The sequence below is a fragment of the Bacillus sp. FSL R5-0431 genome (assembly GCF_038002985.1).
GTDB lineage: Bacteria > Bacillota > Bacilli > Bacillales > Bacillaceae > Bacillus.
Genome location: NZ_JBBOOG010000001.1, coordinates 2475720 through 3398465, shown reverse-complemented (window position 1 = coordinate 3398465; position 922746 = coordinate 2475720). Strand labels below are relative to the sequence as shown.

Here is a 922746-nt window from a genome sequence, read left to right as displayed (position 1 = left end):
ATCAAGTTGGCACATATGAAGGAAGAAACGCCAACTTCACAGGCGAGGGCTTTGCTCAGCAAAAATTCAAAGTCAATGCGATGACGCAGTCTGACTATGATAAATGGGTAAGCAAAACGAAGAAAGAAGCACCAAAGTTAACGAAGAAAACGTATGACTACTTGATGCTTCCGGATGCTGCAGATGTGCAGACATTCTCATCAACACATTTATCCTTTGCGAAGCATGGCGAGGATTCTGAATACGCACTCCAAGCACGCAAACGTTTAGGTTACCAATCAGTTTCTCCGCATTCCAAAACAGATCCTTTCGAGAATGTGAAGAACTATAAAAGAAAACTAGATAATGAATAAACTGACTAAGGAAAGGAGGAGGCCGTTATGCATTTGAAATGGGATGAGTTTTTTGTAACTGGAGACCCATTAATTCTTGGTGCGCAAATTTCTATCGCTCTTACTTCCATTGCTATCGTGTTTGTTTTAACCTACTTTAAAAAGTGGAAATGGCTCTGGAAAGAATGGCTAACATCAGTTGATCATAAAAAGCTTGGGATCATGTATATCCTTGCTGCTGTGATTATGTTCTTCCGCGGTGGGGTAGACGGACTGATGATGCGCGCACAGCTGGCGCTTCCTAATAATACGTTTTTAGATTCCAACCACTATAATGAAATTTTCACAACGCATGGTACGATCATGATTCTATTCATGGCGATGCCATTTTTAATTGGTTTAATCAACGTCGTTGTTCCTCTTCAAATTGGTGCACGTGACGTTGCATTCCCTTATTTGAACAACCTTAGCTTCTGGACATTCATGGTTGGAGCGATGCTGTTCAACATTTCCTTCGTCATTGGAGGATCACCAAGTGCAGGCTGGACGAGTTACATGCCGCTCGCCGGAAATGATTTCTCACCAGGTCCTGGACAGAACTATTACTTGCTCGGGCTCCAAATTGCAGGTATTGGTACACTTATGACTGGTATTAACTTCATGGTGACCATCTTAAAAATGCGTACAAAAGGTATGACGCTTATGCGTATGCCAATGTTTACATGGACAACATTGATTACGTCTGTCATCATCGTATTCGCATTCCCTGTATTAACAGTTGCTTTAGCACTTATGACATTTGATCGTTTATTCGGTTCCGCATTCTTTACACTCGAAGCAGGCGGTATGCCAATGCTTTGGGCGAACCTTTTCTGGATTTGGGGACATCCTGAGGTATATATCGTCATCCTGCCGGCTTTCGGTATTTTCTCAGAAATCTTTGCGACTTTCTCAAGAAAACAGCTGTTTGGTTACAAAGCGATGGTTGTATCGATTGTGGCAATCTCTGTTCTTAGTTTCCTTGTGTGGGTTCACCACTTCTTTACAATGGGGAACAGTGCAGCGGTTAACTCATTCTTCTCGATTACAACAATGGCGATTTCTGTACCAACAGGTGTGAAAATCTTTAACTGGCTCTTTACGATGTATCGAGGCCGTATCAGCTTTACTTCGCCAATGCTTTGGGCACTTGGTTTCATCCCGAACTTCGTTATCGGTGGTGTCACTGGGGTTATGCTTGCGATGGCAGCTGCGGATTACCAGTACCATAACACGTACTTCCTTGTATCCCACTTCCACTATGTATTAATCGCAGGTACTGTTTTTGCTTGTTTTGCTGGCCTTGTTTTCTGGTATCCAAAAATGTTTGGTTACAAGTTAAACGAAAGAATCGGCAAATGGTTCTTCTGGGTATTCATGATCGGATTTAACATCTGTTTCTTCCCGCAGTACTTCTTAGGACTGCAAGGAATGCCAAGACGTATTTATACGTATGGACCAGAAGATGGCTGGACTGCACTAAACTTTATTTCAACAATTGGTGCATTTATGATGGGTATCGGATTCATCATCCTTTGCTACAACATCTACTACAGCTGGAGACACGCGAAACGTGAAGTGTCTGGAGACAGCTGGGGAGATGGACGTACTCTTGACTGGGCGACATCTTCTGCAATTCCGCCGCATTATAACTTTGCAGCACTTCCAGAAGTGACAACACCAGATGCATTCCATCATTGGAAGCAAAACAACGTAGACGTTCATCCTGAAAAAGAATTCAAGAAAATTCACATGCCGCACAATTCAGGCAGACCACTCATCATGTCTGCATTCTTCGGACTTGGTGCATTCGGTCTTGTATTTGAATGGTACTGGATTGGCGTTATTGGCTTAATCGGTGTATTCGCAACAATGATTTTACGCTCATTTGAATATGACGATGGCTACTATATTCCTGTTGAAGAAGTGATTGAAACAGAGAAAAAGAATAAGGAGGCGCAGAAGTAATGGGACATAATGATAGCAGCTATGCAAATGCACCGCTTGAATATCAGTCTGAAACAGGACGTTTAAACATCCTTGGTTTCTGGATATTCCTTGGCGCGGAAATCGTGTTATTCTCAACACTTTTTGCGACCTACTTTGTTCTTCATGGCAGAACAGCTGGCGGCGTTTTACCAGCTGAACTGTTTGATATGAAGCTTGTATTGATCATGACATTCCTGTTATTGGTTAGTTCATTTACATGCGGGATTGCTGTTCATGAAATGCGCCGTGGAAGTACAAAAGGGGTTGTCATTTGGACGATTCTGACACTGCTTCTAGGTGCAGGCTTCGTTGGCTTTGAGATTTTCGAGTTCTTCCATTATGTACATGAGGGTGCGAGCATCCATACAAGTGCGTATTGGTCTGCATTCTTTGTACTCTTAGGAACTCACGGACTACACGTATCCATCGGTATCTTCTGGATTACCGGGGTCTTGTTCCAAATTAAAAAACGTGGATTAACTCCACAAACAGCAGCGAAGATTTTTATCTCAAGTCTATACTGGCATTTCCTTGATGTTGTATGGATTTTCATCTTCACAGCTGTTTACTTGATCGGATTAGGGGGGCTTTTGTGATATGGCTGGAAAAACACATTCCTCAGCAGAGCACGAACACTTCCCTTGGAAACACGTAGTTGGCTTCATCCTATCCATTGTGCTAACAATCTTAGCATTCTGGATTGCCATTGGAGCTGAAATTGGCAGTTCTGCAAAACTATGGATTATCTTTGGTTTTGCCTTCATTCAAGCGTTCTTGCAGCTATTCATGTTTATGCACATGACAGAAAGCGAGAACGGAACTGTTCAAGTCGGAAATACATTGTTTGGTCTGTTTTGTGCGATTATCTTCGTTATCGGATCTGTTTGGATCTTTGCGGCTCACTACAGCCACGGAGAGAACAGCAAAGACGGTTATTCACCTTCTGCGCCAAAGCAGTCTGAGCATTCAGAGAAATAATAAAAAAACCACTCATCCCTCAAAGGTGAGTGGTTTTTATCATGATGTTGATTACGCCTCCAATAGGTGGTGCGTGATTTATCTGGTGCTGCTGAATCTTTTGCGAATGAATGGAAGTCCATAAATGAGAAACGCTGCAATGTGTGCCAAAATGACGTTAATGGCAAAGAATGCGATCATGAAGGTATGTCCTGCTGGAGATAAACTGCTCGTCATGTAAAGACCGAAGAAAATCCACATAATCATAATGGGTGGAATAGAAGCTAGTGCAATTTTTCTGTTTTCAAGCCATAAAAACAGGGGTGTAGCCGTTGCAATACATAGGTACGCAAAGAACATATCCATCGTATCCAACTCCTTTGTAAGTTGATATCCAAATCAAATGAGAGGTCAGGATGCAATTGTGTCTGTTTTTAGGAGATATTGTGAACATTTTGTTACAAGTATTATACCACAATTGACTTTGAAGTAAACTCAATAATTGGAAAATGGGCCTTATTCCGTAGAAAGTGGCTTTTTCCTTTTCTCTCCGTACAGCTTATGCTGGCTTGATAATTGCTTGTCATATCGCCACATAGGTCATTGAATTTCCCCCTTAATATCTGTAAAATAATCTTTTTAAAGGACTCATGATCGGATGAATGGAAAGAGTATAGAGGAATTTTTTCCTATTGTTAGAAAGAAAAGTATTTCATTTTTTGAAAAATGATTGGAACCTTTCGGATGTATCTTCCGTCATATTTAAGGTGAGTTGCTTTTGTGAAAAATTCAATCTAATATAAATAAGGGCTTTTATGTTTTGTAATAAGGGTGGTTAGTTCATGAACAAGCAGAATACATCTCCGTACTATCAAGGGGATTTAATTTTTATATTTTTAGCCTTCTTTGCCATCAGTGTCATTGCGATTTATGCTGCGGGTCAATTTGGACAGTATGGATCTAATGCATGGACGAGGCAGATTATTTACTACATGGTCGGAGTTATATGTATTGTAGCCATAAATTACTTTGATTTGGAGCAATTAGAGAAGCTAAGCCTCTATATTTTTATAGGTGGCATACTGTTGTTACTTTTTCTGAAAGTCGCTCCTGCACAAATCGGAGGTCATGATTTTGCTCCAATTAAAAATGGTGCGAAAAGCTGGTTTGTGATACCAGGGATTGGGACACTTCAGCCTTCAGAGTTTATGAAAATTGGTTTGATTATGATGCTTGCATCTGTCATCGGTAAGTCAAGCCCTAGAGGAAAACGGACATTAGAAGATGATATCTTCCTACTATTAAAAATTGCCGGTGTAGCAGCCGTTCCAGTTGGACTGATTTTCTTACAGGATGCAGGTACGGCAGCTGTCTGTATGTTTATTGTCGTTGTGATGGTGTTTTTATCAGGGGTCAATTGGAAGCTGATTTCTCTCATCGGTTCTGTGGTTGTGCTTTTAGTTGCCGCTGTGTTAGCCGTGATCATTCTCTTCCCTGATGTTGCGAAAACAATTGGCATTCAGCAGTATCAGATTAACCGGATTACCGCTTGGCTGCCTGATAGCTCTACGTCAGCCAACCAAGCGCAGACTCAGGATGCGTCTGGGTCTGATAAATATCAAGTAGACCAGGCCATTATGGCTATTGGTGCTGGACAGATTTTTGGGAATGGGGTTAAAAACTTAAAAGTCTATGTCCCAGAAGCACAAACAGATATGATTTTCTCCATTATAGGAGAAGCCTTTGGCTTTGTCGGATGTGCGTTTGTTGTGATCATGTTCTTCTTCTTGATCTACCGGCTTGTCGTGCTGATCGACCGTATCCATCCATATAGCCGGTTTGCGTCATTCTTCTGTGTAGGATATACAGCACTGATTGTGATCCATACGTTCCAGAACATTGGGATGAATATAGGCGTGATGCCTGTAACGGGGATTCCGCTCCTATTTATCAGCTTCGGAGGAAGCTCTGTCTTATCTGTCCTTATTGGATTCGGGATTGCTTATAACGCAAGTGTTCAATTAACGAAATATCAAAGTTATTTATTTAAATAAAACGGGTAAGGGCAGTCTAAGTATAGACTGTCTTTTTTCATGCGAGTTTTAATTTTTGAAAAGCCATATGTCTTTGTCATATGATAGTACAAGTGAAGGAGGTCTTCGAATTGAACAAAACGATAGAAACGATATTAAATCATCGGTCCATCCGTTCATTTACAGACGAGCGTTTGTCCGAAGAAGAGGTGCTGACACTCATTAAAAGTGCACAGGCTGCTTCGACATCAAGCTATGTACAGGCGTACAGTATTATTGGTGTGACAAATCAAGAGAAGAAGGCCAAGCTTGCTGAACTGGCCGGGAATCAGCCATACGTTAAGAAGAATGGGCATTTCTTTGTCTTCTGTGCAGACTTGAAACGCCATGATGATATTGCAAAAAAAGCAGGGGAAAATCATCAAGAGGCGCTTGAGAATACGGAAGCCTTTCTCATTAGCGTCATTGATACGGCGCTCGCTGCGCAAAATATGAGTGTAGCCGCAGAATCAATGGGACTTGGGATCTGCTATATTGGCGGTCTGCGTAATCAACTGAAAGAAGTGTCTGAATTACTTGAAACGCCATCTTATGTGCTGCCGTTATTTGGTCTGGCTGTCGGACATCCAGCGAGTCAATCGTCACAAAAGGAACGGCTGCCAGTTGAACTCATTTATCATGAAAATGCATATCAGCAAGATGAAGCGCATGTGGATCGTTATTTAAAAGAATACGATGATCGTATTTCATCATATTATGAAGAACGAACAAACGGAGAGAGAAAAGATACTTGGTCTAAGCAGATGCTTCGCGGCTTTAGTCAGCCAAAGCGTGCCTTCCTTGGAGAATTTGTTAAAGAGAAGGGCTTTAATCGAAAATAAATAAGACATCCCCCCTTTCGATTGAGAGAGGGGGATTTCTGTAAGAGGTGCAGCATGATGAAATTAAGTATACTGGATCAATCTCCTTTGATCGGAGATGCAACACCTGCTGAAGCATTGAAGCAAACGGTTGAATTGGCAAAGCAGGCAGAGAAGTGGGGCTATCACCGTTTTTGGGTATCAGAGCATCACTTTTCAAACCGGCTTGCAGGGTCGAGTCCAGAGGTGCTTCTCGGTCATTTATCAGCCGTTACGTCACATATACGTATTGGCTCAGGCGGTGTGATGCTGCCTCACTATAGTGCCTATAAAGTAGCAGAGAACTTCAGGGTTCTCGAAGCACTGGCTCCTGGCAGAATTGATCTTGGGATTGGACGTGCTCCTGGTGGTATGCCCATTTCCTCCATTGCCCTTCATCATGGTGAACGAAAACGACTAGGTGATCAATATCCTGAGCAGGTAGAAGAATTGAAGGTCTATTTACACGACCTAGCGGATGAATTTTACCCGCTGCCCCATTTAACCGCTTCTCCGAAGGTAGAGACTGCACCAAAGGTATGGATGCTTGGTTCCTCTGGAGGGAGTGCAAGACTTGCGGCGAAAGCAGGTGCAGGCTATACGTTTGCTCTATTTATCAATGGCGAAGGCGGAGAAGATTCTGTGGAGCAATACATCAACCGGTTCGAACCTTCAGCATTCGGTGATGAGCCGCGCGTCAGTCTTGCGGTCTTCGTTTTATGTGCTGAAACAGAGGAACAGGCAGAAAAACTGGCAGTCAGCTTAGATTTATCCTTACTCGCCAATGAACAGGGGCAAAACCTCGGGGGCTTTCCTTCATATGAAAAGGCACAAGCTTATTCCTACAGTCCATATGAACAAAAACGAGTGGCTGCCAATCGTCAAAGGATGGTGGTTGGAACGCCATCTTCTGTGAAAAAGCAGCTGACGGCACTAGCGAAAGCGTATCGTACAAATGAAGTAATCGCTGTGACGATCACTCACCACATGCAAGACCGGCTCACATCGTATCGTTTATTAAAAGAAGCCTTTGATGCATAACGTATGTATGTCTGTTTACCGTCCACGCAGCCAATAGAGGGGGAAAAGGAGCATCATGATGAAAATAAACGCGGCTGTCACCAGCAAACTAAGCGGGTAAATGAAGGACACATAGACCGTCAGCTCGCATGCTTGATGAAAAGGACGAGGATGTTTCGCGTGTAAAAGGGTGAAAAAATACACCAAAGTGATCGTTAGAAAAAAAGCAGTCAAAAAAGAAACGATCCATAGCAATATCAACATCAGACTCTCTTTCCTCCATATATAATCGAAAAGCCTTGATGAGCTAATCCGCTCATACAAGGCTTTTCTTGTGATTCACGTTTATTCAGGATAAATATCGAAGGGTTCCTTCGTTTGAACAGTGTCTGATTTCCCTTTCAAACTTGCATACGCAAGCATTGTATACTCACCAGGTTCCAGCTTTTGACCTTGATTGATCGTGCCATTCCATTTTACGCGGTGTTCTCCTTTATCAACATGTTGATAAACACCTGCTTCACCTATATACTCTCCATCTGTCGAGTAGACGAGAAATGCAAGGTTCTCAGCGCCACCAGGCAGATAGCTGCTAATGACATAGCTTCCAGCACGGTTATCCGGCTCGACGGAAACCGAAGTGACGCGCGGATAATCAGGCTCTTTTACAATCAATAAAGTAGGAATCTCTGTGACCTTTCTGCCATTTTCACGAAGGGTAATGCTGCCTTGGTACGTTCCTTTTTTGGTTTTACCGTATTTCACTTGTACCGCGGAAGTAAAGGACCCAGTGGAATTCCCTTTGACAGTGATTTTTTTCGTTCCGTTTGTGCTGATGCCGCTGCCATTGAATTTGTAATCAATGGTATACGTTTTCGGTGCTTTTGAAAGGTTTTCTACCTTGAATTTCTTCGTTTTGATTTGAACGCCTTTTTCTTTCAAGAAAGTGCCGTAAGAATAGCTGGCATCAGAAACGATAGATGACGCTTGGAGTGATTCGATGATTCGAACACTGCCTGTCCCTTGTGTGTTATGAGGGAATGGGCTGCCATTTGCATCAAATAGTTTTTCTGCTGTATTCATCATCAGTGCTTTGATCTGTTCAGTTGTGTACGATGGTTTTGCTTGCTTGATGATCGCTGCGACCCCTGCCACATGCGGTGAAGCCATGCTTGTTCCTTGCTTTGAGCCATATCCATAAGGCTGAGAAGGGTTATGCGTTGGAATCGTACTCACAATGCTGACGCCAGGTGCTGATAAATCAGGCTTAATCATCCAAGTATCCACAACTGGTCCGCGAGATGAGAAGTCAGCGACTTGCTCACTAAGTTCTTTGACAAATTGAATGGAGAAAGTTGTTGTATTGTTTCCAGCCTCAATGGCTTTGACAAGCGCCGTTCCTTCAGCTTTTGAAAGCTTAATCGTAGGAAGAGCGAGACCCGGTACATCGACTGGAATTTCTCCATCGGTGTTGTTATACATCACAACGCCGATTGCACCAGCAGCTTTTGCATTGTCTACTTTATCAACAAAGGCAATGGCTCCTCGTTCGATCACGGCAACCTTTCCTTTAACATCGATGTCTTCAAATGCTTTTTCGTCACCGATACCTGCATGGACGAGTGTGACTTGTTTTTGGTCAAGTGCTTTTAAATCACTCTCTTGGTAGTAGCCCATCACTTTTGCAGTAGAATAGTTCGGGAATTTCACACTATAAAGGCTGTACGGAAGTTGAGTTGCTCCGACAGAAATGGCATCTCTTGACGTGCCGGGAGAACCGACTGTCCAGCTGTTCGGTCCGCTGTTTCCATTCGATGTGACAGCGACAACGCCTTCAGACATGGCCCAATCGAGTGCGATGCTTGTGGCATAATCAGGGTTATTCACACTGTTTCCGAGAGAGAGGTTCATGACATCTGCTCCATCAGTAACAGCGCGGTCGATGCCTGCAAGAACGTTCTCAGTTGTCCCAGACCCGCCTGGTCCAAGTACACGGTACGCAAGAAGTGTGGCATCCTTTGCGACACCTTTAATTTGTCCATTGGCAGCAATTGTTCCTGCGACGTGTGTGCCATGGTCTGTCGATTCACCTCTAGGGTCTCCTTTAGGCGTCTCTTGCGGAGAATAATCGTTATCAACAAAATCATAGCCTTTGTATAAACCAAAGTTTCCTTTTAAATCAGGGTGGGTATAGTCTACTCCAGTATCAATGACAGCGACTTTTACCCCTTTTCCAGAGTAGCCGGCATCCCAAGCTTTTGGTGCACCGATAAATGGAGCGCTTTTATCCATAAGAGGGGAGACATCTTCATTTGGAAGCTGAATGCTTTCCTTTTTCACTTCATCTGTTTTATATGTAACATCCGGATAAACGGCTTTTACTCCGTCAACTGCGAGCAGCTTCGGAATTTCGTTTGCAGGAAGTTTCATAGAGAAACCAGAGAAGACTTTTTCATATTCTTGACGAACACTCGCTTTATCAATTTCTTTGAGTGCTGCATTTTTTATTTTTGTTCGAGATTTTTTGAGGGAGGCCTTTGTTTGTGCTTCGCCTTCTTGCTTTGCTTCAACTAAGGATTTTTCCTTTAATTCAACAATAACAGTGGTATGTTTTCTAGAGTTTACATTGATTTCACCGAAGATTTCTGCTTTTTCTAGTTCCACCTGTTTGTTCGATGGAGCGGCAGCAGCCTGTTGACCTGTAAAGAATGTGGATAAAATAAAAATAGTAGAGAACAATAGAACAGAAGAACGAGAGATGACCTTTTTCATTAATTTTCCCCTTTCTAGCTGTGTTTTTAGGGAGATAGCCTTTCTTTTTGTGGATAAATAGGAAAGATTCACTGCCCGTTATTAAGTATTCAATACGATGAAAACAATTCCTTTACTAAAATGGTCTTATTTTACATAGTTATAAAGAACTATTTTGTTTATAAAGTCTCACTTATGCACAAACTCCTGTTGATAACTCATTTATTTAGATATATATATGGAAAATAAAAAAATCTCATACACAAAATCTAGTAATGGGGTGTTGATATGTGGATAAACCCTGTTGATAAGGTGTGCTTATCTTTTGGATATAGTGTGTATAAAATTTTTATTCAAACACCCTCATACATGATCATCTTCTCCACTTTTCAACAAAACTTCTGAAAACTAGTTTGTTTTTTCACCCAGATTGTGACAAACCTCTCTTTTTTCTCGGGATATGATAGGAGCAGTTGTTTTGCTAGAACTGCTAGATTCTAAGAAAAGCGGAGGGATGTTCAGTGAAGAAATTCAAAAACTGGTTGAGTGTATGGTTTGGTTTCATGATGAATGTGCTTGTGAATCCTGGTGTGATGATGAAGCAGCAACGGTTTCAGGCGGTTGCGGTGGATAATCGTTTCTTTCAAGTTGTGAACGAGAGAGAGCTAGAGAAGCTGGCAGAAGAAAAGAACAAGAAGCGCAGGTCAGAGAAACCGTTTAAGCAAAGTCTGATGATGCTTGATGAGAAGACGGCGAGAGAGGCGCGTGCTGGCCCGCTCTTACCTTTACATGGGAGATGAAACAGGGTAAAATCCCACATAAGAAACGTTATCTGGTGGGAGAGGATACCCCTTGAAGATATATAAAATATTGAATAACAATGCAGTGGTTGTAAAGGAAGGTGATCAGGAGAAAATTGTGATGGGGCCTGGAATTGCTTTTCAGAAGGGGAAAAATGACGTCGTTCCCGTTCAAAAAATAGAGAAAATCTTTGTTGTGCGTGAAGAAAATGAGAAATTCAAACAAATTCTTGCGACATTGCCCGAAGCGCATATTGAGGTGGCAGAGCATATCATCAGTTATGCAGAGGGTAAACTGATGATGCCGCTTAGTGATCATATCCATATATCACTGACTGACCATTTATCCTTTGCTATAGAGCGCATTCAAAAGGGCATTGTGCTATATAATAAATTGCTTGGTGAGATCAAAGTCTTATATAAGCAGGAATATGATATTGGAAAGTATGCCATTCGTTATGTAAAGGATCGGCTTGGGGTTGAACTGCCGGACGATGAGGCAGGATATGTGGCACTCCATATTCATACGGCCAAAATGAATACGGAGTCTATGAAAAAGACCGTGAAATATACAACGATGATCAAAGAAATGATCGAGCATATAGAAAGCTATTTTCAGCATTCAATTGATGAGGATAGTATTTCCTATCAGCGGCTTGTGACACATTTGAGGTATGCATTAGGCAGGTTGGAATCAAATGAGGCATTTCAAATCATGGACGATGACATGCTGAGTTTTATCCAAACAAAGTATGATTTGGCTTACCAGTGTGCACGTGGACTCGCTGATTTGTTAAAAAATGAATATGAACTTCATCTCCCTGAATCGGAGATCGGCTACATCACGCTGCATGTCCAGCGTCTGCAGGATGCCGAATTGGTTTAGTGGTTGTGCCTGCATGCAGGCTTTTTTTATGCACACTACTCTTATTAGTGTATATGGGTCAATTGATTCGAAAAAAGAGGTTGACGCACGTCTCACTCTTATACTATGATGAAAGCGTAATCAAAATTTGATATCGTGGGATTGTGACTGCCAGGCAGGCAAGACCTAAAATTTGCGTAACGAGGGGACGTGTATGTCCTTTTATCGTTGGTGAATTTTAGGTCTTTTTTGCTTTAAAAAAGGAGGAGACAACATGGATTATCAAAAAACAGCCAAAGAATTAACAAAACGATTAGGCGGCAAAGAAAATGTCATCAGTGCCACGCATTGTGCAACAAGACTCAGATTGGTGATAAAAGATGAGGAACTGATTGACAAAGAAGCCATTGAGGAACTTGAAGGGGTGAAGGGGGCTTTCTCAAGCTCGGGACAATTCCAAATCATTTTTGGAACGGGGGCAGTCAACAAAGTATATGAACCATTTGCTCGTGAGACTGGTCTTGAGACAGGAGACGAGAAACAAAAGCCTGTCAGCCATGATGAAGCAGTGAAACAAAAAATGAATCCACTTGCACGTTTTGCAAAGACGTTATCAAATATTTTTGTACCGATCATTCCAGCAATTGTTGCAAGCGGTTTATTAATGGGCCTATTAGGCATGATGAAAGCCTTCAAATGGGCTGACCCAAGCTCTGCGATCTTCCAAATGCTTGATATGTTCTCAAGTGCAGCCTTTATCATTTTGCCGATTTTAATTGGGGTCAGTGCAGCGAAAGAGTTTGGTGGAAATTCGTATTTAGGAGCCGTTATTGGGGGGATTATGATTCACCCGAACCTGCTCAACCCGTGGGGGCTGACGGATGCGAAACCAGAGTATATGCATTTATTCAATTTTGATATTGCTCTTCTTGGTTACCAAGGAACAGTCATTCCAGTATTATTGACTGTGTACATCATGTGCATTGTAGAAAAGAATTTAAGAAAAGTGGTTCCGAACAGTATTGATTTACTTGTGACCCCGTTTGTGACGGTGATTGTGACTGGATTTGTGACGTTTATTGCAGTTGGACCGCTTGGAAGAATGCTCGGTACTGGAATTTCGAATGCATTGACATTTATTTATGATCATGCAGGCTTCTTAGCAGGACTCATTTTCGGAGGAGCCTACTCTCTCATTGTGCTCACAGGGGTTCATCATAGCTTCCATGCGATTGAAGCAGGACTGCTGAATGATATTGGGCGTAACTATTTGCTGCCAATTTGGGCCATGTCCAACGTAGCTCAAGGCGGGGCGGGATTGGCTGTCTTTTTCTTAGCGAAACGCGCGAAAACAAAAGAAATCGCACTTCCTGCAGCTTTCTCAGCTTTCCTAGGTATTACCGAGCCTGTCATATTCGGTGTCAACCTCCGCTATCGTAAGCCGTTTATTGCCGCGATGATCGGAGGCGCATTAGGCGGGGCATTTGTTGTCTTCACGAAGGTTGCAGCCAACGCCTATGGTTTAACGGGTATTCCGATGATTGCGATTGCCGCGCCATACGGTGTGCAGAATGTGGTGAATTATGTGATTGGTATGTTAATCGCTGTTGCTGTTTCATTTACTCTCACCATCATCTTTAAAGTAAAAGAAGTAGAAAAATAATCAAGGAGTGGTCACAGTCATGACAACAACTGACGCAGCACTTCGTCAAAAGGTAGCAGACCGTATTCGAAACTATGAGCATTTGGTGAAAAAAGATGTGTACCGTCAGCATTTTCATTTAATGCCGCCAGTTGGTCTTTTAAATGACCCGAATGGGTTGATTCAGTGGAAAGGGGTTTACCACGTTTTTTATCAGTGGCAGCCATTCAAAACGGGACACGGCGCAAAATTTTGGGGCCATTACACATCGACAGATCTAGTGAATTGGCAGCACGAGGAAGCCGCCCTTGCCCCAAGTGATTGGTTTGATCAAAACGGCTGTTATTCTGGCAGCGCAGTCATTGACGATGGACAGATGTATGTGATGTACACTGGAAACGTTCGCGATGAACAAGGAAACCGTGAGACATATCAATGTTTAGCTGTTTCAGAAGATGGCATTCATTTTCAGAAAAAAGGTGTCGTGGCGACGCTGCCAGAAGGATTCACCGCCCATTTTCGTGATCCGAAAGTATGGAAGCGAAATGGCCAGTGGTACATGGTTCTTGGTGCACAAAGCCTGGACCTGAAAGGGAATCTCGTCTTGTTTACCTCTGATACTTTAGACAATTGGACGTTTCAAGGCATGATTGCTGGCAGTGGAAAAAATGGATTAGAGGATTTCGGTTATATGTGGGAATGTCCAGATCTATTTGAATTAGATGGCCGGGAAGTATTGATTGTGTCGCCTCAAGGGTTAAAGTCGGATGGCTTAAAATATCATAATACACATCAATCAGGCTATTTTGTTGGGAGATTGGATGATCATACCTATCAATATACGCACGGAGCGTTTGAGGAGCTGGACCGCGGCTTTGACTTCTATGCGCAGCAAACCTTTCTAGACGAATCAGGCAGACGTCTTTTAATCGGATGGATGGGGGTGCCTGATCAAGGAGAAGAGCATCATCCAACGATTTCGTATCAATGGATACACTGCCTCACGATCCCGAGAGAGCTGCGTTTAGATGATAACGGACATCTGATTCAAAAACCAGTCACTGAGCTCCAGGCGATGAGAACCAATGAACAAGAGAATGTTTTTCATATCAAACGCTCCGTCCAATCGATTCCTGTAGATGATATTACAAGCGCAGAGGTATTCATTGATCAAATTGACACACAAAAAGGGTTTGAATGCTGTATTCGAGCGGCAGCCCGTATCATTTATGATAAAGATGAAGGCAAATTAACATTAGAGCGAGATCGATTTGAAGATCGAACAAAAGAAGTTCGAGAAGTGGCAATAGAGGAATTACACGACCTTCACATCTTTATCGATGCATCGTCGATTGAGATTTTTGTAAACGGAGGCCGAGAAGTATTTACTGCACGTTACTTTCCTTCCCCGGGAAATAAATCAATCTCGATCAGTGGCAGAAATGAAACAAAGCTGAAACTGAAAACATGGCATTTACAAAGAAAAGCAGATCAATGATCTGCTTTTTCTAGTGAAATCCGCCTGTATCTTAGAACCTATAACATGTATATACAAGGGTGGTCTGAAGCGGTTTGATGACGTTTTACATATATGATAACAAGTGGAATTATGGTATCATTTTAAAATATATCCAGCTGAGGCTGACGTTTATCCAAATGCGGAAGGACAAAAAGGGGTTGTTTACTTGAATTCAAAACAGCAGCCGACGACTAGAAAACGCTTGGAGACAATGGCAGATCATGTTGAAGATAAACGTGAAGAATATAAAGAATTGCTCATTCAAGTCCAATCTATTCTCGGTGAACCTTCTCTAGAGCAGGAAGAATTAAAAGAGAAGCTGTCAGATACGTATAAACAAATGAAAGAATATGCCTTATTTGTTGAATCCATTGAAGCCTTTATTCGAAAAATGGCGAAAGAATCTGATCAGCAAAAGTAACGAAATGTGATGTTTTGTTTCATTTTTATTTAAGTTATAGTGTGGAAAAAAATTATTTATAACTATCTTAGCCTGTGATTTATCATTAAGATTTTTCATTTTAGTTAGAAAAGAGAGAGAAAGCCCAATTCATAAAATTATATGATTTTATGAATTGGGCTTTTTTTACGAATATGTTAAAATTAATATTTACCTAAAATGGTAGGGAATAATTTGTAGTTTTGTTTTTCACTATTTTAAGAAAGAGGTAGTATTAATGAGAAAAAAAATAGCTGTCGTTCTTTTGTTTACTTTAATGATTTCTTTATTTGCACCTTCTGTTTATCTTAAAGAAAATGATGACTACTCGATGCCGCCATCAAAAATGGCTTTAGTTCTCGGTCAAGAAAATAGTCATTTGGAAATTGGCTATAAAGAAACTGACGCATTTTGGGTGTTAGTCGGTCGTTTAGTATTGCAAGGTGGCTCTAAATTAATTAAAGTAGGAACGAAAACGTTTAAAAAAGCACCTAAGTCAAAAGTTGTAAATAGTTTGAAAAATTATAAAGGTGCTACATATAAAGCAGGATCAAAAACGTATAAGATAACGAAGAGTGATATGAAGCATATGTTAGAAAGGCATCATCCTAAGTATTGGAATGGAACATCTAAAAAGACCCAAACTTTTTTTGATAGTCGACTTTCTGTTAAGGATATAGAACGTATAGCAATTAATGTGGCAAAACAAAATAGAACGAAGTTATCAAAAATAAAAGTTTCAGGACAAGTAGAAGGTAAAGTAGATGGAGTGAAATATGTCCTAGGCGTTTCTAATGGTCATATGCGTCAGTTATATCCTAAATCTTAATGTTAAAGGAGATTATAAGGTGAAAATTAAAACATATATTTATATAGAAAATGAAGAGAGATATGTATCAATTCGTGACATTGAGAGTATCAAGAAATTCGTTGCTAAGAAAGAAGATTTTATGGAACAAGGGTTTACTAATTTAGAAGGGACAATCACGTTCGATCATGGAAAAAAAGGAAGAATTGAGGATTTTGAAAATCCTGATTACATAGAAGAGTTGTGGCATTATTACACAAATATTTTTGAGGAATATGTGGAAGAAGGGTATGGAAAAATATATTATCCGAGTGTTCCATTAGAGATACAGTTAGAAAAAAAATCTGATCATGAAGTGATGTTATCGCTTGAAAATCAAATTTTGATTGCCGATTATAAAGAATTTGTGCGTCATTTCATTGATTCTGGTCGTGAGTTCATTCGCTTTCTAGAAAACATTGCACCACAGGTAGATCATTCTGGTTTCACCAATCAATTGAACGATCTAGAGAAAACATGTTAAAAACAAAACCCGATTCGCCCATTAACAAGGCGAATCGGGTTTTTCTGTTCTATTTGTCAACACGATGAGCAGAATGCTTTGTTGGTCCGATGTATTCGTTTAGCTGGAAAGAGCCTTTGATGGCAGCTGTGATGAATTCTTTTGCTGCATAAATGGCTTCTTTCACGTCTGAGCCGTTTGCCAGTTCAGCTGTGACTGCTGCTGAGAATGTGCAGCCTGCGCCGTGTGTGTATTCTGTGTCGATCTTATCTGTTTCAAGGCGTTCGAAGGTTTGTCCATCATAAAGCAAATCGATCGCTTTATCTTGGCTTAGCTTACCGCCTCCCGTGATGACCACATACTTGGCACCAAGTTCGTGAATGCGTTTTGCCGCTTCTTCCATTTGTTCAATCGTTTTGATCTCACCGATTCCGCTTAATTGACCTGCTTCGAAAAGGTTAGGCGTGATGACGGTTGCCAGTGGTGTGAGTTTTTCGCGCAGCGCTTCAGCGTGCTCTGGGTAAAGAACTTCGTTCGCACCCTTACAAACCATAACAGGATCAATGACGACATTTTTTAGGTCGTATGTTTTGATAGTGTCAGCTGCAAGTTCGATCACGTCGACCGTTGGGAGCATACCCGTTTTCAGTGCATCTACCCCAATGCCTTCTACAATGGTAGAGAGCTGCGCACGAATCGTCGCCGTATCAATTGGAAACACCTGATGATCCCAATGGTTATGAGGGTCCATTGCAACGACAACGGTTAAAGCTGTCATCCCGTAGACGTTTTTTTCTTGAAACGTTTTTAAATCTGCTTGGATACCTGCACCGCCGCTTGAATCCGACCCTGCGATGGTGAGTGCTTTATTCATAGACATAGTTGCTGAACCTCCAATGTGATGTGTAACAGTTACTGTTCTATCCCTTATTATAATCAGCTTTTCCATTTATCACAATGAAACGACATAAAAAAGCGTTCCACCCTAGGAGGAACGCCTTTCTCCTTACCTTTTACATATCACCAATTTTCCTTTTTTCAGTTCGTCTAAAAGTGTTAAGGCTAATTCCTGATCCGCGCCAACCGACATCATTTTGGCCATGAGCTCGTCATCCCGGGTGCGGATGACATTGGCGATTTGATCTAAAATCCCTTGATCGACCGCTGTCATGCTTTTGGCATTCGTATGCTCTGTGACGGTATCAGAGCGTTCTGGATCGTACGCAAAAACGAAAATATCATCCTTTGCTGAATGTATTTGTTCAATGGTCTGTTTGGCTTCTTTGCTATTTTCTACTGTGAAGTATTCCATCGTGATCACTCCTTTTCATCAAAAATTCCCATTTTCCCGTCACATCAAACCGCCTTTTATATCATGAGAAGAACGTCATTTTATGTTTTAATGGAAAAAGACGAATCTATTAAAGGAGTAAGCTGAATATGAAGATTTCCTTATTAATTGTGACACATAACCGGCTCAGCGCACTGTGTGAGCTGCTTGAATCCATTACGAGACAAACTGTACAGCCTTTTGAAATTGTGGTCGTGAATGATGCAGGAGAGCGAGTCGACATCATCCAGGAACTCTACTCTGAACTTCCGATCCGCTTGATCCATTTAGATGAGAATGTCCAGCATGTGAATGCTAGAAACGTGGGGGTGCGGGAGCTGACAGGCGATGTCATCATGCTGAGTGACGACGATGATTACTTTACACCTTGTCATATTGAACGTATGAGTAAGGCGCTGGAGGACGCCGATTTTGTCTTTTCTGATGCAGAAATTGTGTCATTTGAAGAAAAAGGCGCGACCCGTTTCCCGGTGTCGAGGCGTTTATTTGCTTATACAGCAGCTATTGAGGATATGCGTGTTTTTTCTACCTATGTTCCTTCCGGCAGTATGTACAAACGCTGTATACACGATGAGATTGGCTACTTTGATCCAGCGATGCATCATTATTGGGACTGGGACTTCTTTTTGCGTGTATCACAGCATGCCCGTGTCAAACGAGTGCCAGCTGCCAGCGTGATCTATGCGTTTTTTGACGGCGGTGGGAATCAGTCTAGTGAGCTTGGTGAAACAAGGAAGAACTACTTAGATGATCTAAGTGAAAAGCATGAGCTGGGTGACCTGCCGACAGCTAACTTTGCTGTCTTATTAGAAGAACCAGCGATGAAAAAACGAGAATCAGAGAGTGAGATTGTGTGGGACGGAAAACCGATGATCTCCAGACTAACGCAGCAAATAGAAGGAGGAGAACCCCAATGAAGCCATTTTTAAATGATAGCTGGTGGGCTGTGATGAAAAGTGAATTTGAACAGCCGTATTATCAGGAATTACGTGAATGGATGAAGGAAGAATATCGCACGCAGACCGTTTTTCCGAAACCGGATGACGTTTATCGTGCGCTTCATTTGACGTCTTATGAAGAGGTCAAAGTGGTGATTTTGGGACAAGACCCTTATCATGGCCCAGGTCAGGCACATGGATTAAGCTTTTCTGTTCAGCCTGGCGTGAAGCATCCGCCATCATTGAGAAATATTTTTCAGGAGCTAAAGGATGATCTTGGCTGTCCTGTTCCAAATCATGGCTCACTTGTGAGCTGGGCAGAGCAGGGTGTGCTGCTCTTAAACACTGTGCTGACCGTGAGAAAGGGCGAGGCGAACTCGCATAAAGGCAAGGGCTGGGAACGTGTGACAGACCGTGTCATTGATGTGCTGAATGAACGTGATCAGCCCGTCGTTTTTGTGTTATGGGGAAGACATGCTCAAAATAAGAAAGAACGCATTGATCAAAACAAGCATTACATCATTGAGTCACCTCATCCAAGTCCTTTTTCTGCAAGAAACGGCTTTTTTGGCAGTCGTCCGTTTTCAAAGGTAAACGCGTATTTAAAGCAAATGGGGATCGAAGAAATCAACTGGTGTATCCAAGGTATTGAGTGAAAAGAGGGCGAGGGGAGAGCCCCTTCGTCCTGTTTATTTTAAAAATTTACGAACCAAGTCTAGTCCGTTTTTCGCATTTGGATAACGGAAGGAAAAATCGAAGCGATTGGTTTGGCGCAGGACGCTTTTTTCATGTGTAAAAGTAAAGAAGCTTTCTTTCCCGTGATATCGTCCCATGCCGCTTTCGCCCACGCCTCCGAATGGCAGGTAAGGAGTAGCGACATGCATGAGCGTGTCATTGATACATCCTCCGCCAAATGAGAGATGGTCTAGGATATAGGATTCTGTTTCTTTACTTGTTGTAAATAAGTAAAGAGCAAGCGGCTTCGGCCTTGTTTTGATCATATGCGCTGCCTCATGCAGAGAATCAAAGGTCATGACAGGCAGAATCGGTCCGAAAATTTCCTCCTGCATGACGGGATCTTCCCATGTGATGTGGTCTAAAATGGTCGGAGCGATTTTGAGCTCGTGTTCATTGCGCTGTCCACCCGTGACAATCGTTCCATTTGAGAGGAATTGTGAGAGTCTGTCAAAATGACGCTGGCTGACATTTTTCCCAAAGTGCGGATGTGTTTCAGGGTGTTCACCATAAAAGTCCCGGATACAAGCTGTCATTTCCCGCAAAAGGTCCTCTTTAATGGACTCATGAACGAGCAAATAGTCTGGCGCAATGCATGTTTGCCCTGCATTGGTGAATTTGCCGAAAGTGATTCGCTTCGCCGCTAGTTTGATGTCTGCATCAGGCATGACGATGCAAGGGCTTTTTCCGCCAAGCTCAAGTGTGACAGGTGTCAAATACTTTGCGGCGGCTTCCATGACGATTTTGCCGACTGCCACACTTCCTGTAAAGAAGATATAATCAAAGGGCAGTTTCAGCAGCTCTGTACTGACATCTACACCGCCTTCTACGACAGCTGCATGGTCTTCTTGAAATACACGTTCCACCATTGCGCTGATTATTTGTGAGACTTGCGGCGTCAGCTCAGACGGTTTTAAGATGACGGCATTACCCGCAGCAATAGCTCCGACTAATGGAGAAAGAGCCAATTGGAAAGGATAGTTCCAAGGGGCAATGATGAGCACACTGCCGTAAGGTTCTTTGATGATCATGCTTTTCGATCCGATATGAGTCAGAGGTGTTCGCACGCGTGTTGGCTTTGCCCATTTGTGAAGATGCTTGATGGTATGATTGATTTCTTCATATACCATCCCAATCTCTGTTGTATAGGCTTCTTGTTCGGATTTATGTAAATCATGGGCTAAGGCTTGTAAAATATCCTTTTCATGCTGTTTGATTTCTGCTTTTAAGTCTTTAAGGAGGCGGATGCGTTCTTGAACCGGCGGCTTTTGAAAGACTTTTTGTTTCTGAAAAAGAGCAGTGAGTTTGTCCATTATTCAATCCTTTCATAGACGATTTTGTTCCTTTTATTATGTGTGAAGGGCTATGACGGGTCAAATAAGAGAGGCGGGAGCGCACTGCTTTGAAAAAATGAACCCATTTCGTTTGTTCATTTGGTAAAATAATGTTGAAAAGAGACTTTTTTAGATTGGAGGGTCTACCCTTGAATATTCATATATCAAGCCTGCTTCAAAAAATGGAGGAAGCGGTTCAAAAGGCGAAACAAAGTGGAAATGATGAAGAGGTGAAACGTCATGTGGCAGCGATTTCTTCACTATGTGAGGTCATTCTCGATGCACCATCACAGGTGCAAATGCCGCAGTCGCCGGTTATCTCTCCACCTTCTTCGATACAGACACCGTCTGCGCCGCCCGTATCCTCAGATCAAGCCATGCTTGAGAAACTGATGGGTGCGAGTGGTGCGAAGAAATTTCAGCATCAAGAAGAGGGGCAAAAAGAGAAGGATGGGAACGGCGACTCTATCTTTGATTTTTAATGGTCTTGTTACGACAAAGGGAAGGTGATCGGTTTGAAACTATTTTTGGGCGCCATTCAGTGGATGGCATTTTTTATCGCAGCTTCTATTGCCGTACCAATTGCGATTGCACAAGCGTTTGAATTGAACCAAGTGCAGTCAGCGGAGCTGATTCAAAGTACATTCTTTTCACTTGGTCTTGTGGCGATGGTGCAGTGTTTATGCGGCCATATGCTGCCGATCAATGAAAGTCCAGCAGGGCTTTGGTGGGGTGTGTATACCCTTTATGCAGGCATGACAGGAACAATTTTTGCGACGTATCCTGAAACCCTGCAAGCCTTACAGGGGGCTTTAATTTTTAGTGCCGCTTTCTTTTTTATTTTTAGTTTATTTAAAATCATTAATTGGCTCGCGTCTTTATTTACGCCAGTCGTCACAGGCATTTACTTGCTGCTGCTAGTTGTGCAGTTAAGTCAGCCGATCATGAAAGGGCTGATGGGCATCGGCTATCGAGGAAATCAGGTGGACGGGCTTGTCTTTTGCTTATCGATCTTGATTATTATCCTTACCTTCATGATCAGCCGCTCAAAATGGCATTACTTAAGGCAGTTTTCTGTGTTATTTGCCCTTGCAGGAGGCTGGCTGTTATTCGCTCTACTCGGGTTGGCAAAGCCGGTTCGAATTCCAGAAAAAATCATCGAGTTTCCGAAGCTGTTCCCATTCGGCATGCCGGTCTTTGACAGTGGACTACTTGTCACGTCCTTTTTCATTACGATCTTACTCATTGTGAACATGCTGGCAAGTATTCGAATTGTGGAAAGTTCAGTGAAGGCATTTGGTGAACTGCGTGAGCGGAAGAGAGCTCGGCCGGCTGGTTTTGTCGCAGCATTTGGTCACTTACTGAGCGGATTGATCGGTGCCATTGCGCCTGTACCTATTTCCGGGGCAGCAGGATTTATACAGACAACGAAAATTCCATCGAGAAAGCCATTTTTCATAGGAAGTCTGCTCATTGTACTCATTAGTTTGTTCCCGCTGCTCATGAGCTTTTTCTCCGCACTGCCATCACCTGTGGGGCTTGCTGTAAACTTTGTGGTGTTCTCCTCGATGATTGGGATTGCGATGTCTGAGTTTGATCAGTATGAGAAAGAAGAAATTCCGCGGATTCGCTTTGTCCTAGGGATTGCCGTTTTAGCAGGTGTAGGGGCGATGTTTGTACCGCAGGGAGCCTTGAAAGGCATGCATCCTGTGCTCATTTCATTATTAAGCAATGGTCTTGTTCTAGGTACACTCATTGCGATCGCGGTCGATCAAGTCCTGTTACGAAAGAAAAAGAAATCCGACAATCTCGTGTCAACGTAAAGGGAAAGTTGAATGTCGTCTGTCACCCGCGCTATGATAAACATAATTGACGAGATAAGGAGAATGACGAATGAAACTATTTTTCATTTTAGGTGCGATTAATGCCATGCTAGCTGTTGGACTCGGAGCCTTCGGTGCGCACGGTCTGGAAGGGAAAATCCCTGAAAAGTATATAGACATATGGAACAAAGGGGTTCAATATCAGATGTTCCATGCGATTGGATTATTTATTGTCGCCTTTCTTGCAGATAAGCTGTCAGGTGTTTCTCTAGTTCCAACCGCTGGCTGGGTGATGCTTGCAGGTATCCTTTTCTTCTCAGGAAGCCTTTACGTGCTGGCATTGACACAGGTGAAGATTCTAGGTGCCATTACCCCAATTGGCGGAGTGGCGTTTATCGCTTCTTGGATCATGCTTGTCATTGCAGCAGCAAAAAATTTATAAGCCAAAAAACCGATGCTCTGAGAGGGGCATCGGTTTTTTTCTTAATTCCAGTAAGGGGCATAGTTTGGCGGTGCTTGATAATAAGGGATGTAGTGAGACGGAGGGACAGGATGCGTTTGTGCCTCCTCTTCTCTGTGGCAAAATGGTCCGATAAACACACTTGGCTTCACAGGCTGCGTCGCCTGCTTCCACTGTGTTTCGTTCATGCAATACGTATGTGCCATGATGTGAGGAGGGGTGAGGGTGAGAAGGTCTGAGCCTAGGATCACTTCTGGCGTAGATGCGTTAAAAATGGCTAACAAATGAGTTCTGTCTTGAAGGGCAACTTCGTAGTGCCACCAGCCTTGAGGTACGTTTGCCACCTGTCCAGGGGTGATGGTATAGGTGTGCAGTTTTTTTGTAAATGGATTCAGCATCGAGACGGCAGCAGAACCGGCTATACAATAAACAAGCTCTGCGGCATTTTGATGATAATGAGGCTCTACGACTTTGCTTTTACTCAAATATATATCCAGCAGGGATACTTGATCCAACGAGTTTAATTGTTTTTTTCCTAAAACATTAATCAGGTTATGCTGATCGTATTTCACAAGTGGGCTTTGATTCAGATCGTATGAATATTTAACATTCGGTGATGTATAATCCAGCTCAACAGTCATTGATTTCACCTCTAGGCGTTTGATAAAAACTACTAGGCATCTTATGACCAGCGCCCTAGAGGTGTGTCAAAAACCTAGTCAAAAAAAAGCAAGGGCGCCTGCTCCTTGCTTTTGCTATATGTGGCGTTATCTATCTCGGAGAATACGTGGACATAGAGTATGGATAGTCGTATTGAATTTCCCCATCAAACGTAATGTAATCAAGATAGATCGTTAATAGTAAGTATCGTGTTCCTGACTTGTTATCACTAATGATAATGTGGTCACGTCCTGCAGCTTCAATGACGCCTCTGAAAATCTTCGAGTTCCATTCCTTACTCGCCTCAAACGTCATGTAAATCGTGGCTACCTTCCCGCGGTTCAATCGTAAAATATTTTCAATATAGGACTGCTCGATTGGCAGCTGACCAGTGACATTCTGCTGATAAATCGGTCCAGAAGGAATTTGATACGGCTGGCCGCCGCCCTGCGTTCCTTGGCCTCCTTGTGAAGTGCCGGTAGATGGCATTGGTGAAAATCCCTGCTGCATTTGTCCTTGCATTTGACCCTGCATTTGGGGAGGGACTGAATAACCCATCTGCTGCGCAGGATACGGATTTGCTCCATATTGCTGCTGGCGAAAATCTTGACCTTCGAAACCCGAACCTTGCCCAAATTGATTTTTCAATTTCATAACGTTCCTCCTCTTTCCTCATGGTGTTCTAAACAGAAGGCGCTTAAGCACCTGTTGTTTCCATAGCATTCTTTCTCTCTTTCACACTATGAGACAGGAGGGCAGAATATGTACATTGAACGAAAAAAAGGAACTGCTGTGCAGTTCCTTAGGCGTGGGCAAACCCTCGCGTTCTTTGTCAGGTCTGCGTTTCGTTGCTCACGAATATGATGCTCAACCTTCCTTACATCATCCAATTTACAGCGCGCTGGACACCAAATAAAAGTGTAATGATAAGAAAACATGCCGCAAGCGGTGTGATCACAATGAGAAAGGCTTGCCATAATCTGAGCTTCATCACAGCGACAATGCCTAAAACAGTCATTCCAAATATCCACGTCTTTGCATAAGCCTCGATCAGTGTCAAAAGATCGAGATAATACCAAACCTCATAATGCTGATCTAAATAAGGTGAGATTTTGACAAACGTATACGGACCAAGCATTCCAATAGTGAAAATCCAACTGAGTGAAAATAAAGCAGAAGGGAAAAAGACCGTCAGCGTGCAGGCTTTGAGCACATCTCGATATGCCGGTTGACTGCCGAAAAAAAGAAGCCCTAACCACTTTAGGATGAGTACACCGAAAAATAGAACCAGATTGCCTGCAAGAATACCATATCCCGCTCCTTGTAACAGAATAAAAGGGAACGGAATATGATTGCCCATATACTCGCTAAAATAACCTTCGTAGACCCAGCCTGTACCAGCAATACTTGCAAGGAGCATCATCAGCCAAATTGGAATAGAGGAACGTTGATATGAGCGAATAATCGTTTTTGTTGCGACGAAAATTTTAAAAAATCGAAAAAAACCTTTTGCTTCCTCTTCTTGGGAGTGATCATTCTTCATAGCTTCCAATGTTCTTTACTCCTTTAATACACATAAATGATTACTTATATTACCAAAAAGTTCGCAATTTTCAAAGGTAGATCGATAAAAAAATACAATTTTATAAAAAATAGGTCATTCTACAGTCTCTTTAAGAGGAGAAACATATGATAAACATAGTTTGAAAGAGACCGAGGTGAAAACTTTGACAAAAGTAACTGTCATTATGACGAGCTACAACAAGGCGGCTTACGTCGGCAGATCGATTGAAGCGGTCTTGCAGCAGACGCTGTCAGACTTTGAACTATTTATCATGGATGATGGTTCAAACGAAAAAACCCTTGCTGCGATTGAGCCCTTTCGCAAAGATCCCCGTGTTCATTTTATCCAAAGCGGTGTCAAATCACTGGAGGAGAGAACAGTGAAAACCCGATACGCCGTCCTGATTAATCAAGCATTAGAACTGGCAAAGGGCGAGTATATTTCCTATGCCACAGATGACAATGTCTATGCCCCGGACCGTTTAGAGAAGCTCACTCATTATCTAGATGCACGACCAGGTGAGGATATTGTCTATTCTGCATCGAAAGTAATCTATTTAAATAGCAAAAAAGAGCCAGTAAAGGAAACGATTCGACCTGCGCAAACGGTGCAATGGAATGCACCCTGTGCCATTGATCATTGCTCAGTCGTTCATCGTGCATCTATTTTATCAAAGATTCAAGCTGAATTTGGGTCTTACTGGGACGAGAGTCCGCATTTTTATCGAATAGGAGATGCCCGGTTCTTTTTTCGATTAAATCATTTTTATCCGTTCTATCCCTTTGATGAAGTTTTAGATACAAATTACATCACAGAACAGTCGATTCACTATCAGCTGGCAGAAGAAGAGAAAAGTGCCTTTATTCAAGCACTTCCTGAGCAGTCTACCTGCTGGGAGCTCCGCCACATATTAAAACAAAGACATGGGAGGTGACCTGAAGTGTCGCACTATATTCATCATTATTGGCAGGTGTACTTTGAGTATGTGAATCTCATGAAGGATTTGTCGTATAAACAAATTCCTCTTGGGTTGATCAGCAATTTCTATCAATATATCAGTCCTGAAGTGAGGGAACGCATGGAGGAGGAAGCATTCGGTCAAGAATTGACAACCGATTGTCCATTGCCGGAAGAGATTCAGCCATTTTTTGATCAACATAAGCAGCAGATCAAGCGAATTGCTTATCGTCCGGCGAATGGAAAGGTATTGCTTCACTTTGAACATCTGCGTTTTACTGAACAAAATTACACGCGGTTCCATCCGAGTCAAACGGTGGTGCTCGCTCGCTGGAAGAAGGCAGATTATTTCGGTTTACCCGTCATCAGCAAGCCGGAATTAGCCGGAGAGGTTAATAAAGAAGCTCATGCTGAATATATTGAAAAAGCAAATGCTCTCCTTAAACCTTACGCAAAGCACCCCGTCTTTGGCAATGTCTTTTTTAGAGAAAAGCTTCGGAAGGACATTGTGCAATTTATTGATGTGATTGACCAGACAGAAGTTCTATTTCAGATGGAGCCAATTGCAGCCGTCATTGTGGGGACGACGGAGGATGCTTACAGCCGCGTACTGGCACTGCAAACAGTGAAACGCCAGCTCACGAGTATCTGTCTTCAGCACGGCGCACTTATGGGAGACGAAGCCTTTTTGCCGATTTTCACGACGTGCCATGGGGTGTTTGGAAAGTATGAAAAGGACTGGTATGTAGACAAAGGCTGTCAGCCGGAACAGGTGGAGATCACAGGTCATCCGAGGTTTGATTTGGTGAAGGATCGAACGCCGCTTCAACAGGAACTCATCTTTCGTAAATTGAACTTCAATCCTGCCAAAAAGACCGTGCTTGTGGCAACGCAGCCGTTCTCAGAAGCCTTCTATGGTGATGTTCTTAAAACGATTGCAAAACGGAAAGACATTCAGTTGATCATGAAGCCGCATCCGTGGGAAATTGCCCGAAACCGATTAAATGAGTATGTGTCCATTGAACGAGCTGGAAATCATGTGAGATTGATTAAAAAAGATATCGACTTATATGACCTGCTGCCATATATGGATATGGTCATTACGCTCACATCAACCGTCGGTCTTGAAGCAATGCTCTTTGAAAAGAGTGTGCTGATCGGGAAAATGACAGAAGGCAGAAGATACCCTTATTACGAGTCGCTTGGCAGCTATCATATGGAAAACCCTGTTGAACTGGCTGAGAAAGCCATTCGTATTTTGTCGGATGATCAAGAGATGAAGCTGGCAAAGCAGCAAGGAGCTCAATTCATTAAACAACATTATCCGCATGCGCGATCGACCGATGTTCTGCTTTCTCTGCTTAAAACAAAAACAGGTGTGGATTTTCAGAGATGAAGATAGGGGTGTGCAAGCGATATGGAAAAAAAGAGAGCGCAATTTCTTCCTTATGCCCTGCCGTTGATTGAGCAGGAAGAAATTGACGAAGTCATTGGAACATTAAAATCCGGCTGGCTGTCAACCGGACCAAAAGTAAGACAGTTTGAAGAAGAGTTTCGGCAGCTGACCGGTGCAAAACATGCGATCGCTGTCAATTCATGTACGGCTGCTTTATTTTTAGCCTTAAAGGCTAGAGGGATTGGGAATGGGGATGAGGTGATTACAACGCCTCTGACATTCTGCGCAACAGCCAATACGATCATTCATACAGGGGCAGCACCTGTATTTGTCGATATTGACCCAGCGACTCTCAATCTCGATGCAGAGAAACTAGAAGCGGCGATTACACCACATACAAAAGCGATTGTCCCTGTTCATTTTGCTGGTCAATCGTGCGATATGGACCGGATTTTAGCCATTGCCAAAAAGTACGATCTATTTGTGCTCGAGGATGCCGCTCATGCTCTGTATACAACGTACCATGGTCAGCCCATTGGAGCGATTGGTGATGCGACTGCCTTTAGTTTTTATGCGACGAAAAACATAGCGACTGGAGAAGGCGGCATGCTGACGACAAATGATGATGCACTTGCCGCACGAATCAGAAGACTAGCACTCCATGGGATGAGCAAGGGAGCGTGGAATCGTTATGGAGAAAAAGGAACATGGTACTACGAGGTCGAGGAACCTGGCTATAAAATGAACATGTTTGATGTGCAGGCATCGTTAGGGCTTGTCCAGCTAAGACGTCTGGATGATATGCAGGCACGGAGAGAACAAATTGCGAAAACATACAATCAGGCATTTCAAAAAGAAGCAGGGCTGATTTTGCCGCCTGTCCATCATGAGGGAAGACATGCATGGCATTTGTATGTACTGCAAGTGGATCCAAAAGAAGCATTCATCACACGCGATGAGCTGATTGATCAGCTGCAAAAGGAGTATAAAATCGGCACGAGTGTTCACTTTATCCCTGTTCATTTGCATCCATACTATCAACTAACCTACCACTATTCACCAGAGGATTTCCCTGAGTCACTCGCTTACTATAAGCGGACTCTCTCACTGCCTCTTTATCCAAGTATGACCGATGAAGATGTGCAGGATGTCATCACTGCGGTGCTGTCTATTTTAAAAGATCAGAAGGCATCTTCATGAAGGCCGTTCATGCAATAGACGATCAGGTGCTGTCCTCTTGGCTGGAGAAATACGGCCAACAAGCTGAACAAATGAAAGGCTTCAAGCAGTTTGGTCTTGTCAGTGGCGCCCAGCTCAAAGCGGTGCTGTTATTCGACTGGTCAAAATGGGAAAGCGGCATATTTGATCAGCATATTTTTCATGTGAAGTTTGCGGAAGCTGAGTCATCATCTGCTTTTCAAGAATTGATGGAGCGCTTCATCAATTGGATGAGAACAGAAAAATGCGATTTTTTCTTTTTACGTCTTGAAGCGGCTGATCTTGAAAAAAATCGGATCGTCCAAAGGCTGTCACATGTGTACTATGTAGGCGGTCTCACTCGGCTTGAGGCGCCGCCTGTTCACATGGAGATGCCATTAACAGGTGAAGATGTGTTGATAAGTCTGCCGGATGAAAAGGAATACGATGAGGCGGTTTCACTTGGTCATCAGGCTTTTGTGAAAAGCCGGTATGCACTCGATCCATTTTTAGACCAGAATGTCGTCCAGCATTTCTATCAAGAATGGATGAGAAACAATTTGCTCGGACGTGCAGATATCAATCTCGTGGCAAAGGTGAACGATGAAGTCGTGGGCTTGATACAAGGGATGACCAAGGGCGATGAGATGGCGCTTGAGCTGTTTGCGATTAGACCGGATGTACAAGGAAAAGGGATCGGGAAAAAACTGTTTATCGAGATGATGAAGGTCTCTTATGAGAGAGGGCATCGTTTTATTTCTGCCGGAACACAGCTGCATAACACAACCGCCATTCAGCTGTACGAAAAGATGGGCTTTAGAACAACAAATGCCTTCTTGTATTACCATGTATGGCCGAAAAAAGGAGAGAGATAAGATGGCGCATTTCTATATTGGAGATCGCAAAGTGGGGGATGGCGCGCCTGTTTTTATCATTGCAGAGGCAGGCATTAACCATGATGGAAAGCTGGATCAGGCGCTTGCTTTAATTGATGTGGCAAAAGAAGCAGGTGCCGATGCAGTGAAGTTTCAAATGTTTCAAGCTGATCGGATGTATCAAAAGGAACCGGGTTTATACGAAACAGCCAAGGGAGAAGAGGTATCCATTTTTTCTTTAGTCGAACAAATGGAGCTGCCGCCAGAATGGCTGCCAGCTTTATTGACGCGCTGTGAGGAAAAAGGGCTGATGTTTTTAAGCACAGTGTGTGACGAAGAATCTGCGGATCTATTGAATCAAACCGATCCGCCGGCTTTCAAACTGGCATCCTATGAAATCAATCATTTGCCTCTTTTGCGTCACACGGCTTCTTTTCAAAAGCCCATCATTTTCTCAACAGCCGGAGCCACTATTGCAGATGTTCATGAAGCATATGAGGCGATTACAAGCGAGCAAAACCATCAAGTCGCCATTATGCATTGCGTAGCAAAGTATCCAGCACCTAGAGCTTACACGAATCTTCGTGTGCTTCAAACCTTAGCCTCGGCTTTTCCTGAGGCAGTCATTGGCTTTTCTGATCATAGTGAGCATCCAACTGAAGCCCCTGTTGCCGCTGTGAAGCTTGGGGCAGCCATGATTGAAAAGCATTTCACGGTAGATAAGACGCTGCCTGGGGCCGATCATTCCTTTGCGCTCGATCCAGAAGAATTAAAGGAAATGGTTCAGCATATTCGAGCGGCGGAAAAGGACCGAAATCAATCAGAAACAGACGCTCATCCTCTGTCAGAGGAGATCCTTGGCAGTTCTTATAAAACGACAGCAGCCATTGAAGGGCAGATTCGTAAATTTGCGTATCGAGGGATTTTTACAACAAAAGGTATTGCAAAGGGCGAGACTTTGACAGCACAAAACATAGCCGTATTACGTCCAGGACAAAAAAGCCAAGGTCTGCATCCGCGGTACATGGAGATTTTACTTGGCGCCAAGGCTGTGAGAGACATCCCAGCCCATACAGGCGTATCGTGGAAAGATGTGCTCATGCAGGAGTCCGAGCATGATCAATGATGTGCTCTTTGTCATACAAGCTAGAATGGGCTCAACAAGGCTGCCAAAAAAGGTGATGAAACCGATCGGCGGTATGGCACTGATCGATTTCATTGTTGAACGGGTAAAGCAATCAGATCATTACAATCACAAAACCCAGAACCTCATGATTGCCACAACAGTCGAGGCAGAGGATGATCTGTTGGCTCAATATTGTTTATCAAAGGGCTATAAGGTATTTCGCGGTAGTGAGATAGATGTACTGCAGCGATTTGCGCAGATTGTCCGTCATTTTGAACCGCAAACCATTGTCCGTTTAACGGGAGATAATCCATTTATAGATCCAGCGCTTTTGTCGAAAATGGTTGAAGAACATAGACAGAAGAAGGCTGATTACACGTATACGACTGGAACGCCACTCGGTATTTCCGGGGAAATGATCGACGCATCAATTTTACGTGAAATCGACAATTTTCCCCTTACGCAGCCGGAGCGTGAGCATGTCACTCTGTATATCCGAAAGCATCCTGAGCGATTTCAACTGCAATTATTCACACCGCCCAAAGAACTCGCATATCCTGCTTATCGATTCACGATTGATACAGAAGAAGATTATGTATTTGCCACCCGTTTACTTGAGAAAGCTGGTGGATCTATTGCTGTGCCTACGGCTGAGCTTATCTCCATTTGTGAACAAGATCCTGATATTGTTCGGTTGAATCAATTTGTGAGACAGAAGGATGCTGAATGAATAAAAAAATCATGATTGTTGTGTACGGTGGTTTTTTAAGAGGGATGGGGCATGTCGCCAGAATGAGACGGCTGGCAAAAGAATTGTTTCAAGAAGGAAACGACTTATATTTCTATACAAATGAACAGATTTGTGTAGAAATGCTCTCGCATCCAGCTTGGCACGTTCATTTAGTGCAGGAACCAAACGTAATCCTTCAAATGGAGCAGGATATAAAAGAGCTGAATCCTGATCTTCTGCTGATTGATGTGCTTGATTGTGACCTCCAGTTTCTTCGATCGATCAAAGCGTCCTCCGGCTCTGCAAGGCTGGTCTTATTTGAAGAAGAAAGAGCAGAAGCCTGCCAGCTTGCTGATGCTGTCGTGAACGGCATTTATGGTGGTCTGGACGAAAAGCGTCTGCAAGTAAATGGAACGGACTATTTTTATGGAACACCTTATTTATTGTTAGATCACGAGGTCAGCAGATTAAAAGACACATATGAGGTTCGAAAAGAATGCAAAAAGGTGGTTATCAGCCTTGGAGGCAGTGATCCAGGCGGATTGTTATCAAAGGCTGTATCAGCACTCTTCGAAGCTGGCCATTTACACATTCTAGCGGTTACAGGAAAAGCCTCTCGCATCGAAGAACAAATCGAGGCTGCGCATATTCAATTCATTCGCCATACGGATCAATTACCTGCCCGTCTTGCAGAAGCCGATCTGGCGATTGTTGCTGGCGGGATGACGTTATATGAGGCAGTTTGTATCGGGGTGCCCAGCATTGTCCTTTCGCAAGTAGACCACCAAGCAGTGACAGCCACTCGTTTTGCACAAAAGGGAGCCTGCCACCATCTTGGATTAGGTGACCTTGTGGATGAAAAGGATATATGGCGTGCTGTTGAAAGAATATCCGCCAGTTACTTTCTCCGCAGGAGCATTCATCTCAATGGACGGTCACTCATTGATGGAAAAGGAACCGAACGAGTGAAAAACATTCTTATACACCTCATGAATCATCACCAAAAAGAACATAAGGATGTGTAGATGTGAAGGGAGTTATTTTAGCAGGAGGAAAGGGATCACGACTGGCACCTTTAACGAAGATTTTCAATAAACATTTATTGCCGGTTGGTCCATATCCAATGATTTATTGGTCTTTGTTCAAACTGAAAGAAGCAGGGATTTTAGATGTGATGGTCATATCACAAGAAGAACAAATCCCGCTGTTTCAAAAGCTACTTGAAGGCGATCAGGAACTCGGGATGAATATTGTCTATCAGGTACAGCCTGAAGCTTCTGGAATTTCGGACGGTTTATCCTATGCAAAGCCCTTTGTAGAAGAGGAGAAATTTGTGCTGATGCTAGGTGATAATGTATTTGAGGATTCGCTAAGCCCTTTTGTTGAAGCCTTTCAGCAGCAAGAAAGCGGAGCGAAGGTTCTGTTGAAAGAAGTGGCAGATCCAAAGCGGTTTGGCATTGCAGAAATTGATGCCGCTCACCACCGGATTTTATCAATTGAGGAAAAACCGGAGCATCCGCGTTCATCTTACTGCGTCACAGGCATCTATTTTTATGATCAAGAAGTCTTTCAATATATAGAGAAAATCTCGCCGTCAGATCGAGGCGAATTAGAGATTACAGATGTAAACAATCTCTATATCTCAAATAGCCAGCTGACCTATGATATGTTAAAAGGGTGGTGGATTGATGCAGGAACACATGAATCTCTCCACCAAGCATCTACGAAAATGTTTGAAACGATGAAGAAAAAAGAGGGATACGAATGACGAAGTCTTATTTAATTACAGGCGGAGCGGGATTTATTGGACTAAATTTTGTGAAGCTGCTGCTTCAGGAAACCGATGTCCGGCTCACTGTTTTTGACAAGTTAACATATGCCAGTCATCCAGAGGAGATGGATGAATTATTAAAGCTGTCTCATTTTCGTTTTATTCAAGGGGATATCACCCTTCAGCATGAGTTGGATCAAGCATTTGATGAAGTCTATGATGCCATCATTCATTTTGCAGCGGAATCCCATGTTGATCGCAGTATTGAATCGGCTGAGCCCTTTATTCAAACCAATGTGCTCGGCACCTATCGTATGCTGGAGGCAGTCTTAAAAGGAAAGGCGAAAAAACTCATTCATATTTCAACAGACGAAGTATATGGAGATTTGGAGCTGGATGATCCTGCTTTCACAGAACTAACACCACTTTCACCGAATAATCCTTATTCAGCAAGCAAGGCGAGTTCAGATCTGCTTGTGAAATCTTATATCCACACTCACCAATTACCCGCGATGATCACACGATGCAGCAACAACTACGGACCGTATCAGCATGAAGAAAAATTAATACCGACTATTATTAGAAAAGCGATCAATGGTGAAAAGGTCCCGATTTATGGAGACGGCCAGCAGATTCGCGATTGGCTGTATGTAGAGGATCATGCGAGAGCTGTAAAGCGGGTCCTTGAAAGCGGAACAGCTGGGCAGGTGTACAATATTGGCGGCGGCAACGAGAAAACGAATCTCGATTTGACCAAGACCATTCTGATGCAGCTCGGGATCAGTCATGACCGTATTGCGTTTGTTCAAGATCGAAAAGGGCATGACAGACGGTATGCCATTGATGCCAGTAAGCTGAAACGGGAGCTCGGCTGGACGCAGGAGACGTCATTTGAAGCAGGTATTGAAAAAACGATCAATTGGTATTGTGCCAAATTTGATCAGGGCGAAGAAGGGTGACGGATGAAAGTTTTAATCACCGGTGCAGGCGGGCAACTAGGGAAAGAATTGAGCAGACAGCTCAAGGAAAAAGATATCACCGTCATTGCCTTAACGAGGAGTATGCTCAATATCGCAGACCAGCAAGCAGTCAGACACGCAATGAGACACTTTCAGCCTGATATTGTTGTCAGTGCAGCAGCATATACATCTGTTGATCAATGTGAAACAGAAACGGAAAAGGCGTATCTTGTCAATGGCATTGGCGCCTATTATACAGCGCTGGAGGCAAAGAACGTGGGGGCTGATGTGTTACATGTCAGTACAGATTATGTATTTGACGGGCAAGCAGACAGCCCTTACCAAGTCGATGCACAAGCAGATCCTCAAACCATTTATGGAAAAAGTAAAAAGCTTGGTGAGGAATTGATTCATCTCGTGTCAGACGAAGTGAAAATCATCCGTACATCTTGGCTATACGGACATGAGGGACATAACTTTGTGAATACCATTCTTAGGCTCGCAGAAACAAAGGATCATTTGCGCATCGTGAACGATCAAGTAGGATCACCTACTTATACAAAGGATGTCGCAGAGGCAATCATTCATTTGTTTGATCAGAAGGCAGGGATTTACCATGTCAGTAACCGAGACAGCTGTTCCTGGTTTGACTTTGCGTCAGAAATTGTCGCAAAAAGCGGCCTGTCTACGACCATTGAGCCAATTTCCACGGAAGAGTACGGCTTCCAAACGCCTCGTCCAGCCTATTCTGTGTTAGACCTTCAAGCGATTGAAGCCACAGGCTGGCAACCAAGACATTGGAAGGATGCACTTCACGAATATTTGCAGAAAGAAGGGAGATGGCATCAGCATGATTGATGGTGTACAAACGAAAAAACTCATGAAACATTGTGATGATCGCGGCTTTTTTGCAGAGCTCATTCGAGATGATGAGCCGATGCTGAAACGCTTTGGGCAGGCATCGTGGTCGAAAAGCTTTCCAGGAGTGATCAAAGCCTTTCATTATCATGAAAAGCAAGACGACGTTTGGTTTTTCCCAGCAGGTCATGCCCAGGTCGTTTTATACGATTTGCGTGAGGATTCTCCTACAAAGGGTGAAACCGACGTGTATTATATGGGGGAAGACAATCCAATGCTGCTCCTCATCCCAAAGGGTGTCGCACATGGCTACCGGGTACTAGGCGAGACGCCGCTGCAAATTGTGTATTTCACGACAGAATCCTATGATCCGAAAAACCCAGATGAAAAGAGAATCGCTTGGAATGATGAGACGATCGGATTTGATTGGGAAACGACATTTAAATAAAGAACAGAGGCCTTTCGCAGGAGAAAGGTCTTTTTTTGTTGAAATACATTCTATATGTGTCATTTTATGTATGTTTACTAAGTTGAGTAGAAAAGGGATGTGGATGAGTTTGTCTAAAAGAATTGCATTTGTCACAGGGGCAAGTACCGGGATTGGAAAGGCAATTGCTATAAAGCTTGCCGCCCAAGACCATGTAAAAGTCATCATCAATTCTAGAAATCAATCCTCACTAGAAGATGCGCAGCAGCACATTGGGCGTATGGCAGAAACAAAAGAGCCGGTGTCTCTTTTCTGTGGCGATATGTCCCATGAAGGAGTGCGAGCTGAGGCCTTTGCGGCAATAGAAAAAGAGTTTGGCAGACTGGATGTGTTGATTAATAACATTCCAGGAGGGAAGCCAGATACTTTTGATTCATGTGAAAGTGAGCAGATGCTGGCAGCATTTTCTCAGAAAGCCATTGCGTACATTGATACGATGAAACGTGCGGCAGCGATGATGAAAAGACATGAATACGGCCGGATCATTCAAATTGTCGGGAACCTCTGGAAGGAACCTGGTGACCAAATGTTTACGAACAGTATGATGAATGCAGCGATTATCAATGCTAGTAAAAATGCAGCCACACAGCTTGCGCCCTCAGGAATCACAGTAAATTGTTTAAACCCAGGATTTATTGCTACAGATCGGTATGAACAATTTATCGGAAACATGATGCGTCAACAGTCATTATCACGCGAAGAAGCTGTAAAAGCTGTTGCGTCAGGAATCCCGATGCAAAGAGTAGGTTCAGCGAGTGAAATGGCTTCATTAGCCGCTTTTATCGCATCAGAGGAAGCCTCCTATGTCACCGGACAGCAAATATCCGTCGATGGTGGTTCAATGAAAAGTATATAACATGAAAAACCCGCTATATGCGGGTTTTTTGATGAAAGCGAATCGGCAGTATATGGAGCCGATCGATAAAAAGGGCAAGCTGTTCAATTGACGCCACCATTGAGATGCGGACATGACGTCTTCCATGTGCTCCAAATACACCCCCAGGCGTCACGACGACATCTGCATGCTCGAGTAAATAGTCGGCAAAAGCATGAGAATCCTCGAAATCATCAGGGATCGAAGCCCATAAATAAAAGGCGCCGGCTGGACGTTCAATGGTCCAGCCAAGCTGCTTCTCCGCTTGACGGATGAAGAAATTCATTCGTTCAAGGTAGACTTCTTTCAAGGATTGAATATGACAGTCATCACTTTGTAAGGCAATGGTGGCGGCTTGTTGAAATCCGCCATACATACTGACAAACACATGATCTTGGAAGGCGTTTATGGCATGAATGATGTCCTCATTCCCTACAGCAAAAGCGACTCTCCATCCTGCCATATTGAATGTTTTGGATAAAGAATATAATTCCACGCCTACTTTTTTTCCAAGAGGTGCCTTTAGAAAGCTTACTGGTTTTTGCTCATAATGAAATGAACCATAGGCAAAATCATGAATCACATGCAGACCGTGAGCTGAGGCAAATTCCGCAGCCTCTTCAAAAAATGCTTCACTTGCCACAGCACCTGTAGGGTTATTCGGATAATTTAAGAAAAGAACCTTTGCCTTTTTTAACACGTCTGGATCAATTGACGGGAAATTCGGCAAATAGCCATTTTCCTCTTCCAGTCGAATGCAGTATGGCTTTGCGTCCGCCATCAAGATGCCTGAATGATATTCTGGGTATCCAGGATCGGGGACGAGGGCAATGTCCCCTGGATCAAGCAGGCACTGACTCATCACATAAAGGCCTGTTTTCCCTCCATTGAAAAGGGCAATCTCCTTCTGCGGGTCAACCTCAATGCCGAATTCCTTTCTGTAGAAATCTGCAATGGCTTGCTTGAAAAAGTCAAAGCCTCTAAAAGGAGCATATTGCTGAAATTGCAAAGTGCCTGCTGCCTCTTGAAGGGCACTCACAATATGGGCAGGAGTAGGAAGATCGGGATTTCCCTGACCAAGGTTCACAATGTTCGCTCCGTTTTGTGTTTTATGTGCAATTTTCTCAAATACGGTTCCAAATTTTTGTTCTGGCAGCCGTTCAATCATGTTAGATGGTAAGATCTTCACCACGTTACCCTCTCTTTCTATCCCTTCACTAGTTCATCCATTAACTGAATGGCTGCCTGCTTCTGAATGTTACGGATGGATGCGGCAACATCCTGAGAAGACGAGCCTTTTAATTCAAGAGACACGATGCCATTAAATGCTTCAAATAAAGATAGGTCCACAAAGGTCCCTTTAGGTGGGACGGATTCACTGATGATGACAGTATCTCCAACCAAAGTGTCCTGCGGAATATGCACATGATCAATGGTGATGTGTGTGACCTCAGGCGGAATGTGTCCGCTCTCTTTGAAATGCTGAGGGTATAAATGACAGTCTGCTAAATAATGCGTATGTCCAGAAAGCAGTTCTTTTGGCAAATCAGCCTTTTTTCCATCGACTAATACATCAATCAGCAGCTTGGCCATATCCACCCCAAAGACCTTTTTGATATTCGGAATCATATTCCAGCCAGCAAATCTAGCTGCTGATTCGATTAATCCGGTTTCTCGATTTTTCATGAGCTTGATTTCTGTATGAGTGGCACAGTTTTCAAGACCTAGCCCTTCATTTGCCTTCTTTGCTGCCTCAATGATGAGTTGCTGGGCTTCATTGTCTAGGATCGACGGAGTAATATGAGCCGTTTCTGTAAAACCGATTTGAGGGGTCTTATCATGAATGACAAAAGGGATATATTCACCCTCAACGACTAACCCTTCAACACTGACATAATCAGCGTAGCCGTCCTCTTGATACCAATCCTCGTAAGCACCCTCTAAGTATGTTTCAGCGACAAACGGAGCTTCATACGTCACAGCGTTTGGAACGGGAATGGTTTGCAAATAGGATTGTACGTTTAAAAAGAGATCATCACTGCCGGCTCGGTCATGAAAAAGGGTCACGCCAATGGAGCTTGCTAAATATGTAGGCTTTAAAATAAGCGGTGTCCCGATATGTTCAATGGCTTGCTGGAAATCAGCTAAAGTAGTGACAGGCTGAGTTTTTACTGCTTTGACCCCAGCCGCGTTGAATGCAGCCCTCATTTGACTTTTATCACGCGCTAATTCAGCTGCCTTTACCCCAGCGCCGCGCAGTCCAAGACGCTCAGCGGCTTTTGCCATTGGTGTAATGAATAATTCATTATTGGTGGTAATCGCATCCGCTTTGAAAAAGGAAGCCACACGAACTAGGTCGTCCACCACCTCTTCCTCGGATTTCAGATAATCGTCATGTGCCCAGTAAATAGAATCTGGGTGTTCAAAAGAAGGGTTTGTGTCAAAATAATCTCGATCTTTGATGACGGCAATGGAGTATTTTTCGATTAGCTCAGCGTGTCCCTTTGTAATAGCAAAGGGTCTCGGGATATAAGAAACGATATGATACGATGCTGCCACGCTTTCGTAAAACATATGGGGCGGGCATCCTCCCAGATCAGCAATGACAAGTACGGTTTTTTTACTCAATGAAAGCACTCCTTTTTATCTAGCGGTGTAACCGCCATCTGCTGTGACAACACTTCCAGTCATATAACTGGATAGATCAGAGGCGAGAAACAGCATGACGCCCGCAATTTCTTCGGGTTTTCCGAGACGAAGTAATGGGTTCACCTTTGCTTTTTCTTTTTTGACAACCTCAAGACTTTCTGAATGATTGTCTAAAAAGGATTTTTCATTTAATGGCGTATCAATAATGCCCGGGGCGATACAGTTCACCCTGATTTGATGGGCGGCATAGTCGACCGCCATGGATTTGGTTAGCTGGATGACACCGCCCTTTGTTGCGTTATAGGCAGGGATGTCAGGCCAGCCAACAAGACCCCCGACAGATCCAGTATTGATAATACTTCCGCTTTTCTTTTCAAGCATATGCGGCAAAGTATGCTTACTCATGAGAAATACACCCGTCAGGTTGACCTGTACAATGTGGTTCCAATCCTCCAGTGTCATCTCGTGAACGGGGGAGACAATTTCGATGCCTGCATTGTTAATCAAAACATCAATTGTTCCAAAATGGTTCAGCACGAACTGAACGGTTTTTTGACAGTCAGACTCATTCGTAATATCTGTTTTGAAAAACGCAAGATGCTCGTGCGGCAATGATTCGACGAGTTGTTTGCCGCTCTGTTCATTGATGTCAGCCACTGCTACTTTTGCTCCATGCTCAAGGAAAAGCTTGACTGCGGCAAGCCCAATCCCTGATGCACCTCCTGTAATCAGGACGACTTTTCCGTCGAGGTTCATTTCTTCACCTTAGACGCTTTTGGCTTCAACCGATTATAGCGGGGAGGGAAGAAGAGATTAATAGACTTTGATGCTTCCGGCTTTGGATTTATCGCACCATGATCTTCCTTTGGATCACAGAAATAAGTGGTGCCAAATTCCATTTTCTCTGTAAAGCCTTCAATAGTCATATCATAACCTCCGCTGATGCAAATGCCGATTTGTTCATTGCGGTGTTTATGAAAAGGCATTTCTCCGCCATTTCCAGGAATGTTGGCAATCATGAGCTCCATCCAATCCTCTACAAAAAAGGTCACTTCCATGCCAGGGAGTAAATCCCGTGTTTTGAAAATATCTAAGAAATAAGTAGGAGGAGCCGTATATTCCTCGCCATCTTTTAATCTCTTAATATCAATAGCAATCACTTCTTCATCTGTCAGGTTAGATGCGCCGTGAGGGACAAAAGGTGGTGCGATATAGGCTGATTCTAAAGGGGTGAGCAATTGGGTCGATGGGCCGACCGTCATTTGAAGCTCGCCTTTTAATACGATGCCGATTTGTGCTTCGGGATGCTCGTGAGGTTCTATGATCGTGTGAGGAGGGACGTATGAAATTAACACTTCCGTATCACCTCTGACCGTGGAATATTGTGTGACACCATTCTCCCATTCTACTTTTTTGGCTTGAGGAAAATATCGTTCTTGCGTCTTTTGTTCAGTTTGCATATTATATCTCTCCTTTTCCGAATATGGACCAGCTCATTGGGATGCTTTTAAACGTTCGAATGAAGGTGAGGCCGTATGTGGCTCTGGCCACTTCATTGGTTAAAGCGAAATCAAATTCGCCGTCTCTTACTTTTTGTGCGGCAGTACTTGTAGAATTGACCAGCTCAAATTCAGCATTTTGGTGAATGAAATATTGAATCAAATTGACAGGTGCAGGGTGAGAGACAATTTTTAAATGGTGGAGCATTTGTTCTTGAAATGGGAAATCTGGTCTGACAGCCAAACCATACATGGGTGTGTCACATCTGAAAATTTGTAAAAGCTGCAGGTCAGGTCTCATGTAGAAGTGTTTGATTCCTTCGTATGCGTGTGGAACGAGAGTGTATTGGAGTGCGTTAGAGAGAGTATGTTCAATGCAAGTTTCGAACGTGTCGTAAAGGGATAGTTTCGTATGAGTGCCGAGTGTAGTGGTGGAATGAGAGATGAAATGTTTTGCTGCATATTCACTGCTTGTCCCCTCAGGGCCTAGTGTATTGACTGTAAACATCTTAGGTGAAACGATGGGCTCTTCTTTGAAATGAAAAACATCATTCTTTAAGATCATGTTTACCATCCAATCTTTTTCAAATTTTTACTAGATTATAAAAAATAAATTTGGAAATTGTCAACAAAATTTATAAAAAATGTATTTTACGATGATATTAAAAATTGATCTAAAAAACTGCACATACCGAGATGTGCAGTGAAATGAGCTTACGTTTCAAATGTGTTTTTATGTTTCTGCTGTAAGGTTCGTTCACGTTTATAGCTGGCGAAGCTAATGAGAAAACCAACAAGCGTAATGAGTGCACATACAAGCCCTACCGTATGATAGCCGAAATGGACATAGACAGGTCCCATAAGAGCGGAACCAAGCATAACGGCAAGATTGGACGCAAGGCTGTAAAAAGCCATCACTTTGCCTCGGTGGGTTTGGGAGCAGTCGCTTAGGACAGTGCTCAAAAGCGTGACAGATAAACTTTGCATGGCACCCCAAATAAATAGGGCGAAAATCAGCAATGTCCATGAGAAAGGTGCATAAGGAAGTAAGGCGAGAACGAGCGTAATGCCGCCCAGCACAAAGAAAAGAGTACGTGTTTTGCCAAACCAGTCTGCTAATTTCCCTGTAAATACACTCATGGAAAAACCGACGCCGTAAGCCATGATCAGAAGTCCTGCCGTCGATTGCCCTCCAGAAAACAGACTTTGCAGATAAGCTCCTAAGAACGAGTACATGCCATAAAATCCTAGCATATTACAAAATGTCACGGTCAAATAGGCGGGGACACGATCAATTTTCAAAGCTCCCCATAAAGAGCCAGTTTTCCCCCTAGCTTGAGGTGTTCCTGTATTCGCTGTCGCGGTTTGTTTGCGTGATTCAAGGATGACGAGCAGCAGGACAACGAGACTCATGATGGCGAAGATCCAAAATGTCCAGCGCCAGTTCAAACTCTGACCGATAAAGGCGCCAATTGGTACACCAAGGACAAGAGAAAGAGACCAGCTCGACACAATGAGTCCCATCACCTTGCCTCGATATTCGTAAGGAACCCGGTCGCCTACAAGAGCATAGGCTGTTGGCACAAATACACCGGTCGCCAGCCCAGAAATGGCACGGCCAGCAAAAAACACTGCCAAATTCGGGGCAGCCGCACACATCATGGTTCCAATCAAAAAGAAAGAAAGCCCGATGATCAAACACAGTTCCCTTGAATACCGGTCCCCTAAAGGAACGAGCAGCGGGGCTCCAACCAGCACAGCTAACCCATAAATGCTGATGGAAAGGGCGAGAATATCAAGAGAGTGCTGAAATGAGTTTGATAAATCAGGCAGCAGTGGTGAAATCACCAGTTCTTCCGATCCCGCCGCAAAGACGCCAAGTGTGAGCGCGATGGCAAGTGTGATGGGAAACGTTTTAGAAGCCTTGCTGTCTAAAGATTCTTTCATCAGGTGATCCCTCCATACTTGCTTTTTCATTCAATTCCGTTAAAATAAATTCTACCATTATTTAGTTTTATTTTACATTTCGAATCATAAGTATTATCATAAAATACTTTTCAAATGGAACGACTTTCGGATAGGAGAGGTACGAATGAAAATCACCGATGTTGATGTGCATATTTTAAATGAATTGAAAGAAGATGCCCGCTTGTCTATGAGGGAATTGTCCAAACGAGTCAATTTATCCGCACCTGCGGTAGCAGAAAGAGTACGTAAATTAGAGGATGCAGGGATTATCGAAGGGTATTCGGTTCAGGTCAATTATAAAAAATTAGGGCTTATGATTGACTGCCTGCTGGAAGTCACAGTGCTAAACGGGGAGTATCAACGTTTTGTGGCTTTTATGAATCAGCACCCACGCGCTTTTTTTGCTTATCGAGTGGCAGGACAGTCATGCTTTTTCATTAAGCTGTCAGTCGCTTCTCTTGAAGAAATTGAAGCCTTTATTCAGGCAGTGTCTGGGTTTACAAAAACCGTATCTCATATCGTCTTATCCGAGCACTCCTTTTCCCATCCAGTTCAGGAACGTGTGAAACAAATAGAAGAGCCAGAAATGACCGTGATGAAATAAAAAAGGACCTGACTCAGGTCCCTTTTGTTCGACTATCTGACTGATAGCTCATGATCGTAATGATGAGCCCAATGAAGGTTACAGCTGCAGCAAATAACGGAACAAGCTGTAAATGTGTCAGTTCGATGGCGAGACCGCCAAGCGCTGCACCGCCAGCATTCCCAATATTAAAGGCAGAATGACTAAGCGTCGATGCGAGTGTCGGTGCTTCATGTGCCATGTTCATCGTGCGGTATTGCAAGGTAGGAACAAGAATAAATGAAATGATTCCCCAAACAAAAATGGTCAGCACAGCAGGTACTTTGAATTCGGAAGTGATTGTAAACAATAACAGGACAGCCATCAGCAGGATCAGTGTCACCATAATACTCGGCATCAGCTTCCAATCGGCAAGCTTTCCGCCAACTAAATTTCCAATAGTGACCCCAAGCCCGAAGAGAACAAGGATGAGCGTCACCCCATTTTCCTGAAAACCAGTCACTTGCAGCAGGATCGGGCTGATATACGTAAAGGCGGTAAACACACCTGCAAAACCAAAGATCGTCATTGCAAAAGAAACGAGTACCTGTGGCTTTTTCAAAACAGACACTTCATTTCGAATATCCAGTACTTCTTCCTTCGATTGATTGGGTACTAAGCTGATGATACCGATTAAGGAAATGAGACCAATGACGGCAATGACAAGAAACGACATACGCCAGCCAAATTGATTTCCGATGAAGGTACCAAACGGCACACCCAGTACATTGGCGACCGTCAGTCCTGTAAACATGAAGCTGATCGCACTTGCACTTTTCTCCTTAGGCACAAGCCGCGCAGCCATTATGGCTCCGACGCCAAAGAAGGTTCCATGAGCAAATGACGTCAAAATACGTGAGGCCATTAATAGACCGTAAGTGGTCGATACAGCGGCAACAGCATTTCCCGCCACGAAAAGGATCATTAATAGAATGAGAAGACGTTTCCTCGACATTTTCCCAGTTGATAATGTTAAAATAGGTCCGCCAACTGCGACACCAAGTGCATATCCAGTAATCAGCTGCCCTGAAGCAGAGATGGATACATGAAGGTCGTTAGCAACGTTTGGCAAAAGTCCCATAATGACAAATTCAGTCATGCCAATCGAAAACACACCGAGCGTTAAAGCAAAAATAGCGATGGGGAAGTTTTTCATGATGAGATCACCTTTCTAAAAAAAAATACATAAAAAGGCTTCGGAAAGATCCGAAGCCTTAAGAGTTTATCATACATGAAAATAAGACGCCAGCTGCTCGTTTGCTAATCGGTTTCCGACAAAGAAGGAACCAAATTCGCCGTAGCGTGCACTGACTTCATCAAAGCGCATTTCATAAACCAATTTTTTGAATTGAAGCACATCGTCAGCGAAAAGAGTGACGCCCCACTCATAATCATCAAAACCGACGGAGCCTGTAATGATCTGCTTTACTTTCCCGGCATAGCTGCGGCCAATTAAGCCGTGGCTTCTCATGAGTGATTTACGCTCATCCATGGAGAGCATGTACCAGTTGTCATTGCCAGAACGTCTTTTATCCATTGGATAGAAGCACACGTATTGAGAAGAAGGGAGCTCTGGATATAGACGCGCACGTACATGCGGGTTCTCGTAAGGATCTCCGCCATCTCCGCCTCCAGCTAAGTAGTTGCTGAGTTCGACAACTGAAACGTACGAATAAGCTGGGATCGTAAACTCTGCTAGTCGTGTCTTGTTGAATTCAAGTTCAATTTCACCCAGTTCTTCCATGGTTGGACGCAAAATCATGAGCATAATATCTGCTTTTTGGCCGACAATACTATAGATTGTTTGGCTTCCAGCCTTATCGTGCTCAGCTGTTTTCCATTTTTCTAATAGACCTGTGAACTCATGAAGAATCGCTTGGCGCTCATCACTTGTCAGCAGCTTCCAAGCTGTCCAGTCAAAGGTTCTAAAATCATGCAGTGCATACCAGCCGTCTAGTGTTTGAGCTGCTTCATTGGTTGTATGTTGTTCGCTCATTTATTTCACTCCTATTTACAGTTTTCCATCTGTTCCAACTATAACATAGTTTGTCCAAATGAAGATGTGATCAAAACTTGAACGACGAAGTCAGCTTTTATGGAAATTGATTAAATTAGTTTGAAAAATAAGAATTTAATTTGTAAGCGCTATAATGTAAGTTGGTAGTTTGAATTTATGTAGAAGAAGAGTATGCTTAAAAGAGAACGCTTTTTTTGTAAAATCAAGGAGGGTATATAAGTGGCAGATATTTTTTCAACAGTTCAGGAAAAGGTTGCAGGTAAAGGAGTAAAGATCGTTTTTCCTGAGGGAATGGACGAACGCATTCTAACAGCCGTTCAAAAACTAGCAGATGGCAAAGTCTTGCAGCCGATTGTTGTAGGTAAAAAACAAGAAGTTGAAGCAAAAGCAAAAGAATTAGGTCTTACACTTGATGGTGTTGACGTGTATGATCCTCATACATATGAAGGTTTTGAAGAGCTTGTACAAGCTTTCGTAGAAAGACGTAAAGGCAAAGCAACAGAAGAGCAAGCAAGAAAAGCATTACTAGATGAAAACTACTTCGGTACAATGCTTGTGTATAAAGGTCTTGCAGACGGACTTGTAAGCGGTGCAGCACACTCAACTGCTGACACAGTGCGCCCAGCACTTCAAATCATTAAAACAAAAGAAGGCGTAAAGAAAACATCTGGCGTCTTCATCATGGCTCGCGGCGAAGAGCAATATGTGTTTGCTGATTGTGCGATCAACATTGCACCAGACAGCCAAGATCTAGCTGAAATTGCGATCGAAAGTGCAAACACAGCCAAAATGTTTGACATCGAACCACGTGTGGCAATGCTTAGCTTCTCTACAAAAGGCTCAGCAAAATCAGACGAAACAGAAAAAGTATCTGAAGCAGTTCGTATTGCAAAAGAAAAGGCACCTGAGCTTGTACTTGATGGAGAATTCCAATTCGATGCAGCTTTCGTTCCTTCAGTAGCAGCGAAAAAAGCGCCAGATTCCGTCATCAAAGGTGATGCGAGCGTATTTGTTTTCCCTAGCCTCGAAGCTGGAAACATCGGCTACAAAATTGCACAGCGCTTAGGTAACTTTGAAGCTGTAGGTCCAATCCTGCAAGGCTTAAACCAGCCAGTAAACGATCTTTCAAGAGGCTGTAATGCCGAAGACGTTTACAACCTTGCGCTCATCACAGCAGCTCAAGCACGATAATAGTAACGATCAAAAAAGCTAGTTTCGTTTTCACACGAAGCTAGCTTTTTTTGCGCATGTGAAATAGGTATAAAAACCCAATACCTACGATTCATTTTTCGTTGAATTCGTTTTCAATCATATGCCTCTTGTGCTAGGAAATGGTAACATAACGGAGGGCTATTTGAGGAATAGAGGTGTTTGACGATGTCTGGAGCTATCATCGGTTATACAACAGCCTTGTATTCGTTAAAGGCAGACATATCCATAAAAAAAGAACAAATCATAGAACTGAGCATATGTCGAAAAGAAGTGAAAGAGGCAAAAATGGCCTTGTCAGATGCGAGCAAGAACATCACGCGTCCAGACCTTACTTCACATACATGGTTTGGCCACTTGGCAGATACGTTTGATAGCCTTAGGGAAGAGATGAAATCGGTTAGTCAAGAGATAAAGGATGCACAGCTCACCAATCTATTGAATCGAATTGATGAAAAAATCAATGACTTGACAGCAGATATCCATTCATTAGAACGTGATATTCATACAGTTGAAAGAAAGATAGAAAAAGAGAAGCAAAAACAACTGGAAGAAAAACGAGGAAAATAAAATGAGCAAAGAAATTAAAATAGATGCCAGTGAGGCGAAAAAAGCATTAAAAAATGTAAAACAAGCAGGCGCTCATGTCCATTCAACACTTCCAAAAACCATCAAAGGGAAAAATGAGCTCTCCACCACAGAACAGATAGAAAAGATCAACCAGCAATTGAATGAACTAAGTACATCCTATATAGAGATACTTCAGAAACAGCTTGTACAAACAGAACAAGCCGTGAGCACCATGATTGAAACGGACAAATCGCTTGCTTCTAGTCATAAAAGAAAATAAAGGAGAACGGAATGAAAACCCTTGACGCCTTTGCGCTAATCAATGGAATTGACCAAACACTGAATTCGTTAAAGCGGCAATCACAAAACATCAGCTCACTAGAAAAACAAATCGAACACATCATCTCACTTGATGATGCACTAAAGGGAGAGGCAGGGCAAGCCATTCGAGCATTTTATACAGAATGCCATATTCCTTTCTTTCAATTCTTTCAGGTTGTCATTGAGGAATACAGTTCTGCGCTCAAAAAAACAAAGCAGGCACTTCATGCCCTTGAATCAAATCAACACGGTTTTATTTCACAAACATTTATTGAACACGAACTTGATTCAGGTTTAAAAAAAGCGGAGCGAGCGATTTCTGACATCGTATCAGATGTAAGCCAGGCGATCGGCAGGGTCAGTCATATCGTTCACTTGCCTCATGTAGACGAGTCTGCGTTTCAACAGAGCTATCAAAAAGCGTGGCTTGAGACATCCAGAACCATTGGACTGCTCCATGCCTTTGACAGAGAACAAACAAGTGCTATGAATGAAACAACAAGTGCATTGCAAACAATGAAACAATACATAAACACCTTAAGCACCATGTTCACCGGCCCAAAAATCGAGATCACCAGCTATCAAAAGGGCTCTATTTTCAAAGACACAAAAGAAGAAAAAGTAAGAAGCACGATCAGTGGATTGAATGACAAAATAGACAACCCGAAAGACAATCCAATGATGATCATGCTGAAGAATTTGGGTGAGAAAGAACAGGCAAATGTGAGGACGGTGGTTCATAGAGACACCCTCCGAAACGTCAACAAGCAAGTCAAAGCAAACGATCCATGGCTTACGACATTACAAAAAGAAGTTGTGAGCGGGAAAAGTAAGATTCTTAGAGACATCAGGGTCGTAAATGGTAAACTATATAACGTAAAAGGCATCAAAAAGCTAAAAGAATTCGACATCGCTGATGAAGTAATCACAGATCCGTCGGACATTGATTTTATAGGCGGGAGATACACCGTTTATGCCAATAAACAAATCATTCGAACGTATATCGCAAACGACGAAGTAAGAATAGAAGAAGTCGACAACATCCCAGAAAGCCGCAGCCACGGAAATGCCAAACGCATACTAGACGGTGAAGTCGTCTCAACCGCCGAAAACATCATTTTAGAATACAGCGGCATCTATGACGGATACCGAGCGGTTACTGGTAAAGACCCAGAAACTAGCGAAAATATTAGTAGCACAGATCAAGCCCTATCCGCAGCCTCTATCATCCCATTTATGAAAATCATTAAAGGCGGGAAATATGTCTTTAAGATTGATCAAGGGAAGAATGTGGTAAAGAGGGTTGAGAAGACTGCTAAAGGTGCGGGTGAACTTAATAAGGATTTAGCAAAAGCTTATCTTAGGGATATAGAGGCTAAAACTGGACGTAAGGTTAATAAAGATCAAATTCATCTTATTAAAGAAGCCTTAAGAAACAAAAACTATGAAAAATTGACACCAAAAGAGACTGCTAAGCATAGAAGCAAATTTACATCGAGCTTGAAAGATAAATTAATTGCAGAGTGGGAAGAAAAAACCAAACAAAAGTGGCCAAGATATACAGAAGAAGTACTTGATAAGAATGGAGAGGTTGCTCGGAGGGGTGGTCAACCGTATGATGCTCATCATATCATAGAGAACAACTTTGGTGGCGCCCATGAGTGGTGGAATATTCATCCGGCTAAATATCCTAACGAACATCAATCAGGGATACATGGAAAGGGAGCTCCATCAGGTAAACTATTTCCAAGGAGGTAAAATAGCATATGGCTAATTTTAAATTTATTAATGAACTAGAAAATAAAACTTATAAGGTATCTGAAGATGACATTTTAAAAGCTGAACAAAGAATGGACATAAGTTTTCCAAATGATTTAAGACAATTATATTTAGAAATTGGCTATGGTTTTATTAAAGGTCAAAGTGCTAACTCAATAAATAGAATTATGGGACCAGGGACAGTAGCAGATATTAGATTAAGAGAAGGTGTTTTTGAATTTGATCCAGATTTAGATGGACTTTTTGATGATGAAAATAAACTTATTTTTTTTGAAGTAAACGAAGGTGTTTATATTTCATTAGATTTAAAATTAGTTAATAATCCAGTATATTATTTTGATACTCAAATAGCTGAATCGTTAGAGGATTTTTTCAAAAAGTTTCTCAATAATAATGAATATTATCTAGATTTAATTGAGGATTAGACTTAATCGGAATAAATAGTGAAAATCAATTGACCTTGAATGGCAATGACTTGCTTTTCAAGGTTTTTTACTTTATTTTAATCAACTACTTTACGCGAATAATATCACTTTGCATGGCAATAAATAAAGAACTGTTGTCATAGATAGAACTGCTGTCTATTGTTCTAGAAAAAGGTAAAATAGGTCTGATATCTAGAGGAATAAGGAAATATCAAGTTTTGTAGTAGGTAGTAAAACAGGGAAAGGAATGCATATGGAACATAAACAACACAAAAACAAAAAAACATTTAACTGGCTATTAAGTATCAGTTTTCTTCTTGTCATTGGGACAGCTTTGATGAGAGGAGTTTCATTCTCAGATGCCGAATATCGAGGTTTCCCCATTGATTGGCTAGTTCTACACTCACATCATGCCTTTGAATTTCTGTGGTTAGGTTTTATACTCGATGTGGCTATTTTCTATTTCATATTAAAGTTGCTCCTTCGGATGTATAAAAGTGTCATGAAAAAATTAGCTGCTTAAAATATAGGAGGCTTTCAAAAATGATCAATCTATTTCAAATCCAAAATCTGAACATGAAAGAGCCAGCAAGTGAGATACATATCAAAGAGGCAGAAGCTGAACTAAATTTGATTTTCCCCTATGTCTATAAGACCTTACTAAAACAATCAAATGGATGTTCCATTGGAGGCGACCTGCTTCTATACGGAACTGAGGACATAGTGGAACGCAATGCAACGTGGGAAGTTCATCATTATGCCAGCTGCTATGTAGCCATTGGTGACGATGGCGGCGGGCAAGTATTTCTTATGCGGCAGGAAGAAGAGGAGAAAACAGTGTGGATTGTCGATGCTGGTGTGATAGACCCTCAGCATGCGGAATTGGTGGCTGAAGACTTGTTGAGTTGGGTCAGTGAGGGCTGTTACATAGAAGTTTAGTCTATTAAGGAGATGATCGATTTGCCGTGGAACACATTGATCGCTGCATGCCTCGTGGTTGGGATTCCTGTCGTTTTGATTGCAGCTGTTTATTTCATCGCAAAAAGGAAGAACAAGAAAACCAAAGCATCCAGTTGAAAAACTCTGTGACGTTCCTTGTCATAGAGCTTTTTTCTCTCTCATTCTCCCCCCATGTTATAATAAACACAGTTTATGAACGAGAGGATATGCAGGACATGAAAAATGAACCTATTGAGTTACTGACACAGCCGAAATGGCGAATCATAGATCAATCGAGCCTCGGTCTTTATGTGGACCCGAAGCAATCCTTTGCGATGGATGATACGCTTTGTGCGTCGGTTGGGAAGGGTCTCTCACCAGCGACAGCGCGTTCTTGGGTACATCACAATACGATTGTGCTTGGGATTCAGGATACAAGACTTCCATTTCTGCAAGATGGCGTGAAACAGCTTGAGGAAGAGGGCTATCGCGTCATTGTACGCAATTCAGGCGGCCTTGCTGTGGTGCTGGATGAAGGTGTCTTGAATGTGTCATTAATCTTTGCAGAACAAAAGAAGGGCATTGATATTGACCGCGGGTATGATGCGATGGTGGAATTGGTCCGCCGGATGCTGTCTAAGTATGAGGTGGACATTGAAGCTTATGAGATTGTCGGCTCTTATTGTCCGGGCAGTTATGATCTAAGCATCAATGGAAAGAAATTTGCAGGCATTTCTCAGCGTAGATTACGCGGTGGAGTCGCTGTGCAAATTTATTTGTGTGCAGATGGAAGCGGGCGGGAACGTGCCGACTTGATCCGCCGTTTTTATGACGCCGCCTTAAAAGACAAACGAGAAGAAGTGAAGGCTGTATTTCCTGATATACAGCCAGATACGATGGCGTCTTTATCAGAATTAACTGGAGAACCAATTGATTGCGCGCTTCTTATGCGTCTTTTGCTAGAAGAGCTTCAAAAGCTCAGTGATCAGCTGACAGCGTCAGGACTGAACGCAGAAGAACAACTGGAATTTGAGAAGAACATGACGCGGATGATTGAGCGGAATGAAAAGGTGTTTTCGTAAAAAGAAAGGAAGGGTTCTGGTGAAATCCAAAAACGGCGGTTACCTCTATTTACTATGGCTTCCTGTCATCATGGGAGCCGGCTACGGCATTTCGCTTTTGGTGCCGTTTCTTCAGCCTGTACTGACACTTGGCATCGCAGGTCTTTATCTTTTTATATTTGGTGATTTTCAGGTGAGACAAGTCAGGTATATTTTTATGTTCGTCTTTTTAATTAATGTCCTTTTTAGTGTGATGCTATTTTTGGGTATTTAAAAAGTGCTTCCCGCAGATGGGGAGCACTTTTGGTTATTCTGCCATTTTTTCGAGGTTGCCGTTCCGGTCCATTTTAAAGGTTGGAGCGGCAGTGTCGTCCTCTTCAAACAAAACTAGTTTTCTTGCACGGTTCATGATTTTGACGAGTGTTTCATAATCTTCTTGAATGGTGAGCTGATCCTTTTCAAGCTTTTTCACTTCCGCTTCTAGCTGCGTGACTTTATGTGAAAGTTCGTTATTTTCTCGTTTTAACCGGCTGTTTTCCATGCGTAAGGCAGATGATTGCTGGCCATCGCCTTCATAGCGGCGCAAGAAATCAATGACATCTTCGATGGTTAAATCCTGTTGCTGCCTAAAAGGATTGGCTTCTGGCTTTTTCTCTACGACATGAGAAGCTTGTGACAATAAATGTGATAAACTAGCTAACTCTTCATTGTAGCTTTGATCCACAAACTGAAGCTGCTCGGCTGTTTCAGATGCTGGTGCAAACGTTTCTTCCTGCGCTGGTTCCAGCTCCTGTGAGAATTCCTCTTGCGTGACTGTTTCTTCTACTTGCGGCTGATAAAGTAATCGTTTCTTTGCAGGCTGGCCATTGCCAAGTGCACGCATCCGTTGTTTTCGCTGTTTTTTGGCAAGAGCTAACGCTTTTTCATATTGATGCCTCACAACAGCATTCCATCTAAAACCGCATGCCGCTGAGGTACGGTTCAGCTTGTCTCCTACTTCTTCAAACGCATTCAGCTGTGTGCTGCCCTCTCTGACGTGACGTAAGACGGTTTCTGCCAAAAGAAGATCATCTTCCTCTGACCAAGCATCTTGTCTTTGTTTTGACATGTTTAAACCCCCATATGATTTGATGGTATTAGATTAGCCAAGTTCAAGAAAGTTTATACAAGTTTGCTAAAAGGATAGTGGAAAATACTAGCTTTTATGTAAGCACGTATCGGCGGTTACAATGCGTCTTGCAAGTCCAGCCGCTTCGATGTACAATGTTGGGTGGTATATTATGACTCTTGGTTTTCCAACTGTTTCATATAGAATGAAGTTCATCATTGAAAGGAAGCGTAAGACCATGGCTAATGAGTTTCGCGTATGTGACGATTGTGATGCGACGAACCTAAAGACGTTGCTGCCTCGACTCAAATCGGTTGACCCTGATGCAAAAATTGAGATTGGCTGTCAATCCTATTGTGGTCCAGGACGAAAAAAGGCTTTTGCGTTTGTGAACAATCGCCCATTATCCGCACCAACAGAAGATGAGTTACTCGAAAAGGTTCAAAAAAAAGTCAAATAAATGTCACTGAATGTGTTCAGTCGACCTAAAAAGAGGTCCGTCCCTGTCAGGTCGGGCTTTTTACGTCCGTGCAATCTTTGAGAACACATTCACCAGCAAATTCAAGGATGTTTTCGGGGAAAGTTACCCGATATAATAGAAACACGTCTTAAAAAAAGAGGGACGAAACGATGGCGTATCCAAAAGGGAAATTATCTGAGGAAAAGGTATTTAAAGATCCTGTGCACCGTTATGTTCACGTACGGGACGCATTAATATGGGATTTAATAGGAACAAGAGAATTTCAGCGCCTGCGACGAATTAAACAGCTAGGAACCACTTACTTGACGTTTCATGGTGCAGAACACAGCCGTTTCAATCATTCACTCGGTGTATACGAGATTGTGAGACGGATTGTGGATGATGTATTCAAAGGTCGGCCGGAATGGGATGAGGGAGAACGCGAGCTTGTACTGAGTGCAGCCTTGCTTCATGACCTCGGACATGGTCCATTTTCTCATTCCTTTGAAAAGGTCTTCCACTTAGACCATGAATCGTTTACAAGAGATATTATTTTAGGGCAAACCGAAGTCAATGAAGTGCTTCGCCGGGTTAGTGATGATTTCCCGAAGCATGTGGCAGAAGTGATTGCCAAAACGTATCAAAACAAACAGGTGGTCAGTTTGATCTCAAGTCAAATTGATGCCGACCGTATGGACTATTTGCAGCGCGATGCCTACTATACAGGCGTCAGCTACGGCCATTTTGATATGGAACGTATTTTGCGCGTGATGCGTCCGAGAGAAGATCAGATTGTGATGAAGCAGAGCGGGATGCATGCGGTCGAGGATTATATTATGAGCCGCTATCAAATGTACTGGCAAGTTTATTTTCACCCAGTGACACGCAGTGCGGAAGTCATTTTAACGAAAATTCTCCATCGTGCAAAAGAGCTGCATGAAACGGGCTATATTTTCACACATGCCCCTGTTCATTTTTATTCGATCTTTGAGGGGAATGTCACCACAGAGGACTATATTAAGCTGGATGAATCCATTGTCTTATTTTATTTTCAGGCGTGGGAAGACGAAGAAGATCACGTGCTGGCTGATTTGTGCCGCCGTTTTATGAACCGCCGATTGTTCCAATATACAGAGTTTAATCCGAATGAAGAAATGACGAAATATTTCAAGCTGACCGCCTTGTTCAAGGAGGCAGGCATTGATCCTGACTATTATTTAGTCGTCGACTCTTCCTCTGACTTGCCCTACGACTTCTACAGACCAGGGGAGGAAGAAGAGAGACTGCCGATCCACCTTTTGACGCAAAGTGGTCATATTAAAGAGCTGTCGAGACAGTCAGATATTGTTGATGCCATTTCCGGTAAACGAAGAACCGATCATAAACTTTATTTCCCGATGGACTTAATTGTAGATATGTCGGAAAAAGCTGAAGAAAAGAAGGCGATCATGAAGCTGCTTGGATTGGGATAAGGAAGTACTGAAAAAGGAGATGTCGGGAATTTGTTGAAAGAGCATGCAAAGTTGATGAAGGTATTCTCTGAATCAGGGGAAATCGTTGGACGGAAGAAGCTGCAAAAGATGATTTACATAGCAAAAAAGCTAGATTTGCCTTTTTATGAGAAATACGATTTTCATTTTTATGGCCCCTATTCAGAGGAGTTGACGCTCAGAATTGAAGAGCTGTGCAACCTTGGATTCTTGGATGAAATGAAGGAAAAAAAGGGCGGATACTATCAATATCGCTATTCGCTGACGGACAACGGGAAAGAGTTTCTCGATCAGTGTGAAGTGGACATGCCTGACCTCAAAGTGCTGACGCAGCAGATGAACGAGCAGTCGTCTCGTTTCCTAGAGCTCGTCTCCACAATTTTATACTTTGATGACCTGCCAGAAGATGAGGTAAAGGAAAAGGTCTTCACCATTAAAAGCAAGCAGCGCTATACGGACGAAGAATTTGAGGATGCGCTTGCTTATATTGATCAATTGAAGGAATTGAACTAGTTTCGCAAAAGCCCAGCATTTAGGGCTTTTTTTGTTTTGTAAGACCCAGACCAAAAGCGCTATTTTTCGATGAAATGTGTGCTGAAATATCCGAAAAATTAGTGAATATGACGTATTTCGACTTTTTTTCTGTGTATCCAATTCCCTGTTTTTGACTGAATAGAAGGAAAATGGTGAATTTTCAGTGAATATATAACCTTGTGAAAATCAAAGGAGGGATAGGAATGAAAAAGCGTTCAGTCTTTTTGTCATTTTTATTGGTAGGTAGTTTGTTACCGGGAGTAAGTTCAGCTTCAGCACCAGTCGCGAGTGCTGGTCATGGGCATGATCATGGTCATGCGCCGTTCGAAACACATATTAGTGAGGGGTTGCCAAAGGCAAACGATTTTAAAGATTTGACGAAAGCACCTCCAATTGAACGAGATGTGACAACAAAGGTATTAGATGAGTCTGGTAAGCAGGTAGGCTCTAGAACCTTTAAGGCGAATACAGGAGATTCTATTTCAACAAAGGCAAGTACAGGCAGTCAGAAAGTAACGGTCTATGCTGTAGCAGATGCGCAGTATCGTGCGAAATATAGTGACTGGCAGACGCGGATTGTCAGCATCATTGAGCAAGCGGACGTCACCTTTAACCGTGACCATGATGTAGACTTTGTCGTACAAGCAGTAGGATCTTGGACATCTTCTGGATCAAATGCAGAGCAAATCTTGTCAAACCTTCAGCGCAGCTTTGATGGCAGAGGATACGATTTTGTCACAGGATTTACAGCAAATCCAAACTTTGATGCGGGCGGAATCGCATATGTATACAATAGTGCACCGAGCGGAAGTGCATTTGCCGTCAACCTTGATCAAGGAACAGCGAATACAGCAAAAGCGGCTACGCATGAATACGGCCATAACTTTGGCTTACCGCATGACCCTCAAGGCAGCGGCATTGTCTGCTTAATGAATTATGATTATTCCTACACAGTCGATTTCTTTGATGCGGCTCATAAAAATCAAGTGAACCGTAACAAAGCGTGGTACAGATAAAATAAGAGACAAAAGGACAAACACCCTATGTGCTTGTCCTTTTTTTATGCTTACAGGTCGCTGATTCGTTTTCCTGCTACGGCATAGTGTTCTTTTTTCATTTCTTCAATAATGACAGAGACTTTTTCTGCACCTGCGCCTGTTGCTTCAACAACAGCATCAGTGACTTTCTCCACAAGAGCTCTTTTCTGCTCGTCTGTTCTTCCTTCTAGCATTTGAACGGTGACAATCGGCAATGCGAAAACCTCCTTTTTCCTTTTCGTGCTACGCTTCCCTTTAGTTTAAGGGACTTCTTATAGTATACTGAATAGAGTAAATCATTGTATAGAAAGAAAGAGGGATTCATGCCTTTGGACCAATTTCTTGTGTATCCATTAGAACTTATTCCATATGTCGCTATTACGCTTGTTGTTGCATTTACGATGCACGAGCTGGCGCATGCATATGTTGCGTATCGCTTCGGAGACCCGACAGCTAAGAACCAAGGGAGACTCACGTTAAATCCACTGAAGCATCTCGATATATTCGGGACGATTTTAATCTTTGTCGCCGGGTTTGGCTGGGCGAGACCTGTACCGGTGAATCGTTATCATTTTAAAAAACCGCGCTTAGCAGGAATCTGCGTCTCTATTGCTGGCCCTTTAAGTAACTTGGTGTTGGCGTTTCTAGGCTTTTTCGTGTACGTGCTTCTTCAGAAATTTGGCGGGGAGTCGCTCATGCGCTTTGAGCCGGGAGTCGATAATTTCTTCTTAATCTTTATTAACTTGAACGTCATTTTGTTCCTATTTAACTTATTGCCAATTCCGCCGCTGGATGGGTATCGTATTATTGAGGACGTCGTCAGCCCTGGTATCCGGGCGAAAATGACGCAATTTGAACAATATGGGATCATCATTTTTCTCATATTCGTGATCACGCCGCTAGGACAGTTTGTTTTTGGTCCATTGATCGGAATGCGGGATCAAATCATATACTGGTTTAATCTTATTTTGAAACCGCTGCTTTAGGAGGTCTAATGAATGGAAGGTAAAAAAAAGAAACCAATTGGTTTTAACATCATTAAAAAAACAGATGCAACCGACGGACACGGGGGCTTTGGAGCGGGTGCGCTCAGCCTTGATAACATTTCGCCAGTGATCATTGACGTAGAGGAAAAGGAAGCTGTCATTGATATTGGTGCGATGCATGCAAGAAGTGCCGTGGAAAAAGGAATTAAATTCTTGAAAAGCAAAGAAGAGGTGCCGAACGGAAAGCCGTATTGGCTCGTATGGGTGACCATTGATCGCAGAGAAGATGGCCCTTATTATGCGGGTGTGACGGCTTGTGAAATGACCGTCGACCGTTCAATCCGCCGCGGGTATAAGTCGCTTCCAGAGCATGTGAATTTAATGGATAAATCGATGAAGCGAAAAATCGTCGTCAGTCATATGGATGACGTATCGAAAAAGGTGCTGGCTGATTTCTTGAAGAGTCATAATAAAGCACTATGGGAAGCATCCACAGATGAATTAAAAGAAGGATTGTCTGTCTCTGAATAATTGTGAAATTTTTGTGAAGAATGGCGGATCGCTACCAATTCCAGCTGTTTTTTGAGTAAACTGGTGTTAAAGCTAGGACATGGAGAATCCCGAGATGCAGATCTCGGGGTTTTTCATGTCCTTTTTTAACGTTTCAGCCACTTTTCCCACCATTTCTTTGGTTTTTGATCTTGAACCGGATCTTGTTCAGAGGCTTTGTCCTCAGCACCGTAGCAGACACCTGTCGGCTCCGTTCCTTCTATAAAATAGGTGAATACCTTTGATTCACATCCTGGGCCTGCGAGATCGCCGGTTTTTGGATTGATATACACACCTTTTACACCGTCTGGCGGCATGAAGGAGGAGGCTGGCTGCTTCGAGAGGGCTGATTCCATAAAGGATGCCCATATCTTTTTTGCATAGGCTGTTTCTTCGACCGAGTCAATGGTGCGCCCTTTATCATAGCCCGTCCACACACCTGTGACGAGCTGGGGAGAGAAGCCGATCATCCAGCTGTCGGCTCCTGTCGTTCCCGATTTTCCTCCGTATGTTCGTGTGAGATCCTTCATAATGGTGCGGCCAGTGACACTCGTATAGCCGTTTAACTGATCATTGAACATTCCTGACATCATATCGGTGGTAATAAATGCTGCTTTTTCATCTAGGACTTGCTCTCGTTTTTGTTTTTCTTCATAAAGCACGTTGCCTTTTGCGTCCGTTACTTTCGTAATAAAGGTTGGTTTGACGCGTTTTCCGCCGTTGACCAGCATGGCGTAAGCATTGGTCATTTCAATTGGTTTGACAGGGGACGTGCCAAGGGCAAGTGATGGCACTTGATCTAGTTTTTCGTTGATTCCAAATGTTTTGCCAGCACGTACAAGCTGCTCCATTCCTAAAAATAGATGGGTTTTCACGGCATAAATATTATCAGACAGCGCCAAGGCTTGAAGCATGGTAATGCCGTCATTGGCGTAATAGCCATGATAATTGCTTGGTGAATAAGCAGCACCGCTTCCTTGATCATCGAGCTCAAAAACCGTTTCTTCACTGCGCATGACGGTTGCTGGTGTAAACCCATTCTGCAAGGCAATGTAATAGAGGAGAGGTTTCATTGTTGAACCGGGCTGTCTTTTCGCCTGTGTCACCCGATTGAATGGACTTTTCTCATAATCTCTTCCCCCGATGAGGGCGAGTACATGACCTGTTTGGGGATGGATAGCGGTAAAGCCGATTTGGATGTCTGATTTCGAATATATTGTGTTTTTTAACGTCTTCTCTGCGATTTTCTGTAACTCTGGATTTAAAGTCGTTTGGATATGAAGTCCATAGGTTTCAATCTGTTCCTCAGTTAACCCCAAGCTTTGTTTCAACTCACGAATCACATCATCATAAAAATACGGGGCTTGCTTTGCTTGCAGCTGCTTCTGCTGCAAAGGGCGATAGGACAGTTTTTCTTTCGAAGCTTCAGCGGCTGCTTTTTTCGTAATCATGCCGTCCTCTTGCATTTGCCTCAGAATCATATTCTTTCTTGCGCCGGCTTTCTCTTCATTCACATAAGGGGAATAGAGAGAAGGGCCCTTTGGGATACCGGCAAGTAAGGCAGATTCGGCGAGGGTCAAATTCTTCGCTTTTTTCCCGAAATACAGACGGGACGCCGCTTCCACGCCGTACGCTCCGTGACCATAATAAATGGTGTTCAAGTATCCTTCTAAAATCTCATCTTTTGTATAGTTTTGCTCTAAGCGGATCGTGTAAAAGGCTTCATTCCACTTCCGCTTCCACGTTTTATCATGATCTAAATACAGGTTTCGTGCATATTGCTGGGTGATCGTGCTGGCTCCTTGTACCTTAGCCATGGCACGAATATCAGCCACTGCAGCACCTGCCATCCGTTTCACATCAAAGCCATGATGCTCATAAAAAGTTTTATCCTCAACAGCTACAGCTGCCTGCCTGATATGAGAGGACATGGCCTTTAATGGCACCCAATATCTCTTTTCTCCAAAGCTGGATTCTCCAAGCTTTGAACCATCGGCTGCATAAATGGTCGTGGATTGGGGAACTTGAACAGAAGGGGCACCTTGCCATTTGGCAAGTAAAAGAATCGTCAAAAAGACAGTGCCTGCAAATAGAAAAGCGAGCAAGCCAATAAAAAAACAGGCTCGAATCGTTTTCACGGTCATGCGGATTTTTTTATTACTCATGATTGTGTCCATGCAAAGCCCCCATTTTGACGGTTTTTTATCAGTATGGAACAAAGAAAACCGTTTTAAACAAATGATTGCAAGAGCGTCCATTAAAATTGAAGAGAACTCATGCGGTTCTTTACAATTTGATATGAATCCACTATACTTTTTTCTTGGACAATCGATATAGTCATAGCCGATAAAGGCGCTAACAATAGATGTTTTTTTATTATTGGATGAGAGGAAGATGGACAATGAGCGAACTTTGGTATACAGAAAAGCAAACGAAGAATTTTGGTATTACATTGAAGGTGAACAAAACCCTTCACACAGAACAAACAGATTTTCAGCATTTAGAAATGGTGGAAACAGAAGAGTTTGGCAATATGCTGTTTTTAGACGGTATGGTGATGACATCTGAGAAAGATGAGTTTGTATACCACGAAATGGTGGCACATGTTCCTCTTTTCACTCATCCAAACCCGGAAAATGTTCTTGTCGTAGGCGGAGGAGACGGCGGTGTCATTCGTGAGATCCTCAAACACCCAAGTGTGAAGAAAGCGACACTTGTTGATATTGATGGAAAAGTCATCGAATACTCGAAGAAATTCCTTCCTTCTATTGCTGGGAAACTAGACGATTCTCGTGTAGATGTCAAAGTCGGAGACGGCTTTATGCACATTGCCGAAGCTGACAACGAATATGATGTCATCATGGTGGACTCAACTGAACCAGTTGGTCCAGCTGTGAATCTGTTCTCTAAAGGATTTTACGCAGGAATCTCAAAAGCACTTAAAGAAGACGGTATTTTCGTGGCACAAACGGACAACCCTTGGTTCACACCTGAGCTGATTACAAATGTACAGCGTGATGTGAAAGAAATTTTCCCAATCACGAAGCTTTACACAGCGAATATTCCAACGTATCCAAGTGGTCTTTGGACATTTACCATCGGTTCTAAAAAATATGATCCACTTGCTGTAGAAGACAGCCGTTTCTTTGATATTGAAACGAAATATTACACAAAAGAATTGCACAAAGCGGCATTCGTTCTGCCGAAATTTGTGAGCGACTTAATCAAATAAATCAAGCGGAATGGACATGCGCAAATGACGGTTTGCGCATTTTTTGAAGCGTAAAAGGAGGAATCTTGTTTGAGATTCGACGAGGCTTATTCAGGAAAAGTGTTTATTGGAAGTCATCCGACATGGGAAGATGCAAAAGTCATTTTATACGGTATGCCGATGGACTGGACCGTCAGTTACCGACCAGGCTCACGTTTTGGCCCAAACCGTATTCGTGAAGTTTCGATTGGTTTAGAGGAATACAGCCCTTATTTAGATCGTGAGCTGCACGAGGTGCCATTCTTTGATGCCGGTGACATTCCACTTCCTTTTGGAAATGCACAGAAAAGCTTAGATTTAATTGAAGAGTATGTCGACAGCATTTTAGAAAAAGGGAAGTTTCCATTAGGAATGGGCGGCGAGCATCTTGTATCTTGGCCGGTTTTCCGTGCGATGCATAAGAAATACCCTGATTTGGCGATCATCCATATGGACGCACATACGGATCTTCGTGAGGAATACGAGGGTGAGCCGCTGTCTCATTCAACACCGATTCGTAAAGTAGCAGGACTCATTGGACCTGAAAATGTGTTCTCTTTCGGGATTCGTTCTGGAATGAAAGAAGAATTCGAATGGGCAAAAGAAGCGGGCATGCACATTTCTAAATTTGAAGTGCTGGAGCCATTGAAGCAAGTATTGCCAAAGCTGAAGGGGCGTCCAGTTTATGTGACGATCGACATTGATGTATTAGACCCGGCTCATGCACCTGGTACAGGCACGGTGGATGCTGGCGGTATTACATCAAAAGAGCTGCTTGCATCTATTCATGCGATTGCAGGATCTGATGTCCAAGTAGTCGGTGCAGACCTTGTTGAGGTAGCACCTGTATATGATCATTCTGACCAAACAGCGAATACAGCGAGCAAGCTTTTACGCGAAATGCTGCTTGGATTTGTGAAATAACACCTTGATAGAGGAGCTTGTCATCTCATGTGGACAAGCTCTTTTTTTACATGGAAAAGGAGGCAGTTCATGTTTTCTTCTATATTGATGGTGCTTCTCGCTTTATGTGTGTTAGCGGCAGGCATTCTCACGCTGAAACGAGAGCTCAAAGCTGAGCCGCCCGTTTTTGCTTCGAAAAAGGAAGCAAAGGAAGAGATGATGGGGCTGTTTCAGGATCGAGGCTTTTTCTATCTGACGGCCATTGCGTTATTCATGCAGGTGGTATGTAAGCAGACGCAAATCGTGCCATTTGATTTTTTTCAGGTATTTTTGGCAAGTTCAGGCGTACAAGCTCTTTTTTATTTAATCAACAGAAAAGACTTGGGCGTAAAGGCTGGATTGGTGGTATTAGTGAGTGTCCTGTTTCTTTTTTTCTAAAGGGATGGCGGAAGATCAAAAACGAGGTTTAATCGCCGTGAAGAAGAGAAATGATGGTATGATAGGCGATCATGAATATGGTATACTATTTTAGTTAAACGGGTCTTAGCAAAGGAAGTGCAAAATGACACAAAACCAAATTTCAATTCATGTCAAGTCAGTGATGAAACCAGAGACGGAGCCGGCTGAAACGATCGAATTCCGCACGACTGGAACGTATCAAGAGAAGAATGACAAAACGTATCTCACTTACCATGAAGAACATGAAATGGGTCAAGTAAAAACCGTTGTGAAAATGAGTGAAAAAGAAATTTTTGTCATGAGATCAGGTGCCATTCAAATGAAGCAGCGCTTTCTCATCGGAGAAACGACCGTCACACATTACACGATGCCCTTCGGTACACTACAGCTTGATGTACACACACATGGCATTGATCTAGATGTGGACAAGGGACTGCTGCACATTACGTACGATATGCTGACAGGGGAAGATCAAAAGCATTTACATACATTATCGATTTCGTATAAGGAGGATTTACGTTCATGAATATCGCAGAACAGGTCAAAGATGCGTTAAAAGAAGAAATCATTGCGGCAGTCGTCAAAGCAGGACTTGCTGATGAAAGCCAGGTACCAGATGTCCTTTTAGAAGTGCCGAAAGACAAAACTCACGGTGATTACTCCACCAACATGGCGATGCAGCTTGCCCGCATTGCGAAAAAAGCACCTCGCCAAATCGCAGAGGACATTGTCAAAGCGTTTGATAAAGGGAAAGCTTCTATTGAAAAACTGGATATCGCAGGTCCAGGATTCATTAACTTTTATATGAACAATCAGTATTTAACAAAGCTCATCCCAGCTGTCCTTGAAGCAAAAGAGGCATATGGCGAAACGAATACAGGCGGCGGTCAAAAGGTGCAAGTCGAATTCGTCTCAGCCAACCCAACAGGTGACCTTCACCTTGGACATGCCCGCGGAGCAGCTGTAGGTGATTCCCTTTGCAACATCCTTGATAAAGCAGGGTTCGATGTGAGCCGTGAATACTATATCAACGATGCAGGGAATCAAATCAATAATCTCGCTTTATCTGTAGAAGTACGTTACTTTGAGGCACTCGGTCTTGAAAAAGAGATGCCTGAAGACGGCTACAGAGGAGAAGACATCAAAGGCATCGGGCAAAAGCTTGCGTATGAATTTGGTGACCGTTTCGTGCATGAGCCAGAAGAAGAGCGGATGAAGTTCTTCCGTGAATACGGATTAAAATACGAATTAGAGAAATTGCGTGTAGACCTTGAGAATTTCCGTGTTCCATTTGATGTATGGTATTCAGAAACCTCTTTATATGAAAACGGAAAAATCGAACCAGCGCTGGAAACCCTTCGTGAAAAAGGCTATGTCTTTGAAGAAGACGGTGCAACGTGGCTGCGTTCAACTGATTTTGGTGATGACAAGGACCGTGTGCTGATTAAAAAAGACGGCAGCTTCACTTACCTGCTTCCAGATATCGCATATCATAAAGACAAATTAGACAGAGGCTTTGATCAGCTCATTAACATTTGGGGAGCGGACCATCACGGCTATATCCCTCGAATGAAAGCGGCGATTCAAGCACTTGGATATCCTGCTGACAAGCTTGAAGTAGAAATCATTCAGCTCGTTCACCTATACAAAAACGGTGAAAAGATGAAGATGAGTAAGCGTACAGGAAAAGCCGTCACGATGCGTGATCTGATTGAAGAAGTAGGCTTAGATGCTACTCGTTATTTCTTTGCAATGAGAAGTGCGGCGACACATATGGACTTTGACCTAGATTTAGCGATTTCTACGTCTAACGAAAACCCTGTGTACTACGCACAATATGCCCATGCGAGAATTTGCAGTATGCTGCGTCAAGGTGAAGAAAAAGGCTACGAGCCAAACCTTGAAAAAGCAGATTTCTCTCACATTCAATCGGAAAAAGAATACGATCTTCTCAAAATCATTGGCAGCTTCCCAGAAGTTGTAGCAGAAGCAGCTGAAAAGCGTATTCCGCACCGCGTGACGAACTATATTTATGACCTTGCATCAGCCCTTCACAGCTTCTACAATGCCGAAAAAGTCATTGATGTAGAAAACGAAACAAAAACAACAGCACGTCTTTCACTCATGAAAGCAACACAAATCACGCTTGCTAATGCATTAAAACTAATTGGCGTATCGGCTCCGGAAAAGATGTAATACAAAAAAGCCCCGCTCTACTATAGGAGTGGGGCTTTTTGATGTTCAACACCCGCTATCTTCTAAGGACAGCAGGTGTTGAACATTACCCAAGCGTATTAATAATGTTAGAAATAGAATCGAATAATTGACTAAGTACATCAGAGAACAAGTTGCCCCCTCCTCTCTTTTCTTTTTACATCTACTTAACGAAGGGGGAAAAGAGTTGGATCACTTTTTTCTAAAAAAATTTTATAAAAGATCGTGGCATAGAAAAAAGCACCGTTTATTTGGGTGCTTTTTTGGCTCTGTTTTATGATAGAATGCGCAGCTGCACGTCTCCATCTTTACACGCTAGCTTCACGTTTCCACCAATTGGTAAGGTGAAGACCGGCTGCGTATGTCCGATATCGACATCGTAGATCACTGGGATGTGTTTGAGCATTGGATGTTTATCTAAAATGAACCTCAAATGTTCCTCTGTCATCTCGGATTTCTTTTGGAAGCGTCCGATGATCAACCCTTTGATTGATTCTGCATGCTGCATGAGGGAGGTGAGGTCTCTGGCGAACATTTCAGGGAAGACCAACTCATCATCCTCTACAAATAAGATGGCATCCTTGATTTGAGGCATAAACGATGTCCCTTGCAGTAAGTTCAGTGTACAAAGGTTCCCCCCATACAAGGTGCCTTCAGCTGTTCCTTCCTGATATATTCCCCATTTCGTCGGATGAAACTGTCTGTTCGCTTGATCAAGATACCACGCATCATCACTCCACTTTGTCGAAGGGGTCACATCAAAAGACTCACTGCCATTCATCAAGCAGGCTTGAAACATAGCGGTCTGCTCCTCTTGTCCCTGTTCCATTTGAAAGCTGGAGAAATGGGGTCCAGAGTAAGTCACCATCTCACATTTGGCAGTAATAGCGCTTGCGAGTGCGGTAATATCACTGTATCCGCAAAGAACTTTAGGGTGCTGACGGATCAAGTCGTAATCAATGTAAGGCAAAAGTTCATTGCAATTGAAGCCTCCAATAGCTGTCAAAATACCGTCGACTTCATCATCTGTGAACGCCTTATGCAAATCAGACAAGCGGTGTTCAATAGATGATGAGGAATGAAGATCACATTCAAACGCGTGCTGTCCAAAAGAGACAGTGAAACCTAACATCTCTAAACGCTTTTTTGCTTGAGCGATTCCTTCTTCTGATAAAATGCTGGCACTTCGGCTTGGGGCAATGACACGAATATGGCTGCCCTTTTTTAAAGGAGAGGGTGTATACATAAACAAATCTTCCTTTCCATCACATATTTATCCATTATATCGGATCAAATGGTCCAAGTCTGTAAAAGCTAGAAGAAAGGCATAGGTCGTGCGTTTCATACAAGCTGTGCAAAGGGTATGGAAGAGAAAAGACAGAAACGAATGAGGGCGGAGAATGTGAAAAAAAGAAGGCTGGAATTTTTATTTTTATATTTTATGATATTCGGGGCATATGTGGTGTATTGGTGGCAGGTTCCAACGTGGAGTGTTCAGCTGTACGCGGCAGTTTATATCGCCATTATTTTATTTAGTATCATCTCACTCATGCTAGAAAACCGTACATCACAGCACACACTCTTATGGATGTATGTGCTCATCTTTTTCCCGATCATTGGCTATATGTTTTATTTGTTCTCAGGACAGCTCTATGTGAAAGGTCATTTATTCAAATCAAAGAGAATGTACAACCGTGAAAAACTACGTAGAATATCTGAGCTTGAGAGCAAGCCGGATGAATCGCGTCTAACCGAAAATCAGCGGACTTTTTTTCATTACACAGAAAAGGCAACAGGCATGCATGTGAACACAAATAGTGATATGGACATTTTAAAGAATGGGAAGGAGACGTTTCCCCGTATTTTTGAAGAATTAAAAAAGGCAAAATCGTTCATCCATATAGAATACTACATGTTCAAATCAGATTTCCTCGGGCACCGGATGATGGAGATTCTGATAGAAAAAGTGAAAGAAGGGGTGGAGGTTCGCTTCATCTATGATGCGGCTGGCAGCATTCGCTTCTCTCGAAAAGATATTAAACGCTTGAAGCAGGCGGGAGTCAAGGTCGCTCCTTTTCTGCCTTTAAAATATGGTTTTTTTAATCAAAAATTCAATTTCCGAAATCACCGCAAAATCGTGATAATTGATGGGAAGACAGGGTTTGTCGGCGGGTTAAATGTCGGAAAAGAATATGTCGGACGTGATGAAAATATCGGTTTTTGGCGTGATACGCATACCATGTTAAAGGGTGAGGCTGTTCAGACCCTTCACTCTGTTTTTATGCTCGACTGGGAGTATGTATCAGATGAAGTATTAATTGAGGATCCGAAGTATCATACGCCGCATCCTGTGACGGGAGAGGATGTGATTCAGGTTGTACCGACTGGACCCGATATGAAAGAAAGTATGAGTGATTTATATGATGCACTCATCTCAAATGCGAAACAATTTGTCTGGATTGCGACACCTTATTTTGTCCCAAATGAATCCCTTCGTACAGCATTAAAAATTGCTGCGACAAGAGGGGTGGATGTCCGGGTGATGGTACCGGAGATCAATGACGGCTTTCTCACACAATACGCCACACGATCCTATTTTTCTGAGCTCCTAAAAGAGGGCATCAAGGTGTATCACTATCAAAAGGGCTTCATGCATCAAAAAGTGATGATCGCAGATGGAGAACTTGCCTCTGTCGGTACCGCAAATGTGGATATGCGAAGCTTTCAGCTCAATTTTGAGGTCAATGTCTTTACAGCCGCGAAAAAGCCCATTGAGCAACTGATGGCCCATTATGAAGAAGATATGAAAGAATGTGAGCAAATGGGGCCTGTCCATTTTTATAAAAGAAGCTTAAAAGAGCGCTTAAAGGAATCCTTTGCCCGGTTGTTTTCTGGCGTGTTATGAGGATTTCAAGTCAAAGAAATCATTTCCTGATCTAGTATTTTGAAGAGGATTCCTCTATAATTGAAAATGATTATCAATTATAGAGGAAATGAGGTTCTTTTACATATGCTAAAACGCTTTTTCGCCTATTACAGGCCCTATCGAGGTCTGTTCTTTTTAGATTTCTTTTGCGCTGTCGCCGTTGGATTGATGGAACTGGGTTTCCCGCTTATCGTGAACTACTTCATTGATACATTATTGCCAACAGGAAACTGGTCGGTCATTGGCTGGACCGCACTTGCGCTGTTTGTCATTTATGCACTCAGCTCGGTTATGCAATTTATTGTATCGTACTGGGGGCATATGCTTGGAATTAATATTGAAACAGATATGAGGAAGAAGCTGTTTGATCACTTTCAGCGCCTATCCTTTAAATTCTTCGATAACAACAAAACGGGTAAGCTCATGTCACGGATGACAAACGACCTCATGTACATTGGAGAAGTGGCGCATCACGGACCTGAAGATTTGTTTATAGCGATTATGACGATTCTTGGCGCCTTTGCTGTCATGCTGATGATTAACTGGCAGCTTGCTATTTTAACCTTCCTGATCATGCCTGTCATCATCTGGCTAGCCCTTCATTTTAATAAGAAAATGACGCATGCGATTACACAGCTAAACAATGACATTGGAGACTTTCATGCAAGGGTTGAAAACAATATCGGGGGCATTCGACTTGTTCAAGCCTTTGCCAATGAACATTTCGAGAAAAAGCGTTTTGCTGAAAACAACAACCGTTTTCGGAAAGCGAAGCTTCTTTCCTATAAAATTATGTCGGTCAATGGATCAATCAGCTATATTCTGACACGTCTTGTGACACTGTTTGTCCTTCTCGCAGGTACATGGTTTGTCCTGCAAGGCCAATTAACAGCAGGTGGCTTTATCGCGTTTGTTCTGATTACAAATGTTTTATTTAGACCGATTGATAAAATCAACACGGTCATTGAAATGTATCCAAAAGGCATTGCGGGCTTTAAAAGCTATGTCGATTTACTAGAAACAGAGCCGGATGTGAAGGATACAGAGGGAGCACGTGATGTATACGGACTGAAAGGTGAAATTGAATATCGAAACGTGACATTTGGCTACGATGAACACAGCCATGTGCTAAAGGATATCGATTTAAAGATCAAACAAGGAGAAACGGTTGCGTTTGTCGGGCCTTCAGGAGCGGGGAAATCAACCATTTGCAGTCTACTGCCTCGTTTTTATGATGTGGATGAAGGGGAGATCACGATTGATGGTGTAAGCACAAAGTCTATGACATTGTCTTCTTTAAGGCAGCAGATCGGTATTGTGCAGCAGGATGTCTTTTTATTCTCGGGCACCATTCGTGAAAACATTGCGTACGGCAACCTAGAAGCCAGTGATGCAGAGATTTGGGAGGCTGTAAGAAGTGCGCATTTAGAGGAACTCGTTCAGCGTTTCCCAGAAGGGTTAAATACCGTGATAGGGGAGCGCGGCGTCAAACTGTCAGGTGGTCAAAAGCAGCGTCTGTCGATTGCGCGGATGTTCCTGAAAAACCCGTCCATTCTCATTCTAGATGAAGCCACATCAGCACTTGATACAGAAACAGAAAAAGCCATACAGGATGCACTGAGCGAACTAGCTGTCGGCAGGACAACACTCGTCATTGCCCACCGCCTTGCGACAATTAAACACGCCGACCGTATCATCGTCGTGACAGAGGAAGGCATTCAAGAACAAGGCCGCCACCAAGACTTAATCCAAATGGGCGGCGTATACAGCAGACTGCACGAAGCGCAGTTTGGTCATTAAGAATAAAGAGAAAGCCCTTTTGATAAAGGGCTTTCAGCGTGTAGACAAACCCTCGCATTCGTTGTCAGTCCTGCGCTCTGGTGCTCACGAATGTTCAATTCGCTCCGCTCCAGTGCTCGTCCTTCCTAGACTGCAAAGGTTTTCTATCACGCTGAAAAAAGATAAAGGACTAAAATAAAGATCATTATAGCCCTTTGTCAAAAATCTGAAAGCCCTTTTGATAAAGGGCTTTTTTTGTTAGGATAGAAAAAACTCGTGTAGGAAGGATCTGATGGAATGAAGGGGCTTCGGCGATTACAAAAGGGAGATAAGATCGGTATTTTTTCACCTTCAAGTCCTGCATCAGCGACCTCGCCTCTTAGGTATCAGCGGGCGAAGAAGTGGCTTGAGCAAAAAGGATTCATTGTGGTACCAGGATCATTAACAGGGAAAGAGGATCACTACCGTTCAGGTACAATTCAAGAACGAGCCGATGAGCTGAATGAGCTAATGGCTAGAGAGGACTTGGCGTGTGTCATGTCAATGATTGGCGGGACAAATTCAAATAGTTTGCTGCCTTATCTTGATTTTGAGCTGCTGAATCAACATCCGAAAATCATGATCGGTTATTCAGATGCGACAGCGATTCTTTTAGCAGCCTACGAAAAAACGGGACTGCCTGTATTCTACGGACCGGCGCTTGTCCCATCTTTTGGAGAGTTTGAACCGTTCGTCGCTTATACATATCAGTCGTTCGAAGACATCCTGATGCAGCCTCAAACCATTCCTTATCAGGTCAAAAAACCACCTTTTTGGACGGATGAACGAATCAATTGGGAAGAAAAGACGCGTGATAAAAAGCAGCGTCCAAACGATTGGCTGTGCGTCATAGAGGGACAGGCAGAAGGTAGATTGATCGGCGGGAATCTGAATGCCATGTACGGCATATGGGGAAGTGAGTTCATGCCAGCCATTCAAAACGGAGACGTCCTCCTTATTGAAGATTGCATGAAAACCGCTTCGGTTGTAGAAAAAAACTTCTCTTTATTGAAAGTAAATGGAGTGTTTGAGCGGGTATCAGGTATTCTTTTGGGAAAACATGAGCTGTTAGATGATGAGGGAACGGGAAAAGAACCTTACGAGATTTTACTTGAGGTGCTTGGAGAGACAAAGAGACCGCTCATCGCAGATTTTGACTGTGCCCATACACACCCGATGCTTACGATGCCAATCGGGGCACAAGTGAAAATGGATGCAGCTTCAAAACAAGTTTGGTTGACAAAAGAGTGGATATAACAAAAGAGCGGCCTGAGGGCTGCTCTTTTTTATGAAACCTGCTCTTTTTCAAATGGCTGCAAGAGATCTTGCGCTTTTTTTCCCTCTACGACAATTAAGTAGTCAGACTCTAAATGAGTGAGCCTGAAGGTTTCAAGCTCTACGATGTTCTTGATGTTGCACATTGTTTTTTTAGAATACACATATAGACGATGTTGAGCCTGGTGGCATTTTTGATAAAGAGAAATAAGCTTATGTAAATTCAATGCTTTCGCAGCGATTTGGATTGAATAGATTTGAGACATCTTCATATCCTCCTGTTAATAACTTTCTCACAATAGCTTTGTTACCCTTGTTTGCATAGGGATAAACCTTTCTCTATGATTTCCACTCAAAGGTTCCTCCGCCCGTTCGCTTATTGCCTCTTATCGCAGACAGCTCTTCGACAAGTCGGAGCAGTGCCTGATCCTTTAACTTCGCCTCAATCATAAAATCTACATCACGCCCATACGGTTTTAATGCATGAAAAAGCGGTAAGACAAAGGACATATCTACACCATCTGCATGACTGCGTATGGCTTTTTCTGATTTAGGTGAGGATAAATGGATTTTAGGCGGAATGCCAGTGCTCGTCCAAGTGTCGAACATTCTTGGCAGAATGTCTTCAAGCGCGGCATCGTCATCTTTATTGGCCACGTGATGATGGTAATCAAAAACAAATGGAATACCGTGCTTTTCACATACACCAAGGGTTTCTAACGACGTATACGTTTTGTCATCATTCTCAAGCGTCATTCTCGCCTTGATATGCGCTGGAAGCTTTTTGATATTGTCATCAAAACGTTGAAGCGCCGATTCTTTATCACCGTACGCACCGCCCACATGAATGTTCATATAGCCTTCCTTTTCGAGCTTCATCGCCTCAAGCATTTGATAATGGTACGTCATATCGATCACGGCATTTTCTGTGATTGAAGGCTTTGGGCTAGTAAACAAGGTAAATTGATTAGGGTGAAAGCTCACACGGAGCCCATGCCGTTTCACCAACTCGCCAATTTCATGAAACTCCTTTTGAAAAGGTGTCACAAAGTCCCAGCGCACATCGGGATGGGTCGCGAGCGGGACGATCGAACTTGAAAAACGGTAAAGCGGGATATCATGGGCAATGGCGAAATAGAGCGTTCTTAATGTATTCACGAGATTGGCTTTCGTTGTTCGCAATAAAGCCTCTTCTCTCTCTTCCTTTGAGAGCTTACTGTATCTTGCAAAGGTCAGCGACTTGGCAGGAGAAGCTTCCCACAAGGTGACGGCATTGGATACATAACCAAATCGATAACGCATAGGTCATCTCCTTTATAAAAAGTACGAGAACATGGCGCCAACCCATTCCAGCGGACGTGACAAAAGCGGACGCTGGGTCAATTTCTCCTCTGTCATAAGCTCAGACACTTCCATGTGCTCCCGAATTTTTTCCTCTACGTGTGCAGTAAAGTCGGCATCATCAATGGCGACGTCTACTTCCTCATTTAGAAACAAGCTGCGTTTATCAAAATTTGCCGTGCTAATCATACAGCGTCTCTGGTCAATTAGAATGGCTTTCGCATGATAAAATCCTTTATAAAAACGATACACAAGGCAGCCAGAGGCAATGAGGTCCTTCAAATAATGAAATCCAGCCTCTTTGACAAGTGGATGATCCGCTTTCATTGGGATGATGATTTCAACCGTGACACCTCGCTCTCGTGCATCAAGCAGTGCACTCAGAAGAGGGGCAGATGGAATAAAGTAAGGCGTACAGATGATGATCTGCTTTCTCGCCTGCTGAATATCTTTGAGAAACAAAGCTTCTAAAGAAAAACCAGCAGTCGCGCGTGTTGTGCATTGTAGCGTTCCCGGTTCCAAAGCAGGAAAAACCTCATATTGCAGCTGATGAATGCCAGATGACCGGTATAAATCATTCAAAAACACATGCTGGAGATCTGCGACAACTTGCCCTGTCATGCGCAAATGATAATCTTTCCAAATGCCAAACTGGCCATTTTTTCCAACATATTCATCGCCAATATTAAACCCGCCAATATAGCCAATCTTTCCATCAATCACCGTAATTTTACGATGATTTCTCATGTTTAACCGATAAATCAAAAAAGGGAAACGAGGCTTATTTAAAAAGTAAAATTGGATGCCGCTTTTTTCTAGCATATCAATGGACTTTTGATCAAACGGATAGGACCCTAGTCGATCGGTCAGCAAAAAGACTGAAACCCCTTGTTCCGCTTTGGCTTTCAGTGCTTGTAAGACCCTTTGGCCAATCTTGTCGTTCTTTACAATAAAGAACATCATATGAATAGAAGAAGAGGCCTGTTGAATATCCACGAGCAGCTGATCAAAAAATGGTTCGCCATCATGATAAAAAGCTGCATCACCGCTTGTTTTGTCAAAAGACCGTTCAAAAGCGCGGGTAGAAAAATATTTCTTTCCCATATAAAGGTCTACCATCACGAGAAAAACGATGGCAATGAGTACGAGTAGGATGATCAATGCGATCATGAAGCTTCCTCCTTTTTTGCATATTTCAATAGTGTACCCAAACGTGTAAAAAATATTGACTGAATGCTCATTCATTATTTATGATAGAGGTACAACATAGAAACGGAACAAAGTGGTTTTTGGGGAATGAAAGGGGGAGCAAGATGAATAGCCTTTTAATAATGAACTTGATCGCATTTGCGGCGGTGACCGCTTACGCTGTGTATTTGTTTATTTATCTCATTCGAACACGAGCGGCGTATATTCGTCTTGGTAAAAAAGAAGAATTTCAACAAGACATGAAGAAACGCTTAGAGCGTGTTTGGGTCAATGTGTTTGGGCAAAAGAAGCTGTTAAAGGACAAGAAGAGCGGCATCATTCATGTGCTGTTTTTCTACGGGTTTATCCTTGTACAGTTCGGAGCCCTTGATTTTATTATGAAGGGACTCGTTCCGGGCAGCGGACTCCCTTTAGGTCCGCTTTACGGCTTCTTTACCTTTTTCCAAGAGGTGGTCACACTTCTCATTTTAGTAGCCGTTGTTTGGGCATTCCATAGAAGGTATGTGGAGAAGCTTGTCCGTTTAAAACGAGGCTTTAAATCAGGTCTAGTGCTTTTGTTTATTGGCGGCTTGATGCTGACAGTCTTACTGGGGAACGGGATGAACATCATTTGGCATGGACACTCTCTATCACCAACTGAGCCAATCGCCTCCAGTATTGCTTTCTTGCTGGGCGGAATTTCACCTCTTGCAGCAACGGTCGTTTTTTATGTCGCATGGTGGGTGCATCTCCTTATTTTGCTGACATTCTTAGTATATGTCCCGCAGTCAAAGCACGCTCACCTCATTGCAGGACCGGTGAATGTATTTGCCAGCAGATTAGACCCGCCAGGCAAGCTGCAAAAAATTGATTTTGAAGATGAGACACAAGAGACCTTCGGTGTGGGAAAAATTGAAGACTTCCGTCAGTCACAGCTGATCGACCTTTACGCCTGTGTGGAATGCGGGCGCTGCACAAATATGTGCCCGGCAACAGGAACAGGGAAGATGCTGTCTCCAATGGATTTGATTTTAAGGTTAAGAGACCATTTAACAAATAAAGGGGCCGCCATTACATCGAAGACACCATGGGTCCCGCAGCTTGCCTTCAGGCAGACAACAGGAAATCAGCTGGCGCTGCAGGCGAGAGGAGCAGGTGCAGAGGAATCGGCGGCCAGCTCAATGTATCATCCTTCTCTCATTGGTGAGGTCATTACAGAAGAAGAAATTTGGGCATGTACGACGTGCCGAAACTGTGAAGACCAATGCCCTGTCATGAATGAACACGTCGACAAGATTATTGATATGCGCAGATATCTTGTGCTGACCGAAGGGAAAATGGATGCAGATGCACAGCGTGCCATGACAAGCATTGAGCGCCAAGGGAACCCGTGGGGATTGAACCGGAAAGAAAGAGAAAATTGGCGTGAACTGAGAGAAGATGTGCATGTGCCGACAGTAAAAGAGCTGAAAAAAGCAGATCAAACCTTCGATTATTTATTCTGGGTTGGTTCAATGGGGGCATATGACAATCGAAGCCAAAAAATTGCGCTTGCCTTTGCAAAGCTCCTCAACGAAGCAGGGGTCTCCTTTGCCATCCTAGGCAATAAAGAGAAAAACTCAGGCGATACACCAAGAAGACTTGGAAACGAATTTTTATTCCAAGAGCTTGCTGCAAAAAATATTGAAGAATTCCAGAAAAACGGGGTCACAAAGATCGTCACGCTTGATCCGCACGCCTACAATTTATTTAAAAATGAGTATCCAGACTTCGGACTTGAGGCAGAAGTGTACCATCATACAGAATTACTGGCAGAGCTAGTGAAAGAAGGGAAAATAACGCCTGTACATGAAGTGAACGAAGTGATTACCTTCCACGACTCTTGCTACCTAGGCAGATATAACGAAGTGTATGATCCGCCGAGAGACATTTTAAAAGCCATCCCTGGTGTGACGCTGAGAGAAATGGAGCGTCATCGTGAAACCGGTATGTGCTGCGGTGCAGGCGGGGGCTTAATGTGGATGGAAGAAGAGACAGGTACCCGGATTAACACTGCCCGAACGGAGCAGGCGTTACAGGTGCAGCCGTCCATCATCAGCTCAGGCTGCCCTTATTGCCTCACCATGCTGGGAGATGGCACGAAGGCGAAGGAAGTAGAGGAGCAGGTAGGCACATTTGATGTCGCAGAACTTCTTGAAAAATCAGTGTTTGGTGAGGCTGGAAAGCAGGTTTCGTAAACAAAACAGGCCGATGAATAGGATATTCATCGGCTTATACATGGCGCTGTACATCAGCTGCCTAGATAATATGTAAGCGGTAACAAACGGGAGGGGACATACATGAGTAAGACGGTCATTGTATCTGGAGCAAGAACACCATTTGGAAAACTAGGCGGTGCTTTCAGTGGGTTGACTGCCGCAGAACTAGGCGGAATAGCGATCAAAGCTGCGCTGGAAAGAGTACGGGATTCACATTTTGTGGATGAGGTCATCATGGGAAGTGTTTTGCAGGGAGGACAAGGTCAGATTCCTTCAAGGCAAGCAGCAAGAAATGCTGATCTTCCATGGTCCGTTCCGACGCAAACTATCAATAAAGTCTGTGCATCAGGAATGCGCAGTGTGAGCACAGCAGATCAAATCATTCGAGCTGGAGATGCTGAGGTCATCGTAGCGGGCGGTATGGAATCCATGTCACACGCCCCTTATTTGCTAAAAAAAGCGCGATGGGGCTACAAAATGGGAGATGGTGCGGTACAAGATGCGATGATTTTAGATGGATTAACCTGTTCATTTACAGGCGTTCATATGGGTGAGTATGGGAGCATGGCTGCAAAGGAGCTTGGTATCACGCGGGAAGAGCAAGACCTTTGGGCACTAAGAAGTCATGAACGGGCCATCGAAGCGCAGAAAAACGGCTTTTTTCAACAGGAAATCACCCCAGTCACCGTCAAGACGAAAACGGGAGAGCGGCTGATCACAGAAGATGAATCCCCGCGGCGTGATACGTCATATGAACGACTGTCAAAGCTCATGCCTGTTTTTGATCAAACGGGTACCATTACCGCTGGAAATGTACCAGGTGTCAATGATGGAGCAAGTGCGCTTCTTTTAATGAAAGACACATATGCGGAGCAGCATGACGTAAAGCCAATGGCAGTCGTGCTTGGGCATACGCAGGTAGCCGTAGAGGCAAAGGATTTTCCGAAAACACCAGCCTTTGCCATCGAGAAGATTTTACAGAAAACAGGCAAGCGTCTAGAGGATATCGATCTCTTTGAAATCAATGAGGCCTTCTCAGCTGTGGCGCTGGCATGTGAAAAAATAACCGGGCTGGACCGGCGTAAAATGAATATCAATGGTGGTGCAGTAGCGCTTGGTCATCCCATTGGGGCAAGCGGAACACGTATCATATTGACCTTGATTCATGCATTGAGACAAAGAGGCGGAGGCATTGGCATCGCGGCGATTTGCAGTGGAGGCGGTCAAGGAGATGCCATCATGATAAAGGTAGATTAAAAGGGAGGCGTTCATCGTCATGAGTACAGAAGAGACCGTCATGGTCGTTGGAGCAGGTCAAATGGGATCAGGCATTGCCCAAGTTTTTGCTCAGTCAGGCTACACAGTCCTGCTGCATGATGCATCTGAAAAGCAGATTCATCGAGCCATTTCCTCCATGACCAAACAACTGACGAAACGAGCAGAAAGAGGAAAGCTGGCCCATCAGGCAGTCCGAGATATTACGCAGCGGCTTGCCGTTTCCACAGATTTAAAGGACGTGCAGCAGGCTCATTTAGTGATTGAAGCTGCATCTGAACAAATGAGTGTGAAGAAACAAATCTTTGAAACACTTGATCAATTTGCAAAGGCGAAGACGATATTTGCAACAAACACATCTTCCTTGTCAATCACAGAATTAGCAGCTGTTACGGGGAGACCGGAGCAAGTGATTGGCATGCATTTTATGAATCCGGTGCCTATCATGAAACTGGTTGAGGTCATTCGAGCGCTGCAAACGAGTGACGACACATATCAAATCGTTTATGAAACAGCAAAGACATTAAACAAAACCCCAATTGAAGTGGAAGACTTCCCAGGGTTTGTATCAAATCGCATATTGATGCCAATGATCAATGAAGCCATTTACACCCTTTATGAAGGCGTGGCAGATGCAGAGAGCATTGACGGTGTCATGACGCTTGGAATGAATCACCCAATGGGTCCGCTTCGTCTCGCTGATTTCATCGGACTAGATACATGTTTATTTATTATGAATACCCTTCATGAAGGACTTGGGGATAGCAAATACCGACCTTGTCCTCTTTTGAAAAAATACGTAAATGCAGGCTGGCTGGGCAAAAAGACAATGAGAGGTTTTTACACATACCATGACCACTCATAGGGGGAGTCAAGATGGATGTTTTGCTTACGGATCAACAGCGTCTCTGGAGAGAACAGGCAGCAGAATTTGCAAGACAGCGTGTATTCCCTGAAGTGGAAGCCATGGAACAAGGTCAGTTCCCAAGAACACTTTTAGCTGAAATGGGACGCCAAGGCTTTCTAGGAATTCCAATACCAGCTTCGTATCAAGGCTTAGGAGCAGATTTTACAACATATATCATTGCGATTCATGAATTATCCAAAGTGAGTGCGACTATCGGTGTCATTGTGTCCGTTCATACATCTGTTGTGACGATGCCTATTTTGGCTTTTGGAACGAATGAGCAAAAAAAATCCTATGTTCCGCTGCTTGCATCCGGGCAGAAACTGGGGGCATTTTGCCTGACTGAACCCAAGGCTGGCTCAGATGCCTCCAGTATTCAGTTAAGAGCGGAGCGGGCAGGCAACCACTATGTGTTAAATGGTACGAAAATGTTTATTACAAGCGGCGGGGAAGCAGAACTGTATCTTGTCTTTGCAGTGACAGACCCTGCCTCTGCGAAAAAAAATATATCGGCGTTCATTGTCGAAAAAGATACACCAGGATTTACGATCGGAAAAGATGAGAAAAAGATGGGACTGCATGGGTCAAAAACAGTAACGCTTCATTTTGATGGTGTGCGGATTCCAAAGCAGCAGCTGCTCGGTGCAGAAGGAGAGGGCTTTCACATAGCCATGTCTAGTTTAAATGCGGGGAGAATCGGTATCTCGGCTCAAAGCCTTGGTATAGCAGAAGCCGCATTAGCGGAGGCAGTGACGTATTTAAAGCAGCACCCAGCAGGTCTAGAAACGACCATTCGGCTGGGTGATTTGGCGGCGAAGCTTGAAGCAGCCAAGCTGCTGGTCTATCAAGCGGCTTCTTATAAAGAGGCGAATCGTCCGGTCACAAAGAAAGCATCAATGGCAAAGCTATTTGCGTCAAAAACGGCAGTTGAGATCAGTACAGAAGTGATCCATTTGCTCGGCATGGATGGTTATACGAATCGCTATCAAACAGAACGTTACTTTCGTGATGCGAAAGTTTGTGAAATCTACGAAGGAACAAGTGAAATTCAAAGGCTGGTCATTTGTAAACAGCTAATATGAAACGAGGTGGCTCATGATGCAATTTCAATTAAGTGATGAACATGAAATGATCCGAAAAATGGTGAGAGATTTTGCGAAAAATGAAGTAGAGCCAACAGCAGCAGAGCGGGACGAGACTGAAACGTATGATCCAGCTATTTTTCGCCAGATGGCGGAGCTCGGTTTAACGGGTATCCCTTGGCCGGAAGAGGTAGGCGGGATCGGCAGTGACTATTTAGCCTACGTCATCGCAGTTGAGGAGCTTTCAAGAGTGTGCGCCTCTACAGGTGTCACCCTCTCCGCTCACACCTCTCTCGCCTCGTGGCCCATCTATACTTTCGGAACAGGTGAACAAAAGGAGACCTATTTAAAGCCGCTTGCAGAAGGACAGAAGGTAGGGGCATATGCACTCACTGAGAGCGGTTCAGGTTCAGATGCCGGTGGAATGAAGACAACGGCAGTAAAGGCAGGCAGTGAATACGTCCTGAACGGTGCGAAAATCTTTATTACAAATGGCGGCATTGCGGATTATTATATTGTGTTTGCCGTGACAGACCAAGAAGCTGCATCTCGAAATACAACCGCCTTTATTGTAGAAAAAGAGACCCCCGGGTTCTCGGTTGGCAAAAAGGAAAGCAAACTGGGCATCCGCTCATCGCCAACGACTGAAATTCGATTTGAAGATTGCCGGATTCATGAAAGGAACCGGCTCGGACAAGAAGGAGAAGGATTCAAAATAGCCATGATGACGCTCGATGGCGGTAGAAACGGTATTGCTGCTCAGGCTGTTGGGATTGCACAAGGCGCTCTTGATGCGGCGGTCCATTATGCGAAGGAGCGCAAGCAATTTGGTAAACCAATCATACAGCAGCAAGGGATCGCTTTTAAGCTGGCAGATATGGCAACTGCAATTGAAGCCTCCAGGCTGCTTACTTATCAGGCAGCATGGCTTGAAACGAAAGGGCTTCCGTATGGAAAGGAATCAGCTATGTCAAAGCTCTTTGCTGGAGATACAGCCATGAAAGTAACAACAGAAGCCGTTCAAATCTTCGGCGGCTACGGTTATACAAAGGATTACCCAGTCGAACGATACATGCGTGATGCGAAAATCACTCAAATTTATGAAGGCACACAAGAAATCCAGCGCCTAGTCATCTCGCGCAAACTGCTAGATATGTAGAAACCAAGCAAAGACCACCTGACGTGAGGTGGTCTGTTTTGGTGCGATAATCAGTTCTTAAATGTGAAATCATTTCCAATATTGTCCCATGCCACCTTATCAATATGATAAAATGTGCAAAAGTATCAATATGGAGGTTATCATAATGAACACAACATTTATGGGTATTTTAGGATTGGTCACGATGATCATATGGATTATGGTCTCCACAGAGCTTTCAAAGTCTCCAAAAAAGAAGGAAGAAAAAGAAAACAGCCGCAGAAAACTATTTGTCCTCATGCCTGCGGGAATGGTATGTACGATTGCTATCGTTATCTTATTCATTCAGAGAATCCAGTTTTAAAATAGAGATGAACAAACTAAAAGACAAAAAGCATACCGTACACAAAAGCCAGACCAATTTCACGCAGATGGTGCGCCCCATGAGAAAAAATCAAAAATTAACATGATTAAAGGTGGCATAAACTCCTCTAATTTGTTTATAATGAGAGGTATGGTTTGTCGTAAAAATAAGGGATAAACACTTATTATTTCACTGATAAATGGATACATACATGTAATAGAAAGGGAGTGTCTGACCTTGAGTTTGAAAGAATACTCACAGGAGCAGCTCAAGCACATGTCTTTAGTTGAACTTGCATATGAAATTTTCAGAGACAGCAAAACACCGATTACGTTTTCCGAGTTAATAGATGAAATGGTCCGTTTACAAGGGATACAAAAATCTGATCTTGATGATCGACTTGCTCAATTTTATACAGACTTAAATATAGATGGCCGCTTTATTTCGTTAGGTGATCAGAGATGGGGACTTCGCAGCTGGTATCCAGTTGATCAAATCGAAGAAGAAGTTCAGCCAGCTGTGAAAACAAAAGCGAAAAAGAAAAAAACAAAAGCAGCTGTCGTTGAAGAAGACTTCGATGAAATTGAAGAGGAAGAAGAAATCGAAGAGCTTGAAGAAGATCTTGATCTTGTTGAAGACGACGATGATCTCGATCTAGACGATGATGAGGAAATTGACGAAGATATAGAAGACTTCGACGAAGACGATGACGACGAAGATGATGACGGCTTAACAGAAATTGACGAAGACGATTTAGACGATAATAAGGAAGAAAAATAACCCTCACAAACCGGTCCTCAAAACAGGACAAAACCGTCTTGACTTTCGAGAGCGAACTATGTAATATGTATTTTGGGCTCTCTAAAAAGAGTACGTAAAGATACGTTCATTTACGCTCCCTTTCATTTATTTGAAAGGGAGCTTTCTTATTTTTCAAGAGATTTAGGGATACACTCTAAAAAGGATGAAGCTGTGCATGTCTAGTCATGCAAGGGTAAAAAAGAGAGGAGCATACGAAATGACAAAGTATATTTTTGTAACAGGAGGAGTTGTTTCCTCACTTGGAAAAGGGATCACGGCTGCATCGTTAGGCCGCCTTCTGAAAAATAGAGGGATGGATGTCACCATTCAAAAATTCGATCCATATATCAACGTAGACCCAGGGACGATGAGTCCATATCAGCACGGTGAGGTCTTCGTCACAGATGACGGTGCTGAAACAGACCTTGACTTAGGTCACTACGAGCGCTTCATTGATATTAACTTAAATAAGTACAGCAACGTCACAACGGGTAAAATCTACTCTACTGTTCTGAAGAAAGAGCGCCGAGGCGACTATTTAGGCGGAACCGTACAGGTTATTCCCCATATTACAAATGAAATCAAAGACCGCGTGTACCGTGCCGGAAAAGAAACAGGTGCAGATGTGGTCATTACAGAAATCGGTGGAACAGTAGGAGACATCGAATCCCTTCCTTTCCTTGAAGCGATTCGTCAAATGAAGAGTGACATTGGCCGTGAAAACGTGATGTACATTCATTGTACCCTTGTTCCTTACATCCGAGCAGCAGGTGAACTGAAAACAAAACCAACACAGCATAGTGTAAAAGAACTTCGCAGCCTTGGTATCCAGCCAAACGTTATTGTGGTCAGAACTGAAATGCCAATGACCCAAGACATGAAGGACAAAATTGCGTTATTCTGTGATATTGATACAAAAGCTGTTATCGAATGTCAGGATGCAGACACGCTGTACTCTATTCCGCTTGATTTACAAAAACAAGGACTAGACAAGCTTGTATGTGAACATATGAAACTTGACTGCCAAGATGCGGACATGACGGAGTGGACAGCGCTAGTCGATAAAGTACAAAATCTCTCAAAACAAGTCACAATTGGTCTAGTAGGAAAATATGTTGAACTGCAAGATGCATACATTTCTGTCGTTGAATCACTTCGCCATGCTGGTTATGCATTTGATGCAGACGTACAAATCAAATGGATCAATGCAGAAGAAGTGACAGCAGAAAATATGGCTGATTTCGCGCAAGATGTAGACGGAATCATCGTTCCTGGAGGCTTCGGAGACCGCGGAGTGGAAGGGAAAATCATTGCTACACAATATGCCCGTGAAAACAAAGTGCCATTCTTCGGAATCTGCTTAGGAATGCAAGTTGCGTCGATCGAATATGCGAGAAACGTACTAGGCCTTGAGGGAGCTCATTCAGCGGAAATTGATCCTGAAACAGCATTCCCAATCATTGACCTTCTCCCAGAACAGAAGGATGTAGATGATCTAGGCGGAACACTTCGTCTTGGTCTGTATCCATGTAAATTAAATGAAGACTCAAAAGCATTTGCTGCATACAATGACGAAGTGGTCTACGAACGCCACCGTCATCGCTATGAGTTTAATAATGAATTCAGACAGCAAATGGAAGCCGCAGGCTTTGTCTTCTCTGGTACAAGCCCAGACGGACGTCTTGTTGAAATTATCGAATTGAAGGATCATCCTTGGTTCCTTGCTTCTCAGTTCCACCCAGAATTCGTCTCAAGACCGACAAGACCACAGCCATTATTTAGAGATTTCGTTGGTGCTTCACTGCAAGCATCTGAATCAAAATAAATCAAAAACTGCCGAGAATATGATCTTCTCGGCAGTTTTTTTATTCATATTCCTCAACGATTTCTTTCACAGTAAACGATAGAGCGTGGTAGACGTATAAGCATGTCATTAAAGCAGGATAACCGAACCTTGTTCCGTCATCAGCGGGCACAAGCGGTTTCTTGAGCTGAAAATCAATGTGGACATCACAATGCTCTTCAATCATGGACGGCTCCTTTTGTGCTGGACCGACACCAACAATGGGCGTACCTTGAGCGTGCAGCTCTTTTACAAGAGATTGAATCTCCTCGTCTTCTGGGTCTGAATAAAATAGCAGCACCCTGTCACTTGGATGAAGCAAGCTGCGCTCCGTTTGATCAAGCGGCAGTACTTTCGCACCTGGAAATGGCTCCTTGCTTTCAGTTGCCTCTAGGGCTACAGCAGCCAGTTCATTCTTTCCGTGAAAATAAACAGCATGTCCACTGACAACGGCTTGTGCAAGAAGGCGTGCACCATCCTCGATCGCTTCAGCCTGCTTTTCTCCAATACGTGAAAAAATACCTGATAACTGGGTCGTGAAAATTTTTAACAAGACTCATTTCCTCCTTCGGTTAGATCATTTTATAATAGAATATAAAGAGAATATTAGGAAAAATGCTCAGAAAATGTCGTAAAGTAAACTATTATAAATAAAGGAAATGTGAAAATCAAACAGAATTATTTAACAACAGCTCTTTTTATGGCGAAAAATGAAAGCAATGGGGTGTAACAGATGAATGAGAAAATTTTAATTGTCGATGATCAATACGGTATTAGAATATTATTGAATGAAGTGTTTCATAAAGAAGGCTATCAAACCTTCCAAGCAGCCAATGGACTTCAGGCGTTAGATATTGTGAAAAATCATAGACCAAACCTTGTCCTGCTTGATATGAAGATTCCCGGAATGGATGGTATTGAAATTTTAAAACGCATGAAATTAATTGATGAAGACATCCGTGTCATCATTATGACAGCCTATGGCGAATTAGACATGATCCAAGAATCAAAAGAACTCGGTGCATTGACGCACTTTGCGAAACCATTTGATATTGATGAAATCCGAGATGCTGTTAAAGAATACTTGCCGCTCGAAACAAATGGTTAGATGGAAATGATTGAATCGAGTCATTCTGTTGCCGATTTGTCGAATAATTGGTATCCTAGATAAGAAGAAGAAAGCGATCTGACTTTGAAAGTTTACATATGGCGAGAAATTCTGGTCATGCTAGGGTGGAGAGCTTTTTTTAGTAAGCAAATTAGCTACATAGGGAGGATTTTTCATCATGCCTTTAGTTTCAATGACAGAAATGTTGAAAGACGCAAAGGAAAAAGGTTACGCTGTTGGACAGTTTAACTTAAATAATTTAGAATTCACGCAAGCGATTTTACAAGCTGCTGAAGAAGAGAAGTCTCCAGTTATCTTAGGAGTATCTGAAGGAGCAGGACGCTACATGGGCGGCTTCAAAACAGTTGTCGCAATGGTAAAAGCGTTAATCGAAGAATATAATGTAACAGTTCCTGTTGCGATTCATTTAGATCACGGTTCAAGCTTTGAATCTTGTGCAAAAGCCATTCATGCAGGATTTACTTCTGTCATGATCGACGCTTCTCACCACCCATTCGATGAGAACGTAGCAACAACTGCGAAAGTAGTTGAGCTTGCACATTTCCACGGTGTATCTGTAGAAGCTGAGCTTGGAACTGTTGGCGGACAAGAAGACGACGTCATCGCTGAGGGCGTTATTTATGCTGATCCAAAAGAATGCCAAGAGCTTGTAGAACGCACTGGCATTGACTGCCTTGCACCTGCACTAGGTTCAGTTCATGGTCCATACAAAGGTGAACCAAACCTTGGTTTCGCTGAAATGGAAGAAATCGGTAAAATGACAGGCCTTCCACTTGTTCTTCACGGCGGAACAGGTATCCCAACTGCTGACATCAAGCGTTCAATTTCACTTGGTACAGCAAAAATCAATGTAAACACTGAAAACCAAATTGCTTCTGCGAAAGCAGTACGCGAAACACTTGCTGCAAAAACAGAAGAGTATGATCCACGTAAATATCTTGGACCAGCTCGTGACGCAATTAAAGCGACTGTTATCGGCAAAATGCGCGAATTTGGTTCTTCTAACCAAGCATAATTTGATGAGAACCGAAAGCCGCCTGAGTCACAGGCGGTTTTCTCCATATCTTGAGAAAGCGCAATCAAAATTTACATTTCAGACAATTTATTGATAGGAGAGTGGCACGGTTATGTTATTTTTCGTAGATACAGCGAATATCGCAGACATCAAAGAGGCGCACGAGCTTGGCATTTTAGCAGGCGTCACAACAAACCCTAGTTTAGTAGCGAAAGAAAAGGACGTATCATTCCACGACCGTCTTCGCGAAATCACTGACGTCGTATCAGGTTCTGTCAGTGCAGAAGTGATTTCCCTTAAAGCAGAGGAAATGATTGAAGAAGGAAAAGAGCTTGCTGCCATCGCACCAAATATCACGGTCAAAGTACCGATGACAACAGATGGCCTTAAAGCTGTCAAAGCGTTAACAGACCTTGGTATTAAAACAAACGTCACTTTGATTTTTAGTGCAAACCAGGCATTGCTTGCAGCTAGAGCTGGTGCAACGTATGTCTCTCCATTCCTCGGCCGCTTAGATGACATTGGCCAAAATGGTCTCGATCTCATCAGCGAAGTGAAAACCATTTTTGATGTTCACGGATTAGATACACAAATCATTGCTGCATCCATTCGTCACCCGCAGCACGTGACAGAAGCTGCGCTTAGAGGTGCTCATATCGGCACAATGCCGCTGAAAGTCATCAAGCAGCTGACAAAACACCCGTTAACGGATGCAGGCATTGAGCAATTTTTAGCAGACTGGAATAAATAAGTGATTGTGGCAGGCGGGATTGTCTACCGTTTGCCGCAGTTTTTCTTAAAAACGCTAAGAAATGTTTTGTGCAAAGAAGAGAACATCACAGCCTCGCAAAGCTTCGATTATTTTTCTTCCGACAAATTTCGTTTAACCTGTATTCTTTCTCTTGATATTGGCTAAATTTTGGACAAGACCTTTTAAAGCGCGACATCCACAAACAGTATAACTCCAACAGTGATCTTCTTTAAGAAGGGAGACAAATATGGAAAAGTTAAACATTGCCGGCGGTGACCCTTTGCGCGGGACCGTACATATTAGTGGTGCGAAAAATAGTGCAGTGGCACTGATTCCTGCCACGATTCTCGCTGATTCTCCAGTAACCATTGAGGGCCTTCCGCATATTTCAGATATTGACACTTTACGAGATCTGTTAGAAGAGATTGGCGGAAAGGTTACGTTTGAAAAAGGTGAAATGATCGTCAATCCTTCTTCCATGATCAGCATGCCGCTTCCTAATGGAAAGGTGAAGAAACTGCGTGCATCCTATTATTTAATGGGAGCCATGCTCGGCAGGTTCAAGCAGGCTGTCATCGGACTGCCAGGAGGATGTCACTTAGGACCTAGGCCGATCGATCAGCATATCAAAGGCTTTGAAGCACTTGGTGCCGAGGTGACAAACGAGCAGGGTGCGATTTATTTGCGCGCTGAAAAATTAGTCGGAGCTCGTATTTACCTTGATGTTGTCAGTGTAGGTGCGACCATCAATATCATGCTGGCAGCCGTACTGGCTGAAGGAAAAACGGTGATTGAAAATGCCGCAAAAGAACCCGAAATTATTGATGTAGCGACACTGCTTGCAAGCATGGGAGCCAAAATCAAAGGTGCGGGTACTGATGTGATTCGAATCGAAGGTGTAGAATCTCTTCATGGCTGTAAGCATTCCATCATCCCTGACCGCATAGAAGCAGGCACATTTTTAATTGCTGGTGCTGCGATGGGAGATGAAGTTGTTCTTGATAATGTGATCCCAACTCATTTAGAATCAATTACGGCGAAACTTAGAGAAATGGGGTTCACCATTGAAACGAGCAACGATCAGATGCTGATCGTTGGCAGAAACGAAGGACTCAAGCCTGTCGATATCAAAACCCTTGTGTATCCGGGCTTTCCGACTGACCTTCAGCAGCCGATGACGGCGCTGTTAACAAAGGCGAAAGGCACGAGTGTGGTCACAGATACGATCTACTCAGCCCGCTTTAAGCACATTGACGAATTGCGTCGAATGGGTGCAAACATGAAGGTCGAAGGTAGATCTGCCATTATAACTGGGCAAACGCAGCTTCAAGGAGCAAAGGTCAAAGCAAGTGACCTTCGTGCAGGTGCTTGTCTCGTCGTTGCAGGGTTAATGGCAGACGGTGTGACCGAAATCACAGGGCTTGAACATATAGACAGAGGATATAGTTTGCTTGAGAAGAAGCTTGAAGGCTTGGGTGCAACCATCTGGCGTGAAAAGCTGAATGACCAAGAAATAGAAGAACTTCAAAATTCGTAAGGCTTTGACTGTGAGAGGAGATTTGGACAAAAATGGAAAGAAGTTTATCGATGGAACTAGTACGGGTGACAGAAGCAGCCGCATTAAAATCTGCCCGTTGGATGGGAAGAGGATTAAAAGACGAAGCAGATGATGCTGCAACAAGTGCAATGCGTGATGTATTTGATACCATTCCGATGAAAGGAACAGTGGTCATTGGCGAGGGAGAAATGGACGAAGCACCAATGCTTTATATTGGGGAAAAGCTTGGGAACGGATACGGACCCCGCGTGGATGTTGCTGTTGATCCATTAGAAGGAACAAATATTGTGGCAAGCGGCGGCTGGAATGCCTTAGCTGTTATTGCGGTTGCAGATCATGGCAACCTGCTGAATGCACCTGATATGTACATGGATAAGATCGCAGTAGGTCCAGAAGCGGTAGGCTGCATCGACATCGAAGCGCCTGTCATTGATAATCTTCGCGCTGTGGCAAAAGCAAAAAACAAAGATATTGAAGATGTCGTTGCAACGATTTTAAACAGAGATCGACATGAGAAAATTATTGCTGAACTGAGAGAAGCAGGAGCAAGAATTAAACTGATCGATGATGGTGACGTTGCAGGAGCTATTAATACAGCATTTGATCACACAGGTGTTGATATTCTATTTGGTTCAGGCGGAGCGCCAGAAGGTGTTCTTTCTGCTGTTGCGTTAAAGGCACTTGGTGGTGAAATCCACGGAAAGCTTCTTCCTCAAAGTGAAGAAGAACTGAGACGCTGTGAGAAAATGGGGCTGGATGTTGGAAAAGTCCTAAGAATGGAAGACCTCGTGAAGGGCGACGACGCCATTTTTGCAGCGACTGGTGTAACAGACGGCGAGCTATTAAAAGGTGTTCAATTCAAAGGCTCTGTTGGAACAACACATAGTGTTGTTATGCGTGCGAAATCGGGTACAGTTCGTTTCGTAGACGGCAGACACAGCTTAAAGAAAAAACCGAATCTTGTCATTCGTCCGTAATCTGAAAGCGGGTATTCATTACCCGCTTTTCATATAGGTGTCAAATGTATATCATTTTCTTTTTAAAGTTGAATATTCTCTGCAAATGAGGTAAAACTAAAGAGTGCTGCGAAATTTTCTGCGAATTTACTTCTTTTAAGCTTCAACAAGTTTAAAACTGCCGCATCATGACGATATACTCATTATCCTTCTCTATGTTGACAAAGCTCAATTTCACATTGTTCCTATCTTTTACGATAAAACGAGTGGGAGCGTTACCATGAGAGCGAGGTCATTCCAACAAAACGGAATTAAAAGCTAATCAAATACAATGGTCATGCATTTGTAATGAAATACATTGACTAGAAAAGTGTGGTGTCCATATTGAAAGATGTTTCGATTTCATCTTTGGAAAATATGAAATTAAAAGAGCTGTATGAGTTAGCAAAAAAATACAAAATCTCTTATTACAGCAAACTAACAAAAAAAGAATTAATTTTTGCCATCTTAAAGGCGAACGCTGAGCAAGAGGATCTCTTATTTATGGAAGGGGTTCTTGAAATTATTCAGTCTGAGGGATTTGGTTTCTTAAGACCAATTAACTACTCTCCAAGTTCTGAAGACATTTATATTTCAGCTTCACAAATCAGACGCTTTGATTTGCGAAACGGAGATAAGGTGTCTGGAAAGGTACGACCTCCAAAAGAGAATGAACGCTACTATGGCCTCCTTCATGTAGAAGCAGTAAATGGGGACGACCCAGAATCAGCTAAGGAACGTGTTCACTTTCCTGCACTCACGCCGCTATTCCCTGATCGTCAAATGATTCTTGAAACACAGCCTAATCACCTGTCTACTAGAATTATGGATATGATGGCGCCAGTTGGATTTGGGCAGCGTGGTTTAATTGTTGCACCGCCTAAGGCTGGGAAAACCATATTGCTCAAAGAAATTGCCAACAGCATTTCTGAAAATCACCCAGAGTCAGAGCTGATTGTCCTTTTGATTGACGAACGCCCGGAGGAAGTAACAGATATCGAACGTTCTGTTGCAGGGGATGTTGTTAGTTCAACCTTTGACGAAGTACCGGAAAACCACATTAAAGTAGCAGAGCTTGTATTAGAGCGTGCCATGCGTCTTGTTGAACATAAGAAAGATGTCATCATCTTAATGGACAGCATCACAAGGCTTGCTCGTGCATACAACCTTGTCATCCCGCCAAGCGGCCGAACGCTTTCCGGCGGTATTGATCCAGCGGCTTTCCACCGTCCAAAACGCTTCTTTGGTGCTGCGCGTAACATTGAAGAAGGCGGAAGCTTGACGATTTTAGCCACTGCGCTTGTGGATACGGGTTCACGTATGGATGATGTGATTTATGAGGAGTTTAAAGGAACGGGGAACATGGAGCTCCATTTGGACCGCTCTCTTGCAGAAAGAAGAATTTTCCCAGCGATCGACATTCGTCGTTCTGGTACGAGAAAAGAAGAACTGCTTGTACCAAAAGAGCATCTTGACCGTCTATGGGCGATGAGAAAATCGATGTCAGATACACCTGACTTTGCTGAGAAGTTCATGCGCAAAATGAGAAAAACAAAGACAAACCAAGAATTTTTCGATATTTTAACGCAAGAATGGAAACAAGCGAACATGTCTGCATCAAGAAGATAGCTTGTTGAAAAAATACATTTGCAATCATAGACTCACACTGTTATAATTTCATCATGTGCGTTTCAGAATTTATTCTGAGATATTAACTCTGTTTCCGAATTGGATTCAGGGCGGAAGGAGATGACAGTAGATGAAAACAGGAATTCATCCTAACTACAAAAAAGCTACAGTCAAATGCGCTTGTGGAAATGAGTTTGAAACTGGATCAGTAAAAGAAGAGGTACGCATCGAGATTTGCTCTGAGTGCCATCCTTTCTATACAGGCCGTCAAAAATTCGCTTCTGCTGATGGACGTGTTGACCGCTTTAACAAAAAATACGGTCTTAAGTAATAATAGATACAATAAACAGGCAGGAATCCGTTCTTGCCTGTTTTTTTACGTGGATTGATGGAACTTTAAAACGGGGGAGAAGACCTTATGTATGTGATGAAACAAAGCGGTTGGCTTGAAGTCATCTGCGGAAGTATGTTTTCTGGAAAGTCGGAAGAATTGATTCGGAGAGCCAAAAGAGCCACCTTTGCCAAACAAGAAGTAAAAATATTCAAACCAGCGATTGATAACCGATATAGTACAAGCTCAGTTGTCTCACATAACGGTTCATCAGTCGATGGGATTGCAGTAGCCTCACCAAAAGACATAATAACGCACATATCAGAAAGAACCGATGTCATTGGCATTGATGAGGTGCAATTTTTTGATGAGACAATCATTGACATTGTCACTCAATTGGCTGATAAAGGTTACCGAGTCATTGTTGCAGGCCTTGATCAAGATTTCAGAGGAGAGCCATTTGGTGTTGTTCCGCATTTAATGGCATGTGCAGAGCTTGTAACAAAACTTCAAGCAGTTTGTTCGGTATGCGGCTCCCCAGCGAGTAGAACACAACGCTTGATCGACGGTAAACCCGCATCCTATGATGATCCTATTATTTTAGTAGGTGCGCAGGAATCATACGAAGCACGATGCAGACATCACCATGAAGTACCAAGACTTGACGTTGGTACAACACTTGACAATTAAAAAAATAGCAAATGCCGCTGTGTTTCGTTTTTCGAGATTTTGGCTGAACACCCATCATTTGTACTTAAATAAATTAAATAACGCTACGAAAAAATTATCTAATTTTCAACGCTTGCGTTTTAGCATAAGCAGGCATAAAATGACTAACTGTAGTGTAAAGCATTTTAACGAAAAGTTCGATTTCTTGTCATAATTTTTTTGATTAAGGATTTTCCTCCTTAATCGTTCTTTAAATTAATAGTTCACTTTATTTATATTTTAGAAAGAGGGTAGTTTTTGATGAACAACGTGAAGAAAACAAAAGAAGGGTACCTCGAAACCACTTTGACAGGTAAAGATGTATTATCGATTCCAACGTTGAACAAAGGCGTTGCTTTCTCTGAAGAAGAAAGACAAGAGCTTGGACTAGAAGGCTTACTTCCTCCAACTGTTCTCACTCTAGAACAACAAGCGGAGAGAGCGTACAAGCAATTTCTGGCACAGCCAGATCGTCTTCGTCAAAACGTATACTTAAGTGATTTGCAAAACCGTAACGAAGTATTGTTCTATAAGCTTCTAACAGACAAGCTTCGTGAAATGCTTCCTGTTGTGTACACACCAACTGTTGGTGAAGCGATTCAAGAATACAGCCATGAATACAGAAGACCTCATGGTGTCTATCTTTCAATCGACAACATTGACGGCATTGAGAAAGCATTTGAAAACTTACATGCAACAGCAGGAGATATTGACCTTATCGTTGCAACTGACTCTGAGAGCATTCTTGGAATTGGTGACTGGGGTGTTGGTGGTATCAACATCGCAATCGGTAAATTAGCTGTTTACACGGCTGCAGCAGGTATTGATCCAAGCCGCGTGATTCCAGTCGTATTAGATGTTGGCACAAACAATGAAAAATTATTGAATGATCCATTATACATCGGAAACCATCACAAACGTGTACAAGGTGAAAAATACGAAGAATTCATTGATGCTTATGTAAAAGCAGCGCTTAAATTCTTCCCGAAAGCCTTACTTCACTGGGAAGACCTTGGAAACAAAAATGCGCGTAACATCATGAAAAAATACAATGATAACATCTTAACGTTCAATGATGATATTCAAGGTACTGGTGCCATTACTTTAGCGGGTGTTCTTGCAGCTGTCAAGAAAACTGGTACTCAATTGAAAGATCACCGTGTTGTCATTTTCGGAGCTGGATCAGCTGGTATCGGAATCGCAGATCAAGTGCGTGACGCAATGGTCCTTGAAGGTCTAACGGAAGAAGAAGCAAACAATGCATTCTGGACATTAGACTACAGAGGTTTGCTAACAGATCAATTTGAAGATGAAGTGCTTGATTTCCAAAAACCATACCTTCGTTCTTCTGCTGAAGTAGAAGGCTGGGCACGCGATGAAAAAGGACAAATCTCATTTGCTGAAACTGTTCGCCAAGCGAAGCCAACAATCCTTATCGGTACATCAGGTCAAGGCGGTGCATTCACTGAAGAAATCATTAAAGAAATGGCAGCTCATACAGAGCGTCCAGTGATCATGCCAATGTCTAATCCAACACCACTTGCTGAAGCAGTGCCAGAGGATCTATTCAAATGGACAGACGGCCGTGCACTGATTGCGACAGGAAGCCCGTTCGAAAACGTTGAGTATAACGGAATCGAATATGAAATCGGACAATCAAACAATGCGTTCGTTTTCCCTGGACTTGGTCTTGGTTCGATCGTAACAGAATCAAAAATCATCACAAAAGCCATGTTCGTCGCTTCTGCGAATGCAATTGCTGAAATGGTTGATCATGAGAAACCAGGTGCTGGTCTACTGCCAAGCATTGATAAATTGCAAGAAGTGTCAATCCATGTGGCTGTTGAAGTAGCGAAAGCAGCTATTGAAGATGGTGTCGCAAGAAAAACGCCTGACAACATCGAACAAGCTGTGAAAGATGCAATGTGGATTCCTGAATATAAAAAAATTGTAAGAGCATAATAAAAAGTGTAACGCGGCATTGTTTCGAGTAATCTAAGCAATGCCGCAATAAATAAAATAAGAGACATGTAAAAGATTCAAGGAGGAATAGTAAGATGGACTTTTTAAATATTTTGATCCTCCTAGCACCGATTTTTTTCGTTATCGCGCTGGGTTGGTTCGCAGGGAACTTCGGCAGCTATGACGCTAAATCTGCAAAAGGTGTAAGTACACTTGTTACAAAGTATGCTTTGCCAGCGCACTTTATCGCCAGCATTCTGTCAACACCAAAAGATAAATTCTATAGTCAAATTCCATTTTTCATTGCATTGATTTTCGGAATCGTTGGTTTTTATATCATTATCCTTTTAGTTACGAAATTTGCTTTTAAATATGATTTAACAGATTCATCTGTTTTCTCGTTAAACTCAGCACAACCGACCTTTGCATTTATGGGGATTCCGGTCTTGGGCAGTTTATTTGGGGCTCAAGAAGTTGCAATTCCGATTGCTATTACCGGAATAGTTGTAAATGCATTGCTTGATCCAATTGCCATTATTGTGTCAACTGTCGGTGAAAAAACAAAAGGAAAAGCCAAAGACGGCGAAAGTTTCTTAAAAATGACAACAAAAGCGATTTTGCACGGTTTATCAGAGCCGCTTGCACTTGCACCGCTAGCAAGTATCATTCTTGTACTTTTAGGATTTAAACTTCCTGAAATCGGACATGAAATGTTAGAGGAAATCGGAAGTGTGACATCAGGGGTTGCACTATTCGCAGTCGGTGTCACTGTAGGTATTCGAAAAATTAAACTGAGCTTACCAGCATTTAGTATTGCACTATTAAAAGTAGCTGTACAACCGCTTCTTATGTATCTTATCGCCATTCTTATGGGTCTTTCGGCGGATGAAATTACAAAAGCTGTATTGCTTGTTGCCTTCCCAGGTTCAGCTGTTGCAGCGATGATCGCCACACGATTTGAGAAACAAGAGGCAGAAACTGCATCCGCATTTGTGATCAGTGCCATCATGTCACTCATTACATTACCGATCATTATTGCGCTTACCGTATAATATAGTAGAAGGCTGCCTCTTGAGGCAGCCTTTCTTAGCGAAATGAATGAAACAGAGGGAAGAGCACACGCTTTTTTTTGATGTCAGGGTGTGTGATTTCCTTTTTTTCTTCTATTTGAGAGGGTTGTTTCAAGCTCGCGGCAAGACGCTCAAGTTTAGTGGTGAGATCTTCAATTTCTCTGCGGTGCTGAAGCAGCTGGTAGGATACACCTTCATCTGCTTTTTTAGCCAGTTTCCGTTCGAGTTCTTGGAGTCGATTTTCTACATCAGTAGTGACATGCAATTGCTGCTGAATGAGCTGTTTCACTTGCTTTTCTAATGCTTCAATCCGCTTTGTGGAGGCATCAGTTTCTGCAGCAGGTGATAACTGTTGAACGGTTTCCTCGTGGATTGGCAGTCGAATGTCTTGGAGGATCACACCTTCACTCATTTGGTGTTTGACTTCTTTGAGCAGCTGTACAATATCTTCATGAAATTCATAATGTCCAAGTTCATTCCGGGCGACAGGGATGTTGAGCTGTTTAACCCAACGCTGAATCGTTTTTGAAGAAACACCAATTTCTTTTGCAACCTCATTTGTATTCAAACCAAATGCCCTCCCTTTTTTCAATTATAAGTACCATTCTCTTCAAGGAGGACCTGTTCCTTCACGTTAGACAAAACAAGTAACCAATCGCCAAAGATCGTGTTTTCTAGCGAAAAATTGCAGAAAATCAATTGTTTTGGAAATTTTTTTGACTGTCATACCCCGCTATACTATAATTAGACTGTTACGCACAAAACAGAGGTGAAGACCATGTTAGACCGTTTAAAATCAATTGAAGAACGCTATGAAAAGCTAAATGAATATTTAAGTGATCCTGAAGTGGTGAACGACCCTAAGAAGCTTCGTGAATATTCGAAGGAACAATCTGATATTCAAGAAACTGTTGAGGTATATAGACAATATCGTGCGGCATACGACCAGTTGAGTGAAGCGAAAGCAATGCTGGAAGAGAAGCTGGATGCCGAGATGCGCGACATGGTCAAAGAAGAAATTTCAGAGCTCACAGAGGAAACGGAACGTTTAGAAGACGAGCTGAAAATCTTGCTGATCCCGAAAGATCCAAATGACAACAAAAACGTTATTGTGGAGGTTCGTGGTGCAGCGGGAGGAGAAGAGGCCGCGCTTTTTGCTGGAAATCTTTACCGTATGTACAGCCGTTATGCTGAAATGCAAGGCTGGAAAACGGAAGTGATGGAAGCGAGTGTCACTGGCACAGGCGGTTATAAGGAGATTATCTTTATGATCAGCGGGAAAGGCGCATACTCCAAACTAAAGTTTGAAAACGGCGCACACCGCGTGCAGCGTGTTCCGGAAACAGAATCAGGCGGACGGATTCATACATCAACAGCGACAGTTGCTGTCTTGCCTGAGGCTGAAGAAGTTGAAATTGATATCCATGAAAAAGACATCCGTGTAGATACTTTCACATCAAGCGGACCTGGCGGACAAAGTGTCAATACGACCATGTCTGCTGTTCGATTAACTCACCTTCCAACAGGTGTGGTTGTATCCTGTCAGGATGAGAAGTCGCAAATCAAAAATAAAGAAAAAGCCATGAAAGTGTTGCGTGCGAGAATTTATGATAAATTCCAGCGTGAAGCACAGGCTGAATATGATCAAACGCGTAAATCTGCTGTTGGAACAGGGGATCGTTCAGAGCGTATCCGTACGTACAATTTCCCGCAAAACCGTGTAACGGACCACCGCATCGGATTGACGATTCAAAAGCTTGATCAAATTTTAGAAGGAAAACTTGACGAGGTCATAGATGCATTAATTATGGAAGACCAAGCAAGAAAGCTTCAAAATGCAAAATAATCAGCGAACCATCTTTGAAGCCCTTAAATGGGCTTCTTCTTTGTTAACGGAAGCCGGTAGAGACCAAAACGCAGCAGAGCTCCTTTTGATGCATGTAATGGGCCTAAGCAGAAGTGAACTTCTTGCACGATTTCATGATCTGCTGCCAGAGGAGCAAGATCGGTTGTTCAGCGAGTTTGTCACGCAGCATAAGAGAGGCGTGCCTGTTCAGCATCTAACGGGTATTGAATTCTTTTACGGCCGTCCCTTCGAGGTGAACAAACATGTTCTTATTCCTCGTCCTGAAACGGAAGAGGTCGTTTTGGCGGCGCTGAATCTGGTGAGTGACGTCTTCCCGCACGATCAGCCGCTCAAAGCAGTGGACGTTGGCACAGGAAGCGGGGCAATTGCGATTACGCTGGCTCTTGAAAAAGAAACATTATCTGTCACAGCAACGGATATTTCACATGAAGCACTTGCGGTAGCAAAGCGGAATCAACAAGCGCTTGGTGCAGACGTCCATTTTTTACAAGGTGACTTACTCGAACCTATCATGGATCAAGGCATCAAAGTGGATCTGTTTATTTCCAATCCACCTTATATTGCAGCAGAAGAAATGGACAGTTTGTCAGAGGTGGTTACGAAGCATGAGCCAGTGAATGCGCTGACAGATGGACGTGATGGTCTGTGGTTTTACAAGCGTCTCATTCGTGATCTTCACTGTGTACTTCATGAGCAGGCGGTCGTTGTCTTTGAAATTGGACATACGCAAGGGCAAGATGTAAAAGCACATCTCTTGCAGTCATTTCCCGCGGCAGATGTCCGCATCGTCAAGGACATAAACGGGAAAGACCGAGCTGTTTGCGCACACATTCAAAACGGAAAGTCCGGCTGAAAAAAGTCGGACTATTTTATTATGTAAAGATGAAACTTATGGTAAAAGAGAAACGTATATATAGAAGAATGAACATTCTGATCATGATTTTTTTACATAAATTTGTTTTGAAGGAGCGAATGGTGTGAACAGAAGGTATGCGATGGTGTTGGTCATCGTCAGTGTACTATTGATTGTGAGTGCTTGTGGTAAACCGAGCTTTAAAAAAGAAGCAGCAGCATTTGGAGAAAGCTATAAAAAAGCACAATACACAGTGAATCGAACAGATGACCTAACTGACATGAAGGAGAAGCTGAAGTTTTATTTAACTGAGCATGAATATCAAGAATATACACAAGACAGCATGTTCCCGAGCGTGTTAGAAGCAGCAAAGGATCAAGATTGTCAAATTAAGCTGAAGAAAATTACGTTTACGCCTTCAGATGAAAGCGATGACAGAATTGAATTTGACTATGAAATGATGATTCAATTTATTGATCAAAAAGGAAAGGTTAAAAAAGAAATCAAGAAAAAAGGAGCAATGACTGTCATCAAAACAGAATCAGGGTTAAAAATCAGCCGAGATTGGGATGGGAGACTGTACCCTTCCGATTACCAATCCTCACTCCAAAGCCGTTCTTAATGGGACGGCTTTTTTTGATTTGACTTATAATCTATTAAAAAAATCATTTTGTCTGTTTATGAGATGGGTTTCCTGGACACAATGTTTGTAGCGAAGAGAAAAAGTGGGGGGAACACATCATGTTTAAAAGTAAAATGATGATTTGTCTTTATATGTTTCTATTATTATGCGGTGCTTTTGCAAACCTTGGAAGGGAGGAGACAGCGGCTGCTTCTGCAAATCAGCCTGTTGTAATACCAGACGAAGCGATCCGCTTACGCATTTTAGCAAATAGTGATCGTTCAGCGGATCAGGATGTGAAAAGAAGCATTCGTGACGAGGTCAATGCCAATATGACAGAGTGGGTTAAAGACCTCACGTCCATTGAAGAAGCAAGACGTGTAATTCGGACCAAGCTGCCAGAAATCAATCGTATTGCCAAAGCGAAATTGAAGGAACAGCACATTGATCAATCCGTCTCAGTCAGCTTTCAAAAAGCCTCATTTCCAACAAAGCTATATGGGAATTTCGTCTATCCTGCAGGGGAATATGAAGCCATTTTAATTACACTTGGAGAAGGGGATGGAGCCAATTGGTGGTGTGTGTTATTCCCGCCGCTCTGCTTTATCGATTTTTCAAATGGAGAAGCCATCGCATCGCCAGAGGGGGATGAGGATAACCAAGTGACAGCGCAGCAAACAGATGAGTCTGTTAATGAAGTGGTGAAAGAAGAGAAAGAAGAGACCGGTGAAGTGAAATTCTTTTTATTCGAATGGGTCTCTAGTCTTTTCTCCTAAAAAAGGTATAAATCTGTTTTTGCCTCATAGAGTTGAAGTAAGAGATCAAAAAGAGGTGAAAGCATGTATTATCAATTAAGAATAGCCACAGAAGAAGATGCCCCAGCGATCAATGCTTTTCTTGAAAAGGGACAAGCGAAAGGCGGCGTCACGCTTGCAGAGCGTACGACATTTGTTGTCATGGAAGATGCGGACGGTCAGCTGGCGGGGTGTTTAGGTCTTGAACAGCTTAGTGAACAAGAGGGCTTGCTGCGGTCCCTTGTCATATCAGATAAACTAGGTCAGGGACACATCGTGTCTTTGTTCCAAAGTGTTCAAACGCTCGGAGGAAAAATAGGTGTGGATACTTTTTATGTCGTCGCAAACCACTCCTCCTCACATGACTTTTTGGCATTGATGGGCTTCACGCCATTAGAGGACATTCCAGAAAGCATGTGGGTATCTGCACATGCAAAAGAGATATTGGCGAAAGAACAAGCTGTGGTTCTTCATAAAAAAGGAAGTTAATCACAACATACTGGACTTATACACATACTTATCCACTGTTAAACAAGCGTTATCCACAAATTGTGGACAACGCTTGTTTTATTGATCATCATCTTTTATACTTTCAAAAGGATAATTGAGATATATCAACAGTTTTATCTTTTTTAAAAGGAGTTTGTATGATGTTAAATACAAAAAGGTGGTCTGTGGATTTAGAAAAGAGTTTATCCACATACTATCCACAAATTGAACAGGCAGCTGTGTTATTGCAGCAAAACGAAGTGGTCGCTTTTCCGACTGAGACTGTTTACGGACTAGGGGCAAATGCGAAAGAGACAGAAGCTGTCATGAAAATATATGAAGCGAAAGGGCGTCCAAGTGATAATCCATTGATTGTCCACATTGCGGAGGTTCAGCAGCTTCACGAATTTGCGCAAATAGAAAGTGAAAAAGCAAAGGCGCTGATGGAAGCCTTTTGGCCGGGCGCTTTAACCATTGTTCTTCCATGTAAGCCGGGTGCTTTATCAAAGCAGGTCACAGCAGGTTTATCCACGGTCGGTGTGAGAATGCCTGACCATCCGATTGCGCTTGAGCTCATCCGAGCAGCTGGTCTGCCGATTGCCGCACCAAGTGCCAACCGTTCAGGCAAACCTTCACCGACACAAGCTGACCATGTAGCGAGTGATCTCGATGGAAGAATCGCTGGGATTGTCGATGGCGGTTCAACTGGAATTGGCGTTGAGTCAACGGTTGTATCCTGTGTCGACGAGATTCCAGTGATCTTAAGGCCTGGCGGGATTACAAAAGAAGCTTTAGAAGAGGTAGTTGGAGCGGTCAGTATCGACCCGGGGCTGACAAAAAAGGACGAAGCGCCTGTATCGCCAGGAATGAAATACACACACTATGCACCTGAAGCTCAAATGTATCTTTTTTCTGGAAGTGATGAAGAGATGCAGCATCACATTCAAACATACCAGGCAGAAGGTCTAAAAGTGGGCGTGCTGACAACAGAAGAAAAGAAATCGTTGTTTGCGGCAGATGTTGTTTTCAGCTGTGGATGGAGAGGGAAACCTGAAACGATTGCGGCAAACTTATATCGTGTACTGAGACAATTTGATGAGACAGATGTAGATGTCATTATTTCAGAAGCTTTTTCAGAGCAGGGAGTGGGTTCAGCGATTATGAACCGTCTGCAAAAAGCGGCAGGAGGGCGTACTCTCTCTTCATTCAAATAGTTCTAACCCTTCTTGGACAAACATAGGTTAAAGGAGAATGCGTGTCCAAGGGGGATTTACATGTACGAACTAGCTGGCGAATTGCTGACGCTCAGCATCATGGCTTTTGCACTGGGAATGGATGCTTTTTCGGTTGGACTTGGCATGGGGATGGTTCAGCTGAGGTTCCGCCAGATCATTTATATTGGACTTGTCATTGGGATATTTCATATGTTTATGCCGCTTTTTGGTATGCTGACAGGTCAGCTCCTATCAGGCTGGCTCGGTCTCCTTGCCACCTATATCGGCGGGGCGCTGCTTTTGGTGCTCGGGCTGCAAATGATCGTTGCGTCTATTCGCAAAGAGGATAAACCATTTATCGCACCTGTTGGGGCTGGTCTCGTTCTTTTTGCAACAAGTGTCAGCTTAGACAGTTTTTCCGTTGGTTTAAGTCTCGGAATTTACGGTTCTCACGTGTGGATGACCATTTTATTGTTTGGTTTTTTTAGTATGATCCTCACATGGCTTGGATTATTACTCGGTAAACAGGTTCGATCATGGGTTGGATCATATAGCGGGGCGCTTGGCGGAATCATTTTACTAGCCTTTGGTATCAAATTATTATTTCCGCTCTAGTCAGTCTCCTTACATAACATGTAGAATGAAATGCTATATAATAGAAGAAAAGGAGGGCGAAAGATGAAAATCTTATTTGTTTGTACGGGAAATACATGCAGAAGTCCGATGGCTCAAGCCCTTTTTGCTTCAATTGCATATGATAAAGGTTTAGAGGTCACTGTTAAATCAGCGGGCATTTTTGCCTCAGATGCTGGGAAGGCTTCTCCTCAAGCGGTCGAAGCATTATTTGAGAAAAGCATTCCACTGAATCACTCTTCATCAAAACTGACAGAGGATCTTCTGCGAGAAGCAGATTACGTCTTCACCATGACCATGCAGCATAAACAGTTGATTGTGGAGCAATATGCGCATGCAAAAGACAAGATCTTCACTCTAAAGGAATTTGCGACAGGAACAGAAGGCGATGTATCCGATCCGTTTGGAGGAAGTCTGTCTGTTTATCAGGAAACACGTGATGAACTTGAAGCATTGCTCTATCAACTGGCTGAGAAATTGAAAAAAGATCAGACATCCTCATAATGGACAACCTGTAAAACCGTTGCGTCAACGGTTTTTCTGCTTTTGTTTGCAAATGACTAGGCAGAGGTTAAAATATAACTGTAAATAAAGAATAAATGTAAGGCATGACAGATCAACTCACCCTTAGGAGGAATTGCCCGATGAAAGTAGCCATTGCATCCGATCACGGCGGAACGAATATTCGTGAAGAAATCAAACAACTGATGGATGAATTGAAGATTGAATACATTGATATGGGTTGTGAATGTGGATCAGGTTCTGTAGACTACCCAGATTATGCTTTTCCTGTAGCTAATATGGTGGCAAACGGAGAAGTCGACCGCGGCATTTTAATTTGCGGGACAGGCATCGGTATGAGCATCTCAGCAAACAAAGTGAAAGGAATTCGCTGTGCGCTGGCGCATGATACATTTAGTGCGAAAGCGACTAGAGAACATAATGATACAAACGTCCTTGCGATGGGAGAGCGAGTCATTGGACCTGGATTAGCACGTGAGATTGCGCACATTTGGTTGACAACAGAATTTACGGCAGGACGACATGCTGTGCGGATTGGTAAAATCGCTGATTACGAAGAAAAGCACCTATAAGGAGCGCTTAACATGAACATTGGTCAAGATTGGCTTGAAATGTTAAAAGAGTTTCATCAAATGGTCGAACTGCGTGCTGGGCAAATCTTAGTGATCGGCTGCAGTACATCAGAAGTGGCTGGTGAGCATATTGGGACAGCAGGAAGTGAGCAAATAGCTGCGTCTATCTATCAAGAATTGGATCAGCTAAGACGAGAGACTGGCATTGAGCTCGCTTTCCAGTGCTGTGAGCATCTGAATCGTGCTCTTGTTGTGGAAGAAGAAGTGGCTTTCCGGCTTAACCTAGAGATTGTAGCGGCAGTACCTGTCCGAAAGGCGGGTGGTTCGATGGCGGCTCATGCGTATCAGCACATGGAACATCCTGTGTTAGTTGAATCCATCGAGGCGCATGCTGGAATCGATATCGGTGACACATTAATTGGGATGCATCTAAAGAGAGTCGCTGTACCTGTTCGCCTCAGTCGTCATCAATTAGGACATGCACATGTGACGTTTGCGAAAACGCGTCCGAAGCTGATTGGCGGAGAACGAGCGGTTTATACAAGATCATAGCTTAGATATATTTCTAATATAATGTTGAATAATGAAGACGATTCACCGCTTGAATATTCGGTTTTTCGCAAAAAAAGAAGGCGATTTTCTAAAAAAACTTTTACATTTCACTCAAAAACCGTGTACAATGAGATGGTGAAAACATCGAATGGAAATAGATTGGAGAGGATTTCGCTGATGAAACATTTACCTGAGCAAGACGCACAAGTATTCAAGGCAATTCAACTAGAGCGGAAACGCCAGCAGGACAAAATCGAATTAATTGCATCAGAAAACTTTGTAAGCGAAGCAGTCATGGAAGCACAGGGCTCTGTATTAACAAACAAATATGCAGAGGGCTACCCTGGTAAACGCTACTATGGCGGCTGTGAACATGTAGACGTTGTAGAAGATATCGCACGTGACCGCGCAAAAGAAATTTTTGGCGCTGAGTATGTGAACGTACAGCCTCACTCAGGTGCTCAAGCGAATATGGCCGTATACTTTACCATTCTTGAGCATGGCGATACAGTGCTAGGCATGAACTTATCACATGGCGGGCATTTAACGCACGGAAGCCCTGTTAACTTTAGTGGTGTACAGTACAACTTTGTAGAATATGGTGTCGATAAAGAAACGCAGCATATCGACTATCAAGATGTACTTGAAAAAGCACGTGAACATAAGCCGAAGCTAATTGTTGCGGGTGCAAGTGCATACCCACGTCAAATTGATTTCAAAAAGTTCCGTGAGATTGCGGATGAAGTCGGTGCTTACTTTATGGTCGACATGGCTCACATTGCAGGTCTTGTTGCAGTAGGTCTTCATCCAAATCCAGTTCCTTATGCAGATTTTGTGACAACGACAACTCACAAAACATTGCGTGGACCTCGCGGCGGAATGATTCTATGCCGTGAAGAGTTTGGTAAAAAGATCGACAAATCGATCTTCCCTGGTATTCAAGGTGGACCACTGATGCATGTCATCTCTGCAAAAGCTGTTTCTTTCGGTGAAGTATTGAACGGAGATTTCAAAACATATGCACAAAACGTCATTGATAATGCAAAGCAGCTAGCTGAAACCCTGTTATCTGAAGATATTCAGCTTGTATCTGGTGGAACGGATAACCATCTTGTTCTCATCGACTTGCGTTCTCTTGGCATCACAGGAAAAATTGCAGAAAATGTTCTTGATGAAATCGGTATTACAGTGAACAAAAATGCGATTCCTTATGATCCAGAAAAACCTTTTGTCACAAGTGGTGTACGTGTTGGTACAGCAGCAGTGACAAGCCGCGGTTTCGATCAAGAGGCGATGAAAGAAGTCGGTTCCATTATTGCGCTTGCTCTAAAACATCATGAAGATGAAGCGAAATTAGAAGAAGCGAAAAAGCGTGTATCTGATCTAACTGCCCGCTTCCCTCTATATAACGAATTAGATTATTAAAAAGCAGACCCATTTGCCTATTATTGGCATGTGGGTTTTTTTTGTAGGATTTGCGAATCATATTGAAAGATGACGTCTTTTTATGTAGAATTGTAGGAAGTGTGCAAAGTTCACCGGAAGATGACAGAAAAGGAGTTGTAGCAGGCAATGGCAAAGGTTTATGTATTTGATCACCCGCTTATTCAGCACAAACTTACATATATTCGTGACGTTCATACAGGAACAAAAGAATTTAGAGAGCTAGTGGATGAAGTCGCAACATTAATGGCATTTGAAATCACAAGAGACTTACCGCTTGAAGAGGTAGATGTAGAAACACCTGTACAAGTAGCCAAATCAAACGTGATCTCAGGGAAGAAACTCGGTGTTGTGCCAATTTTAAGAGCAGGTCTTGGAATGGTGGACGGGATTTTGAAACTCATTCCAGCTGCTAAAGTGGGACATGTCGGTTTATACCGTGATCCGAAAACATTAAAGCCTGTTGAATATTATGTGAAGCTTCCATCTGATGTGGAAGAGCGTGAATTTATCGTAGTAGATCCAATGCTTGCAACTGGCGGTTCAGCAGTCGAAGCATTGAACAGCTTGAAAAAACGCGGGGCGAAAAACATTCGCTTCATGTGTCTGATTGCTGCCCCTGAAGGTGTAGAAGAAATGCAAAAGCATCATCCTGACGTTGATATCTACATTGCAGCATTAGATGAGAAATTGAACGAAAAAGGTTACATTATCCCAGGTCTTGGTGATGCTGGTGACCGTATGTATGGAACGAAATAACATGTTTTAATAAAAGCCCACATGCAAACGTGCATGTGGGCTTTTTGAAATATATGACAAACGGTTGATATCGTTCTTAGAAAAATCAATGTATACTGAACATTAGCTGTTTTTTTCAATGAATGTCACGTGTCTCCTAAAGTTTGATGAAAATGTGAACATTTTGTGTGCTCTATCACTATAGAAAAGTTTTTTAACTTTCAACGGATTGACACATCATAGACGCTATTGTATGCTAAACGAGGGTATTATGGTAAGGTTTTCATAGCCTATAGCACTCTACTAATCCTCATTGTGAACCCTTTAATTATCAGGGTTTGTATCAGCGAATGAAGCAGCATCCCATAGATCTTTAGATTTCAAGTCTGATTGTGCAATTAGACCGATGGGTGATTGATTTTTTTCGAACAGGACTGCTTATCATAAGCGTCTTCTACGCAGTTTTCATCACCAATTATCACCTTTTTTACAATATTTTTCATCGGGAGTCAGATGAATGAACGATCCAAACGCGATTTTCCGCAGACAGAGTAAATATATGTTCTATCTATTGGCAATTTTTGTGTTTGGCTATGCCATGCCTGGTTTTAAACCACTGTTTCTTGGTTTCATTATCGGCACAATTTTTGCTTTCTTTAATTTATTCCTACTTATACGGAGAATGCACGCTTTTGATCGAGCGGTTAAAAAAGGAAAATCCATTCGTTCAATGGGAAGTACAGCCAGGTGGGCCAACGCAATTCTCGCAGTAGCGATTGCTTGGCGTTACCCTAATGAAGTTCATCTGGCAGGTGTTGTTATAGGATTAATGACAATATATCCTGTCATTATGATAGATTCCTTCATTCAACTTAAACGTTCTACTATGGAAGAGAGGTGAATACTCTTTGGGTCACAGTTCAAAAACTACAGAATTTTTAGGGTTAACGTTCAACTTATCCAATGTTCTCATGATTACGATTGCTAGTATCATCGTTCTTCTCATAGCGGTGCTGACTACTCGTGTTCTGTCTATTCGTCCGACAAAGGCGCAGAACTTCATGGAATGGATTGTTGATTTTGTTCGAAATATCATAGGTAGTTCGATGGACATGAAAACAGGAGCCCCATTTCTAGCGCTTGGCGTTACATTACTCATGTACATATTTGTTTCAAACATGCTTGGACTGCCATTCTCGATTACGGTCGATCACAACTTGTGGTGGAAATCACCAACAGCAGACCCTGCAATCACAATGACACTAGCGATTATGGTCATGGGATTGACACATTACTACGGTGTCAAGGCAAAAGGAGTCAAGGAATATACGAAAGACTACTTTAGACCAATTCCGCTTTTAGTACCATTGAAACTTATTGAAGAATTTGCAAACACGCTAACACTTGGTTTGCGTCTTTATGGAAACATTTTTGCTGGAGAGATTCTTCTTGGTTTGCTTGCAGGACTTGCGACCAATTTCTACACGCAAAACATTGCGCTTGGTATCGTTGGTACATTAGGTGCCATCGTGCCAATGATTGTATGGCAGGCATTCAGTTTGTTTGTCGGAACAATCCAAGCATTTATCTTCACCATGCTGACAATGGTGTACATTTCCCATAAAGTCAGCGATGAACACTAAAAAATTGAGAGTCCAAAAAGGACGTTATTTTAAAGGAGGAGCTTTTTAATGAATTTAATAGCAGCAGCAATTGCAATCGGTTTGGGAGCACTAGGAGCAGGTATTGGTAACGGTCTAATCGTATCTAAAACAGTTGAAGGAATCGCTCGTCAGCCAGAAGCTGGTAGAGAACTAAGAACACTTATGTTCATCGGGGTCGCTTTAGTTGAGGCACTTCCAATTATCGCTGTCGTTATCGCATTCTTGGCATTCTTTGGTTAATATGTGAGAAGCGTTCTAATATGAATTTTAATGGCGAAGATCAGATTAGTTCGAAACTTCGCCATTCCTTTATGTTTTGTTTCTTAACATATTATTTAAAGAAGGGAGTTGCCGTACTAAATGTCTCAGTTACCAGTGGTTTTAGGAGCAGGTGGCTTAAGTTTCAACGCCGGGGATATGTTATTCCAGCTTATCGCTATGCTCATCCTGCTTGCACTTTTAAAGAAATTTGCGCTTAAACCTTTATTAGGTATTATGAAGCAGCGTGAAGATTATATAGGAAATGAAATTTCAAGTGCTGAACAAAAGCACGTTCAAGCTGAAAAGCTTCTTGAAGAACAACGTGTCTTATTGAAAGAAGCACGCGAAGAATCACATACACTCATCGAAAATGCGAAAAAGATTGGTGAGAAACAAAAAGAAGAGATCATTCAAGCAGCACGTCAAGAGTCAGAGCGCTTGAAAGAGTCTGCTAGAACTGAAATCGTGAAAGAAAAAGAACAAGCTGTGGCTGCACTGCGCGAGCAGGTTGCATCACTATCTGTACTCATTGCATCTAAAGTGATTGAAAGAGAACTTGATGAGCAAGCACAAGAGAAATTGATTCAAGAGTATCTTAAAGAGGCAGGCGAAAGCCGATGAGCGTGACTATTGTCTCTAAGCGTTACGCTTCTGCTCTTTTTGACATCGTTCTTGCTTCTTCGGCAGTAGACGAAACTGAAAAAGAGCTGAATGAGATCAAAAAAGTTCTAAAGGCTGACCAAGAATTGAATGACTTTCTTGTTCATCCAAAGATTACGGCAGATAAAAAGAAACATTTGATTGCAGAAGCTTTCAAAGGTGTTTCGACACATGTATTGCACACAATGTATTTATTGATTGACCGCGGACGCACGAATATTTTCTCTGAAATGACGTCTGAGTTTGTGAAACTTGCAAACCGCACGAAACAAATAGACGATGCGGTCGTGTATTCAGTGAAACCGCTGAGCGGCGCTGAAATTCAATCTTTATCTGAAGTATTTGCCAAAAAAGCCGAAGTCACATCACTGCGTGTTGAAAATGTGATTGACAAGGATCTAATAGGCGGAGTGAAAATCCGTATCGGAAACCGCATTTATGACGGCAGTGTCAGCGGAAAGCTTTCCCGCATTGAACGTCAGCTTGCAGGCGAAAATCGTTAGAAGGGGTGAAACCTTAGTGAGTATCAAAGCTGAAGAGATTAGCGCGCTGATAAAGCAGCAAATCCAAAACTATCAATCTGAAATTGAAGTAAAAGATGTCGGTACAGTCATTCAAGTAGGGGACGGTATCGCGCGTGTACATGGCCTTGACAACATTATGGCAGGAGAGCTGGTTGAGTTCTCTAATGGTGTAATGGGTATGGCTCAAAACCTTGAGGAGTCTAACGTAGGTATCGTGATTTTAGGACCTTACAAAGATATCCGTGAAGGTGACGATGTAAAACGTACAGGTCGTATCATGGAGGTTCCAGTAGGTGAAGAATTAATCGGACGTATTGTGAACCCACTTGGTCAGCCTGTTGATGGACTAGGTCCAATCTTAACGAGCAAAACTCGTCCAATCGAAAGTGAAGCACCAGGCGTTATGGATCGTAAATCTGTACATGAGCCGCTTCAAACAGGGATTAAAGCAATTGATGCCTTGATTCCAATCGGACGCGGACAGCGTGAATTGATCATTGGTGACCGTCAAACAGGTAAAACATCTGTTGCAATTGATACGATCCTAAACCAAAAAGATCAAGACATGATCTGTATTTATGTAGCGATCGGACAAAAAGAATCAACGGTTCGTGGTGTTGTTGAAACACTTCGTAAGCATGGTGCGCTTGATTACACAATCGTAGTCACAGCTTCTGCATCACAGCCAGCCCCGCTTCTTTACCTTGCTCCTTATGCAGGTGTAACGATGGGTGAGGAATTCATGTATAACGGCAAGCACGTACTTGTTGTATATGATGACCTTTCTAAACAAGCGGCAGCTTACCGTGAGCTTTCATTATTGCTTCGCCGTCCTCCAGGTCGTGAGGCATTCCCTGGTGATGTTTTCTATCTTCACTCTCGTTTATTAGAGCGTGCAGCGAAGCTTAGTGACGAAAAGGGTGGCGGTTCTATCACAGCATTGCCTTTCGTAGAAACGCAAGCTGGCGATATCTCTGCATATATCCCAACAAACGTTATTTCAATCACAGATGGACAGATTTTCTTACAATCTGATCTCTTCTTCTCAGGCGTACGTCCAGCAGTAAACGCAGGATTGTCTGTATCTCGTGTAGGTGGTTCTGCACAAATCAAAGCGATGAAAAAGGTAGCAGGTACACTTCGTCTGGATCTTGCTTCTTATCGTGAGCTTGAAGCATTCGCTCAGTTTGGATCTGATCTAGACCAAGCGACTCAAGCAAAATTAAACCGTGGTGCTAGAACAGTTGAAGTCTTAAAACAAGACTTGAACAAACCGCTTAAAGTTGAAAAACAAGTAGCGATTCTTTATGCACTTACAAGAGGATACTTAGACGATGTCGCGATTGCTGATGTCAAACGTTTTGAAGCTGAGTTATTCATGTACATTGAAGAAAACCATAAAGACTTGTTTGACACCATCTCTCAAACAGGAAACATGCCTGCTGATGAAGAGTGGAATACAGCAATCGAAGGCTTTAAACGTACGTTTGCACCAAGCAACTAATTAGTAATCTTTCCGAGAGAAAAAGATTCTCTTTTTCTCTCTTTTCACGTAAATGAACACGGATTCCTGAAAAAAGGTGGTGAAATCTTTGGCCTCATTACGCGATATAAAGTCAAGGATCACGTCAACGAAAAAATCGAGTCAGATCACAAAAGCGATGCAAATGGTATCAGCTGCGAAACTGAATCGTGCTGAAAACAATGCGAAGTCTTTTGTTCCTTACATGGAGAAAATCCAGGAAGTGGTTGCTGCAATCGCAACTGGAACAAGTGCTAAGCACCCAATGCTTCTTTCAAGACCTGTCAAGAAAACAGGGTATCTCGTCATTACATCTGATCGGGGGCTTGCAGGACCTTTTAACAGCTCGATTTTGCGTGCCGCTTACCAAACCATTCAATCTCGTCATCAATCCGCTGATGAATATGCGGTGATTGTGATTGGTAAAATCGGACGCGACTTCTTCAAAAAGCGCGGTATTCCAGTTATTTCTGAAGTAACAGGGCTTGGTGACGAAGTAGCGTTTGCTGATATTAAAGAATTAGCAAGCAGTACAGTTCAAATGTTCTCTGATGAAGCGTTTGACGAACTTTACATGTTCTACAACCACTTTGTCAGTGCCATTTCACAAGAAGTAACAGAGAAGAAATTATTGCCGCTAACGGACCTTTCGGCCGCAGCGACACCAAATAAACGTTCCGCATCTTATGAGTTTGAGCCTTCTGAAGAAGAAATTCTTGAAGTTCTCCTTCCTCAATATGCAGAGAGTTTGATTTTCGGTGCGCTTCTTGACAGCAAAGCAAGTGAACATGCTGCAAGGATGACAGCAATGAAGAGTGCAACAGACAACGCAAAAGAATTGATCGACAACCTGACACTCTCTTATAACCGTGCTCGTCAAGCAGCGATTACACAAGAGATTACAGAAATTGTCGGCGGAGCAGCTGCCTTAGAATAGAAATAATTGTCAGGAGGGAATGCAATGAAAACAGGACGCATCAGTCAGATCATGGGACCAGTCGTAGACGTTCATTTTGAAGACGGTCACTTGCCTGAGATTTATAATGCGATCAGAGTTTCGCATAAAGCGGAAAGCGAAAGTGAAGTTACTATCGACTTAACTTTAGAAGTAGCACTACATTTAGGTGATAATACAGTCAGAACCATCGCAATGGCATCAACAGACGGTGTGAAGCGCGGTATGGAAGCTGTAGACCTTGGAAAACCAATTTCAGTACCAGTTGGTAACGTAACACTTGGACGTGTATTCAACGTACTGGGAGATAACATTGACTTAGATGAGCCACTTGGTGTGGAAGCTCAAAGAGATCCAATCCACAGACAAGCGCCTTCTTTTGATCAACTTTCTACAGAAGTTGAAATTCTTGAAACGGGTATTAAAGTTGTTGACCTTCTTGCTCCTTACATCAAGGGTGGAAAGATCGGTCTATTCGGTGGAGCCGGTGTAGGTAAAACCGTTCTGATTCAAGAATTGATCAACAACATCGCACAAGAACACGGCGGTATTTCTGTATTCGCTGGTGTTGGAGAGCGTACACGTGAAGGAAACGACCTTTACTACGAAATGAAAGATTCTGGCGTTATCGAAAAAACAGCCATGGTCTTCGGCCAAATGAACGAGCCACCAGGTGCACGTATGCGTGTTGCCCTAACTGGTTTGACAATGGCAGAGCATTTCCGTGATGAACTAGGTCAAGACGTATTGTTCTTCATCGATAACATCTATCGTTTTACCCAAGCAGGTTCTGAAGTATCAGCCCTTCTTGGACGTATGCCTTCAGCGGTAGGTTATCAGCCGACACTTGCAACAGAAATGGGTCAGCTGCAAGAGCGTATCACGTCTACAAACGTAGGATCGGTTACATCGATTCAAGCGATCTATGTACCTGCGGATGACTATACAGATCCAGCTCCAGCAACAACGTTCGCTCACCTTGATGCAACGACAAACCTTGAGCGTAAGCTGACTGAAATGGGTATTTACCCAGCGGTTGATCCTCTTGCTTCAACATCTCGTGCACTTGCACCTGAGATCGTTGGTGAAGAGCACTATGCTATTGCGCGTGAAGTGCAGCAAACATTGCAGCGTTATAAAGAACTACAAGATATCATTGCCATTTTAGGTATGGATGAATTATCTGAGGACGATAAGCTTGTGGTACACAGAGCACGTCGTGTTCAATTCTTCCTATCTCAAAACTTCCACGTAGCAGAGCAGTTCACTGGCCAAAAGGGTTCTTATGTGCCATTGAAAGAAACTGTTAAAGGCTTCAAGGAAATCTTATCTGGTAAATACGATCACCTTCCAGAAGATGCATTCCGCTTAGTTGGACGCATTGAAGAAGTGGTTGAAAAAGCCAAAGAGATGGGTGTAGAGGCCTAATCTGGTCCTTAGGAGGGTAAAAGCATGAAGACCGTTCAAGTCAATATCGTTACTCCCGACGGCCCAGTGTATGAAGCGGATGTGGAAATGGTCAGTGTCAGAGCAGAAAGCGGTGAGCTTGGTATTTTAGCTGGCCACGTTCCAATGGTTGCTCCGCTAAAAATCGGTGCAGTTCGCTTAAAACATAGTGGATCAACTGAATTGGTTGCAGTAAGTGGCGGATTTGTTGAAGTTCGCCCTGAACAAGTAACCATTCTTGCTCAGGCCGCTGAAACATCAGATAAAGTTGATGTCGATCGTGCTAAATCAGCGAAACAGCGTGCTGAAGAGCATTTGAACCACCCGAATGAAAGTGATGTACGCCGGGCGGAACTCGCATTAAAACGGGCGTTAAACCGTTTAAATGTAGCAGGGAAATAAAACAGAAAATCCTTCTTATCATTGTGATAAGAAGGATTTTTTTAGAATGACATGAGAGATTGGTACATCGACACATACGGGTGAGAATCCTGTTTTTCAAGATATAAGTGCTCGCAAAACTGCGTACTATGCCACGTTTTATTGTGCCGGCGCAAACCAAGCGTATATTGATGCGGAGAGTCCATATAAGGCCGTACTACCCAGTCAGCATCTGAATGATGACGGAGGACAACCTCTCCCATATACACACTCATCATCGCTTCTAATGCATCTATTGGCATTTTCCACTCAGCAAACAGCTGCTTGGTAAATGCATCAAAGTATAGTGATTCTAACTGATACAGGCTTTCCTCAGAATAATCCAAAGAAATGTTATGAAAATGACACAATTGCGCTAATTCTTCTAGCTGTGTCTGTCTATAATCAAAGTAGAAAGCAATGGCCTCCCATTCATGATCAAATGAGGGAACCAGTTCTCCGTACAAATCAACAAAGTCAGGAAAAGAATCTTTCAATGTGTTCAGCTCCTTCCACACGCAGTATATCATCTCCTTGGCACCAGGATAAGAGGGGATTTACTCTAAATGTAGCTCTTTTTTCCAAATGATTCATCTTTCCGATTTTCGAGGATATAATGAAAGGGAGTTTTCCTTTACAGAAATAAATAAAAGGAGGATTCAACTGTATGGAAGACGTAGGACAACAAGCCATCGTGAGTATTGTGATCCACCTGTTTTTTATTGCGGTTACATGGTGGGCATTGCTTGCCGTAAATATTGATCCACTGATTAAAAAAGGGAAAATCGTTCAGGCAAGATTGCTGATGATGCTCATTACCATTGCCATCGCATCTGCAGTCAGCAATTTCTTCCTTGATTACTTAAATTTCTCTAGACAAATTCCTTATATGTTCTAACATAAAAGGTTTGGTCACTGCCTTATGCGGGAACGTAAAAAGAAGCGTCAAAAGTATGGTCTTTGATGACTTTTCCACGTATGCATAGACCTTCTTGCGGCAACACTTGTAGCAAGGGGGAATGACAAGTGAGAAAGTATGTAAAAGGTTGGCCATTATTTGCGTTTATTCTTTTTTTTGTTCTGATGATTCAAGGTGTTCGTGCGGAAGAATCTTCTCCGCTCGCCCAAATAGCAGAAGGTCTGAAAAACCAGCAAATTGAAGTAGATGGATGGACCCTTCACGCCAAAACAAATGTAGACATTTCATCCGAACAATTTTCAAAAAAAGTGCAACGTTTGAAAGACGAACTACGACAGTATGAGTGGACCGAAAAAGAAGAGAAACATGTCACCAAAGTCACAGGAATTTACAAAGATGAAAAAAATGATACTTTATCGAAAATTTTACTCGTGAAGACCGACACAAAATCCAATCAAAAGTCGTATTTATTATATGAGCAAAAAGGTGCTCGCCCACTGAATACCTGGGAGCATACATATGATCAGTTCGTACGTCATGCAAAAAGCATATTACAAGAGAAATTTGTAATTTTTACTTGTCTCGATGGTCATGTAAATGGTATGATGGATGTTGTTTTGCAAAAAAAAGCTGAAACGTTAGCAAATGAATTTCAAGCAAAACCAGTTGAGTATCTCGTTGAGTCTAATTTTGTGTCGCTTTCCGCTTACACAGATAAGTGGGAACAGTTCATTATGACTTCAAATGATAAAATGAATGTTCAAATTGCCATCAGAAGTTCGGAAATGAACGAAAATCATACGATTACGGTTGGCACACCAATCGTAACGACTGAATATTAATATAGAGAATTTGGGACGCGGAGGGGAAGACCTTGGAAAAAATCATCGTCCGCGGCGGTCAAAAGTTAAACGGCACAGTTAAAGTAGAAGGCGCAAAAAATGCCGTTTTACCAGTTATCGCTGCATCTTTGTTAGCAAGTACAGAAAAAAGCGTAATTTGTGATGTACCTACGCTCTCCGATGTATATACAATCAATGAAGTGTTACGTCATTTAGGAGCAGAAGTACATTTTGAAAATAACGAAGTATCAGTGGATGCATCTCATGCACTAGAAACTGAGGCTCCGTTTGAGTATGTCCGTAAAATGCGAGCGTCTGTGCTCGTCATGGGACCACTTTTAGCAAGAACAGGTCATGCAAGAGTTGCATTACCTGGAGGCTGTGCGATTGGTTCAAGACCAATTGACCAGCATTTAAAAGGCTTTGAAGCAATGGGAGCTAAAATTCAAGTAGGAAATGGTTTCATCGAGGCTGAAGTAAAAGGCCGTTTAAAAGGTGCGAAAATCTATTTGGATTTCCCAAGTGTCGGTGCAACTGAAAACATCATCATGGCAGCAGCATTAGCTGAAGGAACAACGATTTTAGAAAACGTAGCAAAAGAACCTGAAATTGTTGATTTGGCAAACTACATCAATGCCATGGGCGGTAAGGTTCGCGGAGCTGGTACTGGTACAATCAAAATCGAAGGTGTGGAAACACTTCACGGTGCAAAACACAACATCATCCCTGACAGAATTGAAGCAGGTACTTTCATGGTGGCAGCAGCTATTACAGAAGGAAATGTTCTTGTAAAGGGCGCAGTGCCAGAGCACATGACATCACTTGTAGCAAAAATGGAAGAAATGGGTATTCAGATCATTGAAGAAGAAGAAGGTTTAAGAGTCATTGGACCATCTGAGCTCAAGCCAATCGATCTAAAAACAATGCCACATCCTGGTTTCCCAACGGATATGCAATCTCAGATGATGGCGCTATTGCTTCGTGCGAACGGAACAAGCATGATTACAGAAACGGTGTTTGAAAACCGCTTTATGCATGCTGAAGAATTCCGCCGCATGAATGGCGATATTAAAATTGAGGGTCGCTCTGTGATTATCAACGGGCCGGTTCAACTTCAAGGTGCTGAAGTATCAGCGACTGATTTAAGAGCAGGAGCAGCACTTGTACTTGCTGGATTAGTAGCAGAAGGTCATACACGTGTCACTGAGTTGAAGCATATCGATCGTGGTTATGTGAACTTCCACCAGAAGCTTGCAGCAATCGGTGCAGATATTGAAAGAGTAAACGATGAAACAGCAGATGTGACACAAGAACAAGTTGTATCAGATCTGAACGCGTAATCATAAAGAAATCAGTGTGTCCATGGGGCATGCTGATTTTTTTTAGAATCATAGAATGCTTTATTTTTAAAGCTTATCATTAGTGTATCCAACCATCTTAAATTTTATTCATAAAGACGAACAGTAAAATCAGTTGATAAACAGCCTCATATCTTCATCAAAAGACTTGTCCACTGAATGAAAGAAGCTGTCATATTAGCTTGTCCCCGCCCATAGGATAAAAGAGATTCAATGACAAATGGGGGCAGCCAAATATGAAACCAATGATATGGACAATCGCAGGAATATGCATCATTATTTTAATGATTCCAACTTTACTTGTGTTGCCGACGTTTCAAGGGAAACCGGAGGTAAGCCAGCATGTATCAGCGGAGCCATCAGTTAAAAAAGAAGTGAAGGGTACAGTCAAATTGAAGCAATCACCCGTCGCTATCCCCGTCTATCGTTCAGCTCATCAGCAGGTAGAAAACATCCCCTTAGAAGAGTATGTGATCGGTGTCGTAGCGTCTGAAATGCCAGCTGATTTTGAAATGGAAGCACTCAAGGCACAGGCACTCGCTGCAAGAACGTATATCGTCAGACAAATGATCATCGATAAGACCGTCAAATCACCAAAGGGCTCTCTTGTAGATGACACCCAAATGTTCCAAGTTTATAAAAACAAGCAGGAACTCAAGAAAATTTGGGGGAAAGCGTACAATTGGAAGTTAAAAAAAGTCACAGAAGCTGTCGCCAGCACACAAGGAAAAGTGCTGACTTATGACGAGAAACCAATTGATGCCTCATTCTTCTCAACAAGTAACGGAAAAACGGAAAATGCTGAAGCTTATTGGAAAAACGAAATCCCATATTTGAAAAGTGTCTCAAGTAAATGGGACGAAAAATCGCCAAAATTTCAAAACAAGAAAACCATCCCAGTTAGTGAATTTCAGCAAAAATTAGGTGTGACGCTCACTCAGCAGGCTCAGGTAGGACAGATAGTAGAACGGACGCCAGGAAATCAAGTAGCGAAAGCCGTAATAAACGGTAAAACACTGACAGGCAGAGACATTCGAGAGTCACTAGGACTTCATTCAGCGGACTTTACATGGGAACGACAGGGCCAGCAAATTATCATTACGACAAAAGGGTATGGCCATGGGGTTGGAATGAGTCAGTATGGTGCGCACTATATGGCACAGTCAGGCAAAAAAGTAGAGGCTATCGTGAAACATTATTATAAAGGGATTCAAATTGAATCAGCTGAACGTTTTCTCAACACGTATATGGCTAAAAAATAAAGCAAAGGTGCCTCAGAAATGGGGCATCTTTTTTTGTGTTCCAAGAGGTTTGAACAGAATGTGTCAATTTGCGACTTAAGACGCACCTCAGGAAATCTTAAACATTTACGTCCCGACAAGAACCGATGGCCGATACAAAGCCCCTCGAAAGAAGGAGAAAACAAAAGAAAAAATGATGTGTTAGGTGAATATATCTAGACAACTGACAGATTTTTAGTGATTTTGATGAAAGAGAAAAAGGGACCGAGTCCTATACCATTCCAAGACAGAATATTTTACGATTAAGATGTTTCAATTAAATACATAAGGAGGAAGGAAAAATGATGTTGAAAAAAGTATTTACACTCGTAACCTTAGCTGTATTGACATTATCTATGTCAATCTCTTCACCAGTATTTGCAAAAGCATCTACAGTCAAAAAACATAACAAAGATGTAAGAGTTACTATCTTACTTGATGCAAGTGGAAGCATGGCAAGAAAAGTAGAGGGAGAACGCAAATTTGACCTCGCAAAACAAGAGGTATTTAAATTTGCTCAGTCACTTCCAAAAGACGCTAAAATTCGTATGAGCTTGTTTGGCTCTGAAGGTAACAACAAAAATTCAGGTAAAGCTCAATCATGTGAAGTCATTAGAGGCGTTTATGGCGTACAGCCTTACGAAAAAGAAAGCTTTGAAAACTCTTTAAACGGACTTGGACCAAATGGCTGGACACCGATTGCTCGTGCTCTTGAAAATGCAAAGCAAACGGATGAACAGCTTAATGGTGGAACAAAACATATTGTGTACCTAATCACTGATGGTGAAGAAACTTGTGGCGGAGATCCAGTAAAAGTAGCAAAAGAATTGCATAACTCAAAAGGATCGACTGTTGTTAATGTGATCGGATTAGACTTTAACGATGGCTATGAAGGTCAATTGAAGCAAGTAGCCAAAGCGGGTAAAGGCCAATACTACCAAGCAAGCACTGGTAAAGAAATGGGTTCTATCTTGTCGGCAGAATCATTAAAACTACACGAATAACTTGCTGAACAAAAGGGAAACGATTGATGTATGCTATCGTTTCTCTTTTTCTGTACAAATGTAAAAAGGGAGGTTTTTATGAATGAAACGAAATATTGTATTAACCATTTTGGCTAGTCTTGTCCTGCTTCTTTCTTCACCAGCTCATGCTGTGACAAAACAGGAGCCTGCTCATGTGGTGATATTACTTGATTTAAGCGGCAGCATGGCACAATCAGTTGAAGGCGAAAAGAAAATCGATATCGCCAAACGTTCTATTCAAAGCTTCGCAAGTATTTTATCAGAAGATACACAAGTCCTGCTACGTGTGTTTGGTCATGAAGGAACCAATAAAAATGCAGGAAAAGCAGTTTCTTGTGGAAGCTCTGAAGCCGTTTACGGATTTGGATCATATGAGCCATCAACATTTCAGCAAGCACTGAATGTGTATAAGCCGACCGGCTGGACACCACTTGCAAAAGCATTAACAGATACGAAACAAGATTTTGAAGATCACCAGGCTGAAGGAAAAAATATTGTCTATGTCGTCAGTGATGGTAAAGAAACTTGTGGAGGAAGCCCTTCACAAGCAGCAAAGGAATTACATGAAGACGGAATTGACACCATTGTCAATATCATCGGCTTTGACGTGAATGAAAAAGAAGCAAAAAGTCTAAAGTCTGTTGCAAAAGCGGGTGGTGGACAATATCAACCGGCTGCGAATGCCGAAGAATTGAATCACATTCTACAAAATGAAGCGAGCGCTTTTGGTCAGTAGGATATGAATGGGAGCTGGGGATTGTTTTCCCCAGCTGTTTTTTAGTTGAAGATCAATTCAAAGTAGTTTCTAATTCATCAATTCGTTTCTCCACGTAGTGCTGATCTTTTCTTGCATGAAAAGTTTCAGCTTTTTCTAATATTGCCGCCGTATTATACTCGGGAATCTGTGAGTAGCTCTCATACACACCCTTTGGAATTAAAACGTTCCCTTCAGGCCAATAAACAGCGATATTGCCACGTTTCAAATCCCCGAATTGAGCCACTCCTTGATAGGACCCATATTGATTAAACAAGACAACTGGATCACCTTCTTGGACATAAAGTTCTTTTGCATCTTCGTTATTCATCAAGATAGAATGACGCTTCCCACCATTAAAGGCATCCTTTTCACTATAGATCATGGAGTTGAATTGCTTTCCTCTTCTTGTCGTGATATTAAAATGTCCTTCCGTTTTTCGGTATTGAGGCAGCTGGGCAGGAAGAAGATGTCCTTTGCCGTCCGGTGTTGGACACTCCCCGTCTTCACATAGCCATGCGCCACCCCATTGAAAAACGTCTCCTTTATGACGCAAATGCTGGATGCCGTCATAGTTTCGATTTGCGACCGCAATCTCACGGCGAATGTCTTCAGCCGTTTCGAAATGAATCAGCTCAGCATCTTCTGGCCGGACTCTTTTTGCAAGATCAATATAAATGTCCCATTCTGCTCTGGCTTCCTCAATACGAGGTCCTTCAATTTCTGGACTGAAATATACCATGCGTTCCGTACTAGTTGATGTACCGCCGCCTGGCTGTTCATATCTTGTCATAGCAGGCAGAACAATTACCGTCTCTTCTGCCTCTACAAGTGTAGAGGTATTCAAAATGATATCTTGATGGACACGGAGTTCAAGCTCAGATAAAGCTTTTTCGATCGCATCTGGATTTGGCATCGTTTCTAAAAAGTTTCCGCCGCTCGTAAACAGCATTTTGAGTTTTTGCGGATGTTCTTTTGGGAGAGCCATTTTCTCAAAGGATTGCCCAATGGTGTCACCATGCCATTTCGGAATGTCAAACCCCCAAATTTTTTCGATTCTTTCAATATTCTCTTCATCAAAATCACTGCCCGGCAAAACGAATGGATCAGCACCCATTTCACCAGAACCTTGAACGCCGCTATGCCCTCGAATTGGCATGACACCACAATGTTTCCTGCCAATAAATCCACGTAACATAGCAAGGTTGGCGACCTGTGATATATTATCAGTTGCAAAGCGGTGCTGGGTAAGACCCATACTCCAAATAAAAACGCCTGAATTGGCATTGGCAAGGAGGATCGCAAATTCCTTCATTCTTTCTTTTGATAAGCCTGATGATGCTTCTAGGTCCTCCCACTTCAACTGTGCGGCATGCTGCTTTAAATCCTGTATGCCGGTAGTATGGGCTTGAATAAATTCATGATCAAGAGCGGAATGGGGAGCATGCTGCTCCATGTCAAACCAATGTTTGATGACGCCGTTCATAAACGCAATATCGCCGCCTATATTGACTTGATAGAAATCATCCGCGATTTTTGTGCCGAATAGAGCACTTTCTGGAATAGAGGGAACCCAGTACTTTTCCATGGCAGGCTCTTTGTACGGATTGATGACAATAATTTTGGTTCCTTTCTTTTTCGCCGCATACATATATTTAGTGGAAACGGGCTGATTGTTTGCTGCGACAGATCCCCAAAAAATTAAGACATCCGTTCCGATCCAATCGTTGTAATTACAGCTGGAGGCTCCTATACCAAGGGATCGTTTAAGAGCGGTTTTGCTCGGTGAATGACAAATGCGAGACGCATTATCAATATGATTTGTCCCGATAAAGCGAGCTGCCTTCGCAGCGGTATAATAGACTTCATTTGTAATTCCTCTAGCCGTTAAATAGAAAGCGAGCTGCCGTTTATCAATTGATTTGATTTTAGCTGCGATTTGATCTAATGCATCATCCCAGGAAATACGCGTAAAGGCATTGTCACCTTTTTTTCGAATCAGTGGATAAGGAATACGGCCAAGTTTGCGAAGAGAGGTGCTGTCCATTTGTTTGAGCTGTTGAATATCTTCGAACCATTTTGGATCAATAGCTGGCATTGTATTAAGACGAAGTACATTTAGTCTTGTGGTGCATATATGAGGTCCTGCGAGCGTTTGGTCATATAACCCTGAAACACCCAGGGCACAGCCATCACACACGCCCTGCGTTAAAATACGATATGCATAGGGGAGATTATCCTTGTTTTCCCATGCCACTTTCATCGTATCTCGAATGTGTTTCGGTTTTACTTTTCCAAGCCCCATAGGCGCAAAAGAGGCCCATAGCTTTGGTGAGGGTTTTTTATTAAGCTTAATAGGCCCCTTATGTTTTGTTTTCCCCATGATATCATCACCCTCCTATTACTTTATGAAGCGTTTTCATATCTAAAAATTACCTTTAGATTGTGATTCTGTCAAATTCAAATTAAGGTCGGGCTGAGACAGAAGAAGTAGCAGCAAGGTTTGTTTCTCTAAGCTGTTGAATATCTTTCCGTATGAGAAGAGATATGATAAAAGCGATGAAAAATAAGCCAGAGAACACCATCAGACTTTGCGTGTAGTTACCTGTTATATCTCGAATAAAGGATGAAAATAAAGGTCCAGCTAAACCAGCAGCGGCCCAGGCAGTCAGAATATAACCGTGTATGGCACCAAGTTGTTTCGTGCCAAATAAATCCCCAATATAGGCTGGAATTGAAGCAAACCCTCCTCCATAGCACGTATAAATGATCGCCATCACGATTGAAAAGACGAGCGGTTCTTTTAAATAGGGGAGTAAAGGAAAGGCAATGAGCTGGATACTAAAGAAGATTGTATACGTATTCGGCCTTCCGATATAATCTGAGAAGGATGCCCAGCCAATCCGCCCTAAACCATTAAAAGCACCTAAAATACCAACAAGGGTAGCTGCAGCACCTGCAGTGAATCCAACACTTTCTTGTGCAAGAGGCGATGCAACTGAAATAATGGCAATTCCGCATGTGATATTAATAAAGAGCATGAGCCACAAATAATAAAAACGTCGTGTTTTGATCGCTTCATTTGCTGTAAGCTGTGATAAATCCTGAGGGATTTTTCTTTGATTTGTTTTTAACACGTCAAACTGTTTGACGTCTTCAGATGTTGGTGGTGATAAATAAAGAGATGAGATCACCATGATCATAAAATAGGAAATTCCAAGAATGTAAAAGGTATTTGCGATGTTCACTTTTTCAATGAGATATTGGATAATTGGGCTGCAAATAAGAGACGCAAATCCAAAACCCATAATAGCTAAGCCGGTTGCAAGTCCTCTTCGGTCCGGAAACCATTTCACCAAAGTTGATACAGGTGCAATGTAGCCTACCCCTAATCCTATCCCAGCGAGCACACCATAAAATAAATAGAGGAGTGGGAGTGAGGACATGTGGACAGCGAATCCTGACCCTGTCATTCCAATACCGAAGAAAATAGCTGAGAAGAGCCCTGATGCCCTTGGACCATACCTTTCAACGAAATGCCCCATGAAAGCAGCAGATAATCCTAAAAATAAAATAGCAATACTGAAGGTCAAGCTTATTTCTGTCAATGACCACTGAAAGGCTTGATGCAAAGGGTTCGTAAAAACACTCCAAGCATAAACAGACCCAATAGATAAATGAATTCCTACAGCACTTGTTGCAATGAGCCAGCGATTTTTCGATTTGTTCATTTTGTTCCCCCCATATAAAGCAATCAAAAAGTTTGATAAGATAGGAATATGTTGCAATTTTATGACTTTTTAAAATAATATCATAATTTGATTGGATCATATAACTAAATTTGTGCTGAAAGGAAGATCATACAATGAATCCTTCTGTTAAAAAGAAACGAGTCATACACCAATACCGTGAAGGCCAATTTACTTGCAAAACAGATGAAGTTGTAGAAGAATTCCCTTTAACTGTGATCGTGAATGGAGAGGAATTTGTGACACTTGTTTGTTCACCAGATCATTTGAAAGAATTGGTTATCGGTTTTTTAGCTTCAGAAGGAGTCATTCGATTTGAAAATGAGATTAAAAGGTTTACAATAGATGAAAGTATGGGCTTTGCATATGTTGATTTAGTTCACCCAAGCGGATTTCAGTCATCAGATTTTACAAAGCGAGTGATTGGTTCTTGTTGTGGGAAAGGGAGACACTTTTATTTTCTCCAAGATGTGAAAACGGCAAAAACAGCCATTGATCGAATCAACATTTCTGCTGAAACCTGTATGCATCTAATGAAGTGTTTACAAGAAGAAAGCCAATTATTTCAACATACTGGTGGTGTGCATAATGCTGGACTGTGTGACACAGAGAAGCTATTCATCACTAGAACTGATATAGGAAGACATAATGCTTTAGATAAAATCTATGGATACTGTTTACTTCATCGAATTCCACTTAGAGATAAAATCCTTGTGTTTAGCGGCCGGATATCGTCAGAAGTTTTATTGAAGGCAGCAAAACTAGGAGTGTCGATCGTCATCTCAAAATCAGCACCTACTGAGCTGGCGCTTAATATGGCAGAAGAATTAAATATCACGACAGTTGGATTCGTCAGAGGAAAATCTTTTAATATCTACACTCACCATCAGCGTATTACAGAATAGGAGGCAAAGTATGGACAGTATATTGGATAAGAGACATCGACCATTGCGCGATTTAAGAATATCAGTAACAGATCGCTGTAACTTTAGATGTACGTACTGTATGCCTGCTGAAATTTTTGGACCAGATTATCCTTTTTTGAATAAAGAAGAACTGCTTAGTTTCGAAGAAATTGAACAGCTTGCTACCCTTTTTGCAAAGGACTTAGGTGTGGTGAAAATACGCATCACGGGTGGTGAACCTTTAATGCGAAAAGATTTGCCTATCTTAATAGAAAAGCTTTCAAAAATTCCAGGAATCGAAGACATTGCTATGACAACCAATGGAACGCTTTTACCTTTATATGCTGATAAGTTAAAGAAAGCAGGTCTTCAGAGAGTCACCATTAGTTTGGATTCATTAAATCCTGACCGTTTTATGCAAATGAACGGAAGGAATATTTCTATCCAAAAAGTGTTTGATGGGATTGAGGCTGCAAAAAAAGCTGGACTTGCTATTAAGATCAATATGGTTGTTCAAAAAGGTGTGAATGATCAGGATGTTTTACCAATGGCAGCTTACTTTAAAAAAGAAGGACATGTTCTCAGATTTATCGAGTTTATGGATGTTGGAAATACGAACAAATGGAATCTAGAGCATGTCATGACAAAGAAAGAGATCATTGGTCTAATTGATTCAACATTTCCTATCAAACCAGAACCTCCTCAATATCCAGGTGAAGTAGCCAACCGATTCTTTTATAAAGATGGTTCAGGAGAGATAGGCATTATTTCTTCTGTTTCAGATGCTTTTTGTGGAACATGTAACAGAGCGAGGCTTTCTGCTCGCGGTGAATTGTTTACATGTCTTTTTGCATCGTCGGGTTTTGATCTGAAACGGGTGATTCGCTCGGCTAAAGATAATGAAGATATAAAGAATATATTGAAGGAACTATGGTCGAATAGACAGGATCAATATTCAGCCGAGAGAGAACAGAAGAAAGATCAGAAAAAAGTTGAAATGTCATACATCGGTGGGTAGTGACAACAAAGTATCATGTTCATGTATTTTTGAAAAGAATAGAAAAAGTCATAATCATTGTTGACAATCTTTTTTTGAAATAGGTCTATTCATCTTATGAATCCAGTCATTATAAAAAACCAGCAGAAACTCTGCTGGTTTTTAAAATGTTATTTTGTAGCTCAAAAAGGTTTAGATATGCCTGGAAAATAGAATTTTAAACATTTTTTGCTACTTTACTTTTATGAGAGCTGTGATAAGATCAACTCAATCTTTACCAGCTCGATTTTTTTACTCCTGGGATGTGGCCCTTATAGGCAAGCTCACGAAAAGCAATTCTAGACATTTTAAATTTTCGTAAGTAACCTCTAGGGCGGCCGGTTAATTCACAGCGGTTTTTTAAGCGGGTAGGGGAAGAGTCTCTAGGTAATTTCCGTAAAGCTTCATAGTCACCTTTTTCTTTTAACTCTTTTCTTAATTCTGCATATTTCAATACAAGCTGCTGCCGCTTTTTTTCTTTAGCAATCTTAGATTTCTTTGCCACTTAAAACCCTCCTTTTTTAATGTTGGATTTTCCATTGAAAGGGGTCTTCAAATGTAGTCCAATCTTGATCAAATTCTTCAGGTGTGAGTAAGCATTGATCTAGTGTGCGAATGATATCTGCTTTAGGCAAATCTACGCCGATAAACACAAGTTTTGTATGCCGATCACCAAATTCTGCGTCCCACTCGTCAAGAAGCTCTGGTTCTTGCTTTAATATCCGTGCCTTATCTTGCTCAGGCAAGGCAGCAATCCAGTATGCAATTGGTTCAATCGCAACAGATTTTCCGGCCTGTGAAATTAAAATGGTTAAATCATGATGTGTGGCCAGCCATGTAAATCCTTTAGCGCGAACTATTTGCTCAGGCATCTGATCTAACCAATTATTTAACCTGCCAGTATGAAAGGGGAGTCTTCTTTCATAAACAAAGGATGAGATTTGGTATTCTTCTGTTTCCGGCGTATGCTGAGAATGCCCGGCGTTGATTTCTTTGATCCAGCCAGCAGAAGCACTGGCTTTTTCAAAGTCGAATAAACCAGTATTCAAAATGTCACTTGGCTTTACTTGCCCTTTTGAGGTTCTGATGATAGATGCTTCTGGTTGAAGTGTGGTCAGCACGTGCTCAAGTCGGTCTAATTCTGAGTTTGATACTAGATCACACTTATTTATAATCAGCACGTCACAACATTCAATTTGATCAATAAGTAAATCAGAAATTTCCCGTTCGTCATCATCGGAAACGGCTTGTTTACGGTCTAATAAACTTTCTCCTGACTGGAAGTCGGTCCAGAAATGGTTCGCATCTACAACAGTGACCATCGTGTCTAACCGGCAAAAGCGTGTCAAATCTATCCCCATTTCTTCATCAATATAAGAGAAAGTTTGCGCGACTGGAATTGGTTCACTAATACCTGTTGACTCAATGACAATATAATCGATATGACCAGTCTTACACAGGCGTTCTACTTCGATTAACAAATCTTCTCTCAATGTGCAGCAAATACAACCATTAGACAATTCAACTAGCTTCTCATCTGATCGAGAGAGCTCACCGCCTTGTTTGACTAGTTCTGCATCAATATTAATTTCGCTCATGTCATTGACAATCACAGCTACTTTTAACCCTTTACGATTTTGTAGGACATGATTTAATATTGTTGTTTTTCCTGCTCCTAAAAAACCGCTTAATACTGTAACAGGTATTCGCTTATTCATTTCTTTCTGTCCTTTTGACAATACTCATTTTGATTTCCGCCTCACTTAAAAAGTAATAATTACGATTTAAAGCCTAAAAAATTCATTTTGTTTCTCTATGAAGGGTATATTTCTTTAGCCGAGGAGAATATTTTTTTAACTCCAGTCGGTCCGGATTCGTTCTTTTATTCTTTGTTGTGATATAGTTTCTGTCACCTGTTTCAGTACAGGCTAAGGTAATTTTTACGAGCATCAGTAATGGATCCTCCTTTAATTCGTAATGGTTACGATTTGTATTTTAAAATGATCAAGGCGGAATGTCAAGCTTAGTAGGATGATCAATGCCAAATGATCAAACAAAAGGGGTATCGAATGTTCATTGATACCCCTCTCCATTAATAAAAGTCACCAAGCTCTTGTTCGTATTCACCTTCGTATTGCTGGACGTCACTAGGAATTTCTTGAAGAAAGGCTAGGCCACCTAATATCAGCATCAAGATAATGGCGATGAATGAGAGAATGACTGTGACAATACTTGATATGGCAAATAGCGTCTGCATTTTCATCATCTTAGCATATTGTTCTAATAACTCTTCATAAGAAGTATCAGGAGCTTGAATTAATTGTTCAGCTGCATTTACAGATTTTTGTACATGGAATCCCATCATAATGAGGAAGACGCCAAGGGCAGCAGGAAGAACAAGCCAAAAACCAATAAGAATAGCTAGGCCGCCTGAAATATAGAGAAATATACTACCAACTTTTCCCCACTTTGTGATCGAATGAAGAGATTGAATGATTTTCTCAGTTTGTTGCAATGGTGTTCACTCCTTTATGTATTCACTCTTTATCATACTTGAGCAAGTAGTACTTTAGGAGGAGTGAATGTAGAGCAATTAAAAAATATTTCTATCTTCACTTTACTATTTATGGATAAATAAATTATCTTCAAATAAGAAAAAAGTAACATTTACTATAAATTTTAACGACAATTTATGTCATAAATAAGATTAATAGTTAAAAATAATTAGTAAATTTATCAAAATATGTTGTTGGTTGTCTTGTAATTGGTTATTATTGTGTTGTATTACCTTAAAAATTGGAAGGTGGAATTCATATGTTAGATCGTTTCTTAAACAAAATGACCAATGTTCAACCTGCAGCTTCAAGATGTATTTTACAAAAATTAGTCACTTCATGCAAATCAGCGCCAACTTGTTTCCTTCAAGGTGTTGGAACTTTCCGTTACTACGTGGATCGTGATACAGGTGAGATATGTACTAGCCAAGAACGCGTTAGATGTGGCTGCTAAATTCAAGGATTTTATTTAATAGGATGTGAACGCATGAGCATATCTTCAATTTCATTTTTAACAAATGCTGTGCAGACGTCAAACAGTCGTCAAGCGGGTCAAACATCAAATTCTTTTTTAAACCAAGCTGCGAAAATTGTTCAAGGCGACCATTCTCCAGAAGAGAGAAAGGCATTATTTCAACAACTGACTCTAGTTCAGCAAGGAAAAGATTTAGAGCTTCATGTGTCTAAATTAAAGGAACTAGAGAAAGAGGTTCAAAAAGAATCGTCTTCTTCGTCTGTTACTGTGAATCAGCAGGGTGACCAAGTAGACATTTCAAATGAGGCTCGCAGTGAGTTTGAACAAGCTGAGGTACAAGCGACAGCTTCAAGTGAAGCGAGTGAAATCGCCGCAAGGGAAAAGGATCAGGATGTTCAGGCAGATTCACACCAATAAAAAAACGAGGCGTGTGTTTGTTGTCTTCACATGCCTCATTTATGTTTGTTTTGCAGAAATCCTTGAATAAAGACCATCCGGAAAAGGGGCTGCATATGAGATTGTTTCATCCTCTTCTACCAAGATGTAATATGGAAACTCTTCAATATGAAAGGCGCCTATCATTTGTTCGTCCACTGAGATAATTTGCATGTTGGTTTGGTTATCACGATATAATTCTTGATCCTTTTCTTGCCCATTCTTTAGTAAAACACTAAAAGAAATGTCTAATTGACGCTGCCTTTTCGTTTCTAGGAATTGTTCCAGTGATGGGATGCAGTGCGGACATGCTGTGTCAGTGAATATAAGCAGCTGTTGCTTGTGATTGGTTTGCAGCAAATCATTCATTTGAATAGGTGATGGTTTTTCAATTAGCGGATGAACAAGTTTTTGTCCGACATGCTGGATCGGTAAGATGATTAATTCCATCTGGTGTTTTAAATAGATGATGATTCCGATCGTCAATAAAAGACTGCAAAGAATAAGAGTGAGCTGTAAAAGTAAGATTGAATTCATCGTTATCGTCCTCTCAGAATGAAGTTACGCAGAACTATCATAATATAAATATCAAAAATATGTCAATTATACTAAATGGTGTAAGGTGGAGCGTTTGATGAGTACAGTGAACCATTGTTTATATGCAATCTCCTATACTTGGAAAAGAAGTCGATCATATCTTCTGTTAACTCTATTGATCCAAGTGATCGTTGGTTTTATGCCTTTGGCTAGTGTCTGGATTATTCAAACATTGATTAATGAAATTATTTTATTCATGACTTCTTCAGGAGACATTCAAAAGGTCTTAAGGTTATTTGGGTTGCAAATGGTCATTGTGGTTTTAGGATATGGGCTTCAATTCATTCTTCAACTTAGTCAGCAAAAAGCGACAAATTTGATTGGTTTGCATTTGAAGGGTGAATTGCTTCAAAAGGCAATCAGGCTGCCATATATTACATTTGAACATCCGTCTTTTTATAATGAAAGTCAACGTGTGATGAACAGTCATCAGCATGTTCTGAGTATGGTTAGAAGTATTTTTACAATCATGAGCGCATTGATTACTGTTGTATCACTTCTCATTTATATGATCGGTATCCATTGGGGTTTGGCGGTCATTCTGATCTTATTTACCCTGCCTGTCTTGTGGATTGAGCTCTTCTTTGGAGGCGCGCGGTATCAATTAAACCGCATGTTAACTGCTAACGATCGAAGAGAAATGTATGTGTCCGACCTTGTTGCACAGCGAGATTCATTGAAGGAAATCCGTTTATATGGAATAGGACATTATCTTCTTCAAAAATGGAAAGGTCATTATGTAAAAAGTGCAGATGAAAAATATAAATTACTAAAACGGCAGGTTCGCTGGGAGATGGCGGGCGGATTGCTTATGTCATTTGCCTATGTGTGCTGCGGTCTTTTTATTGTCTTTCTTATCTTTCAAAAAAAATTAGCAGCGGGTACGTTTGTCGCTGTGCTCCAAGCTGTGCAAAATATTCAAAGTGGTTTTCAAGACTTAACGAGGGAATGTTCTAGTTTATATGAAACGAGTCTCTATATTGATGAAATGAGAACTTTTCAAAAGAGAGAAGAAGAAATTGATGAGCAGACAGAGGAAGGGGCATCGCTTCGGAGGATTGAATGTATTCAGTCCATTACGCTAGAAAACCTCTCTTTTACCTATCCGAATATGAAAACGCCTGCTATTGAGCATATACATTTTCATATCAATAAAGGTGAACGCATTGCATTGGTGGGGGATAACGGATCAGGTAAGACGACCTTGATTAAATGTTTGACCGGTTTATATGATCCAGACAAGCCGAATATGCAAAAGGTCAATGGTGAGTCTATTTCGACCATTTATAAAAAATCATATCATGCGAGAATGGCTGTCCTTTTTCAAGATTTTATGAAGTACGAATTCACTGTGAAAGAAAACATTGGATTTGGCCGTATCGACGAAATAGATGAGGAAGAGCGCATGGTGTCAGCTGCGCGGCAAGCAGGCATAGAGAAAAGAATTCATCAAATGGAAGAAACATACGATGCGCAGCTTGGCCGGTTTTTTGAAGAAGGTCATGAACTGTCTGGCGGACAATGGCAAAAGCTTGCGATGGCGAGAACCTTCTTTAGAGAAAGTGATTTTATCATTTTAGATGAACCGACTTCTGCTCTTGATCCGCTATCGGAGATTTCACTCATTCGAAAGCTATTCGATCATACGCAGGATCAAGGGGTCTTGTTTATCACACACCGTATGGGAGCGGCCCGCTTAGCAGACCGCATTATCGTGATGAAAGATGGTGCTTTCGTTGAAGAGGGGAACCATGAAGAGCTGATGGCGCTAGGTGGAGAGTACAAAAGGCTTTATGAGGCACAATCTCAACTATTTCAACAAAAGGAGATGGCGTAAGGTGAGTGTCTTTTATTTTATAGGTGTCTATTTCTTAGGAATCATCTTTGCAGGTGCATGGCTTGATAAAGTGAGAAAACAAAAGGCGCATATGCAACAGATGAATGCTTATCGGCTGCTGCCTTCTGCGCTCACGGCGCCAATGTTTTATTTGTTTTTGACTATTGAATTGGCTTGTACTGGTCTATTGTTCGTATGGAACATGTCTCTTGTACCTGCGATTGGTCTTACAGCACTTTTATGTACCTATACTGGAGCGGTCACTTTCAATTTATTGAGAGGACATCGTAACATTTCATGCGGCTGTGGAGGTTTACTTGAAAATGACCGTCTTCACTGGGGAATTGTGATTCGTAATGTGTCGATGCTGGCTCTTGTGATTGGCTTGTTTTATGTGCATTCCTATGTAGAAACAATTCCATGGCAATTTCACATTATTTGTTTTCTGATTGCAGTGGCTGTCTGTTTCATTATAGCGGTGGGAAAAGACATCATGATGTTCAAAAGAAAGTGGAATCAATTTGAATCATTTATAGAAGGAGACCAAGTGAAATGACAGATATTCTACTGATTATTGTGTTATTCATTGTCATTGCTCAGCTGGCTGTGGTGTTTTTGCTTGCCCGCTTTATCGGAAAATTTATGAGTAAAATCAAAACCCTTGATGGGATTGAATTAAAGGAAGCGGATGTTGGTGATGCGGCGCCGTTATTTCGAAGCTATACACATTTAGGGGATAAGGTCATTTTAAAGGAATATTTGCAGAGCGGAAGAGCCGTGATGCTGTTATTTGTGAACTCTACTTGTATGACATGCAAAAGCATTTTGTCTGATATGAAGCAGCACATCTCTAGCGACGATACTCAATTCATTTTGATCAATGGAGATGAACAAGGAGATGATGCGTCGCTTCTTCAATTGCTGCCTGATCAAGCTGTGTATGTGCGCTCTTCGCAAATCATGGAGCTGTATGGGGTAACTGTTGTTCCGCAAGCGATTCTGATGGATGAACATGGCATCATCCTGCAAAGAAAATCTCTTCAAAATGCGAAACAGTTTGAACAGCTGTTACATGCTTCATAAAAAAGCGTCTCTTTGTTGGAGAGACGCTCGTTTTATAATTCTTTTCCTAGAATATCTAAATCGTATCTGCTGCCGTCCATTTCTGCGATACGTGGCAGGTGACCCCATGTCTCAAAGCCGTGCTTTTTAAATAATCGAATGCTGGCTTCGTTGTGCCCGAAAATAAAGGCAAGTAACGTTCGAATGCCTAATGAAGGTGCCAACTCAATGGCCTCTTGTAAGAAAAGTGACCCTAAGCCTTTCCCTCGATCGTCTTGGTTTAAGTAAATACTCATTTCAACGGTCCCGTTGTATGCAGGTCTTCCGTAAAACGTTTCAAAGCTGAGCCATCCGTAGATATGTCCATCCTCATCTGTTTTCACATAGAGAGGTCTTTTCTCTGAATGATTCAAAAACCATTGCCGGCGGTCTTCAACTGAAACTGGTTCTGTGTCGGCGGTTACTTCTCTTGAAGCAATGGTTGAATTGTAAATATCAACGATCGCTTTGAGATCATCTTCTGTTGCTATGCGGTTGAAAGTTTTCACAATAAAGTCCCCCGTCTTTTTTTCATTCATCATACATATTATTGGTGCGATTGCGCAAAATAAAAAGAAAAATGATTTCGTGTGTATATATTTTTTGAAAAGTGTTCAGAATGTTGCTGAGGTGATGAAAAATGAGAGAGGAAGAAAAGAAACGTACTTCCAAAATCACAAAAGTTCAGCAATTTTTCCGTAAGCGCTGGGTATTCCCTGCTATTTACTTGGTCAGCGCAGCGGTCGTGTTAACAGCTGTTCTTTGGTACCAAGCTGTATCAAAAGATGTGAAAGACCAACTATCTGATGGAAATCAAACAGGGCAAGAACAGCGTGATGATGCCGTTGAAGTTGGAAAGCCAATTGAAAATGTTGCAATGCCGGTCCAGAATTCTGATAATGTTTCTGTCGTGAAAAAGTTCTATGAAGCAGATGCTGATCAAAAAGAAAAAGAAGCAGCACTTGTAAACTATAATAACACCTATACCTTGAGCAAAGGTATTGATCTTGCAGATAAAGATGGCAAAGTGTTTGATGTCACAGCTGCTCTTAGTGGAACAGTGGTTCAAGCGAAAAAAGATCCAGTTCTCGGTCACGTCGTTGAAATTGAACATGAAGATGGATTATCGACTGTTTATCAATCGTTGTCACAAGTGAGTGTCAAAGAAGGCGATGAAGTGAAGCAGAATGATGTCATCGGTGCTTCTGGTAAAAATCTTTATGGTGCTGAAAGCGGCAACCATGTGCATTTTGAAATTCGTATGGAAGGTTTAGCGCTTAATCCACTTAGCTTCATTGACAAGCCTGTTTCGACTATTGAAAAGGCCGCGCAAGAAGTGACGGAAGAAGCAAAAGAACCTGCTCAGCCAAAAGCTGATGAAAAAACAAAGGAACCTGCTGCTGAAGATAAGACCAAAGAGCCTGCTGGAGAAAAATCTGAAGAAAAGTCTGATGAGAAGGGGAAATCCTCTGATCAAGAAAAGTCTTCTGATTCCTCTAAAGACAGCAGTCAATCTGAAGAAACAAAACAATCTTAAAGCCTTGCAACCTCTGTGTATGAATTATGCAGAGGTTTTTTTCTGTCTTAAAAAAATCCCCCGCACTTGGCGGGGGATGGTTTATAGGGCGGCAGGCCCTTCTTCACCTGTCCGAATGTTGATTGTATTTTCTATCTCATATATAAAAATTTTCCCATCCCCTGGTTCGCCTGTACGAAGTACCTTTTGAGCTGTTTCAACGACCAGTTCGACAGGTACTTTGCTTAGGACGATTTCAATCTTTAATCGTTCGTACACATTGCTTTCCTTTTTGACGCCGCGGTATAGCTCTGTATGTCCCTTTTGTAGGCCGCAGCCGTGCACATTCGAAAAGGTAATTGAGGTGACACCAATCTTTCCAAGCTCCACCTTTAATGTTTCAAAATTGGCTGGACGTGTGACAATCTCCACTTTATACATTTTGCTCATCGAGACACCCCTTTTTCTTTAATCTTGATAGGCTTTTTCACCGTGCATGGTTAAATCAAGGCCCACTGATTCTTCTTCTTCGGTTGCACGAATCTTGAAGAAGAGATTGACCACTTTGATGATCACGTATGTCACAACGGCTACAAAGGCGTAGGTGGCAACAATAGCGACTACTTGCTTCCAAAGTAAGCTGGCATCTCCGTAAAATAAGCCATTGGCTCCGCCGTCATTGACAGAGGTTGTTGCGAAAAGTCCAGTTGCAATACCTCCCCAAGTCCCGCCAATTCCGTGAAGCCCGAATGCATCCAGTGCATCATCATAGCCAAATTTGGCTTTGAGTGAGAAGACTCCCCAGAAACACACGATCCCGCCGATGATTCCGATGATAATAGAAGCAAATGGGGTGACAAAACCTGCGGCAGGTGTAATCGCGACAAGACCTGCGATGGCTCCAGAAATCGCGCCGAGCATAGTAGGCTTTTTGTTGATCATCCACTCTACTAACAGCCAGCCGATGATTCCTGCAGCAGCAGCTGTATTGGTGTTAATAAAGGCATACATCGCGACACTGTCTAATGTAAGGGCACTTCCAACGTTAAAGCCAAACCATCCAAACCAAATGACAGCTCCGCCAAGAAGGGTGTAGATCAAATTATGAGGAGAAGAGTTTGCTGCTTCTTTACGCTTCCCGAGCACAATCGCCACGACTAGACCCGCAACACCAGATGAAATGTGAACCACGTTTCCTCCGGCAAAGTCAAGTGCACCCATTTCGCCAATCCAACCGCCGCCCCATACCCAGTGTGCGACTGGCGCGTATACAAATGTGACCCAAAGGAGTGTAAACACGACGACCGCTGAGTAGCGAATTCGTTCAGCAAAGGCACCTGAGATGATGGCTGTTGTTAAGACGGCAAAGGTCATTTGGAACATCATGAACAATGAATGTGGAATGGTCTCACTGTAGGAACCAGGTTCAAAGCCAACGCCTTTTAGTCCAATCCAGTCTAAGCCTCCGATCCATGCATTGCCTGGCGCAAAAGCCAAGGAATAGCCAAACATGATCCATACGATGGAGACGATTGCTAGTGAAGTTAAGCTGTGCATGGTTGTACTTAAGACGTTTTTACTTCTCACGAGTCCTCCGTAGAATAAGGCTAAACCCGGTGTCATTAACCACACGAGTAGTGCGCAGAAGAACATAAATACTGTATCACCCATTTGCATGCTGCATTCCCCCTGAATCATTCAGAATTAATTGATTTCTTAATTCTTCATTATAGAGAGAAAAGTCATATATAACATAACCGTGTTAGTTAATCTTACATGGTTTTTGGTTATATTCGATATAAATGGATGAAAAGTTCGTAAAAAAAGAGAAAAAACGTGCACTGAGCACGAAAAATAAAGGGCGTTTGACCTATAAAATGGAGCTGAGAAACAGCTTGGTTCGTTCCTCTTGAGGAGAATCGAACAATTCTGATGGGGTGCCTTCTTCGACGATGCGGCCTTCGTGCATATAGACGACACGATCGGCGACTTCTTTCGCAAAGCCCATTTCATGTGTGACAATGACCATCGTCATGCCTTCTTTTGCGAGACTTTTCATTGTTTGCAGTACCTCGCCTACAAGCTCTGGATCGAGGGCAGACGTAGGTTCGTCAAATAACATGACATCTGGCTTCATGGCGAGAGCTCTTGCAATGGCCACACGCTGCTTTTGACCACCTGATAATTTAGAAGGATATACGTTGGCCTTATCCGCAAGTCCGACCTTTTCCAACAGGACGTTGGCTTCTGATACAGCTTGAGCCTTTTTTGTTTTTCTCACCATGACAGGCGCTTCGATGATGTTTTCAAGCACAGTTTTATGCGGGAAGAGATTAAAATGCTGAAACACCATGCCTATTTTTTGCCTCATCTCGTTTAATTGATCTCGTTTTGGATGTACTGGATTCCCATCAATGATGATCTGGCCATCATTTTTTATTTCTAAAAAGTTCATACAGCGGAGCAGGGTGCTTTTTCCAGAGCCACTGGCACCAATTAAGACGACCACATCATTTTCATAAACGGTGAGATCGATATCCTTTAAAACATGCAGCTCTCCGAAGTATTTATTGAGTTTTTCAACACGAATGAGTTCCTTTGATTCTGTCATGCTTCTCCTCCTAATGGTCACTGACTGATAGTTTCTTCTCAAAGGTTTGGACAGCGAATGTTAACAGCAGGACAAGAACTAAGTAATAGACGGCTACAACAAGTAAATAGGTCATATTGTCAAAGCTGTTGGAGCCTTGGGTCGTGGCGACGTTAAATAGTTCATTGACGCTGATAAAGGCGGCGAGTGATGAATCTTTTAAGCCGATAATGAACTGGTTGCCAAGAGGGGGGAGTGCGCGCCGCATTGCTTGCGGGAGAATGATGCGTCTCATTGTTAGGAAACGTCCCATGCCAAGAGAGCGTCCTGCCTCTTTTTGCCCCTGATCGATCGATTGGATGGCGCCTCTGAATATTTCTGCTATATATGCTCCATTATGAAAGGCGAGCGCAATGGAAGCAGCCCAGAAGTCGGGGATATTTAATTCCGTCAGTCCAAAATATAGGATGAAAATTTGAACAATCAGTGGTGTTCCGCGTACAAGGAAGATATAGGCGTTGGCGATATAACCGAAGACAGCCACGCGTGATATTTTCAATAAAGCAAAGAAGAGTCCGATGAACATGCCGATGAAGATGCTGATCACAGTGAGCTGTAAGGTGAGCAGCATTCCTTCTAAAAAAATACCTCTAGAATCAATCAGCGTCTGAAAAAAATGTGATAGAGTAGGCAAAACAATCATCTCCATTTGAAGAAAGTGCGCCTAAGAAAGGCGCACAATCGTGGTTTTAATTTTGTTTGACCGTGATGTCTTCGTCAAAGTATTTCTCGCTAATTTGTCTTAATGTTCCGTCTTTTTTTAGTGCGTCAATCGCATCGTTGATCTCTTCTATGAGCTGTTTATTTTCTTTTGATACAGCGATTGCCTGCTCGCTTTGTCCGAGTCTTTCCTGTGCTTCGATTTTTAATTTTTTCTTCATGGCTTCCGCACCTGTGGCGAAATCCGTCACGACTGCATCGTGTTTTCCGTTGGCCAGTGCTTCTAAAGCGACTACATCACTGTCGTAATATTTTGGTTCCTGCCCGCTATGTTCCTTTGCAATATCAGCGTAGGACGAGCCTTTTGATACAGCGATTTCTTTGTCTTTTAAGTCATCAGCATGTTGAATGTCTGCTCCAGGTCTTGTAAAAATTTGCGGACCAGAGTAGTAATAGGGCTTAGATAAAAGGACGTGTTTTTTTCGTTCCTCATTGATGGTATGACTTGCAACTGCCGCATCAAATTTTCCTGCTTTCACACCTTCGACGATGCCTGCGAATTTATATTTTTTCTGTATAGGCTCGAGGCCTAGTTTGTCACTAATCGCATTGCCTACATCGATATCAAAGCCTGACATCTGATTTCCATCCATGTAACTAAACGGGTGAAATTCACCTGATGCTGCAAATATAAATTTTCCATCCTCCAAAATTGGCGACCCTTTCGCTGTAGAATTACGTTTATCTCCGTTCCCATTTGTTTCATTTGAACCACACGAAGACAGAAGTAATACTGCAACCGAGAAAAGGGCTGGGACCCAAAACCGTCTTTTTTTAATAATAAGCTTCTCCTCCTTTTCAGCCGTTCTCCATATAAGGAGAAAGTAGGCTTTTAAATATGTGTAGCATCTTACCATTTGTTCCTCATATTCTCAATTTTATATGTGTTTTTCCAACACTCGCCCTTTTTAAAATGTATGTCTTGCTTTTCCGAGAGAGAACTTGAATTGATTAGGGTAAAAAAGGGAAATGAATCTCATAATAACGGAAGGATTGGCAAAAAACATGCCAGATCACAAAAAGGGGGTCGGTGTATGAACAAGTGGAGAGACAGCCGAAAGGTTTTTTTAACTGCTATTGCCTTTGGAACGATGTTAAATCCACTGAATTCCTCGATGATTTCTTTGGCCTTGCATCAAATTCAGCATGAATTCGGCTTGTCATTTACGACTGTATCTTGGCTTATTTCGTCTTTTTATTTAGCCAGTGCGGTGACGCAGCCGGTGAGCGGCCGGATTGGGGATCATGTGATGAGCCGGAGAACATTATTTTTATTCGGGCTAGGTCTTGTGGCGGTCTCAGCCATCTGTGCGCCGTTTGCCCCAACGTTTGCAGTGCTGATTGTGATCCGGCTGCTGCAGGCGATTGGGAGCAGTGCCATTTATCCTTCTGGTGTCGGACTCATTCGGGATCATATTCAGGAAAAGCAGGCTTCGGCGTTAGCGGTATTGTCCATTTTCGCTTCGGCGATGACGGCACTTGGACCGACGCTTGGCGGCTTTTTGATGACAATCGGCGGCTGGCCAGCTATCTTTTTAGTGAACCTGCCTTTTATTTTGATCAGCTTCTTTCTTGGACTAACTTTGTTTCCAAAGGAGCAGAAAAAGAGAAAGCTTCGTATAGGTGAAACGGTACGGAAGCTCGATTTGCCAGGGATGCTTCTTTTTACAGTTTGTATTGTCCTTCTGCTTTCGTTTTTATTATCACTAGGTGATGGGATTCAATATGTACAGGGGATTCTTTGTCTCGTGAGTGCAGGCGCTTTTATCTGGTGGGAGTATCAGGTGGATGAACCGTTTATTCAAATTCGAATGTTCAGACAGGAGCAGCGGCTGTCACTTGTGTATGTGCAATTTATCATTTTAAATATATTTTTCTATTGTCTTTTCTTTGGTTTGCCGAGCTATTTCCAGGATGAATTAGGCTGGCGTGTGGAAATGACGGGTCTTTTTATGCTGTGCATGTCTGGGGTGAGCATCATTGTGTCGCCGCTGACAGGAAAGTGGGTGGACCGCGGGGATGAACGTCATCCAGTATTAGCCAGTGCGGTATTGATGCTGGCTGGAGCATCTGCGATGACCTTCTTTTTTATTCCGGCACCATTATGGGGAAAAGGGGTGGTTCTAGCGCTGCTTGGACTGAGTTACGGGATTGGGAATGTTGCGCTGCAAGCGGCGATGCTCAAGGCAAGTCCTCAGCATATGATTGGCACGTCCTCCGGGCTTTTTCAAACATGCCGTTACCTTGGTTCCATTCTGTCGTCTGCTGTCCTCGGTATGCTGTTTGGGGATGAAATTGCTGGTCCTCATTTTGAGCAGTTAGGCTGGACGTTGATCATGATTTCCCTTACCGGCATCGGTGTCAGTCTTTATTTTTCGAACAAGGTCAGAGGAGGACAGCCAATAAAAAAAGCGGCGCGATAAGTGGAAGAAGATTCTTCATCACGTTATCGCAAGCCGCTTAAGAGTTAGACAGGTCAGAGCCCTGATCCTTTTGCTTCCTTCTGAATATTTTCCCTACAATTGTCTCATAGAAAGTGACAATGCGGTCAATTGGAGAGTCAAAGAACTTCCATAATTTATTCATGATAAAGACAACCACGATCGATACGACTAAGCTGCCTAAGACATCTAATGGATAATGGTGACCGACCCAAATGCGGGAGAATCCTGTGAGTAATCCAAAGACGAGCAAGATGTTGCCAAGCTTTTTATTACGAGATCTAATGGCAAGTGAAAGAGCCAGTGCACCTGTTGTATGGTCACTTGGGAAGGAAGCGTCTGCTGAGTGCGGAATGAGTGTGTCGACTTTATGCGCCACAAACGGCCGCTCTTCATAATGAAACAGTGTAATCGCAAAATTGACGATGAGTGCCGCGATGCCCGTTACACCGGAAAAGAAGACATGCTTCTTAAATTTGTGATTACCTAAAAACCAGCAAATCAATAAGACAAGGGCATACACAAGAATGGCCTTTTTCGTAATGAAAATCATGGCTTGATCTAAAAACTCAGAATGATGAGCCATCCCGTGTATGACTTTAAACAATTCGTAATTCAAAACATCACCTATACCTTCGCTTAATGCCAACTATTTTTCAAATAATCGTCTATTTGAAATATCCTATATTTTAGCATGTTTCCGATGAAGTTTAAAATAGTATCCTATTCTGATAGGGAGACCTTCTGTGCTTTTGCTTCTTGTGGCTTTCGTTCGCTCCAATAAAAAACAATCATACTTAGCAAGACAACAATACCTGCAATGAGATATACATTTGAAAAGTCTGTGAAGCTGACAAGAAGACCAAATACAAATGAGCCAGCAGCAATACCCGTATCATATAGGGTAAAGAAAGTAGCCGTCGCGTAGCCTGTACGGTGAGCTGGTGAGTGCTGAATGGCAAGTGTTTGTAAACATGGCACTAGAGATCCATATCCAAGACCAATGACAGCACCTGATAGAAGAAGCATTGTCGCTGAATGTGTAGCTGTCAGCATCCATAAACCAATCGCAAAAAGAGCAATGGAAGGATAGATCACAATGTGAGGTCCTACTCGGTCAAAAAGTCTGCCTGTAAATGGACGTGATCCAAGCATCGCTGCCGCAAACACAATAAAGAAATAACTGCTTGCACCCATCAAGTGAAGGGAATTGGCATAGACTGAAATAAATGAAATGATCGGCGAATAACAGAAGGAAATAATGATGCCGACTGCCGCTGTTTTTAATGCGCCTTTTTCAAACAGGTGAGAAAAAGTAAATCGGAAGACGACGCTTCCCCCGTTTTCAGGCTCCGGCTGTCTAATCAGCATCGTAAAAGCAGCCCCGATGGTAACGATAATGGAAAAGAGAAGGAATAAAGAATGGAATCCTACTTTTCCTACTTGATTCAGTGCGATAAATGGACCGATGACAACAGCAAGGTTCATCGACATGACAAAGTAGCCGAGTCCTTCCCCGCGTTTATGTTTCGGGATCATATCCGCCGCAATGGCACTGGCTACTGTCGTCAAAATGCTAAAAAAGATTCCCTGCATGAAACGCAACATGAGAAGCGTATGGAATTGATCAATCGGAATGTATAAATAAGTGAGTAAGGCAAATGCCGTTGATGAGAAAATCGCCATCCGTTTTTTGCCGAATTTCTCAATAATGGCTCCAGAAAACGGTCTTGTCACAATAGCAGACAATAAGAAGACCGTCACAAGGAGGCCGCCCTGTGATTCTGTTCCATTTAGTTCATCCATTGTGTAAATGGGCAGCAATGTCAAAAGGGCATAAAAAGAGGTGAACGTAAATAAATTCACCAGGACAATCATGATAAAGTCTCTTGTCCAAATGCGTTCGTTCATGATGTATGTCACTTCCTATTCAGTTGATAATTTGTGTAAAAGTGTATGGAGGAGTTGTTTTTCTTCGTGGGTGAAATCTGAAAGTATTTCTTCTTCAAATTGTTCCATCGTACGTTTGATTTCTTCAAATCGGGCCTTAGCATCATCTGTCATCACGATCAGATTTTCACGTTTGTCTTTTCCTTGTACACGTTTCACCCAGCCATTAGCTTCTAGACGGGTTACGGTTCGGGTAATGGTTGGGGCTTCGACGTTCAAATATGTCCAAATGTCTTTTTGGGTTTTCGGGCCGAATGTATCCAAACAAAAAAGTACAGTCCATTGGGACATGTACAAGTCATAAGCAACAAGCGCTTCGTTCGCCTTTTTAGACAGCAACCTGGCGCTTTGGTGTATTTGATGTAAACACTCTCTATTTAACGTATCCATATGCTCACCTTTTTTTAAATATTTAGCTAGGTAAATAAAATCACCTTTCCTATTTTACGTGCTCGACCCATTCTTGTAAAGTGAAAATTTTCGCCACTCGAAATGATTGCATTTTCTGATAAATCCCTTGTCCCATCTTCATTTTTAGCATATTCCCTATGCAATGCTAATACACTGTTACAAACCTGACAAAGAGAGTGTTTGAGGTGAGGGATCGTGTTTGGCATTTACTACCTAATGGATGAGAAATTAAGACGAACAAGCGCTGCTGAAAATGGATAATATTGATACGGATCTCATTTCACACTTCTCACATCCATTTTAGGGAGGTCGAGTGGTGTGCACGATTACATCAAAGAGCGAACAATCAAGATAGGAAAGTATATCGTGGAGACAAAGAAAACCGTTCGTGTAATTGCGAAAGAATTTGGAGTCTCTAAAAGTACTGTACACAAGGATCTAACAGAAAGACTGCCAGAAATTAATCCAGATCTGGCTAATGAAGTGAAGGAGATACTGGATTATCATAAATCAATCCGCCACTTGCGAGGAGGAGAAGCCACTAAATTAAAGTATAAAAAAGAAGAAATTTTAGAAGGCGAGCCTGTGAAACAGTAAGCTTAGTTCTTTGTTCATAAACATGACATATATATCTTCCTCATATCGGTAGTTTCTAACCACAAATTTTGTAAAGACTTTTGTAAAGAAATATCTTTTTTTCTGCAAATTATGATAGAATATATAATTAGGGCAGAATGTGGTATTTGCTATGGAAACAGATTTTCAAGGAGGATATATATAGATGTTTGCTAGGGATATTGGAATTGATCTTGGTACTGCTAATGTACTGATTCATGTCAAAGGAAAAGGAATTGTGTTAAATGAACCATCTGTTGTAGCTCTTGACAAAAACAGCGGGAAAGTTTTGGCTGTTGGAGAAGAGGCTAGACGTATGGTTGGACGTACGCCTGGGAATATTGTTGCGATTCGTCCATTAAAAGATGGCGTAATCGCTGATTTTGAAGTAACTGAAGCGATGCTCAAGCATTTTATTAATTCATTAAATGTGAAAGGGCTGTTCTCTAAGCCGCGTATGCTCATCTGCTGCCCGACAAACATTACATCTGTTGAGCAGAAGGCGATCAAAGAAGCTGCTGAAAAAAGCGGTGGTAAGCATGTATTTCTTGAAGAAGAGCCAAAAGTAGCAGCTATCGGTGCTGGTATGGATATTTTTCAGCCGAGTGGAAACATGGTCGTAGATATTGGAGGCGGAACGACAGATATCGCTGTCATCTCAATGGGTGACATTGTAACCGCCTCTTCTATTAAAATGGCTGGAGACAAATTTGATCTGGAAATTCTCAACTACATTAAAAAAGAGTACAAGCTGTTGATCGGTGAGCGCACGGCTGAGGATATTAAGATCCAAGTTGCAACGGTATTCCCAGACGCACGTCACGAAGAGATTTCAATTCGTGGACGAGACATGGTGACAGGATTACCAAGAACGATTACCGTCACAAGCAAAGAAGTAGAAGAAGCATTGCGTGAATCTGTATCTGCGATTGTTCAGGCTGCGAAGCAAGTTCTTGAGAGAACACCGCCTGAATTATCAGCTGATATTATTGATCGCGGCGTCATCATTACAGGTGGCGGAGCTCTTCTAAACGGGCTTGATCAATTGCTTGCAGAAGAGCTGAAAGTACCAGTTTTCGTTGCCGAGAATCCAATGGATTGTGTAGCTGTTGGTACTGGCGTCATGCTTGATAATATGGACAAGCTGCCAAAGCGTAAACTCAGCTAATGATGTCCCTCATTCTTTTTCGAAAGAATGGGGGATTTTTATTAAAGAACCCTGCAAATATGCCGATATATTTCATAGAAGATTGTGTTTAGGTCATGTGAAAGAATTTTAATGAGGTGAGCACGTGTTAAAAGGACTATACACCGCAACATCTGCCATGATCGCTCAAGAGCGGCGGACAGAAATGCTTTCAAATAATATCGCAAATGCGAATACGCCAGGTTATAAAGCGGATGAGGGGACCATGCGGGCATTTCCGGAAATGCTGCTAAGCCGAATGGAATCAGGACGTTTCCAAACATCCTCAGGCAAAGGTTTTAGTGTTCCTCAGCAAACGCCGATTGGCGGTATTAACACGGGGACATATATGCAGGAACTGATCCCTCAATTTACACAGGGAACTTTAAAAACAACAGATCAAACAACGGATGTCGCACTAGTCGAAAATAATGTGCCGATCAACCCGGAGACCAATCAGAAATCAGCGCTCTTTTATGCAGTTAATACACCAGAAGGCGTTCGTTATACGAAAAGCAGCTCCATTACATTGAATGCACAAAATCAGTTGACCATTGGTGGCCGTGCCCTTCTTTCCGTGACAGGTCAGCCGATTACGGTTCAGAGTGAGAATTTCAAAGTGAATGCAGATGGAACTGTGAGTGAAAATGGACAAAATCTCGGACAAATCGATGTACGTGTTGCGATGGATACAAGGAACTTAGCGAGAGAAGGAAATGATTTATACCGTACAGCTGATAACCAGCCACTGCCAAGTGCAGTCAATAATGGTCAAATGTCCTATATGTTAAGTCAAGGTGTATCGGAGCTGTCGAACGTGGATGTGACGAAATCATATACAGAAATGACAACCGCCTATCGAGCATTTGAAACAAACCAAAAAGTGGTTCAGGCGTATGATAAAAGCTTAGAAAAAGCAGTAAATGAAATTGGCAGAGTGTACTAATCAAGAAATGAAAAAGAAAGGAGGATTCTCATGCTTAGAACGATGATCAATGCAGCTGTATCGATGAACGAAGTGCAAAAGCAGCTTGATATAATCAGCAACAACATTGCGAACAGTGAAACAACAGGGTACCGCGCGAAAAATACCCGCTTTTCAGAGCTGATCAGACAACAGTTCAATCAGGTAGATGAAAAAAATGAGCAGGTGGCAAACAGTCGTCTGACACCTGATGGGCTAAGGCTTGGAACGGGTACTATGGTCAATGCGTCCATTAACTCGATGCAAGGTTCTATTAAAGAAACAGGACGTGATCTTGATGTTGCATTTGGAGCGCCATCTCAGTATATGCAGGTCAACGCCGGCGGTAATATCCGTTATACAAGAGATGGTTCTCTTTACTTACAGCCAGGCAATAATCGTAATCAAGTTCAGCTTGTCACTAGCGAAGGCTATCCGATTCTTGATGAAAACGGAAATGAAATTGTCTTAAATGCGAATTTCCGTGATATTTCAATAGATAAAAATGGACGTCTTACGGCTATTTCAAGAGATAATCAACCGAATCAGCAGGTGAATCTAGGTGTTGTACAAGTCAATAACTCTTCAGCACTCGTCTCTGAAGGAGATAATTTGTTCTCAGTTGACGATACTTATCAAGGCGCATTAACGGCACTAAATGGAGCAAACCGCCAAGCGATTCAGCTTCAGCAAGGTGCACTTGAAACGTCGAATGTGGACATGTCTAAAGAATTAACAGATCTCATGACAACACAGCGCTCCTATCAGATGAACTCAAGAACGATTACAATGGGTGATCAGATGCTGGGATTAGTGAATACAATTCGATAATGAGCAGGCTGACATCAGCCTCTCATGATAAAAAAGGCGGCTCGCTCAAAGTCGCCCTTTTTTTTATAAAAATCTGAGACATCGGCAAGCAGATCCTCAAGATCAATCCAAGCTTCTTTTCGTTCAAGACATGTGACGAGCCTTGCGATCTGCTCATCTGCCTTTGGCGTTTGGCTGTAGAGAAGAAATAAGATTTGGAACTTGATTCTTAAAATATCAAACTGAGAAGCAACGGCCTCTTTTAATCCTTTTTGAATATACTTCATTCCTTCATCGGTTAAATTTTCTTTATAACAGGAACGCACCGTTTCGTAGAGGCACGATACATAGGAGTGTGCTGCCTTCCGGTATGCTGGGAGACGAAGTGCTTTTTTAAAGTATTCCAGCGCTTTCTTGTGACGATTTTGTCTCGACTGAATAAAACCAGCGTCATAATAAACGATACCGAGCAATTCTTGATCATCAATGATGTTCACGTATTCGATGATCTCAATAAAAATAGCTTCTGCTTCCTCATATTTTTTTTGATCGCTATAATTAAGACCGAGCACAATTTTACAACGATAGAGGCTATGATCATCCCCATGCTTTGCAAAGATATCCATGGCTTTTTGAATATGACGAATTGATAACAACGAATAGCGGTTGTTATAATAAACACCACTTGTACGGAAATGGAACTCTGCTTCCTCCAGCTCATCGTTAAGGAATGACAGGCGTTCTTCCGCCTTTTCGAGATAGTAGATCGCATCATTTTGATCGCTGTTTAAAGCTTCGTAGAGCCCTAGAAAGAAGTAAAAGTAATAGGCCAGTTCTTCGTTCATATCATCTTTGTGCTGCATCAGTTCATGTTTGATTTTTTCTAGGTCCTCTGTCTGATTCATCCAGAGCTGATGGCGAAAAAGCATCAGCTGATAATGTAAATAGAGTTCCTGTTTTTTTGATATTTTACGTTTATGCTTTAATAGAGTTGTTTTGATTTCTTCAGCCTTCGAAAAATGTCGATGCTTCAGCATTGTATACCACGAATGGAGAAGTTTTTTAATGGATTTATCACTCATAAAATTCATTTTTACCCTCTTATTCAATCAATGATGTAATATATATTACCATATTTGTGAAAAAACAATGAGTGTAGTGTGGATTATATTTGATGACAATAGGTAATGATATATTCTATTTTTTACCATATATGCAGAGCGGACGTTGAAAAATACGAGCATTCATAATATACTTCTATAGGAATCAAATGAAGATCATCGATATAGAAAAAAGGAGAGATCAAGATATGCTTGATGCTCAGCAAATTCAAGACATTATTCCACACCGTTATCCATTCTTATTGGTCGACCGTATTTTAGAGGTTGAGGGAGAGAAAAGAGCGGTTGGGATTAAAAATGTCACAGTGAACGAAGAATTTTTTAATGGTCATTTCCCAGGATACCCAGTCATGCCGGGTGTGCTTATTGTAGAAGCACTTGCACAGGTGTTTGGGGTGATTATGTTAGGTAAAGAAGAAAACAAAGGGAAAATTGGTTTGTTTGCAGGAATTGACGGCTGCCGTTTCAAAAGACAGGTGAAGCCTGGCGATCAGCTTCGTTTAGAGGTAGAAGTGACGCGTCTCCGAGGTCCGGTTGCAAAAGGAAAAGCAGTAGCTACAGTAGATGGCGAAGTTGCATGTGAAGCAGAACTAACATTTTCTATCGGTCCTAAAGTATCATGATTTGCCTGGCGGTTCATCAAGGATGAATCGCTTTTTATATGGAAACGACCAGCCTGAACGGATCAGGACTTGCATTTTTGACAAAAAAACGTCATATTAGACAAAAAAAGATGAAGGTGATAAAAGATGCTGAAAGAATTTAGAGAATTTGCAGTCAAGGGAAATGTCATTGACTTGGCTGTAGGTGTCATCATTGGGGGAGCATTTGGCAAAATTGTCACTTCTCTTGTGAATGATTTGATCATGCCGCTCGTCGGTATTATTATTGGGGGACATGATTTTAGCAGTCTATCTATTAAGATCGGATCTGCTCAAATTTTATATGGGAGCTTCATTCAAACAGTGATTGATTTCTTGATTATCTCGTTTTCCATTTTTATCTTTATTCGTTATTTGAATAAATTAAAACGGAAAAAGGTAGAGGAAGAAGAGGTTGTAGAAACGCCGGATCAAACGGAAGTTTTACTAACTGAAATTAGAGATCTATTGAAAAATCAAAGCCAATCGAAAGATGTGCAATAGAAAAAGAGCGGCTAATCCCGCTCTTTTTTATGTGTTTTGTTTAAATGCATCCAGCAGTTTTTCTCCGGAAAGCCCCTCTTTGACGAGGTCTTTTAGTACTTCTTCGGTTTCTGTTCTGTAACGGTTTGTAATCATTTTACCATCGAGCAGCACAGAAATGTTTTCTTCTAAAGCAACAATGTTTTTGACTTGGACAGATAGATGAACAGGGCGGTTGTTTTCTTTTGTGATCGTCACAAGAATCTTCACTTCAGTGTGCTGCTGAAAAAGCACCTCAAACACCTGTCTATGTTTCTTTGGAATGAGTGCCTCGATCATCCAGTGATTTTCACCATCTTCTTTATTAATGATTAAACCGTCACGAAGGGGAATGCTGGACATTTTATCTTGCTTTGGATCAAGTTCGATTTTTAAATCAATCAGCCTAAAGGTTTTCATATTTATCACCTCACAAGCGTTCATTATTCGTAAGTATTATTATAGCATACAACATCTGTATAAATGAAACCGCTGCCTGCTTAGAACGAGCTGTATATGAGTGAAAGGAGATGTTTTATGGAGTCCTATCAATTGCGAAACATACATATTGGCGAGGAGAAGGCAAAGAGCACAATGCGCGTTTATTCGTGGGGAGACATTCTTTCATTTTGTGATGTGTACATGGAAGAAGGCGAGTCACTCACGTTTCAATACGTCACCGAGGATCAAATGGACTGCTTTGAATTTCAATTGTCGATTCATGACGGGCAGCTTTGTTTTTATTGGTTTGCGTGGGACGGTTCTGATTATATTCACATGCCTTCTAGTAATTGGATTCATTCAGACGTTTTTTATCAATTTATGAAAAATAAGTTTTTCATCAAACAAAACAAGATGATGTTTTATACTCAAGCAGTAAAAAACAGAAATTAAAGAGGAAATAGAGAATTTGAGAGATCATTTTGTCATTTTCATGTTTTGTCACATACGACCTTTCTCAGTAGACTAAGGGCAGTTGAAAGGAAAGGAGGTACGGTCTGAAACAAAAGGTAACGTCTAGCATCTGACAGCCCCCCTCTAGCTAAAGCTGATAGACGCTGCCTTGTGCATAAGAACACTGCGTAATAGAACCATAGCTTCTTTGTATAGGTCATGTGTCCCCTGTAAATCCCCTTGTGTGTATCCGGTCATGTAGCGTGGCCGGGTACCCTTTTATTCACTGATAAACCGATCACCTCTTGCAAATAGTGGATACTCATTTCATAATGATGATGGATTTTATCAGCGGTATGATAGCCGAAAATGGAGACAAAAAGGAGAGAACGATGACAAACATTCAATTGATCGCAACGGATTTAGATGGAACTTTATTGAACAGTGAACACAAAGTGAGTCGGGAAAATGAGCAGGCATTAAAGGAAGCAGCGGCGAATGGAATGGAAGTTGTCGTTTCAACAGGAAGAGCGTATTTTGATGTGAGGTCTATTTTTGATCAGCTTGGTATGAATACATGGGTGATTAGTGCCAATGGAGCTGTGATTCATGATCCGGCTGGACAAGTGTACCATTCAGCTGTTTTACACGAAGAAAAGGCCAAACATATATTGTCATGGCTTGAAGAACGTGACTATTATTATGAAGTTTTTACAAACGAAGCCATTTTCACACCGAATCGCGGCAGAGAGCTTCTTGCGATTGAAATGGACCGCTTAAAAAGTGCTAATCCAAAAACGGATCGAAATATTTTAAAACAAGCGGCAGAAGTTCAATACAGTCAGTCAGGTTTTTCTTATATTGATACATATAAAGAATTGTTCCGTGAGGATCGAAAGCTTTCATTCTACAATATCTTAGGTTTCTCTTTCTTTGAAGACAGATTGAAGGCAGGATGGGATATGTTTGGTGATGATTCAGATGTCACAATGGTTAGTTCAGCCGATCATAACTTTGAAATTGGTTCAAAGGAAGCATCTAAAGGGCAGGCATTAACAAGGCTGGCAGAACGACTTGGTATTCCTTTAAGCCAGACAGCGGCTGTAGGAGACAGTTTAAATGACGAATCGATGCTTCTAGCAGCTGGTGTTGGGGTTGCGATGGGCAATGCGAGACAGGATATGAAGGAAATCGCTGATCATGTCACGTTAACAAATGATGAACATGGTGTGGCGCATATGATTCGACACCTTTTGAAATAGATGAATCGGATGTCGTTGTATAAATCACATAGGATAAAGCGCATTCTACAAAAGAGGAATTCAGAACTACTTCTATTTACACCTGATGTGGAACATCATATAATTTAATTATGAACATAACCCGCTTGTAAGAAATTAAGGAGAGTAAACGAATGGCGCTGGAATCTTATAAGTCCGAAAATCTGCATTTAATCAAGGAAGCCTTAGATTATACTCAGGTTGGCCTGACGGTGACGGACCCGTCTTTACCTGATAATCCTTTAATATATGTGAACAAGGGCTTTTTAGATATGTCAGGCTATCAAGAACCCGAAGTATTGGGGAAGAATTGTCGTTTCCTTCAAGGAAATGAAACCGAGCAAATCGCTCTCAATCAAATTAGAACAGCTATTGAGAACAAAGAGGCTGTCACTGTTCAGCTGAAAAATTATAAAAAATCTGGACAGATGTTTTGGAATGAGTTAAGTGTGGCTCCTCTTTGGATTGACGAAAATGAAGGAAAACGTCTTTATTTCGTTGGTCTGCAAAAAGATGTCACGAAAGAGAAGGAACAGCAGGAGCTTCTTGAGCAATCGATTGATGAAGTGCTGAATATTTCTGTTCCAATTGTTCCTGTGAAAGATGGTATTTCTGTGTTACCGATCATTGGTACGTTAACAGCGCCAAGATTTCATAAAATTATCTCAACAGTCTCCACCTATATCTCTCAATCCAAGGACGATTATTTTATTGTCGATCTGTCTGGTTTATTAGAAGTGGATTCATTTGTGGCAGATGCAATTTTTAAGCTGAACGATTTAATTTTAATGACTGGTACTGAACTCATTGTGACAGGAATTAAACCGAATCTTGCGATGAAAATGGGAGAAATGAGAGAGGACTTCCGTGAATTGAATACGTATATGAACGTGAAATCTGCATTGAAAAAGCTGCACATTTAACCTATGTTCATATGAAATGCAAAAAGAGGACTTTTCATCATGTTTGAGAAAAGTCCTCTTTTTGCTGGGTTTAAGATGATTGAGCGGCCGCACTTAATGTGAATAAATCTTCTAGTTCGTTCGTCGATAGCTCAGTAATCCAACTTTCACTTTGGATAATTTGATCATTTAACGTTTGTTTTGTTTCGAGCATTTGATCGATTTTTTCCTCAATCGTGCCCGTTGTGATCATCTTATGGACGTGAACAAATCGTTTTTGTCCGATCCGATAAGCACGGTCTGTCGCTTGGTTTTCCACAGCAGGATTCCACCATCTGTCGTAGTGAATGACATGGTTTGCGGCAGTTAGGTTAAGTCCTGTTCCTCCTGCTTTTAAAGAGAGAATTAAGATGTTGAATTCTTTCTTCTGGAAGCGATCCACCATTTTATCCCGCTCCTGTTTTGACAGGCTGCCATTTAAAAATTGAACTGGTTCTCCAAACATCTTTTCCGCCAGCTGCTTGATCATGTTCCCCATTCCAATATACTGCGTAAAGATGAGGCAGCTTTCTCCTTGCTCATGTATTGCTTTTAACAGCTCTGCGAGTTTATCCATTTTTAATGAACGTTTCAGCAGTTTCACATCTGTTCCACTCTCTTTTAAATAGAGAGCCGGGTGATCGCAAATCTGTTTGAGTCTGCCAAGCATACTTAAAATAATGGCTTTCCGCTGCATTCCTGTTAACGAAGCCATGTGTTCGAATGTATCCTTCACGAGCTGTTCATATAAAGAAGCCTGCTCAGCGGATAGCGGAATGAATTCTTTTTCTTCGAGTTTCTCAGGCAGGTTCAGGGCGACCTCTTCATCTTGCTTTGTTCTTCTTAATAGGAAGGGCTTTATCAGCTGCTGCAGCTGTTCAATTCTTTTTTCATCACGGTCTTTTTCAATCGGCAGGACGAACTTCTTATGAAAGCTCGTCAGGCTGCCGAGATATCCTTTGTTGACGAAGTCGAAAATGGACCAAAGCTCTGTCAAACGGTTTTCCATAGGTGTCCCGCTAAGGGCAATATGATGCTGCCCTTTGAGCTGTCTGATCGCTCTCGATTGTTTCGTATGGGCGTTTTTGATGTTTTGGGCTTCGTCTAAACAAATCGTATCCCACTTTGCTGACGTTAATTCATCACGATCAGAATGTGAGAGTCCATAAGACGTCAGGACAATATCTGTTGACTCGTATGCCTTTGTAAAGTGTTCCCCTTGAGGGCGCGATGGCCCGTAATGCAGAGCGACATTCAAATGTGGTGCGAAGGTTTCAAGCTCTCGCTGCCAGTTTCCTAAAACAGAGGTCGGCGCAATGATGAGAGATGGAGCGGCATTTTGCTTCTGCTCTTTCAGATATGTGAAATACGCAATCATTTGAATCGTTTTTCCAAGGCCCATATCATCTGCTAAACAAGCCCCGAATCCATGAGATCTTAAAAATAACAGCCAGTTGACACCATGCTGCTGATACGGCCTTAGTGTGCCTTTGAAGGACTCACTCATTTCGTAGGAAGGCAGCTCATGCGTATCATTTAACTGATGGACAAGCCCTCTTAATTGAGACGAAAGTTCAAATTGAATATGTGCAAATGCTGAGCTGTCTAGCAGTTCTGGTATCGATTCATAGGATGCTTCTTGATCTGCCAGCTCGCGTGACAAAATATCAGACATGTGCAGCCCTTCATTTTCGGCGCGCTCCATCCATTTTTTCATTTGCTGGATGAAGGTTGGATCGATTTTGATCCATTGCCCTCGAATGTTGACAAGGCGCCGTTTACTTTGGACAAGCTCGTTGAACTCATCTTCTGTCAGCTCGATGCCGTTTGTAGCAAAGCGCCAATTAAAGTCCATCAAGGCATCCATTCCGACATGCGACTCGCCTCGCGGGGTAGAGGAAATCCTTGCTTTTAGCATCATGGTGCTTTCTTTGACGATTTGCCACCACGATGGGAGCAGGATCTCAATGCCCATATTCACAAGTGTTTCACTTGCTTCAGATAGGAAGAGCCATGCTTCGTCTTCTGACATGAGCGTGGTGCCAGATGTGAAAGAGAGCCAAGGTACAATTTGACTGAATCGCTCCAGCTCTCTTGAGATTTTATCTTGATACGGATGCCAAGACCTTTTCAATGAACGGATACCCTCAAAAAAGTGAAGGTCGCTGTTTTTCTTATCACGCAAAAACAATTCGATTTTCCAATCATCTCCGTCGAAATCCGGTTCATTTAAGCGCAAGCCGACAGTGAAAGGCGTCTCGTCATCAATCCAGCCAATCGTCTCCAAGAAATCCTGCTCATCTAAAAAATGTCCTTGGAAGGATGACAGCGCAGGCGATTGTGCTGTCATGCGGTTCCATTTGTGCTGCAAGGCATCATCATATTGAATGTAATCCTGTACGGCAAAGGAGAACCAATCAGCCGTATAGCCGTCTAATAGTCCTTCTTTGTCTTTAAACCGAAGCACACCTTCTGTCCACGCCTCGTAATCGGGAACGAAATCTTCGTCCTCGATGAATTCGTAAATGGTGGAGGCTGTCTTCATCAGTGGTTCCGTTTCATCCGTTAATGTCACATGACTAAAGGTATTAAATGAATTTTTTCCTAGCAATTCAACGGTCATCCAAGGGCTTAACAGGAAGGCAGGTGTGCCAATAAAGCTCACATCTTCTAAAAATGTTCCGTAAAAAGACGATTCGTGCCATTGGAAAAGCTGCCTCTTCATTTCATTAAGTGGAACAGGGTGTCCGTCCTCTGCTTGCGCTGAAATGGTGAAAGAGAAATCTTCTGTTTGTTCTGCATGAATGACAATTTGTTTATGGCGTGTCATCAATTAATTTTCCTTTCTTCATTTCCTCTTGGAACGCACGCAGCCGTTTCGTTGAATCCTGCAGCTGCTTTACATATCTTTCCCAAATCGCGGTTTTTTTCGTTTTATGATAAAGCGTGCGCAGTTTTTTTAGCATTTTCACAGATTCTCGATAAGCACTTCGATTCTTTTGATCGAGAAGCAGTGAGATTTCACGGTGGTACGATGGAATGAGCGCTTCAGGCTCCTCTTTTGCAATTTGTTTGATCAGATCCTTCTCCAGTTCACTGATGGAGAAACCAACAAGGCTGTGAATCTCAATCCATTCTGCATAACGCTGCTGTGCATATAATAGCTGACTATATTCAGTAAACGCATAGGGCATGCAGATTTGGAGGTAGCGTTCATATAAATGATGATCCTTCGTCTGCTTAAAGTATGCGTCTAAATAAAAGAAGAAATCACTGACGGCTCCTCGCAGTTCTCTATAGGAAAGGTCGAGCTGGCAATATTCCTCTAAAATATAGGTAATCTCATGATACCAGAGCTTGAGCCGCTTCCAGTCCTTGCGGTTTGTGAGATCCTTCAGCCAATTGAGCACATTTGGCAGCATATCTGCATTGAGCAGCTGTAATTGCTGAAAGAGGCTTTCGTCTTCTTTCTGTAAATAATCCATGTGCATCAGCCCGATGGTACGTTCAACCGTTTGTTCTTGCTGCTGAGCGTTCTTCAGTAATTCTGTTTCTTTTTTAACCCATTTCCCTCTATTTAATATGGTGCCCCAAATCTCCATAAAGACCGCTACTCGTTCATGCTGGAAAGGTCCGTTAATTTGAAGAAGTGCCCGAACGGCAGTTGGTGTGTTTTCAAGAAACGGATCGAGGGAAAAGGAAAGAGCGTATGTCTTCAAGTGATCCACTGAATCGAAAATGGTGTTCATGAGCTGTTCTACATATGGATTCATGGAATAAAAGTCCTTCTCGGCATCAAGCCGGCCGAGGTCGATCAATTCATGAATCCTTAACCACACATCGATTGAGGTATGAATCGCATACAAACTCTTGAATTCAGGTGAATGAGGTGCGTGTTTTTTTAGGATTGATAAATAGCCGTAATACAAATGCTGCGGTGTTTGCTGGTGCTTTGGTGTCCGTTTCAGCCAGAGGTTAAATTCCTCTTGGAAAAAATTCATCCAGCTTTGGAGTGATTGTTCGTCTGGGCGCTTCACTTGGAAGTGCTGGCGAATCAATTCTTTGCTGCGTTGTAATTCATCCTTTTCTGACCAATTTTCTGTAAATCCGGTCACACTCTCTACTTGAGCGTATAGCGAAAAGAAGACAGCGAGAATGTGTTTACAAAGTCCATCTGCCGGACATGAGCAGCTGCTTCTCACAGGAAACAGCACATGAAGGTGGACTCTTGCTGCCACGACATCATGTACATAAGCTGACCATTCCGTATCAGATTCTTGCTTGAGACGATATACACTGTCCTGTCTATAAGTAATCAATGCTTTTTTGATGAGTTGTTTGTTTTCATCTGTTGCAGGAAGAAGTTCTTTGATCTGTTCGGCTGTTTGTTTGATTTCTTCTTCGTTGATGTTGTGCTGAAGCATTTGATCCGCTCCTAACCAAGTAAAAGATTCCAATTCTTTTATTATAGCTCAATGGTGATTTATAAAAAAGTTTTTCATGAAAATGGTCATAAATTTCAAAAGCTGTCGAATGATGTATTAGAGTATTGCATAAACCAACCATACAGCATATAATAATGAAATTAGTGGAATCGAAAGGATACAGACATGGACAATAAGGGTTTAAATCAAGAAGAGTTTTTAAAAATTTTGATGTACGCTCATGATATTGGTGAGAATTCAAATGATGTCACCACAAAAGAAATGCTTGAAAATCTGATTGCTCATATTCGAAATGGTCTTGTTTCATAAAAGTGACCCCCTGCTAGTGATGGCAGGGGGTTTTTGTATGCTTTTATGAATGGAACGAAAGCTCCCGGCATACGATGTCATTACAAGCATAAGGCGTATGGGGAGCTGATGGTGTCATGAATATTGCAATTGCAGGCTGTGGATATGTGGGGCTGGTCACAGGTGTGTGTTTAGCGGAGGCAGGGCACGATGTGGCGTGTATTGATATTGACCGGAAAAAGGTCATGCAGCTGAAACAAGGACATCCACCTATGTATGAGCCAGGCTTAAAAGAATTGCTGAAACGCAATCTTGAGCAAGGACGAATTCAATTTTACATAAATGGAGCGGCAGCCTACCCGCGGGCTGATGTGTTAATGATTGCGGTCGGCACCCCGCAGCAGGCAGACGGCCAAGCTGATTTACAGTATGTGTTTCAGGCTGCAAAGGAGATGGGCACAAAAGCGAAATCAGGTGCGATTCTTGTGGTGAAAAGTACGGTGCCTGTCGGAACGGGTGATCAAATCGATCAGATGATACATCAAGAATTAGGACGGAATGAGCCGTTATCTATTGCATCTAACCCAGAATTTTTACGGGAAGGCTCTGCCATCTCAGATACTTTGAGGGCAGATCGGCTTGTCATTGGGGCTGAAACAAAAGCCGTATTAGACCAGCTAGAGGAGATGTATGCTGATTTCCACCTGCCAGTGGTCAAAACAGATCGAAAAAGTGCCGAAATGATCAAGTATGCATCAAATGCTTTTCTTGCGACTAAAATCAGCTTTATGAATGAGATTGCTTCCATTTGTGAAAAAACAGGTGCTGATGTTGAATGGGTTGCGCGGGGAATGGGGCTCGATCAGCGGATCGGTTCTTCATTTCTCAAGGCGGGAATTGGCTACGGAGGTTCTTGTTTTCCAAAGGATACAAATGCACTTGTCCAAATCGCAGGGCATGTGTCCCACGATTTTGAGCTGCTAAAGGCTGTCATTAAAGTAAACAATGAGCAGCGAGCTGGTTTTATCCGAAGCATTCAGGAGAGACTGGGGGCAAATCTTGAAGGGAAGCGAATTGCACTTCTTGGCCTTGCCTTTAAACCGAATACAGACGATATGAGGGAGGCGCCGTCGGTTCCGATTGCTCATGCACTCCATCAATTAGGTGCGGAGCTTGTAGCTTATGATCCTGTTGCCGCACGCCATGCCGCTCGTGAACTGCCGGATCAAGTCTTGTTTGCTCAAACGATTGAAGAAGCGATAAAGGATGTCCATGCAGTTTGTATATTAACAGAGTGGACGGAGATTCAGACGTTTCCGCTCACGTCCTACAAGGAATGGATGAGACAGCCGCTTATTTTTGATGGGCGAAACTGTCACACGCTTGAAGCGGCAGAACAAGCAGGGGTCGAGTATCATTCGATTGGGCGCAGACCGGTTTCTCCAATTTATATGTAAAAGAAAACCGATAACAGGCCATGTTATCGGTTTTTTAATGCGGCAGAATGAATCCGCCATATAAAAAGGCAGCCACAATGAGAAAGGCGGGGTGCATTTTGAATTTGGTCATAAAGAAAAAGGAGATCGCGGCAATGGCGAATGATTGCGTCCAGCCGATGGCTTTCACTGCATCTTCGCCGATTTCCCATGTTAATAAAAGCATCATCATCGCAATGACGGGCTGTACGGATAAGGTCATGCCTTTTACGACAGGGGATTGGCGAAAGCGGTCAATCAACTTGAGCAATAAAATCAATCCAATGGCTGATGGCAGTACAGTTGCAAGCAATGCCACGATAAAGCCCGGCCAGCCCATGACGTCATAGCCTACATATGCCGCGATCTTCGTAGCAATTGGTCCTGGCAGTGCATTGGCTAATGCAAGCATATTGGAGAACCCTTCGTTCGTCATCCAATGAAAATGATTGACGATTTCTTCATAATTGAGCGGGATGGATGCAGGCCCTCCGCCATATCCTAATAGATTGGACAAGAAGAAAGCCCAGAATAAAAAGAGAATCAGCATCATGAAGACACTCCTTTCTCTTTATTTGTTCGATTCCAGCGTTGTTCCAGTTTGAAATGAAAGGCGCCATAGCATAAAAAGATGATGACAATGATTCCTGGATGAATGGACAGCACCTGCAGTCCGATAAAGGCAAGGAGGAATAGAGCGATACCGAAGATCATTCCGAAGCCTTTCAGCGTTTTTTGGCCAAACTCGTATGCCATGATCCCAAGCAGGACGGCAATAACTGGTGTTACGGCGCCAATCATATTTTGAATGATTTGTGAGGAGCTTAAGACGCTGACAAGTGTGACGAGTGCCACCATGGCGAGACATGTCGGTAAAATATGAGCAGCTGTTGCGACAATTGCGCCGGATACGCCCTTCAATCGATAGCCGAGATATGCCGACATTTTGGTCGCGATCGGACCTGGTAATGCATTGGCGATGGCGAGTGTTTCTCCAAACTCGTCATCATTGATCCAGTGATATTTCACCACCGCCTCATGGCGAATGAGCGGTATGACGGAAGGACCTCCGCCAAAACCGAGAATACCGGTTCGCATCATAGCAATGATGAGTTCGATATATGATTGCAAGTGCTTCAACTCCTGTCTACAATTTCATGCCCATTCGGCTTTTGTATCGTTTAATGAGCATTTGGCAGTCCACACTCACGACGCCTTCTAGCGGGTATAGCTTTTTTGTGAGGAATGTCTCCATTTCATGTTCATTTTGAAAAATGCCATGCATATGCAGCTTGCTTGGCCCTGTCATGTGATAAAGGCTTGTGACAGCTGTTTCCTGCTCAAGTTGAAGGGCTACTGCTTCTAAAAATTTCGGTTCCACTTCTACATTAAAGAAGACAGAGACGTGAATGCCGATCTTAGCAGGGTTAATCACTGTAGTGAATCGTTCAATGACGCCTGCTTCAATCAGCTGCTGAATGCGGGCTTGTACGGCAACACGTGAAAGACCGACTTGTTTCCCGAGATCTGTATAGGACATACGCCCGTCCTCGTGTAATAGGGATAAAATTTGTTTATCCCTTTCATCTAATGTTAGGTTCGGAATGCTATAGTCGTTTGACACCGTATAACCACCTTTCTTCTGTTGGTATTTTATCATATTTTATTACGTATAGAATGAAATAATTTCAATTTACTAACGAAATGAAATATCATGGAGTGATAAATAATCTTTTTGCATAAAAAGACACCCCGGAATCAACGGGGTGTCTTCATTTTATTGATCTGGGCTGCTTTCCGCACTGGCAATTTGTTGTGCAAGGTCAGCTCGATCAATGTCTGCTTGGAAGAATTCCTGCGTATTTGGCAGATGTAAATTCATATGACGTTTTTGAGAAATTCGGATGGTCACTTGATCAACGGTGTAATCAAATACGTGTCCGCCGACACTTCGATCATCATCAATGAAATGAAGATGATACCCACTCACCGCAATACCATGTGCGTACTGCGGTGTACGGAAACCAGCGATCGTTCCTTGAATATCCTCGAAATCGAAAATAGGCTGTGACTTGACTGCTTCCACCATCGGAACGTAAGGTTTTTCCTGTTTTTCGACCGTACGTGTTTGAACCTTTTTGAATGATCCATCAATGCGGATCGCATAAAAAACATTCTTACTAGGTAAAATGCGGTCGATTTCTTCTTCTAGCTCTTTGGACGTCATGGCTGCATCAATGCGATGAACGATATCTGTTTCAAAGAATGCTAGAGAGCAGAATGGTGAATAGTCTTGATCGGTAACCGGTGTCGCTGTTCCATCCGAGCGCAGTCGATAAAATGCGCCGTCAAAGCCGATCAGCTCTCCATCTAATTGATTGAATGTACCAATGCCGAAATCACCGTGCTTGGGAATATGTGCAAGGGAGAAATCTCCATCATATACGGCTTCCAGCAAAGAGGTCATCGTCGATACTTGATAAACCTCTTGCTGTTTGTCATGTTGTCTTGTGTCGTTCTGTTGATTCATTGGGTGCATCATACCCATATCCGCTCACTCCTTTGATGTAATGTATGGACATCTTATCTGACGTTCAATGTGTGTTTTTCACGAAAGACTTCTGGCCATTTTTGACTGGCGAGGTCTGGGTTGTCTTGATAGTCAATCGGAATATCAATAATAACGGGTCCTTCTATGTTTATACCCTTTTGAAGGACAGTTGAAAGCTCTTCAGGTGAGTTAACCCGTAATCCAGTCGCTCCAAAGCTTTCCGCATATTTCACTAAGTCGATCTGTCCGAATTCAACGCAGGATGTGCGGTCATATTTCATTTCCTGCTGAAACGCCACCATGTCGTATGTGCTGTCATTCCAAACAAGGTGAACGAGATTTGTTTTCATGCGGACGGCTGTTTCAAGCTCCATTGCAGAGAAGAGAAAACCGCCATCACCTGAGACCGAAATGATCTTTTCATCTGGATTCAGTATGGAAGCCGCAATTGCCCATGGTAAGGCGACGCCTAATGTTTGCATTCCGTTACTCACCAGGAATGTGTTCGGCTCATAGACGCGGAAGTGACGCGACATCCAAATCGCGTGAGATCCGATATCACACGTGACCTTCGTGTCATCAGAAATCAGGCGTCTTAATGTATGAATGACATTCAGCGGGTGAGATAGATGACTGTCTCTTTCTGGTGCTTTTTCAATGTCGCTTAACAGCTCCTGTAATTCACTGACTAAATCAATTTGTTCTTTGCATAGAGAAAGTGGAACACTGTCATGGGCTAGATGTTTAACGGTTTCAGCTATATTGCCTACAAGCTCAAGCGCTGGCTCATAAAAATGATCAATATCTGCCTGCATGTCATCCACATGGATGATCTGGCGCTGCTGCGGCTGAATATTCCAATGCTTCGGATCATATTCGATTGGATCAAAGCCGATGGTCAAAAGGACATCTGCTTGTTCAATGAGTAGATCCCCCGGCTGATTCCGGAATAAGCCGATTCTGCCTACATATTGAGACTCAAGCTCTCTTGAGAGAACGCCGGCTCCTTGGTACGTTTCGACAAATGGAATCCCAAGTGTTTTCAATAATGTTCTAGTGGCGTTTGCAGCAGCTGGACGACTTGCTTTCATTCCCACAATCGCAACAGGTAAGTGTGCATTTTGAATTTTGGCGATGGCCGAACTGATGAGAGCATCCGGTGCAGGACCTAGTTCTGGAGAAGGGTGAGCAGACACTGGTGTTTGTGTGGTGTGTTCTGTCACGACATCTTGTGGAAAGCTGATAAATGCTGCTCCAGCCTGCCCCTTTTGTGCCGCGCGAAAAGCATTTGTTAAGGCTTCAGGTATATTATGAACGTCTTGTACTTCAACACTGTATTTTGTGACTGGTTTGAATAATGCCGCATTGTCGAGTGATTGATGTGTTCGTTTCAGCCGATCCGCACGAATGACGTTTCCAGCGATTGCGACAACAGGGTCACCTTCTGTATTGGCTGTTAATAGACCTGTTGCTAAATTAGATGCGCCAGGACCTGATGTGACGAGACAAACACCTGGTTTGCCGGTTAAGCGGCCGACAGCGGCTGCCATAAAGGCTGCATTTTGTTCGTGTCTGCATAGGACAAGTTCTGGACCTCTGTCTTTTAATACATCAAATACGGCATCAATTTTTGCACCTGGAATCGCAAAAACATGGGTCACACCTTGAGCAATCAGCGTATCGACAATCAATTCTGCTCCTCGTCTTGTTAGGGGTTGTGCTTGAGAATTCATTTACCCCGCACTCCTTTCGGCAAGTAAAATTTTTTATGAAAATATATTTTCATGATATGATTTACTATACATTTCAAAAAGAAAATTTTCCAATATATGTTTAACGTGGTTTTAATATGTTTCACGAATAAGTGTGCGAGGAGTGAAAGGATGGAACTGAGACATTTGCAGTATTTTGTCACAGTAGCGGAGGAGCTGCATTTTGGCAGAGCAGCCGCACGGTTGAATATGACACAGCCTCCACTTAGTCAGCAAATTAAGCAGTTTGAAGAAGAATTGGGGTTTCCTTTGTTTCACCGGTCGAAGCGAGTGGTGGAGTTAACAGCTGCTGGAAAGGTCTTTTTACATGAGGTGCGTGGTGTGCTGCATCAGCTTGATAAAGCCGTTGATCATGCCCGGCATACAGCAAGAGGAGAGCTGGGGAAAATCATCATAGGGTTTGTTGGAACAGCGACGTATGATATTCTGCCGCCAGTTGTACGCGAATTCAGAGAGCTGTATCCCTCTGTCAGTATTGAGCTGAAGCAGCTTTCTGTTCCGCAGCAGCTAGGGGCGCTTTTAAATGGGGAGATTGATATCGGTTTTTTACATCCTACATCTCCGCATGAAGAACTTGTCAGCCGTTTGATGAAGCAAAGTGAATGTATTTTTGCGATTCCGAAAAATCATCCGCTGGCGAAAAAAGAGGCGGTCACGATCGAAGATATCCGTCATGAACCGATCATTTCTTTATCAAAGGAATCATGGCCGTCCCTTTATCAACACTTTGTCCTGCTATGTGAAAAGTACGGATTTTCTCCGAATATTGTGCAGGAAGCAGCGGAATATCAAATGGTTATTGGCCTTGTCACAGCTGGTATCGGTATTGCGGTCATTCCAAAATCAGCCCGGCGTTTATTTAATCTAGATGTTGTGTATCGGTCCATTGAAGGTGAACAGCTTCTGGCGGAATGGACGATTTCCTATAGACCAGAGAATCATAATCCTGCTTTATTTCATCTTGTCCACCATATCCTGCATCGCACCGAGCCGGAATCAGAGGCATAGAAAAAGGGGTATGGTATGATGTCGTTACACTAAAAGGAGGCGTGCCTGAATTGATTACGTTGCAAATGGATCAGCTGTCACGAAAAGAAGCATATAAATTATTATCTGGCTCTATTGTTCCAAGACCGATTGCGTTTATGACAAGTCTGTCTAAAGACGATGTCGTCAATGCCGCACCATTTAGTTTCTTTAATGTCATCAGCGGACATCCGCCGCTCATCGCAGTTTCCATCGGACGGCGTCAAGGAGAGATGAAAGATACAGCAAAACATATCATCGACAGGGAAGAATTTGTTGTCCATGTGAGTGATGAAGCGATGATTGAAGATATTAATGAAACAGCTGCTACTTTGCCAGAGGAAGAGAGTGAGCTGAATCGCACCGGTCTTCATCAAGTGAAGAGCAGTGTGGTCTCAGTGCCGGGAATCAAGGAAGCACGCATTCGCTTTGAATGTCAGCTCGAAAAGCATCTGACCTTTCAAAATGATGAAGGGGAGATCACAGTCGATCACATCATTGGCCGGGTTGTGTGTGCGCATTTAGATGAGGCTGTTTATGATGCGGAAAAAGGATATGTTTCTTCTCATGAATTGAAGCCAATCGCACGTTTAGCGGGAAATGATTATGCCCATTTAGGGACGTCATTTGTGCTGAAAAGACCAGAATAATAGGAAAAACCCCCGAGAGCTATCGGGGGTTTTGTGTTTATTTTTTCTGTTCTAGTTTCAGTGGAGCTGCGATGTTCTTTTCTACTTTTTTCCCTTTTAGGACGTCGTTTGCAGCGCCGACTGCCAGTTTTCCGATCAGCTCTGGCTGCTGGGCGACTGTGGCAGATAGTTTTCCTGCTTTGATCGAGTTGAGTGCATCTTCGTTTCCATCAAAGCCAACGACGAGAATGTCTTTTCCAGAGCTTTGGATCGCTTCTAATGCGCCAAGTGCCATTTCATCATTGTGGGCAAAAACGGCTTTGATGTCAGGGTTTCCTTGAAGGAGGTTTTCCATGACGTTGAGTCCTTTTGTTCGGTCGAAGTCAGCCGCTTGTTTGGCTGTCACTTTTAGATCTTTATCTGCTATTTGATGGAATCCTTTTCCGCGCTCACGTGTAGCAGAAGCGCCTGGTACACCTTCTAATTCAGCGACTTTTGCTCCTTTACCGACCTTGTCGATGATAAAGTTGGCTGCCATTTCGCCGCCTTTGACGTTATCTGAGGCGACCAGTGCTTCTACCTTACCGCTTTCTGCTGAACGGTCTAATGTGATGACAGGAATATCTGAAGCATTCGCTGATTCGACAGCGGTTGAGATAGCAGATGAATCAGCTGGATTGATGAGTAATGCGTCGACCCCTTGCTGAATTAAATCTTCTACATCACTTGTTTGTTTCGCTGAATCATTTTGTGCATCTGCAATGACCACTTCGATGCCGAGCTTTTTCGCTTCTTTCGTCACACCGTTTTTGAGAGAAACGAAAAATGGATTATTTAAGGTCGAGATCGAGAGCCCGATTTTGATGTCTTTTTTCTTTCCATCTTTTGTTGATTTGGCCCACTCTGGCGGTTCTAGCGAGCAGGCAGAAAGCATGAATAATGAGAGAGTCAGAATGAGAATGAGATATTTTTTCATAGCAGCTGCCTCCTTAAGCAGATTTCTTTCTGTCTAGTAGGACTGCAATCAAGATGACAATCCCTTTCACAACAGATTGATAGAATGATGATACACCAAGTAAGTTCATACCATTGTTCAAGACACCGATGATGAGCACCCCGATCAGTGTGCCGACAATTCGCCCTCTTCCGCCAGACAGGCTTGTCCCGCCAAGTACAACAGCAGCAATCGCATCAAGCTCATAGGATGTGCCAGCTGTTGGCTGAGCTGAGTTTAGGCGAGAGGTCAAAATGGCACCCGCTAAAGCAGACATGAAACCTGCCAATGAATAGATCATAATTTTTACGCGTGGTACTTTGATTCCTGAAATAAGCGCAGCTTTTTCATTTCCGCCGATGGCATACGTTCTTCTGCCGAAAGGTGTTTTATGAAGAAGCACCCAAAGTACGATAAAGGTGAGAAGCATCGTGATTGCTGGAACAGGAATGCCTAAGAAATATCCGCGGCCGAATAACTGAAAGGCGTAGTTCGAGCCGAGTCCTGTAATCGGGTTTCCGTCTGTATAAACAAGTGTTAACCCTCTAAAAATCGTCATCGTGGCAAGTGTTGCGATAAAAGGAGCCATTTTTCCTTTTGTAATTAAAAGACCGTTGACCATCCCAAGAATAGCGCCGATGATACTGCCAACGATAATAGCTAAAATCGGGTCCATACCAGACACGATAAATCCGGCAGTCAGCGCACTAGAAAGTGCTAAAATGGCACCGACAGACAAATCAATTCCTCCGGTTAAAATAACAAACGTCATTCCAAAGGCAATGAGGGCATTAATGGAGATTTGTCTCAGTAAGTTTAAGATGTTTAATGGCTCTAAAAAGGCTGGATTTAAAATAGAAACAATGGCGATAAGGATGATGAGTCCTAAGAATGGCCCAAGCTTTTGCATGATGTTGTCAAATCGTCCATTTGAAGTAAGTGGTTTCATGTTACTTCCCTCCTGTAGCTAGTGTCATAATTCGTTCTTGTGTTGCGTCTGCTTTATTTAATTCTCCGCTGATGGTTCCTTCATGAATGACAAGCACTCGATCGCTCATCCCTAGAATTTCTGGGAGCTCAGAGGAGACCATTAAAATGGCAACACCTCGATCAGTCAGTTCATTCATTAACTGGTAGATTTCTCGTTTCGCTCCGACATCGACACCTCTTGTCGGTTCATCTAAAATTAAGACCTTCGGCTGGATGCCGATCCATTTGGCGATGACGACTTTTTGCTGATTTCCACCAGAGAGACTTCGAGCAGAGATTTCAGAGGAAGCCGTTTTAATCGTCAGTCTTTTGATGAGCAGGTCGACAAAATCCTGTTCGTTTTTCTTATCAATCAGTCCTTTTGGAGAGAAGCTTTCTAAGTTTGGCAGACCAATGTTTTCTCGGATGGATGCATCCAGCATGAGTCCTTCATCTTTGCGATCCTCTGTGATAAAGCCGATGCCGAGCTTGACGGCATCACTTGGTTTTTTAATGACAGCCTTTTTCCCATGGACCCAGATTTCTCCTTGATCAAGAGGATCAAGACCAAACAGCGACCGCATCATTTCGGTTCTGCCAGCGCCCATTAAGCCTGCAACACCGACGATTTCTCCAGCTTTGACTGAGAAACTGATATCATGAAATTGTCCTTTTCTTGTCGCTTGCTTCACCTCAAGGACAATATCTCCTAGAGAAGGCGATCTCTCAGGGTATCGATCTGTTAATTCGCGGCCGACCATTTTTTTGACGACCTCATGGAAATTCGTTTCAGGTATGGCTTTCGTATCGACTGTTTTCCCATCGCGCATGATGGTAATCCGGTCACAGATCGCAAAGATTTCCTCCATACGGTGAGAAATATAGACAATGGATACGCCTTCTTTTTTGAGAGATTCAATGACCTGAAAGAGCTTTTCAATCTCACGGTCTGTTAAAGCTGCTGTTGGCTCATCCATGATGATCACCTTCGCATCAGTCATTAATGCCTTTGCAATCTCAATCATCTGTTTTTGTCCAACAGAGCAGCTACCTGCCTCTTGATCAAGCGAGAGGTTCACAGACAATCGGTCCAGCTGGCTTTGGGCAAGAACCTTCATTTTCTTTGTGTCTAGCAATCCAAACTTCGAATAGATTTCTTTCCCGATGAATAGGTTTTCCAAGACGGTCATATCCGGCCATATGTTGAGCTCCTGATGAATAAAGGCGATGCCGTGTTGTTCCGCTTCCTTCGGATTTTTGAAAGCGGTTTCTTTTCCGTCGGTTTGAATCGTTCCTTGATCTAATGAATAAAGACCTGTGAGCAGGTTCATTAAAGTTGATTTTCCTGCGCCATTTTCGCCCATGAGCGCGTGGACCTCACCTGTGACGAGGTCAAAGGAGACCCCGGAAAGAACGGTGTTTTTTCCAAAGGCCTTATGGATGTTATGCATCTCAATGTTCATATCTGGCTCCTCCTTTTAAAAGATGACACCGGCATGAAGAATGCAGTTTGCGTATGGGGTGGCTTCACCCGTGCGAATGACTGCTTTTGCCTGTTTGGTCATGTTTTTGAACGTCTCGTGGTCTACATCATGTAATGGCTGTGAGAACGCTTTCTTTAGAAATAGATGATCTCGTTCATTGGCTTCTTTGATTTCACTAGCCACAGTAATGTGTTCAACCGCCATTTCCTGAAGAAGGAGGGAGGTGACCTCCTGAAAGGACGGTGTGCCGATTGATACCGCCAGGTCGATTTTGACTGGACCTTCTGGAATAGGAAGACCGCAGTCTGCGATGACGATTGTATCTGTATGACCAAGGTCAGCAAGTACCTTGGCGATATGACTGTTTAAGATGCCGTTTTTTTTCATTTCTTTTTCTCCAGTTCTTCTCTTGTTGGCATGCCGCCTTGTGCACCGAACTTTGTGACAGACATTGATGCTGCAAGGTTAGCGAAGGCAAGTGCGTCATAGAGAGATTTGCCTTCTGTTAAGGCGACAGCCAAGGCTCCGTTAAAGGTATCGCCTGCTCCTGTTGTATCAACTGCTTCAACAGGAAAGCCTGGAACTAGCACTTCTTTCAATCCGTCAAAAAATCGAACCCCATTTTTCCCTTCTGTGATGAGTAATTTGTTAGGGTATTGACGCAAGGCGTCTTCAATTAGGAGTCCATCAAACATGAGAACAGCTTCGTGCTCATTCGGTGTAATATAGGCAGCCTGGTCTAAAACCTGCTGCGATACTTTGCGGGCAGGTGCAGGGTTTAAAATCACAGGGATTTCTTTGTCGCTGCAAATGGCGCAGACAGCTTCGACTGTTTCTTCAGGTATTTCCTGCTGAATGAGAACTATCCCAATATCATCTATTGTAGAAAATGCCTCTCTAACATAGTCAGGAGTGACCTCGTCATTTGCTCCTTTGACCACGACAATGCTGTTATCACCTTCTGCTAAAATGATATGAGCGGTGCCGCTTTCCATTTCGGTAACCGGTTTCATATATGAGGTGCGGACCCCTTGATCTTGTAGATTACTGACAATATCCTGACCATAAGCGTCATCACCGACTCGGCCGACCATGTATACATCTGCACCGAGTCTGGCACTTGCGACTGCTTGATTGGCGCCTTTTCCGCCTGGGACGGTTTTAAATGATTCGCCTAAAACTGTTTCACCGGCATTTGGCCGTTTATCCGATGTGACGACTAAATCCATAGAACAGCTTCCTACTACGACAATATGACTCATTGTGAATCCACCTTTCTTGTGGTCTCTCGTTCAATAAAAGAGACGGGCATTTGGATAACTGGTTGATCTATAGGTTGTTTCTGAATCGCTTTGATTAACAGCTGTGCCGCTTCTTTCCCCATCTCATAGGCAGGCTGCCTAATCGTAGATAAGGAAGGGAAGAGCAGCTCGCTTTGCGGAATATCATCAAACCCAATGATTTGAACATCATCTGGAATGGCTTTTCCGATCCGAAGCGCTTCGTGTATGACCGCTGTTGCGACGATGTCATTGCTGGCAATGATGCCATCTGTTTCAGGGTACAGCTGGAAAAGAGCCTTGGCGCTCTTGCGGGCTTCTTGAAAGGAAAATGAAGCATTAGACATCACATGAAAGTCGACTCCTTTTTCCGTCAGTACATCGAGTGCGCCCTTGAATCGCTGCCTCGCTGTTTGAAGGTGGGCAGGTCCTTTTAGCAGTGTGATCTGCCGGCTGCCGCGTCTGATTAATTCCATTGCGGCCATTTTCCCGCCAGCTGCAGCATCTGCAAACACAGAAGGTGCATGTGGAACGGTTCGATCTAAGAACACAACCGGTAATTCATCATCATTGTATATATCTGATTCAGGTTCGTTTGTGACAGCGATGACACCGACCACTTGATTTTGTTTAAAGGTTTGTAAATAGGCCATTTCCTTCTCTCGATCTTCATCACTGTTTCCGAATAATAACCGAAAACCATGCGCATGAATTTCGTCCTCAACGCCTCTAGCGAGCTGAGGGAAGAAGGGATTCGTAATATCAGGTAAAATCAAACCGATTAAGCGTGATTCTCTTTTGAAAAGGGATCTAGCCACTTCATTGGGAAAGTAGTTCAGCTCCTGCATCGCTTGTGTCACACGGGTTTTCGTATCTGTATGGACATATCCAGTATCGTTAAGCACGCGTGAAACAGTGGCAACAGACACTTGTGCAGCTTTTGCAACATCTTTAATTGTAGCCAATTGAGTGCCTCCCTTCGTGAATGTGTAACCGTTTACATAGTTAGATTATCATGAAAGCATTAAAATGACAATCTTAAAAAAATAAAAAAATAAAAGAAAGATGCTATCTTCCTTTTATTAACTAGTAATCCCTGTTTCTGTAATGTTCACTTTGATTTTTGGGATGATTTTTACATTTGGATAATCAGTTTTCCAATTCATTTTTACATATTCATCATAATTTTTAACACGATACTTTCTTCCAAGACTTAACACGTCGGAGTTTGATTTCTGCAAAACAGAGATTACTTTTTCTGCTTCCTTTGTGAAAATAGCTGATAATCGTTTGTTTAGTTCATCGATCTTTTTCGTACTATCTAAATTGTCTTTCGGATATTCAACGACAGCTGTTTTGAATTCGAAATCTAGCCCAATTGTCACGTTTCGATGATCAGAATTGAGAATACGAATATCTCGTTTTAAGTCGGTGACTTGGATGGTAATATAGTCATTTCCCTTCAACTCCATATCATTTCTGATCTTTTTAGTGAAATTTGCATATTTCCCGATTTTATTATTCATGAGATTGAGAAGCATGGCATCTTGACCATAAAGCTCACCAGTTTTTTTCTCATTATCGAATAAAGCCACACCTGCTACTTTGATTAGTTGTTTAGACTGATCAAATACAATTAAAGGCAGGGTAAAGTCTTCTCCTGTTTGGAGCATCTTTGAGCGTATGCTTTGAATATTTCCAGCGGTCACTTGTGAACCTTTTGATGCAGTTGTAATGAGATTGTTTAAATAGTCACTGACAATGAGCTGTTCTTTTAGTAATTTGTTGATTACATCAATACTTGAACCGCCTTTCACAACGGCTAAATTGGCAAGCAAAGGACTTTTCGGATCGCGATAGAACATGTCTAAGTAGGGAAGTAGTTGATTTTGAGAGAATTCATCACCGATCAGTAAAATCCTCATTTTTGACATATCAATCTTTTGGTCAACCATTCGGCCGAAGTCTGTTCCCGCTTTACGTAAAGTTGGAGCATTGGTTGTCAGTACAGTGGTTGAATAAGTACTTGAACTTCCTTGCTGCATACTTTGAGACTGTTGTACTTTTCGGTAGGTAATCGATACTTTTGCGTTACCATCTTCCCCTTGATCAATGGCGGAAGTAAGGACAAGGGAGATGTTTTTTAATAGGTTTTGATCCCAGCAGCCAGGCATCATGGTGAGAGACACGCACATGAGGAGAGTCAGGACATATTTATGACGCATGTGATTTCACCTTCTTTTTACGTTGTTTGATAAAGATAATGATCGCCATGAATGCTGGAAGTGTGTAAATGAACGAATACTGAGCAATCGTTGTAAAATCATTGAAACGCTGAATGCGAAAGTTATCGACTGCCAAAAAACAGCTAGACGCATATATCAGAATGGCGAAACAATAAACATATTTTTTGTGATCCTTTTTCTTCAGTAAACTGGAAATGCCATTTGCACAAAAGTACAGATAGTTACTCAATGTGGCAAGAATAATAAACACCCAGAAGCTAAGAAAAATTAAATCTGTCCGCTCAATGATACCGAAGGAAATGGTTTTTAATAAGTAAAGAACAGGGTTGGGAATCACATCAAGCTCAATTGGACTAAAAAACATAAAACAAATCAATGTAATAAATAGGTAGTAAAGCGTCGTGCATATATTTGAAATGGTCATGATTTTATACCGTTCCTTAATAGTGCCTTTCATAAAGGGAGAAAGAATAAGGATCATCTCAAATCCATTCATCGATAGGACGACGTCCTTCAGCCCAAGCTGAAACTGAGAAATGTCTGTTTGAAAAAAAGGCATCAGATAATCGATATTGGTCCCTTTTAATGAATAGAACATCAGCAAGGAAAGCAAAAGGAGAAGGGGAGTTAAGATAAAGTTAAACCTGACAATGGCTGTAATTTGCTCCTTCGCAATATAAACAATGGAAGTAATGAGTAATAGATTGATGACCCAGTTTGGCGTCAGCGGCAGAACCCACATACCAATAATTCTGGTGAAAATGGATAAAACGACAATACAGACGGAGGCAAAATACAGTATATACAGTGCAATCAGTAATTTCCCAATCCATTGACCAAATACATCAATTAATGCTTGGAAGAATGATGTTTCTGGATATTTATGAATGATGTAAATGAAAATGGTATTGATGATTTGGATAAAAAAACAGGCGACAATGATCGCCATCCAGCCATCGTGTCCCATGTCTTTCATCAAAAAGTGGGGGAGCGATAAAATACCGACACCAATTTGAGATTGAATGAGAAAAAAGACAGCTTGAGGTGGAGATATTTTATTTTTCATTTTTCTTTTTCCATCCTCTCAAATGTTCAATTTGCTTTTTCTTTTGCGGATTTAAATAAACAGGGCGATTTTTGTACATCCACATTGGGAGGCGAATTACAGTATCTTTTAAATCCTGCCAGTTAAATGGAGCAACAGGTGATAAGTATGGCACCCCTAGTGATTCAAGGCGGCATAAATTCATGAGAATGATGGATAATCCAAATGAAATGCCAATAAAACCAAACATAGATGCCATGAACATGAGCGGGAAACGCAGCATCCTAATCGTGGCCGTCATTTCAAATGACGGAAGTACAAATGAAGCGACAGCGGTCACAGCGACTACAATGACAAGAACATTTGAGATGAGTCCTGCTTGTACAACAGCATCTCCAATGACCAAACCACCTACGATACCAATGGTTTGACCAATTGGTCTAGGCAGACGCACCCCTGCCTCACGAATGAGTTCAATGGTAATTTCCATTAGCATCGCTTCTATCAAAGGAGGAAATGGGATACCGATAATTGAATTTTTCATCGTTATGGCTAATTCATCTGGGACGACCTCATAATGAAAGCCAATGACAGCGATATAAAAAGATGGCAAAATGATTGCGATGATACAGGCAAGATAGCGGAGAACACGGATAAACGTAGCCGGAATCCAGCGGCTATTATAATCATCAGGTGATTGAAAGAAGCTAAAGAAGGTGACAGGAAGAATGATGGCCATCGGACTGCCATCCATCATCACCACAATTCGCCCTTCAAGGATTGCAGATCTCACCTTATCAGGGCGCTCTGTATCAATAAGCTGCGGGAAAATAGAAAATGAATCATCCTCAATCGCCTCAACAATAGAGCCAGGACTTAGCAGCGTGTCTACTTTAATAGAAGAAATCCGTTTGTTTACCTCTTCTACCTTTTCTTGATTAGCGATATCAGATATATAAACAGTCGCAAGCTTTGTTTCAGATTTTGTACCAATCTTATGATACTGAATGGCGAGCTTTCGATCATTTAAATGCGAACGCAGTAAGTAGATGTTGGTATCAAGACTTTCAACAAATCCGTCATGTGCTCCAGCAATAATACTTTCAGATGAAGGTTCAGAAATAGAGCGCAGCGGCGGCTGACCGACAGAAAACAATTTGATCTGTGAGGAATTTTCATCAAGAAACGCAATGCTCCCAGCAATAATACTGTCAGTGATCAGCGTCAAGTCACCTGTTTCGAGTGTGCTGAGAGATTTCGTATATTCCTGCTTTCCAGGAGGACCTAACAAGTTGCCGATAATGAAATCATTTAGTTTGCCTTCATCTACTCTTGTTTTAATAAAAAACAGGACAGATTTCGTTTCATTCACCATTAACTCTCGGTATTCAAAATCCCCGCTTTGCTGAAATGTCTTTTTCAGAATCCGGATTTTTTCCTCGAAGCTGCCTGATAAAAAATGCAAGCGTGTTTGCTCATTGGCGTTTGGCATCTTTAGCCTCCTCTCACAGTTTTTTTAACCATAGTGTAAGCGGAGAAGCTGATTTTATTCGTCATCTTTGGGGAAAGCATGACATGAATTGACAACTTTCAACTAAAATCATATTAAAAATGTTAAGAAATGATGAATCTTGATAAAAACAAATGAATAATGTTTCATTGTTTAGGTCATAAGGAGCGAATATCGTAAAAAGCAGGTATTCCGAAATGATCAATAGTTTACATCTTATCCCAATTTTTTGTGACCCGAAAATAAGCATATGACTTGATTTTTTTAGAGGTGACCTTTGTCATAGGTCAACGCGCAGCATTCTGACCGTTGAGGATGACTTTCTAACCTGTTCCTTCAAAAATCGAAAACATTCCAAAACACGCACTATTCATTTAAAGCGCTGATATGACTGATGTTATAGAGTTTAAAGGGCTATAAAACATTGATTCAAAATACATCTTAATAATTGTCAAAAAATTTAGGGAGAAAAGGACAAAAGATTTTCCGATGCTTGATGGTAACGCTTTCTCTTGATTGAAGCCGAAATTCATACCGATTTTTGTCCGCCTTTTGGCCTTTTCATTTAAAGAAGAGCTAGGCAAATCCGCCTTCTGATTAGAGGAATTTGGCATACGAGGAAGTGAAAGATTATGTTACATAATACCGATTGTGATTTTATGCTGAACCTATATACTGTTGATTGAATTTACATATCACACTCATAAAAAAAGGAGATGTAGATAAGCGATGTGGTTAATCGTTATAGCCTGTGTCATCATGTTAGGGATTGGCTTTATTGAAAAGAAGCGTCACCAGAAAAATATCGATGCCTTGCCGGTGCGCGTCAATATTAATGGTATTCGCGGAAAGTCTACCGTTACAAGATTGACAACCGGTATCTTAATGGAGGCAGGTTATAAAACTGTCGGCAAAACAACGGGAACAGATGCAAGAATGATTTATTGGGATACGCCAGAGGAGAAACCGATTAAAAGGAAACCGCAAGGACCGAATATCGGTGAGCAGAAGGAAGTTATGAGAGAAACCGTTGAAAGAGGAGCAAATGCCATCGTCAGTGAATGTATGGCAGTAAATCCAGATTACCAAATTATCTTTCAGGAAGAGCTGCTTCAAGCGAATATTGGCGTGATCGTAAACGTTCTTGAAGATCATATGGACGTAATGGGGCCGACACTTGATGAAATAGCAGAAGCCTTTACAGCGACAATTCCTTACAATGGACACTTGGTTATTACGGATAGTGAATATACGGAATTCTTTAAAGAGATTGCGAAAAAACGCAACACAGAAGTCATTGTTGCAGATAATTCCAAGATTTCTGATGAGTATTTACGGAAATTTGAGTACATGGTCTTCCCAGATAATGCCTCACTTGCACTTGGTGTTGCACAGGCATTAGGAATTGATGAAGATACGGCATTCAGAGGAATGTTAAATGCGCCACCTGATCCAGGAGCGATGAGAATTCTTCCATTAATGGACGCGAAAACACCTGGACACTTTGTAAATGGTTTTGCGGCAAATGACGCATCATCTACATTGAACATTTGGAAGCGTGTGAAAGAGATTGGATATCCAACAGATGAACCGATTATTATCATGAACTGCCGTGCGGATCGTGTAGATAGAACGATCCAGTTTGCGGAGGATGTACTTCCTTATATTGAAGCAAGTGATCTTGTCTTGATTGGTGAAACAACAGATCCAATTGTGAAGGCATATGAGGATGGGAAAATTCCGGCTGACCACTTACACAACCTTGAATATCAATCTACAGAAGAAATTATGAATATGCTTGAGAAAAAGCTTCATAATCGAGTGGTTTATGGAGTCGGCAATATTCATGGTGCCGCTGAACCGTTAATCGAAAAAATTCAAGAATACAAAATTAAGCAGCTTGTCAGCTAGGAGGAAATATAGAAAATGTTCGGATCAGATCTTTATATCTCGTTAATTTTAGGTGTTCTACTTAGTTTAATCTTTGCAGAAAAAACAGGAATCGTACCAGCTGGACTTGTTGTCCCAGGTTATCTGGCGCTTGTATTTAACCAGCCAGTCTTTATTTTAGTCGTCTTATCTGTCAGCTTGCTTACGTATGTCATCGTTCGCTTTGGTCTATCGAAATTTATGATTTTATACGGACGCAGAAAGTTTGCTGCGATGCTGATTACAGGGATCGCCTTAAAGCTTGTATTTGATTTCTTCTATCCAGTGGTTCCATTTGAAATAGCAGAATTCCGCGGAATCGGTATTATCGTTCCTGGATTGATTGCAAATACGATTCAAAAGCAAGGTCTTACGATTACCCTTGGAAGCACGTTACTTCTAAGTGGTGCAACATTTGCCATCATGTATGTTTACTATCTATTTTAAGATAAGGTGTGTCCAATGATGAATAAAAAATTGAGCTTTCAGGAAAAGCTGCTGAAAATCACAAAGAACCAAAAGAAAAAGACGAATAAACACGTACTGATTGCTTTACCGATTGTCATTGCTTGTACATTTCTATTTACGTTTATCGGGAAAGCACAAGTGCCAACTGTACAAAAGAATCCAGAAAACATCCTGACCGCTTCGTTTGTCGGTGACATTATGTTTGGAAGAAACGTAGAGAAAGTAACAGACCGTTATGGAAAACAGCATCTCTTTCGTTACGCCAAGCCATATTTTGATGTGTCAGATTATGTGACTGGTAACTTTGAGCATCCAGTCGCATCAGATAAAGAACAAGCGGCACAAAAGAATATTCATTTGAAAACAGACGAAGATTCTGTCAAAGCATTGAAGGATTTGAATTTCTCTGTATTAAACTTTGCGAATAACCATGCGGCAGACTATGGTGAAAAAGGGCTGAACAACACGATTGATGCCTTTGAACATGCTGGCATGGATTATACAGGCGCAGGCCGTAACCTTCAGGATGCGAAGCAGAACATTTCGTACAAAGAAGTAAATGGTGTCAAAATCGCTACACTTGGTTTTACTGATGTGTATGGGAAAGATTTTAAAGCAACGAATCGCCAGGCGGGTATCTTGCCAGCCGATCCATCTATCTTTATTCCGATGATCTCGCAGGCTGCTGAAAAGGCAGATATCGTCGTTGTTCATGCTCACTGGGGACAGGAGTACAACAATGAGGTAAACGATAGACAAAGAGAATTGGCAAGAGCGATGTCAAAAGCTGGCGCTGATATCATTATCGGTGCTCATCCGCACGTTCTTGAGCCAATGGAAGTCTATAACGGTACGGCGATCTTCTATAGCTTAGGGAACTTTATTTTTGACCAAGGCTGGTCAAGAACACGTGATTCTGCACTTGTTCAGTATCATCTGAATGAAGATGGAAAAGCGACATTTGAAGTTGTCCCAATGTACATCAAGGAAGCAACACCTGCTCCGGTTAAAGCAGGATCTTTTGAATCAAAATCCATTATCCGTATGCTGACAAATGGTACGAATGCGGATTGGAAAGAAAAAGACGGACACATTTTCTTTGAAGTAGATCACGCAGATAAAGTTAAACACTTAAAAGAAAACGGAGGGAAAGAGAAGAAATGAAATTCCTAAAAGCAAGCTGGCCGTTTGTTGCGTTAATTTTAGTCTTTGTCTTTATGTCTGCTTTTAAATTTAGTGACAGCCTCACAGATCATGAAAAACAAAAGATCTCGGTTGAAATGCAGAAAATCGAACAGCAAAAGCAGTCAAAAACGGAAGCAAGTAAATAATTTTAAAGAGCATAGAGGGCGCGCATTGCGTGCTCTTTTTTGTCGAAAAAAGGTGTAAAATAAAAGGTTTCATGCCGAAACTATAGAAGAAAGGAGGGGAAAGATCATGAAATGGAAAGAAATATTGATTGGTGGGTGTGCGCTCGTAGGGCTGATGTTCATGTCTCAATCAGAAGTATCTGCTCAAACAGCGTCTCCTTTGGAGCAAGCGGAAAAGCTGATCGGAACACCTTATCATAAAGGAGGAACCGATCCAAAAACAGGCTTTGACGCATCTGGATTGATTCAATATGTGTACAAGACATCAGAAGCATTTGATTTGCCGCGGAAGGTGATCGACCAATATCAGATTGGAAAAAAGGTATCATGGGACAAAGCCCAGCCCGGTGACCTTGTATATTTTCGCAGCCTTGAAGAAACAAAGGATATCCCGACACATGTGGCGTTGTACGCTGGTAACGATCAGATCATCCACATCACGCTCAGTCAAGGTGTGGTGAAAACAGATGTCAGCAAAAGCAAATACTGGACGGACCGATTTTATGCAGTCAAACGACTGCCCGGTACACCGGAAATCTCTGATGACCGTCTTGTGAAAGATGCGATGAAATATTTAGGTATTCCTTATGTATTTGGTGCAGCAGACCCTAAGGTTGGCTTTGATTGTTCAGGCTTTTTACAATATGTATTTGAAAAATCACTAGGGATTTATTTACCTCGAAGTGCTGAACAGCAGTGGATGGTTGGAGAAAAAGTGGCATTAGCGGATATACGTCCAGGGGATTTTGTCTTTTTTAGCAACACATATAAGCCAGGCATTTCTCATGTAGGGATGTATATTGGGGGCGACCGTTTTATTCATGCGAGCCGTTCGGAAAGTGTCACGATTTCTTATTTGTCTGAATCGTATTGGCGCGAGAAATGGACAGGTGCGAAACGATTAACGGACCTGAAATTATCAAAAGAAGATCCGGTTGTATCAAAAGCGGCAACGTATATTGGGGAAGTCCCTTATGTCAAAGGCGGGAAGAATCCAGAAGAGGGATTTGACACAGCAGGGTTCACACAATACGTGTATCGAGAAGTGCTCGGTATTGATCTGCCTCGCTATGCGTCAGGTCAAGTCAAGACAGGTACGCCTGTGAAACGTTCGGAGCTGAAGCCGGGAGATCTCGTTTTCTTTAGTGGAACGTCATTGATGCCGGCGATTTATGCAGGGTCAAATCAAGTCATTCATGTGACCGTCTCAAATGGTGTCGTGCTTACGAATATGAAAACAAGTACGTACTGGAAGGATAAGTATGAGACGGCTGTTAGAATCAAAAAATAAAGAAAAAGCCCGATCCACGTTCGTATCGGACTTCTAGACTTCTCTCTAGGCGCTGATCAGACTAGCGTCTTTTTTTCGTGGAATTGATTTTGTAAAAGCAGATCAATAAAGTAAGCAACACCGTCTTCATGATTGCCTTTTGTGATGTAGGTGCTCTTTTCTTTAATAACATCTACGGCATTCCCCATTGCAATGCGGTGGCCTGCTTCCTCAAACATGGATAGATCGTTGGGGCTGTCGCCAATCGCATAAATATGTGAGCGGTCTACGCCATAATGAGCTGCGAGCTTTTTGAGAGCATGTCCTTTCCCAGACTCTTTTGGCAGTACCTCAATGATATGTTTTCCAGAAGAGGTCAATGAAAGCTCAGGCATTTCCGCTAGAAGATTTCGTGCTTCCTGTAGTTTGTTCATATCAAATGAGAAGCAGAGTAATTTATAGGTCGCTTCATTCGACTCAAAAATCTGGCGAATATCATCCACTGGTTTGATGCCAAATTGTTTGAATTGAGTCATTGCCCCTTCCCATAAATCAGCTACATCCTCATTTGGGTTCGCACTTTTGATCACATCAAATTCTGCTTTCAGCTTCTCTTTTCCATCAAAAGGAGAGAGGAGCGCATCGTCCGTATAGACCTCAAAGTAAATGTTTCGTTCTACTAATGCCTTAGCCGCTCGTTTTCCTGCTTCTTGGTCAAGTGTGATACGGCTGAAAAGTTCGTATCCTTCGGTATGAACAGTTCCGCCGTTTGCTGCAATAATGGGGATGTCCAAATTGCCAAGCAGTTCCTTCACATCAAAAGTCGCCCGCCCGGTACAGATGGTGACAATATATCCCGCTTCCTTCGCACGAATCAATGCCTTCCGGTTTTGAGCAGATATTTCACTTTTTGTATTTAAAAGTGTACCGTCTAAATCAATCGCAATCATTTTTTTCATCGCTGTCAAATCCTCCTTCATGCATGCAATAGCCTCTTCAAAGTATGTACGATTTCCTTCATTCTCATGAGCAATGGGATGCTTGTTCCTCTCTATCAAGGCTAAACAAAAATGATCGAATGATCAAGGGAATAAGCCAAAGGGTTAAAATCTACATCATCGTCAACAAGTAGAAAAGCGCCCCCTTAGGGACGCTTTCAGCGTGTAGACAAACCCTTGCATTCTTTGTCAGTCCTGCGCGCTGGTGCTCACGAATGTCAAATTCGCTCCGCGCCAGTGCTCGTCCTTCCTAGAATTCAAAGGTTTTCAATCACGCTGAAAAGAAGACAAAGAGCTAAAATAAAAAACCATTTTAGCCCTTTGTCAACAAACAGAAAGCGCCCCCTTAGGGACGCTTTCTGTTTATGATAATTCAAGCTGTTTCTTCAATTCAGTCTTCACTTCGTTTAGCTGGTTTTGATCCAATTGGTAATAATAAACCCCGTTTGGCTGGTAATTAGAGCCTTTAAGCTGAATGGTATCCACCGATTTCAATGACGTCAGCAGCGGGAAAAGCCCGACTAGCTCTTTCATTGAAAGGTTGGTGGAGACATTCTCACCAAGTGTATCAATGATATTGTCATATGACGGAATAGACGTTAACGATTTTGATTTATCAAAAATGGCTTTTAATACTTCCATTTGACGCTGTCCGCGCATTAAATCACTATCTGCTTTTCTTGTTCTCACATATGCGAGAGCTTGATCACCGTCTAGCGTATGAGTTCCTGTTTGAAGCTGTACCTTGCCCTTTGTATCTTTTAGAACTTGTTTGACAAGATATTCATCCTTGATGTTAATAGAAACCCCGTTGAGTTCATTGACGATCTCTTTAAATGCTTTGAAATTACTTTGGATCACAAAATCAACCGGAATATCTAGTAAATCTTCGACTGTACTCAAGGTTAAATCTGCACCGCCAAATGCATGTGCATGTGTAATTTTGTCATAGCCATGCCCTGGAATATTCACATATGAGTCCCTTGGAATGCTTAATAATTTCACGGTTTTATTTGTACGATTGACTGTTGCTAAGACCATTGCGTCGCTTCGTGCCTGTTTCACTGTTTCGCCCGGTCTGCTGTCAATGCCAAGCAGCAAGACAGAAAAGCTGTCTTTCCCGGGATCGAATGCTTCAATCCGTTTCACAGATTGTGCACCGCGATCTAGAGATACTTGCGCCTTTTTGGCAGCATTTGTCACTTTATAGTAGGCATAGCCTGTGACAGAAGCGGTTGTCAGTAAAAGAATACCGATGATAAACAGAGTGACTTTCACCCATGGCTTTAAACGCTTTTTTCCTTTGCGTTTCGTTCTTGATTGATCCATATATTTTAAACCCTCGCTATGATTTTTATAGTAAAGATGTCCTTCTTTTTGCTTACAAACTAAAACAAATATACCTTAAAACGGGATATAGTGCGACATTTTTTTCACTAACGCTTAATTGACGTTTCCTTATCTTAAAAAGTTTCAATGTTACTTCAAATGAAATATATTTGTCATAAAACATCGAAATGTTTGAAATGACAGGAAGTGAGGAAAATGATTTTCCATAGAGAAACATCCAGTACATACAGAACAAAAGAGGGGTTATGAACATGAAAAATCGGAATGGATGGCTTTATTTCTTCGGTGCACTTGGCGGCGCCTTATATGGCTATGATACAGGTGTCATTTCTGGCGCCATCTTATTTATGAAAGAGGATTTAGGGTTAAACGCGTTTACAGAGGGACTTGTTGTCAGCTCGATTTTAATCGGGGCGATGCTTGGTTCCTCTCTTTCTGGAAAGCTGACAGACCAATTCGGGCGGAAAAAAGCCATCATCGCCGCAGCGATTTTGTTTATTATCGGTGGATTTGGTACAGCCCTTGCTCCGAATACGGAAGTGATGGTCTTATTCCGAATTGTACTAGGGCTTGCTGTCGGTTGCTCGACAACGATTGTTCCATTATATTTATCTGAACTTGCTCCAAAGGAATCTCGAGGTGCACTGTCCTCATTAAACCAGCTCATGATCACATTTGGTATTCTTCTCGCCTATATTGTGAACTACGCTTTAGCGGATGCAGAGTCATGGCGCCTGATGCTTGGAATTGCGGTCGTACCTTCTGTGCTTTTATTATGTGGGATTTTGTTTATGCCGGAAAGTCCCCGCTGGCTGTTTGTCCATGGACAGGCAGACCGTGCGAAAGAGATATTATCTAAACTCAGAAAAAGTAAGCAAGAAGTTGAAGAAGAAATTTCAGATATTCAACAGGCAGAAAGTGAAGAAAAAGGCGGTTTTAAGGAATTATTTGAGCCATGGGTACGCCCAGCATTAATTGCTGGTGTTGGTCTTGCCTTTTTACAGCAGTTTATCGGAACTAATACAATTATTTACTATGCACCAAAAACATTCACAAGCGTTGGCTTTGGTAATTCAGCGGCAATTTTAGGAACCGTCGGAATTGGGGCAGTGAATGTCGTCATGACGTTTGTGGCGATTAAAATCATTGACCGTGTAGGGCGTAAAGCGCTGCTCTTATTTGGGAATGCTGGCATGGTCCTAAGTTTAATTGTCCTGTCAGTGGTCAATCGATTTTTCGAGGGGTCAACAGCTGCAGGATGGACAACCATTATTTGTTTAGGACTCTTCATCGTCATCTTTGCTGTCAGCTGGGGTCCAGTCGTTTGGGTGATGCTTCCAGAGCTGTTCCCAGTACATGTAAGAGGAATCGGTACAGGCGTCTCTACCTTCCTCCTTCATACAGGGAATTTAATCATCTCGCTTACATTCCCAGCTCTATTAAGCGCGATGGGTATCAGTAATCTTTTCCTCATTTACGCGGTCATCGGCGTAGGCGCCTTCTTGTTTGTGAAATATATGGTGACTGAAACGAAAGGGAAAAGTCTTGAAGAAATTGAAGAAGATTTAAAAAAGAGGAACCGTGCCGTCACAGGTGAGGAAGGAAAAACGGTGTGAACAACGACCAGCTGCCCGCATGCAGCTGGTTTTTCTGTGTTAAACAAACGTTTAATCAAGAAAGGACAATCTCTCATCTTCTGAACGTGCTGTATATGACATACATATGGAACAGGCGAGCGAAAGGTGGAAATAAGATGAAAGGGAAAACGAGCATTGTCATGCTGACGTACAATGAACTGCATTTAACGAAAAAATGTATCGACAGCATCAAGCAGCATACCCGAAGTGACCAATATGAACTCATCATCGTTGATAATGCGTCAACCGACGGTACGAAGGAATATGTGAGAGAGCTGAAAGATGTGATTTTCATTGAAAACACAGAGAATCAAGGCTTTGCAAAGGGCTGTAATCAAGGAGCGAAAAAAGCGACAGGAGATAGCATTCTCTTTTTAAATAACGACACGATCGTAACGGAAAACTGGCTTTCTCCATTAAAAGAGGCGTTATTTGCATCAGAACGTATTGGGATGGTAGGACCAGTCTCCAATTATGTGAGCGGTCCTCAAATGGTCGAGCCATCGTATACAGATGTGAAGGAGCTCCCAGTATTTGCGAAGAATTATACGGCTGCGAAAAAAGGTCAGAGAACTTATGTACATCGACTTGTGGGGTTTTGTCTGCTTGTGAAAAGAGAGCTCATTGAAGAGGTGGGGTTATTTGATGAGCGGTTCGTGTATGGATCATTTGAGGATGACGATCTTTGTTTGAGATCCTTGCTAAAGGGATATCAGCTGCAAATCGTCCACGATTCATTTGTGCATCATCACGGTCATGCAACCTTTCGTGCGAATCAAGAAACGAACATCTCTACACTGTTTGCTGAGAACAGGCTTCGGTTTTTAGATAAATGGGGCATTGATCTCAATCTGATGACCCCCCATCCGTACTTTGCGGCTTTGCTGCCTGAAGACGCTGTATGTGTGCTTGATGTGGGATGCGGTGCAGGGGCCACAGGGCTTGAACTAATGAATCGGCAGTCTGTTGACATGTACGGGGTAGAGAAAGATCCATTAAAAGCAGCCATTGCAAAGGCATATTATGAAGAAGTCATCGAGGCAAAAGCAGATGAATACCCGTGGTTAGAGAAAAAAGCTTTTTTTGATGCGATTATTTTTTCTGATGTTTTAGAGCATGTGTCAGATCCTTGGCACATCATTGAACAAGCGCACGCATCTTTAAAACCTGGCGGTGTGGTCATTTGCTGCCTGCCAAACATGATGCATGCGGAGGTGCTTCTCCCGTTAATGACAGGGGATTTTACGTATCAAGATGCAGGGATTTTAGACCGAGGCCACCTGAGGTTCTTCACACTAAACACGATGCGTGCACTTTTCCCAGACTATTTGTTTGAACGGGTGATCGAGCAGCGGATCAATGTTCAGATTGATCAAAACGTCCAATTGTTTTTTGACGAGGTGGCGAGATTAGGAGCGTCACTTGGCTTTCAAACAAAAGCGTTGTCTGATCAAGTGACCCTATATCAGCTTTTAATTGTCGTGCGTAAAAAAGGCGGCTCCCCTTCGGGATAACCGCCTTTTGCATTACCATTTGAAGCTTTTTGTTGCGCCTTCTGCCCCAAAGTTTAAAATGCTGACTTTGACATCATATTCGATATCCGCTTCTTGAAAGAGCGTATCCCACTCGTTTCGATGCTTTTCCCAATAGTCAGGGTATTTAATACGGAAATGCTTGCTTAAAAAGATAGGATCAACGCCTACTTCATTTTGCATATGACTCACTGCTTTTTGAATGTGTCCTTTAATTTTCTTAGAGAAAATCTGCTCAAATCGTTTGATGTACTGCTCATCGTATGAATTTTCAGGAGGGTATTGATCCTCTGATAATTTTCCATTTGTTTGTATGCAAATTTTAAAGGAAATTTTCCCATTGTTCAGATAGGGTTCAACCTTGGTTTTTGATTTCTTAATTTCATACGTGATCGGAAAGTCTTTGTAGGTGGCAGGTACAACACCGCCTGATATCCGATCCATCACCCAGTTTAAAGATTGGACATCCTTCGAAGGGATGAAGCCAATCAGTTTTCGTGTTTTTCCATCTATAATTCCTGCCCCATCATAAATAAGTTCACCGTTTATCGCATCTACACTTTGTACAAGGAAGCTAATGCCCATCTGAAAGTAATCGGACGCCCGGCCAATACGTGTTGGCAGCAAAATTTTCCCATTAAAGCTTCGGTTTTTAGATGTTTCAAAGATATGCTCAACCGGAACCTTTTGCTGAGATTTCAATTTTTGGTTGATCACTTTTGACGCATCATTTCGTGACACGAGAAGATAGCTGCTTCGCCGAACCTCATCATCTCGTATAAAGTGATTGAGCGTTCCTTGAATATCGTGATGCTCTGCCTGATTTTTGCCGAACAAGAAGATTTTCAGATGATCACTATAGATCGGCGGGTCCTTTAAGGCGACATTACTGACAGCCTCCAGCACATTTTTCCCTTTTGAGACGACATTCACATAGCCAGGAGAATCGGCTTCTTGTGTTCCGCCTGTTTTCGGTACAAGGTTTTGGTAGGTCAGCTTAACTCCATTCTCATCTTCCTCATCAATACCAACACCGCGTACAAACGATAGTTTTTCAATATCCTTTAAATCCCAGCACCCTGATGATAAAAGGATAAGACAGCAGGATAAAAAGATGAACAATACACGCCTTCCTCTCATGCAGAACGACCTCCCCATTTTTTACGTATCATCAGCAGAACAGCTGTAATAAAAGGAATGGCTAAAACCGCGAACAATGCGTAGCCGAGTAAAGTAGAGAAGTAAAAGACTTCATTGATATTTCTCGGAAATAAAGAGAGGGCAGAGGTAATCAAAAACAGCAGCCAAAGCAGTCTCGTTACATTGGTCGTCTTAAAGACCGTGTGGCACCCTTTAATGGCAAATTGGAAAAAGCCAAGCATGCAAATAAACTGCTGGCACGTCCAGATCGTCAGTAAAAAAATATCAAATCGTTCAATGAAGACCCCTTCAAGTTCTAGTGCTTGAATGAGGGAGACAGTGGGCCAGGTGAGGGATTTCGTTTCTCCAACGGTCATGGAACCAATCACAATAAAGAGCGTGAGAGAATAGATAAGTGAGGTAATTCCGACCCCGATCGCAGCGGCCCATTTCGCCTTCGACCATTTGTCTTTATAAATGAGTGGTACAACAAACAAAATGACCTCAAAGCCTGTAAATTGAATAAATGTTTGAGAGAACAAATTACTGAAATCTTTAAACCCGTTCGCCATCACCGGGCGTAAGTAATCAAAATCGAATATTTTCAAACTAAACAGCATGAGCCCAATATAAATGATCATCGTCATCGGATATATGTATGTCACCATTTTCACTATTGGAAAGATACCACTTTTCAAATGATAGATCGCCACAAGAAGAAAAATCATCACAATCACTGCCATAGGAGTCGATTCCAGCAGGAAAAATTGGACCACTTCCCCGAGGACACGCGCTTCAAAGCCGACAATGCCTAGTAAATAAGCGATCAGCATTAAATTAAAGATCGTGCCAAAGAATGCACCGGCTCCTTTTTTATTTGACTCAAAAATGGTGTCCGGCGCATTTTTTTCAGCAATCCATCCTAACAAAAAAGCAACGAAAGCAAAGATGACTCCCTGTATTAATACAATGATCCAGCCATCAGGGAACCCTGAATTGGCAGAACTGCGTGGAATGGTTAAAATTCCAGCGCCTATCATTGTAGAGCTGCACAGAATGGTGACTTGTAACAATGATAGCTTCTCAGCTCTGTACATCGTTTAATCTCCTTGTCTTTTGAGATTTTTTATTTTTGCTGTTTTCGGTCTCGATTTAAATAGCCCAATTGGTAAACGTACGTACGTATCCTTTAAATCTGAAAACGGTGAAGATAAAACAGGTGTGAAATAGTCAAAACCAAAGGTCTTTAATTGCATCAGGTGACAAAGCACAAATAAATAACACATGATCAAGCCGTATAACCCAAGCATCGCTGAACTGAAAATGGCCATAAAACGCAAGATGCGCAGCGGGAAACTAAAGTCATACGAAGGGGCAGTGAAATCGGCCAATGCGGTCAGCGACACGATAATCACCATTAACGCACTGACGATATTGGCTTGGACAGCCGCCTGACCAATGATGACGCCGCCAATGAGCCCAATCGTCTGCCCGATGGCTCTAGGAAGCCGAAGTCCAGCTTCTCGCAGCAGCTCAATCGTAAAAGACATAAGAATCGCCTCGACAACAGGAGGAAACGGAACATTCTGCCGGCTGCCTGCGATGGTGAGTGCCATTCGTGTTGGTAATAAACCGGGGTGATATGAGACAAGAGCGATGTAGAGCCCTGGTAAAAAAATCGTTAACAGTACGGCAAAATAACGGAGTAGGCGCAAAAGAGTCGCACTTGTCCATCTTTGATAATAATCCTCCGGTGATTGCATCAAGGCTGTAAGTGTCATAGGCATGATGAGGGCAAAAGGTGTGCCGTCGAGCAAAATGGAGACTTTGCCTTCAAGCACAGATGCAATCACCCGGTCAGGACGTTCTGTATTTTGAATCTGCGGAAAAATGGAGATGTGGCTGTCCTCAATCAGCTGTTCAATATAGCCGGTTTCAGGGATGTCATCCATTTTGATTTCGGTCATGCGTGATAAAATATCTTCTACTAATTTGGGATCAACAATATCACGAACGTACACAAGGGCAGCAGACTTTTTATTGCGAGTACCTACATTTATCTTTTGAATGACAAGGTTAGGGTCGTTTGCCCGCTCACGGATTAAAGCCGTGTTTTTTTCAAGATTTTCAATAAAACCAATTCGCGGACCTCTTACAAGGACTTCCGATTGCGGCTCTTCTACTTCTCTAAATTGAAAAAGATTCGTTTGGAGCGCAAGCGCTTGCGTTGCTCCATTTACAAATAAAATAGCCCTGCCGTTATATAACTGCTCGATGGCAAGGTTCATATCTTCCAGCACGTCATTTTGAATGCCAAAGAACGTTTTAGACAGGGACGGAAGCGTAGTAGAATCAACCTCGGTGATGTCCAGTTCCTTTTGCATGGGTGAAATGATTTGCTTGGAAAGCATCTCAAATTCTGTAAGTCCTTCAACGTACATGAGACATGCAGAGATAGCAGAAGGGCCAAATGAAAATGAGTGGAACACGATATCATCACTTTTCCCGGCAAAGCTTTTGATACGCTTGATGACGGACGCTATATCTTGTTCAATACGACTTTTCATAATACCTCACCCTCATGTCATGTTTTTTATAGAGTGACTCGATAGGAGGAGAATTATGCAAATAGAAAAAAGAGAATCCCTGCAAATAGGAATTCTCTCGTGTGTTTATCTGGCAAGCCAGCCGCCATCAACAGCTAAAATATGACCGTTCATATAATCAGAGGCTGGTGAGCTAAGGAAAACAGCAGCGCCGGCTAGATCCTCGGGCTTACCCCAGCGCCCGGCGGGGATTCGTTTGAGTATCTCTTCATTTCGATTTCCATCGTCTCGAATGGCTTGCGTGTTATTGGTCGCAATGTAACCAGGAGCGATCGCATTCACTTGTATATGCTGGTTCGCCCATTCGTTTGCAAAGGCCTTCGTCAGCCCTGCGACTGCGTGTTTACTTGCTGTATAAGCGGGGACAAAGACGCCGCCTTGAAACGAAAGAAGGGAGGCGATATTGACGATTTTCCCTTGTCTGTTTTTCAGCATCTGCTGTCCAACCCTTTGGGTGAGGAAAAAGAGACTATTGATATTCACATCCATGACCGTATGCCAATCTTCCTCTGAATAATGAGCGGCCTGCTCTCTTTTAATGGTGCCAGCATTATTGATTAAAATATCGATCGTATGCTTTTGTAACATGGCATCGACAGCCTGCTTTGCAGTTTGAGGGTCGGAAAAGTCAACCTGAACCGCATGAAATGAGCGGCCCGCCTGTTCGACTAGCGCTTTCGTTTCCTCAAGCGGTGTGTGGTGGTATGTGCCGATAATATCTGCGCCTGATCTGGCAAGCGCCACAGCAATGCCCTGCCCAATGCCGGTTCCAGGACCTGTCACAAGGGCTGTTTTGCCTTCAAGAGAAAAGAGGGACGCTACATAGGATGCTGACGTCATCACATTACCTCAGCTGGTCCATTGGGACAAAGTCCATATCTTTGAACGTATAGTTCTCGCCTGCCATCGCCCAAATAAATGAATAATTCGCTGTACCTGATCCTGAATGAATGGACCAGGCAGGAGAAATGACCGCTTCCTCATTGGCGACAACGAGATGTCTTGTTTCAGATGGCTCTCCCATAAAATGAAAGACACGAGCATCTTCTTCGATATCAAGATATAAGTACACTTCCATACGCCGATCATGAATATGAGCGGGCATCGTATTCCACGTGTTATTGGTTTCCAGCTGAGTGATTCCCATCATGAGCTGACAGCTTTGAATGCCATTTGCGTGGATGACTTGATACAGGTTTCGTACGTTTGAAGCAGACGCTTCCCCTAAGTGATTTGGTGTTAATTCAGCGATGGCTGCTTTTTGCGTAGGGTACGCTTGATGAGCCGTGGCTGATACAAGATAGAACTTGGCCTCTTCGCCTGATGAAGTAGCAAACTGTACATCTTTGTGTCCAAGCCCAATATATAAGAAATCTTTATGCTCCAGTACAAAGGCCTCACCATCGACAGTGACCGTTCCTTGACCGCCGACATTCACAATGCCGATCTCTCGTCTTTCAAGGAAATATTCCGTACGTAAAAAGTCTCCGGCATCTAATGTGAGCGGCTCTGCTGCCGGCATGACTCCGCCAATCACCACGCGATCCTCATGCGAATAGTAGAGCTTTAATTCACCACTGACGAATAGCGTAGGAATATGAAAATGACGACGAAGTTCCTCTGTTGTAAAACGTTTGACCTGCTCAGGGTGTACAGCATAACGATTTTCCATTTGAGATAAGCCTCCCTTTCCATCTGAAATAAAATATTGATGTTTTATTTGGTATCGGTTTCAAGGAAAATTCTAGAGGAAAAAGAGAACGCCGTCAACCGTTATTTTGAAATCGTTTTCTTTTTATTTATTTAGATGATTTTTTGCCCTCTTCATGCAAAAAAATCTTCTGGAATGCATGAAATTATGATATGCTCTTTTTAAGTTATTTGAAATCGGTTTCGAAACAAATGAGAAGATATCGATTGTGGGAGTTTTTTGAATGAAAGAGAAAAAGCAAACGAAAGTCACCATCAACGAAGTGGCCGCTTATGCAGGTGTTTCAAAATCAACTGTATCTAGATATATCAATGGCAGAACAAATGAAATTTCTGCTGATAAGGTAAAAAAAATCAAGAAAGCCATTGAGGAACTCCATTATCGTCCGAGTCAGCTCGCTCAAGGATTGAAAGTAAGAAAAAGCAAAGTCATTGGGTTTATTGTAGCCGACATTACGAATCCATTCTCTGTAGCGACACTTCGCGGTGTCGAAGAAATTTGTGATGAATATGGATACAGCATCATGGTGTGCAACACAGATAACCGTCCAGAAAAAGAACGAGAAATGCTCCTCAAGCTGAATGCGCATTATATTGAAGGGCTCATCATCAATACGACAGGCCAGAACAATGACATTCTGCAGGATTTTAAGAAAAACGGTGTACCGATTGTCCTTGTTGACCGGAAGTTACCTGAACTAAAAGTCGACACAGTGACAACGAATAACCGTGATATCACGATCCGGCTGCTTCAACAAATGTATGAGAAAGGCTATGAGCACATCGCCTTCTTTACTGAGCCTGTCGATGGAATCAGTCCTCGTGAAGAACGAAAAGAAGCATATGAACAGACAGCCATGAGTAAACATAAGACGTCCATTATTGCAGAAATTGATTTGAAGAAAAAGGAGCAATTGCGAGAAGAGCTTGTCCGTTTTGTACAACTAAACCAACAGAAAAAAGCGATTTTAGCAGCCAATGGATTACTCATGCTGAAGCTGATAAGTGAACTTGTAGAGCTTGGGATAAAGATTCCAGAGGAGATAGGCATTGCAGGGTTTGATGATACAGAATGGTATAAGCTGATTGGGCCTGGAATTACAACGGTTGCCCAGCCATCTCATGAAATGGGGAAAGCCGCAATGCAAAAAATCAAGACACGGCTTGAAGGGGATGAAAGTGCGCCCCAAACCATTCAGCTCGATGGAGAAATCATCGTAAGAAAATCTTTATAAACGATAGAAGAGAAGAGTATACATACGTGCATGCTCTCTCTTTTTCAGCTGATTTGAAACCGGTACCAAGAGAGGGGAGAAATGAGTGAAAGCATTGGATGCGGTCACATTTGGGGAATCAATGGCGATGTTTTACGCAAAAGAAGCCGGAGAGCTTCATCAAGTGCAGACATTTCAAAAGGCGCTTGCTGGTGCCGAAAGTAACGTGGCAGTCGGTTTGGCAAGGCTTGGCTTTGATGTGGGATGGATGAGCAAAGTCGGAGCGGATTCACTTGGCACATTTATTTTAGAAGAGCTTCAAAAAGAAGGGGTCGATACAAGTGCAGTGATCCGTTCAAATGATGGGTCTCAAACAGGGATTTTACTTAAATCAAAAGTGATGGATGGAGACCCTGACGTCACGTATTATCGTAAAGGCTCTGCTGCGAGCACAATGAGTCCAAGCGACTTTCCCGCCAGCTATTTCAAACAGGCAGGACACCTCCATATGACAGGTATTCCGCCTGCATTATCCAGTGAAATGAGAGCGTTTTCTTTTTGTGCTCTTCAAAAAATGAAAGAAGCAGGCAAAACCATTTCATTTGATCCAAACCTTCGGCTGCAGCTATGGGAAGAGGAGGAAGATATGATCCATACGGTGAATCAAATGGCTTTTCAAGTGGATTGGTTTTTTCCGGGGCTTGCAGAAGGGCAAAGGCTCACAGGCTGTCACGAGCCGGAAGAGATTGCCAATGTTTATTTGCAAAAAGGCGTCAAGCTTGTGGTCATGAAGCTCGGTGCAGAAGGTGCCTTTTATAAAAGTGCAGCCAGTCAGGGGATTGTGAGCGGATTTTATGTGCCAGATGTCGTTGATACAGTCGGTGCCGGTGATGGATTTGCCGTGGGGGTCATCAGCGGCTTATTGGACGGTTTATCATATGAAAAATCTGTGACAAGAGGCAATGCTGTAGGGGCTCTTGCGGTGATGTCTCCTGGCGATAAAGACGGACTGCCTACTCGGGAAGAGCTTCAGGCTTTTATGAAAGAAGCCAAACGATATCACAGACGAGAATATATGAAGGGAGATGAAGGATATGGGCAAGTCAGCAAGTTTGAGCGTTAAAGAGCAGCTCGCGGCTTGTAAGCTGATCGCAGTGGTGAGAGCGGGGAGTGAAGCAGAAGGCATTGAGACCATTGAGCGTTTAAAGAAAAAAGGCGTTCGAGCCATTGAAGTGACGTATACCACGCCTAATGCTGAACACATCATCGCGTCCTTTCAGCATGAGCAAGATCTGATTGTAGGAGCAGGCACAATCACAACCCTTGAGCAGGCACAATCAGCCATTGACGCAGGCTCACAATTTATTGTCAGTCCAGGATATCTCCCTGTGATCGGAGAGCATCTCTCATTTCACGACACACTCTATGTACCAGGTGTCCTCACCCCAAGTGAAATCATGCAGGCAAAAGCAGATGGCTACTGCTTGCTCAAGCTTTTTCCAAGCGGTTCCTTCGGTTTATCCTATATGAAAAACTTACAAGGTCCGTTTCCAGAGATTGAATTTATTCCAACGGGCGGTATTCATCCAGCCGATGTGCCAAAATGGCTGAAAGCTGGTGCAGTGGCAGTAGGAGTCGGAAGTCAGCTTGAAAGCAGTACAGCAGAAGAGTTACAAGCGGTACTTTCTTCATAAATAGTTGATATCAAACGAACAACTGGCGGATGGAGGCCGGTTGTTTGTTCGTTTATCTGACATAACAGCAGGTGAATGCTGACTCTTCACGTACAATGATCGTGAAGGAGTGATAGACATGTACATTCAACAAGATACACTCACGGATGGACAAATAGAGCAGCTGATTACCGCTCATATAGAAGAAATGAAAGAGCATTCCCCGCCAGAAAGCATTCATGCCCTTCCGTTAGCTGATTTGAAAAAGCAAGATGTCACAGTGTGGAGTGTGCGGGAAGGAGAGGAGCTTCTTGGCTGTGGAGCGTTAAAGGAGCTGTCAAGTGATCACGGCGAAATCAAATCAATGAGGACCGCAGCTCTCCATATGCGAAAAGGTGTAGCAAGGTATATGCTGAACCATCTTCTCCAAGAGGCAAAAAGGCGCGGCTATTCACGTGTCAGCTTAGAGACAGGTGCGATGTCTTTCTTTGAGCCAGCAAGAAAACTATATGAGAGTGTTGGTTTTTATATTTGCCCGCCTTTCGATTCATATCAAGAAGATCCAAACAGTTTATTTATGACAAAGGAATTATAGAGGTCGAGAGAGTATGCTTATAAGCAGCTCTTTTTTTATGCGCAATATTTGAAAGGGGGAGGATGTGGTGAAAAGATTAAAGTGGATCGGGATGGGCGCCTTTCTCACTTTTTGTGTCGTATCTGTTATTTTTTTAACATTATTAGGTCAAGATTTATTTAAAATTGAAAGCGCTTCCGAAAAAGCGTCATCAACCTATCAATATCACTTTGTCCTTGTACCGGAGGAACTTGATAATGAATATTGGCAGCTGGTACAAAGGGGAGCTGCTGATGCGGCAGCCGTTCATCGCGTGTATCTAGAATATTTGGGTCCGAAGCAAGCAGATATAGACGATCATCTGAAAACCATTGATATGGCAATCGCAGGGCATGTCGATGGCATTATGACGCAGGGACTTGATGAGAAAAAATACAAACCGCTTTTTCAGAAGGCGAGGGAAAAAGGCATTGATGTTGTCACCGTCGATACGGATGCAGAGGGGAGCAAGCGTCAAGTGTATGTAGGCACGGACAATTATTATTCAGGCTTTATCGCAGGACAGGCACTCATCGCAGATACAAAAGGCGAACAGTATGTAGGAATTGTCACAGGCAGGCTTGATGCCGTTCATCAAAAGCAGCGTGTCAAAGGATTTCGAGATGCCGTCGCCGCTGAACAACGTATTCATATTGCTGGAATAGAAGAATCAGCCATTACGAAGTCAGGGGCCTCCGGTGCCGCGTATAAACTATTAAACGATCATGCGAAGCTCACCGCATTTTACGGCACGAGTGCATTAGATGGTGCAGGCATCATTCAAGCAACAGCACAATATCGATCGTCCACAGATTTTTATGTGCTCGCATTTGACACATTGCCAGATACGATTCAGGCGCTCGATGATGGAAAGATTGATGCAGTGGTTGTTCAGCATCCTTATGAAATGGGCTATCAAGCAGTGGAATCGCTTGTACGTTTGCAGAAAGGTGAAAAAGAAGAACCACTCCAGTACACAGGAACGAGTGTGATTCGGCGCGAGGATCTGCCTCTGCAGCAAACAGACAGAAAGCAGGGGGTGCAGCCATGAGAAGGATTCGAAGTAAATTGTTATTGGCATTTTTAATCCTTGTGTTCCTTGGCAACGTGGCCGCTTTTTTCGTCTATTGGAGCAGCTCGAACATCACATCAGAATATAGCAGAAGCTTTCGTTCCTTTCTCCTGCTCAATGATATATCGACAGAGGCAAAAACGATGTATGAAAAGGTCAATGCGTATGCGATTGAAAAGGATCGGCAGTTTGCCAAAGAATATCTGGCCTCAAAACAGAAAATGAAATCCTATGATCAGGCATTGCGAAAGGATGCCGGGCTTCATGCGGCGATTCCTTCTATTGAAAAATACCAATATATGATGCGGACGCTCATCAATGAAAGTGATGCGACCATGACACATGTAAAAGAAGGGAAAATCAAAGAATATGCAGCAAGTGTAAAGGAGGTGAGAACCGTCTCCTCCTACATACAAGAGCAAACGATGACCCTGCTTGATGATGAATTGTCTGAGTATCAAGTACTCTATCAATCTCTGCAAAAAAGACATCAAACCTATGCACTCTTTACCTTATGTTTGTTTACGCTGTCCATTGGGGTCGCATTATGGATGGCGTATATGATTGCTGGAGGGATATCAAGGCCGATCGTCCATCTGTCTCGAAGCGTAAAGGAAGTATCAGAAGGAAATTTTGATGGAGCGGACTTGCATGTCACCTCAAAGGATGAAATTTCTGTATTAAATGAGGCCTTTCAGCGAATGCGTCAAGAGATGAAAATGATGATTGAAGAGATGAAACAAAAGGCAGCCTTAGATCAAAAAATCAAAGACATGAAGCTGAAAACGCTGCAAAACCAAATGAATCCACATTTTTTATTTAATACATTAAACCTCGTCTCACGCAAGGCTTACTTAGAATCAGCGGATGCCACATCGAGGTTGATCCAATCCGTTTCCACGCTGATGCGGTATTCGCTCTCTGCTCTCAGTGCATCTGTTACGTTGGAGCAAGAAGTAAAAGTGGTCAAAGAATATTTTCATATACAAGAAACAAGATTTGCCGATCGTATTACATGCAAAACGACCATAGATGAATCATGTTTATCTGTACATATCCCAAGTCTCACCTTACAGCCGCTTGTCGAAAATGCCTTTATTCATGGCGTTGAACCAAAGGAGGAAGACGGGCTTGTCGAACTCTCGATCTATCAAGAAGGCGGCTATGTGATGATTCGGATTCGGGACAATGGGATGGGGATCAATGATCAAGAGATAAGGAGATTGCTATCAGAAAAAGAAGAGGAAAGTCCAAACACCTTGAGTAAAGGGCACTCGACAGGGATCGGTCTTCGAAATGTGATGTCAAGGCTGCATTTGTTTTACGGGGTAAAAGATGCCCTACAAATTGACTCAAAGCCAAACGAAGGCACCACCATTCAATTGGCTATTCCGATAAAGGAGGGACCGGCATGCTGAACGTGCTGATTGTGGATGATGAAAAAATAGAACGACTAGCGATGCGGAAATTCATGACCGATTGGCTTCCAGAGTGTCATATATCAGGAGAAGCTGAAAATGGAAAGAAGGCGGTTGAATTCGTGCGAACTGAGCCCGTTCATCTTGTGCTCATGGATATTCAGATGCCTGGAATGGACGGATTGACAGCGATCAAGCAGATCAAAGCGAGCAGTCCTCATACAAAATTCATTATGCTGACAGCGTACGATACGTTCGATTATGCCAAGCAAGCGATGCAGGAAGGGGTGAAGCAATATCTCGTTAAACCGGCTGACAAAGATGAAACCATCGCCGCCATTCGAACGGTTGCGGCAGAGATTCAGCAGGAGGCGTCTCAGCGGCAGGCGGTGGCGGCCGGTCAGCAGTCAAAGTGGCTCGAAGCTCATGTCATAAATGGTCAGTCTTATACCTCCATGGAGTTTCAACAAATGTTTCACGAATATGAAGCAGGTCTTGTCATCGCTGTTCAGCGGACAATCGGGGATCAGCTGTTGATTGATTTACAGACATCTCCCCTTTTTCATACGGTACCGATTCAGGTGAGTGGTGAGCTGTTTACATGTCTCATTTATCGCCACCAAGCGCCTGGTCAGTTAAAGGCAGATGTCCTGCATGCGATTCGAACTGCCACAACAAACGATCAGCCTTCACCTGTCGTTGGCATGGGACACCCGGTCTCAAACCCGCTTTATCTTCAGAAAAGTGCAGCAGAGGCGAAGCTTTCCTATTATCAGCGAAAAAAGAGTCCCGGCGTTGTTCGTTATGGTTTTTACCAAACAGAAGAACAGTCCCATCCATTGATCCATCTGCCGGAGCTTGCAGACGATATGATGCAGGCACTGGAAGAAGGGAGAAGAGAGGGTGCGCTGGCTTTATTCGATGCCTTTGAACTAGAGGGAGCGACCATTTCACAACTAAAAGAGCTGCTGATTTTATTTAAATCACGGCTCCGAGCAGACTGGCCAATATTAACGATCAGCACCGCAGCTGAATGCCGTGAGTGCTGTGAACATTTATTTGATGTGTATGAAGCGAGAACCCAGACCGTGAATGACATTGAGCGGGCAAAACGCTACATCAAAACGCATTTTTGTGAACAGATCACGCTTGAGCAGACTGCCGCCTATGTTGATTTAAGTCCAACCTATTTCACAAAGCGCTTTAAAGACGAGACAGGGCTGTCATTTAAAGAGTATGTGACAACCTGCCGGCTGGATAAAATCAAAAAGCTTCTCAAAGACAGCTCGCTTAGTTTAAAAGAAATTACCTATCAGGCAGGATATACAGACCCCAATTACGTCAGCCGTGTGTTTAAGAAGATGGTCGGCTGTTCACCGAAGGAATATCGAAAACAAACCGTAAAAAAGTGAAGAATTTCATAAAAAAGTGAAGAAGTTTGCTGAAAAAAAGCGAGGATCTGCCATTATACTTATTTTGATAACGCTTACAAAATAGGGATGGGGGATCAATCATGAAGTTCAAATTAGGTTTTACGCTGTTAGCGCTCTGTATGCTTATCGTCACTGCCTGTAGTTCATCGACCAACTCAGATGCAAAAAAAGAGGGCGGAGCAGAGAAACTAGACATTTTCTCTTGGTGGACTGGAGCAGGTGAGGAGGACGGACTGAAAGCACTCATTCAATTGTTTGAAGAGAAAAATAAAGACATCCCAATTGAAAATGCAGCCGTCGCAGGTGGTGCTGGTACAAATGCAAAGGCTGTTCTGACTAGCCGGATGCAAGGGAATGACCCGCCAGCTACGTTCCAAGTACATGGCGGAGCGGAGCTGAATGAGAGCTGGGTCGCAGCAGGCAAAATGGAGCCGCTGGATGATCTATATGAAAAAGAAGGCTGGAAGGACAAATTTCCGGAATCACTCATCGACCTTGTCAGCAAAGATGGGAAAATCTATTCAGTACCAGTGAATATTCACCGAGGCAATGTGCTTTGGTATAACAAGAAGGTATTTGATGATGCAGGCTTAGAGCCGCCAACGACCTTTGATGAATTTTTCAAAACAGCAGATGTCTTAAAGAAAAAAGGCATTACACCGCTTGCACTTGGTGATAAAGAGCCTTGGGCAGCGACGCATTTGTTTGAGAGTGTGCTGCTCGGCGTTTTAGGCGCTGACGGATATCAAAAACTTTGGGCTGGCGACATGAAAATGGATGACGCAAAAGTGAAGGAAGCGGCAGACATCTTTGGACGTATGCTTGAATATGTCAATGATGACCACAGCTCACGTAACTGGCAGGATGCCTCGCAGCTCGTGGCAAAAGGAGAAGCAGCAATGAATGTCATGGGCGACTGGGCGAAGGGGTACTTTGTGAATGATCTCGATCTGAAGGTGAATGAAGACTTTGGATACGCGGCGACTCCTGGAACAGAGGGAAGCTTTATGGTGATCACCGATACATTCGGACTGCCAAAGGGCGTGAAACAGCCAGAAAACGTGAAGAAATTCTTATCTGTTTTAGGATCTGTCGAAGGACAGGATGCATTTAATCCGCTGAAGGGGTCGATACCGGCACGTGTAGATGCAGATGTCTCAAAATATGATGAATACGGAAAATCGGCGATGAAAGCATTTAAAGAATCAAAGCTGGCGCCGTCTCTCGCACATGGTTCAGCTGCTGAAGAAGGGTTTGTGACAAAAGCGAATCAAGCCGTAAATATCTTCGTCACGCAAAAAGACAGCAGCCAGTTTGTTTCATCTTTAAAAGATTCAATGAAATAAAGACGAGGAGGCGGCGGCTAAGCACCGCCTCTTTTTTGAAAAGGAGTGTAGCTTCATGCGCATGGACACATCGCCGATCACAAAAGCAGCAACACCTAAAGTCAAACGTGTTCGGAAAAAATGGAATGGGGATCAGCTGCTTGCGCTGCTATTTTTAGCCCCGTCGGCTGTTTTATTATTCATCTTTGTTTACGGCTTTATTGGCTGGACAGGGTATGTGTCATTATCAAACTGGACCTCGCTTGTTCCGAATTTCTCTTTTGCAGGTCTTCAAAACTATATCATGCTGTTTCAAGATTTCCGCTTTCAGTCAGATCTTCGAAATACGGTCTTTTTTACTCTATTCTTTATTGGAGCCGTCATTGCCTCTGGACTTGCACTTGCGATTTTACTAGATCAGAAGATCAAGGGTGAATCTCTATTTCGGAATTTATTTTTCTTTCCGATGGCCCTTTCCTTCGTTGTGACAGGGGTCGTCTGGCAATGGATTTTAAACCCGTCCACTGGGGTGAATCTGTTTTTAAAAACGCTTAGTATCCAGCCTAAGTGGTACACGGATACGAACATTTTAGCCGGATTTGTCTGGGGGAAAATTGAGTTTGGTGTCCCTGCCGCAATGATTGCAGTCGTGATTGCAGCTGTTTGGCAGATGACTGGCTTCTCTCTAGCGATGTATTTGGCGGGTTTGAGAGGAATTCCAGAGGAAGTAAGAGAGGCTGCTAGAATGGATGGCGCAACTGAATGGCAGATTTACCGGAAGATTATTTTTCCTCTATTAAAACCGATTACTGCAAGTGTCATTATCATCATGGCTCATATTTCGTTAAAGATTTTCGATTTGATTTACTCGATGACAGGACCGGGTGCAAACTTTGTCACAGATGTTCCTGGCGTTTACATGTTTGAAATGACCTTTAGAGGAAACCATTATGCAGGCGGTGCCGCCATTGCGATTGTTATGCTGATCTCTGTTGCGGTCTTTATCGTGCCGTATCTCCTGTCGAGCCGGAAGGGGGCGTCATCATGACAGCTAGATGGTTTGTCCGTCCAGTCCTTTATGCTTTATTGATTTTGTGCAGTCTTTTTTTTCTGATGCCAGTCTATGTCATGCTCGTCACAAGCTTGAAGCCATTAGGTGAAGTGACCCTTGAGAAAATGTGGGCGCTGCCATCAACACTCGATTTTTCAAGCTATCAAATCGCATTTGAAAAGCTAGCGCCCAATTTAATGAATTCACTTTATCTTGTCATTCCGGCTACCTTATTGTCAGCTGTACTAGGAGCGATGAATGGCTATGTCCTATCAAAATGGCGTTTCAAAGGGTCAGAAGTGGTCTTTACGCTGATGCTGTTTGGGATGTTTATTCCATATCAAAGTATCCTCATACCACTCATTCAATTTTTGCGTGAAATCGGATTGTATAATTCGATTCCAGGTCTGGTGCTTGTCCATGTCGTATATGGACTCCCGATCACAACGCTCATGTTCCGAAACTTCTATGTGAGCATCCCGGATGAAATGATTGAATCGGCAAAAATGGATGGCGCAGGGTTTATCGGGATTTTCAGACATATGATTCTTCCGCTTTCGATCACAGGGTTTGTTGTGGTCGCCATTTGGCAGTTCACAAATGTGTGGAATGAGTTCTTATTTGCAGTCACGATGACCACTGCGGAGCATCAGCCGGTGATGGTCGCCTTGCAAAATCTATCAGGCAGTCAAATTGTGCAATGGAACGTCCAAATGGCAGGGGCGATATTGGCCGCACTGCCGACACTTTTGGTCTATATTCTGCTCGGAAAATACTTTGTCAAAGGGCTTCTCGCAGGCTCTGTCAAAGGATGAAATATTTTTGTGTTATCGTTTTCATTTGGTGTACTGAAAGGATTGACTTCTCTTTAGATAGCGTCATAATAAAAGTTGAGACTTGCTAGTTTTCATCAAGCTTGGCAAGGATTATCAAAGGGTAGCAAAGGGAGGAGTCATCCTGAATGAAGCAGTCACCAATTTTTTTACTGCCTGAATTGAAGGAGAGAATATGGGGAGGTACAGCCTTAAGGGATCAATTTGGCTATGATATTCCTTCTGATCAAACGGGAGAATGCTGGGCAATTTCTGCTCATCCAAACGGACCAAGTGTCGTGCAAGACGGTCCATATAAAGGGAAAACGCTGATCGAACTATGGGACAATCACAGAGAATTGTTCGGGGGAATAGAAGGCGATCGATTCCCGCTGTTAACCAAAATTTTAGATGCAAACCAAGACTTGTCCGTTCAAGTTCATCCGGATGATGATTATGCGGAAAGACATGAAAATGGCGAGCTTGGAAAAACAGAGTGCTGGTATATCATTGACTGCAAAGAAGGGGCAGAAATGATCTATGGGCACAATGCAAGAACAAGAACTGAGCTTGTGACCATGATGAACAGTGGAGATTGGGAAGGTCTTTTGCGAAGGGTGAAGATTAAGCCTGGTGATTTTTATTATGTGCCAAGCGGAACCATTCATGCGCTCTGCGAAGGAACGCTTGTCCTTGAAACGCAGCAAAGCTCAGATACAACCTATCGGGTATATGATTATGAACGAAAAGATCAGGATGGCAATGAACGTGAACTTCATTTTGTGCAAGCCATTGATGTCACAACGGTTCCTCATGTAGACGGTTATACAGATGAATCAGTTGAAACACGCCGTGGGCTGACCATTCGAACTTTTGTTGAAGCAGAGTATTTCTCTGTGTATAAATGGGAAATTGATCAAACAGTAGAGCTTTCGCAAGATTATCCGTTTTTGCTGTGCAGTGTGATTGATGGAGAAGGGTCTTTAACGCATGATGGACATACATATCCACTGTCTAAAGGAGCTCATTTTATCCTGCCGGCTGAAACAGGGAGCTTCTCAATTGAAGGAACTTGTGAACTGATTGTGTCGCATATATAAAGGAAAAGAGGACTTCGAAGGGGTCCTCTATTTTTCTATTGCATAAATGACTTGAAAGAGTACTTGTTTTTGTCGATAAAGAGATTAGTAGACTATTATGCAAAGTTAAGAGAGGGACAGGGAACGTGAAAAAAACCATCAAGATTATGTTACTCGCAGCTGCCTTTGGTATGACAGTACAGACGGGCAAAGAAGCGCAAGCAGCCTCCTATGTCGATCAATCCATTTATACGATGAACACCTCAAAGGTATTTACAACAGAATCAGAAGTGAAAAAAGCAGTGGAAACATTGAAGAAGGACAAAAAGTGGACAGCCACTTATCAAACCTCAGGAAACACGTCGACCTATCAGCTCACTGCCTCAGGATATGAGTCGCAAACAGCAGCGAGTGCAAGTGCAGCTGCATTAAAAAAAGAGACGGGCATGAGCGGTACGGTGTCTCCAGTAGGTGACCGCCTTCCTTTACAAAAGGTCGTATCTGACCCAGTCAATGATGAAGCTCAGGCAAAAAAGCTCTCGCTCGAGCTAACGAAAACATCAGGGCTCAATAGCACCTATGAAGTCATCAATCAAAGCAGACCTTCTTATCAGGTCATATCAGGAACCATTGATTCTGAAACGAAAGTCAAAAATATTCAAAACGAATTACAAAAGCAGGCCGGTGTCACCAGTACATACCAAACTGAAAACAAAGCTGGCACTGTGTATCAGCTGATTTCAGGTGGTATCGTTGGACAAAGTAAAGCGAATACCATCCTGCAAGGCTTTCAAAAGGAGTCTGGTTTAAAAGCAGTGCTTCAAACGGTGACAGCAGGCAAGCCATATTACATCGTCACATCAGCTGCACAAGCCAGCCAGTCAAAAGCACAGACGCTCCTTACCCAGCTGCAAAGAGAAGCAAAGATCAGCGGGAAGATTCAAAAGACAGGCGCTTTAAAAAATGTTTATCGCTTGGAATCAGGCTATTTCAAAGACAACAAACAAGCATCCTCAGCTGCGGCTCAGATCAAGAAACAAACCGGCGCTGCAGGGACTGTGCAGCGAGTGGGAAAAACAAAAAATTATATCGTGAAGCTCAATCAACTGAACGATACAGCATACGGAAAAACGTTGGCCTTTTTCAAGAAAAAGAAATGGCGCTACACATCCAAAAAGATCTCTTCTACACAGCCATATCAAGTAGTGACTGGAAACCTATTGGGAGATGATCAAGCGAAAAAAGCAGCAGCTTTCTTCCAAAAGAAAAAGGTATCAGCGACAACGAAAAAAACAGGTAAAGCATCTGACAGCACGTATCGACTTGTCGTCAATCAATCAGCGGAGCAAGCCAAAATAAATAAAGGTGCCGCATATTTAAAAACGCAGAAGGTGACAAGCAGCATCACAACAGGTAAGGGACAAGCTGTCAGCAAAACGTATAGTCTCAAGACAACACCTGTATATGAGCAAAGTAAAGTCAAACAGGCTCAAGAGATTATCAAGAAAAACGGCGTTGCCAGCAGTACAAAAACGCTGACAGAAGCGGTTAAGCAATACCGGATCACGACAGAGCCGACGGTGAATCAGACAAAACTGAATCAAGCGTTAAGCTATTTAACGAAACAAAAAATGAAAGCAGCTGCTCAAAAAACAGGTACAACTGATTATGGTCAATATCAGATTAAAACCGGTGTCATTTCCACAGCTGCATTGCGCGACCAAGGCCTGGCATTTTTCAAAAAACGGAATGAACCAGCTGCTTATAAAACAACAACGAAACCAACCTACAAAATCAACATTACGCAGCAATTCACAGGATTACCAACTGTAAATGCGGCGATTGCTTTTGTGAAAAGCCAATATGGCTGGACAGCCACAGCCGTAAAAATCAAAAATGGCCCAATGGTCATGCAAACGAACTACAACCTCACTGTCAATGAGATGGTGAATAAGCAAATGAAGGTGTCACCACAGACAGATGGTGCAGCCTATGTCTATGCAGCATATGTAGACCCGGCGACGTCAACTGTGAATACGGACGGCTTAAATGTTCGTTCTACACCTGATTCGAGCTCTGCAAGCAACATCGTGGCGCAGCTGAACAAAGGAACAAAAGTAAGACAGCTTGGGAAAGAAGGAAACTGGATCAAGATCAGCTTGGGCTGGAGAAATGCAAGTTCAGCAGAGGTGCAAAAATACGTAGACCCAGCCAATATTGCTGAGGGCACTCAATCTTATTTTCAATTTCTGAAACTCTCTGAAGCTGCGAATCTCAATCCGGCAGAAGTCAATTCCAAGATTCTAGCAGGTAAAGGGATTCTAGCAGGTAAAGGACAAGCCTTTATTACGGCAGCGAAAACGTATCATATCAACGAAATTTATCTCATTTCTCATGCGTTGCTTGAAACGGGTAACGGAAGTTCGATTTTAGCGAATGGTACGATGTTTAATGGGAAGAAAGTATATAACATGTATGGCATTGGCGCATACGACAGCAATCCGAATTACCTTGGTGCAAAGTATGCGTATGAACAGCAATGGTTCACGCCAGAGGCAGCGATTATTGGCGGGGCAAAATTCATTGGCAACAGCTATATTAATCACGCCACATACAAGCAAGATACGATTTATAAAATGCGCTGGTCTAGTGCAGCGACTCATCAATATGCAACAGATATTGGCTGGGCTTATAAGCAAGTCACTCGTATGTATAGCTTGTATAACTTACTTGATAACTATACGCTGTATTACGACATCCCGGTTTATAACAAATAAAAAAACGTCCGTGCTTCCTAATGAGAAGCCGGACGTTTTTTGTGTAAGAGCTGCTGTTCAATAAATGATAGGAGCTGCTGACTAGACTCGCCCTTTGAATATTTGTTCCATTCCTCAGCGAAGGTTTTGATTCGTTCTCTGTGATCTGATTCGTTTAGATGAAGCAGCTCCTTCAAGAGCATGTCTTGAGTGACGCAAGCCTTTCCAGGAATGATGTCCTCATACCGATCGACTAAGCCGCGTTTCGCTCGATAAGTGTCTAAGTCATAAGTGAAGAACAAAACAGGCTTTTCAAGCAGCGCATATTCAAACACAATCGACGAATAATCTGTCATCAGTACATCGCAAGTACAAAGCAATGGATAGAGCGGCTGATCGGACACATCAAATATCCATTCACCGTCTGTTTCCGCCTTTGCTAAATGTTTGACCGCAGGATGAAGCTTGACGAGCAGAATATAGTCTCCATTTAGCTCTGTTTGCAATTGCTCTTTTGAAAAAGGCAGGACAAGATCGTCCATTGCAAAGTCTCGATAGGTCGGTGCATAAAGCAGGAGCTTTTTCCCTTTAGGAAAATCATTCGGCCTCAAGGAAGGCAGGCACTGATCATAGTACACATCCGTCATCGGTACACCTGTTGGTAAAAAACGTTCATCATTGACCCCAAACGAAGACTTAAAAATCTCGCGCATGTGATCTGAGCCTGTAACGATATAATCGAAAGACGCATAGACTCGTTTGAAGCGTTTGATATCACGGGGACTTCGTTCCGAATTTGATGCATCTTCAAGACCGAATTTTTTCAACGCCCCATTGGCATGCCATACTTGAATACATGTGGTAGAAGGGCGTTTTCTGAGTACACTTGTCATGAGAAAGTAATTATCTGTCACGACAACCTTGCTTTTAAACATCGTGTAAATACATTGAATGAGATGGAGAGGATTTTTTTCATGAAAATAGCGAAATGACAGATGAGACCCGTCCTTTTCTATCGCAGAAGCATGCTTCGTATAGAGGACAGTAAGCTTCATCGTCATGTTCGCCTGTTGTTGATAAGTATCAATGAGAGCAGCTGCATTCTCTTGAAATGAAACAAGCAGCGTCACCTGGTTTTCACGCGGTTTCACGCCGCTCATCAGCCATCCAATTAAAGAAACGAAAGCTGCATAGCATGAAATGATCATTGAGCGTATATTCATCATTGGTCAGTCTCTCACAGCTGCTTCGTCTGATCCTTTACTTGCTCAGGATAGTAACGTTTTTTCCCTTTGTTTTCTTTCAATACGGCAAAAGCGTATTTAGGAATATTCAGCATTCGTTTCCATCTCCACGGATTCACAATCAGTCTGTACAGCCATTCTGTATTTGTCTTAATCATCCATCGTGGTGCACGCTTCACCGTTCCGCTAAATACATCAAAGCTTCCGCCTAAACCGATGCAAACAGCCTGCGGGAATAAATGACGGTATTCATAAATAAAGTTCTCCTGATTTGGATAACCTAAAGCAACGAACACCATATCTGCTTTCGAGCGGGCGATTTGCTTCGCTACGAAACGTTTATCGGCTTGATAGCCATCACAGCTGCCCGCGATGACCACATTTGGATATTCCGTATCAATTCGCTGTTTAACAGCCTCAAGCACTTCTTTTTTCGCTCCATATAAAAAGATACTTTTAGACTGCTTGTTTGCTAGATCAAGCATAGACATGAAGACATCAAAGCCAGCAATTCTTGACTTCAGCGGACTTTGTGTCAAACGTGACATCAAGACGACGCCTACACCATCCGGCAGAACATAATCCGCAGAAGAGACGACTTGATGGTACGTATGATCCTTCATAACAGCATAGCCAATCTCTGGATTGACAGTCGCAATCATGGCGCCTCTTCTTTGAGAAATATGATGGTGATTCATATAGCTGATAAATTCATCTAGGTCGCCGTTTACATAAGAAAGGTTAGAGACCACTTCTGTTTGCATTGTTTAGACCTCCTTTTTCATCTTGGTATCTATGAACGTTCATTGTAAATTCATTCTTCGTCTACTCATCATTTTATCACAGATGCTCCATGAAATATTAACAATAACTTTACAAACCTTTAAATTTCATGACATTTTCATCAATTCATATGAAGGATGCTGCGAGAAACATTGATTCTTCGGACTTTCTCTTCTGCGCCCAATAAATTGGAAATAGTTTGTCTTTACATCTGCTTAACGTTTGATGGGCGCTGTGATATAATGAGGTTCCGAAGAGCGAAAAAATACGAACGATGATAATAGGATTACGGATAAACATTACTGCATGAAAGCAGTTGAATAAGGAATGAAGAAAGGAGTTCATGTTTGCAATGAAGAAAGTTATTACTTACGGTACATTTGATTTATTACACTGGGGGCACATTAAGCTGCTCGAACGTGCAAAGCAGCTTGGAGATTACTTAGTGGTGGCCATTTCGACAGATGAGTTTAACTTACAAAAATCAAAAAAGGCTTATCATAGCTACGAGCATCGAAAGCTGATTCTTGAAACGATTCGTTATGTAGACGAAGTCATTCCAGAAAACAGCTGGGATCAAAAAGTCCGTGACGTGCAGGAGCACGATATTGATGTGTTTGTCATGGGAGATGACTGGGAAGGTAAATTCGATTTCTTAAAAGAGCATTGCGAAGTCGTGTACTTGAAGAGAACAGAAGGCATCTCGACAACACAAATTAAGGAAGAAATTGCTGGACTTTAATAGATCGAAAAAAAGTACTTCTTATCTTTTGGTGAGAAGTACTTTTTCATGTAAAATACAATGAGCAAGTTATCATTATTTTTAAGGAGAGCTTCCTTTGTTTCAAAATTGGATGAAGAAAAAAGTTGAACACACATTGGATCAACCTCAACAACATGAAACAATGACATCAGTTGACATGCCTGATATGGACTACTACTTTATCATGGGTGATGTACCAAAACAGGATGAGAGCTCAACGAAGTCTTTAAAAGCGAGATTAAAGCCATTGGCTGACAAACATAAACGTAATGCCATTTTAACTTTGAATTATGATGCAAATGTGAAAGAACATATTCATAGCATGGAGGAGACCTTTCTTCGCCAAGTTGACATCTTGAATGTATTTGAACACTATATTCTACCAGCAAGCGGAAGTAAAAGACGTTACTCGGAATTTATCATCGGTACATCATTTCATTCGATCAATGAAGCAGTGATGCCAGTAGATGAATCAATGATACAGGTGACGAGATATGAACTGCCTTCTTCCCCTATTTGTTATATTGATCAATATAATGAAGAGCAGCAATTAGTGAAGAGGGAAGAATACAATTGGCAGGGCGTTTTGTGCAGAGTACAAAGCTTTGTTCCTCATACAGGTGCTCTATACTTGGAGGAACTAATCAATGACGATGGCGGCATTTATATGGAGATCATCTACTCAGGAGATGCAAAAAAGAATCCAGTTCGGCATATTAATTGGTATAAAAAAACAGGAATTCAAACTTTTACAAAGAAAACGGATATAAAGCAACTATGGTTATCCAGTATTCAAACACAAAATGACCGTTTGAAACTAATGATCACAGAAGACCGGGATCAGGACCGCCACCTGTTTAAAATCGATCAGCCTGAAACAACGTATTACGCTGCATTTGTACATGACGCACATTATGAAGAAGATCCGCATCAACTCTATTCTCATTACGGAGAATTATTTAAACAAATAAGAAAACAGCAAGTGGATGCCGTCTTCTTTGGAGATACTAAGCATAAGGTAGATGTTGAGAAGGTATTGGGAGAACAAACCTATTTTTATCTTGTGCCTTCTGATGAAATGTCTCTTTGGAATACAGCACTTCATCATATGCTCGAAAATCGTGAGCGAAAAGATGAACTGAGAAGGATCGTGGACCGTACGAAATGGGTTTTGCGTGATCTAAGCTCTGAACATCATGTCCTTCATCTTCAGCTTGAGTTGAAGGACGAAATGAGCCATGCGGATCATGTGCAAATCGATTTCGCAGGATATGATCGAGGCAATGGAGCTGAAATCATATCTCAAACAATCGATGAAAACCATCAAGTCAGCTTTCCAATTGGTCATTTTCAAACAAAGAAAAACATTGAAACCAACCAAACAAAATACGTTGATTTTTACATTCGTTTTAAAACAGAAGAACTTCAAGAAGTTTTGCAGCGTCTAGAAGTAGAGGGAGAGCTGCTCACCAATAAACCATCGTCAATCGATGGGTGGTCGTATCAAACGAAACAAGGAAACTATTCTTGGAAAGTGAAATAACGTGACAACACAACGGTAAGATTTCTGAACAGAGGAGATTAACGATTAATGATTGAAGAGGGAATTCATAAGAAGAGTGTCGTTGAAGGGTTAAAAAATCATCATGAGAAACTAGAAATGCTTATTCGCATCGACGATGACATGCCATTAAAAGATAGAGAATTTTATTTGTTTATGAGGGAAAGGGTATCAAAACAAGAGCTTTTCCTTCCGCTTGTACATCAAGAAGAGAATCTATTCAAGTTCGTATTGAGTGAATCATCGCTGCCGCTTGCATTAGAGCAGGGCCAGACATATAACCTGTATGTCACAGACTATCTCAGCGCAAACAAAGAAGAGGATGAAGACGAGCTTGAGGACTCAGCCTATGATTCTGATACAGAAGAAGAGGAAGACGAATTAAAAGAAACGGATAACGCCGAAGTAGAAGAGAAGACGCCATACTATAAACGTCGTTTAAAAATGGAAATAGACAAGCCAGAGCTGACTTTTTTAGAAAATAAAGATGCGATGCTGTATGTCATCCCGTATCGTACGGATAAAGGGAATGCATCGTTTAAAATCAAGCGTGAGCTAAAGGTTGTGAAATTCAATCATATCGAGCTCAACAAAGAATGTACGTTATCTTTAACTGGGTATACAGGCGTTCTCAGTGCAGAGCATCCTTATGAGATCAAAGAAGTAAAGCTTCTATTGAAGAGAAATGGTGAAGAACCAATTGAGCATCGCTTTCCGGTAAATATGACCCCAATAAAAGATGAAGTGGTCAAATACCGTGATGATCAACAAGTACCACAGCTTTATCAATTTCTAGCAGAAGTTCCTTTAAAGGAATTGACCTATTCGTTAAACAACCGCCTTGTATATCGCTTCTATCTTGAATTTATTTGTGATGTAGATGGAGTAGAGGAGACGTTAACGACCGCTTCTTTAGTGCTTGGAGATCGCTCGAACAAACTCAAAGGACTTGTTCAAATTCATAAACGAAACGATGTACCGATTCGATATGAGGTGTATCGAAAGAAAAAAAGACAAACGCTTGGCATTCGAATTAATGATTATACAATGAAAACACGTGCGAAGTACTACGTCAAAAGCAAGTGGAAGAGGTTCAAAAAGCAAATCGGTAAAATAAAAAAAGTCCGTAACCGCCTTGTGACAAGGACCTTCCAAACGACCTTTAAGCTGGCGAGTAAGCTGTCTGTGAAAAAGAAAACGGTTGTTTTTGAAAGCTTTAATGGAAAACAATTCAGCTGTAACCCGCGTGGGATCTATGAGTATATGAAAGAAAATCATCCTGAATATACGTTGATCTGGAGTGTGAAAAAAGGACATGAAGCACCTTTTAAGGAAAAGGACATCTACTATATCAATCGTCTGTCATTGAAATGGATTCTTGCGATGGCAAGAGCCGAGTATTGGGTCGTCAACAGCCGTTTGCCGCTATGGATTCCAAAACCAGAGCATACAACATACTTGCAGACATGGCACGGTACGCCGTTAAAACGACTTGCGATGGATATGGACGAGGTGCATATGCCTGGAACAAACACGAAGAAATACAAAAAGAATTTCACGAAAGAAGCATCGAATTGGGACTATCTCATTTCTCCAAATGCTTACTCGACTGAAATCTTTACACGTGCATTCCAATTTCAAAAGACCATGATTGAGTCAGGATATCCGAGAAATGACTTCCTTCATAATCAAAACAATGAAGAAACGATGAGAGCACTCAAACAAAAAATGAACTTGCCGCTTGATAAAAAATTGATCTTATACGCACCGACATGGAGAGACGATCAATTTTATAAAAAAGGGCAGTACAAATTTGATTTAGACCTTGATCTGCATGAGCTAAGAGCCGCTATCGGAGACGAATATATCATCATTTTGCGTATGCACTATCTAGTCGCTGAAAACTTTGATTTAGGACCATATGAAGGCTTTGCCTATGACTTCTCTCATTACGAAGACATTAGAGACCTGTATATGATATCTGATCTGCTCATCACTGACTACTCATCTGTGTTCTTTGATTATGCAAACCTTAAACGTCCGATGCTGTTCTATGTGCCAGACATCGAAACATATCGTGACAAGCTGAGAGGCTTCTACTTCGACTTTGAACAAGAAGCACCTGGACCTCTTGTGAAAGAAACAGCCAGCGTCATTGACTGGGTAAGAGAAACAGAACAGCCAACCTTTACACTACCGGCTTCATTCGCACCGTTTTATGAAAAATTCTGCTATCTAGAGAGCGGGGAGTCTTCGAAGCGTGTGGTGGAAGTAGTGTTTTCTGAAAAATAGTTTAAAAAGTACCGTTCTTCGCCTTTTGAACGGTACTTTTTTGTGTTTTTCATACCATTGTACACATATTTAAAAGTTATGGTAAAAATAAAAAAACATAGAAATTTAACATTAAACATGCTAAATTTAGATAAGATTATCCGGTAATGTAAATTTGCTGAAAATAATATAGAGGTGCTTCAATGTACAAACTTTATCATAATTTTTTAGAAATTCTTAATTTAGATGAACACAAGTTAGTTTTATATATTGATAACATAGAGAAATTGTGCACTTATGAATTTAAAGAGCTAAATGTAAATGAATCAAAGTGGATTTGCGAAATTAATGTAAAGGATCAGATGATTTTTGAATCCACAATAGACAATTCTAATGAAATGATCTATCTCTATGCTAAGGATCATAACTTATATATTGTCAAAGAAAGCTCAGACATGATCCAGCCAGATCAAGTACTTCCCATTGAAATTAATAATCAATTTGATGATATCTATGTCAAGCAATTAGGGTTAGATCGCTATGGCTTATACAGCGGCGAAGAGGAACTGTTATTATTTTCAGGGCTGCTGAATGTAGATGAGATCAATCGGAATTATAAAATAGATTTGCCCATTAAAAAGGTAGGTAGACGATTTGTGGATATCTCCTTTATTAAATACAGTGCTTTCCACTTTGTTATTACCTATGATTGTCAGAATAAGGAACTAAATGTAAGGAAAATTTTGTTTGATGTGATGCAGGAACATAAAGATATTGAAGTGACTGTGAATAATCGTAATCAAATCAAAATTTTAAATAAAGTGACGGATCAAAAGAAAATCGTCAACTTTAGACTCGTTCCTAGATATCAGCCGCTTAAAGTTTTTGGTAAAGATACCTTGGAGCAGTTCAAAGATGACAATATTCTCAATATCTTGGTGATTAATAAACAAAGATATTACATCTATGTCAGAACGAATGGCGTTTACTTAGTAAGAGGAAACCCATATCTCGTTACAAAACATACGTCGAGATTACGCATCTTTAGTTTGTTTAATAGTTTTTATGTTTATGGAAGATTGACGCATTATGCGTATAATTCAGATCAAAAATATGAATATCTTTACATTAGAAATTCTGAGCACCAGCTGGCGAAATTTATAAGACCATTTAGGAAGATTAAATTCTTGAAAAGATACGGTTTCTTTAAAATTTCGTTAAATGATCTTGATTTAGACAGCAGAATCCACAATAACTTGTTCGTAGGAAATGATCACCGAATTATCCATAGTTTAAGGTTGAAAAAAAAGGATAAAAAGGTCAAAACATATATCACGAAAAAGAATGGGGACAAGCTTCAAGTACTAAGAACAAATCTATTTGGGAATGTGACATCGACCATTATTCCTTATTCACAGGAATATTCTTTATTTAGTAAAGTGAAAATAAAAATAGCGAGTATCCTATCATCATTCTATAAAGACAAAAATTATGGTGTGAATTTGTTTTTTGAGAAAAAGAGTGATAAAGCAGATGAATCAGCTATTAGAGTGTATAACTACGTACAAGACAATTGTCAAACAGGCTCAAAAAATTACTTTATTCTTAATAAGAAATCAAGCGCATATCCAGCATTGAAAGCGAAATATGGAAAGGGTATCATACCGAAATATAGTCTCAGACATTATTTAAGTATCTTTAATGCCAGTTATTTTATATCAAGTGAATTATCTAACCATGTTCTGAATGATAGATTATATATTGATCATCTCAGAGAGAGAATCATGAGTGTTCCACTCGTCTTTTTACAGCATGGAATTATGTTTGCTAAACCGGTTGATAATCCAATGGCCTTTGGATTCCATAAAGACAAGAACCAATATAATATTTATAAATCAGTCATCAGCTCTGAACTAGAGGCTGGTGAATTCTACAAAATGAAATATGATCGTGAGGATTTGATTTTGACAGGGCTAGCAACCTTTGATCATGCCAAATTAGTAGACGGTGCAGATAAGATCGCCTTTATGCCAACTTACCGATATTGGGAAGAGGGTCTTATTTATACGAATAGAATTGAAGAAACATCTTACTATAAAGTTCTGATCAAAATCATCAAAAGCTTTGAAGAAGCAGGTCTTCTTGATCGTCTGTTAATTGTACCGCATAACAAATTTTCGCAGTACGTTTATCAAAACCTGCCTCAGTATAAACATCTTATTTCTGATAACCCATCGGAAGCGCTAAAAGTGTCAAAAGTGTTTATCACTGATTATTCTTCTGCTATTTATGATGCACAATATAGAGGTGCCTATCCTATTTTTTATTGGGAAGAAAAAGATTACTTGATTAGACAGTATAAGGCGATTCCTCCTGTAAACGATGAAAATGCACCAGGACCGATAGCATATAATACACAAGAGCTGATTCGGATTGTTAAACATGCGATCGATCGTCAGTATGTTGTGGAAGATGAATATAAAGAAAAATATCTGAAAATCAACAGCTTTAACGATAATCAGAATACGAAAAGAATTACGGATTTCTTAAAAGAACATCAAATTATCTAATATGTTAGGACCCCCTGAATCAACGATTGAAAGGATTCAGGGGTTTTTTGTCTTCTAGTTTGACGTGCATGACTTTTGTTATAAGGTGAAATGTGCATCGTTATCTGTTACAATTATGAGCGGTGCTTTTTAAAAAAGTAATCCCAAAAACTTATATCTAAGGAAGATTAGAATGAACGCAATGTTGACGATATTAAAGGAGCAAATTAGCTCATTTCCGCTGATTATGCGACTTGCTGTTTATGAAACAAAATCAAAATATCAGATGAATTATTTAGGTGTTTTATGGCAGTTTTTAAATCCATTGATTCAAATGCTGGCTTACTGGTTTGTTTTTGGTCTGGGAATTCGCGGAGGACAGCCAATTGTCATTGGAGGGATGGAAGTTCCATTTATCATCTGGATGCTTGCCGGATTAATCCCTTGGTTCTTCATTAGTCCGACGATACTTGATGGATCAAACAGTGTGTTTAAACGCATTAATATGGTATCGAAAATGAATTTCCCTATTAGTGCGCTGCCGTCTGTGGTGATTATGTCCAACTTGTTCAGCTACTTTGTCATGATGGGTGTCTATCTGATTGTGCTCATTTCCTATGGCATATATCCTGATGCGCACTGGCTGCAATATATATACTATCTTATTTGTATGATCGCGTTTATGTTTTCGTTTAGTTTGTTTAATTCCACGATTAGCGTACTCGTGAGAGACTATCAATTTCTTTTACAATCAGTGACACGTTTACTTTTCTTTTTGCTGCCGATTTTTTGGAATATCTCAGAGAAGCTCACTGGAGACAAAGCATGGATCGGGGATATATTAAGATTGAATCCTCTTTTCTACATTATTGATGGTTTTAGAAATAGCTTGTTAAAGGGAGAATGGTTCTTCCATGATGTGAAATATACGCTTTATTTTTGGCTGATCACGCTTCTTCTTTTAACAGTCGGTTCATTGCTTCATATGAAATTTAGGGATAAATTTGTCGATTTTCTTTAAAAAGTAAGGAGATTATACGATGAAACTAAAGGTTTCGTTTCGAAACGTATCCAAGCAATACGTCCTATATAAAAAGCAGTCAGATAAGATTAAAGGGCTGTTTTTTCCTAATAAAAATGAAAAAGGTTTCTTTGCTGTTCGTGATGTGTCCTTTGATGTATATGAAGGCGAGACGATTGGTTTTGTAGGGATCAACGGATCTGGAAAATCAACGATGTCAAACCTTCTAGCGAAAATCATTCCACCGACAAGTGGTGAAATTGATATGGACGGACAGCCTTCGTTAATTGCCATTGCGGCAGGGCTGAACAACCAATTAAGCGGGAAGGACAACATTCGCCTCAAGTGCTTAATGATGGGGCTGACGAATAAAGAGATAGACGAGCTTTATGAAAAAATCGTAGAGTTTGCGGATATTGGTGACTTTATTGATCAGCCTGTAAAGAGCTACTCAAGCGGAATGAAATCACGCCTTGGCTTCGCCATTTCAGCGCATATCGATCCAGATATCTTGATTATTGATGAAGCATTGTCTGTTGGTGACCAAACCTTCTATCAAAAATGCGTGGATCGAATCACAGAATTCAAAGAACAAGGGAAGACGATCTTTTTTGTCAGCCATTCCATTAGCCAAATTCAAAAAATCTGTGACCGGGTGGCTTGGATGCATTATGGTGAGCTTCGTATGTTTGATGATACGAAGAAGGTCGTGAAAGAGTATAAGGAGTTTGTTGAATGGTTTAACAAGCTTTCTAAAAAAGAAAAAAAAGAATATCAATTGAAACACAAAGAAGGGCGTAAAGGCGTACAAAAAAAGACAGAAAAGGTGTCTCGATATGATGAGAACGGAAAACGACGTTCATTTTTTGGACCAGCCTTTCAAGTGACGATAATAGCTGTTTTAACTATTTTACTTGCCTTATCGATGTTTTCGGATCGCCCGCTTCGTACACTGGCGACGTTTGGCGCCATCCCATCAGATAAGACAGAATCGCCTCAGTCAAAGAGCCCGCTATCGAAAGGGGCGCCTGATATGAAAAAGGTGGATCGACAGGCAATTGTCACGGCAGATCCACTCACGGTGTACAAAGATCAAGCCATGAAAAAGAAGGCAGATGTCACTTTGCCATTTGGACAAGAGGTACAAGCTGTCGCTGAAAATAAACAAACCGTTCAAATCAAAACAGCATCAGAGACGTATTTTGTCAAAGCTGATGGGCTTCAACATGCAGAAGAATTAAAGTCATTATCCATTGGACCAGGTCAGTTCAATTCCTATGTATCGCCCGCATCTGCAGGCTCGTATGAGTATTTACTTTCTTTCCTTGGAAAAGAAGAATCTGTGCTTAAGCAAAGAATGCAAACGCTGAGCTCGATCAAAAGTAATCAAGGCGGAATGATTGAACGATTGACCACAGAGAAAGCCGACTATGTCATTCAAAATGGTCAAGCGAATACGATGGTATTCCGTGAGATCATGTCAATCTCTCCTTCAACACTTGGGCTGACAGAACAGAACGTTTGGATGAATGAGAAACAAACGAAATTCGCAGTGAAGGGCGAAAACAACTTGTTTGTCATTGATAATGAACAGCATACACTGACGATTTCAGTGATCAAATAAAAAGCTGCCGATCCCGGCAGCTTTTTTTAATTCACTTCTTCTTTTTCGAGAAGCTGTTTCATAAATGGAATGAGTTTCTTTTTCAGATCCTCATCTTGAAGGGCGAACTCTAGAGTCGTCTCGATGAAGCCTTGCTTTTCACCGACATCGTATCGTTTTCCTTCGAAATCATAGGCGAATACGCGCTGAATGTCATTCAGCTTTTGGATGGCATCTGTCAGTTGAATTTCTCCGCCTGCACCAATTTCTTGCTGATCAAGGTACATAAAGATCTCTGGCGTGAAAATGTAGCGTCCTAAGATGGCTAAATTGGATGGTGCTGTACCTTGCGGCGGCTTTTCAACAAAGTTTTTCACTTGGTAGCGGCGTCCTTCTTGTGTAAGAGGATCAATGATCCCGTAGCGATGTGTATCGCTGTCTGCCACCTGCTGAACACCGATCACAGATGAAAGAGTCTTTTCGTATTCATCCATCAGCTGGCGAAGTCCGGGTGTTTCGGCTTGAACAATATCATCACCTAATAAAACGGCGAAAGGTTCATCACCGATAAAGTTGCGTGCGCACCAAACGGCGTGTCCAAGTCCTTTAGGTTCCTTTTGACGTATGTAATGAATGTCAGCAATGTTAGAGGATTTTCTCACCTTTTCTAAAAGCTCACTTTTTCCTTTTTCCTCCAGGTTGCGCTCTAGCTCTGGTGCAAAATCAAAATGATCCTCAATGGCTCTTTTTCCTTTTCCAGTGACGATAATAATGTCTTCAATTCCTGATTCAACAGCTTCTTCAATAATATATTGAATGGTTGGTTTATCAACGATTGGCAGCATTTCTTTAGGCATAGCTTTTGTTGCAGGGAGGAAACGTGTCCCAAGACCTGCTGCTGGTATAATGGCTTTACGTACTTTTTTCAATGAACTTTGCACCTTCCTTACATAGATAACCGATTTAATCATTCAATGTTTGTTCTTGGTCGTCTGTTTAAAGTGTAACTTACAAATCATAGGAAAGACAAATGATTTCACTAAAATGAATTTTAGATAATTCATATTTTATATGTTAAATGTAAAGGAAAGAGAAATTTAACGTTAATTCAATGTAAATTTCTTTTTTTATATCATTAAATTTATCCTCCAAATTGTGTATAATTGAAAGTACTATACTAGGAAAGAGGATTAAACAAGTGAAAAAACTAAATGTAATGACTATTTTCGGTACTAGACCTGAAGCGATCAAAATGGCACCACTTGTCCTTGAATTAAATAAACATCCACAGATAAATTCAATTGTCACTGTAACAGCCCAGCATAGAGAAATGCTTGATCAAGTTCTTGAGGCTTTTTCGATTACGCCAGATCATGATTTAAACATCATGAAGCAGCGCCAGACATTATCTGAAATCACATCAAATGCACTGTTAAAGCTAGATCAATTATTCCAAGAAGAAAAACCTGATATTGTCCTTGTCCATGGGGATACTACAACAACCTTTGCAGGAAGCTTGGCAGCATTTTATCACCAAATTTCAGTCGGTCACGTCGAAGCTGGATTGAGAACACACAATAAGTACTCGCCGTTCCCAGAGGAATTGAACCGTCAAATGACAGGCGCTATTGCCGATATTCATTTTGCACCTACAGACGAAGCGAAGCAGAATCTTTTAATTGAAAATAAAAAAGAAGAGACCATTTGTGTGACAGGGAATACAGCGATTGACGCCCTGCAAACAACGGTTACTGAGCAGTATCAGCACCCTATTTTAGAGAAAATAGGCACGGATAAAATGATCTTGTTAACGGCCCATCGCAGAGAGAATCTCGGACAGCCGATGAAAAACATGTTTAGAGCCATTAGACGTGTTGTAGAAGAGTTTGAAGATGTTCAGGTCGTTTATCCTGTTCATTTAAACCCTGCTGTACGTGATGCAGCTCAGACAGAATTTAGCGGTCTCGATCGGGTACACTTAATTGAACCGCTTGAAGTCGTTGATTTCCATAACTTTGCTGCCGCTTCACACTTTATCTTAACGGATTCTGGCGGTGTACAAGAGGAGGCGCCTTCTCTAGGGAAGCCAGTATTAGTGCTGCGTGATACAACAGAACGTCCAGAAGGCGTGAAAGCCGGCACGCTTAAGCTTGCAGGTACAGATGAAGAGACCATTTACAAAATGGCAAAAGAGCTGCTAGTAGATCAGAAAGAGTATGACAATATGTCGAAGGCGTCTAACCCTTATGGTGACGGACAAGCCTCGAGACGAATTGTCGAAGAGCTCCTCCATCGATTTGGATTAAGTGAAGAAAAACCTGCCCCATTCAAATCATAAAAAAAGAAGACTACAGTCATGTAGTCTTCAGGCTGTCGAGAAAATCTCGACAGCTTTATTTTTTTCCTTAAACTTTCCATCTCCTCATTTTATAATAGAGAAAAACCCCATTTAAGGAAGGTGTTTTTCTCATGTTCCACACTAGAAATTCTTCTCAGCACGAAGCCGAATTTGTATTGCTAGATCAACTGGTCGAAGAGGATCACCTGCTTCGTAAAATTGATCAGTACATTGATTTTTCATTTATCGTAGATAAAGTAAAACCGTATTATAGCGAGAATAAAGGTCGCCCTTCTCTTGATCCACTTATTTTGTTCAAAATGATGTTTATCGGATACCTGTACGGTATCCGTTCTGAAAGACAACTTGAAAAAGAAATTTACTATAACATGGCGTATAGATGGTTTTTAGGTTTGAACATCAATGACCCCGTTCCTCATCACTCGACCATTAGCTGGAATCGTCGTACTCGATTCAAAGATACAACGGTTTTTCAAGATATTTTTGATGAAATTGTGCTTCAAGCCATCAATCATGATATGGTAGGAGGCCGCGTTCTTTTTACTGATTCAACTCATCTTAAAGCCAATGCCAATAAACATAAATATACGAGAAAAACGATTGAACAAGATATCCAAAACTATATAAATGAATTAGAAGAAGCGATCCAAGAAGATCGGGTGGCACACGGAAAAAAGCCATTAAAGGTAAAAGAGGAGGTGAAAACGAAAAAAGACATTCGTCAAAGTATGACTGACCCTGAAAGTGGCTATCTTTATCGTGAAAATAAACCGGAAGGCTTTTTCTACCTAGACCACCGTACAACGGATATGAAGTACAATATCATCACGGATGCCCATGTCACGCCCGGCAATATCCATGATTCTATTCCGTATCTTGATCGATTGGATCACCAAATCACCCGATTTGGTTTTCAAGTAGAAGCTGTTGCCCTTGATTCTGGTTATTTGACAACCCCAATCTGTAAAGGTTTATCGGATCGCCATATTTTTGGTGTCATCGCACATAGACGCTTTCATCCAACAAGAGGATTATTTGAGAAGTGGAAATTTCAGTATGATTCTGAATCTGATCACTACATATGCCCAAATGACGAGAAGCTATTATATACGACAACTGATCGAAAAGGTTATAGGTTCTACAAATCAGATCCTAAAAAATGCGTATCGTGTCCTTTCCTTGAGAGCTGTACAAGATCGAAAAATCATCAAAAAGTGATCTCAAGACATGTATGGGAGGAACACAAAGAAAAGATCAGACAAAATCGTCTGTCTGCCTCTGGAAAAGAGATATATAAAAAAAGAAAAGAAAAAATAGAGCGAAGCTTTGCAGATTCAAAACAACTGCACGGGCTTCGCTACTGCCGGTTGAGGGGAAAACAAAACGTGAGTGAGCAAGTGCTTCTCACAGCTACGTGTCAGAACATGAAGAAGATTGCCACACACCTAGCGAAGCTAGGTTAGGTGTGTGGGAGGCCTTTTTCATTAAATCTCATCCATCATAATTACGATGAAAATAAAAAAGATTGTAGAAAAACATGAGTTTCTCTACAATCTGAAGACTACAGTCATGTAGTCTTCTTTTTTACTGCTCCAAACTTTCCTTCAATTCCTTCTTCACTGTAGCCAAACTATTATCATCAAGCTGATAATAATAGATGTTATTGATGCGTGCTCCTGTTCCTTTCAGCTCATGCTGTTTGACGCGCTGTCTTGCGTCACGGTAGTCATTCATCATCGTCCACATATCATCAAATGACATGTTGGTCTTCATATTGTTTTCCACGACTTTGAACATATCGCCGAACTTCGTAATAGATGAAATGTTTGCCCCTTTTGCAATGATGCCTTCAATGACTTGGCGCTGCCTTTGCTGACGTCCAAAGTCACCCTTTGGATCTTGCTTTCTCATTCTTGTGTAGGCAAGGGCTTGATCACCATTTAGATTAATTTCTCCTGTACCAAATGAATGGCCGTCATAGCTGAAAGCAAATGTGCTGTTAACTGTAATGCCGCCTAGTGTATCGACAATATCCTTAAAGCTTTCCATATTGACTTTCACAAAGTAATCAACAGGTACATCAAGCAATTCCTCTACTGTATCTGCTGCCATTTGTGTGCCGCCGAATGCATAGGAGTGGTTGATTTTATCCATTGTGCCTTTTCCGACAATTTTTGTATACGTATCACGCGGGATACTCACCATCTCGGTCGTTTTGGTTTTTGGGTTAACGGTCATGTATATTAATGTATCCGCACGGCCTCGGTCATTTTTTCTTTCGTCAACACCCATGACTAAAATAGAAATCGGGTCTTTCTTATTTAAATCGACATCTTTGTCACGCTTATCTGACTTCTTTAAATTCTCCTGAATGCCTGCCACGGTTGATGCTGCTGTATTCCAAAGATGATATGCATATCCGCCAGTTGCTAATACGAATAAGCCAATAATCGATAAAACAATCCAAAGAACCTTTTTTTTCTTTCGTTTTCTTTCAGCTCTCATAATGTCCCTCACCTTTTCTATGATTCTTCCATGATTATAGGTTTACGAATCTTGATAAACAAGTTATTTTTTTACTCTGAACCTAGATATAGACGTTGTAACAAAAAAAAGGTTTCAAAAAACCTTAAATTTACCTTAAAATATTAAGTTATAAGACGATACAAAGACATGAGGTGAAAAAAATGAAGAAAATCGTCGTTTTACCGTTCTTAATACTACTACTTGGTATCGTGCTCACAGCATGTGGAACGGCTGAGCAGTCCTCGGGAGAAAACAAGACAAGCAGTTCAACTCCTCAGGTGCTGGAAGAAAAAGCTGAATTTATTGGAATGGCTGATGCACATACAGTCGAAGTGAAAAAAGTGAATACGACCTTAAGCTATGAATTTACGGATAATTTTAAAGATGTGTTAAATGAATTCAAACCAGGAGACACAGTAGAAATCTCTTACTTTATCAATGACAGTGGTCAAAAGGAAATTCAAAAGATTGAAAAACAGAAGTAAAAAAGATGGGCGGGATGAACAAAATTGAAGAAAACAGGCGTTACACTTATTGTTCTCATGACACTGACTCTACTAGTCGCACCCTTTCAGTCTGCCATGGCTAGCTCGACAATTTCAGTGAAATTGTCTAATTATATCGGAAATAAAAAAACGATGGATCTATCCACAGCTGGAGAATACAAACTGTCAGGATCAAATGTGGCTGTCACGAAAAGATATGATGGCAAAAATCGATACGAAGTTGCTAATAGCATCGCGTCTGCTGGCTGGAAGAATCCATCAACTGTTGTCATTGTGAGCCGTGATGCATTTGATCACGCCATTTCTGTATCACCGTTAGCTTACAAACTAGGCGCACCCATTTTGTATACGAACATTGAAAGACTGACAAAAACAACTGAAAACCAGCTGAAGAAAATGAAGCCGGATAACATCCTGATCATCGGTAACACGAAAAGTATTTCCACAGCTGCTGAGAAATCTATTAAAAAGTATGGCAAAGTCAGACGTATTAGTGGAAAAGACAAGTTTGAAATCTCTCAAAAAATCGCTAAAGAAATGGGTAACTATAAGCAAGCTGTCGTTGTCGGCGGAAACTCATTTATGAATGGGATTGCGATTGCATCCTATGCATCGAGAAAGGGATATCCAATCCTGTTAACAAAAAAAGATTCCATTCCGTCTTACAAGCTGCCAAGTAAAGTCATCATCATCGGCAGTACGAAAAGTACGGGACAAAAAGTAGAGAATCAAATTAAAAAAACATCACAGGTGACAAGAATCAGTGGTGCCAATCGCTATGAACTATCTGTGAATATTATTAAGAAATTAAATATCAATGCAGATAAAGTTTATTTGGCAAAAGCCTCTAGCTATATTTATGCTATGCCGCTGTCTCAATTGGCTGCAAAGTCTAACAGTACCGTTGTGTATGTGAAACCAGATTCTGTCACAGCGTCACTAAAAGCACTGCTGAAACAAAAGGGTACATATGCTTATCACCTTGCTGGTAGCACAAGTGCGATTAAAGATAGCTTGAAAAACTCATTAGCTAAACAAGTCTATCTGAAAAAAAATCAAAACTACCAATTGAATATTTCTAACGGAAAAATTTCATTAAAAGGCATAAAGACGTATAACACAGTAAGAGTTGTTCCTGAGAAATATTCAACGAAAAATGTCCTTCAAATTGCAGGGAAGCCGTACTTAGGCAGCGTCAACTTTGCAATTGAATCAGGTTATATCAGGCCGACTCTCGAAAATATTCCATTTGAAGACTATCTAAAAGGCGTAGTACCAAATGAAATGCCTGCAAGCTGGCATGTTGAAGCGCTAAAAGCACAGGCAGTTGCCGCTAGAACGTATTCAGTGAAAAGTATTGGAAAAGTCGTACCTGATACAACTGCCTTCCAAGTATATGGAGGATATAACTGGTACACGAATTCGACAAAAGCTGTCGATGCCACAAAAGGGAAGGTACTGAAATACAACAATCAGCTCATTTCAGCAACCTATTATTCTAGTAATGGCGGTTATACAGAGGCAAGTGAAGAAGTGTGGGCAAATGCACTGCCGTACTTAGTGGCCAAAAAGGATACAAAAGATCCGGTCAATGCATGGACGCTAAAACTCTCTAAAAAACAACTAGGCACAACATTGACTGCTAGCACAGCAGCATCTCAGTGGTCTAAGACAAAAGAGACAAATGCAGCGGACCTTGCTGGTCTCAAATCATGGCTACTCAAAAACAAAGAAACAGCTGCATCTGATATGAAGATTGCATCCATCTCAAGCCTGACATTCTCAGGAAAAACAAAAGGCCAGCGTGCGAAGACGGTATCGATCAAGCTGACATATCATCTGAAAAATAAAACAGGCACGTATGCAGTAAACAAAAGCACAACGGCAAGTATGAAGATGACCGAGTTTAGATCCGTCATGGGCGCAACAAAGGTGAAAAGCACATTTGCGTCTGTCAAAAACAATACAAATGACTTTACGATTTCAGGAAAAGGATATGGTCACGGCATTGGTATGAGCCAATACGGAGCCAAAGCTAGAGCAGAATCTGGAAACTCATATTCTTCCATACTTTCGTTCTACTATCCAGGTACAAAACTAACAAACTATTAAAGGGTTAAAGGAGGACATAGATGATGCGCTCAATCATGAAAACAGCCATCCTCAGCCTTATCGCCATTTTCGTTATTGTTCCGACAGCTTCAGCAGATAATTCCGTCTCACGAATTGATGGCGGGAGCAGATATGCTGTAGCAGCAAACGTAGCGAAAAAGGGATGGGGGACTGCAAGTACAGTCGTTTTAGTAGGGAAAACTGCGTATGCAGATGCAACAGCAGGGATTCCACTTGCACACCAAAAAAATGGACCAGTTCTTTATACAAACAGTAAGAGTCTTTCGGGTGATACGAAAAAAGCCCTAAAGGCTTTAAAAACAAAAACAGTTATCGTTTTAGGCAGTACAACAAGTGTGTCAAACAACGTAGTCAACGAAGTGAAGAAAATGGGCATCTCTACACAACGTATTTCAGGGAAAAATCGATATGAGCTATCTGCAAATATCGCGAAAAAAATGAAAAAGCCAGCAGGCGTCGTTGTCGTTGAAGGTTCCTTCTATGCTCATGGGATTGCAATTGCACCGGTAGCAGCACAAAAAGGATTCCCGATTCTCTACACAGATAAAAAGGGACTTCGTTCTGAAATCGCTTCTGTTGCAAAAGCAAGCAATGTCAAACAAACCATTGTAGTCGGCGGAGAAAATTACGTCACAAAAGCAGCTTATAATCAATTGAAATCTCCAACACGAATCAAAGGCTCCACTCGTTATGACGTTGCCGCTAATATTGTGAAAAAGTATAATATGAGCACGTATAATACCTATGTAGGAAGAGGATTTGGCTATGCCACTTCATCTTCTGCTGCAGGGATCGCAGCGAAGCAAAACAAAGCATTGCTTCTAACGAATGAAAAGACATTACCAAAAGTAACAAGAGCAACAATTAGCAGTAAAAAAATCACCAAATTTACTGTCGTAGGCAGTACAAATACGGTGACACCAACTGTTGTGAATCAATTAAAAAATCCTGCCGTCGGGAAAAAAGTATTCATTGATCCAGGTCATGGTGCACATGATTCAGGAGCTGTAGGCTACGGTTTATATGAAAAGAACTTGAATTTAGATGTAGCAAAACGTTTAAATACGAAATTAAACAACGCTGGTGCACTTGTTACCATGTCAAGAACATCAGACACATTTGACAGTCTTCAAACGCGAGTGAGCAAAGGTGCGAATGCGAAAGCAGATATCTTCATTAGTGTCCATGCCAACTCAAATGATAACAGCAGTGCAAACGGAACAGAAACGTATTATGACAAAACATATGCGTCTGCAAACAGCTTGAAGCTTGCGCAAAACATTCAGCCTAAAATGGTCAGTGCACTTGGTACAAGAGACCGTGGTGTGAAAACAGCTGGATTCTACGTGATTAAATATTCTAAAATGCCGAGTGTTCTTTTAGAAACTGGTTTTGTGTCCAGTCCAGTTGATTCAAACATCTTGAAATCTGCTACGTATAAAGATCGTTTAGCGTCAGGCATTTCAAGCGGTGTGTCAGGTTACTTTAGATAAGAAAATACAAACATGAGGGGTGCCTCAGATACTCCTCTTAGGCTGCTCGAGAACGTCTCTCGGCAGCCTTTTTTCAAAAGTCTATGAAGTGTTTGGGTAATCAATAATGTGTCAAGTTAAAAATACATTTCATTTTTGGTTATCTTTGTTATAATTGAAACATAGAAGGTGAATGGTTTACGCATGAATCTTCAAGCGACAGCAAATCGACAAATCATGAAGAGGTGACGATCTTGAAAAAATTAATCACAATGCCGTTTCTAGTATTGCTTCTAGGTGTATTACTCACAGCATGCGGCACAACAAATCAATCAAGCGACAACAATAAGGATGACAGCAAAAAGGAAACAAACGAAGCGGCTGATCAAAAGAAAGAAAATGCTTCAGAGGAAAAAACAGAAGATCAGTCATCTAATGAAAAAGCAGATGATCAAAGCAAAGAAACAGCTGCTCAAAAAGAAGAGCAAGCTGGTCAATCTGATGAAGCGGCAAAAGACAGCTCAAGTAAAGAAATCACAAAAGAAGAACCTGCTAAGGATCAATCAAAAGCTGATTCTAAAACAAAGAAAGAATCAACAACAAATAAGAAAAATGAAGTCACCAAAGAAGGCACATATGTCGGTTTGGCTGATGGACATACCATTGCTGTGAACATTGATGGCAAAGAAGTAGCTATTCAGTTCGGAAATGCGTTTTCTAAACAAGTGAACAGCTTAAAAGAAGAATCAAAAGTGAAAGTAACCTATACAAAAGATGCAAACGGAACCCTTCGATTAAAAACCATCGAATCCGTCAAAGCAAAATAAAGAAAAGACCCAAAGACCCGCAGAATTGCGGGTCTTTTTTACGTTGAAAAGGGCATAACTTGATATAAGTGCTCATTCTTAACACAGTTTTACAAGACTTAACAGCGCATTTACATTTGCTTAATGTTGCTCTGATAAACTGACTTTCATAGAACATCTCTTTACACAACAACTACTTTAGATGGTGAGGTGCAGGTCAGTGAGTGCAGAGAAAGCGATGAATCTTTATAGAGAATATGAAGTGAGACGAAACCACTCTTTTGCCTTAACAGAACATATGGTTCGTTATTTATTTGCAAAACGTTTCATAGATTTAATGTTCTCGTTCATCGGATTGATGTTGAGTACGCCAATCATTTTGCTGTTTGCTCTCTTGATTAAGCTGGAAACACCGGGACCAGCCTTTTATATGCAGGAGAGGGTCGGGAAAGACGGTGTTTACTTTAAATTATGGAAGCTCAGATCGATGAGAACCGACGCTGAAAGCGGAGGAGCGAAATGGGCACAAAAAAATGACCCGCGTATCACCAAAGTGGGAGCCTTCATTCGTAAAACAAGAATCGATGAACTCCCGCAATTTATCAACGTGTTAAAAGGAGAAATGAGTATCGTAGGTCCGCGGCCGGAAAGACCGATGTTTACCGCAGAATTTAATCGGACGATTCCAGGTTTTACGAAAAGATTAGCAGTAAAGCCGGGACTGACAGGTCTTGCTCAAGTAAATGGAGGATATGAAATGAGTCCGAGTGAAAAATTAACGCACGACTTACATTATATTCAAAACTTGACATTTTCTCTCGACACGAAGATTATGGTAAAAACGTTAAAAGTCATCATGACGGGTGACGGAGCCAGATAAGTAAAGTAGGGAAGAGAAATGGCAAGTATGAAAAAACGCATGCTAGGCGGGGCAAAATGGACAAGCTTGTCCGCATTCATCATTACGATTATCCAAATCGCACAGTTCGCTTTTTTAGGGAACGTGATGTCACTGAAGGAGTTTGGACTCGTTGGCATGATCACAACTGTCACAATATTTACGCAGATTTTACTTGATCTAGGGATTGGGGCAGCGATCATCCAAAAGGAACAAACAACAGAACGTCAATTATCTACATTATATTGGATCAATTTACTCACTGGAATTGTCTTATTCTGTTTACTCATTCTAGTAAGCCCAATGATTGCCGCCTTTTATAACCGGCCAGAGCTGGAGGGTTTGCTCAAACTATTATCCATCATGTTTCTGATTGCACCAATGGGCCAGCAATACCAGTACATGATGCAAAAGGACTTAGCCTTTAAAACATTAAGTACCATTGAAGCCATTGCAACCATGATATCGCTGTTTGTTTTACTCGCTTTGGCTTTTTTCATCAATCCGATTGTGGCCTATGTCATTTCTCAAGTGCTGCTGCAATCAGGAAAAGGGCTTATGTATGCCGCAGCTTATTGGAAGAAGTGGCGCCCAGCACCTGTTTTTGCATTAGGGGAAGTGAAAGAATTTTTCTCATTTGGTGCATTCCAGCTCGCATCCAGACTGGTCAATCGAGCAGGATCGAACATAGACATGATTTTAATCGGCCGGTTTCTTGGAGCAGAAGCATTAGGTATTTACAGCTTGGCGTATCAAATTGTAACGATCCCGGTGCTGAAGATTAACCCAATCGTGACGAGAGTGGCTTTCCCTGTTTTCGCAAAAAGTCAGCGTGATCACTCCATGCTGCGAGAGGGCTTCCTCAGTATGACGAATATGCTCGCATTGATTAGTTTTCCATTATTAATCGGTCTTGCTGCCGTATCAGATAGCTTTATAGAAGTAGTGTTTGGAGAGAAATGGCTCGTAGCCGTTCCGGTTCTTAACATTTTGTGCATTGTCGGCCTTCTGCGTGTGCTGATGAATCCAAACGGTTCAATACTTCTTGCCAAAGGGAGAGCGGACTTAGCCTTTTATTGGGATACGGGGATGCTCATCGTGTATGGATGCGCCTTATATGCAGGTGTCAGCACAGGCAGTCTGCTCACAGTAGCTTGGGTTTACTCAGGTGTCAGTCTGCTCAACTTTATTGTCGGCAGGTGGCTCATGGCGTATGTCATTCAGCTTGATATGAAGGTGTATTTAAAATCACTTGGAAAGCCTGCTGTCATGACGCTGTTGATGGCCGCCTGTGCGGTTTTCTTGCATCAAGGCATGAAGCTGACGTCAGCGGATATTTTACTTCAATTAGGATTGACGATTTGTGTCAGTGCTGCATTGTATGGCTTGCTGTTCATCAAAATGTATCCGCAGGTGGCAGGTAAATTATTGAGAAGAGGTCGTTCGTCATGAAGGTGCTATGGCTGACAAGTGTATATCCTAGTGAAAAACATCCAAGTGAAGGCGTATTCCATGAAACGCAAGTGCAGGAGCTGCTCAAACAAGGAATACAAGTGACTGTCATTTGTCCCAATCCAGTAAATTTACCGGTTTTGCGGATGCTGAAGGCGGCCTATCGGCAGAAAAAAGATATGCCCGAACAGGAAGTAAGAAACGGAGTGACAGTATACAGGCCGCCCTATACAGCGATCCCTGGACAGCTGAAATGGGCACAGCCGAGTAAACGAATAGCGGCTTCTGTTCTAGGCGCCATGCAGCGTTATCAGCTGTCACCAGATTTTATCCATGCGCACTTTGCGATGCCGTCTGGCGGAGCGGCGGCTGTGATTCAGAAAAAAACGCAAATTCCTTATCTTTTGACCTTACATGGCAGTGATGTGAACGTGTATCCGGGCTATAGCAAAGGGGCACATGCAGCCTTTGAAACGGCGGTGAAACAGGCATCTGCTGTTCTGACGGTGAGCGAGGAGCTTGCTAAAAAGACAAATGACATGACAAAGGTGGAAGCGCAATGTCTCCCGCTCGGTATTCCGCTTCAGTCATTTTCTAAAACGGAAGAAGATCAACAAGGCATCAGGAAAAAGTTAGGCTTACCCCTTCACGACAAGCTCGTTGTCTTCGTCGGGCGATTAGTGAAGGAGAAGGGTTTGCTCGAATTAGCTGATGCTGTCAGCGGCATGGATGGTGTGAAAGCAGTCTTTGTTGGAAAAGGCCCCCTTGCAAAGGAGCTCACAGAACGGGCTGGTGCATCCATTGTACTCCCAGGACAGGTGCCGAATGAGCAGGTGAAAGACTACTTAATGGCAGCCGATCTGTTTGCACTTCCTTCCTATAGTGAAGGAATGCCTACCGTCGTCCTAGAGGCGCTTGCTTTAAAAGTACCTGTCATTGCGACACGAGTCGGTGGTCTCCCATCTTTATTTTCTAGCTATCAACACCTGCTCGTTGATCCGCGTTCGACGAATCAGTTAAAAGAGGTCATTCACGCCTATCTTTATGAAAACAGATGGAATGAGCAAGTGAAGAACGATCTTCATCAAATCGTTCATACAGAATATTCATCAGCAAATAATGCGAAGCATCTCATACAGCAATATGAAAAGGTGCTTAATCAATCAATATCCATCGTTTAAACAAGATGAAATGTGCAAAGAATGATAGATAGATAAACAGCTTGGAACGGACAATATGCTTTTACTGAGAGGATGAAAAATGTTGAAGAAAATTGCTGTGATTGGAACAGGGTATGTCGGGTTAGTATCGGGTACTTGTTTTGCTGATATCGGAAATCGTGTCATCTGCTGTGACATCGATGAATTAAAAATCAACAGCTTAAAAAGTGGTGTCGTTCCCATTTATGAACCGGGTTTAAAGGAATTGATTGAAAAGAATACGGAGGAAGGAAGACTGTTTTTTACAACCAATATTCCTGCCGCTATCAGGGAATCAGAGATTATCTATATTGCTGTAGGGACACCGATGACAGCACAGGGGGAAGCAGATTTAACGTTCGTGAAAGCCGTCGCTCAAACAATTGGTGAACATCTAAATGGCTATAAAATCATCGTCAATAAAAGCACAGTGCCCGTTGGAACAGGCCGGCTCGTTCAAGCCATTGTCGAAAAAGCATCCCGCAGTAAATATCCTTTTGATGTCGTATCCAATCCAGAGTTCCTCAGAGAAGGCTCTGCAATCCAAGACACGATGAATATGGAGCGGGCAGTAATAGGCTCGACAAGCACCCATGCGTCAACCATCATCAAAAGATTGCATGAACCGTTTCAAACAGAGGTTGTAGAGACCAACTTAGAAAGTGCTGAAATGATTAAGTATGCTGCAAATGCCATGCTTGCCACAAAAATCTCATTCATCAATGACATTGCAAATATTTGCGAGCGGGTGGGCGCTGATGTTGAAAAAGTCAGCGAAGGAGTTGGATTAGACAGTCGCATCGGGCATAAATTTTTAAAAGCGGGCATTGGATTTGGGGGTTCTTGTTTCCCGAAAGACACGATGGCTCTTCTCAAAATTGCCGAAACAGCCGGCTACCGGTTCAAGCTGATCGAGTCCGTGATTGAAACGAACAATCACCAAAGAGCTCACCTTGTCAGCAAACTGATGAGTGTATTCGGTGATATTAGAGGAAAAACCATCTCTGTCTTAGGTCTCGCATTCAAACCGAATACGAATGATATGCGTTCTGCGCCTGCATTAGACATTATCCCCATGCTGAGAGAGCTGGGTGCTTTTGTGAAGGCTTATGATCCGATTGCTTATGTAGAAGCAGAGCGAGAGCTTGGCCCGCAGGCTGTCTTCAGCAATGACCTGTATGAAACAGTAAAAGATACGGATGCTTGCCTCATCCTAACAGAATGGGATGACGTACAGAAGATGGATAAAGATCAAATCAAGCTGCTGCTTCGTTCACCGATTGTAATTGATGGAAGGAATTTGTTTGATCCAGCAGAAATGAAAGAGAGAGGATTTATTTACCAGTCTATCGGCCGCCCAGGCGTATGGGAAGCAGAATTGGTATCAAAGGCACAATAACAGGGGGAGCTTGGATGAAGAAAGTATTGGTTACTGGGGGAAGCGGATTTATTGGATCACACACGGTAGAGGCTTTACTAGAAAAAGGCTACGAGCCCATCGTTCTTGATAACTTTTCAACTGGATCTCGGGAAAATATTGCCCATCTTTCCGTTCAATGCATTGAGGCAGATGTCACAAAATCAGAAACGGTTGATTTGATCAAACAAATGAGACCGGATTATATCATTCACCTTGCAGCACAGGTGAGTGTAGCCGTTTCCGTTCAGAATTTCGTTTATGACGAAGAGGTCAATATAAAAGGGTCCCTGCACGTCATGAAAGCAGCGGCTGAAGCAGGAGTGGAGAAAATGGTATTTGCCTCATCAGCAGCTGTCTATGGAGATCCAGTGTATCTGCCAGTGGACACCGCTCACCGTCTGAAGCCTGGTTCGCCTTATGGTTTAGCGAAACTCACAGTAGAGCGATACTTAGAAATGGCAAAATCACTGTATGATGTGGACTATTGTATTCTTCGGTACAGCAATGTTTATGGTCCGCGACAAGACGCACTTGGCGAAGGCGGAGTTGTCTCTATTTTCTCTGATAAGTTTGCAAAAGATGAGGCTCCTTTCATTTTCGGAGACGGGGAACAAACAAGAGATTTCATTTATGTAGGTGATCTAGCAGCAGCGAATGTTGCGGCTTTAACAGCTCAATCAAACGTTTGTTTAAATATTTCATGTGGTGATTCGATCACTGTGAATGAGCTGTTTCAAACGATGAAGCGGGTGACGAGGTCGCATCTTGAACCAATTTACAAGCCGCAGCGTGCAGGAGATATTGTGCATAGTACATTGGCAAATGAGGAAACGAAACAAGTCTTAGCATGGGAGCCTGTTGTGAGTTTACAGGAAGGTTTGGCTCGTACCATTTCCTACTATGAACAGGAAGTCAAGGCTTAATCCCTCAAATCGGATGGGTTGCTTAGGAGGAAAATGGGTATGAGTGTGAAACAAACAGCATGGCAAATCATGATTGGATGTATTTTGTTTGCAGCAGGGATCGGGCTTGTACAAATGGCAACCGCCCAGCCCGTCGGGTTAAAGAAGATGGTGGCTGTTCCGGTTATACTTTTGATCCTGTCGGCTGCTCTCGTGTTGATGAAGCTATACATGAATGGTGAGCAAATCTTCATGTCAGCCATCTATCTTTTGATTGCATTGACTTTTCTCAACAACGCTTTCTTTTCTATTAGTGCCGGATTCTTTAGTCTTTTTCTCTACCGTATTATGCTTATCGCCGTCTTTGCTTTATTCATATGGCGGATGAGAGATAAGGGGACGTACATATCGCAGTGGCAGCAGATTCGTGTCAAAGGAATTCTTGGTTTTTTAGCTGCATGGTTTCTTTACGGGCTCATCTCACTGCTTTGGGCTCATTCGGTCACAGACGGCCTCAAATATATGTCCCTGCTTGCAATGGGGATGGGGTTTGTCTTTCTTGTCGTCATGTTCATTCAGCGAATGGATCAAGTGGTGACCTTTTATAGCATTTGGCTGGTCATGACTGTGTTTGTGATGGGGATTGGGTTCTATAATCACTTTACATTGAACCATTTACCGAATACCTCATTGTATCTAGGACCAGCGTATAAACAGCACTATCCTACATCTGTCTTTTTTAATCAAAATGACTTTGCGACGTTTTTATCGATTAGTTTCTTTTTATATCTAGCGTGCATGCGTCAAATGAAAAACGGTTATATCAAAGCGTTTGGATTATTAGGGGCAATCGCCGCACTGTATCTCATATTGTTAACCGAATCCCGAGCCAGTCTGCTTGGCATATTTGCAGGAGTGGCGGTCTATGTGTGGCTGCTGCTGCCGCGATTTCTCAAAAAGTGGTCAATCATTGCAGCAGGCGGACTTGTTGTTATCTGTATCGCTGTCTTTTCAGCCAAGATTTATTCGGTCTTTTATGACTTGTTTCTCGCTTCTCAGGTCGCACATTCTTTTAGTGAACCACTCCCGTCTAACATCGCGAGAGCGAATTTGATCAAAAATGCTTGGCACTTCTTTACGAATTCATACGGATTCGGGGTTGGAGCGGGGAATGTGTCTTACTACTTAGCTCACTTTTCGATCTTTGATACAGACCAGGTCGTAGAAGTGCACAATTGGCTGCTGGAAGTGATGACGAACTTTGGGTTTGCGGTCATGCTGGGCTATATCTCAGTATACGCCTATCTCATGTTCACACTGTACAAACAATACCAATGGGCTGACACAAGATCGGCAAAAATGATCATTGAAGGGTTGTTTGCAGCCATGCTGAGCTTTCTCGTTTCAAGTATCAGTCCTAGCTCCGTCTCGAATTTATATTTCCACTGGGTATTTTTAGGACTGGTGATCGCAGCGGTGAATATGTTGAAAAATAAACAACGACTCAAGCTGTGGTAAACGGTTTGTATGGCTACACTAGTGAAAGAGCAAATACGTCAATGTTGGGAGAATGAACATGTCTGGTTTCATATCTAGAATAGGGAAGCGAATCAAAAAGTACATCGTATGGCTCATCCTGCTGCCTGTCATATTAGGCGCCTTTGGTTTCTTTTTTGCTAAAGGAACTACGCAGCAGTCCAGTTACACAGCTGCTGTTACCCTCACTCTTGGTAAATATGATGATGGGGTGTATAACAATATGGCGGAAGTGACATCTCTATTAAAAAGCGATGCATTTCTAAACGAAGCACTCAGTGATGTCAAAGAAGAAGAAAGGCAGGATGTGAAAACCCGTCTCATCCTTACCAATCAATCAGATACACAATTACAGCTGTCTTTCACAGATGCCAATAAGGATCGCGCTTTGGCTGTCGTGAAGCAGGTGTCGGATACATTTCTTAAGCAAGACAAAGCATTATTTACAAAAAGGCAGCAGGTGATCGAAAGTAGATTAGCTGCTCTTGAAGACGAATCTGTCAGCAATGATTCCAAAGTCGATAAAGAACGATTCTTATATGAATTGGAGTCGACAAAGCTTGGAATGAAGCAGGCAAAGATTGTCGATCCTGCACAAGTACTTGATGAGGGCAATAAAGGCATGTCAGCCAAAAAACGTGCACTGCTTGGGCTTGTCATTGGCTTTAGCATCTCGCTCATGTTTGTGGTCTTACCCGAAGTGTTCAAAGAATCTTAATGATGAACTGGAGATGAGTCTTAGGTGAACAATCAACCGTTAGTATCCATCATTACACCGGCGTATAATGCGGAACGTTATTTAACGGATACAGTTCATTCCGTCCTTGCCCAAACCTATTCCAATTGGGAGCTGATCATTGCAGATGATTGTTCTACAGATGGAACGAGAAAGCTATTAGGGGATTTAAGTCAAGCGGACGACAGAATCAACGTCATTTATTTAGAGGAAAATGGGGGAGCCGCCATTGCTAGAAACGCAGCCATCAACCAGGCAAAAGGGCGCTTTATTGCTTTTTTAGATAGCGATGATAAGTGGAAAGAGACGAAGCTTGAAAAACAGGTAGACTTCATGCTGACAAATGATTATGCCTTTACATTTACGGCATATGACATCATTGCAGAAAATGGAGAACCGTTAGAAAAAACCGTCACTGCGCCAGCGAGATTAGATTATAATGAAGCCTTGAAAAATACCATTATCGGCTGTTTAACGGTCATGCTTGATCTTCAAAAGGTAGGACATGTGGAAATGCCGAACATTCGCACAAGGCAGGATTTAGCTACATGGCTGTCTATATTAAAAAGAGGATTTACAGCCTATGGTATGAGCGAACCGCTCAGTGAATATCGCATCGTTGGAAACTCCATCTCTAGTAACAAGTGGAAAGCAGCGAAAAAAACGTGGTTTGTCTACAGAGAAATTGAGCAGCTTCATTTTGTCAAAGCGTCCTGGTGTTTTATGCACTATGCGACAAATGCTGTGAAGAAGCGCTTATAAACAGAAGGGAAAAAAGGTGATAAAGGTGAAAGCAGACTCGATCATACATGTTGTCGTAGCGACGGGAGAATGGGGACAGGACGGACTGAGGTACAGACGGCATCGGCTGGCCGAATTTCTAGCATCTGATCCAGAAACAAAAGAGGTCATCTGGGTATGCCCGTCATCATCTCGTCATACAGCTCCCTTTCAGCCCATAACAGATCGAATGAAGCAATTGACCATTCCTGATGTGCTCAAGAGTAGATTGTTTCGCTTTGGCCGATATCAAGACATGTTCTATATTCATAAATTGTCCCCTCTTCTTGAACATTTGCGGCAGGAGGAAAAGAAGGGGATTGCTGTTTGTTTATGGTATACGTTTCCGGGCTTTCCGCTCTTATCTTCCTTATTTGAATGGAAACACATTGTCTATGATTGCAGTGACCTGTGGGGAGAGCCGATAAGCGGCAAACACAACATTCTTTCTTATATGAGGCAGCGTGTCATTGTCAAAGCAGAAAATCGAATCATTAAATACGCACACAGCATTACATGCTCTTCTCAATATTTACACGATCAAATTAAAAAACGTCTTATGGGAGAACCGAAAGATGTGTTTACTGTGGAAAATGGCGTCGAGTACGATGTATTTGCGAAAAGCAATCTACCGTGTAAAGAAGATGTGCTGGAAGGAAGAGAAGGAACCGTGCTTGGTTTTATCGGAGGAATCAAGCCAAAGCTCGATTTTGACATGATGGCTGAAGCTGCTCGCATGCGGCCTGATTGGACATTTTTATTTGTCGGTCCGGATGGAACGAATGGAGATCCATCTTTTCAGCGTGCACTCAAACGGCCAAATGTGATTTGGACAGGAGCTGTTGCACCAGAAGAAGTACCTGCTTATATGAAGCTGATTGATGTAGGCATGATGCCATACAAACAATCCCCTTACAATCAAGCGGTGTTCCCTCTCAAGCTCTATGAATTTTTAGCAGCTGGAATACCGGTTGTCGGTTTAAATCTCCCATCAACGGAAAGGCTAAAAGAGAAGGATGTGTATGAATATTTAGAGGGCGATGATCCTGCGCTCTTCGTAGAAGCCTGCCTGAAAGTGATCAGCAAAAAAGACGACACGACCTATAGACATCTAAGACAAAGCCGTGCGAAGAAAAAAGATTGGCACGCGCTGTTCACAAACATGGTGGAACTAACGAATATTAAAGAAAACGCATAATTCATTCGGGATTGTGCGTTTTTATTTGTTTCTTCTTCACCGGGGGAGCTTGTGATCATCCTCTATTCAATTGTATAATGGAAAGAGCGGCCAATATACAAAATACAGATTTCAATTTAGAAGGAGACTGACCTATGGATTACGAACGCGCCTTATTAGCGTTTTTTGTCTCTCTGGCTACAGTTTTAATTGTGACACCAATCGTCAAAAAGTTTGCAATTAAGATTGGTGCAGTGGACCAGCCGAATAAACGAAAAGTTCATGATAAAGTAATGCCTCGAATGGGTGGTTTGGCAATTTTTATTGGGGTAGCGGCTGGAGCATTAGCAGGCGGGCTGTTTCTACATAATAAAATTACAGCAATTTCAGTTGGTGCCGTACTCATCGTCATTTTAGGTATATTTGATGATAAATATAATTTAAGTGCAAAATTTAAATTTCTCGTACAAGTTCTTGTTGCTTGTTTGATTGTGAGCACAGGCTTAAAAATGGATTTTTTCTCAGTTCCTTTTTTAACAGATCGAATTGAGTTAGGCTGGATGGCATATCCCCTCACCGTGCTATGGATTGTCGGCATCACAAATGCCATTAATTTAATTGACGGTCTTGATGGACTAGCTGCCGGTATTTCCGTCATCGGTTTATCAACGATTGCAGTGATGGCATTTTCTGCTGATAAGATTCTGATTCTTTCTTTATCTCTTGTCGTCATTGGCAGTACGATCGGCTTTCTCTTTTACAACTTTCATCCAGCGAAGATTTTTATGGGGGATACCGGTTCGCTATTTTTAGGGTATATGATCTCGGTGCTGTCACTTTTAGGGTTATACAAAAGTGTCACTTTGTTTAGTGTTGTTGTTCCTGTGATCATTCTAGGTGTTCCTATATTTGATACGACCTTTGCAATCATTAGACGCATATTAAACAAACAGCCGATTTCAGCGCCAGACAAATCTCATATTCATCATAGACTAATGGCCTTTGGCTTGTCCCATCGCATGGCGGTCATCGTCATTTACATGATTGGCTTAGTCTTTAGCTTAAGTGCGATTTTGCTGACAAGCGCGACCATTTGGTTATCGCTCATCATTATCTTTTTACTGGTAATGTTTATGCAAGTGATTGCGGAAGTCACGGGTTTGGTCAACGAAGAGTTCAAACCATTTACGAAATTCTATAAACGAATGGTGAAAAGACAATAAAAAACAGCCCGTTCCTAGGAACTGGGCTGTTTTTATTATTGTCCTGGTGTGCTGGTCGAAGGATTAGCTGTATCACTTGGCCCTGTTTCACCAGAGGATGGATTGGTTTGTGAATCTGTTTCAGTCGAAGATTCAGCAGGAAGCTTTAAATGCGTCCGTAATTCATTTTGTACGTTAGCTAGATTGGTTTGATCTGGCTCAAAGTAATACGTTCGATTTGGTCCTAAATAAAGATCTGACCCTTTAATAGAAAGTGTTTCTGTGTCGTTTCCTTTAAATCCGCTGTAGATTTGCTGAAGTGCAAGACCTTCTGTGATACGGAAGTTGGTCGTAATGTGATCACTTACTTCTTTAGCGATATTATCGACGTTCGCAATGTTATTTGCCTTCGACATTTGATCAATCATTGCGCGTAAAATTTGTTTCTGACGATCATTACGTCCGAAATCACCGCGTGGATCTTGTTTTCTCATCCGAGCGTAAGCAAGTGCTTCTTCCCCGTTTAAATGCATATTGCCTTTTTTGAAGTAAATCTTTTTCGATTTTTTCACATCACTTTTTTCATTGAAATCAAATGGAACATCGATATCAATTCCGCCGACTTCATCAATGACATCCTTGAATCCGTCAAAATCAACGGTTGCATATTTATCAATCGGAATATGCAAGAATTGTTCGACAGTTTCAATCGTCTCGTCTTTTCCACCTTTAGCAAATGCTGCATTGATCTTTTCTTTATTTCCTGTCGTGTCACTTGCAAGCTGTACGCGTGTGTCACGAGGGATACTAACCATTTTCATCGTTTTGTCTTGAGGGTTAATCGTTGCGACAATGAGTGAATCTGAACGGCCATGATCACCATCTGTGGCATAATCCTCAATTCCGACAAATAGTACAGAGAAAGGTTTCTTCTTAATATCAATGACCGCATCACGAAGCTTCGATTTCTCTCCTCGGTCTAGCTCATCATATGTTTTGTCAGCAGCCTGAAGTGTATTGACTATTTTATATACTGCAAATCCGCCCATGCAGATGATAAGAAGTAAAAATAAGACCAGGATACGTTTGAAAATTTTCTTCTTCTTACTCTTTTTCTTTCGTACACGCACTCTTACTCGTTGTGCCATTCATCTGTCTCCTTTATCGGACCAATGTCCTTTTCTAAATAAATCAGTTCGCCTTCTTTTGTAACACTCTTTCCATTTGTCAGCTCAGTCATCCATTCAATGAACTGCTCTGTTTGTGTTTCTTCTACATACGTCTCAAAAATAACATCTTCTGCATAATGAATTTCTTTTAGCTGAAAAGATGAGGCTCTAAGCTCATTCTCTACCTTTCCAAGCCATGTATAATCTATTGTTGTGTGCATCGTACGCATTAAACAGCGTTCTACCATACCAACATGGTTGATGGCTTCTGATACAGATTTTCCGTAGGCACGAATCAATCCACCGGCGCCTAGCTTAATACCGCCGAAATAACGAGTGACCACTACGACTGTATCTTTCAGCTTCCGTTTTTTTAACACTTCAAGCATTGGCACACCTGCTGTACCGCTTGGTTCACCATCATCATTTGCTTTTTGAATCAGGTCATGTTCTCCAATGAGATAGGCAGAACAATTATGTGTGGCATTCCAATGTTGTTTTTTAATGGATTGTATAAATGCTTGTGCTTCTTCTTCTGAGACAGCACGCTGTATATGACAAATAAAACGTGATTTTTCAATGACGATCTCATGCTCGCCACGACTTTTTACTGTAAGATAGCGATTCAGCAAAAGACTTACCCTCCTGACAAGCAAATTGTAAGACTAGAGAAAATTTGCATTGATTTTAGAATTTTACAGCGTATTTTGTTATGATGATAGGGGCGGAAAAAGGGTCGTCATAAAAACTTCATGATTTATACGCATTCTTTCATTATAATTCGACATAAAATGCAGATCAATGACATTTATAATAAAAAAAGATGACATCACTGTTACGGGAGGGAAAAGCCATGACAACACCTAAAATGGATCCGAAATTATTGGATTCAATCATCATGAAAATGCTAAGTACAGTTGATGGCAGCAAGGACGAAGTATTTAGGATAGGCGAACAGTCCCGTCAACAATATGAAAGCCTAGTAGAAGAGCTGAAGCAAATCAAGCAGCAAGTAAACGAAGTAATTGATTTTGGGGATAAACTCGAAGTCCATACGAGACATGCTAGAAATCGCTTATCTGAGGTCAGCAGAAACTTCAACAAATTTAGCGAAGAAGAAATACGGGAGGCCTACGAAAAAGCACATAATCTGCAAGTGGAACTCACCATGATCCAGCAGCGCGAAAAGCAGCTGAGAGAAAGAAGAGACGATCTGGAAAGACGATTGTTAAGCCTGCAAGACGTCATTGAACGCTCTGAAACGCTTGTGAGTCAGATCACAGTTGTTCTCAACTATCTCAATCAGGACTTACGCCAAGTTGGCGTGTTACTTGAAGATGCTCAGGCAAAACAAGATTTTGGACTAAGAATTATTGAAGCCCAAGAAGAAGAACGCAAAAGGGTGTCCCGGGAAATTCATGACGGTCCGGCCCAGATGCTGGCAAACGTGATGATGCGTTCCGAATTAATTGAACGGATTTTCAGAGACCGTGGGACAGAAGAAGGCTTTAAAGAAATTAGAAGTCTCAGACAGAATGTGCGAAATGCTCTGTACGAAGTGAGAAGAATCATTTATGATTTAAGACCAATGGCTTTAGATGATTTGGGTCTCATTCCGACGCTAAGAAAATATTTAAACACAATCGAAGAGTATGATGGAAAAACCAAGATTACGTTCCAATGCCTAGGGGATACAGAAAGCGAAAGAATTGCTTCTCAATTTGAAGTGGCACTGTTTAGACTAGCCCAAGAAGCTGTCACAAATTCACTAAAGCATTCCGAAGCTGAAGAAATCTCTGTAAAAGTAGAAGTGACGAAAGACTTTGTCACGTTAATTATCAAAGACGATGGAAAAGGCTTTGATATGAAAGATGTGAAAACAAACAAAAACAAATCCTTCGGTTTACTTGGCATGAAAGAACGCGTAGACTTACTGGAAGGTAAAATGACCATAGACTCAAAAATAGGTCTAGGGACATTCATCATGATTCGCGTGCCATTAACATTGCAAAATAAAATTGTAAAATAGAGACAAAAGACATATTGACCATAAAGTTCAGGTGTAGAACAATAAACATGGGGAGGCGTAGCTTGTGACTAAAGTAAATATTGTAATTATTGATGATCACCAATTATTCCGTGAAGGTGTCAAACGGATTTTAGATTTTGAACCTACTTTTGAAGTAGTTGCAGAAGGAGACGACGGTGACGAAGCTGCACGTATCGTAGAACACTATCATCCGGATGTTGTCATTATGGACATTAATATGCCGAATGTAAATGGTGTAGAGGCTACAAAGCAGCTAGTTGAGCTTTATCCCGAATCAAAAGTCATTATTCTATCTATTCATGACGATGAAAACTATGTGACACATGCATTGAAAACAGGGGCAAGAGGCTACCTGTTAAAAGAAATGGATGCAGACACGCTCATTGAAGCAGTGAAAGTCGTAGCTGACGGAGGATCTTATTTACATCCGAAAGTTACTCATAACTTAGTAAATGAATTCCGACGCCTAGCGACTAGTGGCGTTTCAGCCCATCCGCAGCACGAGGTATATCCTGAAATTCGCAGACCACTTCATATCTTAACGAGACGTGAGTGCGAAGTTCTTCAAATGTTAGCTGACGGAAAGAGCAATAGAGGAATTGGTGAGTCGCTCTTTATTAGTGAGAAAACAGTCAAAAACCACGTGAGTAACATTTTACAAAAAATGAATGTAAACGACCGTACACAAGCTGTTGTTGTAGCAATTAAAAACGGCTGGGTAGAAATGAGATAATGTTCCGGACAAGTACTCCTTTTTCGCCTGTTTTTGGTTCTCTCACATGTTAACTGGAGAGAAATGATAGGTAGATAAGGAGTCTTTTTCGGATATAACGGGCTTGCCTATTGATTAGGCAGGCTTTTTTGATTACTATTATAAATCTAATGAATAACAATGATCATTCTTTGAAAATAAAAAAGAGCAACTTAACGGATAAGGAAGGTATTTAAGAATGAAAATAGCCGTTGTAACAGACAGTACTGCTTATATACCACAAGAGCTGCGTGATAAACATCATATTCATATGATCCCTCTTAATGTCATTTTTGGCAACGAATCATACCGTGAAGAAATAGAAATGGATTGGAAGACATATTATGAAGAAGTCAAAAAGCATAAAGACCTTCCAACCACCTCTCAGCCTGCTTTCGGTGAGTTAATAGAATTATATGAAAAACTAAGTGAAACATACGATGCCGTGATTAGTATTCACCTTTCAAGCGGAATTAGTGGAACATATAATAGTGCAGCCTCAGCAAATGACCTAGTTGACGGGATTGATATTTATCCGTTTGATACAGAAACTAGCTGTATGGCGCAAGGTTTTTATGCGATAGAAGCTGCTGAAAAAATCCAAGGTGGTGCTTCTCTAGAAGAAGTGTTAGCCCATCTCAATTATCTGAAAGAGAATCAGAGAGCTTATTTTATGGTAGACGATTTAACTCATTTACAAAGAGGCGGCAGATTAAATGGTGCTCAGGCTTTTATTGGGAGCCTCTTAAAGGTAAAGCCTATACTGCATTTTGACAACAAGCTAATTGTCCCTTTTGAGAAGATTCGTACACGGAAAAAAGCCATTTCACGTATTTTTGAATTATTTGACGAAGATGCATCACGTGGTGTCCCGATGAGAGCAACACTGATACATGGTAATAGAGAAGAAGAAGCAGACGACTTAATTGCGCACTTATCAGAAAAGTATCCTCATGTTGAATTTTATAAAAGCTACTTTGGTGCCGTGATTGGCACTCATCTAGGCGAAGGCTCTATAGCTCTTGGCTGGGTGATTAGATAAATCTTAAAAAACCTCTTTTCTAATAGAAAAGGGGTTTTGTTTTTCTATTTTGGCTGTTGGACGAAAGGTCATGTCTTTGCGCATAATAGGCAAACATCAGTTGAAAGGTGTTTGGTGAAATTGAACATGGACAAAGCAATGGAACTAAGGCAGCAACTGCAGTCACGCCACCTGCTTACCGCTGAAACAAGATGCTCACAGTCCGATTTGGATTGGCTGGAGGAGAAAGGGTTCGTCATCCGAACACCTGCTATTGAGAGGAAAGCAAATGGTCTTACTTGCTGTAGATGTGGTGTATCAAAAAAGCGGTACTTTGCCCACACTCCGTGTGACATGTGTCAAAAAGATTGTGTGTACTGTAGATCATGCATCATGATGGGGAAAACAACGGAATGTGGCTTTCTTTATGAATGGACGGGTCCACAAATGGAAGAAACATGTCATACGGAATTAACATGGCAGGGAAACCTGTCTAAAGGACAAAAAAGGGCGTCCGAAAAATTGATCGAAGCGATAAAAAACAAATCTGACCTACTCATCTGGGCAGTTTGCGGGGCAGGGAAAACAGAGGTGCTCTTTTACGGAATTGAATATGCCTTACATCAAGGAATGAGTGTCTGCATTGCGACACCTAGAACAGATGTTGTCCTTGAACTAGAGCCGCGGCTTAAAAAAGCATTTCAAGGAATGAAAATAGCTGTTCTTTATGGAGGAAGCCCTCAAAGGTTCCAAATAGCACCGCTAGTGATCGCCACAACTCATCAGTTGATGAGATACAAACATGCATTTGATGTGCTTATTATAGATGAAGTCGACGCCTTTCCTTATTCAATCGATGAACGTCTCCAATTTGCTGTTTTAAAGGCAATGAGAAAGAAAGGGGTTAGGGTTTATTTAAGTGCGACGCCCTCTAAGAAAATGAAAAGAGATGTATCTCGTGGACAACTAGAAGCCATAAAAATTCCTCTGCGCTTTCACCAACAACCGTTACCTGTCCCGTCCTTTCAATGGATTGGACATTGGAAGAAGAAATTAAAAAAGAACCAGCTCCCACCTAAAGTAATGAATTGGATGCAGAAACATATCACAAAGAAGAGAAGGATTTTACTTTTTGTTCCTTCTATTTCGACCATGAAGAAGATAACGAAGGTCCTTAGAGAACACCGCTTAAATGTGGAGGGGGTGTCTGCTGATGATCCAGACAGGAAACAAAAGGTCCAGCACTTCAGAGATTATAAATACGATGTACTAGTTACAACCACCATTCTAGAAAGAGGCGTAACCATTCCAAATGTTCAAGTGGGGGTACTAGGTGCGGAATCTACTATCTTTACAGAGAGTGCACTTGTTCAGATTTCTGGTAGAGCAGGTAGACATCCCGATTTTTTTAAAGGAGATGTTATCTTTTTTCATTTTGGTTTAACGAGAAGTATGAAACAAGCAAAGAAGCATATCGTAAAAATGAATGATACAGCTGCAAAAGAGTTTTCTGAAAAATAATGTGGGTGCAACTAAATTTCATGGTACATTTATATTCACAATACACAAATGGCAGGAGAGACAAATATGCTACTCAATGCAAAAGAAATACTACTCAAGGAAATCCTCTATCAATATCTCAACCAATTAAACATGATTTGTCACTGTGAAAAGTGTATAGAAGATGTATTAGCGATTTCACTAAATCAAGTGAAGCCTCAGTATATAACAGATATCGATAAAATATCTTACAGTAAATCCGAGATGGTGGATAAACAGAAGAATACGGCAATGCTGGTCATTCTGACAGAAGCTGCTTCAAAGGTCACCACATTTCCAAGATGCGAAAATCGTCTGCCGATAAATAAGGATAACAATTGATCTGCCTAATTTGTGAGGGGCATTTTGTCGCTGCTTTTACATGGAAATCATTACTTCTATTAAATGATGATCATCTATGTATAGCATGTAAGCATCACCTAGAAAAAATTCAACGCCCGATTTGTCCAGCTTGTGGGAGAGCACAGTCGAATGATCAATTATGTCAAGACTGTTCCAGGTGGAAAGAACGCCCTGATTCTACTACAGTACTTGTGAAAAATAGGTCTGTTTATGCTTACAACGATTTGATGAAAGATGTCCTTTCCCGATTTAAATTTCGAGGTGATACAGCTTTAGCTGAGCTTTTTAAACAAGATGTCCAAGCAGTATTTAAGCGCTCCTTTTCAATTAAAGAACCTGTGCTGATCCCGATTCCTTTAAGTAAAGAAAGGCTAAAGGAAAGAGGGTTTAATCAGTCAGTCATACTTGCTTCCTTGATTGGTCAGCCGATCCTGCAGCCGCTTGTGAAAATACATCAAAGCAAGCAGTCTAAGAGAAAGAAAAATGAACGTTTAGATCAAAAAAGAATGTTTCAAATCAAGCAGACAGATGCGATCGTTCAAAGGGATGTTATCTTAATTGACGACATCTATACAACGGGGGCCACCATTTATGATGCGGCAAGAATTTTAAAAGAAGCAGGTGCCAAAAGTGTTTCCTCTTTTACGTTGATTCGTAGTTAAAATTCAGGATAATTAACCGATAATAAGAAGAGAAAATAACGTAAGGGGTTTTGGTTATGAATCAATTGGCAAACTGTCCACAATGTAATCAGCTATTTTTAAAAACCACCATCCAAACGGTTTGTAACAAATGCTTCGAAGAAGAAGAACGTTCTTTTGATATCGTTTATAAATTCTTGCGAAAGCAAAGTAATAGACAATCAACCATTGCTGAAATAGTAGATGCAACAGAAGTTGATGAAGAATTAATCTTGAAATTTATCCGTTTGAAAAGACTTCAAATTAGTCAATTTCCGAATATCAACTATCCTTGTGAAAGATGTGGCCAACCGATCAGAAAAAACAAGCTGTGCAGCCAATGTGAACAGGATATTCATTCGCAAATGAGTCAAATGAATCAAGAAGAAGAGCGTAAAAGGGAGATTGAATCTAGGAAAAAAGACACCTATTATGCCATTAATCCTAAAAACGATTGATTCCCTAAACTAAGTTGCAGTTTGGTCGATAAAATGGATAGAATCAAGACAGACTGTAACGGAAAGCGAGAGGAATCCCGTGAAAATTAATCGATATGGAACACAACCAGTAAATCCTTACAAGAAAACATATGAGAAACAAACGTTGCAATCAAATCAAGCAAAATCAACTGATAAAGTCGAAATTTCTAAAAAGGCAATCGAAATGCAAAAGGTGCCGAATATCATGAAAGAACGCCAAGATAAAATAGACCAAATTAAAAAAAGCATTGAAGCCGGAACATATCAAGTAGATACAAAAGGCATTGCTGATAAAATGCTGAATTTTTATAAACAACAATAACAAAAGGGAGTAGCGTGAATGTCAGTTAAAATAATCATTGAAGAGCTGCATCGTCTCTATGGATTGCATGAACAGCTTTTGAAGCTGTCGAAGGATAAAACAGAAATGCTGAAAAGCAATGAGATTGATGCTCTTTCAGAGGTTCTGAATTTAGAGCAAAAATATATTCAAGCCATTTCTCAATTAGAAGAAAAACGAATTGAAGCCACAGTTCAATTTTTACAAAGTGATGAACCGCCAACCATCACCGCGTGTATCGAAAAGGCTGAAGGTTCGGATCAAGAAGAGCTCATTTCATTATATGACAAATTAAATGACATCATGGTGGAACTGAAAGATGTAAATGAACTGAACAAACAGCTCATTCAGCAGTCGCTTCAATTTATTTCACTGACATTCGATCTCGTTAACCCTAATAAAGAAAATATGAATTACGGACAAAATGGTCTTGAGAGTTCAAAGCCTAAACAGCAGAGGGCTTTGTTTGATTCAAAGGCGTAAACAAGGAGGATACCAATGGGTTCTACATTCATGGGTCTAGAAACGGCAAAAAGAGGAATCACAGCCCAGCGTGCAGGGCTTTATGTCACATCAAACAACGTGTCCAATGCAAATACGGATGGCTACTCAAGACAAAGAGTTACCTTTAAAGCAGATAATCCTTATCCAGTCATTTCTGTTTATGACGGCAAGACTTATGGCCAAATGGGGACAGGTGTTCAAGTTGGAACGGTGGAAAGAATTCGAGACAGCTTTTTAGATATGCAATTCAGAGATCATAACAATAACTTGTCTTACTACTCAACAAAATCTGATGCCCTTTCGCAAATGGAGGGGGTTATGAATGATTTGACGGATGAAGGCTTAAACAGAGCTTTTGATAACCTTTGGAAATCATTACAGGTCCTATCCGAAACAAAAAATGCCGATACAGCTTCTGCACGTACAGTTGTTAAAACAAGTGCACAGGCTTTAGTAGATCAATTCCGTTTACTTAATTCTTCTTTAACAACGATACAAAAGAATTTAAAAACAGAACTCGATTCAACAGCTAAAAATGTGAACACTATTTTATCTCAAATAGATGAAGTGAATAAACAGATTGCAGCAGTTGAGCCAAACGGATATCTCCCAAATGATCTTTATGATACGCGTGATGCTTTGGTAGATCAATTATCCTCACTCGTTGATATTAAAGTGAGTTACAATCCATCTGGCGGTAATGCACTCAAAATTGCTGAAGGAACTGTCAACATCGACATAATCGGTGCAAATGGACAATCTGCTGGAACGATTTTGAATGGCATTACGAACGAAAAATCTGAACTGCAAATCTCCTATGATAATACAACGGGACTTGTTAACTCACTTCAATTCGGAACAACAACCATTGCAGCAGATCAGCTTCAAGTGAATGGTAAAGTAAAAGCACTTGTTGAGGCTTATGGCTACATGTCAAATGGTGCTGAAAAAGGCATGTATCCGGATATGCTTGCAGAGCTGGATGAAGTAGCACAAGTATTTATGGATACATTTAACGATGTGCATAAGCAGGGGTACACGTTAAATGGCACAAGTGGACAAGACTTCTTTGATATTGAGAATAACAATGAATTGAATAAAGGCTTAGCAGCTCGTATCAAAGTGAGTGATGTCATTTTAGCATCAACAGATAATATTGCAGCATCTCTCAATCAAACAAAAGGTGACGGTTCGAATGCTACAAAATTAGCAAATATACAAGACTTAAAGTTACCAATCGGCGGCAATACAACGACGATCCAGGATTACTACCAAAATGTCATTGCTGAGATGGGGATTCAAGGGAAAAAGAACATGACGCTAGAAAGCAGTTCAGCCGCTCTTGTCAATTCAGCCAATGAACGTAGAATGTCGACGAGTGCTGTTTCCATTGATGAAGAAATGACGAATATGATCCAATTTCAGCATGCATATAATGCAGCTGCGAGAGTTGTGACATTACAAGATGAAATATTGGATAAAGTAATAAACGGCATGGGTGTCGTAGGAAGGTAGGTATAGCTGATGCGAGTCACACAAGGTATGATTTCTCAAAACTCACTTCGTAATATTAGTAAAAGTTATGAAAAACTTTCTAAAATAAATGAGCAAGCACAAACAGGGAGACGTTTCACAAAAACGTCTGATGATCCCGTTGCAGCAGTAAAAAGCCTTCAATATAGCACAGCAATGTTTCGAAATGAACAATATCAAAAAAACTTAAATGAAGCACAAAACTGGATTGATACATCTGAAACAAGTGTCACTGAAATCATTGATATTATGTCAAATGTACGAGATAAAGTGCTTGATGCGGCTAACGGAACAAAGCAGCCAGAAGATTTAGCAGCTATCGGAGTGGAAATTGGCCAGATGAAGAAACAAATCATTGACGCAATGAACACTCAGATGTTAGGTAAATTCGTATTTAATGGAACGAATACAAATGTCAAACCAGTTGTCGAGAACGCAGATGGTACGTTTACGTTTAACTTTGAAAACTATACAGATGCAAATGCCGTTAAGTCGAACATTTCTGATGGTATCACTTTAAATGTGAACTCAAATCCAATCTCAGCGTTTGGTGGACAGTCTGCCAGCGGTCAAAATGTCATTGAAATGCTGACGGATTTAGAAAACTCATTGAAAAATGGAACGTTCGCGAATTCTGATGATGCGTTAGGAAGTATCGATCAGTTTAAAGAAGTGATGAGTGCTGAGCGCTCGGACCTAGGAGCCCGTTCAAATCGTGTTGACTTAGTAGGCAGCCGTTTAACTTCACAATTCCAAGTGCTGAAAGATGCTAAATCCGATAATGAAGATGTTGAAAGTGAAAAAGCGATTCTTGATCTTCTTCAACAAGAGACTGTGAATAGAGCTGCTTTAGCAACGACGGCTAAAGTCATTCAGCCATCCCTTGTCGATTTCTTAAGATAATAAAAAGCATCCGTTGGGTGCTTTTTTGCATCATGGAGGTGTACCTATATGCAAATCCCTAGATTGTTAATGCAACAAACCTATGCAAAGCTGCAAATGTCGACAACTTCTTCTCGGCAAGAAGTAGAGCAGCCAAGAGCGGACCTTGAGATTCAGCAGCCAAGAGCTGTCATGAATATCACAAGGACACCGTCAAAATTAACAATAGACCAAACTGAGGCATTTGCCGATATGGATATCAAGTCGATTTTTAGGCGTTCTGAAGAATGGGCAGCTGAGGGGAAACGTGCTGTTGGAGAAGGAATGGGCCGAAGAGCGGAAGAAGGCAGTGAACTCATCAAGATTGAGAATGGTGGGAATGCAATTGCCGAATTTGCCAAAATCAATGGCGCTCCTCCAGCCAAACAATTCACCATTGGTGTGATCCCTTCATTCTTTAGTGTGAAAATTCACTATCAGCCATCTGAGCTTCAAATTGATGTGGAGCCTCAAAAAGCTATCATAGAGGCAACGCCTCATAAACCAATCGTTAACTACCAGCCAGGTAAGGTCAATATTGATATGTTACAATACCCAGATTTAAAAATAGAAGTTGACGAAACGGGCCAAAATGGTGATAAGGTATAGTTAAGAAAAATGAAAAAGGTCGTGAATTATGATCATTCAAACAAAATACCATGGTGAAGTGACAATCAAAGAGGAGCAAATTATCAACTTCTCTAATGGAATACCAGGATTTCTGGATCAAAAACAGTTTGTCATTTTACCTTTATCAGAAGAGTCTCCATTTTTAGTTCTTCAATCATTGAAAAACGCAGAGTTAGGCTTTATTGTCAGCAGTCCGTTTTTATTTTTCAATCAATATGAATTCGATCTAGACGAAACGGTCGTAGATATTCTAGAAGTAGAAGATGCCAATGATGTGGAAGTAATGGTGATCTTAACAATGGAATCTTCTATTGAAAAAACGACAGCCAATTTAAGAGCGCCTATTATTGTGAACCGGAAAAACATGAAAGCCAAGCAGGTGATTTTGCATGATTCAGCCTATCATACAAAACATTTGTTAGAGGTGTCATCCTCATGTTAGTTCTCTCGCGTAAATTAAACCAGTCGATTCAAATTGGCGATGATATTGAAGTCAAGATTATTTCAATCGAAGGCGATCAAGTGAAAATCGGGATCGAGGCTCCTAAGCACATTGATATTCACAGGAAAGAAGTGTACCTGTCTATTCAAGAAGAGAACAATCGTGCTGCGAGTTTATCCGTAGATCTCCTCACTCAATTATCCTCACAAAAAAAGTGAGGATTTTTTTATCTAATTCAGTTGTCCTTCTCCGTATGAAAGCGTTTCGGTGTGGGTGTTTATAATCTATATGAAACTTTAACAAATCTGTCCATCTATATTTAATTTGAAAATTCAAAGCCGATATAAAAGATAGATTAAAGCACAGGAGCTGAATAACTATGTCTGTTGGTAAGTTGACATCGCTAGAGCCAATTATCGATGCATTTCAAACCCGTGTTTCTAATAACCAGAATGACAATGTAAACTCTGATTTACAAGCAAATGGCAAGGTCGTTTCAAAAGAAGAAATTGAAAAAACGCTTCAAGGAGCAAACAAGCTCATTGAGCCCACTCAATTTCATCTGCAATTTGAATTACATGAAAAACTCAATGAATATTATGTCAAAGTCGTAGATAACCAAACAGAAGAAGTCATTAGAGAGATTCCTTCCAAGGAATGGCTTGATTTCTATGCGGCAATGACAGAAATTGTCGGTTTATTTGTAGATAAAAGGATGTAAGTGAAGGGAGAACATAAACAATGGTCAATCGAATTACTGGATTTTCAAATGTGTTTGATATTGACGAAATCGTATCAAAACTCATGAAAACAGAGCAAGCACCACTTGATAAAATGACACGCCAGAAACAAACACTTGAATGGCAAAGAGACAGTTATCGCGAGGTAAATTCGAAAGTTAAAGAATTAGATGATCTGATCAACAGTTTAAATTTAACGCGCCCAAGTACATTTGGCGCAAAAAAGGTGACAAGCTCTAATGAATCTGCTGTCACAGCAACTGGATCAACAAATGCTGCCTCTGGCTCAATCAATGTAACCCAACTAGCGACAGCTTCTGTCTTCAAATCGTCTGGTACTTCTGGTTTTACACCTGCAAATGGCACGTTTACATTCGAAGTGACGACACCAGATTCGACAAAACCGAAAACGGTGACGATCAATACTTCTGATACCGATACAATTGATGACATCGTGAAAAAGCTGAACAACTCGCAATTAGGTGTGACAGCTTACAAAGGACAGATCTTTGACGGATCTAATTATGTCGATACGGTCGCTCTCACTTCACGGGCAACAGGTGAAGGTGTCAGTATTAAAGCAGTTGATGGTAATTCAGCTTCATTCTTTACTCAATTAGGCTTCCAAGTGGATGGAGATAACAAATTAGTTGCGACCACTCAAGGACAAAAAGCACAATACGAGATTAATGGTCTGAAAATGGAAAATAACAACAATACATTTGAGCAGGCTGGTATTACGTACGAGCTAAAAGGGACAACGGATAAGCCTGTCAGCTTAAACGTTTCAACAGATGTCGATGCAATCTTTGATAAAATTAAACAATTTGTTGATAAATACAACGAACTCGTTGAGCAGGTCAATGGCAAAGTCAATGAAAAAAGAAACAGAGACTATCACCCATTAACGGCTGAAGAGAAAAAAGCGATGTCTGACAAAGAAGTGGAGCTATGGGAAACGACAGCGAAGTCTGGCTTGCTGAGAAGTGATTCCATTTTACGATCTGGTGCCTCTAAAATAAGAAGTGATTTTTATGCTGATATTACGACAAGTGATGCGAATAAAATTCACATCACACAAATCGGTATTTCTACATCATCCAAGTATAAAGATGGCGGGAAGCTTGAATTTATTAAGGATATTAATGGAGTAGAGAAATTAAGAAAAGCCATTGAAGAAGACCCGCAGAAGGTCAGTCAAATGTTTATCTCAGGATCGTTAAATGTGGATTCAAAAGATCAAGATAAAGCGCAGCAGCAATATAACGAACAAGGAATCATTTATCGTGTCAAAAATTCCTTATCAGCCTTCTCGAAGAGCATTCAAACAAAGGCTGGCAGCACAACAATGGAATTAAAGGAATACGGACTTGGTAAGGACCTTGATTCTTTAACAAAACGAATGGGTACATTCCAAGATCGTTTAAAAATAGTGGAAGCCCGCTACTACAAAAAGTTTAACGCCATGGATAGCGCGATTCAAAAGCTAAACAACCAATCTGGATATCTTTCTCAACTGCTTGGACAATAATTGGAGGTTTATAACATATGGCAATACAGAACCCTTATGCCGCCTATCAGAAAAATTCTATTGAGACTGCAACACCTGCTGAGTTGACGCTTATGCTTTATGAAGGCTGCTTAAAGTTCATTAGACTAGCGAAGTATGCCATTCAAAAAGAGGATGCAGAAACGAGAAATGTGAACCTGAAAAAGGCTCAAAACATCATTCAAGAATTAAATGTCACCTTAAATCGTTCTTATGACGTATCAAAGAGTATGGCAAGTATGTATGATTACATTTATCGCAGACTGATTGAAGCCAATCTTCAAAATGACGAAGAGATGTTGAATGAAGTAGAGCAATACGTAACTGATTTTCGTGATGCGTGGAAGGAAGTTATTCAAACCGATCGAAAAGGGCGCCACCACTCTATCGGGGGATCTCTATGAGTATTGTGGACCAGCTGCATGACCAAACATTAAAAATGGCAGCCGAAATAGCGGCAAATCCGCAAAGTGACACCTTGGTTGAAGACTTTGATGCCTTTTTGATTGAGAGAGACGAATTAATGAGAGATATTCAGCATGAGCTGACGGATCAAGAAAAAGAGAAAATCAAAGAAATCATCCAAACAGATCAACAGATGGCGAAGCAATTAACTGTGATCCAAAATGGGATCAAAGCAGATATTCAAGCCATTCAAAAAAAGAAAACGAAACAGCTGAATTATCAAAATCCATACCAGCCTATGACGAGTGACGGCGTATATTACGATAAACGGAAATAATTAGGTGAGACCTGTGGCGTATCGTTCAGATGACTATATTTTATTAACCACATATTATGAACTTCTATATACGATAGAAGAGAGTCTAAAATATTTAGATGAAATTGAGAAGGATTTTGCTAAAACTGAAGGGGATCGGATCTTTAATGATCTGATCCATGCCTTCTTTCATTTAGAGACAACACATCCCCTTCTGCTTTCAATTATAGAAAATGAGCACTTTGCCAAAACGATTCGTTCGTTTGATCAAATTTTTTTAAGTTTTGATATACTAGCTTTCTATACATTCCCTTCAAATCACTTCCAATCATTCCTTACATCATATTTTATACCTGAATATAGAAAGTGGATGGATGAAATACATGCCTGTATGAGGCCGTATGTCATTCATTAATTTTTGTTCAATTCAGACCATTTGGAGGAAATTATGAGACTAAAAAATCAATTTTTGTTTGGGCTTATTGTCATATGTGTATTGTTTGTCAGTATTTTAGGGTTCTCAAGCTTTATCTATTACAAAACAGATCAATCCTACAAGACGCTTCTCAGCAAAGAAGTGAAGCTTTATCAGACCTCACTGGAATTAGAGGCGCTTTTGCAAAAGCAGGAAGCGCAAATCAAAACCTATGTTGTCGTGCAAGATGCTGGGAATTTACAGAAAATTGAGCAAACATATGAAGAGATTAATAAGAAAACAACTGAAGCTTCAAAAATGAGCGCTGTCAAACAAGTAAAAAATCTATTAGATCAAATCTCAGAAAAAAATTATCTCTACTACACCTCAACGAACCGACTATTTAATTCATTGAATATGCAAAATCAAAAAGAATTCAACACCCGCCTCAGTCAAGAATTACAGCCTATCGAACAAGAAATACATACCTTTACAAAAGAATTTGCTCAAACCCAGTTGAAGCAACGTGACCAGAAAATCAATCAGCTCAATCAAGACAGTAATAAATTATTATTCACACTCATTCTAGTCAGTGCGGTCATTATTGTTGGCTTTTTGGTGATTGGGACAAGATTCGTTTATCGTATGACAAAGCCGATTGTTTCTGTCACAAATGCCGCGAGAAGGATGGCAGATGGTGATCTTACACTTGAAGAGATCGAAGTGACCTCTAAAAATGAGATTGGCCAACTCGGTACCGCTTTTAATCAAATGACGACTCATTTACGTCAGCTCATTTTACAGGTGCAACATGGATCAAGACAATTAGCTGATTCTGCTGCTCAGTTTGAGGAAACCATTCATGAAACCATATCGGCTAGCGAGCAGACATCTAGTTCGATTGAACAGGTCGGTGAAGCTTCACGTGAACAATCAGACGCGGTCGGAAAAGTAGCTTCTGCGATTCAAGAAGTCTCGACTGGTATGCAAAATGCAGCTGAACACACATCCGATGTTTCGGGTCACTCAATTTCAGTGACTGAAAAGGCTGAAGAGGGTGCAGCTCTTATTCAGCAATTTGTAAAACAAATGAGCTCTATAAAAGCGTCTGTGAATGAACACCATTCCACAATGGCCCATGTACAAGCCCAGTTTACTGGCATTGAAGGTTTGTTAGGTCATATTCATGCCATTGCTGACCAAACGAATTTGCTTGCTTTAAATGCTGCTATTGAAGCGGCAAGAGCAGGAGAACATGGAAGAGGCTTTGCGGTTGTAGCAGATGAAGTGAGGAAACTGGCGGAAGAATCTAGTCAGCTGACAGATCAAATTAGTCAATTACTCGCGAACGTGAACAAAGATACTAAAAAATCATCACATTCGATGACAAAGGTTGAGCAGGATGTAGCAGAAGGTGTGAAAGTATCGCAATTGTCTGAACAGAGCTTTCATGAAATTCTGGAATCTATTCGTGATATTTCAATGAAATCAGAAGAACTTTCAGCCACTGCAGAGCAAATTTCAGCTAGTACAGAGGAAATATCTCAGACGGTTGGGGTCATTGAAGAAGGAGCCAAACGCAATTCAGAAGAGACGGAGTACATGTCTGCGGCTGTTGAAGAATCATTGGCGGCAAATGAAGAGATGAAAGCAGCGGCGGAAGATTTAAAAACCTTATCTCATTCGCTGAAAACATCCATTTCATCTTTCACGATTTAAACGTGAGCTGGTCTTTTTCAAGAATGAGCCGAATATATATTCATCACCTATCAAGCAACAGTTGAAGCACCGCAAAATTCGACAAATTTCAATGAATATTCACATTTTTTTTACGTTTGAGCAGGAGAAAAGGAGGGAAAAGTAGAAATAGGTTTACATATCCTTAATTTTAAAGGAGGCGTTCTTTACATGAATTACAATGTCAGAGGAGAAAACATCGACGTAACACCTGCACTAAGAGATCATGTCGAGAAAAAAATTGGAAAGCTGGAGCGTTATTTTGAAACAGACGTAGATGCTTCAGTCAACGTGAACTTGAAGTTTTACAATGATCAAGAATCTAAAGTTGAGGTTACCATTCCAATGACTGATCTAGCACTTCGAGCTGAGGTGCATAATGAAGATATGTACAATGCAGTAGACCTAGCAGCCAGTAAATTAGAACGTCAAATTCGAAAACACAAAACAAAAGTAAACCGTAAATTCCGCGAGCAAGGTGCCAAAAAACACTTATTTGCTGGAGGAAATGGGACGGCTGATGTAGCTGTTCAAGATGACGAAGAAATTGATGAAACAGAAATCGTCAGACAAAAACGATTCAATTTAAAACCGATGGATAGCGAAGAGGCCATTCTTCAAATGAACATGTTAGGTCATAGTTTCTTCGTCTTCACAAATGCTGAGACAAATTTGACCAATGTGGTCTATCGCCGAAATGATGGCAAATATGGACTCATTGAGCCAAACGCTTAATTTCATCTAAAAACAACCTAAAAAAAGTAAACCCGTTCCCTTCATAAGGGGCGGGTTTTTTGTGCGAAATCATTGCAAATTCTTTGGAAATGAAGGAAGGTATGGTATGATAAATGCAGGTAAATATGGACCTGTCAATCTTTTGGACATGCCGAAAAATTGCATGAAATAGAGGAGCGTTATTATATGCTTGGAATCTTAAACAAAGTGTTTGATCCTACGAAACGTACGATCAGCAAATATGAAAAAAAAGCAAATGAAATCGAAGCTCTCGCACAAGATTTCGAGAAATTATCTGACGAGGCTTTACGAAATAAAACGATTGAATTTAAAGAAAAACTTGAAAAAGGACAATCCGTGGATGACCTGTTGGTTGAAGCATTTGCAACGGTTCGCGAGGCATCACGCCGCGTGACAGGAATGTACCCGTTTAAGGTGCAGCTCATGGGGGGGATCGCGCTTCATGAAGGCAACATCTCTGAGATGAAAACAGGTGAAGGTAAAACGTTGACATCAACAATGCCTGTTTATTTAAATGCTCTTTCTGGAAAAGGCGTCCACATTGTGACAGTCAACGAATATTTGGCAAGCCGTGATGCAGAGGAAATGGGCAAGATTTTTGAATTTCTTGGCTTAACGGTTGGCTTAAACTTAAACAGCTTAGACAAAGATGAAAAAAGAGAAGCGTATGCCGCTGATATCACGTATTCAACAAACAATGAACTGGGCTTTGACTATTTACGAGATAACATGGTGCTTTACAAAGAGCAAATGGTTCAAAGACCGCTTCATTATGCCGTGATCGATGAGGTTGACTCCATCTTAATTGATGAAGCGAGAACACCTCTTATCATTTCTGGACAAGCTGCGAAATCTACAAAGCTTTACGTACAAGCCAATGCATTTGTTCGTACATTAAAAATAGAAGATGATTTCACATATGATATTAAAACAAAAAGTGTACAGCTGACAGAAAGCGGAATGACGAAGGCGGAAAAAGCATTCGGCATCGAGAACTTATTTGATGTTAAGCATGTTGCGCTGAACCATCACATCGCTCAGGCGCTGAAGGCACATGTTGCGATGCAAAAAGATGTGGATTATGTCGTTGAAGAAGGCCAAGTCGTTATTGTTGACTCTTTCACAGGACGTTTAATGAAAGGACGCCGTTATAGTGAAGGTCTGCATCAAGCTATTGAGGCAAAAGAAGGTCTCGAAGTGCAGAACGAAAGTATGACCCTTGCAACGATTACGTTCCAGAACTACTTCCGTATGTATGAAAAGCTATCTGGTATGACTGGTACAGCGAAAACGGAAGAAGAAGAATTCCGTAACATTTACAACATGCAGGTTGTGACAATTCCGACCAATCAACCAGTGGTTCGTGATGATAGACCTGATTTAATTTACCGCACAATGGAAGGTAAATTTAAAGCAGTGGCTGAGGATGTTGCGCAGCGTTATATGACAGGGCAGCCAGTTCTTGTCGGAACAGTAGCGGTTGAAACATCTGAGCTTATTTCTAAGCTGCTTAAAAATAAAGGGATTCCTCATCAAGTGTTAAATGCGAAAAACCATGAGCGTGAGGCACAAATTATTGAAGAGGCTGGTCAAAAAGGTGCCGTCACCATTGCGACAAACATGGCAGGTCGTGGTACGGACATCAAGCTTGGCGAAGGCGTCAAAGAGCTTGGCGGTCTAGCTGTAATTGGGACAGAGCGTCATGAATCACGACGTATTGATAACCAGCTTCGCGGACGTTCTGGTCGTCAAGGAGACCCAGGGATTACTCAATTCTATCTCTCCATGGAAGATGAATTGATGCGCCGATTTGGTGCAGAGCGCACGATGGCGATGCTTGACCGCTTTGGCATGGATGACTCTACACCTATCCAAAGTAAAATGGTGTCTAAAGCCGTTGAATCATCTCAAAAACGCGTCGAGGGGAACAACTTTGATTCCCGTAAACAGCTTCTGCAATATGACGATGTACTTCGTCAGCAGCGTGAAGTGATTTACAAACAGCGCTTTGAAGTCATCGATTCTGATAACTTAAAATCGATTGTCATCAATATGATTCAATCTTCAATTGAGCGGGCTGTTGGTTCTTATACGCCGAAAGAAGAGCTTCCTGAAGAATGGAAACTAGATGGGCTTGTTGAATTAATCAATACGAACTATTTAGATGAAGGAGCCATTTCGGTCAAAGATATTTATGGCAAAGAAGCTGATGAAATCACCTCCTTCATCATGGATCGTATTAAAGAAAAATACGATGCAAAAGAAGAAACATATGGCGATGAACAAATGCGAGAATTTGAAAAAGTCATCGTTCTTCGTGCGGTGGATTCAAAGTGGATGGATCATATCGATGCAATGGATCAGCTGCGCCAAGGGATTCATTTACGCGCGTATGCACAAACGAATCCGCTTCGTGAGTATCAAATGGAAGGATTTGCGATGTTTGAGCATATGGTTGCTTCAATCGAAGATGATGTAGCCAAATATGTCTTAAAATCAGAAATCCAAAACAACTTAGAACGTGAAGAAGTCGTTCAAGGTCAAACAACAGCTCATCAGCCTCAAGAGGGTGATGAGGAGAAGACAGTGAAAAAGAAGCCGGTACGTAAAGTCGTAGACATTGGACGAAACTCACCATGTCACTGCGGTAGCGGCAAGAAATATAAAAATTGTCATGGGAAGACAGAATAAGTAATGGAAAGAGGTGAAAACCTCTTTCTATTCATGTCAGCTCCCATACATCTATGAGGTGAAGGATATGGAATTAGTAGAAATTAGACAAGAGCTTGAAAATATGGCTAGCAGGCTAGCTGATTTTAGGGGGTCTCTTTGACCTCGAAACAAAAGAAGCCAAAATTGCAGAACTTGAAGCGACAATGTCAGAAGCTGATTTTTGGAATGATCAGCAAAAGGCACAAGGCGTCATCAATGAAGCCAATGCACTAAAGGATAATGTGAATGCATACCATGAGCTCAGTGAATCTCATGAAGAGCTGCAAATGACACATGACCTATTAAAGGAAGATTATGACGAGGAGCTTCATGCAGAGCTTGAAAAAGAGCTGAAGAACTTAACCAAGCAGTTTAACGAGTTTGAGTTGCAGCTTCTCTTAAGTGAACCATATGATAAAAACAATGCCATTCTTGAGCTTCACCCTGGTGCAGGCGGTACTGAATCACAGGACTGGGGTTCTATGCTTCTGAGAATGTATACTCGCTGGGCAGAGCGCAGAGGCTTTAAGGTTGAAACGCTTGATTATCTTCCTGGTGATGAAGCAGGAATTAAATCTGTGACATTGCTCATCAAAGGGCATAACGCATACGGGTACTTAAAAGCAGAAAAAGGTGTCCATCGTTTGGTTCGTATTTCTCCTTTTGATTCATCTGGCCGCAGGCATACATCGTTCGTTTCCTGTGATGTCATGCCGGAGTTCAATGAAGAAATTGATATTGATATTCGGACAGAGGATATCAAGGTAGATACGTACCGTGCCAGCGGTGCAGGTGGACAGCACGTCAATACGACTGACTCTGCCGTTCGTATCACACACATACCAACCAATGTTGTGGTGACATGCCAAACAGAAAGATCACAAATCAAAAACAGAGAACGTGCGATGAAAATGCTGAAATCGAAACTTTATCAAAGACGGATCGAAGAACAGCAGGCTGAATTGGATGAAATTAGAGGAGAGCAGAAAGAAATTGGCTGGGGAAGCCAAATTCGCTCTTATGTATTCCATCCGTATTCTCTTGTGAAAGACCATCGAACCAATACGGAGATGGGAAATGTTCAAGCGGTCATGGATGGAGATTTAGATTCATTTATCGATGCTTACTTACGTTCGAAATTATCATAAAAACTCGGCTTCTTGCTGGGTTTTTTTAATTGTGAGAAAATATAATGAATATAAAGGAATACATACGCCATACTGACTCTATATCCTTTGTATGATGAAATTAGCAAATAAAGGGGGAAATATTTTGGGATTAACACCATTACAAGAGACGTGGGATTTAGATGCCTTTTTTAAAGGAGGCAGTTCTTCACCAGAATTTAAGACATACCTGCAACACATTCAGCAGCTATTAGATGAATTAAGACAAAAGGTCGATGCCTTTTCAAAAGAAGATACACACATTGAAAGCAGGTTAACGTCTGTCCTTGACACGTATGAAACGACATATAAAAAACTGTCTCAAGCAGGTTCATTTGTTTCCTGTCTTCAATCTCAAAATACAAAGGATATGAAGGCTGGCAGTCTTCGAGGTACGATTGCCAAGCTGGAAGCTGATTTAGGTACCATTCTTGCGCTGTTTGATCAAGCGCTTGCTGCCATCTCTCCTAGCAAATGGGAAGATCTCATGAATTCAGAAGCCTTTTCAGATGTGCGCTACATATTAAATGAACGAAGAGAGCGCGTGAAGGATCAATTGCCTGTTGAACAAGAAACATTGATACAAAGATTAGCTGTAGATGGCTACCATGCGTGGGATGATCTTTATTCTAGCTTGGTGAATAAGATTATGATCCCATTTGAACAAGATGGTGTAACGCAGATGATCTCTGTCGGCCAAGCGGAAAATGCGATGGATGATTCAGATCGTGAAGTCAGAAAGGCCGTATATCATAACTTAGAGCACGCATGGACGCAGGATGAACATCTATTTGCAAGCACCCTAAACCATCTGGCAGGTTTTCGTTTACAAGTATATGAAGCAAGAGGCTGGGATCATATTTTAAAAGAGCCGCTTGATATTTGCCGGATGAAACAAGAAACCCTTGATGCAATGTGGTCTGTGATTGATGAACATAAGCAGCCATTCATTGATTACTTACATCGAAAGGCAGATATGCTTGGAGTGGATAAGCTAAGCTGGTTTGATGTTGGGGCTCCTATTGGCAGTGAGACCAAGATTTATCCGTATCAGGAAGCAGCTGCTTTTATTGTGAAACATTTCGCTGGATTTGGAGAAGAGCTTGCTGCCTTTACAGAAAAAGCCTTTAATGAACGCTGGATAGAAGCTGAGGATCGTCCAAATAAACGAGTTGGCGGTTTTTGTACAAATTTCCCTGACAGCGGAGAGTCCCGCATTTTTATGACCTTCTCAGGAAGTCCGTCCAATGTGGCGACACTCGCGCATGAGCTTGGTCATTCGTTCCATCAGGAAGTGATGCAGGATGTTCGCATTCTTAATCGCAAATATGCGATGAATGTAGCTGAAACGGCGTCGACATTCGCAGAAATGATTGTGGCTGATGCTTCATTAAAAGAAGCGGCAAATGAAGAGGAGCGTCTCAGTTTGTTAGAGGATAAGCTGCAGCGGAGTGTAGCATTTTTCATGAACATTCAATCTCGTTTCTTATTTGAACAGCGTTTTTATGAAGAGCGTAAACAAGGAGAAGTGCCGGCGGATCGGTTGAATGAGCTGATGGTAGAAGCGCAGAAGGAAGCCTTCGGTGACTCTTTAGATGAATACCATCCACATTTCTGGGCGTCTAAGCTGCATTTCCATATCACAGGTGTACCGTTTTATAATTTCCCATACACATTTGGCTACATGTTCTCACTAGGGATTTATGCAAAAGCCTTGCGGGCTGGTACTTCGTTTGAAGAGAAGTACATTGCATTACTAAAGGATACAGCTTCAATGACAGTAGAAGATTTGGCTCATAAGCATTTAGGCGTCGATCTTACCCAAAAAGCCTTTTGGGAGGAAGCCATTGGTTTAGCTGTAGCAGACGCTGAAGAGTTTTTAGAAGCGACGAAAAAGTAAAAATGAAAAGCTCCTATTACGGGAGCTTTTTTCCTGGTTTTAGCCATTCAAGCATGGTCTGAATGATATCCTTTTGCTGCGTGAGGGCTGGAATGTCCGCAGGCTGATCACCTTTTTGTTTGCCGTACATGCCAAACTGAGCATGGTTCCCGCCTTTTATTTCATGGTAAACGGTTTGAGACGGCAGATTTGTTTTCGATTTCTTGATTTTCTCTTGTGTCGCAAGCCCATCCTTTTCACCTGATATAGAGAGTACGTTCAAGGACGATGATTTCAAGTTATCTGATGCTGGATAAGACGCAAAGAAAAAGAGACCGTCGAGCTTGCGCTGGTTTTTTTCTGCAAACATAGCGGCAGCTGTTCCGCCTAATGAATGACCGCCAATATACCAGTGTTTGATCGTTTGATGAACTTTCATAATATCGTGTGCTTTGTTTGTATTAAAAATCGCAAACGAAAATGGCATGTCAGGGATAAAGACAGAATAACCTTTTTTCATCAGTTCATTCCCAATATAGGTGTACGCAATTGGTTCCACCTTTGCCCCGGGATAGAGAATAATACCAGTATCGCTTTTTGCTGATGCAAATGTATACACATCGTTTTTATGTTCCACTTGCTCGATGTTCACTTGCTTTTTTAATGCGGCGGATGGTCCGTATGTAAAGCGGCTCCATGTATAGAAAGCACCAAAAGCCAAGATGATCAGTGCAAGTAATGTCATGCCTGTTATCTTCAGGATTTTCTTCATCGCATGTCCCTTCTTTCTCATGTACATATTAAATATACCATCATTTGCTCCTATGCCAAACGGCAAGTACGCTGATCCGTTTGTGTGATAAAGTATTAATCCATTAGCACTGCATTTGGCTGTTATTTACATTCGTTTTAGGAGGGCTTAAAATAGGTGTGCATTCAGAAGTAACGGAGGAAGAAAGACATGAAGCAGGGACATTCACAATTATGGATTGAAGCGAAAAATTACTTGTTCATTTTAATCGGATCAGCCATTGTGGCGATTGGATTTAATACGTTATTATTACCGAATCAGATTGCTGCAGGTGGAGTGAGCGGTATTAGTACGATTATGCAGTCATTCGGCTTTGAGGCGGCGTATGTGCAATGGGGACTCAATATTCCGCTGTTTATCGCTGGTTTTTATTTATTAGGCGGGACATTTGGCGTGAAAACGCTCGTTGGCTCTATTTTTTTACCTTTGATGGTGTTTGTCACAAGACATATTGCACCTGTGACACATGAAGCGCTCTTAGCAGCCATTTTTGGCGGAGTGGTGATTGGGATCGGAATAGGGCTCGTGTTCCTTGGAAATGGATCAACAGGTGGAACGGCGCTCGCTGCCAAAATCATCAATAAATATACAGGCCTCACGCTTGGCACCTGTTTAGCGATGATGGATGGCCTAATTGTCTTGGCTGCGATGACTGCTTTTGGGATTGAAGAGGGACTGTACGCTGTCATTGGTGTGTTTATTTCAAGTAAAACGATTGATGTCGTACAGGCCGGCTTCAGTCATTCGAAAATGGCGATGATCATTACAGGGCATGAGGATGAGGTCAGGCAGGCAGTATTTGATCAAATTGACCGTGGTGTCACAAAGATCTCAGCAGTCGGTGGATATACCGACCATGACCGTCCAATTCTGATGTGTGTCGTTGGGCAGTCACAATTCACAAAGTTGAAACAAGTGGTGAAAGCAATCGATGCATCAGCATTTGTCATCGTAATGGATGCAAAAGAGGTGCTTGGTGAGGGTTTTAAAAGGGCGTAAACAAGGATATAATAGCGTTGACCAAATGATTGTAAGGGAGGGAAATTGATGAAAAAAAGCGGATTAATGATGCTGTTTGCAGTGATGCTTCTTGTTCTTGCGGCTTGTGGAGGAAATTCAAGCAGCAGTGACAAAGAAGGCAGCAAAAGTGCTTCAACTGTGAGCAGTGGTGAGGAAATTTATCAGCAAAACTGTATTGGCTGTCATGGGAAAGACCTATCTGGTGGAGGCGGACCAAGCCTGAAAGAAGTAGGGAAGAAATATAATGAAAGCCAAATCGCAGATATTGCACAGAATGGTAAAGGCTCTATGCCAAGCGGAATGGTAGATGAGAAGCAAGCAAAAGAAGTAGCAAAATGGCTTGCAGAGAAAAAATAAAACCTTTGTCTAATCGACAAGGTTTTTTGTTTTTTATATGTAGAAAAAGACTTTTGAATAGTATGAAAACGTATTATATTAAATTTTATTAAAAAAATAAGGGTAAAAAGACATGTTTATCGGTTTTACTTGTTCTTTTTACCTTTTAACTATAAGTTTTGAAATATAAATGTAATACCATTGCGTCGATTCATGACGTATAATTGGAGTTGTTGAAATTTAGACGATTCATTTTTTCATCTTTTTGGATGAAAAGGACATAAATTGCTTGTACGTATCGAAGGGTATGTGCGTGACCATACATAACGTTTTTTGACGATAAGTGTCAAAACATCATGATAAGCTGTTAGTCAGCAATAAGAAAAGATTAGGTGATTACATGATTGAAATGAAGGAAGTCTACAAGATCTATCCTAACGGTGTAAAGGCGATCAATGGAATCAATGTCTCTATCCACCCAGGAGAGTTTGTGTATGTTGTTGGTCCCAGTGGTGCTGGTAAATCCACTTTCATCAAAATGATGTATCGTGAAGAGAAGCCAACCAAAGGGAAAATCTTAATTAATAGCAGAGATTTAGCCTCAATTAAGGAAAAAGAAATTCCTTACGTAAGAAGAGAAATTGGCGTAGTATTCCAAGATTTCAAACTACTTCCAACCCTCACGGTGTTTGAGAATGTGGCATTTGCTCTTGAAGTCATTGGGGAACAGCCTCATATCATTAAGAAAAAAGTGCTGGATGTACTTGATTTGGTACAGCTCAAGCACAAAGCACGACAATTTCCTGACCAGCTGTCTGGCGGTGAACAGCAGCGTGTATCTATCGCTCGCTCGATCGTGAATAGTCCTGAGGTTGTCATTGCAGATGAGCCGACAGGAAACCTTGATCCAGACACATCTTTGGAAATCATGAAGACACTCGAAGAGATTAATAACCGCGGAACAACAGTCGTCATGGCGACACACAACAAAGAAATTGTAAACAGCATGAAGAAACGTGTCATCGCAATCGAAGATGGAATGATTGTGCGTGACGAAGCAAGAGGGGAGTACGGCATTTATGATTAAAACTCTCTCGCGGCATTTACGTGAGAGCTTCCGTTCACTTGGAAGAAACACGTGGATGACATTTGCATCAATTAGTGCGGTCACTGTCACATTGATTTTAGTTGGGGTTTTTCTTGTGATTATGCTCAACTTGAATAACATGGCATCGAACGCTGAAAAAGAAGTAGAAGTAAAAGTGTTAATCGAATTAACGGCGAATCAAAAGCAGCAGGATGAATTAAAAGCAGAAATTGAGAAGATTCCTGAAATCAGTGATGTGAAGTACTCATCTAAAGATGACGAACTAAAAGCGCTGATTAAAAGCTTTGGTGAAAATGGACAATCCATGGGACTTGTTGATCAAGAAAACCCATTAAACGATGCGTTTATTGTGAAAACATCAGATCCGCACGATACACCAAAAGTAGCGAAGAAATTAGAAAACTTAAAGGGTACGTATAAAGTAACCTATGGAAAAGAAGAAGTCAGCCGACTCTTTAATGTGGTCGGAGTGGCGCGAAATGTAGGGATTGCGCTCATTATTGGGCTTTTATTTACAGCCATGTTCTTGATCTCTAATACGATCAAAATTACGATTTTTGCTAGACGTAAAGAAATCGAGATTATGAAACTCGTAGGTGCAACGAACTGGTTTATCCGCTGGCCATTCTTTATTGAAGGATTACTGCTTGGTGTATTTGGTTCTATTATACCAATAGCTCTATTGCTTGGCACATATCAATATGCAGTGGGCTGGGTGGCACCGAGAGTACAAGGCTCATTTATTTCCATGCTTCCATATAACCCGTTTGTCTATCAAGTTTCACTGGTCCTTCTATTGATCGGTGCAATCATTGGTGTATGGGGAAGCTTGACGTCCATCCGTAAATTCTTAAAAGTATAAATCTATTTATGATGGCAGCACTCGAGAATTTGATAGAAGGTGTGACCGGTTGAACCGATTCATCCGGTCGACTCTTCATGCAGGCAGTTGTCATAGGAGGGGAATATCGTTTTGAAAAGAAAGCTGATGATGGCTGGAATGGCAGCGTTTATTGGAACAACGTGGCTATACATTCCAGGGAACGAGAATCGTGCATTCGCATACGAAGACCTAGATCAAAAACGTCAACAAATCGAAGAGAAAACATCAAAGACTGAATCAACTTTGAAGAAAAAGAAATCAGAGCTGGCTAAGCTTGAAAAGAAAGAATCCAAGCTCAAAAAAGAAATTGAAAAGATTGACCACAAGGTAAGTGCTGCAACTGAAAAAGTCGCTGAAAAAGAAAAAGAAGTCAAACAAACGAAGCAAGAGATCAAGAAACTAAAAAAAGACATTCAAGTCATCAATGATCGAATTGAAAAAAGAAAAGCTATATTCAAAGATCGAATTCGTTCGATGCAAAAAAGCGGCGGTACGATCAACTATTTAGATGTGCTGCTGGGTGCTCGCAGCTTTAGTGATTTTGTCGGTCGTGTTGGAGCTGTCACAACCATTGTCGAAGCAGACAAAGACATGATTACAGAACATGAAAATGATTTAAAGCTGGTGGAGCAAAAAGAAGCAGAGCTAAATAATCAGCTAAATGGACTTGAAACATCTCTGAAAGAGCTAGAAGAGCTGAAAAAGGATTTGTCTAAACAGCAAAAAGAAAAAGAGAAAATCTTAGGGGATGTAACAGATAAAAAGAACCATGCCCATGATGAATTAGGCAAACTTGAAAATGAACAAGAAATTCTAGCGAACCAAAAAGCGGCTGTGAAGTCTGAGGAAGCACGCCGCCAAAAGGAAGAAGCGAAGAGAGCAGAACAAGCAGCTGCTGAAAAAAGTGCACCTGCACCTCAAAGCGGCGGCTCGGATCAAGTATCTGATACACCAGCAAGCAGCTCCGGCTTTATTAAACCAGCTGCTGGCCGATTCTCATCTGGCTTTGGCGGACGTTCAGGCGGACAGCACTACGGTTTAGATATTGCAGCAAAAGGCACAGTATCTGTCGTCGCAGCTGCATCTGGAACAGTCACGAACTCAAGCTACTCATCGAGCTACGGGAATGTGATATTCATTACGCATAATATCAATGGACAGACCTATCAAACGGTATATGCCCACCTGTCTACAAGAAGTGTGTCCACAGGGCAGAGAGTCGAGCAAGGACAATTCCTTGGATATATGGGGAATACAGGCCAATCACATGGTCAGCATCTCCACTTTGAAATTCATAAAGGATTATGGAATGGCGCTAAATCAAATGCAGTCAATCCAGCGCAATATATCCGCTAATCAAAAAGCCGATAACATTATGTTATCGGCCTTTTTTATTCTAAATGAAATTAAAATAACAGCAGTAAACCGGCGATAATAGGTGTTAACAGTACAGCCGATTTCAATAAGAGCTTCGGTGCAAGGCGTGTGAATTTTGCGCCAATAAATGCCCCTAATACTGTTCCGATTAAAATTTGAATCAGCAAGATAAAATCAACATAGCCCTCTGTAATGTATCCAATTCCACCACCGATGGAAATTGGAATAATGACAAGCATTGTCGTGCCAACTGCCTGTCGAATGGAAAGTCTCAGTAAAATCAAAAGTCCTACTTGAATAAATGGTGCAGACCCAATACCAAACATACCTGACAGCAATCCGGATACAAGTCCTAAAATAATACCCCTTATGAGCAGCTGACGTGAAGAAAGCGGCTGATGCTCAGTGTCTTCCTTAAGAACAAATAATTTGATCATCATAAACACAGCGGATAAAAAGAGCATTCCAGCTGTTAAATAGTGCAGACTTTCTTCTGGAATAAAAGGAGCAACCTTAGCTCCTGCAAAAGAAGCAACACAAGCCAAAGCTCCGACAATCAAACCAGATTTCAGCTGAATATTCCCTTCCCGGTAGTGGCTGTATGCACCTGATAACGTCGTAAATGCCATTGCGGCTAAAGACGTCCCGAGTGCGGTATGGATAGGGATATCAAAAATTAACGTAAGCAATGCGATGACAAAACCAGCCCCGCCTGCTCCTACAAATCCTAATAAAATTCCTAATAAAAGCATCGTCAATATAATATACATAGCGAAGACTCCTTCTCGATCATAACAAAATAAAAATTACACCTAATGAAATGATTAGTCAAGCCTTCGCGGGAGAATGTCTTTACATGAAATCCCTTCTTCTGGCATATAATAACTCAGGTCATCAGGAAGAGTTGAAGAAGGAGGCCAAATATGAAAAAACAAATCGCATCTATTATGGCAAGTGTCGTTCTATTAATAAGTGCAGGGGTGATGACGCATAAAGAGGGAACTCATGCGGAGTCACCGCAAGCAGCTGCTGCAATGGCTGGACAAGCTCAATCAAGTGATAAGGCGAAAGAGAATGGGATGGAGAAAATCGAGAAAGCCTATGACCTGATATCGAATGAATATGTAGAGGAAGTGGATCGCCAAAAGCTGCTTGAAGGCGCCATTCAAGGAATGCTTTCAACTTTAAATGATCCGTATTCAGTATACATGGACAAGCAAACCGCCAAGCAATTTTCTGATTCGCTTGATTCTTCTTTTGAAGGAATTGGGGCAGAAGTGGGAATGGATGAAGGAAAAATCATTATCGTCTCTGCCTTTAAAAAATCCCCTGCGGCAAAAGCAGGTCTAAAGCCGAAAGATGAAATCATCAGCATTGATGGTGAGCCGATGAAAGAAAAAAGCTTAAACGATGCTGTACTGAAAATCAGAGGAAAAAAAGGAACATCTGTCGCTCTGAAAATCAGACGAAATGGGATTGAAAAAGAGTTAACATTCCATATCAAACGAGAAGAAATTCCGCTTGAAACCGTGACTTCTTCTGTGAAAGAGGTAAATGGTCATAAAACGGGCTATATCGCGATCTCTAGCTTTTCTGAAGATACTGCGAAGGATTTCACGTCAAGCCTGAAACAACTCGAGAAAAAGGGCATAGAAGGTCTTGTGCTGGATGTGAGAGGGAACCCTGGCGGCTATCTGCAAAGTGTAGAAGACATTTTGAAGCATTTTATTACGAAGGATCAGCCTTATATTCAAATTGCAGAACGGAACGGCGACAGGAAACGATATTTTTCAAAACGGAAAGAACAGAAGCCTTACCCAGTTAATGTCTTAATCGATAAAGGCAGTGCATCCGCTTCTGAAATACTTGCTGGTGCTATGAAAGAAGCCGGAAAATATGAAGTCGTCGGTGATGTCTCCTTTGGGAAAGGCACTGTGCAGCAGGCGGTTCCAATGGGTGACGGCAGTAACATTAAATTAACGCTGTATAAATGGCTCACGCCAAAAGGGAATTGGATTCACAAAAAAGGTGTCGTACCAACAATTGCGATTCATCAGCCAGATTACTTTACCGTAGGCCCACTTCAACTGAAAGAACCGCTTCAGCTAGATATGAACAATGAAGAAGTGAGACAAGCACAGACGCTGTTAAAGGGATTGTCATTCGACCCCGGCAGAGTAGACGGCTACTTTGATGAAGAAACGAAAAAGGCGGTTCTAGCCTTCCAAAGCACATACAATCTCGATAAATCAGGTGTGATTGATCTGAAGACAGCGAAAATGATGAACAAAATGGTGGATGAAGTGAAATCCTATGAGAAAAATGATCTTCAACTGCAGACTGCACTAAAAGCACTATATCTTAAAAAATAAAGAGGCGAATAAATGCCTCTTTTTTTTGGTTCATAAGTGTCACGAACATGTAATAGTTTATTCTTAAAAATAAATTATATCGAGAAATATATTCATTTATTTTACAAAAAACATAACATTCCTTCGATTTTACCCGATAACATATTTATATAAGAGACTTTCTGTTGATTTAAACATGTCATGAAAATGAAACTTTTGAAAGTTGTATGTTACATAAATAATTCTTACAATATAAAGTAGCACTCATTTTAAATATTTTATTTTTTGCGGATATTCAGCTTGAGCATTAAGCTGTACCGAGGTTTGCGCTTTTCTTAAAAGAACTAGTAAATGGGGGTACACAATTGAAAAGGGCAAGTATTGTGAGAGAGAAAAAATATTACGAGTTGGTAGAGGAGCTTAAGAGTCGTACGAAAGATGTGACGTTTTCCGCTACAAAGGCATTAAGTCTGCTCATGCTGTTAAGCAGGTACTTGGTCAATTACACAACGGTAGAATCAGTCGACGAAATCGATGAAGACTGTGCTGAGATATACTTCAATTATTTAATGGATAATCATAAGAGACTTGGTATAAACTTAACCGACATCAAGAGGTCGATGCAGCTGCTCGGCGGCATACTAGATGTAGATGTCAATCACTACTTAAAAGATTTTTCACTGTCGAATGTCACACTTTGGATGAATCAGGAGAAATAAACCTGGTGTCAAGCATCGATTTATTTGATAGAATAAGAGAAAATGCTTGACTTGGGCGGTGAACGATAATGAGCTCGGAGTGGATGGGAGCTGGATTAAAAGCGGTCGGTCTGTTTTTAATCCACCCTCTTTTTTATTTCATGATATTAATCAGCCTGTTACATGGCTACATCCGCGTAAAGCGGGAGAGAAAAGCGTTTCAAACAAGAATAGAAGATGTATACGATGAACTTAAATTTACATATTCAAAGGGATGGATTCTAGGGATTTGCCTATCCGTCATTTCAGTAGGCTTAGGGATTGCCCTCCCGCCTGGATTCATCGTGCTGATTGCAGCGATGACCATCGTTTGCTCTTTATTCTTTAAGGCGAGTGCGCTTTCGTCTGCATACACACTCGGTTTCAGTTTTATTGCGGCACTTGGACTGATGTTTTTCCAAGTCAGCCATTCTTGGCTGCCGCAGCTCTCAATGATGAATGCATCAGCCGTTGTTATTTTGCTAGGTCTTTTATTAATGACCGAGGGGATTCTAGCCTATCGAACGGCGCATTTACGAACATCGCCTGCAATGGTGATGAGTGCGAGAGGACTTTTGATTGGCCAGCAGCGGGCAAACCGCCTGTGGCTTTTACCGCTTGTTTTGCTGATGCCGGCAGGTGAATTTACTTCTTCTCTGCCATGGTGGCCGGTGCTTCAAGTACACGATCAAAGCTTTTCATTTATTTTGATTCCATACATCATCGGTTTCGGGCAGCGGATTCAAGGATCACTGCCAATTGTGAGCATTCAAATTACGGCACGGCGTATTCTCATGCTTGGACTCGCTGTTGCTTTTCTAGGTGCTGCAAGTATTTGGTTTGAGCCGATTGCATGGGGAGCTGTATTGATAGCGATTGTCGGAAGAGCTTTCCTCTCATGGAAACAGAGAGTCAATGACAATGCGGCTCCATTCTACTTCTCTAAGCGTAATCAAGGGCTGATGGTGCTGGGAATCATTCCGAATACACCTGCAGCTGATTTAAAGCTTGAGATCGGAGAAGTCATTACAAAGGTGAATGGAATTGAAGTCAAAACCGTTTCGGAATTTTACGAAGCCCTTCAAACCAATCGTGCTCTGACAAAGCTTGAGATCATTGGCTTGAATGGTCAGACAAGGTTTGAGAAACGCGCTTCTTACGAAGGGGAGCATCATCAGCTTGGCATCCTGTTTGTGAAGGATGATCCACAGCAAGAATCAACGGCGATTTCATCATAAAAAAAAGCTGCTAGAGATGGCAGCTTTTTTCTTTTGGGCGAGCTTCTTTTCCATAGGATTCGCCCCATTCACGCATAGCGAAGATGATGGGTTTTAAAGTATCTCCAAGAGAAGTGAGTGAATATTCGACACGAGGAGGGACCTCCTCATAGACTTTTCTGTGAACAACGCCGTCTTGTTCTAGCTCGCGCAATTGCAGCGTGAGAACACGCTGAGAAATTCTTGGCAGAAGCCGGCGTAATTCGTTGTATCGTTTTGGACCGCAAGTCAAATGATAAAGGATCACTCCTTTCCATTTTCCTCCTATTACACTCGTTGTGGTTGAAACGGGACAGCCATGATTGACAATACTGACTGGATTGGATGGTGCACTCATCTTTACACTCCTTTCTAAGACGAAATGGGTGATAAACGAACATGATTGTACCTAACGAACAAAAATGTGCGTACTTGAATCAATGGAAGCTTTTCTTTTACCATAGAGATATCACATCACACATTCGGGCTGTTTGTTTTATTATCATAACAATTTCTATATGGGAATGGAAAGAAATTGGATTGATGAAACTTCTCACCCTAATCGTTCACTAGAAAGGATGAATACCATGCGAGACAAAGAGCAATTAAAAAAAGAAATCATTGAGGCGTATGAATTCCGTCATGCGACAAAAGAGTTTGACCCGACGAAAAAGATTCCAGAAGATGACTTTGCGTTCATTTTAGAAACAGGAAGACTTTCCCCAAGCTCTGTCGGATTTGAGCCTTGGAAATTTCTCGTCGTTCAAAATGAAGCATTTAGAGAGAAATTAAAAGAATATACATGGGGTGCGCAAAAGCAGCTTCCAACTGCCAGCCATTTTGTGATCATTTTGGCAAGAACAGACGCCCGGTATGATTCAGCATATGCAGAATACATCAACAAGGAAATCAAGGGAATGACAGACGAAACGTTTGAAATGGTAAAAGAACGCTACAAACAATTCCAAGAGAATGATCTTCATTTGATGGAAAATGACCGTACGCTCTTCGATTGGGCTTCCAAACAAACGTATATTGCCCTTGGAAATATGATGACAGCCGCGGCACAAATCGGCATTGATTCATGCCCTGTTGAGGGATTCAGCTACGATGAGATTCATCGTATTCTTAAGGAAGAAGAATTACTTGAAGATGGTCAGTACGACATCTCTGTCATGGCAGCCTTTGGGTATCGAGTCATTGAGCCAAAGCGCGGCAAAACGCGTCGTCCGATGGATGAAGTAGCCGTTTGGATTCGTTAAAAGAAAATGTCTGAAAAAGGCTGTTGACAATTGCGTGGTTAGTCAGTATATTTAAAAAATAAAATCTTTGATAAATAGACAAATTGACTATAAAACGCTTTGACTTGAGAATAGTAAATGAATATCCGTTTTCTAAGAGAGCTGCGGGGTGGTGCAACGCAGTAAAACGAATCATTGAACTCGCTCAAGGAGCGGCAAGACTGAATGAATAGTAAGTCTTTACGTGTGACCTCCGTTATCGGGTTTCAAGTTGGATTCAGCTATGTCTGAATCAATAAGAGTGGTAACGCGGTTGCAAGGTCAGTCGTCTCTTCAAGGAGATGACTGGCCTTTTTATATGCTTTTATCTTATATTTGTCTGAAGATTCAATTTTAAAGGAGCTATAGAAAATGGAAAAGGAACATGTGCAGTTAAAACGAACAATGACGTCAAGGCATATCATGATGCTCGCACTTGGCGGTGCCATCGGTGCTGGTCTGTTTAAAGGAAGCAGTTCTGCCATTGATATCGCGGGTCCTGCTGTCATTTTGGCATATATGATTGGTGGTCTTATTTTATTATTTATTATGCAAGGACTTGCCGAAATGACGGTTGCACGACCTGGCGCTAGAACATTTCGTGATTTAATTGAACCTGTGTTAGGCAAATACCCCGCCTATTTCTTAGACTGGATCTATTGGAAAATGTGGGTGCTGAACATTGCAGCAGAAGCGATCGTGTCTGCAATCTTTATTCAGTACTGGTTCCCGCAAGTACCAATATGGACACTTGTGTTAATCATTTCACTTGTTGTGACATTGATCAATGTTTGTTCAGTCAAAATGTTTGCTGAGACAGAGTACTGGTTAGCTTCTATAAAAATTGCTGTCATTCTTTTATTTATTATTATTGGGTTAACGATGCTGTTTGTCTCATTTGGACAGCATGCAGCACCGGGATTATCCAACTTAACCGACCACGGGGGATTTTTCCCGAATGGAACGGGCGGCTTAATTGCGGCAATGCTGGTGGTCGTGTATTCATATGGGGGAACTGAAATGATTGGGGTCACATTAGCAGAAACAAAAAACCCTGAAAAAGTCATCCCAAAGGCCATTCAAAGTACATTTGTACGAATCATCGGTTTTTATGTACTTCCGTTCTTCATCATCGTCAGCTTGATTCCTTGGAATCAAGTAAACAATGAGCAAGTGAGTCCATTCGTCACGGTGTTTGCAACGATTGGTGTGCCATATGCAAGTGATATCATGAACGGGATTATTTTACTAGCGATCTTGTCTTCTATGAACTCTGGTCTGTATGCTTCTTCAAGGGTACTATTTACACAGGCGATGGATGGCCGTGTATGGAAGGGTTTTTCTAAGCTGTCGAAACAGCAGGTGCCAGTCAGAGCGATTCTAGTATGTACATCTACTTTGTATGCAGCCGTATTAATCTCTCTTTTTGTAGGAAGTCAAACCTTTAATTATTTAATGGGATCTTTAAGCTACACAGTCTTATTCATCTGGTTTATTATTGCTGTCGGGCATCTAAAGTCTCGAAGCGTAACAGCACCAGGAGGATATCGCGTCAAGCTGTATCCTTTCACGACATGGTTTTCTGTCATTGCGATCATTGCCATTTTTATTGGCGTAGTATCAACAACTCCGATCGTCCAAACCTTGGTCACAATGGGTATCTATCTCATCATCACTCTTTCTTTCTTCATCAATAGAAAGCGGTTTGAAACAGTTGTTTAATTTAAAAGCGTGCAGGACTTTTGAAGAAGGTCTGGCACGCTTTTTTAATGTAGTTTTATTGTTTGAACTGAAGCAATCGACTCTCCTTTTGAAAGGAATTGATGCATAAAAGTAGATGATCAAAAAGGGGCTGAAAATAGCTGTTCGAATTTAGACGACTGATGCGTATATATGGATCAAGCGAATGACCCTACCTTTAAAATCGAATTTGTTATGTCGTAGGCAGGTCTTCATCGATCGGAGTATTTGGCAGCTGAATGATGGCTGTCGTACTGCATCCTGGCTCAGATTGAATATCGAACGTGCCATGATGTTTTTTCATGATTTGATAGACAATGGCTAGTCCAAGACCGGAGCCGCCATCTTTTCTCGTACGTGCCTTATTTACTCGGTAAAATCGCTCAGAAACATGTGGAAGGTCTTCTTTTGGAATGCCGTTGCCCTCATCTGTCACTCTCAATTCAGCCATATGCTGGTGAACTAGTAATTCAATCGAGATCGATTTTCCAGAGGGAGTGTAATGAATGGCATTGTCCAGTAAATTACGAACCACTTGTTGCAGCCGATCGCTATCGCCATACACAATACAATCCTCATCAAGTGTTCGTTTCAGATAAATGCCTTTTTGATTAGCGATAAATGCCATTTGATCAAGAACGTCATGAATCAGCTGTGCAAAGACAATTGGCTCCATCGTTAGTGGATAAGAATCACCTTCTAGCTGCGCAAGGTCTAAAAGATCGTGCACAAGCCGGCTTAAACGTGCGGCCTCATCCTGGATGATGTGCATTCCTTTTTTTTGATCAATGATCCCTTCTTCAATTCCTTCAGCATATCCTTTCATATAACTTAGCGGAGTCCGAAGTTCGTGAGAGACATTCGCAAGAAATTCCCTGCGGTGCTGCTCAACTTTTTCAAGGGTAGAAGACAGTTTGTTAAAGGAGCGGCTCAGCTGGTTTAACTCATCTCCGTTTTTGGTCACTATCATACGTTTTGAAAAATCACCAGATTCCATTTCCATAGCAATTTCTTTCATTTGATTAATTGTCCGCACGACTTTATTGGAGCTTTTATATCCGATAAAGAAAATCAGGAGCAGGATCAATAAAATGGATATGCCAAGTGTCAATCTGATTTGGACAAAGGGTTCATACACATCCGATAAGGGCATGGATAGAAAAATTGTCCCCGATAGCTCATCTTTGCTTGAGAAAACAGGGATGGCGATGCCAAGAATATCTTGATGAAACTGTGAGTGTTCTCTAATCAGCACGACGGTTTCCCCTTGAAGGAGCTTTTGGCGTTCCTTGAACGTAATGAGATTATCATTTGTGTTCGTATCAAAAGGAAGACCACTTGAAAGCTCCATTGGGTCATCTGTAAAAATAATGTTCGCCTGACTTGAGTCGTTTGCCCATTTTATTCTATCGGTAAAATACGTATCTTTCCCGTGTTTATGATAGATTTGTGCCAGCTTTTTACCTTGTAAACTTAAGGAATCGATCTGTTTATCAATATATAAGTGCTGGTATAAGTAATAGGTAAGGGCAAGAGCTGAGGCAGCAACGATTCCGGTCACTACAAGGATTAAGAAGAGCACTTTCTTTTTAATCGATAAAGGCTTCATTCTTCCTCCTCAAACTTATAGCCGACACCCCAAACGGTTTTAATATGCCGTTCCGCTCCCTTTAATTTCAGTCGTAGCGTTTTGATATGTGTATCGACTGTTCGTAAAGAGCCGCTCGTGGAATGTGATTCCCACAATTTTTGATAGAGCTGTTCTCGTGAAAACACTTGGCCTTGATTGAGTAAAAGAAACATGAGTAAATCGAATTCTCTTCTAGTTAAATTAATGGGCTCCTGATGGATATAGACTTGTCTGCCATCCTGATCAATCTCCATGTCGCCAATCTGTATTCGGCTGCGCTTTAGCGAAAGACCTCTAATTCGTCTCAAGGTTGTTTCAATTCTTGCTGCAAGCTCACGTAGACTGAAAGGCTTCATGATGTAGTCATCCGCACCAATTTCTAGACCTCTAATTCGATCCTCCTCATAACTTCTAGCTGTTAAGAATAAAATGGGGATTTGAGATGTTTGCCGAATACGCTGGCAGACTTCAAATCCATCCATATCAGGCATCATGATATCCAGTACAACAAGGTCAACGGGTTCCTTTTCAAGCTGACGTAAGGCATCCATTCCATTATTAGCTGTGATGATGTGAAAGCCTTGTCTCTTTAAAAAGGATCCGATTAACTCAAGCATATCGAACTCATCGTCTACGATTAAAATATGCATTTGTTCTTTCATTTCTTTTCCTCCAACACGATAGCATAAGGTCCTGATGGGACATTCAGTCGATTTTTCATCATGAATGTATGTTTATCGATAATTGATACTGAATTGTCATCTAAGTTACTCACATATATTGATGTGGTATCAGCGGTGATATAATTCGGGTTTTGACCAGTTTCAACAGAAGCAAGCTGCTTATTTGTCTCTGTATCTACTTTGTATAGCGTATGATCTCCATGACAAAGTACATATAAAGTAGAAGAATTTTTCTCTGAAAAGAATGCAACGGGCATAACGCCTAGTTTCATTTCTCGCTGCTTTTTACCTGTTTTTGGGTCGTAAGAAAAAATGCTTTTATTTAAGGTACCTTGTTTACCGTGTCCACCGACCCAAATGGACTTTCCATCAAAATGAATACCAGAAGGCCGTTCAAGTACAGAGAACGTACGTATATGTTTTTGCTTCTCAATATCTATGACGGAGACAGTATGACCTTCTGCATTTAAAACAAATAAAGTACCTGAAGAAGAAAGTGTCATAGAAGAAGGTAACTTTCCGGTCTTCACAGTTGCTTTTATTTTTTTACGCTGCGTATCAATAAAATAAACGACATTTTTCTGTGTATCCGCTGCAATTAAGGTGTGAGAAGCTGCATCATATGTAAGAGAAGTCAGCCCTTTATTCACATCCATATAATCTGTTGCTGTACCTTTTTTTAAATTAATTTCGATAAGCGATTCTCCTTCTTTACTTGTTGCAATGATGACGTCTTTGTTGATTTGGATAAGGTCAGTGAGCGGATGTTTTAAATCAACGGAAGAGATCATTTTATTCTTTTGTAAATCAACTATTGAAAAGGAAGCTTTTTTTAATTGAGAGATGACCGCGATCGATTGAGAGCTGCCAGGTGGATTAAATTGCTGGTCTTTGCCACAGCCTGACAGGAATAATATTAGAGCTGATAAACAGATCAAAACATATTTTGCACGTTCCATTCTTCCGCTCCTTTGCGTCCTATATTTTCAAAAAGCATACCACAAAAATTGTGAAAAAAAATCGAAGTTATCAGTACTGGAAGAGATGAAAAACAGCTTTTAGGTGGGTGAACGGGGACAATTTCGATCGAAAGTTCCTTTTTTGTCTAGTCATATGGCTTTTTTTCATCTTTAAAAAAGGATTTTCAATATTTGATTACTGTACCCGCTCTAGCTTACAGTGATACAAATGATGAAAACTCCCCCGCTCTAAATCAACATAGAGCGCAGGGAGTCATTAGGCGGAATGCCCCGATGATGGAGAGGTGGAACTTGTTTTGACGCGTTGAGATAAAAGGAAACCAAGGATTCCTGCGCCCATTAATACAATAAATAAAGATTGGAAACCACTCATGATACCAATCAATGTCGATGAAATGATACTGCCAAAATATCGAAAGGTAGAGAAAATACCAGATGCCGAACCAGATAAGCTTTGATCAACAGCAGTTAAAGAAGCCATCTGCATACTGGTCATACCAATCCCTGATGAAATTCCACCTGCGACTAGTGTCACGATTAGCAGTGGTAAGGTGGGGTACTGACTCAGTGTAATTAACATGATGCCTGATAAAGTGAGGCAGAGAAATGAAAAGCGAATCATTTTTTTCGCGCCTTTTTTCGGATGAAGTCTAGCCCCTAGCAAACCGCTAAGAGACATACAAAGCGAAAATACCGATAGAATCATACCGCCTTGTGTATGAGAAAGGGCAAGTTGTTGTTCCATAAACAGCGGCATAATAAGAAGGATGGCGTACATGACAAAATTACTTAGCATGATCGACAGATTCGCATTTGTAAATGAACTGTTTTTAAATAGGGACAAATCGATGATCGGATTCTTTACTTTCCGTACATGTTTAAAGAATAAAGGAATCACAATCAATGCTAAAATACCATAAATTAGATATTCATTTAGTAACTGGCTTTTTGTGCATAGAATGATTGTGGCAATTCCGATGGTTAAATACAATGAACCGATGATATCTACCCTTGCTTGTAGGCGTGTATGCTTTATGTTTGGAATGAGTAAAATACCGGTGACAAGTGTAAGAAACAGAAAAGGGATATTCACTAAGAATATGGAATGCCAATCAAAACTCTGAATGAGAATCGATCCAATAAAAGGCCCAAGTGCAGCACCAATACCAGCACCAAATCCAAAGTAACCCATTGTTTTAGACAGTTTTTCGGGTGATACTGTTGCACGAATCAATGCAATGCTATTCGGTGTTAAAATAGCCCCGCCAGCTGCTTGAATGGATCGAAAGATGATGAGAAATGCTAGATTAGGTGCTAAAGCACAGCCAATCGAGCCGATTAAAAAGAGTGTTACTCCGGTTAAATACATGCGGCGGTGTCCGTATATATCTCCTAACTTACCAGCGATAGGCTGAGTGACCGCCATGACAATAAGATAAATCGTGACAACCCAAGTAATGTTTGAAATGGATTGATCATAATAAGTTGATATGGATGATAGAGCGACTGCGATCATCGTTGAGTTGACCGGAACTAGTATAGCTCCAAGTAACAAAGAATAGATGATCAAGCTCTCTTTTTGTAACCTCAATGTGTATACCACCTTTTGTAAAAAAGAAGAATTCCACCCTTTAAGCGGGAGAAATTCCTCTCATGAAAATGTGTGTGTATGTCTCAATAAAATCATCTTTTTGTGTTAAAACGAGTTGAAAGTCTTGCTCTAGCTGCTGAATAAAAAAACCGAAATACGTACTAATGAAAATGTCTGCATAAATGTCTTCTTTTCCTTTTAAGACATGATGCTGAGCACTCATCTTTTTGAAATATTGTATCAGCATTTCCCTTAGTTCTTGAGGATAAATTTTTTCATGACTGGTCAAATCTTTAAACATAGCCGGTTCTCGCATGCTGATATAAATAAATTCTTTTTTTGAAGTTAAATCTTCAAGGAAATAGGAACCGAGAAACTTTAAATCGGTGTATAAATCGCCTTTAAATTCTGCTTCTAAGGTTTTCGTCGGTGTCGATTTCATTTTCATAATGGCAGTAATGACGCCGCGTTTGTTTTTAAAGTTGCGGAAAATAGTCGCTTCACTGACATTCGCTTTTGTGGCTATTTCTTTGGTTGTGGTTTTTTGATAGCCCTTTTCAGTTAATAAATCCATTGTTGCGCGAATGATTCGTTGATTTGTAGATTTTAACAAGCATACTCACCTCAGGTTATGAATGTGTTTGCAACAAAGTAAGTATACCGATAAAACCTATGACCGCCAATATGATCCAAAACGATAAAATTAGACACGTGCATGCTGTTTTAATATCTGAATGTGTCCATTGCTTCCATCTACTGTCACAAGGTCACCGGATTGAAGTGTTTCAGTCGCTATTCGGGTACCTAAGACAGCTGGCATCATATACTCTCTAGCGATAATAGCTGAATGAGACAAAATGCCGCCAGCATCGGTTATGACTGCTTTTGCATCTCTAAATAAGCTCGTCCATAAAGGTGTGGTTGTTTTGCAAACTAAAATATCATCCTTTTGAAATTGTGAGAATTCCTCAGCACATGTAATGACTTTTACTCTTCCAGAAACAATACCGCTAGATGCGCCAATTCCATAGATCATATCGTTTGTGTTATTTTCATTTTCTCTTAATGAACCGAGCATTCTTTCCACTTGCTGCAATTCAGCTTCAGTTGGGGTGCCCATATAAGCTGGTGGTTGAATGGCTTCATTTTCTTTCATTTCCATTTTTCTTTGTGCGATGACCGTATCGAATGTTGTAGACGTTGTGAGCGCTGTGTGTACCTCCTCATCGTAGAGATACCATAGATCTTCTTGATGGGGAATCGCTCCTTTTTGTACAAGAAGTTCACCAATTTTTAATAGATATACCCTGGCTTTAGCATCTAACATGGCATCAATGTAGAAGTGATGATCATCACGAATATTAGCGGCCTGTAGGGCAAATTGATAAAGTGTCTCAAATTTTGTTTTAAACGCTTCATCCTTCACTTGGCTCATAAAATGTTCATATGTCTCTTGTCTTTTGCTGACGGCTTGTGCAAATTCTTCATCAAAATCACATTGGGACTGAATGTTGTTTCTGATGATATCTAAAATAAACTCAGGGTTTTCCACCCATGTCTCTTCCGTAAGGTCATGACTTTTAACAGATCGCCAGCCATAGACTTGAAGAAATTCCTCTAATGCCGAAATGAAGTGTCTGCCTTTTTCCAAGTGATTGAGTGCATCAAGCAGCTCTGGGTTCTTTTCATGCTTCATAAATGCTTGATGAAGTTCAGGATCTTGAAGGACACTCTTTGCAAAATCAGATAGCTTCTTGTCTGTTTCAAGAGATTTGTTCATCACGCCTATCAACATCTCATGCAGCAGGACCACTTGTGTTTGATCACCAGTATACGTCACAAGCATGTCTTCGATCATAGCCGATAGAATGACTTGAGGTATGACAATATCAAAATGATCATCATATGCTTGTATATAAAAAGTCTTTAATTCTTCGAAGCCGATGATGGCTTCTTCAATGGTCATCGGTTCATTCATTTGACGATCGAGTTTTTCGTAAAAGGGAAAGAAATTTTCCTCTAAAATCTCATACATACGTTCACTTAAATGCGGAAATAACTCAAATATGCGCTCATCAAAAACTGGCGCAGCTTCTGCACTCGTTTCAGGCAGTGACGGTGCTGAGTACAGGTGGCCTCTATAAAGCTTGATATTTTTAATATTCAGATCAGGTACTTGATATTTTTCACCATTTTTCTTCATTCCGCTTTTTAATGCTGGGATGATCAGACTTGAAAAGAGAGGACTCGTTGGCCCAGGCATATGATCGTCCATTGAGATCCAGAAATCCTGCAGCTCATCTGGCTGCATTTGAAAAGAAGTACCCGCTGTTTCATCTGCTGCTTTTGAGAGGGCTGCGGTAATCGGCCTGGCTTGAAGTAAATAAAATGTGCCATTTGCTATTCCAAATTCGATATCGACGCTATGTCCATAAAGTGCTTCTACTTGTTTGGTGATTTGCGTGATTTCTACTAATTCGTCATCATTCAGGCAATATTGCCCAGCCATTTCCTCCGTTACTGACTGTTCAATGACACCTTCTTGATAAGGAATAATTTGCAGCTCTTTCGTTCCAAGTGATTTTTCAATAGAAAGTGTCTCTTTGTCTACAATAAATGTGTCTGGTGTCACAAGCCCGGAGACGATTGCTTCTCCTAGTCCGTAGCTTGCTGTCAGCATCATTTCATTTGTTTTTCCCGATACGGGATTCTCACTAAAGATGACTCCGGAGACGTCAGAATGGATCATTCCTTGAACGACAACAGCCATGAGCGGCATCTCTTCCTCGTTTTCATCCATCTCTTCCTTATATTCTGTCACTCTCGCTGCAAAATAAGAAGACCAGCATTCTTTGACAGCCTGTAAGAATTCTTTATTTGTTTTGATATTTAAATAGGTCTCGTACTGTCCTGCAAATGAGGCGCCTTCGAGATCTTCAGCAACAGAAGAGGATCGAACTGCAACTGAGGGATAAGTCTTCCGCAATGATTGAAAGGACGAAAGGAGTTCTGCTTCCATTTGAGAAGGAAACGATGCTTCTTTGATTTTGTGAGCAAGGTTTTGTTCAGTTGGATGCAGGTTGTGATATGAAAGAAAGCTTGAAAAGCTGTTGGTTTTGATAATAAATCCATCTGGGACTGGCAGTCCGTGATTGTTTAATTTAATTAAATTCAGGCCTTTTGCCCCTGCGAGTGCTGCGGATTCTTCAGCCGCATGAAATAAAACTGAATACATGGGAATGCCCCCTTATCCAAATAGCCAATGATTTGTATATCTCTCTATAGTTTTTAAAATGATAGTGCGCACTATCATTTTAATCATAGGATGTATTGGATGTTACTGTCAAAGACGGAAAGACCTATCTTTACAAAGGGGACATTCTCACTAATTTCCTTCCATATCTATATCAAAAGTCTCCGAACAAAAAGAAAAATAGGTGAAATTGAAAACTGTGAATTGTTCAATATGCCAATCTTTACTATAATCAAGGAAGTAGACCAAGAAGAGGGAGGGTTTTTGTGATTACAAAAGCCATATTTGCACTTGTTTTTCCTTTCCTGCTCGTTATTTTATTTTCAAAGGTTACTTATAATCATTATGTGGGCATTGCATTAACAACAGCGCTTTTATTTGCTTCGTACATGAAGGGCTATACAGAAACCTACTTTATTGTGGGATTAGATATAATTTCTTTAGTAGCTGGGGCATTATATATGGCTAAAAAAGAAATTGAAAAAAGAGAAAAGGCTGAAAAACATCATTGATGTCATCATCAAGAGCGTGATAGGCCGTAAGGTGACGTTTTTTAAGCTGTGCTTACGAATTCTAGTGAGTGCAGCTTTCTTTTTGTGCTCTTTTTCTGCTCATCGAATATCTCTCACCAAAATGTTCCATACTGAAAGGAAGGTTTTCGTAAGAGGGTTATTTGCCATTGAAGAGAGGGTATGACTGTATTGGAAATAAAAATCAAGCAAGAGCCGAACTTTAGTTCGTATTTTTGTGTTCTTTTATGATAATATATTCATTAGATAGATTTCGTAACGAAACGGAGGCTTTGATGTGAGTGACCGCTTTGAATTAGTTTCTAACTATCAGCCCCAAGGAGATCAGCCGAAGGCGATTGAAAAGCTTGTTGAGGGGATCCATCAGGGGAAACAGCATCAAACGCTGTTAGGTGCTACAGGTACGGGAAAGACCTTTACTGTATCCAACCTGATCAAAGAAGTGAACAAACCGACACTTGTCATTGCGCATAACAAGACACTTGCCGGTCAGCTATACAGCGAGTTCAAGGAATTCTTTCCGAATAATGCTGTCGAATATTTTGTGAGTTACTATGATTATTACCAGCCAGAGGCGTATGTGCCCCAGACTGATACATTTATTGAAAAGGATGCCAGCATCAATGATGAGATTGATAAGCTGAGACACTCCGCTACGTCCTCGTTATTTGAGCGGAGAGATGTCATCATCATTGCCAGTGTGTCCTGTATTTATGGCTTAGGTTCGCCAGAGGAATACCGAGAGCTTGTGCTGTCTTTACGTACTGAAATGGAGATTGAACGCAATCAGCTTCTTCGTAAGCTGGTGGACATTCAGTATTCTCGTAATGATATAGATTTTCAGCGCGGAACCTTCAGAGTACGAGGAGACGTCGTTGAAATTTTTCCTGCTTCACGTGATGAGCATTGTATCAGAGTGGAGTTTTTCGGTGATGAAATTGAACGTATTCGTGAAGTGGATGCATTGACTGGAGAAATACTCGGTGATCGTGAACATGTGGCTATTTTCCCAGCATCTCACTTCGTCACAAGAGAAGAAAAAATGGAAAAAGCGATTATCAATATTGAACAAGAGCTTGAGGAGCAGCTCGAAAAGCTTCGAGATAATGGAAAATTGCTTGAAGCGCAGCGCCTTGAGCAGCGGACAAGATATGACCTTGAGATGATGAGAGAGATGGGCTTTTGTTCAGGAATCGAGAACTACTCAAGGCATCTGACCTTGCGCCCTCCTGGTTCAACACCTTACACATTGCTTGATTATTTCCCAGATGATTTTATGATTGTTGTCGATGAGTCACACGTGACGATCCCGCAAATCCGCGCGATGTACAACGGGGACCAAGCAAGAAAGCAAGTGTTGGTTGATCACGGATTCCGTCTGCCTTCAGCACTTGATAACAGACCGCTCACCTTTGATGAGTTTGAAAAGCATATCAACCATATTGTGCATGTATCTGCCACTCCTGGTCCTTATGAGCTTGAGAAAACCCCAGAGGTTGTGGAACAAATTATTCGTCCAACAGGTTTACTTGATCCAATCATTGAAGTGCGTCCGATTGAAGGGCAAATTGATGACCTAATTGGAGAAATTCATGCGCGGATTGAGAAAAATGAGCGTGTGCTCGTGACTACGCTGACGAAGAAAATGTCTGAGGATCTCACAGATTACTTAAAAGAGATCGGAATCAAGGTCAATTATCTGCATTCAGAAATTAAGACCCTTGAGCGGATTGAGATTATTCGAGATTTACGTCTCGGAAAATATGATGTGCTTGTTGGAATCAACCTTCTTCGTGAAGGACTGGATATTCCAGAGGTGTCGCTCGTGACGATTTTAGATGCGGATAAAGAAGGCTTTTTACGCTCTGAAAGATCCCTCATCCAGACGATTGGCCGTGCAGCGAGAAATTCGGAAGGCCGGGTCATTATGTATGCAGATAAAATGACCAAATCAATGGATATTGCGATTCAAGAAACGAAGCGCAGACGAGAGCAGCAAGAGGCGTATAATGAGAAATTTGGGATTACTCCGCAAACCATCCATAAGAAAATCAGAGATGCCATTAAGGCAACAAAGATACATGAGGAATCGGAAGAATATGAAACAAATGCAGCACCAAAGCTGTCAAAAATGAGCAAAAAAGAACGAGAAAAAGTGATCGAAAAGGTCGAGATGGAAATGAAAGATGCAGCAAAAGCGCTTGATTTTGAAAAAGCAGCAGAATTAAGAGATCTATTGCTAGAGCTAAAAGCGGAAGGATGATTGCCTGATGGCTATGGAACGAATAGAGGTGAAAGGTGCTAGAGCCCACAACCTTAAAAATATTGATGTGAATATCCCGCGTGACCAGCTAGTGGTCATCACGGGTTTATCTGGTTCAGGAAAATCGTCTCTTGCCTTTGATACCATTTATGCAGAGGGTCAGCGCCGATACGTTGAATCTCTTTCAGCGTATGCGCGCCAATTTCTCGGTCAAATGGATAAACCGGATGTAGATGCCATTGAAGGTCTTTCTCCGGCGATTAGTATTGACCAGAAGACGACGAGCCGGAACCCTAGATCAACGGTTGGAACCGTTACTGAAATCTATGATTATTTACGTCTCTTGTATGCTCGAGTCGGGAAACCTATTTGTCCGATACATGGGATTGAAATTACGTCCCAAACGATTGAGCAGATGACAGATCGTATTTTAGAATATCCAGAAAGAACGAAATTGCAAGTGCTTGCTCCGGTTGTATCTGGCCGCAAAGGAACACATGTCAAAGTACTTGATCAAATTCGAAAGCAGGGCTATGTTCGAGTAAGAGTCGACGGAGAGATGGAAGATCTGTCAGAAGAGATCGAGCTTGAAAAGAACAAGAAGCATTCCATTGAAGTCGTGATTGACCGAATCGTGGTGAAGGAAGGCGTTCAGGCCCGGCTGTCTGACTCCCTTGAAACGGCGCTGCGACTAGGTGAAGGCCGTGTGATGATTGACGTGATTGGACAAGAAGAGCTGTTATTCAGTGAACATCATGCTTGTCCGCACTGCGGATTCTCTATTGGTGAGCTTGAGCCGAGAATGTTTTCATTTAATAGTCCTTTCGGTGCCTGCCCGAGCTGTGATGGGCTTGGCTCTAAACTAGAAGTTGACCCTGAGCTCGTCATTCCTAATAAGGATTTGACGTTACGACAGCATGCTATTGCCCCATGGGAGCCGCAAAGCTCACAATACTATCCTCAGCTTCTTGAGGCAGTATGTACACATTACGGCATCGACATGGACATTCCAGTGAAGGATATACCGTCGCATTTATTCGATAAAATTTTATATGGCAGCGGCTCTGAACGGATTTATTTTAAATATGAAAATGATTTTGGCCAGGTACGTGAAAATGAAATTGAATTTGAAGGCGTTCTTCGTAACATTGAGAGACGCTATAAGGAAACCAGCTCTGATTATATTCGTGAGCAAATGGAAAAATATATGGCCAATCAGCCATGTCCGACATGTAAAGGATATCGTCTGAAAAAAGAAACGCTTGCGGTTCTGATCAATGGCAAACATATCGGAGAAATCACTGATTTGTCTGTCTCTGATGCCCTTGATTTATATGGTGAAATCGAGTTGTCTGAGAAAGATTTGCAGATTGCCCAGCTCATTTTACGTGAAATCAAAGAACGCTTGTCTTTCTTAAATAATGTGGGATTAGATTACCTCACATTGAGCCGGTCAGCGGGCACACTATCCGGCGGAGAGGCGCAGCGGATTCGTCTGGCGACTCAAATCGGGTCAAGGCTGACAGGTGTTCTTTATATATTAGATGAACCATCCATTGGTCTGCATCAGCGTGATAATGACCGGTTGATCGGGACATTGAAAAACATGCGTGACATCGGGAACACCCTCATTGTCGTAGAGCATGATGAGGATACGATGCTGGCCGCTGATTATTTGATTGATATTGGACCTGGAGCAGGAGTTCATGGAGGAGAAGTGATTTCAGCTGGGACGCCGGAAGAAGTCATGAAGGACAAGAAATCTTTAACAGGACAATATTTATCGGGTGAGAAATTTATTCCGCTGCCGATCGAAAGAAGAAAGCCTGACGGCCGCTACATTGAGATCAAAGGTGCAAAAGAAAACAACCTGAAAAACGTCAATGCGAAGTTTCCTCTAGGCGTCTTTACAGCTGTGACCGGTGTGTCCGGCTCAGGGAAAAGTACGCTTGTGAATGAAATTCTATTAAAATCACTTGCGCAAAAACTGCACAGAGCGAAGGCGAAGCCAGGACAGCACAAAGAGATCAAAGGAATGGATCACTTAGATAAGGTGATTGATATTGATCAATCTCCAATCGGCCGTACGCCGAGATCCAATCCAGCTACGTATACAGGCGTATTTGATGATGTGCGGGATGTGTTTGCACAAACCAATGAAGCAAAGGTACGAGGCTATAAAAAAGGCAGATTCAGCTTTAACGTCAAAGGCGGACGCTGTGAGGCGTGTCGTGGAGATGGCATTATTAAAATCGAAATGCACTTTTTACCTGATGTGTATGTGCCTTGTGAGGTGTGCCACGGGAAACGTTATAACCGCGAGACACTTGAGGTCACATATAAAGGGAAAAACATTGCCGATGTACTTGAAATGACTGTGGAGGACGCACTCCAATTTTTCGAGAATATCCCGAAAATTAAGCGGAAGCTTCAAACGATTTTTGATGTTGGGCTAGGATACATTACACTTGGACAGCCTGCGACGACATTGTCCGGGGGAGAGGCGCAGCGTGTGAAATTAGCATCTGAGCTTCACCGCCGTTCAAACGGAAGGTCTCTTTATATTTTAGACGAGCCGACAACAGGTCTGCATGTGGATGATATTGCCCGTTTATTAAAAGTGCTTCAGCGTTTGGTCGAAAACGGAGATACGGTGCTAGTGATTGAGCATAACCTTGATATTATAAAGGCTGCTGATTACCTCGTTGATCTCGGACCAGAGGGCGGTGCAGGCGGCGGAACGATCATTGCCTCTGGGACTCCTGAGCAGATTGCAAAAGAAGAAGCTTCTTACACTGGTCAATACTTGAAGCCTATTTTAGAACGTGACCGTGAACGAATGAAACAGTTGGTCAAAGAAACAGAAAGTGTAACGTCATCATAAAAAAAACCTCGTTAAGAGGGGGTTCAGATTGTTGACAAAGGGCTAAAATGATGTTTATTTTAGCCCTTTGTCTTCTTTTCAGTGTGATAGAAAACCTTTGAAGTCTAGGAAGGATGAGCACTGGCGCGGAGCGAATTTGACATTCGGGAGCACCAGCGCGCAGTCCTGACAAAGAATGCGAGGGTTTGCCTACACGCTGAAACCCCTCGTTAAGAGGGGTTTTCTTTTATTGCGCATCTTCCTTTGGCATTAAATGACTGAGTTGCGTTAAATCCTTTAAAATATGTGTGCTGCTGCTGTCGAGCAGTACTTTTAAATAACGGATATCACCATACTTTGGATGAGACGGATGAATGGTCTCAAGCTCCCTGATCATATCGCTGTTCATGCTTTTCTGTTTCTGTATAAGGTCTAAAAGCGTTTGAGCCGTGTGGTTAGTATTATGATGATCTGTCAAAATAATTACCCCCTATAATGATAATCACCATCTTTTCAACATATTTTAAAGGGTAATCCGTGAAGAATCTATACTTAGGTGCAAAAAGATATAATTTGTGTCTAAGGTCATATGTAATTCGAATGATTTTGAAACTTTTGATACGCAATAAACGTATGAGTGAGAAAGGAATTTTCATCATGAAGGAGCGAATATATGAATAGAGATCAGTCGATCATTGCATCTATTTGTTATTTTAGTGTATTTTTTATGCCGTTTATTGTACCGATCGTGGCATATTTTGTAGTTGATCAAAAGGAAACGAAACGGCACGCGATGCGGGCATTGTGGTCACACCTTTTGCCAGTCGCAGCGTGCGTGATACTGGTTTTTGGATCTATCCCATTTTTATTGGCGACACAGGCAAGTGACTCACTTATTCCAGTGATCACGATGCTCATCTTGTCCTTTTTAGTCGCCATTGGCTTTTTGATCTCTGTCATTTGGAATATCATTCAAGGTATTAAAGTACTTCAATCCATCAAATCGTAGGAGGGCTTTGTATGAATGAAAAAGAACGCATTTTAAAATTAGTAGAAGACGGGACATTATCGGCAAAAGAAGCGATTACGCTGCTTGAAAAACTAGAAGAAAGTCAGTCTGTTTCATTAGAAAAGTCTACAGCTGATCACACCTTTCATGAAGAAAAAGCTGGCACAGAGAGCAAAGGAACTGGTACTGAAAATCTTGGTGCAAAGCTGTTTGGCTGGTTAGATTCTGCGGTGAAAAAGGTGAAAGACGTAGATCTTGATTTAAACTTTGGACAGTCGGTCGACGTTGAGCACATTTTTCAGTTCAAAGACGCCACGCTCTCTCATTTAGATATTCAATTGGCGAACGGCAGTCTCAATGTGATGCCTTGGGACGATGGGGATATTCGTGCAGAGTGCCATGCGAAAATCTACCGTGCAGAGGACGGAGAGCAGGCAAGACAGCAATTTCTCAATCAATTGGACTGCGGCCTGGAAGGGGATAAATTTTTTATACGGACCGAAAAGAAGACGATGAAAGTCAATGTCACTTTATATGTACCTCGTATCCAATACGATAAAATCAAGGTTAAACTGTTTAATGGTCCGATTCGCGGGGAAAAGCTAAAGACAAAAGAACTTGCTGCGAAAACCACCAATGGTGTTGTCTCTTTTGCCTCGTTACAGGCAGAAAAGGTCGGAATTGAAACAGCAAACGGACAAATTAAACTGGCGGATCACGAGTGTGGTATGATTGAAGTAGAAACCATCAATGGGCTCATTGACCTGCGCGGGAAAAGTGAATCAATTGATGCCCAAAGCTTTAACGGAAACATTGCTATTCAGCTGTCGGATGAAAAGTGCCGTTCCATTTATGCGAAAACGACAACAGGCAGTGTGGACGTCCAGATCCCGCGTGCGTGTGCAGTGACCGCTGAACTGAAAAGCAATCTTGGGTCTATTTCTCATGATTTGCTTGATGCAGAGATGATTAAAGAGAAAAATGAAACATTACAAAAAGAGAAAATGATCAAAGCCAATCAACAGGCAGTGAACAGTATATCCATTTTTGCAGAAACAAAAACAGGTTCAATTCAAGTAAAGCACCAATCAGACAAGGAGTGATTCTACATGAAGAAGCTTTATCGTTCAGCAACAGATAAAAAAATAGCGGGTGTTGTTGGTGGACTTGCCGAATACTTAAGTGTCGATGCATCCCTGCTTCGCATTTTAACGGTCATCATCGGATTTTTGACAGCATTTATGCCTATCTTCCTGGTCTACTTCATCTGGTATTTTGTTGTTCCGGAAGAAGGCACTAAATAAATGCTTAGATGGATCGTCAGTATTTTAGTAAATGCATTACTTTTAATCGTCATTGCTGGATATTTTGATTCAGGCATTCTGCCAGGGCTCGGAAGCGTATATATTGAAGGGTTTGGGGCAGCCATTGTCGCAAGTATCATTTTATCCTTGCTCAATATTTTAGTGAAGCCGTTTTTGATCATTTTAACGCTTCCAGTAACCGTCCTTTCACTAGGATTGTTCTTGTTTGTGATTAATGCCATCACATTGATGATGACATCGAGCTTTATGGGTGATAGTTTTAACATTGATGGGTTTGGAACGGCCATTTGGATGGCTGTCATTTTATCCATTTTCCATCTGTTGATACAAAAAGGAATTGTGGAGCCGTTAGCGAAAAAAAGCTAACGGTTTTTTTGTACCATTTTGTATCGTTTCTCCGTTTCATCTGTCATAAAAACTTCCTTCAGGAGACACAATATCCGAAGGAGGCGGTGCACGATGGTGAACGTGAGCAGACAAATCATGCTTTTATGTTTTTTTATCATTCTTTTTTGTTTCAATCAGCCTGCTTCAGCAGGGCCTTTTATTCAAACACAAGTCAATATACCGGACAAGCCTTTTTCTCCTTTTATCTTTGATCGATTTCATGTGGATGTCCGTCCAGTTCTAGGGGAAAAAAGCCGTGATCTCCAGTTTCGTGCGTCTATTACGGATCCGGAACAAATTTTGTCTGCGAACTTGTACTATAAACAAAGTGATGAACTGGGGTACCGTTTGCTTCCAATGGAACGGTTACCAGGTATGAAGCCAGAATTTACAGCGAAAATTCCGCCAGATCAATTATGGAATTCAACCGTTCGTTACTATACAGAGTTTCTTACGCAAAAGTCCGTGATCAAAACGGCAGAACAATCTGTCCACTTAAATGGATTTGAAGAAGATCTTTCTCGCATTCCGGACTTAGTCATCACGGAAATTGTCGTCAATTCAAAGAATCGCAAAGGCAAAGATGCATTTGAATTTATCGAGGTGTATAACACGACACATGAGCCAATCTCTCTTAAACATTATCAGCTTCGCTACCGCAATCCTGCACAAGGAACTGAAATGGATGATGTGTATTCCTTTCACGCAAATCCAGTCACCATTTCACCTGGAAAACCTTATGTTTTCTGGCTGAGGAAAAAAGGGCAGGAGCATTTAACTGTAGCGGACTTCAATGCCATGTACAAAAGTCAATTAAAAGAGGGAGAGCATGTATCTGTCATCGAGAGCAAAGGGCTGTCCAACTCTAAATCTCGTCTTGTTTCAATCACAACAAATATAGGGGAGGAGATTTCTTCAGCAGCATTTCGTTTGAAGCCATCATGGTTTAGTGAGCATAAATCTTTGCTGTTTAAATATCCAATGGACGGTACTTCGCAAATGAAGCTGATCTCGAAAATTGAAGAAGAGCCTACGCCTGGAAAAGTGCTAAAAGCACAAATTCCATCTGAGAAAAAAGAAATGTCTCAAGATATCCATAAACCTGTGATTGAAGATATGACAGTGAGGAAACCAGTGAAACCAACTGAAAGCATAGAGATTAAAGCGGATGTACAGGATGATCAGGCCGTCAAAACTGTCAAGCTTCGCTATCGAACAAATCGGAAAGATGATTTCAAGGAAATACTGCTTCAAAAAGATCATAACGACCGGTTATTTCATCATATTATTTACTCACCTGAGTTGATTGGTAAAGAACAATTGGAATATCAGCTTGAAGCGTCAGACGGCGAAAATACAGCAATGACGATGAAAAAAATGATTGATGTGGAGCAGGTTAGCAAAGCCCACGGCCTTCGATTCAATGTAGAAGAAGGAGATACGGTTTCAGGATTATTTCCATTAAAGGCAACGTCTGATCGGAAAAAAAGCATTGAATTATTGATAGATGGAAAGCGGAATCAGCAAGTATTTTCTGCCCTTGAAGCAGATCCATATATCGCATTTGATGTCAAAGGGACAAATTTATATTTTAAAAATGGTGTGTCCATAGGTAAGCACTTACTTTCTATTTTTGATGATTCGACAAAAGTGTATCGTACCTATACAATGCCAATACCAGAAGCAGAGATGAAAAAAGCAGGTCTCCAAACGATCTCCTTCCATGCTGGAACGAAGTCTTCTCCAGTAGATCGGCTGCCTGGAGAGAATCACGATGATTTTGAATTAAAAAACGTCCGGATGATCCTGTCGAATGGAACACAAATTCCTCCAATCAATGCAAAGCCGCAAAAAGAATGGAAAATGGGAGACAGCGGTAACGCCAAAAAGGTAAGAACATTTCAATTTGAAATTCCAAAAGAAGCTTATGTTTCAACCTATATGAAGTGGGACACAAGAAGGCTGAAAGAGGGGCCGCATTTGATTGAGGCCAAAACCTCAGACGAGCATGCATCTGTACATGTGAACGTTGATAACACAGGTCCGAAAATCAAGACCAACGTCCAAACAAAGGATCCATATAAAGGAGCCTTTACGTTAAAAGCAAAGGTAACGGATCGTTGGAGTGACATAGAGGAGATGAAGGCATATGTAGATGGCAAGCCCATTTCCTTGCCATATCAGACGTCCTCTAGCGAATTAAACCCGGGTGAACACACGTTGACAATTAAAGCAAAAGATGCCGCAGGGAACATGTCGACGTTGAAAAAAGAATTCAAAACGGTACATGAACACCCTGAGACACCAGAACGAGTAGCAGATAAGACGAAAATGAAATCGTCTAAGCAAACTGTGCTCACCAAGGATCCAACGAATGATAAGCTGGATTACTCCTTTTACCGTGCCTATCAATATACATCGCTGCATCCATCAATGAAGATTTTGAAATATGCAGCGGAGACAGAACCGCCAAAAAGCTTTAACGAAAAAGGAGAAATGATCTTTTCTAATCAAGAAAGGAATCGCATTGCATTTGCTGATGGTAAGTCAGTTGAAACGAAGGATTTAAATCGTTTTCCCTATCATCGTTTTCAAATCAAGGTTCATCAAGATGTACGTGAAAAGGATGTCGTCGAAGCGATGTGGAAAGGGAGTTCATTGTCAGGGAGAAAGGTGACCATGTATGCATGGAATCATCAGCAAGAAAAGTGGGATAAAATCACTCATCATTTTGCTGAAGATCAAAAAGAATTTTACCTGAAAGGACTGCTGTCAGTAAGACAGTACATGAAGAATCATACGTTTGATTTGCTTGTACAGGATGAAATCAGCAAAGCGCAAAAGCCATATAAGATGGTTTGGATGTCTGACACACAATATTATGCAAAGAGCTATCCTCATATCTTTAAACAAATGGTCGAGTGGATTCGAGACCAGAGAGAAAAGTTAAACATTCAATATGTGTTCCATACAGGTGATATTGTGGATGATTCAAAGGATAAACAATGGCATCGTGCCGATACGTTTATGCGTGTGTTAGATGAGCATCAAATTCCTTACGGTGTTTTAGCAGGAAATCATGATGTTCGACATAAGGATGGCTTATATGCGGAATATGGGAAATATTTCGGGGAGAAACGCTTTGCAAATAAACCTTACTATGGTGAATCCTATCAAAACAATCGAGGTCATTATGATCTCATCTCTGCCGGTGGCAATGATTATATGATGGTATACATGGGCTGGGGGATTAAGCAAGATGAAATTGATTGGTTAAACCGTGTGATTTCTGAGCATCCAGACCGCATCGTCATTTTAAATTTCCATGAGTATTTGTTGGTGAGTGGCAACCGCAGCCCGATTGGCGACCTCATCTTCCATCAGGTGGTGAAACGCCATCCCAATATTGTGGCAGTATTTAGCGGCCATTATCACGGAGCAAGCAGGAAAGTAGATGAGCTTGACGATAACCAGGATGGCAAAGTAGACCGGAAAGTATATCAAATACTCGCTGATTATCAGTCAGGACCTGAAGGTGGACAAGGGTTTATGAGGCTGATAACAGCCGATCAAGAAAAAAACCAGCTTCATTTTACGACGTACTCACCTTATATGAATCAAGAGCATTTCTATGATCCTAAAACGTATGGAGATCAGGATGAATTTTCAATTGATGTGGATTTGACGCCGAAAATGAAATCTGTCAAAACCAATTATTTTGAACTTAATGTCTACACAAATGTCCTGATAGGAGAGGCACGCGGTGTAAAAAGCGGCAAAAAAGCAAGCTTTGTGTGGAAAGGCTTAAGGCCAAATGAAGACTATTATTGGTACACTGTAGCAAAAGATCGTTTTCAAGGAAAAGCAATTTCGCCTATATGGAAAATTCATACAAAAGATGATCGTGAAGCAACATTTCTTAGGAAATAAAAAACAGTGCTCCTCCTTTTATGAGGGCACTGTTTATCTTTCCATTGTATGAATGAGCTTGTAACGATCCCCTCTATACACGGAGAGAACATACTCAAATGGAACGTCATTCTGAAAATAAGTCGTTCTTGCGATTGAGAGCACGGGATCGCCTGTTGAAATAGACAGCACGTGTGCTTCTTCCTTTGAAGCTACATTCGCTTCAAGCTCTTGTTTTGCATGAGCAATTGCAAGGCCTGTTTGAGTCTCTATATATTCATATATAGAGCCAGTTAAATGTTCCTTTGTTAAATCTCCTGCAAATGCTTCAGGGATATAGCTCGTTTCAATCGCCATCGGTTCATCATTTGCAAGGCGTATCCGTTTGAGTTCAAATACAGCATCGCTATTTGACAGTTGTAAGACAGGCAGCAAGTGCTCTGGACATACGATTTTTTTGAAGTCAATCAGCTGGTTTGAAGCTTTAAGCCCACGCTGGCGCATATCCTCTGTAAAGCTTGTTAAGCCTTGAAGCGGCTGTTCAAATTTTTTTCGGCTAACAAAGGTGCCTTTTCCTTTTTGTCGATACAAATATCCTTCGTTCACAAGGTTCGATAAGGCTTGTCTGACAGTCATTCGACTTATACCAAAGCGTTCGGCATATTCTCTTTCAGAAGGAATGAGTGTATCAGGTGCTAATGTTCCATCCTCAATCTGCTTTTTCAAGTTCTCCATAATCTGATGGTACATCGGAATAGGTGACTGCTTATCAATAAACATGTGAAAATCCTCTCGTGTTTAGCTTTAGCGTAGTGAACCAGCTTCTCGATCAATCAAAATCGTCACATCTTCATGAAGTTTCAGAGCAGATGCTGGGAAGTCTGGATGTATCTCAGTCTGTTCTAAATATTGTATCACTTTCGCTTTTGATTTTCCTGATGCAAGAAGGAGAATCTTTTTACTTGAAAGAATGCTCGCAATACCCATGGTGATGGCATATGTAGGCACTTCATCAATAGAAGAAAAGTATCTTGCATTGGCCTCCCGGGTGTTTTCATCTAGTTGCACGACATGAGTCTTTGAGTTAAATGGGGTACCGGGCTCGTTAAAACCGATATGTCCATTTTGACCGATTCCAAGAAGCTGAAGGTCGATGCCGCCTATATCTTGAATGAGCTGATCATATCTTAAGCATTCTTTTTCTAAATCAGGTGCAGCGCCATTTGGAAGGAAATACTGATCCTGAGGGAGATCAATATGATCAAATAAATGACGTTTCATGTAGGTCATATAACTATTTTCATGATCTGGATCAAGTCCTGCATATTCATCTAAATTGACTGTTTTTGTTTGTTTGAAAGACAATTGGTGTGCTTGATGAAGGTGAATTAACTCTTGATATGTATCAAGAGGTGTACCGCCCGTTGCTAGGCCAAGTACTGCATCTGGTTTAGAAGCGATTGTGCGTGCGATAAGGGCTGCTGCTTCTTTTCCTAATTGTTCTTTATCTTCAAATTCGATGATCTTCATTAGTGGTTGGCCTCCTTTTTCTCAAAGACGATTTGTCCACGGCAGATTGTCATCATTAGTTCGCCAGATTGATCCCAAATCACAAGGTCTGCTTGTTTTCCAACTTCGATCGAACCGAGCTGCTGATCAAGTCCTAGCTGAATGGCTGCATTGGTTGAGGTCATCTTCGCAATCTCTGTCCATTCACAATGTGTAATCTGTTTCATCCGTTTGACGCCATCTTTCATTCTCAGAATCGATCCTGCAAGTGTACCATCTGAGAGTAATGCTTTTTCGCCGCTGACTGTGACTGTTTGACCGCCAAATTCGTACGTCCCATTCCCGAGTCCTTTTGCGCGCATCGAATCTGTAATCATGATCGAACGATCACTTCCTTTTGCTAAATATGCAAGCTTAATGGAAAGTGGATGGGAGTGTATCCCATCCGTAATCAGCTCGGTATGAAGATTCTCGTTCGTAAGAGCAGCCCCCACAGCATTTGGTTCACGATGCTGAAACGAACTCAGTGCATTATAAAGATGCGTGACATGGCGTGCACCATGCTTTGCTGCTAATTCAATCATGTCATGATGGGCATTCGTATGTCCAATAGAAGGAATGATGTTTTTTTCTTGCAACAGAGAAAGAAAAGCAAAGTCAGGGTCTTCCTCAGGTGCAAACGTGACAATTCGAATAAGCTGTTGAGAAGCATCCAGCCATTTTTCAAAAAGAGGGAGATCGGGCTGCTTTATCCATTGAACAGGCTGTGCCCCTGCTTTATCTTTAGAAATAAAAGGACCTTCAAGATGGATACCTAAACATTGTGCCTGAACTCCTGCTTGTTCTTCATTATAATGTTTCCACTGAGAGACATTTTTAAGTGCTTGCTCTATCTCATGATGGTTTTGAGTGATGGTTGTTGCTAAAAAACTTGTCGTTCCTTCTGATGGTAAGTTGTTAGCGAGTGTATTCATGGCTTCTGATGTCGCATCCATCATGTCTGCTCCATATCCGCCATGGATGTGAATATCAATCATTCCGGGAAGTAAATAAAAGTTTTCCCGGGAAATATATACTTTTTCATAATTTCCTGTCGGTGGTGATGTTGAAATATAGTCAATCTTGCCGTCGCGTAAACCGACAAAACCGTTTGCAATCATTTCAGTCTTTGTCACAATATGAATATTGGAGAGCAATAAAGAGCTGCTCATGATTGTGCCCCCTTTAGTCATTGTCTTTGACTTAGTTTACCCTTTTTAAGTATAGTTGTCTATACCAGTGAAGTAGATGAAACAGGATCAGGATAAAATACTGTTTTGGGATCATCATTGAAAGTGATAAAATAGAGCTGTATTTCTGAATCGCCTGTGATAAAAGGAGGAAGAAGCGTGCCGAAAGTTCGTACGAAGGACATAATGGAACAATTTCATCTTGAACTGGTAAGTGGGGAAGAAGGGATTAATCGTCCCATTACAATCAGTGATCTTTCCAGACCAGGTATTGAAATGGCTGGTTATTTTACATATTACCCAAAAGAAAGAGTTCAACTTTTAGGGAAAACAGAGCTTTCTTTTTTTGAACAACTCCCAGAACGCGAACGAAAGCAGAGAATGATGTCTCTTTGTACAGATATTACCCCTGCAATTATTTTGTCACGAGATCGTGAAGTGCCGAAGGAATTAATTGAAGCTTCAAATGAAAATGGCGTCCCTGTGTTACGATCAAGCCTAAAAACGACAAGACTTTCGAGTCGGTTGACCAACTTTTTAGAAAGTAAGCTTGCACCAACGACCGCCATTCATGGCGTGCTCGTAGATGTATATGGTGTAGGTGTATTGTTAATTGGAAAAAGCGGAGTAGGAAAAAGTGAAACAGCCTTAGAACTAGTGAAGAGGGGACACAGGCTGGTCGCAGACGATTGTGTGGAAATCCGTCAAGAGGATCAGGATACGTTAGTTGGAAGCGCACCAGAGCTGATTGAACATCTTTTAGAAATCCGCGGGCTAGGCATCATTAATGTGATGACCTTATTTGGAGCCGGTGCTGTCAGAAGCTATAAGAGAATTACGATTGTAATGAACCTTGAGCTTTGGGAACAAGGCAAACAGTACGATCGTTTAGGACTTGAAGAAGAAAAAATGCGAATCATCGATACAGATGTACCGAAGCTGACCATCCCTGTCCGGCCAGGAAGAAACTTAGCGGTCATCATTGAGGTGGCTGCGATGAACTTCAGGTTAAAACGCATGGGACATAATGCGGCGGAACAATTTACAAGTAAACTTGCCGATGTTATTGAAGACAATGGCCAGGATGAATAGGAGTTGTCTATATGAACGAAGCGATTCAGCCAATTGATCCGATTGCTTTTCAGCTCGGACCTCTTTCGGTTCATTGGTATGGTGTGATCATTGGGGTCGGAGCCTTGCTGGGACTCTGGCTTGCACTGAGAGAATGTGAGAAGAGAGGAATCAATAAAGATACGTTTATTGACTTAATCTTATTTGCCATTCCAATAGCCATTATTAGTGCACGAATTTATTATGTATCCTTCGAATGGGATTACTATCAGCAGCATCCAAATGAAATCATTAAGATTTGGAATGGCGGAATTGCTATTCACGGCGGGCTGATAGGTGCTGTGCTGACAGCGATCGTCTTTACAAAAGTGAAAAAGGTATCCTTTTGGAAAATAGCCGATGTAGCAGCACCTAGTATTTTACTAGGGCAGGCGATTGGTCGCTGGGGGAACTTTATTAATCAGGAAGCGCATGGTGAGGCGGTTTCAAGAGCCTTTTTAGAGAATTTGCATCTGCCAGAGTTTATCATTAATCAAATGTATATTGATGGGACGTATTATCACCCAACGTTCTTATACGAATCATTATGGAATCTTGCCGGTGTTGTGATCTTGATTTTATTACGCAGAACATCGCTGCGCAGAGGCGAAATCTTCTTGTCTTATTTAATCTGGTATTCAATCGGTCGTTTCTTCATTGAAGGGATGAGAACGGACAGCTTGATGCTGACAGAACATCTACGAATCGCTCAAATGATTTCGATTGCCATTTTTGCAGTGGCTGTTCTGCTGATGATCTTTAGAAGAATGAAAGGATACGCATCGATTCCTTATAAAGAGAACAACTCATCGAATTAAGCAGGGGGGATCAGAAGAGATGGGAGAGACATGGAAAAGCGGCTTAAAAGCAGGGCTATCGACAACTTGGACACTTGGAAAAGTCATCTTTCCGGTTACCATTCTCGTCAGTATCTTGCAGCATACGCCTGTTATGAATTGGATCATACAATTCATACGGCCATTTATGGGGTTGTTTGGTCTTTCAGGAGAAGCGGCCATTCCGCTTGTATTAGGAAATGTGCTGAACTTGTATGCGGGCATAGCCGCCATTCTGACACTAGATCTTCCTGTGAAGGAAGTGTTCATTTTGGCCGTGATGCTGTCCTTTTGCCATAACCTGATCATCGAATCGACAGTGGCAGCAAAGGTTGGACTCAGAGTGTCTGTCATTTTGCTGGTCAGAATCAGCCTTGCTGTTATTTCGGCTATTGTCATTCATCTCGTGTGGCAGGGAGGCCAGGAGCCGGCACAATATGGACTGCTGACGGCAGCTCAGACGGCTGATGTGCCTTCCAGCTGGTACATGATTGTCCTTCTCGCTTTACAAAAAGCCGTACTCGGTGTGGTCCAGCTTGCCTGTATCGTCATCCCTCTCATGATCATCATTCAATTCATGAGAGATTTAGGATGGCTCCATACGCTGTCTAAGTGGCTGTCTCCATTTACGAGAATGCTTGGAATGAAAGAAAATACGTCGATGACAATGGTAGCTGGATTAACCATCGGTCTGGCATACGGAGCCGGCGTGATGATGAAGGCAGTGGAAGAGGACGGCGTGAGTAAAAAGGATTTAACCCTTGCTTTCATTTTTCTTGTTGCCTGCCATGCAGTGGTCGAAGATACGCTGATATTTATTCCACTTGGGATTCCTGTGTGGCCGCTTCTTGTCATCCGTCTGATATCTGCTATTTTATTAACAGCTGCCATTAGCTATATTTGGCGGAAGCGGGAGCTTGCAGCTGTTAGAAAGGAAGCCATATGAACGAATCAATTATTAACACCGTGCTATTTGATTTAGATGGCACATTAATCAATACGAATGAATTAATTATTGCTTCATTTCAACATACGCTTGATCATTATTATCCTGGTCAGTACAGCCGTGAAGAGATCCTTCATTTCATTGGTCCATCATTGTTTGATACATTCTCTGCGATGGACCCTGAGCTAACGGATGACATGATTCAGATGTACCGAACGTTTAATCATGAACAGCATGATCTGCTTGTGACTGAATATGAGACTGTTTTAGACACATTAAAAGAGCTGCAGGATCGAGGATTTAAACTTGGGATAGTCACAACAAAGATACGTGATACGGTTTTAATGGGTTTGAAGCTGACAGGTTTAGAGCCATTCTTTGAGGTGATCGTGACGCTCGATGATGTCCAAAATGAGAAGCCGCATCCAGAACCTGTCCAGCTAGCATTATCCAAGCTTGGCAGTGATCCGCATGAAGCGGTGATGGTCGGCGATAATTATCACGATATTTTGTCTGGTCAAGCGGCAGGGACAAAAACAGCAGGTGTTGCTTGGACGATTAAGGGAGAAGAGGCCCTTTTAAAGCATCGCCCTGATTTCATGCTGAAGAAAATGAGTGATCTCCTGGCGATTGTTGGAGCTGATTGAGTTGAGAAAAACAGATCGTTATCCTGTAAAAGGGGTCAATTCGTTACGACAAGTCTATCGGACGGTTCCCTTTTTCAAAGTGGTGAAAAACTTTATTTTCATTCAAATAGCACGGTACACGCCTTTTATGGGAATGAAAAATTGGATATACCGAACCTTTCTTCGTATGAAGGTCGGCGAGGATACAGCGTTTGCCTTAATGGTCATGGTGGATCTCATGTTTCCTGAGAAAATCACGGTCGGTCGAAATAGTGTGATTGGCTATAACACGACCATCTTGTCCCATGAGTATTTGATTAAAGAATACAGACTTGGGGAAGTCTATATTGGTGATGAAGTCTTAATTGGAGCCAATTCAACCATTTTACCTGGTGTGACCATTGGGGATGGGGCGATCGTATCAGCTGGTACACTTGTTCATAAGGATGTTCCAGCAGGCTCATTTGTTGGAGGAAATCCAATGCGTATGATTTATACGAAAGAAGAAATGAAAGCACGTCAATCTACGTCTGCTGAGTAGCTCGGCAGACTTTTTTGTTGACAATATGTTGTGGTGTAACTATAATGATTACAACAGAGGTGAGAAAACATGAAAATCAGCAGCAGATTCACTGTCGCTGTCCATATTCTGGCCTTGCTATCACTTGAAAAAGGATCATTACAGACATCGGAGGATATCGCGGGAAGTGTGAATACAAACCCAGTGGTCATCCGCCGCATTATGAGTAAATTAAAAAAAGCAGGCCTAATCTCAACGAGTCTTGGCAAAGGTGGTTCTCAGTTGAACCGCAGTGAAGACGACATCACGCTGCTTGATGTGTATAAAGCGGTTGAAGTGGTGGATGAGGGAGAGTTGTTTCAAATCCATGAAAGCCCAAATCCTGACTGTCCGATCGGTGCAAATATTCAGGCTGTGCTTGAGTTAATCTTGTGCCGCGCTCAAAGTGCGATGGAGCAAGTGCTTGCTGAGATCAAATTAAGTGAACTAACGCAGGTGTTAATCAAAAAAATTGGATGATTATTCAATTTTTTTTACCTCTATTGTAACCGAATTGGTTACACCTTTTGTTTATCAAATAAAATCATTTTACAGGAGGAATTCATATGAAAATCGGTATTATTGGCGCTACAGGTAAAGCAGGACAGGAAATTTTAAAAGAGGCTCAATCACGAGGACATGAAGTGACAGCTATCGTTCGAGATGCACAAAAGGTGACAGATTCATCCGTAGCTGTTATCGAGAAGGATGTGTTTCATTTACAAGCAGAAGACATCAAAGGCTTTGATGTCATCGTCAATGCATTTGGTGCACCTGCTGGACAAGAGCACCTTCACGTAGAGGCTGGGAAAAAGCTTATTGATATTTTGAAAGAGGTACCCGATACGCGTTTAATCGTTGTGGGCGGAGCAGGCAGTCTATTTGTTGATGAAGCCCTAACAACAAGACTTGTTGATACACCAGAATTTCCAAAGGAGTATGTGGCGACTGCTTCACAGCAAGGTGAAAACCTAAAAGATCTTCAACAGACCGAAGGATTAAAATGGACTTTCCTCAGTCCTGCTGCATTTTTTGACCCAGCAGGTAAACGCACAGGTTCTTATGTGAAAGGGAAAGACCAATTGATTCTCAATTCTAAAGGTGACAGCTATGTGAGCTATGCCGACTACGCCATTGCCCTTGTCGATGAAATGGAGCAGGCTGCCCATGTTGGAGAACGTTTTACCGTTGTATCTGAAGCAGAATAAGTCGTTTCACTGCCGCTAAAAACGATGAGTGAGAAGTCTAACGATCAAGGATTATCTCTCATTTTTACTAAAAAAAGGTTGAATACTTCATTGTAGGCGGAGGAGTAATGACAGCTGCAAAGCTTGAAGACCGCCTGAAGGAAATACTAGAAAGATCATCATGAAAAAACATCCTCTATACGGCTAGAGGATGTTTTTTCATGTTTTCAATGAGAAAGGTGTTCTACGCTTTAATGATAATCGCCTGCCGGCCCATCTGTTCCCAAGAATCCTCAAACTGATCGCGATCGACTTTTTGATTCTTTTCACCGTATGGGTTATTTAGGTAGACATGTTCCTTGTCATAGCCCGTGATGACCACGCTATGCATATTAAAGCTCACATCTATTTTGCCATTTGGTGTATTCCATGTTTCGATGTTATCTATTTTGTCGAAGGTGGATGTGGTAATCACCCAAACAGGATACCCTTTTTCAAGTGATTGATAGATGGCTTTTTTGACAGGTTTTCCGCTTAAGTCGACGACTTGAGCGCCCGCATATTTTTTCGCAAGCTGATAAATAGGTTCATGGTAAACACCAAGACCTGGTCCATTCTCCATATCGCCTACAAACCCGTCATGCGGGTCTCCTTTTAAGCCATTTTCATAATTGAGCGGAACACGTTTGATTTCATTTGCCAATGCGTCTTTCGTCACTTGCTCATAGCCGCTGTAATGAAGAAGCATCGCTAAGCTTGTGACTTCGCATCCATTATAAAGCTTTGGGGCATCCATTTGATTGTAGAGGATGACGTCCATGGCTTTTTTACTTCCTTTTAAAGAAGAATATGTGTTGTCTGTTTTTTTCGTTGATCGTGTTTCTTCAGCTGCGAGTGCCGTATCGTTTTCTTTTTCTTTGGCTGCTTCGTGTGGTGAAGCTGCCTTCTTGACTTGGTCGATTTGTGTCACGTATATAAAGCCGAAATAAACAAGGCATGCGCACAACAAAGTTAAGATTAATGTCTGGATGAACTTCACTGTAATCTCCTGTGTTATTCAATATTTTTAAGTATTATAGCACGTTCTTTTATCAAACATGCAGAAAAGGGACAGGTGTCACTTGAATGTAATAATTCCACAAATTTTTCATGAAAATAGAGAGAAAATAAAAATGATTGATTTAATTACTTTATTTTGTTAGCATATTATCATATTAGCGAACTAAAGGATTCGGAATTTTTTGTTTTAATGTGTTGGAGGTGCAGAAGAGCATGTTTATGTTTGAGAAACCATATGGTATGCGGGATTCATTACCAGGATTGTATGAGACGAAGAAAAAAGTGAGACATTCATTGACAGAGGTCATGAATGGCTGGGGTTACCGTTTGATGGAGACACCAACGCTTGAATTTTACGATACAGTCGGTGTTCAATCGGCGATTACAGATACACAGCTCTTTAAGCTTTTAGATCAGAACGGGCAAACCCTTGTACTCAGACCTGATATGACGGGACCTATTGCGAGAGTGGCGGCTTCAAAGCTTCATCAACAGGCGTATCCGCTTCGCGTTGGGTATGCGGCCAATGTGTTCCGGGCGCAGGAAAGAGAAGGCGGAAGGCCATCAGAATTTGAGCAGGTCGGAATTGAGTTGATTGGTGACGGGTCGATTAGTGCAGATGCTGAAGTGATTGCGCTTGTCGTATTTGCATTAAAAAATGCCGGGCTAAAGTCCTTCAAAATCGCGATCGGGCATGTCGCTTTAGCAGAGACGTTATTTGTAGATGTATTGGGAAATACAGAGCGTGCAAACGTCCTCCGCCGATTCTTATATGAAAAGAATTATGTAGGATACCGCCAGCATGTGAAGCAATTGCCACTCTCCTCCATCGATAAAACGAGGCTGTTACAGCTTTTAGAGTTAAGAGGCGGCCAGGAAGTCACAGAGCGGGCAGAGGAAATCGTCGTTTCACAAGAGGGAAAAGAGGTGCTCACACAGTTAAAATCGCTTTGGGAGACACTTGAAGATTACGGCTGTACAGAATATATCCGTTTAGATTTAAGCATGGTGAGTCATATGAGCTACTACACGGGCATTTTGTTTGAAGTATTTGCAGATCATGTTGGGTCAGTCATCGGAAGTGGCGGCAGATATGACCAATTGCTGGCTCATTTTGATGCACCTGCACCAGCTACAGGATTCGGACTTCGATTAGACCGTCTGCTTGAAGCGCTTGATGCAAAAGAAATCAATGAGCCGCAGGAGGCAGTGATTTTTAGTAAAGAACAACGGCTGGAGGCTTTTGCTTTTGCAGAAAAGGAGCGGTCAAAAGGGAAAAAGATCGTCCTGCAAGACTTAGCAGGGATTGAAAATATTGACGCGATGACCAAGGCATTTGAGCAGGTGGCTTATTATATCGGCGCTAGAAAGGGAGAGTCAAATGGGTAAAGTGTTGACGATGGCGATGCCAAAGGGCCGGATATTTGAAGAAGCAGCTGGGCTGTTGAGACAGGCGGGATATCAGCTGCCAGAGGAATTCGAGGATTCAAGAAAGTTAATCATTGATGTACCGGAAGAAAACCTCCGCTTTATTTTAGCGAAGCCAATGGATGTGACGACTTATGTAGAGCACGGTGTAGCAGATGTTGGCATTGCAGGGAAGGATGTCATGCTCGAAGAAGCTCGTGATGTGTACGAAGTGCTCGATTTAAACATCAGCAAATGCCATTTAGCGGTTGCCGGATTACCGGGAGCCAGCTGGGGCGGTGTCGCGCCGCGTGTGGCAACAAAGTACCCAAATGTCGCATCTTCTTATTTTAGAGAACAAGGGGAGCAGGTGGAGATCATTAAGCTGAATGGTTCCATTGAATTAGCACCGCTCATCGGACTCGCCGATCGTATTGTTGACATTGTCTCTACAGGTCAAACACTCAAGGAAAATGGACTTGTTGAAACGGAGCATATTTGTGATATTACGTCACGGTTTATTGTCAATCCTGTGAGCTATCGAATGAAGGATGCGGTGATCGATGAAATGGCGCAGCGCCTTGCAAGAATCATTGAAGGGGAGGAAACATCATGAACATCACCTATATACAAGAAGGTGAGACAGAGACACTCTCACTCAAGCGGACTTTAGATACAGGTACGGAAGAGCAGCGCCTGGCTGTTCAGCGGATTATACAAGAAGTGAGGCTAAATGGTGATCAAGCGGTACAATCTTTTACAAAGCAATTTGATGGAGTGCTGCTTGAAGATCCGCTTGTCACAGAGGAGGAAATGACAAAAGCCTCCGAACGCATGGACCCAGCCATGATTCAGGTGATCCAAACGGCTATCCGTCATATTCGCACATACCATGAGCGTCAGCTGACATCCTCTTGGTTTTATCACCAGCTGGATGGCTCGATGCTTGGACAAAAGGTGACACCGCTCGATGCAGTCGGTGTGTATGTCCCCGGCGGAACAGCTGCTTATCCATCATCTGTTTTAATGAATGTGATTCCGGCGCTTGTCGCTGGTGTTGAACGAATTGTCCTTGTCACACCTCCAGGGAAAGATGGCCATCTCTCAGACGCTGTACTGGCTGCTGCAAAGGAGCTCGGTATTTCTGAGATGTATAAAATGGGCGGTGCGCAGGCGATTGCGGCACTTGCCTATGGAACAGAAAGCATCCAGTCTGTTGATAAAATCACAGGTCCAGGCAACATATATGTAGCCCTGGCAAAGCGGGAAGTATTTGGCCAGGTAGACATTGATATGATTGCCGGTCCAAGTGAAATTGCGGTTCTAGCAGACGATACGGCATCGGCACATGAGGTAGCGGCTGATTTACTTTCGCAGGCAGAACATGATGCGCTGGCATCTAGTGTTTTGGTGACACCGTCTAAGACACTTGCTGAAAACGTGCAGGCTGAGGTGCAAGCGCAGCTGGACACCTTGCCAAGAAAATCAATTGCAGCTCAATCCATACAAGATTATGGCCGTATATACGTGACAGAATCTATGGATCGTGCAGTAGACGTCGTCAACCAGTTAGCGCCAGAGCATTTAGAAGTGCTGACAGCATATCCAGAATCACTTCTTGGTCAAATCAAGCATGCAGGGGCGATTTTTTTAGGGCGTTATAGCCCTGAGCCGGTGGGAGATTATTTTGCAGGACCAAATCACGTGCTGCCAACCAACGGAACGGCTAGATTCTCCAGCCCGCTTGGTGTGACTGATTTTCAAAAGAAAACGAGCATTATTTCATATAGTCAAGAAGCCTTTGAGACACACAGGGATAGCATTGCGGCTTTTGCCAGATTAGAAGGGCTCGAAGCGCATGCAAGGTCGATTGAATCGAGAAAGCGGGAGGAATCGTCATGAGACAGGCGGAAACAGCGAGACAAACAAATGAAACGAATATTTCGTTAGCGTTAGAGATTGATGGGGAAGGAAAAGCAGATATTCAAACAGATGTCCCTTTTATGACACACATGCTTGATTTATTTACGAAGCATGGACACTTTAATTTGACCGTCGATGCGAAAGGAGATACGGATGTTGATGATCACCACACAACAGAAGATATCGGCATCGTGCTTGGGCAAATGTTTAAGGAAGCGTTAGGTGATAAAAAGGGAATTAAGCGGTATGGCTCCAGCTTTGTTCCGATGGATGAAACGCTTGCCCAGGTCGTGGTCGACTTAAGCAATCGCCCTCATTTGGAAATGAGAGCGGCCTTTCCAAGTCAAAAGGTCGGTACCTTTGATACAGAGCTCGTGCATGAGTTTCTTTGGAAGTTTGCGCTAGAAGCTCGTATAAATCTTCATGTGATTGTTCACTACGGAACCAATACGCACCATATGATTGAAGCCATTTTTAAAGCGATGGCACGTGCCCTAGATGAGGCAACAACCATTGATCCACGTGTGAAAGGGATTCCTTCGACAAAGGGGATGCTCTAATGATCGGAGTCATTGATTACGGAATGGGAAATTTGTTCAGCGTATCAAAAGCACTGGAACGAGCAGGTGCCAGTTATATCGTCTCCTCTGATGTGGAGGAGCTCAAAAAGGCAGATGCTTATATTTTGCCTGGGGTCGGTTCGTTTCGTGATGCGATGCAGCTGTTAAAACAGACAGGACTTGAAGAGTTTATCCACCAAGTTGTGCAGGAAGGAAAGCTGCTATTTGGTATTTGTCTCGGGATGCAGCTGTTATTTGAAGAAAGTGAAGAGGCAGGACGTACGAAAGGTTTGGGGCTGTTAAAAGGGCGTGTCGTTCTTTTAAAGGATCGCGACCAGGATGGGCAAAGGCTGAAGGTGCCTCATATGGGGTGGAATGAGCTCACATTTCATCAGCCCTCCCCATTGTTTGATGGTGTACCGGAAGGATTTGCGTACTTTGTTCACTCTTATTATGTAAGTGATATGAATCCAAAAGAGCAATTAGCAAGTGCGGATTATGGCGTTCAAGTACCAGCAGTTGTCGGCAAGGGGAATGTGCTTGGCGCACAGTTTCACCCTGAAAAAAGCAGTACAACGGGAATGGCGCTGCTCAAACAATTTATTCAATTAGCAAACGAACAGAGGGTGAACAAATGAGTGAATTTACATTGTATCCAGCGATTGATATGAGAAATGGCAAATGTGTACGGCTTGTGCAAGGAGATTATGATCAAGAAACCATTTATGGAGATTCGCCGCTTGATATGGCTGCGCGGTTTGCAAATGAAGGAGCAAAGTGGATTCATCTCGTTGACCTAGATGGTGCGAAAGCAGGGAATCGCGTCAATCATGAGCATGTACTGGCGATTGCTTCATCCTTAGATGTGAATGTACAAATTGGCGGCGGCATTCGGACAGAAGAAGACGTTGCCTTTTATATAAACAATGGTGTAGCTAGAGTCATCCTTGGCAGCTCCGCTGTTTCTAATCCCGCCTTTGTGAAAAAAATGCTTGCGCAATATGGGGAGAAAATAGCGATTGGGATCGATGCGCGAAATGGCTTTGTATCGACTGAGGGGTGGCTTGAAACGTCGAAAGTGAAGGCGGAGGAACTCGGCAAAGAATTGGCAAAGGAAGGCGCGGAGGTCTTTATTTTCACGGATATTCAAATGGATGGCATGCTGTCTGGACCCAATGTGGAAAGTACAGTTCGCTTAGCGGAAGCTACCGGCAAACAAGTCATTGCTTCAGGTGGTGTAAGCGCGCTAGCTGATCTTCAAAAGCTGTCAGCACAAAAACAGTCAGGTGTTTCTGGTGCGATCATTGGAAAGGCCCTTTACACGAAGCGGTTTACTTTAGCTGAAGCAATTGAAGGGCTTGACCGCGTATGATGACAAAACGAATCATCCCATGTCTCGATGTGAAGGAAGGGCGTGTGGTCAAAGGGGTGCAATTCCTCGGCTTAAAGGATGCTGGTGATCCGGTAGAATTAGCGCAGATGTATGATGAGGAAGGTGCGGATGAACTTGTCTTTCTTGATATTTCTGCCTCTCATGAAGGCCGGAAAACGATGGTGGATGTGGTCAAGCAAGTGGCGTCCACTCTTGCCATCCCTTTTACGGTAGGCGGCGGAATTAACCACCTTGATGACATGAAGCGCATATTAAGAGCGGGTGCAGACAAAGTATCTGTGAACACAGCGGCAGTTTTAAGACCAGAACTGATTTCAGAAGGCGCCGATTTCTTTGGTTCCCAGTGCATCGTCGTCGCAATAGATGCAAAGTACGATGAAGAGAAAAAAGAGTACATGGTCTACACACACGGAGGGCGCCGTCAAACGGATATAGAGGTCAGCGATTGGGCAAAAGAAGCCGTGCTGAGGGGAGCAGGAGAGATTTTACTGACAAGTATGGATGCCGACGGTGAGAAAACAGGCTTTGATCATCGATTAACAAAGCTTGTGTCAGAAGCCGTCACCGTGCCTGTCATTGCCTCGGGAGGCGCTGGCAATGCCCAGCATATGCTGGAGGCATTTACAAAAGGAGAAGCTGATGCAGCATTAGCAGCCTCCATTTTCCATTATAAAGAGACTTCAATTCAAGAGGTAAAGACATACTTGAGAGAACACGGGGTGAAGGTCAGATGAAACAGGCAAACGAATTATCCTTTAATGAGGCAGGCCTGATACCTGCGATTGTACAGGATGCTCAAAGTAAGGAAGTATTGACATTGGCGTATATGAATCAAGAATCCTATGAAAAAACACTGGAGACAGGGGAAACATGGTTTTACAGCCGGTCGAGAAACGAGCTTTGGCACAAGGGCGCCACATCTGGATATACTCAGCGAGTCACATCCATTCGATATGACTGTGACAAAGATGCTCTGCTTGTTCTTGTCACACCAAGTGGCCCAGCCTGCCATACTGGCAGCTATAGCTGCTTTTCGGAAGAAGGCGTGAAGCTTCAAACGGAAGAGCAGGATCGTTTTGCGTTTTTAAATGAACTTGAACAGGTGATTGCAAAACGTCAGACAGAAATGCCAGAAGGCGCTTATACAACCTATCTATTTGAAAAAGGGGTCGATAAAATCCTAAAAAAGGTAGGGGAAGAAGCGTCAGAGGTCATCATTGCAGCGAAAAACCGGGATCAAGAAGAATTGAAATGGGAAACAGCCGATCTCCTGTATCATCTGCTTGTGTTGTTACGTGAACAGCAATTGCCGCTTGATGAGGTATTAAAAGTATTAAAAAAGCGTCATCAAGGTGAGTGAAAAGCCGGGGGCACCTCTGGCTTTTTGTTTTTGAGTGAAAAACAAATCCTTCCTTTTCTTTTGTTCTATGTGACGACTCGTGAAGTATGTTATACTACACACGGTACACTGTTCGAAATGGAGGGTATCGGTGAGTAAATACACTTCTCAAAATAATCACACACAAGTCGTCCAGCTATTCCAAGATGGGCATTACTTTTTTCATAAAGGTCTAAAAGCTTATAGAGAAAGAAATCTATCTAAAGCGAGTAAGCTGATACAGCGGGCTATCGTACTTGAGCCTGAAAATGTAGAAATGCTATCACAGCTTGCCATTATTTATACTGAAATGGGTCATTACCAACAATCAAATGAACTGCTTGATTTCATACTTGAACATATCGATGAAAACATGTCTGAGTGTCACTATTTTAAAGCCAATAATTATGCGAATCTAGGACTCTTTCAAGAGGCATATAAGTCAGCTACTGCCTATGCTTCATTGGAAGAGAACGGGGAATTTGCAGATGAAAATGACGATCTCCTCGACCTGCTCGATATGAGCGACGAAGAGGACGAAGATTTTCCTTACGATCAGGATGACCTGATTGTCAAGCAGGATCAAGCGAATCACTTGCTAGAAAGCGGCAGGCTTGATGAAGCCATTGAAATGCTGGAACAGATGATTGTTGAGTATCCAGAATTTTGGTCAGCGTATAATAATCTCGCTTTGGCCTATTTTTATTCTGGTCAAATCCATCAGGCGAAAGAGATGTTGAACCGGGTTCTTCATGAAAATCCGGGTAATCTGCATGCCCTTTGCAACCAGCTTGTCTTCTATCATTATGAAAAAGAAGAAGAAAAGGTCAATACGTTAGCGAAGCAATTAACGCACGTGTATCCAATATTAAGTGAACAGCGTTATAAGCTTGGCGCAACATTTGCCCTAGTTGGAGAATTTGAATGGGCCTTTAAATGGCTTTATTCTTTGTACAAAACAGGCTTTCAGGGAGATAGTACATTTTTATACTGGCTCGCAAGCGCAGCTTATTATACAGGCCACAAAACGCTTGCACAGACGGTTTGGAATAAGATGGTCGAAGAAGATATCGATGCAGATGAAATCAAGCCGTGGCAGGATAAACCCGAGGAGACTGAGCCAATGGTCTCCATTGAGGAGCGGCTGACTGCGTACTATGTGAGCAAACAAAAAGGGGAACGTGACGTTCTTCAATCTGTCCTTGATGCACACGCAGCGAAAACAGCCTTCGAACAGCAATTCATCGAACTGCTCTTATACGAAGATGAAATGGAAGTGCGGTCGTTTTCAGAAGATGCGGTTTTCGCAAAACAGGCGGCATCCAGCTTGGAAGAAGCTGTTCAGCCTGACAGCCATATGCCTTATTTTTGGTTATTCCATATTATTCAGCAGGCACGTGCTTCTGGCGTAGATAAGAAAAATGCGCCTGCATGGGCAGCAGCATCTTATTATTTATGGATGAAGGAGCAAGAAGAATCAGCTGTGAGCAAAAAAGAGATTGCAGCCTCTTTTCAAATCAGCGTTCAAACACTGTCTAAATATGAACAAGTCATTTGTGCGTTAATCGATTAAATAGGTAAATAGATTCAGCAGATTGCAGCATGGCCGAAAAGGTCATGCTTTTTTCTTGGATAAAAAGGTGGGATTTGCAAGGATTTGGCGAAGTATGACAATCACGACATGTTTTTGAAACATAAATGTAATAAAAATATTAGCTCATTTTGTCGATGTCTCATGTATAATGAAAATCGTGGATTAAAACAAAGACATATATTTAGATATTTTACTATACATAATGAAACACCTAGTGATAGAAACAATCTGGTCAACATCTGACTGATCAATCAGGAAGAAAGACATAGATAGCACAGATTGGCCGCAGAGAATTTGCTGCTTTCTCATGTCGCTTGGAAATTGTCAAAGGAGGAACTATTCGTGAAAAAGTTTATTACTTTCGGTTTAGCTTCGGTCATCGGAGCGAGCAGTTTATTTATCCCATTTACTCATGAAGCAAACGCACAGAACTTTGAACAAAAGAAACAAGAGCTGGACAGCAAGCAATCTGAGGTCAACAAAAACCTTCAAAAGAAAAAAGATGAGCTTTCAAAGCTTGAAGCAAAACAAGAGGCACTTGCACTAAAGCTAAAAGAAATTGACGAGAAAGCTTTAAAAACAAGTGATCAAATCGAAGAAAAACAAAAAGAAAATGAACAAACGAAAAAAGAAATCAAAGCACTGAAACAAGAAATAGCTGATACTGAAAAACGTATTGAAGATAGAAACAAGTTCTTGAAAAAGCGTGTACGTGCGCTTCAAGAAAGCGGCGGTTCTACGAAATACATAGATGTATTACTAGGAGCGAAAAGCTTTAGCGATTTCATCAGCCGTGCAGGTGCAGTATCTACACTCATCAACGCAGACAGCGAAATCATTAAAGAGCAAGAAAAAGACAAAGCTGAGCTTCAAAAGTCTGAAAACGAATTAAACACAAAGCTTGCAGATGTTCAAAAGACACTTGCAAAGCTTGAAACGCTTCAAACAGACTTGAATAAACAGCTTGATGAAAAAGACCAGCTATTCAAGCAAGTGAAAAAGCAAAAAGGAAGTGCTTCTTCTGAAATCAGCGAGTTAAACAGTGAGGCTAACAGCATTGCATCTGAAAAAGACGCAACAATCGCTGCTCAAAAACAAGCTGAAAAAGAAGCGAGAGAAGCAGCTCAAAAAGCAAAAGAAGAAAAAGCACAAAGACAAGAGCAGCGTCAAGCGAGTGTTCAAGCGGAAGACAACAGCTCAACTAACGACAGCAGCCCGTCTTCAAATAACAGTAACAGTGGATCTTCAAATAATAATAACAACAGCAGTTCACCAAGCAAGAAGCCATCTTCTGGCGGTGGATCACCTGTCAGCAGTAACGTAGGCGGAATCGAAGGTGCAATCAGCACAGGTTCTACCATCGTTGGACAATCTCCGTATAAATGGGGCGGCGGCAGATCACAAGCCGATATTGATGCACGTCGTTTTGACTGTTCTTCATTCGTTCGCTGGGCATTCGCATCAGCAGGCATCAACCTTGGACCAGTTGGCGGTACAACAACAGATACGCTTGTAGGTAAAGGAAGAGCTGTAAGTGCATCTGACATGAAACGCGGAGACCTTGTGTTCTTTGATACGTATAAAGTAAATGGACACGTTGGTATTTACTTAGGAAACGGTACATTCTTGAACGATAACAGCTCTCGCGGTGTTTCAGTTGACTCTATGAGCAATGTTTACTGGAAAAAAGCATTCAATGGCGTTGTGAGAAGAGTCGTTGAATAAATCGTTACTTACTATATAACCGTAAACAGGCTTCCTTAAACAGCAGTTTAAGGAAGCTTTTTCTTTTTTTGAAGATATGAGCAAATGATTCGCTTATTATCCGCAGATTTAATAGGATATGGGTAAGGAATAAAAGTAAGAGTGGAATTGATGCTCTCTGTCATGAATGGAAGCATCACCCAAGGGCATTCTAATAAGAAATGCTAGCAGCAATTGAAGAGGGAGTGACAGTTGTGTCAGAAGAAAAAATCTACGATACGATCATCATTGGAGCGGGACCTGCCGGAATGACAGCCGCTGTTTATACATCACGGGGAAATCTTTCAACATTGATGATTGAAAGAGGGATTCCAGGCGGTCAAATGGCAAATACGGAAGATGTCGAGAACTATCCTGGCTTTGAAAGCATTTTAGGACCAGAACTTTCAAATAAAATGTTTGAGCATGCGAAGAAATTCGGTGCTGAGTATGCATATGGCGATATCAAAGAAATCGTAGACGGTGAAGAGTACAAAATCGTCAAAGCCGGTTCAAAAGAATACAAAGGACGCTCTGTCATTATTGCGGCAGGTGCTGAATACAAAAAAATCGGTGCACCAGGTGAAAAAGAACTTGGCGGCCGGGGCGTCTCTTACTGTGCAGTATGTGACGGTGCTTTCTTTAAAAACAAAGAGCTCGTGGTCATTGGCGGCGGAGACTCTGCGGTAGAAGAGGGTGTATACCTCACACGCTTTGCGTCAAAAGTAACGATCGTTCATAGACGCGATAAACTTCGTGCACAAAGCATTTTACAAGCGCGTGCTTTTGATAATGAAAAAATCGACTTCATGTGGAACAAAACCGTTAAACAAATTAATGAAGAAAACGGTAAAGTCGGCAGTGTGACCTTGATTGATACGGTGACTGGTGAAGAAGAAGACTTTAAAACAGACGGCGTCTTTATCTATATCGGGATGCTCCCACTATCTAAACCATTTGAAAATCTCGGCATTACAAATGAAGAAGGATATATCGAGACAAACGAAAGAATGGAAACGAGAGTGGAAGGCATTTTCGCCGCTGGTGACATTCGTGAAAAAACACTCCGTCAAATTGTGACAGCAACAGGTGACGGAAGTATTGCCGCACAAAGCGCACAGCATTATGTAGAAGAGCTTGCTGAAAAGCTGAAAGCAGCGAAATAAATGGCTGTCGTAAATCCTTAATATAGCGTCATGGGCTTTTAACTGGAATGTAACACGGGTGAAATAATTATCCGTTATGATAAAACTAGTAATTGACCCCCTTTTATAAGGAATACATGTTTGGCACGGATGAGAATCCGTGTCCTTTTTTTTGCTTAAAATCAGAAATTCATGAGATGTTCACAAATGACGCATGGAGAACCATTAGATGCTGTAAAATAAAGAGTAGAGAAATTGCCCGCCACCTCTTTCAGACGAAATCCGGTCTGTTTTCGGTGAAGAAGGGGCATGTTCATTGTGAGAGTCAGGATGAACCTGTATAATAAGTTAAAGACATAAAAGAGTAGGTGACAGCTGATGCAACGAGTAACCAATTGTGTGCTGCATCACGAAGATCAAGTTCTCTTGCTGCAAAAGCCAAGACGGGGCTGGTGGGTAGCGCCGGGCGGCAAAATGGAAAGCGGAGAATCGGTCAAGGATTCAGTCGTTCGAGAGTATAGAGAAGAAACAGGAATTTATATTTTAAATCCTCAGTTAAAAGGTGTTTTTACCTTTATCATAAAAGAAGGCGATCAAATCGTTCAAGAGTGGATGATGTTCACCTTTATGGCAGATTCATTTACTGGAAAAAACGTGACAGAGTCAGAGGAAGGCATTTTAAAGTGGCATGAAGTAAAAGATGTGCCTCATTTACCGATGGCTCCAGGAGATTCCCATATTCTTGATTTCATGCTAAAGGGAAAAGGACTTCTGCACGGTACTTTTACGTATACACCTGATTTTGAATTGATTGCTTATCGGTTAGATCCTCAAGGAGACTAATACATGAACCGTTTTCATAAAGAAGGAGAGGAAGCAGGCATGAATACGAACAAACAAGAAGATATTCAGCTTGTGATTATTACAGGAATGTCAGGTGCGGGGAAAACCGTTGCCATTCAAAGCTTTGAAGACTTAGGTTACTTCTGTGTAGATAACTTGCCGCCATCACTTTTACCGAAGTTCCTAGAGCTCATGAAGGAATCGAATTCTAAGATGAGCAAGGTTGCCCTTGTGATGGATTTACGCGGACGAGAATTCTTTGACAGCTTAATTGCAGCTTTAGATGAAATGAGTGATCTTGGCTGGATCACACCAAGAATATTATTTCTAGATTCAAACGATAAGGTGCTTGTCTCAAGATACAAAGAAACGAGACGTTCGCATCCCCTTGCGACAACAGGTTTGCCCCTCGAAGGAATCGCAATGGAACGCGACCTGTTAGAAGAGTTAAAAGGCCGGGCGCAAATGATTTTTGATACATCGGATTTAAAACCAAAACAGCTTCGAGAAAAAATTGTCGCGCACTTTGCCACGAACCAAGGGCAGGTGTTTACAGTGAATGTGATGTCCTTCGGTTTTAAATACGGTCTGCCGATTGATGCTGATCTTGTATTTGATGTGAGATTTCTGCCGAATCCTTACTATATTGAGAGCATGCGTCCACAGACTGGAAACGATGAAGAAGTGCGCTCCTATGTAATGAAATGGAGCGAGACACAAAAATTCACAGAGAAATTAATTGACCTTCTCAGCTTTATGCTTCCGTCCTATAAACGAGAAGGAAAAAGTCAGCTTGTGATCGCTATTGGCTGTACAGGCGGACAGCACCGATCAGTGACGCTAGCTAACTACTTATCGGAGTATTTTAAAAATGACTACTACACTCATGTCACTCACCGGGACATTGAAAAGAGAAGCAGAAAATAGATGACGACACTTCCAAAGGTGGTCATTCTTGGTGGGGGCACTGGCTTATCTGTTTTGCTCAGAGGGCTAAAAACAAAGCCAGTGGACATTACCGCTATTGTAACGGTTGCTGATGACGGAGGCAGCTCAGGCAGACTGCGGCATGATTTGAATATTCCGCCTCCAGGCGATATTCGAAATGTCCTTGCAGCTCTCTCTGATGTTGAACCGCTTGTAGAAGACTTATTTCAGCACCGTTTTAACAAAGGGAATGACTTAACAGGCCACTCTCTTGGCAACCTCATTCTTGCGGCCATGACAAATATAACCGGTGATTTTTTTCATGCCGTCACAGAAATGAGCAAGGTCTTAAATGTGAGAGGAAAAGTCTTGCCAGCAGCGAATTCAAGTGTTGTTCTTCATGCTGAATTAGAAAACGGGCAAGTGGTGACAGGAGAATCAAAAATCCCAACCTACGGTGAGCGAATTAAACGAGTGTTCCTCACACCCGATACGATTGAACCGCTCCCAGAATCGATTCAAGTCATTCGTGAAGCTGATTTGATCGTCATTGGGCCAGGCAGCTTGTATACAAGTATCCTGCCAAACTTGCTTGTACCGCATATTGGCGAAGAAGTGATTCGCTCGAAGGCGAAAAAAGTGTATATTTGCAATGTCATGACCCAGCCAGGGGAAACGCTTTCCTACAGTGCAGCTGATCATGTGGAGGTATTAAATGATCATATGGTTCGTCCATTTATCGATACCATTTTTGTGAACAATAAAGAAATTCCAGAAGAGATCAAAGCAAAATATGCAGAAGAACAGGCACAGCCTGTACAGTTCGACACAGATGTACTCAAGGCAATGGGACTGGAAGTCATCCCTGGGGAAATCATTACATATGACCAGCATGTGATTCGTCACGACACGCTGAAAGTAGCCTCGCTGCTTGTCGACCTGCTGCATAAGAAAAAATAGGAATGGGGGTGGCAAGGATGTCATTTGCATCCGAAACAAAAAAAGAGCTGACTAATCTGGACGTGAAGGACTGCTGCACAAAAGCAGAGCTTTCTGCCCTCATCCGTATGAACGGTTCATTATCTTTCTCTAATCGAAAATTAATTCTAGATATACAGACAGAGAACGCAGCCATCGCAAGACGGATTTATACGCTGCTGAAAAAGAAATATGATGTCACAGTCGAGCTGCTCGTTCGTAAGAAAATGAGATTAAAAAAGAATAATGTGTATATTGTCAGACTGGTAGAACGAGCGAAAACCATTTTAGAGGATTTGAAAATATTGGGTGAGCAATTTGTATTTGAGCGCAATATTTCAGAAGAGCTTGTAAAGAAAAGATGCTGCAAGCGCTCCTATATGAGAGGTGCTTTTTTAGCAGGCGGTTCTGTGAATAATCCAGAAACGTCTTCCTATCACCTTGAGATTTTTTCACTATATAAAGAACACAATGATGCCCTTTGTGAGCTGATGAATCAATTTCAACTCAACAGTAAAACACTTGAGCGTAAAAAAGGATACATCACGTATATGAAAGAAGCCGAAAAAATTACCGAATTCTTAAGCGTTGTAGGTGCGCATAATTCACTTCTTCGCTTCGAAGACGTTCGGATCGTCCGTGATATGCGAAATTCCGTGAACCGGCTCGTCAATTGTGAAACAGCAAACTTAAATAAAACGATTGGTGCATCACTGCGCCAGGTCGAGAACATTCAATTCATTGATGAAAAAATTGGACTTGATGCCCTCCCGGATAAGCTGCGTGAAATTGCAAAACTGCGAGTCGACTATCAAGAGGTCACACTAAAGGAACTGGGAGAAATGGTGGAAAGCGGCAAGATCAGCAAATCAGGCATTAACCACCGCTTAAGAAAGCTAGATCAAATTGCAGAACAATTACGAAACGGACAAGCTGTTACACTCAAATAGGAGAATGAAAAAGGGAGGCAGATCATATGGTGGAAAAAACGGTCACCATCCAGTTAAAAACAGGCTTGCAGGCACGTCCCGCTGCTTTGTTCGTACAAGAAGCCAATCGCTTTGGGGCTGAAATTTTTCTAGAGAAGGACGGAAAAAAAGTCAATGCGAAGAGCATTATGGGTCTCATGAGCCTTGCGATCAGCTCTGGGGTCACTGTCACACTGATAGCAGATGGTGCGGATGAACAAGAAGCCATTGATGCGTTAACGGATTTTATCAATCAAGAAAACTGAGTCTCTTCACAGACTCAGTTTTTTTAGAAGGGAATGAATATGATGCAATCAGCATTTTTACAGAAGATCGGATACGAAGGCCAGTCCATCACCTTTGATGACCTGCCTGTATTATTAAAAAAGATGGCCTACACCTTTCCATTTGAAAATAGATCTGTGCTGAACAAACAATCCTATGCCTTGAATCAAGAGGGGTTGAAGCAGCATCTTCTTGAAGGAGAAAGAGGAGGTCTTTGCTACGATCTCAATCCTCTCTTATATTATGTGTTAAAAGAGGCAGGGCTTGCTGTACAGCTCGTTCAAGGGACCGTGTATAACAAAGAAGCGTGCACATGGGCAATTGATGGCACGCACGTCGCCATGACGTTGAACCATCACAACGAACGCTTCCTTATTGATGCGGGATTTGGTGTGAATTTACCTCTTCAGCCTGTACCTTTTACAGAAGAATGGGTGGAAGGAGCGTCTATTCGGTTTCGAGTCAAAGAAGAGGTCACCGAAAAAGGAACGCATCTGCTCCAATTAGATAAGGGGGAAGGCGCTGAAACAGGCTATGCTTTCACATTGGAAGAGGTGAGCGAGCCTACTTTGGTCCAAATGAGACATGAGATTTATGAAAATGAAGCCTCTCCTTTTAACAAAAGACCGCTTGCGTCAAAACTCACACCAACAGGACGTGTAATCGTCACCGAGGATCATGTCACCACACATGAACATGAAGAAGTGTCGAAAAAACCGCTGCCTCTGCCTTTTGAGGAATACGTGAAAACTCTGTTGCCATAAGCAGCATAAAAAACAGCCCTAGGTCAAATGGGGCTGTTTTTTGATTGATTATCGAATACGTGTGAAAGTTGCATAATGGTCTGTTGTTTTGTAAATGAGCCAGTCACTTGAATACACGAGGCGGTCAGCATTTCGGAAGCCAGAGACGTAGTTGATATCTGCCTCACGCCATGTTCGGCCGCTTGCTGAAGGAAGACGTCCCTCCCGGTTAGAGAAAACATCTCCACCGATGCTTTTACCTGGGGCAACCTCTGCTAGATTTCCCTTTGATGCCACCCATCCAAGAGCACTTGCTTGTGATTTTGTGATGTAGTTATCAGGCAGTCGTTTGTAGCGAATTAAATAATCTGCTACACCATCAAACGTATTAATGACGGCAAGGGTATGAACATCTGATGTAAGTTGAATAGTAGCTGTTTCATTTGTGGCGGTCTGTGTAAGAGGTGTTTCGGCATAGGCTTGCTGCGGAATAAAACCAGAAAACAGAATAGCAGCGATCAGAGCAAACATAGTAAAAACCGAACTGATTTTTTTCATCTTCATCCTCCTATTAAGGAAATCGGATGCTGTCCTCTTGATGCTTGTCTACCTCATATTATAGCACCCGAACATGAAGGAAATGTAAAGAAACAGGTTCTTTGCTAAAATGAGGCTTTTTTCCTGATAACCTTCTGATGAAATAAATAAAAAGACGCAGCTCCGAATCCTGCGTCTTTTCCGATTAAGATGAAGCAAGCTCCTTCACAATATCAACAGGGGCTTTGCCATCAATTCCATGAATCACATTATGAATGGCTCGTTTCAGCATAAGATCCCGTGTTGTTTCAGTAGCAGAACCGATGTGAGGAGCAAGGGTGACATTGTTCATTTCTTTGAAAGGATGATTCTCCTGAAGCGGTTCCTGCTCAAACACATCAAGACCTGCGCCTTTGATCCATCCCTCCTGAAGCGCTTGAATGAGGCTTTTTTCATCCACTGTTTTCCCGCGTGAGATGTTTACAAATAAAGCCGTTTGCTTCATTAACTTCAATTCCCGTTCTCCAATCATATGATACGTTTCATTGGTCAGCGGTGTAATCAACACAATGATATCGGCTTGCTTTAGCAGGTCATCAAGTGTGCAATATAAAGCGCCATATGCTGATTCAGCCTTTTCATTCCGGCTGCGGTTATGATACAGGACGTTCATATCAAAACCATGTGCGGCTCGTTTGGCTACTTGCTCTCCGATTCGTCCCATGCCAATAATGCCAAGCGTTTGATGATGGACATCGATGCCAAAGATATCTTCTTCCTGTACAAATTTCGTCCATTTCCCCTCGCGGATAAAACGATCAAGCTCGGCAATTCTTCGCGCAGAGGAAAGAATGAGTGAAAATGCAAGGTCAGCAACAGTATGATCGAGTGTATGAGGCGTGTGTGTACCAATTACGCCTCTTTGCCTCATCAATTCTATATCGAAATTGTCATAGCCAACAGAGTTATTGCTCACTACTTTGAGTTTTGGTGCGTGATCTAATAGCTCTTGATCGATTTTCGTTCCAGACGTTAAAAGACCATCAGCATGCTGCAGTTTTTGAAACAAAATACCTTTTGGAATGGGGTCTTTGGATTGCCACACCTCGTATGTACAATGTTCCTTTAGCATTTCCTCAAAAGAGGCAGGTAATGGTTTGGCGACAAAAATGTGTGGTGTCACAGTCTACTCGCTCCTTTCACATGATCATCTTGCTCCTTTTATTATAAAGCAACCATTTCGGCTGAACACGTTTGAAGGTTATCTGCTCAATATTTAATATACTAAAATAACGGAAAAGAGAGACATTTTCTTAGTGAAAAAGTATATTCATATGCCATCTGATCCATTTTTTACATAGATAAGAGTCAGCTAATGGGTGATGTGACATATGAAAAAGCCTGATTTTCTGAGAGATTATCTGACAAACTGGAAAATAGATCGAGATTTTTTGATAGAAAAATGATTATATTTGAAACGTATTAAACGGGAAGGTCGTTTTCTACTAAACCATTTCATCGTCTTTTGGCGATCAGAGAACGATAGATTGAAAGGAAGACCGCGTCTCCCTTACGTTGAAGCGGAAAATAAAGAAAATGATGACTTTTTTTCTCATCGTTTTCTCATTTTTTTCTTTTTTTTCTATCATTTTTCTTCTCTATGCTTGAGAACACACGAAAGAAAAGGGGGACAGGCAGGGACTTACGTGACTTATAAAAAGATGGGAGATGGCAAGATGGGATCAAAATTAGAACAGATTCTTCAGCACAATTCAGAGTTCGTACAAGAGAGACATTATGAGCCTTACAAAGCGGGGAAATTTCCCGAAAAGAAACTGGTCATATTAACTTGTATGGATACACGTCTTTTGGAATTATTGCCGCAATCCATGGGGCTGCGCAACGGTGATGCCAAGATCATTAAAAATGCGGGCGCCATTGTAACTCATCCGTTCGGCAGTGTGATGAGGAGTATTCTACTAGCCATCTATGAGCTAAAGGCAGAAGAGGTATGCATTGTAGGACATCATGAATGCGGAATGGCAGGTCTTGCGGCAGATCCTTTACTTGAAAAGGCGAAAGCACGCGGCATTGAAGAGAAATGTTTGAGCATTGTGAAAAACTCAGGAGTTGATTTAAAGGGGTGGCTGACAGGCTTTGATTCGGTTGAAGAGAGCGTGTCCCAAAGTGTGAAATTGGTCAAAGAGCATCCATTGATGCCAAGTGATGTGGCTGTTCATGGACTAGTCATTCATCCAGCAACGGGAAAGCTGGATGTTGTTGTGAAAGATAAACAGATCGATCCACAGTATACCTAAATCATCTACACATACTTGAAGGAGGCCAACACATACCATGCGTTTTTATGGAAGATTTGAAGGATATGATTCATCAAAGTTTAGACGCGATTTAATCGCTGGGCTTGTCGTGGGCGTTGTGGCAATTCCTTTAGGCATGGCTTTTGCCATTGCATCTGGTGTCGGACCAGAATATGGATTATACACAGTCATCGTTGCCGGCATTTTGATTTCATTGTTTGGTGGTTCAAAGTATCAGATCGGCGGGCCGACTGGGGCGTTTGTTCCGATTTTATTTGGTATCGTCAGCCAGTATGGTATCGAAAACTTACTCATAGCCGGTTTTATGGCAGGCTGTATGCTTGTATTATTCGGAATATTCAAACTAGGGAAGCTCATGAAATTTATTCCTCGTCCGGTTATCATCGGCTTTACTGCTGGCATTGCTGTCATTATTTTTTCAGGGCAGATTGCCAACTTCCTCGGATTAAAGGGTGTTGAAAAGCATGAAAGCTTTTTCCTCAATATGAGAGAAATTGTGGTCCATCTCGGTACCGCAAACAGTCTTGCCATCATCACAGCCGTTATTGGGCTCATCGTGATTGTGGCGGCTCAAAAATACATTCCCAAAATACCTGGTGCTCTATTAGGTCTATTGGCTTCAACGTTTCTAGCTGTTCTCTTTTTCCAAGGACAAGTTGAAACGATCGGCTCGGCATATGGGGAAATTCCTCGTCAGCTGCCAAGCTTCGCTTTTCCTGAATTAACGATTGAAAAAATGATATACCTCCTGCCTCCAGCGATTGTCATTGCACTTTTAGGCGGAGTGGAGTCAATCTTGTCAGCTATGGTTGCTGATAATATGAAAGGCTCAAAGCATGACAGCAATAAGGAGCTTGTCGGACAAGGGATCGCCAATATGGCGGCACCGCTGTTCGGAGGAATTCCGGCGACTGGGGCGATTGCCCGTACGGCAACAAACATCAAAAATGGCGGAGCAAGCCCGATTTCTGGTGTGGTACATGGCGTCGTCGTGCTGCTTATCTTAATGCTATTTGCGCCATATGCGTCGATGATTCCACTTGCTGCGATGGCACCGATTTTAATGTTTGTGGCTTGGAATATGAGTGAGAAAAAAGAGTTTATCAATATTGTAAAAGTGAAAAATGCGGATTCACTTGTACTTGTTGTGACCTTCCTGCTGACGGTCATCGGTGATTTGATTATTGGCGTCACCGCAGGTCTCATTTTAGCATTTATCGCTTTTATCAAAAAAATGAGCCAGACGACCAGCATTCATACTAATGTTGCGGTTCCCCAAATGGAAACGGCAGCTGCTTTAGAAAAACAGACAGACCAGCGAGGCATCAGTATGTACTCCATTGAAGGGCCGCTGTTTTTCGGAACAACAGATTCATTGGAAAATTCGATTTTGGACCATGTTCAGACAAAGCCGAAAACGCTCATTCTGCTCATGAATAAAGTCAATTATATGGACACATCAGCAGAAGCGGTTCTGATGAATATCTCCAATCGTTTAAAGCATCATAATGGAAAGCTGATGATTGTCGGACTTCAATCACAGCCTAAAGAGCTTTTGCGTCGAACGGGTCTTTTTCATCATATTGGAAAGCAGCATTTCTTTGAACGAACAGATGATATCTCGCCACAGCAGTTATAAGGTGGAAAAAAAGCACGTGCCAATGTGGTCACGTGCTTTTCACTTGCTCTATTTCTTCTGAAAAACGCTTTGTGAGTTTCTGTTGATGAGAGGAGAAGACCTCTTCTACTGTGACATCATAGAGATTGGCTAAAATAAGTAGATTCGCTAACACATCACCCATTTCTTCAACGAGTTCTTTCTTCAACTCGGATGATTTTTGTCTTTGCTCATCAGGCCGGTCACGTCCGATCTCTATTGCTCTAACAGCACGAGCGAGTTCTCCCGTTTCTTCCATGAGGAAGCCTAACCGGATAAACGGCCCGTATTTTGTCCAATTTCTCATTTCATAAAAATCCTTGATCCACTTCTCCATCTCCGTTGTTTGCATTTTCTTTATACAGCTCCTTATATGGTGTTTGCCTTTTGATTTTACACTATATATAGATGGATCGGCTGTTTTTTTACAATTAATTATAGTAGAATGAGTGGGAGAAGAAATCATAGAGAGAGATGGAGCTGTTCTGATGAAAACGATTTGTGTGTTTGCTGGTTCGAATCCAGGCGTGAAGGACGTCTACAAACAAAAGGCTGTAGAGCTGGGGACTTATATGGCAGAGCAAGACATCCGTCTTGTATACGGCGGTTCACGAATTGGATTAATGGGTGCCATTGCAGATGAGGTTTTAAGACAAGGCGGGCAAGTGATTGGGGTCATGCCTAAGGGGCTTTTTAGAGGAGAAGTTGTGCATCAAGAGCTGACAGAATTAATCGAGGTAACAGGAATGCATGAACGAAAAGCGAAAATGAGCGAGCTGGCTGATGGATTTATTGCGATGCCCGGCGGCTTTGGTACATATGAAGAATTATTTGAGGTGCTATGCTGGGCACAAATCGGCATCCACCAAAAGCCAATCGGCTTGTATCAAGTGAATGAGTATTTCAATCCGCTCATTGACATGGTGAAGTTTAGTGTACAGGAAGGTTTTTCGAATGAATCACACCTTCAATTGTTACATGCTTCCAGCGAATCGGAGGAATTAATCACGCAGATGGCTTCTTATCAAACACCATCTCTTCAGCAGAAATGGACAGAGTTGTCTTAAAGCGTTTTTGAATCACAAAAAACCGTCTGTTCAAGGAGCAGACGGTTTGTTTTGTCATATTATTTTTGTTCTTCTGAATTACGGGTCAAGACTTTGTCAATAAGTCCGTATTCAAGTGCTTCTTCCGCTGTTTTGAAGTTGTCACGATCTGTATCGCGCTCAATCACTTCAATTGGCTGACCAGTACGTTCAGCAAGTACTTGGTTCAGTTTATCGCGTAAAGAAAGGATTCGTTTTGCCGCAATTTCAATTTCTGTTGCTTGACCTTGGGCACCACCTAGTGGTTGGTGAATCATGACTTCACTGTTTGGAAGGGCATAACGCTTACCTTTTTCACCAGCAGCAAGCAGGAACGCACCCATAGATGCAGCCATACCAATACAAATGGTTGATACCTTTGGTTTAATAAATTGCATCGTATCGTAAATGGCCATACCAGCTGTGATCGAACCGCCAGGGCTGTTAATGTAGATAGAGATATCTTTCTCTGGATCTTCAGCTTCTAAGAAAAGCAGCTGTGACACGATGGAGTTGGCAACATTGTCATCGATCGCAGAACCAAGCATGATAATACGGTCTTTTAAAAGACGAGAATAAATGTCGTAAGCTCTTTCCCCACGATTTGTTTGCTCAATGACTGTAGGTATTAAATTCATAATGTTCCTCCTTCACCTTTTAGGTAAGTATGTAATTCAATGATACATTTTTGGTCAATAAAGGTCAAACAAAACGCTGACCTAAATTCAAATACCCCTATCCATTTTCCCCAAAATCATTCCACTTCAAACCATCATATTAGTCTATGTATCCAAAAGAAGAAAATACATGTTCAGGACTGATGATTAATCATTGCTTTCTTGCAGCATTTCCCTTATAATTTGATATGCTGACGTTCAAAAATATATCGTGCGCTCGTAGCTCAGTTGGATAGAGCGGTGGTTTCCGGTACCACGTCTGCCGGGGGTTCGAATCCCTCCGAGCGCGTACTTGATCTTGTTCACGATCGATAAAGATCCAATGAAACCCTCTCCTTTGAGAGGGTTTTCAGATTGTTGACAAAGGGCTAAAATGATCTTTATTTTAGCCCTTTGTCTTCTTTTCAGCGTGATAGAAAACCTTTGAAGTCTAGGAAGGACGAGCACCGAAGCGGAGCGAATTTAACATTCGTGAGCATCGGCGCACAGGACTGACACCGAATGCGAGGGTTTGTCTACACGCTGAAACCCTCTCCTTTGAGAGGGTTTTTTCGTTTACACATATATATCATTCACTTTTAAAATTTTTCATTTATGACTAGCCATTTATGCTATAATTAATAATCATTCTCAATTAAAGGTGGTTTCACTAGTGAAAAAAATGATTTGGCTGGTCAGTCTGCTGGCATTATTATTAGTGGCATGCGGGCAGAAAGAGAATAAAGAGAAAGCAGCAAGTACACGTACATATACAACTGAAACGGGTGAAAAGATCACCATTCCCGCCAAGCCGAAGCGTGTTGTTGTGTTAACAGCGCAGCTTGGAAATTTTAAAAAGTTAGGTGTGACACCTGTTGGCATGACAGATGTTTACCCAGAATCGTCGTTTTTAGATGAATCAGGTGTGAAGCGTGTACCGATCGAAAATGTGGAGGCGATTGCCAAGCTAAAGCCTGATTTGATCATTGCATATTCCCAAAACGAACAGATTGAAAAGTATAAAAAGATTGCCAAAACGATCACGTTTACGACAAGTGAACACAGCTTCAAAGAGATGCATATTGAAATCGGAAAGATTCTTGGAAAAGAAGCGTTAGCGAAAAAACAAATACAAGAAATGGACGAGCAGCTGAAGAAAGACGGCAAAGAGGTCAAAGCAAAAATTGGTGATGACAAGACGTTCTCCATTATGGACGTGCAGCCAAAGCAAGTTTACTTATTTGGTACAGACTTTGGCCGCGGCGGGGAAGTCATCTATCAAGGCTATGGGTTCAGCTTGCCTGAAAAGGCAGAAAAAGCTCTTCCGAAAGAAGGCTATCTTGGTATTTCATTAGAAGAGATGAACCAGTATACAGGTGACTATTTACTTGTACCCACAAAGGATGGAAAAGCACCGAATCTTGATATCACAAACAGCGGTGTATGGAAAAAGAATCGAGCGGTGAAGCAGGGACATGTTCTTTATTATTCAATCAACGAATTTATCTATGCAGATCCGATCTCAATTGAAAAACAGTCTGCTGCGTTTAAACAAATGCTGCTCAAAAAATAATAGAAAAAAGACAAAGCACATAACATGGGGCTTTGTCTTTTTTCTTCTTGTCATCTCTTAAAATACTGGCCATAAGACTCATTTCTTCCCTTTACAGGCGTATTTGTTGAGCCTGCTAGCTGTATATGATTAACATGGAAGAGAATTGACAATGAGGAGGGATTTCTTGTGGCGAAGATTTTATTGATTACATTTCCCGCTGAAGGGCACGTGAACCCTATGTTAGGGATCATCAAAGCATGGGCGGATCGAGGAGATGAAGTACATGCGGTCACAACTGTACATTATGAGCAGCGAATCAAACGCTTAGGAGCTCACGTACATAAACATCCAGACTATATTCGTACATTACATGTGGATGAAGGAAATCTCGATTCCATGCAGCCGTTCTTTCATGCCATGCTGCAAACATCATTTGATATTTTAGAGGTGGTGGAAACACTTTCTCAGCAGCATTCATTTGATTTTGTCTATTTTGATATGTTTGGGGCAGGGGAGCTTGTTCGAGATTACTTACAAATTCCAGGGATCGGCTCAAACCCATCTTTTGTGCTGCAAGAGGCGCATTTTGATACACCGCTATACAGAAAGGATGAGAAAGCCGATCGTCTGTTAGAAAACATACAAGAGCGTTTTGGCGTTCAGCCAACGCGTTTGATGCAATTCATGAAAAACCGCGGAGAGCTCAATATCGTGTATACAAGTGAATATTTCCAGCCGTCTGTCGATGCAGTGAACGACTCGTTTGTTTTCATTGGACCGAGCTTTCTAAAAAGGGCAGATCAGCATGATTTCCCGCTGGAAGCACTTGAGCAAGAAAAAGTCGTCTTTATTTCGATGGGCACCGTACTTGGGGATACAGAAGCATTTTTTAATATGTGTATTGATGCCTTTGTTGACTTTGATGGAAAAGTGGTGCTCGCAACAGGTGAAAAAGTGGATCGGTCTCTCTTGAAAGAGGCGCCTTCTCATTTTCTGATAGAACCTTATGTACCGCAGCTTGAAGTGCTTGAGCTGACAGATGTGTTTGTGACCCATGGCGGAATGAACAGTGTCAATGAAGGCATTCATTATCACGTTCCGATGGTCGTCATTCCGGTCGACAAAGATCAGCCGATGGTCGCACAAAGACTGACAGAGCTATCTGCTGCCCGTGCACTTGATAAAGATCAGCTGACAGCAAAGCAGCTAAGAGAAACCGTGGAATCTGTTCTGGGAAGTGACACGTACCGTGCTGGGATTGAAAAAATTGAAGAAAGCTTCCAAACAGCAGGTGGAACAGAAAAAGCATTGCGGGTAATCGATCAATTGTTGCAAACGAAACAGACTCAATCGTGAGTCTGTTTTTTTGATAAAAAAGAGATTGTATTCCCCATTTCTGTATGATATTATTCAATTCGTAATCATTTCGATTAATAATCGTAATGATTACGATAATATAAATTTGGGGGAAGTACATATGAGTGATCAGCCTGTTTACATAAAGAAAAAGCAATCCTATGTAACATACATCTTGATGCTGTTTTCAGTCATGGCATGTTTTTTATTGACATCATGCTCTGATAATAAAGCATCTTCCAGCATGAATGACAGAGAAGAAGATGAGCTGGTGTATGCAAGTACAAAAGATATAAGGGACATCAATCCCCATTTATATGGTGGAGAGATGGCCGCTCAAAATATGGTGTTTGAATCGCTTGTCGTCAATACAGAGAAAGGCGTTCAGCCTGCCTTAGCGAAGAGCTGGGATATTTCAAAAGATGGAAGAACCTACACCTTTCACCTTCGAAAAGGCGTGACTTTTTCAGATGGCGAGCCTTTTAATGCAAAGGCAGTGAAAATGAACATGGACGCTGTCGTCAAAAATATTGAAAAGAACGCTTGGCTTAATCTCGTATCCGAAATCAAATCCACAAAGGCGGTGGATGACGATACATTTGTTCTTACGTTAAAGGAGCCTTATTACCCTACGTTAGAAGAACTGGGCTTAACACGCCCCTTCCGTTTTATTTCTCCAAAAAGCTTCATTGATGGAACGACAGCAAAAGGAGTTCAAAGCTATGCAGGCACAGGTCCTTATGTGCTAAAGGAACATAAAAAAAATCAATATGCCGTTTTTAAAGCGAATGACCACTACTGGGGGAAAAAGCCAAAAATTTCAACAGTAAAGTGGAAAGTCATGCCGGATCACCAAACGATTTTACTTGCCCTGCAAAAAGGAGAGATTGATCTCTTATTTGGAGCAGATGGCGACATGATCGACGGAGACTCATTCCAGGCTTTAAAGGAAGCAGGTCATTACGGTGTGACCGTGAGTCCTCCTGTTGGTTCAAGATCGATCGTCATCAATTCAAACCAGCCAATGACAAAAGATCCGAAAGTCAGAGAAGCGTTTCAATATGCCATTCAAAAAGAGATGATCACAAAAGGCATTTTAAATGGAACGGAACAGGTGGCACATACGCTGCTTGCCCCGTCCGTTCCTTACGCAGATATCCCGCTGAAAAAGAAAACCTATCAAAAAGAGAAAGCAGAGGCATTACTGGATGAGGCAGGCTGGAAGCTGAAAGAAGACGGCTACCGCTATCAAAATGGCAAAAGGCTGAGTGTCGCCATTTACTATAATTCCGATAATGCAGGTGAAAGAACGATAAGTGAATCCATTCAACAAGATTTCAAGCAAGTGGGGATCAAGCTGGATATTAGAGGAGAAGAAAAACAGGCGTTTTTAGATCGCCAAAAAACAGGGAAATTCGATCTGATGTACTCGCTATCGTGGGGACTTCCTTATGATCCACAAACCTATGTTTCTTCGTTCCGCGTAGCATCGCATGCTGATTATCAAGCCCAGTTAGGATTGAAGAAGAAAAAGTGGCTGGACGAGACGATTACGAAAGTATTGGTAGAACCAGATGAGCAAAAGCGGAAACAAATGTATCGAGACATCTTGACGTATATCCATGATGAAAATGTCTACATCCCAATTTCTTATTCTGTGACAAAGGCTGTTTATAATAAGCGCCTGAAAGGCATAGGTTTTCATGTGTCACAGTATGAAATTCCCTTTGACCGTATGTATTTTTCTTCATAAAGCGGAGGCAGAAAGATGACACGCTATCTCTTAAAACGAATATTACTGCTTTTCCCACTCATGATCTTCATCACCTTCTTTGCTTTTGTACTGCTGACGATGCGGGCAAGTGATCCAGCTGAGGTCGCTTTGCGGGTGAATCAAGTCACTCCAACAGAAGACATGATTGAATCGATGCGGCAGGAGCTAGGCTTAGATCAGCCATTTCTTAAACGATATGCCACATGGCTTAAAGATGGATTAACAGGTGATTTTGGCAGGAGTTATGTTACACAAGAGCCAGTTTTTGATCTCATCATGGAGGCGCTGCCTGCCACATTGCAGCTTGCAGGAGCAGCGCTCTTTTTCATCATTGTATTGAGTTTGTTATTCGGAGTGATCTGTGCATATGCTGCTCATACATGGGTGGACCGAGTACTGAGAGCCTTTGTGTTTATCGCTGCTTCAATGCCTAGTTTTTGGTTAGGGATTTTGTTTATTTGGCTTTTTTCTGTCAAATTCAATTGGGTCAATACGAGTGGAATGGAAGGATTCAAATCAATTCTTCTACCAGCTGTCACACTATCACTTGGGTACTTATCAACCTATGTGAGGCTGATCCGCAATCAAATCCTGAAATTTCAGCACGAGCCCTTTGTTTTTTATGCAAGAGCTCGCGGTTTAAAGGAACGGGCTGTTCAACTGAAAGTGATGAGACATGCACTTCAATTAGCTGTGACAGCACTTGGCATGTCTATCCCAAAACTCATTGCTGGCACAGTTATTATTGAAAATCTTTTTGCTTGGCCAGGGGTTGGCCGGTTGTGTGTAACAGCTATTTTCCATGCCGATTTCCCTATGATTCAAGCCTATTTATTTGTGATGGGGTTCCTTTTTGTTGTGTGTAACCTCATGGCTGATGTTGTGCAAATGACCATGAATCCGCAGTTGCGAAAGGAGGTCTGAGAATGATGATAGGATGGCATCAATTAAGAAAAGACCGTATGGCTGTTGTTTCTATCTGGCTGTTAGCACTTGTCGCTTTAGCAGGACTGTTTGCACCAGTGTTAGCACCACATGATCCAACAGAAACGAACATTCTTCAAAAATATGCCGGCATCAGCCTGACTTATCCGCTCGGAACGGATCAGCTCGGGAGATGCGTATTGTCACGGCTTTTATATGGCATTCGGACTACGATGCTTGCGGCCATGCTGACGATGTGTATCACGATGCTCATTGGCAGCACACTTGGACTCATGGCGGGCTTCTTCCGAGGAAAAGTGGATGGCGTGTTGATGAGACTGTGTGATGTTATGCTCTCCTTCCCAGCAGAAGTGATGATTCTAGCTGTTGTGGGGATACTGGGGCCTGGATTATTCAATATTATTTTGGCGAATGTCCTAGCGAAATGGGCCTGGTATACAAGAATGATTCGTTCGTCCGTTCTGCAGTATGCGAATGAACCATCTGTTCAGTATGTAAAAGTGTCTGGCGGCTCCCCATTTTACATACTGAGGAAGCATTTATTTCCTCGCATTTCAGGAGAAATTGCTGTCTTTGCGACACTTGATGCGGGCTGGGTCATCTTAAATATATCTGCTCTGTCTTTTCTTGGGTTAGGCGTGAGCGCACCTACACCGGAATGGGGGATGATGCTCAACGAAGCGAAGAATGTCATGGTGACACATCCAGCCCATATGCTTGCGCCTGGACTTGCCATCTTATTTGTGGTCATGGCGCTGAACTTTTTAGGAGACAGCCTTCAGCAGGCCACGACCCCTGCCATGCATCACAACAATCAAAAGGGAGGGAGACCATTTGCCTTTCATCGACGTAAAAAATCTGTCCGTACATGATCCAGTGCAGCAAAAGGATTTAGTGGCGAACATAACGTTCTCCCTGCAGCAACAACGTTGTTTAGCTGTTATTGGAGAAAGTGGAAGCGGAAAATCAACCGTCGCAAAAGCGTTAATTGGCTTGATTCCTTCTTCGCTAGAAGTGGAGGGAGCGATCATGTTTGACGGCGAAACATTGACAACTCAGACAGCTGAGCAGTGGCGAGGCAAACGAATTGGCTTCATCTCACAAGATGCGATGAATGCGTTCAATCCCATCGAAACCATTGGTCATCAAATGATGGAAACGTTCCAGCGTCATTTGGGCTTACAAGGAAAAGAAGGGAAAGCACATGCCATCGCAGGACTTGAGCGTGTTCATTTAAAAAATCCAAATGAATTGTTGAAGCAATATCCTTATGAATTATCTGGCGGTATGCTTCAGCGAGTGATGATTGCGATCACGATGATGCTTTCTCCTGATGTGATCATTGCCGATGAGCCAACGGCGTCGCTTGATGCATATAATCGGCGTGAAGTCATCATGCAATTACAGAGGCTGAAAGAAGAAACAGGCGCGGCCTTGATCATCATTTCGCATGATTTAGGCGTCGTTCAGGCGATCGCTGACGAGGTGTTGGTGATGCATCAAGGGGAGATGCTTGAGCATCGCCCAGCTGAGAAGGTATTCACATCGCCTGAGCATCCTCAAACGAAGCATTTACTTGAGACGAGGCGCCGATTATCTGCGCCTCTTGAAGCACTGCGGCAGCAGCAGAGAGTGAGGGCATTTCCATGTTGATTACAGCTGATAGCCTCATCAAACATGGAGAGAAGAAAGGTTTCTTCTCTCGACAAATGCAGTCAAAACCACGCATATCAAACGTCTCGTTTGAAATCGAAAAAGGACAATGTGCCGGGTTAGTCGGTGAGAGCGGCAGCGGCAAAAGTACATTGGCAAGAATTCTGCTCGGTTTAGAAAAAATAGATGGCGGCAAGGTACAGATTGATGGAAAGCCAGCTGACACATGGCGAAAGATGAACCTTGGAAAAATGAGTGTTGTCTTTCAGGATTATCGATCTTCTGTTCACCCCTCCTTTACGGTGAAAGAAATCGTTGCTGAGCCTATGCGATTGTTAAAGCAGGAAAAAAATGTGGATCAGAAGGTTTTATCGTTGCTTGAACAAGTCAGACTACCCTCTTCTTTGCTGTATCAATATGCACATCAGCTAAGCGGCGGTCAGCTCCAGCGAGTGTGCATCGCACGAGCCATATCAACGCATCCAGCCATTCTCATACTAGACGAAGTCCTGAGCTCACTGGATGTCTCTGTTCAGGTGCAAATATTGGAGCTGCTCGAGACATTAAAACAAGAGCTAGACATGACCATCCTTATGATTACTCATGATATAGAAGCGGCGGTGTATCTATGTGATCGTCTCCTTTTTTTACATGAAGGAAGCATAGTGGAAGAATGCAAAAAGGATGAACTGCTTGATGCGGTCCATCCATTTACGCTGAAATTAATGGACTCACTTATGCCATTTCAGCTTGACAAAAAATAACCAATCTTTTATCGTATACGTAACAAACGACGGAAGGGTGACCCAATGCAATGAAGTACTAATCCTATGACCTGTAAGCAAAATGAAAAAACGAAGGCAGTGAGCAAACGATTGGTTTGCCATGTTTGCTGCGTTTTTATTTTTTAGCTTCGGAATAGGATGGTACAGCTTGGGAATCAAAGAATGAGGTGATTGATACAGGGGATGTGTGTGTTCAGATAGGAATGCGGCACGTCATCCTGGATTGATCTGCTTATTTTTGTACACCATTTTGCCTCCTATTCTGAGAATGGGGGGCTTTTTCATGTCTCCTGATACGAAAGGAGAGGGTTGGATGTTAGTAAAAGCCAATCAGTTAAAGATTTTTCGAAAAGATCGATTGTTATTTGATATTGAGGAGCTTGCCATCCATCAAAGTGACCGCATCGGACTTGTTGGAACAAATGGCAGCGGGAAAACGACTTTATTGCATGTGCTGGCGGGGCAAGAGAAACCAGACAGTGGCACGTTTGTTGCCACAACGACCTGCACACTGCTTCCTCAGCTGAAACAAGCGGATGGCACACAGAGCGGTGGTGAGATGACCCAGACTTATATTGAAAGCGCGTTAAACCGTCCTTCTGCCCTTTTATTAGCAGATGAACCAACGACTCATTTAGATACTGAGCACATTGAGTGGCTGGAAGAGAAGCTGCATCATTATCAAGGGGCCTTCATTGTCGTTTCACATGATCGTGCTTTTTTAGATGCGGTATGTACGGAGATTTGGGAGCTGGATCATGGACGGCTTAATCAATACAAAGGCAACTACTCGCAATTTGCACAGCAAAAAGAGCTGGCGCATCGTCAGCAGGTGGAAGCGTACGAAGCTTATACACAAAAGAAAAAACAGTTAGAGCATGCGCTTGAAAAGAAAAAGAAAAAAGCCGACAAAGCAACAAAGCCATCCCAAAAGCTGAAATCCTCAGGACCAAAAATTGCAAAGCCCTACTATGCAAATAAGCAAAAAAAGCTGCAAAAAACAGCCAAATCCATTGAGACAAGGATGGAGAAATTAGAAAAGGTTGAGAAAGTAAAAGACATTCAGCCCATTCAAATGACTCAGCATACAATGAAGGAAGTAGCGAGCCGTACCATTTTGCGAGTGAAAAATATAGATGGCAAGGCGGGCGATCAATTGCTTTGGAAGCAGGCGAATGTGGAAGTGAGAGGCGGGGACAAGGTCGCCATTATCGGCAAGAATGGGAGCGGGAAAACGACATTTCTCCGAATGCTAGTGAATGGGCATCCCGGAGTGTCTCGCTCAGAAGCTGTCAAGCTCGGCTATTTTCGTCAGGATCTTTCAGGATTGAAGGTAGATGAATCGATTTTACAAAATGCGCTGAAAGAGGCTGTTCAAGATGAGACAGTGGTACGAACGGTTTTAGCGAGACTCGGATTTCGAGGGGATGATGTGCATAAACCTGTTAGGGTGTTAAGCGGGGGAGAACGGGTGAAGACCATGCTTGCGTCCTTGCTTGTCAGCGATGCCAATGTCCTCATGCTGGATGAACCGACGAACTTTCTAGATCTGGCGGCAGTTGAAGCGCTTGAAGGTCTATTGAAGGATTACCCGGGTACCGTTGTGTTTGTTTCCCACGATCGCAGACTGATTGAGAAGGTGGCCACTCGTATTTTCCATGTTCACGAAAAACGAATTGAAGCATTTGACGGAACATATGAAGCGTATAAACAAAAGGACGACAAACCAGCTGTTACACAAAGAGAAGAGGAGCTTCTTTTAATTGATATGCAGCTGTCTGAAGTGCTCAGCCGTTTAAGTATTGAGCCGTCTCAGGAGCTGGAAGAGACATTTCAAGCATTATTGAAACAAAAGAAGTCTTTGGAGTCATAAAGAAAACCCCTGTGTTTACTGCACAGGGGCTTGTTCATGCCGTTCTTTTGTTAATTGTTCAAGTTCACTTACTGTGACCAGCTGATAGCCTTGTTTGGTGAGCTCATGGATGATCTTCACTGCTGCTTGAGCTGAGCTGTCATAAATATCGTGCATTAACACTGTTCTGCCATCTGCTGCATGTGAGAGAACGTGGTTTGTGATCTGCTGGCTGTTGCGAATTTTCCAATCCTCTGGATCAACATCCCATAAAGAGACCTTCATCCCAACCGCTTGATTGATGTCTTGATTTGTTCCACCATATGGCGGTCTAAAGTGCGTAGGTGTATACCCGCTCGCTTTCTCAATCAACTGCTGGGTGTCCTTCACTTGTTTCACCGCCTCCTTTAAAGGCAGTCTTGTTAATAAAGGATGACTGTAAGAATGGTTTCCGATTTCATTCCCGCCTTTTAGAATATCTGCAAGCATACTAGGATAATACTGCACCCTGCTGCCTAATACGAAAAAGGTCGCATGTCCTTTATTTGCCTTTAATGCATCTAAAATTTTTGATGTTGTCGCTGGGTTCGGACCATCATCAAATGTGAGGGCGATGGCTTTTTTATTTGGGTCAAGCTTTGATTTTTGCGGCAGCTTGACGGCTTTTCTTTTCGGATTTGGTTCTTTCATTTCATTTTGGTTATTGGTTTTATTCATATATTCTGGCTTTAATATATCTTTCAGCAGCGTCTTTTTAATCGCGAGTGTTTGCGGACCAAGATCCTTGTCGGCTACTTGAGATGCTGGGAAATAAAATTCTACATATTTCTCTTTCAAGGCAAATTGACTGAAGTTTTGAGCAGTAGGGGCTGTTCCTTTCTGAAGGAGAGTCTGATCCTTAGATAAGGTTTTGTCCTTTAGAAGCTCTGAATATGTAATGTAGGATAATTTCTTCAAAAAGTTGGTTTTAGGCAGAAATAAATCTTTTGTGTCAAGAAAGGTTTTTTTCTGAAAATCATAGTTGATCGTGAGATGATTGGTGGTCCCATTTTGCTGACCTGTATAGGTATAAGTCGTAAAGCGAATAGCAGCAGACTGCTTCGCATAATGCACCATATCATAATCAATATTCAGTTCAAAGCGTTTGTTTTCATCGATGTCCTTGGCTTCACTAAACGTCTTTTTGAAATGCTCTAATGCTGAATTGGCGTAGCTTTGAATCTTGTCATCTAGCTGTTTTTGATGAAAAAGAGGATAGTTGACTGCATATCTCATAAATTTCCCGTCATTTACGAGAGTAACGATTTCGACATTTTTATAGTTCGTATCCTGCTTTACATTTTTCTTCTCTGTACCGCTTGCTTGTTGATTTTGAAAGAAAGCAACGACTCCAATGATGATCGCAAGTGCAAATAGGCTGATACTCCATTTTCCCTTTAATGACACAACGTTCAAATCTCCTCTCATGACGGGCCATTCTTTATCAGTTTGACATCTGTTTGTAATATTTTTATAACATTTGACTTACTTTTGTAATTTTAGAGGATGTTCAGGCGGAATGTCAACTATTTTCCTATTAAACTATGAGAAAAAATGATAGGCCATTCCAAACGAGCAAAAGACACCTCATTTTGCTGCCACGCACATACCTTCATTAATTAAAAAAAAGGGCGTACATTGATTTTTCAGAGGCAGACGGCTATAATTTTGATGATTATGATTCTCATTTTCAAACTGACTTTTAATGAAGAAAAGGATGACACCGATTTTGCAGGATAAGCGAACACCTCAACAAAAACGATCATCACATATTCTGTTCTTTTTGATATTTTTTCTCGCCGTCATTGGTTTGGCGGCTGCCATGTTTTTGGCTGTGTCATATGGTGCCAAAACATTGTCTCTGCAAACGGTTTGGACAGCTGTATTTGACTATCAGTCAGATGTCACAGAGCAGCAGATCATCCATGAATTAAGACTTCCTCGTGTTTTAGGAGCAGCTCTTGTTGGAGCGGCATTTGCCGTAGCAGGTGCGCTCATGCAGGGCATCACAAGAAACCCGCTGGCAGATGCGGGGATTCTGGGCATTAATGGCGGTGCGATGTTTGTGGTCGCTCTCTGTTTTGCCTTTTTCCCAGAAATGCCTTATTCGGCACTTATGTTTTTTTCCTTTATTGGTGCAGTGCTTAGTACGCTGCTGATCTTTGCGATTGGGGCGGCTGGTGGAGTTTTGACACCGCTGCGCTTAACTGTAGCAGGAGCCGTTGTGGCTGCATTGCTTCATGCACTTAGCTCTGGGATCGCGATTTATTTTGACTTGAGCCAGGACCTTGCGTTTTGGTATGCAGGCGGTGTGGCTGGTGTGAAATGGCCGCAGCTGACGATTCTTGCCCCAGTCATTCTGATAGTGATCGTATGGGCGATGCTATTAGGGCGTTCACTGTCGCTGCTGTCGCTCGGTGAAGATGTAGCGGCAAATTTAGGGGTGAAAACACGACAAGTGCGAATACTAGGAATGGCAGCTGCCGTATTATTAGCAGGGGTTTCTGTATCAGCAGTCGGATCGATTGGGTTTGTCGGTCTTGTCATCCCGCATATTGCAAGAAAGCTGGTTGGTGTAAACTATCGTTTCGTCATTCCGATGTCGGCGATATTAGGCGCGGTGCTGCTAGTCTTTGCTGACCTTGCCAGCCGCACCGTTAATCCGCCCCGAGAGCTTGCCATTGGCGTGATGGTGGCACTTGTCGGTGTTCCTTTCTTCTTATATATTGCCAGAAAAGAAGGGAGGAACCTGTCATGAGAGAGAAACAGCGGGCTCTTGTCGTGACAGTCGTTTTGCTTTGTTTGACTGCGGCTGTTGTGCTGTATAGCTTAAATACCGGCACGCTGAAACTAAGTCCTCTTGTGGTCGTCAAAACGTTATTCGGCTTTGGGGATTTTCAAAGTGAAACGGTGCTGTTTGACTATCGTCTGCCTCGAATCGTGGTGACGATGCTGGCGGGAATTGGTCTTGGCATTGCGGGCGGCATTTTGCAGAGCTTATCTCGTAACCCGCTGGCCGATCCAGGAATTATTGGACTGAATGCAGGAGCAGCATTTGGCTTAATCGTGTTTGTGACGTATTTCCATGCACTAGAAGGCAATCCATCTCTTCTTATTCCGCTCTTTACATTTGGCGGAGGGCTTCTTGCGGCAGCGGTCATCGTGCTTCTGGCGTATGACCGGCAGGAAGGGCTTGTTCCCATCCGGCTGATCCTAGTAGGAATTGCGGTTGCGGCGGGATTCAGTGCTTTGACGTTATATTTGTCATTGAAGCTGGATGAAGATACTTACACATTTGCTTCAAGATGGCTTGTCGGTAATGTCTGGGGGAGAGACTGGATTCATGTGTTAGCGCTTCTGCCTTGGATTGTATGCCTTGTGCCCCTTACGCTGATGCAGTCAAACACGCTCAATGCATTGACATTAGGAGATGCTGTCGCCTCAAGTGTAGGTGTACGTGTCCAGCGTCAGCGTCTCCTTTTGCTGACCTTAGCTGTTGGTTTGGCGGGTGCAAGTGTTTCGATGACAGGCGGTATTGGTTTTATTGGACTTGTCGCTCCGCATTTGGCAAGGCGGCTTGTCGGCTCACTCCATCAGTATTTTTTACCGGTTAGTGCGCTGCTTGGCTTGTTGATTTTGGTCAGTGCCGATACAATAGGACGTTCCATCTTTGCCCCAAATGCCATACCAGCGGGTGTGGTTGTGGCTTTTATTGGCGCACCTTATTTTCTCTATTTATTAACAAAAACGAAATAAACGTGAAAGAGGAACTCATCATGAAAAAATTACTTGTGCTTGGTTTAACGCTCTGTTTCATTATGCTTGCCGCTTGTGGTCAACAGGAAACAAAGAATACAACAACTCAAAATGATCATGGAACACCGAAAATTGCTTCCTTGTCTATCCATTTAACCAATGACTTATTAGCACTCGGTATCAAGCCGGCAGGCTCTGTTGTAGGAGGGGACTTAAAAGATTTCCTTCCACATGCGAAAAAGCAGCTGAGTGGTACGAAGAAGCTGGGCATCGCAGCCGATCCCGATATGGAGTCACTGCTTGCATTACAACCAGATGTCATTTATGTCGATGAAGAACTAGCTGGACAAGACTTATCGAAATATAAGAAAATCGCCAAAACGGAAGTGTTTAATTTAAATGACGGCACTTGGCGTGATCATTTGAAAAAAATCGGCAAGCTCGTCAATAAAGAAAAAGAAGCCGATCAATATATTCAGGATTACAATCAAGAAGCAAAAGAAGTCAAATCGCTCATCAAACAAAAGATTGGAAACGGGAAAGTAATGGCGATCCGTGTGACGGCAAAGGAGCTTCGAGTATTTAGCATGAAGCGCCCAATGGGTCCTATTTTATACGAGGATTTAGGTCTGACACCTGTCGATGGTGTGAAGAAACTGGACAGCAAGCGGCCATTTGAAGTGATTTCTCAAGAGGTTCTTCCTGACTATGATGCAGATGCTATCTTTGTCGTCGTGAATCGTGATGATAAAGCGCAGCAGGCATTCAAGCAATTAGAAAAGACTCCGATTTGGAAGGGTCTAAAAGCCGTGAAGAAAAATCAAGTCTATCCGATTGCCGATCAGCCATGGCTCGATTACTCAGCACTAGGCAATAAAATGGCATTGGATGAAGCAAAAGAGATGTTTTCTACATCAAAATAAAATGAAATCAGGCATCATTCCTTATATGGGAATGATGTCTCTTTTTTTGATCCGGTCTTCTATTCATTCGGTTTTTGCATACATATGAGAGAGAACGAGCAGTACCGCCCGTGAAGGGGAAGAAAGGGGGGGGATACAGTTGAAGGTTCAAAAAATTAGTGCAGGTACAATCGCAAGGCTTGTGCTGCTTTTGCTCGCGCTTGTCAACAGTGCTCTAACCGCTGCGGGAAAAAGCCCAATTCCTATTGATGAAGAAGGTATTCAGCAATTTATCACGTTAGCCTTTCTTGGGATTACATCACTATGGGCCTATTGGAAAAACAATGATATAACGAAAAAAGCACGAACAAAAAAAGAAGAATAAGAGAAAAAAGAGCCTTTTCATGATAAAAGGCTCTTTTTCAGCGAAGCGTCAAACGCCTCTCCCCGCAATTTGACTCTTCCTGAAAGGCTTACGCCCGTCGTTCTCCCATGTTGGCGAGGAATGCTTTTACTTCCTCAATGCTTAAGCCGATAGCCTTCGCCTCACTCATCAGACGCTTCCACTCTGATATATTCGAATCAGTCAGCTTTCTATGAGTGACATGTAACGTCTTTTCTTCCTGCTCCTTTCGGTACGTTTGGAGCAGCTGATAGAGTTCTTCTTTCGGCATGCCGGATTGGACGGCATTGACAATATGCTCCCGCCATTCGTGTTCACCACCCTCAGAGTAATGAAACATCATCGTCTCTGCATCAAACAGCTCTTGTAAATCAATTTCTAGTGAAGAGGATACCTTTTTTAAAAACTGGACAGATGGATTTCTGTGGACACCACGCTCAATTTTACTCAAATACGACTTAGAGACATGGGCATCTTCAGCCAGCTGCTGAATGGAGTATCCTTTCCTCTTTCGGTAAATGCGTATCACCTTTCCTATCATTCTTATCAATGATCTCCCTTCTCCCTGGCGAATCGTACTGCGACCTTTTCGTTCATTATAAGAAATAAATTGTTCTTTATAAAATTCAAAAACGTAAGAAACAGGAAGTAAACAAAAGAAAACGAACGATTTCGTTCTTTAAAAAGAACTATAAGACCTATTATGACATTTTTCTTTGCGGGTATTATCTTTTATAATCCAATCATTAACAAAAAGAAACCATATATAACCTTTTTATGATGAAATCGGGAGGTATCTATGAATGAGAATATAGGTTTTAAGCAGCTGTTTTCTGTCATTAAAGAGAAAATGGCCCTTCTGATCCTGATTGTCCTGATCGTAACGGGCACTTCAGCCTACTATCAGTTCTATGTCTCGACTCCTGTATATCAGGCAACCACTCAAATTCTTGTTCATAAACGCAGCAATGACGCACAAGCAAACTTAAACGATATTCAGATGAACCTTCAATATACACGTACCTTTCAAGTTTTATTAAAAAGTCCGATCGTCATTGAAAAAGTAAAAGAAACACTCAACCTCACAGAATCAGCTGAAGGATTAAAACACAAAATTGCCACAAGTACAGAAAATGAGTCTGAGGTCATCAATATTTCTGTACAAGATGAGGATCGCGCAAAGGCAGTCGCCATTGCGAATACCGCAACAGAGGTGCTGCAAGAAGAAATCAAAAAAACCATGAATATGGATCGCATTAATGTTTTGTCTGAAGCCAAGCTGTCCAATACGATTCTCATGAATTCAAGAAAATTCGTTCATATCGTTCTGGCACTAGGTGCCTCTTTATTAGGGGGGATGACACTCATTTTCTTAATGAATTTACTCGATGATACTGTAAAACGAACACATCAAATAAGAGAAGAGATCGGATTGCCGTCGCTCGGAAGTGTCTATCAGATGCAGGCAGACAGGAGGGCAAAAAAAGACAAGCAGTCCGTCATAACGGGAGGACAGAACATTGATCTTTAAGAGGAAGAAAAGAGAAAAGAGAGATTTATCCTGTATTTCTGTATTAAATCCTCACTCTGTCATTGCAGAACAATTCCGTACAATCCGAACGAACATCGAATTCACATCAATCCAAACAAGGCTGAAATCCATATTGGTGACATCCTCCTTGCCGAAGGAAGGGAAATCATTTACGGCTGCAAACCTAGCAGCTGTTTTTGCACAGCAGAAAAAGCGGGTGCTGCTGATGGATGCTGATTTGCGAAAGCCGTCTGTTCATGAATATTTTGACCTGAGTCATCACACGGGCTTGACCAATGTGCTATTAAATAATTGCAGCTTGGAGGAAGCTATTTTGCCTACACCCATTGAGCATTTAGAGCTGCTTCCGAGCGGAACCATTCCGCCGAATCCAGCTGAGCTGCTCTCCTCTTCTGTCATGAAGCAGCTGTTTTATGAAATTGAACAGCAATATGACATGGTGATTGTTGATTCCGCGCCGCTTCTGCCAGTGGCCGATGCAAAGATCCTGGCGAACCGGACCGATGGGAGCATTCTTGTTGTCTTAAGCGGCAAAACAAAGATAGCGGCTGTGAAGAAATCAAAAGAAGTGTTAGAAGGAACAACAGGTAAACTGCTTGGGGCTATGCTAAATGGCAAGAAAGAGAAAAAGGGAAGGCTGTATATGTATTAACAAGATTGATAGGTGATGTCTCCTAATCTTTAACAATGGAGGCACTCGATCCTGCTGTGGGCATGACAAATGCCTTAGATGCTCGTCATCAATAGTGGGGTGTGAGGACGGGTTTGATGCCCATTTTACGTAAGAATAGTGATGTTGAAAAAGGGGGAGGAGCGTTGACTTACGCCCAAAGATTATCAATCATCGTGGCACTAGATTCATATCTCATCTTAGTGGCTGTCTTTTTTGGCTTTCAATTTGTCCAAGAAGCGGCGTTAACTGTTTATACATTTGAAATGCTCGTCATTTCTTCGCTCAGTCTGCTCATTGGGCACCATTTGTTTTCGTATATTTTTCACGTGTACAAGCAAGTATGGGCTTATACAGGGGTAAGAGAGCTATTTTCTTTAATGAAGACCTTTGTGTGTTCTTTTTTATTTTCAATGGCAATGCTGTACCTTTTCGTGCAGACATGGCCCTTTCGGTTTTTGTTCATTGTGTGGCTTTTCCACGTATTATTCATCGGTGCATCTCGAATGGCCTCTCGGCTATTTCATGATGGTGCAAAGCGGCTGCAGGTAGAAAAGGAGCGGGCCTTAATCATTGGCGCCGGATCAGCTGGGACCATCATCGTTCGTCAGCTTCAGCAATCGAGTGATGTACATATTGAACCAGTCGCCTTCATAGATGATGACAAGACGAAGCATAAGCTTGAAATCATGGGACTGCCTGTTCTAGGGGGAAAAGAACAGATTCAAACAGCTGTTGTGATGATGGATATTCAAAAGATCATCATCGCCATTCCGTCCAAAAGCAGCCATACCTTAAAAGGGCTGTATAAGGAATGCGTAGCGACTGGGGTCAAAACGCAGATCATGCCAGAGATGGAGCAGATTTTAAAAGGAACTCATGCGCTGAATCAATTACGGGATGTACAGCCAGAGGATTTACTCGGAAGAGAACCGATTCAATTAGATTCAAGCCGTCTATCTGTCCATTTAAAGGGGAAAACGATTATGGTCACAGGGGCAGGCGGATCGATTGGGTCAGAAATCTGTCGTCAAATTTGTGTGTTTGCTCCTCAAGCGATTGTGCTTGTGGGACACGGGGAATTTAGCATTCATTCTATTTTACTAGAGCTGAAAGAAATTTATGGGGACACCATCAGTCTCTATCCACAAATTGCAGATATCCAAGATAAACAGAAAATGAGTGAAATCGTTGGTCAGTTTCAGCCGGATATGATTTATCATGCCGCGGCACATAAGCATGTCCCGCTCATGGAGATCAGTCCAAAAGAAGCAGTGAAAAACAATATTATCGGGACAAAAAATATCGCAGAAGCTGCACATGAGCACGGCATTGAAACATTCGTCCTCATTTCCTCTGACAAAGCGGTCAATCCTGCCAATGTGATGGGCGCCACAAAGCGATTTGCTGAAATGCTGATCATGCAAATGGGGGCAGGCAGTGAAACAAAATTTGTAGCGGTTCGATTTGGAAATGTACTCGGAAGCAGGGGAAGCGTCATCCCTATTTTTAAGAAACAGATCGAACAAGGCGGGCCGGTCACGGTCACGCACCCAGCGATGACAAGGTATTTTATGACCATTCCAGAAGCATCAAGGCTTGTCATTCAGGCGGGTGCATTGGCAGAAGGAAGACAGATTTTTGTATTAGATATGGGGGAACCAGTGAAAATTGTTGACCTCGCAGAAAACCTCATTCACCTCTCAGGCTATACCACAGACCAGATTCCGATTACGTTCACAGGCATTCGTCCTGGGGAGAAAATGTATGAAGAATTACTCAACCAGCATGAAAAAGCACAGGAACAAATTTTCCCGAAAATTCATATCGGCCATGCGCTGGATGGGAATCCATATGTGCTGAACCGCTTTATCCATGAATTTGACATGATGAGTGAAGAGCAAATGAGAGAAGCATTGTTTGCTGCCATCGAATCGCATGATTTGTTGTCTGAACAGATGACCAGAGAGGAGGAAGCGCTTGCCAATGAAGAAAAAAGTCTTGTTTTGCGCAACGGTTGACTATCATTTTAAGGCATTTCACCTTCCATATTTCCGGTGGTTTCAGGAACAAGAATGGGAAGTGCATACAGCAGCAAATGGTCAGCTGGAGCTGCCCTATGTGGATCAAGCGCACTCAATTCCGATTCAGCGCTCCCCTTTTCATGTGCACAACCGGTTTGCGTATGTGGAGCTGAAGAAGCTGTTAGCGAAAGAGCACTACGACTTCATCCATTGTCACACCCCAATGGGGAGTGTCATTGGCAGACTCGCAGCCAAAGGCGCGCGCAAAAAAGGGACGAAGGTTCTTTACACAGCACATGGCTTTCACTTTTGGCAGGGGGCGCCGCTTCAAAACTGGCTGCTCTATTATCCGATTGAGCGATGGCTCGCCCGTCATACAGACGCTCTGATCACCATTAATGGAGAAGATTTTAAAAGAGCAGATCGTCTATCAAAAGAGCGGGCATCTGTCTATTATGTTCCGGGTATGGGTGTGGATATGAAACGATTTGCACCAGTTAATCAAAAAGAGAAGCAGCGTCTTCGTGCAGTCTATGGCTTTTCCTCGGAAGATTTTATTGTGCTGTGTGCTGGCGAATTAAATGCGAATAAAAACCAAGGGATGCTCATCAAAGCATGTGCCCAGCTATATAGGAAAATATCAAATGTGAAGATCGTGTTTGCCGGGGAAGGCACAATGAGGCCGATGTATGAAAAGCTGGTTTGCGGGCTCCATCTTGAAAAGCATGTCCACTTTGCTGGTTTTTGCAAACAAATTGAGGAATGGATGCATATGAGTGATGTATGTGTGTCGACTAGTCTGAGAGAAGGCCTCGGCATGAATCTGCTTGAAGCGATGTCTGCGGAAAAACCAGTAATTGCAACGGAGAATAGAGGACACTGTGAGCTGATCAGACACGGCGTCAATGGTTTTCTAGTCAAACCGCATGATGTGAATGATTTGGCTGAATATTTGCACCAGCTCTATCACAAAAGGGATCAGCTGCCCCTCATGGGAAAAGCAGGACGCTCCTTAGCGCATGCATTTGCACAGGAGCAGACGGTGAGTGCTATGGAAGAAATTTATACAACCTATATGGATCAAGCAGAGAAGGTGATGTGAGCATGCGTAAGCCAAAGGTGTCTATCATCATGGGCGTCTACAATTGCCAAGACACAGTAGAAGAAAGTATTGAATCCATTCTTCATCAAACATATGACAATTGGGAGCTCATCATATGTGATGACGCATCAACAGACGGCACCTATGAAAAAGTGCTGTCTTATACAAAACGAGACCCTGAAAGAATTCGCCTTATCCGCAATGAGCATAATCAAAGGCTTGCTGCCAGTCTGAATCGCTGTCTAGCTGAAGCAAGGGGAGACTTGATTGCACGGCAGGATGGCGACGATGTATCAGTATCAGTTCGTTTAGAAAAACAGGTTCATTTCCTAGAAACACATCCTGAATATGATGTGGTCGGTACGGCGATGACGGTGTTTGATGAATCGGGTACAAAAGGTGTACGTGCACTTATTTCAGAGCCTGATCGGAAGGTGCTGGCAAAAGGGACTCCTTTTTGTCATGGAACCATTATGATGAGGGCTGCTGCATACAAGGCTTTACATGGGTATCGCTCTGTGAAAACAACAAGGCGGATGGAAGATATCGATCTTTGGATCCGTTTTTTTGCTGCGGGGAGAAAAGGCTTTAATTTACAAGAGCCGTTATACCTTGTGAGAGAGGATGAAGCGGCCTTTCAGCGCCGTAAGTTTCAATATTCGATGGATAATGCCTGGCTTGTTTTAAAAGCATGCTGGTTATTAAAATTGTCGCCGGTTCATTATCTGTTTGCAATAAAGCCGGTGGTCCGCGCCTGTTTATCACCGAAGATCATGAAATTTTATCACCAGCGGAAGTTGGAGGCGTCTTTGTTGAAAAGGAGGACGATTCGGGATGAGTGAGCCAAAGCGTGTACTCCATATTGTGGGCGGGATGAACCGCGGCGGGGCTGAAACGATGATTATGAACATCTATCGTGCACTCGATAGAAATGTCCTTCAATTTGACTTCATTACCCACCGAAAGGATGTCTGTGATTATGATGAGGAAATTCAGAGGCTCGGGGGACGTATCTTCTACGTCCCAAGTATTGGGGCATCCTCTCCTTTGGCATTTGTGAAAACATTGACAAAGACAATCAAGCGAACAGGACCGTATCAGGCAGTGCATGCCCATACGGATTTTCAAACAGGTTTCTCCGCACTTGCTGCGAAATTGGCGGGTGTGAAGGTGCGGATTTGTCATTCGCATAATACAGCTTGGAAACAGTCGCCAAATTTGGTAGACCATATGATGCTCAAAGGGTTTCGCCAGCTGATCTTTGCATTTTCTACACAGCTTGTTGCATGCGGTGAGGATGCCGGTTCCTTTTTATTTGGGCAGAAAAAAATGAAGAATGGACAAGTTGAGGTGCTGCCGAATGGGATTGATTTATCCCTTTTCTTTCAGCCTGATCCAGACGAAAAGGTGAAGATCAAAAAGCAGCTGGGTCTTCACGAAAAGAGCATGATTATTGGTCATATTGGCCGGTTTCATGAGCAAAAAAATCACGTTTTTTTTATGGAACTGGCACAGACCTTAAAGAAACAAGGGGTCTCATTTCAACTTGTCCTTGTAGGGGATGGACCACTGAGGCAGGTGGTTGAATCATATGCGAAGAAGGCAGGCTTGTTAGACGACATTGTCTTTACAGGCGTCGTATCAGACGTTCCGCAGTATATGAAAGCATTTGATGTATTTGTGATGCCGTCCTTGTTTGAAGGACTTCCGCTTGTATTAGTGGAAGCACAGGCATCTGGATTGCCTTGTGTGATTTCAGATCATATTACAGAGGAAGTGGATTTAGGCTGCGGTCTTGTGAAAAGAATGTCGCTGCGGGATTCTGCGCATGAATGGATGAAGGCGGTGCTTGAAGCATATCATGCAGAGCCTCCTCTTCAAGAGACCATTACGTCCCAGCTTGAACAAAGAGGATTTGATGTCAAACAGAACATCACACGTGTGATGAATGGATATGGACTGTAAGGAAGGAATGGCAGATGGCGGTTTATTTGGTGAACATGATCATGGTCTATTTATGGTCGAGCTTTGCCGCATTTTACGGCAGGCGTGATGATACCATTCAAAGCGGATGGCGGCCTAACAAGATTCTGGTGTTATTTCCGTTTTTGTTTCTTTGTATTGTCGCTGGTATTCGGTACAAAGTAGGAACCGATTTTGTCACATATGGACAGATGTATGAGTTCTCCGTCAATTATGAAAAGCCTTGGCATATATTCGGATTTGGTGTGGACAAGGCGGCCACTGACCCAGGATTTACGTTTATTTTATGGATGCTCAATCAACTGTCCCGTGATCCGCAAATCATGTATATCTCGGTTGGGGCGATCACCTATTTTTTTATCATCAAGACGCTCATTCAATATGGCCGTCCCTTTGAGCTGAGTATGCTGCTTTTTCTCGGCACTTTTCATTATTACGCTTCGTTTAATGGCATGCGTCAGTATATGGTGGCTGCGGTTCTTTTTTATGCCATCCGTCTTGTGATCAATGGTCAGTGGAAATTGTATTTTCCGCTTGTCCTCGTATGTTCATTGTTTCATTCATCGGCTCTCATCATGATTCCGGTGTATTTTATCGTGAGAACAAAAGCATGGTCTTGGATGATGCTGGTCTTATGCATGATTTTCTTAGGGTTAACCGCTCTTTATGACCGCTTTGTTTCCGTGTTTGTCGTGATGCTGCAAGGCAGTTCATATGGGCATTACGAGGAATGGCTCACAACGAATACGAATGGAATGAATGTGACAAAAATTGGTGTGTTGGTTTTGCCGCTTTTACTTGCTTTCCTTTATCGAAAACGACTTCGTGAGCTGACGCCTGAGAGTGATTACATTGTGAATTTTTGTTTGCTCGGTTTCTTGTTTGGCATCCTTGCTACAAAGGATGTCATTTATGCAAGATTTCATATTTATTTTGGCTTGTACCAGCTCATTTTACTGCCATATTTCACCCGTATTTTTGATCAGCGGTCTAATGTCTTTATCTATGTAGGGATTGCTGTTTGCTATATTCTGTACAGCATCATGCTGATGCCGTTCGATTCATCTGTTTTACCGTACAGGACGATATTTACAAAGTAGATTTGGAGAAAGGTGGGGCATGTTGTAATGCCAGCTATCAGTCTATTGGTCGCAGTCTACAATACGAGTCAATATGTGGAGCAATGCCTTCAATCAATTGCAGATCAAAGTTTTTCAGATATAGAGGTCATTCTCGTGAATGATGGATCGACGGATCACAGCGGAGAATGTCTTGAAGCGTTTGCTGCGCAAGATCAGCGCTTTCGGGTCATTCATCAAACAAATCAAGGGTTAGGCGCTGTGAGGAACCGGGGCATCGAAGAAGCAAAAGGGACGTATATCGCCTTTATTGATTCAGATGATATTCTCACGCCTCATTACTGTGAAGCCTTGTATGAAAAAGCTGAAATGACCGGCGCAGATCTTGTTGTCAGTGAGTACTGGATTCAATTTGAACAGTCAAAGCGAACCATACCAACGACGCTGTTAGCCGAGCGATCAGCCGAAAAGACGAGTTTAATTGAAGCGTTATTGCACGGAGACATCACGGGGTTTTCATGGAATAAGCTGTATCGGCGTGCCTTTATCGAAGAACATCACATTCGATTTCCGCTGCGGGGGGAACTTGAGAACATAGAAGATCAATATGTGACGCTGCGCTGTTTTTCTTTATCACGCAGCATCGCCTTTGTTCATGAACCTCTTTATTACTACAGGGTTCATCTGTCATCTATTGTGCAGCGATATCAGAAGCAGTATTTTCATCATGGACTGACCTTTTATCATGCGCAGCGCTTGTTTTTGAAAGAATATGATGACATCTCTCTGTATGAGAAGGCACTTGATTTTTTTATTGTCAATCATACTCTTCATTGTATGCTCAACGAATGGAAGAGCCAAAATGCCCTCTCTATTCGGGAAAAGCTTGATCACATGCGGGAAATGGTGACACACGAGGCCTTTCTGCATGCCGTCAAACAAGTGGAACCATCGAAGCTCACCGCTCGAAAGCGAATGATTTTATTCCTTGCTAAGTGCCGGTTGGTTTATCCGCTTTCTGCCGCCGCTTCAAGCTATCAAAAATGGATCGAATATCAAACAAGGAAATAGGGGTGATGAGATTGACATTGCAGCAATTGAAGGCGCACGCCGCAGAGTGGCTGCTCTTAAAGGTTAAATATCCACTTGAATATCGACTGAGCCGCCAAAGCCTGCCAGAGCTGAGTCATCAGAAGAAAATCATTCTCACGCTGCTGCCGGGGCATGATAATTTAGGGGATCATGCGATTGCCTATGCGAGTTATTGTTTTTTAAAAGAGCACTTTCCCGCTTATGACATCATGGAAGTGGACATGAAAGAGATCTATCGCCTCGCTCGTCCGTTAAAGCGTATGCGGCACCCAGAAGACATCGTCTGTATCATCGGTGGGGGCAATATGGGGGACTTATACCGTTATGAAGAATGGACGAGACAATTTATCATGAAGACCTTCAAGTCCTATCCGGTGATTCAACTGCCGGCCACTGCCCATTTTACAGAAACAAAGAGAGGAAAAAGAGAGGAACGCCGCGCCATTCAGACATACAAACATCATCCAAGGCTGCTTCTCATGGCAAGAGATCAAACAACCTATACATGGATGAAGCAGCACTTCTCTGATCAAGATGTGTGGAAACAGCCTGATATGGTGCTGACATTAGACGAAGCATCAAAGGAACAAAAACGTGAAGGGGTTCTGCTTTGTCTGCGTGAGGATAAGGAAGCCTATCTCACCAAGGAGAGCCGGCAGCAGCTGCAGCAGCATATTCAAGACACGTATGATCAAGTCGGTTTCATCACAACGACAATTGGCAAACGAGTTGATCGAACGACTCGCTTAGATGAATTATCTGCCTTATGGACAGAGTTAAGAAAGGCGCAGGTCGTCGTGACAGATCGGCTTCATGGCATGATCTTTTGTGCGATTACGCATACACCATGTGTTGTCCTCAGGTCGTTTGATCATAAGGTGATGGAAGGGTATGAATGGGTGGCTCATCTTCCGTTTTTGACGCTATTAAAAGAACCGAATGAGGCGACTGTGAAAGAGGCGATTCATCAGCTGATGAAAACGAGCGGACAAAAGGGAGAGGAAGCTGGATGAAAGCTTTTAAACGCTGCGTGAAAACAAAATGAATCGAGCGTTTCTTTACAATGCCAGTGCAAACTTCATGACGTTTGTCTGGATGATGCTTATGTCTGTTTGTTTAACACCGTACATCGTTCATACACTTGGAGTGGAAGCATTCGGCTTAATCCATCTGACGCAAAATATGATCAACTATTTATCGGTTATTACGGCTTCATTAAGTGCTGTTGTGGTGCGTTTTTTTTCTGTGGCGGCTCATAAAGGAGAAATGGAGAAGGCGCAGCGCTATCTCTCATCTTATTTCGTTAGTTCCATTGTTTTATCGATCAGTCTTTTTCTGTTTTGTCTGTTCATGTCCCGTCAGCTGGTAGAGTGGCTTCATGTGCCTGATTATCTCGCAAAAGACACACAGACCGCCTTTATATTAGGGGGTCTTTTATTTATGCTCAATTTTGTCATGTCCGGCATTGGGGCTGCGCCGTTTTATGCGAATAAGTTATATGTATCAAGTGTTGGTCAGGCCATTCAGATGTTTTTGAGGGCATTTATGATTGTGATGCTGTTTACATGGACGGCACCAGCCATCTGGCATATTCCGCTTGCGGCCGTCATAGGAAGCTTGGCGGCTATGGGAATCGGTATCTATTATTTTAAAAAACTCATTCCTTGGTTTTCGTTTAAGTGGCGGCACGTCTCATTATCTTCTAGTCTCACACTTGTTCGATCAGGGGTCTGGCATTCTTTTGAGCAAATGGGAATTTTGTTGTTTTTACAAATTGACTTATTGATGACCAACCTGCTCATTGGAGCGGAAGCGACGGGACAGTATGCGGCGATTTTACAATTCCCATTATTATTACGCACACTCGCAGGGACACTGGCGGTTGTATTTGCCCCAACGATCACGAAATTTTACTCGAATCAAGACAAAGAAGGTCTCATCCAATATGCAGCCAGTGCCATTAAATGGAGCGGTTTATTTGTCGCGTTCCCAGCCGCTTTACTAGGAGGGCTCGCCGGTCCGCTCATGCTTTTATGGCTTGGACCTGCCTTTGAAGAGCTGAAATGGCTTCTCATGATTCATGCAGCTTATTTATGTTTGACCTTGATGTTTTTACCGCTGACATATGTGCCGACCGCTTTTAATCGATTGAAAGTTCCAGCGGTGGTCACGCTCATATTAGGTGTATCCAATGTGCTTTTTGCCTATGGATTGACTCATATGCTTCAGCTTGGCTTATATGGCATTGCATCAGCAGGAGCGATAGTTTTATTGATGAAAAATATCGTGTTTCTGCCATTTTATACGGCCCACATCACGAATCAGAAACGCACCATCTTTTACAAACATACATTGGTTCCACTTGCAGGAGCGCTCATGATTTGGGGCGTCTGTGCAGGGATTCAAGCGATTTATGACGTGACCTCATGGTGGGAACTGTTTTGTATTGGTGGTCTTTGTTTCATTCTCTATATGGGCTACTTGTATCAATTTGCAGGAACAAAACGAGAGCGGCAGCAGCTGGTGCATAAGGTAAAACAAGCTGTTTCCCGCTAGTGAGATAAGGAGATTTAATGATGAAAAGAATGTTAGATGTGATGGTGGCATTGACGCTGCTCATCGCAGGCAGTCTTCTTTTTCTTCTGATTTATGGACTGATTCGGTGGAAAATTGGGACGCCTGTGTTGTTTCGGCAGAAGCGGCCTGGTCTGTATGGCCGGCCATTTATGCTATATAAATTTCGGACGATGACCGATGAACGCGACGAGCACGGGGGGCTCCTGCCAGATCATCTTCGATTAACAAAAACCGGCGCCTTGATTCGCAAGCTCAGTCTTGATGAATTGCCGCAATTAGTCAATGTCCTAAAAGGAGAGCTCAGTCTCGTTGGACCAAGGCCTCTTCTGATGGAGTATCTGCCGATGTATACAGAGGAGCAAGCAAGGCGCCATCTTGTAAAGCCTGGCATTACTGGATGGGCACAGGTGAATGGAAGGAACACGATCTCCTGGGAGGAGAAATTCACCTATGACCTCTGGTATGTCGAGCATCAAACGTTTTGGCTTGATATGAAAATTTTATGGATGACCTTGCTGAAAGTCATCAAAACAGAGGGGGTGCAGCAGCCGCATCATGCCACAGCTGAAAAATTCAAAGGAACCGATATGTAAAGAGCAACCCATAGGTTTAATTGGGGCTGGCGGGCATAGCAAAGTCATTCAGGATATGATTGTTGCACATCCCGATTACTCATTATGTGCCGTATTAGATGATCAATTTGAAGAGGAGATCACTCAAAGCGGCATCTTGTATGGACCGATCTCCATGAGTCAACAGCTGAGAGAGACAATGCCTCATATGAAATGGCTGATTGCTATTGGGCAAAATGAGATGAGACAGCTAGTAAAGGAACGCCTCTCATTTGAAAACAAGGCGTTTGCCACACTCATCCATCCAGAGGCAGTCGTAAGTCCATCAGCGGTCATTGGAAGGGGAACTGTCGTGATGGCAAGGGCAGTAGTTCAAGCAGATGCAGCAATCGGTGAACATGCGATTATCAACACAGGATCTATCGTAGAGCATGACTGTATACTCGAATCGTTTGTGCACCTATCATCAGGAGCAGTGTTAACTGGCTGTGTGTCTGTACGAATGGGTACCCATATTGGGGCAGGTGCTGTTGTGATACCCGGGATATCGATCGGAAGCTGGACAATCATTGGCGCAGGAGCCGCAGTAACAAGAGATATACACGATCAGAAAGTCGCTGTAGGCATTCCTGCAATAGAAATCAAAGATCGGAGAGAAGGTGGGAAATGATGCAAGAAAAGAAACGAATTTACTTATCGCCTCCGCATATGAGCGGAAAAGAGTATCTGAAAATAGAGGAAGCCTTCAAGAGCAACTGGATTGCGCCGCTTGGACCTCTGGTGAATGAATTTGAGCAGGTAGTCGCGGGCTATGCAGGAGTGAAGACAGGATCGGCTTTATCTTCAGGAACAGCAGCGATTCACCTCGCCTTAAAGCTTATTGGTGTTCAAAAAGGGGACGTTGTCTTTTGTTCAACCCTCACATTTGTTGCAACTGCAAATCCGATTTTATATGAACAAGCGACGCCCGTTTTTATTGATTCTGAAAGGGATACATGGAATATGTGCCCGCTTGCTTTAGAGAAGGCATTTGTGGAATCAAAACGACTTGGAAAAAGACCCCGCGCAGTCATTGTCGTGCATTTATATGGACAAAGCGCAAAAATGGACGAGATCATGGCGTTGTGTGAAGCGTATGATGTGCCAGTCATTGAGGATGCCGCTGAATCGTTAGGCGCTCTGTATAAAGGAAAAAAAAGCGGTTCAATGGGCAGGTTCGGCGTCTATTCGTTTAATGGAAATAAAATCATTACAACGTCCGGGGGTGGAATGCTTGTGAGTGATGATGAAGCTGCGATCGAACGCTGCCGCTTTCTCGCTTCACAGGCAAGAGAGCGCGCTATGCATTATGAGCATCAAGAGATGGGATACAACTATCGCATGAGCAACCTGCTAGCAGGTGTCGGGATTGCTCAGATGGAAATATTGGACGAGCGTGTTGAGCAAAAACGCCGCATTTTCAAGAGTTATCAGGAAGCGTTATCTGAAGTAGAGGGTCTTTATTTGATGCCAGAATATCAAGACACCAAGTCCAACCGCTGGTTGACCACATTGACCATTGATCGTGATAAGCAAATGTATCCAGTGGACATCATTGCTGCACTAGAAAAAGAACAGATCGAAGCAAGGCGTGTATGGAAGCCGCTGCACCAGCAGCCGCTCTTTCGGGATTGTCCTTTTTATTCAGCGGCGAAAGGCACTCCCGTATCTGAGTTGTTATTTGAAACAGGGCTTTGTCTCCCCTCTGGAACAAGTATGACAGAAGCTGAACAGGATCGTATCATTGACACACTTCGTAATGCCCTGCGAGAAAAAACATTCACCTCTTCACAGGCTGCTCATTCGTAAGCAGCCTGCCTCTCTTTCTATCAAATTCATCAATTAATGGAATAAATAGGTATATGTATTGTCAATTCGTTTTAAATATGATATTGACAAAGGGGTCCTTCCTCCTTAAAATGAAAATGATTATCAGCGTCAATTAGGAGGAACATCTTATGTCTATTTGGAGTAAATTTTTTCCGAAAATTAAAATAAATACAGTATTACCTTTCCTGCTAATCTTTTTATTAGTAGGCTGCTCTCAAGCAAACAATGGAGCAGAAGGAAACAAGGATCATCCTGACATGATCACGATGGCTTGGCCGAGAGATATTGGCGAAATGAATCCGCACGTATACAACCCATCGCAATTGTTTGCACAATCAATGATTTATGAGCCATTGGTCAGCTATCAAAAGAATGGAAAGCTAAAACCTGAATTAGCGAAATCATGGGATGTTTCAAAGGATGGCAAGGTGTATACTTTTCATTTAAGAGACAATGTGACGTTCTCAGATGGATCTGAGTTTAATGCTAACATTGTGAAAAAGAACTTTGATTCCATCTTAAAAAACAAGGATATACATAGCTGGTTAGGTGTTATAAAAAAAATCAAAAAGACAGAAGCAGTAGACAAGAAAACGTTTAAACTCACATTAACAGAGCCATATTATCCAACTGTTCAAGAATTAGCAGTTGTCCGCCCGGTTCGTTTCTTAGGAGAAGCAGGCTTCCCTAAAAACGGAGATACGTCAAAAGGGATTGAAAAACCAGTGGGGACAGGCCCTTGGGTATTAAAAACATACCAAAAAGATGACTATGCCATTTTCGAACGAAATGATCATTATTGGGGAGAAAAACCAAAGGTTAAAGAAATCAAAGTCAAGGTGATCCCAGATGCGGAAACGAGAGTCATGGCATTTGAAAAAGGCGATGTAGATGTCCTTTACGGAGAAGGAACCATTAGCCTTGATGCCTACAAACAGCTAGAGGCGAGCGGCAAGTATGAAACAAAAATGTCAGAGCCTGTAGCAACGAGACAGCTTGTCATGAACACAAAAGTGGATCAGCTGTCAGATGAGAAAGTGCGTCATGCCCTTCAATATGCTATTAATAAGAAATCAATGGTAGAAGGTGTCACCTCTGGCTTAGAGGATGAAGCAGATCACATATTGCCGACCAACATGCCTTACACATCTGATATTAAGGTGAAGTCTTTCCAGTATGATGTAGACAAAGCGAAAGCATTGCTGGATGAAGCAGGCTGGACACTTCCAAAAGGAAAAACCGTTCGTGAAAAAGATGGAAAAGCGCTTGAATTTAGTATGATGTATGACTCAGCAGAATCGATTCAAAAAGCGATGGCTGAGACGCTTCAAGCAGAATGGGGAGCCATTGGCGTTGGCGTCAAACTTGAAGGTGTGGAGCTGGCAACACAGGTGCAGCGCTTTAAAGCCAACAAATTTGATATGAACTTCTTTAGCAACTACGGAGCGCCTTATGATCCGCATACATTTATGAACGTCGTCTCATCAGATGGTTTTGGATTCAAAGAAGCCATCTCAGCCTATCCAAATAAGGACAAGCTGATCAAAGAAATGAGCGAAATTCCATCAACAACCAATGAAAACAAACGAAAAGCACTTTATTCGTCTGTGTTATCTTCATTACAGGATCAAGGGGCGATTGTGCCAATCTCTTATTTTAAAAAGACAGCCGTTTATCAAAAAAATGTGAAGGACTTTGAGTTCCCAGCAAATCGTGATGAACATCCATTCACAGGCATTAAGCTGAAGTAATAGAAGGAAGGTAAGGAAATGGGCCGCTATATCGTCAAACGCATGCTATCAATCATCCCTGTATTTTTATTAGCCACACTTTTTACGACTGGTATGATTCACCTTTCACCAGTTGACCCGGCTGAGGCATATTTAGCAGCGGCTCATATCCAGCCTACGGATGAAATTTTAGCGCAAAAACGAAGTGAATTTGGCTTAGACCAACCGTTTTATATGCAGTATCTTCACACCATTGAAAAAGTCATTCACCTTGATTTTGGCCAGTCGTATATGTCGAACCAGCCTGTGCTCAATGAGGTGATCTATAGAATACCAGCGACGATTCAATTGGCGCTGACTAGTCTGCTGATAGCTATTTGTGTCAGTATTCCGCTCGGCTTTTTCAGCGGCATGAGGAAAAATGGCGTCGTTGATCATATGAGCCGGCTTATTTCTTTTTTAGGAGCATCTATCCCGACGTTTGTCTTGGGGTATTTGCTCATCTTCTTTTTTTCAGTGAAGCTCGATCTTTTACCAGTTGAAGGGGTCGGAACATGGGAGCATCTCATCCTGCCGTCGATCACACTGGCCGTCCCTTTAATTGCTACGTATACAAGGCTATTACGATCAAGTGTGAGTGAGGCGCTTCAAGAGCCTTTTGTTCAATATGCGAGAATCAGAGGATTAAAGGAACGGTCGATCATGTTCAAGCATGTATTGAGAATCGCGATATCGCCAATGCTGACAGGGCTTGGGGTGAATCTTGGCAAGCTGCTGACAGGAACCATTATCGTAGAGGCGGTTTTTTCATGGCCGGGGTTTGGGCGCTTCTTTATTGAAGCGATATTTAACCGGGATCTGCCGGTCATTCAATTCTATGTCCTCATGGCAGCATGTATCTTTATCTTGAGCAGCTTGATTGTGGACTTGCTCCAGCTGATCATTGACCCCCGTATTTCCAGAAAGGAAGGCCGCCAGCCATGATGACAAAAGGAAAATATCTCTTCTCTCATCAAAAGATGATCTCGATCTGTGTGGTGCTCCTTGGTCTATTGCTGATTGTGACAGTATGTGCACCGTGGATCGCTCCACATGATCCGGCGGCTGTCAATCTAGCGATGAAGCTAAAGGGGTCTTCGTGGGAGTATCCTCTTGGGACAGATCAATTAGGCCGATGCAATTTATCTCGAATTTTATATGGTGCACGTGTTTCGCTAGGCTGTGCGTTATTAATCTTTCTCTCTTCTTTATTGATTGGGTTAATCATTGGTTTGTTGTCAGGTTACAAAGGCGGCTGGATCGATCACGTCTTGATGAGAATCTGCGACGGGATCATGGCATTCCCAAACCTGGTGCTGATTCTTGGATTAGTCGGCATCTTCGGTCCTGGACTTTCTCAAGTAGTGCTTGCCTTGATGCTGGTACAATGGGTATACTATGCTCGCGTCTTCCGAGGAATGGTGCTGAGTTTAAAAGAACAGAACTTTATTGCCGCTGCAAAAATCAGCGGGACATCCCACTGGAACATCATGAGAAAGCATATGATTCCAAATGTCCTGCCGCCACTCGCGGTCATTGGTACACTCGAAATGGGCTGGGCGATTATGGACATTTCTGCGATGTCCTTTCTCGGATTAGGCGTTCAGCCTCCTATGCCTGAATGGGGAGCGATGATCCATGAAGGGAAGTCGTACATTCAAACGAATCCTCAGTTGATGCTGTACCCAGGTCTTGTGATCATGGCTGTCGTGGTCCTCTTTAATTTACTAGGAGAGGCCCTCTCAGAGAAATATGGTATCAAACGCCGTGTGTAAAGGAATGATCGATGTGCAAGAGTCCATTTTACAAATAGAGAACCTGCATGTGCAGACGAAAACGCCTCATGGGACAACCTCTCTTATTCAGGACGTATCGTTTGAAGTAGGGCGTGGTCAAATCGTTGGATTAATAGGTGAGAGCGGCTGCGGGAAAACGGTGACAAGTATGTCGATCTTACATATGCTTGACCGGAAAACAACGGAAGTCACTGGCAGCATCACATTACAAGGACGAGAATTGATCGGTATGAGTGAAAAGGATATGCGCTCTATTCGGGGCAAAGACATCTCATATATTATGCAAAATCCAATGAACAGCTTTACACCAGTATGGACGATCGGTCATCAGCTGATTGAAACCATCCGCCGGCATACCGCTGTCAGTAAAAGGCAGGCACGAGCGAAGGCAATGGATGCGTTAGCGCAGATGAATCTGCCGCAGCCAGATAAGCTGTTAAACAAGTATCCCTTTGAACTAAGTGGCGGCATGCTGCAGCGTGTCATGATTGCCATGGCTGCCTGCATGCACCCGCCTCTTCTCATAGCAGATGAACCAACAACTGCTTTAGATGTACACACGCAGAAGCTGGTGCTTGAGCACCTAAACCAAATTCGTCATGAGTATGGAACTGCCATTTTGCTCATTACTCACGATCTTGGCGTCATTGCAGAAATGGCAGATCAGGTTGTCGTCATGAGACAAGGAGAAATGGTTGAAAAGGCAGAAGTGCTTGAGCTTTTTGAAAACCCGAAGCATGATTATACAAAGAAACTATTAGCAGCTCGTCCATCCATCCCAGCTGTTTGCCCGATTTGAGGTGAGAAGGCCCTTGCATTTATTAGAAGTGAAAGCAGTTAGTCATTCATACAACAGCCGGTCGTTTCTGATGAGAAAAAAAGGCGCAGACCAAGTCTTAAGCGGCGTCAATTTAATCATTGAAGAAGGCACATGCCTCGGATTGCTGGGGCAAAGCGGCGCAGGGAAAAGTACACTAGGCCGCATCATACTTGGTCTAGAGAAACCAAGAGCCGGTCAGGTCCTTTTTGAAGGGCAGGATATATATTGTGCAGATCAGCGAACACGCAAACATTATCGCCGGCATGTGCAAGCGGTGTTTCAAGACTCATATTCGGCGGTGAATCCAAGGTGGACAGTCGAACAAATTTTATCCGAGCCGCTTGAAAACTATGAAGCTATGAGCCGACAAGAACGCAAAAACGTGTTGATTCACTGGCTGGAAAGAGTCGGGCTCAGTGAAAAGGACTTGTCTAAATATCCGCATCAATTCAGCGGCGGCCAGCTGCAAAGGATCAATATCGCAAGAGCCTTATTGCTGCAGCCAAAGCTCGTCGTACTGGATGAATCCGTCAGCAGCTTAGACATGGTTACACAGGCTGTCATTTTAGATTTATTAGTAGAATTAAAGAAGGAACTGGGTGTCGCTTACTTATTTATTACACATGATATGACGGCAGCCTATCATGTAAGTGATCAATTGGCGATATTGGATCAAGGTGAACTTGTTGCTCAATTTCAATCAAAGGATGATTTCTTTTCATCAGAAGAGACAGCGGTGCAGAAAATGAGAGATGCAATGCTCGCAGACCATCCTTTGTCCCGAACAATTGGCAGACCGGTTCGGTAAATCTTCATTTCATCAACGCCTCTTTTAGAAGAGGCTATTTTTCATGAAAGGCAGGTGGCATCGTGAACCATCGAGCGTATTTAGCTTTGGCCATTCCTTTAACCATCTCAACGATGACCACTCCATTACTTGGAGCTGTTGATACAGCAGTTGTCGGTCAGCTCGCCAATCCCGCTTATATTGGAGGCGTCGCGGTTGGCAGTCTCATTTTCAGTACACTATATTGGCTCTTTGGTTTTTTGCGGGTGAGTACATCTGCTTTTGCCGCCCAGGCAAACGGGGCGCAGAGTGAGGAGCAGGGCGTACTTGCTTTTCTAAGACCTTTTTTAATCGCCATCATTGTCGGCCTTTGTTTTATTGCCCTGCAATGGCCAATTATTCAATCTGCTTTTCTAGTGATTTCTCCCGCTGCGGATGTCCGGCAATTTGCAGCAGATTATTTTCATATTCGTATTTGGGGTGCCCCGTTTACCTTGATGAATTATGTGATATTAGGGTGGCTGATGGGAATGGCAAAAATGAAAGAAGCCCTCTCTTTACAAATCTTGATCAATGTCATGAATATGGTCCTTGCCCTTCTGCTTGTTCATGTGTTTTCGTTTGCAGTCAAAGGGGTGGCGGCTGCGACATTGATATCTGAATTAACCGCCTTTGTGCTAGGCGCATGGATCATCATGAAGCATTCAAAAAACGGGTTCCAGATGCCTTCTCTTAAGAAAATCATGGATACACAGGCAGTTCAGAAAATGTTTCATGTGAATAAAGATTTGTTTATTCGGACGATTTGTCTGCTAGTGGTGATTAACATGTTTACAGCAAAAGGTGCTTCTTTTGGAACAGAGATGCTGGCGGCCAATGCCATCTTATTTCAAATTCACTACATCATGGCTTATTTGTTCGATGGTTTTGCCAATGCATCCAGCATCCTTGTGGGCAGATCAGTTGGTGCAAATGACCGTACCCTTTATGAAAGAACTTTAACTCTTTCGAGACAGTGGGCACTTGTCATGGCATGCGTCATTGCGTCGGTTTATTTTCTCTTAAAAGAGCCGATCTTGAGCTTGTTTACAAATCTTCCACGGCTTCTTGATGTGACATTAAGCTATGCAGACTGGCTCGTTCTCTATCCGTTTGCCGCTTGTTTCGGTTTGGTCATATACGGCGTATTTACAGGTGCGACAGAAATTGCCCCTGTCAGAAATTCGATGCTGTTTGCGATGATCTTGTTTATCGTTGTTCAAGCAGCAGTCACGCCTATTTGGCACAATCACGGACTATGGTTTGCCTTTATCATCTATACTGTCGGACGGTCTGGCTTTTTGATGATGTACAAATCAAGGCTGGATCAGAAGCTTTTCGCAAATGAAAAGCACCCTTTGCCATCATGACAGAGGGTGCTCTTTTTCGTTCATTCATTCGCTTTCTTTTTTCACTTTTTGATATGCTTCATCAAGATGCTGAATACGCTTCAAGACCACAGCGTTTTTGGTCAGCTGGTCTTGTACAAGCGTGGACACCACTGAGCGGTAATAGGCATTCATGGCATGAATCTTGTCTTCATTTTGATTCATGGCGATGTGCTGTTTCAAGTTGTCAACAAAGTATGGAACGGAAAAAAGTTCAGACATGGGAATCACTCCTATTTCGTATATACGGTCCGTCAATCTTCATGTAAAATGATGAGAGGGAGGGGAGACAATGAGCCTTAATCTGCAACAAGAACAAGTATTAAAGCAGGTGCTCACACAAGAACTCAGGCAGGCCATTACGCTGCTTCAGCTGAATAGCGCTGAGCTTGGCGAGTATCTTGACCAGTTAGCGCTTGAGAACCCTCTGATTGAGCGGAAAGACACGGACAGCTATCAACCAGTTTATCATAAAAAATCTCAAGATCGAATGACAGAGCCGTATCGAACGCATCAAAAAGAAAGCCTACAAATGTATTTAAAGAAACAAGCCATTGATTTGAATTTAAGTGAAAAGAATCAAAGGATCTTTCACTTTATGATCGAGTCCATTGATTCCAATGGCTATTTAAATGAACCGGTTGACGAAATGGCAGCTGTCTTAGAGGTGCCAGCTGAAGAAGTAGAAGCCGTCCTTCATCAGCTTCAATCGCTAGAGCCTGCCGGTATTGGCGCAAGATCATTACAAGAATGCATTCTGCTTCAGCTGAGAAGAAAAAAGGAGCGCTGGTATGAAGCCGAGCTGATCATCGACGAGCACTTCTTTCTCTTTGCAAGAAAGGCTTGGAAGGAAATCGCGGCGAAAACAGGCGTTTCAATGAAAACACTTCAAGCGGTACAAGATGAGGTGTCGCAGCTGGAACCAAGACCGGGCATACATTTCTCATATGAAGAGGACCCTGTGTATATAGAGCCAGATGTGACGATTACTGTCGTGCAGGACCACATCACATTTGAGCTGAATCAGCGCGCTTTTCCAGACGTTGAAATGAATGAAGGATACTTCGCCATGATTCAAGACCAGAAGCGGCATGAAGCATATGTGTATCTAAAGGAAAAAGAGCAGCAATACAATTGGCTTGTCCAAGCGCTGAAGCAAAGAAAACAAACGATGACCCATGTCGTTCGTGAGATTATCTTCCATCAGACAGATTTTTTCCTTACAGGGAAACATAAAATGAAACCGCTTACGATGAAGCGAATCGCAGATATATTGCAAGTGCATGAGTCAACAGTCAGCCGAACGGTGAAAGGGAAAATGGTGCAAACCCCTTATGGTCTCATGGAAATGAAACAATTTTTCCAAGCAAAACTAGAAGGACCTTCGCTGGAAGAGGCGTCCAGCTACACAGTCAAGACGCACATCGCAGAGCTGATCCAAACGGAAAATAAGAAAAAACCGTATTCAGATCAGCAAATGATGACGCAGCTTCAGCAAACCTTTGGTATCCGTGTGTCGCGCAGAACCATTGCGAAATATCGTGAACAAATGAATCTTCCATCATCTACACTGCGGAAGCGCCATGATTAAAAAGAAGTACTTGCCAGAAACAAGGCAGGTGCTTCTTTTTTGTTGAAAGCAAGGCACACAGAAGATTTTTTGAAAATTAAATCGGGGAGACGTCTGAACGGAAATTTTGGGGTAAAGTATAAGATAGGGCATGAGCCGATAAGGATAGACAACAGTGATGAGGTGAGACCAATTGAAATATAAACAAATCAAAACCAAAAAAATATATGAAGAAATTGCGGATGCATTAATCGAATTCATTCGTACAGGTGAGCTTCTTCCGGGGGAAAAATTAGATTCGGTTCAAGCGCTCTCAGAAAGCTTTCAAGTCAGCCGTTCCGCTGTAAGAGAGGCGCTGTCTGCTCTCAAAGCGATCGGATTAATAGAGATGAAGCAAGGGGAAGGCACGTATGTGAAGCAGTTCGATCCTGAACAGCTCGCATTTTCTTTATCTCCTGCATTTTTAATGAAGCAGCATGATGTCAGGCAGCTCCTTGAAGTGAGAACCATCATTGAAACAGGTGCTGTTAAAAAGGCGGCGCTACTTCGGACGGACGATGACCTTCATCAGCTACGTGATGCACTCGAACAAATGAAGCTGGCAGAAGCACATGAAGAAATTGGTGAAGAGGCAGATCTCACCTTCCATCTCGCCTTAGCCAAAGCCTCGAAGAATGATGTATTAAAGGTGTTAATGAATCAAGTCTCAACCTTGTTAGTAGAAACGATGCGGGAAACGAGAAAAGTCGTATTATTCTCAACGAAAGCCTCCATTCGGCAGCTTTACGAAGAACATGAACAAATTTACAAAGCCGTCATGGCAAGGCAGCCAGAAGAAGCAGAGAAAGCGATGCTTACGCATTTGAAAAATGTAGAAAATCTGCTGGGTGATGTGCTGCAAGAACCAGCAGAACAGTCAGATACACAATAAGCTGTGCCGAATGATGGCACAGCTCTATTATTGACGAGAAATATGTAGCTTTTTCATTCGATATTGCAGACTTTGCCTGCTCATGCCCAATAACTTTGCAGTCTGTGAAATATTATCGTCCATTTTTTCTAAGTAATGGACGATGTATTGTTTTTCGAATCGCTCCATTTGAGTTTGGAAATCAGTCGTATGTTCTGGGCTTGTATAGACAAAGGTGTCAGCAGCGGCGGTTTGCTGCAGAGAATTTGTTTGCAATTGCGCCTTAGGACGGCCTTCCCCGTGCTTAAATCTAAAATGATAGGGAAGGTGATGCATGCTTAAGTCGTCTTCATCCATCATCATATTCATCCCCGCCTCAATCACATGCTCCAGTTCTCTTACATTGCCTGGCCAATGATACGCCTTAAAAAGGGCAAGTACCTCTTCGTCAGCGGTCTTCACCTTCATTTGAAACAGCTCATTATATTTTTGAATAAAATGATTCACAAACGTAGGAATGTCCTCTTTTCGCTCAGAAAGCGGCGGGATAAATAAGGTGACAATACCGAGCCGATAAAATAAATCCTTGCGCATGCGTCCACCTGCGATCGCATCCACAGGGTCCTCATTCATATTGGCAATGACTCTTACATCAACAGCGATTTCTTTTGTGCTGCCTAGCCTTCTCACGCGTTTCTCCTGTAAGACGCGCAGCAGTTTTGCTTGAAGAGGAGGATTTAATGAGTTGATCTCATCTAAAAGCAATGTTCCTCCTTGCGCCTGTTCAAATAAACCAGGCTGATCAGTTGCCCCCGTAAAAGCCCCTTTTTGTGTACCAAAGAGCAGACTTTCAATCAGATTATCAGGCAGTGCCGCACAATTTTGGGTAATAAATGGTCCAGATGACCGGCTGCTGCCGTTATGAATGCTTTGAGCAAACAGTTCTTTCCCAGTCCCTGTTTCGCCAACAATGAGCACATAGGAAGAGGTGCGTGTCGCTCGTTTCGCATGTTCAATCACCTCTAAAAATGCAGGGCTTTGTCCAATAATGGAATCAAAGGTAAAGCGTGTGCTTCCTTTTTTCTTCATATTGTGATGAATCAGTCGTTCCAGCTTGGTCACATCATTTGAAATTTCAACTGCCCCTTGAATGAGGCCGTCTCGAACGAGCGGGTATGTATGGTTAATCGTTGTGATTTCTTTTCCGTTGTAATTATGATACGTCTGCTTGGCATGAACGGTTTGTTTCCCGGTACGAAGCGCTTGGACAAGTGTACTGTGCATCTCATCTTGAAAGGTGAAGAAGTCGAGTACATTTTTATGGAGAACATCAGAGCGTTTTAAAGACTCAATCTCCATCATTTTTTTATTATAAACAACCGTATGGCCATTCTCGTCAATTGCATGAACCCCGACATCAATTAAATCGAGCATTTGTTTATACAAATCAATCTCATTTTCAAGCTTTGCGGTATGCAGATCTTTTTTCACTTGTGCCACCTCCTGACGTTACCTCTATTTTACATGAAAAATTTTGCGGTTGTCTCTAAAAAATTTGGCATGCGCAAAGAAATTTTGCGTAAATAATGAGATAGACCCTCATGATCAAGCGGTCAGAAAGTTGGCACGATCCTTGCATAACATATGGATGAAGATGAACCCAATTGAAAGAAGCTACCTTACAGAAGGAGGAATAGATGATGACACAGACAAATGAATTAATTCAACAAACAGAACAATATGGAGCGGCAAACTATCATCCACTGCCAATTGTGATTTCAGAGGCTGAGGGAGTGTGGGTGACAGACCCTGAAGGCAATCGATATATGGATATGCTCAGTGCGTATTCCGCAGTGAACCAAGGACATCGCCATCCCCGCATTATTGAAGCGCTCAAAAAACAGGCAGACCGTGTGACACTCACCTCGAGAGCTTTTCATAATGATCAGCTTGGTCCTTGGTATGAAAAAATTTGCAAACTGACGAATAAAGACATGGCACTGCCAATGAATACTGGTGCTGAGGCTGTAGAAACCGCTGTAAAAGCAGCAAGACGCTGGGGCTATGATGTTAAGGGAATCGAAGAGAATCGTGCAGAAATCATTGCGTGTGTTGGCAATTTCCATGGGAGAACGATGACGGCTGTGTCTCTTTCCTCTGAAGCAGAATACCAAAGAGGCTTCGGTCCAATGCTTCCCGGAATAAAACTGATTCCTTACGGAGATATTGAAGCGTTACGTGAAGCTATCACACCACAGACAGCGGCTTTCCTCATAGAACCGATTCAAGGAGAAGCGGGAATTGTCATGCCGCCAGAAGGCTTCTTGAAAGATGCCAAGGCGCTTTGTGAGAAAGAACATGTGCTGTTCATTGCGGATGAGATTCAAGTGGGGTTAGCACGAACAGGTAAGATGTTTGCGTGTGACTGGGAAGACATTGAGCCAGATATGCTGATCCTCGGGAAAGCTTTAGGCGGCGGCGTCTTTCCAATCTCGTGTGTCGTAGCAAACCGCGATATATTAGGCGTGTTTAACCCTGGTTCTCATGGGTCTACCTTCGGAGGAAATCCTCTTGCGTGTGCGGTGTCACTTGCTGCACTGGATGTTTTAATCGACGAAAAGCTTGCAGCACGTTCCATGGAGCTTGGCGAATACTTCAAAGACAAACTATCACGCATTCAAAGCCCTGTGATTAAGGAAGTGCGCGGCCGCGGATTATTTATAGGAATGGAGCTGACAGAGGCAGCTAGACCTTATTGTGAAAAGCTGAAGCAAGCAGGATTGTTATGTAAAGAAACCCATGAGACAGTTATCCGTTTTGCACCGCCGCTGACCATTTCAAAAGAAGATTTAGATTGGGCAATTGGTCATATTGAAGCACTGTTTCAAGCCTAAATGCCAAAGGGGGAGGAACCTTCACTTTCTCCCTTTCTTTTTCAACGAACAGCGAATTTTGTCAAAGGATGATGAATAGAAGAAGGAAAGTGGGGAAGTGGATTTGAAGCAAGAACAGCATAATGAACTAGAGCGTTCCATGAAAAGCAGACATCTCTTTATGATTGCCTTAGGCGGCGTCATCGGTACGGGCCTTTTCCTTGGATCAGGATTGATTATCCATCAGGCAGGACCTGGCGGAGCCATTCTATCGTTTATCATTGGCGGACTGTTAATGTATTTGGTCATGCTGTGTCTTGGAGAATTAGCAGTGGCGATGCCGACAGCCGGTTCCTTTCAGGAGTATGCAACCAAATATATAGGCCCATCCACAGGCTTTATGATCGGCTGGCTGTATTGGTTTAGCTGGGCGTGTACGATTGGACTGGAGTTTACGTCAGCAGGCATATTGCTCCAAAGGTGGTTCCCAGATATCCCGGTTTGGCTCTGGTGCCTAGCATTTAGCGTGATATTATTTGCCGTGAATGCCATCTCAGCTCGCAGCTTCGCTGAAACGGAATTTTGGTTTTCAGCCATTAAGGTTGCAGCCATCCTATTGTTTATTATCATCGGAATTGGCGCAATTTTCGGAATGATTCATTTGAAAGGCGGAGAACCAGCCCCTTTATTTCGTCATTTGACGGATCATGGCGGACTATTTCCTAATGGTGTTTTTGCTATTTTATTAACCATGGTCACGGTCAATTTCTCCTTTCAAGGAACAGAACTTGTAGGGATTGCAGCAGGTGAGAGTGAAAGCCCTGAAAAAACATTGCCTCGATCGATACGGAATATTATTTGGAGAACGATGGTCTTTTTCGTTTTATCAATTGCGGTTCTTGCCGCGCTTCTTCCATGGCAGACAGCAGGCACTGTTGACAGTCCGTTTGTGGTCGTGCTGGACAAGGTCGGCATCCCATATGCTGCAGATATCATGAATTTTATTATCATCACAGCTGTCTTATCTGTAGCAAACTCTGGATTATATGCATCATCACGTATGCTTTGGTCGCTTTCAAAGGACGGGAAAGGACCTGGCTTTACGAAAAAGCTGTCCAAGCGTAAAATCCCGATCAATGCATTATTGGTGACAATGGGTGTATCCGCTTTATCCCTGCTCACAAGTGTTGTGGCACCAAAAACGGTGTATGTGTGGCTCATTTCGATTTCCGGAATGGTTCTAGTTGTGGTGTGGATGTCCATTTGTTTGTCTCAGTATTTCTTTAGAAAACAATTCATAAAAGCTGGTGGAGATGTAAAGGATCTCGTCTTCCGTACACCGTTCTATCCATTTGTGCCATTGGCAGGCTTCATCGCATTTGGCATCGTTCTCATCAGCCTATTCTTTATTGAGGATCAGCGGATTGGCCTTTATTGCGGCGTTCCGTTCATGGCTGTCTGCTACATCATTTATTATTTCAAAATCAAACCGAAGGAAGAGGCAAAGCGTTTCGCCGAAGAGGAAGGAACCATCCCAAAAACATAAAAGACCATCTATATCTACAAAATGTGCATGCGGATCTCACACGCATGCACATTTTCAATGGTGAATTCATTGAATATAGAAGAAAATAAATATTTTGAAAAGAAATATCATAGCAAGAACCTTGATGACAAGCAGGTTATCGGTGAAAATGTGTCTATTTTTTGTCTAAATGTGTTTGTAAGAGTTGAAAATGCAAGATTATCCTGTTAAAATAATTAAAGAAAGCAGGGATTGATTTTTTTTGGCTGTGGCGGGACGTTTTTTGTCACAGTGGGACGTTTTTAGTCCAACGTGAAAAGAAAGGGTCGTTAGCCATGAATCGTTTATTGGAAGCTCAAAAAAAATTATTGCCAGATCTTCTCATCGTTATGCAAAAACGCTACGACATTTTACAATACATCAGATTAGCTGAACCAATCGGCCGCAGAAGCCTTGCGACGAGCCTAGGTCTCAGTGAGCGCATCTTAAGAGCTGAAGTTCAGTTTCTAAAAGAACAAAACCTGCTGGATGTCAAAACGAGCGGCATGATGCTGACGAGTGAAGGCCACGCTTTGCTTGAAATGCTTGAAGGAATGATGAAGGACGTTTTAGGTTTAACCTTTTTGGAAAATACATTAAAGAGGAAGTTAGGCCTAGAAGAAGTCATCATCGTTTCTGGTGACAGTGACGAATCCCCGTGGGTGAAGCAAGAAATGGGAAGAGCTGCTGTCCAATGTATGAAAAAAAGGTTTACTGGAAATAATATCGTCGCCGTCACTGGCGGAACGACGATGGAAGCCGTTGCCGAAATGATGACTCCTGATGCCAAAAACAGAGACATGATGTTTGTCCCTGCAAGAGGCGGTCTTGGGGAGAATGTAAAAAATCAGGCAAACACCATTTGTGCCCACATGGCTGAAAAAGCTTCCGGTACTTACAAACTGCTGTTTGTTCCAGGACAGCTGTCAGAAGGTGCTTACTCTTCCATTATTGAAGAGCCGTCAGTCAAAGAAGTGCTTCAAACGATTAAATCATCTACGATGCTCATTCATGGAATCGGTGAAGCAAAAACAATGGCGATGAGACGAAACACACCAGCTGAAGATTTAAAAAAGATTGATGAGCATGACGCAGTGACAGAGGCCTTTGGCTATTACTTTAATCGTGATGGTGAGGTCGTCCACAAAGTGCACTCCGTCGGCATGCAGCTAGATGATTTAGAAAGCATTCCACACATCATTGCTGTTGCAGGTGGATCATCAAAGGCAGGGGCCATTGAAGCTTATTTCAAAAAACCCCGCCGAACGGTTCTCGTCACAGACGAAGGAGCCGCAAAAGAGTTATTAAGGGAGTCAATTGATCCCTCAATATAAAACATTGTGACCTATAAAAGGAGGAAACATCATGGCAGTAAAAGTCGGTATTAACGGATTTGGACGTATTGGACGTAACGTATTTCGTGCAGCATTAAACAATCCTGAAGTTGAGGTAGTAGCGGTTAACGATCTAACAGACGCTAACATGCTTGCACACCTTTTACAATATGATTCTGTTCACGGAAAACTAGATGCAGAAGTTTCTGTAGACGGTACAAACTTAGTAGTGAACGGTAAAACAATCGAAGTATCAGCTGAGCGTGACCCTGCAAAATTAAGCTGGGGTAAACAAGGCGTAGAAATCGTTGTTGAATCTACTGGATTCTTCACAAAACGTGCAGACGCTGCAAAACACTTAGAAGCTGGCGCTAAAAAAGTCATCATCTCTGCTCCTGCTAACGAAGAAGATATCACAATCGTTATGGGTGTAAACGAAGACAAATACGATGCAGCTAGCCACGATGTCATCTCTAATGCATCTTGTACAACAAACTGCTTAGCTCCATTTGCAAAAGTACTTAACGATAAATTTGGTATCAAACGCGGTATGATGACAACTGTTCACTCATACACAAATGACCAACAAATTCTTGATCTTCCGCACAAAGACTACCGTCGTGCTCGTGCAGCTGCGGAAAACATCATCCCAACTTCTACAGGTGCTGCGAAAGCTGTTTCACTTGTATTGCCTGAACTTAAAGGTAAATTAAACGGTGGCGCTATGCGTGTTCCAACACCTAACGTTTCTTTAGTTGACCTTGTGGCTGAATTAAACCAAGATGTAACGGCTGAAGATGTAAATGCAGCACTTAAAGAAGCAGCTGAAGGAGAACTTAATGGAATCCTTGGCTACAGCGAAGAGCCATTAGTATCTGGTGACTACAATGGTAATGCAAACTCTTCAACTATCGATGCTCTTTCTACAATGGTGATGGAAGGCAGCATGGTGAAAGTCATTTCTTGGTACGATAACGAGAGTGGATATTCTCACCGCGTTGTTGACCTTGCAGCTTACATTGCAAAACAAGGTCTTTAATTTCTCACACTGAAGGAACTCACTTGGTTCTTTCCTAGAGACACGATATAATGAAGACGGACAAGGGAAGGGGAAGCATCCCTTTCCCTTTTTCTCTGTTTTTATCCGTTCTGCACGATTTCTCGTTTTGATGAGGGCAAAATGGGAAAAGGATAAAGAGAGACTTGTCCAATGCGTAAGGAAACCAGAATAAAGGAGGATCTCCTGACGAGCATGAATAAGAAATCAGTAAAAGACATTGACGTAAAAGGTAAAGTTGTGTTCTGCCGCGTAGATTTTAACGTTCCAATGAAAGACGGAGAAGTGACGGATGATACTCGTATTCGCGCAGCATTACCAACGATTGAGTATTTAACAGGACAAGGCGCAAAGGTACTGCTAGCTAGTCATTTGGGTCGTCCGAAGGGTCAAGTTACTGAAGAACTGCGTCTGACACCTGTGGCAAAACGTCTGCAAGAGCTTCTTGGACAAGAAGTGAAAAAAGCGGATGAAGCTTACGGAGACAACGTGAAAAAGCAAATCTCTGACTTAAAAGAAGGAGATGTGCTAGTGCTTGAAAACGTTCGTTTCTATCCTGGTGAAGAAAAGAACGATCCTGAATTATCAAAAGCATTTGCTGATTTAGCCGATGTGTATGTCAATGATGCGTTCGGTGCTGCACACCGTGCACATGCATCCACTGCTGGTATTGCAGCATATCTTCCGGCTGTTTCGGGCTTCCTCATGCAAAAAGAGCTTGAGGTTCTAGGAAAAGCCATTTCAAACCCTGATCGTCCATTTACAGCGATTATCGGTGGTGCAAAAGTAAAGGATAAAATCGGTGTGATTGAAAGTCTTCTGGATAAAGTGGACAACCTCATCATCGGCGGCGGACTTGCTTACACATTTGTGAAAGCACTTGGCCACGAAGTAGGAAAATCTTTATTAGAAGAAGACAAAGTAGATTTAGCGAAATCCTTTATGGACCGTGCAAAAGAAAAAGGCGTGAACTTCCTGATTCCAACAGATGTTCTGGTAGCCGACGACTTTTCAAATGATGCGAATACAAGCATTGTGCCAATCTCTGAAATTCCAAGTGATCTAGAAGCACTTGATATTGGAACAGAGACAAGAGAGAAGTATGCTGATGTCATTAAAAACAGCAAACTTGTTGTCTGGAACGGACCAATGGGTGTATTTGAAATTGATGCATTCGCTAAAGGGACAAAAGCAATCGCAGAAGCACTGGCAGAAGCAAAAGATACATATTCTGTCATTGGCGGTGGAGACTCAGCAGCAGCTGTTGAGAAGTTTGGTCTTGCTGATCAGATGAGCCATATTTCTACAGGCGGCGGCGCTTCACTTGAATTTATGGAAGGCAAAGAGCTTCCAGGTGTTACTGCATTAAACGATAAATAAGACCAAAACTGCTATAAGGAAGTGTCAATCATGAGAAAACCAATTATAGCTGGGAACTGGAAAATGAACAAAACACTTGGCGAAGCGGTTAGCTTCGTTGAAGAAGTCAAGTCATCCATTCCATCTCCTGACAAAGTGGAATCAATTGTCTGTGCGCCAGCACTTTTCCTTGAAAAGCTAAACAGCCTTTCTAACGGAACAGACCTTAAAATTGGTGCACAAAACATGCACTTTGAAGAAAATGGTGCATTCACTGGTGAAATCAGCCCTGCTGCGCTAAAAGATCTTGGCATCGGCTACTCAGTGATCGGTCATTCAGAGCGCCGTGAATTCTTCGCTGAAACAGATGAAACAGTGAACAAAAAAGCACATGCTGCATTCAAGCATGGCATCGTTCCAATTATCTGCGTAGGTGAAACGCTTGAAGAGCGTGAAGCTGGCAAAACAAATGAACTTGTCGCTGATCAAGTGAAGAAAGCACTAGCTGGTTTAACGACTCAGCAAGTTGCTGAATCTGTCATTGCATATGAGCCAATCTGGGCGATCGGTACAGGGAAATCTTCTACAGCGAAAGATGCAAACGACGTTTGTGCGCATATCCGTCAAACGGTTGCAAGCGAATATGGTCAAGAAGCGGCAGACAGCCTTCGCATTCAATATGGCGGAAGCGTGAAACCGGCGAATATTAAAGAATATATGGCAGAATCCGATATTGACGGTGCTTTGGTAGGCGGCGCAAGCTTAGAACCTCAGTCTTTCGTTCAATTATTGGAGGAAGGTCAATATGAGTAAGAAACCAGCTGCATTAATCATCTTAGATGGATTCGGTTTAAGAGGCGAAACAGTCGGTAACGCTGTTGCCCAAGCAAAGAAACCGAACTTCGACCGCTACTGGAATGAATTCCCGCATCAAACCTTAACGGCTTCAGGTGAGGCAGTAGGCCTCCCGCAAGGTCAAATGGGGAACTCTGAAGTTGGGCATTTGAACATCGGTGCAGGACGCATTGTGTATCAAAGCTTAACAAGAGTGAATGTTGCCATTCGTGAAGGGGAATTTGAGAAAAACGAAACGTTCCTAGAGGCAATGACTTATGCAAAAGAGAATGACAAGGCCCTTCATTTATTCGGTCTCTTGTCAGACGGCGGTGTGCACAGCCACATCCAGCATCTCTTTGCCCTGCTGAAGCTGGCGAAAAAAGAAGGCTTAACAAAGGTATACATTCATGGCTTCTTAGACGGACGTGATGTTGGTCAAAAGACAGCCAAAGTGTACTTAAAACAGCTTGAAGAACAAATCAAAGAAATCGGTGTCGGAGAAGTGGCAACACTTTCTGGACGCTATTACTCAATGGACCGTGACAAACGCTGGGATCGTGTGGAGAAAGCATATCGCGCGATGGCGTATGGTGATGGCCCAAGTTATCAAAACATTTATGATGTCGTTGATGACTCCTATGAAAATGGAATCTACGATGAATTCGTTATTCCATCTGTCATCACGAGAGAAAATGGTGAGCCAGTTGCAAAAGTAAACGACGGAGACTCTGTGATTTTCTATAACTTCCGTCCAGACCGTGCGATCCAAATTTCGAACACCTTCACAAATGAAGATTTCCGCTCATTTGATCGCGGGGAAGCACATCCGAAGGATTTACACTTCGTCTGCTTTACACACTTCAGTGAAACGGTTGATGGCTATGTCGCCTTCAAACCAGTGAATTTGGATAACACAGTAGGAGAAGTGCTTTCTCAAAATGGATTGAAACAGCTGCGGATTGCTGAAACAGAGAAATATCCTCATGTGACGTTCTTTATGAGTGGTGGGCGTGAAGAAGAATTTCCTGGTGAAGACCGCATCTTGATCAATTCGCCAGATGTGGCAACCTATGACCTCAAGCCAGAAATGAGCGCTTACGAGGTAAAGGATGCACTTGTTGCAGACATCAATGCTGATAAGCATGATGCGATCATCCTGAACTTTGCTAACCCGGATATGGTTGGTCATTCAGGTATGCTCGAGCCAACAATCAAAGCCATTGAAGCAGTAGATGAGTGCTTAGGAGCTGTAGTCGACGCAATCCTAGCAAAAGGCGGACATGCCATCATCACGGCAGACCACGGTAACGCAGACGTGCTGATAACCGAAGAAGGCAAGCCGCATACTGCACATACGACAAACCCTGTTCCAGTAATCGTGACGAAAAAAGGTGCAACTCTTAGAGAAGGCGGCATTCTAGCCGATCTATCTCCAACGCTTTTAGACTTACTTGGTCTTGAAAAACCAAAAGAGATGACAGGAACATCATTGATTCAGAAATAAAAAAATTGATTCAAAAGGAGAGAAATAACGATGCCATACATTGTTGACGTATATGCACGCGAAGTATTAGACTCTCGCGGTAACCCAACAGTTGAAGTAGAAGTTTACACAGAATCTGGCGGCTTTGGCCGTGCATTAGTACCAAGTGGTGCTTCTACTGGTGAATATGAAGCAGTAGAACTACGTGACGGAGACAAAGACCGTTACCTTGGAAAAGGTGTTCTGACAGCTGTAAACAACGTAAATGAAATCATTGCACCAGAACTTTTAGGCTTTGATGTAACAGAACAAGTAGCGATTGACAAAATGTTAATCGAACTTGATGGAACAGAAAACAAAGGGAAATTAGGCGCAAACGCAATCCTTGGCGTATCTATCGCTGTAGCACGTGCGGCTGCTGATTTCTTACAAATTCCACTTTACCAATACCTTGGTGGATTCAACTCCAAAACGCTTCCAGTGCCAATGATGAACATCGTCAACGGCGGAGAGCATGCGGATAACAACGTAGACATTCAAGAATTCATGATTATGCCTGTAGGTGCACCGAACTTCCGTGAAGCACTTCGCATGGGCGCACAAATCTTCCATAGCCTGAAATCTGTATTAAGTGCAAAAGGCTTAAACACAGCTGTAGGTGACGAAGGCGGATTCGCTCCAAACCTTGGTTCTAACGAAGAAGCACTTCAAACAATCGTAGAAGCGATTGAAAAAGCTGGTTTCAAACCAGGTGAAGAAGTGAAACTTGCAATGGATGCTGCATCTTCTGAGTTCTACAACAAAGAAGACGGTAAATATCATTTATCAGGCGAAGGTGTTGTGAAAACATCTGCTGAAATGGTTGACTGGTATGAAGATATGGTATCGAAATACCCAATAATCTCTATCGAAGACGGCCTTGATGAAAACGACTGGGAAGGTCACAAACTATTAACTGAGCGCCTTGGCAGCAAGGTTCAGCTAGTAGGAGATGACTTATTCGTTACAAACACGAAGAAGCTTTCTGAAGGTATTAAAAATGGTGTCGGTAACTCTATCCTGATCAAAGTAAACCAAATAGGTACATTAACTGAAACATTTGATGCAATCGAAATGGCAAAACGTGCAGGATACACAGCAGTCATCTCTCACCGTTCTGGTGAAACAGAAGACAGCACAATTGCAGACATTGCTGTTGCAACAAACGCTGGACAAATCAAAACAGGTGCTCCGTCTCGTACGGACCGTGTGGCGAAATACAACCAATTACTTCGCATCGAAGATCAATTGGCTGAAACAGCACAATATCACGGCATTGCAACATTCTATAACTTGAATAAATAATGCCAGCTACGCGCTGCGTCCCACTCTTTCATGAGAGCGGGACGCAGCGTTTTTTTTGTGTTGAGCGAAATCCGATAGCTAATTCATTTGTCTTATCCTATTTTTGTAAAACATCCTCCTTCAGTTAGAGAAGAAGTCAAAATCCCCTCCATTTATAAGCACTAAATCATGAAAAATCGACTAAAAATATGATCTGAAATGAACTTATGCTTTCTGTAAGGGGGTGGTATCATTTTACATATATTAGGGGGTGATGAGATGCTGAATCCTTTTAGCCTTCGTTTTCCAGTAGGTGTGTATATGTATGTCCTTCACCTATTGGCGGCATATGATGAAAGGAAGCAACGAATTCTGACTTCTAAGAATGTACAGAAAAACGCATTTTGGATTTATGTCCTTGCCGCTATATTGGGCATTATTTCACTTGGAGCATTGATTTGGGCATGTAAGACCTTTGGAAAGGGCTCCAAATTTTTAGGAGAGTTCAAATTATTAGGCATGTACGTTAAAATCCAATGCGGGTTCTAACAGGGATGAGAACAGATGCAAGGTCATCTGTTCCATCTGAAACAAACGGAGGGATATGATGCTGACATTACAATTACAAGAAAAAACGTATAGCCGCACCTTCTCTCTCCGTAATATTCAAATGAACGTGGAGAAAGGCCAGGCGATGCTTCTTTTAGGGCATAATGGTGCAGGAAAGACAACGATGATCCAAGCCATGTTTGGGCTGACGCCATTTACTGGGTACGTTTCCTTACATGGCGAACAGCTGAACCTTCAATCCTCAGCTCATATTTCCCTTTTGAAAAAACATGTTTCCTATATTCCTGACGATCATGCGTTGTTCGATTATTTAACACCGAGGGAATACTTTCAATTACTTCAGCTGCCAAATGAGCAAGATGTCACACGAGAAGAGACATTCACCGATTTGTTTGAGCTGAGTCCATATATGGATCAGCCAATCGCTCAGCTGTCCCATGGCAATCAAAAGAAAACGCAGATCATTTCCCAGCTCCTCAGACCATGTGATTATTATGTGTTCGACGAGCCAACAAACGGACTTGATCCAGATATGATGATCATCTTAAAAAAGGTGCTCATGAAGCTGAGAGATCAAGGTGCTGGCATTCTTATATCAACTCATCATTTGAGCTTTGGTGATACATTATATGACCATCTCATGATCTTAAGAAATGGTGACGTCAAGCTGAATATGTCCCGCCAAGAAACGACTCAGACATTTCCTCATCAGGCACTTGAAGAGATTTATAAAGAAGTGAATCGAGATTACTATATGCAGGTGGAGAGGTTACTCAATGATTTGGACACGACACGTTCTTCATAAACTAGAATGGGGCATGCTGACAACGAAAGGAAAACAGCTTGGAAAAAAATATCCTTTACAGCTTCTCGCAGCCACCGTTTTTCTCTTGCTGATCTATGCGATATACGTCGTCATCAGCCTGCGCTTTTTCATGCAGGCAGGTGAAAGCGAGCCTACTGCGCTATACCTCCAATTTGTCAAAATGTCGCTCTTGCTATTAGGGGCAGGTATTGTGTTATCCCGCAATAAATTGAAGCGCCAAGAATATCAATTCTACTTTTTAAACAGTGCGATTCAGAGTGTGCCATTTATCCTTTGCGTGTATTTCTTTCCAGTGCTCTTTTGCTTCCTCATGGCTGGACTGCTTTTTTTACCGATTATATTAGGTCTTTTGATCACGGGTGTAACCCCATCTATGTATTGGATCATCGTTGTTTGCATCACTTGCTGCATATTGGCGCTGTATACGCTCGCTTCTTGGATGCTGCTGCGGATCGGTGTGAGCCATTTCGTATCAAAAACAAAAGAGCATTTGCTGCTTCAAACGATCGGCTTTGGGGCGCTTCATGTACTAATATTTCTCCTTTTTCAAAAAGCGGTGGAGATGATCCGTGTATGGCCGGCTGTCTATCTGTTGTTACTTGTGATCATCCTAAGCGCTGGATGGCTATGGGTGAAGGGTTTAGCAGCTTGCTATGTTCATCAGATGTTTTTGCAGCTGAAAACAGAGGTGAAGTCGTTTTCCTACCAGAAAATCAGAACGCACTCTTCCTTTCTGACGCATCTGCGGCAGGAATTGGTCTATTTCAGCCGATCAGCTGTTTTTAAAGAGCAAGGCATTTTGTTTCTCTTTCTCATTTGTTTGACGGCGGGGCTGCCTTTTGTTTTTACACCGGCAGAAACTGGCTGGCTGTATGCCTTTATTGTGCAGTTTGCTTTAAAGGAAATATTGATCATGCTTCCGCTGATGATTGGCAAGGAATATCATATCAATCAAAGGGCCATCTTTATGTTAAATACATCAAAGGGCGCTTATTTAATGTCGAGAATGTTATTTTATTACACCATTAATCTGCTGACATATTTTGTGTATATTGGGCTTGCCTATTTGGTGATCGGTATTGAAAGTGAAGGTCATGGATTGGCGAGTTTGTCCATTTTATTGATTACCGCCATGGCGGCCTGTACAGGGTTTGTCGTGAAAATCAGTGATTTTAATAAGCTGTTTGTGATCGTGTTGATGATTGCTGTATTCAGCTTTATCGATATGCTTTTATTAGAATGGCTTTCATCTGATGTGTCTCTTCTCGCCACCGCTTATCTGCTTGGTTCACTTGCCTTTTTCAGTTGTATATATGCTGCGATGTTAAAAAGGCCTGTATTGCGATGATGGGGCTTGTCATTAGTTTACTAGCGGTTGTGCTAATTCACGAACTCGGTCATATGTTGATGGTCATAGTGTGTAACAAATTCGAAAAAAGACCCCTTTTTGATTTTGTGATGATGATTGATTGGAAGCAAGTGGCGATCGTCCATGAGACATTTGCCCGGCCGAGCTTTAATCTGATGGTAGCACTTGCGGGTCCACTGTTTCCGGTGCTCTGCTCGATTGTGCTTTTTTTGATGTGGAAGCATCCGGTGAGTCATCAGCTGCTGTTTTTTTCTTTACTGAACACTGTGATGCTGCATCCAGCTTGCCCAGACGGGAAAAATATCACAGCCAGTTTAAAAGAGATGAAGGAGAGAAAAAGATGATCAAAGTATTTCATTCGTTTTCTAGCGGCTTAACACTTGCGATGCTGTATATATTTGCTGTGTTTATGACCCCTGTCTTTTTACTGCTGCTAGAGGTCAATCATGTTGAATCAAGTCCGACACTGTTTGGTATGCCATTTTATATCATGAAAATTGAAGAGTATCAATTCAGCTCAGAGGCGACGCTTTTTGGATGTGTTGTCTGCTTTTTAGCTGGCGCTGTGCTCTACTTTTTCATTCAATATGTGATTCAAGCTGTGAAAAAGCGAAGAGCATAAAAAAAGCAGGCTGAGCAAATAGTCAGTCTGCTTGAAAAGTGAGAGACAGCCGTACCATATCCATACATTGAATCCCGTTTTCATAAATCGGTTCATCATAATGCTTAAGGAAGAAATCGCGATCGATCGAAGTCAGGCGGAAGCCGCATTTTTGATAAAGTGCGAGCTGCTGAATACTCGAGTTGCCTGTGCCGATTTCAATCCTATGGAAGCCAGCGGCTTTCGCTTCAGCGATCGCATGACGGATCAGCTGTTTCCCAATTCCCTTTCCTTGCCATGACTCCTTCACAGCAACATTCATGATTTCGACTGTATGCTGAGATAGCGATGATAGAACATAAACACCAATCACATCCTCTTCATGAAAGGCGGCATAACAAGAGCCGGATTGCACATAAGCGAGAACCTTTTCCTTTGAAGGGTCAGCTAATAGTAAAAGATCCATAGGGAGAGATTGATCACGAGACAATGGCCGAATTTGTATCACATTTTTTCATCCTTTCTATTCTTTCATATACCCTTGTTTCACGCCCCAATCATATTGGTCCTGTACCCACCTGAGAGGGAAGGTGATGAGTGACATTCGGGTCTTTTTTGTCAGTTGGTTTTCTTGTAGCCTGTGTGGTCTGCTTATTCGCTTGAGCAGCAGTTTTTGTTGCTGCCAGCTCTTTTTGAAGCTGGTCGACTTTCACCTCAAGCGCTTTAAGCTGTTTGACCTCTTTTTCATAGGCTTTCTTTTTTGAGCTTTTTTGTGACGGTGGCTATTTGCTTTTTTTGATCATCGTTTTCATGCTTCATATCCGTTTGATCTGATGTTAACTTCGAAAGCTGCTTAGTGTTCGTTTTGCTTTCTTGCTGATGTTTTTCCTCTGCTGCTGCCAAACAATCCAGCCAGCTGCGCCTAACACCGCAACAGACAGAAGAATGATCGTAATGGTTTTTTCAAGTGTGAACCCCTTTCTTTAAACCTCTATTACCATCGGTTAAAGATAAACAGGTTTTAACATCAAAGGGAATATTCACATCAGATTGGCAGACACTATGAGAAAAGGAGGGTGTCTGTTGATTGCCTTTATGATTCATGTTGTGGTCTCATTATTTGCTGTATCAAACCCCATTGGAAACGTGCCTCTTTTCATCACCTTAACAGAAGGCTATACAGAGAAAGAACGCGCTCAGACAGCCAAAAAAGCCATCGTGGTCTCTTTCATTATTTTGATTGCCTTTCTATTGGCAGGCAGGCTCATATTCAAATTGTTTGGGATCGATATTCATGCACTCCGCATCGCCGGAGGTATTTTTATTTTTGGTATCGCTTACAATTTGCTGAATGCAAAAGAATCACACGTCCAAAATCCTCATTCGGAGGAAAAGGCAGAAAGCAAAGAGAAGGCAGATATCTCCGTTACGCCGCTGGCAATCCCGATCATCGCTGGGCCCGGTACAATCGCTACAGTAATGAGTTTAACCCCAGGAAGTCAAGGGATGCTCCACATGTTTTCGATTCTAATCGGCATTATCATTGTTCTTGCCATGACGTATTATGCCTTTCATTATTCCAGTTTCATTATGCGGAAAATGGGGAAAACAGAGATGAATGTTGTGACGCGTTTGATGGGATTAATTCTTGCTGTAGTGGCAGTTGAGATGATCGGCGCAGGCTTAAAAGGGATGTTTCCGATGTTTATGTCATAAGTGTATATAAAAAAGCTGTTTTTTTTCTACAATGATGTAAAATAAAACAGCTTTTTTTAAGGTTTCGGCACATGCTTAAATACTTCTTCACTTTCAAAGAATTCAATTAAGCGGCTAATCCAATCATAGTAATCAAGACTTTCCTTGATTTCTGAAAGAAGCAGATTGATTTTATCCTCTGTTTCTTCAGGTAAGTCGTCCTGTTCAAGCAGCTCTTGCAATTCCTTGCACGTTTTCTTATGTGCTTTACGGTTTTTGCTGACAACTCGGGACCAATTGGCTGCAAACAATGAAATAAACGTTTGGTATTGATCTTGCTCAACTTCATAAAGATCTTTACGTATTCCTTTTTCATAAACCTTTTCCGCAATATTCAAATCGAGCATTTCTCGAACGACTTGACTCATCCTCGTTTTGCTCATGCCGGTCGCCTCTGATAGCTCTTCCAGCGTCATTGGTTTACGGTTCATGTGAATGATACCAAGCACTCTACCCACTGTAGAAGAAAGACCAAAGGCATTCATGTTCTCCGCAGCTTTTTCAATATAATGATCCTGTGCTTTTTGAATGGCGCCTAACGCTTGCTTGTCCACTCCCCGCTTCATCCCTTCACGACTGACAATTTGTAACACAATATATCATATACCTGTTTGTTGATGAAAACAATAAATATTGAGTAATTGCTAGTAATTTGAAGGAAAAAGGAGAGATCTCTAGATATTACAGCGTTAACTGAAAATTTTATATAAATCTTATGCAATACAAACACATCATAAACTTTTTATTTTATAAAGTTTGCACTATAATTAATAAGGTGTAAATTTTCTGAATATATAGATCCAACTAATTGGAGGTGTCTCATTTGCTGAAACTAGAGAATGTATCTAAGACGTATAAAGGCGGAAAAAAAGCTGTCAAAAATATTGATTTAGAAATAGCAAAAGGAGAATTTATTTGTTTTATTGGACCGAGTGGCTGTGGTAAGACAACAACCATGAAGATGATCAACCGACTCATTGAACCTTCCTCAGGAAACATTTTCATCGAGGGAGAAAATATTATGAAAAAAGATCCAGTTCAATTAAGAAGAGAAATCGGTTATGTGATTCAGCAAATTGGACTGTTCCCCCATATGACCATCGCGCAAAACATCTCACTTGTGCCGAAGCTCTTAAAATGGCCGGAAGAAAAACGGAAAGAACGAGCTCGCGAACTGCTGAAGCTCGTCGACATGGGCCCGGAATTTTTAGAGCGCTATCCTCATGAACTCAGTGGAGGACAGCAGCAGCGCATCGGAGTTCTTCGCGCACTGGCAGCAGAACCCCCTCTGATCCTCATGGATGAACCATTTGGTGCACTTGATCCAATTACACGAGATACATTGCAGGAAGAATTTAAGAAACTGCAAAAAACGTTAAATAAAACCATCGTATTCGTCACACATGACATGGATGAAGCCATTAAACTCGCTGACCGAATTGTGATTTTAAAAGATGGAGAGATTGTCCAAGTAGGCACACCTGAAGATATTTTGCGTAACCCCGCCAACGAGTTCGTAGAAGAATTCATCGGAAAAGAACGCCTGCTTCAATCAAATCCGAATATGGAACGTGTAGAACAAATGATGAACACGTCACCAGTCACCATTACAGTCGAACAAACGTTGACTGATGCCATCTACATCATGAGAGAAAAGCGGGTCGATTCCTTGCTTGTAGTAGATGAACATCATGTGCTAAAAGGCTATATCGATATTGAAACAATCGATGCGAACCGCAGAAAAGCGGCTTTCGTTGGTGAGATCTTAAATACAGAGTTCTATACTGTACAAGAAGGCGCACTTCTAAGAGACACCGTTCGGAAAATCTTAATACGCGGTATTAAATATGTACCGGTTGTGGATGCCAAAGGGCATTTAAAAGGCATTGTAACACGGGCAAGTCTTGTAGATGTTGTGTACGACTCTATTTGGGGAGACGATACGCCGGCGTCTGCCATTGAAATGAACTAAGGGAGGTGGACAAATGGATCAAATCATCGATTTTCTAGAGAAAAATGGTGGGGAACTCCTCACAAAAATGTGGGAGCATTTATATATTTCCTTAATTGCCGTCGTGCTAGGAATTATCGTTGCCGTTCCTTTAGGCGTCGTTCTCACACGAATGAAACGAGGCGCAGGTTTTGTCATCGGTGTCGTGAATATCTTTCAAACTCTCCCTAGTTTAGCGATTCTTGCTTTTTTTATTCCTATTTTGGGGGTGGGGAAAATACCTGCAATCGTTGCTCTCTTTTTCTATTCGGTATTGCCTATTTTGAGAAATACGTATGCGGGCGTCCAAGGTGTGAACAAAAACTTGCTTGAATCCGGTAAAGGGATCGGCATGACCACGTGGGAACAAATTCGTCTTGTGGAACTTCCGCTTGCTGTACCGATCATTATGGCAGGCGTCCGAACGTCAACGATTTATTTAATTGGCTGGACAACACTTGCTGCTTTTATCGGTGGAGGAGGTCTTGGTGACTACATTTTGATTGGACTTCAGCTATACCAGCCGGAATACATTATTGCAGGTGCCATCCCAGTCACCATTTTAGCGGTCATCATCGACTTTTCATTGATGAAGCTGGAGAAAAAAGTAACACCAGAAGGCTTAAAAGGATTGAAGGAAGTTTCATAAGGAGTTGGCTTATGTGAAGAATCGAAAAACAAAATGGATCAGTGCACTGCTTGCCGGATGCTTGCTATTGATAAGCGGCTGTTCACTTCCTGGACTAGCCGGCTCCTCAGGCAATACGCTGCGAATTGGAGCACAAAACTTTACCGAATCAGAAATTATGGCCTACATGGTTAGCGATATCATCGAACATTACACAGATAAAAAGACAACCATTGTGAAAAACCTAGGCTCTAATACCGTACAACAGAAAGCAATGGAAAACGGAGATATCGACATTTCTGCCACAAGATATACAGGGACAGATTTGACGAGTACGCTTGGAATGGATGCGGAAAAAGACCCGGAGCGTGCGATGGAGATCGTCCAAAAAGAATTTAAGAAACGCTATGATTACAAATGGTTTGATTCCTATGGCTTTGATAATACGTATGCCTTTGCCGTGACGCAAAAGATGGCGAAGGAAAACAAGTTAGAAACCGTCTCTGACTTGAAAAAGAATGCGAAAAATTACCGTTTCGGTGTCGATAATATTTGGCTCAAAAAGAAAGGCGACGGTTATGAAGGATTCGTGAAAACATACGGAATTGAATTTGGAAGCACGTATCCAATGCAGATTGGTTTAGTCTATGATGCATTAAAAAATGAAAAAATGGATATTGTGCTTGCCTATTCAACAGATGGACGAATCAAAGCCTATGACCTCAAAATTTTAAAAGATGATAAGCGGTTTTTCCCGCCATATGATGCATCGCCAGTTGTCCCGGAAAAAGTCCTAAAAGAGAACCCAGGGCTTGATAAGGTGATCAACAGGCTGATCGGAAAAATCGATACAGAGCAAATGCAAGAGCTTAACTATCAAGTCGACGGGGAGCTTCAAGAACCAGCCACCGTTGCGAAAAATTTCCTAAAAAAGCACAATTACTTTGAGTAAGATGGGGAGGTGTCACGGCTGATGGACACACTGCAGCAATTATGGACGTATTATCAGCAGAACGGTTCATATGTGTTAGAAGAATTTTATCGGCATTTTCTCATGTCAGCGTATGGGGTGCTGTTTGCGGCGATTGTCGGAATTCCAGTAGGCATCTTTGTGGCGCATTACCGTAAGCTGAGCAATTGGATCTTCGCCATTACCAATGTTATACAAACCATACCGGCGTTAGCGATGCTTTCCGTGCTGATGCTTGTATTAGGACTTGGCGCAAATACAGTCATCTTATCACTCTTTCTGTATTCGCTTCTGCCGATCATCCGCAACACGTATACAGGGATTGTCAGCATTGAACATGCTTATTTAGAATCGGGTAAAGCGATGGGCATGACGAAATGGCAAGTGCTGAGAATGGTTGAATTGCCGCTTGCTTTATCGGTCATTATGGCTGGTTTAAGAACCGCCCTTGTCATCGCCATCGGCATTACAGCGATTGGGACATTTGTTGGTGCGGGAGGTCTAGGTGATATCATCATTAGAGGATCAAACGCCACAAACGGAACAGCCATCATTTTAGCAGGTGCTATTCCAACTGCGCTCATGGCCATTATCGCTGACCTAGTCATGGGCTGGCTCGAACGCTATTTAAGCCCAACTAACAAGAAAAAAGAAAGAAAAGCATTAGCTGCAAAAAACATCACATCTGCTTAAGCGGTTAAAAAGACAAAACCTCCCTTACATCTGTAAGGGAGGTTGTTTTATGATGATCAGGCGGTTCACATGCAGGTATTTTATGATTCAAGCGTGATCCATTCAGAGGACCACTTCGAAATTTCCTCAAAAACGGGTGCAAGGGAACGCCCCATATCAGTTAAAGAATACTCAATGCGCACGGGTGTTTCAGCAAAAACCTCCCGTTTTACAATGCCTGCTACTTCCAGCTCTTTTAATCTCTCAGATAATACTCTTCCGCTTAAATTTGTCAGAGCGGCCTCAATTTCACTAAAGCGCTGCGGACCTGAGAGAAGCTGAAAAACAATCAGTGCGACCCAGCGTTTACTCAATAACTCAACTGCTTTTTCAAACCGCGGGCACATGTCAGATTGATTCATCTTTCTTCACTCCAATCTGAACCCATTATACCGTAAATCTGTCATAAATCAGCTCAAAAAGCTTGTCAATGCTCAAAACAATCTATGATGACGAACGGCTGTTTAACATAAATAACAGATAGCGGTTAAGATCCTCTATTTCTTTTTTCGAAAGAGTTGACCAAATGTCTCCATCAAATATTTCGAGAGCACCAAGTTCATATTGCGCTGCAGCTTCCTTTATTTTGGATAATGCCATTTCCTCTTCCTTCAACTGATGGACAGAAGAGGCTTCCTCAATATAGCCCGCAGCCTGCATCATTTCCTCATAAGGGACCTTTAATGCACCGGCTAGTTTTTTAATCGTAGGAGGCTTTGGAATACCGCGTTTCCCGTTTTCAATACGAGAAATACCAGCAGCGCTGACCTCTGAATACATCGCTAATTGGTTCACTGACAGCTTCTTTTCCTCACGTAATGCTCTTAAATATGCACCAAAGTTCATCAAGGCAAAACCTCACATGGTTATAGATTAGATATGTCTATTTTACCTGATTTGTTGACTATTGGCAACAAGTATACCATGAAAATATTGACATTAGTTAATAGTGGATGTACATTAGGTTTATGCCCCGCTATTTGTTCGCCTTTTTTTGGTTGATGAGCGTGAGAAAGTATTCATTCAGCTGGCTGATGTCTTGTGCGGAGAGCCTTTCCCATTTGTCCCCATCAAAAATGGGAAGATGTTCTACATCCTTTTGAAGCGCCGTTTGATAGATTTTCAACATGGATTCATATTTTGGTTTCATTTCATGAACTTGCTCCTGTTCAATATGACCGGCAAGCAGCATTAAATCCTCATAAGGCACCTTCAAGGCATGTGCTAATTTTTTGATAGTCAAAGGTTTTGGCACACCGCGCTTTCCATTTTCAATACGAGAAATACCAGCAGCGCTTACACCTGAATACATGGCGAGTTGATTGACAGACATTTTTCTATTTTCTCTTAAAATGCGTAATTGTTCACCAAAGTGATTCATGACATCGAACCTCACATTTCAGTATATGACTTATTTTAGTATGATCATTGACCAAAGGAAATAGCAGAGGGGTAAAAGTGTTGACTTAAGTTAATGGTCTGTTTCAAGTGAGCACCTGCACGTTGTACATATTGATTCAATAGGAGGTTGTAATGATGGTCGAAAAGATTCAGATCAGGCGGGCTTTTGTCATGCAGTATATGATCGAAAACGATATGTCTTTAAATCAGCTCGCTGATGAAATTGGCATTTCTCCTGCCACACTCAGCAGGGTATTAAATGGTCATCGGAAACCAGGCCAGCTTGTCATTGGCAAAATGATTCATTACTTTGATAAAAAATTTGAAGATCTATTTTACTATGAAGATATTGACAAAAGTCAATGAATGAAATGATCAAGGAGGCAATGTCGTTGAAAAGAACTGGGATGGTCAGACATATTGATTCACTAGGCAGAATTGTTCTGCCTTCAGAAATGCGCAAGGTACTCAATATTAAAGAAGAGCAGCTCTTAGAAATTTTCATTGAAGATCAAACCATTATGCTAAAAAAATATGATGCAGATAAGAGCTGCCTGTTAACTGGACAAGTGACGAAGTACAACAAAAGCTATGGAAATGGGAAAGTGATGCTGAGTCCTGAAGGAGCTGAACGTTTGTTAGTAGAATTAAAACAGCTATTGAAAGAAGAAGCAACCCGTTAAAAACGTATTTTTAACCGAAAATTGCATATAAAAAATGCTGCATACTACTCTTTGGAATGAAATTGAATCAAAATAACGAATAAAGTCGACAATATAGAGGGAATCTTTATTTTGATGTTTCGTGACATGCACCTTGTTTTCATGTAAAATAAAGTTATGTGTACCAGTTTGTCTGGAGGTGTTTTCATGCACGCATTTGTTATCACATTACTCGTAATTGTCAGTATCGCACTTATCATCGTTGTATTGTTACAATCAAGTAAAAGTGCTGGACTGTCAGGCGCTATTTCAGGTGGAGCCGAGCAGCTTTTCGGTAAGCAAAAAGCGAGAGGCCTTGACTTGATACTTCACCGATTAACGGTTATTTTGTCAGTGCTTTTCTTCATCTTAACACTTGCATTGGCATATCTAGGCGTGTAAGGCGCGAGTAACAGAAGGTCTGATCTTTTTTCAGACCTTTTTTTATTATCAGCACTCTTTTGTGTTTGTTTCATACATACAAGTGGAAAATATAAACCATATCGGAAGGAAAGGAAGTCACATCATGAAAGTTGTTACACCAAAACCATTTACGTTTAAAGGTGAAGAAAAGGCGGTGCTTCTTCTTCACGGTTTTACTGGGAATACAGCCGATGTTCGAATGCTAGGCCGTTATTTGAACGAAAGAGGGTATACATGCCATGCACCTCAATATAAAGGACACGGTGTGCCGCCAGAAGAGCTTGTCCAATCTGGCCCGGCTGACTGGTGGAAAGATGTAGAAGAAGGCTATCAATTCTTAAAAGATGAAGGCTATGAGGAAATTGCGGTTTGCGGACTATCCCTTGGAGGAGTTTTTTCATTGAAATTAGGTTACACTGTACCTGTAAAGGGAATTGTACCTATGTGTGCACCTATGTACATAAAAAGTGAAGAAGTCATGTACCAGGGTGTACTAGAATATGCCCGTAACTATAAGAAATTCGAGGGTAAGTCAGAGGAGCAGATTGAACAGGAAATGGAAGAGTTCAAGAAAACGCCAATGGGTACACTGAGGAGCCTGCAAGAACTGATTGCAGATGTCAGAAACAATGTCGACATGATTTATTCACCTACTTTTGTTGTTCAGGCACGTCATGATCATATGATTAATACAGACAGTGCGAATATCATTTATAACGAAGTAGAGACAGATCAAAAGCATTTGAAATGGTATGAAGAATCAGGCCATGTGATCACGCTTGATAAAGAGCGCGAGAAGGTTCATCAGGATGTATATGCATTCTTAGAATCACTTAATTGGTCAATTTAAATATATAGGGGGTTAGAGTGTGCAAAAAGAAGAATTTATGGATGAATTACTCGCTTTTATGAAAGATGAAGCTTATAAACCGTTAACCGTTCAAGAGCTGGAAGTGATGATGGAGATTACCAATCCTGATGATTATAAAGAGCTCGTCAAAGCACTTGTGATGCTGGAAGATCAAGGACTCATCGTTCGCACGCGCAGCGATCGCTACGGTGTACCAGAAAAAATGAACTTGGTAAAAGGAAAACTGTCTGCTCATGCAAAAGGTTTTGCATTTGTGACACCAGAAGAGTTTGGACAGGATGATATTTTCATTCCGCCTAATGAGCTAGGCACAGCGATGAATGGTGATACGGTCATGGTTCGTGTCAGCCACAAATCAAACGGCACAAAAAAAGAAGGAACTGTCATCCGAATTCTGGAGCGTAATACTCAGACGGTTGTCGGTACCTACACAGAAACGAAAAGCTTTGGCTTTGTCATTCCTGATGATAAAAAAATCACAACCGATATCTTCATCCCGAAATCCGCTAAAAATGGAGCGGTCGAAGGGCATAAAGTGGTCGTGACGCTGACAAGCTACCCAGAAGGAAGAATGAGTGCAGAGGGCGAAGTGACTGAAATCCTCGGTCATAAAAATGACCCTGGCATTGATATTTTATCGATCATTCATAAACACGGCCTGCCAGGTGAGTTCCCAGAAGAAGCGCTTCAGCAGGCAGTAGACACACCTGAAACGATTGATGAAAAAGACCTGGAAGGCAGACGTGACTTGCGCAACGAAACGATTGTAACAATTGACGGAGCAGATGCGAAGGACTTAGATGATGCCGTTACGGTGCAAAAGCTGGATGATGGCAAATATAAGCTAGGGGTGCATATTGCAGATGTCTCTCATTATGTCACAGAGAACTCCCCGATTGATCAGGAAGCTTATGAGCGTGGAACGAGTGTGTATCTCGTAGACCGCGTCATTCCGATGATCCCGCACCGCCTGTCAAACGGTATTTGCTCATTGAATCCGAAGGTCGATCGTCTCACCCTGTCTTGTGAAATGGTCATCGATCGAAATGGGAAGGTCGTCAAACATGAGATTTTCCAAAGTGTGATCAAAACGACGGAAAGAATGACCTATTCTGATGTGAATAAGATTTTAGTCGACCAAGACGAAGAGCTTTTAGACAAATATGAGCCGCTTGTGCCAATGTTCCAAGAGATGGAGAAGCTTGCAGAGATTCTTCGCGACAAACGGATGGAGCGCGGGGCAGTAGACTTTGACTTCAAGGAAGCAAAAGTGCTTGTAGATGATGAAGGAGCGGCGAAAGACGTTGTCGTTCGTGAGCGATCTGTCGCAGAGAAATTAATTGAAGAATTCATGCTTGTTGCAAACGAAACGGTTGCAGAGCATTTCCACTGGTTGAATGTACCTTTCATATATCGAATTCACGAAGAACCAAATCCTGAGAAGCTTCAGCGCTTTTTAGAGTTCGTGACAACGTTTGGTTACATTGTGAAAGGAACGTCGACAAACATCCACCCGCGTGCCCTTCAAAGTGTACTTGATGCTGTGAGGGATCAACCAGAAGAAGTTGTGATACAAACCGTGATGCTTCGTTCGATGAAACAGGCGAAATATGATCCAGAAAGCATCGGCCATTTTGGATTATCAACGGAATTCTATACTCACTTCACATCACCGATCCGCCGTTATCCGGATTTAATCGTGCATAGACTGATCAGAACCTATTTGATTCAGAAAAAAACAGACGAAGCAACCCTAGAAAAGTGGGGTCAGCTGCTGCCTGAAATCGCAGATCATGCGTCTACTATGGAGCGCCGTTCAGTCGATGCAGAGCGTGAAACAGATGACCTCAAGAAGGCAGAATTTATGCTTGATAAAATCGGTGAAGAGTTTGATGGCATGATTAGTTCCGTGACGAACTTCGGACTATTTGTTGAACTGCCGAATACAATTGAAGGTCTTGTCCATGTCAGCTACATGACAGACGACTACTATCGCTTTGATGAACAGCACTTTGCCATGATCGGTGAACGCACAGGGAATGTCTACCGTATCGGTGACGAAATCACTGTCAAAGTGGTTAGTGTTAATAAAGATGAGCACTCCATTGATTTTGAAATCGTCGGCATGAAAGGCACCCGCCGTAAATCGCCAAAAGATTTTAAGTTCAAAAAACGGACAGATTCACCAGCGAAAAAAGGGCGTGGAGGTCAAAATGCCTCTGGGGATAAAGCCAAAGAGGATAAAGGCGGAAGTGACTGGTTCACAGGCCATAAGAAGAAGAAAAAGAAAAAACGCGTATTTGATAACGCTCCAAAACAAAAGCGAAAAAAGAAAAAGTAACGTGCCAAAAAGCAAATAGGGTATCACGCTCTATTTGCTTTTTGACCACATGGCGTCAGCATTGTCGAAAGCTGGATTGTTTGATAAAATAATCCGTACGATTTGGACCGCGTTTGTGTCAAAAGGAGGGTGTACGCCAATGCCAAAGGGAGAGGGAAAGGTTGTTTCCCAAAACAAAAAAGCAAATCATGACTATTTTATAGAAGAAACGTATGAAGCCGGCCTTGTGTTACAAGGAACTGAAATCAAATCGATTCGTGCAGGAAAAGTGAATTTAAAAGATTCCTTTGCCAAAATCGAGCGAGGAGAAGTGTTTCTTCACAACATGCACGTAAGCCCATACGAGCAGGGGAACCGTTATAACCATGATCCGCTGAGAACGAGAAAGCTGCTGCTTCATCGCAAGCAAATCAGTAAATTGATTGGTGCGACAAAGGAAGAAGGCTACTCACTCGTGCCTCTGAAACTCTATTTAAAAAATGGCTTTGCCAAAGTGCTGATCGGAATTGGTAAAGGGAAAAAGAAATATGATAAACGTGACGATCTGAAGAAAAAAGATGCAAAACGTGAAATCGAGCGTGCTTTCCGTGATCGCCAAAAGCAATTCTAGATTCATGCAGATGTCTTGCTGAGAGCGGAAGCATTATGCTACAATATGTTATGCAGTAAACAATCATTGCTTTTCTTACAGAAACCACCAGTTGTTTCAAGCGAAGAGATTGTTATAATAGTTATATACGGAAGCAGTTAAGCTGAACGTTTCCATCCCGTATATCCCTTTTACAAGGGGACGTTACGGATTCGACAGGGATGGTTCGAGCTTAGGCTGCGAGCCGAGAGGCGATCTCGTTAACACGCACTTAAATGTAACTGGCAAAACTAAAAGTTTTAACCAAAACTTAGCACTAGCTGCCTAATAAGTGCAGCGAGCTCTTCCTGACATCGCCTATGTGTCTGTGAGGAGCCCAATGAAGTAGGCTACGCTTACGTTTCCGTCTGAGGACGTAAGAAGAGATCCATCAGACTAGCTCTCCAAGCGCCCGTCAGCAGGCATGCGGATGAGTGAACACGAAATATGTTGACTACGCTCGTAGACGCTTAAGTAATCGATGTCTCTGGACGTGGGTTCGACTCCCACCGTCTCCATCAAAACTTTTAGAATGCAGTCGTATCAAGGGTTTGACAATCCTTGATACGGGACTGGCAACATTCTGGCATCATTTTAGAAATCTTCTTCTTCCATGAACCTTCAGTTTAGACGGTTAAAGATGCTCATAGAGTTGAGTGTTTCTGCAACATCTGAGTGCCTAAACGATTGGCCAGTGCTAAAGGATTGCAATTTTCATTTATTAAATATGAGGCATGAGAATGTCTGAATTCGTGAAATCTTTCTGACATTCGGTTCTTTTAAACATTTTGCATAACATCTGTCGATAGAACTGGTAGAGATACTATCGTAAAACGTTCCAAAACTTTATAATCATTTTTAACAGGCGCTATTTTTGAGCGCTTTTTTTATGTCTTTTAATCCTTTGTTAATTACCTCGCTAAACAACACCCTTATCAAAGACCTCAAACATTAGCGATAAATCATCACTTAGCAGTGGCAATGGTGTCTTCAAATTCCTCAATTTGCTCAGGGCTTGATGTTGGTTGCTCAATCTTATGGAATAGTATGATGAAGCTGTCTTAAAGCTTTCTTGATAGGGTGATTTTTCACTAAAACATTGAGTATTTTTAATCATGTTATAATATGGTATATTTATTGCTAAATAGAAATGTTATTTAACAATGTTTGTTTATGACTCTTATTAGAATTAAGCTTAAATAGCTTTGCTGAGGTAAGCATTTTTCTGTTCATCTTTTTGTATACAGAAAAAATTAAATAGGGTAAATAACATAAAAAAGAAAATAATTTTTGGGAGGTCTAGAAAATGTTAGAAGTAAAAAAAATACCCAAAATAGAAGAATGTTTCGAAGGTTCTATTCATCCTTTTGTTCAACGAGTACATGAAGACACAGTTAATTGGGCTAAAATCAATAATTTAATGAATGATTCAAACATAAAAAGATATGAAAGACAAAAAATTTCATACTTGGCAGGACGTTCTCAACCTTATGACTCTTACGACAGTGTAAGATTGTCTTCTGATTATCTTTTATTGTTTTGTATATTGGATGATTATAGCGACAATTTGAACAATCAAAAGTTATATGATATATATTCTAAAAAGATAATTGAAATTCTTAATGAAAGAGCATTTTATGATGATGATACTTTTTTATATGCGTGGCATGATTGGTGGAAACGTCTTAGTATAGGAATGCCTGATGAATGGAAAAAAAGAATTATTCAAAGTATTCAAAATTGTTTTAATTCTATTAAATGGGAAATTAAAAATGAAAAAGAAAAGTACATACCAACTCTTGAAGAGTACGTCAATCATAGGATGCATAGTGGGAGTGTTTTTGTCTGTTTTGATCTAATAGAAAGAGGAGGTAGAAGTTTTATTCCTGCTTCTAGTCGTAGTATTTTACTGAGAAATTTAATTAACTCTATCAATAAAATAGTAAATTGGACAAATGATTTATTATCTTTTAAAAAAGAATTTGAGAATGATGAAATTCATAATTTGGTTATCATTCTGCAAAAACAAGAAAATTGTTCAATAGAGACAGCTTTAGATAGAGCAAAGGAAATGTTAAACATAGAAATTAATACATTCATTGAACTTAAAAATAAAGTCTTTATCAGTAATGAGCCTTTTGATAGTGGTATGATTAAATTCATATCTAGGTTGGAGAATGGTGTTCGAGGACATTATGAATGGAGTATGAAGACTAAAAGGTTCTAATTTATTATTCTTAAATGATAATTGCTACCCTTATAGTGCTATTAAATAAAAATATATACTGTATATTTATGATGACTATTACCCCTCATTATATATGTGGCTCCGCTTTATAAAAAGAGGTTATATTATGTTTAATATCAGGGAGGTTTTGTACGACTAATATATCAAAACGTTTTAGATCCATTGCTTCATGATAAGGAACAGGGTCGTGGATATTTATTGATGTTGTTTGCATTTCTTTAAGTTGGGGTGAATCGGTTTAAAAGAACGTGGCCTCTACCACTAGAGCAATTGGCATAGCATAGAATATTGATGTTTTTAGGTTTGAGCATCAATGACCCCGTTCCTTATCATTTGGCATCGCCTTACTCGATTTAAAGATACAACGATTTTCCAGGACATTTTCAATGAAATTATTCTTCAAGCCATTAATCGGAATAATCTAGCAATACAAAATCGGCTTTGTGTTGAGAAGGATTTCTAGAGTGGAATATGAGAACAACACCTTGCTTTAACGAGAAATTTCTCTATTATAAAATGGATGGAATTAAGAAGAAAATAAGACTGACGAGATTTTCCCCGAAACAACTGTAAAAATCGAATTAACAAAGGACAAACAACTATAATAGCAATGATGAGTAAGAGCTGATTAGATAAGAGTTCCACAAACGTTGTTTGAATCACATAAACTGCAATCAGTAGTAAATAACTCACCAAAAATATCAACCCAGAACTTCTCTTCTCAAATGGCTTCTCTAAGAGAATCAGCATAAATAGCCCCGCCATAATAATCAAAAAAGTCATATACTTTGTAAGCCTCCTCGTCATTGATCCCCGATTTCCACATTGTACAGATATTTCACCTACCGCAACATACTTCTCCCTCAAATTAAGCAAAAAGTAGTGAAAATATAAGGGATCACGAACAGATAACGACCGAAACTTTACAAAAAACCTCCAACCAAATCAAATTCACACCTTCCCATTTGCGACTTCCTCATATATAGTAAGATTAGACTAGTTCTAAATAACTGAAATTGGGGCGTTTACATGGATTCGATTGTTTTACATTTTATTGTGATCATGAGTGTTTCTGGCATTCTGTCCGTGATATTATCAATCATTGCTCATGCGAACCGCCGCCGGTATACTGGCTGTCAATTGTTTATGTACATGTCTGGAGCAACTGCGATTTATATCTTTGGGCACACGTTTGAATTATTGGCAAGTACACCTGGACAGATCATGTTCTGGGTTTGTTTTCAATACATAGGTCTTCCGTTCATCGCACCATTCAGTCTGATGATTGTGCTGCAATTTACGGGATTCCATCAATATTTCACAAAGCGCCGCGTGCTTCTCATCTTACTGATTCCAACTCTCACCACCATTATGGTGTTCACCAACTCTTTTCATTCACTCTTTTATCGTAGCATCACGATGAATCCAGTAGACGGTTTTTTATTGGCTGATTTTACGATTGGCTATTGGTATATCATTCATGGCGTCTATACATTTGGCTGTTCGATGCTCGCTATTTTTATGCTGGTTTGGTTTTTACGTGTCACAAAAAAAGAATATTTAAAGCAGATCCTCATTTTGCTAGTGGGAATGTTACTGCCAATCACGACATCTTTTATCTATTTATTAGGCGTTACGCCTCTTCATATTGACCCGGTCCCTGTGGTGATGTTTTTAACCAATGCACTCTACTTATGGGCGATTATGTCGTTCCAGCTCTTTAAGCTCTCTCCCATTGCAATGGAGCGTGTGTTTGAGCATATGTCTGAAGGGGTTCTCATTTTAGATCGATACCGGACACTCATAGATTACAACCCCGCTGCTGCATCGATCATTCCAGCACTTTCTAATAAAAAGGGCATTGGCTATAAAATTGACGATATTTTCTCAGGGATCATCAAAGATACCGCGTTCATTCAGTGGCTGCGTTCTCCGCAGGATCATTCGCAATATGATTTAATGTGGAAAAAGGACAAAGATCAGTCCAGCTATTATCACCTGACCGCTTCATCGTTATTTAATAGAAGAGGAGAGATCGAGGGCAGGCAAATTGTGATCAGTGATGTAACAGAGCAGCGTTTGCTGCAGGAAGAGCTGGAGCGTCGTGCGTATATTGATGGGTTGACGAATATCTTCAATCGTTCTTCTTTTATTGAACGAACGCAGATGATCTTGGAAGAGGATGCGCAGGATACGGCGATCTTGCTGTTTGATATTGATTTCTTTAAACAAATCAATGACACGCATGGACATCATATTGGAGACGAGGCGCTGCGTCATGTTGTCACCATTTGTCAGCAGCATTTACAGATGGACGATTTATTCGGACGATATGGCGGAGAAGAGTTTGCTATTTGTCTGCCGCATCATTCATTTGAAGAGGCATGTCATATTGCGGAGCGAATGAGACATTCGTTTGAGACGAGTTTCTTTGAGACTGATGAGGAAAAAGTGCGAGTGACAGCGAGCTTTGGAATCGCTCATACAGCTTATGATCCAAATGTATTAGAAACTCTTCTATTTGAAGCGGACCAAGCCTTGTATATGTCAAAACGTCAAGGGCGCAACCGGATTTATGCGTCAACTGGAGCGGACTATATGCTGTATGAAGAGCATGATCTACCGCCAGCTTCTCATTGACTGTTGTCCTGACATTCGATATGATAAACATAACATTTGAACGGTTTCCTAAAGGGGAGTAGCTTTTACGGTTTGGTCGTCATTACAGAAACTCACGTTGTTTCTCGGCCATTCCGGCATGAACATGTTAGCCAGACCTTTGCCTATCACACATGAGGCAAAGGTCTGGCTTTTTTAAGGTCTTATTGCATCTGTGTGATGGGGGAGCGGGACAAATGATGTTTTCAATACCGCAGATGAAAGGATGATCGATCTTGAAAAAATATGTGATCTCTTTGTTATTTTCGGGCACGCTTGTATTAAGTGGATGCTCCGGTTTGCTTGACCAAGTAAGTGATACAACGACATATGTCACAGAGGCAAATGAGTATGTGACGGACATTCAGCAATTTACGGAGGACTTTCCACAGCTCGCAGAAGAAGCTGTAAAAAACGCCGCCAAAAAAGCAGAATTAACCCAGCAGCTTGAATCATTGAAAGCAGACATTCAAGAATTTAATGAACTGACAGCACCAAAAATAGCAGAAGACCTGCATGTGCAGATCATTGAAAAAAATAAGGTGCTGTCAGAGGAAATTCAAACGTATTTACAGCAATTGAAAGCGGACAACATCGACGTTGCTGCTATGCTTGAGGACCAGCAAGGGTTGATCAAGCAGCTTCAGCAGTCCGTCAATCTATTGCAGGACATTGAACAATTAACAAACTAAGGCAAACACTATAGAGTGTGTTCAGCATATCTTTGCCTTTTCCGGTGAAGATATGCTTTAATTTAAATAAAAACAAGTCTTATTAGAAAAAAGGTGATCACATGACAGAACATGAAGAAAGACATATGGCTTCGCCTAGAGCCGAGAAGGATAAAGATCAATTGATCAATCGGTTGAAACGAGTGGAAGGACAAGTGCGCGGGATTCAGCAAATGATTGAAAACGATCGTTACTGTATAGATGTTGTCAATCAAATCTCCGCTGTCAATGCGGCTTTGAAAAAAGTCAGTCTTCAATTGATGGAAAAGCATACACATCACTGCGTAGCGGATGCCATTAAGAGCGGCAATGGGGATGAAGCCATTGAAGAGTTAATGAACGTCTTTACGAAACTGGCAAAATCGTAGCACATTAAGAATTATTTATGTTTACATCGATACCCTACTAGGGTATAGTAAGTTGTAGTAAATGATTGAAGGAGGCGATGAGAAGTGGAACAAGCAACACTTCAAGTGCAGGGCATGTCTTGTGGACATTGCGTGAAAGCAGTCGAAGGAAATGTAGGAGAATTAACAGGTGTTGAATCGGTGAAAGTCCATTTAGACAAGGGACAGGTGGATGTTTCATTTCATCCTGATCAAGTCACGTTACACCGAATCTCTGATGTGATTGAAGAACAGGGATATGATGTCGTATAAATGATATACGTGCTGCATGTGTCAGCGCGTATTTTTTTCAAAAAAAGATACCCCTATGGAGTATGTGGAGAGGTGAGATCAATGAAAAAGGAAATCGACTTTCAAATTACGGGGATGACCTGTGCTGCCTGTGCAGGACGCATCGAAAAGGGATTGAACAGGCTGGAAGGTGTGGAGGATGCCAATGTGAATTTAGCTCTGGAAACATCTCACATTGTGTATGAAACAGAACAACTAACACCAGATGATCTGAAGCAAAAAATTCAATCCTTTGGCTACGGTGTGGTGATGGAGCAAGCAGAGTTTGATATAGAGGGAATGACGTGTGCGGCTTGTGCCAACCGAATCGAGAAAAAAATTAACCGGATGGATGGTGTTGATCACGGATCTGTGAACTTTGCGCTTGAGACACTTCAGGTCACGTATCACCCTGGCCAAACGTCTACAAGTGATATAAAGGATGCGGTTCAGTCCATTGGATATTCTTTAATTGAACCAGCTGCAGACGAAGCAGAAGAAGGAAAGAAAGATCATCGCCAAGCAGCAATAGAGAAGCAGACGGCACGCTTTTTATTTTCAATGGTCCTGTCACTGCCGCTTCTTTGGGCAATGGTCAGCCACTTTTCCTTCACGTCTTTTATTTGGCTGCCAGAAGCGTTCATGAATCCATGGGTTCAGCTGGCTTTAGCAGCGCCGGTTCAGTTCATTGTCGGCTGGCCCTTCTATGTAGGAGCATATAAAGCTTTACGTAATAAAAGTGCCAACATGGATGTTCTTGTCGCACTTGGGACATCAGCAGCGTTTTTCTATAGTTTATACGAAAGCATTCAGTCAGCGGTTCAAGGCACACATGAGGCAGCCCTCTATTATGAAACAAGTGCTGTGCTTATTACGTTGATCGTGCTCGGAAAATTAATGGAAGCAAGAGCAAAAGGGAGATCATCAGAAGCGATTCAAAAGCTGATGGGCCTACAAGCGAAAGAAGCGGTCATCGAGCGAGATGGAAAAGAGATGACCGTGCCTATTACCGAAGTAAAAGTGAATGATCTTGTGTTTGTCAAACCGGGGGAAAAAGTGCCGGTAGATGGAGAGATCGTGGAGGGAACAACCGCAATTGATGAGTCCATGATTACGGGAGAAAGTCTGCCTGTTGATAAAACGGCTGGTGATGCGGTCATCGGGGCAACCATCAATAAAAATGGGTTTGTGAAAGTGAAAGCGACAAAGGTTGGGAAAGAGACCGCCCTTTCACAGATTATCAGAGTCGTAGAACAAGCACAGGGCTCAAAAGCACCGATTCAAAGGATGGCAGATCAAATATCAGGGATATTTGTTCCCATCGTTGTAGGAATTGCTGTGCTCACGTTCCTGATATGGTTTTTCCTTATTGACCCAGGAAATGTGACGTCAGCCCTTGAAACGTTTATCGCACTCATCGTCATCGCATGTCCGTGTGCGCTCGGTCTTGCCACACCAACCTCTATAATGGCTGGCAGCGGCCGTGCAGCTGAATCAGGCATTTTGTTTAAAGGCGGGGAGCATTTAGAAGTGACCCAATCACTTGACACGGTGGTTTTAGATAAAACAGGGACTGTGACAAAAGGGGAGCCGAGTCTGACAGATGTGATGGTATCTGACAATTGGACAGAAGATACGCTGCTTCAGCTAGCAGGATCGGCAGAACAGCAGTCGGAACACCCGCTTGCCAGAGCGATCACAGACGGAATGAAGGAACAAGGTCTTGAAGCGGTCGAGATCGAAGCCTTCCAAGCAGACCCAGGCCATGGAATTGAAGCAAAGGCCGCAGGACACAAGCTTTTGATTGGAACGCGTAAGCTATTACAGAAACATCATATCTCATATGATCAAGTCGAAGCATCCATCACACTACTGGAGCAGCAAGGGAAAACGGCTATGCTTGTCGCTATTGACGGCGAAGTCGCCGGCATTGTCGCAGTGGCAGATACGATCAAATCATCCTCACCTCAAGCTATCAAGCGTCTGAAAGAGCAAGGGATTCACGTTGTGATGATGACAGGTGATAACAAGCTGACGGCAGAGGCGATTGCGAAACAGGCGGGCATTGATCATGTCATTGCGGAAGTCCTGCCTGAGGAAAAGGCTGCTCACATTGCGGCGCTTCAGGAACAAGGAAAGAAAGTCGCCATGGTCGGAGATGGCATCAATGATGCCCCGGCTCTTGCGACAGCGAATATTGGGATGGCAGTTGGAACAGGGACAGATGTTGCCATGGAAGCAGCAGATATCACGCTCATGACAGGAGACCTCCATGCCATTGCAGATGCGCTTGAATTTAGTAAAAAAACGATGAGAAACATCAAGCAAAATCTATTTTGGGCGCTTGCTTATAACTGTATTGGGATACCGATAGCTGCATTTGGACTTCTTGCGCCATGGCTTGCAGGAGCAGCAATGGCCTTTAGCTCCGTGTCGGTTGTATTGAATGCGCTCAGATTGCAGCGATTGAAACCAGTTAGAGAGGGAGTGGCACAATGAAGCTGAATGTCAAATGGATTTGGACGATTAGTGCATTGCTCTATGTTGCTCTTGTTCTTATTGGATATGCTATGTATGATGAATTTTATCCAAAGCAAGAACCGCCAAGTGAACATATGCAAGATCATTGAGACTTCGCCAAAAGCGAAGTCTTTTTTTAACAATTTTGTGGAAAAACCCACCTTTTAAAAGATTTTTCATAAAAAATTCACTTCTTTTTGTTCCTTTTTGTCGTTTTTTGTAGGTTCATCGTTAAGATGCGATTAAGCAACAAAGAAAGCGTTATCAAAAAAAGGGGGTTCACGTATGAAAAAGTTAGGGTTAGCTTCTCAAATACTCATTGCACTTGTTCTGGGTGTTATCGTGGGAGCGCTGTTTTATCAAAATGAAACCGTTATTAATGTGTTAACGCCGATTGGCGATATATTCATCCATTTAATTAAAATGATCGTTCTTCCAATTGTTATTGCTGCGTTGATTGTAGCAGTAGCTGGTGTAGGGGATATGAAAACCATCGGAAGACTCGGCGGAAAAACCATTCTTTACTTCGAAATTGTGACAACGATTGCATTAGCAGTGGGACTGCTTGCAGCAAACGTCTTCCATCCTGGTACAGGAATTGACATGAGCAACATGGAAAAAGGCGATATCTCTAAATATGAAGAGACATCGAAAGCTTCTTCCGAAAAAGCGAGTTTCTCTGAAACCATTGTGCATCTAGTGCCAACAAACGTTTTCCAATCCATTGCAGAAGGTGATCTATTACCAACGATCTTCTTTACAGTCTTATTCGGATTAGGAATTGCCGCAGTAGGAGACAAAGGGAAACCAGTATTAGGATTCTTTGAGGGTATACTCGAAGCCATGTTCTGGGTTACCAATAAAGTGATGAAGTTTGCACCATTTGGTGTATTCGCGCTCATCAGTGTGACGGTGATCAAATTCGGGGTCGGAGCGCTTCTCCCGCTAGGTAAACTGGTACTTGTCGTTTACGGTACAATGGCATTCTTCGTCATTGTCGTACTTGGCATTATCGCAAAATTAGCTGGAACAAGCGTCTTTACACTATTTAGAGTGCTAAAAGAAGAAATCATTCTTGCATTCTCAACAGCAAGTTCAGAAGCTGTACTGCCTAGACTTATGGATAAAATGGAGAAGTTCGGCTGCCCGAAAGCGATCACGTCGTTCGTTATCCCAACAGGCTACACCTTTAACCTAGATGGAAGTGCCATCTATCAATCCATTGCCGCCATATTTGTTGCACAAATGTACGGCATGCCGCTTTCCATCTATGAGCAAATTACGTTACTATTAATCTTGATGCTGACATCTAAAGGAATGGCTGGTGTACCAGGTGCATCTATCGTTGTTGTCATCACAACACTTGGTGCAATGGGACTGCCGCTTGAAGGACTTGCCTTCATCGTTGGGATCGACCGTATTCTTGACATGGTTCGTACAACTGTTAACGTATTTGGTAACTCACTTGCCGCCATTGTCATGTCTAAGTGGGAAAAAGTTTTTGATCAAGAGAAATCGAAGAAGTATATTGAGGAATTAAAACAACAAACAAAAGCAGCGTAAAAGGAGATCTTTTCAAATGACGAAGCTACAGGACAAGCAAGTTCGAATCGAACGAGACTTTCTAGGTGAAAAGGAAGTAGACACTCAAGCGTATTATGGAATTCAAACATTACGTGCAGTAGAGAACTTTCCAATTACTGGCTACCATGTTCATGAGGAACTCATCAAAGCATTAGGGATTGTCAAAAAGGCAGCCGCACTTGCAAATATGGATACAAAGCGACTATATTCTGGTCTTGGGGAAAAAATTGTTCAAGCCGCAGATGAGGTTATTGAAGGAAAATGGAACAATCAATTTATTGTCGATCCAATTCAAGGCGGGGCTGGCACTTCAATGAATATGAATGCCAATGAAGTCATTGCAAACAGAGCGCTTGAACTACTAGGAAAGGAAAAAGGCGCTTATACTGAGCTAAGTCCAAACACGCATGTGAACATGTCGCAGTCAACAAACGACGTTTTCCCAACAGCGATTCATATTTCAACATTGAATATGATTGAAAAACTACTTTATACGATGGAAAACATGCATCAAGTCATGACGGAAAAAGCACAGGAATTCGATCATGTGATCAAAATGGGACGTACGCATCTTCAGGACGCTGTTCCAATCAGACTTGGTCAGGAGTTTAGTGCTTATGCAAAGGTTCTTGCACGTGATATTAAACGTATCAAGCAGTCTAAACAGCATTTATATGAAGTCAATATGGGAGCAACAGCAGTCGGAACTGGATTGAATGCTGATCCTAAATATATTCGTCAGGTGGTAGGCTATCTATCTGACATTAGCGGATTACCGTTAGTTGGAGCTGAAGACTTAGTCGATGCCACGCAAAATACGGATGCTTATACAGAAGTATCTGCTGCACTTAAAGTATGTATGATGAATATGTCCAAAATGGCGAACGATATTCGTTTGATGGCTTCAGGGCCAAGAGCAGGTTTTGGTGAGCTTCACCTGCCGCCGAGACAGCCAGGTTCATCCATCATGCCAGGGAAAGTCAATCCAGTGATGCCAGAGGTCATGAACCAAGTGGCATTCCAAGTCATCGGAAATGATCATACGATCTGTCTTGCATCAGAGGCTGGTCAGCTTGAACTGAACGTTATGGAACCAGTTTTAATATTCAACTTACTACAATCTCTCAGCATGATGAAAAATGTGTTTGAGTCCTTCATGGACAACTGCTTGCGTGATCTAAAAGCAGATGAAACGAGATTAAAAGAATATGTAGAAAAAAGTGCTGGTGTCATGACAGCGGTGAATCCGCATATTGGTTATGAAGCTGCTGCACGAATTGCAAGAGAAGCGATTCTTACAGGCGCATCTGTACGTGAGCTTTGTCTGCAAAATGATGTGTTAACAGAAGAAGAGCTTGACGTCATCTTGAATCCTTTTGAAATGACCAAACCAGGTATTGCTGGCGCATCACTTTTAGAAAAGGATCGTTTAGAAGATTAAGCGGCATCATGAGAAGCGCACACCGACAAAGTTCCGGTGTGCGCTTTTTCATGGATGTTTGTTTTTCTCAAGCTCACATAGTATACTATCGTCAATTATTAGGGATGTGACTGCGTTTGAATCTACTGAAAAAATGGCTGAATACAGAGCCTTATTTAATTGTGATGCTCATTGTACTGACACCGATTGGCGGAGAGTTCAAATTTTATCCATTTGAGGACAGCTTTCGGGTCAGCTTTGGAACCGTTGTCTTTTTCTTTATCCTGCTTCAAATGAAAAAATTCCCGGCATGGGCAAGCGGTATTATTGCAGGGGTATCTGTTTTTGCGTTTCGCGTGCTTTTTGATACAGCCGTCACAGGTCATCTTCCGCTGGAAGAGGCGGTTTCATTAAGATTTCCTTCCCTTCTTTATTATGTCGTCTATGGCACGCTCTTTTATTTATTACAGGTCAGACGTTTCCGCGATCAGCCTTGGCTGATTGGTGCGACAGGCATCATCATGGAACTGTGTGCGAGCGTTGTTGAGATGATTGCACTTCGTGGCACCATTGATGAAATCTTAACGATGCGGACGCTGTTTCAACTATTTGTTTTGGCGATTTTTAGAAGCTTTTTCGTGTTGGCTTGTTATACAATGATTCGATTATATGAAGAGCAGGCGAGAGAGCGTCAGATGAAAAAGGAAAAGGAACATCTGCTCATGCTCCTGTCTAACCTTTATACGGAATCTACATACTTTCATAAAACACTTGCACATGCTGAGCACATTACAGCGACATCCTATCAATTGTATCAATCCCTGCATCACGCAAACGATGCGGAGTCATTGGATTTGAAAAAGCTCGGAAAAACAGCCCTGCAAATTGCAGGAGAGGTACATGAGATCAAAAAGGATAACCAGCGGATTTTTTCTGCATTATCAAAGCTGATTCATGAAGAAAATTTTCAGGCTTATGCAAGTCCTGCGCATATTGCTGGGCTCGTGATTCGTATTCATGAAAATTACGCAGAATCTCTTAAAAAAAACATTATCTTTCATTATGATGAAGATGGGCAGCATCCCGCCTATCACGTGTATACCATTCTATCTTTGTTAAATAATATTGTTTCCAATGCTGTCGAAGCCATTCCAGTGGATGGAGAGGTGTCACTCTCTATTTCACAGAAAGAGAACCAGGTGATCTTTCAAATCAGTGACAACGGGCCTGGCATTAAAGAGCGTAATCATCATGTTATTTTTAAACCCGGTTTTACTTTAAAATACGACCAGGCTGGGAATCCATCAAGCGGTATCGGGCTTTCCTATGTGAAGGATACAGCGGAGAAGCTTGGCGGAAGTGTTGAGATGAAGAGTATCCCAAATAAACAAACGATTTTCACGTTAACGATACCAGTGGATCAAGTCAGTAGAAAAGAGGGGATTGGGAGATGAGATTTTTTATTGTTGATGATGATGAAGCCGTGCGTTCTTCACTGGCTCAGCTCATTGAAGATGAAGAGCTTGGCATTGTCGCAGGGGAAGCAGAGGATGGCGCAGAGTTAACGGCAAGCTACTTAAATGATTTGCACATTGATATCTTATGTATTGATCTATTGATGCCGGAAAGAGACGGTCTTGAAACGATTCGAGCCATTAAGGATGAGTTTCATGGGAAATACTTAATGCTGTCGCAGGTAGAAACAAAGGAATTAATCGGCCAGGCGTATACGCTTGGTGTTGAGTATTATGTGACAAAGCCAATCAATCGTGTAGAGGTCTTAAGTGTGCTCCATCTCATGATTGAACGTCTTCATTTAGAGCATTCAATTGAAAACATTCAGCACTCACTCAAATCTGTCATGCAGTTTCAGCAGCGCGGTCAGACGAAAACGAAGCAGCGGGGGAAAAGTCTTGCAGAGGCAGGTCAGTTTTTGCTGGCGGAGCTTGGGATTGTCGGTGAGAAGGGGTCTAAAGATTTATTAGATATGATTCTCTTCACAGATCAGTATGTAGCGCTGCATACCGATCATCACGATTCCTTTCCTTCTTTAAAGGTCATTTTTACCGGAATCACGGAGGATAAATTAAATGAGCCGTACACATCAGCAGACATTGCAAGAGAAGCGAAGGCAGCGGAACAGCGGGTAAGACGTGCGATCAACCAATCTTTGAAACACATCGCATCACTTGGGTTAACTGATTTTTCTCATCCGACCTTTGAAAATTATGCATCTAAATTCTTTGATTTCACCATCGTGCGAAAGAAAATGAGTGAATTAACAAAAGAGACGAGCGGTAGAGAAGAACATACTCGTATCAATGTGAAGAAATTTGTGCAGGTGCTCTACTACGAAGCAAAACGTATTTTTATGGAAGATTAAAAAAAGACATGCTCCCTCATGAGGGAGACATGTCTTTTTTGGTGATAGATTGCAGGTGCATCTGCAGCACGGAGCGTATGAGCTCAGGCGGTAAACGATGAGGCTGCAAGATTCCATTCAATGCAAGCCCATTGATGACCGCATAAAGCCGCTCAGTTTCGACTAAAAGATCGATATGATCAAGCAAAAGCCCATCCTCTTTTAATTTCATTAAACAATATTGGGTCGTTTGGAAAAGCTCGTCATACATCTTTGCATTGAGCGGCTGTAAATCTGGTTCAGTCAGCGACTTGACCGTAAAAGCCTGCCACACCTCCATTTCAAATCTTCGTTCTTCATCGAGTGGAAGAACCTGCTCCAATAACGCGAGGACATTTTCTTCCGTTGAACCGTTCAGCTGAAGTCCTGTCATCCGTTCTTTGACTCTTTCTTGAATCAATGTCATAGAGAAAAGAAATAACTCTTGCTGTGTGGAAAAATAATGACGCATAGAGCCCGCTGAAATACCAGCTTCTACCGCTACTTTTCGTACAGAAGCGTTCTCCAATCCATCCTGTTTAATCACTCTCATTGCAGCTTGAGCGACCTTTTGTTTTTGTTTATGGTGATCGACGATTTTTGGCATACATTGATTTTAGCACAGCTATTGTTTTTTTAACACAGTTGTGTTATTTTTTATTTAATACAATTGTGTTAAAAAGGATGTGGGGAATATTGGTCGGGTTATTGATTGTGGCATGTGAAATTGGTTTTTGGCTGTTTATTCTGGTGGGTTTAACACTGCGTTATGTGTTTAGACAGAAAAAGTGGGGCGCCTTCTTTCTGGTCTGTACGCCGATTTTGGATCTAATCCTTCTTGCGGCTACTTATATGGATTTAAGGCAAGGGGCTGTGGCGAGTGTCATCCACGGGCTTGCGGCTGTTTATATTGGGGTGAGTCTCGCCTTTGGACATCAAATGGTGAAATGGGCAGATGCTCGGTTTGCTTATCGATTTGCAGGAGGCCCTAAGCCGAAGGGAAGACCAAAGTACGGGAAGGAACGGTCAGTGTATGAAATGGTCAGCTGGACGCGGCATTTCGTCTCTTATATCATCGGAGCTGGTCTGCTATTTGGTTTATCCTATCTCATACAAGCACCAGAACGAACGGAATCACTGATGCAGCTCGCCGGTGTGTGGGGGATGGTCTTAGCCATTGATTTCGTCATTAGCATTAGCTATGTGATCTGGCCGAAAAAACACCCGCAAAATATAGCCAGCTAATAAAAAAGACAGGCGGAATCACTCCGCCTGTCTCAGCGTGTAGACAAACCCTCGCATTCGTTGTCAGTCCTGCGCGCTGGTGCTCACGAATGTCAAATTCGTTCCGCGCCAGTGCTCGTCCTTCCTAGACTGCAAAGGTTTTCTATCACGCTGAAAAGAAGACAAAGGGCTAAAATAAACATCATTTTAGCCCTTTGTTAACAATCTAAGACAGGCGGAATCACTCCGCCTGTCTTTTCTTATGATGAAAGCCCTTTGTAAATGGTGTCAATATTCCATTTCATCATCTTATAGTAGCTGTCTCCGTCTTCACCTTTCTTTCCAATAGAGTCAGTGAATACTTTTCCTTTAATCGGAACCCCGGTTTCCTCAGATAAGCTTTCAAGGCTGCGTTGATCGACACTTGTTTCAAGAAAGAGCGCAGGAACTTGATGATCTTTGACAAAATGAATGATGCGCTTCATTTGTCCAGGTGTTCCTTCACTTTCTGTGTTGATCTCCCAAATGTAGCCTGCTTTCAGTCCATAGGCATCTGCAAAATACTTGAAGGCTCCCTCACTTGTCACAAGGAGCTTTTTGTCTTTTGGCAGCTGATCAAACTTGTCTTTTGCTTCATCGTGAAGCGCTTGAAGCTTTTTGATATAGGCTTCTGTATTTTTTTCGTAATCCTCTTGATGCTCAGGATCCGCTTCAATAAGCGCATCCCGGGCATTTTGAGCATAAAGAATCCCATTTTCGACATTCAGCCAGGCGTGGGGGTCCTGCTGGCTTTCGAGTCCTTTTGAAGATAAATGCTTTACTTTGACGCCTTTACTTAATTCGGCTACAGGTGCATCATCCCCGTCCTTGCCACTCGATTCGAGCAGCTTTTGAAACCAGCCGTTCCCTGTCTCAAGGTTTAAGCCATTATATAGAACAAGGTCTGCATCCGTTGTATGCTGAACATCCTTTGGCAGTGGGTCGAATTCATGTGGGTCTGTACCAATGGGAACAATGCTGTGAATAGAGACGTGCTCTCCGCCTACTTCCTTCACAATGTCATAAAGAATGGAGTAGGTCGTGACGACTTTTAATGTGCCGTCATCTTTGCCGGAATTATTTTGCTTAGTAGAACAGCCTGCGATGACCATAAGGGCAATGAATACTGCGATCAAACGGATTGCAAATACCTTCTTCATATATGTCCTCCTTTTACATAGACGCTTCCTTTTTTAGCTGCGTTCGTTTTCGTTTAGATTTTAATGATCTCCATAGAATTCCTTGCTTTGGTGAAAAGATAAAGGCACTCCCGAATAAAATGGTCGCGACCAGCACGATAGAAGCGCCAGACGACAAGTTATACGTAAAACTAAGCCCAAGTCCCACGACGGCAGAAACTGCCCCGAAAAATGCAGATAAATAAATCATGATCCATAGCCGGTCTGTTAAGAGATAAGCAGTGGCTGCCGGCGTAATAAGCATGGCAACGACAAGAATAATCCCAACAGTTTGCAGTGACGCAACGGTCACAAGGGTCAACAAGGTCATGAGAAAATAATGGATCATTCGATTCGGTAAACCGTAAACCGAAGAAATGACCGGATCAAATGAACTAATGAGCAGTTCTTTGTAGAAAACGATAACAGCCAGCAGGATAAAAATGCCGATGCCAAGCGTAATCCACATATCAGATGACCGAACAGCTAGGACGTTTCCAAACAAGATATGATATAAATCACTGGAACTTTTCAAAAATGTGATTAAAATGATCCCGATTGAGAAAAAGGCGGTGAAGACAATGCCGATGGCAGAGTCATTTTTAATGCGGCTGTTTTGACTCACGTATCCGATCCCAATTGCTGTTAACACTCCAGTTAAAACGGCCCCGAAGAAAAAGTTAATTCCCAGCATATAAGAGATGGCGACACCTGGCAGCACTGCATGCGAAATGGCGTCTCCCATCAGGGCCATGCCCCGTAAAATGATAAAGCAGCCAATGACCCCGCAAATAATGCCTACCATGACGGATGTAAATAACGCTTTTTGTAAAAACGCATATTCAAAGAGTCCGGTTAAAAATTCCATTACACGTCTCCTCCTGCTGATTTTAAGAATGGTAGCTGCGTTTCATATGCCTCCAGCATGACCTCTGGGCGAAGGATGTCGTGTACAGGTCCAGCTTTGATGAGTTTTTTATTTAACAGAACGAGATGGCTGAAGTAATCATCGGCTTTACTTAAATCATGATGGACAACCAAAATGGTTTTTCCTTCATCCCGTAATTCTTGCAAAATGCGAACCATCGTTTCTTCACTGGCCATATCAATCCCAACAAACGGTTCATCCAAACAGAAGAGCTGTGCGTTTTGCGCAAGTGCTCTTGCAAGGAAGACACGCTGCTGCTGACCGCCGGATAACTCACCAATCTGTCTTTTGGCAAAGTCCTGCATTCCGACCTTTTCTAAACAGTGGTACGCATATGCCCGGTCTTCTTTTTTCGGACGTTTCATCAGGCCAAGCTTCGGATATGTTCCAAGTAGCACGGTATCCAGCACATGAATAGGAAACGTCCAGTCTAGATCATTTCTTTGTGGTACATAGGCGATCTGTTTTCTGACTTGTTTAAAGGACTGTTCAAAAAAGCGAATATCTCCTTGGTCTTTTTCAATTAAATCCAAACATGCCTTGAGTAAAGACGATTTACCGGCACCATTTGGACCTATGATTCCTGTCATCGTTCCTTCCTGTATGGAAAGAGAGATGTTCTCTAATGCATCCTGCCCGTGATATGAGACATGAAGACGGTCGATTGTTAAAGCATTTGGCATCTCTTGCGGCCCCTTTCAATCATCATTGCTCTTCCTAAAGATATATGCATACATTAAATAATTTTGACTAAAGGATGAAATGATTCTCTAATGCTAATTTGTTTCCTTAGGGAAACTTTTATTTTATTCTAAGTGTATGTCCTTCTTTTGTAAAGAGAAAAGCTGCACTTTTTCTGTCAGAGGTCAAACGATCGTTTTTATGTTATGCGGGGAGCGGGGGACATGAGCTTGGATTATTGAAAATCCATGTGGCAGGATTGGGCATAAAAAAACCAAACATTTGCTCATAAATTATTGACAGCTGATCAGAACTCCTCATATAATAAAGATAATTCAATATATGAATATGTGCTCATATATAATAATCACAGCAGCTGATAGGTTTGGTTGAATCAGGGAAGGCTACTTATATAGAAAAAGGTGAGAACATGAAAAAGATGAAGGATGAATACGTATTAAGCGGTCTTGATTGCGGCAACTGTGCACGTAAAATAGAAACAGGTGTCAGCAAAATGGATGGTGTTGAAGCTTGCTCTGTTAATTTTGCGACAGGCACATTGACTGTTACGCATGCAGATAAGCAAGAAACGATGTCAAAGCGCATTGAAAAAACCGTTCAGTCCATTGAACCTCATGTGAGTGTATCACCGAAAGAAGAAGGACATCATCACGATCATGAGCATGGGACGAAAAATTTAAAAACGATTGTGCTGAAATTAATTGGCGGTGCAGTCATTGGAACAGCAGCCTTCTTTATACCTGAAGATGGTGTATTAAAGTTCATTATGTTCTTCGCAGCATATTTACTAGTCGGCGGTGATGTGGTTTTTAAAGCGCTGAAAAATATCGTGCGCGGCCAAGTATTTGATGAGAACTTCTTAATGACGATTGCAACGGTTGGTGCTTTTGTCATTCAGCAATATCCAGAAGCGCTTGCTGTCATGCTGTTTTACCAAATTGGAGAGCTCTTCCAAGGGGCGGCAGTGAACCGTTCAAGACGATCAATTAGTGAATTAATGAATATACGTCCAGAATACGCGAATCTAAAAGTAGGAAATGAAACGAAAAAAGTGAATCCGGAAGAAGTAAAAGCCGGTGACCGTATTGTCGTGAAGCCAGGTGAAAAAATTCCGCTGGATGGGCTCGTTGTTGAAGGTTTCTCGCTCGTAGATACATCTGCATTAACAGGGGAGTCGGTGCCGCGGGATGTAGAAGCGGGAAAAGAAGTTCTTGCAGGATTTGTGAATCAAAACGGTATACTTGAAATTGAAGTGCAAAAAGAGCTAAGCGAATCGGCAGTGACGAAGATTTTAGATTTGGTTGAGAATGCGAGCAGCCGAAAAGCACAGACAGAAAATTTCATCACAAAGTTTGCAAAATATTATACACCGGCTGTCGTCTTGCTTGCCTTATTGCTTGCCTTTATGCCGCCGCTTCTCATTCCATCGGCACAATTGTCTGACTGGGTGTACCGGGCACTTGTCTTTCTCGTGATCTCTTGTCCTTGTGCTCTTGTTGTGTCCATTCCATTAGGATTTTTCGGGGGAATTGGGGCAGCTTCTAAACGAGGCATCCTTGTGAAAGGCAGTAACTATCTAGAAGCATTGAATTCTGTGAGATATGCTGTATTTGATAAGACGGGCACACTCACAAAAGGAAACTTTACGGTGACCAATATCGTCACAACCAGTGACAAGTGGTCAGAAGAGGAGCTGCTTTCTTTTGGAGCACTGGCAGAAGCCCATTCCTCACACCCTATTGCAGAATCGATTAAAGCGGCATACAGCTCACCGCTTGATGAAAGCCAGATTGAAGCATATGAGGATATCCCGGGACATGGAATTAAAGCGACCATCAGCGGTTCCCAAGTTTTAACGGGAAATCACCGCTTGATGGAGCGAGAAGGCATTGCGTATGAAAAAGAAAAAAGAAGCGGAACCGTTGTGTACATGGCGATTAACGGTGAGTTTGCTGGATCGATCTTGATCGCAGATGAATTGAAGGACGATGCAATCGAAGCCGTCTCTGCTCTAAAAGCGTCTGGGATTCAAACTGTCATGCTCACTGGTGATGCTAAGCAAGTCGGAACTGCGGTCGCCAAGCAAATTGGCATCGACGAAGTACATGCAGAATTATTGCCGCAGGATAAAGTAACGAAAATAGAAGAAATTGATCAGAAAAAAGCGCCTCAAGAAAAGCTGTTATTTGTTGGGGACGGCATTAATGATACACCTGTATTAGCAAGAGCAGACATAGGAATTGCAATGGGCGGGCTTGGATCAGATGCAGCTGTCGAAGCGGCTGATATCGTCATCATGACGGACCAGCCATCAAAGGTAGCAGAAGCCATCGCTGTCGCGAAACGAACAAGAAGGATTGTATGGCAGAATATCGCATTTGCCCTTGGTGTCAAAGGCATTTTCCTATTACTCGGTGCATTCGGTATTGCGACCATGTGGGAAGCCGTCTTCTCGGATGTCGGTGTCACCGTACTCGCTGTTTTAAATGCCATGAGGGTCATGAAATAAAATTGTAAGGAAAATTTCATGAATACCATCTTTCATAATGGACCCCCTCTTGTTAAAATAGAAGAAGTTGGATAATGGCATTTTTCTAAGCTATTATCCTTTTTCTTTTTTAAGGAATGAAAAAGATAAGGTAGGTGCTTATGTGAGTAAGAAAAATAATCAATCTTCATCCATTAAATTTGCTGTTATTTTAACCATCATCGCAGCTCTTCTCATCGGTCTATTTGTTGTGATTGGGAACAAGAACAGCCAAGAAGCACAAACAGTTGACAGTAAGCCTTCGATTAAAGGACAGCCTGTCATAGGAGACAAAAATGCAGCGGTGCAAATCGTCGAGTTTGGGGACTATAAATGTCCGTCATGTAAATCATTTGAAACAGACATTTTCCCAAAACTGAAAGCAGACTACATAGATAAAGGCGATGTATCCTTTTCATTTATTAACTTACCACTGCCTGTTCATGGAGATGGCGCAGTGTTAGCAGCACTAGCTTCTGAAGAAGTGTGGAAAGAAGATCCAAAAAACTTCTGGGCATTTCATGAAGCTGTCTATCAAGCACAGCCAGATAGTGAAGCAGAATGGGTTACGCCTGCTAAGCTGACTGAACTAGCGAAAAAGACAACAAAAATTGATACGGACAAACTCAAAGAAAACTTATCAAAGAAAACGTATCAGCCGCAGCTGAACACAGACGATCAGCTTGTGAACAAATATAAAGTGAATTCAACACCAACGATTTTGATTAACAATAAACAAGTTCAAAACTTTTATGACTATGATGAAATCAAAGAATTAATTGATCAAGAGCTCAAAGGGAAGAAATCATGAAAAATAAGCTTATTTACTTATACAGTGCTTGGATTGTCTCTATCGTTGCGACGATGAGCAGCCTGTATTTAAGTGAAATAAAGAAGTTTATCCCATGCGATATGTGCTGGTTTCAGCGCATTTTCATGTACCCGCTCGTGCTTTTACTTGGAATTGCTACGTTCCGGGGCGATGTCAAAGTGAAGTATTACGTACTGCCTTTGGCTGTGATCGGTGCTGGCTTTTCCATCTATCATTATATGGAACAAAAGATCCCGGGCTTTGCGTCGATTCGCCCTTGCCTAAGCGGCATTCCTTGTTCTGTTGATTATCTGAACTGGTTTGGTTTTATTACCATTCCACTATTGGCTCTCATTGCATTTATTCTTATCATCATCAGTATGCTGCTGTTAAATGCAAAAGAAGATTGAGAGATAGCCTGCTTTTAAGCGGGCTATTTTTTATTTTTGCAAAAAGATAAAATTTAAAGAAAATTTGTATTGCTTTTCGCTTATGTCAGATATACATTAAGGGAGTAGTGTTAGATGATCAGATCAAGTAAGGAGATAAGCGGAAAATGGCATGGGAAGTCTTAAGTATCATTGGTATTATCGCATTCGCCATTAGTGGTGCGATAGTAGCAATGGAGGAAGAGTACGATATTCTTGGTGTGTACATTTTAGGGATTGTGACAGCATTTGGCGGTGGAGCGATTCGAAATCTATTAATCGGTCTTCCGGTGTCTGCTTTATGGTCACAGGGCAAAATGTTTACCATTGCTCTTGTATCCATTACGATTGTGTTTCTTTTTCCAAAGCTTTTGCTCAAGCACTGGAGCACATGGGGGAATTTCTCGGATGCGATCGGCTTAGCAGCGTTTGCGATTCAAGGTGCATTATTTGCTGTGCAAAGAGAGCTTCCGCTCAGTGCGGTCATTGTGGCAGCCATTTTGACTGGAAGCGGAGGCGGAATTGTGCGTGATTTATTGGCAGGGCGAAAGCCGCTTGTGCTAAAAGCGGAGATTTACGCAGTTTGGGCAGCACTTGGCGGCTTACTCGTAGGACTCGGTTTAGCACAAGGAGAGATTGCTTTGTATTTGCTGTTTCTCATCCTTGTCGTATGCAGGGTTTGTTCCTACCTATTCAAATGGCGGCTTCCCGCTAGGTCTTATTTTTTAAATAAAGGGTAAAACGAGAAAAGAGCGGTTTCGCTCTTTTTTTTTTGTTTGATACGAGCTGGATGTCAGCAGGTAATGGAGTTTTCGTGTAAAATAAAAGCAGGGTCTTTTTGTTCATCATTAGAACAATACATGTGATGAAAATTTTGTCAGCTGGCTGAATATCTGGATTCAGCCTTTTTTTGCCTAGATGGATTGTTATGTGTTGGTTTCACATTTTGCGGAATACTAAAGAAGCACCTACGATCGGACGGATGAATCAACATGGAATGAACACATCTTTGCATGTAAGCAAAACTTGACGAAAAAATTGAAATAGGAGGGATACGTACTAGTGGAGATTTTTTTGGCAGTGCTCGTATTACTAGCACTCATCGCATCATCTAATATTATCAATCGTTTTGTCCCCTTTATTCCAGTCCCGTTAATTCAAGTGGGCTTAGGAATATTGGTGGCAGCTTTTCCTTCAGGTTTACATATTTCTTTAAATCCTGAACTATTCTTCGTTTTATTCATTGCGCCGCTGTTATTTAATGACGGGAAGCGTACCCCAAGGGACGAGCTGTGGAAATTAAGAGCGCCGATTCTTCTGTTAGCCCTAGGGTTAGTATTTGCGACAGTCATTGTAGCAGGATATACCATCCATTGGATGATCCCAAGCATTCCGCTTCCAGCCGCATTTGCGCTTGCAGCGATTTTATCACCGACAGATGTGGTAGCAGTCAGTGCTCTTTCCAGCCGTGTGAACATGCCAAAGGGTATCATGAGGCTGCTGGAAGGCGAGGGATTGATGAACGATGCATCAGGACTTGTTGCCTTTAAATTTGCCATTGCAGCAACAGTAACTGGCGCTTTTTCAATTGCTGAGGCATCCTTTAGCTTTGTCCTGATTGCCGCAGGTGGTCTATTGACTGGATTTATTCTATCCTTTTTTATCATTCGTTTTCGCTATTTCCTCCGCCGGTTAGGAATGGACGATGTCACGATGCACATCATCCTGCAAATTCTTACACCATTTGTCATCTATTTAGCAGCGGAAGAAATTGGTGTATCCGGTATTTTAGCGGTTGTTGCTGGCGGTGTGACACATGCCATTGAGCAGGATCGAATGGAAGCAAATTTAGCCAAACTGCAAATCGCTTCGTCAAACACATGGAATATTATTTTATTTATTTTAAACGGACTTGTTTTCGTTATCCTTGGATTGCAGATTCCTGATGTATCGACGGTCATTTTCCAGGATGAAGCCTTTAATAATATGCAGGTCATCAGTTACATCTTAATCATCACGCTGTGTCTTATGATCCTGAGGTTCTTATGGGTATGGCTGTTCTGGGCAGGGAATTGGAGTGCAACGAAAAAGCAAAACGTGAAAAAACCGAAGCTTCGCGCCTCGATGCTCATGACATTCTCTGGTGTTCGTGGGGCTGTGACATTAGCCGGTGCCTTCTCCATCCCATTTACACTTGCGGACGGATCACCGTTTCCTGAACGGCATTTGATTATTTTCCTCGCAGCAGGCGTCATCTTATGTACACTCATTTTAGCTAGTGTGTTACTGCCTCTTTTATCTGAGAAAAAAGACAAGCAAATCGCCGTGGACTTGGATACAAAGATTCAGCATGCGAAACGGAAGCTGCTAAGAAGTGCCATTAAAACCTTAAGAGAAGGGATGAATGAAGACAACAGGGAAGTGTCTCTTGCACTCATCAATGATTACCGAATGAAGCTGCGCAATATCCAGCGTGAACCGTATCAATTCGGGATGAGAAAACAAGAGAGAAAGATCAGGCTGCACGGAATCAAAGCTGAGCAGATGAAGCTGCAACAGCTCATTGAGGAAGAGAAAATCGATAAAGAAGAAGCCTATGAGCTGCAAGAAAGATTTCATGAGCTCGAAATGCTGTATTCAAACTCCTTCAAAATCCGTTTTTCAAAAGTGAAGTTTCTGCGCTTGCTTCAATGGCTCCAATTATGGCGGCCGAATCAGCACGTTTCCAGCGGCATTTTAGAAAACGAGGGCTCGTACAAACAAATCCGTAAGAAAACGGCTGAGGCTGCTGTGGACTCGATCAAACAGCATATGACCGATGAAAATAAACAAACGTGTCATCAAGTGATTGGTTTTTACAACCAAGTCATTTATCGATGTGAACACGGTCCAAGCTTCTTTCAGCAAAAAGACCGTTCATTTGACCGGAAGAAAAAAGAGCTTAACTTCCAAGCTGTACAGACAATACGAAATGAAATTCAAACTCTGTATGAAGATGGTGAAATCAATCGTGACATTGCCCATCATTTAAGGGAGTATATCAATGACATGGAAGCTGTTCTCCTGACTAATACGTAATGTTGTGATCTTCTCCCCTATGTTTTATGATGAAGAAAGAGAACGAGCAGGGGGAGATCAATGATGGCGTATTATGGAGCAATTGAAGCTGGCGGTACAAAGTTTTGTTGTGCAATCGGCAATGAGCATGGGGACATTCTCGAGGAAATGACGATTCCGACAGAGCACCCAGAAAAAACATTACAAAAGCTCATTCCGTTTTTCGAGCAGCATGACATTGAAGCATTAGGGGTCGGCTCCTTTGGACCAATCTGTGTTCAAAAAGACGATCCTTCTTACGGTTATATCATGAACACGCCTAAAGTAGAGTGGAAGCATTACCCGTTCATTCCAGAGCTAGAGAAGCAATTACGGGTCCCAGTATCCTTTACAACAGATGTTAATGCGGCAGCATTAGGTGAATTAACAAAAGGGGCAGCCAAAGGGCTGAATAGCTGTATGTATATCACGGTCGGTACGGGTATCGGTGCCGGAGCTGTTGTGAAAAATGAGCTTCTTCACGGTCATTCACATCCAGAGATGGGGCACATCCTTGTCAGGCAGCATGAATCAGACCCGTTTGAAGGAGTCTGCCCAGCGCATGGGACGTGTTTAGAAGGACTGGCAGCTGGCCCAGCGATTGAGAAAAGGTGGGGGAAATCTGCAAAAGAGCTCACGGAGGTAGAATCAGTTTGGGCACTTGAGGCTGATTATTTGGCTCAGGCGCTGATGCAGTACTCGCTCATTTTAAGCCCAGAGCGCATCATGATGGGCGGGGGTGTCATGAAGCAAAAGCAGCTGTTTCCACTAATTCGAGAGAAGCTTGCTGCTTATCTCAATGATTATGTAGACCTGCCGCCGCTTGATACATACATTGTCTCTCCTGGACTTGAGGACAAGGCTGGCATGACAGGTGCTTTGCTGTTAGCCATCGAAGCGAAGAAAAATGCCTGATAATAGAGTTTTAATGGACAACGTGAGATAATGAAAAAGATGGAATCTATGAAAAAGGTGGTTGTTAAAATGGTCAAAAGCTTGAATGATACCGTAACACTGAATAACGGAGTGGAAATGCCTTGGTTTGGTTTAGGTGTATTCAAAGTGGAGGACGGCAATCAAGTGGTAGATGCCGTAAAAGCAGCCATACGAAACGGATACCGCAGTATTGATACGGCTGCCGTTTATAAAAATGAGACAGGCGTAGGCAAAGCGATTAAAGAATCTGGCGTGAAACGAGAAGATTTGTTCATTACGTCTAAAGTATGGAATACGGATCAAGGCTATGACAAAGCGCTGGCTGCATTTGACGCAAGCTTGAATCGATTAGGTCTTGATTACTTAGACCTCTATTTGATTCATTGGCCTGGCCCAAATGCAGATACATTTAAAGACACATGGCGTGCGCTTGAGACGCTTTACAAGGATGGGAAAGTGAGAGCCATTGGCGTCAGCAACTTCTACATTCAGCATTTAGAAGAGCTGTTAAAAGATGCTGAGGTTGTTCCAGCCGTGAACCAAGTTGAATTTCATCCGAAACTGACACTTGTCGAACTGCGTCAATACGCAAAAGAAAAAGGCATTCAAATTGAAGCATGGTCTCCGCTGATGCAAGGAAAGCTATTAGATCATGACGTATTGAAAGACATTGCTGCACGCTACAACAAATCTGTTGCACAAGTCATCTTGCGCTGGGACCTGCAAAGCGGCGTCGTGACGATTCCTAAATCAATCAACGAAGAACGCATTAAACAAAATGCAGATATTTTTGATTTCGAACTATCCAAAGAAGACATGGAAAAAATCGATGCATTAAACAACAACGAGCGCGTCGGCTCGAATCCAGAGACGATGACGGTTGGGTTTGAATAAATGAAAAAATCCTCTTTCTCATATGAGAAAGGGGATTTTTTATGTACTGCTCCTGCGCACAGCCAAAAGCATAATAAAAGATAAGATCACAATACAAATCGTCCAGGCCCAAGCAAGCTCCATGCGCCCAGAATCAATCGCCACATAGATAGCGGTTGGGAGTGTTTGAGTTTTTCCTGGGATGTTGCCGGCAAACATTAAGGTCGCTCCGAATTCTCCAAGGGCTCTTGTAAAGCTGAGGATGCTGCCTGACAAGAGGGACGGCAGGGCAAGAGGTACCGTAATATAGGCAAAGACTTGGAATGAATGAGCACCATCTACTTTTGCAGCCCCTTCTATATCTGACTCAATCGTAGAAAAGCCAGCCTTTGCTGATTGATACATGAGCGGGAATGCCACAACTGTCGATGCAATGACCGCCGCCCACCATGTGAAGATAACCGGTTGGTGGAAGATCCATTCAATCGCCTCCCCTATTACGCTATGCTTTCCGAATACGACGAGCAATAAAAACCCAACGACTGTTGGCGGGAGGACGAGCGGCATCATCAGGAGCGTTTCCACAATCATTTTCCCCTTAAAAGTTGTTCGCGCCATCCAAAAGCCGACCGTTGTGCCAAAAACAGTGGCCAACAGCCCGCTGACGATGGCAACTTGAACGGACAGCCAAATGGGAGATAGAAATTCTTCAGTCAGCATAAGCATTATGACACTTGAAAGCCGTATTTCTTAAAAATCGATGTGGCTGTATCTGATTGAAGAAATTGAAAAAAGGTCTTGGCTTCCGTTAGATGTTCTGTCCCTTTTACAATCCCTACTGGATACATAATCGGGGAGTGCATGTCCGGATTTGCCTCAGCTGCAATCTTTACTTTTTTGGAAACGAGGGCGTCTGTTTTATACACAACACCTGCTTCTACATTTCCTGTTTCGACGTAGCTTAGGACTTGCCGCACATCCTTGCCGTAGACAGCATTCTTTTTCACTTGGTCCCATATGTTCAGTTGTGTGAAAATCTCTTTGCCATATGTACCAGCAGGCACCGATTCAGGTGTGCCAAGAGCAATCTTTCCTTTTACGTGCCGGCCGTCTTGAAAGCTTTTAATAGAGGAAGAGCCATCTTTTGGCACAATAAGGACTAGCTCATTTTGTATGGCGTCCTTGATATAATCTTGATCAATGTCTCCAGATTGAACAAGTTCATCGAAGGGCTCCTCAGCTGCTGAGAAAAAAAGATCCGCTTTTGCTCCTTGAGCGATTTGCTGCTTCAATGCGCCAGATGACCCGAAATTATTCGTTAAGGTCACATTCGGATGCTGCTTGTGAAAGGAGGCTTCAATTTCCTTTAGTGCATCCTGAAGGCTTGCCGCTGCTGAAATCACAAGCTCTGTTTTTTTATTCGAATTAGATGGCTTCATCTCTGTTTGGCATCCACTCAGGAGCAAACATATGGAGATGAAGGCTAAGAATGTATACTTCATGTTCACACCTCTTATCATTCAATATCATGTGGTTCCCTTTATTATAAGCAAACTTATTTGAGCATTCATAGGCTTTCAGTAAAAAGAGAAAAGAAAAAGCCGCCAAATGGCGACTTTCACCGTGAAGATAAAAGGGATCGTTTTATCCTGTTTACTTCTGATAAAAACGCAGCAAATTCCCATTGATCAACTTGTCTGATAAGGAGAGCTCTTTATTGGCTTTTTCTATATAAGGCTGACATACCTCATCCTGCTTCACGGGTTCTTTTGTTTTTTGATCATAGCAGGTGTTCTTTGTATAGAGATAATCATCTGTAATAAAGTTCCCGTTTCTCAGTACAGCGAAAGGCGTCCGTTCATTTGAAAATAAATCATTGCCGAATTGAATGGCATCCTTCGTTTCAATCCCAAGTAAGTGAAGAAGTGTCGGCTTTACGTCCATTTGACCAGCTGTTTCAGAAATGGTCTGCGGTGCTTGATCCGTTACACCAGGAATGTAAATCAAAAAGGGTACCCGCTGCAGTTTGACCGCATCAAACGGCGTGATTTCCTCTTTATTGAGCAGCTGTGCCATTGCCTCATGATGTGCCTCAGAGATGCCATAGTGGTCACCCATAAGGACAAACATCGTATTGTCATACAATCCTTCTTCTTTCATACGGTCAAAAAACATCTTAATCGCTTCATCTTGATAGCGGACGGTCGTCACATAGCGGTTTAAAATGGTACTGGACGAATCATATTCATCAATAAATTGATCCTTCGGGTCAATTTCAAATGGAAAATGATTGGTCAGTGTAATGAATGTGCTGTAATAAGGCTGCTTCAACTTTTTTAAATGATCAATGGATTGATCAAAGAAGTCGATATCTTTTAAGCCCCAGCCAGTTGAATTCCGTTCATTGACATGATATGAATCGACATCATAAAAACGATCAATTCCAAGCGATTCATACATCACATCACGATTCCAAAACGTTTTATTATTCGCATGAAATTGGACGGATTGATAGTTTTCCTTTTTCAACTGCTTGTATAACGTGTCATATTCGTTGTCACTCGCTGTGAAAAAGACAGCGCCGCTGCTAGAAGGGTAGAGGGAATTAGCGACAATAAACTCTGAATCCGACGTCTTCCCCTGCTCTGTCTGCTGATAAAATTCATCAAAATAAAAACTCTTTTTAGCCAGTTGATTTAAAAAGGGAGTGATGGATTGTCCATTCACCTTTTGATTCATGACAAATTGCTGCGTTGATTCAAGTGAAATGAACACAACGTTCTTGCCTTTAGCAAGTCCAAAATACTCTTCGTTTGGTGCGCTGTAATCAGCCTTTGTGTAGTTTGCTACAGTAGAAAGCGTATCTTCATCTGCAAAGGCCTTTTGTCCAATGCGTGCCGTTTGGGCAGCACCGTCATACAGATGAAATTGGAAAAGCCCGAGGTTTCTGACAATGACTTCACGATCATAAGAGCTTGTCAGAAATCGAGGGTGATCCATCATAGCTGAGCTGACATGAAACAATAAGAAGCTGCAGCAGACCGCATAATACGTTCTGATCGTCTTGAATGACGCTTTTGGGGCTAATGGTTTGCGCTTGAGCAGCCATGCCAGTACCACAAAATCAATGAGCATCAGCACAAAGAGCGGGTGGAATAATTCCGTCATACTGCTGCCCATATCTCCCATGTTCTTCGCTTGGAATAACACGGGAATGGTAATGAAATCAATATAAAAACCATAAAAGATCGTATTCGAGATGAGAATCGCCGTTAGAATAAAATTTGCGGTCAATAAAAAAAACTTTTGGTTGGTTTCATTTAAAAAAAGAGCAATCCCAAACAAAGGGAGCAAAAAGCTAAGTGGATTGATCAAAAGCAGCCATTCATGAAACAGATTGGCCGTTCGTATGTGAAATCCGAATTGATAAATGATGTATGTTTTCATCCACATGAAAAGGATGGAATACACTAAAAACCAGTGATTTTTGAAAAACGCTTTCATTTATGTATCTCCTCACCATTCTGTATTCAGCTGCAAGGCAAAAACACTTATCTTAAACCTACTAAAAAAATGAGGAATGATCAATTCATATCCTGTCTTTTTCGCAAAACTCTTTTTTTATTCTGTTAGAACTGGATTGGGATAGATATGCCGCAGATGACGGCGATGTAATAGCAGGTGACGACGGTGAGAGCAGCTAGTACGATTTGTTCTCCTGTGCTGCCTGTTTTGACATAGAAGGGGAGACGCACTTTAATGGAAGCTGGAAATAAAAATTTAATGCCGTTCACTGTTCCTGCATCAAGGATAAGGTGGCTCGCCATTCCAACGAGTAAACCGGTACTTAAGCTGTCATTTGGAATGTATGTTGTCGCGAGAAAATAAATGATCAGCAGAAATAATAAACTGTGTGTAAACGTGCGATGACCGAACACGCTGCTGATTAGTGTCGAGAGCAGCGGAAATTTTCTGCCGATTTTACTTTTTGTATGGCAAAGATCGGGGATCAGAGCACCTGCTGATCCAGCTGCAGCCATGATGACTGGGTCGAGTCCGTAGTAGTAGGCGACGGCCGCTGAGGCGGCGATTCCGCCCATAATGTGTGTTTTTCCTGTCATGATGCGTACTCCTGTTCTATCTTTTGTTCAAGTACTCACTATATCAAGGGTGAATTCATTCAGCAAGGCTTATTTCTCAAGAAAAAGAGGACAAAAGGGTTGGCTGATTGGAAAAACATTCTATAATAAGGGGGAAGTCATGTTGATACTAACGATAAGGATGCGATTCGGATGAGTAATGCAGACATTTTAAAAGAAATTGTTCTCGTACATTATGAAGTCAGCCGTAAATTAAACCGCAAGTTACTTGAGTTAGAAAAAGACATCACGCCACCGCAGATATATGCTCTTTCTATTTTGATACAAGGCAAAGTATCACATGCCGAAGAGCTGAAACAAAGACTCTCCTTAAACCCAGGTGCAGCCTCCATTGCACTCAATAAATTATGTGAGCAGGGCTATATTCAGAGAGAACGTGACAAAGACGACCCCACGCTAGTCCGGTTAGAAGCTACGGAAAAAGGGGTAGCGATTTATGAAAAGCATACACGTCTTTTCGGAAAGGTGATTCAGCATATGATGTCAGACTTCACAAAGGAAGACTTAAAGACCTTTTTGACGTATCTGCAAAAAATGAGACAGACCTTTCATGATGATTGAGCCTTTCCACCTTGTATAATGCGGCGCACTGTAGCACAAATTATACAGGCAACCGCATTTTATGAAAAGGGAGGAAACAGCGATGTCATTTTTCCAAAAGGATAAAAAGGCGAAAAGCGAGCAAGACCACAAGCAAGTAGATCAGCTGTTAGAAGAAGCAAGCAAAGAGCTAGCAGGCGATCCGCTTCAGGAAGCTGTACAAAAGAAGAAAAACAACGATCAATAAGCAGGTAATAGGCAGAGAAATGATTCTCTGCCTTTTTTCTATGTTTTTCCCTTTGACAGATGTGAGAATGTTTGATAACCTTCGTGTAGTAAAAATGAATAGAAATCCTCACGCTATGTCTCAGTGAGGTAGAGGTTGCGCGGATGATGAGTCACTCATGGGAGAGATGGAATCGAAGATCATGAGAAAAAAGGCATCAGCGCCGAAGTGTAGAGAGAGCTCCAACTTTCTTTATGCTGGGTCTGCATTGAATAAATGCAGGACTGCCACGTCTTTGAAGCGTGGAGGGCTATCCGGAGATCAAGGTGTATGTTTTGAAAAGCATGGACTGTTGTTCAGGCTTTTTTTTATGTTCTGAGTATCTAAGATAAGGGTATGCTGTTAAGAAAGTGACCCATGATGAACATAAAGAATACAAGTCATTGCTTCACAAATATATCAATGAAGATACTGCCGGGTCTGGTCCGAAGTGAATATAACGGAGGTACGGAAATGGAACAGACAAAAAAATGGGGTTTTTGGTTATTGACGGCTTTTGTCGTCGGAAATATGGTAGGGTCAGGCATCTTTATGCTGCCAAGTACACTTGCCCAGCATGCCAGTCCTTTAGGTGTGACGATGGCATGGCTTGTCACAGGTGGCGGTGTGCTGATGATTGCACTTGTTTTTGGGCATTTGTCCATTCATAAGCCGCAGCTGACGGCTGGACCACAAAGTTATGCAAGAGCGCTTTTTAACGATCCGAAAAAAGGGAAAGCGGCCGGTTTTACAATGGTTTGGGGATATTGGGTGGCAAGCTGGATTAGTAATGTCGCAATTATTACGAGTCTTGCCGGTTATTTAACGACATTTTTCCCTATTCTCACCGTGAAGACGGAGATTTTCACCTTTGGAAAAGAAGCGATCACACTTGGTCAGCTGACAACCTTTATTGTATGTACCATTCTTCTCTGGGGAACACATACTATCTTAATTACAAGCTTAAGTGCTGCAAGTAAGTTAAACTTTATTACGACCTTTTCAAAGGTACTTGGATTCGTCCTTTTTATTGTTGCGGGATTATTTGCATTCCAAACGGCATTATTTGAACATTATTACTTCCCAGTTGCAGCAGAAGGCGAAGGAGTGCTCGGACTTGGAGGCCAAATTCATCATGCGGCCATTTCCACACTATGGGCATTTATTGGCATCGAATCAGCTGTGATTTTATCAGGGAGAGCATCCTCGCAGCGCGATGTGAAACGTGCAACGATTACAGGTCTTTTAATCGCACTTTCCATCTACATGATTATTACATTGATTACAATGGGCGTCCTGCCGCATGATCAGTTGCAAGGCTCAGATAAACCATTCGTTGACGTGCTTCAGCTCATTATTGGACCGGCGGGCGGAATAGTCATGGCACTGCTTGCGATCATTTGTTTATTTGGCTCGATGCTTGGCTGGATCTTACTTGGTTCAGAAGTACCGTATCAAGCAGCAAAGGCTGGCGATTTCCCAGCAGTATTTGCAAAAACAAACAAAAAAGGCAGTCCTGTTTTTGCTTTGACGGTTACAAATATCATGTCACAACTGTTTATTTTCTCAGTGATGTCCCGTACGATTAATGAAGCTTTTACCTTTTTAACGACATCAGCGACACTTGCGTATCTCATTCCGTATATTGTGTCTTCGATCTATAGTTTTAAGGTCATCATGCAAGGTGACACGTATGATCTTCAAAAAGGGAAGCGAACAAGAGACGGAATCATTGCGCTTGTTGCGATGGGGTATTCCGCTTGGGTCATTATATCAGGCACAGCTGATTTGAAAACATTTGGACTTGGCATCGGTCTGTTTTTAGTAGGTATTTTGCTTTATCCATTCATGTCAAAAGGATTCGCCAAAGGAACGGAATAAGGGAAACGTTTCTCCAGAAATGGAGAAACGTTTTTTTTATGATGCGGATGTTAATCGGTCCACAATAAACTCAAGCTGTCCTTCTAGTGAAACTGGGTCATTAAAGAAGTACCCGACAGGATCGATTTCAAATACGTGTTTATTTTGTACAGCAGGCAGTGATGTCCAAATGCTGCTTTCATACACTTGGTCTCCTTTACTTTTTGAACCACTCCATGGACTAGTGAAAATATAGTCGCCTGCGTATTCTGGCAGCTTTTCAAGGGAAATATTTGCATAGCCGACACCGCTGTCGATAGCGTCTTTTTTAACTGCCTTTGGCGCACGTAATTTCAGCTCGTCATAAATGATTTCGCCTCCGCGCGCAAAGGTGTTTCCAAAGATATAAATACCTTTATCAAAAGGCGACACGATTGAAACGGTTTTGCTGCCGACCGCTTTTGTTACTTTAGGTTTTACCTCAGCTATTTTTGTATCCCATATTGTGATCCATTCTGCTGCTTTTTTCGGTGTACCTGTCATTTTACCGAATTCTTTTAGCTGATCTTTAAAGGAATATTGATTGTATTTAATTGCAACGGTTGGAGCAATTTTTTTGTATTGATCAAATTTCTCGTCTTCTCCCCAAGCGATAATCATATCTGGCTTCAAAGCGGCTACCTTTTCCACAGAAGGGGTTGTTCCAAGGTTTTTGACACCATCCGTTTTTCCCTTATAGAAAGGGTTTTTAAAGATGGGTGCAGTTGCAGCAATTGGCGTCTTGCCAAGTGTCACGAGATCTCCGTAGTAGCTTTCTGCCAGAAGCACAATTCGTTTCGGATCTTTAGGGAGTTTGACCTCACCTTTGACATCCTGATAGGTGATTGTGTCATTCTGGTTGGCGCCAGATTTTTTATTTGAAGTGCTGCCGCAAGCAGCTGTAAAAAGCATAAGAATGGCAAAGGAAATCAAAAGAAATCCAGATCGTTTTTTCACAAAGATTCTCTCCTATTCACTTTCTTATGATAATGATTCTCAATTTCAATTATATCGTAACATGATGGAATGAAAATTGCATCGGCTATTTTAGGACCTAAAGAAAAATGGTGAATTTCTCCCGGTTTTTTGATGAAAATAAAGAAAATGTTCAGAACAATGATTTCAAAAAGAAAAGAAAATGATATACTAGACTTCGAGATTGATAATCATTATCACTGATAAGAAATAGATATGAACGGAAAGGAAGAGACTGGTTTTGGGCTCACAATCGAATAAACAGCTGCCAGCCAAGGACGATGCAATGGATATTGTCACGAAGCCCTTTGGAACAGCAGCTGTTGTCATCATAGGAATCGTCGCTTTAGCATTTGGTCTATTTTTATCGGTATCATTAGGAGCGGCAAACATTCATCTACACACTGTATGGGAAGCCATTTTTTATTTTGATCCACAACAAACCTCACATCAAATCATCCGGGAATTGAGGCTGCCGCGTACAGTTGGGGCTGCACTCGTCGGTGCCTTTTTAGCCGTATCAGGTGCCATTATGCAAGGGATGACAAGAAATGCGCTTGCGTCTCCTGAAATTATGGGCGTGACAAATGGCTCTGCATTTGCGATTGCTATAGCATTTGCATTTTTCCCAGGCCAATCTTCTTTCACATTAATTCTTTGGTCATTTGCTGGAGCCGCACTCGGTGCATCTATTGTGTTTGGTGTCGGTACTCTGTCTAAGGGAGGACTGACCCCAGTGAAGCTCGCACTAGCGGGTACGGCGGTTGGAGCACTTTTAAGCTCCATCTCTTCAGCAATTGCCATCCGGTTTGACGTCGCTCAGGACATGAGCTTTTGGTATGCGGGCGGCGTGGCAGGTGTGAATTGGAGCAACATTCAGGTCATTATTCCAGTCGCCATTGCAGGACTTTTGATTGCGATGATCCTTGCTCGCTCGATCACTGTACTGAGCTTAGGTGATGAATTGGCTAAAGGGCTCGGGCAGTATACGAAAACGGTCAAGGTGCTAGGAATATTGGTCGTAATTCTTTTAACCGGTGCTGCTGTGTCGGTGGCAGGCTCAATTGGTTTTATCGGGCTTGTCATTCCCCATGTCACTAGATTCTTGGTCGGAGTGGACTATCGATGGATTATCCCTTGCTCAGCTATTTTAGGTGCCATTTTGTTAATTTATGCAGACATTGCTGCAAGGCTGGTCAATGCTCCATTTGAAACGCCAGTCGGTGCCATTACTGCGATTATAGGCGTTCCTTTCTTCTTATATTTAGCTAGACGTGAAAGGAGCGGAATTTAAATGGAAATGGTGCAGCAGGCAAAGAAAAAGAAATATAAACGAACGATGCTCATGATCTTTTTAGCCATCGTCGCTGTATTTCTGATTAGTTTAAATACCGGAGAAATTCGTATTTCTCCGATAGATACATTGAAAACATTTTTTGGATTCGGAAGTGAAATGAATGAGCTGGTGCTGTTCGAATTCAGACTTCCAAGAATGATCATCGCTTTACTTGTTGGTGCTTCCATCGCTGTATCAGGAGCTATCTGGCAAGGTGTTTCTCAAAACGGCTTGGCTGATCCCGGTATTCTTGGTGTGAATGCGGGCGCAGGATTTGCCGTTGTGCTCTTTATCTTTGCATTCCAAGGCTCGATGTCGAACTTAGGTAATTTGACGATTTTTGTACTGCCGCTTTTCGCATTTGCAGGTGCAGGCTTTGCTGCATTTCTCATCTATGTGTTAGCGTGGAAAAAAGGCATCACACCTGTTCGATTGATTTTAACGGGAATTGGCGTTAATGCTGCGTTTTCAGCAGCAATTGTGGTCATTCAATTAAAAATGAGCCCAAATGATTTTAACCAAGCCATCGTGTGGTTATCAGGAAGCATTTGGGGCTCAAGCTGGACGTATGTCCTATCTGTTCTTCCATGGATGCTCATTTTCCTTGTGTTAGCGCTTGTGAGAGCACGCTACTTAAATATCATGAATTTAGGTGACCAGCTGTCCTATGGCTTAGGGATTTCGGTTCATAAAGAAAGAAGCTTTCTGATGCTGATTGCCGTTGCATTAGCAGGTGCAAGTGTCGCTGTTGCAGGTAGTATCTCGTTCCTAGGGTTAGCCGCACCGCACTTGGCGAGAAAGCTTGTTGGGCCAAAGCATCAAGGAATGATACCGGCCTCCGCGTTGATTGGCGCACTGTTATTATTACTGGCAGATACACTTGGCCGCGTCATACTTGCACCATCAGAGGTGCCAGTTGGCCTTGTCGTTTCTGCTTTAGGCGCACCTTACTTCATTTACTTATTGATGAAAACGAACTAATGAGAAAGGAGAAAAACATATGAAATCGCTCGAAACAGAAAAGCTTTGTATCGGTTATCAGGACCGTTTGATTGTAGATGATTTAAATATCAGTATCCCAAAAGGCAAGGTGACAACACTGATCGGGCCGAATGGATGCGGGAAATCAACGATTTTAAAAACAATGTCCCGGATCATGAAGTCCCATCAAGGAGCTGTTTACTTAAATGGCCAGGCTATTCATCAAACGCCTACAAAAGAAATTTCAAAACAAATGGCGATCTTACCGCAAACGCCCGAAGCACCAAGCGGACTGACAGTGTATGAGCTTGTGTCATATGGACGTTTCCCACATCAAAATGGATTTGGTCGCTTATCAAATGAAGATAAACGAATCATCAGATGGGCACTTGAGGAAACGGGCATGATCGCTTTTCATGACCGGCCAATTGAAGCACTTTCCGGTGGACAGCGTCAGCGTGTATGGATTGCGATGGCACTTGCCCAGGAAACAGAACTTCTTCTATTAGATGAGCCAACGACGTATTTGGATCTTGCGCATCAGCTCGAGATTCTTCAGCTGTTAGAACGGTTAAACAGAGAGCAGGGACGAACTGTGTTGATGGTCATTCATGATTTGAATCATGCGGCACGTTTTTCTCATTACATGATAGCCCTCAATCAAGGAAAAGTCATCAAAGATGGGACGCCTCATGAGGTCATGACCAAAGAGGTGCTTGGTCAGGTATTCCACATTGATGCAGAAATTGTACTTGATCCTAGAACAAATAAGCCGATCTGTTTAACATATGACTTAATGAATCATGAAAGAAAGCTAGAAGCTGTGAATGGATAATAGAAGTAAAAGGAACTCGGTGGAATAGCCGAGTTTTTTGCGTCTCTGAAACTTCCTAGTACTGCCATTTTCTCCAGTTGATATTTTTTCGCTTTTATGCAGAAAAGAGGTACTTTTTTACTTTAGACAATGGTAATATACGGTTAGAGATCATAGCTAGAAAGGAAAGAGATGCGTGGAAACAGCAAAAATATTGATTGCAGATGACGAAGAAGCAATTGTAAAAATGGTTGAACGCGTATTAAAAAAAGAAGGATTCAAGCATATTTATAAAGCCTACCATGCAGATGAAGCATTAGATGTTGTCAAAAACGAGGACATCCACCTCTTACTTCTAGATGTGATGATGCCCGGTAAGTCTGGCTTTGATGTTCTTCCTGAAATGAGAAAATATACGAAAGCACCCATTTTCTATTTAACTGCAAGAACGTCTGATGTAGATAAACTGACCGGCTTTGCGCAGGGGGCAGATGATTACATTACAAAGCCATTTAATCCGTTAGAGCTTGTGGCTAGAATTAAGGCTCACTTAAACCGAACATATATCTCCTTACAGGAAGAGCAAGAAGAGGCTCAAAACCAATATGAATATGCCCATTTCTCATATCATCCTCATTCAGCCGAACTGAAAGTGAGAGGAGAGATGACGGCATGCTCAGCTCAGCTTCTATCCTTGCTGAAGTACTTTTGTGATCATCCGAATGTGGTTCTTTCAAAAGATCAAATCTATGAGAAAGTATGGGGCGTCCCGTCGTATGGTGATAACAACACCGTCATGGTTCATATTCGAAAGCTGAGAGAAAAGATTGAATTAGATCCAAGTCAGCCTGAATATATTGTGACCATCCGTGGTATGGGATATAAATTTATTCCGCACCCTGTGAAGGTTCTTAATTAATTCATGAATTTACGAACAAAACTTTTCTTTCACTTTGTCGGACAGATGTTTATCGTCATTGCGATTCTGCTGATCGGGAATACGTTTACTGAGAATCTATATTATAAAAAATACTATGAGAATATGACCGAAACTGGTTTAACAAAGGCTGATGGGGACACACTCATGAGCTGGCTCTATTTTAACGAGGATGGCAAAATGGAAGCCGAAGATCAACTCAAGCAAGCAGTGAAAAAACGTGACGGCTGGCTGCAAGTGATTGATTCAAAAAAACATAACGTATATAGCTATCACCTTCCTAAAAATATTCCGACATCCTATCAAAAGGATGAAATGATCAAGATCTTTGAAAAAAGACAATTTAAAGATTACAAGATGTACTTCTGGCCAATTGAGATTGATCAAGAAAGCTTTATCGTGTTATATGGGTTCAAAACGAACAGCACAAAGGTAGCCAATTATCTTAAGCAGCATGAGAAAAATCTGGCTGCACTTTCTCAATATTCGCTTGAAACGATAGAATTCTTGAAAAGAATGAATGGATCGGTACACCTGTTTAATGAAGAAGGAAAATACTTAAAAGGCATTCGAGCCAAAAACGATTTGAAACATAACGTAACAGATGTTGAATTGCTTAAGTACCAATCGAAGCCTTGGGAGTTTAGAAGTGACCTATCTTATATCAGAGTGAATAAAAGTCTATATTTGATCGTTTCGGTACCAAACAAAGTATACAGTCCAGACGAATTGTATGATAAAGAGACAGATGCTTTAAATCAATATAGAACCATCTTGATTGCAGGTCTTGCACTCACTATTATTATCGTCATGACATTATGGTACTCGTATCGCTATGGTCTGCCGATCTATCACATTATCCGCTGGCTGATTTTCTTATCTAGAAATAAATTGCAGGAACCAACAAATAGAAAAGGAATTCCAATCAGTAAAAATAAAAAAGGTCGTATTAAGCGGGAATACCGATTATTTGAGGATATCCTAAAAACAATGGATCAGCTCACGCTTACATTAAAAGAGAATGAAGCAAACCGAAGAAAAATTCAAACCACAAGGGAAGAATGGATTGCAGGATTGTCGCATGATTTGAAAACACCTCTTAGTACGATTTACGGTTATGGGCTCATGCTTGAATCTGATCAATATCAATGGTCCAAGGAAGAAGTCATGGAAATGGGACAGGTGATTCGTGAGAAATCAGAATACATGTCGACCTTGATTGAGGATTTAAACCTCACGTACCGATTGAAAAATGGGGCCTTGCCTATTAATCGAAAGCCGGTCGAGCTGGGTGAATTTTTAGCCTCTATTATGGACGAGTTTTCAAGAAGCTCCTTTTCTGAGGATTTTTCATCCTCTTTTGAAGATCAAACAAACGGTGTCATGTTTGAGATCGACAAAGCCTGGTTCAGACGAGTGATTGAGAACCTGCTGGCGAATGCAGTCAAGCATAACCAAAAAGGCACTCATATTACAGCTGTTTTATCTGAAACAAATGAAGAAGTTCGGATAGAAATGAAAGACAACGGATGCGGAATGGCACAAGAAACGGTAGATCACTTATTTAACCGCTACTACAGAGGGACAAATACAAATGACCCAACGAATGGAACAGGACTTGGGCTGGCAATAGCAAAAGAGCTTGTCTTGCTGCATGACGGTGATATTCAAGTGGAAAGTGAACTAGGTGCTGGAACAACTATTGCGATTATCCTTAAAAAATCACCTTCTGTAAAATAGGCAAAAAACGATTTTCCTTTCTTAAGGAGATCGTTTTTTCCTGTTTTAGGATTGAAATCAACTTTGTAAACGATTACAATTAAATTGTTAACGTGAACAAATTATTTTTCATACGATAAGAGGGATGGGGGAGTTTGATGAGAGCCTTTTTAGATGAGCAGTTTTTACTAAACAGTCCAACGGCGGAAAAGCTATACCATGAGTTTGCAAAGGACCTTCCAATTATAGATTACCATTGTCATTTAAGTCCTAAAGACATCTATGAAAATAAAACCTTCCAAAATATCACCGAAGCATGGCTTTATGGAGATCATTACAAATGGCGTGCCATGAGAGCAAATGGCATCCCTGAAACGCACATTACGGGGGATACATCAGATCATGAGAAATTTTTGGCGTGGGCGAAGACCGTACCCATGACCATTGGAAATCCACTCTATCACTGGACTCATCTAGAGCTAAGACGATATTTTGAAGTCGAAGACCTATTAAACGAAAAAAACGCAGACATTATTTGGAAGAAAGTCAATGAAAAGCTGCAAGGAGAGGGATTTGGTGCGAGAGACTTCATTGTGAAATCAAACGTTGAAACCGTTGTGACAACAGATGATCCGGTCGATTCGCTTCACTATCATCAAAAACTGCGGGAAGAGGAATTCTCTGTACAAGTGCTCCCAGGGTTTCGACCTGATAAAGCACTCGATATAGCGAATGATCTGTTTGCAAAATATGTTCACGAGCTGGCAGAGGTTTCAGCTACTCCAATACAATCCTACCAAGACTTCTTAAAAGCACTCCGTGCAAGAATCGATTTCTTCCATGAACACGGCTGTTTGATCTCAGATCATGCTATAAATGAAATGACATATGAAGAAACGACAGAAGAAGAAGTGGAGACCATCTTTCATAAAAGAATGTCTGGTCATCCATTGACGGAAGAAGAGAAGATCAAGTTTAAAACAGAGACATTCATTATGCTAGGTCAGGCTTACTGTGAGCGTGGCTGGGCGATGCAGCTTCATATCAATGCGCTTAGAAACAACAATACGAAAATGTTTGAGCGGCTCGGACCAGATACGGGGTATGATGCGATGAATGATGAGGACATTGCAAAGCCGCTTTGCCGAATATTAGATCGTTTAGAACAAGAAGATGCTTTGCCAAACACCATTCTCTATTCCTTGAATCCTAGGGACAATGTGGTGATATCAACATTGGCTGGAAGCTTTCAAGACGGGAAGACACCGGGGAAGATGCAGCACGGCACAGCCTGGTGGTTTAATGATACGAAGCAAGGAATGACAGAGCAGATGATGGCTCTTTCCAGTATTGGACTGATCAGCCGTTTCATCGGGATGCTGACTGATTCACGAAGCTTTTTGTCGTATACAAGGCATGAATATTTCCGAAGACTGCTTTGTGATATCATCGGAGATTGGGTAGAAAAAGGAGAAGTCCCCTATGACCTTGAGCTGTTAGGGGGGATCGTGAAAGGAATCAGCTATGAAAATGCCAAGCAATATTTTCAATTTGACCGGGCAAAGCAGCTCCAGCATCAAAGTAAAATCACATGAGGAAAAAGGTAAGAAAATGAAAGCGGTTTTATGATAAGATGGAAAAAAATCATAAAAGGCGGAATAGCATGACAGTCACAATTAAAGACATAGCAAAATTGGCAAACGTCTCTCATACTACGGTATCAAGGGCTTTGAATAATAGTCCTTTTATTAAAGAGAAGACAAAACAAAAGATTTTGTCGATTGCAAAACAGCTGAATTATTCACCGAATGTCCATGCCAGAGGCCTTGTATCACAAAAATCGTTTACAATCGGTCTGTTTTTTACGAGTTTAACAGAAGGCACATCTTCAAGCTTCTTTGTAGATGCGTTAAAGGGCGTCAATAACGTGATGACTGAGCATTATAATCTGTTTGTAAGGGGAATTGACGACTTTCACGATTACACAACCATTCATAAACAGCGCTACGATGGCATTTTGCTTATGAGTCAAAGCGAGCACGATGAAGCGTTTATCCATCATGTCAAGAAACAGGGCATTCCAATCATTGTGCTGAATCGCCGTGTAGAAAGTAATGAAGTGATGAATATATTAGCAGATGATAGTCAAGGAGCATATCAGGCAGCGCACTATTTCATTCAGCAAGGCCATCATCAAATCGCCATCATTGAAGGAAAAGAAGGCTTTAAATCGACTCAGGAGAGAAAAGTTGGCTTTCTCCAAGCGTTAATTGATCACCATATTCCTATGAAGAAAGAATATATGATCACAGGCGACTACCACATGAAAAGCGGCTATGAATCAATGGAATCCCTGCTGACCCTTGATCATCCGCCAACAGCGCTTTTTTGCTCTAACGATGACATGGCCATTGGTGCGATGAATGCTTTATATGCAAAAGGCAAGACGTGTCCAGGTGATATCTCTATTATCGGTTTTGATGATATAGCATTCTCATCCTACACCACGCCTGCACTGACAACGGTAAAAAAGCCTATCGAAAAAATGTGTGCACTTGGAGCAGAAGCCATCCTATCAGTCATAAACGGTGAAGAGCAGGAAGAAGATCATATGGAAAAAATCTATGTCCACACAGAGCTGATGATCAGAGATTCAGTCAAAAAGGTGCAGTAATCAGCACCTTTTAAAGATAAATGTTCACGTGTGCATATCACGAAGAGAGGGGAATCCATTTGAAACGTTTATCAAAACCCATGTACCCTGTGCCTGAGTATCCGGAAACGATTTTACAGATTGGTGAAGGGAATTTTATGCGAGGATTTATTAATTGGCACATCCAGAAGCTGAACGACTGCACAGATTTTAAAGGAAGAGCTGTTGTTGTTCCTCCGCGAAAAGGATCCGTTGCGGCTTTAAATGAGCAAGATGGCTTATATACTTTATGTATACAGGGCTATCATGACCAGCAAGAAATGAATGAGCGCATGATCATTCAATCGATCAGCAGAGGAATCAGTACGTATACGGATTACGATGGTTTTTTATACGTAGCTGAAAACCCCGATCTCCGCTTTGTCTTCTCAAACACGACAGAGGCAGGACTTATGCTCAGAAAGGAGGATCGCTTGGAGGATCGACCGCAAGCCAGTTTTCCAGGAAAGCTGACGGCGTTCTTATATCACCGGTTTAAAGCATTTACTGGAGATGAACAAAAAGGGCTGATCATCCTTCCATGTGAACTGGTCGAACATAACGGTGACCGCTTGAAGGAATATGTGATAGACATGGCAGCAGAGTGGGACCTGCCGCCTGCGTTTATCACATGGATCAAGGAAGCCAACACGTTTTGTAATACGCTTGTGGATCGGATTGTTCCTGGGTTTTCTAAGGAAGCAGCTGAAATTGTCCAAAAGGAAGATGGGTATATCGACGAGTTGCTTGTCACGGCAGAATATTATCACCTCTTTGTTATTGAAGCACCTGCCTTCGTACAAAAAGAGCTTCCCTTTCAAAAAGCAGGGTTAAATGTCCTTTTTGTAGAAGATATTGCGCCTTATCGCATGAGCAAGGTACGAATTTTAAATGGTGCACATACAGCAATGGTGCCAATCGCTTACTCATTTGGTATAGAAACTGTAAAAGAAGCTGTGGATGACAAGCATGTTGGTCCGTTCATCCGGCGTATGCTGGAGGAGGAAGTACTGCCAGGGCTTGAGCTCTCTCAAGATGAGCTTCTTCTTTATACACAATCGGTTTGGGATCGTTTTTGCAATCCATTTGTGAAGCATCAATTGCTCGATATTGCGCTCAATGGTATATCCAAGTTCCGAACCCGAGTTCTTCCGTCATTGCTTGATTATGTTGAGCAAAAGAAACAGCTGCCAATGAAACTCGTGTTTTCACTCAGCAGTCTCATTTATTTTTACAGAGCATATGCAGAAAGGATAAAGGATGATGAGACTGTAATGGCATTTATGAAGGAAGCCTGGGAAGGGGAGAACCAATCCAATGAAGCGATCGCAGTCAGGATTCTATCATGTGAGCCATTATGGGGGAGAAATTTAACGGATGTAGATGATTTGAGTCACGCTGTAGCTGATCAGCTTACCTTCATACAGGAGCAAGGGATGAGAGCGGCTGTTCAACGAATGCTGCATCATCAATATGAAAGTCAGGGGGAGAAGGCATGAAAGATTTTATTGTGATTCACCCTTCAGATAATGTCGGTATTGCTTTAAAAGTGCTTGAGCAAGGGGATGAGCTGCAACATCAAGGACACTCTGTTGTCTTAAAAGAGAACGTTCCCAAAGGTCATAAGTTTGCATTGGCTGATATCAAGCAAAGAGAGAATATCATGAAATATGGCTACCCCATTGGGCATGCAGCGACTGCCATTTCTGCTGGAGAATGGGTGCATACGCATAATATCAAAACCAATCTATCAGGAAAGCTCGATTACGAATACGAGCCTTCATTCACAGACAACCCCTATGAAAAAACGAATCTTACATTTAAAGGATATAAACGGAAAAATGGGGAAAGCGGGATTCGCAATGAGCTTTGGATTGTCCCAACCGTTGGATGCGTGAATGGCATTGCCGATCAAATCATCCAAATATTCACCGCTGAAATGGGTGGAAACATCCATCCGTTTGAAACAGCTCTCGTATTAAAGCACAATTATGGATGCTCCCAGCTTGGGGACGATCATGAAAATACAAAAACCATTTTACAAAATGCCGTGAAGCATCCTAACGCTGGAGGGGTGCTCGTCCTTGGACTTGGTTGTGAAAATAATGATATTGAAGATTTTCAGTCCACATTAGGTGAATATGACCGTGAGAGAGTGAAATTTTTAAGAAGCCAAGAAGTAGGAGATGAGATTGAGACGGGAGTCGCTTTACTCAAGGAAATTTATGATGCGGCGAAAGAAGATCACCGTGAAGAGATCCCGTTATCTGAGCTGAAAATCGGCTTGAAGTGCGGAGGATCAGATGGATTCTCCGGCATTACCGCAAATCCGCTTTTAGGAAGGCTGTCCGATTTTATTGTTGCTCAAGGCGGCACGACAGTGTTAACAGAAGTGCCCGAAATGTTTGGAGCTGAAACGATTTTAATGGAGAGAGCGGAATCAGAAGCGACTTTCGACAATATTGTGCAAATGATCAATGACTTTAAACAATACTTCATGGATCATCGATATCCAGTATATGAAAATCCTTCCCCGGGAAATAAAGCTGGTGGAATTTCGACATTAGAGGATAAATCTCTCGGCTGTACACAAAAAGCAGGGACTTCTGAAATTCAAGATGTATTGAGATACGGGGAATTGCTGAAGCGAAAGGGCCTGAATTTATTAAGTGCGCCAGGTAATGATTTGGTTGCTTCATCCGCACTTGCTGCTTCCGGCTGTCAGTTGGTCCTTTTTACAACAGGCAGAGGGACACCATTCGGTACGTTTGTCCCTACAATGAAAGTCTCGACGAATACAGCCTTATATGAAACAAAAAAGCACTGGATTGACTTTAATGCGGGAGAACTGCTTGAAGATGTACCAGAAGATGTTGTATTAGAAAAATTCATTTCAACTGTCATTGATGTGGCGAGCGGAAAGCTATTAAATCATGAAAAAAACAATTTTAGAGAGCTGGCTATTTTCAAAACAGGTGTCACACTTTAAGGCGACTGGGGGATGAGAACGTGTTTAAAATGCGGGATTTGATGTATATCACAGCAGGAACGGTACTCACAGGAATCGGACTCAAGCGTTTAGCAAGGCAAGAGAAGAAAGACAAAAAAGCAAACGGAATCGATCAAGTGTTAAAGCAGATAAAAGCGCCGCTGTTCCCTGATCGTGAATTTAATGTGGTTCATTATGGTGCAGATGGGAAAGGGATAGAGCTTTCAACAGATGCTATCCAGTCTGCGATTGATGATGCGCACCGTTTGAAAGGGGGACGTGTGCTGATTCCAGAAGGGACGTTTGTGACAGGTGCTCTAGAATTGAAGAGTCATGTAGAGCTGCATTTGCATGAGAAAGCCTATGTGGCATTCAGCCAAGATCCAAAGGATTATCTGCCGATTGTACTGACAAGATATGAAGGGATTGAGCTTTATAATTATTCACCTCTCATTTATGCACACCATGCAGAAAATATCGCCATCACAGGAGCTGGAACGCTTGATGGCAGAGGGGATGAACATCATTGGTGGCCTTGGAAGTATGGCACGAATGGCCAGCCGTCTCAGGACCGGGATCGGCAGCTTCTATTTGAAATGGCTGAAAAGAGGATACCAGTAGAAGAAAGAGTGTTTGGAGAAGGCCATTATTTAAGGTCAAGCTTTATCCAGCCCTACCAATGCCAGCAAGTTCTCATTGAAGGAGTGACAGTGAAGGATTCACCGATGTGGCAAATTCATCCTGTGCTAAGTGAAAATGTCATCGTCCGTGGAGTCCATATCATCGGGCATGGACCAAATACAGATGGTGTTAATCCGGAGTCTTGCCGGAATGTGCTCATTGAAGATTGTTATTTTGATAATGGAGACGATTGTATTGCCATCAAATCTGGCAGAAACGAGGACGGGCGGAGAATAGGGGTTTCATCTGAAAACATTGTCATTCGTAGAAATGAGATGCGTGATGGACACGGCGGAGTGACGATCGGGAGTGAAATCTCTGGCGGGGTCAGGTATGTATATGCCGAGAATAATGTAATGGATAGTCCGAACCTTGACCGGGCACTGCGTATTAAAACCAACTCTGTCAGAGGCGGTACCATTGAACATATTTACTTTAAAAACAACACAGTCAAAAGCTTAAAGCATGAAGTGGTCTGTATCGACATGATGTATGAGGAAGGGGATGCGGGTCCACATCGTCCTGTTGTGCGTCATATTGAAGTAGAAGGACTGAAAAGCAGCGGCGGACGATATGGTGTGAAAATAGCCGCCTACTCACATTCCCCCGTTACACACTTCAACATGAAAAATTGTGTCATAGATCATGTGACGTATCCACTTTCTTTGGAGCATGCAGTATCTCCTTCTTTTCAGAAAGTCGTCATCAATGGGGAACAAATCAATTGATAGATGAGTGAAAAACAGTCTTTTCGGAGGCTGTTTTTCTTTTAGTAAGAACGAAAAAGACGCTTTTAGAAATCACATATACAACCTATCTGCACTGTAGTATAATATTCCCGAAATTAGAAAAGAATTGACGGAAGAGATGACGTCAAGCAGTACATAAACCAGGGGGTTCATTCATGAAAAAGTTAACGGCCATTTGGCTATCGCTATTGCTTGTGATGGGTGTTTTAGCAGGATGTGCAGGTGCTGAGACAGATCATAAAGCAAAGAGTTCACAAAATAACGAAACAGCGGCTGCGGCATTTCCTGTCTCGATTAAAGATGCAGCTGGTAAAACACTCGAAATCAAAGAGCAGCCTAAGCGTATTGTTTCATTAATTCCAAGTAATACAGAGGTTGCCTATGCGCTTGGTCTTGGCGATAAAATGGTTGGACGATCAGATTTTGACAATTATCCAAAGGAAGTTGAAAAGGTAGAGAAGATTGGCGGACTTGAATTCAATGTCGAGAAGGTCATTTCCTTAAAGCCTGATCTAGTATTAGCTCATGCATCGCAGATGGGATCAAAAGATGGATTTAAACAGCTTGAAGATGCAGGAATTCAAGTACTGACTGTAAATGATGCCACCTCATTTAAGGATGTGTACAAATCGATCAATATGATCGGTGAAGCAACAGGTGTAAAAGAAGCATCAACAAAGCTTGTAGATGAGATGAAAACAAAATTGAATGACATCAAGAAACAAGCAGAGGCGATCTCCAAAGACGAACAAAAAACAGTCTTTGTCGAAGTATCAGGTGCGCCTGAAATCTATACAACAGGTACAAATACATTTATGGACGAAATGCTTTCTGTTATCCATGCGAAAAATGCTGCTGGCGATCAAACTGGCTGGGTGCAAATGACAGAAGAAGCGATTATCAAACGAAATCCTGATGTGATCGTCACAATTGATGGTTCCAGCTTAGCTGATCTGAAAAAGAGAGACGGCTGGAATGCGATCAAAGCAGTGAAGGAAAAACAAGTCTTTCAATTGAATACGGATCTCGCATCAAGACCGGGACCGCGATTGGTTGAAGGAGTCGAGGCTCTTGCGAAAAGCATCTATCCTGACACGTTCAAATAAATTCATCATCGCATACACACTAAGTGTTTTACTTCTTGTGGTGAGCATTGGAATGGGAATCTCCTTTGGAAGCTTAGGGATTCCCATTCCTTCTATTCTCCGTATATTTGTTCATGAACTATTCGGGGTGCAGATTGGCACAATAGATTCAATTGATCGCAATATTATGATGAATATCCGACTGCCGAGAGTGATATTAGCGGCACTAGTCGGAGCAGCGCTGGCGTTATCAGGTGCAGCCTTTCAAGGTTTATTAAAAAATCCCCTTGCTGACCCATATACGCTGGGTGTATCTCAAGGGGCATCAGTTGGAGCCGTCGCGACACTATTTTTCAGCTTGCAGCTCCCTTTGCTCGGCAGTTTCACACTGCCTTTTTTCAGTATGACAACAGCGCTTGTGACCCTATGTCTCGTCCTCTTTTTTGCGCGTCTTGTTCATCGGGGGATGAGCATCTCTTCTTTAATTTTAACTGGGGTGATTTTCAGCTCTTTTTTGGGTGCGCTTATATCATTGATGATTGCTTTAACAGGTGATGATCTAAAAGAGATTATTCATTGGCTTCTCGGCAGTGTGTCCATGAGGGGCTGGCGCTATATTGCGCTTTTCCTTCCTTTCTTTCTTGTCGGGACCTTTGCATTAATGCTGATGGGACGAGATTTGAATGTCATGACGTATGGCGAGGAGAAGGCAAAGCTATTAGGTGTTCATGTGAGAAGGAGCAAATATATAGTGCTGCTTGCTGGCTCGATTCTGACAGGTAGTGCGGTAGCGGTGTCAGGGACGATCGGATTTGTGGGACTTGTGATTCCGCATTTTATTCGCCTCTTAGCCATCACAGACCACCGGCACCTCCTGCCTTTGTCTATGCTGAACGGCGCTTCCTTTCTCGTTTTAGCAGATGTGTTATCCCGTACGACCATTGAACCGACTGAATTACCGATTGGCATCATTACTGCGTTAATTGGTGCCCCTGTATTCGGCATCATCCTCATCCGTAAATATAGAGGAGGGACGCATCTATGATTCAAGTGAAGGAAATCAGAGGTGGATATGGAGAGAAAGAGGTCATACGTGGCATCAGCCTTGAGGTAAAGCAAGGAGAATTTCTCGGTATACTTGGTCCAAATGGGAGCGGTAAGTCGACCTTGCTTAAAATGATTTCTGGGATGCTGGCACCTGAGAGTGGCGAGGTACGCCTGAGCGGTCAACTGGTTCAATCCTACCGTCCAAAGGCGCTTGCGCAAAAAATGGCTGTTCTACCGCAGAAAACGGACCAAGCCTTCTCATTTACAGTGGAAGAAACGGTTCAATTCGGTCGTTACCCATATCAAAAAGGATGGCTGCAATCTGTTACGCGAGAAGATATGCAGGTCGTAAACAAAGTAATGGAACAAACGGATGTTGCACAATTTAAGGATCAATCCATTCATGAGTTGAGCGGGGGAGAACAGCAGCGTGTGTACTTGGCACAGGCATTAGCCCAGCAACCTGAATATTTATTGCTGGATGAACCAACCAGTTTTCTTGATTTGGCCTATCAAAAAGACTTGCTTGATTTAATTAAAGAAGAGACCACTTCCTCTAGGCTAACGGTGATCGGCGTGTTTCATGATGTGAACATCGCCAGTTTATATTGTGACCGGCTGCTGCTGCTTGATGAAGGAAAGACGGAAATGATAGGACTGCCGCACCACGTCTTGACGCCTGAGCGAATCAACCGTGTGTATGAAACAGAGGTAACACCGCTCCAACACCCGCGAAGAGCAAACCCTCAGCTGATCATTGAGCCTGCGGGGGCTTCTATAGTATCAAATGCAAAGTTAGCGGATGGCTGGAAAACGTATGGCTCAGAAGGAATGACGTTTTCCCTCAAACAGCCGCTCCGCGTCCTTTCCTCACATCAGAAAAGGGGCGGCTTCTTTTGGAAAAGATCTCTCGGAACAGGAACTGAGATGCTTCGTGACGAGCTGGATGATCGTGAAGGAATATTGTTTTACGACCAAACGAGTGGACCAAACCAATTTGCTGCTGAAGACATGGAAGATGACATAGCGCTTTACGGCATGCGTCAGCAAGAAGAGCTGACCATTTGGCTTGTATTGAAAGAATCTTTATCAGACGGATCGTCTGTTCAGCTCATGGGGCAGCTTGTCCACATGATTCAACAGGAGACGAGCATGTCCATTCATCATCTTTGTATCGCTGCTGCGGGTATGCAGGAAACAGAAGATGATAAGCATTTACACGAAAGATTAAGGCAGAAAGTGCACCGTCTTCTTTATACACTGAATGCCATTCAAAAGTGAACCAAGGGGTTCGCTTTTTTTGTTTAAACACAGTGCTTTAGTTAAACAAATACATCCTTTTCACTTCAGGTTATACTAAAAGGACAAAGCAATAGACAAGGAGGGACACCGATGAAACTTTATACAAAAACAGGGGATCAAGGTCAAACAGGCTTGATCGGCGGGAGAGCCGATAAGGATGATGTAAGAGTAGAGGCGTACGGCACGTTAGATGAGGCGAATAGCTTCATTGGACTCGCACATGCAAATTTACGTCAGCATGGAGAATTGTTTCAAGACATTTTGTCAGAGCTGATTGTGATACAGCACGAGCTCTTTGACTGCGGCGGTGATTTGGCAGCAGTCAAACCACGTAAAGAAGGCAAATTAACTGAAGCATCAGTGGCAGTCCTTGAACAAAGAATGGATATCTATGTAGAAGAAGCCGCGCCTCTCACAAAGTTTATTTTGCCGGGCGGCCAGGAAGGCGCTGCTCTCTTACATGTGGCGCGGACAGTCGTCAGAAGAGCAGAGAGGCATATTGTGACGCTTGCGAAGCAGGAGGAGATTCCAGCGGTTACACTCACCTATGTGAACCGTCTATCCGACTATTTATTTGCAGCCGCACGAGTCGTGAATCATCGGCTCGGTGAAGCTGATGTTGAATATGAACGAAGCGCAGACGTGTTTCGGTCTAAATAAGGAAAAGCACTCTTCGAATGAGAAGAGTGCTTTTTTATTGGGTTCTATCGCTTAGTCTGAGTGAAGTTACGACTCTGGTCGCAATGAAAGATCAATCTGCGACACGTTTTGCCAGCTCTCTTTTTTGACTAAAGTAAAAGCAAGGAGCAAGAAAGGAGGCATGAAGATGAAAATAACAAGTAAAACCATCATCGGTTCGATTTTAATGTTTGTCGGTCTATCCATCTTCTTCGGTGGTTCACTAGGAGGGCTGATCCCGATTCTGATTGGGGCGTGGCTCATCTATGTAGGTGTAAAGAAATATGAGAAAGGCAGTCAAACCTTAGGTGTCATTCTAGCGGTCATTGGTGTACTGATTGTTGTGCAATCTCTGCCATTTATCCTTGGAATCGCATTGGCTGGGGGGCTTCTCTACTTCGGCTGGACGATGATCAATGGTGAACAGGCAAAAGAATCATCAACCAGATCATATATGGAGCCAAACACGGCACCGAAAATGGAAGAACCTATTCACACGTCATTTGATCAAGAATGGGAAGACTTTTTAAAGAAAAAATAAGAGGAGGAATATCAAATGGTATTCAGAAGAGTAAGAGATATGTTTGTTGCAACGGTCAATGAAGGCTTAGATAAATTGGAGAATCCGCGTGTCATGCTGAATCAGTACGTTCGTGATATGGAAGACGATATTGCTAAAGCGAAACATGCGATCATCAAACAGCAAACGATTCAGCAAGGCTTCCTGCGCAAAGCAGAAGAGACGGAAGCATTTGCTGATAAAAGAAAGAAGCAGGCTGAGCTGGCATTTCACGCAGGAGAAGAAGAATTAGCACGAAAAGCGCTCACAGAAATGAAGTATTTTGAAGAAAAGCATCAGGAATATCAGGAAGCTTATCAGCAATCTGTGAAACAATTGAAAGAGCTGAAAGAGCAATTGCAGCAGTTAGAAACGAAGCTGCGTGATATTAAAGATAAGAAGCAGGCACTGATTGCAAGAGCAAATGCCGCACAGGCAAAGCAGCATATGAACGAATCCATGAACAAAGTAGACAGTGAAAGTGCATATAAGGAATTTCTTCGAATGGAAAACCGTATCGAAGAAATGGAGACAAAAGCGGGCAGCTATGCACAATTTGCCGATCAAGGAGCATATGCTCATCTAGACTATGCGGATGAGGTTGAAAAAGAATGGCAGAAGCTCAAGCTGGAGAAGAAGCCTGAGCAGCAAGCAAACTAAGGAATCGATGTCAGATCGGAAGAAAAGCAGGATTTTTCTTCCGATATTTGATTTCTTTCTGTTTCGCTTTTCCTTATAATGAAAAGGTCAGAAGATAAAAGGATGGTACGAATGAAGCGGTTAATCGGTCTAATTTGTATACTTGTAGGTGTCTTTTTAATGATTGGGATGCTTTTCAAAAATGAAGATCTCTTTCATTTGAGTTTCTCCCGTGAAAAAGCAGTCACAACAGCTTCAGCGAAAAAAGATGAAATTGATCAATTAGATATCTCTCTTTCTGGGTTTCGCGTGAAGGTAAAGCCTGAAAATCGTTCCGATATTTCCGTGATTGTCGTTAATGGAAAAGGGAAAATGTATGCGGAGCAAACAGGCAGTACATTCAACGTCCGTGCTGAAAATAAAGGATTCTTATTTTTCTCCTCATTTGAAAAAGGAGAGCTCTTAGTCAAAATTCCAACAGATTATCATAAAAATGTGAAGATTACAGGTGGAAGCGGGGTCAGCGAGATGGATGGTGAAGGGAAGCTGTCTCTTCAAGATGTGACGCTCAAATCAACAAGCGGAAACCTCAAAGCTGAGAATTTCTCAGCAAAAAATGTAGAAATCAAAGCGACATCGGGCAGACTCTCCGTGTCTCACATCGATGCGAAAAATAGTGATATTGGGGCAACCTCTGGACGTGCCGATATTAAAGATGTCAAAGGGGAGCTGCAACTAGGCATGACAAGCGGTAGATTAACGGCAAGGTTTGATACCATTGCGTCACCTGTCTCCTTTCATATGACATCAGGCAGTGCAAAACTTAACCTGCCGGATGAAGGAGACTTTAACGTCCAAGTGAAAAAAACAAGTGGAAGTGTCGATCACTCCTATCACTTTGATCAAGTGGATAGTGAAGGGCGAGGCTTTAAAGGCAAGCAGGGAAAAGGAACACACTTAGTCGATATTGAAATGACAAGTGGAAACTTAAAGCTGCGGTAATGAATGGAAGAAAGGAAGGAGGCGAGTCAACTGCGTTTTTCAAGGAATCAAATTTTAGGCATCATTGTCGTGATTTTTGGTATTAATCTATTTCTCAAAATTATTGGGATCGGAGCCGATTTGTTTTGGCCTGTGTTTTTTGCGCTGGCTGGCTATTGGCTGCACTCAAGATCCAAACGTTGGCTCGGTTCAGTTTCCTATATTTTTGCCGGCTTTCTCTTTTTAAAATTTCTGCTCAATATTACATTTAGTCTAACAGGATATTTATTTGCGGCCTTTTTGATATATGCCGGCTATCGCTTATTGAAAAACAAACCTGTTTTTGATGTCGATAAAAAGGAAGCATCGGACGATGGTAAGCCTTCTCTGAAAGTCAATCTTGAAAAAGAGGGCGAACAAAAGAAAACAAAGAGCCAGACAAAGCCGCGCAAGGAGCATGACTTTTTTATCGGTGAAGTCAGGCTGATGAAAAAGCCGTTTCAATTAAGTGATTTGACGATTTCAGGGTTTATCGGGGATGTTAAAATCGACTTATCAAAGGCCATCATCGCAGAAGAAGAGAGCACGATTGTGATTAGCGGGCTCATCGGAGATGTGGATATTTACGTACCGCAGGATATTGAAGTATGTGTGAGTGCTTCAGCTGCAATCGGTGATATGAAAATTATCGATGAAAAAAGAAGCGGATTCGGCAGTAAAGTGTATGTGATGACCAACAATTACGATGAGAGCAAACGAAAAGTGAAAATCTCCATTTCTTTACTGATCGGAGATGTGGATGTGAGATACTTATGAGGAAACTCCATCTAGGTATCCAGTGGCAATCTATTCGTCTTGGAGTAGGGATCTCGCTTGGTGTTGTCATCATGACGATGCTGCCCATGTTTTTTTATTATCAGCTTGATCCGATGATTCTCCTCTCTACCCGCTGGTTCGGCATCCCGTTTTTTTGTATTTTACTGATCATTAGTATTGCCATTGGGGTTTCTGCCTCGCATGTATTTGGCTATCAGCATAAGAAGCGTCTCGATCAGCTTGTAGAGTCGATTTTAAAGTTTGAAAATGGGAACTTTGCATACAGACTGCCATCTCTTGGCGACGATGAAATTGGCATAGCGGCAGATCAATTAAATGAAATGGCGAAACGAGTTGAAGGACAAGTAGCTTCTTTGCAAAAGCTCTCGAATGAACGGGCTGAATGGCAGGTGCAAATGAAGAAATCCGTCGTCTCAGAAGAACGCCAGCGTCTAGCACGAGAACTGCATGATGCGGTCAGCCAGCAGTTGTTTGCGATTTCGATGATGACCTCTGCGATTCTTGAAGGCATGAAGGAAAAGGATGAAAAGATTTTAAAGCAAATGCGCCTAGTCGAACGAATGGCTGGCGATGCACAAAATGAAATGCGTGCGCTTTTGCTTCATCTCAGACCGATCACCCTTGAAGGAAAAGACTTGAAAAAAGGCTTGATTGAACTCCTAAATGAATTTCAAGCAAAGCAGCCGATTGATATTGATTGGGAAATAGAAGATGATGTTCCGCTGTCTAAAGGAGTAGAGGATCACCTCTTCCGAATTGTACAGGAAGCCCTATCAAATGTGTTCAGGCATGCAAAGGCGACAAAGGTGACGGTACGTCTGCTCATTCGAAATCGGCAGGTGCAGCTGAAGATTATCGACAATGGGATCGGTTTTCAAACAGATCATGTGAAGACAGCTTCCTACGGACTTGAATCGATTCGTGAAAGAACAAGTGAAGTAGGCGGTGTCGCAGAGATTATGTCATTTGAGGGAAAAGGAACACAAATCGATGTGAAGGTCCCCATTTTTGATGAAGGAAAAGGAGAGAACGTTCGATGATTCGAGTACTTTTAATCGACGATCACGAAATGGTGAGAATGGGGCTTGCTGCCTTTTTAGAGGCGCAGGCTGATATTGAAGTCATTGGTGAAGCGGCAGATGGACAAAAAGGTGTAGAGCTTGCGGTTGAATTAAAGCCAGATGTGATTTTAATGGATCTTGTCATGGAAGGAATGGATGGCATCGAAGCAACGAAAAGAATTTGCCAAGAAATTGAAGATGCTCGAATTATCGTTCTGACGAGCTTTATTGACGATGATAAAGTCTATCCAGTGATTGAGGCAGGTGCTTTAAGCTATTTATTAAAAACATCCAAGGCAGGAGAAATTGCGGATGCCATTCGGTCTGCAAGTATCGGCGAACCAAGACTTGAATCAAAAGTGGCTGGAAAGGTCATGAATAAACTCCGTCATTCCTCAAATGGATCGATCCTTCATGATGCATTAACAGCAAGAGAAATGGAAATCTTGAAGCTGATTGCGGATGGAAAATCGAATAAGGTCATTGCTGAGGAACTATTTATTACAATTAAAACAGTGAAGACACACATTACCAACATTCTTTCCAAACTCGATGTAGAAGACCGGACGCAAGCGGCTGTGTATGCGCATCGTCATAAGCTGATTCAATAAAATAAAAAAACAGCTTTCAAATGAAAGCTGCTAGAACATGCGTAAAATTAGTCCTTCTGTCCTGTGATCGGACGTTCGGATAGTTGATGGAGCTCAGGAACTGGAAAAGCCTCCTGCTCCTCGGCCGATTTGTCTTCTAGGGCTTTCTTCATCTCGGATAATAGCTGTACGCTCTCCTTTGCCACTGCTGCTTTTTTCTCCTGCAAACCAATGATCTGTGAAAGTCCGACGAATAAACCGCCTCCAATAAGAAGGAGCGCAGGGGTTTGTCCATAATAAATCACGATCAAAAATGTGCTCGAAAAGCTGTCGGCTTCAATGAAGAAATCTTCTTTTGATTGCATGAATACAACGACTAACAGGAGTATTCCTAGAATCAAAAATAGAATGCCGGCCGAAAGTAAAGCTCGTTTCATGATTGACACCCTTTTTTTCTTACCATTTTAACATACTCTATCAGGATTGTGTTGCGCCCTTAGTCCCGAAGTCACGGATTTTCACATTTGCTTTGTAACGAATATCTGATTCACTAAAAATCTCATCCCAATGTTTTGCTTCTTTTCGAAAGTCCTTTGGGTAGGCAATACTCGCCTTTTGATAAAACCCGCAAATATCTGCTTTGATCTCATGCTGTAATTCCTCGATGAAATCTTTAACGTTTTTCTCTAATCGACGCTTGACAGCGCCTTCGATTTCTCTGAGATACTTTTCATTAAAAGCGTTTTCGCGTTCATTCCAATCCTCAGACAATCGCCCATCAAGCTCCACTGACACATCAAATTGATATTTTCCACTGGCTGATTTATGCGTTTTGATATGGTGCTTGATTTTGAAAATTTCAAAAGAGTAGAGGCTGTGATCATATTCAAATTGTATGACTCCGCCTTCTCCGTCCCCTGTTAACAAATTATATGACTCCACTGCTGACGGAGAGATATTGGTGAGAAATCGTCTATTCTTAATAATAGAGGCACCGTCGAGTATTAATTTTCCTTGATCGACGCTGACTTTCGGAAGAGCAAAAGATACATTGTTTTGCATGGCAGAAGAAATATCTCCTAATGAGACCGTCTTGAACATGGAAATGGTCGTTTTTCTGTTTTCTGAAAGATCGTATAAGGTCGAAGAGGCTGGCTGTCCGTCGTCATTGATTTTCAGCATGTCCCCAGGTTTCTCAGAGGTCATAAAGACGAGGCTTCCTCTCCGCGTTTCATTGTCTCGAATGAATTGATTAATGACGAGGTCGAAATTATTCTCATTGATGAGCTCCTCAGAAAACAAATACACCCTTAGCTGCTGGGCGAAAATGCGGTGGCTTTTCAGCGCCGTTGTGCGGAAAATTTGATGCATAGAATCCCCGCTTGTTTCAATGATTTTCGTAGGGTCTTTGACGCTTGCTTCCTGATCAATCTTTTGAGGAACGAGGACTTGCATAGACACCTTTAATTTATGTCCTTGGTCCCCTTTATCTACTGCAAACCCAATCGCCATGTTGAGCTCCTCAATATTTGTACTATCCCAGCAACCACTTAATAGAACCAGCATCAAAAGAGCACAAGCTGCCTTCTTTTTCATGCTGTTTTCCGCCTCCTTTTGAAAAAAACGATTATAAATAAGAGAAACGGGAGAATGCCGAACAGCAGGAAAAAGAGGTTGTTCACATAGGTTAAATAATCTCGCACTGTATCGACATCCTTTGGGAAAATCGCTGCAAAGTAAATGACAATTCCCATTAGAGCGACGACTACCTTTTTAGGAAACTTGGTCAGTCTGGATACCCCGATTGCGGCAAAAAATGTATATCCGACAAAGCTTGTATACAGCTGAACCAGCCAAACGATAAGCAAAAATGATTCAATTCGTTCAATAAAAATCCCCTGAATATCAAACGATTGGAATAAGGCAATGGTCGGCCAAGTCAAAGCCGCCGTTTCTTTGACCGTCAGCGCACCTATCACAAGAATATAAGTGAAAATATAAATAATCGCAGGAATCAAAAAGCCGACTGTTCCATAAGCAAAAGTGTGTTTTTGCGTGTTCATATAAGCAGGCATAAACAGCATCATTTCAATGCCGACAAACGATATGGCTGATGCATTAAAGGAATTGAAGACAGGGGAGAACCCCTCTCCTAAAACGGGCCGGAGGTTATCTAACTTAAATTCTTGCAAGCTAAGTCCGTAAGCGACAAATAAGATGATGAGCGTCACAATCAAAATAAAAGGAAAAAGCCTGGCTAAATCACCAATCCCGCCAATCACAAGATAAAAACCAACTATAATAAAGCTGATCATTGTCACCGCTACAGGCGTGTTTTGAAGCAGAAAGAATTTCACCATTTCCGACATCGCTCGTACTTCATAGCTGGCGACGCCAAGAAAATAAATAATAATCAAGAGGTTGGCAAGAGCGCCAATCCATTTTCCAAGCCCCTCGTTCGTATAATCATAATAAGAGGAGAAGGGGACTTTTTTCATCATGAGGACATTTGCAAAAATAAACACAATGTAAATGACACTCACGAGTAAGAGTGCAATCCAGCCGTCAGGTGTAGCCGCAGCCTGAGCCATTGATCTTGGTAGAATCATCATACTTGCGCCTAGTGTTGTATTGGCAATAATGGCACTTGCCTGATAGCTGGTAATCGACTCTTTATGATTGACCATGTCGTTCTCCTTTCTTTTGATTTTTTAAAGGCAATCGAATAATGGAATTGTCTTCGTTTTTATAGCTGAACACAAAATCTGGTGAGAAATAAGGCGTGCCAAAACTTTTTTGCCGCGTGAGATGAGTAAGGAGTACAAGCATAAACAGCACAATCCCATATAAACCAAAGGTAGCCGCAGTAAACATGGACACAAAGCGGAGCACACGAAAGGACATGCCCATCCCATATTGAGGAACAGTAAAGGATGCAAGTGCAATGACACTAACGATAATCACCATGATTGAGCTGACAATATGTGCCTGAACGGCAGCCTGTCCAATGACAACCCCGCCAACAAGTCCGATCGTTTGACCGAGCGGGTTTGGCAGCCTTAAGCCAGCTTCCCGCAGCAGCTCAATGGTTATCTCCATGATGAGTGCCTCGACAATGGGTGAAAACGGGACATTTTCCCTTGTGCTCGAGATCGTAATAGCCAGAGTGGTTGGCAAAAGACCTTGATGGAACGACACAAGCGCAATATAAATGGCTGATAAAAATAACGTCAGAAAGATCGAGGTAAATCTCAGCAAACGAATAAGAGAGGCGGCGATCCATCTTTCATAATAATCATCGGGTGATTGCATAATCGTCGCAAGGGATGCAGGTACAATTAACACAAAAGGTGAATGATCGACAAAGATGGCGACCCGGCCATTATTTAAAGCAGACGCCACTTTATCCGGCCGTTCTGTGTTTTGAATTTGTGGAAAAGGAGAATACACATTGTCTTCAATCAGCTCCTCAAGAACACCAGAGTCTTGTATATCATCAATGGTGACTTGCTTGAGCCGTTTTTTGACTTCCTTTAAAACAGGCACTTGAACGATACCGTCGATGTACATGATGGTCACCTGAGTGTATTTCTGTAGACCAATCTTCATATCGACGGTTTTAAGATCGGGGTTTTTCAAGCGCTGTCTTACAAGCGCTAAATTCGTATTTAAATCTTCAATAAAGCCAATTTTTGGTCCTCTCACGACTGTTTCAGAGGTAGCATCCCCTAAACTGCGTTTCTTCGTTCCATGCGTTTCTAAAATATACGCATGCTGAAATCCATTAATGAGCACCACGCAATGCCCTTCAAAAATCGCATCGACCAATTGTTCAGAGGTCTTCACCGAACGTGTGGTCATCATCGATAAATTGGATTCCAGCTTCTCTTTTGTGAGAGACGTATGATCTTGGAGAAGCAGCTTTAAAAAGGTTTGAATCTCCATCTTTTCGTTCATTTCTTTTATGTATAAATAGTAAACGACTTGCCCGTGAGGCAGTGTTTTTTTCTCATGGACCAAATCATCCATTTCCTTTAATTGCGGGAGAATGACGGAGAGATTATCGTATAAGTGCTCTTTCAATGGAGTCTGATTCAAAAGGATCACCCGCCTCAAATAACTTTTTCTTAGCATTACCTGCTTGAAAAAACAATATTCTGTGTTACATTATTTTGTGGTAAAAGAAAGAATGAGGGTTTTGGAGGAAACAAGATGGCACAAATTCGTTTAGCAGGAACAAAAGAGGAGATTGACCGTATTCTACAGTCGTTTGACAAGCATTATGAAGTGACATATACATCAAAGGATTACGGAAAAACGAACCCAAAATACAAATATTCGAAAGATGTCCGCGTTTATATTGAACTAAAATTAAAATAAAGATAAAATTTTAATTGAAAACGCTTAAAGGATTTTGGTTTTTTGTATAGAATAGAGTTGAGTGATGAGAAGCTATGGAGGGATACATAATGACGGAATTTAGAATCGAAAAAGATACAATGGGCGAAATCAAGGTGCCAAAGGACAAGTTCTGGGGTGCACAAACACAACGAAGCAAAGAAAATTTCAAAATCGGTTCTGAGAAAATGCCAAAGGAAGTTGTGAATGCGTTTGCAATTTTGAAACGTAGCACAGCGATTGCCAACGAACGTCTTGGCAACCTTGAAAGCGAAAAAGCAGAAGCAATTGCTGCTGTATGTGATGACATCATCAGTGGAAAGTATGACGAGCATTTCCCGCTTGTTGTATGGCAGACAGGCAGTGGAACGCAAAGTAACATGAACATGAACGAAGTCGTTGCAAATAGAGCAACTGCTTACTTGAAAGATAAAAATAGTCAGTTCAGCATTCATCCGAACGATGATGTCAACCGCAGCCAAAGCTCAAACGACACATTCCCAACTGCTATGCACGTGGCAGCTGTTTTAGCTGTGTACAAAAAATTATTGCCAGCGATTGATCAATTAAGAGCCACTCTTGATGAGAAAGCAAAAGCGTATCAAGAGATTGTTAAAATCGGTCGTACGCACTTGCAAGACGCAACACCACTGACAGTAGGTCAAGAGATTAGCGGCTGGGTGTACATGCTGGATCGTTCAAAAGAAATGATCCTAGAATCAACTGGAAAAATGAGAGAGCTTGCGATTGGCGGAACAGCTGTTGGTACAGGGATCAACGCACATCCTGAGTTCGGACAATATGTCGCTGAGGAAATCAGCCAACTGACAGGTCAAACATTCAATTCTTCACCAAACAAATTCCATGCGCTGACAAGCCATGATGAAATTACGTATGCACACGGTGCCCTAAAAGCACTTGCAGCTGATTTAATGAAAATTGCCAATGATGTGAGATGGCTGGCAAGCGGTCCGCGCTGCGGAATTGGTGAATTGATCATTCCTGAAAATGAACCAGGAAGCTCCATTATGCCAGGTAAAGTCAACCCAACTCAAAGTGAAGCATTAACAATGATTGCAGCGCAAATTATGGGGAATGATGCAACAATCGGTTTTGCCGCCAGCCAAGGAAACTTTGAGCTGAACGTATTTAAGCCGGTCATCATTTATAACTTCTTACAATCAGTTGAATTACTTGCTGACGGCATGAACTCATTCCATGACAAGTGTGCAGTTGGAATCGAACCAAACCTAGAAACAATCGAGAAAAACTTGAACAATTCATTGATGCTTGTGACGGCACTCAACCCGCACATCGGATATGAAAATGCAGCGAAAATTGCAAAGCTTGCTCACAAAGAAGGTTTAACATTAAAAGAAGCAGCACTTCAATTAGAGCTGCTAACAGAAGAGCAGTTTGAAGAGTTTGTGAAACCAGAAGAAATGGTGGCACCGAAAGCAAAATAAGAAACCAGGGGCAGCAGCCCCTGGTTTTTTTCATTGAGAGTATCGAACAAAATGAAAGTCCAGGGACTGCCCTGGGTTCTACAAATGATCCTCTTTCAAAATACGCATAAGTGATTCAGAGTTGGTTTGGAGCGGTGCGTATAATTTTAATTGATACAGCATGCCTTTTACGATGACTTGTCTTGGTTTTTGTTTGTTTAATTCATTTTCTAAAATGCCAAGCGCTTCAAATAAATCTGGCTCGTCTTTCACTTCATAGTGTGCTTCAGCCTGCTCTCTTAATTCTTTTAAAAGAGATTCTGTCAGCGGGTCGAATGACCGTTCGTAAATAGGACCAAACCAATCGCTCGCTTGATCTACAGAGATGAGCGGAAAATCATTTCGCTCCATCATACCGCCCATCAAATCATCGATACGGTGAATCATCGTTGCAGCTAGCTCCTCAGCCTCCAGCTGAAAATCATATAAAATCGCAAGCTCGAAATAAACGTGGCTCATGCCCTCAATCGTCAAACAAAGATCAGCCATATAAGGAATCGCTGCATCTCCATATACCTGCTTAATGTTATCAATGTGAAGCTGAATGGTGGCAAGTCTGATTTGTTTTGCGAGCAGCTGCGTTTCTTCATTCATTGGCAGTGCTCGATCGCTCAGCTGCATTTTAATAAAATCCTTTTGCTGTAAAATATTATCGTAGTAGACAGTGAGCTGCTTTCGGTAGGCTTCCTTTGGTGTGCCGCCCTCTGTTTGAACCTCGTGAATCCGGGTAAATACCTTATCATAATAGTAATGCAAGATTGAAATGAGCAGTGCTTCCTTTGATTTGAAATAAAGATAAAAAGCACCCTTTGACATGTGGCATTCATCCGCAATTTCCTGAACAGACGTTGTATTGTAGCCTTTGCTGGCAAACAATTTCATGCCGGCCTCAATGATCATTTTTTCTTTCTTTTTCAATATGAATGTCATCCTTTCTTACCGAGAGACAAATGTCTTAGGAAACGTGCGCAAAGAGATGTGACTTATCGGTCATAAACGACGAAAGTTTTCAAAAATTAATCAGATTGTAACTTGTTTTTTACAGTGTAATTCTTTATATTATAAAGTAAGGTGACCAACTGGTCAAAAAATGTGAAAGGATGATGTTCCATGAGAGAAATCGATGATATGATGAGACGCTTGCGAACAAAAGGAATACAAGTAGAAAAAGTCAAAATGCCGAAAGAGACAACCATTGAAAAGAAATGGATGTATCAAGCTGGCAAGAAAATCAAAGCCACATACCGTGATTTCAATGGGTATTCATTCATCTAAAAAAGACTGCGGTCAAAAACCTACAGTCTCTTCTTTGGAACCGTGATCGTATAACGTACACCTAGATCATCATTTTCAATTGATATAGACGCTTGATGCATGGAGAGAATTTTTTTGACAATGCTTAATCCAATACCGAATTCGCCCTTTTTTCCCTTACTAAAAGGTTCGTATAGGTTGGATAGCATATGTTCTTCAATGGGAGGACCGTCGTTACGAATGACAATGCGTATTTGATCCTCTTCCTGTTTCATTTGGATATCAATTTTACTTTTTGCGTAGCGGAGTTGATTTTCTAGTACATTCTCAAATAATTTGCTCCATTGTTCTGGATCGCCTTCAAGAGCAGCCTCATCATCTAAGTCCACGTTCCACTGCAATTCATTTTTCGACCAGCGTATTCGGTCGACCACTTCCAGCATCGTATTACTGAGTAGGAAGGAAGCATGTGCGGGGTGTTGTTTTGATAAATAATCAAGCTTTGTTAAGTACAGCAAATCCTTGATTTTCTTCTCAAGTTTTTCCGCTTCACCTTCAATGACTTCCACCGTTTGTTCAAGATCTCCCTTAGGAAAAATACCATCTTTAATCGACTGCGTATAGCCGCGGATGACCATGACAGGCGTCTTTAAGTCATGTGATATATTTTGCAAAAGAGTCCGTTCTGTTTCATCCTTTTGAATGAGCTTTTGTCTCATTTCTTCAATGGTATGACCAAGCTTCCCGATCTCATCTTGCCGGTCAACGATGACAGGGTCGTCCCAGTCCTCTTGCGCAATCCGCTTCACGTGCTTTTCAAACGCAACGATTGGACGGGATAAGTAGCGGGCAAGCCAAATCGATGGAATCCAGCTTAATAAAATAACGGTGCCAAGGATAAATATCAGCTGTTTAAACAGCGTAAAGGACAGGTCGTCTCGATAAGAGTCTGGTGCATAGGACAGAAGAATATATTGTGTATTGTCTGTTGATACTTTTTTGATGACAAAAAAGATGTGCTGGCCATTCACCTCTTCAGAATAGCGTTTCGTTGCACTTTTTTGTTTTTTCACAAAGGCTTGGATTTTCTCAATAAAGGCGTGCGGGAAAAACTGTGCCATTTGGTTTAATTCATCTGACGGAATCAGAATGTGCTGCACCGAGCGGTTTTCCGGTGTCGACTTTGGCGAGCCGTCTCGGTTCAACGGATATTCTGTGAGCACCTGCTGTTCATTTTCGATATTTTTATAAATTTCATTCGTGAAAAAGTTTCGTAATGTATTAGAAAATAGGATGATCAGGACAATCGAGATCGTGAGCAAAATACCAGAGATGACGACCCAAATTTGAAAAGCGAGCGGTTTGTTCTTCATCCTTTTAGCATCCTATAGCCAAATCCATAGATGGTCTCGACCTTTAAGTCGGGCATTTTTTTGCGTAGCCGTCTGACAAGGTCATCGACCACACGATCTGTTCCGAAGTAGTCGTGTCCCCAAATTTTGACGAGGATATCTTCACGAGAAAAAGCATGTCCCTGATGATGTGTAAATAAAAGCAGCAAGTCAAATTCCTTAGAAGTTAAGTTAATCAGCTGATCTCCTTCATACACCTCTCTTACATCCTCATGAATGACATAGGAGGAGACGGGTGTGACGCTTTTCTGCTGCGGAGTATCGCTATTTTTGTACACAAGCTCAAGCAGCTTTTGCACCCGAATGATCAGCTCGCGCGGAAGAAATGGCTTCGCAATATAATCACTGCTTCCCAGCTCTAAGCCGAGGACACGGTCGATATCTGCATCGCGTGCCGAAATGAAAATGACCGGTACGTCAGGTGATGCGGCTTTGATTTCTTTAATGAGTGTGTAGCCATCTGTATCAGGCAGCATGATATCTAAAATCCATAGATGCGGCGGCTTGTTCATTGCCCGGCGTGCCGCTTCTCCGGTTAAAAAAGAGGAGACATTCCAATTTTCACTTTCTAAATATTTGGTTAAAAGTTCGTTTAAGTTTTGTTCATCTTCCACTAAATAAATGGTGTACGACAAAGTCTTCCACATCCTCTCAACGTCATTATAACGGGATACAAAGGCGGCATGTCAACAATCACATGCTTTTTTCACAATTTCACATATTCTTCTCATCATTATCCCATAATGTTTGTTTATGATAAGCTCAAGGGAAAAAAGGGCATAGACAAAAGGTAGATAAATAGGTGCTTTTCACGAATGTGCGCACCTTGCTTTTTTTCTATCAATAAGTATTATATAATTTGACATATTGTCATGAAGTATCTTCAATGATATTGCCATTAAGAGGACATGAGTCCTATCTAAACATATGAATCAAGCAAGTCATGAACACGATGTAAAGGAGTGCAAGCGATGGATTTCCGAAGAGAAGATGAAGAGAAGAAGATGAATCATCAAGAAGATGTGCATCAAGAGAATGAGAAACAAATAGACGAACCAGAAAAAGAAAAGGAACTCGTTTATCAACCTCATGAAAACGAAGCATCTGCCACTCAGGAGAGTGTGACAAACCATTCTCCTCAAATGGAGGATGACCGTGCGTCGAAAAAGGAGAAAAAGCGGAAAGCGGCATGGCTCAGTCCGATCCTTGGAGGGATTATTGGCGGAGGCCTTGTGCTTGGCATTACACCGCTTTTGCCGCAGTCACAGGACACAGCTGCAAACACACAAACGCAAACAGCTTCAAGTGAGCCGGCAGCTTCTGATAATTTCTCAACAAAACAAATCACCAATGCCACGAATGTCGCTGATATGGTAGAAGATTTAGAGCCAACCATTGTAGGAGTCTCAAACTATCAATCTACACAAAATTCGTTTGGCCTTAGCGGTGACTCAACAGAAGCTGAAGCTGGAACGGGTTCTGGTGTCGTCTTTAAAAAAGATGGCAAAAAAGCGTACATTATTACAAATAACCACGTAGTCGAGGGTGCCAATAAACTGAAGGTCACACTTTATGATGGGAAAACAAAAGACGCAAAGCTGGTCGGCAATGATGTGATGACAGATTTAGCTGTTGTTGAAATCAATGCAGACGGCATTGATAAAGTGGCGAGCTTTGGTGATTCTTCTAAGCTCCGTGCTGGAGACAAAGTGATCGCAATTGGGAACCCGCTCGGTGCACAGTTCTCTGGTACTGTGACAGAAGGGATTATTAGTGGTCTTGATCGTACAGTTGAAGCGAACACATCATCTGGTACGGTGGAAATGAATGTACTGCAAACAGATGCAGCGATTAACCCCGGGAACAGCGGGGGGCCGCTTATCAATACAGATGGTCAAGTCATTGGCATCAACAGTTTAAAAATTAGCGAAAGCGGTGTGGAATCACTTGGCTTTGCGATTCCAAGTAACGATGTCAAACCGATTGTAGATGAGCTGTTGAAAAATGGAAAGGTTGAACGTCCTTACCTTGGCGTACAAATGATTGACCTTGAGCAAGTGCCTGAAACGTATCAAGAAAATACGCTCGGCTTATTTGATAAACAAATCGGCAAAGGGATTTATGTAAAAGATGTATCAAAAGGATCACCTGCACAAAAAGCAGGCTTGAAATCTGGAGATGTCATCATCAAATTCAAAGGGAAAAACGTGGCAAACAGCTCTCAGCTGAAAGAAATTTTGTACAAAGAAACAAAAGTCGGCGATAAAACGACAATGACTGTCATTCGTGAAGGGAAAAATAAAAATCTAGACATTACCCTTGGACAGTCTGAAACCGAATAAATGAAAAAACAGGTGGACGTTAAAGGTCTACCTGTTTTTTTATGCTTATTTTTTTGAAGAGAGTGTACGTAATATGATCTTTTCCCACATGCTCCAAGGCAAGAGCTGCTTTGCTGTGAATGAAAGTCGCACCCCTTTCCCAATCGGATATCTCAACTTTTTCAGCCGTTTCTTCTCGGCTAATCGAATCACAAGCTCTGCGACTTCACGCGGGTCACCGTAGTTGGTTTTCTGGGCATTGATATAAACCATCATCTTTTGATAGATGCTTGTGTATTTCGATCCTTCCCCTGGTTGCAACATGTGCTCGTTCATAGACGTGTTCCAAATATTTGTTTGGAAAGAGCCTGGCTCGATCAAGACTGCCTGTATACCGAATGAGGCCAGTTCAATGCGCAAGCTCTCTGTATAGCCCTCCAAAGCAAACTTGGAGGATACATATGGAGAAAGTGCGGGCATTCCCATTAATCCGCTGATGCTGCTCATATTGAATATCTTTGCACCATTTGTCATAAACGGAAGGACGGCTTGTGTCATTTCCATGACTCCGAAGACGTTTACATCAAATTGCTGGCGGTACGTGTCAACAGGAACCTCTTCAGCAAAACCCGCATAGGCTGTTCCCGCATTGTTGACAAGCAAGGTAATGGGGGCGTAAGCATGTAGCTTTTTCTGAAATGCTTGAATCGACTGCGTATCTGTGACATCTAATGCTTCAATATGTATCGCTTCGGATAAAGAGGCTTGCTTGATCTCTTCGGCAAGCTTTTTTGCATTGGCTTCCTGCCTGACCCCTGCAATCACTGTATAGCCTTGCTTGGCGAGACCTATCGTGATGAGCTTGCCAAAGCCGCTATTGGCGCCAGTTACAATGGCTGTTCTTTTCATCATCTCGTTCTCCTTTTTGTTTCAATCTACCATAGTCCGCTGTTTTATTGAATAACGAAAAGCAGGATGGAGAAGAATAAAAAGCGATGATAAGAAATAGGAGGAAGCACATGATGTGTTGGAAGAAGGCGGGACAAATAGGAGTGCTGCTTTTTATGCTGTCTGGCTGCCAATCAATCGAACCGCTGCAGCAAACAAAGGAAGCAGAAGCAGAGAGTCTCTCAGCGGTTCAAATGAAGGAACTTCCATTTGAGCATCTCCACCTGCATGTTCAATACGGGCAGAAAAGCGAATTATACGAAGCCACCTATCGTCAGGCGAAAGGCAAAGAAGAAGCACTTATCCGTGATCATATGAACGGTGTCCGCTATGAAGGTGAAGAAGCATTACGCGAGATGAAGATGAAGCTAAATGATATGTCTATTCCTAGTGAGAAGATCAATGATGCGTATGTAAATGAGCTATTAGCCGCTTTTAATCTAGACGATGATTATCAGCGGATTCAGGTCGATATTAAGCTTGAAGATGGGACCAAACGTACATTCCAAAAGAAGAAGTAAAACGAGACTTTCTCATTTTTTAATTGAAAATGATTTTCAAGATCACTTAAATCTGATACACTAAATTGAGATAAGTGATCTTTTCCGTCTATACATAGACGATATTTCATATAAAAAATTTGCATGAGAAAAGGAGCGTTTGAGCGGAATGAGTGCCATTTCTACTGAAGGTTTAAGCTTAGGCTACGGAGAAACAATGATCATAGATGAACTAAATGTATCAATCCCTAAGGGTGAAATCACAGTATTTATTGGCAGCAATGGATGCGGTAAATCCACGCTACTTCGCTCTTTGGCCCGTCTCATGAAGCCAATGGGTGGTTCTGTCCTGCTTGAAGGTCATTCCATTGCCAAATTACCAACAAAGGAAGTAGCGAAACAGCTCGCCATTCTTCCGCAAGGACCAGAAGCGCCAGAAGGATTGACGGTGCATCAATTAGTGAAGCAAGGCAGATATCCTTATCAAAATTGGCTGAAGCAGTGGTCGAAGCAAGACGAGGAAGCGGTGAATCGCGCACTGAAGTCAACAAAGATGGAAGACCTCGCTGATCGAACGGTCGATTCATTATCAGGTGGACAAAGGCAGCGTGCATGGATCGCGATGACGTTAGCACAGGAGACGGATATTATCTTGTTAGATGAGCCGACGACGTATTTAGACATGACGCATCAAATTGAAATTCTAGACCTTCTGTTTGACTTAAATGAAAAAGAGCAGCGCACGATTGTCATGGTTCTTCATGACCTGAATCTCGCATGCAGATATGCTCATCACCTTGTGGCGATTAAAGACAAGACGATTTATGCAGAAGGAAGACCAGAAACAGTCATTAATTGTGATCTTGTGAAAAATGTCTTTGATATGAACTGCCAAGTGACGACAGATCCTTTATTCGGGACACCATTATGTATTCCGCACGGTAGAGGACGCTGTATCGTACAGCAAGCGCAAGCGGAGACATTTCTTGCTGCAAGATAATCGTATGTCAAAAGCCTGACATCTGTTACGCACAGAGTCAGGCTTTTTTCTTAAAAAGGGAGCGGAAACTCAATGGGAAATGAATTAGATGAAAAGCTTGAGGGCTTGCTTGATAAATATACAGAGCTGCTGCTTGGTGAATCAACAGACGCACTGAAACAAGATGTGAAACAGTGGGTGATCTATTCTCATATTGCAAAAAGCATGCCGCCTCTAGCCAAGCACTTTAATGAAACGTATCCAGAAGCGAAGGAAGAAATCAAAGAAACAATTCAGCGGATCAAACAAATGAACGAAGCTCATCGAGCCAATCAAGACCGTTAAAAAACTGCCAGCACTACACTGGCAGTTTTTCTTTATGACATCTGTGATGGTCCGTATGGAGATTGATCTGTCAGTGTTTGCTGGAATTTCTGGTGTGCCTGCTGGAGCTTTTGCTGTTCAGCGGCTTCAACAGAATACCAGCCATATCGGAACATGACATCATATAAATGTCTTTGTGTTTTCTGAGTTTCTAGCGCAATTCGCTGAATATCTTGGTAAAGAGATTCATGACTGAATTCATTGAGCGCTGTGTTGTAACCGCTTGTCATATATTTTTCAGTCGACAAAAGGTCTGTGACAAAATCACGATCATTCATGTTTGTTGTCGTGGGAACCGGAGTTTGTGGATTCCCGATTTTTTGTTGGTTTTGTTGTTCCATGTTTTTTCCTCCTATTGCATAAAGCCAGTAGACTGGCCTTGCCCTGAGCTGCCTAAATGCTGAAGAATTTGTGTGTAATGCTGATGATGCATTTGGCCCACTTGATTTAATTCTTGTTTCAAAGTCTGGTCTTGGCAGTGCTCGGCCATAAAGTGAGCCTTTTTCATAGCGATCAAGTTCCAATTCAGCATATCCTCTAAGTACAAGGAATCCTTCACTGAAATGACTTGCGGGGGCATATTCATTTGCTGATTGTTCAAGATGTGTTCCTCCTTACGATTTTGTTTCCTTACTGATTCTTTTTATATTGCTGATTTTGACTGGTCTTTTTGCCGCCTAGGTCTGCTTCCTGTGATGGACCTGCGTTTCCTTTTACACTTGCAGCACTTACGCCTGCTTTCGATGGGTTTTTCTTCAAACGAGACATGTGGACATCACCTCCATTCTTACAATGCCCTCTCATCTTTAATTCATACGCCGCAAAGTAAGGCACATCAGAATGTGTAAATTTTTGAAATCCGCTCTTGAACTGTTTCGGAAAATCTTTTAAGATAAAGAAAGAGGCATTGCTTTTTTTTGGACAAAAAATGAATGACTGTTCATTCAAAATGTTTAGGGGGATATTTATGGGCAAACATATTCGCAAGGCGGCTGTCATTGGTTCAGGTGTCATGGGCTCAGGCATTGCTGCGCATCTAGCCAATATCGGGATACCAGTAACATTGCTAGATATTGTGCCAAACGAACTGACAAAGGAAGAAACGGCGAAAAAGAGAACGCTTGATCACCCTAGTGTTCGGAATAGATTAAGTCAAGAAGCGATGAAAAAATTGTTAAAGCAAAAACCAGCACCTCTTACATCAGCAAAAAACCTATCATACATCACACCGGGAAATCTCACAGATCACCTTTCCTTATTACATGATGCTGACTGGATCATTGAAGTCGTCACTGAAAAACTCAGCATCAAACAACACGTATTCTCTCTCATCGACGAACACCGCAAAGAAGGCAGCATCGTATCAAGTAACACATCCGGTATTTCGGTTGAAAAAATGGCAGAAGGCCGATCAGATGATTTTAAACGCCACTTTTTAGGCACACATTTTTTTAACCCAGCCCGTTATTTAAAGCTTTTAGAAATCATTCCTATTCAAGAAACAGATCCAGAAGTACTTCAATTTATGAAAACGTTTGGCGAGGATGTACTTGGCAAAGGCGTCGTTGAAGCGAAAGATACGCCGAACTTTATTGCCAATCGTATTGGTACTTATGGACTCCTTGTAACAGTGCGTGAAATGCTTGAAAACAAATACACCATTGGAGAGGTGGATTCGGTCACAGGACCCCTCATTGGAAGACCGAAAAGTGCGACCTTCCGTACACTTGATGTCGTAGGGCTCGACACGTTTTCCCATGTAGCCCGCAACGTATATGACCAAGTAGAAGGAAAGGAAAAAGATATTTTCCAGCTGCCTGAGTTTATTGAAACAATGCTTGAAAAAGGATGGATTGGCAGCAAGGCAGGGCAAGGATTTTATCAAAAAAATGGAAAGGCCATTTTAGAACTTGATCCTGTGACGCTCACGTATGGAGAACGAACGAAGCTTAAAGATCCAGGCATTGAGATGGCGAAGCAGCAAAAAGGGACGAAAGCGAAATTGAAAGCGCTTATTTATCAAGATGGCCGTGCAGGACAATTGCTTTGGAACATGACGGCACCTGTGCTCCTTTATTCAGCTCAGTTAAAAGGCGAAATTGCGGATGATATTCAGTCCGTCGATAACGCAATGAAATGGGGATTTGGCTGGCAGCACGGTCCATTTGAGCTCTGGGATGCAATCGGTGTGAAAAAAGCAGCCGAGCGCATGGAAGCAGAAGGTCACAGCATCCCGCAGTGGGTGCAAGACATGCTGTCAGAAGGACACGACACATTCTATCAAGTGAATGCTGATGGAGAGCGTGCGTTTTATCACAATGGGGCTTATGAACAGGAAAAAGGAAACGAAAAGAATATTTCTTTAGCGAAATTGAAAAAGAAGCAGGGCGTGATTTTTAAAAATTCTGGTGCGAGCTTGATTGATATCGGTGATGATGTCGCCTTGCTCGAATTTCACTCCAAAAGCAATGCCATTGGACTAGATGTCATTGACATGATCAATCGCGCTGTCGATGAGGTGGAACAGAATTATAGAGGGCTTGTCATCGGAAACCAAGGGAAGAACTTCTGTGTTGGTGCCAACCTTGCTTTGATTTTAATGGAAGCTCAGGACGATAATTTCTTTGAAATTGACTTTGTGATCCGCCGCTTCCAGCAGGCAATGATGAAGGTGAAATATAGCGACCGTCCAGTCGTTGCTGCACCGTTTGGCATGACACTCGGAGGCGGAACAGAGGTTTGTCTGCCGGCAGCAGCTATTCAAGCGTCCAGTGAAGCATACATGGGTCTTGTTGAAGCGGGAGTTGGACTGATTCCGGGCGGTGGTGGAAACAAAGAATTATACCTTCGCCATCTGCAAGGATCAGCTAAGCCGACGCAGACCGCTATACAAGATGCCACGCTGAAAACATTTGAAACGATTGCAATGGCTAAAGTATCCACTTCGGCTGAGGAAGCGCGGGATATGAACATGCTCCGCGTGAGTGACCGAATCAGTATGAACGGGGACCACCTGATCTATGATGCGAAACAACTGGTGCTCTCTCTTGATGAAGCGGGTTATCGTGCACCGCTCAAGCAGAAGGTGCCCGTCATGGGAGAAACAGGCTATGCAGCAATGATATTGGCTGCTGAAAATATGAGACTGTCTGGATACATTTCAGAGCATGACATGACCATTGTCAAAAAATTAGCTCATGTCATTTCCGGCGGGAAACTGCCATTTGGAACAGAGGTAGAGGAGCAATACTTATTAGAGCTTGAAAGGGAAGCCTTTTTAAGTCTTGTAGGAGAAGTGAAATCACAGGCACGCATGCAGTACATGCTCGTCAAAGGAAAACCTTTACGTAACTAAGGGGGAGTCAAAATGAGAGAAGCAGTCATTGTCGCTGGCGCGAGAACACCAGTAGGGAAGGCGAAAAAAGGATCGTTAAAACATGTTCGGCCTGATGATATGGGCGCATTGTGTGTAAAAGAAACACTAAAGCGTGCCGGTGATTACGACGGACAGATAGACGATTTGATCATTGGGTGTGCAACACCAGAAGCAGAGCAGGGGTTAAATGTGGCTCGGAATATTGGGGCGTTAGCAGGACTTCCATATACAGTACCTGCCATCACTATCAACCGTTACTGCTCATCTGGTCTTCAGTCAATCGCTTATGCGGGTGAGCGGATTATGCTCGGTCAGGCAGAAACGATCTTAGCTGGAGGAGTCGAATCGATGTCACAGGTGCCGATGATGGGTCATTCCATTCGTCCGAATGCTCAATTGGCAGAGCAAGCGCCTGAATATTATATGAGCATGGGCCACACGGCAGAGCAAGTGGCGCAAAAGTATCAGGTCACACGTCAAGATCAGGACGCCTTTGCGGTAAGAAGTCATCAAAAGGCAGCCAAAGCATTGCAGGAAGGGAAATTTTCAGATGAAATCGTATCCGTTGATGTAACAGAGCGGCGGGTAGGGGAGCAATATCAATTAGAAGAACATCAATTCACGTTCTCACAGGATGAAGGCGTGAGAGCGGGCACAACGGAGGAGATTCTTTCCACTTTGCGACCGGCTTTCTCAACAAAAGGCACGGTGACCGCAGGAAACTCTTCACAAACAAGTGACGGCGCTGCGTGTGTGATGATGATGGACCGTGAGAAAGCATCCTCACTTTCCCTTCAGCCGCTCGCCAAGTTCCGGGCGTTTGCTGTTGGCGGTGTACCGCCTGAGGTGATGGGAATCGGTCCGATTGAAGCCATTCCGCGTGCGCTGAAAATCGCTGGACTTGAGCTGAAGGATATCGGGCTGTTTGAATTAAACGAAGCGTTTGCCTCTCAGGCAATTCAAGTCATTCGTCATTTAGGGATCGATGAAGAGAAAGTGAATGTCAATGGCGGGGCAATCGCGCTAGGGCATCCGCTCGGCTGTACAGGAACGAAACTTACACTGTCACTCATTCATGAAATGAAACGGCGAAACGAGCAATTTGGCATCGTCACAATGTGTATCGGCGGGGGCATGGGAGCAGCAGGAATTTTTGAATTGATCTAAAGGGGGAAATCAGGATGAAAGCAATGGAAGATGTAAAAAAGGGTGGAAGCTTCTTAATTGATGAGACGAATTATGAGCATATCTTTACACCAGAGGATTTCTCTGATGAGCATCAAATGATTGGAAAGACAACAGAGGATTATATTTTACAAGACGTTGTTCCGTATATAGATCAAATTGAACATCATGAATTCGAGCATTCCGTCAGGCTTCTCAAAAAAGCTGGAGAGCTTGGACTTCTAGGAGCTGATGTGCCTGAAGAATTCGGCGGACTCGGATTAGATAAAATCAGTTCAGCCATCATTACCGAGAAATTCTCCAGAGCAGGGAGTTTCTCACTTTCCTATGGTGCCCATGTCGGCATTGGATCTCTGCCAATCGTGCTGTTTGGAAATCAAGCGCAAAAGGAAGCATACCTGCCTGGGCTCGCTTCTGGAGAAACGATTGCGGCGTACGCCCTAACTGAGCCAGGATCAGGCTCTGACGCTCTTGGAGCAAAAACGACTGCAGTCCTGAATGAAGCTGGAACCCATTATGTGCTTAATGGGGAAAAACAATGGATTACAAACTCCGCATTTGCCGACGTCTTTGTCGTATATGCGAAGATTGATGGTGAACACTTCTCTGCTTTTATCGTAGAAAAGGATTTTCCAGGTGTCAAAACTGGACCTGAAGAGAAAAAGATGGGCATTAAAGGGTCCTCGACGAGAACGTTAATTCTTGAAGATGCTCAAGTGCCGAAGGAGAATTTACTAGGTGAAGCTGGCAGAGGTCATGTCATTGCCTTTAACATTTTGAATATCGGACGCTACAAGCTGGCTGTCGGGACAATTGGTGCGTCAAAACGTGTCATTCAATTATCGGCAGAATATGCAAACCAGCGTAAGCAGTTCCAAACACCAATTTCTCGATTCAGCTTAATTGGTGAAAAAGTAGCCAACATGTCTGCAAAGCTCTATGCGATGGAAAGTGCTGTTTACCGCACAGTCGGATTATTTGAACAGCGCATGGGTCTATTAAGTGAAGAAGAGCAAAAGGACGGCAAACAAATTGCCCAGTCCATTGCAGAATATGCGATTGAATGCTCTCTTTGTAAAGTGCTTGGCTCTGAAACTTTAGATTATATTGCAGATGAAGGCGTGCAGATTCACGGCGGATATGGATTCATGCAAGAATACGAGGTCGAAAGAGCCTATCGTGACTCGCGGATTAACCGTATTTTTGAAGGGACAAACGAAATCAACCGTCTGCTTGTACCAGGCACATTCCTGAAGAAAGCGATGAAAGGGGAGCTTCCGCTGCTTCAAAAAGCGCAAACCTTACAGGAAGAGCTCATGATGATGATGCCGGAAGAGCCGGGTGATCAGCCGCTCGATCAAGAAAAATATTTACTCGCCCATGCGAAAAAGATCGCCCTTATGGTATCTGGTATGGCAGCGATGAAGTATGGAAAAGCTTTAGACAAAGAGCAAGAAATCCTTGTGAACATAGCGGATATCGTCAATGAAATTTTTGCTGCTGAATCGGCGATTCTGCGTACCGAAAAGGCAATCGCTTCATCAGGGCTAGAAAAGAACGCTCAAAAGCTTGCCTACACACAAATTTTCACGCAGGAAGCCTTCTTAAAAATTGAAGCCCATGCAAAAGAATCCTTGATCGCGATGGAAGAAGGAGATTCACTCCGCATGAGTCTGTCAGCTCTTCGCAAACTGACAAGATTCACCCCGATCAATGTCATCGCCAAAAAGCGCGAAGTGGCGAAACGAATCTTTGAAGCAGAGAAATATATCGTATAAGGACAGCTTAAAAGGTGCGGAGTGATATCCGCACCTTTTTGTAAGCATACATTTAGGTTTTTAAAATATTTTGTGATAAAATGTTCTCACAATTTGCAGGAGGTGAAAATGGTGGCTTTAGATTTTTATGAATACCCATCTTGCGGTACATGCCGAAAAGCAAAAAAATGGCTGGAAGAACACAATAAAGACATCAACAGCATACATATCGTCGAAGAGACGCCTGATAAAGAAACATTAAAAGCCCTTTACGAAAAAAGCGGCTTAGAGCTGAAGAAGTTCTTTAATACAAGCGGACAGAAATACCGGGAGCTACAGCTGAAAGATCAACTTCCTGCAATGTCAGAGGACGAGCAGCTAGAATTACTCGCATCGAACGGAATGCTGATCAAGCGTCCGATTACAACAGACGGTAAACGAGTCACAGTTGGATTTAATGAAGATACCTTTAAAAGCGTCTGGAAATGATGTAACTTTCATTCAGATTGTGGTATCTTCAATATAGATTGAAAGAAAAGACTGGAGGGGTATTGAATGAGCACACCAAAAGATTTACGTTATTCAGAAGAACATGAATGGGTCAAAGTAGAAGGGGAGAAGGTGCGTATCGGTATTACGCATTTTGCTCAATCTGAGCTAGGTGATATCGTGTTCGTTGAGCTTCCTGAAGTAGGAGACAAAATCACAGCGGACGAGCCTTTCGGAAGTGTAGAATCAGTGAAAACAGTTTCTGAGCTTTATGCACCGATCAACGGCACAATCGTCGAAGTGAACGATGAGCTGGATGACAGCCCTGAATTCGTCAACGACTCTCCATACGAAAAAGCATGGATGATCGTGGTAGAGCCAGCAGATGCATCTGAAATCGAGAACTTGATGACTGCTGAGCAATATGAAGAAATGACAAAAGAAGACTAATTCACGTGAAATTGGACACTCTACCTTTATGGGGGTGTCCAATTTGTCTTTTCAAAAAGAACAGGTGGATATAACAGATCATGTCACTGGACGATTCAAAGAAAGCGGCATGGTGCTGTATCATCAAAATGAAGAGATTGGCACGATGATTAGTGAAAACCAATATGAGTTAAAATCAGGTTATTCCTATGATCAAAATCGTTTTTATCGTCTGACGGATACATTGACCCACGGGACAGAAAAATATGTAGACTGTGATGATGAAAATGGCTGGTGCTAATCACAGATGAGGCTGCAGTGAGCATAAGCTGCAGTCTTTTTAGTGCAAGTGCCCAATCTTTACAACCTCGATGAAAGATTGTAATCTAAGGGAGAAGTGAACAATGTCAAAAGGGCCGGGTGATCGTGTTGAATGTAGAGGTAGAAAAGGTCATCATTGTAGAAGGTAAAACAGACAAACAAAAGCTAAAAGAAGTCATAAGTGAACCTGTTACCATCATTTGCACCAATGGCACGATCAGTACATCGAAGCTGGATCAGCTCGTAGACGAATTATTGGGGAAAGACGTTTACATATTAGCAGACAGTGACGATGCAGGCGACAAACTGCGGAAGCAATTTCGAAAAGAATTCCCTGAAGCACTTCATCTTTTTGTCGACAGAACATACCGCGAAGTGGCCGCTTCACCGTCAGCCCACATTGCATCTATCCTATTAGCTGCAAACATTGATGTTCATTCGAAATATTTATGAGGGTGGACGTATATGAAAGAGATTGAAGAACACGAATTCAAGGAAATAAAGGACGATTTATTTCTTCTATACTTATATACACCGTTTTGCGGAACATGCCAGCTGGCAAAGAAAATGCTGGCAGTCGTAGACGCCATGCAGCCGGATGTACCATTTTATGAAAACAATTTAAACTACTCACCAGGCTTTGCAAAAGCTTTTGAGATCGAAAGCGTTCCTTGCTTTCTACTGTTTAAAAAAGGTGAGCTGGTGCAAAAAGGCTATGCCTTTCACTCCGTTCCATATCTTCATGAAATGATTGAAACCGCTAAATAAAGCGGTTTTTTGTCATATTTCAAGCAATTCGTCTGAAAATTTGTCGAGTTATTTATAAAGGACAAGCCAATGTTTGTAGAGAAATGTTATGTATAACCAAATGACAGGGAGGTTATACATGTGGAAAATGTGAAAACCCATGGGAACACAGGGCAGCGTTTATTATTAAAACCGCTGCTCTCATCATCATCCTTGAAGATTACATTTGAGGCGGAAACTGACTCTTGTACATTGATTGTGGATGAACGTGGTGAAGTGAAGAAACTACCTGCAATTGAGTTATCGGATCTCATCTTTTATGGTGAGAGAAAAGAAATACTTCAATTATTAGATGGAGATATGTCCTTACAGCAGTTAATTAGCAGAGGACAAGTAAAAGTAAAAGGGTCATTCCGTGCGCTCCTAAGACTAGAGGCTGTGCTTTGGCTGACGAACGGTTTTTTTCGAAAAATGATAACGTAGTCGTTTACTTGGAAATTAGCGATTTACAGCGTTGACATATCTCGGGTAGCATGATATTCTACGTTAGTAAAAACATGAACATCACATAAAACAACATATTTTCTCTTATTAAGAGAGGTGGAGGGACGTGCCCTATGAAACCCGGCAACCGTCAGCATAGCTGAAATTGGTGCCAATTCACTCAAAGCCGCAATGCTTTGAAAGATGAGAGAAAGGCGTATTGAACATAAAAGGCCTTTCTGCTTGCGTTGCAGTTAGGTCTTTTTTACTGACCTGGTGTCAGGCTAGAGGCATGACAGCAGGAAGAATAAATAACGTATGTGATGGCAACCTATAGATTCAGCAAGAAAGCAGGTGAACAGACTGTGATCCATTTACAGAATGTATCAAAAACGTACCACTCTAAAAGCGGAAATGTTGATGCCGTGAAAGAAGTTAACTTGGATATCGATAAAGGTGAAATATTCGGAATTATCGGGTATAGCGGTGCCGGAAAAAGCTCGCTTATTCGCCTATTAAACGGTCTGGAGCTGCCAACAGCAGGAATTGTTGAAGTGGCAGGCAACCGGATCAATGAAGTATCGAATGCGAAACTTCGGAAAGCAAGACAAGAAATCAGTATGATCTTCCAGCACTTCAACCTACTTTGGTCAAGAACGGTGAGACAAAATATTATGTTCCCGCTTGAGATCGCAGGTGTAAAGGCATCAAAACGGAGAGAACGTGCGAATGAACTGATTAAATTAGTCGGTTTAGAAGGAAAAGAAAATGCGTATCCGTCTCAGCTAAGCGGCGGACAAAAGCAGCGTGTGGGGATTGCGAGAGCATTAGCAAATGATCCAAAGGTTCTTCTTTGTGACGAAGCGACGTCTGCGCTTGATCCGCAAACAACCGATTCCATCCTTGAGCTTTTGGCGGATATCAATAAACGACTAGGGCTCACGATTGTGCTGATTACACACGAAATGCACGTCATTCGCAAAATTTGTCATCGCGTGGCGGTCATGGAGAATGGACGTATTGTCGAAGAAGGCGAAGTATTACGCGTGTTCAGACAGCCGAAGGAAGAAATGACGAAGCGATTTGTACAGCAGCTTGCTGAACCAGAGGAAGCGAAAGAAACAATCGAGCACGTCTTAGAGCGAGTAAAAGAAGGTCAGGTCGTACGGTTGTCCTTTATTGGCGATTCTGCCGAGCAGCCGCTGATCACTGAAATCATTCGATCCTTCAAGGTCGATGTGAACATCCTTCAAGGGAAGATTTCTCAAACGCAGGAAGGCGCGTTTGGAACACTCTTTATCCATATTAATGGAGAAGAGACCGAGGTAGAAAAAGCCATCGCCTATATCCAAAGCAAACAGGTTGAAATCGAGGTGATGACACATGTTTGAGAAATGGTTTCCGAACGTTGATTTAGATGTCATTTGGAATGCAACGGGTGAAACGGTGTACATGACACTCATTTCACTAGCATTTGCTTTTATTATTGGTATCATCCTTGGGCTATTGCTCTTTCTGACTAGTAAAGGCGGTCTTTGGGAAAATAAACCGATTAACACCGTTATCGGGGCAGTCGTCAACATTTTTAGATCGATTCCTTTTATCATTTTAATCATTCTATTATTAGGGTTTACAAAACTTATTATGGGCACAATTCTAGGTCCCAATGCAGCCCTCCCTGCCCTTGTCATAGGGTCAGCTCCATTCTATGCACGCCTTGTCGAAATTGCACTGCGTGAAGTAGATAAAGGAGTCATTGAAGCAGCACGCTCAATGGGAGCGAAAACATCGACCATCATTTTCAAAGTATTGCTGCCAGAATCATTGCCAGCCCTCATTTCAGGTATTACCGTAACAGCGATTGCTTTAATTGGCTCAACTGCGATTGCAGGTGCAATTGGAGCAGGCGGACTTGGTGACCTTGCCTATGTGGAAGGATACCAATCTGGTAATACAGATGTCACACTTGTTGCCACTGTGTTTATTCTCATCATCGTCTTTATTATTCAAATAATCGGTGATTTGATTACAAATAAAATTGATAAACGTTAAGGGAGGATTTATTCATGAAGAAATTGATTTTAAGTGCACTATTTCTAGCATTTGCAGGCATCTTAGCTGCATGCGGTTCATCTAATAACGCAAGTGATAGCAAAACCATTACGGTTGCGGCTTCAAAAACACCACATGCCGAGATTCTTGAAGAAGCAAAACCACTTCTAAAAGAAAAAGGCTACGATCTCAAAGTGAAAGTACTTAGTGATTATAAAATGTACAACAAAGCGTTAGCTGAAAAAGAAGTGGATGCAAACTTTTTCCAACATATCCCTTACTTGAACGAAGAGAACAAATCAAACAAAGATTATAACCTAGTAAGTGCTGGTGCGGTTCACCTTGAGCCTTTCGGTATCTACTCTAAGAAATACAAATCAGTAAAAGATATTCCAAATGGCGGCACCATCATCATGACAAACAACGTAGCTGAGCAAGGACGTATGCTTGCTCTATTACAAAATGCCGGTGTCATTAAGCTTGATCCAAAGGTTGATACAATCAACTCAACGGTCAAGAACATCAAAGAAAACCCAAAGAACCTAAAGTTCAAAAAAATCGCTCCTGAACTAACAGCGAAAGCTTATGAAAACAGTGAAGGTGATGCTGTGTTTATCAACGTCAACTATGCGATTCAAAATAAATTGAATCCGAAAAAAGATTCAATTGAACTTGAGCAAACAAAGAACAACCCGTATGCAAACATCGTGGCTGTTCGCAAAGGTGAAGAAAAATCAGAGAAGATCAAGACATTAATGGAAGTTCTTCACTCTGATAAAATTAAAGAATTCATCGACAAAAAATACGACGGTGCAGTTCTACCGGTATCTGAATAACAACGATTCAACCTCGCTTTCATCAAAGCGAGGTTTTTTGTGTATTTTTTCAAATCTCGCTCATAATAAAAACGAACAAATGACCTGAAGGGATGGAATAAAGATGAATGAACAGCATATGAGCGGATCTATGCAGCAATCACTGACGGATTATAAAACGGCAATGGGTGAATTTCAGAAGAAAATGCCGGTGTTTGGGAAGAAATTCAATGAATTTACGGAGCAATGCTTTCAGAGCGATTCATTAACGCAAAAGGAAAAGCAAATGATTGCCCTTGGCATCAGTATTCATGCACAGGATGAATACTGCATGATTTATCATACAAAGGGAGCGCTCGATCAAGGCGCGACAGAAGAGAATTTGCTGGAGGTTGTCAGCGTGGCGGCAGCATTTGGCGGCGGGGCAGCACTGAGTCAAGGGATTACTGTCGTTCAGCAATGTATTGATGAATTTGGAGGACAGACGCATTAAGGGAAGGATAAGACGGTATTTTTCCATATCAGGGAGTTGAGTCGTTCTCAGCCGATTGTGTGAGAAAATATGCCAGCATAGAACGTCATATCCCTTTTGAGTGAAACCGCATGTCTTTGATATAATAAAGCTACACTCAAAGAAGGGAATGGTTTATTATTTGTTCGGACCATAGTACACTGGGATTGGATTATACCGCCGAGATGGAAAAGGCCATGCATAAAGCTCATGGCATGAGCTATGCAGAGTACGAAAGAGACCATGACTTACGGATGAAAGTGGAATATAAACGAGAGCAGTCCTATCGAGATGAGAAAAGACAGCTCGCAAAAATGAATATACGAGGCTATTAAATAGCTCAGGGACGGGGAGAACAGTTTCCCGTCCTTTCTTTATGAAAACAGTCTTTTCGACATAAATCCTTTTATCTACCGGCTTTTTTTGTTAGAATTTTGAGAGCATCCTCTCACGTATATCGTGAATGTGTTGTATTCACTTTTAATTTGTTATAAAATTAGAATGAGAATAAATTGAGAATAATGATTATTTTGGAGGTATCGATATATGACTGCTTCGACATTAACAATTAAGGACTTGCACGTTGAGATTGAAGGGAAAGAAATCTTAAAGGGTGTAAACCTCGAGATAAAAGGTGGAGAATTCCACGCAGTAATGGGACCAAACGGTACAGGTAAATCAACTTTATCTGCTGCAATTATGGGACACCCTAAATATGAAGTAACAAAAGGCAGCATTTTGCTAGATGGCGAAGATGTACTTGAAATGGAAGTAGATGAGCGCGCTCAAGCAGGTCTTTTCCTTGCGATGCAATACCCATCTGAAATTAGTGGTGTCACAAATGCGGACTTCCTTCGTTCTGCTATTAACGCTCGCAGAGAAGAAGGCGATGAAATCTCTCTGATGAAATTCATCCGCAAAATGGACGAAAACATGGAGTTCCTTGAAATGGACCCAGACATGGCACAGCGCTACCTAAACGAAGGTTTCTCAGGCGGGGAGAAAAAACGCAATGAAATTCTTCAATTAATGATGATTGAACCAAAGATTGCGATTCTTGACGAAATCGATTCTGGTCTTGATATCGATGCTTTGAAAGTGGTTTCTAAAGGAATTAACAGAATGCGCGGCGAAAGCTTCGGCTGCTTAATGATCACTCACTATCAGCGTCTACTGAACTACATCACACCAGATCACGTTCATGTCATGATGCAAGGACGTATTGTGAAATCTGGCGGACCAGAGCTCGCGCAGCGTTTAGAAGCAGAAGGCTATGACTGGATTAAAAAAGAGTTAGGAATTGAAGACGAAACTGTTGGTCAAGAAGCGTAAGCGTTAGGAGGATTATTGATGACATTAGAAACGAAATTATCAGTAGATCAAGATTATGTCAAAAGCTTCTCCGAGAAGCATCAGGAACCGGCATGGATGAGCTCCCTTCGCTTACAGGCTCTTGAAAAAGCAGAAGACCTTCCAATGCCAAAGCCTGACAAAACGAATATTTCTAAATGGAATTTAACCAATTTCAAACAGCATACAGTCGAAAGTGCGCCATTTGGATCATTAGAAGAGCTTCCTGAAGAAGTGAAATCTCTCATTGATTTAGAGGACACAGATAAGACAGTCTACATTCAGCGTGATCAAACGCCAGCATACTTGTCTCTTTCAACGGAAGCGAAAGACAAAGGCGTGATCTTCACTGACCTTCATACAGCGATCCGCGAACATGGAGATCTAGTGCAGAAATACTTCATGACTGATGCAGTAAAAGTAGATGAGCATAAACTAACAGCTTTACACGCTGCTTTAGTCAATGGCGGAGCTTTCCTCTATGTACCGAAAAATGTGGAGCTTGAAGCACCAATTCAAGCCGTCTACCTGCATGAAAATGACGACACGACTTTGTTCAACCATGTCATCGTCGTAGCAGACGACCATAGTGCTGTGACATATGTAGAAAACTACATCAGTACGGCAAAGCCGGAAGATGCGATCTTCAATATCGTGTCTGAAGTGTTCACGGGAGCTAATGCCCGCGTCACTTACGGTGCAGTAGATAACCTTGCAGAAGGTGTCACAGTGTATGTGAACAGACGCGGTATGGCAAATGGCCGTGACAGTAAAATCGAATGGGCGCTTGGCCTGATGAATGATGGAGACGTCGTGTCTGAAAATATCACAAAGCTTATGGGCGACGGTACATTCGGTGATACAAAATCCGTTGTTGTCGGCCGTGGGAATCAAACAGAAAACTTTACAACAAGCATCATCCACTTCGGTAAAAACTCTGAAGGGTATATCTTGAAGCATGGTGTGATGAAGGATCAAGCATCCTCTATCTTTAACGGAATTGGTAAAATCGAGCATGGCGCAACGAAGTCAAATGCAGAGCAGGAATCACGTGTTCTCATGCTGAGTGAAAAAGCACGCGGTGACGCAAACCCAATTCTATTAATTGATGAAGATGATGTGACAGCAGGGCACGCTGCTTCTGTTGGACGTGTCGATCCAATTCAATTGTATTACCTCATGAGCCGCGGGATTTCCAAAGAAGATGCAGAAAGACTTGTGATTTATGGCTTCTTAAATCCAGTCGTCAAAGAACTGCCGATTGAAGGAGTTAAAAAGCAGCTCGTTTCTGTGATTGAAAGGAAAGTAAAATAATGAATATCAAAGACGTTCGTGAGCAATTTCCAATCCTTCATCAGCAAGTGAACGGACATGATTTGGTGTATTTGGACAGTGCAGCGACTTCTCAAAAACCAAGAGTGGTCATTGATGCAATGAATGAGTATTACCGGTCTTACAACTCGAACGTCCACCGGGGTGTTCATACCCTTGGCACAAAAGCAACGGACGCATACGAGGGTGCGAGAGAGAAAGTTCGTGCATTCATCCGTGCTTCATCTGTCCAGGAGATTATTTTTACTAGAGGTACAACAACTGCACTAAACACAGTGGCGATCAGCTATGCTAGAGCAAACCTCAAAGAAGGCGATGAGATTGTCATTACGCACATGGAGCATCATGCGAATATCATCCCTTGGCAGCAAGCAGCAAAAGCAACTGGCGCCACATTGAAATATATTCCGTTACAGGAAGACGGCACGCTATCGCTTGAAGATGTGAAGCAAACGGTCACACATCAAACGAAAATCGTCGCTGTCACACATGTCTCAAACGTATTAGGAACCATCAACCCGATTAAAGAGATCGCTAAAATTGCCCATGATCATGGGGCAATCATTGTCGTCGATGGTGCGCAAAGCACGCCGCACATGCAAATTGATGTTCAGGACTTAGATTGTGACTTTTTCGCATTCTCTGGGCATAAAATGTGTGGACCGACTGGCATCGGTGTACTTTACGGGAAGAAGGACCTTTTGAATAATATGGAGCCTGCTGAGTTTGGCGGTGAAATGATCGACTTTGTGGATTTGTATGATTCTACTTGGAAAGAGCTGCCGTGGAAATTTGAAGCGGGAACACCGATTATTGCCGGAGCAGTTGGACTAGGAAAAGCGATTGATTTCTTAAATGACATTGGTATGGAAGAAGTCAGCCGTTACGAGCATCAGCTTGCCACTTATGCGCTTGAGCGCTTTAAGGAGCTTGATGGTGCGACTGTTTATGGACCGCAGCACCGAGCTGGACTTGTGACGTTTAACTTAGACGACGTCCATCCGCATGATGCGTCTACTGTTCTGGATACGGAAGGTGTCGCCATTCGTGCTGGACACCACTGTGCACAGCCGCTCATGAAATGGCTTGGTGTATCAGCGACTGCAAGAGCAAGCTTCTATCTGTACAATACAGAAGAAGAGATTGACGAGCTCATCGCAGCGCTCCGTAAGACAAAGGAGTATTTTACGAATGTCTTTTAATGTAAACTTAGACACACTGTACAGACAAGTGATTATGGATCATTATAAAAATCCGAGAAACAAAGGTGTGTTAAACGACAGTATTGTCGTCGATATGAACAACCCAACGTGTGGTGACCGCATTCGTCTCACGATGAAAATCGAAGACGAAAAAGTCATTGATGCGAAATTTGAAGGAGAAGGATGCTCTATTTCGATGGCATCTGCCTCTATGATGACGCAGGCGATTAAAGGGAAAGATATTGAAACAGCTTTGAAAATGTCTCAGATTTTCTCCGATATGATGCTAGGAAAAGAATACGACGATTCCATTGATCTTGGAGACATTGAGGCGCTGCAGGGAGTGGCAAAATTCCCAGCCCGCATCAAATGTGCAACATTATCCTGGAAGGCGCTTGAAAAAGGCGCATCTGCCGAAGATAACGGCAAATCATAAGATTGGAGTGAAAATGGATGGCTAAAAAAATGCCAGATGTTGGTGAATATAAATACGGCTTTTCTGATAAAGACGTTTCCATTTTCCGTTCAGAGCGCGGACTGACAAAAGAGATCGTTGAAGAAATTTCTCGTATGAAAGAAGAGCCTCAGTGGATGCTCGACTTCCGTTTGAAATCTCTTGAGCACTTTTACAACATGCCGATGCCACAATGGGGCGGAGATTTAAATGCATTAAACTTTGATGAAATTACGTACTACGTAAAGCCATCAGAGCGCTCTGAGCGTTCTTGGGATGAAGTACCAGAAGAAATCAAACAAACCTTTGATAAGCTTGGTATCCCTGAAGCAGAGCAAAAGTACTTAGCAGGTGTATCTGCTCAGTATGAATCTGAAGTTGTGTATCACAACATGAAGCAAGACCTTGAAGATCTAGGAATTGTGTTTAAAGATACAGACAGCGCATTAAAAGAGAACGAAGACATCTTCCGTGAGCACTGGGCAAAAGTCATTCCTCCGACTGACAACAAATTTGCTGCGCTTAACTCGGCTGTATGGTCTGGTGGTTCATTTATCTACGTACCAAAGGGCGTAAAAGTAGATACACCACTTCAAGCATACTTCCGTATCAACTCTGAGAACATGGGTCAGTTCGAGCGTACACTGATCATTGTTGATGAAGGCGCACATGTGCATTACGTAGAAGGCTGTACAGCTCCAGTTTACACAACAAACTCTCTTCACAGTGCGGTTGTTGAAATCGTCGTGAAAAAAGGCGGCTACTGCCGTTATACAACGATTCAAAACTGGGCAAACAACGTCTTCAACCTTGTGACGAAACGTACAGTATGTGAAGAAAATGCGACAATGGAATGGATTGATGGAAACATCGGTTCTAAGCTGACAATGAAATACCCAGCGGTCATCCTAAAAGGTGAAGGCGCTCGTGGTATGACATTAAGTATTGCCCTAGCAGGTAAAGGTCAGCACCAAGATGCAGGTGCGAAAATGATTCACCTTGCACCAAACACATCTTCAACGATCGTATCGAAATCGATTTCGAAACAAGGCGGTAAAGTCACATACCGCGGAATCGTTCACTTCGGACGCAAAGCAGAGGGTGCACGCTCAAATATCGAGTGTGACACACTCATCATGGATAACAAATCAACATCTGATACGATCCCTTACAATGAAATCTTAAACGACAACATTTCATTAGAGCACGAAGCGAAGGTATCAAAAGTATCAGAAGAGCAGCTATTCTACTTGATGAGCCGCGGAATTTCTGAAGAAGAAGCAACAGAAATGATCGTCATGGGCTTCATCGAGCCATTCACAAAAGAACTACCAATGGAATACGCCGTTGAAATGAACCGCTTGATTAAGTTTGAGATGGAAGGTTCTATTGGTTAATAAAAAACATTGATGCACAACGCTTTTTGAAGGCATTTAATTTCGAGTGATACCGTTATGATACCACTTGTTAATCAAATGCCTTCATAGTGTTGTGTTTTTTCATCATAAAATTTAGTGAATATGGAGAATAAGATGACACCATTTTATGACAGTGTTTCTAACGAAGAAAAACTAAAACGCTATGAAGAGGAGGTAATAAATTCACAGGCTTATAAACAATCATCTGATTATATGAGCACCTTATTAGAAGATTTTAAAAAAGGACTAGTTATAATTAAAGTGGCTGCTACTAGAGATTATATAATGTATAAGGATTCTGCTTTATTGTTTGGAACTGTTGATTTATTGGGTTCAGTCATAGCCATAGATTTAGTTTCTAGCGAAATAATGCTAAATGCATCTAAAAGAGAATTAAGGTATATGTTAGAGGCAGTTATAAAATATGCAGCTGTTGACCAAATTTGTAAAGATAAAACTCTAGAAGAAAAGTTGAGTTACTTGTATACAAAAATACCTCGTTCTTCTATTAGTCCCATTGATGATCTTAACGGTTTAACTGATATTATGGTTGAAGATACAAAGGAACTTTATTCATTACTATCGCAGTTTATTCACCCTTCAAGAAAACAGATTACTGAATATCAACTTCAGCTTAAAAAGGGTGTCATAGGATTTGAAACGCATAAAGAGCTAGATTCTTTTAATCGTTTGCTATTTAGGACATTTGATACTTTGCTTTATCTAATATTAAAAAATATGGGATACCATGTATCTAAAGACGTTTTTTATGTTTTAAAAGATTTTGAAAATTGGAAGTTCTTCAAAGGGAAGTATGTCAAAACCTTACCTAATAAATATAGGAAAAAATAAAATAATTTCAAGTGATATCAATATGATATCACTTGCTAATCAAATGCCTTCATGGCGTTGTGTTTTCTTTCATTATAAAGGTGACCATATGTGTTAGCAGTCTGTTGGATGCTATCATGTCTCATCAATTCTTTAACTAAATATATGTCGACGCCTTTATTAATTAAGAAAGAAGCGTAACTATGTCTTAGATCGTGTATTCTAAGTTCTGGGAAAACTTCTTTGAACTTTTTGTAAAAGTGTGAATAATGATATGGTTCCATCCCTCCAAAAACATAATAATTCTCATTAAAACCATAATATTTTTCTTGGGATTCATGTTTCATTTGAGAGAGCATTTCCTTAATGGAAACATGAAAAGGAACATAGGCTTGGCTTCCTAATGTTTTTGTGTTTCCTAATGTGCGATTGACTATATCGAGTGAGAATTCAACGTATAATTGAGCTTCTTCTAAGTGAATATTTCTCCATTGTAATGCCATAGCTTCTCCCACACGCAATCCTGTATAGAACATGAGGATTGCTAATTCTTTGTAGTATAGATGGTTTATATTCTTAACTTTTTTCTCAAAAAAGTCTTTCTTAATAAAATTTGTTTTAGGTTTTTCTCTTTTGATTGCTGGTACTAAGGTTGTTGGGTCGTCAGTAAGTTTAAAATATGCAATTGCATGATTAATGGTTGCTTTGAAATTTGAGTATGCAGTTCTTGCGCTGTTTAAAGAATCAAAGTGATCTTCTAAATATTCTTTAAACTCTAAAACCTGTTGTGGTTTTATATCTTTTATTTTTAATTTACCGAAGAAAGGCTCTATATGATTTCTATATTCGTTGGTTTTTCTTCTTATTGTTTTTTTAGCAAGTGCTTTATAACGAATGTAATGTGTAAAAACAGTATCAAATGTAGCCTCAGTGCTAAATTTATCTTTTTTCTGACTTATAAAATTTGCTTCTGCTTCTTTCGCTTCTCTTTTAGTTTTGAATCCACGTATTAATTTTTGTTTGCTCCTTCCGAAGGAATCCTTGTACCAAGTTTTAAAGTACCAAGTTCCTCTAGCTTCATCTTTATATTGTGGCAAAGCAGTCACCTCTAATGCTAAAATTTAACTTCACTATACCATAAAACTTGACTAATAGTACGTTTTTTATGATTTAAACTAGACAAACGACTAAAAACGTCATATAATTCAATTCACATGGTATAATAAAGAAGAATTAGAATTTCTTGAATTTATTGAATAATTTCGTCATAAATCGACAATATCTTTAAAATAGGTATGTTAAATTTTAAGGAAAATGGTGATTTGAATTGAAATCAGTTGATGTAAGAGATCAGCTAAAGAAACTAATCGACATTAATCCTTTAAGTCAAAATGAAATTGCAAAGAAATTGGGGGTTAGTTCAGGTTACATAAGTAAGTTTATTAATAAAAAACAAGAAATTGCTTTTTGGATGGTTTATGAGTTGGTCTGTTTTTTAGACTCTGAAAATGAACAAGAATTGATGAAAGGCTTCATAGATATAATAAAAAGAAATGAAAATATACGTGCTTCTCTAGAATATTCACATAGTAAAAATTATAGAGAACTGACCGATATATTAATTCAAAGATGTTCTTTAGATAGCAATCAAGAGAATGAAGAGTGGGGATTTATTTATAAGTGGCAGCTTCAATCTAAAAGAATGGTTTACTATGATGAAGAAAGTTATTTGAAAAATTTGAAAGCATTAACGCCAAAAACTTTAGAAATGAAGACACTACTCATGATTTTAGAAATGTATTGTCACTTTTTTAAAAAGAGATATGAATTGGCTGCTTACTATGTCAGAAATATAAATGATTTAATATTAAATATTCAAGATCCCTTTATTACAAAATCATTTAAATGTAGACTGAATGAGGCGAGTGCATACATTTTCTTGAAAAAGGATAACGATATTCTAAACGCAAGAAAAATAGCCGATGAATTGATTGAAGAAAATCTTGGACCTAATTATTTAATAACTGGATACTTTGTCAAAGGTCTTTCTTTTTTTCTAGAATCTTATGAAATGGCGAGCCATTGTTTTGAAAAGGTAATAGAGATTAGCAAGAAAATAGGACGTAATTCTACATTCGAGGAAACATGTGAACAATTAGGCTTATTGCAAATTTTTTGGGAGAAACCTCTAAACACCGAAAAAAATAGCTGTTTTGTAAGAGCTTTAGCTAGTCTTAAAAAAATTGACCAGTTCAGTCGTGAAAGTAAATATGTACCTCTAATTCTTTTATTTGAAGGAAAAAGAAAGCAAAATAAAGAAAAACTGTTGTTAGCAATGCACTATTTCTATACTCAAAAGGATAATTTTAGAGCCAGTATTCCAAGGTATTTGCTTGAGAGACTGGGAATCCAATTTAATAATAATGAAGGAGGTGAATATGTATGAAATTAAAAATTACATTATTTTTATCAGCTGCGGTTTTAGTATCAGCGTTGAATCATATATGGCAGCTAAACAATACAAATCAAGCTGCTGATCCGGCAATTGGTATGAGTATAAAAAATCCAAAGTATTATTAAAAAAGAGACGTCGCCTTTTTAGGCAGCGTCTTTCGTTATTTTTACAGGTGTTTCCTAAATCTTATAAACAAAGAAATAGGAAACACTGAATATCTGGGAGGGTGTCAAATGAAGAAGGAGAATATAATTTATGAAAATTTTATAGAAGAATTAAAAAAGTTACTTTCAGGTGAAAGTAACAATTCTAAGAATCAATATCATTTTTCGAAACCCGATAAGCTTTTAAGACTTCGAGCATGAGTTTCAGTTCATCATCAGAAATTTCTTGATCATCTACTTTTAAGATATTGAATTTATTTTTTATGTTTTCTAATGATAAATCTTTTTCAAATATCAGTTCTTTTTCGGTCTCATTGAAATTTTTTAATTCATCATCTTTGATAAAGAAATAAGATTGATCTACATCAAAAAAGTCAGCCATTTTTTTGAGTAATGTAATTGAAGGTGGTTGTCCTTTTTCAAGTTTAGATAAATAACTGTCTGTAATACCTAAATTTTCGGCAACATATTTTTGAGTATACTTTTTTTGTTTTCTTAGTTTCTTTATTTTTTGTCCGACTAAGTTATCCACTTACATTTCACCTACTCGCTAAAGGGTTAGCATCACATAATGTATTATATCATGAAGACTTGACATATAGTTTAAAAAAAGTGTCAAAAAGCCTTGTAAGATAAAACTAAAGGTGATATACTTTATTTATCGTCATATATGTCAAGTTTATGAAAGGGGGGAAATGATTGAATGTTGGGGCTTTTATCAAAAAAGTCAGAAAGGAATATTTTCTAACTCAGGAGCAATTTTCAATGAGGTTGGGGGTTTCTAACTCCTACATAAGCAAAATTGAAAGGAATAAAGTGAACCCTAGTTTAAAGTTCTTGAAAATATTGTCTAAGGAGTTTAGCGTACCACTTCAAAATTTTTTTAAATAAAAATCGTCATATATATCAAGTTTTGGTGGTGAGAATATGAAACATTTTTATAATTCTAATGATGTAAAAGAATTATTGAGTTTGAAATCTTTAAGAACAGCGCAGTTAAGAGTTCAAAAGATGAATGAAGAGCTAAGTTCATTGGGTTACTGGGTAGAAAAGGGGAAAATCCCTATAAAATATTTTCATGAAAAATATCCCTTCATAAATAAAACAGGATGAAAGGATTTGAAGAAATGGTTCTGAAAGATACCAATAATGTAATGAAAAAAGCTGTTTTACTCGCTAAATTTTTAGATGGTGACTGGTCTGCAAGAATGAAGATGGCACTAAATAATGTGTACATAGACCATTATTTATCGCAGCCAATGACACGAGAAATTGTTGAAAAACTTCTATTAAAAGGGATGTCATTCCGTAGGATTAAAAAGCATTATAAAGTTGGCATGGATGAAATTTCTTCTCTTCTCGCAAAATGAATAGTGTGAGTTTACACCACTATGTGAGCGATAGAGAAATGAAAGGTAGTGAGTGGAATGAGTCTTTTGGAACTTTTCAATCAATCTCTAAAGAGATTTGAAGATCAAAAAGAACCAATTACATTTGCTCTAGCAGCAGTAATTCAAAAAAAAGATTGATGAGTCACTGCACAAAGAATATGAGGAATTTGATCAATGGTTTAGAAAAGCGTTTTATTCAGAGGGGAAGCCGACGCATTATTTTAGGATGCCTCTTGTTGACGAATCACCAGTCATATTCGGTGGCAAACCAAAAGTTATTCTTTTGAATGGCCCATATGTGAGTGGAATATCTGGTTAAAAAGGAATGATGTTCCTTGAAAAATACATACAGACAAAAAAAGCGCCCTTGACTGAATCAAGAACGCCGATAATAAAACCTAGACAATTTTATTATAAGGCTTCTTGAATGAAATGTCATGCGTGAGTATTTGACGATTAACAGTAATCATGTTTCAAATACTGTAGCAGGCTAGAAGAAGCGTGCGAAATAGCTGTAGTCAGCTTGATGGCTATAATTAGCCTACTAGGTTGTCATGAGGGCGTAGAGCCGTTAGCGACTGATAAGCGCCATGAGGACAGATTCAGAGTCGGAGCGATTCTTTTTTAAAATATAAGATCTGGAGGGCATTAAATGACCATCCAATATTTTAGAGATTCAGAAGGTAAAAAAGGTTCAATTGGATCAAAGGTAAATAAAATTAGTTGTTTGGGTTCTGTGATTGCGGAAACTCTTACTGTAGATCGAATAATTAGCAAGGGTAGAGCTGGAGTCCGTCTATACTTTAAAGAAGGCGGCTATGAAGGATCGAAGTCAGTTAAAATTATTGAAAAATAAAAATCGTGATGAACACGTAAAAAGAGGAGATTTATAATGGAATTGAAATTTATTGTACCTAATATTGCAGAAACTTTTGGCGAAATTAAATTTATGGGCTTAAATCGTGATCGATTCGTTTTTGATCGAGTTGCTAATAAAAGAACGGATCAATTGGAATCAAGAACATATAACTTAGGTTCTAGCTGTCAAGGCGGTCAAATTGAAGTTACCTTGCCCGCAGCAGTCGAACTTAAAGAGTTTGATTTTATGAGTGATGTTGAATTGGTAAACCCGATTATCCAGGCACAAGCACGTGCTAATGGAAACTTTGCTAATGTATCGTGGACTGTTGTTGCGGATGATATTATTCTTAAAGGTTCAAATGCTAATGCTTTAAAAGTAACGACAGCAGCAACAGCAACGAATGATAAAAAGTAATGGTGCTAGGGGTGGATGACCATTTCTAAGCTATGGAAGTATAAAGGGACAAAGATTCGTCCTAGACATAAAAATAACGTGATGAAAACAGGTGCATTAATAAGTGTGCCTGTTTTTTTGTTGCTGATGACTCTTTTTTGGAAAGACCATCTTTGGATTTTATACGAAAAAGGTGTTGAAGATACATTTCAAAATTTCACCTTTAATATTCCTTTGATCATTACAAGTTTAACTGTGTCAATTGTTGTTCCAACTGCTATTTTACTTGGTTGGCTTTATATGTTCCGTAAGCAGAAATTGAATAAGATTTATCATCGTCAAAAAATTTCAAGGATGATTTTGTCGAATAAGTTTTATGAGAGTAAAAGCGTGAAAAGCCGTATCACAGGTAGGATGGTTCAAAAAATCACATATTTCCCTAGGTTTTATTATAGGTTGAAAGACGGTCATATCATTATCAAAATTGCAATGGATATGAGTCGCTTTCAACAAAGATTTATGGAATTAGGGAAGGAATTCGAAAATGGGTTCTTTTGTGATTTAGTGTCTACAGATATGGAAGACGGCTTTTTCACCTATAAGTTGCTATATGATGCAGGGGAAAATCGTATATCCATTGATGACGCTGTTGTAAATAAAGGCTCTATGAAGCTGATGAAGCATATTGATTGGGCATTTGATAAGTTGCCGCACATGCTGATTTCTGGGGGGACAGGTGGAGGAAAAACATATTTTATACTGACTTTGGTAAAGTCCCTTGTTGCATCTGGGGCAGATGTGCGTATATTAGACCCGAAAAATGCGGATTTGGCAGATTTAGAAGAAGTTCTCGAGGGAAAGGTTTTTTCTCGTAAAAACGGTATTATGATGACTTTGCGAAAGTCTGTTGAGGACATGATGCAAAGGATGGATGATATGAAAAATCATCCAAAATATAGGACAGGGGAGAACTATGCCTATTTGGGATATAAACCTGTTTTTATCATATTTGATGAGTATGTGGCGTTTATGGATATGCTTACTTTTCAGGAGCGAGAAACTGCAATACAGGATATTAAACAAATTATCATGCTTGGCAGACAGATGGGCTTTTTTCTCGTTGCTGGTGCTCAAAGACCAGACGCAAAATATTTTGCGGACGGAATAAGAGACCAATTTAATTTCAGAGTATCTTTAGGGAAAATGTCCGAAACTGGTTATGCCATGCTGTTTGGTGATACTGATAAAAAATTCGTTGAAAAAGATATTAAAGGTAGAGGATACGCCTATGCAGGTACAGGAAACATAATGGAATTTTATAGCCCTTTGATACCAAATGGGTATGATTTCATTGAAGAAATCCGACTTGCTAAAGGAGCGTAGGGCGCGCAGGCGGCGGCAGCCGCAAGCGGCAGCGAAAGCGCCCGAAGTGACTTAGGAGGAGTGAGCGAAGCGAATGACCGAGGGGCAAGTAAAACCCCCCCGCGCTAACAGGGGGGTAGTACGCAAGAATGAAAAAGATGAAGAAAATTTAACATCAATGGTCGACTATGTAAGGGTTAGTTTTAAGACTCACGATGTAGATCATATCATTCGAAATATTTTACATATCCACAAAGATTTTATGACAGAGAAGCCGAAAGGCTTTTACGGATATGTTGGAACGTGGGAAATGGATATGATCAAGGTCATGTACAGTGCCCCAGATGATGAAAGGGGCACGCTGATTGAATTTTCCGGTAAGGGCTGTAGACAATTTGAATCTTTTCTCGAATGTAGAAAGAAAACGTGGTTTGATTTCTTTCAAGATTGTCTAAATGAGAAAGGCAGCTTTACAAGGTTAGATATAGCGATTGATGACAAGCGAACCTATTTCACTATACCTTCTCTTCTGGAAAAAGCACAAAATGGGCTGTGCGTTTCGAGATTTCGTAAATCTGATTATAATGGATCGTTTGATATTGGTGATGGTCGACTTGGGGGAACAACGTTATACTTCGGTTCTAAAAAATCAGATGCGTATCTTTGTTTTTACGAAAAGAATTTTGAACAGGCTGAAAAATATAACATTCCTTATGAGGAAATGGAAGATTGGAACAGGTATGAGATAAGGTTGAAAAATGAACGTGCTCATTCTGCTGTTTGTGAACTAATTAAAGATAGAAATTTGACCAGTATCGGCATGGCTATCATAAACAACTATGTTCGTTTTGTAGAAGAAGATGGCCCAGAAGAAAAAAGAATGAGAGAAACAAGTCCGTTTTGGCTAGAATTTATCGGTGATGTAAAGAAATTGAGGTTGTATACAAAGCCGCAAACTGACTTTTACCAGAAGTCCCGTAATTGGTTGAAAAATAGCTGTGCGCCAACGATGAAGATGATTCTTGAAGCTGATAGAGCCTTAGGGCAAAATGATTTATCAGACATGATCATCAATGCGGAATTGCAAGAAAAACATGAAAAAATGTTAGAAACATTCTTAACGCCAATTCATGAAATGGTGGTTTGATTCTAGGTGCTTGCTGCTAATAAACACAGGTGATGCGAATGTGGCTTGTGTCAACGGTAAGCGCACCGCAGGGAGCATTAAGGAGTTGAAACAATCAGCGCCCCCAAACCCTTTTAAATGTCTCAAAAGGTCATCACACCTTTTGAGCTGCCTACCGGCGAGGGAGTCCCCCGAAGAATCGGGGGAATAGGGGGATGAGTTCTTAAAGGATAGTCAAAAGACTGTCCTTTTTGTTTTGAAAAAAGGAGGGATTATTTTGAATGAAACAGTACATGACCTTAAAATAATGCCGCAATATTTATGGGCAATCAAAACAGGGATAAAGGGCTTTGAAATTCGCAAAAATGACAGAGAATTTCAAGTAGGTGATATCCTTCGTTTGCGTGAATTTAAGGATGGACAGTATACAGGAAGGCTTGTTTTGGGGAGGATCACTTTTATAACTTCCTTTGAACAGAAAGATGATTATGTTGTCTTGAATTTTAAAAGACTTAAATTGGATCAAGCTGTGTGAGGTAATATGAGCCAATGGAAAGGGTTAGATCATAGACTTTTTAATTTGGGTTTTATGGTTGGTGTTCCTTCTAAGGTTTATGTAAGACAGATCAGTCGTGAGTGGTTTTTGATTGTGGAGGGAGAACGTATAAAAGGTTATTCAGAATACCGTTATTCATTTTACAAGACGAAATTTATGGATGATGGAAGAATGACCAGTACAAAGGTATTCCTTGATAAAAGTAGTGTTCGACAAGTATATAATAAAGTGTTAAATCACATCAATTATTTGGAAAAAACTCAAAATTTTGATGTAAAAAAAGTGCAAAAAATGGTATAATTGTATAAGGATAAAACGTAAAAAGAAGGAGTCGGGGAGACTATGAAAGCGAAAAAAGTTGTAATTAGTCTAGGGTTGGCGGGCGTTTTAGTTGGAGGAACTATTTGGGGGTTCTCTGCTGCTAACGCAAAGCAGGAGACACAAGATAAAGAGCAACCAAAAACAGCTACTGTTGTAAAAGAAACAAAGACGACGGAAACTAAGAAACTAAAACCGAAAAAAGAACAAGTGAAGAAGAAGGAAGTAAAAGAGATAAAAGAAGTTAAGAAGGAAAAGCCTAAAAAGGTAAAGAAAGTCGAAAAGCAGCAAAAACAGGTTGTTAGTGATCAGCAGCAGCCACAACAAAAAGAAAGAATCGTTGCTGCCAGTGAATCGAAAAAGAATAACAATAGTAGTGTTAGTAAAGCTCCTGTGAAAAAACAACAAACGAACGTATATAGAAATACAACTGGTTCTCCTAGTCCTTCAAAAAATGTTCAGACAAAAAAGAACTATGTAAGTAATGGTGGTTCTAAAAATAATACAGTTTCGGAACGGAAGGTCAACACTCCGAAAAAATCTAAAACAGTGCCGAAAAAAACTCCTTCTAATGATTCTCAAAAGAAAACAAGCGGTACTGATTGGGATAAGGTCGGTAAGGACTTAGAAAATAAAAAATGGGATCATAAAGATTCTGGGGAAATTGATAGTGGCGGAAACACTTGGGATTCTTGGGAATAAGTAAGTTTTAGGTATTCGTATAAACGAATGCCTTTTTTGTTGGAATCAAAAGGAGGAATGAAATTATAAAGAAGCTAATTCTTGTTGGATTATCTATTATATTAGTCTTGCTAGTTGGTGTTGTATTTACTTCCACTCTAAAGGCTTCATCGCCTAAAGTAGAGTATTTAGGGCAAGCAAGAAATGGTGATTATATTGTTGGGAAATTTAGAGTGAATGGAGAGATCGCTTTTTGTCTTGATCATGCTAAGATTTCACCGCCAACAGGTACATCTTATAGTGGAGGTAATGCTTATAAGAATGAACAGGTTAGGGCAATTCTTTATTATGGGTACGGTGGAGTAGAAAACGAAGTAGGTAACAATGATACAGGTCTTGTTGCCACAACAATTGCTTTAGATTCTGTTATGAACAACAATCATTCGTCTGGACGTGAAAGAATACCAGGATACAAGAAATTGATGGAACATGCTAAGAAAAAAGACGTTCCATCAACTAGTATCAAGTTTTCAAAGGAAAAAGTGCAAAGCTACTTAGAAGGAAATGTACAAAAGACTGAGAAAATTATCTTTAAAGCCGATAAGAAAAATTCAATTACTCTAAACATCCCAAAAGAAGTAACTTTGCATTATGATGGGAAAAAGTTTTCTAATAAAAAAGTTAAGATTACTGGAGGAGGAAGTTTTCATTTTACTGCTCCTCTTGAATATGGAAAAGACATAAAATATGAAAAAATAAAGCCTTCTCTTGGTAAATATCAGTCTATTTTGTTCACTGCTTCGAGTTCAAAATATCAAAGGCTTGGTTCTGGCCTGTTAACTGACCCAGAACCAAATATAAATTTGTCAGTGGGGTTTGAAGTGCGCCAGAAGAAAATCAATGTGCAGCACATTGATAAATATTCTGGAGAAGTCTTGGAAAAGGAGAGCTATATAAGAAACATAGGTTCAACGTATTCATTTTCGCCTAAAAAATCCATTGCAAAAGGGAAAGAAAAATTTATTCCTGTGAACACAAATAAGAAAACAGGCACATTAGGCAGCAAAGATGTGACGATCAAGTTTTATTACAATCTGGAGAGGTCAGTGACGGTCAATTATTATGACAACCGTACAGGCGATAAAATCAAAGCGACCAAGAAATATAAAAAGGTTCGTGGTGAAAAGTATGCAGAAAAGCATCCTACAATTAAAGATGGCGAATACACATACCGTTATGTGAAAGCAACAGGAGACAAAGAAAGTGGAACGATTGGCGGCAAGAATATTGTCATCAATTATCATTATGATAAGCCATTGGCAAAGCTATCGTTTGATAAGCTGCAAATTTATACAGCGCAATGGGAAAAGGGTCTTCCTGTCAAAGTGTATTTATCAAAGGAATTGAATTACAAGTCTAGCTTGAAAGATATGATTGACAAAAAAATCACAGTGGCGCTATATCGTGGCACGACAAAGGTCGCGTCAAAAACGTATACCGTAAAAGAATTGCCTAAGAAGATTAATATGACAATCCCTGCAAAGTATTTGAAGATTAATGACAAGGCTCTTTACACTGTGAAATTCACAGGCTTCGACAAAAATGATTTTAAAATTACTGCTGCTGCATCCGAATTAAGTACGGATGGATATGCAGCAAGCGAAAAAACGATCAAGGCAAGTTCATCTAACGGAAAGGAGTTGTCCTATAAGGGTGTTGTCATGACAGAGAAAACACCCACAACAGGAAAAGTCTATTATGAAAGACTGGCTTTTCCATTGAAGAAAATTGAAAAGAAGAAAACAGGCTATGGATTCATGAGGGGAATTGATCTTCACTATGAAAATGAAATTGGCGGCAGTATTAAGCCATCATTTAATTTTGAAGTTCCTACTAGCTTAGTCGATAGTTATTTGGCGTATACAAAAAAAGGTGTTCGTTCTTTGATCCCTATGGAACAGACATCTTCTACCAACAAAAAACAAGGTGAAATGTCAGTCTATGACCTTGTGTATGAGCTTCCTCATGTAAACGTTGAGAGACACACAGGTAGCCTGTTTAGTGATGATCAAGTGGCAAGCAAAGACAAAAGAATTTCGTATGATCTGGTTGATGGCGGTCGTAAATTCTATTCCCCTATTTGGGCGGAGTTAGGAAAATACGATACAAAAATCAAGTCAAAGCCAATGGGTGTAAATCTGGTCAAAACGGAAGTCACAGAACAATTGGAGCTTTATGCGTCTATGTATGCTCACATGGATAGCACCACAAAGGATCAAGATGAAGTGTTGCTCAAACCTGTTTATGCTGACAATCCATTTCCTAATGGTCTGCCAGAAGGATGGACTAAAAAGGATTTAGATTGGGTTATGTCTCGTTAAACTCTGACCACTAATAAACACAGGTGATGCGTATATCGTTTGTGTCAACGGTAAGCGCACCGTAGGGAGCATTAAGGAGTTGAAACAATCAGCGCCCCCAAACCCTTTTAATGTCTCAAAAGGTCATCACACCTTTTGAGCTGCCTACCGGCGAGGGAGTCCCCCATGAGTGGGGGAATAGGGGGAAGAAATCTTTTTCTTTAAATTACTTGAAGTGGGTGTGAATTTAAATTGAAATTTGCTGTTATAAACTTAAAGGATTTTTCTTCGTATGTTCCAAAAGATATTGAGGAAGGATTCTTAAATGAATTAAGTAAAGTCTGAAGGTGTATTGAAGCAGGTAGGCAAAACGATGGTAAAAAGCCATTTAATAATTATCTTGTCATCAATCAAGACGAACCTTATATCGAAGAAGTTTTTGAGGTGCTAAAAAAGAATCATCAGAAATGAAAATTAATTTACATGAATGATTTAAAAGGATAGTCAAAAGACTGTCCTTTTCGTTTCTAAAAAAAGGAGGAATAAGAATGTTAAATATATTATTGGAAAACCCTACGCACTTTGATGAAGATTTGGCGGATATTGAAAAGAGAGCAGGTAATGTAAATGAAAGTATCTGGCAGGAAGTGGGCCAACAAATAATGTTTTCTAAAATCATTGATGAAAGCATTACGGTTCATAAGAAAATTATGTTGGAAGGTAAAGAAAGTGATCTAAAAGTAGATTTCCAAGTTAAGCCTCCAGAAGACAGGGGCGAAGAAATGTATGTTGGTGTCATCTACTCTGGTCATGAAGTCCAAAAGTGATCTAATGAAAGGAGATTATAAATAATGTCATTTGTTTTTGAAAACATATCTACTTTTCAAAAAGAGCTGCAAAGGGTTGGTTCTCAATCGCCTAGCGGCTCTTTTTTAAGAGCTTTACGGGAGAATGTTGCAAGTGGGGCTGAATCATTTGAGGTTGAGGGCAATTTGGAAGAAGGAGAAGACTCTTATATTTTGAGAGTCTTCTTTACAATTGATGGCTCGAATGAAAATGCTGAAACGCCTATAGCTGCTTTACCAGTGTGTCGCTTTAATTGTCTTTGGTTAGAAAAATTAGAACGTTGAAAAACTATTTCTTGAAAGGAGGGAGGGGATTTGAAGGGTGTACCCTTAATTCTTTTGATGGTGGCGGTTATCCTTTTTATTGTGGGTGCGACCACGTACTATTCTGTTGCTGATTATAGGCAACATAGCATAATAGCTACAATGAATGAATCAGCACGTATAGCGAGCCTGAGAAACGTAGATAACAGCATTAGAATAGAAGAGGGGAAAGTTGAATTGTCACAGAGGGCTTTCGAATTGAATTTCGAAAGTTCTTTTAATGAGAAAAACAACGTGAAACTTGGAAAAACATCTTTCAAATATAAGTACCTCAAAGGTACTGATGGAAAAATGAAAGCTGTAAAAATTATATTAACGGATCAAAAAAACAAAGAATATCGAACAACATTAGTTGTCGATAAACCGAAGGGAGATCGTAAATGATTACTGAAATTGAGGAACAAAAGCAGTTACTGGAGGATGTACGAAAACATTTAAAACTACACCATCCTTCAGAATTATTAAAAGCCTTTGTCGATCTTGAAGCAAGGGGAAAAGTGAATGAGGTGGTCAAGAAAGACTTCCCTCATTTGAGTAATGAAGAATTGAAATTTGTCATGGCGGAAGTCGTTGGCTTAGGGGTCATTGAAAAGATCATTGATGAGTATGAGGGCGTAACAGACATTTCGTATAACGGTACACATCTTGATGTAATTACGAATCAAGGGAAATTCCGTTATGGAGAAATCGAAGAATCATACATTATCAAGATCATTCAAAAATTCGCTAATGCCTGCCGCAAAGAATTCACCCGAAAAAATCCGATCTTGGATGCTGCGTTTTCTAATTTGCGTCTGAATGCAGTTCATAAGGATATTGCCCAATATGGCACAACAATGGCGCTTCGGGTTGTCAGACCAAAATTAGCATTACATCAAGAGAACTTTAAATCTTTTGCTCCAGATTATATTTTCGATTTATTGAAAGCAATTGTTGCTTCTAAATCTAATGTCACAATCGCTGGCGGAACTGGAACAGGCAAAACCGAGCTTCAAAAACTTCTGTTATCGTTTGTTGAGTACAAAGATCATATTGTCATGATTGAGGATACTCCCGAGAGCCATGCGAAAATCCTTTTTCCTGACAAGGACATTAAATCATGGATTACTAATCCTTCGATAAACATTGAAATGTTGGTGAAAGCAGGTTTAAGAAATAACCCTGCTTGGCAGGTTGTTTCAGAGACACGAGGTCGAGAAGCATATGAAATGATGCAAGGGATTTTAACGGGTCACAGATTGATTACGACATTACACGCTGTTAATGCTCGGGCGATACCATCACGACTTATTAATATGATGAAAATGGGTTACGACATTGACGAAGCATCTATGAGAGAGGATATTTTCCGTTATCTTAATTTCGGGATTCATATTGAAAAAATTGAAGATGGAGAAGGGCGTATGAAAAGGTATTTAAAAGAGATCGTGGAGTTTTTGCCGAATGGTGAAGTCTTGACGGTTTTTCGTTGTGATCTTACCAATAAAGGATTTGAATTTTTGCCAGGTAAGGTGAGCAGCATTTTCATGAATCGAATGATGGAAAAACGTGTGAATATTCAGCTTCAAAGCAAAATTAAAGATGGGTGGGGGGTACATGAAATTTCGTAAAAAGAAGCTCTATAGCTTAGAAGAAATACGTGCTATGTCTATAGCATTTGGTCAGCCATTACAAAAAAGAGAATATGCAAAATTCATTTTGATTCCATTTGTGTGTTTTGCAGGATTAACTTATTTACTTTTTCATTATTGGTGGATGGCTCTTATATGTGGTTTGATTGGTGGTTCGTATGGTTGGTTTTATCAGTTGCGAAGAAAAGTTAAAAATGATTATGAAATGGCAGCCTTTCTAGAAAGAAACCGATTCTTAAATAATATGACCCAGTTATTGACGAATGATGACATGCCATTGGTAGAAGCTTTTTCTGCATGTGCTCAATATGCAGAAGGTGAATTGAAACAAAAGCTCATTGATCTTCAAATAACTTTAGTTGATTCAGATGAAGAGGAGGTCGTGAAGGCTTTTAAAAATTTGAGGAATGCATATAAAAATGATGTGCAATTCGATCAATATATAGAGCAACTAGGAATCATGTTTGTTGAGGGGCGCACATCAATTTTGACGCTCAAAGATACAAAAGATTATCACAATAAAGTTTTGTTGAAACAGCAAAGATTTATTGAAGATAAGCAGCAACATAAGAAAGACTTTAGAACGATGATTCTCTACTCAATAGGGTTTATTGTAGGCATTATGCTTTCATTTACCCTAAAAAAATACGTTGATATTTACGCACATGCCTTAGTAGGGATGATAGCGAATACAGTTTACCTGTCTATCATTTTCTATGTCTATCATCAGTTTAATCAAAGGTATTTTGATGATGCTGTCACGGAGGTGAAAATCTAAAAACATGAAAAATGAGAAGGCGAAACAGACGGTCAAACAAAAGACGGTCTTTTCTTTTTGGGAAAAAATCGGGGAAAGTAACTTGCGTGAAATGTTGCTCTATTTGAATCCAGAATTGAGTTTTGAAGGATTTCAAAAGAAGAGATTCTTTAAAGCTGCTTCAATTTTTTTGGCTTCGTTACCATTGATTGCTTTTAAGCCAGTTGTAGCAGTTGTAGCGTTGGCGTTAGCCTGTTTCATTTACCATATGGACTACAGGAAAATCAAGGGATGGTATGAGGTTGAAAAATTTCAAAGAGAGCTTGTCTTTTTCAAGTTTTCTAGAGAAGTCTATATTTATTTGTTGGAAAACATGTCTACTGTCTATCAAGCATTTGAACGTCTGTCATCAAGGCTTGATGAGGGTCTTTTGAAAGATGCATTGAGAAAGCTATTAATTTCAATGCATGAAAAGCCTAATGACGTGCAGCCCTTTATAGATTTTGCGAATGATACAAGTGGTGGTGATAGTGCAAGATTATTCATGCTCACTTTGTATGAGTATCAGCAAAATTCAAACGATGACAGCATTATCTACGAATTAGGAAAGATGACGAATGAACAATTATTCATGACGGTTGATGACATCGTTGAATATAAATTGCGGAAATTCGGCACTTTCCCAACTAAAGTTGCAATGCCAGTCATGATTGTAATGATCTCATTTTTTATCACTCTATTGATAGATGGTGTGAAATCCATCCAATTTATTAATGGAGGTGGGTGATAAAACATGGTTGAAGGATCAGTAATGACGCTGTTTAAGGTTTATATTTTTTGTTTCTGCCTTGTTCTTGTTGCGGATGTGGCAAACTATTGCATTAGGTTAAATCAAATTAATGACTTTAAGCAGTATGCAAATTACCAAATTGAGAGAAGAGGAGGATTGACCAAAGATGCGTTTCAAGCGATTACGAAAAAGAATGAAAATTCGTATGGGGGCAGTTTTCAAATTGAAAGCAGTTCTTTGAACCAAAAGCATCCTTATGGAACTGAAATTACTTACAGTGTTAAAACTACTTATCAATTTTTGATTGGTGGACATAAACAAGAGATTACAGCAAGAGGAGGAGCTTTGTCTTTGGTTAGATAAGGAGGGAGGTAGATTGGAACAGAATATATTTAGATTGGGTATTATGGCGGTTTTATTCATAGTTTTGGGTTTAACAATAGTCGGTTTGAAAGATGATTATCCAAATGTAATGAGAGATATTGAAAACTTTATCGAGCATGTCACAGGAGACATGCACTAAAAACAAAGGAGAATGATAATTATGGCAGTACCAGAGAATGTGGATCGTTTTTCATGGGGAACATTAGCAGCAGTAATTGCGGGAGCAGTAGGAATGGCGCTTCTTGCAGGGTTAACAGATTTTGTCCCTTGGCTTATGGACTTTATTCAAACGAGCATTAAAGGACTCGCAAAAAAATAATAAATGATGCAGGAGCAAGTCTTTCGGGGCTTGCTCTTTTTAAAGCGAGAATCTTGAAGAAAGTAGGGAGTATCATGACTTTTTTGAAGTGGATCGCCATTATTGCTAGGTATATTTCACTTGCTTTATTGTTTTCCATAATACTTATTGCTTTTGGTGGCTTTCTGTATAAATTGTTTACTCATGAATCTATTGTTGTACATCACTTTGCTGTAACTTCCTTTGGTTTTACTTTTGTATTACTAGCTCTTTACAGCTTCATTCGTGTGCTCACGTGTTCAATTAAAGTAAAGGAGGGAGAAAATGAAAAAGAAAAAAAATGACGGTAAGATGGCCATTCGAAATAACTCATTATTATCAGCTTTTAAGAAGAAGTTGAAAAGTGTTAAAAAGCCAGAGAAAAAGCCAAAATCAATCCCCAGAGATCGAACAAAGATTATTGCCGTAGGTATATGGTCAATGATTGCAACGCTTGTCTTTTTTGCTTTCTTGTCTGTGTTGCTGTCGGTCAATACAAGATCTGTAGTAAACGATATTGAACGAAATCAAGAGCGAAACAGTAAGCAAAAAGAAGAAGTGTCTATTGTGGCAGGAGAACGTTTTTTGTCGGGCTTCGTTGCTGAATATATCAACGTAAAGAATGAAAATGAGGCTATTGAAAACCGTCATAAAAAATTAATGACTTACCTTGCTAAAGAAAGTGATGAATTAGAACAAGAAACATTATTTGCTATATCTGGTGCGCAAGGTGATCGAGTTTTAAATAATTACACTCTTTTCAATGTGAAACAGGAGAAAGAAGAAACTCTATTTCAATACGAAATTGAGTATTCGAACATTGTAAAGGTGAAAAAGAAGGAACATGAAATTAAAAAACAAGCATTGCTGAACATTCCAGTAAAAAACAAGGGGGATCAATTTGCAGTCAGCGGAACTCCCTACATTTCAGAGATATACGACCTCAAAGGTGATATTGCAATTACGAAAGAAGATCGTGAGGAATATGACGGAGATCAAACAGCAGCCATAAAGGAATTCTTGCATACGTTCTTTCGGAAATACGCCGAAGAAACAAAGAACGATATGACTTACATCATGAAAACACCAGAGACTTTAAATGGTCATCTGGTATTTGGTGATGTCGAAAACTTCAGCATTTACAAGAATGATGATGGCTTTGAAATATCTTCTATTGTCATTTTCAAAGAAAAAGAAACGAGCATACCGGTAAAGGAACGATTTACTTTGTTCGTTACCAAAAATAGTGGTCAGTATTATGTAAATCAACTAAAACATCAATAAGGAGTGGAAAAAATGGAGTTTTTAGATTATCTGATCTTAGGAGCCAAAGCAGACTTACCAACAATAGGCGGTGTACAAAGTTGGGGGAAGCAAATTGTTGCGCAGGTTATAGCAATTATAGCCATGTACTTGATTACAAAGCATCTTGCGAAAGTAAGTATCGGTAAAATGGTGGGTGCAATAGTGTTTACAAGTGCTGGTGTATGGTGCATTCAAAACTGGTCTACTGTCACAGGTTGGGTTGGTGCACTACTTAAAACGATGTAAGAGGTGATAGTGTGTCGAGATTTGTATTCAACTATCGCAAGGCACTTAGGGAACCAAAGAAAATTCAGAGGATAACTGAAAATTATAGTTTACCATTTGCGATAGAGTTGATCCCCATGATCAACTATTTTATTTTTGTTGCTATTAGTTTTGGCTTTTTCTTAGGTGTTAGGAAGTTTTTTCCTAGCGCCTTTGAAAATACTTATGTGATCGTGATTTTTGGCATTCCACTAGGTTTAACAATTTTAATAACAAAGATTAAACCAGAAGGAAAAAATATTTATCTGTATTTTTGGGGTTTGATAAAGTACCTTGTTCTAATCAAATTGCCAAAGAAAAAATATTGTAATGATAAAATTATGGACTTTGCAAATGATCAAGAAATAAAATTCAAGTCTCTAGTAAAGGTGGTGCGGAAAAATGGTGGTGAATTTGAAAACACCAATGAAGAGTATATTAAACAACATGATCTTGACGAAAACGGGAGACGTTTGGGCGTATTATCGGATCAAAAGTAGCTCAATCCCAAGCAGAAATCAAAGTGAGATAGAAGATTATAAAGGCAAGTGGACGTCTTTTTATGAAGAAATAACAGAGTATGAAGATTTCCATTTGATGATGTATCCGAGTCGCTTTGATCTCGAAGGGCGTTTGAATGTATTGAAAAAGGATATACATGAGGACTCTATGGAAGTTGCTTCTTATTACATGCAGGAAAAAGTGAGTGTTTTGCAGCAGCGCTTGGGGAGATTGACCAGACCCGACTTTATTATAGGTATTAAATTGAACAAAACCCTTCTTAGTATGGATGCTGATATTAAAGATAACGTTGTATCTATGTTTAACACTGTCACAGACACCGTTGTAAATATGCTTGGGTGGGAACAAGATGTATCATCCCAATTTTTTGAACAATATAAAGAGATTGAGGACGATTTGGCGAGTACGGTTACATCTGTGTTTGGAGAGAGATTGAGAGAAGCGGAGCTTAAATATATCAATCGTTATCACTTTATAAGAGGGCTTTATCACGATGTTGAGGAAGAAAGCCAAAATGGAGATATTCATTCAATTACAAACACTGTTATAGACCCAACAATTCCAGGCTCTTTAAAACTTGTTAGTGATCAAGATGAAGGTCATATTTCAATGATTGTTGTTGACGAATTTTTAGACAACATGGCAAACAGTAACCTTTTTTATGAAGTACAGTCTTTGCCGTTCCCTGTAGAGGTCGAGATTAAAGCAAAAGTTGAAAGTAAGTCGATGACAAAGACAGCTTTAAATATAAAACATCAGCAGCTTAGAGAAGAACAAAATGAAAAGTATAGTGTTGGAGACGAAAGCGACCAGTCAACAATGACAAGTGCATTTCTTGTCAAAGACCTTCAAAACAAGATTAAGAAAGAAGAAGTGTCTCTAATCAATTGGCTTGCTGTTGTGATCGTTGACGGACGCACTAAAAAAGAATGCGTTGAAAAGGCTCGTCTGGTTGTTCGACATTTAAAAGGGGCAGGAATTAAGTGCAGGATTCCTATTGCTGATCAACTGTCTTTGTTTTATAAAATGTTGCCTGCTGAAAAGTTAGATTTGATGGACAAAAATTGGATTCAGAAGACAACCCAAAACGGCTTAGCAGAATGTTTGCTAGGTGTTGATTCTTTTGTTGGTTCTAAGATCGGTTTTTTCCTCGGTTGGGGTGATCGCTTTGATAAGCATACAGATTTAGAAAGCGCCATTCGATCAAGTCGAGACTTTGTTTTGTTTCATCCTTTTCTTGCTAATCAGCAAATAAAAGGCTCTAAAACCAGATCGCCACATTGTCTAATAACAGGCGATACTGGTAACGGAAAATCATTTTTAGCGAAACTGATATACACGTATATATCCTTCATGGATATAAAATCACTTTATATTGATCCGAAAAAAGAAATGCGAAAGTGGATTAAGAAAGTTATCAATAATCCGCAAACACGTAAAAACTTTCCTTTGTATATTGATCATTTGAAAAAGTATCATTTCATCACGCTTGATCATGAACAGAAAGAAAACTGGGGCGCATTAGACCCAATTACCTTTATGCCGCCAACTAAAGCTAAGGACTTGTTAGAAGTTATATTTGAACAGGTCTATGATTTTAAAGGAAAAGATGATGTGAACACTGCTTTTTTGAGAGCCATTACAAAAGTTCTCGAAATGAAAGAGCAAGGTAAACAAGTAGGATCGCTGCATGTTATTTACGAAATGCAGAGGCATAAAGAAGAAGTAGTGCAAAAAGCCGGAGACTATTTATATGAGGTTGTACAGGACTCTATCATGAAGCTGCTAGTTCACGATGGTTCTAATCCTTCCTTATCCCTTAGTGAAAGAATTACTATCTTGGAAGTTGAAAATATGGATTTACCAGACTTCGGAGAACGTATAGAAAATTTCACGAAGTCACAATTGAAATCAAGTGCGGTCATGTTTGCACTTGGAAAGTTCTGCGAGCTTTTTGGAATGAATGCGGACGAAAAAACAGCCGAGTTCATAGACGAAGCATGGATTTTTACAGCTTCTCCGCAGGGGAAAAAAGTAGAGCGTCAAATGAGACGTATTGGGCGTTCTTATAACAATGCTGAATTCTTTATTTCTCAATCAACTAAAGACGCACTTCATGAGGATGATACAGGAAACTTTGGTGTAGCATTCGCCTTTGACGAACCAAACGAACGTGAAGAAGTCTTGAAATGGATGAACCTTGAACCAAGCGAGGAGAACAAAAAAATGCTTGAATCCATGTTTCAAGGTCAATGCTTATTTAAGGACATTTATGGGCGAACAGCTAAAATTTCCATTGAATGCTTGTTTGATGAGTGGATGGGGGCATTTGAAACAATCAATAAAAGTGAGGTTGCATATGCGGAAGAAATGTATTTGTGATTTTGACATTGAATTGATGATGGAATATCATACATCTAAATACATGTATACAGAAATATGATATACTAAACTACAGGAAACTGTAATTACGGTATATCAGAAATTGCAGTGAACTACACGAGGTTTTTTAAAATTTTGTTAAACAAAACCATTGCAATGAATTAGAGGATTAAAATAAAAATTATACACAAAGCACAGCAAATAGATTAAACAAAAGTATTGCAATTAACACACATCTTATCTGTCTTTCTGGACGTTTTTCAACGATAAAGGACGAAGAGAAGACGGTAGCACAGCGGTATTAAACGAGAGAGTATACACGAGATGCAACAAATAATTGCAAAATGATGTGTTTCCTTTTTGAATAAAGTACAAATAACACACATCTTGTCTTTCTGGACGTTTTTCAACGATAAAGGACGAAGAGAAGACGGCAGCACAGCGGTATTAAACGAGAGAGTATACACGAGATGCAACAAATAATTGCAAAATGATGTGTTTCCATTTTGAATAAAGTACAAATAACACACATCTTATCTTGTCTTTCTGGACGTTTTTCAACGATAAAGGGCGAATAGAAGACGGCAGCACAGCGGTATTAAACGAGAGAGTATACACGGGGCGCAACAAATAATTAAAGAATGATGTCTTTACAGTTTGTTTTTTGAAGCTAAAGGCGAAGAGAATGCGTAATCAAGGCGTTAATAAACGACAAATAACATATATATCCGATGAGGTCTTTTAATTTGAAGGCGGAGGAAAAACAAAAAAATGGCCCAACTGGACCATTCTTCAGACTAGATGAACTTACATTTGCTTGATTAAGATCAGCAAATTAATCAAGAGGTTTGCTGAAGCTATTATTAAAAACAAGCAGGTTGTAATTTTCATCATTTTATTCACCTCCTTTGAGGTGGAACGAGCTTGGGCTACGGGAATAGCCTAGGCTCTTTTTTGATTATACCTTAAAACATCCATCAATTGGTGTGTTTTACGCAATATTGCTAAAAGCGTATTTTGAACTATCTGATCGAATAGGAAATATTCATTTTTAAGCCGTTCCTTAAATGGACGGCTATTTTTATTTCAATTTTTGGGAGTGATGAGATGAAAAAGCATTTAATCATTGTTTCTATAATCCTCTTAATATTAATTTCTATTATGGCTGTTGCAAGTGCGGAGGATAAAGATGGTGATAAAACAGTACAACCGAAAGTAGAGAAAGTAGGGGGAGTTGAGCTTGAAATAAGTCGCTTTCCATTGGAGCATTATCAAGCCCATAACCAAGCCGAGGATGGAATGATTAAGGGAACTATCGTTTCTTTGTCTAATGTAATGCTAGGCACAACGCAAATAATAGTTCTTGTCGTTGATAAAGCGATGGACTTATTTATGAGTGCTGAACCGATAGAAGGATTTAGTGATGCTGTGACAGATGTCTCAAAGAAAATGTACAGCGTTCTAAAGAATAGTTTCGGAGAAATAATCTTTGTATTTATGATAGGCTTCGTAGTCTATCTATTTTTAATTCGTGGAAGTTTTAAAGAAGGTATGAGACGTTTTGTTTTATTTTTTATGGTCATGATTGTGGCAGGACTGTGGGTCGGTAAAGCTGGATATTGGATAGAATCTCTTAATGCGTTGTCGATAGAAGCACAAGGGAAATTAATCACAGTTGGTAATAAGTTGACCGATTCGTTTTCGAGTAAAGGTGATTCTTCTTTAACCATGGATGACGTAAAAAAAGGTCAAGAGCTTAAAGGGACGACAGCCGTTCTTAGAAATTTTTATTTTAATGCTGCTTTGAAAAATCCTTATTTGGTGACTAACTATGGTACACCAAATGAAAAAACAATTTTGAAGAAGGGGGATGGAAAAGGTGGTCTTGATCGTATAGACACGCTACTTTCTTTCAAATTGACCAGTGAGGGTCGAAGTGCAAAGAAAGAGTTCATTAATGACAAAGAGGTAAAAGAATATAAAAACCAAAGTATTGCAGAGGGAAGTATTTATGCACAGTTAGGTTATTCATTTATAGGGATGCTTGCCGCAATTTCTCTAGGTGTTCCATTCTTTTTGATTCCGTTTCTTAACTTCTTGATTCAAATTATCGTTCTAGCGATCGCATTCTTTCTTCCTTTTGCGTTTATTCTTTCTTATGTTCCGCAATTTGCCTATAGTGGCTTTGTGTCGCTTGGGAGAATGTTCGCTTTGTTTATTATGAAAGCAATGCTAACTCTTGTTCTTGTATTTGTTTATGCTGTTTGCGTAATTGTTAATAAGACTATCCCTCCTACCAATTTAGGGATGTATTTTTTAAATGTGGCAGCATTGTCGGCTATTCTGATCTTTGCATTTTTAAAACGAGACAAGATCATCAATTTTGTTACGGCTGGTAAAGTCCAGTCTGTAGACGCAAATTTATTAGAGAATACTAGAAAGGCAGTCGTTCAGCCTTCATGGGAAGGTGCGAAAAAAGTCGGTAGTGGTATTAGCGAATGGAAAAAGAAACGTGATGCCAAAAAAGCTGCTGAAGAAAAGAAAAAAGCAGAAGAAGAGCAACAGTATTTAGCAGATAGACGAAGTGCACCACAAAATCAATCAACTACTGGAAACTCTAAATTTGATAGAACTTCACAAAATAATCCTCTAAAAAATGATGTGTCTTCGAAAAAAGAAATTGAAAGAGGACGACAGCTTGATGGGTCAAATGTAGATTCGAAAGCAGATGATTATAAGCCTCCATTGTATGTGGCAGATGGAGAAGATGTGGAAAGAACAGATCAAAAAGAAACGGGTGCAAGTGCTTCTAATCAATTACCAAAAGTGGATATTGAAAGAAGCGAACAAGCGACTAAAGATCAATTGGAAGAGGAAAGTAATAATAGTGCAAGTGCTTCTAATCAACTACCAAAAGTGGATATAGAACGAAGTGAACAAGCAACTAAAGATCAGTTGGCAGAGGAGAGCAGCAACAATGTGTCTAACGCTTCAAATCCAACGCCAAAAGTGGATGTAGAAAGAAGCGAACAAGCAACTAAAGATCAACTAGCAGAAGAAAGTAACAATAATTCAAGAGCATCTAGCAAAATACCAATTGTGGATGCTGAAAGAAGTGAACAATATATTAAAGACCAAATGGCAGAGGAAAAGACCGTTAGTCCGAAGGCTTCAACATCAGGTCATGAAGTTGATGTTGAAAGAAGTGATCAAGGTGTTTCTGAAAAAACGTTAACAGAGGAAAGTATCAGTAATCAAAAGCCTGTGAGTCCTGTTCCTCCTAACGTAGCAAGAAATGAACAAACACAATCAAAAGAAAAAGTAAGTGCATCAGTCCCAAAAACTGAAACTGAAACAGTTAAGGCAGATACACAACCAAAAGTTAAAAGAGTTGTTCAGGAACAACCGAAACAGAAACATGTGAAAATTGAGTTAGACCACATAGAGAGCCGTCAAAGCAAAAATGATCGAGGAGGGAATGGATCATGAAAAAGCTATTGACGGCTTTTTTTACTGTTCTTCCAATCGCATTTTTGGGGGGATTGTTGATTGTGGTTGTGTTGATTTTTGGGGGGAGTAATCAAAAAGAAGAAATCGGCGGTGGGGATGAAGAGTTTGTAACAAATGGTATTGCTCCGGAGATTGAAAGACTCCGCCATGTTTTCGAGAAGTACGCAAGGAAAGAAGGTGTTTACGATCAATTAAATATCATCATGGCTCTTACTATGCAGGAAAGTGGTGGGCGTTACCTCGACATCATGCAATCAAGCGAATCAATAGGTTTGCCGCCTAACTCTATAACAAGTCCAGAGTATTCAATTCAAGTGGGAGTAAAACATTTTGCGGCTGTATTTAAAAAAGCAGGTGGAGACGTGCGCCTTACATTACAGTCTTACAACTACGGAGGAGGATTTATAGACTTTGTTAAAAAGCGAGGAGGGAAATATACAAAAGCTCTTGCGCTAGAATTTAGCAAATTCCAAGCCTTGAAATTAGGTTGGCGAAGCTATGGTGATCCGAATTATGTTGATCATGTCATGCGCTATTTGAAGGGTGGAGGCACTGTAAAGCCTGTCAACGGCGCTATGGAGGGATATGAAACTGTAATGAACGAAGCCCTTAAGTATGAAGGTAATCCATATCAATGGGCTGGTTCAACTCCTAAAACGGGTTTTGATTGTTCGGGCCTTGTGCAGTGGGCTTACAGAAAAGCGGGCATTTCATTGCCCAGAACGGCACAAGAACAATACGGTGCCACAAAAAAGATTGCTGAAAGTCAGGCAGTACCAGGAGACTTAGTCTTCTTCACAGGTACGTATCAAGGTAAATTTATCACACATGTGGGAATTTATGTAGGAGATGGAAGAATGTATAATAGTAATGACAGTGGCGTCCAATACTCTACTCTTAAAAAGGGATATTGGCGTGAACACTTGGTGTCGTTTGGAAGAATAAAAAATTAGGGGGATTTTATGAAAAAAGTATTTTGGGTATTGGGTGGTGTGATTTTGATTTTAGGGATTACGAGTTATTACATGACATACAACAAGTTAAGTGCTGAAAAAAATCAAGCTCTAAAAGAAAAACAAAAGATCGAGAATAAAATGAATCATATGACAAATTCGGAAGCTGCTGACATGAATCAAAAGTTTTTTGAAGCGTTCTTCCAATATGAAGATGCTGATGATAGGGAGAAGGCGGTTCGAAAGTTGGCAACGGATAAAGCGATGAGTTATGCGTTTCCCTCGAAGGCTCCAAAGAAACATAGTGTAACCATGCGGGGGGATTTACTTTCTTTAGAAAGTTATTCAAAGAAAGTTGATGAAAAGCATGAATTATACCTTAATGAAGCAAAAATTGCGCTTACGGTGAATGCTGTGACAACGAAACAGGAGTTGATTATTCAAACAGAATTGAAAAAAGAAAAAGATGGGTGGATAGTTGATAATGTTCAGGTGAAAGGAAGTAATTAATCTTTGTAAATACCGTGAAGGTGCGATGATGCGCTTCCTGTTTTCGTGATACCGAATGTGATACCAAAAACTCAAAATAATATAAAAAATAAAAAAAGAAGGGTCTGCATAACCCTTCATATTACTGCGTTTCTTGCGCCATTAGGTATTATTTTCGTGTCAATATGGTCGAGATGGAAGGCAGTATCGGGTAATACACCTGAAAGGCCTGATATATAAGGGTATTAGAGGTTTTGAAAGAATAATGAAAATCGGCGGTGCCGATTCAGATTTTATCTTTTGTATAGGAGGCGAACTTTTTTAGTTCGTCTCCTTCTATTTTCTCAGTAATATCTAAGTAAGTATTAGAAGTTGTTTTAATTGTTTTATGCTCTAATCGGTTAGAAACAAATTTTAAACTGGCTCCTGATTCTAAAAGTAAAACTGATTGGGTATGTCCGAAACAATGCGTTTCTTTATAATCTACCCCAGCTTTTTTACAATAGTTTCACGTAATGTAGAAGGTGTTAAATAATTGCCAAGATAATTTTGAAAGATGATATTATCACTAGTTTTATTAAATGATTTATTACGTAATATCATTTCATTCTGTTTCAACTTGAATTTTTTAAGTTCTTTTAATACTGCATCATTTATTTCTATAGTGCGATAAGATGATGTGTTTTTAAGGTTATTATAGTTGCTTTATTGCTGTTATTCCATCTAACCTGTCCTTCAATTACCTTCAATATTCCTACACTTCAAAGCTAACGCCTCGCTTATGCGCAAGCCTGTTTCGCTCAAAAAGTACATAAGCATATAATACAATTGATAATCTTTGCATCGTTGGTGTTTATAGGTTTCTGTAATCGAGTATTTGTTTTAATTCATCCAAACTAAAATTTTTCACTTCATCTTTATTTAGCTCAACCTTATCTTTCACTAAAACCTTTAATCTATCAGATGGACAGTACGTGATTATTTTCAACAAGCAGTCGATAAAAAGGGGATTGGTAAATATTAGTTTAAGAAAATTTGATAATAGCACTATGACAAGTGGTGATTTTGAGGGGTTTAAAATTATCATTGCACACGAAGTAAATAAGTGAAGGTTTAATTACAATGAATATTAAAAAGACTATCATTTCTAATTCAAACTTAAAGTATATATAATTTGAACAATGTCAAATAACCGTTTAGTAAGATTGTATATTAAAATACAACAAAGACGTAATAAATAAAGAAAGACCAAGATAGCTTAATTGCCAACTTGGTCTTATATGCACAAATTTAAATAAATATTTAAAAAGTATTTTTTCTAAATATGTACTAACAAATTAATCCCATTGTATTTTTAAATTATAGTATGATGCACCAAGACTAGGTCTTGTATCTACTACTTCAAGATAATTCCAACCCAAAGTTAGATCCGGAAAAAGTGCAAAGTCTGATCCAACTTCGATAAATTTTCCGTTTAATATGCTTAGTTTATGAGACCCCTTACTATCAAATATTACACTGACGCCCTCAAAACCATCAAAATAAAATTTATAATATTTAATAGGGTTATAAGTGTTGGTATAAGAACTACCTATACCGCCGTTTTTTAGTTCAAAAGCTTTATCATGAATACTGCTAGATGTGATAGTAGAATGAGTTTGATTTTGACTATAATTTTCTGTTTCAGCAGCAGATACACCACCAGTTATTCCACTAAACAATCCTAGAGAAATAACAGGAACGAGTAATAACTTTTTTTTCATAAACAAAACCCCCTTATAGTTAGTAAAATATTACAATTTTATGATAACATGAATATTTTGGGTTATCAAATTAATTATTGGATTTAGTTAATTGGTAGATATGCTAATCAGGCCCTTAAGACACAGGTAGAGGAATTATTGATTAGTCGCCAAAATAAATAACCAGGCGCTCATTTGAAAGTGAGTACCTGGTCCTTTTTTGTTTATTCGTCATACGGTCTATACTTTTTGCGTAGCGTTTCGAGTTCTTTTTTCATTCGGTGCGTATATTCTTCTGGAAGCACTGGTACAAGAGTACATAGATAAGAAGTATTCAATCACTTTACTTCAGCCGCCTGTTGCTAAAAACATGCTAAATCGCTAAATGTTCCACAATTTATGAACAAATGGACATTGAAATTGGCAACTACTAATATGATAGAGCGTTATTTATTAAGTAATGGTTTGTTTGAAAATACGGAGAGCATCCCTGAACATTATATTGAAAAAGTCAGAAATAGTTTTACGTCTCCTAGAATATTAAATACGGCGGTTCAGCTTAACAGTTTACTACTGAAAACCGATCAAGGTGATTTCAATGAAGTCACAAAGGATAATCTTCATATTATTTGGAGGGGTTATGACAAAGGCTATTCTGCTCCATCGCACCTTGGGAAGGTTGATTTTGTTCCATATGGCCATCATTTTTCTCTTAGCCATCCGAGTGAAACGGCAGCATTCATCATAAAAAATAGTCATACTAGCAGATGAGAGTGTGGGATAAATAAAAGTATGTAGTAATTGAAATAAAATCGTACTGTTTGGGGTCCCGCCTATGCCCAACTGAAAGATTTTATAACACCCCAAAACGAAAAAGGTTATTTTTATTACAAATAAGCACGATTTTCGTTTTGAGTCTTTTTGTTTTTGAAAAATAGAGGTTAAATAGGTGCATAAAACTGATCTAAGGTTTTCGTCATATCATCAGCTGCAGATTGTAAGATAGCACCTTGCTCTAAAATCGCTGTTCCTTGTGCCCGGACAATATGAAATTGATGAAACCCCATCAAGTTTTGAAATATTTCTTTTAGGTAATGATGTGAAAATTCCAGAGGTGTATATCGATCGTTATTTGTGAAAATTGAGCCGCTTGCTTGAAGCAAAAGTACACGATAATCGTCAGTCATCAGACCAACTGAACCAGCTTCTGTATATTTGAACGTTTCTCTAGCAATAAAGATATTATCTATATAATCTTTCATTCGTGAAGTCACATTGAAATTATGAACAGGTGACACAATCACAATTCGATGATGTGCTTTGAATTGAGCCAATAAAGCAGAAGAAGCAGCAGCAATTTTTTCTTCCGTAGCTGTTAATGTTTGTTCAGATGCTTGCTTATCCCAAATACGTAGCAGCTGTTCTTTTTCGATACGAGGAATTTCAGTTCCATATAAATGTAAAATCGTTGGTTCCTCATGAGGAAATCTTTCTTTAAACTGTTCTAAAAATAGTGTTTGCAGTTTGTTTGAATAACTTTCTCGATGAGTGAAATCAGGGTGCGCGTTAATGATTAATGTTTGCATATACATGCTCCTTTTCTTTTGATAAACTGAGTATAAAATATAAAGGTGACAAAACATGTCACTCTTTTCAAAAGGAAAGTCAAATGAAAAAATCAGAACGATTAAACCAAGAGCTCATTTTTTTAAGTGATAAATACTCATTTCAATTAAAAGATTTAGAAACTGAATTTGGCATATCTAAACGTACGGCTTTGAGAGATATGGAAGAGCTAGAGTCCATGGGCTTAGCTTTTTATGTTGAAAATGGAAGAAGTGGAGGATATCGACTGGTGAAACAATCTCCAATGGTTCCTATTTATTTCAATATAGATGAAGTTCAAGCTATTTTTTTCGCGCTTAAAGCGCTAGACCTAGTGTCAGCAACACCATTTAAAAAATCCTACTCACAAATTCGGCAAAAACTGTTTGCCACAATGTCTGATGAGAGAAAACAAATGATCACGGAGACTTTGGAAGTGATTCATTACTATAATGTTGCACCAGTTAGTGAACAAAATCATTTGGAATTGTTTTTACAGGCGATGAGGGAAGATCAAATCGTGAAGATGACGTACACTCAAAATGAAAATAAAAGGATCAGGCTGCAATTTCTTGAGTTATTTTATCGAAATGGGATTTGGTTCACCAAAGCATATGATGTTCAAAATAAAAAGTGGGGCATCTATAGATGTGACTTTATGAAGGACTTGATCATTGAAGAAGAAGGCAGAGACACCTATACGAAGGAAGAATTAAAAGCAATGCAGCTCGAGTACGAAAAAACTTATCATGATATCTCATTTAAATGTCGATTAACGGAACAAGGAAAAGAAAAGTTTTTGAAGAATCATTACCCAAGTATGAGATTGGAGATCATTGAGAATACTCCTTATATTGTGGGTGGATACAACCAAGAAGAATTATCGTATATGACTCACTATTTGATCTCATTTGGGAAACATGTGAAAATTGAATACCCTGATGAATTAAAAGAAAGTTATCTGAATCAATTGCAAGAAATGGTCGACCAGTATTGAACCATAAAAGACTTCAGAAAAGGCGAACCACTACAGTTCGCCTTTTTCTTATCTGTTTTTATCACGGTGAGTTACTTCGCCGCAGTGACTGTATTTGTTTTCGGTTGATCATGTGCCTTTCCATACGTCAGCTGCCGCCAGATAAATTCCATCGGTCCATACTTAAACCGTTTTAACCATAACGTACTGAAAAGCACAAGGAAGACATACACGCCAATAGCCATGAAGAACGTACCAGCCGGCTGAAGATGGTCGGCAAGCCCCGCTCCATACTTTAGAAATAGCATGGTTCCAATGATCGAGTGAAGCAAATAACAGGTTAGTGACATTCGTCCAACTTTTGTAAAAACCATCAAAGCACCTCGCAGCTGAGGAACATGCAGAAACAGCATCGCAAGTGTACTCATATAGAACATACTGCCCGTTAATCCACCGTTTTGTTCAAGGGCAGAGGCCATGTCCATCCACAGTGTATTTTCAACAGGATTGACCGCTGCTATGATCGTACTGCTCTGTGTAATCATAAACGCGATAGTGAAAATGATCCAAATGCGATTCCAAATCGCTTTTTTCGTCTCCATGTTTTTGAAAAACTCCATTTTCACAAAATACACACCAAGCAAAAACATGAGGAACATAGAATAGATGATAGAAAATGAACCAGAAGCCATTGTGACCATATCTGTCCACCGATCACCAATAGATGCTAGATAAGTCAGGCTGTTGTGGCTGGCCAGCTCGAAATCAGCAAAAACCGGCTTGCCTGATGATACTGTGTTAATGTTATTGAACAGCATCGCGAAAAAAGGAGTGAGCAATTGTATGACAAAGAGTGTGATCAGCCAGTATAGGATGGTTTTAGCTCTACGTTTGTAAAAGAAAAGTAACAAAAAGCCAGCGGCAGCATAATGGGTTAAAATATCACCAATCCAAACAAAGGTGACATGCAGAAGGCCAATTCCTAAGAGAATGGTTAACCTGCGTGCAAACAGCTTGTTTGGGCTGTCCACCTTCTGAGCAGCTCGATCCATAAAAATCATAAAACCAACCCCGAATAGGAAAGAAAACAACGTAATGAATTTCCCTGAGGCGAACCAATTCACCAAGTTGTGAAAAACATCATTTGCTTCCATATCGAACCCCTTCGCCGAATCCACGATCAAAAAGTAATTGACCAGAATAATCCCCAATAAGGCAAATCCCCGTACAATGTCTAAGAAATGAACCCGATCCCGCAGACTCATCGGTTGTCCGTGTGCTACTTTGTTTGCATTCATATCCATGCTCCTTTTCTTGTTATGATAAATGTCATTCGGATCAACACATCGATCCTTACAATGATTCAATATACGACCCAATTCTTAACAATTTATGAAGATCCAATTTTTTGAAAATGAATGTGACAAATTGATGGCAGATGGTCATATTCATAAACTGTTAAGATTTATGCTGTATCTTTTCACATAGCTAGATGATATATAGTAAAGACATAAAAGAATGTACATCACGTATCATGAGGTGAGAGAGATATGAACCATCGAATATTAGTCGTAGAAGATGATCAGGATATTGGAGACCTTTTGCAGGAATCCCTTACACGCGCAGGATATGAGGTGCTGAGAGCGATGAATGGCGAGCAAGCATTGAAGCTTGTGAACGATTCGCTCGATTTGGTGATTTTGGATGTGATGATGCCAGGCATTTCAGGCATCGAAACGTGCCAGCAGATGAGAGCCTCCTCTAACGTTCCGATTCTATTTCTGACAGCCAAATCAAGTACATTCGATAAAACCGAAGGCTTACTCGCCGGCGGGGATGATTATATGACAAAGCCTTTTTCACAAGAGGAGCTCCATGCTAGAGTGATTGCACAATTACGCAGGTATACCGTCTATCAGGAAAAGAAGGAGCAGGAAGAAACTTTTCTTGTTGGGGGCAAGCTGAGGGTGAGCGAAGAATTTAATGAAGTGTGGAAAGAAAGTCAGCAAATCAAGCTGTCTGATTTAGAATATCGAATGTTGAAGCTGCTCATGAGCAGGCGAAACAAAATCTTTTCAGCCCAAAATATTTATGAGAGCGTGTGGGGACAGCCTTATTTCTATTGTTCCAACAATACGGTGATGGTGCATATTCGAAAGCTGCGTGCCAAAATTGAAGATGATCCAGCCCGCCCTGTATATGTTAAAACGGAATGGGGAAGAGGATACCGATTTGGCACATCGTAAATATACACTAGCCAAAAAGCTGGCACTGCTGATTTTGACAGCTGCGGTCGTGAGCGGACTTGTCTTTTTGACGCTGCAAAAGATCACCAATGACCTGATTGATGGATACTTGAGTTCGGACGAGTATTACGAGGAGGAGTCAGCCAGGTATATTCAAAAATTCAGCCGCTATGTGTCTGAGAATGAGCTGTCTTCAACAGATCGAAAAGCGTTTGGTGAGTGGGTGAAAAAAGAGGATTACATTAATTTGACCATCTTCAAGGATGAAGTGCTGCAATATGACTCCATCTATTCCGCTGCTGATGAATCGGCGTACGGAAAAGAAAAGGTGACCCAGTACGCTGAGCATCATTCGTATCCGGTTCAGTTTAGCGACGGTAAAGGCCGGGTCATGGTGGATGGTTTCTATTCATTTCGTTATCACGATCTTGCCTTTACACTCGAGCTGCTCGGGGCGACGCTTATTTTTCTCATCATTGTTCTTCTTGGCATCCGCAAAAGTTTATGCTATCTGCAAACGATTCACCAAGAGATTCATATTCTTGAAGGCGGTGAGCTGAACCATGAGATGACGGTGAAAGGGCACGATGAATTAGCCATGATTGCCAAAAGTATTGAGGATCTCCGAAAAGCTTTTCTGGACAAGCTTCAAGCCATCGACGAGCTGCAAGAAGAGAGCCGCAGTCTGGTTACTGAAATGTCACACGATATGAGGACACCGCTGACGTCGCTGATAATGAATTTGGAGTTTGCGAAAAAAGAGGAGGCTGGAGCGGATACCCGTAAAGATCAATATATAGCCAATGCTTATGAGAAAGCACTGAAATTGAAAAATCTGTCTGATAATCTGTTTGCCTATTTTCTACTTGATAAAGAACATGAACCTGAGCTTGAGACCGTTGCAGTCAAAGAGGTCATTTACGATCTCTTATCAGATCAGGTGGCGATCTTGCATCAAGAGAAATTCAAAGTACACCTGTTAGGAGAACTGCCTGACAGCTATATCAACGTGAATGTCGAGGAGCTTGGCCGAGTGTTTGATAATTTGATGTCCAACTTACTTAAATACGCCGATCCCAAAAAAGACATCAATCTCACGTTTTTATCCGATCAAGAAATCTTTGAGATTCATGTCAGCAATGCGATAAAAGAGACAGATGACATGCAGGAAAGCACTGGACTTGGTGAACGAAGCATTAAACGAATGATGTCCCGCATGCACGGGCAGTTTGAAAGGATGGAAAAGAACGCTGTTTACTACATCGTGCTGCGATTCTGGCACATCAAAATATAGACCACAAATGAATAATATGGAATGGAGAGACTACCCAATGAAACGATTCAACAACTTCCAAAAGGTACCCGATCTCTTGCAAGGCCTACTGAATATCTGTCTGTTCTTTCTAGCCATTGCTTTAAGCGTCCTCTTAATTAGTGAAACTTGGTATATTGTCCAATTCGTCTACAAGACTTTGTTTAACAAAGGAGAAAGCTATTATGGGATGCTTGGAGAACTGCTGATCTTCTTTATGTATTTTGAGTTTATAGCCTTAATTATTAAATACTTTAAATCAAACTTTCATTTTCCGCTTCGCTATTTTATTTATATTGGTATCACAGCTGTCATCCGATTGATTATCATCGATCATGAAGAGGCTGTATCGACGTTCTGGTGGGCGCTGGCCATTCTTGCGATGACTTGTGCACTCTTTATCGCCAATAAACGACATACCGCGCAGGAGCATGAAGAAGTGAAGTGAGGGAAGAAGACGAACGATTGCTGTTCGTCTTTTTTAGGTTGATAGAGAAAGTCTGATTATGAACAATAAGTCGTCATTAATGGAGTAGAGTACGAAAAAGGAATTCAATGTAAATGTTTATCCAGAGGAACATAAGAGAGGCCAATCATTCCAATAATGAGAACAACTAGTCAACACTCTCCCTTTTTCTTAAAAATTTACATTGACACCATCCTTTTCTATGATAAAATCATAGTGTGATAATGAGAATCGTTATCAAACGATATGACTACATATAGAATGGATAGGTGAGGTACATGTTCAAAAAATCTTTTTGGTCGTTGCTAGTTGTGCTCTCCATCGTTTTACTTGCAGCTTGCGGGAACAATAGCAGTGAAGGCAAGTCAGCTAGTAAAGAAAAAACAAGAACCGTTGAAAGCGCTATCGGTTCAACTGAAATAAAAGGATCGCCTAAACGTGTGGTGACGCTGTACCAAGGAGCAACAGATGCAGCAGTCGCTATGGGCATTAAACCAGTGGGTGTTGTTGAATCATGGCTTGAAGCACCTACGTATAAATATTTAAGAGATGACTTAAAGGATGTCAAAATTGTTGGGCAGGAAACACAGCCAAACTTAGAGGAAATTGAAAAGCTCAAGCCTGATTTGATCATTGCATCAAAAGTCCGCCACGAGCAAATTTTTGATCAGCTGCAAGAAATCGCTCCAACTGTTGCAACAGAAACAGTGTTCACATTTAAAGATACAGTGAAATTAATGGGTGAAGCGTTAAACCAGCAAGACAAATCAAAAGAATTGCTGACGAAGTGGGATGACCGCGTCGCTGACTTCAAAGAAAAAGCGAAAAAAGACATCAAAAACTGGCCAATGAGTGTGTCCGTGGTGAACTTCCGTGCAGATCATGCTAGAATCTATCAAACTGGATTCGCAGGGTCGATTTTAACAGAGCTAGGCTTTGAAGGACCTAAGAATGTCAAAGATAAAAAGCAAGACATCATTACACTTACAGACAAAGAGAGCATTCCACAAATGAATGCAGATGTGATCTATTACTTCATGGATGATCAGGATAAAGCGGTTGAAAAAGCATATAAAGAGTGGACAAGTCATCCTTTATGGAAGCAGCTTGACGCAGTGAAAGCGAAACAAGTGCATAAAGTCGATGAAATCACTTGGAACATGGGCGGCGGTATTATCGCTGCAAACATGATGCTTGATGATATTGATGATCGTCTCGGAATTGATAAATAAGGATAGCAGAGGAGAAAATGTGAAAAACCATTTTCTCCTTTTTTCCATAACAGATTGAAAGCGGGAATCAGATGAGAAGTTTATTAAAAAAGGATTCTAGCAAGGCGCTGCTGTTTGCTGGATTCGTCGTATTGATGTTGGTCTTTTTTATGCTCAGCATTTCTCTTGGGCAAACCTCGATTTCCCTCAAAGCCACCATCCATGCGTTTCTTCATTTTGATGAATCGGATCCAAACAGTGTCATTGTCATGACATCCAGATTATCAAGAGCTTTAATCGCAGCGGTTGTTGGATCAAGTCTAGCCATTTCAGGTGCACTCATGCAGGCATTAACGAGAAACCCGCTTGCGGCACCAGATTTGTTAGGCATTAATGCAGGTGGACTATTTTTTATCGTCATTTCGATTGTTTTCTTTTCAACAGAGTCATTAACAGGCTATATGTGGACAGCGTTTTTAGGTGCTGCGATTGCAGGGATGCTCGTTTTTCTCTTGGGCTCCATTGGAAGAGATGGATTGACACCGGTCAAAATTGTCCTTGCAGGTGCGGCGATATCTGCACTGTTTGCGTCCTTTACACAAGGTCTTTTAATCGTGAATGAACAGTCGATTCAAAGCATCCTGTTTTGGATGGCGGGTTCAGTGTCTGGAAGAAGCATTGATATGCTGCTGCCTGTTTTGCCTTATATTTTAGGGGCAACAGTTGTGGCGCTGCTTCTTGGACGCTCCATCAATGTCCTTTTGTCAGGTGATGATATTGCGAAGGGACTTGGCCAGCGTACGCTGCTGCTGAAAATTACGATGGGGGTACTCGTCGTCTTTTTAGCAGGTGGTTCCGTCGCTGTCGCAGGATCGATTGGGTTTGTTGGTTTTCTAGTGCCGCATATTGTGAAAAAGCTTGTCGGACCTGACCACCGCTGGGTACTGCCGTATTGTGCCGTTGTGGGAGCGTCGCTTTTACTTGTCGCAGACCTTGCGGCTCGTTTTCTGATCATGCCGCAGGAAGTGCCGATTGGTGTCATGACGGCGGTAGCAGGAGCGCCTCTATTTGTTTATCTCGTGCGCAAGGGGTTGAAGACAGGTGGCTAAAACATATACAGTGCGTTCAAAGGGCGGGCGCATTTCATTTCAATTTTCAAAGCGGACGTTTTTGATTTTACTTTTATTGACGGCCGTTGCTTTTGGATTATTTATTCTCAGTCTCTGTATGGGCAGCCGGTTTATTCAGCCGATGGATGTGCTGCTTCATTTAATCGGTCAGGGAGAGGGAAACACCTTTGTGCTCAATACGCTGAGGATTCCAAGAACACTGCTGGCTGTCTTAGTGGGGGCCGCGCTTGCGGTATCAGGGCTTATTTTGCAAGGATTAATCCGCAATCCGCTTGCATCGCCTGACATCATTGGGATTACGAGTGGTGCTTCGTTTGGGGCGATTATGTTTATTGTCTTTTGGATGGGCACTGTGCCTATTGCGTACCAATCCTTATGGGCGATTGCAGGGGCTTTTGCCGTATCGTGCCTCATTTATTTGCTTTCATGGAAAAAAGGAGTCAAGCCGATCACACTTGTCCTAATGGGAATTGGGATTTCTGCCATTATGAAGGCGTGTGTGACATTTACTCTTGTTCTTAGTGATACGATGACGACGACAAAGTCATATATTTGGCTGACGGGCAGTTTATATGGTTCTACGATGAAGGACGTCACGTCGATGCTTCCTTGGATCATGATCATTTTACCGATTGTCATGGTGTTAGCAAGAACGATGAATGTGAAGGAGCTTGGAGATGATCTCGCAACAGGCCTCGGGGTAAAAGTGCAGGCAAAACGGTTATTCTTTCTACTGATGAGTGTGACATTGGCGGGGATTGCCGTTGCCTTTGCAGGCGGTATTGAATTTGTTGGACTGATGGCGCCGCATGTCGCACGGATGATCATCGGCCGTTCCTTCATTGCGCTGGTGCCGGCATCTGCGCTTGTTGGAAGTATTCTCGTGATGCTGGCAGATTTAGTCGCTAGAACGGCTTTTCTACCGTTAGATGTACCAGCAGGTGTATTCACGGCTGCAATTGGTGCACCGTTCTTTATTTATTTGTTATACCAGCAGCGAAATCGATAAACGAAAGATGGAGGTTTTGATATGAGGCCAGAGTGGGTTGAGAGAGAATTACTTGATTTCGGGGTACACATCACAAATGGACCAATGACATCTGACCGCACACTTGCTGCGCTTTTTTCAGAAGCATCTGTCCTGCGTTTATTAGAGGCTGAAAAGGAAGCCATGCAAGCACCGAATTTGGCGGTGGCAGCGTCGATGTTTTCAAAGCGTTATGCCTACTTAGCCGTCAGTTCCTCTTTGTACATGATGACGCTGTATGACGGTGTCTATCAGTTTCCACCGGAGGCATGTGCCTTTAGAGAGGATCGGAAAATTGAAATTGATGAGACGTTATGTTCGTTTGTTCCACTAGAAGGAGATCGGCATGAATGGAGAGAGCAGGTTGTGCATGCGCTGTTTACGGAGTGTGTTACACCTCTTTTAGATGTACTGAAACGTACTTCAAGACTTCCGTATTCAATTTTATGGGAAAATGTAGCGGTTCGTATCAATTCTCTTTATCGCAGCATGATGCGGGAGGCCGAAGAGCCTGCGGTGAAGCAGCGCGTGCAGGAGGATTATCTGTATCTGAAGCAAGCGGCTGGTGATGTATTCGGAGCAAAACAAAATCCATTTCACAACAGCTTAAACTTAGATGACAGCTTACTAGAAACATCCAACCGAAAGACCTGCTGTATGTATTATAAGCTCGAGAAAAAATCGGAGAGTCTCGATTATTGTCTTGTCTGTCCGCTTGAAAAAAAGAAAGGCACTGCTTGCTCGTAGCAGTGCCTTTCTTTTTTATTCCCAAATCGTACTTGCCCATTCTGGGTGATCGATAAAGGGATTGCGGTTGTTCTGATACGTTTCATAAATGATCTCGTTGCGGTTCCGTTCGATTTGATCGACTGGATCTTGTTTGTGCCACTTGAGAAGTACGGACATTTTGCCGTGAAGAGGGGCGCTTCCATTATTCACTTTGTCGTTTAATTCTAAATCTGGAAAGCGGTCATCGCCCTCGTACCGCACTGCCATATAAAAGAGCATTCTTGCCACATCCCCTTTCACCCGGCTATGAGGTTCGAATGAGTCGCTATCGTAGAAATTACCCGGTGCCCCCTTGTATTCATTTCCGCCCAGATCAAAATCTAAATTTCCACGTGTACTATTCGTTTGTACGTCTGTTGCCCGCAGATGATGGAGATCTGTACCGGGGCCCTGGCTTGTCCCAAAGTTGCCGTGTGACTTAGCCCAGACATGCTCCCGGTTCCACTGGCCAACATTTCCGCCATTCGCTTGCTTTGAGCGAGAGACACCGCTATAGAGCAAGAGCACATTGCTTGGATTCTTTGGATCTTCATCTGTTTTCTTTAAGGCATCCCAAACCTGGCTGTAGGATAGCTGCTTATGATCATCAATAATATCGTGTAAAGCTTTCTTTAGAGCGGGTCCTGATTTGCCATTAGCAGATTGATAATAGGAATCGATTTGACTTGTAGCGGCTGTTTTCGCTTGTTGTGCAGATGTTTCGTTTTGAAGCTGTAACGGGGAAAATGTGATGGTTTGGCTCGGTTCATTCAGAGTAAAGCTTTGAGCATTCACAGCTGAAGGCAGCGGGGCGGCTAATGTGCCGAATATCATGATTCCGGCAGCCACAGTTCCAAATAAGGTTCTCTTCATTCGATTTCCTCCTTAATAGGGAATGTATTCTCTTTATTTCTATCATATTGTCAGAAAGAAATAAATGGATTTATCGTAAATTTTATGTAATGAATTCGTAGGAAAAGAGATTGCTATTTTAACAGCATTGCTGTATAAGTGGGCATATAGGATGGCAGCAAGGGAGAGGATGGATAACGTGAAAGAACTGCAAATACCTTCAAGAACGATTATGACACCAGGACCTGTTGAAGTAGACCCGAGAGTGCTCCGTGTGATGAGTACCCCAATTCTCGGTCAATTTGATCCAGCATTTACACATATCATGAATGAAACGATGACCTTATTGCGGTCGCTTTTCCAAACAGAAAATGAATGGGCTTTTCCGATTGACGGCACGTCTCGTTCAGGGCTTGAAGCTGTGCTTGCCAGTGTCATTGAGCCGGGAGATTCGATGCTTGTGCCTGTCTTTGGCCGCTTCGGTCATCTGCTCATTGAAATAGGACAGCGCTATGGTGCTGAGGTACATACAATGGAATGTGAATGGGGAACGGTTTTTGATCCTAGCGATATCATTCAGGAAATGAAGCAGGTCAAGCCTAGAATCGTTGCGATGGTCCATGGTGAAACATCCACGGGGCGGTTGCAGCCGCTTGAGCAAATTGGTGAAGCGTGCCGAGAACTCGATGCACTGTTCATTGTAGACGCTGTAGCAACCATTGGCGGGGCCCAGGTGAAAGTGGACGAATGGAAGATTGATGCGGCGATTGGCGGTACGCAGAAGTGCTTGTCTGTTCCATCAGGCATGTCACCTATCACGTATAATGACCGGGTGGCAGCTGTCGTTGAATCGAGAAAGAAAGTGGAAAAGGGAATTGCGACACAGGATGAATTGCAGGAGCAAATGGATATTTCTCCAATTAAAAGCAATTACTTTGATCTCAGCCAGCTCCAGGATTATTGGAGCCCTAGACGATTAAATCATCATACAGAAGCGACAACGATGCTCTATGCACTTCGAGAAGGGGTTCGTGTTGTGCTGGAAGAAGGACTGTCTGAGCGTTTTCAAAGGCACGCATATCACGAGAAAGCCTTGATGAAAGGTCTTGAAGCGATGGGACTTGAATTGTTCGGTGATCCACATTGTAAAATGCCAGTTGTGACATGTATTGAGATTCCAAGTGGTATTGATGGAGAAGCGGTACGTGCCGATCTACTTAAGCATTTTGGCATTGAAATCGCAAGCTCCTTTGGACCGCTAGCCGGACGTATATGGAGAATTGGCACAATGGGCTATAGCTGCAGAAAAGAAAACGTGCTGTTTGTGTTAGCAGGGCTGGAAGCGATTCTAATCAAACACGGTGCATCCATCCATTGCGGAGCAGGGCTTCAGGCGGCTCTTTCTATCTATGAACAAAGTGAATAAAGTCATACGGATACTCGCTATTTGCGGGTATTTTTTATTTGGAAAAGAAAACTAATTTTTGAAAAACTAGACTTATAGACAGTGATATCGCTATACTGAAGAAGTTCTGAGTTTTTGACATCATTTTCATTTATTTTGCAGAAAGAGGTTTTTTGATATGAAGAAAATGGGCAGATTATACATTTTGATGCTCAATATTTTTATTGCCATGCTTGGCTTTGGCCTCATTGTCCCTGTCATGCCAAGTTACATTGAAGCCTTTGGCGCAACAGGAAAAACACTCGGTTTTCTTGTCGCTGCAACAGGTCTTACACAATTTGCTTTATCGCCGGTTGCAGGCGCACTGACCGATCGATTTGGACGTAGAAAATTGATCATTGCCGGGATTGCCGGCTTTACCATTGCCCAGTTTATTTTTGCATTTGCTGATCAGCTGTGGATGCTGTTTGTATCACGTTTTTTAGGCGGTGCGGCCGGAGCTTTACTCATGCCAGCCATGTTTGCATACATTGCTGATATCACAAGTGAGAAGGACCGAGGGAAAGGAATGGGGCTATTTAGTGCAGCAATGACGTTAGGCTTTGTTATTGGACCAGGCGTAGGCGGCTATTTGGTCGAGTATGGAATCGCTTTTCCTTTTCTCATCGCAGGTTCCTTTGCAGCTCTTTCTACCCTGTTATCCATCCTGTTTTTACCTGAAACTTTAACAAAGGAAAAGCAGGAAGAAGCGCGGTTAAACAAAGACATTCATTTCAACCCTTTTGTGCAAATGATGCAAGCTTTAAAGACATCCTACGGTTTTTTGTTTATATTGGCGTTTGTCCTCAATTTTGGCATCATTCACTTTGAATCGATTTTCGGCTTATATGTAGACCAAAAACATGGATTTACACCGAAGGATATTGCGTTTGTGATTACGGTTGCGGGTCTTGCTGGAGTGCTTGTCCAAGGTGCGTTGGTGAATGCCTGTGTGAAACGATTCGGTGAAATGCGCGTCGTGCGTTATGCTCTGCTAGGAGCGGCTTTGATGCTCATCGTCTGCCGTGTTGCACCGTCCTTTTGGCTGATCTTTGCAGGCTCTATTTTATTTTTGTCGGCTACATCATTTGTTCGTCCAGCCCTCAATACATTGCTGTCCAAAATGGCAGGTAATCAGCAAGGAGTAGCTGGCGGCCTTAATACATCCTTTATGAGCCTTGCCAATATTGTCGGACCGAGCCTTGCGGGCATACTATTTGATGTGAATATAGAGTTTCCTTTTATGCTCGGAACACTAGTGCTTTGCATAAGCTTCATTGCATCCATCGTGTGGGGGAAAAAAGTGCAGCATACTTCTGCAATTTCTTAAAATTTGTTTATAAAAAAACCGATCAGCACAAATTGATCGGTTTTTTTATAATGGTCATCACCTTTTATATGTAACAATAGGTGATTTTTCTTTATGAAGCGCACGAATCATGGCATCATCTACATGTAAATGCTCTTTCACTAATTGAGGAGGGGTTAAGGCCATCCACTGATTCAACGAAATATCTGCAAAGCGATTTTTGCCTCCTCGTGTATCACTTTTCTCCTCCAAACTATATGAAGCTTCGGAAGAAAACATTCAATCAGGATGGGGTGAGAGAAGCATCTGAATACGTAATGCTAAGCGCAGCCTTAATGTGGCTTCAGGGTCTTTTAAGCTGATCCGAAGCAGCTCCTCACACTTCTCCAATCGATAAATGACCGTGTTGCGATGAATAGACAAACGTTTCGCTGTTTCTGAAATGTGGCAATGCGTTTCTAAATAGACAGATAAGGTGTGGAGGAGGTTTTGACCAGCTTCATATAACGGGTGAAGGTGCATCTGGTGAAACGTGACTAAATCCTTTCTTGGAATAAGCTTCAATAAATCTGGCACATCCTTTGCCTGATAGAACTGAATATATTCCGCCTGCGACGAGAGATGTCCGGCTTGAAGAGCCTCTAATGCTTCACTGTAGCCCTCAGACAGATGGGTGGTGCGACAACTAGTCAAGCTCACGCCAAAGGAAATGGTGTGATTCGCTTGTATGCTAACGAGCATCTGCAACTGTTTCAAAAAAGAGAGGAGTCTGCCACTCATCTTTGACCAACTGCCTGTCTCTTCCATTAATACAATGCCCATATCACCTTTGACAAACAGAAAGGAAGGAAAAGGAGAGCTTGGAAGTGCGCTGTCAAGTAGATCAACGACTTGATCTAACATCAGTTGCTGGTTCAAAAAATGAGTGGTCTCATGACAATGATCAAGCTGACAGATCATGCATAGATAGCTGCTATCTACATTTAATCCAAAAGCCTTCGCAATGTATGCAGCGTCTTGCTGAGAATACGATGCACCCTCTATCCATCTGCGAAACCCTTCATTTCTGGCACGCTTGGCCGTTTGCTGGGCAGTATATTGTCTCATTCGCGCAATTGAGATTTCGTTTACTGCTTGTGCAATGAAGACTTGCAGTGTTTCATCCAGCGGAGGAATGAAGGAAGGGATGACCACATACTCACATGTTTGTTCGGTTAGATCAATCGGAAAGACGGAAAAGGTTTGCATCGCATATATCATCGAAAAATAATGGGGTGTCCTTCTTTGGAAAAAGGGGAGAATGCGAATCCAATCTGGGCTCGTGATCATGGTGTGCGAGTTGCAGAGAATACGTCCATGCTGGTTACACAAATAGACAGGCTTGTGAATCCTTTCGGCGATTTTTTGCAATGCTTCAAACTGGTTATCGTCTATGTTCATATCCACTAAGTCTCCTTTATTGAGAACTAAAGCTCTTGGTGAAGATGAATAAATAAATGGACAATCACTGTTAACCTCTCTGATATGCAATTTATGTTATCAGCTCAAATCATTTTAGATAGAAAGTTGTCAACTAATATCACAAACAAACAGAGCGTCAGGACAAAATCACGTACCGTCAGTCATCTTCATTCAGAATTACGGGCAAATATGATATGTTGTAGACAGAAGAATTTCTTTCAGAAATATGGGTATCACAAGAGAAAAAGGCTTTCATGTGAGGAAGCCGTCTATACATGAGAGTGGCAAGAGGTGAGAAACATGATTTATATCGGATTAACTGGCTGGGGAGACCATGACAGTCTTTATCCGCCGAAAATCGGCAGCGCTCAAAAGCTGTTTCACTATTCGTCAACGTTTCCCATTGTGGAGCTGGATGCCAGCTTTTATGCGGTTCAGCCTGAGCGTAATCATGAAAAGTGGATAAAGGATACGCCAGATACCTTTCAATTTGTCGTGAAAGCATATCAAGGAATGACCGGGCATCAGAGGGGCGAAATTCCGTTTGCTTCGAAGGAAGAGATGTTTGACGCATTTATTCTTTCATTGACTCCGCTCATTCGTGAAGGGAAACTTGCCATGGTTTTGTTTCAATTTCCACCATGGTTTGATTGCAAAAAAGAGCACGTCCACTATTTAAGATGGTGTAAAGAGAAGATGGGTGACATTCCATGTGCCCTCGAATTCCGTAACCGCACATGGTTCTCAGATGAATTTTATGAGCAGACCTTGTCCTTTATGGAAAAAGAAGGATGGATTCATTCTGTTTGTGATGAGCCGCAAGTTGGAGAAGGCTCCATTCCGCCAGTCATACAAGCTACGCACCGTGATAAAACATTGGTCCGTTTTCACGGAAGAAATAAACAGGGCTGGCTTCACCCAGCAGACCATGAGAATTGGCGTGAAGTGCGATACTTATATTTATATAATGAAGCTGAATTAAAAGAGTGGAAAAAGAATCTCGACATTCTGCATCAGCAATCAAAAGATGTCTATGTCGTGTTTAATAATAACTCCGGCGGAGATGCAGCGGCGAATGGCCAGCAGATGATTGATTTGCTGGATATTACGTATTCAAGCCTTTCTCCGAAGCAGTTAGATTTATTTAGTTAAATGAGAGCTGCGGCTTTCAACCTGAATGACGGTTCAGTGACAACTTGAGGGAGAGATCAACATGCTGCAGAAGCTATGGTTATATCATACAAACGACTTGCACAGCCACTTTGAGAACTGGCCAAAAATCGCAGCTTATATTGAAGAAAAGCGTCAAGTACACGATCAGATGCTCTTGTTTGATATTGGCGACCATATGGACCGAGTGAACCTTGTGTCAGAAGCTGATTATGGAAAGGTAAACGTCAAGCTCCTCAATCAGCTTGGCTATAACGGGGTCACGATTGGGAATAATGAAGGTATTACGCTGCCTCATGATCAGCTGGATCAATTGTACGAGCATGCACAATTTCCAGTGGTCCTGTCTAATTTATTTGAGAAAGGCAAAAGGCCATCGTGGGCAAAGCCCTATCATATGATCCAAATGGAAAACGGACTGAAAATATGTCTCTTAGGCGTGACCATTGCGTATACACCCGTCTATGAAAAGCTGGGCTGGGACATTACAGATCCGTTTGACAGCATAAGGGACATGCTGCAGGAAGTGAAGGGACAGGCGGATGTCATTGTGCTCTTATCCCATCTTGGTATCATCCATGATCGGGAGGTCGCCCGTGATTTTCCTGACATCGACATCATCCTAGGCTCACACACGCATCATTTGTTAGAGCAGGGTGAAATGGACAATGGGGTGCTGCTTGCATGCGCTGAAAAGTATGGGCATTATATTGGCTGTGTCGAGCTGACAATTGACATAGCGCGCAAAGAGCTGATCGAGAAAAAAGCAACGGTGCAGTCAGTGGATCAGCTGATCAGTGAATCAGATGAAGCCATCACTACCTTACAGCAAGCAGAAAGAAGAGCCAAAGCCCTCATGCAGGAAAAAGTAACAGCGATTGAGTCAAGGTTAGAAACGAAGTGGTTTGATGAATCCCCGCTTCCGCAGCTCTTAACAGATGCCATTAAAGATTGGTGCGGGGCAGATATCGGCATGATGAATGCAGGTATGGTGCTTGATTCATTAGAGGCAGGAATCGTGACAAGAGAAGAAGTCCACCGAATCTGCCCGCATCCCATTAATCCCATTCGGGTGACGCTTACCGGTCAACAGCTCATCGAAACCGTTCGGCGTGCCTGTGAAGAAAAAATGGAACAGCTGCGCATCAAGGGCTTCGGCTTTAGAGGTGAGCTGATGGGGAAAATGCTGTATAGCGGCCTCACCTATACAGTAGAAGAAGGCGAAACCAAACGGGTAAAGGATGTCTTTGTACATGATCAATTGATCAAAAAGGACGCTTCCTATACGCTTGGCACAGTCGATATGTATACATTAGGCTCTCTATTTCCTCATATCCGTGACCATGAACACATTGAATATTTCATGCCGGAATTTCTACGTGATGTGCTTACTTGGCGCCTGAAGGAAACCACATGAAATCCGCTTTAGCCTAACAACACTCGCCCTCTTGTCACATAGATTGTGATGAGAGGAGTGAAGGGATTTGGTGAATTTAACACCTATTAAAATTGATGGACATTCCTTTACAGCCGTCACCGTCAAACTGCCGAAGACGAATTTTATGGCGGTAACAAATGAACATGGGTATATTATGTGCGGTGCACTGGATGTCGGGCTCTTAAATGAAAAGCTTGCAGATAGAGGAATTATCGCAGGGAGAGCAGTTGGTGTGAGAACCATTGAGCAATTGCTTGATGCCCCTTTAGAATCTGTGACATACGCCGCAGAAGCGCTAGGCATTACAGCTGGAACCAATGGAAGAGACGCATTATTAAAAATGGTGAAATAAAATGGATAGATGATTCCTATCCCCCCGCCTGTCTGCATACACTTGTAGTGGAGAAGGGGGGATTTTTTATTGAGAATGAACCGCCGTTATCGCCCCTATAAAAAGGGCCCTTTGCCATTTCGATACGTCATGCTGCTTGCAATCTTATTCTTTGTACTCTCAACCGTCATTAGTCTATTTTTTATTAACCGTTCAATTAAACCAACCCTTATTCACATTGCGGAACTAGAAACAGAGCGTATCGCCAATCATCTGATCCAATATTCTGTTCAAGACTTTGCAGACGATCAGGAGAATATGAAGGATATGGTGGTCATGAATACAAGTGAGAACGGAAAAGTAACGACCATCGATTTTAATGCGCAGGCAACATCGAAAGCAATGGCTGACCTGTCACGTCATCTTCAAAAAAATTTAGAGGACATTGAAAAGGGGAACTTTCAAAAAGAGGCAAAAGAAGCGTTAAAGGATCAAACAGATGGACATGACGGCATTATATATAACATTCCGCTTGGGCAAGCGTCCGGAAATGCACTCATCGCCAATCTAGGGCCAAAAGTGCCTGTACGCTTTAGTGTCATTGGTGACCCGCATACGGACGTTGAAAAAAACATTAAGCCCTATGGCATCAACAATGCCTTGATTGATATTAGTGTTCTGATCGAGGTCAAGGTGAGAGTCATCATCCCGTTTGCATCTGAAACAATCGTGGTCAAGAACTCAGTTCCCGTCTCCATACAAGCCGTTCAAGGGGACGTACCAGATTATTACAATGGCAGCGGAACAAACTCAGGCGCTCCATCGATTGTTCTCCCAGAGAAAAAGGAGAAGAAAGAATAATGAAAAACAGCCCAAGGAATGATTGGGCTGTTTTCTATTTGCGTTTCCGCTCAGCTCTTTCCCACGCCCTTAAATGAGGGTATGGATCAAATGACCATTCAGTTCTGCCGTTGTCTTTATACATGCCATAGTGAAGATGCGGCGGAAATTTTCCTGCTGTGCCTGGGGGGCCATAACCGGAGCTTCCGACAGATCCAATGACCTGTCCGGGTTCAACAATTTGACCTGTTTTGAGTCCTTTTGCAAAGCCATTTAAATGAGCGAAGTAATGATAATGATTATGAATATCTCGAATACCAATCCGCCAGCCGCCAAAGCGGTTCCAGCCTTTCATTTCAATCACGCCATACGATGTCGCACGAACGGGAAGTCCATAATGGGCAAATAAATCCGTGCCCTCATGAATTCTTCTGCCGCCAAACCCTCTCGCATCTCCCCATGTACTCCGGTAGCTGTAGTCAGCTCCGACCGGAAGAGGGAAGGCATGCTTTCCGAGGTCAAGATGGCCGTAGTGCTGAAATAGCTTCATAAAAGATGAAATAATTCCAACGGTTTGATCTCGTCCATAATAGTCCCATAAAGCAATTTTTAATTGATCAATGCTGCTGCCGTAGTGAAGCAAGTATTGAGCAAACGTGAATAATACATCCTCATCGTCATCGCTGTTCGCTTTTCCATCCCCGTTTCCATCAAGTCCAATTCCGTCAAACACTTTAATGCTTAAAGGAGAGGTATCCTGCTTATTCGGGTTTTCAGGGCCGATCCACATTTCCCGGGGAATGTAGATACTAATGACGCCTTTTTGTTTCGGTAAATCTCTTCTGCTTTTTCGAATATTGTGCTCATACTGATCAACCGCAGCAAGTACATACCATGGAACCTGTGTCGTGATGGCGACTTTTTCGTAAAGTGCCATTCGCTGCTTCAGTTCATCTGGCTGCTTGCCTGCCCCTTGTGCATGAATAGGTAAAGGGAGCATTGAAAGAGCGATCATGATGGCTAAAACCACTTTCACAAACGTCCATCTCCTTTCATCAAGCATCGTCTTCTACCGTTTAGTGTGGTTAGATCACCCTATTTCATAAGAAGAAAATGTTAGTAATTTTCTTCTTATTTTTTTAGGAGGCTTTTGGGTATTTTTGCAGCTCATTCCCTTGTTGTTCAATCTGTACTATGTTAAAGTGTCTAAAGAAAAGGCTTTAGGCCGAAGATTCAATTTTTTGCAGCTTCTTAGCTGCATCCATCGTATATAGCAGGAAGATTTTTGTAGATGCACCTTTAACGAATTCATATGGAGATGATGGAATTGGCAAAGAAGGAAGAGCACGTAAGAAAACCGGACTGGCTTAAAATTAAGCTGAATACGAATGAAAACTATACCGGTTTGAAAAAAATGATGCGGGAAAACAACCTGAATACCGTTTGTGAGGAAGCAAAATGTCCGAATATTCATGAATGCTGGGCGGTGAGAAGAACCGCTACATTTATGATCCTTGGATCTGTTTGTACGCGCGCATGCCGTTTCTGTGCGGTGAAAACTGGACTTCCAACTGAGCTTGACCTGCAAGAGCCAGAACGCGTTGCAGATTCAGTGGCCTTGATGAACTTAAAGCATGCTGTGATAACAGCGGTTGCAAGGGATGATCAAAAGGATGGCGGAGCAGGTGTGTTTGCTGAAACCGTTCGTGCCATTAGAAGAAAAAGTCCATTCACGACAATTGAAGTTCTCCCTTCAGACATGGGCGGCAATTACGATAATTTGAAGACGTTAATGGACACACGTCCTGATATTTTAAATCACAATATTGAAACAGTTCGCAGATTAACGCCAAGGGTTCGTGCACGTGCTACATATGATCGTTCATTAGAATTCTTGCGCCGCGCAAAAGAAATGCAGCCCGACATTCCAACGAAATCAAGCATTATGATTGGACTAGGTGAAACGAAGGAAGAAATCATTGAAGTCATGGATGATCTTCTTGCGAGCAACGTGGATATTATGGCGATTGGTCAGTATTTACAACCTTCGAAAAAGCATTTGAAAGTTCAAAAATACTACCATCCGGATGAGTTTGCAGAGCTGAAAGAAATTGCGATGTCAAAAGGCTTTAGCCATTGTGAAGCTGGACCGCTTGTGCGCTCTTCCTACCATGCAGATGAACAAGTAAACGAAGCGTCTAAAAAGCGTCAGGCGCAAGCATAACAAAGAAAACGCCAGAGCTCTCTGGCGTTTTTTCTCATATTAATTTTGGCCGTAAGGGGCGTTTCTTCTCATGGTACGGTCGGAATTCGTCATACCATTTGCATCTTCTTTCGTAGAAATATCTCCACCTTGAGGGGAATATTTCATTTGTTGAATCGTTTTGGTTAAAATTTGATCAAAATCACGTGAATTGGTTTGAAGACGTGAAAAATTGGCAATGGATTGAAAGTGCTCTGGATTATCAGAGACGTATACATGATAATAACGAGGGAGTACAGAAACCGCCGTTTTCTTTACTTGATCAGCAGATTCATCCCGGTTTTTGTTTCCTGTTCGATATACAATCAGTGCATCCTCATCTGTCACAAGTGTGGCTGCATCTTTGATGTTTGGGAGCTGCACAGTTAAACTTGTAATGACGTGGGCAAGATGCTCGCGATTTAAAGCAGGTGTTCTTTCTTTCTGATCCGTTACTTGCTGGCGCTGATAACGAACATATCCTGCTCTGTTTGTGTCTGCTTCTGGCATGTTGGAATTATTTCCTTCATGACGATCCGATAGACGGATGGTTTTACTTGAAGAATCTTCATCCACTTGCCGGTTCATACCTGATTGAAAGCCGCACCCGCCTAAAAGCATGCTGAGGAGAATCGCGGCTGTCAGTTGTTTCTTCATAAATGTGACCTCCTTTTTTCTTTAGCTTCGGCTAAAACGGAAAAAACATGCTTTAGCAATTGATGGAGTTCTTCCAATGAATTATCATTAAAGATGGATCGTTTAAAAAGAGGTGAGAAGATGATCGTCATTCAGAATGCTACTTTTGATCTTGTAAGAGATATTAAAGACGGTTTTGATGAAGAAGCGTTTAAAGCAAGGTACTCAGATATTTTAAATAAGTACGATTATATTGTGGGGGACTGGGGCTACAATCAGCTGAGACTGAAGGGGTTCTTTGATGACCAAAACCAAAAGGCCACATTTGATACAAAAATCAGCACACTCGATGAATACATTTATGAATACTGTAATTTTGGCTGTGCCTATTTTGTCTTAAAACGAATCAGAAAATAACGCAAAGGGGAGCGTCATGATGTATTTCGTAGACAGAAAAAAAATTGAAGAGACATTGCGTTTTTTCGAGGAGCAATATGAGTTGATGCGCAGTCATCAAACATGGACAAGTCCACTAGAGAAAAAAGCGCTGGAACGAATTGTTCATTTGCTTGTCGAATGTATTCTTGATACGGGAAATGATATGATTGATGGCTTTATTATGCGTGATCCAGGAAGCTATGATGACATCATGGATATTCTTGTTGATGAAAAGGTTGTACCCGAAGAGGAAGGCAGTCAGCTGAAAAAGCTTGTCTCGTGCCGCAAAACACTTGTGCAGCAATACCAGGAAGTGGTTCATCACGACTTGCTGCAGGTGATCAGCGAGGTTGAGCATGCGCTACAGATTTTCCCAAGCCGCATCCGTACCTACTTGGAGCAGGAGCTTGGCCCAGTATCAGCGTTTAAATAATCCATTGGAGTTGTGAGCATCATGAAATACAAAGGCTACTTAATTGATTTAGACGGAACAATGTATAAAGGAACAGAAAAGATCGAAGAAGCAGGTCAATTTGTTCAAAAGTTAAATGAATTGAACATTCCTTACTTGTTTGTCACGAATAACTCGTCACGCACGCCGAAGCAGGTAGCAGAAAAGCTTGTTTCATTCGATATCCCAGCAACAGAAGAACAAGTCTTTACAACAAGTATGGCGACGGCCAATTATATTGCCGAACAAAAGAAAGACGCCTCTGTTTACGTCATCGGTGAAGAAGGAATCAAGCAGGCCATTGAAGAAAAAGGGCTAATGTTCGGTCAGGAAGACGCTGATTTCGTTGTTGTTGGAATTGACCGAGACATTACATATGAAAAATTCGCAGTAGGTGCGATTGCCATCCGTCAAGGCGCACAATTTGTCTCAACAAATGGAGACATCGCTATTCCAACAGAAAGAGGGCTTCTGCCAGGGAACGGCTCATTAACATCTGTGCTGACCGTCACCACTACGGTCCAGCCAACGTTTATCGGGAAGCCAGAATCCATCATCATGGAACAAGCGATGAGGGTGCTCGGGACCGATCTGTCTGAGACGCTTATGGTGGGTGATAACTATGATACGGATATTATGGCAGGGATGAATGCAGGAATGGACACATTACTCGTTCATACAGGCGTGACAACAAAAGAACTGCTTCAGAAGTATGACAAACAGCCAACCTATGTCATTGATTCATTATCCGAGTGGATTGAGCGATTATCATAAAAAAAAGAGGACAAGCGTTACGCGCGCGTCCTCTTTTTTGCTTTATTCCACATTTCTCGTACTATGTGCGAGCCTGCTTGATGCTGCAGCAGCAATGGCGCCGACAATGTCATCTAAAAAGGTGTGGCACTCGCCTGTGGATTTATCATTGAGTTTCCCGAGAATCCCTGGTTTTTCTTTATCGATATATCCGTAATTCGTAAAGCCGATCGAACCATAAATATTGACGATAGCAAAGGATAGAATTTCATCAACACCATACAGGCTTTCGTCTGTTTCTAAAATGGACTGAAGCGGCTCGGTTAGCTTCTTTTGCTCGGCTAGTACGTCTAGTTCGACGCCTGTTAATATCGCATTTTGGACTTCTCGTTTTGCGATGACACGCTCCACATTGTGGATGCATTCTGACATGTCTAAACCAGGATGATATTTTTCCTGTAAAAAGTAGACAAGGTCTGCTATATCTTGAATGGATACGCCTCGTTCTTGTAAACGGCGTCTTGCTGTTTTTTCTACTTCGTTCATCTCATGATGATGCGGCATATATTCCTCACCCAATCCTCGTAATTTGGTCCACAACGTGTAAAAAGCTTCGGATAGTAAATAGTATTCATAAATCCCTCAACCTGCGACTACGATATGATAAGAGATCGATCATATGAACGCAGGTGAAAATATGAAAGAAACCATTTATCACACATTTGGTATTGATGTGCGTCAACTTATGCCATATGGCAGTTATCAGAGCTTTCAAACGTCGGAGACTCTCTTCATCATTGTTCCTGTGTCTCATTTGCGAGAAGAAGAACTCACAGAGCTGTATCATATCAGTCAGTATTTACTGAATGCAGGAGACCCATACGTCGCTGTGTTTGAATTAACAAATGAAGAGAAGCCCACCTTTACTCATGGAAAGGAACTGTATGCTTTATTAAAGGCAGCACCGCCGATCTCAAGCCGCTCGTTCCAGCAGTCGTCAGAACTGGCGGCTTTTCATGTCAGGGGAAGAGGATTTCCATATGAGGTATCTGAAACAAAACGTGTGGGAGCCTGGAAGGAATTGTGGGCAAAACGGTTAGATCAGCTTGAAGGCTTTTGGATGCAGCAAATGCACCAAAAACCACTGGAACAGTTTGAAAAAAAATTCATCGAATCCTTTCCGTATTATCTTGGATTAACGGAAAATGCCATTCAATATTTAGTGGATACTGAGCTTGATGATGAACCGAAGGAATGTGACTCAGGCACTGTCTGCCACCAGCGTTTTTCGCGGAGGACTTGGCCGCATGAGCAGCCGCTTCGTTTACCTGTAGATTGGGTCTTTGATCATCCAACCCGGGATATTGCCGAATACTTAAGAGAAACCTTTGTGCAGCATAAGGAAGATTTAATTGAAGAAGGCTTCTCCTTTCTTCAGCAATATGAGCAGGTGACACCTCTTTCTTCCTTTTCTAAGCGTTTGTTATACAGCCGCTTGTTGTTCCCGCTTCATTATTTTGAAATTGTGGAAGGCTACTACATGTCAGGAGAAAATGAAAAATCATATTATGAAGAGCGGTTAGATTACGTCCTAAATGATGCCAATCGCTATGAATACTTTCTGAAGGTCTTTCAAGAAATGAGTGCCATGCGAAGCGGCGAGAGCCCGATACCGGCAGTTGGCTGGATCACAGGTCCACGGATTTGAAGTTTCAGTGAACAGATGAAACGTCTCTTTTCTCTTGAGGCGTTTTTCGTTATGCTTAAAGAAATCAATCAAAGGAGTGTTCTTCTTGCCGAAACCTTATGTCTATATCACAAGAAAGCTGGATGAAGCATCACTTACACCATTAAAAGAAGTCGCTCATATTGAGATGTGGCCGAGCGAGGATGAGCCATGTCCAAGAGAAGAATTAGAAAAACAAGCAGCTCAAGCGGATGCGCTTCTCACCATGCTGTCAGATCAAGTAGATGAAGTCCTTTTATCAAAAACTCCAAATGTTAAGGTGATCGCAAACCTTGCTGTTGGCTATGACAATATTGATCTTGAGGCCGCTGAAAAGCGCAATATCACTATTTGTCATACACCGGATGTATTAACAGAATCCACGGCTGATTTAGCCTTTGCCCTTCTGATGGCGTCAGCTAGACGGATTGTCGAGGCGAGTGATTGGATTAAGGAAGGAAATTGGACAGGCTGGGGACCGCTTCTTCTTGCCGGCGCTGATGTTCATCACAAAACCCTTGGAATTGTTGGCATGGGAAGCATCGGAACAGCGCTTGCCAAGCGGGCAGCAGGCTTTGACATGAAGGTGCTGTACCATAACCGGTCAAGAAAGCCAGAGGCAGAAGCGCAGCTCGGCGTGACTTATGCGCCATTTGAGGAACTGCTTACGCAGTCTGATTTCATCGTCTGTCTGACCCCTTTAACCCCGGAAACAAAAGACATGTTTAATGAAAAAGCATTTGATCTGATGAAGAACTCAGCCTATTTTATTAATGTATCAAGAGGACAGACTGTGGATGAGGATGCTTTATATGAGGCGGTCACGACAGGAAAAATTGCCGGAGCCGGTCTGGATGTATTTAGACAGGAGCCTGTAAGCCCGTCTCATCCGTTAACAACATTATCTAACGTCACGGTTCTCCCTCATATTGGAAGTGCAAGTGTCGAAACGAGAAAAACGATGATGCGTTTGTGTGCTGAAAATATTGCGCTTATCTTACAAGGTCAGCAAGCCAAAACGCCAGTTCGTTCATCATATAAAGCTCCCTGAGTTTCGGGAGCTTTTCTGACAAAAATATTTTGAAAATATAGAATCTTGATATAAATAGCTGTTAAGCGGTTTCATTCTGACAATCTCTTATTTTATTACCTTGTCAAAATGAGGATACCCCTTTATAATGTGTGTACATTGAATGTCTGTGTTAGGTTAACAAATGTCTTTTTGGAGAGGACATTGACGGAGAAAGGTGGAATTTCAGGTGAAGGCAATTCGAGTTGGACTATTAGGATTAGGAACAGTGGGGAGCGGTGTCGTCAAGATTATCCAAGATCACCAGGATAAATTAATGCACCAGATCGGCTGTCCGGTATTAATACAAAAAGTGCTTGTGAGCAATCCCGATAAAAAGAGAGATGTGGATGTGGCAAGAGAGGTCTTCACAACTGAAGTATACGATGTGATTAGAGATCCAGAGGTCGACGTCATTATTGAAGTGATGGGCGGCATTGAAGAGACAAAACAATATTTAATAGATGCGTTAAATGAGAAGAAGCATGTCATTACAGCCAATAAAGATTTAATGGCGCTTTACGGAACAGAGCTTTTACATGTTGCGAAAGAAAATGGCTGTGATCTTTATTATGAAGCAAGTGTCGCCGGAGGAATTCCGATTCTGCGTACGCTGGAGGAAGGATTGGCCTCTGACCGAATTACGAAGATGATGGGAATTGTGAACGGCACAACGAATTTTATTTTAACGAAAATGAACGTCGATAAAAGCGCATATGAGGATGTCTTAAAAGAAGCGCAGGATCTGGGCTTTGCAGAAGCAGACCCGACAGCTGATGTAGAAGGACTTGATGCAGCAAGGAAAATGGCGATTCTTGCAAGACTCGGCTTTTCCATGAATGTGGAATTAGAGGATGTGAAGGTCAGAGGCATCTCTGACGTTTCTGATGAAGACATTAATTTCAGTAAACGATTTGGCTACACAATGAAGCTGATCGGAATTGCCCAGCGGGACGGAGAGAAAGTGGAAGTAAGCGTCCAGCCAACCTTACTCCCTGATCACCATCCGCTATCATCGGTCAACAATGAATTCAATGCGGTGTATGTCTATGGAAGTGCTGTAGGAGAAACGATGTTTTACGGCCCTGGAGCAGGAAGTCTCCCAACGGCAACAGCTGTTGTATCAGACTTAGTCGCAGTGATGAAAAACATGCGCCTTGGCGTGAACGGAAGCGGATTTATCGCACCGCAGTTTGAGAAAAAGATCAAATCGCCATCGGAAGTATTTGCTCAGCAATTCTTAAGAATTCATGTTAGAGATCAAGTCGGGGCATTCTCCCGCATTACATCTATTTTTTCTGAAAGAGGCATCAGCTTTGAAAAGATCCTTCAGCTTCCTGTGAAAGGGCATGATGAGCTGGCTGAAATTGTGATTATTACACACCGGACCTCAGAAGAAGATTTCTCAAATATCCTGCAAAAATTAAACGATCTCGACGTGGTGGTTCAAGTGAAGAGCACGTACCGAGTAGAAGGGAACGGTTTAAGCTGATGAAGTGGAATGGACTTATTGAGGAATTCCAAGAATTCTTACCAGTAAACGAATCAACACCAAAACTAACATTAAATGAAGGGAATACACCGCTGATCCACCTTGCCAAACTTTCGGAAAAGCTGGGGATTGAGCTTCATGTGAAAACAGAAGGCGTCAATCCAACTGGCTCTTTCAAGGATCGTGGAATGGTCATGGCTGTTGCAAAGGCAAAAGAAGAAGGCAATGATACGATTATGTGTGCTTCGACAGGGAATACCTCTGCAGCGGCAGCGGCTTATGCAGCCCGTGCTGATATGAAATGTATCGTCATCATTCCAGACGGGAAAATTGCCTTCGGGAAGCTTGCACAGGCTGTGATGTACGGAGCAGAGATCATTGCGATTGACGGCAACTTTGATGATGCGCTGAAAATCGTCCGCAGCATCTGTGAAAAAGCGCCGATTGCTCTTGTTAACTCTGTCAATCCGTACCGAATTGAAGGACAAAAAACTGCGGCATTTGAAATCTGTGAGCAGCTAGGCTCGGCCCCGGACGTACTGGCGATTCCTGTTGGAAATGCAGGGAACATCACCGCCTACTGGAAAGGCTTCAAGGAATACCATGAGAAAAAAGGAACTGGACTGCCAGTCATGCGCGGCTTTGAAGCAGAAGGTGCAGCAGCAATCGTACGAAATGAAGTGATTGAACAGCCAGAAACAGTGGCAACTGCCATCCGTATCGGAAATCCAGCGAGCTGGAAGCAAGCTGTGGCGGCGGCAGATGAATCAAACGGAAAGATTGATGAAGTGACAGACGAAGAAATTCTTCATGCATATCAATTGATTGCACGTGAAGAAGGCGTGTTTGCAGAGCCGGGCTCTTGTGCGTCTATCGCAGGTGTGCTAAAGCAGGTGAAATCCGGAGAAATCAAGCCAGGCAGTAAAGTTGTTGCGGTATTAACAGGCAACGGATTGAAAGATCCGAATACGGCGATTGATATTTCACAAATCAAGCCGGTCACACTCGATGCAGATGAAGATCAAATTCTTGAACACTTAGAAAAGGCCGCGCGCGTATGAGTAAAGCCTCCATGCTTTTTACAATCACAGTACCGGGAAGCACTGCCAATTTAGGACCAGGCTTTGATTCAGTTGGAATGGCGCTCAGCCGCTATTTAAAGCTATCGGTCTATGACCATGATAGCTGGCTGTTTGAAGCAGAAACAGATGTCGTGTCCGGGATTCCACCAGGCACCGACAACCTAATTTATCAAACAGCCAAAAAGGTCGCAGATCACTTTGGAAAAACACTCCCGTCTGTTCATGTCAAAGTGTGGAGTGATATTCCATTGGCACGGGGGCTTGGCAGCAGTGCTGCTGCAATTGTGGCAGCCATTGAGCTGGCCAATCAGCTTCTTGAATTAAATATGACGGATGATCAGAAGCTCTTTTTTGCAAGTGAGGTAGAAGGTCATCCAGATAATGCGGGTGCCTCTTTATTCGGCGGTTTACTGATTGGTCTTCATGAAGAAGACAAGACACATGCCGTCAAAGTGCAGCATGTGGATATAGATGTTGTCGTCGTGATTCCTTTTTATGAAGTGCTGACAAAGGATGCCCGTGATGTCCTGCCAGAGGATCTTTCCTATAAACATGCTGTCAGTGCAAGTGCTGTGAGCAACGTGCTTGTAGCGGCATTAATGACGCAAAACTGGCCGCTTGTTGGAGAAATGATGAATAAGGATTTATTTCATCAGCCTTACCGCACAATGCTCGTCCCAGAGCTGTCGAAGGTAGAGCATGTCGCTTCGCTAAAAGGAGCGTATGGAACGGCATTAAGCGGTGCTGGACCGACGATCTTAACCTTAGTTGAAAAAGGGAAGGGAGAAGCGCTGAAAAAGCAGCTTGCCCAAAACTTCCCGCATTGCGAAGTAGATTTGCTGACGGTACCGGTAGCAGGTGTTGTCGTGGAGCATGATCCTGTCAATCAAGTAAAGAACGTGCTGTAAAAATGCACGTTCCCAGCGTGTAGACAAACCCTCGCATTCGGTGTCAGTCCTGCGTGCTGGTGCTCACGAATGTCAAATTCGCTCCGTGCCAGTACTCGTCCTTCCTAGACTGCAAAGGTTTTCTATCACGCTGAAAAGAAGAAAAAGAGCTAAAATAAAGATCATTTTAGCCCTTTTTCAATAATCTGAGAACGTGCTGTAAAAATGCACGTTCTTTTTTTTATCCTTGTTTTTATAGGATGAAGCAGGGATTATTATTTAGAGGATCGAACTATTTTTTATGCGTAAAAGGGGGAGATACATTCATGAAGAAATTGATGACGGCAGAAGATTTAATGAAGATTGTTTCTGTTTCTCATCCGGTTTATTCACCAGATGGAAAAAAGGCGGTTTTTACAAAAGTCACGGTGAATGAGAAAAAAGATGATTACAACATCCATTTATGGGTTCGAGATGAAGAGACAGAGGAGCTGTCACAATGGACATTTGAGGATGGAAAGCATCATCAGCCAGTATGGTCAAAAGACAGCAGGCAGCTTGCTTTTATTTTGCAAAAGCCAAAGGAAGTTCCTCAGCTGGCACTGATTCAGAGTCAGGGAGGCGGCGTTCGCACCTTAACGGCGATTCCATACGGGGTATCTCATCCTGTCTTTTCACCAGATGGAGCTTTCATTTATGCGGCTGTGTCACTGAAACAATCAGAATCTGTTCATGATGAAAAAAAGGAAGAGCGAGATGATTTCGCTCCTGCGGTATATGATGATTTGACCTATAAAGCAGATGGCAGAGGTTTTTTAGATGGACGTTTTACGCAGATCATTCAAGTGGATACCCATTCAGGAGAGATAGAGGCTGTCACGAGCGGGCAGCATCATCATGTGAATCACACGGTCTCTCCGTGCGGGAAATGGCTTGCCTATATTCAATCAAATCCTCAGATACCTTACATAAGTGACGTGTGCCTCCTGTCATTAGAGGACGGTACGACAAAGAAAATCACACAATCAGCTGGCGCTTATTCCACCGTGTCTTTTTCTCCAAATGGAGAGAGCCTCGTGTATATCGGGCATGAGCGTGAATTTCAAAATGCTACCTTCCCAGCATTATGGCTGTATGATCTGAAGGAAGAAAAAGTAGTTCAGCTGTCAGAAATGCTCGATATGTATGTGGGCAACTGTATGGCAGGAGATAGCGTCATGGGCGAAGCCAATCAGCTTTCGCAGTGGACAAAGGATAGCCAGGGGTTTTATGCGCTTGTTTCTGATCAAGGCAGTACAGGGATTTATTATTTCTCCGTTGAAGGCTTAGCCTATCCAGTTCGATTAGAGGCAGAACATATTACAAACTTCAGCCTTCATCCAGATGAATCCAAATTGCTGCTCAGCCGGCTTACGCACGTTTCACCAAGTGAGCTGTATGAGCTGACATTAGGGGAGGCGGATCTAAAGCAAATCACGTTCGAGCATGACACCTTTCTTAAGGAGCATGTCCTATCGGTACCAGAGCCATTTTCGTTTCAGTCAAAAGAAGGCGATGAGGTGCATGGCTGGTTTATGAAACCTTCCCAAATGGAAGAAGGAAAGACTTATCCGCTCATTTTAGAGATTCATGGTGGACCGCATGCGATGTATGGTTATACGTATTTTCATGAATTTCAAATGCTCGCCGCTGAAGGCTATGCCATCGTGTATATCAATCCTCATGGCAGTCATGGATATGGACAGATGTTTAGCGACCGTGTGAGAGGAAGCTATGGTGATGTTGATTATGAGGATGTCATGCAGGCTGTTGATCATGTGCTGAAAGCCTATGATTTCCTTGATGAAACGAGGCTCGGAGTGACAGGCGGCAGCTATGGAGGTTTTATGACAAACTGGATTGTCGGGCAAACCGACCGCTTTCGCGCAGCCGTCACACAGCGGTCCATTTCAAACTGGATTAGCTTCTATGGCATTAGTGACATCGGTTATTACTTTACAAGGTGGCAGATTGATGGGGATATTTATGATTCGGCCGATAAGCTATGGGATCGTTCGCCGCTAAAGTATGTGAAGCAGGTGAAGACGCCGCTTCTCATCTTGCACAGCGATGAAGACTATCGCTGCCCAGTTGATCAAGCAGAACAGCTTTTTGTAGCACTGAAGGAGCTTGGGAAAGACACAAGGCTCGTCAAATTCCCGAAGGCATCTCATGATTTATCCAGAAGCGGCCATCCGGGGCAGCGTATTCAAAGACTGACCTTTATGAAGGACTGGTTTAGAGAGAAGTTAAGCTAATAAAAAACGATCCAATTCGGGTCGCTTCAGCGTGATGACAAACCCTCGCATTCCGTGTCAGTCCTGCGTGCCGGTGCTCACGAATATCAATTCGCTCCGCGCCAGTACTCGTCCTTCCTAGAATTCAAGGGTTTTCATATCACGCTGACAAAAGGCTAATAATGAAAAAAACGACCCGAATTCGGGTCGTTTTCATGTCATATATGAATTAGAAAACCTGTTCAACTTCTACAACGCCAGGCACTTCTTCTAATAATGCGCGCTCAATACCGGCTTTCAATGTAATGGTTGAACTTGGGCAGCTGCCGCATGCACCAAGAAGACGTAATTTCACAATGCCATCTTCAATGTCTACAAGCTCACAGTCTCCACCATCACGTAATAGAAATGGACGAAGTTTGTCCAGTACTTCCTGTACTTGGTCTTTCATTTCGACTTCAGTCATTAGATATAATCGCTCCTTTCACAACATATCACCATTATATTCATCTGGACGATAAAAATCTATTGATTGGTTTCAAAGTTTCCTTCTCATTATAGCACAATCTCATCTTGAAACAAAAAGTGATTTTGACTTTTTTCATACAGAAAATTCAGCTAAAATAAAGAAAGAATAGGGGGCTTGTCAAATGAACAAAACCGTTGATCTTTATGTATATGGAAGAGATGTACTGTGCGCTAGCTGCGTGAATCTGCCTTCTTCAAAAGACACATTTGAGTGGTTAGATGCAGCGTTAAAACGAAAATATCCGAATCAGCCGTTTCACATCACATATATTGATATTGAGCACCCGCCAGAAAACGAACGCCAAAAAGAATTGTCTGAACGAATTCTTGATGATGAATTCTTTTATCCGCTTGTCTTAGTGGAGGATCAAATTGTTGGAGAGGGCAATCCAAAATTAAAAGACATTTATCAAGAAATGGAGAAATACGGTTACACGGAGAGCAGTGAATAAACTGTTCTTTTTTTGAGAAAACAAACCGAACAAACGTTCCTTTTAGGTTGAAAAAGAACGTTTGTTCGGTTATAATCAAATGAAAGGAGCGTGAGCATCATGAATTATTTACTGAAACAATCTCTTCATCAGCAAATACCAATTGAGATGATTTATATGAAGAAAAACGGAGAGTGCACGAAGCGTAAAATCATTGTCCACCGTCAAACAGACCAGCTCATCCAAGCGTATTGTTTATCGAAGAAAACGATGAGAACCTTTCGTAAAGACTGCATCCTTGCCCTTGCTCCGATCAAATTGACCCGTTCATCGGCACATGCCGTTTCATAGAAAAAAAGCTCCCTCGTCATGAAGGAGCTTTGAGAAAAAATTCACATGATGTTAGCCATTGTGATGCTTGTACATCCAAAGGAGTCCGGATTTTAGAAGTCTTGGTACACGGCCAATAAGTGGACGATCTGCTACTAAGCCAAAGCCGGCTTTTTTCCCTAAAGATCCTAAGACACCTTTTAGCTTAAACTGAGGATAAGCCTCAGGAAGCGGCTCGTTTTTCCAGCGTTTTTGCAGAGATTGGACAATTTGTTCTGCCTGCGCCTCGGCAAGCTGTGCACTTGGGGCATGCGGCAAGCTTGCGCAATCACCCACGACATAGACATGCTCATTTCCAGGGAGATTGTGATGAGGTGTTAATACGACGCGGCCTTGTGCGTCTTTTTCAACATCCATCTCCCGCACCACTTTGCTTGGCTGAATGCCTGCTGTCCATACGATGACCTCTGCTTCAATGGCGTCTTCATGGTTGTAAACAACACCTTCTTCAACCTTCGTAATATTGGCACAGTTAATGATCTTTACGTCATTTTCTTCAAACCACTTTTGCACATATAAACTTAATCTTTTTGGGAAGCTTGATAGAATCAGCTCTCCGCGGTCAAAAAGAATAATGTTTAAATCAGCACGGCTTTCTCTTAATTCACTGGCTAGCTCTACCCCGCTAAGTCCAGCACCGACGATACCAACCGTTGCACCTGCACCCAAATTGTTTAATTTGTTATACGTATGTCTTGACTGATCAATGGTTTGAATACTGTATGTATGTTCTTTCGCACCAGGGACATTATGATACTTGTCCTCACAGCCGAGTCCAATCACCGTGTCGTCATAAGGAATGGGTTCACGGTCGCTGAATAAGATCTGTTTGTTTTCAATATCAATTTTTTCTACTTCCCCATATTGAATATCCAGCTTCGGATGCTCTGGAAAAGATACTCGGATGTGATGATCAGAGATTGTTCCAGCAGCGAGTGCATAATATTCTGTTTTTAAACAGTGGTAAGGATTTCGATCAACTAATGTGATAGTAACATCATCAGGTAATTGATTTGGCAATAAGCGGTGGAGAACCCGCATATTCCCGTAACCTCCGCCGATCAAGACTAAATTTTTCATGACGATTCTCCTTTTCCCCGTAGACATTGAAAAACACTTATACTAAAAAACTTTAAGTTAAAATACCAAATAAAATTATATCGAATTTACTGTGAAACCACAATAATTGTTTCAAAATAACCTACATATTCATTAGTTAGTCCTAAATAGTAAAACATTTTACGAGGAATAGGCGTAACGATACAGATGAAGCTCATGTTTTGACTAATAGAAGGAATTTCGGTAGGATGGAAAGGCAATGTGAGGTGAAGCACAGTGTTCCCACTGATCGAATTTTGTGTAAGTAATCTTGCACAAGGGTCTCAAGAAGCAAAAGAGAAGCTTGATAAAGACCCAAACCTAGACGTTATGGAATACGGCTGTTTAAGCTATTGCGGCAAATGTATGGACTCCCCATTTGCACTTGTGAATGGAGAATTTGTTTCAGGAGAAAATGCAGAGCAGCTAGTCGAGCGTATTTATGCTTTTATAGAGGAAAATGAGATGTTTTAAATGCACCACATGGGTCATGAGGTGCATTTTTTTCTTACTTCAAGCTTCCATTTTTAAGGAGAATACATAGAAAGCGCATCCAATATGTTATGCTAATAAAATATCATCAAAATGAAGCATCACACGAGAGAAAAAGAGGCATATGCATAATAAAAGCCCTTTGCCATGGCAGCAAAGAGCTTCTATGTATGAAAAACGGGGGATGATAAGATTGTCTCCTGAATCGACTCCTTTTATACTATAAAGAAACAACATTTTTGGAGGAAGCTCATGACATCATTTCAATTCACGAAAATGCACGGATTAGGAAATAATTATATATACGTCAATCAGATGAAGGAACAGCTTCCAGAAGAGCAGCTATCAGAGATAGCGATCCGCGTTTCTTCTGTTTATACAGGAATCGGTTCAGACGGAATGATCCTTATTTGCCCATCAGATGTTGCACCTGTGAAAATGCGCATTTTCAACAATGATGGATCAGAGGGTAAAAACTGCGGCAACGGTCTGCGCTGCGTCGCAAAGTATGTGTATGAGCATCAAATCGTAACAGACACAACGTTCCAGATTGAGACATTGTCAGGACTTGTTGAAGCTACCGTTCATGTACAAGATGATTACGTTCATTTAGTGACAGTAGATATGGGAAAACCTCGTTTTGAAAAAGAAGCGATGCCGATGCTTGGTGAACCAGCCAGCACAACGATTAATGAAACGCTTGATTTTGGCACGACAACCTTAAATGGAACGGCTGTTTCAATGGGAAATCCGCACATCGTTTTTTATTTAGAGGACATTGAAAAGGCACCGCTTGATACAATTGGGCCAATCATTGAAAAACACGACATGTTCCCAGAAGGCGTCAATGTAGAATTTGTAGAAGTGGTCAGTGAAACAGAACTGCATTTTCGTGTGTGGGAAAGAGGGTCTGGTATTACTCAAGCCTGCGGAACGGGAGCTTGCGCTGCGGCTGTATCCACGATTGTGAATGGACAGGCGAAAAAAGAAACGGACATGACGGTTCACTTAGCAGGCGGAGATCTCATCATTCGCTGGAAAGACAACGACCATGTGCTCATGACAGGGCCTGCTGAAACGATTTGTGACGGCACATTTTATCTGTAAACCATTTATTTGAGAAAAGGCACCATCACGTTTATAATTGAAAAGAAACATCCAGTCAAAAGGAGGGATGATCATGAGTACACCAGTAACCATTACAGAAGCTGCTGCACTGCAGATTAAAGATATGATGAAAGAACATGAAGAAGAAAATGCGTTCCTACGAGTGGGCGTAAAAGGCGGCGGCTGCAGCGGTCTTTCATACGGCATGGGCTTTGACCATGAAGTTTCAGAGAAAGACACGCAGTTCGAACAGCAAGGCATCCAGGTCCTTGTCGACTCCGAAAGTCTTGATATCATGAACGGCACCATCATTGATTTCAAACAATCACTAATGGGCGGCGGTTTCACCATCGACAATCCGAATGCGATTGCTTCATGCGGATGCGGTTCTTCTTTCCGAACAGCGACGAATACCGGTACGCCGGAAGAGTGTTAACAACTGATCATGGATTAAGATAAGCCTTCTTGTTCGTTTGTTTTTGTAAACAACACGATCGAGGAGGCTTTTTTGATGAGGAAAATCAACCAAAAAAAGACACTCATTCAGTGTCTCTTTCTCATATTGCTTCTTCTATTTTCAACAGTTCTTTATCCAGGACATCCACCAACTCTTGGGTGCTAAACACTTTATTGCCATCTTCCACATGGACTTCAATCACAATTTTAATATTTGCGAGTTTTTCATGGTACATCACTTCAAAAGTGCCCTTTTTTTTCGTTTCATTGTTTTTATTCATTTTTTGAACTTTGGAGAGTATCTGTTTGATTTCTTCATCACTCAAACCAGAATCTAAAATTGAAGTGGGCACATGCTTTAAAAAAGGTCCTAGTTGATCAACATCAATATTCAATCCTGCTGCGAACTGCGCATAATGTTTGTTATAGTCTTTTGCAAACAGTTCTACTGAGCCACTAATCATCAGTAATAAGCTCAAACTGATCAATAAACGCTTTAACATCTTTCTACCTCCTTCATATGATCTTCTTTATTTCCTATATCGGTTGATCAGATGAAACCTTCATTGATGCCATTATCTCTTCAACAATTTATAAATCGCTCAATTTTGTTACAGCTTGCTCTCACAACTGGCTATTTCCACTTGAAAAGAGTATCATGAGAACCAAACATAAACTGTAGGTAGAAAAGAGGTTGCTGAGGTTTGAGTGAACAAATCAATTGCAGGAACTGTCATGAACTGATTCCGTATCGTTCCAAAACGTGTCCAGCTTGCGGGATTGAGAAGCCGCTTCCGAAAAAGGAACGTGTGAAGGATCGGGTGATTTTGGTTGTGGCAGGGATTGTTGTGGTGCTGCTTGCTGCAATGGTACTTGGAATGGCGAATGCCTATATTGGGGTTTTTAAATAAACGAAAAAGGAGTTCCGCTAGTGGGAACTCCTTTTTTTGATCCGCTTTTATTTGTTTTCAAATAAGCTTGTGGAATGAAGAGGCTGTACACGGGCTTTCGGGTCCATGTAGGCTTTCGCATTGTTGACAGCAGTTGGTGCTTCACCAAATCCGCTTGCAATCAATTTGACCTTTCCTTCATACGTACAGATGTCTCCTGCCGCATAGAAGCCTTCAATGTTTGTTTCCATTGTGGATTTCACGACGATCGAGTTCTTTTCGATTTCAAGACCCCATTGCTTAATTGGTCCAAGGGAGGAAACAAAACCGAAGTTGACGATCACGTCGTCTACATCAAGCACTTGTTTTTTGTCGCCTTTGACTTCTTCGAGCACAATCTGTTCAATGCGGTCTTCACCAATGAGCTCAGTTGGCACAAATGGCGTCACTACATTGACTTTCGAATTGTGCAGGTTTTCTACACTGTGCTCATGGGCGCGGAATTTATCACGGCGGTGAATAATGGATACTTCTTTTGCGATAGGTTCAAGCATTAGTGCCCAGTCTACTGCAGAGTCTCCGCCGCCAAGAACGGCCACACGTCTGCCAGCAAATTGGTTCAGATCATTAATGAAGTAATGCAGGTTGCTTCCTTCAAATGATTCTGCTGCACCTAGCTCAAGCTTTCTCGGTTGGAATGCACCGTTACCAGCTGTGATGATGATCGTTTTAGAGTAATGAATCTCTTGATTTGTCACAAGTTTAAAGATACCATCTGCCTGTTTTTCAACTGTTTCAACTGCTTGCTCTAAGCAAATGGTTTGATCAAATTTATCCATTTGTTCCTTTAAGTTATCAACTAATTCTTGTGCGCGGATTTTTGGAAAACCAGCCACATCATAAATGTATTTTTCAGGGTAAAGAGCGGATAGTTGACCGCCGAGCTGAGGAAGGCTTTCAATGATTTTCACACTTGCCTGTCTCATGCCTCCGTAAAACGCAGTAAACAATCCAACTGGGCCGCCCCCGATAACGGTAATGTCATATACCTTAGAATCTTCTTGCATTCCTTTAATCCTCCCAAATGAAAATTGTTATCACTATATCATATCATACCACATATCGTCGTTTGACTTGTTTTGAAAAACTTGTCGTTTTTTGATGCCGAAGCTTTGAAAAAGAGGAAAAAGCGAGAAAGACCGTTTATCATAAGGATTTTCAGTTTAAAGCCTTGAAAATTGGAGCAGAACTCGCTATTATTGTTAAGGGAACTAAATATTAATTTTTTATGAATTTTTGTCGGATACGGTCAAATGCTTTCGTTTTATGTAGGTGAAAGTTCAGATTTTCACATACTTATTTTTTTGTTTAAATTTCATAAAATGCCGGAAAGCGGTTGAGAATAGCAATATGTAATTCTTTATCCGTTTTACAGCAAATTTAAAAAAGGTGGATGTGATTCCAGTGAATAAACCGAAAATCGTTGTATTAGGTGCAGGTTATGGCGGATTAATGACTGTAACAAGATTAACAAAACAGCTTGGCACAAATGATGCGGACATTACTCTTGTGAACAAGCATAATTATCATTACGAAACAACATGGTTACATGAAGCAAGCGCAGGTACACTTCATCATGACCGCTGTCGTTATCAAATCAAAGATGTGATTAACAGTTCCCGTGTCAACTTTGTACAAGCAACAGTTGAAAGCATTAATAAGGAAGCAAAGAAAGTTGTGACATCAGATGGCGAACTTTCTTACGACTACCTTGTTGTTGCACTTGGTGCTGTTCCTGAAACATTTGGTATTGCAGGACTGAAAGAATATGCATTCTCAATCTCTAATATCAACTCTGCTCGTCAGCTTCGTGAGCACATTGAGCTTCAATTTGCGACGTATAATACGGAAGCTGAAAAACGTCCAGAGCGCTTGACAATCGTTGTCGGCGGTGCAGGCTTCACAGGTATTGAGTTCCTTGGTGAGCTTGGAAACCGTGTGCCTGAGCTTTGCAAAGAGTATGATATTGATCAAAAAGACGTACGTATCATCTGTGTAGAAGCTGCACCAACAGCTCTTCCAGGATTCGATCCTGAATTGATCGACTATGCAATGAACTACCTTCAAGGTAAAGGTGTTGAGTTCAAAATTGGTACAGCGATCAAAGAATGTACGCCTGAAGGCATCATTGTTGGAAAAGACGATGATACAGAAGAAATCAAAGCTGAAACTGTTGTTTGGGCTGCTGGTGTACGCGGTAACCCAATCGTTGAAGAAGCTGGATTTGAAAACATGCGCGGCCGCGTAAAAGTGTCTCCAGATCTTCGTGTACCAGAAAATGATGATGTATTCATCATCGGTGACTGTTCATTGATCATCAATGAAGAAATCAACCGTCCATACCCACCAACTGCACAAATCGCGATGCAGCAAGGTGAAACAGTAGCGAAAAACCTTGCAGCACTAGTTAAAGGTGGTTCTCTTGAAAGCTTTAAGCCAGACATCAAAGGAACAGTTGCTTCTCTTGGTGAACACGACGCTGTAGGTGTTGCGTTTGGTAAAAAACTTCAAGGAACAAAAGCTTCTGCAATGAAGAAAATCATCGACAACCGTTCTTTATTCATGGTTGGCGGCCCAGGACTTGTTCTGAAAAAAGGAAAATTCAAGTTCTTCTAAACCTTAATAGACAAAAACGTGTATCCTCGTGATACACGTTTTTTTTATGACGTATGGCATATTTTCTTACTTGGTCATCGGCAACAAAGTATGTTATGATGAATTATCAGAAAATTTAGATCAAGGGAGTGAGCAATATGAATGCACAAACAAAAGAAAAAAAATCCACCTGTCAATATTGTTCGGGGAAAGGGTATTTTCAGCTATTGCTCGGCGGATCTGAAACATGTGAGGAATGTAAAGGGACAGGAAAGAAGCTTTAATCCATCTGCTTTTTCCATTGATTGACTTCATCTCTATTTCCAAGTTAAACTAATGATGGGATATTTGGGGGTGGAGATGAAGTGATCAGTTTACCAGTCGTTATCATTTCAGTTATTTTATTTTTCGTGTTATTCTTCGGCATTGGCTTTTTGCTCAATATGCTGCTGAGAATGTCATGGATTATGGCTATTTTATATCCAATTGTATGCCTTTTCATTATCAATAATCAAAAGATGATCGCTTATGTCAGAGAACCGGGCATTGCTTTTTCAGGGATAGGAGAACGCATTGTCTCTCTCGCTGCGGCAGATATCATTATCTTGTTAAGCGGTCTGATTGGTGCAATTGCATCAGGTTTTGTCATCAATGCACTTCGAAAAAGAGGGTATCAAATGTTTTAACTCACTTGTAGACATGCAAGTGGGTTTTTTTGTTTCTCCTTTGCATAGTTTCCATTTTGTTTGGAAACAAATAGATGGGTAGAGGAGTGACAAATAAAGATGAAAACATGGATGAAACGATTGTTCATGACAGCCCTTTTCATGCTTGCTCTCTTGACAAGCTTTACGGGCATATCTGGAGTTGAACCAAGTGATTTAGCTGTCTGGGTGAAAGAGACTGATCCTGGCAAGCAAGTATCTTCTTTTTTCCAACAGCAAAAAAGGGAAACGATGGCACTCAAAAGTGATGACTTGCGGGCTGTTTCTCTCGAAGAAGCGTTTAATTGGAACGATTACCCGAAGCAAAAGGTTGTCGCCACAGGTTATACAGCAGGTGTGGAATCAACAGGTAAAACGAAGGAACACCATGCATATGGCATTACATATTCAGGCGTCAAAGTGAAACGTGACTTATATTCAACTGTGGCAGCAGACCCATCAGTCTTTCCGATTGGAACCGTGCTGTTTATCCCAAACTATGGCTACGGAGTGGTCGCAGATACGGGAAAAGCCATTAAAGGTCATAAGCTTGATTTATACTATGAAACCGTAGATGATGTGTATAGAGAATGGGGTAAAAAAGTGCTTGATGTGTATATCATCAAAAAGGGCGAAGGGACGTTAACGGAAAAAGACTTAAACCAGCTCAATGAAGCAGAATCAATGCAAGTGTTCCGTCAGCAGTTTCAAGCCAATAAAGAATAAAAAAGCTTTGGACAAGTTTGAGGTCCAAAGCTTTTTTCGCTTCTACATGAAGTAATAATCTAAGATGAGTGTTAGTAAGATCCCTGTTAAGCCGCCAAAGAAGACTTCAATCGGCTTATGACCAAGAAGCTCTTTTAATTTCTTTTGCTTTTCTTTTTCTTCCGCACTCGGGAAATTCTTTGCTTCAGAAACAAATCGGTTAAAATCTGTCACCAACTTGTTAAGTACAGTCGCCTGTTCTCCTGCCTGCCTGCGCACACCTGTCGCATCGAACATGGTAATAATGGCAAAGATGGCGGAAATGGCAAAGATAGATGTATCTAGCCCGTGCTCTAAAGCCACTGCTGTTGAGAGTGCTGTTACGGCTGCGGAGTGTGAACTTGGCATTCCGCCTGTGCTTGTAATGAGCGACCAATCTAGTCGTCTAGAAATGATAAATTGAATCGGTACTTTTACAAATTGAGCAAAAAAGATGGCTGCAAGGCTGGCAAGCAGCGGAAAATTCATCAGTACGCTCATGAACAAGAAACATCCTCTCTGTAAGAAAAAATATGGTGCGAAATGATGGACTGTGTACCCTAGTAAGATGAAAAAATGATAGCAGTATCAAATGCTGCCAAGTCCATGTTCAATTATAACATTAAAGAAAGTAGATGTGGAACGAGGAGAATGCAGGCGGGCTGCTCAAGTTTTCATCGCTTTTTTCATGATGCCCTTCCGCGTGTGAAAATATAAATGTTCATCAAGTAAAGACAGACTGGCAATGATCGTATAGGCACGTAAATTTTGATATAATAGAAGTTCCAATGTGAAAAATGGAGTTCATTGAAGGAGCGTGTGATAAATATGTTTTTCTCGACAAATGAATTGCAGCATAAAGATACACTGGTGATCGGACTTTTTCAAAAGAGCCAATTATCAGGAAAAGCAAAAGAAATGGATGAATTACTTGAAGGAAGAATCACTGAATTATTAAAAGAAGGCGATATTTCATCTAAACGAAATCAGCTCTCGAAGTTTTTCCCATCCCCTGAGACAGGCATCAAACGCATTTATTTTGTCGGACTTGGGAAGGAATCAGATTACACGTTTGAAGAGGCAAAAGAAGGGTTTGCCCATTTATTTAAAAAGCTCCATCAAGATAAAAAGCAAGCGGTTTCGGTCTTGCTGGATACGTTTATTGGAAAGGATCTGCCTGCCCAAGATGCAGCCCATGCCCTTTCTGAAAGCTGCCTTTTAGCTACATATGAATTACAAGATTTTAAACATAAAACAAATGAACCGGATCGCTTCATCGAGTTTGTTTATGCAACGACGGATCATGATACAGCTGAAATTCAGGCAAGTCTGAAAGTGGGCGAGGTCTACGGACAGTCCGTCAATTCGGCCCGTACCCTTGTGAATATGCCGCCGAACATGCTCACATCCTCTGATCTGGCTTCGTACGCGGCAGAGCTTGCGTATAAATACGAATTTGAGATTGAAATTTTAGATAAAGAACAGATGGAAGAGCTCGGCATGGGCGGGATTCTAGCTGTCAATAGAGGCTCAACAGAACCACCAAAGCTGATCGTTCTGAAATATCAAGGCAAGGAAGAATGGACAGACGTCATCGGGCTTGTCGGTAAAGGTATCACGTATGATACTGGTGGCTATTCTTTAAAGCCAAGAGCCAGTATGGTTGGGATGAAAACAGATATGGGCGGCTCTGCCTCTGTTTTAGGCGCCATGGAAATCATTGGTGAACTGCGCCCAGAGCAAAATGTCATTGCTGTCATTGCCTCGACAGACAATATGATCTCGGCTGACGCCATGAAACCGGATGACGTCATTGTGTCACTTAGCGGTAAAACAATCGAAGTGCTGAATACGGATGCAGAAGGCCGTCTTGTTTTAGCAGATGGGGTGACATATGCGAAGCAGCACGGTGCCTCTGTCCTTGTAGACGTGGCCACATTAACAGGCGGGGTCATTGTGGCACTTGGAAATGAGACAACAGGCGTCATGACGAATAACGATGAACTATATGCTCAGTTTAAAGAGGCATCAGAAGAATGCGGTGAAATGATTTGGCAGCTGCCAATCACTGAAAAAGATAAAAAGCGCGTACGAAACAGCAAAATGGCGGATCTCAATAACTCACCAGGCCGCGATGGTCATGCGATCATGGCAGGAGCATTCATTGGTGAATTCGCTGAGGATACGCCTTGGGTTCACTTAGATATTGCAGGAACAGCAACAACAGAAAAGCCTTCATGCTTTGGGCCAACAGGGGCGACAGGTGTGATGGTACGGTCATTGGCCACATTTGTGGAACGATTTGAAGGAAAGAAATAAAGGATCAGGCTCTGCCAAATGGCGGAGCTTTTTTTATGTAGGACATACGCCGTTTGACGAAGAAAATTTTCTATGGTAACATACGTTGGTACTTTAATTATCTACTACATTAGTAAACTAAAGGATTTCGGGGGTTTCACCATGAATGCAGTTGTTTTAGCGGTTATTTTAATGTTGATATTAAGCTTGCTGCGGGTCAATGTCGTGATTGCGCTGGCACTCGGTGCTTTAGCTGGCGGACTTGCAGGTGGGTTAGGCCTGGGAGGAACAGTGGAAGCCTTTACTGACGGGCTCGGAGGAAATGCGACAGTTGCCATTAGCTATGCACTTTTAGGGGCATTTGCTGCGGCGCTGACAAAAACGGGTCTTCCAGATGCCATGGTTGAAGGAGCAGTGAAGCTTCTAGGAAAAGAAGGCGACTCAAGAAGAAAAACATTATCAAAAGTACTGATCATTCTTGTGATTTTGATCGTATCTTGTTTTTCACAAAACGTCGTTCCTGTTCACATTGCCTTTATTCCGGTCTTAATTCCGCCATTATTAAAAGTGTTTAACGAGCTTCAAATTGACCGCAGACTGCTAGCGTGTGTCATGACCTTCGGACTCACTGCACCATATATTTTACTTCCAGTCGGTTTTGGACAGATTTTCCACGGAATGCTCCGTGATAATATGAAGGATGCAGGTCTAGCTGTGAATTTAGCAGATATTCCATATGCAATGCTGATCCCTGTTGGGGGGATGGTGCTAGGATTGATCGTCTCCCTTTTCGTGTATCGTAAGCCAAAAGTATATGAGGATCGCGACATTACAGATGTAGAGAAATCAGCGTATACGAAAAAAAGTCTATTCTTTGCTGGTCTTGCCATCCTCGTGTCATTGATTGTCCAGCTTTATCTGTCTCAAAGCCTTGGCGTGGAAGGTATGATCTTCGGTGCACTTGCAGGACTGCTTGTCTTGTTTGTGACCGGAATGATGAAACGCGATGAAGCAGATCAACTGATTACATCTGGAATGAATATGATGGCATTTATCGGTTTTGTCATGCTTGTTGCGGCTGGATTTGCCAACGTTTTAACCAAAACAGGAGACATTGAAACGCTTGTTAAAGCATCTTCACAATTTATCGGCAACAGCCAGAGCCTCGCGGCAATTTTAATGCTGCTTGTGGGTCTGCTTGTTACAATGGGGATCGGATCATCATTTGCAACGATTCCAATTATTACGACCATCTTTGTTCCACTTTGTTTACACCTAGGGTTTAGCCCAATGGCGACAATTGCAATTATCGGTTCAGCTGCGGCTGTTGGGGATGCAGGTTCACCTGCAAGTGACAGTACGCTTGGACCGACATCTGGATTGAATATGGATGGACAGCATCACCACATTTGGGGTACTTGTGTTCCAACATTCGTATTTTATAATGTACCGCTTGTCCTGTTCGGCTGGATTGCGGCAATTATTCTTTAACATAAAAAGCTTGTAGAGAAAACGTTGTTTTTTCTATAAGCTTTTTTTGTGATGTTTTCTCCATTTTTTTGCTGTCCAAAGGTAAAAAATAATTAGGACAAAAGTATGAATAAAATGAATCTTTCTTCTTCTTTCTTACGTATATATGCTGATAAAAATGAAAAGGGGAAGATGAGAGATGTCATTTTTTAAAAAGCTAGCGGCAAGTGCTGGGATTGGTGCAGCGAAGGTAGATACCATTTTGGAGAAAAACGCTTATTATCCAGGTCAAGAGGTAAGGGGAACTGTCCATGCAAAGGGCGGGAAAATCTCTCAGGACATCCGCTATATCGATGTCAAGATTCAAACGCAATATGTGATTGTGCAAGATGATGAAGAGCGTAGAAAATATGTGAACATCTATTCTTTACGGGTGACGGATTCTTTCATCATCCAGCCTGGCGAAAAGCATGAATTTCCGTTTTCATTTATTCTTCCTATTGATACCCCGATGACTATCGGAAAAGTAGAAATTGCAGTGGTGACAGACCTTGATATCCAAGGCGGAATCGATAAATCTGACTATGACCGTATTTTTGTTGAAGCACATCCTTGGGTGAAAAATATACTGGAAGCCACTAGAAATCTAGGCTTCCACTTGAACGAAGCGGACTGTGAACAAGCACCTTACTTCCAGCGTCGTCTGCCATTTGTTCAAGAATTTGAGTTTATTCCGACATCAGACTACTATCGCTATATGCTTGATGAGTTAGAGCTGATTTTTTTGATAGATGAGAATGGATTAGACGTTATTTTCGAAGTCGACCGCAGAGCAAGAGGCCTGCGAGGGTGGCTGGAGGAAATGTATAATGACGGAGAACAGCTTGTACGCTACCGCTTCAGTCAATCAGATCTTGAAGATGTAGAAGCGCTTGAAGGAATGCTAGAAGAAATCATAGATCAATACGCTGAGTAATGATAAAAAAAGAGCTTGAATGAAGACAGGCTCTTTTTTCTATGATCCACTTGAAGATGATGTCTGCACTTATGACGCAGCTTGTTGTTTTCGAAAGGATGTGGCTTTTGATACAGAGCGATAAATTTTAGGTGCCAGCATCGCAAGTAATATGGTCAATGCGTAGTCTTTCACCATAAACCAGATCATAAAGAACCATGTGGTTTGATAGGAAATGGGTGCATTCAGCCACACATTTAATGCGAGGTACGTATAAGTCGTTCCGATCACATACATGACGGTCGTACCTGCAATAGCTGCAAGCAAAAAGCGGCCAAAGCCAGGATTTTTTCTTTTTTCTAAAATGAATCCAGCTAGCCAGGCAGCAGGAATATACGATAATACAAAACCACCGCTTTTGCCTAAAATAACCCCAAAGCCCGCTGAGAACTGTGCGAATACAGGTGCACCAGCAATTCCAACTAAGGCATATACAATCATAGCCAATGCGCCAAGCCGTCTGCCGAGCAAGAGACCAGCAAGTACACAAAAAAACGGCTGCATTGTAAGTGGAATTCCGCCGACCTGCAAAAACGGCACAATGGATGTGATATTGGCTCCAATAGCCATGAGTGCAGCAAACATTCCGACTAGCACAAAATCAGCGGTTCTTGTTTTCTGTTGCATGATGTTTCCCCCTGTCTTATCTGTACAAATAGATTAAGGGGATGAGAAGTATTTGTCAACCTGTTTTTATTATTGGTTAACAAAAAACCCACCCATGAAAAGGGCGGGTCTGTATTAAGCTTCTGTCATAGAAGACGCATCGATCGCTTGATGAACAGGCACATAATCATAGCCGAGATCACGAGCGACGGCTTCATATGTGATATGTCCGTTCATGACATTGACACCTTCTGCGATGGCTTTGTTTTCTTGAATGGCTTTTGCAGCGCTTTTATTAGCAATTTGCAGTGCGTAGGGAACGGTGACATTCGTTAAAGCAACAGTTGATGTCCGTGGAACTGCTCCAGGCATATTGGCAACTGCATAATGTAAAATACCGTGTTTTTCATAAGTAGGCTGATCATGTGTTGTGATATGATCTATTGTTTCGACAATGCCGCCTTGGTCAATCGCTACGTCTACTATGACGGAACCAGGCTTCATTTGCTTCACCATTTCTTCCGTCACAAGCGTTGGTGCTTTGGCACCTGGGATCAGCACCGCACAAATGAGAAGGTCTGCCTCACTGACTGAATCAGCAATGTTTACTGGGTTAGACATTAACGTTTTCATTTGATGACCAAATTGATCGTCCAGCTGACGCAAGCGTTCTGCGTTTACGTCAATAAGAGTGACATCTGCGCCAAGCCCAATCGCCATTTTCGCTGCGTTTGTTCCAACAACACCGCCGCCTATAATTGTGACTTTCCCTCTTGATACCCCTGGTACGCCTGCGAGCAAGATGCCTTTACCGCCTTTTGGCTTTTCTAAAAATTGTGCACCGATTTGAGCGGACATTCTGCCCGCCACTTCAGACATAGGTGTTAAGAGAGGGAGTGATGTTCCGTCCGTTACTGTTTCATAAGCAATAGCTGTGACGCCTTTTTGTTTTAAAGCTTCAGCCAAGGAGGGCTCTGCGGCAAGATGCAGGTACGTAAATAAGATGAGTCCTTCTCTGAAATATGAATATTCCTCAGGTAATGGTTCTTTTACCTTCATGATCATATCAGAAGATGCCCACACATCTTTCGCTTGATCAAGAATTTCTGCACCAACAGATACATAATCGTCATCAGTGAATCCGCTTCCAAAACCAGCGTTTGTTTCAATTAAAATCTGATGTCCAGCTGAAAGTAATTGAGAAGCTGCTCCTGGTGTTAATGCCACTCGGTTTTCATTGTTCTTAATCTCTTTCGGAATGCCGATGATCATGTTTATTCCTCCCATGCTTATCTATTCATATTGTATGTCTAGTGTATCCTGAATGTTTAAAAAATGCTTCGGTTGAAATAAAAAATAAAAAAACGCCTCTTTGTGAAATTTCACAAATGGACGTTTTTTAGCTTCATATCAAGGTATATGGTCATTTTCTCATTCATGTTTTTTAAATCTATTTCTGCAATGTCTGTAATACGTTTTAATCTGTAATTCAATGTATTGATGTGGATGTTTAATTGCTTTGCGGCAATATTGGCATTGCTGTCACAGTCAATAAATCGTTCAAGGGTTTCGACTAGGTTGGAATGATGCCTCAGGTCGTAATCTTCCAGCTTTGATAAAGAATAACTGGAGTAAGATGAGCCCCTTCGTTTTTCAGCGAGGACATCTAAATATTGATAAATACCAAGTTCAGAAAAACTGTGTAAACGTTCGGTTTCAACAGGAAAGCGCTCTTTTGTTTTTAATACAGCCAGTGCTTCTTTATAGGAAGGCTGAATATAAGAGATGTTATCGTAAATTCCACCAATCGCTGCTTGAACGTGATGGATATGATACCGGTCAGACAGCTGCTGCAGCATGCCGCTTGTGAATTGTTTAATATCGTGCAGCGGGTGTTCCGTTTTGGGTGAGACAAGAATAATGAATTCGTGAAAATCAACAGTTGTTAACAGCACTTGGACTTGCTGCGTTGTTTCAAGCAGGTAAGATAGCTTTTTTTCTGTGTCTTCTGTGAGTTCGTCACGAAGGCGGAAGATGATGATGGCATACGTGTCTGGACATCTGATGCCAAGTCTTAAAAATAGGTCTAGCATCTCATCCTTTTCATGAATATGACCTGTGAGCATCTTCCAGAAAAGCTCCTGATTGCGTTCTTCTGTTTTCGTTTTGCGAATTTGTAAGTTAAGTAATTTGTTTTTAACAGCATGTGCTGCCATCTTCAGAAGGTCCATTTCTTCTTCTGAAAAAGGCTGTGTGGACTCAATCGCCCAGATAAAACCGAGTACTTCTTTGTCCTTCCAGATTGAAATGGCAACCCTGCTAGATAAACCCACCTCTGCAATTTGAGGGACACGAAGCGGTTCGTCTGTTTTAAGGAGTGTAGGAATGATACCGTCCTTCCAAAGCCGATTAATGACTTTTTCCGGTACACGGCGGGAGATAATGGTTGAAGTTCTGGCGGGATCAGTAAAATCATTATGAGTGCTATAGGCCAACAATCGATGATGCGTATCTTCTATAGTAATAGGGCAATTGAGCACATCACTAATTTGGTCTGCCACATCCTCTAAACGATCAAGACTATACTTGAATGGATCTGTCTTTTTTGTCATAAAAACCCCTGCTTTTTCGAATATTTCACGTACTTACATTATGAAGAGAAAGAGGTACGTAAATCAATAACAAAATGCCATAAATTTAAAAAAAGAGAAAGCCCAGAGAAGCAAGCACATCGATGCTGAATGAAGGCGAAAAAGAAATAGTACAATAATAACGTAGTAAAAAATCAATAGGCGGAAAGATTCAGTGAAGTGTGTCTACACTTATTAAGAATATATGACCAAAAAAATGTTAAATACTAGATAAAAAGCGAAAAAACAGTAATTCTATAGACTCATTTTGTAAAATAAAAACAGATTTGTTTGACTGTGTATCATTTCTGTTTTTATAATAATAACGTCAAAAAATAAGTGGATTAGCCCATTATATGGCGGCTATGCACGGGAGGTAATGAGGAATATGTCAGGAATTATTCGCGTAACCCCAGAAGAACTAAGAGCGACCGCTAAGCAATATGGTGTTGAAAGTCAAGAAGTGTTAAACCAAGTTGATCGTCTAAATAGAATGATCTCTGATTTAAAAGGAATGTGGGAAGGTGCTTCTAGTGAAGCATTTGCTGATCAATACGAGCAGTTAAAGCCTTCATTCATCAAAATGTCTGATCTACTAACAGATGTCAGCAATCAGCTTGATCAAACGGCAAATACACTTGAAAGCACTGACCAAGACATCGCAAGCCAAATCCGCGGCTAATCAAAGGGATTTCCTTTCTAAGTGTGAAAAGCAGAAAAAGCGCCGAGTGTGTCAATGGATGCCGGCGCTCTTTCTATTTTGTGAGGTGGAAATTTGTGTATATCGATATTACCATCGACTTAAAAAATTATGATGGCAGTGTGTTTGATTTGAGACTATCAAATTATTTACATATTAAACAAGTCATCCATATCGCCTGGCAGGCAAAACAAATCTCACTTCCTAAGCGAGAAGGCGGCTGGGTGCGAGTAGTCAATAAGAAAGCTGTGTTTTCAGGCGAATATAAGCTGTCAGACTGTGGAATCACCACAGGAGACAGGCTGGAAATACTATGAAAGGACTTTTGTGAATGGCAGATAAAAAGAGTTCCTATTTAGAAGAACAATTAGAAGCAGTGATGAAAAAAGAGGGTGGCACCTACAGCTTCATTTTTCAAAGAGAGACAATTAAACTCTTAGACGGTTTAGAAGCGGCACCGATCAAAGACATCAATCCTTCATTCAAAAAAGAGATTCAATTAACTGAAGATGAGGTCATCATTTCTATTCAACCGCCTCCTGCCTATCAGGAATTTCGTTTCATCCATGCAAAGGATGAAAAAAGCAAATGGATTTTTTCATACCAGCTTGTCGATGCAGTTTGCAAACACGACGTGAAGCGGCTGCATCCTATTGTTTCTCCTGAAAACATTGTTTTTCATCAAGGCTTAGCTCCTGCATTTTTGCATTACGGGGTCAAAGAAAGCATCCCGCCATATGAAACGGATGACCATCGTTTATTAAAAGAAGTCAAAGCCGTCATTCTTCGAGTGGTGGACCATGAATATCGGTTTCAGGAATATGTGGCATACAGTGAGACGCTGAAATTATCTGAACTGGCAAAAGAAATCGTTGAAACGCAGTCGCTGGAAGAATTGTCTGCCCTCACTCAGCAAAAAATCGAAGCGATTGAAACGAAAGAGAAAACGCTATTAACCCTTCCGAAAAAGAAATGGAAGATCGAACGATATATCGGACTAGGTCTGCTTGTCCTATTAATCCCGGCATTGGTGTACACCATTTACACCTTCTTTTTTGCGATGCCGAAACAAGAAGCGTATGTCGAGGCAAACAAATATTATCTCAACAAACAGTACAGCCAAGTGGTGGATACGTTAGAAAAATATTCAGCCAATCAAATGCCGGTCTCTCTTCAATATGAACTGGCCATTTCGTATGTACAAACGAATCAAGGCAACCTGTTACTCGATCAGCATAAAAAAGAAATCACAGATACATACACATTACAGACTGATCCGCAATATTTCCTTTTCTGGATTCATATTGGACAAGGCAATAGCAAGGAAGCACTTGATATTGCACGTGTACTAGGAGACGACCGGTACATATTCACGGCACTCGTCGCCTACCGCAATGACATTCAAAACGATGACAGTCTTACTGCAGAAGAAAAACAAAAACAGCTAGACCCGATTATTAAGGAAATGGCGAAATATGAAGAAAAAGAAACAACGGAGACAAGCACCAACGACTCCTCGGGCGCAAGCCAAACAGATGAAACAGCTGAACAAAAAGAGCAGTCAAAAGCCGATCAAGAGAAAAAAGAGAAAGAATCTGAAGCGAAAAAGAAAACCTCTCAGACGAAAAAAGATGAGAAAAAATAATTCTTTCGATACAACTGACAGTTGGTGCTGTCCCATGAGGAGGTGGAGCGTTTGAGTCTTCTTTGGGTTTTTTATGAGGAGGATTATCAAACCGTCCGTTTAGACGAGCAGTTCAATCGAGAAGCTGTGATTGGACCTGAAATAGAGCATACGGTGACAATCCCTTCACTTTCGTTTGATGAGGGGGTCATCCGTTTATCTCCCGATGAACCGAATGATGGCTTTTCCATTTATCAGGGTGAAGAGAAGAAAGGCACATTACTTCCACATGAACCATATAAACTTGGATCACTTACACTTATGTTAATGGAAGCACACCATGACCAACACATTTATTACCTAGGAAATAGAGTCGAGCTGTCTTTTTCACGTGAGGAAAAAGATGGTATTGATGTGTGGAAAGAACAAGCGCATTCCATGTTTCAAGATGCGAGCCAGTTTACTTTGGAGAAAATCGAAGGATCTTGGTATGTCATGCCTCAGGACGAAACGATTTATGTGAACGGGAAAAAAATTCACGGTCCAGAGACAATTGATGCTGGAGATGAGCTGTTCTGGAACTTTCTAACGGTGACATTGAAAGATGATGATTTATTGCAGGTGACTGCATATGAACCATTTCAAACACGTTTGGAAAAAACAAGAGCACCAAGCACAGAAACAAAACAAAAATATCCTTTATATAGACGAACACCGCGTTTAATTTATGATCTGCCAGATGACCGGGTATCCTTTAGCTTTCCTTCGCAGGAGAGTGAAAATAACAGCAGAGGGCTTTGGCTTGTTGTCCTTCCGCCGCTTGTGATGCTTCTTGTGATGGGGATTGTCGCTCTTGTCCAGCCGCGCGGAATCTTTATTGTCGTGTCGATGGCGATGTTTATCATGACCTTAATCACATCGTCCGTTCAATACTTTAAAGAGAAATCACAACGCAAAAGACGAGAAGAGAAACGGCAGCGAGTCTATTCTCTTTACTTAGAAAATAAACGAAAAGAGCTGCAAGAGCTTTACGACCGCCAGCAATATATTTTGACGTATCATTATCCGTCATTTGAACAAATGAAGTACTTAACGTCAGAAATTAGCGGCCGAATTTGGGAAAAAACACTTGTGAGTGACGATTTCTTGCAGCTGCGTCTTGGGACGGGTGCAGTCCCATCAAGCTATGAATTATCGATGAGCGGCGGCGATATGGCCAATCGTGACATGGATGACTTAATGGAACAAACGCAGCACATGCAACAGGTCTATCGTAAAGTGAAGGATGTACCCATTACATTTGGTCTTGCAGATGGCCCAACAGGCTTGATTGGAAAGCCAGCCATTGTGAAAAAGGAGCTTCATCAACTTGTCGGACAGCTTGCTTTCTCGCACAGCTATCACGATTTGAGATTTGTCTTTATTTTTCATGAGCAGGAGTATGAGAATTGGGAATGGATGAAATGGCTTCCGCATTTCCAGCTGCCTCATACATACGGCAAAGGGTTTATTTACAACGAACAAACACGCGATCAGCTGTTGTCCTCGATTTATGAAATTTTACGTGAGCGTGATTTAGAAGAAGAAAAAGAGAAAAAAATCTTTACGCCTCACTTTGTGTTTATCGTGACAAATCACGAGCTTATTGCTGAACATGTGATTTTAGAATATTTAGAAGGCAGCCGGACAGACCTTGGCATCTCAATTATTTTTGCTGCTGAAACAAAGGAAAGCTTAGCTGAAAATATCTCGACGCTTGTCCGTTATATTAACGAAGAAGAAGGAGATATTCTCATTCAGCACAAGAAAGCCGTCCGAATTCCATTTCAGCTTGATACACATGAGCGCGGGGACAATGAGCTGTTTGCCAGAACGCTGAGAACATTAGATCATCAAGTTGGCATGACCAATTCGATTCCTGAAACGGTCTCCTTCCTTGATCTTTTTCATGCCAAACAGGTAGACGAGATTGGTATTCGTGAAAAATGGCTCACATCAGAAACGGCCAAATCACTATCTGTGCCAATCGGTTATAAAGGGAAAAATGACATTGTGGATCTGAATCTGCATGAAAAAGCACACGGTCCGCACGGCCTGTTGGCGGGAACAACAGGATCAGGGAAAAGTGAATTTTTACAGACGTACATTTTATCGCTCGCTGTACACTTTCACCCGCATGAAGTCGCTTTCCTGCTGATTGACTATAAAGGAGGCGGAATGGCGCAGCCGTTCCGAAATATTCCTCATTTACTAGGTACCATCACCAATATTGAAGGCAGCAAGAACTTTAGTGAAAGAGCGCTTGCCTCAATTAAAAGTGAATTGAAGAAAAGACAACGGTTGTTTGATCAATATCATGTGAATCACATCAATGATTATACGAAGCTCTATAAGGAGAATAAGGCTGAACAGGCAATGCCTCATTTATTTTTAATCTCTGATGAGTTTGCTGAATTAAAAAGTGAAGAGCCGGACTTTATCAGGGAGCTTGTCAGTGCTGCACGTATCGGCCGAAGCCTCGGGGTCCATCTCATTTTGGCTACCCAAAAGCCAGGCGGGGTCATCGATGATCAGATTTGGAGTAACTCCCGCTTTAAGGTCGCACTAAAAGTACAAGATGCGTCAGACAGTAAGGAAATATTGAAAAATAGTGATGCGGCGTCCATTACCGTTACAGGCCGCGGCTACTTACAAGTGGGGAACAATGAAATTTATGAATTGTTCCAATCAGCTTGGAGCGGTGCGCCATATATGGAAGATGGCTACGGATCAGAAGATGACATTGCCATTGTGACAGATACTGGACTCATTCCGTTATCAGGGGTAAGTACAGAGCCGGCAGTGAAGAAAGAGACAGTATCGGAGATTTCTGCTGTTGTGGATGAAATTGAACGTATGCAGCAGGAGCTTGGGATTGAGAAGCTTCCAAGTCCATGGCTTCCACCGCTTGAAGAACGGATTCCAAAAACACGTTATGCGTCGAGTGAAGAGCATGTCTTCCATTTTGCGCTTGTCGATGAGCCAGATCAGCAAAGCCAGCATCCACTTTCTTATCAAATGATGGAAGATGGGAACATTGGCATCTTCGGTTCCTCCGGCTACGGCAAATCACTTGCTGCCACAACACTGCTCATGAGCTTTGCGGAGAGATATTCACCTGAAGAATGGCATGCGTATATTTATGACTTCGGAAACGGGACATTGCTTCCGTTAGCCAAGCTGCCGCACACGGCGGATTATTTCTTAATGGATCAAATGAGAAAGATTCAAAAGTCGATGACGCGTTTGCGGGAAGAGGTTGAATACCGCAAGCGGTTATTCAGGCAGCAAGAAATGAGTCATATCAAAATGTACAACGCCTTAAATGAGAAAAAGCTCCCGTTCATTTTCATCGTGATCGACAACTTTGACATTGTCAAAGACGAAATGCATGAACTTGAATCTGAATTTATCCAGCTGAGCCGTGATGGACAATCATTAGGAATTTACTTCTTGATTACAGCGACTCGGGTAAACGCAGTCCGCCAATCTCTTATGAATAACCTGAAAACAAAGGTTGTTCATTACTTAATGGATCAAGGAGAGGCGTATTCGATTATTGGTAGACCGAAATTCAGCTTAGAACCGATTCCAGGACGAGTCATTATCAATAAAGAAGAGCTTTACTTTGCGCAAATGTTCCTGCCAGTTGAAGGAGAGAACGATCTCGAACTGTTTGAGCATTTGAAAGAAGAGATACAGCTTCTTCATGATCGCTTTGAATCAGCTGAAAAACCAAAGCCTGTGCCAATGCTTCCTGATAAACTGACCATTTGGGAGCTAGAGAGTCGTTTAGAAGAACAAAAACAGCCGTATGACATTCCAGTCGGACTAGATGAGGAATCTGTTGCACCTGTTTACTTTGACTTGAAAAAGAATAAACACTGCCTCATCATCGGTCAAACGCAGCGAGGGAAAACAAATGTGACAAAACTGATGCTTGATCAGCTTTTAGCAGCAAGACCTGAGAAGCTGGCCGTGTTTGATTCGATTGATCGGGGTCTTTCCCATTATGCAAAGGAAGAGAATATCGATTACCTTGAAACAAAGGATGATATCACTGAATGGGCAGAGGAAATAGACCGTTTATTCAAGGTGCGGGAAGAGATGTACGTCGAAGCTGTACGCAGGGGAGAGACCGATCAGTTGTCGTTCCCTCAAATTGTGCTTGTGATTGATGGCATTACGCGTTTTCAGCAGACGATCGATCCGCGTCTTCAAGATCAATTGGCTGATTTCATGAAGTCATATGCACACCTAGGCTTTAGCTTGATCGCATCAGGGAATCATACCGAATTCAGTAAAGGCTATGATGCACTCACAAACGAAATTAAACAAGTTCGTCATGCCATGTTACTCATGAAAAAATCAGAGCAAAACATCATACCGCTTCCATATGCAAGACAAGAACCAGATATTCAGCCAGGGTTCGGGTATTTGGTTGAAAACGGGAAAGAGAAGAAAATCCAGGTTCCTTTATGTGCGGTAGAAAGGAAGAGTGTTCAATGACAGAGCAGCAAAAAAGCTCCATCAAAATCGTATCGACCATGATATTGATTCTTGTTCTGCCGGTTTTATTTTTCCACCTCATTGGAGATGACCCGGCAAAACAGAAAAAGAATGCCACACGTAATATTGCTGTGGTCAATGAAGATATGGGAGCGAGCGAAAGTGAAAACACCGCTCGTTTCGGACAGGATGTCGTGGCAGCATTATCAGAGCGTCCAGATTATACATGGACCGTAGTGAATCGCAGTGCGGCGGAAAATGGACTGAAAAGCAGAAAGTATGACGCTGTCCTCTATATTCCGTCTGATTTCTCTAAAAATGTGCTGAGCTATGATAAAGACCATCCTGAAAAGGCATCCATTCAATTTTCTATTCAAGACCAGCTCAATTCAGTCAATAAAGAGAAAGTGCAAAGAGAGCTGGAAAATGCGCAAAAGAAAATGAATGAACAGATGTCGACGTTATACTGGAGTTTTGTATCACAGGAAATCGGCAATGTCAGAGAAGAGTTTGAGCATATTGTCGGCAAAGAAGTCGAATTCCAAAACACGATGTATAACTTCTATAAGCCGAACTCAAACAAATTATCAGATGCCGTTCAGCAGCAGAAGAAACAAATAGAAGAATTAAAAAATGCGATGACCGATTCACAGAAACAGTATAAAGACGGTTTGAGTACAACAGAAGAAGCAAAGAACCAGTTAAAGGACTTTGTGAAAGCAGTCGATCAATACCAGCAGTATCAAGACAAACAAAAGGACCTCTTGATCAAAGCGCAATCGACAAGTCAAAAACAAATCCAGCAAGGGCTCAAACAGCTTGCTGATATTCAAAACCAAAATGCCCGCAGCTTTAGTGATCAAATGGGCGGACTAAAAACAGACATCAACGGGGTACAAAGTCAGCTGAACACAACTGACAGCGCCATTCAATCTGTTCAAAAGTCAAGAGAGGACGCCATTCCTAAGCAAGCAACGGGATTAACGGAACTTGTGAAGGCTTCTCAGAAGGAACTGATTAAAAACTATGAAAAGCAGTACCTGGAATACTATAAAAATAAGATGGAAGCCTTGCAAAATAATTTAAAAGAAAAAAGGGAGCAGATTTTAGCTGAAACTGAAAAGCCAGAGGACTCCAGTAAGGATGGACCATCAGATCAAGATAATGAAAACCCTGAAAAGATTGGGATTAATTTAGATGAAGAGACAAATGAACTCTCGCAAATTTCAACAGAAATGAACGATCTCGCGGATCAATTAGCAGATCAGGAGACGCCGCCTACTACTGAAAATGGCAAAGAAGGTGGAGAGGGCGAAAATCCTGTTCAGCCAGATTCCGGCAGCACGAATTCATCTAAGGATGACCTTAAAGCACTCTCTACTCGTTTAGAAGAAGTGAAAAAGAAGATTCAAGAAAAAGCTGCCGCTCATAATGACGAATTGAAAGACAAAGTGAGTCAGATGAGTAAGGAGCTTAAGGACCTTTCTGATAAAATAGGTAAACTTGAAAAAAAGTTTCTATGGTTACAAGATCGATATAACGTCATTCCGAATGAAATCCAAAATCAAGAATCATCCATTGTAAGTAAAGTAAAAGAGCTGAAGCGCAGAAACTCACCAATTGGTGGAGCCTTTGCTGATGATCTTTTTGAGGAAAAGTTTGATACAAAATCAACAGACACTAAAAAATTAATGGAGTATTCCAATCAACTCTCCCAACTATATATGATGCTTGATGATTTTTACGAATCAACAAATAACTCTTCTCTACTAGACACAAAAGAAGAGAAAATCCAGTCCATCCTCTCGATCAAAAAAGAGGAAACAGAAAACTGGGATACGCTCAAAAACCAGATGCTGACGTCAAACGATGATGTGTCTACTTTTATTGATGAGATGCAGAAGTTTTCAGATGGCTATGCAGAATACATTTCGACTCAGCAGGCAAGCGTGGAACAGGAATTAAATACAATCTCTGAAAGTGCGGACAATGTTGCGGAGCAAATGGCTGATCAAGGAGATGCAGTGTATACGGCAGACCTTGCAGGCAGTTCAATTGTTGTCAGTGCACAGGATTCAATTGGTCAGGAAGTGCTTCGTCTTTCTGAAAATATGAGTTCGTTAACCGACCGCCAAAAAGGGGTGGCGGATTATACGAATAACATTGAAGAGAGTGTGACAACAGTTCAAGAAAAAGCGGATACGCTGAATGAAAACTGGAGCAAGAATGTCAACTCTACGAAGCTTGTTCAGCAAGATTTGAAGGGTATTTTAGGAAACACATTGAGTGATCAAGGCAACAGCAACTATGTGTATAACCACTTAGCCAATCCGCTGAAAATCAGCGGTGATGTGCCGGAAGAAAAAACGCAGACTGTACCGCCAGTGGTCATTTTGGTCATTGTGATGATCAGCAGTTTGTTAATTGGCTTTTTCAGCTCGTATTATGCGGCAGCTCCGATGCTGGTTAAAGGTGCACTGTTTGGCATCTTAAATCTATTAGTCGGACTCATGATCAGCTTGTTTGGACTGAACATTTACAAGCTTGCAGATGATCAAGCGATTCAGTGGTCCATTTTCACGATTTTACTATTAGTGGCTTGTTCCGCCTTTATTCGCACGGCGTTCCTTTTCGGCTCTATTGCCGGATGGATGGCAGCAACGGCGCTTATTTTCTTCTTTGTCGCACCATTAATTGATTTGGTGATGCCGAATTTCCATTTCATAAATCCAGTGACAGACGTGTACCTGTCCATCCAATATGGAAATGGAGATCACTTTGGAATGGGTGTTATAGGATTAGTGATTTTAACTGTCCTCTTCATGGCCATCCCGCTTGTGACAAAGTTATGGAAAGATAAAACGGAGGAACGTGATGTGACTCATGAGGCTTAATCTGTTCGTGAAAGGGGTGGCACTTGGTGTCATGTCCCTTTTTCTCCTCATTCCTGCTGCTTTCGCTGCTGGTGAAGATACGGATACAAATGTCAAGCCGAATGAATATCAGGAAAAAGAACTCAATATTAACTCAAGTATATTGAGGGATCAAACGAAATACGAACAAAGCAAAAAGACATCAACAGTCAAAACAGACATTCATTTTGCTGAACCGCCTAAAACTCCGGGAGGGTCTCTTTCTCCGCAGCTTTTCAGTGATCTAAAAGAGAACCCGCCCAAAACATCAGCTCACATGATGGAAGAGATGAATATCTCTTTTCGTGATGCCGCTGTATCAGCACCTTCTGGCGATGATCACAAGAAGCAGACATCAGCACTGCTTCCGATCATCTTTGGTTTCTTAATCGTCTTTGGTATTGTCGTGATGTTCATTCTGATTCCTAAGGTGAATGTGAAGGCTGAAAAGAAATAGCCTGTCTCTTTGAAAAGAGGCAGGCTTTTCTTATGCAGATTGCTTGATGTCATACCGTTCCACTACGTAAAATAGTGTTATCAAGGGAGGAGATTGTCATTCGAATTTCAATCGTTACAGGCGGATCAAAAGGATTTGGTCTAGCACTTGTGAACCGGCTGCTTTCACGCGGGGACCATGTGTATACGGCAGCAAGAAGTGCATCGCCGATTTACCATCCGGAGCTCACACATACACAGGTCGACCTGACAGATGAGAAAGCAGCAGCCAAATGGCTTCAAGATAGTCTCACGCCGCAAACACTGGCAGCTGCTGATGACATCTTATTCGTCAATAATGCAGGCATGGTGACACCTATCAAACGTGTGGGGCAAGGCGGACAGGATACGCTTCATCAGCATTATACGTTGAATCTTGTCATCCCTGTTTTGCTGAGCCATGTTTTTACCAAGCAGACTCAATCATATAGCGGAAAGAAAACGATCGTTCACCTTTCTTCTGGAGCGGCGAAAAACCCTTATAAAGGCTGGAGTGCGTATTGCAGCTCAAAGGCAGGACTTGATATGTTTATGAGGACTTTGCATGAGGAACAGCAGGACGAGGCGTATCCAATCAACACGTTTTCATTTTCCCCCGGAACCATTGATACAGATATGCAGGGGGAGATTCGGAAGTCATCAAAACAGGACTTCGAACAAATTGACCGTTTTCAGCAATTATATGAAACAGGCACGCTGAAGAGTCCAGATGAAGTCGCAGGTATTTTGCTCGATCTTTTAGCGGATGATCCAGCTGGCGGATGCGTATACGATGCACGTGAGTATGTGAAAAAGCAGTCATAACGACTGTAGCAGCGTGAAGACAAACCCTCGCATTCGGTGTCAGTCCTGCATGCCGGTGCTCACGAATCTCAAATTCGCTCCGCGCCAGCTAGACTTCAAGGGTTTTCATATCACACTGTAAAGAAGAAAAAAGCAGTCATCACGACTGCTTTTTTTCGTCTTGTACAAGCAAAACCAGTTGATTTGACATAAGCTAATCTTGAGACTCATAGAAAATATAACAGAACATTTGAGTTTCTTTTCAGAATATGTTAGGATGCTAAAAATATAGATAAGGAGGGGTTTCCATGAGAAAGGTTACATTAATGGATGTTTACACCCATCCAGTTGCTCAAAAGTATTTAAATCGTTCAGGAAAAGCCCATGCGATTGCTTGTGCTTATCACGCATTCAAGCTGGCGATGCAGGCGGGAATTAACCCAGATCTGGCTGTGAAAGCAGCACTCTTGCATGATATCGGCCACTATGAATGGTATACAGCCGGCGGAGAATGGGATTACGAGACATATAGAAGAAATGATATTCATGCCATTAAAGGTGCAGAGCGGGCACACAAACTGCTCATACGGCTCGGGGAGGAACCAAAAGCAGCCAAAGATATTGCACTTGCGATTCTGCTTCATACGGATTCATATTTGCCAGAGGGCGACCTCCATAAGGACACACTCCAGCAAATTGTGAAGAAAGCAGATGAAATGGATGAAGAGCCTGGCGGACACCACCATTACAGACAAATAGACGAATCATTGGCAATGAAAAAGATTGCCGATTTGGATCAGAAAGTGCAGCAGGCACTCCAGCCCATGAAACGCTCTGTTTAGTATGGAATGTCTCCATGAATCGTTCCGTGCTGATCGACATACAACGTGCGAATAACGGTACGGTTAAACGCAGATGTTCCTGACGTAGTGAGTCCGGTGTAATGCACCGTGACGGAATAAGCACCTTCTTTTTTCAATTGAATGGCTGATGAGGTACTTGTTTTCAGTGGATGATCCTTTTGTGCATCTTTAAAGTAATTGGTTTCCACTGATTTGCTTAACCGTTTAATCAGACCGCTTGAATGGGTCGATGCATCCCCTGACTTCGATGCAGCTGCTTTAATTTCTTCATTTAATGGTGAATCAAAGGATACAAGCAGCAGATAAGGAGCCTTTTTTCCTGAATTCGATCGAATCGTCCATTTTCCAGGAACGGGCTTATTGATTTGCACATGGTGTGAATATGCGCCTTCATATGGGAAAGATGCTTCCGATGTCTTAAGGTTTGTTAAGACGTCTCCATTTGGGGCGATGATTTCTGGTCGCGTCTCCTGCCTTTCATTTAACCACTGAATCGATAAGCCATTCGTTCCTTCCTCTACATAGAACGCTTCTGTTTTATCCTTTTCACTTTCTCCACCTTTCACATAAACATCTGTATTCAGCTCAGCAGAAACGGGCTCTTGTTCCTCTTTATTTTCATTTTCAGCGCTTGCGACATTTGCCAGAAGCTGATGCTGGAACACAGGAAACATACTTGTGCCGTTTTTGATTGAATGATGATCCCATTTTCCTGTTAAAATATTGTTTGCATACGATAGTCTTGTGCTGTTTACCGTGACGGCGCCATCATTTGCACCAAAGCTCTTTAAATACATGCCGCCTAAATACAGCACACCGCCAAATGTTCCCCATTCCGAGCCAGAGTAGGTGACATATTTATTGGGAAACGCCTCCAGCTGGTCGGTTTCACTTCGAAAAGCCGCCATCAGACCGGTTTGCAAAGAATAAAGCGCGTCGCTTTTTTGTCCAAGAATTTGCGCGAGCCAGCTTCCGCCCTTGCTATACGCTAGATCCGCAAGCGGTGTCCCGTTATGAGGAGAGCCGAGAGTAATGACCTTTTCCACATAGGGATGGGCTTTGAAATACACCAGTGCGGACTGTGTATCGACCCCGCCTTTACTATGACCAATCACAATGAGTTTTCTACCAAACGCATCATAAATTTCTTTGAGCTTTTCTGCTAATAGTTTGCCGTTCTTTTTCATGTCCTGATCTGGATGCAAATCTATGAATGCGCTTTCGTATCCGTTCAGAACAGCCTGCTTTGCCATATCGTTTCGATCGGACCAAGTGGAGGAGGAGCTGTTAATGCCATGAACAAAAACAAGTGGTGGTTTTGACTCGTCTTTTTGAACGGGCTCTTCTCCTTTAAACCACTTCCCCGGCGTCCCAGGTGGATCTCCAATTGTGCCTGCATACGCATAACTTGCAGAGGATAGAAAGAGCATGACAGCAACAATACAGATGAGTTTTTTCAAAACAATTCACCTCTTCGAATGATTTAAATTGTTGGCAGCACCAATCTATTATACTTCTAAAAAATGTAAAAACGCACTATTTGTAAAAATGTGGTATTAATGTTGTGGGTTTGCCCTGAGTGACATTCACATGGGTTCATGCATACGCTGTGGGTAAATACACAAGTAAAGGGGCAGGTAGGATGGCACAACAAGGAAGTCCACAGCTTGTTTCATTAGTTGATCCATATGTTTATCAAACATTGCAGAAAGTGGTCGGTATGAGATTAATTGTGCAAACAGTGAAAGATACGGTGCGTGGGAAATTGAAGGAAGTTATGCCGGATCATATTGTGATTGAAGCGGGGGCGAAATCAGTTTTTTATGTGCGGATCCAGCAAATCGTGTCGGTGATGCCTGATCACAGTGAAAGAGTGTAACAAGCAGACGCATAGATGTCTGCTTTTTTTTCATGCTTATAGAATGTATATCTGGAAAAAGTGCATGATATACCAATTGTTCTTTTTTTTTCAAAAAATGAGGTTCTAAAACAAGAAGCAGTTGACAGAAGGTGGGTTGAATAGTAGTTTTTTAATAAGATCAATACGTAACAGGAGGAGCATCTTTGTTAAAATCTAAAGTTCATTTTTGGACATTCCAAATATTACTTGTTTTACTCATTGTCTATGTATCAACAAAGGTTTCGTTTTTATTTCAGCCGATTATTTTATTTGCATCAACTCTGTTTGTCCCCATCTTACTGGCGGGTATTCTCTTTTTCATCTTTAATCCAATTGTTCGATTTTTGTCCAAGAAAATTCCTAGGACACTCGCTATCCTGATCATTTATCTTCTGTTCATTGGACTCATCACGTTCATCGTCAATGCTGCTGGACCGGTGATTGTCTCGCAGGTCGGTGGACTTGTCAAAAGCTTCCCTGGTTATGTGACGGACATGCAGAAGTTTATCAATGACTTTTCGCATTCTAAAACATTTACTTGGATGATGAACCAAGATTATGTGTCTGTCTCAAAATTTGAACAGACGATCGTTTCGACATTAAAAGATTTGCCGGAAAATATCGCTTCAAGTATGTCTGCTGTGTTTGGCGTGATTGCCAATATCGCTTTAGCCGTCATCACAGTTCCGTTCATTTTGTTTTATATGCTGAAAGACGGGCATAAGTTTCCGGACAAGCTCGTTCAATTTTTGCCAATGCCTTACCGTAAGGAAGGGTTGAAAATTTTTAAAGAATTAAACGACACACTTGCGGCTTACATACAGGGGCAGATTGTTGTCTGTTTATTTGTTGGAGTGGCTTGTTTTATCGGATACTTATTAATTGGTGTGAAATATGCGCTTATTCTCGGTATTATCATTGCGGTCACAAATGTGATCCCGTACCTTGGACCATATCTTGGCGCGGCACCAGCTGTGCTGATTGCCTTTCTTGATTCGCCTGGAAAAGCAGTGGTGACAGTGATTGTGATTCTTGTCGTTCAGCAAATTGACGGAAATGTCATTTCTCCATTGATCATTGGGAAACGCCTTAACACACACCCTTTGACCATTATCCTGCTGTTAATTGGGGCAGGAAGCTTTGGCGGCATCCTTGGCATGATCTTTGCGGTTCCTGTCTATGCACTGCTCAAAGCGATCACCTTGAATATTGTCAGATTGGTTCAGCTGCGTCAGCGGTCTCGTAAAGAACAGCATTTAAACGTATAGGGCAGATGCACAACTTTTCCCTTTTTGCATAAGATGGTTGACATAAGCAGATAGGGGGAGATTCTGATGCCTGCAATCGTTGGACCTATTCATATCGAGTCATTAGGAGGAAACGGTGCAGCTACTTTCGGTGATGTACTGGCCATTGCCCCTTTGGCTGTAAACCACTCCACTGGCGGGGCGGGAGCCTTTAATTCAGGTGATTATATGTCTCTTACAAGTGATCCTAATGCGACGATGCTTTGGGACTTCACATTGTTTGACCAGCCTCAATCATTTAATGCATAGAAATACAGCTGGTGATCAAATATCAGCTGTCTTTTTTTATTTGTGATACACGTATTGTTGAGCTGGGCAAATGATGTGGATAGAAAAGGTGGTGGAGCAATGCCAGCGATTGTTGGACCTATTCATATAGATCGTGTGTACGGAAATGGGGCGGCACATTTCGGCGGTGTTTTTCCCATTTCGCCAAAAAGTGTTGATTACTCCGCCGGTGGTTCAGGTACCTATAATGCAGGGGATATCGTCCAATTTTTTAACAGTCCAAACGTCACATTTGTTTGGGATTTAAATCTTATTAGTCAGCAAAAGAGCTTCAATGCGTAGCCAGCTTTGAAAGGGATTTCCTTTTCAGAAGCTGTCTTTTTTTATGGTACAATGGATATGGATGTAAGAAGAAAAAAGAGGTGTGAACAGAGTCAAATGAAAATTAGAAAAGCACACATCACAAGCCGGCAACCAAAGACCTACAATGTATATTTACATGAAAATAAAAAAGAATATAAAACGCTTGTTGCCGTACCTGACATTGAATGGAGTAAATCCATTGCGTACGAGGACGAAAAAGAGCAGCTGATCCATACGCTCGAGCAATCCTTAATGGAAAGAGCAGAAACAGACGAAGCCCGTGAGCTTGCACTAAAGATTGTGCACTGGGTCACAGAAATGTAAATTTTAAAACCAGGAGTGAAAACAGCGATGAAAGAAGAATCCGTAGACTTTTATTTGCAGCAAGGAATATTTGGACATGCTGAAACAAAACCCGATGAACGAAGAATGTTTCTCGGTTCATTAAGGGAACGAGCGCTTCTCGCCCTGACAAAGGGACAGGTATTACGAAATAAACCGTATCAAGAGGTAGAACAAGTCTTAAAGTCCAACCGTCAGGCCACTGTTCTTTTAAATGGTGAGTTGTCCTATGCATCTTATTCTCAATATGTGAAAATGGCTAATGCCGCTGGTTGTTCCTTTAAAGTGGTGAATCATTATGAGGCGCATTCTCCTTTTGGTCTTGTGATAGAGCTGCCGAATGCGGTTAATCAAGAGCACATCTATATAGAAGATGAGCTGCTTCAAAAGGCTTTTTCTCGCGAATCTGTTGAATAGGTTTCCCTAGTGAAATGAATAGGCTATAATGAGTCAAAAGAGCATATGGGAGAGATGCGGATGGGCAAAGCATTGATTTGTATTGATTATACCGTTGATTTTGTTGCAGACGATGGAAAATTGACATGCGGAAAGCCTGGACAGGCGATTGAGCCTAAGATCACAGAGATCACTTCTTCGTTTATTGATGAAGGACACTTTGTCGTCTTTGCAGTCGATCATCATGAAGAGCAAGACCCTTATCATCCAGAGACAAAGTTATTTCCGCCCCATAATATTCGCGGGACAAAGGGAATTGAACTTTATGGCAAACTAAGTTCACTATTTCACACGTCAAAACATTTAAAGCATGTCTACTATATGGAAAAAACAAGATACTCTGCTTTTGCAGGCACTCAATTAGAAATGAAACTGCGCGAACGCGGCATCACTGAACTTCATTTAGCCGGCGTATGTACCGATATTTGTGTACTTCATACAGCTGTTGATGCGTACAATAAAGGCTTCGAACTTGTGATTCACCAGAATGCTGTAGCGAGTTTTAATGAAGCGGGGCACGAGTGGGCACTTTCTCACTTTGAGCAGTCGCTTGGTGCGAAAGTGGTTAAGTAAGGGAAGGAGAATGGAAGTTGGAGCATCGGTTTATTGACGACAGTTTATCACTACATACAGATCTTTATCAAATTAACATGGCAGAAACGTATTGGAGAGACGGCATTCATGAGAAGAAGGCAGTTTTTGAACTCTTCTTCAGAAAGCTTCCATTTGACAATGGCTTCGCTGTATTTGCTGGTTTAGAGAAAGCGATTGAATATTTATCGGACTTCTCCTTCACCGAAAGTGATCTAGCGTATTTAAAAGATGAACTCGGTTATAAAAGCGATTTCATTGATTATTTAAGCGGGTTGTCCTTTACAGGAACACTTCATTCAATGCGTGAAGGCGAAATTGTCTTTGCAAATGAACCGATCATGCGCATCGAGGCAACGCTTGTAGAAGCGCAGCTAATCGAAACAGCCTTGCTGAATATCGTGAATTTCCAAACACTGATCGCAACAAAGGCGGCTCGGATTAAAGGAATCATTGAAGATGAGACAGCACTAGAATTCGGAACAAGACGTGCGCATGAAATGGATGCAGCGATGTGGGGAGCAAGAGCGGCACTCATCGGCGGCTTCCAGGCGACAAGTAATGTTCGTGCTGGGAAGCGCTTCAACATTCCAGTGTCAGGAACTCATGCCCATGCGCTTGTACAAGCATACCGCGATGAATATACGGCATTTAAAAAATACGCTGAAACCCATACAGACTGTGTCTTTTTAGTCGATACGTATGATACCGTGAGATCCGGTATTCCAAATGCCATTAAGGTAGCGAAAGAATTCGGAGACAAAATCAACTTTATTGGTGTCAGACTTGATAGCGGTGACCTTGCATACTTGTCTAAAAAAGCTAGAACGATGCTGGATGATGCAGGATTCCATGATGCAAAAGTCATTGCATCGAGCGATCTTGATGAACATACCATCATGAATTTAAAAGCACAGGGTGCCAAAATTGATGTGTGGGGTGTTGGGACAAAGCTGATCACAGCATTTGATCAGCCAGCTCTTGGTGCAGTGTATAAACTCGTATCTATTGAAGAAAATGGAAAAATGAATGATACCATTAAAATTTCGTCTAACCCAGAGAAAGTGACAACACCAGGACGTAAACGTGTGTACCGCATCATCAATCAATTGAATCATCATTCTGAGGGTGACTACATTGCGCTCGAAGAGGAAGATGTTCATAGTGAGGATAAACTGAAAATGTTCCACCCTGTGCATACATTTATCAGCAAATTTGTTACAAACTTTGTGGCTAAGGATCTTCATGTCCCGATTTTCGAACAAGGAAAACTTGTATATGACAATCCGGATATTCAAACGATTCAAGCCTATGTGCAGGATAGCCTCGGACTTTTCTGGGAGGAATATAAACGAATCAGCAAACCAGAAGAATACCCAGTCGATTTGAGTCAAAAATGCTGGGATAACAAGATGCAGTTTATCCATGACGTGAAAAATAAAATTAAAAAAGAGCTTTATGAAAGCTAATTGGAAGAAAAGAGATCATCAAGCCGGGTGATCTCTTTTTTTATTTTTTGACCGATTCAAAGTGAACCATAAGCACAATCATTTGGTATACTGAAAGCACATCTTGTTTGTCATTGCATAAAGGAGGATTGGAGCAGTTGAGGGTGTTTGTTGCGAGACAGCCTATTTTTAACAGAAAAGAACAAGTCGTATCATATGAGCTGCTTTATAGAGATAGTGAAACCAATACATATAGCGCTGAAGACGGTGACCAAGCGACAACGGACCTCATTATTAATAGCTTTTTAAATATCGGTATCGAAACATTGACAGAGGGCAAAAGATGCTACATTAATTTCACTGAAAGCTTACTTTCGTCTGATCTGCTCACCTATTTTGATCCGCATCAGCTTGTGATCGAGATATTAGAAAATGTACCGATTACCCCGGCACTTATTATGAGATGTAAGCAGTTAAAAAAATGGGGATATACGATTGCACTTGATGATTTTTTTCTAAGCGGAACACATTTTAGTGACAAGTTGCTTGACGAACTCCTCTATTGCATTGATATTTTAAAAATTGACTTTCTGAAGACCACATCGGAAGAACGAAGAAATATTCTACATACGTATAAAAAATATCGACTTCGCTTCCTTGCAGAAAAGGTGGAAACGCGAAGAGAGTATGAAGAAGCGCTAGAAGCCGGCTTCCATTTATTTCAAGGGTATTTCTTTAGCGAGCCTCGTGTCATATCAGGACGAGCATTATCGACCAGCTTCCATGCGTACCACCAGCTCTTAAATGAGCTGAGCAAGGAACAGCCGAATATCCAGATCGTGACCCATTTTATTGAAAGTGACCTTTCGCTGTCATATCAATTATTAAAAATGCTGAATTCAGGCGGCATGAGACGTCTTTATCAAATCAAAAGTATCCGGCAGGCGATTATCCTGCTTGGGTTTAATGAAATTCGGCGCTGGATCTTTATTCTTTCATTTAAAGAACTGAATGTCCAAGCAAACTCAAGCCAAAAAGAAATTATCAAAATGTCATTCATTCGGGCGAAAACGTGTGAACTGATTGCGAGTCGTACTGAACGAGAGCACCCAGCCTCTTATATGCTGACAGGCATGTTTTCTCTCATTGATACGCTTGTCAGGGCAGATATTACAGAACTTGTGAAAGAGCTGCCGCTTTCTGATGAAGTTGGCGAGGCACTGCTTGGCTATGAAAATGATTATTCATTTGTGCTAGGTGTAGCCAAACGGATTGAACGAAATGAATGGGATGATGAGATGTTAAATGGGGAACTCCCGAAGCAAGAAGCCTACGGCTGTTATATAGAAGCCATTGAATGGTGTCATAAAATGTTTGAATCTTAAGAAAAGCCGCTCACGTCAGAGCGGCTTTTTTTGTTATGCCCACTGTAAAAGAAGAAAAAGTCTGCTAGAGGCGAGAGACAAGTAGATACGAATGCCTTCTGGACTAAAGCGGATGTCAATGCCACTTTTCACACCGATTTGCTTCAGCATTCGGATGACACTTGTCGAATCAGAGCGCTCAGCAGCCTCCATGATGCGCTGTGCAAATGAAAGCGAGCTGGAAATCTGCTGTGTAATGAGTGAAGCATCAGCAACAAGTCGGGCTGATTCTTTTGCGGCTCGTTGAAACGAGTGGGCATCTACTGGAGGAAAAGTCATAGGTGTGCGCGGGTATGCATGGCTCATTGCGGGAACCTGCAAAGCAGGATAAGGAACATAGTAAAACATATGGTCACCTCTTCTCTCATTGACGTGAAATTGGACGGATATCTGTTCTAAATGTATGTAGAAAATCAGAATAAAGAATCAAAATGATCTTTCTATCTTTATAAATCCAACATAAAAATAGGTACTTTTGCGGTCAATTTCGGTGAATGTCGCCAAAAAATTGCGGTGTCCACAATAGGGTCTGTCGTCTGACCTATAACACGCAAAACCGAGGATACGGAAGGGATCATACGTTCTTATGTGAGAAAAGTGTGACGAATGATGCCTATTCTTGTCGCAAAAATGACGCAGTTCCTTTGAAATTGAGATAAAAGTATGATTTGAAAAGTCAGAAAATGATGAAAAAAGACCTATTGAATTTTGCGGTATCACGCACACATTTTGTGCATACTTTTCGGTGAAAAAATACTCAATTACATTTACACTGTTAGTAACAGATCAAATACTTATGACCCAATCACCATACACAAATACATTGATCTTCCAAAAAAGGAGAGTGGAATCGATGGAAAAGTATGAAATCGAAGAACTTAAACAATTATTATGGAAACTTGAAAACGAAATTAGAGAAACAACGGCTTCTCTTCATAACATTAACAAAAGCATTGATCAATACGACAAATATGAATATGTGAAAATTTCTTAAAGACTTGATAATCATCAAGTCTTTTTTTTATCCAAATACATACAAAAAAAGGATATATTATTATATAATTGTTAAATAGTGATGTCAGTGGACATCTGCTCATGTCTTTTTAGTAAAATAAAAGGCGGAAGGGTGAGGTACAAGAGCGAGTATGCTAAACTATCTAGAGAATACAAAAATCAAGCAGAATATGTCTGATTTTATTCAACATGCAGTCAGGCAGAAGGATTTACAACAACTGCTTCTAGAATTTACAGATAGAAAGAATGAATTTCCCTTTGGGCAATTGGCTTACAAGCATTATGAGGCATTTGGCGGACAAGACAAGCAAGCGATTACACAATTGGCAGCAGGGATTGAACTTCTCATTTTATCAGCCGATATATTAGATGATATTGAAGATCAGGACAATGATTCGTATCCTTGGATGAACGTCGACCAAGGAGTCGCCATCAATGCTTCTACGTATTTGTATACGCTGAGTACCCAATTCATCATATCAATAGGTGAAAATGATTCTCAACTAATTGAGAAACTGTTCCAACTCATCAAATGGTCAATGGAAGGACAACATGAGGATTTGCGTCATATGCATGAAACAGAAGAAGAGTGTGTAGAGGTGTTAAGGAAAAAATCAGGATCATTAACAGCTCTTTCTAGTGTACTGGGTGTTTATTTAGCGACGAGAAAAATCAACTCAACTGTGGAATCATATTCAATATATTATGGTGTTGCTGAACAGATCAGTAACGATTTTTTTGCGTTATTATCGAAAACAAACGGAGATTTTCTAAAAAAACAAACGCTGGCATTTAGTTATTTACAAAGAGGTTTTAACGATGCCAGTCAAGAGCTTCTTACGTTCTTTTCCGGTCGTTTAGATGAGTCAGAACAAAAGTCATTTCAGCTGAAGCAGAAATTACTTGAAGCTGGTTTGACTCAGTACATGGTATCAATGAGAGAGATTATGCTGTTAAAAATGAGGCAAGGGATTGAACAACTTGATTTACCTAAAACAAATAAGGAACAATTGTATGCATTTATGACAAAGGAGGGCAATGATTGAACATTCAAAATGTTATTGCATATTTAATGAATAATCCTAGTGTTGTGAATGAATTGGACTTAGGGAATGCAAGTTTAATTCACACAGATGAGCAAACCATGAAAGCAATCATTCAGGGCATTAAAAAAGGGCAAATGTCTGCAGATTATATATGGTACTATAAATGATACTATTCATTTAAAAATGATTTAAAAGTTCTCCAGTTAAGGATGTTTTATACATGAAGATAACTTATACGAAACTATCTGCTTTTTTGGTTTTTCTGTCTTTTTTATTTGTGATCTATGTTTCATATATTTATGTATTTGATATTTTTAATGGAGCACATGTAGCGGAGAACAAGAACGGTCAAGCAGAAGTTGTCAAAGTTGAATATCTTTCTTTAGCCTACACATCAGGATTAGAAGAAGGAGATATTATACTTAAAATCAATGGGGAACCTGCTAACAAAAAAGATCATTTGATCAATGGTGAGCTTAGGAATGTGCAAAGAATTGATATTCAAAGAGGCAACCAAATGATCACCCTTAAAAATAAGACATTGATTGGTCAAGAAAGTTTATTTGTCTATTTAATTCCTCTCGTCCTGTATTCAATATGTTTATTTTGTATCTTCTTTATCATTAGAATTAACAAAGAGACCCAACGGAAATCAGCATTTCTTTTAGTTTTATTTTTATTAACGATTTGTATCGGGTATCTTAGTGCAGGTACTTCAGGTATTGGTGAAAGATTTAGCCATTATGTGATCGTATTTTGTTTATCAAGTGTATTTATCTTTTATATTCATTTCATTTATCAGTATTTTAAAGAGTTTAACTTGCATATAACAAATCAAAAAACAATTCGCCTTTTATATAGTCTTCCAGTAATTAATCTATTGATAGAGCTAGCAGTTCCAATAGATTCAGCGATAGCAAGATACATGCCAAGTTTAAATCTTTTATTCTTTTTCGCTTCTATTATCATGTCATTCAAAGTGATTATCAATGGAATGCGGAAATATAAAGAGACAGAGCAGGGGTCTGTTTTAAAGTTTTTTGTCATGATTAATATCATAGCATTCTGTCCATTTATATTTTTATTTGCAATACCATATGTTTTGTTTCGTATTTATGTGGTAGATCCCTTTTTCTTGACTTCTTTTGTCTTGCTTATTCCTTTTTCTCTAGTGTACCAATTCATGACGAACAAACTTTACAATATGGATTTTTTGATTAGCAGACTGAGGTACTATGGCTTTCTAGCCATCACACCGACCATTTTTGTTGTTGTCACGTTTTATATTCTGCAAAAACCAGAAGATTTGAAGTACACACTGAAGCTCGCATTAATCACCTACGCGCTCATGCTGGCTGTTTTCTATTTCAAAGAAATTCTAGATTTCCGTTTTCGTCTGAAGCGTTTTTCAGAGAAGCATAATTACCAGGACAGCGTGTTTAAATTTACGCAGCTTATTCGTGAGGCGTCATCACTTCATCAAGTGCTGTATCATTTGAAATACACCATTTTAGAAGTGCTTGTTGTTAATAAAGCCTTTGTGCTTGAAGTGAAGCCAGATGGACAAATTGAAGAGATTGATGAATCTTCAGGTGATAGCAATCTATGGAAAGAGTATGTGGATCAATTTCAGGATATTTTAGGGGAAGTCGGGAAAATCATTGAGCTTGATAAAGGGTTTATGATGAAAATTGGCGAGCGGGGCGGTCACTCGTTTATGATTTGCTGTTTATCCAATTTACAGACACCTAAATTGACGCGTGATGAGATTTCTTGGCTGAAAACATTGGCTTTTTATACAAGTGTCAGTTTAGAAAATGTCGTCAAGATCGAAGAATTGATGGAGCATCTTGAAGATTTGAAGCAGCGTGAAGCGAATCCTGCTTGGCTGAAAAAAGTCATGTTTGCGATGGAAGAAAAACAGCGCTCCGATTTAGCGAGGGATCTTCATGATTCCGTGCTACAGGATTTGATATCGCTGAAAAGACAGTCAGAGATGTTTTTAACGAATTTCCAAAACGATCAATGCCCAACGTCTATTGAACAATCGCTTATCTCATGGAATGAACAAATGTCTAAGGTGATTCAAACCACGAGAGAAACATGTCATGAACTTCGGCCGCAGCTGCTGTACGATTTAGGTTTAGTCAAGGCGATGTCGAAGCTGACTTCTCAAATTCAGGAGGAAGCACCGTTTCATATCCGGCTGAATACAACACGCTTTGATAAAGAACTGGACATTGATATTGATTCACAGCTGAATATTTACCGAATTGTTCAGGAGCTGTTATCCAATGCCCTGAAGCACTCCCAAGCCACTCAAGTGTTAGTGATGCTGATTTGTATTAAAGATCAGGTTGTTCTTCACTACGAGGATGATGGAGTCGGTTTTGATGCAAGCCATCTTGATCAGCACACCATGAGCATGGGCCTCTCGGGAATCAGAGAACGAGTCAAGGCGTTAAATGGGAAGCTTCACATTCACACAGCCCCAGAAAAAGGACTGAAGGTGAAAATTGAAATGGAATTGTAACGATTTATTAAGGAATAAGACTTGGCATCTGCCAAGTCTTTTATATAAAATGGAAGTGAGTGATTTAAAGGGAGGAAGACATGAAGAAGATATTGGTCATTGATGATCATCCGGCTGTCATGGAAGGGACAAAAAGCATATTAGAATCAGATCAGCAGCTATCAGTCGATTGTTTAAGTCCTGATGCAGAAGCCGCCTTTTTAAAGACGCATGACTTTTCCATCTATGATGTGATTTTGATGGATTTAAATCTCGGGGATATCAATGGAATGGACATTGCGAAACAAATTCTAGAAACCAACCAACAAGTGAAAATTATCATTTATACAGGGTATGAAGTAGATGATTATTTTGAAGAGGCCATTCGGGCTGGATTGCACGGTGCAATTAGTAAAACAGAGACAAAAGACAAAATTATTGAATACATACACCGCACATTGCAAGGAGAAGTTGTCATTCAGCTATCCTATTTAAAGAAATTAATTTCACAGCAGCAAGAAAAGCCAGAACAGGCGCAGCAGACCGATCATGAGCTGTTAACAGAGCGAGAGTGTTTGATCCTCAGAGAAGTGGAAAAAGGATACACGAACCAAGAGATTGCCGATGTGCTTCATTTGAGCAAACGCTCGATTGAATACAGCTTGACGTCCATCTTTAATAAGCTGAATGTTGGCTCTCGAACCGAAGCTGTGTTAATTGCAAAATCTGAAAGTGTGCTGTAAACGTGTGAAGGGAGAGAACCCTGATGGAAGTGAGTGGATCAAATACACTGCTTGAGGCACTTGGGATTGAGATTGTAGAGTGTAATAAGTCACGATGCGTGGCGACAATGCCAGTCGATCACAGAACAAAACAGCCATTTGGACTGCTGCACGGAGGAGCATCTGCTGCTCTAGCAGAAACAGTGGCAAGCATGGGGGCTGCGGCTCATTTAGACTTAACTCAGCAAGTTTGCTCAGGGATTGAAATCAATGCCAATCATTTAAAATCTGTACGTGATGGAGTAGTGACAGCGACGGCTGTTCCTGTACATGTAGGGCGCCGTACAATGGTATTTCAAATTGATATTAAAGATGATCGGGACCGGCACATCTGTACGTCAAGATGCACACTTGCTGTCATTGATCTCATATAAAAAAGCTCCCGGTGCAGCGGAAGCTTTTTTTAGGTTGGATTGTTTTTTTTATAGAAATAAAAGAAGGACCTCACATGTGAGGTCCTTCTTTCAGTTTATAAGTACGAGTCTTCTTTTCGTTTAATCACGAAGTTACGAAAACCACCATAATCATCTTGTACACTTCGTTTGTCCATCTTGACTCCAGTATTGTAGGCGGCTCTTCCGATCAAGTGTGCGCCGACCGGAGCTGTTAAAAAGATAAAGACAATCCCAAGTAGAATCTTCGCAGAAATAATGCCTGCAAGAAACCATTCGTGAAAGAATACCCCAACTAATATGAGGACAACACCAAGTGTCGATGCTTTTGATGCAGCATGCATTCGTGTATAAACATCTGGCAGGCGAAGAACGCCAATGGCTGAAATGAGACAAAGGATGGCGCCAAGCAGGATAAAGAAAATGACAATAGCTTTAGCGATGACGATCATTTTCAATCACTTCCCCTTTCTCAAGGAATTTGGAAAAAGCGACAGTGCCGATAAAGGCAAGGATACCGAGCAGTAAAATAATTTCAAAGAACGTTGTCGTTTTCAGCAAAATGGAAACGATGGCTGTCATCCCAATTAAATTGATTCCTATCGCATCAAGTGCACTTACACGATCAGGAATAGAGGGACCTTTGATAACCCGTATAACAAAAAGAAGGGTGGACAGTGCAAGAATGCCAAGTGACATTTGTAATATGAGCTCCATTACTTACCACTCACCTCCTGAATCGCTTTTTCAAATGAAACCCGGATATCGTGAATGGCTTTTTCTGCATCTTCAATATCCATCGCATGAATGTACAAAATTGAACGATCATCAGAAATATCAATGACGAGTGTACCTGGTGTCAATGTAATCATGTTAGCCAGTATGGTGATTTCCCAATCCGTTTTCAAGTCCGTACGAAAGGCGAAAATACCGGGCTTAATTGTGAGCTTTGGAGATAATACGGTCTTTAATACACTTAAATTGGCAAGAAGCAGCTCCCGAATAAAAATCAATACGAGCTTGAAAATCGCAAAAAGGGCATAGCCGTAAAAACGCTGCGGGAAAAATCGCCGAAACATAAAGATGGCGACCATCCCTAGTACAAAGCCTGATACAAAGTCTGCGGCTCTGTAAGTATCATTCATAAACATCCATGTAAAGGCGAGGAGAGCGTTTAGTAATATTTGAAAGGCCATGTTCATCTACTCCTTCAGCACAGCTTGAATATATTTTTCTGGTGTTGATAGCATTTCCGCTGCTTGATTGATATAAGGGGCAATGAACTCTGTCCCTAACCCAATGGCAAGCGACAAGATCACAAGCAGTACGCCAGGGTACACCATTCCTTTAATCGACGGTTTCCTTCTTCGCATATCTTGTTCCTCGCCCCAAAATGCGAGCATGAAGATTCTCATAATCGAATAAAGGACAAGAAGGCTGGACAGTAAGACAAGGATAGAAAAGGTCATGTGTCCAGCAGAAAAACCACCTTCTACAATCTTTAGCTTTCCAACAAAACCACTCAGCGGCGGAATTCCTGCCAGTGATAAAGCCGAAATGAAAAACATCCACCCTAGTAAAGGCTGAGATTGAATCAGCCCGCCCATCTTTTTCAAGTGGTTTGTGCCAGCGTACACGAAGAGTGCACCTGCCAGCATAAATAAAGCGCCTTTAATCACCATGTCATGAATGAGATAATAAATGGCCCCTTGGAGTGAGGCAGGTGTATTGGCTGCAATCCCAAACAAAATGACCCCCACGGCTGTGACAATGTTATAGATCACGATCTTTTGCACATCAGAATAAGCAATAGAGCCAATCACACCGAATATCACTGTTAGAGCGGCAAACCAAGCCATGAGTGTATGTGTAAACCCTGTATCATGTATAAAAATTAACGTAAAGACTCTGGCAATCGCATATAAGCCAACCTTTGTCAGCAGTGCGCCAAATAGAGCAGAAATAGCCGCTGGCGGTGCATGATATGATCCTGGCAGCCAGAAATAAAGCGGGAAGATCCCAGCTTTTAAGCCAAATACAATGAGGAACAGAATGGAAATGACAGTGATTAATCCTGTTTGCCCTGATTCAGCGATCTTCACACTTAAATCAGCCATATTCAGTGTACCAGTGACTGCATATAAACAAGCGACACCGACGATAAATAAAGCCGATGAGATGATGTTAAACACAATGTATTTGAGTGATTCACGAAGCTGAGGCTTTGAACCGCCTAACACAATGAGCATGTAAGACGCCATTAGCAGTAACTCAAAAAATACAAACAGGTTGAAAATATCGCCTGTTAAAAAGGCCCCACTTACGCCAGCTAACAAAAACTGCACGCCAGAGTAATAGAACAGCCGCTCCTTTTCCTTCCCAATCGTTTGAAAGGAGAAAAGAACTGTCACTAGCCCAACGACGGAAGCGGTCAGCACAAGGAGCGCAGCAAACTGATCGGCCACAAGGGCAATCCCAAATGGTGCTTTCCAGCCTCCTAAATAGAGGGTTTGAATCCCATTTGTAAAAATGGTTTGGACTAAATACACATTACAGACAATGGCTGAGAGCGAAGCAAACACACTAAAGCCTCTTGACAGCATGATGTTCTTATTCATAAAGATCAATAGTGTAGCAGCTAATAATGGAATTAAAATAGGCAGGATCACGAGATTATTCATGCTGATCATTTCCTCTCATTTGATCCATGTCATCTGTTCGCAGCTCTTGGAAGGCACGGAAGGCCATGACAAGTAAAAAGGATGTCACACCAAAAGCAATGACAATGGCTGTTAAAATTAATGCTTGTGGTAATGGATCTACATAGGATGTGAGCCCCTCTTTTAAAATAGGAGGAGCTCCTTTTTTTAAGCCGCCCATTGTTAAAAGAAGCAAATGGACGCCGTGACTCAAAACAGCAGTACCGACGATGACCCGCAGAAGGCTTTTTGAAAGCATTAAATAGGTCGCCGCCATAAAAATTATACCGACGATAATAGACATTAGAAATTCCATTATTCCTTCTCTCCAATCGTTTGAATAATGGTCATGGTGACACCGACAACAACCAAATACACACCGATATCAAACAGTACGGCTGTCGCCAGTTCTGTTTTCCCTAAAAACGGCAGTTGGAAATAATCAAATGCATGGGATAGAAAAGGTGCACCGAATAGAAATGATCCCATACCCGTCAGGATCGCGACGAGCAGCCCGGTCGCTGCAACATAAATAAAGTTAAAGGGCAGAATACGTCTCACTGTTTTCAGATCATAGGCTAAAAGCAGAAGAACGACAGCCCCAGCACTCATCAGGCCGCCAATGAACCCCCCGCCAGGATTGTTATGTCCCGCAAGAAATAAGTGAAGGGAAAAAAGCAGGATGATGAATGCTGTGATTTTTGTTGTGACTTGTAAGAGCATATCATTCGTATCAATCTTCCTCATCGCCGCACGCCTCTCTTCCGTTTTCCTTGTGCCTTTAATAATCCATAAATACCGAGTGCCGCAATGGCAAGTACGGTAATTTCAAAGAGTGTATCAAAGCCCCTGAAATCAACAAGGATGACATTGACAATGTTGTCTCCGCCTGCAAGCTTGTAGCTGTTTTCAATAAAGTAAGACGCAATCGTATCAAGTGACTGATTGCTTGTTGAAGCGAAAGCAAGGCATGTCACAATGACACCAACACCTACTGAAATAATGAGATTGGTCATTTTAAATTTCCTTGTTTTTTGCTTCATGCTCAGCTTTGGCAAGTGATAGAAGCAAAGTAAAAACAGTGCCACAGAAATTGTTTCAATAATTAACTGGGTGAGGGCAAGGTCAGGTGCCCTGAAAATAACAAAAAATAGTGACAGCGTATACCCCATGACACCTAGCCCGATAATGGCTGTTAAGCGAGAACGAGCAAACACAGTCGTGAGGGTTGCTGCTATCATCACTAATGACAGAATGACCTCGTACGTGCCGATTGGAGCAGCATGTTCCATATTAAATGAGAAGGCATTCTGATAAAACATGACACTCCCAAGCACGATAATCATGAACCCAAACACATAGACAAGGTAATCACGAAGGAAACCGGTCATATAACTGTTCGTCAGGCGATAGGAGCCTTTTTCTAAGCCGATCAGTGAACGGTCATATAAGGAGTTAAATGACCATTTCTCCTTAAATATGTTGTACATTGGACGCCATTTCGACAACGTCAAATATCCGATAATCCCTAAAGCTACAACACCTATTGTCATATAAAGCTCTGGCTGAAAGCCGTGCCATGCTTCAATTTTGACAACAAACCGTTTTCCTGGATCAATCGCATCGGGAATAATGGCTGCAATCGCAGGTTCAATGACAGAATAAGCTAGAATATTTGGGAAGAAGAAAAAGGTGACCACAAGTGCAGCAAGGATAATTGGCGGGATGAGCATACCAATCGGTGCTTCATGCGGCTTTTTTTCTAATTGATCTAACTGAAGATTGCCTCTAAATGTTTTAAAGAGAAGCATCATACTGTAAATGAACGTAAAGACACTAGCGAGCCAAGCAATCGCTGGGAAAATAGCGCCCCATGTTGAAATGTCAGTAAAGCTGATCTCAGAAATGCGCAGCATACTTGTGAAAAACAGCTCTTTACTTAAGAAGCCGTTAAATGGCGGGAGTCCAGCCATTGAGAATGTACCGATTAACGTAATCGTAAAGGTAATCGGCATGATGGTCATTAAACCGCCTAATTTCCGAATGTCACGAGTGCCTGTTTCGTGATCGATAATACCTGCTGCCATAAAGAGACTGCCTTTAAACGTAGCATGGTTAATGAGGTGAAAAATAGCAGCAAGAACGGCTGCGCCAAAAAAGGCAGGATTGTTTTCATGAATCGCAGCTGCTCCTACACCCAGCATAAGCATAATCATCCCGAGCTGACTAACGGTAGAAAAGGCAAGAATGGCTTTTAAATCGTTTTGACGAACGGCGTGGAATGATCCCCAAAATAATGTCACAAGTCCAACGATGGATATGGTCCAAAACCACACCTCTGAAATAGCAAAGATTGGACTGAAGCGGGCAACAAGATAAATACCAGCTTTCACCATCGTAGCAGAATGCAGATAACTGCTCACAGGGGTAGGTGCTTCCATTGCATCAGGCAGCCAGATATAAAATGGGAACTGCGCTGATTTCGTAAAGGCACCAAGTAAGATCAGAATCATGGCAGGGATAAAGTAAGGTGATGCCATAATGAGCTGAAGCTGATTGACTGCTTCACGAATACTAAATGAATCAGTAATCAAATAGAGGAGGATAAAACCACCGAGCATAGCTAATCCGCCAAAAACGGTAATCAGCAGTGATTTGGTTGCTCCATATCTAGAGCGTTCCCGCTTATACCAATACCCAATTAAGAGGAAGGAAGAAATACTCGTCAGCTCCCAAAACAAGTAAAGAACCACCATGTTGTCAGATAGAACGACACCGAGCATAGCGGTCATAAACATTAACAAATACGTATAAAAAGAGCCGAGTTGTTCTTTTTCCTTCGATAAGTAGAAAATACTGTACAAGACGACAAGTGCGCCAATACCTGTAATCAATAGCGCAAATAACAAACTAAGACCGTCTACATACACAGTGAAATTCATTCCTAGAGAAGGAATCCATTCGACCTGTGAAAATAACGTTCGTCCATTTGATGTCATCGTAATCATCTGGACAAAATAGCTAAATAATAGAATAGGCAGGATAAGAACAAACCACCCTGTATGTATACGCTTTACGTATTTAAAAAGAAAAGGCACAACAAACGCAAGCAAAAAAGGCGATAGGATGGCGAAGTGAATAAGCTGCAAGAAAATAAACCTCCTTCAATCAATATAAATTCACGTTCTAAAGAACTGGTAAATAAAATTATAGCGTAAATACAGACATAGTGCATTGGTTTGAACTGATTTACAGTAAACTGTATTTGTTTTGAGTTCTTTTGACCACAAAAAATATTTTATCAAAAATGAAACTCATTGTATATTGTTTTGTATTTCGTACATGCTTTTCTTAAAGGAGCTGATTACATGAAACTAAAAGCGGGCATCAGCTTAAGCATATTCTGCACGATTTTAGGAGGAGCATTCTTCATAGAACGAAATGATCAAAAAAGGTGGCAGGCGGAAAGTGAATGGCCGTTGTTTTCAGAACATCTTCTCTATATGACCTATCAAGAGGCAAGACAATATCCATTCCAGCCCAGAGAATATATACGCGTGATCTCTGCCGAAGAATAAAACCCTTATAGGAGAAAAGAAATATAAAAAAAGCATGTGCCCGTAATAGAGCCCATGCTTTTTATTGTTTGATTAAGTAAACATTCTAAGTAAGATTGTTGCGCAGATCACAGTTGCTGCTCCGCCAAGACGTGTAGATACTTGTGCGAAAGGCATCAGACCCATTCTTCCAGAAGCTGAAAGGATCGCAACGTCACCAGTACCGCCAAGTCCGCTGTGACAGCCTGTCACAATCGCAGATTCTACTGGGTACATGTTCATCAATTTCCCAACGAAGTAACCTGAACCAACCATTCCAAGAACGACAGCGATACATACACAAACAAATGGAATAGAAATCACTGTTGCAACATCATCAAGTGGAATGTATAGAATCCCTAGACCGACCATAAGCGGCCATGTAAAGCTTCTTGATACAAACTTGTAGAACTGCTGTGAGCCATCTTGCAGATGCTGAGGCATCACGTTTAAGTATTTGATTAAAGCGGCAAGAACAATCATTAAGATTGGACCTGGAATATGAACAAAGCTTTCTAACAAACCACCAAAAATGAACGTTGTACAAGCAACGAGTACACCAGCACCCATTAACCCGAAATCAACTTTTGGATCCATATCAGGCTGTTCAAAAATTTCATTTGCCTCTTTTGATTTTACAAGACGGCCATTCCCGTTTAGTTCAGGACGTTTTTCACCAAGCTTCTTCATTGCGCCAGCACAGATAATGGCAATGACGTTCCCAATGACGGCAGCAGGAATTAATTGAGAAATTAATGACTCTGCTGATACACCAAGAATTTGTGAATAAGCAATAGATAATGGCAAAATTCCTTCACCAACACCACCGGCAATAATCGGAACAATAATAAAGAAGAACGAATGATGCGGTGTGTAACCAACTAAAAGACCAACAAGAATTCCAGCAGTCACAGCTGCAATTGTACCTGCAACAAGAGGAACAAACATACGAATAAGGCCTTGTACTAAAACAGTTCGCTGCATCCCAAGAATACTACCTACTACAAGAGCAGAAATATAGAAGTAAAGGAAGTTCGACGTTTTCATAAGAGACGTAACCGCTTCCAACGAGTTCGGATTCAGAACATGAAAAAAGACCAGGAACGATGGTACGAATAAAGAAAGAATCGCTGGTCCACCAATATCTTTTAAGATCGGAATACGTTGTCCTATATCTCCAAGGAAAATCCCCAAAATCATAATAACAGCGAAACCACCAAGCATATTTGCTGGAATTTTATTAAAATAAGCGGCAGTTAAAATAATCGCTGCAAGTACTAAATACACAGGTAAGTCAATAACACCAATTTTCCAAGACATGATCTTACGGAAAACGCTTTTATTATTGTCAGAATCGTCTGTAATCGATTTCAATTGTTGTGTATTAGCCACATAAACACCCCCAAATGCTATTTGACTCAATTGTAGAAGATTCTGTGACACTCATCTATTTATTAAACTAAATTAAGTGTAATAAAAGTAAAATAAACAGGAGTTTTTATGTTTTTATCATACAAAAATCCCCTGAAGGTAGTTTGTCCTTCAGAGGATTGAACATACATCGTATTTATCGTTTTCCTTTTAAATAAGGGGTCCCAAGTGCTTTCGGTGCATCTGCCCGGCCGATGAAGCCAGTGAGTGCTAGGATGGTAAGCACATATGGTGCAATGAGCATATACACGTTCGGTATATCTTGGAAGAGCGGCAGGAGAGAGCCAATGATGCTTAAACTTTGAGCAAATCCAAAGAATAAAGCAGCGCCCATTGCGCCGAATGGGTGCCATTTACCGAAGACAAGCGCAGCTAGTGCGATGAAGCCTTGTCCAGTAATGGTAGCATGTGAGAAATCAAGTGCGATGGTCGACGCATAAACAGCTCCGCCAAGACCACCAAACAGTCCACTAATAAAGACGCCGATATAGCGCATCCGGTACACTTTGATTCCCATTGTATCAGCAGCCATTGGATGTTCTCCGACTGCACGAAGACGAAGACCAAACGGCATTTTAAATAAAACAAACCAAGCAACAACCGCAAGCGCTAATGCCAGTATGGACGTATAATAAACATCTTTAAAGAATATATCGCCAATTATCGGAATGTCACTTAAAAGGGGAATATCACCTTTATAGAAAGGCTCTGTAATTTTATCTGTTTGTGCTTTCCCGTAAATGAGTTTCACGACAAACAGCGTAGCGCCAAGTGCCAGCATGTTAATGGCAACACCACTGACCGTTTGATCTGCCCGGAATGTAATGGTTGCAACTGCATGAATCAAAGAGAACAATCCGCCGATTGCCATTCCGACGAGGAGCCCAAGCCACGGGGTCAACGCCCCAAACGTATCAGCATAAAATAAGTTAAAGATAATACTAGAAAATGCTCCGACGACCATCAAACCTTCAAGACCGATATTCACAACACCTGATCTTTCTGAAAAGACGCCTCCAAGAGCGGTTAAAATAAGTGGTGCAGCATAGACAAGTGTTGCTGGGACGATGATTTCAAGAATTTGCAGAAATCCCACTTATTTTCCCCCCTTTTTCTTCATTTGGTTCATCACAAGACGGATAATATAGCTTGAGGCGACGAAAAGAATAATGATCGCTATGACAATATCAACGACCTCAGTCGGTACGCCAGATTCAAGCGGCATATTTAAAGCACCGACCTTCAATCCACCAAGCAGCAGTGCAGCAAGAACAACACCAACAGCAGTATTTCCACCTAATAAAGCGACGGCGATTCCATCAAAACCTACACCGGTAAAAGAGCCTTTAATTGAAGCATATTCAAATGTACCAAGACCTTCCATTGCGCCTGCAAGACCTGCAAAAGCACCTGAAATGAGCATCGCATAAATGATATTGCGGCGAACGTTCATACCGGCATAATGGGAGGCCTGCTGGTTCATTCCAACAGCCCGCAATTCAAAGCCTTTAGAGGTTTTTTGAATAATGACCCACATCACGACCGCAGCAATAATGGCAACAAAAATACCATTATGCATCCGGGAGAAATCGGTGATTTGTTCAAAGAAACCAGAGCGAAGCGAGGCAGTGGCATCGATTTTTTCTGTTTTATCTTTATTATTTGTTAAGACATTTGAGATCAGATAATTTGTAACATGAAGGGCAATGTAGTTCATCATGATCGTGACAATCACTTCATGAACATAAAAACGAGCCTTTAAAAACCCAGGAATAAAGCCCCATAATGCACCAGCAGCAGCTGCGGTGATGAGTGCAAGCGGCAGATGGATATACATAGGTGCATGGACAGTTGTACCGATCCATACAGCAGCTACCCAGCCAATCAGCATTTGACCTTCTACACCGATATTAAAGAGACCAGTCCGAAATGCAAAAGCAACAGCAAGTCCTGATAAAATGTAAGGTGTAACTTGTCTGATGGTTTCTCCCATATAATAGGTTTCACCGAAGACGCCATTCCAAAGGGCGCCATAGCCTTCGATGACACTATAACCGCTTGCCAGCATAATAATGGCCCCAACAAAAAGACCAAGTACAATGGCTATAAGCGGAATTAGCAGATTTGTTAAGCGATTAGACATTTGCTTCGTTCCCCACTTCCTGTTGCGTACTTCCAGCCATTAATAGACCAAGCTCTTGCTCTGTTGTTTCTTTTGGATCAACGATGGCAATAATGCTGCCTTCGAAAATAACAGCGATCTTATCACTGACATTGATAATTTCATCAAGCTCAAAGGAGATGAGCAGGACGGCTTTCCCTGAGTCCCTTTGCTCAATCAGACGCTTATGAACAAATTCAATTGCACCAACATCAAGTCCTCGTGTCGGCTGAGCGGCAATTAATAAATCAGGATTGCGGTCAACTTCTCGGCCAATAATGGCTTTTTGCTGGTTCCCGCCTGACAGGGCGCGTGCCTCTGTATATTCACTCGGTGTTCTTACGTCATACTCCGCAATGATTCGTTTTGCTTTTTGGTAAATATTTTTCATATTCATCAAGCCAAATTTTGAGTATGGGCGCTGATAATACGTTTGTAAGGAAATATTTTCTCCAATTGAAAAATCAAGCACCAGTCCGTGTTTATGACGGTCTTGAGGAATATGTCCAATTCCAGATTCGGTCACCTTCCGAGGCGGAAGGTTTTGAATGGCTTTCCCGTTTAGCATGATCGTGCCAGACTCTGATTTTTTTAGACCAGTAATGGCTTCAATTAATTCAGATTGACCATTGCCATCTACTCCAGCAATTCCGACAATTTCGCCAGCCTTCACTGAGAGGTTGAGATGTTTGACTGCCTCAATTCCTCGCGCGTCTTTTACCGTAAGGTCTTGAATTTGAAGCACTTCCTCAGCAGGGGAGGCGTCTTTTTTGTCTGTTTTAAATGAAACTTCACGACCGACCATGAGGCTCGCAAGTTCATCTTTATTTGTGCTTTCCACATCAAGTGTACGAATGCCTTGGCCTTTTCGGATAATGGTCACACGGTGACAGGCATCCATAATTTCTTTCAGCTTATGGGTAATTAAAATAATGGATTTGCCTTCATTGATTAAGTTTTTCATAATTTGTATGAGTTCTTTGATTTCTTGAGGTGTTAAGACGGCTGTTGGTTCGTCGAAGATCAAAATGTCAGCGCCGCGGTAAAGTGTTTTTAAGATTTCTGCACGCTGCTGCATGCCGACAGAGATGTCAGATACTTTTGCGGCAGGGTCTATTTTTAAACCATAGCGGTCAGAAAGCTCTTGTACTTGCTGTATGGCTTGTTCTTTGTCGATCTTTCCAAACTTCTTAGGCTCTTTTCCTAAGATGATGTTTTCAGCGACGGTGAATGTATCGACAAGCATAAAGTGTTGATGCACCATACCGATGCCTAAATCACTTGCATCATTTGGGCTAGAAATGGTTACAGGTTTTCCGTGAACCTTGATTTCACCTTTTTCAGGCTGGTAAAGACCGAAAAGCACGTTCATAAGCGTTGATTTTCCAGCGCCGTTTTCACCAAGCAGCGCATGAATTTCGCCCTTTTTCAGCTGCAGCGTAATGTTGTCGTTTGCTACAATGCCAGGGAATTCTTTGCGTATATTCAACATTTCAATGACATAATCCACAGGTTTAACCGCTCCTTTTTTAGGGTGCTGATGAAGATAAAAACTAGCAAAAGAAAAGCTGCAAAACGAGGCTGCAGCTTTTCTTTTACCACCTTTTACGAATAAAGAGGAGGTAAAGGAGAGGCAAGGGGATAAGCCGCGCTTATCCCGATGCTCAAATTAAGCTTTAAAATCTTTTAGTTCATCACGTGTTGCAGGGATTTTGACTTCACCCTTGATGATTTTTTGTTTCCATTCTTCTACTTTCTTCAATACATCTTTGTCAAGGTTGTCCTGAGATGGAGAAATGTCAACAGCGCCTTCTTTCAGACCGTATGTGATCACTTCGCCGCCAGGGAATTTACCTTCTTTTGCTTTCGTCGTTAAGTCTTGTACCGCTGTGTCTACTTTCTTAATCATAGAAGTAAGAGTGACACTTTGTTTTGTTCCAGATACTTTTCCTTCGTCATACTGGTCTTTATCTACACCAATAACCCAAACTTTACGGTTAGGATCAGCTTTTTTCAGGTTTTTTGCTTCTGTGAAGACACCAGTTCCAGTACCGCCAGCTGCGTGATAAATGATGTCGACGCCAGATTTGTACATGCTTTCAGCTGTTGCTTTACCGATGTCTGCTTTATCGAATGCACCAGCATATTTCACTTCCACTTTTCCTTTCGGGTTAGCTGCTTCAACGCCTGCGCGGAATCCAACTTCGAATTTTCTGATTAATTCAGAGTCAACGCCGCCAACAAAACCGATTTTGTTCGATTTTGTAGAAAGAGCAGCCGCAACACCTACAAGGAATGATCCTTCATTTTCGTTAAACATAATGCTGGCTACGTTGTCTTTTTTCACAACTGCATCAACAATACCAAAGTGATTATTTTTACGTTGATCTGCGATTTCACTAATAGAATCTTGCATTAAGAAACCAATTCCATAAATCAGGTCGAATTTCTCACGAGCAAGTGTGTTTAAGTTCGTTGTATAGTCAGCGTCTGATTTAGATTGTAAGTAATCAAAGCCGTTTTTACCTTTTTTTAAATTGTTGTCTTTCCCAAAAGCTTGTAAACCTTCCCAAGCTGATTGGTTAAACGATTTGTCATCGACACCACCGACATCAGTTACCATTGCAACAGTGAATTGATCTTTATCTTTTTTGCTTTCACCGCTGTTTGAGCCAGAGTTGCCGCATGCTCCAAGGATGGTTCCTGCTGCTACGACTAAGGACAATGCTAGTCCAATTTTGCGCTTCTTCAAAACATAACCCCCTATAAAATTTAAAAGTTTCAGAAAAGTCTCGCGAAAAAAGACCGTTCTACCTCTTCTCACCCTTCTGAATAGGGTATTTTATCCTGCTTTCTCCTGAAACTTATGGAGGGCAGGAGAGAAGATGTAAGACATCAGACTTATATCTCGTTGAACTAATCAATCATAATTTATCATTTCCAATCGAATAAATAAATAGAAATTTGTTTTATTTTTAAAAAAATGTTAAAAGGCTAAATTCGATGTCTTTTTATCTGCTGAAATATGATATAATGCCGCTTTTGTGATGTGCTCTACTACAGTGGAACCGCTGATATCAAGGGGTTTGTGACATCGTGTGCCATAAAAAAACATCTGGCCTCTGTAAAAGGTCAGATGTGTCAAATTATAGATATTGCTGAATCAAATTCATATTTGTTGTACTGAGTTTATATTGGAAAACAGGACGTCCAATTGTCCCGTATGCCATTTCGACATCAACTACTTCGATGTCCTCAAGGAATTTCAAGTATTTTCTAATGGAGACTTGAGAGATTTCTGTATGATTCGCTAGGTCTTCGGTCGTGAAAGCTTGATGACCGAATGATTGAATACTTGTCCAGATGAGTTTGAGTGTGCTTTTGGTCAGGCCTTTTGGCAGAAGGACTTTTTCTGTCTCTGCTTTTTTATGAAAGAGCTTCGCATCTAAATCATTTTGCGAGATGCTGTTCATCGTTTGGTACAAGGCGTGTTTACGTTTATACTCTGAGAGCGCTGATTGGAAACGTTCAAACTCAAATGGCTTGATTAAATAATCAACAGCCCCGTTTCGCATCGTTTGCTGGATCACGTCGACTTCATTGGCAGCTGAAATGACAATGACATCAACAGAATGATTTTGTTTGCGTATTTCTGATAATAGGACCAGTCCATTTTGTCCAGGCATATAAATATCGAGCAGTACAAGGTGAATGGCTTCTGTTTTTAAGATGTCCAGTGCCTGCTGAAAAGAGGTGGCAATCCCTTTTAATTCAAAACCGTCGATTTGGGTCAAGTAGCGTTTGTTCAGCTCCCCAACCATTGGGTCGTCTTCTACTATTAACACATTAATCATGTGAATCCTCCTTTTGTTTATACGGAATGCGGAGACTAAAGGTCGTTCCTTCTCCTTTTTCACTCGTGACAATCAGGTGTCCGTTCAATTTTTTGATGCTTTGGTCCACAAAGTAGAGACCGAATCCTCTGTCTTCTCCTTTAGTTGAAAAGCCTTGATCAAACATGATGTCTTGTTCGTCTTTTGTGAGACCAACACCTGTGTCCGTAATCTCAATATGAAGCTGCTCCTGGACGTATCGGAATGAGATTGAGATGTTTTTTGTCTCAGTATGAGAAACAGCATCGAGTGCGTTATTTAACAGGTTGCCAATCACGGTAATGAGATCATGCGTCACTGCTGGGTCCTCTGAATTTGGGACTTGTGTGCTGCATATGACTTCTAAGGTCGCGCCTTGTTCCCTGATGTAGCTTTGTTTTCCTAGTAAAAATCCTGCTAAAACAGAGTTTTTCACATGGTTGATGATTTCATTTGTTTCCGTTTGCTGATATATCGCAATATCTTTGATATAGGTGCCAAGGTCATCGTAGTTTTTGAGCTGAACCAGTCCTAAAATAACATGAAGCTTGTTCATAAATTCATGTGACTGGGCACGGAGGGCATTTGCATACATTTTGACTCCGCTCAGCTGCTCAGCCAAGTGTTTGACTTCTGTTTTGTCACGGAAGGTGGCGATTGCCCCGACAATCTCGCCTTTTACCGTAATCGGGACCTCGTTAAAGACAAGCTCCAGTCCGTTCATTCTCACGTCGCGGTCAAGCAGCGGCTTGCGTGTTTCAATGACTTGCTTTAAACCGCTTGAAGGGAGGAGAGCCTGAACATCTTGTTCTCTAGGGTCAACCATAATGCCCATATTATGAAAGAGCCGTTTGGCTTCAGCATTGGCTAGCTTGATTTTACCGTGCTGATCGACCGCAAGAATCCCTTCTTTTGTTGATTCTAGCATGGCGCTTCGTTCTTTTAATAATGTAGCGATCTCATCTGGCTCTAGTCCAAACATAATCTTCTTCACTTTTCGTGCCACAATGAGTGCTCCGATGATACCAGAAAGAAGACTGAGCGATATGACGAAGTAGAGCGGAAGTAAGCTTTGATGAATAATCAAGTCAATTTCCTTTAACGTAATCCCTACTGCCACAGCCCCGAGCTGCTTTCCATCTTGATCATAAACAGGAACAAAAGCACGCATGGATCTGCCAAGTGTTCCAGAAGCCGTACTAATATGTTCTTTACCCTGTAATGCTGGTTTTTCATCACCGCCAGCAAACCGCTTCCCGATCTTCTGCGGATTTGGATGGGTTTTTCGAATACCGTTCATATCCATCACGACAACGAATTCGGTTTTGGTGATTCGCTGAACACTTGTTGTATATTGACGAAGTACTGAATATGATCGATTTTCTTCTAATGATTTCGCTGTGATCGGAGCCTCTGCGACCATTTTGGCAGTGGAGAGGGCGATGTCACGTTCCTGCTGATGAATGTTCTTAGCTGTTTCCGACCAGATCGTAAAGAATGTGATACAAAGGGAGATCAGGACAACGATACAAACAAAAATCGTCAGCCGTGTTTGCAGTCTTAATGTTTTTTTCACGAGTATACCCCTAACGCACGATTTTTTCGTAATAGTAATACTTTAACGGGAAAATGTAAGTTTGTGAAGGATTGTACGTGCAAAATCACAAATTTGATTTTGCTGCCAGTTTACTTTGAAAGCATCTTGTCAATCCGTTTTAAGTGAGCCATAATAAATGTGAGCTTATGAGAAAGGATCTATTTATGAAAAATACATATTTGACTGGATATTTTCCGCTGATTTCGATTTTACTATTCAGCTCTGCTTTTTCGATTTTCACAGTAGGGATCACGACTGATTTCTTGACTCAAGCAGGTATTTTAAAAGGAATGCTGGAATTTTTCTCGGAACAGGGCATCCGGCTTGCTCTTTTTGCTGCTTTTGCACTTGTTTATTTTATGATTTTATCTGCCTTGAAACTGATTGCAGATACGGTGTTAGAGCTGGCACTACTCTTTTTCGCGAAAGATCCTGAAGGGGAGAACTTAAAGAAAATTCGGATTGCATCCGTTGTTTATTTATTTGCCAGCTTGCTTGCATTTCTGTTGACGCAGCAGCTGATTCTGCTTGTCGGACTGTTTGTTTTAGCAAGTCTTGTCTATTTTATCTGGGTTGTGGTTCGCATTTATCAATCGCTTTCCATGCTGAATTTAATTGGATTTATGATGTTTATTCTTCTGTTTTGGGCAACGTTTTTAATCGGCATTTTGTACTTATTTATTAAGCTTTATAACAGTGTTATGGCGAGTCTGCCTTCTTAAACAGACAAAGAAAGCATCCTCCACCATCGGAGGATGCTCAGCGTGTAGACAAACCCTCGCATTCGGTGTCAGGGCTGCGTTCCGGTGCTCACGAATGTTCAATTCGCTCCGCTCCGGTACTCGTCCTTCCTAGACTGCAAAGGTTTTCAGGTCACGCTGAAAAGAAGACAAAGGGCTAAAATAAAAATCATTTTAGCCCTTTGTCAACAATGTGAGCATCCTCCAACATCGGAGGATGCTTTTTTATGAAAGAAACCGTTTTTGAATATCGGGTGTAGGCATCATACAAGATGTTTTTTGACCGAACCATTTGTAACGATTTTTCGCCATCCGCTCATAAAACCAATCACGGATAGGGCGGGGAATGGCAAGGAGTAAATAACTCCATTTGTAGATCCCTTTTAAATGCCGCGTGGCTTTTAAGATGCCTGTCGACTTCGTATAAAGGGTGCCTTTTTCAATATAAATGAATGAATTGAACTCATCTAAAGGCAAACCGTTTTCTTTTAAAATGCGCTGCCCTGTATCTGATTGTAATGAAGCAAACATCATTCGCTCATCTGGATCACGCTTAATCACAAACTGAACAGCGCCGCTGCACACGTTGCAGACACCGTCAAATAAAATTAAATGGGGTGGATGTGTTGAATGCATCGCAATCAAACCTCCTGTTTATCTGGCGTATTGCATCGTATTTTTCCAAATACGTAAGTGCGGGCTTGAGCTGTAAATTGATTCAACCGTTCCTCTATCTCTTCCAACCCATACACCCATTGTATATTGATCTGTCAGTCCAACAAACCAAATGTCTTTGTAGTCATTGGATGTCCCTGTTTTACCACCAATGTAAGGGGAACTGAAATTCGCTTTTTTCCCTGTTCCGCTTTTTACAACGGAGGCAAGCAGTTTACGCATGGTGTCATTTGTCCGCTGAGAATACACTTGCTTCGGTGACTCTTTCCACTTGTAAAGGGTCTTACCGTTTAAGTCTGTTACCTTTGTGATCGAATGATTTTGCGTGTAAGCTCCTTGATTACCAAAGACGGTATACGCATCTGTTATTTCTAGCGGTGAGAAGCCCTTCGTAAATCCGCCAAGTGCAGAAGGAAGGCGATAATCATCCGCTACGATATGCTCGAATGAGAATTTCTCTAAATAGCTGAAGCCTTTTTTGACACCGACTGTATCCAGCATTCGGATCGCAGGTGTATTGTAAGAGTTCTTAAAGGCTGTTTCAAGTGTGACGGTTCCATACGTTTTATGATTATAGTTCTGCGGACAGTATCCGCTGCTGCAAAACTTGCCGGCACTGATTTTGCTTGAAGCTGTTGCACCGGTTTGGTCGATGTAAGGACCATAGTCTAAAAGCGGCTTAATTGCAGAACCAGGCTGTCTTTGCGCTTGATAGGCGTAGTTGAAATCAAACTTCTTATAGTTTTTTCCGCCAGCAAGTGCGACAATTTGATGCGTTTCATGATTAATGACCGCTGATCCGCCTTCTACACCTTGGTAAGGGAGTTGCGCATTGAGCTGATAGACGGCTCGTTGCTGTAAGGAAGGATCAAGTGCCGTATAAATTTTGACACCATCCTGAAGCAGGGCACTAACTTTTTCAGATAATTCTTTTTGAATGGCTTTTTTTGCTCCATCTGTTTTGGCTTTCTTCAAGCGGTTTGTAAAGCCTTCCTGATCTGACACAAGATCGGTGAATTCCTCATTGGTATATGTCACATAGTCAGGATAAAGGTTTTTCTTTTCACTTAAGGACAGGCTGATTTTTTCTTTGACGGCTTTTTTGTATTGCTTTTTGGTGATGACGCCGTCTTTCTTTAAAATACCAAGCAGTCGTTCTTGGCGTTTCTTCGTGTGCTTGAATTGTTTCAATGGGTCATACAGTGTTGGGTTGTTTGGAATCGCAGAGATAAATGCCATCTGTGCAAGCGTTAAAGAACTAAGCGGCTTATCAAAATAGTAATTAGCCGCAGAACCGACACCGTAAACACCATTACTGAAATAAATCGTATTTAAATAGCTTTCGAGAATTTCATCTTTCGAGAATTTCCGCTCTAATTCATAGGAATAGAGAAGCTCTGTAAACTTTCGGGTGAACGAACGTTCATGGCTTAAATATAAGTTACGGGATAACTGCTGTGTGATCGTACTCGCTCCTTGGCTGATGCCATGGTTTTTGACATTTGAGGCAAGGGCACGAACAACCCCCATAAAGTCAATGCCTTTATGGTCATAAAAGTTCCGGTCCTCTGAGCGGAGGAACAGCTCCTTCACAGAATCAGGAATTTTATCATACGTCACGAACACTCGGTTTTCATCGTTTGATACGATCTCAGAGATGAGAGAACCATCCCGATCATACATATAACTGTTTTGGGAAAAATCTATCTTTTCCAGCTTGATTTTTTGATCAAGCACTTCGTTAACAGGCTTGACACTTGCAGCTTCTTCCTTTGATAGATAAAAAGTCAGAACAAATAATGGAATGAGGGCAGCAAGTAATAACCAACCAATGATTGCACGAAACATGAGGTCACTCACTTTCTTCAATTTTCTAGCCATATCGTACCATTCTTTTGCGAATACGAGAAGGTTATTTTTAGAAAAGAATGGGCGTGAAGTCTAGTGAATAAGGCTTCTACACATGAAAAAAGAGTACCTGATGCTGGATCAGACACTCCTTTCTTTTGTCTTCCCATGCGAGCGGACCGCCCATAAAAATAACGCGCCAAACAGAAAAATTCCGGCGGTGACATAAAAGACAGCTGGAATCCCGTAATGACTCGCCACAATGCCGCCAATCACCGGACCGACGACATTCCCAAGAAAGCGGAAGCTGACATTGTATCCGAGCACTTCCCCTTGCATAGAGGCAGGTGCTTTGATCCGAATATACGCTGTCGTACACGGAATAATCCCGCCAAGTGCCATCCCATATAGAAAACGGAAAAGTACTAACATCACATAGGAATCCGCCATCGCTTGCGGGATGAATAAAATAGAGGAGAGGATGAGAAGGGCAAGCAGCACCTTGTCGTGACCAATTCGATCTCCGAGATCTCCCCATTTTCTTGTAAAGAGCAAATTGCCAAGTCCAGTTGCAGAGAACGCAAGACCCGCATAAAATGCGAGATTAACAGGACCGTGTAAATCATGAATGTATAAAGCCAAAAGTGGCTGAATGCTAAAGTTCCCTACTTGTGTAATAAACGTTAAAAGCATCGTGACCACAAGCAAAGGCTGTTTGAAAATATGAACGAGTACATCCTTCCGTGAGTAAGAAACGCGCTTTGCTTCTTTTGAACGGATGGGCTGTTCTTTCACTCCGAAAATAATCACAATAGCTGACACATAAATGACAGTCGCTGTGAGGAAAAACGTATAAATAAATCCGACGCTGTCTGCCATGAATCCGCCCATTAATGGACCAAACAACCCCCCGGCAACATTACTCATCTGCATCGTTCCAAGGGTTTTACCTGCAGTTGCCTTTTCCGTCTGTGCAGAGATCAGTGCCATTGAAGTCGAGATAAAGCCTGTGACAAGCCCCATGAAGAGCCGCAGTGCGAATAGCTGATAAACGGTTTGCACAAGCCCCATTAATAGAATACTTGTTGCAATCCCAATTCCGTTAATGAGTAAAATCTTTTTATAGCCATGACGGTCACCAATCCGTCCCCAAATCGGAGAAATCAGAAAGGCCGTTAAAAACGTGACCCCAAAGACATAGCCGCTCCACCTTTGGACAAATTCATTTGAATAGCTGCTATCAAGAGATTCTATGTAAAGTGATAAAAAAGGGACGATCATTGTAATGCTGGCAGATACAAAAAAGTTCACAAACCACATGATGTACAAGTTTTTCTTCCTGTTTGTGATAGAGACCACCTTCTTTATTTATTTCGTGTTCCTTAATAATTATAAAGGAAAATAAACGATCTTTCATCTGATGATAGGTTGGGCATAGTGAATCTGCATTATTTTCAAGAAAATGAAGTGATTTCAAGGTCCGTCTTAATATAATGATATCAGGATGAAAAACTGACGAGAAAGTGAGGTGAGACTGGTGGAACAGAAGGCGGTGCTTGTGGTCGATTTTGAATTTACGATGCCTGATGGAAAGTATCATCCACAAAATTTTTTTCCTGAAATTATTGAAGCTGGGGTAGTGAAAGCGGCAAGTGAAACGATTATAGACACGTTCTCTAGCTACGTCAAACCGAAAAAGTTCCCGAAGCTGACGAAGCGCTGTAAATCGTTCCTCGGCATTACGCAGCAGGATGTAGAGAGCGGAATTTCCTTTGAGGCGTTTATCGAGAAGCTCGTGTCGCTTGATGGGGGAGAGGATTGTGAGATTATTACATGGGGCAATATGGACATGAAGGTGCTGAAGCAAAACTGTATGCTGAATCACATTGCCTTTCCTTTTAAGGGGAAGCTGAGGGACCTTGCCTTTGAGTATAAAACCTTTTTTGGTGATCGTACACTGACAGGGCTTCGCAAAGCGGCAAAGGAATACGGCAGTGAAGGAGCTGGTAAGCATCATAAAGCACTTGATGATGCTATGACGACTTATCAGCTGCTAACCCTTTTTGAAAAAGACAGAGCCTATGTGGAAAATCCGCAAACAACCAAAATTGGTGAGCTGATCGATTTCTCACACTTTTTTGATTCGGCTGATTAGCGGGCGTCTTCTGGAAAATAATCTTTTTCGAGAGAAGATAGGCACGCTCTTGATTTTTCAGCCCATTTGGAATCATCCGCATGGAGCGTTTGTTTTAATTTATCTACAGCTTCTTTTAGTGATACTTGATAATCTGGTATACCGCCATCATAAGGCTTCACCATATGATGAGGGATATTCGTCTGTTCACGATAGGCCAAAGCCCGTCTCTCTTGGAAAAAAGGCACGTCTGCTTCTTTTGGGTGATGCAGGTCGCCTTGAGTGGGATGTGTCAGAACGGCTTTTACTTGAACGAGATAGGTCGATGGTTTCACTGCTGTCACTTCCCCAACGTAAACACCTGTTTTGTAAAATCCTTTCACAACTTGTCCAATTTGAATGTCTGTCATGTGAAATTCCTCCATTTCCTTCTCGCAGGAAGGTATTTCATTTCTTTTAGCCAATATAGTGAAGTAAACGAGCAAAAGGGGGAATGGCGAATGCTGTCGTTCATCGCACTCTTTCTACTGTATTTTCCTGAAGATAAAAGGGAGTACATCCCAGCGGCAATCACCACGGTGATTTTCTTCATTGCTGCTTTTATTTGCTTTCGTCTGATCGTTCGTGCGTCTAAGAAGCAGGAGCGGATAGATGAAAAAAGGACAAAAAAAATGGATTGATCATTTTCTTCTTGTATCTTCAGGAAACTTCACGGTGACGGTTGTACCAGACTGCAGCGAGCTTTTGAAACGAATGGTTCCATGGTGATTTTCAATGATAGAAAATGTCACTGTCAGCCCAAGTCCAGTCCCTTTATTTTTCAGGGTGTAATATGGTTCGCCAAGCTTTTTCATTTGGCTTTCTGTCATTCCTACACCGTTATCCACGAAACAAAGGCATATTTTATGATTTTCTTTTGAAGCAAAAAGTTCAATTTCCCCTTCGTGTTCTGGGGCTGCTTCAATCGCATTTTTGATTAAATTAATCATGACTTGCTTGATCTTCGTTTCATCACCTTGAATGTATAAGTCTGGTTCAATGGATTGATGAATCGTGACTGATTTGAAATTCGCATAGGATGTCATCAGTGATGCACATTCCTCTAGTAACTTAGATAGATTGAGAGATTCAATTTGATAATAGTTTTGTTTCGCAATGTCAAGATAACTCGTGATAATATCCTGCGCCCGGTCTAACTCGGACAGAACGAGATTTTTATAATCTTTATTGGTTGACGGCTCTTTTGTATTGTCACTAGAAAAGAGCAATTGGATAAAGCCTCTCACCACTGTCAGCGGATTGCGTACTTCATGGGCAACGCTTGCAGCGAGTTCACTTACAATGGTCAGTTTTTCTGAGTGGACGAGCTGTGTTCTCATTTGCGCATTTTCTTTGACGAATTCAATGGAATAGATACTTAGCACAAGAAAGAATATGTAGTAAAGGGTTGAGAAAAATAACTCCAGTAACTTTTGCTGCATAATAAAGGCTGGGCTGTATTCCATTAAGCTGACCGCGAACAGTCCAATGTAAATAAAGAATCCTTTGGATAAACCGATAAGCACTCCATACATCAGCTTTTTCAGCTTCGAATATTGACGCCATTTCCGGTAGAACAGAAATGGGATGAAAAAGTAAATCGGAACAACAATGAGTCCAACCCATAAGAAGGAGCCATACATTACGAATTTGACCATGGAACTTATCAAGATGGCGACGATCCCAGCAGTGTACCCTCCGTATAAAATGGCAAGTACAAGAGGGATGGATTGAAGCCCAGTCTGCAAATCTAAAATCGAACCAACTGGATATATAATACATAGTGCTGAAGAGATGGATGCGAATACTGTGATGAGCAGTTTATTCGTTTTTGGGAAATGAGCAGGGGTCCGGCTTAGCCATAGCGCATGATATAAAAAGATTGGAAATAGAATAAAAGATACATGGAGCAGAAAATCCTTGAACATTTCCATTTAAATGCTCTCCTCGTAAATAATTGTAATTCCTCTCATTATATCATCTCATGTACAAAGTAGATATGATAAAAGGAGGGTTTTTTTCTTTAAAAAGAACACCCGTTAGGATGTTCTTTCGATCGTATAGGGCTTATTCAGATGATTGCGTGAACGCTTGATGAAGGCGTTTCAATCCTTCTATGACTGTTGAAGCAGGACAGCCGAGATTCATCCGAATAAAGCCGTCTCCTTCGTGTCCGTACACGTGACCAAGCTCTAGGATCACTTTGCCCTTTTTCAGCAGATTCCGTTTCAATTCCGCTTGACTGAATTGATAATCCCGAATGTCCAGCCACAATAAATAAGAAGCATCTGGTTTCATATAACGCATATTTGGAAGGTGTTCGTCAATATAGTCCATCGCCATTTTTATATTGTTTTCGAGATAAAGAACAAGTGCATCGAGCCACTCATCCCCGTGGCGGTATGCTGCTTCCATCGCAGGAATCGCAAATGCATTCAGTTTGGCCAGTCCGTTTCTTTGCAATTCATTGGTGAAAAGGGTTCTTTTTTCTTCATCGGAAATGATAATGGCAGATGCTTGGAGGCCAGCTAAATTAAATGTTTTACTTGGTGCAATACACGTCACTGTGATATGTGCTATGTCGTCAGAAAGACTAGCAAATGGCACATGCGGCTTTCCGTATAGCATCAAATCAGAATGAATCTCATCTGAAACGACTGTGACACCATGCTTGACACATAAGTCTCCTACTCGTTTTAATTCCTCTTTTGACCACGCTCTTCCGGACGGATTATGCGGATGACAAAGGAACATGAGCTTCGCTTCTGGTCTGCTCAGTTTTTTCTCTAAATCATCAAAATCCATAAGATAGCGGTGGTTTTCTATTTTTAAAGGGTTGGTTGAGACTGTACGTCCATTTCGCTCAATCATTTGATAAAAAGGCGTATACACTGGTGACTGTATGACCACTTCGTCATTCGGTGCTGTAAAGGCTTGGACAGCAAAACTAAGTGCCGTGACAATCCCTGGTGTGAAGGTGACGGCTTCTGTCTGAATCGACCACCCGTGTCTTCTTTTGAGCCATTCGGCTACTGCCTGCTGCGTATCCTGGTCTTGAAAGGCATAGCCAAATACGCCATGATCCAATCGCTCTTTCAATGCATCAAGGACGACCTGCGGCGCTTTAAAATCCATATCTGCCACCCACATCGGCAGTGCATCTGTTGTCAGGAACAAAGACTCTGCTTGGTCCCATTTCACTGATTTTGAACCTTTACGTATGATCTGTTCGTCGAAATTCATGAAACCCACCTCTAGCCGTTTTTCAACCATTGTTGGTTGTGCTAAAATAAACATCACAAAATTTATTATAAGCGGTGATACCGATGAAAGATAGTCAAGCTGTAGAAGAGATGATTCAACTTATTAAGGCATGGGACCCTTTTCAATATGGAGAGGACTTTTATGAAACGGAGCCTGCTGACGTCATCAGTGCATTATACGACGCAGAAGACTCTTTATCTTTAGCAAAAGACATTCAAGCCATTTATCATCACTCATTTGAGCAGCTCCTGCCTTTCGAAAGCTGTCAACATATAGCGAATCAGCTTTTCGTCATACGAGACAGCAGCTCCTGCACACGCTAAGACAGGCTGAAATGTCCGATTTGATCAGACACAAAGACCGGATTTTCCTCAGGAACGAGGTGTCCGGTTTTTTTTAATGCATGCAAGGTCGAGTTTGGCAGATCCTTGTGCAGTCTTTCTCCTATTTGAATGGGAACGATCCGATCTTCCTCACCCCAAATGAGCAGCACTGGTGTCTCCATTTTCTTTAGGACATCCGAGGTCAAATCGCCTTCCCGGTGCCGAATCAAGCGGAAAATTCCTCGGAAAATTTGATCATCAGAAAAAGGCTTTAAATATCCGTCCACCATCTCTTGATCAATGATGGAATGATCATGTACAACAGCGGTTAAATTTTTCATTATGCCTTGCTTCAAGAGCTTTCTTTTGAGATAGAGATAAAAATAAGGAATATATGTGCTGTAAACAAGCGATCTCTTTGATTTATTTAAATACCCTGAGCTGCACAAAAGTACCGCCTTTTCAAATAGGTCTGGCCGTTCAGATGCAGCGTATAAAGCAATTTGGCCGCCCATCGAATGACCCACTAGGATCGCATGCTGAATCTGCAAGTAACCAGCTAGCTCAATAATGATCTTTCCCATGTTGCGATAGCTGTAAATAAACGTATTCGACTTCTCGGACTGTCCAAATGGCGGCAGATCGATTGCAATTAAATTGAAGTCTTGTTTCAGAAGCGGGATGAGCTTTCGATAGCTGAAGGTAGAAGAGAAGAGTCCGTGAATTAAGATCAATGTTTTCTTCCCCTTATTTGGATAGTGCTCATAATAGATATCTAAACCGAATTTACTTTTCATATAAGCTGGCTGAACAAAGTCCACACTCATCACTCCGATACTTGATACTCTCTCTGTTAGGTGACTGTATTGTACCCTAAAAAGTGGATTTTAAGCTATGGTTAGCATCTTTTCCCTGCTTAGCATAATGGGAAAAACGTGCTATAATGTTCAGAAGATTTTTTAAAACTAGCTTTTTACAATCTGAGGTGTGAAATCAAATGAAACTAACAGAAAAAGAAACTGAAATATTAGAGATTTTAGATGAAAACAGCCGTGCCGATTTAAATACAATTGCAAAAATGGCAGGCGTGACAACAGAAGAAGCAGAAGCGATTATTCAAAAACTTGAAGATCAAAAAGTCATTATTGATTATTCAACCATGATTGACTGGCGTAAAGTAGATGGTCACGAAGGCGTCACAGCAATGATTGATGTCAAAGTGACACCAAAAAGAGGCGTAGGATTTGATGAAATTGCTGAACGTATTTATCGCTTTCAGGAAGTGGAGTCTGTCTATCTCATGTCAGGTGTTTATGATCTATCTGTTGTGATCCGCGGAAGATCTATGTCTGATATTGCCCGCTTCGTGTCTGAAAAATTATCGACACTTGATTCCGTGGTTTCAACAACTACCCACTTTATTTTGAAGAGATATAAACATGATGGGAAAGTGTTTGAAACAGGAGACGATGACAAAAGAATCGTGGTGTCACCATAAATGAAAAAGTCTTATTTATCTGAAACGGTACAAAGCATTCAGCCGTCAGGTATTCGGAAATTCTTTGATTTGGCAGCCACAATGGAAGGGGTCATTTCCCTCGGTGTCGGCGAGCCAGATTTCGTGACAGCTTGGAATGTCAGAGAAGCAAGTATTATGTCATTAGAACAAGGGCTTACCTCTTATACGGCGAACGCAGGGTTGTTATCTTTGCGAAAAGAACTGAGCCATTATTTATATAAGCGGTTTCACATTGACTACAGTCCTGAAGAAGAACTTATTATCACAGTTGGCGGAAGCCAGGCACTTGATTTGGCCTTTCGTGCGATTTTAAACAGCGGGGATGAAGTGATCATTCCAGAGCCTTGTTTCGTAGCATATGGGGCCCTTACGACACTTGCAGGCGGAGTACCTGTTTATTTAAGTACCTCGGCTGAAAAAGATTTCAAAGCAGACTCGGCGGATCTGCGCACGAAGCTGACGCCTAAGACAAAAGCGATCCTGCTTTGCTCACCATCAAATCCAACTGGCTCTGTCTATTCAAAGGAAGAGCTTGAAGATATTGCTCATTTTGCAAAAGAGCATGACCTTCTCATTATCACGGATGAGATTTACGCAGAGCTGACGTACGATGAAGCTTTTACAAGCGTGGCGGCAATTCAAGATATGAAGGAAAGAACGATCCTGATTTCAGGCTTTTCAAAAGGGTTTGCCATGACAGGCTGGCGCTTAGGATATGTGGCAGCACCACCTGTACTGCGCGATGCTATGCTGAAAATACACCAATATTCTATGATGTGTGCGCCCGCTATGGCACAATATGCAGCAGAAGAAGCTTTGAAAAATGGGCTTGAAGATGTAGAGAAAATGAAGAAAAGCTACAGAAGGCGCCGTAATTTGTTTGTCGGCTCCTTGAATGAACTGGGGCTTGCATGCCACCAGCCAAACGGCGCATTTTACGCTTTCCCGTCCATTAAAACGACGGGCATGACGTCAGAACAATTTGCCGAGGAGCTGCTCCTGAGTGAAAAAGTAGCCGTTGTCCCTGGTAATGTCTTCGGGCCGAGTGGTGAAGGTCATATTCGCTGTTCATATGCTTCGTCTCTTGACCATCTTCAGGAATCACTTTCAAGAATCCAGCGCTTTTTGCAGGAACGACAAGTGAAAGAAGAAGCACCTGTCATCTAAAATAAAAAAAGGCATCAATCCATTAGGACTCATGCCTCTCAAATTAGGGGGGAATACTAGAAAGCATTCTTGTTTTCAGGTATTCCCCCTTTTGAACTGATCTAAACCCAATTAAAAAATATTTTGCGTAACTGACCGTTCTATGATATAGTTTTTAATTGCGTATAAACGAATATTAAAACATTTATTTAGGAGTTGTTATCATGGCGACAAAGTTTGAAGTAGGCAGTGTTTACACTGGTAAAGTAACAGGATTACAAGCGTATGGTGCGTTTGTTGCATTAGATGAAGAAACTCAAGGACTTGTGCATATTTCTGAAGTAACACATGGCTTTGTAAAAGACATCAACGAGCACCTTTCAATTGGTGACGAAGTACAAGTAAAAGTTCTTTCTGTTGATGAAAAAGCAGGTAAAATCAGCCTTTCTATCCGTGCTACACAAGATGCACCTGAAAGAAAAGAAAGCAAACCAAAGAAACAAAGACCACAGCAAGTGAAAGAAGAAGCTGCTCCACCACAAGGTTTCAATACACTTAAAGATAAACTTGAAGAGTGGATTGAGCAATCTAACCGTAAAGATCTTATCAAGAAATAAAAAAAGCACCGCTTCAAACGGTGCCTTAGGCTGCCTCGTATAGGCGGCCTTTTTTATGTCTTTTTGTTTAGCGAACCTCTGGATTCGGCTCGTCACGGCGAACAGCTTCTTCGCTTGGCTTGAACAATAGACCAAGGTTAACAAGACCTGCAATTCCAACAAGACCATAAATAATACGTGATAATGCAGAGCCTTGTCCGCCAAAGATCGCTGCTACTAAGTCAAATTGAAAAAAGCCGATTAGTCCCCAGTTAATAGCACCGATAATCGTGAGCACGAGGGCAATACGCTGAATAGCACTCATCGTGATTCCTCCTTTCGCTACAGCATCAATACATTTATATTTTGCAGATTTTTAGCCAAACTATGCGTAAGAAAATGGATTAAAGCAAATTACTTTACTTTTGGAATGATTGAGGCGCATAATGTAGCGCGAGGAGGAGATCAAATGGATCGATTTACTTATTGGAACCCAACGAAATTAATGTTTGGAAAGGGAGAAGTATCAGCCCTTTCAGATGAACTCAAACACTACGGAAAAAACGTATTACTTGTATATGGTGGAGGCAGTATTAAACGAAACGGCCTTTATGACCAAGTTGTCAGCATCCTAAAAGAATCAGGAGCTGCAATCACTGAACTTGCTGGTGTTGAGCCAAACCCGCGCTTAACAACAGTAAGAAAAGGGGTTGAGCTTTGCAAAGAGAACAACGTTGATTTTATTTTGGCAGTCGGCGGCGGCAGTGTCATTGATGCAACGAAAGCGATCGCAGCTGGAGCGAAGTACGATGGAGATGCTTGGGATATCGTGACGCGTAAGCATGTCCCAATGGAAGCTATTCCGTTCGGTACTGTGTTAACACTTGCTGCAACAGGTTCTGAAATGAACTCTGGATCAGTGATCACAAACTGGGAAACAAATGAGAAATATGGCTGGGGAAGTCCAGCAGTCTTCCCTAAATTCTCTATTCTTGATCCAGTGAACACATTCACTGTGCCAAAAAACCATACGATTTATGGCATGGTTGACATGATGTCACATGTGTTCGAGCAATATTTCCATCACACGGAAAATACACCTTATCAAGACCGTATGTGTGAAGGGCTTCTTCGTACGGTCATTGAAACAGCACCGAAGCTGATCAACGATCTAGAGAACTATGAGCTGCGTGAAACCATCTTATTCACTGGCACAATTGCGCTCAATGGTATGCTGTCAATGGGGGCACGCGGTGATTGGGCTTCTCATAACATTGAGCATGCGGTATCTGCTGTTTATGATATCCCTCATGCCGGCGGACTTGCGATCTTGTTCCCGAACTGGATGAAGCATGTCATTCAGGAAAACCCAGGCCGCTTTAAACAATTAGCGGTACGTGTATTCGATGTGGACCCCGCGGGCAAAACAGACGAAGAAGTGGGCTTAGAAGGAATCGACAAATTGTCAGCTTTCTGGACAAGTCTTGATGCACCAAACCGTTTAGCGGACTATGATATCAACGATGAGAAAATTGATTTAATTGCAGACCGTGCAATGGCACGCGGTGAATTTGGTCAATTTAAAAAGCTAAACAAAGAAGATGTTCTAGCCATTTTGAATGCTTCTTTATAATCGAACAACCAAAAGATAGCTGCTTTCGAGCAGTTATCTTTTTTTGAGTTCGACGTGTACATATGTTAAAGTAGTCTTTCATGTTTTTGGATATATACGCTGTAAGGAGATGTATCAACAGATGGAAAATTTTATTTACTATAATCCAACGAAATTAATGTTTGGAAAAGGACAACTAGAAGGACTAAAGAGCGAACTCGCTCGTTATGGAAAACGAGTGTTACTTGTATATGGTGGAGGCAGCATTAAGAAAAATGGTCTTTATGACAATGTGATCAGCGCGTTAAATGAAGCAGAAGCTGAAGTATTTGAGCTGTCAGGTGTTGAACCAAACCCGCGCCTTACCACAGTGGAAAAGGGAATCGACATCTGCCAAAATGAAAAAATTGATTTCTTATTAGCTGTTGGCGGCGGCAGTGTGATTGACTGTACAAAAGCGATTGCAGCCGGAGCAGAGTATGACGGAGATGTGTGGGACATTATCTCAAAGAAAACAACCGCTCAAAAAGCATTGCCGTTTGGCACAGTGCTGACACTTGCGGCAACTGGTTCAGAAATGAATCCAGACTCTGTCATCACAAACTGGGAAACAAATGAAAAATATGTGTGGGGCAGTTCAGTCACTCATCCTGCTTTTTCCATTCTAGACCCTGAGCATACATATTCTGTGCCAGAAAACCAGACGGTGTACGGCATGGTCGATATGATGAGCCACGTCTTCGAGCAATACTTCCATAATGTAAAAAACACGCCGCTACAGGATCGAATGTGTTTTGCTGTTCTTCAAACAGTCATCGAGACAGCACCAAAACTGCTTGAAGACTTACAAAACTATGAGCACCGTGAAACGATCCTTTATGCAGGAACGATCGCTTTAAATGGCACGCTGCAAATGGGCTACTTTGGAGACTGGGCGTCCCATACGATTGAGCATGCGGTATCGGCTGTCTATGACATTCCGCATGCAGGCGGACTTGCCATCCTCTTCCCAAATTGGATGCGTCATACACTCGATCACAATGTGGAACGCTTTAAAAACCTCATGCTGAACATGTTTGACATCGAGACAGAAGGAAAATCAGATCGTGATATCGCATTAGAAGGCATCGACAAGCTGTCAGCCTTCTGGACAAGCCTCGGTGCACCAAGTCGTTTAGCGGATTATGACATTGGTGAAGATCAGCTGGACAAAATTGCCGACATTGCGGCGAAAGAAATGGAATACGGTGGTTTTGGTAACTTTATGAAACTTGGTCGTGATGACATTCTTTCTATTTTGAAAGCTTCTTTATAATCCTGCTTGCCGTTTCTCATAGAGAGAAACGGCTTTTTGCTATGCCAGTGACGATCACTTGATTTCAATAGCTAGTTCCGCTAAAGTGAAAGGGACAGAACTAACGTAATGGAGGGCTTACAAGCGATGACACATATTCAATTTGACTACTCGAAAGCGTTACCTTTCTTTCAAGAACATGAGCTTACATATTTAAAAGATTTTGTGAAGGTGGCCCATCATAATATTCATGAACAAACGGGTGCAGGCAGTGATTATTTAGGCTGGGTTGACTTACCGAAGCAATATGATCGCGAAGAATTTGCCCGCATTAAAAAAAGTGCAGATAAAATTAAGTCTGACTCTGATGTCTTGCTTGTTGTCGGAATCGGCGGCTCTTATCTCGGCGCACGTGCGGCGATTGAATTTTTGAACCACTCTTTCTATAACACGCTGCCAAAAGGCAAACGCAAGACGCCGCAAATCATCTTTATTGGAAACAACATCAGTTCTTCTTATTTAACAGATGTGATGAATCTATTGGAAGATGCAGATTTCTCTATTAACGTCATTTCAAAATCTGGAACAACAACAGAGCCAGCGATTGCGTTCCGCATCTTTAAAAAGCTCCTCATTGAAAAATACGGTGCTGAAGAAGCGAAAAAACGTATTTATGCGACAACTGACAAGGCACGCGGTGCACTGAAAACATTAGCAACTGAAGAAGGCTACGAATCATTTATCATCCCTGATGATGTAGGTGGACGCTATTCTGTATTAACAGCAGTTGGTCTATTGCCAATCGCTGTGAGCGGTGCAGACATTGATCAGATGATGGAAGGGGCGGCAAAAGCAAGCGAAGACTTCGCTTCATCTGAGCTTTCTGAGAATGCGGCATACCAATATGCTGTCGTCCGTAATGTCCTTTATAATAAAGGCAGAACGATTGAAATGCTGATTAACTATGAGCCAGGCCTGCAATACTTTGCAGAATGGTGGAAGCAATTATTCGGTGAAAGTGAAGGAAAAGATGAAAAAGGAATTTATCCTTCATCTGCGAACTTCTCAACAGATCTTCATTCACTTGGTCAATATGTTCAAGAAGGAAGAAGAGACTTGTTTGAAACAATCGTCAATGTAGACAAACCTCGCCATGAGCTTGTCATTGAAGCAGAAGAACAAGACCTTGATGGCTTGAACTATCTAGCAGGAAAAACGGTTGATTTCGTTAATAAAAAAGCATTTGAAGGAACGATGCTTGCTCATACAGATGGAAAAGTACCGAATCTTATCGTCACAATTCCTGAGATGGATGCTTATACATTCGGATACCTCGTTTACTTCTTTGAGAAAGCATGTGCGATGTCTGGATATCTACTAGGCGTCAATCCATTCGACCAGCCTGGAGTAGAAGCTTATAAAGTGAATATGTTTGCTTTATTAGGAAAACCAGGCTTCGAAGAGAAAAAAGCCGAGCTTGAAAGCCGTCTAAAACAATCGTAAGAATGAAAAAGCACACCTTTTGATAAGGGTGTGCCTTTTTTGTTTTCTCATGGTTCCTGTGCAAGCTTCCTCATGCTCTGTACATAGAATAATGAGTAGAGGAGAGTGAAACATGAGAACGAATCATATTTACATTCACGATATTTCTGGCCAGGCAATCGTCAACTTTGGCAATGTCGGACGTATTTGTTCTATGAGTGCTGTCAAAGATACTGAAGGTGCTGGCAGTGTGAACGAGACGAATCAATCAATTATCCAATCAAAGCTTATTTGATGCTGCTTTTACAAACAATGTACAAATCACGAGGGGCAATGTATGAATTCCTCTCTTTAACGAACCCTATTATACAAAAAGGAGGGTTTCGTATGATTCATGTACCATCCAGGCTGCCTGGTGAAAGCTTTTCACTTTACCATTTAGAAGAGACCATGAAGCCGCTCGGTTATGTCATTAATGGCAACTGGGATTATGATCACGGGTACTTTGATTATAAAATTGATAACCGTGATGGCTATACTTTTCTCAGAGTTCCTTTTACAGCCGAAAAAGGCCAGCTGGATCAGCCAGGCGTTGTGGTGAAAATGGGAGATCCATTTCTCTTAAAGCATGTATATCAAGATAAGTTAGATGATCATGCGATGGTTGGAAATGTGGGAGCATCCTTTAACCAATTCCAAGAACCAAAAGAGAAAGATGGAGATGTATCAAAAGCTTATACTGAGATTGGCTTTTCACTCGTCAAGGAATTAGAAGACGCACTGCTTTAAAGGCTGATCAGTTCATCCTCTGGATGAAGCTCATATCCAAAGGGAGGATTCATCATGGGTCCTTCTTTTTTTTGTACACCGACAATGATCACATGATGCTCTAAAAAGTGATGGAGCACTGTTAAGAATGTTTCTCCGGCTAACGAAGCTGGAACCGGTATGATGGTGACGTGTTTATGCAAGGTCATATGGCTTTTTTTCTTTAACGCTTTGAACTGTTCCTTTAGAAGAAAATGTTCGACCATTAAATGATTGACTGCATCAGAGGTATGAATGACTTGATTGGCTCCAGCACGCTCGGCATTTTTCACGTAACGATCTGTTAAGATTTCAATTAAACAGTATAGCGAAGGGTTTAATCCTTTTGCTGCAAGTAATGTTAAAACACTCTGCATATCAGCTGTCACTTCATTTTCGTGCTGATCTGCGGTAATCATCAGTGCATCTGCACCGGTAATATTGGCTTTGCGAAGTGTGACATCTTCGGTGCCATGCCCTTTAATAAAATGAACATTCTCTAAAAGTGGCCCTTCCTTCAAGGAGTCATCAATCAGCACAATCGGCATAGCTGGATCAATTGTTTGAAACGACTGAAGCAGTTTGTTCGTTTTCTCATTCCAGCCGACGATAATGAGATGTCCTTTCCCTTTAAAGGCGACCTTTCCTTCTACATAATGGTGCTGCTTGCTGAACACAGCGGCGGCAAGCGTGGCGAAATAAGCTGTGACAAAGCTTGCGCCGATCAAAATCAGAGCCATACCCGCTACTTGTCCAGGCATGGTTTGCGGCACAAAATCACCATAGCCTACCGTAGAGACTGTAATGAGCGCCCACCAGATCCCATCAAAGATCGTATGATACTGCTTCGGTTCAAGCAAAACGATTAATTGTCCAAAAAAAAGAAGCAAGAAACAGATGATGATGGCAATTCGAAGATAGAGTGGCCACCTTAGCCAAGCGATAAAGATACGATTTGATTTCATCGGACTCTTCCTTTCAGGAGACTGCTAATGTCAGTATGCCCGATTGAGGAACATTTTTTCATCTTCGTCATGTATTGAAACAGATCCCATATCTTAAAATAAGAGAGAAGAAGGAGGGAATGCGAATGTCGTTCGTTCAAAAGACCGTACTTCTTTTTATCGGTGCGCACTTTTTATCATCAGCTGTGATCTTGCTCGTGTTTGACTTAAATGCTGTGAATCATTTTATGAGTGATTTTTCTTGGCTGCACTTTTTTCAAGACCTATACGGAACGGTGACCTTTTATACAGCATGCTTAGGTGTGTTCTTCTTTTTTATTGGCGCAGTTGTTCCCCTTAAAAAGACCTAGTGCTTTTTTCTGTACACGTTACATAAAAGTCATTAAAATTGTAAATAAATATATAAAATAAAAAGGAAGCTGATGAGCATGCTGTTTTTTTATTTTTTAACTTTTGCCGCATTGGGATTATCATTTTGGGCACAATTTAAAGTAAAGAATAATTTTGAAAAGTATTCAAAGGTTGAAGCATCCAGTATGAAAACAGGTGCGGAAACCGCTCGACATATTTTAGATCGCAACGGGTTATATGACGTGCCTGTTGAACCGGTAAGAGGAACTTTGACTGATCATTACGACCCGACGCAGCGTGTGGTTCGCTTATCTGAACCTGTGTACTACGGTCATTCCATATCGGCCATTTCAGTCGCATCACACGAGGTTGGACATGCCTTGCAGCATCAGGAATCCTATGGTGCGCTTGTCTTGAGACATAAGATCTTCCCTGTCGTGAACTTTGCATCTGGTGTTGCCCCGCTTCTTTTCCTTGGAGGAATCTTGCTCGGCAGCCTTAACTTAATCGGGCTTGGGATCATTTTGTTCTCAGCGGCTGTGTTTTTTCAGCTTGTGACATTGCCTGTCGAGTTTAATGCAAGTTCTCGTGCAAAAGATATCATTGTTTCAGAAGGAATCATTAGAAGCAGTGAAGAAAGAGGCGTGAACAAGGTGTTAAATGCTGCAGCTCTTACGTACGTCGCAGCTGCCCTTGTCTCCTTGTTTGAATTGCTCCGTTTTGTAATGATCTTCCTAAATGGCCGTAATGATTAATTGATGCCAGAGGAGGTGAGCCCTTACCATTGTTAGGTAAGGGTTTTTTTGTATATTTTAAACGTATTTTTAGTCATATTACTTATTGCTGCGACAGCATTTTTTGTTGTCACTGAATTTGCGATTGTGAAAATTAGAGGCTCTAAAATCAATCAGCTGATTGAAAGCGGTGATAAGAGAGCCATCCACGTACAAAAGCTCATATCAAATCTCGACGAATATTTATCCGCCTGTCAACTCGGAATTACCATCACCGCTTTAGGCTTAGGGTGGCTGGGCGAGCCGACGGTGGAACATTTTCTGCATCCGCTGTTTGAGGAATTAGGGCTTCATTCCGCATTAACCGACATCCTATCGTTTATCATCGCATTTGTGATCATTACGTTTTTACATGTCGTTGTGGGAGAACTGGCGCCTAAAACGATTGCCATTCAAAAGGCAGAGGCCGTCAGCCTTGTGACAGCAAAGCCACTCATCTTTTTCTATAAAGTCATGTACCCGTTTATTAAAGCATTAAATGGGGCGGCACGAGGCATTGTGAAATTATTCGGTTTTCATTCTGTCAAAGAACATGAAGTGGCGATCAGTGAGGAAGAATTGCGTCTCATTTTATCTGAAAGCTATGAGAAGGGCGAAATTAACCAATCTGAGTACAAATATGTGAATAAAATTTTTGAATTTGATAACCGGGTGGCGAGAGAGATCATGATCCCTCGTACAGAAATTTCAGCCATAGAGGTTGAACAGACGCTTGAAGACATGACGCATTATATGCTGAACGAAAGATACACACGCTACCCTGTTATTAAAGAAGACAAAGATCATGTGATTGGTGTCATCAATAGCAAAGATGTGTTTAAGGCGAGCTTCCTGAATCAAGATGTGACGATTGAAGACTTAATGCGTCCGGTGATTCGGGTGATTGAAAGTACTCCTGTTCAAGAATTGCTCATTTTGATGCAAAAGGAACGAATTCATATGTCAGTGCTCGTAGACGAATATGGAGGAACAGCCGGACTTGTCACAGTAGAGGACATTTTAGAAGAAATCGTGGGCGAAATTCGGGATGAATATGATCAAGATGAAACACCTCATATCGTCAAAAAAGGTGACTTCCACTATGTAATGGATGGGAAAGCCTTGATTGATGAAGTAAATGATTTATTGGATTTAGCCATTGAGAATGATGATGTTGATACAATTGCTGGCTGGATGATGACACATAAATTTGATTTTGAGATTGGAGATACGATTGAAGCAGAAGGCTGTGAATTTACCATCATAGATGCAGAAGACCATCATATTCGGACCATTGAAATCAAAAAGGTTCACTTTTTCTAAAAACCTCGTAACACTTGACGAGGTTTTTTTAGTTGGTAAACTTTAGGTAAGAGAATGCCTTCTGCCGATAAGCAGTGATTTATTTCACATAAAAAGGGTATGGTGGTTTTATAGAAATGACAAAAAGGAGCCGCTCATATGAAAAAAATCAATGTACAAACAGACAGACGCGATGAGATGATCGACGTGACGAACGAGATCCATCAATATGTCAAGGAAACAGGTATTCAAAACGGAACCGTCATTGTCTACTGTCCTCATACGACAGCAGGGATGACCATTAATGAAAATGCGGACCCAGATGTGAAACGAGATATGCTCCGCCGGCTTGACGAAGTCTTTCCGTGGGAACATCCGAAGGACCGCCATATGGAAGGAAATACAGCCGCACATATGAAAGCGAGCTATATGGGTGCTACGCAGCATGTTCTCATCAATCATGGTGATCTTGTACTTGGCACGTGGCAGGGAATCTATTTCTGTGAGTTTGACGGGCCGAGACATCGCCATTTTTATATACAGGTGTCTTCAAACGAATAAGAGATGGGGGAAATAAATGGGAGATATCACGAAATTACTGCAAATCAAATATGGAATTATTCAAGCGCCAATGGCAGGAGGAGCCGTGACATCGCAGCTGGCAGCCGCTGTTTCACAGTACGGGGGACTTGGCAGTTTGGCAAGTGGATATGTGCAGCCTGACAATTTGAGGCAGCAGATCAGACAGGTCAAACAGCTGACAACTCGCCTGTTTCAGGTCAATGTATTTGTACCAGAGCCAATTCCTGAAGTCAAACAAGAGGATGTGGCATTTTGGGAGAAGAGACTGCCTGCATGTCCAGCAGCTGATAGGCTGCCGAGCGAAGAGGAATTGTGGGATGATTTTGAACAGAAAATCAACATTATTCAGGAAGAAGACGTACCGGTCGTTTCCTTTACCTTCGCTTGTCCAAATGAACAAACGATTCATCGCTTAAAACAAAAGGGGATCTTTTTAATTGGAACCGCCACAACAAAAGAGGAAGCACTGCTTTTAGAGGAAAAAGGGATGGATGCCATTGTTCTGCAAGGAAGTGAAGCAGGGGGTCACCGAGGTACCTTTTTACCTGCAAAAGGAGATGCCCTGGTGGGACTCTTTAGTCTGATCTCTGACGTCAAGCCGCTCTGTCATGTGCCATTGATCGCCGCAGGCGGGATCACAGAACGAGCAGGTGTGAAAGCCGCTCTAGCGCTTGGAGCGGATGCGGTTCAAATCGGCACACGATTTTTAGCCAGCCAGGAAAGTGCTGCGGCAGACGTATACAAAAAGGCGATTTTACAGGCAGAAAGCAGTGAAACAAAGATCACGAAGCTTTTTTCTGGGAAAAGAGCAAGAGGAATTGTGAATCAGTGGATGGAGGAAGAAAGACAGAATGAAGATAGGGTTCTTCCTTATCCGGTTCAGCATGTATGGACGACACCGATGCGAAAAGCAGCCGCGGCTGCAGGAAACCCTGATCAAATGGCTCTTTGGGCAGGACAGGGCGTTAGCCGTATTCACTCGATTTTAACCGTTGAGGAGATCATGCATGAACTGACGCACATATAAAATCATGTTGGGTGGTGTGAAAGGATGGACATGTTGGTTTGATGAATTTCCGCACTCTTCTGCCGTCCTTACGCCCATTCGTCATTACTATTTTGTTCGTTACGTAAAATGGAGCCGGCACGATCCGCCGGTCACAAGAAAAGACTTAGAAAAAATGGAGATCCTTGCGAACACGATGCTTGGCACGCTGCAAGATTATCGTAAACGCAAGGCATATAAAAGCCCCTTGTCATAACCAATAGACAAGAGGCTTTTTTTAGCTGCCAAACATTTGCCTGAGATAAATCACATCCATCCGGGTGGTCTGCGGCAATAGATAAGCAGATTGAACAGCACCTGGCCGCCTTCTCTTATTCAATTTGTCGATAATTTCTGCCGCTGTTAAAATCCCAAGTCCATGTCCGTAATATTGATCTTCTCCTAAGTAAATCACATTTTCCCCGCGCCACTGTGACTGCTGATAGCTAAACTCTGGATTTTCAAAATATAAGCAATCCCCATAGATAAAGTCATTCCCGCGTTCTGTATAAATCGACAATGTATCATAATGCCAGTCATACAGGGTTAAGCTGCGAAGCCTTCGGTTAAACTTCTCCTCTCCTACCGTTTGCAAGACCCCCATATAAAATACGATCACAATGGCTGTGGCACATTCAAATGCATATTGTGAGCCATTTTCAAAAATGTCTTTAATTCCTCTAGATGGTTCCACTTGATAGCGCAGCTCTAGTGCTCCTGCTTCCGATACACGCCAAAAGGCATCATTTGCACGAGATTTTTGGAAGATGGCAAATGAGGCACCACTTTTATGCAAATCTCTTGCAGCATTCATAATGTTCGATCTCAATGTGACCTCAAATAACAAATCAGATGCTTGCCTGTAGCGGAACGTATCATTTGAGGCTTGTAACTGCATCAAAATGATCCGCTTTTGTCCCTCTAGCTGAAATGAAGCCAGCTGCTCATTTGTCACTGGCTGTCCTGAAAGAATAATCATATGAAAAGCGCCCCCTTTTGTATTAGCGTATGCAGGATGCTTGGGCAAGGAATCAATTTGTGAAAATAAACAAAAAGGCATCCTTTTTATTTGAAAAACATGAAAATAATATGAAGATGTCCGATATATAACATATCGTTTAAAAGGAGGAAAAATATGAAAAATGCAATAAAATGGTTGAAAAAACCATCGATTTCTAAGAGACTGATTATTTCATTCACGCTCGTTCTTGTCTTGCCAATTATTACACTCAGTACGATTTCATATCAGATTGCCAAAGAAGAATTAGATCATGAAATCATGTACGGAGCAAACACAAGAGTCAATGAACTGAATGACATGATTCAGCAAAAGCTTATGAATAAGGAAAACGCAGTAAAACTCTTTACTGAAACATCTACTGCTGCAGACTTTAAGAAGAACAACCAGGACAAGCTGTATGAGCATTTCGAGATATACAGTAAAATCAATGAAGATGATGTGGTTGGCTTTTATGCAGCAAGTAAAAAGCGTGATTTCATTCAGTTTCCTAAAGTAGACATGCCAAAAGGCTATGATCCAACAACACGCGATTGGTATCAACTAGCTATGCAGGATGAGAGTGGTAATCCAGTTGTTACTAATCCATACATCTCTGCCACAACAAACGGCATGGTTGTCACGATTGCCCAGCGTCTGAAGGACGGGTCGGGAGCGATCGGAATTGACATTGATGTGCAAGACATTGTCGATAAAATAAAAGAGATTAAAATTGGACGACAAGGATATCCAATTATTGCGAATAAAAATAAACAAATTGTGGCTCATCCAGAAGAAAAGTCAGGATCTAAGGTCACTGAAAATATTTCATCTATCCTTTACAGCGGAAAAGAAGGAACGTCAACTTATGAGAATAAAGGAGAACAAAAGCGTCTTGTTTTTGTGACAAATGATTTAACAGGTTGGAAAATTGCTGGAACGATGTTTGTATCAGAAACAGAAGAAGCAGCACAGCCAGTTTGGAATTCTGCCATTATTCTTTTAATTTCTTCATTTATCCTTGGCGGCGTTGCGATCTTCTTTATCGTTCGATCCATCACAATTGGACTTCGAAAGCTTGTTGATTTCTCAAACAAAGTGAGTGAAGGGGATTTAACCGAAACCCTTGAAACCAAATCGAAGGATGAAATAGGAGAGCTGACAAGAAGCTTTAGCAAAATGAGTGAATCCCTCCGTGACGTCATTCGAGCGGTACAGCAATCTGTCGACAATGTGGCTTCCGCTTCCGAGGAGCTGACGGCAAGTGCCAGCCAAACAAGTCAAGCAACCGAGCATATCACGATGTCGATTGAACAATTTTCAAATGGAAATGAAGCACAAAACGAGAAAGTCGAATCTAGTACGAATCAGCTTGTGGCAATGAATGAAGGATTACAAGACATGTCACATACGTCATCAGAAGTGGCTGCTGTCTCACTTCAATCGACAGAGGCGGCTGGTCAAGGTGGCCGAATTGTTGAAAGCACAGCGAGCCAAATGAAACATATTGATACATCTGTACAAGAAGCAGAACAAGTCATGAAACAATTAGAATACAAGTCTAAAGATATTACGAGCATTTTAAATGTTATTAACGGCATTGCAGATCAAACGAATTTACTTGCGCTAAATGCAGCCATCGAAGCAGCAAGAGCAGGTGAATCAGGACGCGGCTTCTCCGTCGTTGCAGAAGAAGTGAGAAAACTAGCTGTCCAATCCGCAGATTCAGCGAAAGAAATTGAAAAGCTCATTCAAGAAATTGTGTTAGAAATTGCTAAATCTCAAGATATGTTCAAAACGGTCAATCGAGAAGTACATGCAGGACTCGGTATGACAGAAGAAGCAAAAGAAAGCTTCCAGAACATTTATGAGGCGGCAGAAGGAATGTCGAAAAAACTGACTCAATTAAACGATACAGCGATTGATCTATCGAGCGGTTCAAAGCTTGTCTCACAAGCTATGCAGGAGATGCGCCAAGTCTCTAGAGAAAGTGCGGCAAACATTCAGGACATTGCGGCTTCTGCTGAAGAGCAGCTTGCATCTATGGAAGAAATCTCATCTTCTTCTGTGACACTTGCTAACATGGCAGAGGAACTAAAAGAGCTCACAAGTCAATTTAAAATTGATTAAAAAATGATGAAAAAATACCCAGAATTGTCTGGGTATTTTTTTTATGTTTAAACATCGTTTTCAGCCTGTAAAAATAAACCTTTCATCCGATAATAACTTTAGAGAAGTAAAGGGGGAAAGAGAAAATGGGGAAAATGATCCAATGGTTAAAAAAACCATCCATTTCAAAAAAATTAATTATTGCCTTTTTGGTAGTCCTTATCCTGCCAACCACTGCACTGACAATTAGTGCATTTTTTACATCAAAGACAGAGCTAGACAAACAGATTATGGGCAGTGCGATGAGTCAAGTCAATGCATTTGATACCTTAATCAATGAGAATATAGGAAACAAAGCAGATGCTGTGACCCTGTTTACAGACTCACTCAAAGCGTCTAATCTCCAAGAAAAAAATAGAAATGCGACCATTAAAGAATTGCAGCAATTTGGAAAAATTAATGAAAAAGATGTTTCTGCTATCTATGCAGGCTCCGAAAAGGGATTGTTTATGCAATATCCTGTTCAAAAGATGCCTGATGGCTACGATCCAAGAGAGCGTCCATGGTATCAAGAGGCACTCAATGCAGAAAACGGCAAACAAGTCATCACAAAACCATATGTAGCAGCATCTACAGGCAAAATGGTCATCACCATTACTCAAAAAATGAAAGATGGTTCAGGTGTTATTGGACTTGATATGGAAATTGACACCCTGCTTCAAAAGTTAAAAGAAATCAAAATTGGGCAAAAAGGCTATGCCTTCATCATGGAGAGAGATAAAACAGTTTTAGCAGATCCGACCCAAAAGCCAGGAAGTCAGGTAAATGAGAATCTGGCGAATATTATTTTTAAAAACAAAGAAGGAAACGGCAGCTACACACTCAAAGGAATAGATAAAAAGGTTGCGTATGTGACCAATGAATTAACCGGCTGGAAAATCGGTGGAACGATGCTCGTATCAGAAGTAGAAGATGCAGCAAAGCCCGTTTTCAATACAGCCATTATTGTGTTCAGTGTGACACTTATCGTAGCAGGTACCCTTATCTTCTTTATCGTCCGCTCTATATCTAAAAGATTATCCAACCTTGCCCGCTTCTCGAAAAAAGTCAGCGAAGGTGATTTGCGCGATAAGCTTGAGATCCAATCAGATGACGAAATTGGACAAGTTGGGAAAGGCTTTAATACAATGATTGACTCATTAAGAACCCTCATTGGTGCCGTTCAAACCTCAGTCGAAAATGTCGCTTCTTCATCAGAAGAACTGACCGCCAGCGCAGGGCAAACAAGTAAAGCAACAGAGCATATTACACTAGCCATTGAACAATTCTCCAATGGAAATGAAAGTCAAAATGACAAAGTCGAATCCAGCTCAGACGAGTTAGAGGAAATGAACCGAGGACTTCAGCACATGAATGAGTCGGCTGAATCCATTACTGCTTCATCGATCAAATCAACAGATATCGCAGGGGAAGGCGGACAGCTTGTGGAAAAAACCGCTTCTCAAATGAATGTCATTGATCAATCCGTGAAAAAAGCAGAGAATGTCATCAGCGCTCTTGAAAGTAAATCAAAAGACATTACACAAATTCTAGGTGTCATCAATGGAATCGCTGACCAAACGAATTTACTTGCGCTAAATGCAGCAATCGAAGCAGCAAGAGCTGGGGAATCTGGCAGAGGCTTCTCTGTTGTAGCAGAAGAAGTAAGAAAACTGGCTGTTCAATCAGCCAATTCGGCGAAAGAAATCGAGAATTTGATTAAAGAGATCGTTCAAGACATCGATGTATCACAGGAAGTATTCACTGCGGTGAATCGAGAAGTTCAATCAGGCTTAAGCTTCACTGAACAAACAAGAGCCAGCTTCCATAATATTTTCGAAATGACAAAAGAAATTTCTGACCAGCTTCAAACGATGAATCAAACGGTTATCCAGCTTTCAAATGGCTCTGCCCATGTGTCAGAGGCTGTCCGTGAGATTGCAGACGTCTCACGTGAAAGCTCCGCAAACATTCAAGACATTGCGGCTTCAGCGGAAGAACAGCTGGCATCAATGGAAGAAATCAGCTCATCCTCTGCTACGCTCTCATCAATGGCAGAAGAATTGCGTGATTTGATCAGCAAATTTAAAGTCGAATAGACATAATGAAAAGAGCCCTTCAGCTAGAGGGCTCTTTTTTCATTAAATAAATCAAAAGAAATAGGTTAATTTACTCGTTTTGATTAATTTAAGAACATTGAGTCTTGAAAAATAATTCGTATTACCTAAGAATAGAAGGGAAAGACCACAAATCATAATTCAAAAGGAGTAGAGTCATGAAAAAAATCAACTTTTTTAAGCACTTTACAATGTCGAAGAAATTAATTACTGCATTCTTAGCGATTCTCCTAGTGCCAATTCTCGTATTGGCAGCATTTTCTTATGAAGTGGCCTCAAAGTCTCTCAATGATGAGATTATGTCTAGTGCTGCAAATGGTGTTCAGCAATTAAACGAACTCATTAATAAAGATGTACAGCCTAAAATTGATATCGTTTCCTATTTAGCCAAATCGGTGAAAAAGAGTGAATTGGCTTCTAAAAACAAGGATTTACTCAAGGTAAAATTAGAGCAATTATCGGAAACAGATGAAGATGTGGTGGAAGTATTCATTGCAGATCAAAATGGTAAACTAACCGAATATTCCAAGATTCACAAAGGTAGTGCCTCGAGCGCAAAAAACGAATCGTGGTTTCAACAATCGATGGGAGATGAGAAACTCATCATTTCAGATCCTTTTGTCGACAAGTCATCAGATGACCTGCTCATCACAATATCAGAACAATTAGCAGATGGTTCTGGTGTGATTGGGATCAATGTGCGCTTGAACACGATCGTGAAAGATACAAACAGCATCAAAATTGGCAAAGAAGGCTATGCGTTTGTCGCGACTGCAGATCAGCATTATATTGCCCATAAAACAGACAAGCCTGGGGCGAAATTGACAGGTGATTTCATCTCGAAATTGTATGATAAAAAACAAGGCAGCTTCAAATATGAATACAATGGACAGCCGAAGCAAATGTTTTTTGACACAAATGAAGCAACAGGCTGGAAGCTTGCTGGAACAATGTATACGGGCGAAGTCAAAGAAGCTGCACAGCCAGTTCTCGACTTAACAATGATCATACTGGCAGCTGCGATGGCCATAGGCGGAATCGCGATTTATTTTATTATTAAATCGATTCGAAAGCCACTGATAGAGCTCTCTGAATCGGCTGAGAAAATCAGTCAGGGTGATCTGACCCAGCATATTGAAGTTCGTACGCACGATGAAATCGGGAAGCTTGCGCAGAGCTTTAACGAGATGTCAGCAAAGCTGAAACACGTCATTCAAGCTGTTCAGAATTCCATTGAAAATGTGGCCGCCTCTTCTGAAGAATTAACAGCAAGTGCAGGACAGACCACCCAAGCGACTGAGCATATCACAACGTCTATTGAACAGTTCTCAAACAGCACTGAACACCAAAATGATATGATCGAAAAAAGCTCAGTCCAGTTGAACGAAATGGATCGCAGCTTATCCCATATGGTCGATACGACCTCACATATGATGGAATCGTCGATTGATTCGAGCAAAACGGCTCAGGCTGGTGGAGAACTCGTTCAAAAAACAGCAGGTCAAATGCAAACCATCGAGCAGGCAGTGAAAGAAGCAGAGCTTGTTATTCAAGGCTTAGAGCAGAAATCAAAGGATATTACTAACATTCTGGGTGTCATTAACGGCATTGCTGACCAGACCAATCTCCTTGCTTTAAATGCTGCGATAGAAGCCGCTCGGGCAGGAGAAGCAGGCAGAGGTTTCTCTGTTGTTGCAGAAGAAGTTCGTAAGCTGGCAGAGCAATCAGTAAGCTCTTCAAAGGAAATTGAAAGCCTGACGAACGAGATTGTGGAGGAAATTGAAAAGTCACAGAAAATGTTTAAACAAGTAGCAGGTGAAGTACAAGCTGGATTAAACATTACAGATGAAACGAAAGTCAGCTTTGAGAAAATCACCGATAAAACATCAGAAATGACAGAACAAATGAAACAAATGAACGGAACCGCCAAAGAACTCTCGCATGGCTCAAATGATATTTCACATGCGGTGAATCAAATCAAAGAGCTTTCAAGAGAAAGTTCCGCAGGCTTCCAAGATATCGCAGCATCCGCAGAAGAACAGCTGGCATCTATGGAAGAGATCAGCTCATCCTCTGCCACGTTATCTCAGATGGCAGAAGAGCTAAGAGAGCTCATTAAACAATTTAAAATGTAAGAGATATAGGGAAGCACCTGACGTTTTGACGTCAGGTGTTTTTCCATTCGATGCATATAATTTGGGTGTTTTGGACTTATTTAGACTTTAATAAATTAAAAAAGTAAACAACCTAGTAGTACTTCCGATATATATACTATCTTACTAAAAGGAGTTTTCTTTTTTATGAAATTCATACAGTATTTCAGGAAGCCATCTATTTCAAAAAAGCTCGTATTCTCTTTCTTATTTATTCTCTTATGCCCAATCATTGTATTGGCATTCTCTTCATATCATACGGCGAGCACCTCTTTAAATGATCAAATCATGCAAAGCGCCAAGGAGAACGTAGAGCAGCTAGATAAAAATATTACGAAGGTTGTGAAAGTGAAAACAGACGCAGCCGATTTCTTTAGCAAATGGATCACGGAGAAAAAGCTTAAGCAAAAAGGCACGACAGATATTCAAGGGCGCTTTGAGCAGTTCATGAGTATGAATGATGACACAGAAGGCATTTTTGTCGCTTCAAGTGATGGCAAAGTGTTTTCAAGATATCCTAATAAAAAAATGCCTGCTGACTATGTCGCAACGGAGCGGGATTGGTATAAAGACGGCTGGGCGAAAAACGGGGAGCTGTCTGTTTCAGCACCGTATCCAACGGCTTCAACCGGTACGCTTGTGGTCACAATCTCTAAAAAGTTAGAGGACGGATCAGGAGTCATTGCAATGAACCTAGACATTGCGAATCTAGTAAAAGAGTCAAATAGCATAAACATTGGGAAACAAGGCTATGCCTTTATCGGAAGTCCGGATCGTACCTTTGTTGCCCATCCAACGAAAAAAGCTGGATCCAAATTATCTGGTGAATGGCTAGAAAAGCTTTATTCACAAGATGAAGGTTCTATGAGTTATATGTTTGAAGGAAAAGAAAAGCAAATGGAGTTCACCACAAACAAAGCGACTGGCTGGAAAATTGTCGGTACGATGTTTGTGACGGAAGTAGAAGAAGCTGCACAGCCAGTCTTTAACATGGCCGCTATCATTTTAGCAGGCGCGCTCATCATTGGCGGGATTCTGATCTTCTTGATCATCCGTTCCATTACAAAACCACTTTCTATACTTGTCTCTTCCTCAAGGAAGATCAGTGAGGGAGATTTAACAGAAAAAATTGATGTCCGGTCAAAAGATGAAATTGGACAGCTAGGCACAAGCTTTAATGAAATGAGTGAGTCATTAAGAGATGTCATTCAAGCTGTACAAACATCTGTAGAAAACGTGGCTTCTTCATCTGAAGAACTGACGGCAAGCGCAGGTCAAACAACAAAAGCAACTGAACATATTACATCATCTATTGAATCATTCTCAAATGGCAACGAAAATCAAAGCGAAATGGTGGAACAAAGTGCGTCTCATTTAAAACAAATGAACGAAGGATTGAACGAAGTCGCAAAAACGTCTGATGTCATCACAGCGTCATCTATTCAATCAAAAACAGTTGCGGAATCAGGCGGACAGCTTGTGGAGCAAACCGTTGGCCAAATGAAGACGATCGACCATTCAGTGAAAGAAGCTGAAGGGGTGATCAACGGGCTGGAGCATAAATCAAAAGATATCACAAACATCCTAGGCGTGATTAACGGCATTGCGGATCAAACGAATTTACTTGCACTCAATGCTGCCATTGAAGCAGCACGTGCAGGTGAGTCAGGCAGAGGCTTCTCTGTTGTCGCAGAAGAAGTGCGTAAACTTGCAGTTCAATCATCGGATTCAGCAAAAGAGATTGAAAAGCTTGTGAAAGAAATCGTATCTGAAATCGAAACATCTCAAAATATGTTCAAATCAGTGAATGAAGAAGTGAAGAATGGTCTTTCCATTACAGATCAAACGAAAGAAAGCTTCTCACAAATTAATCTGCAAACAGCGGAAATCGCAACAAGAATCAATGAAATGAATACAACAGTACGCGAGCTTTCAAAAGGATCAGAGCAAATTTCTAAAGCGGTGAATGAAATTGCAGATGTATCACGAGAGAGTTCAGCAAGCATCCAAGATATCGCCGCATCTGCTGAAGAACAGCTTGCTTCTATGGAAGAGATTAGTTCTTCATCTACGACTCTTTCCCAAATGGCGGAAGAATTACGTGATTTAATTAAAAAATTCAAGATCAGCGAATAAGATCAAGTGGTTCTCCTCAAGGGGAACCGCTTTTCTTTTTAAGAGGTCATCTCGTACAATAGAGGAAATCGAAAGAATAGGAGAGATGTTATGCGTTTATCAGATAAGAAGATCATTGCGTTTGTCAGTGATGATTTTGAAGATTTAGAGCTATGGTATCCGGTTCTGCGTTTAAGAGAAGAAGGGGCAACTGTGCATCTTGTAGGAGAAAAAGCAAATCATGAGTACATCGGAAAATACGGTGTGCCGGCTGTATCTGATGCAGATTTTTATTCCATTCAAGCGGATGAATATGATGCTGTGCTTGTCCCTGGTGGATGGGCACCAGATAAACTGCGCCGTTATCCAGAAGTGTTAAACATTGTTCGTTCATTTGATGCAAAGGCAAAACCAATCGGGCAAATTTGCCACGCTGGCTGGGTGCTGATTTCAGCAGGAATCCTGCAAGGCAAAAAAGTAACAAGTACACCTGGTATTAAAGATGATATGACAAATGCTGGAGCGGACTGGTTTGATGAAGCAGTCGTCACAGATGGCCACCTCGTCTCGAGCAGACGTCCGCCGGATCTCCCTCCATATGTGAAAGCATTTGCGGATGTGTTAACGGCAACATAAACAAAGGATCCGAAACAAAAAACAAAGGGCGAACAGACACATCATGTTCGCCCTTTGTTTATCATTTCATGCCCCATTCATTTTGTCTGTCGGCAGGATACATCACACCCATTTGTCTTCTCGCCTCGTCCATGACGGACATGGTTTGAACAGATAAGGCAAATGTATTGACTGGAGACTGACCCATTCCTTGCTGAATACACTCAATAAAATGACAGATTTCATAATACATGGCTGGCTGATCATCTTTGAGAGAGATATCGGTTTGATGTCCTTGACGATCGTGGATCGTGATACGCGAAGGACGGTGGAATTGATCAATCACCATCGTGGCGTCCTCTCCTTGAATTTCCGCAGATAAATGAGACGTTGAAATTTTAGAATGGAAAAGGAGTGCTTGATGCCCGTCATATTGTAAAAGGACAGAGCCGCTCCCATCTACACCAGAAGAAAGCTTATAGCCTCTCGCGGTGATTTGATTCGGCAGACCAAATAAATAGATCGCCGGGTAGACAAGATACACACCGATATCCATTAAAGAACCATTCGATAATTCAGGCTTAAAAGCATTTGGAATCTCGCCATTTCGGTAAGCATCGTATCTTGAGGAATATTTACAGTAATGAGCGACCACTTGCCGAATGGGCCCGAGCTGATCAAGATGCTGTTTGATTTGCAGGAAGTTTGGCAGAAATGTCGTTTTCATCGCTTCCATTAAACACACATGATGTTTTTTCGCTGCAGCAATCATCTCTTCCACTTCTTTTCGGTGAGAGGCGAATGGTTTTTCGCATAAAACGTGCTTTTGGTGCTCCATCATCAACATGGCCTGCTCCTTATGAAGGGCATTTGGACTTGCAATATACACGGCATCAAACGCATCACTTTCCGCCATTTGATGTAAGTTCGTAAAAACTGTATCAATCCCGTATTTTTCGGCAAATGCCTGGCCTTTTTCAGCGGACCGTGAATAGACGGCTGTACATGTAAAATCAGCTGCTCCTTCACCGGCCTGTAAGAATCGATCTGTAATCCAGTTCGTTCCGATGACAGCAAATCGAATCATGTCATTCCCTCCTTCTGCTTTTCTCTGATTATACATCCTTTGAAAGCGTTTGTATGAAAGAACATTCTTTTTATTGAAGAGCGGATGAAACCTTTATATAGGCTGATGCGTCTTACATAAAGGATATAAATGTACGAAAAGTGGGTAGTTTCTTCCTTCATTCGGGTAATACTCTGATAGAAGGGAGAGGAGGAAACGAACATGAAGCGCACCCTGCATATAGGAAGTACATACGTCTTTGCGCTTTTATTCATAGCAGCCGGTATTTTTCATGTGATAGAGCCGAGCGGCTTTGCCCGTATGATGCCAGGCTGGCCATTTCCATATGTGATAGTCTATGCGACTGCATGCCTTGAATGGCTGCTGGCTGTCTTGCTGCTTTTGCCAAATGTCAGGATTGCAGCAGCAAAAATCATGGCTGTCTATCTTGTACTCATTTTCCCTGCAAACTTATTTGCTGCACGAGAGGGAATTCCATTTCCAGGTCAAAAAAGCACAGATCAGGCCTTGCTATGGATAAGGCTTATTGGACAGCCGATTCTCATTATATGGGCGATGTCCATTGCGAAATGGGAAAAAAAGCTGAAACAATGACCACCATATCATGATCAGATAGTGTACAATTTATTAATAAAATAGCCCGAGTTTGGAGGAACGATATGAATTCTATGCAAATGTGGAGCAGTCGATTTAGAAAATTTTTTCTTGATAACAAGTTTGTTCTCTTTTTACTCGTCCTGCTATTAATCGGATTGAATATCCTTGTTTTCATGAAAACATCTTTTATTTTCACACCGCTCATTGTACTCGTCAAAACCATAGCCTTACCGATTATTTTAACGGGGGTCGTGTATTATTTATTAAATCCGATTGTCAACTTGTTAGAGAGGTTTAGAGTCAAACGGATCTTTTCAATTTTGCTTTTATATATTGTCATTATTGGTATCATTACAGTGACCATTGTGTCTATTATTCCTTTTTTACAAGCACAAACGATGAGTCTGTTTCATAACCTTCCGAAATATGTTGATACGGTAGAAGAACAGATTCGCCAACTAACGGGAAGCAACTTTATTAATCAAGCGCAGAAAGCGATGAATTTTAACGTCTCTGAATTAGTGAGTAAAGCGTCAAGTCAAGCGACGAAGATTTTGGAAAGCACCTTTACCGGTGTAGGGACATTTTTAGGGGCGCTCACCGAAATCATCATTTCGATCGTGACCGTTCCGTTCATTCTGTTTTATTTATTAAAAGACGGTAAAAAATTACCTGACTATTTCCTGAAATTTATTCCGAATAAGTTTAGAGATCATACACATATCGTGCTTCACGAAATGAACCATCGCCTGAGCTCTTATATTCTCGGACAGATCATTGTCAGCTTCTGTATTGGTGTTCTTCTTTTAATCGGTTATCTGATTATTGGACTTGACTATGCGTTGCTGCTGGCGATCATTGCGGCATGTACAAGTGTGGTGCCTTACCTTGGTCCAACGATTGCGATTACACCAGCGATTGTGATTGCGCTTGTGACATCACCAGTGATGCTTTTAAAACTCATCATTGTCTGGACAGTGGTTCAGCTCATTGAAGGGAAATTTATTTCACCTCAGGTCATGGGGAAAAACCTTCATATCCATCCGATCACGATTATTTTTGTTCTATTAACAGCAGGTAAATTGTTCAGCGTAGTCGGCATCATTGTCGCGATTCCAACATATGCCGTCCTGAAGGTCATCACGACCCACTTGTTTGATTGGTTCAAAATGCGATCCAATTTGTACAAAGAAGAAAAGGTTTAATGTCATAATCTTTTTTTGAAAAAAATATAGTATCATAAAGACGAGCTTTCGATGAAGAAAGCTTGTCTTTATGTGGACATAGATGGTTGGCCTGTTCAAAAGATCAGAATTGAAAGGAAAGAAAATCATGAATCTATGGGATTTATTCGTGGCACTGGTTTTAGGAATTGTCGAAGGATTAACAGAGTATGCACCTGTCTCATCTACAGGTCACATGATCATAGTCGATGATCTATGGTTAAAATCAAAGGAAATCATTACGCCAGAGGCGGCAAACACATTTAAAGTCGTGATTCAGTTAGGTTCTATTTTAGCTGTCATGATTGTGTTCAAGGATCGTATTTTGAACTTGTTAGGCTTAAAGAAAAATATCACCGAAGAACAAAAGCGCAGCGGGCATAAGCTGACCATTGCTCAAATTGCAGTAGGACTCGTCCCAGCCGTCATTTTAGGATTCTTATTTGAAGACTATATTGATAAATACTTGTTTGACGTGAGAACAGTCGCTGTCGGTTTGATTTTAGGCGCAGTGCTGATGCTTGTTGCTGACTGGATCAATAAACGTAAAACAGAAACAAGCTCTGTCGATAACATGACATACAAACAGGCGCTTTATATCGGACTGTTTCAATGTTTGGCATTATGGCCAGGCTTCTCTCGCTCAGGTTCGACGATCGCAGGCGGGGTTATTCTTGGTTTGAATCACCGTGCTGCAGCTGACTTTACATTTATCATGGCGATGCCGATTATGGCAGGCGCAAGCTTCTTAACACTTGTGAAAAATGCCGAATATTTAACAACAGACATGCTGCCATTCTTTATCGTCGGCTTTGTGAGTGCATTTGTTGTGGCTCTCTTTGTTGTTCGATTCTTCCTAAAACTGATCAATAAAATCAAACTTGTGCCTTTTGCGATATACCGAATTATCCTAGGTGTAATTTTATTTATCCTGTTCATGTAATGCTGTAAACTACTCTTATAAAAGAGTAGTTTCAGCGTGTAGACAAACCTTCGCATTCGTTGTCAGTTCTGCGCGCCGGTGCTCACGAATGTCAAATTCGCTCCGCTCCGGTGCTCGTCCTTCCTAGACTGCAAAGGTTTTCAAACACGCTGAGCTGAAAAGAAGACAAAGGGCTAAAATAAAGATCATTTTAGCCCTTTGTCAACAATCTGAAACTACTCTTATAAAAGAGTAGTCTTTTTGTTGTTTCAGCTCTTTTAAACAGTAAAATCACCCTCTTAATTGGTAGAAAAAGAAATTTTTTCATAATTTAGTGTTTAAGAGACAGAGGAAGGGGTAGTACATAAACATACCAATTAAAGGAGGAGTTAGAAATAATGAGCAAAACAAGCAAATTTGTTGTTAGTTCTATGATTGCTACGTCAATGGTTGCTGCCCCTCTATCTCTTACGACTTTTGGTCAAACGGCTGAAGCTGCGACGACAACAGGTGTTGATGGAAGTGTCTCTATTGATCCAGTAGCCATTGCCGATAAAATTGAACAAGCAGTAAAATCATCTCAAAATCGTGATGGATTTGTAAAAAATGCGGCGTACAGTGCCTTCTATGAAGCAGGTCAAAACTATAACGTAGTTGTCCAAAACTTAAGCCAAGATCATGACTTTAGCGGACTGAACAATGTTGTCTACTATGATAGTGTTGAATATGATGGTATTACGTTTGGTATTTGGGTATTTGAAGATGGTACGTTCGTCAACAATGGTGACGGCGGCTATATTAACTGGACATTTGTTGGCAGCTTTGACCGTGAGGAAGGAAGCGGCACTGTCGATTTCCATAAAAGATTCTAATCTTATTGCCAAAAGTCTGCCGATTCACCGGCAGACTTTTTTTATAACGCACATTCTTCTATGTCAAAACCTAAATCTTCAATGATGTGATGATCCGTTTGGACTTGCTGGCCTTTTGTTGTTAAATAATCGCCTACGAAAATGGAATTTGCCGCATAAAGGGCAAGCGGCTGAAGCGTCCGTAAATTGAACTCTCTGCCTCCAGATACTCGAATTTCCTTGGTTGGATTGACAAACCTCATGAGCGCCAACACTTTCAATGCTTTGATCGGATGTGTTCGTTCTTGATGCTCAAGCGGTGTTCCCTCGATTGCATGAAGAAAGTTGACTGGAATTGAATCCGCATCAAGGGCTCTGAGCGCAAAAGCCATTTCAACAATTTGCTGGTTGGTTTCACCCATCCCAATAATAACCCCTGAGCAAGGTGACATGCCGGACTGTTTGACCTCCTCAAGGGTCGACAAACGATCATGATATGTATGAGTTGTCGTAATGTGAGCATGATGATCTTGATGTGTATTGATATTGTGATTATACCGATGAACCCCTGCTTCCTTCAGCCGCCTCGCTTTGTCTTCATTTAATAACCCAAGACATGCACACACCTTCAAAGGCATGGTCTCAGTGATCTCTTTTACTGCTGCCGTCACCTCATCTAACTCTCTGTGAGAAGGTGCTCTGCCGCTTGCGACAATACAATAAGTCCCCGCTTTTCTCTTGAGCGCCTCACGCGCGCCAGCCACAATCGTTTTTTGATCAAGCATTGTATATCGTTCAACCGGTGCTTTTGAAATGATCGACTGTGAACAATAACCACAGTTTTCAGGACAATAACCGCTTTTTGCGTTAAAAATCATATTTAATTTCACCTTGTTTTGAAAAAAATGAAATCGTACTTGATAGGCTGCATGCATCATAGATAATAATTCTTTATCGTCAGCTGCAAGAATGTCTAGACCTTCTTGCAGCGTGATCCGTTCATTTTTCAGCGCTTTCTCCGCCATCGCTTCCCAAGACAAAGATATTTGTTTTCCCATCATAAGCTCCTCTCATTATGTTAACTTATTTTTATTAAAAGTTAACATAAGAGATGGTCGTTGGCAAGCATTGGATAAATGAAGTCTATGAATATACATGTAGACACACAAAAAGGCGATGATCATGAAGTCATCGCCTTTTCATATGTAAAGCAATATGGCTTATCGAACAGTAATATAGTTAATCACACGTTCTCCAAGTGAATTATAGTAAGAAACCGTCACTGAACCACGTTGTACGGCACGAATCCAAGTGAAGTTTGGAGCTGTTTGATCTAATTGAATCGCATAAGTTGCGCCCGTCACAGTAATTTGGCTTGCTGGAAGAGAGACGGCGATCGAAGAACCTACAGGAAGCGTACGGGTCAACGTAATTACTTTATTCATAATAGGAGCTTTTGCTATGACTGGTTCTTTTGGCTGTGCAGCTGCATGAGCACCTTCAGTTTGGAAGAACGTAAGAGCACCTAAAGCAGCTAAAGACAATGTACAAGCTTTCATTAATTTTTTCATCGGTAACACTCCTTTTTTTGGTATATACATATATTATTAATAATAGAATTATATGTCAATAAAATTACGTAGAAAAAAGAGTATTTATGGTGAAAATTGTCATATATTATTCATATGCCTTCTCTTTTTTAGGGGAAAAAGAGGCATAAAAAAAAGCTGGGCTCATCCCAGCAATGTAAAGCTTTATGAAAAGAGATCATCAATCGTCGTCTCGCTGTTTTGGCTGACGGCCTTTTTGCTTCTCTTTTTCTCTAATGTAGTGAATAAAATCGATGGTTTGTCTTCGTGCTTCTTCGGAAAAATCGGAGGCAGCCTTAAACGCAATTTGCAAATCAGGATCGTCTGAAAGGTCGGCATCAGTTCCGCCTTTGTCCTTACCTGTGAGAAGATAATCCGTTGAGACCCCATATAACTCGGCGATTTTCACAATCATCTCACCGTCAGGCTTTCTCAAGCCATATTCCCAATTTGCATAAGTGGACATCGCCTTTAATCCGAGTTTTTTAGCAACCGTTGACTTGCTCCATCCATGCTTCTCTCTTAATTCAGTTAAAATCTTTCCAGTCAAATTATCCATTGGAAACACCTTTTTTCATGTTATGAGTAAATTTTATCATGAATTACACGGAAAAGATAAATAATTACACAAAAAGAATAAAAAATGATTGACTTACTCGTTTCGTGTATATTATCATGATGAATATAACTTACACATATTGAGTAAGAGGTGGAAAGATGAAACTTGAACATTTACGAGAAGAACGCATATTACAAGGAAAAACACAAACCTATATGGCGAAAAAATTAGGATATAAGTATACGAGCGGCTATGCAAATATAGAAATGGGCAGAACGAAGCCTAGCTTAGAAATCGCAAAGCATATTGCAGATCTGCTGAATAGGGGTGTTCAAGAGCTTTTTTTTGACCAAAAGTTACACGAAATGAGTAATTCTCTAAAGGAAGAGCATTTCTTAGAAAAGGGGAGACGCACAAAATGAATATTGAACATCCAATGGTAGCGCAGATGAATGACTTTGGATATCCAAAAAGCTACTGGTCATATGACATGAAACGTTATGGATATCAAACAGAGATTGAGGATAGTCTGGAGGGATTTGAAGAAGATGAAACATCAGATGATTTTTGATGCCAGAAAGGAAGCGCAGCTTTGTTTAGTCCAAGCCGGCGGTTGGATGACCTTTCATCACCAGAAACCGGTGTTTGTTTTTTCCACAGCAGAAGATAAGCAAACATACATGACCCTCTTGGCGGCAAAGGTCGCTGAAGCAAAAAAGGAGGAATCAAGGCGACGTGAAACGATGGAAGCAAATTATGACAATCCTCAAATGCTTGCTCAAAGCGAGTAAAAACGAACAAGACATCCGTCAGTTTGAAAAGGATGACGGGAGATCCTAACATGGTCATCCATTTTATCATTGAGGCAGAGTTTTTAACAAAAGATACATTGATAAAAAGAATACGAGCAGCTGCAAAAGCACAATGCCCGCATAAAATAAAAGGCGCACTATCACTCGAGATTCGCTTATTTGACGACATGCCGCTTGACATAGCTGACTGTCAAAACAAGCGTACATACGCAGAAAAAGGTTTGATACGCCCGGTGCACGTCAGCATCTTTCAGCCAAGACTACAACATATTCAAGAAGCACTTCATTCTATTGCGGATAAGGTCCCTCTACAGATTGTCGATTTAAGAGTTTCCCAGTTTTATAGTATGCGTCCAAGAATTGAAATCATTTTAAATACGATAGGTGATGGCACGAAATCCTCACCAAATAAGGAGACAAGCATATGAACGAGCCAAAACAATTATTCATTCAAGAAAACCAGACATTTGTCGGTGAGATGGAAACAGGAAAAATTCAAGTCATCGTGTTAGATGGGAATGTAGGAACGGCTTATAAGTTGGATGTACCTGAACATGGAAAAACCATTATTCAAACGGCAAAAGGTCACTTTGCAAGAGTAGATCACGAGATTGGTTTTAAAATCAGCTAGATCACAACACAACATAATACGTCCAAGACGGAAAGCCTGCGGACACTGATCAAGACCCTATGAAAAGGGGACTGATTGGTGTCCGTTTTTTATTTTCTTAAAAAAGGGAGAGAGCCAATATGCAAGATTTACTCATCGAATACAAACGAGCATTAAAGGATGCTAGAAAAAGATATGAACCATATAGAGAAAAAGAAGAGAAACAGCTGTCAGATCAAGAGAAGCATGATAAAAAAATTATCGCCAGTATGGTCAGCGATCTCGAATACGTCGTGGAATGGCTTCAAATCGGCAGGCAGCCAGGTGCACGCAGAGGATTAGACAGACGTTCAGTCTATCAGCGCACCATTCTAGCAAATCCAGAAGTGTTAGAGGCTTTATCACATGAATATACACTCATCCAAGAAAATGAAAAAGAATTCAGTGAGCGGGACAAGAAACGAATTGACGAAGCCTTGTCCGTTTTAACGGATCGAGAAAAGGACGTATTCTTCATGCACACTACACAAGGATTATCGTTTAGCGAGATTGCGATTATGCTGGATGTGAAAAAAGGAACTGTCCAAAAACATATGGAGAGAGCTCGGACAAAGATGTCCAAAAAAGTACAAGAACGCCTATTCGAAGCAGCTGAATAGGCGTTTTTTCTTTTACAAAATAAATGGAGCAAAACTTGTCTTACAGTTGCCACCTATAGTTAGAAAGACCAAACGGATGTTTGCTAGCCCTACACAAATGATTCCTTCACAGGAAATCGTTCGAATTAAAAGGAGGCGGCAGGTGAATGTAAATGAAAGATAAACAGATAGGAGCCAAGCAAGATTATATGAAAGGGATGACGTACCAGCAAATTGCTGATCATTACAATGTCTCGATCCATACCGTGAAATCATGGAAAAGACGATACGGATGGCAAAGGCAAAAAGGTTCGTCAAAGCAGGCACACTCGATCTTCAATCAGTTTCTTTCAGATGAAACAATTGAAATCATGGAGAAAATGGCCGAGCGTACATCGCTTGATTTAATCTGGGATCAAATTCAAATTCAATATGCTGCCATTATTCGGGCGCAGCGCATCATGTATGTGTCAGATCAAGATGACATGATCAAAGAGCTGAAAAAGGCGGCATACATGCCTTCTTCATTAGAAGAAACAGTAGAAGGCATTCAGCCAGAACAAGAAACCAGCACAGAAGAATATTCGTTTCAATTTTCGTGGGATCGGCATGCCACCTTTTTAAATGCCCAATCCCGTGCAATGGGAGAGCTCAGGCGTCTCATTAAACAGTTTGAAGAGCTCGCACATGCGAAGGATGAACGAAGATTAAGGCTAAAGCAAATTGAACTGACCATCGAAAAAACAAAAAAAGCAGTGCGCGAAGAAAAAGAGGAAGATCTTCACATCATGATCAAGCGAAAAGAGGATAACTCATGACGTCATTGATTGAAAAAGAAGTCAATCCTCACTTTGAACATTTTCTATTCGATTGGAATCAAAAGTTTCAATTTTTAGTAGGCGGCTACGGCTCCTCGAAAAGCTATCACATTGCGTTAAAACTCATTTTAAAGCTGCTGGAAGAAAAACGGACAGCACTTGTCATTCGAGAAGTATATGATACGCACCGCGAATCAACATTTTCTCTCTTACAAGAGATCGTCAGCGATCTTGGCATCGGTCATGTGGTGAAGTGCCGCAGTTCGCCGCTTGCCTTGACGTTTCGAAATGGCAGCAGCATCTTATTCAAAGGGCTGGACAAGCCTGAGAAATTGAAATCGATCAACAACATCTCGATCATTTGGATTGAGGAGTGTTCAGAGGTTTCTTATGAAGGCTTTAAAGAGCTGCTTGGAAGGCTGAGGCATCCGTCCTTACCGCTTTATATGATGTTATCGACCAATCCTGTTGGTCAAGATAATTGGACGTACAGACATTTCTTTCGAGATGAACAGCTGAAGCGATTTGTCCTAGATGACGAAACCTTATACAAAAAGCGCACCGTTGTGATCAGAGATACGTACTATCATCACTCCACAGCGGAAGATAATCTATTTCTCCCTAAAAGCTATGTGAAGCAGCTGGATGAGCTGAAAGAATACGACCCAGACCTCTATCGAATTGCGAGGAAGGGCTATTTCGGCATCAATGGCACAAAGGTTTTTCCTCAATTTGAGGTAAGAAATCATTCTGATGTATTAGAAGCGATTCACCAGATTGACCGGCCGCTGAAACGAGCAGGCATGGATTTTGGATTTGTTGAATCATACAATGCGCTCATTCGATTAGCCGTCGATCATGAAAAAAAGTACTTATATATTTACTGGGAATATTACGACCGCGGGAAAACAGATGATGAAACAGCCGTTGATCTAAAAGAGTTCATTGAATCAAAGGAACTCATCAAAGCTGATGCAGCTGAGCCTAAAACCATTCACTATTTTCGGCAGCGTGGATTTCAAATGGTGGCAGCACATAAATATCAAGGCTCCCGTTTGCAGTATACAAAAAAGATCAAACGGTTTAAGAAAATCATTTGCTCTGATGCTTGTCCGTACACAATCTATGAACTTCAATCACTGACCTATAAGGCAGATAAGGATGGCCGTTTAGAGGAAGATGCATTTCAAATCGATCCGCACACATTATCAGCCATTTGGTATGCGCTGGATGATTATGAAGTGACGGATTTGAAACAGACCGCCTCGGAGCGTGTCCGCCCAAACAGAGAGAGGAGGTCCATACAATGAAACAATTGAAAGCAACGATTATGAAGGCAAACATGTCTGATCATACAAAACAAATGTATGCAGATGAATTTTCCTATGAAAAAGATGACATTGTTCCCCCGCCTTACAACATCAATGAATTAAAAAGCATGGCAGAATATTCAACCATTCTTCAGCAATGTATTGATGCGTACAAAACGAATATTTTAGGCTTTGGATTTGGAGTGGAATATGCCTTTGACTTTAATGCAGAAGGTGTAAAACCGGCAAAAAAGAAAGCCGCAGAAAAGGAATGGACAAGACTTGAAGAGTTTACGAAGTACATGAACTATGATGAGTCCGCTGATGTGATTCTTGGCTATGTCCTCGAAGACCGAGAGAAAACGGGCAATGGTTTTTTAGAGGTGCTGAGAGATGGACAAGGAAAGCCGGCCGGAATCGAGTATTTAGATGCGCTTCATATCCGCATTTGCAAGCTTAGTGAGCCAGTCGACGTCGAATTCAGTTACACAGAAAATGGCGAATTGAAGACAATGAATCGAAAAAAACGATTCCGCAAATATGTGCAGGTGATCAACGAAAAGAAAGTCTTCTTCAAGGAGTATGGTGATCCGCGCATTTTGCACTGTGAAACAGGCAAATACGATGACACTACACCAGAGTCGCTTCGCGCAACAGAAGTGATTCATTTTAAAATTGGCAGTGGAACATATGGGATTCCCCGCTGGATTGGCAACATCGTCAATATGTACGGAGCACGCAAGGCAGAGGAGCTGAACTACCTTTATTTTAAACAAGGGCGGCATGTACCAGGCGCCATCATTGTCGAAAATGGCATGCTGTCAGAGTCTTCCTATCAGCAGCTCCAAGATTATATGGACGATATTGAAGGATCTGATCATGCACATAAATTTCTATTGCTTGAAGTTGAAGGTCTACCAACAGAAAAAGGGTTAACGGGAGAAGAAGATGTCTCAAATGTCAAAGTAAACTTCAAATCTCTAGCCGAGATCCTGCAAGAAGATGCGCTTTTTTTAGAATACGATGAAAAAACAAGAAACAAAATCCGCTCGGCGTTTCGCCTTCCGCCAATTTACACAGGTGAGTCTCAAGACTATAACAAAGCGACAGCAGATACAGCGCGTAAAACAACAGAAGAGCAGGTATTTCAGCCGGAACGGCATCTCATCACAGGAAAACTCAATACTCTTTTCCTGCCGGATCTTGATATTTGGCATGTCCGTTTTCTATTAAATGGCCCTGATTTTAGAGACCCATTAGAGATTGCGAAAGTACTGACGCCATTTATTCAGGCTGGGGCAGTGTCACCTAACGATTTGCGCGATCTAGCAGGAAGAATTCTCGGAAAAACGTTAGAGGAATGGCCTGAGGAACTATATCACCGACCTTTAGAAAGCCGCATGAAATCAGCTGAAGAAAAGCCTCAACCAGAGCCGGACCAGCTGACGAAATAAACAGAAGCGCGTGCACTTTTTTGAAAGGGGGTGAACATATGCCAAGAGAACTAAAAAACGCTAAAATTACGCATGTTTCCTACGTGGACAAAGCAGCGAACAAGAAGAAATTCTTTTTGATGAAAGCAAAGAAAAAGCGGCTTGACTTTCAAAAGGAGGTCAGTGTCCTAACAAAGGCTGAAGATGCTCATCGCCTCGTGTACGGTGTCGTGTATGAACCGAATACGCCTGATGCACATCAAGACTTTATGACAGCCAAGGAAATTGAAAGAGCGGCACACGGCTTTATGAAGGATGCCCGTCATATTGACAAGCAGCATGATTTTCAGGATGGTGTTGGCGAAGTGGTTGAATCATATATTGCTCCGGCTGATGTTGAAGTGGGCGGGGAGCTGATTCGAAAAGGATCTTGGGTGCTTGTGACAAAGGCTTCCCAAGAGATTTGGGATCAAATTCAAAAAGGCCACATTACAGGCTATTCAATGGCTGGAACGGCGGACATCGTCGCCATAGAAGAACAAGATCAGCTTCTATCTCAAGGCACGAATGAGAGAGGGCTTTTTTCTTTGCTGAAAAATTTCTTTTTAAAAGAGGAAGGTGCAAACATGTCACAACCATTTTGGAACGTTTTAGACCATCTGCTGGAAACCTTACAGTCAAGTGATGGTGATGAGGCGGATGTAAGAGCTGCCTTAGAACAGCTCATTCCAATCATGCAGGACATCCTGAAGACAGAGGATGTACTTCAAACGATTGGTGAAAGGCCAGCCGCCGTACAAAAGGAAGATGCTGCTTTGACGACAGATCAAGTACGAGAGCTCGAAAAAGCAAAAAAGGCCATCGAAAACGTCTTACAGCAGGCTGAACAACAAGAAACAGATCAAACCGGGGAAGAACCTGTCCAAAAAGTGCTCGAGCAAGTCGTTGCACCGATTCGTCAGCAGCTCTCTTCCTTAGAGAAATCAGCCAGCAGAGAAAAAGCAGTGGTGCAGGAAGTGCTTGAGCAGCAGCTTTTGCCTATTTCAGAACGAATTCACATGCTTGAAAAGGCGCGGGGCATGTCAAAACAAACAATCCACGATACACAAAACGACACGACAACACCCATATGGGATGGCTTACTATAAGCCTAAATAAGGAGGAAACAGTGTGAGAAATCAAGAGTTGATTCGCAAGGCTGAAATGACACTTGCCAGCTTAAAAACCGGCGGTCTCATGAACGCAACCCAATCCAACACATTCATTAGAATGATGCAAAACACACCAACCGTTTTAAATGATGCACGCATCATTCCGATGGAAAGTGATTCACAAAAAATCGAAAAAATCGGCTTTGGCCAGCGTATTTTGCGCCCAGCAGAAGAAGGCCAAGCGCTTGATGCAAAAGACCGTGTTGTCCCAGCGACAAGCACTGTCCAGCTAAATGCGAAAGAGGTCATTGCAGAGATTCACATGACCTACGACAGCATTGAAAACAATATTGAAAAAGACGGAATCCAGCAGACAATTATGCAAATGCTGGCTGAACGAGCGGCGGTCGATATTGAAGAGCTCATCGTCAATGGGGATACGACTTCATCAGATCCATTTTTAGCCCAAATGGATGGCGTGAGAAAACAAGCAGTATCTCATATTGTTGATGCAAATGGAGCGGAAATTAGCCGCCAAATGTTTAAACAAGCCTATAAAGCGATGCCGTCAAAATATTTACGTGTACCTCAGGATTTCCGTTTCTACACATCCCCAAGTTTAGAGGTTGAGTGGAAGGATCAAGTAGCAAACCGTCAGACAAATCTCGGAGATGCGGTCATTCAAGGCGGACTTTCTTCTGCATTCGGTGTGCCGGTCAAAGGTCTTGCCAATATGCAGCCATATGACGAAGTGGGAACAGACGTATCAGATATTTTGCTGACACACCCTAAAAATATTATCGTAGGTTTTTCTCGTAATATTCGAATTGAAGTAGAAAAAGATATTCGCAGCCGTAAATTTATTATTGTCCTGACAGCGAAGCTAGACAGCAAATTTGAGGAAGAGGATGCTGTAGCAAAAGTGATGAAAGTGAAAGAGTAGGTGACGGCAGGCCATGATTATTTCTCCTGAAGAAGTACAAGCCTATTCTGTATTTGAGCGTGTGAAAAATCGCTCTGTAGAAAGACTGACAGCAGATATTATCGAAGCCGAAGCTGCGGTATTTCAGATCGTAGGTCATGATTTCTCAAGCGAAAAATATCAGCCCCTTCCTGAAAAAGCAAGAATCGCATTATTAAAAATGGCCCAATATTTTGCCATGCTGAATGATGACGAATCTATGATGAAAGGCTTTACGTCAGAAAAAATGGGTGATTATTCATATGCGAAGGCAGCTGATCAAGTGAAAGGCAAACCTTATGTATATGCCCTGCTTGTCGATTACATTGAACCATCATTAACTGGCGGCAGTACCAAATTAAAGGCGAGATCATTATGAGTTATCACTCTTTATTAACAGACCGCTGTGATCTTTTTCACCTTGAACATCAGGAGGCTTCCCGAGGAAAATTCGGGGTTCCAGCTGATGACTTACAAATGACTCTTTCCTATCCTGATGCTCCTAGCCTGACAGATCTGGCTTGTTATGTCATAGAAAAGAATCAGTCACTTGTGCAAGAAGAGCCGAATACAGTTATTTATCAGTCCTATCTTGTCCATTTCCCTTTAGCAAGTGATATTCGCCTGCATGACAAAATGGTGTGGAACGGCGTCTCACTTAAGTTGCAGCAGCCCAAAATAGTGAAAAATCATCACATTGAAGTGATGGCAGTCAGGAAGGAAAATCTATGAAAATTGATGGACTTGACCGGCTGCTTTCACAGCTGCAAACAGCGTGTGACGGCGGCTTAAAGGCAAAATATCAAGATTGGCTACAAGACATGGGCCTAGAACTTTTGGACATCATTCAGGATGAGCTAATCAAGGAGAATGCTGTCGATACAGGCCGGCTTCTAAGCTCCTTTACGCAAGGAGACAAGGAGAATCATTTTCTTATGTCAAAAGGTGGACTCACGCTTGAAGTGGGAACGCAGCTTGAATATGCCTCCTATGTCAATGACGGACATGCTACTTCTTCAAGTGGAGAGCGAAGATGGGTGCCTGGCAGATGGGCTGGCAGCCGCTTTGAATATGATCCGAATGCAAAGACAGGAATGATGCTTGCCTCTCAATGGATAGATGGAAATGGCTACTGGGATCATGCTGTCATGCTCTATGAGCAGATGTTTGAACAGTCGCTGGATCGAAAGCTTCAAAGCTGGTTCGATCGACATTTTGGGAGGTGATGAAATGAATCAAGAAGTCGGGGCAATCATGCATTATATTTACACACACTTTCCTGTGACAATGTATGATCGACTTTTGCCAGAGCGTTTTCAAGTGCCATCCGTTTATGTGCCGCCCGTAAGAGTCATCAGCGGTCCAGATACGGTATCTACGTTTATGAAATCTTATTCGCTGCAAGTGAAAGTGTTTCATATGGATTCAGAAAAAGCGCATGACGCAGCAGAAACAATTGTTGATGCATTGCTTGCTGATCGTCAAATGATTCAGATGATGAGTGAAGATGGAAAGGTGCTTGATGATTATGTCCGCATAAAAAGAGTGGAAACAAGAATGATAGATCAAGGCGTAGCAGCGATTGTCCTGACGTGGGATAGCAGCTATTGGTACAACCGGGACAAACAAGCAAGCCTTGAAGATATCAACTTTTCAGATGGGGTGATCAAACGTGAGCAAGACTAAAAAAGCAGAGCCCGCTCAAACAGCTGGCGAAGAAAAAGAATTTGGCTTTTCATTTGAAGCCTTAAAAGAGCACAGTAAGGATCTTTTTGGGGTTAAACCAGAAATCCTTGAAGGTGCTCTTTTTTATATCAAACATCAACCAATTACAAAAACAGAAGCGAAAAAGCACATTGATGCTTTTTTGTCCAAGGAGGTTTAAAGGATGAACGGAGGCACATTTACACCAGGTACAGAGAAAAAGCGTCCTGGCATTTACTTTAATTTTAAAACAACAGCAGAGCAGCGAATTACTTTAGGCGATCGAGGTACGGTGGCACTTCCTCTTGTGATGAGCTGGGGAGAACCAAAAACCTTTATTTCCGTTTCAAATATGGAAGACTTAAATAAAAAGGTTGGACTCAACATTGATGACAAGTCACTTCTTCTTTTCCGTGAAGCAAAGAAAAAAGCACAAACGGTCTTGCTTTACCGCCTAAATGAAGGGGAGACGGCCAAAGCCGAAATCGCTGAAAATTTTGTGGTCACAGCCAATTATGGCGGTCTAAAAGGAAATGAGATCACTGTACAAGTGGCAGAAAATGTACTTGATAGCACAAAGCGTGACGTCATCACTTATCTTGGAACAGATATTGTCGATAAGCAGGTTGTCACGGATGTCAAAGATCTTGTGAAAAACAAATATGTTCATTTTTCTGGTGAAGGTGAAGCAGTCATCACAGCTGGCGTGGCACTAAGCGGCGGGAAAAATGGTGTGGCAAGTGTCGCAGATTATACAGCTTTCCTAGAAGCAGCAGAAACAGAATACTTTGATGTCATTGCTCTCCCGATCGATAATAGTGAGCAATTAAAAGCGACCTTCGCTTCCTTTATCGAGCGTTTACGTGATAAGCAAGGACGTAAGGTGCAAGGAGTTGTGGCCAACTATGCAGCTGACCAAGAAGGCATCATCAATGTGACAAGCGGTGTTGTGCTGGAAGATGGAACAGAACTAACGCCTGCTCAAGCAACAGCATGGGTCGCAGGGGCAAGTGCAGGAGCAAACTTCAATCAGTCACTGACCTTCGTAGAATACGAAGGAGCAGTGGATACATTAGAACGCCTTGATAATGATCAAGTAGAATACCGATTATCACAAGGGGAGTTCCTGTTCACCTTTGATGCGAGAGATCGTACCGTGAGTGTTGAAAAAGATATTAACTCCTTGACAAGCTTTACAGCTGAAAAGAACCAGCAAATGGCGAAAAACAAAATCATTCGTGTGCTTGATGCGATCAACAATGATTTGACGTTCGAATTAAAAAATCTGATTAAATTACGCAAAGCCAATGGCAATGACATTCCAGCATCAGATGATGGGGTGCAGCTTGTGAAAACACTGATTACTCAGTATCTCACACAGCTTCAAGATGGCAGCGGCATTACAGGCTTTAACTCAGAAACAGATATCGTGATCGGTCTCAATGAAGATCGTGATGGATTTATCATCGATCTAGCGGTTCAACCAGTAGATGCAGCAGAAAAATTCTATTTCAATGTGGAGGTGAAGTAAGATGGCTTTTAAAGCGCAAAATACAATTTCAGGTAAAGAAGGTCGTCTTTTCTTAGAAGGTGAGGAGCTTGCCTTTATCAAAACGTTTGAAGCAAACGTGGAGAAAAACAAATCAGAAGTCAATGTGATGGGCCGCCGAATGACTGGTCATAAAACAACAGGGGCAAACGGAACAGGAACGGCAACATTCTATAAAGTCACGTCACGTTTCGTTCAATTAATGCTCAACTATGTGAAAAAAGGGGAAGACCCATATTTCACTCTTCAGGCTGTAATTGACGATAAGTCATCAGGCCGAGGCACTGAGCGTGTGACATTATTTGATGTCAACTTTGATTCAGCTAAAATCGCTGGATTGGATGTTGATTCAGAGGCGCTTGAAGAAGAAGTTCCGTTTACGTTCGAGGACTTTGATCTTCCTGAAAAGCTGAAGAATTCTTTCTAATTACAATTGAAAAAGGCATTACGAATGACGAAAATATATGTTATTTTTATTTTATTCAACGATATGGTATAATTTTTCATAGTTACAGAGTAGCTACAAAAGAGTTACTGTGTAACCCCAAAAAGTTTCTTAGAAATATGTTTACATGCAAAGTACTTTGCATAAAATAAAAAGAAGCCAGGATGCGTCAACATCCCGGCAATGTACAATGAGGCCCTCAAGGGGCTGGCTAATCAATTAGATAGTTTTAAGGATAGACTTTCCCTTCAACCGTCCAAAGCTCAAGGGGAGTCTATTTTTTGTCTATATACGTCAACAGGGCAACGATAAATGACCCGAATGCAAGCATTAACATAAGCGCTTGAAATGTTGACATGAGCATCACCCCCTTCCTATCGGGGATGAGCCAGACACCCTTGAGCAAGCCATTCAATTGTACAAATTAAATTATACATGAAAAGATTGGAAAGCACATTCAAAAAATGGATGTGCTTTTTTGCATTCAAAAAAACATAACAAAGGGAGTTTTTAAACATGACCGAAAAACAAACATTTGATCTTTCATTTTTTATGCCAGGACAAACAGTAGAAGCGGAAGAGGTCAAAGTACCGATTTCTAAGCGTTTTGTTGATAAAAAAGGGAATGTCATTCCTTTTGTCTTTAAAGCCATTACAACTGAACGCATTGATGAACTGGAAAAAGAAAATACGACCTTCAAAAATGTCAAAGGCAGAGGCCGCGTAAAGGACTTAGACAGTCAGCGCTTCTACGCACGAATTGCGATTGAATCGACCATTTATCCAGATTTCCGCTCAAAGGAATTAAGGGAAGCCTACAGCACACAAGATCCAGTTGAAGTAGCAAAACGCGTCCTGTCAGTTGGCGGTGAATATGCGAACTGGTTAAACAAAGCCATTGAAATCAACGGATTCGAAGACGAAATTGAAGATTTAGAAGAAGCAGCAAAAAACTAATAAAAGATGGGGATAAAGAAGCCGTGTTTTTATATTACGCCATGCACGAGCTTCACTACTCCCCATCTGAACTCCTAGATTTATACGAATCACCAAGACCGTTCAAAGCATTCCTATTCGGACTCATCAGCTACAAACTCGACATGCTAGAAAAAGAAGCAAAGAAAGGAGGGAAATAATTGGCGAAACTCACTGCACGATTTGAATTAGAAGACAAAGTATCGAAGAAGCTTATGCGCATTCAAAAACGATTTCAAACGTTTGAGAAGCAGCTAAAACCATTTAGAAAACCAGTGAAAATAAACCTGGAAATAGATGAAAAGAAGTTAAGAAACTTCAGTTTATCGCTTCGGAAAATTTCAGTATTTTCCATGAGGCTGGACCAGGGAATCTATCGTGATTTAAAAGCATTAAACAATCAGTTAAATATGCTCCCAAATCATCTGGTCATATCCATTCAAGCGAAGGGACTAGATGTCATTAAATCCAGCATAAACCGTTTAAAACAAGCGGGAACAAGCCCCATTCTGCTGACGTTTAAACTAAACGATCAATTGTCAGGTAAAATGTCATCGATCAAAAAATCTATCCTTCAGCTCATGAACAGAACGTATTATATGAGATTAAACATGGTTGACCAAGCCACCGCTGCAATTCAACGAATCAAAAAGACACTCAAAAGCTTGACGATGTCTAAACACGAAATCAGAGTGTCTGTTCAAGACAATGCAAAGAGTAAGTTGAAAAAACGAGATCAGGCTGAGTCGGTTGTGAAAGAACAAAACATAAAAAAAGAGCCTGAGGCTGTTAGTCCGTCAGTGAAAACGGAAGATCCTAAACAGAGCTGGCTCCAGAACCTTGCCAATAAGGGATTAAGTGAAATTCAAAAATATGCAGGTGATGTTGCAGATAAAGTGAAGGAAAAATTGAGTCCTAGAAAGTTTTGGGATGAAAAGGCACTTCCTTGGGTTGAAAATAAAATAGAAGAGTACAAGCAAGACGTGATCGGAAGAATTAAAGAGAAAATTAAATTTAATCCTGAAGAAAAACTAGATCAATTGGTGAAGACTGGATTAGATCGTCTCTTTGGTGCAAGTGATCAATCAAGTGAAATTGCCACTCCAGCACCAACAACAGCACCAACAACAGCACCAACAACAGCACCAACAACAGCACCAACATCAACACCATCAAATCCAGCTACCAAAACGAAACCTCAGCCGCGAGGTGGAAAAGGCTTGTTTCGCAATAGTTGTTGCCCCTGTTGTGCAAGAGGTTTAAGCAGGGGAGGATCTACTAAAACTAAAAATCGAAATGGTCGCTCACCAAGACAGACAAGAAATCCAAATGCTACATCAAGGGCCGAAATGAATAGAAGACCTCCAAGTAGATTTGGGAAACTGAAAACAAATGCAGGTAAATTATTTGGAAAAATCCCTAGTGGACTAAAGAAAGGTGCGGGTATCGCAGCTTCAGCTGGCGGACTTACGGGTTTAGTGAAAGGTAGCAAGGGGTTAAGTGGATTAGGGGATGCGGTGAAAAATATAGGTAAAGGGAGCGGCAAGTTATTAAAGAAAGTACCTATTCTAGGAAGTGTACTTAGTGCAACAAATCTAATCGGTATGAACAAAGAAAATGCTGGTGAAAAGATCGGTACGACTGGAGGCGGCATCGCTGGCGGGATGGCAGGTGCTGCAGCAGGTGCAGCTATTGGAAGCGTAGTTCCAGGGGTAGGTACAGCCATCGGCGGTCTAGTAGGCGGCATCGCTGGAAGTATGGGCGGAGAATCTATCGGTGAAACAATTGGAAAATGGTTTGATGGCGGCGGATTTGAAAAGATTGGCCAAAAAGCCATTGAAATCAAAAATCAAATTGTCGAAGTTTGGTCAACAGTAGCGGGTTGGTTCACAGAAAATGTCTGGACACCATTAAGCAGTACGGTTGTCACAGTAGCAACGACCATATGGACAAGTCTAGTCAATGCCTGGACATGGATTCAAGAAACATTTAGTGCAGTTGCAGGTTGGTTTATTGAAAATGTCTGGACACCACTAAGCGATACAGTCGTCACAGTAGCAACGACCATATGGACAAGTCTAGTCAATGCCTGGACATGGATTCAAGAAACATTCAGTGCAGTTGCGGGCTGGTTTATTGAAAACGTTTGGACACCGCTAAGCGACACAGTCGTTACGGTAGCAACGACAATCTGGTCAAGTTTAGTGAATGCCTGGACATGGATTCAAGAGACATTTAGTGCAGTTGCAGGCTGGTTTATTGAAAACGTTTGGACACCGCTAAGCAGCACAGTCGTTACAGTCGCTACAGGGATTTGGACAGCATTATCAAATGCATGGAAAAAGATACAATCAATCTTTGGAACTGTCTCGTCTTGGTTTATGGAAAATGTATGGAACCCACTTGTAGATACGGTAGGAACCATTAAAGACAGTTTCGGTAAAAAGTTTGAAGAAGCTTATAAAGTCGTGACAGATATATGGGCTGGATTATCCAAATGGTTTAAAGATAATATTCAGACACCGATCGTAAAAGTAGCAGGTGCCATAAGTGAGGGTTTTTCTAAAGCTTTTGACTGGGTTAAAAAGATTTTTGATATGGGTGGCGGTGCTGTTAATTTAGTAGTGAATAAGGTATTAGGAAGAGACCCTGACAAAAAAGCTACAGGCGGTTATATCACCCAGCCAACCTTATCATGGGTCGGAGAAGCAGGTAACGAATTTGTTATTCCAACTCAAAATAACCGAGGACGCGGGAAGATGCTGCTTGCTCAGGCTGCTTCTCATCTTGGAATGTCTGTTATGCCAAGCGGAGCAGCTGGAAATCAAGTATCAAGCTCTCCAGCTCCTACAGCAGTAGCTTCAGCATCTTCTGTCGGTTCAATAGACGGATCTGTCTCGATGACTGGAAACATTCAAGCCTCCAGCATAGGCGAGCAATTTAATAAGGATTTTGAACAAGGATTAAATCAAAAAGTGATTACACTTGATCAATGGAAGCAAAAGAATATTCAGCAGCCTTTTGCTCAATTGACCTCAGACTCAGGTAAGTATGGTCAGCAAACAGTTGCTGCTTTTGCGAATGGTCAGCAGGTGACACCCACAGGAACAGACAGCTTTTTGCAAAGTCGTGTAAAAGCACCATACCAACAAGTGATGACAGCATCACCAACTTGGGGTTCTGGAACAGTTAATGGTTTTGCCACAGGTCAAAATGCCACATCAGTTGGTACTAGCCAATACGTAGATCAGCACATCAAACAACCATTCCTGCAAGCAAAACAAGACTCACCAGGCTGGGGCTCAGGAATGATGGATGCCTTTAACAGCGGCATGCGTTCAAAAGCAAGTGAAGTCACACAAGCTGCCAAAGAAATGGCGAAGAAAGTAGAGCAGGCGTTTAGAGAGGAATTAGACATTCATTCCCCTTCACGCGTCATGATGAGTCTTGGGAAATTTGCATCGATCGGTGTCGTTAAAGGGCTCGACTCAGTGGATGTGAAAAAGTTTGCTGAAAATCAGGCTGGTTCATTAATCGGAGCTTTCAATGGTATGGGGGCTTCAGGTCTTAGTGTTCAGCAATGGCTCATGGCAGCTCTCATGGCAACTGGCACATCGATGAACTGGCTTCCAGGTCTTATGACCATTGCACAGCATGAATCGAATGGAAATCCGAAAGCAATCAACTTATGGGATTCCAACGCTAAAAAGGGAACGCCTTCTAAAGGCTTAATGCAAACCATTGGACCGACGTTTAACTCCAATAAAGGCAAAGGTATGAATGACATTTGGAACCCAATTCATAATGCCGTAGCAGCCATTAACTACATTAAGGGCAGATATGGAACAGTCTTCAATACACCGGGATTACGAAGTATGAGAAGAGGCGGGCCTTATAAAGGCTACGCAAATGGTGGACTGATTACTCAGGAGCAGGTTGCTAGAGTCGGAGAAGGAAACAAACGCGAATGGATTATTCCTGAAGAAAGAGGGATTCGGGGGAGATATTTATTAACGCAGGCAGCCAAGGCACTTGGGATGCAAGTATATGACCCAGCAAATGCGTCTGCACCTTTACCAGAATCACAAATGCAGCAAGTCACCTCAGCTCATTCTTCTAGTGGTACAACAGCGTCAGGCAATAAGCAAATTATCATTCAATTCAATGGGGATCAGCATTTCCATAATGGACAAGATCAGCAATCGCTTGTCGAAAAAATTAGACAAATGCTCGTAGATGAACTGGAAGTAGAGCTTCATACAGGAACGAAGGGGGTCGTGATCGATGGGTAAATCAGTGTATCAATTGTGGATTTCCCAAGGAAAGGACAAGTTGCGATTCCCTGTCCTTCCATCCGAACTTGAAATCACAAATAACGTACAAAATGAAACGGTAAAGGTTGCTTCTTTTGGAGAACTGACCTTTATTGATGTCCCATCGGCTAAGCAAGTATCATTCACTTCATTATTTCCTAAGAAATATTCGCCAATTGCTGAATATAAAAGCATTCCATCACCGGAGAATGCGATAGCGAAAATAGAACGAATGATGCGTTCAAAGAAGTCTGTGCGGCTGATTGTAACGGGGACAAAAATCAATATGACGTGCAGCATTGAAAGCTTCACCCATAAAGAAGGGTCATATGATATTGGCGATCGTGAATTTACGATCGAGTTAAAGGAATACAAAACCGCATCGCCTAGGAAAATTAAACGAAAGAAAAAAGCAAAACAAACGAAAAAGAAAAGGCCTTCAAAAACACCACCAAAAATGTACACCGTCAAAAAAGGGGATACGCTATGGGCCATTTCAGGCAGATTTTATGGCGACAGTACAAAATGGCGGCGTATTTGGAATGCCAATAAATTAGCGATGATTAAACGTAGCAAACGCAATATTAAGCAGCCGGGGCATTGGATTTTCCCTGGACAAAGGTTAAAAATACCACAATAGGGGGGTTGGCATTGATCGAGCTTTTTGCCATCAGAAGCGGCACCATGTATGAGCTTGTCACAGAGAGTGTGACACTTCAGGGGCAAAGGTATCAAGCCCCTCGCTCTATTAAGGCAAATATTATCACTAAACAAGGCAGTCAAACATATTACCGTGTCTCAGAAGGGGACACGGTTCTTTTTAAATGGAAAGGAAAAGAGCTGTTCAGAGGCATTGTGTTTTCTCGTACGCCTGTTGAAGGGAAAATGACCTTTACCGCATACGACATGCTTCAATATTTGGTGAAAAACCAAGATGTCTATGTTTTTTCAAAACAAAGAGCAGATCAAATCTTGAGACGGATTGGGGCTGACTTTCAAATTCCCATGACCTCCATCGCCAATACCGGTCATGTCATAAAATCGCTAGTGTTTAAAAATGATACGAGCCTATATGACATGATTCTGAAAGCATTAAAAGAAACAAAGCGGCAAACCGGCAGAAACTATCAAATCTATTCTGCTAAAGGAAAGATGGGGCTGAGAGCTTGGCCAGATCCAGAGGACGTATGGGTCATTGAATCAGGTGTCAATCTCATTGGCTATCAGTACAGCACCTCGATTGAAGAAACAGCCACTCGTGTCCAGCTGCGTACGTCTGCAGATGAACAAGGGAAAAATAAGAAAAAAGGGAGCAAATCAGAGATTGTAGTGGTCGAACAGGATAAAGCAGGTCAGAGTAAATACGGTATTTTACAACATGTTGAGACGGTTACAGGGCAAATTAACCAGCCGCAGCTGCAAAAAAGAGCCAAAGTACGGCTGGCAGAGAAAAAAGGCGTGAAACAAGAAGTCAAAAGCATACAAGCGCTAGGCATTCCTGAACTGCAAAGCGGTCTTCCAATCTATTTAAAAATCCCTGAAATCAACGTGAAAAAAACCTACTGGATCGATCAAGACAAACATGAATTCAGTGGGGTGAAACACACCATGACAATTGATGTCGTTGAGAAAAATTCCATTCCAAAGGGTGATCAAGCGTGAGGTTAAGTGAAGCGATTAAACGATTAGCAGTGAATGCTGTAGATGCCGCCTCTCCAATTGATCTCGTGGTTGGAGAAGTCACGGCAGTTTCTCCTGTAAGCATCCGGTTAAATGAAAACCATAAGCTAGTCATTCCGGAAGAATTACTGATTTGGCCAAAGCGCCTAAATAAGGGTGAGGATGATGAACTGAAAAGGGGAGACAGCATTATGGTGCTCGCAATGGCAGGAGGGCAGTCCTTCTACATCATCGACAAATTGTAAGGGAGGTGATGAACGTGGCACTTTCACCAGAGGAAGAAATCGAGGAAACAGAAGAAGACGAAGAGGTGGAAACCTCGACGACGTATCGAATAGATGTTGAAACTGGCAGACTGACAGGTGAAACCATTTCAGGCATTGAAGCAATTCGTCAATTCGTTTATATGACACTCAGGACAGAGCGGTATGCATATCCTATCTACAGCCACGACATTGGCACTGAAATCCAGGAGCTATTGACGGATACAGAAGCCACGGATGAATACAAAGAAATGGAGATTCCGAGACTGCTAGAGGAAGCATTGATTGTCGACGAACGGATTGATCATATTGAAGAGTTAGAGGTCACAAAGCAAAATGACTCGTTTCATGTCAAACTAGCTATTGTCACAGATGAAGGCACATTAGAAATAGAGGAGGTGATGGAGGGCGATGTTTGAGGAACAAACGTATGAAGCATTGATAGAAAGAATGCTGGACAGATTGCCAGATGACATAGATAAAAGAGAAAACAGCGTCATTTGGAATGCCTTGGCACCTGCTGCCGCTGAACTGGCCCAGTCCTATATTTGGCTTGATCAAGTGTTCGAGCTGGTCTTTGCAGATACAGCACAAGGAGAGTTTCTAGATCGGCGGGCTGCTGAAGTAGGAATTGAAAGAAAACCAGCGACTAAAGCGATTTGGTCCGCAGCTATTCAGCCGGAGGATATCAACATCCCAGTTGGCTCACGGTTTTTTATTGAAGACGTCTATTTCCAATATTCGAAAGAAGGCACGCTAGAATGCGAGACACCTGGCAAGATCGGCAATGGTCAATTAACAGATCAGCCGCTGCTATCACTTGATACAATTCCAGGACTCGAATCGATTACCATGAAAGAACTGGTGATACCAGGACAAGAGGAAGAAGATGACGCTTCGTTATATGATCGCTACTTAATACGTGCTAGGCGGGAGGCTGTCAGTGCCAACAAGGCGCATTATAAAAAATGGGCTGAGGAGGTGACAGGGGTTGGCAGAGCGAAAGTATTCCCGCTTTGGAATGGAGAAGGAACGGTCAAAATTGTCATCACAGACAGCAATCTAGATGTTGCATCAGATCTTCTTGTTAAAAGAGTACAGGAATATATCGACCCTGTGCCAGGCGAAGGGGAAGGACAAGCGCCTATCGGTTCAAAAGCAACCGTCGAAAGCGCCAAATGGCTGGATATTGACATAGAAGTAGCCGTCGAACTTCAAATGGACTGGACCCTTGAAGGAGCGCAGAAAGAAATAGAAGAAAAGGTCAAAGCGCTGTTGAAATCAATCGCATTTGAAAAGAGTACCATTCGAATGTCCGCCTTAAATGACATTCTGTACCATTCAGAAAGTGTATCAGATTATGCAAACGTGTTATTGAATGGGGAATCGAAAAACTTAGTGTTACAGGACATTGAGATACCGCGTCTGAGGCAGGTGAAGGTTATTGAGCAAACAGGATGAAATGAAAAACTACTTGCCGCCATATTTTACAGAGATTTATGAAGTAGATCATCTACTCAAAACAGAAGCACCGGAGTTTGAGCAATTGGATGAATCCATTTTCGATTTAACGGATCAGTTCTTCTCTTTAACTGCGACATGGGGATTGAATAGATGGGAAAGAATGCTGAAGGTGCAGCGAGAATCAGATGACTCCATTGAACTTCGCAGGGCACGCTTACTCAATATGATGTCAAACATTCCACCGATCACGTATCTTTCATTAGAGAAATCGGTGAATCGCTTTCTCAAAAATCCAAGTGCCATCATCCGTCTCACCACCAATCGCTACCATTTCGCCCTGCGTGTGAACCTAGATGACCTGCAAAACACTAGATATATTGTAGAAATACTTGAAACGTTAAAGCCGGCTCATTTGGCTTATACGTTCACTGCTTTTCATCATACCGATGTACATGAAAAAAATGACCATCACGGGAGGCTCACACTGCGAAGCAGAGTGGGTTTTTTCGATCATATCCCGATTTTACTGAATGGTGAATTTGTATTAAATGGTACGTTTTATCTTAGCGGGACAAGAGGTTCAACCGATGTACCTGCTCGTTTTCGGCATTCGTTGAAGATGAGAATGCCGCTTCAGCATAAGTCAGAAACCACATATCGCATGAATTATGTCATGACTGGAGCGTTAAATGAAAAAGGGCAAAAAGCGGCACTGACTTTACGCACAAAGAACCAGCTGTCACATCAAACCAAAAAGAAGATGACGTTCCGATTGCCAGTACATGTCCAAACTGAACAGCGCGGCAGCTTACTGATTAAGGATCATTACTGGATTCTCGATGGATCTGTTCCGCTGGACGGATCAAAAATGCTAGCAGCAACTTCTCAAAAAATAGAGCTATAAGGAGGATCACAATGGCTGATCAATTAACCGTAACAACACTATATGCACGTCAACAAATGGCAAAGGCAAGAGCAGAAGGAACAAAACTCACAAAAGTCGTCAAAATGGCATTTGGAAATGGCGGGACGAAGGATGGGAAACCAATTTCACTAGACGGAACTGAACAAAAACTCAAAAAAGAACTAGTCCAAAAAGAGATTGATTCGTTTACCTTCATGGAACCAGCAAAAATCCGCTACACTTGCACGATCGCCGAAGGAGAACTTGCAGGAGAAGTCATCAACGAACTAGCACTTGTCGACGAAGCCGGCAAATTCACCGCCATCCGCACCATGACAGACAAACAAAAAGACGGCGACATCGAATTTGTTTTTGAGATTGATGATATTTATTAAAGGAGGGGAATGAAATGGACATCAAATCACCTTTACCGTTTGAAACCTCTGACAAAGCACATGCCAACTTATTTAACCGGATGGTCGACACACTAGTAGAGAATGACAATGCGCTCAGCCAACAGATAGAGGGAATCACCAATGAAAGCTTATTTAAACTAACAGGCGATCAAGCCATTCAAGATGCATCAGTCAGCGGTGAGGAATATCCAAATGGCATTACGTTCATGGATATTGGACAAGCGAATGATACCGGATATCCTACGAGATTTGGCTTTGTGAAAAATGAAAAATATAGTAACTTTCGATTTGTTCAATATTACTATGGGACTGGAAACGAAGCGGGCAGTTATTTTGATAGCACAGGTACATGGTGCCGTCATTGGTGGACGGGGTCTGGCTGGACTGAATGGCACAAAATCTCTGGGTTCTGTCATGCCAACATAGGTACAACTGGGAAGCAGTTATTAACCAAAGGAGAGTATCAAAAAGTCCTTTTTAATCGAAAAATAAAAGACAGTCATAACAATTTTGATATCAAAAATAATCGTTTCATCTGCCCTGAGAGCGGAATGTATTCAGTGAATGCAGGTGTTTATATTGAAAGCTTTCAACGATACGCAAACTTTGAATTATCGATCTACTTAAATGGAAGAAGATATAAAAATATTGCACATGAAAGACAAAGTCCAACAAGCCCATCTGATACGTTGAGCTTAAGTATGGGACTTTATGGTACTGCCAATGTACCGGCTAATAAAGGGGACTATTTAGAAATGTACCTATATGTAGGATATGACGGAGATGTTAGCCGTTATGTATCTGAAAATTCAGACTGGTATAACTATTTCGACATCACAGAAATAGGCGGCAGAAATTTCTCGAGAGTATAGGAGGATTCTATGATTTTATATGAAGCTATTAAATATAAATACCCCGATGCCGACCCGCAAAAGGACTTTGAACTTAGAAATGACGGAGACGGTTCGTATATTAACGAGTGGCATCTAGATGTGCCAAAGCCAACGACAGAAGAATTGAAAGAATGGTGGGAGGAATCTCAAATCAATCCAAGGTATCAACCACCTCTTCCGCTAGATTATCTAGCACAAGAAGTAGCCAAAGAAAAGCTAATGAGAAAACAGCTTGAACATCAATGTGATCATCTAACAAACGAACTAAAAGCGTTAAAAAATGAGATCCTTTTATATAAAGGAGAGAGTGAATCATGAATTATTGGGTAATGGCATTATATTTTCAATGGGTGACCCCTGAATTGGTCAAACAAGCAGTGGAACTAGGTGATTGTTCAATGGAAGATCTAAATACAGGGTACGAGCAAAGGATGCTCACTCTAGAGCAGCTGCAAGAAATTAAACCAAGCTTCAAAGAAAGGGAGTGAAAACTAAATGGAAATAAAAGAACCCAAACCTTTTGAGATAAATGATAAAGCACATGCCGATTTATTTAATGACATGGTCAAAGTACTTCTTGAAAATGATCATGGATTAATAGAGCAGTTCTTAAAACATACAAATGATGCGAGAGCACATGCATCTGAAACAGAAAAGAAGAAATGGAATCAAGCCCAGCTATATAAATTGACAAATGATAACGGATCCCAGTTAATCAATATCCCAGCTGGCGGCAGCATTTATAACGGGATTAAATCGTTGGGTGCCTGCTCTTTCTATGCCCAAGGGGGTTCTGGAGTAGTCGATTCTCCTGCTATAGGTAATGCTGCATTAAGAGGCTTTCAGCTAGTAGGTCAAAATAATATCGGCGTAGGAATCGCAATTGACACATCAAGCAATGTATTTTGTTTTTCCTATCATGAGAATGACATTGCGATCAATTGGCTGCAAATGCCTACTCAAAATGAAAAAAATAAATGGGACGCAGGGCAATTATCTAAAATTACCGCTGACGATGGAAAAGCATACGAAAGAATTAATGCAAACGATCCTAGTATTTTAGATAAACTCATCAAATTACCGGGCGTGCATTCTTGGTATATCCACGAAGCACATCCTGATTTGCCCACAAGAAGTTCTATGAGAGCTTTATCAGTCTTTAGTGAAAATACCTATGGCTGGATTATTGGGGCAAACAATACAGGTGATGTGTACATCAATCGATCCACGACAGATGTTACCGGTACTCAGCAAGAATGGAGCGGATGGAAGAGGTTGAATGAGCATTCGTTATTGAAGGCGAATGGAAATAGAATGCTTATCCCTACTGGTACAGATATATTAACGCTGCCATCTGGCTTTTATTATGTCTCTGGAACGAACGCAGTGAATATGCCATCAACAACCGATGCTTCGTGGTTTAATGTAGATATTATAGAAACGGGAAATAACCGCAAAACATTTCATGTTAGTCGAAGCTACGATAATAGCCATTGGTACGGAACTACTCATACAGATGGGGTTTTCAGAGGATGGAAACAGCTAATGACAAATGCTGAGTTTGAAAATGTCACGTGGCTTAGTGTTACCTTAGATAAAAGTTCATCTATAGGGGATAGAGCAGTTGAATATGTGAAATGGGGAAATTTATTATTGCTGAGAGGCCACCTAAAAGCAAATAGAGAAGTCATTTGTGGATGGATTCCAGCTGCGGGTTTACCGGAGAAAGGTCTTGTAGTATCAGTTCCAGTATCAGGTACAACGGGTCATAGTAAATTACTTATATATAAGACAGGAGAGCTAAAGCTAACTGGTTTACTGGCAGCGAATGACAGTGCGGTAACTGGCTACTATTTAGACACGGTCGTCCCATTAAATTAAGGAAGTGATAAAAATGATACTAGCTTATGAATACAATCATCAAAATGAATTGGTCAGACCTATCGAAGTGTTCGAAAGGGATGATGAAGGCAATTATATCATTCCAGACCAATGTACAACTATTGCACCACCCAATAATCCTTCTTTTTATAAAGCTACATTTGATGTGGAAAAACAACAATGGTATGAATCAGCGACACAGGAGTATATAGATAGCCTAAAGCCAGCACCTCTCCCGTCAAGTGATATAGAACTTTTAAAGAAACAAAATGCTTTGTTATCAAAACAATTAACGCAGTTATTGGCTATGCAGAAAGGGGGGAAATCAGAATGATGTTTCCAACTGTAGCGGATATTAAACAATTCTGGGACTGGCAATGTTACGGACCAGAGGACATTGCATTTTATGTAAGCATTGGCTGGATCTCGGCAGACGACTACCAAGATATAACTGGAGAAATGTACAAAGCCTAATGGCTTTATTTTTTTGCCGGAAAGAAGGTGATTTCAAATGGAAGTAGATGTCGTCCAAAACTTAATGACACAAGGCCCATTTGCCGTTCTCTTTTGCTGGATTCTGTTTTATGTTCTCAACACAACAAAAGAAAGAGAAAGTAAACTCAATGAGCAAATCGAGGCGCAAAATGAAGTGTTAGCAAAGTTTAGTGAGAAGTATGACGTCGTGATCGATAAACTCGACAAAATTGAACGGAATTTAAAATAGGAGGAAAAAATTATGAAAACATTCGACAAAGGCACTGTGATTCGCACAGTGCTTCTTTTTATTGCTCTCATCAATCAAACGCTTGTCATGTTTGGACAGACGGTGCTGCCGATTAGTGAGGAGCAAGTACAAACCGCCGGTGAGGCACTATATGTAGCAGGTTCCACCATTTTTACGATGGTGACAGCTATTATCGCTTGGTTTAAAAACAATTATGTGACCTACAAAGGTCAATTACAAAAAGATACCCTGAAACAAAGAGGGCTAACAAAATAATAGTTGAAGGAGAAACAATATGGTCAATATCATTCAAGCCTACATTCCAAAACACAACCGCAACAGACCAGGAAATAGGATGAAGCCTCTCTATATTACGGTGCATAATACCTCTAACACTGCAAAAGGTGCAAATGCGGGGAGTCACGCTGCATTTGTTGCACGTTCAAGTACTGGGGTCAGCTGGCATTACACTGTCGATGATCAGGTCATTTATCAGCATTTACCGTTAAACGAGAACGGCTGGCACGCAGGCGATGGCAGGGGCACTGGCAATATGAAATCAATCGGAATTGAAATTTGTGAAAATACAGACGGCAATTTTGAACAAGCAGTCGAAAATGCTCAATGGCTCATTCGGAAACTGATGGGCGATTTGGGGATTCCTTTATCAAATGTAGTGCCCCATAAACATTGGAGCGGGAAAGAATGTCCAAGGAAACTGCTCGGACGATGGGATCAATTTAAAGCTGGAATAGCTACAGCTCATACCGGCAGCAAAAGCACAAGAAAGCCAGTCCGAACAGAAAGCTTGAGCCACAAAGCACCCGTAACCAAACAGAAATCGTCAAATCTGCCATCTGGCATTTTAAAAATAACCAAGCCCTTGACAAAAGGATCTCAAGTGACAGCCGTGCAAAAAGCCTTATCTTCCCTCTATTTTTACCCAGACAAAGGAGCAAAAAACAATGGGATTGATGGCTATTATGGACCGAAAACAGCGAATGCCGTTAAGCGATTCCAGCTCATGAACGGCTTAGCGGCAGACGGGATTTACGGACCAAAGACGAAGAATAAAATGGAACAATTGCTGAAAAAGTGATCATTCATAAAGTGCTATCAGCAGGTGAAGGGATTTTTCCTTGCTGATAGCTAATAAAAAATGACATCATTTGTGATATAATCGACCGAATCTATCATAAGGGGAGAGTAAAATGAAAAAGGAACTGTTCCAAGTCATCATGCTGTCAGTGCTGCTCATCTATTTCATTTATCACGGAATGACGAGCGATTTCCCTGTGCCTTACACAATCATTCTCATCACGGCTTATCTCTCTGTGATCGCGTACCGGATCATAAAGATATTAAGGTTAAGAAAAAACAAAGAACAAACACAACTGTAAGAAATATATACATAAAAAAACCATCCTTGATTTCTCAAGAATGGTTTTTCGTATGGAGCATAGCGGGATCGAACCGCTGACCTCTACGCTGCCAGCGTAGCGCTCTCCCAGCTGAGCTAATGCCCCGAAGTATGACGACATAATTTATTATAATCAATCCTCCTGTAAAATTCAAGCTGTAAAACGCAAACATATCGCCTATTTATCTTTCTGATCAATCGGAATATAGTCGAAGATCTCCCCTGATTGTACAGAGTCCGCTAAGCGTCTCAGCCAGTCATAATAGGCTTTCGAGCTTTCAAGCTGTTCAAGAAGCTGCTGCACTTCCTCTCTTACATGTTCCTCCAGTTGTTCATCACGCGCCACCTCTTGAAGCCGCTCTTGCGCTTCTTCAATCGCCGCTAAATTGACCTCGACCTCTCGTTCCCATTTTTGCGGAAAGAAGTTCGTGAAAAACTTAAAAAAGTCTTTTTCAGCAACAAAGCTGTGTTTTCTTCGGCCTCGGTGAAACGTCTTTTTGACAATGTTCATGTCTTGCAGTTTTTTCACACCCGTACTCATACTTGGCTTGCTCATTTGCAGCTCTTCACGCATTTCATCAAGCGTCATTTCCTCATTTAAATACATGGTCCCATAGAGAATACCTGCACTTCGTGTAATGCCATAGAGATCCATCGTTTCAGCTATGGAATCAATGACTAGATCTTTAGCAGCTAAAATACGATCTTCTGCTTGTGGCTGTTCCTGCTTTTTCATCTTGTCCCTGCTTTCTATTAAGAGAATTCAATACGTTCAAAAAAATCTTTATGGACTATATGTTAACGAAAGAATACAAAATGTCAAAATAAATGAAGCCTATCTCCCTTTGACAGAAAAATTTGAACATGATAAGTTAATTATGTTCAAAACGTTAAATTTTTATTTAACAAACTTACCAAAGAGAATCAGAGGAGGTTCCTTCTATGAGTCAAACACTATTTATAGATGGGCAATGGGTTGGCGCCAAAAGTGGTGACACACGGGATATCATCAACCCATTTAATCAAGAAGTGATCGCGACAGTCAGCGAAGGATCAAGAAATGATGCGCAGCTAGCCATCAAAGCAGCGAGAAAAGCCTTCGATCAAGGGGACTGGGCAAACCAGCCTGGACTTGAAAGAGGAAATATGGTGTTTAAGATTGCTGAGTTGATTAGACGTGATCTTGATGAACTAGCCAAATTGGAATCGCTTGATACTGGTAAAACATTAGAGGAAAGCAAAGCAGATATGGACGATATTGCGAACGTGTTCCAATATTACGCAGGTCTGGCTGACAAAGATGGCGGGGAAATCATTGCGTCACCAATCCCGAACTCAAAAAGTGAATTAGTCAGAGAGCCAGTCGGTGTATGCGGGCAAATCACTCCTTGGAACTATCCATTGCTTCAAGCAAGCTGGAAAATCGCTCCTGCTCTTGCAGCGGGGAACACAATCGTTTTAAAACCAAGTGAAATTACACCACTCACCACGATCAAAATATTCAAACTCATGGAAGAAGCAGGCATTCCAGCAGGAGTTGCAAACCTAGTCCTTGGACCAGGGGCAACGGTTGGCGATGAGCTTGCTGTGAATGAACATGTAGATTTGATTTCATTTACAGGCGGTATTGAAACAGGCAAGAAAATTATGCAGGGAGCCAGTGGGAATGTGAAGAAAATCGCCCTTGAGCTCGGCGGGAAAAATCCGAATATTGTGTTTCAAGATGCTGATTTAGACGTAGCGGTTGACCAGGCAATGAATGCTGTGTTTTTCCATGCAGGGCAAGTATGTTCAGCAGGTTCACGTTTGCTAGTGGAAGAATCCATTCATGATGAATTTTTAGAAGAACTGGTGAAGCGTACGAAAAAAATCAAGCTAGGCAACGGCTTTGATGAAGAAACCCAAAGCGGGCCGCTCATCTCAGCTGAGCATCGAGAAAAAGTAGAGAAATACGTCAGCATTGGGTTAGATGAAGGCGCAAGATTAGAAACAGGCGGAAAAAGACCTGACGCAGAGGAGCTTTCAAATGGGTTCTTCTACTTGCCAACGATTTTCTCAGGCTGTACGTCAGAGATGCGGATTGTCCAAGAAGAAGTCTTTGGCCCAGTATTGACAGTCGAATCCTTCCGAACAGAGGAAGAAGTGATCGAGCTGGCAAATGATACGATTTATGGATTAGCAGGAGCTGTGTGGTCTTCTGATATTGGAAAAGCCGAAAGAGTGGCTCGTCAATTAAGATTAGGCACAGTTTGGATCAATGATTTCCATCCTTATTTCGCTCAAGCACCTTGGGGTGGATATAAGCAGTCAGGTCTTGGACGTGAATTAGGACGCACCGGACTTGAGGAATATACGGAACTGAAGCATGTATATCGAAATACGAAACCTGAAGAGGTTCATTGGTTTAAATAAATATCACACATTTGGAGGAGATTCTATATGACATTAAATATGAAAATTGAAAGCATGCAGAAATTCCACACATTTGAAATCCCGACTGTCATCAAACATGGCATCGGTGCAGTGAAACATGTTGGGGAAGAAGTGAAAGCATACGGTGTCTCGAAGGTATTGCTTGTAACAGACCCTGGTATTTATCAAGCGGGCGTAGTAGACCCAGTGGTTGCTTCATTAAAAGAAGCACAAATCGATGTGATCCTATTTGATAAAGTAGAGCCAAACCCGCCAGTTCGTTTAGTGAATGAAGGATCTGCGTTATATGAAAAAGAAGGCTGTAATGGATTAGTCGCTGTAGGCGGCGGAAGCTCAATGGATACAGCGAAGGCAATCGGAGTAGAGGTGACTCATAAAGGCTCAGTCCTTGATTACGAAGCGGCAGAGGGAAAAAAACCGCTTGAAAACAGAATCCCACCTTTAACCACCATTCCGACCACGGCTGGTACAGGTTCAGAAGTTACGCAGTGGGCAGTGATTACGGATGAAGAAAGAGAATTTAAATTCAACACAGGTGGACCACTCATTGCAGCTCACCTCACAGTGATTGACCCAGAGCTTCATGTATCCATGCCTCCTCATGTGACAGCAATGACTGGAATTGATGCGCTTGCTCACGCTATCGAATGCTATACAATGAAATTTGCTCAGCCCATTACAGATGCGGTAGCGCTCATGGCCATTGAATATGCTGCTCATTATATCCGCCGTGCCTTTGCCGATGGCGAAGACCTGGAAGCGAGATATGGAATGGCACAAGCTGCAATGCTTGCCGGGCTTTCTTATGGAAGCGAGTCAGCTGGAGCTGCACATGCGATGAGTCAAACACTCGGAGGCATTATTCCTGTAGCGCATGGCCAGTGTGTAGCAGCAATGATGGGACCGGTGATGGAGTATAACTGGAAAGGGTATCCGGAAAAATTCGCTCGTATTGCGCAAGCGTTCGGCATTGATACAAGCAGAATGTCTACAGAGGAAGCAGCAAAAGCTGCTGTGAACTGGATGTATGATTTAGTGGAAGATCTAGAAGTTCCTTCATTAGAAGAACAAGGTGTATCAAAAGATATGATTGACCGTTTATCTAAAGAAGCAATGAAAGATCCGCAAACAATTGGAAACCCAAGAGATCTAAATGAAAAAGCGTACAACTGGATTTATGCTCGCTGTTTTGATCTAACACCTAAAACAGTGTAACAATGAAAAAAGGCTCCCAAAAGGGAGTCTTCTTTATGTCTTATAGCTGTTCTTTAATTTCTTTGATTTGATGAATATGACGTTTTTCGTGTGCGCCGATAAAATCAAGATATTGCTTAAGGGATAACTCTTCAAACACAGGGTGCGCAATGACACGTTTGAAATCATCCTCAGTAAACGTTGATAAAATTTGATTGAGCTGTTCACGAGCTGTATCGAGCTCATCCTTTAAATGTGTAGGTGTCACATGCTTGCATTCAGGCTCAACAATACTAGGTGCAGTGGCTTTTCTAGAACGGTCCTCTGCCATTTCCACCGGCTTTGGCTCATATTCCTTGATCGGTGCTTTTTTTCCCTCAGCAGCTAGATGTTTGGCTGCCATGAGATCCATCTTCTTTAAGTGATCTGTCACCTCTTGAATACTCCAAGTATCATCAGATAACTTTTGATTCAATTGTTCTTCGTTCAAACCTTGCAGCTCTTGCCACAATTCTTGTCTTGCCTCATGTAATAAACTCATTTTCATCACCTCAAGATCAAATTTTAACATAGTGGTACATGACAATCATTCTTGAGCTATCGGGGAATTCCTGTGAAGAATTGTGAGGAAATTTGAAACCTTTACAAAAGTGGTTCGTATTACCTGTTAGAAGGAATACATTGGAGGTGAGCATGGTCTAAATGAAACAAAGGCTGTTCATTTCATGAAGAAAGGGTGAGGAAGATGGATGTGTTCGGGCTGCCGCTTGAGACGCTGTATTTATACATATTGATGATATCAGGAATCCTGACACTAGTTTTCGTCTTTTTCGGCGATGTATTTGATGGATTGTTTGAAGCGATTCCTGTTTCATTCCTTCAACCAACATTGATCCTCGCATTTCTTACCTTTTTCTCGGCTGGAGGGTTTATCTCTGAAAAAACAGCAATTGTAGGGAGTGGACTTGGCGCAGTATTATCTGCCATCCTCGCAGTGGTCCTTGTGACCTGTTTGAATGTATTTGTCTTAGTCCCGCTTTCCTCTGCTGAAGAATCTCTTTCATATACAGAGGCCGACATAAAAGGAAGAACTGGGGAGATCATTGTATCTGTTCCAAAAGACGGGTTTGGAGAAGTGCTGTTAATTAGTAATAGCGGGAAAATCTCAAAGCCTGCCGTCAGTTTCGACGAAGAGGAGATTCCATATGGAACCCGGGTGCTGGTCGTCGAAGTGAACAAAGGCGTCTTATCAGTTATACCAAATGAAGAAATCTAGGAGGGAATGCTATGCCAGGAACAACCATTTTGATTATCATTGGAATTGTGCTTGTGATTCTTATTGCACTTATTGGTGTATTTGTTTCGAAATACCGGACAGCAGGTCCAGATGAAGCGTTAATTGTCACAGGAAGTTACCTAGGAAGTAAAAATGTCCACGTGGATGAAGGTGGAAACAAGATTAAGATTGTAAGAGGCGGAGGTACCTTTGTGCTCCCTGTTTTTCAACAAGCAGAGCCGCTCAGCTTACTATCTAGCAAGCTGGATGTTTCAACGCCTGAAGTCTATACCGAACAAGGTGTACCGGTCATGGCGGACGGAACGGCCATCATTAAAATTGGCGGATCGATTGAAGAAATTGCTACTGCTGCAGAGCAATTTTTAGGTAAAACAAAAGAAGACCGCGAAAACGAAGCGAGAGAAGTACTAGAAGGACACCTTCGCTCCATCTTAGGATCAATGACAGTCGAAGAGATTTATAAAAACAGAGAAAAATTTTCTCAAGAAGTACAGCGTGTCGCTTCTCAAGATTTAGCGAAAATGGGCCTCGTCATTGTGTCGTTCACGATCAAAGATGTCCGTGATAAAAATGGCTATTTAGAATCACTAGGTAAACCTAGAATTGCCCAAGTGAAACGCGATGCAGATATTGCAACAGCTGAAGCAGATAAAGAAACACGTATCAAACGTGCCGAAGCAGATAAAGATGCGAAGAAATCTGAGCTTGAGCGTGCTACTGAAATCGCTGAAGCAGAAAAGATCAATGAGCTGAAAAGAGCAGAATTCAGACGTGAACAGGATACAGCGAAAGCAAGCGCTGACCAAGCGTACGATTTAGAAACAGCTCGTAACCGTCAGCACGTAACTGAACAAGAAATGCAAGTGAAAATCATTGAACGTCAGAAGCAAATTGAATTAGAAGAAAAAGAGATCCAGCGTCGTGAGCGTCAATACGATTCTGAAGTGAAAAAGAAAGCAGATGCGGATCGTTATGCTGTTGAGCAGTCAGCTGCGGCGGAAAAAGCGAAACGCCTCGCTGAAGCAGATGCCAAGAAATACAGCATTGAAGCAATGGCAAAGGCAGAAGCTGAGAAAGTCCGAATTGACGGGCTTGCCAAAGCGGAAGCTGATCGTGCGAAAGGGGAAACCGAAGCAGAAGTCATTAGACTGAAAGGACTTGCGGAAGCCGAAGCGAAAGAGAAAATAGCTGAAGCATTCGAACAATATGGTCAGGCAGCGATCCTTGATATGATTGTGAAAATGCTTCCTGAATATGCGAAGCAAGTATCTGCACCACTTTCTAACATTGATAAAATTACTGTTGTGGATACGGGAGGTAACGGCGAAGGCAGCGGTGCCAATAAAGTCACAGGCTATGCTACAAACCTCATGTCCAGTTTACAAGAAAGCTTGAAAGCATCTTCAGGAATCGATGTCAAAGAAATTATTGAGAACTTTTCCGGTAAAGGCAATGTGAAGCAAAGCATTCAGGAACTAACGAATGAAATCAAACAGCCAAGAAAAAAAGAGATCGCTGATCATCAAATAGAAGAATAAAATGAATAGACACCTTCCATCAGAAGGTGTCTATTTGGCATGCGCCTAATATGGATTCCTCTTTACATATGAAGAAAGATTCACGAGAATACCAGCAGATATCATCATGAACACAAGGGAGGAGCCGCCATAGCTAATAAAGGGAAGCGGAATGCCTGTGATTGGAAGAAGACCAAAGACAGCGCCTAAATTAAAGACTGCTTGGAGCATGATTTGAAACGTAAGCCCAATCGTTAACAGCTTTCCAAAAGGGTCATGTAAAGCCTGTACAATTCGCATAGCGCGATACATGATGAGTAGATATGCACCAATCACAATCAAAATCCCCATGATTCCCAGCTCTTCACTGATGATGGCCATGATAAAATCCGTATGGGCTTCAGGAAGAAAGCCTAGCTTTTGAATGCTCCCGCCTAAGCCATTCCCTGTCAGCCCGCCTGAATTCATTGCGAGATACGAATGAATCAGCTGATATCCATCTCCATCTTCATACTGAAAAGGATCACGAAAAGAAGTCAGCCTCTTCAAACGGTAAGGAGCTGTCACTGCAAAAAAAGTGATACCTGCTGCCGCAGTCGATCCTAGCAAAATGAGATGGTGCGTTTTCAGCCCAGCGCATAATAAAATGATGCCGCAGCTTAATAAAATAGACACAGCTGTGCCTAAATCAGGCTGCTTTAAGATCAACAAAAAAACAAGACCTAAAAGAATGAGTGGCGGCAGTACGCCTTTTTTAAAAGATGTAATGTACGCCTGTTTTTTCGCGTACACATAGGCAAAATAGATCACCATCACTAGTTTCACAGCTTCAGAAGGTTGGAGCATGAGAGAGCCCAACTGAACCCAGCGCTGGGAATTGTTTTTGACAACACCGATTCCAGGAAGCAGGACTAGGATCAGGCATAACAATGACAGCATAACAAGCCACCGAATCCATTTACGATAAATCTGATAAGGGAACAGAGCGGCAATGAAGAAAAAGAATCCCCCAATCAGGAGCCATTGCCATTGTTTGATGAAGAAATAGCTGCCCTTTTCATACTTCACTTCTCCTAAAGGATAACTCGCACTGTAAACCATCAGTAAACCAAATAAACAGAGGAACACAATCGTTCCAACAAGAATGCGGTCGACTCTTTTGAGATGAGATAGAAGAAATGTCATCATCTTCAATTCCAATTGCGCCCAAACATATAGGATGATGACCTAAGATTGACGCTAAACACGAGGCCAATGGCGATCATGTTGGTCAAAAGCGCACTGCCCCCATAGCTGATAAAAGGAAGCGCGAGTCCCGTCACAGGCATTAAACCGACTGTCATCCCTACGTTTTGGAAAACTTGAAACACGATCAGCCCAACGACTCCCGCACATATGTACAATCCATAAAGCGTATTAGCATGCATAGCCACATGAATGATTCGGTAAATCATCATTAAGTACAAACACATCAAAAGGGAGGCGCCGATAAAACCAAACTCCTCACCAATAACGGCAAATATAAAATCCGTATGCGCTTCAGGGATATTACCTCCTTGTACTTGATGCCCCTGTGTAAAACCGCTTCCTGATAATTGACCTGATCCAATGCCGAGCATCGATTGTTTCAGCTGATACCCGTATGTTGAATCAAATTCATCAGGAGAGAGCCAGCCATAAATGCGATCAAGCTGATGAGGCTTAATGATTTTTGTAAAATGCTCAAAGTGTTTATTGTGCAAGTAGACCAAAAATGCAAGAAGTGCAAGAAAAGTAGCCATTAATGCGGCCATCATCTTGCTAGAAATCCCTGACACAAGCATCAGTGTAAAGGCGATGGATAATATCACGAGCGCTGTCCCTAAATCAGGCTGAATTAAGATGAGGAAAAAAGGGACAACGGTCCAGCAAACGACTTTACTTGTAGGAATGATGCTTTCTTTAAACGAAAATCGCTGATGCTTGTATTGGTTCAAGACAGCCGCTAGCAGCAGGATCACAAAAATTTTCATGAACTCTGATGGCTGAACTTTGATTGAACCGAAGCTGATCCACCTTTGGGATCCGTTTTGACTCGTTCCGAAAAAATGCACAAGAATAATGAGGAAAATACCACCTGCAAATAACCGAAAAGATAAACGCTCAAGCAGTTCATAATCAAAGTATGCAGCAGCTGCCATGAGGCCGAAACCGACGATATACCAGAAAATTTGTCTTTTGACGAAATAAAACATATCTTGCGTTTCATACTGTCCCGATCCGCTATATACAGCTATCAGGCTGATGACAAATAAACAAATCACAGTGAATAAAAGTACGAAGTCAATGCTGTACTGTTTTTTCATAGCTTCTTTCCTGCTACCTATTTGTCAGCTGGTCAATGACAATTTTCACAGCCGCAGCATCATCAATATAACCGATCGGAAAAATATAATCTGGTATTAAGTCAACAGGCATAATGAAATAAAGGAGTGCGCCCCCCATCAGCATTAATTCTCGAGAAGTACCCCGTCCGGTCATAAATAAGCTGTACATGTTTTTCAAATGTTGAAGGAACGGTCCGACGCCGCTTAGCGTCTCCTTCTTTTTCTCAAAATTTGCCGAGATCGTTTCTTTTCCCTCGTTTGTTTGGCTATAGGCTTCGTATTCGTTTAACTTTTGTTTCAATTTGGTCTGACTAAATGTACCGTCGTAGACGTCCTGATCTTTCAGTATTTTTTCGATCTCTTCTACCGCTTGAATGAACGTATCACCGTGCACCTTTTCGCTTTTGACTGGAAACCCTGCAGCAGTCAATAGTTGATCTAATGATATGTTCAGAGAATCTGAAAGCCGCTGCAGATGATTCAAAGTTGGTTTTCTTTTTCCATTCATGATTCGAGACAGTGTCGCTTTATCAATTCCTGTGTATGTGCTGAGATCTCTTAAAGATAGAGAACGTTGTTGCAATTTTTCCTTTAAGAGCGGCCCAAGCTCAGTTGTCTTAAAATCCATCTTTTACGCCATCCTTTGTATGATGTATGAACTCTTCTATAGAAGAAGTCGTACCCAATATAAAGGTGTGTTGACAAAATGTCAACAAATATCCTGTATTGATTGAATTTTAGGAAATAGGAATTTATCATAATGAAGATAGGGTGAAAACAGTGAGAAGGAGTGGCGCGGATGAAGGTGAGACATGCTGTACAACAAGATATACCTAAAATCGCCGAGATACATGTGAAAAGCTGGCAGACGACTTATCATGGCATTATTAATCAGGAGTATTTGGATGGTTTACATATAGAAGATCAGGAAGAGAGCTGGAGAAGAAGGTCGCTTGAAGGGACGTTTGTCGCAGAAGATGATGACGGGGTATTTGGTTTTGCTTCTTTTGGAAAACAACGTGATGAGCGCTATTCAACATATGATGGAGAACTTTATGCGATCTATTTATTGCAAGAGAAACAGAAATCAGGAGCAGGTATCGCTTTACTTGCAGAAGGAGTGAGTTATTTAATAGAGAAAGGGTATCAGAATATGATGCTGTGGGTGTTTGAACAAAATTCGGCAAAGCATTTTTATCAAAAGCTTCAACCTAGTTTTGTCGTTACCAGCCAGTTCGAGCTGGCTGGCGAGAAGTATAATGAAATAGGGTATGGGTGGGAACTGTCTGTATTACATGACCATGTACACCGAATTAAATCGTCAGCTTCCAATAATAATGAGAGAAAAAAGTGAAAAGCACAGCTAGCAAAATATAAGAGATAAAAGGAGAAGCTTCTACTTTTCCTTTTATTCCTGCTATCTTTAAAGCTTCATAGAAACCTGCCAAAAAATAAGCAAGACTGAGAATATAACAGCACAGCATAATGGAGTAAGGGTTCATTGGCGTACCTCCAGTATGAAATCTTCTACTATTAATAGATTCCATAGAGCGGCAATTTATGCATAAAAAAATAACCAGCTGAAATCAGCCAGTTATTTTTTGTGAGGAAAAACCAAACGAGATGCACTTGGTATGAGTATGCAAAGAACGATACTGCAAATAATAAATGAAGGAACCATATATGTGCTGTTATAAATTAAAGAGTAAACCCAACCTGGAGTTCCTTTTGGTGCATAATGAGAAAAGAAAACAACACCAGAGATAAAGAACGTCAACAGTCTAAAGAAACTTGCAACAAATACGGATAAGGTAATATAGAAGAATTGCTGCTTTCGCTTTTGATCCTGAATGGCTTTTTTGATCAATCCAGAAAATAGACCGCTTAGGGAAATGACAACAGATGCGACGAAATAATCGAGAAATCCTTGAACAGGTGTAGCGATAATAGGGCCATTCATCAGCTGAAGGCCTGCAATAAGCACACCAATGATAAACCCGGTTGATATTCCCCATCTAATAGACATAAGAATGACGGGTATCATAATCAGCGCAAGAGATCCGCCATTTGGCATTCTTAAAAATAGCCCTGATAAGTAATCTAATACAAGTGCAAGTGAAGTCATAATTGCGATTTCCATCAGTCGTACCAATTGATTTGATTGCTGCATAAAAAAATCTCCTTTTTCATGAATTGAGCAAGGAGAGACCGTGTAAGGATGAGTATGTTATTCATAGAAAAACATATCGAGTTGAATACACCACATGTATTCAATTGAATCCACATTCCTACTTCAGTATTAACTGACAGGTTCAAAGGGTCAGAACAACGAGTGTTCACTCTCAGCACAAAGCTCCCCCTGCGGTTATTTAGTTTTTTTCTATTATAAATATACTAAAGACCTTCAGGATCAACAATAGAGAATTCCTGTGGCAATCAATTTTTGTATGATTATATAGGAAGAGATAAGGAAAAATAAATTATTTAGAAAAAATACTTGTTTCCTCTCTCGAAAGGTGTTATATTTATATTCGCCGCTAAAACAGCGCGGTTATTAAATAACATAAAGAAAAAAGTTGTTGACTTTATCTTGATAGAATGTTATATTAATAAAGTCGCCTCTGAGAGACGATGAAGATGATCTTTGAAAACTAAACAAGACAAAACGTACCTGTTAATTCGAGTTTTTATAAAAAAATCCTATGATACATCATAGGTAGTCAGTCAAACTGGCGAAAAACAAAACTTCGGTTTTGTACTTTTTCGGAGAGTTTGATCCTGGCTCAGGACGAACGCTGGCGGCGTGCCTAATACATGCAAGTCGAGCGGACAGAAGGGAGCTTGCTCCCGGATGTTAGCGGCGGACGGGTGAGTAACACGTGGGTAACCTGCCTGTAAGACTGGGATAACTCCGGGAAACCGGAGCTAATACCGGATAGTTCCTTGAACCGCATGGTTCAAGGATGAAAGACGGTTTCGGCTGTCACTTACAGATGGACCCGCGGCGCATTAGCTAGTTGGTGGGGTAATGGCTCACCAAGGCGACGATGCGTAGCCGACCTGAGAGGGTGATCGGCCACACTGGGACTGAGACACGGCCCAGACTCCTACGGGAGGCAGCAGTAGGGAATCTTCCGCAATGGACGAAAGTCTGACGGAGCAACGCCGCGTGAGTGATGAAGGTTTTCGGATCGTAAAGCTCTGTTGTTAGGGAAGAACAAGTGCGAGAGTAACTGCTCGCACCTTGACGGTACCTAACCAGAAAGCCACGGCTAACTACGTGCCAGCAGCCGCGGTAATACGTAGGTGGCAAGCGTTGTCCGGAATTATTGGGCGTAAAGGGCTCGCAGGCGGTTTCTTAAGTCTGATGTGAAAGCCCCCGGCTCAACCGGGGAGGGTCATTGGAAACTGGGAAACTTGAGTGCAGAAGAGGAGAGTGGAATTCCACGTGTAGCGGTGAAATGCGTAGAGATGTGGAGGAACACCAGTGGCGAAGGCGACTCTCTGGTCTGTAACTGACGCTGAGGAGCGAAAGCGTGGGGAGCGAACAGGATTAGATACCCTGGTAGTCCACGCCGTAAACGATGAGTGCTAAGTGTTAGGGGGTTTCCGCCCCTTAGTGCTGCAGCTAACGCATTAAGCACTCCGCCTGGGGAGTACGGTCGCAAGACTGAAACTCAAAGGAATTGACGGGGGCCCGCACAAGCGGTGGAGCATGTGGTTTAATTCGAAGCAACGCGAAGAACCTTACCAGGTCTTGACATCCTCTGACAACCCTAGAGATAGGGCTTTCCCTTCGGGGACAGAGTGACAGGTGGTGCATGGTTGTCGTCAGCTCGTGTCGTGAGATGTTGGGTTAAGTCCCGCAACGAGCGCAACCCTTGATCTTAGTTGCCAGCATTTAGTTGGGCACTCTAAGGTGACTGCCGGTGACAAACCGGAGGAAGGTGGGGATGACGTCAAATCATCATGCCCCTTATGACCTGGGCTACACACGTGCTACAATGGACAGAACAAAGGGCTGCGAGACCGCAAGGTTTAGCCAATCCCATAAATCTGTTCTCAGTTCGGATCGCAGTCTGCAACTCGACTGCGTGAAGCTGGAATCGCTAGTAATCGCGGATCAGCATGCCGCGGTGAATACGTTCCCGGGCCTTGTACACACCGCCCGTCACACCACGAGAGTTTGCAACACCCGAAGTCGGTGAGGTAACCTTTATGGAGCCAGCCGCCGAAGGTGGGGCAGATGATTGGGGTGAAGTCGTAACAAGGTAGCCGTATCGGAAGGTGCGGCTGGATCACCTCCTTTCTAAGGATATATGGAGCAGCGTACGTTTTCGTCTTGTTTAGTTTTGAAGGATCATTCCTTCAAAACATGTCTCTAGCGAGACAGGATTGTTCTTTGAAAACTAGATAACAATAAGTAATACATTCACATTGAATGCAATGCAAAGTTCATCACACATAGTGATTCTTTCTAAAGTAAGAAATGGTTAAGTTAGAAAGGGCGCACGGTGGATGCCTTGGCACTAGGAGCCGATGAAGGACGGGACGAACACCGATATGCTTCGGGGAGCTGTAAGCAAGCTTTGATCCGGAGATTTCCGAATGGGGAAACCCACTGCTCGTAATGGAGTAGTATCCATACTTGAATACATAGAGTATGAGAAGGCATACCCGGGGAACTGAAACATCTAAGTACCCGGAGGAAGAGAAAGCAAATGCGATTCCCTGAGTAGCGGCGAGCGAAACGGGAACAGCCCAAACCAAGAGGCTTGCCTCTTGGGGTTGTAGGACACTCTATACGGAGTTACAAAGGAACGATATAAGCGAAGAGGTCTGGAAAGGCCCGCCAAAGAAGGTAACAGCCCTGTAACTGAAATGTTGTTCTCTCCAGAGTGGATCCTGAGTACGGCGGAACACGTGAAATTCCGTCGGAATCCGGGAGGACCATCTCCCAAGGCTAAATACTCCCTAGTGACCGATAGTGAACCAGTACCGTGAGGGAAAGGTGAAAAGCACCCCGGAAGGGGAGTGAAATAGATCCTGAAACCGTGTGCCTACAAGTAGTCAGAGCCCGTTAATGGGTGATGGCGTGCCTTTTGTAGAATGAACCGGCGAGTTACGATCCCGTGCAAGGTTAAGCAGAAGATGCGGAGCCGCAGCGAAAGCGAGTCTGAATAGGGCGCATGAGTACGTGGTCGTAGACCCGAAACCAGGTGATCTACCCATGTCCAGGGTGAAGTTCAGGTAACACTGAATGGAGGCCCGAACCCACGCACGTTGAAAAGTGCGGGGATGAGGTGTGGGTAGGGGTGAAATGCCAATCGAACCTGGAGATAGCTGGTTCTCTCCGAAATAGCTTTAGGGCTAGCCTCAAGGTAAGAGTCTCGGAGGTAGAGCACTGATTGGACTAGGGGCCCCTACCGGGTTACCGAATTCAGTCAAACTCCGAATGCCGATGACTTATCCTTGGGAGTCAGACTGCGAGTGATAAGATCCGTAGTCGAAAGGGAAACAGCCCAGACCGCCAGCTAAGGTCCCAAAGTATACGTTAAGTGGAAAAGGATGTGGAGTTGCTTAGACAACCAGGATGTTGGCTTAGAAGCAGCCACCATTTAAAGAGTGCGTAATAGCTCACTGGTCGAGTGACTCTGCGCCGAAAATGTACCGGGGCTAAACGTATCACCGAAGCTGCGGACTGTTCTTACGAACAGTGGTAGGAGAGCGTTCTAAGTGCTGTGAAGTCAGACCGGAAGGACTGGTGGAGCGCTTAGAAGTGAGAATGCCGGTATGAGTAGCGAAAGACGGGTGAGAATCCCGTCCACCGAATGCCTAAGGTTTCCTGAGGAAGGCTCGTCCGCTCAGGGTTAGTCGGGACCTAAGCCGAGGCCGAAAGGCGTAGGCGATGGACAACAGGTTGATATTCCTGTACCACCTCCTCACCATTTGAGCAATGGGGGGACGCAGGAGGATAGGGTAAGCGCGGTATTGGATATCCGCGTCCAAGCAGTTAGGCTGGGAAATAGGCAAATCCGTTTCCCGTAAAGGCTGAGCTGTGATGGCGAGCGAAATTTAGTAGCGAAGTTCCTGATTCCACACTGCCAAGAAAAGCCTCTAGCGAGGTGAGAGGTGCCCGTACCGCAAACCGACACAGGTAGGCGAGGAGAGAATCCTAAGGTGATCGAGAGAACTCTCGTTAAGGAACTCGGCAAAATGACCCCGTAACTTCGGGAGAAGGGGTGCTTCTTAGGGTGTTAAAGCCCCGAGAAGCCGCAGTGAATAGGCCCAGGCGACTGTTTAGCAAAAACACAGGTCTCTGCGAAGCCGTAAGGCGAAGTATAGGGGCTGACGCCTGCCCGGTGCTGGAAGGTTAAGAGGAGCGCTTAGCGTAAGCGAAGGTGCGAATTGAAGCCCCAGTAAACGGCGGCCGTAACTATAACGGTCCTAAGGTAGCGAAATTCCTTGTCGGGTAAGTTCCGACCCGCACGAAAGGCGCAACGATCTGGGCACTGTCTCAACGAGAGACTCGGTGAAATTATAGTACCTGTGAAGATGCAGGTTACCCGCGACAGGACGGAAAGACCCCGTGGAGCTTTACTGCAGCCTGATATTGAATGTTGGTACAGCTTGTACAGGATAGGTAGGAGCCTTGGAAACCGGAGCGCTAGCTTCGGTGGAGGCATCGGTGGGATACTACCCTGGCTGTATTGACCTTCTAACCCGCTGCCCTTATCGGGCAGGGAGACAGTGTCAGGTGGGCAGTTTGACTGGGGCGGTCGCCTCCTAAAATGTAACGGAGGCGCCCAAAGGTTCCCTCAGAATGGTTGGAAATCATTCGCAGAGTGTAAAGGCACAAGGGAGCTTGACTGCGAGACCTACAAGTCGAGCAGGGACGAAAGTCGGGCTTAGTGATCCGGTGGTTCCGCATGGAAGGGCCATCGCTCAACGGATAAAAGCTACCCCGGGGATAACAGGCTTATCTCCCCCAAGAGTCCACATCGACGGGGAGGTTTGGCACCTCGATGTCGGCTCATCGCATCCTGGGGCTGTAGTCGGTCCCAAGGGTTGGGCTGTTCGCCCATTAAAGCGGTACGCGAGCTGGGTTCAGAACGTCGTGAGACAGTTCGGTCCCTATCCGTCGCGGGCGCAGGAAATTTGAGAGGAGCTGTCCTTAGTACGAGAGGACCGGGATGGACGCACCGCTGGTGTACCAGTTGTTCTGCCAAGGGCATCGCTGGGTAGCTATGTGCGGACGGGATAAGTGCTGAAAGCATCTAAGCATGAAGCCCCCCTCAAGATGAGATTTCCCATTCCGCAAGGAAGTAAGATCCCTGAAAGATGATCAGGTTGATAGGTCTGAGGTGGAAGCGTGGTGACACGTGGAGCTGACAGATACTAATAGATCGAGGACTTAACCTATATTCTAATGTGAAGCTTGAACATTGTTATCTAGTTTTGAGAGAACATTCTCTCCATCAGGTTTGGTGGCGATAGCGAAGAGGTCACACCCGTTCCCATACCGAACACGGAAGTTAAGCTCTTCAGCGCCGATGGTAGTTGGGGGTCTCCCCCTGTGAGAGTAGGACGCCGCCAAGCTCTTCTAAGGATCAGTTTCATACGGAACTGGTCTTTTTGTGTTGCTTGAGAGGATATTTTTTTGATTGCACTTGTTTGATGAACGTGCGGCACTCCAACTCATTTACAAGTATGTGAGACATTTTAAATCAAAAAGATAGAACGTTCATCATATTATAAATCCTTGTTATGAAAAAACTAGTAGAGAGATAGAGTATTAGATTATAGAAGGGGACTGTATCAATCTTTATAGTTAACTCTATTCTAATATCTATAAAAACTGTACCTATATCTATAAAAACTGTACCTAAAGTTTGATTCCAAGGAATACCTATACCATGAAAGCATAAAAATAATAGGTTGCTGATATTTCTGAAGGAATTGACCGTTTTTAAAGAGAATATAGAGAGGAGAACTTCAGCTGATAAACGTTGAATGACAGCAGTTTGAATGGAGAAAATGACGATCATTTGCTAAAAGAAATACCAATGAAAATTGAAATAAAATTTTTTTAATATAGCCTTTACAAATGATGAAAACCTGTATATAATAATCTTTGTCGGATCGAGAGATTCCTACATAGTGGAGGATTAGCTCAGCTGGGAGAGCATCTGCCTTACAAGCAGAGGGTCGGCGGTTCGAGCCCGTCATCCTCCACCATATTTATTCTTACATAATGTTAGGATAGATAAAGCCGGTGTAGCTCAACTGGTAGAGCAACTGACTTGTAATCAGTAGGTTGGGGGTTCAAGTCCTCTTGCCGGCACCACTTTCATATGGTAAGATAGACAAGTCGCTTTTAAAGAGAGCCATTAGCTCAGTTGGTAGAGCATCTGACTTTTAATCAGAGGGTCGAAGGTTCGAGTCCTTCATGGCTCACCATGTTTCATGCGGGTGTGGCGGAATTGGCAGACGCGCTAGACTTAGGATCTAGTGTCTTTATGACGTGGGGGTTCAAGTCCCTTCACCCGCATTGCCAAATAAAATAAAGAAATCCTGTAATGCGGAAGTAGTTCAGTGGTAGAACACCACCTTGCCAAGGTGGGGGTCGCGGGTTCGAATCCCGTCTTCCGCTTATACCATCCACGCCGGGGTGGTGGAATTGGCAGACACACAGGACTTAAAATCCTGCGGTAGGTGACTACCGTGCCGGTTCAAGTCCGGCCCTCGGCATTATAAAAATAAGCGCCCGTAGCTCAATTGGATAGAGCGTTTGACTACGGATCAAAAGGTTAGGGGTTCGACTCCTCTCGGGCGCGCCAATAAGATCGGGAAGTAGCTCAGCTTGGTAGAGCACTTGGTTTGGGACCAAGGGGTCGCAGGTTCGAATCCTGTCTTCCCGACCATCTTTTATGGGGCCTTAGCTCAGCTGGGAGAGCGCCTGCCTTGCACGCAGGAGGTCAGCGGTTCGATCCCGCTAGGCTCCACTTTTTAAAAGATTATTTTGATCATGGCGGTGTAGCTCAGCTGGCTAGAGCGTACGGTTCATACCCGTGAGGTCGGGGGTTCGATCCCCTCCGCCGCTATAAAGGACCTTTAGCTCAGTTGGTTAGAGCAGACGGCTCATAACCGTCCGGTCGTAGGTTCGAGTCCTACAAGGTCCACCATCTATACGGAGGAATACCCAAGTCCGGCTGAAGGGATCGGTCTTGAAAACCGACAGGGGTGTCAAAGCCCGCGGGGGTTCGAATCCCTCTTCCTCCGCCATATTTTTTAAAACCCATATCATCGCGGGGTGGAGCAGTTCGGTAGCTCGTCGGGCTCATAACCCGAAGGTCGCAGGTTCAAATCCTGCCCCCGCAACCAAAATGGTCCGGTAGTTCAGTTGGTTAGAATGCCTGCCTGTCACGCAGGAGGTCGCGGGTTCGAGTCCCGTCCGGACCGCCATTTTCAAAAAGAATACTTGGCTCGGTAGCTCAGTTGGTAGAGCAACGGACTGAAAATCCGTGTGTCGGCGGTTCGATTCCGTCCCGAGCCACTTTTATAAAAAAATATTGACAGTATGGCGGTTGTGGCGAAGTGGTTAACGCACCAGATTGTGGCTCTGGCACTCGTGGGTTCGATTCCCATCAATCGCCCCATACATATTTTTGCGGGTGTAGTTTAGTGGTAAAACCTCAGCCTTCCAAGCTGATGTCGTGGGTTCGATTCCCATCACCCGCTCCATTTGTATATCCGTTCATGGGCCTGTAGCTCAGCTGGTTAGAGCGCACGCCTGATAAGCGTGAGGTCGGTGGTTCGAGTCCACTCAGGCCCACCATGATATTCCGCAGTAGCTCAGTGGTAGAGCTATCGGCTGTTAACCGATCGGTCGTAGGTTCGAGTCCTACCTGCGGAGCCAAATGGAGAAGTACTCAAGTGGCTGAAGAGGCGCCCCTGCTAAGGGTGTAGGTCGCGCAAGCGGCGCGAGGGTTCAAATCCCTCCTTCTCCGCCATTTATCTGGCCCGTTGGTCAAGCGGTTAAGACACCGCCCTTTCACGGCGGTAACACGGGTTCGAATCCCGTACGGGTCATGTTTAAAAGAGGTCTTGTCAAAGATCTCTTTTTTATTTTCTTCAAAAGGAAAGACCGCCATCATAGCGGTCTTTTTTTACATATTCATGGAATAGATCGTATAAGACAAGTATGTTGCAAAGAAGCCCCATAAGACATAAGGGATCAGTAAAATTGGAACGACTTTGCTTAGTTTACGCGAGACGATGACAAGTGCAAGTGCTGTCAGTGCTACAAGCAGGCAGTCGATCGTAGCGGCAAATAAATCTTTTTGTGTAAATTGAAAAAAGCTAAAGGCTTGATTAAATACGTAATTTAAAAGAAAAAGAATCCAAAATGGTAAAGTGATTTTTTGAAATCCGTACTTTCCATAAATGATCGCTGCGGACAACGAGATCAGAGCAAATAAGACAGCCCACACAGCACCAATTACACCACCACTCGGTGTCCATTCTGGTTTATTCAGTGCATCATACCACTCTCTGTCAATCGGAAACAAGAATCCGGCAATAGAGAATAATGCGTATGTAATAAAGAAGACAACCACTGCCCAAATGATACTTTTTCTTGCCATTAAGAATCTCCTCCAATCAAATTCACTCTTAAAGTGATTTCCCAATCATTACATGATATAAACATAAAGCCCCCAATATGAGGGGACTAATGATTTTCTTCTGTATAAGGTTCTTCTTCGTACGGCTTCAAGTCACCAAATACCGTCATGACACCTTCTTCGTCTAATGCCTCTTCATAGGCTTCGTGGGCTTTATTTGGATATACCTTGCTTGCTTTGCCCTCAATATCAGCTGCTGCGAATCCTTCATAGTCCTCCACATAATCTTCATCTTCTGATTGCGTATACACATCATCGTATGTCAATGGAGGGAATTCCATATCGGACGGGGTATCAGAGTTTCCATAGCGTTCTACGTCTTGATATGCATCCTCTCCATCGTAGGCTGCGCTTTCTTCATTTTCAAATTGACCTGATGGCGGACTTAATAAATCCTCTTCAATCGGACGGTTTTGTGAAACGGTTTGTTCTTTTGAATGTTCTGTGCATGTGACGGCACTAGGCAAGGCTTCTAAGCGTTCCTTTGAAATAGGGGCCTTACAGACCTTGCACAGACCATAAGAGCCGTCTGTGATGGCTTGAAGTGCTTCATTGATGTCTAACAGATGTTCATGTTCCAAACTGTTTAACGCAATATCTTTCCCGCGTTCGAATAGCTCTGTCCCTTGATCACCTGGGTGGTTATCATAGGCTGACAGTTCTCCGAGCGAATCATAAGGAAATGATACTTTTTGTTCATCGTCATGGCTTTTAGCTTCGAGTTCTTGCTTTTCATCGAGAAGTCGCTGCTTCAAATGATGTAATTCGTCTTTAGACAACAAAGCGATCATCCTTTCATATCAAACATAATGTTAGTATGAGCAATTTTGTCTGCAAGACTAGTTCCAATTTGAAGCAATTCCTCATGAAAAAACGCCTGCGGCTGCAGGCGTTCTTTGTTACGCAATATAGTATTGTAAGATCAAAGCGATTGTCAGCAGGAAACCGAAAAATGTATTGGTTTGAGCTGTAGATTTCATGGCATTCATTAATTCAATTGGTTTTTCTTTTTGCTTAAATTCTTTGATAGCTGTATATGCTTTTGGCACACTGAGTAAAACAAGAAGACTCCAAAGGCCGACAATATCTGTGAAGATATAAACAAAAATAAGTACGTATGAGACCAAAAACATGGAAAGTAAAATGTTCACTGCAGCTTTTCGCCCAGCAAGGATTGCAAGTGTTTTTCGTCCATTTTCTTTATCGCCGTCTAAATCGCGGATATTGTTCGATAGTAAGATGGCACCAACTAAAATAGAAATTGGTAGTGAAACGAGAAAAGCTTTAGATGTCAGTGTGCCTGTTTGGATATAGAAACTAATCAAGATGATTCCTAGTCCCATAAATGCACCTGACACAAGTTCTCCAAACGGCGTATATGCAATGGGTACAGGGCCGCCGGTATAGAAATAGCCTGCTGCCATACAAATGAGTCCTATCAGTGCAATCCACCAGCTAGACATCATGCAAATATACACCCCTAGTAGTAAAGAAAGCGCAAATAGTGCATAAGCGAGGATGAGGACTGTTTTTGGCTTCACACCGTTTCTTACAATGGCTCCGCCGATGCCAACAGATTTTTCGTTGTCCAATCCGCGAACATAATCAAAGTACTCATTAAACATGTTCGTTGCGATTTGGATAAACATAGATGCAAACAGCATAGCTAAAAATAGCCCAACATGTATTTGACCACTTGGAAGTGCTAGAACAGTTCCTAAAGTAACGGGAATAAATGCCGCTGTTAATGTATGCGGTCGTAGTAAATTCCACCAAATCCGCCAGTTCTTATCAGGCTTAATCGGTGAAAGCTGATCTGATATCGATTGATGCTGCATAAAATATACTCCTTTAAATAAAAAAATACGTACACGTCCAAATTCCAGTTTAGCAAAGTTCAAAAAGGTGTCAATATATTGATGCGATGAAACCGAAAAAAGATGTTTGCTAATCGTTGCCATATCGAGAGAAAGCTTGATCTTAGAATAGGACTTGCCATTTTTCCTTTAGATGCTCTCGTTTCAAGAAGCAGGAGCGAAAAAATCTAGAAAGCGTGATATAATAAGGATTCGAGGTTTTAAAAGCTGTTTTCTTTACTAAGTTCATCTGTTAAGGTTTATAATAGAAAAGCAGGTCATTCGACATACTCGAATGATCATGTATTTTTTCATTATGGTTTTATTTTTTTATGTTATTTCATGGATTTTGGAGGAATGTATCATGGTGACAACAGTGCAAAGTACTTTCCGGCAGGAAGCGCTTGCGACATTAGAAGAAGCGAATAACGTCAACCATGCTGTTTTGATAAGCTACTCCAGAAGAGTTGACGATCTGGATCCTCTTGCCTTTTTCCAAAGCGGCGAAGCGGATTTTTTAGGCGAGCGGTTTTTTTGGTCTGATCCAGAAAGCCAAATGATATTTTCTGGACTTGGCAGAGCGGCCGTCATTAAATCAACTGAGCAAGGCAAGGAACGATTTGATATAGTCCATCAAGAATGGGAACAGCTGAAGCAGCACATGTTCCATTTTCATGATGAGAAAGAGTTAAGGCAAGCGGCTGTTGGTCCGCTTTTATTTGGAGGATTCTCATTTGATCCGTATGAAGAGAAGGCGCGTCACTGGGAAGCTTTTGGCGAGGCTCATTTTTTTGTGCCATCGATGATGCTCACTGTCTCGAAAGAAGGCACGTTTCTTACGATCAATGAATGGAAGCAGGTGGACGGGAATGTTCATCAGCTCATTCAAGAATTAGAACAAAAAGCCTCTCATTTCGAAACATTACCGTTCAGACATGATGGACAAGCTGAACTTGTTCATATGGAAGAACTAGATGTGAAGGAATGGATGAAGGCGATCCAAGAAGCGACAGACCACATTCGTGCAAACGAATATGAAAAGGTTGTTTTAGCAAGAGAAGTCTTGCTTCACTATAAAAATCAAATTGAACTCGCTCCACTGTTAGCAGAATTATTAAAGCATCAAACAACGAGTTATGTATTTGCGGTTGAACAAGGAAGACAAGCATTTGTCGGAGCTACGCCGGAACGCTTAGTAAAAAAAAGCGGCGGAGAGGTCTTTTCATCTTGTTTAGCAGGTTCGATTGTTCGAGGAAAAGATGAAGCGGAAGATCGAGCATTAGGCGAGGAACTGCTGCATGATGAGAAGAATTTGATTGAACATCAAATTGTCGTCAATATGATTGAGCAAGCATTTGAGGCCAATTGCCTTCACGTGCACAAACCAAATCAACCTAGTCTTTATAAAACAAAAAACATTCAGCATTTGTTTACACCGATTGTGGGAGAAATTAAAAGCAGCTGTTCCCTCTTTTCATTAATTGAACAGCTCCATCCGACGCCAGCATTAGGCGGATATCCGAAGGAAAAAGCGGTTGAGGTCATTCGTGAAATCGAACCGTTGAAGCGTGGCTGGTACGCGGCGCCGGTGGGCTGGATTGACTCTCAGGATAATGGAGAATTTGCTGTCGCCATTCGGTCAGGTCTTATTGAGGAAGACCATGTTCGTTTGTTCGCTGGCTGCGGCATTGTAGAGGATTCCCTTGCAAAGCAGGAGTACGAGGAAACGCAAGTGAAATTAAGACCAATGCTATCTGCTCTTGGAGGTCGTCCGATTGAATAATCAAATCATGACAACATATATTGGCAGATTGATGGATGAATTTGTACAAGGTGGTGTGAAGGAAGCGGTTGTCTGTCCTGGTTCCCGTTCAACCCCGCTTGCGATGCTGGCTCTTGCCCATCAAGACATCAATGTTCATGTATTAGTGGATGAACGGTCTGCTGCTTTTTATGCGCTTGGTCTTGCAAAAGCAAGTCAAGCACCAGTGCTGCTTATTTGTACATCAGGTACGGCAGCTGCTAACTTTTACCCAGCCATTGTAGAGGCACATTATTCCCGTGTACCACTTATTGTTTTAACTGCTGATCGGCCGCACGAATTGAGGGAAGTTGGGGCACCTCAAGCGATTGATCAGCAATTCTTATTCGGTAAGTTTGTTAAATGGTTCACAGACTTAGCATTGCCAGAAGAAAGTCAGACGATGTTACGCTATGTTCAGACGGCTGCGGCAAGAGCAAATCATATGTCAATGCAAGAGCCGAAGGGACCTGTTCAGATCAATGTCCCTCTGAGAGAACCATTGCTTCCTGATTTGTCTATTGATCCTTTTGAGCGAGAAGAAACTGGCCGAAAAAAGGTCATAGCTGCAGGACAGGCTTTCCCAAATGATGATGTGATGTCTGAAATCGTGACGGTCATGAACCATTCCAAAAAGGGACTGATTGTGTGTGGTGAACTTCATACGCAGGAAGAGAAAGAGGCAGTGTTACGTCTTTCGAAAGCCTTGCATATTCCGATTTTAGCGGACCCGCTTTCTCATTTGCGAAATGGTCATGAACATGCAGATCTTATTATTGATGCGTATGATTCATTATTGAAAGATGAAGCATTGCAGCAGCATCTATTGCCGGATATGGTCATTCGTTTTGGACCGATGCCTGTGTCCAAACCTTTATTCAAGTGGCTGGAAAAACATGTGGAAGTGAATCAGATTGTCGTTGATGCTGCCGGAGGTTTTCGAGATCCTGGATTAAGTGCTTCATACGTCATTGAAAGTGATGTGGCAACTTTTGTAGATGAAGTATTCAAGAGAGCGGATCAACGTGAGGATACAAGTTTTCTAAAACGCTGGCAGAATGTTAATTCTTCATTCAGAACGCATGCATCCCATTATTCTGATGAGAATCTGTCATTTGAGGGAAATGTGTACCGTCAGCTTCAGCATCTCTTGCCGAAGGAGAGTGTCCTTTTTATCGGAAACAGTATGCCGATTCGTGATGTGGATACATTTTTTGAAGCGCAATCGAAGCCTTTTTGGATGATGGCGAATCGAGGAGCCAATGGCATTGATGGCGTTGTGTCTACAGCACTTGGCACGTATGCGGCTTTGAAACAGCCAGTCACCTTAGTGATTGGAGATTTATCATTTTATCATGATATGAACGGTTTGCTTGCAGCTAAGCTGCTGGACATTCCGCTGACGGTTGTGTTGTTAAACAATGATGGGGGAGGCATCTTTTCTTTCCTTCCACAGGCGTCTGATGAACCGTATTATGAAAAACTCTTCGGTACGCCGACTGGACTGAATTTTGAGTATGCTTCGAAGCTGTATGGGGGAACCTATTCGAAACCGTCAACGAAACAAGAATTACATGATGTCTACATGGCACATATAGAAGAGCCTGGGCTTCATTTAATTGAAATTGAAACTGATCGCCATTCTCGTGTAAGCAAGCATCGTCAAATGATGGATGACATATTGGAAGAAGTGAAAAAAGAATGTCTTCTTTCATAATACGGATGCGTGATGGTGTGGCGTACGAGGTGGTGGATCAGAATCCATTGGCTGAGAATGCCACGCTATGCTTACATGGCTTCACTGGAAGCGCGGCTTCTTGGACGTTCTTGAATGGTTATATGGAGAATACAAGATTGATTCAAGTCAGCTTGCTTGGACATGGCCGCACGGACTCACCAGAAAGTATGAGAAGATATGCGATGTCGCATCAGCTGGCAGATCTTGCAGAGATTTTAAAGCAATTAAAGCTTCACAAAGTGAATATTCTCGGATATTCTATGGGAGGACGTATTGCTTTATCATTTGCCTCTCGTTATCCAGATCGTGTCAACAAATTGATCCTTGAGAGTACCTCTCCAGGGCTTCGCACTTTTAAAGAGCGGATGGCAAGACTCAAACACGATCATCAGCTCGCTCAGAAACTTAGACATGAAGGTTTAGTGAAGTTTGTGGATTTTTGGGAGAGTATTCCACTGTTTGCTTCGCAGAAAACTTTATCAGCTGAAACGCAGGCTCAACTGAGAGAGGGAAGGCTGAAAGCCAATCCACTTGGACTGGCTCGCAGCTTAGAAGGCCTAGGAACAGGTTCGCAGCCCTCTGTTTGGAAGGCATTAAAGCATATGAATTTACCTGTTTTGTTGATTTGCGGAGCGCTTGATGAAAAGTTCTGCAATATCGCCAAACGTATGCAGCAGGAGCTTGAAGGCAGTCAATTCATATTGGCTGAGCAGGTTGGGCATACAGTTCATGTGGAACAACCACATTTTTTTGGTAAAATAGTAAGTGAGTTTATTACGCAAGATTTTAGAGGAGGAACTATTGATGGCTATTGAATGGCAAACTGAGCGTCAGTATGACGAAATTTTATATGAAACGTACAATGGGATCGCAAAGATCACGATTAATCGTCCACATGTACATAACGCGTTTACACCAAAGACTGTGAGTGAATTAATTGATGCATTTTCACGTGCTCGTGATAATTCAAATGTTGGTGTAATCGTACTTGCAGGAGCTGGCGGCAAAGCATTCTGTTCTGGTGGAGATCAAAAAGTACGCGGCCATGGCGGCTATGTAGGAGACGATCAAATTCCGCGTCTAAATGTATTAGACTTACAGCGTTTGATTCGTGTGATTCCAAAACCGGTGATTGCAATGGTTGCTGGTTATGCAATCGGCGGCGGGCACGTTCTTCACGTTGTATGTGACCTGACAATTGCAGCAGATAATGCAATTTTTGGACAAACTGGTCCAAAAGTAGGCAGCTTTGATGCTGGTTATGGTTCAGGCTACCTTGCACGTATTGTTGGTCATAAGAAAGCGAGAGAAATCTGGTACTTATGCCGTCAATACAATGCACAAGAAGCGCTTGATATGGGACTTGTCAATACAGTTGTACCATTAGAGCAGCTTGAAGAAGAAACTGTGAAGTGGTGTGAGGAAATGCTAGAAAAGAGCCCGACTGCTTTACGATTCTTGAAGGCTGCATTTAATGCAGATACGGATGGATTAGCTGGAATTCAACAATTTGCAGGAGATGCGACACTTCTTTATTACACAACAGATGAAGCAAAAGAAGGACGCGATTCCTTTAAGGAAAAACGCAAGCCGGACTTCGGTCAGTTCCCGCGTTTCCCTTGATTCAATCATATCGATGAAAAACAGCTTAGTGCATCAGACTAAGCTGTTTTCTTTTAAGAAGAGGAGGTGTCATGATGAAGCAACCTAATTGGCTGCTGTACCGTGCTTATTTAACGCCAGAAAGAATCGCGCTCATTTATCAGGATAAAAAGTGGACATTTCGCGATTTAGCTGATGAAGTAAATGAGCTTTCTAATAGACTTGCAGATGCATCATTGAAAAAAGGGGAAACGGTTGGGCTTTTGATGAACAATCAGCCTCAAATGGTGATGCTTGTTCATGCTTGTTTTTCATTAGGATTAAAAATCGTGCTATTGAACAATAAGTTAACAAAAGCTGAGAGGCGCTATCAGCTTGAAGATGCAAAAGCATCCGCTTTATTAACTGAACCTGTTTATGCCAGTGATCATAAAGGTGATCTCCCCATTTATACAATGGAGACTTTACCTGAAGCAGGTCAAGATAATGAAAAGAAAATCGAGAGCGAATTTGATTTGAATGAAACAGCGACCATCATGTATACATCTGGCACAACAGGACGCCCAAAAGGCGTGGAGCAAACGTTTGGCAATCATTTTCATAGTGCTGTTTCCTCTGCACTAAATATGGGCATCAGAGAGGATGACCGCTGGCTTATTGCACTGCCTCTTTTTCATATTAGCGGGTTATCCGCTTTATTTAAGTCTGTGATTTATGGGATGACTGTCGTACTTCATGAGAAGTTTGATGTCGATGAAGTAAAGGATTCTATTGAACAGCATCGTGTGACGATGATATCTGTTGTTCAAACGATGTTATCCCGTTTATTAAGCAGACTGGAAGAATGCCCGTCTTCTTTGCGCTGTCTTTTATTAGGCGGAGGACCTGCGCCTTTTGCGATGCTTCAAGAAAGCAAAGAGAAAGGCTTCCCTGTGTTTCAATCGTACGGTATGACGGAAACCTGTTCACAAATTGTGACCCTTGCGCCTGAATTTAGTGTAGAGAAGCTTGGATCAGCGGGAAAACCCCTTTTTGGGTGTGAGCTGAAAATTCAAGATGGTACACGCACTTGTCGTCCTTTTGAGCATGGCGAAATTATGGTGAAAGGGGCAAATGTCATGAAAGGGTACCTTTACCGTGAAGAAGCAACCACAGCTGCCTTTGATCAAGGCTGGCTGAAAACGGGTGATATTGGCTATGTGGATGAGGAAGGGTTCTTATTTGTGCTTGACCGCCGTTCAGATTTAATTATTTCTGGCGGTGAGAATATTTATCCTGCTGAAATTGAAGCGGTTCTGTTAACACATCCGCATGTAAAGGAAGCCGGAGTGGCGGGTATGTATGATGATAGATGGGGAGAGGTACCGGCTGCCTTTCTTGTCACAGACCATAAGATACCGGAGAATGAGCTCTATGCATTATGTGAGTCGCATTTAGCAAAATATAAATGGCCCGCCGCTTTTCACTTTGTGGACGAGCTGCCAAGAAATGCGTCGAATAAATTGCAGAGGCACAGACTCAGGATCAAAGGGGTTTTTAGATGATTCAAATTGAACGAGTGATTTTATATCATGTCACGATGAAGCTCAAGCAGCCATTTACAACAAGTCTTGGAACCATCTCAGAGCGTGAGTTTATTATTGTCGAGGTAAAAGATCAAACAGGATTGACTGGATGGGGAGAGGTGTCAGCCTTTTCTTCTCCATGGTATACAGAAGAAACCATTGAGACTTGCTATCATATGCTGAGAGCCTTCTTTATACCGAATGTACTGACACGCACCTTTACACACCCTTCAGAAATACCAGACAGCCTATACCAATTTAAAGGTAATAGGATGGCGAAAGCGGGAATCGAAGCGGCTGTTTGGGATATTTATGCGAAGCGTGAGAATAAGTCGTTACGCGATGTATTAGGCGGCACCAAAGAGAGAATACCTTCTGGTGTTGTGGCGGGGTTAGGACCCATTGACGACATGCTGAAGCAAATTCAGCAATATGTTGACCAAGGCTATCAGCGTGTGAAGGTGAAAATTAAGCCGGGACAGGATATTGGACTTCTTAAAAAAATTAGAGAGTCTTTCCCTAACCTTCCATTAATGGCGGATGCAAACTCTGCTTATGAATTAAAGGATATTAGCAAGCTCAAGCAGCTCGATGACATTCGTTTATTAATGATTGAACAGCCATTAGCTGCAGATGATATCGTGGATCATCGCCATTTGCAAAAGCATTTAAAAACACCGTTATGTTTGGATGAAAGTATTTGTTCTTTAGATGATGCTAGAAAAGCTGTAGAGCTTGGCAGCTGTCAAATTATTAATGTGAAGCCTTCACGAGTTGGGGGGCTGACAGAAGCCCTTAAAATCCATACATTCAGTAAGGAGCATCAAATTCCATTATGGTGCGGAGGGATGATTGAAACAGGCATTTCCCGCGCGCAGAACGTGGCACTTGCTTCCCTTCCTCAATTTACAATCCCAGGTGATATTTCAGCTTCATCAAAATATTGGGAGCAAGATATCATTTTTCCTGAAATCAAGGTTGAGAATGGTTTTATTGAGGTACCTCGTTCCCCAGGAATGGGCGTAGAAGTGGACTATCAAGCGCTTCGTTCTTTTTCAGATAAAATTGACGTGTTTACAAAACATGATTTTGTGATGTGAAAACGAGTGAATCACCTTTTGCACATCCAATAAAATCTATGTATAGTGAGAGAAAGTTTTTCCCTTCCTGTCTCATTAAGAAAGAAAGAGCGGTGATCCGCTCTTTCTTACTCTTCTACAAGCTCGCTGTCGTAAGCAAGCTGTCCGATATAGTGATTCATTTCATTGGGCATGTCTGCTGCATGGCCATATTCATAATCCCAAAGGTTTAAAAAGGAGTGAGCAGCCTGATAAAATGCGGCTTCGTCCGCGTCATGAATTTCGTCAAAAAACGTTTGAAGCAGCCGATCGTGTTTCAATGTGAAGCGCCTCCTTTAATGAGACTTAAAGATCTTGTGGTTTAAACGTTTTACAATCCGTTTCTTCACTTTTTTCAGCCGTATTTCCTGTGTGGCTGACGACATAGATTGCATCTGCCCCACAGCGGTTTCCAGCATTCCAATAGGAACAGTTATTGACTTCACAAAGGATTTTTTGACTCATACAGATGACCTCCTTTTGAGTATGTCTTTCTTCTATAATGTAACCGAAATGAACCTCGTCCATTCATGTTAATCTTCCTGACGAATATAGCGCTTATCCTTCATAAACAATTTCCAGAAGAAATAGAACCCAGGGAATAAGATGATAAAACCTACAATATAGGTGATAAACAATGCTCTAAATGTGACAGGGTCTGTAAATCCAGACATGATTGTAATATCTGGATAGGCCATATAAGGCAAATGGGCACGTCCGTACACGTAGCTTGCTAAAAAATATTGAATGGTAATCGCAATGACAGCTAAACGTGGCCGGCCTTTCCGCTGCTTAAACCGGCTGTTTGGTAAAAATAGAGCTAGTCCTGCTAGCAAAAACATCAGGAGTGATACAAGAAGAATAGGAATGTTCTGCATCATTTTTGTGAACAGCCAATTGGCCTCGCTTCTTAATGTCAGCATGATAAAAAAGGCCATCAAGAGTGAAAGCGGACCCGTAATGAGAGCCCCTCTTCTATAAATGCTGTAAGCTTCATCTTCATCAGCCACATTCGAGAAATCAGCTAAAAGCAAAGACGAAAGAAAAAGGGTGCTGAAAATGGCAAAGCCGACAAAAGAATAGACATTTGCACTCGTAAAGACCAGTCCAAGATCTAATGAGTAGACGTTGTTCTCCTGAAAGATAAATCCACCATGAGTAATCGGAAGAACCATGATCAGGATGGACGGAATGATAAAGCCGCTTATCCCTGAAATGTAAGTAACCGCTTTTCGGTATTTTTTAGGGAGTGAATGAGAAAACACGAGAAACCCGCTTCGCAGTGCAAGAAGTAACAATATGATGCTGCCGGGTATTAATAAAACGGTACCAAGTACAAAGGTCGCACCTGGAAACAAGCTAAACAATGCAACAACAATCGCCACAATGAAGACGTTTGTTACTTCCCATGTTGGAGAAAGATATTTATTTGCAATATTAGCGGCCTTTGTTTGTTCTCTATTCATATAAATCATCGACCAAAATCCTGCGCCGAAATCCATTGATGCCATCACTGCATAGATAAAAACGAATCCCCATAAGATGGTGATTGCAATGAGCGCATCAGTTGTAACATCCATTTGCATCTAGATCGCTCCTTTTTAAGATTCTGTTAACCGTAGGTCTTCTTCAATCGAATGTTTTCTAAAGTAGTACGTCAGTACAATAACGGTTGCTATGCCTAAGATGAGATAGACAATGGCAAAAAGGATAAAGAGCGTACCGATTGAACCGGATGATGTGACGACCTCTGAGGTTTTGAGCATTCGATAAATGACCCATGGCTGACGGCCTGTACATGCAAAGATCCAGCCGAACTCAATGGCCAAAAGACTAAGGGGCCCGCCGAATAAGTAAAGAAAAAGGAGCCACTTCGGATAATGTTCGCGTTTTAAAATTTTGCGGTAAAGCAGTGCTAACACTGCAAACAAAATGAGGACTGAGCCAATGATAACCATGCCGTTAAATAATGTGTGAATAAATAAAGGCGGCCACTCGTCACGAGGGAAATCATTTAAGCCTTTGACCACCGTATCAAAGCTATTTCCTGCCAGAAAACTAAGCGCCCAAGGGATTTCAATTGCTCCTTTAATTTCCTGTGAATCGGCATCAGTAAAACCACCTATTGCAAGAGGCGCATGTGATTGTGTTTCAAATAAACCTTCAGCACCGGCTAACTTTTCAGGCTGATATTCATACAGAAGCTGAGCAGACTCATGACCATTTAAGGCCGTAAGAAATGAGAAAAGGCCTCCTACAATAAGTCCAAGAAAAAGGGCTTTTCGATGAAAAGTATAGAGTTTCTGATTCTTTCTTGTTTTGAGCATTTTAAAAGCGGCCACCGAAGCAATCACAAAAGCACCTGTTGTAAAAGCAGACAGCACGACATGTGTCGCAGTCACCACAAAGCTTGGATTGAAAAAGGCCTTCCAAGGCTCGATATTTGTAATCTCTCCATTGACCATTTGAAAGCCAGCAGGTGTTCCTTCAAACGCATGTACGTTTGTGATCAGAATCGCTGAAGCGGCTGCGCCAATCACGACAAAAATAACGGTAATGATGCGCATAGCAGGTGATAGGCGATCCGCTGCGTACACATAAATAGACATAAATAATGCTTCAATAAAGAACGCATAAATTTCAATCTGAAATGGCAGTGACATGACCTTTCCGATGACCTCCATAAAACCTGGCCATAGAAGAGCGAGCTGGGTACCAGCAATCGTGCCTGTTGGAATGGCGACACCTAACAAGACAGCCTGCGCTTTCGTCCACCGTTTGGCCATGACAGCATAGTGAGGATCCTTCGTTTTTTGGAAGATGAGTTCAGCTAACAAAATCATTAGCGGGATGCCGACGCCAAGCGAGGCATAAATAATATGAAAGCCCATGGTTGTGCCGAACAGGCTTCTAGCTAAAACGAGATCAGTCAATTTTTTCTCCGCCTTTCTTATCGCTTCTCTTTTTCATGATGTTATTATTCTCCACCATTTTTAGATTATTCTTCCTGACTAAGAAAGCTTGATTTTTGACAAGTTGTAAAAGAGGGAGTAGAATATAAATATAAAGCGTAATCATTACGTTTTGATAACGAAAGGAGTTTTGACATTGAAAAGAGATATTCATCCAACCTCACATGAAGTTGTATTTATGGACGTAAACAGCGGTTACCGCTTCTTGAGTAAATCGACAAAGACATCCAATGAAACAGTAGAATGGGAAGATGGGAAAACGTATCCTGTGATTAAAGTAGAAACAAGCTCTGATACGCATCCTTTTTATACAGGACGACAAAAATTCGGAGAAAAAGGCGGAAGAGCCGAGTTGTTTAAGAAAAAATATCAAATGTAATAAAAAGCACACCCTGCATTGGTGTGCTTTCAGCGTGTAGACAAACTGTTAGTCCTGTGCGCCGATGCTCACGAATGTTAAATTCGCTCCGCAAAGGTAGCTGTCCTTCCTAGACTTCAAAGGTTTTCTATCACGCTGGAAAGAAGACAAAGGGCTAAAATAAACATCATTTTAGCCCTTTGTCTACAATCTAAAAGCACACCCTACAAATGGTGTGCTTTTTTGCAGCAAAAAACCCCGGATGATCACCCGGGGTTCTAGTAATTAATCATTTAAAGCGGTTTTTAAGGTCTTTAGATTTTGTTTCATTAAGCTGATGTAGCTTTCGCCATTTTTGGCATCATCTTCAGTAATAGATTCTAGATTTTTAAGTGTGAGGGTTTTTGCCCCAATTTCACTGCGGATTGTATCTGATACTTTGCTGCTGACGTTGTTTTCAAAAATCACATATTGAATGTGATGCTTTTCAGCTTTTTGTACAATGCTTTCGAGCTGTTTTTGTGAAGGCTCTTCAGAAGCGGATAACCCTAATACACTGATTTGCTCAATACCGTAGCGCTTTTCCCAATAACCGTAGGCTGCGTGAGAAACAAGGATTTCTTTATGTTTTGCTTTAGATAACGTTGTGTTGAACTCTTGATCTAGCGATTGCAAATCCTTTTTTAGTTTTTCATAGTTTTTTGTGTATTCGTCTTTATGATCTGGATCTAATGAAACGAGCGTGTCCTTAATGTTTTTCGCCATTTGCTTTGCATAAACCGGGTCTAACCATGCGTGAGGATCTTTATCTCCATGGTCGTGTTCATCATGGTCATGAGCTTCACTTTCATGGTCGTGATCATGGTCTTCGCCTTCTTCATGTGAATGCTCTTCTTTTGTCGATAACAATTTGATGCCTTCGGCTGCTTTGACTGTTTTCACGCCTTGGTCTTTTAACGTAGAAGCGGTTTTATCAGCGAATGCTTCAGCTCCTGTACCGCTGTAGATGAAGGCGTCACCTTCAGCCATTTCAACCATCGTTTTTGAACTTGGTTCAAAGCTGTGTGCATCTGCATTGGCAGGGTAAACACTTTGTGCATGAACGTGAGAACCGCCAATTTTTTCAGTGAAATCTTGGATCGGGAAGATCGTGGTGTAAATGGTTAGTTTCCCGTCTGCCTTTCCTTTTGAAGCATTTGTTCCCGTACTGCTTGAGCAAGCGGCAAGACCGATCACAAATAAAGCAGCTGTTAAAATATAAAAGATTTTTTTCATGTAGAAATGTCTCCTCTCAATCTATTAGATAGAAATGATTACGATTTAATGTCCTGAGTTATTGTATCGTAATAATTACGATTTGAAAAGAGGAAAATAAAAAAATTTCATCAGCAGATGTTTCCTTTAAAAAAATGCGCTGCAAAACGTGACGAAATTTCTCACATTGTGCTATATTTATTTTTAAAAAAGATAAAGGAATGGGCAAACGTATGAAACTTTTAGATGAAATCATCGAATATAATCAACAGTTTATTGAAGAGAAGAAATACGAAGAATTTACAACAACGAAGTTTCCACAGAAAAAAGCTGTCATTCTGTCATGTATGGATACAAGACTTGTCGAGCTGCTTCCGCGTGCAATGAACATGAAAAATGGAGATATCAAGATCGTTAAAAGTGCTGGTGCTCTTGTTTCTCATCCATTTGGAAGTATTATGCGAAGCATTTTAGTGGCTGTTTACGAATTAAATGCTGACGAGGTTTATGTCATTGGGCATCATGATTGCGGTATGAGCAAAATAGACAGTCAAACACTTTTAAACAAAGCCATTGAGCGTGGTATTCCAGAAAAGCGTATTGAAGTACTGGAATACTCAGGAATCGACTTTAAACAGTGGCTCAAAAGCTTTAGTTCTGTTGAAGAGAGCGTGAAGGACAGTGTGTCCGTTGTAAAAAATCACCCGCTTCTTCCATCAGATGTGCCTGTGCACGGTCTTGTCATTGATCCTGGAACAGGCAAGCTTGACTTAGTCGTCAACGGATATGAAGAAAAATAAGTTATTTTTCCTTTTTCGGCGGGACAGGATCGATGCCGCCAGGATGGAGCGGATGACATTTTAAAATCCGTTTGATGGTGAGCCAGCCGCCTTTTAAAGCGCCATGCGTTTTGATCGCCTCTAGCCCATAGTTTGAGCATGTTGGGTAAAACCGGCAGCTGGGCGGTGTAAGAGGGGAAATACATTTTTGATAAAAGCGTATGATGCCGATAAAAATTTGTTTCATAGAGGTTCCTCCTTGTCTGTCTTTCACAGTATAAGAAAAAAGGACAAGGAAGGAAAGTTTTATAAACTAAGCTGGTCGGAGAAATATGTTATAATATAGGAAATTGCAATTATAGGAGTGGTGATTATGCCTTCAGTTGAAAGCTTTGAACTTGATCATAATGCTGTAAAAGCGCCATACGTTCGTCATTGCGGCGTTCATAAAGTGGGATCAGATGGGGAAGTAAATAAATTTGATATTCGTTTTTGTCAGCCTAACAAGCAGGCGATGAAACCTGATACGATTCATACATTAGAGCATTTACTTGCGTTTAACATTAGAACACACTCAGAGAAATACGATCATTTTGATATCATTGATATTTCTCCAATGGGCTGCCAGACAGGCTACTATTTAGTGGTCAGTGGTGCACCTACTCCAAAAGAGATCGTTGAACTTCTTGATGCAACATTCAAGGATGCAGTTGAGGTAACAGAGATTCCTGCTGCAAACGAAGAGCAATGCGGCCAAGCGAAGCTTCATGACCTTGAAGGGGCAAAACGTTTGATGCGTTTCTGGCTTTCTCAAGATCAAGAAGAGCTTCTAAAAGTATTTGGTTAATAGATCATAAACCGGACATGTTGATGTCCGGTTTTTTGAATTCGATCATGAGATGTCAAAATAGGGGATATTTGTTAAAATGGACATGTCAGTAAAAGAAGGGGGAAACTCGGGATGCGAAAAATGTTGGGAATGATTTTGATGCTCATGTTACTAAGTGCATGTGGGAACTCTGCAGCAAATAGCGGCAAAGGGGAGGTGCCTGAGCTATTAGAAGTGAAGCTTACAGGACCTGAGCAAGTGGAGAAAAATGAAAGCGTTATAGTAAAAGCAGCTGTCACATATGGTGATACCCCTGTTGATGATGCAGACGATGTTCAATTTGAAGTGTGGAAAGATGGTGACAAAGATAACAGCAAGATGATTCAGCCAAAGAAAGAGAACAAAGGTGTATATGAATTGCATACAGCCTTTAAAAAAGATGGCCTTTATATCATACAAGTCCATGTGACAGCTAAACAGCAGCATAATATGCCGAAGACGAATATCCACGTAGGTGATGTGAAAAAAGAGAGTTCATCTACTGAAGCAGAAACCTCACATCATTAAGTGCGATTTATTTTGGGTTAGGACGTTGGTTTGGTTCAGCATCCTGTGGTGAATCGATTTTATGCTTATATTCATAAGCCTTCGATGTTGTCCACAGTGATAAAAAGACAACGATTGAGATAATGATAAAGCTGATAATCCCAAGTAACAGCATCTAACTCCCTCCTTATTTCCATATTAACATATATTTCATGCAGTCAAAATAGAAGAAATTCATGGCAGGTTTCAGTATAATAGGAAAAGGGTATTCTCATACTAAACGCAATTACATAAGGAGGAATGAACATGTCTGAAAAATTATTAAACGTCGTCAATAAACAAGTAGCTGATTGGACTGTGCTTTACGTGAAATTACATAACTATCATTGGTACGTAAAGGGAAAAGACTTCTTTACACTCCATGAGAAATTTGAGGAACTTTATACAGAAACAGCGACATACATTGATGATTTGGCTGAGCGTATGCTTGCGTTAAATGGACAGCCTGTTGCGACAATGAAAGAATGCTTAGAAATTTCTAGCATTCAAGAAGCTGAAGGCAATGAATCAGCGGAGCAAATGGTGAAAAATCTATATGATGATTTCTCCAATATCGCAGAGGAATTAAAGCAAGGAATGGAGCTGGCTGGAGAAGTTGGCGATGAAACAACAGGTGATATGCTGCTTGCGATACATCAATCTATTGAGAAACACAACTGGATGCTTAAAGCATTTTTAGGATAATACGAATGTGAAAGGAATGTCGATCATAAGATCGGCATTCTTTTTTGATGGATTTGTGACAGACAGCCCATTGAAATCATAGGGCTTTCAGCCGAAGAGAAAAGAGAAGGGAGGGGAGAAGATGTCTTCCATTGCAGGAATGATGAGTCAGCAAGTCGCGAGCATTCAAAGAACACTCAATATTAGTTTGTTGAATTCACAGCTTGCTACGAATACAGCACAAGCCATGGTCATGCTGGATCAAGTTCAGCAGCAGCCTCAAGCTGTTCAGCCAAAGGATTCAGACGCTCGCTTTATTGATGTCAGAGTCTAAGAATGGAAGCCGCCGCACAAGGCGGCTTTTTTTCTTGTCATCACTCTGTCCGATTTAAAAGACGACGCCTTTATTTTTTGTCGTCCAAGCTATTGCGAGGATCCGGCATATACTATTGAGGTAAGGAGTTCCACTATGAAAGGATGTTGATGCCAAGTGAGCAAGGATTTAGGCATCTTTTCGTTGTTTACAGTCAGTTTGTCAGCGATGAGCTTTCTGTTTGGTGGAGCAGGATATTTACTGATGATATTAGTAACATTGATGGCCATTGAATTAATTTGTTCAAGCCTAAGAGAATCTTTGACTGGGCAGCTCACAATGAAACGTTTTTTTACACGGCTTGTTCGAAAGATTGTGACGGTCTCCTTAATATCGATGGCGCATTTCTTCGATGTCATGCTGAAGACAAATGGGATGATTAAGGATTTAGCGATCATCTTTTATATTATTTATGAATCTTACCAAATCGTCTCGACAGCCAATGCCCTCGGAATTCCCATTCCACAGTTGTTTATTGATGTGTTGGACATGTTGAAAAATAAATTACGCAAAAAGCCGTAATTTCTTCATATCTGGTCATACTAAAGGAAAAAGGATGAATCAGATGGCGAGACACACATATTATGTATCTGTACAGGATGGGTCGATATCGCAACATAGAGATGCGGCGGCTTGGCAATTTCAAATAGAAGCAGATGATGATCAAATTTTGCAGCTGAGAGACTATTTCGATGAACAGTATATGACAGATTGGAAAGGATTCTTTCGAGCGCATGTTCCGTTTCTTGAATATCATTATGACAGTCCGAATGATGAAATGGATCGAAAAAGACAAGAGATTTACTCAATGATTTATGAGCTCGGGAATGAAGAGACAAAGAACTTTATTGAAACAAATGGATTAATGAATTGAAAAAGCATGTAGAGATTTTCTACATGCTTTTATTTTCGCGGTTGTAAAATGCCTCCGATCAGATCACTAAGCCCGCCTTTATTCTCTTGCTGTGATGTCTGTGAATTAGTGAAATCATGAGAAGAGCTCTGGCTTTGAGGCTTGTAGCGATTATCATCTAAACCAACCCGTAAGCCAGATGTGCGCTCAGATGGCTGGATAATGACAATTTGGTCTTGTTCTTGAAACTCAAATAAGTAGGATTCACCAGATGTTTGTCCAATGAAGGTTTTCCAGTTCACATCTAATTTGACCTTCGGTGCTTTGCCTGTCCAAGCGACAATGGCGTCAGGATCTACACGGCAGGGGCCTTTTAAAATGAGCGGGTTTCCATTCGTTTTAATGGCGACCTGCGCTCCATGACCTTGATAGGAGAGCTTTGATGTAAACAGTCCTTTCTGTGATAAAATACCAACGCCTACTGGTGTCACGCCGTAATGACACTCCTCAGTAAAGGCAAGTAGATCTTCACTTTCTACACTTACATGCTGCCAAGGACCGCTCGGCTCAAGATTAATCACTGTCACGTGCTCGCTGGAATCAGCTAAATAACAAGTACCTTGTCCACTCACTTCCATCACCTCAAGGTTTTCACCTGTCAATTTTCTGCTGATATGGTTAAATACTTGACTGACCATATTTCCTTTATTTGTCCCGAGTAGTCGTTTGCGGTATTGAAACGTTCCTTGATCGGCAATCATTGCGCCTTTTTTCGCAAAAAAGATTCCGCTGCCTTCTGCTTGTAAAGTGAGTTCTTCTATCGTGTTGAAATGAAATCCCATTGGTGCCAGCTCCTTTCCTGCGTCAAGCTGTGAATCCATAGATGAGGCATAAGTCGTTTAAATCTAGCGTAGTTCCTTGCCCGGTCGCGATGATTTTCCATTCGTCCTCATCTCTTATGAGTTCAGCGCAAATAATGGATGTGCAATACGAATAATCTTCTGTTAATTGAAAGGTACAAATCTCTTGTTGGGAGATTTGATCAGTAAGATGCACGTAGGCATTGGTCACTTGTCCAAAATGATGCTTGCGCTCGTGTGCATCATGTATCGTGGCTGTTACGACGATTTTATGAATATCAGGTGAGACTCTACTTAATTGCATAATGATCATTTCATTGTCTCGATATCCGCCGCCAAATTGATGATCACCAAGATGACGAACAGCCCCGTCTAAGCTTTGCTGCTGATGATAATAGATCAGATGGCTTGGAGACAACAGCTTGTCCTCTTCATTTAAGAGAAACACTTGCGTATCTAAATCAATTGGCTGGCCAGCCAGATCCCAGCCAAGCCCGATATGAATTTGATCGATATTTGGATTGTCTTTTGTTAAATCTAGCTTTTGTCCTTTGATGAGGTGTTTCTTGATCACCTCATGAGGTGCGTCTTCTTTCTCATTTTTCCTGAGCGGAAGCGCTTGATCTTTCTCTTGTTTTGACCCATTTGTTATATTCATGCTGTTTTCCTCCTCGTCGTGATAGGGCAAACACGAATTGATTTACGTCATCAAGGGATAAAAGGTTTCATGATTAAAATTGGGTTAAGTTGGAAATGATAAAAAGGTTTTAGCAACAATAACCTCATTTTAAATACAGACGAGATGAAACCACTCGTTTGTTTCACTTTTGATAAAAATTCTTCAGAGAAATGTGATCTGTGGTATGATGTTTTACAAGAAGCAAGGACAGGATATGAGGGATTTAACATGCATGTATTTAAAGACTATTATCATAATACGGTCAAGCTCTCCTTTGAAGAGAAGCCTTTTTCAAGTCATCCAAAGCATGTTTGGGCCATCTGCCGCTACCAGGGAAAATGGCTGCTCACTGAACATGAGGATCGGGGCTATGAGTTTCCAGGAGGGAAAGTTGAGCCAAATGAAGAAGCAGACCAAGCCGCTATACGTGAGATTCAAGAAGAGACGGGTGCTGTTGTTCGTGAATTAACGTATATTGGCCAATATCAGGTGCTAGGCAGAGAAAAGGTCATCGTAAAGAATATTTATTTCGCTGATATTGAAAGGCTAGTGAAGCAGGACACGTATTTTGAAACGAAAGGACCTGTTCTTTTCGCAGACTTGCCAAGATCCATCGCAAAAAATAAGAATTTCAGTTTTATTATGAAAGATGATGTGCTAAGACAAAGTCTTGCTTATTTAGAAAAGAACGGTTTGATTCGTTAAAAAAAGCGCAGGGAGACCATCCCTGTGCTTTTTTTATTTTTGGAGAAAACGGCGCTCAAGCCATTCCACAAGCTGGTACATGATGGTAGCAAAGACAGCAATAATGAAAAGACTTAAGAACACGAGTGTAAAGTTGAAGACTTGAAAGCCGTAAATAATCATGTAGCCGAGCCCTTTTGAGGATACAAGAAATTCCCCTACAATGACCCCAACCCAAGAAAGACCGACATTGACTTTGATGGCAGAAATCATCGTTGGAATACTGGCTGGCAACATGACCTCACGAAAGACGACGCCTTTTTTCGCGCCAAAGGTTTTCATCACCTTTAAATAATTCTCATCGACCTCTTGAAAGGCAGTGTAAATGACGATCGTTGTAATAATCACACTAATGATCGCACCCATCGCAACGATGCTGATCATACCAGGCCCAAGGGCAACAATTAAAATGGGGGCAAGGGCAACTTTCGGCATGGCATTTAAAATGACTAAATAAGGATCAAGAACGTTTGCTAATCGGGTGGACCACCATAAGGCGGCAGCGAGCAAAATGCCGCAAAAGGTACCAAGTAGAAAACCGAGCACCGTTTCAAATAACGTAATACTCATATGATTTACTAAAGAACCATCTGATATTTTTTGCACAAATAATTGGCAGACCGCAGATGGTGAACTGAAAATCAGCGGATCGATGAGCCTGAAATGACTGGCAAGCTCCCAAAGCGAAAAGAAGCTGGCGAATATGATGAACTGATAGATACGTGTGATACGTTTTTCCATTCGGTATTTTTTGCGATAGGCTTCATGTAAAAGGTCACTGTGTTTCAACTGTTTTCAGCTCCTTCCAAATCGTTTGAAAGAGCTCTTGGAAACGCGGGGTCTGTCTCGCTTCGAAAGGAGAGAGAGCCCTTATATCGTCTGGTACGGTAAAGATTCGCTGGATAGAGCCTGGATGCTTTGAGAATAAGAAAATGCGGTCACTCATCGCAATGGCTTCGCCGATGTCATGTGTCACAAGGACTGCTGTTTTTTGATAGTTTTTTAATGTGTGAAAGACGAGATCTTCTAATGTCAGTTTGGTTTGGTAGTCTAGCGCAGAAAATGGCTCATCTAGTAAAAGCAGACCGGGATCAACTGCAAGCGTTCGGGCGAGAGCCGCACGCTGCCTCATTCCGCCAGACAGCTCCTTCGGATATTTTTCCTCTACTTCATGCAGTCCAAACTTTGGCAGTAAATCAAGGGCAGCTGAGGTGGCCTCATGTGAATCTTGTTTCGCAATTTTCAACCCGAGAATCACATTTTCCTTGATGGTTTTCCAAGGAAACAAATAATCTTGCTGGAGCATATAGCCGATTTGATGCTCCTTTTGATTTGGTTCTTTTCCTTCGATTAAAATTCGACCTTCAGAGGGCGGCGTAATGCCTGCGATGATAGACAGCAAGGTGGTTTTTCCGCAGCCGCTGGGACCAATAAATGAGATGAATTCACCTTGGTCTATCTCCATATTGATGTGCTGTATAGCCGTTGTTTTTTCTTTTAAAGAGAAGTACGTGTGGGTCACATGGTCAATTTGAAGGAAAGACATGTGCTACCTCCTATTCTATTTGTGATCTGTGACCTTCTTTGCAATGGATGAATCGACAAGCTGTTTGTACGGGATAAATTCCGGCAATTCACCGCTCTCCTTCATGATTTCCTGCAATTTGTTCCATTCCTCTTCATTCAGAAGGGGATCTGTTGCATAGGAATCTTGCTGTTTGTAGCGTTTGATGGCAGTTGATAAGACATCAAAATCTGTATCAGGAAAATGAGATTGAATGGCCTTTGCGATCTCCTCAGGCTGCTTGGCTTCTACCCATTTCTGCGCTTTGTAAATGGCTCGGGTGAAGGCTTCAGCTGTCTCTTTGTTTTCCTCTAAGTAACTCTTCTTTGCCATGAAGGTAGTATATGGCACCTTGCCAGAAGCTTCTCCAAAGGAGGCGGTAATGTACCCTTTACCTTCTTTTTCAAGTAAGGAAGCGGTCGGTTCGAATAACTGCACAAAATCGCCAGTTCCAGAGGAGAACGCACCTGAAATGTTGGCAAAATCAATATTTTGAATCATGCGAAGATCCTTTTTTAAATCAATGCCTTCCTTTTTCAAGACATATTCACCGACCATTTGCGGCATGCCGCCTTTCCGCTGTCCTAAGAAGTCTTTTCCTTTTAATTGATCCCAAGAGAATTGGTTTATTTCCTCCCTTGAAACAAGAAATGTGCCGTCTGTTTGTGTCAGCTGTGCAAAGTTCATGACAGAGTCCTTTGTGTCTTGAGCCTCTACATAGATAGAGGATTCAGACCCGGTCAGGGCGATATCAGCACCGCCTGATAAGAGAGCTGTCATCGTTTTATCACCGCCCCAAGTGGTTTTCAGTTCAACCTCCAAGCCTTCTTCTTTGAAGAAATCCTCTGATAAGGCGACATATAGCGGAGCATAAAAGACCGAATGGGTCACCTCGGCTACTTGTACGGTCTGCTCTTGTTCTTTTTTACAGGCGACAAATGGAATAAAGAGCAGGACCACGACGATGAATGCCAGTCTGACTTTGATGGAACGATTCAAGAGTAATTCGCCTCCTTTGTTCTAGATCACTATTAAAGTATGTGAAAAGGGATTTTTGGTGAGTGCCTAGATGAAAATAAGAAGCGCATTGTTTATTTATAGAACGCGTCTTTTTTTCTATACTAGGGGAATGAATGCTTTCTTGAATTTGGCAGAAATAAAGGAGCGGTTTCGTGTATAAAGTGAGTTGGGTATTTGTTGGATGGTATTTAGTAGTCTTATCTTAATGGTCTTTTTTGAAGTGCCAGCATGGCTTCAGTTTGCAAATGGAATCTTTCTTGTGCTGTATGCCTGCTGCGTCATAGAGATTGGGCGACATATTTATGGCTCATGGGGGCTTGGGATCAAAAGGGCAGCCATTGTTGGGGTGCTTACATTTACGGTTGAGTGGGTAGGTATCACAACGGAGTTTCCATTCGGGGCCTATGAACACCATGCTTTATTTAGCTCCTGTCATTTGTTTGATGATGGCTTTGCTGCAGCTGGATGTGCTCAGTATATGCTTAGCCATTCTTTGCTACGGGCTGGGTGTGTCGATCAAAGCGGCAATTGATATCGAGAACGGGAGAACATCTGCAATGGCCTTTTTATTGCCGGTCAGCATATTAAGTTTGATCGCCATTGGCTTTGCTTCTATGAAAATCGGGCTGAAAAAAGAAGGGTATGAATGGAAAGGGAGAAGGTACGAATGAAAAAAGTGATCATCATCGGAGGCGGGCTTGGCGGATTATCAGCAGCGATCCGCTTACAGTCACGCGGGGTTCAGGTCACCATATTAGAAAAAGAAGCGGCTTTAGGCGGGAAATTGCAGCGCCATCAGGGAGCTGGCTACTCTTTTGATCTAGGACCGAGTACCATTACAATGAAGTCATACTTCGAGGAAGTGTTTGCTTCCTGTCATAGACGGATGGAGGATTATGTCACATTTTATCCGATTTCTCCTCTGACCAAAAACGTTTTTTCAGATGGACATACGGTCGAATTTACGCCCAATTTTGAGCAAATGGAATCTCAAATTGCAGCATTCAGTCCTGAAGATGCGAAGCAATACCGTGCATTTTTACAGGAATCAAAGATGTTTTTTCAAAAGGCTGAGGAGCAGTTTTTAAATCGTTTGTTATTGACGTGGAAGGATAAGGCGGATGTAAAGCTCATGAAAGCACTTCTCTCTGTCAAACCGTTTACAACCGTTCAACGCCTGCTGCGTCAATATTTCCGTCATCCGCATACATTGGCGATGTTTGGACGGTATGCTACATACATCGGCTCTTCTCCCTATGAGGCACCGGCTATATTTAATATGATGGCGTATTTAGAAGGGGAGAAAGGGATTTATGGAATAAAGGGCGGTACATATCGTTTAGTTGAAGCATTTGAGACTTTGGCAAAGGAATTAGGCGTACAGATTCACCTCAATGAACAAGTCAACAAGATTCATGTGAAGGACCGGCGAATCAAAGGAGTAGAGACGGCTCACCAGATGTATGAAGCAGATCAAGTCATTGCAGGGGCGGACGCGCTGACTGTCTACCGCCATCTCATAGATGAAAAAGACCGCCCAAGCTTTTTAAATCAAAAGCTGGCTAATATTGAACCGTCATTATCTGGCTTTGTTCTCTTATTAGGTGTACCTAAAGTCTATGAACAGCTGTCCCATCACAATGTGTTTTTCCCAGAGAATTATGAGCAAGAATTCAAAGATATTTTTCAGAAAAAACAACTGTCTCAGGATCCAACGCTTTACATATGTTATTCAGGTCATTCAGAACCAGCTTTAAGCGGAGGACCGGGAAGAAGCAACCTTTTTGTACTGGCGAATGCGCCTTATGTGACAAAAGAGCAAGATTGGGACATGCTAAAGGAGACATACCCGCAGCATTTGAAAACAAAATTAAAGGAAAAGGGTCTCTTTGATATGGATGAGGTTGCCGAATATGAAGCGGTTCAAACTCCGCTTGATCTGCAGCAGAAAACAGGAGAATATCATGGCGCCATTTATGGCATGTCTTCCAACTCGTTCAAGCAGGCGTTCTTCCGAATCAATAATCAGTCAAAGGACATTGAAGGGCTTTGGTTTGTTGGAGGAACAAGTCATCCAGGCGGCGGCACGCCGATGGTGACAAAATCAGGCCAGCTCGTCGCAGAAGCGATCATGAAGCATTTGATGTAAGAACAGATGAAAAGGAGAGAAATCAAGTGATTGTGGAAAAAAGAAGGTTTCCGTCCCCCCATCCGCATATTCACTTATTTACAGTGACCTATGAGGCAGATGGGCTTCGGATCAAAGGACTGCTCGCTGAACCGGCCGGAGAAGGTCTCTATGACGGCTTTTTGTATTTACGAGGCGGCATTAAAAATGTGGGGATGGTGAGACCAGGCCGGATTGTGCAATTTGCAGCGCAGGGCTTTGTCGTATTTGCTCCCTTTTACCGAGGAAATCAGGGAGGCGAAGGAAACGAGGACTTTGCCGGAGAGGACCGGAAAGATGCTTTTGCTGCCTTTCAATTGTTAAAGCACCACAAAAAGGTGAAGCAGGATCGTATTCATATCTTTGGTTTTTCGCGCGGAGGGATTATGGGCATTTGGACCGCTGTTGAAATGAAACAAGAGGCGGCTTCCTTTGTGACATGGGGAGGCGTCAGTGATATGAAGCTCACCTATGAAGAGCGTGTGGATATGAGAAGAATGATGAAGCGTGTGATTGGCGGTCCCCCGCACAAGGTGCCAGAGGCCTATGAGGACAGAACGCCTTTAAATGATGTGGACAAAATTGAAGCGCCTGTTCTCATCATCCACGGAGAAGAGGATCAGAATGTATCGATTGAGCATGCGTATTTACTAGAAGATGCGCTGCGCCAGCACGGAAAGTCAGTGGAGACTTGGTATTTTCACGGATACAACCATTATTTCCCGCCGCAGCATAATCGGGAAATTGTCAGAAGGCTGACGACGTGGATGCACAGCCGGAAAAGCGGAAATGTGGTAAAATAAGCAGTATAACGAAATTTAGAAAGTAGGGGGATTTTCAATATGGGAATGCCTGTTGAATTTAATACAATGATTGTCACGAAGGGAAAAGAGACAAGAATTGAAGAGAATGTATTTGAGCTCATGAAGGATGGGTACCGCATTTATCCATTAAATATTCCGCTTGAGGTACGTAAAACGAAAGACGGAGAAAAAACAGGGACAGCACACGTTGAAAAGCTGGAGCTGACAGACAATGTGACAAAGGTAACTTACCGTCTCGTGTCATTACATTCAACGAACTAACAAAAAAAGCTGAGGGAATGATTCCCCTCAGCTTTTGTCATTTGATTATACGAGTGGTCCGCCTTTGGCTTCAATGTCACTTGCTGCGTGGCTGAATTTTTGGAAGTTCTTTTTAAATTCATTGGCAAGGAAGTGTGCTTTTTCTTGATAAGCCTCTTGGTCATCCCATGTTTTAGAAGGTTGAAGCACTTCATCTGGTACGCCAGGAATATGAAGCGGGATGTGTAATCCAAAGATGTCATCAGTGATCATTTCGGCGTTGTCGAGATCGCCTTCGATCGCTGCCTGCACCATTGCTCTTGTATGCGCTAGGTTCATACGTTTACCTGTACCATAGCCTCCGCCAGTCCAGCCTGTATTCACAAGGAATACTTTTGCACCGTGCTCATCAATTTTCTTGCCAAGCATTTCAGCATAGACGTGAGCTGGAAGCGGCAAGAATGGTGAACCGAAGCAAGTAGAGAATGTCGTTTCTGGTGATGTGACACCGCGTTCAGTTCCTGCTAATTTACTTGTGTAACCGCTCAAGAAATGGTACATTGCCTGTTCTTTTGTTAAACGGCTGATTGGAGGTAAAACGCCAAATGCATCAGCTGTTAAGAAGACAATGGCAGATGGATGTCCTGCGATACTTGGCTTCACGATGTTATCAATCATTTCGATTGGGTAAGCAGCGCGTGTGTTTTCAGTAAAGAACGTGTCATCATAATCCGCTTCACGTGTTTCTTCATCAAGCACAACATTTTCAAGAACTGATCCGAAGCTGATGGCTTTGTAGATTTGCGGTTCTTTTTCTTCGCTTAAGTTCACACATTTCGCATAGCATCCGCCCTCAATATTGAAGACTCCTGAGCCAGACCAGCCGTGTTCATCGTCACCGATCAGCTTGCGGCTTGCGCTTGCAGAAAGCGTCGTTTTCCCAGTACCTGAAAGGCCGAAGAATAATGCGACATCGCCTTCTTGACCGACGTTTGCTGAGCAGTGCATGGATAAAATATCTTGCTCAGGAAGCAGGTAATTCATGACAGAGAAAATGGACTTTTTCATCTCTCCTGCATATTCTGTACCACCGATCAGAATGGTGCGTTTTTCAAAAGAAACGATAATAAACGTTTCAGAGTTTGTGCCATCTGTTTCAGGATCTGCTTTAAAATGCGGTGCAGATAAGATGGTGAATGGTTTTTCGTTTGAAGAAGGTGTTGATCCGTCAGGTCTGATGAATAGCTGCTTTGCAAAGAGATTGTGCCATGCAAATTCGTTTACCACTGTAATTGGCATACGGTATCTTTCATCAGCGCCGGCAAATCCTTCAAAGACGAATAGTTCATCACGTTCTTTTAAGTATGACACAACCTTTGTATATAAACGGTCAAATGCTTCTTTAGAGATCGGCTGGTTGACTTGACCCCAATCAATTTTATGTTCAGAGCTTTCTTCTTTGACGATAAATTTATCTTTAGGCGAACGTCCTGTGTAGGCACCAGTTGTAGCGCGGACAGCTCCTGTTGATGTTAAAACGCCTTCATCACGTGCCAAAATCTTTTCAACAAGTTTCGGAACAGATAAATTTTGGTGCGTATTTTCTAATGAGAGCAATGACTGCAAATCTTCTTTTAAATCCACTGAGTTCATAAAAAAAACCCTTCCTTTACCGTTGAATTTGTTTGTTTTGATTAGTATAACACATTCATAATAATAGTCTATACTATTTAAATGTTTTTGTGTGTGTTTTTTCATTTCTGCTATGAAAATATGCTTTTTGGTGATGCTAAGTGTGAGGTGAAAAAAGAGGGGAGATAATTCTGATGAAGCATTGACATGATGCAAGGGTTTGAGATAAGATATCTTATTGAACGGATACTCTTATCCCGAGTTGGTGGAGGGACAGGCCCGATGAAGCCCAGCAACCGGTTTCTTATGAAAAAGGCATGAATATGCTGAGAAACCAAGGTGCTAACCTGATGCAAGGTACAAGAACACCTTGAGCGATAAGAGTGAAAGGCATGCGATCTCAGACCCTTTCCTCGCAATGAAGGAAATGGTTTTTTTATTTTTGGGATATCATATGAACAAATTGCCAATAACATCTCTAATAGTAACGTTTTCAAATATAAGAGGGAACGAGTTCCGTATCATATTGGAGGCCTCATCTTGGGATGATGTGGTCTTGTACAGGAGGAAATAGCCATTATGAGTCAAAATCGTCGTTTATTTACTTCAGAATCAGTAACAGAAGGACATCCGGATAAAATCTGTGATCAAATTTCAGACAGCATTTTGGATGAAATTTTAAAGAAAGATCCAAATGCACGTGTTGCCTGTGAAACTTCTGTTACAACGGGTCTCGTATTAGTAAGCGGTGAAATTACAACGTCTACTTATGTCGATATTCCAAAGACGGTGCGTGACACGATTAAGGAAATTGGCTACACACGTGCGAAATATGGTTTTGATGCGGAAACATGTGCAGTGCTCACATCCATTGATGAACAGTCTGCTGATATTGCGCAAGGTGTAGACAAAGCGCTTGAAGCACGTGAAGGAACAATGACTGAAGAAGAAATTGATGCGATCGGTGCAGGTGACCAAGGATTGATGTTTGGTTTTGCCAACAACGAAACCGAAGAGCTCATGCCGCTGCCGATTTCACTAGCGCATAAATTATCTCTCCGTTTAACTGAAGTGCGCAAGGATCAAACACTTGCCTATCTTCGTCCAGACGGAAAAACACAAGTAACAGTAGAATATGATGAGCAAAATAAACCTGTTCGTATTGACACAGTGGTTATTTCTACGCAGCATGCACCAGAAGTGACGCTTGAACAAATTCAAAGCGACTTAAAAGAGCATGTCATCCGCCCTGTGGTTCCAAGCGAACTCATTGACGAAGAGACAAAATACTTTATTAACCCAACAGGCCGTTTCGTCATCGGCGGACCTCAAGGAGATGCTGGTTTAACTGGACGTAAAATCATCGTTGATACGTATGGCGGGTACGCTCGTCATGGCGGTGGTGCTTTCTCTGGGAAGGACGCAACAAAGGTTGACCGTTCTGCGGCATACGCTGCTCGTTACGTAGCGAAAAACATTGTAGCTGCCGGTCTTGCAGATTCTTGTGAAGTACAACTTGCTTATGCAATTGGTGTTGCACAGCCTGTATCGATTTCAATTGATACATTCGGAACAGGAAAAGCTTCTGAAGAAAAATTAATTGAAGTGGTTCGTGCGAACTTTGATCTTCGTCCAGCTGGCATTATTAAAATGCTTGACCTGCGTCGTCCTATCTATAAACAAACAGCTGCATACGGACATTTCGGCCGTCATGATTTAGATCTTCCGTGGGAAAAAACGGATAAAGCCGATACACTTCGTAAAGAAGCATTAGGACAATAACAACATAGAAAACCGCTTATTTTAAGCGGTTTTCCTTTTGATTAAAAAAAATTCTACAAAAAGTGAAAAAATGTGAAACAAAATCGGACAAAATACTGTCTAATTATAGGTCTACTTTTAAGAAATAACATAACGTGGAGGCAATAATATGTGTGGGTTTGTTGGTGTATTTAATCACCGTCCATTGTCCGAAACTACTGAGCAGGAAGAGTTAATTAAACAAATGAATCGTCTCATCGTTCACCGTGGTCCCGATGATGAGGGTTACTTTCATGACGAGCATGTAGGATTTGGATTTAGACGTTTAAGTATTATAGATGTTGAGCACGGAAAGCAGCCGCTTTCTTATGAAGATGAAAAGTATTGGATTATTTTCAACGGAGAAATTTATAACTATGTGGAGCTGAAGGAAGAGCTTGTGAAAAAGGGCTATACGTTCAGCACAGATTCTGATACGGAAGTACTGCTTGCCACATACCGTCATTATAAAGAAGAGGCGGCTTCTAAACTTCGCGGCATGTTTGCATTTTTAATTTGGGATAAAGAAGCGCAGCAATTATATGGCGCGAGAGATCCTTTTGGCATCAAACCGCTTTATTTTACACAAATGGATGAGCAAGTGTACTTTGCGTCTGAACGCAAAAGCTTGATGGCTGTGAACGAGAACATTTTATTTGATGAGACTTCATTGCAGCAGTACATGTCGTTCCAGTTCGTTCCTGAGCCAAATACACTTGATCAAAAGGTGCACAAAGTTGAGCCTGGTCATCAGTTTATTTTACGCCCAGGACAGGAGATCGAATTTAAGACATACTGGAAGGTTCAATTCAAGCCTGAACAAACACAAGAACAGAAATTAATAGAAGAAGTACGCGATGCAATCTATGATTCTGTGAAAGTTCACATGAGAAGTGATGTACCTGTTGGTTCATTCCTATCAGGTGGTATTGATTCTTCCTTCATCGTGTCTGTCGCAAAGGAATTACACCCTGAGCTGAAGACATTCTCTGTTGGCTTCCAGCAGGATGGCTTTAGTGAAGTCGATGTCGCGAAGGAAACAGCTGATAAGCTAGGCTTACAAAACTTCAGTGCCGTCATTTCTCCAGAGGAATATATGAACGAGCTTCCGAAGATTGTCTGGCATTTAGACGATCCTTTAGCTGATCCGGCGGCGATTCCATTGTATTTTGTGGCAAAAGAAGCGAAGAAACAAGTGACGGTTGTTCTTTCAGGTGAGGGAGCGGACGAGCTGTTCGGCGGATATAATATTTACCGTGAGCCTCTTTCTCTTAAACCATTTGAATCTGTACCATCTATGCTGAAAAAGCTTCTTCTTCGTCTGGCGCGATTAATGCCAGAAGGAATGAAAGGGAAGAGCTTTATCGTTCGCGGCTGTACGCCATTAGAGGAACGTTATATCGGTAATGCGAAAATCTTTGAAGAGCCAGTGAAGAAAAACCTCTTAAAACATTATGATCCAAGCATCACGTATCGTGACGTAACGAAGACATACTTCGAGGAAAGCGCAGGCTACAGTGATATTAACAAAATGCAATATGTTGATATTCATACGTGGATGCGCGGAGACATCTTACTGAAAGCAGACAAGATGACGATGGCGAATTCTCTTGAGCTTCGTGTTCCATTCCTTGATAAGGTCGTTTTTGAAGCGGCTTCTAAAATTCCAGAAGAGCTGAAAACAAAAGATGGCACAACGAAATATTTATTGCGTAAAGCAGCAGAAGGCATTGTGCCTGACCATGTGTTAAACCGTAAAAAGCTTGGTTTCCCTGTGCCAATTCGTCATTGGCTGAAAAATGAGATGAATGCTTGGGCGAAAGACATCATCAAAAACAGTCAAACAGATGAATACATTAACAAAGAGTATGTGCTTGATTTATTAAATGAGCATTGTGCTGGCAAAGCAGATCATAGCCGTAAGATTTGGACCGTCCTCATCTTTATGATCTGGCACAGCATTTATGTGGAGCGCAGCATTGATCCAGAGCAGTTGAATCATCAACCGAAAGAAGTCATCTTTAGTTAATGAAAAAAGGTTTTCAGCTTTGTGCTGAAAACCTTTTTTGTCATGATAGAAAGCAGTGGAAAAGGGTAAAATAACAAGCGGTTCATAGTTATTGCTTAATATCCTGAAAAAAACATGATAAAGTGAAGATACACGTATGATGTTAACGGGATAAAAGGGAACGATAGTATTGTCCTTTTTCTACATATTCTCTACGGATTCTGTCCATGTCTTGGATATCTTCATCTGTTAACTGACGGACGACCTTGGCTGGACGGCCAAAAGCGAGTGTTCCTTTTGGAATAACCTTTCCTTGAGGGACAAGACTACCTGCACCGATAAAGGCACCTTCGCCAATTTCTGCACCATCGAGAATGATGGACCCCATACCAATGAGGGCATTTTTTCGAATGATTGAGCTATGTAATGTGACTTGGTGTCCAATGGTAGCACCATCTTCTATAAGAAGTGTTTTTCCAGGACTTTGATGCAGACAGGATAAATCTTGAATATTGACGTTTTTTCCAATTCTCACAGGAGCGACATCGCCTCTGATGACGGTTTGAAACCACACGCTCGAATATTCTCCAATCGTGACATCACCAGTAATGGTGACGTTATCTGCGACAAAGACCGATTCATGAATCTCAGGTGTAAACTGATGATATGAATAAATCACTTTTTCGACTTCCTTTCTTAATACAACATTTGTGAGGTGTTTACTTTGTGGACTTGGCATGCTGAAAGACCAGTTGGTACAATTGTAATTGTACATGGTGCGAGTGAATATCACGGCCGATATAAATGGCTGATCGAAATGTGGCGAAATGCAGGCTATCACGTCGTTATGGGTGACCTCCCTGGGCAAGGGACATCGACACGTGCGCGCGGCCACATTCGCTCGTTTCAGGAATACATTGATACAATAGATGAATGGATCGAACATGCGAAATCATTCAGGCTTCCTACTTTTTTACTTGGACACAGTATGGGTGGACTCATTTCAATTGAGTGGATCAAGCAGTATACCCATACGAAGATTGATGGCCTTATTTTATCATCACCTTGTTTAGGTCTGCAATTTAAACCGAAGAAGCTAATGGATTTTGCATCAAAAGGTCTAAATGTGCTGGCACCGTCCTTTAAAGTCGAGTCAGGGCTGTCGATTGAACTAGCCACACGGAATCAGGCTGTGATTGAGGCAGACTCAAATGATTCTCTTTACGTAACAAAGGTGTCGGTTCGCTGGTACCGAGAGCTGATCAAAAATATTGATGCGGCCATGCAGCCAACGAATGTCTTTAAATCGATTCCGCTCCTTTTAATGCAGGCGGGCGATGATAAGATCGTGGATAAAACGAGGGTGATCAAATGGTTCAATGGCATTGAATCAACCAATAAATCATACCGTGAATGGGAAGAACTGTATCACGAAATTTTTAATGAACCGGAAAGAGAAGATGTGTTTAAGGCAGCAAGAGCCTTTACAGATCAATATATTTGATGGTGAGCTTTAAGTTGGGGGTGGATTGATTTGTCAGTACCAGAGCGTCCTTTTGCACTGATGACAAAGGTGTATAAAGATATTTTTCCGCTTGTTCATCAGGAGCTGAAAAAGTGGCGGGCTCATGCAGAAATGATTGAAAATGAAGAACTGCGAACGCAGGCACTAGCGAGCATATCCAGTAAAACCTTTCACTGTGAAGGCGGAGGCATTTTATCTCTTCTAGCAGGTGAGTCGAAAGAAACGTGTATTGAATTCATTGTGGCGTATCAAACCATCAGTGATTACTTAGATAACCTATGTGACCGCAGCACGTCGCTGGATCCAAAAGATTTTCATATGCTGCATCAAGCGATGAGAGATGCGCTTGATATTCATGCTGAGCTCAAGCCGTACTATCAATTCCGTGATGATCAAGAGGATCATGGGTATTTACATGCGCTTGTCCGCACATGCCAAGACGTGCTTACGCGCCTTAAGCATTATCCAATCATTCAGCCATATTTACACACGCTGTGTGATTACTACAGTGATTTGCAAGTACATAAACACGTCGTTCCTCATGAACGGGTCCCGCGTCTAGAATCGTGGTTTCGCCAATATGAAAAGGATTTGCCTAAGATGGAATGGTATGAATTTTCAGCTTGTGCAGGATCAACGTTAGGGATTTTCTGTCTTGTGGCGTATGCGCTGCAGCCGGATTTTACAGAAAAGCAGGCGAAGCAAATTTACGAAAGCTATTTCCCTTATATCCAAGGTCTGCACATTTTACTTGATTATTTAATTGACCAAGAAGAAGACCGGCTTGGGGGAGATCTGAACTTTTGCTCCTACTATGCCTCTCATCATGAGATGATGGATAGACTTCAGCATTTTATTGAAAAAGCGGATGAGCAGCTGAAAGGCATTCCGCACGAAAACTTTCACAAATTGATTAACAGAGGGTTACTGGCAGTCTATTTGTCCGATGAAAAAGTGACAGCCCAAAAAGAGATGAATAAGCTGGCAAAACGGCTGATCAAATCAAGCGGGAAAACATCATTCTTTTTCTATATCAACGGAAGAGCTTACCGGACCTATCAGAAAATGCCTTGGATGAAATCCTCATAAAAAAGCTCAAATCCATTAGGATTTGAGCTTCAGCGCGCAGACAAACCCTCGCATTCTTTGTCAGTCCTGCGCGCCGGTACTCACGAATGTCAAATTCGCTCCGTTCCGGTGCTCATTCTTCCTAGACTGCAAAGGTTTTCTATCACGCTGAAAGAAGACAAAGGGCTAAAATAAAAATCATTTTAGCCCTTTGTCAATAATCTGAGCTCAAATCATTAGGATTTGAGCTTTTTTTCAATGGCGACCACAAAAGGCGGGTCGTTTTGAATATTCATGTATTGATATGATAAAACTTGTACCTCTTCATGAGGAAGTGATCTGCAATAGTCGAGAAGTACTTCTTTTTCTCTTTTTCCTTCGGGGTGTCCATGGTAAATCACAAGGACGATCAGACCGCCGGGTTTAAGCCAGTCGAGGAGCTGCTCGATGGCTTCGATGGTTGTATGAGCCTGAGTGGTGACGGCTTTATCGCCTCCGGGCAGGTACCCAAGGTTAAACACCGCACCAGAAATATGTCCATAAACATCCTTTGGCAGGTGATGAGCCAGTTTTTCATGCCCATCGTGGATCAGATGAACGTAAGGATATCCCTCGCCAAGCCTTTTTCTCGTCTGCTGTAGGGCTTCCTCTTGTACGTCGAATGCGAAAACTTGTCCATCATTTCCTACAAGATCAGCTAAATAGCGTGTATCGTGGCCATTTCCCATCGTTGCATCAATGACGATGTCGCCTTTTTGACAAGCCTGTTCTAACAGCTCTTTACTAAAAGGGAGCATGCGTTTCAAAATCATTTGGCTGCTTCTTCCAATCTGACGAAACGTTTGCCTTGGTAGCTGTTACGTCTTTCGAGCTCAGCATTAATGGCATTTAGTACTTCCCACTTGTTTACACTCCACATCGGACCAACCATTAATTCAATTGGGCCATCCCCTGTAATGCGGTGAATAATCATTTCTGGCGGCAGGATCTCCAGTTGATCACAAACAAGCTGAACATATTCTTCCTGGCTTAGAAACTCCAATTTGCCTTTTTCGTATTGCTTGACCATTGGGGTTCCTTTTAAAAGGTGAAGTAAATGAATTTTAATTCCTTGCACATCTAAATCTGCGACAGCTTTTGCTGTTTCCATCATCATGTCCCGGTTTTCTAGAGGCAGTCCGTTGATGATATGCGAGCAGACACGAATTCCGTGTTTTCGCAGTTTTTCTACACCTTCTACGTAGCATTCATAATCATGGGCACGGTTAATGAGCATCGCTGTCCGTTCATGAACCGTTTGAAGACCAAGCTCTACCCAGAGATAAGTGCGCTCATTTAATTCTGCTAAATACTCCACCACGTCATCTGGCAGGCAGTCAGGTCTTGTCGCAATAGATAAACCAACCACACCATCCAAATTCATAACGGTTTCAAATTTTTCCTTTAAAACAGGAAGCGGGGCGTGTGTGTTTGTATACGCTTGAAAATACGCCATATATTTTCCGTCTTTCCATTTTGTGTGCATCCGGTCTTTGATTTCGTTAAATTGAGTGATGAGATCATCAGCCCGGTTTCCTGCAAAATCACCAGACCCAGCTGCACTGCAAAATGTACAGCCTCCGTGGGCTACAGTACCATCACGGTTTGGGCAGTCAAAGCCGCCGTCTAAGGCCACTTTAAATACTTTATGACCAAAGTGCTCTCGCAAATGATAGTTCCATGTGTGATAGCGTTTTTCGCTGTTTGAATATAAAAAAGGGTTATGCTGATCCAAGTCAGTAACCTCCTTGCGTAATAATAGGCATCCTTAAAGTTTAACAAAAATCATGAAGGAGGACAATTGAATCTGTCCAACATTTTCTTTAGTGAAAAAGCTTTACGTGGGCAAAATAGGCGGGAGCAATGATGAAATGGAGGGAATGCAAGATGGCAACAAGGCAGTCGATCGATGAATTTATCCAAAAAAGTACTGAAACCCTTGAGTTTGCAAATGAGCAATTTGATTTGAACTTACGCCAAGAGCATTATAATGAGGACGAATTTTCTAAGGCGCAGCTTATGCTTGAAGATGCGGTGAACGAATTAGAAAAATTAAAAGATGTCGCCAATGACCAGCAAAGAGAGCGATTAGACAGGGCGCGTGTTCAAATTCAAAGCTTGCAAAATCAAATGATTTTAGGTATTTCTTACGACAACGAATGATGAACAGATCCTTTTTTTAAGGGTCTGTTTTTTATTTTTTAAAAGGCTATTGACTTTTTGGCTGAGTGTCTTTATTGTGTTAAGTGTACTACAACAACTAATACACTAAAGACACTTAAAAAGTGAAGAAAGGTGTTCAACCATGAAAAAAGAAAAAAAAACAATCAATTTGAAGTGGATGGTGCTGGCTGTTGCGTTAGCATGTACATTTTTTTTCGTTCTCGTTTTCATTGGTTTTGAAGTTCAAAAAGATTTGATACCTAATTCAATCCCTTTAATGCAAGGGCATGAACAAGCGATAGGACTGCAAAAGCATGAATGAGGAAAGAGGGAGCCATCATGATTCAAATAGATCCACGAAGCGCTGCGCCATTATATGAACAAATCATTGAGCAGTTGAAAATTTTATGTCTAAAAGGTGTAATGAAACCTGGTGACAAACTGCCCTCTGTCAGAGAGCTCGCCACCATTATCATCGCCAACCCAAACACCGTCAGTAAAGCATATAAAGAGCTTGAGCGGGAAGGGATTATTGAAACACTAAGAGGCCGCGGTACGTATGTAACAGAAGGGGCTCAGTTAAAGCTGAATGAAGGGAAGGTGTTGGAGATGAAGGAGCAATTAAAACAACTCATTATAGAAGCTCATTATGCCGGTATTGATATTCAACAACTGAAGGAATGGATAGAAGAGATCGGCTCAAGTCTTGAGGGAGGAAAACAAGTTGATTGAGGTTAGAAATGTATCAAAGACATTAAATGGACGTGAAGTACTCAGTGACGTTTCCTTCAAAATAGGCGAAGGTGAGATCTTCGGTCTGCTTGGCAGGAATGGCTCAGGAAAAACAACACTTCTCCGCTTGATTCAGCAAATTCTTCTTCCAGATGAAGGAGAGATTTATTTTAAAGACGTGCTTGTGAAAGACCACCCGTTAGTGAAGCAAAATATTGTGTATATGCCAGTCGTAAATCCCTACTTTGACAGATACAATTACGGACAGCTTGTTCAGCTGTTAAAGCATATTTATCCGAAGTTTGACGTGACATATGCCAATGAGCTTGTGAACCGCTATGAAATTCCGGAAAAAGTGAAATATCGTGAACTATCGACAGGGTTAAAAAAACAGCTGTCATTAATTTTAAGCTTTGCGATCAAGCCAGCGGTGATTTTGTTAGATGAACCGACAGATGGAATTGATGCCGTCACAAGAAATGATGTTCTTCAGCTCATGATCGACGAGGTAGCGGAACGTGAAACATCGATTCTCATTACATCGCACCGATTAGAGGATATTGAGCGTATGTGTAACCGAATCGGGTTTTTAGAAGGAAATCAGCTTACAAGTGTCATGGATCTAGATGAGTTAAAGAATGATTATGTCAAAATACAGATGGCTTTTGAAGAAGATATGAACTTGAGTATACGAAAAAATGGCGTTGCTATATTAGATCAAGCGGGCATTTTTTATACAGCGCTTGTTCTTAAAACCGATGTAGAGGCTAAAGATTACTTGAAGTCGCTGCAGCCAAAAGTATGGCATGAACTGCCTGTAAATTTAGAAGAAGTATTCATTGCAAAGTTTGGAGGGAAACGGAGATGGTAAAGCGGCAATTATTATATAAGGAGTGGAAGCAATCAGAGCTGACATTTATTTTAGTGATGCTGGTTGCGGCGCTTGCGACGCCCTTATCCCTCCTAATGGGATATTCATCCTTTCAAACATGTTTAAAGGATCCCACATGTATTTTGGATACATCACATTTTTCCTATAGTTTTAATAAAGATGCTTTTCTCGCTCTTTCATGGTTAATGGGAATCCTTTTTGCCATAATTCAGCTTGGCTTTGAGAGAAATAAAGGGCAAATGGATTTCACCTTAGCCTTGCCTTTTAGTAGAAGTACCATCTATCAGACAAAATTTTTCTTGGGTGCCGGGATCATTGCACTCATTCATGCATTCTCATATGCCTTAACTTACTTACTTATATTAGGTATCAAACCTGTTGAGACACCTGGATTTAACAGTATGTATTTATATGCTTTGGTGTCATCCTTGATGATATATGCCCTGTTTTTTGCAGCAGGCACTTTAACAGGAAGTGCAATTGCCCAAGCAATCGTTGCATTCAGTACAGCCATTTTACCTTTTTTACTAATTGGTCTACCATTGGTTCATTTAGAATTTATATTGAGAACAAATGGGGAGTGGGTTGATCAGTGGCTTAATCATATTATCTTGGCAATTTCTCCAATCACTTATATAGCTGAATTTAATCAGTATGAATATACGATTTGGTTCAGCGGTGAAGAATTCATCGTACCAATTGTCATGATGATTTTATTTTATTTCATTGGTTTGTTTAGCTTCATCAAACATCCAATTGAACGAAGTGGCCGTTTTTTCCTTTACCCAAAAATGGATCGGCCTATTCAAATTATGGTTATTGCTTTTGGTGTTTTAGGTTTTGGCTGGGGTGGATTCTCCTCAGACAATTCCATGTTTGGTTATATCGCTGGCATGATAATCGGCGGTGCTGTAGGCGCACTAACGAGTTATTTCTTAATATATCGAAAAAGATAAACAGAGAGTAGGGGAGTAGAGATGATTCAGGTTCAAGCGTTAGATCATGTGTTTAAAATTGGTAAAAAGGGCAGAGAGAATGAAATTCCTGTGCTGAAAGGGATTGACCTATCCATCAAAAGAGGCGACATTGCTTGTATTGTGGGACGAAGTGGTTCGGGGAAATCTACCTTATTGAACTTAATTTCAGGATATATTACGCCAACGAGCGGACAAATTGTCATTGATGGTACCGATGTGACCGGCTTTAATGAAAAAGAATGGGCGGACTTCCGCTTAGATCACTTTGGCTTTATCTTTCAAAGCTTTCAATTGATCGGGAGCTTAACGACGTATGAAAATGTTGAACTTCCGCTCACTTTAAAAGGTGTAAAGCCGTCTGAACGAAAGACGAAAGTAAAAGAAATGCTGAAACGAGTAGGTCTAGAACATCATGCAGGGCATTACCCGAATGAGTTGTCAGGCGGGCAGCAGCAGCGTGTGAGTATTGCAAGAGCCTTGATTTTAAACCCATCTATTATTTTAGCGGATGAACCAACAGGCAGTCTAGATTCAGAAACCGAAGGAGAAATCTTAGCATTTATCCAGCAGCTCAATCGTGAAAAAGGAATCACGTTTGTCATCATTACACATGACGATGAAGTCGCTTCAATCGCAGATACAACGTTCCAGCTTCATGATGGTGTATTAAAGAAAGGGGAACAGACCATTGAAATTTAGAGATCAGGTCAAATTCATTAGAAGAAACATGAAGAAAAATAGATTGCGTGTGTTTATGACCATTCTTGCGACGACAATGGCATGCTCTTTCTTAATCGTTCTAGCATCAGTCGGTTTTGGTTTGCAAAAATCGGCGCAAGATGAAATCATGAAACAGCAAATCATCACAGAAGTGAAAGTGTTAGGCAAGGAAAAAGGTGCCGTCAAGGTAGATGATTTAAAGAAATATGATCATGTGAAATCTGTCGTCTCAAGAACGTCTCTCGTTCCATCGGTAAACGTCGAGCTCGATGACCGCTCAAGTGAAACGCAGGCTGCTCTGACCGATATGAAAGAGGAAAAAGAAGCAGGGCTTGAACTAGACAGAGGGAAAGTCCCAACATCAGCAAACGAAATTGTGGTTGGGTACCATATGGCAGAACAACTGTGGACAAAAAAAGAGCGCAAAGCCTATGAAAAAGAATTAAATCAAACGTCAAACGGTGAAGAAGAACCAAAAGAGCCAAAAGGCTACACGAAAGATATTTTAAATAAAGTGATTCAAATCAAGGTACCAAAACTCAACGAAGAAAATGAAGTCGTCAAAGAAAAAACATTTGATTTCCGTGTAGTAGGAGTCATGAAAAAGCCAAATTTGGAGTGGCAGCAGGATCATAAAATTCTCATTCCGAATGCGTATGAAAAGGAATTTGGTCAAATACTTGATCTATCTCCTGAAGCAGGAAATGTCGAGAAAATGACCTCTGTCTATGCAGATAAATTCGACAATGTCGGTGCACTCACGAATAAGCTGACAGATGAGGGCTACCAAGTCATCTCTGTGACGAATCAGCTCGAAGGTATGGATATGTTCTTTACTGTCTTCAAAATTGGACTCATTTTTGTCGGCTGTATCGCAGTCATTATTTCTGCAATTGGTATTTTTAATACGATGACAATGGCAGTAACAGAGCGAACACAAGAGATTGGGATTATGAAAGCCATTGGTGCGAATCCATCGATTATCAAGCGAATGTTCCTCATGGAAAGTGCTTATATTGGGGTGATTGGGTCGATCATCGGTATTATCATCTCATATATCATTAGTTTCGCCGTCAATTTAATCATTCCAGCCATTTTGTCGTCCATGTCAGAGGGAGGGTCAAGCGATCAATTCTCGATCACCTTCTCCTATATTCCGCTCAGCCTTGTGATCACAGCAACAGTGATTAGCGCAGGGGTAGCGATCCTTTCAGGGCTTAACCCAGCACGTAAAGCAACAAAAACGAATGTATTAGCAGCATTAAGAAGAGAAATCTAAAAAAAGAACCTCCTAAGACACCCGATTGGGCTGACAGGAGGTTCTTTTTTTGTGACACATGGCTATTGCTTAGGTGCCCGGTACCCTGCACGTTCTGCCTCTTCTACGGAGCAGAATAGTTCGGTTACATTTTTTGTTCTAGAGTAGTATCTGCTGCTCGGTGTGTGATAAATGCCATTGACACTTCCTTTGATGTTACAGGCAGCTGATTCTTTTTTTGTTTCCTTCTGCGATTCATGACCGCCTGTACTTTTTCCTTCATCTTTAGGAGCGGAGCGCTGAACAGTGGAAGACTTCGTATCGCTGCTGCTTTTCTTATTCTCTTTTTTGAGTGTTTCGTTGCTCGAGGCAAGCTTGTCTATTTTCTCTTCAAGCACTTGAATGGTCTTTTCTTGCTTTTTGACTGTTTCTTTTTCTGAGGTGATGGCTTCTAGCTTTTTAGCTAGTTTTTCTTTATCCTTTGTTGCGTCCTCTAAAGAGGCGGTAAGCTCCTCTTTATCAGCTTTTAAGCGCGTTATGTCAGATGTGAGCTGTTTTTGATCCTTTAACAGCTGTTCTGAAGATGGATCTGCTTGTGCCTTCGGTGCATCTGTGGCAGCAAACGGTAATGACATAATGGAAAAGACGAGACCGAAGATCAAAAAAGGATAAAATAGTTTCTTTGAAAAGATATGCTCGTTCTGGTGTTTGAGTAATAAGAAATTGACGGCATATCCTATGGCGAAACAAACACATAAAAGACCTATGATGAGTAACATCATCATCTAGAAGCCCCCCTAAATCTTTATTTACTCCTATCATACCTCATTTTTCCATTTTTAGCGGCGGTTTAACTAAAAAAGCCCTGTTTACACAGGGTTTTCAGCTAATGTTAATCCTTTGATTGCTTCCTTAACCGTCAAATATGTGATCGTATCCTGGAAATCTGTATCCAAGTCTTTCATTTTCATTGCAAGCTGCGGTTTGATCCCTGTGATGATCAGTTCGGTTCCAGTTAAACTGAGAAGATGATGCAGCTTGAAAATGCGTCCTGCAACGGAATCATCGACATCGATTAAGCCAGAAAGATCGACAATTAAATAATCATCCTTTGAATCATCTAATATACAAGTTAACTTCGCAACAATGGCATCAAAGCGTTCTTCAGATAGTTTTCCAATGAGTGGTAGAGCAGATACACCATTTTTGATTGGGACGATTGGCGTCGAAAGAGAGGTGACTTCCTGTAAGGAATCTTCTAGGAGTTGTTCATATTCTTTCTGTTTCGTAATATCCTTTTGAAAGCCAATGAAAAATGTTTTATCATCTTGTTCAATGTATAGAGGATCTATATTGAGTTCATTCCAAAAAAAAGTACCGTCTTTTTTATAATTTTTTAGTTGTGTGGTAATAGGTATTTTATTCTGTATTCCATGACGTATTAAATCAAGCTGTTCTTGATCTGTGTCTTTTCCTTGAAGGAATCGACAATTACGCCCAAGAATCTCATCTGGTTTGTATCCAGTCATGTGTGTAAAGCCATGGTTCACATAAATGATAGGGTTATCCTCTAAAGAAGGGTCTGTAATGACAACACCGATCCGCGCATGATCTAGCGCTTTTTTTATGAGTTCAAGCTGTTTTTGCAAGCCGAAGATGTTCGAGCTGACCATATTACCCTCCTTTGCTGCTACTAGCAGACATATCAAATGGCTGTTTTTTCAACCAAAGGTATTCCTTACTAAAGTAACATAACATATGTTCTGTTTCAATGATTGCAATGGCTTTGTTAAATTTGTCATCATAGTTTGTCCTCCATTAGAATATAGTAAGTAAGGAGACTTTTCTTTAGAAAAAGAAGGAATCAATTGCTCATAATTCATAAAATGACAAAAATAGTTAATATGGATTAGGTAAAAATGATTCCAATGCATCAAGATTGTTTTTGGGTCATTCACATATAATGGAAGAAACAAGCTTTTTTTCTTCGTTAGAGAGAATAGACCTTTTACATGGATTATGACGGAACAGCAGAATGGCATTACAGGGGGCTGGACAGCCTGAAGTCGCTTTACTATTCTAAGGGCTTTAGGAAGGTGATGAAAATGCTGCAACAAGTCATTATTGCTTGCGCCATTGGAGGGGTCATGGGCATTCTCGGTCACGTAAAGAAAAAAGGCAGGCTAGAGAAGCCCAGAATGACAAAAAAGTTTATTTATTTAGGGTTTATTGAAGATTGGCTCGTTGGGATGATTGCCGCTACACTGCTTGTCTTATCCTCAAATCCCGATTCTAGTCTGCACTTGGTCATCTTATCAATTATTTCAGGTTACGGGGGAGAAGCAGTTCTGCGAAGCTTTGATTTTGTAAGAGAACAGCGTTCACAGGATGCAGACTCCAACCGTCATAACCGATCTCCACACGAATAATATCCTCTACTTTACCCTGATCTAGGGTACATTCCCATTGTATACAAACCTGCTTGCACTTATGATCATAATTCTATAAAATACTACTTAGATGACGGTTACGATAAGAACAGTGAAGAGGAGTAGTAGGAAAGCAGTATTTGTCTTTAGAGAATTGACGGCTGGTGAAAGTCAATCAAATCTGCTTCTGAACTCGCCTCAGAGTTGCAGTTGCATTAAAGCTTCTGTCGCATGTCTGCGTTAAAGATATTAAGTGAGCGTACAAACAGAAAGTGACGCTAACAAGGGTGGTACCGCGGGAACCAAAAAATCTCTCGTCCCTTTCCAGGGATGAGGGTTTTTTGTTGATTTTAGAAAAATCTGAATTCTTGCAGTGGTCATCTGAGCAGATACAGCCGTACATATTAAAGGAGGTTTTCACATTGAGTTTTCAGCATCGGGAAATTGAAAAGAAGTGGCAGGATTATTGGCTGACACATAAAACATTCGCCACATCTGACTCGGAAGATAAACCAAAGTTCTATGCGCTTGATATGTTTCCATACCCATCAGGAGCAGGGCTTCATGTCGGGCACCCTGAGGGCTACACAGCAACGGATATTTTATCACGCATGAAACGTATGCAGGGATATGATGTTCTTCATCCAATGGGATGGGACGCATTTGGTCTTCCAGCAGAACAGTATGCACTAGATACAGGGAATGATCCAGCGGTCTTTACAGAAGAGAACATCAATAACTTCCGCCGCCAAATTCAATCACTAGGATTCTCATATGATTGGGATCGAGAAATCAACACGACTGATCCGAATTATTATAAATGGACACAATGGATTTTCTTGAAATTGTACGAAAAGGGATTGGCGTATATCGATGAAGTACCAGTGAACTGGTGCCCGGCGCTTGGTACAGTTCTTGCAAATGAAGAAGTCATTGATGGAAAAAGTGAACGCGGAGGGCATCCAGTTGAAAGACGTCCGATGAAGCAATGGATGCTGAAGATTACGGCATATGCGGACAGGCTGTTAGAAGATTTAGAAGACATTGATTGGCCTGAAAGCATCAAAGATATGCAGCGTAACTGGATCGGACGTTCAGAAGGTGCACACGTTCATTTCGAAGTAGAAGGACATGACGAACAGTTTACTGTTTTCACAACGCGTCCGGATACATTATTTGGTGCAACATATGCGGTACTTGCACCAGAACATGCACTTGTTGAAAAAATTACAACAGCTGCTCAAAAAGAAGCAGTCGAAGCATATATCAAAGAAATTCAATCAAAGAGCGACTTAGAGCGGACAGATCTTGCAAAAACGAAGACGGGTATTTTCACAGGCGCTTATGCCCTCAATCCATTAAATGGTGAAAAGATGCCGATCTGGATTGCAGATTACGTGCTGGCTACTTATGGAACAGGCGCGATTATGGCGGTACCTGCCCATGATGAGCGTGACTATGAATTCGCCAAAACATTTGATCTTCCAATCAAGGAAGTTGTAGAAGGCGGAGACATTGAAAAAGAAGCTTACACAGGTGATGGAAAACACATTAACTCTGATTTCCTCAATGGATTAGGAAAAGAAGAAGCGATTGAAAAAGCCATTGCATGGCTTGAAGAACATCAAAAAGGTGAAAAGAAAGTCACCTATCGTTTAAGAGACTGGCTATTTAGCCGCCAGCGTTACTGGGGTGAGCCAATTCCAATTATTCATTGGGAGGACGGAACTTCTTCAGCCGTTTCAGAGGAAGAGCTTCCACTGATTTTGCCTAAAACCACTGAGATTAAGCCAAGTGGTACAGGTGAATCACCTTTAGCCAATATCAAAGAGTGGGTTGAGGTTGTAGATCCTGTAACAGGTAAAAAAGGACGCCGTGAAACCAATACAATGCCGCAATGGGCAGGCAGCTGCTGGTATTTCTTACGTTATATTGACCCGCATAACTCAGAAAAGCTTGCATCTCCTGAGAAGCTAAAGAAATGGCTTCCTGTTGATGTATATATCGGCGGAGCAGAACATGCTGTACTGCATCTTCTATATGCGCGCTTCTGGCATAAGTTCTTGTATGATATCGGTGTTGTTCCTACAAAAGAACCTTTCATGAAATTGTTCAACCAAGGAATGATTCTTGGAGAAAATAATGAAAAAATGAGTAAATCAAAAGGGAACGTTGTCAATCCAGATGATATCGTAGAATCTCATGGTGCGGATACATTACGACTTTATGAAATGTTCATGGGACCTTTAGATGCATCAATCGCTTGGTCTGAAACAGGACTTGATGGTGCTCGCCGTTTCCTTGATCGTGTATGGCGTCTATTCACAAATGAAGATGGCACAATCAGTGATAAAGTGACGGAGCAAACTGGAGGTGCATTAGAACGCAGCTATCATGAAACCGTGATGAAGGTAACGGACCATTATGAAGGCCTGCGCTTCAATACAGGGATCTCACAATTAATGGTGTTTATCAATGATGCCTACAAGGCTGATACACTGCCGAAAGAATATGCAGAAGGCTTTGTGAAACTTCTTTCTCCAATTGCACCGCATTTAGCGGAAGAGCTTTGGAATAAACTTGGTCATGAAGGGTCTGTTTCTTATGAAGCATGGCCGCAATATGACGAGTCAAAGCTTGTCGACGATGAAGTAGAAATTGTCGTACAGTTGAATGGAAAAGTGAAAGCAAAATTAACCGTTCCTGCTGATGCAACAAAAGAACAGTTAGAAGAGCTTGCGAAAAATGATGCACGCGTAAAAGAACAGCTTGAAGGGAAAACCATTCGCAAAGTGATTGCGGTTCCTGGGAAGCTTGTCAATATTGTTGCGAACTAATGATGACACCCATCGGTATGAACCGGTGGGTGTTCTTTATTTCCCGGGACATAATTTTGTCGAAAACAAGGTGATTACTTCATCGACCTCGTATTTTAACAGGTGATCAAGAAAATGAGGAGTGACGTGAATGGAAAAGGAAAGCAAACGTGAACAACTGCTCAGTCTGTTAGGAGAAATGCCAGAACGCCATCGCGTGGAGGCATATACGTTAAAGATCGAGGAACGTGAATCGTATGTAGTCGAAACACTCATTCTTTCGATTCATGGTGTAGAGGAAGTGCCCGCTTATTTTGTAAAGCCAAAGGATACGGTGAAAAAAAGACCTGTTGTGCTGTTCCAGCACTCTCATGGCGGGAACTACGTGGATGGGAAGGAAGAGCTGATCAAAGGTGCTCATTATTTGCAAGCGCCTTCATATGCGAAAGAGTTCACATCAAAAGGCTATAGTGTCCTGGCTATCGATCATGCAGGGTTTGGTGAGAGAAGAGGAAGAACAGAAAGTGAAATTTTTAAGGAGATGCTTTTAACAGGAAAAGTGATGTGGGGCATGATGCTGTATGAAAGCATGTGTGCGATTGATTATGTGCTGTCTCGATCTGATGTGCTACCGGACCGGTTAGCTGTTTTTGGAATGTCAATGGGAGGGCTTCTTTCCTGGTGGACTGCTGCGCTTGATGAGAGGGTCAGTGTGTGTATTGATCTTTGCGCACAGGTCGATCATCACACATTAATTGAAACGAACAATTTAGACAGGCATGGCTTTTATTACTATGTACCAAGCTTAGCAAAGCACTTTACAGCAGCTGATATTCAGGAAATGATTTTTCCAAGGCCGCATTTAAGCTTAGTGGGAAAACTTGATCCACTCACGCCTGCTGAAGGCGTCGGACGCATTCAAAAGGGATTGAGCCAAACCTATCAAACTGCTTCATTGAAAGAACGGTATCAGCTTGTTGGTCTTCATGCAGGTCATTTTGAAACAGCGGCTATGCGTCACGAGGCCACTCGATTTTTGAAAAAGTGGCTGTAATCCATAAAGGCTTGGACATACTACGTCAAAAGAAAGGAGGAGACAGATGAAAAAGATCACGATCATTGGCGGATGCGGTGTGATAGGCCGTATATTAACAAAAGCGCTCTCTTCTGAGTACGAGATCACCATCATTGATCAAACGAGTTGTGTAAAAGGAGCCATTTTAGCAGATGCAGCGAATGAACAGGAATTATATGAGGCGATTCCGAGAGATACAGATGTTATCATGCACCTTTTAAACATGGATATGACGCATGATGTGATGAATCTTGAGGAGTTTGAAAAAATGAATGATATTTTTTGGAGGAGCTCCTATTATATGTTTCGATCAGCTGTACGTCTCGGCATACGAAAAGTCATTTTTGCAAGCAGCAATCATGTGACCGATCGTTATGAAGAGGGTGGCCGCTCCTTACTAGGGCGAAATATTACAACAGACGATGTGCCAGCGACTAAAAATGTCTATGGTATTTTAAAATTTGCTTCAGAACAGCTAGGCCGTTTGTTCCACGATCAAACGGGGATGTCTGTTATCAATTTACGGATTGGAACGGTTGTGACAGATGAGATGGAGGCATTACACAAGAAACGAAGAACGAAACGAACACTTCTGTCACATGAAGATCTTATAGGGATGACAAAGGCAGCGATTGAAACGACCGTCCCCTTTGGGACATATTATGCCGTATCAGAAAACGAAGAAAAGCCCTGGTCTACGGAAAAAATAAAGCAGGAGTTAGGCTACAGACCTGATGTGAATACGACGGAAATCCTAGAAGAAAATGATCAGGCATAGGGCATAATCATGTCATTAGCTGATGATCTTATTCTTTTGTTTCATGAGCATAAAAGCACGATTGACATGATCCATTCAGTTGGTCTGTCAAGATGATTATAGACGCTTTCTTCCCCCGTTTGTTACATTTTAATCACGATATCGTCACAGGCTGCAGCTTATTTTCGGACGAAATGATAACGCTTTCAAAGAAAGGGCGTGATGAACATAGATCGTTCTATTAAAGGCCGATTGTTCAACTTATTTAATTACTCTTTTCTACTCATGTTCGCATTAATATGTGTGCTTCCGTTCATCCATGTCATTGCAGCCTCTTTTGCTACAGTAGAAGAGGTCATCACGAAGAAGTTTATCTTGTTCCCGACCACGTTTTCTTTAGAGGCCTATCGATATATTTTCTCTACGGATATTGTGTATCGCAGCCTCATTGTGTCCATTCTTGTGACGCTCGTTGGAACAGCTGTCAGCATGTTTTTGTCCTCACTCATGGCATATGGGCTGTCTCGTCAGGAGCTAAAAGGCCGGAGAACATTGATGTTTCTCGTTGTCTTCACGATGTTGTTTAGTGGAGGTATGATTCCGACGTTTATTGTGGTGAAAACACTTGGTCTGCTTGATACCTATTGGTCACTTATTCTACCGGTTGCGATCAATGCGTTCAATTTGATCATTTTGAAAAACTTCTTTCAAAACATCCCGGCAAGCCTTGAGGAATCAGCGAAGATGGATGGCTGTAACGATTTAGGGATTTTCTTTAAAATTGTGCTGCCACTTTCTTTGCCAGCTATTGCGACCATTTCACTTTTTTATGCCGTGACGTATTGGAATACGTACATGACCGCCATCCTGTATTTAAATGATTCAGTGAAATGGCCGATTCAGGTGCTGCTAAGGCAGATTGTCATTGTCTCAAGCGGGATGCAGGGAGATATGTCGGATATGGGATCATCCACACCACCGCCAGACCAAACGATTAAAATGGCTGTCATTGTGGTAGCGACCATTCCAGTTCTGCTTGTCTATCCATTTATTCAAAAGCATTTTAACAAAGGGGCATTACTAGGTTCTGTAAAAGGTTAAAAAGATGGAACAACGGAGGGATCTTATGGGGAGAAAGAAATTATGGTTGATTGCGTTTGTCCTGTTATTTGCAGCAAGCGGTATTCTATCCGCATGTTCAAGCAAAGGAACAAGTTCATCAGATGAAAAGGTTGATTTAGATAAAAAGGTAAAGCTGACCTGGATGGCTATTTTGTATCATCAGCAGCCGCCGAAGGATTCCGTCATAAAAGAGATTGAGAAGCTCACAAATACAGAGCTTGATATTACATGGGTGCCTGATGCCGTGAAGGAAGACCGTTTAAATTCCGCACTTGCCGCAGGGAATCTGCCGCAGATTGTCACGATTCAAGACATTAAGAATTCGTCTGCTATTAATGCGTTCAGATCAGGCATGTTCTGGGAAGTCGGTCCGTATTTAAAGGATTATCCAAATTTAAGTAAGATGAACGAACTGATTAATAAAAACGCCTCTATAGACGGTAAGCTTTATGGCATTTATAGAGAGAGACCACTTTCAAGACAAGGAATTGTCATTCGAAAGGATTGGCTTGAAAATTTAAATTTGGATACACCAAAAACATTGGATGATCTTTATGAGGTAGCTAAAGCTTTTACTGAAAAAGATCCGAATCAAAACGGAAAAGCGGATACAATTGGCTTTACGGATCGGAACGATTTGATTTATGGGGCATTTAAAACACTCGGTTCATATGAGGGAATGCCGACAGACTGGAAAGAAGAAAACGGCAAATTCACGCCAGACTTCATGACAGATGAGTACATGAATACAATGAAATACATGAAGAAACTGCGTGACAATGGCTATATCAACAAAGACTTCCCTGTTACAAGCAAAACACAGCAGCAGGAATTATTCTCACAAGGAAAAGCAGGGATCTATGTTGGGAATATGGTAGACGCAGTGAACTTGAGAGATGACGCGACAGATAAAAACATGGAAGTAGATATCATCAACCGAATCAAAGGCCCAGATGGTAAAGAACGTGTGTGGGCATCAGGTGGTCATAATGGCATCTTTGCATTCCCTAAAACAAGCGTGAAATCAGAGGCAGAATTAAAACGGATTTTGGCCTTCTTTGACCGCATTGCAGAAGAAGATGTATATGGTCTCATGACGTACGGTATTGATGGCGAGCATTATAAGAAAGAAGAAGGGAATACATTTGTCAGAGAAGAAAGCCAAGTGAAAAGCTGGCAGACAGACGTACAGCCGCTTGTCAGTCTAGTAGGAATTGATAAACGTTACTTGAAAAATAAAGGAGATGCGGTTCGTACAAAATATGAAGAGCTAGAAGAAGACAATCAAAACATCATCGTCGCCAATCCTGCTGAAAGCCTGTATTCAGAAACTGCCTCAGAGCGAGGAAACGAATTGAAAAAAATCATCGATGATGCGACCTATAAGTTCATTCTTGGAGACATCAGTGAAGATCAATTTAAGAAAGATGTAGAGAAGTGGAAATCAAACGGTGGTCATAAAATCATAGAAGAATATGAAGCTTCCTTTAAAAAATCAAAATGATCAACATAAACACCCCCGCACAGTTAAAAAGCGGGGGTGTTTTTATTAAAAGTCAAAGTTGTCTGGGTCTGGACCGATACGTTTGTTTTCATTTAAGTCAGAAAGGCGCTTCATATCCTCATCAGATAAGGCAAAATCAAATATGTCTGCATTTTCTTTTAAACGATGGGCTTTCGTTGATTTTGGAATGGTGATGACGCCTTTTTGCACATCCCAGCGCAAAATAATTTGAGCAGGTGTTTTGCCGTATGTGTCCGAGAGCTCTTTGATCACCGGATGATGAAGCAGTTCCCCCTGCATTAGCGGTGACCAAGCTTCCATTTGAATGCCATGTGTGTTCAAATACGTAAAGAGTGTTTCCTGCGTCAGTTTTGGGTGAAACTCCACTTGATTGATAGCTGGTTTAATGTCTGCATCTTTTAATAGCTCGTCTAGGTGATGCGGCTGGAAGTTGCTCACTCCGATGGCTCTGACTTTTCCTTCACGATACAAGGTTTCCAGTGCACGCCAAGCTTCTTTGTATTTTCCTTCAACCGGCCAATGGATTAAATACAGATCAAGGTAGTCAAGCTGAAGTTTTTTCAAGCTTTCCTCATATGCTTGTAGGGTGGATTCATATCCTAAATCGGCATTCCACACTTTTGATGTCACAAAGAGGTCTTCGCGGCGAAGTCCTGTTTCTGCTAGACCAATTTGTATGCCTCGTCCAACCCCTTCCTCATTGCCATAAATAGCCGCTGTATCAATACTGCGATAGCCTAATTGAATGGCTGTTTTGACGGCGTCTATTAATTCAGCGCCATCTTCAACCTTGAATACACCAAGACCAAATCCTGGCATGTGGATCCCATTGTTTAATGTTTTTGTACTTTGTAAATGGTTCATATTGAAAACTCCTTTAGATGGTTTGATTTTGTTCTTGTTGTTCCATTCGAAAACTAATCATCGTGAGAATTGCTGCGAGAAGGACCATGATGCCGCCGACCCAGCCTGTATGCACAAGCCCAAGAGTATCTGTCACGATGCCGCCTAAAAATGAGCCGATGGCGATACCGGCATTAAAGGCAGCGATATTCATAGCGGAAGCGACATCGACTGCTCCTGGTGTGTATCTTTCTGCAAAGTCAACGACAGCTACCTGCAATCCAGGAACATTCATGAAAGCAAACAGTCCCATCAGCATGACGGTTCCAATGCCTAGCACCGTGAATCCAGCAGTCAAGCTAAGGGTAAACAAAATGATGCTTTGGATGATAAACATGTAAATCAGTGCTTTCATTGGCTGCTCATTAGCAGCCTTTCCGCCAATGACATTTCCGGCTGCGATCGTGATCCCGTATAAAAGCAGGATCAAGGCCACCGCCCCAGGCGCAAGACCTGTCACATGCTGTAAGAGAGGGGATAAATACGTAAAGACGACAAAGGTTCCTCCGTATCCTGTTGCTGTAATGACAAATAGAAGCAAGATTCTTTTTGTTTTTAATAAGACAGCTTGATCCTTAAATGATGTTTTCACGCCTTGCTTTAATTGAGATGGAACAAGAAAATAGTTGGATATCAGTGCGATCAGACCAATGATGACAATCACACCAAATGACGTCCGCCAGCCGAGCTCATGGCCAAGAAACGTCCCAAATGGCACGCCCGTCACAGTAGCAACTGTTAATCCAGTGAACATAAAGGCAATCGCACTTGCCCGTTTTTCTTTCACTACAAGGCTTGCAGCAATCGTAGAGCCGATGGACATAAAGATTCCATGGGATAAGGCTGAAATGACCCGTCCGATTAATAGCACTGAAAAAGTCGGAGCAATCGTGGCTAGTGTATTTCCAATCAAAAAGACGAGCATAATGAGCAATAGCAATGTCTTTCTTTTCATCGTTGAAGTCAGAGAAGTCAAAATAGGCGCGCCGAATGTCACACCAAGTGCATATAAAGAAACGGTCCAGCCCGCCTGGCTGACGCTCACTCCAAAGTCCTCTGAAATCATCGGCAAAAGACCGACACTAATGAACTCAGTGGTTCCTATAGCAAAAGCACTAATGGCTAGTGCGAGAAGGGCAAAGTGGTTTTGCTTTTTCTTCATGAATAAGTGTTCACATCCTTCTATGATGACATTTTGATAGACGAAGCCGATCGGCAAGAGTTATTATCTAACATAGATGACGAAAAAAAAAGTACGTACTTTTTTGTAATATAGGTACTAAAAAGTGCCTGTTCGCACAAAGAGGAGTGAGGATTTGATGGAAAAGAAAAAATATAATATCTCAGTGGAAGCGACCCTTGAGGTCATTGGCGGGAAGTGGAAGTGCGTGATTTTATGTCATTTAACACATGGAAAAAAACGCACGAGTGAATTGAAGCGGCTCATGCCAAACATCACACAAAAAATGCTTACACAACAGCTGAGAGAGCTTGAAAGTGATGGGGTGATTAACCGAATTGTGTATGAGCAAGTACCGCCTAAAGTGGAATATGAATTAAGTGAATACGGACAGTCGCTCGAAAGAATTCTGAATGCGCTTTGTGATTGGGGAGCAGCTCATATTGAACGTGTGTACGGAGAGCCGCTTTCAGTGCTGGAAGACAGCATTTTAAATGAACAATTTAAATAAAAAAGTCCCGCTTCCTGTGCGAGCGGGACTTTTTGTCTTATGTGCCTTTTTTGTGGTCGCGGTATTTGCCAGGGGTCGTGCCTTCTAGTTTTTTGAAGGAACGGATGAAGTTTTGCGGATTTTTATATTTCAGTTTTTCCGAAATTTCTTTGACGGACATATCGGTTTCCACGAGCCAGTTTTTGGCGACATGGTGTCTGTAGGACGAGAGATATTCACTAAAGGAGATATCCATTTCCTTTCTAAAAATACTGCTTAAATAATTGGGATTGTAATGCAGGCGTGTGGCGATTTCATCCAATGTAAGATCTGAGTCGAATTCTTGATGAATGATATGAATGATTTTCTCTGAGATGTTTTTGTATTGTGAGTCCTCACGTGCACCTAGCTGGTCAATAATCGGCCGAATGATCTCATGTTTCAGCCATGCTTCGGTATCTTCAAAGGTTTTAAATTCAAAAATCGTATCATACAGCATTTTGTTGTCTTCGACCTCAAATAATTCAATGCCAAGCAAATGCATCAGCTCAATCAAATTGTTTAAAAAACGGGCGAGAGCGATATGGTATTCATGCGGTCCTGCATTTTTAGAGAAAATGGATTGCAGGAGCACATGTAAATAATGATCCGCCTTGCCTTGATCACCTGCTTTCATCGCATCGAATAAATCATGCTGCAGCTGTTTTGGAAAATGGGTTTTAAACGTTTTTCCTTGCTGAATATGTTCATATAAGATAATGGATTTTTTCTCTGCTTTGAGCCTGTATTTTAAGGCTTCTTTTCCTTCAATGTAAGCCTGTTTCGCCATCGTGAGCTCCTTAAACTGGCGGCTGATCCCGATGCTGATCGATAAACCAAGCTCTTCCTCGATGCGCTGCTGAATAGTTTCCGCTAATTGATTTAAATATTCAGTAAACTCTTCATCTGACTTTGAGTGATTCAGGATAATCGTCGTTTGATGCTGATTGACAACCGTTGGCTGAAGGTGCTCATCTTGCGGAATCATCTGCTCGATCAGTCCATTGATGGCAAATAACAGCAAGTCAGCATCCTTTTTTTCATAAGGTGTTCCTTTTAACGTATCGATTTGGGTCACAAGCATGGATAAATGAGACCAGCCCTGAGGGAATCCCAAACTTTGGAACCGGTTGTTAATCTCTTCTTCTGTCAGCTTACCGAGCAATAGCCGCACCATAAAGTATTGCTGAAGGTGCGTGACTTGCTGCTCAATACGTTCCTCTAAATCATTGTTTTGATCCTTCATTTGTTTAATACTCGACTCAATCAACTCAAATTCATTTTGAAAAGGCTGTTTTTGCAAAAAGGATTCATTGCGTGCAAAGGACTCATATAACAAGCGGATTGGTTTATAAAAATGTCTGGACCCAAACCATGAAAATAGTAATGAAAGCGCTAACAAAATAAAGCAGATAATAAAAGTGATCCACCCAATTGATTTTGTTTGTGCCTTGAGTTCTGGAATGGAAACAAAGGATAGGTACGTCCATTCGTTATAGTCTGATTTTTGAAACGTAATTTGATAGTCTAGTTCCTCGATCTTCATGTTAAATTGACCTGATCGTTCTTCACGTGATAGGACATGCTTGACGAGCTCTTGATTCTTCAAGGATTCACCAATTTGTTCTTTGCGGTTATGGAGCAGCACTTTTCCGTTTGTATCAATGACAAACATACTGTCAGATTGAGAGAAGTCAGGCATATTATCAGCAATCGTGCAGCTCGGAATGCTGGCGACAGCGATCCCTTTTTTCTGGACACTGTTCATAGGGAGTTGTTTGATTAAGTTCACATTGTATTTGCAAAAGGAGGCCTTTCCTTCTTTTGTCGCAACAAGTGGATTATTCTCTTCAAGTGCCCAGCTGGAATGACTCGGTATATTGAGGTAAGAGGTGAGCGCTTTCTCTTGGTCTCCGCTTGTGACATGATAAAGTCCCGAATTGTTCATGTACCAGTCTTCCATTTTACTCACGAGTGTAATATTGGAAAGATCGGTGTCAAAGGTTTGCAGGTAGTTTAGTTCCTGCTGTACTTGATTATAAAGCTGGAATTGGTCTGGATTTAAAGGTTCTGCCAGTGTTTGAAGGAGAGGCGGCGAACTGACATAGTGAGTGAGAGAATGATCCACTGTTTTTAAAATATGCTCAATATTGGATTGCGTTTGTTTGACGCTGTCCAGCTTTTCATTTGAGATATTTTCGAGTGCGGTTTTTTGCGAATGCTGATAAGAAAAAATACCGACAATGATGACAGGAATTGTACTAAGCATGAAAAAAAACGTCACAAGCTTGTAATAAAATTTATACTGCCTTCTTTTCATAAAACCCCCCATTTCAAACGGAACAATCTTTTCCCCTTAATTTATTAATCCAAAAATTTGGTAGGTTTGTCAATAATCATTTTCTGAGATTAGGATCATTTTCTTATGTTTTATGTAACGTTTTGAGTAGCTTCCCCTAAGTAAATATGATCTGATGATATGATTGTAGACGGATTTTTCATCCTTAAGATACAGTTAACACATGCATCAATCAGCATGAGGGGAGGCTTTATCTATGAAAACAGAGGATGTCACTGCCAAGGGTATGCCTGCGGCAGCTTTGAAAAAAGAAAGGAGAAAGCGCTTACTTAATCAATTGCTTAGTCAAAAGTTTTTGTATGTAATGATTTTGCCAGGGCTCATTTATTTTCTTGTCTTTAAATATGTGCCGATGTGGGGGCTTATCATTGCCTTTCAAGATTACCAGCCGTTTCTCGGTATTCTTGGGAGTGAGTGGGTTGGCTTCAAACACTTTATTCGATTGTTTACAGAACCAACATTTTTCATCTTATTAAAAAATACACTGATTTTATTTGCCATGAATGTCGTGATTTTCTTTCCGATTCCGATCTTATTGGCCCTGCTTTTAAACGAGGTCAGATTGGCATTGTTTAAGAAATTTGTCCAGACGATGATATACATTCCTCACTTCATGTCATGGGTGATTGTCGTGTCCTTATCTTTTGTTTTGTTAACAGTAGATGGCGGGTTAATCAATGAATTGATTGCTTTCTTTGGAGGGGAAAAGATTAACTTCCTCCTTAGTCAGGAATGGTTCAGACCCATGTACATTTTACAGGTGATCTGGCGGGAAGCAGGCTGGTCGACGATCATTTACCTTGCGGCGATTACAGCGGTAGATCCGCAGCTATATGAAGCAGCAAAAATGGATGGAGCCGGCAGACTGAGACAAATGTGGCACATCACTCTTCCTGCCATTAAAAGTGTGATTGTCGTTCTGCTTATTTTGAAAATTGGTGACACATTAGAGCTTGGCTTTGAGCATGTCTACTTATTACTCAATGCAACGAACCGGGAAGTAGCAGAAATCTTTGATACGTACGTCTATACAGCTGGTCTTAAGCAAGGACAATTCAGCTATAGTACCGCTGTTGGTCTATTTAAAGCAGCCGTTGGACTCATTTTGGTCATGCTGGCGAACCGTTTAGCGAAGAAATTCGGGGAAGAAGGTATTTACTAAAAAGGGAGATGAAGAAGAATGACATTATCGACTGAAAAGGGATCACCACTTGAGCATGCAGAGAAATTAGCACAAACAATTATGAAAGCGCATACACCAATTGAGCTGCCTCCAGCTGGAAGATGGCATTATCATCAAGGCGTTTTTCTTTGCGGTGTGATGAAGCTATATGAGGCAACGAAGAACGAGACGTATTTCAATTATGTGAAAAGCTACGCAGATTCGCTCATTGATGAGTATGGAAACCTGTTATTTCGCAGAGATGAGCTTGATGCGATCCAAGCAGGTCTCATTTTATTCCCTCTTTACGAACGGACGGGAGAGAAGCGGTATGTGCTGGCAGCGGAGAAGCTTCGGGGGCTTTACCGCACATTGAATCGCACATCTGAGGGCGGGTTTTGGCATAAAGACAATTATGCCTATCAAATGTGGTTGGATGGTCTCTACATGGGAGGACCTTTTGCCTTAAAGTATGCAAAGCTGAGAGGTGAAGAGGAACTGGTGGATATGGTGATCCATCAAGAGCATCTCATGAGAAAGCATACAAAAGATGAAAAAACAGGTCTGTACTATCACGCGTGGGACGAACGAAAAGTGATGCCATGGGCTGATCAAAAGACTGGCTGTTCCCCCGAGTTTTGGGCAAGATCGTTTGGCTGGTATGTCCTTGCATTAGCAGATATGATCGAGGATCTGCCAGAAGAGCATGAGGGACGAAAGGTTTGGAAGGAAACGCTGACAGACATGCTGGAAAGTGTATCCAAGTACCAGGATCAAGACACAGGTCTCTGGCATCAAATCATTGATAAAGGTACTCATAGCGACAATTGGCTTGAAAGCTCAGGATCGTGTTTATTCATGTACGCCATGTCAAAAGCCATGAATGAAGGGTATGTCAGCCTTCGTTATGTCGATCATGTGGTGAAAGCATACCAAGGCTTAATTCATCATAAGACGGCTGAGACAGAAAACGGTGATTTTACCATCAATGATATTTGTATCGGAACATCTGCTGGATTTTATGATTACTACGTTGAAAGAGAGCGAAGCACAAATGACTTGCACGGGGCAGGCGCTTTTATTATGGCGTTAACTGAGCTAGAGAAGCTGTCTGTTTTTCAGAAGGCATGAAGAGGCGAAAAAGGGGTGAGGTATGGCTCCTCAGCTTCATCGCTGCCCTTTGTTTGTCAGCCTGCCAAGGGAAAACAAACGGTATTGATGTTCTGATTTTTTCTGACATGTCAAAGGGGATGAAGGAGCAATTAGTCGAGAAGGCTTTTCAGACAGAACAAGAGTCTTATAGCGTCCACATCTTTCCGGCGATTCCTGAAAAGCTTCTTGTTGAAATTACCGCAAAAGAGGGGGACGTCATGCTTGTCCCAGAAGAAATGTTTAGAACATATGATGATCCTGAAAGCTTTCAGCTGCTTGAAGAAATGGGCATAAATGATCAAGCGGCAGGGCCATATACGGTCGAGGACAAAAAGACAGGGAAAACGGTCGATTATGCGGTTCAAGTCAATAAAGGCACGAAAAAGCTAAACGGCTATACCTTTCAATTACACCGAGATATGGTCGCTTTTATTCCCGTGTATGCTGACAAGTCCAATGAGGCGCTGTCTCTCATGAAACAACTTCGTGAAAATCGATAGAAAAAGGGGTGGGGCCTGTGAAAAGGGTCGTGGTTTGCGGACTCAGTCATCGTGCGTTCAATATGTTTATTAAACCGCTCACAGAGGATTTCTATGAGCATTACAAGATTACAGGGCTTCTAGATATAGATCATCATCGGTATACACTTTGTCAGGAGCGTTTTCCATCACTGCGAGGCGTCACGTTTTTTCATGAAGAGGCATTTGATCAAATGGTGAAGGAAGCAAAGCCAGATATCGTCATTGTGGCAGGCCGGGATGACACACATGTCACATATATTTTGCAAGCACTTGACCATGATCTCGATGTCATCACTGAAAAGCCAATGGTCACAACTGCAAAAGACGCAAAAAAAGTGATGGAAAAAGAAAAGGAAAGTAAAGGGAAGGTCACAGTCACTTTTAATTATCGCTACAATCCATTTCATCGAAAGGTCAAAGAACTCATTTTAGAAGGAAAAATTGGAAGGGTCACATCTGTTGAACTGAGCTGGCTCATTGATACGTATCATGGCGCTAGTTACTTCAAAAGGTGGAACCGAACGAGGCAATTCTCTGGCGGACTATCCATTCATAAATCGACGCATCATTTTGATTTGGTCAATTGGTGGATCAATCAAAAGCCGAAGCAAGTATTTGCCTATGGGGCGCTGAACTATTACGGAAATGAAAGTCCTTGGAATCCCTTGCAGGGGGGAGAAAACAGGTATTGCGGAACATGTCATGTGAAGGATACATGTCATTATGAAGCAAGGTGGAATCCGCGGGTAGAACGCTCAAAGGTCGAGGACGACCATATCGAATCCGGTAAGGAGCAAACGCAGCAGTACTCAAATTATCGCCCAGACGCCTGTATTTTTGATCAGGAAATTGACATTGAGGATACATATGTGGCATCAGTGGCATATGACCAAGGGGCTCTGCTCAGCTATTCAATTCAATTCTCAGCGCCATATGAAGGATACCGGCTTGCCATTAATGGGACGAAGGGGCGTATTGAAACAAATGAGTTTCATGTGCCATCAAGAATTCCTTTTCAATTCCCAGAACAGACGATTTCTTATTATCCGATGTTTGGGGCAAAAGAGACAATTGAAGTCGTGAAACAGCCAGGGGGGCATGGCGGGGGAGACCCTCTGCTTCTGGCCGATTTATTTATAGGAAAAGATCCTTTAATTCACTATGACATATCAGCAGGAGCAGAGGCTGGTGCTTATTCGATTGCGCTTGGGGAAGGCATGTGGCGGTCTGTTGCAGAGAAGCGCCCAATTGAAATAGAAGAATTGTTTCAAAAAGAGACGGTGTAATGAGAAAGAGAGGAGGGGAAAGAGATGGATCATGATGGTTCAATGAGCAGAATGCTTCGAATGTGTGAGTGGGTGATGAGACTTGCCTATACGAATTTGCTATGGCTGCTGTTCACCATGCTGGGGCTTGGGATCTTTGGATTGATGCCTGCGACCACTGCGCTATTTTCAGTGATGAGAAAGTGGATACAAGGGCATGAGCAAGTCAGCGTTTTCCGGACTTTTTGGAAGGTGTATCGTGAGGAGTTTGTACGCTCTAACTTAATTGGAGTGGCGCTGCTGATCATAGGGACGATTATATATGTAGACCTTGCGTTTATTTATCCAACGAGCTGGTTTTTGCATGTGCTTCGTTTTGCCATTTATATCTTTGGTTTTCTCTTTGTTGTGAGCTTGTTTTATATTTTTCCGCTGCTGGCTCATTATGATTGGAAAAAACGTCTCTATCTGAAATTCTCTCTATTGCTTGGTATCTCATATTTGCAATATACACTCTGTATGCTCGTTTTCTCGGCTGTGCTGTTTGTTCTCTTTGCTTATTTGCCGGGAATCGTGCCGTTCTTTAGTGTGAGCATACTCGCCTATGGCCACATGTGGCTGGCCTATCAAGTATTCAAAAAGGTAGAGTTTGAAAGTGAGCAGCAGACAGCCGAAGTGAAGAAACAGCTGCCGTCTTTCCTTCAATCGAAGCGGGTGAATACACAGTGATGTGAATCATTTGCTATAATGGTGTCACCGTGATTAAAAGGAGAGATGAGCGTCGTGTCAGTAAAAGAAATCTCAATAGAAGAATTAAAACAAAAGCTAGAGCAAGAAGAAGCCATTCAGCTTGTTGATGTGCGTGAGGACGAGGAAGTAGCAGAAGGAATGATTCCAGAAGCTGTTCACATCCGAATGGGAGATATCCCTGAGAAGCTGGATGCATTCGATCAAACGCAGGAATATTATATTATTTGCCGCTCCGGTAAACGTAGTGAAAATGTCTGCTATTTCCTAGAAGACCAAGGCTATCAAGCGACCAATGTCATTGGCGGGATGCTTGCTTGGACAGGAGAAACAAAACCGAAGCTGTAAAAGAAGGCCTTTCATCAATGAGATGAAAGGTTTTTTTGTTCATATGCCCGCCCTGATGTGCATAAAGATAGAGTAGCGAGAGAAGGGAGAGTGGCATATGTGCTAAAGGTAGCTGTATTTGATGAAGAACACGAAAAAGATTTGCAGAGCGAAATCAATCTTTTTTTAAAAGGAATGGATGACGACCAAATCATTGACATCAAGTACAATGTAGCGGTGATCTGTGAGCAGGGAGGAGAACAGCTCTACTGTTTTTCTGCACTCATTTTATATAAAAAATAGATGGTATCAAAAAAGGACCTGTTTGTAGGGTCCTTTTTCTTTGTTTAACTAGCGTCAATATATAAACGATGCTTTTTGCAGCGAACACATTGAAAGAGGTAGCCCTGCAAGTCTCCTCCGTTGACGAGCCATTGTTTTAGGTTCTCTTTCGTTAATCCCCCGCCGCTGCAAATGTCTTCGATATCTTCTATGAGTTCTTCCTCTAAATGTTCTACCTCTTTCCATCCGACATACTAGACGATTGCGCAAAAATCTCCGCAATGGCTTAACCAATATTCCTGCTGCCAGCCGCGATAACCTGGCGTTCAAAGATCAGTTCATCTATATATTCCTCTTGGTCAACGTCATCACAACTTGCATCGTCTTGAAAGGTGCCATCGTATTTTTTAGCGGCTGATCCATCTTTAATACACCAAGGGCAAATTCCTTCCACATCTTCAACAGTATAAAATGGACCATGATACACGTAATCTCTTTCTTTCTCACAAACAGGACATGTCGTAGGCTCTTTTTTGATCACGTTTAACGAAACTGGATCTGGGTTGTACTTGAATGTAGGCAGCGTCATATAAACCTCCATTATGTAGAAATGATTTCATCATTATTTTACAGGAATCCTCAAGCTTGCAACAATCTTAAATTGTCTATATAGAAAAAAGCCGATCGGATGAGGAACGGCTTTTTTCGCTTGAGATTATGCTTTTTTTACTCTTGGACTTCGTGGTTTACTGACTTTGTTGGCTTGCTTGATAGCTTTTCGTTCATCATTCAGTGACTTGTACAGTGAGACAATCATCAAAATAATGACAACGGAGAACGGCAAGGCTGCGAGCTTGGCTGTATTTTGAAGAGCTCCAAGTCCCCCTGAAAATAAAAGCACGGCAGCAACAGCAGATTGGATGATACCCCAGCTGACTTTGACACTGCCAGAAGGGTTCAATGATCCGTAGGTTGTCTGCATTCCAAGCACAAATGTAGCTGAATCAGCCGATGTAATAAAGAATATGGCGATTAAAATGAGTGCTAGAATCGATGTGATCATCGCCAGCGGATATTCATTTAGTACACCGAAGAGCATTGTTTCTGTTGAAAGACCTGCAACATCGACAATATTCTTTTGCTGTAAATCCATCGCAGATACACCGAAAATCGAGAACCATAGGAATACTAGGATAGAAGGAGCCACTAAGACACCTAGTAAAAATTCTCGAATCGTTCGTCCGCGTGACACCCTTGCGATAAAGATTCCGACAAATGGTGCCCAAGAAATCCACCATGCCCAATAAAAGATTGTCCATCCATTAATCCATTCTCTCTTCTCAGGATCATTTGGAGATAGACGGAAGCTCATTTGAACGATATTGGATAAGTATTGCCCAATCGAGTCAGTAAATGAATTTAAGATAAAAACAGTTGGACCTACCAAAAGTAAGAAAAACATCAGAACAGCTGCTAATACCATGTTGATATTACTTAAATATTTAATGCCTTTTCCAATCCCGCTTAGAGCAGATGCAAGGAAAAGCACCGTCACAATCATGATAATGATCAATTGTGTGCTAAAAGCATTCGGAATTTGAAACAGGTAATTCAATCCCCCGTTTATTTGTGCCGCACCTAATCCTAGGCTTGTCGCAACACCAACAACAGTTGCAAATACCGCAATACAATCGATGGTTTTTCCGATCCATCCATTCGTTTTATTTCCTAAAACTGGCTGCAACGTTGCACTAATTAAGCCAGGTGCATCTTTTCTAAATTTAAAGTAAGCAATGCAAAGTGCAACAATGGCATAAATAGCCCATGCATGAAGCCCCCAATGGAAAAATGTATATCGAAGGGAATCTCGGAAGGCCTGCGCCGTTTCAGTTTCACCCGTTGGTGACTGTATGGCATAGTGGCTGATCGGTTCAGCTGCTCCGTAAAAAACAAGACCAATTCCCATACCGGCACTAAATAGCATCGCAAACCAAGAAAATAAGCCGAATTCAGGCTCTTCCCCAGGTTTTCCTAGCGTAATCTTACCGATTGGGCTAAAGATAAAGAATAGACAAAAGCCGACGAGCAGTGACACCACTAACAAGTAATACCAGCCAAAGTCATTTGTAATGTATGTTTGAATTTGATCTGTGACATTTTGCAGTGTTTCTGGAGAAAAAGCTCCCCATATGACGGCAACAAATGTGATCGCAATCACAATCCAAAATACACTTGATACGTTTTTCACACCATCTCACTCTCCTGTTGTTCTACACGTTTAAGCAGAGGATTTTGCTTAATATCCCCTAACTCAACTAATTTCAAACAAAAAGAGGCGAGCTTCTCACTCGACCTCTACTTTACCGTAACATGTTTTGCTTCCATTAATCAACTATCGGTATGTGAAGATGATTTTTCTTCAATTCGTTTACGAAGACGGTAGACGTATTCTTTTAAACAAACAGCGAAGATGGTAAAGGCCAAAACAATGGCGACTTTTAACGGGGTAATTGATAGCTTCAAGAAAACAGCGGCTGTCAAACTAATCACAACCGCTAGGATAATCGGAAGTGCACGTCTCATCATGAAAATCTCTCCTTTGCTTCGAGTGCAGCATTCATACCGGCAAGCCTGCCTGTCACAAGTGCTGACGTGATATTGTATCCGCCTGTATAACCGTGAATGTCTAAAATTTCTCCGCAGAAATAAAGACCGGGCATTTTTTTAGACGCCATTTTCTTCGGTTCAATTTCTTTCACAGAAACGCCGCCTCCTGTGACAAACGCTTTGTCTAAGGAAAGAGTGCCGTTCGCATGAACGATAAAGTGTTTGCAATCATTTACGAATGCGCGCAGTTTGTCCTTAGCAAGACCAGAAAATGTGTCTTGCGGATCTATGCCGTTCCGTTCTAACAGAAACAATAAATAGCGTTCTTGCATCCAAGACTTCAGGACATTTTTTATGGCTTTTTTGGGTTCATCTTTTAGGTCTCGATGAAGCTTTTGGAACAGCTCCTCGTCATTAAGCTTCGGATATAAGTCTATTTGCAGACGAACAGTCGGCTGTTTTTTCAATTCTTTCACAACAAATCCGCTGCATCTAAGAACAGCTGGGCCGGATAAGCCAAAGTGAGTAAAAATCATATCCATGACATGTGTGACGACGGGTTTCCCCTTTTTATTTAAAACACTGACAGCCACACTTCTTAAAGAAAGACCTTGTAGCACTTTTTCTTTAATAAAGCGCTCATCTGATGTGACCGGTACTTCTGTTGGGAAGAGCCTAATCGTATGACCAGCGGCTTCTGCCCATGCATAGCCGTCACCAGTAGAACCAGTATGCGGCACACTTTTTCCGCCAACAGCAATGACAACGGCGTTACTTGAAATTTTTTCATCATTATTTGTAACAATTCCAGCTGCTTGTCCGTCTTGATACAGAACTGTTTTAATCTTTTCATTCGTTCGAATGGTGACATTGAGGTTGCGGAGCCTGTCTAAAAGGGCATCCACAACAGATTGTGCTTTGTTTGAGACAGGGAACATACGTCCATGGTCTTCTTCTTTAAGTTCAATGCCGAGGTTTTCAAAAAACGAAATAATATCCTCGTTATTGAACTCAGAAAATGCACTATATAAAAAACGGCCGTTTCCGGGAATATGCTTGATGATTTCTTCTACTGGAAGGCGGTTGGTGACGTTACAGCGTCCACCGCCAGAAATGGCGAGCTTCCTGCCAAGTTTGTTTCCTTTGTCAATTAACAGAACAGTCGCTCCGTGCTCTGCTGATGCAATCGCGGCCATCAGTCCAGAAGGTCCACCGCCAATGACAATGACATCATAATGTTTCATGTTACATTCCTCTTTCTACTTTCAGTCATTCCTCTATTATAACGAAAATTGGGGAAGGCTGAAATATGAATTGATTGGTTTTGTGCCTTCTGTATTGGATTTGTTACCTGTGCGTCGAAATGATGTGGTAAAATAGTTAAGTTGAATATTCATTAGAAAAATGGTGGTTAAGCGCATGTCTAATAAACTGCTTCGTGGTACGTTGGTTTTAACGATAGGGACTTATCTCTCTCGTATTCTTGGTATGATTTACTTAATTCCATTTAGCGCAATGGTTGGAGCTACTGGTGGAGCGCTATTTCAATATGGATACAATCAGTATACGATCTTTTTAAGTATTGCTACGCTTGGTTTTCCAACAGCGGTATCAAAATTTGTTTCTAAATATAATGCAATCGGCGATTATGAGACAACAAGGAAAATGTTCAGGGCGGGTATGTCGGTCATGCTTGTCACCGGGATTATCGCCTTTTCTATTTTATATTTGACCGCACCGATTTTTGCCAAGATTCAGCTTGGCGGATCGAATGAAACAGGCGGTTTGACTGTCGATCAAGTGGTATATGTGATTCGGATGGTCAGTTTAGGTCTTTTGGTTGTACCTATTATGAGTCTTGTGCGGGGGTTCTTCCAAGGACACTCCATGATGGGACCGACAGCTGTTTCCCAAGTGATTGAGCAGCTTGTCAGAATCATCTTCCTATTAACTGCAACGTTTATTATTTTAAAAGTGCTTGACGGCGGGCTTGTCATCGCTGTCGGATATGCCACATTTGCAGCACTTATCGGCGCATTTGGGGGTTTATTCACGCTTTATTTATATTGGCTGAAGCGCAAGGACCGGCTCTTATCCATGCAGCCGAATACAGGTGCTTCCTCTGACTTATCTTATAAACAAATGTTTACAGAGCTGTTTAGCTATGCGGCACCGTATGTGTTTGTTGGACTTGCGATTCCAATTTATTCTTATATTGATACAAACACCATTAACAGAGCTATGATTGCATCAGGACATCAGGATATTAGTACAGCGGTATTGTCTATCGTGACGTTATATTTACCGAAGCTCGTGATGATTCCTGTGTCGCTTGCAACAGCGTTTGGCTTAACCTTAATCCCGACGATTACGGAATCATTTACAGCTCGTAACTACAAGCTTCTCAATAGACAAATTGATCAGACGATGCAGGTCATTTTATTTTTCGTACTGCCTGCTTCATTTGGTATCTCGGCATTGGCTGGACCGGTTTATTGGTTTTTCTATCCGTCCGTTCATCCTGAGATTGGGATGTCAATTTTGTTCTGGTATGCACCTGTTGCGTTATTGTTTTCCTTATTCACCATTAATGCAGCAATTTTGCAGGGAATTAACAAACAAAAATTCGCCATTGTCAGTCTGTTGTTAGGGATCATTATTAAAACGGTTCTGAACATTCCGCTAATCAGCTGGCTGCAAGGAAATGGTTCTGTGCTTGCGACTGCGTTAGGCTATAGCGCGTCCATCTTGTATATGTTTATCATGATTAAGCGCCATGCCGGCTACTCGTTCCGCAGGATTTTCAAACGATTTATTCTCATTGGTATTTTAACGGCGATTATGGCTGTTGTGGCGTATGTGACATGTCAGCTTGTGAGCCAAGTGATTTCGTATGAGGGTGGAATTGTACAAGCGGGTATCGTCATTTTGATTTCAATGATCACTGGCGGCGGTGTGTATCTGTTCTTGTCTTATAAGGTAGGATTACTTGAGCGTGTACTCGGCAGCCGTATGCCGAAATTTTTAAGAAAAAAGAGTTAAGAAGAGGTGGATATTCATGAGGCTTGATAAATTGCTTGCTAGCAGCGGCTTTGGTTCAAGAAAAGATGTGAAGAAGCTGGTCAAGGCACGGGCGGTCACAGTGAATGGAGAAGTGGCGAAGCAGGTGAAAGATCATGTTGATCCATCGAATGATGAAGTGCTCGTACACGGAGAGCGTGTAGAGTATAAAGAATTCATTTACTTAATGATGAACAAACCGGACGGGGTCATCTCAGCAACTGAAGATCTGCGGGATGAAACGGTCGTCGATTTACTAGAGCCGGAGGATATCGCAAGGGAGCCATTTCCTGTGGGGAGACTGGATAAGGATACAGTCGGTCTTCTCCTCCTCACAAATGATGGACAGCTTGCTCATCAATTACTTTCTCCAAAAAAGCATGTGCCAAAAACATATGAAGTTCATTTGAAATACCCATTAGGAGATCAAGACATCAAGCGTCTTGAAGAGGGCGTTGTCATTTTAGATGATTACCGCACGAAGCCGGCGAAGGTTGAAGTAGATGCGAATGAAAACGAAGATACACGCATCCGTTTAACGATTACTGAAGGAAAGTACCATCAAGTGAAGCTGATGGCGCAAGCAGTGGGAAATGAAGTCATCTTTTTAAAAAGGCTCTCGATGGGAGCTGTTTCTTTAGATGAAGATCTAGCGCCTGGAGAGTACCGTGAATTGACGGATGAAGAATTGGACAGCTTAATCAATCGACCATAAATGTAGAATAAAAGAAAAGAACCGGCATATCGCCGGTTCTTTCAGCGTGTAGACAAACCCTCGCATTCGGTGTCAGGTCTGCGCTCCGGTGCTCACGAATGTCAAATTCGCTCCGCTCCGGTACTCGTCCTTCCTAGACTGCAAAGGTTTTCTATCACGCTGAAAAGAAGACAAAAGGCTAAAATGAAGATCATTTTAGCCCTTTGTCAACAATCTGAAGAACCGGCATATCGCCGGTTCTTTTTGTTATATGGACAGTTCATTATAAGCTTAAGATGATATTTTCACTTTTTTTCTCGTTGTTTCCCATTTGCCTCTGCTTGGACTATGAACAAGATCGTTATAGGCAAGCACGTTTAAGTCTCTTTGAATGGTTCTAGGTGTGATCCCGAATTCATCAACCAGCTCTTGTGTCGTCACAAGACCTTTCTCTTGAATGAACATATAAACTGATTTAATTCGAGTCATCATACGGTTTGTTGAAGGTTTCAAAAAACCACTCCCTATCAATAAGATCGGATGGACTTGACTAACCACAACTTACTACACTAAAACTGCGAAATAAGGACATGCAACAATGGTAAATGTTCGTGTTTCTTAATGTTTTATTCTATTATACACGTTATTATGCATCTAGTTCCACCAAAAAGTCAACTTTACGTGTTTTTTAACTTGTCTTCATGAATCGAAACATGGTATATACCATGTTTTGAATTCGGTTACAACCCAATAGGCGTAAGGGGTATGGAGAATACCGTCACATTCAAACATCCAAAAAATAAACACAGAAAATTTACAAAATAAAAAATTCACTCATCTCAAAAAGACACATCCCTTGTTAGAATGTGCCTTTTTTGTTTCTGTTATCCTTCTAAGAAAAAGAGCTGAATGAAAAATAAAATGGCAAAGATGAGAACAAGTACATGTACTTCTCTCCATTTCCCTTTTGCCAGTTTCACAAGGGGATATGAGATAAATCCAAGTGAAATTCCTGTAGAAATACTAGATGTCAGCGGCATGGAAAGGATCACAAGAAAAGCAGGGAATGCTTCGTCTAGCTCGTTCCAGCGAATGCGTGACACTGAGTTCATCATCAAGCACCCGACAATGATGAGAACAGGTGATGTGATGGATGGTAAAGAAGAAATGGCTTGAACGAGCGGGCCGAAAAACAATGCCACAATAAACAGTGCAGCGACCGTTAAAGACGTTAGTCCAGTTCTTCCGCCAGCAGCAACCCCAGATGATGATTCAATATAAGCTGTTGTTGGGCTTGTCCCAAACATAGAACCTATCGTCGTTGCAGCAGAGTCAGCGAGCAGGGCTCTGCGTACCTTTGGCAGCTGGCCTTTTTTCATGAGTCCTGCTTGTTCAGCCACTCCGATCATTGTGCCCGTTGTATCAAAAATCGTCACTAGTAAGAAGGAGAAGACGACAGCATATAAATGATGAGAGAATACATCGCCAAAAGCAGCGAATGGATTTGTAATCAGCATGCCTTCGGGTAGTGCAGGGATATCCATCAGCATTTTAGGGAAATGAAGCTGGCCTGTTACGAGCGCAATCAGTGTCGTCGCTAACATGCCGATAAACAGAGCGCCATTTATTTGAAGAACCATTAAAATAACAGAGATCATTAAGCCGACAAGCGTTAATATGACAACAGGCGAGTTTAAGTTGCCAAGCTTCACTAGATTTTCAGGGTCAGCTGCGATAATCCCAGACTGACGGAGGCCGATAAATGCAATGAAAAGCCCGATTCCTGCTGTAATGCCGTACTTTAAATTATCTGGAATGGCTTGAATCAGTTGTTTTCTAAGGGATGTTAACGATAAAATAATAAAGAGTATACCAGCAACAAATACCGCACTGAACGCTGTTTGATAGCTGATGCCGCCACCACCGACAACTGTAAAGGTGAAATAGACATTCAGCCCCATGCCTGGTGCAATAGCAATCGGATAGTTTGCAAATAGTGCCATCCAGAGCGTACCGACGACAGCAGCGATAATTGTTGCAGTAAAGACTTGGTCAAAAGGAATGCCTGCTTTTGAAAGAATTCCTGGGTTAACGGCAACAATATATACCATGGTAAAGAATGTCGTCATACCAGCGATTAATTCTCTCTTTATGTTGGTTTGGTTTTCTTTTAACTGAAACATAAAATCCTCCATTTACGAACATTATTACAAAACAATTAATATAATATTCGTTTTAAGGATGGATTGCAACCTTTTTTCAAGGAGGAATGGAAAAATGAATTGGGAAGCTGAAGTGATACGAAAAAAAGACGACTTAATTAAGGACACACAATCTTTTTTGCAAATTGAAAGCGTCCTTGATGAAGAAGGTGGAAAAGAAGGAAAGCCATTTGGTGAAAAAGTCGATCAGGCCCTTCAGTATATGCTGAAAAAAGGGGAAGACGAAGGATTCACAGTCAAGAATGTCGATGGCTATGCAGGTCATATTGAATATGGAGAAGGCGAAGACATTGTAGGTGTGCTATGCCATGTGGACGTTGTGCCTGCTGGTGACGGCTGGACAACCCCGCCATTTTCAGCGGACATAAGAGAAAATAAAATATTTGCACGAGGGGCCATTGATGATAAAGGTCCAACCATGGCGGCTTTCTACGCGCTAAAGATGATAAAAGATACAGGGATGAAGCTGTCAAAAAAGATTCGAATGATCATTGGAACGGATGAAGAAAGTGATTGGCGCTGTGTGGACCATTATTTCAAGCATGAGGCGATGCCGCAAATTGGATTTGCGCCAGATGCCGATTTTCCGATTATTCATGCTGAAAAAGGGATCATTGATGCCATCGTGTCATTTACATATCAACATACAGAAAATCATCAGCGCTATACGCTCAAGCAATTCACATCGGGTATGCGGCTGAATATGGTGCCGGATGAGGCAGCTGCCACTGTGACAGCTGCACAAGATCACGATGCTGAATCATTAAAAACAGCTTTTGAAGCTTATCTTGCTCACAATCATTTATCAGGTGAGGTAAAGAAAGCAGCGGACGGACTGCATCTCACATTAAAAGGTGAATCAGTTCATGCCATGGAGCCGGCGCATGGCATCAATGCGGGCATTCATATGGCCAATTTCCTATGTGGACAAGAGTTAGATGAAGACGGGCTTGCTTTTACCTCCCAAATCAACGCTTTATTTGATCAGGATACAAGAGGGAAAAAGCTGGGGATTGCTTGTAAAGATGAGATTAGCGGAGATTTGACTTTAAATGTTGGAACGATCCGCTATACACAAAACGAGGAAGCGAAGCTAGGGTTAAATGTCCGCTATCCAGTGACAGCAGACGGCAAGGACGTTAAAAAAGGGATCGAAGGCATCAAAGGGGCCATCCTTCTGAAATTTGACGACAGCCCTCCGCATCACGTCTCAAAAGATCATCCGCTTGTGAAAACATTGCAGCGGGTATATGAGGAACAAACGGGAGATCCAGCTAATCTGATTGCGATTGGTGGAGGAACGTATGCGAGATCTTTAGAAGCGGGCGTTGCCTTTGGACCTCTATTCCCTGGCAGACCAGATTGCGCACACCAGAAGGATGAATATATCGAAATCGATGATCTACTAAGAGCAACCGCTCTATATGCACAAGCCATGTATGAATTGGCAAAATAGAAAAAGAGAAGAGGGGATTCACAGTGAAAAAAATGTTCTTATGCTCTTCATTCAAAGACAGCTATTCTCTCTTATCTGACTTTGCGGGTGAATCATTAAAAGGAAAACGCGTGACGTTTTTTCCAACAGCCAGTGCTGTGGAAGAAGTCACGCACTATGTGGAGGCAGCGAAAGAAGCCTTTCATCAACTAGGTATGCATCTAGAGACCGTTCAGATAGCTGAGCAGTCTACTGAAGAAATCACAAAGATGATGGAACAAAATGATGTGATGTACGTATCAGGAGGCAACACCTTCTATTTGCTGCAGGAATTAAGAAAGCATCGTCTTGATGACGTGCTGAAAGAAGAAATCAATAAAGGCAAGCTGTACATCGGAGAGTCCGCAGGGAGTATCATCATGGCACCAAGCATTGAATATATCTCCGTGATGGATGATCGGCAGAAGGCAGCAGAACTTTCATCATGTCAAGGATTCAATGAGATAAGCTACTATCCGGTACCGCATATGTACAATACCTATTTAGGCGAGGCTGCGCAGCAAATCATGGAACAGTTTGAGCAGACGCTCGATTTATGCCCGCTTACTGATGAGCAGGTTTTACTCATCACAGGGGAGCAGGCTGAGGTGAAGTCCGACAAATCGTCCTAACCTTGAAACGAAGAAAAAGGAACAGGGATTCATGACCCTGTTCCTTTTTTTTAATCTTGAAAAACATCACTTGATAAGTATCGTTCGCCTGTATCTGCTGTCATACAGATCACGATTTGTTCTGCCGGCAGTTGCTTGGCTGTTTCAATCGCAGCATAGCAGGCTGCACCAGATGATGGACCAACTAAAATTCCTTCAAGCCGGGCAAGCTGACGTGTGATGGTGTACGCATCTCCATCGCTTACTTGCACGATCTCATCATAGACATGCTCGTTTAAAATATGGGGAATAAATCCTGGGCTTGTGCCAACAAGTTTATGTTTGCCAGGTTTCCCGCCAGATAAGACTGGAGATCCCTTCGGCTCTGCCACACGTATGGTCAAATGAGGGAATGCCTTCTTTAATTCCTCTCCGGTGCCTGTAATGGTTCCGCCAGTTCCTGCTGTTGCGACAAAGGCTCCAAGGGGCTTTCCAAGTTGTTTGACAGCTTCCATGATTTCAACAGCCGTTGTGCCTCTATGTGCATCTGGGTTCGCCCCATTATCAAATTGCATCGGGATAAAGCTATGAGGAATTTGAGACGCCAGTTCCTCTGCCTTGCGAATACAGCCTGGCATTTTTTCTTCTCCTGGGGTTAAAACGACCTGCGCCCCATAAGCCTTCAAAATATTGATTCTTTCCTTTGTCATCGTATCTGGCATGACAAGGATGGCTTTATAGCCTCTTGCTGCTGCGTTCATGGCTAAACCAATCCCTGTATTCCCACTCGTTGGTTCAATAATTGTCGCTCCTTTTGTAAGCTTTCCTTGCCTTTCAGCCTCGACGATCATATTGTAAGCAGCGCGGTCCTTCACACTGCCGCTAGGATTAAATGATTCCAGCTTTAAATAAACAGCTGCCGCATTGTCTGGCTGAAGCCGCTGTAATTTAACAAGTGGTGTATCGCCAATCAGCTCAGCTATATTTTGTGCAACCTTCATCATGTGACACCCTTTCTTCTCATTCCGCATTTCTTTAGTTATACTATCATCAATGGGGATTCGTAAAGTTTGTTAAAAAAGGACAGGTGATATTGTGGCAGAAAACCGTCATTATTTTATAGGGATTCACATCCCTGAACAACTTGCGCATCAAATCAAAAAAGACATGGATCTAAGGAGCGGACTATCCTTTCAAAAGTGGACAGCACCAGATGATTATCATGTGACCCTGATCTTTTTAGGTGCCATTCCAGATGAGCGTTTAAAAAAGATCATCGAGCTGCTTGATATCCTTTCAAATGAAGCCGCTGCATTTTCACTAGAGCTGAATGAGGTAGGACAGTTTGGCATGAAGGAGCGCCCGAGAGTCTTTTTTGCAAAACCTAATGAAAGTGAACCGCTCATGCAATTAAGAGAAAAGGTGAAAGAAGCCGTATTGTCAGCAGGACATCCTGTTGAAAAGAGACCGTTTCATCCGCATATGACGATTGCGCGAAAATGGAACGCGGATTACTCTTTTGCAGAACAAGCGCCTTTACGCAAAGAGCCATACGTGATAGAGGTTTCTTGTATGACTCTATTTGAAATACGTCCGAAAGAAACCCCGCGTTATCACGCAATCAAACAATTTGCACTACATAAATGATTCTAAAAGTTGGAGTGAGCAGCAGATGGCGCAAATTATCAAAATTCAAGATTATATATCACGATATGAACAAGACCCGCATCACTACATCAATCAATTCATTCGATTGAAAAAGCAAAGGTGGGACGAGTTAAAAAAGGCTTCAAAACAGGAGGCGCAGCATTCATTTGACCAAATCTCTGAACAAGTGCCTGAACAAGAGGAAGAAAAGAGAAAGAAATTCTCCTTAAAAAGAAAGCAAAAAGCAGCCGATATGAAAAAGGAACGGGACCTGAGTCTTTTTAACGAGCCGACAGATATAGAGCAAGGTGTCTTTACAAACGTTCCTACCGATGAAACGAAGCTCATTCATTTTTTTAAGGATCATCTATACGATGTTCAATTAAAATGGGCGAGCTCGACGATTTCCCACATTTCAACCGTCTCCCATCATATTCGGTATGATGAAAAGCTGCGTATGCTTGCTAGGCAGCTTCCGGATTCATATTTTGTGATGTATAAGCCGGTGCTGCTCATTCAAAAAGCAGAGATGGAATTATGTTCAGTACTTATTACGCCGCTGGAAGTGATTTGTTTATCCTTCTTAGAGGCAGAGCCTGACAGCGTATATATCGGAACGAAGGAACGTTTTTGGGAAAAGCGGGCGAATGGGAAAGCTGTTCAGTCCGTTTTGAATCCTTGCGCAAGCCTTCTGCGCTCTGGCACCGTCGTGTCAAAGATCTTACAGCAAAGCGGTGTCGATCTTCCTGTGAAAAAAATCCTGATCAGCAGAACCTCTTATATTGACTTACCGGAAGTTCCATACGGGATGGAGGTTGTCGATAAGAAGAAGGCGGAAGATTGGTTTGAAAAGCAGCGGAAAAATACCGCGCCGACAAAGCATCAGCAATTTAAGGCGACAAAGGCATTGCTTGCTTATGGTGAATCAGACAGCAAAAGAAGGCAGGAATGGCTCGATTAAAGGCATAATGGAAGGTCACGAAAAATGAGACCTGAGTGGAGCTAATATATGAATGAATGGTACTTTATCGTTAATCCAGCAGCAGGACATGGAAAAGGACTTCGTACATGGAGGAGCATAGAGAAAGAATTACAAAAGGTGGAGATCTCTTATCGATCGTTTCTCACCCAGCATGAAGGCCATGCAGAAGTATTGGCAAGACAAATTAGCGCCATGCAAGATGACAGGCTGAAGCGCCTGATTGTCATTGGCGGTGACGGCACCATTCATGAAGTCCTGAATGGCTTAAAGGAAATGGATCATGTGCAGTTAAGCTTTGTTCCCGCCGGTCATTGGAATGATGCGGCGAAGGGCCTCGGCATCCATCGTCAGGATGTCCTAAAAGAAGTGAGAAAGCAAAAGAGAATGCTCACCAAAACATTTTCTCTCGGCTCCTTTCAAGATCATGCAGAAAGCCCGCAATCCGTTCTCTTTCTCAATCATATCGGTGCTGGGTTTGATGCGCATGTGCTAAGGAAAACAGTGCATTTCAGAGGAAAAAAGTGGCTGAAACGGCTGGGGCTTGGGTTTATCATCTACCCGCTGTCATTTCTCCATTCTTTATGGTCCTTTAAGCCGTTTGACCTTGCGCTGTTTATTGAAAATGAGAAGAAGGTCTTTCGCCAAGTGTGGTTTGTGATTGTATGCAATCACCCCTATTACGGAGGCGGGCTGGAAGCAGCACCGGAAGTGAGCGCGAGGCAGCCAGGCTTTCAAACGATCGTTGTCACGGATTTGAATCCATTCAAAGTGCTCTTGTTTTTAAGTGCGATGGTGTTTCGAAAGCATCTTGGAATGAAGGGCGTTACCCTGTATCAGCACGAGGAAGCGTACTTGGAGGCAGATGCAAAAATCTTATTTCATGCAGATGGAGAAGTGATCGGCGCAACGCCTGTCTTTGTGAAGGCGAGTGAGCGCTCCTTAAAATTACGTGCTTAAATGGCTTCTCGTGAATGCCCTAGTCAAAAAACCATGAAAAAAGCCTTCCTTTTCATAAGGTTCTTGTCCTGATTTTCTAGTTTTGCTTGACGAGTATAAGAAGGTAACGATAAAATCTATAGGACGGCTATTGTTTAGCATCTCATTCTCAATAGCTGTCCTTTTTGTTTTTATGATCATATAAATAAAAAAGAAACAGCCAATTGATCTTCAATCGGCTGAATTTTGTCGACTAAAAAAGCAAGATTTAAAATATTTTAAGAAATGATGGGTTGAAAATTGATATGAACTGGTTGGGACAAATATTAGGTAGCGAATGGCACATCTCTCCTGCTGGAGGCGCTACGGGAGATGCGTACTTCGCAACACACAATGACCAAAAGCTATTTTTAAAACGCAATACGTCACCGTTTCTTGCGGTTTTGTCAGCTGAAGGCATTGTGCCGAAGCTTGTCTGGACAAAACGAATGGAAAATGGGGATGTCATCACTGCGCAGCACTGGCTGAGCGGCAGAGAGCTGAAGCCAAAGGACATGAATGACCGTCCTGTAGCAGAGCAGCTAAGAAAAATTCATACATCTAAAGAATTGCTTGATATGCTGAAAAGATTAGAGAAGCACGCTCTACACCCAGAATCCATTCTGAAGCATTTAAAACAGTCCATATTAAAAGAGCAAATCGATTCACAAGACATTACACGTGCCATCCAGTACTTAGAGAAGCATGTGGAGGCAGTCCAATTTGAGGACAAGGTCGTGTGTCATTGTGACCTCAATCATAATAATTGGCTGCTGACAGATGAAAATCAGCTTTACTTGATCGATTGGGATGGGGCGATGATTGCTGACCCAGCCATTGATCTTGGACCACTTTTATACCATTATGTTGAAGAAGAGAACTGGGAAAGCTGGCTCTCGATGTACGGTGCCCCGCTGACGGACAATTTGCGAAAACGCATGGATTGGTACGTCCTCGCTGAAACCGTATCGTTTGTCGTGTGGCATAAAAGAAAAGGAAATGAAAAAGCGCAGCAAGAAGTGCAAGCGGAGCTGAGCGCACTCTTAAAGCGGTTAAACATCCATTAAGACATAGGAATATTCTCGACCCACTCTGACAAATGCGATTGATGCTCCTCGATATGTGCATCAATTGAACTGACAGAAGTGCCCTTTTGGCTGTAATCATAAATATCTGTTAATAATTGACGAATGTCGGCATCAAGGTCTTCTTTTGCCAGCATTAATTGAATCACACGTCCCACCTGTTCATATTCTGCAACAGTCCCGCAGCAATCCAACTGGTGATCGGTTAAAATATCTTTGATTAATTGAAGCTGATGTTGACGGTTTAATCCCATACGTATGCTCCTTTTCTGCGTGTCATTTATGTGGTTAAACTGTGCATTCATCGCCCAATTTATACATGCGGCAGACCAGCTCAAGCGAAGGGCTGGTCTTTTTCATATGCGCATAAAGATGCTGTCTTGCGGGTCTTTATGTTTCATGGTATCTTGATAAAATGTAAAGAAAATAGAGGTGTATCAAATTGAGAATGCGACATAAACCATGGGCGGATGATTACTTAGCTGAAAATGCTCATATTGCCTTAGCTAGCCCCGAGCAATATAAAGGGAAATGGCATGAGCTGTTTGGAAATGATCATCCAATCCATATCGAAGTTGGGACAGGAAAAGGGAGCTTTATCGCTGGAATGGGCAAGCTTCATCCTGATATCAACTATATTGGCATTGAATTATTTAAAAGTGTCATTGTGACAGCAGTAGATAAAATCAAAGAGACAGACGTTGAAAATGTAAAGCTTTTGAACATTAATGCTGAAACGCTGACAGATGTGTTTGCGGAAAATGAAATTGACCGGGTGTATTTGAATTTCTCTGATCCGTGGCCAAAAGCAAGGCATGAAAAGCGCAGATTAACGTTTAAGGCCTTTTTAGAGCGATATGAACATATTCTCCGTCCAGGTGGTGAATTGCATTTCAAAACAGATAACCGCGGATTATTTGAATATTCCTTAAAGAGTTTTTCTGCATATGGCCTTCTTTTAACGTATGTAAGCTTAGATTTACATAAGGACGGATTAGAAGGAAATGTGATGACTGAATACGAAGAAAAATTCTCGTCTATGGGACAACCCATCTATCGATCAGAAGTAAAATTTCCAGATTAACAAGTGACATCAAGCTGGCTGCAAAGAAAAATTGCAGTCAGCTTTTTTCATGAAAAGATTGATGCATGCGATTTTCAGCTGTATTTGCTACGATAGAAAAAGGAGGGATGACAGCAATGGAGACAATGAAAATAGGTGACATGGAACTGTTCTGGTTAAATGGGGGAGATACACACATGGACGGCGGTGCGATGTTCGGTGTAGTGCCAAAGCCGTTATGGTCAAAAAAATACCCGGTGAACGATCGCAATCAAATTGAACTGCGGTGTGATCCGATCCTCATTCGGTGGAATGGTCTTCATTTATTAGTGGATTCCGGCATCGGATCAGGGAAGCTGACAGATAAACAAAAACGAAATTACGGCGTAACAGAAGAGACGAAATTGGAACAATCGCTAGCGGCACTCGGCCTGCAACCAGCTGATATTGATTACGTTTTAATGACACACCTTCACTTCGATCATGCAAGCGGGCTGACAAAACGTGAGGGAGAAGAGCTCGTGTCTGTTTTTCCGCAGGCAAAAATCATCACATCCAAAATCGAATGGGATGAAATGAGGGCGCCTAACATCCGCTCAAGAAATACATATTGGAAAGAAAACTGGGAGCCTATAGCAAATCAAGTGGTGCCATTTGAAGAAAGCATCGAAGTAACAAAAGGCATTGGGCTACATCATACAGGCGGTCATAGCAATGGCCATAGCATCTTAACGCTCACAAGTCAGGGCGAAACAGCGATTCATTTGGCTGATATCATGCCAACACACGCTCATAAAAATCCATTATGGGTCTTGGCTTATGATGATTACCCAATGACTTCGATTCCAGCTAAGCAAAAATGGCAGGCATTTGCAGAAGAAAAAAATGCGTGGTACTTGTTTTATCATGATGCGATTTACCGCGCTGTAAAGTGGGATGAAGACGGGCAAATCACACATGAAGTTAAAAGAGAAACAGGAAGATAAAAGATCATCTGCATGTTTTTTCACCTTTCACACAAAATAACGACAAAATGAACTTGTGAAAGGAAGAGTGCAGGTGAACCAATTTTATCGTGTACATGGTGATGTCATTGAAACACCATTAAGAGGGATGGAAGTCATGTCCGTCCCTTATTTAAACAAAGGGGTTGCATTTACTAAGGAAGAGCGGGAAGAGCTTGGTTTAAAGGGATTTCTACCGCCTAAGGTTTTAACATTAGAGGATCAGGCAAAGCGTGCATATGAGCAGTTCAAGGCACAGCCGGATGAACTGGGGAAAAATGTGTATTTAACATCACTTCATGACAGAAACGAAGTGCTTTTTTACAAATTACTGAATGAGCACTTGGCGGAGATGCTGCCGATTGTCTACACGCCGACTGTTGGAACAGCCATTCAGCGTTATAGCCACGAGTATCGAAAGCCAAGGGGGCTTTATTTATCGATTGATGATTTGGAAGGCATGGAAGAGATTTTTGCCTCTTACGGTGTTGATGAATCAATTGACTTAATCGTTGCGACAGATGCAGAAGGCATTTTAGGTATTGGAGACTGGGGTGTTGGCGGTATTGCCATTTCAGTCGGGAAACTTGCTGTTTATACAGCCGCAGCAGGCATTGATCCTAGCCGCGTGCTGGCCGTTGTGCTTGATGCCGGGACGAACCAGGAAAGTCTCTTGAATGATCCGCTTTATGTTGGAAATCAGCATTCTCGCGTTCGAGGAGAACGTTATGATCGGTTCATTGATCAATATGTAGAGCTTGCCCGCGCAACTTTTCCAAATGCACTCCTTCACTGGGAAGACTTTGGGACAAAAAATGCCCGAGCCATATTGGAAAAATATAAGGAACGTATTTGTACATTTAATGATGACATTCAAGGTACTGGAGCTGTTTCACTTGCTGCGGTTCTGGCATGTGCAAAAGCTTCGAAGGTTCCGCTGAAAGATCACCGAATCGTCATTTTCGGAGCGGGTACGGCAGGGATTGGCATAGCGGAGCAGATCCGTGATGCTCTCGTAAGAGACGGTGTCAAAGAAGAGGAATCATATGATCATTTCTGGTGTATTGATAAAACAGGATTGCTTACAGATGATTCGCCTGACATTCAGCCATTTCAAAAGCCATATGCAAGACGTTCTGACGAAGTAAAGGATTATGCCCGTAACGGTCCTAAGCATTCCATTGATTTATTAGAGGTCGTCAAACAGGCGAAACCAACCATCTTAATTGGCACCTCGACGGTAGGAGGAGCATTTACAGAGGAAATTGTGAAAGAAATGGCGTCACACGTGGAGCGCCCAGCCATTTTACCGATGTCGAACCCAACACCTCTTTCAGAAGCAAAGCCTGAAGATCTCATCGAGTGGACAGAAGGACGCGCCCTTGTGACAACGGGAAGCCCATTTGATCCTGTCGAATATGGCGGCGTGACATATGAAATTGGTCAGGCGAATAATGCCCTTGTGTTCCCAGGGCTTGGTCTTGGAACGATTGTGTCTAAAGCCCGCCTTATAACAGACAGCATGTTTGTTGCGAGTGCTGAAGCGATTGCCAGCATGGTCAATGTCGGAAAGCCGGGTGCAGCGATGCTGCCAAGTGTGGATCAGCTTCGAACTGTTTCAGCGACAGTGGCTGTCCGTGTGGCGCAAGCAGCGATCGATGAAGGAATTGCAGAGGAAACGCCTGAGGATCTCATTCAGGCTGTACAGGACGCCATGTGGCATCCTGTGTACAAAAAAATCAAAGCCATATAAAAAAGAAGCTTCGCAAGGACACGCCTTTGCGAAGCTTTCTTTATCAAGCCACAGAATCAATGACATCAACGATCATGCCTGTTTTGGCATCAATCATGACTTCGTACTGTTCAAGCTCGCCAAAGGCTGAGCGAGTAATGCCAGATTTGTACACATCAATCGTTTCACCATTTACGGTATACGGTTCTGGTACAGTATAAATCCAAGAGCCATCAATCGGGCCGCGCTGTTTAAAAGCAGATTTCACAATTTTTAATGCTTTTTCAGACGAGATATACGTAGGGAAAAATACTTTCTTTGCAACAATTGCAGCGGCTACGCCAATACTCGCACCAATCAGAACATGTTTTAACTTCAACGTGCTGCACCTCCGTATTGCTGTTTTTTCCATTATACAAAACTTGTCCATTGATGTTAAGGAATCCGAATACTTGAAAGCATATTCAAAATTTCTGGAGAGATACTTGGAAAACCGAAAGAATTCTTATAGTATAAAGTGAGTGTTATTTTTATAGGAATATATATGGTCATTACATAGAAACGAGGTAAACCGTAGAATGAATGAAGAAACATTGTCGCTTTTCCGAAATTTAACAGAATTACAGGGAACTCCGGGTAATGAGCACCATGTGCGTGCTTTTATGAAAAAGGAACTTGAGAAATATTCTGATGAACTCATTCAGGATCGTCTTGGCGGTGTGTTTGGCGTACGCAAGGGGCCGGAGAACACACCTAAAATTATGGTGGCTGGTCATATGGATGAAGTGGGATTCATGGTTTCATCCATTACGAAAAATGGGATGATACGTTTCCAAACACTCGGCGGCTGGTGGAGTCAAGTCATGCTGGCGCAGCGTGTGGACGTTCATACCGATCACGGGCCAATTCCTGGTGTCGTCTCTAGTACACCACCTCATCTTCTGACACCAGAACAAAAAAGCAAACCTGTGAAACCATCAGACATGCTGATTGATATTGGTGCAGACAGTGAAGAAGAGGCAAAAGAGCTTGGCGTTCGCCCAGGACAGCAAATCGTGCCCGCAACAGTCTTTACCCCAATGGCGAATCCCAAAAAGATTTTAGCGAAGGCTTGGGATAACCGCTATGGCTGCGGACTTGCGATTGAGTTATTAAAAGAAATAAAAGACGAACCCCTTTCATGTCAGCTGTATTCAGGTGCAACGGTTCAAGAAGAAGTAGGGCTTAGAGGGGCAGAGGTAGCTGCCAATATGATTCAGCCGGATCTGTTCTTTGCTTTAGATGCAAGCCCTGCTAACGATGTGACAGGTGACAAAACCCAATTCGGCCAGCTTGGAAAAGGTGCACTTCTGCGTATTTTTGATCGAACAATGATTACGCACCGCGGGATGAGAGAATTTGTGCTCGATACTGCTGAGTCAAACAGCATTCCATACCAATACTTCGTATCACCGGGTGGTACGGACGCTGGGCGTGTGCATGTGTCAAACCAAGGCGTGCCTTCTGCTGTCATTGGGGTGTGCGCTCGCTACATTCATACAAGTCATTCAGTATTGCATGTGGATGATTACGCAGCGGCAAAAGAGTTAATTGTACGCCTTGTGAAAAAATGTGATCAAAGTACAGTGGATTCTATTTATCAACAGGTGTAAATGTAATAGAAAAGGCTGCCTCTTTCATGAGAGCAGCCTTTAGTGTGTATATGTAGACAAAACCTCGCATTCATTGCCAGGTCTGCAAAGGTTTCGAAAAGAGGAAAAAAGGTTGCAGTTTCACCTTTTTTATTGCTGTTCAAACACGTAAGATAACGCCTTGATCGCTTGGTTCACGGTTTCTACAGTGATATTCGCTTTGTTTGATAGTTCCTTTAACGGATGGTGCAGTTCTTTTGGGCGGATCAAAATGAGAGGTTTTCCTTTTGCGATGGCAGCAGATGCATCCATTGCCGTGTTCCACTGTTTATATTTCTCACCAAAGCGGGCAATGACGACGTCTGCCTTGTTTAATAAGATCTCAGTACGGAAATTGTTCAAATCAGAAGCCGCATCATCTTTGAAAATGGCATTCGGCTGCTCACCTAAAATGTCCTCACCAATGTGATCTGAGCGGTCATGATTCTCCATTGGACCAACAAACGTCACCGGCAGTTTCAACGATTGGCTTTTCTCCTTGATTTCATCACGCCACTGGCTATGAATTTCTCCTGCTAAATAGACGGTTAATTGCATAACGATCTCCTCCTTTTGTACAAACTTAGTAAAGGTTTGCCCTGTTTCTTTTCATGTTACACAAGAAGTGCTTGATAAAGCAAAAAAAATATGATTATGATATTCATGGTAGAGACTATTTTTCATCGTAAGAATACTACATATAATGGGAAGGACAGGCCTCTTCGTCTTTCCTATGAGAAAGCAGGAAGACGACGTTGATGACTTATTTGAAAAGAAAGGGGATCTCCCTTTCGCCAAAAGTGTACTTCATTGATGCACTCTCTTATATGGCTTTAGGTCTATTTGCTACATTAGTGGTAGGGCTGATTTTAAAAACAGCAGGCGGTCTGTTATCACTTCCGCTCATCATCAAAATGGGAACACTTGCGATGGGGCTCATGGGACCAGCAATCGGTGTAGCCGTTGCGTATCGCTTACATGCATCTCCTTTGATCATTTTTGCAAGTGTTGTCTCAGGTGCTGCAGGAGCAGAGCTTGGTGGACCTGCTGGAAGCTTTGTCGCAGCATTAATTGGTGTGGAACTCGGCAAGCTGGTCAGTGGTGAGACAAAAATTGATATTATTTTAACGCCGCTTGTCACCATTATTACTGGCTTTTTCACCGCCGCTTTGATCGGTCCTGGGATTGAAGCCATGATGACAGGGCTTGGCAGACTCATCATGTGGGGGACTGACCAAAGTCCGCTCATCATGGGCATGCTAGTAGCGACCATTGTTGGACTTGCCCTCAGCTCACCGATTTCAAGTGCGGCGCTTGCGCTCATGCTTGACTTAAGCGGAACAGCGGCTGGTGCTGCAACGATTGGCTGCTGCGCTCAAATGGTCGGCTTTGCCGCTGCAGGCTTTAGAGAAAATCGTTTTGGCGGTCTTGCTGCTGTCGGCATTGGCACGTCAAAATTGCAGCTGCCGAACATTGTGAAAAATCCCCTTATCCTTATTCCGCCGACGATTGCGGGCCTCATTCTCGCGCCAATTGGTATTATTGGCTTTGGGATGGTCAATAATGCGGCAGGGGCAGGTATGGGAACGAGCGGCCTCGTTGGACAGCTCATGACACTGACCGTTATGGGATTTCATCCATCCGTTTTTCTGGCGATCGCTCTTTTGCATATCGTTGGCCCGGCAGTGATTAGTTTGGTAGTATCAGAATGGATGAGAAAGAAAGGCTATATACAATTCGGAGATTTAACCATACAAACTGGAGGAATGAAACATGAAAAAAATTGAATCAAACGAAGAATTACAAAAAGTGATTCAAGAAGACTTAACAGTATTGCTATTTTCAGCTGACTGGTGCCCGGACTGCACCTTTATCGAACCATTCTTGCCAGAGCTTGAAGCAAACTACCCAGAATTTGAGTACTTCTATGTGGATAGAGATCAGTTCATTGACACTTGCGCAGAGTGGGAAATTTACGGCATTCCAAGCTTTTTAGTTTTTAAAAATGGACAAGAGGTTAACCGCTTTGTCAGCAAGGATCGTAAGACGAAGGAAGAGATTGAAGCATTTTTAACAGATTCTCTTTCTAAATAATGAAAGGAGAGTCTAAATCATGGCAAAAATGACATCAAGAAAGCTTGCGAACGAACTTAAAAGCCGTCTGACAAATGACAGCTGGTCACACCAGTTTGACCGAGAAAAAGATACGCTTCGTATTGAAGATAAACAAACAAGTAAAGGTATTACACTAGAGCTCCCGCCAATCATTGCAAAGTGGGAAGTAAAGCCTGATGAAACATTAGATGAGATCGTTTACTATGTGAAAGAGGCGCTAAGTGCCATGAAAGGCGAAGCGCAGCACATCTCAGGAAAAGAAAAGCAAATTTATCCTGTCATTCGTTCCACTTCCTTTCCTGAGGCATCAAGTGATGGCATTCCCCTAGTTTTTGATGAGCATACAGCAGAAACGAGAATCTTCTATGCACTTGACCTTGGAAGCACCTACAGATTAATTGATGAGAAAATGCTTCAAAAGGAAAACTGGACAAAAGAGCGAATTAGGGAAACTGCAAGCTTCAATGTCCGCTCACTTGAAACTGTGGTGAAAATGGATGAAGTTGCAGGCAATCGGTTTTATTTCTTCCGTGCGAATGACGGATATGATGCCAGCAGACTTTTAAATGAATCGATTTTACAAGAATACGCGCAAAAAATAGAAGGACAGATGGCCATTTCTGTTCCCCATCAAGATGTATTCATCATTGCAGATGTTCGCAATGAATCAGGCTATGATATTTTAGGACAGATGTCGATGAGCTTCTTCGCCAGCGGCACGGTTCCGATTACCGCATTGTCATTTTTATATGATGAGGGCAAGCTTGAACCGATCTTTATTCTTGCTAAAAGCAGACCAAAACAGCAGTAGAAGGGAATTTTGAAGAATGAACGTTTTTTATAATGCAGAAGGTGTAGGCGACACACTCCTTATTTCATTGAAAGATGTGACGAGAGAAGAAGTAGGTCATGAGACGTTTGGAGATGTCGTAAGAATCTTCAATCAAGAAACAAAAGAAACAACAGGTTTTAATATCTTCAACGCATCCACTTACATGAAAATTGAAGAAAACGGATCTGTACCGCTATCTGAAACACTTGTTCAAGATATCAACGAAATTTTAAACCGCAACGGTGTAAGTGAAACGTTGACCGTGGATCTATCACCAAAATTTGTTGTCGGTTATGTGAAGGAAAAAGAAAAGCATCCGAATGCAGATAAATTAAACATTTGCCAAGTAGATGTTGGCGATGAAACTTTACAAATCGTGTGTGGTGCACCAAACGTTGATCAAGGGCAATATGTCGTGGTTGCGAAGGTTGGGGCAGTGATGCCAAGCGGTTTGGTCATCAAAGATGCTGAGCTAAGAGGTGTTCCGTCAAGCGGAATGATTTGTTCAGCAAAAGAACTAGATCTTCCAGACGCGCCTGCTGAAAAAGGGATTCTTGTTCTAGAGGGAAGCCACCAAACTGGCGAACCCTTTAAAGCGTAACCTCCCATAAACGGGCATATAGGAGCGAAGAATGTGTTATACCAAAAGTCACTAAGTACGTACTTAGTGACTTTTTTTCATCTACAGACAGCACAAATAGCAAAGAGCGGCACTTTTCTCGCTTTTCTGCATGAAAAAGCAATGGTATACTAAAAATCGCCCAAGAAAACGTAAGGGGAGTTAAAGTGAGTGATAAATGATGAGTTGGTTAGATAAATTTTTTAGTGTATTTTTAGGAGAAGAAAAGAAAGAAGAAAAAGCTGTGAGACCTGAGGAAGGTCCAGCTGCACGAGCGCAGCCAGTTTTTGAACAGCATAAAGAATATAAGAAAATTGAAGATACAAAAGTCTATTATGAATATCCGAAAGGCAACTTCCGCTTTCCGCTCGTTCCAGATGAACCTCTGCGTGACGGAGTGAAGCAGGAAAGAAGACGCGCAAAGCCAAGCAAGCCAAAGGCTAAGCAGAAGACCTATGAGCCAAAACAAACGGTGCAGCCTGACATCAATAAAAAGCCATTCAAAACAGAGCAAATTCCATCACCGATCTATGGCTATCATCAGGATATGCGTCCAAAACGAACAGAAGCGAAAGAAGAATCATCTCCTGTTCAAATGAAAGCAGCAGAAACAGCGCAGCGTGTCACCCTGTTATCAGAAGAGGCAGAGCGTGTACGAAATGTCAGACAGCAAATGAACATTCCGTCAATACGGAAAGAAAATCGTATGGAAGAAACGGTTTCAGCCCCAGCAGAAGAAAGAGTGGACATGCAAACAGACGTGACCCCGCTTACTTTGCAAGAGGAACTCGCTTATCAGGATCACGTTCAATCGACGATGGAGCGTTTAAATGACGAGCCTTTCATTCAAACAGAGGAAAAAGAGCCAGCCTTTTCTGAGCCTCAAGACCATATTGAAGCTGACTTACATAATCAGGAGGCCGAAGCTTATCAAGAACAGCCGGTAGAGGCTGAACCGGAACAGGATGTCTCAAGCGATGACGAAGAAATAAAAGGCGAGCCGGTACATCAGTTTGTAGATCATACGGAGGAAATAGAACCGTTGACATTTGAAACAGCAGAAGACACACATCCCGCGATTGAAATGGAAGTAGACATGTCGGCAGAAGAAGTTGAGGTAACAGAAGACATCACAGCAGAACCGGTCGCGGAAATAGAAGCTGATTCCATAGAAGATCATCAAGAAGAAGTGCCAGCGGCAGCATTTGAAGAAGCTGAGCCAGTCGCCAAGCATGATCTGCAAGAAGACCAATTGTTGGAAGAAGCTGAAATAGTAGAAGATCAAATGATGCCAATAGAACAAGTAGCAGACGATGAGACCGCTACTGAACCAGCAGAACCTGTCATAGAGCAGCAAGAAAAGCAAGAACAAGTGCATGAAGTGATGGAAGAAAAACCGAAACAAGCAGCTCCGCAGACGCAACGTACAAGCGGACAAACCTCAACGGTACCTTTTAACGTCATGATGTTAAAAAGTGATCAGCGTGTGCAAGGGCAAAAGAAAGCAGCAGATGCACAAGGGTATGTTTTTCCAAGTCTCGCCCTTTTAGACGTACCTCCAGCTCAAAAAGAAGAGGACGGGACATGGGTGAAAGAGCGGGCAGACCTGCTCAATGCCACGCTGAAAAATTTCAATGTCAGAGCAAGTGTGGTTCATGTCACGCAAGGCCCTTCTGTGACAAGGTTTGAAGTACATCCAGAACCAGGTGTCAAAGTGAACAAAATCACGAACCTATCAGATGATATTAAACTCAGTTTGTCCGCAAAAGATATTCGAATCGAAGCACCGATTCCAGGAAAGAACACGATCGGGATCGAAGTGCCGAACCTTCACAGTAAAATGGTTTTCTTACGAGAGATGATCAGAAGCAGTGCATTTAGAGACAATCCATCACCTTTAACAGCAGCACTCGGATTAGATATATCTGGCCAGCCTGTTGTGGTTGATCTGCAAAAAATGCCGCATGGCTTAATTGCTGGAGCAACAGGGTCAGGAAAAAGTGTCTGTATCAATACCATTTTAGTGAGCTTAATGTTTAAAGCGTCACCAGATGAAGTAAAAATGCTCTTAATCGACCCTAAAATGGTTGAATTAGCGCCATATAATCACATTCCGCATCTCGTGAGTCCTGTCATCACCGATGCCAAGACAGCGACAGCCGCTCTGAAATGGGTAGTGGATGAAATGGAAAGGCGCTACGAACTGTTTGCGCACTCTGGCGTGAGAGAAATTAAACGATTCAATGAGCTTGTCAAAGAAAAACAAATGGGTGAAAAACTGCCTTATCTTGTCGTTGTGATCGATGAGCTCGCTGATTTAATGATGGTCGCACCAAATGAAGTCGAAGAAAGCATTTGCCGAATCGCACAAAAAGCAAGAGCATGCGGCATTCATTTATTGATTGCGACACAAAGACCTTCTGTTGATGTCATTACAGGTCTCATTAAAGCCAATATCCCAACAAGAATTGCTTTCTCTGTCTCAAGTCAGGTAGATTCTAGAACGATCATTGACATGGCAGGTGCAGAAAAGCTTCTCGGAAAAGGAGACATGCTTTTCTTAGAAAATGGCTCCGGCAAGCCGACGAGGCTGCAAGGGAACTTTGTATCAGACCGTGAGATTGATCAAGTAGTGGCACATGTAAGAAAACAGCGTAAGCCAGTGTTCCTTTTCGAACAGGAGGAATTAATGCTCCAAGGCTCTGCGATTACAGATGAAGACGAATTGTTTATGGATGCCTGCCGTTTTGCGATTGAGCAGAATAGCGCTAGTACATCGAGTTTGCAGCGAAGATTTAGAATTGGCTACAATCGTGCAGCCAGATTGATCGACATGATGGAACGCGAGGGCATGATCTCTGGTGCAAAAGGCAGTAAGCCAAGGGAAGTCCTCATGACACTGAGTGACTTAGAACAGCTGATCTAAACAAACCACTTCATTTTTTTTATAAACATGGTATGATAGCACATAGGTGCAATTTTGTAATTGGACGCTTTTCGTATGCCTGTCAGAACGCTTTTTTATGTAAAATGAGCGAAAGCAGGTGTTAGAAATAGGAAAGTTGTCGGATACTAATCATAGTTAATATTGATTAGAATAGGAAGATCGGAAAAAAATCTTTATTTGGAGCTGCGATCTGTGAGCCGCTAGAGGCGAAAATCACAAGTTGCAAATTGAAATGAGCGTCATATACTGTAAGTCAGATAGACGTTTGTTGGAGGTACAATTATGACTGTTTATCATTTTGTTGGAATAAAAGGGACAGGTATGAGTCCACTGGCCCAAATTCTTCATGATACTGGGTATACTGTCCAAGGATCGGATATCGAAAAACATATCTTTACACAAAAAGCATTAGAAGAACGAAATATTAAAATTCTTCCATTTGACCCAGATAATATTCAGCCAGGGATGACCGTGATTGCAGGTAATGCATTTCCTGATACACACCCTGAGATTGAACGTGCCCTTTCTGAAGGGATTCCTGTCATTCGTTACCATAAATTTCTTGGAGAATACATGGATTCATTCACAAACGTTGCGATTACTGGTGCTCATGGTAAAACGTCGACAACAGGACTGCTTGCCCATGTGATGCAATCAGCGAAACCAACTTCATACTTAATCGGTGATGGATCTGGTATGGGGAAAGAAAACAGCGAGTATTTTGTATTTGAAGCATGCGAATACCGCAGACACTTCCTCAGCTATCATCCAGACTATGCGATCATGACCAATATTGATTTTGATCATCCTGATTATTTCTCGGACATTGACGACGTGTTTGATGCATTTCAAAACATGGCGCTTCAAGTGAAAAAAGCCATTATCGCTTGCGGTGATGATGAGCATCTGCCCAAGATTCAAGCGAAGGTACCTGTTGTGTACTACGGTTTCAATGAAGAAAATGATTTCCAAGCACGCAATGTTGTGAAAAACACGGAAGGCACTACATTTGATGTATTTGTACGCAATACGTTTTATGATACCTTCTACATTCCTGCCTACGGAAATCATAATGTCCTCAATTCATTAGCTGTGATTGCATTATGTCACTATGAAGCCATTGATGTAGAGCTCATCAAAGGGGCACTAATGACATTTGGCGGGGTGAAACGCCGCTTTAATGAAAAAGTGGTCGGTGAGCAGGTTTTAATTGACGACTATGCCCATCACCCAACGGAGATTGAAGTCACCATTGAAGCAGCACGTCAAAAATATCCAGACCGTGATATTGTCGCTGTCTTCCAGCCGCATACCTTCACACGCACACAGCAATTCTTAAGTGAATTTGCTGACAGTCTGAAAAAAGCGGACTATGTATACCTATGCGATATTTTCGGTTCAGCCCGTGAAAACATTGGGAAGCTGAGTATCGAAGATTTACGAGAAAAAATCCCGCAGGCCCAATTGATTGCGGAAGAAGATACATCTGTGCTGAAAGCGCACGAAGATGGGATTCTGATCTTTATGGGAGCAGGAGACATTCAAAAATATCTGCGTGCTTATGAGAAAGTCGCTGTATAAATGCTTAAACGAAAAGTGCCGTTTTGATCGGCACTTTTTTTATTTTGAATAAAATGTGACAAAGGGGCTAAATGTGTCAACATCTGCCGCTTTTTTTCGTTCGCTGTGGACAGGAATCAGCGAATAAGTGTAGAATTATTATTCAATCGGTCATTCTAGGCGATGTTTGAATGATACAACGAGAGGGTAATGAATTGCATATGCCCGCAGCAAAGGAGGTATCAGATGATTATTATTCTATATCTAAGCGTTGCACTGATCGCAATTGCTTTCCTCATTCTTGTCATCTATTTGTCCAAAACATTAAAATCCTTACAGCTGACATTAAAGAATGTTGCATCAACTTTAGAAGGTCTTGAAGGTCAGATGCAAGGGATCACCACAGAGACGACACAGTTGCTACATAAGACGAATCAGCTTGCTGAAGATATTCAAGACAAATCGGCAAAACTCAACACAGTTGTGGATGCGGTGCAGGGAATTGGCGGCTCGATCAACCAATTTAATACAAGCATAAAGCAGGCAGCTGGTGCAGTTTCTTCATCCGTTGAACGAAATCAAGAAAAAGTCACGGATGTGGTAAGCTGGAGTAACGCAGCACTTGAAATTTATAAAAAATGGAAACAACGAAAGCACCAAAAATAAAACCATTTTCGCATAGGAGGAATAATCATGAGCAAAGACGGAATCAATAGCAAAGACTTTTTGATCGGAACACTTATTGGTGGAATTGTTGGTGCAACAACAGCCTTATTTTTAGCACCGAAGTCAGGGAAAGAGCTTCGCGATGATTTGAACACCCAAGCGAATGTTTTAAAAGAAAAAACAGATCGCCTCACAACAGATGCAAAAGAAAGAGGCACTGAATATGTGACGATTGCGAAAGATAAAACGTCTGAATTGTCCCAACTGGTAGCAGAACAGTCAAACCAGATTTTAGACAAAGTGAAAGACATAAAAGAGCGTGCAGCTGGAAAAGCTAATCATGTGAAAAGTGAAGCAGAAGATGCAGCAGCTGACCTAGCAAATGAAGCTTCAGATGTAGCAGACGAAGCAAAAGTACGAGCACAAGAAGCGAAATCAGAAATTGAAGATGGCATCAAAGATGTCAAAGAAAAAGTAGAACAATCGACTAAAGGCTAACTCTCACTGCTCGGAGTGAAGAAGGAGAACATCATGTCAAAACAACTCATTGAAACAGAAGAACAGTTTGATCAACTAACGAATCAAGATGGGACGTTTGTCTTTTTTAAGCACAGTTTGACATGTCCGATCAGTCAAGCGGCTTTTCAAGAGTTTGAAGCATTTGCGTCTGCACATGAAGACGTGCCTACTTATTTCTTGCAAATCCAAAACACAAGAGAGCTTTCATCCTATGTGACTGAAAAGTCGGGGGTAAAGCATGAAAGTCCCCAGGCACTCGTCTTTAGCGGTGGAAAAGTGAAGTGGCATGCATCCCACTCAAGCATTACAAAAGAAGCGCTTGAACATAATCTGTAGAAGAAACGTCAGCAATTGCTGACGTTTTTTTATAAAAAAAAGGTTTACTTCAACCAAAAGTATGCTATAATCTTACACATAATACTTTATCGCTTAAAAGCGTTTGGGTAATAAAGAAAATTTTCGTGACAATTCCGAAATCTTTGTTTATAATAAACCCTATCATGAGAGAATGAAAAAATAAAAAGCGAGAACAGGCAGAGGAAAGGATGACAAAAATGAGCAACAATGAACTAGAACAATTGAGACAGCAGGCAGATGAACTAAATCTTCAAATCTTAAAACTGATCAATGAAAGAGGAAGCATTGTAAAAGAAATTGGAAAGGCGAAAGAAGCGCAAGGTGTCAACCGTTATGATCCTGTCAGAGAGCGCACAATGCTGAACCAAATTCTTGAAGCAAATGATGGACCATTCGAAAACTCAACGATTCAGCATATTTTCAAAGAGATTTTCAAAGCAGGTCTAGAGCTTCAAGAAGATGACCACAGCAAAGCACTTCTTGTTTCTCGTAAGAAAAAATCGGAAAATACAATCGTGAACATCAATGGAGAAGCGATCGGTGATGGGAAACAGCGCTTCATCGTTGGACCATGTGCTGTTGAAAGCTACGAGCAAGTCGCAGAAGTTGCGGCAGCAGCGAAACAGCAAGGACTAAAACTACTTCGCGGAGGTGCATTTAAACCTCGCACAAGTCCATACGATTTCCAAGGACTTGGTGTAGACGGTCTAAAAATTCTAAAGCGTGTAGCGGATGAATACGGTCTTGCTGTCATTAGTGAAATCGTCAATCCTGCTCATATTGAAGAAGCGATTGAGCATATCGATGTCATCCAAATTGGTGCACGGAACATGCAAAACTTCGAGCTATTAAAAGCAGCCGGATCTGTGAAGAAACCAGTTCTTTTAAAGCGTGGTCTTGCAGCGACTATTTCAGAATTCATCAATGCAGCTGAATACATCATCGCCCAAGGAAATGACCAAATCATCCTTTGCGAACGCGGTATCCGCACATACGAAACAGCGACAAGAAATACACTTGATATCTCTGCAGTGCCAATCTTGAAACAAGAGACACATTTACCAGTATTCGTTGATGTGACGCACTCAACTGGACGTAGAGATCTTCTCCTTCCAACAGCGAAAGCAGCTCTTGCGATTGGAGCAGACGGTGTCATGGCAGAAGTGCATCCAGATCCATCTGTTGCTCTATCTGACTCAGCGCAGCAAATGGACATTCCTCAATTCGAAAAATGGTTAGATGCGTTAAGACCACTTGTCAACATTCACGCGTAATCATAGATAGAAAAGCCGCCGGATAACTGCCCGGCGGTTTTTCTATGGATAAAATATGATGGAGATTGGGAATGAAAGGAAAAGAGCACATTACAAGTCTCAAAAGTGCTTGTTCACAATGTTTTCATTTTTAAAATTCGATAGAATCTGCTAAGATCATTGTCATAGCTGACGTTCTCGACGATTTTTCATGAAATATGATTCAATTTACAGGAAACAAGCTCATTAAAGTTTGTTTAATTTAGTTATAAAAAGAAAGGGAACGTTTTCATATGGTGAAAAAACGTGTATAATTTCATAAAAGAATGTCATTTTGATGTAGATTGAAAAATTATGTGTCTCTTTTCATCGTTTTAATGACAAATAGGATATTATTTTCCTCGTATCTGACATGTCTCTATCCAATTGGTGAATGCTATAGATATGAAGTGTATTTGAAGGAGTGATTTATGTGAATAATGTTACAATATATGATGTAGCAAGAGAAGCAAATGTAAGTATGGCAACGGTATCACGCGTAGTGAATGGTAATCCGAATGTAAAACCAACAACAAGAAAAAAGGTACTTGAAGCGATTGATCGTCTTGGCTACCGTCCGAATGCTGTGGCACGAGGCCTTGCAAGTAAAAAAACTACAACAGTTGGGGTGATCATCCCTGATATTTCTAGTATCTTCTATTCGGAGCTTGCTCGCGGAATTGAAGATATCGCAACGATGTATAAGTACAACATCATTTTAAGCAACTCAGATCAAAATACCGATAAAGAGCTTCATCTATTAAATACAATGCTAGGTAAACAAGTAGATGGGATTGTCTTTATGGGCGGAAACATCACAGATGTGCTTGTTGAAGAATTTAAGCGCTCTCCTGTGCCAATTGTTCTTGCAGCATCTGTTGAAGAGCAGGCTCAAACACCATCTGTCAATATCAACTACGAGCAAGCGATTTATGATTCAGTTCAGCTTTTAGTTGAGAAAGGACATAAGCGAATTGCCTTCGTATCTGGCCCAATGTCAGAACCGATTAACTCTATGAGAAAGCTTGCAGGTTATAAGCGTGCGCTTGAAGAAGCGGGCATCGCATTTGACGATGCGCTCGTCGCTGAAGGCGATTACTCCTATGATTCTGGAATTGAATCACTTGCTCATTTACTTGAGCAGTCTGACAAGCCGACAGCTGTTATTGCGGCTACCGATGAAATGGCGCTAGGTGTCATTCACGGAGCACAAGATAGAGGCGTATCGATTCCTGAGGATTTAGAAGTGATTGGCTTTGATAACACGAGACTTTCTCTCATGGTGCGTCCTCAGCTGACAACAGTTGTTCAGCCGACCTATGATATTGGCGCTGTCGCAATGAGACTGCTGACAAAGCTGATGAACAAAGAACAAGTGGACGATCAAATTGTTGAGCTTCCGCACAGAATTGAAGAAAGACAATCAACAAAATAAAACGAAAAAGCAGGCTTACACATTAGTGAATGCCTGCTTTTCTTATGCATTTTTCTTTTCTCTTCTTACAGGCATAAGTGCTTTTTCTACAGTTTGAGCATTCTTTTCTGTGATTTCTGCTTTTCTTGGGATCGGTGGATATAAATCGTCAGGGTCTCCCCATGTCGATGGCAGGCTGACAGGCGATTGTTTATGCCAAGCCTGAACCCAGTCCTGAGGCAGTTCAGCCGGCGGTGTGATGCCTTTCATCTCAAGCCAAATCCGGCTCCATGCCCTTGGAACGACACGCCAAATATCATATCCCCCTCCGCCAACAGCAATCCATTTGCCATCACAATATTGATGCGCTAACTCATGGGCAAGTCTAGGAATTTCCTCATATATTTTCATGGTGGCAGATAAATGGGTTAACGGATCATAGTAGTGTGCATCCGCGCCGTTTTGCGTCAAAATTACATCTGGTTTAAAAAAAGCAGCAATTTCAGTCACTGCTGTTCGGTATGCTTCGAGGAACGATTCGTCTTCTGTAAATGCATCAAGCGGAATATTATAGGCGTAGCCATAGCCTTTATCGTGACCTCTTTCCTGTACTTGTCCAGTTCCAGGGAACAAGTAGCGCCCCGTTTCATGAATAGAGACCGTACAGACCTCTGGGTCGTCATAGAAGCTGAATTGTACACCATCTCCATGATGGGCATCTGTATCAATATATAAAATTCTTGCACCATATGTCTTTTGAATATATTGAATGGCCACGGAGCTGTCATTATATATACAAAAGCCAGATGCACGTCCTTTAAACCCGTGGTGAAGTCCGCCGCCAAGATTGAGTGCATGCTGCGAGTGTCCCATCATTACTTGGTCAACGGCTGTTAATGTTCCGCCAACAAGGAGAGAAGCTGCCTCATGCATACCTGCAAACATCGGTGTATCCTCCGTGCCAAGGCCGTAGCGTTCACCTTCTGCTGTAGAGAGCTTTCCTTCACTAGCCCGCTGCACAGCTTGAATATAATCGGCTGTATGGACGAGCTTTAATTCCTCCAGTGTCGCCATACGCGGTGCGACAATCTCATCATCTGTTAACGCCTTCATTTTTTGAAGAAGATCATATGTTAAGTAGACACGAAGCTGATTGAAGGGATGGTCTTGGTGAAATTGGTACGTTTGAAAAGAGGGTGAAAAAACAAAGGTTGCTTCCTTCATTTGATCGTCTGCTCCATTGGCCACAGCACCTTATAGCCTTTTGCACGAATCAGCTTCGTCACATGATCTGCATGAATGGTTTGAAGGCGGAATACGAGCACTTTAGAGGCTTCATTTGCATGCGGATACACGAGCACACTCAGCATTTGAATATGCTGCTCCTTTAAAATGGCCGTAATGTCTGCGAGGCCTTCTGTCATCTGGTCCACTTCAACCTCTAAGTGTGACCCAGGCTGATCTGCACCTGTCAGTCTGACAAACGTACGAAGCAAATCAGTCTTTGTGATAATGCCTACGAGCTTGCCTCGTCTCACCACTGGAAGGCAGCCAATTCCGTGTTCAAAAAAGACACTTGAAATCTCTTCAACGAAATCAAGCGGATGAGCAGTGATCGTCTCTAATACCATGATCTCTTCAACAGGACGCTGAATAAAGAGCTGCCTTTTTTCTGTTTCAAATATACTTGGACTGGCATTTTTAATATCCCGGTCTGTCACCATCCCAATGACAGAACCTTGATCAGATACGATCGGAATATGCCGAATGTGATGTGCACTCATTTTTTGAATGGCTTCTTCAATCGTATCGGTTTTTCGCAGCGTGATCACATCACGCTCCATAATTTGTTCAATCATCATTGTTTACCAATCCCCTTTGCCAAAAAAACGAATTGAACGTTAATACATAAAGCGTTGATGGAAGCGAAGACGATCGAAACGCTCAATCGAATCAGGATTCACATTTTTCCCGATTCTGGCCATTAAACAATTGGCTGGATGTGAGCTGATCTCTGGCTCGTCTGTTGCAAACCAGACAAGACCGCCTGCGTTCATCATTTTCTCCATCATTTTGCGGTACTCCCACACGTTTTTCTTTGTCCCCTTTAAATCCCAATGCCAGTAATATTCAGTTGTAATGATGATATAATTCTCCATTTGCTCATCCATCATGCTCACATCAAGTAAATGCTTGCCAAGTGAGCAGCCTCTAAATGGAGGAGCGACCTCAATCGCGCCAAGCTCGATTAAATTGTCCATGTTACCCTCTGACCAGCGCTCAAGCGGATCAGGATACAAATACGTGACATAGCCTACGACAAGCTCATCCATTCTTGCAATGATAATACGTCCTTCTGGAAGGTTTGCTATTTCAACAAGTGCTTGTTTCTGTTCCTCAGGCGTGCGAAATGCCGTCAGTCCTTCATGAAAGGTATAGTTCGCAAGCTCTGGTGCAGGTACCGGACCTTCAATAAGGATGGAACCTGTTTCTTGCTCAATGGTTTTTGAATAATAAGTTTTAGGATGCTCCACGTATCCACCGCCTCAAATTCTAGTGAGTCGTCTCTATTTTATCTTAAAACTTGCAAGAATTAAAACGGTTTCACCATAAGTTTTTTAAAAATTGAGAAAAAAAGTCATCTATACTATAATGGTCATTGTAAACGTATGCAAAGGGGGACTGTTTGATGAAATTGGAAACGCTGCCATCAGTAAAAGGGGACTATCATTTAAATGATTATGAGCAGGCATACAAAGAATTTTCATGGGAGGAAGCAAGAAAAAACTTCTCGTGGTATGAAACAGGAAACATAAATGCAGCCTATGAAGCGATTGACAGACATGCGGACTCGTTTCGTAAGAACAAGGTGGCGCTTCACTACAAAGATTCACAGCGTGATGAAAAGTATACGTTCAGGGATATGAAAATCAACACAAATAAAGCGGGAAATCTATTCAGAGAAAAGGCGCATGTGCAAAAAGGGGATCGCGTATTTATCTTTATGCCAAGATCACCTGAGCTCTATTTTCTTCTGCTTGGCGCAGTCAAAATTGGTGCGATCGTTGGTCCGTTATTTGAGGCATTTATGGAAGGAGCGGTCAAAGACCGTTTAGAAAATAGTGAGGCGAAGGTCATTGTGACAACGCCGGATCTGCTTGAACGCATTCCGTTTGCAGAGCTTCCGAAGCTTGAATCCGTCATCATTGTCGGCGGTGAAAAGGAAGACGTCGATGGCGTTCGGACAATCCATTACGAAGAGGCGTTTGAGCAGGCAGCAAAGGACCTTGAGATTGAATGGATGGATGAAAAAGACGGCTTTCTGCTTCATTACACGTCAGGGTCCACAGGTACGCCAAAAGGTGTGCTGCATGTCCATGGCGCAATGGTGCAGCAAGACCAGACCGGTAAATGGGTGCTTGATCTGAAAGAAGACGACGTCTACTGGTGTACAGCTGACCCAGGCTGGGTAACAGGCACAGTGTACGGCATTTTTTCACCGTGGTTAAATGGGGCGACGAATGTCATTTTAGGCGGCAGGTTTAACCCTGATACGTGGTATGAAACCATTGAATCACTAGGTGTGACCGTTTGGTACAGTGCTCCGACTGCCTTTAGAATGCTGATGGGAGCAGGAGATGACCTCATTCAAAAATATGATCTCAGCTCGCTCCGTCATGTGTTAAGTGTAGGTGAGCCTCTAAATCCAGAAGTCATCCGATGGGGAGACGCTGTATTTGGCAAACGAATTCATGACACTTGGTGGATGACTGAAACCGGTGCACAGCTGATTTGTAATTATCCATGCATGGACATCAAACCAGGTTCAATGGGGAAACCGATTCCAGGCGTAGAAGCTGCGATTGTCGATAATGCCGGAAATGAACTCCCGCCATACCGGATGGGCAACCTCGCCATCAAAAAAGGCTGGCCGTCTATGATGCATACGATCTGGAACAATCCTGAAAAATATGAATCTTACTTTATGCCGGGAGATTGGTATGTTTCAGGAGATTCAGCTTATATGGACGAAGACGGATACTTTTGGTTCCAGGGACGTGTCGATGATGTGATCATGACATCAGGAGAGCGGGTTGGTCCTTTTGAGGTGGAAAGCAAGCTGGTCGAACATCCGGCCATTGCAGAGGCTGGTGTCATTGGAAAACCAGATCCAGTCCGCGGTGAAATTATTAAAGCATTCATTGCGCTCAGAAGCGGTTATGAGCCGACAGATGAGCTGAAAGAAGAAATTCGTACGTTTGTGAAAAAAGGACTCGCTGCACATGCGGCACCGAGAGAAATCGAGTTTAAAGACAAACTACCTAAAACGCGAAGCGGAAAAATTATGAGACGTGTGCTAAAGGCGTGGGAACTGAATTTACCGGCTGGCGACCTATCGACAATGGAAGATTAATTTTTTTCATCAGTTGACTTGATACCAAAAGTATGTTTAAAATGACATTAGTTGAATATGTAAAGGTTTTGACTGAGATTCAGTAGAATTATCTTTCCCTGTCCAAGAGAGCTGACGGCTGGTGCGAGTCAGTACAAAGAGATATTCGAATTACCCTCACGAACCGCTTTTACGAAAAGGAGCATGCATGCTGTCCTGATTAGTGAAAGAACGGATCTGTCCGTTATCAGTGTAAGTGAAAAGACGTGATTTGTTGTCTTTTAAGCAGGGTGGTACCGCGATATATATCGTCCCTTCGTTCATTCGAAGGGGCGTTTTTTATGTTGAATTGTAAAAAAAGGAGAATTGGATATGAGTCAATTGATGGAAGAGTTATCGTTCAGAGGATTAATTCAGCAGCAAACAGATGAAGAAGGTTTAACAAAATTATTAGCAGAAGAAAAAATCAAGCTTTACTCCGGCTTTGATCCGACAGCTGACAGCTTGCACATTGGTCATCTATTGCCAATTTTAACATTACGCAGATTCCAGGAAGCGGGCCATCACCCGATTGCTCTTGTTGGCGGCGCGACTGGACTGATCGGCGATCCTAGCTTCAAAAAAGCAGAACGTTCACTAAACCCAGCAGAAATCGTAGAGCAGTGGTCAGATAAAATCAAAGGACAGCTGTCGCAATTTCTTGATTTTGAAGCAGACGAGAACCCAGCCGTAATCGTGAATAACTACGACTGGATCAGCCAGATGAATGTCATCACGTTCCTTCGTGATATTGGAAAGAACTTCGGTGTGAACTTCATGCTGGCAAAAGATATCGTCAGCTCGCGTATCGAGACAGGAATTTCGTACACAGAGTTCAGCTACGTCATCCTGCAATCTTTAGACTTCTTAAACCTTTACAGAAATGAAAACTGTAAGCTGCAAATTGGCGGAAGTGACCAGTGGGGAAATATCACATCTGGACTTGAGCTGATTCGTAAGTCTGAAGCAGAAGGGGCAAAAGCATTCGGTCTAACGATGCCGCTTGTCACTAAAGCAGATGGCACGAAGTTCGGTAAAACAGAAGGCGGCGCCATCTGGTTAGATAAAGAAAAAACATCTCCATATGAGTTCTACCAATTCTGGATCAACACAGATGACCGTGACGTCGTGAAATACTTAAAATACTTTACGTTCTTATCGAAAGAAGAGATCGCATCGTACGAAGAAAAAGTACAAACAGCTCCTGAAAAGCGTGAAGCACAGCGCCGTCTAGCAGAGGAAGTCACAACACTTGTACATGGACGTGAATCACTAGAACAGGCTGTCAACATCTCAAATGCGCTATTCAAAGGCGAGATCAAATCTCTTTCAGCCGAAGAAGTCAAAGTAGGCTTTAAAGATGTTCCATCAATGGAGAAAAGCAGCACAGAAGAATTAACACTTGTCGATGTCCTTGTTGAATCAAAGCTGTCTCCATCAAAACGTCAAGCACGTGAAGACATCACAAATGGTGCAGTTTCCATCAACGGAGAGAGACAAACCGATAAAGACTACGTCCTTTCAGCTGAAGATCGAATTGAAAACCAATTTACCGTCTTAAGAAGAGGGAAAAAGAAATACTTCCTTGTGAATTACAAATAAGAACGATGTGCAGCCGGCTGCGATAACCGGCTGCTTTTTTTATGCAAAATGAGAGATGAGTGCTCTTTGAAGAGTCTAATAGACTGTTCAAAGAGACTTTGTCTAGTCTTTTGGCATTGGCGTTGAGAGAGTCAAAGGTGCTTTTTCATTATTTATTTTCTATAAATTGATTGAACAAACAGTGCCTTGTTCACTTTTTTTACATATTTTTCTTGTATAAAATAGAGTCGAATAAGATGAATAAGGGGGAATGAAAGTGATTCGTTTTAAGAAAAGGAGTTTGCAAATTCTTGTTGTGCTTGCATTGGTGATGGGTTCAATGGCCTTCATCCAGCCAAAAGAGATCAGAGCGGCTGAGCATAATCCGGTTGTGATGGTACATGGCATGGGCGGTGCGTCTTATAACTTTGCTTCGATTAAAAGTTACTTGGTATCACAAGGATGGGATCGAAACCAATTATTTGCTATCGATTTCATAGACAAAACAGGTAATAACCGCAACAATGGTCCGCGTCTATCCAGATTCGTCAAAGATGTGCTAGCCAAAACAGGTGCCAAAAAAGTTGATATTGTGGCTCATAGTATGGGCGGAGCGAACACGTTATACTATATTAAGAATCTAGACGGCGGCGATAAAATAGAAAACGTCGTTACACTTGGTGGAGCGAACGGACTCGTTTCACTCAGAGCATTACCAGGCACCGATCCAAATCAAAAAATCCTTTACACCTCTGTCTATAGCTCAGCCGATCTTATCGTCGTCAACAGCCTCTCGCGTTTAATTGGCGCAAGAAACGTCCTCATTCACGGCGTTGGTCACATCGGTCTATTAGCTTCAAGCCAAGTCAAAGGCTATATCAAAGAAGGACTGAATGGCGGGGGACAGAATACGAATTAAAAAATGAAAAAAGACAGCGACTTGTGCTGTCTTTTTTTGATGTCATCGGACATATGACAGCTGCTAGATGATGAAAGAAGGTTATAATGGAGGTAAAATGATGACACAAAAACTCAAGCAATATTTTTTAAGATATTTCCTCTATTATCCGTGCTCATTTCTCCTCATCTATTTCATCTGGATGAAGTTTGTTAAATCAGTTCAAATAGGCGAGGTGATGTCCAACTGTATTCAATCATTGGTATCTATTACATCGTTGCCAGTGTGTGGTTTGTTTTTTTGATGCAAAAACAGGCAAAACATCATTAAAAGCATGTACAAATGGATCACCATTCCTTACACTACATGTAGTAAATGAGAATCTACGGAGGTGGGCGTTTGTGCAAAAGAATCAAAAGGCTTTGATCATTGTGGATGTACAGAAGGCGTTCGAGCATGAAAAATGGGGAGAACGAAATAATCTAGATGCAGAGAAAAATATCAGTCGTTTATTGACGTTTTGGAGAGAGAAAGGCTGGACAGTGATTCATATTCAGCATACATCTGACAAGCCGGACTCCTTATTTCATCCGGCAAATGAAGGGCATCTCTTCAAAGATATCGCCAAACCGCTAGATGATGAAATGGTGATACAAAAGAAAGTCAACAGCAGCTTTATTGGCACAAATTTGGAGGAACAACTAAGATCAAACGAGATCGACACTGTTGTAATCGCAGGATTAACAACACCGCACTGCGTATCTACAACAACAAGAATGAGCGGCAATCTAGGCTTTGATACATATCTCATTTCTGATGCATCTGCTGCCTTTGGACTAACAGATCAAAACGGTACATATTATGATCCCGAAATGATTCATCGGCTATCACTTGCTACATTGCATGATGAATTTGCTACTGTCATGACAACAGATCAATTGATTAGTAATTGGATGGTAAAATAAAAGATATCGCTATACGCTTAATAATACTTGAGTGAACCATGGAACAAAAAAATCCTCTGGAATTCTAGGGGATTTTTTTCATGATAGATTATATAGTTTTGGATAGCTTCTTGAGACAGGCTAGTCATCATGAAAAAGTTTAGCGCAAAATACAATCAAATTTTCACAACCAAAAGACTTTTGGAATACTATAGAAATTTATATTTATTCTACGCTTATCTTTATTCTTTGTACGTTTTACTTATCTGCACCTATTTACAGATGTAACATATGAATAATGATAAAGGAGATGAACAACTGATGGGTTGTGATAAGTATAAAAAATGCCCTTATTGTAAACAGAAACTATCAAAATCAAACTGTTGCATCATTTGTGAAACAAAAGTAATTGTAGGGCGACGAGGATTACGGGGATTACGAGGGATTCGAGGAGCTACAGGAGCTACAGGAGTCACTGGACCTACAGGGGCCGCAGAAGCCACCGGAGCTACAGGAGCCACCGGAGCCACTGGTCCAACAGGAGCCACAGGAGATACCGGAGCAATCGGTCCAACAGGTGCTACAGGAGATACCGGAGCGATTGGTCCAACAGGAGCCACGGGAGCAACGGGTGCCACGGGAGATATCGGAGCCACTGGTCCAACAGGAGCCACAGGAGATACCGGAGCAATCGGTCCAACAGGGGCTACAGGAGCCACGGGAGATATCGGAGCCACTGGAGCAACGGGTGCCACGGGAGATATCGGAGCCACTGGTCCAACAGGAGCCACAGGAGATACCGGAGCAATCGGTCCAACAGGGGCTACAGGAGCCACGGGAGATATCGGAGCCACGGGAGCAACGGGTGCCACGGGAGATATCGGAGCCACTGGTCCAACGGGTGTCACCGGAGATATCGGAGCCACTGGTCCAACGGGTGTCACCGGAGATATCGGAGCCACTGGTCCAACAGGAGCCACAGGAGCCACGGGAGCGATCGGTCCAACAGGGGCTACAGGAGCCACGGGAGATATCGGAGCCACCGGAGCAACGGGAGCCACGGGAGATATCGGAGCCACTGGTCCGACAGGGGCTACAGGAGATACCGGAGCGACGGGAGCAATCGGTCCAACAGGAGCCACGGGAGATATCGGAGCCACCGGAGCAACGGGAGCCACGGGAGATATCGGAGCCACTGGTCCGACAGGGGCTACAGGAGATACCGGAGCGACGGGAGCAATCGGTCCAACAGGGGCTACAGGAGATACGGGAGCAATCGGTCCAACAGGGGCTACAGGAGCCACGGGAGATATCGGAGCCACTGGAGCAACGGGTGCCACGGGAGATATCGGAGCCACTGGAGCAACGGGTGCCACGGGAGATATCGGAGCCACTGGTCCGACAGGGGCTACAGGAGATACCGGAGCGACCGGTCCAACAGGAGCCACGGGAGTCACAGGTGCAGGGCTAGCTGAATTTGCATATGTATACAATCTAAGTGCTCAAACAGTAGCTTTAGAAGCCCCGGTGATTTTTGACTCAACTGGAATTACTACTCCTGGTATTACACATGCCCCTGGAACTTCTCAAATTATAGTGACCAATCCAGGAAACTATGAGGTTACTTTTTCAGTTTCTGGCGTAGAGCCAAATCAATTCACCCTATTTGTAAATGGAGCTCCTGTGACGAACACAGTTTATGGTTCAGGAGCTGGTACTCAACAGAATAACGGTCAGGCCATCCTCGCTCTAGCAGCGGGTGACACGCTTACTCTTGTAAACCATACTTCCGCAGCAGCAGTTACTCTTCAAACTCTAGCAGGAGGGACCCAAACAAATGTGAACGCTTCTATTATTATTAAAAAATTAGACTAACTTAAATGTTTAGAGGTGCTTTTAGAAGCACTCAAAAGGACCTTTTCATTTGAATATCTTTTTTCAGCCGTTTCTTGGAAGTCTTGCCCGGTGCTCGTCTTGTGCATAGTCTGTTTCCCATTATATGTTTTAAATTCATTTGTTCATACGAGAATACAAACAAAAAACCCTAGACCACCTTGAACAATCAAGGTCTCTAGGGTTTGTTTGATTTCTCTTTAAGAGAGTAATGAAATTAACGAGAGTAGAACTCAACGATTAGTTGTTCGCTGATTTCAGGCGCTAATTCAGAACGCTCTGGAAGACGAGTGAAAGTTCCTTCAAGCTTTTCAGCATCGAAAGAAAGATATTCAGGAACGAAGTTGTTTACTTCAACTGATTCTTTCACAACTGCAAGGTTTTGAGATTTCTCACGAAGAGCAATCGTTTGACCTGGTTTCACAGAGAAAGATGGGATGTCTACACGGCTTCCATCAACAAGGATGTGACCATGGTTGACTAGCTGACGAGCTTGGCGGCGAGTACGAGCAAGGCCAAGACGGTATACTAGGTTGTCAAGGCGAGTTTCAAGAAGAATCATGAAGTTTTCACCTTGTTTACCAGGAAGTTTAGCAGCTTTGTCAAATAGTGTACGGAATTGACGTTCGTTGACACCGTACATGTGACGAAGCTTTTGCTTCTCTTGTAATTGTAAACCGTATTCAGATAGTTTTTTGCGTTGTCCTGGACCATGTGGGCCTGGAGCGTAAGGGCGTTTTTCAAGTTCCTTACCTGTTCCGCTTAATGAAATGCCTAAACGGCGGGAAATCTTCCAACTTGGACCTGTATAGCGAGCCATAATGTGACTCCTCCTTATTTGTTTTTATTTGTGAAAAATAAAAACCGTCTGTTCTTTGTCTTTTCCGTCATTATGTTTTCATGCATCCTCGCTCCAGCAGCAGGGAGTTACAAGATGCACCTTCAAATAGAAGGAACAAAATGATACAAAAAAGCCGAACAAAAAGGCTGCCATATTTCACACAAATTCTATTATATGACGCTGGATAGGAGAAGTCAACCTATTTAGAGGCAGACGTGACGCTTCACGTTATGCGAAGAAAAATAAAAAAGCAGACAATGTGCCTGCTTTTTTGCAAGATTACGCATCTGTAGAGATGGATAACGCCTTTTGGAGCACCTCGGTAAATTGAATTAAGTAAGTTTCATCTATTTCACTGAAACGGTCTTTCACGGGGCTGTCAATGTCGAGTACCCCAATGATCTGTCCATTTACCTTGAGCGGAACGACAATTTCAGATTGCGATGCTGCATCACATGCGATATGTCCAGGGAATGCATGCACATCAGCGATACGCTGGACTTCACCTGTTGCAAACGCAGTACCGCAAACGCCTTTTCCAGACGGGATTCGCACACATGCAGGCAGTCCGTTAAACGGTCCGAGCACAAGCTCGCCCCCTTTAGCCAAATAAAATCCAGCCCAATTGACCTCTGGGAGTGAATGGTACAATAGCGCCGCAGCATTTGCCAAATTGGCAATCAGATCAGGCTCACCATCTGTAATGGCTTCTACCTGTTTAACAAGCAATTGATAGTCTTTTGATGGATCGCCAGACTGTTTTTCGACATGAAACATGAAAATCTCCTACTTTCTATCTCAAAAATACATAACTTGCGTCTCGCATGTGGGATTTGTCGAGCAATTGTAAAAGGAACTTCCGCCTTCATCTTGAAGTATGTACACATGAAGAGGGGTGAGCGGATGAAAACATCAACAACCGTGCAAACAAAAGACCGTATTATTGAAGCTTCCATCAGACTTTTTAACCAAAAAGGATTTTCTGGAACCTCTGTCCGTGAGATTGCGAAGGAAGCAAACGTCAACGTTGCCCACATATCTTATTACTTTCAAGGAAAAGGAGGGCTGCTTGAGCAGCTTGTATCCGATTTTTATGAAGGCTATATTCACATGATTGAATCACATATCCATCACATGGAAACTCGTCACGCAAAAGAATGTTTACTTCATGTGGTTTTTGATATTTTATCTTATCAGCACGAACACCGTCAATTAACCCGTTTTGTTTATCGAGAGGTGACGATTGATTCGACGCTCATTAGAGAAATTATGTCGACCTATTTAACAAAAGAAAAATATTTGTTTCAGCTCATCATTGAAAAAGGGAAAAACACCCATGTGATTTGTGAGCAGCTCTCACTCTCATCGTTTATGATTCAACTGAAATCACTACTCATGATGCCCTATTTACAGCCGCAATATTTAACAGAGGTGCTTTATTTGAATCCAAATGAGCCATATTTCTATCAAATGTATTTTAAGGAACTAAGCCGCTCGCTTCATCATTTACTAGAACCAAAAAAGCCGGCATTAGATTCTCACTTAAAACTCATGATGTTTTCGAATTGATCATAAGCATATCCGAGATCTTCCGCTTGATGGGCATCAGACCCGAATATGAGCGGAATTTTTTTCTGTTTTGCAAGATCAATCATCCATTGATCTAAATAGATACTTCTGGCATATGTTTTACGAAGACCTGATGTATTAAAATCTAAGGACATGCCTTTTTTTGCCGTTTCTTCAAGACAAAGGGTGACCTTTTGACAAAGTTCAGGCGGCATCTCAAATGGGAAAAGCTGTTTAAATTTCTGCACAAGGGTGATATGACCGATTCTCTTTGGCTTATAGCGACCTAAAGATGATAGAATAGAAGAATGAATTTGGTCATAGTAGCTTTGATAGACCTGTTCGATGCTGCCATAGGCGCTTATTAGCTGCTTGAAGGCATGCTCGTCAAAATCAAGGCAAATATAATCATCGCCAGCAGGAAGAAAGTGAACAGATAAAATGCTATCGTCTAGTTCTGGACCGTAGCAGTCTAAAAAGGCACTTGTTTCCTCTTCATACTCTTTGATATAGTCAACCTCAAGCCCAGTTTTTACTATTAATTGGCCTTTGTATTCCTGTTTCAACTGATCCAATTTCGTTATATACGAGTCAAGTTCTTGGAGCTTCATGGCACTATCCTGCTCTGGTGTTGGATCTCGAAACGATGGAGGCAGAGGGGCATGTTCGGTAAAGGTTATGGAATCAAATCCCTTTTTGATGGCTTTTTCAATATAAGAATGAAAAGGATCAAGCGAGCCGTGCGGGCAAAACGGTGTATGTAGATGTGCATCCTGCTTCAGCATGTCGTCACCTCTTGTCGATATTTTGAAAAACGTGATGTTTATCAGCGAAAATAATGAAAAATCATGACCAAAAATGCTGGTTACATGGTATCATAATAACAATGAAAACGACAGCTTCCGCATACATAAAAGCAGGTCACATGGATACGTGTGATCAAATGATAGAAAGCGCTCAAATACTTTCTTGAAAAACATACATAAAACCGTGAATGGATGGTATTGGAAAACATACGATCCTGTTTATAAAAAGACAAATGCAAAGCGGACACGAAAGGGTTCTCAGGTCTACTCGGGACACTTTTACCCTGACATCACTTAGATCACAACAAGGGGGCTCATTATGGAGTTTATCATCGGTTTAATTGTCATTTTGCTTGCTTTGTTTTCAGTCGGTTATTTCCTGCGAAAAAATATATATAAAGAGATTGACCGATTGGAAGCATGGAAAATTGAAATTTTAAACAGATCAATTGTAGAAGAAATTTCAAAAATCAAACATTTAAAAATGACCGGAGAAACAGAGCAATTTTTTGAAAGATGGCGTGCAGAGTGGGACGATATCGTCACAGCCCATCTTCCAAAGGTAGAGGAGCTATTATATGATGCAGAAGAGTATTCTGATAAATATCGATTCTCCAAAGCCAAGCAGGTTCTTACGCATATTGAGGACTTGCTGAGTGCTGCTGATTCGAACATTGAAGACATTTTAAAAGAAATTGCAGACCTTGTCACAAGCGAGGAGCAAAATCGCAAGGACATTGAAAAGGTCAAAGAGCAATATCAAACAGTTCGAAAAAATTTGCTTGCGTATAGCCATTTATATGGCACCCTTTATGACAAAATGGAGCAGGACTTAGATGAGGCCTGGGAAGGGATCAAGCAGTACGAGGAAGAAACAGAAAACGGAAACTACATGAAGGCAAGAAAGATTTTGCTTGAGCAAGACCGCAGACTCGACCAGCTTCAACTATATATCAATGATGTACCAAAGCTTATTGCAGACTGCAAACAAACCGTACCAGGTCAGCTGACGAAGCTGAAAGACGGATATCAAGAAATGACAGAAAAAGGCTACAAGCTGGAGCACATCCAGATCACGAAAGAGCTGAAGACTTTAAACAAACAGCTTGCGAGAGCGGAAAAATTGCTCATTGATGAACTCAATTTAGAAGAGGCATCAAGCATTCTGCAAATGATCAATGATGCGATTGAGACGCTGTATGATCAGCTGGAGGCGGAAGTAGAAGCAGGTCAGGAAATCAAAAGCAAAATGCCTGAGCTCACAGAAGCATTCGAGAAGCTCGAACAAGATCACACACAAACAAAGGCAGAAACGGCTCTTGTGAAAGAAAGCTACAAGCTGACAGCAGGAGAGCTCGATCAACAGAAAGCATTCGAAAAACGTTTAGAAGAAATTGAAAAGCTGATGAAACAAATCCGCGAGAAGCTTGATCGTGACCACGTGGCATATTCATTATTAATGGATGAAATCAATCAGCTGGAGACGTTTATCGATGATGCAAAAGCATTGCATGACACATTTAAAGGTCATCTACAATCATTAAGAAAAGAAGAATTAAAAGCGAGAGAAACACTGGCTGAGCTCAAAACCATGCTGACAGATACAGTCCGCCAGCTGCATAAAAGCAATATCCCAGGTGTACCTGCTGAGATGAAAGAGCGGGCTGAAAAAGCGCAGGAGATGATCCAGCAAGTGCATGAGCAGCTGGAAAACCTGCCGCTCAACATGCCGGCAGTGAATCAACAATTAAAAGAAGCCTCTGACACAGTCAGAAATGTTGTGGATGAGACAGAAGAAATGCTCAGTAAAGTGGATCAAATTGAACGAATCATTCAATACGGCAATCGTTTTAGAAGCCAAAACCACATTCTTTCAGAACAACTAAAAGAGGCGGAACGAAGATTTTACGCTTACGATTACAACGGATCATTTGATATAGCAGCTGCGGCTGTTGAAAAAACATCACCCGGAGCTGTCCAAAAGCTGTTAGCTCAGCAAGAAAAAGAGTATCAGCACCAATAAAAAAGCTGAAGTCCATTTACAGGACTTCAGCTTTTTTCTGTTAAGATGCTTGTTTCTCCCGCTTTTGGGAAGCAGAAGAAGTGAAAAGAGAAAGAACGAACCCAATGACCACTCCGAAAATAGCAGGAACAACCCAGCCAATACCAAGGTCATATAAAGGTAATATCGTTTGAAAGAGATCCTCCACTGGTCCAATCGGGAGTTTCGCTGCTACTAAGCCGTCAAACAAACTGACGCAGCCAGTTAAAATCAAAGTAAGGACATAAACAGGTCTTCTTTGACCAAGCCATTTATCTGCCAGCGATAACACAATGATGACAATCGCTAGCGGGTAAATGGCAGTTAAAACTGGTACAGAGAAAGCGATAATATGAGCAAGTCCAAAATTTGAAATGATAAAACTGAATAATGTCACTAGTGTAACGACCATTTTATAAGAAAGTTTAGGTAATAAATTTGAGAAATACTCTCCGCATGATGTAACGAGACCGATACTTGTCGTTAAACAAGCAACCGTAATCGCAGCACCCAACACAATATTTCCTAAACTGCCAAATAGGAATTGAGAAGACTGAGCCAAGATTTTACTGCCATCTCCAACAAAACCAATGGCGTGTGTACTTGAAGCGCCTAAATAAGCAAGAGATAGATAAACAAATGTTAATCCGCAAGCTGCAATCAGACCCGCTTTGATACAAGCAGAAGTCAGTGCCTTTTTACTTGTCACACCGCGTCCTTTAATGGCGTTGATGACAACAACCCCAAACACAATAGAAGCAAGAGCATCCATTGTTTTATAGCCCTCTAGAAATCCTTTGAAAAATGATCCGCTGCTATAGGATACATCAGGTGTGCCAACGGCGCCCATCGGCGTTAAAATGGCTTTGACAATAATAATAAAAATAATCGTAAATTTAATTGGTGTTAACACTTTCCCTACACGATCCACAATCTTCGTTGGATTTAGAGCAAGATAATATGTAATACCAAAAAAGACAAGTGTGAATAAAAGAAGTGAGAGCCAAGCTGGTACACCTGCTAAAAAGGGTAATGCACCAATTTCATATGAAACCGTTCCTGTACGAGGAATAGCGAAAAGCGGCCCAATAGATAAATATAAAATGACGGTAAACGCTGTTCCAAAAGCTGGGTGAGCTTTATCAGCTAATCCTTTCGCATCTCTACCTGTTAAAGCAATCGCAATAATCCCTAGAAGAGGTAAACCGACACCTGTTAATAAAAATCCGCCCATTGCTTTCCACACATTTTGCCCAGCATATTGCCCAAGCTCTGGTGGATAAATCATATTTCCGGCGCCGAAGAATAGAGCAAATAACATAAAACCGATAATAACTGTATCTTTCGTCGACAAAGTTGCCTTCATTGCATTTAAAGCCTCCATATTATGTTGAAATATTCTGTTAATTAGTTGCTAAGTAACCGTTCATCATTAACATTCACTAATTATAAAGGATGTACGCCTGATGTCAACATGTGTTTTCGTACAAAAGTCATGAATTTTTCTATTTTAGTATATGGAGAACAATAAAAAACATCCCCTTCCAATGAAGAAGGGGATGTTTCGGTTTATGACTATGAGGCGAGCTGTTTGGGCGGGCTGGTAAACATCGAAATAAGTAAACCAACCACAGCACCGATAATGGCTGGTACGATCCAGCCAATGCCTAAATTGTAAAACGGTACGATTGAACCCAAGATGTCAGGCAAGTCACCGAGATTCATTTTGGCAGCTAATAATCCATCAATGATGGCAAAGAAACCAGTAAAGATGAGGGATACGATATAAATGACTCGTCTGCCGTTAATCCAGCGATCAAGGAATGACAATAAAATAATAACAATTGCCAGTGGATAGATTGTCACAAGAACTGGAACAGATAGAGAGATAATTTGTGCCAAACCAAGGTTTGCAACCAGTGTACTAAATAAAGAAACAATTAGAACGACTGTGTGATAAGAAAGGCTAGGGAAGAGCTTTGAAAAATATTCCCCACAGGATGAAATAAGTCCAACACTAGTCGTTAAACAAGCGAATAAAATGGCTGCGCCAAGTACAATGTTTCCAGCAGAACCGAATAAAAAGTTGGCAGAAAGTGAAAGCAGTTTGCCGCCGTCATTTGCTCCAACCATTCCCGTCACATCGGGACTTGAAGCACCCACATAAGCAAGTGAAATGTACACCAATGCCAGCCCAACAGCTGCCACGAGTCCTGCTTTAATACAAGCCGCTGCAAGAGATTTACGCTCCGTGATGCCTCTTTCCTTAACAGCTGTCACCACGACGATCCCAAATACGATAGAAGCAAGAGCATCCATTGTTTTATAGCCTTCTAAAAATCCAGTGAAGAGCGGGTTTGCTTCATATGTTGCATCAGGAGCACCGATCATTCCCATTGGCGTAGCAATGGCTTTAATGACAATAATGGCAATAACAGTTAATAAGATCGGTGTCAAAATTTTACCAATTCGATCAACTAGCTTTGAAGGATTTAAAGCTAGCAGGTATGAAATAGTGAAAAACATAACGGTAAAGATGAATAGTGGTACCCATGAAGTGGACTGTGCCCCTGACAGAAATGGAGCTAATCCTATCTCGTATGAAACCGTACCAGTTCGCGGAATAGCGAAAAATGGTCCGATGGATAAATACAGAATAACGGTGAAGATGGTCCCGAATTTTGGGTGCGCTTTATCCGCAAGGCCTTTTGCACCGGTACCTGTAAGGGCGACTGCAATCACCCCTAGAAGCGGAAGACCTACTCCTGTGAGTAAAAATCCACCGATGGCAAGCCATACATTCTCACCCGCATATTGTCCAAGAACAGGTGGGAAAATCATATTTCCTGCGCCAAAGAATAATGCAAAAAGCATTAGACCAATGGCTAGCGTCTCTTTTATACTTAAACTATTTTTCAAAATAGTTCCTCCTTAATCAGTGTAGTGTGTCAAATTAAAATATTCTGACAATTTGGATGATCGTGTGACAATTGCACTATGGATGATATAGTGAAAATGAAAAGTTGTCAACTGCCATTTTCAGAAAATTCTCTGTCTGACTTCATTATGGTAACATATAAATGCATTTATTTTTTAAGCTTTTTGTAAGGAGTTACAATATGATCTATCTTGATAATAGTGCAACAACCAAGCCTTATCCAGAGGTTATACAAGTATATCAGCAAGTGAGTGAGCGTTTTTTTGGTAATCCGTCTTCGCTTCATCAGCTCGGAATTGATGCCAGCCGGCTGCTAAGTGAAACGAGAAAACAAATGCTTCACTATACAGGATTGAAACAATATGAGATTATTTTCACTTCTGGTGCAACAGAAGCAAATAACATTGCCATTAAAGGAGCAGCTCTAGCCAAAATGAACCGGGGGAAACATATTGTGACAACAGCAATTGAACACCCCTCTGTCATCGAATCGTTTGAACAGCTGAAGGCTTTATTTGGCTTTGAAATCTCCTATATTCAAGTAGATGAGCATGGCCATGCTGATATGAATCATTTAAAAGAAGTGATACGCCCTGATACAGTACTGGTCAGCATGATGCATGTCAATAACGAAACGGGTGCCATCCAGCCGATTGAAGAAGCTGCTGGCATCATTCGTGAGCATGCCGAAAATGCCCTTTTTCATGTCGACGGGGTCCAGGGAATGTGCAGAGTAGCACTTAATAAACAGCTGGATGTGGATCTTTTGACGATATCTGGCCACAAAATTCATGGCTTAAAAGGGACAGGAGCGCTCTTTTTAAAGAAAGATGTTGTGCTTGCCCCTTTCATCACAGGAGGAGAGCAGGAATTAGGACTACGGTCAGGTACTGAAAACCCTGCTGGTGCTGTCAGCTTAGCAAAAGCCATGAAACAATCATTCGAACGGCTGAAAAATTATCATGATGAAATGCTTAACTTAAAAACGCAGCTGCAAAAACAGCTTGGAGAAATAGAAGGTATTGTCATCAACACACCGCTGACGCAAAGTGCGCCGCACATTGTGAATTTTTCAGTGCCAGGTATTCAAATCGAGGTTCTTCTCCATATGCTTGAAAAAGACGGCATGTATGTCTCGACAACCTCTGCCTGCTCAGCCAAGAAAAAAGAGCCAAGCCGTGTGCTGCTAGCGATGGGGAAACCGGAAGAAGCGGCTAAAAGCAGTATGAGAATCAGTTTGACATATGGCCAAGGACCAGAGCTAGCGCCGCATATCATCACAACGATCGCACAAAGTGTGAAAAAATTAAAAGGAATGAGATAACAACATGAAATATGATCATATTTTAGTCCGTTTTGGTGAGATTTCAACAAAAGGGAAGAATAGAAAGAAATTTATTGAAAAACTAAGACAGCATATCCGATTTGTATTAAAAGATTTTGATGCATTAAAGTACGCATCTGACAGAGACCGCATCACGATCATGCTGAACGGAGAAGACCCTGAACCGATTTCAGAACAGCTTAAAGGTGTATTTGGCATACAAAGCTTTAGTCTTGCGGTGAAATGTGAGACAAATCTCGATGCCATCAAAGAAGCGTCACTCACAGCGGTACAGGAAGTATATGAACAAGGAAATACATTTAAGGTCTCAACGAAACGCTCTTATAAACAATTTGAACTTGATTCAAATGAAATGAACCGCGAAATTGGCGGATATGTGCTGAAGAATACGGAAAACTTAACGGTCAATGTCAAACAGCCGGATGTACATTTGCGCATAGAAATAAGAGAACATGCGACGTATATTACATTTAAAGATGTCAAGGGTGCTGGCGGCCTGCCGGTTGGTTCAAGCGGAAGAGCGATGCTCATGCTTTCAGGCGGCTTTGACAGCCCAGTTGCCGGCTATCAAGCAATGAAACGCGGGATTCAAATTGAGGCTGTACATTTCTTTAGTCCCCCATATACAAGTGAACGTGCCAAGCAAAAGGTCATTGATCTTACAGAATGCTTAGCAGCATATGGAGGCGAAGTGAAGCTTCACATCGTTCCTTTTACAAAAATTCAAGAGCTGATTCACAAACAAGTACCTGAAAACTATACGATGACATCAACAAGAAGAATGATGCTGAAAATAGCTGATAAAATAAGAGCGAAGCGTGATGCTCTTGCGATTATTACTGGTGAAAGCCTTGGACAAGTCGCAAGTCAGACACTTGAAAGCATGTATGCGATTAACCATGTGACCAATACACCAATCATTCGACCGCTCATTGCTGTTGATAAAAATGACATTATTGATGAAGCGAGACGAATTGGCACTTACGAGACAAGTATTCAGCCTTTCGAGGATTGCTGCACGATCTTTACGCCGCCATCTCCTAAAACAAAACCAAAGCTTGAGAAAGTAGAACGCTACGAAAGCTTTGCTGATTTCGAGCCGATGCTCGACGAGGCAGTGGATCAAATGGAAACGATCATCGTCACAAATGAGAAGAAAGCGGCAGACGAATTCGCTGATTTATTCTAAAACAAAAATTTCATAATAATTACCATAAAATCAATCGCATGAAGTCATGTGTTTCTACACATTCTATATTCACAAGGAGGTGAGAACACATGGCTCAACAAAACAGACAAAGCAGTTCTAACCAATTACTAGTACCAGGCGCTGCACAAGCAATCGACCAAATGAAGTACGAAATCGCTTCTGAATTCGGTGTAAACCTTGGTGCAGAAACAACATCTCGCGCTAACGGATCAGTTGGTGGAGAAATCACTAAGCGTCTTGTATCTTACGCTCAACAACATATGGGTGGCGGATCTTTCTAAGACACACAATTAAAAAGTTATGGCTTAGGAGCGGGATCATTCCCGCTCTTTTCTTTTTGTACATAAAAATAGTTTGAATATTTCTAAAAAAGAAGACGAATGAAAAAAATTATGGCATAATACTAGGAGTAGGTCCTAATTCAAGCATTTTTCAGTTATGAGTGTTAAAATAGGTAAATTGAAACATGTTTCGTTTCATAGAAAGAGGCTAAAAGGAGCTGTACCATGAAAAGAGAAGACTTAATTGCACCAGAACAATATAACTTAGTCAGTGAGATTGAAGCGTTCAGTCATGACAAGGAGAAAATGGCCCTGCACTGGCAGGATGGAAATGGCCACGAAGCGCATGTGACGTATGCAGCTTTAGTGGAAGAAGCAAATAAAATTGGTCATGTATTATTAAATGCAGGCTTTAAAAAAGGCGATAAAATCATTGTGATGGTGCCGCGCATGCTAGAGGCATACAGCATTTATTTAGCAATTTTGAAAACAGGAATGGTCGTCATTCCTTGTTCAGAAATGCTGCGTGCAAAAGATTTAGATTACCGAATTGAACATGCAGAAGCAAAGGGAGCGATTGTTTACTCTTCATTCATTCAATCGTTCGACGGAACCAATCAGCCAAACGATTTTAAAACATTCTCAATCGGTGAAAACGATCATGGCTGGACAAATATTCTAGCGCAAAAGGATCAACAATCAAGTGAGCTGCAAATGGCTCCAACAACACGTACAGACATGGCGTTCTTATCCTATACATCTGGTACGACAGGTCATCCAAAAGGGGTTGTTCATACACACGGATGGGCGTATGCACATTTACGCACAGCTGCCAAAGCATGGCTCTCTATTAATGAGGGAGATAAAGTATGGGCGACAGCAGGACCAGGCTGGCAAAAATGGGTGTGGAGCCCTCTCTTATCAGTGTTAGGAAGTGGAGCAGAAGGCTTTGTATACGGAGGGAAATTCAATCCAAATACGTACTTAGAGCTGCTTCAAAAAAATGAAATCAATGTCCTATGCTGTACCCCGACAGAATATCGTTTTATGGCGAAAGTAGATGACTTGAGTCAGTACGAGCTGCCAAAGCTGCATAGTGCCGTTTCTGCGGGAGAGCCGTTGAACCGTGAAGTCATTGATACATTCAAAAAGCATTTCGATATAGAAGTACGAGATGGCTATGGCCAAACAGAAAGCACACTGCTCGTAGGGGTGCTAAAAGGAATGGACATCAAGCCAGGCAGTATGGGAAAACCAACACCTGGCAATGAAGTCGAGATCATTGATGAGGACGGCAGCGTATGCGCTCCTGGAGAAGTTGGTGACATTGCGGTCCATCTCGAAACGCCGGCGCTATTTAAGGAATACTACAAAGATGAAGAGCGTACAAAAGCGCAGCGCCGCGGAAATTACTTTATTACCGGTGACCGCGCGAAAAAAGACGAAGATGGGTACTTCTGGTTTGAAAGCCGCAGAGATGATATCATCGTCAGCTCAGGCTATACCATTGGGCCGTTTGAAGTAGAAGATGCACTGATTAAACACCCAGCAGTCAAAGAATGTGCGGTTGTGGCTAGTCCAGATGAAATCAGAGGATCAATTGTGAAGGCATATGTCGTCCTGCGTGATGGATCAGCACAAAGTGATGAGCTGATCAAAGAGCTGCAGACACATGTGAAAAACACAACAGCACCTTACAAATACCCAAGAGAAATTGAATTCATTGACGAACTGCCAAAAACACCGTCAGCGAAAATCCGCCGTGTCGAGCTGAGAGAAAGAGAGCTTGCACGAAAAGGATCATGATGAATAAACGAAAAGCGTTTGGATGGAAGCATCCAGCGCTTTTTTTTACGGAAAATCAAATCCGCTGGAAGCGGTCATGATGTTCTATGATAAAATGTGTAAGAATTGCTGGAAAAGGAGAATGTTAGAAGATGTTCATTGCCATCATTCATGGAATTGTGCTTGCCTTTGGTCTCATTTTACCATTGGGCGCACAAAATGTATTTGTGTTTCAGCAAGGAGCGCTTCAGCCGCGATTATATCAGGCCTTACCTGTCGTTATCACTGCTGCTCTTTGTGACACACTATTAATTGCATTAGCTGTCATTGGTGTTTCAGTTGTGGTGTTCACCATTCCTGTACTGCAAATCGGCCTTTATATTATTGGGTTTTGTTTTTTAGTTTATATGGGATGGTCCGTGTGGAACACAAGCTCATCATCAGGTGATAAAGAGAAGCAGGAATTCATGCCTGCGAGAAAGCAAATTGTCTTTGCCTGTTCAGTTTCACTTTTAAATCCCCACGCCATTCTTGATACAATTGGTGTGATTGGAACAAATTCGCTTCAATATAGCGGGGCAGAAAAACTGGCATTTACACTCGCCTGTATCATCGTGTCCTGGTTATGGTTTATTGGGCTCGCTTTTTTAGGGAAGATGCTAGGGAAGTTAGATACAAACGGCGAGTGGATGAACCGTATCAATAAAGCTTCAGCGGTCATGATCTGGCTTGTCGCGTTATACATTGCGTATCAATTGATTGTATAAAGGTTCATAGAGAAAAAAGCGAGAAGCGTCTGGGCGGATTAGAGCCCGCGCTTTTTTGTATTTTGAAGTTTAGCAACCTTTGCATGAGCGTATCTCCCATGCTTTCCTCATGAGGTCATTTTTTGAAAATCGTTTGATTTAATAGGCGGAGAGCTTGTACGATGTCATCCATTTGTTCTGTATCTGTGGAAGATAGGCTGTCTAATAGCATCCTTTCGATATGCTGGAAAGCATCGTTCATACAAGCGCGGCCTTTGTCAGACAGCATGATCACATGCTTTCGCTTATCATCTTTGTCTTCCTTTTTATCTATAAATTGTTTTTCGTGCAGTTTTTTTAGTTCTCTGCTGACATTTGGAAGAGACATGTGCTGACAGTCGGCAATTTCACTAGGCGTAAGCGGTTCGCTGACAGCTAGCTGCTCTAGAATTAAGTATTGTAAGGTCGTTAGGTCAACTGGTTTGACTTTGCTCATCAGGGCGTGCTTCAGCTCTGAAAAAGTAGAAGCAAATGCTACGAATTCCTTGAAGAAATGGGGATGCTTCATGTTTATCACCTCCTATGTAACATACCAAAATTATTATCAAAAAACAATTATCATTTGACAACTAATTAAGAGGGGTATATCATTTAGTTATCAAATGATAACAAAAGGAGACAACACATGAATCTACTCATTATTTATACTCACCCTCATCACAATAGTTTAAATGGTGCTTTTTTAAAAGAAATAATGAAAGGCAGTGAAGAAAATTCACTTGTTCATGAAGTGGAAATCATCGATTTATACAAAGAAGAATTTGATCCTGTGCTGATTTTTAATGAAGAGAAAAAAAGGCGTGATATGCATAAGGACCCTGACATTCGGGTGTATCAGGAAAAGATCAAATGGGCAGATAAAATTGTGTTCGTTTATCCCATTTGGTGGGGGCGGCCGCCAGCCATGCTGCTTGGCTTTATTGACCGCATGTTTGCTGCGAATTTTGCTTACTGTCAAACAGGCGGGCTGCTTCCAGAAGGCCTGTTAAAAGGAAAAAGTGCTGTTTGTGTATCGACAATGCAAGGGCCAACCAACTACCCTTTATTCTTTTTGCAAAATGCACACAAGATGTTAATGAAAAGAGCCCTCTTACAATATGTCGGAATCAAACCTGTGAAGTTTTTTGAGTTCGGCATGATGGAAAGTCCAAAAGGGAAACATGAGGCTAAATTAAATCGTATTTACAACTATTTCAAAAAAATCAGCTCATAAAACAGTTGGTGAAGTCACTTTTCTTCTAATTCGATCCTTTTATGTTTTAAAATGACAGTGAGGGTGGGGGAACTCTTCCTCGTCATTTGAAAAGGGGGATATGGATGAAGAAAACATTGTTTAAAGATGCAGCGATTTTAACACTTGATCCAACTTTAGGTTTTTTAGAAAAGGGAGATTTATTAATTGAAGGGACACACATTTTAGAGGTCGGACCTTTAATTGAAGCAAATGATGCTGACATTGTCGATGCGTCCGATATGGTGATCATGCCAGGGCTTGTGGATACACATCGTCATGTGTGGCAGTCTGTCATCAGAGGCATAGGCACAGATTGGTCTTTGCAGACATATTTGAGCAAAATCTATTATGGTAACTATGGTGCGATGAGACGCCCATCCGATGATCGAATCGCAAATTATTTAGGGGCATTAGAGGCGTTAGATGCAGGAGTGACCACATGTTTAGACTGGACGATGATCAATTCAATGGATCATACAGAAGAGCTCATCGGAGGATTAAAAGATGCGGGCATTCGAGCTGTTTTTGCTTTTGGCTCTTCTGGAGATGCTGAGTATTGGGATAGGGAGAGCACGCTCACCAATATGGAGGACGCAGCACGCGTGAAAAAAGCGCATTTTCAATCATCAGATCAGCTTTTGACGATGGGGCTTGCGATTCGTGGACCAGAGTTTTCTTCATGGGAAACTTCAGTATTTGAAATTGAAACAGCCCGGTCTCTAGATGCTCTATGCAGTATGCACATTGGCTTTGGAAACTGGGGAGCAGAGGATCGTTCGATTGAGCGGCTTCACAAAGCAGGGTTACTTGGACCTGACCTCAACATGGTGCATATCAATGCAATCGATGCGGATCAAATGAAGATGCTGGCAGACAGCGGAAGCTCCATATCCATTACACCTGAAATTGAGATGATGATGGGTCACGGTTATCCTGTCACAGGACTTGCGATCGAACAAGGTGTTCTTCCAACGCTCGGTGTAGACGTGGTAACAGCGACAGGCGGAGATTTGTTTGCTCAAATGAAATTCGGACTTCAGGCAGAGCGCGCGCTTCAAAATCAATCATTGCTGATGGAGGGAATCATGCCAGGACCTGAACTTGGGATTTCTGCTCATCAAATGCTTGAAGCTGCAACGATCAATGGGGCTCGTGCATTACAGCTTGATCATAAAATTGGCTCACTCACACCTGGAAAAGAAGCTGATTTCATCCTGATCGACCGGACAAGCATGAATCTTCTGCCGATGACAGATCCGGCTGGAGCGGTTGTCCAAACGGCACATCCTTCAAATGTTGATTCTGTCTATGTGGCTGGAAAAGCAGTGAAACGAAGCGGAAAGCTTGTTGGAGTGAACCTAGAAGAGGTCAAACGCAAAGCTTATGCGGCAAGAGATCATATTCTATCGCACAAGTTTGAATCAACTCCATCATAAACAAACATATCCCCATAGGCAGCGGCCTATGGGGAATAGATTACAAGGATTCTTTAATGACCTTTTTGTAATACTGGACAGATAGGAATCCGAAGACAGAATATAAAACCGTATAAATCGACATGACGATGAGCATTGGTGTCCACAGTTCACCGCCGAATAAAAACCAGCCAGACTGAACTGCAAAGTAGCTGTGCAGCAATCCGATGATGAGCGGAATCCCAAAGTTAAATAGCTGTTTGAGCCGAATGCCTTTTAATAGATCTTTCTCTGTAAAGCCAAGCTTACGTAAGATCGTGTACGAGCTTTGTTCTTCTTCACTTTCATTCATCTGTTTGAAGTATAAAATACAGCCTGATGTCACAAGGAAGCTTAGACCTAAAAATCCAACCACAAACATCATCAGTCCCATTGTTTGCTTTTGCTGCTGAGCTGAAGCTAATTGAGACATGCTGTCGTCACCTAGTTTTAAAGATGTAAACACATCATTGGCTTGTTCAAGGTTTTTATCATCTTTTATATTGACCGCGTTATATTGATTATTCTCAAGCTGCAGTTTAGGATCTTTCTGCTGGTCAAGCTTCTCAAAGACATTTTGACTGACGACGGCAACAGGCAGACCGCCAAAAGTGAATTTGTAAGAGATGATGTAATCTTTCTTCATATCAATGACTTTTAAATCAAGCGGCTTCTTGATGAGAAGTTTCACATCACCTGAGCTTTGAATCGGCATGAATTTCTTCAATAAATCACTGTAGCCGCTTAAGATGACTTCGTTGTTTTCCACATGAATATTAGGTGCATTTTTCTCACTGATCACAGGCAGTGTCAAGACTCCTGGATCCTTTTTCAAACTTTGTAATTCCGAATCCATGATCTTATGTGCATCAAAATCCGCTTGGATGACCTTGAACTGCTTTTTTTCATACGCAATATGTTTGTCAGAAAGTGCACGAGTGAAGGTATCGGCTTCTTTCTCTGAGCCCATGACAAAATGTGATGGAATCTGTTGTTCAGCCGTTTTTTCTGCTGAGTAATAGGAAATGTAGCTTAATGATAACAACCCGATGGCAAGTGCAGATACGGTTGTAATAATCGTTAAAAGCAGTGCATTTGATTTTAATCGGAACATTATAGATGACAAAGACAGGACTTCATGAATGGCGAGATAGCCATTTTTTCTTTTCCGTACAATATTGGCAATAAAAGAAACAGAGCCTTTATAAAAGAGAAAGGTACCGATAATGACAGAGGCTAGAATATAAATCATGGCTGAAAATAACTCAAGCATGGACGTATATGAGCCGCTAAAAAGCTGAGAAGAAATATAATAGCCTGAGATGATCAAGACAATACCGAAAACCCCAATGATGATTTCAAACACAGAGATCTTTTTCACACGCTGCTCTGTAGAAGACGTGGTTCTAAACAAAGATAAAATTGTCTGTTTACTAATAAACCGTCTATTTCTTAGCATAATTAATCCATAGATGATGAAAAAGACAATGAGCGTTTGCAGAAGGGCCATGCCTGAAAAATGCAGATGGGCGATGGCATTAACGCCTGTTACTTTAAATAGCACCATCAGCATGAGCTTTGAACCGATAAATCCAGCTATGATGCCAACAGCCATTGAGAACACATATAGGATGAAATTTTCTGCATTGAGCAGTTTGGCAATTTTTTGTTTCGTCATGCCAATGAGCTGCAGGAGACCTATTTCTTTCCCTCGGCGTTTAATAAAAATGCTGTTCGCATATAACAGGAAGATCCCAACAATGGCAATGAGCAGTACCGAAGCGGCTTTAATCGACGCACCGCCTTTAATGGACCCTTTTACATCATCAAGTGCTGGTGAGTACTGCAAGGTGACAAAAGAAAAGTAGAGCGCCACACTAAACACGAGAGCAAACACATATAAATAGTAATTCTTCAAATTTTTCTTCAGGTTACGGAAGACGAGCTGATTAATGTTCATGCTTCACACCGCCTAAGACACCTTGCGTTTTCATAATATCCTCGAAAAACATCTTTCTCTCTAAAGCACCTTTATTCAACTGAGTATAGATTTGTCCGTCCTTGATAAAAATGACGCGTCTTGAATAGCTGGCTGCGACAGGATCATGTGTCACCATGACAATAGTTGCTTTTCGTTTGCGATTGAAATCTTGCAGCTTATTGAGTAAATCAGATGCAGATTTGGAATCAAGCGCTCCGGTAGGTTCATCCGCGAAAATCAGACTCGGCTCATGAATGAAGGCACGAACTGCTGATGTCCGCTGCTTTTGTCCACCAGAGAGTTCATTCGGATATTTGTCTCTTAATTCATAGATGCCCATGTCCTCCGCGAGCTGTTGAAAACGTTCAAAAGCTTCTTTTTTCGGCGTTTTGGAGATGGATAATGGCAAGAGGATGTTCTCTTTGACCGTGAGTGTATCAAGTAAGTTATAATCCTGAAAGACAAAGCCAAGCTGCTTTTTTCTGAATTCTGCGAGCTGCTGATCCTTCATTTGTGTCATCTCAACATCTGCAATACGAATCGATCCGCTGGATACATGATCGATAGAGGACAATACGTTCAGAAGGGTAGTTTTCCCCGAGCCTGATGGCCCCATAATGCTGACAAATTCTCCGGCTTCAATGGTCAAATCAATGCCGCTCAGCACCTCTTGTTTGTTGAATTTATTTCCGTAGCTTTTATATATTTTGCGAGCTTCTAAAATGTTCATTTGTCGATCCCCTTTTTCTATTTAATTGATACCTCTAGTATAAAAAGAAGCCCGCCGGATTTCCTTCGATTTGGCGAACAAAACAGACGAGCATGTGACATTGTTGTCACATGCTCGCAATATGCACAAAATCATTCTTTTTCGGAAAGATAAAGGTGAAGGTTGTGCCTTGATCTATCGTGGAGTTGACCTCGATCTTGATATGAAGAGCGTCTGCTCCTTTTTTCGTTAAATAAAGCCCCATTCCTGTTGAGGCGGTGTCATTGTGATGTCTCGTTGAGGTAAAGCCTTTTTCAAAAATACGAGAAAGGTCTCTTGGATCTATCCCTCTGCCTTGATCTGAGATCGTCAGCATCACTTGGTCATTCATTCGCTTGCTTTCAATGGCAATATCGGACGAATGACTGTACTTAACTGCATTTGTGAGCACCTGTCTGATCATAAAGGATAACCATTTTGTATCACTTAATACGTGACGTTCTTCTAGCGTGAGTTCAAAGCCGATTCCTTTTTGCATGCACCATGATTGGAGCGCTTTGATTTCCTTCGCTAAGATGCTTTGCAGGTCAAGCTGTTCAATAAATAAATCATTTTCGATATGACGTATTCTGCTTTGGTGCAGCTGGGCATCGAGTAATAAATGAATTCTAAGCCATTCGTACGTCATATTCGATTTCAGCGGCTGCTCTGTTAAGCGGTCAATCATTAAGCGCATCGCTGTGAGAGGTGTTTTCACTTCATGTATCCATGAGAGCAATTCATCCTTCTCTTCTTCAAGGGCGATTTGCTGCTCTGCTGCCATTTGCCGGTAGCGGGCAATTTGCTCTGACGTCGCATCATGTACAAGCTGTTCAAATGGGGAAGATGGAGTGAGCCGCATTTGATGATCAATATGATCATCCCATTCTTTCAGCCGCTCATAATACGCCGTTTCTTTACGATATCGGAAAAAGAGAAAGACGATCATGAAAAACGTAGATAATAACACAATATAAAAAAGAGACGCCATTGGAATGGTCGTATCCAAATAAGCAACAAAAAGAATGAGGAGCTGCAAACTAAGAAAAAACAGGATCCAGCTTCTTCGTTCTTTTAAAAATGCTTGCAGCATCAGTGATCATCCTTTTCCTTTGCAAGATAGCCTTGACCCACTTTTGTCTCAATGTAGGTGCCAAGGGAGATCTCATCTAGTTTTTTTCTTAGGCGATTGACGTTGACAGTCAGTGTATTGTCACTGACAAACCGTTCATCCTCCCACAATGCTTGAATGAGTGATTCTCTGCTGACAATATGATTTTTATGCTGAATCAATTCCTTGAGAATAAACAGTTCATTTTTCGTTAATTCCACTTCACCGTGATCATTTGTTACGGTGTTTTTTTCTAGGTCAATGGCAGCGCCGCACCATACCTTTAAGCTGGAAGGTTCTGCATTATAATCATGCACTCTGCGAAGAACGGCACTGACTTTGGCAATGAGCACGTCAAAGTGAAAGGGCTTTTGTACAAAATCATCGGCGCCGAGCTGCATCGACATGACCATATCAGCAGGGTGGTCACGAGATGAGAGGAAGATGATGGGTACATTTGAGTGATGCCGTATCATCCGGCACCAATGAAAGCCATCGTATTTTGGGAGCTGTATATCAATAATGACGAGATCAGGCTGAACAGAAGTGAATTCCTGCATGACCTGTTGAAAATCGTGAATCCCATAGACATCATAGGACCAGTTGACTAGACGTTCTTTGATTTCTTGGAAGAGGGTTGTATCGTCCTCAATCAGTAAAATTTTAAACAAAACCAGCACCACACTTTTTGTATTCGCTTGTATGTAATTGTAGCGGAAAAAAGGCGCTATCGCTAGAAGCAGACAAGAAAAAAGCAAGGGAAGGGCTCCCTTGCATCAGTTTATTTACCTAAAAAGTGCTTTTTAAAGAATGATAGTTGATAGTCGAGTGTAAGCGGATCATTAAAATAGAATTCTTCTGCATTTGCCTCATACACACGATGTTTTTTCACAGCTGGGATGGACTTGTAGATTTCACTGTTTTGATAGGAATTGTCCATTTCGCTGTTTTTACTTATGATCATATAGTCTCCAGCAAATTCAGGAATCACTTCTTGTGAAACCGCATAGTAGCCAGCTTTTAATGCTTTTTCTTTCACTTTTTCAGGCATTTTTAGTTTCATTTCTTGGTAGAGGATTTCTGTGCCGCGGCCCCATGCATCTCCAAACACGTAAAGATCTTTTGTGCCGCTTTCAAACACAGAAACCGTCGCATCCTCACCGATTTTCGCTTTGATTTCTTTCCCAGCTTCAGCTGCGCGTTCTTTAAAATCTTTTACCCATGCTTTGGCTTCTTTTTCTTTGTTTAATACTTTTCCAATTTCAATATGCTGCTGAAGGTAATCGACTTTGTTATACGTAAACAAGACTGTTGGCGCGATTTTTTTTAGTTTTTCTACATTTTTTGTATTGCTTAAGCCAATGATGACATCGGGCTTTAGCTTCATGATTTTTTCGACATTGGCATCCGACACTTCTTCCACATCTTTCAATTCCTTTTGGAAGCGAGGGTTCTTTTTTGACCAAGAGTCGACGCCGACTAGGTTCACACCAAGTGACATGACATTACCCGTGTAAGAACCAAGTACAACGACACGTTTTGGATGCGCTGGCAGCTTCACAGGGCCATTTTCAGATTGATATGTAATCTTGTCTGATGATGTTGATTGATTTCCTTTATTTGAGGAAGAGCTGCTGCTATTGCCACATGCGCTCAACGCAAGTACAAAGATGAGCATCAGAGGGAACAATATTTTCTTCATGAATGTAGACTCCTTTGAAATCGGCACATAAGCCGGTATTTGATTGCATGAGTGATAATGATAATTATTATCACTTGGATATCATATCATAGGAGTGCGGTCTGTTGTCAATTACATTTTGATAGTTGGTGATAAAAAATAGAGGGGGATTTTTGGTAGAAAAAAAGATCAAGGCACATGTGTCCTGATCTTTTTTCTTATTTAAACCAGCCTTTTTCTTTTGAGCGTGTAATGGCTTCAATGCGGTTTTTCACTTCTAGCTTATCTAAAATAATGGAAATGTAGTTTCGGACAGTGCCGCTTTTAATGCTGAGTTCCTTAGCAATTTCTTTTGTGTTTTTGCCGTCTGCGACGAGTTCAAGGACTGATTTCTCTCGTTCTGTTAAAGGGTTTTCGTCACTATATAAGTCTTCCATTAATTCAGGGGCGTACACCTTTTTCCCTTTCATCACACTGCGAATGGCACTTGCCAGATCTTCACTTGGACTGTCTTTCAGCATATAGCCGCTGACGCCAGCTTTGAGCGCCCTTTGGAAATAACCTGAGCGGGCAAAGGTCGTTAAAATGATGATTTTCACATCTGTCCCTTTGAGCTCTTCTGCTGCATCAAGTCCGGATTTCCCTGGCATTTCAATATCCATTAAGCAAATATCAACAGGGTGCTTTTGGGCAAAATCGATGGCATCCTGGCCATTCGTTCCTTTCCCAACTACCTTCATATCGTCTTCTAAATCAAGAAGTGAACCGAGTGCACCGAGCAGCATTTGCTGATCCTCTGCGATAAAGATGTTGATCATTTCATCCCCTCCTTTTCTTTTGCTGCTGAATCATTTGGAATGCTCATGATCAGCTTCGTCCCATCTTTTGTCTCAAGGTGAAGGCGTCCATTTGCAAATTCCAATCGTTCTCTAATCCCTAAAAGGCCATGTCCCTTCGTTTGAGAGGAGGGGTGATCTCCTTTAAATGTCCCATCATCTTCAACCGTGATGACCGCTTCTTTTGACTTTTGATGAATGGTTATTTTACAGACCGTGGCATCACTATGTTTGACGATATTGGTGACCGCTTCTTTTATACACATGCTCACAATGTTTTCGTTGAGAAGAGAGATGTGTTTCGGTGCTTCCTTTTCATCATAGATCAATTCTATCCCGGCCGCTTCGAGAATTTGCTCTATGTTCAACATTTCATCCTTGATCCGAATACCTTTCATGGAGGAAACAATTTTCCGCACTTCATTGAGAGACGTTCTGGCTGTTTGCTGGACGCTTTTCAGTTCGGCACGAGCCTGCTCTGGGTCTTTATAAACCAGTTTTCGGGCAAGATCACTCTTTAAACCGATGAGGGAAAGCTTTTGTCCAAGGGTATCATGCAGATCACGTGCAATGCGCTGCCTTTCTTCAATTTTTACAAGGTCAGCGATACGTTCATTGGCATCTTCTAATTTCTCTTCGAGCCGTTCACGTTCCTTCCTGCTTCGAATGCTGAGGGGGAGGAGAATGGCACTAATGAGTGTAATGAGAACCAAGGGAATTTGCGTGAGAAACCAGCCCTTTTTTAAGATCAGACTGAAATTCACCGCAATGGCGGCGCTCCCGACATGAATATAGTATAAGATATAGAAAGGTACTTTTCTTTTAATATGCCCATTGAAATAGGCGATGCAAAAAGCGAAATAAATGTAGCTGTAGAGCATGACATAGCCAGTAGAAATCGCAATCAAGAGAAGGCCTAATACATATAAAGACCAGCCTTTTGCGATAAAGGCAAAACGATAGACAGCGAAAAAGACAACGTTCAAAATAATGCCGATCACAATGCCTAAAGTCGAAGGAGCCTTAATGATAAAATAAAAGGGAAGGATGAAAAAAATGGCCCATATATACGGGGATATCCCATGCAATTTTTGAATTTTAAGTTGTTTTTTCATCCGTGAATCACCTTTTCCATTTTTTCATTCTTTTTCACTACTTTATCAAATTGAACACGTTATCGCATCCTGCAAATACCAACAAGCTCCTTCTATTGTAAGAAAGAGCTTGCGTCGTTTACGCATTCTTCTTGAGAATGTCTCCTTTGATGACAGGTGTGCTTCTAGTCTGACGTGCTTCTTTAAAGGTTACAAATGCTTTCGTTTCTTCATCCCAAAGTCTAAATTTCATTGACTCGATACTTGTTTTTAAAGTGATGGTTGGAACATTTTGAAGCGGCTCACTATGCTCATGTGCATGCTCCAAGTGATAATTCGGTACCCTCGGGCTTAAATGATGGACATGGTGATAACCGATATTGCCTGTTAACCACTGAAGGAGTTTTGGCAATTTGTAAAAAGAACTGCCTTCTACTGCTGCCTGCACATAATTCCAATGTTCATCTGCTTCAAAGTAAGAATCCTCAAACGTATGCTGCACATAAAACAGCCATACACCGATTGATCCAGAAATCAGGAAGATTGGACCTTGGACAAGTAACAAACCTTGCCAGCCAAAAAGGAGATAGGTCGCTCCTGCCAATAAAACAATTGATATGTTTGTGAAATACGTATTCCAGCGCTCTTTTTTACGAGCATTTTTGACGTTGAAACGGTTTTTAAACAGGAAAACAAAGATCGGTCCCAAAATAAACATCACAAAAGGATTACGATAAAATCTGTAGCGAAATTTCGTCCATACTGATGCTTCTTGATATTCTTTGACTGTCAGGAGCCAAATGTCACCAGTACCTCGTTTGTCTAAATTACTGCTTGTGGCATGGTGAATCGAATGATCTCTTTGCCATTGAAGATAAGGGAAAAGGGTGAGTACACCTGTTAAGAAACCGAACAAGTGATTCAGCTGCTTCTGTTTGAAAAAGGATTGGTGGCAGCAGTCGTGAAAAATAATAAAGACACGTACTAAAAAACCAGCTGCAATAACCGCAAAGAAGAGGGTTAAAAGGTAGGAGATGTTCAGGCTATAATAGGCAAGAAACCAAAGCCCCAAAAATGGAATAAATGTATTAAAGAGCTGCATGATACTTTTTTTAGAATTAGCACCAGAGAATTGGCCAACTTGTTTTCTTAAAGTGGCTTGCTGCTGTGTGTTTGTTGAAGTCGTCATGAACGTTCAAGTCCTTTCCGTTTCTTTCTACTTCAAAGTATAGAAGGAAAGGTGTCATGCTCATAGTAGCACCCATCATATATTCGATATGACATTTGTCATGTTGGACGCCGGAAAGGCTGACGGCATCAGTGTTTGTAAACTTATTTTATTTTAAATAAAAAAGTAAAGGCGCTTAGCCTTCACTTTTTATGAACGTGCTTCATGAACTTTTAACTGCTTGCCTTTAATGGTTGTATGGCGCATGGCATTCAGCACAAGAGGGCCTTTGCCGTTTAAAATATCGACATATGTTTTCGTGTCTTGAATGGTAATAATCCCAATGTCATCGAAGGCAACGCCTTCTATTTTGGCAATGGTCCCAACGAAATCAACGGCCCGCAGCTTCTTTTTCTTTCCGCCGTTAAAATAAAGCTTCATAATATCCTTCTCAACGCCTGCCTGTTTATTTTCCTTTTGAATCGGTGTTTCAATCTTTTCTTCAAAGTTTTCTACATACTGCTCTGCTTCTTCCTTTGTTGGATAAGGCTGCGTCTGGAAATCAATACCTGCTTCCTGCTTTAATTCATCAATCAGAGGCATTGCGTTTTTGGTCATAAACGCAATGGTTTTCCCGCTTTTCCCCGCTCTGCCAGTTCTTCCTGTTCGGTGAATATAGCGCTCTTTTTCATAGGGCAGATCGTAATGAATCACATGTGTCATATCACTGACATCAATGCCCCGGGCTGCTATATCGGTTGCGATCAAATAACGGAACTCACCGTTTTTGAATTCATCCATGACAGCGAAGCGGTCTTCCTGTCTCATGCCTCCATGAATTTTGTCACAAGGCACATCCCATTCGTCCAGCTTCATTGTGAGTTCATTCACTCGGTCCTGTGTATTACAGAAAATAATGCAGCTATCTGGATTTTCAATGACGATCGTACGCTGAAGAAGGGAGAATTTTGCTTCTTCTTCCGTTTCAATCACGGTGTGGGTGATTTGTTGTACAGACGTTTCCGCGCGTGCGATTTCAATCACTTTTGGTGATTGTAAAAACTGTTCGCTCAATTTCTTCATCTCATCAGACATGGTCGCTGAAAACAGCATTGACATGCGCTTTGGCGGCAGATACTGAATAATAGAAGAGACTTGATCAATAAATCCCATGTTCAGCATTTCATCCGCTTCATCTAACACGAAAAATTTGAGGTTTTCTAATGAAAGAGTACCTTTCTCAAGGTGATCCAAGACTCGTCCTGGTGTTCCGCACACAATATGGTTTTTTTGTGCAAGCTCTACTTTTTGGGCTTGAAAAGGGGCTTTTCCATAAATGGCTGCGGCTTTGATTCGTTTCAATCGTCCAAGGCTTGTGAGGTCCTGTTTGACCTGCATGGCGAGTTCTCGTGTTGGAACGAGGATGAGGGCTTGAGGTTTATTCTCAGCCCAATCGACCATTTCACAAATCGGCAAACCATAGGCTGCGGTCTTGCCGCTGCCAGTCTGAGATTTGACGATCAGATCCTGCTTTGAAAAAGCAACGGATAACGTCTCGTGCTGAACAGGTGTAGGTGTATGGAAGTGAAGTGCTTTTAGCGCTTGTTTTAATTCATTGCTTAATGGATATTGATCAAATTGTTGTAATGTCATCGTGTTCTCCTTTTCGTACATTCATACTTGTGACATCATACCATAACCATGACCGTGAATGAAAAGACATGAAAAAAAGCCCCATAAAGGAGCTTTTGATTAAAGGAATCTGCGTTTTACTTTTTCCCAGTAGGAGTTGTCTTTTAATTTCACTGTTTTAATGACTTTTCCTGAAAGGCCGATGTCAATTTGTTTGACGTGTTTCGTGCCAAGCGCTTCGTTATCAAGCCCGATAATTGGATGGTCGTTTCCGTCTTGCACAACCTTCAGCGTTAGCTTGCGGTCACTGCTTAAGATGAAAGGAGCACCCAGTGTACGGTACGAGTTGTTGTTTAGCGATGCAAGCTCTGTGACTTGCATACAAGGGAGCATCGGATCAACCACTGCGCCGTTTACCGATTTATTGTAGGCTGTTGAGCCGGTCGGAGTAGAAATAATCATTCCGTCTCCTCTAAATGTTTCAAAGTGGAAATCATCTATATACACATCGATCACAAATGTTTTAATAATGCTTGAGCGGATCGACAGTTCATTTAAGCAATGGAACTGATTGGTACTGTCAACGCTTACATCGATGATCGGATATTTTCTCACTTCAATCTGTTCAGTGTTCATGGCATCAATCATTTTATCAAAATGCTCTAATGAAAAATCGCAGTATAGATGCGAATTCTCTGTTTTTGATACCCCTACATACAAGCAGTCATCCCGGAAATTCGTTTTGCGGACTGCTTGAAGAAATGTGCCATCCCCGCCAATTGAAGCAATAATATGGGCATCCTCTGCACGCTTGACGACTTGAAAGCCTTGATCGGTAGCGAGCTTCTCCAGAGAAGAAATGTGTCCATCCAATTCATGATCTTTTTTGTAAAAGAAAAATACATTGCGACGATTGTCTGTCATTGACGTTCTCCCCTTTGTTGTCAAAAATAGTTTTCCAATAATAAAGGGCTTACATGTGAACCCTTGCTCACATTTTACACTTTTTTCATATGAAAGTAAAAACATTAGAAAAACCTGCATGATGAAGGCATTCGTTTTTAGAAATGAGTCAATGTAAGGGATTCGAAAAGGGCAGGATTTGAGCATAATTGAATAGCTTCTTTCTCATGAAAGAGTGGTTTAGGTGTTTCGTTGTGGTGTAGAACTAGCCTATTAGGTGCAGAGGGAGGATAAAAAAGCCAATTTTTCGTCATGCGCATCTCAAAGGAGACGATGTAAAGTTGATCGTGAATGAAAAGAGGTGCTATCATATGATGAAATGAAATGTAAAAAAACCACAATTCCTGTGAAACATTTCATATGAATATTCGTATCAATGAAGAGAGACAAAAAGGAGGAGAAAAAGATGAATGCGAAAAGATGGGTAGCGTTAATCATTGCACTAGGTGTTTTCGGATTTTCAATTGTGATAAGTGTCACGATGGCCTTGTTCGAAAACTTCAATGACAATAAAATGAGCTATCAATTTGGGGATGAAATAGAAGAAAAGGTACTAGAGGATGGAAGCGGTGCTGGGAAAATTGCGGTTCTTGAGATTAATGGAACCATTCAAGATAATGGCGGCGCATCAAGTCTGTTAGGCGGAGAAGGATATGATCATCGTGCATTCCTCAAGGAACTAGAAAAAGCGAAAGATGATGCTTCAGTAAAAGGTGTACTGCTGCGCGTCAACTCTCCTGGCGGCGGTGTCTATGAAAGTGCGGAAATACATAAAAAATTAGAAGAAGTGAAAAAAGCGAAGAAGCCGATTTACGTCTCCATGGGCTCAATGGCAGCTTCTGGCGGTTACTACGTATCAACTCCAGCCAAGAAAATCTTTGCTTCACCTGAAACATTAACAGGATCGTTAGGTGTGATCATGCAAAGCTTGAACTATTCAAAGCTGGCGGATAATTTAGGTATTAAATACGAAACAATTAAGAGCGGAAAATTTAAAGACATCATGTCACCAAATCGTGATATGACAAAAGATGAGCGCGACATCATGCAAAGCATGGTTGATAACTCGTATGAAGGGTTTGTCAAAGTCATCTCTGAAGGACGCGGCATGTCAAAACAAGACGTTAAGAAAATTGCTGATGGCCGGGTCTATGACGGAACACAGGCGAAATCGAACGGATTAGTCGATGAGCTAGGATATTATGAAGATGCAATCAAAGCAATGAAGAAAAATGAAAAAGGGTTAAAAGGAGCGACAGTGATCAGCTATTCTCAAAGCTTTGGCTGGAACTCTCTCTTCAATATGAGCGCAAGCAAACTCTTTAAAAGTGAAATTGATTTTCTCAATCTAAAAGAAACACTGGCTGGCTCAAATGGGTCTAAACCGATGTATCTCTATTCAAAATAAAGGAGGGATCATAGATGGATTCTACATTCGATGAAGTAACCGAAAGCCGCAGCCAAGAAGAATCGAATCCGGCTCTTGCGAAACGTGCAGTGATTGAAGCACAGGCGTTTGCAGGCTTTTGGATTAGGTTTTGGGCGTTTATTCTTGATTGGCTCGTCGTCTGGGGTGTCAACCATTTGACGGTTTCTCCAATCTTTAGTCTGTTTGGCTGGTCCAAAGGAGGAGGATGGTTTTCTCCATTTTCCGTCACAACGACGATTGTATTCCTGCTTTATTTCGCCATCATGACGAAAATCTTTCAACAAACACTCGGCAAAATGGTGTTTGGGATCAAAGTGGTCTCGCTTCAGCCTGAGAAGAGGCTGGCATGGGATGTCATTTTCTTTAGAGAGATTGTAGGTCGCTACATTAATACGCTCTTTGTTCTCTATGCTGTCGTTGGGTTCTCACCGAAAAAGCAAGGGGTTCATGATTACTTTGCCGATACGGTGGTCGTCCATGAACATTTATATGAAAAAACAGAAGCAAACGTATAATCAGAGGAGTTTGGCCGGGTACCGGTCAAACTCTTTTTTCATGATTGGGTATAAAATCCAGAATGAGAGCCATAATCGTAGAGGAAGCATCATTTGTTATGGAGGAAGTGAGCACAGTGCTTTACGTTTGGATCGCAGCTTTTTTGTTCCTTGGGATCTTATTGATCTTCATGAAAGTGACCATTTCACTGGATTATTCACATGCAAATGACAATGACCACCTTGCACTGAAGATCATCACCTTATATGGAATCATCAGACTCAAAAAAGACATTCCGATGGTGAGGGTCAATCCAGAAGATCAAACGATTGATATACGTGAAAAGAAGATGGCGAGCGCCAAAACCCCTAGTCACGAAAAAGAATCCATACATCAAAAAGTGGGAAAACGTGATATGAAGCAAATCCTTCATCAAATGGAGCGCATCACAAAAGAGATCGTCGATTTAAACCGGATCATGCGTAAATTCTTCATTCACATTAGAATTGTATCGTTTCACTGGTCAACATGGATCGGCTTTCATGACGCCGCTTTAACAGGTGTAGCAGCTGGCGGTGTATGGTCAGTCAAAGGAGCACTGCTTGCCTTTATGCAGGAGCATCTCACCTTTAAGCATAAACCGGTATATGAGGTGATTCCCGCCTTTCAGCATAATGTGTCACAGACCCAGTTTACATGTATAGCTTATTTTCGTATTGGACATGCTATGCTTGCAGCCATTCGTTTACTTGTTCATTGGTTAAAAGGAAGAAAGGCGAGAAAAAATGCCTCTCTTCAAGCAACGAAGAATGAATCATCTGTTTAAGGAGGAACCCGAAAATGGCAGATCATCCAATCCAAGGTCTTATGAAGACAGCGATGGAAAACTTAAAAGAAATGATAGACGTGAATACGATCATCGGCGATCCAGTCGAAACCCCTGACGGCAGTGTCATTCTTACTGTGTCGAAGGTTGGTTTTGGATTTGCAGCCGGCGGCAGTGAATTTAACGGGAACCAAAAGAAAGAAAAACGTTCTGATGATCAAGAACGAAAAGAACCGAGACTCCCATTTGGCGGAGGAAGCGGCGGAGGTGTGTCTATTACACCAATCGCCTTCTTAATTGTCGGAACAAACGGCGTTCGAATGCTTCATTTGGATGAACATACACATCTGCTTGATAAAATATTGGATTCTGCTCCTCAAGCAATTGAACGTCTTCAGCACATGTTTAAGAAGGATGAACGGGAGAACCGTCATAAAGAACGAAAACTAGATGACATAGACCTTTAAAAAGTTAGCTGCGCTGCAGTTAACTTTTTTTCAAAAGTGACGATTAGGCTTTGCAGTTTTTTGCTTTCTCTACTATGATAGAACCATACATTTGATAAGGGAGGAATTGTTTTGGCATCGATCACATTTAAAGGGAGTTCTGTCACGCTTGTAGGAAATGAAGTGAAAGTAGGCGAGCAGGCTCCAGATTTCACGGTATTAACGAACTCACTAGGGGAAGTTTCACTTTCAGATTTAACAGGAAAAGTGACGATCATCTCAGTGATTCCTTCTATTGATACAGGTGTGTGTGACGCACAAACAAGACGTTTCAATGAAGAGGCAGCCGGTTTAGGTCCGGTCAATATCTATACAATTAGTGCAGACCTTCCATTTGCACAAGCACGCTGGTGCGGAGCAAACGGAATTGAAAATGTCGAAACATTATCTGATCATAGAGATATGTCATTTGGTGAAGCATTCGGAGTATATATGAAAGAATTGCGTTTATTGGCGCGCGCAGTCTTCGTATTAGACCCGAGCGGAAAAGTGGTTTACACTGAATACGTAAGCGAAGCAACGAATCACCCAAATTATGAAAAAGCCATTGAAGCTGCAAAATCACTGTTATAAAAGCAGCATCGACAAGAGCTCCGGCTTCATCCTGGGGCTCTTTTCAATGAGGAGATATAGCTTTTAACAAAGCGAGGAGAGAAAAGCATTGCAGAAAGATCAAGTAAGTACGATTTTTGAGCTGCTCGATACAGCTTCTATTCGATTAAAAAAGGACCAAAGCATTTCCTATATTGAAGCATTGGCTGAAGCAGGAGAAGCCTTTTTCCAAGCAAATGATCGAGACGGTTTACTAAAGGATTTAATAGAGAAAGCAGATTTTGCTTCTTATGATCATGAGCAGATTCGTAAAGCGTTTCAGCTCGCCGTATTGAAAGGACAAAAGGATATTTCCCATCCAAATCGTCAGATGACCCCAGATACGATCGGGCTGTTTGTCAGCTATTTGGTGAATAAATTTTTAGAAGGACAAAAAGAGCTTGTTGTCTTTGATCCAGCAGCGGGAACAGGGAACTTACTGCTTGCTGTCTTAAACAATCTCACTGCAGAAACAAAGCGCGGCTTTGCGTCTGAAATTGATGATGTACTCATTAAAATTGCATGGGCACAGGCAAACTTGGAAGAGAAGGAAGTCGAGCTTTTCCATCAAGACAGCCTTGAGCCGCTTTTGATCTCACCAGTAGATGTCACTGTATGCAGTCTGCCAGTCGGTTATTACCCAAATGATGAGCGTGCAGCAGACTATGATTTGAAGGCAAAAGAAGGACATGCCTTTGCCCATTATTTATTCATTGAACAAAGCCTTCGTTATACGAAAGAAGGCGGCTTCTTATTCTTCATCATTCCAAACGATTTGTTTGAAGGAAAAGAAAGCGTGCAATTAAAGGATTTTATCAAAGATCATGCATATATGAATGCGTTAATTCAGCTGCCGGTCTCCATGTTCAAGGACAAAAAGCACGCCAAAAGCTTGTTTGTGATGCAAAAGAAAAAGGAAGGCTTGGAAGCACCAAAACGGATGCTCTTTGCCAATCTGCCGTCTTTCTCACAAAAGGAAGCCATGGTGGGTGTGATGAGAAAATTAGACCAGTGGTTTATAGAAGAAAAAGAAACGAAAGAATAGCCAGAGTGATTTCTGGCTATTTTATTATTCAGAAAATAACGACTTATCGATGTAAGCGGTAACAGTTCGAAGGTGCACTTGAAATGCAAAGTTTTCAATGTTTAAATGAAAAAGTCAGATATTTTTCGGACTTATCGTTAAACTATAAAAGACCCGTCAAACAGGTTGAATATAGCACCGGAAAAAACGTGAAACCTTATATAACAACTGAGTAAAAGGAGCGACAGGAATGTCTAAAATTATTGCAATCAACGCAGGAAGCTCATCTCTTAAATTCCAATTGTTCGACATGCCAGAAGAAACCGTTTTAACAAAAGGCCTTGTTGAAAGAATCGGAATGGACAACAGTATCTTCACGATTTCTGTAGATGGAGAAAAGAAAACAGAAATCACAGATATTCCAGATCATGCAGTAGCGGTCAAAATGCTGCTTGAAAAACTAATTGAATTTAACATCATCAAAGACTTTAATGAAATTGATGGCGTAGGACACCGCGTTGTTCACGGCGGAGAGAAATTCAGCGACTCTGTTCTTTTAACAGATGAAGTCATCAATGACATTGATCAGCTTTCAGAGCTAGCACCACTGCACAACCCTGCAAACGTTGTAGGAATCAAAGCATTCAAACAAATTCTGCCTGACGTACCAGCGATTGCTGTGTTCGATACAGCCTTCCACCAAACAATGCCAGAGCAGTCTTACCTATACAGCCTTCCGTACGACTACTACAAAAACTTTGGTATTCGTAAATACGGATTCCACGGGACAAGCCATAAGTTCGTAACAGAGCGTGCAGCAGAGCTATTAGGCCGTCCTCTTGAAGAGCTTCGTTTGATCTCTTGCCACCTTGGAAATGGTGCAAGTATCGCAGCAGTTGAAGGCGGAAAATCAATCGATACTTCAATGGGCTTCACACCGCTTGCGGGTGTTGCAATGGGTACACGTTCAGGTAACATTGACCCTGCCCTTATTCCATTTATTATGGAGAAAACAGGACATACAGCTGAAGAAGTACTTTCTACTTTGAATAAGAAGAGTGGTCTTTTAGGTGTGTCTGGTCTATCAAGTGACCTTCGTGATATCGAAGAAGCAACAGAAGAAGGAAACGACCGTGCAGAAGTAGCTCTTGATATTTTTGCAAGCCGTATTCATAAATATATCGGTTCTTATGCAGCGAGAATGAATGGTGTAGATGCGATCATCTTCACAGCTGGAATCGGTGAAAACAGTTCAGAAGTAAGAGCTCGTGTCCTTCGTGGTCTAGAATTCATGGGCGTTTACTGGGATCCTTCTCTTAACAACATGAGAGGCGAAGAAGCATTCATCAGCTACCCGCACTCTCCTGTAAAAGTGATCGTCATCCCAACGAACGAAGAAGTAATGATTGCAAGAGACGTTATGCGCTTAGCGTAATCAAAATGAAGAAGCTCTTTTCCAATAAGGAAAAGAGCTTCTTTCTGTTAAAAGCAGCATGCTATAATGTTGTCCAATACGAAGCAAAAGGGAGCGGTGAGAAAATGAGCGTTGCAGAGCATAAACGTGAGGCGAAAGAGAGGCTTTATGTAAAAGTTATTACGGTCAGTGATACAAGAACGAAAGAAACAGATAAAAGCGGCCGCCTGATGATTGATTTGCTTAAAGAACAGGGACATCTCATTCTTGCATACGATATTGTAAAAGATGACATTGGAGCGATCCAAGACGCTGTGCTAGAGGGAACAAGCGAACCGAAAATAGATGCCGTTTTATTAAACGGGGGGACAGGGATTGCCGCAAGGGATGTCACCATTGAAGCGATCACCCCACTTTTCTCCAAGGAGCTGCCTGGCTTTGGCGAAATCTTCCGCATGCTGAGCTATACAGAAGACATCGGTTCAGCCGCTATCTTGTCCCGGGCAACGGCAGGTGTCGTCAACCAGAAAGCCGTCTTTGCCACACCAGGCTCTACTGGAGCTGTTCGTTTAGCCATGACAAAACTCATGATTCCAGAGCTTCCTCACGTCTTACGAGAGCTTGAAAAGGATCAAAAATAGCCCAAAATGACTCGGCCAAGAAAATTTGGCGGAGTTTTTTTCATAAAGGGGTTGAAAAAACAATTTTTCCTTGTTACAGTGTATACATACTAAATGCATGTTTATAAATTAAAACTTATTTTTATGCAAAAAAATATTCACAGAATCAAAACAAGCGAGAGGAGCTTTTCAATCATGTCACAAAATAAAAAAGTCGTATTAGCATATTCCGGAGGTCTTGATACCTCTGTTGCAGTTAAATGGTTACAAGAGCAAGGATACGAAGTCGTTGCTTGCTGCCTGGATGTAGGTGAAGGAAAAGACTTAGCATTCGTTCAACAAAAAGCACTTCAAGTCGGAGCGGTTCAGTCTTACATGATTGACGCAAAAGAAGAGTTTGCTGAAGAATTTGCACTGACTGCATTACAAGCACACTCCATGTATGAGGGAAAATATCCGCTTGTATCTGCACTATCTCGTCCACTTATTGCAAAAAAATTGGTGGAAGTCGCAGAGAAAGAAAATGCAGTAGCGGTTGCTCACGGATGTACTGGAAAAGGAAACGACCAAGTCCGTTTTGAAGTATCCATTAAAGCACTGAATCCAGACCTAGAAGTTCTTGCACCAGTGCGTGAATGGAAATGGTCCCGTGATGAAGAAATCGATTATGCTCAAAAGCACGGTATTCCAATTCCGATTAACTTAGACAGCCCATATTCAATCGACCAAAACCTTTGGGGCAGAAGTAACGAGTGCGGCATTTTAGAAGATCCTTGGGCTGCACCGCCAGAAGGAGCATATGATCTAACGACTCCACTTGAAAAAACACCTGACACACCTAAGACCATCGAAATCACGTTTGAAAAAGGAAAACCAACAGCCATTGATGGTATTCAGTATTCATTATCTGATCTCATCCTTCATTTAAATGAAATCGCTGGTCAGCATGGGGTTGGCAGAATCGATCACGTTGAAAACCGTCTTGTTGGCATCAAATCTCGTGAAGTATACGAGTGCCCAGGTGCTGTCACACTTCTAAAAGCGCATAAAGAGCTTGAAGATTTAACACTAGTGAAAGAAGTCGCACACTTTAAGCCAATCATTGAACAAAAAATGGCTGAATTAATATACAACGGATTATGGTTCTCACCGCTTAAAGAAGCATTAGATGCTTTCTTACAAGAAACACAACAGAACGTAACAGGTGTTGTACGTGTGAAACTATTTAAAGGCCATGCCATTGTAGAAGGACGTAAATCACCATATTCACTTTATGATGAAAATCTAGCAACATACACAAAAGCAGATGAATTCGATCATGATGCTGCGGTAGGATTTATTAATCTTTGGGGCTTACCGACAAAAGTAAACAGCATCGTGAATAAAAAGGAGCAGGTTAAAGCATGAAAAAGCTTTGGGGAGGCCGATTTCAAAAAACACCAGAAAAATGGGTCGATGAGTTTGGCGCGTCCATTCATTTCGACAAACAATTAGTCAAAGAAGATCTGACCGGCTCCCTTGCTCATGCAAGTATGCTGAATACATGCGGTATCCTAGACGATGAGGAGGCCGCTGCCATCAAAGATGGACTGAATACGCTCATGAAAAAGGCAGAGGCAGATGAATTGGAATTCTCAGTAGATTATGAGGACATCCATTTAAACCTTGAAAAAATGCTCATTGATGAGATTGGTCCGCTTGGCGGCAAATTGCACACAGCGAGAAGCCGGAATGATCAGGTCGCAACCGATATGCATTTATATTTGAATAATCAAGTAGAGCATATCATTGAACTGATCTCTTCTTTTCAAACAGTGCTTGTGGAAAAAGCAGAACAGCACGTTGAAACGATTTTTCCAGGATATACGCACTTGCAGCGTGCACAGCCTATTTCCTTTGCTCATCATATGCTCGCCTATTTCTGGATGCTTGAGCGTGACAAAGCGCGTTTTCAAGATTCGTTGAAGCGAATTAACGTGTCTCCACTTGGATGCGGAGCGTTAGCAGGAACGACATTTCCAATTGATCGTGAATATACAGCAGAGCTGCTTGGCTTTGATCATATTTACGAAAACAGCCTTGATGGCGTAAGTGATCGGGATTTCATTTTAGAGTTTTTGTCTAATAGCAGCCTTGTGATGATGCATCTCTCACGTCTTTGTGAGGAAATCATTTTATGGTGCTCTCAAGAATTCAAATTCATTGAACTTGATGACACATATGCAACAGGCAGCAGCATGATGCCGCAAAAGAAAAACCCGGATATGGCAGAATTGATCCGCGGAAAAACGGGCCGTGTATATGGCAACCTAATGGGGCTTCTCACCATTATGAAAGGTTTGCCGCTTACGTATAACAAAGACCTGCAAGAAGACAAGGAAGGCATGTTTGATACAGTAAAAACCCTTGCTGGCAGCCTGCAAATCTTCACAGGCATGATTCAAACCATGACGGTGAACGAGGATGTCATGAAAAAGGCAACAAAAGAAGATTTCTCAAATGCGACCGAAGTGGCAGACTACCTAGCGAAAAAAGGCATGCCATTCCGTGAAGCACACGAAATCGTTGGCAAGCTTGTGTATACGTGCATTCAAAAAGGCATCTACTTAAGTGATCTTCCGTTTGAAACATTCACAGAAGCGAGCGATCTTTTTGAAGAAGACATTTACACCGTTCTTGATCCGTATGTTGCTGTTGAAAAAAGAACAAGTGCAGGTGGAACTGGATTTAAACAAATTCAGCTCGCTTTAGAAAAAGCAAAAGCCTGCCTAGCGTAACACGTCAAAAAACCATTCGTATGATGCGGGTGGTTTTTTTTTGCTGTCAGAAAGGAGAATCCTCTTCCTTAGAGAACAAGATAGCAGAAAGGGTTCATAAGTGCGCCAGATGCTGGTTTATAGTAAAGTAAAGATAAGAAACATGCGAACTTGCAACCTTTGCTTTAGGAGGAGATTGTGTGCGACACGCATTAATAACAGCGGGTTCTAAAGGACTTGGCAGGAAAGTCACCGAGTCTTTACTGAATATGGGGTATTCTGTGACAGTGAATTATCGAAGTGATGATGAAGCTGTCCGGCAGATGAAAGAAGAATTGCAGGAATACGAAGAAAAGCTTCAATTTGTCCAAGGTGATGTGACAAACAAAGAAGATTTAAGAAACATGGTAGAGCTGGCAGCAGAGCGATTTGGGCGGATCGATGCCTTGATTAACAATGCCGGGCCTTATATTTTTGAACGAAAAAAACTAGCGGATTATTCCGAAGATGAATGGTATCAAATGATGGAAGGCAACCTATCTGCTGTGTTCCATTTGTTTCGAATGGTCATCCCGATGATGAGAAAGCAAGGCTTTGGCCGCATCATCACATATGGCTTCCAAGGTGCAGACCATGCGCCAGGATGGATGCACAGATCAGCCTTCGGAGCAGCAAAAGTGGGGCTGGCATCATTGACGAAAACCATTGCGATTGAAGAAGCCGAAAACGGCATCACAGCCAATATGGTTTGCCCAGGCAAAATCGTTGGAGACATGAAAGAATCCACAATAGAAGAAGCACGCCAGTTCAAAGACGATGAAACGCCTATTGGCAGGTCTGGTACTGGAGAGGATATAGGACGTATCATCTCATTTCTATGCGATGACCGTTCAGACCTCATTACAGGGACAGTTATTGAAGCAACAGGTGGTCTTAACGTGATTCACAGGCACTAAGTTTTTCAGCTTTTTATACAGGGAATAGATGAAATGAGATCAAATTCGAAAGGTGGATATACTCACATGAAAGCTACATATCACGGACATTCAGTCGTACACATTGAAACAAAAGGATACCATATTTGGATTGATCCATTTTTAAATGGAAATAAACACACAGATATCAAGCCGCAAGATGTCAAAGCGGATGTCATTTTACTGACACATGGGCATGGAGATCACCTCGGTGATACCATTGAAATCGCTAAAAACAATGACGCGCTCGTTGTCGCGCCAAACGAACTTGCCGTTTATTTAAGCTGGCAAGGGGTGAAAACGCACCCGCTTCATATCGGCGGCGGACGTGAGTTTGAATTTGGTAAAGTCAAGCTCACGCAAGCGTTCCATGGTTCAGCTGTCATTGATGAAGATGCAAAAACGATTACGTATACAGGCATGCCATCAGGTATTTTATTTACTGCAGAGGGCAAAACGATTTATCATGCTGGAGACACTGCGCTCTTTTCAGATATGAAGCTGATCGGTGAGCTGAATCATATTGAGCTTGCATTCCTTCCGATCGGTGATAACTTCACGATGGGACCGGACGATGCAAGAATCGCTGCCGAATGGCTTCGGGCGAAGCAAGTCGTGCCGATTCACTACAGCACATTCCCGCCGATTGAGCAGGACCCGCATGCATTTGCAGACAGCCTGCATGGCGGCGTTGGTCATGTGTTAAACAGCGGAGAATCGATTGAGATTTAATCATCCTAGCAAAAAGCCGGCATTCCAATGCCGGCTTTTTTTGTTTACGTGTATCGTGCTGAAAAAAAGACAAATTGCTATTAAAAGCCTCCTGCCCTTATAATGAAGCTTAGATGAAAACGCTGAAAACAAAAAGGGTGAACGGGATTGGCGACAAAGCATGAACAAATTTTATCGTATATTGATTCATTAGATGTCGGAGAGAAAATCTCTGTCCGGCGTATTGCGAAAGAAATGAAAGTGAGTGAAGGGACCGCTTACCGGGCCATCAAGGATGCTGAAAATAAAGGATTCGTCAGTACGATTGAACGAGTTGGTACCATTCGGATTGAACAGAAGAAAAAAGAAAATATTGAAAAGCTGACATATGCAGAAGTGGTCAATGTTATTGATGGACAGGTGCTTGGAGGACGAACGGGCTTACATAAAACATTAAACAAATTTGTCATCGGTGCGATGGAGCTTGATGCGATGATGCGCTACACGGCAGCTGGAAACCTGCTGATTGTCGGAAACCGGATCAATGCACACAGACAAGCATTAGAGGCAGGAGCAGCTGTGCTGGTCACGGGCGGCTTCTCAACAGATGATGAAATCATTCAGCTCGCAGATGAGCTTGAGCTGCCGATCTTATCGACAAGCTACGATACATTTACCGTAGCAGCTCTCATAAACCGAGCCATTTATGACCAACTAATAAAAAAAGAGATTGTGCTTGTGGAAGATATTTTAACGCCGATCGAACGGACGGTGTATTTATCACCAGAGGATAAGCTTGAAAAATGGTATGAAAAGAATTATGAAACTGGCCATGGCCGTTTTCCGGTCGCAGACGACCAAATGAAAATTCACGGAATTCTCACCTCAAAGGATATCGCGGGGCATGACCGCTCTACACCGATTGAAAAGGTGATGACGAAAAATCCACTGACAGTCATTGGAAAAACCTCTGTCGCCTCTGCTGCTCAAATGATGGTATGGGAAGGCATTGAGGTGCTGCCAGTCGTAGATGATTATGCGAAACTAATTGGGATGATCAGTCGTCAGGATGTGCTGAAGGCGCTTCAAATGATTCAAAAGCAGCCGCAGGTCGGCGAAAAACTGGATGATGTTGTCTCAAGAGGGTTTAAAGATACCGATACAGATAAGCCAAAGGCAGATGCGGTGTATCAATATGAGGTCACACCCCAAATGACAAACCAGCTCGGAAACATTTCATATGGAGTGTTCACGCAAATTTTAATTGAATCCGCCAACCGCTTCTTAAAGTCTCATAAAAAAGGGGAGCTGATTGTCGAAAGTCTCTCTGTCTACTTCTTAAAACCGGTTCAAATGGAATCCACGATACAGATCAAGCCGAATATTTTAGAAGTAGGCCGCAAGTTTGGAAAGCTGGAAGTGGAGGTATATCATCAATCGAATATCGTAGGAAAAGCGATGCTGATGGTGCAGCTGATGGAGAGAGGATAATCGTAAAAGGGCGATGACGAAAATGACAAAGGGCTAAAATAAACATCATTTTAGCCCTTCTCTCTTATTATGCGTGATCTTTTTCGCCTTCCTTTAAAAAGAGCGGAAGGTAATGCTTGTAGGCTTTATATCCAGCCCACGTACTGCCGATACCGACAGCAACAAAAATAAATCCAATGACAAATGCGAGTGACGAGCGGTTTAAAAATAATTGATTCACACCGAAGAGCAGGACAAAGCAGCCAAGTGCCATACTGGATTTAGCCGACCAGAATTTCTTTTCGACTGGGCGGTTCGTACGGACATTCTTTGCTTTGTAGTATAAATAAAACATGGCAGAACAAATAATAAACACAATCAAAACAAGCATGTGCCAAGCCTCCATTGTAAGTGGTTACAACCCTATTTTAAACGTAAATAGGCTTGCTTACTAGAATAAATTGTCTATTCCTCACTTTTCCGTCAGGATAGATTATGATTTAATAATAAAAAGAGTATCGGATAAGAAGGAGTTTTTATGAAAAAAGAACTGATTAGAACCATATCATTATATGACACCATCATCATTCATAGACATGTAAGACCAGATCCTGATGCGTATGGATCGCAGTGCGGCCTTACGGAAATCTTGCGTGCCACCTATCCAGAAAAAAATATTTATGCGACAGGAACCCCGGAGCCATCCCTTTCATTTTTGTATGAACTTGATGAGGTTCCGGATGACGTGTACAAAGATGCCCTTGTCATTGTCTGTGATACAGCCAATCAAGCAAGAATTGACGATCAGCGCTATTCAATGGGCGATAAGCTGATGAAAATTGACCATCATCCAAATGAAGATCCGTATGGTGATTTGCTTTGGGTGGATACAGAGGCAAGCTCTGTGAGCGAAATGATTTATGAATTGTATTTAGAGGGGAAAGAAGAAGGATATCAGCTGAATACAAAGGCGGCTGAACTCATTTATGCCGGCATTGTAGGAGACACAGGCCGCTTCCTTTTCCCAAACACGACGAAAAAGACGCTCAAATATGCTGGAGAGCTTATTGAATATCCATTTTCATCTTCAGACCTTTTCAATCAATTGTATGAGACGGACTTGAATGTCGTGAAATTAAATGGCTATATTTTTCAACATATTTCTTTGTCAGAGAATGGGGTCGCCTCTGTTTTCATTAAGCGCGATATTTTGGAATCGTTCCAAACAACAGCGCAGCAAGCCTCACAGCTTGTTGGGACACTTGGAAATATTGCAGGGATTAAGGCATGGGTCTTTTTTGTGGAAGAAAACGATCAGATTCGTGTTAGATTCCGCTCGAAAGGCGTCGTCATTAATACCATTGCGAAAAAATATCATGGCGGCGGCCACCCGCTTGCAGCTGGTGCGTCTATTTATGATTGGGCCGTGGCAGATGAGATTTTGCGTGATTTAGAAGAAGTATGTAAATCATCATCATGAGAGAGGGGGGCTTCAAGTCCCCTCTCTCTTTTTTTGTCATGGAGAAAAGGGTTACTTGCATACAGGGATAAACCAGCAGCCGATGTCAGTTGAATCTTCATAGGCTTGGAGATTTTGATGCTTTAATTCTTTTTTAATTAAATGAGCCATCATTTCTGTCTCAGCATAAGCACACATGCCGTCTTTGATCCGGCTTGCTTTGTCTCGTGCCATTTGACGATAGCTATAAACCTCCATTGTCCTCACCTCTTTCTGTTTTAGATCTCGTTCTACTTTTAGTGTATAAAAATAATGAGGGAAAAGCGATCATTGAGGGCAGAAATTCATAAAAATTCCACATGATCATTTATTCAGCAAATGAAATGCGCACTTCAAGTGAAAGCTTCGTATAAATCGTCAGCTCTGTCACTTTGGCGCGGTATGCCTTTTCCCGAATGGTATATTCTTTGTTTTCCACCGTCCGTTTTAATAATTCCTTTGTTTTATAGACACTTTCAATATCCTTTGTAATGACCTCTGAGATATCCTCTTTGACCTGATCTTCAAATTTCAGCGTATCTGGCTCTGGGATTTTATATTGCTCACGATTGACGAGATGGACATCTACGCTTTGGATCAGCAGCCGCTGTTTATTATCCTCATTTAACTTATGCAAATCTTCCCGATAGAGTGTGATTTGTTCTTTCAGACTGTCCATATGGTGCTGCTGGCTTCTAAGCTGTGTCACCTGCTTTTCCTGAAAGGTTCCGTATGTAAAGAGGAAAATGAGCCAGCTCACAATCGCGCCAAACATCATCCCTGCAAAAAAACGCTGCCAGCCTGGACGTTTGTACAGCTCCGGCACCCTCATGATGACACATGCTCCTGTGTGAGCCACGTAATAATGAGATAACCTGTTTGTGCACCGCCCATGGCAGAGACAATTAATAAAATCTGCTTGAAAATATCACGCGTGTTCCCTTCGAAAATGCCTCTTTCAAAGCTATAAACGGCATCAAAAGTTCCACCGATAGCTGCGACAAGCGCCCAAATCTTTAAACGGTTGGCAAGACTCGTAATAATGGATAAAGGCGGCTGACCAGATAAATAAGCACCAACACCACCTATGATGGCACCGCCCAAAATGACCCCAAGAGCAATAAAATAACAGCTAATAAAATTCGGAATAAAAGCTTCCTTCACATCCATTGTGTCCACCTCACTCTATTCAATATATGGTGTGTGCGGGACAAGTATGAACGGACAGAAAAGAAAGAACATTTGTTTCTCACCGCATCGCGTTTTATAATGAAAGAATGACTTTAGACGAAAGGAGTGGATTAAGCATGTCTTATGTTCATCTTCAGGTCCACAGTGGATACAGCTTATTAAGCAGTGCGGCAAAAGTAAAGGAGCTGGTGCTGAAAGCGAAAGAACTTGGCTGCAAGGCGCTCGCTCTTACCGATGACCATGTGATGTATGGAACGGTTGAATTTTATAAGGAATGTAAAAAACATGGCATCAAGCCGGTCATCGGTTTAACAGCTTCTGTCTTCATAGATGAACAAGAGACAGAGGCTTATCCCTTGGTACTCCTTGCCAAAAACAATGAAGGCTATCAAAACTTGATCAAAATCAGCAGTGTGCTGAAATCAAAATCAAAAGCTGGACTGAAAGAAAAATGGCTGAAAAGCTATCACCGCGGGCTCATTGCCATTACGCCAGGCGCTTCTGGCTACATTGAAACGCTGCTTCAGCATGATCAGATAGAAGAAGCGCATGATGCGGCGAAACAATTGAAAGATATTTTCGGTGAGGGACATGTGTACATCGCACTTCAGCCATTTCAGCAAGACGAATCGCTTGCCGGTAAACTCAGGGACGTCTCAAAAAGTGCGGAGATTCCTCTTGTTGCGACGGGAGATGTCCACTATATCAATCGAGAAGACAAAACCGCCTATACGTGTTTAAAAGCCATTAAAGCAGGGCAGCAGCTGTCAGAGATTGAGGAAGACCGAGGAGAAAAGCATTTCAGAACCCTTGAAGAAATGAAGGAATGGTATGCGCAAGATGAGGAGCTGCTGACAAGAACGGTGGAGATCGCAGACCGCTGTGAAGTCGATTTAAATCTTGGGCAGACAAAACTCCCTTCCTATCCGACTCCTGATCAATCAACAGCAGATCAGTTTTTACGCAGAGTGTGCGCAGAAGGGATGAAGCAAAGAAAGATTGCTTCAAATGATACGTATGTGAAAAGACTTGAGTACGAACTGAGCATTATCCAAAAAATGAATTTCAGTGATTATTTTCTCATCGTGTGGGATTTTATGAAGTATGCCCATGATCAAGGCATTGTCACAGGGCCAGGACGTGGATCGGCAGCAGGGTCACTTGTTGCGTATGTATTGTTTATTACAGATGTTGATCCGCTCCGTCACGGTCTGTTGTTTGAGCGTTTCTTAAATCCTGAGCGAATCAGTATGCCAGATATTGATATTGATTTCCCCGATACGAGAAGAGATGAAATCATTTCTTATGTAAAAGACAAATACGGAGACATGCATGTGGCACAAATTGTCACGTTTGGAACACTTGCAGCAAAGGCGGCCTTAAGAGATGTTGGACGTGTGATGGGGATTGATTCAAAGGCTGCGGACCGTCTTGCAAAGCTGATTCCGTCAAAGCCAGGAACGACGCTGAAAGAAGCGGTGACTGCATCCCCTGAATTAAAAACGATGCTCCAGCAATCCGAGGAGCTTCGAAAGGTCTTTCAAACCGCTTTAAAGGTTGAAGGCTTGCCAAGACATACCTCGACACATGCAGCCGGCGTTGTGCTGAGCGAGGAGCCGCTGACAGAGGTCGTTCCAATTCAAGACGGCCATGATGGTGTGTATTTAACGCAGTATGCGATGAATTATTTAGAAGATCTCGGACTTTTAAAGATGGATTTCTTAGGACTAAGAAACTTAACCTTAATTGAATCCATTAAAAACCAGATTGAAAGACAGGAAAACGTCCACATTAACTTTAGTGACATTTCATATGAAGATCAGAAAACATTTGAATTGTTATCAGCGGGAGATACAACTGGGATTTTCCAGCTTGAATCACAAGGAATGCGTCAGGTGCTGAGACGCCTGAAGCCCTCTAGTTTAGAAGACATCGTGGCGGTCAATGCCCTCTACCGTCCAGGTCCAATGGAGAATATCCCGCTCTTTATCGACCGAAAGCACGGCAGAGTCAAGGTCTCTTATCCGCATCCTGATTTGTATGACATTTTAAAGGACACATATGGGGTCATCGTCTATCAGGAGCAAATCATGCTGATTGCGGCGAAGATGGCAGGCTTTCAGCTGGGTGAGGCAGATCTATTAAGAAGAGCAGTTTCGAAGAAGGATAAAAAGGTCCTTGATGAAGAGCGAAGCCATTTTGTTGAAGGATGCCTAAAAAAGGAGTATCCTGTTAACATTGCAAATGACGTTTATGACTTAATCGTCAAATTTGCAAACTATGGTTTTAATAGAAGCCATGCTGTTGCATATAGCATGATTGGCTTTCAGCTTGCTTACTTAAAAGCGCATTATCCGTTATATTTTATGTGCGGACTTTTAACGAGTGTGATTGGAAATGAAGACAAAGTCGCTCAATATTTCTATGAGGCAAAGGAAAAAGGGATATCTGTGTTGAAGCCTTCTATTAATAAGAGTGAATTTCCATTTACGGTTGAAAAAGGGGAGATCCGCTACAGCTTAAGAGCGATCAAAAATGTCGGAGTGTCAGCTGTAAAGGATATATACAGGGCAAGACAGGAAAAGCCGTTTGAAGATTTATTTGATTTTTGCGCAAGAGTATCAGCAAAGAGTGTCAACCGAAAAACGATTGAAGCGCTCATTTTTTCAGGGGCGATGGATGAGCTTTATCCAAATCGTGCTTCGTTATTGGCATCAATAGATATTGCATTAGACCACGTGTCATTTTTAAATCCAGATGATCAACTGGACTTTCTGGGGGATACAACCTTCTCCATTAAGCCAAAATATGCGGAGATAGAAGAACTGCCGCTTGTCGATCTCCTGCAATTTGAAAAAGAGGCACTTGGGTTATATTTATCAAATCATCCTGTACAAACGTACCGAGATCGCTTAAGAGAGAATGGTGCAGTGGAAATCATCAGACTTTCTTCCTATATAAAGCGAAAGATCTCAATGGGTGGTCTTTTGACAAAAGTGAAATCGATTCGGACAAAAAATGGACAATCGATGGCATTTGTCACATTTGGGGATGAAACGGGAGAAATGGAAGGCGTCGTCTTTCCAGAGCAATTTAGAAAGCTGTCCCCCTTACTTGAGGAGGGCGCCATGCTTTATGTTGAAGGCAGAATAGATGTCAGAAATGACAGCAGCCAAATCATCGTGCAAGAAGCCGTTCTGCTTGAAGAGATGGGCACACAAAGAAAAGAGTCTGTCTACATTCGGGTGAAAGAAGAAAGCCATACGCAGGAACTGCTAGAGCAAGTAAAGCGGGTGATCTCGATGCACAGCGGAGAAGCAGATGTCTATTTGTATTATGAGAAGCAAAAAAAGACAGTGAGACTTCCAGATGCATACAAGGTTCATGCAGATCATGCTGTGATTTTCCAGTTAAAAGAGCTGCTTGGTGAACAAAACGTTGTGATTAAATGATGACAAATCACCTGAATATGTTTTACAAATTCACCTATTGTGTTATCATTTTAAAGATTCTGTGTATTTAAAACTGCCAGTATGTGCTTATCAACTTAGCAATTCATTAAATCATTTTCCACTTGAAGGAGTGTTCATCACATGTCATTAAGAGAAGAAGCATTACATATGCACAAAGAGAATCAAGGCAAACTCGAATCAAAATCAAAAGTACAAGTGAAAAATGCAAAAGACTTGAGCTTGGCTTACTCACCTGGTGTTGCAGAACCATGTAAAGATATTTATGACGACACAAGCAAAGTGTATGATTATACAATGAAAGGCAATATGGTCGCTGTTGTCACAGACGGAAGCGCTGTTTTAGGGCTTGGTAATATTGGGGCAGAAGCATCTCTACCAGTAATGGAAGGAAAAGCTGTATTATTCAAAAGCTTCGCGGGCGTTGATGCCTTCCCAATCGCGCTTGCGACAAACGATGTAGACAAAATCGTTGAAACAGTAAAGCTTCTTGAGCCAACGTTTGGCGGTGTCAACCTTGAAGATATTGCAGCTCCAAACTGCTTCATTATCGAAGAGCGCTTGAAAAAAGAGACAAACATTCCAGTGTTCCACGATGATCAGCACGGAACAGCGATTGTCACAGTAGCAGGACTTGTAAATGCCCTGAAACTGTCTGGAAAATCAATGTCCTCCATCAAAGTGGTGGCAAACGGCGCTGGAGCAGCGGGAATTGCGATTATCAAGCTTCTATATCATTTCGGTGTACGTGATATCATCATGTGCGATACAAAAGGCGCAATTTACGAAGGCCGCCCGAACGGTATGAATACAGTGAAAAATGAAGTCGCTAAATTCACGAACCAAGACCGTAAAGAAGGTTCATTAGAAGAAGTCATTGAAGGCGCAGACGTCTTCATCGGGGTTTCAGTAGCAGGCGCTCTAACAAAAGAAATGGTTGGAAAAATGGCAAAAGATCCTGTCATCTTCGCTATGGCGAATCCAAATCCAGAAATCATGCCAGAAGATGCACATGCAGCAGGTGCAAGTGTTGTAGGAACTGGCCGTTCTGACTTCCCGAACCAAGTGAACAACGTACTGGCATTCCCAGGAATTTTCCGCGGAGCATTAGATGTACGTGCAACTCACATTAACGAAGAAATGAAAATTGCAGCCGTTGAAGCGATTGCTTCTCTTGTTTCAGATGAGAAATTGTCAGCTGAATACGTCATCCCTGAACCATTTGATGCACGTGTAGCACCAGCGGTAGCAAAAGCGGTAGCAAAAGCAGCAATGGAAACTGGCGTTGCAAGAATCAAAGTCGATCCAGAAGCAGTCGCTGAAAAAACAAGAAAATTAACGATTATCGGCGAATAATCAATTGGAAAAGTGTGCACGTTCTTTCTGAAATTGGAGGAAAGACGTGCACCATTTCCTCTCTTACGCGAAAATTTTTTCATCCGGAATGATATTTTTTTGTAGACGTTCACAATTCACATATATCAACTGCTCAGCGCCCCAAACACATACTCATTTCTCATCAATTCCCCATTGAAAAAATTGAATGAAGGATGACAGCGTTTGACAAAAAAAGTACAATAGTTTCGGTACAGTTATGACATGTCCTATAATAGTGGATGTGCGTGTAAAGAAAAAACCCTTCAAAAAGGGAGGTAGTCATTTGTCAATCAAAAATATTTTCAGTAAAAAGAAAAAATATGCATCTGTACCCTCTGAACAGGCAAGCCAAGATGTGCCTGAAGGCATCATGACCAAATGTCCGCAATGTAAAAAAATAATGCTCACCAAAGAATTAGATAAAAATTTACGTGTTTGCATGAATTGCGGCAGACATTTGCAAATGAATGCAAAGCAGCGTATTGATAGCCTTGTAGACGAAGGCACATTTGAAGAATTTAACGGGCATCTGATCTCAGAAAACCCGCTCGGATTCCCAGGCTACGAAGAAAAGCTTGAGAAAGACAGAGAAAAAACGTCTTTGAATGAAGCCATTGTCACAGGTCAAGGTGAAATTGAAGGCCAGCGTGCTGTGATCGCTGTCATGGATGCCACGTTCCGTATGGGCAGCATGGGCTCGGTTGTTGGTGAGAAGATCACACTGGCGATTGAGAAAGCAAAAGCGGACAAGGTGCCATTTATCATCTTTACTGCATCGGGCGGAGCGAGAATGCAAGAGGGGATCCTCAGTCTCATGCAGATGGCAAAAACAAGCTCAGCATTAAAACTGTTCAGCGAGGACCAAGGTTTGATTATCTCTGTGATGACGAACCCAACAACTGGCGGTGTATCAGCTAGTTTCGCGTCTCTTGGTGATTACAACTTTGCAGAACCTGGTGCTTTAATTGGGTTTGCAGGCCGTAGAATCATTGAACAAACAATCCGTGAAGACCTGCCAGAGGACTTCCAAACGGCTGAATTTTTAATGAAGCATGGACAGCTGGATGCTGTCATTCATCGTGCAGAGATGAAAGAAACACTAGGCCGAATCTTAGCATTACACAGCACAGGAGGTGAACGAGAGTGGCTGGAGAACTAGAATTTGAAAAACCTGTCATTGAACTTCGAGCGAAAATTGATGAACTGAAAAAGTTCACACAAAACTCAGAAATGGATTTAAGTGCAGAAATTGAGCGCCTTGAAACACGTCTGAGCAAGCTTGAAGCAGACATTTATACAAATTTAAAGCCGTGGGACAGAGTACAGATTGCTCGTCATGCGATGCGTCCAACAACTCTCGATTACATTCAAGAGCTGTTTGACAACTTTTTCGAATGTCATGGTGACCGTTTCTATGGTGATGATGAAGCTATTGTTGGAGGAATCGCCACGTTTAAAGGGCTTCCTGTCACAGTCATTGGCCATCAGCGCGGAAAAGACACAAAAGAAAACTTGCGCCGTAATTTCGGAATGCCTCATCCAGAAGGCTACCGTAAAGCGCTGCGCTTGATGAAACAAGCAGATAAATTTAATCGCCCGATCATTTGCTTTATTGATACAAAAGGAGCTTATCCTGGGAAAGCAGCTGAAGAACGCGGACAAAGTGAAGCAATTGCGAAAAACCTATTCGAAATGGCAGGACTTCGTGTACCGGTTGTCTGTATTGTCATCGGAGAAGGCGGAAGTGGCGGCGCACTAGGCTTAGGCGTAGGAAACCACCTATACATGCTAGAGAATTCAACGTATTCAGTGATTTCACCTGAAGGTGCAGCAGCACTGCTCTGGAAGGACTCATCACTTGCGAAAAAAGCTGCAGAGACAATGAAAATTACCGCTCCAGACCTAAAAGAATTAGATATTATAGATGATGTTATTAAAGAAGTGCAAGGTGGAGCACACCGAGACGTGAAACAACAAGCAGCCTACATTGAAAAAACATTAAAACAGTCACTTACATCTTTGCTCAAACTAACACCTGAAGAACTAGTCGAACAAAGATATCAAAAATACAAAGCAATCGGGAAAGTATCGGTTGAAAATCAATATATTGGGGTAAACTAAATAAACGTACAGCCTTTTTGGCTGGCGTTTATTTTTTTCATCCTTTTTCATGAAAACCGCCCTCATGTAAGCGCTATTTGAAAATAATTTTCTTTTGTTTTCATAAAATTTGAAACGTCTGAAAACCTTGATATGATAAGCTTTAGAAGGATCGATCTTCCTCGTTTTTGAAAGAATTGCTTTCATGACTTTCTTAACTTTTGTTTAAAAACGGTTTATTTAATTGTATAATAAGTACGGTTTTAGAAATACGTATTGAAAACATCCGGTTTTGCTCATGATTGTTTTCAAGCAGTGGAAATGGTATGTTTAATTCATATATGGTCTCTGAGGTGAAAAAGATGAAGCGTATAGGAGTTTTAACGAGCGGTGGGGATTCCCCAGGAATGAATGCAGCTGTGCGCGCAGTTGTAAGGAAAGCGATTTACCATAATGTTGAAGTTTACGGTATTTATAATGGATATTCAGGTCTAATTAACGGTAAAATTGAGAAACTTGAAATAGGTTCAGTTGGCGATATCATTCATCGTGGAGGAACAAAACTTTACACGGCAAGATGCCCTGAATTCAAGACAATTGAAGGTCGTGAAAAAGGCATTGAGAACTTAAAAAAATTCGGTATTGAAGGACTTGTTGTGATCGGCGGAGACGGTTCATTCATGGGAGCGAAGAAATTAACTGAGCTCGGTTTTCCATGTGTAGGTGTCCCGGGTACAATCGACAACGATATCCCAGGTACTGATTTCACTATTGGCTTTGATACAGCACTGAATACAGTCATTGACGCCATTGATAAAATTCGTGATACAGCCACATCTCATGAACGTACATACGTAGTGGAAGTAATGGGAAGACATGCTGGTGATATTGCTCTTTGGTCAGGTCTTGCAGGCGGAGCCGAATCTATTTTGATTCCTGAAGCAGACTATGACATGGATGAAATTATTGCGAGGTTAAGAAGAGGGCACGAGCGCGGCAAGAAGCACAGTATCATTATCGTCGCAGAAGGCGTAGGCAGCGGTGTTGAATTTGGTAAGCGGATTGAAGAGGAGACAAGCCTTGAAACCCGTGTATCTGTCTTAGGACATATTCAGCGCGGAGGTTCTCCAAGCGCATTTGACCGAGTACTGGCAAGCCGTTTAGGAGCATACGCAGTAGAACTTCTTCTTGAAGGAAAAGGCGGACGCTGTGTGGGCATTCAAAGCAACGAACTCGTTCACCACGATATTTTAGATATCTTAGATAAAAAACATACAGTCGATCAAAATATGTACCGACTTTCACAAGAGCTCTCTATATAAAACGAGAAGACCTTAGGAGGAACAGTAATGAGAAAGACAAAAATCGTTTGTACAATCGGTCCAGCAAGTGAAACCATTGAAAAGCTGACTGAATTGATTGAAGCAGGAATGAATGTAGCCAGACTAAACTTCTCTCATGGAGATTTTGAAGAGCATGGTGCACGCATTGAAAACATTCGTAAAGCAGGTAAAACATTAGGCAAGGACATTGCGATCCTTCTTGATACAAAAGGTCCAGAGATCCGTACACGTACAGTTGAAAACGGCTCAATTGAGCTAGTCGCTGGTGCAGATCTTATCGTGAGTATGGAAGACATTGTTGGAAATACGGAAAAAATTAGTGTGACGTATGAAGATTTAATTGATGATGTAGAAGTGGGCTCAACGATTCTATTAGATGATGGTCTTATTGGTTTAGAAGTGAAAGAAATTAACATGGACCGCAAAGAAATCGTCACAAAGGTCATGAATACAGGCACGCTCAAAAACAAAAAAGGCGTAAACGTACCAGGTGTAAGTGTGAACCTGCCAGGTATTACAGAAAAGGATGCCAATGATATTCTGTTCGGAATTGAACAAGGCGTCGATTTCATCGCTGCTTCTTTTGTTAGACGAGCTTCTGATGTGCTTGAAATTCGTGAGCTTCTTGAAAAGAATAATGCGGCTGACATTCAAATCATTCCTAAGATTGAAAACCAAGAGGGTGTTGATAACATCGATGAAATCCTTGAGGTATCAGATGGTTTGATGGTTGCGCGTGGAGATCTTGGTGTAGAGATCCCGGCAGAAGAAGTACCGCTTGTTCAAAAAATGCTGATCAAAAAATGCAATCGTTTAGGCAAACCTGTCATCACAGCTACCCAAATGCTTGATAGCATGCAGCGTAATCCTCGTCCAACTCGTGCGGAAGCAAGTGACGTGGCAAATGCCATTTTTGATGGCACAGATGCGATTATGCTTTCTGGTGAAACAGCAGCAGGAACATATCCAGTGGAAGCTGTACAAACGATGCATAACATTGCATCACGTTCAGAAGATGCACTCAACTATAAAGCAATTCTTTCTCGCAGAAGCGAAGAAGTAGAAGTCAGCATTACAGATGCCATCGGTCAATCTGTTGCACATACAGCGATGAAGCTTGACGTGGCAGCGATTGTGACACCTACGGAAAGCGGTCATACAGCGAGAATGATTTCAAAATATAGACCAAAAGCACCAATCGTAGCGGTCACAGCAAACGAATCAGTAGCAAGAAAGCTGTCTCTCGTATTCGGTGTATTTGCAAAGAGCGGATCAAAAACGACGTCTACTGATGAAATGCTTGAGAATGCAGTCGAGAAGTCGATTGAAACGGGCTATGTGAGACATGGCGATTTAATCGTCATTACAGCTGGTGTGCCAGTTGGTGAAACAGGTACAACGAACTTAATGAAAGTATATGTTGTTGGTGACATTATTGCGAAAGGTCAAGGAATTGGCCGTAAATCTGCATTTGGACCGGTTGTCATTGCACAAAGCGGAAAAGAAGCAGACGAAAAAATGTACGATGGGGCGATTCTTGTCGCAAACTGTACAGACCGTGATATGATGGGTGCTTTAGAAAAAGCATCTGCCTTGATCACTGAAGAAGGCGGCTTAACAAGCCATGCAGCAGTCGTTGGACTCAGCCTTGGTATTCCAGTGATTGTGGGTCTTGACAGCGCAACAACACTGCTAAAAGAAGGCGAAGAGATCACAGTAGATCCGGCACGCGGAGCGATCTACAAAGGCCGAGCAAGCGTCCTTTAAATCATACACACGAGGGGAGTTATCTGACTCCTCTCTTTTTTTATGTTACACTAAAAAAAGTAAAACAGCTTTCGATGAAAGATACCCCATGAGGTGATATGGTTGAAAAAATATTTGCTACTATTATTGATTCTATTCCCTGCAGTGGAAATCAGTTTATTTTTAATATCAAGTAAAATCATTGGCATTTTGCCAACGATGCTGATGATCGTGCTCACAAGTGCATTAGGCGCTTATTTTGCAAGAAAGCAAGGAATCGAAGCTTTTCAAAAAGTGCAGAGAGATTTACAATATGGCAAAATGCCAGGGGTAACGATTGTCGATGGTTTTTGCATTCTGATTGGCGGTCTGCTGCTGCTCATTCCCGGCTTCTTATCGGATATCATTGGTGCGCTGTTACTCATTCCGATGACGAGAAAGCAAATCAAGCCGCTCTTTGAACGCTGGCTTAGAAACATGTCTAATCGCAATCGCTATACGATTATTCGCTAAAGAGACCTTGAGCTCAAGGTCTCTTTTACTTTTGCATGCCGTACCGAATGTATTGATAGATATCTCTAAAAACACCTGCATTACGAAATGCCTGCCACACGACAAGGGAAGCAGGACCAATGACAAGTCCAAGAAAACCAAAGCATTTTAACCCGACAAATAATGCCACAAGCGTTGCTAAAGGATTAAGCCCAATGGACTTGCTTAAGACTTTTGGCTCTGAAATTTGTCTTTGAATGAGCACGACAATATACAAAATGCCGAGCCCGATAGCGAGTGAAAGGTTTCCTGTCATAGCGGAGTAAATGATCCAAGGCAGAAAAACAGTACCGCTCCCGATATAAGGAAGTAAATCGACAAACCCAATACATAAAGCAATGACAAAGGCATGCTCGACTTTTAAGATGATCAGCCCAATGACGACGAGGCCGATGGTCATAGCAACAAGCAGAAGCTGCGCCTTCATAAAACCGGTAATGGCTTTTTTGATTTCAGATAAAATGGCGCGTGTATGCTGCCTCCATTTTGCGGGAAAGATACGAGAGCCATATTTTTTTAACGTAAACCAATCTTTCGTGATAAAAAAAGTCGCCAGTGCAGAAAACAAAAGGGTTGCGGCTGCATCAGGCAAAAGACCTAAAAAAGCCGGGATAAGCTCGAGCGTTTTTGAAAGAAAAGTCCCTATTTTTGCGGCAGCTTCATCGCCTAGCGCTTGGATTTGTCCTAAAATCGATTCCTTTTGACCTGCTTGAAGCGTATTAAATTGGGCGGTGACATCATGGTACAAAGGCAGAATCTTATCTGTAAAAAACCGTTCGACAATACCAATCATTTGATCAAGGTGGCCAGGCAGAACCTTTGCCAAATAAGCACTTCCTGAAATAATTTCTGCTACTAAGAGTGTGATGAAACCGGCTGCTGCCACTAAAAAGAGCAGTAGTACAATGACTACTACAAATCCTCTCGGCATTCCGGTGATCTCTTCTATTTTGCATACGGCAGGATGAATCAGGCAGGATACAATAAGTGCAATCCAAAAAGGATATAAAAAAGGAAAAGACTGATATAAAAAGACAACCGCAAATACAGCAATGCTGATCATCATCAAACTTCGCAGAAAAATGGCCATATAGGTATGATTCACACAATCCCCCCCAAAAAAAACAAGCATGTCCGATACTTCATTTTATTCAAAAAGATTAGTAATATGAAAAGGTCGCAATAAAAAGAAAGGAAGGGGCGGCGTATGTTTACTCAAGCAAATTTATTTTTGGTTCTTTTACTCGTTATTGCACTTATTGCAAAGAACAATTCATTAATTTTAGCGGTTTCTGTGCTGATTGCGATTAAGCTGATTGGTTTGGATCAAAAAATTTTCCCGGTTCTCCAATCAAAAGGCATCAATTGGGGTGTCACCGTCATTACAATTGCTGTGCTTGTTCCTATTGCAACAGGTGACATTGGATTTAAGCAGCTTGGAGAAGCCATGAAATCTTCTTATGCTTGGATTGCACTTGGAGCGGGTATATTAGTAGCATTAATCGCAAAAAACGGTATTGTGCTACTCGAAAATGATCCGCATATCACGGCAGCGCTTGTGTTCGGGACAATTTTGGCAGTCAGCTTATTTAAAGGTGTGGCTGTCGGTCCGCTGATCGGAGCAGGAATTGCTTATTTGGCGATGCAGGCTGTGAAATTTTTCAGCGGTTGAAAAGAGAGTGGTTCATGGCACTTTCTTTTTTATTTTTTTCTTGCGTGAGCTTTTGCAAAAAAACATAATTAAATATAATAAAAGAAGCAAAATCCCTTTATTCCATGCCTTGTATGGAAGACTGGAAAAAAAAATATCAAAAAAAATTATAGTTAAACATTTAACAAATGTCTGATTATTGTTTATAATGGGAATAGGCTTAATTTTGAACTCATTGATCACACAAGAGATATGAGGCTAAAAGCGCTCTAACCGTATAGGTAAATGTAAGCATTTTCTTTTCTGAACCTGCCGTCCTATTCGGATTGGATAGCGCTTTCAAAAAGCGAGAATTCTGCAACGAAGGGGAATCTTTTTAAAAAGGGGAGATTGAACATGACAGCAACAAGAGGTCTTGAAGGTATTGTGGCAACAACTTCATCCGTAAGCTCAATTATTGATGATACTCTTACTTATGTAGGGTACAATATCGATGATTTAACTGAAAAAGCTACATTCGAAGAAATTGTCTACCTGTTATGGCACTTAAAGCTGCCGAATGAGCAAGAGCTGAGTGAGTTAAAACAGCAGCTCAATGAAAATGCTCACATTCCGCAAGAAATCATTGAGCACTTTAAATCGTATTCACTGGACGGGGTTCATCCAATGTCTGCGATTCGTACAGCGGTATCCTTACTAGGTTTACTCGATGACGAATCAGAGATTATGGACAAAGAAGCGAATTACAGAAAAGCCATTCGTTTACAGGCGAAAATTTCTGGACTAGTCGCTACGTTTTCACGCATTCGAAAGGGACTTGAGCCTGTACAGCCAAAAGAAGAATACAGCTATGCTGCGAACTTCTTGTATATGCTAAATGGCGAAGAGCCGTCACCAGTAGAAATTGAGGCAATTGATAAGGCACTCATTCTACATGCGGATCATGAATTAAACGCATCGACATTTACAGCACGTGTATGTGTTGCTACACTATCAGATATCTACTCTGGTGTAACAGCGGCTATCGGTGCGCTGAAAGGACCACTTCATGGCGGAGCCAATGAAGGCGTAATGAAGATGCTTTCAGAAATTGGCGAAGTTGAAAACGTAGATTCCTATATTCATGGTAAGCTAGAGAAGAAAGAAAAAATTATGGGCTTTGGCCACCGCGTATACCGTCAAGGTGACCCGCGTGCAAAGCATCTAAAAGAAATGAGCCAGCGTTTAACAAACCTCACTGGCGAGCCGAAATGGTATGAAATGTCTGTTCGCGCAGAGGAAATCGTGACATCAGAGAAAAATCTTCCACCAAATGTTGATTTTTATTCTGCATCTGTATATCACAGTCTTGGGATTGATCATGACTTATTTACACCAATTTTCGTGATCAGCCGATTCTCTGGATGGATTGCTCACATTCTAGAGCAGTATGACAACAACCGTCTCATCCGTCCAAGAGCTGACTACATTGGACCTGATCTTCAAACCTTTGTTCCGATCAGTGAAAGAGACTAATGTTTATAGAATAAGCGGGGGCTGATCCTCAGGAAGGCCAATCAGCCTCTATATCAACAAAAAACGAATCACGTGAAAAACTTCTTCGCTTGCAGACATCAAGCCAAGAAGTTTCAAATATTCACTACATAACCTGGGAGGTAATATCATTGTCACAAGGCGAAAAAATTACAGTTACTGGCGGCGTATTGAATGTACCAAATAATCCAATTATCCCGTTTATCGAAGGGGACGGAATCGGTCCTGACATTTGGAAAGCAGCATCAAGAGTACTTGAAGCAGCTGTAGAAAAAGCATATAAAGGTGAAAAGCAAATCACTTGGAAAGAAGTATATGCAGGTGAGAAAGCTTACAATAAAACTGGAGAATGGCTTCCTGAGCAAACACTTGAAGACATTCGTGAATACTTAATCGCGATCAAAGGACCACTGACAACACCAATCGGCGGAGGAATCCGTTCATTAAACGTGGCACTTAGACAAGAGCTTGATCTATTCACATGCTTACGTCCAGTTCGCTGGTTCCAAGGCGTACCGTCTCCTGTGAAACGTCCAGAAGACACAGATATGGTCATCTTCCGTGAGAACACAGAAGATATCTATGCTGGTATCGAGTATGCAAAAGGATCAGACGAAGTGAAGAAGTTAATTGACTTCTTGAAAAACGAATTAGGTGTAAACAAAATCCGTTTCCCAGAAACGTCAGGTATCGGAATCAAGCCAGTTTCTGAAGAAGGAACTTCTCGCCTTGTCAGAGCGGCTATCCAATATGCAATCGACCAAGGCCGTAAGTCTGTGACGCTTGTTCACAAAGGAAACATCATGAAATTTACAGAAGGTGCCTTCAAAAACTGGGGCTACGAAGTGGCTGAAAAAGAGTTTGGAGACAAGGTCTTTACATGGGCACAATATGATCGTATTGTAGAACAAGATGGAAAAGATGCGGCAAACAAAGCGCAAAGTGAAGCAGAAGCTGCTGGCAAAATTATTGTCAAAGACAGCATTGCAGATATTTTCCTTCAACAAATCCTAACTCGTCCAGCTGAGTTCGATGTTGTGGCAACAATGAACTTAAACGGAGATTACATCTCTGATGCTCTTGCAGCACAAGTTGGTGGAATTGGTATCGCACCAGGTGCGAACATCAACTACGAAACAGGACACGCTATTTTTGAAGCGACTCACGGAACAGCACCTAAATATGCTGGTCTTGATAAAGTGAATCCATCTTCTGTTCTTCTATCAGGCGTGCTTTTACTTGAGCACCTTGGCTGGCAGGAAGCAGCTGATCTAGTGATTCAATCTGTTGAAAAAACAATTGCATCAAAAGTCGTCACTTACGATTTTGCTAGATTAATGGATGGCGCAACAGAAGTGAAATGTTCTGAGTTTGCTGACGAGCTCATCAAAAACTTGTCTTGATTCTTAAACTTTAAAGTTAAAGGGGAAAAAGGAAATGGCAAACAAGCGTAAAAAAGTATCTGTCATCGGAGCAGGCTTTACTGGAGCAACTACAGCATTTCTAACGGCTCAAAAAGAATTAGCGGACGTCGTATTAGTCGATATCCCGCAGCTTGAGAACCCAACAAAAGGGAAAGCACTTGATATGCTGGAAGCAAGTCCTGTTCAAGGCTTCGATGCAAACATTACAGGAACTTCTAACTACGAAGATACAGCCGGTTCTGATGTCGTGGTCATTACGGCGGGAATTGCAAGAAAGCCGGGAATGAGCCGTGACGATCTCGTGTCAACAAATGAAAAAATCATGCGCAGTGTGACACGCGAAATCGTTAAATATTCTCCAGAAGCCATCATTGTTGTGTTAACAAACCCTGTTGATGCAATGACGTATGCAGTTTATAAAGAATCAGGATTACCAAAAGAAAAAGTCATTGGACAATCGGGCATTCTTGATACAGCACGTTTCCGTACGTTTGTTGCTCAAGAATTAAACCTATCTGTTAAAGATGTGACGGGCTTTGTACTTGGTGGACATGGCGATGACATGGTTCCTCTTGTTCGCTACTCTTATGCAGGCGGTATCCCGCTTGAAACATTGATTCCAAAAGATCGAATTGATGCAATTGTTGAAAGAACAAGAAAAGGCGGCGGCGAAATCGTGAACCTATTAGGTAACGGTAGTGCATATTATGCTCCTGCTGCTTCACTAGTCGAAATGGTTGAGGCGATCCTTAAAGATCAGCGCCGCGTCATGCCGACGATTGCTTACCTTGAAGGTGAATATGGCTACGAAGGCATTTACCTAGGTGTACCAACAATCGTAGGTGGCAACGGTCTTGAGAAGATCATCGAGCTTGAGCTGACAGAAGAAGAAAGAAGTCAGCTTGACCGTTCTGTTGAATCTGTTAAGAATGTCATGAAAGTATTGTCTTAATATGAATAAAAAAGAAGGCTTCTCTCATGAGGAGTCTTCTTTTTGTTTACAAAACAAATCTTGTCGAAATTTTAAATTGTCCTCTTGTTAAGCTTTCGTTAAAATGAAAGAGAAAGCATGACTTCTCGCTTTTCACATAAGATACAAAAAACGGATGCAGGGGAAATCACTAATTGGAGGCACAACATGAATAAAAAAATATTAGTTGTGGATGATGAAGAATCGATTGTAACACTTCTAAGCTATAACCTTGAAAGAGCGGGCTATGATGTCGTCACAGCAAGAGACGGGGAAGAAGCGCTTGAAAAAGCAGCAAGTGAACAGCCTGATCTCATTGTATTAGATTTAATGCTTCCGAAGATGGACGGCATTGAAGTGTGCAAACAACTGAGAATTCAAAAAATGATGTTCCCTATTTTAATGCTGACAGCAAAGGACGATGAATTTGATAAGGTGCTAGGCCTTGAGCTTGGAGCCGATGATTACATGACAAAGCCATTCAGTCCTAGAGAAGTGGGTGCTCGGGTAAAAGCCATCTTGAGAAGAGCACAGCAATCTCAGCCTGCCCCCACGCAAGAGGAGAAGGAAGAAATTATTGCAGATCAAATCAAAATTGGTGAACTGCGCATTTTACCAGAACACTACGAAGTCTATTTCCAGGAAGAACGTCTAGAGCTCACACCAAAAGAGTTTGAACTGCTGCTTTATTTGGCGAAGCATAAAGGACGTGTCCTCACGCGTGATTTATTGTTAAGTGCCGTTTGGAATTATGACTTTGCAGGTGACACTCGTATTGTGGATGTCCATATTAGCCACTTGCGGGACAAAATTGAAAAGAACACGAAAAAACCAACATACATTAAAACGATTCGCGGCTTAGGCTACAAATTGGAGGAGCCAAAGTCAAATGAGTAAAATTAGAACCCGTCTGTTTTCGGGACTCATTTTTCTCCTTTTTATTGTGTTTGTGGCACTTGGTCTTTTCTTGGACCACATGTTCCATGTTTTCTATGAAACCAAATTAACGGAACGAATGGAAAAGGAATCGAGCTTCCTCCTGTCTTCCATGAATGGTGACGATCTGAAGGCGAAGCAAAACAAGGAGGTCCTCCATCAGGCAAAGCAGCATTTTGATATGAATGCGTCGATTGTGGACCTGAAGGGGAATATCATACATACAACGGGTCAAGCAGAACAAAGGGCCATCATTCGAAACACGCTGAACAATGAACGTTTCCAAACAAAAGGGGTCGTCATTGACGATGAGAAGGATGCGCTGTTTCATTATGCTGTCCCGATCCTGAAACAAAACGAACCAGCGGGTTATTTATTTCTCCATGCGTCATACGAGCCTTTAAATGAAATTGACGGCCAGCTCTGGCTTGCATTAGCCTTTTGTCTTGGCTCGGCGATTATCATCATCGTTTTCTTTGGGTACCGCATGTCGATGAAATATGTGAAACCAATTGATTATGCTACAAAGGTAGCCAAACAGCTGGAACGCGGGAACTATGATACGAATAACTATGAAGAGTTGATGATTGAAACAAGTGAACTGAATACTTCCATGAAGCGTTTGGCAGGAAGTCTTCAAGAAATGACAAGTGCCGGTGAAATGCAGAGAGACCGGCTGCAAACGGTCATTGAAAATATTGGAGCGGGGATTATTTTGATTGATAAGATGGGTTATATCCACCTAGTCAATCGAACCTTCCGCAAGCAGTTTAAAGTCCAAAAGCATATTTACATGCACAAGCTGTATCACGAAGCGTTTACACATGAAGAGATTATCGAATTAATTGACGAAATTTTCATGACAGAAACGAAGGTGCGGAAGTTTTTACGTCTAGCCGTTGACATTGAACGCCGCTACTTCCAAGTGGATGGTGTACCAATTTTAAGTACAGACGATGAATGGAAAGGAATTGTCCTTGTGTTTCATGACGTGACAGAAACAAAGCAGCTGGAGCAGATGCGAAAAGACTTTGTCGCCAATGTGTCTCACGAATTAAAGACACCGATTACATCGATTAAAGGATTCTCAGAAACCCTTCTTGATGGCGCGATTGATGACAAGGAAGCACTGACAGAATTTCTTTCTATCATTTTAAAAGAGAGTGTCCGTCTAGAAACACTGATTCAAGACTTACTCGATCTTTCTAAAATTGAACAGCAGCATTTTAAGCTGAATATTCAAGAAGCCAATGCGACAGAAATCATTCAAGAGATTGAAGTGCTGTTAAAACAAAAGGCCGCAGAAAAAGGCATTCAATTACAAGTGCGTGTCCCGAAAGAACCGGTCTATGTTATGGCAGATCCGCTAAGGTTAAAGCAAATCTTCCTCAATCTCGTCAATAATGCCCTGACCTATACACCAGAGGGAGGAAGTGTTACCATCTCAGCAAGACCGCGGAAAGGTGCCTATGAATTTGATGTAGCAGATACAGGAATCGGCATGAAGAAAAGCGAGATTCCAAGAATATTTGAGAGATTTTATCGAATTGATAAAGATAGAAGCAGGAATTCAGGCGGTACAGGTCTTGGTCTTGCCATTGTCAAACACCTTGTGGAAGCGCATGAAGGAACGATTTCTGTCCACAGCAAACAAGGTAAAGGGACGACTTTTACAGTGAGTCTGAAATCGACTTAGAGAAAAAAGGAAAGTCACGTTAAAATTTACATGATCTTTACAATGAATTCATGTTTTGTTAAACATTCATTGATAGGATGAATAGGAACCCCTTCATCCAAGGAGCCAATTTTGGAAGGACGAAAACACTTGTTGTTTTCGTCCCTTTTTTATGCAGGCTCGACTATTTTCTTTTCAAAATAAACTTTGATAAAATGAAGATACAATGTGTGAAAGAGACGGCTGAGATGGCTCAGCCGATGGAGGATTAAAACATGACAGACAAAAAGAAATTAGTGTTAGTGGATGGAAACAGCCTCGCATATCGAGCCTTCTTTGCTTTGCCGCTATTATCAAATGATAAAGGCGTACATACAAATGCTATTTATGGCTTTGCGATGATCTTAATGAAGATGCTGGAGGACGAGAAGCCTACCCATATGCTCGTCGCATTTGATGCGGGAAAAACAACATTCCGCCACGAGACATTTAAAGAATATAAAGGCGGAAGACAAAAAACTCCGCCAGAGCTATCAGAACAAATGCCGTTCATCCGTGAACTATTAGATGCCTATCAGGTGAAAAGGTACGAGCTTCCTCAATATGAAGCAGATGATATTATCGGTACATTGGCTGTCGAGGCAGAAAAAGACGGCTTTGAAGTCAAAATCTTCTCAGGAGATAAGGACTTAACACAGCTCTCAACAGATCATACGACAGTGGCTATTACGAAAAAAGGCATCACAGAAGTAGAATATTACACACCTGCTCATATTGAAGAAAAATATGGCCTGCGACCAGATCAAATCATTGATATGAAAGGGCTGATGGGAGATTCCTCAGATAATATCCCAGGCGTCCCAGGTGTAGGCGAAAAAACAGCGATTAAATTGTTAAAGCAGTTTGAAACAGTTGAGAACCTGCTTGAACATATTGATGAAGTGAGCGGGAAAAAGCTAAAAGAAAAACTTGAAGAATATAAAGAACAAGCAGTCATGAGTAAAGAGCTGGCGACGATTCTTGTAGAAGCACCTATTGATGTGTCAAGCAAAGATCTCGCATACGAAGGCCCTCACATGGATCAAGTGATCTCTCTTTATAAAGAACTGGGCTTTCAAACGCTGCTAGAGCGTCTAGGAGAAGCACCAGAAACAGATGAACAGGTCGAAGTAGATGCATTAGAAGTGAAAAAAATGACAGCTGCAGGGGACGACATGCTGACAGATCATGCAGCCCTTGTGGTAGAACAGCTTGGAGATAATTATCACGAAGCGGATTTGATCGGTTTTGCGATCCATAATGAAAATGGTGCGTTTTTTATCACGAAAGAAGATGCGCTTCAATCAGAAGCATTTAAAGAATGGGTACAGGATGAAACGAAGAAAAAATGGGTCTTTGATTCAAAAAGAGCAGTTGTCGCCCTGAGATGGCATGATGTCGATCTAAAAGGTGTTGATAATGATGTTCTGCTCGCTTCCTATGTCGTCAACCCGCAGAAATCATACGAAGACGTCGCAAGTGTAGCGAAGGAATATGGTCTGAATATCGCTCTTTCTGATGAAAAAGTATACGGAAAAGGAGCAAAGCAGGCGATTCCACCTGAAGATGAACTGAAAGAACATCTTGGACGAAAAGCAGCGGCGATTTCAGCCTTGCATGATTTAACATTAGAAGCATTAGAAAAAAATGATCAGCACGAACTGTATGAAGATTTAGAGCTGCCACTTGCTCTCATCTTAGGTGAAATGGAATCTCTTGGAGTAAAGGTAGATATAGAGCGCCTAGAGAAAATGGGTGAAGAATTAACGAAAAAGCTCAAAGAATATGAAGAAACCATTCACCGCTTAGCAGGAGAAACGTTTAACATCAATTCTCCTAAACAGCTTGGCGTCATCCTATTTGAAAAATTAGGTCTGCCGATTATGAAGAAGACAAAAACAGGCTACTCGACGTCTGCGGATGTGCTTGAAAAGCTTGAAGATAAGCATGAAATCATTCGATCCATTCTGCATTACAGGCAAATTGGAAAGCTGCAATCGACCTATGTGGAAGGCTTAATGAAAGTAACGCGTAAGGATACTCATAAAGTGCATACAAGATTTAATCAAGCACTCACCCAAACAGGAAGATTAAGCTCAACAGATCCGAATCTTCAAAACATCCCGATTCGTTTAGAAGAAGGACGGAAGATTCGTCAAGCATTCGTTCCTTCAAAAGAAGGCTGGCTCATGTTTGCAGCTGACTATTCACAAATCGAGCTGCGTGTGCTCGCTCATATTTCACAAGATGAGAATTTGATCGAAGCATTTACGCAAGACATGGACATTCACACGAAAACAGCGATGGACGTGTTCCATGTCTCAGAAGAAGAAGTGACTTCCGCTATGAGAAGACAAGCCAAAGCGGTAAACTTCGGTATTGTATATGGAATTAGCGATTATGGACTTTCTCAAAACCTTGGGATCACAAGAAAAGAAGCAGCCGCATTTATCGAGCGCTATTTAACAAGCTTTAAAGGCGTGAAAACCTATATGGAAGAAATCGTCCAGGAAGCGAAACAAAAAGGCTACGTCACGACGCTTCTCAAACGCAGACGGTATATCCCGGATATCACAAGCCGTAATTTTAATATCAAAAGCTTTGCAGAACGAACAGCCATGAACACACCGATCCAAGGCAGTGCAGCCGATATTATTAAAAAAGCGATGATTGATATGGCGCGAAGGCTCAAAGAAGAAAACCTGCAGGCAAATCTTTTATTACAGGTGCACGATGAATTGATCTTCGAAGCGCCGAAAGAAGAAATCGCCATCCTTGAAAAGATTGTTCCTGAAGTCATGGAAAACGCACTTCAGCTTGATGTGCCGCTAAAAGTTGATTTTGCTTCAGGTCCATCTTGGTACGATGCGAAATAAATAATAGAGAGAAAAAGGAGCGAGGAGCATGCCGGAATTACCAGAAGTTGAAACCGTCCGGCGCACTCTCAAGCGGTTAGTCGAAGGAAAGACGATTGAAACGGTCGATATCAAATGGCCAAACATCATCAAACGTCCTGGGGAGCCGGAAGAGTTCGCAAGAAGAATGGTAGGAGAAACCATACAAACCATTGAAAGAAGAGGGAAGTTCCTCCTCTTTCATTTAGACCATTATGTGATGGTCTCCCATTTAAGGATGGAAGGGAAATACCGTGTACATGAAGCGCATGAGCCTTATGATAAACACGTACACGTCGTCTTTACGTTTACAGATGGTACTGAGCTTCGGTACCATGATGTGCGTAAATTTGGCACGATGCATTTATTTCAGCCGGGTGAAGAGGAAAAGGAACTCCCGCTTTCTCAGCTGGGATATGAACCATTTGATGAACAGTTCACTCCTGAGTATTTATGGGAGCAATTGAAAAAAACAACCCGCGTGGTTAAAACAGCACTGCTTGATCAAAAGATTGTCGTAGGTCTTGGTAACATTTACGTAGATGAGGTCCTGTTTAAATCAGGTATTCATCCAGAAACGAAAGCGAATCAGCTCAGCCAGGAATCCTGCAAAGTGCTTCACAAACAGATCATCGATACGCTTCAAGTAGCGGTAGATGCGGGAGGAAGCACGATTCGTTCTTATATCAACTCACAAGGAGATATTGGAACATTTCAGCTGCAGCTTCTTGTATATGACCGGCGGGGAGAGCCTTGCCAAACATGCGGAAGCATCATCGAGAAAACAGTGGTCGGAGGGCGCGGCACGCACTTTTGTGTGACCTGCCAAAAACGTCCTCAATAAAGTTTAGCCATGAGCATGCTTCCTTTTTGCTATGCATACGATAAAAAACATTCATTTTTCAGCAAGGTGTAGACTGACACACAGCCCACCTGCTCTTCATATAGTGAAGAAGAGTCTAAGGACGCCTAGAGACTCTTGATCATCGTTGCATGAACAGAAAGGAAGAGTTCAGGTATGATTTCGATTTCGCTCCTGTTTTTAGCTATTGCAGTCAGCATCGACAGCTTTTCTGTAGGCTTTACGTATGGGCTTCGCAAAATGAGGATCCCATTTAAAGCCATCGTCATTATTGCATGCTGCTCAGGGATTGTGCTGCTCATTTCTATGCTGATTGGCAGTCTGCTGACGACATTTCTCCCTGTCTCAGTGACCGATAAACTGGGTGGAGGCATTTTAATTGCCATTGGCCTTTGGGTCCTGTATCAATTTTACAAACCAGCGAAAGAGCGTGATTTGCTTCTTCATGAAAAGACATTGCTCAATGTGGAAGTACAATCGCTTGGGCTTGTCATTCACATTTTAAGAAAGCCGACAAGTGCAGATATTGACCGATCTGGGACGATTAATGGAATGGAAGCGGTACTTCTTGGAATTGCTTTATCCATTGATGCATTTGGCGCAGGGATTGGCGCAGCGATTCTTGGCTTTTCTCCAATTGTTATGAGTATCACGGTGGCAGTGATGAGCTCACTTTTTGTGTGTATCGGGCTGCGTGCCGGTCATTACTTGGCAAATTGGCGCTGGATCAATAAACTCGCATGCTTACCAGGGCTTCTGCTCATATTAATTGGGGTTTGGAAGCTGTAAAAGGAGGAAATCAATTGACGCTTGTCATTGGATTAACAGGCGGGATTGCTAGCGGAAAAAGCACAGTCTCGCAGATGATAAAAGAGCAGGGCATTCGGGTTGTGGACGCAGATGTGATTGCAAAAGAAGCGGTCTCCAAAGGAACATCCGCCCTTCATCATATCGTTCAAACCTTTGGTGAGGGTGTCCTCCTGCCAAATGGAGAGCTGAACCGGCAGGAGCTGGGAGCCATTATTTTTTCTAATGAAGAGAAACGAAAGCAGCTGAATGCGATCGTTCATCCAGAAGTGCGAAAGGAAATGCTCAGGCAGCGAGATGAAGGGATCAACAGCCAAGAAACATTCGTTGTCCTTGATATCCCGCTTTTATTTGAAAGTCAGCTGGAAAGTCTTGTCGACCGGATCATTGTGGTGTATACAACACCGGAATTGCAGCTATCACGACTCATGAATCGAAACGACCTCAGTGAGGAAGAAGCGCTGAATCGGATTCACTCTCAGCAGCCCCTTGAAGAGAAATGTAAAAAAGCAGACCGCGTGATAGAAAACACACAAGATCTCGCTTTTATCAGAAAGCAATTGCAGAACATATTAAATGAATGGGAACATACAGATAAGTAAGAGTACATACACGTACTCTTCTTTTTTTATGCTTTATTCTTATTTCCTTTGAAAAGAACAGCCCTTTTTAGAAAATATACGTTTATATACTGGCAATTACATTCTAATGTGATATACTAATTTCATAAATAAATTTATTGAGTATAACACATAATAGAGGAGTGACCTGTTCATGAAGGTAAAAGCAGCGATCAATGGGTTTGGCAGAATTGGACGCATGGTCTTCAGAAAAGCAATGCTTGATGATCAAATTCAAATTGTAGCGGTGAACGCAAGCTATCCTGCCGAAACGCTAGCACATTTAATTAAATATGACACAAATCATGGACGTTACGAATGCGATGTGACAGCAGAAGATGACGCACTGATTGTAAATGGGAAAAGAGTGCTTTTGCTCAATGACAGAGACCCAAAGCAGCTTCCATGGGGAGAGCTTGGGATTGATATCGTCATAGAAGCAACAGGGAAATTTAATTCAAAAGAACAAGCGATGGGCCATATAGATGCCGGAGCGAAAAAGGTCGTACTCACAGCTCCAGGTAAAAATGAAGACATTACAATTGTGATGGGTGTTAATGAAGATGATCTTGATCCTGAAAAGCACGTCATTATTTCAAACGCATCTTGTACAACAAACTGTTTAGCACCAGTTGTCAAATTGTTAGATGATGAATTCGGCATCGACAACGGCTTAATGACAACGGTTCATGCGTATACAAATGATCAAAAAAATATCGACAACCCGCATAAGGATTTGCGCCGGGCTAGAGCGTGTGCTCAGTCCATCATTCCAACTACGACGGGTGCCGCTAAAGCGCTTTCTTTAGTGCTGCCGCACATGAAAGGGAAATTGCATGGACTTGCACTGCGCGTGCCAGTTTCCAATGTATCGATGGTTGATCTTGTCGTCGACTTGAAAAAAGATGTGACAGCAGAAGAAGTAAATGCAGCCTTCTCAAATGCATCAAAAACTTCTCTATCCGGTATTTTAGATTACACGGATGAGCCGCTTGTTTCTACAGACTTTAACACGAACCCTTATTCAGCTGTCGTGGATGGACTGACAACGATGGTGATGGAGGATAGAAAAGTAAAAGTTCTTGCATGGTATGACAATGAATGGGGTTATTCATGCAGAGTGGTGGATCTTGTGAAGTTTGTCGGTTCGCAGATGAAAGAGCTTTCTGCTGTTTGAAATGAAGAAGACGAACGTCCCTTTCCAAGAAATGAGAGAAAATCCCACTAAAAACACAGCTTGCAAAATGGGTCTAAACAAAGTATACTATTTTTCGTGAACTTCTTGTTCGCAGACTCATTCGGGTATACTTAAAGGGTTAGGACCTCTTTGGACTAACTTTCCCCCGTGGTATATGTCCGGTCCGGCTGCTTAGAACTTCACTCTTTCATTCTTGTTTAAGGGGGGTCCATGATGGAAACAATCGGACGTCACGTTATCTCCGAGCTATGGGGATGCGACTGTGATAAACTGAACGACATGGATTTTATTGAAAAAACGTTTGTAAATGCAGCTTTGAAATCAGGAGCTGAAGTAAGAGAGGTTGCTTTTCACAAATTTGCACCTCAAGGAGTAAGTGGAGTTGTCATTATTTCTGAATCTCATCTGACAATTCACAGCTTTCCTGAACATGGTTATGCGAGCATAGATGTTTATACTTGCGGCGACCTAGATCCGAATATCGCAGCAGATCATATCGGAGATGAATTAGGTGCCGAAACAAGAGAAAACATCGAAATTCCTCGAGGCATGGGACCTGTACAAGTGAAACAGGCACAAGCCAAAGCACTGTAAACATAAAAAAGATTGCAATGGGAGCTGGCCAAAAGCATTGAAATGCCTTTGTGTTATGCTCCTTTTTATATTTGTTTGATATACAAAATCCAACATTCCCCAACTTGTCTATACTTTTGTTCTAGGAAAACAAAGGTTTTTTTTATAAAATAAAGAAGAGGCATTATGGCAAAGGGGATACGTATATGACTTTAGGACAAAAGTTCAAACGGTTCATGTCAAACCATACAGAAACATCTGACGAGCATCCAGTGTCAGAACTGAAAAGCCATTACTACAAAACGACGAATGCACAAGTTTTTCAAGCGGTGGAAGCCATGCTTTCCCGAAACGATTCCTATCAAGTGACATCTGTTTCAGCAGAACGAGGTGAAATCAGCGCAAACATCAGAATGCCGAAAAAAGCCTTTCTCGTAGCGACTGTCATTTCAATTCGTCCTTTTGAAACAGCTGTCGATTTTAATGTGACAACAGAAACGGTCCTGCCAACAGATTTTGGTTATAGTCAGAAGGCCGTTTTGTCCCTTTATGATGAACTAGACAAACAACTTCCAAGAATAGATCGGAGCTGATGAAATGAAATGTCCCACATGTCAGCACCTTGGCACAAGGGTGCTTGATTCAAGACCAGTAGATGAAGGGAAATCCATCCGTCGTAGAAGAGAGTGCGAAAGCTGCCAATATCGCTTTACGACGTTTGAGAAATTAGAAGAATTACCGCTGATTGTGGTGAAAAAAGAAGGGATTCGAGAAGAATTCAGCCGCGAAAAGATGCTGAGAGGACTCATTAAAGCGTGTGAGAAGCGTCCTGTTGCTTTAAAGCAGCTGGAGGATGTCTGCTTTAATATTGAAAAAGAACTGCGTAATCAAGGTATGTCAGAAGTGAAAAGCGAGCTTGTAGGTGAAATGGTGATGGACGAGCTGGCAAAAATTGATGAAGTGTCTTACGTCAGGTTTGCCTCAGTTTACCGGCAGTTTAAAGATATCAACGTCTTTATTGATGAATTAAAAGATTTATTAAAGAAAGAACGCTAAAAAAGAGCTGAAGATTCTTCACGCTCTTTTTCCTGCGTAAAGCGTAAAACGCAAAAAGGGTGTACAATAGAAACAATTGCAATTCATGGGGAGGATCAGCATATGACAGAGCATTGGAAGGAAGTGCTAGCCGTCGATCCGTATGTCGTCAAAAGCGCTTCATTGCTCGGTGACATCGATAGACAGCTCATTACTCTTTTATATCAGCCGCTTATAGGCATGTCCGCTTTCAGCTTATATATGACGCTGTGGGGAGAGCTGGAACAAAATCGTATGTGGGGGAAACCCGCACCTCATCGGCAGCTCATGGTCATGCTGCAAACGAATTTAAATGATATTTTTGAGGAACGTTTAAAGCTTGAAGCGATTGGTTTACTTCGCACATATGAACAGGAAACGGAAGAAGGCAGACTGTTTACATATGAGCTTGTGCCGCCGCTAAGACCAGATGAGTTTTTCCAGGATGGTATGCTGAATGTCCTGCTGTACCATCGTGTAGAGAAAGCAAAATATATGCAGCTTCGTGATTATTTTTCTTATCCAGGTGTTCCTGCAGAGGCAAAGAACATCTCGCGGTCGTTTGAAGAAGTCTTTCACGTATTGCAGCCAGGTGAACGCAGGATGACAGAAGAAATCAATCGGGCGTCATCACTTGATCAGGGCTATGAATATGTGACCGTTGGATCGAGTCAGCCGGCTCCGCTTTCAGACGAATCCTTTGATTTCGATCTATTGTTAGCGGGCATGTCTGATATGATGATTCCAAGAAAGGCTTTGACAAAGCAGGTGAAAGAAACGATTAAGAAGTTAGCCGTTGTATACGGCATCACCCCGCTTCAAATGCAAAATATTGTAGCAGGTGCCTGCGGTTCGGATCAAATGATCTCAACAGAAGAGCTGAGAAAAGCCGCAAGAGACTGGTACCAAATCGAATACAGAGGCGAGCAGCCAAAACTCATTGATCAAAAACAGCCTAGACACCTGCGTCAAGATGCTTCAAAAGCGCTAGCAGATACGCCAGATGCCAAATTGATTGAAAAGCTCGATCATATTTCGCCTAGGGAGCTGCTAAAAGATATGGCAGACGGCATTGAGCCAACGTATGCCGACTTAAGAATTGTCGAAGATATTATGCTCGAGCAGCAGCTAGAGCCAGGTGTCATGAACGTTTTGATCTACTATACATTACTGAAAACAGATATGAAGCTGTCGAAAACATATATGCAAAAAATCGCCGCTCATTGGGTGAGAAAGAAAATTAAAACCGTAGCGGCAGCCATGAAAATTGCCAAAGAAGAGAACAAGCAAATGACAGAGTGGGCGCAGCAGAAAAAGCAGCGCAGCACATATGGATCAGGGAAAGTTGTCCGAGAAGAGAAGCTTCCTGACTGGATGAAAGAAACTGAAACGAAAGAACAGCCGGCAAAAGAACAAACAGACAGTCTGTCGACAGAAGACCTCGAACGAGAAAAAGAAAAACTGTTAGATCAGTTTAAAAATATGAAAAAGTACAATGCACATTAAGGTGAGGTGAGATGGGGATGAAACCGATCGGTCGTTCATTTGAACAGTTAAAAGGACGAGTAGATTTTCGTGTGAGATACAATCAGATTAAAGAGAGTGTGTTATCTGATGAAGATGTAAGAGCCTTTTTACAGGAGCATCAAGAAGAAATACACGAAGACATGATCAATCGTAGTTTGAACCGGCTTTTTGAATATGTGCAGCAGTCGAAGGGTTGTTCATATTGCTTAGATGAAGAGAACGTCAATGCGATTTTAGACGGGTATCACCCGAAGCTTGTGATCAAAGGTCAGAGTATTGATATTGAATATTCCCCCTGCCCAGTCAAGCTGCGGCTCGATAGACAGAAAAAACAGCAAGAGCTTATGAAAAGCATGTACATTCCGCAAAATGTTCTTCAAGCGACGTTCACTGATCTGAACGTTGTGGGAAGACAGGAAGTCATTCAAAAAGTAGGTCAATTCCTGCAAAGCTATGATGAGACGGGCAAAGGGAAGGGCTTATATTTACACGGAAAGTTTGGAGTAGGAAAAACGTATATTCTGGCAGCCATTGCGCAGCAGCTAGCGGAGAAGGAATACCCATCTCTCCTAGTGTACGTGCCTGAATTTGTGAGAGAGTTAAAAAATTCGTTAGCCGATCATACACTGGAAGCAAAGCTGAACATGGTCAAATCCACCCCTATTTTAATGCTTGATGATATTGGGGCAGAGTCGATGACAAGCTGGGTTCGAGATGAACTGCTCGGAACGATCTTACAATACCGTATGGCAGAGCAGCTGCCGACTTTCTTCTCTTCTAATTTCTCACCAAGTGAACTGAAGCATCACTTTACGTACTCACAGCGCGGGGAAAAAGAAGAGGTCAAAGCCGCTCGTTTAATGGAACGGATTCTTTATTTAGCAGAGGCAGTCTTGCTCGAAGGAGAAAACCGCCGTCATTTATAAAAGCGTCTATCACCTGAAGGAGGAGCAAATGAAATGAACAAAAGAAAATGGCTGCTTTTTCTCGTGATTGCAGGTCTCGTTGCTTTGCTGTGGTGGCTGAACAAACAGCACCTTCAGCTGGCGCCGAAAGATGTGAAGAATTGGGTGCTTCAATTTGGGCTGCTGGCTCCCTTTGTTTTTCTGTTCTTATCTCTTTTTCGCCCGTTTGTTCTCGTCCCACTTACGGTCTTTTCGCTGGCAGCAGGTTTAGCATTCGGCAGTGTTCTTGGGACGATTTATGCCCTCGTTGGTGCTACCGCCGGAGCAACAGGCTCCTTCCTGCTTGCCACAACCTTTCGTGCAAAAAAGAAAGGCAGAGAATCAAGCAGCCGGAAGCTGAGAGCGGTGACATCCCGCATTCAGGAGCATGGGTTTCTTTATATTTTGTTATTGCGTATTGCCCCGATCCATTTTGACTTTGTCAGCTATGCGGCAGCAGTTTCACGTGCGAATTATCGTGCATTCACGGCAGCTACTTTTTTAGGCTTAATACCGGGTACAGTTGCATTAAATGTCCTTGGCTCAAGCTTTGTCAGCGGCAATTATGCCGCCTTAGTGATCGTTTGTTTGATTTATCTGATCTTTATCTCCGTTCCGCTCATTTTAAAAAGAAAGATGCCTGATTTATTTTAGGCGTCTATTTTTTATGTTTTCCCCATATATATGTAACAGATGTCGTTAGGGGGGACAAACATGCTTGAAATAATCTTTGAAGATGAATATGATACCGCCGCTTTTTTACATCTTGCTGAACACTTGGACAGTCGGCATCACATGTCAATTCAACAAGGGAAAGACCGGCTTCTCATAGAGGCGAAGGAATCAGAAGAAGGACTTGAGCCCATTGTGCGGCCATTACTGGTTCACTTTTTTTTGGAATGCAAAGAAAATGAGCGCATGCGCAGCATCCTTGAAAACACCTATTTATTTAAAGATCCTGAAGAGCAGCACCAAATTCTTTCAATCGCCCACAGTATTATGAACGGGGATTTAGATGATATTCCCGGCATTCATCAAGAACCGTCAAGAGAAGCCCTGTTAACAAAGGAGCTTGAGACCATTTCTTTACAGCAAGGTATTTTTTCAATTGGTTCATTTATGACTTTTAGACTGTCAGAGTATGACAGGAGGCTGAAGAACTATGTTGAAGTCTCCATTGAAGAATACAAAATGGAACAAGAATATCAAAACTTCATTCAATCGCTTCGAGACTATGTGATGGCAAGAGAACCGAAGCTCGAAAAAGTACATGTTGTGCATCAGGACCGCCTGATGATTTGGGAATTTCGGTACGCTTCTGAGCGTGATCAAAAACAATACATAGACAGACAGTTTGTAAGAGAGCATCCAATGTATATTGATTCGCAGCTGATTGCACCACTCGTATCCATAGCGCCCCAAAAGATTGACCTGTTTACAAATGATACAGGTCACTCGATGGTACAGACCATTCAAAATATTTTTCAAGAAAGGGTCGAGGTATTCCCGGCTCATTCATTTCAAGAACAGAATGTTCAATTTGTCCATGACCATTTGGAACAGAAAAGTGAAAAGCTTTCTTGATTTTCACGAAAAAACGTTTTATAATACGGTGTAACTTCATACAGAGACCGTATTGATAAGGACATGAACAAATGAACACCCGCTTAAAGAGAGGGAAGCCGCGGCTGAAAGCTTCCTAGCAGAGGACCATTTGCTTTACCACCTTTGAACATCAGCTGTGAACTTTTTAGTAATGGCTGACGGGAATTCCCGTTATCGAACCACAAGCCGTGTTTGCTTATGAAAACGTAAGCTGCAAATACGGGAAAAAGGGTGGAACCACGATTCCGTTTATTCAACCTCGTCCCTTTCCAGGGGGCGGGGTTTTTATATTGCCAAAAAAAGGAGTGACCAGAGATGTCAGAACAAATTCAACTTACATTTCCAGATGGAGCAGTCAAGGAGTTTGACAAAACAGCTACAACAGAAGACATCGCGGCATCAATTAGCCCGGGCCTAAAGAAAAAAGCGCTTGCCGGTAAATTGAACGGCAAAGAAATAGATCTGCGTACGCCGCTATTAGAAAGTGGAACAATCGAGATCATCACAGATAAAAGTGAAGAAGCACTCGACATTATGCGCCACAGCACAGCACATTTGCTAGCACAGGCGATCAAACGTCTTTATGGAAAAGAGCATCATGTCCAGTTTGGCGTAGGTCCTGTGATCGAAAATGGTTTCTACTATGATGTCGACATCGATGTTGCCATCACACCTGAAGACTTACCTAAGATTGAAAAAGAAATGAAAAAAATCATTAACAGCAATTTGCCAATTGAGCGAATTGAAGTAACAAGAGAAGAAGCGAAAAAACGCTTTGAAGCGATTGGTGATCAATTGAAGCTTGAGCTGTTAGAGGCGATTCCAGAAGGTGAAGCCGTGACGATTTATGAGCAGGGTGAATTCTTTGACCTCTGCCGCGGCATTCACTTGCCATCAACAGGGAAAATCAAAGAGTTTAAGCTGTTAAGCCTTGCAGGTGCATACTGGAGAGGTGACAGCAACAATCAAATGCTTCAGCGTATTTACGGTACAGCTTTCTTCAGCAAAGAAGATTTAAATGAGCACTTACGCCTGCTTGAAGAAGCGAAAGAACGCGATCACCGTAAACTAGGAAAAGAGCTGAAACTGTTTGCGAACTCTCAAAAGGTAGGTCAAGGTCTACCGCTTTGGCTGCCAAAAGGCGCAACGATCCGCCGTGTTATTGAGCGTTACATTGTCGATAAAGAAGTACGTCTTGGTTATGAGCATGTGTATACACCAGTTCTTGCGAATGTCGAATTGTATAAAACTTCAGGGCACTGGGCGCATTATCAAGAAGACATGTTCCCAGTGATGGAAATGGATAACGAAGATCTTGTTCTTCGTCCTATGAACTGTCCGCACCATATGATGATTTACAAAAACGAGCCGCATAGCTATCGTGAATTGCCAATTCGTATTGCAGAGCTTGGTACAATGCACCGCTATGAAATGTCAGGTGCTTTATCCGGCCTTCAGCGTGTTCGCGGGATGACATTAAACGATGCACATATCTTTGTTCGTCCAGATCAAATCAAAGAAGAGTTCATTCGTACAGTTCGCTTAATTGAAGAAGTGTATCAAGACTTTGGCTTGAATGACTACACATTCCGCTTATCTTACCGTGATCCAGAAGATACTGAGAAGTATTTCGACGATGATGCGATGTGGAATAAAGCGCAATCGATGCTAAAGGATGCAATGGACGAGCTTGGTCATGATTATTATGAAGCAGAAGGAGAAGCGGCATTTTATGGTCCGAAGCTTGATGTACAGGTCAAGACAGCTCTTGGAAAAGAAGAGACATTGTCTACTGTACAGCTTGACTTCTTACTACCAGAGCGTTTCGATCTCACCTATATCGGAGAAGATGGCAAGCATCATCGTCCGGTCGTGATTCATAGAGGTGTTGTCTCTACAATGGAGCGCTTTGTTGCCTTCTTAATTGAAGAATACAAAGGAGCCCTTCCAACATGGTTGGCACCTGTACAATTCCAAGTCATCCCGGTTTCACCGTCTGTCCATTTAGACTATGCGAAAAAAGTACAAGAACGTTTGCAGCTTGAAGGCCTTCGTGTAGAGCTTGACAGCCGTGATGAAAAGATTGGATACAAAATTAGAGAAGCGCAAATGCAAAAGATCCCGTACATGCTAGTCGTCGGAGATCAAGAAGCAGAAAATGGCGCTGTCAATGTAAGAAAATACGGAGAGCAAGATTCAGAAACAATGGATCTTGAAGCCTTTGTGAAACATGCAGTAGCAGAAGCGAAAAAATAATACTTCCAATGAAGCAGTCAGTGATCTTTCTCTTGAGATCATTGGCTTTTTCTTTTTGAAAAAAATTCTCCACTGGTGATCCAGTTTCTTGAATGATACGTTTGGAAAGTACGAAAGTATGTCAGCAGCGGAACGAGCCGGGCCAAGACAACGGTGTTTACAAATCGCGATCTTGTAAAGCAGGCAAGCGAGGAATTTATGAATGTAGTTAGGAGAAGCAGCCCGCAGCTTAGACAAGCAAGCGCAAAGTCTAGCCGCCATTGTGTAGTTTGAAAACACAAAAACACCCAAACTCGTCAGGAGAAGGGTGTTTTCTCTTTTGTTCTATTTTAATATATCAAACAATTCATGTAAGTCTTTGATTTCGTAATCTGGCGTTACATCTGTTTCATTCTTTTTGCCATGTCGATTGATCCAAACGGTTTGAATCCCAGCGCGAGATGCCCCAAGAATATCTGTTTTTGGATTGTCTCCAACCATGATCACATCGTCTTTTGTTAGATTTAACAGCTGAAGGCAGTGCTCAAAGATGCCAGGGTCAGGTTTCCCTTTCCCATAATCTCCCGAAATCACAATTTCATTAAAATAAGGTGCAAGCTCAGGAACACCTGCCAGTTTTTCTTTTTGAAGACTAGGATCTCCGTTTGTTAAAAGGAGCAATTCATAGCTGCCTTTCAGGCGGTCTAAAACAGGGTACGTTTCTTCATAGACAAATGGGCGTTTTCTCCGCTCGGCTGCAAAGAAATCAGCCAAATATTGTCCAAATGCCTCATCGTCAATTCCTGCTTCTTTTAAGCCATTGGTCCAAGCGTTCTTGCGGTACTCTGGTGCAAGGGCATTCAGCTTTTGAAAGCCTTCGCTAATCGGTTCACTAAAATTTGACCACAGTCCTTCGAAAGGATTAATTCCGATCATGACAGTATAATCATATGTTTCATAGGACGAATACAGCTTTCTTGCTTCTTCACGTACAATCTGTTCAAATGTTGCTGGATTCAGTCCATATTTCTTTTCCGCTTCGCGGCATGTTTCCTGAAAAGTTGTGTGAATGCTTTTTTCATCCCAAAGCAAAGTATCATCTAAATCGAAAAATACGGCTTTCATGATCTTCTCCCTTGTTATGTATGTGTTACCTTCAATTGCAAGTGACGGCTCATGTTCATTTTACAATAGAAGATGAGGGCAATAAAGAAAAGATTTGAGAGATCTTGGATCATTGACCGCACATGATAGAATAGAAAGACAGTAGATATAACATACATCAATTGAGGTGGCCGGTTTGCTTCATTTAATTATTATGATGATCGAGCGTGTGGGGATCATCGTTATTTTAGGGTTTGTGCTTGCCCATGTGAAGGGCTTTCGCAATCTATTGCTTCATAATGAAGGGTTTCGAAAAAAGGCGGTCCTTGTCTTTATTTTTGCTTCTTTTAGTATTATCAGCAATTACACAGGAATTGAAATCCAGCAGCAGATGGTCATGAATCATGAGTTTTCCTATCATCTTGGCTCATCAAGCTCGATCGCCAATACGAGAATCATGGGAATCGAAATGGGCGGATTGATAGGAGGGCCGTTTGTTGGCATTGGTGCAGGGCTTCTAGCTGGGCTTCATCGCTATTCATTAGGAGGAAGCACGTCACTCAGCTGTGCGATTTCTTCGATTTTAGCCGGTGTGATTGCAGGCTATGTCGGCAGCAGGTTTAAACGGAAGAATCGAATGGTGACACCTCGCCAAGCCGCACTTTTTGGTGTGGCAATGGAATCCTTGCAGATGATCATTATCCTTCTATTTGCAAAGCCATTTGCTGATGCTTGGGGGCTTGTGAGTATTATTGCCCTGCCGATGATTTTTGTGAATGGAATTGGCAGCTTTATCTTTTTATCGATCTTACAGTCAGTCATTCGGCAAGAAGAGCAGGCAAAGGCGATGCAGACACACCGTGTATTTTCGATCGCCGATCAAACGCTGCCTTTTTTCCGGCAAGGCTTAAATGAGCAGTCCTGTAAAAGTGTGGCGGAGATCATTCATCGATTAACAGAAACAGATGCGGTTTCCTTAACAGATACAGAAAAGATTTTAGCTCATGTCGGAGACGGGACGGATCATCATATTCCATCGAAAAGCCTGATTACAGGACTGTCGAAACAAGTATTGTTGAGCGGCAAAATTATGAAGGCGCATTCGAAAGACGAAATCAATTGTTCAGTCACTCATTGCCCGCTTCAAGCAGCGATTGTGCTGCCCCTCACCTCCAATGGTCAAACGATCGGAACGTTAAAAATGTATTTCAATTCTCCGGTCGGATTAAGCAGGGTGGAAGAGGAGCTTGCAGAAGGCTTGGCGATGCTGTTCTCCACACAGCTTGAACTTGGAGAGGCAGAAACCCAAAGCCGCCTGCTAAAAGATGCAGAGATCAAAGCGCTTCAAGCGCAAGTGAATCCGCACTTTTTATTTAACGCCATTAATACCATCTCTGTTTTGTGCAGAACGAATGTAGAGATGGCAAGGAAGCTGCTGCTGCAGCTGAGTATTTATTTCCGGTCTAATTTGCAAGGCGCCCGCCAGCTGCTGATTCCGCTGCATAAAGAAATTCAGCATGTAGAGGCATATTTGTCGCTTGAACAAGCGAGGTTTCCAAATAAATACCATGTGGCCTTTCAAATTGAAAAGGAGCTGGAGCAGGTGATGATTCCTCCATTTGTGCTTCAGGTGCTTGTTGAAAACGCAGTGAGACACGCTTTTCCTAAACATCAAACGAGTTGTGAAGTCGTCGTTTCTGCTTTGATGAAAGATGGGCATGTTTATATGAAAGTGACTGATAATGGACAGGGAATCGAGAATGACAAGATGGCTCAGTTATTAAAAGCGCCTGTTGAATCCAAAGAAGGAACAGGTACGGCTCTTTTTAATTTAGATCAGCGGTTAAGAGGGATTTTTGGCAGACAAGCCGCTTTATCCATTCATAGCGGCCAAGGCACTGACATCTCATTTCGCATTCCAATGGACTATGTAAAAAAGGATGATTTTCGTTGATAAACGTATTAATCGTAGATGATGAAGTGTTAGCAAGAGACGAATTAAAATACTTATTACGCAGAACGAAAGAGGATGTTCAAATAGAGGAAGCAGAAAATATAGAATCAGCTTTTGACCGGATGGTGGATCATAAGCCGGACCTGCTCTTTTTAGACATTGATTTATCTGGTGAGAATGGATTTGATATTGCCAAAAGGCTCAACCGGATGTCTGATCCGCCAGCGATTGTATTTGCGACAGCCTTTGATCAATATGCGCTGAAGGCGTTTGAGGTCAGTGCGCTTGATTACTTAACGAAACCATTTGATGAAGAGCGGCTTTTGCAAACGATCCAAAAGTTTAAAAAGTGGAAATCTGTTGAGACGCAAGAGCACCAGCTGTCAGATGAGAAAATACCCCATCAGCAAAAATTAGCCATCTCAGTCGATGACTCAATTGTCATCCTGCAAGTTGAAGAGATCATGTATGTAGGGCTCAGTGAGGGGAAAAAGGTCGTGAAAACAAAGGATCACATGTATGAGGTCACAGAACCGCTTGTGGTCATTGAAAAGAAACTGCCTGAGGCTTACTTTATGAGGGTTCATCGAAGCTATATCGTGAACACCTCTCATATGAAAGAAGTACAGCCATGGTTTAATTCGACGTATAACCTGCATATGACAGACGGGTCGATCATTCCTGTCAGCCGTACATATGCCAAAGAACTTAAGAAGTCGCTCCTGCTAGAGTAGGACGGCTTTTTTTGTTTGTATTTCAATACTCGTTTTCTGCATTTCATTCATTGAATCCGGCGAGTTTGGTTGTAAACGCTTCATTCATTTATTTCATGCCGTATACTGAGGGCAGTCGAAGAAAGAGGTGAAGGGGCATGAGTGCCACTAAAGTATATGGATTTCTATCTCAAGCATTTATCTTTGCAACCGTAATGTTCGTTTCTAATCTCATTTCAATGTATTTACCAATTCCGATGCCTGCATCTGTGATTGGTCTGGTTCTATTATTTGTTTTGCTGACAACGAAAATCGTCAAACTGGAGCAAGTAGAGCAATTAGGTACATCATTGACAGGGCTCATTAGCTTTCTATTTGTTCCCTCTGGTATCTCGGTTATTCAATCACTAGGTGTCATGCAAGAAGTAGGTGTGCAAGTCGTCGGTGTCATCATCATTGCAACGATTATGTTACTTGCAGCGACAGGGCTATTCTCGCAGCTTCTCATGCAATTATCAGAAAAACCACAGAAACGTAAAGAGACAAAGGAGAGCAAATCGACTCCTCATTCTAATAAACCAGCTTCAAGTACGCATTAAGGAGAGATGCAGGATGGGTACAAGTACAATGAGTCCTTATTTCGGTATAGTCGTCTCATTAGTCGCCTTTGGAATCGGTACATTCTTATTTAAAAAATCAAAAGGCTTCTTCTTATTCACACCACTTTTTGTAGCCATGGTGTTAGGTATTTTATTTTTAAAAATTGGCGGTTTTTCCTATGCAGATTATAATGAGGGCGGCAAGATTATCAAGTTTTTCTTAGAGCCTGCGACCATTGCTTTCGCTATTCCGCTTTATAAGCAGCGCGCATTGCTTAAAAAATATTGGTGGCAGATTTTATCCGCTATTTTTGTAGGGTCACTTTGTTCCATTACGATCGTGTATGTCGTAGCAAAAGGGATTCATCTTGATACGGCTGTAATGAAAAGTATGCTTCCACAAGCAGCGACGACAGCGATTGCTCTTCCGATTGCAAAGGATATTGGCGGAATCGCAGATATCACAGCCTTTGCGGTCATATTTAATGCAGTCATTGTGTATGCACTAGGTGCTTTCTTCTTAAAATGGTTTCGAATTAAAAATCCAGTGGCAAAAGGGCTTGCACTCGGTACATCAGGACATGCGCTTGGCGTCTCTGTTGGGATTGAGATGGGTGAAGTGGAAGCGGCCATGGCAAGTATCGCCGTTGTGGTCGTAGGAGTTGTTACCGTCATTGTCATCCCAATCTTTATGCAATTCATTCTTTGATGGCGTCATTGTTTTGAAAAAGCCTTGCCCAATTCGTTTAATCATGCTAAAATGAAAAAGTTGTTTCAAGAGTTCGTTTACTTGACGGACAAATGAAAATTGTGTAGAATAATTAACGAATTGAATAGATATCACAAGCAGAAGCACCCGCTTCTCACCTGATTGACACGTGTTTGTAGTTGACAGGTTGACCGTACATTTATTTTTTCATGCAAATGTTCGCAGTGTGGGTGTTTTATATGCCCACACTTTTTGTTTGCCTGTAAAACATACAACGAAATGGTCAAAATGAATTGTGAACTCAATTCAAAATCTCATGGAGGTGGCTCACTATTAGCAAAGATCAATTAGTTAATGAAGGTATTCGTGCGCGTGAAGTTCGTTTGATCGGACAAAATGGCGATCAGCTGGGGATTAAAACCCGCCAGGAAGCTCTGGAAATTGCTGCGAAAGCCAATCTTGACCTTGTGTTAGTTGCTGCAAATGCAAAACCACCTGTTTGCCGAATCATGGACTACGGTAAGTTCCGATTCGAACAGCAGAAGAAGGAAAAAGAGGCACGTAAGAATCAAAAAATCATTAGCTTAAAAGAAGTTCGGTTGAGCCCGACAATCGATGAACATGATTTTAACACGAAGCTCCGTAATGCAATCAAATTCCTTGAAAAGGGAGATAAAGTGAAAGCTTCTATCCGCTTTAAAGGCCGTGCGATTACGCATAAAGAAATCGGACAGCGCGTGTTAGACCGTTTCTCTGAAGCTTGCGCTGAAGTAGCAACAGTAGAAACAAAACCTAAGATGGACGGACGCAGCATGTTCCTCATGCTTGCACCAAAAGTCGAAAAGTAAAGTAACAGAGGGAGGAAACATCCAATGCCAAAAATGAAAACTCACCGCGGATCTGCTAAACGTTTCAAAAAAACAGGTTCTGGTAAACTTAAACGTTCTCATGCGTACACAAGTCACTTGTTCGCGAACAAATCTACAAAGCAAAAACGTAAATTGCGTAAGAGCGCAATCGTAAGTGCTGGAGATTTCAAACGTATCAAACAACAACTTGCAAACATCAAGTAATTTGGAATAGGAATCATAGGAGGGAATTACAATGCCAAGAGTAAAAGGCGGAACTGTGTCGCGTCAGCGTCGTAAAAAGGTTCTTAAATTAGCAAAAGGTTATTTCGGTTCAAAACATAGATTATACAAAGTAGCAAACCAACAGGTGATGAAATCTGGAAACTACGCTTTCCGTGACCGTCGTCAGAAAAAACGTGACTTCCGTAAACTATGGATCACTCGTATCAATGCTGCAGCTCGTATGAACGGTCTTTCTTACAGCCGTTTAATGCATGGCCTAAAGCTTTCTGGTATCGAAGTAAACCGCAAAATGCTTGCTGACCTTGCTGTGAATGACCTAAGTGCATTCAATCAGCTTGCTGATGCTGCAAAAGCACAACTAGACAAGTAAGTCATATAAAAGATCATTCCGTCGAGGGGTGATCTTTTTTGCTCATCATGTGAGGTGAAATGAATGAATATCGCGCTGATTCTACTGCTGATTTTGGTAAATGGCTATGGTTTTTTTCTCATGGGAGAGGACAAGCGCCGGGCAAAAGCTCATAAATGGAGAATTTCAGAGGCGCACTTATGGAGTGCTGCCGTGCTTTTTGGGGCTGCTGGATCGTATCTAGGGATGCAGTATTTCCGTCATAAAACAAAGCATCCTGCCTTTCAAATGGGCATGCCTGTGTTAATCATGGTGCAGTTGATCATATTAGGATATATCCAGTTCATCTGAAAAAGGAGCAGACGCCATCAAGACGGCGTGTCTGCTCCTTTTTTTTGTTTGATTTTTTTAATGGGCTGATCCCAATCAATTTTTGTTTGAGGATAACGTTCGATAATGTTTTCCTCCAATTTTTCAAAGTCTTCTAATGTAAATTCACTTAGCTTCTCGGGTGACTCCGTCCAAACGTAAATGGAGTGGACAAACAGAGGATGATCCTTAGAAGGAACATGCTTCTCCCCTTCAAACAAGACTCCTTTATAGACGAAATTAAAATTTTTGCGCGCATTTTGCTGTTCGTCCATAAAATAAAAGCCTTCTTTTAATTGTGCTTGTTTCAGCTTTCTTCTCGGATTTGAGAAGAATTTTACCGCCATGTAGAAGATGTAGACAAGCAGTGCAACAAGAGCAAGTCTAATGAGGATTACAAACATGACAGGATGCACCTCCAATATACCGTTATCTGATGTACTACGAATGAAAAGCCCAAAAGGTTTCAACTTTTTTTAAAAAAATATTTCGTTAAACGAAAAAATATTCATAAAAAGATCGTATTGAACGAAAGAGGTTTTGTATAATAAGAATGCACCATGAAGATAAAGGAGGATAAATGGAATGACAAAGCTAGATCAAACATTAACTATGCTGAAAGACCTAACGGATGCAAAAGGGATTCCAGGAAATGAACGTGATGTCAAAAAAGTCATGCAGACATACATAGAATCATATGCAGATGAAGTCTCTAGTGACCGCCTTGGCAGCTTAATCGCTAAGAAGGAAGGAAACGCAAACGGACCTAAAATTATGCTCGCTGGTCACTTAGATGAAGTAGGATTCATGGTGACAAAAATTGATGACAAAGGCTACATTCGCTTCCAAACAGTCGGCGGCTGGTGGTCACAGGTCATGCTCGCGCAGCGTGTCACCATTGTAACGAAAAAGGGAGACATTACAGGTGTGATTGGCTCAAAGCCGCCGCACGTCTTGTCACCTGAAGCTCGAAAAAAATCGATTGAGATTACAGATATGTTTATTGATATTGGTGCATCAAGCAAAGAACAGGTAATGGAGTGGGGCGTTCTGCCTGGAGATCAAATCGTTCCTTATTTTGAATTTACAGTGATGAATGATGAAAAAATGCTCCTTGCAAAGGCATGGGACAACCGTATCGGCTGTGCAGTAGCGATTGATGTCATGAAGAACTTACACAATGCTCAGCATGAGAATATTGCTTACAGTGTTGCAACTGTACAAGAGGAGGTTGGCCTGCGTGGTGCCAAAACAGCAGCGGCTACGATCCAGCCTGATATTGGATTTGCCATTGATGTTGGTGTAGCAGGAGACACGCCAGGCATCACTGAAAAAGAAGCAACAAGCAAGCTTGGCAAAGGACCAACGATTGTTGTATTTGATGCTTCGATGTTATCCCATAAAGGGCTTCGGGATTTTGTTGTCCAAACAGCGGATGAATTGAACATCCCTTATCAATATGACTCAATGCCTGGCGGTGGGACAGATGCTGGCGGGATCCATTTAACAGGTCATGGCGTGCCATCACTATCTATCGGGATACCAAGCAGATATATTCATACCCATGCAGCGATGATTCACCGAGATGATTATGAAAATGCAGTGAAGCTTTTAACAGAAGTGATCAAAAGACTTGATCAAAAAACGGTTGAGCAGATCACGTACGGTTCTTAATAGGTAAGCCTTTCCTCAGTATAGGGGAAAGGCTTTTTTATTCCTTTGAATTTCCCAGGAAATGAACGTTGTTTTTTGATTACGGTCAAAAGAACTGTTTTTAACAGAAGAAGAAAAAATATTCTAGTGAATAAGGCACATGTGATCTGGCTTTTATTTTTGTAAGATGAAAGCAATAAAAAGGACAGAGCCTAAAGAACGCCCTGTCAAAAGAGAGTTTATGGAAGTAGGTGAAGCTATCTAAAGAATAAATATATTATTCCTATTTGTCAACTTGGTTTTAAAAGAAAGAAAAATCAATCAATTTATGTTATATTTGTAACAAATTGTTTGTGCGAAGGGGATGGTTAAATGAATGCGGTTACAATTGTCATAGGATCTATGTGTATTTTAGCGATTGCCTATCGTCTTTATGGCACATTTATGATGGTCAAGGTATTAAAGGTGACAGACGATCATCCTACACCGGCTCACACATTAGAGGACGGGAAAGATTATGTGCCAACCAATAAATGGGTCACATTTGGGCATCACTTTGCTGCGATTGCAGCTGCCGGTCCGTTAGTGGGTCCGATTTTAGCCGCACAATTTGGGTATTTACCGGGTCTCCTTTGGCTGTTAATTGGCGCAGTGATTGGCGGAGCTGTACATGATCTTGTCGTCTTATTTGCGTCGATGCGAAAAAAGGGGAAATCATTATCAGAGGTAGCAAAGGAAGAGCTAGGACCTGTAGCAGGATTTTGTACAGGGCTTGCGATGCTGTTTATCATTACGATCACAATGGCAGGACTGTCTATGGTTGTGCTTCATGCATTAGAACGTAACCCTTGGGGAACATTTGCAGTCGGAATCACGATTCCAATTGCGATGGGGGTTGGTCTTTATTATAAAAAGACAGGCAATTTAAAACTTGCCACAACTGCGGGATTTATTTTGCTGATGGTTGGTGTATTCCTTGGACCGAATATTCAAGGAACGGCACTTGGTGATCTTTTAACACTTGATACAAAAACGCTTGCTCTTGCCCTGCCGATCTATGCTTTTTTTGCTGCGGCATTGCCGGTTTGGCTGCTGCTCGCACCGAGGGACTATTTAAGCAGCTTTATGAAAATAGGTGTTTTTATCGCACTGATTGCCGGAATCTTTGTCGTCAATCCAACGATTCAATTCCCAGCCTTAACGGAGTTTGTGAATGGAGGAGGCCCGGTTTTAGCTGGTCCTGTCTGGCCTTTTATTTCTATTACCATTGCTTGCGGGGCCATTTCTGGTTTCCACGCATTTGTTGGGTCAGGGACAACGCCTAAGATGCTTGACCGCTGGAGCGATATGAAGCCTGTCGCGTTTGGCGCAATGCTAGTAGAATGCCTAGTTGGCATTATGGCGTTAATTGCCGCTACGGCTCTTCATCCAGGAGATTATTTTGCGATTAACAGTACGCCAGAAGTGTTCCGAACGCTCGGGATGAGTGTTGAGAATCTTCCGCAGCTGAGTAAGGAAATTGGCCTTGATTTAGAAGGAAGAACGGGTGGAGCTGTGACATTAGCTGTAGGGATGGCGTATATCTTTACGGGAATTCCGTTCTTTAGTCATTTGGCGTCTTATTTTTTCCAATTCGTCATTATGTTTGAAGCTGTCTTTATTTTAACCGCTATTGATGCTGGAACGCGTGTGGCGCGTTATTTGATTCAAGATTTCTTTGGCGAAGCATATAAACCGCTTAAACGAAATGACTGGGTACCTGGGTCGGTATTTGCAAGTGCGCTTGCGTGTTTTATGTGGGGATACTTGCTTTACTCTGGAGACATCGGGTCCATTTGGGCGCTGTTTGGGGTTTCGAATCAGTTAATGGCATCAGTCGGATTAATCATCGGGGCAACCGTTGTATTAAAAATTGCAGATAAAAGGCGATATATGCTGACTTGTTTAATTCCACTTGCCTACTTATATGTGACAGTGAATTATGCGGGCTATTGGATGGTAGCAAATGTATACCTTAATCCTGAGGCATCAGGTTACAGCGTGCTGAATGCGGTGCTGTCAATTATCATGCTGATCTTAGGATTTGTGATCATTGTGTTTGCAATTAAAAAATGGGTCGAAATTTGGCGTGATCCAGCACTTCGGATGGAAACACCGATCACTGGCTAAATGAAAAAGCCGGTTTGCTGTGATAAGCAAACCGGCTTCTTTTATTGCTGCTGATGAGGCTTTAAGCCTTGCTCTAGTGTCTCGAGGATCTCGTTCTTCTCGTTTTCTGATGCTTCTTGCCATAGCACCTCGAACAACACGCCAAGGCCTGGCAGCATTTTTTCCTCGCCGCTTTGAATGGCATCTAAAATCGTATGTTCAAGCTGCTCTTGATTATGGCCAGTGATATTTTGAATGACTGCGCCTCTTAAATTAAAATCCATTGCCCACACTCCTTTTTTGATGGTAATAGCCCTATTCTGTCTCAAAGACAGGTTTATTATGTAGTGTGCATGAGATATAATAAATTCATGATATTTAAAGGAGTTAAAATCGCTTGAAATATATAGAATCAGCTAAAAACACAAACATCAAACAGTGGAAAAAGCTCCATACGAAAAAAGAACGTACGAAAACGGGGCTGTTTCTCGTTGAGGGAATACACTTAGTCGAAGAAGCATTGAAGAGCGGAGTTGTGAAAGAATTAATGGTCACATCGCCTGATAAGCTTCCTTCTCATATCGATCCTGACATTGAACTTTATGAACTGAGCGAAGAAGCCTTTTCTGCCATGACCGAAACGGAAACGCCTCAGCACATCGCGGCGGTTTGTACAGTTCCTGTATTTGAAGAAAAGAAGTATGAACGACTTCTTCTGTTAGATGCAGTGCAGGACCCAGGAAATCTAGGCACACTCATTCGGACAGCAGATGCCGCTGGTCTTGATGCTGTAATCTTAGGTGATGGAACAGTCGATGCGTTTAACGGAAAAACGCTCCGTTCAGCACAAGGATCGCATTTCCACCTGCCAATTTTAAAGCAAACCCTTCAGCAGGCAATACAAGCATGTAAGGAGCAAGGCATACCTGTATACGGAAGCGCCTTGAAAAATGCGAAAGCGTATAGAAGCGTAACGGCAGAAGGTCCTTTTGCATTAATTGTTGGCAATGAAGGAGCAGGGATTGACCAAGAGATTCTGCAAATGACAGACCAGAATTTATATGTGCCGATGTATGGTCAGGCAGAATCATTAAATGTGGCTGTTGCAGCAGCTGTTCTCGTCTATCATTTGCGTGGATAGTGTTGCAACATGCGCTTATTTTCACTATAATGAAACTAATATTTTAAAAACCATGATAGAGGAAGATTGTTTCAAGGAGCGTCCTTATAGGGAGAATGCATCGTAGACTGAAAGTGCATTTAAGGAATGCTGAAACAGGAATTCACCTCTGGAGTTGTCACCGGGACCGCAAGCTTTGCGTAAAGGTGAACCGGATTCGTTTGATTCCGTTATGTCAATGAAGCTTATTCGCACATGCATTTGTGCTTAACAAGGGTGGTACCGCGACCACAACTCGTCCCTTCTTTTTTAGAGGGACGGGTTTTTTTATTGTCTTCAAACGATCAAACAGCCGTTTATCCAGGCGGTTTTGTATATCAAAAGGAGGATTACACTCATGCAAGAAACGTTAAAACAGCTTGAAACAGAGGCGATAGCGAAGGTTGAAGCAGCTAGCTCGCTCAAAGAAGTTAATGACATTCGTGTTCAATATTTAGGGAAAAAAGGCCCGATCACAGAGGTGCTTCGTGGAATGGGCAAGCTCTCCGCAGAAGAAAGACCGAAAATGGGCGCACTCGCAAACGAAGTAAGAGAGCAGATTGCAAATGCCATTGCTGAAAAAAATGAGCAGCTGGAAAAAGAAGAAGTGAAGAAGAAACTTGCATCTCAAACGATCGATGTCACATTGCCAGCAAGTCCAATCAAAATGGGGGCAAGACATCCATTAACGATTGTTGTCGAAGATATTGAAGATTTATTTATTGGTATGGGCTATACCGTTGAGGAAGGTCCTGAGGTGGAAACGGATTATTATAACTTTGAAGCGCTGAATCTTCCAAAGGAGCATCCAGCACGTGATATGCAGGACAGCTTCTATATTACCGAGGATACACTGATGAGAACACAAACGTCACCAGTTCAAGCACGTACACTCGAAAAATATAAAGGACAAGGTCCTGTGAAGATCATCTGCCCTGGGAAAGTATATAGACGAGACAGTGATGACGCAACTCATTCACATCAATTCATGCAGATTGAAGGGCTTGTTGTCGATCACAATATTAGCATGAGTGATCTAAAAGGTACGCTTGAGACGGTCGCAAGAAAAATGTTTGGTGAAGATCGTGAAATTAGACTCCGTCCAAGCTTTTTTCCATTCACAGAACCATCTGTCGAAGTTGATGTGTCTTGCTTTAAATGCGGCGGGAAGGGCTGTTCTGTATGTAAAGGAACAGGCTGGATTGAGATTTTAGGAGCAGGGATGGTTCATCCAAATGTCCTGAAAATGAGCGGATTTGATCCAGAAACTTACCAAGGCTTTGCTTTTGGAATGGGTGTTGAACGTATTGCGATGCTAAAATACGGCATTGATGATATTCGCCATTTCTACACAAATGATATTAGATTCACAAAGCAATTCAAGCAGGATTAAGAGGAGGAAATCAACATGTTTGTTTCATATAAATGGTTAGAAGACTATGTCGATTTAGAAGGCATTCAGCCGGATGAATTAGCAGAAAAGATCACAAGAAGCGGAATTGAAGTGGAAGCCGTTGAATATAAAGGAGAAGGCATCAAAGGGGTTGTCGTTGGACATGTCATTGAGCGTGAACAGCACCCAAATGCGGATAAATTAAACAAATGTCTTGTTGATATCGGCGAAGACGCTCCAGTGCAAATTATTTGCGGGGCTCCGAATGTGGATAAAGGACAATATGTGGCCGTCGCAACGGTTGGCGCAGTCCTTCCAGGGAACTTTAAAATTAAAAAAGCAAAGCTGCGTGGCGAAGAGTCTCATGGTATGATTTGTTCTCTGCAAGAATTAGGCGTAGAAAGCAAACTCGTACCAAAGGAATATGCAGAAGGCATTTTTGTTTTCCCAAATGACGTCAAACCCGGAGATGATGCCCTTCAGGCACTTCAATTAGACGATGCGGTACTTGAGCTTGGTTTAACACCAAACCGTGCGGATGCCCTGAATATGCTCGGTGTGGCCTATGAGGTTGCAGCCATTTTAGGGAGAGACATCAAACTTCCTGATACAGCACATGACACCTCTTCAGAAAAAGCAGCAGACTATATCTCTGTGAAAATTGAGGATCAAGAAGCAAATCCACTTTATGCAGCGAAGATCATTAAAAATGTAAAGGTTGGACCAGCACCGCTTTGGATTCAAACAAGATTGATGAATGCAGGCATTCGACCAATTAACAACGTCGTCGATATTACAAACTTTGTACTGCTTGAATACGGTCAGCCGCTTCATGCATTTGATTATGACCGCTTTGGTTCAAAGCAGGTGGTCGTACGTAAAGCGTCTGATAGCGAAATCATTCAAACACTGGATGAACAAGAACGTACATTGTCATCAAAGCATCTAGTGATCACTAATGGGACGAAAGCGCACGCTGTAGCAGGCGTCATGGGCGGTCTTGAATCTGAGGTGCGTGATGAGACGACAACGATTCTTTTAGAAGCGGCATATTTCAACGGTCAAACGGTCCGTCAAGCATCTAGAGACTTAGGGCTTCGCAGTGAATCAAGCACACGATTTGAAAAAGGACTTGACCCGCAGCGTACAAAACCTGCAGCCGAAAGAGCAGCGCAATTGATCAGTCTCTATGCAGGTGGTGAAGTGCTAAGCGGGACTGTGGAGGAAAACCACCTTGAAGCAAGTATGAATGTCATCCACGTATCAACTGAGCGTGTGAATAAGGTGCTTGGCATGAGCATTTCAAAAAAAGATATGATGCAAATTTTCAACAAACTTGGTTTTGCAGTGGGCGAATCAAATGACGTTCTTGTCGTAACGGTTCCTTCTCGTAGAATGGATATCACGATTGAAGAAGACCTCATTGAAGAAGTTGCCAGATTATACGGCTATGATAATATTCCGTCTACACTGCCTGCGACAGCTGGTACAGTTGGCGGTCTCACGCCGTACCAAGTGAAGCGCAGGAAGGTCAGACGTTTCTTAGAAGGCGCAGGTCTTTCTCAAGCGATCACGTATTCATTGACAAATCAGCATAAGTCTACAGCTTTTGCACTGAATCCAGCTTATAAAACGAGACTTTCCCTGCCAATGAGTGAAGAACGAAGTGTGCTCAGACAAAGTCTACTGCCAAACTTACTTGATTCTGTTGCATATAACTTGGCAAGACAAGCTGATTCCTTTGGTTTTTATGAAACGGGTTCTGTGTTCTTAGCAGAAGCTGAAGGAGAAAAACCAGTGGAAAAAGAGCATGTCGCTGGTGCGCTGACAGGCTTATGGCATAAAAATCTTTGGCAGGGCGAGAAAAAAGCCGTCGATTTTTATGTAGCGAAAGGAATTGCAGAAGGTCTATTTGAAAAGCTTGGTGTATCAGACCAAATCACATATGTTCAAGCAGAGCGTGAGGGTCTTCACCCAGGTCGTACAGCAGATGTTCATTTAAATGGAAAAGTCATTGGGTTTGTTGCTGCACTGCATCCAGTCATTGAAAAGGAATTAGATTTAAAAGAAACATATGTCTTCGAGTTTGATTTAACAGATGTGATGACGTCTGAATCGAAGGATATGAAATATACAGCGATTCCGAGATTCCCTGCTGTGACAAGAGATATTGCACTTGTTGTAGATCAGCATATCTCAAGCGGACAGCTGGAGCGGGTCATCTATGAGGCAGGCGGGGATTTATTGACAGACCTATCCGTCTTTGATGTGTATGAGGGTGAACATATGGAAGAAGGCAAAAAATCCGTTGCATTCTCTCTCCAATATTTAAATCCGGAGCAAACATTGACAGAGGAAGAAGTGACGGCTGTTCATACAAAAGTATTGAAAGCATTAGAAGATACGTATCAAGCCGTCTTGCGCGGTTAAAGAAAAAAAGAGCTATGGCCTTATGGGCCTTAGCTCTTTTTTATAACCATTTTTTCGCTTTTTGTGTGTTGGCAAAATGCAGCTTTGTAAATTGGCGTAAAGCATCTTCGCTGTGCAGCTTGATGAGCTTCGCTGCCGCCTTGTCCACATGAGGACCGGCTCCTTTTGGAATGTCAAAGCCTGCTGCTTTTGACAACTTATCCATTTCAATTAAAAAGGCGTACCTTGCAATAATGGAAGCCGCAGCAACTGACAAATGAATGCCTTCTGCTTTTGTGCTAAAGTACGTCCGCTCCCGAATGATTTTTTTCCCTGCAAGATGCTTGAAATAAATGCCCGGTTCTGCAAATTGGTCAATCAAAATGGCTTCGGGCTGCTTCCCGTCTAGTTTTTCTAGCACAGAGGTAATGACTTGGTTATGAAGCAGCGCCTTCATTTTTCCTTGACTCATGCCCTTTTCCTGCATCGCATTGTACTTTTCATTTCGGAGCACGAGAAGGCTGAACGGAATGGTTTTGATGAGATCTTTGGCAATATTGATAATCTGCGGGTCCTTTAGACCTTTTGAGTCTTTTACGCCAAGCTCTTTCATGAGATCAAGCTGGCTGGCATCAACATAGGCGGCACAGACCGTCATCGGTCCAAAATAATCACCTGTTCCTACTTCATCTGAACCGATGACGGACATAGAAGCAATTCCTGACGGTGGACTGTATTTTGTGATAGCAGGTGCTTTTTGACTTTTCGTATCAGCTGCTTTTAAATGGCTGAATTGACTGGCTTCAGCTTCTGCCTTTTGTCCTTGAAACAGCACTTTTCCAGATCGATAGGCTGTAATCGTACAGCCAGGAACCTTTGCTTGAAAAAGGGCGCCTGGTGGTAAAGTATCAGTTAAGTGGTGCGCATACGCGCTCTTCATCTTTTTAAGGTCTTCTGATGTTGCTTTTAAGACGGATTGGGGCACAGTGGATAACTCCTTTTTACCTTGATATCATTGATTTCTAAAGTGTACCATAACAGGGAAGGGCTCGTCTTTCCATTCAATGTCTAAACATGTTATGATAGAGACTAGGATTCTCGTGGAATGGAGGAGAAACGTTGTCTGACGGCGGTAAAACGAAAACAACAGTTGAGATTTACGGACAGTCCTATACGATCATCGGTCAAGAAACGAAGATGCATATGCGACACGTTGCTTCAATTGTTGATGATAAAATGAGAGAAATAAATGAAAAAAATCCATACCTTGATATAAACAAATTAGCTGTACTGACAGCAGTCAATGTCGTCCACGACTACTTGAAATTAAAAGAGCAATACGAAAAACTAGAGATTCAGCTTAAAGAAAAGGAATGAAATTACCGTGATCGATATCATCATTTTGTTTTTGCTTCTTATGGGAACGCTTGTCGGTCTAAAACGTGGGTTTATTCTTCAATTGATTAAATTGATCAGCTTTGTTGTTTCTATCTTAGTGGCTTCCATGTTTTATCAGTCACTTGCACCACAGCTTACGTGGATTCCAGCGCCTAATTTTAGTGGCGGTCAAGCGCAGCTCGCTTTCTTTAGTGGGAATCTAGAAACAGCTTATTATAATACCATTGCGTTTATCATTCTGTTTATCTTGACCAAAATCCTGCTCGCCATCATTGGCGGATTGCTCACAACCATTGCAAGTATACCTGTGATTAAGCAGGTCAACAAACTGCTTGGCGGTGTTTTAGGATTTCTTGAAACCTATCTATTTGTGTTTATTCTCTTGTTTGTCGCTGCATTACTTCCAGTCGATGCACTGCAAACAATGATGAGCAAATCCATATTAGCAGATGTGATCGTAGGCAACACCCCTTATCTGTCCAGTCTTGTCAAAGACTTATGGACGACGTATGGAGTTTAAAAACTTCTCCTTTCTTGGAGAAGTTTTTTCTCATTCCATGACAGAAAGTTGTAGGATGAAGGAAAAGTTTGTATATTTATAAAGGAAGATGCCAAAGCGGCTGGAGGATGAGAGATGAATAAAAAAGATATTATCAAACTTCTTGAAACAATTGCAGTATATATGGAGCTGAAAGGAGATAATCCTTTTAAGATTTCTGCCTTTCGTAAAGCAGCAGCGGCACTGGAACAAGATGACCGCAGCCTTTCTCAAATAGATGATCTATTAGCATTACCCGGCATTGGTAAAGGAACCTTTGCTGTGATCACTGAGTATATCGAAAAAGGACAATCAGAAACACTGGAACAATTAAAAAAGGAAGTGCCTGAAGGACTTGTCCCGCTCTTAAAATTACCAGGACTTGGCGGGAAGAAGATCGCTAAGCTTTACCAAGAGCTTGGCGTCCACGATGCACAGTCGCTAAGAGAAGCATGCGAAGCGGAAAAGGTACAAGCACTTGCTGGCTTTGGCAAAAAAACAGAAGAAAAGATTCTCGCGGCTCTTGAGGAAGCGGGAAAGCAGCCGGAACGACTGCCAATTGGCTTTGCATTAGATGTGGCAGAGCGGATTGATCATGCGCTTGAAGAGACGAAAGGTATCATCCGTTTTTCAAGAGCTGGCAGTTTAAGACGTGCACGTGAAACCGTGAAAGATTTAGATTATATCATTGCGACAGATGATCCTGAGCAAGTCAGAGAGCAGCTCGTTGCACTTGATGATGTGAAAGATGTCATCGCAAGCGGTGATACGAAGGTATCTGTCATTCTTGCCCTTGATTTTGAGATCAGTGTGGACTTCCGGCTTGTGACATCAGACCAATTCGCGACTACGCTGCACCATTTCACTGGCTCAAAAGATCACAATATTCGAATGCGTCAGCTTGCGAAGGAACGCGGAGAGCGCATTAGCGAATATGGTGTGGAAACGATTGAAACTGGAGAAGTGAAAACGTTTGAAGACGAGAGCGCTTTTTATGCGCATTTTCAACTTCCGCTCATTCCGCCAGAAATTCGTGAAACCGGAGCGGAGATTGATACGTATAAAGAAAGTATGCAGTTTGTAGAACTGAAAGATATCAAAGGCGACCTTCATATGCACTCGACATGGAGTGACGGAGCATTCTCTATTCGTGAAATGGCGGAAGCATGTATCGCAAAAGGCTATGAATACTTGGCTATTACAGACCACTCGCAATATTTAAAAGTAGCCAACGGTTTAACAAAAGAACGTTTGCGACTGCAAGCTAAAGAAATTGACAAGCTTAATCAGGAATTCGAGCATTTTCACATTTTCAAAGGGGTCGAAATGGATATCCTGCCGGATGGATCGTTAGATTATGATGATGACTTTTTAAAAGACATGGATTTTGTCATTGCGTCTATTCATTCTAGCTTCTCTCAGCCGGAGGAAGTCATTATGGAACGCCTTGAAAATGCCTTGCGAAATCAGCATGTCGATTTAATTGCACATCCAACAGGCCGTTTGATCGGCAGACGGGATGGCTATGCCTTAAATATAGATCAGCTCATAGAGCTTGCGAAGAAAACGGGCACTGCACTTGAGCTCAACAGTAATCCGTCAAGACTTGATTTGAAAACAGAGCATTTAATGAAAGCAAATGAAGCGGGTGTGCACATCATGATCAATACAGATGCGCACAACATCGCCATGCTGGAACATATGGAAGTCGGTGTAACAGCTGCAAGAAAAGGCTGGACACCAAAAGCAAATGTCGTGAATACTTTTACTCTAAACGAGATCAAAAAGTTTTTAACGCGTGACAGGTAGTCGTTAGGAGGCTGGACCATGCTGCAACAAAAAGTGTTAGCATCATTAGAATTTCATAAAGTAAAAGAAAAAGTGATGTCCTATACCGCATCCACATTAGGAAAAGAAAGAGCGCAGGATTTAACACCTCTGACGGATATAGAAACCATTCAGCATTTGCTGGAAGAGGTAGCAGAAGCACAAGATGTGATCCGCTTAAAGGGGTCTGCGCCATTTGGCGGGTTAACGGATATTAGACGCGCAGTTAAACGGGCAGAAATCGGCAGTACATTAAGCCCATCTGAGCTGATGGAAATCGCAGGACTATTATATGCGGTGAAAAATATGAAGCACTTTCTCACGTCCATGTATGAAGATGGAGTAGACATACCGCGCCTTCATACATATGCTGAGACGCTGATATTACTGCCTGAAATCAGAAAAGAAATCGAAAGCTGTATTGGTGATAATGGAGAAGTGCTTGATCATGCAACCCCTGCACTTCGTTCATTGCGCATTCAATTACGCTCACTAGAATCAAAGGTTCGTGATAAATTAGAATCGATGATTCGTTCACAATCGGCTTCGAAAATGCTGTCAGACACAATTGTCACCATTCGTAATGATCGGTTTGTTATTCCGGTGAAACAAGAGTACCGTTCGAATTACGGCGGAATTGTTCATGACCAATCATCATCTGGGGCAACACTTTTTATTGAGCCGCAAGTGGTCGTGGATGTAAATAACACCTTGCAGCAAACTCGTTTAAAAGAGAAGCAAGAGGTTGAAAAGATCCTCCAAATGCTGACAGAGAGCGTGTCAGAGCACATTGGGGAACTGCTTCACAATGTAAAGGAGCTGCAGACGCTAGATTTTATTTTTGCTAAAGCTAAATATGCAAAGGCAGAAAAAGCCACAAAGCCTGCTGTGAATGATCAAGGAGAGATCTATTTAAAACGAGCAAGACATCCTCTATTGCCTCGGGATCAAGTTGTCGCAAATGATATTGAGCTCGGCAAAGATTTTTCAACGATCGTGATCACTGGACCAAATACAGGGGGGAAGACAGTTACCTTAAAAACGCTGGGTCTTCTGACGCTGATGACACAGGCGGGCCTCCATATTCCAGTTGAAGAAGGCTCTGAAGTGGCTGTGTTCGACCAAGTCTTTGCTGATATTGGAGACGAACAGTCCATTGAACAAAGCTTGAGTACGTTCTCATCTCATATGGTCAATATTGTAGATATCTTAAAGCATTTGACATCTAACTCACTCGTGTTATTTGATGAATTAGGGGCAGGAACAGACCCAGCTGAAGGTGCGGCACTTGCGATGAGCATTTTAGATGAAGTGCATCAAACTAATGCACGCGTCATCGCAACGACTCATTATCCCGAGCTGAAGGCATATGGGTATAACCGGGAAGGCGTCACGAATGCAAGCGTGGAGTTTGACATTGAAACTTTATCACCAACGTACCGCCTGCTCATCGGTGTGCCTGGACGAAGTAACGCATTTGAAATTTCCAAACGTCTTGGTTTGCCTGACCACCTCATAGACCGGGCAAAAGCAGATATGCATGCAGAGCATAATGAAGTAGACCAAATGATTGCGTCATTAGAAGATAGCAAGAAACAAGCAGAAGAAGAACTGCATGAGACAGAAGTCTATAGAAAAGAAGCAGAAAAGCTTCATAAAGAATTGCAAAGACAAATTCTTGAATGGAATGAGCAAAAGGACAAACTGCTCGAAGAAGCTGAACATAAAGCGAAAGAGAAAATTGAACAAGCATCAAAAGAAGCAGAAGATATCATTCAAGAGCTCCGTTCGATAAAAAGTGAACACCGCTCATTCAAAGAGCATGAACTTATCGATGCGCGAAAGCGTCTTGAAGAAGCTGTTCCTGAGTTTGACAGGAAAAAGAAGCCAGAGCCAGCGAAAAAAGCAGTAAGACAGCTGAAGTCAGGCGACGAAGTCAAAGTGCTCACCTTCGGGCAAAAAGGAACGCTGCTTGAACAAACAGGTGACAAAGAATGGAGTGTCCAAATGGGCATTCTGAAAATGAAGGTAAAAGAAAAAGACATGGAATTTATCAAATCAGCACCTGAATTTAAGCAAGAAAAAGCCATTACGGCAGTAAAAGGGAAAGATTATCATGTCTCCCTTGAACTCGATTTAAGAGGCGAGCGTTATGAAAATGCCTTAAGCAGAGTCGAAAAATATTTAGATGATGCTGTATTAGCTGGTTATCCGCGCGTGTCGATTATTCACGGAAAAGGAACTGGCGCCCTCAGAAAAGGGGTTCAGGAATTACTGAAACAGCACCGAAGTGTGAAAAATGCTCGTTTTGGCGAACAAGGTGAGGGAGGATCAGGCGTCACCATCGTCGAATTAAAGTAAAAAGGAGAAAACGCATGAAAGCCTTTTGGGAAAATGAACTTGTGGAAATTGCCGCCTATTATAGCGTGGCCGTCCTGTGTCTCGTCTTATTTCTAACCATTTTTGAACTCGTCACCTCCTATAAGAACTGGGAAGAGATCCAGCGGGGGAACTTAGCTGTTGCCATGGCAACAGGCGGGAAAATCTTTGGGATTGCAAATGTGTTTCAGCATTCAATCGCTCAGCACAATTCCCTTCTTCAAATGGTTGGATGGGGCGTATACGGCTTTGTGATGCTGCTTGTCAGCTATTTCATTTTTGAATTTTTAACACCGCGATTTAAAGTAGACAAAGAGATTGAAAATGATAATAGAGCGGTCGGGTTTATTTCACTCATCATTTCAGTTGGGCTGTCTTACGTAGTAGCAGCCGGCATTTAAGGAGACGACATGGAAAAGCTAGCAAAAGTATTAATCGTAGTTGCCTGCACTTTTGCGGTCATTGGTGCCGTTTATCTGTTCCTGTGAAATGAAAAAAACAACGTTAGAAAGCTGTCAGGGAACCCCTTGGCAGCTTTTATCTCATCAAAGGCGGCGAATGACATGAAGCACATTCTGCAAAAAGACGAACTGATCAAGCGTATTGATACATGTCTTCAAATGACATCCCTTCCAAGAGACATATATGAACCGTATATTGCACGTCCATTTCAAACGTCAGGATTTTTTGATGATTTGAGTCCCTATATTCAGATCGATTCAAGTGGTTATATCCTCATTCAATATGAACGAGGGATGAAAATGCTGCATAAAAGAACAAAAGTGGCGGATGAAGTCATTTACTGGATTTTAGAAGACATCATTTTTCTCACGGTTTACATTGACATGATGAGGAAGCATCAAGTCGACAACATCCAGACGCATTTACCGAATGACCCTAGTATCCATCAACAGATCGTGGAAAGAGTCAACGAGTCATTTCGTGCAATCGGCGGTTTATATGAACAGTGGCATCATGAAGGAAAAAGAGCCTCTATAGAAACACCGGCGAAAAAGTAAACGTGTGCAATTGAACCAAGCTCTATTAGAAAAAAGCAAACTGTCCTAAGGAAAAGTTTGCTATAATAAAATAGTACGAAAGTTCAGGAAGGAGGGTTTTTATGCAGTCAGATAAACGTTGGCTTCTGCATTACCCGAATCAAATTCCCCACGAACTCACCATCCCAAATGAAACATTACAATCTTACTTATTCAGCTCCGCAGAGGCTGCACCTGAGCATACAGCCATTCATTTTCTAGGAAAGAACATCACCTATGAACAGCTGCAAAAAGACGTATTGAAACTAGCCAGTCATCTGATGAAAATTGGCGTAAAAAAAGGCGACAGAGTAGCGATCATGCTGCCGAACTGCCCTCAATCGGTCATTTCTTATTATGCTGTTTTAATAGCAGGCGGCATCGTTGTTCAAACAAACCCGCTTTATACGGAGAAAGAACTGGAATATCAAATGGAGGACAGCGGCGCCAAAGTGCTGATCACACTAGATCTGTTGTATCCAAAGGCTTATAAAATGAAAGCGCTGACAAGTATGGAACACTTAATCATTACCAAACTACAAGATTATTTACCATTCCCGAAAAACATACTGTTTCCTATTGTGCAAAGAAGAAAAAATAAAATGGTCATCCAAGTGGAGAAAAATGACACCATTCATCACTTCTCGCAGATCACGAAAGAATCGGCAGGTGAACAGCAAATTCCCGCACTTGCCTTTGAGCCGAAAGAGGATGTCGCTGTTTTGCAATATACAGGCGGAACGACCGGTTTACCAAAAGGGGTCATGCTCACACATGAAAATATTTTAGCGAATACTGAAATGTGCGCTTCCTGGATGTACAAAACGACCAGGGGGAAAGAACGCATCCTTGGCATCATTCCGTTTTTTCATGTATACGGAATGACGACCGTCTTAAACCTTGCTGTCAAAGAAGGGCATCAATTGATTCTTCTTCCACGCTTTGATGTCGCAGATACCCTCAAAACCATTGAAAAACAGAAACCGACGCTATTTCCAGGCGCACCAACAATGTATATCGCCTTGCTGCATCATCCGAACATTGAAAAGTATGACCTGTCGTCCATCACTGCATGTCTAAGCGGCTCAGCGGCACTTCCTGTAGAAGTCAAACAAAGCTTTGAAAAATTAACAGGAGGACGCTTAGTGGAAGGGTATGGTCTTTCAGAAACCTCACCCGTCACCCATGCTAACTTTTTATGGGGAGCGAACAAAACAGGCAGCATTGGGTGTCCGTGGCCTAATACAGATGCCGGTATTTATTGCGAGGAAACTGGAGGCCTCAAAGAACCATATGAGCATGGAGAAATCATCGTCAAAGGGCCGCAGATCATGAAGGGATACTGGAATCAGCCAGACGAGACAGAGGCTGTATTACGAGATGGCTGGCTTTTCACCGGAGATATAGGGTATATGGATGAGGACGGTTTTTTCTATATCGTCGACCGGAAAAAAGATGTCATCATTGCGAGCGGATATAATATTTACCCAAGAGAGGTCGAAGAAGCCCTTTATGAGCATGAGCTTGTACAAGAAGTCGTCGTCGCAGGTATTCCAGATCCGTACAGAGGAGAAACAGTGAAAGCATTTATTGTGCCGAAAAAGGATGCCTACTTAACAGAGGACGAACTTGATCGCTTTGTCAGGACGAGAATTGCCTCATTTAAAGTACCGCGCGTGTATGAATTTAAAGAATCACTGCCTAAAACAGCCGTCGGGAAGATTTTGCGCAGAGTATTAATTGAAGAAGAAAAAAGAAAGCACGCTTCTTCATCTGAAACGCCTGCCGATCAATCTAAGACATAACGGTCTGCATCATCCGGTCCATCGGCCGGATGATTTGAATGATGACCGTCTGCTCTGGTATGCTAAAGGTGGAAAAAAAGAAGAAGATGACTTGACAAATCACCCGTTTCTTTTTAACATAAAGTTATGAATGAATGCTCATTCAATTTAGAAAGGGACGAAGCACATTGAAGCAGAAAAGACCGAAGTACATGCAAATTATTGATGCGGCAGTTGTGGTGATTGCAGAGAATGGCTATCATCAATCACAAGTTTCAAAGATTGCGAAACAAGCAGGGGTAGCAGACGGAACCATTTATCTTTATTTCAAAAATAAAGAGGATATTTTAATCTCATTATTCAAAGAAAAAATGGGACAATTCATCGAACGGATGGAAACAGATATTCAAAAGAAACCGTCTGCCAAAGAAAAGCTTCTACTGCTGATTGAGGAGCATTTTCGTATGCTTGCGCAAAATCATCATTTGGCTCTTGTGACACAGCTCGAACTCAGGCAGTCAAACCTTGAGCTGCGGCAAAAAATCAATGAGGTGCTGAAAGGGTATTTAAATATGCTCGAGTCGATTTTAGCAGAAGGAAAGAAAACAGGAGAATTCAGACAAAATCTAGATGTCCGCTTAGCGAGACAAATGGTATTTGGGACGATTGATGAAACCGCGACAACATGGGTCATGAATGATCAAAAGTATGATCTTCCTGCACTCGCAGAAAACGTACGTGATCTACTCTTAAACGGAATTCATCAATCTTAAAGACAATGTGAAAAAGGATGATTGACATGGAAAAGATACTTAGCTTACATCATGAAAGGCAAACAGCGCTCATCACGATTCAGCATCCACCAGCAAACGCCTTATCTTCTCAGCTTCTCACCGAGCTTAATGACATGTTTGATCAGCTCGAACAGAATGAAGAAGTAAGAGCCATTGTGATCCACGGGGAAGGAAGATTTTTCTCAGCAGGTGCTGATATTAAGGAATTTACGACGTTACAGGAAGAGTCTGACTATTCAAGCCTTGCAGACAGAGGGCAGCAGGTCTTTGAACGGATTGAGCAATGTCCAAAACCAGTCATTGCCTCGATTCACGGAGCTGCATTAGGCGGGGGCCTTGAGCTTGCAATGTCTTGTGATATCCGAATCGCAACAAAAGATGCGAAGCTTGGACTGCCGGAACTAAACCTCGGCATCATTCCAGGATTCGGCGGCACGCAGCGCCTGCCGCGCTATGTTGGTTCGGCTAAAGCTCTGGAAATGATGGGTACAGCTGAACCGATTACAGGTGAAGAAGCATTCGCCTGCGGACTTGTTTCAAAGCTGGCAGAAACAGAGGAAGAGGCGCTTGAAGAAGCCAAAACACTTGCGGCAAAATTTGCAGCGAAAAGCCCAAAATCACTCGAGTATGTGCTGGATTTATTGAACGCAACAAAATTGTATTCATATGATGGCGGAATGAAGCTGGAAGCCAAAAAGTTCGGTGAAATTTTCCAATCGAATGACGCCAAAGAAGGTATCCAAGCCTTTATCGAAAAGCGCAAACCGAACTTTAAAGGGGAATAAGGGATTAGAACGACACAAGGGGGAGAAATGGATGAATATATTTGTTTTGATGAAGCGTACGTTTGACACGGAAGAGAAGATTTCCATTCAGTCTGGTGCAATTCAAGAAGATGGAGCAGAGTTCATTATTAATCCTTATGACGAGTACGCCATAGAAGAAGCCATCCAGCTTCGTGACGAGCACGGGGGAGAAGTGACCGTTGTGACAGTTGGCAGTGAGGATGCGGAGAAGCAGCTGAGAACAGCGCTCGCTATGGGCTGCGATCAAGCCGTTTTATTAAATGTGGAAGACGACTTAGAAGAGTGGGATCAATATTCAGCTTCTACGATTCTTTACCACTATTTAAAAGACAAAGAGGCTTCCTTAATCTTAGCAGGGAATGTGGCAATTGACGGGGGCTCTGGACAGGTTGCCCCGCGTCTTGCTGAATTACTTGGTTTTTCATATGTCACAACGATTACAAGTATTCAAATTGACGGCGGCTCTGCTTCGATTGAACGAGATGCAGAAGGTGATGTGGAAGTGATTTCTGCCGAGCTCCCGCTTGTCGTCACTGCCCAGCAAGGTCTCAATGAGCCTCGCTATCCATCATTACCAGGCATTATGAAGGCAAAGAAAAAGCCTTTAGAAGAATTGGAACTGGATGATTTAGATCTGAGTGAAGACGATGTGCCATATAAAATCAAAACAATTGAACGTTTCTTACCGGAGAAAAAAGAGGGTGGCAAGGTGCTCAGCGGTGAGCTTCAGGATCAAGTCAAAGAACTGACAGATCTACTAAGAAACGAAGCAAAGGTCATCTAACTATCCACTTTACGATATCACGAGAACAAGGGGGAACTTGAAAGATGAGTAAAAAAGTTGTTGTACTTGGAGAAAGTCGTGACGGTAAATTAAGAAATGTGACATTTGAAGCCATTGCTGCCGCTCATCAAGTGGCAGATGGCGGTGAAGTCATTGGCGTGTTAATAGGGGATGACGTCAAAGACCAAGCGGATGAACTGCTTTACTATGGAGCGGATCATGTCATGATTGTGGAGCATCCGCACCTTTCATACTATACGTCAGATGGTTTTGCGCAGGCGCTTCAAGCGATATTAGATCAGGTTGACCCAGATGCCGTACTCTTTGGCCATACGTCTATCGGAAAAGACTTGTCGCCGAAAATAGCTGCACGCTTGCAGACTGGCCTAATTTCAGATGCGATTGATGTAAGCGTTACCGGAGAACACCTCGTTTTCACTAGACCGATTTACTCTGGTAAAGCCTTCGAAAAAGTGATTTCAACAGATCGTCTGCTTTTGGCGACCATACGGCCAAACAACGTGGCACCTCTTGAGCGGGATGCCTCACGAAGCGGAGAAATTATGCCGGTTTCTGTCGATATTCAGAACCTGCGAACGATCGTGAAGGAAGTCATTAAAAAAACGTCAGAAGGTGTAGATTTATCTGAAGCAAAGGTCATCGTCGCCGGGGGACGCGGGGTCAAGAGCAAGGAAGGGTTTGAACCACTGAATGAACTCGCCGAAACGCTGGGCGCAGCAGTCGGTGCCTCGCGTGGCGCCTGTGATGCAGACTACTGTGATTATGCCCTGCAAATTGGGCAAACAGGTAAGGTCGTCACACCTGATCTCTATATTGCGTGCGGGATATCAGGGGCGATTCAGCATTTAGCCGGAATGTCTAACAGTAAAGTCATTGTGGCGATTAACAAAGACCCAGAAGCCGAGATTTTCAAAATTGCCGATTATGGAATCGTCGGTGATTTGTTTGAAGTGGTACCGCTTTTGAATGAAGAGTTAAAAAAGATGAATATCCACTCGTAACGCTCATACACTCAGAATGCCTAGGTATTCTGGGTTTTTTTGTATGTAATCAATAAACAAAGGAGCGGTTGACAAGTGAAGGGGACAGTAAAAGTCAATGACGTGATCGGACGTATTTCTAAACACATCTATGGACACTTTCAAGAGCATTTAGGAAGAGGGATTTATGACGGGATTTGGGTAGGAAAAGATTCATCGATTGATCATATTGAGGGAATTCGTACCGATGTGCTAAAGGCCCTTCAAGCATTACATATTCCGGTGCTTAGGTGGCCAGGCGGCTGCTTCGCAGACGAGTATCATTGGGCAAATGGTGTAGGTGATCTCAGTAAACGAAAGCCGATGGTGAACACTCATTGGGGCGGCACGGTTGAATCCAATGCATTTGGTACGCATGAATTTATGAAGCTGTGTGAGCTGCTTGAATGTGAGCCTTATATTTGCGGGAATGTGGGAAGCGGGTCTGTTCAAGAATTAGCAGAATGGATCGAGTATATTACATTTCCAAAGGGAACACCTATGTCTGATTGGCGTATTCAAAATGGAAAACAAGAACCTTGGAAGCTGACCTATGTTGGGGTAGGCAATGAAAGCTGGGGCTGCGGCGGGAATATGACGCCTGAATACTATGCAGATTTATATAAACGTTATCAAACGTATGTGAGAGAGTTTGCGGGTCAGACGATATACAAAATCGCGTGCGGCGCAAATTCAAATGACGTGAATTGGACAAAAGTATTAATGGAGCGGGCCGCACCTTGGATGGATGGACTCAGTTTGCATTACTACACTGTACCTGGTACATGGGAGAAAAAAGGGTCAGCGACTGAATTTGATGAGGATGAATGGTTTATCACGTTGAAAAAAGCCTATGAGATGGAACGGCTTGTCGTGGATCATGGAGAGATCATGGATCGTTATGACCCAGACAAGCGAATCGGGATGATTATTGATGAATGGGGAACATGGTATGATCCAGAGCCAGGGACAAATCCTGGGTTTTTGTATCAGCAAAACACACTAAGAGACGCCCTTGTTTGTGCCCTTCATTTTCATATATTTCATCGTCATTGCCAGAGGATTCATATGGCGAATATTGCCCAGACGGTCAATGTTCTGCAAGCAATGGTATTAACGGAAGACGAAAAGATGCTCCTGACGCCTACGTATCATGTGTTTCACATGTTTCAAGTGCATCAAGAGGAAGAAGCACTTGAAGTGGAGTTTGTGTCAACGCCTTATGAACGCAGAGGAGAAAAAATACCTCAGGTTAGTGTGTCAGCTTCGCGTTCGTCAGATAAGATGCATATTAGCTTCTGTCACCTGAATCCGCATGAACAAAACGAAGTATCCCTTGCCATTGAAGGTTTGGATGCTCAAACGAAAGTCACGGGCCGCGTGCTGACAGCGGACCGCATGAATGCGCACAACACATTTGACGATCCTCATGCTGTCCAGCCAGCAGAGTTTCAGCAATTTGCTGTAAAACCCGGTGAATTGACCATAGATCTGCCGCCAATGTCGGTGGTGATGATCACGGTCGAACTGGCTTGATCGCATATTTAGATGTTTGATGAGAAGGATGTTGGGGCATCATACATTGTAAATGAAGCGGAAAGGGAGTTATTTATATGCTTAGAACGATTCTCATGATTATCGGTGCAATTGTTGTCATTGGTGCGATTGTACGGTTTGTTTTTTAATTCATTTCATAAAAAATGATTCGTAAGCATTTCATTCGCAAGTCACATTGGTAGATGCTATACTAAAAAGCATAATTTACATTGGAGGAATGAATAATGGCAATCGTAAAAGCGACTGACGCAACATTTTCACAAGAAACTGCAGAAGGTGTTGTTCTTGCGGACTTTTGGGCACCATGGTGCGGACCATGTAAAATGATTGCTCCAGTTCTTGAAGAACTTGATCAAGAAATGGGCGACAAAATGAAAATTGTAAAAATTGATGTAGACGATAACCAAGAAACTGCTGGTAAATACGGCGTGATGAGTATCCCAACACTTCTTGTTTTAAAAGACGGTGAAGTGGTAGAAACATCTGTTGGTTTCAAACCAAAAGAAGCACTTGCTGAACTTGTCAACAAACATCTATAAACCTGTCTATGCCCGAGCGGCATACTCAATGAAGCGGTTCTCGTAAAGACGAGAGCCGCTTTTCTTTCAACATGGTATAAAACAAATGTTCGTGATACACTAGAAGGAGTGAAAGAGGAAAACAAGGACGGATGAAAATATGAATAAACTGATCAAAGAAAAGCTATCGGTCTTGCCAGATCAACCAGGCTGCTACTTAATGAAAGACCGACAAAATACAGTCATTTATGTGGGAAAGGCAAAGGTCTTAAAAAATAGAGTGCGCTCTTATTTCACGGGATCTCATGACGCCAAAACGCAGCGGCTTGTCAGTGAAATTGAGGACTTTGAATACATTGTCACCTCTTCTAATATCGAGGCACTCATTTTAGAGCTGAACTTAATCAAAAAATACGACCCAAAATACAACGTCATGCTTAAGGATGACAAAACGTATCCTTTTATTAAAATTACGAATGAACGGCATCCTAAGCTGATCGTCACCCGCAATGTGAAAAAGGACAAAGGGAAATATTTCGGACCATACCCGAACGTACAAGCAGCCAGAGAAACGAAGAAGCTGCTCGACCGTTTATATCCACTGAGAAAATGTGCAACCCTTCCTGATCGCGTCTGTCTATATTATCATCTTGGACAATGTCTCGCGCCGTGTGTGTATGACATTTCTGAAGAAACGAATAAGCAGCTCGTGGACGAAATCACAAGGTTTCTAAACGGAGGGCATCAGCAAATCAAAAAAGAACTAAACGAAAAGATGCAGGAAGCCGCCGAACAATTAGAGTTTGAACGGGCAAAAGAACTGAGAGACCAAATCGCTTACATCGACTCAACGATGGAAAAGCAGAAAATGACGATGAGCGATTTATCAGATCGAGATGTCTTTGCATATGCCTATGACAAGGGCTGGATGTGTGTCCAGGTTTTCTTCATCAGGCAGGGGAAATTGATTGAACGCGATGTCAGCCTATTTCCTATGTATCAAGACCCTGAGGAAGAGTTCCTCACGTTTATGGGGCAATTTTATGCAAAGAACAATCACTTTCTGCCGAAGGAAATTTTGGTGCCAGACAGCGTAGATCAAGAGATGATTGAACAATTGCTCGAGACGAACGTTCATCAGCCGAAAAAAGGAAAGAAAAAGGATTTGCTTTTACTTGCCCATCAAAATGCCAAAATCGCCTTAAAAGAAAAATTTTCACTCATTGAGCGTGATGAAGAGCGGTCCATTGGTGCGGTGAAGCAGCTTGGGGATGCACTAAATATTTATATGCCGTACCGGATTGAAGCATTTGATAACTCGAATATTCAAGGTGCAGACCCGGTTTCTGCCATGGTCGTCTTTCAGGACGGGAAGCCGTATAAAAAGGAATACCGAAAATACAAAATTAAAACCGTCACAGGGCCAGATGATTATGCATCTATGCGTGAAGTCATTAGAAGGCGATATACTCGCGTGTTAAAGGATGAGCTGCCGCTGCCAGATTTAATTTTAATTGACGGAGGAAAGGGACAGATCAATGCAGCGATAGATGTGCTTGAAAATGAATTGAATCTGTCTGTCCCAGTGGCAGGTCTTGTGAAAGATGAAAAACACAGAACTTCGAATCTCATGATGGGAGATACACTTGAAATTGTTGCGCTGGAGCGGAATAGCCAGGCCTTCTATTTATTGCAGCGCATTCAAGATGAAGTGCACCGGTTCGCTATTAGCTTTCACCGGCAGCTGCGCGGAAAAAATGCATTTCAATCTATTTTAGACGATGTACCAGGTATCGGAGAAAAGCGTAAAAAACAGCTTCTTAAACATTTTGGCTCTGTGAAAAAGATGAAAGAAGCCTCTATCCAAGACTTTCAGGAGGCTGGCATCCCGAAACAGACGGCCGAACTTTTAATGGAAGCATTAAAAAAATAGATTGTACTTTTTCCAAAAGTCTGTTAAGATTGTGACTAAATTTAATAAATGAACGTGTTGTTTGTTGAAGATAGAGGTGCGAACTTCAAGAGTAAGCCTTCAGAGATCGATGGGATCTAGGAAGAGGGCTGAAAGGGGAGCGTCGCCGAAGTGAATAAAATCCACTCATTTTATTCGCTGGCTGTACATTGAAGAAATGTAGGGCTGTCAAGAATATATTTCTTGGAGGGCTATCTCATTGTTTGCATCGTTTAATGATGATTTTAAAGCAATGGGAGATCTGTTCTCTCATTGCTTTTTTATTTGCAGTGAGCAGGCAGTCTCCAAAGCCGCTTCTTGCCTCTTCTCTCACACGTGATCTTTTGAAAAAGGGTGGTAGACATGGGACTAATTGTACAAAAATTTGGCGGAACGTCCGTTGGATCAACAGAAAAAATTCGCAATGCCGCAGAGAGAGTCATCGCTGAACGCGAGGCCGGACATGATGTGGTTGTGGTTGTGTCGGCAATGGGCAAATCTACGGATGTTCTAGTAGACCTAGCGAAAGAACTCACAGATCATCCAAGCAAAAGAGAAATGGATATGCTGCTCGCAACTGGAGAGCAAGTGACCATTTCCTTATTAACGATGGCGCTGCAAGCAAAAGGCTATGATGCCATTTCCTTTACAGGCTGGCAGGCTGGTATGAAAACAGAGCAAGTACATGGTAACGCAAGAATCGTGGATATTGATGAATCAAGAATAAAAGAGGAATTAAGTGCAGGGAAAGTCGTTGTTGTAGCTGGCTTCCAAGGAATTGCAGATGACTTACATATCACAACACTTGGACGCGGTGGATCAGATACAACGGCTGTGGCACTTGCTGCCGCATTAAAGGCTGATAAATGTGATATTTACACAGATGTACCAGGAGTGTTTACGACAGATCCGCGTTATGTACCGTCCGCGCGGAAACTTGCAGGTATTTCATACGATGAGATGCTCGAACTGGCTAATTTAGGAGCTGGCGTCTTGAATCCGAGAGCTGTTGAATTTGCAAAAAATTATCAAGTCCCACTAGAAGTCCGTTCTAGTATTGAAAATGAATCGGGTACGTTAATTGAGGAGGAATCATCCATGGAACAAAATTTAGTCGTCAGAGGCATTGCATTTGAGGATCAGATTACACGCGTGACGGTGTGCGGTCTTTCAAGCGGTCTCACCACATTGTCGACCATCTTTACGACGCTAGCGAAGCAAAATATCAATGTCGATATCATCATTCAGTCCGTCACAAGCACCAATCAGACGTCCATCTCTTTCTCTGTGAAAACGGATGATTTGTCCAAAACAGTTGAAGTATTAGAAGAATATAAAGGAGCACTTGGCTACGAACAGATCGAGACAGAAAGCAAATTAGCCAAAGTATCTATCGTTGGATCTGGTATGGTCTCAAATCCAGGCGTAGCCGCTGAAATGTTCGCTGTGTTAGCGGAAAAAGACATACAAGTGAAAATGGTCAGTACGTCTGAAATCAAAGTCTCAACAGTGGTTGGCCGAGATGATATGGTCAAAGCAGTTGAAGCGCTGCATGATGCGTTTGATTTATCAAAGGTGAGTGCAGCTGCTCACTCTTAAAAAGGCAGGGAGGTGTATCTCATGAAAGAGTGCACCTCTTTTTTATATTCGAAACCGCCGCATACCTGAAAGGAAAACGTGCGTAAACCCATTCACTAAGTATGCTATGATAGAAGAAGACTACAAAAAGGCGTGACCTGAAGTCCGCGCCTTTCATAAAGAGTGTTAGCTAGGGTCTCTTAAATCCCATTTAACGGTTAAAATGACTTTATCAGCACGCTTTTTCACTTGTTCATAAGATTCAGCCACGTGCTCGTTGAGAAGCTGAATTTGTTCAGCAATAAAACCCGCTTCCATCTGAAAGCATGGCTCCTTTTGATAGGTGATTCGATTTGATATAAGTGGACCTTCGAGCTCAAACTCAATTTCCTGTTTTTTCGAATGGACCATCGTGAGCGTTCCCCATCCGGCATCATGGAAAAATTCGGGGATCTTCTCCCATGACTCTTGAGGAAATTTACGAGCAAGCAGTTTACCCGCAAAATACATCATAGATGAATGATCCTGACCAAGAATATCAGGCAGCAGAACTTCGCGTATCAGCTCGTAGGCAAATCCATTGACTTCAATTTCTTTTAGCTGTTCTAAGTTAGATTCGAATTTATTCATTGTACGGCTCCCCTCTTTCAACAATTTATTATAGCTTATGTAAGCATATGATGACAGAGTTTTCCCTGAAGTCTAAGAAATTCTTATTGTAGTAAAACGAATTTTGATTTAAAACTTTTAAATTTCGGAAAATTTTAATTTATGTACGCGGTTTCTTGACGCTTTTTTGACATAGGAGTAAAATGAAATTGTCAATAAATTTGAATAAAGTGCTTACAATTGAAAGAAGCGGGGGTAAGACAATTTTCAGCAATTGCACTTTTTACTAGGGGGTAAAGTAATGTCGGGGAACAAAGAATTTTTTTATCGGAGATTGCATTCTTTGCTTGGCGTCATTCCGGTCGGTCTATTTTTAGTACAGCACTTAGTGATTAACCACTTTGCGACGAATGGACCAGAGGCGTTTAACAAAGCTGCACACTTTATGGAACAGCTTCCATTCAGATATGCACTTGAGCTGTTCGTGATTTTCTTACCACTGATCTATCATGCTGTTTATGGGGTGTACATAGCCTTTACGGCACAAAACAACACGTCACGCTTCAGTTACTTAAGAAACTGGTTGTTCAGACTGCAAAGGATTTCAGGTATCATCACATTAATTTTTGTCACTTGGCACGTATGGGAAACACGAATTCAAGCTCAGCTTGGAGCTGAAGTGAACTATGACATGATGGCGAATATTTTAAGCTCTCCATTTATGCTAGGCTTCTATATTGTCGGCGTTTTATCTACTATTTTCCACTTTGCTAATGGCTTGTGGTCATTTGCTGTCAGCTGGGGAATTACTGTTTCACCACGCTCACAAAGAATCTCCACATATGTGACATTAGGTATATTTATAGCGCTTTCATATGTAGGGCTAAGAGCAATTTTCGCTTTTGTTTAAGAGGAAATAGATTAGTAGAAGAGGGAGAGGGGCTACAATGAGTAATTCTAGCATCATCGTTGTCGGAGGCGGCTTAGCTGGTCTCATGGCAACTATTAAAGCAGCAGAAGCGGGAACAGCTGTTAAACTATTTTCAATCGTACCTGTGAAACGTTCGCATTCTGTATGTGCACAGGGCGGAATCAACGGAGCGGTCAATACAAAAGGTGAAGGGGATTCACCTTATGAGCATTTTGATGACACGGTGTATGGCGGAGATTTCTTAGCGAACCAGCCGCCAGTAAAGGCAATGTGTGAAGCAGCGCCGTCCATTATCCACTTACTTGATCGGATGGGTGTCATGTTTAACAGAACACCAGAGGGATTACTGGACTTCCGCCGCTTCGGGGGAACACAGCACCACCGTACAGCATTTGCTGGAGCTACAACAGGTCAGCAGCTATTATATGCACTAGATGAGCAGGTTCGCCGCTATGAAGTAGCAGGGCTTGTCACGAAATATGAAGGCTGGGAATTCCTTGGCGCTGTGTTAGATGACGAGGAAGTATGCCGAGGCATTGTCGCGCAGAACTTGACGACAATGGAAATTGAATCCTTCCGTTCAGATGCAGTGATCATGGCAACTGGTGGTCCTGGAATTGTGTTCGGCAAATCAACGAACTCCATGATTAACACTGGATCTGCTGCATCCATCGTCTATCAGCAAGGTGCTCATTACGCAAATGGAGAATTCATTCAAATTCACCCAACAGCGATCCCTGGAGATGACAAGCTTCGTCTCATGAGTGAATCGGCTCGTGGTGAAGGCGGACGTGTTTGGACATATAAAGACGGGAAGCCTTGGTACTTCCTTGAAGAGAAATACCCAGCATACGGGAACCTTGTACCGCGTGATATCGCAACGCGTGAAATCTTCGACGTATGTGTCGAACAAAAGCTTGGCATCAACGGAGAGAACATGGTATACCTCGATCTTTCTCATAAAGATCCAAAAGAACTTGATATTAAACTTGGCGGCATCATTGAAATCTATGAAAAGTTCATGGGTGATGACCCGCGTAAGCTCCCAATGAAAATTTTCCCTGCTGTTCATTATTCAATGGGCGGATTATGGGTTGATTATGATCAAATGACGAATATCAAAGGTCTATTTGCTGCCGGAGAATGTGATTACTCTATGCACGGCGGAAACAGACTTGGTGCAAACTCACTGCTTTCTGCGATTTACGGCGGGATGGTCGCTGGACCAAATGCGGTCAAGTACATTAGCGGCCTTGAAAAATCTGCGGAAGACCTATCTTCTGCAACATTTGACAGCGCTGTGAAGAAAGAGCAGGAGAAATGGGACAACATCCTCAGCATGGACGGAACAGAAAATGCGTACGTGCTTCATAAAGAGCTTGGAGAATGGATGACGGATAACGTCACAGTGGTTCGTTACAATGACAAACTCTTAAAAACAGATCAGAAGATCGAAGAATTAATGGAGCGCTACAAGCAGATTAACATCAACGATACAGCATCATGGAGCAACCAAGGCGCTGCCTTCACACGTCAGCTTGACAACATGCTTCAGCTGGCAAGAGTCATTACGATTGGGGCATACAACCGGAATGAAAGCCGAGGCGCACACTACAAACCGGAATTCCCAGAGAGAAACGATGAAGAATTCCTAAAAACAACGATGGCTACGTTCAAAGGAAAAAATCAAAAGCCTGCATTCCACTATGAGGACGTCGATGTATCGTTAATTGCACCTCGTAAACGAGATTACTCGAAGAAAAAGGTGGAGAAATAAGATGAGTGAAAAAAACACGATTCATTTCATTATCACACGTCAAGATACAGCAGATGGAAAGTCTTATGATGAGGAATTCGAAATCCCTTACCGTCCAAATATGAACGTCATTTCCGCACTCATGGAAATTAGACGGAACCCGGTCAATAAACAAGGGGAAAAAACAACGGCGATCAACTGGGATATGAACTGTCTTGAAGAGGTGTGTGGAGCTTGTTCTATGGTCATTAATGGAAAACCGCGCCAGTCATGTACAGCACTCATCGATCAGTTAGATCAGCCGATTCGTCTTCAGCCGATGAAGACATTCCCGGTTGTGAGAGACTTGCAGGTTGATAGAAGCCGGATGTTCAATTCCTTGAAAAAGGTGAAAGCATGGGTACCGATCGATGGCACATATGATCTCGGTCCTGGACCAAGAATGCCTGAGAAAAAACGTCAATGGGCGTATGAGCTTTCTAAATGTATGACATGTGGTGTCTGCCTTGAAGCTTGTCCAAACGTGAATGATAAGTCTTCCTTTATGGGCCCTGCACCGCTTTCACAAGTCCGTTTATTTAACGCACATCCGACAGGTGCGATGAATAAGTCTGACCGTCTAGAAGAAATTATGGGGGACGGCGGTCTTGCGAACTGCGGGAACTCCCAAAACTGTGTGCAGGCTTGTCCGAAAGGAATCCCGCTGACAACGTCAATTGCAGCACTTAACCGAGATACAACTTTACAAGCATTCCGTAACTTCTTCGGAAGCGATCACGCAGAATAACATTACATTCAGTCCTCTTTGCCAATCATGATGAGTGTTTAAGGGGCTGGATGCAACATATAAACAAACGCCTCTTCCAATACGGGAGAGGCGTTTTGTTTCCAAATAAGGAGATGATCAAGTGAGACTGCCGTCATATATTGAAGAACCGTTTGAAGAGTGGAGGGCATCCTTTCGATTTTATGTCGAAACCACCGTTCGTTTTTCAGAAACGGATATGTTTGGCCATATGAACAATGTCACCCCTTTTGTGTATTTCGAAGAGGCACGAATTGCCTTTTTTCAAAAGACGGGAATTGTTGATAAACGAATGAAACGTGAGAGAGAGACCATGACAGTCGTTGCAAACCTGCAATGTGATTACATCAAGCAGGTAGAGATTGGGGAGAGGCTTCGTGTGTATGTCAAGCCGGAAAAGGTCGGATCAAGCTCACTCATCCTTCATTATTTAGGAGAAAATGAGCAGCAGGAACCTTGCTTTACAGGCTCAGTCACCATGGTGCAAATTAGTAAAGACACAGGCGCATCTGTCCCGTTTACAGAGGAAGAAAAAGAGACGTTTCAGGCGCAGCGAAATGAGTAACATGCTGGCTCATCAACATGCACGCTTCATTTTGTTATAATAAAAGCATCATATCAAGAAGAAACAAGAGGAGAACACATGAAGATTTTTCAATATGACACCATTGATAGTACAAATAATGAAGCGAAAAGGCTCATGCAGCAAGGAGAAAAGCCCTCATTTGCTGTCTATGCACGCCAGCAGACAGCAGGAAGAGGCAGACTCGGCAGGCCGTGGGAAACACCTTTAGGGAATGTGGCGGTAACCATGACAGTCTTACCGCCAGCAGAACTCTCCACCCAGTCAACGATCGCCCCGCTGACAGCACTAGCAATCTATGATGTTCTGAAACCACTCATGAGAGCAGAGGATCAGCTGGCGATCAAATGGCCTAATGATATTCTCATTAATGAAGCAAAGGTATCCGGCACATTAATTGAAGCAGACCGCAGTTCCATTTATATCGGTGTTGGCATCAATGTAGAGACAAAGCCGGAGCATGTCCCGTACAAAACCATTTGCTTATCAGAGCTGACAGAGGTGAAAGCCGATCAGCTAGTGAAAGAACTGGCAGCGGCTTTTGAAAAATACCATTCACGCTGGCAGAATGAAGGGTTTGAAGGACTCACTGCCCTCTATAACAAACGGTTATATCGTCTCAACAAGCCCCTTCGCATTTCGTTAGATCGTGAAAAACAAACTTGGGAAGAAGGCATTTGCTGCGGGGTCAACCGCTACGGTCATCTCCAGTTAAAAGATGAGAAAGGGCAGATAAAAGCTCATTCTGCCGGAGATATTGATGCCCCGCTTCAACATTAAAAAAAGCAGACGATGTTCTCGTCTGCTTAGGCTTCTCTTTTAATATGAGGCTGCACGATATAGTCTTGTTTTGTAAAGACAACCCCGTCTAGAATTTCTCTCGCGGTTCGAATGACTTTGACTCTATTTTGAGACACGTCAATGTCCGTTTGCATAATCCCAGCAGGATGCCCAATTCGAAGCGTATCATGTTGTCCATGAGAAAGCTGTGCAGGAAGCGTTTGTTCCATAAAACAGCTGGCTGATACGCAGACAGAGCCGGTAATGGCAAGTGCTTGGTGCGGTCTTTGCATTGATAGCATACGAACGATGATGTCCATATCGGCTGTTCTTCTCAAGATTCCATTTGTATCTACATAATCAGCAGGCTCGCTAATGAGCGCAAGCTTTGGAACGGCTGGAGACTGTAATGTCGCCATGTCTTTTGGCGCAAAGTGACACATTTCAGCAGCGATGGAACGAATCTCTTCTAAATCATCCAGTAATTCGTCTGTAAACTCCTCAGGCAATTCAGTTCCTTTTAATTGAATATCTTTGGCACGAATAAAGGCAATTGGATTTGCAATGTCAACGATCGAGATGGGAATCTCACCAAACTTTGTTTGAATCGTATCAATTTTGTTTCCAGTCGGAAAAGTTTTACCTGTGACTGCGCCTTCAGGATTTTCAAAAGATAAATAAATGGGAGAACCTGTCCCTTTTACTCCTGGAATTTCTGCCTGTCCTTCAAATTTCACTTCTCCATTTTCGACTTCGACCTCTGCTGTAATCACTTTATTTGTGTTCGTATTGAGGATACGTACAGTCGTAATGGGCTCAACCGCTTGAACAAGTCCTTTAATGATGGCGTATGGTCCAACCGCTGATGAGATATTCCCGCAGTTTCCTTTAAAGTCGACATATCTCTCATTGATGCTGACTTGTGCAAACGTATAGTTCACATCCACATCTGGGCGTGTGGCTTTATCAATAATGGCTACTTTGCTTGTTAAAGAATTACCGCCGCCGATTCCATCGACCTGCAGCCGGTCAGGGCTGCCCATAATGTCTAATAGAAATGCCTCGAGCTCATCGTGTTCAAATGGTGCATTGTTTGCTTGAATGAATACCCCTTTGCTTGTACCGCCTCGCATGATTGTGATTGGAACTTTTCTCATTACTCTCACCCTCAATTTTTTAATGAACTGTTTATCTAATCAAAATGGTAAAGTATAATAAGAAATAAGTTAAATACATTATTTTGAGAATAATCAATAAAAATATTTTATAATTAGTAAAAAAGGAGGGCATATAATGGATGAAAAAGATTGGCGGTTTCTAAAGGTGCTCTATGAAGAAAAGAACATCACAAAAGCGGCAGAAAAATTATTTGTCTCTCAGCCTGCCTTAAGCTATCGATTGAAACAGCTTGAAGAGGAGTTTGATATGAAGCTTTTCTTTAAAAGAAAACGAGGAATTGAATTTACGTCAGAGGGCGAGTACTTGGCTAAATACGCAAATGACATGCTCAAACAGCTCCAGCAAACGAAAGATGGCATGCTCAATATGCAAAAAAAGGTCATAGGAACAATTCGGTTAGGGGTCTCAAGTAACTTTGCCCAGTATAAACTGCCAGAAATTTTAAAAGAATTTTCTAAGCAGTATCCACATGTTCAATTTATGGTGAATACAGGCTGGAGCACAAAAGTCATGGACTTATTAGGCACATCAAGTGTCCATTTAGGGATTTTAAGAGGGGATTACGACTGGAATGGAGAGCGGTTTTTGCTTGATAAAGAACGGCTTTGTATCATATCAAAATCAGAAATCCAGCTGAAAGACCTCCCAAAGCTGCCGCTCATTGACTATCATACAGATAGTTCATTAAAACGATTGATTAACAGATGGTGGCAGGAAACGTTCACCATGCCTCCACTTGTGACGATGGAGACAGACCGTCAGGATACATCAAAAGAGATGGTCAAGCATGGTTTAGGTTATGCCATTGTCCCAGAAATTTGCCTCAGACCAAGTGATGAGTTATTTGTAAAAGGTCTTTCGTATAAAGATGGACAGCCTGTTTTAAGAGATACATGGCTTATGTACCAGCCAGACTCCCTTCATTTATCTGTTGTGGAAGCGTTCATTGAGTTTTTAAGAAGTCAGCAAGGTTAATTATAAAAGAAATTTATTGAATATACGAAAAAATCGATATTTTCATTATAAAAAAAGCTATTATATCCTTGAAATAGAAAGCGCTAACATGTAGGTTGCAAGTGCAAAGGGGCACTTGCAGATCATGTGAAGAAGAGGATGGAGGGATATGAAGTGCTAGCTATTTTAGGGATCTTGATGGTCTTGACATTTACATTTCTTATTATGACGAAACGTATGCATCCGGTGGTGGCTTTAACCGTTGTACCTATCGTATTTGCATTGATCGGTGGCTTTAACAAAGGATTAGGGGATATGATGCTTGATGGACTGAAAACTGTTGCACCATCAGCTGCTTTATTGTTATTTGCCATTTTATTCTTTGGTGTCATGCTGGATGCTGGATTATTTGATCCTCTGATTAAACTCATTTTACGTATTGTAAAAGGTGATCCTGTCAAAATTGCGTTTGGGGTAGCGATTTTGTCTATGCTTGTTGCTTTAGATGGTGATGGAACAACAACTTACATGATTACCGTATCAGCTATGCTGCCACTTTTCTTAAGAATTGGGATGAACCCGTTAATTTTAGGAACAGTTTCATTATTATCATTAGGAATTATGAGCGGAATGACGCCATGGGGCGGTCCAGCTACTCGTGCAATTGCTGCGCTTGGCTTGGATGCAGGCGAATTTTTCATTCCATTACTCCCAACGATGGTTGGAGGCGGTCTTTTTATACTTTTTACTGCTTATGTACTTGGGAAAAAAGAAAGAAAACGGATTGGGATCGCAGAGATTCAGCACAAAGAAGAGGTGTCCATTTCTCCTGAATTGGCTGCGTCAATTGAGGATGGCGTAGAAGACATGAAGAGACCAAACCTCATTTGGATCAACTTTTTCCTCACAATTGCTGTCATGGCAACACTAGTCCTAGATATTATACCAATACCTGTACTCTTCTTAATTGGATTTGTCATCGCTCTCATGATCAACTATCCAAAGGTTGAAGATCAGCGCGAAAGAATCTTATCGCATGCAGGAAACGCATTAACGGTCATCACACTTGTATTTGCAGCAGGGATTTTCACAGGGATCTTTTCGGGAACAAAAATGGTTGAGTCCATTGCCAATTTGGTGATTTACATGATTCCGGATTCTTACAGTTCATTTTTTCCGCTCATTGTGGCTTTAACGAGTATGCCATTTACATTTGTTCTTTCTAATGATGCTTATTATTTCGGGGTGCTGCCAATCTTGGCAGAAGCAGGTGCAGCTTACGGAATTGATCCGGTGGAAATTGCGCGCGCTTCTATCATAGGACAGCCTGTTCACCTGCTGAGCCCTCTTGTGGCTTCAACGCTGCTTCTTGTCAGTATGCTGAACAAAGATATTGGCGATTTGCAAAAATACGCATTGCTGTGGACCGTGTTAACTGCCCTTTTTACAACGCTTATTGCTTTGTTAACAGGAGCCATTTCTATCTTTTAAATACGTGTATGAAAAGGACGATGTCTCGGGTAGGAGACTCGTCCTTTTTTGTGCGGATAAAAGCGCACAAATTGGACGCTTTTATGCGGGAATTCTCGATTTTAACGTCACCTACCTCGGGCACCCGGCATATGATATCTCGACTATACAGAATCCCATTCTATAGAGACTAGAGCTCTCACCTTAGCAAGGAGGGTTACAATACTTGAAGGAGAAAGAGTTTCAATCCAAGCCGCTATTAACCAAAAGAGAAAGAGAAGTATTCGAATTGCTCGTCCAAGATAAAACAACTAAAGAAATTGCAAGCGAGCTTTTTATTAGCGAAAAGACTGTTCGAAATCATATTTCGAATGCTAAGCATACCTTTTGCGAATAAGTTCCTCCTTTATATAAAATAACTCCAAAAGACATATGTTAGTACATTCCACATAAGGATTATAATTGAATTATTCGCTATATAATTTTAATTAAAAATTCATACTTCTTCGACATTTTGTGACAACATTTTCGACTTTAGTGTGCTAAATTGATTTCGAAAGGTGATCATATGAATATAATTGCTAAAAAGGATATAGGAGAAATACTAAAAAATAGTCTAATTTCATCTGAAATAACTCAAGTGGATATCGCAAAAAAAATAGGCATAACTAAAGGTTACATGAGCAAATTCTTATCTGGTAAAGAGATAGCATTCTGGATGGTAATAGAGGCTGTCAAATGCATCCTTCCTGAAAAAGAAAAAGAATTAATGACGGATTACTGTAAAAGCGGTATCGATAAAAAGTACGTTTTTTGTGCTTTGGAATATTGTTATACAAAACAGTTATATGATGTGATGAGATATCTTATAGTAGAATATTCAAATGTGGCACCAGAAGCCTGCAATATTTATAAATGGATATTAACATACAGAGGATCATTTGAAATCGCATATATCAACAGACTTCAAAAGAATGATTATAAATCTGTTGAAGCAAAAACTTTGTTGACAATATTGGAAGTTTACGGGTACTACAACCTTGGAAAGTATGATATGGCTCATTTATTTATTGATAAATCAACTGAGTATTTTGACGATGTGAAAGATCCGTTCCTAAAAAAAAGCTTCATTGCGAGATTAGACGAAGTGTTAGCAAACATCTATTTGAAGCAGGATAACAGCATTGTTAAAGCGAGGCACTACGCTGAATCACTTTTAAAATCACAAATTAGCAATAATCACATCTTAACTGCGAACTATTTATTTGCGTTATCGTACTTTATGGAATCCTATGAAAAATCATTTCTGTATTATTGCAAAGTGCTTAAAATTCTAGACGAAGAACCTAACAGAATGGATGAAGCACTTCAGAATAGGGAAGAGGTAGCAATTTTACAGTATTATTGGTTAAATAAAATTGATCCTGAATTTAATGTAACTAAATTCACTGAATGCTTATCCAACAACCATTCTCTAAATGAGTTTTATGATCATCCATCTTTAAAATATTACGCATATCTTTTCGATGGAATTAAAGAAAAAAGAAGTGACAAACTCCTATTGTCCATGCATTATTTCTCTGAAAAAAGAGATTATTTCAGGGCAAACCTTCCAAAAATTCAGTTGCACAAATTGAATCTAGACATTAGAATTTGAATTGCGGGAGGTGAAAGGGATATGAAATTAGTCACAAAAATAACTTTTACTTTTGTTTTTGTCGCTGCATTGTTACTAAGTCAGAATGCAAATGAAAACATTAGCTCTAAACCAATTTATCAAACAAAAGAAATTAAAGTAGGCATGTAAAAAAGACGCTACCAGAAATGGTAACGTCTTTCGTGTTTTAAAGAGGAGTTTCCTGTTTTACATAAATTCAAAAACAGGAAACCCTTTTAAAAATATAAACAATACAATATAATAAGAACGAATGTTCTGTGTTAAGGAGGATATTATGTCTATCTATTATGAAGAATTACTAAAAAAAATATCAAAACCAATAAAAAAAGAAGAACCGTCTCATTCTTCTTCTGCGGAAGTACTCTCCAAAAATTTCGCTTTAGATTCTCGATAATTCTTAAGTGCATTAAGCATAAATTCTCTTTCGTCTTTTGTTATCTTATTACCATTACTATCTATGATATCTGCCTTCTCAATGATATCTAAACTTAACTTTTTTGAGAAGACAAGGTTTCTTTCTTCTTCACTCATTTTATTAAGCTCTTCTTTCTTGGTAGCGAAATAAGAAAGATCGACATTAAAAAAGTCGGCTATTGCATTTAAATTTTCAAATGATGGCTTTTTTATTTTTCCAGCTTCCAATTTAGATAAATAACTATGGGTAACTCCTATTTCTTCTGAGATTTTGGCGAGAGTCAAATGTCTACTTTTTCTAAGGTCAGCTAAATTTTGCCCTATGATTTTATTAATATCATCCATAAACAGCAATCACCTTTCTGTAGTGCTTGTTATACATAATATTATAACATGTTTTTTCCTCTAGGAAAAAAATCAGAAAAACAACTTTACAACGGAGTTAAGGGGATGTTATATTTATCTTGTTAGTTCCTACAGGAACAAAGAAAGTGGTGTTTACTATTGAATTTCAAGATTGTATTTGGCAATAAAATTAAGCGAATTCGTTCAGAAAAAAAGATGTCTATAATTGAATTTGCTGAATTAACAGGCTTTACAAGCTCTTATATCTCTAAAATAGAGAACTATAAGATAAACCCAACAATGAAAAGTATGCTACAATTCTGTGAAAAGTTGAATCTAAAGATTGACTATTTTTTTTGATTGAGAAGTTCCTGTAGGAAGAATTTTGTTGAGGAGGTACAGCTCAAGATGAGATTTGAATCAGAAAAAATCATCAATGTGTTTTTTGGTGGGTAGTCCTACTGTCCCTAAAACATATTATATTCCGAGGTGATCTTGTGGCTCAAAAAAAGAAAAAGAAAAAAAGCAACTTATTTCTTGGAGAGGTTTTCTTTGGCACAGAAGACAGAGAAAAACTTTTTACTGAGGCGGTGGCGCCTTATTACACACCAGTAAAAAAAGAGAAAAACAAAAAAAATAAAGAGGCTTGAAACTTTTGTTTCACCTTTTTTTAGAGGACAAGCTTTAATAAGAAAAACTATTCATGAAAAACATTAGGAGGCTTTTAAAGATGGGGGAAGTCAAATGGGTGAAACTAAGCACCCAGATGTTCGATGATGAAAAAATCAAACTCATTGAACAAATGCCTGAATCTGACACTCTGTTGATTATATGGGTTAAGTTACTTGCTCAAGCAGGAAAAACTAACGCATCTGGTTTTATTTATCTAAGTGAAAATGTGCCTTACACAGACGAAATGTTAGCGCATATCTTTGGAAGGCCACTAGGAATTGTACGAATGGCTTTAGACACTTTCAGGAAATTCGGGATGATAGAAATTAATGAACAGAATTATATCAGTATATGTAATTGGGAGAAACATCAGAATTTAGATGCCCTTGAAAAAATTAGAGAACAAAACAGAAAAAGAGTCTCTAAACACAGGGACAAACAAAGAGCTTTGCAACTAACAAAACCGTGTAACGTTACAGATAACATTACAGTAACGCAGAGTAACGCAACAGATATAGATAAAGAATTAGATAAAGATAAAGAATTAAAAGATATATTGTCGGGCAACCCGACTGTTAATCCTGAAACTCAAGAATCTGAAATTCCATTCAAGCTGATTGTTGATCTTTTGAACAAAGTAACAGGGAAGTCATTCAGACATACATCTGCTGCTACACAAAGATTAATTAAAGCACGCTGGAATGATGGATTCAGATTTGAAGACTTTAAAACAGTGATCCTGACAAAAACTAATCAATGGCTTAAAGACGACAAAATGAATAAATACTTGCAGCCAACGACATTGTTTGGAACGAAGTTTGAAGGATATCTGAATGAAGGTGCGGGGGTGTTAAAGCGTGCAGAGCATCAAATCAGTGGCGGCGGAGGCCTTAAACGCAAGAATGACATTCCATTCTGATTTTTGTGAGAAACACACATACACAAGAGGGAACGAGGATGTCATCAAGCCTGTTCGTATGATGATTCTCAATGGCAAAGTAATCTGTCCAAGATGTGAGCTGGAGGCAGATGAGAAGAAGATACAAAAAGAATTGGAGAGTCAAATCGAGTTTAGCCAGCGTACAAAGAATTTCAACATGCTGGAGAAGCGCAGCATTTTCCGAGACAGGACCATTGCGAAAGCGACGTTTGATAATTACAAAGTAACTGAGCCAGAGGAAACGGCAAATAAACGCCTCATGATGGATCTTGTTGGATATTTAAAACAAGGCAAAGTGTTTAATATCTTTCTGCAGGGTCATCCCGGAGTAGGGAAAAGTCATCTAGCTTATGCAGCACTTAAAGCACTCAATGTACCGCCTGACCCTGACAACCCAGAAGATATGGGGAAATCATGCTTATTTGTAAACCTTGCTGATGCTGCTTTTGCCATTCAAGACTCTTTCCACAACAAAGAAAGTAAATTCACCCAAGGTTATGTAACAGGTCTTATAGGTGAAGTGGATTATCTGGTGATTGATGACGTAGGGGCTGAGACGGGATCTGAACATTCAAAAAGTGAAGCCACCAACTTTATACACAAGATACTTTATGCAGTCACATCAGCTAGACAGGATAAAGCAACGATTTACACATCCAATTTAACTGGGGACAAATTAAAACAAATGTACGACACCAAACTTGTATCACGCATGACGAAAAGGTCTAAATACATTTTGTTTAGGGATACTTTTGATAAGCGTGACGAAGAATTGCCATTTTAGGAGAAAACCATGCCCATCTACAATTCAACATTGTTCGAAATTGCTAGTTTAATAGCTTATTAAAAACACAAGGAGGAACGCTCATGAAAAAAGGTGGTAGAAAGCCCACAAGAGCCGAAAGAAAGATTTTAGTAGTAAATGGGTTGAATCCACTTTATTGGCTCGTAGAAAAGAATTTGACGACATCTGTGCACGTTGTACATAAAGAGGTCGGCCGCAGAAAGGAAATTATGAAATGAGTGTCACTAGAATCATTTTGGAACATGTCAATTTTGAATGGACGATCGTAGGTCTTAAACGGTTTTTGGATTACTGGTACGAAGGTAGGTCGATCGAAGAGATGGCGGAGTTATTTAACCGACCATCAGAAGAAGTGTTGCTGCTGATGATTGATTTTTCAAAAAGAGGAAAGATCAAGGAGCGACCGAACGGTGTCGGCGCAAACGAGCCTATGTATATCAAAAAAAGCGCAATGAGCTACAAAAAAAGAGATCTACGCAAGCTGTTTGAACAACAACCGGTTTACTACGCTTGTCCGCACAGTGATTTCATATGGGATGAGAAAGACATCATTTTATTTAGACAAATGTGGCAGGATCATGAGCCGATCAGACATATGGCCAATCGTTTAGCCCGCAATGTCGATGACATCCTGTTGCTGATTATAGATCAAGCCGAGTTAGGCAAGATCGAACCACGTAAAGGCGGCGCGCTAGGAAAGGAGTACAAGCATGAAAAGAAAAAGCATCCTGTTGCCATTTGAAAAAGCGACAGCACGCCAGCTGGAAGTGATTGCGAGATATGAAGATTGTCCAAAACGGATCAAGACAGCAGCCGTGCGCCACCTCAAAAAGAGGGGAGGTATCAAGTGATGACCAGTGATGATAGAGCGTTAATGATCGAGTGGTTGAGTCTTTCAAATGTAGGTCGCGAATATTGCGAAAAACTATCAGACGAAGAACTAGAAAGAATCTATAATCTCAACGTTCCGCAGCGTGACGAATAAGGAGGTGAACACTTTGGAAACAGTAGCCAATCCATACAAAGCAGGTCCAGTGAAAGCGTGGGTTATGTCAGAGGATGAACTAGCAGCTTATAGGCAGCAGCACCCACCAAAACCATATAAAAAGAGACTCAAACGTAAAGACTGGCGTTGGCAGCGCACAGATCAATCCGTCGAGTCTCAGCGGTAGAATTCACATCAAAATGTGAGTAATTAAGCCCATGAATCTTAATTATATCACATGGAGTGATCAAAGTGAATGAACCACAACGAATCACATTAGAAAAAAACGACCTTTTTACAGCTGATGTTGAACCGGGGAAAATTCAAGTGATTGTCCTAGACGGTATTAACAACACGGCTCATATAACAGAAGCACCAGAGCACGGACACACGATAATTGAAACCATTAAAGGCAAATTAGATCGAATACGTTTTGACTACGGATTCAAATTTAATAAATAAGCAGGGGTTCATCCCCTGCGGGGGAGGAAATACCATGAATTTACCTAAACATATCGAGCTTTCACAGGCGGTCAAAGCCTGCAAAAACAAAGCGATGACAATAGATGATGCAGCTACATTTCTAGGTGTACCCACATTTTTTGTACCAGTGCTTGCTGACTACTGCCCTGACTTGGTCATTGAGGGCAATGTCATCATGGCAAAGCGTGAGTCAAACGGACCTGTCATCTTCACATTGCTGTTTTTCATGGGGATTATAACGATTGCTGGGTTGATGCAATGAAACAGATTGATCTATTTAGAGAAATCATTGTAGACAACTTCGCAGGAGGCGGCGGAGCAAGCACAGGCATTGAGCTTGCGACAGGCTTATCAGTTGATATAGCTATCAATCATGATCCTGCTGCCATTGCAATGCACGAGGTGAACCATCCTGACACGGAACATTATTGTGAATCTGTGTGGGATGTTGATCCTAAACAAGCAGTCAAGGATAGAAAAGTCGGTCTAGCATGGTTTTCGCCTGACTGTACACACCATTCAAAAGCCAAAGGCGGAAAACCTGTAAAACAGAGTATCAGAGGGCTTGCGTGGATCGCTGTCAGATGGGCGATAGCAGTAAAACCGCGTGTCATCATGCTTGAGAACGTTGAGGAGTTTAAAGATTGGGGGCCTATCTCTAAAGAAGGTAAACCGATTAAAGAGCAAAAGGGACAGACGTTTCAATCATTCGTTAAAACCCTTGAGTCACTTGGATATGAAGTGCAATTTAGAGAATTGACAGCTTGTGATTATGGAGCGCCAACTATACGAAAAAGATTCTTCATGGTTGCAAGATGTGATGGGAAAGAAATCGTATGGCCGAAGCCGACGCATGGAGATCCTAAAAGCCTTCTTGTTCAAACGGGAAAGCTCAAGCCGTGGCGAGCGTCTTACGAAATTATAGATTGGTCCATAGGGGTCCCTAGTATATTCAGCAGAAAACGGCCTCTTGTTGAAAATACGATGAAACGAATCAAAAGAGGTATTGATAAATTCATCGTAAACAATCCAAGTCCTGTAATGGTGCCGGATAAGAGTAAAGCGGCATTCTTGATCAGCTATTACACTGAACAGTCAGATAAAGAGGTAAGAGGTCTTTCGCTTGATCGACCATTACACACAATCACCGCTGGCGGGAATAGATTCGGATTAGTAACCGTAGCCTTTCTGACAAAGTATTACGGTCAAGGCGTAGGACAGCGACTAGACGAGCCATTGCATACGATTACAACCAAAGACCGTTTTGCCTTAACAACTGTTTGCACAAATGGTCAGAGGATCGCAGACATCGGATTGCGTATGTTGCAGCCAAACGAACTATTTGCAGGGCAGGGGTTCCCGCCTGGATATAAATTTAACATCGGTAATAAATCGGACCAAATACGCAGGGTGGGGAATAGTGTTCCACCCCAATTCGCAGAGCAGCTGGTGCGGGCTAACCTCCCTGAGATGTGCGTACCTGAACATATGAACAAATATTATAGCAAAGCAAACTAACAGCCTAGCGGCTTAGGAGGAAAAAATAATGAACCTTGAAAAAAATATTAAAGATGTTATAGCACAACAATTAGAAAACGGAATCGTTGAAAATCTGATCGCAGAGCAATTGAAACAAGGCGTTTCAAAAGCGCTTGAAGACCTGTTTGCTTCATATGGTGGAGAAGCAAGAAAAGTCATTGAAAACAAGTTGAAAAGTGTCATTGTTCCTTACCTTGAAACTTACGATTACTCAGAATACATTACCAAGCTGGATCATGTGCTAGTCGAAACGATAAAAGAAGCGTCATTTGATAACCGTACACTGCTTGAAAACTTCAAGAATTTAATGATCGAGGAAAAAGAGAAAACAATGAAACTATCCGATCTCTTTGAGAAATGGAAAGAGTATGTAGCGAAGAAAGTAGAAACTGACGGGCTTGAAGTTGAATTTGATGATGGACCAGAGTATGAGGCGGTTGAGGTTAGAGTTGAAGTGGAACGGAATGAGGACAGATCATGGAGCATCTTTGAACACGCTACAATTTTCTTTGAATGTGAGCATGATGAAAAAATGAATTTTGAGGTGCCAATTTCTCTCTATAAAAGAGAGGAGCAATGGGATCTTCAATATAGATCAAACAAAGAATTGAAGTCGCTGAGACATCTAAATGACTTTGAAATCTTGCTAATGAGATTAAGTCAAAACAACGTGAAACTCGATCTTGATATTGAGTGGGAAGAGGATGAAGTGACACCAGATGAAGAGCCGGAAGCGACTTTCGGGTAAGGGGGAACTTAAGATGAACTACTCACTATATTTGATTGACGACAGACTCGTTATTGATCTTGGAGCGGGCGAAAAGAGTCAGCATAAAGCGTTTAGCGGTGTGCCTGAATTAGTAGAAACGCATATCTTTTGTCAGGAACCAATCGGACAAGTTGAAATATCGGAAGAACAACTAAAAAAAATTAAAGTCAATTTTCATAATGGCGGGATATGCGATTACTGCGATGAGCTTTCAAACAAAGTACGTCCTTCTCCTTTTATGGGTGATATCGGCTCAAGCATGTGTAAAGACTGCTGGGATATGACAAAGCAGGAGTATGCGGCATCACATGATGAGCATATAGGGGATTTTGAAGATTATCCTCACTGGAAGGGGAACGGTAATGAAACTCAACAATAAACAACAGCAGCAAATCATAGAACGAATGAACGACTTTGGAGAAAGAGGCGTGAAATCGAACGGAGCGGATAAAGAAGCAGTTGCCTGCATGGCTACTCTTCTTTGGATGCTACAGGTCTTAAACGTTGATACGGATTCACTAAAGGAGGAAGCACGATGAAATTAAATAAACCATTAAAACTATCAAATTTACCACATCATATCGAAGTTGGTAACGAAGAAACGCATGATATTTACATGGTAGCCGAGCTTATTGATGAGATTAGAGACGGTGAAACCTCTCCTGAAGGTAACTGGTTCCTGATTAAAAGAAGACGTTGGGAACCAAGCGCAAATGCCATGATTGATAGATATATAGAGGCTGAGCATGAAGAAATGTATGAAGGCTGGGCTGAGCGTGCCGACGATTGTTTTACAAAAGAAGTCGTTGAAAAAATTCAAGAAGTCTTAAGTCATGCTTTCAGAGGTGATTATGCAACATCCTATTGGACGTATGAGCAACGTGTAGAGATCGACATTTTTCCACAGTTGAAGGAGGAAGCACAATGAACGAAAATAACCCAATTGTATATTCAGTCATAGAGAAATTGCATAAGCAGCAGGAAAAAGGCCTTCAAAAGTACGGGGCTTATGTCAAAACCTCCTCCTATGATCTAAAAGGGTGGTTGCAGCATGGACTTGAAGAAACGCTGGATCTTGCGACATACCTTGAAACGGCCATTCAGTTGCTACAGGAACAAGAACAGGCTTTTCAAGCTCGTTATGATCACCATATATCACAAAAATATGAAGCGATGGCGGGTTTTTATGATGGCTGGAGCAGTAGTGCAGATGCCAGAAATCACCACGCATTGAGTGCAAGCCTAGTTTATCAAGACGCTTTGACAGCTGGCTTTAAATTGAAAACGGAGGGTGAATAAGATGAAATTAAAATCAGTTTTTACTTTAGAAGTTTTAGAAACGATAGATTGTGGCGAATGGGACCATTATCCAACAGAAAGCGAGATGGAAGAAGCATTGATTGCTCAATTTGGGAACTGCACACATTTTGATGACGGTTTACCTATTATTTTTGAAGTCAAAAAGAGAAATACATTTCATGGGGAGGTTTTCAAATGAAAAAACTACTAATCACACTATCTATCATTGTGGCTGCGGTGCTTTGTGCGCCGTCTGCTGCTGCTGTAACGAGCGGATATAAAACAATTGGAGGGCATACAGTCAGCGTATCAACGGATGCCAATTCATACACACCACGTGCTAAAAGCATTGATGTGGCAGCACGCAAAACAGGCAATGAAACAGTATACTACCGCTTCACGCTTCAAAAGAAGGTGAGCGGCAAATGGAAAGATCAGCGTTTTAGTCTTGTTGGATCGTTTAAAAACGCCACGCCAGCAAAGGAATTTTACACAGTAAATCATACTGCTGGCACGCACCGTATCAAGATGACGATATACAAGAACAGCAATTGGACAGGCGTTAAGGGCTACATTTATACGCCAGCTTTTGAGGTGAGGAAATGAAAATAACAGTTAACGAACAACCTCAACGCTTTTATTTAGCTACAGAAAAGGTTTGGAAACCAATGGTCGGCCATGAGGTCAGGGTTGATGAATATAGATTTTGCGCCATTCCGATGGATGGGCATATCAATATTACTGAGGTTACATCCGGTTTACAGATCGTTGAAATACCAATGAGTTTAGGGATTATGACAGAAACAGTAACAAAAGAAGGTGCCATTTCTTGGCTCTATAAGGTCGGAGAATCACTAGTGAAAATTGTGAAAACAAAAGATTATGACAAACAACTCGAAAAGATGAAAAAAATTGCTATTGAAAAATTAGGAGACATGCCACCAATCGAAGATGTTGATATGGATTGGATTTTTGAAGATGAAAGCGGCGTATTAAATTAGGAGGTAGCGGAATGACAGCAGAAGAATTGCACAGTTACTACTGTGAAGATTGTGAAGAGTGGACATATCTTGAAACATTAGAGCATCCGGGCGAGGTCCATTGTGCATATTGCGGGGTTGCTGATGTTAATATCAGCCGAGCCGATTATGAAAAACTCAAAGAATGGGTGAAGATATGTAATGAATCAGTATAGAGTGTATGACAAAAGAACAGATGAAACATTGTTTGAGTCTAAAGACAAAATAGATTGTTATTTTTTCATACAAAGCAATTATGACGAGAGTGATGATGATTGGGAACATATTTTCATAGATACAACTAAATAAGTCCAAGACGGAGAGCCTGCGGACACTGATCAACACCTTTTAAGGGTGCTGGTTGGTGTCCGTTTTCTTTTTGTCGGAAAGGAGCGTCCATGAAGAAGGAAAAGCCGAAGAAACGACCGCAGGAGCTTACAGAAAGAGAGATACGTGAGCTTATGGGGCAAAACATGCAAAGACTCAAACGAGCCAAAGGCGGGGCAATGCGCAGAAAATAAAGGGGGAATTATCATGAATCAAACAAGCTTAGACATTCCGCAGATCGACGAGGAAAAAACAAGATTCAAAATGGAAAAGATGATGGGAAAATATAAAATGCTTAGGTTGCAAACGCCAGAAGACTTTCTTCCAAAGATCACAACAACATATACCATTACGCCGCCTAGCTTTTCCAATCAGTTTCATTCATCGACCGAGGATGCAGCTATTAAAAAGATGGAGTGGGAGATTGAGCGTGAAAAATATATGAAGCGAATTGAAAAGGGTATTAATCGTCTTACGCAAAAAGAGCGCCGTATTTTAGTTATGCTCTATATGCAGGATGAAGAAATGTATGATTACGAGATTTACGCTGAAATGGGCCTCAGCCAAAGGAATTATTATCGTGTTAAAAATAAAGCATATTATAGACTGGCCTTTGCTTTGAGAGAAGAAGTGTACAAGCAGGGGGATAAATCATGAATTTTGTTCAGCCGATAAGGGACCTTGATCAGATCCATTATATAAAGAAGTATTTAGGTGAGAGAAACAAACGAAACCTGCTGCTGTTTGTGGCGGGAATCAATCTGGGCTTGCGCATATCCGATCTGCTGGAATTAAGGGTGAAGAACGTGAGAAAACAGTACGTATCCCTTAGAGAACAAAAAACAGGTAAAGAGAAAAGAATCAAAATAAACAAGACGCTTCGAAAAGCGATAGATCAATATATTAAAGACAAAGATGATCAAGAGTATCTTTTTAAAAGTAGAGAAGGACTCAACAAACCAATCAGCCGTAGCAGTGCATACAACATTTTGAGAGAGGCAGCGGAGTATGTCGGGCTTGATAGCATAGGTACACATACATTAAGGAAAACATTTGGATACTGGCATTATAAGAAGTTCAAGGATGTGGCCTTGCTGCAAGAAATATTCAACCACTCAAGCCCAGATATTACATTGAGATATATCGGGATCACACAAGACACAATGGATAGAACAATGGACGACTTTGGCTTATAGGCTCATCTGTTTAAATGGCAGATGGGTCTTTTTTTTTGCGCTCTTTTGCATCAACTAACCATAATGAGAAAATGTCCAACTCATTTTAAGGAAATGGCTTAAAAGCAAGAGGGGCAAAGGATTCAGCGATTCCCTGAGTTAGACACAATATTAGATATGGTGAATTGGTGGATAATGTGGATAAACAAAGGTGATGGTGATATAATTAGAATATAATTACAGTTCGTTAGGAGCGGGTTTAATGATTAAAAAGCATGTCACGCCATCGGATGAAATCCTTGAGTTTATAAGAGAACGTTATGATGAATATGTAAATCGTATTGGTGGAAAGAAAGAGGATAACGATGTTCATTCAAATTTTCTGTTGTCTGAAAAAGTCGGCTCAACTGACCAACTTGTGAACAAATTAATTAGCACAAAATTCAATGTTTCCTTAGAGCATGTTAGTGAAATGACTTTTGGTGAACTGAAAACCCGCTTTGAAGATGAGTGGTCTCAACCGATGGATCACAGCCATGCTCCAAAAGCATTACTTAAATGGTTGAATAAAAGAACCGATAAAGATACTGAAAAGATGTTACAAAAGATGAAGGAGGGTATGGCAAATGATTAAAGCTATCACAAAAGGTAATTAATTTAAGAGCGGCTTCCGTTTGTGGAGGTCGCTTTTTTGTCGGAAAATAATGCAGATGAAGAAGGGATGATTACGATAAAAAGAGACATGGATTTAATTCGTAAAATATTACTTTATTTAGAAGAAGATACAAACCCTTTGCAGTGGCGAATTATTGAGGTTGATGGGAAAACTCTTGAAGAAGTTAGTTACCAAGTGAAGTTGCTGTCTCAGGCAGGCCTAATAGAAGGAAAAGACGCTCAAAGAGAGCCTGCTTATTTCCGCTGGTACGCAAGAAGCTTGACTCATGAAGGTCATGATTTCTTAGATAGTTTGAGGAATGAAACTGTATATGCAAAATTAAAAGAGAAATTTGGTGAACAAATTAGTGCTATTCCTCTTATGGTGCTTTCTAGTGTAGGCGCAGATATGACTAAGGAATGGGTGAAACAAAAATTAGGATTAAAATGAACTTTCTATCTATTTTTTAGCATTGTAAAAATGGCACACTTTTGGCACGATCTTGGCAAAGCATTTTGTCTGAGAGCGGTTATGATGGTATTAGGTGATAAATTGAGAGCGGCTTCCATTGCGGAGGTCGCTTTTTTATATGGAGGTGTCGGTTGTGGCTGAACTTACTGTAATGTCTATGGAGCGATTTCTACAAGAGATAGAAGAATCTTTTTCTCAAGAAACGAACCATATTAAAACTGTTAAACGAGTTCCTTATGTCGTTGTACATGCTGAAATTAAACACAAGGGCAACAGGATTAAATCAGAGTATACATTCTATGATGCTGAGGATATGTCTTTCAAAGATGCGCAAGAACGTATAGTGAAGATGCAGCAAGACATTATTTCTTGAACTACAACAATAATTAAGACTGAAAAGCACCTGTCTGTGTGATAGGTGCTTTTTTATATGGAGGAAGAGCATTGGAACTCTTAATCTTAAAAGGCTGTTCAAAACAACGTACAACTACTTTCATAGTAGGAACAAACACTTGTCAGGCAAGAACGCTATGGCAAGATTTGAAAAAGAAATTCCCACAATATAAATATCCGCAATTTGTTTCAAGGAACCCGGCAATGCTAGACGGGGTAAATCCTAGCGAAACAGTTTTAATTTTACTGCCGGGCTATTATCGAAATCCAATAATCAACTGCTGTGAATTTCAATGGTTAAAGGAGAATGCTATTGAAGTAATTCATATCAATGAGGAGGAAATCAGATGAAAATTTTAGTTCTTAAAACGGATTGTCTACTAGATCAGGATGCAAAGGAGAACCTTAGAGAAGAAGCAAGGAAAGCAGCGCAGAGTGGCATTATGATTCTTGATAGGGGAACGAGTTTGGAAGTTATTGAAATAGACAAGTCAGCCCTATTAGATGAAAAGGGGATTGCGGCGAGTTTTGAACAACAAATGAAAAAAGTTGGGGAAATGACGGTAGATGGAAAATATGTTCCTTACGAAGAACGTAAAATTGATACGGGGATTGAACAAGCAACAATGGCTGAAATTTTTGGAACCTTTGGACTCCCTCTCCAAAAAGGTAATATGAAATGAATGATGTTCTGTGCGAGAAATGCCAAACATATTATGCTGTGGAAGTGAGAGAGATAAAAGAAGCGAAAGGAATTGTAATTCAATTCTTCTCCTGTCCTCATTGTGGAAACTCGAATGTTGTTTCTGCTACAAATAAAGTCATCCGTCAGAAATTACGAGAATTGAGAAAGGCGCGCAGTTTTTATGAACAAGCAACGACACATAGAAGCGCACAACGACGTTTTGAAAAGTATACGCAGCTACATGAAAGTGTCAAACGTCTTATGCTTCCTCTAATTGATGAAGCGAAACAGAGATTGAATAATTCATAGCATCCTTCGGGGTGCTTTTTATTTTGGGGAGGGACACAACGTGGACAACTCACTCAGGGAACTAATCATCAACACAGCAATTGGACACGCAATAAGGACAGACCAATTGTATAACGGTCTTAAAGCCCTTAATAAAAGGGGATGCATATGGGCAGATGGGGAGATCGTCAGGGGGTTAGGGATGCTTGGGTCTTATGGTGTGAGGGATAGGCAAGCTATAGACAGCCTTCTATATGTCAGCCAGACTCTGTCCTATGAAGCAGCGCGATCCTATCTAGCATCATATCAAAGGCAGCACAGGGAATTTTATGCTGTACAGAAAGTAGGGCATCTTCATGCCTTTGTTTTGTTTGCGATGATAGATGAGAGGAAAGCTGGTGAATCCAATGCCACCTAAACCATTGAGGGAGTGTAAGGTGCGAGGGTGCAGAGAGTTAACAAGGGATGGTTATTGTCCTACTCATGCTGATGGTAAGCAGCAGGAAGCGAAGTATTACAACAATCATGTTCGAGATAAACAATCAACAAGTTTTTATAAATCAAGAGAATGGAAACAGACAAGACAACTTGTTCTGATGAGAGACAATTACCTTTGTCAAAGCTGTTTAAAACAAGATCGTGTCGTGCCTGCTGACATGGTTCATCACAAGATTGAACTTAAACAAGATTGGGGCAAGCGATTAGACTTAAACAACCTCGAAAGCCTGTGTAACAGCTGTCACAACAAGGTGCATGGCAAGCGAGGGTCATAGGTACCCCCCGGCATTAAATACCTAGAAAACGGCTTTGTGAAGATCGGTGAGCCGTCGTCTGCAAACAAACACCGCTTTTCAAAGTTTCCGAAAAACAGAAAACCCCCTCGGCGAAAATGCCGAGAGGGCTTGGTACGACTGGTTTTGCTGTTAATTCGATCATATCACGAATTTGATCAAAAACAAGCATAAATTTAAAAAAATCGAAACGGAATGAGGTGAAAAATATGCCGAGACCTGCAAAATCCGCAACGCTTCAACTAATACAGGGCAATCCAAATAAGAAGAACACAGATGAACTAGCGATGCGCGCCGACCAAGAACAGAAAATGAAAATGCGATCAAACAATATCAAACCTCCATCCTGGTTAGATAAGGTTGCTAAAAAGGAATTCAAACGGATCGCCGAGCTATTAAAGGAAGTGGACATTATAACGGAGGCAGACATCAGCATGTTGGCCGCCTATTGTAATGCCTATTCACAATACATTTTAATAACTAAAGTGATAGAAGAAGATGGACTCATGCTACAAAAAGATGGATTTGATGAAGACGGAAAACCAATTGAATTGGTTGGACAAGAACATCCATTATTGAAAAGACAAAAGAACTTCTTTGATCAAATGAAGTCAGCTGCAAATGATTTTGGTCTTACTCCATCAGCCCGCGCAAAACTAGCGATCACCAAAACACAGGAGATTCGGGAAAAAACGGCTGCTGAAAAGGAGTTTGATAACGTGTGACAATTAAGCAGTTTATGATTGATTACTCAAATGATGTTCTACAAGGGAAAATTGTAGCTTGTCAAAAACACATTTGGGCCTGTCAGCGTTTTTTGAATGATGTTGAACGAGAAGGAAAAGAAGAGTTTCCATATGTATTCGATGAAGAAAAGGCCCGCAGATTTCTTTTTTGGATGACTCAATTTAAACATACCAAAGGACCATTAGCAGGTGAAAATATTGATCCTGATCCTATTCAGATTTTCATTTTTGGCAATGTCTATGGATGGGTCCACAAAGATACCGATATTCGCCGTTTTACA

Annotated in this window: 948 protein-coding genes, 23 tRNA genes, 3 rRNA genes, 1 other RNA gene, 9 pseudogenes, 5 riboswitches and 5 other annotated features (2 of these 994 running past the window's edge); of the genes and pseudogenes, 740 read left to right on the top strand and 244 right to left on the bottom strand. The window is 41.9% G+C overall.

The features are described 5' to 3' along the window. The 4 genes in view from qoxA to qoxD are tightly spaced (at most 27 nt apart) and all read left to right on the top strand, a layout consistent with a single transcriptional unit that may run on beyond the window. Window positions 1–353, top strand: the end of a protein-coding gene (gene qoxA / locus MKZ03_RS17530; RefSeq protein ID WP_095285740.1) for a cytochrome aa3 quinol oxidase subunit II. The gene continues 604 nt to the left of window position 1, outside the view; the window shows 353 of its 957 coding nt (coding positions 605–957); the start codon falls outside the window, past its left edge; its stop codon occupies window positions 351–353. Between the two features lie 27 nt (window positions 354–380). After that, window positions 381–2339 (top strand): cytochrome aa3 quinol oxidase subunit I, encoded by a 1959-nt coding sequence (qoxB, locus tag MKZ03_RS17525; RefSeq protein WP_034660406.1) that lies wholly within the window; start codon window positions 381–383, stop codon window positions 2337–2339. After that, window positions 2339–2956 (top strand): cytochrome aa3 quinol oxidase subunit III, encoded by a 618-nt coding sequence (gene qoxC / locus MKZ03_RS17520; RefSeq protein WP_007497820.1) that lies wholly within the window; start codon window positions 2339–2341, stop codon window positions 2954–2956. The genes qoxB and qoxC overlap by 1 nt, the downstream gene beginning before the upstream one ends. A gap of 1 nt (window position 2957) precedes the next feature. Then, complete coding sequence (gene qoxD, locus MKZ03_RS17515; RefSeq protein WP_007497818.1) at window positions 2958–3338, top strand: cytochrome aa3 quinol oxidase subunit IV; 381 nt, start codon at window positions 2958–2960, stop codon at window positions 3336–3338. A gap of 78 nt (window positions 3339–3416) precedes the next feature. Here the strand turns inward: qoxD and MKZ03_RS17510 are convergent, their stop codons facing one another. After that, window positions 3417–3683, bottom strand: coding sequence for a spore morphogenesis/germination protein YwcE (locus MKZ03_RS17510; protein ID WP_003215279.1), 267 nt, complete (start codon window positions 3681–3683; stop codon window positions 3417–3419). 476 nt (window positions 3684–4159) lie between these two features. Between MKZ03_RS17510 and MKZ03_RS17505 the strand changes: the two genes are divergently transcribed. From MKZ03_RS17505 to MKZ03_RS17495, 3 genes are all read left to right on the top strand, one after another. Next, window positions 4160–5371 (top strand): FtsW/RodA/SpoVE family cell cycle protein, encoded by a 1212-nt coding sequence (locus tag MKZ03_RS17505; protein WP_066031564.1) that lies wholly within the window; start codon window positions 4160–4162, stop codon window positions 5369–5371. 110 nt (window positions 5372–5481) lie between these two features. Next, on the top strand, window positions 5482–6231 hold the full coding sequence (gene nfsA / locus MKZ03_RS17500; protein ID WP_066031565.1) for an oxygen-insensitive NADPH nitroreductase: 750 nt from the start codon (window positions 5482–5484) through the stop codon (window positions 6229–6231). A 54-nt stretch (window positions 6232–6285) separates the two neighbouring features. Next, entirely contained in the window at window positions 6286–7290 is a 1005-nt protein-coding gene (locus tag MKZ03_RS17495; RefSeq protein ID WP_334750560.1) for an LLM class flavin-dependent oxidoreductase, read from the top strand. Between the two features lie 324 nt (window positions 7291–7614). Here the strand turns inward: MKZ03_RS17495 and MKZ03_RS17490 are convergent, their stop codons facing one another. Then, the gene (locus tag MKZ03_RS17490) at window positions 7615–10041 is read right to left on the bottom strand and encodes a S8 family peptidase (protein WP_341032507.1); all 2427 of its coding nucleotides are present in this window, start codon (window positions 10039–10041) and stop codon (window positions 7615–7617) included. Between the two features lie 500 nt (window positions 10042–10541). Here MKZ03_RS17490 and MKZ03_RS17485 point away from each other — a divergent pair, with 500 nt between their 5' ends. The 7 genes from MKZ03_RS17485 (at window position 10542) to MKZ03_RS17455 (ending at window position 16616) form a co-directional block, all read left to right on the top strand. Continuing rightward, window positions 10542–10820 (top strand): hypothetical protein, encoded by a 279-nt coding sequence (locus tag MKZ03_RS17485; protein ID WP_341032506.1) that lies wholly within the window; start codon window positions 10542–10544, stop codon window positions 10818–10820. A gap of 52 nt (window positions 10821–10872) precedes the next feature. Next, on the top strand, window positions 10873–11706 hold the full coding sequence (locus MKZ03_RS17480) for a PRD domain-containing protein (RefSeq protein WP_034660400.1): 834 nt from the start codon (window positions 10873–10875) through the stop codon (window positions 11704–11706). A 253-nt stretch (window positions 11707–11959) separates the two neighbouring features. Continuing rightward, entirely contained in the window at window positions 11960–13348 is a 1389-nt protein-coding gene (locus MKZ03_RS17475) for a sucrose-specific PTS transporter subunit IIBC (RefSeq protein ID WP_095285644.1), read from the top strand. A 19-nt stretch (window positions 13349–13367) separates the two neighbouring features. After that, on the top strand, window positions 13368–14825 hold the full coding sequence (locus tag MKZ03_RS17470) for a sucrose-6-phosphate hydrolase (protein ID WP_106030642.1): 1458 nt from the start codon (window positions 13368–13370) through the stop codon (window positions 14823–14825). A 187-nt stretch (window positions 14826–15012) separates the two neighbouring features. Then, the gene (locus tag MKZ03_RS17465) at window positions 15013–15267 is read left to right on the top strand and encodes a hypothetical protein (protein ID WP_008359596.1); all 255 of its coding nucleotides are present in this window, start codon (window positions 15013–15015) and stop codon (window positions 15265–15267) included. A gap of 256 nt (window positions 15268–15523) precedes the next feature. Beyond that, entirely contained in the window at window positions 15524–16114 is a 591-nt protein-coding gene (locus tag MKZ03_RS17460; RefSeq protein ID WP_106030641.1) for a hypothetical protein, read from the top strand. Window positions 16115–16133: 19 nt separating this feature from the next. Further along, complete coding sequence (locus MKZ03_RS17455; protein WP_106043034.1) at window positions 16134–16616, top strand: hypothetical protein; 483 nt, start codon at window positions 16134–16136, stop codon at window positions 16614–16616. A 49-nt stretch (window positions 16617–16665) separates the two neighbouring features. Here MKZ03_RS17455 and MKZ03_RS17450 read toward each other — a convergent pair whose 3' ends face one another. Then, window positions 16666–17475 carry a bifunctional hydroxymethylpyrimidine kinase/phosphomethylpyrimidine kinase gene (locus tag MKZ03_RS17450; protein WP_034660396.1) on the bottom strand — a complete coding sequence of 270 codons (810 nt, stop codon included), beginning with the start codon at window positions 17473–17475 and terminating at the stop codon, window positions 16666–16668. 126 nt (window positions 17476–17601) lie between these two features. Beyond that, on the bottom strand, window positions 17602–17907 hold the full coding sequence (locus tag MKZ03_RS17445) for a general stress protein (RefSeq protein WP_034660395.1): 306 nt from the start codon (window positions 17905–17907) through the stop codon (window positions 17602–17604). A gap of 128 nt (window positions 17908–18035) precedes the next feature. Here MKZ03_RS17445 and MKZ03_RS17440 point away from each other — a divergent pair, with 128 nt between their 5' ends. Both MKZ03_RS17440 and MKZ03_RS17435 read left to right on the top strand, forming a co-directional pair. Next, entirely contained in the window at window positions 18036–18863 is an 828-nt protein-coding gene (locus MKZ03_RS17440; protein WP_341032505.1) for a glycosyltransferase family 2 protein, read from the top strand. Beyond that, window positions 18860–19540: a uracil-DNA glycosylase gene (locus MKZ03_RS17435; RefSeq protein ID WP_034660393.1), complete on the top strand. Its 681-nt coding sequence runs from the start codon at window positions 18860–18862 to the stop codon at window positions 19538–19540. The genes MKZ03_RS17440 and MKZ03_RS17435 overlap by 4 nt, the downstream gene beginning before the upstream one ends. A gap of 33 nt (window positions 19541–19573) precedes the next feature. Here MKZ03_RS17435 and MKZ03_RS17430 read toward each other — a convergent pair whose 3' ends face one another. Beyond that, window positions 19574–20932 (bottom strand): aldehyde dehydrogenase, encoded by a 1359-nt coding sequence (locus MKZ03_RS17430; protein WP_341032504.1) that lies wholly within the window; start codon window positions 20930–20932, stop codon window positions 19574–19576. Between the two features lie 170 nt (window positions 20933–21102). Here MKZ03_RS17430 and MKZ03_RS17425 point away from each other — a divergent pair, with 170 nt between their 5' ends. The 3 genes from MKZ03_RS17425 (at window position 21103) to MKZ03_RS17415 (ending at window position 23218) form a co-directional block, all read left to right on the top strand. Continuing rightward, window positions 21103–21435, top strand: a complete 333-nt coding sequence (locus tag MKZ03_RS17425; RefSeq protein WP_034660391.1) for a YwdI family protein — start codon at window positions 21103–21105, stop codon at window positions 21433–21435. 33 nt (window positions 21436–21468) lie between these two features. Next, window positions 21469–22776, top strand: coding sequence for a purine/pyrimidine permease (locus MKZ03_RS17420; protein ID WP_034660390.1), 1308 nt, complete (start codon window positions 21469–21471; stop codon window positions 22774–22776). A 70-nt stretch (window positions 22777–22846) separates the two neighbouring features. Beyond that, window positions 22847–23218 (top strand): DUF423 domain-containing protein, encoded by a 372-nt coding sequence (locus MKZ03_RS17415; protein WP_060597537.1) that lies wholly within the window; start codon window positions 22847–22849, stop codon window positions 23216–23218. Window positions 23219–23259: 41 nt separating this feature from the next. Here the strand turns inward: MKZ03_RS17415 and MKZ03_RS17410 are convergent, their stop codons facing one another. From MKZ03_RS17410 to MKZ03_RS17400, 3 genes are all read right to left on the bottom strand, one after another. Beyond that, window positions 23260–23877 carry a cupin domain-containing protein gene (locus tag MKZ03_RS17410; RefSeq protein ID WP_066031576.1) on the bottom strand — a complete coding sequence of 206 codons (618 nt, stop codon included), beginning with the start codon at window positions 23875–23877 and terminating at the stop codon, window positions 23260–23262. A gap of 130 nt (window positions 23878–24007) precedes the next feature. Further along, a complete protein-coding gene (gerQ, locus tag MKZ03_RS17405; protein WP_066031577.1) occupies window positions 24008–24550 on the bottom strand; it encodes a spore coat protein GerQ in 543 nt (180 codons plus the stop codon). A gap of 223 nt (window positions 24551–24773) precedes the next feature. After that, the gene (locus MKZ03_RS17400) at window positions 24774–25439 is read right to left on the bottom strand and encodes a YIP1 family protein (RefSeq protein ID WP_307500702.1); all 666 of its coding nucleotides are present in this window, start codon (window positions 25437–25439) and stop codon (window positions 24774–24776) included. Between the two features lie 184 nt (window positions 25440–25623). Between MKZ03_RS17400 and MKZ03_RS17395 the strand changes: the two genes are divergently transcribed. From MKZ03_RS17395 to MKZ03_RS17340, 12 genes are all read left to right on the top strand, one after another. Continuing rightward, entirely contained in the window at window positions 25624–26394 is a 771-nt protein-coding gene (locus MKZ03_RS17395; protein WP_066031799.1) for a glycosyltransferase family 2 protein, read from the top strand. Window positions 26395–26400: 6 nt separating this feature from the next. After that, a complete protein-coding gene (locus tag MKZ03_RS17390; protein ID WP_066031579.1) occupies window positions 26401–27813 on the top strand; it encodes a capsular polysaccharide export protein, LipB/KpsS family in 1413 nt (470 codons plus the stop codon). A 21-nt stretch (window positions 27814–27834) separates the two neighbouring features. After that, window positions 27835–29013 carry a DegT/DnrJ/EryC1/StrS family aminotransferase gene (locus tag MKZ03_RS17385; RefSeq protein WP_066031580.1) on the top strand — a complete coding sequence of 393 codons (1179 nt, stop codon included), beginning with the start codon at window positions 27835–27837 and terminating at the stop codon, window positions 29011–29013. After that, window positions 29010–29885, top strand: coding sequence for a GNAT family N-acetyltransferase (locus tag MKZ03_RS17380; RefSeq protein WP_341032502.1), 876 nt, complete (start codon window positions 29010–29012; stop codon window positions 29883–29885). The genes MKZ03_RS17385 and MKZ03_RS17380 overlap by 4 nt, the downstream gene beginning before the upstream one ends. A gap of 1 nt (window position 29886) precedes the next feature. After that, complete coding sequence (locus MKZ03_RS17375) at window positions 29887–31011, top strand: N-acetylneuraminate synthase family protein (protein WP_066031582.1); 1125 nt, start codon at window positions 29887–29889, stop codon at window positions 31009–31011. Further along, complete coding sequence (locus MKZ03_RS17370) at window positions 31001–31741, top strand: cytidylyltransferase domain-containing protein (protein WP_034660381.1); 741 nt, start codon at window positions 31001–31003, stop codon at window positions 31739–31741. Before MKZ03_RS17375 ends, MKZ03_RS17370 begins: the two co-directional genes overlap by 11 nt. Next, window positions 31738–32766 carry a PseG/SpsG family protein gene (locus MKZ03_RS17365; protein WP_307500446.1) on the top strand — a complete coding sequence of 343 codons (1029 nt, stop codon included), beginning with the start codon at window positions 31738–31740 and terminating at the stop codon, window positions 32764–32766. Before MKZ03_RS17370 ends, MKZ03_RS17365 begins: the two co-directional genes overlap by 4 nt. A gap of 2 nt (window positions 32767–32768) precedes the next feature. Then, window positions 32769–33509, top strand: coding sequence for a sugar phosphate nucleotidyltransferase (locus tag MKZ03_RS17360; protein ID WP_034660377.1), 741 nt, complete (start codon window positions 32769–32771; stop codon window positions 33507–33509). Beyond that, on the top strand, window positions 33506–34471 hold the full coding sequence (rfbB, locus tag MKZ03_RS17355; protein ID WP_341032501.1) for a dTDP-glucose 4,6-dehydratase: 966 nt from the start codon (window positions 33506–33508) through the stop codon (window positions 34469–34471). Before MKZ03_RS17360 ends, rfbB begins: the two co-directional genes overlap by 4 nt. Before the next feature lie 3 nt (window positions 34472–34474). Then, complete coding sequence (gene rfbD / locus MKZ03_RS17350) at window positions 34475–35329, top strand: dTDP-4-dehydrorhamnose reductase (RefSeq protein ID WP_060597528.1); 855 nt, start codon at window positions 34475–34477, stop codon at window positions 35327–35329. Further along, on the top strand, window positions 35322–35777 hold the full coding sequence (locus tag MKZ03_RS17345) for a dTDP-4-dehydrorhamnose 3,5-epimerase family protein (RefSeq protein ID WP_060597527.1): 456 nt from the start codon (window positions 35322–35324) through the stop codon (window positions 35775–35777). Before rfbD ends, MKZ03_RS17345 begins: the two co-directional genes overlap by 8 nt. Window positions 35778–35880: 103 nt before the next feature. Next, window positions 35881–36672 (top strand): SDR family oxidoreductase, encoded by a 792-nt coding sequence (locus MKZ03_RS17340; RefSeq protein ID WP_269202091.1) that lies wholly within the window; start codon window positions 35881–35883, stop codon window positions 36670–36672. Between the two features lie 13 nt (window positions 36673–36685). Here MKZ03_RS17340 and MKZ03_RS17335 read toward each other — a convergent pair whose 3' ends face one another. From MKZ03_RS17335 to MKZ03_RS17310, 6 genes are all read right to left on the bottom strand, one after another. Further along, the gene (locus MKZ03_RS17335; protein ID WP_196769768.1) at window positions 36686–37879 is read right to left on the bottom strand and encodes an aminotransferase class I/II-fold pyridoxal phosphate-dependent enzyme; all 1194 of its coding nucleotides are present in this window, start codon (window positions 37877–37879) and stop codon (window positions 36686–36688) included. Between the two features lie 17 nt (window positions 37880–37896). Continuing rightward, complete coding sequence (locus MKZ03_RS17330) at window positions 37897–39318, bottom strand: ATP-grasp domain-containing protein (RefSeq protein ID WP_341032500.1); 1422 nt, start codon at window positions 39316–39318, stop codon at window positions 37897–37899. 15 nt (window positions 39319–39333) lie between these two features. After that, window positions 39334–40095: an SDR family NAD(P)-dependent oxidoreductase gene (locus tag MKZ03_RS17325; protein WP_066031588.1), complete on the bottom strand. Its 762-nt coding sequence runs from the start codon at window positions 40093–40095 to the stop codon at window positions 39334–39336. Then, window positions 40092–40799: a cupin domain-containing protein gene (locus tag MKZ03_RS17320; RefSeq protein ID WP_066031589.1), complete on the bottom strand. Its 708-nt coding sequence runs from the start codon at window positions 40797–40799 to the stop codon at window positions 40092–40094. Before MKZ03_RS17320 ends, MKZ03_RS17325 begins: the two co-directional genes overlap by 4 nt. Before the next feature lies 1 nt (window position 40800). Further along, the gene (locus MKZ03_RS17315) at window positions 40801–41403 is read right to left on the bottom strand and encodes a bacilysin biosynthesis protein BacA (RefSeq protein WP_034660365.1); all 603 of its coding nucleotides are present in this window, start codon (window positions 41401–41403) and stop codon (window positions 40801–40803) included. A 149-nt stretch (window positions 41404–41552) separates the two neighbouring features. Then, window positions 41553–42785, bottom strand: coding sequence for an MFS transporter (locus MKZ03_RS17310; RefSeq protein ID WP_307500438.1), 1233 nt, complete (start codon window positions 42783–42785; stop codon window positions 41553–41555). 145 nt (window positions 42786–42930) lie between these two features. On the opposite strand from MKZ03_RS17310, the gene MKZ03_RS17305 reads away from it, so the two are divergent. Further along, window positions 42931–43410 carry an Lrp/AsnC family transcriptional regulator gene (locus MKZ03_RS17305; RefSeq protein ID WP_041816025.1) on the top strand — a complete coding sequence of 160 codons (480 nt, stop codon included), beginning with the start codon at window positions 42931–42933 and terminating at the stop codon, window positions 43408–43410. Between the two features lie 13 nt (window positions 43411–43423). On the opposite strand, the gene MKZ03_RS17300 is transcribed toward MKZ03_RS17305, so the two are convergent. Together MKZ03_RS17300 and hemQ are read right to left on the bottom strand one after the other, a co-directional pair. Further along, complete coding sequence (locus MKZ03_RS17300) at window positions 43424–44584, bottom strand: MFS transporter (protein WP_341032499.1); 1161 nt, start codon at window positions 44582–44584, stop codon at window positions 43424–43426. 69 nt (window positions 44585–44653) lie between these two features. After that, window positions 44654–45424: a hydrogen peroxide-dependent heme synthase gene (hemQ, locus tag MKZ03_RS17295; RefSeq protein WP_034660358.1), complete on the bottom strand. Its 771-nt coding sequence runs from the start codon at window positions 45422–45424 to the stop codon at window positions 44654–44656. Window positions 45425–45664: 240 nt separating this feature from the next. On the opposite strand from hemQ, the gene pta reads away from it, so the two are divergent. The 8 genes from pta to MKZ03_RS17255 all read left to right on the top strand — a co-directional run bounded on the left by pta (window position 45665) and on the right by MKZ03_RS17255 (window position 52023). Next, window positions 45665–46636, top strand: coding sequence for a phosphate acetyltransferase (gene pta / locus MKZ03_RS17290; RefSeq protein ID WP_034660357.1), 972 nt, complete (start codon window positions 45665–45667; stop codon window positions 46634–46636). Window positions 46637–46822: 186 nt separating this feature from the next. After that, the gene (locus MKZ03_RS17285; protein ID WP_106036426.1) at window positions 46823–47224 is read left to right on the top strand and encodes a YwqH-like family protein; all 402 of its coding nucleotides are present in this window, start codon (window positions 46823–46825) and stop codon (window positions 47222–47224) included. Between the two features lies 1 nt (window position 47225). Beyond that, window positions 47226–47504 (top strand): YwqI/YxiC family protein, encoded by a 279-nt coding sequence (locus tag MKZ03_RS17280; protein ID WP_095285665.1) that lies wholly within the window; start codon window positions 47226–47228, stop codon window positions 47502–47504. Between the two features lie 11 nt (window positions 47505–47515). Then, window positions 47516–49303, top strand: a complete 1788-nt coding sequence (locus tag MKZ03_RS17275) for a T7SS effector LXG polymorphic toxin (protein WP_341032498.1) — start codon at window positions 47516–47518, stop codon at window positions 49301–49303. A gap of 8 nt (window positions 49304–49311) precedes the next feature. After that, window positions 49312–49749, top strand: coding sequence for an SMI1/KNR4 family protein (locus MKZ03_RS17270; RefSeq protein ID WP_060597516.1), 438 nt, complete (start codon window positions 49312–49314; stop codon window positions 49747–49749). A 543-nt stretch (window positions 49750–50292) separates the two neighbouring features. Next, window positions 50293–50688 (top strand): SMI1/KNR4 family protein, encoded by a 396-nt coding sequence (locus MKZ03_RS17265; protein WP_095285668.1) that lies wholly within the window; start codon window positions 50293–50295, stop codon window positions 50686–50688. Between the two features lie 236 nt (window positions 50689–50924). Next, the gene (locus tag MKZ03_RS17260) at window positions 50925–51770 is read left to right on the top strand and encodes a lipoate--protein ligase family protein (RefSeq protein ID WP_341032497.1); all 846 of its coding nucleotides are present in this window, start codon (window positions 50925–50927) and stop codon (window positions 51768–51770) included. A 19-nt stretch (window positions 51771–51789) separates the two neighbouring features. Continuing rightward, window positions 51790–52023, top strand: coding sequence for a DUF5970 family protein (locus tag MKZ03_RS17255; protein ID WP_034660341.1), 234 nt, complete (start codon window positions 51790–51792; stop codon window positions 52021–52023). Window positions 52024–52056: 33 nt separating this feature from the next. Here MKZ03_RS17255 and MKZ03_RS17250 read toward each other — a convergent pair whose 3' ends face one another. Continuing rightward, the gene (locus tag MKZ03_RS17250; protein WP_034660339.1) at window positions 52057–52857 is read right to left on the bottom strand and encodes an RsfA family transcriptional regulator; all 801 of its coding nucleotides are present in this window, start codon (window positions 52855–52857) and stop codon (window positions 52057–52059) included. A 238-nt stretch (window positions 52858–53095) separates the two neighbouring features. Here MKZ03_RS17250 and MKZ03_RS17245 point away from each other — a divergent pair, with 238 nt between their 5' ends. From MKZ03_RS17245 to MKZ03_RS17230, 4 genes are all read left to right on the top strand, one after another. Next, window positions 53096–53317: a DUF1450 domain-containing protein gene (locus MKZ03_RS17245; protein ID WP_003215259.1), complete on the top strand. Its 222-nt coding sequence runs from the start codon at window positions 53096–53098 to the stop codon at window positions 53315–53317. Window positions 53318–53487: 170 nt separating this feature from the next. Then, window positions 53488–54789 (top strand): HD domain-containing protein, encoded by a 1302-nt coding sequence (locus tag MKZ03_RS17240; protein WP_007497716.1) that lies wholly within the window; start codon window positions 53488–53490, stop codon window positions 54787–54789. Window positions 54790–54819: 30 nt separating this feature from the next. Beyond that, a complete protein-coding gene (locus tag MKZ03_RS17235) occupies window positions 54820–55320 on the top strand; it encodes a YwgA family protein (RefSeq protein ID WP_012011603.1) in 501 nt (166 codons plus the stop codon). Between the two features lie 224 nt (window positions 55321–55544). Next, a complete protein-coding gene (locus MKZ03_RS17230) occupies window positions 55545–56357 on the top strand; it encodes a zinc-dependent metalloprotease (RefSeq protein ID WP_341032496.1) in 813 nt (270 codons plus the stop codon). Between the two features lie 50 nt (window positions 56358–56407). Here the strand turns inward: MKZ03_RS17230 and MKZ03_RS17225 are convergent, their stop codons facing one another. Further along, window positions 56408–56593 carry a 2-hydroxymuconate tautomerase gene (locus MKZ03_RS17225; protein WP_275718504.1) on the bottom strand — a complete coding sequence of 62 codons (186 nt, stop codon included), beginning with the start codon at window positions 56591–56593 and terminating at the stop codon, window positions 56408–56410. Between the two features lie 114 nt (window positions 56594–56707). On the opposite strand from MKZ03_RS17225, the gene MKZ03_RS17220 reads away from it, so the two are divergent. Beyond that, window positions 56708–57364, top strand: coding sequence for a site-2 protease family protein (locus MKZ03_RS17220; RefSeq protein ID WP_334750689.1), 657 nt, complete (start codon window positions 56708–56710; stop codon window positions 57362–57364). Between the two features lie 12 nt (window positions 57365–57376). Beyond that, window positions 57377–57895, top strand: a complete 519-nt coding sequence (locus tag MKZ03_RS17215; RefSeq protein ID WP_034660332.1) for a YwhD family protein — start codon at window positions 57377–57379, stop codon at window positions 57893–57895. 125 nt (window positions 57896–58020) lie between these two features. On the opposite strand, the gene MKZ03_RS17210 is transcribed toward MKZ03_RS17215, so the two are convergent. After that, window positions 58021–60090: a transglycosylase domain-containing protein gene (locus tag MKZ03_RS17210; RefSeq protein ID WP_334750545.1), complete on the bottom strand. Its 2070-nt coding sequence runs from the start codon at window positions 60088–60090 to the stop codon at window positions 58021–58023. A gap of 224 nt (window positions 60091–60314) precedes the next feature. On the opposite strand from MKZ03_RS17210, the gene speE reads away from it, so the two are divergent. From speE to argS, 5 genes are all read left to right on the top strand, one after another. Further along, window positions 60315–61145, top strand: coding sequence for a spermidine synthase (speE, locus tag MKZ03_RS17205; protein WP_307500418.1), 831 nt, complete (start codon window positions 60315–60317; stop codon window positions 61143–61145). A gap of 69 nt (window positions 61146–61214) precedes the next feature. After that, a complete protein-coding gene (gene speB / locus MKZ03_RS17200; protein ID WP_088003052.1) occupies window positions 61215–62087 on the top strand; it encodes an agmatinase in 873 nt (290 codons plus the stop codon). Window positions 62088–62156: 69 nt separating this feature from the next. Next, window positions 62157–62504: a hypothetical protein gene (locus MKZ03_RS17195; RefSeq protein WP_034660328.1), complete on the top strand. Its 348-nt coding sequence runs from the start codon at window positions 62157–62159 to the stop codon at window positions 62502–62504. Window positions 62505–62628: 124 nt separating this feature from the next. Beyond that, a complete protein-coding gene (locus MKZ03_RS17190) occupies window positions 62629–63051 on the top strand; it encodes a DUF1934 domain-containing protein (RefSeq protein ID WP_003215400.1) in 423 nt (140 codons plus the stop codon). After that, the gene (argS, locus tag MKZ03_RS17185) at window positions 63048–64721 is read left to right on the top strand and encodes an arginine--tRNA ligase (RefSeq protein WP_334750544.1); all 1674 of its coding nucleotides are present in this window, start codon (window positions 63048–63050) and stop codon (window positions 64719–64721) included. Before MKZ03_RS17190 ends, argS begins: the two co-directional genes overlap by 4 nt. A 292-nt stretch (window positions 64722–65013) precedes the next feature. On the opposite strand, the gene MKZ03_RS17180 is transcribed toward argS, so the two are convergent. Then, entirely contained in the window at window positions 65014–65985 is a 972-nt protein-coding gene (locus tag MKZ03_RS17180; protein WP_334750543.1) for a S66 family peptidase, read from the bottom strand. A gap of 195 nt (window positions 65986–66180) precedes the next feature. Here MKZ03_RS17180 and cls (MKZ03_RS17175) point away from each other — a divergent pair, with 195 nt between their 5' ends. From cls (MKZ03_RS17175) to MKZ03_RS17165, 3 genes are all read left to right on the top strand, one after another. Continuing rightward, window positions 66181–67644 (top strand): cardiolipin synthase, encoded by a 1464-nt coding sequence (gene cls, locus MKZ03_RS17175; RefSeq protein WP_107314968.1) that lies wholly within the window; start codon window positions 66181–66183, stop codon window positions 67642–67644. Window positions 67645–67749: 105 nt separating this feature from the next. Then, the gene (locus MKZ03_RS17170; RefSeq protein WP_106043109.1) at window positions 67750–69465 is read left to right on the top strand and encodes an ABC transporter ATP-binding protein; all 1716 of its coding nucleotides are present in this window, start codon (window positions 67750–67752) and stop codon (window positions 69463–69465) included. 276 nt (window positions 69466–69741) lie between these two features. After that, on the top strand, window positions 69742–70740 hold the full coding sequence (locus MKZ03_RS17165) for a S66 family peptidase (protein ID WP_341032493.1): 999 nt from the start codon (window positions 69742–69744) through the stop codon (window positions 70738–70740). A 29-nt stretch (window positions 70741–70769) separates the two neighbouring features. Here the strand turns inward: MKZ03_RS17165 and MKZ03_RS17160 are convergent, their stop codons facing one another. From MKZ03_RS17160 to cls (MKZ03_RS17150), 3 genes are all read right to left on the bottom strand, one after another. Then, window positions 70770–71024: a general stress protein gene (locus tag MKZ03_RS17160; protein WP_095285673.1), complete on the bottom strand. Its 255-nt coding sequence runs from the start codon at window positions 71022–71024 to the stop codon at window positions 70770–70772. A gap of 73 nt (window positions 71025–71097) precedes the next feature. Beyond that, a complete protein-coding gene (gene uvsE, locus MKZ03_RS17155; protein WP_106072031.1) occupies window positions 71098–72060 on the bottom strand; it encodes a UV DNA damage repair endonuclease UvsE in 963 nt (320 codons plus the stop codon). 12 nt (window positions 72061–72072) lie between these two features. Continuing rightward, window positions 72073–73269 (bottom strand): cardiolipin synthase, encoded by a 1197-nt coding sequence (gene cls / locus MKZ03_RS17150; RefSeq protein ID WP_334750542.1) that lies wholly within the window; start codon window positions 73267–73269, stop codon window positions 72073–72075. 143 nt (window positions 73270–73412) lie between these two features. Here cls (MKZ03_RS17150) and MKZ03_RS17145 point away from each other — a divergent pair, with 143 nt between their 5' ends. The 8 genes from MKZ03_RS17145 to pyrG all read left to right on the top strand — a co-directional run bounded on the left by MKZ03_RS17145 (window position 73413) and on the right by pyrG (window position 82937). Further along, window positions 73413–75524 carry a heterodisulfide reductase-related iron-sulfur binding cluster gene (locus tag MKZ03_RS17145; protein WP_341032492.1) on the top strand — a complete coding sequence of 704 codons (2112 nt, stop codon included), beginning with the start codon at window positions 73413–73415 and terminating at the stop codon, window positions 75522–75524. Between the two features lie 102 nt (window positions 75525–75626). Further along, complete coding sequence (locus tag MKZ03_RS17140; protein ID WP_341032491.1) at window positions 75627–76802, top strand: acetyl-CoA C-acetyltransferase; 1176 nt, start codon at window positions 75627–75629, stop codon at window positions 76800–76802. 19 nt (window positions 76803–76821) lie between these two features. Beyond that, a complete protein-coding gene (locus MKZ03_RS17135) occupies window positions 76822–77685 on the top strand; it encodes a 3-hydroxybutyryl-CoA dehydrogenase (RefSeq protein ID WP_341032490.1) in 864 nt (287 codons plus the stop codon). Window positions 77686–77696: 11 nt separating this feature from the next. Next, a complete protein-coding gene (locus MKZ03_RS17130; RefSeq protein WP_341032488.1) occupies window positions 77697–78809 on the top strand; it encodes an acyl-CoA dehydrogenase family protein in 1113 nt (370 codons plus the stop codon). Window positions 78810–78825: 16 nt separating this feature from the next. Beyond that, window positions 78826–79968: an acyl-CoA dehydrogenase gene (locus MKZ03_RS17125; protein WP_066031613.1), complete on the top strand. Its 1143-nt coding sequence runs from the start codon at window positions 78826–78828 to the stop codon at window positions 79966–79968. Between the two features lie 145 nt (window positions 79969–80113). Then, a complete protein-coding gene (locus tag MKZ03_RS17120; protein ID WP_034660309.1) occupies window positions 80114–80311 on the top strand; it encodes a hypothetical protein in 198 nt (65 codons plus the stop codon). A gap of 237 nt (window positions 80312–80548) precedes the next feature. Then, window positions 80549–81091, top strand: a complete 543-nt coding sequence (gene rpoE, locus MKZ03_RS17115; RefSeq protein ID WP_034660308.1) for a DNA-directed RNA polymerase subunit delta — start codon at window positions 80549–80551, stop codon at window positions 81089–81091. Window positions 81092–81329: 238 nt separating this feature from the next. After that, window positions 81330–82937 carry a glutamine hydrolyzing CTP synthase gene (gene pyrG, locus MKZ03_RS17110; protein WP_003215143.1) on the top strand — a complete coding sequence of 536 codons (1608 nt, stop codon included), beginning with the start codon at window positions 81330–81332 and terminating at the stop codon, window positions 82935–82937. A gap of 40 nt (window positions 82938–82977) precedes the next feature. Here the strand turns inward: pyrG and MKZ03_RS17105 are convergent, their stop codons facing one another. Further along, a complete protein-coding gene (locus MKZ03_RS17105) occupies window positions 82978–83508 on the bottom strand; it encodes a DUF2529 domain-containing protein (RefSeq protein WP_187704211.1) in 531 nt (176 codons plus the stop codon). Between the two features lie 180 nt (window positions 83509–83688). Here MKZ03_RS17105 and MKZ03_RS17100 point away from each other — a divergent pair, with 180 nt between their 5' ends. The 10 genes from MKZ03_RS17100 to MKZ03_RS17055 all read left to right on the top strand — a co-directional run bounded on the left by MKZ03_RS17100 (window position 83689) and on the right by MKZ03_RS17055 (window position 94085). Beyond that, complete coding sequence (locus MKZ03_RS17100; RefSeq protein ID WP_003214681.1) at window positions 83689–84063, top strand: response regulator; 375 nt, start codon at window positions 83689–83691, stop codon at window positions 84061–84063. A 178-nt stretch (window positions 84064–84241) separates the two neighbouring features. Beyond that, complete coding sequence (locus tag MKZ03_RS17095; protein ID WP_034660304.1) at window positions 84242–85099, top strand: class II fructose-bisphosphate aldolase; 858 nt, start codon at window positions 84242–84244, stop codon at window positions 85097–85099. Window positions 85100–85211: 112 nt separating this feature from the next. Continuing rightward, window positions 85212–85850, top strand: coding sequence for a fructose-6-phosphate aldolase (gene fsa, locus MKZ03_RS17090; RefSeq protein WP_034660303.1), 639 nt, complete (start codon window positions 85212–85214; stop codon window positions 85848–85850). A gap of 247 nt (window positions 85851–86097) precedes the next feature. Then, window positions 86098–87387, top strand: a complete 1290-nt coding sequence (locus MKZ03_RS17085; RefSeq protein ID WP_034660302.1) for a UDP-N-acetylglucosamine 1-carboxyvinyltransferase — start codon at window positions 86098–86100, stop codon at window positions 87385–87387. A gap of 32 nt (window positions 87388–87419) precedes the next feature. Beyond that, window positions 87420–88385, top strand: a complete 966-nt coding sequence (gene glpX / locus MKZ03_RS17080) for a class II fructose-bisphosphatase (protein WP_012011567.1) — start codon at window positions 87420–87422, stop codon at window positions 88383–88385. Between the two features lie 363 nt (window positions 88386–88748). After that, entirely contained in the window at window positions 88749–90032 is a 1284-nt protein-coding gene (gene rho / locus MKZ03_RS17075) for a transcription termination factor Rho (protein WP_003215202.1), read from the top strand. A 130-nt stretch (window positions 90033–90162) separates the two neighbouring features. Then, window positions 90163–90363, top strand: a complete 201-nt coding sequence (gene rpmE, locus MKZ03_RS17070) for a 50S ribosomal protein L31 (RefSeq protein WP_003215407.1) — start codon at window positions 90163–90165, stop codon at window positions 90361–90363. An 87-nt stretch (window positions 90364–90450) separates the two neighbouring features. Beyond that, a complete protein-coding gene (locus MKZ03_RS17065; RefSeq protein ID WP_003214626.1) occupies window positions 90451–91053 on the top strand; it encodes a thymidine kinase in 603 nt (200 codons plus the stop codon). A 279-nt stretch (window positions 91054–91332) separates the two neighbouring features. After that, window positions 91333–93033, top strand: coding sequence for an oxaloacetate-decarboxylating malate dehydrogenase (gene malS, locus MKZ03_RS17060; RefSeq protein WP_066031615.1), 1701 nt, complete (start codon window positions 91333–91335; stop codon window positions 93031–93033). A gap of 95 nt (window positions 93034–93128) precedes the next feature. Further along, entirely contained in the window at window positions 93129–94085 is a 957-nt protein-coding gene (locus MKZ03_RS17055) for an AEC family transporter (RefSeq protein WP_034666496.1), read from the top strand. A gap of 34 nt (window positions 94086–94119) precedes the next feature. Here the strand turns inward: MKZ03_RS17055 and racA are convergent, their stop codons facing one another. Beyond that, complete coding sequence (racA, locus tag MKZ03_RS17050; RefSeq protein ID WP_066031616.1) at window positions 94120–94671, bottom strand: chromosome-anchoring protein RacA; 552 nt, start codon at window positions 94669–94671, stop codon at window positions 94120–94122. Between the two features lie 210 nt (window positions 94672–94881). Here racA and prfA point away from each other — a divergent pair, with 210 nt between their 5' ends. The 21 genes from prfA (at window position 94882) to MKZ03_RS16945 (ending at window position 111836) form a co-directional block, all read left to right on the top strand. Beyond that, a complete protein-coding gene (prfA, locus tag MKZ03_RS17045) occupies window positions 94882–95949 on the top strand; it encodes a peptide chain release factor 1 (RefSeq protein ID WP_034660298.1) in 1068 nt (355 codons plus the stop codon). Next, entirely contained in the window at window positions 95939–96823 is an 885-nt protein-coding gene (gene prmC / locus MKZ03_RS17040; protein WP_066031617.1) for a peptide chain release factor N(5)-glutamine methyltransferase, read from the top strand. The genes prfA and prmC overlap by 11 nt, the downstream gene beginning before the upstream one ends. Before the next feature lie 142 nt (window positions 96824–96965). After that, window positions 96966–97445: a hypothetical protein gene (locus tag MKZ03_RS17035; protein ID WP_034660296.1), complete on the top strand. Its 480-nt coding sequence runs from the start codon at window positions 96966–96968 to the stop codon at window positions 97443–97445. Window positions 97446–97564: 119 nt separating this feature from the next. Continuing rightward, window positions 97565–98221 (top strand): stage II sporulation protein R, encoded by a 657-nt coding sequence (gene spoIIR, locus MKZ03_RS17030; protein ID WP_034660295.1) that lies wholly within the window; start codon window positions 97565–97567, stop codon window positions 98219–98221. 63 nt (window positions 98222–98284) lie between these two features. Then, window positions 98285–98728, top strand: coding sequence for a GNAT family N-acetyltransferase (locus MKZ03_RS17025; protein ID WP_034660294.1), 444 nt, complete (start codon window positions 98285–98287; stop codon window positions 98726–98728). A 161-nt stretch (window positions 98729–98889) separates the two neighbouring features. Beyond that, a complete protein-coding gene (locus tag MKZ03_RS17020; protein ID WP_095285680.1) occupies window positions 98890–99942 on the top strand; it encodes an L-threonylcarbamoyladenylate synthase in 1053 nt (350 codons plus the stop codon). 60 nt (window positions 99943–100002) lie between these two features. Next, window positions 100003–100557 (top strand): manganese efflux pump MntP, encoded by a 555-nt coding sequence (locus tag MKZ03_RS17015; protein ID WP_034660292.1) that lies wholly within the window; start codon window positions 100003–100005, stop codon window positions 100555–100557. Window positions 100558–100620: 63 nt separating this feature from the next. Then, window positions 100621–101079, top strand: coding sequence for a low molecular weight protein arginine phosphatase (locus tag MKZ03_RS17010; protein ID WP_106038975.1), 459 nt, complete (start codon window positions 100621–100623; stop codon window positions 101077–101079). 140 nt (window positions 101080–101219) lie between these two features. After that, window positions 101220–101669: a ribose 5-phosphate isomerase B gene (rpiB, locus tag MKZ03_RS17005; protein WP_003214714.1), complete on the top strand. Its 450-nt coding sequence runs from the start codon at window positions 101220–101222 to the stop codon at window positions 101667–101669. A 12-nt stretch (window positions 101670–101681) separates the two neighbouring features. Beyond that, entirely contained in the window at window positions 101682–102221 is a 540-nt protein-coding gene (locus MKZ03_RS17000) for a TIGR01440 family protein (RefSeq protein WP_058013477.1), read from the top strand. A gap of 177 nt (window positions 102222–102398) precedes the next feature. Beyond that, a complete protein-coding gene (gene glyA / locus MKZ03_RS16995) occupies window positions 102399–103646 on the top strand; it encodes a serine hydroxymethyltransferase (RefSeq protein ID WP_012011552.1) in 1248 nt (415 codons plus the stop codon). 147 nt (window positions 103647–103793) lie between these two features. Continuing rightward, window positions 103794–104423, top strand: a complete 630-nt coding sequence (upp, locus tag MKZ03_RS16990) for a uracil phosphoribosyltransferase (protein ID WP_003214553.1) — start codon at window positions 103794–103796, stop codon at window positions 104421–104423. Window positions 104424–104919: 496 nt separating this feature from the next. Then, window positions 104920–105303: an ATP synthase subunit I gene (locus MKZ03_RS16985; protein WP_024423731.1), complete on the top strand. Its 384-nt coding sequence runs from the start codon at window positions 104920–104922 to the stop codon at window positions 105301–105303. A gap of 7 nt (window positions 105304–105310) precedes the next feature. Next, complete coding sequence (atpB, locus tag MKZ03_RS16980) at window positions 105311–106045, top strand: F0F1 ATP synthase subunit A (protein WP_003215198.1); 735 nt, start codon at window positions 105311–105313, stop codon at window positions 106043–106045. Window positions 106046–106093: 48 nt separating this feature from the next. Next, the gene (gene atpE, locus MKZ03_RS16975) at window positions 106094–106306 is read left to right on the top strand and encodes a F0F1 ATP synthase subunit C (protein WP_003214968.1); all 213 of its coding nucleotides are present in this window, start codon (window positions 106094–106096) and stop codon (window positions 106304–106306) included. A 120-nt stretch (window positions 106307–106426) separates the two neighbouring features. Then, complete coding sequence (gene atpF / locus MKZ03_RS16970) at window positions 106427–106948, top strand: F0F1 ATP synthase subunit B (RefSeq protein WP_034660288.1); 522 nt, start codon at window positions 106427–106429, stop codon at window positions 106946–106948. Continuing rightward, on the top strand, window positions 106945–107490 hold the full coding sequence (locus tag MKZ03_RS16965) for a F0F1 ATP synthase subunit delta (protein WP_106056356.1): 546 nt from the start codon (window positions 106945–106947) through the stop codon (window positions 107488–107490). Before atpF ends, MKZ03_RS16965 begins: the two co-directional genes overlap by 4 nt. A 16-nt stretch (window positions 107491–107506) precedes the next feature. Continuing rightward, window positions 107507–109015, top strand: coding sequence for a F0F1 ATP synthase subunit alpha (atpA, locus tag MKZ03_RS16960; protein WP_034660286.1), 1509 nt, complete (start codon window positions 107507–107509; stop codon window positions 109013–109015). Between the two features lie 88 nt (window positions 109016–109103). Beyond that, complete coding sequence (locus tag MKZ03_RS16955; RefSeq protein WP_034660284.1) at window positions 109104–109970, top strand: F0F1 ATP synthase subunit gamma; 867 nt, start codon at window positions 109104–109106, stop codon at window positions 109968–109970. 24 nt (window positions 109971–109994) lie between these two features. After that, window positions 109995–111416, top strand: a complete 1422-nt coding sequence (gene atpD / locus MKZ03_RS16950) for a F0F1 ATP synthase subunit beta (protein ID WP_034660283.1) — start codon at window positions 109995–109997, stop codon at window positions 111414–111416. A 24-nt stretch (window positions 111417–111440) separates the two neighbouring features. Beyond that, window positions 111441–111836, top strand: a complete 396-nt coding sequence (locus MKZ03_RS16945) for a F0F1 ATP synthase subunit epsilon (protein WP_034660282.1) — start codon at window positions 111441–111443, stop codon at window positions 111834–111836. 41 nt (window positions 111837–111877) lie between these two features. On the opposite strand, the gene MKZ03_RS16940 is transcribed toward MKZ03_RS16945, so the two are convergent. After that, entirely contained in the window at window positions 111878–112384 is a 507-nt protein-coding gene (locus tag MKZ03_RS16940; RefSeq protein ID WP_374955720.1) for a hypothetical protein, read from the bottom strand. 137 nt (window positions 112385–112521) lie between these two features. Between MKZ03_RS16940 and MKZ03_RS16935 the strand changes: the two genes are divergently transcribed. The 6 genes from MKZ03_RS16935 (at window position 112522) to MKZ03_RS16910 (ending at window position 118014) form a co-directional block, all read left to right on the top strand. Beyond that, window positions 112522–112752 carry a DUF1146 family protein gene (locus tag MKZ03_RS16935; RefSeq protein ID WP_034660280.1) on the top strand — a complete coding sequence of 77 codons (231 nt, stop codon included), beginning with the start codon at window positions 112522–112524 and terminating at the stop codon, window positions 112750–112752. 128 nt (window positions 112753–112880) lie between these two features. Continuing rightward, window positions 112881–113615 carry a YwmB family TATA-box binding protein gene (locus MKZ03_RS16930; RefSeq protein ID WP_034660279.1) on the top strand — a complete coding sequence of 245 codons (735 nt, stop codon included), beginning with the start codon at window positions 112881–112883 and terminating at the stop codon, window positions 113613–113615. Between the two features lie 32 nt (window positions 113616–113647). After that, the gene (gene murA, locus MKZ03_RS16925; protein ID WP_034660278.1) at window positions 113648–114955 is read left to right on the top strand and encodes a UDP-N-acetylglucosamine 1-carboxyvinyltransferase; all 1308 of its coding nucleotides are present in this window, start codon (window positions 113648–113650) and stop codon (window positions 114953–114955) included. 254 nt (window positions 114956–115209) lie between these two features. After that, on the top strand, window positions 115210–116235 hold the full coding sequence (spoIID, locus tag MKZ03_RS16920; RefSeq protein WP_106071343.1) for a stage II sporulation protein D: 1026 nt from the start codon (window positions 115210–115212) through the stop codon (window positions 116233–116235). Window positions 116236–116558: 323 nt separating this feature from the next. Then, entirely contained in the window at window positions 116559–117257 is a 699-nt protein-coding gene (locus MKZ03_RS16915; protein ID WP_080869567.1) for a VWA domain-containing protein, read from the top strand. 82 nt (window positions 117258–117339) lie between these two features. Next, window positions 117340–118014 (top strand): VWA domain-containing protein, encoded by a 675-nt coding sequence (locus MKZ03_RS16910; RefSeq protein ID WP_034660275.1) that lies wholly within the window; start codon window positions 117340–117342, stop codon window positions 118012–118014. A gap of 52 nt (window positions 118015–118066) precedes the next feature. Here the strand turns inward: MKZ03_RS16910 and MKZ03_RS16905 are convergent, their stop codons facing one another. Next, window positions 118067–120415 (bottom strand): FdhF/YdeP family oxidoreductase, encoded by a 2349-nt coding sequence (locus tag MKZ03_RS16905; protein ID WP_066031620.1) that lies wholly within the window; start codon window positions 120413–120415, stop codon window positions 118067–118069. An 82-nt stretch (window positions 120416–120497) separates the two neighbouring features. Further along, entirely contained in the window at window positions 120498–121763 is a 1266-nt protein-coding gene (locus MKZ03_RS16900) for an L-lactate MFS transporter (protein WP_340973966.1), read from the bottom strand. Window positions 121764–121897: 134 nt separating this feature from the next. Here MKZ03_RS16900 and fdhD point away from each other — a divergent pair, with 134 nt between their 5' ends. Beyond that, on the top strand, window positions 121898–122686 hold the full coding sequence (gene fdhD, locus MKZ03_RS16895; RefSeq protein ID WP_307500397.1) for a formate dehydrogenase accessory sulfurtransferase FdhD: 789 nt from the start codon (window positions 121898–121900) through the stop codon (window positions 122684–122686). A 10-nt stretch (window positions 122687–122696) separates the two neighbouring features. After that, window positions 122697–123704 (top strand): GTP 3',8-cyclase MoaA, encoded by a 1008-nt coding sequence (gene moaA / locus MKZ03_RS16890; protein WP_334750688.1) that lies wholly within the window; start codon window positions 122697–122699, stop codon window positions 123702–123704. 253 nt (window positions 123705–123957) lie between these two features. Here the strand turns inward: moaA and rpsN are convergent, their stop codons facing one another. From rpsN to MKZ03_RS16870, 4 genes are all read right to left on the bottom strand, one after another. After that, window positions 123958–124227 carry a 30S ribosomal protein S14 gene (rpsN, locus tag MKZ03_RS16885; protein WP_025093900.1) on the bottom strand — a complete coding sequence of 90 codons (270 nt, stop codon included), beginning with the start codon at window positions 124225–124227 and terminating at the stop codon, window positions 123958–123960. A 16-nt stretch (window positions 124228–124243) separates the two neighbouring features. After that, window positions 124244–125440, bottom strand: coding sequence for a GTP-binding protein (locus MKZ03_RS16880; protein WP_341032483.1), 1197 nt, complete (start codon window positions 125438–125440; stop codon window positions 124244–124246). Window positions 125441–125522: 82 nt separating this feature from the next. After that, on the bottom strand, window positions 125523–125672 hold the full coding sequence (gene rpmG / locus MKZ03_RS16875) for a 50S ribosomal protein L33 (protein WP_182488955.1): 150 nt from the start codon (window positions 125670–125672) through the stop codon (window positions 125523–125525). A gap of 142 nt (window positions 125673–125814) precedes the next feature. Continuing rightward, entirely contained in the window at window positions 125815–126237 is a 423-nt protein-coding gene (locus tag MKZ03_RS16870; RefSeq protein ID WP_340973962.1) for a DUF5362 family protein, read from the bottom strand. 527 nt (window positions 126238–126764) lie between these two features. Between MKZ03_RS16870 and MKZ03_RS16865 the strand changes: the two genes are divergently transcribed. Further along, a complete protein-coding gene (locus tag MKZ03_RS16865; protein WP_341032480.1) occupies window positions 126765–127169 on the top strand; it encodes a hypothetical protein in 405 nt (134 codons plus the stop codon). A 39-nt stretch (window positions 127170–127208) separates the two neighbouring features. Here the strand turns inward: MKZ03_RS16865 and MKZ03_RS16860 are convergent, their stop codons facing one another. Further along, on the bottom strand, window positions 127209–127724 hold the full coding sequence (locus MKZ03_RS16860) for a thiol:disulfide interchange protein (protein ID WP_341032479.1): 516 nt from the start codon (window positions 127722–127724) through the stop codon (window positions 127209–127211). A gap of 97 nt (window positions 127725–127821) precedes the next feature. Here MKZ03_RS16860 and MKZ03_RS16855 point away from each other — a divergent pair, with 97 nt between their 5' ends. The 3 genes from MKZ03_RS16855 to MKZ03_RS16845 are packed head-to-tail and all read left to right on the top strand — an operon-like array spanning window position 127822 to window position 130704. After that, window positions 127822–129621 (top strand): ABC transporter ATP-binding protein, encoded by a 1800-nt coding sequence (locus MKZ03_RS16855; protein ID WP_341032478.1) that lies wholly within the window; start codon window positions 127822–127824, stop codon window positions 129619–129621. A gap of 1 nt (window position 129622) precedes the next feature. Continuing rightward, on the top strand, window positions 129623–130177 hold the full coding sequence (locus tag MKZ03_RS16850; RefSeq protein WP_341032477.1) for a MauE/DoxX family redox-associated membrane protein: 555 nt from the start codon (window positions 129623–129625) through the stop codon (window positions 130175–130177). Beyond that, a complete protein-coding gene (locus tag MKZ03_RS16845; RefSeq protein WP_282067843.1) occupies window positions 130174–130704 on the top strand; it encodes a TlpA family protein disulfide reductase in 531 nt (176 codons plus the stop codon). The genes MKZ03_RS16850 and MKZ03_RS16845 overlap by 4 nt, the downstream gene beginning before the upstream one ends. 32 nt (window positions 130705–130736) lie before the next feature. Here MKZ03_RS16845 and MKZ03_RS16840 read toward each other — a convergent pair whose 3' ends face one another. Then, window positions 130737–131264: a GNAT family N-acetyltransferase gene (locus tag MKZ03_RS16840; RefSeq protein ID WP_307500389.1), complete on the bottom strand. Its 528-nt coding sequence runs from the start codon at window positions 131262–131264 to the stop codon at window positions 130737–130739. A gap of 98 nt (window positions 131265–131362) precedes the next feature. Here MKZ03_RS16840 and MKZ03_RS16835 point away from each other — a divergent pair, with 98 nt between their 5' ends. Further along, window positions 131363–132259, top strand: coding sequence for a peptidoglycan DD-metalloendopeptidase family protein (locus MKZ03_RS16835; protein ID WP_095285690.1), 897 nt, complete (start codon window positions 131363–131365; stop codon window positions 132257–132259). A gap of 81 nt (window positions 132260–132340) precedes the next feature. On the opposite strand, the gene MKZ03_RS16830 is transcribed toward MKZ03_RS16835, so the two are convergent. The 5 genes from MKZ03_RS16830 to MKZ03_RS16810 form a co-directional block, all read right to left on the bottom strand. Beyond that, window positions 132341–132688: a P-II family nitrogen regulator gene (locus MKZ03_RS16830; RefSeq protein WP_034660252.1), complete on the bottom strand. Its 348-nt coding sequence runs from the start codon at window positions 132686–132688 to the stop codon at window positions 132341–132343. A gap of 18 nt (window positions 132689–132706) precedes the next feature. After that, the gene (locus MKZ03_RS16825) at window positions 132707–133915 is read right to left on the bottom strand and encodes an ammonium transporter (protein WP_060597474.1); all 1209 of its coding nucleotides are present in this window, start codon (window positions 133913–133915) and stop codon (window positions 132707–132709) included. 193 nt (window positions 133916–134108) lie between these two features. Beyond that, window positions 134109–134849, bottom strand: coding sequence for an amino acid ABC transporter ATP-binding protein (locus tag MKZ03_RS16820; RefSeq protein WP_034660250.1), 741 nt, complete (start codon window positions 134847–134849; stop codon window positions 134109–134111). Window positions 134850–134859: 10 nt separating this feature from the next. After that, on the bottom strand, window positions 134860–135537 hold the full coding sequence (locus MKZ03_RS16815; protein ID WP_078061638.1) for an amino acid ABC transporter permease: 678 nt from the start codon (window positions 135535–135537) through the stop codon (window positions 134860–134862). Between the two features lie 40 nt (window positions 135538–135577). Next, entirely contained in the window at window positions 135578–136465 is an 888-nt protein-coding gene (locus tag MKZ03_RS16810) for a transporter substrate-binding domain-containing protein (protein WP_066031628.1), read from the bottom strand. A 177-nt stretch (window positions 136466–136642) separates the two neighbouring features. Here MKZ03_RS16810 and MKZ03_RS16805 point away from each other — a divergent pair, with 177 nt between their 5' ends. After that, window positions 136643–138031 (top strand): MFS transporter, encoded by a 1389-nt coding sequence (locus MKZ03_RS16805; RefSeq protein WP_034660246.1) that lies wholly within the window; start codon window positions 136643–136645, stop codon window positions 138029–138031. Window positions 138032–138068: 37 nt separating this feature from the next. Here MKZ03_RS16805 and MKZ03_RS16800 read toward each other — a convergent pair whose 3' ends face one another. The 3 genes from MKZ03_RS16800 to MKZ03_RS16790 all read right to left on the bottom strand — a co-directional run bounded on the left by MKZ03_RS16800 (window position 138069) and on the right by MKZ03_RS16790 (window position 140389). After that, window positions 138069–138668 (bottom strand): undecaprenyl-diphosphatase, encoded by a 600-nt coding sequence (locus tag MKZ03_RS16800; RefSeq protein WP_034660243.1) that lies wholly within the window; start codon window positions 138666–138668, stop codon window positions 138069–138071. 104 nt (window positions 138669–138772) lie between these two features. Then, complete coding sequence (locus tag MKZ03_RS16795; RefSeq protein ID WP_034660241.1) at window positions 138773–139960, bottom strand: MFS transporter; 1188 nt, start codon at window positions 139958–139960, stop codon at window positions 138773–138775. A 15-nt stretch (window positions 139961–139975) separates the two neighbouring features. Next, window positions 139976–140389: a MarR family winged helix-turn-helix transcriptional regulator gene (locus tag MKZ03_RS16790; protein ID WP_341032475.1), complete on the bottom strand. Its 414-nt coding sequence runs from the start codon at window positions 140387–140389 to the stop codon at window positions 139976–139978. Window positions 140390–140728: 339 nt separating this feature from the next. Between MKZ03_RS16790 and spoIIID the strand changes: the two genes are divergently transcribed. The 4 genes from spoIIID (at window position 140729) to MKZ03_RS16770 (ending at window position 144006) form a co-directional block, all read left to right on the top strand. Next, window positions 140729–141007 carry a sporulation transcriptional regulator SpoIIID gene (spoIIID, locus tag MKZ03_RS16785; RefSeq protein WP_008343327.1) on the top strand — a complete coding sequence of 93 codons (279 nt, stop codon included), beginning with the start codon at window positions 140729–140731 and terminating at the stop codon, window positions 141005–141007. 184 nt (window positions 141008–141191) lie between these two features. After that, a complete protein-coding gene (mbl, locus tag MKZ03_RS16780) occupies window positions 141192–142193 on the top strand; it encodes a cell shape-determining protein Mbl (protein WP_012011515.1) in 1002 nt (333 codons plus the stop codon). Window positions 142194–142317: 124 nt separating this feature from the next. Then, window positions 142318–143157 carry a flagellar hook-basal body protein gene (locus tag MKZ03_RS16775; protein WP_341032474.1) on the top strand — a complete coding sequence of 280 codons (840 nt, stop codon included), beginning with the start codon at window positions 142318–142320 and terminating at the stop codon, window positions 143155–143157. Between the two features lie 30 nt (window positions 143158–143187). Beyond that, entirely contained in the window at window positions 143188–144006 is an 819-nt protein-coding gene (locus MKZ03_RS16770; RefSeq protein WP_307500385.1) for a flagellar hook-basal body protein, read from the top strand. 14 nt (window positions 144007–144020) lie between these two features. Here MKZ03_RS16770 and MKZ03_RS16765 read toward each other — a convergent pair whose 3' ends face one another. Beyond that, window positions 144021–145076: a tetratricopeptide repeat protein gene (locus MKZ03_RS16765; protein WP_034660235.1), complete on the bottom strand. Its 1056-nt coding sequence runs from the start codon at window positions 145074–145076 to the stop codon at window positions 144021–144023. A 218-nt stretch (window positions 145077–145294) separates the two neighbouring features. On the opposite strand from MKZ03_RS16765, the gene fabZ reads away from it, so the two are divergent. Further along, complete coding sequence (gene fabZ, locus MKZ03_RS16760) at window positions 145295–145729, top strand: 3-hydroxyacyl-ACP dehydratase FabZ (RefSeq protein ID WP_012011512.1); 435 nt, start codon at window positions 145295–145297, stop codon at window positions 145727–145729. Window positions 145730–145855: 126 nt separating this feature from the next. Beyond that, window positions 145856–146251 (top strand): large conductance mechanosensitive channel protein MscL, encoded by a 396-nt coding sequence (gene mscL, locus MKZ03_RS16755; RefSeq protein WP_034660234.1) that lies wholly within the window; start codon window positions 145856–145858, stop codon window positions 146249–146251. A 27-nt stretch (window positions 146252–146278) separates the two neighbouring features. Here mscL and MKZ03_RS16750 read toward each other — a convergent pair whose 3' ends face one another. Then, entirely contained in the window at window positions 146279–146689 is a 411-nt protein-coding gene (locus MKZ03_RS16750) for a YwpF-like family protein (RefSeq protein ID WP_003215215.1), read from the bottom strand. Window positions 146690–146806: 117 nt separating this feature from the next. On the opposite strand from MKZ03_RS16750, the gene MKZ03_RS16745 reads away from it, so the two are divergent. From MKZ03_RS16745 to MKZ03_RS16735, 3 genes are all read left to right on the top strand, one after another. Further along, window positions 146807–147163: a hypothetical protein gene (locus MKZ03_RS16745; protein WP_034660233.1), complete on the top strand. Its 357-nt coding sequence runs from the start codon at window positions 146807–146809 to the stop codon at window positions 147161–147163. A 401-nt stretch (window positions 147164–147564) separates the two neighbouring features. Beyond that, the gene (locus MKZ03_RS16740; protein WP_216454710.1) at window positions 147565–148425 is read left to right on the top strand and encodes a Cof-type HAD-IIB family hydrolase; all 861 of its coding nucleotides are present in this window, start codon (window positions 147565–147567) and stop codon (window positions 148423–148425) included. A gap of 152 nt (window positions 148426–148577) precedes the next feature. Beyond that, window positions 148578–149366 carry a PAS domain-containing protein gene (locus tag MKZ03_RS16735; protein ID WP_307500383.1) on the top strand — a complete coding sequence of 263 codons (789 nt, stop codon included), beginning with the start codon at window positions 148578–148580 and terminating at the stop codon, window positions 149364–149366. 70 nt (window positions 149367–149436) lie between these two features. Here the strand turns inward: MKZ03_RS16735 and MKZ03_RS16730 are convergent, their stop codons facing one another. Both MKZ03_RS16730 and MKZ03_RS16725 read right to left on the bottom strand, forming a co-directional pair. Further along, window positions 149437–152214, bottom strand: a complete 2778-nt coding sequence (locus MKZ03_RS16730) for a DEAD/DEAH box helicase (RefSeq protein ID WP_307500382.1) — start codon at window positions 152212–152214, stop codon at window positions 149437–149439. Beyond that, window positions 152201–153808: an SWIM zinc finger family protein gene (locus MKZ03_RS16725; RefSeq protein WP_095285696.1), complete on the bottom strand. Its 1608-nt coding sequence runs from the start codon at window positions 153806–153808 to the stop codon at window positions 152201–152203. Before MKZ03_RS16725 ends, MKZ03_RS16730 begins: the two co-directional genes overlap by 14 nt. A 186-nt stretch (window positions 153809–153994) precedes the next feature. Between MKZ03_RS16725 and MKZ03_RS16720 the strand changes: the two genes are divergently transcribed. Further along, the gene (locus MKZ03_RS16720; protein WP_003214884.1) at window positions 153995–154138 is read left to right on the top strand and encodes a hypothetical protein; all 144 of its coding nucleotides are present in this window, start codon (window positions 153995–153997) and stop codon (window positions 154136–154138) included. Window positions 154139–154254: 116 nt separating this feature from the next. Further along, window positions 154255–155574 carry a UDP-glucose dehydrogenase family protein gene (locus tag MKZ03_RS16715; RefSeq protein ID WP_341032473.1) on the top strand — a complete coding sequence of 440 codons (1320 nt, stop codon included), beginning with the start codon at window positions 154255–154257 and terminating at the stop codon, window positions 155572–155574. A gap of 34 nt (window positions 155575–155608) precedes the next feature. Here MKZ03_RS16715 and MKZ03_RS16710 read toward each other — a convergent pair whose 3' ends face one another. The 5 genes from MKZ03_RS16710 to alsS form a co-directional block, all read right to left on the bottom strand. Further along, complete coding sequence (locus MKZ03_RS16710) at window positions 155609–156142, bottom strand: chromate transporter (RefSeq protein WP_106071477.1); 534 nt, start codon at window positions 156140–156142, stop codon at window positions 155609–155611. Then, window positions 156142–156732, bottom strand: a complete 591-nt coding sequence (locus tag MKZ03_RS16705; protein WP_341032472.1) for a chromate transporter — start codon at window positions 156730–156732, stop codon at window positions 156142–156144. The genes MKZ03_RS16710 and MKZ03_RS16705 overlap by 1 nt, the downstream gene beginning before the upstream one ends. A gap of 7 nt (window positions 156733–156739) precedes the next feature. Next, window positions 156740–157216: an Lrp/AsnC family transcriptional regulator gene (locus tag MKZ03_RS16700; protein ID WP_307500377.1), complete on the bottom strand. Its 477-nt coding sequence runs from the start codon at window positions 157214–157216 to the stop codon at window positions 156740–156742. A gap of 153 nt (window positions 157217–157369) precedes the next feature. Beyond that, the gene (budA, locus tag MKZ03_RS16695; protein WP_334750530.1) at window positions 157370–158140 is read right to left on the bottom strand and encodes an acetolactate decarboxylase; all 771 of its coding nucleotides are present in this window, start codon (window positions 158138–158140) and stop codon (window positions 157370–157372) included. Window positions 158141–158175: 35 nt separating this feature from the next. Beyond that, window positions 158176–159876 carry an acetolactate synthase AlsS gene (alsS, locus tag MKZ03_RS16690; RefSeq protein ID WP_341032471.1) on the bottom strand — a complete coding sequence of 567 codons (1701 nt, stop codon included), beginning with the start codon at window positions 159874–159876 and terminating at the stop codon, window positions 158176–158178. Between the two features lie 150 nt (window positions 159877–160026). On the opposite strand from alsS, the gene alsR reads away from it, so the two are divergent. Together alsR and MKZ03_RS16680 are read left to right on the top strand one after the other, a co-directional pair. After that, entirely contained in the window at window positions 160027–160923 is an 897-nt protein-coding gene (alsR, locus tag MKZ03_RS16685; RefSeq protein ID WP_341032470.1) for an acetoin biosynthesis transcriptional regulator AlsR, read from the top strand. 50 nt (window positions 160924–160973) lie between these two features. After that, window positions 160974–161591 (top strand): flavin reductase family protein, encoded by a 618-nt coding sequence (locus MKZ03_RS16680; protein ID WP_095285699.1) that lies wholly within the window; start codon window positions 160974–160976, stop codon window positions 161589–161591. A gap of 37 nt (window positions 161592–161628) precedes the next feature. Here MKZ03_RS16680 and rbsB read toward each other — a convergent pair whose 3' ends face one another. The 9 genes from rbsB to MKZ03_RS16635 all read right to left on the bottom strand — a co-directional run bounded on the left by rbsB (window position 161629) and on the right by MKZ03_RS16635 (window position 171080). Further along, on the bottom strand, window positions 161629–162546 hold the full coding sequence (gene rbsB, locus MKZ03_RS16675) for a ribose ABC transporter substrate-binding protein RbsB (protein ID WP_095285700.1): 918 nt from the start codon (window positions 162544–162546) through the stop codon (window positions 161629–161631). Between the two features lie 13 nt (window positions 162547–162559). Then, on the bottom strand, window positions 162560–163513 hold the full coding sequence (gene rbsC / locus MKZ03_RS16670; RefSeq protein WP_307500371.1) for a ribose ABC transporter permease RbsC: 954 nt from the start codon (window positions 163511–163513) through the stop codon (window positions 162560–162562). Window position 163514: 1 nt separating this feature from the next. Continuing rightward, on the bottom strand, window positions 163515–164996 hold the full coding sequence (locus MKZ03_RS16665; RefSeq protein ID WP_341032468.1) for a sugar ABC transporter ATP-binding protein: 1482 nt from the start codon (window positions 164994–164996) through the stop codon (window positions 163515–163517). A 15-nt stretch (window positions 164997–165011) separates the two neighbouring features. Further along, on the bottom strand, window positions 165012–165404 hold the full coding sequence (gene rbsD / locus MKZ03_RS16660; RefSeq protein ID WP_341032467.1) for a D-ribose pyranase: 393 nt from the start codon (window positions 165402–165404) through the stop codon (window positions 165012–165014). Further along, on the bottom strand, window positions 165401–166279 hold the full coding sequence (gene rbsK / locus MKZ03_RS16655; RefSeq protein ID WP_341032466.1) for a ribokinase: 879 nt from the start codon (window positions 166277–166279) through the stop codon (window positions 165401–165403). The genes rbsD and rbsK overlap by 4 nt, the downstream gene beginning before the upstream one ends. Beyond that, window positions 166276–167262 (bottom strand): LacI family DNA-binding transcriptional regulator, encoded by a 987-nt coding sequence (locus tag MKZ03_RS16650; protein WP_060597451.1) that lies wholly within the window; start codon window positions 167260–167262, stop codon window positions 166276–166278. Before MKZ03_RS16650 ends, rbsK begins: the two co-directional genes overlap by 4 nt. Before the next feature lie 117 nt (window positions 167263–167379). Then, window positions 167380–168522, bottom strand: a complete 1143-nt coding sequence (locus tag MKZ03_RS16645) for a Ger(x)C family spore germination protein (RefSeq protein WP_341032465.1) — start codon at window positions 168520–168522, stop codon at window positions 167380–167382. Beyond that, window positions 168512–169609, bottom strand: coding sequence for a GerAB/ArcD/ProY family transporter (locus tag MKZ03_RS16640; protein ID WP_034660213.1), 1098 nt, complete (start codon window positions 169607–169609; stop codon window positions 168512–168514). Before MKZ03_RS16640 ends, MKZ03_RS16645 begins: the two co-directional genes overlap by 11 nt. Next, window positions 169599–171080 carry a spore germination protein gene (locus tag MKZ03_RS16635; RefSeq protein ID WP_307500366.1) on the bottom strand — a complete coding sequence of 494 codons (1482 nt, stop codon included), beginning with the start codon at window positions 171078–171080 and terminating at the stop codon, window positions 169599–169601. Before MKZ03_RS16635 ends, MKZ03_RS16640 begins: the two co-directional genes overlap by 11 nt. Window positions 171081–171827: 747 nt before the next feature. On the opposite strand from MKZ03_RS16635, the gene pgsB reads away from it, so the two are divergent. From pgsB to MKZ03_RS16610, 5 genes are all read left to right on the top strand, one after another. Beyond that, the gene (gene pgsB / locus MKZ03_RS16630; protein ID WP_034660210.1) at window positions 171828–173009 is read left to right on the top strand and encodes a poly-gamma-glutamate synthase PgsB; all 1182 of its coding nucleotides are present in this window, start codon (window positions 171828–171830) and stop codon (window positions 173007–173009) included. Window positions 173010–173024: 15 nt separating this feature from the next. Beyond that, window positions 173025–173474 (top strand): poly-gamma-glutamate biosynthesis protein PgsC, encoded by a 450-nt coding sequence (gene pgsC, locus MKZ03_RS16625; RefSeq protein WP_012011488.1) that lies wholly within the window; start codon window positions 173025–173027, stop codon window positions 173472–173474. 18 nt (window positions 173475–173492) lie between these two features. Continuing rightward, entirely contained in the window at window positions 173493–174659 is a 1167-nt protein-coding gene (locus MKZ03_RS16620; RefSeq protein WP_034660209.1) for a CapA family protein, read from the top strand. Then, on the top strand, window positions 174656–174826 hold the full coding sequence (locus MKZ03_RS16615; protein WP_003213661.1) for a hypothetical protein: 171 nt from the start codon (window positions 174656–174658) through the stop codon (window positions 174824–174826). Before MKZ03_RS16620 ends, MKZ03_RS16615 begins: the two co-directional genes overlap by 4 nt. A 106-nt stretch (window positions 174827–174932) precedes the next feature. Further along, window positions 174933–176156: a C40 family peptidase gene (locus MKZ03_RS16610; protein ID WP_307500365.1), complete on the top strand. Its 1224-nt coding sequence runs from the start codon at window positions 174933–174935 to the stop codon at window positions 176154–176156. A gap of 56 nt (window positions 176157–176212) precedes the next feature. Here MKZ03_RS16610 and MKZ03_RS16605 read toward each other — a convergent pair whose 3' ends face one another. Continuing rightward, window positions 176213–177094 carry a Cof-type HAD-IIB family hydrolase gene (locus MKZ03_RS16605; RefSeq protein ID WP_341032464.1) on the bottom strand — a complete coding sequence of 294 codons (882 nt, stop codon included), beginning with the start codon at window positions 177092–177094 and terminating at the stop codon, window positions 176213–176215. A gap of 402 nt (window positions 177095–177496) precedes the next feature. Then, on the bottom strand, window positions 177497–178462 hold the full coding sequence (locus tag MKZ03_RS16600; RefSeq protein ID WP_106050594.1) for an LCP family protein: 966 nt from the start codon (window positions 178460–178462) through the stop codon (window positions 177497–177499). A gap of 272 nt (window positions 178463–178734) precedes the next feature. Here MKZ03_RS16600 and MKZ03_RS16595 point away from each other — a divergent pair, with 272 nt between their 5' ends. Further along, entirely contained in the window at window positions 178735–180099 is a 1365-nt protein-coding gene (locus tag MKZ03_RS16595) for a sugar porter family MFS transporter (protein WP_341032463.1), read from the top strand. A 137-nt stretch (window positions 180100–180236) separates the two neighbouring features. Further along, entirely contained in the window at window positions 180237–181634 is a 1398-nt protein-coding gene (locus MKZ03_RS16590) for a bifunctional glycosyltransferase family 2 protein/class I SAM-dependent methyltransferase (protein WP_307500362.1), read from the top strand. Window positions 181635–181646: 12 nt separating this feature from the next. On the opposite strand, the gene MKZ03_RS16585 is transcribed toward MKZ03_RS16590, so the two are convergent. The 5 genes from MKZ03_RS16585 to kduI form a co-directional block, all read right to left on the bottom strand. Continuing rightward, window positions 181647–182792, bottom strand: a complete 1146-nt coding sequence (locus tag MKZ03_RS16585; RefSeq protein ID WP_307500361.1) for a Ger(x)C family spore germination protein — start codon at window positions 182790–182792, stop codon at window positions 181647–181649. Beyond that, a complete protein-coding gene (locus MKZ03_RS16580) occupies window positions 182789–183889 on the bottom strand; it encodes a GerAB/ArcD/ProY family transporter (RefSeq protein WP_106038999.1) in 1101 nt (366 codons plus the stop codon). The genes MKZ03_RS16585 and MKZ03_RS16580 overlap by 4 nt, the downstream gene beginning before the upstream one ends. Before the next feature lie 3 nt (window positions 183890–183892). Further along, window positions 183893–185359 (bottom strand): spore germination protein, encoded by a 1467-nt coding sequence (locus MKZ03_RS16575; RefSeq protein WP_341032462.1) that lies wholly within the window; start codon window positions 185357–185359, stop codon window positions 183893–183895. 105 nt (window positions 185360–185464) lie between these two features. After that, a complete protein-coding gene (gene kduD / locus MKZ03_RS16570; RefSeq protein WP_034660196.1) occupies window positions 185465–186238 on the bottom strand; it encodes a 2-dehydro-3-deoxy-D-gluconate 5-dehydrogenase KduD in 774 nt (257 codons plus the stop codon). 4 nt (window positions 186239–186242) lie between these two features. After that, window positions 186243–187070 carry a 5-dehydro-4-deoxy-D-glucuronate isomerase gene (kduI, locus tag MKZ03_RS16565; protein ID WP_307500360.1) on the bottom strand — a complete coding sequence of 276 codons (828 nt, stop codon included), beginning with the start codon at window positions 187068–187070 and terminating at the stop codon, window positions 186243–186245. Window positions 187071–187332: 262 nt separating this feature from the next. Between kduI and MKZ03_RS16560 the strand changes: the two genes are divergently transcribed. The 12 genes from MKZ03_RS16560 (at window position 187333) to MKZ03_RS16505 (ending at window position 201575) form a co-directional block, all read left to right on the top strand. Beyond that, window positions 187333–188343, top strand: a complete 1011-nt coding sequence (locus MKZ03_RS16560; RefSeq protein WP_307500359.1) for a LacI family DNA-binding transcriptional regulator — start codon at window positions 187333–187335, stop codon at window positions 188341–188343. 85 nt (window positions 188344–188428) lie between these two features. Continuing rightward, window positions 188429–189445 carry a sugar kinase gene (locus tag MKZ03_RS16555; RefSeq protein ID WP_341032459.1) on the top strand — a complete coding sequence of 339 codons (1017 nt, stop codon included), beginning with the start codon at window positions 188429–188431 and terminating at the stop codon, window positions 189443–189445. Next, window positions 189417–190016, top strand: a complete 600-nt coding sequence (locus tag MKZ03_RS16550; protein WP_034660192.1) for a bifunctional 4-hydroxy-2-oxoglutarate aldolase/2-dehydro-3-deoxy-phosphogluconate aldolase — start codon at window positions 189417–189419, stop codon at window positions 190014–190016. The genes MKZ03_RS16555 and MKZ03_RS16550 overlap by 29 nt, the downstream gene beginning before the upstream one ends. 118 nt (window positions 190017–190134) lie before the next feature. Further along, on the top strand, window positions 190135–190590 hold the full coding sequence (locus MKZ03_RS16545; RefSeq protein WP_034660191.1) for a GNAT family N-acetyltransferase: 456 nt from the start codon (window positions 190135–190137) through the stop codon (window positions 190588–190590). A 91-nt stretch (window positions 190591–190681) separates the two neighbouring features. Further along, the gene (locus tag MKZ03_RS16540) at window positions 190682–191659 is read left to right on the top strand and encodes a sugar-binding protein (RefSeq protein ID WP_341032636.1); all 978 of its coding nucleotides are present in this window, start codon (window positions 190682–190684) and stop codon (window positions 191657–191659) included. Continuing rightward, window positions 191656–193098: a sensor histidine kinase gene (locus MKZ03_RS16535; protein ID WP_341032453.1), complete on the top strand. Its 1443-nt coding sequence runs from the start codon at window positions 191656–191658 to the stop codon at window positions 193096–193098. The genes MKZ03_RS16540 and MKZ03_RS16535 overlap by 4 nt, the downstream gene beginning before the upstream one ends. Beyond that, window positions 193092–194510: a response regulator transcription factor gene (locus MKZ03_RS16530; RefSeq protein ID WP_341032452.1), complete on the top strand. Its 1419-nt coding sequence runs from the start codon at window positions 193092–193094 to the stop codon at window positions 194508–194510. The genes MKZ03_RS16535 and MKZ03_RS16530 overlap by 7 nt, the downstream gene beginning before the upstream one ends. 101 nt (window positions 194511–194611) lie before the next feature. Next, on the top strand, window positions 194612–195877 hold the full coding sequence (locus MKZ03_RS16525; RefSeq protein WP_334750521.1) for an ABC transporter substrate-binding protein: 1266 nt from the start codon (window positions 194612–194614) through the stop codon (window positions 195875–195877). Between the two features lie 55 nt (window positions 195878–195932). Beyond that, window positions 195933–196904, top strand: coding sequence for a carbohydrate ABC transporter permease (locus tag MKZ03_RS16520; RefSeq protein WP_341032451.1), 972 nt, complete (start codon window positions 195933–195935; stop codon window positions 196902–196904). Next, window positions 196901–197722: a carbohydrate ABC transporter permease gene (locus MKZ03_RS16515; RefSeq protein WP_034660186.1), complete on the top strand. Its 822-nt coding sequence runs from the start codon at window positions 196901–196903 to the stop codon at window positions 197720–197722. Before MKZ03_RS16520 ends, MKZ03_RS16515 begins: the two co-directional genes overlap by 4 nt. Window positions 197723–197868: 146 nt before the next feature. Continuing rightward, window positions 197869–198819, top strand: a complete 951-nt coding sequence (gene manA, locus MKZ03_RS16510; RefSeq protein ID WP_106043201.1) for a mannose-6-phosphate isomerase, class I — start codon at window positions 197869–197871, stop codon at window positions 198817–198819. Window positions 198820–198944: 125 nt separating this feature from the next. Continuing rightward, window positions 198945–201575 (top strand): glucosaminidase domain-containing protein, encoded by a 2631-nt coding sequence (locus MKZ03_RS16505; RefSeq protein WP_341032450.1) that lies wholly within the window; start codon window positions 198945–198947, stop codon window positions 201573–201575. A gap of 17 nt (window positions 201576–201592) precedes the next feature. Here the strand turns inward: MKZ03_RS16505 and MKZ03_RS16500 are convergent, their stop codons facing one another. Both MKZ03_RS16500 and MKZ03_RS16495 read right to left on the bottom strand, forming a co-directional pair. Beyond that, on the bottom strand, window positions 201593–202780 hold the full coding sequence (locus MKZ03_RS16500; RefSeq protein WP_307500355.1) for a CDP-glycerol glycerophosphotransferase family protein: 1188 nt from the start codon (window positions 202778–202780) through the stop codon (window positions 201593–201595). A gap of 11 nt (window positions 202781–202791) precedes the next feature. Beyond that, window positions 202792–203562, bottom strand: a complete 771-nt coding sequence (locus MKZ03_RS16495) for a WecB/TagA/CpsF family glycosyltransferase (protein WP_307500354.1) — start codon at window positions 203560–203562, stop codon at window positions 202792–202794. A 371-nt stretch (window positions 203563–203933) separates the two neighbouring features. On the opposite strand from MKZ03_RS16495, the gene tagD reads away from it, so the two are divergent. The 6 genes from tagD (at window position 203934) to tagH (ending at window position 213370) form a co-directional block, all read left to right on the top strand. Beyond that, window positions 203934–204323: a glycerol-3-phosphate cytidylyltransferase gene (tagD, locus tag MKZ03_RS16490; RefSeq protein ID WP_008343212.1), complete on the top strand. Its 390-nt coding sequence runs from the start codon at window positions 203934–203936 to the stop codon at window positions 204321–204323. A 97-nt stretch (window positions 204324–204420) separates the two neighbouring features. Then, complete coding sequence (locus MKZ03_RS16485) at window positions 204421–205887, top strand: alpha-glucosyltransferase N-terminal domain-containing protein (RefSeq protein WP_334750517.1); 1467 nt, start codon at window positions 204421–204423, stop codon at window positions 205885–205887. Window positions 205888–205935: 48 nt separating this feature from the next. After that, a complete protein-coding gene (locus MKZ03_RS16480) occupies window positions 205936–208197 on the top strand; it encodes a CDP-glycerol glycerophosphotransferase family protein (RefSeq protein WP_307500352.1) in 2262 nt (753 codons plus the stop codon). Between the two features lie 182 nt (window positions 208198–208379). Continuing rightward, entirely contained in the window at window positions 208380–210746 is a 2367-nt protein-coding gene (locus MKZ03_RS16475) for a CDP-glycerol glycerophosphotransferase family protein (RefSeq protein WP_095285718.1), read from the top strand. 172 nt (window positions 210747–210918) lie between these two features. Beyond that, the gene (locus tag MKZ03_RS16470; protein ID WP_060597419.1) at window positions 210919–211746 is read left to right on the top strand and encodes an ABC transporter permease; all 828 of its coding nucleotides are present in this window, start codon (window positions 210919–210921) and stop codon (window positions 211744–211746) included. 19 nt (window positions 211747–211765) lie between these two features. Next, complete coding sequence (gene tagH, locus MKZ03_RS16465) at window positions 211766–213370, top strand: teichoic acids export ABC transporter ATP-binding subunit TagH (protein ID WP_334750514.1); 1605 nt, start codon at window positions 211766–211768, stop codon at window positions 213368–213370. A 26-nt stretch (window positions 213371–213396) separates the two neighbouring features. Here the strand turns inward: tagH and galU are convergent, their stop codons facing one another. Further along, the gene (galU, locus tag MKZ03_RS16460) at window positions 213397–214278 is read right to left on the bottom strand and encodes a UTP--glucose-1-phosphate uridylyltransferase GalU (RefSeq protein ID WP_034660174.1); all 882 of its coding nucleotides are present in this window, start codon (window positions 214276–214278) and stop codon (window positions 213397–213399) included. A gap of 269 nt (window positions 214279–214547) precedes the next feature. On the opposite strand from galU, the gene wecB reads away from it, so the two are divergent. Both wecB and MKZ03_RS16450 read left to right on the top strand, forming a co-directional pair. Further along, complete coding sequence (gene wecB, locus MKZ03_RS16455; protein ID WP_341032449.1) at window positions 214548–215687, top strand: non-hydrolyzing UDP-N-acetylglucosamine 2-epimerase; 1140 nt, start codon at window positions 214548–214550, stop codon at window positions 215685–215687. 131 nt (window positions 215688–215818) lie between these two features. Beyond that, the gene (locus MKZ03_RS16450; protein ID WP_341032448.1) at window positions 215819–217171 is read left to right on the top strand and encodes an IS1182 family transposase; all 1353 of its coding nucleotides are present in this window, start codon (window positions 215819–215821) and stop codon (window positions 217169–217171) included. Window positions 217172–217292: 121 nt separating this feature from the next. On the opposite strand, the gene tagU is transcribed toward MKZ03_RS16450, so the two are convergent. Continuing rightward, the gene (gene tagU / locus MKZ03_RS16445; protein ID WP_307500348.1) at window positions 217293–218213 is read right to left on the bottom strand and encodes a polyisoprenyl-teichoic acid--peptidoglycan teichoic acid transferase TagU; all 921 of its coding nucleotides are present in this window, start codon (window positions 218211–218213) and stop codon (window positions 217293–217295) included. 182 nt (window positions 218214–218395) lie between these two features. On the opposite strand from tagU, the gene MKZ03_RS16440 reads away from it, so the two are divergent. The 14 genes from MKZ03_RS16440 (at window position 218396) to MKZ03_RS16375 (ending at window position 234474) form a co-directional block, all read left to right on the top strand. Beyond that, complete coding sequence (locus MKZ03_RS16440) at window positions 218396–218719, top strand: hypothetical protein (RefSeq protein WP_024423640.1); 324 nt, start codon at window positions 218396–218398, stop codon at window positions 218717–218719. Window positions 218720–218743: 24 nt separating this feature from the next. Then, window positions 218744–220852 carry a SpoIID/LytB domain-containing protein gene (locus MKZ03_RS16435; protein ID WP_106030569.1) on the top strand — a complete coding sequence of 703 codons (2109 nt, stop codon included), beginning with the start codon at window positions 218744–218746 and terminating at the stop codon, window positions 220850–220852. A gap of 23 nt (window positions 220853–220875) precedes the next feature. Then, complete coding sequence (locus tag MKZ03_RS16430) at window positions 220876–222366, top strand: N-acetylmuramoyl-L-alanine amidase (protein WP_341032634.1); 1491 nt, start codon at window positions 220876–220878, stop codon at window positions 222364–222366. Window positions 222367–222590: 224 nt separating this feature from the next. Next, window positions 222591–223172: a hypothetical protein gene (locus MKZ03_RS16425; protein WP_427847046.1), complete on the top strand. Its 582-nt coding sequence runs from the start codon at window positions 222591–222593 to the stop codon at window positions 223170–223172. Window positions 223173–223371: 199 nt separating this feature from the next. Further along, on the top strand, window positions 223372–224031 hold the full coding sequence (locus MKZ03_RS16420) for a sugar transferase (RefSeq protein ID WP_340973920.1): 660 nt from the start codon (window positions 223372–223374) through the stop codon (window positions 224029–224031). A gap of 18 nt (window positions 224032–224049) precedes the next feature. Then, a complete protein-coding gene (tuaB, locus tag MKZ03_RS16415; RefSeq protein WP_341032446.1) occupies window positions 224050–225501 on the top strand; it encodes a teichuronic acid biosynthesis protein TuaB in 1452 nt (483 codons plus the stop codon). Further along, window positions 225498–226682 carry a teichuronic acid biosynthesis protein TuaC gene (gene tuaC, locus MKZ03_RS16410; RefSeq protein ID WP_341032445.1) on the top strand — a complete coding sequence of 395 codons (1185 nt, stop codon included), beginning with the start codon at window positions 225498–225500 and terminating at the stop codon, window positions 226680–226682. Before tuaB ends, tuaC begins: the two co-directional genes overlap by 4 nt. A 79-nt stretch (window positions 226683–226761) precedes the next feature. Then, window positions 226762–228099, top strand: coding sequence for a UDP-glucose 6-dehydrogenase TuaD (tuaD, locus tag MKZ03_RS16405; RefSeq protein WP_341032444.1), 1338 nt, complete (start codon window positions 226762–226764; stop codon window positions 228097–228099). Between the two features lie 14 nt (window positions 228100–228113). After that, window positions 228114–229043: an NAD-dependent epimerase/dehydratase family protein gene (locus MKZ03_RS16400; RefSeq protein ID WP_341032443.1), complete on the top strand. Its 930-nt coding sequence runs from the start codon at window positions 228114–228116 to the stop codon at window positions 229041–229043. A 39-nt stretch (window positions 229044–229082) separates the two neighbouring features. After that, the gene (tuaE, locus tag MKZ03_RS16395) at window positions 229083–230540 is read left to right on the top strand and encodes a teichuronic acid biosynthesis protein TuaE (protein ID WP_341032442.1); all 1458 of its coding nucleotides are present in this window, start codon (window positions 229083–229085) and stop codon (window positions 230538–230540) included. 58 nt (window positions 230541–230598) lie between these two features. Beyond that, on the top strand, window positions 230599–231276 hold the full coding sequence (tuaF, locus tag MKZ03_RS16390; protein ID WP_060597405.1) for a teichuronic acid biosynthesis protein TuaF: 678 nt from the start codon (window positions 230599–230601) through the stop codon (window positions 231274–231276). A gap of 24 nt (window positions 231277–231300) precedes the next feature. Then, entirely contained in the window at window positions 231301–232056 is a 756-nt protein-coding gene (gene tuaG, locus MKZ03_RS16385) for a teichuronic acid biosynthesis protein TuaG (RefSeq protein ID WP_060597403.1), read from the top strand. A gap of 25 nt (window positions 232057–232081) precedes the next feature. Continuing rightward, the gene (tuaH, locus tag MKZ03_RS16380; RefSeq protein ID WP_400559817.1) at window positions 232082–233272 is read left to right on the top strand and encodes a teichuronic acid biosynthesis protein TuaH; all 1191 of its coding nucleotides are present in this window, start codon (window positions 232082–232084) and stop codon (window positions 233270–233272) included. Between the two features lie 134 nt (window positions 233273–233406). Beyond that, window positions 233407–234474, top strand: a complete 1068-nt coding sequence (locus MKZ03_RS16375) for a glycosyltransferase family 4 protein (RefSeq protein ID WP_034660156.1) — start codon at window positions 233407–233409, stop codon at window positions 234472–234474. 35 nt (window positions 234475–234509) lie between these two features. On the opposite strand, the gene MKZ03_RS16370 is transcribed toward MKZ03_RS16375, so the two are convergent. Beyond that, complete coding sequence (locus tag MKZ03_RS16370) at window positions 234510–235601, bottom strand: LCP family protein (RefSeq protein ID WP_341032439.1); 1092 nt, start codon at window positions 235599–235601, stop codon at window positions 234510–234512. Continuing rightward, entirely contained in the window at window positions 235586–236254 is a 669-nt protein-coding gene (locus MKZ03_RS16365; protein WP_012011434.1) for a YigZ family protein, read from the bottom strand. The genes MKZ03_RS16370 and MKZ03_RS16365 overlap by 16 nt, the downstream gene beginning before the upstream one ends. A gap of 221 nt (window positions 236255–236475) precedes the next feature. On the opposite strand from MKZ03_RS16365, the gene MKZ03_RS16360 reads away from it, so the two are divergent. The 24 genes from MKZ03_RS16360 (at window position 236476) to MKZ03_RS16245 (ending at window position 258571) form a co-directional block, all read left to right on the top strand. Next, window positions 236476–237651 (top strand): sensor histidine kinase, encoded by a 1176-nt coding sequence (locus MKZ03_RS16360; RefSeq protein WP_003213166.1) that lies wholly within the window; start codon window positions 236476–236478, stop codon window positions 237649–237651. A gap of 64 nt (window positions 237652–237715) precedes the next feature. Then, entirely contained in the window at window positions 237716–238405 is a 690-nt protein-coding gene (gene degU / locus MKZ03_RS16355) for a two-component system response regulator DegU (RefSeq protein ID WP_008348273.1), read from the top strand. A 217-nt stretch (window positions 238406–238622) separates the two neighbouring features. Next, on the top strand, window positions 238623–239465 hold the full coding sequence (locus MKZ03_RS16350) for a DegV family protein (protein WP_034660152.1): 843 nt from the start codon (window positions 238623–238625) through the stop codon (window positions 239463–239465). 120 nt (window positions 239466–239585) lie between these two features. After that, complete coding sequence (locus MKZ03_RS16345) at window positions 239586–240965, top strand: DEAD/DEAH box helicase (RefSeq protein WP_341032437.1); 1380 nt, start codon at window positions 239586–239588, stop codon at window positions 240963–240965. 66 nt (window positions 240966–241031) lie between these two features. Then, entirely contained in the window at window positions 241032–241325 is a 294-nt protein-coding gene (locus tag MKZ03_RS16340; protein WP_060597398.1) for a late competence development ComFB family protein, read from the top strand. Beyond that, entirely contained in the window at window positions 241322–242008 is a 687-nt protein-coding gene (locus MKZ03_RS16335) for a ComF family protein (RefSeq protein WP_340973906.1), read from the top strand. The genes MKZ03_RS16340 and MKZ03_RS16335 overlap by 4 nt, the downstream gene beginning before the upstream one ends. 56 nt (window positions 242009–242064) lie before the next feature. Continuing rightward, window positions 242065–242484 (top strand): TIGR03826 family flagellar region protein, encoded by a 420-nt coding sequence (locus MKZ03_RS16330; RefSeq protein WP_034660147.1) that lies wholly within the window; start codon window positions 242065–242067, stop codon window positions 242482–242484. A 79-nt stretch (window positions 242485–242563) separates the two neighbouring features. Further along, window positions 242564–242827 carry a flagellar biosynthesis anti-sigma factor FlgM gene (gene flgM, locus MKZ03_RS16325; RefSeq protein WP_003213252.1) on the top strand — a complete coding sequence of 88 codons (264 nt, stop codon included), beginning with the start codon at window positions 242564–242566 and terminating at the stop codon, window positions 242825–242827. An 18-nt stretch (window positions 242828–242845) separates the two neighbouring features. Next, window positions 242846–243328, top strand: a complete 483-nt coding sequence (locus MKZ03_RS16320) for a flagellar protein FlgN (protein WP_034660146.1) — start codon at window positions 242846–242848, stop codon at window positions 243326–243328. Window positions 243329–243343: 15 nt separating this feature from the next. Further along, the gene (flgK, locus tag MKZ03_RS16315) at window positions 243344–244864 is read left to right on the top strand and encodes a flagellar hook-associated protein FlgK (protein WP_307500333.1); all 1521 of its coding nucleotides are present in this window, start codon (window positions 243344–243346) and stop codon (window positions 244862–244864) included. 9 nt (window positions 244865–244873) lie between these two features. Continuing rightward, a complete protein-coding gene (flgL, locus tag MKZ03_RS16310) occupies window positions 244874–245785 on the top strand; it encodes a flagellar hook-associated protein FlgL (protein WP_106050639.1) in 912 nt (303 codons plus the stop codon). Between the two features lie 48 nt (window positions 245786–245833). Beyond that, window positions 245834–246412, top strand: coding sequence for a DUF6470 family protein (locus tag MKZ03_RS16305; RefSeq protein ID WP_106050640.1), 579 nt, complete (start codon window positions 245834–245836; stop codon window positions 246410–246412). 28 nt (window positions 246413–246440) lie between these two features. Beyond that, window positions 246441–246875, top strand: coding sequence for a flagellar assembly protein FliW (gene fliW / locus MKZ03_RS16300; RefSeq protein ID WP_307500331.1), 435 nt, complete (start codon window positions 246441–246443; stop codon window positions 246873–246875). Next, window positions 246869–247093: a carbon storage regulator CsrA gene (csrA, locus tag MKZ03_RS16295; RefSeq protein WP_106050641.1), complete on the top strand. Its 225-nt coding sequence runs from the start codon at window positions 246869–246871 to the stop codon at window positions 247091–247093. Before fliW ends, csrA begins: the two co-directional genes overlap by 7 nt. Before the next feature lie 161 nt (window positions 247094–247254). Further along, window positions 247255–247596 (top strand): flagellar protein FlaG, encoded by a 342-nt coding sequence (gene flaG, locus MKZ03_RS16290; RefSeq protein WP_060597391.1) that lies wholly within the window; start codon window positions 247255–247257, stop codon window positions 247594–247596. Between the two features lie 20 nt (window positions 247597–247616). Beyond that, window positions 247617–249146, top strand: coding sequence for a flagellar hook-associated protein 2 (locus MKZ03_RS16285; RefSeq protein ID WP_307500330.1), 1530 nt, complete (start codon window positions 247617–247619; stop codon window positions 249144–249146). A 17-nt stretch (window positions 249147–249163) separates the two neighbouring features. Further along, complete coding sequence (gene fliS / locus MKZ03_RS16280; protein ID WP_058013567.1) at window positions 249164–249568, top strand: flagellar export chaperone FliS; 405 nt, start codon at window positions 249164–249166, stop codon at window positions 249566–249568. Continuing rightward, complete coding sequence (gene fliT, locus MKZ03_RS16275) at window positions 249565–249906, top strand: flagella biosynthesis regulatory protein FliT (RefSeq protein ID WP_106036482.1); 342 nt, start codon at window positions 249565–249567, stop codon at window positions 249904–249906. The genes fliS and fliT overlap by 4 nt, the downstream gene beginning before the upstream one ends. Before the next feature lie 13 nt (window positions 249907–249919). Continuing rightward, window positions 249920–250300, top strand: a complete 381-nt coding sequence (locus MKZ03_RS16270; protein WP_034318623.1) for a hypothetical protein — start codon at window positions 249920–249922, stop codon at window positions 250298–250300. A gap of 33 nt (window positions 250301–250333) precedes the next feature. Beyond that, window positions 250334–252019, top strand: coding sequence for a methyl-accepting chemotaxis protein (locus tag MKZ03_RS16265; protein WP_341032434.1), 1686 nt, complete (start codon window positions 250334–250336; stop codon window positions 252017–252019). A gap of 189 nt (window positions 252020–252208) precedes the next feature. Then, the gene (gene hpf / locus MKZ03_RS16260; protein WP_003213481.1) at window positions 252209–252772 is read left to right on the top strand and encodes a ribosome hibernation-promoting factor, HPF/YfiA family; all 564 of its coding nucleotides are present in this window, start codon (window positions 252209–252211) and stop codon (window positions 252770–252772) included. Window positions 252773–252958: 186 nt separating this feature from the next. Further along, window positions 252959–255484 carry a preprotein translocase subunit SecA gene (secA, locus tag MKZ03_RS16255; protein ID WP_060597383.1) on the top strand — a complete coding sequence of 842 codons (2526 nt, stop codon included), beginning with the start codon at window positions 252959–252961 and terminating at the stop codon, window positions 255482–255484. Window positions 255485–255551: 67 nt separating this feature from the next. Continuing rightward, window positions 255552–256653 (top strand): peptide chain release factor 2 gene (prfB, locus tag MKZ03_RS16250; protein ID WP_106030559.1). Its coding sequence is split into 2 segments (ribosomal slippage): window positions 255552–255623 and window positions 255625–256653, totalling 1101 coding nucleotides; the frame shifts between segments, so codons are not numbered across the junction. A 124-nt stretch (window positions 256654–256777) separates the two neighbouring features. Then, a complete protein-coding gene (locus tag MKZ03_RS16245; RefSeq protein ID WP_106030558.1) occupies window positions 256778–258571 on the top strand; it encodes a M3 family oligoendopeptidase in 1794 nt (597 codons plus the stop codon). A gap of 16 nt (window positions 258572–258587) precedes the next feature. Here the strand turns inward: MKZ03_RS16245 and MKZ03_RS16240 are convergent, their stop codons facing one another. Next, complete coding sequence (locus MKZ03_RS16240) at window positions 258588–259322, bottom strand: alpha/beta family hydrolase (RefSeq protein WP_307500326.1); 735 nt, start codon at window positions 259320–259322, stop codon at window positions 258588–258590. A gap of 189 nt (window positions 259323–259511) precedes the next feature. Here MKZ03_RS16240 and MKZ03_RS16235 point away from each other — a divergent pair, with 189 nt between their 5' ends. From MKZ03_RS16235 to MKZ03_RS16215, 5 genes are all read left to right on the top strand, one after another. Then, complete coding sequence (locus MKZ03_RS16235; protein ID WP_106030556.1) at window positions 259512–260360, top strand: YitT family protein; 849 nt, start codon at window positions 259512–259514, stop codon at window positions 260358–260360. Window positions 260361–260408: 48 nt separating this feature from the next. Continuing rightward, window positions 260409–260738: a cytochrome c551 gene (cccB, locus tag MKZ03_RS16230; RefSeq protein WP_106030555.1), complete on the top strand. Its 330-nt coding sequence runs from the start codon at window positions 260409–260411 to the stop codon at window positions 260736–260738. A gap of 379 nt (window positions 260739–261117) precedes the next feature. Then, window positions 261118–261804 (top strand): cell division ATP-binding protein FtsE, encoded by a 687-nt coding sequence (gene ftsE / locus MKZ03_RS16225; protein WP_034660129.1) that lies wholly within the window; start codon window positions 261118–261120, stop codon window positions 261802–261804. Next, window positions 261797–262687 carry a permease-like cell division protein FtsX gene (ftsX, locus tag MKZ03_RS16220; protein ID WP_034660128.1) on the top strand — a complete coding sequence of 297 codons (891 nt, stop codon included), beginning with the start codon at window positions 261797–261799 and terminating at the stop codon, window positions 262685–262687. Before ftsE ends, ftsX begins: the two co-directional genes overlap by 8 nt. Before the next feature lie 111 nt (window positions 262688–262798). Then, window positions 262799–264064, top strand: coding sequence for a murein hydrolase activator EnvC family protein (locus tag MKZ03_RS16215; protein ID WP_341032430.1), 1266 nt, complete (start codon window positions 262799–262801; stop codon window positions 264062–264064). 50 nt (window positions 264065–264114) lie between these two features. On the opposite strand, the gene MKZ03_RS16210 is transcribed toward MKZ03_RS16215, so the two are convergent. Continuing rightward, complete coding sequence (locus tag MKZ03_RS16210; protein ID WP_034660126.1) at window positions 264115–264855, bottom strand: sulfite exporter TauE/SafE family protein; 741 nt, start codon at window positions 264853–264855, stop codon at window positions 264115–264117. Window positions 264856–265008: 153 nt separating this feature from the next. Between MKZ03_RS16210 and ctpB the strand changes: the two genes are divergently transcribed. The 3 genes from ctpB (at window position 265009) to MKZ03_RS16195 (ending at window position 268411) form a co-directional block, all read left to right on the top strand. Then, entirely contained in the window at window positions 265009–266457 is a 1449-nt protein-coding gene (ctpB, locus tag MKZ03_RS16205; RefSeq protein ID WP_341032428.1) for a carboxy-terminal processing protease CtpB, read from the top strand. A gap of 344 nt (window positions 266458–266801) precedes the next feature. Continuing rightward, window positions 266802–267155 carry a swarming motility protein SwrAA gene (locus MKZ03_RS16200; RefSeq protein WP_007500014.1) on the top strand — a complete coding sequence of 118 codons (354 nt, stop codon included), beginning with the start codon at window positions 266802–266804 and terminating at the stop codon, window positions 267153–267155. A gap of 68 nt (window positions 267156–267223) precedes the next feature. Beyond that, the gene (locus MKZ03_RS16195) at window positions 267224–268411 is read left to right on the top strand and encodes a PDZ domain-containing protein (protein ID WP_341032427.1); all 1188 of its coding nucleotides are present in this window, start codon (window positions 267224–267226) and stop codon (window positions 268409–268411) included. A 10-nt stretch (window positions 268412–268421) separates the two neighbouring features. Here the strand turns inward: MKZ03_RS16195 and MKZ03_RS16190 are convergent, their stop codons facing one another. Then, entirely contained in the window at window positions 268422–268787 is a 366-nt protein-coding gene (locus tag MKZ03_RS16190; protein ID WP_034660123.1) for a winged helix-turn-helix transcriptional regulator, read from the bottom strand. Between the two features lie 229 nt (window positions 268788–269016). Between MKZ03_RS16190 and MKZ03_RS16185 the strand changes: the two genes are divergently transcribed. Both MKZ03_RS16185 and MKZ03_RS16180 read left to right on the top strand, forming a co-directional pair. Continuing rightward, on the top strand, window positions 269017–269691 hold the full coding sequence (locus tag MKZ03_RS16185; protein WP_307500323.1) for an NAD(P)H-dependent oxidoreductase: 675 nt from the start codon (window positions 269017–269019) through the stop codon (window positions 269689–269691). Between the two features lie 90 nt (window positions 269692–269781). Beyond that, window positions 269782–270006: a binding site (T-box leader), on the top strand. Window positions 270007–270081: 75 nt separating this feature from the next. After that, a complete protein-coding gene (locus tag MKZ03_RS16180; RefSeq protein WP_034660121.1) occupies window positions 270082–271431 on the top strand; it encodes an amino acid permease in 1350 nt (449 codons plus the stop codon). Between the two features lie 211 nt (window positions 271432–271642). Here MKZ03_RS16180 and MKZ03_RS16175 read toward each other — a convergent pair whose 3' ends face one another. The 6 genes from MKZ03_RS16175 to MKZ03_RS16150 all read right to left on the bottom strand — a co-directional run bounded on the left by MKZ03_RS16175 (window position 271643) and on the right by MKZ03_RS16150 (window position 279568). After that, a complete protein-coding gene (locus MKZ03_RS16175; protein WP_307500320.1) occupies window positions 271643–273058 on the bottom strand; it encodes a HAMP domain-containing sensor histidine kinase in 1416 nt (471 codons plus the stop codon). Continuing rightward, window positions 273055–273741: a response regulator transcription factor gene (locus MKZ03_RS16170; RefSeq protein WP_060597374.1), complete on the bottom strand. Its 687-nt coding sequence runs from the start codon at window positions 273739–273741 to the stop codon at window positions 273055–273057. The genes MKZ03_RS16175 and MKZ03_RS16170 overlap by 4 nt, the downstream gene beginning before the upstream one ends. Beyond that, window positions 273738–274721 carry a YncE family protein gene (locus MKZ03_RS16165; protein ID WP_341032425.1) on the bottom strand — a complete coding sequence of 328 codons (984 nt, stop codon included), beginning with the start codon at window positions 274719–274721 and terminating at the stop codon, window positions 273738–273740. Before MKZ03_RS16165 ends, MKZ03_RS16170 begins: the two co-directional genes overlap by 4 nt. Window positions 274722–274998: 277 nt before the next feature. Beyond that, on the bottom strand, window positions 274999–276333 hold the full coding sequence (locus MKZ03_RS16160) for an MFS transporter (RefSeq protein ID WP_334750494.1): 1335 nt from the start codon (window positions 276331–276333) through the stop codon (window positions 274999–275001). A gap of 40 nt (window positions 276334–276373) precedes the next feature. Next, complete coding sequence (locus MKZ03_RS16155; RefSeq protein ID WP_307500316.1) at window positions 276374–276946, bottom strand: TetR/AcrR family transcriptional regulator; 573 nt, start codon at window positions 276944–276946, stop codon at window positions 276374–276376. A gap of 90 nt (window positions 276947–277036) precedes the next feature. After that, on the bottom strand, window positions 277037–279568 hold the full coding sequence (locus tag MKZ03_RS16150) for a PEP/pyruvate-binding domain-containing protein (protein WP_341032423.1): 2532 nt from the start codon (window positions 279566–279568) through the stop codon (window positions 277037–277039). Between the two features lie 284 nt (window positions 279569–279852). On the opposite strand from MKZ03_RS16150, the gene MKZ03_RS16145 reads away from it, so the two are divergent. The 3 genes from MKZ03_RS16145 to uvrA all read left to right on the top strand — a co-directional run bounded on the left by MKZ03_RS16145 (window position 279853) and on the right by uvrA (window position 285263). Further along, a complete protein-coding gene (locus MKZ03_RS16145; RefSeq protein ID WP_341032422.1) occupies window positions 279853–280098 on the top strand; it encodes a CsbA family protein in 246 nt (81 codons plus the stop codon). A 295-nt stretch (window positions 280099–280393) separates the two neighbouring features. After that, window positions 280394–282379, top strand: a complete 1986-nt coding sequence (gene uvrB, locus MKZ03_RS16140) for an excinuclease ABC subunit UvrB (RefSeq protein ID WP_034660110.1) — start codon at window positions 280394–280396, stop codon at window positions 282377–282379. Window positions 282380–282386: 7 nt separating this feature from the next. Then, window positions 282387–285263, top strand: a complete 2877-nt coding sequence (gene uvrA / locus MKZ03_RS16135) for an excinuclease ABC subunit UvrA (protein ID WP_340973877.1) — start codon at window positions 282387–282389, stop codon at window positions 285261–285263. Window positions 285264–285489: 226 nt separating this feature from the next. Here uvrA and MKZ03_RS16130 read toward each other — a convergent pair whose 3' ends face one another. Then, a complete protein-coding gene (locus tag MKZ03_RS16130) occupies window positions 285490–285720 on the bottom strand; it encodes a hypothetical protein (protein ID WP_034660106.1) in 231 nt (76 codons plus the stop codon). Between the two features lie 195 nt (window positions 285721–285915). Between MKZ03_RS16130 and MKZ03_RS16125 the strand changes: the two genes are divergently transcribed. The 5 genes from MKZ03_RS16125 (at window position 285916) to MKZ03_RS16105 (ending at window position 291893) form a co-directional block, all read left to right on the top strand. Further along, the gene (locus MKZ03_RS16125) at window positions 285916–286251 is read left to right on the top strand and encodes a DUF4870 domain-containing protein (protein ID WP_034660105.1); all 336 of its coding nucleotides are present in this window, start codon (window positions 285916–285918) and stop codon (window positions 286249–286251) included. Between the two features lie 11 nt (window positions 286252–286262). Then, window positions 286263–287354, top strand: a complete 1092-nt coding sequence (locus MKZ03_RS16120) for a DUF4097 family beta strand repeat-containing protein (RefSeq protein WP_340973875.1) — start codon at window positions 286263–286265, stop codon at window positions 287352–287354. Window positions 287355–287360: 6 nt separating this feature from the next. Continuing rightward, window positions 287361–287555, top strand: coding sequence for a PspC domain-containing protein (locus MKZ03_RS16115; RefSeq protein WP_034660102.1), 195 nt, complete (start codon window positions 287361–287363; stop codon window positions 287553–287555). Next, on the top strand, window positions 287556–287942 hold the full coding sequence (locus MKZ03_RS16110; RefSeq protein ID WP_024423577.1) for a phage holin family protein: 387 nt from the start codon (window positions 287556–287558) through the stop codon (window positions 287940–287942). 93 nt (window positions 287943–288035) lie between these two features. Next, window positions 288036–291893: a metallophosphoesterase gene (locus MKZ03_RS16105; protein ID WP_341032418.1), complete on the top strand. Its 3858-nt coding sequence runs from the start codon at window positions 288036–288038 to the stop codon at window positions 291891–291893. 33 nt (window positions 291894–291926) lie between these two features. Here MKZ03_RS16105 and MKZ03_RS16100 read toward each other — a convergent pair whose 3' ends face one another. The 3 genes from MKZ03_RS16100 to nagA are packed head-to-tail and all read right to left on the bottom strand — an operon-like array spanning window position 291927 to window position 294592. Next, on the bottom strand, window positions 291927–292652 hold the full coding sequence (locus MKZ03_RS16100; RefSeq protein ID WP_307500309.1) for a GntR family transcriptional regulator: 726 nt from the start codon (window positions 292650–292652) through the stop codon (window positions 291927–291929). A gap of 24 nt (window positions 292653–292676) precedes the next feature. Then, window positions 292677–293402, bottom strand: a complete 726-nt coding sequence (gene nagB, locus MKZ03_RS16095) for a glucosamine-6-phosphate deaminase (RefSeq protein ID WP_340973871.1) — start codon at window positions 293400–293402, stop codon at window positions 292677–292679. Continuing rightward, window positions 293402–294592: an N-acetylglucosamine-6-phosphate deacetylase gene (nagA, locus tag MKZ03_RS16090; RefSeq protein WP_341032415.1), complete on the bottom strand. Its 1191-nt coding sequence runs from the start codon at window positions 294590–294592 to the stop codon at window positions 293402–293404. Before nagA ends, nagB begins: the two co-directional genes overlap by 1 nt. Before the next feature lie 177 nt (window positions 294593–294769). Here nagA and hprK point away from each other — a divergent pair, with 177 nt between their 5' ends. The 7 genes from hprK (at window position 294770) to MKZ03_RS16055 (ending at window position 299895) form a co-directional block, all read left to right on the top strand. Continuing rightward, window positions 294770–295702 carry an HPr(Ser) kinase/phosphatase gene (hprK, locus tag MKZ03_RS16085; RefSeq protein WP_003212943.1) on the top strand — a complete coding sequence of 311 codons (933 nt, stop codon included), beginning with the start codon at window positions 294770–294772 and terminating at the stop codon, window positions 295700–295702. Between the two features lie 11 nt (window positions 295703–295713). Next, the gene (gene lgt / locus MKZ03_RS16080) at window positions 295714–296538 is read left to right on the top strand and encodes a prolipoprotein diacylglyceryl transferase (protein WP_095285749.1); all 825 of its coding nucleotides are present in this window, start codon (window positions 295714–295716) and stop codon (window positions 296536–296538) included. 19 nt (window positions 296539–296557) lie between these two features. After that, window positions 296558–297502, top strand: a complete 945-nt coding sequence (locus MKZ03_RS16075; RefSeq protein ID WP_341032412.1) for a nucleoside recognition domain-containing protein — start codon at window positions 296558–296560, stop codon at window positions 297500–297502. After that, window positions 297499–298149: a pyrophosphatase PpaX gene (gene ppaX, locus MKZ03_RS16070; RefSeq protein ID WP_307500303.1), complete on the top strand. Its 651-nt coding sequence runs from the start codon at window positions 297499–297501 to the stop codon at window positions 298147–298149. The genes MKZ03_RS16075 and ppaX overlap by 4 nt, the downstream gene beginning before the upstream one ends. A gap of 1 nt (window position 298150) precedes the next feature. Beyond that, complete coding sequence (locus MKZ03_RS16065) at window positions 298151–298669, top strand: acyltransferase (protein ID WP_060597361.1); 519 nt, start codon at window positions 298151–298153, stop codon at window positions 298667–298669. Window positions 298670–298738: 69 nt separating this feature from the next. Continuing rightward, on the top strand, window positions 298739–299167 hold the full coding sequence (locus MKZ03_RS16060) for an Rrf2 family transcriptional regulator (RefSeq protein ID WP_003213266.1): 429 nt from the start codon (window positions 298739–298741) through the stop codon (window positions 299165–299167). Window positions 299168–299253: 86 nt separating this feature from the next. Continuing rightward, entirely contained in the window at window positions 299254–299895 is a 642-nt protein-coding gene (locus MKZ03_RS16055; protein WP_307500302.1) for an NAD(P)-dependent oxidoreductase, read from the top strand. A gap of 223 nt (window positions 299896–300118) precedes the next feature. Here MKZ03_RS16055 and MKZ03_RS16050 read toward each other — a convergent pair whose 3' ends face one another. Then, complete coding sequence (locus MKZ03_RS16050) at window positions 300119–300913, bottom strand: C39 family peptidase (protein ID WP_034660087.1); 795 nt, start codon at window positions 300911–300913, stop codon at window positions 300119–300121. 233 nt (window positions 300914–301146) lie between these two features. Between MKZ03_RS16050 and MKZ03_RS16045 the strand changes: the two genes are divergently transcribed. From MKZ03_RS16045 to MKZ03_RS15965, 17 genes are all read left to right on the top strand, one after another. After that, window positions 301147–302322, top strand: a complete 1176-nt coding sequence (locus MKZ03_RS16045) for an ATP phosphoribosyltransferase regulatory subunit (RefSeq protein WP_341032410.1) — start codon at window positions 301147–301149, stop codon at window positions 302320–302322. Further along, window positions 302315–302956 carry an ATP phosphoribosyltransferase gene (hisG, locus tag MKZ03_RS16040; RefSeq protein ID WP_003213329.1) on the top strand — a complete coding sequence of 214 codons (642 nt, stop codon included), beginning with the start codon at window positions 302315–302317 and terminating at the stop codon, window positions 302954–302956. The genes MKZ03_RS16045 and hisG overlap by 8 nt, the downstream gene beginning before the upstream one ends. Further along, on the top strand, window positions 302953–304242 hold the full coding sequence (hisD, locus tag MKZ03_RS16035; RefSeq protein ID WP_341032408.1) for a histidinol dehydrogenase: 1290 nt from the start codon (window positions 302953–302955) through the stop codon (window positions 304240–304242). Before hisG ends, hisD begins: the two co-directional genes overlap by 4 nt. Continuing rightward, window positions 304239–304823, top strand: coding sequence for an imidazoleglycerol-phosphate dehydratase HisB (hisB, locus tag MKZ03_RS16030; protein WP_034660084.1), 585 nt, complete (start codon window positions 304239–304241; stop codon window positions 304821–304823). Before hisD ends, hisB begins: the two co-directional genes overlap by 4 nt. Then, window positions 304823–305461, top strand: a complete 639-nt coding sequence (gene hisH, locus MKZ03_RS16025; RefSeq protein WP_034660083.1) for an imidazole glycerol phosphate synthase subunit HisH — start codon at window positions 304823–304825, stop codon at window positions 305459–305461. The genes hisB and hisH overlap by 1 nt, the downstream gene beginning before the upstream one ends. Next, complete coding sequence (hisA, locus tag MKZ03_RS16020; protein ID WP_106030536.1) at window positions 305458–306195, top strand: 1-(5-phosphoribosyl)-5-[(5-phosphoribosylamino)methylideneamino]imidazole-4-carboxamide isomerase; 738 nt, start codon at window positions 305458–305460, stop codon at window positions 306193–306195. Before hisH ends, hisA begins: the two co-directional genes overlap by 4 nt. After that, window positions 306192–306950, top strand: a complete 759-nt coding sequence (hisF, locus tag MKZ03_RS16015) for an imidazole glycerol phosphate synthase subunit HisF (RefSeq protein ID WP_060597354.1) — start codon at window positions 306192–306194, stop codon at window positions 306948–306950. The genes hisA and hisF overlap by 4 nt, the downstream gene beginning before the upstream one ends. After that, window positions 306947–307576: a bifunctional phosphoribosyl-AMP cyclohydrolase/phosphoribosyl-ATP diphosphatase HisIE gene (gene hisIE, locus MKZ03_RS16010; RefSeq protein WP_341032405.1), complete on the top strand. Its 630-nt coding sequence runs from the start codon at window positions 306947–306949 to the stop codon at window positions 307574–307576. The genes hisF and hisIE overlap by 4 nt, the downstream gene beginning before the upstream one ends. Window positions 307577–307706: 130 nt before the next feature. Next, entirely contained in the window at window positions 307707–309167 is a 1461-nt protein-coding gene (locus tag MKZ03_RS16005; RefSeq protein WP_034660079.1) for a tetratricopeptide repeat protein, read from the top strand. Window positions 309168–309530: 363 nt separating this feature from the next. Then, a complete protein-coding gene (locus MKZ03_RS16000) occupies window positions 309531–310913 on the top strand; it encodes a C40 family peptidase (protein ID WP_340973862.1) in 1383 nt (460 codons plus the stop codon). A gap of 233 nt (window positions 310914–311146) precedes the next feature. After that, window positions 311147–312097 (top strand): thioredoxin-disulfide reductase, encoded by a 951-nt coding sequence (gene trxB, locus MKZ03_RS15995; RefSeq protein ID WP_034660715.1) that lies wholly within the window; start codon window positions 311147–311149, stop codon window positions 312095–312097. A 357-nt stretch (window positions 312098–312454) separates the two neighbouring features. Further along, complete coding sequence (locus MKZ03_RS15990) at window positions 312455–312919, top strand: 8-oxo-dGTP diphosphatase (protein ID WP_003213484.1); 465 nt, start codon at window positions 312455–312457, stop codon at window positions 312917–312919. A gap of 39 nt (window positions 312920–312958) precedes the next feature. Next, window positions 312959–313846 (top strand): RNase adapter RapZ, encoded by an 888-nt coding sequence (gene rapZ, locus MKZ03_RS15985; protein ID WP_034660713.1) that lies wholly within the window; start codon window positions 312959–312961, stop codon window positions 313844–313846. After that, window positions 313847–314806 carry a gluconeogenesis factor YvcK family protein gene (locus tag MKZ03_RS15980; RefSeq protein WP_307500294.1) on the top strand — a complete coding sequence of 320 codons (960 nt, stop codon included), beginning with the start codon at window positions 313847–313849 and terminating at the stop codon, window positions 314804–314806. Between the two features lie 17 nt (window positions 314807–314823). Next, window positions 314824–315774 (top strand): DNA-binding protein WhiA, encoded by a 951-nt coding sequence (whiA, locus tag MKZ03_RS15975; RefSeq protein ID WP_034660076.1) that lies wholly within the window; start codon window positions 314824–314826, stop codon window positions 315772–315774. A 26-nt stretch (window positions 315775–315800) separates the two neighbouring features. Continuing rightward, window positions 315801–316058 (top strand): HPr family phosphocarrier protein, encoded by a 258-nt coding sequence (locus MKZ03_RS15970; protein WP_034660075.1) that lies wholly within the window; start codon window positions 315801–315803, stop codon window positions 316056–316058. Between the two features lie 39 nt (window positions 316059–316097). Further along, the gene (locus MKZ03_RS15965; protein ID WP_307500292.1) at window positions 316098–316841 is read left to right on the top strand and encodes an arylamine N-acetyltransferase family protein; all 744 of its coding nucleotides are present in this window, start codon (window positions 316098–316100) and stop codon (window positions 316839–316841) included. Between the two features lie 48 nt (window positions 316842–316889). Here MKZ03_RS15965 and MKZ03_RS15960 read toward each other — a convergent pair whose 3' ends face one another. Both MKZ03_RS15960 and MKZ03_RS15955 read right to left on the bottom strand, forming a co-directional pair. Continuing rightward, window positions 316890–317378 (bottom strand): ribonuclease, encoded by a 489-nt coding sequence (locus tag MKZ03_RS15960; RefSeq protein WP_034660072.1) that lies wholly within the window; start codon window positions 317376–317378, stop codon window positions 316890–316892. A 184-nt stretch (window positions 317379–317562) separates the two neighbouring features. Then, window positions 317563–318540 (bottom strand): 2-hydroxyacid dehydrogenase, encoded by a 978-nt coding sequence (locus MKZ03_RS15955; protein ID WP_307500291.1) that lies wholly within the window; start codon window positions 318538–318540, stop codon window positions 317563–317565. A 553-nt stretch (window positions 318541–319093) separates the two neighbouring features. Here MKZ03_RS15955 and MKZ03_RS15950 point away from each other — a divergent pair. Both MKZ03_RS15950 and MKZ03_RS15945 read left to right on the top strand, forming a co-directional pair. Continuing rightward, window positions 319094–319675 (top strand): beta-class carbonic anhydrase, encoded by a 582-nt coding sequence (locus tag MKZ03_RS15950; protein ID WP_117731853.1) that lies wholly within the window; start codon window positions 319094–319096, stop codon window positions 319673–319675. Between the two features lie 37 nt (window positions 319676–319712). Beyond that, window positions 319713–321335 carry a SulP family inorganic anion transporter gene (locus tag MKZ03_RS15945; protein ID WP_034660070.1) on the top strand — a complete coding sequence of 541 codons (1623 nt, stop codon included), beginning with the start codon at window positions 319713–319715 and terminating at the stop codon, window positions 321333–321335. 28 nt (window positions 321336–321363) lie between these two features. On the opposite strand, the gene MKZ03_RS15940 is transcribed toward MKZ03_RS15945, so the two are convergent. Continuing rightward, window positions 321364–321705 carry a MazG nucleotide pyrophosphohydrolase domain-containing protein gene (locus MKZ03_RS15940; protein WP_034660068.1) on the bottom strand — a complete coding sequence of 114 codons (342 nt, stop codon included), beginning with the start codon at window positions 321703–321705 and terminating at the stop codon, window positions 321364–321366. A 136-nt stretch (window positions 321706–321841) separates the two neighbouring features. On the opposite strand from MKZ03_RS15940, the gene MKZ03_RS15935 reads away from it, so the two are divergent. Beyond that, window positions 321842–322420 (top strand): LOG family protein, encoded by a 579-nt coding sequence (locus MKZ03_RS15935; protein ID WP_307500289.1) that lies wholly within the window; start codon window positions 321842–321844, stop codon window positions 322418–322420. 59 nt (window positions 322421–322479) lie between these two features. Here the strand turns inward: MKZ03_RS15935 and clpP are convergent, their stop codons facing one another. Further along, a complete protein-coding gene (gene clpP, locus MKZ03_RS15930) occupies window positions 322480–323076 on the bottom strand; it encodes an ATP-dependent Clp endopeptidase proteolytic subunit ClpP (RefSeq protein WP_034660066.1) in 597 nt (198 codons plus the stop codon). Between the two features lie 252 nt (window positions 323077–323328). Here clpP and MKZ03_RS15925 point away from each other — a divergent pair. From MKZ03_RS15925 to abc-f, 9 genes are all read left to right on the top strand, one after another. Then, window positions 323329–323404 (top strand) — tRNA-Arg (locus MKZ03_RS15925). 372 nt (window positions 323405–323776) lie between these two features. Beyond that, on the top strand, window positions 323777–324667 hold the full coding sequence (locus tag MKZ03_RS15920; protein ID WP_341032633.1) for an ABC transporter substrate-binding protein: 891 nt from the start codon (window positions 323777–323779) through the stop codon (window positions 324665–324667). A 168-nt stretch (window positions 324668–324835) separates the two neighbouring features. Beyond that, window positions 324836–326005 carry a macrolide family glycosyltransferase gene (locus MKZ03_RS15915; RefSeq protein WP_341032397.1) on the top strand — a complete coding sequence of 390 codons (1170 nt, stop codon included), beginning with the start codon at window positions 324836–324838 and terminating at the stop codon, window positions 326003–326005. Window positions 326006–326126: 121 nt separating this feature from the next. Further along, the gene (gene nikA, locus MKZ03_RS15910) at window positions 326127–327758 is read left to right on the top strand and encodes a nickel ABC transporter substrate-binding protein (protein ID WP_341032394.1); all 1632 of its coding nucleotides are present in this window, start codon (window positions 326127–326129) and stop codon (window positions 327756–327758) included. 15 nt (window positions 327759–327773) lie between these two features. Then, entirely contained in the window at window positions 327774–328703 is a 930-nt protein-coding gene (gene opp1B, locus MKZ03_RS15905; protein ID WP_307500286.1) for a nickel/cobalt ABC transporter permease, read from the top strand. A 5-nt stretch (window positions 328704–328708) separates the two neighbouring features. After that, window positions 328709–329596, top strand: coding sequence for a nickel/cobalt ABC transporter permease (opp1C, locus tag MKZ03_RS15900; protein ID WP_034660710.1), 888 nt, complete (start codon window positions 328709–328711; stop codon window positions 329594–329596). Then, window positions 329559–330377: an ABC transporter ATP-binding protein gene (locus tag MKZ03_RS15895; RefSeq protein ID WP_307500285.1), complete on the top strand. Its 819-nt coding sequence runs from the start codon at window positions 329559–329561 to the stop codon at window positions 330375–330377. Before opp1C ends, MKZ03_RS15895 begins: the two co-directional genes overlap by 38 nt. Beyond that, window positions 330371–331141, top strand: coding sequence for an ABC transporter ATP-binding protein (locus MKZ03_RS15890; RefSeq protein ID WP_060597346.1), 771 nt, complete (start codon window positions 330371–330373; stop codon window positions 331139–331141). Before MKZ03_RS15895 ends, MKZ03_RS15890 begins: the two co-directional genes overlap by 7 nt. Before the next feature lie 334 nt (window positions 331142–331475). Continuing rightward, window positions 331476–333035 (top strand): ribosomal protection-like ABC-F family protein, encoded by a 1560-nt coding sequence (gene abc-f, locus MKZ03_RS15885; protein WP_341032390.1) that lies wholly within the window; start codon window positions 331476–331478, stop codon window positions 333033–333035. 15 nt (window positions 333036–333050) lie between these two features. On the opposite strand, the gene MKZ03_RS15880 is transcribed toward abc-f, so the two are convergent. After that, entirely contained in the window at window positions 333051–334460 is a 1410-nt protein-coding gene (locus MKZ03_RS15880) for a polysaccharide deacetylase family protein (protein ID WP_066030339.1), read from the bottom strand. Between the two features lie 322 nt (window positions 334461–334782). Between MKZ03_RS15880 and MKZ03_RS15875 the strand changes: the two genes are divergently transcribed. The 4 genes from MKZ03_RS15875 (at window position 334783) to MKZ03_RS15860 (ending at window position 338096) form a co-directional block, all read left to right on the top strand. After that, window positions 334783–335811: a FecCD family ABC transporter permease gene (locus MKZ03_RS15875; RefSeq protein ID WP_170938418.1), complete on the top strand. Its 1029-nt coding sequence runs from the start codon at window positions 334783–334785 to the stop codon at window positions 335809–335811. Then, the gene (locus MKZ03_RS15870; protein ID WP_341032387.1) at window positions 335808–336809 is read left to right on the top strand and encodes a FecCD family ABC transporter permease; all 1002 of its coding nucleotides are present in this window, start codon (window positions 335808–335810) and stop codon (window positions 336807–336809) included. Before MKZ03_RS15875 ends, MKZ03_RS15870 begins: the two co-directional genes overlap by 4 nt. A gap of 17 nt (window positions 336810–336826) precedes the next feature. After that, on the top strand, window positions 336827–337732 hold the full coding sequence (locus tag MKZ03_RS15865; protein WP_060597722.1) for an iron-hydroxamate ABC transporter substrate-binding protein: 906 nt from the start codon (window positions 336827–336829) through the stop codon (window positions 337730–337732). Between the two features lie 139 nt (window positions 337733–337871). Beyond that, the gene (locus MKZ03_RS15860) at window positions 337872–338096 is read left to right on the top strand and encodes a phage holin (protein WP_034660052.1); all 225 of its coding nucleotides are present in this window, start codon (window positions 337872–337874) and stop codon (window positions 338094–338096) included. An 88-nt stretch (window positions 338097–338184) separates the two neighbouring features. On the opposite strand, the gene slrR is transcribed toward MKZ03_RS15860, so the two are convergent. After that, window positions 338185–338655 (bottom strand): HTH-type transcriptional regulator SlrR, encoded by a 471-nt coding sequence (slrR, locus tag MKZ03_RS15855; protein ID WP_034660051.1) that lies wholly within the window; start codon window positions 338653–338655, stop codon window positions 338185–338187. 258 nt (window positions 338656–338913) lie between these two features. Between slrR and MKZ03_RS15850 the strand changes: the two genes are divergently transcribed. The 19 genes from MKZ03_RS15850 (at window position 338914) to MKZ03_RS15760 (ending at window position 359215) form a co-directional block, all read left to right on the top strand. Next, window positions 338914–339645: a YveK family protein gene (locus MKZ03_RS15850; RefSeq protein WP_034660050.1), complete on the top strand. Its 732-nt coding sequence runs from the start codon at window positions 338914–338916 to the stop codon at window positions 339643–339645. Further along, entirely contained in the window at window positions 339635–340318 is a 684-nt protein-coding gene (locus tag MKZ03_RS15845) for a CpsD/CapB family tyrosine-protein kinase (protein ID WP_034660048.1), read from the top strand. Before MKZ03_RS15850 ends, MKZ03_RS15845 begins: the two co-directional genes overlap by 11 nt. A gap of 164 nt (window positions 340319–340482) precedes the next feature. Further along, on the top strand, window positions 340483–342357 hold the full coding sequence (locus MKZ03_RS15840) for a polysaccharide biosynthesis protein (protein ID WP_341032384.1): 1875 nt from the start codon (window positions 340483–340485) through the stop codon (window positions 342355–342357). Beyond that, complete coding sequence (locus MKZ03_RS15835; RefSeq protein ID WP_307500279.1) at window positions 342323–343462, top strand: glycosyltransferase family 4 protein; 1140 nt, start codon at window positions 342323–342325, stop codon at window positions 343460–343462. The genes MKZ03_RS15840 and MKZ03_RS15835 overlap by 35 nt, the downstream gene beginning before the upstream one ends. 2 nt (window positions 343463–343464) lie before the next feature. Next, entirely contained in the window at window positions 343465–344304 is an 840-nt protein-coding gene (locus tag MKZ03_RS15830) for a glycosyltransferase family 2 protein (RefSeq protein WP_307500278.1), read from the top strand. Then, the gene (locus MKZ03_RS15825; protein ID WP_340973845.1) at window positions 344297–345427 is read left to right on the top strand and encodes a glycosyltransferase family 1 protein; all 1131 of its coding nucleotides are present in this window, start codon (window positions 344297–344299) and stop codon (window positions 345425–345427) included. Before MKZ03_RS15830 ends, MKZ03_RS15825 begins: the two co-directional genes overlap by 8 nt. A gap of 14 nt (window positions 345428–345441) precedes the next feature. After that, complete coding sequence (locus MKZ03_RS15820) at window positions 345442–346545, top strand: EpsG family protein (protein WP_307500275.1); 1104 nt, start codon at window positions 345442–345444, stop codon at window positions 346543–346545. A gap of 27 nt (window positions 346546–346572) precedes the next feature. After that, window positions 346573–347595, top strand: a complete 1023-nt coding sequence (locus MKZ03_RS15815) for a glycosyltransferase family 2 protein (protein WP_307500274.1) — start codon at window positions 346573–346575, stop codon at window positions 347593–347595. A gap of 5 nt (window positions 347596–347600) precedes the next feature. Continuing rightward, window positions 347601–348629 carry a polysaccharide pyruvyl transferase family protein gene (locus tag MKZ03_RS15810; RefSeq protein WP_370876280.1) on the top strand — a complete coding sequence of 343 codons (1029 nt, stop codon included), beginning with the start codon at window positions 347601–347603 and terminating at the stop codon, window positions 348627–348629. A gap of 28 nt (window positions 348630–348657) precedes the next feature. Further along, entirely contained in the window at window positions 348658–350172 is a 1515-nt protein-coding gene (locus tag MKZ03_RS15805; protein WP_341032380.1) for an MATE family efflux transporter, read from the top strand. A 20-nt stretch (window positions 350173–350192) separates the two neighbouring features. After that, a complete protein-coding gene (locus MKZ03_RS15800) occupies window positions 350193–350786 on the top strand; it encodes a sugar transferase (protein WP_060597336.1) in 594 nt (197 codons plus the stop codon). Then, the gene (locus MKZ03_RS15795; RefSeq protein ID WP_341032378.1) at window positions 350749–351435 is read left to right on the top strand and encodes an acetyltransferase; all 687 of its coding nucleotides are present in this window, start codon (window positions 350749–350751) and stop codon (window positions 351433–351435) included. The genes MKZ03_RS15800 and MKZ03_RS15795 overlap by 38 nt, the downstream gene beginning before the upstream one ends. Then, window positions 351435–352613, top strand: a complete 1179-nt coding sequence (locus MKZ03_RS15790; RefSeq protein ID WP_307500270.1) for a DegT/DnrJ/EryC1/StrS family aminotransferase — start codon at window positions 351435–351437, stop codon at window positions 352611–352613. The genes MKZ03_RS15795 and MKZ03_RS15790 overlap by 1 nt, the downstream gene beginning before the upstream one ends. Window positions 352614–352762: 149 nt before the next feature. Further along, window positions 352763–354385, top strand: coding sequence for a nickel ABC transporter substrate-binding protein (nikA, locus tag MKZ03_RS15785; RefSeq protein WP_060597333.1), 1623 nt, complete (start codon window positions 352763–352765; stop codon window positions 354383–354385). Window positions 354386–354403: 18 nt separating this feature from the next. After that, window positions 354404–355348, top strand: coding sequence for a nickel ABC transporter permease subunit NikB (nikB, locus tag MKZ03_RS15780; protein ID WP_106048199.1), 945 nt, complete (start codon window positions 354404–354406; stop codon window positions 355346–355348). Continuing rightward, window positions 355345–356178, top strand: coding sequence for a nickel ABC transporter permease subunit NikC (gene nikC, locus MKZ03_RS15775; protein ID WP_066030351.1), 834 nt, complete (start codon window positions 355345–355347; stop codon window positions 356176–356178). The genes nikB and nikC overlap by 4 nt, the downstream gene beginning before the upstream one ends. 4 nt (window positions 356179–356182) lie before the next feature. Then, window positions 356183–356998, top strand: a complete 816-nt coding sequence (locus tag MKZ03_RS15770) for an ABC transporter ATP-binding protein (protein ID WP_341032375.1) — start codon at window positions 356183–356185, stop codon at window positions 356996–356998. Between the two features lie 13 nt (window positions 356999–357011). Further along, the gene (gene nikE / locus MKZ03_RS15765; protein WP_034660031.1) at window positions 357012–357827 is read left to right on the top strand and encodes a nickel import ATP-binding protein NikE; all 816 of its coding nucleotides are present in this window, start codon (window positions 357012–357014) and stop codon (window positions 357825–357827) included. 62 nt (window positions 357828–357889) lie between these two features. Next, on the top strand, window positions 357890–359215 hold the full coding sequence (locus MKZ03_RS15760; protein ID WP_334750470.1) for an MATE family efflux transporter: 1326 nt from the start codon (window positions 357890–357892) through the stop codon (window positions 359213–359215). Window positions 359216–359239: 24 nt separating this feature from the next. Here MKZ03_RS15760 and yvfG read toward each other — a convergent pair whose 3' ends face one another. Next, window positions 359240–359455, bottom strand: coding sequence for a protein YvfG (gene yvfG, locus MKZ03_RS15755; RefSeq protein WP_003213121.1), 216 nt, complete (start codon window positions 359453–359455; stop codon window positions 359240–359242). Between the two features lie 70 nt (window positions 359456–359525). Here yvfG and rpoN point away from each other — a divergent pair, with 70 nt between their 5' ends. Together rpoN and MKZ03_RS15745 are read left to right on the top strand one after the other, a co-directional pair. Continuing rightward, complete coding sequence (rpoN, locus tag MKZ03_RS15750; protein WP_307500263.1) at window positions 359526–360824, top strand: RNA polymerase factor sigma-54; 1299 nt, start codon at window positions 359526–359528, stop codon at window positions 360822–360824. Between the two features lie 172 nt (window positions 360825–360996). Beyond that, the gene (locus tag MKZ03_RS15745) at window positions 360997–361734 is read left to right on the top strand and encodes a FadR/GntR family transcriptional regulator (protein ID WP_034660028.1); all 738 of its coding nucleotides are present in this window, start codon (window positions 360997–360999) and stop codon (window positions 361732–361734) included. 27 nt (window positions 361735–361761) lie between these two features. Here the strand turns inward: MKZ03_RS15745 and MKZ03_RS15740 are convergent, their stop codons facing one another. After that, the gene (locus MKZ03_RS15740) at window positions 361762–363204 is read right to left on the bottom strand and encodes a sigma-54 interaction domain-containing protein (RefSeq protein ID WP_341032371.1); all 1443 of its coding nucleotides are present in this window, start codon (window positions 363202–363204) and stop codon (window positions 361762–361764) included. Window positions 363205–363413: 209 nt separating this feature from the next. On the opposite strand from MKZ03_RS15740, the gene MKZ03_RS15735 reads away from it, so the two are divergent. From MKZ03_RS15735 to MKZ03_RS15675, 13 genes are all read left to right on the top strand, one after another. Next, window positions 363414–364607 carry an ornithine--oxo-acid transaminase gene (locus tag MKZ03_RS15735; protein WP_066030356.1) on the top strand — a complete coding sequence of 398 codons (1194 nt, stop codon included), beginning with the start codon at window positions 363414–363416 and terminating at the stop codon, window positions 364605–364607. Between the two features lie 139 nt (window positions 364608–364746). Beyond that, a complete protein-coding gene (locus tag MKZ03_RS15730; protein WP_340973825.1) occupies window positions 364747–366132 on the top strand; it encodes an amino acid permease in 1386 nt (461 codons plus the stop codon). A 314-nt stretch (window positions 366133–366446) separates the two neighbouring features. Further along, window positions 366447–367484: a sugar-binding transcriptional regulator gene (locus MKZ03_RS15725; RefSeq protein ID WP_039181517.1), complete on the top strand. Its 1038-nt coding sequence runs from the start codon at window positions 366447–366449 to the stop codon at window positions 367482–367484. 31 nt (window positions 367485–367515) lie between these two features. Then, complete coding sequence (gene gap / locus MKZ03_RS15720; protein ID WP_012011304.1) at window positions 367516–368523, top strand: type I glyceraldehyde-3-phosphate dehydrogenase; 1008 nt, start codon at window positions 367516–367518, stop codon at window positions 368521–368523. 213 nt (window positions 368524–368736) lie between these two features. Continuing rightward, window positions 368737–369921 (top strand): phosphoglycerate kinase, encoded by a 1185-nt coding sequence (locus MKZ03_RS15715; RefSeq protein WP_034660025.1) that lies wholly within the window; start codon window positions 368737–368739, stop codon window positions 369919–369921. A gap of 30 nt (window positions 369922–369951) precedes the next feature. Further along, the gene (tpiA, locus tag MKZ03_RS15710) at window positions 369952–370713 is read left to right on the top strand and encodes a triose-phosphate isomerase (protein WP_003213530.1); all 762 of its coding nucleotides are present in this window, start codon (window positions 369952–369954) and stop codon (window positions 370711–370713) included. Then, window positions 370706–372241, top strand: a complete 1536-nt coding sequence (gene gpmI / locus MKZ03_RS15705) for a 2,3-bisphosphoglycerate-independent phosphoglycerate mutase (RefSeq protein ID WP_334750467.1) — start codon at window positions 370706–370708, stop codon at window positions 372239–372241. Before tpiA ends, gpmI begins: the two co-directional genes overlap by 8 nt. A 30-nt stretch (window positions 372242–372271) precedes the next feature. Continuing rightward, window positions 372272–373564: a phosphopyruvate hydratase gene (gene eno / locus MKZ03_RS15700; protein WP_003212752.1), complete on the top strand. Its 1293-nt coding sequence runs from the start codon at window positions 372272–372274 to the stop codon at window positions 373562–373564. A 258-nt stretch (window positions 373565–373822) separates the two neighbouring features. Further along, on the top strand, window positions 373823–374092 hold the full coding sequence (locus MKZ03_RS15695; protein WP_034660022.1) for a hypothetical protein: 270 nt from the start codon (window positions 373823–373825) through the stop codon (window positions 374090–374092). Window positions 374093–374150: 58 nt separating this feature from the next. Then, entirely contained in the window at window positions 374151–374918 is a 768-nt protein-coding gene (locus tag MKZ03_RS15690; protein WP_341032368.1) for an ABC transporter ATP-binding protein, read from the top strand. Then, on the top strand, window positions 374890–376287 hold the full coding sequence (locus MKZ03_RS15685; protein ID WP_341032366.1) for a hypothetical protein: 1398 nt from the start codon (window positions 374890–374892) through the stop codon (window positions 376285–376287). Before MKZ03_RS15690 ends, MKZ03_RS15685 begins: the two co-directional genes overlap by 29 nt. Continuing rightward, on the top strand, window positions 376284–376652 hold the full coding sequence (locus MKZ03_RS15680; protein ID WP_307500253.1) for a hypothetical protein: 369 nt from the start codon (window positions 376284–376286) through the stop codon (window positions 376650–376652). Before MKZ03_RS15685 ends, MKZ03_RS15680 begins: the two co-directional genes overlap by 4 nt. Next, complete coding sequence (locus tag MKZ03_RS15675; protein ID WP_066030362.1) at window positions 376649–376930, top strand: hypothetical protein; 282 nt, start codon at window positions 376649–376651, stop codon at window positions 376928–376930. The genes MKZ03_RS15680 and MKZ03_RS15675 overlap by 4 nt, the downstream gene beginning before the upstream one ends. Before the next feature lie 22 nt (window positions 376931–376952). Here MKZ03_RS15675 and MKZ03_RS15670 read toward each other — a convergent pair whose 3' ends face one another. Beyond that, window positions 376953–377417 carry a GNAT family N-acetyltransferase gene (locus tag MKZ03_RS15670; RefSeq protein ID WP_307500252.1) on the bottom strand — a complete coding sequence of 155 codons (465 nt, stop codon included), beginning with the start codon at window positions 377415–377417 and terminating at the stop codon, window positions 376953–376955. Window positions 377418–377653: 236 nt separating this feature from the next. Further along, window positions 377654–377812 carry a hypothetical protein gene (locus MKZ03_RS15665; protein ID WP_334750462.1) on the bottom strand — a complete coding sequence of 53 codons (159 nt, stop codon included), beginning with the start codon at window positions 377810–377812 and terminating at the stop codon, window positions 377654–377656. A gap of 180 nt (window positions 377813–377992) precedes the next feature. Between MKZ03_RS15665 and MKZ03_RS15660 the strand changes: the two genes are divergently transcribed. Next, on the top strand, window positions 377993–378625 hold the full coding sequence (locus tag MKZ03_RS15660; protein WP_106036509.1) for a MarC family protein: 633 nt from the start codon (window positions 377993–377995) through the stop codon (window positions 378623–378625). A gap of 56 nt (window positions 378626–378681) precedes the next feature. On the opposite strand, the gene MKZ03_RS15655 is transcribed toward MKZ03_RS15660, so the two are convergent. Beyond that, window positions 378682–379218 (bottom strand): GbsR/MarR family transcriptional regulator, encoded by a 537-nt coding sequence (locus tag MKZ03_RS15655; protein ID WP_034660700.1) that lies wholly within the window; start codon window positions 379216–379218, stop codon window positions 378682–378684. A gap of 269 nt (window positions 379219–379487) precedes the next feature. Between MKZ03_RS15655 and MKZ03_RS15650 the strand changes: the two genes are divergently transcribed. From MKZ03_RS15650 to MKZ03_RS15635, 4 genes are read left to right on the top strand one after another with little or no spacing between them, the layout of a single operon-like run. Further along, the gene (locus MKZ03_RS15650; RefSeq protein ID WP_034660016.1) at window positions 379488–380636 is read left to right on the top strand and encodes a betaine/proline/choline family ABC transporter ATP-binding protein; all 1149 of its coding nucleotides are present in this window, start codon (window positions 379488–379490) and stop codon (window positions 380634–380636) included. A gap of 13 nt (window positions 380637–380649) precedes the next feature. Beyond that, the gene (locus MKZ03_RS15645; protein WP_060698329.1) at window positions 380650–381303 is read left to right on the top strand and encodes an ABC transporter permease; all 654 of its coding nucleotides are present in this window, start codon (window positions 380650–380652) and stop codon (window positions 381301–381303) included. A 13-nt stretch (window positions 381304–381316) separates the two neighbouring features. Then, window positions 381317–382234: an osmoprotectant ABC transporter substrate-binding protein gene (locus MKZ03_RS15640; RefSeq protein WP_106030505.1), complete on the top strand. Its 918-nt coding sequence runs from the start codon at window positions 381317–381319 to the stop codon at window positions 382232–382234. A gap of 21 nt (window positions 382235–382255) precedes the next feature. After that, window positions 382256–382945, top strand: coding sequence for an ABC transporter permease (locus tag MKZ03_RS15635; RefSeq protein ID WP_034660014.1), 690 nt, complete (start codon window positions 382256–382258; stop codon window positions 382943–382945). 80 nt (window positions 382946–383025) lie between these two features. Here the strand turns inward: MKZ03_RS15635 and MKZ03_RS15630 are convergent, their stop codons facing one another. The 3 genes from MKZ03_RS15630 to MKZ03_RS15620 form a co-directional block, all read right to left on the bottom strand. Beyond that, window positions 383026–383346 (bottom strand): winged helix-turn-helix transcriptional regulator, encoded by a 321-nt coding sequence (locus MKZ03_RS15630; RefSeq protein ID WP_106072951.1) that lies wholly within the window; start codon window positions 383344–383346, stop codon window positions 383026–383028. Window positions 383347–383428: 82 nt separating this feature from the next. Beyond that, entirely contained in the window at window positions 383429–383830 is a 402-nt protein-coding gene (locus tag MKZ03_RS15625) for a helix-turn-helix domain-containing protein (RefSeq protein WP_334750461.1), read from the bottom strand. Between the two features lie 130 nt (window positions 383831–383960). Beyond that, window positions 383961–384365 (bottom strand): helix-turn-helix domain-containing protein, encoded by a 405-nt coding sequence (locus MKZ03_RS15620; protein WP_034660010.1) that lies wholly within the window; start codon window positions 384363–384365, stop codon window positions 383961–383963. A gap of 152 nt (window positions 384366–384517) precedes the next feature. Between MKZ03_RS15620 and MKZ03_RS15615 the strand changes: the two genes are divergently transcribed. From MKZ03_RS15615 to MKZ03_RS15530, 18 genes are all read left to right on the top strand, one after another. Beyond that, window positions 384518–384751, top strand: a complete 234-nt coding sequence (locus MKZ03_RS15615) for a helix-turn-helix domain-containing protein (RefSeq protein WP_024426059.1) — start codon at window positions 384518–384520, stop codon at window positions 384749–384751. 26 nt (window positions 384752–384777) lie between these two features. Then, window positions 384778–385068 carry an AbrB/MazE/SpoVT family DNA-binding domain-containing protein gene (locus MKZ03_RS15610; protein ID WP_003213714.1) on the top strand — a complete coding sequence of 97 codons (291 nt, stop codon included), beginning with the start codon at window positions 384778–384780 and terminating at the stop codon, window positions 385066–385068. A gap of 186 nt (window positions 385069–385254) precedes the next feature. Continuing rightward, a complete protein-coding gene (gene secG, locus MKZ03_RS15605; protein ID WP_003212746.1) occupies window positions 385255–385488 on the top strand; it encodes a preprotein translocase subunit SecG in 234 nt (77 codons plus the stop codon). A 124-nt stretch (window positions 385489–385612) separates the two neighbouring features. Beyond that, window positions 385613–386359, top strand: a complete 747-nt coding sequence (locus MKZ03_RS15600; protein WP_334750460.1) for an alpha/beta hydrolase — start codon at window positions 385613–385615, stop codon at window positions 386357–386359. Between the two features lie 19 nt (window positions 386360–386378). Next, window positions 386379–388721, top strand: a complete 2343-nt coding sequence (gene rnr / locus MKZ03_RS15595) for a ribonuclease R (protein WP_334750459.1) — start codon at window positions 386379–386381, stop codon at window positions 388719–388721. Between the two features lie 139 nt (window positions 388722–388860). After that, the gene (smpB, locus tag MKZ03_RS15590) at window positions 388861–389331 is read left to right on the top strand and encodes an SsrA-binding protein SmpB (RefSeq protein WP_060597311.1); all 471 of its coding nucleotides are present in this window, start codon (window positions 388861–388863) and stop codon (window positions 389329–389331) included. Between the two features lie 176 nt (window positions 389332–389507). Then, window positions 389508–389870, top strand: a transfer-messenger RNA (tmRNA) gene (gene ssrA / locus MKZ03_RS15585). A gap of 785 nt (window positions 389871–390655) precedes the next feature. Next, the gene (locus MKZ03_RS15580) at window positions 390656–391576 is read left to right on the top strand and encodes a terpene synthase family protein (protein ID WP_307500247.1); all 921 of its coding nucleotides are present in this window, start codon (window positions 390656–390658) and stop codon (window positions 391574–391576) included. Between the two features lie 1050 nt (window positions 391577–392626). Further along, complete coding sequence (locus MKZ03_RS15575; protein WP_307500246.1) at window positions 392627–394237, top strand: histidine kinase N-terminal 7TM domain-containing diguanylate cyclase; 1611 nt, start codon at window positions 392627–392629, stop codon at window positions 394235–394237. 254 nt (window positions 394238–394491) lie between these two features. Beyond that, window positions 394492–394947, top strand: a complete 456-nt coding sequence (locus MKZ03_RS15570) for a DUF6376 family protein (protein ID WP_034660001.1) — start codon at window positions 394492–394494, stop codon at window positions 394945–394947. A gap of 101 nt (window positions 394948–395048) precedes the next feature. Beyond that, window positions 395049–395354, top strand: a complete 306-nt coding sequence (locus tag MKZ03_RS15565) for a metal-sensing transcriptional repressor (RefSeq protein ID WP_034659999.1) — start codon at window positions 395049–395051, stop codon at window positions 395352–395354. Between the two features lie 84 nt (window positions 395355–395438). Beyond that, the gene (gene copZ, locus MKZ03_RS15560) at window positions 395439–395645 is read left to right on the top strand and encodes a copper chaperone CopZ (protein ID WP_095285778.1); all 207 of its coding nucleotides are present in this window, start codon (window positions 395439–395441) and stop codon (window positions 395643–395645) included. A gap of 81 nt (window positions 395646–395726) precedes the next feature. Beyond that, a complete protein-coding gene (locus MKZ03_RS15555; RefSeq protein WP_341032357.1) occupies window positions 395727–398162 on the top strand; it encodes a heavy metal translocating P-type ATPase in 2436 nt (811 codons plus the stop codon). Next, the gene (locus MKZ03_RS15550; protein WP_340973742.1) at window positions 398159–398293 is read left to right on the top strand and encodes a hypothetical protein; all 135 of its coding nucleotides are present in this window, start codon (window positions 398159–398161) and stop codon (window positions 398291–398293) included. Before MKZ03_RS15555 ends, MKZ03_RS15550 begins: the two co-directional genes overlap by 4 nt. 175 nt (window positions 398294–398468) lie before the next feature. Then, a complete protein-coding gene (locus MKZ03_RS15545) occupies window positions 398469–399746 on the top strand; it encodes a cation:dicarboxylate symporter family transporter (protein WP_003213370.1) in 1278 nt (425 codons plus the stop codon). 16 nt (window positions 399747–399762) lie between these two features. Then, window positions 399763–401208: an aspartate ammonia-lyase gene (aspA, locus tag MKZ03_RS15540; protein ID WP_088001228.1), complete on the top strand. Its 1446-nt coding sequence runs from the start codon at window positions 399763–399765 to the stop codon at window positions 401206–401208. A 116-nt stretch (window positions 401209–401324) separates the two neighbouring features. Then, window positions 401325–402641 (top strand): sensor histidine kinase, encoded by a 1317-nt coding sequence (locus MKZ03_RS15535; RefSeq protein WP_307500241.1) that lies wholly within the window; start codon window positions 401325–401327, stop codon window positions 402639–402641. After that, entirely contained in the window at window positions 402638–403570 is a 933-nt protein-coding gene (locus tag MKZ03_RS15530) for a response regulator (RefSeq protein ID WP_034659991.1), read from the top strand. Before MKZ03_RS15535 ends, MKZ03_RS15530 begins: the two co-directional genes overlap by 4 nt. Window positions 403571–403586: 16 nt before the next feature. Here MKZ03_RS15530 and MKZ03_RS15525 read toward each other — a convergent pair whose 3' ends face one another. Further along, a complete protein-coding gene (locus MKZ03_RS15525; RefSeq protein WP_307500239.1) occupies window positions 403587–404195 on the bottom strand; it encodes a TetR/AcrR family transcriptional regulator in 609 nt (202 codons plus the stop codon). A gap of 89 nt (window positions 404196–404284) precedes the next feature. Between MKZ03_RS15525 and MKZ03_RS15520 the strand changes: the two genes are divergently transcribed. Then, window positions 404285–404833, top strand: a complete 549-nt coding sequence (locus MKZ03_RS15520) for a hypothetical protein (protein WP_334750454.1) — start codon at window positions 404285–404287, stop codon at window positions 404831–404833. Window positions 404834–405072: 239 nt separating this feature from the next. On the opposite strand, the gene MKZ03_RS15515 is transcribed toward MKZ03_RS15520, so the two are convergent. From MKZ03_RS15515 to MKZ03_RS15505, 3 genes are read right to left on the bottom strand one after another with little or no spacing between them, the layout of a single operon-like run. Then, window positions 405073–406011 (bottom strand): metal ABC transporter substrate-binding protein, encoded by a 939-nt coding sequence (locus tag MKZ03_RS15515; protein ID WP_106038189.1) that lies wholly within the window; start codon window positions 406009–406011, stop codon window positions 405073–405075. A gap of 13 nt (window positions 406012–406024) precedes the next feature. After that, window positions 406025–406897, bottom strand: a complete 873-nt coding sequence (locus MKZ03_RS15510) for a metal ABC transporter permease (protein WP_007500236.1) — start codon at window positions 406895–406897, stop codon at window positions 406025–406027. Beyond that, on the bottom strand, window positions 406897–407640 hold the full coding sequence (locus MKZ03_RS15505) for a metal ABC transporter ATP-binding protein (RefSeq protein WP_307500237.1): 744 nt from the start codon (window positions 407638–407640) through the stop codon (window positions 406897–406899). Before MKZ03_RS15505 ends, MKZ03_RS15510 begins: the two co-directional genes overlap by 1 nt. A 428-nt stretch (window positions 407641–408068) precedes the next feature. On the opposite strand from MKZ03_RS15505, the gene MKZ03_RS15500 reads away from it, so the two are divergent. The 7 genes from MKZ03_RS15500 to MKZ03_RS15470 all read left to right on the top strand — a co-directional run bounded on the left by MKZ03_RS15500 (window position 408069) and on the right by MKZ03_RS15470 (window position 416351). Next, a complete protein-coding gene (locus MKZ03_RS15500) occupies window positions 408069–410168 on the top strand; it encodes a heavy metal translocating P-type ATPase (protein WP_341032354.1) in 2100 nt (699 codons plus the stop codon). Between the two features lie 142 nt (window positions 410169–410310). After that, window positions 410311–410997, top strand: a complete 687-nt coding sequence (locus MKZ03_RS15495) for a DsbA family protein (protein ID WP_307500236.1) — start codon at window positions 410311–410313, stop codon at window positions 410995–410997. Further along, the gene (locus MKZ03_RS15490) at window positions 410994–411407 is read left to right on the top strand and encodes a disulfide oxidoreductase (RefSeq protein WP_003212957.1); all 414 of its coding nucleotides are present in this window, start codon (window positions 410994–410996) and stop codon (window positions 411405–411407) included. The genes MKZ03_RS15495 and MKZ03_RS15490 overlap by 4 nt, the downstream gene beginning before the upstream one ends. A gap of 146 nt (window positions 411408–411553) precedes the next feature. After that, window positions 411554–412165 (top strand): trimeric intracellular cation channel family protein, encoded by a 612-nt coding sequence (locus MKZ03_RS15485; protein ID WP_003212961.1) that lies wholly within the window; start codon window positions 411554–411556, stop codon window positions 412163–412165. Window positions 412166–412487: 322 nt separating this feature from the next. Next, the gene (locus MKZ03_RS15480) at window positions 412488–414503 is read left to right on the top strand and encodes a Na+/H+ antiporter (RefSeq protein ID WP_034659982.1); all 2016 of its coding nucleotides are present in this window, start codon (window positions 412488–412490) and stop codon (window positions 414501–414503) included. Between the two features lie 63 nt (window positions 414504–414566). Next, window positions 414567–415436, top strand: coding sequence for an ROK family protein (locus MKZ03_RS15475; protein ID WP_307500235.1), 870 nt, complete (start codon window positions 414567–414569; stop codon window positions 415434–415436). 69 nt (window positions 415437–415505) lie between these two features. Next, window positions 415506–416351 (top strand): aldo/keto reductase, encoded by an 846-nt coding sequence (locus MKZ03_RS15470; protein WP_034659979.1) that lies wholly within the window; start codon window positions 415506–415508, stop codon window positions 416349–416351. Window positions 416352–416390: 39 nt separating this feature from the next. On the opposite strand, the gene modB is transcribed toward MKZ03_RS15470, so the two are convergent. The 4 genes from modB to MKZ03_RS15450 all read right to left on the bottom strand — a co-directional run bounded on the left by modB (window position 416391) and on the right by MKZ03_RS15450 (window position 420451). Next, window positions 416391–417056: a molybdate ABC transporter permease subunit gene (gene modB, locus MKZ03_RS15465; RefSeq protein ID WP_341032351.1), complete on the bottom strand. Its 666-nt coding sequence runs from the start codon at window positions 417054–417056 to the stop codon at window positions 416391–416393. Continuing rightward, a complete protein-coding gene (gene modA, locus MKZ03_RS15460) occupies window positions 417056–417832 on the bottom strand; it encodes a molybdate ABC transporter substrate-binding protein (RefSeq protein ID WP_341032349.1) in 777 nt (258 codons plus the stop codon). Before modA ends, modB begins: the two co-directional genes overlap by 1 nt. 151 nt (window positions 417833–417983) lie before the next feature. After that, the gene (locus MKZ03_RS15455) at window positions 417984–419834 is read right to left on the bottom strand and encodes an LTA synthase family protein (RefSeq protein ID WP_307500232.1); all 1851 of its coding nucleotides are present in this window, start codon (window positions 419832–419834) and stop codon (window positions 417984–417986) included. 125 nt (window positions 419835–419959) lie between these two features. Then, window positions 419960–420451, bottom strand: coding sequence for a metal-dependent hydrolase (locus tag MKZ03_RS15450; protein WP_307500231.1), 492 nt, complete (start codon window positions 420449–420451; stop codon window positions 419960–419962). A gap of 171 nt (window positions 420452–420622) precedes the next feature. Here MKZ03_RS15450 and MKZ03_RS15445 point away from each other — a divergent pair, with 171 nt between their 5' ends. The 3 genes from MKZ03_RS15445 (at window position 420623) to MKZ03_RS15435 (ending at window position 423176) form a co-directional block, all read left to right on the top strand. Further along, entirely contained in the window at window positions 420623–421051 is a 429-nt protein-coding gene (locus tag MKZ03_RS15445) for a MarR family winged helix-turn-helix transcriptional regulator (protein WP_034659971.1), read from the top strand. A gap of 82 nt (window positions 421052–421133) precedes the next feature. Further along, complete coding sequence (gene sspJ, locus MKZ03_RS15440; protein ID WP_034659969.1) at window positions 421134–421277, top strand: small acid-soluble spore protein SspJ; 144 nt, start codon at window positions 421134–421136, stop codon at window positions 421275–421277. A gap of 121 nt (window positions 421278–421398) precedes the next feature. Further along, a riboswitch (Lysine riboswitch) is annotated at window positions 421399–421577 on the top strand. A gap of 192 nt (window positions 421578–421769) precedes the next feature. Further along, a complete protein-coding gene (locus tag MKZ03_RS15435) occupies window positions 421770–423176 on the top strand; it encodes an amino acid permease (RefSeq protein ID WP_060597291.1) in 1407 nt (468 codons plus the stop codon). Window positions 423177–423212: 36 nt separating this feature from the next. Here MKZ03_RS15435 and MKZ03_RS15430 read toward each other — a convergent pair whose 3' ends face one another. Next, on the bottom strand, window positions 423213–424151 hold the full coding sequence (locus tag MKZ03_RS15430) for an iron-hydroxamate ABC transporter substrate-binding protein (protein WP_034659965.1): 939 nt from the start codon (window positions 424149–424151) through the stop codon (window positions 423213–423215). Window positions 424152–424410: 259 nt separating this feature from the next. On the opposite strand from MKZ03_RS15430, the gene MKZ03_RS15425 reads away from it, so the two are divergent. From MKZ03_RS15425 to MKZ03_RS15330, 20 genes are all read left to right on the top strand, one after another. Beyond that, complete coding sequence (locus tag MKZ03_RS15425; RefSeq protein ID WP_307500230.1) at window positions 424411–425463, top strand: FecCD family ABC transporter permease; 1053 nt, start codon at window positions 424411–424413, stop codon at window positions 425461–425463. Beyond that, window positions 425464–426486 carry a FecCD family ABC transporter permease gene (locus MKZ03_RS15420; RefSeq protein WP_307500229.1) on the top strand — a complete coding sequence of 341 codons (1023 nt, stop codon included), beginning with the start codon at window positions 425464–425466 and terminating at the stop codon, window positions 426484–426486. 19 nt (window positions 426487–426505) lie between these two features. Then, on the top strand, window positions 426506–427321 hold the full coding sequence (locus MKZ03_RS15415; RefSeq protein ID WP_060597288.1) for an ABC transporter ATP-binding protein: 816 nt from the start codon (window positions 426506–426508) through the stop codon (window positions 427319–427321). A 175-nt stretch (window positions 427322–427496) separates the two neighbouring features. Continuing rightward, on the top strand, window positions 427497–428219 hold the full coding sequence (locus MKZ03_RS15410; RefSeq protein WP_034659958.1) for a response regulator transcription factor: 723 nt from the start codon (window positions 427497–427499) through the stop codon (window positions 428217–428219). Between the two features lie 3 nt (window positions 428220–428222). After that, window positions 428223–429977 carry a HAMP domain-containing sensor histidine kinase gene (locus MKZ03_RS15405; RefSeq protein ID WP_066030418.1) on the top strand — a complete coding sequence of 585 codons (1755 nt, stop codon included), beginning with the start codon at window positions 428223–428225 and terminating at the stop codon, window positions 429975–429977. A gap of 137 nt (window positions 429978–430114) precedes the next feature. Then, on the top strand, window positions 430115–431551 hold the full coding sequence (uxaC, locus tag MKZ03_RS15400) for a glucuronate isomerase (RefSeq protein WP_340973723.1): 1437 nt from the start codon (window positions 430115–430117) through the stop codon (window positions 431549–431551). 68 nt (window positions 431552–431619) lie between these two features. After that, window positions 431620–432630, top strand: a complete 1011-nt coding sequence (locus tag MKZ03_RS15395; protein ID WP_341032343.1) for a LacI family DNA-binding transcriptional regulator — start codon at window positions 431620–431622, stop codon at window positions 432628–432630. A 59-nt stretch (window positions 432631–432689) separates the two neighbouring features. Next, window positions 432690–434147, top strand: coding sequence for a tagaturonate reductase (locus MKZ03_RS15390; protein ID WP_334750447.1), 1458 nt, complete (start codon window positions 432690–432692; stop codon window positions 434145–434147). Further along, window positions 434144–435637, top strand: a complete 1494-nt coding sequence (locus MKZ03_RS15385) for a UxaA family hydrolase (RefSeq protein WP_341032340.1) — start codon at window positions 434144–434146, stop codon at window positions 435635–435637. The genes MKZ03_RS15390 and MKZ03_RS15385 overlap by 4 nt, the downstream gene beginning before the upstream one ends. A 20-nt stretch (window positions 435638–435657) precedes the next feature. Further along, the gene (locus MKZ03_RS15380; RefSeq protein ID WP_341032338.1) at window positions 435658–437046 is read left to right on the top strand and encodes a glycoside hydrolase family 28 protein; all 1389 of its coding nucleotides are present in this window, start codon (window positions 435658–435660) and stop codon (window positions 437044–437046) included. A 176-nt stretch (window positions 437047–437222) separates the two neighbouring features. After that, window positions 437223–438173, top strand: coding sequence for an ABC transporter substrate-binding protein (locus MKZ03_RS15375; protein ID WP_334750445.1), 951 nt, complete (start codon window positions 437223–437225; stop codon window positions 438171–438173). Further along, window positions 438139–439197, top strand: a complete 1059-nt coding sequence (locus MKZ03_RS15370; RefSeq protein WP_341032334.1) for a FecCD family ABC transporter permease — start codon at window positions 438139–438141, stop codon at window positions 439195–439197. Before MKZ03_RS15375 ends, MKZ03_RS15370 begins: the two co-directional genes overlap by 35 nt. Next, on the top strand, window positions 439194–440480 hold the full coding sequence (locus MKZ03_RS15365; RefSeq protein WP_341032332.1) for a heme ABC transporter ATP-binding protein: 1287 nt from the start codon (window positions 439194–439196) through the stop codon (window positions 440478–440480). Before MKZ03_RS15370 ends, MKZ03_RS15365 begins: the two co-directional genes overlap by 4 nt. 111 nt (window positions 440481–440591) lie before the next feature. Beyond that, a complete protein-coding gene (locus MKZ03_RS15360; RefSeq protein ID WP_307500221.1) occupies window positions 440592–441161 on the top strand; it encodes a cob(I)yrinic acid a,c-diamide adenosyltransferase in 570 nt (189 codons plus the stop codon). A gap of 166 nt (window positions 441162–441327) precedes the next feature. Next, window positions 441328–441720: a hypothetical protein gene (locus MKZ03_RS15355; RefSeq protein ID WP_307500220.1), complete on the top strand. Its 393-nt coding sequence runs from the start codon at window positions 441328–441330 to the stop codon at window positions 441718–441720. Between the two features lie 15 nt (window positions 441721–441735). Then, complete coding sequence (liaH, locus tag MKZ03_RS15350) at window positions 441736–442398, top strand: stress responsive protein LiaH (protein WP_307500219.1); 663 nt, start codon at window positions 441736–441738, stop codon at window positions 442396–442398. Between the two features lie 111 nt (window positions 442399–442509). Then, a complete protein-coding gene (gene liaG, locus MKZ03_RS15345; RefSeq protein ID WP_340973711.1) occupies window positions 442510–443379 on the top strand; it encodes a LiaG family protein in 870 nt (289 codons plus the stop codon). A gap of 3 nt (window positions 443380–443382) precedes the next feature. Next, window positions 443383–444174 carry a cell wall-active antibiotics response protein LiaF gene (gene liaF, locus MKZ03_RS15340; RefSeq protein ID WP_189318193.1) on the top strand — a complete coding sequence of 264 codons (792 nt, stop codon included), beginning with the start codon at window positions 443383–443385 and terminating at the stop codon, window positions 444172–444174. After that, window positions 444171–445235 carry a two-component system sensor histidine kinase LiaS gene (gene liaS / locus MKZ03_RS15335; RefSeq protein WP_341032330.1) on the top strand — a complete coding sequence of 355 codons (1065 nt, stop codon included), beginning with the start codon at window positions 444171–444173 and terminating at the stop codon, window positions 445233–445235. The genes liaF and liaS overlap by 4 nt, the downstream gene beginning before the upstream one ends. Further along, the gene (locus MKZ03_RS15330; RefSeq protein ID WP_340973709.1) at window positions 445232–445867 is read left to right on the top strand and encodes a response regulator transcription factor; all 636 of its coding nucleotides are present in this window, start codon (window positions 445232–445234) and stop codon (window positions 445865–445867) included. Before liaS ends, MKZ03_RS15330 begins: the two co-directional genes overlap by 4 nt. A 47-nt stretch (window positions 445868–445914) precedes the next feature. Here MKZ03_RS15330 and MKZ03_RS15325 read toward each other — a convergent pair whose 3' ends face one another. The 4 genes from MKZ03_RS15325 to MKZ03_RS15310 are packed head-to-tail and all read right to left on the bottom strand — an operon-like array spanning window position 445915 to window position 449944. Continuing rightward, window positions 445915–446283: a hypothetical protein gene (locus tag MKZ03_RS15325; protein WP_034659936.1), complete on the bottom strand. Its 369-nt coding sequence runs from the start codon at window positions 446281–446283 to the stop codon at window positions 445915–445917. 40 nt (window positions 446284–446323) lie between these two features. Continuing rightward, window positions 446324–447442, bottom strand: coding sequence for a Ger(x)C family spore germination protein (locus MKZ03_RS15320; RefSeq protein ID WP_340973707.1), 1119 nt, complete (start codon window positions 447440–447442; stop codon window positions 446324–446326). Next, window positions 447439–448533: a GerAB/ArcD/ProY family transporter gene (locus tag MKZ03_RS15315; RefSeq protein ID WP_034659933.1), complete on the bottom strand. Its 1095-nt coding sequence runs from the start codon at window positions 448531–448533 to the stop codon at window positions 447439–447441. The genes MKZ03_RS15320 and MKZ03_RS15315 overlap by 4 nt, the downstream gene beginning before the upstream one ends. Continuing rightward, window positions 448520–449944 carry a spore germination protein gene (locus MKZ03_RS15310; protein ID WP_034659932.1) on the bottom strand — a complete coding sequence of 475 codons (1425 nt, stop codon included), beginning with the start codon at window positions 449942–449944 and terminating at the stop codon, window positions 448520–448522. The genes MKZ03_RS15315 and MKZ03_RS15310 overlap by 14 nt, the downstream gene beginning before the upstream one ends. A gap of 114 nt (window positions 449945–450058) precedes the next feature. Here MKZ03_RS15310 and MKZ03_RS15305 point away from each other — a divergent pair, with 114 nt between their 5' ends. Together MKZ03_RS15305 and fumC are read left to right on the top strand one after the other, a co-directional pair. Next, window positions 450059–450226 carry a YvzF family protein gene (locus MKZ03_RS15305; RefSeq protein ID WP_003213147.1) on the top strand — a complete coding sequence of 56 codons (168 nt, stop codon included), beginning with the start codon at window positions 450059–450061 and terminating at the stop codon, window positions 450224–450226. A gap of 89 nt (window positions 450227–450315) precedes the next feature. Further along, the gene (fumC, locus tag MKZ03_RS15300; protein WP_341032327.1) at window positions 450316–451710 is read left to right on the top strand and encodes a class II fumarate hydratase; all 1395 of its coding nucleotides are present in this window, start codon (window positions 450316–450318) and stop codon (window positions 451708–451710) included. 78 nt (window positions 451711–451788) lie between these two features. On the opposite strand, the gene MKZ03_RS15295 is transcribed toward fumC, so the two are convergent. Further along, window positions 451789–452667 carry a TetR/AcrR family transcriptional regulator gene (locus MKZ03_RS15295; protein ID WP_106072941.1) on the bottom strand — a complete coding sequence of 293 codons (879 nt, stop codon included), beginning with the start codon at window positions 452665–452667 and terminating at the stop codon, window positions 451789–451791. A gap of 192 nt (window positions 452668–452859) precedes the next feature. Here MKZ03_RS15295 and spxO point away from each other — a divergent pair, with 192 nt between their 5' ends. Continuing rightward, a complete protein-coding gene (gene spxO / locus MKZ03_RS15290) occupies window positions 452860–453024 on the top strand; it encodes an anti-adapter protein SpxO (protein ID WP_095285802.1) in 165 nt (54 codons plus the stop codon). A gap of 20 nt (window positions 453025–453044) precedes the next feature. Here spxO and MKZ03_RS15285 read toward each other — a convergent pair whose 3' ends face one another. Both MKZ03_RS15285 and MKZ03_RS15280 read right to left on the bottom strand, forming a co-directional pair. Then, window positions 453045–454376, bottom strand: coding sequence for a sensor histidine kinase (locus MKZ03_RS15285; RefSeq protein ID WP_034659929.1), 1332 nt, complete (start codon window positions 454374–454376; stop codon window positions 453045–453047). After that, window positions 454373–455050, bottom strand: a complete 678-nt coding sequence (locus tag MKZ03_RS15280; RefSeq protein ID WP_066030424.1) for a response regulator transcription factor — start codon at window positions 455048–455050, stop codon at window positions 454373–454375. The genes MKZ03_RS15285 and MKZ03_RS15280 overlap by 4 nt, the downstream gene beginning before the upstream one ends. Window positions 455051–455386: 336 nt before the next feature. On the opposite strand from MKZ03_RS15280, the gene MKZ03_RS15275 reads away from it, so the two are divergent. Beyond that, entirely contained in the window at window positions 455387–456757 is a 1371-nt protein-coding gene (locus tag MKZ03_RS15275; RefSeq protein WP_034659926.1) for a S1C family serine protease, read from the top strand. Between the two features lie 45 nt (window positions 456758–456802). Here the strand turns inward: MKZ03_RS15275 and MKZ03_RS15270 are convergent, their stop codons facing one another. Beyond that, window positions 456803–457645: an oxidoreductase gene (locus tag MKZ03_RS15270; RefSeq protein ID WP_340973701.1), complete on the bottom strand. Its 843-nt coding sequence runs from the start codon at window positions 457643–457645 to the stop codon at window positions 456803–456805. Window positions 457646–457758: 113 nt separating this feature from the next. Here MKZ03_RS15270 and MKZ03_RS15265 point away from each other — a divergent pair, with 113 nt between their 5' ends. The 3 genes from MKZ03_RS15265 (at window position 457759) to MKZ03_RS15255 (ending at window position 459508) form a co-directional block, all read left to right on the top strand. Continuing rightward, a complete protein-coding gene (locus MKZ03_RS15265; protein WP_170938423.1) occupies window positions 457759–458205 on the top strand; it encodes a YusW family protein in 447 nt (148 codons plus the stop codon). Between the two features lie 148 nt (window positions 458206–458353). Further along, complete coding sequence (locus MKZ03_RS15260) at window positions 458354–459184, top strand: ABC transporter ATP-binding protein (protein WP_003213584.1); 831 nt, start codon at window positions 458354–458356, stop codon at window positions 459182–459184. A gap of 72 nt (window positions 459185–459256) precedes the next feature. Further along, window positions 459257–459508, top strand: coding sequence for a YusU family protein (locus MKZ03_RS15255; RefSeq protein ID WP_066030425.1), 252 nt, complete (start codon window positions 459257–459259; stop codon window positions 459506–459508). A 32-nt stretch (window positions 459509–459540) separates the two neighbouring features. Here MKZ03_RS15255 and MKZ03_RS15250 read toward each other — a convergent pair whose 3' ends face one another. From MKZ03_RS15250 to MKZ03_RS15240, 3 genes are read right to left on the bottom strand one after another with little or no spacing between them, the layout of a single operon-like run. After that, window positions 459541–459888, bottom strand: a complete 348-nt coding sequence (locus tag MKZ03_RS15250) for a spore coat protein (RefSeq protein ID WP_034659918.1) — start codon at window positions 459886–459888, stop codon at window positions 459541–459543. 11 nt (window positions 459889–459899) lie between these two features. Next, a complete protein-coding gene (locus MKZ03_RS15245; RefSeq protein ID WP_223249598.1) occupies window positions 459900–460151 on the bottom strand; it encodes a hypothetical protein in 252 nt (83 codons plus the stop codon). A 26-nt stretch (window positions 460152–460177) separates the two neighbouring features. Beyond that, window positions 460178–460315 carry a YuzL family protein gene (locus MKZ03_RS15240; RefSeq protein WP_003212904.1) on the bottom strand — a complete coding sequence of 46 codons (138 nt, stop codon included), beginning with the start codon at window positions 460313–460315 and terminating at the stop codon, window positions 460178–460180. A 199-nt stretch (window positions 460316–460514) separates the two neighbouring features. On the opposite strand from MKZ03_RS15240, the gene MKZ03_RS15235 reads away from it, so the two are divergent. The 20 genes from MKZ03_RS15235 to MKZ03_RS15140 all read left to right on the top strand — a co-directional run bounded on the left by MKZ03_RS15235 (window position 460515) and on the right by MKZ03_RS15140 (window position 478320). After that, window positions 460515–462902 carry a 3-hydroxyacyl-CoA dehydrogenase/enoyl-CoA hydratase family protein gene (locus tag MKZ03_RS15235; RefSeq protein ID WP_340973699.1) on the top strand — a complete coding sequence of 796 codons (2388 nt, stop codon included), beginning with the start codon at window positions 460515–460517 and terminating at the stop codon, window positions 462900–462902. A 12-nt stretch (window positions 462903–462914) separates the two neighbouring features. Next, window positions 462915–464090 (top strand): acetyl-CoA C-acetyltransferase, encoded by a 1176-nt coding sequence (locus MKZ03_RS15230; RefSeq protein WP_226804012.1) that lies wholly within the window; start codon window positions 462915–462917, stop codon window positions 464088–464090. 14 nt (window positions 464091–464104) lie between these two features. After that, entirely contained in the window at window positions 464105–465886 is a 1782-nt protein-coding gene (locus MKZ03_RS15225) for an acyl-CoA dehydrogenase family protein (protein ID WP_066030427.1), read from the top strand. Window positions 465887–465997: 111 nt separating this feature from the next. Then, window positions 465998–466354, top strand: a complete 357-nt coding sequence (locus MKZ03_RS15220; protein WP_034317446.1) for an arsenate reductase family protein — start codon at window positions 465998–466000, stop codon at window positions 466352–466354. Window positions 466355–466420: 66 nt separating this feature from the next. After that, on the top strand, window positions 466421–466804 hold the full coding sequence (gcvH, locus tag MKZ03_RS15215; protein WP_282067027.1) for a glycine cleavage system protein GcvH: 384 nt from the start codon (window positions 466421–466423) through the stop codon (window positions 466802–466804). 43 nt (window positions 466805–466847) lie between these two features. Beyond that, the gene (locus MKZ03_RS15210; protein WP_034659913.1) at window positions 466848–467084 is read left to right on the top strand and encodes a YusG family protein; all 237 of its coding nucleotides are present in this window, start codon (window positions 466848–466850) and stop codon (window positions 467082–467084) included. Window positions 467085–467212: 128 nt separating this feature from the next. Further along, window positions 467213–467557, top strand: coding sequence for a toprim domain-containing protein (locus MKZ03_RS15205; protein ID WP_034660691.1), 345 nt, complete (start codon window positions 467213–467215; stop codon window positions 467555–467557). Window positions 467558–467569: 12 nt separating this feature from the next. Further along, window positions 467570–467872, top strand: coding sequence for a thioredoxin family protein (locus tag MKZ03_RS15200; protein ID WP_282067026.1), 303 nt, complete (start codon window positions 467570–467572; stop codon window positions 467870–467872). Between the two features lie 120 nt (window positions 467873–467992). Beyond that, a complete protein-coding gene (locus tag MKZ03_RS15195; RefSeq protein ID WP_034659911.1) occupies window positions 467993–468334 on the top strand; it encodes an SCP2 sterol-binding domain-containing protein in 342 nt (113 codons plus the stop codon). A 102-nt stretch (window positions 468335–468436) separates the two neighbouring features. Further along, a riboswitch (SAM riboswitch) is annotated at window positions 468437–468545 on the top strand. 154 nt (window positions 468546–468699) lie between these two features. Beyond that, window positions 468700–469725: a methionine ABC transporter ATP-binding protein gene (locus MKZ03_RS15190; RefSeq protein WP_106038243.1), complete on the top strand. Its 1026-nt coding sequence runs from the start codon at window positions 468700–468702 to the stop codon at window positions 469723–469725. After that, the gene (locus MKZ03_RS15185) at window positions 469718–470386 is read left to right on the top strand and encodes a methionine ABC transporter permease (RefSeq protein WP_099727008.1); all 669 of its coding nucleotides are present in this window, start codon (window positions 469718–469720) and stop codon (window positions 470384–470386) included. The genes MKZ03_RS15190 and MKZ03_RS15185 overlap by 8 nt, the downstream gene beginning before the upstream one ends. A 14-nt stretch (window positions 470387–470400) precedes the next feature. Further along, the gene (gene metQ / locus MKZ03_RS15180) at window positions 470401–471222 is read left to right on the top strand and encodes a methionine ABC transporter substrate-binding lipoprotein MetQ (RefSeq protein ID WP_106038201.1); all 822 of its coding nucleotides are present in this window, start codon (window positions 470401–470403) and stop codon (window positions 471220–471222) included. 103 nt (window positions 471223–471325) lie between these two features. Beyond that, window positions 471326–471694 (top strand): carboxymuconolactone decarboxylase family protein, encoded by a 369-nt coding sequence (locus MKZ03_RS15175; RefSeq protein ID WP_003212803.1) that lies wholly within the window; start codon window positions 471326–471328, stop codon window positions 471692–471694. Between the two features lie 215 nt (window positions 471695–471909). Continuing rightward, window positions 471910–472047 carry a hypothetical protein gene (locus MKZ03_RS15170; RefSeq protein WP_162839378.1) on the top strand — a complete coding sequence of 46 codons (138 nt, stop codon included), beginning with the start codon at window positions 471910–471912 and terminating at the stop codon, window positions 472045–472047. 211 nt (window positions 472048–472258) lie between these two features. Beyond that, on the top strand, window positions 472259–473044 hold the full coding sequence (gene sufC / locus MKZ03_RS15165) for a Fe-S cluster assembly ATPase SufC (RefSeq protein ID WP_003213654.1): 786 nt from the start codon (window positions 472259–472261) through the stop codon (window positions 473042–473044). 18 nt (window positions 473045–473062) lie between these two features. After that, window positions 473063–474376, top strand: coding sequence for a Fe-S cluster assembly protein SufD (sufD, locus tag MKZ03_RS15160; protein WP_034659906.1), 1314 nt, complete (start codon window positions 473063–473065; stop codon window positions 474374–474376). Further along, complete coding sequence (locus MKZ03_RS15155; RefSeq protein WP_034659905.1) at window positions 474376–475596, top strand: cysteine desulfurase; 1221 nt, start codon at window positions 474376–474378, stop codon at window positions 475594–475596. Before sufD ends, MKZ03_RS15155 begins: the two co-directional genes overlap by 1 nt. After that, window positions 475586–476032 carry a Fe-S cluster assembly sulfur transfer protein SufU gene (gene sufU / locus MKZ03_RS15150; RefSeq protein WP_008347017.1) on the top strand — a complete coding sequence of 149 codons (447 nt, stop codon included), beginning with the start codon at window positions 475586–475588 and terminating at the stop codon, window positions 476030–476032. Before MKZ03_RS15155 ends, sufU begins: the two co-directional genes overlap by 11 nt. A 17-nt stretch (window positions 476033–476049) precedes the next feature. Further along, window positions 476050–477447, top strand: a complete 1398-nt coding sequence (gene sufB / locus MKZ03_RS15145; protein WP_034659904.1) for a Fe-S cluster assembly protein SufB — start codon at window positions 476050–476052, stop codon at window positions 477445–477447. 135 nt (window positions 477448–477582) lie between these two features. Continuing rightward, the gene (locus tag MKZ03_RS15140; protein WP_341032317.1) at window positions 477583–478320 is read left to right on the top strand and encodes a hypothetical protein; all 738 of its coding nucleotides are present in this window, start codon (window positions 477583–477585) and stop codon (window positions 478318–478320) included. Between the two features lie 35 nt (window positions 478321–478355). Here MKZ03_RS15140 and MKZ03_RS15135 read toward each other — a convergent pair whose 3' ends face one another. Then, complete coding sequence (locus MKZ03_RS15135) at window positions 478356–479405, bottom strand: site-specific integrase (RefSeq protein WP_327821659.1); 1050 nt, start codon at window positions 479403–479405, stop codon at window positions 478356–478358. A 221-nt stretch (window positions 479406–479626) separates the two neighbouring features. On the opposite strand from MKZ03_RS15135, the gene MKZ03_RS15130 reads away from it, so the two are divergent. Next, a complete protein-coding gene (locus tag MKZ03_RS15130; protein WP_341032310.1) occupies window positions 479627–480745 on the top strand; it encodes an AimR family lysis-lysogeny pheromone receptor in 1119 nt (372 codons plus the stop codon). After that, entirely contained in the window at window positions 480742–480879 is a 138-nt protein-coding gene (locus MKZ03_RS15125; RefSeq protein WP_268412662.1) for a hypothetical protein, read from the top strand. The genes MKZ03_RS15130 and MKZ03_RS15125 overlap by 4 nt, the downstream gene beginning before the upstream one ends. Before the next feature lie 184 nt (window positions 480880–481063). Here the strand turns inward: MKZ03_RS15125 and MKZ03_RS15120 are convergent, their stop codons facing one another. Beyond that, the gene (locus tag MKZ03_RS15120) at window positions 481064–481450 is read right to left on the bottom strand and encodes a helix-turn-helix domain-containing protein (RefSeq protein WP_012009095.1); all 387 of its coding nucleotides are present in this window, start codon (window positions 481448–481450) and stop codon (window positions 481064–481066) included. A gap of 167 nt (window positions 481451–481617) precedes the next feature. Between MKZ03_RS15120 and MKZ03_RS19050 the strand changes: the two genes are divergently transcribed. From MKZ03_RS19050 to MKZ03_RS14985, 28 genes and pseudogenes are all read left to right on the top strand, one after another. Further along, window positions 481618–481809, top strand: a complete 192-nt coding sequence (locus MKZ03_RS19050; RefSeq protein WP_445662029.1) for a helix-turn-helix domain-containing protein — start codon at window positions 481618–481620, stop codon at window positions 481807–481809. 36 nt (window positions 481810–481845) lie between these two features. Then, a complete protein-coding gene (locus MKZ03_RS15115) occupies window positions 481846–482031 on the top strand; it encodes a hypothetical protein (protein WP_268412664.1) in 186 nt (61 codons plus the stop codon). A 14-nt stretch (window positions 482032–482045) separates the two neighbouring features. After that, complete coding sequence (locus MKZ03_RS15110) at window positions 482046–482288, top strand: hypothetical protein (protein ID WP_341032307.1); 243 nt, start codon at window positions 482046–482048, stop codon at window positions 482286–482288. Between the two features lie 544 nt (window positions 482289–482832). Next, window positions 482833–482925, top strand: a pseudogene (locus tag MKZ03_RS15105) (hypothetical protein); the annotation flags it as partial. Between the two features lie 36 nt (window positions 482926–482961). After that, complete coding sequence (locus MKZ03_RS15100; protein WP_341032305.1) at window positions 482962–483165, top strand: hypothetical protein; 204 nt, start codon at window positions 482962–482964, stop codon at window positions 483163–483165. Window positions 483166–483201: 36 nt separating this feature from the next. Next, window positions 483202–483585: a YdcP family protein gene (locus tag MKZ03_RS15095; RefSeq protein ID WP_341032304.1), complete on the top strand. Its 384-nt coding sequence runs from the start codon at window positions 483202–483204 to the stop codon at window positions 483583–483585. Window positions 483586–483600: 15 nt separating this feature from the next. Further along, on the top strand, window positions 483601–484947 hold the full coding sequence (locus MKZ03_RS15090; RefSeq protein ID WP_341032303.1) for an FtsK/SpoIIIE domain-containing protein: 1347 nt from the start codon (window positions 483601–483603) through the stop codon (window positions 484945–484947). Between the two features lie 73 nt (window positions 484948–485020). Then, entirely contained in the window at window positions 485021–486073 is a 1053-nt protein-coding gene (locus MKZ03_RS15085) for a replication initiation factor domain-containing protein (RefSeq protein WP_341032302.1), read from the top strand. Window positions 486074–486329: 256 nt separating this feature from the next. Next, window positions 486330–486587 (top strand): ASCH/PUA domain-containing protein, encoded by a 258-nt coding sequence (locus MKZ03_RS15080; RefSeq protein WP_065097526.1) that lies wholly within the window; start codon window positions 486330–486332, stop codon window positions 486585–486587. A 6-nt stretch (window positions 486588–486593) separates the two neighbouring features. Further along, complete coding sequence (locus tag MKZ03_RS15075; protein WP_065097525.1) at window positions 486594–486908, top strand: hypothetical protein; 315 nt, start codon at window positions 486594–486596, stop codon at window positions 486906–486908. A 42-nt stretch (window positions 486909–486950) separates the two neighbouring features. Further along, window positions 486951–487628 (top strand): hypothetical protein, encoded by a 678-nt coding sequence (locus tag MKZ03_RS15070; protein WP_341032300.1) that lies wholly within the window; start codon window positions 486951–486953, stop codon window positions 487626–487628. A 107-nt stretch (window positions 487629–487735) separates the two neighbouring features. Continuing rightward, complete coding sequence (locus MKZ03_RS15065) at window positions 487736–489988, top strand: thioester domain-containing protein (protein ID WP_341032297.1); 2253 nt, start codon at window positions 487736–487738, stop codon at window positions 489986–489988. A 527-nt stretch (window positions 489989–490515) separates the two neighbouring features. Further along, entirely contained in the window at window positions 490516–490794 is a 279-nt protein-coding gene (locus tag MKZ03_RS15060) for a hypothetical protein (RefSeq protein WP_341032296.1), read from the top strand. Window positions 490795–490818: 24 nt separating this feature from the next. Beyond that, window positions 490819–491097: a hypothetical protein gene (locus MKZ03_RS15055; protein ID WP_341032295.1), complete on the top strand. Its 279-nt coding sequence runs from the start codon at window positions 490819–490821 to the stop codon at window positions 491095–491097. Window positions 491098–491127: 30 nt separating this feature from the next. Then, window positions 491128–491520: a hypothetical protein gene (locus MKZ03_RS15050; protein WP_341032294.1), complete on the top strand. Its 393-nt coding sequence runs from the start codon at window positions 491128–491130 to the stop codon at window positions 491518–491520. Then, on the top strand, window positions 491517–492746 hold the full coding sequence (locus MKZ03_RS15045) for a CpaF/VirB11 family protein (protein WP_341032292.1): 1230 nt from the start codon (window positions 491517–491519) through the stop codon (window positions 492744–492746). Before MKZ03_RS15050 ends, MKZ03_RS15045 begins: the two co-directional genes overlap by 4 nt. Next, the gene (locus tag MKZ03_RS15040) at window positions 492733–493545 is read left to right on the top strand and encodes a hypothetical protein (RefSeq protein ID WP_335370842.1); all 813 of its coding nucleotides are present in this window, start codon (window positions 492733–492735) and stop codon (window positions 493543–493545) included. The genes MKZ03_RS15045 and MKZ03_RS15040 overlap by 14 nt, the downstream gene beginning before the upstream one ends. A 4-nt stretch (window positions 493546–493549) precedes the next feature. Beyond that, entirely contained in the window at window positions 493550–494311 is a 762-nt protein-coding gene (locus MKZ03_RS15035; protein ID WP_335370841.1) for a hypothetical protein, read from the top strand. A 6-nt stretch (window positions 494312–494317) separates the two neighbouring features. After that, window positions 494318–494677, top strand: coding sequence for a hypothetical protein (locus MKZ03_RS15030; protein ID WP_341015559.1), 360 nt, complete (start codon window positions 494318–494320; stop codon window positions 494675–494677). 13 nt (window positions 494678–494690) lie between these two features. Continuing rightward, a complete protein-coding gene (locus MKZ03_RS15025) occupies window positions 494691–494837 on the top strand; it encodes a hypothetical protein (protein ID WP_335370839.1) in 147 nt (48 codons plus the stop codon). A 21-nt stretch (window positions 494838–494858) separates the two neighbouring features. After that, a complete protein-coding gene (locus MKZ03_RS15020) occupies window positions 494859–495017 on the top strand; it encodes a hypothetical protein (protein ID WP_157840133.1) in 159 nt (52 codons plus the stop codon). Between the two features lie 303 nt (window positions 495018–495320). Further along, window positions 495321–496319 carry a conjugal transfer protein gene (locus MKZ03_RS15015; protein ID WP_341032289.1) on the top strand — a complete coding sequence of 333 codons (999 nt, stop codon included), beginning with the start codon at window positions 495321–495323 and terminating at the stop codon, window positions 496317–496319. A 12-nt stretch (window positions 496320–496331) separates the two neighbouring features. Then, the gene (locus MKZ03_RS15010) at window positions 496332–496586 is read left to right on the top strand and encodes a hypothetical protein (RefSeq protein ID WP_106031467.1); all 255 of its coding nucleotides are present in this window, start codon (window positions 496332–496334) and stop codon (window positions 496584–496586) included. A gap of 11 nt (window positions 496587–496597) precedes the next feature. Further along, window positions 496598–497104 carry a conjugal transfer protein gene (locus MKZ03_RS15005; RefSeq protein WP_341032287.1) on the top strand — a complete coding sequence of 169 codons (507 nt, stop codon included), beginning with the start codon at window positions 496598–496600 and terminating at the stop codon, window positions 497102–497104. Further along, window positions 497007–499508 carry an ATP-binding protein gene (locus tag MKZ03_RS15000; protein WP_445662028.1) on the top strand — a complete coding sequence of 834 codons (2502 nt, stop codon included), beginning with the start codon at window positions 497007–497009 and terminating at the stop codon, window positions 499506–499508. The genes MKZ03_RS15005 and MKZ03_RS15000 overlap by 98 nt, the downstream gene beginning before the upstream one ends. A gap of 1107 nt (window positions 499509–500615) precedes the next feature. Then, complete coding sequence (locus tag MKZ03_RS14995) at window positions 500616–502997, top strand: CD3337/EF1877 family mobilome membrane protein (RefSeq protein WP_341032285.1); 2382 nt, start codon at window positions 500616–500618, stop codon at window positions 502995–502997. Further along, window positions 502994–503971: a bifunctional lytic transglycosylase/C40 family peptidase gene (locus tag MKZ03_RS14990; protein WP_341032283.1), complete on the top strand. Its 978-nt coding sequence runs from the start codon at window positions 502994–502996 to the stop codon at window positions 503969–503971. The genes MKZ03_RS14995 and MKZ03_RS14990 overlap by 4 nt, the downstream gene beginning before the upstream one ends. 9 nt (window positions 503972–503980) lie before the next feature. After that, window positions 503981–504481 (top strand): hypothetical protein, encoded by a 501-nt coding sequence (locus MKZ03_RS14985; protein ID WP_341032280.1) that lies wholly within the window; start codon window positions 503981–503983, stop codon window positions 504479–504481. A 1316-nt stretch (window positions 504482–505797) separates the two neighbouring features. Here MKZ03_RS14985 and MKZ03_RS14975 read toward each other — a convergent pair. Then, window positions 505798–506223, bottom strand: a complete 426-nt coding sequence (locus MKZ03_RS14975; RefSeq protein WP_341032278.1) for a hypothetical protein — start codon at window positions 506221–506223, stop codon at window positions 505798–505800. A 253-nt stretch (window positions 506224–506476) separates the two neighbouring features. Here MKZ03_RS14975 and MKZ03_RS14970 point away from each other — a divergent pair. Continuing rightward, window positions 506477–506973, top strand: a pseudogene (locus MKZ03_RS14970) (alpha/beta fold hydrolase); the annotation flags it as partial. 170 nt (window positions 506974–507143) lie between these two features. On the opposite strand, the gene MKZ03_RS14965 reads toward MKZ03_RS14970, so the two are convergent. Next, window positions 507144–507788 (bottom strand): FMN-dependent NADH-azoreductase, encoded by a 645-nt coding sequence (locus MKZ03_RS14965; protein ID WP_341032275.1) that lies wholly within the window; start codon window positions 507786–507788, stop codon window positions 507144–507146. An 83-nt stretch (window positions 507789–507871) separates the two neighbouring features. On the opposite strand from MKZ03_RS14965, the gene MKZ03_RS14960 reads away from it, so the two are divergent. After that, window positions 507872–508804, top strand: coding sequence for a helix-turn-helix transcriptional regulator (locus MKZ03_RS14960; RefSeq protein ID WP_341032272.1), 933 nt, complete (start codon window positions 507872–507874; stop codon window positions 508802–508804). Window positions 508805–508875: 71 nt separating this feature from the next. Here the strand turns inward: MKZ03_RS14960 and MKZ03_RS14955 are convergent, their stop codons facing one another. Next, the gene (locus MKZ03_RS14955; protein ID WP_341032271.1) at window positions 508876–510081 is read right to left on the bottom strand and encodes a DUF418 domain-containing protein; all 1206 of its coding nucleotides are present in this window, start codon (window positions 510079–510081) and stop codon (window positions 508876–508878) included. Window positions 510082–510333: 252 nt separating this feature from the next. Between MKZ03_RS14955 and MKZ03_RS14950 the strand changes: the two genes are divergently transcribed. The 7 genes from MKZ03_RS14950 to MKZ03_RS14920 all read left to right on the top strand — a co-directional run bounded on the left by MKZ03_RS14950 (window position 510334) and on the right by MKZ03_RS14920 (window position 516922). Beyond that, window positions 510334–511029, top strand: a complete 696-nt coding sequence (locus MKZ03_RS14950; RefSeq protein ID WP_307500206.1) for a response regulator transcription factor — start codon at window positions 510334–510336, stop codon at window positions 511027–511029. Next, the gene (locus MKZ03_RS14945; RefSeq protein WP_340973675.1) at window positions 511016–512323 is read left to right on the top strand and encodes a sensor histidine kinase; all 1308 of its coding nucleotides are present in this window, start codon (window positions 511016–511018) and stop codon (window positions 512321–512323) included. Before MKZ03_RS14950 ends, MKZ03_RS14945 begins: the two co-directional genes overlap by 14 nt. 37 nt (window positions 512324–512360) lie before the next feature. Next, window positions 512361–512789, top strand: a complete 429-nt coding sequence (psiE, locus tag MKZ03_RS14940) for a phosphate-starvation-inducible protein PsiE (protein ID WP_034659895.1) — start codon at window positions 512361–512363, stop codon at window positions 512787–512789. A gap of 296 nt (window positions 512790–513085) precedes the next feature. Next, window positions 513086–514039, top strand: a complete 954-nt coding sequence (locus tag MKZ03_RS14935) for an ABC transporter substrate-binding protein (RefSeq protein ID WP_307500204.1) — start codon at window positions 513086–513088, stop codon at window positions 514037–514039. A 71-nt stretch (window positions 514040–514110) separates the two neighbouring features. Further along, a complete protein-coding gene (locus tag MKZ03_RS14930) occupies window positions 514111–515127 on the top strand; it encodes a FecCD family ABC transporter permease (protein WP_307500203.1) in 1017 nt (338 codons plus the stop codon). Beyond that, window positions 515120–516157 carry a FecCD family ABC transporter permease gene (locus MKZ03_RS14925; RefSeq protein ID WP_106030459.1) on the top strand — a complete coding sequence of 346 codons (1038 nt, stop codon included), beginning with the start codon at window positions 515120–515122 and terminating at the stop codon, window positions 516155–516157. The genes MKZ03_RS14930 and MKZ03_RS14925 overlap by 8 nt, the downstream gene beginning before the upstream one ends. A gap of 21 nt (window positions 516158–516178) precedes the next feature. Then, entirely contained in the window at window positions 516179–516922 is a 744-nt protein-coding gene (locus MKZ03_RS14920) for an IucA/IucC family C-terminal-domain containing protein (RefSeq protein WP_307500201.1), read from the top strand. A gap of 15 nt (window positions 516923–516937) precedes the next feature. Here MKZ03_RS14920 and MKZ03_RS14915 read toward each other — a convergent pair whose 3' ends face one another. Beyond that, complete coding sequence (locus tag MKZ03_RS14915; protein ID WP_341032266.1) at window positions 516938–517816, bottom strand: endonuclease I family protein; 879 nt, start codon at window positions 517814–517816, stop codon at window positions 516938–516940. Window positions 517817–517985: 169 nt separating this feature from the next. Between MKZ03_RS14915 and MKZ03_RS14910 the strand changes: the two genes are divergently transcribed. Further along, entirely contained in the window at window positions 517986–519221 is a 1236-nt protein-coding gene (locus MKZ03_RS14910; RefSeq protein WP_307500694.1) for a pyridoxal-phosphate-dependent aminotransferase family protein, read from the top strand. Between the two features lie 157 nt (window positions 519222–519378). Beyond that, a complete protein-coding gene (locus MKZ03_RS14905) occupies window positions 519379–520569 on the top strand; it encodes an MFS transporter (RefSeq protein WP_066030441.1) in 1191 nt (396 codons plus the stop codon). A gap of 57 nt (window positions 520570–520626) precedes the next feature. Here MKZ03_RS14905 and MKZ03_RS14900 read toward each other — a convergent pair. Then, window positions 520627–520767: pseudogene (locus MKZ03_RS14900) on the bottom strand (oxalate decarboxylase); the annotation flags it as partial. A gap of 60 nt (window positions 520768–520827) precedes the next feature. Beyond that, window positions 520828–521988, bottom strand: a complete 1161-nt coding sequence (locus MKZ03_RS14895) for a PucR family transcriptional regulator (protein WP_307500198.1) — start codon at window positions 521986–521988, stop codon at window positions 520828–520830. 321 nt (window positions 521989–522309) lie between these two features. On the opposite strand from MKZ03_RS14895, the gene MKZ03_RS14890 reads away from it, so the two are divergent. The 4 genes from MKZ03_RS14890 to yunB all read left to right on the top strand — a co-directional run bounded on the left by MKZ03_RS14890 (window position 522310) and on the right by yunB (window position 525809). After that, complete coding sequence (locus MKZ03_RS14890; RefSeq protein ID WP_034659883.1) at window positions 522310–523161, top strand: DUF72 domain-containing protein; 852 nt, start codon at window positions 522310–522312, stop codon at window positions 523159–523161. A gap of 61 nt (window positions 523162–523222) precedes the next feature. Further along, window positions 523223–524596, top strand: coding sequence for a bifunctional metallophosphatase/5'-nucleotidase (locus MKZ03_RS14885; protein WP_341032263.1), 1374 nt, complete (start codon window positions 523223–523225; stop codon window positions 524594–524596). Between the two features lie 67 nt (window positions 524597–524663). Further along, window positions 524664–524969 (top strand): YunC family protein, encoded by a 306-nt coding sequence (locus tag MKZ03_RS14880; protein ID WP_034659881.1) that lies wholly within the window; start codon window positions 524664–524666, stop codon window positions 524967–524969. Window positions 524970–525044: 75 nt separating this feature from the next. Continuing rightward, window positions 525045–525809 (top strand): sporulation protein YunB, encoded by a 765-nt coding sequence (gene yunB, locus MKZ03_RS14875; RefSeq protein WP_034282711.1) that lies wholly within the window; start codon window positions 525045–525047, stop codon window positions 525807–525809. A 34-nt stretch (window positions 525810–525843) separates the two neighbouring features. Here yunB and MKZ03_RS14870 read toward each other — a convergent pair whose 3' ends face one another. Further along, a complete protein-coding gene (locus MKZ03_RS14870) occupies window positions 525844–526788 on the bottom strand; it encodes a M23 family metallopeptidase (RefSeq protein WP_445662035.1) in 945 nt (314 codons plus the stop codon). Between the two features lie 327 nt (window positions 526789–527115). Here MKZ03_RS14870 and lipA point away from each other — a divergent pair, with 327 nt between their 5' ends. After that, entirely contained in the window at window positions 527116–528012 is an 897-nt protein-coding gene (gene lipA / locus MKZ03_RS14865; protein ID WP_034660686.1) for a lipoyl synthase, read from the top strand. Window positions 528013–528051: 39 nt separating this feature from the next. Here lipA and MKZ03_RS14860 read toward each other — a convergent pair whose 3' ends face one another. Continuing rightward, window positions 528052–528687, bottom strand: coding sequence for a YhcN/YlaJ family sporulation lipoprotein (locus tag MKZ03_RS14860; RefSeq protein ID WP_034659879.1), 636 nt, complete (start codon window positions 528685–528687; stop codon window positions 528052–528054). Between the two features lie 120 nt (window positions 528688–528807). Between MKZ03_RS14860 and MKZ03_RS14855 the strand changes: the two genes are divergently transcribed. Genes MKZ03_RS14855 through MKZ03_RS14845 form a run of 3 tightly spaced genes read left to right on the top strand, consistent with a single transcriptional unit; the run spans window position 528808 to window position 530329 of the window. Beyond that, entirely contained in the window at window positions 528808–529083 is a 276-nt protein-coding gene (locus tag MKZ03_RS14855) for a YutD family protein (RefSeq protein WP_003213192.1), read from the top strand. Between the two features lie 19 nt (window positions 529084–529102). Then, window positions 529103–529537 carry a DUF86 domain-containing protein gene (locus MKZ03_RS14850; protein WP_341032256.1) on the top strand — a complete coding sequence of 145 codons (435 nt, stop codon included), beginning with the start codon at window positions 529103–529105 and terminating at the stop codon, window positions 529535–529537. 18 nt (window positions 529538–529555) lie between these two features. Then, complete coding sequence (locus MKZ03_RS14845; protein WP_106039163.1) at window positions 529556–530329, top strand: TIGR01457 family HAD-type hydrolase; 774 nt, start codon at window positions 529556–529558, stop codon at window positions 530327–530329. Between the two features lie 42 nt (window positions 530330–530371). Here MKZ03_RS14845 and MKZ03_RS14840 read toward each other — a convergent pair whose 3' ends face one another. Further along, the gene (locus MKZ03_RS14840; protein WP_307500195.1) at window positions 530372–530872 is read right to left on the bottom strand and encodes a phosphatidylglycerophosphatase A family protein; all 501 of its coding nucleotides are present in this window, start codon (window positions 530870–530872) and stop codon (window positions 530372–530374) included. Window positions 530873–530987: 115 nt separating this feature from the next. On the opposite strand from MKZ03_RS14840, the gene yutH reads away from it, so the two are divergent. The 6 genes from yutH (at window position 530988) to MKZ03_RS14810 (ending at window position 538861) form a co-directional block, all read left to right on the top strand. After that, on the top strand, window positions 530988–532016 hold the full coding sequence (yutH, locus tag MKZ03_RS14835) for a spore coat putative kinase YutH (protein ID WP_307500194.1): 1029 nt from the start codon (window positions 530988–530990) through the stop codon (window positions 532014–532016). A gap of 85 nt (window positions 532017–532101) precedes the next feature. Further along, entirely contained in the window at window positions 532102–533085 is a 984-nt protein-coding gene (locus MKZ03_RS14830; protein WP_334750421.1) for a 2-hydroxyacid dehydrogenase, read from the top strand. A 208-nt stretch (window positions 533086–533293) separates the two neighbouring features. After that, window positions 533294–534595, top strand: a complete 1302-nt coding sequence (locus tag MKZ03_RS14825; protein ID WP_034659873.1) for a homoserine dehydrogenase — start codon at window positions 533294–533296, stop codon at window positions 534593–534595. Continuing rightward, the gene (thrC, locus tag MKZ03_RS14820; protein WP_024423361.1) at window positions 534595–535656 is read left to right on the top strand and encodes a threonine synthase; all 1062 of its coding nucleotides are present in this window, start codon (window positions 534595–534597) and stop codon (window positions 535654–535656) included. Before MKZ03_RS14825 ends, thrC begins: the two co-directional genes overlap by 1 nt. Then, on the top strand, window positions 535653–536585 hold the full coding sequence (thrB, locus tag MKZ03_RS14815; protein ID WP_307500191.1) for a homoserine kinase: 933 nt from the start codon (window positions 535653–535655) through the stop codon (window positions 536583–536585). Before thrC ends, thrB begins: the two co-directional genes overlap by 4 nt. A gap of 305 nt (window positions 536586–536890) precedes the next feature. Continuing rightward, a complete protein-coding gene (locus tag MKZ03_RS14810) occupies window positions 536891–538861 on the top strand; it encodes an alpha/beta hydrolase family protein (protein WP_341032253.1) in 1971 nt (656 codons plus the stop codon). A gap of 208 nt (window positions 538862–539069) precedes the next feature. On the opposite strand, the pseudogene MKZ03_RS14805 reads toward MKZ03_RS14810, so the two are convergent. Beyond that, window positions 539070–539369: pseudogene (locus MKZ03_RS14805) on the bottom strand (NifU family protein). Window positions 539370–539490: 121 nt separating this feature from the next. Here MKZ03_RS14805 and MKZ03_RS14800 point away from each other — a divergent pair. Further along, window positions 539491–539820 (top strand): YuzD family protein, encoded by a 330-nt coding sequence (locus tag MKZ03_RS14800; RefSeq protein ID WP_307500189.1) that lies wholly within the window; start codon window positions 539491–539493, stop codon window positions 539818–539820. Between the two features lie 99 nt (window positions 539821–539919). After that, complete coding sequence (locus MKZ03_RS14795; RefSeq protein ID WP_058013767.1) at window positions 539920–540150, top strand: hypothetical protein; 231 nt, start codon at window positions 539920–539922, stop codon at window positions 540148–540150. Between the two features lie 51 nt (window positions 540151–540201). On the opposite strand, the gene MKZ03_RS14790 is transcribed toward MKZ03_RS14795, so the two are convergent. Then, a complete protein-coding gene (locus tag MKZ03_RS14790) occupies window positions 540202–541269 on the bottom strand; it encodes an NAD(P)/FAD-dependent oxidoreductase (RefSeq protein WP_340973659.1) in 1068 nt (355 codons plus the stop codon). A 255-nt stretch (window positions 541270–541524) separates the two neighbouring features. Between MKZ03_RS14790 and MKZ03_RS14785 the strand changes: the two genes are divergently transcribed. The 3 genes from MKZ03_RS14785 to erpA all read left to right on the top strand — a co-directional run bounded on the left by MKZ03_RS14785 (window position 541525) and on the right by erpA (window position 543322). Continuing rightward, entirely contained in the window at window positions 541525–541761 is a 237-nt protein-coding gene (locus tag MKZ03_RS14785; protein ID WP_003213414.1) for a YuzB family protein, read from the top strand. Window positions 541762–542031: 270 nt separating this feature from the next. Then, window positions 542032–542886 (top strand): diaminopimelate epimerase, encoded by an 855-nt coding sequence (gene dapF / locus MKZ03_RS14780; protein WP_187704127.1) that lies wholly within the window; start codon window positions 542032–542034, stop codon window positions 542884–542886. Between the two features lie 73 nt (window positions 542887–542959). Next, a complete protein-coding gene (erpA, locus tag MKZ03_RS14775) occupies window positions 542960–543322 on the top strand; it encodes an iron-sulfur cluster insertion protein ErpA (protein WP_012011138.1) in 363 nt (120 codons plus the stop codon). Between the two features lie 121 nt (window positions 543323–543443). On the opposite strand, the gene MKZ03_RS14770 is transcribed toward erpA, so the two are convergent. Further along, entirely contained in the window at window positions 543444–543845 is a 402-nt protein-coding gene (locus MKZ03_RS14770; RefSeq protein ID WP_307500187.1) for a hypothetical protein, read from the bottom strand. A 201-nt stretch (window positions 543846–544046) separates the two neighbouring features. On the opposite strand from MKZ03_RS14770, the gene MKZ03_RS14765 reads away from it, so the two are divergent. Next, complete coding sequence (locus MKZ03_RS14765) at window positions 544047–544253, top strand: hypothetical protein (protein ID WP_012011136.1); 207 nt, start codon at window positions 544047–544049, stop codon at window positions 544251–544253. A gap of 47 nt (window positions 544254–544300) precedes the next feature. On the opposite strand, the gene yumC is transcribed toward MKZ03_RS14765, so the two are convergent. After that, window positions 544301–545299 carry a ferredoxin--NADP reductase 2 gene (yumC, locus tag MKZ03_RS14760; RefSeq protein ID WP_034659862.1) on the bottom strand — a complete coding sequence of 333 codons (999 nt, stop codon included), beginning with the start codon at window positions 545297–545299 and terminating at the stop codon, window positions 544301–544303. A 391-nt stretch (window positions 545300–545690) separates the two neighbouring features. Here yumC and MKZ03_RS14755 point away from each other — a divergent pair, with 391 nt between their 5' ends. The 4 genes from MKZ03_RS14755 to MKZ03_RS14740 all read left to right on the top strand — a co-directional run bounded on the left by MKZ03_RS14755 (window position 545691) and on the right by MKZ03_RS14740 (window position 548317). Beyond that, window positions 545691–546908 carry an NAD(P)/FAD-dependent oxidoreductase gene (locus tag MKZ03_RS14755; RefSeq protein WP_161937191.1) on the top strand — a complete coding sequence of 406 codons (1218 nt, stop codon included), beginning with the start codon at window positions 545691–545693 and terminating at the stop codon, window positions 546906–546908. 137 nt (window positions 546909–547045) lie between these two features. Further along, complete coding sequence (locus MKZ03_RS14750; RefSeq protein WP_159049984.1) at window positions 547046–547171, top strand: YuiA family protein; 126 nt, start codon at window positions 547046–547048, stop codon at window positions 547169–547171. 81 nt (window positions 547172–547252) lie between these two features. After that, on the top strand, window positions 547253–547573 hold the full coding sequence (locus MKZ03_RS14745) for a YuiB family protein (protein WP_034659859.1): 321 nt from the start codon (window positions 547253–547255) through the stop codon (window positions 547571–547573). A 99-nt stretch (window positions 547574–547672) separates the two neighbouring features. Next, window positions 547673–548317 carry a 3D domain-containing protein gene (locus MKZ03_RS14740; protein ID WP_106036546.1) on the top strand — a complete coding sequence of 215 codons (645 nt, stop codon included), beginning with the start codon at window positions 547673–547675 and terminating at the stop codon, window positions 548315–548317. Between the two features lie 42 nt (window positions 548318–548359). Here MKZ03_RS14740 and MKZ03_RS14735 read toward each other — a convergent pair whose 3' ends face one another. Then, window positions 548360–548836, bottom strand: coding sequence for a divergent PAP2 family protein (locus tag MKZ03_RS14735; protein WP_034659857.1), 477 nt, complete (start codon window positions 548834–548836; stop codon window positions 548360–548362). A gap of 327 nt (window positions 548837–549163) precedes the next feature. Between MKZ03_RS14735 and MKZ03_RS14730 the strand changes: the two genes are divergently transcribed. From MKZ03_RS14730 to MKZ03_RS14720, 3 genes are all read left to right on the top strand, one after another. Beyond that, window positions 549164–550654 carry a leucyl aminopeptidase gene (locus MKZ03_RS14730; RefSeq protein WP_106039120.1) on the top strand — a complete coding sequence of 497 codons (1491 nt, stop codon included), beginning with the start codon at window positions 549164–549166 and terminating at the stop codon, window positions 550652–550654. A gap of 141 nt (window positions 550655–550795) precedes the next feature. Continuing rightward, on the top strand, window positions 550796–552124 hold the full coding sequence (locus tag MKZ03_RS14725; protein ID WP_307500185.1) for a Na+/H+ antiporter family protein: 1329 nt from the start codon (window positions 550796–550798) through the stop codon (window positions 552122–552124). Window positions 552125–552302: 178 nt separating this feature from the next. Continuing rightward, entirely contained in the window at window positions 552303–553079 is a 777-nt protein-coding gene (locus MKZ03_RS14720; RefSeq protein WP_034659852.1) for a sporulation protein, read from the top strand. 69 nt (window positions 553080–553148) lie between these two features. On the opposite strand, the gene MKZ03_RS14715 is transcribed toward MKZ03_RS14720, so the two are convergent. The 3 genes from MKZ03_RS14715 to MKZ03_RS14705 form a co-directional block, all read right to left on the bottom strand. Next, window positions 553149–553745 carry a biotin transporter BioY gene (locus MKZ03_RS14715; RefSeq protein ID WP_003212636.1) on the bottom strand — a complete coding sequence of 199 codons (597 nt, stop codon included), beginning with the start codon at window positions 553743–553745 and terminating at the stop codon, window positions 553149–553151. Window positions 553746–553859: 114 nt separating this feature from the next. Beyond that, window positions 553860–554996, bottom strand: a complete 1137-nt coding sequence (gene ald / locus MKZ03_RS14710) for an alanine dehydrogenase (protein ID WP_034659850.1) — start codon at window positions 554994–554996, stop codon at window positions 553860–553862. Between the two features lie 110 nt (window positions 554997–555106). Then, on the bottom strand, window positions 555107–556336 hold the full coding sequence (locus MKZ03_RS14705; protein WP_034659848.1) for a PucR family transcriptional regulator: 1230 nt from the start codon (window positions 556334–556336) through the stop codon (window positions 555107–555109). A 406-nt stretch (window positions 556337–556742) separates the two neighbouring features. Here MKZ03_RS14705 and MKZ03_RS14700 point away from each other — a divergent pair, with 406 nt between their 5' ends. The 8 genes from MKZ03_RS14700 (at window position 556743) to MKZ03_RS14665 (ending at window position 568258) form a co-directional block, all read left to right on the top strand. Next, window positions 556743–557036, top strand: a complete 294-nt coding sequence (locus MKZ03_RS14700; RefSeq protein ID WP_003213769.1) for a WXG100 family type VII secretion target — start codon at window positions 556743–556745, stop codon at window positions 557034–557036. Window positions 557037–557131: 95 nt separating this feature from the next. Beyond that, complete coding sequence (locus tag MKZ03_RS14695) at window positions 557132–557371, top strand: EsaB/YukD family protein (RefSeq protein ID WP_003213579.1); 240 nt, start codon at window positions 557132–557134, stop codon at window positions 557369–557371. Between the two features lie 14 nt (window positions 557372–557385). After that, window positions 557386–558699, top strand: a complete 1314-nt coding sequence (gene essB, locus MKZ03_RS14690; RefSeq protein ID WP_341032246.1) for a type VII secretion protein EssB — start codon at window positions 557386–557388, stop codon at window positions 558697–558699. Window positions 558700–558750: 51 nt separating this feature from the next. Then, a complete protein-coding gene (essC, locus tag MKZ03_RS14685) occupies window positions 558751–563226 on the top strand; it encodes a type VII secretion protein EssC (protein ID WP_341032243.1) in 4476 nt (1491 codons plus the stop codon). Beyond that, window positions 563223–566120, top strand: coding sequence for a type VII secretion protein EsaA (gene esaA / locus MKZ03_RS14680; RefSeq protein WP_341032241.1), 2898 nt, complete (start codon window positions 563223–563225; stop codon window positions 566118–566120). Before essC ends, esaA begins: the two co-directional genes overlap by 4 nt. Continuing rightward, entirely contained in the window at window positions 566110–566595 is a 486-nt protein-coding gene (gene essA, locus MKZ03_RS14675; RefSeq protein WP_034659843.1) for a type VII secretion protein EssA, read from the top strand. The genes esaA and essA overlap by 11 nt, the downstream gene beginning before the upstream one ends. A gap of 98 nt (window positions 566596–566693) precedes the next feature. Then, a complete protein-coding gene (locus tag MKZ03_RS14670; RefSeq protein WP_034660685.1) occupies window positions 566694–567437 on the top strand; it encodes a (S)-benzoin forming benzil reductase in 744 nt (247 codons plus the stop codon). Between the two features lie 287 nt (window positions 567438–567724). Next, on the top strand, window positions 567725–568258 hold the full coding sequence (locus tag MKZ03_RS14665) for an HD domain-containing protein (RefSeq protein WP_060597222.1): 534 nt from the start codon (window positions 567725–567727) through the stop codon (window positions 568256–568258). On the opposite strand, the gene MKZ03_RS14660 is transcribed toward MKZ03_RS14665, so the two are convergent. Next, window positions 568255–569739: an esterase/lipase family protein gene (locus tag MKZ03_RS14660; RefSeq protein WP_066030464.1), complete on the bottom strand. Its 1485-nt coding sequence runs from the start codon at window positions 569737–569739 to the stop codon at window positions 568255–568257. The two genes, MKZ03_RS14665 and MKZ03_RS14660, sit on opposite strands and share 4 nt — an antisense overlap. 182 nt (window positions 569740–569921) lie before the next feature. Between MKZ03_RS14660 and MKZ03_RS14655 the strand changes: the two genes are divergently transcribed. The 9 genes from MKZ03_RS14655 (at window position 569922) to MKZ03_RS14615 (ending at window position 576299) form a co-directional block, all read left to right on the top strand. After that, complete coding sequence (locus tag MKZ03_RS14655; protein WP_003213721.1) at window positions 569922–570158, top strand: YuzF family protein; 237 nt, start codon at window positions 569922–569924, stop codon at window positions 570156–570158. A gap of 185 nt (window positions 570159–570343) precedes the next feature. Then, window positions 570344–571447: an AI-2E family transporter gene (locus MKZ03_RS14650; protein WP_034659839.1), complete on the top strand. Its 1104-nt coding sequence runs from the start codon at window positions 570344–570346 to the stop codon at window positions 571445–571447. A 66-nt stretch (window positions 571448–571513) separates the two neighbouring features. Then, on the top strand, window positions 571514–571735 hold the full coding sequence (locus MKZ03_RS14645) for a spore germination protein (protein WP_034659837.1): 222 nt from the start codon (window positions 571514–571516) through the stop codon (window positions 571733–571735). 99 nt (window positions 571736–571834) lie between these two features. Then, a complete protein-coding gene (locus MKZ03_RS14640; RefSeq protein ID WP_307500180.1) occupies window positions 571835–572056 on the top strand; it encodes a spore germination protein in 222 nt (73 codons plus the stop codon). Between the two features lie 96 nt (window positions 572057–572152). After that, a complete protein-coding gene (locus tag MKZ03_RS14635; RefSeq protein ID WP_307500179.1) occupies window positions 572153–572401 on the top strand; it encodes a YueH family protein in 249 nt (82 codons plus the stop codon). 27 nt (window positions 572402–572428) lie between these two features. Beyond that, window positions 572429–572836 (top strand): YueI family protein, encoded by a 408-nt coding sequence (locus tag MKZ03_RS14630; protein WP_307500178.1) that lies wholly within the window; start codon window positions 572429–572431, stop codon window positions 572834–572836. A 60-nt stretch (window positions 572837–572896) separates the two neighbouring features. After that, entirely contained in the window at window positions 572897–573448 is a 552-nt protein-coding gene (locus tag MKZ03_RS14625) for a cysteine hydrolase family protein (RefSeq protein WP_127687105.1), read from the top strand. A gap of 17 nt (window positions 573449–573465) precedes the next feature. Then, window positions 573466–574935, top strand: coding sequence for a nicotinate phosphoribosyltransferase (locus MKZ03_RS14620; RefSeq protein WP_034659831.1), 1470 nt, complete (start codon window positions 573466–573468; stop codon window positions 574933–574935). Between the two features lie 137 nt (window positions 574936–575072). After that, the gene (locus tag MKZ03_RS14615; protein WP_341032233.1) at window positions 575073–576299 is read left to right on the top strand and encodes an EAL and HDOD domain-containing protein; all 1227 of its coding nucleotides are present in this window, start codon (window positions 575073–575075) and stop codon (window positions 576297–576299) included. Window positions 576300–576332: 33 nt separating this feature from the next. Here the strand turns inward: MKZ03_RS14615 and MKZ03_RS14610 are convergent, their stop codons facing one another. Beyond that, window positions 576333–576686 (bottom strand): hypothetical protein, encoded by a 354-nt coding sequence (locus tag MKZ03_RS14610; RefSeq protein ID WP_060597216.1) that lies wholly within the window; start codon window positions 576684–576686, stop codon window positions 576333–576335. A gap of 505 nt (window positions 576687–577191) precedes the next feature. On the opposite strand from MKZ03_RS14610, the gene degQ reads away from it, so the two are divergent. From degQ to MKZ03_RS14580, 6 genes are all read left to right on the top strand, one after another. Continuing rightward, window positions 577192–577332 carry a degradation enzyme regulation protein DegQ gene (gene degQ / locus MKZ03_RS14605; RefSeq protein WP_003213123.1) on the top strand — a complete coding sequence of 47 codons (141 nt, stop codon included), beginning with the start codon at window positions 577192–577194 and terminating at the stop codon, window positions 577330–577332. 151 nt (window positions 577333–577483) lie between these two features. After that, on the top strand, window positions 577484–578398 hold the full coding sequence (locus tag MKZ03_RS14600) for a polyprenyl synthetase family protein (protein WP_340973639.1): 915 nt from the start codon (window positions 577484–577486) through the stop codon (window positions 578396–578398). Further along, complete coding sequence (locus tag MKZ03_RS14595; protein ID WP_080869541.1) at window positions 578395–578565, top strand: competence pheromone ComX; 171 nt, start codon at window positions 578395–578397, stop codon at window positions 578563–578565. The genes MKZ03_RS14600 and MKZ03_RS14595 overlap by 4 nt, the downstream gene beginning before the upstream one ends. Before the next feature lie 53 nt (window positions 578566–578618). Then, window positions 578619–580931, top strand: a complete 2313-nt coding sequence (locus MKZ03_RS14590) for an ATP-binding protein (protein WP_341032230.1) — start codon at window positions 578619–578621, stop codon at window positions 580929–580931. A gap of 80 nt (window positions 580932–581011) precedes the next feature. After that, window positions 581012–581653, top strand: a complete 642-nt coding sequence (locus tag MKZ03_RS14585; RefSeq protein ID WP_058013793.1) for a response regulator transcription factor — start codon at window positions 581012–581014, stop codon at window positions 581651–581653. A gap of 23 nt (window positions 581654–581676) precedes the next feature. After that, complete coding sequence (locus MKZ03_RS14580; RefSeq protein WP_307500176.1) at window positions 581677–582066, top strand: hotdog fold thioesterase; 390 nt, start codon at window positions 581677–581679, stop codon at window positions 582064–582066. A 95-nt stretch (window positions 582067–582161) separates the two neighbouring features. Here MKZ03_RS14580 and mnhG read toward each other — a convergent pair whose 3' ends face one another. The 7 genes from mnhG to MKZ03_RS14545 are packed head-to-tail and all read right to left on the bottom strand — an operon-like array spanning window position 582162 to window position 587932. Continuing rightward, window positions 582162–582536, bottom strand: coding sequence for a monovalent cation/H(+) antiporter subunit G (mnhG, locus tag MKZ03_RS14575; protein WP_003213369.1), 375 nt, complete (start codon window positions 582534–582536; stop codon window positions 582162–582164). Beyond that, on the bottom strand, window positions 582520–582801 hold the full coding sequence (locus tag MKZ03_RS14570; RefSeq protein ID WP_008345849.1) for a Na(+)/H(+) antiporter subunit F1: 282 nt from the start codon (window positions 582799–582801) through the stop codon (window positions 582520–582522). Before MKZ03_RS14570 ends, mnhG begins: the two co-directional genes overlap by 17 nt. Beyond that, window positions 582801–583280, bottom strand: a complete 480-nt coding sequence (locus MKZ03_RS14565) for a Na+/H+ antiporter subunit E (protein ID WP_034659819.1) — start codon at window positions 583278–583280, stop codon at window positions 582801–582803. The genes MKZ03_RS14570 and MKZ03_RS14565 overlap by 1 nt, the downstream gene beginning before the upstream one ends. Window positions 583281–583286: 6 nt before the next feature. Further along, on the bottom strand, window positions 583287–584765 hold the full coding sequence (locus MKZ03_RS14560; protein WP_034659818.1) for a Na+/H+ antiporter subunit D: 1479 nt from the start codon (window positions 584763–584765) through the stop codon (window positions 583287–583289). Then, a complete protein-coding gene (locus tag MKZ03_RS14555; RefSeq protein WP_003213576.1) occupies window positions 584758–585099 on the bottom strand; it encodes a Na(+)/H(+) antiporter subunit C in 342 nt (113 codons plus the stop codon). Before MKZ03_RS14555 ends, MKZ03_RS14560 begins: the two co-directional genes overlap by 8 nt. Then, entirely contained in the window at window positions 585099–585530 is a 432-nt protein-coding gene (locus MKZ03_RS14550) for a Na(+)/H(+) antiporter subunit B (protein ID WP_034317176.1), read from the bottom strand. Before MKZ03_RS14550 ends, MKZ03_RS14555 begins: the two co-directional genes overlap by 1 nt. Further along, the gene (locus tag MKZ03_RS14545) at window positions 585527–587932 is read right to left on the bottom strand and encodes a Na+/H+ antiporter subunit A (RefSeq protein WP_341032227.1); all 2406 of its coding nucleotides are present in this window, start codon (window positions 587930–587932) and stop codon (window positions 585527–585529) included. Before MKZ03_RS14545 ends, MKZ03_RS14550 begins: the two co-directional genes overlap by 4 nt. A gap of 219 nt (window positions 587933–588151) precedes the next feature. Between MKZ03_RS14545 and MKZ03_RS14540 the strand changes: the two genes are divergently transcribed. Then, on the top strand, window positions 588152–588361 hold the full coding sequence (locus MKZ03_RS14540; RefSeq protein WP_334750395.1) for a hypothetical protein: 210 nt from the start codon (window positions 588152–588154) through the stop codon (window positions 588359–588361). Window positions 588362–588433: 72 nt separating this feature from the next. Here the strand turns inward: MKZ03_RS14540 and MKZ03_RS14535 are convergent, their stop codons facing one another. The 7 genes from MKZ03_RS14535 to malK all read right to left on the bottom strand — a co-directional run bounded on the left by MKZ03_RS14535 (window position 588434) and on the right by malK (window position 597419). Further along, complete coding sequence (locus MKZ03_RS14535; RefSeq protein WP_003213451.1) at window positions 588434–589771, bottom strand: 2-hydroxycarboxylate transporter family protein; 1338 nt, start codon at window positions 589769–589771, stop codon at window positions 588434–588436. Between the two features lie 175 nt (window positions 589772–589946). Next, entirely contained in the window at window positions 589947–590906 is a 960-nt protein-coding gene (locus tag MKZ03_RS14530; protein WP_060597207.1) for an ABC transporter permease, read from the bottom strand. Beyond that, on the bottom strand, window positions 590907–591953 hold the full coding sequence (locus tag MKZ03_RS14525) for an ABC transporter permease (protein WP_003212654.1): 1047 nt from the start codon (window positions 591951–591953) through the stop codon (window positions 590907–590909). Continuing rightward, the gene (locus tag MKZ03_RS14520) at window positions 591946–593481 is read right to left on the bottom strand and encodes an ABC transporter ATP-binding protein (protein ID WP_034659811.1); all 1536 of its coding nucleotides are present in this window, start codon (window positions 593479–593481) and stop codon (window positions 591946–591948) included. The genes MKZ03_RS14525 and MKZ03_RS14520 overlap by 8 nt, the downstream gene beginning before the upstream one ends. 159 nt (window positions 593482–593640) lie before the next feature. Then, the gene (locus MKZ03_RS14515) at window positions 593641–594723 is read right to left on the bottom strand and encodes a BMP family lipoprotein (protein ID WP_341032225.1); all 1083 of its coding nucleotides are present in this window, start codon (window positions 594721–594723) and stop codon (window positions 593641–593643) included. A 394-nt stretch (window positions 594724–595117) separates the two neighbouring features. Beyond that, the gene (locus MKZ03_RS14510) at window positions 595118–595825 is read right to left on the bottom strand and encodes a response regulator (RefSeq protein ID WP_034659808.1); all 708 of its coding nucleotides are present in this window, start codon (window positions 595823–595825) and stop codon (window positions 595118–595120) included. Beyond that, complete coding sequence (gene malK, locus MKZ03_RS14505) at window positions 595818–597419, bottom strand: malate sensor histidine kinase MalK (RefSeq protein WP_341032223.1); 1602 nt, start codon at window positions 597417–597419, stop codon at window positions 595818–595820. The genes MKZ03_RS14510 and malK overlap by 8 nt, the downstream gene beginning before the upstream one ends. Window positions 597420–597604: 185 nt before the next feature. Between malK and MKZ03_RS14500 the strand changes: the two genes are divergently transcribed. Continuing rightward, entirely contained in the window at window positions 597605–598162 is a 558-nt protein-coding gene (locus MKZ03_RS14500) for a YufK family protein (protein ID WP_034659805.1), read from the top strand. A 243-nt stretch (window positions 598163–598405) separates the two neighbouring features. On the opposite strand, the gene MKZ03_RS14495 is transcribed toward MKZ03_RS14500, so the two are convergent. The 3 genes from MKZ03_RS14495 to MKZ03_RS14485 form a co-directional block, all read right to left on the bottom strand. Then, complete coding sequence (locus tag MKZ03_RS14495) at window positions 598406–598816, bottom strand: thiol-disulfide oxidoreductase DCC family protein (RefSeq protein ID WP_282066927.1); 411 nt, start codon at window positions 598814–598816, stop codon at window positions 598406–598408. Between the two features lie 18 nt (window positions 598817–598834). Further along, the gene (locus MKZ03_RS14490; protein ID WP_341032220.1) at window positions 598835–600736 is read right to left on the bottom strand and encodes a transglycosylase domain-containing protein; all 1902 of its coding nucleotides are present in this window, start codon (window positions 600734–600736) and stop codon (window positions 598835–598837) included. A gap of 108 nt (window positions 600737–600844) precedes the next feature. Beyond that, window positions 600845–602023: an MFS transporter gene (locus MKZ03_RS14485; RefSeq protein WP_249117089.1), complete on the bottom strand. Its 1179-nt coding sequence runs from the start codon at window positions 602021–602023 to the stop codon at window positions 600845–600847. A gap of 217 nt (window positions 602024–602240) precedes the next feature. Between MKZ03_RS14485 and kapD the strand changes: the two genes are divergently transcribed. Next, a complete protein-coding gene (gene kapD / locus MKZ03_RS14480; protein WP_095285843.1) occupies window positions 602241–602858 on the top strand; it encodes a 3'-5' exonuclease KapD in 618 nt (205 codons plus the stop codon). On the opposite strand, the gene MKZ03_RS14475 is transcribed toward kapD, so the two are convergent. Next, window positions 602855–603247, bottom strand: coding sequence for a kinase-associated lipoprotein B (locus MKZ03_RS14475; protein WP_034659797.1), 393 nt, complete (start codon window positions 603245–603247; stop codon window positions 602855–602857). The two genes, kapD and MKZ03_RS14475, sit on opposite strands and share 4 nt — an antisense overlap. Before the next feature lie 90 nt (window positions 603248–603337). On the opposite strand from MKZ03_RS14475, the gene MKZ03_RS14470 reads away from it, so the two are divergent. After that, the gene (locus tag MKZ03_RS14470; RefSeq protein ID WP_034659795.1) at window positions 603338–603517 is read left to right on the top strand and encodes a hypothetical protein; all 180 of its coding nucleotides are present in this window, start codon (window positions 603338–603340) and stop codon (window positions 603515–603517) included. On the opposite strand, the gene MKZ03_RS14465 is transcribed toward MKZ03_RS14470, so the two are convergent. Both MKZ03_RS14465 and MKZ03_RS14460 read right to left on the bottom strand, forming a co-directional pair. Continuing rightward, a complete protein-coding gene (locus tag MKZ03_RS14465; RefSeq protein ID WP_307500171.1) occupies window positions 603518–604810 on the bottom strand; it encodes an ATP-binding protein in 1293 nt (430 codons plus the stop codon). Between the two features lie 133 nt (window positions 604811–604943). Continuing rightward, window positions 604944–606119, bottom strand: a complete 1176-nt coding sequence (locus MKZ03_RS14460) for a MalY/PatB family protein (RefSeq protein ID WP_334750393.1) — start codon at window positions 606117–606119, stop codon at window positions 604944–604946. An 83-nt stretch (window positions 606120–606202) separates the two neighbouring features. Between MKZ03_RS14460 and MKZ03_RS14455 the strand changes: the two genes are divergently transcribed. Next, the gene (locus tag MKZ03_RS14455; RefSeq protein WP_003213422.1) at window positions 606203–606463 is read left to right on the top strand and encodes a YugE family protein; all 261 of its coding nucleotides are present in this window, start codon (window positions 606203–606205) and stop codon (window positions 606461–606463) included. Here MKZ03_RS14455 and MKZ03_RS14450 read toward each other — a convergent pair. Continuing rightward, on the bottom strand, window positions 606460–607284 hold the full coding sequence (locus MKZ03_RS14450; RefSeq protein ID WP_034659788.1) for an alpha/beta fold hydrolase: 825 nt from the start codon (window positions 607282–607284) through the stop codon (window positions 606460–606462). The two genes, MKZ03_RS14455 and MKZ03_RS14450, sit on opposite strands and share 4 nt — an antisense overlap. Window positions 607285–607460: 176 nt before the next feature. Here MKZ03_RS14450 and MKZ03_RS14445 point away from each other — a divergent pair, with 176 nt between their 5' ends. The 3 genes from MKZ03_RS14445 (at window position 607461) to yugI (ending at window position 609745) form a co-directional block, all read left to right on the top strand. Continuing rightward, window positions 607461–607961, top strand: coding sequence for an Lrp/AsnC family transcriptional regulator (locus tag MKZ03_RS14445; protein ID WP_003213765.1), 501 nt, complete (start codon window positions 607461–607463; stop codon window positions 607959–607961). Further along, on the top strand, window positions 607962–609149 hold the full coding sequence (locus MKZ03_RS14440) for an aminotransferase (protein ID WP_307500169.1): 1188 nt from the start codon (window positions 607962–607964) through the stop codon (window positions 609147–609149). It begins immediately after the preceding gene. A 203-nt stretch (window positions 609150–609352) separates the two neighbouring features. After that, window positions 609353–609745: a S1 domain-containing post-transcriptional regulator GSP13 gene (gene yugI / locus MKZ03_RS14435; RefSeq protein ID WP_307500168.1), complete on the top strand. Its 393-nt coding sequence runs from the start codon at window positions 609353–609355 to the stop codon at window positions 609743–609745. A 67-nt stretch (window positions 609746–609812) separates the two neighbouring features. Here yugI and MKZ03_RS14430 read toward each other — a convergent pair whose 3' ends face one another. Further along, window positions 609813–610049 carry a DUF378 domain-containing protein gene (locus MKZ03_RS14430; RefSeq protein ID WP_003212952.1) on the bottom strand — a complete coding sequence of 79 codons (237 nt, stop codon included), beginning with the start codon at window positions 610047–610049 and terminating at the stop codon, window positions 609813–609815. A 144-nt stretch (window positions 610050–610193) separates the two neighbouring features. Here MKZ03_RS14430 and MKZ03_RS14425 point away from each other — a divergent pair, with 144 nt between their 5' ends. The 5 genes from MKZ03_RS14425 to MKZ03_RS14405 all read left to right on the top strand — a co-directional run bounded on the left by MKZ03_RS14425 (window position 610194) and on the right by MKZ03_RS14405 (window position 614901). Next, complete coding sequence (locus MKZ03_RS14425; protein ID WP_341032214.1) at window positions 610194–611357, top strand: iron-containing alcohol dehydrogenase; 1164 nt, start codon at window positions 610194–610196, stop codon at window positions 611355–611357. A 121-nt stretch (window positions 611358–611478) separates the two neighbouring features. Continuing rightward, entirely contained in the window at window positions 611479–612651 is a 1173-nt protein-coding gene (locus tag MKZ03_RS14420; RefSeq protein WP_034659782.1) for an iron-containing alcohol dehydrogenase, read from the top strand. Between the two features lie 126 nt (window positions 612652–612777). After that, on the top strand, window positions 612778–614133 hold the full coding sequence (locus MKZ03_RS14415; RefSeq protein WP_340973628.1) for a glucose-6-phosphate isomerase: 1356 nt from the start codon (window positions 612778–612780) through the stop codon (window positions 614131–614133). 112 nt (window positions 614134–614245) lie between these two features. Then, the gene (locus MKZ03_RS14410; RefSeq protein WP_307500165.1) at window positions 614246–614407 is read left to right on the top strand and encodes a hypothetical protein; all 162 of its coding nucleotides are present in this window, start codon (window positions 614246–614248) and stop codon (window positions 614405–614407) included. Window positions 614408–614499: 92 nt separating this feature from the next. After that, window positions 614500–614901 (top strand): YugN-like family protein, encoded by a 402-nt coding sequence (locus MKZ03_RS14405; protein ID WP_034659780.1) that lies wholly within the window; start codon window positions 614500–614502, stop codon window positions 614899–614901. Here the strand turns inward: MKZ03_RS14405 and MKZ03_RS14400 are convergent. Continuing rightward, a complete protein-coding gene (locus MKZ03_RS14400) occupies window positions 614898–615884 on the bottom strand; it encodes a potassium channel family protein (protein ID WP_106043645.1) in 987 nt (328 codons plus the stop codon). The genes MKZ03_RS14405 and MKZ03_RS14400 overlap by 4 nt on opposite strands. Before the next feature lie 125 nt (window positions 615885–616009). Here MKZ03_RS14400 and MKZ03_RS14395 point away from each other — a divergent pair, with 125 nt between their 5' ends. The 6 genes from MKZ03_RS14395 to MKZ03_RS14370 all read left to right on the top strand — a co-directional run bounded on the left by MKZ03_RS14395 (window position 616010) and on the right by MKZ03_RS14370 (window position 620154). Further along, window positions 616010–616234, top strand: coding sequence for a hypothetical protein (locus MKZ03_RS14395; RefSeq protein ID WP_095285849.1), 225 nt, complete (start codon window positions 616010–616012; stop codon window positions 616232–616234). Between the two features lie 81 nt (window positions 616235–616315). After that, on the top strand, window positions 616316–616990 hold the full coding sequence (locus MKZ03_RS14390) for a zinc metallopeptidase (RefSeq protein WP_041816317.1): 675 nt from the start codon (window positions 616316–616318) through the stop codon (window positions 616988–616990). 48 nt (window positions 616991–617038) lie between these two features. Then, the gene (locus tag MKZ03_RS14385; protein WP_034659775.1) at window positions 617039–618331 is read left to right on the top strand and encodes a hemolysin family protein; all 1293 of its coding nucleotides are present in this window, start codon (window positions 617039–617041) and stop codon (window positions 618329–618331) included. Between the two features lie 138 nt (window positions 618332–618469). After that, the gene (locus tag MKZ03_RS14380; protein ID WP_106030421.1) at window positions 618470–618871 is read left to right on the top strand and encodes a secondary thiamine-phosphate synthase enzyme YjbQ; all 402 of its coding nucleotides are present in this window, start codon (window positions 618470–618472) and stop codon (window positions 618869–618871) included. A gap of 16 nt (window positions 618872–618887) precedes the next feature. Beyond that, window positions 618888–619919: a nitronate monooxygenase gene (locus tag MKZ03_RS14375; RefSeq protein WP_341032209.1), complete on the top strand. Its 1032-nt coding sequence runs from the start codon at window positions 618888–618890 to the stop codon at window positions 619917–619919. Window positions 619920–619935: 16 nt separating this feature from the next. Next, window positions 619936–620154 (top strand): hypothetical protein, encoded by a 219-nt coding sequence (locus MKZ03_RS14370; RefSeq protein ID WP_341032208.1) that lies wholly within the window; start codon window positions 619936–619938, stop codon window positions 620152–620154. Between the two features lie 21 nt (window positions 620155–620175). On the opposite strand, the gene MKZ03_RS14365 is transcribed toward MKZ03_RS14370, so the two are convergent. Next, window positions 620176–620916 (bottom strand): protein-glutamine gamma-glutamyltransferase, encoded by a 741-nt coding sequence (locus MKZ03_RS14365; protein WP_307500160.1) that lies wholly within the window; start codon window positions 620914–620916, stop codon window positions 620176–620178. Between the two features lie 156 nt (window positions 620917–621072). Here MKZ03_RS14365 and MKZ03_RS19045 point away from each other — a divergent pair. The 8 genes and pseudogenes from MKZ03_RS19045 to MKZ03_RS14340 all read left to right on the top strand — a co-directional run. After that, window positions 621073–622122: pseudogene (locus MKZ03_RS19045) on the top strand (cache domain-containing protein); the annotation flags it as partial. Then, a complete protein-coding gene (locus tag MKZ03_RS19040) occupies window positions 622114–623064 on the top strand; it encodes a methyl-accepting chemotaxis protein (protein WP_370876321.1) in 951 nt (316 codons plus the stop codon). The pseudogene MKZ03_RS19045 and the gene MKZ03_RS19040, both read left to right, overlap by 9 nt. 125 nt (window positions 623065–623189) lie before the next feature. Then, a pseudogene (locus MKZ03_RS19035) lies at window positions 623190–624236 on the top strand (cache domain-containing protein); the annotation flags it as partial. Then, complete coding sequence (locus tag MKZ03_RS19030; RefSeq protein ID WP_370876320.1) at window positions 624231–625181, top strand: methyl-accepting chemotaxis protein; 951 nt, start codon at window positions 624231–624233, stop codon at window positions 625179–625181. The pseudogene MKZ03_RS19035 and the gene MKZ03_RS19030, both read left to right, overlap by 6 nt. 176 nt (window positions 625182–625357) lie before the next feature. Then, window positions 625358–626392: pseudogene (locus MKZ03_RS19025) on the top strand (HAMP domain-containing protein); the annotation flags it as partial. Beyond that, window positions 626387–627334, top strand: coding sequence for a methyl-accepting chemotaxis protein (locus MKZ03_RS19020; RefSeq protein ID WP_400559803.1), 948 nt, complete (start codon window positions 626387–626389; stop codon window positions 627332–627334). The pseudogene MKZ03_RS19025 and the gene MKZ03_RS19020, both read left to right, overlap by 6 nt. 165 nt (window positions 627335–627499) lie before the next feature. After that, window positions 627500–629488 carry a methyl-accepting chemotaxis protein TlpB gene (gene tlpB / locus MKZ03_RS14345; protein WP_034659765.1) on the top strand — a complete coding sequence of 663 codons (1989 nt, stop codon included), beginning with the start codon at window positions 627500–627502 and terminating at the stop codon, window positions 629486–629488. 90 nt (window positions 629489–629578) lie between these two features. Further along, complete coding sequence (locus tag MKZ03_RS14340; RefSeq protein WP_307500157.1) at window positions 629579–630103, top strand: type 1 glutamine amidotransferase domain-containing protein; 525 nt, start codon at window positions 629579–629581, stop codon at window positions 630101–630103. 61 nt (window positions 630104–630164) lie between these two features. Here MKZ03_RS14340 and MKZ03_RS14335 read toward each other — a convergent pair whose 3' ends face one another. Then, window positions 630165–631169, bottom strand: a complete 1005-nt coding sequence (locus tag MKZ03_RS14335; RefSeq protein ID WP_334750374.1) for a Gfo/Idh/MocA family protein — start codon at window positions 631167–631169, stop codon at window positions 630165–630167. Between the two features lie 201 nt (window positions 631170–631370). Between MKZ03_RS14335 and MKZ03_RS14330 the strand changes: the two genes are divergently transcribed. The 4 genes from MKZ03_RS14330 to MKZ03_RS14315 all read left to right on the top strand — a co-directional run bounded on the left by MKZ03_RS14330 (window position 631371) and on the right by MKZ03_RS14315 (window position 634783). Then, a complete protein-coding gene (locus tag MKZ03_RS14330; RefSeq protein ID WP_095285853.1) occupies window positions 631371–631763 on the top strand; it encodes a DoxX family protein in 393 nt (130 codons plus the stop codon). A gap of 65 nt (window positions 631764–631828) precedes the next feature. Then, a complete protein-coding gene (locus MKZ03_RS14325) occupies window positions 631829–632971 on the top strand; it encodes an AI-2E family transporter (protein WP_034659761.1) in 1143 nt (380 codons plus the stop codon). A 127-nt stretch (window positions 632972–633098) separates the two neighbouring features. After that, entirely contained in the window at window positions 633099–633932 is an 834-nt protein-coding gene (locus tag MKZ03_RS14320; protein ID WP_034660680.1) for an undecaprenyl-diphosphate phosphatase, read from the top strand. A 377-nt stretch (window positions 633933–634309) separates the two neighbouring features. After that, window positions 634310–634783 carry a stress protein gene (locus MKZ03_RS14315; RefSeq protein ID WP_340973614.1) on the top strand — a complete coding sequence of 158 codons (474 nt, stop codon included), beginning with the start codon at window positions 634310–634312 and terminating at the stop codon, window positions 634781–634783. A 41-nt stretch (window positions 634784–634824) separates the two neighbouring features. Here MKZ03_RS14315 and bioB read toward each other — a convergent pair whose 3' ends face one another. From bioB to MKZ03_RS14300, 3 genes are all read right to left on the bottom strand, one after another. Beyond that, complete coding sequence (gene bioB / locus MKZ03_RS14310; RefSeq protein ID WP_034659758.1) at window positions 634825–635820, bottom strand: biotin synthase BioB; 996 nt, start codon at window positions 635818–635820, stop codon at window positions 634825–634827. 162 nt (window positions 635821–635982) lie between these two features. Continuing rightward, window positions 635983–636333 carry a hypothetical protein gene (locus MKZ03_RS14305; protein WP_034659757.1) on the bottom strand — a complete coding sequence of 117 codons (351 nt, stop codon included), beginning with the start codon at window positions 636331–636333 and terminating at the stop codon, window positions 635983–635985. A 199-nt stretch (window positions 636334–636532) separates the two neighbouring features. Beyond that, window positions 636533–636910, bottom strand: coding sequence for a helix-turn-helix domain-containing protein (locus MKZ03_RS14300; RefSeq protein WP_307500155.1), 378 nt, complete (start codon window positions 636908–636910; stop codon window positions 636533–636535). Between the two features lie 158 nt (window positions 636911–637068). Between MKZ03_RS14300 and MKZ03_RS14295 the strand changes: the two genes are divergently transcribed. The 18 genes from MKZ03_RS14295 to MKZ03_RS14210 all read left to right on the top strand — a co-directional run bounded on the left by MKZ03_RS14295 (window position 637069) and on the right by MKZ03_RS14210 (window position 648323). Further along, on the top strand, window positions 637069–637332 hold the full coding sequence (locus tag MKZ03_RS14295) for a helix-turn-helix transcriptional regulator (RefSeq protein WP_034659755.1): 264 nt from the start codon (window positions 637069–637071) through the stop codon (window positions 637330–637332). Next, window positions 637329–637481 (top strand): hypothetical protein, encoded by a 153-nt coding sequence (locus tag MKZ03_RS14290; RefSeq protein WP_162839377.1) that lies wholly within the window; start codon window positions 637329–637331, stop codon window positions 637479–637481. Before MKZ03_RS14295 ends, MKZ03_RS14290 begins: the two co-directional genes overlap by 4 nt. Beyond that, complete coding sequence (locus MKZ03_RS14285) at window positions 637459–637701, top strand: hypothetical protein (RefSeq protein ID WP_334750369.1); 243 nt, start codon at window positions 637459–637461, stop codon at window positions 637699–637701. Before MKZ03_RS14290 ends, MKZ03_RS14285 begins: the two co-directional genes overlap by 23 nt. 50 nt (window positions 637702–637751) lie before the next feature. Continuing rightward, on the top strand, window positions 637752–638150 hold the full coding sequence (locus tag MKZ03_RS14280) for a hypothetical protein (RefSeq protein WP_034659754.1): 399 nt from the start codon (window positions 637752–637754) through the stop codon (window positions 638148–638150). Then, the gene (locus tag MKZ03_RS14275) at window positions 638147–638353 is read left to right on the top strand and encodes an XtrA/YqaO family protein (protein ID WP_034659753.1); all 207 of its coding nucleotides are present in this window, start codon (window positions 638147–638149) and stop codon (window positions 638351–638353) included. Before MKZ03_RS14280 ends, MKZ03_RS14275 begins: the two co-directional genes overlap by 4 nt. Before the next feature lie 119 nt (window positions 638354–638472). Next, window positions 638473–638991 (top strand): sigma-70 family RNA polymerase sigma factor, encoded by a 519-nt coding sequence (locus MKZ03_RS14270; RefSeq protein ID WP_307500153.1) that lies wholly within the window; start codon window positions 638473–638475, stop codon window positions 638989–638991. A 152-nt stretch (window positions 638992–639143) separates the two neighbouring features. Next, on the top strand, window positions 639144–639788 hold the full coding sequence (gene terS / locus MKZ03_RS14265) for a phage terminase small subunit (RefSeq protein WP_307500152.1): 645 nt from the start codon (window positions 639144–639146) through the stop codon (window positions 639786–639788). A gap of 8 nt (window positions 639789–639796) precedes the next feature. Next, entirely contained in the window at window positions 639797–641098 is a 1302-nt protein-coding gene (locus tag MKZ03_RS14260; RefSeq protein WP_307500687.1) for a PBSX family phage terminase large subunit, read from the top strand. Next, window positions 641095–642552 carry a phage portal protein gene (locus MKZ03_RS14255; protein WP_341032201.1) on the top strand — a complete coding sequence of 486 codons (1458 nt, stop codon included), beginning with the start codon at window positions 641095–641097 and terminating at the stop codon, window positions 642550–642552. Before MKZ03_RS14260 ends, MKZ03_RS14255 begins: the two co-directional genes overlap by 4 nt. 38 nt (window positions 642553–642590) lie before the next feature. After that, window positions 642591–643679, top strand: coding sequence for an XkdF-like putative serine protease domain-containing protein (locus tag MKZ03_RS14250; protein ID WP_341032198.1), 1089 nt, complete (start codon window positions 642591–642593; stop codon window positions 643677–643679). Window positions 643680–643701: 22 nt separating this feature from the next. After that, window positions 643702–644625, top strand: coding sequence for a phage major capsid protein (locus MKZ03_RS14245; RefSeq protein ID WP_341032197.1), 924 nt, complete (start codon window positions 643702–643704; stop codon window positions 644623–644625). 13 nt (window positions 644626–644638) lie between these two features. Next, entirely contained in the window at window positions 644639–645022 is a 384-nt protein-coding gene (gene yqbG, locus MKZ03_RS14240) for a protein YqbG (RefSeq protein WP_034659745.1), read from the top strand. Next, window positions 645019–645375 carry a YqbH/XkdH family protein gene (locus MKZ03_RS14235; RefSeq protein WP_034659744.1) on the top strand — a complete coding sequence of 119 codons (357 nt, stop codon included), beginning with the start codon at window positions 645019–645021 and terminating at the stop codon, window positions 645373–645375. Before yqbG ends, MKZ03_RS14235 begins: the two co-directional genes overlap by 4 nt. Further along, window positions 645372–645869 (top strand): HK97 gp10 family phage protein, encoded by a 498-nt coding sequence (locus MKZ03_RS14230; RefSeq protein ID WP_034659743.1) that lies wholly within the window; start codon window positions 645372–645374, stop codon window positions 645867–645869. Before MKZ03_RS14235 ends, MKZ03_RS14230 begins: the two co-directional genes overlap by 4 nt. Before the next feature lie 4 nt (window positions 645870–645873). Beyond that, the gene (locus MKZ03_RS14225; RefSeq protein WP_341032191.1) at window positions 645874–646329 is read left to right on the top strand and encodes a phage tail terminator family protein; all 456 of its coding nucleotides are present in this window, start codon (window positions 645874–645876) and stop codon (window positions 646327–646329) included. Beyond that, a complete protein-coding gene (locus MKZ03_RS14220; RefSeq protein ID WP_003212736.1) occupies window positions 646316–646528 on the top strand; it encodes a hypothetical protein in 213 nt (70 codons plus the stop codon). Before MKZ03_RS14225 ends, MKZ03_RS14220 begins: the two co-directional genes overlap by 14 nt. A gap of 3 nt (window positions 646529–646531) precedes the next feature. After that, window positions 646532–647878 carry a phage tail sheath family protein gene (locus tag MKZ03_RS14215; protein ID WP_307500144.1) on the top strand — a complete coding sequence of 449 codons (1347 nt, stop codon included), beginning with the start codon at window positions 646532–646534 and terminating at the stop codon, window positions 647876–647878. 1 nt (window position 647879) lies between these two features. Next, window positions 647880–648323 carry a phage tail tube protein gene (locus MKZ03_RS14210; protein WP_003213309.1) on the top strand — a complete coding sequence of 148 codons (444 nt, stop codon included), beginning with the start codon at window positions 647880–647882 and terminating at the stop codon, window positions 648321–648323. A 292-nt stretch (window positions 648324–648615) separates the two neighbouring features. On the opposite strand, the gene MKZ03_RS14205 is transcribed toward MKZ03_RS14210, so the two are convergent. After that, a complete protein-coding gene (locus MKZ03_RS14205; protein ID WP_081311383.1) occupies window positions 648616–648705 on the bottom strand; it encodes a putative holin-like toxin in 90 nt (29 codons plus the stop codon). Between the two features lie 152 nt (window positions 648706–648857). Between MKZ03_RS14205 and MKZ03_RS14200 the strand changes: the two genes are divergently transcribed. The 20 genes from MKZ03_RS14200 (at window position 648858) to MKZ03_RS14105 (ending at window position 663254) form a co-directional block, all read left to right on the top strand. Continuing rightward, on the top strand, window positions 648858–649298 hold the full coding sequence (locus MKZ03_RS14200; RefSeq protein ID WP_334750349.1) for a phage tail assembly chaperone: 441 nt from the start codon (window positions 648858–648860) through the stop codon (window positions 649296–649298). 41 nt (window positions 649299–649339) lie between these two features. Next, window positions 649340–649477: a hypothetical protein gene (locus MKZ03_RS14195; RefSeq protein ID WP_095285871.1), complete on the top strand. Its 138-nt coding sequence runs from the start codon at window positions 649340–649342 to the stop codon at window positions 649475–649477. After that, window positions 649478–653608, top strand: a complete 4131-nt coding sequence (locus MKZ03_RS14190; RefSeq protein WP_445662027.1) for a transglycosylase SLT domain-containing protein — start codon at window positions 649478–649480, stop codon at window positions 653606–653608. After that, complete coding sequence (locus MKZ03_RS14185) at window positions 653601–654269, top strand: LysM peptidoglycan-binding domain-containing protein (RefSeq protein ID WP_003213616.1); 669 nt, start codon at window positions 653601–653603, stop codon at window positions 654267–654269. Before MKZ03_RS14190 ends, MKZ03_RS14185 begins: the two co-directional genes overlap by 8 nt. 11 nt (window positions 654270–654280) lie before the next feature. Next, window positions 654281–655291 carry an XkdQ/YqbQ family protein gene (locus tag MKZ03_RS14180; protein ID WP_341032187.1) on the top strand — a complete coding sequence of 337 codons (1011 nt, stop codon included), beginning with the start codon at window positions 654281–654283 and terminating at the stop codon, window positions 655289–655291. Next, a complete protein-coding gene (locus MKZ03_RS14175) occupies window positions 655288–655554 on the top strand; it encodes a DUF2577 family protein (protein ID WP_034659738.1) in 267 nt (88 codons plus the stop codon). Before MKZ03_RS14180 ends, MKZ03_RS14175 begins: the two co-directional genes overlap by 4 nt. A 14-nt stretch (window positions 655555–655568) precedes the next feature. Then, window positions 655569–655991: a DUF2634 domain-containing protein gene (locus MKZ03_RS14170; protein ID WP_106039144.1), complete on the top strand. Its 423-nt coding sequence runs from the start codon at window positions 655569–655571 to the stop codon at window positions 655989–655991. Further along, complete coding sequence (locus MKZ03_RS14165; RefSeq protein WP_307500141.1) at window positions 655984–657033, top strand: baseplate J/gp47 family protein; 1050 nt, start codon at window positions 655984–655986, stop codon at window positions 657031–657033. Before MKZ03_RS14170 ends, MKZ03_RS14165 begins: the two co-directional genes overlap by 8 nt. After that, entirely contained in the window at window positions 657017–657940 is a 924-nt protein-coding gene (locus MKZ03_RS14160) for a YmfQ family protein (RefSeq protein ID WP_341032184.1), read from the top strand. Before MKZ03_RS14165 ends, MKZ03_RS14160 begins: the two co-directional genes overlap by 17 nt. An 11-nt stretch (window positions 657941–657951) precedes the next feature. Next, window positions 657952–658335, top strand: coding sequence for a phage tail-collar fiber domain-containing protein (locus MKZ03_RS14155; RefSeq protein WP_003212666.1), 384 nt, complete (start codon window positions 657952–657954; stop codon window positions 658333–658335). Window positions 658336–658349: 14 nt separating this feature from the next. Then, window positions 658350–659228 (top strand): hypothetical protein, encoded by an 879-nt coding sequence (locus tag MKZ03_RS14150; protein WP_341032182.1) that lies wholly within the window; start codon window positions 658350–658352, stop codon window positions 659226–659228. A gap of 9 nt (window positions 659229–659237) precedes the next feature. Further along, window positions 659238–659567: an XkdW family protein gene (locus MKZ03_RS14145; protein ID WP_341032180.1), complete on the top strand. Its 330-nt coding sequence runs from the start codon at window positions 659238–659240 to the stop codon at window positions 659565–659567. After that, on the top strand, window positions 659564–659737 hold the full coding sequence (locus tag MKZ03_RS14140; RefSeq protein WP_095285864.1) for an XkdX family protein: 174 nt from the start codon (window positions 659564–659566) through the stop codon (window positions 659735–659737). The genes MKZ03_RS14145 and MKZ03_RS14140 overlap by 4 nt, the downstream gene beginning before the upstream one ends. A gap of 7 nt (window positions 659738–659744) precedes the next feature. Next, window positions 659745–661130 (top strand): hypothetical protein, encoded by a 1386-nt coding sequence (locus tag MKZ03_RS14135; protein WP_341032178.1) that lies wholly within the window; start codon window positions 659745–659747, stop codon window positions 661128–661130. Between the two features lie 13 nt (window positions 661131–661143). Further along, on the top strand, window positions 661144–661464 hold the full coding sequence (locus tag MKZ03_RS14130; protein ID WP_216454704.1) for a hypothetical protein: 321 nt from the start codon (window positions 661144–661146) through the stop codon (window positions 661462–661464). Beyond that, window positions 661461–661604, top strand: a complete 144-nt coding sequence (locus tag MKZ03_RS14125; protein ID WP_189318196.1) for an XkdX family protein — start codon at window positions 661461–661463, stop codon at window positions 661602–661604. Before MKZ03_RS14130 ends, MKZ03_RS14125 begins: the two co-directional genes overlap by 4 nt. Window positions 661605–661641: 37 nt before the next feature. After that, entirely contained in the window at window positions 661642–661854 is a 213-nt protein-coding gene (locus MKZ03_RS14120) for a BhlA/UviB family holin-like peptide (protein WP_034659732.1), read from the top strand. Between the two features lie 12 nt (window positions 661855–661866). Next, window positions 661867–662130 (top strand): phage holin, encoded by a 264-nt coding sequence (locus MKZ03_RS14115; RefSeq protein WP_003212734.1) that lies wholly within the window; start codon window positions 661867–661869, stop codon window positions 662128–662130. A 19-nt stretch (window positions 662131–662149) separates the two neighbouring features. Then, on the top strand, window positions 662150–662953 hold the full coding sequence (locus MKZ03_RS14110; protein ID WP_340973595.1) for a peptidoglycan recognition protein family protein: 804 nt from the start codon (window positions 662150–662152) through the stop codon (window positions 662951–662953). Window positions 662954–663065: 112 nt separating this feature from the next. Then, complete coding sequence (locus MKZ03_RS14105; protein WP_340973594.1) at window positions 663066–663254, top strand: hypothetical protein; 189 nt, start codon at window positions 663066–663068, stop codon at window positions 663252–663254. A 53-nt stretch (window positions 663255–663307) separates the two neighbouring features. Here MKZ03_RS14105 and MKZ03_RS14100 read toward each other — a convergent pair. Continuing rightward, window positions 663308–663380 (bottom strand) — tRNA-Ala (locus MKZ03_RS14100). Window positions 663381–663452: 72 nt separating this feature from the next. After that, window positions 663453–664010, bottom strand: a complete 558-nt coding sequence (cudC, locus tag MKZ03_RS14095; protein WP_341032176.1) for a choline uptake/conversion transcriptional regulator CudC — start codon at window positions 664008–664010, stop codon at window positions 663453–663455. A gap of 206 nt (window positions 664011–664216) precedes the next feature. Between cudC and betB the strand changes: the two genes are divergently transcribed. Both betB and MKZ03_RS14085 read left to right on the top strand, forming a co-directional pair. Further along, the gene (betB, locus tag MKZ03_RS14090) at window positions 664217–665686 is read left to right on the top strand and encodes a betaine-aldehyde dehydrogenase (RefSeq protein WP_341032174.1); all 1470 of its coding nucleotides are present in this window, start codon (window positions 664217–664219) and stop codon (window positions 665684–665686) included. A gap of 27 nt (window positions 665687–665713) precedes the next feature. Beyond that, window positions 665714–666922 carry an iron-containing alcohol dehydrogenase gene (locus tag MKZ03_RS14085; RefSeq protein WP_034659709.1) on the top strand — a complete coding sequence of 403 codons (1209 nt, stop codon included), beginning with the start codon at window positions 665714–665716 and terminating at the stop codon, window positions 666920–666922. 40 nt (window positions 666923–666962) lie between these two features. Here MKZ03_RS14085 and MKZ03_RS14080 read toward each other — a convergent pair whose 3' ends face one another. Beyond that, the gene (locus MKZ03_RS14080; RefSeq protein ID WP_307500131.1) at window positions 666963–667442 is read right to left on the bottom strand and encodes a DinB family protein; all 480 of its coding nucleotides are present in this window, start codon (window positions 667440–667442) and stop codon (window positions 666963–666965) included. Window positions 667443–667646: 204 nt separating this feature from the next. On the opposite strand from MKZ03_RS14080, the gene MKZ03_RS14075 reads away from it, so the two are divergent. Further along, window positions 667647–668177, top strand: a complete 531-nt coding sequence (locus MKZ03_RS14075) for a hypothetical protein (RefSeq protein WP_341032170.1) — start codon at window positions 667647–667649, stop codon at window positions 668175–668177. An 11-nt stretch (window positions 668178–668188) separates the two neighbouring features. Beyond that, window positions 668189–669736, top strand: a complete 1548-nt coding sequence (locus MKZ03_RS14070; protein ID WP_034659707.1) for a flotillin family protein — start codon at window positions 668189–668191, stop codon at window positions 669734–669736. Window positions 669737–669781: 45 nt separating this feature from the next. On the opposite strand, the gene ftsW is transcribed toward MKZ03_RS14070, so the two are convergent. The 3 genes from ftsW to MKZ03_RS14055 are packed head-to-tail and all read right to left on the bottom strand — an operon-like array spanning window position 669782 to window position 672709. Next, window positions 669782–670900, bottom strand: coding sequence for a putative lipid II flippase FtsW (gene ftsW / locus MKZ03_RS14065; RefSeq protein ID WP_400559262.1), 1119 nt, complete (start codon window positions 670898–670900; stop codon window positions 669782–669784). A gap of 5 nt (window positions 670901–670905) precedes the next feature. Beyond that, on the bottom strand, window positions 670906–672060 hold the full coding sequence (gene rodA / locus MKZ03_RS14060) for a rod shape-determining protein RodA (RefSeq protein WP_334750320.1): 1155 nt from the start codon (window positions 672058–672060) through the stop codon (window positions 670906–670908). A 13-nt stretch (window positions 672061–672073) separates the two neighbouring features. Beyond that, window positions 672074–672709 carry a helix-turn-helix domain-containing protein gene (locus tag MKZ03_RS14055; RefSeq protein ID WP_034659703.1) on the bottom strand — a complete coding sequence of 212 codons (636 nt, stop codon included), beginning with the start codon at window positions 672707–672709 and terminating at the stop codon, window positions 672074–672076. A gap of 171 nt (window positions 672710–672880) precedes the next feature. On the opposite strand from MKZ03_RS14055, the gene MKZ03_RS14050 reads away from it, so the two are divergent. Next, window positions 672881–673435 carry a GNAT family N-acetyltransferase gene (locus MKZ03_RS14050; protein ID WP_334750317.1) on the top strand — a complete coding sequence of 185 codons (555 nt, stop codon included), beginning with the start codon at window positions 672881–672883 and terminating at the stop codon, window positions 673433–673435. 240 nt (window positions 673436–673675) lie between these two features. Here MKZ03_RS14050 and thiT read toward each other — a convergent pair whose 3' ends face one another. Continuing rightward, a complete protein-coding gene (gene thiT / locus MKZ03_RS14045) occupies window positions 673676–674251 on the bottom strand; it encodes an energy-coupled thiamine transporter ThiT (RefSeq protein WP_034659700.1) in 576 nt (191 codons plus the stop codon). A gap of 98 nt (window positions 674252–674349) precedes the next feature. Further along, window positions 674350–674451, bottom strand: a riboswitch (TPP riboswitch). Window positions 674452–674841: 390 nt separating this feature from the next. Here thiT and MKZ03_RS14040 point away from each other — a divergent pair. The 24 genes from MKZ03_RS14040 (at window position 674842) to MKZ03_RS13925 (ending at window position 682173) form a co-directional block, all read left to right on the top strand. Further along, window positions 674842–676390: ribosomal RNA gene (locus MKZ03_RS14040) — 16S ribosomal RNA — on the top strand. A gap of 182 nt (window positions 676391–676572) precedes the next feature. Continuing rightward, window positions 676573–679503, top strand: a 23S ribosomal RNA gene (locus MKZ03_RS14035). Between the two features lie 61 nt (window positions 679504–679564). Continuing rightward, window positions 679565–679680, top strand: a 5S ribosomal RNA gene (gene rrf, locus MKZ03_RS14030). Together the 16S, 23S and 5S rRNA genes form the textbook arrangement of a ribosomal RNA operon. A 563-nt stretch (window positions 679681–680243) precedes the next feature. Next, window positions 680244–680319 (top strand) — tRNA-Val (locus tag MKZ03_RS14025). Between the two features lie 33 nt (window positions 680320–680352). Beyond that, window positions 680353–680428, top strand: a tRNA-Thr gene (locus tag MKZ03_RS14020). A gap of 37 nt (window positions 680429–680465) precedes the next feature. After that, window positions 680466–680541 (top strand) — tRNA-Lys (locus MKZ03_RS14015). 8 nt (window positions 680542–680549) lie between these two features. Then, window positions 680550–680632 (top strand) — tRNA-Leu (locus tag MKZ03_RS14010). A 30-nt stretch (window positions 680633–680662) separates the two neighbouring features. Continuing rightward, window positions 680663–680734: transfer RNA gene (locus tag MKZ03_RS14005), tRNA-Gly, on the top strand. Window positions 680735–680746: 12 nt separating this feature from the next. Then, window positions 680747–680832 (top strand) — tRNA-Leu (locus MKZ03_RS14000). A 12-nt stretch (window positions 680833–680844) separates the two neighbouring features. Beyond that, a tRNA-Arg gene (locus tag MKZ03_RS13995) sits at window positions 680845–680921 on the top strand. Window positions 680922–680928: 7 nt separating this feature from the next. Then, window positions 680929–681005: transfer RNA gene (locus MKZ03_RS13990), tRNA-Pro, on the top strand. A gap of 8 nt (window positions 681006–681013) precedes the next feature. Then, window positions 681014–681086, top strand: a tRNA-Ala gene (locus MKZ03_RS13985). A gap of 25 nt (window positions 681087–681111) precedes the next feature. Then, a tRNA-Met gene (locus MKZ03_RS13980) sits at window positions 681112–681185 on the top strand. 4 nt (window positions 681186–681189) lie between these two features. Continuing rightward, a tRNA-Ile gene (locus MKZ03_RS13975) sits at window positions 681190–681266 on the top strand. 7 nt (window positions 681267–681273) lie between these two features. Continuing rightward, window positions 681274–681366, top strand: a tRNA-Ser gene (locus tag MKZ03_RS13970). A 22-nt stretch (window positions 681367–681388) separates the two neighbouring features. Next, a tRNA-Met gene (locus MKZ03_RS13965) sits at window positions 681389–681465 on the top strand. A 4-nt stretch (window positions 681466–681469) separates the two neighbouring features. Further along, a tRNA-Asp gene (locus MKZ03_RS13960) sits at window positions 681470–681546 on the top strand. Window positions 681547–681564: 18 nt separating this feature from the next. Beyond that, window positions 681565–681637, top strand: a tRNA-Phe gene (locus tag MKZ03_RS13955). A 27-nt stretch (window positions 681638–681664) separates the two neighbouring features. Then, window positions 681665–681740, top strand: a tRNA-His gene (locus MKZ03_RS13950). Between the two features lie 11 nt (window positions 681741–681751). Beyond that, window positions 681752–681825: transfer RNA gene (locus MKZ03_RS13945), tRNA-Gly, on the top strand. Window positions 681826–681842: 17 nt separating this feature from the next. Further along, window positions 681843–681919, top strand: a tRNA-Ile gene (locus tag MKZ03_RS13940). A gap of 6 nt (window positions 681920–681925) precedes the next feature. Then, window positions 681926–682000 (top strand) — tRNA-Asn (locus MKZ03_RS13935). 3 nt (window positions 682001–682003) lie between these two features. Further along, window positions 682004–682094, top strand: a tRNA-Ser gene (locus tag MKZ03_RS13930). Between the two features lie 7 nt (window positions 682095–682101). Continuing rightward, a tRNA-Glu gene (locus tag MKZ03_RS13925) sits at window positions 682102–682173 on the top strand. A gap of 77 nt (window positions 682174–682250) precedes the next feature. Here the strand turns inward: MKZ03_RS13925 and MKZ03_RS13920 are convergent. From MKZ03_RS13920 to MKZ03_RS13910, 3 genes are all read right to left on the bottom strand, one after another. After that, window positions 682251–682727: a TspO/MBR family protein gene (locus MKZ03_RS13920; RefSeq protein WP_034620862.1), complete on the bottom strand. Its 477-nt coding sequence runs from the start codon at window positions 682725–682727 to the stop codon at window positions 682251–682253. Between the two features lie 86 nt (window positions 682728–682813). After that, window positions 682814–683548, bottom strand: coding sequence for a TraR/DksA C4-type zinc finger protein (locus MKZ03_RS13915; protein ID WP_307500126.1), 735 nt, complete (start codon window positions 683546–683548; stop codon window positions 682814–682816). Window positions 683549–683665: 117 nt separating this feature from the next. Further along, window positions 683666–684604 (bottom strand): 1,4-dihydroxy-2-naphthoate polyprenyltransferase, encoded by a 939-nt coding sequence (locus MKZ03_RS13910; protein ID WP_341032163.1) that lies wholly within the window; start codon window positions 684602–684604, stop codon window positions 683666–683668. 382 nt (window positions 684605–684986) lie between these two features. Here MKZ03_RS13910 and MKZ03_RS13905 point away from each other — a divergent pair, with 382 nt between their 5' ends. The 6 genes from MKZ03_RS13905 (at window position 684987) to menC (ending at window position 692428) form a co-directional block, all read left to right on the top strand. Next, the gene (locus tag MKZ03_RS13905; protein WP_307500123.1) at window positions 684987–686405 is read left to right on the top strand and encodes an isochorismate synthase; all 1419 of its coding nucleotides are present in this window, start codon (window positions 684987–684989) and stop codon (window positions 686403–686405) included. Next, complete coding sequence (gene menD, locus MKZ03_RS13900; RefSeq protein WP_341032161.1) at window positions 686398–688140, top strand: 2-succinyl-5-enolpyruvyl-6-hydroxy-3-cyclohexene-1-carboxylic-acid synthase; 1743 nt, start codon at window positions 686398–686400, stop codon at window positions 688138–688140. The genes MKZ03_RS13905 and menD overlap by 8 nt, the downstream gene beginning before the upstream one ends. After that, a complete protein-coding gene (gene menH, locus MKZ03_RS13895) occupies window positions 688125–688976 on the top strand; it encodes a 2-succinyl-6-hydroxy-2,4-cyclohexadiene-1-carboxylate synthase (protein ID WP_334750248.1) in 852 nt (283 codons plus the stop codon). Before menD ends, menH begins: the two co-directional genes overlap by 16 nt. Next, window positions 688966–689784 carry a 1,4-dihydroxy-2-naphthoyl-CoA synthase gene (gene menB / locus MKZ03_RS13890; RefSeq protein ID WP_034665273.1) on the top strand — a complete coding sequence of 273 codons (819 nt, stop codon included), beginning with the start codon at window positions 688966–688968 and terminating at the stop codon, window positions 689782–689784. The genes menH and menB overlap by 11 nt, the downstream gene beginning before the upstream one ends. Before the next feature lie 71 nt (window positions 689785–689855). Then, the gene (locus MKZ03_RS13885; RefSeq protein WP_341032158.1) at window positions 689856–691307 is read left to right on the top strand and encodes an o-succinylbenzoate--CoA ligase; all 1452 of its coding nucleotides are present in this window, start codon (window positions 689856–689858) and stop codon (window positions 691305–691307) included. Next, complete coding sequence (gene menC / locus MKZ03_RS13880) at window positions 691304–692428, top strand: o-succinylbenzoate synthase (protein ID WP_341032156.1); 1125 nt, start codon at window positions 691304–691306, stop codon at window positions 692426–692428. Before MKZ03_RS13885 ends, menC begins: the two co-directional genes overlap by 4 nt. Before the next feature lie 107 nt (window positions 692429–692535). Here menC and MKZ03_RS13875 read toward each other — a convergent pair whose 3' ends face one another. From MKZ03_RS13875 to MKZ03_RS13860, 4 genes are all read right to left on the bottom strand, one after another. After that, window positions 692536–692727: a hypothetical protein gene (locus tag MKZ03_RS13875; protein WP_034665287.1), complete on the bottom strand. Its 192-nt coding sequence runs from the start codon at window positions 692725–692727 to the stop codon at window positions 692536–692538. A gap of 25 nt (window positions 692728–692752) precedes the next feature. Next, on the bottom strand, window positions 692753–692911 hold the full coding sequence (locus MKZ03_RS13870) for a DUF1540 domain-containing protein (RefSeq protein ID WP_008360682.1): 159 nt from the start codon (window positions 692909–692911) through the stop codon (window positions 692753–692755). A 68-nt stretch (window positions 692912–692979) separates the two neighbouring features. Next, the gene (locus MKZ03_RS13865; RefSeq protein ID WP_181185487.1) at window positions 692980–694026 is read right to left on the bottom strand and encodes a cytochrome d ubiquinol oxidase subunit II; all 1047 of its coding nucleotides are present in this window, start codon (window positions 694024–694026) and stop codon (window positions 692980–692982) included. A gap of 21 nt (window positions 694027–694047) precedes the next feature. Then, complete coding sequence (locus MKZ03_RS13860; RefSeq protein ID WP_341032154.1) at window positions 694048–695379, bottom strand: cytochrome ubiquinol oxidase subunit I; 1332 nt, start codon at window positions 695377–695379, stop codon at window positions 694048–694050. Between the two features lie 175 nt (window positions 695380–695554). Here MKZ03_RS13860 and MKZ03_RS13855 point away from each other — a divergent pair, with 175 nt between their 5' ends. Next, entirely contained in the window at window positions 695555–695797 is a 243-nt protein-coding gene (locus tag MKZ03_RS13855; RefSeq protein WP_034665302.1) for a type B 50S ribosomal protein L31, read from the top strand. Between the two features lie 264 nt (window positions 695798–696061). Here MKZ03_RS13855 and MKZ03_RS13850 read toward each other — a convergent pair whose 3' ends face one another. After that, window positions 696062–697051 (bottom strand): metal ABC transporter substrate-binding protein, encoded by a 990-nt coding sequence (locus MKZ03_RS13850; RefSeq protein WP_341032151.1) that lies wholly within the window; start codon window positions 697049–697051, stop codon window positions 696062–696064. A gap of 212 nt (window positions 697052–697263) precedes the next feature. On the opposite strand from MKZ03_RS13850, the gene MKZ03_RS13845 reads away from it, so the two are divergent. Beyond that, window positions 697264–697830, top strand: a complete 567-nt coding sequence (locus MKZ03_RS13845) for a beta-class carbonic anhydrase (RefSeq protein ID WP_034665310.1) — start codon at window positions 697264–697266, stop codon at window positions 697828–697830. Window position 697831: 1 nt separating this feature from the next. On the opposite strand, the gene yidD is transcribed toward MKZ03_RS13845, so the two are convergent. Continuing rightward, the gene (gene yidD / locus MKZ03_RS13840) at window positions 697832–698056 is read right to left on the bottom strand and encodes a membrane protein insertion efficiency factor YidD (protein WP_003217666.1); all 225 of its coding nucleotides are present in this window, start codon (window positions 698054–698056) and stop codon (window positions 697832–697834) included. Window positions 698057–698182: 126 nt separating this feature from the next. Between yidD and MKZ03_RS13835 the strand changes: the two genes are divergently transcribed. After that, window positions 698183–698656: an S-ribosylhomocysteine lyase gene (locus tag MKZ03_RS13835; protein ID WP_003217624.1), complete on the top strand. Its 474-nt coding sequence runs from the start codon at window positions 698183–698185 to the stop codon at window positions 698654–698656. Between the two features lie 114 nt (window positions 698657–698770). Next, window positions 698771–699205, top strand: coding sequence for a FixH family protein (locus tag MKZ03_RS13830; protein ID WP_034665315.1), 435 nt, complete (start codon window positions 698771–698773; stop codon window positions 699203–699205). A 7-nt stretch (window positions 699206–699212) separates the two neighbouring features. On the opposite strand, the gene ytzI is transcribed toward MKZ03_RS13830, so the two are convergent. Further along, window positions 699213–699359, bottom strand: a complete 147-nt coding sequence (gene ytzI, locus MKZ03_RS13825) for a YtzI protein (protein WP_034665318.1) — start codon at window positions 699357–699359, stop codon at window positions 699213–699215. 131 nt (window positions 699360–699490) lie between these two features. Here ytzI and MKZ03_RS13820 point away from each other — a divergent pair, with 131 nt between their 5' ends. The 4 genes from MKZ03_RS13820 to MKZ03_RS13805 all read left to right on the top strand — a co-directional run bounded on the left by MKZ03_RS13820 (window position 699491) and on the right by MKZ03_RS13805 (window position 701154). Then, the gene (locus tag MKZ03_RS13820) at window positions 699491–699928 is read left to right on the top strand and encodes a Dps family protein (RefSeq protein ID WP_003217576.1); all 438 of its coding nucleotides are present in this window, start codon (window positions 699491–699493) and stop codon (window positions 699926–699928) included. Window positions 699929–700049: 121 nt separating this feature from the next. After that, complete coding sequence (locus tag MKZ03_RS13815) at window positions 700050–700241, top strand: hypothetical protein (RefSeq protein WP_034665322.1); 192 nt, start codon at window positions 700050–700052, stop codon at window positions 700239–700241. Window positions 700242–700397: 156 nt separating this feature from the next. Beyond that, window positions 700398–700802, top strand: coding sequence for a phage holin family protein (locus tag MKZ03_RS13810; protein ID WP_034665325.1), 405 nt, complete (start codon window positions 700398–700400; stop codon window positions 700800–700802). A gap of 43 nt (window positions 700803–700845) precedes the next feature. Then, complete coding sequence (locus MKZ03_RS13805) at window positions 700846–701154, top strand: hypothetical protein (RefSeq protein ID WP_034665329.1); 309 nt, start codon at window positions 700846–700848, stop codon at window positions 701152–701154. 29 nt (window positions 701155–701183) lie between these two features. Here MKZ03_RS13805 and MKZ03_RS13800 read toward each other — a convergent pair whose 3' ends face one another. Then, window positions 701184–701975 carry an AIM24 family protein gene (locus tag MKZ03_RS13800; RefSeq protein ID WP_307500116.1) on the bottom strand — a complete coding sequence of 264 codons (792 nt, stop codon included), beginning with the start codon at window positions 701973–701975 and terminating at the stop codon, window positions 701184–701186. 22 nt (window positions 701976–701997) lie between these two features. After that, a complete protein-coding gene (locus MKZ03_RS13795; protein WP_034665334.1) occupies window positions 701998–702651 on the bottom strand; it encodes a TerD family protein in 654 nt (217 codons plus the stop codon). Window positions 702652–702900: 249 nt separating this feature from the next. Between MKZ03_RS13795 and ytkD the strand changes: the two genes are divergently transcribed. Continuing rightward, on the top strand, window positions 702901–703377 hold the full coding sequence (ytkD, locus tag MKZ03_RS13790) for an RNA deprotection pyrophosphohydrolase (protein WP_034665337.1): 477 nt from the start codon (window positions 702901–702903) through the stop codon (window positions 703375–703377). Window positions 703378–703410: 33 nt separating this feature from the next. Here the strand turns inward: ytkD and MKZ03_RS13785 are convergent, their stop codons facing one another. The 3 genes from MKZ03_RS13785 to MKZ03_RS13775 are packed head-to-tail and all read right to left on the bottom strand — an operon-like array spanning window position 703411 to window position 705979. Next, the gene (locus MKZ03_RS13785) at window positions 703411–704157 is read right to left on the bottom strand and encodes an ABC transporter permease (RefSeq protein ID WP_370876318.1); all 747 of its coding nucleotides are present in this window, start codon (window positions 704155–704157) and stop codon (window positions 703411–703413) included. A gap of 34 nt (window positions 704158–704191) precedes the next feature. Then, window positions 704192–704962 carry an ABC transporter ATP-binding protein gene (locus MKZ03_RS13780; RefSeq protein WP_034665342.1) on the bottom strand — a complete coding sequence of 257 codons (771 nt, stop codon included), beginning with the start codon at window positions 704960–704962 and terminating at the stop codon, window positions 704192–704194. A gap of 15 nt (window positions 704963–704977) precedes the next feature. Next, entirely contained in the window at window positions 704978–705979 is a 1002-nt protein-coding gene (locus MKZ03_RS13775; protein ID WP_307500115.1) for an ABC transporter substrate-binding protein, read from the bottom strand. Between the two features lie 434 nt (window positions 705980–706413). Here MKZ03_RS13775 and MKZ03_RS13770 point away from each other — a divergent pair, with 434 nt between their 5' ends. The 4 genes from MKZ03_RS13770 to MKZ03_RS13755 are packed head-to-tail and all read left to right on the top strand — an operon-like array spanning window position 706414 to window position 709252. Then, window positions 706414–706671: a hypothetical protein gene (locus MKZ03_RS13770; RefSeq protein ID WP_334750224.1), complete on the top strand. Its 258-nt coding sequence runs from the start codon at window positions 706414–706416 to the stop codon at window positions 706669–706671. Then, a complete protein-coding gene (locus MKZ03_RS13765) occupies window positions 706668–708149 on the top strand; it encodes a phytoene desaturase family protein (RefSeq protein ID WP_341032145.1) in 1482 nt (493 codons plus the stop codon). Before MKZ03_RS13770 ends, MKZ03_RS13765 begins: the two co-directional genes overlap by 4 nt. A 26-nt stretch (window positions 708150–708175) precedes the next feature. Continuing rightward, window positions 708176–708970 carry an alpha/beta hydrolase family protein gene (locus MKZ03_RS13760; protein WP_034665354.1) on the top strand — a complete coding sequence of 265 codons (795 nt, stop codon included), beginning with the start codon at window positions 708176–708178 and terminating at the stop codon, window positions 708968–708970. A 39-nt stretch (window positions 708971–709009) separates the two neighbouring features. After that, entirely contained in the window at window positions 709010–709252 is a 243-nt protein-coding gene (locus MKZ03_RS13755; protein WP_025092385.1) for a DUF2584 domain-containing protein, read from the top strand. A 45-nt stretch (window positions 709253–709297) separates the two neighbouring features. On the opposite strand, the gene pckA is transcribed toward MKZ03_RS13755, so the two are convergent. Next, window positions 709298–710884: a phosphoenolpyruvate carboxykinase (ATP) gene (gene pckA, locus MKZ03_RS13750; protein WP_012010978.1), complete on the bottom strand. Its 1587-nt coding sequence runs from the start codon at window positions 710882–710884 to the stop codon at window positions 709298–709300. Window positions 710885–711112: 228 nt separating this feature from the next. Beyond that, a riboswitch (SAM riboswitch) is annotated at window positions 711113–711247 on the top strand. Between the two features lie 195 nt (window positions 711248–711442). Here pckA and metK point away from each other — a divergent pair. Beyond that, window positions 711443–712645: a methionine adenosyltransferase gene (gene metK / locus MKZ03_RS13745; protein WP_034665356.1), complete on the top strand. Its 1203-nt coding sequence runs from the start codon at window positions 711443–711445 to the stop codon at window positions 712643–712645. A gap of 148 nt (window positions 712646–712793) precedes the next feature. Beyond that, entirely contained in the window at window positions 712794–714692 is a 1899-nt protein-coding gene (asnB, locus tag MKZ03_RS13740) for an asparagine synthase (glutamine-hydrolyzing) (RefSeq protein ID WP_066030514.1), read from the top strand. Between the two features lie 142 nt (window positions 714693–714834). Here the strand turns inward: asnB and MKZ03_RS13735 are convergent, their stop codons facing one another. Further along, window positions 714835–715410 carry a gamma carbonic anhydrase gene (locus tag MKZ03_RS13735; RefSeq protein ID WP_249117122.1) on the bottom strand — a complete coding sequence of 192 codons (576 nt, stop codon included), beginning with the start codon at window positions 715408–715410 and terminating at the stop codon, window positions 714835–714837. On the opposite strand from MKZ03_RS13735, the gene MKZ03_RS13730 reads away from it, so the two are divergent. Further along, window positions 715396–716175, top strand: coding sequence for an alpha/beta hydrolase (locus MKZ03_RS13730; RefSeq protein ID WP_034665364.1), 780 nt, complete (start codon window positions 715396–715398; stop codon window positions 716173–716175). The two genes, MKZ03_RS13735 and MKZ03_RS13730, sit on opposite strands and share 15 nt — an antisense overlap. Window positions 716176–716205: 30 nt before the next feature. Further along, complete coding sequence (locus MKZ03_RS13725; RefSeq protein ID WP_066030516.1) at window positions 716206–717285, top strand: tetraprenyl-beta-curcumene synthase family protein; 1080 nt, start codon at window positions 716206–716208, stop codon at window positions 717283–717285. A 215-nt stretch (window positions 717286–717500) separates the two neighbouring features. Here the strand turns inward: MKZ03_RS13725 and MKZ03_RS13720 are convergent, their stop codons facing one another. Next, the gene (locus MKZ03_RS13720; RefSeq protein ID WP_066030517.1) at window positions 717501–718076 is read right to left on the bottom strand and encodes a tRNA (mnm(5)s(2)U34)-methyltransferase; all 576 of its coding nucleotides are present in this window, start codon (window positions 718074–718076) and stop codon (window positions 717501–717503) included. After that, window positions 718073–719038, bottom strand: a complete 966-nt coding sequence (locus tag MKZ03_RS13715) for a TIGR01212 family radical SAM protein (RefSeq protein ID WP_003217704.1) — start codon at window positions 719036–719038, stop codon at window positions 718073–718075. The genes MKZ03_RS13720 and MKZ03_RS13715 overlap by 4 nt, the downstream gene beginning before the upstream one ends. 152 nt (window positions 719039–719190) lie before the next feature. On the opposite strand from MKZ03_RS13715, the gene MKZ03_RS13710 reads away from it, so the two are divergent. From MKZ03_RS13710 to MKZ03_RS13680, 7 genes are all read left to right on the top strand, one after another. Next, window positions 719191–719466 carry a YtzC family protein gene (locus MKZ03_RS13710; RefSeq protein WP_034665376.1) on the top strand — a complete coding sequence of 92 codons (276 nt, stop codon included), beginning with the start codon at window positions 719191–719193 and terminating at the stop codon, window positions 719464–719466. Between the two features lie 142 nt (window positions 719467–719608). Further along, the gene (locus tag MKZ03_RS13705) at window positions 719609–719788 is read left to right on the top strand and encodes a hypothetical protein (RefSeq protein ID WP_106048478.1); all 180 of its coding nucleotides are present in this window, start codon (window positions 719609–719611) and stop codon (window positions 719786–719788) included. 17 nt (window positions 719789–719805) lie between these two features. Continuing rightward, the gene (locus MKZ03_RS13700) at window positions 719806–720198 is read left to right on the top strand and encodes a GntR family transcriptional regulator (protein ID WP_034665384.1); all 393 of its coding nucleotides are present in this window, start codon (window positions 719806–719808) and stop codon (window positions 720196–720198) included. Continuing rightward, entirely contained in the window at window positions 720191–721069 is an 879-nt protein-coding gene (locus tag MKZ03_RS13695; RefSeq protein ID WP_066030518.1) for an ATP-binding cassette domain-containing protein, read from the top strand. Before MKZ03_RS13700 ends, MKZ03_RS13695 begins: the two co-directional genes overlap by 8 nt. Next, window positions 721063–722046, top strand: a complete 984-nt coding sequence (locus MKZ03_RS13690; RefSeq protein ID WP_341032138.1) for an ABC transporter ATP-binding protein — start codon at window positions 721063–721065, stop codon at window positions 722044–722046. The genes MKZ03_RS13695 and MKZ03_RS13690 overlap by 7 nt, the downstream gene beginning before the upstream one ends. Window positions 722047–722067: 21 nt before the next feature. Further along, window positions 722068–722766 (top strand): ABC transporter ATP-binding protein, encoded by a 699-nt coding sequence (locus MKZ03_RS13685; RefSeq protein ID WP_066030519.1) that lies wholly within the window; start codon window positions 722068–722070, stop codon window positions 722764–722766. Beyond that, window positions 722756–724066, top strand: a complete 1311-nt coding sequence (locus MKZ03_RS13680) for an ABC transporter permease (protein ID WP_034665395.1) — start codon at window positions 722756–722758, stop codon at window positions 724064–724066. The genes MKZ03_RS13685 and MKZ03_RS13680 overlap by 11 nt, the downstream gene beginning before the upstream one ends. Window positions 724067–724128: 62 nt before the next feature. Here the strand turns inward: MKZ03_RS13680 and MKZ03_RS13675 are convergent, their stop codons facing one another. After that, window positions 724129–724830, bottom strand: coding sequence for a coiled-coil domain-containing protein (locus MKZ03_RS13675; RefSeq protein ID WP_307500106.1), 702 nt, complete (start codon window positions 724828–724830; stop codon window positions 724129–724131). Between the two features lie 84 nt (window positions 724831–724914). Next, entirely contained in the window at window positions 724915–725718 is an 804-nt protein-coding gene (locus tag MKZ03_RS13670) for a PAS domain-containing protein (RefSeq protein WP_034665400.1), read from the bottom strand. A 426-nt stretch (window positions 725719–726144) separates the two neighbouring features. Between MKZ03_RS13670 and MKZ03_RS13665 the strand changes: the two genes are divergently transcribed. The 6 genes from MKZ03_RS13665 (at window position 726145) to MKZ03_RS13640 (ending at window position 733748) form a co-directional block, all read left to right on the top strand. Continuing rightward, window positions 726145–726474: a DUF4257 domain-containing protein gene (locus tag MKZ03_RS13665; RefSeq protein ID WP_223249904.1), complete on the top strand. Its 330-nt coding sequence runs from the start codon at window positions 726145–726147 to the stop codon at window positions 726472–726474. A 103-nt stretch (window positions 726475–726577) separates the two neighbouring features. Then, window positions 726578–726799 (top strand) — a binding site (T-box leader). A 97-nt stretch (window positions 726800–726896) separates the two neighbouring features. Further along, on the top strand, window positions 726897–729311 hold the full coding sequence (gene leuS, locus MKZ03_RS13660; RefSeq protein ID WP_340973568.1) for a leucine--tRNA ligase: 2415 nt from the start codon (window positions 726897–726899) through the stop codon (window positions 729309–729311). A gap of 130 nt (window positions 729312–729441) precedes the next feature. Further along, window positions 729442–730344: a dienelactone hydrolase family protein gene (locus MKZ03_RS13655; RefSeq protein WP_066030522.1), complete on the top strand. Its 903-nt coding sequence runs from the start codon at window positions 729442–729444 to the stop codon at window positions 730342–730344. A 46-nt stretch (window positions 730345–730390) separates the two neighbouring features. Then, window positions 730391–731143: an NAD-dependent epimerase/dehydratase family protein gene (locus tag MKZ03_RS13650; RefSeq protein ID WP_066030523.1), complete on the top strand. Its 753-nt coding sequence runs from the start codon at window positions 730391–730393 to the stop codon at window positions 731141–731143. Between the two features lie 219 nt (window positions 731144–731362). Further along, complete coding sequence (locus MKZ03_RS13645; RefSeq protein ID WP_087976618.1) at window positions 731363–732223, top strand: carbohydrate ABC transporter permease; 861 nt, start codon at window positions 731363–731365, stop codon at window positions 732221–732223. Window positions 732224–732248: 25 nt separating this feature from the next. Next, window positions 732249–733748, top strand: a complete 1500-nt coding sequence (locus MKZ03_RS13640) for an extracellular solute-binding protein (protein WP_106031931.1) — start codon at window positions 732249–732251, stop codon at window positions 733746–733748. 45 nt (window positions 733749–733793) lie between these two features. Here the strand turns inward: MKZ03_RS13640 and MKZ03_RS13635 are convergent, their stop codons facing one another. Together MKZ03_RS13635 and MKZ03_RS13630 are read right to left on the bottom strand one after the other, a co-directional pair. Next, on the bottom strand, window positions 733794–734633 hold the full coding sequence (locus MKZ03_RS13635) for an aldo/keto reductase (RefSeq protein WP_106031932.1): 840 nt from the start codon (window positions 734631–734633) through the stop codon (window positions 733794–733796). Between the two features lie 13 nt (window positions 734634–734646). After that, window positions 734647–735834, bottom strand: coding sequence for an MFS transporter (locus MKZ03_RS13630; protein ID WP_066031743.1), 1188 nt, complete (start codon window positions 735832–735834; stop codon window positions 734647–734649). 157 nt (window positions 735835–735991) lie between these two features. Between MKZ03_RS13630 and MKZ03_RS13625 the strand changes: the two genes are divergently transcribed. Further along, the gene (locus MKZ03_RS13625) at window positions 735992–736363 is read left to right on the top strand and encodes a winged helix-turn-helix transcriptional regulator (protein ID WP_003217763.1); all 372 of its coding nucleotides are present in this window, start codon (window positions 735992–735994) and stop codon (window positions 736361–736363) included. A 37-nt stretch (window positions 736364–736400) separates the two neighbouring features. On the opposite strand, the gene MKZ03_RS13620 is transcribed toward MKZ03_RS13625, so the two are convergent. Next, complete coding sequence (locus MKZ03_RS13620; protein ID WP_034665420.1) at window positions 736401–738701, bottom strand: helix-turn-helix domain-containing protein; 2301 nt, start codon at window positions 738699–738701, stop codon at window positions 736401–736403. 235 nt (window positions 738702–738936) lie between these two features. Between MKZ03_RS13620 and MKZ03_RS13615 the strand changes: the two genes are divergently transcribed. From MKZ03_RS13615 to MKZ03_RS13585, 7 genes are all read left to right on the top strand, one after another. Beyond that, entirely contained in the window at window positions 738937–739902 is a 966-nt protein-coding gene (locus MKZ03_RS13615; protein WP_066030527.1) for an ABC transporter permease, read from the top strand. Between the two features lie 18 nt (window positions 739903–739920). Beyond that, a complete protein-coding gene (locus MKZ03_RS13610) occupies window positions 739921–741033 on the top strand; it encodes a glycoside hydrolase family 88/105 protein (protein ID WP_095286129.1) in 1113 nt (370 codons plus the stop codon). Then, window positions 741030–741554, top strand: a complete 525-nt coding sequence (locus MKZ03_RS13605) for a lipoprotein YteS (RefSeq protein WP_334750194.1) — start codon at window positions 741030–741032, stop codon at window positions 741552–741554. Before MKZ03_RS13610 ends, MKZ03_RS13605 begins: the two co-directional genes overlap by 4 nt. Window positions 741555–741571: 17 nt before the next feature. Beyond that, a complete protein-coding gene (locus tag MKZ03_RS13600; RefSeq protein ID WP_340973564.1) occupies window positions 741572–742861 on the top strand; it encodes a Gfo/Idh/MocA family protein in 1290 nt (429 codons plus the stop codon). 24 nt (window positions 742862–742885) lie between these two features. After that, window positions 742886–743569: a YesL family protein gene (locus MKZ03_RS13595; RefSeq protein WP_307500092.1), complete on the top strand. Its 684-nt coding sequence runs from the start codon at window positions 742886–742888 to the stop codon at window positions 743567–743569. 54 nt (window positions 743570–743623) lie between these two features. Next, a complete protein-coding gene (locus MKZ03_RS13590) occupies window positions 743624–743935 on the top strand; it encodes a rhodanese-like domain-containing protein (RefSeq protein ID WP_066030532.1) in 312 nt (103 codons plus the stop codon). Window positions 743936–744034: 99 nt separating this feature from the next. Continuing rightward, the gene (locus tag MKZ03_RS13585) at window positions 744035–744217 is read left to right on the top strand and encodes a sporulation protein Cse60 (RefSeq protein ID WP_003217582.1); all 183 of its coding nucleotides are present in this window, start codon (window positions 744035–744037) and stop codon (window positions 744215–744217) included. 44 nt (window positions 744218–744261) lie between these two features. Here the strand turns inward: MKZ03_RS13585 and MKZ03_RS13580 are convergent. The 5 genes and pseudogenes from MKZ03_RS13580 to MKZ03_RS13560 all read right to left on the bottom strand — a co-directional run. Beyond that, window positions 744262–744462 (bottom strand): annotated as a pseudogene (locus MKZ03_RS13580) (CbrC family protein); the annotation flags it as partial. A 20-nt stretch (window positions 744463–744482) separates the two neighbouring features. After that, complete coding sequence (locus MKZ03_RS13575; RefSeq protein ID WP_307500091.1) at window positions 744483–744785, bottom strand: CbrC family protein; 303 nt, start codon at window positions 744783–744785, stop codon at window positions 744483–744485. A gap of 126 nt (window positions 744786–744911) precedes the next feature. Further along, the gene (gene opuD, locus MKZ03_RS13570) at window positions 744912–746444 is read right to left on the bottom strand and encodes a glycine betaine transporter OpuD (RefSeq protein ID WP_106031156.1); all 1533 of its coding nucleotides are present in this window, start codon (window positions 746442–746444) and stop codon (window positions 744912–744914) included. A 140-nt stretch (window positions 746445–746584) separates the two neighbouring features. Continuing rightward, window positions 746585–746782: a hypothetical protein gene (locus tag MKZ03_RS13565; protein ID WP_106031157.1), complete on the bottom strand. Its 198-nt coding sequence runs from the start codon at window positions 746780–746782 to the stop codon at window positions 746585–746587. Next, window positions 746779–748047 carry a BaiN/RdsA family NAD(P)/FAD-dependent oxidoreductase gene (locus MKZ03_RS13560; RefSeq protein ID WP_341032131.1) on the bottom strand — a complete coding sequence of 423 codons (1269 nt, stop codon included), beginning with the start codon at window positions 748045–748047 and terminating at the stop codon, window positions 746779–746781. The genes MKZ03_RS13565 and MKZ03_RS13560 overlap by 4 nt, the downstream gene beginning before the upstream one ends. 175 nt (window positions 748048–748222) lie before the next feature. Between MKZ03_RS13560 and MKZ03_RS13555 the strand changes: the two genes are divergently transcribed. Together MKZ03_RS13555 and MKZ03_RS13550 are read left to right on the top strand one after the other, a co-directional pair. Further along, window positions 748223–749845: a putative polysaccharide biosynthesis protein gene (locus MKZ03_RS13555; RefSeq protein ID WP_034665449.1), complete on the top strand. Its 1623-nt coding sequence runs from the start codon at window positions 748223–748225 to the stop codon at window positions 749843–749845. Window positions 749846–749861: 16 nt separating this feature from the next. Then, a complete protein-coding gene (locus MKZ03_RS13550; RefSeq protein WP_034665452.1) occupies window positions 749862–750578 on the top strand; it encodes a pseudouridine synthase in 717 nt (238 codons plus the stop codon). 270 nt (window positions 750579–750848) lie between these two features. Here MKZ03_RS13550 and MKZ03_RS13545 read toward each other — a convergent pair whose 3' ends face one another. Further along, window positions 750849–751070: a DeoR family transcriptional regulator gene (locus MKZ03_RS13545; protein ID WP_008356419.1), complete on the bottom strand. Its 222-nt coding sequence runs from the start codon at window positions 751068–751070 to the stop codon at window positions 750849–750851. A gap of 371 nt (window positions 751071–751441) precedes the next feature. Beyond that, window positions 751442–752740 (bottom strand): NCS2 family permease, encoded by a 1299-nt coding sequence (locus tag MKZ03_RS13540; protein WP_034665455.1) that lies wholly within the window; start codon window positions 752738–752740, stop codon window positions 751442–751444. A gap of 94 nt (window positions 752741–752834) precedes the next feature. On the opposite strand from MKZ03_RS13540, the gene pepV reads away from it, so the two are divergent. Together pepV and MKZ03_RS13530 are read left to right on the top strand one after the other, a co-directional pair. Further along, window positions 752835–754235, top strand: a complete 1401-nt coding sequence (gene pepV, locus MKZ03_RS13535; RefSeq protein ID WP_340973561.1) for a dipeptidase PepV — start codon at window positions 752835–752837, stop codon at window positions 754233–754235. 23 nt (window positions 754236–754258) lie between these two features. Then, window positions 754259–754885 carry a Type 1 glutamine amidotransferase-like domain-containing protein gene (locus MKZ03_RS13530; protein WP_060597036.1) on the top strand — a complete coding sequence of 209 codons (627 nt, stop codon included), beginning with the start codon at window positions 754259–754261 and terminating at the stop codon, window positions 754883–754885. A gap of 50 nt (window positions 754886–754935) precedes the next feature. On the opposite strand, the gene cysK is transcribed toward MKZ03_RS13530, so the two are convergent. Then, window positions 754936–755865, bottom strand: coding sequence for a cysteine synthase A (gene cysK, locus MKZ03_RS13525; protein ID WP_370876264.1), 930 nt, complete (start codon window positions 755863–755865; stop codon window positions 754936–754938). A gap of 94 nt (window positions 755866–755959) precedes the next feature. Between cysK and thpR the strand changes: the two genes are divergently transcribed. The 4 genes from thpR (at window position 755960) to MKZ03_RS13505 (ending at window position 759535) form a co-directional block, all read left to right on the top strand. Then, window positions 755960–756511, top strand: a complete 552-nt coding sequence (thpR, locus tag MKZ03_RS13520) for an RNA 2',3'-cyclic phosphodiesterase (RefSeq protein ID WP_307500083.1) — start codon at window positions 755960–755962, stop codon at window positions 756509–756511. A gap of 25 nt (window positions 756512–756536) precedes the next feature. Beyond that, on the top strand, window positions 756537–757472 hold the full coding sequence (locus MKZ03_RS13515) for a hypothetical protein (RefSeq protein ID WP_307500082.1): 936 nt from the start codon (window positions 756537–756539) through the stop codon (window positions 757470–757472). Window positions 757473–757520: 48 nt separating this feature from the next. After that, window positions 757521–758450 carry a YegS/Rv2252/BmrU family lipid kinase gene (locus MKZ03_RS13510; RefSeq protein ID WP_034665473.1) on the top strand — a complete coding sequence of 310 codons (930 nt, stop codon included), beginning with the start codon at window positions 757521–757523 and terminating at the stop codon, window positions 758448–758450. Window positions 758451–758734: 284 nt separating this feature from the next. Then, complete coding sequence (locus tag MKZ03_RS13505; RefSeq protein WP_170938436.1) at window positions 758735–759535, top strand: phosphotransferase family protein; 801 nt, start codon at window positions 758735–758737, stop codon at window positions 759533–759535. Here MKZ03_RS13505 and MKZ03_RS13500 read toward each other — a convergent pair. Then, window positions 759532–759807, bottom strand: a complete 276-nt coding sequence (locus MKZ03_RS13500) for a YtzH-like family protein (protein ID WP_095286138.1) — start codon at window positions 759805–759807, stop codon at window positions 759532–759534. The genes MKZ03_RS13505 and MKZ03_RS13500 overlap by 4 nt on opposite strands. A 188-nt stretch (window positions 759808–759995) precedes the next feature. On the opposite strand from MKZ03_RS13500, the gene trmB reads away from it, so the two are divergent. The 3 genes from trmB to MKZ03_RS13485 all read left to right on the top strand — a co-directional run bounded on the left by trmB (window position 759996) and on the right by MKZ03_RS13485 (window position 763373). Beyond that, the gene (trmB, locus tag MKZ03_RS13495; RefSeq protein ID WP_060597029.1) at window positions 759996–760637 is read left to right on the top strand and encodes a tRNA (guanosine(46)-N7)-methyltransferase TrmB; all 642 of its coding nucleotides are present in this window, start codon (window positions 759996–759998) and stop codon (window positions 760635–760637) included. A 116-nt stretch (window positions 760638–760753) separates the two neighbouring features. Next, window positions 760754–761602, top strand: a complete 849-nt coding sequence (locus tag MKZ03_RS13490; RefSeq protein ID WP_034665483.1) for a YtnP family quorum-quenching lactonase — start codon at window positions 760754–760756, stop codon at window positions 761600–761602. A 73-nt stretch (window positions 761603–761675) separates the two neighbouring features. Next, window positions 761676–763373 carry an NAD-dependent malic enzyme gene (locus tag MKZ03_RS13485; protein WP_034665486.1) on the top strand — a complete coding sequence of 566 codons (1698 nt, stop codon included), beginning with the start codon at window positions 761676–761678 and terminating at the stop codon, window positions 763371–763373. A 43-nt stretch (window positions 763374–763416) separates the two neighbouring features. Here the strand turns inward: MKZ03_RS13485 and MKZ03_RS13480 are convergent, their stop codons facing one another. Beyond that, window positions 763417–763731 (bottom strand): PepSY domain-containing protein, encoded by a 315-nt coding sequence (locus MKZ03_RS13480; RefSeq protein WP_003217759.1) that lies wholly within the window; start codon window positions 763729–763731, stop codon window positions 763417–763419. Between the two features lie 199 nt (window positions 763732–763930). Between MKZ03_RS13480 and MKZ03_RS13475 the strand changes: the two genes are divergently transcribed. After that, on the top strand, window positions 763931–765004 hold the full coding sequence (locus MKZ03_RS13475; protein WP_307500078.1) for a M42 family metallopeptidase: 1074 nt from the start codon (window positions 763931–763933) through the stop codon (window positions 765002–765004). Window positions 765005–765133: 129 nt separating this feature from the next. On the opposite strand, the gene MKZ03_RS13470 is transcribed toward MKZ03_RS13475, so the two are convergent. Continuing rightward, window positions 765134–765580 (bottom strand): YtoQ family protein, encoded by a 447-nt coding sequence (locus tag MKZ03_RS13470; RefSeq protein WP_003217634.1) that lies wholly within the window; start codon window positions 765578–765580, stop codon window positions 765134–765136. A 200-nt stretch (window positions 765581–765780) separates the two neighbouring features. On the opposite strand from MKZ03_RS13470, the gene MKZ03_RS13465 reads away from it, so the two are divergent. The 11 genes from MKZ03_RS13465 to ccpA all read left to right on the top strand — a co-directional run bounded on the left by MKZ03_RS13465 (window position 765781) and on the right by ccpA (window position 777364). Next, window positions 765781–766809, top strand: coding sequence for a PTS transporter subunit IIC (locus MKZ03_RS13465; protein WP_307500077.1), 1029 nt, complete (start codon window positions 765781–765783; stop codon window positions 766807–766809). Continuing rightward, a complete protein-coding gene (locus MKZ03_RS13460; RefSeq protein ID WP_034665496.1) occupies window positions 766796–767116 on the top strand; it encodes a thioredoxin family protein in 321 nt (106 codons plus the stop codon). Before MKZ03_RS13465 ends, MKZ03_RS13460 begins: the two co-directional genes overlap by 14 nt. A gap of 19 nt (window positions 767117–767135) precedes the next feature. Beyond that, a complete protein-coding gene (locus tag MKZ03_RS13455) occupies window positions 767136–767948 on the top strand; it encodes a DUF1444 domain-containing protein (protein WP_307500076.1) in 813 nt (270 codons plus the stop codon). A gap of 16 nt (window positions 767949–767964) precedes the next feature. Continuing rightward, window positions 767965–768570, top strand: a complete 606-nt coding sequence (gene ytpR / locus MKZ03_RS13450) for a YtpR family tRNA-binding protein (protein ID WP_341032128.1) — start codon at window positions 767965–767967, stop codon at window positions 768568–768570. A gap of 196 nt (window positions 768571–768766) precedes the next feature. After that, window positions 768767–771514 carry a DNA translocase FtsK gene (locus MKZ03_RS13445; protein ID WP_340973554.1) on the top strand — a complete coding sequence of 916 codons (2748 nt, stop codon included), beginning with the start codon at window positions 768767–768769 and terminating at the stop codon, window positions 771512–771514. Window positions 771515–771817: 303 nt separating this feature from the next. Further along, entirely contained in the window at window positions 771818–773116 is a 1299-nt protein-coding gene (gene murC / locus MKZ03_RS13440; RefSeq protein ID WP_034665503.1) for a UDP-N-acetylmuramate--L-alanine ligase, read from the top strand. Window positions 773117–773341: 225 nt separating this feature from the next. Then, the gene (locus MKZ03_RS13435; RefSeq protein WP_003217556.1) at window positions 773342–773761 is read left to right on the top strand and encodes a DUF948 domain-containing protein; all 420 of its coding nucleotides are present in this window, start codon (window positions 773342–773344) and stop codon (window positions 773759–773761) included. A gap of 27 nt (window positions 773762–773788) precedes the next feature. Beyond that, a complete protein-coding gene (locus MKZ03_RS13430; RefSeq protein WP_034665507.1) occupies window positions 773789–774259 on the top strand; it encodes a YtxH domain-containing protein in 471 nt (156 codons plus the stop codon). A 33-nt stretch (window positions 774260–774292) separates the two neighbouring features. Further along, window positions 774293–774616, top strand: coding sequence for a bacillithiol system redox-active protein YtxJ (gene ytxJ / locus MKZ03_RS13425; RefSeq protein WP_034665511.1), 324 nt, complete (start codon window positions 774293–774295; stop codon window positions 774614–774616). Between the two features lie 218 nt (window positions 774617–774834). Continuing rightward, a complete protein-coding gene (locus MKZ03_RS13420) occupies window positions 774835–775911 on the top strand; it encodes a bifunctional 3-deoxy-7-phosphoheptulonate synthase/chorismate mutase (protein WP_003217626.1) in 1077 nt (358 codons plus the stop codon). A gap of 451 nt (window positions 775912–776362) precedes the next feature. Then, window positions 776363–777364 (top strand): catabolite control protein A, encoded by a 1002-nt coding sequence (gene ccpA / locus MKZ03_RS13415; RefSeq protein ID WP_034665514.1) that lies wholly within the window; start codon window positions 776363–776365, stop codon window positions 777362–777364. 42 nt (window positions 777365–777406) lie between these two features. Here the strand turns inward: ccpA and MKZ03_RS13410 are convergent, their stop codons facing one another. From MKZ03_RS13410 to MKZ03_RS13400, 3 genes are read right to left on the bottom strand one after another with little or no spacing between them, the layout of a single operon-like run. Next, window positions 777407–778567 carry an acetoin utilization protein AcuC gene (locus tag MKZ03_RS13410; RefSeq protein WP_066030541.1) on the bottom strand — a complete coding sequence of 387 codons (1161 nt, stop codon included), beginning with the start codon at window positions 778565–778567 and terminating at the stop codon, window positions 777407–777409. Beyond that, window positions 778564–779205 (bottom strand): CBS and ACT domain-containing protein, encoded by a 642-nt coding sequence (locus tag MKZ03_RS13405; protein ID WP_034665520.1) that lies wholly within the window; start codon window positions 779203–779205, stop codon window positions 778564–778566. The genes MKZ03_RS13410 and MKZ03_RS13405 overlap by 4 nt, the downstream gene beginning before the upstream one ends. A gap of 39 nt (window positions 779206–779244) precedes the next feature. Then, window positions 779245–779877, bottom strand: coding sequence for a GNAT family N-acetyltransferase (locus MKZ03_RS13400; protein ID WP_340973553.1), 633 nt, complete (start codon window positions 779875–779877; stop codon window positions 779245–779247). A gap of 155 nt (window positions 779878–780032) precedes the next feature. Between MKZ03_RS13400 and acsA the strand changes: the two genes are divergently transcribed. The 5 genes from acsA (at window position 780033) to MKZ03_RS13375 (ending at window position 787073) form a co-directional block, all read left to right on the top strand. Beyond that, complete coding sequence (gene acsA / locus MKZ03_RS13395; protein ID WP_034665526.1) at window positions 780033–781757, top strand: acetate--CoA ligase; 1725 nt, start codon at window positions 780033–780035, stop codon at window positions 781755–781757. Between the two features lie 59 nt (window positions 781758–781816). Further along, window positions 781817–782055 (top strand) — a binding site (T-box leader). 53 nt (window positions 782056–782108) lie between these two features. Next, complete coding sequence (gene tyrS / locus MKZ03_RS13390; RefSeq protein ID WP_034665529.1) at window positions 782109–783377, top strand: tyrosine--tRNA ligase; 1269 nt, start codon at window positions 782109–782111, stop codon at window positions 783375–783377. Between the two features lie 310 nt (window positions 783378–783687). Continuing rightward, window positions 783688–784275, top strand: coding sequence for an esterase/lipase family protein (locus MKZ03_RS13385; RefSeq protein WP_370876317.1), 588 nt, complete (start codon window positions 783688–783690; stop codon window positions 784273–784275). Between the two features lie 380 nt (window positions 784276–784655). Then, on the top strand, window positions 784656–785219 hold the full coding sequence (locus tag MKZ03_RS13380) for a cysteine hydrolase family protein (protein WP_106031171.1): 564 nt from the start codon (window positions 784656–784658) through the stop codon (window positions 785217–785219). A gap of 300 nt (window positions 785220–785519) precedes the next feature. Then, window positions 785520–787073, top strand: a complete 1554-nt coding sequence (locus MKZ03_RS13375; protein WP_341032122.1) for a BclA C-terminal domain-containing protein — start codon at window positions 785520–785522, stop codon at window positions 787071–787073. A 235-nt stretch (window positions 787074–787308) separates the two neighbouring features. Here MKZ03_RS13375 and rpsD read toward each other — a convergent pair whose 3' ends face one another. Together rpsD and MKZ03_RS13365 are read right to left on the bottom strand one after the other, a co-directional pair. Next, complete coding sequence (gene rpsD / locus MKZ03_RS13370) at window positions 787309–787911, bottom strand: 30S ribosomal protein S4 (protein WP_034661940.1); 603 nt, start codon at window positions 787909–787911, stop codon at window positions 787309–787311. Between the two features lie 300 nt (window positions 787912–788211). Then, window positions 788212–788709, bottom strand: a complete 498-nt coding sequence (locus MKZ03_RS13365) for a GAF domain-containing protein (RefSeq protein WP_095285580.1) — start codon at window positions 788707–788709, stop codon at window positions 788212–788214. Window positions 788710–788835: 126 nt separating this feature from the next. On the opposite strand from MKZ03_RS13365, the gene refZ reads away from it, so the two are divergent. Further along, window positions 788836–789501 (top strand): forespore capture DNA-binding protein RefZ, encoded by a 666-nt coding sequence (gene refZ / locus MKZ03_RS13360; RefSeq protein ID WP_334750124.1) that lies wholly within the window; start codon window positions 788836–788838, stop codon window positions 789499–789501. On the opposite strand, the gene hisJ is transcribed toward refZ, so the two are convergent. Further along, window positions 789471–790286, bottom strand: coding sequence for a histidinol-phosphatase HisJ (gene hisJ, locus MKZ03_RS13355; RefSeq protein ID WP_334750122.1), 816 nt, complete (start codon window positions 790284–790286; stop codon window positions 789471–789473). The genes refZ and hisJ overlap by 31 nt on opposite strands. Window positions 790287–790626: 340 nt before the next feature. Between hisJ and ezrA the strand changes: the two genes are divergently transcribed. Then, a complete protein-coding gene (ezrA, locus tag MKZ03_RS13350) occupies window positions 790627–792330 on the top strand; it encodes a septation ring formation regulator EzrA (RefSeq protein ID WP_341032120.1) in 1704 nt (567 codons plus the stop codon). Between the two features lie 40 nt (window positions 792331–792370). On the opposite strand, the gene brnQ (MKZ03_RS13345) is transcribed toward ezrA, so the two are convergent. Together brnQ (MKZ03_RS13345) and brnQ (MKZ03_RS13340) are read right to left on the bottom strand one after the other, a co-directional pair. Beyond that, on the bottom strand, window positions 792371–793714 hold the full coding sequence (brnQ, locus tag MKZ03_RS13345) for a branched-chain amino acid transport system II carrier protein (RefSeq protein WP_060597011.1): 1344 nt from the start codon (window positions 793712–793714) through the stop codon (window positions 792371–792373). 209 nt (window positions 793715–793923) lie between these two features. Beyond that, the gene (brnQ, locus tag MKZ03_RS13340; RefSeq protein WP_340973541.1) at window positions 793924–795267 is read right to left on the bottom strand and encodes a branched-chain amino acid transport system II carrier protein; all 1344 of its coding nucleotides are present in this window, start codon (window positions 795265–795267) and stop codon (window positions 793924–793926) included. A gap of 200 nt (window positions 795268–795467) precedes the next feature. On the opposite strand from brnQ (MKZ03_RS13340), the gene MKZ03_RS13335 reads away from it, so the two are divergent. The 5 genes from MKZ03_RS13335 to MKZ03_RS13315 all read left to right on the top strand — a co-directional run bounded on the left by MKZ03_RS13335 (window position 795468) and on the right by MKZ03_RS13315 (window position 800674). Further along, window positions 795468–796610 carry a cysteine desulfurase family protein gene (locus tag MKZ03_RS13335; protein WP_307500064.1) on the top strand — a complete coding sequence of 381 codons (1143 nt, stop codon included), beginning with the start codon at window positions 795468–795470 and terminating at the stop codon, window positions 796608–796610. A gap of 4 nt (window positions 796611–796614) precedes the next feature. Further along, a complete protein-coding gene (gene thiI / locus MKZ03_RS13330; protein ID WP_106031174.1) occupies window positions 796615–797820 on the top strand; it encodes a tRNA uracil 4-sulfurtransferase ThiI in 1206 nt (401 codons plus the stop codon). A gap of 89 nt (window positions 797821–797909) precedes the next feature. Further along, the gene (locus MKZ03_RS13325; protein ID WP_024424829.1) at window positions 797910–798122 is read left to right on the top strand and encodes an alpha/beta-type small acid-soluble spore protein; all 213 of its coding nucleotides are present in this window, start codon (window positions 797910–797912) and stop codon (window positions 798120–798122) included. Between the two features lie 225 nt (window positions 798123–798347). Then, entirely contained in the window at window positions 798348–799928 is a 1581-nt protein-coding gene (mbcS, locus tag MKZ03_RS13320) for an acyl-CoA synthetase MbcS (protein ID WP_060597007.1), read from the top strand. A gap of 131 nt (window positions 799929–800059) precedes the next feature. Beyond that, window positions 800060–800674: a LysE/ArgO family amino acid transporter gene (locus MKZ03_RS13315; protein ID WP_307500063.1), complete on the top strand. Its 615-nt coding sequence runs from the start codon at window positions 800060–800062 to the stop codon at window positions 800672–800674. A 115-nt stretch (window positions 800675–800789) separates the two neighbouring features. Here the strand turns inward: MKZ03_RS13315 and MKZ03_RS13310 are convergent, their stop codons facing one another. Next, entirely contained in the window at window positions 800790–801221 is a 432-nt protein-coding gene (locus tag MKZ03_RS13310) for a MarR family winged helix-turn-helix transcriptional regulator (protein ID WP_106031176.1), read from the bottom strand. A gap of 117 nt (window positions 801222–801338) precedes the next feature. Between MKZ03_RS13310 and MKZ03_RS13305 the strand changes: the two genes are divergently transcribed. Then, window positions 801339–801926, top strand: a complete 588-nt coding sequence (locus MKZ03_RS13305) for an NAD(P)H-dependent oxidoreductase (RefSeq protein ID WP_187704015.1) — start codon at window positions 801339–801341, stop codon at window positions 801924–801926. A 104-nt stretch (window positions 801927–802030) separates the two neighbouring features. After that, window positions 802031–803383, top strand: a complete 1353-nt coding sequence (locus MKZ03_RS13300; protein WP_340973536.1) for an amidohydrolase family protein — start codon at window positions 802031–802033, stop codon at window positions 803381–803383. A gap of 40 nt (window positions 803384–803423) precedes the next feature. Here MKZ03_RS13300 and MKZ03_RS13295 read toward each other — a convergent pair whose 3' ends face one another. The 10 genes from MKZ03_RS13295 to MKZ03_RS13250 all read right to left on the bottom strand — a co-directional run bounded on the left by MKZ03_RS13295 (window position 803424) and on the right by MKZ03_RS13250 (window position 814576). Next, window positions 803424–805361, bottom strand: a complete 1938-nt coding sequence (locus MKZ03_RS13295) for an ABC transporter permease (RefSeq protein WP_340973533.1) — start codon at window positions 805359–805361, stop codon at window positions 803424–803426. Continuing rightward, window positions 805351–806112, bottom strand: coding sequence for an ABC transporter ATP-binding protein (locus MKZ03_RS13290; protein WP_003216695.1), 762 nt, complete (start codon window positions 806110–806112; stop codon window positions 805351–805353). The genes MKZ03_RS13295 and MKZ03_RS13290 overlap by 11 nt, the downstream gene beginning before the upstream one ends. A gap of 106 nt (window positions 806113–806218) precedes the next feature. Then, window positions 806219–807223, bottom strand: a complete 1005-nt coding sequence (locus MKZ03_RS13285) for a sensor histidine kinase (RefSeq protein WP_106031180.1) — start codon at window positions 807221–807223, stop codon at window positions 806219–806221. Then, window positions 807223–807912, bottom strand: coding sequence for a response regulator transcription factor (locus MKZ03_RS13280; protein WP_106031295.1), 690 nt, complete (start codon window positions 807910–807912; stop codon window positions 807223–807225). Before MKZ03_RS13280 ends, MKZ03_RS13285 begins: the two co-directional genes overlap by 1 nt. A 110-nt stretch (window positions 807913–808022) precedes the next feature. Next, entirely contained in the window at window positions 808023–808943 is a 921-nt protein-coding gene (locus tag MKZ03_RS13275; RefSeq protein WP_034661895.1) for an iron-hydroxamate ABC transporter substrate-binding protein, read from the bottom strand. A 197-nt stretch (window positions 808944–809140) separates the two neighbouring features. Further along, window positions 809141–809740 carry a response regulator transcription factor gene (locus tag MKZ03_RS13270; RefSeq protein WP_034661892.1) on the bottom strand — a complete coding sequence of 200 codons (600 nt, stop codon included), beginning with the start codon at window positions 809738–809740 and terminating at the stop codon, window positions 809141–809143. Continuing rightward, entirely contained in the window at window positions 809737–810873 is a 1137-nt protein-coding gene (locus MKZ03_RS13265; protein WP_106031182.1) for a sensor histidine kinase, read from the bottom strand. The genes MKZ03_RS13270 and MKZ03_RS13265 overlap by 4 nt, the downstream gene beginning before the upstream one ends. A 118-nt stretch (window positions 810874–810991) precedes the next feature. Beyond that, window positions 810992–812041 (bottom strand): fatty acid desaturase, encoded by a 1050-nt coding sequence (locus tag MKZ03_RS13260; RefSeq protein ID WP_095285570.1) that lies wholly within the window; start codon window positions 812039–812041, stop codon window positions 810992–810994. A 189-nt stretch (window positions 812042–812230) separates the two neighbouring features. Next, a complete protein-coding gene (locus MKZ03_RS13255; protein ID WP_341032114.1) occupies window positions 812231–813673 on the bottom strand; it encodes a DEAD/DEAH box helicase in 1443 nt (480 codons plus the stop codon). A 99-nt stretch (window positions 813674–813772) separates the two neighbouring features. Beyond that, entirely contained in the window at window positions 813773–814576 is an 804-nt protein-coding gene (locus MKZ03_RS13250; RefSeq protein ID WP_003216672.1) for an NAD kinase, read from the bottom strand. 445 nt (window positions 814577–815021) lie between these two features. Between MKZ03_RS13250 and sppA the strand changes: the two genes are divergently transcribed. The 13 genes from sppA to MKZ03_RS13185 all read left to right on the top strand — a co-directional run bounded on the left by sppA (window position 815022) and on the right by MKZ03_RS13185 (window position 827452). Next, complete coding sequence (gene sppA, locus MKZ03_RS13245; RefSeq protein ID WP_060596993.1) at window positions 815022–816023, top strand: signal peptide peptidase SppA; 1002 nt, start codon at window positions 815022–815024, stop codon at window positions 816021–816023. Between the two features lie 14 nt (window positions 816024–816037). Continuing rightward, entirely contained in the window at window positions 816038–816559 is a 522-nt protein-coding gene (locus tag MKZ03_RS13240) for an RDD family protein (protein ID WP_106031184.1), read from the top strand. Between the two features lie 98 nt (window positions 816560–816657). Then, window positions 816658–817365 carry a DUF2953 domain-containing protein gene (locus tag MKZ03_RS13235; protein WP_060597089.1) on the top strand — a complete coding sequence of 236 codons (708 nt, stop codon included), beginning with the start codon at window positions 816658–816660 and terminating at the stop codon, window positions 817363–817365. Window positions 817366–817379: 14 nt separating this feature from the next. Beyond that, window positions 817380–817832, top strand: coding sequence for a GerW family sporulation protein (ytfJ, locus tag MKZ03_RS13230; RefSeq protein WP_003216488.1), 453 nt, complete (start codon window positions 817380–817382; stop codon window positions 817830–817832). Window positions 817833–817943: 111 nt separating this feature from the next. Next, the gene (gene tpx, locus MKZ03_RS13225) at window positions 817944–818444 is read left to right on the top strand and encodes a thiol peroxidase (protein ID WP_034321005.1); all 501 of its coding nucleotides are present in this window, start codon (window positions 817944–817946) and stop codon (window positions 818442–818444) included. Between the two features lie 88 nt (window positions 818445–818532). After that, window positions 818533–819507 (top strand): class I SAM-dependent methyltransferase, encoded by a 975-nt coding sequence (locus MKZ03_RS13220; protein ID WP_034661875.1) that lies wholly within the window; start codon window positions 818533–818535, stop codon window positions 819505–819507. Window positions 819508–819736: 229 nt separating this feature from the next. After that, entirely contained in the window at window positions 819737–820921 is a 1185-nt protein-coding gene (locus MKZ03_RS13215; RefSeq protein ID WP_034661872.1) for an acetate kinase, read from the top strand. Between the two features lie 104 nt (window positions 820922–821025). After that, a complete protein-coding gene (locus MKZ03_RS13210) occupies window positions 821026–821541 on the top strand; it encodes a MogA/MoaB family molybdenum cofactor biosynthesis protein (protein ID WP_334750098.1) in 516 nt (171 codons plus the stop codon). Window positions 821542–821715: 174 nt separating this feature from the next. Then, a complete protein-coding gene (locus tag MKZ03_RS13205; RefSeq protein ID WP_341032109.1) occupies window positions 821716–822927 on the top strand; it encodes an argininosuccinate synthase in 1212 nt (403 codons plus the stop codon). Beyond that, a complete protein-coding gene (gene argH / locus MKZ03_RS13200; protein ID WP_106031185.1) occupies window positions 822924–824297 on the top strand; it encodes an argininosuccinate lyase in 1374 nt (457 codons plus the stop codon). Before MKZ03_RS13205 ends, argH begins: the two co-directional genes overlap by 4 nt. 179 nt (window positions 824298–824476) lie before the next feature. Then, window positions 824477–825232, top strand: coding sequence for an SDR family oxidoreductase (locus tag MKZ03_RS13195; protein WP_106031186.1), 756 nt, complete (start codon window positions 824477–824479; stop codon window positions 825230–825232). A gap of 66 nt (window positions 825233–825298) precedes the next feature. Further along, window positions 825299–825982, top strand: coding sequence for a metal-dependent hydrolase (locus MKZ03_RS13190; RefSeq protein ID WP_106031187.1), 684 nt, complete (start codon window positions 825299–825301; stop codon window positions 825980–825982). A 147-nt stretch (window positions 825983–826129) separates the two neighbouring features. Further along, a complete protein-coding gene (locus tag MKZ03_RS13185; protein ID WP_106031188.1) occupies window positions 826130–827452 on the top strand; it encodes a CBS domain-containing protein in 1323 nt (440 codons plus the stop codon). 67 nt (window positions 827453–827519) lie between these two features. Here MKZ03_RS13185 and MKZ03_RS13180 read toward each other — a convergent pair whose 3' ends face one another. Further along, entirely contained in the window at window positions 827520–827822 is a 303-nt protein-coding gene (locus tag MKZ03_RS13180) for a YtpI family protein (protein WP_003216665.1), read from the bottom strand. Window positions 827823–827969: 147 nt separating this feature from the next. Here MKZ03_RS13180 and MKZ03_RS13175 point away from each other — a divergent pair, with 147 nt between their 5' ends. After that, window positions 827970–828911 (top strand): DHH family phosphoesterase, encoded by a 942-nt coding sequence (locus MKZ03_RS13175; RefSeq protein WP_034661858.1) that lies wholly within the window; start codon window positions 827970–827972, stop codon window positions 828909–828911. Window positions 828912–828962: 51 nt separating this feature from the next. Here the strand turns inward: MKZ03_RS13175 and MKZ03_RS13170 are convergent, their stop codons facing one another. The 3 genes from MKZ03_RS13170 to MKZ03_RS13160 form a co-directional block, all read right to left on the bottom strand. Continuing rightward, entirely contained in the window at window positions 828963–829148 is a 186-nt protein-coding gene (locus MKZ03_RS13170) for a hypothetical protein (protein ID WP_003216400.1), read from the bottom strand. 109 nt (window positions 829149–829257) lie between these two features. Continuing rightward, entirely contained in the window at window positions 829258–829761 is a 504-nt protein-coding gene (gene ytrI, locus MKZ03_RS13165; RefSeq protein ID WP_034661857.1) for a sporulation membrane protein YtrI, read from the bottom strand. After that, window positions 829758–830099 carry a YtrH family sporulation protein gene (locus tag MKZ03_RS13160; protein ID WP_034661856.1) on the bottom strand — a complete coding sequence of 114 codons (342 nt, stop codon included), beginning with the start codon at window positions 830097–830099 and terminating at the stop codon, window positions 829758–829760. Before MKZ03_RS13160 ends, ytrI begins: the two co-directional genes overlap by 4 nt. A 137-nt stretch (window positions 830100–830236) precedes the next feature. On the opposite strand from MKZ03_RS13160, the gene dnaE reads away from it, so the two are divergent. The 7 genes from dnaE (at window position 830237) to MKZ03_RS13125 (ending at window position 840669) form a co-directional block, all read left to right on the top strand. Further along, window positions 830237–833572: a DNA polymerase III subunit alpha gene (gene dnaE / locus MKZ03_RS13155; protein ID WP_307500052.1), complete on the top strand. Its 3336-nt coding sequence runs from the start codon at window positions 830237–830239 to the stop codon at window positions 833570–833572. 141 nt (window positions 833573–833713) lie between these two features. Next, on the top strand, window positions 833714–834946 hold the full coding sequence (locus tag MKZ03_RS13150) for an NAD(P)-dependent malic enzyme (RefSeq protein ID WP_034661854.1): 1233 nt from the start codon (window positions 833714–833716) through the stop codon (window positions 834944–834946). A 304-nt stretch (window positions 834947–835250) separates the two neighbouring features. Then, complete coding sequence (accD, locus tag MKZ03_RS13145) at window positions 835251–836126, top strand: acetyl-CoA carboxylase, carboxyltransferase subunit beta (protein ID WP_034661853.1); 876 nt, start codon at window positions 835251–835253, stop codon at window positions 836124–836126. Beyond that, on the top strand, window positions 836111–837088 hold the full coding sequence (gene accA, locus MKZ03_RS13140) for an acetyl-CoA carboxylase carboxyl transferase subunit alpha (RefSeq protein WP_106031190.1): 978 nt from the start codon (window positions 836111–836113) through the stop codon (window positions 837086–837088). Before accD ends, accA begins: the two co-directional genes overlap by 16 nt. Window positions 837089–837429: 341 nt before the next feature. Then, window positions 837430–838389: a 6-phosphofructokinase gene (gene pfkA / locus MKZ03_RS13135; protein ID WP_106031191.1), complete on the top strand. Its 960-nt coding sequence runs from the start codon at window positions 837430–837432 to the stop codon at window positions 838387–838389. A 27-nt stretch (window positions 838390–838416) separates the two neighbouring features. Further along, on the top strand, window positions 838417–840177 hold the full coding sequence (gene pyk, locus MKZ03_RS13130; RefSeq protein ID WP_034661851.1) for a pyruvate kinase: 1761 nt from the start codon (window positions 838417–838419) through the stop codon (window positions 840175–840177). Window positions 840178–840279: 102 nt separating this feature from the next. Continuing rightward, window positions 840280–840669 carry an FxsA family protein gene (locus MKZ03_RS13125; protein ID WP_106042632.1) on the top strand — a complete coding sequence of 130 codons (390 nt, stop codon included), beginning with the start codon at window positions 840280–840282 and terminating at the stop codon, window positions 840667–840669. Between the two features lie 25 nt (window positions 840670–840694). Here the strand turns inward: MKZ03_RS13125 and ytvI are convergent, their stop codons facing one another. Next, a complete protein-coding gene (gene ytvI, locus MKZ03_RS13120) occupies window positions 840695–841813 on the bottom strand; it encodes a sporulation integral membrane protein YtvI (protein ID WP_307500048.1) in 1119 nt (372 codons plus the stop codon). Window positions 841814–841915: 102 nt separating this feature from the next. Between ytvI and MKZ03_RS13115 the strand changes: the two genes are divergently transcribed. The 20 genes and pseudogenes from MKZ03_RS13115 to MKZ03_RS13020 form a co-directional block, all read left to right on the top strand. Further along, window positions 841916–842380: a DUF441 domain-containing protein gene (locus tag MKZ03_RS13115; protein ID WP_007501699.1), complete on the top strand. Its 465-nt coding sequence runs from the start codon at window positions 841916–841918 to the stop codon at window positions 842378–842380. A gap of 375 nt (window positions 842381–842755) precedes the next feature. Next, entirely contained in the window at window positions 842756–843874 is a 1119-nt protein-coding gene (gene citZ / locus MKZ03_RS13110) for a citrate synthase (RefSeq protein ID WP_034661848.1), read from the top strand. Between the two features lie 149 nt (window positions 843875–844023). Continuing rightward, on the top strand, window positions 844024–845295 hold the full coding sequence (icd, locus tag MKZ03_RS13105; protein WP_008346060.1) for an NADP-dependent isocitrate dehydrogenase: 1272 nt from the start codon (window positions 844024–844026) through the stop codon (window positions 845293–845295). 34 nt (window positions 845296–845329) lie between these two features. Next, entirely contained in the window at window positions 845330–846268 is a 939-nt protein-coding gene (gene mdh, locus MKZ03_RS13100) for a malate dehydrogenase (RefSeq protein WP_034661844.1), read from the top strand. A 186-nt stretch (window positions 846269–846454) separates the two neighbouring features. Next, complete coding sequence (locus MKZ03_RS13095) at window positions 846455–847183, top strand: response regulator transcription factor (protein WP_066030564.1); 729 nt, start codon at window positions 846455–846457, stop codon at window positions 847181–847183. After that, complete coding sequence (gene pnpS / locus MKZ03_RS13090) at window positions 847176–848918, top strand: two-component system histidine kinase PnpS (RefSeq protein ID WP_106031192.1); 1743 nt, start codon at window positions 847176–847178, stop codon at window positions 848916–848918. The genes MKZ03_RS13095 and pnpS overlap by 8 nt, the downstream gene beginning before the upstream one ends. A gap of 254 nt (window positions 848919–849172) precedes the next feature. Then, window positions 849173–851812 carry a DNA polymerase I gene (gene polA, locus MKZ03_RS13085; RefSeq protein ID WP_341032102.1) on the top strand — a complete coding sequence of 880 codons (2640 nt, stop codon included), beginning with the start codon at window positions 849173–849175 and terminating at the stop codon, window positions 851810–851812. A 28-nt stretch (window positions 851813–851840) separates the two neighbouring features. Further along, window positions 851841–852674 (top strand): DNA-formamidopyrimidine glycosylase, encoded by an 834-nt coding sequence (gene mutM / locus MKZ03_RS13080; RefSeq protein ID WP_106031193.1) that lies wholly within the window; start codon window positions 851841–851843, stop codon window positions 852672–852674. Window positions 852675–852848: 174 nt separating this feature from the next. Further along, on the top strand, window positions 852849–853481 hold the full coding sequence (gene ytaF, locus MKZ03_RS13075) for a sporulation membrane protein YtaF (RefSeq protein WP_034661833.1): 633 nt from the start codon (window positions 852849–852851) through the stop codon (window positions 853479–853481). 14 nt (window positions 853482–853495) lie between these two features. Next, window positions 853496–854101 (top strand): dephospho-CoA kinase, encoded by a 606-nt coding sequence (gene coaE / locus MKZ03_RS13070; protein WP_034661832.1) that lies wholly within the window; start codon window positions 853496–853498, stop codon window positions 854099–854101. Between the two features lie 172 nt (window positions 854102–854273). Beyond that, the gene (locus MKZ03_RS13065) at window positions 854274–855296 is read left to right on the top strand and encodes a glyceraldehyde-3-phosphate dehydrogenase (RefSeq protein WP_060596977.1); all 1023 of its coding nucleotides are present in this window, start codon (window positions 854274–854276) and stop codon (window positions 855294–855296) included. 234 nt (window positions 855297–855530) lie between these two features. Further along, complete coding sequence (gene speD / locus MKZ03_RS13060) at window positions 855531–855911, top strand: adenosylmethionine decarboxylase (protein ID WP_003216492.1); 381 nt, start codon at window positions 855531–855533, stop codon at window positions 855909–855911. A 185-nt stretch (window positions 855912–856096) separates the two neighbouring features. Further along, the gene (locus tag MKZ03_RS13055) at window positions 856097–856483 is read left to right on the top strand and encodes a hypothetical protein (RefSeq protein WP_034661829.1); all 387 of its coding nucleotides are present in this window, start codon (window positions 856097–856099) and stop codon (window positions 856481–856483) included. A 4-nt stretch (window positions 856484–856487) separates the two neighbouring features. Continuing rightward, a complete protein-coding gene (nrdR, locus tag MKZ03_RS13050) occupies window positions 856488–856946 on the top strand; it encodes a transcriptional regulator NrdR (protein ID WP_003216720.1) in 459 nt (152 codons plus the stop codon). A gap of 102 nt (window positions 856947–857048) precedes the next feature. Further along, entirely contained in the window at window positions 857049–858470 is a 1422-nt protein-coding gene (locus MKZ03_RS13045; RefSeq protein WP_106031196.1) for a replication initiation and membrane attachment family protein, read from the top strand. A gap of 17 nt (window positions 858471–858487) precedes the next feature. Further along, window positions 858488–859417 carry a primosomal protein DnaI gene (gene dnaI, locus MKZ03_RS13040; protein WP_034662053.1) on the top strand — a complete coding sequence of 310 codons (930 nt, stop codon included), beginning with the start codon at window positions 858488–858490 and terminating at the stop codon, window positions 859415–859417. A 33-nt stretch (window positions 859418–859450) separates the two neighbouring features. Beyond that, complete coding sequence (locus MKZ03_RS13035) at window positions 859451–860089, top strand: TVP38/TMEM64 family protein (RefSeq protein ID WP_340973511.1); 639 nt, start codon at window positions 859451–859453, stop codon at window positions 860087–860089. A 60-nt stretch (window positions 860090–860149) separates the two neighbouring features. Further along, entirely contained in the window at window positions 860150–861019 is an 870-nt protein-coding gene (gene ytxC, locus MKZ03_RS13030) for a putative sporulation protein YtxC (protein ID WP_034661819.1), read from the top strand. Window positions 861020–861062: 43 nt separating this feature from the next. Further along, window positions 861063–861310: a binding site (T-box leader), on the top strand. Between the two features lie 45 nt (window positions 861311–861355). Further along, complete coding sequence (thrS, locus tag MKZ03_RS13025; RefSeq protein WP_034661816.1) at window positions 861356–863296, top strand: threonine--tRNA ligase; 1941 nt, start codon at window positions 861356–861358, stop codon at window positions 863294–863296. 120 nt (window positions 863297–863416) lie between these two features. Further along, a pseudogene (locus tag MKZ03_RS13020) lies at window positions 863417–863564 on the top strand (methyl-accepting chemotaxis protein); the annotation flags it as partial. Between the two features lie 56 nt (window positions 863565–863620). On the opposite strand, the gene MKZ03_RS13015 reads toward MKZ03_RS13020, so the two are convergent. Beyond that, on the bottom strand, window positions 863621–864400 hold the full coding sequence (locus MKZ03_RS13015; protein ID WP_060596971.1) for an HAD family hydrolase: 780 nt from the start codon (window positions 864398–864400) through the stop codon (window positions 863621–863623). Between the two features lie 175 nt (window positions 864401–864575). Between MKZ03_RS13015 and MKZ03_RS13010 the strand changes: the two genes are divergently transcribed. From MKZ03_RS13010 to MKZ03_RS12975, 8 genes are all read left to right on the top strand, one after another. Next, window positions 864576–866333, top strand: a complete 1758-nt coding sequence (locus MKZ03_RS13010; protein ID WP_341032098.1) for a sensor histidine kinase — start codon at window positions 864576–864578, stop codon at window positions 866331–866333. After that, window positions 866330–867067 (top strand): LytR/AlgR family response regulator transcription factor, encoded by a 738-nt coding sequence (locus MKZ03_RS13005; RefSeq protein ID WP_034661809.1) that lies wholly within the window; start codon window positions 866330–866332, stop codon window positions 867065–867067. Before MKZ03_RS13010 ends, MKZ03_RS13005 begins: the two co-directional genes overlap by 4 nt. 137 nt (window positions 867068–867204) lie before the next feature. After that, window positions 867205–867645, top strand: coding sequence for an antiholin-like murein hydrolase modulator LrgA (gene lrgA, locus MKZ03_RS13000; protein WP_106031199.1), 441 nt, complete (start codon window positions 867205–867207; stop codon window positions 867643–867645). 13 nt (window positions 867646–867658) lie between these two features. Next, window positions 867659–868354: an antiholin-like protein LrgB gene (lrgB, locus tag MKZ03_RS12995; RefSeq protein ID WP_106038054.1), complete on the top strand. Its 696-nt coding sequence runs from the start codon at window positions 867659–867661 to the stop codon at window positions 868352–868354. A gap of 129 nt (window positions 868355–868483) precedes the next feature. Continuing rightward, window positions 868484–868615 (top strand) — a sequence feature (ribosomal protein L20 leader region). 71 nt (window positions 868616–868686) lie between these two features. Beyond that, window positions 868687–869202: a translation initiation factor IF-3 gene (gene infC / locus MKZ03_RS12990; protein ID WP_024425720.1), complete on the top strand. Its 516-nt coding sequence runs from the start codon at window positions 868687–868689 to the stop codon at window positions 869200–869202. Window positions 869203–869226: 24 nt separating this feature from the next. After that, entirely contained in the window at window positions 869227–869427 is a 201-nt protein-coding gene (gene rpmI, locus MKZ03_RS12985) for a 50S ribosomal protein L35 (RefSeq protein WP_003216324.1), read from the top strand. 31 nt (window positions 869428–869458) lie between these two features. Next, complete coding sequence (gene rplT / locus MKZ03_RS12980) at window positions 869459–869818, top strand: 50S ribosomal protein L20 (protein WP_003216409.1); 360 nt, start codon at window positions 869459–869461, stop codon at window positions 869816–869818. Window positions 869819–869881: 63 nt separating this feature from the next. Beyond that, a complete protein-coding gene (locus MKZ03_RS12975) occupies window positions 869882–870148 on the top strand; it encodes a DUF1294 domain-containing protein (RefSeq protein WP_282068152.1) in 267 nt (88 codons plus the stop codon). Window positions 870149–870165: 17 nt separating this feature from the next. Here the strand turns inward: MKZ03_RS12975 and MKZ03_RS12970 are convergent, their stop codons facing one another. Continuing rightward, window positions 870166–870570: a hypothetical protein gene (locus tag MKZ03_RS12970; RefSeq protein ID WP_003216690.1), complete on the bottom strand. Its 405-nt coding sequence runs from the start codon at window positions 870568–870570 to the stop codon at window positions 870166–870168. Window positions 870571–870751: 181 nt separating this feature from the next. Between MKZ03_RS12970 and MKZ03_RS12965 the strand changes: the two genes are divergently transcribed. Together MKZ03_RS12965 and cstA are read left to right on the top strand one after the other, a co-directional pair. Further along, entirely contained in the window at window positions 870752–871840 is a 1089-nt protein-coding gene (locus MKZ03_RS12965) for a M42 family metallopeptidase (protein WP_307500041.1), read from the top strand. Window positions 871841–872191: 351 nt separating this feature from the next. Beyond that, complete coding sequence (gene cstA / locus MKZ03_RS12960) at window positions 872192–873988, top strand: carbon starvation protein CstA (protein ID WP_334750061.1); 1797 nt, start codon at window positions 872192–872194, stop codon at window positions 873986–873988. Window positions 873989–874029: 41 nt separating this feature from the next. On the opposite strand, the gene sspI is transcribed toward cstA, so the two are convergent. Continuing rightward, entirely contained in the window at window positions 874030–874251 is a 222-nt protein-coding gene (gene sspI / locus MKZ03_RS12955; RefSeq protein ID WP_003216243.1) for a small acid-soluble spore protein SspI, read from the bottom strand. Between the two features lie 113 nt (window positions 874252–874364). Between sspI and MKZ03_RS12950 the strand changes: the two genes are divergently transcribed. The 3 genes from MKZ03_RS12950 to pheT all read left to right on the top strand — a co-directional run bounded on the left by MKZ03_RS12950 (window position 874365) and on the right by pheT (window position 878949). Beyond that, complete coding sequence (locus MKZ03_RS12950) at window positions 874365–875108, top strand: TrmH family RNA methyltransferase (RefSeq protein ID WP_066030572.1); 744 nt, start codon at window positions 874365–874367, stop codon at window positions 875106–875108. 376 nt (window positions 875109–875484) lie between these two features. Next, the gene (gene pheS / locus MKZ03_RS12945; protein WP_034661794.1) at window positions 875485–876519 is read left to right on the top strand and encodes a phenylalanine--tRNA ligase subunit alpha; all 1035 of its coding nucleotides are present in this window, start codon (window positions 875485–875487) and stop codon (window positions 876517–876519) included. 15 nt (window positions 876520–876534) lie between these two features. Then, on the top strand, window positions 876535–878949 hold the full coding sequence (pheT, locus tag MKZ03_RS12940; protein ID WP_341032092.1) for a phenylalanine--tRNA ligase subunit beta: 2415 nt from the start codon (window positions 876535–876537) through the stop codon (window positions 878947–878949). 40 nt (window positions 878950–878989) lie between these two features. Here pheT and rnhC read toward each other — a convergent pair whose 3' ends face one another. Then, window positions 878990–879913, bottom strand: a complete 924-nt coding sequence (gene rnhC, locus MKZ03_RS12935) for a ribonuclease HIII (protein WP_341032089.1) — start codon at window positions 879911–879913, stop codon at window positions 878990–878992. Between the two features lie 134 nt (window positions 879914–880047). On the opposite strand from rnhC, the gene zapA reads away from it, so the two are divergent. The 15 genes from zapA to MKZ03_RS12860 all read left to right on the top strand — a co-directional run bounded on the left by zapA (window position 880048) and on the right by MKZ03_RS12860 (window position 896940). Continuing rightward, the gene (gene zapA, locus MKZ03_RS12930; RefSeq protein WP_012010831.1) at window positions 880048–880305 is read left to right on the top strand and encodes a cell division protein ZapA; all 258 of its coding nucleotides are present in this window, start codon (window positions 880048–880050) and stop codon (window positions 880303–880305) included. A gap of 7 nt (window positions 880306–880312) precedes the next feature. Next, window positions 880313–880846: a CvpA family protein gene (locus MKZ03_RS12925; RefSeq protein WP_034661786.1), complete on the top strand. Its 534-nt coding sequence runs from the start codon at window positions 880313–880315 to the stop codon at window positions 880844–880846. A gap of 114 nt (window positions 880847–880960) precedes the next feature. Next, window positions 880961–882673, top strand: coding sequence for a DNA polymerase/3'-5' exonuclease PolX (polX, locus tag MKZ03_RS12920; RefSeq protein WP_341032086.1), 1713 nt, complete (start codon window positions 880961–880963; stop codon window positions 882671–882673). A gap of 21 nt (window positions 882674–882694) precedes the next feature. Then, complete coding sequence (locus MKZ03_RS12915) at window positions 882695–885052, top strand: endonuclease MutS2 (RefSeq protein WP_034662047.1); 2358 nt, start codon at window positions 882695–882697, stop codon at window positions 885050–885052. 14 nt (window positions 885053–885066) lie between these two features. Next, on the top strand, window positions 885067–885471 hold the full coding sequence (locus tag MKZ03_RS12910) for a DUF350 domain-containing protein (protein WP_007501637.1): 405 nt from the start codon (window positions 885067–885069) through the stop codon (window positions 885469–885471). Window positions 885472–885633: 162 nt separating this feature from the next. Continuing rightward, the gene (locus MKZ03_RS12905; protein ID WP_060596964.1) at window positions 885634–886089 is read left to right on the top strand and encodes an immunity 63 family protein; all 456 of its coding nucleotides are present in this window, start codon (window positions 885634–885636) and stop codon (window positions 886087–886089) included. Between the two features lie 101 nt (window positions 886090–886190). After that, the gene (locus MKZ03_RS12900) at window positions 886191–887912 is read left to right on the top strand and encodes an AMP-binding protein (RefSeq protein ID WP_341032083.1); all 1722 of its coding nucleotides are present in this window, start codon (window positions 886191–886193) and stop codon (window positions 887910–887912) included. Window positions 887913–888079: 167 nt separating this feature from the next. Further along, entirely contained in the window at window positions 888080–888664 is a 585-nt protein-coding gene (locus MKZ03_RS12895; RefSeq protein WP_003216590.1) for a TetR/AcrR family transcriptional regulator, read from the top strand. Between the two features lie 26 nt (window positions 888665–888690). Next, window positions 888691–889470 carry an enoyl-CoA hydratase gene (locus MKZ03_RS12890; RefSeq protein ID WP_334750050.1) on the top strand — a complete coding sequence of 260 codons (780 nt, stop codon included), beginning with the start codon at window positions 888691–888693 and terminating at the stop codon, window positions 889468–889470. A gap of 31 nt (window positions 889471–889501) precedes the next feature. Continuing rightward, window positions 889502–890275 (top strand): electron transfer flavoprotein subunit beta/FixA family protein, encoded by a 774-nt coding sequence (locus MKZ03_RS12885; protein WP_334750048.1) that lies wholly within the window; start codon window positions 889502–889504, stop codon window positions 890273–890275. Between the two features lie 44 nt (window positions 890276–890319). Next, window positions 890320–891297 carry an electron transfer flavoprotein subunit alpha/FixB family protein gene (locus tag MKZ03_RS12880; protein WP_341032082.1) on the top strand — a complete coding sequence of 326 codons (978 nt, stop codon included), beginning with the start codon at window positions 890320–890322 and terminating at the stop codon, window positions 891295–891297. Between the two features lie 75 nt (window positions 891298–891372). Beyond that, window positions 891373–892851, top strand: a complete 1479-nt coding sequence (locus tag MKZ03_RS12875) for an alpha-N-arabinofuranosidase (RefSeq protein ID WP_341032080.1) — start codon at window positions 891373–891375, stop codon at window positions 892849–892851. A gap of 245 nt (window positions 892852–893096) precedes the next feature. Then, window positions 893097–893411, top strand: coding sequence for a thioredoxin (gene trxA / locus MKZ03_RS12870; protein ID WP_007501629.1), 315 nt, complete (start codon window positions 893097–893099; stop codon window positions 893409–893411). 139 nt (window positions 893412–893550) lie between these two features. Then, entirely contained in the window at window positions 893551–895323 is a 1773-nt protein-coding gene (gene uvrC / locus MKZ03_RS12865) for an excinuclease ABC subunit UvrC (protein ID WP_034661768.1), read from the top strand. A gap of 63 nt (window positions 895324–895386) precedes the next feature. Then, a riboswitch (Lysine riboswitch) is annotated at window positions 895387–895564 on the top strand. Between the two features lie 140 nt (window positions 895565–895704). Beyond that, a complete protein-coding gene (locus tag MKZ03_RS12860; protein WP_341032077.1) occupies window positions 895705–896940 on the top strand; it encodes an aspartate kinase in 1236 nt (411 codons plus the stop codon). Window positions 896941–897105: 165 nt separating this feature from the next. Here the strand turns inward: MKZ03_RS12860 and MKZ03_RS12855 are convergent, their stop codons facing one another. Then, on the bottom strand, window positions 897106–897549 hold the full coding sequence (locus tag MKZ03_RS12855; RefSeq protein ID WP_341032075.1) for a YslB family protein: 444 nt from the start codon (window positions 897547–897549) through the stop codon (window positions 897106–897108). Between the two features lie 280 nt (window positions 897550–897829). Here MKZ03_RS12855 and MKZ03_RS12850 point away from each other — a divergent pair, with 280 nt between their 5' ends. The 5 genes from MKZ03_RS12850 to MKZ03_RS12830 all read left to right on the top strand — a co-directional run bounded on the left by MKZ03_RS12850 (window position 897830) and on the right by MKZ03_RS12830 (window position 902383). Continuing rightward, window positions 897830–898438 carry a succinate dehydrogenase cytochrome b558 subunit gene (locus MKZ03_RS12850; RefSeq protein WP_047945318.1) on the top strand — a complete coding sequence of 203 codons (609 nt, stop codon included), beginning with the start codon at window positions 897830–897832 and terminating at the stop codon, window positions 898436–898438. Between the two features lie 37 nt (window positions 898439–898475). After that, window positions 898476–900236: a succinate dehydrogenase flavoprotein subunit gene (gene sdhA, locus MKZ03_RS12845; RefSeq protein ID WP_282068170.1), complete on the top strand. Its 1761-nt coding sequence runs from the start codon at window positions 898476–898478 to the stop codon at window positions 900234–900236. 1 nt (window position 900237) lies between these two features. After that, a complete protein-coding gene (gene sdhB, locus MKZ03_RS12840; protein WP_024427169.1) occupies window positions 900238–901002 on the top strand; it encodes a succinate dehydrogenase iron-sulfur subunit in 765 nt (254 codons plus the stop codon). 121 nt (window positions 901003–901123) lie between these two features. Continuing rightward, window positions 901124–901585 carry an acyl-CoA thioesterase gene (locus MKZ03_RS12835; protein WP_340973495.1) on the top strand — a complete coding sequence of 154 codons (462 nt, stop codon included), beginning with the start codon at window positions 901124–901126 and terminating at the stop codon, window positions 901583–901585. Window positions 901586–901663: 78 nt separating this feature from the next. Next, window positions 901664–902383 (top strand): biotin--[acetyl-CoA-carboxylase] ligase, encoded by a 720-nt coding sequence (locus MKZ03_RS12830; protein ID WP_341032072.1) that lies wholly within the window; start codon window positions 901664–901666, stop codon window positions 902381–902383. A gap of 26 nt (window positions 902384–902409) precedes the next feature. Here the strand turns inward: MKZ03_RS12830 and MKZ03_RS12825 are convergent, their stop codons facing one another. After that, a complete protein-coding gene (locus MKZ03_RS12825; protein ID WP_341032069.1) occupies window positions 902410–903540 on the bottom strand; it encodes a 2-methylaconitate cis-trans isomerase PrpF family protein in 1131 nt (376 codons plus the stop codon). A gap of 136 nt (window positions 903541–903676) precedes the next feature. On the opposite strand from MKZ03_RS12825, the gene MKZ03_RS12820 reads away from it, so the two are divergent. From MKZ03_RS12820 to MKZ03_RS12800, 5 genes are all read left to right on the top strand, one after another. After that, complete coding sequence (locus tag MKZ03_RS12820) at window positions 903677–904537, top strand: LysR family transcriptional regulator (protein WP_341032067.1); 861 nt, start codon at window positions 903677–903679, stop codon at window positions 904535–904537. Between the two features lie 153 nt (window positions 904538–904690). Continuing rightward, window positions 904691–906007: a CitMHS family transporter gene (locus tag MKZ03_RS12815; protein WP_334750029.1), complete on the top strand. Its 1317-nt coding sequence runs from the start codon at window positions 904691–904693 to the stop codon at window positions 906005–906007. Window positions 906008–906212: 205 nt separating this feature from the next. Beyond that, window positions 906213–906383: a helix-turn-helix domain-containing protein gene (locus tag MKZ03_RS12810; protein WP_269794416.1), complete on the top strand. Its 171-nt coding sequence runs from the start codon at window positions 906213–906215 to the stop codon at window positions 906381–906383. Window positions 906384–906554: 171 nt separating this feature from the next. Continuing rightward, complete coding sequence (locus tag MKZ03_RS12805) at window positions 906555–907643, top strand: AimR family lysis-lysogeny pheromone receptor (protein WP_341032062.1); 1089 nt, start codon at window positions 906555–906557, stop codon at window positions 907641–907643. A 21-nt stretch (window positions 907644–907664) separates the two neighbouring features. Next, window positions 907665–907793 (top strand): hypothetical protein, encoded by a 129-nt coding sequence (locus MKZ03_RS12800; RefSeq protein WP_269794414.1) that lies wholly within the window; start codon window positions 907665–907667, stop codon window positions 907791–907793. 210 nt (window positions 907794–908003) lie between these two features. On the opposite strand, the gene MKZ03_RS12795 is transcribed toward MKZ03_RS12800, so the two are convergent. Next, window positions 908004–908423 carry a helix-turn-helix domain-containing protein gene (locus MKZ03_RS12795; protein ID WP_216927459.1) on the bottom strand — a complete coding sequence of 140 codons (420 nt, stop codon included), beginning with the start codon at window positions 908421–908423 and terminating at the stop codon, window positions 908004–908006. A 159-nt stretch (window positions 908424–908582) separates the two neighbouring features. Between MKZ03_RS12795 and MKZ03_RS12790 the strand changes: the two genes are divergently transcribed. The 33 genes from MKZ03_RS12790 to MKZ03_RS12630 form a co-directional block, all read left to right on the top strand. Beyond that, window positions 908583–908783: a helix-turn-helix domain-containing protein gene (locus tag MKZ03_RS12790; protein WP_216927460.1), complete on the top strand. Its 201-nt coding sequence runs from the start codon at window positions 908583–908585 to the stop codon at window positions 908781–908783. A 137-nt stretch (window positions 908784–908920) separates the two neighbouring features. Continuing rightward, window positions 908921–909073: a hypothetical protein gene (locus MKZ03_RS12785; protein ID WP_216927461.1), complete on the top strand. Its 153-nt coding sequence runs from the start codon at window positions 908921–908923 to the stop codon at window positions 909071–909073. 80 nt (window positions 909074–909153) lie between these two features. Then, a complete protein-coding gene (locus tag MKZ03_RS12780) occupies window positions 909154–910014 on the top strand; it encodes a phage replisome organizer N-terminal domain-containing protein (RefSeq protein WP_341032055.1) in 861 nt (286 codons plus the stop codon). After that, window positions 909953–910819: an ATP-binding protein gene (locus MKZ03_RS12775; protein WP_341032052.1), complete on the top strand. Its 867-nt coding sequence runs from the start codon at window positions 909953–909955 to the stop codon at window positions 910817–910819. Before MKZ03_RS12780 ends, MKZ03_RS12775 begins: the two co-directional genes overlap by 62 nt. 83 nt (window positions 910820–910902) lie before the next feature. After that, the gene (locus MKZ03_RS12770) at window positions 910903–911058 is read left to right on the top strand and encodes a DUF6906 family protein (protein ID WP_341032050.1); all 156 of its coding nucleotides are present in this window, start codon (window positions 910903–910905) and stop codon (window positions 911056–911058) included. Continuing rightward, window positions 911055–911582, top strand: coding sequence for a hypothetical protein (locus MKZ03_RS12765; protein ID WP_341032048.1), 528 nt, complete (start codon window positions 911055–911057; stop codon window positions 911580–911582). Before MKZ03_RS12770 ends, MKZ03_RS12765 begins: the two co-directional genes overlap by 4 nt. 108 nt (window positions 911583–911690) lie before the next feature. Then, window positions 911691–911825, top strand: coding sequence for a BH0509 family protein (locus tag MKZ03_RS12760; protein ID WP_341032046.1), 135 nt, complete (start codon window positions 911691–911693; stop codon window positions 911823–911825). Between the two features lie 13 nt (window positions 911826–911838). Next, a complete protein-coding gene (locus MKZ03_RS12755; RefSeq protein ID WP_334750015.1) occupies window positions 911839–912012 on the top strand; it encodes a hypothetical protein in 174 nt (57 codons plus the stop codon). Between the two features lie 65 nt (window positions 912013–912077). Further along, a complete protein-coding gene (locus MKZ03_RS12750; RefSeq protein WP_017358222.1) occupies window positions 912078–912287 on the top strand; it encodes an XtrA/YqaO family protein in 210 nt (69 codons plus the stop codon). Between the two features lie 34 nt (window positions 912288–912321). Beyond that, the gene (locus MKZ03_RS12745) at window positions 912322–912570 is read left to right on the top strand and encodes a hypothetical protein (RefSeq protein WP_341032043.1); all 249 of its coding nucleotides are present in this window, start codon (window positions 912322–912324) and stop codon (window positions 912568–912570) included. Then, entirely contained in the window at window positions 912567–913826 is a 1260-nt protein-coding gene (locus tag MKZ03_RS12740; protein ID WP_341032041.1) for a DNA cytosine methyltransferase, read from the top strand. The genes MKZ03_RS12745 and MKZ03_RS12740 overlap by 4 nt, the downstream gene beginning before the upstream one ends. Before the next feature lie 28 nt (window positions 913827–913854). After that, complete coding sequence (locus MKZ03_RS12735) at window positions 913855–914595, top strand: hypothetical protein (RefSeq protein WP_341032039.1); 741 nt, start codon at window positions 913855–913857, stop codon at window positions 914593–914595. Between the two features lie 13 nt (window positions 914596–914608). Beyond that, window positions 914609–914995: a hypothetical protein gene (locus tag MKZ03_RS12730; RefSeq protein WP_341032037.1), complete on the top strand. Its 387-nt coding sequence runs from the start codon at window positions 914609–914611 to the stop codon at window positions 914993–914995. Next, a complete protein-coding gene (locus tag MKZ03_RS12725) occupies window positions 914979–915155 on the top strand; it encodes a hypothetical protein (protein ID WP_341032035.1) in 177 nt (58 codons plus the stop codon). Before MKZ03_RS12730 ends, MKZ03_RS12725 begins: the two co-directional genes overlap by 17 nt. Continuing rightward, window positions 915152–915544 carry a hypothetical protein gene (locus tag MKZ03_RS12720; protein WP_341032033.1) on the top strand — a complete coding sequence of 131 codons (393 nt, stop codon included), beginning with the start codon at window positions 915152–915154 and terminating at the stop codon, window positions 915542–915544. The genes MKZ03_RS12725 and MKZ03_RS12720 overlap by 4 nt, the downstream gene beginning before the upstream one ends. Beyond that, on the top strand, window positions 915541–915915 hold the full coding sequence (locus MKZ03_RS12715; RefSeq protein ID WP_341032030.1) for a hypothetical protein: 375 nt from the start codon (window positions 915541–915543) through the stop codon (window positions 915913–915915). Before MKZ03_RS12720 ends, MKZ03_RS12715 begins: the two co-directional genes overlap by 4 nt. A gap of 1 nt (window position 915916) precedes the next feature. Then, complete coding sequence (locus MKZ03_RS12710) at window positions 915917–916114, top strand: hypothetical protein (protein WP_144521593.1); 198 nt, start codon at window positions 915917–915919, stop codon at window positions 916112–916114. Continuing rightward, on the top strand, window positions 916111–916521 hold the full coding sequence (locus MKZ03_RS12705) for a hypothetical protein (protein WP_341032028.1): 411 nt from the start codon (window positions 916111–916113) through the stop codon (window positions 916519–916521). Before MKZ03_RS12710 ends, MKZ03_RS12705 begins: the two co-directional genes overlap by 4 nt. After that, window positions 916518–916916 (top strand): hypothetical protein, encoded by a 399-nt coding sequence (locus tag MKZ03_RS12700; protein WP_341032026.1) that lies wholly within the window; start codon window positions 916518–916520, stop codon window positions 916914–916916. The genes MKZ03_RS12705 and MKZ03_RS12700 overlap by 4 nt, the downstream gene beginning before the upstream one ends. 11 nt (window positions 916917–916927) lie before the next feature. Beyond that, complete coding sequence (locus MKZ03_RS12695) at window positions 916928–917110, top strand: hypothetical protein (protein ID WP_341032024.1); 183 nt, start codon at window positions 916928–916930, stop codon at window positions 917108–917110. Window positions 917111–917332: 222 nt separating this feature from the next. After that, window positions 917333–917455, top strand: a complete 123-nt coding sequence (locus MKZ03_RS12690; protein WP_260852372.1) for a hypothetical protein — start codon at window positions 917333–917335, stop codon at window positions 917453–917455. Between the two features lie 13 nt (window positions 917456–917468). Further along, window positions 917469–917918, top strand: coding sequence for an ArpU family phage packaging/lysis transcriptional regulator (locus tag MKZ03_RS12685; RefSeq protein WP_339205834.1), 450 nt, complete (start codon window positions 917469–917471; stop codon window positions 917916–917918). After that, a complete protein-coding gene (locus MKZ03_RS12680; RefSeq protein WP_060596944.1) occupies window positions 917915–918457 on the top strand; it encodes a site-specific integrase in 543 nt (180 codons plus the stop codon). The genes MKZ03_RS12685 and MKZ03_RS12680 overlap by 4 nt, the downstream gene beginning before the upstream one ends. Window positions 918458–918698: 241 nt before the next feature. Continuing rightward, window positions 918699–919070, top strand: a complete 372-nt coding sequence (locus MKZ03_RS12675; protein WP_341032019.1) for a hypothetical protein — start codon at window positions 918699–918701, stop codon at window positions 919068–919070. Window positions 919071–919127: 57 nt separating this feature from the next. After that, window positions 919128–919541, top strand: coding sequence for a DUF2513 domain-containing protein (locus MKZ03_RS12670; protein ID WP_341032018.1), 414 nt, complete (start codon window positions 919128–919130; stop codon window positions 919539–919541). A 154-nt stretch (window positions 919542–919695) separates the two neighbouring features. After that, window positions 919696–919935: a hypothetical protein gene (locus tag MKZ03_RS12665; RefSeq protein WP_106035263.1), complete on the top strand. Its 240-nt coding sequence runs from the start codon at window positions 919696–919698 to the stop codon at window positions 919933–919935. 71 nt (window positions 919936–920006) lie between these two features. Further along, window positions 920007–920306, top strand: a complete 300-nt coding sequence (locus tag MKZ03_RS12660; protein WP_341032014.1) for a hypothetical protein — start codon at window positions 920007–920009, stop codon at window positions 920304–920306. After that, window positions 920303–920638, top strand: a complete 336-nt coding sequence (locus tag MKZ03_RS12655; RefSeq protein ID WP_341032013.1) for a hypothetical protein — start codon at window positions 920303–920305, stop codon at window positions 920636–920638. Before MKZ03_RS12660 ends, MKZ03_RS12655 begins: the two co-directional genes overlap by 4 nt. Beyond that, window positions 920635–920949: a transglycosylase gene (locus MKZ03_RS12650; RefSeq protein WP_106035266.1), complete on the top strand. Its 315-nt coding sequence runs from the start codon at window positions 920635–920637 to the stop codon at window positions 920947–920949. Before MKZ03_RS12655 ends, MKZ03_RS12650 begins: the two co-directional genes overlap by 4 nt. A gap of 40 nt (window positions 920950–920989) precedes the next feature. Then, on the top strand, window positions 920990–921346 hold the full coding sequence (locus tag MKZ03_RS12645) for a hypothetical protein (protein WP_137055700.1): 357 nt from the start codon (window positions 920990–920992) through the stop codon (window positions 921344–921346). Beyond that, on the top strand, window positions 921336–921701 hold the full coding sequence (locus tag MKZ03_RS12640; protein WP_137055699.1) for an HNH endonuclease: 366 nt from the start codon (window positions 921336–921338) through the stop codon (window positions 921699–921701). The genes MKZ03_RS12645 and MKZ03_RS12640 overlap by 11 nt, the downstream gene beginning before the upstream one ends. Window positions 921702–921928: 227 nt before the next feature. Next, the gene (locus MKZ03_RS12635) at window positions 921929–922444 is read left to right on the top strand and encodes a phage terminase small subunit P27 family (RefSeq protein WP_341032009.1); all 516 of its coding nucleotides are present in this window, start codon (window positions 921929–921931) and stop codon (window positions 922442–922444) included. 14 nt (window positions 922445–922458) lie between these two features. After that, on the top strand, window positions 922459–922746 hold the 5' portion of the coding sequence (locus MKZ03_RS12630) for a terminase large subunit (RefSeq protein WP_341032627.1). It continues 1404 nt past the right edge of the window; 288 of the gene's 1692 nt are visible here — the first part of the coding sequence; it begins with the start codon at window positions 922459–922461; its stop codon lies beyond the right edge, outside the window.

Excerpts from the sequence above, each read along its gene's own strand:
- qoxB (WP_034660406.1), top strand. The coding sequence starts at position 381 with ATGCATTTGAAATGGGATGAGTTTTTTGTAACTGGAGACCCATTAATT.
- qoxC (WP_007497820.1), top strand. The coding sequence starts at position 2,339 with ATGGGACATAATGATAGCAGCTATGCAAATGCACCGCTTGAATATCAG.
- qoxD (WP_007497818.1), top strand. The coding sequence starts at position 2,958 with ATGGCTGGAAAAACACATTCCTCAGCAGAGCACGAACACTTCCCTTGG.
- MKZ03_RS17510 (WP_003215279.1), bottom strand. The coding sequence starts at position 3,683 with ATGGATATGTTCTTTGCGTACCTATGTATTGCAACGGCTACACCCCTG.
- MKZ03_RS17505 (WP_066031564.1), top strand. The coding sequence starts at position 4,160 with ATGAACAAGCAGAATACATCTCCGTACTATCAAGGGGATTTAATTTTT.
- MKZ03_RS17495 (WP_334750560.1), top strand. The coding sequence starts at position 6,286 with ATGATGAAATTAAGTATACTGGATCAATCTCCTTTGATCGGAGATGCA.
- MKZ03_RS17490 (WP_341032507.1), bottom strand. The coding sequence starts at position 10,041 with ATGAAAAAGGTCATCTCTCGTTCTTCTGTTCTATTGTTCTCTACTATT.
- MKZ03_RS17475 (WP_095285644.1), top strand. The coding sequence starts at position 11,960 with ATGGATTATCAAAAAACAGCCAAAGAATTAACAAAACGATTAGGCGGC.
- MKZ03_RS17470 (WP_106030642.1), top strand. The coding sequence starts at position 13,368 with ATGACAACAACTGACGCAGCACTTCGTCAAAAGGTAGCAGACCGTATT.
- MKZ03_RS17460 (WP_106030641.1), top strand. The coding sequence starts at position 15,524 with ATGAGAAAAAAAATAGCTGTCGTTCTTTTGTTTACTTTAATGATTTCT.
- MKZ03_RS17450 (WP_034660396.1), bottom strand. The coding sequence starts at position 17,475 with ATGTCTATGAATAAAGCACTCACCATCGCAGGGTCGGATTCAAGCGGC.
- MKZ03_RS17445 (WP_034660395.1), bottom strand. The coding sequence starts at position 17,907 with ATGGAATACTTCACAGTAGAAAATAGCAAAGAAGCCAAACAGACCATT.
- MKZ03_RS17440 (WP_341032505.1), top strand. The coding sequence starts at position 18,036 with ATGAAGATTTCCTTATTAATTGTGACACATAACCGGCTCAGCGCACTG.
- MKZ03_RS17435 (WP_034660393.1), top strand. The coding sequence starts at position 18,860 with ATGAAGCCATTTTTAAATGATAGCTGGTGGGCTGTGATGAAAAGTGAA.
- MKZ03_RS17430 (WP_341032504.1), bottom strand. The coding sequence starts at position 20,932 with ATGGACAAACTCACTGCTCTTTTTCAGAAACAAAAAGTCTTTCAAAAG.
- MKZ03_RS17415 (WP_060597537.1), top strand. The coding sequence starts at position 22,847 with ATGAAACTATTTTTCATTTTAGGTGCGATTAATGCCATGCTAGCTGTT.
- MKZ03_RS17410 (WP_066031576.1), bottom strand. The coding sequence starts at position 23,877 with ATGACTGTTGAGCTGGATTATACATCACCGAATGTTAAATATTCATAC.
- gerQ (WP_066031577.1), bottom strand. The coding sequence starts at position 24,550 with ATGAAATTGAAAAATCAATTTGGGCAAGGTTCGGGTTTCGAAGGTCAA.
- MKZ03_RS17400 (WP_307500702.1), bottom strand. The coding sequence starts at position 25,439 with ATGAAGAATGATCACTCCCAAGAAGAGGAAGCAAAAGGTTTTTTTCGA.
- MKZ03_RS17385 (WP_066031580.1), top strand. The coding sequence starts at position 27,835 with ATGGAAAAAAAGAGAGCGCAATTTCTTCCTTATGCCCTGCCGTTGATT.
- MKZ03_RS17380 (WP_341032502.1), top strand. The coding sequence starts at position 29,010 with ATGAAGGCCGTTCATGCAATAGACGATCAGGTGCTGTCCTCTTGGCTG.
- MKZ03_RS17375 (WP_066031582.1), top strand. The coding sequence starts at position 29,887 with ATGGCGCATTTCTATATTGGAGATCGCAAAGTGGGGGATGGCGCGCCT.
- MKZ03_RS17370 (WP_034660381.1), top strand. The coding sequence starts at position 31,001 with ATGATCAATGATGTGCTCTTTGTCATACAAGCTAGAATGGGCTCAACA.
- MKZ03_RS17365 (WP_307500446.1), top strand. The coding sequence starts at position 31,738 with ATGAATAAAAAAATCATGATTGTTGTGTACGGTGGTTTTTTAAGAGGG.
- rfbB (WP_341032501.1), top strand. The coding sequence starts at position 33,506 with ATGACGAAGTCTTATTTAATTACAGGCGGAGCGGGATTTATTGGACTA.
- rfbD (WP_060597528.1), top strand. The coding sequence starts at position 34,475 with ATGAAAGTTTTAATCACCGGTGCAGGCGGGCAACTAGGGAAAGAATTG.
- MKZ03_RS17345 (WP_060597527.1), top strand. The coding sequence starts at position 35,322 with ATGATTGATGGTGTACAAACGAAAAAACTCATGAAACATTGTGATGAT.
- MKZ03_RS17340 (WP_269202091.1), top strand. The coding sequence starts at position 35,881 with ATGAGTTTGTCTAAAAGAATTGCATTTGTCACAGGGGCAAGTACCGGG.
- MKZ03_RS17325 (WP_066031588.1), bottom strand. The coding sequence starts at position 40,095 with ATGAACCTCGACGGAAAAGTCGTCCTGATTACAGGAGGTGCATCAGGG.
- MKZ03_RS17320 (WP_066031589.1), bottom strand. The coding sequence starts at position 40,799 with ATGCAAACTGAACAAAAGACGCAAGAACGATATTTTCCTCAAGCCAAA.
- MKZ03_RS17315 (WP_034660365.1), bottom strand. The coding sequence starts at position 41,403 with ATGATCTTAAAGAATGATGTTTTTCATTTCAAAGAAGAGCCCATCGTT.
- MKZ03_RS17310 (WP_307500438.1), bottom strand. The coding sequence starts at position 42,785 with ATGAAAGAATCTTTAGACAGCAAGGCTTCTAAAACGTTTCCCATCACA.
- MKZ03_RS17305 (WP_041816025.1), top strand. The coding sequence starts at position 42,931 with ATGAAAATCACCGATGTTGATGTGCATATTTTAAATGAATTGAAAGAA.
- MKZ03_RS17300 (WP_341032499.1), bottom strand. The coding sequence starts at position 44,584 with ATGAAAAACTTCCCCATCGCTATTTTTGCTTTAACGCTCGGTGTGTTT.
- hemQ (WP_034660358.1), bottom strand. The coding sequence starts at position 45,424 with ATGAGCGAACAACATACAACCAATGAAGCAGCTCAAACACTAGACGGC.
- MKZ03_RS17285 (WP_106036426.1), top strand. The coding sequence starts at position 46,823 with ATGTCTGGAGCTATCATCGGTTATACAACAGCCTTGTATTCGTTAAAG.
- MKZ03_RS17280 (WP_095285665.1), top strand. The coding sequence starts at position 47,226 with ATGAGCAAAGAAATTAAAATAGATGCCAGTGAGGCGAAAAAAGCATTA.
- MKZ03_RS17275 (WP_341032498.1), top strand. The coding sequence starts at position 47,516 with ATGAAAACCCTTGACGCCTTTGCGCTAATCAATGGAATTGACCAAACA.
- MKZ03_RS17270 (WP_060597516.1), top strand. The coding sequence starts at position 49,312 with ATGGCTAATTTTAAATTTATTAATGAACTAGAAAATAAAACTTATAAG.
- MKZ03_RS17265 (WP_095285668.1), top strand. The coding sequence starts at position 50,293 with ATGATCAATCTATTTCAAATCCAAAATCTGAACATGAAAGAGCCAGCA.
- MKZ03_RS17260 (WP_341032497.1), top strand. The coding sequence starts at position 50,925 with ATGAAAAATGAACCTATTGAGTTACTGACACAGCCGAAATGGCGAATC.
- MKZ03_RS17250 (WP_034660339.1), bottom strand. The coding sequence starts at position 52,857 with ATGTCAAAACAAAGACAAGATGCTTGGTCAGAGGAAGATGATCTTCTT.
- MKZ03_RS17245 (WP_003215259.1), top strand. The coding sequence starts at position 53,096 with ATGGCTAATGAGTTTCGCGTATGTGACGATTGTGATGCGACGAACCTA.
- MKZ03_RS17240 (WP_007497716.1), top strand. The coding sequence starts at position 53,488 with ATGGCGTATCCAAAAGGGAAATTATCTGAGGAAAAGGTATTTAAAGAT.
- MKZ03_RS17230 (WP_341032496.1), top strand. The coding sequence starts at position 55,545 with ATGAAAAAGCGTTCAGTCTTTTTGTCATTTTTATTGGTAGGTAGTTTG.
- MKZ03_RS17215 (WP_034660332.1), top strand. The coding sequence starts at position 57,377 with ATGGAAGGTAAAAAAAAGAAACCAATTGGTTTTAACATCATTAAAAAA.
- MKZ03_RS17210 (WP_334750545.1), bottom strand. The coding sequence starts at position 60,090 with ATGGACACAATCATGAGTAATAAAAAAATCCGCATGACCGTGAAAACG.
- speE (WP_307500418.1), top strand. The coding sequence starts at position 60,315 with ATGAGCGAACTTTGGTATACAGAAAAGCAAACGAAGAATTTTGGTATT.
- MKZ03_RS17195 (WP_034660328.1), top strand. The coding sequence starts at position 62,157 with ATGTTTTCTTCTATATTGATGGTGCTTCTCGCTTTATGTGTGTTAGCG.
- MKZ03_RS17190 (WP_003215400.1), top strand. The coding sequence starts at position 62,629 with ATGACACAAAACCAAATTTCAATTCATGTCAAGTCAGTGATGAAACCA.
- argS (WP_334750544.1), top strand. The coding sequence starts at position 63,048 with ATGAATATCGCAGAACAGGTCAAAGATGCGTTAAAAGAAGAAATCATT.
- MKZ03_RS17180 (WP_334750543.1), bottom strand. The coding sequence starts at position 65,985 with ATGTATACACCCTCTCCTTTAAAAAAGGGCAGCCATATTCGTGTCATT.
- cls (WP_107314968.1), top strand. The coding sequence starts at position 66,181 with ATGATATTCGGGGCATATGTGGTGTATTGGTGGCAGGTTCCAACGTGG.
- MKZ03_RS17170 (WP_106043109.1), top strand. The coding sequence starts at position 67,750 with ATGCTAAAACGCTTTTTCGCCTATTACAGGCCCTATCGAGGTCTGTTC.
- MKZ03_RS17165 (WP_341032493.1), top strand. The coding sequence starts at position 69,742 with ATGAAGGGGCTTCGGCGATTACAAAAGGGAGATAAGATCGGTATTTTT.
- MKZ03_RS17160 (WP_095285673.1), bottom strand. The coding sequence starts at position 71,024 with ATGTCTCAAATCTATTCAATCCAAATCGCTGCGAAAGCATTGAATTTA.
- uvsE (WP_106072031.1), bottom strand. The coding sequence starts at position 72,060 with ATGCGTTATCGATTTGGTTATGTATCCAATGCCGTCACCTTGTGGGAA.
- cls (WP_334750542.1), bottom strand. The coding sequence starts at position 73,269 with ATGATCGCATTGATCATCCTACTCGTACTCATTGCCATCGTTTTTCTC.
- MKZ03_RS17145 (WP_341032492.1), top strand. The coding sequence starts at position 73,413 with ATGAATAGCCTTTTAATAATGAACTTGATCGCATTTGCGGCGGTGACC.
- MKZ03_RS17140 (WP_341032491.1), top strand. The coding sequence starts at position 75,627 with ATGAGTAAGACGGTCATTGTATCTGGAGCAAGAACACCATTTGGAAAA.
- MKZ03_RS17135 (WP_341032490.1), top strand. The coding sequence starts at position 76,822 with ATGAGTACAGAAGAGACCGTCATGGTCGTTGGAGCAGGTCAAATGGGA.
- MKZ03_RS17130 (WP_341032488.1), top strand. The coding sequence starts at position 77,697 with ATGGATGTTTTGCTTACGGATCAACAGCGTCTCTGGAGAGAACAGGCA.
- MKZ03_RS17125 (WP_066031613.1), top strand. The coding sequence starts at position 78,826 with ATGCAATTTCAATTAAGTGATGAACATGAAATGATCCGAAAAATGGTG.
- MKZ03_RS17120 (WP_034660309.1), top strand. The coding sequence starts at position 80,114 with ATGAACACAACATTTATGGGTATTTTAGGATTGGTCACGATGATCATA.
- pyrG (WP_003215143.1), top strand. The coding sequence starts at position 81,330 with ATGACAAAGTATATTTTTGTAACAGGAGGAGTTGTTTCCTCACTTGGA.
- MKZ03_RS17100 (WP_003214681.1), top strand. The coding sequence starts at position 83,689 with ATGAATGAGAAAATTTTAATTGTCGATGATCAATACGGTATTAGAATA.
- MKZ03_RS17095 (WP_034660304.1), top strand. The coding sequence starts at position 84,242 with ATGCCTTTAGTTTCAATGACAGAAATGTTGAAAGACGCAAAGGAAAAA.
- fsa (WP_034660303.1), top strand. The coding sequence starts at position 85,212 with ATGTTATTTTTCGTAGATACAGCGAATATCGCAGACATCAAAGAGGCG.
- MKZ03_RS17085 (WP_034660302.1), top strand. The coding sequence starts at position 86,098 with ATGGAAAAGTTAAACATTGCCGGCGGTGACCCTTTGCGCGGGACCGTA.
- glpX (WP_012011567.1), top strand. The coding sequence starts at position 87,420 with ATGGAAAGAAGTTTATCGATGGAACTAGTACGGGTGACAGAAGCAGCC.
- rpmE (WP_003215407.1), top strand. The coding sequence starts at position 90,163 with ATGAAAACAGGAATTCATCCTAACTACAAAAAAGCTACAGTCAAATGC.
- MKZ03_RS17065 (WP_003214626.1), top strand. The coding sequence starts at position 90,451 with ATGTATGTGATGAAACAAAGCGGTTGGCTTGAAGTCATCTGCGGAAGT.
- malS (WP_066031615.1), top strand. The coding sequence starts at position 91,333 with ATGAACAACGTGAAGAAAACAAAAGAAGGGTACCTCGAAACCACTTTG.
- MKZ03_RS17055 (WP_034666496.1), top strand. The coding sequence starts at position 93,129 with ATGGACTTTTTAAATATTTTGATCCTCCTAGCACCGATTTTTTTCGTT.
- prfA (WP_034660298.1), top strand. The coding sequence starts at position 94,882 with ATGTTAGACCGTTTAAAATCAATTGAAGAACGCTATGAAAAGCTAAAT.
- prmC (WP_066031617.1), top strand. The coding sequence starts at position 95,939 with ATGCAAAATAATCAGCGAACCATCTTTGAAGCCCTTAAATGGGCTTCT.
- MKZ03_RS17035 (WP_034660296.1), top strand. The coding sequence starts at position 96,966 with ATGGTGTTGGTCATCGTCAGTGTACTATTGATTGTGAGTGCTTGTGGT.
- spoIIR (WP_034660295.1), top strand. The coding sequence starts at position 97,565 with ATGTTTAAAAGTAAAATGATGATTTGTCTTTATATGTTTCTATTATTA.
- MKZ03_RS17025 (WP_034660294.1), top strand. The coding sequence starts at position 98,285 with ATGTATTATCAATTAAGAATAGCCACAGAAGAAGATGCCCCAGCGATC.
- MKZ03_RS17020 (WP_095285680.1), top strand. The coding sequence starts at position 98,890 with ATGTTAAATACAAAAAGGTGGTCTGTGGATTTAGAAAAGAGTTTATCC.
- MKZ03_RS17015 (WP_034660292.1), top strand. The coding sequence starts at position 100,003 with ATGTACGAACTAGCTGGCGAATTGCTGACGCTCAGCATCATGGCTTTT.
- MKZ03_RS17010 (WP_106038975.1), top strand. The coding sequence starts at position 100,621 with ATGAAAATCTTATTTGTTTGTACGGGAAATACATGCAGAAGTCCGATG.
- rpiB (WP_003214714.1), top strand. The coding sequence starts at position 101,220 with ATGAAAGTAGCCATTGCATCCGATCACGGCGGAACGAATATTCGTGAA.
- MKZ03_RS17000 (WP_058013477.1), top strand. The coding sequence starts at position 101,682 with ATGAACATTGGTCAAGATTGGCTTGAAATGTTAAAAGAGTTTCATCAA.
- glyA (WP_012011552.1), top strand. The coding sequence starts at position 102,399 with ATGAAACATTTACCTGAGCAAGACGCACAAGTATTCAAGGCAATTCAA.
- upp (WP_003214553.1), top strand. The coding sequence starts at position 103,794 with ATGGCAAAGGTTTATGTATTTGATCACCCGCTTATTCAGCACAAACTT.
- MKZ03_RS16985 (WP_024423731.1), top strand. The coding sequence starts at position 104,920 with ATGAACGATCCAAACGCGATTTTCCGCAGACAGAGTAAATATATGTTC.
- atpE (WP_003214968.1), top strand. The coding sequence starts at position 106,094 with ATGAATTTAATAGCAGCAGCAATTGCAATCGGTTTGGGAGCACTAGGA.
- atpF (WP_034660288.1), top strand. The coding sequence starts at position 106,427 with ATGTCTCAGTTACCAGTGGTTTTAGGAGCAGGTGGCTTAAGTTTCAAC.
- MKZ03_RS16965 (WP_106056356.1), top strand. The coding sequence starts at position 106,945 with ATGAGCGTGACTATTGTCTCTAAGCGTTACGCTTCTGCTCTTTTTGAC.
- atpD (WP_034660283.1), top strand. The coding sequence starts at position 109,995 with ATGAAAACAGGACGCATCAGTCAGATCATGGGACCAGTCGTAGACGTT.
- MKZ03_RS16945 (WP_034660282.1), top strand. The coding sequence starts at position 111,441 with ATGAAGACCGTTCAAGTCAATATCGTTACTCCCGACGGCCCAGTGTAT.
- MKZ03_RS16940 (WP_374955720.1), bottom strand. The coding sequence starts at position 112,384 with ATGATATACTGCGTGTGGAAGGAGCTGAACACATTGAAAGATTCTTTT.
- MKZ03_RS16935 (WP_034660280.1), top strand. The coding sequence starts at position 112,522 with ATGGAAGACGTAGGACAACAAGCCATCGTGAGTATTGTGATCCACCTG.
- spoIID (WP_106071343.1), top strand. The coding sequence starts at position 115,210 with ATGAAACCAATGATATGGACAATCGCAGGAATATGCATCATTATTTTA.
- MKZ03_RS16915 (WP_080869567.1), top strand. The coding sequence starts at position 116,559 with ATGTTGAAAAAAGTATTTACACTCGTAACCTTAGCTGTATTGACATTA.
- MKZ03_RS16910 (WP_034660275.1), top strand. The coding sequence starts at position 117,340 with ATGAAACGAAATATTGTATTAACCATTTTGGCTAGTCTTGTCCTGCTT.
- MKZ03_RS16905 (WP_066031620.1), bottom strand. The coding sequence starts at position 120,415 with ATGGGGAAAACAAAACATAAGGGGCCTATTAAGCTTAATAAAAAACCC.
- MKZ03_RS16900 (WP_340973966.1), bottom strand. The coding sequence starts at position 121,763 with ATGAACAAATCGAAAAATCGCTGGCTCATTGCAACAAGTGCTGTAGGA.
- fdhD (WP_307500397.1), top strand. The coding sequence starts at position 121,898 with ATGAATCCTTCTGTTAAAAAGAAACGAGTCATACACCAATACCGTGAA.
- moaA (WP_334750688.1), top strand. The coding sequence starts at position 122,697 with ATGGACAGTATATTGGATAAGAGACATCGACCATTGCGCGATTTAAGA.
- MKZ03_RS16880 (WP_341032483.1), bottom strand. The coding sequence starts at position 125,440 with ATGAATAAGCGAATACCTGTTACAGTATTAAGCGGTTTTTTAGGAGCA.
- rpmG (WP_182488955.1), bottom strand. The coding sequence starts at position 125,672 with ATGCTCGTAAAAATTACCTTAGCCTGTACTGAAACAGGTGACAGAAAC.
- MKZ03_RS16865 (WP_341032480.1), top strand. The coding sequence starts at position 126,765 with ATGAGCATATCTTCAATTTCATTTTTAACAAATGCTGTGCAGACGTCA.
- MKZ03_RS16860 (WP_341032479.1), bottom strand. The coding sequence starts at position 127,724 with ATGAATTCAATCTTACTTTTACAGCTCACTCTTATTCTTTGCAGTCTT.
- MKZ03_RS16855 (WP_341032478.1), top strand. The coding sequence starts at position 127,822 with ATGAGTACAGTGAACCATTGTTTATATGCAATCTCCTATACTTGGAAA.
- MKZ03_RS16845 (WP_282067843.1), top strand. The coding sequence starts at position 130,174 with ATGACAGATATTCTACTGATTATTGTGTTATTCATTGTCATTGCTCAG.
- MKZ03_RS16840 (WP_307500389.1), bottom strand. The coding sequence starts at position 131,264 with ATGATGAATGAAAAAAAGACGGGGGACTTTATTGTGAAAACTTTCAAC.
- MKZ03_RS16835 (WP_095285690.1), top strand. The coding sequence starts at position 131,363 with ATGAGAGAGGAAGAAAAGAAACGTACTTCCAAAATCACAAAAGTTCAG.
- MKZ03_RS16830 (WP_034660252.1), bottom strand. The coding sequence starts at position 132,688 with ATGAGCAAAATGTATAAAGTGGAGATTGTCACACGTCCAGCCAATTTT.
- MKZ03_RS16825 (WP_060597474.1), bottom strand. The coding sequence starts at position 133,915 with ATGCAAATGGGTGATACAGTATTTATGTTCTTCTGCGCACTACTCGTG.
- MKZ03_RS16820 (WP_034660250.1), bottom strand. The coding sequence starts at position 134,849 with ATGACAGAATCAAAGGAACTCATTCGTGTTGAAAAACTCAATAAATAC.
- MKZ03_RS16815 (WP_078061638.1), bottom strand. The coding sequence starts at position 135,537 with ATGGAGATGATTGTTTTGCCTACTCTATCACATTTTTTTCAGACGCTG.
- MKZ03_RS16810 (WP_066031628.1), bottom strand. The coding sequence starts at position 136,465 with ATGGTAAGATGCTACACATATTTAAAAGCCTACTTTCTCCTTATATGG.
- MKZ03_RS16805 (WP_034660246.1), top strand. The coding sequence starts at position 136,643 with ATGAACAAGTGGAGAGACAGCCGAAAGGTTTTTTTAACTGCTATTGCC.
- MKZ03_RS16795 (WP_034660241.1), bottom strand. The coding sequence starts at position 139,960 with ATGAACGAACGCATTTGGACAAGAGACTTTATCATGATTGTCCTGGTG.
- MKZ03_RS16790 (WP_341032475.1), bottom strand. The coding sequence starts at position 140,389 with ATGGATACGTTAAATAGAGAGTGTTTACATCAAATACACCAAAGCGCC.
- mbl (WP_012011515.1), top strand. The coding sequence starts at position 141,192 with ATGTTTGCTAGGGATATTGGAATTGATCTTGGTACTGCTAATGTACTG.
- MKZ03_RS16770 (WP_307500385.1), top strand. The coding sequence starts at position 143,188 with ATGCTTAGAACGATGATCAATGCAGCTGTATCGATGAACGAAGTGCAA.
- MKZ03_RS16765 (WP_034660235.1), bottom strand. The coding sequence starts at position 145,076 with ATGAATTTTATGAGTGATAAATCCATTAAAAAACTTCTCCATTCGTGG.
- fabZ (WP_012011512.1), top strand. The coding sequence starts at position 145,295 with ATGCTTGATGCTCAGCAAATTCAAGACATTATTCCACACCGTTATCCA.
- mscL (WP_034660234.1), top strand. The coding sequence starts at position 145,856 with ATGCTGAAAGAATTTAGAGAATTTGCAGTCAAGGGAAATGTCATTGAC.
- MKZ03_RS16750 (WP_003215215.1), bottom strand. The coding sequence starts at position 146,689 with ATGAAAACCTTTAGGCTGATTGATTTAAAAATCGAACTTGATCCAAAG.
- MKZ03_RS16745 (WP_034660233.1), top strand. The coding sequence starts at position 146,807 with ATGGAGTCCTATCAATTGCGAAACATACATATTGGCGAGGAGAAGGCA.
- MKZ03_RS16735 (WP_307500383.1), top strand. The coding sequence starts at position 148,578 with ATGGCGCTGGAATCTTATAAGTCCGAAAATCTGCATTTAATCAAGGAA.
- MKZ03_RS16730 (WP_307500382.1), bottom strand. The coding sequence starts at position 152,214 with ATGACACGCCATAAACAAATTGTCATTCATGCAGAACAAACAGAAGAT.
- MKZ03_RS16725 (WP_095285696.1), bottom strand. The coding sequence starts at position 153,808 with ATGCTTCAGCACAACATCAACGAAGAAGAAATCAAACAAACAGCCGAA.
- MKZ03_RS16720 (WP_003214884.1), top strand. The coding sequence starts at position 153,995 with ATGGACAATAAGGGTTTAAATCAAGAAGAGTTTTTAAAAATTTTGATG.
- MKZ03_RS16715 (WP_341032473.1), top strand. The coding sequence starts at position 154,255 with ATGAATATTGCAATTGCAGGCTGTGGATATGTGGGGCTGGTCACAGGT.
- MKZ03_RS16710 (WP_106071477.1), bottom strand. The coding sequence starts at position 156,142 with ATGCTGATTCTCTTTTTATTCTGGGCTTTCTTCTTGTCCAATCTATTA.
- budA (WP_334750530.1), bottom strand. The coding sequence starts at position 158,140 with ATGGGTATGATGCACCCAATGAATCAACAGAACGACACAAGACAACAT.
- alsS (WP_341032471.1), bottom strand. The coding sequence starts at position 159,876 with ATGAATTCTCAAGCACAACCCCTAACAAGACGAGGAGCAGAATTGATT.
- alsR (WP_341032470.1), top strand. The coding sequence starts at position 160,027 with ATGGAACTGAGACATTTGCAGTATTTTGTCACAGTAGCGGAGGAGCTG.
- rbsB (WP_095285700.1), bottom strand. The coding sequence starts at position 162,546 with ATGAAAAAATATCTCATTCTCATTCTGACTCTCTCATTATTCATGCTT.
- rbsC (WP_307500371.1), bottom strand. The coding sequence starts at position 163,513 with ATGAAACCACTTACTTCAAATGGACGATTTGACAACATCATGCAAAAG.
- MKZ03_RS16665 (WP_341032468.1), bottom strand. The coding sequence starts at position 164,996 with ATGAACATTGAGATGCATAACATCCATAAGGCCTTTGGAAAAAACACC.
- rbsD (WP_341032467.1), bottom strand. The coding sequence starts at position 165,404 with ATGAAAAAAAACGGCATCTTAAACAGTCATATCGCCAAGGTACTTGCT.
- rbsK (WP_341032466.1), bottom strand. The coding sequence starts at position 166,279 with ATGAGTCATATTGTCGTAGTAGGAAGCTGTTCTATGGATTTAGTCGTC.
- MKZ03_RS16645 (WP_341032465.1), bottom strand. The coding sequence starts at position 168,522 with ATGCGTCATAAATATGTCCTGACTCTCCTCATGTGCGTGTCTCTCACC.
- MKZ03_RS16640 (WP_034660213.1), bottom strand. The coding sequence starts at position 169,609 with ATGAAAAATAAAATATCTCCACCTCAAGCTGTCTTTTTTCTCATTCAA.
- MKZ03_RS16635 (WP_307500366.1), bottom strand. The coding sequence starts at position 171,080 with ATGCCAAACGCCAATGAGCAAACACGCTTGCATTTTTTATCAGGCAGC.
- pgsB (WP_034660210.1), top strand. The coding sequence starts at position 171,828 with ATGTGGTTAATCGTTATAGCCTGTGTCATCATGTTAGGGATTGGCTTT.
- pgsC (WP_012011488.1), top strand. The coding sequence starts at position 173,025 with ATGTTCGGATCAGATCTTTATATCTCGTTAATTTTAGGTGTTCTACTT.
- MKZ03_RS16620 (WP_034660209.1), top strand. The coding sequence starts at position 173,493 with ATGAATAAAAAATTGAGCTTTCAGGAAAAGCTGCTGAAAATCACAAAG.
- MKZ03_RS16615 (WP_003213661.1), top strand. The coding sequence starts at position 174,656 with ATGAAATTCCTAAAAGCAAGCTGGCCGTTTGTTGCGTTAATTTTAGTC.
- MKZ03_RS16610 (WP_307500365.1), top strand. The coding sequence starts at position 174,933 with ATGAAATGGAAAGAAATATTGATTGGTGGGTGTGCGCTCGTAGGGCTG.
- MKZ03_RS16605 (WP_341032464.1), bottom strand. The coding sequence starts at position 177,094 with ATGAAAAAAATGATTGCGATTGATTTAGACGGTACACTTTTAAATACA.
- MKZ03_RS16600 (WP_106050594.1), bottom strand. The coding sequence starts at position 178,462 with ATGGATCAATCAAGAACGAAACGCAAAGGAAAAAAGCGTTTAAAGCCA.
- MKZ03_RS16595 (WP_341032463.1), top strand. The coding sequence starts at position 178,735 with ATGAAAAATCGGAATGGATGGCTTTATTTCTTCGGTGCACTTGGCGGC.
- MKZ03_RS16590 (WP_307500362.1), top strand. The coding sequence starts at position 180,237 with ATGAAAGGGAAAACGAGCATTGTCATGCTGACGTACAATGAACTGCAT.
- MKZ03_RS16585 (WP_307500361.1), bottom strand. The coding sequence starts at position 182,792 with ATGAGAGGAAGGCGTGTATTGTTCATCTTTTTATCCTGCTGTCTTATC.
- MKZ03_RS16580 (WP_106038999.1), bottom strand. The coding sequence starts at position 183,889 with ATGTACAGAGCTGAGAAGCTATCATTGTTACAAGTCACCATTCTGTGC.
- MKZ03_RS16575 (WP_341032462.1), bottom strand. The coding sequence starts at position 185,359 with ATGAAAAGTCGTATTGAACAAGATATAGCGTCCGTCATCAAGCGTATC.
- kduD (WP_034660196.1), bottom strand. The coding sequence starts at position 186,238 with ATGACGTCAGCATCCTATGTAGCGTCCCTCTTTTCTCTTGAAGGCAAA.
- kduI (WP_307500360.1), bottom strand. The coding sequence starts at position 187,070 with ATGGAAAATCGTTATGCTGTACACCCTGAGCAGGTCAAACGTTTTACA.
- MKZ03_RS16560 (WP_307500359.1), top strand. The coding sequence starts at position 187,333 with ATGAAAGAGAAAAAGCAAACGAAAGTCACCATCAACGAAGTGGCCGCT.
- MKZ03_RS16550 (WP_034660192.1), top strand. The coding sequence starts at position 189,417 with ATGGGCAAGTCAGCAAGTTTGAGCGTTAAAGAGCAGCTCGCGGCTTGT.
- MKZ03_RS16545 (WP_034660191.1), top strand. The coding sequence starts at position 190,135 with ATGTACATTCAACAAGATACACTCACGGATGGACAAATAGAGCAGCTG.
- MKZ03_RS16540 (WP_341032636.1), top strand. The coding sequence starts at position 190,682 with ATGGGCGCCTTTCTCACTTTTTGTGTCGTATCTGTTATTTTTTTAACA.
- MKZ03_RS16535 (WP_341032453.1), top strand. The coding sequence starts at position 191,656 with ATGAGAAGGATTCGAAGTAAATTGTTATTGGCATTTTTAATCCTTGTG.
- MKZ03_RS16530 (WP_341032452.1), top strand. The coding sequence starts at position 193,092 with ATGCTGAACGTGCTGATTGTGGATGATGAAAAAATAGAACGACTAGCG.
- MKZ03_RS16525 (WP_334750521.1), top strand. The coding sequence starts at position 194,612 with ATGAAGTTCAAATTAGGTTTTACGCTGTTAGCGCTCTGTATGCTTATC.
- MKZ03_RS16520 (WP_341032451.1), top strand. The coding sequence starts at position 195,933 with ATGCGCATGGACACATCGCCGATCACAAAAGCAGCAACACCTAAAGTC.
- MKZ03_RS16515 (WP_034660186.1), top strand. The coding sequence starts at position 196,901 with ATGACAGCTAGATGGTTTGTCCGTCCAGTCCTTTATGCTTTATTGATT.
- manA (WP_106043201.1), top strand. The coding sequence starts at position 197,869 with ATGAAGCAGTCACCAATTTTTTTACTGCCTGAATTGAAGGAGAGAATA.
- MKZ03_RS16500 (WP_307500355.1), bottom strand. The coding sequence starts at position 202,780 with ATGATGAATATACGCTCAATGATCATTTCATGCTATGCAGCTTTCGTT.
- MKZ03_RS16495 (WP_307500354.1), bottom strand. The coding sequence starts at position 203,562 with ATGCAAACAGAAGTGGTCTCTAACCTTTCTTATGTAAACGGCGACCTA.
- tagD (WP_008343212.1), top strand. The coding sequence starts at position 203,934 with ATGAAGAAAGTTATTACTTACGGTACATTTGATTTATTACACTGGGGG.
- MKZ03_RS16480 (WP_307500352.1), top strand. The coding sequence starts at position 205,936 with ATGATTGAAGAGGGAATTCATAAGAAGAGTGTCGTTGAAGGGTTAAAA.
- MKZ03_RS16475 (WP_095285718.1), top strand. The coding sequence starts at position 208,380 with ATGTACAAACTTTATCATAATTTTTTAGAAATTCTTAATTTAGATGAA.
- MKZ03_RS16470 (WP_060597419.1), top strand. The coding sequence starts at position 210,919 with ATGAACGCAATGTTGACGATATTAAAGGAGCAAATTAGCTCATTTCCG.
- tagH (WP_334750514.1), top strand. The coding sequence starts at position 211,766 with ATGAAACTAAAGGTTTCGTTTCGAAACGTATCCAAGCAATACGTCCTA.
- MKZ03_RS16450 (WP_341032448.1), top strand. The coding sequence starts at position 215,819 with ATGTTCCACACTAGAAATTCTTCTCAGCACGAAGCCGAATTTGTATTG.
- tagU (WP_307500348.1), bottom strand. The coding sequence starts at position 218,213 with ATGAGAGCTGAAAGAAAACGAAAGAAAAAAAAGGTTCTTTGGATTGTT.
- MKZ03_RS16440 (WP_024423640.1), top strand. The coding sequence starts at position 218,396 with ATGAAGAAAATCGTCGTTTTACCGTTCTTAATACTACTACTTGGTATC.
- MKZ03_RS16430 (WP_341032634.1), top strand. The coding sequence starts at position 220,876 with ATGCGCTCAATCATGAAAACAGCCATCCTCAGCCTTATCGCCATTTTC.
- tuaB (WP_341032446.1), top strand. The coding sequence starts at position 224,050 with ATGGCAAGTATGAAAAAACGCATGCTAGGCGGGGCAAAATGGACAAGC.
- tuaC (WP_341032445.1), top strand. The coding sequence starts at position 225,498 with ATGAAGGTGCTATGGCTGACAAGTGTATATCCTAGTGAAAAACATCCA.
- tuaD (WP_341032444.1), top strand. The coding sequence starts at position 226,762 with ATGTTGAAGAAAATTGCTGTGATTGGAACAGGGTATGTCGGGTTAGTA.
- MKZ03_RS16400 (WP_341032443.1), top strand. The coding sequence starts at position 228,114 with ATGAAGAAAGTATTGGTTACTGGGGGAAGCGGATTTATTGGATCACAC.
- tuaE (WP_341032442.1), top strand. The coding sequence starts at position 229,083 with ATGAGTGTGAAACAAACAGCATGGCAAATCATGATTGGATGTATTTTG.
- tuaF (WP_060597405.1), top strand. The coding sequence starts at position 230,599 with ATGTCTGGTTTCATATCTAGAATAGGGAAGCGAATCAAAAAGTACATC.
- MKZ03_RS16375 (WP_034660156.1), top strand. The coding sequence starts at position 233,407 with ATGGATTACGAACGCGCCTTATTAGCGTTTTTTGTCTCTCTGGCTACA.
- MKZ03_RS16370 (WP_341032439.1), bottom strand. The coding sequence starts at position 235,601 with ATGGCACAACGAGTAAGAGTGCGTGTACGAAAGAAAAAGAGTAAGAAG.
- MKZ03_RS16360 (WP_003213166.1), top strand. The coding sequence starts at position 236,476 with ATGACAACACCTAAAATGGATCCGAAATTATTGGATTCAATCATCATG.
- MKZ03_RS16350 (WP_034660152.1), top strand. The coding sequence starts at position 238,623 with ATGAAAATAGCCGTTGTAACAGACAGTACTGCTTATATACCACAAGAG.
- MKZ03_RS16340 (WP_060597398.1), top strand. The coding sequence starts at position 241,032 with ATGCTACTCAATGCAAAAGAAATACTACTCAAGGAAATCCTCTATCAA.
- MKZ03_RS16330 (WP_034660147.1), top strand. The coding sequence starts at position 242,065 with ATGAATCAATTGGCAAACTGTCCACAATGTAATCAGCTATTTTTAAAA.
- MKZ03_RS16320 (WP_034660146.1), top strand. The coding sequence starts at position 242,846 with ATGTCAGTTAAAATAATCATTGAAGAGCTGCATCGTCTCTATGGATTG.
- flgK (WP_307500333.1), top strand. The coding sequence starts at position 243,344 with ATGGGTTCTACATTCATGGGTCTAGAAACGGCAAAAAGAGGAATCACA.
- flgL (WP_106050639.1), top strand. The coding sequence starts at position 244,874 with ATGCGAGTCACACAAGGTATGATTTCTCAAAACTCACTTCGTAATATT.
- MKZ03_RS16305 (WP_106050640.1), top strand. The coding sequence starts at position 245,834 with ATGCAAATCCCTAGATTGTTAATGCAACAAACCTATGCAAAGCTGCAA.
- fliW (WP_307500331.1), top strand. The coding sequence starts at position 246,441 with ATGATCATTCAAACAAAATACCATGGTGAAGTGACAATCAAAGAGGAG.
- csrA (WP_106050641.1), top strand. The coding sequence starts at position 246,869 with ATGTTAGTTCTCTCGCGTAAATTAAACCAGTCGATTCAAATTGGCGAT.
- flaG (WP_060597391.1), top strand. The coding sequence starts at position 247,255 with ATGTCTGTTGGTAAGTTGACATCGCTAGAGCCAATTATCGATGCATTT.
- MKZ03_RS16285 (WP_307500330.1), top strand. The coding sequence starts at position 247,617 with ATGGTCAATCGAATTACTGGATTTTCAAATGTGTTTGATATTGACGAA.
- fliS (WP_058013567.1), top strand. The coding sequence starts at position 249,164 with ATGGCAATACAGAACCCTTATGCCGCCTATCAGAAAAATTCTATTGAG.
- fliT (WP_106036482.1), top strand. The coding sequence starts at position 249,565 with ATGAGTATTGTGGACCAGCTGCATGACCAAACATTAAAAATGGCAGCC.
- MKZ03_RS16265 (WP_341032434.1), top strand. The coding sequence starts at position 250,334 with ATGAGACTAAAAAATCAATTTTTGTTTGGGCTTATTGTCATATGTGTA.
- hpf (WP_003213481.1), top strand. The coding sequence starts at position 252,209 with ATGAATTACAATGTCAGAGGAGAAAACATCGACGTAACACCTGCACTA.
- secA (WP_060597383.1), top strand. The coding sequence starts at position 252,959 with ATGCTTGGAATCTTAAACAAAGTGTTTGATCCTACGAAACGTACGATC.
- MKZ03_RS16240 (WP_307500326.1), bottom strand. The coding sequence starts at position 259,322 with ATGAAGAAAATCCTGAAGATAACAGGCATGACATTACTTGCACTGATC.
- MKZ03_RS16235 (WP_106030556.1), top strand. The coding sequence starts at position 259,512 with ATGAAGCAGGGACATTCACAATTATGGATTGAAGCGAAAAATTACTTG.
- cccB (WP_106030555.1), top strand. The coding sequence starts at position 260,409 with ATGAAAAAAAGCGGATTAATGATGCTGTTTGCAGTGATGCTTCTTGTT.
- ftsE (WP_034660129.1), top strand. The coding sequence starts at position 261,118 with ATGATTGAAATGAAGGAAGTCTACAAGATCTATCCTAACGGTGTAAAG.
- ftsX (WP_034660128.1), top strand. The coding sequence starts at position 261,797 with ATGATTAAAACTCTCTCGCGGCATTTACGTGAGAGCTTCCGTTCACTT.
- MKZ03_RS16210 (WP_034660126.1), bottom strand. The coding sequence starts at position 264,855 with ATGTATATTATATTGACGATGCTTTTATTAGGAATTTTATTAGGATTT.
- ctpB (WP_341032428.1), top strand. The coding sequence starts at position 265,009 with ATGAAAAAACAAATCGCATCTATTATGGCAAGTGTCGTTCTATTAATA.
- MKZ03_RS16195 (WP_341032427.1), top strand. The coding sequence starts at position 267,224 with ATGAGCTCGGAGTGGATGGGAGCTGGATTAAAAGCGGTCGGTCTGTTT.
- MKZ03_RS16190 (WP_034660123.1), bottom strand. The coding sequence starts at position 268,787 with ATGAGTGCACCATCCAATCCAGTCAGTATTGTCAATCATGGCTGTCCC.
- MKZ03_RS16185 (WP_307500323.1), top strand. The coding sequence starts at position 269,017 with ATGCGAGACAAAGAGCAATTAAAAAAAGAAATCATTGAGGCGTATGAA.
- MKZ03_RS16180 (WP_034660121.1), top strand. The coding sequence starts at position 270,082 with ATGGAAAAGGAACATGTGCAGTTAAAACGAACAATGACGTCAAGGCAT.
- MKZ03_RS16175 (WP_307500320.1), bottom strand. The coding sequence starts at position 273,058 with ATGAAGCCTTTATCGATTAAAAAGAAAGTGCTCTTCTTAATCCTTGTA.
- MKZ03_RS16170 (WP_060597374.1), bottom strand. The coding sequence starts at position 273,741 with ATGAAAGAACAAATGCATATTTTAATCGTAGACGATGAGTTCGATATG.
- MKZ03_RS16165 (WP_341032425.1), bottom strand. The coding sequence starts at position 274,721 with ATGGAACGTGCAAAATATGTTTTGATCTGTTTATCAGCTCTAATATTA.
- MKZ03_RS16150 (WP_341032423.1), bottom strand. The coding sequence starts at position 279,568 with ATGTATTCAGTTTTATTTCATGCGGCTGAAGAATCCGCAGCACTCGCA.
- uvrA (WP_340973877.1), top strand. The coding sequence starts at position 282,387 with ATGGCTATGGAACGAATAGAGGTGAAAGGTGCTAGAGCCCACAACCTT.
- MKZ03_RS16125 (WP_034660105.1), top strand. The coding sequence starts at position 285,916 with ATGAATAGAGATCAGTCGATCATTGCATCTATTTGTTATTTTAGTGTA.
- MKZ03_RS16120 (WP_340973875.1), top strand. The coding sequence starts at position 286,263 with ATGAATGAAAAAGAACGCATTTTAAAATTAGTAGAAGACGGGACATTA.
- MKZ03_RS16115 (WP_034660102.1), top strand. The coding sequence starts at position 287,361 with ATGAAGAAGCTTTATCGTTCAGCAACAGATAAAAAAATAGCGGGTGTT.
- MKZ03_RS16110 (WP_024423577.1), top strand. The coding sequence starts at position 287,556 with ATGCTTAGATGGATCGTCAGTATTTTAGTAAATGCATTACTTTTAATC.
- MKZ03_RS16105 (WP_341032418.1), top strand. The coding sequence starts at position 288,036 with ATGGTGAACGTGAGCAGACAAATCATGCTTTTATGTTTTTTTATCATT.
- MKZ03_RS16100 (WP_307500309.1), bottom strand. The coding sequence starts at position 292,652 with ATGTTTATTGATAAGCAGTCACCTATTCCGATGTACCATCAGATTATG.
- nagB (WP_340973871.1), bottom strand. The coding sequence starts at position 293,402 with ATGAAGATCATCGAATTTGAAGATAAAGAACAATTAGGAAAAGAAGCA.
- nagA (WP_341032415.1), bottom strand. The coding sequence starts at position 294,592 with ATGAGCAGCTCTTTATTGCTCTCCAATATTCATATTGTGACAAAGACT.
- lgt (WP_095285749.1), top strand. The coding sequence starts at position 295,714 with ATGAACGAAGCGATTCAGCCAATTGATCCGATTGCTTTTCAGCTCGGA.
- MKZ03_RS16075 (WP_341032412.1), top strand. The coding sequence starts at position 296,558 with ATGGGAGAGACATGGAAAAGCGGCTTAAAAGCAGGGCTATCGACAACT.
- ppaX (WP_307500303.1), top strand. The coding sequence starts at position 297,499 with ATGAACGAATCAATTATTAACACCGTGCTATTTGATTTAGATGGCACA.
- MKZ03_RS16060 (WP_003213266.1), top strand. The coding sequence starts at position 298,739 with ATGAAAATCAGCAGCAGATTCACTGTCGCTGTCCATATTCTGGCCTTG.
- MKZ03_RS16055 (WP_307500302.1), top strand. The coding sequence starts at position 299,254 with ATGAAAATCGGTATTATTGGCGCTACAGGTAAAGCAGGACAGGAAATT.
- MKZ03_RS16045 (WP_341032410.1), top strand. The coding sequence starts at position 301,147 with ATGTTTATGTTTGAGAAACCATATGGTATGCGGGATTCATTACCAGGA.
- hisG (WP_003213329.1), top strand. The coding sequence starts at position 302,315 with ATGGGTAAAGTGTTGACGATGGCGATGCCAAAGGGCCGGATATTTGAA.
- hisD (WP_341032408.1), top strand. The coding sequence starts at position 302,953 with ATGAACATCACCTATATACAAGAAGGTGAGACAGAGACACTCTCACTC.
- hisB (WP_034660084.1), top strand. The coding sequence starts at position 304,239 with ATGAGACAGGCGGAAACAGCGAGACAAACAAATGAAACGAATATTTCG.
- hisH (WP_034660083.1), top strand. The coding sequence starts at position 304,823 with ATGATCGGAGTCATTGATTACGGAATGGGAAATTTGTTCAGCGTATCA.
- hisA (WP_106030536.1), top strand. The coding sequence starts at position 305,458 with ATGAGTGAATTTACATTGTATCCAGCGATTGATATGAGAAATGGCAAA.
- hisF (WP_060597354.1), top strand. The coding sequence starts at position 306,192 with ATGATGACAAAACGAATCATCCCATGTCTCGATGTGAAGGAAGGGCGT.
- hisIE (WP_341032405.1), top strand. The coding sequence starts at position 306,947 with ATGAAACAGGCAAACGAATTATCCTTTAATGAGGCAGGCCTGATACCT.
- MKZ03_RS15990 (WP_003213484.1), top strand. The coding sequence starts at position 312,455 with ATGCAACGAGTAACCAATTGTGTGCTGCATCACGAAGATCAAGTTCTC.
- rapZ (WP_034660713.1), top strand. The coding sequence starts at position 312,959 with ATGAATACGAACAAACAAGAAGATATTCAGCTTGTGATTATTACAGGA.
- MKZ03_RS15980 (WP_307500294.1), top strand. The coding sequence starts at position 313,847 with ATGACGACACTTCCAAAGGTGGTCATTCTTGGTGGGGGCACTGGCTTA.
- whiA (WP_034660076.1), top strand. The coding sequence starts at position 314,824 with ATGTCATTTGCATCCGAAACAAAAAAAGAGCTGACTAATCTGGACGTG.
- MKZ03_RS15970 (WP_034660075.1), top strand. The coding sequence starts at position 315,801 with ATGGTGGAAAAAACGGTCACCATCCAGTTAAAAACAGGCTTGCAGGCA.
- MKZ03_RS15965 (WP_307500292.1), top strand. The coding sequence starts at position 316,098 with ATGATGCAATCAGCATTTTTACAGAAGATCGGATACGAAGGCCAGTCC.
- MKZ03_RS15960 (WP_034660072.1), bottom strand. The coding sequence starts at position 317,378 with ATGAAAAAAATCAGTTCGGTTTTTACTATGTTTGCTCTGATCGCTGCT.
- MKZ03_RS15950 (WP_117731853.1), top strand. The coding sequence starts at position 319,094 with ATGGGATCAAAATTAGAACAGATTCTTCAGCACAATTCAGAGTTCGTA.
- MKZ03_RS15945 (WP_034660070.1), top strand. The coding sequence starts at position 319,713 with ATGCGTTTTTATGGAAGATTTGAAGGATATGATTCATCAAAGTTTAGA.
- MKZ03_RS15940 (WP_034660068.1), bottom strand. The coding sequence starts at position 321,705 with ATGCAAACAACGGAGATGGAGAAGTGGATCAAGGATTTTTATGAAATG.
- MKZ03_RS15935 (WP_307500289.1), top strand. The coding sequence starts at position 321,842 with ATGAAAACGATTTGTGTGTTTGCTGGTTCGAATCCAGGCGTGAAGGAC.
- clpP (WP_034660066.1), bottom strand. The coding sequence starts at position 323,076 with ATGAATTTAATACCTACAGTCATTGAGCAAACAAATCGTGGGGAAAGA.
- MKZ03_RS15920 (WP_341032633.1), top strand. The coding sequence starts at position 323,777 with ATGATTTGGCTGGTCAGTCTGCTGGCATTATTATTAGTGGCATGCGGG.
- nikA (WP_341032394.1), top strand. The coding sequence starts at position 326,127 with ATGAGTGATCAGCCTGTTTACATAAAGAAAAAGCAATCCTATGTAACA.
- opp1B (WP_307500286.1), top strand. The coding sequence starts at position 327,774 with ATGACACGCTATCTCTTAAAACGAATATTACTGCTTTTCCCACTCATG.
- opp1C (WP_034660710.1), top strand. The coding sequence starts at position 328,709 with ATGATAGGATGGCATCAATTAAGAAAAGACCGTATGGCTGTTGTTTCT.
- MKZ03_RS15890 (WP_060597346.1), top strand. The coding sequence starts at position 330,371 with ATGTTGATTACAGCTGATAGCCTCATCAAACATGGAGAGAAGAAAGGT.
- abc-f (WP_341032390.1), top strand. The coding sequence starts at position 331,476 with ATGTTAGTAAAAGCCAATCAGTTAAAGATTTTTCGAAAAGATCGATTG.
- MKZ03_RS15870 (WP_341032387.1), top strand. The coding sequence starts at position 335,808 with ATGAGAGAGAAACAGCGGGCTCTTGTCGTGACAGTCGTTTTGCTTTGT.
- slrR (WP_034660051.1), bottom strand. The coding sequence starts at position 338,655 with ATGATAGGAAAGGTGATACGCATTTACCGAAAGAGGAAAGGATACTCC.
- MKZ03_RS15850 (WP_034660050.1), top strand. The coding sequence starts at position 338,914 with ATGAATGAGAATATAGGTTTTAAGCAGCTGTTTTCTGTCATTAAAGAG.
- MKZ03_RS15835 (WP_307500279.1), top strand. The coding sequence starts at position 342,323 with ATGAAGAAAAAAGTCTTGTTTTGCGCAACGGTTGACTATCATTTTAAG.
- MKZ03_RS15830 (WP_307500278.1), top strand. The coding sequence starts at position 343,465 with ATGCGTAAGCCAAAGGTGTCTATCATCATGGGCGTCTACAATTGCCAA.
- MKZ03_RS15825 (WP_340973845.1), top strand. The coding sequence starts at position 344,297 with ATGAGTGAGCCAAAGCGTGTACTCCATATTGTGGGCGGGATGAACCGC.
- MKZ03_RS15820 (WP_307500275.1), top strand. The coding sequence starts at position 345,442 with ATGGCGGTTTATTTGGTGAACATGATCATGGTCTATTTATGGTCGAGC.
- MKZ03_RS15815 (WP_307500274.1), top strand. The coding sequence starts at position 346,573 with ATGCCAGCTATCAGTCTATTGGTCGCAGTCTACAATACGAGTCAATAT.
- MKZ03_RS15810 (WP_370876280.1), top strand. The coding sequence starts at position 347,601 with ATGAGATTGACATTGCAGCAATTGAAGGCGCACGCCGCAGAGTGGCTG.
- MKZ03_RS15805 (WP_341032380.1), top strand. The coding sequence starts at position 348,658 with ATGAATCGAGCGTTTCTTTACAATGCCAGTGCAAACTTCATGACGTTT.
- MKZ03_RS15800 (WP_060597336.1), top strand. The coding sequence starts at position 350,193 with ATGAAAAGAATGTTAGATGTGATGGTGGCATTGACGCTGCTCATCGCA.
- MKZ03_RS15795 (WP_341032378.1), top strand. The coding sequence starts at position 350,749 with ATGCCACAGCTGAAAAATTCAAAGGAACCGATATGTAAAGAGCAACCC.
- MKZ03_RS15790 (WP_307500270.1), top strand. The coding sequence starts at position 351,435 with ATGCAAGAAAAGAAACGAATTTACTTATCGCCTCCGCATATGAGCGGA.
- nikA (WP_060597333.1), top strand. The coding sequence starts at position 352,763 with ATGTCTATTTGGAGTAAATTTTTTCCGAAAATTAAAATAAATACAGTA.
- nikB (WP_106048199.1), top strand. The coding sequence starts at position 354,404 with ATGGGCCGCTATATCGTCAAACGCATGCTATCAATCATCCCTGTATTT.
- nikC (WP_066030351.1), top strand. The coding sequence starts at position 355,345 with ATGATGACAAAAGGAAAATATCTCTTCTCTCATCAAAAGATGATCTCG.
- MKZ03_RS15770 (WP_341032375.1), top strand. The coding sequence starts at position 356,183 with ATGATCGATGTGCAAGAGTCCATTTTACAAATAGAGAACCTGCATGTG.
- yvfG (WP_003213121.1), bottom strand. The coding sequence starts at position 359,455 with ATGTCTGAACTTTTTTCCGTTCCATACTTTGTTGACAACTTGAAACAG.
- rpoN (WP_307500263.1), top strand. The coding sequence starts at position 359,526 with ATGAGCCTTAATCTGCAACAAGAACAAGTATTAAAGCAGGTGCTCACA.
- MKZ03_RS15735 (WP_066030356.1), top strand. The coding sequence starts at position 363,414 with ATGACACAGACAAATGAATTAATTCAACAAACAGAACAATATGGAGCG.
- MKZ03_RS15730 (WP_340973825.1), top strand. The coding sequence starts at position 364,747 with ATGAAAAGCAGACATCTCTTTATGATTGCCTTAGGCGGCGTCATCGGT.
- MKZ03_RS15725 (WP_039181517.1), top strand. The coding sequence starts at position 366,447 with ATGAATCGTTTATTGGAAGCTCAAAAAAAATTATTGCCAGATCTTCTC.
- gap (WP_012011304.1), top strand. The coding sequence starts at position 367,516 with ATGGCAGTAAAAGTCGGTATTAACGGATTTGGACGTATTGGACGTAAC.
- MKZ03_RS15715 (WP_034660025.1), top strand. The coding sequence starts at position 368,737 with ATGAATAAGAAATCAGTAAAAGACATTGACGTAAAAGGTAAAGTTGTG.
- tpiA (WP_003213530.1), top strand. The coding sequence starts at position 369,952 with ATGAGAAAACCAATTATAGCTGGGAACTGGAAAATGAACAAAACACTT.
- gpmI (WP_334750467.1), top strand. The coding sequence starts at position 370,706 with ATGAGTAAGAAACCAGCTGCATTAATCATCTTAGATGGATTCGGTTTA.
- eno (WP_003212752.1), top strand. The coding sequence starts at position 372,272 with ATGCCATACATTGTTGACGTATATGCACGCGAAGTATTAGACTCTCGC.
- MKZ03_RS15695 (WP_034660022.1), top strand. The coding sequence starts at position 373,823 with ATGCTGAATCCTTTTAGCCTTCGTTTTCCAGTAGGTGTGTATATGTAT.
- MKZ03_RS15690 (WP_341032368.1), top strand. The coding sequence starts at position 374,151 with ATGCTGACATTACAATTACAAGAAAAAACGTATAGCCGCACCTTCTCT.
- MKZ03_RS15685 (WP_341032366.1), top strand. The coding sequence starts at position 374,890 with ATGATTTGGACACGACACGTTCTTCATAAACTAGAATGGGGCATGCTG.
- MKZ03_RS15680 (WP_307500253.1), top strand. The coding sequence starts at position 376,284 with ATGATGGGGCTTGTCATTAGTTTACTAGCGGTTGTGCTAATTCACGAA.
- MKZ03_RS15675 (WP_066030362.1), top strand. The coding sequence starts at position 376,649 with ATGATCAAAGTATTTCATTCGTTTTCTAGCGGCTTAACACTTGCGATG.
- MKZ03_RS15645 (WP_060698329.1), top strand. The coding sequence starts at position 380,650 with ATGGATCAAATCATCGATTTTCTAGAGAAAAATGGTGGGGAACTCCTC.
- MKZ03_RS15635 (WP_034660014.1), top strand. The coding sequence starts at position 382,256 with ATGGACACACTGCAGCAATTATGGACGTATTATCAGCAGAACGGTTCA.
- MKZ03_RS15630 (WP_106072951.1), bottom strand. The coding sequence starts at position 383,346 with ATGAATCAATCTGACATGTGCCCGCGGTTTGAAAAAGCAGTTGAGTTA.
- MKZ03_RS15625 (WP_334750461.1), bottom strand. The coding sequence starts at position 383,830 with ATGAACTTTGGTGCATATTTAAGAGCATTACGTGAGGAAAAGAAGCTG.
- MKZ03_RS15620 (WP_034660010.1), bottom strand. The coding sequence starts at position 384,365 with ATGAATCACTTTGGTGAACAATTACGCATTTTAAGAGAAAATAGAAAA.
- MKZ03_RS15615 (WP_024426059.1), top strand. The coding sequence starts at position 384,518 with ATGATGGTCGAAAAGATTCAGATCAGGCGGGCTTTTGTCATGCAGTAT.
- secG (WP_003212746.1), top strand. The coding sequence starts at position 385,255 with ATGCACGCATTTGTTATCACATTACTCGTAATTGTCAGTATCGCACTT.
- MKZ03_RS15600 (WP_334750460.1), top strand. The coding sequence starts at position 385,613 with ATGAAAGTTGTTACACCAAAACCATTTACGTTTAAAGGTGAAGAAAAG.
- smpB (WP_060597311.1), top strand. The coding sequence starts at position 388,861 with ATGCCAAAGGGAGAGGGAAAGGTTGTTTCCCAAAACAAAAAAGCAAAT.
- MKZ03_RS15580 (WP_307500247.1), top strand. The coding sequence starts at position 390,656 with ATGTTAGAAGTAAAAAAAATACCCAAAATAGAAGAATGTTTCGAAGGT.
- MKZ03_RS15575 (WP_307500246.1), top strand. The coding sequence starts at position 392,627 with ATGGATTCGATTGTTTTACATTTTATTGTGATCATGAGTGTTTCTGGC.
- MKZ03_RS15565 (WP_034659999.1), top strand. The coding sequence starts at position 395,049 with ATGACAGAACATGAAGAAAGACATATGGCTTCGCCTAGAGCCGAGAAG.
- MKZ03_RS15555 (WP_341032357.1), top strand. The coding sequence starts at position 395,727 with ATGAAAAAGGAAATCGACTTTCAAATTACGGGGATGACCTGTGCTGCC.
- MKZ03_RS15550 (WP_340973742.1), top strand. The coding sequence starts at position 398,159 with ATGAAGCTGAATGTCAAATGGATTTGGACGATTAGTGCATTGCTCTAT.
- MKZ03_RS15545 (WP_003213370.1), top strand. The coding sequence starts at position 398,469 with ATGAAAAAGTTAGGGTTAGCTTCTCAAATACTCATTGCACTTGTTCTG.
- aspA (WP_088001228.1), top strand. The coding sequence starts at position 399,763 with ATGACGAAGCTACAGGACAAGCAAGTTCGAATCGAACGAGACTTTCTA.
- MKZ03_RS15530 (WP_034659991.1), top strand. The coding sequence starts at position 402,638 with ATGAGATTTTTTATTGTTGATGATGATGAAGCCGTGCGTTCTTCACTG.
- MKZ03_RS15525 (WP_307500239.1), bottom strand. The coding sequence starts at position 404,195 with ATGCCAAAAATCGTCGATCACCATAAACAAAAACAAAAGGTCGCTCAA.
- MKZ03_RS15515 (WP_106038189.1), bottom strand. The coding sequence starts at position 406,011 with ATGAAGAAGGTATTTGCAATCCGTTTGATCGCAGTATTCATTGCCCTT.
- MKZ03_RS15510 (WP_007500236.1), bottom strand. The coding sequence starts at position 406,897 with ATGGAATTTTTAACCGGACTCTTTGAATATGCGTTTTTACAAAAAGCG.
- MKZ03_RS15505 (WP_307500237.1), bottom strand. The coding sequence starts at position 407,640 with ATGCCAAATGCTTTAACAATCGACCGTCTTCATGTCTCATATCACGGG.
- MKZ03_RS15500 (WP_341032354.1), top strand. The coding sequence starts at position 408,069 with ATGAAAAAGATGAAGGATGAATACGTATTAAGCGGTCTTGATTGCGGC.
- MKZ03_RS15490 (WP_003212957.1), top strand. The coding sequence starts at position 410,994 with ATGAAAAATAAGCTTATTTACTTATACAGTGCTTGGATTGTCTCTATC.
- MKZ03_RS15485 (WP_003212961.1), top strand. The coding sequence starts at position 411,554 with ATGGCATGGGAAGTCTTAAGTATCATTGGTATTATCGCATTCGCCATT.
- MKZ03_RS15475 (WP_307500235.1), top strand. The coding sequence starts at position 414,567 with ATGGCGTATTATGGAGCAATTGAAGCTGGCGGTACAAAGTTTTGTTGT.
- MKZ03_RS15470 (WP_034659979.1), top strand. The coding sequence starts at position 415,506 with ATGGTCAAAAGCTTGAATGATACCGTAACACTGAATAACGGAGTGGAA.
- modB (WP_341032351.1), bottom strand. The coding sequence starts at position 417,056 with ATGCTTATGCTGACTGAAGAATTTCTATCTCCCATTTGGCTGTCCGTT.
- modA (WP_341032349.1), bottom strand. The coding sequence starts at position 417,832 with ATGAAGTATACATTCTTAGCCTTCATCTCCATATGTTTGCTCCTGAGT.
- MKZ03_RS15455 (WP_307500232.1), bottom strand. The coding sequence starts at position 419,834 with ATGAAAGCGTTTTTCAAAAATCACTGGTTTTTAGTGTATTCCATCCTT.
- MKZ03_RS15450 (WP_307500231.1), bottom strand. The coding sequence starts at position 420,451 with ATGACAGGAAAAACACACATTATGGGCGGAATCGCCGCCTCAGCGGCC.
- MKZ03_RS15445 (WP_034659971.1), top strand. The coding sequence starts at position 420,623 with ATGAGTAATGCAGACATTTTAAAAGAAATTGTTCTCGTACATTATGAA.
- sspJ (WP_034659969.1), top strand. The coding sequence starts at position 421,134 with ATGTCATTTTTCCAAAAGGATAAAAAGGCGAAAAGCGAGCAAGACCAC.
- MKZ03_RS15435 (WP_060597291.1), top strand. The coding sequence starts at position 421,770 with ATGGAACAGACAAAAAAATGGGGTTTTTGGTTATTGACGGCTTTTGTC.
- MKZ03_RS15420 (WP_307500229.1), top strand. The coding sequence starts at position 425,464 with ATGGAAATGGTGCAGCAGGCAAAGAAAAAGAAATATAAACGAACGATG.
- MKZ03_RS15415 (WP_060597288.1), top strand. The coding sequence starts at position 426,506 with ATGAAATCGCTCGAAACAGAAAAGCTTTGTATCGGTTATCAGGACCGT.
- MKZ03_RS15405 (WP_066030418.1), top strand. The coding sequence starts at position 428,223 with ATGAATTTACGAACAAAACTTTTCTTTCACTTTGTCGGACAGATGTTT.
- uxaC (WP_340973723.1), top strand. The coding sequence starts at position 430,115 with ATGAGAGCCTTTTTAGATGAGCAGTTTTTACTAAACAGTCCAACGGCG.
- MKZ03_RS15395 (WP_341032343.1), top strand. The coding sequence starts at position 431,620 with ATGACAGTCACAATTAAAGACATAGCAAAATTGGCAAACGTCTCTCAT.
- MKZ03_RS15385 (WP_341032340.1), top strand. The coding sequence starts at position 434,144 with ATGAAAGATTTTATTGTGATTCACCCTTCAGATAATGTCGGTATTGCT.
- MKZ03_RS15375 (WP_334750445.1), top strand. The coding sequence starts at position 437,223 with ATGAAAAAGTTAACGGCCATTTGGCTATCGCTATTGCTTGTGATGGGT.
- MKZ03_RS15365 (WP_341032332.1), top strand. The coding sequence starts at position 439,194 with ATGATTCAAGTGAAGGAAATCAGAGGTGGATATGGAGAGAAAGAGGTC.
- MKZ03_RS15360 (WP_307500221.1), top strand. The coding sequence starts at position 440,592 with ATGAAACTTTATACAAAAACAGGGGATCAAGGTCAAACAGGCTTGATC.
- MKZ03_RS15355 (WP_307500220.1), top strand. The coding sequence starts at position 441,328 with ATGAAAATAACAAGTAAAACCATCATCGGTTCGATTTTAATGTTTGTC.
- liaH (WP_307500219.1), top strand. The coding sequence starts at position 441,736 with ATGGTATTCAGAAGAGTAAGAGATATGTTTGTTGCAACGGTCAATGAA.
- liaG (WP_340973711.1), top strand. The coding sequence starts at position 442,510 with ATGAAGCGGTTAATCGGTCTAATTTGTATACTTGTAGGTGTCTTTTTA.
- liaF (WP_189318193.1), top strand. The coding sequence starts at position 443,383 with ATGGAAGAAAGGAAGGAGGCGAGTCAACTGCGTTTTTCAAGGAATCAA.
- liaS (WP_341032330.1), top strand. The coding sequence starts at position 444,171 with ATGAGGAAACTCCATCTAGGTATCCAGTGGCAATCTATTCGTCTTGGA.
- MKZ03_RS15330 (WP_340973709.1), top strand. The coding sequence starts at position 445,232 with ATGATTCGAGTACTTTTAATCGACGATCACGAAATGGTGAGAATGGGG.
- MKZ03_RS15325 (WP_034659936.1), bottom strand. The coding sequence starts at position 446,283 with ATGAAACGAGCTTTACTTTCGGCCGGCATTCTATTTTTGATTCTAGGA.
- MKZ03_RS15320 (WP_340973707.1), bottom strand. The coding sequence starts at position 447,442 with ATGAAAAAGAAGGCAGCTTGTGCTCTTTTGATGCTGGTTCTATTAAGT.
- MKZ03_RS15315 (WP_034659933.1), bottom strand. The coding sequence starts at position 448,533 with ATGGTCAATCATAAAGAGTCGATTACCAGCTATCAGGCAAGTGCCATT.
- MKZ03_RS15305 (WP_003213147.1), top strand. The coding sequence starts at position 450,059 with ATGGCACAAATTCGTTTAGCAGGAACAAAAGAGGAGATTGACCGTATT.
- fumC (WP_341032327.1), top strand. The coding sequence starts at position 450,316 with ATGACGGAATTTAGAATCGAAAAAGATACAATGGGCGAAATCAAGGTG.
- spxO (WP_095285802.1), top strand. The coding sequence starts at position 452,860 with ATGAGAGAAATCGATGATATGATGAGACGCTTGCGAACAAAAGGAATA.
- MKZ03_RS15285 (WP_034659929.1), bottom strand. The coding sequence starts at position 454,376 with ATGAAGAACAAACCGCTCGCTTTTCAAATTTGGGTCGTCATCTCTGGT.
- MKZ03_RS15275 (WP_034659926.1), top strand. The coding sequence starts at position 455,387 with ATGGATTTCCGAAGAGAAGATGAAGAGAAGAAGATGAATCATCAAGAA.
- MKZ03_RS15270 (WP_340973701.1), bottom strand. The coding sequence starts at position 457,645 with ATGAAAAGAACAGCCATTGTAACTGGCGCCAATAGCGGCTTTGGCAAG.
- MKZ03_RS15265 (WP_170938423.1), top strand. The coding sequence starts at position 457,759 with ATGTGTTGGAAGAAGGCGGGACAAATAGGAGTGCTGCTTTTTATGCTG.
- MKZ03_RS15260 (WP_003213584.1), top strand. The coding sequence starts at position 458,354 with ATGAGTGCCATTTCTACTGAAGGTTTAAGCTTAGGCTACGGAGAAACA.
- MKZ03_RS15255 (WP_066030425.1), top strand. The coding sequence starts at position 459,257 with ATGGGAAATGAATTAGATGAAAAGCTTGAGGGCTTGCTTGATAAATAT.
- MKZ03_RS15250 (WP_034659918.1), bottom strand. The coding sequence starts at position 459,888 with ATGGAACAACAAAACCAACAAAAAATCGGGAATCCACAAACTCCGGTT.
- MKZ03_RS15240 (WP_003212904.1), bottom strand. The coding sequence starts at position 460,315 with ATGTCTCGTTTGAAGAAAAACCCATCGAAAGCAGGCGTAAGTGCTGCA.
- MKZ03_RS15235 (WP_340973699.1), top strand. The coding sequence starts at position 460,515 with ATGGGCAAACATATTCGCAAGGCGGCTGTCATTGGTTCAGGTGTCATG.
- MKZ03_RS15230 (WP_226804012.1), top strand. The coding sequence starts at position 462,915 with ATGAGAGAAGCAGTCATTGTCGCTGGCGCGAGAACACCAGTAGGGAAG.
- MKZ03_RS15225 (WP_066030427.1), top strand. The coding sequence starts at position 464,105 with ATGAAAGCAATGGAAGATGTAAAAAAGGGTGGAAGCTTCTTAATTGAT.
- gcvH (WP_282067027.1), top strand. The coding sequence starts at position 466,421 with ATGAGCACACCAAAAGATTTACGTTATTCAGAAGAACATGAATGGGTC.
- MKZ03_RS15200 (WP_282067026.1), top strand. The coding sequence starts at position 467,570 with ATGAAAGAGATTGAAGAACACGAATTCAAGGAAATAAAGGACGATTTA.
- MKZ03_RS15185 (WP_099727008.1), top strand. The coding sequence starts at position 469,718 with ATGTTTGAGAAATGGTTTCCGAACGTTGATTTAGATGTCATTTGGAAT.
- metQ (WP_106038201.1), top strand. The coding sequence starts at position 470,401 with ATGAAGAAATTGATTTTAAGTGCACTATTTCTAGCATTTGCAGGCATC.
- MKZ03_RS15175 (WP_003212803.1), top strand. The coding sequence starts at position 471,326 with ATGAATGAACAGCATATGAGCGGATCTATGCAGCAATCACTGACGGAT.
- MKZ03_RS15170 (WP_162839378.1), top strand. The coding sequence starts at position 471,910 with ATGCATAAAGCTCATGGCATGAGCTATGCAGAGTACGAAAGAGACCAT.
- sufC (WP_003213654.1), top strand. The coding sequence starts at position 472,259 with ATGACTGCTTCGACATTAACAATTAAGGACTTGCACGTTGAGATTGAA.
- sufD (WP_034659906.1), top strand. The coding sequence starts at position 473,063 with ATGACATTAGAAACGAAATTATCAGTAGATCAAGATTATGTCAAAAGC.
- MKZ03_RS15155 (WP_034659905.1), top strand. The coding sequence starts at position 474,376 with ATGAATATCAAAGACGTTCGTGAGCAATTTCCAATCCTTCATCAGCAA.
- sufU (WP_008347017.1), top strand. The coding sequence starts at position 475,586 with ATGTCTTTTAATGTAAACTTAGACACACTGTACAGACAAGTGATTATG.
- sufB (WP_034659904.1), top strand. The coding sequence starts at position 476,050 with ATGGCTAAAAAAATGCCAGATGTTGGTGAATATAAATACGGCTTTTCT.
- MKZ03_RS15140 (WP_341032317.1), top strand. The coding sequence starts at position 477,583 with ATGACACCATTTTATGACAGTGTTTCTAACGAAGAAAAACTAAAACGC.
- MKZ03_RS15125 (WP_268412662.1), top strand. The coding sequence starts at position 480,742 with ATGAAATTAAAAATTACATTATTTTTATCAGCTGCGGTTTTAGTATCA.
- MKZ03_RS15115 (WP_268412664.1), top strand. The coding sequence starts at position 481,846 with ATGAAACATTTTTATAATTCTAATGATGTAAAAGAATTATTGAGTTTG.
- MKZ03_RS15110 (WP_341032307.1), top strand. The coding sequence starts at position 482,046 with ATGGTTCTGAAAGATACCAATAATGTAATGAAAAAAGCTGTTTTACTC.
- MKZ03_RS15100 (WP_341032305.1), top strand. The coding sequence starts at position 482,962 with ATGACCATCCAATATTTTAGAGATTCAGAAGGTAAAAAAGGTTCAATT.
- MKZ03_RS15095 (WP_341032304.1), top strand. The coding sequence starts at position 483,202 with ATGGAATTGAAATTTATTGTACCTAATATTGCAGAAACTTTTGGCGAA.
- MKZ03_RS15090 (WP_341032303.1), top strand. The coding sequence starts at position 483,601 with ATGACCATTTCTAAGCTATGGAAGTATAAAGGGACAAAGATTCGTCCT.
- MKZ03_RS15085 (WP_341032302.1), top strand. The coding sequence starts at position 485,021 with ATGACCGAGGGGCAAGTAAAACCCCCCCGCGCTAACAGGGGGGTAGTA.
- MKZ03_RS15075 (WP_065097525.1), top strand. The coding sequence starts at position 486,594 with ATGAGCCAATGGAAAGGGTTAGATCATAGACTTTTTAATTTGGGTTTT.
- MKZ03_RS15070 (WP_341032300.1), top strand. The coding sequence starts at position 486,951 with ATGAAAGCGAAAAAAGTTGTAATTAGTCTAGGGTTGGCGGGCGTTTTA.
- MKZ03_RS15060 (WP_341032296.1), top strand. The coding sequence starts at position 490,516 with ATGTTAAATATATTATTGGAAAACCCTACGCACTTTGATGAAGATTTG.
- MKZ03_RS15055 (WP_341032295.1), top strand. The coding sequence starts at position 490,819 with ATGTCATTTGTTTTTGAAAACATATCTACTTTTCAAAAAGAGCTGCAA.
- MKZ03_RS15045 (WP_341032292.1), top strand. The coding sequence starts at position 491,517 with ATGATTACTGAAATTGAGGAACAAAAGCAGTTACTGGAGGATGTACGA.
- MKZ03_RS15040 (WP_335370842.1), top strand. The coding sequence starts at position 492,733 with ATGAAATTTCGTAAAAAGAAGCTCTATAGCTTAGAAGAAATACGTGCT.
- MKZ03_RS15035 (WP_335370841.1), top strand. The coding sequence starts at position 493,550 with ATGAAAAATGAGAAGGCGAAACAGACGGTCAAACAAAAGACGGTCTTT.
- MKZ03_RS15030 (WP_341015559.1), top strand. The coding sequence starts at position 494,318 with ATGGTTGAAGGATCAGTAATGACGCTGTTTAAGGTTTATATTTTTTGT.
- MKZ03_RS15020 (WP_157840133.1), top strand. The coding sequence starts at position 494,859 with ATGGCAGTACCAGAGAATGTGGATCGTTTTTCATGGGGAACATTAGCA.
- MKZ03_RS15015 (WP_341032289.1), top strand. The coding sequence starts at position 495,321 with ATGAAAAAGAAAAAAAATGACGGTAAGATGGCCATTCGAAATAACTCA.
- MKZ03_RS15010 (WP_106031467.1), top strand. The coding sequence starts at position 496,332 with ATGGAGTTTTTAGATTATCTGATCTTAGGAGCCAAAGCAGACTTACCA.
- MKZ03_RS15000 (WP_445662028.1), top strand. The coding sequence starts at position 497,007 with ATGGTGGTGAATTTGAAAACACCAATGAAGAGTATATTAAACAACATG.
- MKZ03_RS14995 (WP_341032285.1), top strand. The coding sequence starts at position 500,616 with ATGAAAAAGCATTTAATCATTGTTTCTATAATCCTCTTAATATTAATT.
- MKZ03_RS14990 (WP_341032283.1), top strand. The coding sequence starts at position 502,994 with ATGAAAAAGCTATTGACGGCTTTTTTTACTGTTCTTCCAATCGCATTT.
- MKZ03_RS14985 (WP_341032280.1), top strand. The coding sequence starts at position 503,981 with ATGAAAAAAGTATTTTGGGTATTGGGTGGTGTGATTTTGATTTTAGGG.
- MKZ03_RS14975 (WP_341032278.1), bottom strand. The coding sequence starts at position 506,223 with ATGAAAAAAAAGTTATTACTCGTTCCTGTTATTTCTCTAGGATTGTTT.
- MKZ03_RS14965 (WP_341032275.1), bottom strand. The coding sequence starts at position 507,788 with ATGCAAACATTAATCATTAACGCGCACCCTGATTTCACTCATCGAGAA.
- MKZ03_RS14960 (WP_341032272.1), top strand. The coding sequence starts at position 507,872 with ATGAAAAAATCAGAACGATTAAACCAAGAGCTCATTTTTTTAAGTGAT.
- MKZ03_RS14955 (WP_341032271.1), bottom strand. The coding sequence starts at position 510,081 with ATGAATGCAAACAAAGTAGCACACGGACAACCGATGAGTCTGCGGGAT.
- MKZ03_RS14950 (WP_307500206.1), top strand. The coding sequence starts at position 510,334 with ATGAACCATCGAATATTAGTCGTAGAAGATGATCAGGATATTGGAGAC.
- psiE (WP_034659895.1), top strand. The coding sequence starts at position 512,361 with ATGAAACGATTCAACAACTTCCAAAAGGTACCCGATCTCTTGCAAGGC.
- MKZ03_RS14935 (WP_307500204.1), top strand. The coding sequence starts at position 513,086 with ATGTTCAAAAAATCTTTTTGGTCGTTGCTAGTTGTGCTCTCCATCGTT.
- MKZ03_RS14930 (WP_307500203.1), top strand. The coding sequence starts at position 514,111 with ATGAGAAGTTTATTAAAAAAGGATTCTAGCAAGGCGCTGCTGTTTGCT.
- MKZ03_RS14920 (WP_307500201.1), top strand. The coding sequence starts at position 516,179 with ATGAGGCCAGAGTGGGTTGAGAGAGAATTACTTGATTTCGGGGTACAC.
- MKZ03_RS14915 (WP_341032266.1), bottom strand. The coding sequence starts at position 517,816 with ATGAAGAGAACCTTATTTGGAACTGTGGCTGCCGGAATCATGATATTC.
- MKZ03_RS14910 (WP_307500694.1), top strand. The coding sequence starts at position 517,986 with ATGGATAACGTGAAAGAACTGCAAATACCTTCAAGAACGATTATGACA.
- MKZ03_RS14905 (WP_066030441.1), top strand. The coding sequence starts at position 519,379 with ATGAAGAAAATGGGCAGATTATACATTTTGATGCTCAATATTTTTATT.
- MKZ03_RS14895 (WP_307500198.1), bottom strand. The coding sequence starts at position 521,988 with ATGAACATAGACGATAACCAGTTTGAAGCATTGCAAAAAATCGCCGAA.
- MKZ03_RS14890 (WP_034659883.1), top strand. The coding sequence starts at position 522,310 with ATGATTTATATCGGATTAACTGGCTGGGGAGACCATGACAGTCTTTAT.
- MKZ03_RS14885 (WP_341032263.1), top strand. The coding sequence starts at position 523,223 with ATGCTGCAGAAGCTATGGTTATATCATACAAACGACTTGCACAGCCAC.
- yunB (WP_034282711.1), top strand. The coding sequence starts at position 525,045 with ATGAACCGCCGTTATCGCCCCTATAAAAAGGGCCCTTTGCCATTTCGA.
- MKZ03_RS14870 (WP_445662035.1), bottom strand. The coding sequence starts at position 526,788 with ATGCTCCCTTTACCTATTCATGCACAAGGGGCAGGCAAGCAGCCAGAT.
- MKZ03_RS14860 (WP_034659879.1), bottom strand. The coding sequence starts at position 528,687 with ATGAAGAAACAACTGACAGCCGCGATTCTCCTCAGCATGCTTTTAGGC.
- MKZ03_RS14855 (WP_003213192.1), top strand. The coding sequence starts at position 528,808 with ATGATCGTCATTCAGAATGCTACTTTTGATCTTGTAAGAGATATTAAA.
- MKZ03_RS14850 (WP_341032256.1), top strand. The coding sequence starts at position 529,103 with ATGTATTTCGTAGACAGAAAAAAAATTGAAGAGACATTGCGTTTTTTC.
- MKZ03_RS14840 (WP_307500195.1), bottom strand. The coding sequence starts at position 530,872 with ATGCCGCATCATCATGAGATGAACGAAGTAGAAAAAACAGCAAGACGC.
- yutH (WP_307500194.1), top strand. The coding sequence starts at position 530,988 with ATGAACGCAGGTGAAAATATGAAAGAAACCATTTATCACACATTTGGT.
- thrC (WP_024423361.1), top strand. The coding sequence starts at position 534,595 with ATGAAGTGGAATGGACTTATTGAGGAATTCCAAGAATTCTTACCAGTA.
- thrB (WP_307500191.1), top strand. The coding sequence starts at position 535,653 with ATGAGTAAAGCCTCCATGCTTTTTACAATCACAGTACCGGGAAGCACT.
- MKZ03_RS14810 (WP_341032253.1), top strand. The coding sequence starts at position 536,891 with ATGAAGAAATTGATGACGGCAGAAGATTTAATGAAGATTGTTTCTGTT.
- MKZ03_RS14800 (WP_307500189.1), top strand. The coding sequence starts at position 539,491 with ATGAACAAAACCGTTGATCTTTATGTATATGGAAGAGATGTACTGTGC.
- MKZ03_RS14795 (WP_058013767.1), top strand. The coding sequence starts at position 539,920 with ATGAATTATTTACTGAAACAATCTCTTCATCAGCAAATACCAATTGAG.
- MKZ03_RS14790 (WP_340973659.1), bottom strand. The coding sequence starts at position 541,269 with ATGAAAAATTTAGTCTTGATCGGCGGAGGTTACGGGAATATGCGGGTT.
- dapF (WP_187704127.1), top strand. The coding sequence starts at position 542,032 with ATGACATCATTTCAATTCACGAAAATGCACGGATTAGGAAATAATTAT.
- erpA (WP_012011138.1), top strand. The coding sequence starts at position 542,960 with ATGAGTACACCAGTAACCATTACAGAAGCTGCTGCACTGCAGATTAAA.
- MKZ03_RS14770 (WP_307500187.1), bottom strand. The coding sequence starts at position 543,845 with ATGTTAAAGCGTTTATTGATCAGTTTGAGCTTATTACTGATGATTAGT.
- yumC (WP_034659862.1), bottom strand. The coding sequence starts at position 545,299 with ATGCAAGAAGATTCTAAGGTATATGACATTACCGTTATCGGGGGCGGC.
- MKZ03_RS14750 (WP_159049984.1), top strand. The coding sequence starts at position 547,046 with ATGAATGCACAAACAAAAGAAAAAAAATCCACCTGTCAATATTGTTCG.
- MKZ03_RS14740 (WP_106036546.1), top strand. The coding sequence starts at position 547,673 with ATGAAAACATGGATGAAACGATTGTTCATGACAGCCCTTTTCATGCTT.
- MKZ03_RS14735 (WP_034659857.1), bottom strand. The coding sequence starts at position 548,836 with ATGAGCGTACTGATGAATTTTCCGCTGCTTGCCAGCCTTGCAGCCATC.
- MKZ03_RS14730 (WP_106039120.1), top strand. The coding sequence starts at position 549,164 with ATGTTTTTCTCGACAAATGAATTGCAGCATAAAGATACACTGGTGATC.
- MKZ03_RS14725 (WP_307500185.1), top strand. The coding sequence starts at position 550,796 with ATGAATGCAGTTGTTTTAGCGGTTATTTTAATGTTGATATTAAGCTTG.
- MKZ03_RS14720 (WP_034659852.1), top strand. The coding sequence starts at position 552,303 with ATGTCATTTTTTAAAAAGCTAGCGGCAAGTGCTGGGATTGGTGCAGCG.
- MKZ03_RS14715 (WP_003212636.1), bottom strand. The coding sequence starts at position 553,745 with ATGCAACAGAAAACAAGAACCGCTGATTTTGTGCTAGTCGGAATGTTT.
- ald (WP_034659850.1), bottom strand. The coding sequence starts at position 554,996 with ATGATCATCGGCATTCCGAAAGAGATTAAGAACAATGAAAACCGAGTG.
- MKZ03_RS14705 (WP_034659848.1), bottom strand. The coding sequence starts at position 556,336 with ATGACAAAAAAGACAGATCCATTCAAGTATAGTCTTGATCGTTTAGAG.
- MKZ03_RS14700 (WP_003213769.1), top strand. The coding sequence starts at position 556,743 with ATGTCAGGAATTATTCGCGTAACCCCAGAAGAACTAAGAGCGACCGCT.
- essB (WP_341032246.1), top strand. The coding sequence starts at position 557,386 with ATGGCAGATAAAAAGAGTTCCTATTTAGAAGAACAATTAGAAGCAGTG.
- esaA (WP_341032241.1), top strand. The coding sequence starts at position 563,223 with ATGACAGAGCAGCAAAAAAGCTCCATCAAAATCGTATCGACCATGATA.
- essA (WP_034659843.1), top strand. The coding sequence starts at position 566,110 with ATGAGGCTTAATCTGTTCGTGAAAGGGGTGGCACTTGGTGTCATGTCC.
- MKZ03_RS14665 (WP_060597222.1), top strand. The coding sequence starts at position 567,725 with ATGAGAAAGGTTACATTAATGGATGTTTACACCCATCCAGTTGCTCAA.
- MKZ03_RS14655 (WP_003213721.1), top strand. The coding sequence starts at position 569,922 with ATGGCACAACAAGGAAGTCCACAGCTTGTTTCATTAGTTGATCCATAT.
- MKZ03_RS14645 (WP_034659837.1), top strand. The coding sequence starts at position 571,514 with ATGCCTGCAATCGTTGGACCTATTCATATCGAGTCATTAGGAGGAAAC.
- MKZ03_RS14640 (WP_307500180.1), top strand. The coding sequence starts at position 571,835 with ATGCCAGCGATTGTTGGACCTATTCATATAGATCGTGTGTACGGAAAT.
- MKZ03_RS14635 (WP_307500179.1), top strand. The coding sequence starts at position 572,153 with ATGAAAATTAGAAAAGCACACATCACAAGCCGGCAACCAAAGACCTAC.
- MKZ03_RS14630 (WP_307500178.1), top strand. The coding sequence starts at position 572,429 with ATGAAAGAAGAATCCGTAGACTTTTATTTGCAGCAAGGAATATTTGGA.
- MKZ03_RS14625 (WP_127687105.1), top strand. The coding sequence starts at position 572,897 with ATGGGCAAAGCATTGATTTGTATTGATTATACCGTTGATTTTGTTGCA.
- MKZ03_RS14610 (WP_060597216.1), bottom strand. The coding sequence starts at position 576,686 with ATGTTTTACTATGTTCCTTATCCTGCTTTGCAGGTTCCCGCAATGAGC.
- degQ (WP_003213123.1), top strand. The coding sequence starts at position 577,192 with ATGGAAAAGTATGAAATCGAAGAACTTAAACAATTATTATGGAAACTT.
- MKZ03_RS14600 (WP_340973639.1), top strand. The coding sequence starts at position 577,484 with ATGCTAAACTATCTAGAGAATACAAAAATCAAGCAGAATATGTCTGAT.
- MKZ03_RS14590 (WP_341032230.1), top strand. The coding sequence starts at position 578,619 with ATGAAGATAACTTATACGAAACTATCTGCTTTTTTGGTTTTTCTGTCT.
- MKZ03_RS14585 (WP_058013793.1), top strand. The coding sequence starts at position 581,012 with ATGAAGAAGATATTGGTCATTGATGATCATCCGGCTGTCATGGAAGGG.
- MKZ03_RS14580 (WP_307500176.1), top strand. The coding sequence starts at position 581,677 with ATGGAAGTGAGTGGATCAAATACACTGCTTGAGGCACTTGGGATTGAG.
- mnhG (WP_003213369.1), bottom strand. The coding sequence starts at position 582,536 with ATGATCGTCATCGCTAAAGCTATTGTCATTTTCTTTATCCTGCTTGGC.
- MKZ03_RS14570 (WP_008345849.1), bottom strand. The coding sequence starts at position 582,801 with ATGGAGCTCATATTACAAATGTCACTTGGCATTCTTGCACTGTCCACC.
- MKZ03_RS14565 (WP_034659819.1), bottom strand. The coding sequence starts at position 583,280 with ATGGCCTTTCAAATATTACTAAACGCTCTCCTCGCCTTTACATGGATG.
- MKZ03_RS14560 (WP_034659818.1), bottom strand. The coding sequence starts at position 584,765 with ATGAATAATCTCGTGATCCTGCCTATTTTAATTCCATTATTAGCTGCT.
- MKZ03_RS14555 (WP_003213576.1), bottom strand. The coding sequence starts at position 585,099 with ATGGAATTTCTAATGTCTATTATCGTCGGTATAATTTTTATGGCGGCG.
- MKZ03_RS14550 (WP_034317176.1), bottom strand. The coding sequence starts at position 585,530 with ATGAGGAAGATTGATACGAATGATATGCTCTTACAAGTCACAACAAAA.
- MKZ03_RS14540 (WP_334750395.1), top strand. The coding sequence starts at position 588,152 with ATGAAACTAAAAGCGGGCATCAGCTTAAGCATATTCTGCACGATTTTA.
- MKZ03_RS14525 (WP_003212654.1), bottom strand. The coding sequence starts at position 591,953 with ATGTCTAATCGCTTAACAAATCTGCTAATTCCGCTTATAGCCATTGTA.
- MKZ03_RS14510 (WP_034659808.1), bottom strand. The coding sequence starts at position 595,825 with ATGATTAATGTGTTAATAGTAGAAGACGACCCAATGGTTGGGGAGCTG.
- MKZ03_RS14500 (WP_034659805.1), top strand. The coding sequence starts at position 597,605 with ATGAAAAATACATATTTGACTGGATATTTTCCGCTGATTTCGATTTTA.
- MKZ03_RS14495 (WP_282066927.1), bottom strand. The coding sequence starts at position 598,816 with ATGCATTCAACACATCCACCCCATTTAATTTTATTTGACGGTGTCTGC.
- MKZ03_RS14490 (WP_341032220.1), bottom strand. The coding sequence starts at position 600,736 with ATGGCTAGAAAATTGAAGAAAGTGAGTGACCTCATGTTTCGTGCAATC.
- MKZ03_RS14485 (WP_249117089.1), bottom strand. The coding sequence starts at position 602,023 with ATGTGGTTTGTGAACTTTTTTGTATCTGCCAGCATTACAATGATCGTC.
- MKZ03_RS14475 (WP_034659797.1), bottom strand. The coding sequence starts at position 603,247 with ATGACAGACATTCAAATTGGACAAGTTGTGAAAGGATTTTACAAAACA.
- MKZ03_RS14470 (WP_034659795.1), top strand. The coding sequence starts at position 603,338 with ATGCTGTCGTTCATCGCACTCTTTCTACTGTATTTTCCTGAAGATAAA.
- MKZ03_RS14465 (WP_307500171.1), bottom strand. The coding sequence starts at position 604,810 with ATGGAAATGTTCAAGGATTTTCTGCTCCATGTATCTTTTATTCTATTT.
- MKZ03_RS14460 (WP_334750393.1), bottom strand. The coding sequence starts at position 606,119 with ATGAATTTCGACGAACAGATCATACGTAAAGGTTCAAAATCAGTGAAA.
- MKZ03_RS14455 (WP_003213422.1), top strand. The coding sequence starts at position 606,203 with ATGAAAGATAGTCAAGCTGTAGAAGAGATGATTCAACTTATTAAGGCA.
- MKZ03_RS14445 (WP_003213765.1), top strand. The coding sequence starts at position 607,461 with ATGAAACTAACAGAAAAAGAAACTGAAATATTAGAGATTTTAGATGAA.
- MKZ03_RS14440 (WP_307500169.1), top strand. The coding sequence starts at position 607,962 with ATGAAAAAGTCTTATTTATCTGAAACGGTACAAAGCATTCAGCCGTCA.
- yugI (WP_307500168.1), top strand. The coding sequence starts at position 609,353 with ATGGCGACAAAGTTTGAAGTAGGCAGTGTTTACACTGGTAAAGTAACA.
- MKZ03_RS14430 (WP_003212952.1), bottom strand. The coding sequence starts at position 610,049 with ATGAGTGCTATTCAGCGTATTGCCCTCGTGCTCACGATTATCGGTGCT.
- MKZ03_RS14425 (WP_341032214.1), top strand. The coding sequence starts at position 610,194 with ATGGATCGATTTACTTATTGGAACCCAACGAAATTAATGTTTGGAAAG.
- MKZ03_RS14420 (WP_034659782.1), top strand. The coding sequence starts at position 611,479 with ATGGAAAATTTTATTTACTATAATCCAACGAAATTAATGTTTGGAAAA.
- MKZ03_RS14415 (WP_340973628.1), top strand. The coding sequence starts at position 612,778 with ATGACACATATTCAATTTGACTACTCGAAAGCGTTACCTTTCTTTCAA.
- MKZ03_RS14410 (WP_307500165.1), top strand. The coding sequence starts at position 614,246 with ATGAGAACGAATCATATTTACATTCACGATATTTCTGGCCAGGCAATC.
- MKZ03_RS14405 (WP_034659780.1), top strand. The coding sequence starts at position 614,500 with ATGATTCATGTACCATCCAGGCTGCCTGGTGAAAGCTTTTCACTTTAC.
- MKZ03_RS14400 (WP_106043645.1), bottom strand. The coding sequence starts at position 615,884 with ATGAAATCAAATCGTATCTTTATCGCTTGGCTAAGGTGGCCACTCTAT.
- MKZ03_RS14395 (WP_095285849.1), top strand. The coding sequence starts at position 616,010 with ATGTCGTTCGTTCAAAAGACCGTACTTCTTTTTATCGGTGCGCACTTT.
- MKZ03_RS14380 (WP_106030421.1), top strand. The coding sequence starts at position 618,470 with ATGAAAAAAATCAATGTACAAACAGACAGACGCGATGAGATGATCGAC.
- MKZ03_RS14375 (WP_341032209.1), top strand. The coding sequence starts at position 618,888 with ATGGGAGATATCACGAAATTACTGCAAATCAAATATGGAATTATTCAA.
- MKZ03_RS14365 (WP_307500160.1), bottom strand. The coding sequence starts at position 620,916 with ATGATTATTCTTTCAGGACAGCCAGTGACAAATGAGCAGCTGGCTTCA.
- MKZ03_RS19040 (WP_370876321.1), top strand. The coding sequence starts at position 622,114 with ATGAGTGAATCCCTCCGTGACGTCATTCGAGCGGTACAGCAATCTGTC.
- MKZ03_RS19030 (WP_370876320.1), top strand. The coding sequence starts at position 624,231 with ATGATTGACTCATTAAGAACCCTCATTGGTGCCGTTCAAACCTCAGTC.
- MKZ03_RS19020 (WP_400559803.1), top strand. The coding sequence starts at position 626,387 with ATGTCAGCAAAGCTGAAACACGTCATTCAAGCTGTTCAGAATTCCATT.
- tlpB (WP_034659765.1), top strand. The coding sequence starts at position 627,500 with ATGAAATTCATACAGTATTTCAGGAAGCCATCTATTTCAAAAAAGCTC.
- MKZ03_RS14340 (WP_307500157.1), top strand. The coding sequence starts at position 629,579 with ATGCGTTTATCAGATAAGAAGATCATTGCGTTTGTCAGTGATGATTTT.
- MKZ03_RS14335 (WP_334750374.1), bottom strand. The coding sequence starts at position 631,169 with ATGATTCGATTTGCTGTCATCGGAACGAACTGGATTACAGATCGATTC.
- MKZ03_RS14330 (WP_095285853.1), top strand. The coding sequence starts at position 631,371 with ATGAAGCGCACCCTGCATATAGGAAGTACATACGTCTTTGCGCTTTTA.
- MKZ03_RS14325 (WP_034659761.1), top strand. The coding sequence starts at position 631,829 with ATGAATTCTATGCAAATGTGGAGCAGTCGATTTAGAAAATTTTTTCTT.
- MKZ03_RS14320 (WP_034660680.1), top strand. The coding sequence starts at position 633,099 with ATGAATCTATGGGATTTATTCGTGGCACTGGTTTTAGGAATTGTCGAA.
- MKZ03_RS14315 (WP_340973614.1), top strand. The coding sequence starts at position 634,310 with ATGAGCAAAACAAGCAAATTTGTTGTTAGTTCTATGATTGCTACGTCA.
- bioB (WP_034659758.1), bottom strand. The coding sequence starts at position 635,820 with ATGGGAAAACAAATATCTTTGTCTTGGGAAGCGATGGCGGAGAAAGCG.
- MKZ03_RS14305 (WP_034659757.1), bottom strand. The coding sequence starts at position 636,333 with ATGAAAAAATTAATGAAAGCTTGTACATTGTCTTTAGCTGCTTTAGGT.
- MKZ03_RS14300 (WP_307500155.1), bottom strand. The coding sequence starts at position 636,910 with ATGGATAATTTGACTGGAAAGATTTTAACTGAATTAAGAGAGAAGCAT.
- MKZ03_RS14295 (WP_034659755.1), top strand. The coding sequence starts at position 637,069 with ATGAAACTTGAACATTTACGAGAAGAACGCATATTACAAGGAAAAACA.
- MKZ03_RS14290 (WP_162839377.1), top strand. The coding sequence starts at position 637,329 with ATGAATATTGAACATCCAATGGTAGCGCAGATGAATGACTTTGGATAT.
- MKZ03_RS14285 (WP_334750369.1), top strand. The coding sequence starts at position 637,459 with ATGAAACATCAGATGATTTTTGATGCCAGAAAGGAAGCGCAGCTTTGT.
- MKZ03_RS14280 (WP_034659754.1), top strand. The coding sequence starts at position 637,752 with ATGGTCATCCATTTTATCATTGAGGCAGAGTTTTTAACAAAAGATACA.
- MKZ03_RS14275 (WP_034659753.1), top strand. The coding sequence starts at position 638,147 with ATGAACGAGCCAAAACAATTATTCATTCAAGAAAACCAGACATTTGTC.
- MKZ03_RS14270 (WP_307500153.1), top strand. The coding sequence starts at position 638,473 with ATGCAAGATTTACTCATCGAATACAAACGAGCATTAAAGGATGCTAGA.
- terS (WP_307500152.1), top strand. The coding sequence starts at position 639,144 with ATGAAAGATAAACAGATAGGAGCCAAGCAAGATTATATGAAAGGGATG.
- MKZ03_RS14255 (WP_341032201.1), top strand. The coding sequence starts at position 641,095 with ATGAAACAATTGAAAGCAACGATTATGAAGGCAAACATGTCTGATCAT.
- MKZ03_RS14250 (WP_341032198.1), top strand. The coding sequence starts at position 642,591 with ATGCCAAGAGAACTAAAAAACGCTAAAATTACGCATGTTTCCTACGTG.
- yqbG (WP_034659745.1), top strand. The coding sequence starts at position 644,639 with ATGATTATTTCTCCTGAAGAAGTACAAGCCTATTCTGTATTTGAGCGT.
- MKZ03_RS14235 (WP_034659744.1), top strand. The coding sequence starts at position 645,019 with ATGAGTTATCACTCTTTATTAACAGACCGCTGTGATCTTTTTCACCTT.
- MKZ03_RS14230 (WP_034659743.1), top strand. The coding sequence starts at position 645,372 with ATGAAAATTGATGGACTTGACCGGCTGCTTTCACAGCTGCAAACAGCG.
- MKZ03_RS14225 (WP_341032191.1), top strand. The coding sequence starts at position 645,874 with ATGAATCAAGAAGTCGGGGCAATCATGCATTATATTTACACACACTTT.
- MKZ03_RS14215 (WP_307500144.1), top strand. The coding sequence starts at position 646,532 with ATGAACGGAGGCACATTTACACCAGGTACAGAGAAAAAGCGTCCTGGC.
- MKZ03_RS14210 (WP_003213309.1), top strand. The coding sequence starts at position 647,880 with ATGGCTTTTAAAGCGCAAAATACAATTTCAGGTAAAGAAGGTCGTCTT.
- MKZ03_RS14205 (WP_081311383.1), bottom strand. The coding sequence starts at position 648,705 with ATGCTCATGTCAACATTTCAAGCGCTTATGTTAATGCTTGCATTCGGG.
- MKZ03_RS14200 (WP_334750349.1), top strand. The coding sequence starts at position 648,858 with ATGACCGAAAAACAAACATTTGATCTTTCATTTTTTATGCCAGGACAA.
- MKZ03_RS14195 (WP_095285871.1), top strand. The coding sequence starts at position 649,340 with ATGCACGAGCTTCACTACTCCCCATCTGAACTCCTAGATTTATACGAA.
- MKZ03_RS14185 (WP_003213616.1), top strand. The coding sequence starts at position 653,601 with ATGGGTAAATCAGTGTATCAATTGTGGATTTCCCAAGGAAAGGACAAG.
- MKZ03_RS14165 (WP_307500141.1), top strand. The coding sequence starts at position 655,984 with ATGTTTGAGGAACAAACGTATGAAGCATTGATAGAAAGAATGCTGGAC.
- MKZ03_RS14155 (WP_003212666.1), top strand. The coding sequence starts at position 657,952 with ATGGCTGATCAATTAACCGTAACAACACTATATGCACGTCAACAAATG.
- MKZ03_RS14150 (WP_341032182.1), top strand. The coding sequence starts at position 658,350 with ATGGACATCAAATCACCTTTACCGTTTGAAACCTCTGACAAAGCACAT.
- MKZ03_RS14145 (WP_341032180.1), top strand. The coding sequence starts at position 659,238 with ATGATTTTATATGAAGCTATTAAATATAAATACCCCGATGCCGACCCG.
- MKZ03_RS14140 (WP_095285864.1), top strand. The coding sequence starts at position 659,564 with ATGAATTATTGGGTAATGGCATTATATTTTCAATGGGTGACCCCTGAA.
- MKZ03_RS14135 (WP_341032178.1), top strand. The coding sequence starts at position 659,745 with ATGGAAATAAAAGAACCCAAACCTTTTGAGATAAATGATAAAGCACAT.
- MKZ03_RS14130 (WP_216454704.1), top strand. The coding sequence starts at position 661,144 with ATGATACTAGCTTATGAATACAATCATCAAAATGAATTGGTCAGACCT.
- MKZ03_RS14125 (WP_189318196.1), top strand. The coding sequence starts at position 661,461 with ATGATGTTTCCAACTGTAGCGGATATTAAACAATTCTGGGACTGGCAA.
- MKZ03_RS14120 (WP_034659732.1), top strand. The coding sequence starts at position 661,642 with ATGGAAGTAGATGTCGTCCAAAACTTAATGACACAAGGCCCATTTGCC.
- MKZ03_RS14115 (WP_003212734.1), top strand. The coding sequence starts at position 661,867 with ATGAAAACATTCGACAAAGGCACTGTGATTCGCACAGTGCTTCTTTTT.
- MKZ03_RS14110 (WP_340973595.1), top strand. The coding sequence starts at position 662,150 with ATGGTCAATATCATTCAAGCCTACATTCCAAAACACAACCGCAACAGA.
- MKZ03_RS14105 (WP_340973594.1), top strand. The coding sequence starts at position 663,066 with ATGAAAAAGGAACTGTTCCAAGTCATCATGCTGTCAGTGCTGCTCATC.
- cudC (WP_341032176.1), bottom strand. The coding sequence starts at position 664,010 with ATGAAAAAGCAGGAACAGCCACAAGCAGAAGATCGTATTTTAGCTGCT.
- betB (WP_341032174.1), top strand. The coding sequence starts at position 664,217 with ATGAGTCAAACACTATTTATAGATGGGCAATGGGTTGGCGCCAAAAGT.
- MKZ03_RS14085 (WP_034659709.1), top strand. The coding sequence starts at position 665,714 with ATGACATTAAATATGAAAATTGAAAGCATGCAGAAATTCCACACATTT.
- MKZ03_RS14080 (WP_307500131.1), bottom strand. The coding sequence starts at position 667,442 with ATGAGTTTATTACATGAGGCAAGACAAGAATTGTGGCAAGAGCTGCAA.
- MKZ03_RS14075 (WP_341032170.1), top strand. The coding sequence starts at position 667,647 with ATGGATGTGTTCGGGCTGCCGCTTGAGACGCTGTATTTATACATATTG.
- MKZ03_RS14070 (WP_034659707.1), top strand. The coding sequence starts at position 668,189 with ATGCCAGGAACAACCATTTTGATTATCATTGGAATTGTGCTTGTGATT.
- ftsW (WP_400559262.1), bottom strand. The coding sequence starts at position 670,900 with ATGACATTTCTTCTATCTCATCTCAAAAGAGTCGACCGCATTCTTGTT.
- rodA (WP_334750320.1), bottom strand. The coding sequence starts at position 672,060 with ATGAAAAAACAGTACAGCATTGACTTCGTACTTTTATTCACTGTGATT.
- MKZ03_RS14055 (WP_034659703.1), bottom strand. The coding sequence starts at position 672,709 with ATGGATTTTAAGACAACTGAGCTTGGGCCGCTCTTAAAGGAAAAATTG.
- MKZ03_RS14050 (WP_334750317.1), top strand. The coding sequence starts at position 672,881 with ATGAAGGTGAGACATGCTGTACAACAAGATATACCTAAAATCGCCGAG.
- thiT (WP_034659700.1), bottom strand. The coding sequence starts at position 674,251 with ATGCAGCAATCAAATCAATTGGTACGACTGATGGAAATCGCAATTATG.
- MKZ03_RS13920 (WP_034620862.1), bottom strand. The coding sequence starts at position 682,727 with ATGGCAAGAAAAAGTATCATTTGGGCAGTGGTTGTCTTCTTTATTACA.
- MKZ03_RS13910 (WP_341032163.1), bottom strand. The coding sequence starts at position 684,604 with ATGCAGCATCAATCGATATCAGATCAGCTTTCACCGATTAAGCCTGAT.
- MKZ03_RS13905 (WP_307500123.1), top strand. The coding sequence starts at position 684,987 with ATGGTGACAACAGTGCAAAGTACTTTCCGGCAGGAAGCGCTTGCGACA.
- menH (WP_334750248.1), top strand. The coding sequence starts at position 688,125 with ATGTCTTCTTTCATAATACGGATGCGTGATGGTGTGGCGTACGAGGTG.
- menB (WP_034665273.1), top strand. The coding sequence starts at position 688,966 with ATGGCTATTGAATGGCAAACTGAGCGTCAGTATGACGAAATTTTATAT.
- MKZ03_RS13885 (WP_341032158.1), top strand. The coding sequence starts at position 689,856 with ATGATGAAGCAACCTAATTGGCTGCTGTACCGTGCTTATTTAACGCCA.
- menC (WP_341032156.1), top strand. The coding sequence starts at position 691,304 with ATGATTCAAATTGAACGAGTGATTTTATATCATGTCACGATGAAGCTC.
- MKZ03_RS13870 (WP_008360682.1), bottom strand. The coding sequence starts at position 692,911 with ATGAGTCAAAAAATCCTTTGTGAAGTCAATAACTGTTCCTATTGGAAT.
- MKZ03_RS13865 (WP_181185487.1), bottom strand. The coding sequence starts at position 694,026 with ATGGATGTTACAACTGATGCGCTCATTGCAATCACCATCTTATGGGGA.
- MKZ03_RS13850 (WP_341032151.1), bottom strand. The coding sequence starts at position 697,051 with ATGAAAAAAATCTTTTATATTTTAACAGCTGCTTTATTTGTGATCGGT.
- MKZ03_RS13845 (WP_034665310.1), top strand. The coding sequence starts at position 697,264 with ATGAAACTTTTAGATGAAATCATCGAATATAATCAACAGTTTATTGAA.
- yidD (WP_003217666.1), bottom strand. The coding sequence starts at position 698,056 with ATGAAACAAATTTTTATCGGCATCATACGCTTTTATCAAAAATGTATT.
- MKZ03_RS13835 (WP_003217624.1), top strand. The coding sequence starts at position 698,183 with ATGCCTTCAGTTGAAAGCTTTGAACTTGATCATAATGCTGTAAAAGCG.
- MKZ03_RS13830 (WP_034665315.1), top strand. The coding sequence starts at position 698,771 with ATGCGAAAAATGTTGGGAATGATTTTGATGCTCATGTTACTAAGTGCA.
- ytzI (WP_034665318.1), bottom strand. The coding sequence starts at position 699,359 with ATGCTGTTACTTGGGATTATCAGCTTTATCATTATCTCAATCGTTGTC.
- MKZ03_RS13820 (WP_003217576.1), top strand. The coding sequence starts at position 699,491 with ATGTCTGAAAAATTATTAAACGTCGTCAATAAACAAGTAGCTGATTGG.
- MKZ03_RS13815 (WP_034665322.1), top strand. The coding sequence starts at position 700,050 with ATGTCTTCCATTGCAGGAATGATGAGTCAGCAAGTCGCGAGCATTCAA.
- MKZ03_RS13805 (WP_034665329.1), top strand. The coding sequence starts at position 700,846 with ATGGCGAGACACACATATTATGTATCTGTACAGGATGGGTCGATATCG.
- MKZ03_RS13800 (WP_307500116.1), bottom strand. The coding sequence starts at position 701,975 with ATGGGATTTCATTTCAACACGATAGAAGAACTCACTTTACAAGCAGAA.
- MKZ03_RS13795 (WP_034665334.1), bottom strand. The coding sequence starts at position 702,651 with ATGAATATAACAAATGGGTCAAAACAAGAGAAAGATCAAGCGCTTCCG.
- ytkD (WP_034665337.1), top strand. The coding sequence starts at position 702,901 with ATGCATGTATTTAAAGACTATTATCATAATACGGTCAAGCTCTCCTTT.
- MKZ03_RS13785 (WP_370876318.1), bottom strand. The coding sequence starts at position 704,157 with ATGGAAAAACGTATCACACGTATCTATCAGTTCATCATATTCGCCAGC.
- MKZ03_RS13780 (WP_034665342.1), bottom strand. The coding sequence starts at position 704,962 with ATGTCTTTCCTTCAAATTGACCATGTGACCCACACGTACTTCTCTTTA.
- MKZ03_RS13770 (WP_334750224.1), top strand. The coding sequence starts at position 706,414 with ATGCTTTATTTAGCTCCTGTCATTTGTTTGATGATGGCTTTGCTGCAG.
- MKZ03_RS13765 (WP_341032145.1), top strand. The coding sequence starts at position 706,668 with ATGAAAAAAGTGATCATCATCGGAGGCGGGCTTGGCGGATTATCAGCA.
- MKZ03_RS13755 (WP_025092385.1), top strand. The coding sequence starts at position 709,010 with ATGGGAATGCCTGTTGAATTTAATACAATGATTGTCACGAAGGGAAAA.
- pckA (WP_012010978.1), bottom strand. The coding sequence starts at position 710,884 with ATGAACTCAGTGGATTTAAAAGAAGATTTGCAGTCATTGCTCTCATTA.
- metK (WP_034665356.1), top strand. The coding sequence starts at position 711,443 with ATGAGTCAAAATCGTCGTTTATTTACTTCAGAATCAGTAACAGAAGGA.
- asnB (WP_066030514.1), top strand. The coding sequence starts at position 712,794 with ATGTGTGGGTTTGTTGGTGTATTTAATCACCGTCCATTGTCCGAAACT.
- MKZ03_RS13735 (WP_249117122.1), bottom strand. The coding sequence starts at position 715,410 with ATGCCAAGTCCACAAAGTAAACACCTCACAAATGTTGTATTAAGAAAG.
- MKZ03_RS13720 (WP_066030517.1), bottom strand. The coding sequence starts at position 718,076 with ATGATTTTGAAACGCATGCTCCCTTTTAGTAAAGAGCTGTTAGAACAG.
- MKZ03_RS13710 (WP_034665376.1), top strand. The coding sequence starts at position 719,191 with ATGGCAACAAGGCAGTCGATCGATGAATTTATCCAAAAAAGTACTGAA.
- MKZ03_RS13705 (WP_106048478.1), top strand. The coding sequence starts at position 719,609 with ATGAAAAAAGAAAAAAAAACAATCAATTTGAAGTGGATGGTGCTGGCT.
- MKZ03_RS13700 (WP_034665384.1), top strand. The coding sequence starts at position 719,806 with ATGATTCAAATAGATCCACGAAGCGCTGCGCCATTATATGAACAAATC.
- MKZ03_RS13690 (WP_341032138.1), top strand. The coding sequence starts at position 721,063 with ATGGTAAAGCGGCAATTATTATATAAGGAGTGGAAGCAATCAGAGCTG.
- MKZ03_RS13685 (WP_066030519.1), top strand. The coding sequence starts at position 722,068 with ATGATTCAGGTTCAAGCGTTAGATCATGTGTTTAAAATTGGTAAAAAG.
- MKZ03_RS13675 (WP_307500106.1), bottom strand. The coding sequence starts at position 724,830 with ATGATGATGTTACTCATCATAGGTCTTTTATGTGTTTGTTTCGCCATA.
- MKZ03_RS13670 (WP_034665400.1), bottom strand. The coding sequence starts at position 725,718 with ATGGTCAGCTCGAACATCTTCGGCTTGCAAAAACAGCTTGAACTCATA.
- MKZ03_RS13665 (WP_223249904.1), top strand. The coding sequence starts at position 726,145 with ATGAAAATGCTGCAACAAGTCATTATTGCTTGCGCCATTGGAGGGGTC.
- MKZ03_RS13655 (WP_066030522.1), top strand. The coding sequence starts at position 729,442 with ATGGAAAAGGAAAGCAAACGTGAACAACTGCTCAGTCTGTTAGGAGAA.
- MKZ03_RS13650 (WP_066030523.1), top strand. The coding sequence starts at position 730,391 with ATGAAAAAGATCACGATCATTGGCGGATGCGGTGTGATAGGCCGTATA.
- MKZ03_RS13640 (WP_106031931.1), top strand. The coding sequence starts at position 732,249 with ATGGGGAGAAAGAAATTATGGTTGATTGCGTTTGTCCTGTTATTTGCA.
- MKZ03_RS13635 (WP_106031932.1), bottom strand. The coding sequence starts at position 734,633 with ATGAACCATTTACAAAGTACAAAAACATTAAACAATGGGATCCACATG.
- MKZ03_RS13630 (WP_066031743.1), bottom strand. The coding sequence starts at position 735,834 with ATGAAGAAAAAGCAAAACCACTTTGCCCTTCTCGCACTAGCCATTAGT.
- MKZ03_RS13625 (WP_003217763.1), top strand. The coding sequence starts at position 735,992 with ATGGAAAAGAAAAAATATAATATCTCAGTGGAAGCGACCCTTGAGGTC.
- MKZ03_RS13620 (WP_034665420.1), bottom strand. The coding sequence starts at position 738,701 with ATGAAAAGAAGGCAGTATAAATTTTATTACAAGCTTGTGACGTTTTTT.
- MKZ03_RS13615 (WP_066030527.1), top strand. The coding sequence starts at position 738,937 with ATGAAAACAGAGGATGTCACTGCCAAGGGTATGCCTGCGGCAGCTTTG.
- MKZ03_RS13610 (WP_095286129.1), top strand. The coding sequence starts at position 739,921 with ATGACATTATCGACTGAAAAGGGATCACCACTTGAGCATGCAGAGAAA.
- MKZ03_RS13605 (WP_334750194.1), top strand. The coding sequence starts at position 741,030 with ATGAAGAGGCGAAAAAGGGGTGAGGTATGGCTCCTCAGCTTCATCGCT.
- MKZ03_RS13595 (WP_307500092.1), top strand. The coding sequence starts at position 742,886 with ATGGATCATGATGGTTCAATGAGCAGAATGCTTCGAATGTGTGAGTGG.
- MKZ03_RS13575 (WP_307500091.1), bottom strand. The coding sequence starts at position 744,785 with ATGACGCTGCCTACATTCAAGTACAACCCAGATCCAGTTTCGTTAAAC.
- MKZ03_RS13565 (WP_106031157.1), bottom strand. The coding sequence starts at position 746,782 with ATGATGAGACGTGCACTTCCGATTATCCTAGCGGTTGTGATTAGTTTG.
- MKZ03_RS13560 (WP_341032131.1), bottom strand. The coding sequence starts at position 748,047 with ATGAAACATTATGATGTCATTGTCATTGGCGGTGGACCTTCTGGACTG.
- MKZ03_RS13555 (WP_034665449.1), top strand. The coding sequence starts at position 748,223 with ATGTCTAATAAACTGCTTCGTGGTACGTTGGTTTTAACGATAGGGACT.
- MKZ03_RS13550 (WP_034665452.1), top strand. The coding sequence starts at position 749,862 with ATGAGGCTTGATAAATTGCTTGCTAGCAGCGGCTTTGGTTCAAGAAAA.
- MKZ03_RS13540 (WP_034665455.1), bottom strand. The coding sequence starts at position 752,740 with ATGTTTCAGTTAAAAGAAAACCAAACCAACATAAAGAGAGAATTAATC.
- pepV (WP_340973561.1), top strand. The coding sequence starts at position 752,835 with ATGAATTGGGAAGCTGAAGTGATACGAAAAAAAGACGACTTAATTAAG.
- cysK (WP_370876264.1), bottom strand. The coding sequence starts at position 755,865 with ATGAAGGTTGCACAAAATATAGCTGAGCTGATTGGCGATACACCACTT.
- MKZ03_RS13515 (WP_307500082.1), top strand. The coding sequence starts at position 756,537 with ATGGCGCAAATTATCAAAATTCAAGATTATATATCACGATATGAACAA.
- MKZ03_RS13510 (WP_034665473.1), top strand. The coding sequence starts at position 757,521 with ATGAATGAATGGTACTTTATCGTTAATCCAGCAGCAGGACATGGAAAA.
- MKZ03_RS13505 (WP_170938436.1), top strand. The coding sequence starts at position 758,735 with ATGAACTGGTTGGGACAAATATTAGGTAGCGAATGGCACATCTCTCCT.
- MKZ03_RS13500 (WP_095286138.1), bottom strand. The coding sequence starts at position 759,807 with ATGGGATTAAACCGTCAACATCAGCTTCAATTAATCAAAGATATTTTA.
- MKZ03_RS13490 (WP_034665483.1), top strand. The coding sequence starts at position 760,754 with ATGGAGACAATGAAAATAGGTGACATGGAACTGTTCTGGTTAAATGGG.
- MKZ03_RS13475 (WP_307500078.1), top strand. The coding sequence starts at position 763,931 with ATGAATGAAGAAACATTGTCGCTTTTCCGAAATTTAACAGAATTACAG.
- MKZ03_RS13470 (WP_003217634.1), bottom strand. The coding sequence starts at position 765,580 with ATGCAATTAACCGTCTATTTAGCAGGAGAAATTCATAGCCAGTGGCGT.
- MKZ03_RS13465 (WP_307500077.1), top strand. The coding sequence starts at position 765,781 with ATGACTTATTTGAAAAGAAAGGGGATCTCCCTTTCGCCAAAAGTGTAC.
- MKZ03_RS13460 (WP_034665496.1), top strand. The coding sequence starts at position 766,796 with ATGAAAAAAATTGAATCAAACGAAGAATTACAAAAAGTGATTCAAGAA.
- MKZ03_RS13455 (WP_307500076.1), top strand. The coding sequence starts at position 767,136 with ATGGCAAAAATGACATCAAGAAAGCTTGCGAACGAACTTAAAAGCCGT.
- ytpR (WP_341032128.1), top strand. The coding sequence starts at position 767,965 with ATGAACGTTTTTTATAATGCAGAAGGTGTAGGCGACACACTCCTTATT.
- MKZ03_RS13445 (WP_340973554.1), top strand. The coding sequence starts at position 768,767 with ATGATGAGTTGGTTAGATAAATTTTTTAGTGTATTTTTAGGAGAAGAA.
- murC (WP_034665503.1), top strand. The coding sequence starts at position 771,818 with ATGACTGTTTATCATTTTGTTGGAATAAAAGGGACAGGTATGAGTCCA.
- MKZ03_RS13435 (WP_003217556.1), top strand. The coding sequence starts at position 773,342 with ATGATTATTATTCTATATCTAAGCGTTGCACTGATCGCAATTGCTTTC.
- MKZ03_RS13430 (WP_034665507.1), top strand. The coding sequence starts at position 773,789 with ATGAGCAAAGACGGAATCAATAGCAAAGACTTTTTGATCGGAACACTT.
- ytxJ (WP_034665511.1), top strand. The coding sequence starts at position 774,293 with ATGTCAAAACAACTCATTGAAACAGAAGAACAGTTTGATCAACTAACG.
- MKZ03_RS13420 (WP_003217626.1), top strand. The coding sequence starts at position 774,835 with ATGAGCAACAATGAACTAGAACAATTGAGACAGCAGGCAGATGAACTA.
- MKZ03_RS13410 (WP_066030541.1), bottom strand. The coding sequence starts at position 778,567 with ATGAAGGAAGCAACCTTTGTTTTTTCACCCTCTTTTCAAACGTACCAA.
- MKZ03_RS13405 (WP_034665520.1), bottom strand. The coding sequence starts at position 779,205 with ATGATGATTGAACAAATTATGGAGCGTGATGTGATCACGCTGCGAAAA.
- acsA (WP_034665526.1), top strand. The coding sequence starts at position 780,033 with ATGAAATTGGAAACGCTGCCATCAGTAAAAGGGGACTATCATTTAAAT.
- tyrS (WP_034665529.1), top strand. The coding sequence starts at position 782,109 with ATGAGTCAATTGATGGAAGAGTTATCGTTCAGAGGATTAATTCAGCAG.
- MKZ03_RS13385 (WP_370876317.1), top strand. The coding sequence starts at position 783,688 with ATGGGTTCAATGGCCTTCATCCAGCCAAAAGAGATCAGAGCGGCTGAG.
- MKZ03_RS13375 (WP_341032122.1), top strand. The coding sequence starts at position 785,520 with ATGGGTTGTGATAAGTATAAAAAATGCCCTTATTGTAAACAGAAACTA.
- rpsD (WP_034661940.1), bottom strand. The coding sequence starts at position 787,911 with ATGGCTCGCTATACAGGTCCAAGTTGGAAGATTTCCCGCCGTTTAGGC.
- MKZ03_RS13365 (WP_095285580.1), bottom strand. The coding sequence starts at position 788,709 with ATGTTTCATGTCGAAAAACAGTCTGGCGATCCATCAAAAGACTATCAA.
- refZ (WP_334750124.1), top strand. The coding sequence starts at position 788,836 with ATGAAAACATCAACAACCGTGCAAACAAAAGACCGTATTATTGAAGCT.
- hisJ (WP_334750122.1), bottom strand. The coding sequence starts at position 790,286 with ATGCTGAAGCAGGATGCACATCTACATACACCGTTTTGCCCGCACGGC.
- ezrA (WP_341032120.1), top strand. The coding sequence starts at position 790,627 with ATGGAGTTTATCATCGGTTTAATTGTCATTTTGCTTGCTTTGTTTTCA.
- brnQ (WP_060597011.1), bottom strand. The coding sequence starts at position 793,714 with ATGAAGGCAACTTTGTCGACGAAAGATACAGTTATTATCGGTTTTATG.
- MKZ03_RS13335 (WP_307500064.1), top strand. The coding sequence starts at position 795,468 with ATGATCTATCTTGATAATAGTGCAACAACCAAGCCTTATCCAGAGGTT.
- thiI (WP_106031174.1), top strand. The coding sequence starts at position 796,615 with ATGAAATATGATCATATTTTAGTCCGTTTTGGTGAGATTTCAACAAAA.
- MKZ03_RS13325 (WP_024424829.1), top strand. The coding sequence starts at position 797,910 with ATGGCTCAACAAAACAGACAAAGCAGTTCTAACCAATTACTAGTACCA.
- mbcS (WP_060597007.1), top strand. The coding sequence starts at position 798,348 with ATGAAAAGAGAAGACTTAATTGCACCAGAACAATATAACTTAGTCAGT.
- MKZ03_RS13315 (WP_307500063.1), top strand. The coding sequence starts at position 800,060 with ATGTTCATTGCCATCATTCATGGAATTGTGCTTGCCTTTGGTCTCATT.
- MKZ03_RS13310 (WP_106031176.1), bottom strand. The coding sequence starts at position 801,221 with ATGAAGCATCCCCATTTCTTCAAGGAATTCGTAGCATTTGCTTCTACT.
- MKZ03_RS13305 (WP_187704015.1), top strand. The coding sequence starts at position 801,339 with ATGAATCTACTCATTATTTATACTCACCCTCATCACAATAGTTTAAAT.
- MKZ03_RS13300 (WP_340973536.1), top strand. The coding sequence starts at position 802,031 with ATGAAGAAAACATTGTTTAAAGATGCAGCGATTTTAACACTTGATCCA.
- MKZ03_RS13295 (WP_340973533.1), bottom strand. The coding sequence starts at position 805,361 with ATGAACATTAATCAGCTCGTCTTCCGTAACCTGAAGAAAAATTTGAAG.
- MKZ03_RS13290 (WP_003216695.1), bottom strand. The coding sequence starts at position 806,112 with ATGAACATTTTAGAAGCTCGCAAAATATATAAAAGCTACGGAAATAAA.
- MKZ03_RS13285 (WP_106031180.1), bottom strand. The coding sequence starts at position 807,223 with ATGCTGCAAGCATTTTTAAAAGAACGAAGAAGCTGGATCCTGTTTTTT.
- MKZ03_RS13275 (WP_034661895.1), bottom strand. The coding sequence starts at position 808,943 with ATGAAGAAAATATTGTTCCCTCTGATGCTCATCTTTGTACTTGCGTTG.
- MKZ03_RS13270 (WP_034661892.1), bottom strand. The coding sequence starts at position 809,740 with ATGATCAACATCTTTATCGCAGAGGATCAGCAAATGCTGCTCGGTGCA.
- MKZ03_RS13265 (WP_106031182.1), bottom strand. The coding sequence starts at position 810,873 with ATGAAAAAACAACTTAAAATTCAAAAATTGCATGGGATATCCCCGTAT.
- MKZ03_RS13260 (WP_095285570.1), bottom strand. The coding sequence starts at position 812,041 with ATGACGACTTCAACAAACACACAGCAGCAAGCCACTTTAAGAAAACAA.
- MKZ03_RS13255 (WP_341032114.1), bottom strand. The coding sequence starts at position 813,673 with ATGACATTACAACAATTTGATCAATATCCATTAAGCAATGAATTAAAA.
- MKZ03_RS13250 (WP_003216672.1), bottom strand. The coding sequence starts at position 814,576 with ATGACAGACAATCGTCGCAATGTATTTTTCTTTTACAAAAAAGATCAT.
- sppA (WP_060596993.1), top strand. The coding sequence starts at position 815,022 with ATGAATGCGAAAAGATGGGTAGCGTTAATCATTGCACTAGGTGTTTTC.
- MKZ03_RS13240 (WP_106031184.1), top strand. The coding sequence starts at position 816,038 with ATGGATTCTACATTCGATGAAGTAACCGAAAGCCGCAGCCAAGAAGAA.
- MKZ03_RS13235 (WP_060597089.1), top strand. The coding sequence starts at position 816,658 with ATGGAGGAAGTGAGCACAGTGCTTTACGTTTGGATCGCAGCTTTTTTG.
- ytfJ (WP_003216488.1), top strand. The coding sequence starts at position 817,380 with ATGGCAGATCATCCAATCCAAGGTCTTATGAAGACAGCGATGGAAAAC.
- MKZ03_RS13215 (WP_034661872.1), top strand. The coding sequence starts at position 819,737 with ATGTCTAAAATTATTGCAATCAACGCAGGAAGCTCATCTCTTAAATTC.
- MKZ03_RS13210 (WP_334750098.1), top strand. The coding sequence starts at position 821,026 with ATGAGCGTTGCAGAGCATAAACGTGAGGCGAAAGAGAGGCTTTATGTA.
- MKZ03_RS13205 (WP_341032109.1), top strand. The coding sequence starts at position 821,716 with ATGTCACAAAATAAAAAAGTCGTATTAGCATATTCCGGAGGTCTTGAT.
- argH (WP_106031185.1), top strand. The coding sequence starts at position 822,924 with ATGAAAAAGCTTTGGGGAGGCCGATTTCAAAAAACACCAGAAAAATGG.
- MKZ03_RS13190 (WP_106031187.1), top strand. The coding sequence starts at position 825,299 with ATGAAAGCTACATATCACGGACATTCAGTCGTACACATTGAAACAAAA.
- MKZ03_RS13180 (WP_003216665.1), bottom strand. The coding sequence starts at position 827,822 with ATGCTTGTTTTGATTGTGTTTATTATTTGTTCTGCCATGTTTTATTTA.
- MKZ03_RS13175 (WP_034661858.1), top strand. The coding sequence starts at position 827,970 with ATGAAAAAAGAACTGATTAGAACCATATCATTATATGACACCATCATC.
- MKZ03_RS13170 (WP_003216400.1), bottom strand. The coding sequence starts at position 829,148 with ATGGAGGTTTATAGCTATCGTCAAATGGCACGAGACAAAGCAAGCCGG.
- ytrI (WP_034661857.1), bottom strand. The coding sequence starts at position 829,761 with ATGAGGGTGCCGGAGCTGTACAAACGTCCAGGCTGGCAGCGTTTTTTT.
- MKZ03_RS13160 (WP_034661856.1), bottom strand. The coding sequence starts at position 830,099 with ATGGATGTGAAGGAAGCTTTTATTCCGAATTTTATTAGCTGTTATTTT.
- dnaE (WP_307500052.1), top strand. The coding sequence starts at position 830,237 with ATGTCTTATGTTCATCTTCAGGTCCACAGTGGATACAGCTTATTAAGC.
- MKZ03_RS13150 (WP_034661854.1), top strand. The coding sequence starts at position 833,714 with ATGTCATTAAGAGAAGAAGCATTACATATGCACAAAGAGAATCAAGGC.
- pfkA (WP_106031191.1), top strand. The coding sequence starts at position 837,430 with ATGAAGCGTATAGGAGTTTTAACGAGCGGTGGGGATTCCCCAGGAATG.
- pyk (WP_034661851.1), top strand. The coding sequence starts at position 838,417 with ATGAGAAAGACAAAAATCGTTTGTACAATCGGTCCAGCAAGTGAAACC.
- MKZ03_RS13115 (WP_007501699.1), top strand. The coding sequence starts at position 841,916 with ATGTTTACTCAAGCAAATTTATTTTTGGTTCTTTTACTCGTTATTGCA.
- citZ (WP_034661848.1), top strand. The coding sequence starts at position 842,756 with ATGACAGCAACAAGAGGTCTTGAAGGTATTGTGGCAACAACTTCATCC.
- mdh (WP_034661844.1), top strand. The coding sequence starts at position 845,330 with ATGGCAAACAAGCGTAAAAAAGTATCTGTCATCGGAGCAGGCTTTACT.
- MKZ03_RS13095 (WP_066030564.1), top strand. The coding sequence starts at position 846,455 with ATGAATAAAAAAATATTAGTTGTGGATGATGAAGAATCGATTGTAACA.
- pnpS (WP_106031192.1), top strand. The coding sequence starts at position 847,176 with ATGAGTAAAATTAGAACCCGTCTGTTTTCGGGACTCATTTTTCTCCTT.
- polA (WP_341032102.1), top strand. The coding sequence starts at position 849,173 with ATGACAGACAAAAAGAAATTAGTGTTAGTGGATGGAAACAGCCTCGCA.
- mutM (WP_106031193.1), top strand. The coding sequence starts at position 851,841 with ATGCCGGAATTACCAGAAGTTGAAACCGTCCGGCGCACTCTCAAGCGG.
- ytaF (WP_034661833.1), top strand. The coding sequence starts at position 852,849 with ATGATTTCGATTTCGCTCCTGTTTTTAGCTATTGCAGTCAGCATCGAC.
- MKZ03_RS13065 (WP_060596977.1), top strand. The coding sequence starts at position 854,274 with ATGAAGGTAAAAGCAGCGATCAATGGGTTTGGCAGAATTGGACGCATG.
- speD (WP_003216492.1), top strand. The coding sequence starts at position 855,531 with ATGGAAACAATCGGACGTCACGTTATCTCCGAGCTATGGGGATGCGAC.
- MKZ03_RS13055 (WP_034661829.1), top strand. The coding sequence starts at position 856,097 with ATGACTTTAGGACAAAAGTTCAAACGGTTCATGTCAAACCATACAGAA.
- nrdR (WP_003216720.1), top strand. The coding sequence starts at position 856,488 with ATGAAATGTCCCACATGTCAGCACCTTGGCACAAGGGTGCTTGATTCA.
- MKZ03_RS13045 (WP_106031196.1), top strand. The coding sequence starts at position 857,049 with ATGACAGAGCATTGGAAGGAAGTGCTAGCCGTCGATCCGTATGTCGTC.
- dnaI (WP_034662053.1), top strand. The coding sequence starts at position 858,488 with ATGAAACCGATCGGTCGTTCATTTGAACAGTTAAAAGGACGAGTAGAT.
- MKZ03_RS13035 (WP_340973511.1), top strand. The coding sequence starts at position 859,451 with ATGAACAAAAGAAAATGGCTGCTTTTTCTCGTGATTGCAGGTCTCGTT.
- ytxC (WP_034661819.1), top strand. The coding sequence starts at position 860,150 with ATGCTTGAAATAATCTTTGAAGATGAATATGATACCGCCGCTTTTTTA.
- thrS (WP_034661816.1), top strand. The coding sequence starts at position 861,356 with ATGTCAGAACAAATTCAACTTACATTTCCAGATGGAGCAGTCAAGGAG.
- MKZ03_RS13015 (WP_060596971.1), bottom strand. The coding sequence starts at position 864,400 with ATGAAAGCCGTATTTTTCGATTTAGATGATACTTTGCTTTGGGATGAA.
- lrgA (WP_106031199.1), top strand. The coding sequence starts at position 867,205 with ATGAGTGCCACTAAAGTATATGGATTTCTATCTCAAGCATTTATCTTT.
- lrgB (WP_106038054.1), top strand. The coding sequence starts at position 867,659 with ATGGGTACAAGTACAATGAGTCCTTATTTCGGTATAGTCGTCTCATTA.
- rpmI (WP_003216324.1), top strand. The coding sequence starts at position 869,227 with ATGCCAAAAATGAAAACTCACCGCGGATCTGCTAAACGTTTCAAAAAA.
- rplT (WP_003216409.1), top strand. The coding sequence starts at position 869,459 with ATGCCAAGAGTAAAAGGCGGAACTGTGTCGCGTCAGCGTCGTAAAAAG.
- MKZ03_RS12975 (WP_282068152.1), top strand. The coding sequence starts at position 869,882 with ATGAATATCGCGCTGATTCTACTGCTGATTTTGGTAAATGGCTATGGT.
- MKZ03_RS12970 (WP_003216690.1), bottom strand. The coding sequence starts at position 870,570 with ATGTTTGTAATCCTCATTAGACTTGCTCTTGTTGCACTGCTTGTCTAC.
- MKZ03_RS12965 (WP_307500041.1), top strand. The coding sequence starts at position 870,752 with ATGACAAAGCTAGATCAAACATTAACTATGCTGAAAGACCTAACGGAT.
- cstA (WP_334750061.1), top strand. The coding sequence starts at position 872,192 with ATGAATGCGGTTACAATTGTCATAGGATCTATGTGTATTTTAGCGATT.
- sspI (WP_003216243.1), bottom strand. The coding sequence starts at position 874,251 with ATGGATTTTAATTTAAGAGGCGCAGTCATTCAAAATATCACTGGCCAT.
- pheS (WP_034661794.1), top strand. The coding sequence starts at position 875,485 with ATGCAAGAAACGTTAAAACAGCTTGAAACAGAGGCGATAGCGAAGGTT.
- pheT (WP_341032092.1), top strand. The coding sequence starts at position 876,535 with ATGTTTGTTTCATATAAATGGTTAGAAGACTATGTCGATTTAGAAGGC.
- polX (WP_341032086.1), top strand. The coding sequence starts at position 880,961 with ATGAATAAAAAAGATATTATCAAACTTCTTGAAACAATTGCAGTATAT.
- MKZ03_RS12910 (WP_007501637.1), top strand. The coding sequence starts at position 885,067 with ATGAAAGCCTTTTGGGAAAATGAACTTGTGGAAATTGCCGCCTATTAT.
- MKZ03_RS12905 (WP_060596964.1), top strand. The coding sequence starts at position 885,634 with ATGAAGCACATTCTGCAAAAAGACGAACTGATCAAGCGTATTGATACA.
- MKZ03_RS12900 (WP_341032083.1), top strand. The coding sequence starts at position 886,191 with ATGCAGTCAGATAAACGTTGGCTTCTGCATTACCCGAATCAAATTCCC.
- MKZ03_RS12890 (WP_334750050.1), top strand. The coding sequence starts at position 888,691 with ATGGAAAAGATACTTAGCTTACATCATGAAAGGCAAACAGCGCTCATC.
- MKZ03_RS12885 (WP_334750048.1), top strand. The coding sequence starts at position 889,502 with ATGAATATATTTGTTTTGATGAAGCGTACGTTTGACACGGAAGAGAAG.
- MKZ03_RS12880 (WP_341032082.1), top strand. The coding sequence starts at position 890,320 with ATGAGTAAAAAAGTTGTTGTACTTGGAGAAAGTCGTGACGGTAAATTA.
- trxA (WP_007501629.1), top strand. The coding sequence starts at position 893,097 with ATGGCAATCGTAAAAGCGACTGACGCAACATTTTCACAAGAAACTGCA.
- uvrC (WP_034661768.1), top strand. The coding sequence starts at position 893,551 with ATGAATAAACTGATCAAAGAAAAGCTATCGGTCTTGCCAGATCAACCA.
- MKZ03_RS12860 (WP_341032077.1), top strand. The coding sequence starts at position 895,705 with ATGGGACTAATTGTACAAAAATTTGGCGGAACGTCCGTTGGATCAACA.
- MKZ03_RS12855 (WP_341032075.1), bottom strand. The coding sequence starts at position 897,549 with ATGAATAAATTCGAATCTAACTTAGAACAGCTAAAAGAAATTGAAGTC.
- MKZ03_RS12850 (WP_047945318.1), top strand. The coding sequence starts at position 897,830 with ATGTCGGGGAACAAAGAATTTTTTTATCGGAGATTGCATTCTTTGCTT.
- sdhA (WP_282068170.1), top strand. The coding sequence starts at position 898,476 with ATGAGTAATTCTAGCATCATCGTTGTCGGAGGCGGCTTAGCTGGTCTC.
- sdhB (WP_024427169.1), top strand. The coding sequence starts at position 900,238 with ATGAGTGAAAAAAACACGATTCATTTCATTATCACACGTCAAGATACA.
- MKZ03_RS12830 (WP_341032072.1), top strand. The coding sequence starts at position 901,664 with ATGAAGATTTTTCAATATGACACCATTGATAGTACAAATAATGAAGCG.
- MKZ03_RS12825 (WP_341032069.1), bottom strand. The coding sequence starts at position 903,540 with ATGAGAAAAGTTCCAATCACAATCATGCGAGGCGGTACAAGCAAAGGG.
- MKZ03_RS12820 (WP_341032067.1), top strand. The coding sequence starts at position 903,677 with ATGGATGAAAAAGATTGGCGGTTTCTAAAGGTGCTCTATGAAGAAAAG.
- MKZ03_RS12805 (WP_341032062.1), top strand. The coding sequence starts at position 906,555 with ATGAATATAATTGCTAAAAAGGATATAGGAGAAATACTAAAAAATAGT.
- MKZ03_RS12800 (WP_269794414.1), top strand. The coding sequence starts at position 907,665 with ATGAAATTAGTCACAAAAATAACTTTTACTTTTGTTTTTGTCGCTGCA.
- MKZ03_RS12795 (WP_216927459.1), bottom strand. The coding sequence starts at position 908,423 with ATGGATGATATTAATAAAATCATAGGGCAAAATTTAGCTGACCTTAGA.
- MKZ03_RS12780 (WP_341032055.1), top strand. The coding sequence starts at position 909,154 with ATGGGGGAAGTCAAATGGGTGAAACTAAGCACCCAGATGTTCGATGAT.
- MKZ03_RS12770 (WP_341032050.1), top strand. The coding sequence starts at position 910,903 with ATGAAAAAAGGTGGTAGAAAGCCCACAAGAGCCGAAAGAAAGATTTTA.
- MKZ03_RS12765 (WP_341032048.1), top strand. The coding sequence starts at position 911,055 with ATGAGTGTCACTAGAATCATTTTGGAACATGTCAATTTTGAATGGACG.
- MKZ03_RS12760 (WP_341032046.1), top strand. The coding sequence starts at position 911,691 with ATGACCAGTGATGATAGAGCGTTAATGATCGAGTGGTTGAGTCTTTCA.
- MKZ03_RS12745 (WP_341032043.1), top strand. The coding sequence starts at position 912,322 with ATGAATTTACCTAAACATATCGAGCTTTCACAGGCGGTCAAAGCCTGC.
- MKZ03_RS12740 (WP_341032041.1), top strand. The coding sequence starts at position 912,567 with ATGAAACAGATTGATCTATTTAGAGAAATCATTGTAGACAACTTCGCA.
- MKZ03_RS12735 (WP_341032039.1), top strand. The coding sequence starts at position 913,855 with ATGAACCTTGAAAAAAATATTAAAGATGTTATAGCACAACAATTAGAA.
- MKZ03_RS12730 (WP_341032037.1), top strand. The coding sequence starts at position 914,609 with ATGAACTACTCACTATATTTGATTGACGACAGACTCGTTATTGATCTT.
- MKZ03_RS12725 (WP_341032035.1), top strand. The coding sequence starts at position 914,979 with ATGAAACTCAACAATAAACAACAGCAGCAAATCATAGAACGAATGAAC.
- MKZ03_RS12720 (WP_341032033.1), top strand. The coding sequence starts at position 915,152 with ATGAAATTAAATAAACCATTAAAACTATCAAATTTACCACATCATATC.
- MKZ03_RS12715 (WP_341032030.1), top strand. The coding sequence starts at position 915,541 with ATGAACGAAAATAACCCAATTGTATATTCAGTCATAGAGAAATTGCAT.
- MKZ03_RS12710 (WP_144521593.1), top strand. The coding sequence starts at position 915,917 with ATGAAATTAAAATCAGTTTTTACTTTAGAAGTTTTAGAAACGATAGAT.
- MKZ03_RS12705 (WP_341032028.1), top strand. The coding sequence starts at position 916,111 with ATGAAAAAACTACTAATCACACTATCTATCATTGTGGCTGCGGTGCTT.
- MKZ03_RS12700 (WP_341032026.1), top strand. The coding sequence starts at position 916,518 with ATGAAAATAACAGTTAACGAACAACCTCAACGCTTTTATTTAGCTACA.
- MKZ03_RS12695 (WP_341032024.1), top strand. The coding sequence starts at position 916,928 with ATGACAGCAGAAGAATTGCACAGTTACTACTGTGAAGATTGTGAAGAG.
- MKZ03_RS12690 (WP_260852372.1), top strand. The coding sequence starts at position 917,333 with ATGAAGAAGGAAAAGCCGAAGAAACGACCGCAGGAGCTTACAGAAAGA.
- MKZ03_RS12685 (WP_339205834.1), top strand. The coding sequence starts at position 917,469 with ATGAATCAAACAAGCTTAGACATTCCGCAGATCGACGAGGAAAAAACA.
- MKZ03_RS12680 (WP_060596944.1), top strand. The coding sequence starts at position 917,915 with ATGAATTTTGTTCAGCCGATAAGGGACCTTGATCAGATCCATTATATA.
- MKZ03_RS12675 (WP_341032019.1), top strand. The coding sequence starts at position 918,699 with ATGATTAAAAAGCATGTCACGCCATCGGATGAAATCCTTGAGTTTATA.
- MKZ03_RS12655 (WP_341032013.1), top strand. The coding sequence starts at position 920,303 with ATGAAAATTTTAGTTCTTAAAACGGATTGTCTACTAGATCAGGATGCA.
- MKZ03_RS12650 (WP_106035266.1), top strand. The coding sequence starts at position 920,635 with ATGAATGATGTTCTGTGCGAGAAATGCCAAACATATTATGCTGTGGAA.
- MKZ03_RS12640 (WP_137055699.1), top strand. The coding sequence starts at position 921,336 with ATGCCACCTAAACCATTGAGGGAGTGTAAGGTGCGAGGGTGCAGAGAG.
- MKZ03_RS12635 (WP_341032009.1), top strand. The coding sequence starts at position 921,929 with ATGCCGAGACCTGCAAAATCCGCAACGCTTCAACTAATACAGGGCAAT.